687 protein-coding genes, 1 tRNA gene, 4 pseudogenes and 2 riboswitches are annotated in these 847,461 nt (G+C 47.0%); of the genes and pseudogenes, 523 read left to right on the forward strand and 169 right to left on the reverse strand.

The genetic code is table 11. The features are described from left to right. Positions 1 to 473 precede the first annotated feature (473 nt). Positions 474 to 1,592, reverse strand: a complete 1,119-nt coding sequence (locus tag PAHA3_RS20125) for an HD-GYP domain-containing protein (protein WP_062836509.1) — start codon at positions 1,590 to 1,592, stop codon at positions 474 to 476. 224 nt (positions 1,593 to 1,816) lie between these two features. Continuing rightward, positions 1,817 to 4,381: a DNA gyrase subunit A gene (gyrA, locus tag PAHA3_RS20130; protein WP_062836510.1), complete on the reverse strand. Its 2,565-nt coding sequence runs from the start codon at positions 4,379 to 4,381 to the stop codon at positions 1,817 to 1,819. Positions 4,382 to 4,807: 426 nt separating this feature from the next. Between gyrA and PAHA3_RS20135 the strand changes: the two genes are divergently transcribed. Next, complete coding sequence (locus tag PAHA3_RS20135; RefSeq protein WP_062836511.1) at positions 4,808 to 5,755, forward strand: YheC/YheD family protein; 948 nt, start codon at positions 4,808 to 4,810, stop codon at positions 5,753 to 5,755. 86 nt (positions 5,756 to 5,841) lie between these two features. Here the strand turns inward: PAHA3_RS20135 and gyrB are convergent, their stop codons facing one another. From gyrB to PAHA3_RS20180, 9 genes are all read right to left on the reverse strand, one after another. Then, positions 5,842 to 7,752, reverse strand: a complete 1,911-nt coding sequence (gene gyrB / locus PAHA3_RS20140) for a DNA topoisomerase (ATP-hydrolyzing) subunit B (RefSeq protein WP_062836512.1) — start codon at positions 7,750 to 7,752, stop codon at positions 5,842 to 5,844. 143 nt (positions 7,753 to 7,895) lie between these two features. Continuing rightward, on the reverse strand, positions 7,896 to 8,144 hold the full coding sequence (gene remB / locus PAHA3_RS20145) for an extracellular matrix regulator RemB (protein WP_017691405.1): 249 nt from the start codon (positions 8,142 to 8,144) through the stop codon (positions 7,896 to 7,898). A gap of 13 nt (positions 8,145 to 8,157) precedes the next feature. Next, entirely contained in the window at positions 8,158 to 9,270 is a 1,113-nt protein-coding gene (gene recF / locus PAHA3_RS20150) for a DNA replication/repair protein RecF (RefSeq protein WP_062836513.1), read from the reverse strand. Between the two features lie 57 nt (positions 9,271 to 9,327). Then, positions 9,328 to 9,543 (reverse strand): S4 domain-containing protein YaaA, encoded by a 216-nt coding sequence (yaaA, locus tag PAHA3_RS20155; RefSeq protein WP_062836514.1) that lies wholly within the window; start codon positions 9,541 to 9,543, stop codon positions 9,328 to 9,330. A 16-nt stretch (positions 9,544 to 9,559) separates the two neighbouring features. Continuing rightward, entirely contained in the window at positions 9,560 to 10,702 is a 1,143-nt protein-coding gene (gene dnaN, locus PAHA3_RS20160; protein ID WP_062836515.1) for a DNA polymerase III subunit beta, read from the reverse strand. Positions 10,703 to 10,922: 220 nt separating this feature from the next. Then, on the reverse strand, positions 10,923 to 12,269 hold the full coding sequence (dnaA, locus tag PAHA3_RS20165) for a chromosomal replication initiator protein DnaA (protein ID WP_036611990.1): 1,347 nt from the start codon (positions 12,267 to 12,269) through the stop codon (positions 10,923 to 10,925). Between the two features lie 863 nt (positions 12,270 to 13,132). After that, complete coding sequence (gene gntK, locus PAHA3_RS20170; RefSeq protein WP_062836516.1) at positions 13,133 to 14,680, reverse strand: gluconokinase; 1,548 nt, start codon at positions 14,678 to 14,680, stop codon at positions 13,133 to 13,135. A gap of 66 nt (positions 14,681 to 14,746) precedes the next feature. Beyond that, positions 14,747 to 16,108 carry a GntT/GntP/DsdX family permease gene (locus tag PAHA3_RS20175; RefSeq protein WP_062836517.1) on the reverse strand — a complete coding sequence of 454 codons (1,362 nt, stop codon included), beginning with the start codon at positions 16,106 to 16,108 and terminating at the stop codon, positions 14,747 to 14,749. A 212-nt stretch (positions 16,109 to 16,320) separates the two neighbouring features. Then, positions 16,321 to 16,995 carry a GntR family transcriptional regulator gene (locus PAHA3_RS20180; protein WP_062836518.1) on the reverse strand — a complete coding sequence of 225 codons (675 nt, stop codon included), beginning with the start codon at positions 16,993 to 16,995 and terminating at the stop codon, positions 16,321 to 16,323. A 578-nt stretch (positions 16,996 to 17,573) separates the two neighbouring features. Between PAHA3_RS20180 and rpmH the strand changes: the two genes are divergently transcribed. From rpmH to PAHA3_RS20240, 12 genes are all read left to right on the forward strand, one after another. Next, positions 17,574 to 17,708, forward strand: coding sequence for a 50S ribosomal protein L34 (rpmH, locus tag PAHA3_RS20185; protein WP_017691413.1), 135 nt, complete (start codon positions 17,574 to 17,576; stop codon positions 17,706 to 17,708). 314 nt (positions 17,709 to 18,022) lie between these two features. After that, positions 18,023 to 18,373 (forward strand): ribonuclease P protein component, encoded by a 351-nt coding sequence (gene rnpA, locus PAHA3_RS20190; RefSeq protein ID WP_036611981.1) that lies wholly within the window; start codon positions 18,023 to 18,025, stop codon positions 18,371 to 18,373. A gap of 74 nt (positions 18,374 to 18,447) precedes the next feature. Then, positions 18,448 to 19,326: a YidC/Oxa1 family membrane protein insertase gene (locus PAHA3_RS20195; RefSeq protein ID WP_062836519.1), complete on the forward strand. Its 879-nt coding sequence runs from the start codon at positions 18,448 to 18,450 to the stop codon at positions 19,324 to 19,326. Continuing rightward, positions 19,323 to 20,024, forward strand: coding sequence for an RNA-binding cell elongation regulator Jag/EloR (jag, locus tag PAHA3_RS20200; RefSeq protein WP_062836520.1), 702 nt, complete (start codon positions 19,323 to 19,325; stop codon positions 20,022 to 20,024). Before PAHA3_RS20195 ends, jag begins: the two co-directional genes overlap by 4 nt. A gap of 212 nt (positions 20,025 to 20,236) precedes the next feature. Further along, positions 20,237 to 21,613 (forward strand): tRNA uridine-5-carboxymethylaminomethyl(34) synthesis GTPase MnmE, encoded by a 1,377-nt coding sequence (gene mnmE / locus PAHA3_RS20205; protein ID WP_062836521.1) that lies wholly within the window; start codon positions 20,237 to 20,239, stop codon positions 21,611 to 21,613. A gap of 180 nt (positions 21,614 to 21,793) precedes the next feature. Then, the gene (gene mnmG, locus PAHA3_RS20210; RefSeq protein ID WP_062836522.1) at positions 21,794 to 23,683 is read left to right on the forward strand and encodes a tRNA uridine-5-carboxymethylaminomethyl(34) synthesis enzyme MnmG; all 1,890 of its coding nucleotides are present in this window, start codon (positions 21,794 to 21,796) and stop codon (positions 23,681 to 23,683) included. Beyond that, positions 23,683 to 24,405, forward strand: a complete 723-nt coding sequence (gene rsmG, locus PAHA3_RS20215; RefSeq protein ID WP_062836523.1) for a 16S rRNA (guanine(527)-N(7))-methyltransferase RsmG — start codon at positions 23,683 to 23,685, stop codon at positions 24,403 to 24,405. Before mnmG ends, rsmG begins: the two co-directional genes overlap by 1 nt. A 519-nt stretch (positions 24,406 to 24,924) precedes the next feature. Then, entirely contained in the window at positions 24,925 to 25,743 is an 819-nt protein-coding gene (noc, locus tag PAHA3_RS20220) for a nucleoid occlusion protein (RefSeq protein ID WP_062836524.1), read from the forward strand. 186 nt (positions 25,744 to 25,929) lie between these two features. Continuing rightward, the gene (locus PAHA3_RS20225; protein WP_024629525.1) at positions 25,930 to 26,691 is read left to right on the forward strand and encodes a ParA family protein; all 762 of its coding nucleotides are present in this window, start codon (positions 25,930 to 25,932) and stop codon (positions 26,689 to 26,691) included. After that, the gene (locus PAHA3_RS20230; RefSeq protein ID WP_062836525.1) at positions 26,684 to 27,529 is read left to right on the forward strand and encodes a ParB/RepB/Spo0J family partition protein; all 846 of its coding nucleotides are present in this window, start codon (positions 26,684 to 26,686) and stop codon (positions 27,527 to 27,529) included. Before PAHA3_RS20225 ends, PAHA3_RS20230 begins: the two co-directional genes overlap by 8 nt. 161 nt (positions 27,530 to 27,690) lie before the next feature. After that, positions 27,691 to 28,845 carry an aminotransferase class V-fold PLP-dependent enzyme gene (locus PAHA3_RS20235; protein ID WP_062836526.1) on the forward strand — a complete coding sequence of 385 codons (1,155 nt, stop codon included), beginning with the start codon at positions 27,691 to 27,693 and terminating at the stop codon, positions 28,843 to 28,845. A gap of 145 nt (positions 28,846 to 28,990) precedes the next feature. After that, positions 28,991 to 29,491, forward strand: a complete 501-nt coding sequence (locus tag PAHA3_RS20240) for a DUF4446 family protein (RefSeq protein ID WP_062836527.1) — start codon at positions 28,991 to 28,993, stop codon at positions 29,489 to 29,491. On the opposite strand, the gene yyaC is transcribed toward PAHA3_RS20240, so the two are convergent. After that, positions 29,466 to 30,071: a spore protease YyaC gene (yyaC, locus tag PAHA3_RS20245; RefSeq protein ID WP_036611957.1), complete on the reverse strand. Its 606-nt coding sequence runs from the start codon at positions 30,069 to 30,071 to the stop codon at positions 29,466 to 29,468. The two genes, PAHA3_RS20240 and yyaC, sit on opposite strands and share 26 nt — an antisense overlap. A 117-nt stretch (positions 30,072 to 30,188) precedes the next feature. Here yyaC and PAHA3_RS20250 point away from each other — a divergent pair, with 117 nt between their 5' ends. From PAHA3_RS20250 to PAHA3_RS20265, 4 genes are all read left to right on the forward strand, one after another. Continuing rightward, positions 30,189 to 30,452 (forward strand): DUF3343 domain-containing protein, encoded by a 264-nt coding sequence (locus PAHA3_RS20250; protein WP_017691427.1) that lies wholly within the window; start codon positions 30,189 to 30,191, stop codon positions 30,450 to 30,452. Positions 30,453 to 30,466: 14 nt separating this feature from the next. Then, positions 30,467 to 31,408, forward strand: coding sequence for a mechanosensitive ion channel family protein (locus PAHA3_RS20255; RefSeq protein ID WP_062836528.1), 942 nt, complete (start codon positions 30,467 to 30,469; stop codon positions 31,406 to 31,408). After that, positions 31,398 to 31,607, forward strand: a complete 210-nt coding sequence (locus PAHA3_RS20260) for a DUF951 domain-containing protein (RefSeq protein WP_062836529.1) — start codon at positions 31,398 to 31,400, stop codon at positions 31,605 to 31,607. The genes PAHA3_RS20255 and PAHA3_RS20260 overlap by 11 nt, the downstream gene beginning before the upstream one ends. 103 nt (positions 31,608 to 31,710) lie before the next feature. Beyond that, positions 31,711 to 31,801: transfer RNA gene (locus PAHA3_RS20265), tRNA-Ser, on the forward strand. A 433-nt stretch (positions 31,802 to 32,234) separates the two neighbouring features. On the opposite strand, the gene PAHA3_RS20270 is transcribed toward PAHA3_RS20265, so the two are convergent. Then, complete coding sequence (locus PAHA3_RS20270; protein ID WP_036671877.1) at positions 32,235 to 32,429, reverse strand: YjzC family protein; 195 nt, start codon at positions 32,427 to 32,429, stop codon at positions 32,235 to 32,237. Positions 32,430 to 32,631: 202 nt separating this feature from the next. On the opposite strand from PAHA3_RS20270, the gene rpsF reads away from it, so the two are divergent. The 27 genes from rpsF (at position 32,632) to PAHA3_RS20405 (ending at position 64,630) form a co-directional block, all read left to right on the forward strand. After that, a complete protein-coding gene (gene rpsF / locus PAHA3_RS20275) occupies positions 32,632 to 32,925 on the forward strand; it encodes a 30S ribosomal protein S6 (RefSeq protein WP_036611944.1) in 294 nt (97 codons plus the stop codon). Between the two features lie 48 nt (positions 32,926 to 32,973). Next, a complete protein-coding gene (ssb, locus tag PAHA3_RS20280; RefSeq protein WP_017691432.1) occupies positions 32,974 to 33,459 on the forward strand; it encodes a single-stranded DNA-binding protein in 486 nt (161 codons plus the stop codon). 56 nt (positions 33,460 to 33,515) lie between these two features. Then, positions 33,516 to 33,788 (forward strand): 30S ribosomal protein S18, encoded by a 273-nt coding sequence (gene rpsR, locus PAHA3_RS20285; protein WP_017691433.1) that lies wholly within the window; start codon positions 33,516 to 33,518, stop codon positions 33,786 to 33,788. A gap of 228 nt (positions 33,789 to 34,016) precedes the next feature. After that, positions 34,017 to 34,610 (forward strand): M15 family metallopeptidase, encoded by a 594-nt coding sequence (locus PAHA3_RS20290; RefSeq protein WP_062836530.1) that lies wholly within the window; start codon positions 34,017 to 34,019, stop codon positions 34,608 to 34,610. 728 nt (positions 34,611 to 35,338) lie between these two features. Continuing rightward, positions 35,339 to 36,337 carry an ABC transporter ATP-binding protein gene (locus tag PAHA3_RS20295; protein ID WP_062837069.1) on the forward strand — a complete coding sequence of 333 codons (999 nt, stop codon included), beginning with the start codon at positions 35,339 to 35,341 and terminating at the stop codon, positions 36,335 to 36,337. Between the two features lie 4 nt (positions 36,338 to 36,341). Next, on the forward strand, positions 36,342 to 37,274 hold the full coding sequence (locus tag PAHA3_RS20300) for an ABC transporter ATP-binding protein (RefSeq protein ID WP_062836531.1): 933 nt from the start codon (positions 36,342 to 36,344) through the stop codon (positions 37,272 to 37,274). A gap of 7 nt (positions 37,275 to 37,281) precedes the next feature. Continuing rightward, a complete protein-coding gene (gene opp4B, locus PAHA3_RS20305) occupies positions 37,282 to 38,244 on the forward strand; it encodes an oligopeptide ABC transporter permease (RefSeq protein ID WP_062836532.1) in 963 nt (320 codons plus the stop codon). Between the two features lie 27 nt (positions 38,245 to 38,271). Next, positions 38,272 to 39,177: an ABC transporter permease gene (locus PAHA3_RS20310; protein WP_062836533.1), complete on the forward strand. Its 906-nt coding sequence runs from the start codon at positions 38,272 to 38,274 to the stop codon at positions 39,175 to 39,177. 19 nt (positions 39,178 to 39,196) lie between these two features. Continuing rightward, entirely contained in the window at positions 39,197 to 41,023 is a 1,827-nt protein-coding gene (locus PAHA3_RS20315) for an oligopeptide ABC transporter substrate-binding protein (RefSeq protein ID WP_062836534.1), read from the forward strand. 253 nt (positions 41,024 to 41,276) lie between these two features. Then, positions 41,277 to 42,167 carry a D-alanyl-D-alanine carboxypeptidase family protein gene (locus tag PAHA3_RS20320; RefSeq protein WP_062836535.1) on the forward strand — a complete coding sequence of 297 codons (891 nt, stop codon included), beginning with the start codon at positions 41,277 to 41,279 and terminating at the stop codon, positions 42,165 to 42,167. Between the two features lie 120 nt (positions 42,168 to 42,287). Further along, positions 42,288 to 44,705: a S9 family peptidase gene (locus tag PAHA3_RS20325; protein ID WP_062836536.1), complete on the forward strand. Its 2,418-nt coding sequence runs from the start codon at positions 42,288 to 42,290 to the stop codon at positions 44,703 to 44,705. Between the two features lie 230 nt (positions 44,706 to 44,935). Continuing rightward, the gene (locus tag PAHA3_RS20330; RefSeq protein ID WP_062836537.1) at positions 44,936 to 46,522 is read left to right on the forward strand and encodes an MFS transporter; all 1,587 of its coding nucleotides are present in this window, start codon (positions 44,936 to 44,938) and stop codon (positions 46,520 to 46,522) included. A 244-nt stretch (positions 46,523 to 46,766) separates the two neighbouring features. Beyond that, positions 46,767 to 47,801, forward strand: a complete 1,035-nt coding sequence (locus PAHA3_RS20335; protein ID WP_062836538.1) for an LCP family protein — start codon at positions 46,767 to 46,769, stop codon at positions 47,799 to 47,801. A gap of 183 nt (positions 47,802 to 47,984) precedes the next feature. Further along, positions 47,985 to 48,410, forward strand: coding sequence for a CBS domain-containing protein (locus PAHA3_RS20340; protein ID WP_062836539.1), 426 nt, complete (start codon positions 47,985 to 47,987; stop codon positions 48,408 to 48,410). A 264-nt stretch (positions 48,411 to 48,674) separates the two neighbouring features. Beyond that, the gene (locus tag PAHA3_RS20345; RefSeq protein ID WP_017691445.1) at positions 48,675 to 48,977 is read left to right on the forward strand and encodes a MazG-like family protein; all 303 of its coding nucleotides are present in this window, start codon (positions 48,675 to 48,677) and stop codon (positions 48,975 to 48,977) included. Further along, entirely contained in the window at positions 48,974 to 49,894 is a 921-nt protein-coding gene (locus tag PAHA3_RS20350; protein ID WP_235599515.1) for a DUF2232 domain-containing protein, read from the forward strand. The genes PAHA3_RS20345 and PAHA3_RS20350 overlap by 4 nt, the downstream gene beginning before the upstream one ends. An 11-nt stretch (positions 49,895 to 49,905) precedes the next feature. Further along, positions 49,906 to 51,897, forward strand: a complete 1,992-nt coding sequence (locus PAHA3_RS20355; protein WP_062836540.1) for a DHH family phosphoesterase — start codon at positions 49,906 to 49,908, stop codon at positions 51,895 to 51,897. Beyond that, the gene (gene rplI / locus PAHA3_RS20360; RefSeq protein ID WP_062836541.1) at positions 51,894 to 52,337 is read left to right on the forward strand and encodes a 50S ribosomal protein L9; all 444 of its coding nucleotides are present in this window, start codon (positions 51,894 to 51,896) and stop codon (positions 52,335 to 52,337) included. The genes PAHA3_RS20355 and rplI overlap by 4 nt, the downstream gene beginning before the upstream one ends. 1 nt (position 52,338) lies before the next feature. Then, a complete protein-coding gene (gene dnaB, locus PAHA3_RS20365; protein WP_036611922.1) occupies positions 52,339 to 53,700 on the forward strand; it encodes a replicative DNA helicase in 1,362 nt (453 codons plus the stop codon). A 444-nt stretch (positions 53,701 to 54,144) separates the two neighbouring features. Further along, entirely contained in the window at positions 54,145 to 55,431 is a 1,287-nt protein-coding gene (locus tag PAHA3_RS20370; RefSeq protein ID WP_036671866.1) for an adenylosuccinate synthase, read from the forward strand. A 221-nt stretch (positions 55,432 to 55,652) separates the two neighbouring features. After that, on the forward strand, positions 55,653 to 56,420 hold the full coding sequence (locus PAHA3_RS20375; protein ID WP_062836542.1) for a hypothetical protein: 768 nt from the start codon (positions 55,653 to 55,655) through the stop codon (positions 56,418 to 56,420). A 573-nt stretch (positions 56,421 to 56,993) separates the two neighbouring features. After that, positions 56,994 to 58,526: a peptidoglycan DD-metalloendopeptidase family protein gene (locus tag PAHA3_RS20380; RefSeq protein ID WP_153028267.1), complete on the forward strand. Its 1,533-nt coding sequence runs from the start codon at positions 56,994 to 56,996 to the stop codon at positions 58,524 to 58,526. A 438-nt stretch (positions 58,527 to 58,964) separates the two neighbouring features. After that, positions 58,965 to 59,687, forward strand: a complete 723-nt coding sequence (gene yycF / locus PAHA3_RS20385) for a response regulator YycF (RefSeq protein WP_017691453.1) — start codon at positions 58,965 to 58,967, stop codon at positions 59,685 to 59,687. Continuing rightward, on the forward strand, positions 59,687 to 61,537 hold the full coding sequence (walK, locus tag PAHA3_RS20390) for a cell wall metabolism sensor histidine kinase WalK (RefSeq protein WP_062836543.1): 1,851 nt from the start codon (positions 59,687 to 59,689) through the stop codon (positions 61,535 to 61,537). The genes yycF and walK overlap by 1 nt, the downstream gene beginning before the upstream one ends. Beyond that, entirely contained in the window at positions 61,521 to 62,801 is a 1,281-nt protein-coding gene (locus tag PAHA3_RS20395) for a YycH family regulatory protein (protein ID WP_062836544.1), read from the forward strand. The genes walK and PAHA3_RS20395 overlap by 17 nt, the downstream gene beginning before the upstream one ends. A gap of 272 nt (positions 62,802 to 63,073) precedes the next feature. Then, a complete protein-coding gene (gene yycI, locus PAHA3_RS20400; protein ID WP_017691456.1) occupies positions 63,074 to 63,817 on the forward strand; it encodes a two-component system regulatory protein YycI in 744 nt (247 codons plus the stop codon). A 6-nt stretch (positions 63,818 to 63,823) separates the two neighbouring features. Continuing rightward, positions 63,824 to 64,630 (forward strand): MBL fold metallo-hydrolase, encoded by an 807-nt coding sequence (locus PAHA3_RS20405; RefSeq protein ID WP_062836545.1) that lies wholly within the window; start codon positions 63,824 to 63,826, stop codon positions 64,628 to 64,630. On the opposite strand, the gene PAHA3_RS20410 is transcribed toward PAHA3_RS20405, so the two are convergent. Further along, positions 64,599 to 64,811 carry a hypothetical protein gene (locus PAHA3_RS20410; RefSeq protein ID WP_062836546.1) on the reverse strand — a complete coding sequence of 71 codons (213 nt, stop codon included), beginning with the start codon at positions 64,809 to 64,811 and terminating at the stop codon, positions 64,599 to 64,601. The two genes, PAHA3_RS20405 and PAHA3_RS20410, sit on opposite strands and share 32 nt — an antisense overlap. Positions 64,812 to 65,528: 717 nt before the next feature. Between PAHA3_RS20410 and PAHA3_RS20415 the strand changes: the two genes are divergently transcribed. The 7 genes from PAHA3_RS20415 to PAHA3_RS20440 all read left to right on the forward strand — a co-directional run bounded on the left by PAHA3_RS20415 (position 65,529) and on the right by PAHA3_RS20440 (position 71,957). Continuing rightward, complete coding sequence (locus PAHA3_RS20415) at positions 65,529 to 66,767, forward strand: S1C family serine protease (protein WP_062836547.1); 1,239 nt, start codon at positions 65,529 to 65,531, stop codon at positions 66,765 to 66,767. Between the two features lie 316 nt (positions 66,768 to 67,083). Further along, complete coding sequence (locus tag PAHA3_RS30935) at positions 67,084 to 67,608, forward strand: hypothetical protein (protein WP_235599516.1); 525 nt, start codon at positions 67,084 to 67,086, stop codon at positions 67,606 to 67,608. Between the two features lie 338 nt (positions 67,609 to 67,946). Then, complete coding sequence (locus PAHA3_RS29965; RefSeq protein WP_017691462.1) at positions 67,947 to 68,114, forward strand: CxxH/CxxC protein; 168 nt, start codon at positions 67,947 to 67,949, stop codon at positions 68,112 to 68,114. Between the two features lie 250 nt (positions 68,115 to 68,364). Further along, positions 68,365 to 68,844 (forward strand): 23S rRNA (pseudouridine(1915)-N(3))-methyltransferase RlmH, encoded by a 480-nt coding sequence (gene rlmH / locus PAHA3_RS20425; RefSeq protein WP_017691463.1) that lies wholly within the window; start codon positions 68,365 to 68,367, stop codon positions 68,842 to 68,844. A 196-nt stretch (positions 68,845 to 69,040) separates the two neighbouring features. Continuing rightward, positions 69,041 to 69,994, forward strand: coding sequence for an AraC family transcriptional regulator (locus PAHA3_RS20430; RefSeq protein ID WP_062837073.1), 954 nt, complete (start codon positions 69,041 to 69,043; stop codon positions 69,992 to 69,994). 181 nt (positions 69,995 to 70,175) lie between these two features. Then, the gene (locus tag PAHA3_RS20435; RefSeq protein WP_062836548.1) at positions 70,176 to 71,135 is read left to right on the forward strand and encodes an SDR family oxidoreductase; all 960 of its coding nucleotides are present in this window, start codon (positions 70,176 to 70,178) and stop codon (positions 71,133 to 71,135) included. A gap of 195 nt (positions 71,136 to 71,330) precedes the next feature. Beyond that, the gene (locus tag PAHA3_RS20440; RefSeq protein ID WP_082762925.1) at positions 71,331 to 71,957 is read left to right on the forward strand and encodes a DUF2306 domain-containing protein; all 627 of its coding nucleotides are present in this window, start codon (positions 71,331 to 71,333) and stop codon (positions 71,955 to 71,957) included. Positions 71,958 to 72,048: 91 nt separating this feature from the next. On the opposite strand, the gene PAHA3_RS29970 is transcribed toward PAHA3_RS20440, so the two are convergent. Continuing rightward, on the reverse strand, positions 72,049 to 72,378 hold the full coding sequence (locus tag PAHA3_RS29970; RefSeq protein ID WP_371327951.1) for a CPBP family glutamic-type intramembrane protease: 330 nt from the start codon (positions 72,376 to 72,378) through the stop codon (positions 72,049 to 72,051). Between the two features lie 549 nt (positions 72,379 to 72,927). Further along, a complete protein-coding gene (locus PAHA3_RS20455) occupies positions 72,928 to 74,952 on the reverse strand; it encodes a right-handed parallel beta-helix repeat-containing protein (protein ID WP_062836551.1) in 2,025 nt (674 codons plus the stop codon). A gap of 273 nt (positions 74,953 to 75,225) precedes the next feature. On the opposite strand from PAHA3_RS20455, the gene PAHA3_RS20460 reads away from it, so the two are divergent. After that, a complete protein-coding gene (locus PAHA3_RS20460) occupies positions 75,226 to 76,311 on the forward strand; it encodes a 5-methyltetrahydropteroyltriglutamate--homocysteine S-methyltransferase (RefSeq protein ID WP_062836552.1) in 1,086 nt (361 codons plus the stop codon). 27 nt (positions 76,312 to 76,338) lie between these two features. Beyond that, the gene (locus tag PAHA3_RS20465) at positions 76,339 to 77,829 is read left to right on the forward strand and encodes an aldehyde dehydrogenase family protein (protein ID WP_062836553.1); all 1,491 of its coding nucleotides are present in this window, start codon (positions 76,339 to 76,341) and stop codon (positions 77,827 to 77,829) included. 154 nt (positions 77,830 to 77,983) lie between these two features. On the opposite strand, the gene PAHA3_RS20470 is transcribed toward PAHA3_RS20465, so the two are convergent. Beyond that, the gene (locus PAHA3_RS20470; RefSeq protein ID WP_062836554.1) at positions 77,984 to 78,436 is read right to left on the reverse strand and encodes a HEAT repeat domain-containing protein; all 453 of its coding nucleotides are present in this window, start codon (positions 78,434 to 78,436) and stop codon (positions 77,984 to 77,986) included. Between the two features lie 91 nt (positions 78,437 to 78,527). Continuing rightward, positions 78,528 to 79,493 carry a YndJ family transporter gene (locus PAHA3_RS20475; RefSeq protein ID WP_062836555.1) on the reverse strand — a complete coding sequence of 322 codons (966 nt, stop codon included), beginning with the start codon at positions 79,491 to 79,493 and terminating at the stop codon, positions 78,528 to 78,530. 153 nt (positions 79,494 to 79,646) lie between these two features. On the opposite strand from PAHA3_RS20475, the gene PAHA3_RS20480 reads away from it, so the two are divergent. After that, on the forward strand, positions 79,647 to 80,315 hold the full coding sequence (locus PAHA3_RS20480) for a DNA alkylation repair protein (RefSeq protein ID WP_062836556.1): 669 nt from the start codon (positions 79,647 to 79,649) through the stop codon (positions 80,313 to 80,315). 133 nt (positions 80,316 to 80,448) lie between these two features. On the opposite strand, the gene PAHA3_RS20485 is transcribed toward PAHA3_RS20480, so the two are convergent. Then, positions 80,449 to 80,994 (reverse strand): DUF6199 family natural product biosynthesis protein, encoded by a 546-nt coding sequence (locus tag PAHA3_RS20485; protein ID WP_153028268.1) that lies wholly within the window; start codon positions 80,992 to 80,994, stop codon positions 80,449 to 80,451. A gap of 409 nt (positions 80,995 to 81,403) precedes the next feature. On the opposite strand from PAHA3_RS20485, the gene PAHA3_RS20490 reads away from it, so the two are divergent. Further along, a complete protein-coding gene (locus PAHA3_RS20490; protein WP_062836558.1) occupies positions 81,404 to 87,694 on the forward strand; it encodes an Ig-like domain-containing protein in 6,291 nt (2,096 codons plus the stop codon). Between the two features lie 210 nt (positions 87,695 to 87,904). Here PAHA3_RS20490 and PAHA3_RS20495 read toward each other — a convergent pair whose 3' ends face one another. Continuing rightward, complete coding sequence (locus tag PAHA3_RS20495; RefSeq protein WP_062836559.1) at positions 87,905 to 88,531, reverse strand: hypothetical protein; 627 nt, start codon at positions 88,529 to 88,531, stop codon at positions 87,905 to 87,907. A gap of 441 nt (positions 88,532 to 88,972) precedes the next feature. Here PAHA3_RS20495 and PAHA3_RS20500 point away from each other — a divergent pair, with 441 nt between their 5' ends. The 5 genes from PAHA3_RS20500 (at position 88,973) to PAHA3_RS30235 (ending at position 93,483) form a co-directional block, all read left to right on the forward strand. Next, entirely contained in the window at positions 88,973 to 91,096 is a 2,124-nt protein-coding gene (locus PAHA3_RS20500) for a bifunctional metallophosphatase/5'-nucleotidase (RefSeq protein ID WP_062836560.1), read from the forward strand. A 361-nt stretch (positions 91,097 to 91,457) separates the two neighbouring features. Continuing rightward, positions 91,458 to 91,979, forward strand: coding sequence for a hypothetical protein (locus tag PAHA3_RS20505; protein WP_201028103.1), 522 nt, complete (start codon positions 91,458 to 91,460; stop codon positions 91,977 to 91,979). A 12-nt stretch (positions 91,980 to 91,991) separates the two neighbouring features. Continuing rightward, positions 91,992 to 92,270: a hypothetical protein gene (locus PAHA3_RS20510; RefSeq protein ID WP_062836561.1), complete on the forward strand. Its 279-nt coding sequence runs from the start codon at positions 91,992 to 91,994 to the stop codon at positions 92,268 to 92,270. Between the two features lie 28 nt (positions 92,271 to 92,298). Further along, positions 92,299 to 92,859, forward strand: coding sequence for a DUF4303 domain-containing protein (locus PAHA3_RS20515; protein ID WP_062836562.1), 561 nt, complete (start codon positions 92,299 to 92,301; stop codon positions 92,857 to 92,859). 282 nt (positions 92,860 to 93,141) lie between these two features. Beyond that, on the forward strand, positions 93,142 to 93,483 hold the full coding sequence (locus PAHA3_RS30235; protein ID WP_153028269.1) for a hypothetical protein: 342 nt from the start codon (positions 93,142 to 93,144) through the stop codon (positions 93,481 to 93,483). An 84-nt stretch (positions 93,484 to 93,567) separates the two neighbouring features. On the opposite strand, the gene PAHA3_RS20520 is transcribed toward PAHA3_RS30235, so the two are convergent. Continuing rightward, the gene (locus PAHA3_RS20520) at positions 93,568 to 94,290 is read right to left on the reverse strand and encodes a YheC/YheD family protein (protein WP_062836563.1); all 723 of its coding nucleotides are present in this window, start codon (positions 94,288 to 94,290) and stop codon (positions 93,568 to 93,570) included. Positions 94,291 to 94,746: 456 nt separating this feature from the next. Between PAHA3_RS20520 and PAHA3_RS20525 the strand changes: the two genes are divergently transcribed. From PAHA3_RS20525 to PAHA3_RS20545, 5 genes are all read left to right on the forward strand, one after another. After that, on the forward strand, positions 94,747 to 95,841 hold the full coding sequence (locus tag PAHA3_RS20525) for a bifunctional glycosyltransferase family 2/GtrA family protein (protein ID WP_062836564.1): 1,095 nt from the start codon (positions 94,747 to 94,749) through the stop codon (positions 95,839 to 95,841). Then, positions 95,841 to 98,132 carry a glycosyltransferase family 2 protein gene (locus tag PAHA3_RS20530; protein ID WP_062836565.1) on the forward strand — a complete coding sequence of 764 codons (2,292 nt, stop codon included), beginning with the start codon at positions 95,841 to 95,843 and terminating at the stop codon, positions 98,130 to 98,132. Before PAHA3_RS20525 ends, PAHA3_RS20530 begins: the two co-directional genes overlap by 1 nt. An 11-nt stretch (positions 98,133 to 98,143) precedes the next feature. After that, complete coding sequence (locus PAHA3_RS20535; RefSeq protein ID WP_062836566.1) at positions 98,144 to 99,997, forward strand: hypothetical protein; 1,854 nt, start codon at positions 98,144 to 98,146, stop codon at positions 99,995 to 99,997. A 196-nt stretch (positions 99,998 to 100,193) separates the two neighbouring features. Then, complete coding sequence (locus PAHA3_RS20540) at positions 100,194 to 101,333, forward strand: 5-methyltetrahydropteroyltriglutamate--homocysteine S-methyltransferase (protein WP_062836567.1); 1,140 nt, start codon at positions 100,194 to 100,196, stop codon at positions 101,331 to 101,333. A 224-nt stretch (positions 101,334 to 101,557) separates the two neighbouring features. After that, complete coding sequence (locus tag PAHA3_RS20545) at positions 101,558 to 102,772, forward strand: sensor histidine kinase (RefSeq protein ID WP_062836568.1); 1,215 nt, start codon at positions 101,558 to 101,560, stop codon at positions 102,770 to 102,772. A 45-nt stretch (positions 102,773 to 102,817) separates the two neighbouring features. On the opposite strand, the gene PAHA3_RS20550 is transcribed toward PAHA3_RS20545, so the two are convergent. Genes PAHA3_RS20550 through PAHA3_RS20565 form a run of 4 tightly spaced genes read right to left on the reverse strand, consistent with a single transcriptional unit; the run spans position 102,818 to position 106,755 of the window. Next, positions 102,818 to 103,618, reverse strand: coding sequence for an ABC transporter ATP-binding protein (locus tag PAHA3_RS20550; protein WP_062836569.1), 801 nt, complete (start codon positions 103,616 to 103,618; stop codon positions 102,818 to 102,820). After that, positions 103,618 to 104,649 (reverse strand): FecCD family ABC transporter permease, encoded by a 1,032-nt coding sequence (locus tag PAHA3_RS20555; RefSeq protein WP_062836570.1) that lies wholly within the window; start codon positions 104,647 to 104,649, stop codon positions 103,618 to 103,620. Before PAHA3_RS20555 ends, PAHA3_RS20550 begins: the two co-directional genes overlap by 1 nt. Then, entirely contained in the window at positions 104,646 to 105,686 is a 1,041-nt protein-coding gene (locus tag PAHA3_RS20560; RefSeq protein WP_062836571.1) for a FecCD family ABC transporter permease, read from the reverse strand. The genes PAHA3_RS20555 and PAHA3_RS20560 overlap by 4 nt, the downstream gene beginning before the upstream one ends. Then, positions 105,679 to 106,755, reverse strand: coding sequence for an iron-siderophore ABC transporter substrate-binding protein (locus PAHA3_RS20565; protein ID WP_062836572.1), 1,077 nt, complete (start codon positions 106,753 to 106,755; stop codon positions 105,679 to 105,681). The genes PAHA3_RS20560 and PAHA3_RS20565 overlap by 8 nt, the downstream gene beginning before the upstream one ends. A gap of 359 nt (positions 106,756 to 107,114) precedes the next feature. Between PAHA3_RS20565 and PAHA3_RS20570 the strand changes: the two genes are divergently transcribed. Next, positions 107,115 to 107,879, forward strand: a complete 765-nt coding sequence (locus PAHA3_RS20570) for a leucine-rich repeat domain-containing protein (RefSeq protein ID WP_062836573.1) — start codon at positions 107,115 to 107,117, stop codon at positions 107,877 to 107,879. 146 nt (positions 107,880 to 108,025) lie between these two features. On the opposite strand, the gene PAHA3_RS20575 is transcribed toward PAHA3_RS20570, so the two are convergent. Continuing rightward, complete coding sequence (locus PAHA3_RS20575; RefSeq protein WP_062837075.1) at positions 108,026 to 109,117, reverse strand: GntR family transcriptional regulator; 1,092 nt, start codon at positions 109,115 to 109,117, stop codon at positions 108,026 to 108,028. Between the two features lie 434 nt (positions 109,118 to 109,551). Between PAHA3_RS20575 and PAHA3_RS20580 the strand changes: the two genes are divergently transcribed. From PAHA3_RS20580 to PAHA3_RS20600, 5 genes are all read left to right on the forward strand, one after another. Further along, entirely contained in the window at positions 109,552 to 111,168 is a 1,617-nt protein-coding gene (locus tag PAHA3_RS20580) for a xylulokinase (protein ID WP_062836574.1), read from the forward strand. 1 nt (position 111,169) lies between these two features. Next, positions 111,170 to 111,865 (forward strand): L-ribulose-5-phosphate 4-epimerase, encoded by a 696-nt coding sequence (locus tag PAHA3_RS20585; RefSeq protein WP_047840995.1) that lies wholly within the window; start codon positions 111,170 to 111,172, stop codon positions 111,863 to 111,865. Between the two features lie 273 nt (positions 111,866 to 112,138). Then, entirely contained in the window at positions 112,139 to 113,557 is a 1,419-nt protein-coding gene (araA, locus tag PAHA3_RS20590) for an L-arabinose isomerase (protein WP_062836575.1), read from the forward strand. A 160-nt stretch (positions 113,558 to 113,717) separates the two neighbouring features. Beyond that, on the forward strand, positions 113,718 to 114,488 hold the full coding sequence (locus PAHA3_RS20595) for an AAC(3) family N-acetyltransferase (RefSeq protein WP_062836576.1): 771 nt from the start codon (positions 113,718 to 113,720) through the stop codon (positions 114,486 to 114,488). 336 nt (positions 114,489 to 114,824) lie between these two features. Then, entirely contained in the window at positions 114,825 to 116,519 is a 1,695-nt protein-coding gene (locus PAHA3_RS20600; RefSeq protein WP_062836577.1) for a histidine kinase N-terminal 7TM domain-containing diguanylate cyclase, read from the forward strand. A gap of 74 nt (positions 116,520 to 116,593) precedes the next feature. Here PAHA3_RS20600 and PAHA3_RS20605 read toward each other — a convergent pair whose 3' ends face one another. After that, positions 116,594 to 116,941 carry a helix-turn-helix domain-containing protein gene (locus PAHA3_RS20605; RefSeq protein ID WP_062836578.1) on the reverse strand — a complete coding sequence of 116 codons (348 nt, stop codon included), beginning with the start codon at positions 116,939 to 116,941 and terminating at the stop codon, positions 116,594 to 116,596. A 164-nt stretch (positions 116,942 to 117,105) separates the two neighbouring features. Here PAHA3_RS20605 and PAHA3_RS20610 point away from each other — a divergent pair, with 164 nt between their 5' ends. From PAHA3_RS20610 to PAHA3_RS20660, 11 genes are all read left to right on the forward strand, one after another. Continuing rightward, positions 117,106 to 117,909, forward strand: a complete 804-nt coding sequence (locus tag PAHA3_RS20610) for a DNA-binding protein (RefSeq protein ID WP_082762927.1) — start codon at positions 117,106 to 117,108, stop codon at positions 117,907 to 117,909. A 185-nt stretch (positions 117,910 to 118,094) separates the two neighbouring features. Continuing rightward, on the forward strand, positions 118,095 to 119,306 hold the full coding sequence (locus PAHA3_RS29975; protein ID WP_082762928.1) for a WXG100 family type VII secretion target: 1,212 nt from the start codon (positions 118,095 to 118,097) through the stop codon (positions 119,304 to 119,306). 16 nt (positions 119,307 to 119,322) lie between these two features. Further along, positions 119,323 to 119,622 (forward strand): hypothetical protein, encoded by a 300-nt coding sequence (locus tag PAHA3_RS20620; RefSeq protein ID WP_047840987.1) that lies wholly within the window; start codon positions 119,323 to 119,325, stop codon positions 119,620 to 119,622. A 65-nt stretch (positions 119,623 to 119,687) separates the two neighbouring features. Then, positions 119,688 to 120,098: a hypothetical protein gene (locus PAHA3_RS20625; protein WP_062836579.1), complete on the forward strand. Its 411-nt coding sequence runs from the start codon at positions 119,688 to 119,690 to the stop codon at positions 120,096 to 120,098. A gap of 102 nt (positions 120,099 to 120,200) precedes the next feature. Continuing rightward, complete coding sequence (locus tag PAHA3_RS20630; RefSeq protein WP_062836580.1) at positions 120,201 to 120,722, forward strand: SUKH-4 family immunity protein; 522 nt, start codon at positions 120,201 to 120,203, stop codon at positions 120,720 to 120,722. 237 nt (positions 120,723 to 120,959) lie between these two features. Next, complete coding sequence (gene nikA, locus PAHA3_RS20635) at positions 120,960 to 122,510, forward strand: nickel ABC transporter substrate-binding protein (RefSeq protein WP_082762929.1); 1,551 nt, start codon at positions 120,960 to 120,962, stop codon at positions 122,508 to 122,510. Beyond that, positions 122,510 to 123,457, forward strand: a complete 948-nt coding sequence (nikB, locus tag PAHA3_RS20640) for a nickel ABC transporter permease (protein WP_062836581.1) — start codon at positions 122,510 to 122,512, stop codon at positions 123,455 to 123,457. The genes nikA (PAHA3_RS20635) and nikB (PAHA3_RS20640) overlap by 1 nt, the downstream gene beginning before the upstream one ends. Continuing rightward, a complete protein-coding gene (gene nikC / locus PAHA3_RS20645; RefSeq protein ID WP_082762930.1) occupies positions 123,454 to 124,308 on the forward strand; it encodes a nickel transporter permease in 855 nt (284 codons plus the stop codon). The genes nikB (PAHA3_RS20640) and nikC (PAHA3_RS20645) overlap by 4 nt, the downstream gene beginning before the upstream one ends. Next, positions 124,305 to 125,105: an ABC transporter ATP-binding protein gene (locus PAHA3_RS20650; RefSeq protein WP_062836582.1), complete on the forward strand. Its 801-nt coding sequence runs from the start codon at positions 124,305 to 124,307 to the stop codon at positions 125,103 to 125,105. Before nikC (PAHA3_RS20645) ends, PAHA3_RS20650 begins: the two co-directional genes overlap by 4 nt. Beyond that, the gene (locus PAHA3_RS20655) at positions 125,102 to 126,073 is read left to right on the forward strand and encodes an ABC transporter ATP-binding protein (protein WP_371327944.1); all 972 of its coding nucleotides are present in this window, start codon (positions 125,102 to 125,104) and stop codon (positions 126,071 to 126,073) included. Before PAHA3_RS20650 ends, PAHA3_RS20655 begins: the two co-directional genes overlap by 4 nt. A gap of 379 nt (positions 126,074 to 126,452) precedes the next feature. Beyond that, entirely contained in the window at positions 126,453 to 127,958 is a 1,506-nt protein-coding gene (locus PAHA3_RS20660) for a malate:quinone oxidoreductase (protein ID WP_062836583.1), read from the forward strand. A 105-nt stretch (positions 127,959 to 128,063) separates the two neighbouring features. Here the strand turns inward: PAHA3_RS20660 and PAHA3_RS20665 are convergent, their stop codons facing one another. After that, positions 128,064 to 131,153 carry a hybrid sensor histidine kinase/response regulator gene (locus PAHA3_RS20665; protein ID WP_062837081.1) on the reverse strand — a complete coding sequence of 1,030 codons (3,090 nt, stop codon included), beginning with the start codon at positions 131,151 to 131,153 and terminating at the stop codon, positions 128,064 to 128,066. A 177-nt stretch (positions 131,154 to 131,330) separates the two neighbouring features. Here PAHA3_RS20665 and PAHA3_RS20670 point away from each other — a divergent pair, with 177 nt between their 5' ends. Together PAHA3_RS20670 and PAHA3_RS20675 are read left to right on the forward strand one after the other, a co-directional pair. Beyond that, a complete protein-coding gene (locus PAHA3_RS20670; protein WP_062836584.1) occupies positions 131,331 to 132,467 on the forward strand; it encodes a response regulator in 1,137 nt (378 codons plus the stop codon). Between the two features lie 154 nt (positions 132,468 to 132,621). Beyond that, a complete protein-coding gene (locus PAHA3_RS20675; RefSeq protein WP_062836585.1) occupies positions 132,622 to 136,605 on the forward strand; it encodes an S-layer homology domain-containing protein in 3,984 nt (1,327 codons plus the stop codon). 109 nt (positions 136,606 to 136,714) lie between these two features. Here PAHA3_RS20675 and PAHA3_RS20680 read toward each other — a convergent pair whose 3' ends face one another. After that, entirely contained in the window at positions 136,715 to 137,329 is a 615-nt protein-coding gene (locus tag PAHA3_RS20680; protein ID WP_062836586.1) for a TetR/AcrR family transcriptional regulator, read from the reverse strand. 166 nt (positions 137,330 to 137,495) lie between these two features. Between PAHA3_RS20680 and PAHA3_RS20685 the strand changes: the two genes are divergently transcribed. Continuing rightward, a complete protein-coding gene (locus PAHA3_RS20685) occupies positions 137,496 to 138,089 on the forward strand; it encodes a cysteine hydrolase family protein (protein ID WP_062836587.1) in 594 nt (197 codons plus the stop codon). Between the two features lie 268 nt (positions 138,090 to 138,357). Next, entirely contained in the window at positions 138,358 to 140,466 is a 2,109-nt protein-coding gene (locus tag PAHA3_RS20690; RefSeq protein ID WP_062836588.1) for a TerD family protein, read from the forward strand. A 96-nt stretch (positions 140,467 to 140,562) separates the two neighbouring features. Here PAHA3_RS20690 and PAHA3_RS20695 read toward each other — a convergent pair whose 3' ends face one another. Further along, entirely contained in the window at positions 140,563 to 141,294 is a 732-nt protein-coding gene (locus PAHA3_RS20695; RefSeq protein ID WP_062836589.1) for a glycosyltransferase, read from the reverse strand. 683 nt (positions 141,295 to 141,977) lie between these two features. Between PAHA3_RS20695 and PAHA3_RS20700 the strand changes: the two genes are divergently transcribed. Together PAHA3_RS20700 and PAHA3_RS20705 are read left to right on the forward strand one after the other, a co-directional pair. After that, positions 141,978 to 143,438: a rhamnogalacturonan lyase B N-terminal domain-containing protein gene (locus PAHA3_RS20700; protein ID WP_235599517.1), complete on the forward strand. Its 1,461-nt coding sequence runs from the start codon at positions 141,978 to 141,980 to the stop codon at positions 143,436 to 143,438. A 215-nt stretch (positions 143,439 to 143,653) separates the two neighbouring features. Continuing rightward, positions 143,654 to 144,604 carry an SMI1/KNR4 family protein gene (locus PAHA3_RS20705; RefSeq protein WP_062836591.1) on the forward strand — a complete coding sequence of 317 codons (951 nt, stop codon included), beginning with the start codon at positions 143,654 to 143,656 and terminating at the stop codon, positions 144,602 to 144,604. A 183-nt stretch (positions 144,605 to 144,787) separates the two neighbouring features. Here the strand turns inward: PAHA3_RS20705 and PAHA3_RS20710 are convergent, their stop codons facing one another. After that, the gene (locus PAHA3_RS20710; RefSeq protein ID WP_062836592.1) at positions 144,788 to 145,285 is read right to left on the reverse strand and encodes a DinB family protein; all 498 of its coding nucleotides are present in this window, start codon (positions 145,283 to 145,285) and stop codon (positions 144,788 to 144,790) included. A gap of 174 nt (positions 145,286 to 145,459) precedes the next feature. Here PAHA3_RS20710 and PAHA3_RS20715 point away from each other — a divergent pair, with 174 nt between their 5' ends. From PAHA3_RS20715 to PAHA3_RS20750, 8 genes are all read left to right on the forward strand, one after another. Continuing rightward, entirely contained in the window at positions 145,460 to 146,617 is a 1,158-nt protein-coding gene (locus PAHA3_RS20715; protein WP_062836593.1) for a response regulator, read from the forward strand. Between the two features lie 3 nt (positions 146,618 to 146,620). Next, positions 146,621 to 149,758 carry a hybrid sensor histidine kinase/response regulator gene (locus tag PAHA3_RS20720; RefSeq protein WP_062836594.1) on the forward strand — a complete coding sequence of 1,046 codons (3,138 nt, stop codon included), beginning with the start codon at positions 146,621 to 146,623 and terminating at the stop codon, positions 149,756 to 149,758. Between the two features lie 157 nt (positions 149,759 to 149,915). After that, positions 149,916 to 151,247, forward strand: coding sequence for a sensor histidine kinase (locus PAHA3_RS20725; protein ID WP_235599518.1), 1,332 nt, complete (start codon positions 149,916 to 149,918; stop codon positions 151,245 to 151,247). Then, complete coding sequence (locus PAHA3_RS20730; RefSeq protein ID WP_062836596.1) at positions 151,219 to 152,112, forward strand: response regulator; 894 nt, start codon at positions 151,219 to 151,221, stop codon at positions 152,110 to 152,112. Before PAHA3_RS20725 ends, PAHA3_RS20730 begins: the two co-directional genes overlap by 29 nt. A 440-nt stretch (positions 152,113 to 152,552) precedes the next feature. Further along, on the forward strand, positions 152,553 to 153,350 hold the full coding sequence (locus PAHA3_RS20735) for a transporter substrate-binding domain-containing protein (RefSeq protein ID WP_062836597.1): 798 nt from the start codon (positions 152,553 to 152,555) through the stop codon (positions 153,348 to 153,350). A gap of 17 nt (positions 153,351 to 153,367) precedes the next feature. Continuing rightward, positions 153,368 to 154,024: an amino acid ABC transporter permease gene (locus tag PAHA3_RS20740; RefSeq protein ID WP_062836598.1), complete on the forward strand. Its 657-nt coding sequence runs from the start codon at positions 153,368 to 153,370 to the stop codon at positions 154,022 to 154,024. Further along, positions 154,021 to 154,743 (forward strand): amino acid ABC transporter ATP-binding protein, encoded by a 723-nt coding sequence (locus PAHA3_RS20745; RefSeq protein WP_062836599.1) that lies wholly within the window; start codon positions 154,021 to 154,023, stop codon positions 154,741 to 154,743. Before PAHA3_RS20740 ends, PAHA3_RS20745 begins: the two co-directional genes overlap by 4 nt. Positions 154,744 to 154,961: 218 nt before the next feature. Beyond that, on the forward strand, positions 154,962 to 156,092 hold the full coding sequence (locus PAHA3_RS20750; protein ID WP_062836600.1) for an SGNH/GDSL hydrolase family protein: 1,131 nt from the start codon (positions 154,962 to 154,964) through the stop codon (positions 156,090 to 156,092). Positions 156,093 to 156,208: 116 nt separating this feature from the next. Here PAHA3_RS20750 and PAHA3_RS20755 read toward each other — a convergent pair whose 3' ends face one another. Next, positions 156,209 to 156,775 carry a dihydrofolate reductase family protein gene (locus PAHA3_RS20755; protein ID WP_371327945.1) on the reverse strand — a complete coding sequence of 189 codons (567 nt, stop codon included), beginning with the start codon at positions 156,773 to 156,775 and terminating at the stop codon, positions 156,209 to 156,211. 69 nt (positions 156,776 to 156,844) lie between these two features. Here PAHA3_RS20755 and PAHA3_RS20760 point away from each other — a divergent pair, with 69 nt between their 5' ends. From PAHA3_RS20760 to PAHA3_RS20770, 3 genes are all read left to right on the forward strand, one after another. Next, positions 156,845 to 157,753, forward strand: coding sequence for a helix-turn-helix transcriptional regulator (locus PAHA3_RS20760; RefSeq protein ID WP_062836602.1), 909 nt, complete (start codon positions 156,845 to 156,847; stop codon positions 157,751 to 157,753). A gap of 59 nt (positions 157,754 to 157,812) precedes the next feature. Beyond that, positions 157,813 to 158,739 carry an oxidoreductase gene (locus tag PAHA3_RS20765; RefSeq protein WP_062836603.1) on the forward strand — a complete coding sequence of 309 codons (927 nt, stop codon included), beginning with the start codon at positions 157,813 to 157,815 and terminating at the stop codon, positions 158,737 to 158,739. 192 nt (positions 158,740 to 158,931) lie between these two features. Further along, positions 158,932 to 159,201, forward strand: a complete 270-nt coding sequence (locus PAHA3_RS20770; protein WP_062836604.1) for a CD3324 family protein — start codon at positions 158,932 to 158,934, stop codon at positions 159,199 to 159,201. Positions 159,202 to 159,245: 44 nt separating this feature from the next. Here the strand turns inward: PAHA3_RS20770 and PAHA3_RS20775 are convergent, their stop codons facing one another. Next, complete coding sequence (locus PAHA3_RS20775; RefSeq protein WP_062836605.1) at positions 159,246 to 160,112, reverse strand: GNAT family N-acetyltransferase; 867 nt, start codon at positions 160,110 to 160,112, stop codon at positions 159,246 to 159,248. A 229-nt stretch (positions 160,113 to 160,341) separates the two neighbouring features. Between PAHA3_RS20775 and PAHA3_RS20780 the strand changes: the two genes are divergently transcribed. The 5 genes from PAHA3_RS20780 (at position 160,342) to PAHA3_RS20800 (ending at position 172,226) form a co-directional block, all read left to right on the forward strand. Next, positions 160,342 to 160,935 carry a hypothetical protein gene (locus PAHA3_RS20780; RefSeq protein WP_062836606.1) on the forward strand — a complete coding sequence of 198 codons (594 nt, stop codon included), beginning with the start codon at positions 160,342 to 160,344 and terminating at the stop codon, positions 160,933 to 160,935. Positions 160,936 to 161,152: 217 nt separating this feature from the next. Further along, positions 161,153 to 163,297, forward strand: a complete 2,145-nt coding sequence (locus PAHA3_RS20785) for a sensor histidine kinase (RefSeq protein WP_062836607.1) — start codon at positions 161,153 to 161,155, stop codon at positions 163,295 to 163,297. 4 nt (positions 163,298 to 163,301) lie between these two features. Continuing rightward, the gene (locus PAHA3_RS20790) at positions 163,302 to 164,000 is read left to right on the forward strand and encodes a response regulator transcription factor (RefSeq protein ID WP_062836608.1); all 699 of its coding nucleotides are present in this window, start codon (positions 163,302 to 163,304) and stop codon (positions 163,998 to 164,000) included. Positions 164,001 to 164,405: 405 nt separating this feature from the next. Further along, positions 164,406 to 165,215 carry a septum site-determining protein MinD gene (gene minD, locus PAHA3_RS20795; RefSeq protein WP_062836609.1) on the forward strand — a complete coding sequence of 270 codons (810 nt, stop codon included), beginning with the start codon at positions 164,406 to 164,408 and terminating at the stop codon, positions 165,213 to 165,215. 378 nt (positions 165,216 to 165,593) lie between these two features. Next, the gene (locus tag PAHA3_RS20800; protein ID WP_167350919.1) at positions 165,594 to 172,226 is read left to right on the forward strand and encodes an InlB B-repeat-containing protein; all 6,633 of its coding nucleotides are present in this window, start codon (positions 165,594 to 165,596) and stop codon (positions 172,224 to 172,226) included. A 233-nt stretch (positions 172,227 to 172,459) separates the two neighbouring features. On the opposite strand, the gene PAHA3_RS20805 is transcribed toward PAHA3_RS20800, so the two are convergent. Further along, positions 172,460 to 172,813 (reverse strand): winged helix-turn-helix transcriptional regulator, encoded by a 354-nt coding sequence (locus tag PAHA3_RS20805; RefSeq protein ID WP_062836611.1) that lies wholly within the window; start codon positions 172,811 to 172,813, stop codon positions 172,460 to 172,462. Positions 172,814 to 172,967: 154 nt separating this feature from the next. Between PAHA3_RS20805 and PAHA3_RS20810 the strand changes: the two genes are divergently transcribed. Then, positions 172,968 to 173,576, forward strand: a complete 609-nt coding sequence (locus PAHA3_RS20810) for a flavin reductase family protein (RefSeq protein WP_235599519.1) — start codon at positions 172,968 to 172,970, stop codon at positions 173,574 to 173,576. A gap of 133 nt (positions 173,577 to 173,709) precedes the next feature. Here PAHA3_RS20810 and PAHA3_RS20815 read toward each other — a convergent pair whose 3' ends face one another. Next, entirely contained in the window at positions 173,710 to 175,578 is a 1,869-nt protein-coding gene (locus PAHA3_RS20815; protein WP_062836612.1) for an AbfB domain-containing protein, read from the reverse strand. A gap of 297 nt (positions 175,579 to 175,875) precedes the next feature. Here PAHA3_RS20815 and PAHA3_RS20820 point away from each other — a divergent pair, with 297 nt between their 5' ends. From PAHA3_RS20820 to PAHA3_RS30575, 3 genes are all read left to right on the forward strand, one after another. After that, complete coding sequence (locus PAHA3_RS20820) at positions 175,876 to 177,288, forward strand: DKNYY domain-containing protein (protein ID WP_062836613.1); 1,413 nt, start codon at positions 175,876 to 175,878, stop codon at positions 177,286 to 177,288. 454 nt (positions 177,289 to 177,742) lie between these two features. Next, entirely contained in the window at positions 177,743 to 177,982 is a 240-nt protein-coding gene (locus PAHA3_RS20825) for a hypothetical protein (RefSeq protein WP_062836614.1), read from the forward strand. A 41-nt stretch (positions 177,983 to 178,023) separates the two neighbouring features. Beyond that, a complete protein-coding gene (locus tag PAHA3_RS30575) occupies positions 178,024 to 178,170 on the forward strand; it encodes a hypothetical protein (RefSeq protein WP_167350920.1) in 147 nt (48 codons plus the stop codon). A 76-nt stretch (positions 178,171 to 178,246) separates the two neighbouring features. Here the strand turns inward: PAHA3_RS30575 and PAHA3_RS20830 are convergent, their stop codons facing one another. After that, on the reverse strand, positions 178,247 to 179,692 hold the full coding sequence (locus PAHA3_RS20830) for a DEAD/DEAH box helicase (RefSeq protein WP_062836615.1): 1,446 nt from the start codon (positions 179,690 to 179,692) through the stop codon (positions 178,247 to 178,249). A gap of 281 nt (positions 179,693 to 179,973) precedes the next feature. On the opposite strand from PAHA3_RS20830, the gene PAHA3_RS20835 reads away from it, so the two are divergent. Further along, positions 179,974 to 180,531, forward strand: a complete 558-nt coding sequence (locus PAHA3_RS20835) for a DUF4352 domain-containing protein (RefSeq protein ID WP_062836616.1) — start codon at positions 179,974 to 179,976, stop codon at positions 180,529 to 180,531. 93 nt (positions 180,532 to 180,624) lie between these two features. Here the strand turns inward: PAHA3_RS20835 and PAHA3_RS20840 are convergent, their stop codons facing one another. After that, positions 180,625 to 182,751, reverse strand: a complete 2,127-nt coding sequence (locus PAHA3_RS20840; protein ID WP_371327952.1) for a 5'-nucleotidase C-terminal domain-containing protein — start codon at positions 182,749 to 182,751, stop codon at positions 180,625 to 180,627. Positions 182,752 to 183,168: 417 nt separating this feature from the next. Here PAHA3_RS20840 and PAHA3_RS20845 point away from each other — a divergent pair, with 417 nt between their 5' ends. Continuing rightward, the gene (locus PAHA3_RS20845) at positions 183,169 to 184,131 is read left to right on the forward strand and encodes an endo-1,4-beta-xylanase (RefSeq protein WP_062836618.1); all 963 of its coding nucleotides are present in this window, start codon (positions 183,169 to 183,171) and stop codon (positions 184,129 to 184,131) included. A 487-nt stretch (positions 184,132 to 184,618) separates the two neighbouring features. On the opposite strand, the gene PAHA3_RS20850 is transcribed toward PAHA3_RS20845, so the two are convergent. Together PAHA3_RS20850 and PAHA3_RS20855 are read right to left on the reverse strand one after the other, a co-directional pair. After that, positions 184,619 to 185,956 carry a glycoside hydrolase family 30 protein gene (locus PAHA3_RS20850; RefSeq protein ID WP_062836619.1) on the reverse strand — a complete coding sequence of 446 codons (1,338 nt, stop codon included), beginning with the start codon at positions 185,954 to 185,956 and terminating at the stop codon, positions 184,619 to 184,621. A 273-nt stretch (positions 185,957 to 186,229) separates the two neighbouring features. Next, the gene (locus PAHA3_RS20855) at positions 186,230 to 187,747 is read right to left on the reverse strand and encodes a leucine-rich repeat domain-containing protein (protein ID WP_062836620.1); all 1,518 of its coding nucleotides are present in this window, start codon (positions 187,745 to 187,747) and stop codon (positions 186,230 to 186,232) included. Between the two features lie 352 nt (positions 187,748 to 188,099). Here PAHA3_RS20855 and PAHA3_RS20860 point away from each other — a divergent pair, with 352 nt between their 5' ends. The 7 genes from PAHA3_RS20860 (at position 188,100) to PAHA3_RS20885 (ending at position 194,173) form a co-directional block, all read left to right on the forward strand. Further along, the gene (locus PAHA3_RS20860; RefSeq protein WP_062836621.1) at positions 188,100 to 188,990 is read left to right on the forward strand and encodes a diacylglycerol/lipid kinase family protein; all 891 of its coding nucleotides are present in this window, start codon (positions 188,100 to 188,102) and stop codon (positions 188,988 to 188,990) included. A 147-nt stretch (positions 188,991 to 189,137) separates the two neighbouring features. Then, positions 189,138 to 190,055, forward strand: coding sequence for an aldo/keto reductase (locus tag PAHA3_RS20865; RefSeq protein ID WP_062836622.1), 918 nt, complete (start codon positions 189,138 to 189,140; stop codon positions 190,053 to 190,055). Positions 190,056 to 190,328: 273 nt separating this feature from the next. Then, entirely contained in the window at positions 190,329 to 191,711 is a 1,383-nt protein-coding gene (locus PAHA3_RS20870) for a hypothetical protein (protein WP_062836623.1), read from the forward strand. Between the two features lie 244 nt (positions 191,712 to 191,955). Further along, positions 191,956 to 192,126 (forward strand): aspartyl-phosphate phosphatase Spo0E family protein, encoded by a 171-nt coding sequence (locus PAHA3_RS29980; protein WP_076332132.1) that lies wholly within the window; start codon positions 191,956 to 191,958, stop codon positions 192,124 to 192,126. A 99-nt stretch (positions 192,127 to 192,225) separates the two neighbouring features. Further along, positions 192,226 to 192,606, forward strand: coding sequence for a GntR family transcriptional regulator (locus tag PAHA3_RS20875; protein ID WP_062837083.1), 381 nt, complete (start codon positions 192,226 to 192,228; stop codon positions 192,604 to 192,606). Beyond that, a complete protein-coding gene (locus PAHA3_RS20880) occupies positions 192,603 to 193,478 on the forward strand; it encodes an ATP-binding cassette domain-containing protein (protein WP_062836624.1) in 876 nt (291 codons plus the stop codon). Before PAHA3_RS20875 ends, PAHA3_RS20880 begins: the two co-directional genes overlap by 4 nt. Next, a complete protein-coding gene (locus PAHA3_RS20885; protein ID WP_062836625.1) occupies positions 193,475 to 194,173 on the forward strand; it encodes a hypothetical protein in 699 nt (232 codons plus the stop codon). The genes PAHA3_RS20880 and PAHA3_RS20885 overlap by 4 nt, the downstream gene beginning before the upstream one ends. A gap of 188 nt (positions 194,174 to 194,361) precedes the next feature. On the opposite strand, the gene PAHA3_RS20890 is transcribed toward PAHA3_RS20885, so the two are convergent. The 3 genes from PAHA3_RS20890 to PAHA3_RS20900 form a co-directional block, all read right to left on the reverse strand. Next, positions 194,362 to 194,880, reverse strand: a complete 519-nt coding sequence (locus PAHA3_RS20890; protein WP_062836626.1) for a hypothetical protein — start codon at positions 194,878 to 194,880, stop codon at positions 194,362 to 194,364. A gap of 50 nt (positions 194,881 to 194,930) precedes the next feature. Beyond that, entirely contained in the window at positions 194,931 to 195,704 is a 774-nt protein-coding gene (locus PAHA3_RS20895; RefSeq protein ID WP_062836627.1) for an isocitrate lyase/PEP mutase family protein, read from the reverse strand. A 77-nt stretch (positions 195,705 to 195,781) separates the two neighbouring features. Next, complete coding sequence (locus PAHA3_RS20900) at positions 195,782 to 196,834, reverse strand: bifunctional transcriptional activator/DNA repair enzyme AdaA (protein WP_062836628.1); 1,053 nt, start codon at positions 196,832 to 196,834, stop codon at positions 195,782 to 195,784. Between the two features lie 313 nt (positions 196,835 to 197,147). Here PAHA3_RS20900 and PAHA3_RS20905 point away from each other — a divergent pair, with 313 nt between their 5' ends. After that, positions 197,148 to 197,525 carry a LysM peptidoglycan-binding domain-containing protein gene (locus PAHA3_RS20905; RefSeq protein WP_062836629.1) on the forward strand — a complete coding sequence of 126 codons (378 nt, stop codon included), beginning with the start codon at positions 197,148 to 197,150 and terminating at the stop codon, positions 197,523 to 197,525. A 370-nt stretch (positions 197,526 to 197,895) separates the two neighbouring features. Continuing rightward, positions 197,896 to 198,471, forward strand: coding sequence for a hypothetical protein (locus PAHA3_RS20910; protein ID WP_062836630.1), 576 nt, complete (start codon positions 197,896 to 197,898; stop codon positions 198,469 to 198,471). A gap of 106 nt (positions 198,472 to 198,577) precedes the next feature. Here PAHA3_RS20910 and PAHA3_RS20915 read toward each other — a convergent pair whose 3' ends face one another. Then, positions 198,578 to 199,495 carry a phosphatidate cytidylyltransferase gene (locus PAHA3_RS20915; protein ID WP_062836631.1) on the reverse strand — a complete coding sequence of 306 codons (918 nt, stop codon included), beginning with the start codon at positions 199,493 to 199,495 and terminating at the stop codon, positions 198,578 to 198,580. 96 nt (positions 199,496 to 199,591) lie between these two features. Here PAHA3_RS20915 and PAHA3_RS20920 point away from each other — a divergent pair, with 96 nt between their 5' ends. Beyond that, a complete protein-coding gene (locus tag PAHA3_RS20920; protein WP_062836632.1) occupies positions 199,592 to 200,146 on the forward strand; it encodes a hypothetical protein in 555 nt (184 codons plus the stop codon). A gap of 90 nt (positions 200,147 to 200,236) precedes the next feature. Here the strand turns inward: PAHA3_RS20920 and PAHA3_RS20925 are convergent, their stop codons facing one another. Further along, positions 200,237 to 200,704, reverse strand: coding sequence for a VOC family protein (locus PAHA3_RS20925; protein WP_062837084.1), 468 nt, complete (start codon positions 200,702 to 200,704; stop codon positions 200,237 to 200,239). Between the two features lie 160 nt (positions 200,705 to 200,864). Here PAHA3_RS20925 and PAHA3_RS20930 point away from each other — a divergent pair, with 160 nt between their 5' ends. The 3 genes from PAHA3_RS20930 to PAHA3_RS20940 all read left to right on the forward strand — a co-directional run bounded on the left by PAHA3_RS20930 (position 200,865) and on the right by PAHA3_RS20940 (position 203,909). Then, positions 200,865 to 201,299 carry an Lrp/AsnC family transcriptional regulator gene (locus PAHA3_RS20930; RefSeq protein ID WP_062836633.1) on the forward strand — a complete coding sequence of 145 codons (435 nt, stop codon included), beginning with the start codon at positions 200,865 to 200,867 and terminating at the stop codon, positions 201,297 to 201,299. 117 nt (positions 201,300 to 201,416) lie between these two features. Beyond that, on the forward strand, positions 201,417 to 202,712 hold the full coding sequence (locus PAHA3_RS20935; protein ID WP_062836634.1) for a GntP family permease: 1,296 nt from the start codon (positions 201,417 to 201,419) through the stop codon (positions 202,710 to 202,712). Between the two features lie 30 nt (positions 202,713 to 202,742). Then, positions 202,743 to 203,909, forward strand: coding sequence for a glycerate kinase (locus PAHA3_RS20940; protein ID WP_062836635.1), 1,167 nt, complete (start codon positions 202,743 to 202,745; stop codon positions 203,907 to 203,909). A gap of 136 nt (positions 203,910 to 204,045) precedes the next feature. Here the strand turns inward: PAHA3_RS20940 and PAHA3_RS20945 are convergent, their stop codons facing one another. Together PAHA3_RS20945 and PAHA3_RS20950 are read right to left on the reverse strand one after the other, a co-directional pair. Then, positions 204,046 to 205,092: a CdaR family transcriptional regulator gene (locus tag PAHA3_RS20945; RefSeq protein WP_082762934.1), complete on the reverse strand. Its 1,047-nt coding sequence runs from the start codon at positions 205,090 to 205,092 to the stop codon at positions 204,046 to 204,048. A gap of 208 nt (positions 205,093 to 205,300) precedes the next feature. Beyond that, a complete protein-coding gene (locus PAHA3_RS20950; RefSeq protein WP_062836636.1) occupies positions 205,301 to 205,675 on the reverse strand; it encodes a winged helix-turn-helix transcriptional regulator in 375 nt (124 codons plus the stop codon). Positions 205,676 to 205,915: 240 nt separating this feature from the next. On the opposite strand from PAHA3_RS20950, the gene PAHA3_RS20955 reads away from it, so the two are divergent. From PAHA3_RS20955 to PAHA3_RS20965, 3 genes are all read left to right on the forward strand, one after another. After that, positions 205,916 to 206,659 (forward strand): SDR family oxidoreductase, encoded by a 744-nt coding sequence (locus PAHA3_RS20955; RefSeq protein WP_062836637.1) that lies wholly within the window; start codon positions 205,916 to 205,918, stop codon positions 206,657 to 206,659. Positions 206,660 to 206,887: 228 nt separating this feature from the next. Further along, the gene (locus PAHA3_RS20960) at positions 206,888 to 210,928 is read left to right on the forward strand and encodes an S-layer homology domain-containing protein (protein WP_062836638.1); all 4,041 of its coding nucleotides are present in this window, start codon (positions 206,888 to 206,890) and stop codon (positions 210,926 to 210,928) included. Between the two features lie 355 nt (positions 210,929 to 211,283). Continuing rightward, positions 211,284 to 214,817 (forward strand): DUF4073 domain-containing protein, encoded by a 3,534-nt coding sequence (locus tag PAHA3_RS20965; RefSeq protein WP_062836639.1) that lies wholly within the window; start codon positions 211,284 to 211,286, stop codon positions 214,815 to 214,817. Between the two features lie 207 nt (positions 214,818 to 215,024). On the opposite strand, the gene PAHA3_RS20970 is transcribed toward PAHA3_RS20965, so the two are convergent. After that, on the reverse strand, positions 215,025 to 215,597 hold the full coding sequence (locus tag PAHA3_RS20970; protein WP_062836640.1) for a GbsR/MarR family transcriptional regulator: 573 nt from the start codon (positions 215,595 to 215,597) through the stop codon (positions 215,025 to 215,027). 198 nt (positions 215,598 to 215,795) lie between these two features. Here PAHA3_RS20970 and PAHA3_RS20975 point away from each other — a divergent pair, with 198 nt between their 5' ends. The 7 genes from PAHA3_RS20975 (at position 215,796) to PAHA3_RS21005 (ending at position 222,901) form a co-directional block, all read left to right on the forward strand. Then, positions 215,796 to 216,671, forward strand: a complete 876-nt coding sequence (locus tag PAHA3_RS20975) for a carbohydrate ABC transporter permease (RefSeq protein WP_062836641.1) — start codon at positions 215,796 to 215,798, stop codon at positions 216,669 to 216,671. A gap of 59 nt (positions 216,672 to 216,730) precedes the next feature. After that, positions 216,731 to 217,576 (forward strand): carbohydrate ABC transporter permease, encoded by an 846-nt coding sequence (locus PAHA3_RS20980; RefSeq protein ID WP_235599520.1) that lies wholly within the window; start codon positions 216,731 to 216,733, stop codon positions 217,574 to 217,576. Between the two features lie 37 nt (positions 217,577 to 217,613). Continuing rightward, positions 217,614 to 218,987, forward strand: a complete 1,374-nt coding sequence (locus tag PAHA3_RS20985) for an ABC transporter substrate-binding protein (protein WP_062836642.1) — start codon at positions 217,614 to 217,616, stop codon at positions 218,985 to 218,987. 94 nt (positions 218,988 to 219,081) lie between these two features. Beyond that, positions 219,082 to 219,852 carry an HAD family hydrolase gene (locus PAHA3_RS20990; protein ID WP_062836643.1) on the forward strand — a complete coding sequence of 257 codons (771 nt, stop codon included), beginning with the start codon at positions 219,082 to 219,084 and terminating at the stop codon, positions 219,850 to 219,852. Beyond that, a complete protein-coding gene (locus tag PAHA3_RS20995) occupies positions 219,849 to 220,187 on the forward strand; it encodes a DMT family transporter (RefSeq protein ID WP_062836644.1) in 339 nt (112 codons plus the stop codon). Before PAHA3_RS20990 ends, PAHA3_RS20995 begins: the two co-directional genes overlap by 4 nt. After that, positions 220,187 to 221,164, forward strand: a complete 978-nt coding sequence (locus PAHA3_RS21000; RefSeq protein WP_062836645.1) for a metallophosphoesterase family protein — start codon at positions 220,187 to 220,189, stop codon at positions 221,162 to 221,164. The genes PAHA3_RS20995 and PAHA3_RS21000 overlap by 1 nt, the downstream gene beginning before the upstream one ends. A 279-nt stretch (positions 221,165 to 221,443) precedes the next feature. Further along, complete coding sequence (locus PAHA3_RS21005; protein WP_062836646.1) at positions 221,444 to 222,901, forward strand: carboxylesterase/lipase family protein; 1,458 nt, start codon at positions 221,444 to 221,446, stop codon at positions 222,899 to 222,901. A 136-nt stretch (positions 222,902 to 223,037) separates the two neighbouring features. On the opposite strand, the gene PAHA3_RS21010 is transcribed toward PAHA3_RS21005, so the two are convergent. Beyond that, on the reverse strand, positions 223,038 to 224,189 hold the full coding sequence (locus PAHA3_RS21010) for a VanZ family protein (RefSeq protein ID WP_062836647.1): 1,152 nt from the start codon (positions 224,187 to 224,189) through the stop codon (positions 223,038 to 223,040). A 241-nt stretch (positions 224,190 to 224,430) separates the two neighbouring features. On the opposite strand from PAHA3_RS21010, the gene PAHA3_RS21015 reads away from it, so the two are divergent. The 5 genes from PAHA3_RS21015 (at position 224,431) to PAHA3_RS21035 (ending at position 227,704) form a co-directional block, all read left to right on the forward strand. Next, positions 224,431 to 224,772, forward strand: a complete 342-nt coding sequence (locus PAHA3_RS21015) for a zinc ribbon domain-containing protein YjdM (protein WP_062836648.1) — start codon at positions 224,431 to 224,433, stop codon at positions 224,770 to 224,772. A 150-nt stretch (positions 224,773 to 224,922) separates the two neighbouring features. Beyond that, complete coding sequence (locus PAHA3_RS21020; protein ID WP_062836649.1) at positions 224,923 to 225,735, forward strand: class I SAM-dependent methyltransferase; 813 nt, start codon at positions 224,923 to 224,925, stop codon at positions 225,733 to 225,735. A 112-nt stretch (positions 225,736 to 225,847) separates the two neighbouring features. Beyond that, positions 225,848 to 226,105: a hypothetical protein gene (locus PAHA3_RS21025; RefSeq protein WP_047840923.1), complete on the forward strand. Its 258-nt coding sequence runs from the start codon at positions 225,848 to 225,850 to the stop codon at positions 226,103 to 226,105. Beyond that, complete coding sequence (locus PAHA3_RS21030) at positions 226,102 to 226,488, forward strand: retropepsin-like aspartic protease (protein WP_062836650.1); 387 nt, start codon at positions 226,102 to 226,104, stop codon at positions 226,486 to 226,488. The genes PAHA3_RS21025 and PAHA3_RS21030 overlap by 4 nt, the downstream gene beginning before the upstream one ends. Before the next feature lie 154 nt (positions 226,489 to 226,642). Then, entirely contained in the window at positions 226,643 to 227,704 is a 1,062-nt protein-coding gene (locus PAHA3_RS21035) for an LLM class flavin-dependent oxidoreductase (RefSeq protein WP_062836651.1), read from the forward strand. 133 nt (positions 227,705 to 227,837) lie between these two features. Here the strand turns inward: PAHA3_RS21035 and PAHA3_RS21040 are convergent, their stop codons facing one another. Next, the gene (locus PAHA3_RS21040; RefSeq protein WP_235599521.1) at positions 227,838 to 228,506 is read right to left on the reverse strand and encodes a TetR/AcrR family transcriptional regulator; all 669 of its coding nucleotides are present in this window, start codon (positions 228,504 to 228,506) and stop codon (positions 227,838 to 227,840) included. Between the two features lie 240 nt (positions 228,507 to 228,746). On the opposite strand from PAHA3_RS21040, the gene PAHA3_RS21045 reads away from it, so the two are divergent. Further along, a complete protein-coding gene (locus PAHA3_RS21045; RefSeq protein ID WP_062836653.1) occupies positions 228,747 to 229,562 on the forward strand; it encodes an SDR family NAD(P)-dependent oxidoreductase in 816 nt (271 codons plus the stop codon). Positions 229,563 to 229,585: 23 nt separating this feature from the next. On the opposite strand, the gene PAHA3_RS21050 is transcribed toward PAHA3_RS21045, so the two are convergent. Together PAHA3_RS21050 and PAHA3_RS21055 are read right to left on the reverse strand one after the other, a co-directional pair. Continuing rightward, the gene (locus PAHA3_RS21050; protein ID WP_062836654.1) at positions 229,586 to 230,893 is read right to left on the reverse strand and encodes a VWA domain-containing protein; all 1,308 of its coding nucleotides are present in this window, start codon (positions 230,891 to 230,893) and stop codon (positions 229,586 to 229,588) included. Positions 230,894 to 230,997: 104 nt separating this feature from the next. Continuing rightward, the gene (locus PAHA3_RS21055) at positions 230,998 to 231,462 is read right to left on the reverse strand and encodes a DUF4385 domain-containing protein (RefSeq protein ID WP_062836655.1); all 465 of its coding nucleotides are present in this window, start codon (positions 231,460 to 231,462) and stop codon (positions 230,998 to 231,000) included. A 96-nt stretch (positions 231,463 to 231,558) separates the two neighbouring features. On the opposite strand from PAHA3_RS21055, the gene PAHA3_RS21060 reads away from it, so the two are divergent. The 5 genes from PAHA3_RS21060 (at position 231,559) to PAHA3_RS21075 (ending at position 236,645) form a co-directional block, all read left to right on the forward strand. Further along, positions 231,559 to 232,026 carry a DUF1877 family protein gene (locus PAHA3_RS21060; protein ID WP_062836656.1) on the forward strand — a complete coding sequence of 156 codons (468 nt, stop codon included), beginning with the start codon at positions 231,559 to 231,561 and terminating at the stop codon, positions 232,024 to 232,026. Positions 232,027 to 232,162: 136 nt separating this feature from the next. Next, positions 232,163 to 232,291 carry a hypothetical protein gene (locus tag PAHA3_RS31110; RefSeq protein WP_260986639.1) on the forward strand — a complete coding sequence of 43 codons (129 nt, stop codon included), beginning with the start codon at positions 232,163 to 232,165 and terminating at the stop codon, positions 232,289 to 232,291. A 207-nt stretch (positions 232,292 to 232,498) separates the two neighbouring features. Beyond that, positions 232,499 to 234,007 carry a copper amine oxidase N-terminal domain-containing protein gene (locus PAHA3_RS21065; RefSeq protein WP_062836657.1) on the forward strand — a complete coding sequence of 503 codons (1,509 nt, stop codon included), beginning with the start codon at positions 232,499 to 232,501 and terminating at the stop codon, positions 234,005 to 234,007. 244 nt (positions 234,008 to 234,251) lie between these two features. After that, on the forward strand, positions 234,252 to 235,715 hold the full coding sequence (locus tag PAHA3_RS21070) for a GNAT family N-acetyltransferase (protein ID WP_062836658.1): 1,464 nt from the start codon (positions 234,252 to 234,254) through the stop codon (positions 235,713 to 235,715). A gap of 144 nt (positions 235,716 to 235,859) precedes the next feature. Continuing rightward, on the forward strand, positions 235,860 to 236,645 hold the full coding sequence (locus PAHA3_RS21075; RefSeq protein ID WP_062836659.1) for a glucose 1-dehydrogenase: 786 nt from the start codon (positions 235,860 to 235,862) through the stop codon (positions 236,643 to 236,645). A 130-nt stretch (positions 236,646 to 236,775) separates the two neighbouring features. On the opposite strand, the gene PAHA3_RS21080 is transcribed toward PAHA3_RS21075, so the two are convergent. Genes PAHA3_RS21080 through pdxR form a run of 3 tightly spaced genes read right to left on the reverse strand, consistent with a single transcriptional unit; the run spans position 236,776 to position 239,615 of the window. Next, positions 236,776 to 237,234 carry a GNAT family N-acetyltransferase gene (locus tag PAHA3_RS21080; RefSeq protein WP_235599522.1) on the reverse strand — a complete coding sequence of 153 codons (459 nt, stop codon included), beginning with the start codon at positions 237,232 to 237,234 and terminating at the stop codon, positions 236,776 to 236,778. After that, entirely contained in the window at positions 237,231 to 238,151 is a 921-nt protein-coding gene (locus tag PAHA3_RS21085) for a D-alanine--D-alanine ligase (RefSeq protein WP_062836660.1), read from the reverse strand. Before PAHA3_RS21085 ends, PAHA3_RS21080 begins: the two co-directional genes overlap by 4 nt. Before the next feature lie 12 nt (positions 238,152 to 238,163). Continuing rightward, positions 238,164 to 239,615 (reverse strand): MocR-like pyridoxine biosynthesis transcription factor PdxR, encoded by a 1,452-nt coding sequence (gene pdxR, locus PAHA3_RS21090; protein WP_062836661.1) that lies wholly within the window; start codon positions 239,613 to 239,615, stop codon positions 238,164 to 238,166. Positions 239,616 to 240,288: 673 nt separating this feature from the next. On the opposite strand from pdxR, the gene PAHA3_RS21095 reads away from it, so the two are divergent. The 12 genes from PAHA3_RS21095 to PAHA3_RS21150 all read left to right on the forward strand — a co-directional run bounded on the left by PAHA3_RS21095 (position 240,289) and on the right by PAHA3_RS21150 (position 259,588). Then, the gene (locus PAHA3_RS21095) at positions 240,289 to 240,645 is read left to right on the forward strand and encodes a nucleotide excision repair endonuclease (RefSeq protein WP_062836662.1); all 357 of its coding nucleotides are present in this window, start codon (positions 240,289 to 240,291) and stop codon (positions 240,643 to 240,645) included. Between the two features lie 240 nt (positions 240,646 to 240,885). After that, positions 240,886 to 241,632: a Bax inhibitor-1/YccA family protein gene (locus PAHA3_RS21100; RefSeq protein WP_062836663.1), complete on the forward strand. Its 747-nt coding sequence runs from the start codon at positions 240,886 to 240,888 to the stop codon at positions 241,630 to 241,632. 312 nt (positions 241,633 to 241,944) lie between these two features. Beyond that, a complete protein-coding gene (locus PAHA3_RS21105) occupies positions 241,945 to 243,159 on the forward strand; it encodes an AraC family transcriptional regulator (RefSeq protein ID WP_062836664.1) in 1,215 nt (404 codons plus the stop codon). Positions 243,160 to 243,210: 51 nt separating this feature from the next. Further along, a complete protein-coding gene (locus PAHA3_RS21110) occupies positions 243,211 to 244,260 on the forward strand; it encodes an ABC transporter substrate-binding protein (RefSeq protein ID WP_153028270.1) in 1,050 nt (349 codons plus the stop codon). A 498-nt stretch (positions 244,261 to 244,758) separates the two neighbouring features. After that, complete coding sequence (locus PAHA3_RS21115; protein WP_062836665.1) at positions 244,759 to 245,619, forward strand: alpha/beta hydrolase; 861 nt, start codon at positions 244,759 to 244,761, stop codon at positions 245,617 to 245,619. A 189-nt stretch (positions 245,620 to 245,808) separates the two neighbouring features. Further along, the gene (locus tag PAHA3_RS21120) at positions 245,809 to 246,594 is read left to right on the forward strand and encodes a 2,3-dihydro-2,3-dihydroxybenzoate dehydrogenase (RefSeq protein WP_082762935.1); all 786 of its coding nucleotides are present in this window, start codon (positions 245,809 to 245,811) and stop codon (positions 246,592 to 246,594) included. A gap of 26 nt (positions 246,595 to 246,620) precedes the next feature. Beyond that, positions 246,621 to 247,964 (forward strand): isochorismate synthase DhbC, encoded by a 1,344-nt coding sequence (gene dhbC, locus PAHA3_RS21125; protein ID WP_062836666.1) that lies wholly within the window; start codon positions 246,621 to 246,623, stop codon positions 247,962 to 247,964. Between the two features lie 3 nt (positions 247,965 to 247,967). Continuing rightward, positions 247,968 to 249,584: a (2,3-dihydroxybenzoyl)adenylate synthase gene (locus tag PAHA3_RS21130; protein ID WP_062836667.1), complete on the forward strand. Its 1,617-nt coding sequence runs from the start codon at positions 247,968 to 247,970 to the stop codon at positions 249,582 to 249,584. A gap of 37 nt (positions 249,585 to 249,621) precedes the next feature. Next, on the forward strand, positions 249,622 to 250,620 hold the full coding sequence (locus PAHA3_RS21135; protein WP_062836668.1) for an isochorismatase family protein: 999 nt from the start codon (positions 249,622 to 249,624) through the stop codon (positions 250,618 to 250,620). A 14-nt stretch (positions 250,621 to 250,634) separates the two neighbouring features. Beyond that, positions 250,635 to 257,861: an amino acid adenylation domain-containing protein gene (locus PAHA3_RS21140; RefSeq protein WP_062837090.1), complete on the forward strand. Its 7,227-nt coding sequence runs from the start codon at positions 250,635 to 250,637 to the stop codon at positions 257,859 to 257,861. Between the two features lie 12 nt (positions 257,862 to 257,873). Further along, a complete protein-coding gene (locus PAHA3_RS21145) occupies positions 257,874 to 258,110 on the forward strand; it encodes an MbtH family protein (RefSeq protein ID WP_062836669.1) in 237 nt (78 codons plus the stop codon). Beyond that, positions 258,107 to 259,588: an MDR family MFS transporter gene (locus PAHA3_RS21150; protein WP_062836670.1), complete on the forward strand. Its 1,482-nt coding sequence runs from the start codon at positions 258,107 to 258,109 to the stop codon at positions 259,586 to 259,588. The genes PAHA3_RS21145 and PAHA3_RS21150 overlap by 4 nt, the downstream gene beginning before the upstream one ends. 151 nt (positions 259,589 to 259,739) lie before the next feature. Here the strand turns inward: PAHA3_RS21150 and PAHA3_RS21155 are convergent, their stop codons facing one another. Both PAHA3_RS21155 and PAHA3_RS21160 read right to left on the reverse strand, forming a co-directional pair. Continuing rightward, on the reverse strand, positions 259,740 to 260,423 hold the full coding sequence (locus PAHA3_RS21155; RefSeq protein ID WP_062836671.1) for a 4'-phosphopantetheinyl transferase family protein: 684 nt from the start codon (positions 260,421 to 260,423) through the stop codon (positions 259,740 to 259,742). A 64-nt stretch (positions 260,424 to 260,487) separates the two neighbouring features. Continuing rightward, complete coding sequence (locus tag PAHA3_RS21160; RefSeq protein ID WP_062836672.1) at positions 260,488 to 261,360, reverse strand: arylamine N-acetyltransferase family protein; 873 nt, start codon at positions 261,358 to 261,360, stop codon at positions 260,488 to 260,490. Positions 261,361 to 261,647: 287 nt separating this feature from the next. Here PAHA3_RS21160 and greA point away from each other — a divergent pair, with 287 nt between their 5' ends. From greA to rlmN, 3 genes are all read left to right on the forward strand, one after another. Beyond that, the gene (gene greA / locus PAHA3_RS21165) at positions 261,648 to 262,124 is read left to right on the forward strand and encodes a transcription elongation factor GreA (protein ID WP_062836673.1); all 477 of its coding nucleotides are present in this window, start codon (positions 261,648 to 261,650) and stop codon (positions 262,122 to 262,124) included. A gap of 283 nt (positions 262,125 to 262,407) precedes the next feature. After that, the gene (locus PAHA3_RS21170) at positions 262,408 to 263,763 is read left to right on the forward strand and encodes a sodium-dependent transporter (protein WP_062836674.1); all 1,356 of its coding nucleotides are present in this window, start codon (positions 262,408 to 262,410) and stop codon (positions 263,761 to 263,763) included. A gap of 179 nt (positions 263,764 to 263,942) precedes the next feature. After that, positions 263,943 to 265,037, forward strand: coding sequence for a 23S rRNA (adenine(2503)-C(2))-methyltransferase RlmN (gene rlmN / locus PAHA3_RS21175; protein ID WP_062836675.1), 1,095 nt, complete (start codon positions 263,943 to 263,945; stop codon positions 265,035 to 265,037). A gap of 165 nt (positions 265,038 to 265,202) precedes the next feature. Here the strand turns inward: rlmN and PAHA3_RS21180 are convergent, their stop codons facing one another. Beyond that, positions 265,203 to 265,643 carry a GNAT family N-acetyltransferase gene (locus tag PAHA3_RS21180; RefSeq protein WP_062836676.1) on the reverse strand — a complete coding sequence of 147 codons (441 nt, stop codon included), beginning with the start codon at positions 265,641 to 265,643 and terminating at the stop codon, positions 265,203 to 265,205. A gap of 224 nt (positions 265,644 to 265,867) precedes the next feature. Here PAHA3_RS21180 and PAHA3_RS21185 point away from each other — a divergent pair, with 224 nt between their 5' ends. The 5 genes from PAHA3_RS21185 to PAHA3_RS21205 all read left to right on the forward strand — a co-directional run bounded on the left by PAHA3_RS21185 (position 265,868) and on the right by PAHA3_RS21205 (position 271,068). Continuing rightward, complete coding sequence (locus tag PAHA3_RS21185) at positions 265,868 to 266,308, forward strand: MarR family winged helix-turn-helix transcriptional regulator (RefSeq protein ID WP_371327953.1); 441 nt, start codon at positions 265,868 to 265,870, stop codon at positions 266,306 to 266,308. A 78-nt stretch (positions 266,309 to 266,386) separates the two neighbouring features. After that, a complete protein-coding gene (locus tag PAHA3_RS21190; RefSeq protein WP_235599523.1) occupies positions 266,387 to 267,499 on the forward strand; it encodes a glycosyl hydrolase family 8 in 1,113 nt (370 codons plus the stop codon). 128 nt (positions 267,500 to 267,627) lie between these two features. Beyond that, positions 267,628 to 268,503 carry a diguanylate cyclase domain-containing protein gene (locus PAHA3_RS21195; RefSeq protein ID WP_062836677.1) on the forward strand — a complete coding sequence of 292 codons (876 nt, stop codon included), beginning with the start codon at positions 267,628 to 267,630 and terminating at the stop codon, positions 268,501 to 268,503. Between the two features lie 389 nt (positions 268,504 to 268,892). After that, complete coding sequence (locus PAHA3_RS21200; RefSeq protein WP_062836678.1) at positions 268,893 to 270,188, forward strand: glycosyltransferase family 2 protein; 1,296 nt, start codon at positions 268,893 to 268,895, stop codon at positions 270,186 to 270,188. 151 nt (positions 270,189 to 270,339) lie between these two features. Continuing rightward, the gene (locus PAHA3_RS21205; RefSeq protein WP_062836679.1) at positions 270,340 to 271,068 is read left to right on the forward strand and encodes a class I SAM-dependent methyltransferase; all 729 of its coding nucleotides are present in this window, start codon (positions 270,340 to 270,342) and stop codon (positions 271,066 to 271,068) included. A gap of 192 nt (positions 271,069 to 271,260) precedes the next feature. Here PAHA3_RS21205 and PAHA3_RS21210 read toward each other — a convergent pair whose 3' ends face one another. Further along, the gene (locus tag PAHA3_RS21210) at positions 271,261 to 272,043 is read right to left on the reverse strand and encodes an ABC transporter ATP-binding protein (RefSeq protein WP_062836680.1); all 783 of its coding nucleotides are present in this window, start codon (positions 272,041 to 272,043) and stop codon (positions 271,261 to 271,263) included. Between the two features lie 484 nt (positions 272,044 to 272,527). Here PAHA3_RS21210 and PAHA3_RS21215 point away from each other — a divergent pair, with 484 nt between their 5' ends. The 8 genes from PAHA3_RS21215 (at position 272,528) to PAHA3_RS21250 (ending at position 283,304) form a co-directional block, all read left to right on the forward strand. Beyond that, positions 272,528 to 273,433 carry an ABC transporter permease gene (locus PAHA3_RS21215; protein ID WP_062836681.1) on the forward strand — a complete coding sequence of 302 codons (906 nt, stop codon included), beginning with the start codon at positions 272,528 to 272,530 and terminating at the stop codon, positions 273,431 to 273,433. Positions 273,434 to 273,463: 30 nt separating this feature from the next. Next, complete coding sequence (locus tag PAHA3_RS21220) at positions 273,464 to 274,345, forward strand: carbohydrate ABC transporter permease (RefSeq protein ID WP_062836682.1); 882 nt, start codon at positions 273,464 to 273,466, stop codon at positions 274,343 to 274,345. 69 nt (positions 274,346 to 274,414) lie between these two features. Continuing rightward, entirely contained in the window at positions 274,415 to 276,010 is a 1,596-nt protein-coding gene (locus PAHA3_RS21225; RefSeq protein WP_062836683.1) for an extracellular solute-binding protein, read from the forward strand. 32 nt (positions 276,011 to 276,042) lie between these two features. Continuing rightward, on the forward strand, positions 276,043 to 277,008 hold the full coding sequence (locus tag PAHA3_RS21230) for a LacI family DNA-binding transcriptional regulator (protein WP_167350921.1): 966 nt from the start codon (positions 276,043 to 276,045) through the stop codon (positions 277,006 to 277,008). Positions 277,009 to 277,078: 70 nt separating this feature from the next. Continuing rightward, a complete protein-coding gene (locus PAHA3_RS21235; protein WP_062836685.1) occupies positions 277,079 to 278,191 on the forward strand; it encodes a glycoside hydrolase family 88/105 protein in 1,113 nt (370 codons plus the stop codon). Further along, positions 278,188 to 279,243 (forward strand): pectinesterase family protein, encoded by a 1,056-nt coding sequence (locus tag PAHA3_RS21240; protein WP_082762937.1) that lies wholly within the window; start codon positions 278,188 to 278,190, stop codon positions 279,241 to 279,243. The genes PAHA3_RS21235 and PAHA3_RS21240 overlap by 4 nt, the downstream gene beginning before the upstream one ends. Positions 279,244 to 279,632: 389 nt before the next feature. Next, positions 279,633 to 281,204, forward strand: a complete 1,572-nt coding sequence (locus PAHA3_RS21245) for a chitinase (protein ID WP_062836686.1) — start codon at positions 279,633 to 279,635, stop codon at positions 281,202 to 281,204. Beyond that, the gene (locus tag PAHA3_RS21250) at positions 281,205 to 283,304 is read left to right on the forward strand and encodes a glycosyl hydrolase family 18 protein (protein ID WP_062836687.1); all 2,100 of its coding nucleotides are present in this window, start codon (positions 281,205 to 281,207) and stop codon (positions 283,302 to 283,304) included. A 116-nt stretch (positions 283,305 to 283,420) separates the two neighbouring features. Here the strand turns inward: PAHA3_RS21250 and PAHA3_RS21255 are convergent, their stop codons facing one another. Further along, complete coding sequence (locus tag PAHA3_RS21255; RefSeq protein ID WP_062836688.1) at positions 283,421 to 284,278, reverse strand: aldo/keto reductase; 858 nt, start codon at positions 284,276 to 284,278, stop codon at positions 283,421 to 283,423. A gap of 215 nt (positions 284,279 to 284,493) precedes the next feature. Then, positions 284,494 to 285,687, reverse strand: coding sequence for an MFS transporter (locus tag PAHA3_RS21260; protein ID WP_062836689.1), 1,194 nt, complete (start codon positions 285,685 to 285,687; stop codon positions 284,494 to 284,496). Between the two features lie 164 nt (positions 285,688 to 285,851). Between PAHA3_RS21260 and PAHA3_RS21265 the strand changes: the two genes are divergently transcribed. The 3 genes from PAHA3_RS21265 to PAHA3_RS21275 all read left to right on the forward strand — a co-directional run bounded on the left by PAHA3_RS21265 (position 285,852) and on the right by PAHA3_RS21275 (position 287,515). Beyond that, on the forward strand, positions 285,852 to 286,247 hold the full coding sequence (locus PAHA3_RS21265; protein WP_062836690.1) for a winged helix-turn-helix transcriptional regulator: 396 nt from the start codon (positions 285,852 to 285,854) through the stop codon (positions 286,245 to 286,247). Continuing rightward, the gene (locus PAHA3_RS21270) at positions 286,244 to 286,921 is read left to right on the forward strand and encodes a TIGR00266 family protein (RefSeq protein ID WP_062836691.1); all 678 of its coding nucleotides are present in this window, start codon (positions 286,244 to 286,246) and stop codon (positions 286,919 to 286,921) included. The genes PAHA3_RS21265 and PAHA3_RS21270 overlap by 4 nt, the downstream gene beginning before the upstream one ends. Before the next feature lie 132 nt (positions 286,922 to 287,053). Beyond that, positions 287,054 to 287,515 carry a MarR family winged helix-turn-helix transcriptional regulator gene (locus PAHA3_RS21275; protein ID WP_062836692.1) on the forward strand — a complete coding sequence of 154 codons (462 nt, stop codon included), beginning with the start codon at positions 287,054 to 287,056 and terminating at the stop codon, positions 287,513 to 287,515. 144 nt (positions 287,516 to 287,659) lie between these two features. Here the strand turns inward: PAHA3_RS21275 and PAHA3_RS21280 are convergent, their stop codons facing one another. Further along, positions 287,660 to 288,634 (reverse strand): aldo/keto reductase, encoded by a 975-nt coding sequence (locus PAHA3_RS21280; protein WP_062836693.1) that lies wholly within the window; start codon positions 288,632 to 288,634, stop codon positions 287,660 to 287,662. A 333-nt stretch (positions 288,635 to 288,967) separates the two neighbouring features. Here PAHA3_RS21280 and PAHA3_RS21285 point away from each other — a divergent pair, with 333 nt between their 5' ends. Both PAHA3_RS21285 and PAHA3_RS21290 read left to right on the forward strand, forming a co-directional pair. Then, positions 288,968 to 290,011 carry an LCP family protein gene (locus PAHA3_RS21285; protein WP_371327946.1) on the forward strand — a complete coding sequence of 348 codons (1,044 nt, stop codon included), beginning with the start codon at positions 288,968 to 288,970 and terminating at the stop codon, positions 290,009 to 290,011. A 190-nt stretch (positions 290,012 to 290,201) separates the two neighbouring features. Next, positions 290,202 to 292,790: a DUF2339 domain-containing protein gene (locus PAHA3_RS21290; protein ID WP_062836695.1), complete on the forward strand. Its 2,589-nt coding sequence runs from the start codon at positions 290,202 to 290,204 to the stop codon at positions 292,788 to 292,790. Positions 292,791 to 293,304: 514 nt separating this feature from the next. Here PAHA3_RS21290 and PAHA3_RS21295 read toward each other — a convergent pair. The 3 genes from PAHA3_RS21295 to PAHA3_RS30580 form a co-directional block, all read right to left on the reverse strand. Continuing rightward, positions 293,305 to 293,697, reverse strand: coding sequence for a hypothetical protein (locus PAHA3_RS21295; RefSeq protein WP_062836696.1), 393 nt, complete (start codon positions 293,695 to 293,697; stop codon positions 293,305 to 293,307). A gap of 90 nt (positions 293,698 to 293,787) precedes the next feature. Further along, positions 293,788 to 294,408 (reverse strand): hypothetical protein, encoded by a 621-nt coding sequence (locus tag PAHA3_RS21300; RefSeq protein WP_062836697.1) that lies wholly within the window; start codon positions 294,406 to 294,408, stop codon positions 293,788 to 293,790. A 1,029-nt stretch (positions 294,409 to 295,437) separates the two neighbouring features. Further along, positions 295,438 to 295,593 carry a hypothetical protein gene (locus PAHA3_RS30580; protein WP_167350922.1) on the reverse strand — a complete coding sequence of 52 codons (156 nt, stop codon included), beginning with the start codon at positions 295,591 to 295,593 and terminating at the stop codon, positions 295,438 to 295,440. Positions 295,594 to 296,006: 413 nt separating this feature from the next. Between PAHA3_RS30580 and PAHA3_RS21305 the strand changes: the two genes are divergently transcribed. From PAHA3_RS21305 to PAHA3_RS21320, 4 genes are all read left to right on the forward strand, one after another. After that, positions 296,007 to 296,678, forward strand: a complete 672-nt coding sequence (locus tag PAHA3_RS21305; protein ID WP_062836698.1) for an FHA domain-containing protein — start codon at positions 296,007 to 296,009, stop codon at positions 296,676 to 296,678. 26 nt (positions 296,679 to 296,704) lie between these two features. After that, positions 296,705 to 297,283, forward strand: coding sequence for a class I SAM-dependent methyltransferase (locus tag PAHA3_RS21310; protein WP_062836699.1), 579 nt, complete (start codon positions 296,705 to 296,707; stop codon positions 297,281 to 297,283). A 104-nt stretch (positions 297,284 to 297,387) separates the two neighbouring features. Continuing rightward, positions 297,388 to 297,852: a MarR family transcriptional regulator gene (locus PAHA3_RS21315; protein WP_062837094.1), complete on the forward strand. Its 465-nt coding sequence runs from the start codon at positions 297,388 to 297,390 to the stop codon at positions 297,850 to 297,852. 154 nt (positions 297,853 to 298,006) lie between these two features. Beyond that, entirely contained in the window at positions 298,007 to 299,416 is a 1,410-nt protein-coding gene (locus tag PAHA3_RS21320; RefSeq protein WP_062836700.1) for an MDR family MFS transporter, read from the forward strand. 111 nt (positions 299,417 to 299,527) lie between these two features. Here PAHA3_RS21320 and PAHA3_RS21325 read toward each other — a convergent pair whose 3' ends face one another. Genes PAHA3_RS21325 through PAHA3_RS21335 form a run of 3 tightly spaced genes read right to left on the reverse strand, consistent with a single transcriptional unit; the run spans position 299,528 to position 303,371 of the window. After that, positions 299,528 to 301,852, reverse strand: a complete 2,325-nt coding sequence (locus PAHA3_RS21325; RefSeq protein WP_062836701.1) for a carbohydrate-binding domain-containing protein — start codon at positions 301,850 to 301,852, stop codon at positions 299,528 to 299,530. A gap of 27 nt (positions 301,853 to 301,879) precedes the next feature. Further along, a complete protein-coding gene (locus PAHA3_RS21330) occupies positions 301,880 to 302,560 on the reverse strand; it encodes a DUF4956 domain-containing protein (protein WP_062836702.1) in 681 nt (226 codons plus the stop codon). Further along, positions 302,553 to 303,371 carry a polyphosphate polymerase domain-containing protein gene (locus tag PAHA3_RS21335; protein ID WP_062836703.1) on the reverse strand — a complete coding sequence of 273 codons (819 nt, stop codon included), beginning with the start codon at positions 303,369 to 303,371 and terminating at the stop codon, positions 302,553 to 302,555. Before PAHA3_RS21335 ends, PAHA3_RS21330 begins: the two co-directional genes overlap by 8 nt. Positions 303,372 to 303,626: 255 nt before the next feature. Here PAHA3_RS21335 and PAHA3_RS21340 point away from each other — a divergent pair, with 255 nt between their 5' ends. The 3 genes from PAHA3_RS21340 to PAHA3_RS21350 all read left to right on the forward strand — a co-directional run bounded on the left by PAHA3_RS21340 (position 303,627) and on the right by PAHA3_RS21350 (position 306,108). Continuing rightward, positions 303,627 to 304,304 (forward strand): response regulator transcription factor, encoded by a 678-nt coding sequence (locus PAHA3_RS21340; protein WP_036612327.1) that lies wholly within the window; start codon positions 303,627 to 303,629, stop codon positions 304,302 to 304,304. Further along, positions 304,304 to 305,653, forward strand: a complete 1,350-nt coding sequence (locus PAHA3_RS21345) for a sensor histidine kinase (protein WP_062836704.1) — start codon at positions 304,304 to 304,306, stop codon at positions 305,651 to 305,653. Before PAHA3_RS21340 ends, PAHA3_RS21345 begins: the two co-directional genes overlap by 1 nt. Before the next feature lie 143 nt (positions 305,654 to 305,796). Further along, a complete protein-coding gene (locus PAHA3_RS21350; RefSeq protein WP_062837095.1) occupies positions 305,797 to 306,108 on the forward strand; it encodes a hypothetical protein in 312 nt (103 codons plus the stop codon). 597 nt (positions 306,109 to 306,705) lie between these two features. Here PAHA3_RS21350 and PAHA3_RS21355 read toward each other — a convergent pair. Beyond that, positions 306,706 to 307,473: an SDR family NAD(P)-dependent oxidoreductase gene (locus PAHA3_RS21355; protein ID WP_062836705.1), complete on the reverse strand. Its 768-nt coding sequence runs from the start codon at positions 307,471 to 307,473 to the stop codon at positions 306,706 to 306,708. A 196-nt stretch (positions 307,474 to 307,669) separates the two neighbouring features. Here PAHA3_RS21355 and PAHA3_RS21360 point away from each other — a divergent pair, with 196 nt between their 5' ends. Continuing rightward, positions 307,670 to 308,308 carry a TetR/AcrR family transcriptional regulator gene (locus PAHA3_RS21360; protein WP_062836706.1) on the forward strand — a complete coding sequence of 213 codons (639 nt, stop codon included), beginning with the start codon at positions 307,670 to 307,672 and terminating at the stop codon, positions 308,306 to 308,308. Between the two features lie 8 nt (positions 308,309 to 308,316). Here the strand turns inward: PAHA3_RS21360 and cobA are convergent, their stop codons facing one another. From cobA to nirB, 4 genes are read right to left on the reverse strand one after another with little or no spacing between them, the layout of a single operon-like run. After that, positions 308,317 to 309,087 (reverse strand): uroporphyrinogen-III C-methyltransferase, encoded by a 771-nt coding sequence (gene cobA, locus PAHA3_RS21365; RefSeq protein ID WP_062836707.1) that lies wholly within the window; start codon positions 309,085 to 309,087, stop codon positions 308,317 to 308,319. Continuing rightward, complete coding sequence (locus tag PAHA3_RS21370; RefSeq protein ID WP_062836708.1) at positions 309,084 to 309,965, reverse strand: formate/nitrite transporter family protein; 882 nt, start codon at positions 309,963 to 309,965, stop codon at positions 309,084 to 309,086. Before PAHA3_RS21370 ends, cobA begins: the two co-directional genes overlap by 4 nt. Before the next feature lie 37 nt (positions 309,966 to 310,002). Continuing rightward, entirely contained in the window at positions 310,003 to 310,320 is a 318-nt protein-coding gene (gene nirD, locus PAHA3_RS21375; RefSeq protein ID WP_062836709.1) for a nitrite reductase small subunit NirD, read from the reverse strand. 16 nt (positions 310,321 to 310,336) lie between these two features. Next, entirely contained in the window at positions 310,337 to 312,778 is a 2,442-nt protein-coding gene (gene nirB / locus PAHA3_RS21380; RefSeq protein WP_062836710.1) for a nitrite reductase large subunit NirB, read from the reverse strand. 590 nt (positions 312,779 to 313,368) lie between these two features. On the opposite strand from nirB, the gene PAHA3_RS21385 reads away from it, so the two are divergent. Continuing rightward, complete coding sequence (locus PAHA3_RS21385; RefSeq protein WP_062836711.1) at positions 313,369 to 313,962, forward strand: ANTAR domain-containing response regulator; 594 nt, start codon at positions 313,369 to 313,371, stop codon at positions 313,960 to 313,962. Positions 313,963 to 313,980: 18 nt separating this feature from the next. Continuing rightward, on the forward strand, positions 313,981 to 315,057 hold the full coding sequence (locus tag PAHA3_RS21390) for an anthranilate phosphoribosyltransferase (RefSeq protein ID WP_062836712.1): 1,077 nt from the start codon (positions 313,981 to 313,983) through the stop codon (positions 315,055 to 315,057). Between the two features lie 34 nt (positions 315,058 to 315,091). Here PAHA3_RS21390 and PAHA3_RS21395 read toward each other — a convergent pair whose 3' ends face one another. After that, positions 315,092 to 315,604 carry an acyl-CoA thioesterase gene (locus tag PAHA3_RS21395; protein ID WP_062837096.1) on the reverse strand — a complete coding sequence of 171 codons (513 nt, stop codon included), beginning with the start codon at positions 315,602 to 315,604 and terminating at the stop codon, positions 315,092 to 315,094. Positions 315,605 to 315,809: 205 nt separating this feature from the next. After that, positions 315,810 to 316,433 (reverse strand): acetate uptake transporter, encoded by a 624-nt coding sequence (locus PAHA3_RS21400; RefSeq protein WP_036671640.1) that lies wholly within the window; start codon positions 316,431 to 316,433, stop codon positions 315,810 to 315,812. A 432-nt stretch (positions 316,434 to 316,865) separates the two neighbouring features. Between PAHA3_RS21400 and PAHA3_RS21405 the strand changes: the two genes are divergently transcribed. Continuing rightward, positions 316,866 to 317,042 (forward strand): aspartyl-phosphate phosphatase Spo0E family protein, encoded by a 177-nt coding sequence (locus tag PAHA3_RS21405; protein WP_062836713.1) that lies wholly within the window; start codon positions 316,866 to 316,868, stop codon positions 317,040 to 317,042. Between the two features lie 173 nt (positions 317,043 to 317,215). On the opposite strand, the gene PAHA3_RS21410 is transcribed toward PAHA3_RS21405, so the two are convergent. Next, a complete protein-coding gene (locus PAHA3_RS21410; protein WP_062836714.1) occupies positions 317,216 to 318,145 on the reverse strand; it encodes a response regulator in 930 nt (309 codons plus the stop codon). Positions 318,146 to 318,392: 247 nt separating this feature from the next. On the opposite strand from PAHA3_RS21410, the gene PAHA3_RS21415 reads away from it, so the two are divergent. Continuing rightward, on the forward strand, positions 318,393 to 319,829 hold the full coding sequence (locus tag PAHA3_RS21415; protein WP_062836715.1) for an alanine/glycine:cation symporter family protein: 1,437 nt from the start codon (positions 318,393 to 318,395) through the stop codon (positions 319,827 to 319,829). A 144-nt stretch (positions 319,830 to 319,973) separates the two neighbouring features. Here the strand turns inward: PAHA3_RS21415 and PAHA3_RS21420 are convergent, their stop codons facing one another. Next, positions 319,974 to 320,813, reverse strand: a complete 840-nt coding sequence (locus PAHA3_RS21420; RefSeq protein ID WP_062836716.1) for a methyl-accepting chemotaxis protein — start codon at positions 320,811 to 320,813, stop codon at positions 319,974 to 319,976. Positions 320,814 to 321,095: 282 nt separating this feature from the next. On the opposite strand from PAHA3_RS21420, the gene PAHA3_RS21425 reads away from it, so the two are divergent. Continuing rightward, complete coding sequence (locus tag PAHA3_RS21425) at positions 321,096 to 321,788, forward strand: Crp/Fnr family transcriptional regulator (protein ID WP_062836717.1); 693 nt, start codon at positions 321,096 to 321,098, stop codon at positions 321,786 to 321,788. A gap of 136 nt (positions 321,789 to 321,924) precedes the next feature. On the opposite strand, the gene pepT is transcribed toward PAHA3_RS21425, so the two are convergent. Beyond that, positions 321,925 to 323,163, reverse strand: a complete 1,239-nt coding sequence (gene pepT, locus PAHA3_RS21430) for a peptidase T (RefSeq protein ID WP_062836718.1) — start codon at positions 323,161 to 323,163, stop codon at positions 321,925 to 321,927. A gap of 224 nt (positions 323,164 to 323,387) precedes the next feature. Between pepT and PAHA3_RS21435 the strand changes: the two genes are divergently transcribed. Further along, positions 323,388 to 323,582, forward strand: coding sequence for a tautomerase family protein (locus tag PAHA3_RS21435; protein ID WP_062836719.1), 195 nt, complete (start codon positions 323,388 to 323,390; stop codon positions 323,580 to 323,582). A 44-nt stretch (positions 323,583 to 323,626) separates the two neighbouring features. Next, the gene (locus tag PAHA3_RS21440) at positions 323,627 to 324,661 is read left to right on the forward strand and encodes an NADH:flavin oxidoreductase/NADH oxidase (protein WP_062836720.1); all 1,035 of its coding nucleotides are present in this window, start codon (positions 323,627 to 323,629) and stop codon (positions 324,659 to 324,661) included. Between the two features lie 268 nt (positions 324,662 to 324,929). Here the strand turns inward: PAHA3_RS21440 and PAHA3_RS21445 are convergent, their stop codons facing one another. Then, positions 324,930 to 325,697 (reverse strand): class I SAM-dependent methyltransferase, encoded by a 768-nt coding sequence (locus PAHA3_RS21445; protein WP_062836721.1) that lies wholly within the window; start codon positions 325,695 to 325,697, stop codon positions 324,930 to 324,932. 229 nt (positions 325,698 to 325,926) lie between these two features. On the opposite strand from PAHA3_RS21445, the gene PAHA3_RS21450 reads away from it, so the two are divergent. From PAHA3_RS21450 to PAHA3_RS21485, 8 genes and pseudogenes are all read left to right on the forward strand, one after another. After that, a complete protein-coding gene (locus tag PAHA3_RS21450; protein ID WP_062836722.1) occupies positions 325,927 to 326,355 on the forward strand; it encodes an SRPBCC family protein in 429 nt (142 codons plus the stop codon). A 240-nt stretch (positions 326,356 to 326,595) separates the two neighbouring features. Continuing rightward, complete coding sequence (locus PAHA3_RS21455; protein WP_062836723.1) at positions 326,596 to 329,691, forward strand: ATP-binding protein; 3,096 nt, start codon at positions 326,596 to 326,598, stop codon at positions 329,689 to 329,691. Positions 329,692 to 329,790: 99 nt separating this feature from the next. Further along, positions 329,791 to 330,954: a response regulator gene (locus PAHA3_RS21460; RefSeq protein ID WP_062836724.1), complete on the forward strand. Its 1,164-nt coding sequence runs from the start codon at positions 329,791 to 329,793 to the stop codon at positions 330,952 to 330,954. Positions 330,955 to 330,981: 27 nt separating this feature from the next. Beyond that, on the forward strand, positions 330,982 to 332,328 hold the full coding sequence (locus tag PAHA3_RS21465) for a cryptochrome/photolyase family protein (RefSeq protein ID WP_062836725.1): 1,347 nt from the start codon (positions 330,982 to 330,984) through the stop codon (positions 332,326 to 332,328). Positions 332,329 to 332,610: 282 nt separating this feature from the next. Continuing rightward, positions 332,611 to 333,786 carry an acyltransferase gene (locus tag PAHA3_RS21470; RefSeq protein ID WP_062836726.1) on the forward strand — a complete coding sequence of 392 codons (1,176 nt, stop codon included), beginning with the start codon at positions 332,611 to 332,613 and terminating at the stop codon, positions 333,784 to 333,786. Between the two features lie 1,570 nt (positions 333,787 to 335,356). After that, positions 335,357 to 335,800 (forward strand): annotated as a pseudogene (locus PAHA3_RS31285) (HNH endonuclease); the annotation flags it as partial. Positions 335,801 to 336,067: 267 nt separating this feature from the next. Then, a complete protein-coding gene (locus PAHA3_RS21480) occupies positions 336,068 to 336,727 on the forward strand; it encodes a TVP38/TMEM64 family protein (protein ID WP_082762941.1) in 660 nt (219 codons plus the stop codon). A gap of 75 nt (positions 336,728 to 336,802) precedes the next feature. Then, positions 336,803 to 337,885 (forward strand): DUF1835 domain-containing protein, encoded by a 1,083-nt coding sequence (locus tag PAHA3_RS21485; RefSeq protein ID WP_062836728.1) that lies wholly within the window; start codon positions 336,803 to 336,805, stop codon positions 337,883 to 337,885. A 170-nt stretch (positions 337,886 to 338,055) separates the two neighbouring features. Here the strand turns inward: PAHA3_RS21485 and PAHA3_RS21490 are convergent, their stop codons facing one another. Beyond that, entirely contained in the window at positions 338,056 to 338,574 is a 519-nt protein-coding gene (locus tag PAHA3_RS21490) for a cupin domain-containing protein (protein WP_062836729.1), read from the reverse strand. A gap of 152 nt (positions 338,575 to 338,726) precedes the next feature. Here PAHA3_RS21490 and PAHA3_RS21495 point away from each other — a divergent pair, with 152 nt between their 5' ends. After that, the gene (locus tag PAHA3_RS21495; protein ID WP_201028104.1) at positions 338,727 to 339,728 is read left to right on the forward strand and encodes an NAD-dependent epimerase/dehydratase family protein; all 1,002 of its coding nucleotides are present in this window, start codon (positions 338,727 to 338,729) and stop codon (positions 339,726 to 339,728) included. 165 nt (positions 339,729 to 339,893) lie between these two features. On the opposite strand, the gene PAHA3_RS29985 is transcribed toward PAHA3_RS21495, so the two are convergent. Next, positions 339,894 to 340,067 carry a CsbD family protein gene (locus PAHA3_RS29985; RefSeq protein WP_076332039.1) on the reverse strand — a complete coding sequence of 58 codons (174 nt, stop codon included), beginning with the start codon at positions 340,065 to 340,067 and terminating at the stop codon, positions 339,894 to 339,896. Between the two features lie 685 nt (positions 340,068 to 340,752). On the opposite strand from PAHA3_RS29985, the gene PAHA3_RS21500 reads away from it, so the two are divergent. From PAHA3_RS21500 to PAHA3_RS21550, 10 genes are all read left to right on the forward strand, one after another. Continuing rightward, positions 340,753 to 341,199: a DUF1641 domain-containing protein gene (locus tag PAHA3_RS21500; protein ID WP_017691658.1), complete on the forward strand. Its 447-nt coding sequence runs from the start codon at positions 340,753 to 340,755 to the stop codon at positions 341,197 to 341,199. 24 nt (positions 341,200 to 341,223) lie between these two features. Next, a complete protein-coding gene (locus PAHA3_RS21505) occupies positions 341,224 to 342,405 on the forward strand; it encodes an NAD(P)/FAD-dependent oxidoreductase (protein WP_062836730.1) in 1,182 nt (393 codons plus the stop codon). Positions 342,406 to 342,725: 320 nt separating this feature from the next. Then, complete coding sequence (locus PAHA3_RS21510; protein ID WP_062836731.1) at positions 342,726 to 343,370, forward strand: SDR family oxidoreductase; 645 nt, start codon at positions 342,726 to 342,728, stop codon at positions 343,368 to 343,370. A 55-nt stretch (positions 343,371 to 343,425) separates the two neighbouring features. Next, the gene (locus PAHA3_RS21515; RefSeq protein ID WP_062836732.1) at positions 343,426 to 344,181 is read left to right on the forward strand and encodes a response regulator transcription factor; all 756 of its coding nucleotides are present in this window, start codon (positions 343,426 to 343,428) and stop codon (positions 344,179 to 344,181) included. Beyond that, on the forward strand, positions 344,178 to 345,554 hold the full coding sequence (locus tag PAHA3_RS21520) for a sensor histidine kinase (RefSeq protein WP_062836733.1): 1,377 nt from the start codon (positions 344,178 to 344,180) through the stop codon (positions 345,552 to 345,554). The genes PAHA3_RS21515 and PAHA3_RS21520 overlap by 4 nt, the downstream gene beginning before the upstream one ends. A gap of 324 nt (positions 345,555 to 345,878) precedes the next feature. Further along, positions 345,879 to 346,679, forward strand: a complete 801-nt coding sequence (locus PAHA3_RS21525) for a PepSY domain-containing protein (RefSeq protein WP_062836734.1) — start codon at positions 345,879 to 345,881, stop codon at positions 346,677 to 346,679. Positions 346,680 to 346,916: 237 nt separating this feature from the next. After that, positions 346,917 to 347,546 (forward strand): PepSY domain-containing protein, encoded by a 630-nt coding sequence (locus PAHA3_RS21530; RefSeq protein ID WP_167350923.1) that lies wholly within the window; start codon positions 346,917 to 346,919, stop codon positions 347,544 to 347,546. Between the two features lie 361 nt (positions 347,547 to 347,907). Further along, complete coding sequence (locus PAHA3_RS21540) at positions 347,908 to 349,404, forward strand: RICIN domain-containing protein (RefSeq protein ID WP_153028271.1); 1,497 nt, start codon at positions 347,908 to 347,910, stop codon at positions 349,402 to 349,404. Between the two features lie 233 nt (positions 349,405 to 349,637). Further along, complete coding sequence (locus tag PAHA3_RS21545; RefSeq protein WP_062836737.1) at positions 349,638 to 350,429, forward strand: ABC transporter ATP-binding protein; 792 nt, start codon at positions 349,638 to 349,640, stop codon at positions 350,427 to 350,429. Position 350,430: 1 nt separating this feature from the next. Further along, positions 350,431 to 352,098 (forward strand): hypothetical protein, encoded by a 1,668-nt coding sequence (locus PAHA3_RS21550; protein WP_062836738.1) that lies wholly within the window; start codon positions 350,431 to 350,433, stop codon positions 352,096 to 352,098. An 812-nt stretch (positions 352,099 to 352,910) separates the two neighbouring features. Here PAHA3_RS21550 and PAHA3_RS31160 read toward each other — a convergent pair. Next, a complete protein-coding gene (locus PAHA3_RS31160) occupies positions 352,911 to 354,119 on the reverse strand; it encodes a Leu/Phe/Val dehydrogenase (protein ID WP_062836739.1) in 1,209 nt (402 codons plus the stop codon). 347 nt (positions 354,120 to 354,466) lie between these two features. Here PAHA3_RS31160 and PAHA3_RS21560 point away from each other — a divergent pair, with 347 nt between their 5' ends. The 3 genes from PAHA3_RS21560 to PAHA3_RS21570 all read left to right on the forward strand — a co-directional run bounded on the left by PAHA3_RS21560 (position 354,467) and on the right by PAHA3_RS21570 (position 357,740). Continuing rightward, the gene (locus tag PAHA3_RS21560) at positions 354,467 to 354,982 is read left to right on the forward strand and encodes a DUF2179 domain-containing protein (protein WP_062836740.1); all 516 of its coding nucleotides are present in this window, start codon (positions 354,467 to 354,469) and stop codon (positions 354,980 to 354,982) included. Positions 354,983 to 355,272: 290 nt separating this feature from the next. Further along, a complete protein-coding gene (locus tag PAHA3_RS21565) occupies positions 355,273 to 356,700 on the forward strand; it encodes a pectate lyase family protein (RefSeq protein ID WP_062836741.1) in 1,428 nt (475 codons plus the stop codon). A gap of 362 nt (positions 356,701 to 357,062) precedes the next feature. Next, entirely contained in the window at positions 357,063 to 357,740 is a 678-nt protein-coding gene (locus PAHA3_RS21570; protein WP_062836742.1) for a hypothetical protein, read from the forward strand. Positions 357,741 to 357,815: 75 nt separating this feature from the next. Here PAHA3_RS21570 and PAHA3_RS21575 read toward each other — a convergent pair whose 3' ends face one another. The 3 genes from PAHA3_RS21575 to PAHA3_RS21585 form a co-directional block, all read right to left on the reverse strand. Next, positions 357,816 to 358,892 (reverse strand): substrate-binding domain-containing protein, encoded by a 1,077-nt coding sequence (locus PAHA3_RS21575; protein ID WP_235599525.1) that lies wholly within the window; start codon positions 358,890 to 358,892, stop codon positions 357,816 to 357,818. A gap of 140 nt (positions 358,893 to 359,032) precedes the next feature. Further along, positions 359,033 to 360,217 (reverse strand): glycoside hydrolase family 130 protein, encoded by a 1,185-nt coding sequence (locus tag PAHA3_RS21580; RefSeq protein ID WP_062836743.1) that lies wholly within the window; start codon positions 360,215 to 360,217, stop codon positions 359,033 to 359,035. Further along, positions 360,214 to 361,404 (reverse strand): AGE family epimerase/isomerase, encoded by a 1,191-nt coding sequence (locus PAHA3_RS21585; RefSeq protein ID WP_062836744.1) that lies wholly within the window; start codon positions 361,402 to 361,404, stop codon positions 360,214 to 360,216. The genes PAHA3_RS21580 and PAHA3_RS21585 overlap by 4 nt, the downstream gene beginning before the upstream one ends. 224 nt (positions 361,405 to 361,628) lie before the next feature. On the opposite strand from PAHA3_RS21585, the gene PAHA3_RS21590 reads away from it, so the two are divergent. The 10 genes from PAHA3_RS21590 (at position 361,629) to nikE (ending at position 372,863) form a co-directional block, all read left to right on the forward strand. Continuing rightward, the gene (locus PAHA3_RS21590; RefSeq protein WP_062836745.1) at positions 361,629 to 362,942 is read left to right on the forward strand and encodes an ABC transporter substrate-binding protein; all 1,314 of its coding nucleotides are present in this window, start codon (positions 361,629 to 361,631) and stop codon (positions 362,940 to 362,942) included. A gap of 202 nt (positions 362,943 to 363,144) precedes the next feature. After that, on the forward strand, positions 363,145 to 364,032 hold the full coding sequence (locus PAHA3_RS21595) for a carbohydrate ABC transporter permease (protein WP_062836746.1): 888 nt from the start codon (positions 363,145 to 363,147) through the stop codon (positions 364,030 to 364,032). A gap of 2 nt (positions 364,033 to 364,034) precedes the next feature. Further along, positions 364,035 to 364,868: a carbohydrate ABC transporter permease gene (locus PAHA3_RS21600; RefSeq protein WP_062836747.1), complete on the forward strand. Its 834-nt coding sequence runs from the start codon at positions 364,035 to 364,037 to the stop codon at positions 364,866 to 364,868. A gap of 22 nt (positions 364,869 to 364,890) precedes the next feature. Next, complete coding sequence (locus PAHA3_RS21605) at positions 364,891 to 365,928, forward strand: glycoside hydrolase family 130 protein (protein WP_201028105.1); 1,038 nt, start codon at positions 364,891 to 364,893, stop codon at positions 365,926 to 365,928. 197 nt (positions 365,929 to 366,125) lie between these two features. Further along, positions 366,126 to 367,067: a glycoside hydrolase family 113 gene (locus tag PAHA3_RS21610; protein ID WP_062836749.1), complete on the forward strand. Its 942-nt coding sequence runs from the start codon at positions 366,126 to 366,128 to the stop codon at positions 367,065 to 367,067. A gap of 296 nt (positions 367,068 to 367,363) precedes the next feature. Continuing rightward, positions 367,364 to 368,998: a nickel ABC transporter substrate-binding protein gene (nikA, locus tag PAHA3_RS21615; RefSeq protein WP_062837100.1), complete on the forward strand. Its 1,635-nt coding sequence runs from the start codon at positions 367,364 to 367,366 to the stop codon at positions 368,996 to 368,998. Positions 368,999 to 369,284: 286 nt separating this feature from the next. Further along, positions 369,285 to 370,229, forward strand: coding sequence for a nickel ABC transporter permease subunit NikB (gene nikB, locus PAHA3_RS21620; RefSeq protein WP_062836750.1), 945 nt, complete (start codon positions 369,285 to 369,287; stop codon positions 370,227 to 370,229). Beyond that, positions 370,226 to 371,056, forward strand: a complete 831-nt coding sequence (nikC, locus tag PAHA3_RS21625) for a nickel ABC transporter permease subunit NikC (protein WP_062836751.1) — start codon at positions 370,226 to 370,228, stop codon at positions 371,054 to 371,056. The genes nikB (PAHA3_RS21620) and nikC (PAHA3_RS21625) overlap by 4 nt, the downstream gene beginning before the upstream one ends. A 38-nt stretch (positions 371,057 to 371,094) precedes the next feature. Continuing rightward, entirely contained in the window at positions 371,095 to 371,901 is an 807-nt protein-coding gene (locus PAHA3_RS21630; RefSeq protein WP_062836752.1) for an ABC transporter ATP-binding protein, read from the forward strand. 161 nt (positions 371,902 to 372,062) lie between these two features. Continuing rightward, complete coding sequence (nikE, locus tag PAHA3_RS21635; RefSeq protein WP_062836753.1) at positions 372,063 to 372,863, forward strand: nickel import ATP-binding protein NikE; 801 nt, start codon at positions 372,063 to 372,065, stop codon at positions 372,861 to 372,863. 191 nt (positions 372,864 to 373,054) lie between these two features. Here nikE and PAHA3_RS21640 read toward each other — a convergent pair whose 3' ends face one another. Next, positions 373,055 to 373,633: an NAD(P)H-dependent oxidoreductase gene (locus tag PAHA3_RS21640; protein WP_062836754.1), complete on the reverse strand. Its 579-nt coding sequence runs from the start codon at positions 373,631 to 373,633 to the stop codon at positions 373,055 to 373,057. Between the two features lie 189 nt (positions 373,634 to 373,822). Then, a complete protein-coding gene (locus tag PAHA3_RS21645; protein WP_026081408.1) occupies positions 373,823 to 374,413 on the reverse strand; it encodes a TetR/AcrR family transcriptional regulator in 591 nt (196 codons plus the stop codon). A gap of 172 nt (positions 374,414 to 374,585) precedes the next feature. Between PAHA3_RS21645 and PAHA3_RS21650 the strand changes: the two genes are divergently transcribed. The 12 genes from PAHA3_RS21650 (at position 374,586) to PAHA3_RS21700 (ending at position 384,657) form a co-directional block, all read left to right on the forward strand. Beyond that, positions 374,586 to 375,557 (forward strand): phosphotransferase family protein, encoded by a 972-nt coding sequence (locus PAHA3_RS21650; RefSeq protein ID WP_062836755.1) that lies wholly within the window; start codon positions 374,586 to 374,588, stop codon positions 375,555 to 375,557. A gap of 18 nt (positions 375,558 to 375,575) precedes the next feature. Continuing rightward, complete coding sequence (locus PAHA3_RS21655) at positions 375,576 to 376,574, forward strand: glycosyltransferase (RefSeq protein WP_062836756.1); 999 nt, start codon at positions 375,576 to 375,578, stop codon at positions 376,572 to 376,574. 53 nt (positions 376,575 to 376,627) lie between these two features. Next, on the forward strand, positions 376,628 to 376,912 hold the full coding sequence (locus tag PAHA3_RS21660) for a hypothetical protein (protein ID WP_062836757.1): 285 nt from the start codon (positions 376,628 to 376,630) through the stop codon (positions 376,910 to 376,912). Between the two features lie 113 nt (positions 376,913 to 377,025). After that, the gene (locus PAHA3_RS30585) at positions 377,026 to 377,187 is read left to right on the forward strand and encodes a hypothetical protein (RefSeq protein WP_017691697.1); all 162 of its coding nucleotides are present in this window, start codon (positions 377,026 to 377,028) and stop codon (positions 377,185 to 377,187) included. A gap of 98 nt (positions 377,188 to 377,285) precedes the next feature. After that, on the forward strand, positions 377,286 to 379,367 hold the full coding sequence (abc-f, locus tag PAHA3_RS21665) for a ribosomal protection-like ABC-F family protein (RefSeq protein WP_062836758.1): 2,082 nt from the start codon (positions 377,286 to 377,288) through the stop codon (positions 379,365 to 379,367). 269 nt (positions 379,368 to 379,636) lie between these two features. Beyond that, positions 379,637 to 380,104, forward strand: coding sequence for a hypothetical protein (locus PAHA3_RS30745; RefSeq protein ID WP_082762944.1), 468 nt, complete (start codon positions 379,637 to 379,639; stop codon positions 380,102 to 380,104). Beyond that, the gene (locus tag PAHA3_RS21675) at positions 380,104 to 380,388 is read left to right on the forward strand and encodes a hypothetical protein (RefSeq protein ID WP_036671603.1); all 285 of its coding nucleotides are present in this window, start codon (positions 380,104 to 380,106) and stop codon (positions 380,386 to 380,388) included. Before PAHA3_RS30745 ends, PAHA3_RS21675 begins: the two co-directional genes overlap by 1 nt. A 4-nt stretch (positions 380,389 to 380,392) precedes the next feature. Beyond that, positions 380,393 to 381,793, forward strand: coding sequence for a glutathionylspermidine synthase family protein (locus PAHA3_RS21680; RefSeq protein WP_062836759.1), 1,401 nt, complete (start codon positions 380,393 to 380,395; stop codon positions 381,791 to 381,793). After that, positions 381,775 to 382,179, forward strand: a complete 405-nt coding sequence (locus PAHA3_RS21685) for a DUF350 domain-containing protein (RefSeq protein WP_017691702.1) — start codon at positions 381,775 to 381,777, stop codon at positions 382,177 to 382,179. The genes PAHA3_RS21680 and PAHA3_RS21685 overlap by 19 nt, the downstream gene beginning before the upstream one ends. Positions 382,180 to 382,236: 57 nt before the next feature. Beyond that, positions 382,237 to 383,184, forward strand: coding sequence for a nucleoside hydrolase (locus tag PAHA3_RS21690; protein WP_036671600.1), 948 nt, complete (start codon positions 382,237 to 382,239; stop codon positions 383,182 to 383,184). A gap of 159 nt (positions 383,185 to 383,343) precedes the next feature. After that, the gene (locus PAHA3_RS21695; RefSeq protein ID WP_017691704.1) at positions 383,344 to 383,673 is read left to right on the forward strand and encodes a PadR family transcriptional regulator; all 330 of its coding nucleotides are present in this window, start codon (positions 383,344 to 383,346) and stop codon (positions 383,671 to 383,673) included. A 6-nt stretch (positions 383,674 to 383,679) separates the two neighbouring features. Then, positions 383,680 to 384,657, forward strand: a complete 978-nt coding sequence (locus tag PAHA3_RS21700; RefSeq protein ID WP_062836760.1) for a permease prefix domain 1-containing protein — start codon at positions 383,680 to 383,682, stop codon at positions 384,655 to 384,657. Between the two features lie 71 nt (positions 384,658 to 384,728). Here PAHA3_RS21700 and PAHA3_RS21705 read toward each other — a convergent pair whose 3' ends face one another. Further along, positions 384,729 to 385,196, reverse strand: a complete 468-nt coding sequence (locus PAHA3_RS21705) for a heme-degrading domain-containing protein (protein WP_082762969.1) — start codon at positions 385,194 to 385,196, stop codon at positions 384,729 to 384,731. Between the two features lie 240 nt (positions 385,197 to 385,436). On the opposite strand from PAHA3_RS21705, the gene lspA reads away from it, so the two are divergent. The 20 genes and pseudogenes from lspA (at position 385,437) to PAHA3_RS21805 (ending at position 406,482) form a co-directional block, all read left to right on the forward strand. After that, complete coding sequence (gene lspA, locus PAHA3_RS21710; protein WP_062836762.1) at positions 385,437 to 385,928, forward strand: signal peptidase II; 492 nt, start codon at positions 385,437 to 385,439, stop codon at positions 385,926 to 385,928. Between the two features lie 528 nt (positions 385,929 to 386,456). Then, the gene (locus tag PAHA3_RS21715) at positions 386,457 to 387,647 is read left to right on the forward strand and encodes an ABC transporter substrate-binding protein (protein WP_371327954.1); all 1,191 of its coding nucleotides are present in this window, start codon (positions 386,457 to 386,459) and stop codon (positions 387,645 to 387,647) included. A gap of 24 nt (positions 387,648 to 387,671) precedes the next feature. Further along, entirely contained in the window at positions 387,672 to 388,538 is an 867-nt protein-coding gene (locus PAHA3_RS21720) for a carbohydrate ABC transporter permease (protein WP_036606633.1), read from the forward strand. Continuing rightward, the gene (locus PAHA3_RS21725; protein ID WP_036606635.1) at positions 388,538 to 389,365 is read left to right on the forward strand and encodes a carbohydrate ABC transporter permease; all 828 of its coding nucleotides are present in this window, start codon (positions 388,538 to 388,540) and stop codon (positions 389,363 to 389,365) included. The genes PAHA3_RS21720 and PAHA3_RS21725 overlap by 1 nt, the downstream gene beginning before the upstream one ends. A gap of 8 nt (positions 389,366 to 389,373) precedes the next feature. Continuing rightward, positions 389,374 to 389,589: pseudogene (locus PAHA3_RS21730) on the forward strand (ABC transporter permease subunit); the annotation flags it as partial. A 215-nt stretch (positions 389,590 to 389,804) separates the two neighbouring features. Next, positions 389,805 to 391,214 carry an MATE family efflux transporter gene (locus PAHA3_RS21735; RefSeq protein ID WP_062836764.1) on the forward strand — a complete coding sequence of 470 codons (1,410 nt, stop codon included), beginning with the start codon at positions 389,805 to 389,807 and terminating at the stop codon, positions 391,212 to 391,214. A 176-nt stretch (positions 391,215 to 391,390) separates the two neighbouring features. Beyond that, the gene (locus PAHA3_RS21740; RefSeq protein ID WP_062836765.1) at positions 391,391 to 392,287 is read left to right on the forward strand and encodes a helix-turn-helix transcriptional regulator; all 897 of its coding nucleotides are present in this window, start codon (positions 391,391 to 391,393) and stop codon (positions 392,285 to 392,287) included. Between the two features lie 250 nt (positions 392,288 to 392,537). Then, positions 392,538 to 393,248 (forward strand): response regulator transcription factor, encoded by a 711-nt coding sequence (locus PAHA3_RS21745; RefSeq protein WP_062836766.1) that lies wholly within the window; start codon positions 392,538 to 392,540, stop codon positions 393,246 to 393,248. Further along, the gene (locus PAHA3_RS21750) at positions 393,245 to 394,759 is read left to right on the forward strand and encodes a sensor histidine kinase (RefSeq protein ID WP_062836767.1); all 1,515 of its coding nucleotides are present in this window, start codon (positions 393,245 to 393,247) and stop codon (positions 394,757 to 394,759) included. Before PAHA3_RS21745 ends, PAHA3_RS21750 begins: the two co-directional genes overlap by 4 nt. 60 nt (positions 394,760 to 394,819) lie before the next feature. Continuing rightward, positions 394,820 to 395,926: a DUF5050 domain-containing protein gene (locus tag PAHA3_RS21755; protein ID WP_062836768.1), complete on the forward strand. Its 1,107-nt coding sequence runs from the start codon at positions 394,820 to 394,822 to the stop codon at positions 395,924 to 395,926. A gap of 239 nt (positions 395,927 to 396,165) precedes the next feature. Then, on the forward strand, positions 396,166 to 397,053 hold the full coding sequence (gene trhO, locus PAHA3_RS21760; RefSeq protein WP_062836769.1) for an oxygen-dependent tRNA uridine(34) hydroxylase TrhO: 888 nt from the start codon (positions 396,166 to 396,168) through the stop codon (positions 397,051 to 397,053). A gap of 12 nt (positions 397,054 to 397,065) precedes the next feature. Continuing rightward, positions 397,066 to 397,713 carry a helix-turn-helix transcriptional regulator gene (locus tag PAHA3_RS21765; RefSeq protein ID WP_082762945.1) on the forward strand — a complete coding sequence of 216 codons (648 nt, stop codon included), beginning with the start codon at positions 397,066 to 397,068 and terminating at the stop codon, positions 397,711 to 397,713. Between the two features lie 197 nt (positions 397,714 to 397,910). After that, positions 397,911 to 398,840 (forward strand): Rpn family recombination-promoting nuclease/putative transposase, encoded by a 930-nt coding sequence (locus PAHA3_RS21770; protein WP_062836770.1) that lies wholly within the window; start codon positions 397,911 to 397,913, stop codon positions 398,838 to 398,840. Between the two features lie 187 nt (positions 398,841 to 399,027). Continuing rightward, on the forward strand, positions 399,028 to 399,600 hold the full coding sequence (locus PAHA3_RS21775) for a TetR/AcrR family transcriptional regulator (RefSeq protein ID WP_062836771.1): 573 nt from the start codon (positions 399,028 to 399,030) through the stop codon (positions 399,598 to 399,600). Positions 399,601 to 399,621: 21 nt separating this feature from the next. Next, a complete protein-coding gene (locus PAHA3_RS21780; protein WP_062836772.1) occupies positions 399,622 to 400,482 on the forward strand; it encodes an aminoglycoside phosphotransferase family protein in 861 nt (286 codons plus the stop codon). Positions 400,483 to 400,822: 340 nt separating this feature from the next. Beyond that, positions 400,823 to 401,872: an ABC transporter substrate-binding protein gene (locus tag PAHA3_RS21785; RefSeq protein WP_062836773.1), complete on the forward strand. Its 1,050-nt coding sequence runs from the start codon at positions 400,823 to 400,825 to the stop codon at positions 401,870 to 401,872. Between the two features lie 150 nt (positions 401,873 to 402,022). Then, positions 402,023 to 402,883 (forward strand): ABC transporter permease, encoded by an 861-nt coding sequence (locus PAHA3_RS21790; RefSeq protein ID WP_062837104.1) that lies wholly within the window; start codon positions 402,023 to 402,025, stop codon positions 402,881 to 402,883. A 2-nt stretch (positions 402,884 to 402,885) separates the two neighbouring features. Further along, positions 402,886 to 403,680 (forward strand): ABC transporter ATP-binding protein, encoded by a 795-nt coding sequence (locus PAHA3_RS21795; protein WP_036606660.1) that lies wholly within the window; start codon positions 402,886 to 402,888, stop codon positions 403,678 to 403,680. Between the two features lie 198 nt (positions 403,681 to 403,878). After that, positions 403,879 to 405,057, forward strand: a complete 1,179-nt coding sequence (locus PAHA3_RS21800) for a winged helix-turn-helix domain-containing protein (protein WP_062836774.1) — start codon at positions 403,879 to 403,881, stop codon at positions 405,055 to 405,057. A gap of 69 nt (positions 405,058 to 405,126) precedes the next feature. After that, a complete protein-coding gene (locus tag PAHA3_RS21805) occupies positions 405,127 to 406,482 on the forward strand; it encodes an MFS transporter (RefSeq protein WP_082762947.1) in 1,356 nt (451 codons plus the stop codon). Between the two features lie 115 nt (positions 406,483 to 406,597). On the opposite strand, the gene PAHA3_RS21810 is transcribed toward PAHA3_RS21805, so the two are convergent. Further along, entirely contained in the window at positions 406,598 to 407,179 is a 582-nt protein-coding gene (locus PAHA3_RS21810) for a hypothetical protein (RefSeq protein WP_062836775.1), read from the reverse strand. Between the two features lie 30 nt (positions 407,180 to 407,209). Beyond that, entirely contained in the window at positions 407,210 to 407,752 is a 543-nt protein-coding gene (locus tag PAHA3_RS21815; RefSeq protein WP_235599527.1) for a hypothetical protein, read from the reverse strand. Between the two features lie 190 nt (positions 407,753 to 407,942). Here PAHA3_RS21815 and PAHA3_RS21820 point away from each other — a divergent pair, with 190 nt between their 5' ends. The 5 genes from PAHA3_RS21820 (at position 407,943) to PAHA3_RS21840 (ending at position 416,403) form a co-directional block, all read left to right on the forward strand. After that, positions 407,943 to 408,440: a DUF6385 domain-containing protein gene (locus PAHA3_RS21820; RefSeq protein WP_062836776.1), complete on the forward strand. Its 498-nt coding sequence runs from the start codon at positions 407,943 to 407,945 to the stop codon at positions 408,438 to 408,440. Positions 408,441 to 408,485: 45 nt separating this feature from the next. Continuing rightward, positions 408,486 to 409,994, forward strand: coding sequence for a DUF6385 domain-containing protein (locus PAHA3_RS30950; protein ID WP_235599528.1), 1,509 nt, complete (start codon positions 408,486 to 408,488; stop codon positions 409,992 to 409,994). A 79-nt stretch (positions 409,995 to 410,073) separates the two neighbouring features. Continuing rightward, positions 410,074 to 412,356 (forward strand): glycosyltransferase, encoded by a 2,283-nt coding sequence (locus PAHA3_RS30240; protein ID WP_062836777.1) that lies wholly within the window; start codon positions 410,074 to 410,076, stop codon positions 412,354 to 412,356. Continuing rightward, a complete protein-coding gene (locus PAHA3_RS21835) occupies positions 412,313 to 414,277 on the forward strand; it encodes a tetratricopeptide repeat-containing glycosyltransferase family 2 protein (RefSeq protein ID WP_167350924.1) in 1,965 nt (654 codons plus the stop codon). Before PAHA3_RS30240 ends, PAHA3_RS21835 begins: the two co-directional genes overlap by 44 nt. Next, positions 414,274 to 416,403, forward strand: coding sequence for a TPR domain-containing glycosyltransferase (locus tag PAHA3_RS21840; protein WP_153028274.1), 2,130 nt, complete (start codon positions 414,274 to 414,276; stop codon positions 416,401 to 416,403). Before PAHA3_RS21835 ends, PAHA3_RS21840 begins: the two co-directional genes overlap by 4 nt. Before the next feature lie 185 nt (positions 416,404 to 416,588). Here PAHA3_RS21840 and PAHA3_RS21845 read toward each other — a convergent pair whose 3' ends face one another. Genes PAHA3_RS21845 through PAHA3_RS21860 form a run of 4 tightly spaced genes read right to left on the reverse strand, consistent with a single transcriptional unit; the run spans position 416,589 to position 420,928 of the window. Next, positions 416,589 to 417,260 carry a class I SAM-dependent methyltransferase gene (locus tag PAHA3_RS21845; RefSeq protein ID WP_082762949.1) on the reverse strand — a complete coding sequence of 224 codons (672 nt, stop codon included), beginning with the start codon at positions 417,258 to 417,260 and terminating at the stop codon, positions 416,589 to 416,591. Continuing rightward, positions 417,257 to 418,642 (reverse strand): glycosyltransferase family 4 protein, encoded by a 1,386-nt coding sequence (locus tag PAHA3_RS21850; RefSeq protein WP_062836780.1) that lies wholly within the window; start codon positions 418,640 to 418,642, stop codon positions 417,257 to 417,259. Before PAHA3_RS21850 ends, PAHA3_RS21845 begins: the two co-directional genes overlap by 4 nt. Position 418,643: 1 nt before the next feature. Next, positions 418,644 to 419,636: a glycosyltransferase gene (locus tag PAHA3_RS21855; RefSeq protein WP_082762950.1), complete on the reverse strand. Its 993-nt coding sequence runs from the start codon at positions 419,634 to 419,636 to the stop codon at positions 418,644 to 418,646. Further along, a complete protein-coding gene (locus PAHA3_RS21860; protein ID WP_062836781.1) occupies positions 419,636 to 420,928 on the reverse strand; it encodes a tetratricopeptide repeat protein in 1,293 nt (430 codons plus the stop codon). Before PAHA3_RS21860 ends, PAHA3_RS21855 begins: the two co-directional genes overlap by 1 nt. A 383-nt stretch (positions 420,929 to 421,311) precedes the next feature. Here PAHA3_RS21860 and PAHA3_RS21865 point away from each other — a divergent pair, with 383 nt between their 5' ends. The 4 genes from PAHA3_RS21865 to cydC are packed head-to-tail and all read left to right on the forward strand — an operon-like array spanning position 421,312 to position 427,581. Continuing rightward, on the forward strand, positions 421,312 to 422,727 hold the full coding sequence (locus PAHA3_RS21865; protein ID WP_062836782.1) for a cytochrome ubiquinol oxidase subunit I: 1,416 nt from the start codon (positions 421,312 to 421,314) through the stop codon (positions 422,725 to 422,727). Then, the gene (gene cydB, locus PAHA3_RS21870; RefSeq protein WP_235599529.1) at positions 422,672 to 423,727 is read left to right on the forward strand and encodes a cytochrome d ubiquinol oxidase subunit II; all 1,056 of its coding nucleotides are present in this window, start codon (positions 422,672 to 422,674) and stop codon (positions 423,725 to 423,727) included. Before PAHA3_RS21865 ends, cydB begins: the two co-directional genes overlap by 56 nt. A 1-nt stretch (position 423,728) precedes the next feature. Next, a complete protein-coding gene (cydD, locus tag PAHA3_RS21875; protein ID WP_062836784.1) occupies positions 423,729 to 425,642 on the forward strand; it encodes a thiol reductant ABC exporter subunit CydD in 1,914 nt (637 codons plus the stop codon). A gap of 1 nt (position 425,643) precedes the next feature. Continuing rightward, the gene (gene cydC, locus PAHA3_RS21880) at positions 425,644 to 427,581 is read left to right on the forward strand and encodes a thiol reductant ABC exporter subunit CydC (protein WP_082762951.1); all 1,938 of its coding nucleotides are present in this window, start codon (positions 425,644 to 425,646) and stop codon (positions 427,579 to 427,581) included. Between the two features lie 222 nt (positions 427,582 to 427,803). On the opposite strand, the gene PAHA3_RS21885 is transcribed toward cydC, so the two are convergent. From PAHA3_RS21885 to PAHA3_RS21895, 3 genes are all read right to left on the reverse strand, one after another. Beyond that, on the reverse strand, positions 427,804 to 428,763 hold the full coding sequence (locus PAHA3_RS21885; protein ID WP_062836785.1) for an MraY family glycosyltransferase: 960 nt from the start codon (positions 428,761 to 428,763) through the stop codon (positions 427,804 to 427,806). 118 nt (positions 428,764 to 428,881) lie between these two features. Continuing rightward, positions 428,882 to 429,697, reverse strand: coding sequence for a hypothetical protein (locus PAHA3_RS21890; RefSeq protein WP_062836786.1), 816 nt, complete (start codon positions 429,695 to 429,697; stop codon positions 428,882 to 428,884). A gap of 228 nt (positions 429,698 to 429,925) precedes the next feature. After that, a complete protein-coding gene (locus PAHA3_RS21895; protein WP_062836787.1) occupies positions 429,926 to 430,264 on the reverse strand; it encodes an ArsR/SmtB family transcription factor in 339 nt (112 codons plus the stop codon). A gap of 163 nt (positions 430,265 to 430,427) precedes the next feature. On the opposite strand from PAHA3_RS21895, the gene PAHA3_RS21900 reads away from it, so the two are divergent. Continuing rightward, on the forward strand, positions 430,428 to 430,817 hold the full coding sequence (locus tag PAHA3_RS21900; RefSeq protein WP_062836788.1) for a hypothetical protein: 390 nt from the start codon (positions 430,428 to 430,430) through the stop codon (positions 430,815 to 430,817). 552 nt (positions 430,818 to 431,369) lie between these two features. Here the strand turns inward: PAHA3_RS21900 and gntK (PAHA3_RS21905) are convergent. From gntK (PAHA3_RS21905) to PAHA3_RS21920, 4 genes are all read right to left on the reverse strand, one after another. Continuing rightward, positions 431,370 to 432,920: a gluconokinase gene (gene gntK, locus PAHA3_RS21905; RefSeq protein ID WP_062836789.1), complete on the reverse strand. Its 1,551-nt coding sequence runs from the start codon at positions 432,918 to 432,920 to the stop codon at positions 431,370 to 431,372. A 273-nt stretch (positions 432,921 to 433,193) separates the two neighbouring features. Next, entirely contained in the window at positions 433,194 to 434,021 is an 828-nt protein-coding gene (locus PAHA3_RS21910; RefSeq protein WP_036612996.1) for a carbohydrate ABC transporter permease, read from the reverse strand. Positions 434,022 to 434,041: 20 nt separating this feature from the next. Next, positions 434,042 to 434,908: a carbohydrate ABC transporter permease gene (locus PAHA3_RS21915; protein ID WP_062837111.1), complete on the reverse strand. Its 867-nt coding sequence runs from the start codon at positions 434,906 to 434,908 to the stop codon at positions 434,042 to 434,044. A gap of 128 nt (positions 434,909 to 435,036) precedes the next feature. Continuing rightward, positions 435,037 to 436,311, reverse strand: a complete 1,275-nt coding sequence (locus PAHA3_RS21920; protein WP_062836790.1) for an ABC transporter substrate-binding protein — start codon at positions 436,309 to 436,311, stop codon at positions 435,037 to 435,039. A 323-nt stretch (positions 436,312 to 436,634) separates the two neighbouring features. Between PAHA3_RS21920 and PAHA3_RS21925 the strand changes: the two genes are divergently transcribed. The 5 genes from PAHA3_RS21925 (at position 436,635) to PAHA3_RS21945 (ending at position 442,820) form a co-directional block, all read left to right on the forward strand. Continuing rightward, positions 436,635 to 437,402: a GTP cyclohydrolase II gene (locus tag PAHA3_RS21925; RefSeq protein ID WP_062836791.1), complete on the forward strand. Its 768-nt coding sequence runs from the start codon at positions 436,635 to 436,637 to the stop codon at positions 437,400 to 437,402. A 192-nt stretch (positions 437,403 to 437,594) separates the two neighbouring features. Further along, complete coding sequence (locus PAHA3_RS21930) at positions 437,595 to 438,164, forward strand: glycerol-3-phosphate responsive antiterminator (protein WP_062836792.1); 570 nt, start codon at positions 437,595 to 437,597, stop codon at positions 438,162 to 438,164. 29 nt (positions 438,165 to 438,193) lie between these two features. Beyond that, on the forward strand, positions 438,194 to 439,681 hold the full coding sequence (gene glpK, locus PAHA3_RS21935; RefSeq protein ID WP_062836793.1) for a glycerol kinase GlpK: 1,488 nt from the start codon (positions 438,194 to 438,196) through the stop codon (positions 439,679 to 439,681). A gap of 408 nt (positions 439,682 to 440,089) precedes the next feature. Next, positions 440,090 to 441,766: a glycerol-3-phosphate dehydrogenase/oxidase gene (locus tag PAHA3_RS21940; RefSeq protein WP_062836794.1), complete on the forward strand. Its 1,677-nt coding sequence runs from the start codon at positions 440,090 to 440,092 to the stop codon at positions 441,764 to 441,766. Positions 441,767 to 441,815: 49 nt separating this feature from the next. Continuing rightward, on the forward strand, positions 441,816 to 442,820 hold the full coding sequence (locus PAHA3_RS21945; protein WP_062836795.1) for a Gfo/Idh/MocA family protein: 1,005 nt from the start codon (positions 441,816 to 441,818) through the stop codon (positions 442,818 to 442,820). Positions 442,821 to 442,933: 113 nt separating this feature from the next. Here PAHA3_RS21945 and PAHA3_RS21950 read toward each other — a convergent pair whose 3' ends face one another. Next, positions 442,934 to 443,233 carry a winged helix-turn-helix transcriptional regulator gene (locus PAHA3_RS21950; protein WP_026081419.1) on the reverse strand — a complete coding sequence of 100 codons (300 nt, stop codon included), beginning with the start codon at positions 443,231 to 443,233 and terminating at the stop codon, positions 442,934 to 442,936. Positions 443,234 to 443,670: 437 nt separating this feature from the next. Here PAHA3_RS21950 and PAHA3_RS21955 point away from each other — a divergent pair, with 437 nt between their 5' ends. Continuing rightward, positions 443,671 to 444,051 (forward strand): DoxX family protein, encoded by a 381-nt coding sequence (locus PAHA3_RS21955; protein WP_062836796.1) that lies wholly within the window; start codon positions 443,671 to 443,673, stop codon positions 444,049 to 444,051. A gap of 194 nt (positions 444,052 to 444,245) precedes the next feature. Here the strand turns inward: PAHA3_RS21955 and PAHA3_RS21960 are convergent, their stop codons facing one another. From PAHA3_RS21960 to PAHA3_RS21970, 3 genes are all read right to left on the reverse strand, one after another. Further along, on the reverse strand, positions 444,246 to 444,764 hold the full coding sequence (locus PAHA3_RS21960; RefSeq protein WP_062836797.1) for an AbrB/MazE/SpoVT family DNA-binding domain-containing protein: 519 nt from the start codon (positions 444,762 to 444,764) through the stop codon (positions 444,246 to 444,248). A 105-nt stretch (positions 444,765 to 444,869) separates the two neighbouring features. Further along, positions 444,870 to 445,550: a CidB/LrgB family autolysis modulator gene (locus tag PAHA3_RS21965; protein WP_062836798.1), complete on the reverse strand. Its 681-nt coding sequence runs from the start codon at positions 445,548 to 445,550 to the stop codon at positions 444,870 to 444,872. Then, the gene (locus PAHA3_RS21970) at positions 445,547 to 445,918 is read right to left on the reverse strand and encodes a CidA/LrgA family protein (RefSeq protein ID WP_017691758.1); all 372 of its coding nucleotides are present in this window, start codon (positions 445,916 to 445,918) and stop codon (positions 445,547 to 445,549) included. Before PAHA3_RS21970 ends, PAHA3_RS21965 begins: the two co-directional genes overlap by 4 nt. 161 nt (positions 445,919 to 446,079) lie before the next feature. Here PAHA3_RS21970 and cidR point away from each other — a divergent pair, with 161 nt between their 5' ends. From cidR to PAHA3_RS21990, 4 genes are all read left to right on the forward strand, one after another. Continuing rightward, positions 446,080 to 446,964, forward strand: coding sequence for a cidABC operon transcriptional activator CidR (gene cidR, locus PAHA3_RS21975; protein ID WP_062836799.1), 885 nt, complete (start codon positions 446,080 to 446,082; stop codon positions 446,962 to 446,964). 113 nt (positions 446,965 to 447,077) lie between these two features. After that, entirely contained in the window at positions 447,078 to 447,935 is an 858-nt protein-coding gene (locus PAHA3_RS21980; RefSeq protein ID WP_062836800.1) for a carbon-nitrogen hydrolase family protein, read from the forward strand. A gap of 71 nt (positions 447,936 to 448,006) precedes the next feature. Continuing rightward, complete coding sequence (locus tag PAHA3_RS21985; RefSeq protein WP_062836801.1) at positions 448,007 to 448,681, forward strand: GNAT family N-acetyltransferase; 675 nt, start codon at positions 448,007 to 448,009, stop codon at positions 448,679 to 448,681. Positions 448,682 to 448,726: 45 nt separating this feature from the next. Beyond that, the gene (locus PAHA3_RS21990; RefSeq protein WP_062836802.1) at positions 448,727 to 449,398 is read left to right on the forward strand and encodes a hypothetical protein; all 672 of its coding nucleotides are present in this window, start codon (positions 448,727 to 448,729) and stop codon (positions 449,396 to 449,398) included. A gap of 162 nt (positions 449,399 to 449,560) precedes the next feature. Here PAHA3_RS21990 and PAHA3_RS21995 read toward each other — a convergent pair whose 3' ends face one another. Then, the gene (locus PAHA3_RS21995) at positions 449,561 to 450,418 is read right to left on the reverse strand and encodes an alpha/beta fold hydrolase (RefSeq protein WP_062836803.1); all 858 of its coding nucleotides are present in this window, start codon (positions 450,416 to 450,418) and stop codon (positions 449,561 to 449,563) included. 153 nt (positions 450,419 to 450,571) lie between these two features. Here PAHA3_RS21995 and PAHA3_RS22000 point away from each other — a divergent pair, with 153 nt between their 5' ends. Next, a complete protein-coding gene (locus PAHA3_RS22000) occupies positions 450,572 to 451,474 on the forward strand; it encodes a LysR family transcriptional regulator (protein ID WP_371327948.1) in 903 nt (300 codons plus the stop codon). A gap of 184 nt (positions 451,475 to 451,658) precedes the next feature. On the opposite strand, the gene PAHA3_RS22005 is transcribed toward PAHA3_RS22000, so the two are convergent. Together PAHA3_RS22005 and PAHA3_RS31165 are read right to left on the reverse strand one after the other, a co-directional pair. Continuing rightward, positions 451,659 to 453,641, reverse strand: a complete 1,983-nt coding sequence (locus PAHA3_RS22005; protein ID WP_235599530.1) for an LTA synthase family protein — start codon at positions 453,639 to 453,641, stop codon at positions 451,659 to 451,661. A 169-nt stretch (positions 453,642 to 453,810) separates the two neighbouring features. Continuing rightward, on the reverse strand, positions 453,811 to 454,308 hold the full coding sequence (locus PAHA3_RS31165) for an antibiotic biosynthesis monooxygenase family protein (RefSeq protein ID WP_062836805.1): 498 nt from the start codon (positions 454,306 to 454,308) through the stop codon (positions 453,811 to 453,813). Between the two features lie 365 nt (positions 454,309 to 454,673). On the opposite strand from PAHA3_RS31165, the gene PAHA3_RS22015 reads away from it, so the two are divergent. Beyond that, a complete protein-coding gene (locus PAHA3_RS22015) occupies positions 454,674 to 456,986 on the forward strand; it encodes an ATP-dependent DNA helicase (RefSeq protein ID WP_062836806.1) in 2,313 nt (770 codons plus the stop codon). A gap of 175 nt (positions 456,987 to 457,161) precedes the next feature. Continuing rightward, complete coding sequence (locus tag PAHA3_RS22020) at positions 457,162 to 458,643, forward strand: alpha-amylase (RefSeq protein ID WP_062836807.1); 1,482 nt, start codon at positions 457,162 to 457,164, stop codon at positions 458,641 to 458,643. 444 nt (positions 458,644 to 459,087) lie between these two features. Here the strand turns inward: PAHA3_RS22020 and PAHA3_RS22025 are convergent, their stop codons facing one another. Both PAHA3_RS22025 and PAHA3_RS22030 read right to left on the reverse strand, forming a co-directional pair. Beyond that, positions 459,088 to 459,366: a hypothetical protein gene (locus PAHA3_RS22025; RefSeq protein WP_062836808.1), complete on the reverse strand. Its 279-nt coding sequence runs from the start codon at positions 459,364 to 459,366 to the stop codon at positions 459,088 to 459,090. Between the two features lie 60 nt (positions 459,367 to 459,426). Beyond that, a complete protein-coding gene (locus tag PAHA3_RS22030; RefSeq protein ID WP_062836809.1) occupies positions 459,427 to 460,173 on the reverse strand; it encodes an MBL fold metallo-hydrolase in 747 nt (248 codons plus the stop codon). A 203-nt stretch (positions 460,174 to 460,376) separates the two neighbouring features. On the opposite strand from PAHA3_RS22030, the gene uxaC reads away from it, so the two are divergent. The 4 genes from uxaC (at position 460,377) to PAHA3_RS22050 (ending at position 466,355) form a co-directional block, all read left to right on the forward strand. After that, positions 460,377 to 461,819 (forward strand): glucuronate isomerase, encoded by a 1,443-nt coding sequence (gene uxaC / locus PAHA3_RS22035; RefSeq protein WP_062836810.1) that lies wholly within the window; start codon positions 460,377 to 460,379, stop codon positions 461,817 to 461,819. Positions 461,820 to 462,214: 395 nt separating this feature from the next. Further along, positions 462,215 to 462,757: a MarR family winged helix-turn-helix transcriptional regulator gene (locus tag PAHA3_RS22040; RefSeq protein ID WP_062836811.1), complete on the forward strand. Its 543-nt coding sequence runs from the start codon at positions 462,215 to 462,217 to the stop codon at positions 462,755 to 462,757. Continuing rightward, positions 462,754 to 464,481: an ABC transporter ATP-binding protein gene (locus PAHA3_RS22045; protein WP_062836812.1), complete on the forward strand. Its 1,728-nt coding sequence runs from the start codon at positions 462,754 to 462,756 to the stop codon at positions 464,479 to 464,481. The genes PAHA3_RS22040 and PAHA3_RS22045 overlap by 4 nt, the downstream gene beginning before the upstream one ends. After that, positions 464,478 to 466,355, forward strand: a complete 1,878-nt coding sequence (locus PAHA3_RS22050) for an ABC transporter ATP-binding protein (protein ID WP_062836813.1) — start codon at positions 464,478 to 464,480, stop codon at positions 466,353 to 466,355. Before PAHA3_RS22045 ends, PAHA3_RS22050 begins: the two co-directional genes overlap by 4 nt. A gap of 102 nt (positions 466,356 to 466,457) precedes the next feature. Here the strand turns inward: PAHA3_RS22050 and PAHA3_RS22055 are convergent, their stop codons facing one another. Then, complete coding sequence (locus PAHA3_RS22055) at positions 466,458 to 467,051, reverse strand: hypothetical protein (protein ID WP_062836814.1); 594 nt, start codon at positions 467,049 to 467,051, stop codon at positions 466,458 to 466,460. Positions 467,052 to 467,320: 269 nt separating this feature from the next. Between PAHA3_RS22055 and PAHA3_RS22060 the strand changes: the two genes are divergently transcribed. Further along, positions 467,321 to 468,217 carry a diacylglycerol/lipid kinase family protein gene (locus PAHA3_RS22060; RefSeq protein ID WP_062836815.1) on the forward strand — a complete coding sequence of 299 codons (897 nt, stop codon included), beginning with the start codon at positions 467,321 to 467,323 and terminating at the stop codon, positions 468,215 to 468,217. 39 nt (positions 468,218 to 468,256) lie between these two features. Here the strand turns inward: PAHA3_RS22060 and PAHA3_RS22065 are convergent, their stop codons facing one another. Continuing rightward, positions 468,257 to 468,847 carry a GNAT family N-acetyltransferase gene (locus tag PAHA3_RS22065; protein WP_062836816.1) on the reverse strand — a complete coding sequence of 197 codons (591 nt, stop codon included), beginning with the start codon at positions 468,845 to 468,847 and terminating at the stop codon, positions 468,257 to 468,259. A 91-nt stretch (positions 468,848 to 468,938) separates the two neighbouring features. Further along, on the reverse strand, positions 468,939 to 469,565 hold the full coding sequence (locus PAHA3_RS22070) for a TetR/AcrR family transcriptional regulator (RefSeq protein WP_062836817.1): 627 nt from the start codon (positions 469,563 to 469,565) through the stop codon (positions 468,939 to 468,941). Positions 469,566 to 469,742: 177 nt separating this feature from the next. Between PAHA3_RS22070 and PAHA3_RS22075 the strand changes: the two genes are divergently transcribed. Further along, positions 469,743 to 471,974, forward strand: coding sequence for an MMPL family transporter (locus PAHA3_RS22075; protein ID WP_062836818.1), 2,232 nt, complete (start codon positions 469,743 to 469,745; stop codon positions 471,972 to 471,974). Positions 471,975 to 472,243: 269 nt separating this feature from the next. Then, on the forward strand, positions 472,244 to 473,197 hold the full coding sequence (locus PAHA3_RS22080; RefSeq protein WP_017691781.1) for a nucleoside hydrolase: 954 nt from the start codon (positions 472,244 to 472,246) through the stop codon (positions 473,195 to 473,197). 377 nt (positions 473,198 to 473,574) lie between these two features. Here the strand turns inward: PAHA3_RS22080 and PAHA3_RS22085 are convergent, their stop codons facing one another. The 3 genes from PAHA3_RS22085 to PAHA3_RS22095 all read right to left on the reverse strand — a co-directional run bounded on the left by PAHA3_RS22085 (position 473,575) and on the right by PAHA3_RS22095 (position 477,486). Continuing rightward, positions 473,575 to 475,293, reverse strand: coding sequence for a methyl-accepting chemotaxis protein (locus PAHA3_RS22085; RefSeq protein ID WP_062836819.1), 1,719 nt, complete (start codon positions 475,291 to 475,293; stop codon positions 473,575 to 473,577). Between the two features lie 202 nt (positions 475,294 to 475,495). After that, positions 475,496 to 476,227, reverse strand: a complete 732-nt coding sequence (locus PAHA3_RS22090; protein ID WP_167350925.1) for a DUF3105 domain-containing protein — start codon at positions 476,225 to 476,227, stop codon at positions 475,496 to 475,498. 344 nt (positions 476,228 to 476,571) lie between these two features. Next, positions 476,572 to 477,486 carry a zinc ribbon domain-containing protein gene (locus PAHA3_RS22095; RefSeq protein ID WP_062836821.1) on the reverse strand — a complete coding sequence of 305 codons (915 nt, stop codon included), beginning with the start codon at positions 477,484 to 477,486 and terminating at the stop codon, positions 476,572 to 476,574. Between the two features lie 376 nt (positions 477,487 to 477,862). On the opposite strand from PAHA3_RS22095, the gene PAHA3_RS22100 reads away from it, so the two are divergent. From PAHA3_RS22100 to PAHA3_RS22130, 7 genes are all read left to right on the forward strand, one after another. Further along, positions 477,863 to 478,207 carry a Na-translocating system protein MpsC family protein gene (locus tag PAHA3_RS22100; RefSeq protein WP_017691786.1) on the forward strand — a complete coding sequence of 115 codons (345 nt, stop codon included), beginning with the start codon at positions 477,863 to 477,865 and terminating at the stop codon, positions 478,205 to 478,207. A gap of 251 nt (positions 478,208 to 478,458) precedes the next feature. Then, on the forward strand, positions 478,459 to 479,529 hold the full coding sequence (locus tag PAHA3_RS22105; RefSeq protein WP_062837113.1) for an ABC transporter substrate-binding protein: 1,071 nt from the start codon (positions 478,459 to 478,461) through the stop codon (positions 479,527 to 479,529). A gap of 309 nt (positions 479,530 to 479,838) precedes the next feature. Beyond that, entirely contained in the window at positions 479,839 to 480,777 is a 939-nt protein-coding gene (locus tag PAHA3_RS22110; protein ID WP_235599531.1) for a nucleoside hydrolase, read from the forward strand. A gap of 204 nt (positions 480,778 to 480,981) precedes the next feature. After that, entirely contained in the window at positions 480,982 to 481,803 is an 822-nt protein-coding gene (locus tag PAHA3_RS22115) for an ABC transporter permease (RefSeq protein ID WP_036612869.1), read from the forward strand. A gap of 4 nt (positions 481,804 to 481,807) precedes the next feature. Beyond that, positions 481,808 to 482,599, forward strand: coding sequence for an ABC transporter permease (locus PAHA3_RS22120; RefSeq protein WP_062836822.1), 792 nt, complete (start codon positions 481,808 to 481,810; stop codon positions 482,597 to 482,599). Between the two features lie 18 nt (positions 482,600 to 482,617). Beyond that, positions 482,618 to 483,676, forward strand: coding sequence for an ABC transporter ATP-binding protein (locus tag PAHA3_RS22125; protein ID WP_062836823.1), 1,059 nt, complete (start codon positions 482,618 to 482,620; stop codon positions 483,674 to 483,676). Between the two features lie 173 nt (positions 483,677 to 483,849). Next, on the forward strand, positions 483,850 to 485,589 hold the full coding sequence (locus tag PAHA3_RS22130; protein ID WP_062836824.1) for an adenine deaminase C-terminal domain-containing protein: 1,740 nt from the start codon (positions 483,850 to 483,852) through the stop codon (positions 485,587 to 485,589). Between the two features lie 180 nt (positions 485,590 to 485,769). On the opposite strand, the gene PAHA3_RS30020 is transcribed toward PAHA3_RS22130, so the two are convergent. Further along, positions 485,770 to 485,955: a hypothetical protein gene (locus tag PAHA3_RS30020; protein WP_076332428.1), complete on the reverse strand. Its 186-nt coding sequence runs from the start codon at positions 485,953 to 485,955 to the stop codon at positions 485,770 to 485,772. 271 nt (positions 485,956 to 486,226) lie between these two features. Between PAHA3_RS30020 and PAHA3_RS22140 the strand changes: the two genes are divergently transcribed. Continuing rightward, positions 486,227 to 486,964: an HAD family hydrolase gene (locus PAHA3_RS22140; RefSeq protein ID WP_062836826.1), complete on the forward strand. Its 738-nt coding sequence runs from the start codon at positions 486,227 to 486,229 to the stop codon at positions 486,962 to 486,964. Positions 486,965 to 487,023: 59 nt separating this feature from the next. Here PAHA3_RS22140 and PAHA3_RS22145 read toward each other — a convergent pair whose 3' ends face one another. Continuing rightward, the gene (locus tag PAHA3_RS22145) at positions 487,024 to 487,386 is read right to left on the reverse strand and encodes a hypothetical protein (protein ID WP_062836827.1); all 363 of its coding nucleotides are present in this window, start codon (positions 487,384 to 487,386) and stop codon (positions 487,024 to 487,026) included. 361 nt (positions 487,387 to 487,747) lie between these two features. Here PAHA3_RS22145 and PAHA3_RS22150 point away from each other — a divergent pair, with 361 nt between their 5' ends. Together PAHA3_RS22150 and PAHA3_RS22155 are read left to right on the forward strand one after the other, a co-directional pair. Then, positions 487,748 to 488,227, forward strand: coding sequence for a Dps family protein (locus PAHA3_RS22150; RefSeq protein ID WP_201028106.1), 480 nt, complete (start codon positions 487,748 to 487,750; stop codon positions 488,225 to 488,227). A gap of 127 nt (positions 488,228 to 488,354) precedes the next feature. Beyond that, a complete protein-coding gene (locus PAHA3_RS22155; RefSeq protein WP_062836828.1) occupies positions 488,355 to 489,566 on the forward strand; it encodes a nitric oxide synthase oxygenase in 1,212 nt (403 codons plus the stop codon). 49 nt (positions 489,567 to 489,615) lie between these two features. Here the strand turns inward: PAHA3_RS22155 and PAHA3_RS22160 are convergent, their stop codons facing one another. Further along, positions 489,616 to 490,890 carry an MFS transporter gene (locus PAHA3_RS22160; RefSeq protein ID WP_062836829.1) on the reverse strand — a complete coding sequence of 425 codons (1,275 nt, stop codon included), beginning with the start codon at positions 490,888 to 490,890 and terminating at the stop codon, positions 489,616 to 489,618. Positions 490,891 to 491,145: 255 nt separating this feature from the next. On the opposite strand from PAHA3_RS22160, the gene PAHA3_RS22165 reads away from it, so the two are divergent. From PAHA3_RS22165 to PAHA3_RS22180, 4 genes are read left to right on the forward strand one after another with little or no spacing between them, the layout of a single operon-like run. Further along, entirely contained in the window at positions 491,146 to 492,255 is a 1,110-nt protein-coding gene (locus PAHA3_RS22165; protein WP_062836830.1) for an ABC transporter ATP-binding protein, read from the forward strand. Continuing rightward, the gene (locus PAHA3_RS22170; protein WP_017691799.1) at positions 492,245 to 493,078 is read left to right on the forward strand and encodes an ABC transporter permease; all 834 of its coding nucleotides are present in this window, start codon (positions 492,245 to 492,247) and stop codon (positions 493,076 to 493,078) included. Before PAHA3_RS22165 ends, PAHA3_RS22170 begins: the two co-directional genes overlap by 11 nt. Continuing rightward, the gene (locus PAHA3_RS22175; RefSeq protein WP_062836831.1) at positions 493,053 to 493,862 is read left to right on the forward strand and encodes an ABC transporter permease; all 810 of its coding nucleotides are present in this window, start codon (positions 493,053 to 493,055) and stop codon (positions 493,860 to 493,862) included. Before PAHA3_RS22170 ends, PAHA3_RS22175 begins: the two co-directional genes overlap by 26 nt. Next, the gene (locus PAHA3_RS22180) at positions 493,859 to 494,932 is read left to right on the forward strand and encodes an ABC transporter substrate-binding protein (RefSeq protein WP_062836832.1); all 1,074 of its coding nucleotides are present in this window, start codon (positions 493,859 to 493,861) and stop codon (positions 494,930 to 494,932) included. The genes PAHA3_RS22175 and PAHA3_RS22180 overlap by 4 nt, the downstream gene beginning before the upstream one ends. A 371-nt stretch (positions 494,933 to 495,303) precedes the next feature. Here the strand turns inward: PAHA3_RS22180 and PAHA3_RS22185 are convergent, their stop codons facing one another. The 5 genes from PAHA3_RS22185 to PAHA3_RS22205 all read right to left on the reverse strand — a co-directional run bounded on the left by PAHA3_RS22185 (position 495,304) and on the right by PAHA3_RS22205 (position 499,551). Further along, positions 495,304 to 495,804: a hypothetical protein gene (locus tag PAHA3_RS22185; protein ID WP_017691802.1), complete on the reverse strand. Its 501-nt coding sequence runs from the start codon at positions 495,802 to 495,804 to the stop codon at positions 495,304 to 495,306. 253 nt (positions 495,805 to 496,057) lie between these two features. Then, positions 496,058 to 497,059: a cation diffusion facilitator family transporter gene (locus PAHA3_RS22190; protein ID WP_153028275.1), complete on the reverse strand. Its 1,002-nt coding sequence runs from the start codon at positions 497,057 to 497,059 to the stop codon at positions 496,058 to 496,060. A gap of 194 nt (positions 497,060 to 497,253) precedes the next feature. Beyond that, positions 497,254 to 497,850, reverse strand: a complete 597-nt coding sequence (locus tag PAHA3_RS22195) for an SMI1/KNR4 family protein (protein WP_062836833.1) — start codon at positions 497,848 to 497,850, stop codon at positions 497,254 to 497,256. 256 nt (positions 497,851 to 498,106) lie between these two features. Next, positions 498,107 to 498,877 (reverse strand): DODA-type extradiol aromatic ring-opening family dioxygenase, encoded by a 771-nt coding sequence (locus PAHA3_RS22200; protein WP_062836834.1) that lies wholly within the window; start codon positions 498,875 to 498,877, stop codon positions 498,107 to 498,109. Beyond that, positions 498,877 to 499,551: an alpha/beta hydrolase gene (locus PAHA3_RS22205; RefSeq protein ID WP_062836835.1), complete on the reverse strand. Its 675-nt coding sequence runs from the start codon at positions 499,549 to 499,551 to the stop codon at positions 498,877 to 498,879. The genes PAHA3_RS22200 and PAHA3_RS22205 overlap by 1 nt, the downstream gene beginning before the upstream one ends. Before the next feature lie 240 nt (positions 499,552 to 499,791). Here PAHA3_RS22205 and PAHA3_RS22210 point away from each other — a divergent pair, with 240 nt between their 5' ends. Both PAHA3_RS22210 and PAHA3_RS22215 read left to right on the forward strand, forming a co-directional pair. Continuing rightward, complete coding sequence (locus PAHA3_RS22210) at positions 499,792 to 500,157, forward strand: glyoxalase superfamily protein (RefSeq protein WP_062836836.1); 366 nt, start codon at positions 499,792 to 499,794, stop codon at positions 500,155 to 500,157. 67 nt (positions 500,158 to 500,224) lie between these two features. After that, complete coding sequence (locus tag PAHA3_RS22215) at positions 500,225 to 500,764, forward strand: helix-turn-helix domain-containing protein (RefSeq protein WP_062836837.1); 540 nt, start codon at positions 500,225 to 500,227, stop codon at positions 500,762 to 500,764. Between the two features lie 133 nt (positions 500,765 to 500,897). Here PAHA3_RS22215 and PAHA3_RS22220 read toward each other — a convergent pair whose 3' ends face one another. The 5 genes from PAHA3_RS22220 to PAHA3_RS22245 all read right to left on the reverse strand — a co-directional run bounded on the left by PAHA3_RS22220 (position 500,898) and on the right by PAHA3_RS22245 (position 505,510). Further along, the gene (locus PAHA3_RS22220) at positions 500,898 to 501,617 is read right to left on the reverse strand and encodes a 3-ketoacyl-ACP reductase (protein WP_062836838.1); all 720 of its coding nucleotides are present in this window, start codon (positions 501,615 to 501,617) and stop codon (positions 500,898 to 500,900) included. Between the two features lie 240 nt (positions 501,618 to 501,857). Further along, complete coding sequence (locus tag PAHA3_RS22230; RefSeq protein WP_062836840.1) at positions 501,858 to 502,757, reverse strand: DUF4097 family beta strand repeat-containing protein; 900 nt, start codon at positions 502,755 to 502,757, stop codon at positions 501,858 to 501,860. Next, a complete protein-coding gene (locus PAHA3_RS22235) occupies positions 502,754 to 503,347 on the reverse strand; it encodes an HAAS signaling domain-containing protein (protein ID WP_062836841.1) in 594 nt (197 codons plus the stop codon). Before PAHA3_RS22235 ends, PAHA3_RS22230 begins: the two co-directional genes overlap by 4 nt. Further along, positions 503,340 to 503,669, reverse strand: coding sequence for a PadR family transcriptional regulator (locus PAHA3_RS22240; protein WP_062836842.1), 330 nt, complete (start codon positions 503,667 to 503,669; stop codon positions 503,340 to 503,342). The genes PAHA3_RS22235 and PAHA3_RS22240 overlap by 8 nt, the downstream gene beginning before the upstream one ends. A 296-nt stretch (positions 503,670 to 503,965) precedes the next feature. Then, complete coding sequence (locus PAHA3_RS22245) at positions 503,966 to 505,510, reverse strand: FAD-dependent oxidoreductase (protein ID WP_062836843.1); 1,545 nt, start codon at positions 505,508 to 505,510, stop codon at positions 503,966 to 503,968. 368 nt (positions 505,511 to 505,878) lie between these two features. Here PAHA3_RS22245 and PAHA3_RS22250 point away from each other — a divergent pair, with 368 nt between their 5' ends. Next, entirely contained in the window at positions 505,879 to 508,701 is a 2,823-nt protein-coding gene (locus PAHA3_RS22250; RefSeq protein ID WP_062836844.1) for a glycoside hydrolase family 3 C-terminal domain-containing protein, read from the forward strand. A 76-nt stretch (positions 508,702 to 508,777) separates the two neighbouring features. On the opposite strand, the gene PAHA3_RS22255 is transcribed toward PAHA3_RS22250, so the two are convergent. The 3 genes from PAHA3_RS22255 to PAHA3_RS22265 all read right to left on the reverse strand — a co-directional run bounded on the left by PAHA3_RS22255 (position 508,778) and on the right by PAHA3_RS22265 (position 512,301). Next, the gene (locus tag PAHA3_RS22255; protein ID WP_062836845.1) at positions 508,778 to 509,617 is read right to left on the reverse strand and encodes a methyl-accepting chemotaxis protein; all 840 of its coding nucleotides are present in this window, start codon (positions 509,615 to 509,617) and stop codon (positions 508,778 to 508,780) included. 216 nt (positions 509,618 to 509,833) lie between these two features. Next, positions 509,834 to 510,343 (reverse strand): anaerobic ribonucleoside-triphosphate reductase activating protein, encoded by a 510-nt coding sequence (gene nrdG / locus PAHA3_RS22260; protein WP_062836846.1) that lies wholly within the window; start codon positions 510,341 to 510,343, stop codon positions 509,834 to 509,836. Beyond that, a complete protein-coding gene (locus PAHA3_RS22265) occupies positions 510,340 to 512,301 on the reverse strand; it encodes an anaerobic ribonucleoside triphosphate reductase (protein WP_062836847.1) in 1,962 nt (653 codons plus the stop codon). Before PAHA3_RS22265 ends, nrdG begins: the two co-directional genes overlap by 4 nt. A 481-nt stretch (positions 512,302 to 512,782) precedes the next feature. Here PAHA3_RS22265 and PAHA3_RS31245 point away from each other — a divergent pair. From PAHA3_RS31245 to PAHA3_RS22275, 3 genes and pseudogenes are all read left to right on the forward strand, one after another. Further along, positions 512,783 to 513,217: pseudogene (locus PAHA3_RS31245) on the forward strand (GAF domain-containing protein); the annotation flags it as partial. Positions 513,218 to 513,367: 150 nt separating this feature from the next. After that, the gene (locus PAHA3_RS31250) at positions 513,368 to 514,378 is read left to right on the forward strand and encodes an ATP-binding response regulator (RefSeq protein WP_371327955.1); all 1,011 of its coding nucleotides are present in this window, start codon (positions 513,368 to 513,370) and stop codon (positions 514,376 to 514,378) included. 167 nt (positions 514,379 to 514,545) lie between these two features. Then, entirely contained in the window at positions 514,546 to 515,484 is a 939-nt protein-coding gene (locus PAHA3_RS22275; protein WP_062836849.1) for an aldo/keto reductase family protein, read from the forward strand. A gap of 126 nt (positions 515,485 to 515,610) precedes the next feature. Here PAHA3_RS22275 and PAHA3_RS22280 read toward each other — a convergent pair whose 3' ends face one another. Then, positions 515,611 to 516,723 (reverse strand): GGDEF domain-containing protein, encoded by a 1,113-nt coding sequence (locus PAHA3_RS22280; protein WP_062836850.1) that lies wholly within the window; start codon positions 516,721 to 516,723, stop codon positions 515,611 to 515,613. Positions 516,724 to 517,002: 279 nt separating this feature from the next. On the opposite strand from PAHA3_RS22280, the gene PAHA3_RS22285 reads away from it, so the two are divergent. From PAHA3_RS22285 to PAHA3_RS22345, 13 genes are all read left to right on the forward strand, one after another. Then, positions 517,003 to 517,398, forward strand: coding sequence for a Fur family transcriptional regulator (locus tag PAHA3_RS22285; protein WP_036612807.1), 396 nt, complete (start codon positions 517,003 to 517,005; stop codon positions 517,396 to 517,398). Further along, entirely contained in the window at positions 517,374 to 518,180 is an 807-nt protein-coding gene (locus PAHA3_RS22290) for a winged helix-turn-helix transcriptional regulator (RefSeq protein WP_062836851.1), read from the forward strand. The genes PAHA3_RS22285 and PAHA3_RS22290 overlap by 25 nt, the downstream gene beginning before the upstream one ends. 294 nt (positions 518,181 to 518,474) lie before the next feature. Next, positions 518,475 to 519,938, forward strand: a complete 1,464-nt coding sequence (locus tag PAHA3_RS22295) for a catalase (protein ID WP_062836852.1) — start codon at positions 518,475 to 518,477, stop codon at positions 519,936 to 519,938. A 208-nt stretch (positions 519,939 to 520,146) separates the two neighbouring features. Further along, positions 520,147 to 520,563, forward strand: a complete 417-nt coding sequence (locus tag PAHA3_RS22300; RefSeq protein ID WP_062836853.1) for a BlaI/MecI/CopY family transcriptional regulator — start codon at positions 520,147 to 520,149, stop codon at positions 520,561 to 520,563. Between the two features lies 1 nt (position 520,564). Further along, positions 520,565 to 521,425 (forward strand): M56 family metallopeptidase, encoded by an 861-nt coding sequence (locus tag PAHA3_RS22305; protein ID WP_062836854.1) that lies wholly within the window; start codon positions 520,565 to 520,567, stop codon positions 521,423 to 521,425. Positions 521,426 to 521,478: 53 nt separating this feature from the next. Beyond that, positions 521,479 to 521,892, forward strand: coding sequence for a DoxX family protein (locus PAHA3_RS22310; protein WP_062836855.1), 414 nt, complete (start codon positions 521,479 to 521,481; stop codon positions 521,890 to 521,892). A 339-nt stretch (positions 521,893 to 522,231) separates the two neighbouring features. Then, positions 522,232 to 522,933, forward strand: coding sequence for a pirin family protein (locus tag PAHA3_RS22315; protein ID WP_062836856.1), 702 nt, complete (start codon positions 522,232 to 522,234; stop codon positions 522,931 to 522,933). Positions 522,934 to 522,977: 44 nt separating this feature from the next. After that, a complete protein-coding gene (locus PAHA3_RS22320; protein ID WP_062836857.1) occupies positions 522,978 to 523,313 on the forward strand; it encodes a hypothetical protein in 336 nt (111 codons plus the stop codon). 187 nt (positions 523,314 to 523,500) lie between these two features. Continuing rightward, entirely contained in the window at positions 523,501 to 525,090 is a 1,590-nt protein-coding gene (locus PAHA3_RS22325; RefSeq protein ID WP_082762952.1) for a spore germination protein, read from the forward strand. A gap of 4 nt (positions 525,091 to 525,094) precedes the next feature. Further along, positions 525,095 to 526,294: a Ger(x)C family spore germination protein gene (locus tag PAHA3_RS22330; RefSeq protein ID WP_062836858.1), complete on the forward strand. Its 1,200-nt coding sequence runs from the start codon at positions 525,095 to 525,097 to the stop codon at positions 526,292 to 526,294. Continuing rightward, the gene (locus tag PAHA3_RS22335) at positions 526,287 to 526,508 is read left to right on the forward strand and encodes a hypothetical protein (protein ID WP_062836859.1); all 222 of its coding nucleotides are present in this window, start codon (positions 526,287 to 526,289) and stop codon (positions 526,506 to 526,508) included. The genes PAHA3_RS22330 and PAHA3_RS22335 overlap by 8 nt, the downstream gene beginning before the upstream one ends. A gap of 62 nt (positions 526,509 to 526,570) precedes the next feature. After that, positions 526,571 to 527,713, forward strand: coding sequence for a GerAB/ArcD/ProY family transporter (locus tag PAHA3_RS22340; RefSeq protein WP_062836860.1), 1,143 nt, complete (start codon positions 526,571 to 526,573; stop codon positions 527,711 to 527,713). Between the two features lie 132 nt (positions 527,714 to 527,845). After that, positions 527,846 to 528,682 (forward strand): uroporphyrinogen-III synthase, encoded by an 837-nt coding sequence (locus PAHA3_RS22345; protein WP_062836861.1) that lies wholly within the window; start codon positions 527,846 to 527,848, stop codon positions 528,680 to 528,682. Between the two features lie 202 nt (positions 528,683 to 528,884). Then, a riboswitch (cobalamin riboswitch) is annotated at positions 528,885 to 529,076 on the forward strand. Here the strand turns inward: PAHA3_RS22345 and PAHA3_RS31290 are convergent. Beyond that, a complete protein-coding gene (locus PAHA3_RS31290) occupies positions 529,032 to 529,166 on the reverse strand; it encodes a hypothetical protein (protein WP_442756980.1) in 135 nt (44 codons plus the stop codon). (Overlaps the previous riboswitch by 45 nt.) A gap of 314 nt (positions 529,167 to 529,480) precedes the next feature. Between PAHA3_RS31290 and cobJ the strand changes: the two genes are divergently transcribed. The 16 genes from cobJ to PAHA3_RS22425 all read left to right on the forward strand — a co-directional run bounded on the left by cobJ (position 529,481) and on the right by PAHA3_RS22425 (position 550,916). Then, complete coding sequence (gene cobJ, locus PAHA3_RS22350; RefSeq protein WP_062836862.1) at positions 529,481 to 531,412, forward strand: precorrin-3B C(17)-methyltransferase; 1,932 nt, start codon at positions 529,481 to 529,483, stop codon at positions 531,410 to 531,412. A gap of 267 nt (positions 531,413 to 531,679) precedes the next feature. Further along, the gene (locus PAHA3_RS22355) at positions 531,680 to 532,927 is read left to right on the forward strand and encodes a sirohydrochlorin chelatase (RefSeq protein WP_062836863.1); all 1,248 of its coding nucleotides are present in this window, start codon (positions 531,680 to 531,682) and stop codon (positions 532,925 to 532,927) included. Beyond that, the gene (cobK, locus tag PAHA3_RS22360; RefSeq protein WP_062836864.1) at positions 532,924 to 533,694 is read left to right on the forward strand and encodes a precorrin-6A reductase; all 771 of its coding nucleotides are present in this window, start codon (positions 532,924 to 532,926) and stop codon (positions 533,692 to 533,694) included. Before PAHA3_RS22355 ends, cobK begins: the two co-directional genes overlap by 4 nt. Before the next feature lie 71 nt (positions 533,695 to 533,765). Then, positions 533,766 to 534,413 (forward strand): precorrin-8X methylmutase, encoded by a 648-nt coding sequence (locus PAHA3_RS22365; RefSeq protein WP_062836865.1) that lies wholly within the window; start codon positions 533,766 to 533,768, stop codon positions 534,411 to 534,413. Positions 534,414 to 535,368: 955 nt separating this feature from the next. Further along, positions 535,369 to 536,505 (forward strand): cobalt-precorrin-5B (C(1))-methyltransferase, encoded by a 1,137-nt coding sequence (locus PAHA3_RS22370; protein ID WP_062836866.1) that lies wholly within the window; start codon positions 535,369 to 535,371, stop codon positions 536,503 to 536,505. Further along, positions 536,468 to 537,748, forward strand: coding sequence for a bifunctional cobalt-precorrin-7 (C(5))-methyltransferase/cobalt-precorrin-6B (C(15))-methyltransferase (locus tag PAHA3_RS22375; protein ID WP_062836867.1), 1,281 nt, complete (start codon positions 536,468 to 536,470; stop codon positions 537,746 to 537,748). Before PAHA3_RS22370 ends, PAHA3_RS22375 begins: the two co-directional genes overlap by 38 nt. Positions 537,749 to 537,780: 32 nt before the next feature. Continuing rightward, a complete protein-coding gene (gene cobI, locus PAHA3_RS22380) occupies positions 537,781 to 538,497 on the forward strand; it encodes a precorrin-2 C(20)-methyltransferase (protein ID WP_062836868.1) in 717 nt (238 codons plus the stop codon). After that, positions 538,494 to 539,291 (forward strand): precorrin-4 C(11)-methyltransferase, encoded by a 798-nt coding sequence (cobM, locus tag PAHA3_RS22385; protein ID WP_062836869.1) that lies wholly within the window; start codon positions 538,494 to 538,496, stop codon positions 539,289 to 539,291. The genes cobI and cobM overlap by 4 nt, the downstream gene beginning before the upstream one ends. Next, entirely contained in the window at positions 539,284 to 540,372 is a 1,089-nt protein-coding gene (locus tag PAHA3_RS22390) for a cobalt-precorrin 5A hydrolase (protein ID WP_062836870.1), read from the forward strand. The genes cobM and PAHA3_RS22390 overlap by 8 nt, the downstream gene beginning before the upstream one ends. Positions 540,373 to 540,714: 342 nt before the next feature. After that, positions 540,715 to 542,214 (forward strand): cobyrinate a,c-diamide synthase, encoded by a 1,500-nt coding sequence (locus tag PAHA3_RS22395; RefSeq protein ID WP_062836871.1) that lies wholly within the window; start codon positions 540,715 to 540,717, stop codon positions 542,212 to 542,214. 181 nt (positions 542,215 to 542,395) lie between these two features. Beyond that, a complete protein-coding gene (locus PAHA3_RS22400; RefSeq protein ID WP_062836872.1) occupies positions 542,396 to 543,115 on the forward strand; it encodes an SDR family oxidoreductase in 720 nt (239 codons plus the stop codon). A 43-nt stretch (positions 543,116 to 543,158) separates the two neighbouring features. Continuing rightward, a complete protein-coding gene (locus PAHA3_RS22405) occupies positions 543,159 to 543,797 on the forward strand; it encodes a ThuA domain-containing protein (RefSeq protein ID WP_062836873.1) in 639 nt (212 codons plus the stop codon). Between the two features lie 72 nt (positions 543,798 to 543,869). Further along, the gene (locus PAHA3_RS22410; protein WP_062836874.1) at positions 543,870 to 544,250 is read left to right on the forward strand and encodes a phasin family protein; all 381 of its coding nucleotides are present in this window, start codon (positions 543,870 to 543,872) and stop codon (positions 544,248 to 544,250) included. Further along, entirely contained in the window at positions 544,251 to 545,921 is a 1,671-nt protein-coding gene (locus tag PAHA3_RS22415) for an ABC1 kinase family protein (RefSeq protein WP_062836875.1), read from the forward strand. An 819-nt stretch (positions 545,922 to 546,740) separates the two neighbouring features. After that, positions 546,741 to 548,192: a SulP family inorganic anion transporter gene (locus PAHA3_RS22420; RefSeq protein ID WP_062836876.1), complete on the forward strand. Its 1,452-nt coding sequence runs from the start codon at positions 546,741 to 546,743 to the stop codon at positions 548,190 to 548,192. 1,116 nt (positions 548,193 to 549,308) lie between these two features. Further along, positions 549,309 to 550,916: a DEAD/DEAH box helicase gene (locus tag PAHA3_RS22425; RefSeq protein ID WP_062836877.1), complete on the forward strand. Its 1,608-nt coding sequence runs from the start codon at positions 549,309 to 549,311 to the stop codon at positions 550,914 to 550,916. A gap of 509 nt (positions 550,917 to 551,425) precedes the next feature. On the opposite strand, the gene PAHA3_RS22430 is transcribed toward PAHA3_RS22425, so the two are convergent. Together PAHA3_RS22430 and PAHA3_RS30595 are read right to left on the reverse strand one after the other, a co-directional pair. Then, positions 551,426 to 552,340 (reverse strand): hypothetical protein, encoded by a 915-nt coding sequence (locus PAHA3_RS22430; protein WP_153028276.1) that lies wholly within the window; start codon positions 552,338 to 552,340, stop codon positions 551,426 to 551,428. A 2-nt stretch (positions 552,341 to 552,342) separates the two neighbouring features. Next, positions 552,343 to 552,486 carry a hypothetical protein gene (locus tag PAHA3_RS30595; protein ID WP_167350926.1) on the reverse strand — a complete coding sequence of 48 codons (144 nt, stop codon included), beginning with the start codon at positions 552,484 to 552,486 and terminating at the stop codon, positions 552,343 to 552,345. A gap of 262 nt (positions 552,487 to 552,748) precedes the next feature. On the opposite strand from PAHA3_RS30595, the gene PAHA3_RS22435 reads away from it, so the two are divergent. The 10 genes from PAHA3_RS22435 (at position 552,749) to PAHA3_RS22480 (ending at position 570,257) form a co-directional block, all read left to right on the forward strand. Beyond that, positions 552,749 to 554,542, forward strand: coding sequence for a vWA domain-containing protein (locus PAHA3_RS22435; protein WP_062836879.1), 1,794 nt, complete (start codon positions 552,749 to 552,751; stop codon positions 554,540 to 554,542). A 279-nt stretch (positions 554,543 to 554,821) separates the two neighbouring features. After that, complete coding sequence (locus PAHA3_RS22440) at positions 554,822 to 558,211, forward strand: tubulin-like doman-containing protein (protein ID WP_062836880.1); 3,390 nt, start codon at positions 554,822 to 554,824, stop codon at positions 558,209 to 558,211. A gap of 1 nt (position 558,212) precedes the next feature. Further along, entirely contained in the window at positions 558,213 to 560,660 is a 2,448-nt protein-coding gene (locus tag PAHA3_RS22445) for a transcription initiation factor TFIID (protein ID WP_082762956.1), read from the forward strand. A 191-nt stretch (positions 560,661 to 560,851) separates the two neighbouring features. Further along, positions 560,852 to 562,135: a vWA domain-containing protein gene (locus tag PAHA3_RS22450; RefSeq protein WP_062836881.1), complete on the forward strand. Its 1,284-nt coding sequence runs from the start codon at positions 560,852 to 560,854 to the stop codon at positions 562,133 to 562,135. A gap of 19 nt (positions 562,136 to 562,154) precedes the next feature. Beyond that, the gene (locus PAHA3_RS22455) at positions 562,155 to 562,802 is read left to right on the forward strand and encodes a hypothetical protein (RefSeq protein WP_062836882.1); all 648 of its coding nucleotides are present in this window, start codon (positions 562,155 to 562,157) and stop codon (positions 562,800 to 562,802) included. A 90-nt stretch (positions 562,803 to 562,892) separates the two neighbouring features. Beyond that, on the forward strand, positions 562,893 to 564,152 hold the full coding sequence (locus PAHA3_RS22460) for a TRAFAC clade GTPase domain-containing protein (protein ID WP_024632789.1): 1,260 nt from the start codon (positions 562,893 to 562,895) through the stop codon (positions 564,150 to 564,152). Next, positions 564,149 to 567,337, forward strand: a complete 3,189-nt coding sequence (locus PAHA3_RS22465) for a GAP1-N2 domain-containing protein (RefSeq protein WP_153028277.1) — start codon at positions 564,149 to 564,151, stop codon at positions 567,335 to 567,337. The genes PAHA3_RS22460 and PAHA3_RS22465 overlap by 4 nt, the downstream gene beginning before the upstream one ends. Positions 567,338 to 567,832: 495 nt before the next feature. Then, a complete protein-coding gene (locus PAHA3_RS22470) occupies positions 567,833 to 568,720 on the forward strand; it encodes an ABC transporter ATP-binding protein (protein WP_062836884.1) in 888 nt (295 codons plus the stop codon). A gap of 93 nt (positions 568,721 to 568,813) precedes the next feature. Beyond that, a complete protein-coding gene (locus PAHA3_RS22475) occupies positions 568,814 to 569,626 on the forward strand; it encodes a (2Fe-2S)-binding protein (RefSeq protein WP_062836885.1) in 813 nt (270 codons plus the stop codon). Between the two features lie 151 nt (positions 569,627 to 569,777). Beyond that, entirely contained in the window at positions 569,778 to 570,257 is a 480-nt protein-coding gene (locus PAHA3_RS22480; protein WP_062836886.1) for a glutathione peroxidase, read from the forward strand. A 109-nt stretch (positions 570,258 to 570,366) separates the two neighbouring features. On the opposite strand, the gene pelA is transcribed toward PAHA3_RS22480, so the two are convergent. Then, positions 570,367 to 571,542: a pectate lyase gene (gene pelA, locus PAHA3_RS22485; protein WP_371327949.1), complete on the reverse strand. Its 1,176-nt coding sequence runs from the start codon at positions 571,540 to 571,542 to the stop codon at positions 570,367 to 570,369. Positions 571,543 to 572,003: 461 nt separating this feature from the next. Between pelA and PAHA3_RS22490 the strand changes: the two genes are divergently transcribed. From PAHA3_RS22490 to PAHA3_RS22510, 5 genes are all read left to right on the forward strand, one after another. Next, entirely contained in the window at positions 572,004 to 573,365 is a 1,362-nt protein-coding gene (locus tag PAHA3_RS22490; RefSeq protein ID WP_062836887.1) for an FAD-dependent oxidoreductase, read from the forward strand. A 362-nt stretch (positions 573,366 to 573,727) separates the two neighbouring features. Continuing rightward, the gene (locus PAHA3_RS22495) at positions 573,728 to 574,579 is read left to right on the forward strand and encodes a formate/nitrite transporter family protein (protein ID WP_062836888.1); all 852 of its coding nucleotides are present in this window, start codon (positions 573,728 to 573,730) and stop codon (positions 574,577 to 574,579) included. Positions 574,580 to 575,023: 444 nt separating this feature from the next. After that, a complete protein-coding gene (locus PAHA3_RS22500) occupies positions 575,024 to 577,087 on the forward strand; it encodes a molybdopterin-containing oxidoreductase family protein (RefSeq protein WP_062836889.1) in 2,064 nt (687 codons plus the stop codon). A 184-nt stretch (positions 577,088 to 577,271) separates the two neighbouring features. After that, positions 577,272 to 578,495 (forward strand): MFS transporter, encoded by a 1,224-nt coding sequence (locus PAHA3_RS22505; RefSeq protein ID WP_062837120.1) that lies wholly within the window; start codon positions 577,272 to 577,274, stop codon positions 578,493 to 578,495. Positions 578,496 to 578,771: 276 nt separating this feature from the next. After that, positions 578,772 to 580,319, forward strand: coding sequence for a response regulator (locus tag PAHA3_RS22510; protein ID WP_062836890.1), 1,548 nt, complete (start codon positions 578,772 to 578,774; stop codon positions 580,317 to 580,319). On the opposite strand, the gene PAHA3_RS30600 is transcribed toward PAHA3_RS22510, so the two are convergent. Next, positions 580,316 to 580,468, reverse strand: coding sequence for a hypothetical protein (locus PAHA3_RS30600; protein WP_167350927.1), 153 nt, complete (start codon positions 580,466 to 580,468; stop codon positions 580,316 to 580,318). The genes PAHA3_RS22510 and PAHA3_RS30600 overlap by 4 nt on opposite strands. Before the next feature lie 74 nt (positions 580,469 to 580,542). On the opposite strand from PAHA3_RS30600, the gene PAHA3_RS22515 reads away from it, so the two are divergent. The 6 genes from PAHA3_RS22515 (at position 580,543) to PAHA3_RS22540 (ending at position 588,986) form a co-directional block, all read left to right on the forward strand. Continuing rightward, on the forward strand, positions 580,543 to 581,508 hold the full coding sequence (locus PAHA3_RS22515; protein WP_062836891.1) for an ABC transporter permease: 966 nt from the start codon (positions 580,543 to 580,545) through the stop codon (positions 581,506 to 581,508). Positions 581,509 to 581,523: 15 nt separating this feature from the next. After that, on the forward strand, positions 581,524 to 582,393 hold the full coding sequence (locus PAHA3_RS22520; protein WP_062836892.1) for a carbohydrate ABC transporter permease: 870 nt from the start codon (positions 581,524 to 581,526) through the stop codon (positions 582,391 to 582,393). Positions 582,394 to 582,420: 27 nt separating this feature from the next. After that, a complete protein-coding gene (locus PAHA3_RS22525) occupies positions 582,421 to 584,070 on the forward strand; it encodes an extracellular solute-binding protein (RefSeq protein WP_062836893.1) in 1,650 nt (549 codons plus the stop codon). 92 nt (positions 584,071 to 584,162) lie between these two features. Next, positions 584,163 to 585,920, forward strand: a complete 1,758-nt coding sequence (locus PAHA3_RS22530; RefSeq protein WP_062836894.1) for a sensor histidine kinase — start codon at positions 584,163 to 584,165, stop codon at positions 585,918 to 585,920. Continuing rightward, positions 585,917 to 587,209, forward strand: a complete 1,293-nt coding sequence (locus PAHA3_RS22535) for an ABC transporter substrate-binding protein (protein ID WP_062836895.1) — start codon at positions 585,917 to 585,919, stop codon at positions 587,207 to 587,209. Before PAHA3_RS22530 ends, PAHA3_RS22535 begins: the two co-directional genes overlap by 4 nt. A gap of 196 nt (positions 587,210 to 587,405) precedes the next feature. Next, positions 587,406 to 588,986 (forward strand): hypothetical protein, encoded by a 1,581-nt coding sequence (locus PAHA3_RS22540; protein ID WP_062836896.1) that lies wholly within the window; start codon positions 587,406 to 587,408, stop codon positions 588,984 to 588,986. Between the two features lie 52 nt (positions 588,987 to 589,038). Here the strand turns inward: PAHA3_RS22540 and PAHA3_RS22545 are convergent, their stop codons facing one another. The 3 genes from PAHA3_RS22545 to PAHA3_RS22555 form a co-directional block, all read right to left on the reverse strand. Next, the gene (locus PAHA3_RS22545; protein ID WP_062836897.1) at positions 589,039 to 590,751 is read right to left on the reverse strand and encodes an ABC transporter ATP-binding protein; all 1,713 of its coding nucleotides are present in this window, start codon (positions 590,749 to 590,751) and stop codon (positions 589,039 to 589,041) included. A gap of 78 nt (positions 590,752 to 590,829) precedes the next feature. Next, positions 590,830 to 591,858, reverse strand: a complete 1,029-nt coding sequence (locus tag PAHA3_RS22550) for an iron-hydroxamate ABC transporter substrate-binding protein (RefSeq protein ID WP_062836898.1) — start codon at positions 591,856 to 591,858, stop codon at positions 590,830 to 590,832. A 110-nt stretch (positions 591,859 to 591,968) separates the two neighbouring features. Beyond that, positions 591,969 to 593,615 carry an AraC family transcriptional regulator gene (locus PAHA3_RS22555; protein WP_062836899.1) on the reverse strand — a complete coding sequence of 549 codons (1,647 nt, stop codon included), beginning with the start codon at positions 593,613 to 593,615 and terminating at the stop codon, positions 591,969 to 591,971. A gap of 761 nt (positions 593,616 to 594,376) precedes the next feature. Here PAHA3_RS22555 and PAHA3_RS22560 point away from each other — a divergent pair. Both PAHA3_RS22560 and PAHA3_RS22565 read left to right on the forward strand, forming a co-directional pair. Continuing rightward, entirely contained in the window at positions 594,377 to 595,366 is a 990-nt protein-coding gene (locus PAHA3_RS22560) for a LacI family DNA-binding transcriptional regulator (RefSeq protein ID WP_062836900.1), read from the forward strand. 161 nt (positions 595,367 to 595,527) lie between these two features. After that, positions 595,528 to 598,920, forward strand: coding sequence for a GH36-type glycosyl hydrolase domain-containing protein (locus tag PAHA3_RS22565; protein ID WP_062836901.1), 3,393 nt, complete (start codon positions 595,528 to 595,530; stop codon positions 598,918 to 598,920). 80 nt (positions 598,921 to 599,000) lie between these two features. On the opposite strand, the gene PAHA3_RS22570 is transcribed toward PAHA3_RS22565, so the two are convergent. Further along, positions 599,001 to 600,197, reverse strand: a complete 1,197-nt coding sequence (locus tag PAHA3_RS22570) for a methyltransferase domain-containing protein (RefSeq protein WP_167350928.1) — start codon at positions 600,195 to 600,197, stop codon at positions 599,001 to 599,003. Positions 600,198 to 600,459: 262 nt separating this feature from the next. Here PAHA3_RS22570 and PAHA3_RS22575 point away from each other — a divergent pair, with 262 nt between their 5' ends. Further along, positions 600,460 to 600,960 carry a GNAT family N-acetyltransferase gene (locus PAHA3_RS22575; RefSeq protein WP_062836903.1) on the forward strand — a complete coding sequence of 167 codons (501 nt, stop codon included), beginning with the start codon at positions 600,460 to 600,462 and terminating at the stop codon, positions 600,958 to 600,960. 26 nt (positions 600,961 to 600,986) lie between these two features. Beyond that, positions 600,987 to 601,775 (forward strand): SDR family oxidoreductase, encoded by a 789-nt coding sequence (locus PAHA3_RS22580; protein ID WP_062836904.1) that lies wholly within the window; start codon positions 600,987 to 600,989, stop codon positions 601,773 to 601,775. Positions 601,776 to 601,888: 113 nt separating this feature from the next. Here the strand turns inward: PAHA3_RS22580 and PAHA3_RS22585 are convergent, their stop codons facing one another. Beyond that, positions 601,889 to 602,437: a GNAT family N-acetyltransferase gene (locus PAHA3_RS22585; RefSeq protein WP_036612698.1), complete on the reverse strand. Its 549-nt coding sequence runs from the start codon at positions 602,435 to 602,437 to the stop codon at positions 601,889 to 601,891. A gap of 47 nt (positions 602,438 to 602,484) precedes the next feature. Continuing rightward, positions 602,485 to 602,748 (reverse strand): DUF2164 domain-containing protein, encoded by a 264-nt coding sequence (locus tag PAHA3_RS30025; RefSeq protein WP_082762957.1) that lies wholly within the window; start codon positions 602,746 to 602,748, stop codon positions 602,485 to 602,487. A gap of 259 nt (positions 602,749 to 603,007) precedes the next feature. Between PAHA3_RS30025 and PAHA3_RS22590 the strand changes: the two genes are divergently transcribed. Then, a complete protein-coding gene (locus tag PAHA3_RS22590) occupies positions 603,008 to 604,741 on the forward strand; it encodes a glutamine--tRNA ligase/YqeY domain fusion protein (RefSeq protein ID WP_062836905.1) in 1,734 nt (577 codons plus the stop codon). 694 nt (positions 604,742 to 605,435) lie between these two features. Here PAHA3_RS22590 and PAHA3_RS22595 read toward each other — a convergent pair. After that, positions 605,436 to 606,629 carry an MFS transporter gene (locus PAHA3_RS22595; RefSeq protein WP_062836906.1) on the reverse strand — a complete coding sequence of 398 codons (1,194 nt, stop codon included), beginning with the start codon at positions 606,627 to 606,629 and terminating at the stop codon, positions 605,436 to 605,438. Positions 606,630 to 606,791: 162 nt separating this feature from the next. Here PAHA3_RS22595 and mobA point away from each other — a divergent pair, with 162 nt between their 5' ends. Next, positions 606,792 to 607,421: a molybdenum cofactor guanylyltransferase gene (gene mobA / locus PAHA3_RS22600; RefSeq protein WP_062836907.1), complete on the forward strand. Its 630-nt coding sequence runs from the start codon at positions 606,792 to 606,794 to the stop codon at positions 607,419 to 607,421. Here mobA and PAHA3_RS22605 read toward each other — a convergent pair. Further along, positions 607,391 to 608,362 carry an AraC family transcriptional regulator gene (locus PAHA3_RS22605; protein WP_062836908.1) on the reverse strand — a complete coding sequence of 324 codons (972 nt, stop codon included), beginning with the start codon at positions 608,360 to 608,362 and terminating at the stop codon, positions 607,391 to 607,393. The genes mobA and PAHA3_RS22605 overlap by 31 nt on opposite strands. A 248-nt stretch (positions 608,363 to 608,610) precedes the next feature. Here PAHA3_RS22605 and PAHA3_RS22610 point away from each other — a divergent pair, with 248 nt between their 5' ends. From PAHA3_RS22610 to PAHA3_RS22635, 6 genes are all read left to right on the forward strand, one after another. Beyond that, positions 608,611 to 610,614 (forward strand): beta-galactosidase, encoded by a 2,004-nt coding sequence (locus tag PAHA3_RS22610; protein WP_062836909.1) that lies wholly within the window; start codon positions 608,611 to 608,613, stop codon positions 610,612 to 610,614. Between the two features lie 309 nt (positions 610,615 to 610,923). After that, positions 610,924 to 612,714, forward strand: coding sequence for a sensor histidine kinase (locus PAHA3_RS22615; RefSeq protein ID WP_062836910.1), 1,791 nt, complete (start codon positions 610,924 to 610,926; stop codon positions 612,712 to 612,714). Next, positions 612,711 to 613,820, forward strand: a complete 1,110-nt coding sequence (locus PAHA3_RS22620; protein WP_062836911.1) for a response regulator — start codon at positions 612,711 to 612,713, stop codon at positions 613,818 to 613,820. The genes PAHA3_RS22615 and PAHA3_RS22620 overlap by 4 nt, the downstream gene beginning before the upstream one ends. Before the next feature lie 147 nt (positions 613,821 to 613,967). Next, positions 613,968 to 615,248, forward strand: a complete 1,281-nt coding sequence (locus PAHA3_RS22625; protein WP_062836912.1) for an ABC transporter substrate-binding protein — start codon at positions 613,968 to 613,970, stop codon at positions 615,246 to 615,248. A gap of 181 nt (positions 615,249 to 615,429) precedes the next feature. After that, positions 615,430 to 616,314, forward strand: a complete 885-nt coding sequence (locus PAHA3_RS22630; RefSeq protein WP_062836913.1) for a carbohydrate ABC transporter permease — start codon at positions 615,430 to 615,432, stop codon at positions 616,312 to 616,314. Further along, positions 616,311 to 617,138 carry a carbohydrate ABC transporter permease gene (locus tag PAHA3_RS22635; RefSeq protein ID WP_062836914.1) on the forward strand — a complete coding sequence of 276 codons (828 nt, stop codon included), beginning with the start codon at positions 616,311 to 616,313 and terminating at the stop codon, positions 617,136 to 617,138. Before PAHA3_RS22630 ends, PAHA3_RS22635 begins: the two co-directional genes overlap by 4 nt. Before the next feature lie 135 nt (positions 617,139 to 617,273). On the opposite strand, the gene PAHA3_RS22640 is transcribed toward PAHA3_RS22635, so the two are convergent. After that, positions 617,274 to 618,767 (reverse strand): aminotransferase-like domain-containing protein, encoded by a 1,494-nt coding sequence (locus tag PAHA3_RS22640; RefSeq protein WP_062836915.1) that lies wholly within the window; start codon positions 618,765 to 618,767, stop codon positions 617,274 to 617,276. A gap of 135 nt (positions 618,768 to 618,902) precedes the next feature. On the opposite strand from PAHA3_RS22640, the gene PAHA3_RS22645 reads away from it, so the two are divergent. Beyond that, the gene (locus tag PAHA3_RS22645; protein WP_062836916.1) at positions 618,903 to 619,511 is read left to right on the forward strand and encodes a LysE/ArgO family amino acid transporter; all 609 of its coding nucleotides are present in this window, start codon (positions 618,903 to 618,905) and stop codon (positions 619,509 to 619,511) included. Between the two features lie 194 nt (positions 619,512 to 619,705). Here the strand turns inward: PAHA3_RS22645 and PAHA3_RS31170 are convergent, their stop codons facing one another. The 3 genes from PAHA3_RS31170 to PAHA3_RS22660 all read right to left on the reverse strand — a co-directional run bounded on the left by PAHA3_RS31170 (position 619,706) and on the right by PAHA3_RS22660 (position 624,260). Beyond that, the gene (locus PAHA3_RS31170; protein WP_062836917.1) at positions 619,706 to 620,542 is read right to left on the reverse strand and encodes a methyl-accepting chemotaxis protein; all 837 of its coding nucleotides are present in this window, start codon (positions 620,540 to 620,542) and stop codon (positions 619,706 to 619,708) included. 374 nt (positions 620,543 to 620,916) lie between these two features. Then, positions 620,917 to 621,918, reverse strand: coding sequence for a GTP 3',8-cyclase MoaA (moaA, locus tag PAHA3_RS22655; RefSeq protein ID WP_062836918.1), 1,002 nt, complete (start codon positions 621,916 to 621,918; stop codon positions 620,917 to 620,919). A gap of 119 nt (positions 621,919 to 622,037) precedes the next feature. Continuing rightward, positions 622,038 to 624,260, reverse strand: coding sequence for a methyl-accepting chemotaxis protein (locus tag PAHA3_RS22660; RefSeq protein WP_062836919.1), 2,223 nt, complete (start codon positions 624,258 to 624,260; stop codon positions 622,038 to 622,040). Between the two features lie 483 nt (positions 624,261 to 624,743). Between PAHA3_RS22660 and PAHA3_RS22665 the strand changes: the two genes are divergently transcribed. From PAHA3_RS22665 to PAHA3_RS22715, 11 genes are all read left to right on the forward strand, one after another. Next, a complete protein-coding gene (locus PAHA3_RS22665; RefSeq protein WP_062836920.1) occupies positions 624,744 to 625,568 on the forward strand; it encodes an ABC transporter ATP-binding protein in 825 nt (274 codons plus the stop codon). Beyond that, complete coding sequence (locus PAHA3_RS22670; protein ID WP_062836921.1) at positions 625,549 to 626,361, forward strand: ABC transporter permease; 813 nt, start codon at positions 625,549 to 625,551, stop codon at positions 626,359 to 626,361. The genes PAHA3_RS22665 and PAHA3_RS22670 overlap by 20 nt, the downstream gene beginning before the upstream one ends. Beyond that, positions 626,358 to 627,296 (forward strand): ABC transporter permease, encoded by a 939-nt coding sequence (locus tag PAHA3_RS22675; RefSeq protein ID WP_235599533.1) that lies wholly within the window; start codon positions 626,358 to 626,360, stop codon positions 627,294 to 627,296. The genes PAHA3_RS22670 and PAHA3_RS22675 overlap by 4 nt, the downstream gene beginning before the upstream one ends. 99 nt (positions 627,297 to 627,395) lie before the next feature. After that, the gene (locus PAHA3_RS22680; RefSeq protein ID WP_062836922.1) at positions 627,396 to 628,460 is read left to right on the forward strand and encodes an ABC transporter substrate-binding protein; all 1,065 of its coding nucleotides are present in this window, start codon (positions 627,396 to 627,398) and stop codon (positions 628,458 to 628,460) included. A 165-nt stretch (positions 628,461 to 628,625) separates the two neighbouring features. Beyond that, a complete protein-coding gene (locus tag PAHA3_RS22685; RefSeq protein ID WP_062836923.1) occupies positions 628,626 to 629,999 on the forward strand; it encodes an aspartate aminotransferase family protein in 1,374 nt (457 codons plus the stop codon). A 98-nt stretch (positions 630,000 to 630,097) separates the two neighbouring features. Next, positions 630,098 to 631,387, forward strand: coding sequence for a M20 family metallo-hydrolase (locus PAHA3_RS22690; protein ID WP_062836924.1), 1,290 nt, complete (start codon positions 630,098 to 630,100; stop codon positions 631,385 to 631,387). A gap of 4 nt (positions 631,388 to 631,391) precedes the next feature. Then, positions 631,392 to 632,273 (forward strand): nitrilase-related carbon-nitrogen hydrolase, encoded by an 882-nt coding sequence (locus PAHA3_RS22695; protein ID WP_062836925.1) that lies wholly within the window; start codon positions 631,392 to 631,394, stop codon positions 632,271 to 632,273. Positions 632,274 to 632,323: 50 nt separating this feature from the next. Continuing rightward, on the forward strand, positions 632,324 to 633,691 hold the full coding sequence (locus tag PAHA3_RS22700; RefSeq protein ID WP_062836926.1) for an NAD(P)-dependent oxidoreductase: 1,368 nt from the start codon (positions 632,324 to 632,326) through the stop codon (positions 633,689 to 633,691). Positions 633,692 to 634,320: 629 nt separating this feature from the next. Next, entirely contained in the window at positions 634,321 to 635,616 is a 1,296-nt protein-coding gene (gene preA / locus PAHA3_RS22705) for an NAD-dependent dihydropyrimidine dehydrogenase subunit PreA (protein WP_062836927.1), read from the forward strand. Further along, positions 635,613 to 637,058, forward strand: a complete 1,446-nt coding sequence (gene hydA, locus PAHA3_RS22710) for a dihydropyrimidinase (protein ID WP_062836928.1) — start codon at positions 635,613 to 635,615, stop codon at positions 637,056 to 637,058. Before preA ends, hydA begins: the two co-directional genes overlap by 4 nt. After that, complete coding sequence (locus PAHA3_RS22715) at positions 637,058 to 637,285, forward strand: hypothetical protein (RefSeq protein WP_062836929.1); 228 nt, start codon at positions 637,058 to 637,060, stop codon at positions 637,283 to 637,285. The genes hydA and PAHA3_RS22715 overlap by 1 nt, the downstream gene beginning before the upstream one ends. Positions 637,286 to 637,300: 15 nt before the next feature. Here PAHA3_RS22715 and PAHA3_RS22720 read toward each other — a convergent pair whose 3' ends face one another. From PAHA3_RS22720 to PAHA3_RS22750, 8 genes are all read right to left on the reverse strand, one after another. Then, positions 637,301 to 638,977: a PucR family transcriptional regulator gene (locus PAHA3_RS22720; RefSeq protein WP_062836930.1), complete on the reverse strand. Its 1,677-nt coding sequence runs from the start codon at positions 638,975 to 638,977 to the stop codon at positions 637,301 to 637,303. A 338-nt stretch (positions 638,978 to 639,315) separates the two neighbouring features. Continuing rightward, positions 639,316 to 642,552: an efflux RND transporter permease subunit gene (locus PAHA3_RS22725; protein WP_062836931.1), complete on the reverse strand. Its 3,237-nt coding sequence runs from the start codon at positions 642,550 to 642,552 to the stop codon at positions 639,316 to 639,318. 33 nt (positions 642,553 to 642,585) lie between these two features. Then, on the reverse strand, positions 642,586 to 643,533 hold the full coding sequence (locus PAHA3_RS22730) for a TetR/AcrR family transcriptional regulator (RefSeq protein ID WP_062836932.1): 948 nt from the start codon (positions 643,531 to 643,533) through the stop codon (positions 642,586 to 642,588). Positions 643,534 to 643,750: 217 nt separating this feature from the next. Then, on the reverse strand, positions 643,751 to 643,882 hold the full coding sequence (locus PAHA3_RS31115) for a hypothetical protein (protein WP_268801827.1): 132 nt from the start codon (positions 643,880 to 643,882) through the stop codon (positions 643,751 to 643,753). A 207-nt stretch (positions 643,883 to 644,089) separates the two neighbouring features. Then, positions 644,090 to 644,404: a DMT family transporter gene (locus PAHA3_RS22735; RefSeq protein ID WP_062836933.1), complete on the reverse strand. Its 315-nt coding sequence runs from the start codon at positions 644,402 to 644,404 to the stop codon at positions 644,090 to 644,092. After that, complete coding sequence (locus PAHA3_RS22740) at positions 644,404 to 644,745, reverse strand: DMT family transporter (RefSeq protein ID WP_017691902.1); 342 nt, start codon at positions 644,743 to 644,745, stop codon at positions 644,404 to 644,406. Before PAHA3_RS22740 ends, PAHA3_RS22735 begins: the two co-directional genes overlap by 1 nt. Continuing rightward, positions 644,742 to 645,365 carry a TetR/AcrR family transcriptional regulator gene (locus tag PAHA3_RS22745; protein WP_062836934.1) on the reverse strand — a complete coding sequence of 208 codons (624 nt, stop codon included), beginning with the start codon at positions 645,363 to 645,365 and terminating at the stop codon, positions 644,742 to 644,744. The genes PAHA3_RS22740 and PAHA3_RS22745 overlap by 4 nt, the downstream gene beginning before the upstream one ends. A 126-nt stretch (positions 645,366 to 645,491) precedes the next feature. Continuing rightward, a complete protein-coding gene (locus PAHA3_RS22750) occupies positions 645,492 to 646,967 on the reverse strand; it encodes a phospholipase D family protein (protein WP_062836935.1) in 1,476 nt (491 codons plus the stop codon). Between the two features lie 257 nt (positions 646,968 to 647,224). Between PAHA3_RS22750 and PAHA3_RS22755 the strand changes: the two genes are divergently transcribed. The 9 genes from PAHA3_RS22755 (at position 647,225) to fni (ending at position 657,846) form a co-directional block, all read left to right on the forward strand. Further along, positions 647,225 to 648,181 (forward strand): MerR family transcriptional regulator, encoded by a 957-nt coding sequence (locus PAHA3_RS22755; RefSeq protein WP_235599534.1) that lies wholly within the window; start codon positions 647,225 to 647,227, stop codon positions 648,179 to 648,181. A gap of 267 nt (positions 648,182 to 648,448) precedes the next feature. Further along, on the forward strand, positions 648,449 to 649,999 hold the full coding sequence (locus PAHA3_RS22760; protein ID WP_062836937.1) for a phytoene desaturase family protein: 1,551 nt from the start codon (positions 648,449 to 648,451) through the stop codon (positions 649,997 to 649,999). Next, the gene (locus PAHA3_RS22765; protein ID WP_062836938.1) at positions 649,996 to 651,459 is read left to right on the forward strand and encodes a phytoene desaturase family protein; all 1,464 of its coding nucleotides are present in this window, start codon (positions 649,996 to 649,998) and stop codon (positions 651,457 to 651,459) included. The genes PAHA3_RS22760 and PAHA3_RS22765 overlap by 4 nt, the downstream gene beginning before the upstream one ends. Then, positions 651,456 to 652,328 carry a phytoene/squalene synthase family protein gene (locus PAHA3_RS22770; RefSeq protein ID WP_062836939.1) on the forward strand — a complete coding sequence of 291 codons (873 nt, stop codon included), beginning with the start codon at positions 651,456 to 651,458 and terminating at the stop codon, positions 652,326 to 652,328. Before PAHA3_RS22765 ends, PAHA3_RS22770 begins: the two co-directional genes overlap by 4 nt. Beyond that, entirely contained in the window at positions 652,328 to 653,095 is a 768-nt protein-coding gene (locus tag PAHA3_RS22775; protein ID WP_062836940.1) for a carotenoid biosynthesis protein, read from the forward strand. Before PAHA3_RS22770 ends, PAHA3_RS22775 begins: the two co-directional genes overlap by 1 nt. After that, a complete protein-coding gene (locus tag PAHA3_RS22780) occupies positions 653,064 to 653,825 on the forward strand; it encodes a lysophospholipid acyltransferase family protein (protein ID WP_062836941.1) in 762 nt (253 codons plus the stop codon). Before PAHA3_RS22775 ends, PAHA3_RS22780 begins: the two co-directional genes overlap by 32 nt. Position 653,826: 1 nt before the next feature. Continuing rightward, complete coding sequence (locus tag PAHA3_RS22785; protein WP_062836942.1) at positions 653,827 to 654,975, forward strand: glycosyltransferase; 1,149 nt, start codon at positions 653,827 to 653,829, stop codon at positions 654,973 to 654,975. Continuing rightward, positions 654,972 to 656,453, forward strand: a complete 1,482-nt coding sequence (locus PAHA3_RS22790) for a phytoene desaturase family protein (protein ID WP_062836943.1) — start codon at positions 654,972 to 654,974, stop codon at positions 656,451 to 656,453. Before PAHA3_RS22785 ends, PAHA3_RS22790 begins: the two co-directional genes overlap by 4 nt. 325 nt (positions 656,454 to 656,778) lie before the next feature. Next, entirely contained in the window at positions 656,779 to 657,846 is a 1,068-nt protein-coding gene (gene fni / locus PAHA3_RS22795) for a type 2 isopentenyl-diphosphate Delta-isomerase (protein WP_062836944.1), read from the forward strand. A 150-nt stretch (positions 657,847 to 657,996) separates the two neighbouring features. Here fni and PAHA3_RS22800 read toward each other — a convergent pair whose 3' ends face one another. Continuing rightward, positions 657,997 to 658,449 carry a hypothetical protein gene (locus PAHA3_RS22800; protein ID WP_062836945.1) on the reverse strand — a complete coding sequence of 151 codons (453 nt, stop codon included), beginning with the start codon at positions 658,447 to 658,449 and terminating at the stop codon, positions 657,997 to 657,999. A 72-nt stretch (positions 658,450 to 658,521) separates the two neighbouring features. Further along, positions 658,522 to 658,956: a hypothetical protein gene (locus PAHA3_RS22805; protein WP_062836946.1), complete on the reverse strand. Its 435-nt coding sequence runs from the start codon at positions 658,954 to 658,956 to the stop codon at positions 658,522 to 658,524. A gap of 207 nt (positions 658,957 to 659,163) precedes the next feature. Here PAHA3_RS22805 and PAHA3_RS22810 point away from each other — a divergent pair, with 207 nt between their 5' ends. Both PAHA3_RS22810 and ychF read left to right on the forward strand, forming a co-directional pair. After that, positions 659,164 to 659,634, forward strand: a complete 471-nt coding sequence (locus PAHA3_RS22810) for a GNAT family N-acetyltransferase (RefSeq protein ID WP_062836947.1) — start codon at positions 659,164 to 659,166, stop codon at positions 659,632 to 659,634. Positions 659,635 to 659,826: 192 nt separating this feature from the next. After that, positions 659,827 to 660,927 carry a redox-regulated ATPase YchF gene (ychF, locus tag PAHA3_RS22815; protein WP_062836948.1) on the forward strand — a complete coding sequence of 367 codons (1,101 nt, stop codon included), beginning with the start codon at positions 659,827 to 659,829 and terminating at the stop codon, positions 660,925 to 660,927. Positions 660,928 to 661,067: 140 nt separating this feature from the next. Here the strand turns inward: ychF and PAHA3_RS22820 are convergent, their stop codons facing one another. Then, positions 661,068 to 661,922, reverse strand: coding sequence for a carbon-nitrogen hydrolase family protein (locus PAHA3_RS22820; RefSeq protein ID WP_062836949.1), 855 nt, complete (start codon positions 661,920 to 661,922; stop codon positions 661,068 to 661,070). A gap of 524 nt (positions 661,923 to 662,446) precedes the next feature. Between PAHA3_RS22820 and prfA the strand changes: the two genes are divergently transcribed. The 82 genes from prfA to PAHA3_RS23230 all read left to right on the forward strand — a co-directional run bounded on the left by prfA (position 662,447) and on the right by PAHA3_RS23230 (position 764,749). Then, positions 662,447 to 663,514, forward strand: coding sequence for a peptide chain release factor 1 (gene prfA / locus PAHA3_RS22825; protein WP_062836950.1), 1,068 nt, complete (start codon positions 662,447 to 662,449; stop codon positions 663,512 to 663,514). Positions 663,515 to 663,538: 24 nt separating this feature from the next. Further along, complete coding sequence (prmC, locus tag PAHA3_RS22830) at positions 663,539 to 664,423, forward strand: peptide chain release factor N(5)-glutamine methyltransferase (RefSeq protein WP_082762974.1); 885 nt, start codon at positions 663,539 to 663,541, stop codon at positions 664,421 to 664,423. A gap of 85 nt (positions 664,424 to 664,508) precedes the next feature. Next, positions 664,509 to 665,729 carry an FtsW/RodA/SpoVE family cell cycle protein gene (locus PAHA3_RS22835; RefSeq protein ID WP_062836952.1) on the forward strand — a complete coding sequence of 407 codons (1,221 nt, stop codon included), beginning with the start codon at positions 664,509 to 664,511 and terminating at the stop codon, positions 665,727 to 665,729. Positions 665,730 to 665,999: 270 nt separating this feature from the next. After that, the gene (locus PAHA3_RS22840) at positions 666,000 to 667,220 is read left to right on the forward strand and encodes an FtsW/RodA/SpoVE family cell cycle protein (RefSeq protein ID WP_062836953.1); all 1,221 of its coding nucleotides are present in this window, start codon (positions 666,000 to 666,002) and stop codon (positions 667,218 to 667,220) included. Between the two features lie 258 nt (positions 667,221 to 667,478). Continuing rightward, the gene (spoIIR, locus tag PAHA3_RS22845) at positions 667,479 to 668,138 is read left to right on the forward strand and encodes a stage II sporulation protein R (RefSeq protein ID WP_062836954.1); all 660 of its coding nucleotides are present in this window, start codon (positions 667,479 to 667,481) and stop codon (positions 668,136 to 668,138) included. 198 nt (positions 668,139 to 668,336) lie between these two features. After that, positions 668,337 to 669,575: an L-threonylcarbamoyladenylate synthase gene (locus PAHA3_RS22850; protein WP_062836955.1), complete on the forward strand. Its 1,239-nt coding sequence runs from the start codon at positions 668,337 to 668,339 to the stop codon at positions 669,573 to 669,575. Positions 669,576 to 669,751: 176 nt separating this feature from the next. Next, a complete protein-coding gene (locus tag PAHA3_RS22855; protein WP_062836956.1) occupies positions 669,752 to 670,312 on the forward strand; it encodes a manganese efflux pump MntP in 561 nt (186 codons plus the stop codon). Between the two features lie 58 nt (positions 670,313 to 670,370). Beyond that, on the forward strand, positions 670,371 to 670,943 hold the full coding sequence (locus tag PAHA3_RS22860) for a low molecular weight protein arginine phosphatase (protein ID WP_062836957.1): 573 nt from the start codon (positions 670,371 to 670,373) through the stop codon (positions 670,941 to 670,943). 96 nt (positions 670,944 to 671,039) lie between these two features. Further along, a riboswitch (ZMP/ZTP riboswitch) is annotated at positions 671,040 to 671,121 on the forward strand. Positions 671,122 to 671,262: 141 nt separating this feature from the next. Further along, positions 671,263 to 671,856 (forward strand): TIGR01440 family protein, encoded by a 594-nt coding sequence (locus PAHA3_RS22865; RefSeq protein ID WP_062836958.1) that lies wholly within the window; start codon positions 671,263 to 671,265, stop codon positions 671,854 to 671,856. A 255-nt stretch (positions 671,857 to 672,111) separates the two neighbouring features. Next, positions 672,112 to 673,359, forward strand: coding sequence for a serine hydroxymethyltransferase (gene glyA, locus PAHA3_RS22870; RefSeq protein WP_167350929.1), 1,248 nt, complete (start codon positions 672,112 to 672,114; stop codon positions 673,357 to 673,359). 426 nt (positions 673,360 to 673,785) lie between these two features. Continuing rightward, entirely contained in the window at positions 673,786 to 674,415 is a 630-nt protein-coding gene (gene upp / locus PAHA3_RS22875; protein WP_017691929.1) for a uracil phosphoribosyltransferase, read from the forward strand. 50 nt (positions 674,416 to 674,465) lie between these two features. Beyond that, positions 674,466 to 675,623 carry a non-hydrolyzing UDP-N-acetylglucosamine 2-epimerase gene (gene wecB / locus PAHA3_RS22880; protein WP_062836960.1) on the forward strand — a complete coding sequence of 386 codons (1,158 nt, stop codon included), beginning with the start codon at positions 674,466 to 674,468 and terminating at the stop codon, positions 675,621 to 675,623. Positions 675,624 to 675,809: 186 nt separating this feature from the next. Continuing rightward, complete coding sequence (locus PAHA3_RS22885; RefSeq protein ID WP_024632723.1) at positions 675,810 to 676,064, forward strand: AtpZ/AtpI family protein; 255 nt, start codon at positions 675,810 to 675,812, stop codon at positions 676,062 to 676,064. Further along, positions 676,057 to 676,434, forward strand: coding sequence for an ATP synthase subunit I (locus tag PAHA3_RS22890; protein WP_062836961.1), 378 nt, complete (start codon positions 676,057 to 676,059; stop codon positions 676,432 to 676,434). The genes PAHA3_RS22885 and PAHA3_RS22890 overlap by 8 nt, the downstream gene beginning before the upstream one ends. Before the next feature lie 45 nt (positions 676,435 to 676,479). After that, positions 676,480 to 677,298 (forward strand): F0F1 ATP synthase subunit A, encoded by an 819-nt coding sequence (gene atpB / locus PAHA3_RS22895; protein ID WP_062836962.1) that lies wholly within the window; start codon positions 676,480 to 676,482, stop codon positions 677,296 to 677,298. Positions 677,299 to 677,376: 78 nt separating this feature from the next. Then, positions 677,377 to 677,601 carry a F0F1 ATP synthase subunit C gene (atpE, locus tag PAHA3_RS22900; RefSeq protein ID WP_017691934.1) on the forward strand — a complete coding sequence of 75 codons (225 nt, stop codon included), beginning with the start codon at positions 677,377 to 677,379 and terminating at the stop codon, positions 677,599 to 677,601. A 115-nt stretch (positions 677,602 to 677,716) separates the two neighbouring features. Next, positions 677,717 to 678,205 carry a F0F1 ATP synthase subunit B gene (gene atpF, locus PAHA3_RS22905; RefSeq protein ID WP_062836963.1) on the forward strand — a complete coding sequence of 163 codons (489 nt, stop codon included), beginning with the start codon at positions 677,717 to 677,719 and terminating at the stop codon, positions 678,203 to 678,205. Beyond that, entirely contained in the window at positions 678,202 to 678,750 is a 549-nt protein-coding gene (locus PAHA3_RS22910; RefSeq protein ID WP_062836964.1) for a F0F1 ATP synthase subunit delta, read from the forward strand. The genes atpF and PAHA3_RS22910 overlap by 4 nt, the downstream gene beginning before the upstream one ends. Positions 678,751 to 678,766: 16 nt before the next feature. Beyond that, positions 678,767 to 680,281 carry a F0F1 ATP synthase subunit alpha gene (gene atpA, locus PAHA3_RS22915; protein WP_047840700.1) on the forward strand — a complete coding sequence of 505 codons (1,515 nt, stop codon included), beginning with the start codon at positions 678,767 to 678,769 and terminating at the stop codon, positions 680,279 to 680,281. 170 nt (positions 680,282 to 680,451) lie between these two features. Next, positions 680,452 to 681,324 carry an ATP synthase F1 subunit gamma gene (atpG, locus tag PAHA3_RS22920; protein WP_036612560.1) on the forward strand — a complete coding sequence of 291 codons (873 nt, stop codon included), beginning with the start codon at positions 680,452 to 680,454 and terminating at the stop codon, positions 681,322 to 681,324. Positions 681,325 to 681,419: 95 nt separating this feature from the next. Beyond that, the gene (gene atpD, locus PAHA3_RS22925; protein ID WP_047840699.1) at positions 681,420 to 682,823 is read left to right on the forward strand and encodes a F0F1 ATP synthase subunit beta; all 1,404 of its coding nucleotides are present in this window, start codon (positions 681,420 to 681,422) and stop codon (positions 682,821 to 682,823) included. A 60-nt stretch (positions 682,824 to 682,883) separates the two neighbouring features. Then, positions 682,884 to 683,288, forward strand: a complete 405-nt coding sequence (locus tag PAHA3_RS22930; protein ID WP_062836965.1) for a F0F1 ATP synthase subunit epsilon — start codon at positions 682,884 to 682,886, stop codon at positions 683,286 to 683,288. Between the two features lie 609 nt (positions 683,289 to 683,897). Continuing rightward, positions 683,898 to 684,155, forward strand: a complete 258-nt coding sequence (locus PAHA3_RS22935; protein WP_062836966.1) for a DUF1146 family protein — start codon at positions 683,898 to 683,900, stop codon at positions 684,153 to 684,155. 521 nt (positions 684,156 to 684,676) lie between these two features. Beyond that, on the forward strand, positions 684,677 to 686,023 hold the full coding sequence (gene murA / locus PAHA3_RS22940; RefSeq protein ID WP_082762960.1) for a UDP-N-acetylglucosamine 1-carboxyvinyltransferase: 1,347 nt from the start codon (positions 684,677 to 684,679) through the stop codon (positions 686,021 to 686,023). A gap of 463 nt (positions 686,024 to 686,486) precedes the next feature. Further along, complete coding sequence (gene spoIID, locus PAHA3_RS22945) at positions 686,487 to 687,827, forward strand: stage II sporulation protein D (RefSeq protein WP_062836968.1); 1,341 nt, start codon at positions 686,487 to 686,489, stop codon at positions 687,825 to 687,827. A 673-nt stretch (positions 687,828 to 688,500) separates the two neighbouring features. Then, the gene (locus PAHA3_RS22950; protein ID WP_062836969.1) at positions 688,501 to 689,241 is read left to right on the forward strand and encodes a M23 family metallopeptidase; all 741 of its coding nucleotides are present in this window, start codon (positions 688,501 to 688,503) and stop codon (positions 689,239 to 689,241) included. A 170-nt stretch (positions 689,242 to 689,411) separates the two neighbouring features. Continuing rightward, the gene (gene spoIIID, locus PAHA3_RS22955) at positions 689,412 to 689,699 is read left to right on the forward strand and encodes a sporulation transcriptional regulator SpoIIID (RefSeq protein ID WP_024632710.1); all 288 of its coding nucleotides are present in this window, start codon (positions 689,412 to 689,414) and stop codon (positions 689,697 to 689,699) included. Positions 689,700 to 689,918: 219 nt separating this feature from the next. Next, entirely contained in the window at positions 689,919 to 690,917 is a 999-nt protein-coding gene (locus tag PAHA3_RS22960) for a rod shape-determining protein (RefSeq protein WP_062836970.1), read from the forward strand. A gap of 102 nt (positions 690,918 to 691,019) precedes the next feature. Then, on the forward strand, positions 691,020 to 691,904 hold the full coding sequence (locus PAHA3_RS22965; RefSeq protein ID WP_062836971.1) for a flagellar hook-basal body protein: 885 nt from the start codon (positions 691,020 to 691,022) through the stop codon (positions 691,902 to 691,904). Positions 691,905 to 692,438: 534 nt separating this feature from the next. Next, the gene (locus PAHA3_RS22970; protein ID WP_062836972.1) at positions 692,439 to 693,278 is read left to right on the forward strand and encodes a flagellar hook-basal body protein; all 840 of its coding nucleotides are present in this window, start codon (positions 692,439 to 692,441) and stop codon (positions 693,276 to 693,278) included. Between the two features lie 12 nt (positions 693,279 to 693,290). Beyond that, complete coding sequence (locus tag PAHA3_RS22975; RefSeq protein ID WP_062836973.1) at positions 693,291 to 693,515, forward strand: DNA-directed RNA polymerase subunit beta; 225 nt, start codon at positions 693,291 to 693,293, stop codon at positions 693,513 to 693,515. Positions 693,516 to 694,001: 486 nt separating this feature from the next. Further along, positions 694,002 to 694,433, forward strand: a complete 432-nt coding sequence (gene fabZ, locus PAHA3_RS22980; RefSeq protein WP_062836974.1) for a 3-hydroxyacyl-ACP dehydratase FabZ — start codon at positions 694,002 to 694,004, stop codon at positions 694,431 to 694,433. 111 nt (positions 694,434 to 694,544) lie between these two features. Next, positions 694,545 to 696,266 (forward strand): phospho-sugar mutase, encoded by a 1,722-nt coding sequence (locus tag PAHA3_RS22985; protein WP_062836975.1) that lies wholly within the window; start codon positions 694,545 to 694,547, stop codon positions 696,264 to 696,266. A gap of 408 nt (positions 696,267 to 696,674) precedes the next feature. Further along, complete coding sequence (locus PAHA3_RS22990; RefSeq protein ID WP_062836976.1) at positions 696,675 to 698,696, forward strand: DUF5693 family protein; 2,022 nt, start codon at positions 696,675 to 696,677, stop codon at positions 698,694 to 698,696. After that, entirely contained in the window at positions 698,672 to 699,853 is a 1,182-nt protein-coding gene (csaB, locus tag PAHA3_RS22995; protein WP_062836977.1) for a polysaccharide pyruvyl transferase CsaB, read from the forward strand. Before PAHA3_RS22990 ends, csaB begins: the two co-directional genes overlap by 25 nt. 7 nt (positions 699,854 to 699,860) lie before the next feature. After that, positions 699,861 to 700,622 (forward strand): WecB/TagA/CpsF family glycosyltransferase, encoded by a 762-nt coding sequence (locus tag PAHA3_RS23000; protein WP_062836978.1) that lies wholly within the window; start codon positions 699,861 to 699,863, stop codon positions 700,620 to 700,622. A gap of 373 nt (positions 700,623 to 700,995) precedes the next feature. Beyond that, positions 700,996 to 702,123 (forward strand): glycosyltransferase family 4 protein, encoded by a 1,128-nt coding sequence (locus PAHA3_RS23005; RefSeq protein ID WP_036612523.1) that lies wholly within the window; start codon positions 700,996 to 700,998, stop codon positions 702,121 to 702,123. Positions 702,124 to 702,288: 165 nt separating this feature from the next. Then, positions 702,289 to 706,188 carry an S-layer homology domain-containing protein gene (locus PAHA3_RS23010; protein WP_062836979.1) on the forward strand — a complete coding sequence of 1,300 codons (3,900 nt, stop codon included), beginning with the start codon at positions 702,289 to 702,291 and terminating at the stop codon, positions 706,186 to 706,188. Positions 706,189 to 706,395: 207 nt separating this feature from the next. Beyond that, on the forward strand, positions 706,396 to 706,737 hold the full coding sequence (locus PAHA3_RS23015) for a hypothetical protein (RefSeq protein ID WP_062836980.1): 342 nt from the start codon (positions 706,396 to 706,398) through the stop codon (positions 706,735 to 706,737). A 516-nt stretch (positions 706,738 to 707,253) separates the two neighbouring features. Then, on the forward strand, positions 707,254 to 710,301 hold the full coding sequence (locus PAHA3_RS31175) for an S-layer homology domain-containing protein (RefSeq protein ID WP_062836981.1): 3,048 nt from the start codon (positions 707,254 to 707,256) through the stop codon (positions 710,299 to 710,301). Between the two features lie 148 nt (positions 710,302 to 710,449). Continuing rightward, complete coding sequence (locus PAHA3_RS23025; protein ID WP_062836982.1) at positions 710,450 to 713,047, forward strand: hypothetical protein; 2,598 nt, start codon at positions 710,450 to 710,452, stop codon at positions 713,045 to 713,047. 138 nt (positions 713,048 to 713,185) lie between these two features. Beyond that, positions 713,186 to 713,752 (forward strand): hypothetical protein, encoded by a 567-nt coding sequence (locus PAHA3_RS23030; RefSeq protein ID WP_062836983.1) that lies wholly within the window; start codon positions 713,186 to 713,188, stop codon positions 713,750 to 713,752. Between the two features lie 149 nt (positions 713,753 to 713,901). Then, positions 713,902 to 714,174, forward strand: coding sequence for an alpha/beta-type small acid-soluble spore protein (locus tag PAHA3_RS23035; protein ID WP_062836984.1), 273 nt, complete (start codon positions 713,902 to 713,904; stop codon positions 714,172 to 714,174). 255 nt (positions 714,175 to 714,429) lie between these two features. Next, complete coding sequence (gene metK, locus PAHA3_RS23040; protein WP_062836985.1) at positions 714,430 to 715,632, forward strand: methionine adenosyltransferase; 1,203 nt, start codon at positions 714,430 to 714,432, stop codon at positions 715,630 to 715,632. A 215-nt stretch (positions 715,633 to 715,847) separates the two neighbouring features. Continuing rightward, positions 715,848 to 719,567: an Ig-like domain-containing protein gene (locus PAHA3_RS23045; RefSeq protein ID WP_062836986.1), complete on the forward strand. Its 3,720-nt coding sequence runs from the start codon at positions 715,848 to 715,850 to the stop codon at positions 719,565 to 719,567. A 301-nt stretch (positions 719,568 to 719,868) separates the two neighbouring features. Next, on the forward strand, positions 719,869 to 722,592 hold the full coding sequence (locus PAHA3_RS23050) for a stalk domain-containing protein (protein ID WP_062836987.1): 2,724 nt from the start codon (positions 719,869 to 719,871) through the stop codon (positions 722,590 to 722,592). 47 nt (positions 722,593 to 722,639) lie between these two features. Then, positions 722,640 to 723,800 (forward strand): sensor histidine kinase, encoded by a 1,161-nt coding sequence (locus tag PAHA3_RS23055; protein WP_062836988.1) that lies wholly within the window; start codon positions 722,640 to 722,642, stop codon positions 723,798 to 723,800. 7 nt (positions 723,801 to 723,807) lie between these two features. After that, positions 723,808 to 724,530 carry a response regulator transcription factor gene (locus tag PAHA3_RS23060; protein WP_026081439.1) on the forward strand — a complete coding sequence of 241 codons (723 nt, stop codon included), beginning with the start codon at positions 723,808 to 723,810 and terminating at the stop codon, positions 724,528 to 724,530. Between the two features lie 356 nt (positions 724,531 to 724,886). Beyond that, positions 724,887 to 725,285: a hypothetical protein gene (locus PAHA3_RS23065; protein ID WP_062836989.1), complete on the forward strand. Its 399-nt coding sequence runs from the start codon at positions 724,887 to 724,889 to the stop codon at positions 725,283 to 725,285. 424 nt (positions 725,286 to 725,709) lie between these two features. After that, positions 725,710 to 727,599 carry a helicase-related protein gene (locus PAHA3_RS23070; RefSeq protein ID WP_062836990.1) on the forward strand — a complete coding sequence of 630 codons (1,890 nt, stop codon included), beginning with the start codon at positions 725,710 to 725,712 and terminating at the stop codon, positions 727,597 to 727,599. 665 nt (positions 727,600 to 728,264) lie between these two features. Beyond that, entirely contained in the window at positions 728,265 to 728,663 is a 399-nt protein-coding gene (locus PAHA3_RS30245) for a ComF family protein (protein WP_167350930.1), read from the forward strand. Positions 728,664 to 729,028: 365 nt separating this feature from the next. Continuing rightward, positions 729,029 to 733,963, forward strand: a complete 4,935-nt coding sequence (locus tag PAHA3_RS23080) for a fibronectin type III domain-containing protein (protein ID WP_153028281.1) — start codon at positions 729,029 to 729,031, stop codon at positions 733,961 to 733,963. Between the two features lie 150 nt (positions 733,964 to 734,113). Then, positions 734,114 to 734,518 carry a TIGR03826 family flagellar region protein gene (locus PAHA3_RS23085; protein WP_062836993.1) on the forward strand — a complete coding sequence of 135 codons (405 nt, stop codon included), beginning with the start codon at positions 734,114 to 734,116 and terminating at the stop codon, positions 734,516 to 734,518. Positions 734,519 to 734,694: 176 nt separating this feature from the next. After that, positions 734,695 to 734,979 (forward strand): flagellar biosynthesis anti-sigma factor FlgM, encoded by a 285-nt coding sequence (gene flgM, locus PAHA3_RS23090; protein ID WP_062836994.1) that lies wholly within the window; start codon positions 734,695 to 734,697, stop codon positions 734,977 to 734,979. An 11-nt stretch (positions 734,980 to 734,990) separates the two neighbouring features. Next, positions 734,991 to 735,494 carry a flagellar protein FlgN gene (locus tag PAHA3_RS23095; protein ID WP_062836995.1) on the forward strand — a complete coding sequence of 168 codons (504 nt, stop codon included), beginning with the start codon at positions 734,991 to 734,993 and terminating at the stop codon, positions 735,492 to 735,494. A gap of 19 nt (positions 735,495 to 735,513) precedes the next feature. After that, a complete protein-coding gene (flgK, locus tag PAHA3_RS23100) occupies positions 735,514 to 737,070 on the forward strand; it encodes a flagellar hook-associated protein FlgK (RefSeq protein WP_062836996.1) in 1,557 nt (518 codons plus the stop codon). A gap of 22 nt (positions 737,071 to 737,092) precedes the next feature. Continuing rightward, positions 737,093 to 738,013 carry a flagellar hook-associated protein FlgL gene (flgL, locus tag PAHA3_RS23105; protein WP_062836997.1) on the forward strand — a complete coding sequence of 307 codons (921 nt, stop codon included), beginning with the start codon at positions 737,093 to 737,095 and terminating at the stop codon, positions 738,011 to 738,013. Positions 738,014 to 738,028: 15 nt separating this feature from the next. After that, complete coding sequence (locus tag PAHA3_RS23110) at positions 738,029 to 738,598, forward strand: DUF6470 family protein (protein WP_062836998.1); 570 nt, start codon at positions 738,029 to 738,031, stop codon at positions 738,596 to 738,598. A gap of 32 nt (positions 738,599 to 738,630) precedes the next feature. After that, complete coding sequence (fliW, locus tag PAHA3_RS23115) at positions 738,631 to 739,134, forward strand: flagellar assembly protein FliW (protein WP_082762961.1); 504 nt, start codon at positions 738,631 to 738,633, stop codon at positions 739,132 to 739,134. A 2-nt stretch (positions 739,135 to 739,136) separates the two neighbouring features. Beyond that, the gene (gene csrA / locus PAHA3_RS23120) at positions 739,137 to 739,382 is read left to right on the forward strand and encodes a carbon storage regulator CsrA (RefSeq protein ID WP_062837000.1); all 246 of its coding nucleotides are present in this window, start codon (positions 739,137 to 739,139) and stop codon (positions 739,380 to 739,382) included. A 143-nt stretch (positions 739,383 to 739,525) separates the two neighbouring features. Further along, on the forward strand, positions 739,526 to 740,341 hold the full coding sequence (locus PAHA3_RS23125) for a flagellin N-terminal helical domain-containing protein (protein ID WP_062837001.1): 816 nt from the start codon (positions 739,526 to 739,528) through the stop codon (positions 740,339 to 740,341). Between the two features lie 240 nt (positions 740,342 to 740,581). After that, positions 740,582 to 741,397, forward strand: a complete 816-nt coding sequence (locus PAHA3_RS23130; RefSeq protein WP_062837002.1) for a flagellin N-terminal helical domain-containing protein — start codon at positions 740,582 to 740,584, stop codon at positions 741,395 to 741,397. A 251-nt stretch (positions 741,398 to 741,648) separates the two neighbouring features. Continuing rightward, positions 741,649 to 742,470, forward strand: a complete 822-nt coding sequence (hag, locus tag PAHA3_RS23135; RefSeq protein ID WP_062837003.1) for a flagellin Hag — start codon at positions 741,649 to 741,651, stop codon at positions 742,468 to 742,470. 173 nt (positions 742,471 to 742,643) lie between these two features. Continuing rightward, positions 742,644 to 744,518, forward strand: a complete 1,875-nt coding sequence (locus PAHA3_RS23140) for a glycosyltransferase (RefSeq protein ID WP_062837004.1) — start codon at positions 742,644 to 742,646, stop codon at positions 744,516 to 744,518. Positions 744,519 to 744,607: 89 nt separating this feature from the next. Beyond that, entirely contained in the window at positions 744,608 to 745,720 is a 1,113-nt protein-coding gene (locus tag PAHA3_RS23145) for a glycosyltransferase (protein WP_062837005.1), read from the forward strand. A gap of 14 nt (positions 745,721 to 745,734) precedes the next feature. Continuing rightward, entirely contained in the window at positions 745,735 to 746,928 is a 1,194-nt protein-coding gene (locus PAHA3_RS23150; protein ID WP_062837006.1) for a class I SAM-dependent methyltransferase, read from the forward strand. A gap of 25 nt (positions 746,929 to 746,953) precedes the next feature. Beyond that, entirely contained in the window at positions 746,954 to 747,742 is a 789-nt protein-coding gene (rfbF, locus tag PAHA3_RS23155; RefSeq protein WP_062837007.1) for a glucose-1-phosphate cytidylyltransferase, read from the forward strand. A 40-nt stretch (positions 747,743 to 747,782) separates the two neighbouring features. Next, positions 747,783 to 748,448, forward strand: coding sequence for a serine acetyltransferase (locus tag PAHA3_RS23160; protein ID WP_153028282.1), 666 nt, complete (start codon positions 747,783 to 747,785; stop codon positions 748,446 to 748,448). A gap of 14 nt (positions 748,449 to 748,462) precedes the next feature. Next, positions 748,463 to 749,383, forward strand: coding sequence for an NAD-dependent epimerase/dehydratase family protein (locus tag PAHA3_RS23165; protein ID WP_062837009.1), 921 nt, complete (start codon positions 748,463 to 748,465; stop codon positions 749,381 to 749,383). A gap of 71 nt (positions 749,384 to 749,454) precedes the next feature. After that, positions 749,455 to 750,456 (forward strand): class I SAM-dependent methyltransferase, encoded by a 1,002-nt coding sequence (locus PAHA3_RS23170; protein WP_167350931.1) that lies wholly within the window; start codon positions 749,455 to 749,457, stop codon positions 750,454 to 750,456. 38 nt (positions 750,457 to 750,494) lie between these two features. Next, on the forward strand, positions 750,495 to 751,049 hold the full coding sequence (gene rfbC, locus PAHA3_RS23175) for a dTDP-4-dehydrorhamnose 3,5-epimerase (protein ID WP_062837011.1): 555 nt from the start codon (positions 750,495 to 750,497) through the stop codon (positions 751,047 to 751,049). Between the two features lie 12 nt (positions 751,050 to 751,061). Next, on the forward strand, positions 751,062 to 752,876 hold the full coding sequence (locus tag PAHA3_RS23180) for a glycosyltransferase family 2 protein (RefSeq protein WP_062837012.1): 1,815 nt from the start codon (positions 751,062 to 751,064) through the stop codon (positions 752,874 to 752,876). Between the two features lie 29 nt (positions 752,877 to 752,905). Then, positions 752,906 to 753,997, forward strand: a complete 1,092-nt coding sequence (rfbG, locus tag PAHA3_RS23185) for a CDP-glucose 4,6-dehydratase (RefSeq protein WP_371327950.1) — start codon at positions 752,906 to 752,908, stop codon at positions 753,995 to 753,997. Between the two features lie 351 nt (positions 753,998 to 754,348). Beyond that, positions 754,349 to 754,738 carry a flagellar protein FlaG gene (locus PAHA3_RS23190; RefSeq protein WP_062837014.1) on the forward strand — a complete coding sequence of 130 codons (390 nt, stop codon included), beginning with the start codon at positions 754,349 to 754,351 and terminating at the stop codon, positions 754,736 to 754,738. A gap of 14 nt (positions 754,739 to 754,752) precedes the next feature. Further along, positions 754,753 to 756,234: a flagellar filament capping protein FliD gene (gene fliD, locus PAHA3_RS23195; RefSeq protein WP_235599535.1), complete on the forward strand. Its 1,482-nt coding sequence runs from the start codon at positions 754,753 to 754,755 to the stop codon at positions 756,232 to 756,234. Between the two features lie 23 nt (positions 756,235 to 756,257). Beyond that, entirely contained in the window at positions 756,258 to 756,644 is a 387-nt protein-coding gene (gene fliS, locus PAHA3_RS23200; protein WP_062837015.1) for a flagellar export chaperone FliS, read from the forward strand. After that, entirely contained in the window at positions 756,637 to 756,996 is a 360-nt protein-coding gene (locus PAHA3_RS23205; protein ID WP_062837016.1) for a hypothetical protein, read from the forward strand. The genes fliS and PAHA3_RS23205 overlap by 8 nt, the downstream gene beginning before the upstream one ends. A 475-nt stretch (positions 756,997 to 757,471) precedes the next feature. After that, entirely contained in the window at positions 757,472 to 757,669 is a 198-nt protein-coding gene (locus tag PAHA3_RS23210; RefSeq protein ID WP_024631599.1) for a cold shock domain-containing protein, read from the forward strand. Between the two features lie 431 nt (positions 757,670 to 758,100). After that, positions 758,101 to 758,664, forward strand: a complete 564-nt coding sequence (gene hpf / locus PAHA3_RS23215; RefSeq protein ID WP_047840659.1) for a ribosome hibernation-promoting factor, HPF/YfiA family — start codon at positions 758,101 to 758,103, stop codon at positions 758,662 to 758,664. A 986-nt stretch (positions 758,665 to 759,650) separates the two neighbouring features. Beyond that, positions 759,651 to 762,155 (forward strand): preprotein translocase subunit SecA, encoded by a 2,505-nt coding sequence (secA, locus tag PAHA3_RS23220; protein WP_062837017.1) that lies wholly within the window; start codon positions 759,651 to 759,653, stop codon positions 762,153 to 762,155. 440 nt (positions 762,156 to 762,595) lie between these two features. Continuing rightward, a protein-coding gene (gene prfB / locus PAHA3_RS23225) for a peptide chain release factor 2 (RefSeq protein ID WP_153028283.1) occupies positions 762,596 to 763,709 on the forward strand; the annotation gives its coding sequence in 2 pieces (ribosomal slippage) (positions 762,596 to 762,667 and positions 762,669 to 763,709; 1,113 coding nt in all). Between the two features lie 131 nt (positions 763,710 to 763,840). Beyond that, positions 763,841 to 764,749, forward strand: coding sequence for a YitT family protein (locus tag PAHA3_RS23230; protein WP_062837019.1), 909 nt, complete (start codon positions 763,841 to 763,843; stop codon positions 764,747 to 764,749). A 246-nt stretch (positions 764,750 to 764,995) separates the two neighbouring features. Here the strand turns inward: PAHA3_RS23230 and cls are convergent, their stop codons facing one another. Further along, a complete protein-coding gene (gene cls, locus PAHA3_RS23235) occupies positions 764,996 to 766,444 on the reverse strand; it encodes a cardiolipin synthase (RefSeq protein ID WP_062837020.1) in 1,449 nt (482 codons plus the stop codon). A gap of 331 nt (positions 766,445 to 766,775) precedes the next feature. Between cls and argC the strand changes: the two genes are divergently transcribed. The 8 genes from argC (at position 766,776) to argH (ending at position 776,179) form a co-directional block, all read left to right on the forward strand. Further along, positions 766,776 to 767,825: an N-acetyl-gamma-glutamyl-phosphate reductase gene (argC, locus tag PAHA3_RS23240; protein WP_062837021.1), complete on the forward strand. Its 1,050-nt coding sequence runs from the start codon at positions 766,776 to 766,778 to the stop codon at positions 767,823 to 767,825. A 129-nt stretch (positions 767,826 to 767,954) separates the two neighbouring features. After that, positions 767,955 to 769,193 carry a bifunctional glutamate N-acetyltransferase/amino-acid acetyltransferase ArgJ gene (gene argJ, locus PAHA3_RS23245; protein ID WP_062837022.1) on the forward strand — a complete coding sequence of 413 codons (1,239 nt, stop codon included), beginning with the start codon at positions 767,955 to 767,957 and terminating at the stop codon, positions 769,191 to 769,193. 338 nt (positions 769,194 to 769,531) lie between these two features. Beyond that, on the forward strand, positions 769,532 to 770,371 hold the full coding sequence (gene argB / locus PAHA3_RS23250; protein WP_062837023.1) for an acetylglutamate kinase: 840 nt from the start codon (positions 769,532 to 769,534) through the stop codon (positions 770,369 to 770,371). Positions 770,372 to 770,727: 356 nt separating this feature from the next. Further along, the gene (locus PAHA3_RS23255; RefSeq protein WP_062837024.1) at positions 770,728 to 771,981 is read left to right on the forward strand and encodes an aspartate aminotransferase family protein; all 1,254 of its coding nucleotides are present in this window, start codon (positions 770,728 to 770,730) and stop codon (positions 771,979 to 771,981) included. Between the two features lie 82 nt (positions 771,982 to 772,063). Continuing rightward, complete coding sequence (locus PAHA3_RS30605; protein WP_167350932.1) at positions 772,064 to 772,219, forward strand: hypothetical protein; 156 nt, start codon at positions 772,064 to 772,066, stop codon at positions 772,217 to 772,219. Beyond that, the gene (gene argF, locus PAHA3_RS23260) at positions 772,182 to 773,147 is read left to right on the forward strand and encodes an ornithine carbamoyltransferase (RefSeq protein WP_047840650.1); all 966 of its coding nucleotides are present in this window, start codon (positions 772,182 to 772,184) and stop codon (positions 773,145 to 773,147) included. The genes PAHA3_RS30605 and argF overlap by 38 nt, the downstream gene beginning before the upstream one ends. 286 nt (positions 773,148 to 773,433) lie before the next feature. Beyond that, a complete protein-coding gene (locus PAHA3_RS23270; RefSeq protein WP_017692004.1) occupies positions 773,434 to 774,669 on the forward strand; it encodes an argininosuccinate synthase in 1,236 nt (411 codons plus the stop codon). A 106-nt stretch (positions 774,670 to 774,775) separates the two neighbouring features. After that, positions 774,776 to 776,179: an argininosuccinate lyase gene (gene argH, locus PAHA3_RS23275; RefSeq protein WP_036612430.1), complete on the forward strand. Its 1,404-nt coding sequence runs from the start codon at positions 774,776 to 774,778 to the stop codon at positions 776,177 to 776,179. 200 nt (positions 776,180 to 776,379) lie between these two features. Here argH and PAHA3_RS23280 read toward each other — a convergent pair whose 3' ends face one another. Continuing rightward, positions 776,380 to 777,168 (reverse strand): alpha/beta hydrolase, encoded by a 789-nt coding sequence (locus PAHA3_RS23280; protein WP_062837026.1) that lies wholly within the window; start codon positions 777,166 to 777,168, stop codon positions 776,380 to 776,382. A gap of 131 nt (positions 777,169 to 777,299) precedes the next feature. Here PAHA3_RS23280 and PAHA3_RS23285 point away from each other — a divergent pair, with 131 nt between their 5' ends. The 4 genes from PAHA3_RS23285 to PAHA3_RS23300 all read left to right on the forward strand — a co-directional run bounded on the left by PAHA3_RS23285 (position 777,300) and on the right by PAHA3_RS23300 (position 781,013). Continuing rightward, positions 777,300 to 777,923 (forward strand): YhbD family protein, encoded by a 624-nt coding sequence (locus tag PAHA3_RS23285; RefSeq protein ID WP_062837027.1) that lies wholly within the window; start codon positions 777,300 to 777,302, stop codon positions 777,921 to 777,923. 14 nt (positions 777,924 to 777,937) lie between these two features. Then, a complete protein-coding gene (locus PAHA3_RS23290; RefSeq protein WP_062837028.1) occupies positions 777,938 to 778,666 on the forward strand; it encodes a polymer-forming cytoskeletal protein in 729 nt (242 codons plus the stop codon). Positions 778,667 to 778,700: 34 nt separating this feature from the next. After that, complete coding sequence (locus PAHA3_RS23295; RefSeq protein WP_062837029.1) at positions 778,701 to 779,384, forward strand: hypothetical protein; 684 nt, start codon at positions 778,701 to 778,703, stop codon at positions 779,382 to 779,384. 72 nt (positions 779,385 to 779,456) lie between these two features. Then, positions 779,457 to 781,013: an MDR family MFS transporter gene (locus tag PAHA3_RS23300; RefSeq protein WP_062837030.1), complete on the forward strand. Its 1,557-nt coding sequence runs from the start codon at positions 779,457 to 779,459 to the stop codon at positions 781,011 to 781,013. A gap of 239 nt (positions 781,014 to 781,252) precedes the next feature. Here PAHA3_RS23300 and PAHA3_RS23305 read toward each other — a convergent pair whose 3' ends face one another. Continuing rightward, positions 781,253 to 782,686 (reverse strand): VanW family protein, encoded by a 1,434-nt coding sequence (locus PAHA3_RS23305; protein WP_062837031.1) that lies wholly within the window; start codon positions 782,684 to 782,686, stop codon positions 781,253 to 781,255. A 254-nt stretch (positions 782,687 to 782,940) separates the two neighbouring features. Here PAHA3_RS23305 and ftsE point away from each other — a divergent pair, with 254 nt between their 5' ends. From ftsE to PAHA3_RS23330, 5 genes are all read left to right on the forward strand, one after another. After that, entirely contained in the window at positions 782,941 to 783,627 is a 687-nt protein-coding gene (gene ftsE / locus PAHA3_RS23310; RefSeq protein ID WP_024631580.1) for a cell division ATP-binding protein FtsE, read from the forward strand. After that, positions 783,617 to 784,534, forward strand: coding sequence for a permease-like cell division protein FtsX (gene ftsX, locus PAHA3_RS23315; protein ID WP_062837032.1), 918 nt, complete (start codon positions 783,617 to 783,619; stop codon positions 784,532 to 784,534). The genes ftsE and ftsX overlap by 11 nt, the downstream gene beginning before the upstream one ends. A gap of 187 nt (positions 784,535 to 784,721) precedes the next feature. After that, on the forward strand, positions 784,722 to 786,002 hold the full coding sequence (locus PAHA3_RS23320) for a murein hydrolase activator EnvC family protein (protein ID WP_062837033.1): 1,281 nt from the start codon (positions 784,722 to 784,724) through the stop codon (positions 786,000 to 786,002). A 136-nt stretch (positions 786,003 to 786,138) separates the two neighbouring features. Then, on the forward strand, positions 786,139 to 787,611 hold the full coding sequence (locus tag PAHA3_RS23325; protein ID WP_062837034.1) for a S41 family peptidase: 1,473 nt from the start codon (positions 786,139 to 786,141) through the stop codon (positions 787,609 to 787,611). Between the two features lie 64 nt (positions 787,612 to 787,675). Continuing rightward, positions 787,676 to 789,004, forward strand: coding sequence for a PDZ domain-containing protein (locus tag PAHA3_RS23330; protein ID WP_062837035.1), 1,329 nt, complete (start codon positions 787,676 to 787,678; stop codon positions 789,002 to 789,004). Between the two features lie 85 nt (positions 789,005 to 789,089). On the opposite strand, the gene PAHA3_RS23335 is transcribed toward PAHA3_RS23330, so the two are convergent. Both PAHA3_RS23335 and PAHA3_RS23340 read right to left on the reverse strand, forming a co-directional pair. Further along, on the reverse strand, positions 789,090 to 789,779 hold the full coding sequence (locus tag PAHA3_RS23335) for a response regulator transcription factor (RefSeq protein ID WP_062837036.1): 690 nt from the start codon (positions 789,777 to 789,779) through the stop codon (positions 789,090 to 789,092). Between the two features lie 20 nt (positions 789,780 to 789,799). Further along, positions 789,800 to 791,011, reverse strand: coding sequence for a sensor histidine kinase (locus PAHA3_RS23340; protein WP_062837037.1), 1,212 nt, complete (start codon positions 791,009 to 791,011; stop codon positions 789,800 to 789,802). Between the two features lie 210 nt (positions 791,012 to 791,221). On the opposite strand from PAHA3_RS23340, the gene PAHA3_RS23345 reads away from it, so the two are divergent. Genes PAHA3_RS23345 through PAHA3_RS23355 form a run of 3 tightly spaced genes read left to right on the forward strand, consistent with a single transcriptional unit; the run spans position 791,222 to position 794,537 of the window. Further along, positions 791,222 to 792,157 carry an ABC transporter ATP-binding protein gene (locus PAHA3_RS23345; RefSeq protein WP_062837038.1) on the forward strand — a complete coding sequence of 312 codons (936 nt, stop codon included), beginning with the start codon at positions 791,222 to 791,224 and terminating at the stop codon, positions 792,155 to 792,157. Between the two features lie 12 nt (positions 792,158 to 792,169). Beyond that, positions 792,170 to 793,366, forward strand: a complete 1,197-nt coding sequence (locus tag PAHA3_RS23350; RefSeq protein ID WP_062837039.1) for an ABC transporter permease — start codon at positions 792,170 to 792,172, stop codon at positions 793,364 to 793,366. Continuing rightward, a complete protein-coding gene (locus tag PAHA3_RS23355) occupies positions 793,359 to 794,537 on the forward strand; it encodes an ABC transporter permease (protein ID WP_062837040.1) in 1,179 nt (392 codons plus the stop codon). The genes PAHA3_RS23350 and PAHA3_RS23355 overlap by 8 nt, the downstream gene beginning before the upstream one ends. 149 nt (positions 794,538 to 794,686) lie before the next feature. Here PAHA3_RS23355 and PAHA3_RS23360 read toward each other — a convergent pair whose 3' ends face one another. Beyond that, complete coding sequence (locus PAHA3_RS23360; protein WP_062837041.1) at positions 794,687 to 795,511, reverse strand: flagellar motor protein MotB; 825 nt, start codon at positions 795,509 to 795,511, stop codon at positions 794,687 to 794,689. Further along, a complete protein-coding gene (locus PAHA3_RS23365) occupies positions 795,495 to 796,292 on the reverse strand; it encodes a flagellar motor protein (RefSeq protein ID WP_062837042.1) in 798 nt (265 codons plus the stop codon). The genes PAHA3_RS23360 and PAHA3_RS23365 overlap by 17 nt, the downstream gene beginning before the upstream one ends. Before the next feature lie 169 nt (positions 796,293 to 796,461). On the opposite strand from PAHA3_RS23365, the gene uvrB reads away from it, so the two are divergent. The 8 genes from uvrB (at position 796,462) to galU (ending at position 813,591) form a co-directional block, all read left to right on the forward strand. Then, positions 796,462 to 798,453 carry an excinuclease ABC subunit UvrB gene (gene uvrB / locus PAHA3_RS23370; protein WP_062837043.1) on the forward strand — a complete coding sequence of 664 codons (1,992 nt, stop codon included), beginning with the start codon at positions 796,462 to 796,464 and terminating at the stop codon, positions 798,451 to 798,453. Between the two features lie 733 nt (positions 798,454 to 799,186). Next, the gene (uvrA, locus tag PAHA3_RS23375; protein ID WP_062837044.1) at positions 799,187 to 802,045 is read left to right on the forward strand and encodes an excinuclease ABC subunit UvrA; all 2,859 of its coding nucleotides are present in this window, start codon (positions 799,187 to 799,189) and stop codon (positions 802,043 to 802,045) included. A gap of 338 nt (positions 802,046 to 802,383) precedes the next feature. Continuing rightward, the gene (locus PAHA3_RS23380; protein WP_062837045.1) at positions 802,384 to 802,596 is read left to right on the forward strand and encodes a hypothetical protein; all 213 of its coding nucleotides are present in this window, start codon (positions 802,384 to 802,386) and stop codon (positions 802,594 to 802,596) included. Between the two features lie 277 nt (positions 802,597 to 802,873). Next, on the forward strand, positions 802,874 to 804,040 hold the full coding sequence (locus PAHA3_RS23385; RefSeq protein WP_235599537.1) for a S1C family serine protease: 1,167 nt from the start codon (positions 802,874 to 802,876) through the stop codon (positions 804,038 to 804,040). Beyond that, on the forward strand, positions 804,030 to 805,982 hold the full coding sequence (locus PAHA3_RS23390; RefSeq protein WP_235599538.1) for a stalk domain-containing protein: 1,953 nt from the start codon (positions 804,030 to 804,032) through the stop codon (positions 805,980 to 805,982). Before PAHA3_RS23385 ends, PAHA3_RS23390 begins: the two co-directional genes overlap by 11 nt. Positions 805,983 to 806,365: 383 nt before the next feature. After that, a complete protein-coding gene (locus PAHA3_RS23395) occupies positions 806,366 to 808,879 on the forward strand; it encodes a U32 family peptidase (RefSeq protein ID WP_062837047.1) in 2,514 nt (837 codons plus the stop codon). 110 nt (positions 808,880 to 808,989) lie between these two features. Next, positions 808,990 to 812,637: a DEAD/DEAH box helicase gene (locus PAHA3_RS23400; RefSeq protein WP_062837048.1), complete on the forward strand. Its 3,648-nt coding sequence runs from the start codon at positions 808,990 to 808,992 to the stop codon at positions 812,635 to 812,637. A gap of 75 nt (positions 812,638 to 812,712) precedes the next feature. Beyond that, a complete protein-coding gene (gene galU, locus PAHA3_RS23405; RefSeq protein WP_062837049.1) occupies positions 812,713 to 813,591 on the forward strand; it encodes a UTP--glucose-1-phosphate uridylyltransferase GalU in 879 nt (292 codons plus the stop codon). Positions 813,592 to 813,690: 99 nt separating this feature from the next. On the opposite strand, the gene PAHA3_RS23410 is transcribed toward galU, so the two are convergent. Then, on the reverse strand, positions 813,691 to 816,156 hold the full coding sequence (locus PAHA3_RS23410; RefSeq protein ID WP_062837050.1) for an O-antigen ligase family protein: 2,466 nt from the start codon (positions 816,154 to 816,156) through the stop codon (positions 813,691 to 813,693). Positions 816,157 to 816,260: 104 nt separating this feature from the next. On the opposite strand from PAHA3_RS23410, the gene PAHA3_RS23415 reads away from it, so the two are divergent. The 22 genes and pseudogenes from PAHA3_RS23415 to ligA all read left to right on the forward strand — a co-directional run bounded on the left by PAHA3_RS23415 (position 816,261) and on the right by ligA (position 845,222). Next, positions 816,261 to 817,055 carry an ABC transporter permease gene (locus PAHA3_RS23415; RefSeq protein WP_235599539.1) on the forward strand — a complete coding sequence of 265 codons (795 nt, stop codon included), beginning with the start codon at positions 816,261 to 816,263 and terminating at the stop codon, positions 817,053 to 817,055. A 17-nt stretch (positions 817,056 to 817,072) separates the two neighbouring features. Next, entirely contained in the window at positions 817,073 to 818,329 is a 1,257-nt protein-coding gene (locus tag PAHA3_RS30610; protein WP_062837052.1) for an ABC transporter ATP-binding protein, read from the forward strand. Between the two features lie 45 nt (positions 818,330 to 818,374). Further along, complete coding sequence (locus PAHA3_RS23425) at positions 818,375 to 819,670, forward strand: cytidylyltransferase domain-containing protein (protein ID WP_062837053.1); 1,296 nt, start codon at positions 818,375 to 818,377, stop codon at positions 819,668 to 819,670. Between the two features lie 14 nt (positions 819,671 to 819,684). After that, positions 819,685 to 820,662 carry a KpsF/GutQ family sugar-phosphate isomerase gene (locus PAHA3_RS23430; RefSeq protein ID WP_062837054.1) on the forward strand — a complete coding sequence of 326 codons (978 nt, stop codon included), beginning with the start codon at positions 819,685 to 819,687 and terminating at the stop codon, positions 820,660 to 820,662. 34 nt (positions 820,663 to 820,696) lie between these two features. Beyond that, a complete protein-coding gene (gene kdsA, locus PAHA3_RS23435) occupies positions 820,697 to 821,512 on the forward strand; it encodes a 3-deoxy-8-phosphooctulonate synthase (protein ID WP_235599548.1) in 816 nt (271 codons plus the stop codon). Positions 821,513 to 821,517: 5 nt separating this feature from the next. After that, complete coding sequence (locus tag PAHA3_RS23440; RefSeq protein WP_235599549.1) at positions 821,518 to 822,030, forward strand: KdsC family phosphatase; 513 nt, start codon at positions 821,518 to 821,520, stop codon at positions 822,028 to 822,030. Between the two features lie 36 nt (positions 822,031 to 822,066). Next, positions 822,067 to 824,154, forward strand: coding sequence for a capsular polysaccharide export protein, LipB/KpsS family (locus tag PAHA3_RS23445; RefSeq protein WP_062837056.1), 2,088 nt, complete (start codon positions 822,067 to 822,069; stop codon positions 824,152 to 824,154). Positions 824,155 to 824,217: 63 nt separating this feature from the next. Further along, a pseudogene (locus tag PAHA3_RS30970) lies at positions 824,218 to 825,498 on the forward strand (glycosyltransferase WbsX family protein); the annotation flags it as partial. A gap of 24 nt (positions 825,499 to 825,522) precedes the next feature. Continuing rightward, on the forward strand, positions 825,523 to 827,460 hold the full coding sequence (locus tag PAHA3_RS30975) for a glycosyltransferase (protein ID WP_062837125.1): 1,938 nt from the start codon (positions 825,523 to 825,525) through the stop codon (positions 827,458 to 827,460). A gap of 66 nt (positions 827,461 to 827,526) precedes the next feature. Then, positions 827,527 to 828,636 carry an acyltransferase family protein gene (locus PAHA3_RS23455; protein ID WP_062837057.1) on the forward strand — a complete coding sequence of 370 codons (1,110 nt, stop codon included), beginning with the start codon at positions 827,527 to 827,529 and terminating at the stop codon, positions 828,634 to 828,636. Positions 828,637 to 828,646: 10 nt separating this feature from the next. Further along, the gene (rfbA, locus tag PAHA3_RS23460; protein WP_062837126.1) at positions 828,647 to 829,525 is read left to right on the forward strand and encodes a glucose-1-phosphate thymidylyltransferase RfbA; all 879 of its coding nucleotides are present in this window, start codon (positions 828,647 to 828,649) and stop codon (positions 829,523 to 829,525) included. Between the two features lie 54 nt (positions 829,526 to 829,579). Further along, positions 829,580 to 832,258, forward strand: coding sequence for an LTA synthase family protein (locus tag PAHA3_RS23465; RefSeq protein ID WP_062837058.1), 2,679 nt, complete (start codon positions 829,580 to 829,582; stop codon positions 832,256 to 832,258). A gap of 63 nt (positions 832,259 to 832,321) precedes the next feature. Continuing rightward, positions 832,322 to 832,870 (forward strand): dTDP-4-dehydrorhamnose 3,5-epimerase, encoded by a 549-nt coding sequence (gene rfbC / locus PAHA3_RS23470; protein ID WP_062837059.1) that lies wholly within the window; start codon positions 832,322 to 832,324, stop codon positions 832,868 to 832,870. A 117-nt stretch (positions 832,871 to 832,987) separates the two neighbouring features. Further along, a complete protein-coding gene (gene rfbB / locus PAHA3_RS23475; RefSeq protein ID WP_062837060.1) occupies positions 832,988 to 834,010 on the forward strand; it encodes a dTDP-glucose 4,6-dehydratase in 1,023 nt (340 codons plus the stop codon). Continuing rightward, positions 834,010 to 834,879 (forward strand): dTDP-4-dehydrorhamnose reductase, encoded by an 870-nt coding sequence (gene rfbD, locus PAHA3_RS23480; RefSeq protein ID WP_062837061.1) that lies wholly within the window; start codon positions 834,010 to 834,012, stop codon positions 834,877 to 834,879. The genes rfbB and rfbD overlap by 1 nt, the downstream gene beginning before the upstream one ends. Before the next feature lie 91 nt (positions 834,880 to 834,970). Beyond that, positions 834,971 to 835,909: a glycosyltransferase family 2 protein gene (locus PAHA3_RS23485; RefSeq protein ID WP_235599540.1), complete on the forward strand. Its 939-nt coding sequence runs from the start codon at positions 834,971 to 834,973 to the stop codon at positions 835,907 to 835,909. 133 nt (positions 835,910 to 836,042) lie between these two features. Next, entirely contained in the window at positions 836,043 to 836,990 is a 948-nt protein-coding gene (locus PAHA3_RS23490; RefSeq protein ID WP_062837062.1) for a glycosyltransferase family 2 protein, read from the forward strand. Next, positions 836,987 to 838,387, forward strand: a complete 1,401-nt coding sequence (locus tag PAHA3_RS23495; protein WP_062837063.1) for an undecaprenyl-phosphate glucose phosphotransferase — start codon at positions 836,987 to 836,989, stop codon at positions 838,385 to 838,387. Before PAHA3_RS23490 ends, PAHA3_RS23495 begins: the two co-directional genes overlap by 4 nt. A 125-nt stretch (positions 838,388 to 838,512) precedes the next feature. Beyond that, on the forward strand, positions 838,513 to 839,388 hold the full coding sequence (locus PAHA3_RS23500; protein WP_062837064.1) for a phosphatidylinositol-specific phospholipase C/glycerophosphodiester phosphodiesterase family protein: 876 nt from the start codon (positions 838,513 to 838,515) through the stop codon (positions 839,386 to 839,388). Between the two features lie 115 nt (positions 839,389 to 839,503). Next, the gene (locus tag PAHA3_RS23505) at positions 839,504 to 840,199 is read left to right on the forward strand and encodes a heptaprenylglyceryl phosphate synthase (protein ID WP_062837065.1); all 696 of its coding nucleotides are present in this window, start codon (positions 839,504 to 839,506) and stop codon (positions 840,197 to 840,199) included. 529 nt (positions 840,200 to 840,728) lie between these two features. Continuing rightward, positions 840,729 to 843,083, forward strand: coding sequence for a DNA helicase PcrA (gene pcrA, locus PAHA3_RS23510; RefSeq protein WP_062837066.1), 2,355 nt, complete (start codon positions 840,729 to 840,731; stop codon positions 843,081 to 843,083). A 123-nt stretch (positions 843,084 to 843,206) separates the two neighbouring features. Then, a complete protein-coding gene (ligA, locus tag PAHA3_RS23515) occupies positions 843,207 to 845,222 on the forward strand; it encodes an NAD-dependent DNA ligase LigA (protein WP_062837067.1) in 2,016 nt (671 codons plus the stop codon). Between the two features lie 130 nt (positions 845,223 to 845,352). On the opposite strand, the gene PAHA3_RS23520 is transcribed toward ligA, so the two are convergent. Next, on the reverse strand, positions 845,353 to 846,726 hold the full coding sequence (locus PAHA3_RS23520) for a molybdopterin-dependent oxidoreductase (RefSeq protein WP_062837068.1): 1,374 nt from the start codon (positions 846,724 to 846,726) through the stop codon (positions 845,353 to 845,355). Positions 846,727 to 847,461: the final 735 nt, after the last annotated feature.

The following is an 847,461-nucleotide window of genomic DNA, read 5'->3' on the forward strand; positions in this document are numbered from 1 at the left end:
AATAAAGTATTGAAAAGAGCGATAAGCTCATTTTGAATCTGACGAGATTAAAAATCTCATTTGTGCTCCAGCCGTTCCAAGCCAAGGCTTGTTTCAAACTTTCGCGTTCATTCTGCAAGCAGAATGTTTACTCACTCGTTGTTCAGTTTTCAAAGATCAAACTTGTTTTTTTTTGCCGAACGCCGTTCTCTTCAGCAACTTTTATATCTTATCACATCCGAACCAACTTTGCAAGCTCTTTTTTTAAGTTTCTTTCGAAGCTTATTTGTTTCGCTTGCCGCACCGTGTAAACCGTGTTTTCTTGGCCGGAATTAGAATATACCATGTACAGATTTTGATTGCAAGTCTTTTTTTGTTTAATTATTAATTTATATATATTCATCGTGATTTATCTACATGACTACACTTTTTTCACATAAAAGGCCTCTCTATAAAAGAAAGACCCTCTCATCAAGTTTCTTTACTATTTATAATTAACCGATAACCTCTTGAATGTGGAGCTGCCGCTGCTGCATTAAGTTAATGATGGTTCCTTCTACTGACACCATAGGCCGCGTAGGATGATCCCGATCAGAGAATATGATCTCTCCAATTTGGTTATTGCTCAGTTTTACTCGGATGCCATTATGGATCTGGGTCGACCGTTGAACAAATACACTTACAATTGCAGGATCTAATTTCCCGAACGCTTCACTCTGGATCTGTTCCAGGACCAGATACGGTGATTGTGCCTTACGATAGATCTTCTCTAACGTCATGGCGTGGAAAATATCAGCGATAGCTACAATTTTCGCGTAAATATGAATCTGCGTTCCGCTAAGCTGTAATGGGTAGCCCGATCCATCCACTTTTTCGTGATGCTGCAAGGCTGCAAGTCTAGCCCCCTCATTAATGGCTTTTGCCTGTTTAAGCACCTGATAACCGTATTTGGTATGCTGGCGGATCTCTTCCTGCTCTGCTGCCGTCAACGTGGATGGTTTATGGAGAATCTGCGGATCTACTTTGTTGTTACCAATATCATGGAACAAGCCTGCAAAAGCAACCTGCATCCAGTCCTTAGAGGGGAGATCCATCCATTGGGCCAATTGATACGATGTGATCGCGCTCAGTACAGCATGGTGATATACATAATCATGTTCTTGCATTACTCGTGGACTAAAGGTAAGTACATTATATTGTTTGAGATGTACAAACACAGCCTCCAACTGTGTACGCAACTCATATACAGGCAATTCAGCCGCCAGAGAGGACAGGAATGCATTCTTGGTTAATCCTACCATCTTCTCATACTCATCCTGTAGAGACGTTACTGCAGGAGCTGTGGTGACGTTCCCTGTCTTCCCTGACCGTTCACCATTATTCTCATTTGTTGTACCTCCTGCGGGCCCAGATGCACTTTTGGTTCCTGTACTGCCTGTTACCATTCTTTCTTGTTCAATATCTACCTGGTGAATCATAAAGGCTCTTAGAACTTCCATATCCTTGGGTAAAATGACTTTGCCCTTCTGAAGCAGAACGTTGCCGCGAAGCGTTTGCACATCACTTCCAAGTTTGAGTCCTGGTTTGACTTCTGACAGGGTGATTAATCCCATGTTTATTCCCCTCACTCATCGTTCTTCTATGTTATTAACAAAACAAGACCATAGTCCCGGTTTTTTCATGATATTTCCCATTATATTACTCAAAAATCAGGCTGTACATCCTAGATTCTGATTAATCAAAGTGATGGTTCCTTTATACAACAAAAGGGCCCCCAGTGGGAGCCCTCTTAGTCTTATTCCAATCTCCAAGAGATTGGTTTTCAGAAATTCTATTTTTATGCTTCCGAACCGGAATCGTCGCCATCAACTTCAGCATCAGCTTCCGCGTCAGATACGGTGCCTTCTTCCAGGCTTACTGCCGGAGTTTGGTTCTCCCCGCCTTCCGAGCCTTCAAGCAATTCGTCGTCTGGTTCTTCTTCATTCTTGTCAATTCGGCTGACTGTAGCCACCGAATCCTCATCACGAATATGAATCAGCTTCACACCTTGCGTGTATCGACCCATGGTGGATATGCCTTCCATGCTCATCCGGATCAAAGTACCGCTAGACGTGATAATCATCAGATCCTCTTCGGTTTTAACCATTTTGAGGCTGACTACAGCGCCGTTCTTCTCTGTGACATTGATGGTTTTAATCCCTTTACCACCACGAGTCTGCATCCGATAATCACTGACAGGTGTACGTTTACCGTAACCTTTGGCTGTAACGATCAGAACATCAAGCTCTTTATCGACTACATCCATGCCAATAACGGCATCCTGTTCATCCAAAGTGATCCCTTTAACCCCGGTTGCACTACGTCCCATGGAACGTACATTACCTTCCGAGAATCGGATAGACATCCCGTGAGCTGTACCCATAATGATCTCTTGCTGTCCATCGGTCAGCTTAACATCAATCAGGATATCATCATCACGCAAGGAAATACCGATCAGGCCGCCTTTGCGGATATTGGTGTAATCCTCAAGTGGCGTCTTCTTCACAACACCTTGACGGGTAGCAAAAAACAAGTATCTGTCACTTTCAAATTCCTGAACTGGAATCACGGCATTAACCGATTCACCCTGCTCGATCTGGATCAGGTTGATAATTGGTGTTCCCCGTGCGGTACGTCCAAGCTCTGGAATCTCGTAAGCTTTGAGACGATACACTTTACCTTTGTCAGTGAAGAACATGAGGTAATTGTGAGAGTTGGTCACAAATAGATGCTCAACAAAGTCGGTATCTTTGGTGTCCATCCCTACAACGCCACGTCCACCACGCTTCTGGCTGCGGTATGTGGATACCGGCAGACGTTTCACGTAGCCTGTATGGGTAATCGTGATAATAACCTCTTCACGTGGAATCAGGTCCTCATCCAGAATACTCTCTTCACCTACCGTGATCTCTGTACGGCGATCATCGCTAAAGCGGTCGCGAATCTCTTGCAGCTCAGTACTGATAATCTCAAGCACCAGATGCTCATTAGCCAAGATTTCACGATACTCCCTGATTTTGACCATCAGTTCGTTATACTCGTTTTCAATACGTTCGCGTTCCAGACCTGTGAGGCGTTGCAAACGCATATCGAGAATCGCTTGAGCCTGATCATAACTGAGTGAGAAACGCTCAATCAAACCTTCTCTGGCTGCATCTGCATTACTGGATGAACGAATCAACGTAATAATCTCATCGATATGATCCAGCGCAATGCGCAAGCCTTCCAGAATGTGTGCACGAGCTTCAGCCTTCTTCAGTTCAAACTGCGTACGTCTGCGAATAACCTCAATCTGATGCTGCAGATAGTGATACAACACTTCACGCAAGTTCAGGATTTTAGGCTCTTTATTTACAATCGCAAGCATGTTAATTCCGAAAGTGGATTGCATCGATGTATGTTTGTACAAGTTGTTCAGAACAACCCCCGGATTCACGTCTCTGCGAAGCTCAATTACAACCCGCATACCGTTACGGTCAGACTCATCACGAAGATCTGTAATGCCATCAATCTTTTTATCACGTACCAACTCAGCAATTTTCTCAACGAGTCTCGCCTTATTCACCTGATAAGGGAGCTCTGTAACGATAATTCTCGCTTTATTGTTATTCTCTTCGATGTTCGTTTTGGCCCGCATCGTTACTGAACCACGTCCGGTCTGATACGCTTGACGAATGCCGGAGCGTCCCAAAATGTAACCGGACGTTGGGAAGTCTGGTCCTTGAATGTAATCCATCAATTCCATGGATGTAATATCAGGATTTTGAATCATGGCCTGTACGCCGTCAATGACCTCTCCCAGATTGTGAGGAGGAATATTGGTCGCCATACCTACCGCGATCCCGCCGACCCCATTGACAAGCAAGTTGGGGAAACGAGCAGGCAAAACGATTGGTTCATGTTCTTCACCGTCATAGTTCGGCTGGAAGTCAATCGTATCCTTGTTGATATCTCTGAGCATTTCCATTGCAATCTTGGACAGACGAGCTTCGGTATAACGCATTGCTGCTGCCATATCGCCATCGACCGATCCAAAGTTACCATGTCCATCTACGTGCATATAACGCAGGGAGAAATCCTGTGCCATCCGTACCATCGTCTCGTAAACAGCAGAGTCACCGTGCGGGTGATACTTACCGATAACTTCGCCGACGATTCTGGCTGATTTTTTATGTGGTTTATCGGGTGTCATGCCAAGCTCCGACATTGCGTACAGAATACGCCGGTGAACCGGCTTCAATCCATCACGCACATCAGGTAAGGCACGGCTAACAATGATGCTCATCGCATAATCCATAAACGATTCACGCATCTCGACGCCAATATCCCGATCTGTAATCTGCGAGTTCATTTCTTCCGCCATGCTGGACCTCCTTCTTGTCCTAAACAAACGTTCCATTCCGTCATGCTAAAAAATTGATTATATGTGAAAAGCCTAACAAGGCTAAAACCGCGCAAGAACGCTACTCTTTATTATATTACTTTCACAAAAGTTACACAATTAAACGTCCGCTGGGCAATAGCCTTTCTTCCGGGAACTGCTGCGTCTCTGGGGATTCGCCCTGCCTTCCTCCCCAATTGCACATACAATGCTAGAAAAAGCGGCATATGTACTGTGCCCACCGAGGCTAAAGCCGTTCCCGTTCTACGATCAAACTGCAAATTGTGCAGCTCATCGCACAAAACGCCATATTTCTCTATTATACCACTGAAATCGTCTCTTGTCCTTCGATTTCTCCGTGTCTTCCCCTCTTGAGAACTGAGCAAAACATGAAAGGACTGATGAATCTTGGGTATCCAGCGTGTCTCCAGCAAATGGGCCAAAACAGCTGTGTTACAACGCAGTCGCAATGTGAATGAATATATCCCTGTGACCCGAAAATATAGCCGTCAAACCCTGGAACGAATGACTGAATTATTCGAGTCGAACTATATCAAACCGGACCGTGGCACTTACGGCAATGGAGTTATGCGGGTGAAAACCACCCGTATGTACCAACCTGTGTTTTATTCCGAGAATTCCACCACAGATGCAGAGGTTACCGAAGAACCCAATGATCGGAACCTATCTGAAGATACCGAAGCAAGTGTAGTTACCTCCAGAGCTACCCAACTCACAACAACATATCAACTCCAATATGGAACAGAGGAAAGGTCATTTCATTCCCTGGACGATCTTGAACGGGCACTGAATGATCGTATACAGAAACGTGACTATATCATTCAACAAGGGATCCCGCTGATGAAGCATGAAGGTTTGCCTTTTGACTTGCGCGTGTTAACCCAGAAAAATCTGCAACACAACTGGGAGACAACAGGTGTACTAGGACGGGTCGCCGCCCCGGGAAAAATCATCACCAACATTCATGGTGGTGGACGATTGGCCACGTTCGAAGAACTCGTACTCCCCCATCTGCATCAGGATGGCTTCAAAAAGCTTCGCCATGAGCTGTACCGATTAGGCATTCATACCGCCGTGCAATTGCAAACATCATTTCCAAGGCTCAAGGAGATTGGTATTGATATTGCGCTAGACGAAGAAGGACGTCCCTGGATTCTTGAAGTCAACACACTGCCAGGCATTTATGCTTTTGGCTTATTACCGGACAAGGAGACGTATCGGAAGATCAGACGTTATGCCATTGCGTACGGTCGTTTGCCCTCCAAAAAGAGTAAGAGCTCTCGCCCATCCGCCAAAGCACAGGCCTCGTCTGCCAAAAAACGTGTACGTCGCTAACAACGGGATACTGAAGTCTACTGCTTCTAATTTCGTGATTCCAATAATATAAAAAGGCGCCCTCTCAGGCGCCTCTTCGAATATCGTTAAATGTCGAGGTTTTTCACGTATTTTGCATTTTCCTGGATAAAGTCACGACGCGGTTCAACGTTATCCCCCATGAGGGTGTCGAACATGGCATCAGCAAGTATGGCATCGTTGATCGATACTTGCATCATGGTCCGGCTCTCCGGATCCATCGTCGTTTCCCACAATTGTCCGGCATTCATCTCACCGAGACCTTTGTAACGCTGAACGTTGAATTTCGCATTTTCACCGAGCGTTGCAATAATTTCATCGCGTTCTTTCTCGGAACCAGCATAGCGAATCACTTTGTTACGCTCAATCTTGAACAATGGCGGTTGCGCAATATATACATAACCTGCCTCAATGATTTTGCGCATGTACCGATACAGGAATGTCAGCAACAGTGTTCGGATATGAGCACCATCGACATCGGCATCGGTCATCAAAATGATTTTGTGATAACGAGCTTTGGCAATATCAAAGTCATCACCAATACCTGTACCCATCGCCGTAATAATCGCTCTAATCTCCGCATTACCCAAAATCCGGTCCAGACGAGCTTTTTCCACGTTCAGAATCTTACCACGGAGCGGCAAAATCGCTTGGAAATGACGATCCCGACCTTGCTTCGCTGATCCGCCCGCAGAGTCACCTTCGACGATATACAATTCGCTGATTGAAGCATCCTTGGATGAGCAGTCAGCCAGTTTACCTGGAAGTGAGCTTACTTCCAGTGCTCCTTTACGACGTGTCAGTTCCCGTGCTTTACGGGCAGCTTCACGTGCACGTGCTGCTTGCAGACCTTTTTCCAAAATGCGACGGGATACGGAAGGATTCTCTTCTAGGAACTCCTGCAACTTCTCGGCAAACAAGGATTCGACAATACCACGTACTTCACTGTTACCCAGCTTGGTCTTCGTCTGTCCTTCAAATTGCGGTTCCGGAATCTTGACCGAAATAATAGCCGTCAAACCTTCACGCACATCATCTCCGGAAAGGTTGCCAGTGCTGTCCTTGATTACTCCCGCCTTACGGGCGTAGTCATTGATGATCCGTGTAAGGGCACTCTTGAAGCCTGATTCATGCGTTCCGCCCTCATGGGTGTTGATATTGTTCGCGAAGGAATAGATATTCTCGGTGTAGTTGTCATTGTATTGCAGGGCAACTTCCACCTGGATGTTATCTCTGGAACCTTCAACGTAAATTGGATTTTCATGCAATACTTCGCGCTTCTGGTTGAGGAAGGAGACGTATTCGATAATGCCGCCTTCGTACAGGAACGAGTTGGTTGCACCTGTACGCTCATCCGTCAATGTAAGACCAATACCCTTGTTCAGGAACGCCAGCTCACGAATACGGGCAAGCAAGATGTCATATTCATAAACTCTCGTTTCCGTGAAAATTTCAGGGTCCGGATGGAACCTAACTGTTGTTCCTGTTTCGTCAGTTGTACCGATCACTTTCAGGTCATACTGTGGAGCTCCACGGCGATATTCCTGTTGGTAGATATGTCCTTCACGTTTAACCGTTACAACCACTTTTTCAGAGAGAGCATTTACAACGGACACACCAACACCATGCAAACCACCGGATACTTTATATCCGCCGCCGCCAAATTTTCCTCCTGCGTGGAGGACAGTCATAACTACCTCAAGTGCAGGACGTTTCATTTTGGCATGTTCGCCGACAGGAATACCCCGTCCGTTATCGACTACAGTTACGCTGTTATCTTCATGGATACTGACCTCAATGTGGTCACAGTAACCAGCAAGCGCTTCGTCGATACTGTTGTCCACTACTTCCCAGACCAGATGATGCAGGCCCTTGGAACTGGTGGAACCGATATACATCCCCGGACGCTTCCGTACGGCTTCCAATCCTTCAAGGACCTGAATTTCATTCGCATCATATGACGGTTGATTCATAGACATGCCTTTCACCTACTTCTATAGATTCAATATCGTAAATATGCGTTAACTAAGAATGTTTGCTGAAATAGGCAACGTCCTTCATTCAGCCAGCTGTCCACATAAAGACAAGCAGTAAAAGACACACCTTTTATGCCAATCCAATGCTAGAGATCAGGAAAAATGTGAGCCCGCTTCTTCAGCGTGGCTGAGGAAATAGGCGAGTAGTACACAATGTTTTTGGTCACCACAATGGACTTGGCTTCCTCTTCGCCGATGTGTTCCACTGTTTTTTCCTGCTCGGCATGCGTGACATACTGCTTGGAGATCTTTGAGGATTTTTCAATCGATATATCAAAAATAGCGACCAATTCGGAAGAACGGATAATCTTCTCACCGCCCAGATGAATGTACATAAGCCCTCACTCCTTAGCGTTCAACCTGTCCGGCATGAACGTGATAAATACTGGCATCTTTGAGCTTGTCAACGTTCAGGCTCTCGATCCCCGTAGCCGTAATAAAGGTTTGCACCTTGCTCTGGAACGTTTCGATCAGCTGTGTCTGGCGAAAAGGATCCAGTTCGGACAGGACGTCGTCGAGCAGCAGGACCGGATATTCTCCGATTTCTTCGTGAATCAGTTCAATTTCCGCAAGTTTAAGGGACAACGCCGTTGTGCGCTGCTGCCCCTGCGAGCCATATGTTTGTACTTCCCGATCGTTAATGAAAAAGGACAGGTCATCCCGATGCGGCCCACTAAGGGTTGTGCCTCGGCGAATCTCCTGCTCTTTCATTTGTGATAATTTTATCATAAATTGGTCCATTAAGACAGCTTCATCTTCTTCAGCGGCTTCGCTGAAGGAAGGAAGGTAGGCCAGCCGCAGGACTTCTCCGCCTCCGGTGATCCCTTGATGAATCGTTTCTGCCCACTTTTGCAGTTTCTTTATGAATTGTTTCCTTTTTTTGACGATTTTAACACCATGCTCAACCAGTTGTTCGTTCCATACCTCAAGCATGGTCTGGGCCGATGCCCCTTGTCCCCATAGCTGCTTGAGCAAATTGTTTCGTTGGACCAGCACTTTTTGATATTGCTGCAGATGATACAGGTAGCCGGGTGCAACCTGTCCGATCTCCATGTCAAGAAACCGGCGGCGGACCCCCGGTGTGCCTTTTACGATCTCCAGATCTTCCGGTGCAAACATCACGACATTAAGCGCGCCGACAAAATCACTTAACTTGCGCTGCTCCAGTCCGTTAATCTTCGCTTTTTTGCCTTGTTGTGACAGAGACAGTTCAAGCTTGACCGCTCCGTACTTTTTGTCGACTTCTGCTGCAAGTCTGGCACGTTCCTCACCAAAACGGATTAACTCCTTGTCACGGGATGTACGGTGGCTCTTGGTGAGTGCAAGTACAAAAATCGCCTCTGCAAGATTGGTCTTGCCTTGAGCATTTTGCCCGATCAATAAGTTTACAGGACCAAAAGAGTCCAGTCTCAGATGTTCATAATTGCGGAAATTCTGCAGATCAATGCTGTTCACAAACACGCGGTAACCTCCCTTTTATCCCGTCCGTCAGGAGGCAGCAGGATCGAACTGGTCTTCTTATTCTGCGGCAACTTCGAATATGCCTTCTCCGTCCACTTCAACGATATCCCCAGGGTATAACTTACGTCCCCGGCGTTCCTCAGGCTCTTTATTCACACGTACAAGTCCCTCCTGAAGCAAAGCTTTGGCCATACCTCCAGTTGGGATGCAATCAGCGAGTTTCAAAAATTGATCAAGCTTAATATATTCCGTTCGAATCGTAACTTGGTTCACTGTGATCTTCCTTTCGTTAGTTGGTCGTCCGGTATGGCAATATGACGTAAAGGCTGTGACTGTCATCCAGTGGTTTCAAGATGATTGGACTCATGACACCTGTAAAAGCGATCATCAGCTGCTCACTTTCGACGACTTTCAGCACATCCAGCATGTATTTGGAGTTGAACGAGATTTTTAACGGATCTCCTGTAAACTCGGCAGGTTCGATTTCTTCTCTTACTTTACCTAGCTCGGAAGAGCTTGAGGAAATTTCGACTGTTCCCGAATCCATCGTTTGCATACGCACGATGTTTGTTTTCTCTTCACGCGACAGCAAATAAGCCCGGTCAATGGATTCACTTAATTTTTTTGTATCTAAAACAAGTTCTGTTTTGTATGACGTTGGAATAATTCTAGAAGTATCGGGATATGTTCCGTCCAAAATACGAGAGTAGAACAATACACGGTCGATTTTGAACAGGACTTGGTTATCTGCAACAACGATATCCACAAGGGTATTTTGATCCGGAACGATTTTGCTGAGCTCGTTCAGCGTTTTACCGGAAATGACCACGTTGTTAAAGCGAATACCTTCTGCATTATCCAGCATTGCTGATCGAGTAGCAAGACGGTGGCGGTCTGTTGCCACAAATTTCAATTCGTTGTCACCCAAACTCCAGAGTACGCCTGTAAGGATTGGCGTTGTCTCATGTGTGGAAATGGAGAAGACGGTTTGTTTGATCATATTTTTCAGCAAATCTCCTGGAATGGAGACGGTTTGGTTTTCTTCAATGCTCGGCAGTACCGGGAATTCTTCCGGATCCAGACCTACCAGTTGAATCTCGGTAGCACCTGCAGAGATAAAGGTGTTGAAGTTCTCTTTGACTTCCATGTGCACTTCTTGGGATGGCAGCTTCTTGATGATCTCCACGAAAAACTTGGCTGGCAAAACTACACTGCCCGGTTGTTCTACCTGAACCACGCTTTTATCTCCATCTTCAAGCGGGATGAAGGATTGAATGGATATATCGGTGTCGCTTGCTGTCAACGTTACACCTTGATGATTCACGTCGAATTTGATACCGCTCAGAATCGGAATCGTTGTACGGCTCGAGATCGCTTTGGATACTTGCTGTATGGAATCGTTTAAGTAGTTTTTCATTATGCTGATTTTCATGGTTTCACTCCTAGCTGATTTTTTGGGTGTTGGGGTGTTGAAAGGTGTTTTTCAAAGGCCGAAGGCTAAGCTCCGAAATGGCTATTTTGGAGATGATATCTTTAAGATCTTTTTAGTAATAATAGTAATAGGGGCACTGAATATGTGGATAAGTGGGTATAAACCCGTACACCCAAGCCTATCCACATGTGTATACGTTGTGCATAGGCTTGGGACTTGTTCAGGTTGGATTCTTAATTTTTTCGGTTAAGTTGTTGATAACTTTATAGAGATCCTGATCGTTTTTAATCGCTTGGGAGATTTTTTCGTGAGCGTGAATGACAGTGGTGTGATCTCGTCCTCCGAATGCTTCCCCGATTTTGGGCAGAGAAAAGTCTGTCAGTTCACGAGAGAGATACATGGCAATCTGTCTTGGGAAAGCAACTGCCTTGGTCCGTTTCCGTGCTTTGAAATCTTCAAGCTTAAGGCTATAGTACTCGCCGACCTTTTGTTGGATGTCATGAATAGTGATCATTTTGGGACGACTGGAAGGAATAATATCCTTCAGTGCTTCAGCTGCGAGATGAGTGGTTACATCTTGATTAGTCAGTGAAGAATAAGCAACGACCCGAATCAGGGCGCCTTCCAGTTCACGGATGTTGGTGTCGATCTGGTTGGCAATGTACATCATCGCTTCATTCGGAATATCCAAGTTTTCCGCACGTGCCTTTTTCCGCAAAATAGCGATCCTTGTTTCCAAATCTGGAGGCTGGATATCCGTGATTAACCCCCATTCAAAGCGAGAACGAAGTCGTTCTTCCAGTGTCGGAATTTCCTTCGGTGGTCTGTCGCTGGAGATGATGATCTGCTTCCGTTCCTCATGCAGCGCATTAAACGTATGGAAAAATTCCTCTTGTGTTGATTCTTTTCCCGCCAAAAACTGAATATCATCAATGAGCAGAATGTCGACGCTCCGGTATTTGTTACGGAAGCTCTCCCCGCGGTTGTCACGGATCGAGTTAATGAATTCGTTCGTGAATTTCTCAGACGACAAATAAACGACTTTGCTGCCCGGATCATGCTCCAGAACATAATGTCCGATCGCATGCATCAAGTGAGTTTTACCGAGACCTACTCCTCCATACAGAAAGAGAGGATTGTAAGCTTTGGCGGGCGCTTCAGCGACCGCCAGCGATGCGGCATGGGCAAAACGGTTGCCCGGCCCGATGACAAATGTATCGAACGTATATTTCGGATTCAGCATGCTGAGTACCGCTTCTTCCTGTACGACTGTAGGCGTTGGCGCCGGCAGTTGCGGGTCCGGTTCAGCAGGCTTGTTCTCCTCGATGACAAATTTCACATCGACTTGCTTGCCAAGCAGCTCGTATACCGTCGAGCCAACCAATTTGGTGTAACGGCTCTCCAGCCATTCGACGGCAAATGTGGTTGGTGCGGAAATGACGATTGAACGGTCATTCAGCTTGGTGGCTTTGGTTGCTTTGAACCAGGTGTCAAAGCTGGGTTTGCTGAGTTTGTTTTGTATGATTGATAAAATTTGCTGCCATAAATCAGAAGTATGGCTGTCCACAGACTGTCACTCCTTTTACATGTTCCAAGTGTGGCTTAAGCCATGATGCAGTGTCGAAATACGAGATATATTGTTGAATTTATCCCCAAACCCCCGCAGGTCGAAAACAAAAAAAGTATGAACAACGGAAAATTGTTCACAACTTTATCCACAGGCTGTTGATAATATTATGGGTCAGATCACATATTCACATCCAAAAGTAATACAATCATAGCAAAAGAAACCCCGCATTTCAACGTATCGCGTGATTTTATCCACAAATTCAATAACTTGTGTATAATTTTTAGTCACAACACAATATATTGTTTATAAACTGTTTAATTTTCGACAAGATGGCCTAAAAACCAAAAATGTTTTATACACAGGTTATCCGTCAAATGATGCCAAATTGTGTGTAAAAGTATTCTTCGTTTGTGAATAACCTGTCTGTGGATAACCGCAAAGTGAAAATGGAGCATGATCGAGATCGAAATAAGAGTGACCTCGTACCCTCGTGTTTTTTTGCCAATTAGGCGATGTTGAAATCCATGAATTCAGGGTAAGGCTGGAAGGCGGAAAAGAGCCAAATTGGCGTATCGTTTAACAAGAAATGCGATCTGGTTTCTGAGGAGATGGCGATCTGTGAACATCGATGTAAGATGGATAATGAACATAGAGGAATTCATTTTAAGACAAGTGAAATATGAATTATCCGGAATGTAGATGTAAGCCGAAACTCAAATATTGAGGTAGAAGTGTATGAAGATATGATATGAATCCAAACGACATTTTATGAATTTATATCAAAAAAGGGTGTCCCTGAAACCGATTTTTGGTTTCAGGGACACCCTTTTTTTTGTGGAGACTACGCATGGATTGATAATTTAAGGACGGTCAATGGACATCTTGCGTTGAAATTCAGCAATATCTGCGTATTCCTCTTCCAGTTTGCGAGAGATCCGAATAAAGATGGGCAGCAGCTCCTGATAGAGTGCAGCATTCTCTTTGACAGGTGTATGACGATGTGTTGTACCCACCATGGAAGAAACGGCATGAAGCGAGTCAATTCTTCCGGTAGCGTACAACCCAAGCACGACGGCACCCAGACAGGAGCTTTCATAGCTCTCGGGCACAACGACCTCCTGATTGAAGATATCGGACATCATTTGGCGCCAGAGAGGAGAGCGTGCAAACCCACCGGTGGCTTGAATGGAGGTAGGTTGCCCAATCTGTTCTTCCATGGCGAGCAGTACCGTATATAGGTTAAAAATGACCCCTTCCAAAACAGCGCGGATCATATGCTCTTTCTGATGATGGAGTGTTAAGCCGAAAAAGGAGCCACGGGCATCCGGATTCCACAAAGGGGCACGTTCGCCCGAAAGGTACGGATGAAACAGAAGTCCTTCCGAGCCAGGCCGGACACGTTCGGCAATTTTGGTCAGCACATCATAGGAATTGATGCCGAGTCGTTTTGCTGTCTCCACTTCAGACGCTGCGAATTCATCCCGCACCCAGCGAAATAACATGCCACCATTATTCACAGGTCCGCCAATGACCCAAAGATTCTCTGTGAGGGCGTAACAGAAGGTCCGACCTTTGGGGTCGGTAACCGGACGGTCCACGACAGTGCGAATGGCCCCGCTGGTTCCGATGGTTGCTGCAACCACACCAGGTTCAATGGCGTTTACGCCGAGATTGGACAAAACCCCGTCACTTGCGCCAATAACGAAGGGTGTAGAGGGGGAGAGAGACATTTTTTCAGCCGATTCGTGACTCATTCCTTCTAATATATGTGTTGTAGGTACGAGCTTCGACAGATGGTCGGGTGTAATGCCTGCAATTTCAAGGGCTTCTGCGTCCCAGTCCAGTTGTTCCAGGTTGAGCAAGCCTGTGCAGGAAGCGATGGAATGGTCGACGACATATTGTCCGAATAGACGGAAGAACAGATACTCTTTAATAGAAATAAATTTGGCTGTGCGCTTGAAAAGTTCAGATTCATCGTGGCGCAGCCACATTAATTTGGTCAGCGGTGACATGGGATGGATCGGTGTACCTGTGCGCAGGTAGATGCGATGGCCCAATCCATTCTCTTGCAGCTGGGCAGACCATGCTGCACTTCGATTATCCGCCCAGGTGATGCACCGAGTTAAGGGTTTGTCGTCCTGATCCATGGCAATGACACTGTGCATGGCCGAGCTACAGGATACGAACAGGATCTGCTCGGCAGCAACACCACTCTGATCCATGACTCCTCGTACAGAGCGGAGGGCCGCCTGTACAATCTCCTCGGGGTCCTGCTCGGCAACATCGGGTGCCGGGGTATACAAAGGATATTCCTGCGTTGAGGTACTGACGACGGAGCCCTGCTCGGTAAATAGCACGGATTTGGTACTGGTGGTACCGATATCGATCCCAATCATGTAGTTGTTCATATATTTAATCCTTCTTTCTCCAGAAAGCGATGAGATTTTAATTTCTTTCTACTATAGAGACTCCATTTATACCACTGTACTCAGGAGCAAAATAAAGATCAGTCCGACCACGGATAATAGTGTTTCCATAACGGTCCACGTTTTCAATGTCTGGGAGACGCTCATATTAAAGAATTCTTTGATCATCCAGAATCCCGCATCGTTCACATGGGACAAGATGAGTGACCCTGCACCTGTGGCGAGTACAACCAGCTCAATATTGGTACCTGGTGTGAGTGCAAGCACTGGAGCGACAATGCCGGCAGCAGTTGTCATAGCTACGGTTGCTGAACCGGTAGCTACACGAATGAGCGCAGCGACAAGCCAGGCAAACAGGATCACGTTGATGTTGGCATGGGTAGCGACATCAGCAATGGCGTTGCCCACACCACTATTGATCAATACCTGTTTGAAGGCACCGCCTCCGCCAATAATGAGAATGATGGTCGCCGTAGGCGCCAGACATTCACTGGTGAAGCGAGAAATATCGTGTTTGGTGAATCCACGTGCAAAGCCGAGTGAAAAGAGGGCAAATACAACTGAAATCAGCAGAGCAATGATCTCATGACCGATAAATTCACTGAAAACGGTGAAGCCGCTTGTGGCATTTGGGTCAATGATGCTGGCTATGGAACCAATCAGCATCAGAATAACCGGCAGCAATATGGTAAACAGAGTAATACCAAACCCAGGCATGTTGCTGTTTGTTTTGGTTGCGAATTGTTCAGCCAGTTCAGCTGGCGGTTCGGTGTGTATTCTTTTTCCAATAAATTTACCAAATAAGGGACCTGCAATAATCGCTGTAGGAATACCAACAATAAGAGAGTACAAGATGGTTTTACCCAGATCTGCGCTGAAGGCTTCAATTGCAATCATTGGTGCCGGGTGTGGTGGAACCAAACCGTGTACAGTCGACAGACCCGCCAAAATGGGAATACCGATCTGCAATAATGACATATTGGTTTTACGCGCGACGGTGAAAATGATGGGGATCATCAGAATAACGCCGACTTCGAAGAAAACAGGGATACCGACGATGAATCCAACGATCATCATGGCCCAATGCACACGTTTCACACCGAACCGATCTACCAAAGTAGTTGCAATGCGCTCGGCACCGCCGGATTCGGCCATCATCTTACCGAGCATCGTACCAAGAGCAATAACAATTGCAATGGTTCCAAGTGTGCCGCCGAGTCCCCCGGTAATGGAAGAGATCACATCGGCAGGTTTCATACCTGTAAGCAAACCGAGCATTAATGCAGATAACAAAAGGGTGATAAAGGGGTTCCATTTATATTTAGAGATTAAAACGATCAGAAAAACGATCGCAATTAACGTCCAGACCAATAATGTTGCATTATGGGATAGTCCAAAAAGAGTGCTCATGATGTGGTGTGCTCCTTTAATTCTGATATAGAACGCTTACAAGTGAAATCATCGTCAACAATTTTTCGTGCCGGTACTAAATAGAAGAGGTGTTGGCTAGAAATGTAGTTTTATCATGCCCAAATTGAAAACAAAATCGCATTTTGTATACTTGTCGACAAGTTAAGCCGCAATCATTCACAGAAGATATGATTGCAAACGCTTTGCTCCTTTTAGGAATCAAAGCTTTCGTGCAGGGTTTTACCGGAATCTTGGAAATATGTGCGGACTCCAGCCTGAATGAGTATTTTGTCACCGGATTCGAGTGCTTCAACCAGCAAACGGTGCTTTTCAATTACAGCGCTTACTTTCTGCTCACCTTGAACAAATACTCTTCGCGTCGTGAGCAGCATAACGGTCATCACAACATATCGAATACTCTTCCATAGATGTGAAATACGGGAATGCTGGGCTGCTTCAATAATGGTCTCGTGGAAAACGAGATCCTGGTAGGCGAATTCGACAGCGTCCTGATGCCTTCCAGCGAGTTGCATTTTGTCGATCACGTTGCGCAACTGGGTGATTAATGACTCTGGAACATCACCAGCGAGCCGCTGCTGAACAAAACTTTCAATCAGGAAACGGACATCATACAATTCTTCGACATCCTTGATTCGCAGTCCCAGGACAACGACACCCATACGTTCAAGCCGAATAAGGCCTTCATTCGACAATGTTCTTAACGCTTCACGGACAGGTGACCGACTGCTGTCAAAATCAGCCGCAATTCGATTTTCCGACAAAATCTCTCCGGGACGAAGGGTACCGCTAATGATCCGTAGCCTTAATTCGCAGGCAATAGCTTCACCACGGGAAGCCCCTTGAAGCCAGGAAGAAGGAAATAGCATATGGCTAACGCTCCTATTAATAAGTAATCAGTTCATTACTGATCATAGCATACCTACTCTGCGGACTGGATATTTCAGCTCAATCCATAGTCTGTAGTCTGCAAGATAACGGCTAATGTTTTTTTCAAAGGACTACTTGTATACAAGATGTGATTTTTATCCTACACCTTTCTCAAAAGCTTGTAAACCTTAATTGAAGCGGATACAACCTGATTAGAATTAACGATATTGGTGACCTATAATCATTATCCACATGTGAATAACTTTAAACAGAATATAATAAAGGAGATAGCGGGTATTGGAGGGTGTGGATAACTGTAAAGGATGCAATATCGTGGTCTGATCAGGGTCTGGGGATAACTTTTCATGACGCTCTTCGGGGCTTGTTAATGGTAATCAAGTGAACGGACTATGGTTATCATTTCTAGTGGGATGGAGAGTGTATATAAAAGAGGGAGAAGCCTTGAGCCTTGCAGTTGACTTTTCCAGGTGATCATGGTTAAATATATAAAGGTGTTTTCTGTGAAGATGAAAGTGATTCATCACATAAGTATTTCCTTGTGAGGAGGTGCAATACATTGAGACCTACATTCAAACCGAACGTTAGCAAACGTAAAAAAGTTCATGGTTTCCGGAAAAGAATGAGCACGAGCAACGGCCGTAAAATTTTGGCCGCACGTCGCCTTAAAGGCCGTAAAAACCTGAGTGCTTAATGCATTGAAGACCACCGAGGTGGTCTTTTTTTTCTTAATTTGGATCATTTCAGACTGGATGCTGGTACAGATCAGGTCTGAATGGTCTGCGGAAAAGTGCTGAATACACATCTATGTATGTCGAGTGAGTTTTCCATTTTCGAAAACTTACCTTATATAAGGATGAATGTTGGTTCGGTTAAAGTAGCCAATCTGCAATCATCCCAAATGAAGTTCTCGTTAAGACGGTTTACCGTTATTCAAGAAAGCCTATACTAAATCAGTAATGAGGCCTCCGTCAATAACAATGGTGGAGAACAGCAAGGAGAAGCGCCGTGTATAAAAGACTGCGTCTACGAAACCGGGCGGACTTTAGCCGCGTATACCGGTATGGGAAATCGTTTGCCAATCATCAATTCGTGGTGTATGGCTGCCGCCGTAAAGATACGGAACAATTCCGGGTCGGCGTATCATGCAGCAAGAAAATCGGAAACGCTGTCGTACGCAACCGGATGAGACGCATGATTAAGGAAATTGTTCGTCATCATGAGCATGAGATTGTCACGCAGATGGATCTGATTTTTATCGTCAGAAAAGGTGCACTGGACATGCCCTATAAGGAGATGGAAAAAAGCCTGCTCCATGCGATGCGCAAGGGCTCACTTTTGAAGTCGAGCAAGCGGTAAGCTTCGGTTTATTTGTCCTCCTAATTATGGTATGATTTACGGTGGAATGGAATGGTTAAGAGAGGGGTTATGAAGTGTCGCGATTGAAGACATCAAAGGGGAAGTGGATTCTCCTCATTGCAGTCATTGCAATGGTCACTGTACTCGCCGGATGTACTCCACAAGGAGCCGGGGTTACTACGGAAGATCTGAAGAATAGTGATTCTTTTTGGCAAGCCAATGTTGTGTACTGGTTCTCACTGGCGCTGGATACATTCGCTAACTGGTTCAAAGGTGAATATGGACTGGCCGTCCTCGTGATGGTGCTTATTGTACGGACATTAATTTTACCACTAACAATGAAACAGGTCCGTAGCTCCAAAGCTATGCAGGCCATTCAGCCGCAGCTGAAGGAGATTCAAGCCAAGTTTAAAGATACACCTGAGAAAGTTCAGCAAGAAACAATGAAGTTGTTTCAGGAGAACAAAGTTAATCCGATGGCGGGTTGTCTACCACTTCTGATTCAGATGCCGATTTACATCGCACTTTATAACTCAATTTACGGAAACTCCAGTCTGAGAACACATGATTTCTTGTGGCTCCAGCTCGGGGAACCGGATCACCTGTTTATTTTGCCAGTGCTGGCTGCGATCACAACATTCATTCAAACATGGATGATGATGCGTATGAACCCTGCACAGCAAGTGGGTCCGATGCAGTTTATGCTATGGGTATACCCGATTTTGATCTTCGTAATGTCTTATCAGTTCCCGTCAGCACTTCCGCTGTACTGGTTCTACAGTAACATCTACACGATCGTGCAAAACTATTTCCTTTACCGGAATAATGATAAAATCGTGGCTGAAGTCAACGTGAAGCAGAACAGCTCTTCCAAAAATGGAGCTAAACGCAAAAACGGTGGCAAAGCGACCGTCTCTGGAAAAGGGTCGAAAGGGGCCAAAAAATCGAAATGACCAAAGTCATTACGTCAGGAAAAACCGTTGAAGATGCTGTAAACCAAGGATTGACCGAGCTTGGCGTAAGTCGGGACGAGGTCGAGATACAAGTGTTAGAGCAGCCGTCAAAAGGATTCCTGGGTTTGATCGGGGTGAAGGCGGCCAAAGTTGAAGTAAAACTATTGCCTGTACCCGAAGTTGTTCAACAGCCGATCAAGCCAGCCGCACACCTACCTGAAGTAGATGCATTACTTGAGGGTGTTGCAGCTAAAAATCCCTATGAAGAAGCGGCTGCTTTCTTGAAAGAGGTCGCAGCAGGTATGGGACTGGATGTGGAAGTGCATATCAAAAAACAGCGTGACGGACATATCTTCAATATTGCCGGTGAAGACCTGGGCATGATTATTGGCAGACGTGGACAGACGCTGGATGCGCTTCAGTATCTAACGAACATTGTAGCGAACCGATACTCGGAAAGCTTCGTTCGAATTGTGCTCGACGCGGAGAATTTCCGTCAACGTCGGCGGAAGACGCTGGAGGATCTGGCTGAACGGTTGGCTGGACAAGCTATCCGTACCGGCAAGGAAGTTGTATTGGAGCCAATGCCTCCGCTAGAACGAAAAGTCATCCATGCAAAACTGCAGAATCACCCGCAGATTAAGACGTTAAGTAAGGGCGAAGAGCCTAATCGGCGTGTGGTTATTACCACGAAATAACACGAAATTGAAGACGCAATGGCTTCCTGCCCGGTGCAGAAGCCATTGCTTTTTTCGTACAGAAGCAATTTGAGCAGGTACGTAACACAGGTAAACAGTGAAACTTAATAAGATAAGTGGCATGTCATATGATATATCATTAATAGATTTGAAAATGAATATGGCGTCCCCTGAGGGGCGGCAATTTTAAAATAGAGCAAGGAGAGATAACCATGATCAGTGATACGATCACAGCGATATCAACGGCTGTCGGAGAGGCGGGTATCGCCGTGATCCGGGTCAGCGGCCCGGAAGCAGTGTCGGAGACGGAAAAGATTTTTCGCAGTAAAACGCCTTTAACTCAAGCAGCATCTCATACGGTTCATTATGGTCATATCATAGATCCGGCGAGCGGCGAGAAGATCGAGGAAGTGCTGGTTACAGTTATGCGAGCACCTCGGTCGTTCACAACAGAAGATGTGGTGGAGATCAGTGCACATGGTGGTGTGGTGTCCGTAAAACGGGTCATGGACCTGCTATTGCAGCTCGATATTCGTCTGGCTGAACCCGGCGAGTTCACGAAGCGTGCTTTCCTTAATGGGCGGATTGACCTGTCTCAGGCTGAAGGTGTCATGGATCTTATTCGTTCCAAATCGGACCGGGCTTTCTCGGTTGCACTGAAACAGGTTGAAGGCAAACTGTCTTCCAAACTGCGCGATCTACGATATACTCTGGTGGAAACACTGGCTCATATTGAAGTGAATATCGATTATCCAGAGCATGATGTGGAGTCGTTAACTTCTGATTTTATTAAAGAAAAGTCCAGTCAGGTTATGACTGAAATTGATAAATTGCTGACTACAGCAGAGCAAGGAAAGATCCTGCGAGAAGGTATCACGACGGCTATCGTTGGACGACCTAACGTAGGGAAATCCTCATTAATGAATACACTTGCGCAAGACAATCGAGCTATCGTGACGGACATTCCAGGAACAACTCGTGACGTGATCGAGGAATTCATTACGATTAATAATATTCCGCTGAAGTTGCTGGATACGGCAGGAATCCGGGAAACGATGGACGTCGTAGAGAAGATCGGGGTAGAACGCTCTCGCTCTGCGGTAAGTGAAGCCGATCTGATCTTAATGGTTGTGAATGCTGCGGAGCCACTTCATCCCGATGAGATTGAATTATTGGAACAAATCCGCGGTAGACAATCGATAATCATTATGAATAAAATGGACTTAACGCCACAGGTAGAACGTGACGTGCTGCTTCGTTACATTCCGGAAGAGCGGCTTGTACCGATGTCGGTGAAAGATGATCTGGGTGTAGATCGACTGGAAGATGCCATCTCTACGCTATTCTTCAGTGGTAAGCTGGAGTCCGCAGACCTGACTTATGTCAGTAATGTGCGTCATATTGCTTTGCTCAAAAAAGCGAAGCAGTCCCTGGTGGATGCCTATGAAGCGGCAGAACAGTTCATTCCAATCGATATGATTCAGATTGATGTTCGTTTGGCGTGGGAGCATTTGGGTGAGATTGTTGGAGATACAGCACATGATGCATTAATTGATCAGATTTTCTCCCAGTTCTGCCTAGGAAAGTAAAAATAATATACTGCCGATTGACTTAAATCGTAGTGTATGATGGAGAGGTACAATTTCTGCCTGTTGTCAAAGGATGGAATGATATTGTAGCCATTACGTGTTGGTTTCATATAGATAGGAATGCAAGTTCCGATGAACGGTTAGAAGTATTTCGTTTTCATTATAAGGAGGTAAACAGGAATGGCTTTTGATGGCGGCAGTTATGATGTTATCGTCGTTGGTGCAGGACATGCTGGTGTGGAATCCGCGCTGGCCGCAGCCCGTATGGGGTCCAAAACACTGATGATTACGATCAATCTCGATATGGTAGCCTTTATGCCTTGTAACCCATCCATTGGGGGACCGGCCAAAGGACATGTTGTGCGTGAGATTGATGCACTTGGTGGAGAAATGGGACGGAATATCGATAAGACCTTTATTCAGATGCGGATGCTTAACACGGGTAAAGGGCCTGCTGTTCACGCGCTTCGTGCTCAGGCGGATAAATTCTCCTACCAGCATAAGATGAAGGAAACGATGGAGAATGAACGTAATCTGACCATGCGTCAGGGTATGGTTGATCGACTGATCGTTGAAGATGGAAAGTGTGTAGGAGTCGTGACTCAGACCGGAACTGAGTATCGGGCCAAAGCAGTCGTTCTGACGACAGGCACTTACTTGCGCGGTAAAGTAATTATGGGTGAGTTGATGTATGAGAGTGGACCGAACAATCAACAGCCATCTCTTAAATTGTCAGAGCATTTGCGTGAACTGGGCTTCGATCTGGTTCGTTTCAAAACAGGTACACCACCACGTGTACACAAGGATACGATTGATTTTAGTAAAACCGAAATTCAGCCTGGCGATGATGAGCCGAAGTTCTTTTCCTATGAAACAGAATCTTCTAATAATGAGCAACTGCCTTGCTGGTTGACGTATACATCTGTGGAAACACATCAGATTATTAATGATAATCTGCATCGTGCACCGATGTTTTCCGGTGTGATTGAAGGGACTGGACCGCGTTACTGTCCATCTATCGAGGATAAAATTGTTCGGTTTAGCGACAAACCGAAACATCAGATTTTCCTGGAGCCGGAAGGCAAAAATACATCGGAGTATTATGTGCAGGGGCTATCTACGAGTCTGCCAGAAGACGTTCAGCTTGCGGTTCTGCGTTCGATTCCAGGTATGGAAAAAGTAGAAATGATGCGTAACGGTTATGCGATTGAATACGATGCGATGGTGCCTACACAATTGTGGCCATCCCTTGAAACCAAACGTCTGCCAGGTCTGTTCACAGCCGGTCAGATTAACGGTACTTCCGGTTATGAAGAAGCGGCTGGACAAGGCGTTATGGCCGGCATTAATGCAGCGCGCAAAGTACAAGACAAAGAGCCGATTGTGCTTGATCGTTCCCAAGGTTATATTGGCGTGCTAATTGATGATCTGGTAACAAAGGGTACGAATGAACCTTATCGTCTGTTGACTTCACGTGCCGAGTATCGTCTGTTGCTTCGCCATGATAATGCAGATATGCGTTTGACGGAAATCGGACATGACATTGGACTGATTCCTGAAGATCGTTATGCGAAATTCCTGGATAAAAAGGCGAAAGTCGAGCAGGAAGTCGCGCGTCTGAAAGTGGCTAAAGCTCGCCCGGTTGAAGTGAACGCGAAATTGGAAGAGTACGGATCTACACCTATTCAGGATGGAAGTACGTTGCTTACCTTGCTTCGTCGCCCAGAGCTGGGGTATGAACTGATTGAACAGCTTTCACCATCTGAGGTAGAACTGACAGCAGATATGAAAGAACAAGTCGAAATACAAATTAAATATGCGGGTTATATTGAGAAACAATTGATCCACGTGGAACGTTTGCAAAAGATGGAGAAAAAGAAAATTCCGGACACTATCGTATATGATGAGATTCATGGTCTGGCTATGGAAGCCAAGCAGAAGCTCGCTACGATTCGTCCAATCTCGATTGGTCAGGCTTCTCGTATTGCTGGAGTTACTCCTGCCGACATCTCCATTCTGCTGGTCTACCTGGAGCATTATAACCGTGTAACCGCAGCAAGGGGACAATAATGGACGATATTCAACAGCAACTGCAGCGGCGCTTAAAGAAACATGGATTAGAGCTGGGAGAACTCCAATTGGAGCAATTCGAACTGTATTATCAGGAACTGGTATCCTGGAATGAAAAGATGAATCTGACCGGTATCACGGATCGGGAGCAAGTGTATACCAAGCATTTCTATGATTCGGTATCGCTGGCCTTTTATACAGACATGACCAAAGTGAATAAGCTTGCTGACATTGGATCTGGAGCGGGTTTTCCTGGGTTACCCCTGAAAATCTGTTTCCCGCACATTAAGCTGACGATCATTGATTCATTAAATAAACGGATTGGCTTCCTACAGCATGTGGTAGATATCCTTGGCCTGACAGACGTGGAGTTGGTCCATGGACGTGCTGAAGAGATTGGACGCAAAGAAGGGTATCGTGACAGTTATGATCTCGTTACGGCACGTGCAGTAGCCAAGCTGGCTGTGCTTAATGAATTCTGTCTTCCTTTTGTTCGTAAAAGTGGAATATTCGCTGCCATGAAGGGCGGAGACCCGCGTGAAGAAATGAAGGAAGCGGAGTTCAGCTTCAATCAGCTGAAAGGACGGGTAAAAGCCGTTCATCCATTTCAGCTACCGGTTGAAGAATCAGAGCGTCATATCATCTTGATTCAGAAATTTGATAAGACACCATATAAGTATCCACGCAAACCAGGCACTCCAATGAAGACTCCGCTGGTATAGTTGCGTGTTGATTCTGAAGTAAGTCAAAACGAACTGAATAGAATTTTAGACATGGATAAAGAGGATGTTTCACGTGAAACATCTTCTTTTTTTGTCTCCTAAAATGGAGGACTGGCTCAACATCACAGATACTTCCTATTACATATCTTTTTAAATATGTGTAATGATCGATTCCAACGCGCAGTAACTCATAAACATTTTCAAGAATTATATGTGTACAAGTCGTCATATTCCCAATATTCACAAAGAAAAAGCAGGAAAATAAGCAGAGTTTAAAGAATAGGTAAGCATAGGATTATGATAGAAAAGATGATAGAATAGAAGTATCCGATCCTGGGTTACAGTGATCATAGAGTATATGTATAGATAGATGGATATGCGTTCAATGTTGCATGACGGGAAGCGTTATGAAAGGCAAAACTTATTCCAAGAACGATGCATGTGAAGGGTCGCTTATTGAATAAGAAGCACCTGCAAAGACTGTGGGAGCTATTACGAAACTAGGTGGTAATCTGCGGAATGAAAGAACAATTTTCGAAGTTGTTTGGTTTGGCGGAGCGCAATAACGGAGATGAGATCAAACAGATTCCGGTTAATGAAATTGTGAGCAGCCCATATCAACCCCGTACTATTTTTGATGATGATAAAATTGATGAGTTGTTGCAGACGATTAAAACACATGGCGTAATTCAGCCTATTGTCGTTCGCGTGCGAAATGGATCATATGAGATTATTGCCGGGGAACGTCGCTGGCGTGCAGTTCGAAAACTGGGTCTGGATACGATTCCAGCCATTGTGCGTGAATTCAACGATTCTCAGGCCGCATCCATTGCACTGATTGAGAACTTGCAACGTGAAGGATTGACTTCGATAGAAGAAGCCGTGGCCTATCAGAAACTGATTGACTTGCATCAACTGACACAGGAAAGTCTTGCACAACGACTCGGCAAAAGCCAGTCAACCATCGCCAACAAAATTCGGTTGTTACAACTCCCGGAAGGCATTAAGGCCGCATTAATGGAACGAAAAATTTCTGAACGGCATGCAAGAGCATTACTTTCTCTCGATACGGAAGAACTACAGATGAAGTTGCTCGGTGAGATTATTGAAAAAGAATTGAATGTGAAACAGACAGAGGCGCGTGTTGCTTTCTACAAGGAATCTTCCAAGATTAAAAAATCCAAACGTGTTTCCTTTACCAAGGACGTAAGACTTGCACTTAATACAATTCGCCAATCCATTGATATGGTAACTGGCTCTGGTCTGGACATCAAAACAAAAGAAGCCGACCATGAGGATCATTACGAGATCGTTATTCATATTCCCAAACGCAAATAATTGAAGCTTATGGCGGCAATGAGCCGCTTTTTATGTCTATAAAGCAAGTCTGGCTTGAAATTTTCAAAGAACGGTATATTGAGGAAATGGTAGTTGTTGTTTGTGTGGACGATAGCCGCCTGCTTTTTGTTAACAATATCTCACAACCTACAAGAAAAGACTCCTATTTTATTTGAGGTGAAGTAATTGTCTAAGATTATGGCCGTAGCAAATCAAAAGGGCGGTGTGGGGAAAACGACGACATCTGTTAACTTGGGTGCAGGACTGGCTTCACTCGGGAAAAGAGTATTGCTTGTCGATATTGACCCTCAGGGGAATACAACCAGCGGAGTCGGAATCAATAAAGCAGATGTGGCTAATTGCATATATGATGTCATTATAAATGAGGTTCCTCCTCAAGAAGCAATTGTGGAGACTCAGATTGAAGGCCTTCATATCATACCTGCAACGATTCAACTTGCCGGAGCCGAGATCGAATTGGTGTCCACGATATCACGGGAAGTTCGCCTGAAAAAATCACTCGCCATGGTGAAAAAAAACTATGATTACATACTGATCGATTGCCCACCATCCCTCGGTATGTTGACGATCAATTCGTTGACCGCTTCCGATTCGGTGATCATTCCGATTCAGTGTGAGTATTACGCACTTGAAGGATTAAGCCAGCTGCTTAATACGGTTCGTTTGGTACAAAAACATCTGAATACATCCCTACAGATTGAAGGGGTATTGCTGACGATGTTTGATGCACGGACCAATCTAGGGATACAGGTTATTGAAGAAGTGAAAAAGTATTTTCAACAAAAAGTATATCAAACGATTATTCCGCGCAACGTACGACTTAGCGAAGCACCATCTCATGGTCAATCGATTATCACGTATGACCCTCGCTCAAGAGGGGCGGAAGTATATTTAGAGCTCGCAAAGGAAGTGATTTCTTATGAGTAAGCGGCTTGGAAAAGGTCTTGATGCCCTCATTCCTTCGCTTTCAATTAATGACGATGATAAAGTCGTAGAAATCCCGATTAGTCAACTGCGGGCTAACCCCTATCAACCACGTAAGGTCTTTGATGAGGGCGCAATACATGAACTGGCTGAGTCTATCCGTCAGCATGGTGTCATACAACCTATTATTGTTCGTCCTGTATTACGAGGGTATGAGATTATTGCCGGAGAACGTCGGTTTAGAGCTTCGCAATATTGTGGTAATGCCACCGTACCCGCTGTAGTCCGCAATTTTAGTGATCAGCAGGTAATGGAGATTGCGTTGATTGAGAACCTGCAACGGGAGAATCTGAATGCCATGGAAGTTGCAGTTGCTTATCAGGGGTTAATGGACCAATTCGCGTTGACTCAGGAAGAGTTGTCTGTAAAAGTCGGTAAATCACGCTCTCACATTGCTAACTTCTTGCGTCTGTTATCATTACCAGAAGAAGTAAAGGATCATGTTTCACGTGGAACATTATCAATGGGACATGCACGTGCGATCGTGGGTGTTAAAGACGAAGTTATGGTGAAGCAACTTGCCAAACAAACCATTGATCAGCAATGGAGTGTGCGTGAGTTGGAGGAAGCTGTTCAACAACTGGATCGTTCCAAGACGGGTGAGGCCAAAGCCAAATCGAAGTTGAAGAAGAAAGATCCATTCATTGATACGTTAGAGGAATCGCTGCGTGAACGTTTCAAGACAACAGTGAAAATCAAGCACAACAAAGATAAAGGTAAAATTGAGCTCAACTACTACAGTCAACAGGATCTGGAACGGCTATTGGAATTGTTGCAATAATAGTCGGATCGATGATTCATTAACAACATGCGGGGCTTACTCATGTCATGACATATCGCCTCTGTACCATGGAGAAACGATATGTCATTCTTTGTTTGCAGGGTTATATGTGCAATATGTGCAGGCGAATAATTAATTAATGGGACAGAGGTGGTTGTAAGGTGGAGGGAGTTATCTATCTAGATCATGCAGCAACATCTTGGCCCAAACCACCTGCTGTCGGTGATGCGATGCTGAGTGCACTGGAGATTGCCGGAGCTAATCCTGGCAGAGGAAGTCACCGTATGGCTGTTCAGGCAAGTCGTGTATTGTTCGAGGCCAGAAGATCTATATCCGATATCTTTGGAATCAAGAATGCGAATGATATTGCATTAGGATCAAATACGACAGAAGCACTGAATCTAGCTATTCAAGGCTCGCTTAGAGAGGGCGACCATGTGATTGCCACCATGGCGGAACATAATTCAGTCAGACGACCACTAGAGTATATGCGCAGACTCCGAAATGTGGAGATTGATTATGTACCTGTTAATGCTGCGGGAGCCATTGATCTAATGCAAATGGAACGTATGTTTCGTTCCAATACCAGATTAGTGGTGTGTGCACATAGTTCCAATCTGCTTGGCAGTATTCTTCCTATTGGAGAAATTTCACTCCTGTGTCGTAAACATCGTGCGATCTTGTTGGTAGATGCGGCTCAGAGTGCTGGGGTTATGCCTGTGAATGTACAACAATTGGGCATTGATATGTTGGCTTTTCCAGGTCATAAGGGGCTGCTTGGACCTCAGGGTACAGGGGGCTTGTACATTGCTCCTGAGCTCGATATAGAGCCTTTACTTCATGGAGGAACAGGAAGTCAGTCAGAAGCTTTGGAGCAGCCAAAGGTGCGTCCTGATCGGTATGAAGCGGGGACGCCGAATACAGTCGGAATCGCAGGGCTGAATGCAGGTGTGAAGCATGTACTTGAGATGACACCAGCGGTCATCTATCAGCATGAGTGGGAATTGACTCAACTTATGATGGAAGGGCTGTCGTCCGTTAAGGGCATTCGAATGCTCGGTCCAGAGATTGGACAGCCACGTACCGGATTAGTATCCTTTACTGTGGAAGGGTATGATTCGGCACAACTCGCATTCCGATTAGATCGGAATTATGGAATTGCGGTTCGCTCCGGTTTTCATTGCACACCGCTTGCACATGAATCTGCGGGTACAACCGCTACAGGAGCGGTAAGAGCAAGTGTGGGATACAATTCAACTAGAGAACATGTGGATACGCTCGTTAAGGCAGTGTTGGAGTTGACACGGGCAGACTAAGACTAGATTAGAGTCGGAATTATGAACACATTTGGCACAGAGCTGCATGATTAATCTTATGCATATCGGGTTGATTTATAATGAATGATAATATTACAGACAGACGTTAATCTGATCAAAAATATAGAGGGGTAGTTGCAATTACATGGCTGAATTAAACGAGCTGATTCTGGAACAGCTGTTATGGATTATTGGCGGAATGGCATTACTTACGGTGATCTTGCTGATTGTGAGTATTGCTCAGGGGGCAAAGTTACGAAAGTTTAAACGTAAATATGAAGCCATGATGGCTGGCAGTGGAGTAGAGGATCTGGAATCATTACTCATTAATCTGAAAATTCAGATGGACAGCATTGAGGATGAACACAAACTGCAAACGAATCAGCTGCAAGTTGTCATGCAAAAGCTTACCCGCATTCAAGGTAAAGTTGGCGTGAAAAGATACAATGCTTATGGAGAGCATGGCAGTGATCTGAGCTTCTCGATGGCCATGATTAACGATAGCCAGGATGGCATGATTCTTACGGGGATATATAACCGCGACGGTTCTTATGTATATGCAAAACCTCTTAAAGGGGGAGAGTCCGCGTACACTCTGTCCCCAGAGGAAAAGGAAGCTATTACTCTGGCACAGCAAGCAGAGTAGAACGTGTATGCCATTCCCGGATGGCCGAGTATAGACTGCTGGATATAATCTCGGACATGCGCATAACGAGACTGAGCCGCGTGTTCTGTAGAACAAAGTATTCCATAAAGCCGCCGACGTTAACGATACCTGTCAGATGGATATCGCCGACCGGCGGTAATTCTTTATTTACCCCCGCACCTGGTTTGAGTGGACCATTCACGACTTGAATGCATCCTACACTGGATGACTGCCCAAGACAGGCGTCGATGCCAATCACATAAGGGTTATGGTGTGTTTTCTGTATGTTGTGGAGCGTATCCTGAAGGTTCATGGCATGGACAGGTTCATCCAAGGTACCATACAAATGGAATAAAGGGCTGTCCCACTTGGAAAGGGCTGATCCGACCAGAGGACCAAGACAGTCGCCTGTTGAGCGATCTGTGCCGATGCAGACGATCACTACATTTTGCAGAGAATGGGCTTTATAGAGATGGAACATTAAACGATGGGTAATGGCTGAGTGAATACCTGGATCGGTATGGGGGATTTTCAAACTGGTCATGTCTTGTGATGAAAAGGAACGCGAAGTAGGATTCATAGGATCTATCCTTTCCCTTGGAATAGTAGTAACAGTATATGGAAAGGTAGAGCGTTTTATACTTCACGAGGACAAGCTTTTTCTCTAGGGTTGGACGTATGGCGAAAGGAGCCGGACATGGACGAATGGATTAACGATTGGATGCTGATTGCATTTGATTCAACCCAGCAGGCACTGCGTGCTGAAATGCTACTGGAGTTTGCCGAGATAGAGATCGATTTATTCCCTACGCCAAAAGAAATTACAGCAGGTTGTGCGTTATGTATCCAGTTTCCAAAAGAGGATCTGGAGCGAGTACAAAAGATCATTCGTAACGAGTTCGTAGAGATCCGAGGCCTCTATTTCAAAACAGAAGACAGCTATGATAACATACCGATGTAGAGGAGGCATGATGGATGTTGCCATTTCAATTTGCTCAAGGGAATATAACTAGTGGTACCGCAACCGCCGTCGGTGAAGCCCTGCGTTGGACGGATAAAGTCTGGAACAAAATCGCAGATCCCGATATGTGGCTTAACATTATGTTCAGCTCAATTCGGATCATCATTATTTTCATCATCACCCGTATTGTCATTAAGGTAGTATATCGAATTATAGATCGTTCCATGGAACGCAAGCAGGAAGGCAAAATTCGCGTGAATCCGCGCAGATTCGTAACGGTAGGGGAACTGCTGAAAAATGCGACCTCCATAACATGTAATTTTATTATGATTCTGCTACTGTTATCTGAGATCAATATCCAAGTTGGGCCGTTACTCGCGAGTGCTGGTGTTCTCGGGCTTGCCATTGGTTTCGGTGCACAGGGTTTGGTCAAGGATGTTATTACGGGTTTCTTCATTATATTGGAGGATCAATTCGCTGTGGGGGATGTTATTCAGACGGGAACCTACAAGGGAACGGTTGAGGTGATCGGACTTAGAACTACCAAACTGGTCAGCTGGCAAGGCGAGGTACACATTATCCCGAACGGTGCGATTGCAAGTGTAACGAACTACTCCATGTCAAATTCGCTAGCTGTAGTGGATATTCCGATGAAGGCGGACTTGAGTCTCGATGAGTCTGTACACCTGGTGAAGAAGTCTTTGGTTGGGATTGAAGAGCGTGATCTAAATATTGTGAAGGTGCCGGATGTACTCGGTATACAGTCGATGTCTACGTCAGAGTATGTGGTGCGAATTGTGGCCGAATGTATGCCTAACTCTCGTGCTTCGGTGGAACGTCAGATTCAGGGCGATGTGAAAAAAACGCTGGAGTATCATGAGATGAGTAATCAAGCAGCATTGGAGCAGGCCGTAGCTTTGGAGAAAGATGAGGGGGATGGCACAGGTGGAGCGTAAAAGTTTCCAGCTTGGGGATATCGTGCAGATGAAGAAGCAGCATCCCTGTGGCAGTAATGAAATGGAGATCATTCGAATGGGTATGGATATTCGGATTAAGTGCGTCGGATGTAAACATAGTGTATTGATTCCAAGAGCAAAATTTGAGAAAAACATGAAGAAGGTACTGCGCTCAGTGGAAGATTCCACTGAATCCTGATCTTAAAAGCAATCGACATTTGGTACTCAAAATAACGTTTACATGCAGGCCGGGTATGAGTGTTGCGTTCTGTAAATGATCATGCTATAATCAATATTGCTGCGGAAAGGTACCCAAGAGGCCCAAGGGGGCTGACTCGAAATCAGTTAGGCGTGTCACAGCGTGCGTGGGTTCGAATCCCACCCTTTCCGCCACTTCATTTACAATTCACTCAATGCACATTGAGTTCAATAAAAAGATCAATGAAGAAGGCTTCCCATCAAGGGAAGTCTTTTTTTGTTTAACGTTATTTTGCCCATGTATTAATAATGGATTATATATGACTAAACGATAAACGAAAAATAAAGAGCCCCGAAGGGCTCTTTATCCGGCGGTGCATTTGTTTGTTAGGAAACAATCGGTCGTAACAATCAGAAACTTGGTATACTGCACGTAGCAATATGCGTGCTTCAGACGAAGGGCCTTACAACACAGAACCACTTGCTTCTTAAATTACGTGATGAATCTCCAACAGCGAATGATCGGCTTCGTTGTCCAACGGAACCACACCTCTCTCGTGCACCGCCTGATTGTATTATGTGCTTTATTACGTTTTATATACATGGATCATAAAAAAAGGTATTGCGATTAGTGGACGCGGGCTTTGGTCAGCTTCTTCCACTTGCGATTATGATTGCTTGTCTCGGGAAAAGCTTCGCCTTTTTGCAGCGTTACCCGCTTCGGATTCTGAATTTCAGTAACAAAGCTTTTTTCCCCGACTTCCGTGTACTCTCCATCGTTTGGTGCTTTGTCTCCTGGTTCAAACTCGGTTTTTTCACCCATGATAAAACCTCCTCTGCAGATTATGTTACTCTGTTGCTTCTGTAGTGTGCTCCATAGCCGGACTGATCATGTGCCAATATGTACAGGGAACGTTTGCTTGCACTTTGACTCGGTATTTGTTATATTAATATAGTTCGAGTTTGTGCTCGTTCCTTGCTCTCAACCTGGATTGAGGGCCAGAGTCCATAAGGAGGTGAAAATTATGCGCAAATATGAAGTGATGTACATTATTCGTCCTGACATTGAGCAAGAAGTTGTTCAAGCTACAGTCGATAAATTCCAAGGCATCATCTCCAACGGCGGTGGTGAAGTTACAGCTCACGACGTTATGGGTAAACGCCGTCTTGCGTATGAGATCAAGAAATTCCGTGATGGTTTTTATGTTCTGGTACATTTCACTGCTGAACCAGCAGTTGTAACTGAACTTGAGCGTCTCATGAAGATTTCTGACGAAGTAATTCGTTATCTCATTACCAACGACGTTAAGTCTGCTTAAGACAACTCGTGATTAACGCACCAATACGCTCTGAAGGAGGGGATTACATTGTTGAACCGTGTCATTCTGATCGGACGGTTAACCCGGGATCCTGAGTTGCGTTACACTCCAGCAGGAGTAGCAGTTACGCAATTTACTTTGGCAGTGGACAGACCGTTTACAAGCCAAGGGGGAGAAAAGGAAGCCGATTTCATTCCGGTCGTAACCTGGAGACAGCTTGCCGAGACCTGTGCAAACTATTTGCGCAAAGGACGCCTGGCTGCAGTCGAAGGACGCATTCAAGTACGGAACTATGAGAATAATGAAGGAAAACGTGTATACGTGACCGAAGTTATTGCCGATAATGTCCGTTTCTTGGAGTCAGCTAACCGTGATAATAGCGGTGGCGGCGGTGGGCAACCAATGCGTGAAGAGCCTTCTTATGGAGGCGGCGGACGCGCGAACAATAACAATAATTCGCGTAGCAACAATCAGGATCCTTTTTCCGATGACGGAAAACCGATTGATATATCGGATGATGATTTGCCATTTTAACATGAGCTGATACTCTTAGGAGATATGAGTTACATGATAGGAAAGGACTGAAAAGCATGGGCTTCAAGCAAAGAGAAGGCGGAGACAACGATAAAAGACCGGCACGTCGTGGCGGCCGTAATAAACGTCGTAAAGTGTGCTTCTTCACAGCTAACAAAATTACTCACATCGATTATAAAGATACGGACTTGCTTCGTAAATTTATCAGCGAACGTGGAAAAATTTTGCCACGCCGTGTAACAGGTACTAGCGCTAAATATCAACGCATGCTGACGATTGCAATCAAACGCTCCCGTCAAATCGCATTATTGCCATACACAACTGAGTAGTTTTTACTCAGCTTGCATACGAAGCAGTCGGCTTATAGCCGGCTGCTTTTTTGTATATATCGATAGAAGTATCAGAAATAACAGATCCACTCTAACAAATGGAAGAATTCAATACTGTGGTGATAGAAGCATTCAAGGCTAAAATGAATTATAATAGAGTCTAATCTACTGAAAACGTTCAAGCAGCATGAGTAGCAGTTTATTTCAGAATAAACACCAGGAGTGGATATGAATACATCAAAGCGTAGAGGGAAGCAGAGAAAAAGGAAAAGTCTTAAAACCTGGATTGTAGCTACTCTTTTACTTTCCATCATATATGTGTGGTTACAGCAAAAAAGTGATATAGATAACATGTGGCCCGGGACACCGATCCAAGATGCAACACCAATAACAGGTCTACATCCTGTAGTGGCAGAGAATGAAGAGTTATTGGTACGTAAGGCAGCCAGACGTGGAATAGAGATCGTTATAACCCACGGCTATCGAAGTTCCGAGGAGCAAGATGCACTATTTAACCAAGGACGCTCAAGTGCAGGCAGTATCGTTACTAATGCGCGTGGTGGTGAATCATATCATAACTATGGATTAGCTATTGATTTTGCATTGAGGACGCCTGAGGGTGATGTGGTGTGGGATATGGAACGGGATGATAACGGCAATGGCAAAGCAGACTGGATGGAAGTCGTGGATCTCGCGAAAGAGTTGGGTTTCACTTGGGGTGGCGACTGGGCTAACTTTCCGGACTATCCTCACTTACAGATGGATTTTGGTTTGAGTATCAATGAGTTAAAACGAGGTAAAAGACCTCCAGATTCTGAATAAAAAAGGTATTTAATATACACATATATGAATAAATATTAGAAAAGCTCTGCATTTTGCAGGGCTTTTTTCTTTCTTTTGTAAAATAAATGATAAAAGATGACAATTTGGTCTTTACATCAGCAAATAAATGAAACTATACTATAATAACTAGATTTTATACTTCGCACGTTCATACTATTTCAAATGCAAGGTTAACGACACCGATTTAATAGGTTTAAGCTATCGTTCGAGATTAGTTAACACTTACACACATAACATTTACCTCACATAAAATCAAGAATATCTACTCATTACAACATATACATATACATATCATGTAACTATTATGTAATGTATATATTGAGATCACCTTTTAATTATGTACACCTCATAGCCAAAAGCATGGTATGACCTCTCAAATCCCTTGCCATATACCTTTATAATATTACTAATATCCAAATCTGTGGTATAAAAAACATTTATACCAAAAATCTCAAAATAAGCATTGACGTTAGCTAAAATTACACGTATGATTACATTAATTATTTTGTGTTATAATTCCGCTAGGATTTATCAACATTAATTGACCAATGGTCTAAATAAAAGTCTCTTAAACTTGTTTCTCCTAAAGATTTGGTATTTTTTATAAGCTATTGTTCGTTATCTTCAAGAACTTGGAAATATACATTAGATGCATTCTTCTACACATGGATACAATCTACGGAAATTATGGGGTTAGGGTGATTGATTTGAATACAGAGCTATTGGAAGTCAGAAATCTAACAACATCATTCAGAATTGAAGATGACTATTACGCAGCAGTGGATCACGTTAACCTTAAGGTGAAGAAAAATGAAGTGTTGGCGATTGTAGGTGAATCCGGATCAGGCAAAAGTGCTTTTGCATTCTCTCTTATGGGTTTGCATAACAAAGCAAAAATTGAAGGCCAGATTCTCTATAAAGGACAAGATATTGCCAACATCTCCCCAAGCAAGTTGAACAAGCTACGCGGCAAAGAAATGGGCATGATTTTTCAGGATCCATTGTCCGCATTAAATCCTCTAATGATTATTGGTGAACAGATTGAAGAGATTCTCACACTTCATCAGTCCAAGCTGTCTTCCAAAGAGAAGAGAGAAAAGGTTATTCACTTATTGAATCAGGTAGGGATTCCACGTCCCGAACAAATATACAAGCAGTATCCCCACGAATTATCTGGTGGTATGAGACAGAGAATTGTCATCGCCATCGCGATTGCCAACAAGCCAGAACTACTCATAGCCGATGAACCAACGACGGCGCTTGACGTTACGATTCAACTCCAGATTTTAGAGCTGATCCGTGATCTGAAAAACGAAATTAACGCAGGCATTATTTTGATTACACATGACCTGGGTGTTGTAGCCGAGATGGCTGATCGTGTTGCAGTTATGTATGCAGGAGAAATTGTTGAAATCGCAGATATCTTCACACTGATGAATGATGCGAAGCATCCGTATACACGTTCACTGTTGAACTCTATTCCCACCCTATCTGAAGAAGGATCCAAATTGCATGTCATCCAAGGCATTGTGCCTTCGCTTAAAAATCTTCCTCGCAAAGGGTGCAGATTCAAAGCCCGAATTCCATGGATTAGTGATTCGGCTCATGAAGAGAACCCACAGATGCATGAAATTGCACCAGGTCACTTTGTACGGTGTACCTGTTACCAGCACTTTCATTTCCCTGACCAAGCTGAGGAGGAATAACATAATGGCATTACTCGAAGTAGAAGGACTCAAGATACACTTTCCGATTCGCGGTGGATTGCTCAAACGGGAAATTGGCAGTGTAAAGGCTGTTGATGATGTTAGCTTCTCCATTGAACAAGGACAGACCTACGGTTTGGTTGGCGAATCCGGTTCAGGTAAAACAACAACAGGCAGAGCTATTATTGGGCTAAACCATGTTACTGACGGAAAGATTCTATTTAACGGGAAAAACCTGGCTACAGAACGGCGTAAAGACAGGCAGCTTCAGCGTGATGTACAAATGATCTTTCAAGATCCATATTCATCATTGAATCCCAAGAAGCGGGTTATCGATATTATCGCTGAGCCGTTTCGTAACTATGAGCGTCTGACAGCTACCGAGGAGAAAAGACAAGTAAGAGAATTACTTGAAAAGGTTGGCTTGAGTCCGGAATCAATCTACAAGTATCCACATGAATTCTCAGGAGGACAGCGTCAACGGATCGGCATTGCACGGGCCATTGCATTAAAGCCGAAGCTGATTATCGCGGATGAACCTGTATCTGCGTTGGATGTATCGGTACAGGCTCAGGTACTCAACTTCATGCAGGAAATTCAAAAAGAGTTGAATCTGACTTACCTGTTCATTAGTCACGATCTAGGCATTATCCGCCATATGTGTGATGAGATTGGAATTATGTATAAAGGTCGATATGTAGAACAGGGCACAACGGATGATATTTTTGAGAATCCGCAGCACATCTATACCAAACGTCTTATTGCAGCCATTCCGGATATGGACCCAACCAAACGAGAGGAAATGGTAGCCTTCCGTCAACAGGTCAAATCCGAGTATGAACATTCATACCGAAATTTCTTTGATGAGGAAGGGCTTGCATACTCGCTCCAATCCATTTCCGATACTCACCGAGTAGCTCTACCTCAGAAAGGTTGAAGGCCATATGTGGAAAATAATAGTACGAAGAATCATGATTATGATCCCTCAAATCTTTTTATTAAGTCTTTTGGTATTTTTGATGGCCAAAGCGATGCCAGGAGATGCTCTAACCGGCTTGCTCGATCCAAGCATTGATCCTAAAGCTTTAGATGAACAGAGGGAGCGACTTGGACTTAACAATCCATGGTATGTACAGTATTGGGACTGGATTAGAAATGCCGCGCAAGGCGACTTTGGACAATCTTTCCGATTCAAGATGCCAGTTTCTGATCTGATAGGTCAAAGAATTGCAAATACATTTTGGCTGGCATTTGCGACACTTGTATTCACATATTTAATCGCGATTCCACTTGGTATTATCAGTGGTCGTTACAATGATACATGGTCTGACCGTTTAATTACGGGTTACACCTATCTAGGTTTCGCAGCACCGTTGTTCATTTTTGCACTGGTTATGTTATGGATCTTTGGATTCCACTTTGGCTTATTCCCGACGGGGGGTAGCGTGGCACCTGGACTTACACCGGGAACATTCAGTTACATTGCAAGCAAATTCTATCATCTGTTATTACCGGCATTATCCATGGCACTGATTACTACGGTATCAACCGTTCAATACTTACGTAGCGAAATTATCGATATCAAGCATAAAGAATTCGTTCTTACTGCGCGAGCCAAGGGTGCTTCGGAATCACGAGTTTACAACAGGCATATTTTAAGGAACTCTCTATTGCCGATTGCCGCTTTCTTCGGTTATGAGATTACAGGACTTATCGGAGGTACTATTTTCATTGAGAGTATATTCAGTTACCCAGGCATGGGACAGCTGTTCCTTAACTCAATCTCTCTTCGTGATTTCAGTGTTGTAACCGCACTTGTCCTGCTATTTGGTATAGCTACAATCCTGGGGTCGCTGTTATCTGACATTATTCTGGGATTAGTAGATCCGCGTATACGGATCAAGTAAGAACTTGAAGATTTCGGGGTGAATAAGATGAGCAAGGCCAATGATGTCGTTGTAACTTCACAGAAGATTGATAAAAGCCCCTCCAGCTTGAGTATCTTATGGAGAGAGCTTGTCCGAGATAAGGTGGCACTAATCTCGCTCATATTTTTGGGACTGGTTTTATTAATAGTCTATGGAACTGCTCTGATCCTGGATCAGGATGAAATTGTTAAAGTGGATCTATTCGCTTTATATGAGCCGCCTTCTGCACAATACTGGTTAGGAACAGATTACGGAGGTCGTGATGTATTTGGACAACTAATCATCGGAACTCGGAACTCGTTATCCATTGCCATTCTAGTTACGGTAATGACAGGTTTCCTGGGGATCGTAATTGGTATATTGTCTGGTTATTTCGGAGGACTGATTGACAATGTATTCATGCGCATCGTGGATTTTTTCATGATTCTTCCGTTCATGATGATTGTTATCGCGTTTGTTACAGCAGTACCCAAATATAATATTGTTTCGTTCTCGCTAATCATGACTGCCTTCCTATGGATGGGAATTGCTAGATTAATTCGGTCTAAGGCACTGCAGGAGAGAGAACTTGAATATGTAAAAGCTTCAAAAACTTTGGGATCATCCCATCTTAAGATCATTTTCTCACAGGTTCTTCCGAATCTGAGCTCCATTATCATCGTAACGATGACATTGAATCTCGCTGCCAACATTGGCCTCGAATCCGGGCTGTCTTTTCTCGGGTTTGGTTTTCCCGAAAGTACGCCTAGTCTTGGAACACTCGTAAGTTACGCACGTAATCCGCAAACCCTGGAATCCAGATGGTGGATATGGCTACCCGCATCGGTGCTGATCCTGGTATTGATGTTGAGTATAAATAATGTCGGTCAAGCCTTAAAGCGTGCGACTGATGCAAGACAAAGAAGAGGTTAAAAAAAGGGAGGAAAGGTTCATGAAAAAGGGATTATTTTCACGGGGACTATTTTTCACGATGATGCTAGTCTTTGTATTGGTGCTCGCAGCGTGCTCTGAGAAAGAAGCAGCTACTCCAGCTCCTGCTACCAACACAGAAGAGGGAAAAACAGAGGAAAAACCTGCTAATGAAGAGGGCGTTTACTCCATTGAAGACTTCAACAATGTTAAAACGAATGAAGGTACTGCGATCGAAGGTGGATCGATTACATTCGGACTTGTATCGGATACTGCTTTTGAAGGTACACTGAACTTTAACTTCTATTCCGGTAACCCGGATGCACAGGTTCTTCAATGGTTCGATGAAGGTTTGCTGACTTGGGATAAAGACTATGTGTACACCAATGATGGTGCTGCAACATATGAGACTTCCGAAGATGGAAAAACTTTCACACTGACCATTCGTGACAATGTAAACTGGCATGATGGCAAACCGGTAACGGCTGAAGATCTGCAGTTTGCTTATGAAGTGATTGGTAGTAAGGGTTATGACGGCCCTCGTTATGACTCCAACTTTACTAGTGTAGTAGGTATGGATGAATATCATGCTGGAACAGCAAAAACAATCTCTGGTATTAAAGTGCTGAGCGACAAACAAATCAGCATTACGTATAAAGAATCCACACCGTCCTTGCTGACAGGTGGCGTATGGACATATCCATTGGCTAAACATATCTTCGGAGATATGGATGTAGCGAAAATGTCTTCTTCCAAAGAAGTACGTGAAAAACCAATTGGTTTTGGTCCATTTAAAGTGGATGTAATCACTCCAGGTGAGTCCGTAACTTTTGTTAAAAACGACGACTACTGGCGTGGGGCTCCAAAATTGGATAGTGTGACTCTGAAAGTTATCAACCCGACAACGGTTGTTCAAGAACTGAAATCTGGCGGGGTAGACCTTGTGGATGCATTCCCGACAGATCAATACAAAGATAATGCTAACCTCTCCAACGTTGAATTCCTGGGCGCAATCGATCGTGCTTATACGTACATCGGTTTCAAACTGGGTACGTGGGATGAAGAGAACGGAAAAGTTGTAAGCAATGCTGAAGCAAAAATGGGCGACAAAAACTTGCGTAAAGCAATGTGGATGGCTGTAGATAATGACCAAGTAGGTAAACGTTTCTACAACGGCCTGCGCTGGAATGCAACAACTCTGATTCCACCATCTCACCCAGAATTCCATGATTCCAGTAATCCGGGTGTAGCATATGATCCAGAAGCAGCGAAAGCACTGCTTGAAGAAGCTGGTTACAAATTGGATGGTGAATTCCGTACGAATCCAGATGGAACACCACTGGAAATCAACTTTGTGTCCATGACTGGTGGCGACACTGCTGAACCATTGGCACGTTACTACGTTCAATCTTGGGCAGCTATTGGTCTGAAAGTTAACTTGGAAATGGTTGAGTTCAACAGCTTCTATGACCGTGTAGGTAACACAGGTAAAGATGATCCGAACATTGATGTATATCAAGCGGCATGGGGCGTTGGTATTGACGTAGATCCATCCGGTCTGTATGGCCGTGATGCACTGTATAACTTCTCCAGATTCTCTAGCGAAGAGAATGATAAATTGCTGGCACAAGGTATCTCTGCTGAAGCATTTGATGTAGACAAGCGTAAAGAGATCTACAATCAATGGCAGCAATACATGGTAGACGAAGTTCCTGTATTCCCTACACTGTATCGTGCAGTTGTAGCACCGGTTAACAAACGTGTAATGAACTATGCGATTGGTGATGGAACAGGCGTTTATCTGAGCGACCTGCAAGTTAACGCAGACAAAGCAGTTGTAGCTGAGTAATACAATTCAGTAATTAGCAGCTGTAAGGATTGGGGTCCTTTCAGAACTCGGTTGCTAAATTCTAATGAAAAATTCTCCTGGGAGAATGAACAAAAGTGTCTTTAAAAACATGGATTCTGTACACTCTGGCATGGGTGTATGGGGTTCATGTTTTTTTTGTAACCAAAAAATAAAAAAAATTTAACTTTTTTTCAAAAAAGTGCAGACAAAATACCCTTTCACTTCGTCTATATAGGTAAGAGGTGATTATCTTATGAAAAAATGGTGGAAACGGGCAGGTATGCTGCTAGCTCTGCTGCTCATTATATATTTGGGTGTGAAACCGGACATGCTGGTAGGCAAACCGGGAATTAAAGCTGAATCTGCTGTCTTAATGGATATGAATTCTGAACAGGTCTTAATGGACTTTAACGGCTCTGAGGAGATTGCTCCGGCAGGCGTGAGTAAGTTGATGACAGAACTGCTTGTGATGGAGGCCGTGATCAATGGTGATATAAGCTGGGACGATCTTGTTAATGTGAGTCTGTATGCCAGTTCGGTAGGGGGCAGTCAACTGACCTTGAAACAGGGTGAGCAATTAACAGTAAAGGATTTATTCCAGATTGTAGCTGTCTATTCAGCGAATGATGCAGCGGTTGCTTTGGCTGAACATATCAGTGGTACAGAGCATAAGTTTGTGCAGCAGATGAACCAAAAAGCATCTCAGATTGGGCTGTCTGAGGATACACAATTCACGAATTCAACAGGCCTGAGTGAAAAGCTGCTTGGTCCTAATCGTCCGACCGAAATACAAGGGCAGACCTTAATGACGGCTATAGATGCTTGTAAGCTTGCGCGATATCTGCTGAATAACCATCCCGAGATCTTAAGAATCTCCAGTCAAATGCAAGTATCGATGCATCAAAAAGGAATGTACATGAGTAACACGAACTGGATGTTGTCCTCCATTGGTGGGCCGTATGCTTACGATGGGAATGATGGATTGAAGACCGGGTATGATGAAGATTCCGGATATCATTTTGTTGGGACAGCTGAACGTGATGGCAAAAGACTGATTTCCGTTGTATTTGGAACAGATACTCGTGAAGGGCGTTTTGTGGAGACGCGAAAGTTGTTCAACTATGGATTTTCGGGATCGAAATAACTTGTGAACAAGGACATTGTATAGGAGCTCTTCTCGCTGTTATCTTGTGGTTAATCATGGTAAAATGACTTACGTATAATTCCATATTATTCTGTAATTCACTTTAAAGGGGGAAATCGTTTGAACGCGATCAGCAAAAAGGTATACGCTCTCACGCTTACTATGGCCATGTCCGTTGCACTGATTCAGCCAGCTGTACAAGCGGCAGAAGCCGTAAAACCCACAGCGGCAGTCTCGGAGGCCATTGCTTCCAAGGCGACACAAACACTACAGCAACTGGGATACATAGATGAAATCACAGAGGTAACAACTCCGATCACTCGTGCCGAAGCGGCAATCATTCTGCAACGTGTACTTAAACTGGATGCGCCTGCATCACTTACAGGTTTTGCAGATGTTACGCCGGAGAATGAAGCTGCGCCTGCCATCTACGCTCTGAAGCAAGGTGGGCTCATTCAAGGGAAGGCAAAAGGCTATGCCCCGGATGCGCCACTTACACGTGCACAAATGGCATCGTTGTTTACGCGTGCATTCGAACTGAAGGATAATGGAATCCAGGTAGTATACAGCGATGCCGATCAGATTCCAGCTGTACATGCGAATGACGCTGCACGGGTTAAGCAGCATTTTATTATCGAAGGTAGCGCATTTAATGCCAAACAATCGGTGACTCATGGCGAATTCGCAGATGCCCTGTATCTGGCGCTTGGACTTGATGTGAAGTCAGAGGGTCTCACACCTCTGGAGGACTTCTTCAAACAGCCTGCTCAGGCAGGGTTCCAGATGTCGCCTGACGGTAAACATCTCGCTTACCTGGAGCCATGGAACAACCGCATGAATATCGTAGTTACCGCAAACGGCCAGGATAAGCCTGTACGCATTACGAGTGAAACAGAACGTAATATCGCAGGATTTGCATGGGCAACCAATGACAAGCTGCTCTACGTGCAAGATAAGGCAGGCGATGAGAATTATCATTTATATATTACGGATATCGATGGTAAAAACAGCAAGGATCTGACGCCGTATCCTAATACAAGAGCCATCCTGGTAGATCCGCTTGAGAATATCCCGGATGAGATTCTGGTAGGTCTGAACAAACGTGATCCACGCATCTTCGATGTATACCGTATTAACATCAAGACAGGAGAGGCTGTGCTTGCGGCAGAGAATCCGGGCAATATTACAGGCTGGCTAACGGATCACGAAGGCAAAATTCGTGTTGCCGTATCCAGTGATGGTAATGTGTCTTCGTTACTGTATCGTGAATCAGAGGATAAAGAATTTGAGCCGCTACTGACAACGAAGCTGGGAGAGACTTTTGCTCCAGTCATGTTCACGTACGACAATAAAAATATCTATGCCGTATCTAACTTGGAGCGAGACAAAACGGCAATTGTAGAGTACAGTCCAAGCAGCAAGAAGGTAACCAAAACCATCTATGAAAATAAAGATGTGGATGTAAGCAGCTTCATCCCTTCCAAAGAAAAAGGAACTATTCTTGCTGCTGTGTATGAAACAGATAAAGTGAACTATGAATTCTTTGATCAAGAGTTCAAAACGTTAATGCAGGATATCAAAGCGAAAGTGCCAGGCAAGGAAGTTAGTCTAACCAGCATAAGTGAGGAAGGCCAGGTACTTTTTGTAGCCTATAACGACAAAACAATGGGCACGTATTATTTCTACGATTCCAAAACAGCTAAACTCGATAAATTGGCTGATGCCGCACCTTGGATTGATGAGAGCCAAATGTCGGACATGAAGCCCATTACGTATAAGTCACGTGACGGTCTAACCCTTCATGGTTATCTTACACTGCCTCAAGGAGCAAAGGCTTCTAACTTGCCACTGCTGGTTGTTCCACATGGTGGTCCTTGGGCTCGTGATTCATGGGGCTTCAATCCTGAGATTCAATTTCTGGCAAGTCGTGGCTATGCTGTTCTACAGGTGAACTTCCGTGGCTCCACGGGGTACGGTAAGGAATTCCTGGATGCTGGTAATAAAGAGTGGGGTAAAGCCATGCAGAACGACCTCACAGACGGCGTGAATTGGCTAGTTGCAGAGGGAACGGTTGATGCGAAGCGCGTAGCGATCTATGGTGGATCCTACGGAGGTTATGCGGCTCTTGCAGGACTGGCATTCACACCAGATGTTTACGCTGCAGGAATTAGCTATGTTGGACCTTCCAACATCTTCACCCTTCTGGATTCACTGCCACCTTACTGGGAATCAGAGCGCAGTATGTTCTATGAACGTGTGGGAGATCCCGAGAAGGACAAGGAACTGTTGACAGCTATTTCACCACTCTTCCACATCGATCAGATGAAGGCCCCATTATTCGTGGTTCAGGGCGCTAATGATCCACGTGTCAAACAAGCCGAGTCAGACCAGATCGTTGAAGCATTACGCAAGCGTGGAGTTGATGTACCGTATATGTTAAAGACAAACGAAGGTCATGGCTTCGCGAACGTAGAGAATCAGCTCGATCTGTACCGTGCGATTGAGAAATTCCTGAATCGTCATCTGATGCAGCCATAATACGTTAGACATTGAGGACTGTCCCACAGGTTCGACCGAACCTGTGGGCAGCTTTATTTTATCGGAGCAGAGGTAAAATGAACCATATAACCATATTATTAAATTGACATATGGATTTCTTTTGCTTTAAAATGACCAATGAGTCATTATTATTCAATTCGGTTTAATATATATGTACCAAACCAACTGTACGATACTGAATTTAAGATCTGATCGGGAGGTAACATGTGATGCAAAAACAAATGAAATGGCCGCTGATCCTGTTTGCCATAGGTGTATTTATGGCTGCGTTGGATAATGGGATCATCACCTCTTCACTGACCACCTTAAATGCATCGTTTGGTGTGTCGCCAACATGGGGGGCGTGGACAATTACGCTCTACACGCTTGGACTTGCAGTGAGTGTTCCTATTGCGGGCAAGCTGTCGGATCGTTATGGTCGCAAGAAACTATTTTTGATTGAAGTGGCGTTGTTTGGGATCGGGTCCTTGCTCGTCGCGCTAAGCACATCGTTTACCTTCTTCCTGATCGCTCGTGTCATTCAAGCTTTGGGCGGCGGGGGGATCTTTATCATTGCCAGCTCATACGTATTAAGCAAGTTCCCAGTGGAGCGTCAAGGTACAGCTTTGGGTCTGCTTGGAGGTATGAATGGTGTTGCCGCCATTTTGGGGCCCAATGTTGGTGCTTTCATACTGGACATTACGGGCAACTGGCATTGGTTGTTCCTAATCAACGTGCCTATCGCCATTTTGCTATTCATTGCGGGTATTCGATTTATTCATGAAGAGCAGGAACTGAACCGTGCAGCAGTGGACTGGAGCGGTATCGCTGTCCTAACACTAGGTGTACTCAGTTTAATGTATAGCTTCAGTAATCTGGACGGTGTGAACATGCTTCAAAGTCTGGGGTCACCGATGTTCTACGGTTTCTTCTTGGCAGGTGTGATCATTCTGGTGCTCTTTTACTTCATGGAAAAAAGACTCGAAGGATCTGAACGTGAACCTGTTGTATCGACACAGCTTCTGGGCATCGCGTCCTTTCGCTGGACGCTGCTGATTGCTTTTTTCTCAGGAGCCATTCTGGCCTCGGTAATCTTTATTCCCGGATTTGTTGAGCAATATCTCGGCGTATCCAATACAGCCTCCGGGTACTGGTTTACTCCGCTCGCGCTGGCATCCGGCATTGGGGCAGGCGGAGGTGGATACCTCGTTGACCGCAAAGGGCCAATCTGGACGTTATCGGTTGCGGGTGTGTTATCCGCTATTGGATTCCTACTTTTCCCGCTATGGGTAGAGCATATCTGGCAATTTGTCATCGCGAGTACGCTCGTAGGTATCGGCTTCGGCATGATGCTTGGTGCGCCAGTTAACGTACTTGTCACGGAACAGGCGGGAGAGAGCAACAAAGGTATCGCGGTAGCAACCAGTTCGTTATTCCGCCAGATGGCTATGGCTATTGCGCCTACGATTTTTGCCGGATTCCTGGCACGTTCTTTCATTAATTTGGGGTCCAACATTCAGGCAGGGTTTGCTGATAAAGGAATTCAGGTGCCGCCTGAGATGCTTGAGCAATATGCCTCGGGTGGATCATCCGGGAGTGATGTGTCCAGTCTGACAGAGGGCCTATCCCAAATTCCGGATGAAGGTATCCGTGATGTCTTGCTTCAGGCAGTGCATCAAACGACAGGTCAGGGTTACAATGGCCTCTTCTGGTCTGCGGTCGTATTCAGTGTGCTTACGCTGGTAGCTGCGCTGATAACGGGACGTTTGCGTCAAAAAGAGAAGAGCCAGCATGTGGAAAGTATATCCACAAACTGATTCAATAGTGTGTCGAAATGAAGAGAACAGTGTACCTTTTGTAACTAAAAAAGGAGTCGCTGTTCTTTTCAATTTAACCGGATTGTAACTTTTCATCTCCTCGCAATGATTACAATAGAACGAGCGTAAGCGGTGTCTTGATTCCAGATAGAGAAAACTTCAGAGAACACCGAGTCACAAGGCATGCCAGACGTTTAATTGGTATTATGGATTATCATTTTGATAGTGAAGAAGGAATCAATGGATGAAAAGCAGAACTAAAGATAAGAAGAAGAAAAGAAGAAAAGGCCTATATATAACGCTCGTTTCGCTTGTTGTTTTGTTAATCGGAGGTTATCTGTTCCGTCAACAGCTGGCTGTAGCTGCATTTGATCTGTTTCTTGCCGGTTCGGTAGAAGATCAGCTATCCCGCTCTTATGTACCGCAGGAAGGTAACAATACGCCTGATCCAACGGTATATCGCAAGGAACCATTCTCGGTGTTACTGTTGGGTTCGGACAAACGCGCCTATGAGAAGACGCGTGGACGTTCAGATACAGTGATCTACGCTGTAGTTCGTCCAAAAGAGTCCCGTGTACTATTGGTGTCCATTCCACGTGACACGTATGTGCAGATTGTGGGACGGGATGCGAACAAGGACGGCGAAGATGATTATGATAAGCTGGCGCATGCCTATGCGTTCGGTGGGGAGAATATGTCCATCAATACGGTGGAGAAATTCCTTGATGCCGATGTAGGATATTATGCAACGATCAACTTCGACGGGATCAAAAAAGTCGTTGATGCGCTGGGTGGTGTAAAACTGCCGATTGATGAGGACATTGTGAACAAGGACCCGAATCATGTGCAATTCACGATTGAAGGCGGCAAGCCGATCTATGACGGGCAGGAAGCACTGTATTATGTAAGATACCGTGAGGATAGCGATTTTAATCGTACCAAGCGGCAGCAGATTTTCTTGAACGCGATGGCGAATGAGATGTTGAATTTGAATCAAATCGCCAAAATTCCGGAATTGATTCAGATTATGGGAGATAGCTTCCAGACGGATATGCGAGCTTCTTTCATTATTGATCTGGCTAAACAGGTGCTTACTCAGGAGAAACCACAGATCTCAAGCTTCACCATTCTGGGTGAGGGGATGCGTAAAGACGGTATCTATTATGGCCGTGCTGACGAGAAAGATGTCCAATATGCCAAAGAGCTGATTAACAACTGGATGGATCAATCGACCCCAGCCGGTGAAGTAATGATCCCTGACCGGCAAATGATTGAATAATCAATTCCATACCGATGGTTTGTTGTAGACCACAATCAGCAGTACGTTTATTCGCGGGCTGCTGTTTTTTTCTTTGTAGTGAGATCCATGATCCTTTTGGAACATCCTGCGTTCTGATCCGTATAATATAAGTTGAGCGAGATAAGTTGAACGAAGAAATTCACAAGGAGGATACGTAAGGGTATGAACATCGCATTTTTTTTGCTGCCCAAACAAGAGGTTACATGCGTGACGTCGGATTCTACGCTGCGGCAAACGTTGGAACGGATGGAGTATCATCGGTTTACGGCGGTGCCCATTTTGAATAAGGAAGGCAAATATATTGGTACGGTTACCGAAGGCGACTTATTGTGGTACATGAAGAATGCCGAGGGAAAGATTTCATTTGAAAACGCTTCAAAGTTCTTGCTCAAAGACGTTCCGCTTCGCCTGGATATTAAGCCCGTTTCTATTGATGCCAATATGGAAGACCTGATTAATCTGGCAAAAGTTCAGAACTTTGTTCCTGTGGTGGATGATATGGAGCGGTTCATTGGTATTGTCAGACGGAGTCAGATTATTGAGTACTGCGAAGGCATTGTAGCCAAAGAATCGATTAAGGCCAAGTAAGCCGTAACGAATATAAACATTATTGTGACAGCAGGGATAATCACAGCCGTCAGGTATCATGTTAAACTTAAGAAGTCCTGAACCAAGGACGCATTCGAAGTTTGTTTACAAGTATATATGTCGATTGGATGTACGGAGGACTCCGCATAAGTACCTGACATCAGTTTCGGAGAAATTCTCCGCTTTTTGGGGTAATTTTGCGGGCCCTCTTTTTATGCTATAATCGAGAATAAAGCTTTTTCGGGGGAGAGTGACTTTCGCCAAATGCCTAAAGAACTGGATGTAGCCAAACGCGCTAAAGTGATTGAATGGCTTAAAACCGAAGTACTTGATCAAGTATCCCGATTATTCAAGGCGTTATGGGAAGGCAGTACAACTCGAATCGGAGACAGTCTTGCCAGTTTGATTATGAGTAGTTACATATTGGGCCGCAGGCTCGGTATTCCTTTCAAGGATCTGGATGCACTGCTTGTTGAGAAGTTGAAAAAGCATAAACAGGAAGGTCACCAGCTTGAAGACTGGTACCAGGATATTTCCGCGCTAGAAGATCATATGCGTAAGAGGTGAATTTGTTGAAATTTAGCTTTAAATCAGCTGTTTGGAGTGCAGTCTATCTGCTCCTGTTACTTTCGCTGTTAACTCCTTTATCGGTACTTGCCATATTTTTTATGATGATTCCGGGAGTTATTTTGTATGCTTCATTATCTTTAAAATCATTTATATGGCATCTCGTGCCCGTAGCCGTTATTTTGGTGATATTCCATCCGATCTATCTGCTGCTATTGCTTATCTTTACCTTGCCTGCGCTCGTTATGGGTCACGCGTATAAAACACGTAAATCGGCCCTGTTCACGCTTATGGCGGGAAGTGGCACGATGCTGGCAGAATACTTATTGTTGCTCTTGGTCGGCAGTGTCATTTTCCAATTCGACCTGTCCAGCTATATTGAAGATGTGGTCAGACTGACCATCGAACCGTTAACGAATACATCCAATCAGATGATTAACGGGTTTGCATGGACGCCTGAGATGACCGAGGATGTTGCCAAACAAACGCAGCTTATGATTCCTTTTGCCCTCGTTGTTACATCGATGGTAATGGCCTTCATCACACACGTTATTGCTCGTCCAATCCTGAACGTAATGGGTGTGACGGTATCGAAGCTTCCACCAGCGAGAGAGTGGCGTATGCCACGTGCGCTGATCTGGTATTATTTCCTCGCCTTGTTGATCGAAGTCATCTCTAGACAAAGTGATGGAACGTACTGGACCATGATTGCCATGAATCTGTCGCCATTGATCAATCTGGGCTTCATGATTCAAGCGATCGGCTTCTTCTTCTTTCTCTCACATACAAAGAAATGGAATCCGGTTATACCGTATTTTCTTGCAGTTGCGGTCTTCTTCATTGGCCCGCTTCGGATTATCGGAATTATCGATCTGGCGTTCCCGCTTCGTGAGGCAATATCGAAATCAAAACGATAGGGTGATGAGTCATGCCTAAATTTCTGAAGAAACGCTGGCACGGCTACTATACCGTATGGGCGTTCATACTGCTGCTGTTGCTCGTGATGTTCGTTACCATCTATAACTGGACGCTTGGTTTGATTAGTCTGATACTGGCTTCGGCGCTGGGAATCGTCATGATTAAGGCGGAGCTCGCGTTCCGCCGTGAGCTTAACGACTACATTAATGGCCTATCTATTCGGATCAAACGGATGGAAGGGGAAGCGGTCAGCATGCTTCCATTCGGAATTGTGCTGTACAGCGAAGATCGTACGGTAGAGTGGCATAACCGCTTTGTCGCGGAGATGTTCCAGGAGAAGACAATGGTGGGTAATCCGCTACTTAATTTGTTTCCCAAACTTCCTCAGCCTAAAGAGAAGAAGGATGGGACCAAGGAACATTCATCCAAGGAGTTTCATGACGAATTCCAGTTGGATGATCGGCATTATGGAGTTATTCATAACCCGCAGGAGCGGTATGTATATGTATACGAGATTACGGAGCTAGCCATTCTTCGTGATAAATATGAAAATGAGCGCCTTGCATTGGGTATTCTTGTTCTGGATAATCTGGACGAGGCTGCCCAGGGCATGGACGACCAGCAGCGTACAGCGCTAATTGCCCGTGTGACCAGTGAGATTACGTCATGGGCCAAGCGGTACGAAGTGTACCTGCGTCGTCTATCTTCTGATCGGTATCTGTTGATGCTGAACCATAAGTCTTTGCAGGAACTGGAGCAGAGCCGATTTGTCATTTTAGATGAAGTTCGGGAGATGACTGCTGACCTCAAAGTGCCAATGACACTCAGTGTAGGACTGGCATTTGGATCGGATAGCATCAGTGAGATGGGAGAACTGGCACAGTCCAGTCTGGACATGGCACTCGGACGTGGTGGCGATCAGGCTGCTGTGAAGTCCGGGCAACGCCTGTCTTTCTATGGCGGCAAGTCCAATGCAGTGGAGAAACGGACACGGGTCAGAGCCCGCGTTATTGCTCATGCGCTGCGTGATTTGATGCAGGAGAGCGATCGGGTACTTATCATGGGCCACAAAATTCCGGATATGGATGCGATCGGCGCATCCATCGGAGTGTGGAAAGCGGCCAGCCTGTACAATGTGGAAGCCCGGATTGTTTTGGATGGAATTAATCCATCGATTGAACGCATGATGGAGCAGGTGAACAAGGACGAGAAGTTGTCCAAAGCATTCGTATCACCAGAACAGGCAACCCAGATGATGACCGAGCACACATTGTTGGTTGTGGTTGATACGCATAAGGCCTCCATGACCATGGAGCCGAAATTGGTACAGTCTGCAACCCGTGTCGTGGTTGTGGACCATCATCGCCGAGGTGAAGAGTTCATCAATGACGCGGTGTTGATCTATCTGGAGCCTTATGCGTCCTCTGCTGCGGAACTGGTAACTGAACTTTTGCAATACATTCATGACAAGGTACAATTCACTCCGCTGGAAGCTACGGCTCTACTTGCCGGGATTACCGTGGATACGAAGCATTTTGCACTCCACACCGGGTCCAGAACGTTTGAAGCGGCAGGCTTCCTGCGTCGCAGTGGTGCAGACACCATTATGATCCAACGGTTGATGAAAGAGGATCTGTCAGAATATATTGCTAAGGCAGAAATCATAAAGCATGCTAAAATGGTATACGGGAACATTGCGCTGGCGGTCACGGACCCTGGCAGCAAGATTCCACAGATGATGATCGCCCAGGTGGCGGACACATTGCTGAATATGACTGACGTGGTCGCTTCATTTGTGATTAGTGAGCGTCCGGATGGACTGATTGGCATCAGCGCGAGATCGCTGGGGCGCATGAATGTTCAGGTTGTTATGGAACGACTGGGCGGTGGCGGACATTTAACCAATGCTGCCGTGCAGCTTGAAGGAACGCTTGGAGAGGCAGAAAACCGGCTGACGAACGTACTGGCTGAAATCGAAAAGGAAGAGGGGCTGTTCGAATGAAAGTCATTTTTATAAAAGATATGAAGGGTCAAGGCAAGAAAGGGCAAGTGAAAGAAGTATCTGAGGGCTACGCACAGAACTTCCTACTGCCACGGGGAATCGCACGTCCAGCAACAGATGGCAACATGAAGACTTTGGACAACCAGAAGGCTGCTGAAGAAAGAATCAAACAAGAAGAGAAAGCAGAAGCGGAAGCACTCGCGAAGAAGCTGGAAGCAGAAGTGACTGAACTGAAAGCCAAGTCCGGTGAAGGTGGTCGTCTGTTCGGTGCCATTACCAGCAAACAGATCGCAGAAGCTTTGTCTAAAAAAGGTCTGAAAGTAGACAAACGCAAAATTGAGCTGGACGAGCCTATTCGTACACTCGGCGTAACACAAGTAACTGTCAAGGTTCACCCTGAAGTGAAGGCAACCTTGAAGGTACAGGTAACGGAAGAGTAAGATGGGCGGCGAAATGTTATTCGACCGGATTCCCCCGCAGAACCTGGAAGCCGAACAGGCCGTGCTGGGTGCAATCCTGTTGCAGGGCGAAGCCCTGATTACAGCGATGGAACGGGTGCAAACCGAGGATTTCTATGATAAGCCCCATCAATTAATCTTTGAAGCGATGATCCAGCTTGGTGAGGGAAATCAACCGATTGACCTCGTGACACTGACTTCGCTTCTGAAGGATAAAGGTGAGCTGGAGGACATTGGCGGCGTTAGTTATCTGGCGAAGCTGGCTCATGGTGTACCTACGGCGGCGAACGTAGACTATTACGCTCAGATTATCGAAGAGAAATCGATGCTGCGTCGCCTGATTCGTACGGCAACACAGATCGTGAGCGAAGGATATACAGGCGGCGAAGATGTTGCAGCCATGCTCGGAGAAGCGGAGCGTCGCATTCTGGAGATCTCCAACCGTCGCTCCAGTAGTGGTTTTATAGCCATTCAGGACGTACTGATGGAAGTATTCGATCGTGTGGAGACCCTACATCAGAACAAGGGAACAACGACGGGCATTCCGTCCGGATTTATTGATCTGGACAAGATGACTGCCGGATTCCAGCGCAGTGACTTGATCATTGTAGCGGCCCGTCCTTCTGTAGGTAAGACGGCCTTCGCCCTGAATATCGCTCAGAACGTTGCCATTCGGGCTCAGGAGACGGTAGCCATCTTCAGTCTGGAGATGTCAGCCGCCCAGTTGGTGCAACGTATGATCTGTGCGGAAGCCAACCTGGATGCCAGCGTAATGCGTATGGGTGATTTCAAAGGTGATGAAGACTGGCAGAAGCTGACGATGGGTATTGCAGCTTTGTCAGAAGCCAACATCTTTATAGATGATACGCCAGGGATTACTGTAGCGGATATTCGTGCCAAATGCCGTCGTCTGAAGAAAGAGAAAGGCCTTGGCATGATCCTGATCGACTATCTTCAACTGATCAGTGGACGTGGTAAAGCAGGGGAGAACCGTCAACAAGAGGTATCCGAGATTTCACGTACACTGAAACAGATTGGCCGGGAACTGGAAGTTCCGGTTATTGCGTTGTCCCAGCTGAGCCGGGGTGTAGAGCAACGTCAGGATAAACGTCCGATGATGAGTGACTTGCGGGAATCGGGTTCGATCGAGCAAGATGCCGACATCGTAGCGTTTCTGTATCGGGATGACTACTACAACCAGGAGACCGAGAAGAAAAACATTATCGAGATCATTATCGCGAAACAGCGTAATGGTCCGGTAGGTACAGTGGAACTGGTCTTCCTGAAAAACTTTAATAAATTCGTCAATTACGAGAGGGCGCACAATGACGCCTTCGCGATGTAACGGGCAGGTGCTGACGGCTTCGATCAGGAAGCAAAATCGTCTGTCCCGAAGATCAACCATTAGCGTAACTGGACTTAAACATGTGATATAAATACCAGATATAGATTCGCATGGAACTGGGAATCCTTGAACCGGTGATAGCAGTCAAGCAAGCTTGGACTGTAGTCTCCGGTTTTTTGTGTCGAAATAGTGGGTAAATCCCGAACATTACAGTTGTACTATATCTAATTGTTCGCCATTTGATTTGACTTTGAAAAAGGGTACTGGTACACTAATACTGCTGCGTTAAAGCAGCGCAAACCTTCCCTTGAATGTAACGGAAGGAGATTTTTACTGTCCGTTAGCACGCTTCTCAGTCGGTTTATTGCGTAACATGCCTGCCGGGATAGAGGACGGACAGACCAATACAAAGGTGCGCAAGGCACCCACGGAGGAATGTTAACTATGTCAACGGTAGTTGTAGTGGGAACGCAATGGGGAGACGAAGGTAAAGGTAAGATCACGGATTATTTGGCGGAGAGCGCTGATGTGGTGGCTCGTTATCAAGGTGGTAACAATGCGGGACATACAATTCTAATTGATAACAAAAAATATAAACTGACGATGATTCCATCGGGGATTTTCTACACGGATAAAGCGTGTGTTATTGGTAACGGGATGGTTATCAACCCGAAGGCACTCATCGAAGAAATTAACTATATTCATGACAATGATTTCACAACGAAGAACCTGTCCATCAGTGAGCGCGCACATATCATCTTGCCGTATCACATGGTATTGGATGCACTCGAAGAAGAGAGCAAAGGCCCGAACAAAATCGGTACGACTGGCAAAGGAATTGGCCCATGTTATATGGACAAATCAGCTCGTATTGGTATTCGGATGGTTGACCTGCTGGATGCTGAAGATTTTGAACTGAAACTGCGTCATCTGGTCAAAGAAAAGAACCGCGTCATCGAGCAAGTCTACGGCGGCCAGCCTGTTGATGTGGAAGAGATTCTGCAAGATTACCTCGGATATGCTGAAATTCTGCGTCCTTACGTACGTGATACATCCGTTGTTCTGAACGAATACATTGATGAGGACAAAAAAGTATTATTTGAAGGCGCACAAGGTGTTATGTTGGACCTCGATCAAGGAACTTATCCATTTGTTACATCATCCAATCCGTCCGCAGGTGGCGTATGTATCGGTTCTGGCGTAGGCCCGGCTCGTATTCAGCAAGTCATTGGGGTAGCGAAAGCTTACACAACCCGTGTAGGAGATGGCCCATTCCCTACGGAATTGCATGATGCAATCGGCGACCAAATCCGTGAGACTGGACATGAGTACGGTACTGTAACTGGACGTCCACGTCGTGTGGGATGGTTCGATAGTGTTGTTGTTCGCCACGCGCGTCGTGTCAGCGGAATCACAGGTCTGTCCCTGAACTCTCTGGACGTAATGACAGGTCTGGAAACGGTGAAAATCTGTACCGGATACAAATTCCGCGGCGAGGTCATCACACACTATCCGGCAAGCCTCAAAATGTTGGCAGAATGTGAAGCGGTATACGAAGAGATGCCAGGCTGGAGCGAAGATATCACTGGAGCGAAGAAACTCGAAGACCTGCCAGTGAACACACAGAATTATGTAAAACGTGTTTCCGAACTGACAGGCATTCCAATTGCCATCTTCTCCGTTGGTCGTAACCGTGAGCAAACGAATCAAGTTCTTCCAATCTACGAGTAATCAAAGAAATAGATAGATTGTTTCTTGAATTATAAAATAGGATACTCTGCCGACTCAGGCAGTAAAGCCTCCAGTTGTTGCTTTTATAGCGATGACTGGAGGTTTTTTGTGTGTTTTTTGGATATAATCCCGAGATTTCTGTCAATACTGGTTAACAGTAGAGTCACAGACCCCAGCATGCGCATGCTAGACGGGTGGGATAATCGGAGGGAGAGAACGGAATGAAGTTGCTTGTGTGGTTTGTCAAAATCGTGCTAACGGTGTTGCTGGTCAGTTCACTGACACTGCTCACGACCGGATTAATTGTACAGTCCTATGCGAAATCGCTACTCGCGAGTTTTAATATTCAGTGGGAAGGTCAGCCCATGGGGTTAACCGCCATGTTCCAGGGTGCATTGGGTGGTAAAACCAGTGAGGGGAACAAATCAGGAAATGGCACAACAGATCAGCCGACAGGAGCGGACGAAGAGCAGGTTCCGGAAGATGCTGTTTCAGTTATGGGAAACGGGTCGGAAGGCGGTGAATCTGGCGTAGATAAAGGCAACAGTGGGTCCCAGGGGGCCAGCTCAGGCGAGGGAGCAGGAGAAGGCTCAGGTACAGATTCGACCGCAGGTTCGAACTCAGGCGTGAATGCAGGCAATGGGACGGATAGCGGCACAGGTAATGAATCTGGAACAGCAGAGGGGAGTGGCTCAGCTTCGGGGAACGGAACCGGAGCGACCAGCGGTAGTGCTTCTTCAGGCAATGATGCCATTGTCATATCGCCGGATGATATCACAGGAGCGAAGGATAAGCTGCCGGTGGAGGAGAAGGAACGGATCTTCAGCCTGCTCATGAACAAACTGCCGCAGAAAGAAATGCAGCAGATCTCAGGCGCCATGGAAGGTGGCCTAACAGAACAGGAACTGCGCGAGATTGAGCAAGTGATCTCAAAGTACCTGACCAGTGAAGAGTATGACAACCTAATGGAAGTTTTGCAGACAGAATAAGATAGGCAGGGAAAGCAGGCGTGCTCATAGACGAGTATCGCCTGATTCAGCAGAAGCGCTTTGTCATTCTTGCAGTTAAAGAATAGAAATGTGAAAGTTCATTTCTATTGAGTCATGAGATGAAATCGAGTTTAAGAGAAATCATGAATAGATAGTTTACGTAATCCTCTATCAGAGCTGATCTGATGGGGGATTTTATTTGTATTTTTATGAAAAAGAAAGCATATTTTACTGGGTCTTAGAACCTAGTCTTAAATTAAGAGTAAAAGTACATAGTACAGCGGATGTTGAGGCATAATGGGGGATGGACCAGCCTTGCTATCTTATGGATAATTCAGGAAAACCAAGCGGGGCGCGGCTTTGTGGTGTGACGTGTAGAGTTGAAATGAGTGTAAAACCTGTGTTAAAGTATACGGGTGTGATAAAAGGTTAAAATTTTGACACTTTTACGAGCGCAGCTAAAGTCCTGATTTTGCGGACACCCAAATATATTATTCAACTAGCATGGGACAGACACGATGGGTGATGTCTTGACAGAAATGCGAACTGACAAGTGCTGAAAAGGAGAGAATCATGAAAGGTTTCAGAGGCATACGCCAACCGGGCAAAGACCGGGTACACGAACAATCCGGGGAACACCGGACGGCCGAAGACAAAAACAACATGAGCATGTCCACCTTCAGTGTGAATAAGAAGCGCGTTCTGGCCTCGCGCAAATGGATCATTACAGCAGCATGCGGTGTATTCATCGCGGCATCGATCGGATTCGCAGGCAAACAATATGTTACTGCAAATACCGTCCCGTACTATAAAGTCATGGTTAAAGGTAGCGAGATTGGTACCATTGCGGATGAAGCACAACTACAACAACTGTTTACAGACAAAACTGAGGAATATCAAAATAAATATCCGGATGCAGAGATGGTGCTGAACACGGATGGCATCACAACCGAAACGGTAAAAGCGTACAAACCTGAAGTGAACAGTGACGAAACGCTGGATAAACTGGGTGACATGCTGACAGCCTATGCCAAAGGTGTGGAGCTTAAGGTAGACGGTGAAGTCATTGGCGTTGTGAAGGATCAGGCGACAGCTGACGCGATCTTGGAACAAGTGCAGAACAAGTACATATCGGCATCGGCAGTGCGCAGTTCACTTAAGACGAAGTCGGTATCGGCTAATTCCTCGAAGAAAGAAGAGGGACCGAGTACAACATTGAAGTCGGTAGGTATCAAGGAAGAAGTAGCGACGGATGTGGTGAAGGCTGATCCAAACAAAATATGGGATGTGTCCGAGGCGGTTAAAGCATTAACCGTTGGTAAAGACGCGCCTGTAACTTATGTGGTTCGTGAAGGAGATACGATCTCTTCGATCGCTTCCAAGTATGAAATTACACAAAGTGAGATTCGCCAGCATAATCCGGGCATCAAGGAAACATCGCTTCAAATTGGAGACGAACTGACCTTGACCGTGCCTAAACCAGCAGTAACCGTTAAATCGGTCGAGCAGGTGGTTGAGCAGATTGAGATCAAACCGCAAGTGGAAGTGCGCAAAAGTGCTGAACTGAAAGTAGGCACAACCAAAGTCGTGCGTCCAGGTCAAAGCGGTCTGAAAAATATGCAGTATCGTATAACGAAAGAAAATGGTGAAGTCGTTCAGGAAGAGTGGCTTGGCCAGGAAGTGATCAAAGTTGCCGTAACCGAAGTGGTTCTTAGCGGAACAAAAGTCGTTGGTGAGGGCTCAGGTGAATTTGCTTGGCCGGTATCGAATGCAACGATGAGCAGCAGTTTTGGACAGCGTTGGGGTCATCAACATAAAGGGGTCGATCTGGTAGGTAACCGGGATGTGAAATCATCCGACGAAGGCGTGGTTACTTTTGCAGGACAGAAGAGTGGCTATGGTAATGTCATCATTATTAACCATCGTAATGGATATGAAACATTGTATGGTCATCTGAACAGCATCGGTGTGAAGGTTGGACAAGTGGTTGAAAAAGGGGAGAGCATCGGCGTTATGGGTAACACCGGACGCTCGACTGGAACCCATCTACACTTCGAGATCCTGAAGAACGGCACAGCGGAGAATCCGATGACGTATTTGAACTAATATAAGCTAAATTGAGAGCAAGGTTGGCTATAATGCTGGCCTTGTTTTTTGCTGCTGTAAAATATTTTCAGATGAAAGACCTTCCAACCCTCGGATCGGGATGTGACGGTGCTTCAGGTATGTTAAACTAGAAAGTATAAACAACGAGCTATATAAGTTGAACTAATTATTTTCACGATAACGGAGAGGACAGAAAAAACCTGAAAAAGCGAAGCGTTCGCCTTTATCCCCGGATTTTCCCTTGAGAAAAGGGAATCGAAAAAATCTGGGGGTAACAGTGATTGGAAGGTTGTTCTGTCATCGTAGTGTGAGTGTAAATATTCTTTAGTTCAACTTATATTAGAGAAACAAATCAAGCAAGCTTGGTACAAGCTAAACATAGAAGAGAGATATAGACGCTAACGCGGATTAAGCAGGATATAGGGGTGAACTTAGCCGATGCAGGGGAAGATTTTGGTGGTGGACGATGAACAGCCCATCGCGGACATTCTGAAGTTTAATTTGGAAAAAGAGGGGTACGAGGTCATCTGTGCATTCGATGGCATTCGTGCGGTTGAACTGGCACTATCCGAGAAACCGGATCTGATGCTGCTGGATCTGATGCTCCCGGGCAAGGACGGTATGGATGTATGTCGTGAGGTGCGCGCTCATCTGGAGATGCCGATCATCATGCTTACCGCCAAAGATGGCGAGATCGACAAGGTGCTTGGACTGGAATTGGGTGCGGATGATTACGTGACGAAGCCATTTAGTACGCGTGAGCTGCTTGCACGGGTTAAGGCACAGATGCGCAGACGGCAAAAGCTTGCGATTACGGCAGAAGCGCATGAAGACGAAGAGAAGCAGGTCATGCGGCTGTTTGATCTGGCTTTTGATATGGACATGTATACGGCTTACAAAGGCGGAGAACCACTCGATCTGACCCACCGTGAATATGAACTTCTCTATTATATGGCGAAGCATTCCGGCAAGGTGATGACACGGGAACATCTGCTGCAAGCAGTATGGGGATATGAATATTTCGGCGATGTACGTACCGTGGATGTCACGATTCGTCGTCTGCGTGAGAAGATTGAGGAGAATCCGAGCAAACCGGAAACGATTCTGACACGCCGCGGGCTCGGTTATCTCGTGCGCAGTGCCAAAAGCGTGGGGATATAATGGGACGATTCGCGCGATTCTCGTTCTTCCGAACGATTCAGGCGAAATTGATCATTATCTATGTACTGCTGATTCTGATTGCGATGCAATTGATCGGGGTTTATTTTGTGAGCGCGATGAAGAACTCACTGACGAGCAACTTTACGGAAGACCTGCAGGCCCGTGCGGAGATGCTATCGGTTCTCGTGGGGGAGACGATGGCGGGTGGAGAAGCAGAGGCTGGCGAGGACAAAACGGAAAATCTGCGTGTGCTGGTGAACAATCTGTTCAACATTAACGGTGCCGAGATTCAGGTGTTGGATGCCAGCGGCAAGGTACTCACGACCTCGCTAAGTTCACATTCGGATTATGTGGGGCGCAAAAACACCCAGACCGTCGTCAGCCGTGCGCTACAAGGCATTAGGGACAATGAGGAATATATCGTGGACGAGGATAATGTTCGCAAAAAGGTCGTCGCCAAGCCTGTGCTGTCCGGCGGTAAGATCATTGGCGCGGTCTACATCGCGGCATCCATGAACGAGTTGTATTCCACGATGGAGGGAATCAACAAAATCTTTATCTCCGGCATTCTGATTGCCCTGGTGTTAACGGCGGTACTTGGCGTGATCCTGTCCCATACGATTACGCAGCCGATTAAGGAAGTGACCCGGAGAGCGACAGCGGTCGCCGAAGGTAACTTTGATCAACAGACACCTGTATTCGGCACGGATGAGATTGGTCAGCTCAGTCGGGCTTTTAATTATATGACGAGCAGGCTTCGGGATGCACTCTCGCAGAATGAAGAGGAGAAGGAGAAGCTGACCTCCATTCTGACCAATATGAGTGATGGTGTGGTAGCCACAGATGAGTACGGTAAAGTCATTCTGGTGAACCGCCGTGCCAGCAGCATTCTGGGCATGCGTCCTGCGGATATTGAAGGAAGGCATTTTGCCATATTACTCGGCATTGATCCGGAGGATGCAGAAGCTCTCGCCAGTGGTTTTACAGGTTCAACGCTGCTGCAGATTGCACCTGCGGGACAAGAAGAGCCTGTGGTCATTCGCATGACGTTCACACCGGTTCATCGGCGTGAGTTGGGGATCACGGGAACGATTGCCGTTCTTCAGGATGTTACCGAGCAGGAAGAGCTTGAGGCATCCCGGCGTGAATTCGTGGCCAATGTATCCCATGAGCTGCGGACACCTCTGACGACGATCAAGAGTTACGCGGAAGCGCTGGATGACGGTGCATTGGAAGATCCACAGCTTGCGGGTCGTTTCGTTGGTGTTATTCAGAACGAGACGGAGCGAATGATCAGGCTAGTTACGGATCTGCTGCATCTATCTCGGCTGGATTCCAAGGAAGCTTTACTGCGCAAGCAGCCAACCGACATTCTGGAAATGCTGGAGGAAGTGACGGATCGATTCTCGTTCCAGATGCATCAGAAGGATATTCAACCTGTGTTGTCTGTAGAGAACGATATTCCGGCTGTTCCGCTGGATCGTGACCAGATTGATCAGGTGCTGGATAATGTCGTGTCCAATGCGCTGAAATATACTTTGGAAGGCGGCACGATTACCATTGCGGCTAGACGCAGTGATGAGCATGCACTTGCCATCTCGGTATCGGATACCGGAATGGGTATTCCACAGCGCGATTTGGATCGTATTTTTGAGCGGTTTTATCGGGTGGACAAGGCTCGTTCTCGTAGTATGGGAGGCACAGGGCTGGGATTGTCCATTGCCCGGGAAATTGTGAAGGCGCATGATGGGAGCATCTCTCTGGAGTCCGAGGTAGACGTGGGTACGACAGTAACGTTCACACTGCCGATGCGCGAGGAAGGGGGTGAGCACCGTGAAGGAACGGATTAAATCCCTGGTGCTCGCTACCCTTGTCGTAGCTAGTCTAGTGCAGAGTTATTTCCTGATCTACCGTTTGCCCGGAGGCGGGGATTCTATTGTGACGTCAGAGACGAACTATGTGAAGACGGAAAATATGGGTCAGGAACGTAATATTGAAGAATTAATCTTCCCCGATCAGATGATTATTCATCTGGGCGAGGATAAACATACGGTGTTTTACCCCGGTAATACGTTCTATCAGTTGATCTATTCACGGTTACAGGGGCGAGCGTTCGATGATTTTCAGCGCCGTAGTGTGCAATCGGTGAATTGGGATCAGATTCGCAAGGAGAACCCTGGGTTTGAGCTATCTTTCAAAGAAGGTATTCCCGTCGCATTGTTACAGCGGGTGATGAGGCTCGGGACGGATTCCTTATTCCAAGGTGAGACGATTAACCGAATCTCGATCTATACGGCCAAAAATGAAACGAAGGCCCACGCGCTGTTCTTCAGCGCCAAGGGAGACGTGGTATACGAAGCAACCCAGGCGGACTTAACGGTGCAGGACGTGCAGCAGCATGTTGACTTCGGTACGAACTGGACGCCATATACGTTGATGGAAGGCGGATATTATATTCCGGCGGAGGCTCTGGAGACGATTGAAGCCGATGTGCCGACAGGGCAGTTCACGGTTGAGCAGATGCAACGCAGCCTGTTCTTTGATCCAAGCATGACTCGGAACATCCGGGAAAAAGACGGGTCGGAGATCTACACGGACAGTAAACGTAGCTTACAGGTAAAACAGGAACAACGCTGGATCAGCTACACCGATCCGGCGGCACCGCCTGCGGGGCAGATTGACCCCGCGAAGGATGCGCTGTCTGCGGTTGATTTTGTGAATCAGCATGGCGGCTGGAAAGGCCGTTCGCGCATGATGCTGGGGACCACGGACAACAAGACGCAGCTTGAATTCCAGCAGTATTACGGCAGCTATCCGATTATGGATTCCATGCAGTTCCGCTTCGGCACGATCAGCATGGAGATGCAGCAGGAGACGGTATCCAGCTATGAACGATCGCTGGAATACCTGAACGAAGGCGCAGAGGCGAAGAAATCGGTAAAGTTGCCTGGCGGAGACAAGCTGAAGGCTCTGATTAAAAAGGTGGCAGGTGAGAATCGCCAGGTTGTGGACGTCTACCCGGCTTATCGTCCTTCTTCGATTGAGGACGGACTGAAGCTGATCCCGGTATGGGTTATTCGATTCGGAAATGGTGAGGAAACTACCGTATCTTGATAGGTTATAGTCTTTGAACCAAAGAGTAGCTGTACTTTATCACTACGCGTGCAGAATAACCTTCCGATCGCTGTTACCCCCAGATTTCTTGAATTCCCTTTTAACACGGGAGAAATCTGGTGGTAAAGGCGAACGCTCCGCTTCTTCAGGTTATTTCTGCCCTCTCCGTTATCGTATAGCTTTAAGTTCAAAGGCTATAAACGGCCAGTTACGGTGGAAGGTGTAGGCAACTTGAGAAAGTATTGCAAGCAGCTAAGTTAGGGGGGGATGTTTTGGATTGGGGACGGGCGAAAAATGTGTTGATCTATGCCTTTCTGCTGCTCAATCTGGTGCTGGGATACCAGATCTGGATGGATGCGCGGGAGACGGCCGGAGCCAATCTGGACTTCACCTCACTGGCAGATAATACACAGCAGGCGATGGAAGAGAAGGGCATTCAGGTGCTGGCTCCAATTCCGAATGAAACGCCGAAGCTACCGAAGTTGTCCTATGAATTCATCGAAGAGGACAAGGCTGGCGTGGATATGGAACTGGAACAGCCTGTAGATAGCAAGTTGATCTTCTCGCAGAGTGAGCTGGAGGATGCATTACAGCGTGAGATTCCGCAGATTGGGACATACCGGCTGGATCAGCTGATGGCCGAGGATGGGGCTTTTGTACTTCACCCACTGGTGGATGGCAAATGGCCGCTCTTTAATGTGAGTCTGGAGCTATTCTACAGCGACCAGAAAATAACGGGTTACCGTCAGACTCCGGTGCGGATTACGACCGCAGAGGAGAGCGATCAGCAGGTGCTTCCGGCGTCGAAGGCGCTGGGAACGCTGATCGAGAACTTTTTGCCAAATGATGCAATTGTCAAAGATATTCAGCTGGGCTATTACGGCCAGTTGTTCAATTCAGATATACAGGTAGCGATGCCGGCATGGCGGTTCGTGCTGGAAAGTGGCGAAGTGTTGTACGTGCAGGGCATCAGTGGGGATGTATTCAGTCCCAAGACAGACAAACCAGGGGAGTAATGCGTTATGGGGATATATTTTACCGTGTTATCCAGCGGTTCGACAGGGAATGCGACGGTCATACAACATGGGGGCACATCTCTCATGATTGATGCGGGTCTTAGTGCGAAGCGATTGGATGCACTGTTTCAGGAAAGGGAGATTTCTGGGGCAGAATTGGACGGGATTCTGGTTACACACGAACATTCCGATCACATTAAAGGACTAGGCGCGATGTCTCGGAAATATAATTTACCAATCTATGCGAATCTGAATACGTGGGCGGCGCTGGAGAAGTCGGTTGGGGCGATTCCAGAGGAAAACCGGAGGGTATTTGAGACGGGTGAACAGCATGATTTTGGGTCACTGCGCGTGGAATCCTTCGGGATCTCGCATGATGCGGCTGAGCCGGTAGGGTACACATTCGATGATGGTACGGAGAAGCTGTCCGTTGCAACGGATCTCGGGTACATGAGCGACAAGGTTCGCGATGCGATCTCCGATTCTGATGTGCTGGTGTTGGAGGCGAATCATGATGTCGAATTGCTGCGTATGGGTCGTTATCCATGGAACACCAAGCGCCGGATTTTGAGCGACATTGGGCATTTGTCGAACGAAGCGGCAGGGGCAGCGCTTAGTGAACTGATGAACGGACGCATCAAGCGCACGTATCTGGCACATCTTAGCCGGGATCATAATATGATGGACTTGGCGAAAATGACTGTGCGCGACGCGATGGAGAGCCGTGGATGTTTTTATCGGGATCATGAGTTCAAACTCTGTGATACGTATTACGACCGTCCTACACCATGGGATAGGGTGGGTGAGCCATAAAGCTGTCCAGTTCGGCAGCTTTGCGCTCGACTTCCTCGCGGGTCAGAATGCCTTTATCAATAAGCAGTTCGATGATGGTACTCAGTGCAAGGGTATTGCGATAATGTTCATCCTTGAGATCGGCCAGCTTGGCCGCCATATGAACTTCATCCATAGCTGTGAGTGTACGTGTGCGATCCATGTTACATCCTCCTCTATGAAGCTTTGAATTGTCTTTTACTATTATTGTAGTCAGGCTGGGTGGAAAACATTCCTCTTTTTGCCGCTATAATTTGTGAGACGAGGCGTGTATGCTGAACCTGTGACTATGCATCGGTGAAAAAGTTCTTCAAAATGGGCAAAACGGCGCTTAGCGGACCGGATTTTGTGGTGATAGATACTATGGACCTTTATTGTTAAGCGCGTTATAGCTGAAATTTGCGTTAATTTTCGTAATTATGCAACTTTTTGGGATTTGGCGTGTTTAGTATATGAGGAGCATTGTGATTTTGGCTGTTTTGCGTGTGAAATGGCATGTCATAGAATGCGAGAGCATGATTGATAGAGTCACTGACAGAATGGCGTGTCCGTTCTGTTGTACATAGACGCTGTATCTTGATTTGATGCCGGGATGCGGCGATATGCAAGACCATTTTATAAAAATGCAAAAAAGCATGGGAAAGCGTTGGAGTCTTCACGTAACGAAGACGACAGAAGAAACCTGAAGAAACAGAGTGTTCGCCTTTAGGAACAAATTTTTACCTTGGAAGAGGGGATCAAAAAAATTTGTGAGTAACAGCGATCGGAAGGTTCATCTGTTGGCGGAGTGGTGTATGTGAGAACTCCATCGTTGATCCATGCGACAACTTAGGCGGCAGTCAGGGTCTTGATGCGTGACAACGAAGGGGAGAGGATCACGATGGGATTGTTTGGAGACGATTTTTATTCAACCAAAGTATCAAGACGCGCCGAACCTGAACAGAAAGGCAAACTTCAGATCATCCGCCCTGGAGGCCGGGCACGTGGACGTGACCGCTGGAGCAATCCACGCAGATCGCGTACGGGAATCAGTTCCATCGTGACCGTTACGCTGTTTAGCTTCATTACACAGCCCGCTTCGTTACCGCTAGCGAATGCTACAGGTAACGGTGGTGGAGGCGGTGCACCGACAGCACAGGCAGCTGATCCATACGACCGGATTATTCAGGCGGCGGCCCATGTTCGTCCTTCGGTGGTGAGCATTGTGAACCATAAAACAGGTAGCAGTCTGTCGATGGAAGATTCCGCGCTGGGCTCAGGGGTCATTTTCAAGAAGGAAGATGGCAAGGCCTACATCATGACCAATCACCACGTCGTGGAGGGTGCGAGTGATCTGGAGATTGTGACCGTAGACGGGGAGACACATAAAGCGAAGCTGGTCGGCAAGGACCGCGTGAGTGACATAGCTGTACTATCCGCAGAAGACAAAGGGCTGGGTGCAGTGGCGGAGATCGGCGATTCCAGCAAACTTCAGCGTGGTCAAACGGTGCTGGCGATCGGGAACCCGCTCGGTCTGGGCGGTACGCTGACATCCGGTATTGTCAGTTACACGGATCGTATTCTGCCTGTATCGATTAATCAGGACGGGGTGTACGACTGGGAGCAAAATGTGATCCAGACGGATGCGGCGATTAATGAAGGTAATAGCGGCGGTGCTTTGGTCGACTTGAACGGCAAAGTGGTCGGCATCAACACGATGAAGATCTCGGATACGGGCGTGGAAGGTCTCGGTTTCGCGATTCCGATGAATGAAGTGATGAGAACGGTCGATTCTCTGCTATTGAACGGCAAAGTATCTCGTCCATATCTGGGCGTGTACACGGTGGATCTGAGCAACCCTTATGCACCACTGGATGACGAGCAGCGCAAGGATCTGAAGCTGCCATCTCACGTGGATAGTGGCGTGGTTGTGCTGGAAGCATCAGGGCCGGCATCTGAAGCAGGAATGAAGCTGAATGATGTTATTACGGAGTTTGACGGGCAAAAAATTACCTCCACGCTGGATCTGCGGAAGTATCTGTACGATCAGAAGAAGATCGGGGATACGATTGAAGTGACCTTCTATCGGGATGGCAAAGCTGAGAAGGTATCGGTGAAGCTGACAGATAAGCCGGAGTAAGGGAAGTTCAACGAGCGAGCCTTTACTGTTGCGTGGATTGAAATAGGGAATGCTAGAAGAGTGATCAGATCAACTGACCACTCTTTTTTAGTTGTTAGTTAAGTATTATGCTAGGGGTGGACGAGTTCGTTCGACAGTAAATGAGTGGATTAACCATTTTTATGTTCCTATGATCAGTTAGACCCGGAGCCAAAGGAGCAGATACATCAGACTCGGGCTGTGGTAAACTGTTGTCAATATGTTGGAGACGGTCGCTGATGCAAATAACATCTGTTTGTCGATCTGATTTTATTTCAGAATGGAAGGGGTATTAATAATGAAACGATTGAGGAAAAAGATGCTTGGGGGAACGAGCTTGGCGCTGTCCCTGTTTATGCTGTCTGCCTGTGGATCTGAGGTAGCTACAACAGGAGCTGCTGTGGATACAAGTGCTCTGCAAGAGAAGATTGCTGGACTAGAGAAGAAACTGGTGGAGCAGGGAGCCAAGAGCAGTGAGCAGGAACAAAAGATCGCAGAGCTTGAGGCTAAGTTGAGTGAGCTGAGTACAAATGTGATTGCGGTAGGTGAGGCAGGTGGTCAAACACCTGTAGCATCAGGAAACAACGGATCGGCCGGGAAAGGCGATGGGGTGCTGATTACATTTGCCCAGTATGAGAAGCTTGAGGTCGGCATGTCGGTTGAAGATGTTATCGAGATTCTTGGTGGCGAAGGTGAAGCGCTGAGTGAAGCGGAGAATATGGTCGTTTACAACTATAAAGGCACAGCCGGCAATGGTGCCAATGCGGTTATTGCTTTTCAAGGCGGGAAGCTGTTGACGAAGGCTCAGTCGGGATTGAAGTAAAGAGCATGGACTACAGACAATTCATGGAATGGAACAGGGGAATAAGTAACTCTGTATTCGTAATTCAGGCGCAGGAGCAAGATTCATTCGCTATGTGAATTGGATTGTTACTTTTATAGGAGCATTCTTTTCAGGTACCGTAGAGGTATCTGGAAGGGATGCTTTTTGTATTCTTTTACGGCGTATGGAGAGGTTTGGTGGAGGTTGGGCACGATAAATTAGGGCTAGGGGTTTCTTTTCAGTGGCAGGTGTGATAGAACTGAGAAGTGGCTATCCTGTAATGGGATACGCGGTTGTGAATCGGGAACATAGCTGGTTACAGAAAGGATGCTTAACGGATGTACGTTGTATGCAAAGAACACGTGGACATTGCCATCGATATGTTTGTCGATGAGTATGAGGACGCTCCAGATATCGTTGATCTGAAGGAGACGGAATTTGCCGATTGGGACCCGCCTGCGAAGTGCGCTGAGTGCGAACAGCACGCGGAATTCCTCGTCGTTTAGCGTACTGTAGGACTTAGATGGCCGGAGGCGTGACTATAAGTGGCGCTTCAGGCTGACTTTCCATCCGGTATGAACATCACAGCAAGAAGCCAAGGAGAGCGTGATGAGCGCTCTTTTTGCCTTTGTGCGGGGAATCTCGTTAGAATTTGGAGAAATGCGTAGTTTAGGTTATATAGTTGGAACGAACGATGCTGTGAAGCATCTTACTTATAGAATATTTCGCAAGACAATTTAGGAGGAATGGATTGTTATGTTTATTCAGATTATTGGCGTAGGCAAATTGAAGGAAAAATATCTGACGCTGGGCATTCAGGAATATGCCAAGCGGCTCGCCCCGTACATCAAGTTTCAGATGATCGAGGTCGCAGACGAAAAGGCACCCGATACCCTGAGCGAAGCTGAGGTTCGGGCGGTGAAAGAGCGCGAGGGCGAACGTATCCTCGCGCATGTGAAGAGCGAGGCGCATGTTGTCGCGCTCGCATTGGATGGCCAGCTCTGGAGTTCTGAGGAGCTGGCATTGGAGATCGACAAGCTCGGCACATATGGGACGAGCCATGTCGTGTTTGTCATCGGAGGAAGCCATGGGCTCTCCGATGAGGTGCTGCGCCGCGCGAAGCAGCGCTTGAGCTTCGGGCGCATGACCCTGCCGCATCAGTTAATGCGGCTGGTGTTGGTGGAGCAGATTTATCGCGCTGTGAAGATAAATCGGGGGGAACCGTACCACAAGTAAAGCACATTGGGAGGCGATAGCGAGAAATGCTGTCCGCTTCGTGCTAGCAGGGAATCCCCTCGGACTTGCAGAAGGGTAGACTTGAGATATCCATGCTAATTTAACTTTAATGCTTAAGCTTTCTGGATGCGCCTGTGGTATCATGAACATGCCTACCATCCTGTTACATCTGAGGGGGAAGAAGTTGCTTGTGAACATGGACAAATATGAGGATGTATCTGTATTAGATGATGCCAATTCAGCGCTAGATCGTGAAGCAGCTCGGTTGGCAAGTTTGATTTACACGCATACTTCGCAGGATGGGACCTATGCTTCACCGATCCATGGTCTGTATGTGAACAGATATTCGCAAGTAGAAGCGGCGGATGATGTTCACACTATGTTCTCACCGGTAATCTGCATTGCAGCGCAAGGAAATAAGCGAATTACCGTAGGCAAGGATGCTTATGAGTATGGTGCTTCGCGAATGTATATTGCCCCCGTTGCCTTGCCTGTTGCGATGAAAATCATGCAGGCCAGCCCCCAAATACCGTTCTTGGGGATAGGTCTATACCTCGATCCGCAAAGGATTGCTTCGTTGCTGCCGATGGTATTTCCTAATGGATTACCGGAGGTTCGCAATCGCAGTGCGTGCTATGTCATCGAAGCAGACTTGGCTATGATGAACGCCGCTGCAAGATTGATGGCTTGCCTGTCCTCTCCCGATGATGCTCAAATGCTGGCTCCATTGGTGAAAGACGAGATTTATATCCGCATCCTCCGTAGCCCAATCGGTGTTTATGTTGCCGAGACTGTTCTGGCGGAATCGGGCATGCAGCAGGTTGCAAAAGCGATTGATTGGCTCCAAAATAACTTTTCTCAGCCGTGGAAAGTGGCGGATTTGGCGGAGCTGGTCCATATGAGCGAATCGTCGTTTCGCGAGTATTTCAGATCGGCTACTGCGATGAGCCCTCTGCAATATCAAAAGGTGCTGCGCTTGCAAGAGGCGAGGCGTCTAATGTTATCCAGCTCCATTGACGCAACTACGGCGAGCCGGCGTGTAGGCTATTTGAGCGATTCCCAATTTAGCCGCGATTACAGCCGATTTTTTGGGTGCCCTCCAACTAGAGATATCACAAGGTGGCGTCAGGACCAGCAACAGTTGAAGTGAAACGCACATGTAAACGGCTTTTCAAATTTCCGCGGGCATAGAGCCTAGCGGATTTTTCCTTTTTAAGCGACGGAATCTGTTGAATCAGGCAAAAACTCCGATGGAAAAGGCAAAGACAGCAGTAGTCAATCCCCTATACTAAGAGTAAACATCCTATCGATAGGAAAGGGGATTTCTGAAAATGCGTGTATTGGTTACAGGGGCGACAGGCTTCATCGGAGGGGCGGTCGTTCGCGAACTGCTGGATGCCGGTCATCAAGTGGTTGGTCTTGCCCGTTCTGAAAAAGCCGGCAAACCGCTTACGGCACTGGGTGCCCAGGTTCAAGTCGGTTCGATTGAGGATTTAGCAGGCTTGCGCAAAGTGGCTACTGCAGTAGACGGGGTCATTCATTTGGCCTTCTTCCACAAGTTCTCGCATGCGAGCCTTCCAACTCGGCTTAGGGTTTTATTCGGAGGGAATCCTCGTCATGTAGTGATGCGATTTATGAAGGCTGCAATTGAGACGGATAGGCGAGCCATCGAGACACTTGGCACCTCCTTACCCGCCGGTGACCGGGCGCTTGTCGTCGCGATGCCTACGATGACGCTTACTCCCGGCCGTCTCGGAACTGAGGCCAGCGCTGGGGATCCTCAATCGCAAGGTGGATTACGCATCATTTCAGAACATACCACCCTAGACTTGGCGAATCGTGGGATACGTTCCTCGATTGTACGCCTCCCACCGATCGTACACGGTGAAGGCGATAAGACGGGCTTGTTCCCAAATCTGGTGAACATCGCTCGCAAGAAGGGGTTCTCCGCCTATACAGGCTCCGGTAACAACCGTTGGCCATCCGTGCATCTACTGGATGCGGCGCGCCTTTTTAGACTCGCCTTAGAACAAGCTCCGGCAGGGTCCCGGTTTCATGCAGTGAGCGAAGAGGGCATTCCATTTCAAGAGATCGCCACGGCTTTGGGCCTCCATTTGAACTTGCCGGTCCAAGGTATTGGGGTTGAAGAAGCAGGTAAACATTTCGGATGGCTTGCACCCTTCACGAAAACGGATAATCCGGCGTCCAGTGCGTTGACGCAGGAGCGTTTAGGATGGAAACCAGTACATCCTACCCTTTTAGATGATATTCGGAAGGGGTATTATTTCTAACTGTAAAGCTGGGAGGAAGCGAAGATCCGTTTGCACCAAAAGTACGGCAGGAAACTTGACCACGACAAGCGTTGAATTTGTATGTCCCTTTCTGGCCGATGCCTTAATCGAGAAGATCGGTATTGACTCTATAGCCACTATAGAGTTTAAAGGGACAACAGCTTCACGGTGCATCAACGGAGGAGGATAATTCAAATGGGAATTAAGATGATTCGGGCACTCGTTCTCATTCTTGCATTTTCGATTGCCGGATACGCAATTGTTCAGTATGGCGTGCTTAAAGCTAGTGATGCAGGACTTGTCTCTTTCAAATTGCAAAAGCCGAATTTTGAACTCAAACCATGGATTTATGTACTATACATCCATATTGTTACCGCGATATTTGCATTGATCATAGGACCCTTTCAACTATTTATGAAGCCAACGAATGATAGGAAACGTTGGCATCGCCTATTGGGGTATGGATATGTTCTTTCGATTACAGTTAGTGGAATCGTGAGTGTGTATTTATCCCTTTTTGCCACGGGAGGTTGGATTGCCGGGCTTGGGTTCATGTCGCTCGATGTATTGTGGGTTGCGACGACGCTTATTGCAACGAGAAAAATTATGGCGAAAGACATCCAAGCTCATAAAGCATGGATGCTTCGCAGTTATGGGCTTACATTTGCAGCGGTCACGCTTCGAATCTGGTTAGCGCCGCTGAATCTTCTGCTTGGCGATTTCGAGGCGGCGTTTCGGGTTGTCGCTTGGGTTTGTTGGATTCCTAATCTGCTCGTCATAGAAGCTGTGATTTCCAGAATGAGGTTGCGGCAGCGGCAATGATTCACAACTGCCAGCTACAGAAGGAACGCTAAATGCGCTCCTTCTGTACAATGAGAATTAATAGAATCAGTTCATGAGCTGGACAATCTTTTCAAGCTCCAACTTTCCATCCAAATAGCGGGAAATAAATCATGGCCGTTTCTGTGCAGCACCGCTCAGCATCGGAATGGCAATCATAATTTCCAGGATCATTGTAACAATAGAGCCATCCAGGCCAAAATCTCCCCCCCGTAAGCCATGCCGCGCCGTTAGCCTTCACCGTAAACAACCCGGCCGCAGGGAGTCCGGACACAGGAATGCCAAGCGCACCTTCAAGTGCGTTCCAAGCAAAGTGCAGTCCTATGGCGAACCACAAATTACGCTTCCACAAAAATGCAGCTCCGAGCAGAACCCCTGTTTCCAGGGTGATAGCAAGTGCAATCCAGCTGCCCCATAATTTCTATATAGATTGAAGCATCAATCCACGAAACCGAAGATAATCGTACCCTGAGCAGCGGAGGGGGATTCCCTGCGACGCGACCGGGACGATCAATTATAAAATGGATGAGTTTCTTGCTTTCTTCTTCCTCATTATTGAACGTCTTTTTGTAGGTGTTATGATATTCTAGGTGTTGTAATAAAAAGTTAAAATTCCTGTTATCTTTGTACTCAGCCATACATAACCTCACCCTCAATTTACCTTCAAGTTCGACATTCAATTCAATATGGCGTGAGCAACTATAGGTACGATAGCTGAACGGAATCAGCAGATCGCTGTGTAGCAGTTCCTCTCGTTTTTTTTCGCCGATAACCCCGTTAAGCTAAACCGTACCACAAGTAACAGCGGAATACTCTTGATAAAAATAGAGATTACTCGAAAGAAAACAGAGTATCGTTCACCAATTAAAAGCCTCTATCCCGATTAGCGGAATAGAGGCTTTAAAGATGATAAAGACCAATCACCTAAAATGACTGGATCTTCAATCATACACTAAATATCAAAATCAACATTACCCTTCTCGCTTAACTCAAACGGACCAGATGTAACTTCTGCATCGGGTCTCTTTGTTCCGAAAAAGTCGGAGTCAAAATGATATGGAGTGCTGTCCGGCTCCTCAAATTTCATGTTGGCGTGATACGTCTTTCCAAGCAGGTCCGTGGTAATCAACAAGGCAGAGGCTCCTCGAAGCAATTCGGGATCATTGATCTGAATGTGCACCTTACCAAGCGCGGGATCAATCTCAACGTTTATGCCCTTCTGTGCAACTATCTTCGCATCGGATTCGTGAGTACCTGGAACCGCATGGTTGAGATATACATTTCCACCCATAGCTACAGGAAGTACGGCATTGCCTATAAAGAAATCCTTCGCCGCATCGCCAAGCTCAAGAAGTTCCTCTTTGGTGTATTCCCACCATTTCTTATCTTTCACATCAGGATGTTGATCGTAGCCGCCAAGTCCAGCAGCATGCAGATAACATATGGAATTATCCGGAACCCCGTCCATGACCGTCTTCCCGTCCTCTCCAACTTCATCCCTTGGTTTAAGGGGAAGATGCTCAAAGAAGGTAATAGGAACAGGTTCTTTATTCGCATCGTTATCACCCAAGAAGATATTGTTGTAGTACCTGTCATCGCCCCCAGTGATATTGGAGTATCCCGCCATGGCCGTCTCGTGAGGGAAGTGATATGGCGTAATACGCGTAATCTCGGAACGAACGACAAATCGGCCTGCGAACAAATTATGAGCAAATGCCCCGCCCTGAGCCATATTTCTGAAATTCATCGGAGAGAGAAATAGGTTGTGATCGACCATATACGGACCATGGCAAACCTCAACGAAGAGGTCTTCCGAAAGATTGTCAAAAAATACATTACGGCTGATGCGAGTGCCCTGTGCCTGCCAGTCCAGCCAAAGCGCACGGTAACAGCTATACATTATATTTTCGCTAATTTGAGTATCCAGTGAAGCATGCAGTTTAATTCCCGCAACTTCGGCACCGTGTCTGAGTCGTTTATGGTGAATATTATAAATACGGTTCTGATAAATGCGGCTGAAGACTGCTCCCATATGACCCACAATACCTGCCTGTTCACAATCATGAATTACATTACCTCGAACAATGTGACTGCCGATGTTATTCTTATGCCAGCCGGAGCGTAATGCTCGTAAAATAACCTCCTGCTCGCGTTGAGTACCACCTTTACTATGCTTCTCCAAAGACTTGCTGTGACCTGTACCGATTTCGGTACCCAGGCTAATACCAACGCATTTGGATTCACTGATGATATTGTTTTCAATAATCCAGCCCTTGCTCCAGTGAGGTCCAATCAAACCTTCCTGGTAGTCTGTAGGTGGCGCCCATTGGGGGGAGGCCTGACGAAGAGTAAAACCGCTTACGGTGATGTAGTTCAGTCCCGGTTTCTCAGGCCAAAAACAATAAGGACGTACATTAATTTCTACATTTTCCGTACGAGGGTCTTTTCCACCAAAGTTGGCCCAGATTTTGGTTGTTGTAGAACCAACCTCGGCATACCATTTTAACAATGAATTTTTGGGATACTTGGCTTCGGGCCAAACTTCAGGATTGTGAACGCTTTCAACACTATTGCACTCATATAATGATTTGCCATCCAAATAGACATCGCCGAGATGAACCGGGAAAGGCCCGTCAAACAACCAGTCTCCACTGAGCTCCACCTCAAAGGGATTACGAACGGAAAAGATAGAGTTGAGCACTTCTGTGCTCCAGACAAGGTCTCCTTCAGACTTCCAGTTGGTAATCCGCTCAGCTCCTGTAATCACGACTTCCCCGTCTCCTGCGGATCGATATACGATTCTATGCTCCGCTGTTCCTCCATTCGCCGGGTTAACCCATTCCCTGTATACTCCCGCATGAACAATAACGGTATCACCAGCCATGGCATGAGCCGCAGCGCGTGATATGGTACGAAGGGGTTGATCGGCTGTTCCTTTTCCTTGATCATTCCCATGGTTGGATACATGATATTCCATAACAACTCTCCTTCTATTTAAAAATGTTTGTTGTATCTCGTTATTATACTAGAAAATAAATGTATTGGGAGAGATAGGAAGTCAGGTGTCGGGCTAAAGGTATACTGATATAAGGTAAGCCACATCATTACCCTATGAGGTTGTGGTTTTTTTGTTTTTCGAAACTTTAGATATTGTTAAAAGCTATAACCAGCCATGCTTTTTTCATATAACAAGCATTCCTTTTCATCATGCTATACTCATTAGACTAAAAAGTTAGAAGGAGAAATACTTATGATACCATTTCGCAATGATCATGTAGGTAGCTTTCTACGTCCTGCAGATTTAAGTCAGGCACGTGAACAATATAAATCAGGCAACATCACATATGAGGAATTAAGAGCTGTGGAAGATAAAGAGATTATTCGAATTATTGAAAAGCAGAAGGAGAATGGTGTATCTGCAGTTACGGATGGTGAATTCCGCAGAAGCTGGTGGCATTTTGATTTTCTGGGTGGCTTGGATGGTGTAGAGTTGTATGAGCAAATAGACGGACCAAAATTCCACAATATGCAAACGCGCAAGGGCGGGATTCGTGTTGTGGGTAAAGTTGATTTCTCGAGTCATCCCTTTGTTGAAGACTTCAAATTTTTGAAAAATCATGCAGGTGACGCAGTGGCGAAACAGACCATTCCAAGTCCCAACATGCTTCTATATCGATTGGAAAATGGCGCTAATATCTATACGGACCGAGAGCAATTCCTTCAGGATACGATTGCGGCGTATCAAAAAGCCATTCAAGCCTTCTATGTTGCGGGATGTCGATACCTGCAATTAGATGATACCGCTTGGGCAGACCTATTCTCAGACGCTGGTCACGATAAGCTGCGTGCTAAAGGTCTGGAACCGGCGGAAGAGTTGAAAACGATGCAGCGAATGATTAATGAATCCTTGGCTCACAAACCGGCAGATTTAGTTGTGACGATGCATATTTGTCGAGGTAACTATAAATCAAATTATTTCTCAACGGGTGGTTACGAGTACGCTTCGGAAGTTATCTTTGGTGGCTTAGACGTAGATGGTTTATTCCTAGAGTTTGATGATGAGCGCTCAGGTGGCTTCGAGCCTTTACAATATGTGAATCGAAACGATTTGAAAATCGTGCTTGGTTTACTTACTTCGAAAACAGGCGAGTTAGAGGATAAAGAACAGATTAAAGCTCGGATTGCAGAGGCGGCAACCTATGTACCACTTGAGCAACTTTGTTTGAGCCCACAATGCGGCTTTTCTTCCACGGAAGAAGGCAATATTTTAACAGAAGAACAACAATGGCGTAAACTTCGTTATGTGAAGGAAATTGCAGAAGAAGTTTGGAATTAATCCATCTAAATAACGGAGGGATGCAAAATGACGACGCAAGCAGACCAAGAGACAGTTATCGTTGAAGCGTTCATTAATGGTCAAAATGTAAAATCCCTTTCGCAGTTAGCAAAAGAAAATCCGGCCAACCCAACCGAGATTGTAGGCTATTTCCCTGTCACTACGAAAGAACAAGCGGCCACCGCAATTGAAGCGGCAGCAGTGGCTTTTAAAACCTGGAAGCAAACCTCCATTGATGAACGCATTATCATGATGCGCAAGGCGATCGAGAAGATTAGAGCAGCTGAGAATGAAATCGTGCATTTGCTGTCCAGAGAGCATGGCAAGCCCCTCTATGATGCACATGGTGAAATTTATGTTTCGTTAATGTGGATGGAGTTTGCTTGTAATGAAGTTACATCGGCTCTACAGGAAGAGATCCAAACGCATGAGAATGGTAAAACGATTCTTTCCTACGATCCCATTGGTGTGGTAGCAGCGATTTGTCCATGGAACTATCCCATTGCGTTGTCTACGATTAAGATTGCTCCTGCCCTACTTGCGGGCAACACGATTGTGCTTAAGCCCAGTCCATACGCGCCGCTGGCGGCAGCGAAGGTGGCTGAGATTATTGCGAGTGAGTTCCCGGCTGGTGTAATCAATGTCGTTCATGGTGATGCGGATGTGGGCGTTGAACTGACTACGAATCCTCATGTTACGAAGATCGCTTTTACAGGTGGAACCGCGACTGCTAAGCATATTATTAAAGCAGCTTCGGAAACGATTAAGGATATGACGCTTGAGCTTGGTGGCAATGATGCGGCGATCTTCTTGGAAAGCTTTGATGTTCATGATGAGCGAGCGATGCGCCGGATTGTCATTTCTAATTTTTTGACAACAGGACAGATCTGTATGATCGCCAAACGTGTATATGTACACCGTTCCATTTATGATGCGTTTGTGGAAAAATATATAGAAGCGGCAAATCGCTGGATTCGAATTGGTGATCCTTTTGATACAAATACGACGGTAGGCCCGGTTAATAATCTGAAACAGAAGGATTATGTGCTTGGTTTGGTGGAAGATGCGCAAAAGCGCGGGGCTAAGGTCATTCCTCTTGGGCAAATTCTGGATCAGAAGCTGTTTGACCAAGGTTACTTCTTACAACCTACGCTTGTTTTGGGTTGCGATGTTCATGATCCGATTGTGGTGGAGGAACAGTTTGGTCCGACGGTTCCGATTCTGCCATTTGACGATGAAGAACAGGTTATTCATCTACACAATGAGAGCATATATGGATTGACGAGTTCGGTGTGGGGCAAAGAAGAGGATGCCATCTCCGTCGCACGTCAACTCGAAGCTGGAACGACCATGATCAATACCGCTGCTGTGCAGGGACTCGACGTTCGGTTCCCATTCGGCGGCTTCAAGCAATCGGGTATTGGCCGTGAATACGGCGCGGAAGGGATCCGCACGTATACCGAAAAACATGTCATCAACGTTCCGAAGACATTGGATCTTCCTTATATACCAGAATAAATTTTATATCAGACCATTTCGTATCGTAAAGGGAATGTACATGTGAAATGGAAGGCGGGCTTTAACTTAGCTCTGGTAGCAATCAAAATAAGAAATAAAGAAGCCACTCCATTTTGGAGTGGCTTTGTACTTATCTATTATACGGGACCGGCGGCTATCTTCTGCCTAGTGTCTCCCAAATTCCATGGAGCCAGGAGTCGAACTCAGCATCTTTGTCGCCCTCGTAAGTATCATAGAGATCCAAACGTGTCTTTTGCAGTTTTTCCTTAAATTCCTCAAATGTGTGACCTTCAGGAAGGCTTTTTTTGATCCGTAGCAAAATTTTGTTAGTACCTTTAAACAGCTCGCTTTTGTTTTTGGCAGGCATTTGTACATCTTCATCCAACTGCTTGAGCTTTTGATATGCGGCTTCGCGCACTTGAAACACTTGATCATTTTTCAAAACTTGCTGCAGTAACTTAACGGTTGGTTCTGTGTCCCAGTTCCCCAATTCATTCACCGCATTTAGTCTGTCTCTCCAGCTTGACGTCCGATTAGCCGCTCGTTTGAGCTCTTCAAAGTTTTCCGGTAGTTCGTTCACTGCTCCAGTATCATGGTTGTTCGTCAAAATTCAATCTCCTTAATCATCGCCATCTCGGCAGAATGATGAATGTTATTTATGTGATCACTATTATAGCACGAACCTGACTAAACTACTCCTATGAAGCCGATTGGCTAGCCTTTTCCTTAATGAAGTCCACCATAAACACCCAACCAATCAGTCCACATAAGACAAAACCAAATGCATGCAAAGATCCATATATGGGAATAAAATTGAGTATGGTTAAGGAGTACATATTTTTCAGTAACGGATAGAAGATGGAAATGACAACAACCGTGTAAAAGGCTAGGCAAGAAAGGCCCAAGAAGAAGGCTGCCTTAATATCCAAAGCGTTTTTCCTCAAATAAGCCAGGAGATAAGCGGTGTAAACCACAATATTGCAGGCGAACAGAGTGACACCAATATATTCAATTGGCTTGGAGAAAATCATACCAATAGCAATCAAGATTGGTCCGATGATATCAATGGCAACAACCCAGGGATACCAGCTTTTCTTCGTCATGATGCGTCCCAGTGCACCAATAAAAATCGGCACGATCGCAGATGAAAAATGAAAGTGAACCGAGCTTAATGCGTGCGTTGCAGGATTAGCTTGGAAAAGGTCAAATTGATATTGATATAAGGTAAACCAAATCCCCCCGATAAAAAAGTAAACGAGCCCAGCGCCAATCGCTATTTCCGCTGCTTTTCCTTTAGAAATCACAATCGTGGTCAAGCCATAGATGCCGAGCAACAGTGTGAACAGTAGCCATCCAAGAGAAAGAATCCCTGGAATTTCCGTACTTTCTAACCCCCACATCTTACTACTCATTACCGAGGCCAGGGTAAGAAGCGCGGCGGGAAATTGAAGCCATTTCATAGCGGCATAAATCAGTCGTTGATGTTTATTCTTTGCGTCATGGTTCAAAAGTAGAATCACAAGAGGTACAATGACGAAAGCCGCAAACAGTAGAAATTTCTCAACAAGTTCGAATTGAAAGTAATCTAGATAAAATATAAGAATAGTTATAATTCCACCGGGAAACGTGGGTGATTTTATTAGTTGTTTCAAGGAACTATTCATGGGGTTTCCTTTCTAACTATGTTTATCGTAATGGCTGCCTGCATCCAGTTGTGTAGCATTCTTAGTATAGCAAGGCAATTCTCCTTTTAGTAGACTAACGCATTTATTTGTTAATTATGATGAAGTAGCGCTTTAATAAAGGAGTTGTATCAAATGAATAATAATAAAAGTACAGAAATGAAATGCTCTTCAAAAGCAGAGAACATTCTACAACAGATCAATAGTAAAACTAAGTTAGGCGACTTACGAAAAATCGCGAAGGACATAAAAAAAGATCACGAACTAGCTATGGAACTTTGGTCAACAGAAGCGTTTTTGCCCAGACTGTTAGCTATCTTAATTATGGATAAAAAACTTCTCTCACAAGAAGTGCTAAATAAGCTTGATAAGGATATGCAGACTCACACTTTTGATGAGCGAAATAATTTAATGGATTGGTTAATGGCTAATCAGCTCACCAAAGACAAGAAGACCATTGCATTGATGGAGTCATGGGAAGGTAGCCCTTCTGCTCTTCAAAGGCGAGCTTTCTGGTATTATCAAGCGCGATTGAGATGGACTGGACAAACGCCTCCTGATAACACCGAGAACTTACTATCTGCAATTGAAGCTAATATCACGCAGGAAGAGCCGGAAGTTCAGTGGGCTATGAATTTCATTGCAGGCTGGGTAGGCATTTATGATCAAAAGTATCGTGCTCGTTGTATTAGACTTGGTGAGAATACAGGTCTTTATAAAGATGAAATGGTATCAAAGGGCTGTACTCCTAATTATTTGCCGGAGTTCATTGCGATTGAAGTTAACAAACGAAATAAGAATTAGTTACCCCTGATATATTCATTAGGGCTTGATGTGAAAATAAGAATTCAAAGCCTCAATATGAAAAAAAGGATCTGGAAGTAAGCTTCCAGATCACTTTTGCTTGGAGGGCAATTTCAAAAATTTTATGACACTACTAATCATTATAATTTGTGTGAATCCAAGTTTTTAACTCTTCACTCATTATCTCAAATTCCTTTTCAGTAGCCATCGGATGCAATTCGATTCCTCCAGAAGGTCCGAAAATAACGATTTCTAGGCTCGTTTCGTCTGTAAATGTAATTTTTCCAGCATTGTTCGATCCAATCACATTACCTGCATCAAAAGGTCTAAGTTCTGCATCTTGTATCATTTGGATAACCGTATTTTTTTCTTCCTCGCTTAATATGGAGGGATTACTCATGCCGATACTGATTTCTTGTACTTGCCCTGCATCAAGTTTCTCTTTAAATTGTTCTGCCCATTTGCTGTCCGCTCCGCTTCCTGTGGAGCAACTTGAAACAATCAGTATAAAACCGACAATCACAAACACAATACCTGAGATCCGTCCGGCACTTAGTGCTAAATCACTTGGCTCCGCATCTTTAAACTTCCATCCCAGTCGTACATACCAAGCAAAGTAAGGCCAAATAGCCATAATTAATCCTATGATTAAGACTAAAACACCTATAATTCCTGTCAAATAATCACATCCTGTATATGTTAATTATTAGTCTAATATAAAAAACAGTAAGAACACCACTCTAAAAACTGTCCCCACCACAGATCAGGCCTCTATTTCCACTAATCTAAAATAATCATTGAATTCTTAATCCCATACAAGTGCCAATAGTTTCACATGAACATTACCCTAGAAGCAGCTTTAGAAATGATCTGGGAGAAACAGAACGAAATGATGTCATACGAGTTTGTTCAGTTTTTGTTTAGAGTTAATGATTATACTAAAACTCGCAATATATCTGGAGATGGGAAGAAGGTAATAAATGTTGCGATAGTTCTTTTTTGAACAGGGTAGGTTGTGGACGAAGATATACAAGAACGTTGCTGTATTAGGAATCATTACATTTCAATTTTGTACGGAGGCACTAAGTATGAACAACAATGGCTTTAGAAAATTTATTTCAATTGCGCTTACGGTCTGTCTTATATTTGGGGTTAGTGGTCTTGCTCCTTTAGACGGATCAGTGGCCAATGCGGCAATCGCTCCGAGTATGGCGGAGACGAACTACGACCAGTACCAAGTCAAGTTAACTGCCGACCCGGTGACGGATGCGCCACCTAGCGGTTTTGGCACAGCTGCATCAGACGGACGTATTTGGACTGACAAGAGTGTTACGGCAGAGGGTGATGGCAGTTTTAATGTCAAATTGTCAGCGTTAGCACAAGAATATATGACGGCAAATTCGACCAATCCAGGTGTCGGAGGGAGCGGCAATGCTGACGGTCCTGCGGCGGACGTAACCTTTATTTTGGACATGAGTTCGTCTATGGGAAATCTAAATGGGAGAGAAATAGCAGAAACAGCAGGTGGACCTGGTGTGTACTATCGTGTCGAAGCGATGGCCAAGGCAGCCAACGATGCAATCCGCACAGTCATGGACGCCAATCCCAATAACCGCGTTGCGGTTTATTGGTTTGGAGGATCCGCTAGCTCCAACCACCTCGGCACGTTTATGGAACTAGGACACTACGTATTTAGTTCAGGACATGGAACGGAAGATTATTTGAACTATGCAACATCGAACCAAAACATCACATTGAACAGCAATTTAGTCAAGGATGGTACGGCCGTTGGAACGAAGTCGCCAGTCTCGCTAGGGGCAGGTACGCCAACGCAGGACGGTATCATGTATGGCGTCTCCAAGACGATGAGCAGTGTGGGAAGTAAGGGTACGGGACCTAAGCGCCAGCCTTACTTGTTCCTCCTTTCAGATGGGGCGGCAATTCATGCCAAGAAGGCATGGTATACTTCGCCCAAAGGCAAATCGTTTGAAACTGATTTTCAAAATGCGGTAACCGAAGCTACAACGATAGCAAACTACAATCAAAGTGGCACTGATGCTACCAAATACGTACCAGCTACTGCCGGTACCAGTCTGGCCAATACAGGTGATCCGGAAATTGCTGCGCTGACTATACTGACAGGCGCATATATGAAGGGTCTTTTAGATAATCAGTACACTGCATACAATGGAGGAGAATCCACTAAAGCCAAAGTGTATACAGTGGGACTGGGTTCCACAACGGCAATTAATGGACCATATAGTGGTAGCCAGCCAGTCTACGCATGGGCAGGTCTTGACCCGAAAAGAGTCAACGATCATAAGGAAGACAGTAGTTATAACTATGGTACGGCAAAGAATACCTATGACAAGCTGAAAACGTATGCTGCTCAGGCACCAAATGGTTTTAACTACGCAGATTCTTTTGTTTACAGTAATTATTACACATTCGCTCCAACCTATGACATTGTCAGTTCAGCTTTTGCGGGGTTGGCCAATGATGTAGAAGCTACTACGACCATACTTCCGCTTCTCAATATACCGGAGACTACCGATCTTGGCTCAGAGACAGCCGATATAGCAAGTGCAATTGTTGTTGCAGACGAAATTAGCGAGGACTTTAATGTTGATCTGTCCACGTTGAAGATCGGTGACGCTGTTGCAACGGTGGATGCAACTACGATTATAAACGGTGGTACAGCGTATCAATTTGCTGGATACGGAAGTAAAGCCGTCATTAAGACAGTCGCAGGCGTTACCAGTCTCAATTGGTATATCGACGCAGTAGATATGCAAAGGCATATTTATCGCTTCAAGAACCGGACAAGCCCAAAGTCGGGAGAATATAGTGCACCAACAGACGGATCATTTGCACTCAACTATAAAGTAAAACCCACTTTTCAGGTATCTCCTAATAATGTAGGAAACATATCTCGCTACCTGAATTCAGGTAATTCCATGGATGGGGCCAAGACAGCGGCTTATTTCTTCCCGCCTACGGACAGCCCTTACTATCTTGCTTTAACGAGTAAGCAGACGATCTCCAAAACAGATGGAATTGGTGCAACCTATGTAACCGAGGAGTCACTGAATAATGGAAGAGCGACGATGAGACTTGGAAACAACGGTAAGCTTGATCTGAAGATGGGGATTGACAAGACAGGTCCCGCAACGATTCAGACCAACGGATCAATAAACTACACAGTTACAATCTATAACTATACGGATACGACAAAAACAGGTCTTAGTGTCACGAGTGAGGGCCAAACACAAACGGGAATTGATGTACCCCCGAATAGCAGTAAGGTGCTGAGCTTCACGAAAACGGCACCAGGTACACCGCAAACTGTGATCAGCGACAATGCTGTAATTTCGGGGATTAATCTTGGCTCTAATACAGTAACTACCAATGTAACGGAAGTGACAACAGCTGTAGTCACCACGCATGTCATCGAAGCCATTGGAGGTACGACTGAAGGGGATAACACCTACAATATTGGTGATTCTGCAACAATTAAGGCAAGCGCAGATCAAGGATATGCATTTGTGGGATGGTATGACAACCAAGCAGGCACTGGTACTCCAGTAAGTACAAGTGCAGCATATACCTTTACCGTTCAGACTGATGTAGACTATTATGCTAAATATGTTATGCTGCCAGTCGCGGAGAATGATACGTATAGTGTCCTAAGAGGAGATACGCTCACCGTTTCGGCACTAGAGGGCATCTTGATGAACGATACGGATGCGGAGGGACGTCCACTTACGGCGGCGGCTATCAGCTCTGTCAGCGACCCGAGCAAGGGCACTCTGAATGTAAGTCCTGACGGATCATTTACATTCGTGGCAGATGAGGAAGCATCTGGTAACGTGACGTTTACCTACCAAGCAGACAATGGCATCGCCCAGTCAAACGTAGCTACGGTGACGATTGCGATTACTCTACCAGTTTCTACGCATGAGCCTATTGCGGAGAATGACACCTATCGCATTAAGAGTGGAGATACACTCACTGTTCCAGTTGAGGCAGGTATACTCACGAACGATACCGATGATGAGAATCATCCGCTTACGGCGATGAATGTCAGCTCAATCAGTGATCCAAGCATGGGCACGCTGAATGTGAGCCCTGACGGATCGTTCACGTTCATTGCGGAGGAGAATGCTTCCGGTAATGTTACGTTTACCTATCAAGCCTTTGACGGAACCGTTTATTCGAGTGTAGCTACGGTGACGATCACAATTACGTTGCCAATCAATACACATGTCATTGGAAATGTCGGGGGCACGACTAATGGTGACGATGTTTATGGGCTTGGCGAATCGGCAACAATTGCGGCTAACCCAAGTCTGGGCTATTCATTCGTGGGATGGTATGAGAACGAAGAAGGCACAGGTATTCCAGTAAGCACGGATGCGTCATATACATTTACTGTTCAAGCAGCCGGAGACTATTATGCAAAATTTAGAGCGGCGCCAGTTGCCGAGAATGACAGCTATCAGGTTGCAAGAGGGGGTAAACTTACCGTCCCGGCGGAAAAAGGAATTTTACTCAACGATACTAGCGCAGGGAACGATACGCTCACAGCAGTGAATATTAGTTCAGTTAGCGACTCAAGCAAGGGTACGCTGACGGCCAACTCGGATGGCTCATTCACGTTTGAGGCAAAAGAGGAAGCATCAGGAAGTGTGACGTTCACGTATCAAGCTTCTGACGGAACAGGTCAGTCCAACATAGCTACGGTGACGATCACAATTACCAACCCGAGCATTGCTGGAACGGTGACGGATAAGAAAACCGGAGACCCGGTATCCGAAGCAACAGTCATTTTACGTGACCTTGCAGGTAAAGAGAAGGAGCGGTTCACGACAGGTTCAAATGGTAAATACAATTTTGAAAATGTCGTGATCAATAAATATATTCTAGAAGTGATTAGCGATAAGTACAGCTTGGCTCATCGAGAAATCTCAGTATCCAAGGTCAACGTTAATACGAATGGAGTGGTCATCCAAGACTTTGAGCTTGTCGAATTTGAAATGATATTGACGGCCAACCCGTCGTCCATACTTGGTAACGGCGCGTCAACATCCGTCTTTAAGGCGGTGGTGACTGATAAAGAGGGTCATCCTCAGGCAGGGGTTCAAGTCGTATTTAAAGTGCCGGATACAACATACGGCCATTTTGCTGGGAACTTGAATACGATAAGCGTCTTGACGGACGCACACGGAATCGCAACTACAACCTTCACGGCGGCTATACTTGGCGGTACGGAATCTGCATCTATTCCATTAACGGCAACGGTTGCTGATAGCCTAAGAGACCTCTACGTGAGTGATACGATTCATATTACGATCACCCCTGGTGTTATTACGGGTATCGTCACAGACCAAGCGGGTCGCCCCGTAGCAGGCGCTTTGATTAAAGTGAGCAAAGATTTTGATGGTGATGGTATTACTGATTTTCATGCTGTTGCAGTTACAGCGGGCGATGGAGCATACACCCTAGCTATACCGCAGGGTAATGTGACATACGATGTATCCATTACAAAGCAAGTAGAGATTGGTGGACAGAAAAAATCCGTCACGTTTAATCAGAGTGTTCCAGTCAATGCTAGTGTGGATGGTCGATCCTTTGAGGGGAATAAAACAGTCGCTGGTGTTGTCTTGGTAGAAACATCGCAGGGCGGCTCCCTGGCGCTCAACGGAACTGTGGGCGGCGGTTACACGGTGTTGATCAATGACGGCAATGGGGCTCATACAGGCCAAATTGATTCTAATGGAATATTTAATATCGACAGTGTACTTAAGGGCATCTACACTGCCGATGTCATCTATAATATTCCGCTCCCGGGCGGTGGAACACAACCTGTTGTTGTTGGTCATGCTGATATTCAAATTAGTTCAGACGGACAAATCAGCATTAATGAGGTGCTCATTGACCCCTACGGTACAATTACCGATTCGGTGACGGGTCATCCAGTATCCGGTGCAATCGTTACGCTTCATTACAGCAACGGAACGGTGGTCAACTTGCCACCTGTGAGCAGCTTCCCGCCAGCGGATAACGCGAACCCGCAGACGAGTGATGCGACTGGGCAATATGCGTTCATGGTATTTCCGCATACGGACTACTACTTAACCGCGACCAAGGCAGGATATAAAGATTTCGACAGCAGAGTTGTCGATACGAACCAGCCACTAATTCATGTAGGTACGGAGATCGTACTGTATGACTTTAGCATGACGCCACTGCCGTCATCCAACGGAGGGGGCTCTCCAGTTGTAACGACTGATCCTGTAGGGCCGCCAGTCACAACGACTGAGCCTGTACCACCTAAGACCATAACGACCAAGCCCATTGATCTTGCCACAGCTATCCTTGTGGACAAAATGAAGGGCAGAGAAGACGATATTCTAACCTTCACCGTGATTTACGCCAATAAAACGTTGACTGAGGCTGATGGCTTGTATGTTAAAGCTACTATCCCGACGGGATTGAGTTTAGTTGATGCAAACGGCGGCGTCGTTACAGGCCAAGAAATAAAATGGAATGTTGGTAAGCTGGCAGGAGACACACGTGGCCAACTGACATTTAAACTAAAGGTTAACGAAATGACCGAGGGCGAGAACTATGCTTCTGTTACGGCTGTGGTCGGCTCAGATCATAAGCTTACGCTTGTGAATACGCAGGACGATACGTCCTTGATTAAAGTGATGTTGTACTCTAACCGTTATGAGCACAAACATGATCGATATATTATGGGGTACCCAGACGGTAAAGTTAAACCTGAAAAGCTCATCACTCGTGCAGAGATTGCAGCTATTTTTGCGCGGACGCTTCATTTGCAAGAAGAGGTTCGACACATCAAGCTGTACAGCGATGTCGCTACGGATTACTGGGGTGCCGATTATATCGAAGCAGTTGCAAATAAAGGGATATTCAAAGGCTATGCAGATCATACATTCAGATCGGATCAGCCCATTACAAGAGCAGAGCTAGCTACAGCCATTGCGCGTTATCTCGGCGTTGCCAGAGAGCTGAAGATGGACCCTATCTTGAGAATCAGCTCGTTTACAGATATTGAGGGAAACTGGGCAGAGCAGTCTATCGATGAAGTTTTCCGTTTCGGTATCGTATCAGGGTATAAGGATTCTTCTTTCCAACCGGGAAGTCAGATTACCCGAGAGGAAGCCGTTAAGATGATTAATGGGATGCTGTATAGAGGTCCTCTGACTGGATCAGAACCTTCATATCCGGACAACCGTTTGGACAAATGGTCATATGGACATATCGAGGAAGCCACAAGAACCCATATGTATAAGATCAATGAAGATGGCTCCGAAACGATGATCAAGTACATCCCGGAAGATCTGTGGTAATTTTTCATCGCGAATACACTCAAACTTAGTAATAAGTGCACGCTATCTTAAACTAATCTGAGGGATCTAATTAGATTCCTCAGATTTTTTTACTATCTGGTTATATGCATACATATTGGTGAGTGGACCCAAAAACGTTAGACACAAAAAAGAGCCGCAAATCATGCGACTCTTTTTTATCTTTCTTTAACATTCGAGTTCGTTTCCCTTTTAGCGCCCGCCTGTATTCGAAGCCCAGACAGGAATCCAACTGTTAGGATAATAGTCATTGGTCAGGGTTGTGTTATAGAGAACTAAATTCCCATCACTTTGCATGACCAGTGTGTCACCCGTTGTGTTAGTCGGTAAGCTGCTTCCGTGATGACCTGGAATCCATGAGGTGGTATTGGGAGACCAAGCAGCTATCAGTACAGAAGTATCAATCATCAAAACTTGATCCCATCCCCAGCCGGTGTAATATTCGAATTTACCTGTGGCATGGTTGAATCCAAAGCGATAACCATATTGGTAAACATCTTGATACTTCATGCCATATTTATACATGACAGGTTTCCCGTATTGTGGTTCAAACTTGAACGTGAGAGCCCCACTGTTACTGGTACCGCTACTCCAAAGAGAAGAACCATTCTGATAGATGACAAAATTCCCGTCATTCTGCCAAATGGCTGAAAATCTACCATCTTGGGAGGTAAGATAGTCACCTTTGGCCATGCTTTGGCCGATCGTGAGCTTATCTCCGATATAGCCGGCAGAAGCCGTCGTTGGTACGGCAAATGCAAGAATCAACAAGCAAGCCATAAGAATTCGAATAGATTTGGGGAAAAGTTGTTTGATCATTGGACACGCTCCTATGTTCTTTATAATGGTTAACGCTACTCCCGATTGGTGAAAGACGGGAACTTAGATCTAAAATGCTCCCAAAGGTAACCTCCTTTAATAGAAAGTGTGAAAAATTTTGATACATATTATGTGATGGGCTGTGTGCTTGTTAGGAGAGAGAAGCTACGTATCTGTTCTTATTTTAGTAGAGGATCTGCATCATCAGGTGAGGGTTAATACTTTATTTTCCATTATAGCAACTAGAAAATATAAAATCCATATTTTTCTATTAAATTCCGAATCTATCACATACCTCCAATGCTATATGACATCTCGTCTGCATCTTCTCTATCAATCTCCTAAATTTTTTACATCTATTTTATATATTTTATGATTTTTATGAATTGAACTATGGTAAAATATCTCAGGATCTAAAATTGGAGAGGGGTTTTGTATTTCATGTCTTGGAAAAAAGTTCTGGGCAAAAGCACGATACGTATCGCAACTACTGCACTATTACTCACGCAACTATTTGGCGCAGCAGGTTCTGTCTCTGCCGCAGGTAACGATGTAGAAGTACACTTGATTGGAATCAATGATTTTCACGGTCAGTTGGATACCACATCAATCGTGGGTGATAAGAAGGCAGGAACGGCTCCAATTCTAGCAACCTATCTAAAAGAAGCTCAAGCCAAATATGAACACTCCCTACTCTTCCATAATGGAGACTCTGTTGGTGCATCTGCTCCAGTCTCATCACTTGATCGTGACGAGCCTACCATGGAATGGATGAATATGATGGGATTTGATGTAGGCTCCTTGGGTAATCATGAATTCGACCAAGGTGTCGCTGCTTTGAAGGCACAGATCTTTGGTGGCCTTGATCCAAAAGAAGGTAAGGTAACACATGCTGGTGCGAAATTTGATTACGTCAATGCAAACGTCATTGAAACTGCCACTGGCAAAACATTGATTCAGCCTTATGTGATCAAAGAAGTGGGTGGAGTCAAAATCGGATTTATCGGACTAGTGACGAAGTCTACCCCTGCTAAAGTATCGCCATCGGGTACCGCTGGTGTGCGTTTCTTAAGCGTAGAAGAAGAAGTTGAAGCTGTTAATAAATATGCAAAAGAGTTGCAAGATAAGGGTGTAGAAACGATCATTGTGTTGGCGCATGATCCGGCAACTACCAAAGAAGGCGTAACTACTGGAGAAGCGGCTGACTTGGCAAAAGCTCTACCGGCGGATTCACCTGTTGACGTTATCGTTGCAGGTGACAATCATGCTTTGGCTAACGGTGAAGTGAATGGAAAGTTGATCGTGCAAGCTTATTCCTATGGTACTGCATTTGAAGATATCAAGCTGATGATTGACCCTGCTACCGGGGATGTAACTGAAAAATCAGCTACGATTACAACGACTTTCCAAGAAGGTGTAAAAGAAGACCCTGAGACGTTGGCTATTATTAAAAAATCATTGGACAAGCATCCTGAGCTGACGAAGCCAGTAGGTACAACGGATGGTTCTGTTACTCGTACAGATGCTTATAATAACGAAGCCCCTCTAGGTAACCTGATTGCAGATGCAATGCGCCAAGCAGACTTTGGGGATAAAGCAAGCGCTGCTGACTTTGCATTTATGAATCCAGGTGGTATTCGTGCAGATCTGCCACAAGGCGATGTGACCTTTGCTGATCTTGCGAAAATTCAACCTTTCGGCAATACATTAGTGAAACTGGAGCTGACTGGTGAACAGGTTAAAACCTTGTTGCAGCAGCAATGGGGAACTAATGCTGATGGTACGCCCAACACCAAAACTCTGCAAATTGCTGGTTTGAAATATGCTGCAGATTTTAACAAGCCAGTTGCAGAGCGTATTACCGGTCTTAGTCTGGAAGATGGAACACCATTGGAATCTGCAAAAACATATACGGCTGTAGTTAACAATTTCATGGCCGCAGGTGGAGACAGCTACAAAGTGCTGCTGGATGCCAAATCATCCTTGGCAGGTCCTATCGATCTGGATGTATTCTATGAGTACATTGTCGAAACATATAAAGGTGGTAGCATCGAAGCTACAAATGAAGGACGTATCACAAATGTGGCTGCATCTACTGAGCAAACGGAAACACCAGTAACGACAGAAGTCATTTCTCGTGCTGAATTTGTAAGTGCGCTGGTCGACATGTTGAAACTAAACGAAGTCGCTACAGCGCCTGCATTCAAGGATGTTGCCGCTAATGCTGCATATGCAGATGCGATTGCTGAAGCAACGCATGCTGGATTCATTCAAGGTTACGGTGGAAACTTCTATCCTGAACGGGATATCACACTTGAAGAAGCTGCGACCATTCTTGCTAAATTGGTAAACGATCAAGCTTCTGATAAAGATGCTGCTACGATCATTGCTGGTTTCGAGGATGGCAAAACGGTGTCTAAGTATGCGATTAAGCCTATGGCAAAACTGATTGACAAAGGTATTCTTGGTGGAACAGATAAAAAATCGCTCCAACCTAAACAAGGTCTTTCTAATAACGATGCCAAAGCATTAATTGAGAAAGCTGTTGCAGCAAAAGCTTCATAATATAGGAATTATTCAAACCTTATATTAAACAGTAAAACACATCCTATTGGGTGAGTGAGCGTGCTTCTTAATCTAGGAGAATGCCATATCCCAATTAGGATGTGTTTTTTTCATTATCGAAATTCAGGTGTAAAGTAGGTAGACTCAGCGAATGTAGACACTATAATGGAAATAAGATACATATATAGAACGGATATTATTGCACGAAGAATCTCTAAGATCATGATGAGTCTCAGAAATCTATGAGGTGTGGTGAGCGAAAAGAAATGGACAAATTAAAGAACAGCGGATTCTATAAACTGAAATTCTTCATAACTCCTGAAGAGTTAAAAGCCTTCTACTGCTTTTGGAGCAGAGGCAAGTGCAATTCTTTCGTACGAATGCTGCCCGCACAGAGCATGATTATAAACAAGTGTACGAGGCATATCAGACGTTTTATCAGTATTTTGTGGCTGCAGAAAAGAGAAATGACGTTCACCCCTTCTTTGTTTACTCGATAATAGTTTCGTCAGATCAAGAAAGTTCAGGATTTTTTGTGAGAAATGAAGCTGTTTCTTTTCCATATCACGGACAATGGGCAGAAGATGAATTGCCGTGTATCCTGCTTTCATTTCCGAAAGGCTTTCAAGTTAATTTGGAAGACGAAAAAGGAAAGTACTATATGTATGAGGATATCCGGGACCATAAGCCGCTGACCTATGCGTTTTTCGATGAGATAAGAGACTCTATCAAAAAAATGACCAAACCCCTCCGCTTCTCAGCCCTTGATGCTGATGCGATGAAGGAACAGAAGCCCTCTGTGCGTATAAGCCATGATGCAATGCACGACTTGAGCCAATCGTGGATATTCAGTAAATATGGACTTGTGGTTCGTGGTAAATAGGAGGGTACCGAAATGATGTTCGCCCTAAAGATTATCTGTACCTGGGTACTATTCGCTGCTTCATGTTCCGCAGTATGGTGGAGCTTCAGAACAGAAAAGCTTATAAGCATCTCATGGCTGGCGTTTCTGCTACCTGCTGTCTTCCAGTTCGTTACCGCCTTCTGGATCGGTCCAAGCCGGGTCAAGTCACTCATCGTGTTCGGTTTTATCAATCTGGTGTTCGCTGCCCTGGTGGGTGCGGGTGTCTGGTATCTAGTCCAAATAGCCAATTCATATAGAAGTGGCAGATGATCGACAAATGGAAAGGAGAACTCTAATCATGAAGCCAATGCAAGAAATAGAGACACTGGCCATAGAGATTGCCGCTGCTGCCAGAATGTCTTTTTGCACTCTTTTTGAAAATGGTGAACGTTACTATTATTGTACGCTATACACTACTGGCGAGGGACATGCGCCAAGCATCTCTGCTTGGTCGTGGGAAGCTTTAGCGTTGGAGTCGGCTAGGCAAGCAGAGGAAAGTGACACGCCGGTATCAACGATTGCGGAACTCATCAAATGGTCGTATGCGGATTCGCCCTATTGTTGTTTTGGGGATGATAACTTTGACGGTGTCAAACAACAGTTTAACGAGCGTCCTTTCATTGCGGATTTGGAGATTGATGATTGGAATCGCGAGTTGGATGTGAGGTTGAAAGCTATGGAGCTGGCGATGAAAATGCTCGATGATGAAGGCATATTTGCCTTAAACCAAATGCGAGAATCCGTATGTGTGCTTGTTGAAATCATGCCACCAGATGAGAACAATACTGAAATTGCCTTACGTTTGAATCGGGCGGAAACTCCGGCTATGCAAGCATGGTTGGCGGAGTCGGCAGAATAGGGGCATCAGGAGCGTTACTGCGATGCTCGCAAGGCGTACATACAACTTAATCTCGACAAGTCTTGTAGATACACAGATGATGGTAGAAAAATTAGATTCATTCCCGAGCCACCTTTTACATTAAAGGGTGGTTTTTTTCGTGTTTGCGGTATGACCAACTTAAGCTTCCCTATTCCCTCGACCACCGGACAAACGTACTTTTTTCTTCTTGTCCACATTTATACCTTACCAAAACGATTAATTTGCATTTAATAGACTATCAATAATAAGGAGGTTTTGAGAATGGGAAATAGAAGACCTGGAGCACCTAGAGGTGGTTATGACCCTGTTCAGATCTATAACTCTACTTCGTTTAATGCGAGTGGAGTAGTGGAGTATGCATCCATCTTTTGTAGCAACGATAGATATAGTGTTCAGCGTGACGAGACTTGGAGATCTTCTGGCCGTGGAGTCTGCCTGGTAACCAGAATCACCGCAACAGTTAGAACGCCGAGTGGTAATATTGAAGCGGAACCGTATACGTCATCTGGTACTTCGTACAGCCAGTTCGCCATTATACAGGTAGGGGTAAATCAGTTCCGAGTGACACGCGTTACAAGCGCGACTAGAAACTGCCGGAAATAACCGAAGCGGGCCAAGCTCGAGATTAGCTATCAAAAATGAAGAGACGACTTGCCAAGGATAGAAGGCAGGTCGTCATTTTTCGCTTTAATGTTCCTTGTACCATAATATTTTGCGGTGCATCGAGGAGTCTTTCATAAGCCGGAAAGGGCGCAAATCCGGTTGATAATTTCCTTCGATAATCCAGATTCGCCGTTTCTTGTCGACAGCTATATCGAACCCGACTTGTCTAAGCATGGGGTAATGCTCTCCCAATCGTTTGGCAGCTAATCGTGCAACCTGTTCCGCTCTGATAAGTAAGCGCCGATCTCCAATACGAGCTAGTCTCAGTGCTTTAAGCACTGGAAGGGGGCGGTTATTCACATTGGTGACTTGGTATCCTTGTGCTGCGACTTTAGCATAGGAACCTGTGACGTTCCAAATGGAGGAGGAGCCCTTTTTGCGCTGAACCATGATCCGAATGTCGAACGGCCTGTGTTTAATTTGAGCAAGATGCAGACGCTTTTGGATAATATATTCATCACTTTTAATTGTTTCTTCGAACCATTCGAGTAACTGCTCGGTGTCTCTCATGGTAATTGTGTTATTTTCATTTTGAATACGATAAGCATTTGCACTGCTTCGTTTGATGAACAGGATATCCCTTCCGTAACTGCCATTGCGAGGTTTCAGTACAACGCTGGGATATTGAAGAAGCATCTTCATTAACGTATCCTTCTCAAGCAACTGTGTTTCTGGCAACCGTGGCACGAGAGAGGGCTCATCGTGCAGGATGCCATACTGCAACCATTTGTCTCTTTCGAATAACATTGGAATCACAGCCTTTTTCAATCGTCTACAGTAATTCTAATTCAAATTCGTGATCCACATAAGCGACCATTCGTCTAGATTTGTAAGTCGAAGCATGTCCAATCGGTCGATGGAGACGGATGATGAACTATGACGAGAAACGAATGCATACTGGGGAGGTGTTCATTACACGCGTCGAGAGGCTTCTCGACACACAGGCGCACTTCTATCATCACTGTAGCCAACTGCATGACATGCTAGTACATGTACTGAAACGAGAGCCGAATGTGAAGTTATTTGAGTAGTGCTAGACTAACGTTTGACTAGTATTTTTCACCTATATAGGAGTACATATAATGATACAACTTTTTTACCAGTAGGTTACAAATTTGCTCGTTTACTGCCCCCCCTTTCGATGTTATACTCACAATATTCCAAAAGAATTTGTGAAAATATGTCGAATTGAGGCTCATTAGGATGATTAAGGGTAAACAAAACGGCGAAACGATCATCCTCATTCCATCGCTTGAACCGGATGAGAGACTTCCAGCCTATGTACGGCAATTGCGAGAGTATGGCTTGACGAATATTGTTATTGTGGACGACGGATCTGGTGAGGCCTACCAGTCGATTTTTGAGGAGCTTCGTGAGAATGGATGTGCTCTGCTGACGCATAAGGAAAATCAGGGGAAGGGTGCAGCACTCAAGACGGGATTTCAGTATATTGCGCAGGAATTTGATGTATCTTCCTTTGTCGTAACCGCTGATTCAGATGGTCAGCACGCAGCGGAAGATGTATATCGGATTGCCCAGGAAGCAAGGCTTCATCCAGACTCTTTGGTGCTCGGCGTAAGGAATTTCAGCGAGGGGAACATACCGCCAAAGTCCCTGTTAGGCAATCGGATGACCTCTTTTATTTTTGCCATGTTATATGGAAAGAAACTATCGGATACCCAGACCGGGCTTCGTGCTTTCGGTCCCGGGCTACTTGCGTTTATGCGGGATGTTCGCGGAACTCGATTTGAATATGAGTTGCAGATGCTCATTTCCTGTATTCAATCCGGGATACCGATCCATACCATGCCAATCCAAGTCATTTATGAAAATGGTAATGCGGGAACTCATTTTAAAGCGATCCAGGATAGCGCTCGGGTCATGGGTGTGTTGTTCTCCAACTTTCTGCGGTTCATTTCATCGTCGGTGGCTAGTTCGGTTGTCGATTTGGGTATCGCATGGTTTTTGATTGACGCGTTACGGCCCGTGTTGGGTGAACAGCACTATTTAAGAATTCTGCTGGCAACCGTGATTGCGAGAATTATCTCCATTGTAGTCAACTATGTACTGAACAGACACTTTGTATTCCGCAAGGAGGATAGCCAGGGAAGTCTATGGCGCTATCTGACGTTATGCGGAGTGGTGATCTTGCTTTCCAGTACCGGCGTATATATATTCCATACCGTTCTCTTCGTAGATGAGAAATTGGCGAAATTCGTCTGTGATGCCTTGCTGTTCCTGCTCAGTTTCCAATTGCAGCGAAGATGGGTATTTGCAGCAAGGAGGAAGCAGCTGTAGTGCAAAACGAAAAAAGACAGAATATCTTTTTTATCATCACGATGATTCTGATGTCGATTTATTTGGTATGGCGTACGTTCTTTACGTTGCCATGGGGTGAAGGCGTTCTAAACGTCATTTTCGGTATGCTTCTGATTGTAGCTGAAACGGTCACCGTACTGACAACCTTTGAATTATTCTTTCAAAAGATGCAAAAAGAACGTACACAGCTCGACTTTCCAACCGTTCCGCCGGAGTATTATCCGGATGTGGATGTATTTATCGCTACCCATAATGAGCCCGTTGACCTGTTATATAAAACCGTTAATGCTTGTACGTTCATGGATTATCCGGACAAGCAGAAGGTTCATATCTATATCTGTGATGATGGAGCAAGACCTGAGGTGGAGGAGCTTGCCAGACAATTTGGTGTCGGATATCTGGGGTTCCCCGGAAATAAGGATGCCAAGTCTGGTAATCTGAACAATGCACTGAGCAAAAGCTCTTCTCCGCTCATTGCAACGTTTGATGCAGATATGATCCCACAGCATACCTTCCTGATGAAAACGGTCCCCTATTTCATGCTCTCTACGTTCATTAAGGAGAATGAGGAATGGCGTCCTCGTAGGCAGGATGAAATGGATCCTAAGTTCAAGCTTGGTCTGGTACAGACTCCGCAGAGCTTCTACAATCCAGATCTCTTCCAGTTTAACCTGTATGCAGAGCAAGGCATTCCGAATGAACAGGATTTCTTCTCCAGAGAAGTGAACATCCTGCGTAACGCCTCCAATGCGGTAGCCTACACAGGAAGCAATACGATCATTTCCCGGCAAGGCATGGAAGACATCGGAGGTTTTCCGCTGAATACGATCACCGAGGACTTTGAGACAAGCATCCGCTTGCAGCAGGAAGGTTATATTACCTATGCGACTCAAGAGGTTCAAGCTGCCGGACAGACGACAACAACAGTCAAAAGCATGATTAAGCAGCGGATTCGTTGGGCAAGGGGGATTATTCAGAGCCTGCAGAATACGCGTGCACCCATATCTGGAAAGCTCCCTTTCTGGACGAGAGTGACCTACTTAAGCAGTTTCTTATACTGGTGGTCCTTCTTTAACCGTTTGATTTTCATTTTGGCGCCTATTTTGTTTGCGTTATTCGACTTCCAGATTGTGAACACAACCTTCTGGCAAATCTTAATCTTCTGGCTTCCATCCTATTTCTTCTACAGTGTATCCATGCGATATCTGTCCAGTAATATTCGGAATCAGCGATGGAGTCAGGTTATCGATACGATATTTATGCCTTATCTGATCTGGCCGGTTCTCCTGGAGACGCTGGGCATTCGTGAGAAAAAATTCAAGGTTACCAACAAAAGCAGAGCCAATGGTCGGCAGTGGATGTCTGCGCTGTTATATGCACTTCCGCATATCTTCCTGCTGTTGCTTTCCATTGCAGCTGTGATTCGGTATGTCAATGGAAAGTATGGCATCGCACTGTTCTTCAGCAGTATCATTATTTTCTGGCTCATTCATAACATGATTGCGCTATGTTACGCCCTGTTCTTCATGGTCGGCAGACGTGCGTATCGGGAGACAGAACGGATTCGGGCACAGGAGGATGTTACGATTTACGACCAAGCTAACAATCTGCGATATCAGGCCAAAACGGTTGATGTATCCGAACAAGGTATTGCCTTCTATGTGCCTTATCCTATTTACTTGGCTGAACAGAAAATCATCTCTCTGATCGTCAAAACCGATCGGTATGAGGCCAACCTCGATGCAGTCATCGTTTATGTGAAACAGGATGGAGAGGGCTGGCGTTACTCCGCAACGGTTCAGCCGATTGATGAAAATGATAACCGCCAATATATGCAAATCATCTATGACCGTAAACACTCGTTGCCAGAGCAGATGAACCTATGGGACACGGCTTATGACGATATGCTTCGCAATGTGAAAAAACGTATTGTTCAACCCCGATCGGATCAGCGGAAAATGCCGCGACTTTCTCTTCAGCTTCCAGTTCATTTCACCAATGATGCTGGCTGTACGCTGCGCAGCTTTAATTATCGTTTCTTTTCCGCGACGGGTTTCCATGGTGACATTGCGGCAGGAGCGGTCGTTACTTTTTATACGAAGAGTGATATTGAAGTCATTTTGAAACATACGGGAAAAACGACAGCCCGTGAGCGCGAGGTGCTTCTCTCGGTGGAGAATATCGACAATATTGTGGAGAAGGGCCTGATTGACCAATTGCTGACTGATTTGATACAGCCACATTCCGATCGTGCCACCAGAGAGGGTTAGGAGAGATAAAGATGCTCATTGTGCTTCATTTTGTGATGGGAGTTTTATTGATATTCTCCTTTCTTGGTTATATGCAGTTTGTACGGAAGGCACTCTCACTTCGTTGGGAGTTCATCCCTGTATTCGTGTTTTCCTCGATTGCCTGCCTTGTTTTTCTGAGTGGTTTGGCAGGGCAGCTCTTTACGGGCAGCCTTGTCATTCTGATTGCAGGTTTGCTTTTGTATGGGCGGAGGTTGTTTCTCAGACTGCGCCAAGGGGCATCATTGCGTATGTCCTTTTCCATATTCCAATTTTCATTCCTGGCAGGGACTTTCGTTTTCTTGCTGGTACTCTTTCAGAACCAATTAACGCACTACGATAATTTCTCCCACTGGGCTATCGTATTGAAGCAGATGCTGAGTACAGATGCCTTTCCGACGCCAGACTCCAGCCTGATTGATTTTAAAAACTATCCGCTGGGGACTTCGTCATTTATTTATTATGTCTGTCGCTTCATGGGGCACTCCCAGTCCGTGATGCTCTTGGCACAAGGTCTGCTTATCTTCTCCTGTTTTTATGCCATGTTCGGCATCGTTTCGGAGAAGAAACGTTTTCTTTTGTACGCTTTTCTCGGACTTGGGTTATCTACACTTTCATTTTTCAATCTTACGATTCGGATCACCAATCTGCTTGTAGACTTCTTGCTTCCGATTTACGCGCTCGCGATCCTGGCGGTGATCTACCAATATCGGAATGAGATCAAAAAGGCATGTATTGTCGTTCTTCCGCTTGCGGGATTGCTGACCATCATCAAAAGTACGGGTATTATTTTCGCCGCCATCGGCCTGATCTTTCTGGTGTATACATGGCTAAAGCATAAGCAAAAGTTCAGTTGGAAAACAGCAATCGCTGTAGTGGGCACGATCTGTGGTGCACTTATTCCCTACTTCGGCTGGAGCTGGAGAATGGCAACGGTGTTCCAAGGCATCGATAACAAGTTCGATGTCGCTACTTCGGGGATTCAGGCCGGCAAAACGCCGGAGCAGATGCAGGAGATTCTGTGGACTTTCCTGAAGGCCAGTACGGATCTGACGACCCGACCCGTGATCGGGATTGTTATTTTCCAACTTATCGCGATCGCAGCTTCTGTATTTGCCATCGTGGTGCTTAAGAAGAAGTGGAACTTATGGAAAGCACTAATTGCGCTGGACGTTGTTCTGTTACTGTACTATACAGGCATTCTGGCGTTGTACCTCTTCTCCATGCCATTGGATGAAGCGATTGTCCTGGCTGGCTTTGAGCGTTATGCATCGAGTATCGTGGTGCTGTTCGCCGGTGGGCTAGTGTTGTGCGCTGCGATCGACCTGGAGCGTTCATTCCACTATCGGATTGGTGAAGTGCCTGATTATCAATCCTTTAAGACGGTTGAGACGAAGGGGCATTATCAAAAAGGAATTATTGGTTGTATGGCGGTAGCCGCCACCATTCTTTTGTCCGAATACAATGGGATCGTCTCTATCGCCCAAAGCTATGATACAACTCTCCCTTACAAGATTCATGCGGTTACTGGTGATCGGTGGTACTCAGGTGGGCAGGAGGATAATAACAGATATCTCTTCTACGCTTCAGACAGGGACCAGCAGGTCACGAACTATTACATGCAATATGTAGGGAAGTATTTCTTGTATGCTCCACATGTGGACGGGATCGTGTTGTTCTATGAGGACAATATGGACAACCTGTTGAGCGGCTACGATTATCTGGTGGTTGTCGAGACGGATCTAAATGCCAAGTGGTTGCTGAAAAAGCATTATGGCATCGACATGCAGGAGGGTATCTACAAAATCACCCGTTCCGGTGATCAGATCGTTCTTACGTTGACGTAAGATCATAGTGTTGAGGTTCAGTTCTGAGCATCAGGCCAGGTAAGATTAGAATGAATACTTGATTATTATATGACTCTCCTTAAATATAGCCTGTTATAGCTAATAACTATAACGGGCTATAACTCTTTCGTAGAACAGTTATTCCGATCGGATATGTTATATTTAATCAAATAATGATATACGGGGAGATTAAACTATGAGCATACAAACAGAACCTAAACAGCGAACCGTCACTCCATTTCGATATGATATTGTTGGTAGTTTCCTGCGCCCGAGTGCGTTGAAAGATGCCAGATTAAAATACCAGAACGGCGAAATCACCACGGAACAGTTGAATGAAGTCGAGAACGCCGAGATTGTGAAACTCGTACAAAAACAAAAAGAAGTTGGCCTTCAAGCGGTAACCGACGGCGAATTCCGCCGCTCTTGGTGGCATCTGGACTTCTTCTGGGGACTGGATGGTGTAGAGCGGACGATCATCGAGGAAGGCTACCGATTCAACGGTGCGACGTCCAGACCGGAAACAGCTCGCCTGACCGGTAAAATCAGCTATAGCAGTCATCCATTTGTAGCGCATTATGCCTTCTTGAAAGAAGCGGTTGGGGAAGACGTCGTTGCCCGTCAATCTATTCCAGCAGCTGCACAGTTCCTATTTGAATTGGACCGGGCAGATAACAAGGAAAGCACACAGGCCATCTATCCGAACCGCCAAGAGCTTCTCTCGGACATTGCTGGGGCGTACAAAGCATCCATCCTGACTTTCTATGAAGCCGGCTGCCGCAGCATTCAGATTGATGATTGCACGTGGGGTGCACTGTGTGACCAACAGTTCATCGCAGTGATGGAGCAGATTGGTGTTAATGTGGAAGAGTATGCAAACGAACTTGCGAAACTAAACGAAGAAGTGGTATCCGGCCTGCCGGAAGACCTCGTGGTAACCACTCATGTCTGCCGCGGTAATTATGTTTCAACATTTGCAGGAGTCGGTGGCGGTTACGAGCCGATTGCGCAGACACTTCTGAGCATCGATAACTACTCTGGCTTTTACCTGGAGTTCGATACAGAACGGGCTGGTGACTTCAAGCCACTTCGTTTCCTGAAGGACAATCAGCAGGTCGTGCTGGGCCTCTTCTCTTCCAAATTTGGAGAGCTGGAGAACAAGGAAGATATTCTGAAACGGATTGAAGAAGCTAAACAATATGTTGATCTGGATCGAATCTGCCTGAGCCCGCAATGCGGCTTCGCTTCCACGGAAGAAGGCAACCATCTGACCGAGGAACAGCAATGGCGCAAGCTAGCCTTTATTAAGGAAATTGCTGAAGAGCTCTGGAAGTAACCTTCGTATCGTCATTTATCATTCACGCATGTGTTATGTATAATTAAAACAAACCGTTAATTCAGCCGTACGGACTATCATCCGTATGGCTTTTTAGTGTAATCCTCTTTTCTGAAGGGATGTTTAATCAGAGCCCATATATGCAGGTCGTTAAATAAGATACAATGATATTGTAGAAAGCCGAAAGCGGCCTACATCTAAATCCATTTAAAAGTGGTGAATTCATGAAAGAAATGCATAGTCAGATCAATCGGAAAACGTATTACATCTCAATGCTTACGATTATTGCTCTGATGTTATCGGGATTAATCCTGTCCACGACCGAATTGAACGGGGTTACGGTGGGGTATGTGATCCATTGCCTATGCGTAACTGTTCTGGCCGTATGTCTATTGCTGTATCCAAAGGTGGAGACGTTTCTCTTTAGATTAAGCATCATTCTAATGGGGTTTGCATACTTCTATACGCTTGCTTTTCTATATCCCCAGTCGTGGACAACCTATATTCTCATTTGTCTTCTTCCAGCCCTCGCGATCCTGTTCTATGATCTGAAATTATTCTATTGTTCGTTGATTCTAAATGGGATTTTGATCCTCATTACGTTTGGTTACAATCTTCTGTATAACCAAGGGAACGAGTATGCATATATACATACGGATGTGATCGGTAATTTTATCAATATTATGGCGAGCCAAATCATTTTATTTCTTATTTTCCACCTGACCTTTTCTCGGATGAGGAAGCAACAACTGTATTTTGAACAATTGCAGCAATCGGAGCGGTTGAAAATGATCGCCCATTTAACGGCTGCTGTTGCACATGAGATTCGTAATCCAGTGACAGTTGTGCGAGGTTTTTTGCAGCTGTATCGAGAAGATACCTCTTTTGAACAACCGGTCAGAAATAAGTTTGCTTTAATGATTGATGAGTTGAATACCGTCGAGCAGGTGACTTCTCAATTTCTGACCCTTGCCAAACCCAATAGAGAACTCAGACCAGAGAAGGTGGATGTTAAGGAGGTTCTTGAGGGTGTGACCGGTCTGCTCAGCTCCTATGCGATGTTGTCAGACAAGCATATGGATGTACAGGCGGAAGAGAGTTGTACAATTCTTATTAACACCATAGAGTTCAAGCAGGTGCTGATTAACCTCATCAAAAATGCACTCGAAGCTTCGGAGGCGGGTACAACCGTCCAAGTAACAGCGAAGAGAGAGAAGCAGTGGGTGGAGATGCGAATAACGGATCAGGGAAGTGGTATGACAGAGGAAGAGGTAAAGTCGCTGGGGACTCCATTTTATTCATTGAAAACGAATGGGACGGGACTGGGATTGATGATCTGTTACAATATCGTGGAAAAGTATGAGGGAACGATCGAATATCACAGCGCCAAAGGTCAGGGGACCTCGGTAACTATTCGCTTTCTAGCTAAAACCGATTAGACCAAAATAAAATAGCGACAGTTAGTCGCAACTGCCGCTATTTGTCTATTTCGCATGATATCGCCCTTTAGGCACCACCATCGGTGATCCCGAAACGGGGTCTTCAATAACCGTACATTCCAATCCGAAAATGTCTTTGACCTGTGGGGCGGTTATCACCTCTGCGGGCTTGCCTTCAGCCACAAGTTTTCCGGTGTGAAGCGCAAAGATATGATCTGCATACCGTGCCGATAAGTTGATATCGTGCAGTACCATCACAATAGTCGTTCCATGCTTGCGGTTCAGCTCGGTAAGCAGGTCTAGAATCTCGACTTGATACGTAATATCCAAGAAGGTCGTCGGCTCATCGAGAAAGAGGATATCCGTCTGTTGCGCCAGCGCCATGGCAATCCACACACGCTGACGTTGTCCGCCTGAAAGCTCATCAATATTGTGATTGGCAAACTCGGTAATGTTCATAATGGTCATGGCTTCGGCCACAGCCTCGTAATCCTTCTTGGTCCAGCCACTGAACAAGGATTGGTGCGGAAATCTTCCACGGCCGACCAGATCTGCTACCGAAATGCCTTCCGGAACAATAGGAGACTGCGGGAGTAGTCCGATCACGCGAGCCAATTGCTTGGGCGGGATCTTGCTGATGGCTTTGCCGTCCAGCGTAATGCTGCCGGAGGTAGGCTTAATGAGCCTGGCCATCGTTTTCAAAAGGGTAGACTTACCGCAACCATTAGAGCCAATAATCACGCTTATTTGATTACTCGGTATAACGATATCCACACCGTGGATAATGGTTTTATTTTCATATCCGGCAACGAGTTGTTTCGCTTCAAATACATGTGTCGGTTTCATTATAACTCCCCCTTACGATTCATTCGGATTAACAGGAAGATCAGATACGGTGCTCCGAGTAATCCGGTAATGACGCCTACGGGGAATCTGTACTCAAAAGCAAACTGTCCGATGAGATCTGAGGCAAGAACCAGATTAACGCCAACCAGACCTGCCGGGAGAATGTTCGAAGAGCCAACACCTACGAGTCTCTTCGCAATAGGTCCCGCAAGGAAGGAGACAAAGGCAATCGGGCCTGTAGTGGCGGTAGCAATGGCAACCATGCAGACCGCACTCACAATAAGCGCAATTCTGGTCTTGTCCGTGTCTACACCTAGTGAAAACGCCGATTGTTCTCCGAGTTCCAATATACTGAGGTGTTTGCCGAGCATCATGATGATAGGTGAGCAGATTAGCACGGTAATCACGAGAGGCGGTAGTGCACTCATCTGAGAACCGTTCAGACTACCTGTGAGCCATCGGATTGCGGCAGGGATATCCTTTTCAGAACTAACCAGTAGGAGATAGGAGATGACCGCATCAAGCATGGCTTGAATACCGATTCCGATCAGTATTAACCTTCCGATGGAGAACACTTTTCCTCTGGAAAGTACATAGATGAACAACACCGTAGCCAGTCCTGCAATCACTGAAGCCAAGGAAACAATGGCTCCGCTTGCATGAAGCACGACGATACAGAACACAGCCGCAGCGCTTGAACCTGACGTGATCCCGATAACATTAGGATTCGCCAGTGGGTTCCGCAACATGGTCTGGAAGGTATAACCTGCAATACCGAAGGCAAATCCGGCAAAGAGACCTGTAAGCATTCTTGGTAGACGTATGGTATTTACGGCAAAAGATACACCTTTGATTTTCTCTCCCGAAAGGGAGCTGATGACATCTTTAACCGGATAGATTGTGTTGCCGAGCAAAAGCATGGCGCAGCAAAGAGTACAAGCAAGTATGGCAAGGAGACTGGTGACAAGTATCCAGCGGCGACGTCGATGACGTCTGCCCGCCATAATAAATTCAATCGATTGATCTCTCATAGTGAACGCACTTTCGATCGCATCGCGAGGATGATTAATATTGGAGCACCTATAAATGCGGTGACGACACCGACTTCAAGCTCTCCGGGGTTGCTGATGAGTCTGCCACCGACATCGGAAATCGTTAGAATGATCGCTCCAGCAACGGCTGACATGGGTATGACAAAACGCAAGTCGGGACCCAGTATAAGGCGTATGACGTGGGTAGATAACAATCCGATGAAACCAATCGGTCCAGCGAGCGCAGTAGCTGCTCCGCATAATAGAACCCCTGCAAGAGCCGCAATGAATCGAAGTGTCCCTGTTCGCACACCGAGTCCTGTTGCAACATCGTCACCCAAAGCCAGCGCATTCAGAGCCGGAGCTGTAAGAAACGCAATGAGTATGCCGATGAGCAGGAACGGGATGAATGTACTGATTCCACTCCAGGTTGCCGATCCTACGCTGCCCACTTGCCAGAACCTGAACTGGTCCATGACATAAGAGCGAGGGATCATAATGGCGGTGACGAGTGAGGAGAGCGCGGCGCTGATGGCCGCTCCGGCCAAAACAAGCTTAATGGGCGTGGCTCCGCCACGCCCCATTGAGCCGATTCCGAATACGAACACAGCCGTTATTGCAGCTCCGGCCAGTGCCAGCCAGATATATTGATTGGCGCTGCTGATGTTCAGGAATGCAATACCCATAACCACAAACAGAGATGCCCCTGTATTGACACCCAATATACTTGGGTCGGCAAGTGGATTCCGGGTAACGGCTTGCATAAGTGCTCCTGATACGCCGAGTGCTACCCCGCATAACAAGCTGAAGACTGTTCGGGAGATCCGTTTGCGCACGATGTTTGCCCCATAAGAGTCTACTTCCGGGTGAAATAATCCGTCGATTAACTCATGAAACCTCACGGGTCTAGAGCCAAAGACCAGTGAGGCAATCATAGTTGCACCGAGCAGGATAAAACAAATCACTAACACCAAGATGAAGTTCTTGGGGACATGTGCACGTATTCGGTTTTCATTCGGAACCGATGTACTATTCATTGATTTTGTCGATTGCTCCACTAATTAATTTCAAATAATCATCGATCGTGTAGGAAATGGACAGTGGGTTTGGCGTTCCAGCAGCAACCAAAGGTGTATCTGCTTCAATGAACGCTACAGAACCACGTTTTACCGCAGGGATTTTACCCAGCAACGGATCAGCCTGAATGGCTTTCAGCAACTCAGCATTTCCGTATCCAACAATAATATCAGCATCATTAAGGGCTTCAGCATTCTCTGCACTTAAGCTCAGGGAGTAGCTGTTAGGGTCTGTAATTTGGCTTGTGATACTTTCTGGAATAACCAATCCCAGCTCACCCAGGAAAGATACACGAGAATCTACAGGTGTATAGATATGAAGTTTGGACATATCTTCAGCGGAGAAGTTAACCCAAACTACTTTTTTGTCTTTGATCTGAGGATATGCAGCTAATTTTTCGTTAACCATAGCCTCCGTATCTTTGATCAGTTGCTCGCCTTCTGCTTCCATACCCATACCCTTCGCATTGAAAGAAACCTGCTCGCGCCATGTCGTTGCCCATGGAGCCGTTGGGTAAGCTACAACCGGAGCAATTTCACTAAGAAGATCGTAGTCTTCCTGAGTGATACCGGAGTATGCTGCAAGAATAACATCTGGGTTGGAATCGGAAATGGCTTCAAAATCAAGTCCGTCTGTATCTTGGAAAACGTTCGGGTCGGTTACACCGAGTTCATCGAGTTTCTTCGCAGTCCAAGGCAGCAGTCCGCTGTCATCCTGAACACCAAAGTTAGCTGCCGAGAAACCTACAGGAACTTGTCCAAGCGCGAGAACGACATCTTGGTTCGCCCATTGTACTGTAGCTACACGTTCAGGTTTTTTCTCAATAACCGTTTCGCCCAAAGCATGTTTAATTGTAATTGGATATCCGGCATTCTCATCTTTAGCGGCTGGTGTTTCGGTAGCTGCTGTGTCACCTGCAGCAGGAGTTGCTGCTGGCTCTGCAGTCTTACTTCCACAGCCAACTAATGCCAGGATTAAGACTAGTGATATCAGTAACGCTGTTAATGGAAACTTTCTCTTTGTATTCATGTGTTTCCCCTTCCTGAATCGTAAAATGTATTTGGTAGTGCTGAACATCCTGGTTGATCCATTACATCCGTTGGGATGTAAAAAAATAGATATATAAAACGTTTTATATATCTGATAATGATTATCAACATCAATAAATATATCTTTTTATCAAAGGCAGTGTCAATGAAAAAATTGTAAAGGGTCATATCATATTAGGGCTATATTTTATGGGGAAGTCTTCCATTATCCATTCTTAACGGAAAAGTTATAGGGTGAGAGTGGCAGGGATTCTATTCAATAGGGATGAAGATATTATCCATGTATTACATTCCAGATCATGGTATATTTCTAGTATTAAATAATTAAGGAGATTCTACATGCATAATCAATTCATAAAAAGGTTAATCGTACTTTGTTTAATTTTTGTATTCTTACCGGCAACGAGCGTATGGGCTGCGTCGTCGCTTATTAAGGACCCGGTATTGGCCAAAGTTATTCGAGCAGATTTGAAGTTGTCGGCTAAGAAGGAACTAAAGGCTGGCGATTTGAAAAAATTAAAATCCATGTATGTTATGGAAACGAAAAATAAGATTTCCAACTTGCAAGGTCTCGAACATGCCGTTAATATGACGGATTTATTCTTGCCTGGTCAAAATATAAAAAGTATTAAGCCGCTCAATACGTTAAAGAAATTAACGTTCTTAGCTGTTGAGGGCAATCAGATTACGGATATCTCACCGCTTTCAGGTCTGACCAATCTGCAAAATCTGGTTATGGACGATAACAAAATCAAAAGCCTGGCTCCATTAAAAAATATGCGTAAGTTGACCAGTCTGCTCGCTAGCGGTAATCAGGTCACCGATCTAAGTCCTCTTCAAAAAGTAAAGTTGGAATGGGTTATTATGAATGGTAATAAAATTCAAGATCTGACACCTCTGAAGAATCATCCGACCTTACAGTATCTATATGTAGAAGATAATCTCATTGAGGATATTGCAGTGCTCGAAACCATCCCACATCTAACAGAGGTATATTTGGCTAACAATCCGTTGAATGATCGTGCTGAGCAGATTGTGAAAAACTTGAAGAAGAAAGTCGTCCTTGTAAGTCTGGTGAGTGATGAAGCGGATCAGACGAAGTAGTTTCTATTAGAGAAGATGTTATGTACGAATTCCTCATTATATTGAACAATAACAAAGAAGGCCTCAGATCATTCTGAGGGCCTTCTTTAATGTACACTGGAAAAAGATCGCTCGGTAACAACTTACCGCCCAGTTCCGCATCAATATTATTCCAATTCGATCTCCTTCACCGTCTCTCCCTCAACCAGCACCGGCTGATAGTAGGTGTTCGTTGGCAGATCCTTTTTGCCTTGAAGGTTCTTGATCACCCAGTCGGCAGCATCGCGGCCCATTTGCTCTTGGGGATGGGTTAGCGTGGTAAGCCGGATGTTGGCGTTCTTGGCGATGTACGAATTGTCCTGTCCAATGATGGATAACTCATCCGGGATCGAGATGCCGAGTTGCCTACAGGCGTGCACGACCTCTAGTCCCACCTCGTCGTTATAACAGACGATCGCGGTGAGCGAATCCCTGTTTTCGTCCAGATACGTTGCTACATTAGAAGATAAATCCGGTTTCGATGCGGTATCAAAGGAAAGCACTTGCTCAGGATGGAACCTTAACTTCGCTTCACCCAGTGCCTTGATGTACCCCTTCATCCGGTACTTGCCTTGCAAATCATCCATTTTCGCAATAATGCCGATCTGGGTGTGGCCTTTGGCGATCAATTCCCGTGTGGCAAGATAGCTGGATTGCACGTCATCCAGACAGAAGAATGGAACCTCCAGCTCTTCATAAAAGGCGTTAATCATCGTAAACGGCACATCCTGCTCCTTGAATGACAGGTAGTACGCAATATTGGGATTATACAGATTACTTTTGGTCGGTTCGACAATTAGGCCATCCACGCCGTAGGAGAGCATCATTTCGAGTGCTTTTTTCTCCTGAGCCACATCATTATTGGTGCTGGCCAGCAGTAACGAGTAGTTGTCCTCATTCAGACGACTCTCAATGCCGCGGATAATGGACGGAAAGATGTAATCCGAGATGTATGTCGTGATCACACCGATCGTTTTCTTCGACGTATGGCCGGCTGATCGTGATCGATACTGATTGCTAACGTAAGTTCCTGAACCCTTTTCGCTTCGTAAAAACCCTTCGTTCGATAACTCCAAAATAGCCTTCCGCACCGTCTGGCGGCTTACGTTGTAGCTTTCCTGTAATGCCAACTCGGTTGGGATCTGTTCGCCTATGCTATATGTCCCCGAAAGGATATGACTCTTTATATCATCAATGATGACCTGATATTTTGGCTTCACGTAGTCCACTTCTTTCATCGTTACTCATCTATATCAACGTTGTTGTTCAAATAGTTGTACGTACATATTTTAGCATGATTCAGTTTGAATGCATATAAAACAGCACAGTTTTTGAAATAAACCGTACATATCCGGCCTTTTGGATGGAGGTGTACCTTACAGCATAGCCAATTTATAGCCATATAAGACCTTTAAATGGTCAAATAGAGTACAATATGTGTCCTTTGTAAGTATAACTATTATATATTATTGACAAATGTACGTACAAAAAATATACTAAGGCTGTCAGAAAAGGAAAGCGCATTCTTTGAAAACACAACAGGAAGCATTTATACAAAAATTCATGATTAGTCACTGCTATGAGTAGAAGCTTCACTTTATATATGCATCCTTTGGGATGTGAAATCGCGACCGGAGAGGGGATACACGTGATTATGAGTCAACTGGACTTGAAAGAAGCTATTACCAAGGGCGCTACTTCGCTCGGAATTGAATTTGGATCAACGCGGATTAAGGCGGTGTTGATTGACGAGCGTTTTGAGACCATCGCGTCAGGCAGTTATGAATGGGAGAATCTCCTGAAAGATGGATATTGGACGTACAACCAGGAGGATATCATCACAGGTCTGCAAACGGCTTATCGTGAGATGAAGCAAGATGTAGAACAAAAATACGGAGTCACGCTGCGAACAGTCGGTTCTATCGGATTCTCGGCCATGATGCACGGATATATCGCATTGGATAGCGCGGGTGAACTGCTGGTACCGTTCCGCACGTGGCGTAACGCTACGACGGGAGCAGCTGCAAGAGAGCTAACGGATCTTCTGCAGTTCAATATTCCTGAACGTTGGAGCATCGCTCACTTGTATCAAGCGATTTTGAACGAAGAGGCGCATGTGCCACAGATCGATCACCTGACAACTCTGGCTGGATACATCCATTGGTTGCTGACGGGCAATAAGGCGATTGGGATCGGCGATGCTTCAGGCATTTTCCCAATTGACGAGTCTACACATAACTATCACCCATCCATGATCCAACAGTTCGACGAACAGATCGCAGGCAAAGGTTATCCGTGGAAAGTCGAGGACCTTCTGCCCAAGGTATATCTCGCGGGTGAGAATGCAGGTGCATTGACGGAAGCGGGAGCCAAACTGCTCGACCCTTCGCAAAATCTGCAAGCAGGCATCCCACTCTGCCCGCCAGAAGGCGATGCCGGAACGGGTATGGTGGCAACGAATAGCGTGAGAAAACGTACGGGGAACATCTCCGTCGGCACATCGGTATTTGCAATGATCGTACTGGAGAAGGAATTGTCCAAAGTGTATCCCGAGATCGATATGGTCACCACGCCGGATGGTAGCCCAGTAGGGATGGTGCATGCCAACAACTGTTCCAGTGATATCAACGCATGGGTTGGATTGTTCCGTGAATTCTCTCAAGCGATGGGATATGAAGTGGATAACGGTAAGTTGTTTAGCGTGTTGTTCAACAAGGCTTTGGAGGCAGACCCAGATGGTGGCGGCTTGCTCAGCTACGGTTACTACTCCGGTGAGAACATTACGGGACTTGAGAAAGGCCGTCCATTGTTCGTCCGCTCCCCGGAAAGCAACTTCAATCTGGCAAACTTCATGCGGACACATCTGTTCAGTGCCTTCGGTGCACTCAAGCTGGGTATGGACATTTTGACGGAGGAAGAGAATGTAGCCATTGATAGTATTTTGGCTCACGGTGGCCTGTTCAAGACTCCTGTGGTCGGACAACGTATTGTAGCGGCTGCGATGAATGTACCGGTATCCGTAATGTCTACCGCTGGTGAAGGCGGCGCATGGGGCATGGCGCTTCTGGCTTCGTACATGATCAACAAGGATCAAGAGGAGAGCCTGGATGTGTTCCTGGAGCAGAAAGTCTTTAACGATGTTGAGGGAGTTGAAGTGGCACCGGATGCATCGGATGTGAAAGGGTTTAAAGCATTTATCGAACGCTATCGGAGTGGACTCACAATTGAGCAATCAGCCGTAGATCATCTGGTAGAGAACGGGAGGGAATAACATGTTAGAACAACTGAAGGAAGAGGTATTCCAGGCGAATCTGGAACTGCCAAAGCATGGACTTGTGAAATTCACATGGGGTAACGTCAGCGCAATCGATCGGGAAAGCGGTCTGTTCGTGATCAAACCAAGTGGCGTCAGCTACGATGTGATGAAAGCAAGCGACATGGTTGTGGTTGATCTGGACGGTAACGTGGTGGAGGGTGAGATGAGACCTTCCTCGGACACTGCAACACATGCCGTACTATATAAGCATTACTCGGAGATTGGCGGTATTGTGCACACACACTCCACATGGGCGACCATCTGGGCGCAAGCCGGACTGGACGTACCTGTAATGGGAACGACGCATGCAGACACGTTCTACGGGGCGGTGCCTTGCGCGCGTTTCCTGAATCAGGACGAGGTTGATCGTGGATACGAAGCGGAGACGGGTCGCGTCATTATTGAAACGTTTGAACAGCGCGGGATTGATGTTATGGCCGTTCCAGCAGTGCTGCTCCATGGTCACGCACCGTTTACGTGGGGGAAAGATGCCAAGTCTGCGGTGGTGAACAGCGTCGTGCTAGAGGAAGTGTGCAAAATGAACCTGTACGCTCGGCAGTTAAATAACTTCGCGAAGGAACTGCCACAAGGCATTCTGGATAAACACTATCTGCGAAAACACGGAAAAGACGCGTATTACGGACAGAAGTAATTAGGTTGTGTATCGATCGGATGACACTAATCCAATCGAATAGGTCTTGTGCTACTACTGCCAACGAAGTTGTATAAAACTTTTACACGATAACGGAGAGTGCAGTACCAATCTGTAGAAGCGAAGCGCTCGCCTTTATAACCGGATATCATCCTTATTAAAATTGATTAAAGATATCCGGGGATAACCAGCGATCGAAAGATGGTACTGCAATCGGAGTGGTAAGTGTAATCCATTGGTTCAACTATAAAATAATGAAATGAGGATGATTATATGTCAGCAGCAAAAGAATTCTGGTTTGTGGTCGGTTCACAGCACTTGTATGGAGAAGAGGCACTGGGCGAAGTAAAAGCCAACGCACAAAAAATCACCGATGCTCTTAATGCAAGCGGCGTGCTGCCGTACCCGCTCGTATTGCAGGATCTGGCGGTAAGCGCAGATAAAATCACGAGCACGATGAAGGAAGTCAACTATCGCGACGAAGTAGCGGGTGTGATTACGTGGATGCATACGTTCTCCCCGGCGAAAATGTGGATTCGTGGTACGAAATTGCTGCAAAAACCTTTGCTGCACTTGGCGACCCAATTCAATGAAAGCATTCCATGGGCAACCATCGATATGGACTTCATGAACTTGAACCAAGCGGCACATGGTGACCGCGAATATGGCTTCATCAATGCCCGTCTGAGAAAACAAAACAAAATCGTTGTTGGCTACTGGGAGCGCCCAGAAGTACAACAGCAGGTTGCAGACTGGATGGACGTAGCGGTAGCTTATAATGAAAGCTTTAACATCAAAGTAGCTCGCTTCGGTGATAACATGCGTAACGTGGGCGTAACCGAAGGGGATAAAGTGGAAGCACAGATCCAATTCGGTTGGACCGTTGATTACTTCGGCATCGGCGACCTCGTGCAATACGTGAACGCTGTAACAGAGCAGGAAATCGATGATCTGATCGCTCAGTACGGAGACCTCTACGAATTCGATTACGGCACAAACAGCAAGGAAGCTTGGGAAAGCAGTGTACGTGTGCAAGCGAGTTATGAGATTGCCATTAAACGTTTCCTGGACGAAGGTGGTTACAGTGCCTTCACTACAAACTTCGAAGATCTGCATGGCATGAAACAGCTTCCGGGTCTGGCTGTACAACGCCTGATGGCTCAGGGATACGGATTTGCCGGTGAGGGTGACTGGAAAACGGCTGCGCTGGATCGTTTGCTGAAAATCATGGCCCATAACGAGAATACAGGCTTCATGGAAGATTACACCTACGAGATGGCCGCTGGACAGGAAGCGATCCTGCAATCTCACATGCTTGAAGTAGATCCGACACTTGCCAGCACCAAACCAAGAATCATCGTGTCCCCACTGGGCATTGGCGATCGTGAAGATCCGGCACGTCTCGTATTCGACGGTAAAGCAGGCGAAGGTGTCGTGGTATCCATGGCAGACTTCGGTACCCACTACAAACTGTTGATCAATGAAGTATCCGCATTTGAGCCAACCGTTCCAGCACCTAACCTGCCGGTAGCACGTGTTCTGTGGAGCGTGAAGCCGAACTTCCAGGACGGGGTAAAAGCATGGATCGAAAATGGTGGTGGTCACCATACGGTTGTATCCTTGAACCTGACGACAGATCAGATCGTGACGTATGCGAAGCTGGTAAATCTGGAGTACGTTATTATTAAGTAAAAGTGGATTGGCAGCTACTGCCTGAACTCATACAAATTCTTTCTCTGTGGCCGGGGGTTAACCCTCGGCCCTTTGTTTGTTATGCTGAGAAGCATGATGTGAAGCTGAACAAGGATGGGCTTTTTCATAGAGATGGGATAAGAAATGGAGGAGGATAGATATGTACACAAAAGAAAGCTTAATGCAGCAACTAGAGCAGCTTAATGTTGATGGGCAAGGCACGTTGCTCATTCACTCTTCGATGAAAAGTATAGGCGAGGTTGAAGGTGGAGCAGACACGGTGTTGGATGCCTTTAGCGAATATATGAAAGAGGGATTGTTGGTGCTTCCCACGCATACATGGTCTACCATTAATGCAGATAACCCAGTGTTCCACGTGGAAACTTCTTCCTGTTGTGTGGGTATTCTTCCTGAACTATTTCGTAAACGTCCGGGCGTGGTTCGTTCGTGGCACCCTACGCACTCGGTAGCGGCACTAGGAAGGGACGCAGAGGCATTTACGAAGGACGATCATCTCTTCAATACACCGTGTGCAAGAGGCTCAGCATGGGGGAAACTGTTAGATCGGAAAGCGACGATCTTGTTAGTAGGTGTTGATTTGAAGCGGAATACATTTATCCATGGGGTCGAAGAGTGGGTGGACATCCCTGGCAGAATGACGGACGAGCATGAGATGCTTTATACGGTTTTACCGGATGGAAGCCAAATTTCGGTACCGTCTCGCAGACATTGTGGATTGCCATGGTCGGAGCATTTCTGGAAAGTAGACGAGGTACTGGTTCGCGAAGGTGCGATGCGTAAAGGAAAGCTCGGGGATGCGGTTGTTAGCGTGTGTGATGCGGCTAAGACAGCAGAGGTAATCACGGAGATGCTCAAGCATAACCCCGATCTATTCACGGATAATCTCCCTCTGGATGAAGTAAACGAATAATACAAAGAGCCGTCCGGTAGCCGGATGGCTTAATACGACCACCTGATGATAGCTGAATAACTCCCGAGCAGCTGATTTTCCTCTCCTGTTTGTACTCTAAACCTTCAAAAGCATTCATAAATCATCAGAAATAGATCAGGATTTCGATCAGAGGTTGGTCGGACTTCCAGTGTATGGGCTACTCACCCTTATGGTGGTGTGATAAGATATGGTTAAATTAACCAATAAGTATGGCGTAGCAGAATTGTATAGGTGTTTATTGAAGTTAAATATAAGTATCACATAGAATCATGAACGACCACGTTGTCATTGTAGCATCTAAGAAGGAGAAGATTCGTGAACCCATTAGTATGGTATGATCTCTTTTTATTTGTCCTATTGTTCGGTGTAGGTGTATATGTGTTTGCTACGGTTAGAATTACGAACTTACATAAGGTGTACTTTTTATTCCACGGGTTGATGATGCTCTGGCCTTTCTGCCAATTTGCGAGTACGCTCACGGATGATTCCGGCTTACAGCTGTTCTACGTTACGTTATCTTTCGTCGCGGTCTCCTTACTTGGGAGCGGATGGCTTCTACTGACGATCTTTATTACCGGCTATTCAGAGCGTTTGACTGCAAAAGGAACGTTCCTGCTATTTGTCCCTGCGGTGATCGGGGCTATAGGTGTGGTCGCAAATCCATGGAATGAGTTCGTCATCCCGCTGGAGGGCGGGTATATCGAGCGGGCTTACGGCCCTTGGTTCTGGGTTGTGATGATTATTCTGGTGAGCTATTTCGTGACGTCTCTCGTGGTTCTATTCCGGGCGGTGTATTCTTCGCAGACGTCTGCCATGATCAAAAAACAGGTGAGGATCACCCTATGGGGTATCTTTGTCTTAGCTGTTTTTGCAACGATTGATGCGATTCTGAATGTCGTTCTAGCCCGCTGGTTGCCGATCATTCCTGGCATGACATCACTGGGGATCTTTCTGTCGGACCTGTTCTTTGTCTATGTGATCAAAAGATACAATGTGTTCGATCTGGTCTCCATCGCCCATGAGGATGTAATCAATACCATTCCATATGGCATCCTGGTACTGGATGAGAATGAAGTTATTGTTGAAGCAAACAAAGCCTCACGATCCTTTATGGATCTGCATGTGGGGGATTCTTTTGATATGGAAGCCTTTCTGGAGTCTGTTCATGTTGTGGGCAGCTGTCGGGAGTTCGTGAATCACTATAAGAAAAAAGAAAATACCCTCTCTCACATTGAAGTGATCGTGGAGCGGGACAACAACATCCGACATTATATCCTGCAATCGTCTCCGATTGTGGATTCGGCTCTTGTGCCGATCGGTCATATTCTCACGTTCCAGGATGTCTCACAGGAGCGTTTCTACGTGAAAGAGATGAATCGCCAGAACGTAACACTCCAGGAGCGAAACCAGGCGCTAGACTTGATACGTCAGGAGTTATCCGAGGCCAATCGCAAACTGGAGGAACTTGCGCTGACGGACAGTTTAACCAACTGTTACAACCGTCGATATCTGACCCAACACTTGAATCATGAAGTCATTACCAATATTCAATACAAAACACCATTTTCACTCCTACTGCTCGATATCGACTACTTCAAAGCGATTAATGATCGCTATGGGCATGTCATCGGGGACGAAGTGCTCGTCCGCACGGCGGAGGCCGTCAAACAATCGATTCGCAGTACCGATATCCTGACGCGTTATGGCGGGGAAGAGTTCATGATCTACCTTCCGCATACGGAGCATGATTTGGCGAATCAAATCGCGGAGCGCGTAAGATTAGCGGTGGAGTCCAACCGCATTGTAGTGGATCACGAGATTATGCAGGTGTCGATTACGATTAGTATCGGGATTCTGTCCTTTGAGGACTTTGAAATGGAGCATGTACCGGACAACCCAGAGGGGTATTTGACGCAGCTATTCGCTGCGGTGGATAAGGCGTTGTATCAGGCGAAGCAGAATGGGCGTAATAGGATTGAGTTTGCGGCGTTTGAGCGGGGAGTTGTATGAAAAGGGAAATAAAAGAGAGTGGGGGCGTTACTCCACTCTTTTGGTATTAAAGAATGATGTTGATACAGATATATTTAATCGGAATTTTTATGTGAGTTTTCGATAGCATTTATAACTTCTTTGCTAATATTGGTCAATGAAACGATTGTATCTGCACTTTTGCCGCTTATTAAAGTTATATGTTCATCCAAGGCTCTTTTGTACTCAGAGTCTTCTTTGAATTTAAAGATTTCTTCAGCAGTAACCTGCAATCCATTGATTATTTTCTCAAGAGTCTCCAAAGAAATGTTACGATCTCCCCGTTCAACTCCACCAATATAGCTGTAATGAAGCCCTGCTGCTTCGGCCAGTTGTTCCTGAGTCCAGCCTTTTGCCTTCCTTAACTCACGAATTCGATTTCCTACGTCCTCTGGTAAACTCATTTGATCACCTCCACTTAAGGTTAGAAGAGGTTATAGAATCCTTACAGACTAATATGTGCAAACTGTATCATTGAATAAAAGTACTTATAAGTACAATTTAGATTGATCTTCTTTTGATTTATCTATACAATACTAAGGAAATGGATAATTAAGGAGGATTATCTTTGCGGAAATCTATCCTAAAATCACTCAAACCGGATATCATTGTTGAAATGTTGGATATGGCTGTAGCTTTTGAGAATTGGAACAAGGTGATGGAGAGGGCGGACATGTTATATCAATGTGTGCAGTCCATCCATGAAGAGCGGCAGGAGTGTCGGTCAAAGGGAGTGCCTGCACCACATATACATACCGAGCGGCCTTTGGTCTACTATTACGGTTGCAGTCACTTCATGCGGGGGATGGCTCACCGGAAGATGGGACAGGTAGATCAGGCGCGAGCATGTATCGATCAATATGCAGATCTGGGATGGATGGAGGATCTGGATGAGGTAGGTATTCAGGTGGTGCAGGAGTTTAAGTATAAGGCACAGGTGAATCGGTACGCTCTTGAGATTGAAGCCGGGCAGGTGGAGCTGCTGGAGGAGTTTGTGGACTTTTTGCTTGAGCATCCGGAGGAAGGTTTGGCAGGTCTGAAAGTGATTACAGAGGCAGCAGTGCGGCATAGGTGGCAGATTGATCGGGTTTTACATGTGTTCGAGGATCAGATACAGGGCGATGGCAGAGAAATAGATTCTTCAAACAACGATGATATGTACCATTACTGTTATCAGCGGGCTTTGTATGAACAGTGGATGGGAAGAGCACAGGAGGCCGTGGAATTCATTTTTCAGGCAATCAGGTTAGGGGATAAGCTAGGGGTGGATCGGTATTTTATAAGGTGTACGGTATTGTTGGAATCATTGCGGGAAGAGGCTACAGCGGAGCAGATTGGACGGTATCGGGTGATGCTGGAGGGAATGAAGTAGGAAAGGTATTTACTGAAACTGGTAGGATATGCCTTGAAGTGGGTATATGCATATAGGACCATAGCACCGATGAGGAGCACAGCTTGTGTTTTTATCATGGTGAAATCAGGATGTTAGCCGGATAGTTTACATATTACACTTCTGCTAACATAGGATAATCCTATTTCGAATGAGCGGAGAAACGTATGAGTACAATCAAAGTTACCCCTGAACAACTACATCACGTATCGAATCAGGTGGATCAAGCCAGACAACAGTTGGAGAGTATACGAAATGATCTGACGAGACAGATCATGTTCGTTCAGATGATGTGGATGGGTGCGACGCAGGAGCGATTTTACTATGAGTTCGAGCAGTCACGACCTATACTGGATAAAGCGCTGGAGAGTATGGTTAATACATCGAAGGAATTGAAGGATATCGCCACGCGTTTCCAAGATGCAGATGCTCAGAAGGTAAGTCTGGGTGGTGCGTTTGGAGCAGTCGGTGCCGCAGTTATGATGACCAAATCAACAGGTGATTCTGGTTCGGGTGATAAGGGCTATCGGATGGCGTATAACGCGATGCTTGGTAAAATGATGCCTGTGAACGAGAAAGGTGTTACGGATCAGGCTGCCCTTCAGGCTTATCAGAGGGATCAGGGACATTTGGACTTGAATCGTATGCAAGCTGTGAACGTTGAACCGCCTGGGGAAGATATTTTTTCATTACAGATCAAAGCGTTTGAGATGGGGATTCATCCTACGACAGGAGAGCCTGTATCAGATAAGTATGCTCAGATGATGGTGACCTCTCTGAAGTTTAGTCAGATATTCATGGCGATTCAGATGGTTCGTGGGAGTATGCCGGGTGGTAAAGGACCTCATCGATTGCCTGCTTCTAATCCTGCTGTGGCAAAGATTAAGCAGCATATTGAGGCTGCTAAGGCAAAGGAGAAAGGAAATAGTAAATTCCTAGATGGAAGTGTTAAAGGTCTATCGTTGAGCCCCAAAGCATTGGAACATTCCTCCAAAGGTGATTTCACTATTAACCCTAAGAATGGGAAGGTTTCTAAGATGAAAGGCGGAGGACATGGACAGTCCAATATTGATTTTCTTAAGGCCAACGGATTTGAATATAATATTGAAAAAACGTATTCAAATGGTGTAAGAGTAGGTAATATCCCTGAGCATAAAACCCCAGCAAAACGAGAGGGAAGTAATCAAGCTTGGTTTCCTAAAAGCTGGTCAGAATCAGATATTACAAAAGCAGGAGAGAGTGTTGTGAATAAACCACAAAATGCTTCTAAACCTGATGGTGTAGTTGTCTATGGAGAATACAATGGGGTTAGAGTTGGGGTTATTAAAACCAATGGAGAGATTGGAACAATCTTTCCTGATGCTACACAACAACCATAATGGGAGGTCATTATAAATGATACAAGAGGCAAGAGAAGTAATACGAAAAAGAGCGGCTCTTCATATGAATGATCCAGTAATTGAGCAATACAGAGATGAACTAATTAATATACTAAGCCAAAATGAAGATGAGACGATTCAATTCCTCAAGAACTGTAGTAAGGACGAACTTATTTGGGTTAGTGAGGTGTTTGAAGAAATAGCTTATAATCTCCAAAGTACAGAATATATTAACACCCTCAAGGAATGTGATAAAAAATATCCTGAATTAAAATTAACGAATATTATCAAGACGGCCATTTCTTACATGGATTAATCTTACCGGTATACAGAAAGTAGGATCAAACTGGGAGATGACTAAGATAGAGGTTAATGTTTAATATGTACAAACAATTAGATAATCTTTTATCGGCTGTGACGACAGTTGATTCCTGGTATGATGACGGTTGTATTATAGTAGCAGAATTATTGGAGGATTTCGGACAAAGTGATTGGGATCAGTTAACCATTGAGGTGTTGAATAAACCACTGTACTGGAAGAAAAAGCTGGCTTACTGTCTAGATAGTACACAGCACACACAAGAATTTGAAATCCTGCTTTCTCTACTTTCTGTTGAAGACAGCGAGTTGTTTGAAATATGTATAGATACATTAAGAAGTTACACATCTACTGAACATAAGCAACGAATTATAAATCATCCAATGATATTAGATCGTGTGCATAATGCAATTTTAGGAGCAGGCACTGCCAGCCAAAAAATATTAGAGGAATTTCTTAAGGGGTTAAAATAGATGAAATAGGTAGAATGAAAAAATCACTATCAAACGATAACGCAGTTGCTAGGGCTGCGTTATTTAGTCGTTACCATTTTCGTAACGCTTAGGAGTGAAAGCATGAATTTTGATATCGTAGAGATAAAGGACTATTATGACACGGAAATAATTAATTATGACTTTACTAATCTTAAAGAATGGGGCATAAGTGAAGAGGATGCTCATTTTTTAGTCGACATAGGAGTTCCAGAACAATATGATGATTTTTCCTTTTATGAATCTGAAGCTTTCCAAGTGAAAGTTATTGAAGGAGAAGAATATATTCAGATTGGTCAATTCGCAAGTTATGGTATGCGTGACTCGTATGGTCTGTATCTAAAACAAGGGAGCGATATGTTTTTCACAACATCATCATTGGATAAATCCAACGTATATATGCTCAATAAGAATTTGGGAACCTTCTTTTTGTTTCATCTAATTAGAAGTGAACTGGCAACTAAAATGAGACTGGAAGGTACATATATCTCAGATGAGTATGCTAGAGCACTTCGTGGTTATTTTGAGAAGATTGATCCGATAGCAATGAAGAATGTCGAAGGTTACTGGTCACATATGCTGGAAGACTACGAAACTGGGTTGTAACTCTTCGAGGAATCTTGCATGGTTCTACCTGTAAACAATCCCGGATTGCAAAGTGAAATGCCCACTAATAAAGCCCTCATATGTAACAAAAAACATGAAGAATCCGCTCTCATCCGAGAGTCGGATTTTTTCTCGTTCTAACACCAATATAACTCTTGTCAAAACGTAATCATTACGATATGATAATACTCATTGTTTAGATCATAATGATTACGATTAAGAGAGAGGGGCATTACCTTGAATAAAAAGACGCCACTGCTAGCACTGGTCTCCTTGGCCTTAAGTGCTGGACTGTTGAGCGCCTGCGGGTCATCTGAGTCCAGTCCCGCTGCGCAACCATCCACTGATAATAAAAATGTTCACTTCCTATATAACTTCTCCACGAGTTCGCTAGATCCACATGTGGATTCCAGCTATGTGCCGCTGCGTGCGGGCATTACGGAAACGCTGGTTCGTCTCGATGAAGAGAATCTGACGGTTGCTCCATGGCTCGCCGAGAGCTGGGAGAGCGAAGACGGACAGCATTGGACGATCGACCTGCGAGATGATGTGACCTTCCAGAACGGCAAGCCAATGACGGGTGAATCCGTTAAGGCATCCCTTGAGCGGGCGCTAGAAGAGAATGTAGCCATCCAGAACGCGCTCAAGATCGATACGATTGAAGCCGAGGGCGACAAGCTGGAGATCACCACAACTCAGCCGTTCCCGGAGTTCGCTTCGGAACTGGTGAACCCCAACACGGCTATTATCGACGTGAGTGAGCCGGACATTGTGAACAAGCCCATTGGTACGGGCCCGTTCAAGCTGACTTCTTTTACCCCAGGCAGCAAGCTGGATCTGGATCGTTATGATGAATACTGGGACGGAGCATCGCCTCTGGATTCCATCACATTCTCATTCAATGAAGATGCTAATGCCCGCACACTAGCGCTTAAATCTGGACAGGTAGATATCGTATACCGTCCAGAGGTCGAGAGTCTCGAATCGCTCAAAGCGATGGACGGCATGACCGTTGAATCTACATCGACGTTCCGCGTGCATCAGCTAACGATGAACATGCAGCGGGAGAGTATGAAGGACCTCAATGTTCGTCGTGCGTTGGACGCGCTGATTGACCGTCAGGGCATCGTGGATACGATCCTGCTAGGATATGGCGAAGCTGCTATCGGACCGTTCCTGCCATCGCTGCCATTTGCGCCAACCTATACGGATACAGCAACGGAATCTGGAGCTGATGTCGCTGTAAAATATCTTGGCGAAGCAGGGTACACGCAGCAAAACGGCGTGATGACCAAGGATGGCAAACCATTGCAGCTGACGCTGCTGACATATTCAGCCCGTGCCGATCTGCCACTGATTGCTCAAGTGTTCCAATCTGATGCGAAGAAGATCGGTATCGACGTGCAGATTCGCCAGATTGACACGCCAGAAGATTATATGGCATCCAACCGTGACTGGGATATTGCGACGTATAGTAATTTGACGGCTCCGCGTGGGGATGCAGGCTATTACCTGAATGCAACGTACCATCCGAAAGGTGCTCTTAACTTTAGTGGATCGGAAGATCCGGAGTTGACCAAGATCATCGACGAATTGAATCTCACAGTTGCACCGGAGAAACGCGCAGAACTTGCCGAGAAGGCAGCCAACTACGTGCATGACAACGTGCTGAACTCATTCGTGCTGCATCCAGGTACAATCGTTGCCTACAACGGTAAGAAGATTAAGAACTGGGTTACCACTCGCAGTGAATATTACATGATTACCAATAAGCTGGATGTGATGTAATGTTTCGCATTTTGCTTCGGAAGTTCCTTGAGGTATTTATCTTTTTGTTGTTCATTATGTTTGTGAGCTTTCTGTTCATTCGTCTGGCTCCCGGTGATCCGGTGCTGACGATCCTGAACGTGGACGAACTGTCTGTTAGCCAGGAGCAGGTCGAAGCTGTACGAGAGGAAATGGGCTTCAACGATTCGCTTCCTGTCCAGTTCGGCAATTGGTTGCTCGATTTCGTTCGACTCGACTTCGGCGTGTCGTATTCAACAGGCCAGCCTGTTATGCAGACCCTGATGCGTGCGCTGCCAGCTACGGCTGAACTGACGATTGGCGCACTGCTGGTCATGCTCGTGATAGCGATCCCGCTCGGCTCGCTATCAGCGCTCCATCGTGGTAGTTGGATTGACCGCGGCAGCCGCATGCTCTCCATTGTGGGGGCGGCGGTGCCGAGCTTCTGGCTGGGTCTGATCCTGATCGACATGTTCGGCGTACGCTTCGGCAATCTGCCAACCATGGGGCGGGATGGATTCACATCGCTTATTCTGCCATCTCTGACGCTGGGACTTGCCATCTCCAGCGTTTATGTGCGTCTTTTGCGTTCCAGCCTATTGGATTCTCTTAGCCAGGAGTTCGTTCGCTCCGCCCGGGCAAGAGGGTTATCCGAAGGCCGGATCTTCATGCTTCACGCGTTTCGGCATAGTCTTCCGCCTGTCATTACGGTATTTGGCGTAAGTCTCGGCAGCCTGATTGGCGGAGTTGTCGTGATTGAAGTGTTGTTCGCTTATCCGGGTATCGGCAAGCTCGTTGTCGACGCTATCCGTCAGCGTGATTATCCACTGATCCAGGGTTATATTCTGATCATGGCTATCGTGGTATTCCTCGTGAATACGGCGGTTGATCTATCTTATCGTTATTTGAATCCTGAAATGAAACTCAAGGAAAAGGAGGCCCACCGATGAAAACCACTTCCCTGCCCATTTCGCCTACAAAATCTAAAAAACATAGCTGGCAGGCGATCATTGGTTTGCTATTTGCACTGCTAGTCATCGCGGCCTCCGTATATGCCTTTTTAGTTCTGAAACATGATCACACCTTAACCGATCTGCGCGGACGATTGCAGGGCGCCAGTGCTCTCCATCCGTTCGGCACCGACCATCTGGGCCGCGATGTACTGACACGTCTGCTGCTTGGCGGCGGCCAAACACTGGGGTATAGCTTGCTGGCACTCGGTGCTGCATTGCTTATCGGTATTCCGTTTGGACTGATTGCAGGATACAAACGCGGCTGGGTCGACAAGCTGTTCATGCGGATCGCTGATGCTTTTCTCGCTTTTCCTGATACCATCGTGGCGATTGTGCTTAGTGGCCTGCTTGGCGCGGGAATCGGTAATCTGGTGTTAGCAATTGTGATCGTGAAGTGGGTCAGTTACGCCCGTCTCGTTCGGAGTACAGTTTTATCGGAGTCCCAAAAGGATTACATTCGCATCGCCCGGACCAACGGACTTTCGGATGGTCGTATCATGAGAAAACATCTGCTTCCGCATATCGCAGGCCATGTGCTCGTGTTAGCCAGTCTTGATCTGGGCAAAATCATCCTGCTCATCTCTTCGTTGTCCTACATCGGCCTTGGCGCACAACCGCCAACACCTGAATGGGGTGCGATGCTGAATGACTCTCGGCCTTACTTCCAGTCCCGGCCAGAGCTGATGATCTATCCGGGCCTTGCCATTGTCTCTGTAGTCCTGCTTGCCAACATGCTGGGTGACTATCTAAGAGACCGGTTTGACGTAAAGAAGGAGGTGCAGCCATGATTCTCTCTATTGAGGAACTAAGCATCTCCAGTCGGGATCGTACGATTGTAGATCAAGTCTCGCTGGCTGTTCGTGAAGGTGAATTCATGGCATTGGTTGGACAGAGCGGTAGTGGCAAAAGCTTGCTCTCGCAAGCCATTGGTCGTCTGCTGCCGCCCAACCTGCATGCGTCGGGGCGAGTCATGTTCGAAGGCAGCAACCTGCTCGAACGGAAACCAAAGGAGATGCGCGCCCTGCGGGGAAGCAGCATCTCGTATATTTTTCAAGACTATCAGGGAGCGTTTACGCCATTTCGCAGTATTGGTGGGCACTTTGATGAATACCAGAAGGTACATGGGGAAAAGTCTTCTGCCCTCCGCAAGAAACGGGCGGAGGAAGCGCTGGAATCGGTTGGCCTTGGTGCTGAATTGCTGCGCCGCTACCCGTTCCAGTTGAGCGGTGGACAGCTTCAGCGGGCATCAATTGCTACATCGCTGATGTTGTCTCCTCGTCTGCTGATCGCTGACGAAGCAACAACGGCACTGGATAGTGTGTCCGGGCATCGCGTGTTGGAACTGCTGGCACGCAAACAAGCGGAGACGGGCTGTGCGATTCTGTTTATCACACACGATTGGCGTCATGTACGCCGCTATGCCAGCCGTTTGGCTGTCATGAAGGAAGGGCAGATCGTCGAATCTGGCGGAAAGCATCGCATCCTCGATCATCCTCAGCATGAATATACACGCCAGTTGATTGATGCGGCTCCCGTCCTGAGTCGCTCGCTGAAGTCGGGATTGAAGGAGGCAGGAACCGAATGAAGACAACTGCAAATGATGAACGTCGTGGACTCATGCAGTCCGAAGAAGAATCTGGTGTGCGAAGCCACCATTTTGCAAAAGACGTAAACCATGTAGACATAGATAATGCAGTCATAACGACTACAGATAGAGATCTTGCGGATACAGATACGGATATAAATACCGTCGGTTCAGACAATGCTTCATCTTCCAATATCCTCAGCAATCCTGTGCTTCACGTGGAACATCTCAGTCGAACGTATGCAGGTGCAGACCGGCCGGCTGTGAATGATATTTCCTTCATCCTGAATCGCGGCGAGTGTCTTGGCCTGGTTGGCGAGAGCGGGTGCGGCAAGAGTACGCTCGCCCGCTGTCTGCTGCGGATTGAAGATGCAGATACAGGCTCGATTACACTGGGCGGACAGGATATCGCACGGCTGAGCGGCCGACGGTTACGACCTCATCGCCGGAAGATTCAGATTGTTTTCCAGAACCCGATGGCTGCACTGAATCCAAAGCTCAAGATTGCCGATTCGCTAATCGATCCGTACGAACAGCTTGGACGGAATGCCGAGTTGTCCCACTTTACCTATACATCGAAGGAGGCTTACGTTCAAAAGTTGCTTGAAGCTGTTGAGCTTCCAAGCGATTTAGCTGGACGTTACCCCCATGAGCTAAGTGGTGGACAGCGTCAGCGGGTAACGATCGCACGTGCCATTGGTATTGAGCCTGACGTTGTCGTTCTGGATGAACCGACGGCCAGTCTGGACGTGATCTCGCAAGGTGCCGTTTTGCAGTTGCTCACCGATCTGCGGACATCGCTTGGTCTGTCATACGTGTTCATCTCGCATGATCTGGCTGCGGTACATCGCATGAGCCAGCGTATCATCGTCATGCGTGAAGGTCAGATCGTTGATCGATTTGGCGCGGATGCGTTGTTCGCTGAAGAACGCCATTCGTATACAAAAGAACTGATTTCGATCTTCTGAGTACTCCCGGAAACGCCGGGGGTGGGAATCGTTAATTTTATATAAAAAGCCGCCTTACGAAGTGATTCGAAAGCGGCTTTTAGTGCATCCATTTGATCACCCAAGTCCCACTAAAACCGAGCACCTTTCTTTGTTTTGAACAAATATATCTTTCAGGCCTATAACCGGGCTAACGTTCCGATGTAAACTAGCGTATACTGATGGAATAGCAAATATCTTGAAATTGCATATTTAAATTGCTCTATATTATTGATACACTAGATCAAGGTTATATTCATTCAGAGAAGGTGCGATCCCGTTCAAGAATGGGCTTGCTGCAAATGCCAAATCGATAACGCTTACATCCTTTTGGCAAATATAGGATATAAGGACGGTAGACATGAGCCAGGGACAAACGAGTACAGATGTTATCTTGATTGGTGCCGGAATTATGAGTGCAACTTTGGGAACTTTGCTAAAAGAATTGGCACCAGACTGGAATATTAAGGTTTTTGAAAAGCTCGCCACTGCAGGAGAGGAAAGCTCCAACGAATGGAATAATGCCGGAACCGGGCATGCTGCATTGTGCGAACTTAACTATACCGTTGAACGACCAGACGGAACCGTAGATATTAGCAAAGCGATTAAAGTGAATGAACAATTTCAGATCTCAAAGCAATTTTGGTCCTATCTCGTCAATAGCCGTCTGATTCGCAATCCGCGGGACTTCATTATGCCGATTCCTCATTTGAGTTATGTGCACGGAGAGAGTAATGTCCAGTTTTTGAAAAGACGCTATGACTCCTTATCGAATCACCCGCTGTTCGCAGGCATGGAATTCTCGGATGACAAGAAAGAGCTGACGAAATGGATGCCGCTGATGATGAAAGATCGCACAAGTAATGAACCTGTTGCAGCGACCAAGATTGACTCCGGTACGGACGTTAACTTTGGTGCTTTAACGCGTATGCTGATCAAACATTTGAAGGAACAACACGTGGGTATCCACTACGAACATAGCGTGAAGAATATGAAACGTACCAGCGATGGACAATGGGAATTATCCGTGAAAAATCTGAAGAGTGGTGCAGTCGAACGGCATAAGGCGAAATTCGTCTTTATCGGCGCGGGCGGCGGAAGTTTGCATCTGCTCCAGAAGACGGGCATTCCGGAAGGTAAACATATCGGCGGATTCCCGGTCAGTGGCATCTTTATGGTGTGCAAAAATCAAAAAGTCGTGGAACAGCATCACGCCAAAGTATATGGCAAGGCTTCAGTAGGAGCTCCGCCGATGTCCGTTCCGCATCTGGATACCCGTTTTATCGACAATAAGAAGTCACTGCTATTCGGTCCGTTTGCCGGGTTCTCGCCGAAGTTCCTGAAGACGGGTTCCAATGCCGACTTAATTACGTCGGTTAAGATGCATAATCTGCTTACGATGCTCGCGGCAGGTGTCAAAGAAATTTCTTTGACCAAATATCTGATCCAACAACTGATGTTATCCAAAGAACAACGCATGGCTGAATTGCGTGACTTTGTTCCGGGTGCGAAGAGCGAGGATTGGGACATGGTTCTGGCGGGGCAGCGTGTGCAGGTGATCAAGGATACCGTCCAAGGTGGCAAGGGTACTCTCCAATTTGGTACGGAAGTGGTCACGTCTGCAGATGGAACGATTGCGGCTTTGCTAGGTGCATCACCGGGTGCATCCACCGCAGTTCAGGTCATGCTTGAGATTCTTCAGCGTTGCTTCCCGCAGCATATGGAGGCATGGGAGCCGAAGATTAAGGAAATGATTCCTTCCTATGGCATATCACTTGTGGAGAACCTGGATCTTCTCAAAGAGGTTCATTCTTCAACAGCCAAGGCGCTGGGGTTATCGGATGAAAAACATGTCCTGCACGTATAACGATTAATCTAATCGTGTTAAATAAGAATCAGGCCAAAGAAGAGAGCTAAGCCGGGATGAATCCCGTGCTTAGCTCTCTTTTGGTTTATTTAACGATCTTATCACTCAGACTCCTGTGCTGCGGTCCAAAGGGATGACAAAGGAAACCTTCGTACCTTGGCCCGGCGAGCTGACGATGCTTAAGCCCTGTCCATACATCTGAGTCAACCGGCGATGCGTATTGGTTAATCCAATGCCTCCGGTTCCGCCGGGTCCTTTCTTGGGCCATGCCAATGCCCGTTCGATCTGCTCAGGTTGCATCCCCACACCGTTATCCTCGATCTCGATCAAGGTACCCGTTGTTTGGTTGATAATCCGGATATGCACGGTTCCACCCTCAACTTTGCTGAGAATACCATGTCGAACGGCATTCTCAATGAGTGGTTGAATGGTGAGTGGCGGCAAGGATAGATCAAGATCATCGGGGATATCCCAGTTGACGTTCAACCGATGCATGAATCGTTCTTTCTCAATGTAGAGATAGGCTCGTGAAAGATCCAACTCATGAGTGACCTCCACCATCTTCTCCGAATTGACGAAGTGAAAGCTGGTCTGAAGATACTCAATAAAAGCATCGCCCAGTTTCTGCATTCGCTCTGTGTCCATTTCACTAAGAACCATGATTGAATTGAGCGTGTTAAAAAGAAAATGGGGCTGAATCTGTGCTTGTAGGTAAGCAGCTTCCATGCGCAGCCGCTCATCGATGGATTGTTTCAGCACAATTAATGATCCAATGCGATGTCTTAACTCAACGGCATCAACGGGTTTGGTGACGTAGTCCGTAGCACCAGCCATGAATCCAGCGTACACATCGGCTGGTTCGTTACGGGCCGTCAACAACAGGATGGGAAGCTCTGATACCGAATAACGCTTGCGTACGTTTTCTGTCAGTTCATAGCCCGACATATGAGGCATCATCACATCGGCAATCAGTAAATCCCACGGCTCCGTATCCAGCAACTCAAGTGCTTCAAGTGCCGAGGTCGCAGGTTGAATATGGTACGGTTCATTTGCAAGCATGGAGATCAGTACTCGCAGGTTTACAGGATCATCATCGACGGCAAGAATACGGGCGGCAGTCTTATCATGAGATCCGGTCTGGTGCTGAGGTTCTGCAATCGCAATTTCCTCGAAGCTGTGAGCATCCCATCGCTGCTCCGTCTGATCCGATAGCGATGCGGTGTCTTCCCGTGGAAGCGAGATCTGGAAGGTCGATCCTTGCCCAGGTACGGATTGCACGGTGAGTTGGCCGCCATGGAGTTCGGTGAGCTGCCTGCTGATATTGAGACCGAGGCCGATTCCTCCGCTTAAACGGGCCTCTGGGGTCCCTTGTTCATACGCCTCGAATATTCGCTGCTGTATCTCCTCACTCATACCAACACCTGTATCGGAAACCTGAATCAAGACGTGCTCTCCATGTTCCCGAACAGACACGGTAATGGTACCCTCATCGGTAAATTTGAGCGCATTATGCAACAGGTTGTAGAGTACCTGAACAAGTCTTCTCTCATCGGCCTGAATCAGCGGCAGTGAATCTGGAATATCCACCTTCATCTGGATCGGCCTACCTTCTGCCATGAATCGGAACATACCGATCACACCTGGAATAACAGATGCAAGAGATAAAGGCTTCTTCTGAAGCGTAATCCGTTTTTCCTTCAGGCGAATCACATCAAGCAGGTCATCAACCAGTTGGGACATGCTTCTGCCGATGGTAACTAACAGTTTCATGTCTTCTGCCTGCTGGCCACCTGATGTACGCCGTTCACGAACCGCGATGCTCTCGGCAATATTGATGATGCCATGTAGCGGTGTACGCAGCTCATGAGCCGTATTCACAAGAAACTGATCCTTCTGGCGGTCCTCCTCTTTGAGCTGTTCGTACAACTTCTCGATTTCACTTGAATTGCGGAAGTATTTCCTGAACCAATAGGCGGAGAAGCCAAATATGGCCGCGATCACATCAATCGGATAATAGACATTGGTAATTTCGTTATGCGAGTTCACAATTCCCCACAGTACGCTGGATAAGCTGCTGGTTGCTGCAAAGAGCAAAAAGCTTGCGTCGCTTCGCTTCTCGGCTGCCATTCGGAAGAACAGGTACACAGACCAGCCGATGGCAAACAGATAAAGGAAATCAGAAATCCCAATTTCAAGTGCATGGTAGATCAGGGTCACGGGTGCCATTAGCAAAAATACACAGTAGATTCCAAGCACGCTGGCATAGATACGGAATAGTTTACGACCTTGTAGACTATGGGAGAAGCTTCTAGCCATCTGTAAAAGAAAGAATGCGAACAATGGATAGGACAACGCTTTGGCCTTAACGATCCAAGTGAAGTTGAGTGGAATCCAACTCAATAACAGACTGTCATGGTCGGAGGCGACCGTTAGGGCAGCTACCAGTGTTAGCATCGAGAACGTCAGCAGAGCTCGTTCCTTCTGGATAAACAGAAACATGACAAAAGCATATAGACTGTGCAAGAGCAGTATGGCGAACGTAATCTTTTGCAAATCGATGGACAGTCCTCGTTCACTTCCAATGGCTTCTGGAGAACCAAAATAGAGAGAGCGCGTGATTCCACCGCTATAAGGGTCGTCAAAATTGGCTGTCTGTACCAAAAGATTGAGTTCGGTGGAACCGTCAAGTGCATAAGAAGTCGTAAATGCAGTCCTTTCTGGTTGATAGGCTTCGGCATGGGTGGCAGGTTGACCGAACTCGGCAACAATGGTCCCGTTCATCTCGATGATCGATGATGTTTGGATTTTCTGGGCCCAGAGAGAGACTTCCTCCACAGATGGATCTAAAAGTATACGAAGACGGTACGTTCCATATCCGAACGACGATGAGGAATGGGGTAATGCATTACGCCAGTCACCGGGAACTTGAATATGTGTGGATGAGTTATCCACTATCTGTACGTCACGATTAGAGATGAACGCCTGGGGGGAAAATTCCCATTCTCCATCCAGGGATATGGGTGAAGTGTTGGCGAGGTCCCACCCTCGAAGGTCTAACAGGCCATTAGCGGGTTCAGGATGTTTGGGTATAGTGAAAGACTCGGACCATATCCAGCGAAAACCAAGTAAAATAGTCAGGAATAAAATCGACAGCACTACATATCGGGGTATCTTTTTATAGGTTATTGGTTTCATGGCAGACTTTAGTTTTCGACAGTTTACTTCAAATTCCTGCATGCCCTCCGCCAATGGTGAACATATTTTTAAATACCGGAACATAGATTCTATATTCAAATGATAGCGGTCCCACACAAGGATTTATGGTAAAATTATAGATTAAAGGGTGATCAGTGAGCCAGAGGAGTTGTGCATATGAGAGTGATTTTGGTAGATGATGAATATCTCGCTCTGAGCAGGTTAAACAAACTGTTGCTAGAGAGAGAGGATTGCGAAGTTATCGGCTCTTTTCTGACGGCACAGGAAGCCATAGATCAGATCGAAATTCATCTGCCGGAAATCGTCTTCATGGACGTTCAGATGCCGGGGATGAACGGGATCGAGGCAACCGAACGTATCCATGAGGTTTCTCCTGGAACAGAAGTTATTTTCACAACCGCATATAACGAACATGCACTGACCGCCTATGGGCTTGAAGTGCTCGACTATATTATGAAGCCTGTAACACGTGACCGTTTGGAAAAAACGATGAAAATGTATCAACGCCGAACAGTGCCGGCAAATCTGAATGTAGCAGAAGGGCCGTCCATGATTATCCGCTGTCTGGGAATGCTCCAGGTCCAACTGCATCCAAATGAGCCACCAAAACATATGAAGTTCAGAACAACCAAAATCAGAGAGTTATTCGCATATTTACTTCATCATCGGAACAAACCGATTAAGCGGGATACGCTACTTGAACTGTTGTGGCCAGAGTTGGATGAGCGGAGAGGTATATCCAATCTGCATAGTGGCATCCATCGCTTACGCAGCATGATGAATGAATTCATGGGCGAGGATAAGATGGTCATTCGCTATCAGCAGTTTGGTTATCTATTGGAAACGGGTGAATTCAGGATCGACTCGGAAGAATGGGAGAGTCGTCTTAACCGATTGTCTCTATTATCCTCCTCTACAGTAGCTGAGCATCGGCAGACCTCGGATCAATATGAAGGCAAGTATTATGGAGAGGACGATTACGTATGGGCTGAGTTAGAGCGTCAGCGCTTGCATGCATTATGGCGTAATCATGCCATGCAACTCGCACAATATTACATCGAAGTGGGACAGAATGCAGAAGCACTCACGCTATATCACCGAGTGCAGCAATTCGAGCCATCATTGGAGCAAGTCGGACTGGCGTTAATGAAGATCTATGATCGATTAGGCAATAAAGATCCCGTGATCGCTCAATATAACCAGTTGGTTACTGCGTTAGAGCAAGAGGCGGGCATACGTCCTGCCTTGGAAGTTGAATTGTGGTACCAGCAATGGAAACAATCGAATATCTAATTGAAAATACACAGCCTTGCAGCTTCAGTTGCAAGGCTGTTTTTTGTTGTATTTGTTAGCGAAAAGGTTTGGTAAGAGTTTGGTAAGAGGCTATGTGTAGAATAAGCACGATGAGGGTCGACAATACGCGAAATGTAAAAGAGGGAGGATAAGTATGTCGTTTTTGTACAGTAAGAAGTGGAAAAAAGGATTTAAAGTATCCGTAGTAAGCATGTTGTTATTAAGCACATTCATCTCTTCAATTGGTTCAGAGAGAGTAAGCGCAGCTAGCGCCCCTGTTCCAGGAGGAACGGGTCTTGAACCTGTGTTATGGCTGAAAGCAGACTCGGATGCTACCACGGCAGACGGTTTATTAACAGATTGGAAAGATCAATCAGCTAACGAGGTAGGATTTGATCTGGTTATTCCTACTGGGAAGACAGCACCGAGTTATAATCCGGGAGGAATTAACTTTAACCCCAGCGTAAAATTCAACAATCCGACAGGTGGGGGCCACTATAGCAGCTCCGTAAAGCTGGTAGGTGACAAAGCAATTAAATTCCAATCTGGCTATGCTGTTTATAAGAATAACAACGGGGGAGCTCTTGTCGGAGCGACTACTCCTACCGGCACCAATGGCGTCATTATTATGGGTGGATACGGGAACAATTTTGCCTCAGGTAATGGCGTCGATGGCATTTATGACTATTTCAATCCGGTGGATAGAAGTAGAGCTCAGATCGTGAACTTTGATATTGTAAGTAATAATAATCATACAGCACGAGTAGATGGTGTTACAGCTAGCTTCAGTCGGACAGGGGTCTTTGGAGAGATTAACTTTACTCCTGTTATAGGTGCTACCAACGGCGGAAGTGCCACTTATAACTGGGGTGGTCTCGTAGCCGATGTTGCTGAGATTATTTTGTATGACAATCAGACAGCTAACGATGCTTCAAAAATTGAGTCTTATCTTGCCATTAAATATGGCATTACGCTCAACAACGGAGCAAGTCCTTATCTTTCAACTAATGAAAGTGAAGTTTGGACTGTCGATTCCAAGTATAAGCACAATATTGCGGGAATCGGCAAAGATGAAGCACAGGGCTTGAATCAAAAACAAAGCCTAAGCATCAATGCTGGAGTGCCACAAGTCGCCGTAGGTGTTAACACGCTGGCTGCTACAAATGCAGATAATCCCGGCATTTTGACGGATCAGCAATACTTCGTATGGGCGGATAACGGTCTGCCATTGACGTATGATCAGCCTATTAATAAACCAGGACAATATCATGCGCAAAGAGTTTGGAAAGTGCAGAATACGAATAGCCTGGGTGAAGTGGAGATTGGTATCCCGGCAGTGTCAGTTCCAGCAGGTTATCAATTACTGGTAAGTGACAGTGAAGATTTTACAGAAACATCTGGTTATGAATTGAGTCTCAAAGATGTAAATGGAGTTCCACATTATACAGCCAAGGCAGCACTGAAAGATGGAGAGTATTTCACGTTCAGTGCGTGGGCGCCAAAATTCAAAAGCGCAAATGTAAGTAATGTGTCTGTGACAGAAGATGAGGTTATTGTAACGTTCGATGAGGAGCTCGATTTTTCGAATATAGCAAGTTTAACTGGCTTCAAACTGGAGATCAACGGCCAACCAATCACGATCGACAGTTTCGAACGAGGAGCGAACAGCAAGACATTGAAGTTGAAAACGAGTCAGATTATCCCTTCCAATGCATCAGTAATCGTGTCTTACGATATTGAAGAAGGTAATTTAAAAGGGACTAACGGCGCCCCGGCTCAAAGCTTTAGCGAAAATGCTGTGACAAAGGTAGACAAGTCCTTGCTGCAAGCCAAAGTAACTGAAGTTACAGGCGAGGATCTAGAGGAATCCGAGTATACGCCAGGTAGCTGGATAGCACTGGATGATGCGATGAATGAAGCACAGCGAGTGTTGGATGATCCGGCAGCAACTCAAGCACAGGTAGATAAGGCACTTCAAGATCTGACTGATGCAAGAACGGGACTAACCCCTACGACATCTGCACCTGTTGTAGATAAATCGGTTCTGCAAGCTAAAATAAATGAAATCATGGGTCAAAATTTAGAGGAATCTGAGTATACGCCCGCAAGCTGGGAAACTCTCGATGATGCGATGAATGAAGCATTGCGAGTGTTTAATGACTCGACAGTAACTCAAGCACAGGTAGATAAGGCACTTCAAGATCTGACTGCTGCAAGAACGGGACTAACCCCTACGACATCTGCACCTGTTGTAGATAAATCGGTTCTGCAAGCTAAAATAAATGAAATCATGGGTCAAAATTTAGAGGAATCTGAGTATACGCCCGCAAGCTGGGAAACTCTCGATGATGCGATAAATGAAGCATTGCGAGTGTTTAATGACTCGACAGTAACTCAAGCGCAGGTAGACAAGGCACTTCAAGATCTGACTATCGCTAGGACAGGACTTACTAAAGTGAATGGTGCTGACACGTCAACGCTACAAACGTTGATTCCATCTACAGGAAGTTTGTCTCCGGCCTTTGATCCGGCTAGAGACACGTACGCAATTTCTGTGCCGAATAGCGTATATCAATTCCAGTTAACGCCAACAGCACTTGATCCACTTTCCAAGATTGAAATAGCTGTTGGAGATGGAGAATGGAACGAGGTTACAAGTGGTAATGCAAGTGAGAATCTACCTCTACAAGTCGGTGGAAATACGATTCTTGTTAAAGTCACAGACGCCCTTGGTCATGTTACGGAGTATAAAATCAACGTGAACAGAGCATCCAGTGACAATGGTAACAATGGTGGAGGCAACACTGGCGGCGGAAATACGGGAGGTAACAGCGGAAGTACACCAGCACTTACACCAGCGCCCGTACCGACACCAACTCCGGCACCCATGGATAATTTGGAAACCACCCGGGATGGCAGTCATCAGCCGTTCGCTACGTCCAAGCCATCTGACAACAAAGAAACGTTGGTTGAAGTTGATCCAGCTAAGCTGAATGTTGCCATGTCTCAAGGTACAGGACAACAGTTCGCGATTCATTCGCCGAATGATGGTGATATGAAGGTGGACGGTTTAACCCTCGAAACACTAAAACAATTAGTAGATCAAGGTTCCAAACTGAACATTAGCAATCCGCTGGCGATCTATCCGGTACCTGGCGGTAAAATGGACTTGAACGGTGTGTCCAGAAAGCTTGGTAATGCAGCGTTGAATGATATTGATGTCCATATCGATATCGCACGTTCCTCGGATGCTTTGATTGACAGTGCCGAGACAAGAGCTGCATCCCAAGGATACGAGCTACTTGTCACACCGGTTGATCTGGATCTGACGTTTACGAAAGACGGACAGACCGTTCGATCAGAACAGCTTAACGGCTATGCACCGAAATACATCGCGCTTCCGGAAGGGATCGACCCGAACCGGATTACAACAGGCGTGATCATCAATCCGGACGGTAGCATCTTCCATGTACCAACGGTTGTTACCAAGATCGATAGTCGTTACTATGCACTCATTAATGATTTGCGTAGCAGCGGAAGTTACTCGGTTATCTGGAACCCGCAGGATTTTGAAGATGCCAGATCCCATTGGGGTAAAACCGATGTGAACAACATTGCTGCAAGATTAGATCTGCAAGGTAACGGAGATAACACATTCTCACCGAACCGTCAGGTTACCCGTTCCGAGTTTGCCGAGATTGTTGTGCTTGGACTGGGCTTAATGCGTCAGGATGCACCACAGAATCTATTCCCTGACGTTAGCGATTCCGCATGGTTCCGTTCTGCGGTAGCCCTTGCGAATGAATTCGGTATCGTTCGCGGTTACGATAATGGCAACTTCTACGGTAATCAGGAAATCACACGTGAGCAAGGATTTGCTATGGTTGCTCGTGCCTACCGTCTGATTGAACCGGAAGCTTCAATCAGCCCGGATCAGGTGAATGCTGAACTGGAACGTTACAGTGATGCAGCCAATGTATCGAATTGGGCAAAAGAAGACGTAGCCCAGTTGATTGCAGCTGGAATCATCCAAGGTAACGGGCCGGAGGTTCTGAGTCCGAAGACAACGATGACCCGTGCTGAGGTCACCGCATTGATTGCAAGAATGTTGAAAGTAACAAACCTGATTGATCAATAAACACAATCTAAAACGAAAAGCCTTTGCTGACATTGGGGGTCGGCAAAGGCTTTTTCATATTTCATTTTAAATATAAAGGGAATTTCATGATTTTCTGCTCCCAAATGAATTACCTACGAAGACCATCACATAGGATCGACACAACGCGTTCCGGGAAAATTCCTCGATCCCCGGTGGCCTGAAGCACACCGATTAGCATGATTTTAATATCCTCAATGCTTGCATCTGCTCGGACGAAGCCATATTGCTGTGCTCGCTCAAGTAGTAGGGTAATGCCACGCCAGAACTCATTCGCTATCTCTGAGCGGCCAGTATCTATAGTCAGACTGCTAACCAGAGCATCGGTAATCGCCTTGTTGGCAATCCCCTCGCTTATGATCTTGGTGAAATATTGAAAAAATGCTTCGCCCGGATCGTCGTGATGAAGCAATTGATCGGCCTCTTCCATCAGCCGCATCTTGTGGCTGGCAATGACGGCCCCGAACAGATCTTCCTTCGTTGGAAAATGGCGATAGACCGTGCCTATACCGACACCGGCACGCTTTGCAATCTCATCCATTGAGACAGCAATGCCCTCCGTTTTGAAAATTTCATGCGCGACACGGAGCAACTTATCCCGATTTTTCTTGGCATCTGCACGCAGTGTCTTCTCTGGAACCTGAGTGACGATGGATTCAGTATTCGTAACCTGACCGTCAGGAGTAGGATTAGTATTTTTAGACATTATGGGATCACACCTCTTTCATAAATATACCCCACTGTTGATTTGTTGACAAACGGAGGGTGGCCTCCGTATAATCTTAAACGGAACCTATCCTCCGTTTATTGCGGGGGAATAATATACGATCTATTCTGAATTTCTCAACTCAATTCCAAAGGAGAAGGATAACATGCCACAATCAATGAGCAAAAGTGCGTTGCTGATCATGGATATGCAAAAGAGTGTCGTGTCCCAGTTTGTTAAAAACAGAGAGGACCTGCTACCATTTCAAAAAGCGATTGAGACTGCACGTCGTCATGCGATTCCTGTGATCTACGTAAGAGTAGCGTTCCGTCAGGGTTATCCAGAGATTAGTTCACGTAACAAAATGTTCGGCGGAATTCCTGGTCGGGCTGGAGCTGGAGCAGATGCGGTGGCAGCCATGGAAGCTGCGGTGCAGATTGATGAATCTGTGCAACCCCAGCCGGACGAGCCTATTGTGACCAAAGTTCGGGTTAGCGCATTCGCCGGAAGTGATCTGGAGGTCATTCTTCGCTCTCACCAGATAGACACACTCATTCTTAGTGGTATAGCGACAAGCGGTGTTGTTCTGTCGACTTTGAGAGAGGCGGCGGATAAAGACTATGCGCTCACCGTACTCTCGGATGCCTGCATCGATGCCGATCCTGAGGTTCATCGTGTGCTTACGGAAAAAGTATTCCCTCTTCAAGCAGAGGTCAGATCTGTGGAGGACTGGGCAGACTCATTATCCGGTACAAATTAGTTCATCTTAACGTGTCGTAATACTTTCGCCCTGTTGGCATATCATGGAATCTGAGATGATGGGTTCACCAGAGGTTCGGGTGACAAACTTCGAACCGCTGGCCTTCAGGCTATTGCGATCCTTCCTTCTACATCATTGGAGATCATAGGGTCGCAGCTCTCCTGAAGATTTTATTTCAGAGAGGAGGCGTCCAGGCTATCACATTCCTTCCTTCTAAAGCCATCTACCAAATGTTAATAGGGATGTGGCTTTCCTGGACTCTTTTATCATGAACAATACGATCTATTTGCGCAGAGCGAACAAACTCATTATCGAATCAAACGAAGGGAAACAACAGTTGCCGAAGACACATCTGGCGACTGCCCTCAAAAATATTGAAGTACTCGGATACACCTTCTCGGATGAGTTAATGCAGGCGATGCGGCAGCTGTCCAAGGAGCAATTTGAAGCGGTATATATTCAACTTGTGGCTGATCTGAGAGTCATGGTTGGCGCACATGTGAAGTACACTCCGATGTATGCAGGATTCCCAATGCAGGTGATGCAAGCGGATGAAGCGGAGTTATACCTTAATGCAATTATTCATTATCTGACCAACCTGACTGTGGTCTATCCGGATCAACAATCTGTGGAAAGAATGCCTTTGCTGGAGAAGACGGACTTGAAAGTCATTGGTTTGGGAAACAAACAAGCATTCCAGACGCTGATCCGCCAGATCATTGAAGCTAAGGGTTCCATCTCGGAAACAGACAAGTCAGATATCGATACGGTATTGGAACATGCTGACCCAGAAGAAGTGAATGCGGTTCTACCTGCCGAGATTCCGTTCAAAGAAAATGTGGGCTTCGTGGTCGCCTCGCTGTTGAAGCATGAAAAGGCGAACATCGACCGGATCGGTCCGTATTTCAAAACGGCAAGTGATGTCCTCCGTCTGGCTGTTGCCTGGTCCAATGGAGATGTCAGCCTCGCTGCGGCTTCTCCCTTCCGCAAATTCAAACGGCGTGAGAGACGCCTGCTACTCGGATTGCTCGAGCAATGCGGTTCAATAACGGAGGATATGCTACGTTATAAGGATCGCTGGATTCGCCTTGGCGAAATTCTTCATCCTTCGGAATATAAGCTTCGGTATCCGCGCTGCGAAGAAGCCTTTGATATTTTGCGTAATAATAAGCCTTATTCGACCTTCAACGGAAGTGTGGAGCTTGCCTTCCAATATCGGAATGTCTGGAGTCTGATTGATCTGTTGTCACAGCGTCCAGGTGAGTTCGCGAGAAGACTGGATCACTTGCTGCGGACGACCGAAGATGAAGCGTATGTACTGCTGGCATTTGGTGAAGTATTGAAGCAAGTCTCTACCCCGGTGTTATTGCAGGTGAGACAGCACTTTGCGCAGCGTAATGAACCGCAGGATCTACGTGTCTTTTTCCCGAAAGGCAATGTAGCCAAAGCTTTTGCCGTTCCGAATGAGCTACCAGAGATCGATGAAGCCACGTGTCAGGATGTTGTGCAATTGTGCGAGCAGGCACTGGTAGAGCGCTTCGCTGCCCTTGCCCCGCTTGGGAAGACCTATGTCGACCCGCAGCTTCATAATTATCTGGTGCCCTTTTCCCAGAGATCGGCGAGCAAGGCTCTCCATACCATCGTTCGAGGAAGCCGTGTGCCAATGGCAGAGGGAGATACGATTCGTTTCTTCAACTGGTGGAAAGAGGGGGACGTGGATGGCAAGTCTACAGGGCGCGTGGACATTGACTTGTCTGCAGTGATGTACGATAAGGACTGGAACTATGTGGAGCATATTTCCTATACGAATCTGCGATCCTCCAACTATAAGGCTGTCCATAGCGGAGATATCGTGACTGCACCTAACGGAGCAAGTGAGTTCATTGATCTGCATATTCCATCCATCGTGGCTTATGGTGGACGATATGTGGTGGCGACGTTACTTTCGTTTACCAGTCATCCGTACTGTGATCTGCCCGAATGTTTTGTGGGCTGGATGATGCGTAAGAAACCGGGATCTGGCGAGATTTTCGAACCGTCGACTGTAGCGAACAAAATCGATATTACCGCGGATACGCAGATTGCGATCCCTGTCATTATGGATCTGGTTGAGCGCACTGTCATCTGGACAGACCTGGCGCTGACAAGTCATCCGGATTACTACAATAATGCGGAGGGCAATCAAAAAGGTATGGTCCTGATGGGTAAAGCACTAACGACTTTACGCAAACCCGATCTGCATGACTTGTTTATGCTCCATGCCAAAGCTAGAGGAGAACTGGTGGATACAATGGATCAGGCAGATACGATCTATTCGGTGGATCAAGGTGTTACGCCGTATGATATCGAGCAGATTATGGCGGAGTATCTGGTTTGACCTGTTTGGCTTAAATGCTAGCGAGATGTAAGTATCAAGGTTAGAGAAGAGCAGCGGAATGCTGCTCTTTTTGAGATTAATTTGTTGTTAACGGGGTCAGCCTTTTGGTTTCTTCTGCACATATTTCTTGTAATTCGTAACAGAAGGTATTTTTCGGCTTTGAGATATGAGTTCTCTATCGCTAATGATCCAAGTATGGTTGGATGAGTTTCGCCTGCGAATGGCAACAAAATTATTTTTTCCAGCAGAATATACGCGATAACCCTTTCGTTTACTTCTAATGCAAAATAGATCGTCCTCACCGACGCTTTGATTCGGGAACGGGACTTGGTTTACTACCTTGCGTTTAAAAACAAGCGTTGCGCCAGGGATTAGGGTCACCGGTCGATGTTCATCATGAGGAGAACGAAGGATAAACGTCTTAGATCCGCGCAAATACATGTAATGAGCCTTCTTGCCAATGACATCGGCATTGGTTCTTTGGAAGGTCTGCATACTTTCCTTCAAATAGTAAGGTGCGTAATAATCATCATCGTCAAACTTGGCAATATAGTTGTATTTCGTCTTCTTGATAGCATAATTTAGACAGGCACCGAGGGAAGTGCGTTCTGGAAGACGATAGACGTGTACGTTTGAAAGTTTTTTGGCTAGACTTAGATATGGAGTAAGGGGAATGTTATTGTTATTGACAATAATGATAAGTTCTTTCCTGGCGTGGATCTGTCGACTGTAGTTATTGAACAAGTTTTTTATATAGCTTTGACGTTTCGTACAGGCAATAACAGAAACCCCCTGCTTTTGGATAGCGCCACGTGGCTTAGCTCCCATTTCAATTACACCCCTTGTCCGTTAATATCAAAACTAGTTCTCTATAAAATATGTAAACGGAAAATAAGAGGAACGGCATATCTCCAAAATGAAGAATTGGCACAAAAACTTTTCAATGTACCCGTATGCGGGTACGATAACGACGCATCTAAACGAACATTGGAGAGTGCAGGAATGGGAATGAAAACCAGACTTCTTCATGTTGAAGTAAATTTTGTTTTTAGATTTTGCTATCGGATATACGAGCCGTTTTTCATTGCAAGTATATGTAATATAATGGTATTATTTTATTGGAATTGTAAGAATACTTGTATTTAGAAGAGTGATTTAAGAAGGGGGTGGCGAGATCAGGTTTACATGATGTGATGACTCTATTCTATACGCACACAGACATAACATTTCAGTGACTATGGACATGCCCGCATAGCAGACATATCGATATGAGACGGAAGTGTCAGTTGTTATATATCATTATGTAAGCGCTTTATTAAATGAGTTCCAAGGAGGGATTTACTCATGACCAAAAGTATAGTGAGAAAGGCGCTTGGTTTGTTTTTAATCATCGTTATGATCGCAACAGCTGTTGTATACCCTGCATCTACCGGACACGCGGCAACCATATTAATGTGACCGATAACGGCTCCAGAATTGAAGTAAACACCGGGTCAGGATTAGTCTATGTGGTGAACAAAACCAATGGAGATATTATCTCAGCCAAAATGAACGGTACGGAGCTGAACAGCAATAGAGGATCACATATCGGCTCAGGTTTGGGCTCCTCCGCCAATGTGACGTGGAATACTTCTCCTTCAGGATCAACCGTGTTAATCACGGTATCCACAAGCACACTGACTCACTATTATGCTTCGCGTGGTGGCGAGAATATCATATACATGGCAACGCATATCACGGCTCAACCTTCGATCGGGGAGCTGCGGTACATTTTCCGTGGTAATGGTAGTGTGTTGACGGGTGTTCCGGCCAATTCAAATAATCGGGGCAACACAGGGGCGATCGAGAGTCAGGATGTGTTCGGGTTTGCAAATGGACAGTCGGCCTCCAAATATTATGGAAATGATCAGGCCAAAGACTTATCCGTTCGTGGAGTTACGGGTAATGGTGTCGGTGTATTTATGGCCTACGGGAATCGGGAGAAAAGCTCTGGTGTTCCATTCTTCCGCGACATCCAGTTCCAAAGTGGAACAGAGACGGAAGTATATAACTACATGAACTCGGGACATGCACAGACGGAGAATTGGCGTCTGGGTCTGCATGGGCCGTACGCTTTGATCTTCACAACGGGAGGTACGCCAAGTGTACCCGATTTCAGCTGGATGTCTGGTCTGAATCTGCAGGGTTGGGTATCCAGTCGGGGGAACGTAGTGCTTAACGGCCTCTCCGGGATGGATACAGGATATGCTTACACAATTGGGTTCGCTAATAGCAATGCCCAGTATTGGGTGGGGACGTCTTCAAGTGGGGCGGCAGCCAAATACAGCATGATCCCGGGCACGTACACCATGACAGCTTATAAGGGAGAACTGGCCGTATATACGGAAACGGTTAATGTCACGGCAGGGCAAACGACGACATTGAATACACGTACGATTAACAATGACCCGAGTCAAGCCTCAAGCATCTGGCGAATCGGTAACTGGGATGGTACACCACGGGAGTTCCTGAATGGACAGACGATTCCGATTCGTCACCCGTCCGATAGTCGCAACCCAAGCTGGGGACCGGTTAGTTACGCTACAGGAAGTGCGACCAATCGATTCCCGGCAATTCAGTTCCGTGGTCAGAATTCTCCAACCACAATAACGTTTAACTTGAATGCATCTCAAGCGGCATCTTCTCATATGCTCAATATCGGGATTACCGCAGCCTACAATAATGGCAGACCGAGTGTAACGGTTAATGGACATGCATTAACTAATCCTGCCGCGTCTTCACAGCCCAATTCTCGTAGCTTCACCATTGGTACCTATCGTGGTAACAACACAACCTTTAGCTGGAATGTTCCAGCATCCTACTTTGTGAATGGTTCCAATACCATCACGATTACGCCGATCAGTGGTTCCAGTGACTTGGGTAACTGGTTGAGTGCAGGTTGGGTCTACGATTGTGTTGAGCTGCTGAATTGAGTTAAGAATTCAAATGTTGTACAAGAAATAAATGAGGTAGCCTGCCTGGTTTTCATAACCGGGTTCAGGTTACCTTTTTTAGTTTCGGTATTGGAAATGATAAGATATCGATTCATAATATGTCTAAGAATCTTACGTTACTGGAGATGGTAATCCGGATAGTGGTATAATTTTCAATACGTAATCATGAGTGAATGAACGGGGAGGCCAAAGGAATGAGAGACGATCTGTTGGTTCAATTGCAAGAGTGGCATGAAGAAGATGAATTTCAGGAAATTGTAGATGCAATTCAAGCGATTCCTGTGGAAGAAAGGGACTATGAGCTGGTTAACCATTTGGGACGAGCGCTAAATAACCTGGAACGGTATGAAGAAGCGGTTGAACAATTCCTGACGGTTGCTAAAGAGGGCACGGGTGACCCACTCTGGCATTACCGGATTGGACTGGCTTATTATTATCTGGAGCAATATGCGCATGCGCTGCAAGCGTTCGAAAGAGCGGATGAATTAGATCCTGAAGACGAAGATACGTTGGAGTTTCTGGAATGGATTCGAAGCAAAATGGAGGAGCCGTCCGAGTCTGAACCTGAAGTTGAAACGGATCCAGAGGCTAGTGAAGAATTCCGTGTACCCGTTGACGTTGTAGCGACCCTTCCAACGGTTCCCAGACCAGAATCCGGCGAATTCTGGAACGATAGTGAACAGGCCCTGGAACAATATGTGTCCAACTCGCCGAGTGATGGTCTCATTGACTCTGTCGAGGAGCAATTGGTGTTCCGACTTCCTGCCTCCTACATTGAGATGATGAAGCTACATAATGGTGGTATTCCGTACAATCGTTATTTCTCTGTAGCGAATACAGATACAGGAGCTACGGATTATGTTGAAATTGAAGGCATACTGGGCATTGGCCGTGAGAAGCCTCGCACATTAGCCGGTGCACAAGGTAGCTGGACTTTGATTGAACGTGAAGGCTATCCTGAGATTGGTGTAGTCATCGCAGTATCTCCTTCGGATTCGGGGGTTGTCATGCTTGATTATCGTTCATTCGGTAATGATGGAGAACCCGAGGTGGTCTATGTGAAAAGGGAGAATCCCAAAGAAACCATTCCGCTGGCACCGAACTTTGAGACGTTTATCCAAGGATTAATGACCCCGGAGGTCTAGAACCTTATGGACGATAGCACGTTAAGATATATGGATGGAGCAAAGTATGTATCGTATCGGTGTGTTGACACACCTCTATACTAGCTTTATCTAGACAATGTACAGTATGGTAAAAACAATACAAGCCGCGAGGGATAGACATTCCCTTGCGGCTTGCTTTCGTTCTACCGGAATCTTCTCTGTTTACGCCGGGAACCCGCCACCTGGAGGTGGCCATGCGCCGTAGAAGCGGCGAAGCAGAACAATCTCGCCTAGATGATACGAGTTGTGGGATGCGATATTGCGCAGGAGTCCTGCCTTGGTTTCCCCTGGGAAATAGAGCAGTGCATCATCCAATTGTGCCGTTTCCGCAATAGCTACGGCTTGATCAACCCCATCCAAGAATGCCTGAATATCCGCCTGCCACGTGGCTTTGTCCTGTGGACCTTTCTCTTCAGGCCAGCTCTCGCTCACGTTAGCAGGGAGCTGCGGCTTACGTCCTTCCAAGTGCTCGAGCATGAACTGCTGCCAGTAATGCATGTGCTTCACCAACTGATAGATCGTATATGGCATAGCATCGTGCGTACGAGCAGCAAGTGTGATATCAATATCGGGTAGAGCACGAGCGATGCGGATATGACCGCGTTCGCCCACTAATGATTTGACAAGAGCTTGCCCAAAGCTATGATTAGCATCTGACATAGGGAACCTTCCTCTCTTCCAGACCGGATCTGTTAACCTGTCTTCTATTAAGTATTATACAATTAAATTGCTAGAAATTAAAAATGGATAACCAAGAACCCTAAATACTTAAAATTCCTATGATATAATAGTGGAAATAAATCTCAAGACCTCAGGGTCGAGGAGGAAGCTCCGGTGAAAGTGATATTGGTTGACGACGAACGTCTAGCGTTGATAGGCCTTCAAAAATCACTAGAAAAAGAAGTAAGCGGCATCGAAATTATCGCTACATATATGAATCCGACAGAGGCCATGGCAGGTATTGTGGAGAACCGTCCTGATGTTGTATTTCTGGATATTCATATGCCGGAGATGGATGGAATGGATCTGGGAAGACAGATTCAGGCAGCAACACCGGGCACCGAGATTATATTTGTGACCAGTTATGACCAATATGCGGTGCATGCCTTCGAGCTGCAGGCCTTGGACTATGTGATGAAACCCATACAAAAGGATCGATTGAAGCAGACGGTGAGCCGAGTCCGGGAGAAACTGAGCGTAAAACGCGAGCAGCGGTCAAAGGATACGAACGTACCTCTAATTTGCAGTTTCAATCAGATTCAGTTTAAGCTTCCGGGCAAGGATATCCAGGTTGCCAAATGGCGCACAAGCAAGGCGCAGGAGCTATTTGCCTATTTACTTCACCACCGGAATCAGACGATTCATCGCAGTGTGTTGCTGGAGATGTTGTGGCCTGAATTGGAAGAGGACAAGACGGTACATCAGCTTTATACCGCAATGTATCATGTCCGCCAAACCCTGAAAGCATGCAACATGGATATGATCACGATTCAGAGTGGACACTTGGAAGCCGGCTATCGGCTCGAATTGGGTGAAGCTCAGTTGGATAGTGAGCAGTGGGAACAAGAGATCAGACAATGGAAAGTCGTGGACGCCAGTACCATTGATGCCTATGAGCAAGCGCTTCATCTTTACAAGGGCACGTATCTTGGCAATTACGAATACATGTGGGCTGAGCCCGAACGGGAAAGATTACGCTACCTGTGGCTGTATCATATGAGACAACTAAGTCTGTATTACCAGCAACAGGGGCTGGGTGAGAAAGTGATTGAGAGCACGCGGCGTATCCAGCAGATGCTTCCGGATGAGGAAGAAAGTTATTTTATTTTAATGAAACTATACAACGAAATGAACAATGATCTCGGTGTGGAGGAGCAGTATCGTCTCTTAACCACCAGAATGGAGCAAGATTTGGAGATACCGATCAGTGAAAACATTAGCGAATGGTATCAGGACTGGAAGCTCGGGTTAACCAAAGTCATGAAAACATAAATAATGAAATCACTTCAAACGAAACCTGTAAACCGTTACAAATATATGATCATCATGCTGATCATTTTTGGCGTATTGATTGGCATGCGCTCGGCATGGACCGAGCTATTCTACACAGCAGATGAGCATCGCGCCGTTAATGGGGTGCTTGATTTGAGAGGTGTGCATCTGGATCAATCCCCGGTCATGTACTTGAATGGGGAATGGGAACTTTACCCGGATGAGTTGCTGACCCAACAAGATATTGCGAAGAGGAATGGCGGTGCGAAGCGTGTTCAGGTCCCAGGAGACTGGGGGAGTGCACAGAATCAGGAACAAGAGAGTTCGTATGGTTACGGAACATATCGATTGCGCATTTTGACAGATCCGCTTCAGACGCCGGTTACCTTCTGGTTCAAGGGAATTCGAAGTTCATCCGAGATTGAGATGAATGGAGTCTCCGACGGGGGAATGGGTACGGTCTCTATGGATAGCAGTACCTATACACCCAGAAGCACTTCATATACAGCGACCTACGATCAGGAAGGAACAACCTCCATTGAATTACTGATCCGTGTAGCCAATTACGACAGCCCGTATATGGGCGGAATTAGCAAACCTGTTCGCTTTGGTTCACAGGCAGCTGTTGATTTTTCGCGATGGTACTCCATTGGTTTTCAGATGGTTACCTTTCTAATTCTGATTCTTCACGGTATGTATGCCTGTATTCTCTACGCATTTAATCCACAGGAACGTTCCTTGCTGGTTGGAACCATGTTAACTGTATCTGTTGGCGTCGCGGTTATGATAGGTCATGATAATATATTGATGTTATGGCTTCCGATTAATTATACCTGGGGCATTAAAATTCGATTGATCTCATTGTTGTTGCAAAATGCTTGTATCCTTCTGTTATTCCAGAGATTAACGATGGTTCATGTGCGAAAGGCATGGCTTCAGTTACATGTGCTCATTACCTTGATCTATACTGCCATAATCGTGGTGGTGCCCATTCATATTACATATGCCATGATCCATTACAATGTCATTAACGTATTCTTTCTTGTATCCATGATCTGGTTTCTATACATCGTCGGAACGATGATCTTCAGGAAACAGGGGGACCGGGATATTGTGTTTCTGCTGCTTACCGCAGGAGGTATTACATCCAATCTGTTATGGAGTGTGGCCGAGACGGCCAGAGATGTGACAACCGTCTATTATCCAATTGATATTATTTTTGCGATTACCGGCTTCTCCGCCTATTGGTTCAAGAAGTACTTCAGGAATGCCAGTGAGAATATGAAACTGAATATAGAACTGCAGAAGGGTGACAAAATTAAAGATCAGTTCCTGGCGAATACATCCCATGAACTGAGGACTCCGCTGCACGGAATCATTAACATCGCCCATAACGTCGTTACCAGAGAGAAGAGCAGGCTGGATGAACGGAGCCTGGAGGATATGGAACTGCTCATCACGATCGGTCGACGGATGTCCCATCTGCTTGGCGATCTACTGGATGTAGTCCGGCTGAAGGAGCATCGCATTGTGCTGCGCCAGGTTCCTCTTTCAATACAGTCAGTAGTGCCTGGTATTATCGCCATGCTGCAATTCATGGCAGAACGGAAACCGGTCCACCTGCATATGGAGATTCCGGAGTCCTTCCCTCAGGTTATGGTTGATGAAGAAAGACTCGTTCAGATTTTGTATAATCTGCTGCACAACGCGCTCAAACATACAGAGGAAGGAACGATCTCCGTAAGTGCCGAGATTCGTGAAGGACATGCTCTGATTCATGTGACGGATACAGGCATTGGCATGGATGAAGACACGCGGATGCGCATTTTTCTTCCGTATGAACAAGGGTCGTATGGCATAAGTGATGGACAAGGCATCGGGCTTGGACTAACTATCTGCAAACAACTCGTAGAACTGCATGGTGGGGCACTAACGGTTCACTCGGAACTTGGAAAAGGCTCCGTGTTCAGCTTCGATCTGCCGCTCGCGCATGAAACAACCCACCAGGCTGAGTCGCAGCTTCCCCTGATTTGGGAGCAGGCCATGGAGATGATGGAAGATGCTCCTGGCGGATTCCTGTTACCTCGCTCTGGGATGGACGTCATGGAAACTTCGGCGACAGCGGAGATGGCTCCGTTGTTAAAAGAGGGGAGAGCCACCATTCTGGCTGTGGATGATGATCCGGTGAATCTGGATGTGTTGGTCAGTATTCTCTCGACGGAGCCATACGATATAACTACAGCACGTTCGGGGCAGGAAGCGATGGAATTGCTCGGCACACGTCAGTGGGATCTGCTCATTACAGATGTGATGATGCCTAATATGTCCGGCTATGAGTTAACCCAGAAGGTACGGGAACAATTCTCGATGTCTGAGCTTCCTGTACTGCTGTTGACTGCACGAAGTCAGCCGCCTGATATCTACACGGGTTTCGCGTCGGGCGCGAATGATTATGTCACGAAGCCTGTAGATGCGTTGGAGTTGAAGTATCGGATACGAGCATTGACCATGTTGAATCAGTCCATTCAAGAGCGCCTGCGCATGGAGGCTGCCTATTTGCAGGCACAGATTCAGCCCCACTTCCTGTTCAATACGCTGAATTCACTTATGGTCCTAAGTGATATTGATACAGAGCATATGCGGAAGCTTGGTGAAGCTTTTTCATCCTATCTGCGGATCAGCTTCAACTATCTCAATACAGGGGAACTGGTGAAATTATCATACGAGCTGGAACTCGTGGAAGCCTATCTTTTTATTGAGAAAACGAGATTTGAAGATCGATTGTCGGTGGTATTAAACGTAGAGCCAGACCTTCCGTTGCTTCTCCCGCCGCTATCGATTCAGCCCTTGATCGAAAATGCCGTAAGACATGGGTTATTAAGCCGAAGTGTGGGTGGGACGGTATGCCTGTCTATTACTCGCCATGAGGGTTATACCCGTATTGAGGTGAAGGATAATGGCAAAGGCATCGAACCGGAGAAGGTTGCAGAGCTGTTACATGCTACGCCAGGCGGAAAGGGCGGCATAGGCATTGTGAATACGAACCGCAGATTGCTGCAACGGTATGGTCAAGGATTATCGATCGTAAGTGAACCGGGTGAGGGAACGATGGTGTCATTTGATATTCCGGATGAGGTATAAGGAAAAGGCCGCAGAAGTGAAGACTTCCGGCCTTTTTTGTTGTGCTTGCGTGTTCATTCCCTAATTTTAATTATTTCTAATGCTTGTTTCATATGTTAGTATATTTAACATTAGAAGCGTGGATTCCGGTAGTGGGCGCTAAACGTTGTTATAGTGGGTGAAGAGATCGATGCGCAATTGGGTCAAAAATGAGAATGTGCAGATGACGGCCATTGCCTTTGCCACAGCGGTAGGGGCACAATTCAAGATTAATCCGTTCCGGGAAGACTACTTCCGAATCGGGCTAGGGGTCAGTATCCTTTTATTTCTGTTGATGATCATGCCGCATCTGTCTTATGTGAAGACAGGAATCCTGACAGGCATCGCGAATTTGCTGTTCCAGTCTGCAGATCTCATCAATCATGTACAGACCGTGTCCATTCTGGAAAGCATGCGGGACAATTTGGGAGCAGGCGTGTATTACGTGGTCTTTGCTTATGGGCTTAGCAAGTTCAGGCATCGATTCCATGAGATGCAGCCTCTTCTGCTCGGCGGTTTAATCACATGTATCGATTTCTCCTCTAATCTTGTTGAGCTGCTGCTTCGCGGAATGTTAAGCGGGACCAATATCTTTTATATGAAGGAATGGTTGTATCTACTTGTGGTAGGTGGTCTGCGAAGTTACTTCGTCATTGGGCTCTACAACAGCTTTGCGGTGAGGCAGATGCGGCTCTTGCATGCAGAGCAGGAGAAGCGGATAGAACAGATGCTGAATGTAAACTCCGGTCTGTATGGCGAGGTGTTTTACCTGAAGAAAGCGATGAATACGATTGAAGGCATTACGGCAGACAGCTATGATCTATATCGTGATCTCCGGGAGCAGGACTTGAACCAATACAGTCAGCGTACGCTGGGCATCGCTCAGCAGATTCATGAAGTGAAGAAGGATTCACAACGTATTCTGGCGGGTCTGCTGAAGCTGTATGATAATGAAAAAGCAGTCAACATGAGCTTATCTGAAGTGCTGAACTTTGCCAGCAAAGCAAACCGAAAATACAGCGAGATGCTGCATAAGCAGGTCGAGATCGATATTGAGCAACAATATGATTGTGAATCTCCGTATTACATTCCGCTCCTAACGGTAATGAACAACCTGATTGCCAATGCGGTGGAGGCGATTGAGCATGATGGGACGATCCGAATTCGTGTATATGAGCAGGAAGATGACGTGCATTTCGTCGTTACAGATAATGGAAAAGGCGTACCCGAAGCCAAACGGGATGTTATTTTTGAACCGGGCTATACAACGAAGTTCAATGAAGTCGGCATTGCCGCGACGGGTATTGGCCTGTCCCATGTACGTGATATCGTTCAGTCGTTGGCGGGACAGATTACGGTGGAATCGGCGCCTGCGGGAGCGAAAGGCACTACATTTGGTATAGCAATTCCCAAGATGAATCTAATAAAGGGGGCCGATGTCAATGACACTTTCTATCATGATCGTGGATGATGATGTGGTAAGCCGGAGCATGCTGCATGATATCATTGAATCCTGTGGAATCGGCGAGCTTGCAGGCATGGCAGAGGGCGGCATAGAAGGCGCGCGGATGATCATGGATCTGCGTCCCGATGTGGTGCTGATTGATCTGTTGATGCCGGATCAGGACGGAATTGAGACCGTAGCGAAGCTGAGGCAGAGCGGATATACCGGGAAATTCATCATGATCTCTCAGGTGGAGAATAAGGAGATGGTAGGGGCGGCCTACCAGAACGGAATTGAATTCTTTATTCATAAACCGATTAATCGGGTGGAAGTGGAGCATGTGCTCAGCAAAGTGAATGAACAGTGGAAGTATGAACGTTACGTGCTGGAGATCAAGCAGTCGATGGCCCGATTGAATCTGGTGGAAGCGCCGGCCCCTGCCCAAGGTCGTACGGTGCGAGATGCGGCAAGAAGCATTCTGATGGATCTGGGGATCATCGGAGAAAGTGGCAGCAAGGATATTGTGGCCCTTATGGAGTATGCTATTGATCAGAAGCGAGCCGGGGAGTGGCCGCCGTTGAAGGAGTCGTACGAAGCGGTGGCCCAGACGTACAAGTCTACGCCCAAAGACGTGGAGAAAGAGAGCAAGGCGATGGAACAACGCATTCGCAGAACGGTGATTGCCGCGCTGACGAATATGGCCTCGATTGGACTCAACGATTATAGCAACCACAAGTTTGAGCATTATGCGCCCCTCTACTTTGACTTCCAGGATGTACGGATGAAGATGAGAGCCATGGAAGAAGATCAGGCAGGCGACAAAGGCAAGGTGAATATCAAAAAGTTCCTGCATGTGTTCTACATGGAGACGATTGAAAAAATGAATAATTAAATAATTGAGATATGCTATCTCTTATCCAAAAGCCGAATTCCCGAAGGCAACACCTTCATGGATTCTCGGCTTTTTTTGTTTATCACTCTATTTATTGTTATATAACCTTACATTAAATATTAAAATCGGACTTTTTATTAGCACTTTTTGCGCATTCATCTATCAAAAAAACATTTTGTGTTAATTTAATTTTCATGAGTTGTAATTAATTTTTGTAGGATCATGTAAGTTGGCGTAGGGAGCGAACTACAATACGTACATGAATAGCATTTTGCATAAACCCGGCGAGCGTCTTTCAATCAGAAAGATATAGATCGAAATGATTCAATTCGTCTATATCTTATACCCGGAAGCGAGTTTGATTCGAATTATGCAAAATGCTGAAATACAAACGGTCGATTCGGTCGATCCCAATCTAATTCGGAAAAGGGGTTTTTTCTATGAAAAAGGTAGCATCCATTGTAATGGCGTCCGTTCTTGCTCTAACACTTAGTGCCTGCGGTGCAGCAAAGTCCGGTGAAGAGAGTAATGCACCATCGGCAAGTGGTTCAGCTGTTGAGAAATATACATTTGGTACCGATGCAACGTATCCCCCTTTTGAGTTTCAGAAGGACGGCAAATATGTAGGAATCGATATTGATCTCATGAACGCGATTGCGGAAGAAGAGGGCTTTGAAGTAGAGATCAAACCGATGGACTTCAAAGGTATTATTCCAGCCATCACGGCGAATCAGCTGGACGGAGCCATTGCAGGCATTAGCATTACGGACGAACGTAAAAAAGTCGTCGACTTCTCGGAACCGTACTATCAGGCCGGTCTGTCCTTAATCGTACATGAAGATAACGCGGACATCCTAAGTCCTGAAGATTTAAAAGGAAAAATTATTGCGATTAAAAAAGGAACCTCAGGTGCCAATCTTGCAGATGAATATGCGAAAACCTATGGGGCAACCGTGAAATATTTTGATGACAGCCCATCGATGTATCAGGAAGTTGCGAACAAAAACGCAGATGCTACGCTGGAGGATTTCCCCGTCATCTCCTATAAGATTGCCATTGACCCGAATGCCAAGCTCAAGATCGTTGGAGACCGATTGAACGGTGACTTCTACGGCATTGCTGTTGCCAAAGGCGATGCAGAGTTGCAGAAGAAGATCAATGATGGACTGAAGAAATTACAGGAAAACGGTAAGTATGATGAGATTGTCGGCAACTATCTGGGAACAACGGCTAAATAGAAGGGAATGTGGTACGGATGGACTCCTCCTTGCAAGTCATAATAGATGCACTGCCTCTTCTGTTAGAGGGTACAGTAGTTACGTTGAAACTAGTCGTAATCTCGCTCATCATTGCGATGGTGATCGGATTGATCTCAGGTCTGATGAGTACTTCTTTGAATCGATTGTTGCGGCTGGTAGCTACGCTTTACGTGGATATCATCCGTGGCACACCCCTTCTGGTGCAGGTATATTTCATCTACTTCGGGCTGCCAGTATTTCTGGATATGCGGATTCCGGCGATGACCGCAGGCATTATTGCAATTAGTCTGAATGCCGGAGCTTACATCTCGGAGATTTTCCGAGCAGGGATTAATTCAATTAGCAACGGGCAGCATGAGGCGGCACGATCCTTGGGTTTAAGTCGTTTCCAAACGATGAGGCTGATCGTGTTACCTCAGGCAACCCGGCGCATGATTCCTACCTTTGTAAACCAGTTCATTATTACGATCAAAGATACATCGCTGCTATCGGCGATAGGTATCGCAGAATTGACACAAAGCGGGGAAATTATTATTTCCTCCAACTTCCGGGCATTCGAAATCTGGGGTGTGGTGGGTATATTCTACCTGATCATCATTGTTCTGTTGTCTCGGGCTTCCCGATTCATTGAAAGGAGGTATGCGATCCGATGATTACCGTACAGAATCTGAAAAAGCAGTTTGGTGCCAATGAGGTGCTGAAGGATATCTCCACAACGATTCAGGAGAAAGAAGTCGTATGCGTCATCGGACCTTCCGGGTCTGGTAAAAGTACCTTCTTACGCTGCCTTAATCTGCTGGAGGATGTGACGTCTGGAAAGGTGACGATCGGTGATGTCGAGGTCACTTCACCCAAGACAGATATCGATCAGCTGAGAACCAATGTGGGCATGGTGTTCCAACAATTTAACCTTTTCCCGCATCTAACCGTGTTGGAGAATATCATGCTCGCACCGAAGTATATCAAGAAACTGAGTAAGGCCGAGAATGAGAAAAAATCAATGGAACTGCTTGGCAAGGTCGGGCTATCGCAGAAGAGGGATGCGTATCCCGAGCAGTTGTCAGGTGGACAACAACAGCGTGTAGCCATCGCACGTGCACTCGCCATGAACCCGAGTGTGATGCTGTTCGATGAGCCTACGTCTGCACTCGACCCGGAGATGGTTGGAGAAGTGCTGCAAGTTATGAAAGACCTCGCTCACGAGGGAATTACGATGATTGTCGTTACGCATGAGATGGGCTTCGCCCGTGAGGTGGCGGATCGGGTGATCTTTATGGACGGCGGATATATTGTGGAGGAAGGCACGCCAGAAGAGCTCTTTCAGAATACCCAGCATGAGCGGACCAAGGCGTTTCTGGGTAAGGTTTTATAACGATACTGGATCAAAAAAAGAACTAAAAAAATCCCCTATGGGCGGGCGATGCATCAAGCACATCTGATATGATGGACTTGAGCACGACTCGCTTGCAGGGGATTTTTGGTGCTGTGCGTAATACATAATAAGATAGATGTAGCACGACGAACATGTTATCGATACAAAGGAAAGCGCTTAATAACTACTTTTCATGAATCGTTGAGGGGGAATGAAGGATGAGCGTACAAGCGAATACCGGGTTAAAGATCTATGACTTAACGGAACTGCCTTATCTCAAGGTGCATGGCAGAACAACTGGAGAGTTATCGCCGCTGACGTTATTTTGGACGGGGAGTGCAGTCGAACTCAATGTGCAGAGCTCCGAACTTTGGGTTGAGGTGGAGTCTGGATATGATATATATGAATCATGGATTAGCATTCTGATTAACGGTGTTTCGGTGAGCCGGCAGATGATAACGGCGGGAAGGTACTGGATCTGTGTATTCCGGGGCATGAACACGAATGTGGTGAAGAATGTACGGATCGTTAAAGATGTTCAAGCGATGAGTGGTGATCCGGGCTGTTCCTTGCAGTTTCATGCGGTGAAATCGGATGGAGCATTCCTCCCTGTGCAGGAAAAACCCTACAAGGTCGAGTTTATCGGTGACAGTATTACATCTGGTGAAGGTGCGATTGGTGCTAAAGCAGAGGAAGATTGGATTCCGATGTGGTTCAGCGCCATACATAATTATACGTTTATGACAGCAGAGGTATTGAATGCAGAATACCGGGTCATCTCGCAAAGTGGCTGGGGTGTGCTGACAAGTTGGGATAATAATCCGAAGGGGAACATTCCCGATTATTACGAACAGGTCTGTGGTCTGCTTGCTGGTGAACGTAACGAAGCGTTAGGCGCAGGAGATCAGCATGATTTTGGTTCGTGGCAGCCGGATGTGGTGGTTGTGAACCTGGGCAGCAATGATGGGGGTGCATTTCAGTCACCTGAGTGGAAAGATCCCGACACTGGCAAGGTGTACAAGCAGCGGATGAACGAGGACGGAACGTATCATGAAGAGGATCTGGCCGCTTTTGAGAAAGCGGTGGAACAGTACCTGTTCAAACTTCGGAAAAACAATCCGGCGGCACATCTCGTATGGGCTTATGGCATGCTTGGTTTTCCCATGATGCCAGCCATCTACCGTGCGGTTGATGCGCATATGAAGGGGACAGGGGACCGTAAGGTCTCAATCATCCAACTTCCGGATACAACGGAAGAAACGGTAGGGGCGCGCACCCACCCAGGCGAATTATCTCACCGTAGGACGGCAGATGTGTTAGCGGAATATCTACGAGGATTGATAGGATAACTTGATACATGGTAATGGAAAGACCACTCTTTCATGAACGGTACCCCAATGGTAGATCGTGTCTAAATTTATGGAGTCCCTTCATCATAAGAATGGTCTTTCCCTTTTCTGCTCATCTAGACATTCGGGGGTGTGTCCGCTGTGCCACTGTTTTGAACCTCATAACGAATTGAAATGATCTGTCCGAGCGTCTGGGTTTGGATCATTTTGAATTGGCTTGGCACCGTGCCTGCCGGGAATAAAGGGATGCCTTCACCAAGAATTTTCGGAATGATGGCGACTTCAATCTCATCCAGTAATTTTTTGGCTAACACAGCTTGAACCAATATGCCGCCACCCACAATCCACACGTCTCCATCAGAAGTCTGTTTTAATTGGGGAATGAGCGTATCTACCGTCTCGGTTGTAAACTGTACATGCGGACCGGGAGGCTGTTCCGAGCGGGAAAGCACATACGTTGGGCGATCCGCATAAGGGAATTCTTCAGACAGTGTGAGCACCTCTTCATACGTATAACGTCCCATAACGACGCTACCAATCGTTTCATAAAAGGCAGCATACCCGTTGTCTCCGCCATCACCCTCCACATCGAATAACCAATCCACCGAACCATCTAGTCTTGCGATATATCCATCCAAACTCATGGCAATGTACAAAATTGTTTTGATATCAGACATGTTCATCGCTCCCTTCTAGAATATATGATACACTTTAATTATGACAAAAGTTGACGTAGTTAGGGTGTTGATTTCATGAATCATCGAAAGCTGGCGATCATGCGCCTAATGGATTCCAGACAGAAGTTCACTGCCCGGGAACTGGCAGAAAGGTTCGACGTATCGGTTCGTACGATTCAGCGAGATCTGGATGCATTGCAGGCGCTGGGGTTTCCCTTGTACACAGAAGTTGGCGTGAACGGTGGATACCGGGTGTTGCCCAATCGGATTTTGCCACCTCTTCAACTGACACAGCAGGAGGCATTAGGGCTATTTATGATGCTGGAATATCTACAGCAAGTCCCGGATTTTCCATATGGGTCAATGCGTGAGCATCTGGCTGAGCAATACTTCTCTACTTTGCCTGAAGATGTACAGGATCTGATTATGCGAATGAGAGAGCATATAACCTTTGTTCAGCATCCCAGTGAGTATGCCGAACCTTTAACAACCGAGATATTGGGTGCAGCGGTAGAAAAGAGAGAAATCGAATTTATGTATCATGCCCGTAGTGGTCCTAAAAAAGTCCAGGTCTTCCCCTATGGTATTTACTATGATCAGGGACATTGGTACATGCCAGCCCGGAATAAGGATCGCGTATTGTTATATCGAGTGGATCGCATGCAGCAGTTGGCTGTCATGGAATCGGTCGATGAATCTGTTCCGAGTCTAAAGGCATGGCTAATTGCCAAAGAAGACAGAGCAAGCGTAGAAGTGGTGCTGCAATTCACGGAATTTGGAGCAAGGATTGCCGCGTCAGATGTGTTGTTCAAGTCGGTTCAGGGCCATGAGTGGCGCGGACTTGTTCCGCCCGAGGAGTTCTCTTTTACAGCGCGAAAGTTACTCTCCTATGGTCCGGAAGTGAAGGTGATCACGCCATCTGAGTTAAAGCAGCAGGTTAGAGAGTTGCTGGAACGGAGTTTAAGCCAGTATGATGAGGGATAAAAGCTTTAAACGCTGGATATTCGGGTATCAAGGAAGAGACAAGAAAGGTGTGTAGAAAAATGGGCGAAGTTTGGACTAAAGACATCATCCCGACTGTATCCGATAAAGTAGTGATTGTGACAGGTTCGAACGGCGGGTTAGGGTATGAAACGGCATTAGCATTGGCTGAAAAAGGTGCGAAAGTTATCCTTGCAGTTCGTAATCTGGACAAAGGTGAAAAGGCAGCTAATAAAATAAAATCGTCTGTGCATGTAGCTGGAGAGGTAATCGTTATGCAGCTCGACCTTAGCGATTTAGCTAGTATCCGTAAGTTCGCAGCCGCTTTTCTTGAGCAATATGATTCTTTGTCCATTCTCGTTAATAATGCAGGAATTATGAACCCTCCATTCCAGTTGACGAAGGATGGTTTTGAATTGCAGTTTGGTAGTAATCATCTAGGCCATTTTGCGCTTACGGGTCTACTATTGCCTCGATTGATATCTACTCCGAAATCGAGAGTAGTTACTGTAAGCAGTTTGGCAGCTGGTAATGGTACAATTGATTTTAATAATTTGGATGGCTCCAAAGGATATGCTCCCATGAAGTTCTACAGTCAAAGCAAGCTAGCCAATCTGATGTTTGCGAGAGAGCTGCAGAATAAATTTAATTCTGCCCATATTGATTCCATGAGTATCGCCGCTCATCCAGGAATTTCGCATACCAATCTATTTTCTTTCGGTTCGGGAAAACAGACCAATATATTCATGCGTAGTCTTTTGAAAATCATTAGTCAACCGGCACACATGGGAGCATTGCCTACCTTGTATGCTGTAGCAGATCCGACGATCAGGGGAGGTGAATATATTGCTCCCAGTGGTATGGGCGGCACGAAGGGCTATCCCAAGAGCGCTAAGATTATCGAAAAATTATATGACGCTAACATTTCAAACAAGCTATGGAGCGTATCAGAAGAATTAACAGGGGTTTATTACAGATTTAACGATTGAATGGGGGGCTACCATGATTCGATTCATAATAAGTTTAACGACCCGCTCTATGCAGAGTCCATGTGATGAACAACGGCGGTTGTTTGCATAGAGCTTGAAATTCTTTTCCGCCATACTTATAGTGCATATCTAATGCGTTCATCTTACGACTCTGCTGCCTTAAAGATTTTAACTTTTAAGGAGTGGAGCAACGTGAAATATATTAATGCGGATACAATCTTCCCGGAAGAATTGCTCAAAGAAATACAGCGTTATATCCCCGGAGGCCTGATCTATATTCCGAGGCCCAAGGATGCCCACAAGAAGTGGGGCGAGAATTCGGGTGGCAGAAGGATTGTCCGGGAGCGGAACGACGAGGTCCGCAGGCTTTTTGCTGCGGGAACAACCATCGATCAGCTTGCGAAGCAATACTGTTTATCCATCGATAGTATCAAGAAAATTGTGTATTGCAAAAAGGGATGAAACTATAGAAGCCACGTTCGAGCAATCGAATGTGGCTTTTTTGCTTACATATTCAAATTACCGCTGAAATAGTGATACTCAGAATTCACTTCAAAACCAACACTGCGGTACAGATTCAAAGCACGTTCGTTCTCGGTAACCACAGACAGGCGAATATCTGTATAACTTTGTTCTCTTAGGAGATTCACCAAAATACGAAGCGCTGTGCGTTTTATTTTCCGTCCCTGATAATCAGGTGAAATACAGAAGTTATGAATAAATGCGGTTGTCGCATTGATGGAGTTGATCCGTACCAGCCCGACAGGTGTTTGATCCTGCCATGCAATATAGTTGACTCGGCTGGGTTCATTGGTTTGCATAAAGTAATTGCGTGTCCATTCCTCCGAATCCCCAAAAGCTTGGGATGAGCAAGTGACCATAAACTCCATATCTTCGTCTTTTGCCACGGATAACGTTAGTTCAGGCGGTTCTGTAACCTCAAGCGCTTCATTTACTAGTTGCATCGAATACTCGGCACGATCATAAATGGCTCTAAGGGATTGAGCAGTATGAACACCCGGAGATAAGCCCTGAGGAACACGATAGCTGAGTTGGTTGATCCCCTGTGGTTTCATGTCCAGGATGGCCCGTTTCAGTAAGTTGCTGAACACACCTTGGCGACGATACTGCGGATGTACGATGGCATTAATATTTCCGGTTACGGTGTCAGATGCATACCAACTGAGGAGTCCTACCAATGTACCGTCGCGATAACAGAGGAGCGCATGGTCTCCATCTTTTTGGCTGATATGGTCAAGGTCTGCCTTTAGATGGACGGAATCCAGTTGTTTACATTGTTGTTCGAGCAAAATAATAGCATTAATCTGTTCCTTGGAGTTATAGACCATGGGAACGACTTGATAAGATGACATAGCTTTCACACCTTCATTGTTGAAGGAAACACGCAGTTGTTGGACCCGCAGGCGCTATCCTTCGAGATTCGGTCCACTTCCCGATGACTATAACACAATCTATGATGATGATGACACCCAATGGATGTAATTCACTGGATGTCTGTTCAGATGCACTCAATAACTGGACATTATATCCTATTGAAGGGATAATTGAGAGTAATACTGACGAGAAAGGGAGGGATTAACCATGCGCAAGTTGGCATCTGTGATGGGTACATTATTTCTTTCCGCCGCCATGTTAATGGGGTGTACACCATCTGAACCAGCGGAAAGCACTGAACCCATAACTCCACCAGTAACGGAACAGCCGAGTGATGTGAGTGATCAGAAGGCGACAGCGGAGGAGCAGCAACATGCGCTAGAAATGTCGCTGGATTATAAGACAACAGAACTCACCGTGGATGGCAAGGACTATGAGGATACGTTAGAGATGGAAGGGTTATTGGCCAAAGGGGACACCATGAAGCCATTCCTGACCTCCAGAAACTACGAGGCTTACATGGCTAATCGATATATTGTCTTGCCTCTTCAGGTTGCACACATCGAACAAGCGAAGCTGCATCCTGAAAATATACAAACCAAGATCAAAGATAACAAGAGCGACTGGATTCTTGTGGAATACACGCTTGATCTGAAATTTACTGACGAGAATGGCAAGGAGTTCAAGTCTATTCCGCTATCGGGCGATATCACCTTTTTGCAGAATCAGGGAGAATGGCGCATTCAGGATGACACGTACAATAGGGACGCATTTGCGGACATTATCAATAATTCACTGTAGTCATGAATAAGCTCCTTCATATCAGTGCGCACTTCAAAGTGCGTACTTTTTTTGTGGCGGCGAACCCAGCTAAGCACGCGTCGTCAAAAGGGTCTCATCGCGATGTTAGCTATCGACACCTGCTAGAAATTTTCAGGGTACATTCTCCTTTAATGATGATATTATTTGGGTAATCAGCTTACTTATTGCGCTTTTGTAGAATGGGGTTGGGTACATCATGAGGGGGATTCTTCGAGCCGGTTCTCGTAAGGTCTGGCTTTATATCGTTGTTGCCGTTGTTGTTGGCTTGGTTGCAGGCTATGTCGTCCTCTCTGAGCCGGGCTCTCCTAAGTTTCAAAGTGAAGAAGGCATTCTGGACTTAACGCAGGTTCAGCTCAGTACGAATCCGCAAAAGTTAACAGGGGAGTGGGCGTTCTACTGGCAAGATCTGCTGTCGCCTGAGAATATGCGGGTTCGTTCGGCAAGGGAAGGAAATCAGGACCACTGGATTAACATTCCAAGCTCCTGGCTGGGCTACCCGTTAGAAGGTCAGCGGCTGACCGGTACAGGCTATGCAACCTTTGGACTGGTCGTTCATCTAAGCGAGCAGGATCGAGATGAGATGCTTGCTCTGCGGCTGCCTAGCATTTTTAATGCGTACAAATTATGGGTCAATGGCGAGCTGCTGGCAGAAGTTGGTGAGGTTGGTCAGGACAAGCACAGCATGACCCCGCAACTGGAAACAAAGCTGGTGTATTTTCAGCCTGAAAGCGACACGTTAGAGCTGGTCATGCAAGTATCCAACTTCCAACATCATCGGGGCGGCATTACCAAGGATATCGAGCTGGGTGGCAGTGACGCACTAACGACCAAGACCAATCTGAATCTTGCCAGGGATATGTTCATCACGGCAAGTTTGCTAGTGATCGGTTTGTATAATCTGCTGTTGTTCATGCTGCGACGTAAGGATAGAGCTCCGTTATATTTTGGCCTGTTTACTGTACTGCTTGGTATTCGATCCTTGTTCAACGGCGAGCTTATCTTTACACAATGGTTGCCTCATTTTCCTTGGGAATTGCAGTTCAAGATCGAATATCTGATTCTTTGCCTCAGCGGTTATATCATCACCATGTATTTTGATTGTATTTTTCCGAATTATGTGTCGCGCTGGTTTCGTCTTGGCACCCGGATCGTAACTGGTGCATTCTGTATCCTTGTAGTGGTAACCCCTGCAATTATATATACAAAATTTTTGCTGGTCATCGGTGTGATGGTAGTTCTACATATGATTTATCTGATGATCGGACTGGTTCAGGCGGCTGTGCGACGTATGGAGGGAGCGCTGATCTTCCTGCTGGTGTCGGTGGTTACTTTGGTCACGGTTGTCAACGATTTTTTGTATTTTAATGGATGGTCGCTAGTTGGAAATACATCTCCACTTGGCTTATTGATATTTACGATCGCGCAGCTGATTCTGCTGTCTTCGCGATCTACGAGGACGGCATCGAACGAAGAGAGAATTACACGTGAATTACAGTACGTTAATGACAAGCTGATTGAAATGAATATGAATCTGGAACAGACCGTTCAGGAACGAACACAGGCCTTATCTACAGTGCATGATGATCTCCAAACCTCGTATGACCGACTGCTTCACTCCGAGCAAGGGAGGAAGAAGCTACTTGCTTATATTACGCATGATCTGCGTATGCCGTTGTCCAGTATGCTTGGATATGTAGAAGCTATACAGGACAGGGTCAAACCGGAACGCAATGAACAATATCTGAAGTACATTCGGGAGAACACGATAAGGATTAACCGTATGATCGAGGAGTTGTCCTTCTTGTCTCATTTGGAGACCGGACAAGTCTCGTACCGAATGGAGCCAGTTCAGATGATTCCTTTCTTGCATGGTTTTTTTGAACAATATGAGTTGGTAGTGCGCGACGCAGGATTAGACTTCATACTGGATATCGGAGATACCGAGGATAGACGATCTATTTTGCCAGTTGTCGAGATGGATGCGAAAAGAATAGAACAGGCTTTATTTAATCTAGTGTCAAATGCCATGAAGTTCACCTCCAGCGGGGGGCTGGTGCGTATTGCACTAATTGTGGAAATGGTGAATCATGCTCCCCATGCAGTAATTAGCATACAGGATTCTGGAATGGGTATTCCTCCGGAGCAGCTTGAGCAAATCTTCGAACGTAATTACAGATATGATCGGCCGGGAATGGGCATAGAGGGCAGTGGACTGGGGCTGGCAATTTGCAGGGAAATCGTACAAGCGCACGGAGGCATGGTTCGAGCGGAGAGCGACGGCAAGATGGGGGCGACATTCTATGTAACGTTTCCTTGTACGGTGATTGAAGGAAAGGGGTGATGAGATGGACACGCACAAAATCATGATCGTTGATGATGATCCTCATATATGCGAGATTGTGCAGGTGTATTGTGATAGGGAGGGATTTGTCTCCACCTGCAGTCATAGCGGGTCAGAAGCGATGGAGCTGCTTGCATCGTGTGAGCCGGATTTAATTATACTGGATATATTGTTGGCTAATGAGAACGGTATTGACTGGTGCAGGAATGCGCGTAATCTCACCAGTGCGCCGATTGTGTTTCTGAGCAGTCAAGAGGAAGACGAAATAAAAATTAGCGCATTGTCCTATGGCGGGGACGATTATGTGACCAAACCGTTCAGTCCGGGAGTGCTCATGGCCAAGATCAAGGCTCACCTTCGCAGAGTGTCGACGGGTAGAAGGGAACAACTGCTGGAGTTACCGGGTTTGACACTGGATTTCTACACGCAGTCCGTCAACACGGGGAGTAAACCTATCTATTTATCGAAAAAAGAGTTCAGTCTGCTGTCCTATATGGCACAAAACGTGAATCGTGTCGTTAGTGTCGATACGTTGTTTCAAATCATCTGGGGAATGGAAAGTCTGGAGGATACGAGAACGGTCGCTGTACATATCAGTAATTTACGCAAAAAAATTGAGTCTGACCCTGCCGACCCCGAGCGAATCATTACGGTTCGGGGGAGCGGATATATGCTGGTTTCTAACAGTACATCACAAGCATGAATATAGCAGTAAGGGTGGTAGTCTATTATAAATGGGAAAATGGCGTTGGAGCAGTACCTGACGCTATTGGCCCATTTTTGTTTTTTCCACTAGCTTCGTAATCGACTCAAGATATTGAATTCCTCAACACCAGTCTGCGCTTTTCCATCCTCGTCAAAATGATGTGCCATCTCTCCGAAGAATTAAACGATCCAATACGCACGGATTTAAAGTTTTCTTTAGGTTTCTCAAGTAGGATGATCCATCATGATAAAATCACATTGGTCGATATAACGACATATTTCATCAAATTGCAACTGATTATTAGCTAAGAGGACGTTCATTCGAGCCGGATCAAACGATAATACGTGAAGAAATGGTTGTCTTGCTGTCCCGCATTAGTACTTGAAGAAGGAAGTGGCTTCGATGGCACGAGTTATATGTATCACATCAGGGAAAGGTGGAGTTGGCAAGACAACGGTCACGGCTAATCTCGGGACTGCCCTTGCCTTATCGGGGAGCAGCGTTTGCCTGATCGACGCTGATTTTGGATTGAGAAATCTGGATATTCCGCTTGGTTTGGGCAATAGGGTAAGGTATCATATTTCCGATTTTCTGACGGGTCAATGTGCTTTACATCAAGTGATCGTCAAAGATAAGCGAATCAGTACCTTGTCCTTTATCTCCTGTAGTAACGATGCGGTGCATCACGATGATCCGCAAGTTTTTGGCGAGGTTGTGCAGCAAATAGCCCAGAACTATGATTATGTGCTGATCGATTCGCCGGCAGGCATTGAAAATGGATTCTGGAATGCAGCTTTGGCAGCAGATGAGGCTATTGTCGTTACTACGCCTCATCGTACATCGCTTCAGGATGCGGATCGCGTAATCGGATTATTAGAAGATATGATTCCGGCTCCGCCACAGCTCATCATTAATATGGCCGACGGACAGGAAGCCCGTTCGGCAACGGTAAAGATGCAGGATATTATCGATATTCTCAATATCGGTGTGATTGGCGTGATCCATGCCGATGTAGAAATTATACGTTCCGTACATAAGGGCATCCCGATTGCGCTTAATCCCGAGTTTGAAAGCGGGCTGCGCTTCAGGCATATCGCCCACAATGTGGCGAAGAATCAGCAGGAGCCTTTTATCTCAGTGAAACCCAAGAGGCATATTAGTATTTTTTCACTTCCTCAAAGACTGCGTTGGGGGAAGAGCAGTTCGTTATAGTCGATTCTGCTAGGTGAATCGTTCACACGCGAATCATCTGGAATGGAATGCAGACTAGCTTTAAAATTCATGAAAAATTGTGGTGTGGGAGTTACCTTCCCTACGCCGCTATTTTTGATGTCATTGATGTTCTCACTTGCAAGTAGTTGCTTACTTAAAGTTTTCTTTATAATTCACAAGCGCCCCTATCTCGCATGATAAAATACGGAAGAAAAAACGACATAATTTGCATGTATTGGTGTCACAATTCGACTGCGACTGATAAGAAAGGTCGGTGAACGAATTCAATCTGTAAAGTTGGCATTATCGTACCTTAAAGCAGTCGAATTTTGGACGGTCTTTTTTAGTTTGATCTATACATAGAAGGGATGAATGAAAGTGAAGAAAGTAAGACAGGGATGGAAGGTGAGCCGGCAGATCCTGATGTGGATGCTGGTGATCAGCTTAGTAGTTTCTGCCGTGCCCCTATTACCAGCACAATCGGCAGTAGCGGCTGAACTGCCGATGCAGATGACAAAAGTAACCACATCCAGTGGATTCCAGGATGTGAGTCCCACCGACTGGTTCTATGATGCAGTCGTCCATGTGCAGGAGAAGGGCATATTCAGCGGAACGAACGCGAGTAGCTTCTCTCCTAAGGGGACAATGACACGTGCCATGTATGTGACGGCACTTGGACGGATGGCCGGAGTCGATGCCGGGGCGTACTCCACTTCGAGCTTTGCCGATGTACAGGCGGGCAGCTGGTATGCGCCATATGTCGAATGGGCGGTTAAGAAGGGAATTACCGATGGCACGGGGGATCGGAAATATTCGCCGGATGCTACCGTATCTCGGGAGCAAATGGCGACGATGACGTTGCGGTATTTCGAAAGCGAACAGATCCCTTATCAGACCGAGAATCCGGTCACGACAGAGCCGGGCGATCTCGGGGATGTATCGCCTTGGGCGGCTGACGCGGTCATCAAGCTGTGGCAAGCCGGTGTGTTCACCGGGGACGAAAAGGGGAACTTCAATCCGCGTGCACAAGCGAGTCGCGCGGAAGCAGCGGTTCTCTTCATGCGCAACAACGCGGTTGTAGAGCCGTGGAAAAATCAGAATCAAACGCCGGTGACGCCTACTCCAACACCTACACAACCGGGAACTCCAACGGTAAACCCAACACCAACACCCGGCGGTAATAATGGTGGCGTAACACCGACGGAACCGGTGACACCAGCGCCAACACCTGGAGGTAACCCCGGAACGGGTTCCACCGCGTATACACTAACGTTTGATAGCAACGGTGGCTCGGCGGTCGCTGCGCAGACGGTACGACCAGGCCAGGTGCTCAATAATCTTCCTGCTCCAACGCGGGATGGATATATATTTCAAGGGTGGTTTACAGATAGTGATCTTTCACTCATCTTTGCAAGTGGCAGTACCTTGACCGCAGATACGAAATTATATGCAAAGTATACGGATCGCGTGGACAGTGCTGTACAAAGTACGCCTAGCTACTCGGTACTGGATGTTGCGACGAACTATACGATCGCTGTACAAGATACATCGGGCAGCCTAACAGCATCTGAGGTCAAAGCTCGCATGACGTTTCAGGATACAGCCAATCCTGAATTTGAGGGGATCACCGTCACGGGAGGGAACGGGAAGTTCACGGTAGCGTCCGCAGTAGAAGGTGGTCATTTCGTAGAAGGCAACACGTATGAACTTACGTTGACAGACGACAACTTGACCTTCCAAGGCCAAGACGCGACGACGAGAATCTATGTGTTTGGCGTTGCGAAGCAAGAAATCATGGACATCCCGCTGCATACGAGCATGGTCTACCTGTCCTTTGCGGATGTCACGGATATGATGCTGAACGGCACGGAGGTTGGTTCGGCAGCCATTCCTGTAGTCGCCACAACGGTAGGTGGTAGTGGAAATACGCTGGCTGAAGCCAATGCAAGCAGCGGTACGTTCGTATATAACGGAAGCACCGAGGTTGAAGCTGGCGATACCGTCGCCATCTATCAAGGGGTTCGCCCTGATCTGCGCACGTTAGAAACAACCGGTGAAGACAATGGCGATATCGCCTATGTCCATATCTCAGCGGTGAACGATACGACCTACACCTATGGTCAAGCAGATATCAATCAAGTATTGTTCAAACCGGATGTGCTGCCAGTGAGTGTAGATGCAGACACAGACAATGATCCTGATAACCATTCCATCACGGTTGAGCAGACTGTGATGAACTATAGTGACAGCATGTATGAGCCACTCGGCTTGGATGAGCTGACGACAGTGGATGTAGGCGACTTTATCGGGTTCTATGAGGGTGGATTTGCCCAATCGGATTTTGTGGCCACTGGTTACGGGCGCATCACGTCAATTACGCCTGCGGCAGAAATGAATATCATTACGTATACCGATGCTACGCTAGATGACGTCACGAGTGCGTTCGACCTCTATCAGAAGCAAGCCATTGAAGGCGAAGAGTTGTTGTCGAAAGACCAGATCGCACAGCTCGAAGAACAGATTGAGGAGCAAGCCTTAGATAGCGGGTTCGTTGATCAAGCGGCGGAATACCTGTCAGAACTGGCGATGGAGACAGAGGAGATTCAGAAGATCAATGCTCAGGCATCACGTGCCCTCTCTGGTGACAGTGGTCGGGTAAGTGTGGAGAATCTGACCGTTGTTGCTAAACTTGGCACAAAACTGAAGAACATTAACGGCCGATCCTCCGGTGTGAGTGCTACACTGCAAGTGGGCGCGGATATTGTTGTGAATGTTAGTGAAGATAGCGATCTGATCATCCATATGACCAGTACATTCGTTCAGGAGATGAGCCTGGATCTCGGTGTGAATTCGGAGACGAAGTGGCATTGGTATACCATTTCGACATTTTTGGGCGATATCCCGATCTTCCCAGTCATTGATGATTATGTAATCACAGCGAATCTGGATGCTTATAGCTATACCGGAATGAACATCACGGCAGAGATGGCTCTTGTCGAACCAGATAAGTTGGAAGCTGCGCTGACGAACTGGCTGGATGCGAAGACCTCTGGCAAATTTAGTCAGGTGCGGAACATTGCAACAGAGATTGAAGCGGTCATGGAGGGTGTGCAAGATACCGCCGTAGACGCGGAATCATTGAAGGAACAGTATCAAGAGATGTTGAGTCAGAAAACGGAGTGGGTTCCATTAATCAAGAAGACGCTCTTTGAAAAGAGCGTGCGTGTGGCACTGGGGATTATTGAAGTCCAATTCAAAGCTGAGTTTGTAGTTAGCGCGCAGGTGAACTTAACCATCGGGGCAGATTTCTATTATAAGATGGCTAAGCGCTACTCAGTGACCTTACGTGTATTGAGTTTCAGTGGTTCGAGTAATACGGTTAGCTTGCCAGAAGACGGCGATTACCAGTTTACCTTCTATGTGATGGGGACGCTCGGTTTGCGAGCCGGTATTCATATGGAAGTTCAAGCGGGAATTGGCAGTGTTGATTTGAATAGTATCGGAATTGCTGTAGAACCAGGCGTGTATGTGAATCTGTGGGGTTACTTCTACTATCAGCTAAAAAATATTAGCGGAGTGAAGACGACGAAGTCTTTAGGGGCCCTGTTCGTCGAGATCGGCATATATTTGGAGGTGGCACTTGGCGCCCAATTAGGCGATGGAGCGCTCTCGGATAGCGTAGAACTGGCGGATGAAGAGTGGCCACTGTATACGATTGGGGAAGAAAAGAACGTCTATGACTTCGCCTATCCACAGGATGATGAGCTTGGGTTGCTCTTTAGAGGAAATGCTGACTCTCGCAATTTACCAGAGTCATTTTTCAAGATGAATACTCTTAATTTGAAAACAGGTATAACGACGGAAGAAACATATGATAGTTCACAATTTGATATTCAATTAAGCGGTGATAACTTCAGATTTTTGCTAGATAAAAAAGGGGTACAAGTTAGAAATAAGACGATTCCATCGAGTGCGGCTAAATTAGTTATTACTTGGAAGGGAGCGCCGATGTCATTCACGTCAACTCCGATTCAACGTACGATTCCGCTGAACTGGATTAAAAGTGCGGATGGTGATCTAACGATCGAATTCGATCCAAGTAATGGAGAACCATCTGAGATTGTGACTGCTGCCTTTAATGCAGCCATTCAAGTGAAAAACAAAGTCCCAGTAAATCCGGGATATACTTTCGATGGCTGGTATACTTCTGCCTATGGTGGTACAAAAGTGGACATCCCCAACAGGATGCCTACAGGTATTCCAAAACTGTATGCACGTTGGATTGTGAACACAGACACACCGTACAAAGTCAATCATTATTTGATAGATGCAAACTCACAGAAAATATCTGTGCTTACGGATTCCGAAACGAAGACAGGAACAACAAATACAGAGATTCGTATAACCTCTAACAAATATAGAGATCGTGGTTATAATGAAGTTGCAGTAAAAGGTATCTATATTAAGGGTGATGGTTCAACGGTTGTTAATATTTATTACAAACCGATAAGTCGGACATTAACTTTTAATTTAGGTTATGAGGGAGCACCGGAAGGTAAACTAACGGATCTAATTTATAAAAATATCGTTAATCGAATTCCAGTTCCGACAAGAACGGGATATACGTTTGCGGGTTGGTCACCGAATGTCCCAAATACGATGCCAACGGATAACGCGACTTATACCGCAAACTGGACAGTCAGGGATGATACGCCTTACAAAGTCGTATACTTGCAGCAAAATATAGGGCATCCAACCTACACGGTTGCAGATGTAGAAACGCATCGGGGTATAACCAATACGAGGGTAACTCTGCCTAAAGAATCACTCAGGTCTTACGAAGGATTCACTGTAGATACAGCTCTTCCGGGAACTGTGTTAGATGCCGATATTGCCAGCGACGGTACAACGGTTCTACGGGTGTACTATACGCGCAATACGTATAAGTTGACCATAGATTACAATGACTTGAATACACCTGCAAAGGAGATAGATGTACAATACGGATCAACGACTTCATTACATTTCGGTGATCCAACTTGGGCAGGTCATGAATTCAAGGGGTGGTCAGCTGTCCCAGCGGTAACCATGCCTGCACAAGATATCGAGTATATCGCTCAGTGGGACATAGACCAGCATACTGTCAAATTTAACAGTAATGGTGGAGTGGAAGAAGTTCCTGATCAAACGTTAGCTTATGGAAAAACTGTCATCGCACCAGTCACACCAACGAAGAAAGATCATGCGTTCGGAGGTTGGTATAGCGACAGTGATCTTACGCAACCTTACAATTTCGCAATGTCGGTGACGAGTAATATTACGTTGTACGCGAAGTGGATGCGTGGGTATACGATGAGCATCAACAGTAATGGTGGGACAGAGATATCCGATCAGGCGGTCTACGAAGGAACAAAACCTGCGGCACCTCAACCACCAACGCGGGAGGGATATGTGTTCGGAGGTTGGTTTAGCGACAAAGATTTGACAAAGGCATATAATTTCACAACCGAAATCGTGAATGGTGATATCACCTTGTATGTGAAATGGGTAGTTGCTCAAAAAATACAGTATAGAGTTCGCTTCTATGATGAACAAAAGACTGAGCCAATCGATCAGCTGGTAACTGAAGGTGGTGTGGCAGTGGCACCTGAGCCACTACCGAAACCAAATCATACGTTCTTGTACTGGAGAGATAAAGAGAAGCGGAACCAAGCATTTGACTTCACAACACCAATAATGAGGAATTATGAGATACACACGGCATGGATACTGAATAGCTATGAGGTAAGCTTCATAAGCGACGGCAAGAAGTTGAGTAGTCAGTCTGTGGACCATCAACAATCTGCTAAGGAGCCTTCAAGTCCAACGCGCGAAGGTTATGTGTTTAAAGGCTGGTACAGTGACAGCGATCTGACGATACTCTACGATTTCAGGGCTCAGGTGACGAGTGAAATTTCGTTGTATGCGAAGTGGGCACCTAAGTTCACCGTGAGATTTGATAGTAAAGGCGGCTCAGCAGTAAATGCCGGGACAGTGGAGTATAATGCTAAAATTGCGGTGCCTACATCTCCGACGCGGACAGGTTATGAATTCGGTAATTGGTATAGTGATGAAGATTTGACCAGTGTCTATAATTTTGAGACACCTGTAACGACAAATCTCACGTTGTATGCGAAATGGACACCCGTCTTTACAATAATCTTCGACCATAAGGATGGTTCAGCGGTGACAGATCAGCAGCCGGTGCTGGAAGGGGAAGTGGTTTCTGAACCTGCCGCACCACATCGAGAAGGTTATACCTTCATCGGTTGGTATAGCGATGAAGATTTGACCAATGCTTATCATTTTGAGACACCGGTGACGACGAACATCACATTGTATGCAAAATGGAAGGTCTTATATACGGTAACTTTACGTATAGCAACTGAAGTGGTTAAAAAGTCAGTGGCAGAGGGCGATGTGGTTACTAGACCTGACGCCGTTCCTCCAGATAAAAATGGATGGGTACTCTACTGGTGGTACGTAAAGGGTAAGCCTTGGGCAGATGCTTACAATTTCGAGACGCCAGTGACAGGAAACTTTGAGTTAGACGCATATTTTGGACGTCCCTATACGGTGAACTTCGAGTCTAATGGTGGTTCAGCGGTTGCTTCTCAGACCCTCCTTGGAGGTATGGATAAAGTCCAAGTACCTGAACCTCCAGTGAAACCAGGATTTGTGTTCGAAGGTTGGTATAGAGATACACGTCATACCAGTGCCTATGATTTTGAGACAAATATGTCAAATTTAGGAATTGTTTCTTATACTTACACGTTGTATGGAAAGTGGCTGCCTCTCGACAATAATGAGATCAACAATAGTGACGGGAATTTCCTAACAGATGATAAGACGGTGGCGGAAGACAGTGTTGTTTCGCTAGCTTTTAAATCAGTAATGGATTCCTATATATATGATGGTTGGTATGCAGACCAAAAGAGAACGATTCCCATTAACTTTATGACACACCAGTGATGTCAAAGCGCACGATATATGAGTTTTGGTAGCACAGAACGTGAAACAAGACTGTCTTATATGGCACTAAAAAAGCAGGTGAAAAAAACAATTTGTTTTTCTTCACCTGCTTTTTTTATTAATAACTCAACCTTCGGTGCGACCAACCTTCGGTTGCGAAGTTTAGTAGGTGGAAATCCTGCTTGGGAAGCATTGTTCTGGATGAAGCCCTTCGCACTTATCAACCCAATTCACTATAATTCATGCAACGGTTGTGTCTCAGGTACGTTATACACACCCCACTTGCAGATTTCCTCCAGAATGGGCATTAGACTCTTGCCTCGGGGGGTTAAGGAATACTCTACTTTGGGCGGAGTCTGATCATACTCCACTCGTTTTATCACACCTTCACGTTCCAAATGGTTCAGTTGAGAGGTTAATACCTTGTACGTGATCCCGGGGACACGCCTTTTGAGTTCTCCGTAGCGTGTGACCCCATGAAAGGCAAGTTGATACATGATTTTCATCTTCCACTTTCCGCCGATAATGGATAGGGTGTAGTCGAATGGGGTGAGTATTTCCGCTGTTTTTTTACTCGGGTTATCCATCACGAATAAGCTCCTTTATGCAGGTACGCACTTCAAAGTGCGTACTTTTTTTGTGGTGAACAAGTGTATATTCTTATACCAACTATATGTTTCCCATGGGGCTTTGTAAACCGAAGGAGCTGCTCAGGGACAGAGTAGAAAGGAGCGAGTGTCAGTGGAAAAAAACAATGTATTTGAGTTTGCAACAGGTGATATCACCATCGATGAAATGTATAAATTGATGATCGGTTCCGTGGTACCACGGCCTATTGCCTGGGTTTCTACGCGGAGTATGGAGGGTGTACTTAACCTCGCTCCATTTAGTTTTTTTACCGTTGCTTCACGCAATCCGGCGACGCTGCTCCTATCCATTGGGCCTGGTGTAGGTGAGAGAGAAGGAACAGTGAAGGATACACTCGTCAATATACGAGAGACCGGAGAGTTTGTGATCAATGTAGTTCCCGCTGTACTTGCAGCGTCCATGCAGCGTTCGTCAGCAGATGTAGCATCGCGCGAAGATGAATTTCAACTGGCGGGGGTTACACCCAAGGCAGGCATACGTGTAGATGTACCTTCCGTGCTCGAATCTCCGATTGCTTTTGAACTTACACTGGATCGTATTATCGAGGTGGGTACAGATCATGTGGTTCTTGGAAAAGTAGAGCACGTACGGGTGAATGCAGAGGCATATGCCAGTCATTATAAAATAGCGATCGAGAGCTGGCAGCCACTAGCCAGTCTGGCTGGCGATTTCGCTCTAATGAAACCTGCATTTTCAGTCTGAGATGGGGTTTACGTCATCTATATCTGAAACCGTGCAGCAGAAAAAACCGCTTCTTCAGTTGAGACTCCTGAAAAAACGACCTTTCCTCGAATTGTAGATGTAGATGACTCATCCTCAACTCCAATTATTTTGCTTAGAAATTGGTTCGCCCAAACGTAGCGTCACTCTTCACCGTCGAGCTGCTAGATGCGTTGATGGCATCGAGCTGTAACACGTAATCATAATGCCGGATGTAATAGCCGGGCTGACTATACGATTGAAGGGATACTTTGGTGCTATCAGCCCAACCAGGACCGCTTAGGAACGTAGCATCTCCTTTGTAGGCAGCGGTGTCGGCATAAGCTTCAAGTACAATTTTGTTGCTGGTGTTGCGCTTCAAGAAGTAGCCTGGGAAGTTAACAGACTCCAGTGAAATTCCCGTGGAGCTGGCAAGGCCCGGTACGACGCGGAACTGTGAATCCAGAACAGGAGAGACGTTGGCATCCACGCGAGCGGTGTAATTGGCATGCCGGATGTATCGATCCGGATAGTTGTGTGAACTGAACCGGCTGTAACCTGTGGCTTCAGGTGTTGCAGGACCCAACATTTTGACCTCGTGCAGGGTTGGGGTGTACCAGTTCCCCGGATTATTCCACAAGACGGCGTTCACCATATTGATCCGTACATAACGGGCGGTGAAATGCACGGCATCCGTGGTGAAACCATAGGTCAGATTGTTGGTGCGATCCAAGGTGGAGTAATTAACACCATCGTTGCTAATCTCAATTTTGTATTTGTAGTATCCTTCAGAACCTTTATACATAAACCAGGAGGTGTCGATCTCGGTGATCGTCTTTGGTGCGCCGAAGTCCACTTGCCACCAAGCAGGCCAGCTATTGGAGGAAGCCACCCATGAAGTCTGGTAGTTGCCATCATTGACGTTGGATGCAGACGATCCGGAGGCTGTGGAGATAGCGGTAGCTGTTTTGCCTTGGGCATGGTTGACGAGAGCAGGCGGTGTTACTGCACCCGTTACTGCATCGATATTCCATGTGGTATACCACTCCAGTGATGCTGTTCCGTTCGAATCATTCAAGGTTAGCGGCAACCAGATATGTTTGTGCTCTCCGAGGTTCATCGGATTCCAGCGATCCCCCATGTAGATGTAAGATGTGGTGTTGCTGCCTGTAATCGTGGCAATATCATGTATCTGCGAACCGAAGGCAGATGGATTGCCATATGGCGTAAGCGCAGTCCATGAGCCCGTCATGGAAGTTGCTGTAGCATAAGCACCCTGATTCGGATACCAGCCAGCGGCTTGAGAGGTGAAGAGATAGTAACGGTTTCCTTTTTTCACAACAGCAGGTGCTTCACGGTAGGCGTTCTCGAACAGCCAGCCCTCGAAGGATTGTATTCCGGTGTAACTTGCATTCATTTTAAAAATAGCCATCGTATCATTGGCACCGCCATTTTTGCGTGAAGCAGTAACCAGATAACCTGTGCCATCGGTATCAACAAAGACCGTCATGTCACGGGATTCATAATTGAGTGGGCGGAAGCTGCCCTCATAGGTGAATTTGCCATTCGGGGTATTGCTTGTTGCGACCGCTACACGCCCAAGGTTGTAGTCTGTACCGTTCTCATAGTGTGCCCAGAGCACATACTGGTTGGTGGAGGCGTTATAGATGACTTTGGGGCGTTCGATCTTACTGGAGGCCAGCTCGGTTGCGGAATCTTTCGTCAGGATGGCATTGCTGAAAGTCCAGTTCTTCAGATCGGTGGAGGTGTAGACGTTCACGCTATCGAACCTGCCACCTACCGCATGTTCACCGTACAGATAATACGTCGAGCCTACCTGCAGAATGTTGCCGCTGTTCGCATGGATGGGGTTGCCTGCGGTGTCGAGCCAATCGGTGCCATTGGTTATTGTGACACTTGCTGCGCTTGTCCGTTCAGGATGAAGTCCAAACAGGGTGAACGTGAGTGCGAAGACCAGAAACCAAACCGCTTTCCTGTTACCCATTACATACACCTCCCGAGAGATATCAGCTTAAATATAGCGTTCTCAAATCAATTTCATAACACACTAAGTAAAGGGAGTATAAAATTGATTCTTTCATTTATATTTTAGTTGTGCCATACACTTTTTCAAGTGAACAATCCATCCATTGCTGAACAAACCGGCATTTCAACGGGGCTGAGCGGTGAGAGCGGAGGAATTGTGCTGAAATATCATGTGCAATGATGTGGAGAGAATCAGGTACACGCGCTAAAATGAGGAGAGATTGATTTCCACAACAGGGTTGGAGGGTGAACCGTCATGGACAAGTTTATTGTAGATGAAGACCTTCAGGTGATATTGCAAAATGAAGAAGATGGAGCGACCACTCCCATTAAGGGAGGTATTACTGCTCAGGATTTTGAAGTCATCTCTACGTATACAAAAGGATGGCTGACCTTTGCCTATCTGCGTGATCGTCAGGGAATATGGTGGTTCAATGCTCGCAAGAACAAGGCGAGTTTGTTCAGCCGGGATACGGGAGCTTTTCGTGTGATTGATGAAGATTACTGCTGCGACTCTCAGTACGTATATCTGGAAGATCAGGCCGTGCCTGACTCTGATCCGAACAGCTTTCGGCTATTGCCGGATACGCCCTACTTTGCTCAGGACCAACGTTATTTATATGTAAAGAGCAGTACGCATTTTCATCTATTTGAGGATATCGATACGAATGCTGTGATTGCTCATCACGACTATTGCACCGACAAGGACCATTTGTTCCATATGTCCAGTTCTCTTCGCTATGCGAATGGGGAAAAGGATGAGGTGAGGGCGTGGCTGCAAGAACATCATCCCGACGTACCTGGCTGGTGGCATGCGCATTATGCCCACAGTGCAGAGGGCGCTACGCAGCTAAGAGGCAATTGGGTTGAGACCGCGTCGTCTATTTTTTATAGAACCGAGTGGGGCGGTACGTATCGTCGGGATGCAAAAGCGGTATTCAACCTTGTCCGTGGAGCCGACAGATCTACCTTTGAAGCGCTGGATGAGCAGTTTGCACGGGACCAGCAACGGGTTTATTTTCAGTGGCGTACTGTAAAAGGAGCAGACCCGGATACGTTCCAACCGCTAGGTGGACCTTTCGGTCGTGATGGCAATCATGTGTATTACAACGGATATCGTGTCGGCGAGGCAGATGCCCGGCAGTTTGAAGTGTTTGCCGGGACGGAGCATCTTGGACTTTCGAAGGATCAGCACCATGTGTATCGTGCAGAGGTTGTTCGGACAAGTCAGCCTTTCGGTCATCCTGACGAAGTGCTTCAGATCATTAAGGGGGCGGATGCATCGACGTTTGAGTTAATAACACCTTCCGGGAGCTGGGCTCTGGATGCCAATCGGGTGTATCTATGGGGTAAAACGAATAAACATATTGATCGAGCCAGCTTTACACATCTCTTCGATGCCGATCCCCAGAGTTGGGCAATGGATCAGAATGGTCTGTATAATGCCAATGGCAAACGCACGGTAAAGGGCGTGAGCGGTAGTACATTTGTCATGCTGAATCCATATTGGGGTAAAGATGAGCATGTGGTGTTCAGCTTTGTGACGGGAAGTGTATACAAGTCAGGCGATGCATCGACGTTTCAGGTTACGGATGATATCGGGGGCGCGGAAGATGCGTTATTTCGGTATACGGTGGAAGGCGGTACAGTGCGGAAAAAGAAGAGGTGAAAACCCCAGTCTTTATACTTTCACTTGTGGTACAGCCACTAGTTACCATCTCGAAGGTGAAACGAACAAGCCCTCCTATTCGGAGATCTTAGTCTAGCATCATGTCATACTTTATCGTTGTTATAGTCATCCATTTCTTATCACCAATAACATAAAATTATTCTTTATCTTTCATGATCTGCACAACAGGCTGATGATTCGGTGCCAACACACTCGAAAAGTCAGCCTTTTACTTGATTTATCTTGTTGATAAACCGGCACGTTATAATAATCCCAAAATCGCATCACGTCAAGAGATAATGTGAGAATGAACGATTTAGCGAGTGTTCCCCCCTCATGCTTGCTAAATAGGAATGTATATACCGGTATACAGGGTGAAATCGCTTTTTCCAATTCACCTGGTGTTACGTAAAATATTCTTAACATTAATAAGAAATAAGGAAAGGAGATCTGCATGAACAGCGTGGATAAAATCAGATTTTTACTCTTAAACGGCGAAGCGCCAGAGGCAACTTGTTACGGGTATATGGAGCTGAATCGGGATGGACATATGATCGCACTCTACAATAATTGCGGCGAGGAAATCGACATGTTTGGTGGACATGAATTTATTAGAGTACGGGCGCTTGGCAAATTCGATGATGAAGACCGCGATAATTTTTACTCCTTGTTAGAAAGTGATGGTGTAGGATAACCCTCATAGCAGACAGGTGGAGATTTGGTGTTAAGACCTACGTGGAACGCAATGGATATTCTCTGGAGGTAGAAGATGAACAAACGGGTTCGAGAGGAGGGTGGAATGAAGAGAGGGGCGATGTTGGCATGCCTAACAAGCAGACCTGTCATAACATCATGTTATCAGGTCTGCTTGTCTTTTTTTAAAGCTATAGGAGGGCATAGCAATAGATATAGGAAAGTAAATCGAATTTATCCCTATGATTCTACGCTAGTTCTCAATCTATTTATGGCCTTTACGAACCTTGAGCTGCATCTTTTTAATCGTTGTATTCTGCATGAGCTCTAGTACGAGTGGGCCTTTGCCGTTCAGGATTTCTACATCCGTCACATTATCCAGAATCGTAATGATCCCGATGTCGTCTGCGGTTACCCCTTCAAGCTTGGCGATGGTACCTACAAAGTCAACGGCACGAAGTTTCTTCTTCTTGCCTCCGTTAAAGTTCAGCTTCATGATCTGTTGGTTCAGCTGTTCACGCTTGTCCTTTTTACGTTCAGGCACGATCTTCAATCGCTTCTCAAAATCTTCTCTGCGGCGATCTACAGCATCTTCGGAAGGTGCTTTCACAACAGGGATTTGGAATCCGATATAGGATTCAATCTCAGCCAGACGTCTGCCATCTTTCGGTGTAATCAACGTAATGGCTTTACCTGTTTTGCCTGCGCGACCCGTACGGCCTGTACGGTGAACATATCCCTCTTTTTCCAAAGGAATATCGTAGTTGATGACATGGGTAATATTCGTGATATCAATACCACGTGCGGCTACATCTGTCGCGATCAGATAGCGGAATTGTCCCCGTCGGAATGCGTTCATCACTTCGATCCTCTCATCCTGCTCCATACCACCATGGATACGATCTGCGGGGTAGTCAAGGTCAGCCATGACCCGGAACAGTTTATCCACATTCTCCTGCGTACGGCAGAATACGATGCAGCTATCCGGATTTTCCACAATGAACAAGTCCTGAAGCAGTGCGGTTTTGTTCACCTCTGGCACGTGAATCACAGCATGTTCGATGGTGGCTGTAGTCAGTCCACTTGCTTTGATCTCAATCTCTACCGGGTTGTTCATGTATTTGCGTGACAGCTTGGCTACATCTTCAGGGAATGTAGCAGAGAACAGCATCGTTACTCGCTCTTGCGGCAGTTTCTGAATGATGGACTGTACCGTCTCAATAAAGCCCATGTTCAACATCTCATCGGCCTCGTCAATAACGAGATAGGCGATCCGTTCGAGTGGCAGCGTGCCACGTTCGATATGATCCAGCACCCGACCTGGCGTACCAACAGCCACATGGGTTCTTTGTTTTAACTCGGCTTTTTGGATATGAAAAGGGGACTGTCCGTATAGTGCGGTTGCTTTAATACGCTTAAAGCGGCCGATATTCGTAATATCTTCGTTAACCTGCAAAGCCAGTTCCCGGGTTGGTGTAAGAATCAAAGCCTGTGGCTTATTCTCATTCCAATCCACCAGCTCGCAAAGTGGAATGCCGTAGGCGGCTGTTTTACCGCTACCTGTCTGTGATTTGACCACAAGATCCTGATTCTCCAGTGCTACCGGAATAACTTTGGTTTGAACCTCGGTTGGTGTCTCGTAGCCCAGACTGTCCAGTGCTTTTACGATCTCTTCACCAAGTCCATAATCTTTAAATTGTTGCTCGCTCATCGTTTACCTCTTTTGCGTTAGTTTTTGTACAATTATTGCACCGTACATTTATCGTATACCTCTTCATTATACTCTATATGCAGGCAGGCTAACGGAGTAAATGCTTCAAGTATGTAAATTGTTTTCATGATTGATATATAGTTTGCACTAATTAAGGGAGGGGTGCGGATATGGAGGGCTATACAAAGAAATTTATTATAGGTATAAATAACCACTAAAATATTCCGATATATGTTAATATAACACTTGGGTCAAATTACCTAAGCATTAGGGGGAGAAATATGAAAAAGTTTTTTAAGATCGGATGTTTGGGTTTTATTGGATTAATTGTTTTGGGTGTTATTGGAAGTATGCTTTCTTCCAATGATAAAACAGCTGATACTGCAGCCAGTAAACCGGCTTCCACAGCACAGAAAGAAACAAAAGAGGAGGTTAAGCTTGCTGGAATTGGTGATGAATTAAAAGTAGGAGATGTAGTTTTTAAAGTTAACAAGGTATCGACAAAGAATGAAATAAAAGAAGGACAAATCTTATCTTATAAGCCAAGTTCTGATGGAAGTGTTTTTTTAGTTGTGAATGCGACATTAAAGAACGAAGGAAAACAGATGATTACTACGGATTCTTCGTTTTTCCAATTGAAAAAAGGCGAAGTTACATATGCACCGACTACGATGATTTCTGTTTCCAACAAAATTTTTATGTATGATGGCATCAATCCAGGATTATCGCAAACAGGAAATGTTGTTTTTGAAATTCCCGAAGATTTGAATGATTTTGAGCTGAGTGTACAGACTGGATTTTGGGGTACAGAACAAGGTCAAATTAAAATCAATTATTAATGTAGTTTCATAAGATTAAAAGGTTGTAATAAAAAGGCCAAGCTCTTTATAGAGCTTGGCCTTTTTCAATAACTATACAGAGACATGGTGTTATTAATTAAGAAATATACTCACATATTTCCCGTATACGAATGCTACACGTCCATTCAGCTTCACTTTTACCCAGCCATACTTGTCTGTGCTGATCACCTCAAGCAGGGTACCTTTTGGTACCGCAGCAACAACTTTGGCTTGGGATGAAGCGCTAGCGCGTACGTTCAGGTAAGACGCTGTAACCTTGGCTTGTTTGCCTTTGGTGACAGTTCCTGGTTTACCAGTGCTTGGTGTTGCTGGTTTACCAGGTTTCGACGTGCCTGGAGTCGGTGTTGGTTTCGGCACTGTTGGTGTCGTAGGCTTCTCGGGTGTAGTTTCTTCCTCACCACTGCCTACTGTTTTGCGAGCTTTGTTCAGCTGTTGATAGAACGTTCCCTTGGTTTTCACGCCTGCGAATTGTGCTGCATTCACACCTGCTTTGGCAGTTAGCGTATCAATCTCTTCTTGAGTCACTGTATCCAAAATGTTAATGGAGGCAATGTTGGTGTACTTGCCATCTTCTGTTGTTGGCACAGACATGATGCCATCGTTAATTAACTCCACCACATCTGCACGTTCTGGTGCAGTCAGGTCTACGCCGGTGATTTTCCAGTTGTGCTGAATCTTCGGCTCGTAGACACCCTTCATGACATCTTTCAAATAAGCGATGGACAGGTTACGAATCGTACCTTGAATCTCACCAAATGCCGAAGCGTCCTTGGAGGACCAGAGCTGCTTGAACTTACGACCTTCCATGGCGCCGCCTTTGGCAATCAGAGCTTCCATCCGGTACGCATTCATACCGAGCTTCAGTGTATCGTTTTCTTTGACTACCGACCCATTGCTGTACTTGAGATTCGTAATCCGACTGCCGTATGGCTTGGTCAGGTCAATCTCATACGTCACGCCACCGAAGAAATCATCGGTGCTGTATTTGGAGGCACGTCGTTTCGGATCAAAGCTGATCGTCACATCACCCGGGCGTGTGGAGTTGAAGTAACCCGCAGACCACTCCATATAATCCATCAGATCGCGTCCGGTTACTTCATATACGGTCACTTCACCAAAGGTGTATTGGTAGTTGAATGCAATATCCTTTTTCTTGATTGGGCCTACATCCAGCTTGGCTTTGTCGTTATCAATCTGGTGCGCGACCACGTCGGCATCACTGTAATGCAGCATCACTTCGGTGAAAAAATCAGACAAAGGTGTTTCCTGGATCTGCACCGCAGGGATACCCTTAATCTCATCAGCAGGGACCAGGTTGGTTCCTTTCAGTTCAGCCACTTCGATGTTGGCATCGGCACGAGCAAACTCGTGGAATGGATGCAAGGTCTCTTCCAGCGCAGGGTCGGAGATTTCATACGTTCCGTCAGCGGCTTTTACAGCGAGTGCTTGAGCTTCCTTGCTTTTCAGCACGACTTTGTCGCCGTCTTTTTCAAATGTCAGATCGATTCGTGAAATATGTGAGCCATATTTATTCGGTTCGGAGATCAATACGCCGTTAACCGTTTGGGATTCAATTAAGGTATGCATGTGTCCGGCAAAAATGGCAGCCAGCTCCGGGTTGGCATTGGCGATATCCGTGACTCCGGTTCCCGGGTTCCCGTTCTCGTTGTCCAGTCCCATATGCATAAGTCCAACCATAACATCGACTTTGCCTTTCAGCTCAGCAATGGCCTTCTTGGTCTCTTCCACAGGATCTTTGACGATGATGCCGTCCAGGTGATCTGTACCTTTCTCAAACTCGGTAATCATAGGTGTGTTCATTCCGATGACCCCCACTTTGATTCCGTCTTTCTCAATAATCGTATAGGCAGGCATGTAGCGGTCGCCGTTTTCTTTGAAAATATTACCCACGAGAGGCTGTCCATTGAATTGGGAAGAGATCTTCTCCAGTACGTCCAGCCCAAAGTTAAATTCATGGTTACCCATAACCCATGCGTCATATTTCATTTCGTTCATTGCAACCATCATGGGAGATTGGGGTTGATCATTGAACAACTCAGCCGAGTTATCCTGAATCATGTCTCCTGCATCCAGCAGGATCGTATTGGGATTCTCCGCACGCACTTTTTTCACAATGGTGTATAGCTGTGTCATGCTTCCGGTTGGGTTTGGACCGTCAAGAGCATAGTCCCACGGCATGAATCGGCCATGAATATCCGATGTACCCAGCAACGTGATCTTGGTTTCCTTGTCTGCCTCAGCAGCCTGAACCGGAGTGGAAGCAAAAGGGGCGAACAAAATGGAGGCACATAAGAGGAATGATAAAGGCCATCCGGCGAAACGTTTCATTGAAATTTTGCGCATGTTGTAATCTCCCTTGTTATCTAGTGTGTGTAAAGATATGTATCATTTCATACTAGATAAACATTTGGGGAATGTAAACTCCAATGTAACAATTATGTAGGATTTGAGCAGATAAATGGATGGAAATATAATATCGATCTCTATTATTAGTGCAAAGTACTATAATTTGTCAGGTTTTTAAAGTTGTGATTATCCAGTAAAATGGTAATTGTAAGCGCTTAACAAAATATTTGAAACGAAGGAGGATATATATTGATCAAGTCCAAATGGTTCAAGACAGTTGGCTCATTGGCATTGGTAGGGATTCTCGCTGCTTCTGTTGCGGTTGGTAGTGTAAGTGCAGGTTTAGCCAAAGGTAGCAAATTTCTGGGGAACATCATCGCAAGTAGTGTACCCTCTAATTTCAGTCCTTACTGGAATCAAGTGACCCCGGAGAATTCAACCAAATGGGATGCTGTGGAAGGCACGCGCAACGTGATGAATTGGTCGCAGGCGGACATGGCGTACAATTATGCTAACAACAATGGATTTCCGTTCAAATTCCATACTCTCGTGTGGGGAAATCAGCAGCCAACCTGGATTAACGGTCTCTCAGCTGCAGACCAGAAAGCTGAAGTGACACAATGGATTAAAGCCGCAGGACAGCGGTATTCCAAGGCAGCATTTGTGGATGTCGTCAATGAACCTTTGCATGCGAAACCATCCTATCGTAATGCCATTGGTGGAGATGGGGCAACGGGTTGGGATTGGGTGATCTGGTCATTCCAACAGGCGAGACAAGCCTTCCCTAACTCCAAATTGTTAATTAATGAATATGGTATTATCGGTGATCCCGCTAAAGCGGACCAATATATCCAGATTATTAACCTTTTGAAAAACAGAGGTCTAGTTGATGGTATTGGTATCCAGGCGCATTACTTCAATATGGACAACGTCTCGGTGAGCACGATGAACACAGTACTGAATAAGCTTGCCGCAACAGGGTTGCCGATCTATGTATCCGAGCTGGATATGACAGGTGATGATAATACACAGTTACAGCGTTATCAGCAGAAATTTCCTGTACTGTGGAAACATTCAGCTGTAAAAGGTGTAACGCTGTGGGGCTTCAACCAGAACCAAACCTGGGTGAGTGGCTCCCATCTGGTCAATAGCAACGGTACGGAGCGTCCTGCTCTGCAATGGCTAAGAAACTACCTGGCGAACAATCCTTAAGCGTGCGTTTGCACGAATCTGAGCTTCCCTTGTGATTCCGATGACTATTATATGACACCAAATAGCGCCATGTTCCTATTCATGAGTTTGGGACAAGGCGCTATTTGTGTGCGGATGCTTTGTTTTAACTGTGTTCGGCAATTTCTAGCGCAGGGAAGCATTTGATTTTAACCCAAATCAAGACCGAAGCGATCAGCGCAAATATCATTTCGCTCCAGATCAATTGATGTATTCCCAAGTTTGCGCAGAATACCGAGCTGCTTGCCATAGGAGATCTTTTCCTTCACGGCTTATTATATCTAGATTTATAGTTTTATGAATATAAAAGGTGAATCGTCTTATCTTTAAGTCGTCTTCGACTTGTGTTCTACAGGAGTAATAATGGTAACAATAAGCATGGTATGCCCCATGAAAAATAGCGCCGGCCCGTGGGGTTCTTGGGCCTGACGCTACTGATGTCCGCGTTTTTAACGATGTGTTGGATTGGTTATTCCGGTTGAATAACCATGCTGTTGAACGAATCTGCCTCCAACTCAATCCGGAATGTCTGTCCTTCATATGCCAGATGTAAGTCACGACGGTCCTGGAATGGATTGTTGATGACAATCACGAGACTGTTATCCGGGTTGCGGAAAGCGACGGATTTCCCGCTCCAGGCGCCAGACAGGCCGACTCTTCGAGCACCAGGAACAATATGATGTGCGAAGTGCTTCATCACATAATACTCGGGGTTCCGAGTAACCTCCGTCGTGTCCGGATCTATCGTAATCATGGAGTTCTGTTCCCAGCCCCATGTGCTGCGGCCTTTGGGTTCCAGAACCATGTTCCAGTAGATGTACGCGTTCACTCCGTTGCTGAAGTAATGCTGGTAGAGGTTATATACATATTTGGCGTAGTTCCATGAGTTGTTGCCATCGCCGCATTCATTCTCGGTCTGCATATAACGAAGCTCCGGATAACTTGCCGAGGTACGTTGAATGGCGTTTTTACCGGCCCATTGATACCCAACACCTTTGATATAGGAATAGGCCTTGGGATCACTCAGGACAAACCCGGCGTACTCGTCGAAGTCGTTTGTTTTTTTCTTGATCAATTCTTCCCATGGATCAGGGGCGTTGATCGTTCCCAGCCAGATTTCCGTATCCAGACCGTGTTTGTCAAAAGCGGGGCCCAGATAATCGGCGATGAACTCACGGAGTTGCTCACCTGTCCACATGCAAGAAGGGAATTTCTGATCTGCAATCACTTCGTTCTGCACATGCACCTGATGGATGGTAATGCCTGCTTCACGGTAAGCCTGTACAAATTTTACGAAATACAGGGCGTAGGCCTCCAGAATATCTTTCTCCCAACGAAGCGTGCCATAGTTATAGGCTTTAGGTGATTTCATCCACGTTGGCGGACTCCATGGCGAGGCGAAGAACTGCAGGTTCGGGTTATAAGTCAGAGCTTCCTTAATGTAAGGAATCAGATATTTGAAATCACGTTCGATCGAAAAATGTTCCATGGCCACGTCGCCGTCCACCTCGTTGTGGCTATACCACTGCTCCGCGTAATCACTTGCGCCGATGGGCAAGCGACAGATGTTAAACTTGTGCTCACCCTCCGGATGGAAGAGAGAATGGAATACCTCGCGGCGCTGCTCTTCATTTAAGTGAGATAGAGCCATATAACCAAGCTCGTTGAAACAGCCACCAAACCCTTCCACCAGCTGGTGCTGCTCGCCTGTGAGCTTTAAGTTAGCGTTTTCATTTGTTGGTACAAAAGATAGCTCTCTCCACGGGTTGTCTTGGGTTGTGGAATAACCAGTGAGCGTGAATGTCATGCGAATCTCCTCCTCGCGAGAACCTCAGTTGTCATATATATTACGTTCAGTATAACAACTCCCGCTGCAAAAGAAGATGTGCTAAACCGTGTGAAATTTACCCTAATCCAAGATGGAGTATTAAGAGTTTATATCCGTACTGACAGATCATATAATGTAATCGCTTGTAATTGCCGCAACCCATATACCATTATCCAATGTCGAAGCACAACTGTCATAGCGCAACAAAAATCCCCGCTGATTGTTCAGACGGGGACTTTCGCTGTATTTTTCTTAAGGCTGTACACTCTCGCCAAGCTGTTTATTTTCAAAAATCAGAATCGTTTTGCTGCTTCCAATGTAACCAACAGAGGTATTGAATTGCTCCGAAATAAAGCGAACCGGAACAAATGCTTTGCCATTTTTCATCAGAAGAGGAGCATCATTGATCGCAAGCGCATCATTCACGACGACTTGCTTGTTGCCCACGCTCCAGCGGATGGTCTTGTCATTTTGTGTGATCACAGCTTCGCGCGTACCGCTGTTCCAATTCACGCTGGCGTTCAACTGCTCCGAGACAAAGCGCAGAGGCACATAGGTCCGGCCTTCATCGATAAAAGGTGCAGCATCCAGTGTGTAAGCCCGATCCCCAACATAGGCGGTGGTGGACCCTTCAATTAGACGCTGAAAGCTGCCCTGCGGCGTTCGTTTCTGCTCTCGCACATTCATCCGGTTCAGAAGCTGCATCGTATGACTGCCGCTCGCGACATCCAGATAGTTGTTCTGCACCGTGAGTCCAGCAGGCTCAACTTCGGAGACAGACGTCTGAATACCGGATGATAACGAGGTGGACGCCGAGATATCCTGTATAGCATTCGTCGCTGACTGATCGCGGGTAAACGTAAAACCCTCAATCGGTGTCAAATCCCATATCCGGTTGTTGGATAATTTCAATACGTCCAGATTGGAATGCTCACGTAAAGGTTCCAGATCATAGATCTGATTGGATTCTGCATTCAGCTCCGTTAGCCCAGTCAGTCCCTCAAGCCCCTTGAGGGACTGTACTTGGTTACCGGAGATATCAAGTGTCCGCAGCCGTGTCATGTGCTCCAGTGGTGTCAGATCCGTGATTTGGTTGCCTGCCACATTCAGATTTCGCAGCGTATTTGGCAGTTCAGCCAGTACATCCAGCGTCTGAATCTGGTTATTCGCCACATTGAGTTGTTGGAGCCGCTTTTTACTCATGAGCGGTGTCAGATCGCTAATTGTATTGTTTGAGATCTCAAGCCACTTCAGTGCATCCGTATCTGTGAGGGCCGCAAGACTGGCAATCTGGTTGCCACTCGCGTGGAACGTATGTAATCGGGTGAACCCACGTACAACCTCTATGGAAGATATGGAATTGTTGCTGATATACAGCCGTCCCAAGTCTTTCAATTCAGCAAGTGCGTGTATGGATGTAATATAATTGTTGCGAACATCGATCTCGCGAAGCTGGGTCAGGTGCTCCAGCGGTGTGAGATCCTCAATTTCATTTCCGTATAATCGGAGGTGAGTCAGGTTGGTTGCATATTCCAGACCCGACAGGCTTTGAATACCTGCATTGCTCAGATCTACCACTTCAAGCTGCTCCAGATCAGATGAAGTCAGTGGAACATCCAGAGGTTTGTTCAGGATTAGCTTCAGTCCGTCTTCAAGTAGAGGATCTTCAATGATTCCCTCGCCCAAGTCCGTAGTCGTGTAAGCCATGGCTTGCCCCGATGCCCCGAGACTCAGGATGAATACTAGAAATAGTAGAGTCATTCTTCTCATTGCATGCATTCCCTCCGATTCCGTTGATATAAAATATAAAATACTCCGAACAGTCGTAATCGTAAGGTTGTTCTGCTCCCGGAGTGTTCAGTGTAACTGGAACAGTTTAACATATACAGGTTCCGCTAAAAGCACATCTATAGTTATTAACCCGTCAACGGGAAAAAGGAACAAGAGATTTCGTAATAGGTATTTCTTCTACTTCTATTCTATATGAAACAAACCCTGCTCTGCACTCTTCGAAGACATGTTTATCAAAAAAATTGCACATCTCTCGCAGACCCTATTCAACCCACCCTTAAAACGGGTATAGATGAAGTAAAGATGCCAATTTGGAGGGGAAGATGTGAGTATGCGCCAAGCCATGATCATTAGCAATCCATCGTCAGGTAAGGAAGAGGCCGAGCAGTATGTGTCCCAAGTCAGAGAAATTCTGGAGTCACAGCAGTATGAGGTGGTTGTTAACGAGACAGCCGGAGAAGGTGATGCGACCAACTACTGCCTGAACGCCTGTAAGGACGGCTGTGATCTGGTCATTTCCATCGGAGGCGATGGTACACTGCATGAGACGATTAACGGCATGATGGATCAGGAACATCGCCCTCGATTGGGAGTCGTACCTCTGGGTACGGTGAATGATTTTGCACGTGCGCTGAATATCTCGCTTGACCCGGAGGAAGCCATTAGGCAGTTACGTTCGGATCAGACTCATATTGTGGACCTGGGGAAAATCAATGATCGCCTGTTTGCCAACGTGGTGGCTGCAGGGTCTTTGGCAGAAGCCCTATTCTCCGTATCCTCGGAAGAGAAGTCGAAGCTGGGATCATTCGCATATCTGAAAGAAGGCTTGAAAGATCTGGTAAATACACCAGCTAATCAACTAACCGTTGAATATGACGGCCAGATTTGGGAGGGAGAATCTCCTCTTTTTCTGGCGGCACTGACCAATTCGGTTGGAGGATTCGAGAAGTTATCACCGGATGCTGCGGTGGACGATGGTCTGATTCATTGTTTTGTTGTTCGTAACATCAGTGTGTTCAACAGCCTGACCTTGGGCACTTCCCTGTTGTTTGGCAGTCTGAAAGACCATAAGGATGTGGATTATTTTACGGCAAAAGAAGTTCGTGTTCACTCATCTGAAGCCATACGCACCAATGTAGATGGTGAAGAGGGCCCTGCCCTGCCGATTCACATCACTGTCCTGCCAAGGCATATTGAGGTTATCGTACCGGAAAACGTATAGCTCACTCCTGTGTAATGATAGGCTGAGACTCAGAACCTATCATTTCTCCATATAATTGTAGGATAAATCTATTGAAACCGATTGCAGATTTGTGTCACAATCAAAGGTAAGATACACGATAATATTCGAATATGGAGGGAAAACATCTTGAGAACCATTAAATTGGGCAGCAGCGCACTAGAAGTACCTGTAGTGGCCGTGGGCTGCATGCGGATTAATTCACTAGACGGCAAGGAAGCCGAACATTTTGTTCGTTCTGCAATGGAGGTTGGCGCGAATTTCTTTGATCATGCCGACATTTATGGTACAGGAACATGTGAGGAGATCTTCGCCGAAGCGGTGCAGATGAATCCCCAAGTTCGTGAAAATATGATTCTTCAATCCAAATGCGGTATCCGCAAAGGCATGTTTGATTTCTCCAAAGAGCACATCCTTAATTCGGTGGATGGTATCCTGCAACGTCTGAAAACCGAATATCTTGACGTTCTGCTTCTGCACCGTCCAGATGCTTTGGTTGAGCCTGAGGAAGTGGCTGAAGCCTTTGATCAATTGGAGCGCGAAGGCAAAGTGCGTCACTTCGGGGTGTCTAACCAGAATCCGAACCAGATCGAATTGTTGAAAAAGTACGTGAAACAGCCACTGGTAGCCAACCAGTTGCAGATGAGTATTACCAATACCACAATGATTGACAGTGGAATCAACGTGAACATGGAGAATGACGCTGCGGTTAACCGTGACGGCAGTATCCTTGATTATTGTCGTCTGCATGATATCACGATTCAGCCATGGTCTCCGTTCCAGTACGGATTCTTCGAAGGTGTATTCCTGGGTAGCGACAAGTTCCCGGAATTGAATGCGAAGATCGACGAGATTGCTGCGAAGTATGACGTGAGCAATACGACGATTGCAATCGCGTGGTTGCTTCGTCACCCTGCACAAATGCAGCCAGTGACAGGCACGATGAATATTGAGCGTCTGCAAGACTGTGTGAAAGCGGGAAATGTTCATCTCACTCGTCCAGAGTGGTATGAAATTTACCGTGCGGCAGGCAATATCCTGCCTTAAATCCAAGTTATAGTGAGCATACTGACTACTGAGTCAGTTGAGAACACGAGCCCGTAGATGGCTCGTGTTTTTTGTCTGTTTTCAGGTTTGATGTCGGGCGAGTTTCCGATATAAAATAAGGATAGATAACTTTGTTATAATTAAAGGATTAAAATGGTAGTAATACAAATTAGTTGAATTTATTATATTGACCGCTACTTTCTAATTACATATAATTACTTTTGCATACCGATAATCCTGTTTATGGTTTTTATTTTGGAGGGTGGTGTTCGTTTGGAGCCGACAACCACGATACGCGATCATTTGGAAAGTTATCTGAAGCGTGAACAGATGTCCATTAGTCATTTTTCAGAGACGTCAGGGATTAATTCGGGTACGCTGAGCAATATTTTGAATAAAAATCGGCCTATTGCCATGCAGCAGTTGGACCGCATCACTTCCGCCATGAGACTGGAAGAGGGTTACTTCTATGAGTTATACATAGATGAGTGTTTCGTACACGCAACACCGGACTGGCGAAGACTGGGACCCTTCCTTCAACGCTGTGCCGAGTTGGACAAGTTAAACTGTATTGAAGAGGTTATTCGTCTGATGATGGATAATCTATCCTATATTCCTTTGTTATTTGAAGTGGCTGAAGAATTCTACCAAGCGGGTAAATTCAAACCGGCTATTCTTCTATATGAAAACATCGCCGAAAGTGAGAAAATGCAACATTCCGAGCGGCTTGCACTCTGTCAATATCGACTGTTCAGGTTGGGACTGACGAATGATCAGCAACGGAATCTGATTATCGCTGCCCGGTTTGAATACTATGTGGATCGGTTGGATGAACGCTACCAGTTGGATGCGCTTAATGAACTGATTAATGCTTTTGCATCACTCCACAGATGGAGCAAAGTTCAGGAGCTATCTGAAAAGCTGAAAGTGAAAGCAACCATCCATTATGAGATGAATGGCCGAAGGAAACAAGAAGAGACTAAACGACCTATCGTTTTTTATATTATGTATGCTTACTTAGCATCGGGAAGTGCCCATTTCCACTTGAACAACTATGAAATGGCATTGAAGTATGTTGCATTGTACACCGATTATAGTTGGGTGAAAGAACCTGAACCTGAGGAAAAAGTGGTCATTCATCAATTTCAGGAATGGGCTGAGGGTAACCGTTATATATATCAATTAATGGCCGGACAGTTTGAGGTATTACCTGATTATCTGGTCTATATCTCGACGAAGGAAAATGAGATTTTCCCAGCGCTATGTGATATTGTAACGGCGGCTAACCGCTATGATATGAATATTGATCATGTACTTGAGCAGTATGAGTCTTACTTCACTTATCAGGAACAGAGCAATCGGATTGGGAAAGTAAGCAAGCAGGTTACCGATGATCGATATGTTCGTCTTTTGGCCGGATTAGGAACATATTATCTTAAAAAAGACAGGTTTGCAGAGGGATTAGATTTTGTCCTCCATAGCTTGAGATTTTCTATTGAAATTAGCGATGGACGAGGTATGCTTAGAGGTGTCGGATTGTTTGAACAATATAGGGACTATGCGTCTGACACAGCTATAAAGCAGTACAAAATCTTGATTGGTGAGGTGCAGAAACTCAATGAAGAGAAAGCTGGCTTTGCTGATAGTTACATGTAGTATAGTGGTGAGCATCGTAGCCCCTGTTACTGGACCTGCTCCGACTGTGGGAAGTCCAGACCCTTCAATCTACCGAACGAATGATCACGGTTTGGGGACATAAGCCTGAACCAATGGACGCTTCTGATTTATTTCAGAGGCGTTCTTTTTTTTGTGTATTGAAGTGGAAGAATAAGTATGTCGTATCTTACACGCGCTTTTGATTGGCATAATACACTAAAATATGACAAAAAGGAGGGATACTATGGATCGCCTGGATTTGATATCACGAATCGAAGATGCCAGACAGTTGTTATATCGCATGCATATGGAGTATGGCAGTCTGCTTCATCCCGAAGTGATCCAGCAATCCGTAGTCCTCGACGGTCTGATTAATCAATACAACAGAGCGAAGGTAGGAAAGATGATAAATTAGGTTCGCCTATTTACATTTGCGTTTTTGTATACTATAGTTAGTCACATGAGTAACTAACCGACTAACTAATTAATGAATACGTATGAAAGTTGGAAGCACATGAAATCGACTTTGGATGAATCTCAGCCTATTTTTCATCAGATTGCCACGATGATTATGGACGATATTGTGGAGGGCAGATTGAAGGTGGAAGAACAAGTTCCCTCAACCAACGAGCTGTCACGCTTCTACAATATTAATCCAGCTACAGCCCGCAAAGGACTGCAGGAGCTCGTGGACAAGGGGATTATATACAAACAGCGAGGTGTTGGAATGTTTGTTGCGAAGGGAGCAAGAGAAGCATTGCTTGTTGAACGGAAGCAGGATTTTTATGAAGAATACATCAAGCCTTTACTTGAAGAAGCCAGACGGATTCACATGAATGAAGACATGATTATTGATCTGATTCGCGGCAAGAAGGATAAGGAGAGTGACTTATGATTCATATGGAGCAGGTCAACTACAGCTACCAGAAGACACCCGTTCTGAACCAGGTTACGCTACATGAGAGTGAGCCGATCATTAGTGCCATCTGGGGAAGAAATGGAGCGGGGAAAACAACACTGATGAGTTTACTTGCAGGGCATAATCGCCCAGACAGTGGAACCGTCCAGATCATGGGTCAAGACCCCTATAATAATCTGGCTGCCCAAGAGCATCTGTGCTACATCCAGGAGAATCATCCCCTGGGGAAAAACTGGACAGTTAGTGACATGGTTCAAATGGGGCAATATTTTCATCCGCAGTGGAATCAGGATTTGGCGGAGCGTTTAATCGATGTGTTCGAACTACCGGGGAAGAAAAAGATCATTAAATTTTCCAAAGGCATGAAGACTGCCGCCCAGATTATATTGGGTCTTGCCAGTAATGCAAAGATAACCATTCTAGATGAACCTACCAATGGACTCGATGCGGAGAAGCGTAAATTCTTCTACAATGCGCTTCTGGAAAGTTATGAAGATAACCCGCGTCTGATCCTGATATCCAGCCATCATATTGAGGAGATTCAGCCCTTATGTGAGTCGCTTATCGTTTTGCAGGACGGAGAGGTGTTGTTAAATCAGCCGATGGAAGAGATGCGCGAAAAAGGAGTTCTTCTAACAGGGAGAATTGACGATATTAATCAAGTCACAGCAGATGTTAAAGTTATCGAATCTTCCCAGATGGGATCGACATTGAAAGTGATGATTGATGAGCCCTACTCGAAAATGTGGAAGGATATTGCTCATGCGCAGGGGCTTTCCATTGAGAAGGCGACATTACAGGATTATTTGGTTAACAGGACCCGTAATCAAGAGGGGGTTAAACCATGAACGCAGTAAAAGGCACGAATCGACTGATTCGGGATGATATGCGTTTGTATTTGGGCATATTTTCATCCATTGCGGTCATGCTCACCGTTGTATATCTGGCAATTGGTTTCATATTTGATGTCTCGTATGCCACACAACTGTTTGGTCCCATGTACGGAGGGATATGCACGTTTGCGATCGGGGGAATCATTACACTGTTTCCGGTTGCGATTGGTATGGGCAGTACACGAATTCAATTCATGAAATCCTTCTATATGAACTCGGTATGGATGGTTGCAGGCACTATGGTCATTTTGCATGTGGTGTATTTCCTCATACACCTGCTTCAGGAAAAAGGGATTGTTGACGTTACCCTCTATCAACCAGGCATGTTGTATTCAAGTGAATATCATTTCCTATCCTACCTGTGGATCGATCTGATGTGCGGCTTTCTCGTACTGGGAGTCTCTGTCTTCCCAACGGTTTGTTGGATGCGATTGGGGTTGCGTAACTTCTTCATTATGTTCTTTGGGGTGAGTCTGATTATCACGCTGATCGTTGTCTTCGCAGATTTTGGCGAATGGATGAAGTGGATTGCGAGTGTGAATATGATGATGCTGTTCACCGTTTTGGGAGTCATTGGTGGTGCGCTACTTCTGTCTACGTATCCGATGATGAAGAATGCGCCTCTAACCATGAAATCCAAAAAAGACTAACGGGAAACTGTTGTATAAAGAAATCTGTATAAGTTGAACTAATCATTTACACGATAACAGAGGAATGAAATTCCACTGTAATCAGAAAAACACGAGGTGCGAACGCGCCTCGTGTTTTTGGTATCATCCTAAATCGCTGAATATACCTTCAACAATCTTTGTGCAATCCAAACTAATGTGTATGCGCGTTAAGCTTGAGTCTGTGGTTTGAAGCCTTCCTCTTTGAGATACTCGCCAGCTTCGCTACGCTTTTCGAAAGCCATATCCAGATTAACACCGGAATAGACGTACCACATGTCATCTTCATATTTTAAAGTCAGCGTATGTCCATCTTCATCGACCCATGTTCCGCCACCCGTAGAGGTTGTAGCCAATGCAGGAGCAGCAGCTTTTACTTGTGCTGGCTCTTCGAATTCAACTGCGTTGGGATTGTGAGACATCGCTTGGATCGTTTCATCTAACAATGTGCGCAGATCTGCTTCGGAGTAATCACGAATATTGACGAATCCTTTGGCATCGGTCTCAACGTTGGGCAATAACCCTGCATAGATATAACCGTTACCGTTAGGATGGATATGGAGAGCAACAATCTTTTTATCATACGCACTTTCTTCGTAGTGGAAATTAACTCGACCGAGAGAAACATCTTTGCGTTGCAGTTGGGGATACGATTGTAACACTTCTAGCTTTTGTTCCACGTTAAGCATAATTGCCTCCTGTAAATGTTCAATAGAGGTGATTATAACATGCCCTCCAGTTAATTTCCCGATAAAATACTTCTCCCCAGTTCTTTCAGATGTTCCATAGCTTGCAGATAAGGATAAGGTCCATAGCTTACGCGTGCTACACCCAGCGCAGCGAGTTGTTTTGGTGAAGGTTCAGAAGAGGTAACCATGACGTTAATTGGCAGTGGCGAACGCTCACACAATTCTTGAATCAGTTGGTGATCCTGTAAACCCGGTACGAACAGACCGCTGGCTCCTGCCTCTGCATAATGGTTCGAACGTATAAGAGCTTCCTCTAGGAGAGATTGGTTATGGTGTTCAGGTGCGTGTTGTAGAAAAATATCTGTGCGAGCGTTAATGAACAAGGGTATGCCTGCCTGCTCCGCAGCTTCCCGGGCGGCGGACAGCCTCGGGCATTGCTCCTCCACAGTGTACAATCCCGAGCCAGCGGAGAGTTGATCTTCAATGTTGACTCCTACTGCACCATGATCGATGACTTGCAGGATATTTTGCTTCACTTCTGACACCAACCTCCCATACCCTCCCTCTATATCGATCGTTACAGGCAGATCCACGCTCCCTGTAATCCGTGCGAGATTGGCAAGTACCAGATGGAATGGCATGGCTTCCCCATCTTGCTCACCATGGGCCGCAGCGACGGACCAGCTTCCGGTTGCAATGGCCGTTGCTCCAACCGATTGCATGGCTTGTGCGCTTCCAGCATCCCACACATTGACCAGAACAAGTGGTTTTCCCTTCACATGGTATTGTTGGAACAACGTAGCTTTTTCTTCTAAGGTACTCATATTATGTGGACTCTCCTTTGTTATATCATGTATTCGTTTTGACATTTGATGCGAACTCCATTAATTCATTCCGTTTTTCAGCTATCCTGTTCCTGTTTCTCGTGAGTCAAAAGCCAGTTTTTGCGAGTTAATCCCCCGCCGTATCCGCCCAGTTCACCACTGGCATTGATTACTCGGTGACATGGGATCACAATCGCAAGCTGGTTGGCCCCATTTGCCTGTGCCACGGCTCGACACGCAGTTGGTTTTCCCAGTGCATTCGCAATATCTTGATACGACCTCGTCTCCCCTGCCGGAATGGCTATAAGCTCGTCCCACACACGTTTTTGAAATGGTGTTCCTAAACAGAACAACGGTGTGTCGAATGCTGTCCTTTCGCCCTGAAAATACTCGTTTAATTCTCGCTCAATGGACTGTATGGGAGCCGTAGTACCGGGAACAATAGCCGATTTGGTTCGTTTACGCAGACGCTCAACCTCACGCTCCAAGCCTCTTCGGTCCACAAATTCCAGTAAATATAGCGACTCCTCATCAGCAATAGCCATCATCGGACCAAGGCGGGTGTCAATCCAGGACGCTTTCAGGATATGCCCTTCATCAACTTGTGTAGGGGCGGCACCCATGATCCGTGAAAAGGCATCGCGGAAGCCACTGCTTGACTCATATCCGGTAGATAATTGGCTATCGATCACGGTGCGGCCGGAGCGAATGTTTTTCAGGGCAAGTCCCATGCGGCGGGCACGGGCATATTCGACAAAGGTCATGCCGAACCGCTTCTTAAATTGTCGGCGCGCCGTGGACTCATCGATGGAGAGGGCCTTGAAGTCCTGCTCTTTCCATCGTTTCTCCGGTTGTTTCTCGACAGCTTCCACCAAGATGCGAACGACATCCGATACTTGGTTGGGATGAGATAACGGGCGACAGCGCTGGCAAGGGCGATACGAAGCCAGAAGTGCCTGCTGAGCCGTCTCATAGAATTCACAGTTTTCGAATTTAGGCTTCCGCGCCGGGCATGTGGGACGACAGAACACACCTGTGGTTCGGACCCCAACATAGAATAAACCTTCGTATTCCGAATCCTTGGCCACAAGCGCCTCGTAATATTGTTCCTTTAGATCATCAGAAATCATGGGGCACGTCCTTACCTCGTTAGAATCTTAATCTTTATCCCATTATAGAAAAGTGTTACAGCAAGCATCGCCGAAAATCAGGCATGAATATTCGATATGTTGAATTTGATTGGAGAAGGAATTCGTTTTGTTCAGAATTTGTTTAGAGTGAACTGGTAATATAGACCTATCCAAGTAGAGTGATTTAGGCAAAGATGCCTATTTGGTAAAAAAGATGATTATTGACGGTTCATTGTTATAGGAAAATTACATAGGTAAGCATGAAAAAACTAAAACTAAGATTAGCGGAACGAAAGTTTGGAGGTCGACTAGAATGAGATATTCCACGTACAAAAGTATTTATGAACCCGTTTATACAAAAACGTCCGAGTCTCGCACCATGTATGTCAAAAAGCAATTCATGCAGCGTGTAAAGATGCCAACCTGGCTTTCGAAGATGATCATCATAGTCCTAATTATAATCATAGGATGCAGTGCTGTATTCACCGTATTTGCTGGGGATGAACAGTTGTTATCAGGGGACCAGGTCGTTGTATCTCAGGGAGATACGCTGTGGAGTATTTCTTTGGCGCATAAACCTCAGCAGATGGATACGCGTGTATATATAGAAGCAGTCAAAAAAGTAAACGAACTGGAGCAAAACTCCATTCGAATTGGACAAGTCTTAGTCTTGCCAGGATTTGATCGATAAAATAAACGGTGCATGACGTCATTAACAGAATTCTTACTTTATTCATCGAGGTACATTCGCATACTGAATTTATTAATCATTTACATATAATGGAGCTTCATGAGGGACGATATGGTGTAGTGATTAGTAAGTGGTGTGCTATATAAGTTGAACTAAAGAATATCTACACTGACACTACGATGACAGAATAACCTTCCAATCGCTGTTATCCCCAGATTTTTTGATTCCCTTTTCTTAAAGGGAAAATCCGGCGATAAAGGCGAACGCTTCGCTTTTTCAGGTTTTTTCTGTCCTCTCCGTTATCGTGTAAATGATTAGTTCAACTGATATAGATATATGTGCTGTAGATAGATGAAGGGAGAATGAGATGATGAACATGAATATAAAGAAATCTGCACTTTGCATGTCTGTGCTCTGTATTTCGCTATTACTCAGTGCCTGTGGTGCCAAAAATAATAACGAATCCGTTCAGGAGCATGCCTATCCGCAATCAAAGCAACCCATAGAGGAAGCTGGGGAAAGCTCTGTTCCCAATGCGGATGCGAAGAATAACAATGACCAAGGCAGTACCAGTGGTGATGAAGGAAAGCCTACGGCGCAATCGGAATCCACTGAACCGTCGGAGCAGATTGATATCGTCATCGACCAGTCGGAGAAACCGATGGAGGGCAATAGCTTTGATTTTGGAATTAAACAGGTTCCGAAGGGCTATGCACTAACGGAGATGAGATGGACGTCTAACACGGTGACGATTGTGAATTCGCTTCAGGAAGCCATTGAACATGGTGGAAATGGTGAAGAGGGCTTTTACTTTAGCGGCAATGGACAGTTCTCAGGCTTTATCTATTCGGATGAGATGAAGGGCGAGCGCGGCAAAGCTACGTTTGTGTTCACGAATGATGAGGGGAACGAAATCCTGTCCGAGAAAGAAATTACGTTGAAGTAACAGAAACATCATGAAGGCTTCGTCTGGAGCCTGTTGAACAGGAAAAGCAGCCACTTTGGCTGCTTTTTTTACATACCTAATTACAAGATCGCTGATCTATCTGCCGCTACATAAAGTCAAAGAAATAACGGACCACGTGGAACATAACCGGAGAGGTGTAGGTCAGGCTGTCGACCCGGCTTAGGTAGCTTTTTTTGAGCGAATCGAACTTGTTATCATCCCCGATTAATAGATCGCGCTTCAGTACAGATACCGTCAGACTGCCGAAGAATCCAGCCAGACTGATCAGCACCCCGATGAACAGCGAGAATTTCCAATCAAATGGCGTCAGGTAAGGATGGATAAAATAAGACGTTGCTGTCGTTACAATGAATGCACAGGCGAATCCTTCCCAGGTGACAAAAGGATTGGCTGTGGGCACCACTTTTCGTTTGCCCAGATAGAGAGAGACCAGATAATGCACCACATCGTTAAGCTGCGTTAACACGACGAGAAACAGCACCAGCTTGGACCCGTACTCCGGTGTGGCGAATGGGAAATAGGCAAGGTGACTCAGTCCGAACACCATCAGCATTAATCCCCATTGTGTGGAGCTGACACTGCGCAGGAAACCGACCGTACCTTTGTTAATCAGGCGTGGCAAGGGCAGCACCAGGAACACATATAGCGGAATAAACACGATAAACATGCCATACCATCCAATGTAGATCCAGTAGAACTGAACCGGAATCGCCAGATACGCCCACAGGAACAGCCTGCGGTCGGCCTTGCGCGTACTGCGAATCATGGAGAAGTATTCTTTGAGTGAGAAGAATGCAAGCACCATGAGCGAGATGAGGGACACGATGGGGTTAAAAAGGGTGGCGAGGCAGAAGATCACGAACATGCCCCACCAGGTTTTGATTTTTTGGCCGATGCCTGAATAGTCTTTGGTTGGCTGAAGCTTTGCAATAACTTTGTACACGATATGTATCACAAGTAAAGCTGTGAAGATTAGCGTTAGTGTAAAGAGTGAACTGCTCACGTACCGATCACCTGCTTATTCAAAGTAAGATTCCATTATAGGGTACCTATGTTATTATGAAGGAATAGTGCCAACTTGATAAGGGGAAATTTTGCTATGACAGATGAACGCTCCATCTATATCCTGCTTACGAATACAGGAACGCTGTTTACGAAGGTTATTCAGAGCTATACCCGAGCGCCATATAATCACGCATCGATCTCATTTGACCGGGAGTTAACCGAGCTGTACAGCTTCGGCCGCAAGCATCCGAGCAATCCGCTGAACGGCGGGTTTGTGAAGGAAGATATCCAGACAGGTACATACAGCAAGTATCCCAATACGACATGTGTCATATATGAGCTTCAAGTGACAGATCGTGAAGTGGAAAAGATGAAACGCGTGCTGCACATCTTCATCCGCAGCCGCCAGAAATATATGTACAATCTGCTCGGCGTGATCGGCATTACGCTCAAGGAGCCGGTGGAGTTCAGCAACTCCTATTTCTGCTCCCAATTTGTAGCCGAGATTCTACAGCGTTCAGGCATCAAGTTGTGGAACAAGCTGCCGGCGTTGGTGACACCGGATGATTTTCGCCAGAGTGAACGATTGCAATTGGTCTATGAAGGGAAGCTAAGCGAGTATACACTGGGGAATGCAGAGCAGGAATAGGGTAGGTGCGTGTGCTGATGCTCTCAAGTAAGATCAACAATAAAGCAGCCTGCTGCCACGGATGAAGAGGCAACAGGCTGTTTGTGTACTTCATATAGTTGATGGTGAGGATGAGGATCGGTCGAAATTAACCTCTTCGAGGAATTCAATCACTTCACCATTCGGACTGTGGACGAGCGCATTTCTAACCCGAAGTGCAGGTTCTCCAAGCGATATCCAATCCGGTTCAACATAGGCCTTGGCCCCATGTGCGAGCGCTCGCTGATAGATGTCTTCTACATCATGCACGTAAAAGGCGAAATGTAATAGTGCGCCGTGCCGGACCGCTTCAGGAGAGGTGGCAGGTTCACCCTCCGCAGGAATGACCGCATTCGGGTCAAACACCTCAATGCAGGTGCGTTGATCCGGAGAGATCAGCATACATGCCTCGGTAATGTGGAAGGAAGGCAAACTCCAGGAGTGACCGACCTTAAATCCTAATACTTTTGTATAAAACGCCAGGGTATCTTTATAATTTTGGGCCTGAATAGCCACATGTGCAAGTCCTATAACACTCACGTTCATCGCTCCCTCTTCAGATTGTATTCTAAAGTATAGGGACAATATCGCGTTGGAACCATATGATATCAAAGGATATAATGAGATAAAATCAATATATTCTTAGCTAATTTATTAGGAAAACCTTATTAAATAAGGCGACGACTCGGAGGTCTTACCAATGGAACACATGATAGATGAGATCGATCAGCAGATTATGCGTTTGCTGCAACATCATGCACGTATGCCGGTTGCACAGATTAGCAAAGAAATTAACATGTCCCAGCCTTCGGTAAAGGAAAGAATCCTGAAACTGGAGGAGAGAGGTGTGATATCGGGATATTCGACGATCTACAACCTAGCTCAATTGAACCGTGGTACCACAACATTTATTTTGCTCAAAACAGAGCATTGCGACGAGTTGGTTCAGTTCTGTGAACAGGCCATCGAAGTTACGGACGTCTATCGGATTAGCGGTGAGTATAACTATCTGATCAAGGTACAGACGGCGTCTATTGCAGAGCTTGCCGAGTTTCAGGATTCACTGGTGAAGCTGGGACCCTCGAAATCCCATATCAGCATGAAAAATATCATGGAAAATCGTATTCTCCTCTAGGTGATGAAGTTCGTTGTGCATATGCACAATGAATTTCGTCCTTTCATCAATATTTATTCTGGCCTCCAGCAACTATAATGAAAGCGTGTTCAACAAGTGCATGGGGGGCAATTGACAATGGAACCATTAACGATTAGCTGGATTGGTGCTCTGGCAGGACTGGCTATTGCGATCATTTTGATTTTGAGAAAGCTGAACCCGGTCTATTCTTTATTTCTGGGCGCAATTGTAGGCGCTTTAATTGGCGGAGCGAACCTGGAAGAGACCGTAAATATACTGGTGGATGGCACACAGAGTGTCATGGGAACCGTACTCCGCGTACTGGCTGCCGGGGTGCTTGCGGGTGTGATGATGGAATCGGGGGCAGCGGAGACGATAGCGCAGGCGATCGTACGTAAATTTGGCGGAAGTAAAGCCATTCTGGCGTTAGCACTGGCCACGATGATCATCACCGCTGTTGGGGTGTTCATCCCCGTAGCTGTACTGATCGTTGCACCGATTGCCTTGTCTGTAGGTAATAAAATGGGTATATCCAAATTGGCATTGCTGCTGGCCTTATCGGGTGGGGGCAAGGCGGGGAACATTATCTCCCCGAATCCCAATACCATTGCAGCAGCGCGAGGATTTGATCTGGATCTGAGCAACGTCATGCTGGCAGGCGTAATTCCAGCGATCTGCGGCTTGATTGTAACTGTAATTGTAGCTTCAATGCTCAAGAACAAGGGTGTAATGGTTACTGATCAGGAAGCAGAACAGGGCGATGTAGATACATCGAAGTATCCACCACTGAACAAGGCCGTTGTTGCCCCGTTGGTTGCGATCATTCTGTTGATGATCAATCCAATCGGCTCTATTGCGGGCATTGAAGCACTGTCTACTTTTAAAGTGGATGCGATGTACATCCTGCCAATTGCAGGCATCATCGGTATGTTGGCGATGGGACAAGGTAGAAACATCGTGAAATACTCAACCGCAGGATTAAATAAAATGACAGCAACCGTGCTCATTCTGGTAGGTGCAGGAGGAATCGCAGGACTCATCTCTGCTTCAGATCTGTCAGGTCAGGTGGTGGGTCTGATTGAAGCATCCGGAATATCCGGTACCTTCCTCGCACCGATCGCGGGAATTCTGATGGCGGCAGCGACGGCTTCGACGTCGACAGGAGTTATTTTGGCAACAGGCTCCTTCGGTGACGCCATTTTGAACATGGGCACAGCGCCGCTCGCAGCTGCCGTGATGGTGCACACTGGGGCAACCGTTATTGATTCCTTGCCACAGGGCAATTACTTCCACGTGTCGGCTGACAGTATGAAGATGACGATTCGTCAGCGGATGGGCGTTATTCCATATGAAGCGATTGTGGGTGGCACGATGGCTATTGTAGCGACGTTACTGTACGGATTTATTCTTTAATTCTTTAATCTAACGGATGGAGTGAGAGAGATGAGAGAAACTGAAGAGACTAGAGAGAAGACATTTGTTCTGGCACCGGATTCGTTTAAAGAAAGCATGACAGCGAAAGAAGTATGTGTCGCGATGGAAAAAGGATTGCGTAAAATATACCCGACGGCAAGTTATATTCATGTACCCATGGCGGATGGTGGGGAAGGCACGGTACAGTCCCTTGTGGATGCTTCCAGTGGTTCCCTTCACCAGCAAGAGGTGAGCGGCCCATTAGGTCAGACAGTAACTGCCCAGTATGGCATTCTGGGTGACGGAACAACGGCGGCCATCGAGATGGCATCGGCCAGTGGCATACATCTGGTAACCAAAGAAAACCGAGATCCCCTACGGACGACAACCTATGGAACGGGCGAGTTGATTCGAGCGTGTCTGGACCGTGGCATACGCAAAATCATCATCGGCATTGGTGGCAGTGCGACTAATGATGGTGGTGCCGGCATGGCTGAAGCGCTTGGCGCGAAATTTCTGGATGAACAGGGTCAGCCACTTGCACGGGGTGGAGGGGCTTTGGATCAACTGGCCCAGATTGATGTGTCGGGTCTAGATGAGCGTTTGCAGGAAGTGGAGTTCATTGTGGCCTGTGATGTGAACAATCCGCTCTGTGGGGAGCATGGTGCATCAAGGGTGTTTGGGCCGCAAAAAGGGGCTACCCCAGAGATGGTTGAGCAGCTGGATGCGAACCTGTCCCATTATGCAGATGTCGTAAAGCAGCAGCTGCACAAAGATATCCGTGATACACCCGGTGCCGGAGCGGCTGGCGGACTGGGTGCGGGACTTTTGATTTTTACACAGGCAGTGTTGCGTAAAGGCGTTGAAATTGTCATTGAATACACTGAGTTGCGTGAAAAATTAATTGCTGCGGATGTCGTATTTACGGGCGAAGGCGGTATCGACTTTCAAACGAAATTTGGCAAGACCCCCTATGGCGTTGCTCGTGCAGCCAAGGAAGCGGGTAAACCTGTAATTGCCATTGCAGGCTACGTGGGCGAAGGGATTGACACCCTGTACGGGGAAGGCATTGATGCCATATTTGGTATTGTGCCTGGGGCAGCAGATCTGGAGCGACTATTGCGAGAAGGCCCGGAGAATGTGGAGCGTACAACCGAGAATATTGCCAGGGTGCTGAAGCTGGGTCTGCTATCTTAGGTGAGTATTTTGCATAAGGTCGTGCAGGGTCTTAGGAGACGTATTGGACTGAGATGTGACAAAGACGGGATACAGATATGCCTAGATCAGGTGATCTGTGTCTCGTCTTTTTGCTATTCTCGAAGCTGTTCTGACGCTACTGATAGAACGCGAGTAACCCGTGGGTAAGCTCGATGAGTTCGAGCCAATTACGCGGGTCTTTGCCCGTCAGGGTCTGTATGCGTTTGAGCCGATATTGAAGGGTATTGCGATGAATATTGAGATGGTCCGCTGTTGTGGTCATGCTGCCGTTATGATGGATAAAACTGCGCAACGTATCCAGCAGGTCAGCTGTATCCTCAAGTTTGCTGACGATATTGGCATGCGGTGTTAGATCAGCCGTACTGAATCGTACCAAAAAGGGCACATCCTCATACCGAATGATCGGTGAGTCTGGTTGAAGCGCCAGCAGGATGTTCATCACAGACCGGGCCTGTTCGTAACTGGTGGCGATATTCGCTTCTTTTTGGCTGACGGCGATGAATGCTGCGGGTGTGATCTGTCTCAAACGCTGAATCATCGGATCAACGTCTGCTTCATTCTGGATCAGGATGATCTGTGTGTCGCCATCACCTTCAACAGAGAATGAAGGAACTTGGAGCAATATTCGGTTTATCTCAGTGTCAGCGGCTATGGTTTTCATGGGGAAACGGACATATAGAAGAACGGTCGGCAAATGCAGATCGATACGATATTGCAGAGCTTCCTTTTTGACCTTTTGTGAGTAGGAACCCGATTGATTCAGCAGTCGTTCGATAAAGGCTTTTTGACGTGAAGCTTCATGGGCCATACTTTCCAATTGATTACGCTGTTCGATCAGGAGAGATACGGTGGTGCGTACGATGTTGCAGAAAGGTCGAACTTCATCCGGATGACCGGATATGCCAATGACTCCGACATGCTGCTGATTGATTAGAATCGGTTCGTTGGTCCCCATTTTCTCCAGTATGCCATCCTGCCAGACTTCAATCCTGCTTCCTGTCGTTAACGCGCGGACAGCACCCTGATGAACTGTGCCCACACGTTCCTTCTGACCACTTCCAATAATAATGCCATGTTCATTCATAATGTTGATGTTGTATGGGATGTCCTGCATCATTTTATCGACAATATCCTGTGCCTGTTTTTCCGAAAGCTGCAACAACGAAGCTCCTCCCCTTCCATCTCATCGTGCTAAATGCGCATCTTCTCTGATGATGATTCCGCCCGATACCATATTGTGCATCTGAACGAAATTATAGAGGAATGGTAAGGCTTACACAAGCAGGACGGTCAGGATTAAGGTGTTCCTGGAATGGCTGGATTGTTGATACCTGATACCTTGCTGTAGCATTTCATTTTATAGTTATTATTCAAGTCGCTTCGCTCGTGTTACCCTTGTCCGTTATGGCACCTTGTGTGCTGTTCAGGTAGTTCAGATGTGCTTTACCCCAGCCACACATGCCGTCCAATAACGTACCGATCGTCTGGCCGTGTTCAGACAGGCTGTACTCTACCCTCGGTGGAACATCCCCATAAAGCGTACGCACAATAATTCGATCCTGCTCCAGCTCGCGAAGTTGTTTCGTTAACGTGCCTTGGGCTACATCAGGAATCATGCGTCGTAGTTCACCAAATCGTTTCGTACCTTCCTTCAATAAAATAAACAAGATAAGGGGTTTCCACTTCCCATTAATGGTCTCCAGCGTTGTTAATACTCCTTGTAACCTTGGTTCTTGTAAATTCATAGTAATCACCTCGATTTATACGTCTATATGTATCTCCATCATACCGGATTTTCGTGGTCTCTGCTCGATCGTCTCTATGAAAAAATGGGGGAAAACCGTGGTGAGCTGCTCCAATAGTACGAATATTCGTACTAGGTACGATGTAAATGCGTACTATTCAACGTTCTTCATTTCATGAATAATGAACACAACGTGAGAGCACATGCACTTATATAACCGGAGATGAGAGGATGAGCATAGATGAGTCACTATACATTGGAGAATAAACGGGTCGTTGTTATTGGCGGTAGCTCAGGCATCGGACTGGCTACAGCAATCCATGCAGCAGAAGCAGGTGCGGATGTGATTATAGCAGGCAGATCAGCGTCCAGACTGGAGGAAGCGAGGGAACAGATTGCGAAGGTTCTAGGCAAAGGCGAGCATGGGGAAGCGGTGGTGGAAGTTCATGTATTGGACAATCAGGATGAACAGCAACTCGAAGCATTTTTTGCTCGGATCGGAACCTTCGATCATCTGTTCACGCCCGGAGCTACCTACATCCGGGGACCACTGACATCGGATCGGGAGACGGCAGAGAGTTGTTTCAAAGGCAAGTTCTGGCCTCAATACTTTGCGGCTAAGTACGCTGTACCGCATCTTTCAGCTTCCGGCTCAATCACGTTAATGTCTGGTGGATTCAGCCAACGACCATTGGATGGTGGTGCTTCCTATGCTGCATGTAACGGTGCAATTGAGAGTCTGGGTAAAGCACTCGCGGTGGAATTAGCACCGGTTCGTGTGAATGTCGTATCCCCCGGGACAATCTGGCGGGAAGGGCAGGAAGGCACGCCGCGCGGCGATCATTTTAATGATTATGAGAAGCTGTCCCTGCTCAAGCGGGTTGGCTACAATGAAGAAATTGCACATACCGTTACGTATCTAATGACAAATACATTCACGACGGGCAGTACGTTGTATGTGGATGGCGGGTACACCTTGATTTAAGAGCTGAAGTTATATAGGTCTAAAATAATGATTTTTCAAAAATAAAATGATGAATTATGACGAAAAAAGTTGAGATCTATCCTGTTTTTTTACTACGGGGTGGATCTTTTTCCTTTTATTTGCTCTTTTTGTTTAGATTCTGTTTATCGCAGTGCAATACAATAGGCCTTACGTATCAGAGGTAATGGATTTGTGTGTAAAAAACATGAGATAGGGAGGATCAATTACATGAATTACAGAAAGCTGATAAGCTGCCTTTTAGTTGCGGTTTTGTTATTACAGGTGGTTAGCGTGGGTGGGGTTGCAAGTGCTGACCCGTTTAGTCCATTGGATCAACTTAATTTGGAGAGAGAGATGTATATTGAGTCGGATGAGAGTACGACGGTGACCCATGTTCAGAATTTACTTGAACAACAAGATTTAATTACACTGCCTGAAGACTATGAAGCATTGAACGATAATCAAAAATATGAAATTGCCAGAGGCATGGTCTTGCTGCTTCCACTGGAGTTTCCATATGAGAACAACAATCAGGCCAATTACGTATTTAATTTGGTTTACCATCTTATCACACTTCCTAAGCAGACTGAGTCGAGCGTATTGCAGTACAACATCACTCTGGTTTATAGCCTGCTGGCAGAATGGTCCACATATTTCCCGAATGTTGGAAAATCTGATTGGACACAAGCTGGCAATGATTATATGAGTTTAATGGGCGCAGACTTATCAATGTTTACGAGTAATCTTATGTTCTTTAATATTATTTTCATGAATTCTAGCGATCCTACGCATTTTAATAGTCAGTTGGAATTTATGGTTACTAAGATATCCGAATCCGAATATAAAGAACTGAATCGAGCACTTGACCTTTCCAGCATGGAAGCATCATTGGATAATCTTTATGGTATGTATGATTTCATTCAAATGAATGTCATTTTTAATCCAAACCCTAACATCCAGCCTTTTGTTTTTGATATGGAAAAGATGTCGACCATCCAGAACGATACAACCAAAAAATCCGAACTGGCTCAATGGATGATTGATCATAAGCCGCAAAACGGTTATGAAACGGTATCCCAGGTTCAAACTGCGTTTGATGCGTTCTTCAATGGCGATACACCGCTTACCAAATATAACGAACTGAAGAAAGAAGCGGATCGGGGTAACAGCAATGATTTTATCCAAGATATGATTGCACTACTGCGCGATGAACAATTCATCACTGAGCCTGACTTCAAGATGCTTTCTGTCAAAGATCAGGAGGATATCGCAATATACTTACTAGATATAGAACCACCAACGAATGCCGGATATGAGAAAAAAGAAGATGTTGAATTTTTGGTGCAAGTAGCCTTGAAGGCACTTGAAGTCACACGCGAAATTGATGGACCAAACGCAATAGCTGCACTTGATGAGTTTTATAACAAGCAAGCAGAGCGAGTAAATCATTTCAAAGAGCCCGATCCAGAAGGGGAATACTACCGACTTATTAATACTTACCTCACATCCTCCGAAATGGACAAATGGATGACTAAGTATCGATATGCAATTAGGCTAAAAGGGAAAGAGTCCATCTCCCGAGTAGTCAAATTCACGGACACTGCTGTTGAAAGAACACCTTATCTTAACCAAGCCTTAACGGAAGCAGAAGTGTTGGGTTCTTTGGAGCAATTCAGATCTATTCAGAAAGATGTTGAGAAATATAACTCCGATTACCCAGAAAGTCCGTTGGATGCTTTCCCTCTGGACTTTGCCGAAATGGATACCTTAACGAACGAGTACAAGCAACAATTGGCAGACCATATGCTTAGTGAGAGACCACTTGGTGGATATGCAAGTTTTGAAGAAATTCAGACTGCATTTAATAAATTTTTCCCTGATGATAACGATAGCGATCCATTGACTGCCTTAAATGCTGCAAAAAGCAACTCTAACAGAGATACTATGCGTGTAGCTATGGAAAATCCAGCTCTGGGTATTACGTTGCCTGCTAGCTATGATACGTTAACCCCGCAGGTTAAAGAGTTCATTGCAGGATTCCTTATCCAATATGCAAAAGGAGATTTTAAGAATACAGATCAGGTTCAATATATGATTGAGCTTGGTGTCTTGGTACAATCTCTGTGGGATCAGAATGAACTTACTGCTCTAGAAAATACACTGGATGCATTTGCTCAGAAATTGAAAGATGCATCAAATTACTTTAATGATCAACAAGCAAATGAATTTAGCACTTATGGTAAAGATTACTTGAAACGTACCAATGAAATAGATAAAAAAGTTTTTGCTTATAGATTCTTGTATTCAATAGCCTACGAAAAGTTGGAAGGCTATTATCAAGGAGATATTGTGGAACCTATGATTGTGCTATATCTTTTCACTGAATCGTATCAGTCTATTGATAAGGCTACCAAGTTGATTCCAATGAATCAATGGCTCGAAGATGCTATGAACGTTCAAATTGACGCGGAACCTTTCTTCGAGAAATACGAATTTGATCTTACAGGCGCCCTCGATGTATCCAAAAGGGCAGAACTCAGTTCCGAAGATCAAAAGGAACTGGCAGAGTGGATGCTCACTGAACAAGACAGCTATGAGGATGTTGGGAATCTGCAATATGTATTTAATCGATTCTTTACGGCTCCTAATGTGAAGGGCAATGACATCAATAACACCCTAACGGGCTTGGACAGCACGATGGAAATCTCCTTTGACGACAAACTGCATTGGATTGACGTTGCCTCTATTCAGAAAACGGACTTTAGTGGTAATAAAACGGTATGGGTTCGTCATAAAGCAGTTAGTGATGAACTGCCAGGACGCGCGATAAAGATTGTCTTTACACAGAACGGTGATAGCAACACTGATAACGGTAATGGCTCAACGCCTAACCCGGGTGGAAACACTGGTGGTGGATCTTCCACGACCACACCAGTAACGTCTACCCCTGCACCAACAACGAAACAAGAACAGATCGTGGTTGACGTTAATGGGGCAAATGGTACCAACTTGACCAAGACACCGATCACCCGTACAACCGAAACCAACGGCACGATCAAAGATTTGGTGAAAATGACCGAAGCGATTGCCAAGGAATCGGTGGAAAAAGCGAAGCAATTAAACATGAATACAGCACGCATTGTCATTCCAGACACCAAAGATGCCGTGTCCGAGACACGTATTGAACTGCCTAAAGCAGCGGTAAAAGCACTGAATGATGGTTCACTCAAGCTGGAGATTTCTACAGAGAATGCGATCATCTCTGTTCCGACGAATTCCATCGCTGGATTTGACCAAGATTTGTACTTCCGTGTAGTTCCACTGAAACAGGAATCGGAGCGCAAAGAAGTGGAAGAACGTGCAAAGAAAGAGCAGTTGATTCAACAGATTGCTCCGAATACCAATGTTCGTGTACTGGCTCGTCCGGTAGAGATCGACACGAATATGCAGAGTCGCGAAGTGACGTTGACTTTGCCACTACGTGACAGCTTGCCAACCGATCCGGCTGCTCGTCAGCAGGCTTTGGACAACCTGGCGATCTACATCGAACACAGTGACGGAACAAAAGAATTGATTCAAGGCAAACTGGTGCAACTGGCAGATAACAGCGAAGGCATCGAATTTACCGTAACGAAATTCAGTACGTTCACTCTCGTTGTTGTGGATGGACTGAAAGCTTCACAAAGTAAACACCAGCCGTACATCCAAGGTTTCGGTGCAGATTTCCGTCCAGATGCATTCGTAACACGTGCACAAATGGCAGCGATGCTGGCTCGCAATCTTCCAACTGAAGTGGCAGCAGGTTCCGCGGATAGCGTGAGCTACAAGGATATATCTGCAACACACTGGGCAACAAGTGAGATTCAAAAGGCTCAATCCGCAGGCATCATGAACGGCATGAGCGCGACTCAATTTGCGCCGGAAGGTTCGATCACCCGTGCTCAAATGGCGATGATTGCATACCGCTGGATGCAGCAGCAACAGGCGGGTACTACAACCGTAAATGGTACAGCAGTTTCCTTCACAGATGTATCCGCAGACCTGTGGGCAGCAGAAGCCATTGCATACGTGCAATCCGCTGGCCTGATGGTTGGTTACAACGATGGTACATTCAAACCGAACAGTAAGCTGACGCGTGCTGAAGCGGTGAAAGTGTTGAACGTATTGTTCAACCGCGAACCACTCACTGGTGCAGTTACGCCAACGTTCAACGATGTACCAGCAACACACTGGGCCTATGCAGATATCGAAGCTGCTGCGCAGAAGTAATATCAGTGCAAGATCAAGAGACTAAAAGCTCGTAGTTTTTAGTTCCGAGCAAGCTAATATGGTAGAACAAAGAAGGCCACCCCAAAAATAGGTGGTCTTCTTTTGTTCTACTGAAATTTAGAGAAGTATATTCTAATTTTGTTTGAATCTCGTGTTATGCATTTATAGGTCTAAGATAGTATATCTCAAAATAAAAATGTTGAATAATGACGAAAAAAAATGATATTTTCCACAAAAATTATATCTGTAAGTGGTACTAATACCTTTTATTTGCTCTAATGTTCAGAATCCGTTCAGAGTTGTGTACTACAATAGGCCTATATTTAACAAGCGAGATTAGGGAGGGAAAATAAAAATGCAGTACAGAAAAATAATGAGCATGTTGCTTATTTTGGTGTTGGTGGCTCCATGGCTTGCACCAGCAGGAAAGGTTAGTGCAGGAGCATTGTATCCGGTACCCGGTAATAATGGTTTAATCACGGTGAAGGGTGTGGACGATAATTCGGTAGAGGTTAAATGGGAATATGCTCAATCCGATAATACTGCATCATATGAATTAAGTTATAGGGTTTTCTTTTCCAAAAACTCTGATCTTACGGACGCGAACGAAATCAACAATAGCACAGTAGATCATTCTTATGGCAATTGGATTTCTGGTTCAGAGTCTACAGATGGATCATTTTCAAGAATAGTTACCAACTTAACAGAAGGTGAAACCTACTATTTTAACGTAATTGTTCAGGATCGTTACTCGGATTTTGCTTATCAGATGCAATCCATTGAGTTCACTACACCACTGGGTGAGTTCAATAACTCTATTGGTCAAAATTTTGATGCAACTAAAATAACTGAACTGTTCAAAAATGAAAATTTCATCACTACGACGCCGGAGTTTGAATCTCTACCTCTGGAAGAGCAAAATGCACTGGTAACCTTAGCGGGACATATGAATGAGCCTGCTAATGGGTATGAGAGTAACAGTGAGGTTCAATTTTTGGTAGATTATATTCAACAAGGTATTTCAGTAATGAAAGCAAATGAGTTGTCCGATGTCCAAGAGAGATTGACTACTTATTACGACAAAACTCTTACTTTTGCAGCATCGGTTAGTTCTGAATATCTGAATATGATTAAACCGATGTTAGATCGATATTTTCTGGCTTCTGATTTGGAACAGAACGTGCTGGCATTCAAAATTAAACTACAGCGAATTGCTAATAATCCATTCCTTGAAGAATCAGTTATGAATCTTTCTATGGCATCGAGCCAAATTACCAATTTTACGAATGTCTCAACACAGAGTGAAATGATTAATGCGCTAACGGAATTATATCAGCTTCAAGAACAAGCAGAGGCGTTTAAAGGCACAGATAAAGAGACCCTCGTTGGTACATTCCCGCTTGATTTTAGTAAAATGAAAAGCATTTCCTCCAACATGACTGAAATGGAGAAGCTGGCTGACTGGATGCTGTTGAAAAAGCCGGGTAATGGCTATTTAACATATAAAGTCGCGCAGGAAGCATTTGATGAGTTCTTTGGCACTCCTGAGAAGCAATCGCTGAAGCAGCTGAACGCAGCGATAGATATCCAGGATAAAGTTACAGTGTTATCCATATTAAAAAATACAGATCTGCTCAATCAACCTGGAGCGTTTAGTGAGCTAACAGATCAAGAACAAAAGACAGTTGCTGCTACATTAGTCCAAATGACTCCGAGATCGGGATCTTACAATGAAGATCAGGTTCAATTTATTGTAGATATAAGTATCAATATCCTTTTGGGGTATCGGTTAGATTACCGAGATATGGCTTCTGCATTAAATAACATTTACGATCAGGTCATTGTAAAAGGTGCTAATCTGTTCTCTGAGGAAGAGTTTGAACAGTTCAAGAAAGCAGCAGATTTTTATCTGAAAGCTAATCAGGCGGATCAGCAGTTAATTGCTTATATTGCGAAGTTCACTTCTGTTGCAACGGACACTGAATCGGCTGTAGGTTTAATGTTTACGCTATCTGAAGAATTTCCTTCAATTAACCAAGCAGAGACAGCGAGTGAGATATTAAATAACTTGAATTTGTACCAAATGCTTCAAATGCAGTACCAAATACTTTTAGCCAACAATCCAGGATTAAGTCTTCAGGAATCTCCTCTGAAGTTTGACCAGATAGTAACATTATCAACGAATGCGGAACAGCAACAACTCGCAGAGTGGATGCTTAGTGAACGACCTGTTGGAGGATATGAAAAAATTAAAGATATTCAAAGAGCATTTGACTTGTTCTTTGCTCCCCCAGCGCCTAATGTGACTGCTGATGATACAGCCAATGTGGTTATCGGTGCAGATGAAACGATGGAATACTCTAAAGATAATGGGGAGACTTGGATTAAATTCACCGATACAGATCGATTTGAGGGCAACCAAATAATTGTGGTTCGTGTAAGAGCCAAAGGCAACACACCGGCATGGAAGTGGACAACACTTACGTTCACATCAAATACGCCAACACCTAACCCGGGTGGAAACACAGGTGGCGGTGGATCGTCCACGACCACTCCAGTAACATCTACACCTGCACCAACAACGAAACAAGAACAGATCGTGGTTGACGTTAATGGGGCAAACGGCACCAACCTGACCAAGACACCAATCACTCGTACAACCGAAACCAACGGCACAATCAAAGATCTGGTGAAAATGACCGAAGCGATTGCCAAGGAATCGGTGGAAAAAGCAAAACAATTAAACATGAACACCGCTCGTATTGTCATCCCAGACACCAAAGATTCCGTGTCCGAGACACGTATTGAACTGCCTAAAGCAGCGGTAAAAGAATTGAATGATGGTTCGCTGAAACTTGAAATCTCTACAGAGAATGTAGTAATCTCCGTTCCGACGAATTCCATTGCTGGATTTGACCAAGATTTGTACTTCCGTGTGGTTCCACTGAAACAGGAATCGGAGCGCAAAGAAGTGGAAGAACGTGCAAAGAAAGAGCAGTTGATTCAACAGATTGCTCCGAATACCAATGTTCGTGTACTGGCTCGTCCGGTAGAGATCGAAACGAATATGCAGAGCCGCGAAGTGACGTTGACTCTGCCACTGCGAGATAGTCTGCCAACCGATCCGGCTGCTCGTCAGCAAGCATTGGACAACCTGGCGATCTATATCGAACACAGTGACGGCACAAAAGAATTGATTCAAGGCAAACTGGTGCAACTCGCAGATAACAGCGAAGGCATTGAGTTTACTGTAACCAAATTCAGTACGTTCACCCTCGTTGTTGTGGATGGACTGAAAGCTTCACAAAGTATACACCAACCGTACATCCAAGGTTTCGGTGCAGATTTCCGCCCAGATGCATTCGTAACACGTGCGCAGATGGCAGCAATGCTGGCTCGTAATCTTCCAACTGAAGTGGCAGCAGGTTCCGCGGATAGCGTGAGCTACAAGGATGTATCTGCAACACACTGGGCAACTAGTGAAATTCAGAAGGCTCAATCCGCTGGCATCATGAACGGCATGAGCGCGACTCAATTTGCGCCGGAAGGTTCGATTACCCGTGCACAGATAGCAACGATTGCGTATCGCTGGATGCAGCAACAAGGGAGTGCAACAACCGTAAATGGTACAGCAGTTTCCTTCACAGATGTATCCGCAGACCTGTGGGCAGCAGATGCAATTGCTTACGTGCAATCTGCGGGTCTAATGGTTGGTTACAACGATGGTACATTCAAACCGAATAGCAATCTGACGCGCGCTGAAGCCGTGAAAGTGCTGAATGTATTGTTTAACCGTACACCACTGACTGGTGCCGTTTCGCCAACGTTCGGTGATGTACCAGCAACACACTGGGCCTATGCAGATATCGAAGCTGCAGCGCAAAAGTAATATTTTTAAAAGAAGAAAAAGGGGTCATGAACGCAGTAGCATATGGAAAAGAGAACCCCTAATAATGGATAGGATATGACAGTATAATAGATAGAATAGAAAAAGAGCTGTTCCAAAAAGCCATACATTGGCTAGGGACAGCTCCTTTTTGCGTTTAGTGTGACTCAACACACGAATCATAGCGGCGTTATTCCACCATGTAGTGAACTAATCTTTATTGGGTGTATGCGAAGCATTTTCGTAAAATTTACCGTCCCGCAATTGATCCACGAATCCTTGTAGCCAGACGTAATACTGCTCCGCATGTTGGAGTTTGTGCAGATCCCTCAGCGCATCATCTCGATCTTCAGAAGAGGTATGTTCCGAAAGGATCATGGTCGACAGGTCAGGGATGACTTCACGAATGCCTTCTAACATGACATCTACTTCCCGCTGGAGCTTGGCCCCGAAGAAATTCTGAAATGTACGATAAAAGTCGGTCTCAGCCAGATACTGATCCTGACGGTCCTTCTTTTCCTCCAGTTTATAGATCATCTGTGACTCTGTAAGCGAACGAACCGCATAGCTCATGTTGCTCTTGCTCATATTCATCGAGGTTTTCATCTCTTCAAGTGTCATCGGTCGATCCTCAAAATACATGATGCCGTATAATTTGCCAAACGTATGATTAACTCCATACAGATCCATCGTATTAGCGATGGCCTCAATGACTCTCTCCCTCAGCGCATGCCGATCAGGTAACGAAGAATGATTCGGGTTCCTGGCAGTTTCTTTTCCCACAATGTCACCTCTGGTTTATGATAGCGTTCCCACTAGCTGCCTCATATTTTACATGACTTGCTCCAATTTTAACATAACCCGGAATTAGAATTTTCAATACGAGTGTACAATCAATTTTGTACAGAAGAAATATAAAGTTGATTATACTCAAAAATTCCCAATCATTAAAGAAAAATTGAACAGTAAGGAGTGGGGGATTTGCGTTTAAAACTATGGAGGGAGTCTGAAGCGGTGCTATTCACGCTGCCAGCTCTAATCCCATTGCTGATCTTCTGGCTGGGACCTCTGGGATATATCGTTTATCTCAGTTTCACCGATTGGGACTTCATGAGCCCGGACAAGTTGTTCGTTGGATTGGACAATTACAGTTATCTGCTAACAAACTCCGAATTCTATCGGTCACTGAAAGTCACCTTGTTATTCGGACTGGGGAGTGTGATCCCAACCATTGTGGGCGGATTGGCACTTGCGATGCTCATGAATAGCAAAATCAAATCATCCGGCATCTTCCGGACGTTACTCTTCTCACCTTGGGTCACCCCGACAGTTGCGGTGTCCATTGCGTGGTCTTGGATCTTCGAGCCCGAAGTCGGACTCGCTAATCTGATGCTGGGCTGGGCTGGTGTATCTCCGATCGGCTGGTTGCGTGACGCGGACTGGGCACTGGTTGCAGTACTAATCGTTACTCTCTGGAAGTCAATTGGGTGGGCGATGGTATTTTATCTGGTTGCACTACGAAATCTACCGTCCGATCTACTGGAAGCAGCTTCGATCGATGGGGCAAACCGTTGGGACAAGTTCAGAAGTATCACAATGCCACTGATCTCACCAACGACATTTTTTCTCTCGATTATTCTTACCATCCAGTCCTTGCAAGCCTATGACCAGATTAATGTCATGACGCAGGGCGGACCGGCGGGATCAACGAGAACGTTGCTGTACATGTATTACCAGTCTGCATTCGAATCTTTTAACGTAGGCGAAGCTTCGTCCATCGCCGTTGTGATTATTCTGATCTGCGTGTTGCTGTCGGGAGTATCCTTCCTGCTTGGCAGACGTCTGGTGCACTACTAATGACAATGACATTGCCCAACAAAAAGTCTAAACGGATGAAGCGCAAGGAGTTGCAGAACGTGTCACAACCGAATTTTAAAATAAGTAAATTAATCCGCTATCTCCTGTTAGCCGTTATCGCGCTGGGTACAGCCTTTCCCTTCTATTGGATGGTCATTAGTGGATTCAAAACCAATGATGAGATCTGGCAGTTCCCGCCGACCTTCTGGCCGGAGACGTTCCTGTGGAGCAACTATGTGGACGCCTGGAATGCGGCTCCATTTGCCCGCTACATTCTGAACAGTACCGGGGTAGCCTTAGCCATCTGTCTATTTCAGATCGTCAACTCCAGTATGATGGCTTACGCTCTGACACATATGAAATTCCGTCTCAAAGGTGTACTGACATCCCTGATTCTGGTGGGTTATATGATACCGAGTACAGCCGTATATCTGCCTAGTTACCTGGTGCTTAGCGAACTTAACTTGCTAGATTCCTACACAGGCTTGATTGTATCCAACTGCGTCAGCGTGTTCTCGATCTTTCTGATCCGGCAGGCGTTCATGCAGGTATCTCATGAATTGGTGGAAGCCGGACAGCTGGACGGTGCATCCCACTTCCGGATTCTCTGGACGATTATCACGCCGCTTGTTCGCTCAAGCTTCGCCGTGATGGTTCTGATTACGTTTATTGAACAGTACAACAACTATTTCTGGCCTATGCTCATCACCAAAGACCCTGACTTACAGCTAGTATCGGCTGGTCTGCGCAGCTTCTTTGTAGAAGGCGGGGCATATGGACTGGCTTGGCCACAGATTATGGCTGCGAGTGCCTTCACCATCGCACCACTACTTATTCTCTTCCTGTTCACCCAGAAGACGATCATGCAGAGCGTTAATATTACGGCTGGTGTGAACAAGAACTGATATGCACTACCATTCACCTAAAACGGGAGGAACGACAATGAATTGGAGTCAGGCAAGCATGACATGGAAAAAGAGATTGAGGTTGAACTGGAAGGGTGGCATGTCGCTGGTACTCGCGACTAGCTTTGCGCTAATGACAGCTTGTGGAACACAAGCACCCGCAGAATCAAGCACGACGGCTGCTGCCAGTGGGACCGAAGCTCAGGCGAAAGATCCGGTGGAGATTGAATTCTGGTATGGTCTGGGTGGTAATCTGGGCGATAACATGAAAAAAACGATTGATGCGTTCAACGCCTCCCAGAACGAAGTCGTTGTGAAGGGAATTGTACAAGCAGATTACACGGAGACGGAACAGAAGTTACAAGCAGCGATTGCTTCCAAGAAGGTTCCGGCCGCTGTACTGAGTGCTAACATAGACTGGGCACGCAAAGGATACTATGCACCGATGGATGAGATGATTGCAGCGGACCCGAATTTTAAGAAAGACGATTTCATTCAAACGTTCCTGAACCAGGGACAGGTGGATGGTAAGCAATACTTCCTACCTATGTATGGAACGACCCAAATCATGTATTACCGCATGGATACGTTAAAAGAGAACGGAATCGATCCAGCGAGTCTGACAACATGGGAAGCGTTGGCTGAAGCAGCAGCGAAGATGAGCAAACAAGAGAATGGCAAGACAACGTTCTCTGGCTGGCAACCGATGTGGGGTAAAGACAACATGATTGATGCTGTATTGGGTAAGGGTGGTCAAATCCTTAGCGACGATGGCAAAACAGTCATGATCGACTCCCCAGAGTGGATCGAGACATGGGACCTGTTCCGTAAATGGATTAATGAAGACAAAATCATGGGCATCGAGTATGGTGGTCAAGGTTGGGAATATTGGTACAAAACGATTGATAATGTGATGAAAAATAAAGCAGCAGGTTACACCGGATCTAGTGGTGACCAAGGTGACTTGGACTTTAGCGTAGTCGCTGCGATGCAACAACCAGGTTGGGAAGGCAGTGGTGAAGGTAAACCGGTAGCGAATGCCATTTTGGCAGGTATTCCGGCAGCAGCGAGTCCAGAGCAACAACAAGCTGCTTATAAATGGTTTACGTATTTCTCTGAGACGTCCAACACAGCTTCATGGTCTATGAATACCGGATATATTGCAGTGCGTCAATCGGCTCAACAAGATCCAGAGTTCATGAAATTCAGTGAGGAAAATCCACAGATCACTGTACCACTGCAACAAGCAGCTCACGCTTCGGCTCCATTCCAGGATCCAACAGGTGGCAAAATCAACGATGCATTGAAAGATGCAGCTGATAAAGTACAGATCAATAATATGCCAGCTGAACAAGCGCTGAAGGAAGCGAAAGAGAAAGCGCAGAAAGAACTGGATCGTGTAACGAAATAAGAAACGTATACAGGCAAGTGAATCAAGCGAAAGGGGCGGTACATGCTGTACCGTCCTTTCCGTTATACAAGATCGCAGACAAGGAGTTTAACCAATGCAAGATGAGACGTATGTGGACGGATTACCGAATCCGATTGAAGCTGTTTTGTTCGATAAGGACGGGACATTACTTGATTTTACGGGCATGTGGGGGTTCTGGACCGATTGTGTGTTGAGCGACTTCAGAGACCAGTTGGCAACCCGGGGACTTCGTATTAACACAGATGAACTTCCGCAGATCTGGGGAACTTTCCACGATGACCAGGGTCGAATGAATGGGTATGATGTGCGGGGCCCGCTTGCAATGGGAACCATGGATGAAGTGTATGCCGTGTTAACATGGCATGGATATCGTGCGGGTCTCAGCTGGGCGGAAGCCAAGATCATGGTTCGGGAGTGTTTGGCGCGAGCGGAGGAAGAGATGGAGCAGCATCGTCCGGCACATCCGTTACCGGGCGTTCGTAAATTCCTTGAACAGTGCCGTAGCGAAGGTGTCGTTATGGGTGTAGTGACGGCAGATGATACACCAAGTGCAATTAAACATTTACAGTGGATGGGACTGGATTCCTTTTTTGACGTGGTGATTGGTACAGATTTGGTGAAGCGGGGCAAACCTTTTCCCGATATGCTTCTACTTGCTTGTGAACGGTTAGGTGTATCTGTACAGCATACGGTGGTCATTGGAGATACGGACGGAGACATGGAGATGGCACGAACCGCTGGTGCAGGCTACAGGATTGGGATTGGAGAACCAGGAAAAATCCGCTTGGCGGACAGAACGATTCAATCTTTCCATGAATTGCTGAATGGTGGGCTTGGCCGATGACGAACAGTCACGCTTACTTGGGCTGGGTTCTGTTGGCTCTGGCCATCGGACTGGAGCTGAGTGCTACTATTTTGCTAAAAGTATCGGATGGATTCTCACGGTTATGGCCTTCGATTATGATGTTTGTATGTTATGGCGCAAGTTTTACGTTTCTGAATTTTGCAGTGAAGTATATGCCGCTGGCTGTGGCCTATGCGATCTGGTCTGGGGTGGGCATCACGCTCATTGGCGTCGTAGGGCATTACTATTTCGGTGAACGTCTGCGGCTCACGTCGATGGTCTGGATCGGTTTTATTCTGATTGGCATTATTGGACTGAAATGGAGTGATTCTTGATGGAAAATAAACATACCTCTGAGCAACCTCTTGCCAGCTTTCAGGTCATTACGGACACACATGTGCGGGATGAGGCAGACCATATTCATAATCGGCATCTGGACCAAGCATTAGCTGACATAGCTACATTTAGTCAGGGGAGCAGTGGAATCATGCATGTGGGTGATGTGACGGATCGGGGGTTGCCGAGTGAATATCGTGAGTTGCAACGCATATGGAAGCAACATGCGGAGAACTTGCCGGACATCCGTTACACGGTAGGTAACCATGATATTGGAGCCGTGGTATGGCAAGATCCGCCGATCGTTTTGCTCGAGATGAAAGAATATGAAGTAGCTGAGTTATTGGAGCAGGAGGGCCAAGATATCTCAGAAGAAGCTGCATCCATTACCGTCGCCGGGTTATGGCAACGTCGCTTAAGTGATTTTGAAGGGACAACAGGCATGAGGGGCTCTTACCACGATCATTGGATCGATGGGTATCATTATATATTCCTGGGCACTGAGCAACCTCATCCGAAGGATTGTGATATGTCGACTGAACAGTTGGAGTGGCTGGATGCGAAATTGTCTGAGCGTGCAACACTAGATCATCCCATCTTCCTGTTCTTGCACCAGCCGCTTATGGATACGGTAGCTGGATCGTTAAAGGAACAGGGATGGTATGGTGTGAATCAGGATGCTGAACTCAAAGCGGTTCTTGCTAAATACCCGCAAGCAATCCTCTTCTCTGGCCATACCCATTGGCAACTGGAAGCACTGCATACGATGTACGATGGTGCAGGCCACATGCCAACCATGTTCAATGCTTCGTCTGTAGGTTATCTCTGGACAGATCAGGATGAGCATCTGGAAGGTAGTGAAGGACTTCATGTGGAGATTTATAAGGATCGAGTGGTTGTAAAGGGGCGGAACTTTGTTACGGGCGAATGGATCGAGGGTGTTGCGTTTACGGTAAGTTATCCTGTAGAAGGGTAGTTATTTGGGTGATAAAAAGGAAAGGGTTACTCTAAGGGGCAATGCCATTAAGACAAGTTAAACTTAATGACATTGCTTTAAGGGTGGCCTTTTTGGTATCCGTCTTAAAGATATGTATCAGATCATGCATCCCATAAAGTTCCACGTGAAACGTAGCAGAAGGGATGTGAATTTGGGTAAAGTTGTAAATGAGTGTTCGTACAAACTATACTCAAATAAGTACACATTAACTGATTAAACGCTAGTCTAACCTATTCATGGAGAGGAAGTAGAAGCGGCATGAGAGAACTTCAAGTTGCAACGAAGTACGGTACTGTTCAAGGCGAGCTTTTGCATGGTGCAAGCGTATGGAAGGGTATACCCTATGCTAAACCCCCAGTAGGTGAGTTACGTTTCCAGGCTCCGGTTCAACCCGAGACATGGGAGGGAATAAGACAGGCCACTCAATTTGGCCCTGAGAATATACAGCAACGAAACCATCAACCAGAAGGTGTGACAGGAACCCCGAATGAATCAGAAGATAGTCTATATCTGAACATATGGGCACCTAAGGAAAAGGGAGCGAAACCACTACCGGTTATGGTGTGGATTCATGGTGGTTCCTTTGTAGCCGGCTCCGGAAGTTTCCCTGTATACGATGGTACACAGTTGGCCCTTCGAGGTGACTTAATCGTCGTGACGATCAACTACCGACTTGGACCACTCGGATTCATGCATATGGCACCGCTAGGTGACTCATTTGCCACGAATGTTGGTCTGCTGGATCAGGTAGCGGCGCTGCAGTGGGTGAAAGATAACATCTCTACTTTTGGCGGTGATGCGAACCAAGTCACGGTATTCGGAGAATCGGCAGGCAGCATGAGTATCGCAGCATTGATGGCTATGCCTGCCTCCAAGGGACTGTTTCAACGTGTCATTATGCAAAGTGGAGCTTCACAGTTCATGCCGGCAGAACAAGCATCTGCTGTACGTGATGGCATGCTGAAGATTCTGGGCGTAGAGCCAAGTGACCTACAGAAGCTAAAGACGATTCCGGCAGAGCAGATCATCGCAGCCGCAGAAACGATCAAACAGCAGAGCGGTGCAGGGATGGCCTTGTTATTCCAGCCTGTACTGGATGCAGTAACTCTGCCTCAGACGCCGCTTCAGGCGATAAGCGAGGGTAAGGCGAAGGATATTCCTGTGTTAATCGGTACAACGTTGCATGAAGGTTCGTTGTTTATCCAGCCGCATATTCCGTATTCACCAGAGATCGATATGGTACAAGCCGTTGACTTTATGACGCCGGATCTGGAGAATCGTGCAGCTATTGCAGACAGCTATCCCAAAACGGCAGATGGTCAAGCACAGGTCATGACCGATCTATATTTCTGGCGTTCTTCGGTACAATATGCGGCTGCACAGCAGCAACATGCGCCAGTGTGGATGTATCGTTTCGATTGGGTGATGCCAGAGCATCCACTTCTTCATAAAGCAGTTCACAGCATTGAAATGTACTTTGTCTTCAATACACTGCCTGTATTGAAATATATGAATGCCGAGCCGGATGAGGCCGCAGCGGAACTAGCGCTTAAAGTACAGGATGCTTGGATTTCTTTTGCCAAGAACGGTAAACCGGCTACCGCAGGGGTGGACTGGCCTGCTTATGAGCAGGATCGCGCGACATTGATCTTCGACCATGAGATTGAAGTTGTACATGATCCTGAGGCATCCAAACGTGAGTTACTGGGGCTGTAGTCCGAATGTGCTGTTGCATCCATGCAATGTATAACTAGCTATAAGGCCACAATGATATAAAAAGGCGACCTCCATTCTTTATCGTGGAAGTCGCCTTTTTATAATTCCGGTTACGGATGCACAGCAGACATGATAACTATTTACGAGAGGCCCGTGTGCGGGACACCTCATCGAAGTAGAAGGAACGTTTTCCACGGGAGAACAGCACGATCAAGATATGGACGAACAAGATGAAGGAGATCAGCATAGATAGACCAAACATTCCCACAGAGATCCATGCGCGATAGGGTTCAAGCATGACATCCGGATGACCGGAAAACGCATAATCGTTGACTAAGCGAATGATCGTAAATAGTAGCCATGGAACATAGAGTGAAATAAATCTTTTAAATAAAGATTCACTGGTAGCTGTGCCAGTCTGACGATCCACATAGCGGAAGCGCAAGATGGCCGAGCCTGGAGTTACCCCATTTCGTACCCAAGGGATGAAGAACAGGACAATGACCATAGCAATGGATGTACTTAGGGCATCACTGATCACATCAGATGCTGTGAAGATGGAGATCAGATTCGAAAGGAAGACAACACCGAATCCATCGATCATCAGTGCGAGCAATTGAGGCATAGTATACACTCGGTTTTGCTCCACAATTTGTTCGCTCTTCGCCTGAATGCTTGCACGTGATGGGAATAAAGCAAGCAGGATGGGCGCTGTGACAAATCCAAGTATGGTTCCTGACGTATTCAATAGCAAATCATCCACATCGAAGAGGCGGTAAGGACAATTATAATACCCGTAGAATCCGGTGATTTGGGTGATCTCGAAGAATAAGGAAAGCCCGAATCCGCCAAGCAGGGCATACGTCCAGAACGATCTCTTTTGGAAAAAATAACGGATGTATACACCCAGCAGCATGAGAAGCAGGACATTAAACAACACTTGCAGAAAGGCTCTGCCCTGAATCATTCCGATATAGGTGGAAGGCTGGGACCATACAATGGGAGTTTCTTTCATGATGTCTTTGACAAAGGTGAATGGAACCAGATTGTAGTAGATCGTGTCAGCGGCTTGCTGCGCACAGGTATCTTGCGTAGTCGGAAACGGGAGAATGACGAGGCAATAGGCAGCCAGAATATAAAAGATAAAGGAAAAGCTTACGCCAAACCTTGACCAACTGAAGAAGCCGTCTTTACGATACCCATAGATCAACCACGGCACCAGCAAAAACATAGCCGCGACGACAAAGATCAAAAAAGCCGTTTGCACAGGGAAAACATATGAAGACATGAGTGGGCACTCCTTTGGTAGTAAATATAGTAACTCTCATGGAGAAATAGAGATTCAATTTCATGTATTTATAGCGCGTATCTAATAGTTACATCATAAGTAGTTACCCTTAAAGTGAGGGATGCATGAACCTTAAATTTGGTTTAAATCCATTCATGCAGTGACCAAGCGTATGGAACATATCGCCGAAATCCCGTATACTTGCGGGAAAGCCAATCGTAGAATGGAGAGTTTAATACATATGTCTAATTTGCCTAACTGCCCGAAATGTAATTCTGAGTACACGTACGAGGATGGTAACCTGCTGGTCTGCCCAGAGTGTGCGCATGAATGGTCTTTGGAAGCAGACAATGAGAACGCAGAGGATACAAAAGTAATCCGTGATGCCAACGGAAATGTGCTAAATGATGGCGATACCGTTACGGTCATTAAAGATCTGAAGGTAAAAGGCAGTTCACTCGTGGTCAAACAGGGCACAAAGGTGAAGAATATCCGCCTGATTGATGGGGATCATGATATTGATTGCAAGATCGACAGCCTGGGTGCGATGAAGTTGAAGTCTGAGTTTGTGAAAAAGATATAAGATCAAGAAACGTTCAGTCCCGCTTTCAACGGGAATTGAACGTTTTTTTTTGTTTGACAGGAAATATTTAGTAGATATATACTGATTGGAATTTATTTTTTTGAACATGTTTGAGTAGCCTACATATAAGAAAAGGCAGGTGTCAGAGCGATGAAGAGAGATCACATTATTGAATATTATTCCGGATTTGATGAGTGGGGGAGATTGGAGCGGGAACCGATTGAGTTCATCATTAACATGCATTACATCAGGGAGCATCTCCCCGCTACTGGTTGTATTCTGGATAATGGCGCAGGACCGGGAAAGTATGCCATGGAACTGGCGAAGCTGGGGTACCAACTCACTTTATCTGATCTGACACCGTCCTCCGTGGATACTGCACGGGAAAAGGCTCAGGAGTTCGGTCTGACACAGCAATTCGATGGATTTCATGTTCTCGATGCCACCTCGCTCTCCGGTATGGCTGACGAGACATATGATGCATCCCTCATGCTGGGGCCGTTATATCATCTGCAGACTGTCGAGGAGCGTGTGGCTGCTGTAAGAGAGCTGTATCGTGTAACCAAGCCAGGAGGCGTGGTGTTTGTAGCGATGCAAAGCCGAATGCGCATGAGTATCAATTCGCTGCAATCCCCGCAGAACTGGAAACCAAATGATCACATGGTAGCCATCCGTTCTTTTGTTGAGAAGGGTATATTCGATCATCAGGATCACGGACGATTCACAGGTGCTTATTACTTTAATATTCAGGACATTACACCGTTCATGGAGCAACATGGATTTGAAACTGTCGATTTGATTGGTTCATCCAGCCTTAGAGCGATGCTTACGGACGAGCAGCAGCAATATTGGAAAGAGCGCGGCGAGTACGAAGAACTCATGCAATATATGATAGATGCCGCTAAGGACCCTTCCATATTGGGGATCTCATCGCATCTGCTGTACATCGGGAGGAAGAAATAATAGATTTACAGGCAATGCTCTAGAAAATGTATATAATTTAGAAAATTTCAGCCCATGGAATGCTGTTTGTACATGATATAATATTTCTATCTAATGGTCTGGAGGTGTCAATATGCAATGGAAGGAAGTTCAGGAGCGATTCCCTAATGAGTGGGTCGTTTTTGAGGCAACCAAGGCGCATTCAAGAGAAGGCCAGCGTTACATTGAAGAGATGGCAGTGATTGATTCATTTGATGATTCTACGAAGGCACTAAAACGTTATGGTGAATTGCATCAGGAAGATCCCAGACGGGAATACTGCTTTTTTCACACTTCACGTCCAGAAGTTGTGGCAAGAGAACGATATGTTGGCATGAGAGGTCCTCGATGAAAATTTTAGAGATTTATGGTCTACCCTTCATAAGCATAAAACTTGAATTTAGAGGAGAATTACTACAATTAGAAAAAGTCCTTTTGGATACCGGATCAGCTAGTACATTGTTGAATGCAGATGCAGTTCGGGAAGTAGGAATGGTTCCTGAAGAGGATGATATCGTTGATATTATAAGAGGTGTAGGCGGTATAGAGTATGTTTATACCAAGTCGCTCGATTCTATAACTGTAGATGGAACAACGATTAATAATTTTCAAGTTGAAATAGGAAATATGGATTATGGTTTGGAGATTGACGGAATTCTGGGATTTAATTTTATGAAACAGACTGGTGTTGTAATTAATACCAACCTGATGGAACTAAGTATAGACAAGCCATAATTATAGAAAAAAATCATAAAAGTGCCCTCTGGAAACAGAGGGTACTTGTGTTTTTCACAAAAATAGTTCAATATTAAGATACATAACAAAAGGTGATATACTTACAATAGGTTAGATGAACAACGGATCGCTTCATACCAGGGAGGAACAGACAATGGAAATCGGAATTAGTACATTTGTGGAGACGAACCGGGATGTAAAAACAGGAGAACTTATCAGTCATGCGCAGCGCATTCGCGATGTTGTTGAAGAGATTGTTTTGGCAGATCAGGTGGGTCTGGATGTATATGGCGTGGGAGAACATCATCGTGCTGACTATGCGGCTTCATCACCAGCTGTCATTCTGGCGGCTGCAGCTTCGCAGACCAAGAATATTCGCCTGACGAGTGCGGTAACGGTGCTTTCATCACATGATCCGGTACGGGTATATCAGGATTTTGCGACACTGGACGGCATTTCGAACGGGCGTGCAGAGATTATGGCAGGGCGGGGATCATTTATCGAATCGTTCCCACTGTTTGGCTACGATCTGAATGACTACGATGAGTTATTCGACGAGAAACTGGATTTATTGCTTAAGCTGCGTGATTCGGAAAAAGTAACCTGGGAAGGCAAACACCGCCCTTCCTTTAACAATCTGGGCATCTACCCACGCCCGGTACAGGAAAAACTTCCGGTATGGATTGGCAGTGGCGGTAATCAGGAGTCCGTCGTCCGTGCAGGGCTGCTTGGTTTGCCACTGGTGCTTGCCATTATTGGTGGCCGTCCGGTACAATTCGCACCACTGGTGGAGCTGTACAAGAAAGCAGCAGCACATGCAGGACATGATGCTTCCAAGCTGACCGTTGCTTCTCACTCTCACGGCTTTATTGCCGATACAACAGACGAAGCTGTGGAGAAATTCTTCCCGCCAGCGCAAGCGGTCATGAACATATTGGGTCGTGAACGTGGCTGGGGACACTACAGCCGTGCAACATTTGATGCGGCGCGTAGCCTTGAGGGTGCTTTGTACGTGGGAGATGTGGATACGGTCGCTCAGAAGATTATCTATCTGCGCAAAGAAGTCGGCATTACCCGCTTCATGTTACACACTCCACTCGGCACCATGCCACATAACGAGGTTATGAGAGCAATCGAACTGCTTGGTAAAGAAGTCGCTCCAATCGTGCGCAAGGAAATTGCACGTTGGGAAGCGGAGAACCAAGAGACACTTTAATCGACTGAAGGTCGATACGGATATAAATAGAGTGAACCAAATAAAGGAGCACGTCCTCGGCGTATTACGCTATTGGACCTGCTCCTTTTTCGTTTATCTTCTATAAGCTTCTGACACATCACCGACTTCATGCTTATTGATTCGCAGATGTACTTACAAGGGAGTGTATAACCATCGACAACGTATGATCATAGAGGGTTTTGGCAGCTTCTTCGCTCTCAATATGGCCTCCCAGGTACAGATGAATAACACCGTGTAAGGGAGCCCAGATCATTCGTACCGCAAGCAGGGGATCTTGCACCTGAAGCATTCCCTGTTCAATCGCTACCTCAACCAAGGCAGACACTTGTTTCAGTGCAGTTGCTGTTCCCTGTAAGGTCTCTCCATCTGGTTTGAATTCGGAAAAAGATCCTCCAAACATCAGCTGATAGAAGCTAGATTGAGAAATGCCGAAGTCCCAGTAGACGTAGGCGAGATCACGGAAATATTGTTCGAACGAGGCCTGCCGGGGGATATCTTCAAAATACTGGGCCATAAGGGAGCATCCCTCTAAATATAAATGTTTGGCTAACCCTTCTTTTTTACCGAAAAGATTATATATGATTTTGGTGGAGCACTCCATACGTTCAGCTACGCGGCGTACCGTGACAGCCTCTGGTCCATGCTCTTGCAGTAAAGCAGCAGCAGCATGCACAATATTTTGCCGCAGATTATCCGAGTGCTGGAGTCTGGCTTCCTGAAAGGTTGTTACTGTATGTGCAGATTCCGTGGAACCCGAATTAAGATCCTTCATTGAATTCATCCTCGTAACCGTATTGTTGTTGAACAGAAACTACGTTTCCTTCGCTATGGTCATTCTACTGTTTTACGCTGGATAACGTCAATTTAATCCGAATGTCGAAAGTAAGCACTATTATCTAAATGCAAAATCAACAGATGCAATTTGACAGGATCATGGATTTTGGTTACGATGATTCCATAAAGAAACAATGTTTCCTAATGAAAACAAGTGTTCAAACTATGCTTAGAGGATGGATGAGAGATGATAAAGGATCAGCATCAATGGGTACTTATTACAGGTGCTTCTTCAGGTATTGGGGAAATTTTTGCACTCGAAATGGCTTCCAAGGGTAAAAATATCGTGCTGGTGGCCAGAACAGAGTCCAAACTGAATCAATTGGCAGAACGTATAGAACGTACATATCAAGTAAGGGCTGAGGTAATCGTATCGGATCTTTCCGAAGTAGAGGCACCTCAGAACGTATATGAGGAATGTCAGAATCGGGGAATACACATCGATATTTTAATCAACAATGCGGGATTCGCTACCCATGGATGTTTTGAACAACTGGATGGTTCCCGGCAGCAGGAGGAGATCATGTTGAACGTGCTCGCCTTGACGAACATGACGCATCTTTTCTTGCCAGGCATGTTGCAGAACAAAAATGGTGCTGTCATTAATGTGTCTTCGACGGCTGCCTTTCAACCTGATCCATATATGGCTGTGTATGGAGCAACGAAGGCATTTGTACTTTCTTTTACAGAGGCGTTATATGAAGAAAACAGGAAGCGTGGCGTTCAGTTTTTGGCACTATGCCCAGGCTCAACCGAGACTTCGTTCTTTGATGTAGTGGGTGCTGATGAAGCCTCCGTGGGCAAACGTGATACACCTGAGCATGTCGTGGCCGTAGCCATAAGGGCACTGGCATCAGGCAAACCTTATGCTGTGCCCGGGGCCAGGAATTACTGGACAGCGCAGTTCACCCGCCTCATACCACGCAAGTCCATGTTGCGAATCGTAGGGAGTATGCTCCGTCCACGTTCCGAGGGTGGTAAACCAGAAAAAGTACAAGCCTAATTAGTGGTGGTAGGGTGAAAGCTTTAGGCCAAAATGCCTTTGGCCCGAGCTTCCTTTATCCAGTCTGGAAATTCAGTAAGGAGACGATCGTACAATTCTTCATCGCTGATCTTGGAGATGTCGTCCAAGGCAAAAAAGTCAGCATTATCGATGAAACGTCCAGTCATATCATCAAGATTCTCCAGAATACCGTAATTGGCTTGTCCCAAGCCGACGAATTGCCAGAACAGGTTTTTGGTTGAGCTTTCGGTAATAAGCCGCATAATTTTCCCTTTTTGACTAACTCCGCCATCGCTAAAAAAGATAATATACGTTGGGATCTTCACATTAGGTTCCTCGATCGTATATTTGCGAATGACATCCTGCATCACAGGAGGTTCATTGTTGGTGCCACCTTTGCTTCCCAGCGTATATGTTCGTTCAATATAATTTTCGAAATCCCTAGCGGTGACGCTAGGTGCACGCAAGAAGTCTTTGGCGAAGAACCAGACGTCCAACTCTCCGTTATCGTCAAATGCTGATGCAATCGCCAGGATACGCTCGAAGGCTTCTTGTACGATGCCTTTGCGATACAGATGGTACATGGAGCCTGATGCATCAAATACAACGGCAACACGTGCCTGTATAGGTTCGATCTTTTTCTTTTGCAGAGACAGGGTTACTTTACGTTTGAGGAGATCGATCTTGGTCAGGTTTAGCGGTGCATGATTCGTGTTCGGTGTAACAACAGGTGCCGGGGCTTCTAGAGAGGCTGCTGCAATTTCAGCTCGTGCCGTGAGAAGAACCTGTTCAGCTTCCGAGGTGTCGTTACTCTCGATCTCAACACCAAATGATTCTGCCAGCGGCTGCAATCCACCAAAAAAACCTCGTCCAATCGCACGAACTTTGAATCCGTCACGATACTTGTAGATTTCAATGAAAATAAGCGCTGTTTCCGCAGTGACCTGCGTGATCTCATAGATAATCTGCTGGGAACCAGCTCGTACAATCGCCTGACATGCCTGAACATTGGCGAAAGTACCTCCCGCATCCAGAGTAGCCGTAAACACACATTTTTCCACAGGGGCCTGCCGTAATTGATTTGTATCCAGTACAAAAGAGGATTTCAGTTCCTCTGCCTGTTGCAGAAGCACACTTTGATGGGGATCGGCCTTCTGATTATAAAATACAAAATAGTCGTCGGATGGTACCTTTCCCTCTTCGTTCACCATAAAGCAGCTAACATCCAAGGGAGAAGGAGATGATGTACATTGAATGGTTACCTGAAGTTGGGCGGATTCGTTGATGCTGGTATTCTGGCCTGTGTTTAAGTGGATGAACGAATCTGTCATAATCGGATGAGCCTCTCTTCTCCAATATAATGGTTGAAAACGAACAGTAACAAGATCGATTCTGAGACAAATGTTTCCATAAGTCAATCATATATCCGGTATTCCTACGCCTCATCAGACTCGTACTTTTCCCGATGTTCCTTCTTCATCCTTACATAGTCCGGATCGGTCTTGGCGATCTCCCATTGCGCTTTGAATATGGCCGCGGCTTCTGCCTTCACCTTGTCATTCTGGTAGGGCAAGATCGAGCCATCCTCCTTCGAATATTTGCGTCCTCCTTTGTGATTCGTATACCGTCTGGCCCGTGTATAACCCATCTGGAGAAATTTACGAGCCATATCCATACCAACGAAATCTCCCTTTTTCTTATACTCCAAAAATAGCTCATAGATCTTCTCCGATGACTCTGTCGCAATCTCGGGTGTTTTGAACCGCCAGTGTGGTAGAATCTCGCCCTTGTACGGCTCTACCATCAGCACACCCTGCTCGCCCCGGCCTACGGTGTACAGCTCAGGATGTTTGCGCAGATCCAACTCATCATAATTGAGACTGTAATCAAATTTTTTCATGTATACGCCCTCCTTGATAGGGATTACCCCGATTCTTTTACATCAAGCACGGTTAATGGGGAACAATAGAAGGAATTACACAGGAGGGATAACGGTATGGGAATGTCCGGCAGATATCTTGTGGTTACGAAGGAGCTCATTGAATCTATCAAGTCAGGCGAGGTTAGTGTGCATAATTGTGCAGTGGATCTGGATATTGATAAAACGTGGCAGATGTTACAGTTCACGCTGAACGGTAACTTGTTAGACGGGGAGCCTCCCCTCGGTTATGTGGTGCCGCTCGCAGGTGAGCAGTACGTGGGGAACTATTCGGACATGGATCTGTTCATGCTTAGTAATGAGCAAGTGCTGGAGGCCTACATGGCATTAGAGCAGATCACGCCGGAACAGTTAAAGCAAAGGTATAGTCTGGACCAGATGATCGCTGAGGGTGTCTATCCAGTCATGGAAGATTGGGATGCAGAAGAGACATTTCAGGAGATCGTTCAGACCGTGGATCATATCCAGGCCTTGTTTCAGGCAACGGCTGAAAGTGGAAACGGAATCGTCTTTTATGTTTTCTAAATGAGCACTGAAATAATGATGGAAAATGGTTGGCCATCGCTGAGACAGGTTTGAACTTCGCCTATTCGGGTTATTGATAGACACAAGGCTCAGGCCTTGATGACATGAAAATCCGGTAGAAGAGAGGGAATGCGATATGACACAGGATCAGAACGAAGAGAACAAAGCGATTCAAGAGGACGAGCCGGATCAATTCGAGACTCCCGTAACTGCGGAAGATGAAGAAATTGATGAAGATCAGGCAGAAGGTAAGGAGCAAGAATAACTTCCAGCGTTGCATAATGAAGCAGGATGTTTTATCGAAACTTACAATATGCTGAAATATAGATAGACCAGAGGTCGGACATGTTCCGGCCTTTTGGTTTATTTTTTGCGTATCCGTTTACAAGAATTACCTGTACCTTCATAATGGGAATGAACCATATTTTTCTAAGGAGGAGATCATATTACGAATCGAAAGTTAGTCCAATGGATGGCAGTGCCACTAGTACTATTAATGGTTGTTCTTACAGGATGTCAGGCTGTGGGTGGAGTAGATGTTGGCAAAGCCATGGCTAATGGCGCGAGTATCAAGTCCGGTGAATCCAGACAATCCATGAATATAAAGATAGAACCGGCTACGGAACTTGCGACAGAGAAAGACCTTGAAATGATTGAACTTATTAACTCCATATCCTTGGATATTGATCAAGCCAAAATGAAAGATGCGAAGACAGCATCAATCAAAGGCACATTCAGCATGGAGGGAACGAAGCTACCTTTCCACCTGTCCATGAATGAGTCCCAATTGGTCATTGATCTGGACGGAGCCCAGAAACCGCTGTACATATCTCTGGATACGTTCCAAGATGCACAAGCGCTTCCGATGGTAGATATGAAGGCTCTGGAGAAGCAACTTGAGGAAATATCCCCAAAACTGTTCTCTTTTGTCCTGAAGCATCTGTCCAATCCGAAGAACATTTCTGTAACACCGGTACAGGAATCCGTGAATGGCGAAGCACTTAGTCTCTCCAAGCTGCATTTGGAAGTTAGTGGTGAAGAGATGCTTGCCATGGTTAAACCGTTCCTGACGAGTATTTCGAAGGATGAGCAAGGACTGAAAGAGCTGATTGGCGATCTGTATGATGTGTTCTACCCTGTACTTGAAGCCGTGAATGAGGTTGAAGGCGGGGGAGACGAAACGCTGAATTCCATCGTTCCTGAATCGAAGGATGAGGCTGTGGCTTCACTGTATGCCATGATCAAAGTGGGACTGGACAGTATGCTGGTCAATTATGATCAGGAGCTGAACAACCTGTTGAATGAGGACCCTGATTTGAAAACGCTGTTTGGCACAGAAACCAAACTGAAACTGGACTTCTATCTCGACAGCAAGCTGGATATCCGCAAACAGAACTTTGAGCTTAAAGTGGCAATACCTGCTTCCGACGAACTACCGTTGAAATCCGTAACCGTAAGCGGAGACAGTGAACAGTGGAATATTGGTGGGACGGTTGCAGTCGATGAAGTGGATGTATCCGGTGGCGTCATGGATCTGATGAAGGATGATATTACGCCTGGTCAGATGCTGCGCAATTTTGATTCCAACTCACTTGCATATCAATTGCTCAAAGATGAAGCTGGGATCACGAGTAAAAGTGTAGTGCTCTTCCCGGATGATGAATACGCTGGGGCGATCACTGTTAAGAATACAACATTTGTTCCGCTTCGCTACGTGTCTGAAGAATTGGATGCTGAAGTGAAATGGACCAAAGGCTCGAACCAGATCGTTGTTATTGATGACATTACTGGTGATGAGATTGTCTTGACTGTAGGATCCAAGAAAGCAACGGTTGCTGGTAAAGAAGTAACCATGGTGGAATCCGCTTATGTAGGCAAGGACGGCAAGACGTATGTGCCGCTGCGCTTTGTGGCTGAATCCCTTGGAGCTACTGTAGATAAAGAACAAGAAACAGGCTGGATATACATTGACCGTCCTTAAGTGAGACGTTGTAAGTAAGCCTTAGTAAGAGAGGGGATTTCAGAGTATGCCAGATTTCTCGTAATGATCGTGAAAAGAACACCGCAAAAATTCCGTTAGACCATGAACGGGATACGTGTGTCCTTTTGACCCATTACGAGGAGCTTCGGCGTTTCTGAAATGATGAAACGGATCGGGGAGTGCCTCTATTGGAGGTGCTCCTCTTTGTCGTTTCATCCTAAATAAATCCCCAGAGGTGTTGTATATGAAAAGTCAATTATTCATCCATTCAAACTCCGTAACGTTGCGTCCATTTACGCTTGAAGATCAGGCGGCCGTGTATGCATTAACCCAACATCCCGAAATCACGGATATTCTCCCGGATTGGAAGATGACCGAGGATCAGTTGGGCGAATTCTTACAATTTGTCGTTGGCAGTTACGAACAGTTCAACCCGGAAGATGTACGCATCCTGCTTGCCGTTGTACACAATGAAGATCAGCGTATCATTGGTTGGTGCGGTGTATTTCCAAATGACATGCTGGATCGTACTGACCGTGAAGTGGCCTACGCCATTTCCAGGGATTACCGGAATAAAGGATACATCACAGAGGCGGTTCAAGCCCTAACAGCATATATATTTGAGCATACCTTGCTGAATCGAATTGTGGGCATTGTGAAGCCGTTCAACCAGCCGTCACGCAAGGTTCTGGAGCATGCGGGTTTTCGTTATGTCTCTCGCAGAAAGCTTGTAGATCAGGAGAACTACGATTATTATGAACTGTTCAAAATAAAGTACGAACCAGTGCAAGCGAAGCAGGTACATTCTGAAATTCGTTTACGACGAGCACAGCAGGAAGATGCTGTTGTACTTACAGAGATTTGCAGTCGTGCGTTTGATCACGCTATAAAGGTCTGGTCAGATGGTAAGGAGGCTATCGATAGCAATCTATGTCCACCTAATTATTCATCAATTCGATTGCATCGTTACGTGATCCGTGAATGGGATTATTATGTTGTAGAATCAGATGGATGCGCTATTGGCGGAGTGAGTGTTAACGTGCTTGGACGAAAACATGCCAGGATCGATAAGATCTATATTGACCCCGTATGCCAGGGGCGTGGCGTGGGAACTCAAGTCATGAGGCTTATTGAGGCTGAATTTCCGCGGATTGAAACCTGGAAGCTGGAGACCTCAGGTCGGCAGCTGGATAATCATCATTTTTACGAAAAAATGGGATATGTTCGTATCTATGCATCTGAGGATGAGTTTGGATATGAGAAGAACATGTCCGTTGATTCTTTTGATCCAACATGTGATGAGACATTAGCCAAGGACTTGGGTGAGTCGGTGGTTGAATATGTTCAAGCTAATCTGAACTCGGTTCGTTACAGTACCAGTAACCTGACCAATAGTCGGATTACCGACTGCAACCTGAGTGGGAGCAAATTTACCAATCTAAATATGACCAATATATTGCTAGCTGATTTACGCCTAACTGATAGCAAGATTGAATTTTGTGCTTTGGATGGCGTTCAATTCCAGGACACACATCTTGGATCTGACCGTGTACCCATGCAGTGGACGCATTGTGATCTTGGGGGAAGTCGTTTTATCGATTGCGATCTATCTGGAGTACAGTTGGAACAGTGTCAAGTGAACGGGATGAAGATCAACGGAGTAGAAGTAAGGGAATTACTTGCAGCCTATAAGGCTATGAAGTCCTGAGGACGAATGGCAGGGCCAATACGGAAGCATACTAATCTGGTTGAGACGCTGGTTGTAACAGATCCACTTTTGATTAGAGCAAATAAAGAAACGGGTACTTATGTATGAGGATATCAAAAACAAGCATAGGGAGGTCTATGAAAGATGACTGAACGATTTGCAAGTAAAGTGGTCCTGATTACAGGCGGTGGCTCCGGTCTTGGACGATCAGCTGCTGTGGAAGTTGCACGTGAAGGGGCTAAGCTTGCCCTGGTGGATGTGAACATGAAGGCGTTGGAAGAGACCAAGCGTGTGATCTCGGAAGAGGTACAGCATGCCGAGTTTCTGTTAATCGAAGGTGACGTATCAGATGAAGAAGCTGTGAAGAAGTATGTTAGTGATACGGTCAATGAATTTGGGCGTATCGATGCATTTTTCAACAATGCAGGCATTGAAGGCAAGCAAGACCTGATCGAGAACTACAAGACGGAGATGTTTAATAAAGTCATCGACATCAATCTGAAGGGGGTATTTTTCGGGTTGAAGCACGTTCTGCCTGTGATGAAGAAACAGGGCGAAGGCTACATCGTGAATGCGTCCTCTGTTGGTGGGATTCGCGCCGTGCCGAACCTGGTTGCCTACGGAGCGAGCAAACATGCCGTAGCCGGCATGACCAAAGATGCAGCGATTGAATACGCCGAGCACGGGATCAGTGTTAATGCAATTGCACCCGGAGCCATTCTGACAGATATGGTTATCGGTTCATTCAAACAGATCAATCCGAATGATTGGGAGTCAGCATCCAAAGAGTTCGTGAAGGACAACCCGGCGAAGCGCTTGGGTGAACCGAAGGAAGTAGGTCGCCTCGTTGCCTTCTTGCTGTCTGGCGAAGCACCGTTTATCAATGGAGCCATTATTCCGATTGATGGTGCGCAGTCAGCTAAATATTGATCCCATAATCATCAAACAGCATATCGATGCGGCATAGCTATATACTAAAGAACGCCCTGTTCTGGCCAATGTGCGGAGTGGGGCGTTCTTTTTGTGTGATATTCAGGCTTCAGTGTAACTTATCCGCAGGTTAACTGTGCTGTAGAATCTGCGGCTTTTTGCTAAACCCGGTACTCCCGGCCGTAAAGCCCATCTGGCGATAGAATTCATGTGCGGCTTCACGTTCCGGGCGATTGCCACTGTTCAGAGACAGAGAATCCACGTTATGCGTGGCGGCCCATTGCTCGGCTTCCAGAATGAGCTGACGGCCGATGCCTGAGCCCCTGAACTGGTCATGCACAACCAATGCCATGATACGGCAGTGTCTTCCGTTCTTTTCATACAGATAAGACGTCTGTAATCCAATCAGTCCAACGACGCGTCCGCGTGCTTCAGCCACCAGTGTAGTGAAGTTTGGGTCCGCAGAGATATGGGCATAGCGCTCCTCCATCTCCGCGAATGTGGTTGGGTAACCGAGTTGGTCCATCAGAATGACCATATCTTGCAGATCGGTAGTGGAGCTATGTCGAATCGTCACATCCAGGCTCATAATGTTGTATCCTCCTTGGGTCTTTCCTTCAACGAAAGTTCAATAATGGTGTCCAGTAGCTCTGCAAAAGAAATACCTGCAGCAGCTGCACTTTTGGGCAGCAGACTGTTACGGGTAAGTCCTGGCAGTGTGTTCACCTCAAGCACATAAGGCATGCCTTCCCGAATCATCATATCAACGCGCGCATAGACGCTGCATTTGAGTACCTGATAGCAGGCCAATGCGGCTGCTTCGACGCGTTGGTGAAGGTCCGTAGGCAATTGCACAACCTGCTCATCGGCTCCGTTGTCATCATATTTGGAAGCATAGTCGAAAAACGTAGCGTTAGAATGAATGGAGATCACCGGCAGCATCTTACCGTCCAGAATGGCACAGGTGATCTCCTCACCTTCGATATACTGTTCAATCATGACCGTGTCATCCCAGGCGAGGGCAGCCTCTACAGCGGCGGGAAGGGCGGAAGCTTCCTTCACCACTTGGGTACCGATGCTGGAACCGCCTGAATTGGGTTTGACCACCACGGGGTACGTTAATTGTTGAACAGCAATAGAGGACAGTTCCTCCATATGGTTCACCCACAGCCATTCTCCGGTAAGCACACCCGCATGTTGCATGAGCTGTTTGGACATGTCTTTATCCATGCATACACTGCTTGCAAGCACGCCACAGCCTGTATAGGGAATGCCCAGGGATTCCAGTGTGCCCTGAACGGTACCGTCTTCGCCGTATTTGCCATGCAAGGCAAGCAGTGCCACATCGATCCCGGCCGATTTGTCGATCAGATCCCGCTTGGTATTCAGCTCAATGGGCACAACCTCGTATTTGTCTCTATTCAGATTCGCAATCATCTCCTGTCCGGTGAGCAGGGAAATATCCCGCTCTGAAGATGTACCACCCATAATCACGCCAACCTTCATGTAAAATCCTCCTTATCTCATTTGAGCTGCTGTCTCGCCAATGATCCGAATGCCTTTGCGTATTTGCTCATCGCTGACTCTGGAGAAACCGAGACGCATCGTGTTTACGCCCTGACCGGGTTCCAGATAAAAGGTATCCCCAGGTGTGAACGTCACACCTTTGACCTTACAGGCCGCCAGCAGTTCACGGGTTCTGTATTCGGACGGGAACTGCACGAACAGATGCAGACCACCCGCACCGGAAATCCGGCACATTGGCAGATGCTGCTTCAGGCAACGCACAACCAACTCGTATTTTCGCTTATACTCCGTACGAGCTCGCTTCAAGTATTTCTCGAAATTACCGTTGCTCAGATATTGATACAATAAGGATTGGTCCAGCGTGGAGGTATGAATGCTGCGCGCCCGTTTCATACTCTCCAGATAATCAATCAGGGCCGCATCCGCAATAACCCAACCAACGCGCAGGCCTGGAAATAGCACTTTGGAGAAGCTGCCCAGATACACCAGTCCGTTCCCTTTGCCCATGCTGGCGATCAGGGGAGAGACATGCGAACCGGAATAGCGCAATTCTTCGTTGAACCCGTCCTCAATGATCGGTACCTGGTACTGGTTCATCAACCGGATAATCTCCGCCCGTTTCGCAGGGGACGTCACAATCCCGGTTGGGTTGTGATAGGAGGGCACGAGATATGCCAGATCATATGGACTTGACTCAAGTTCATGTTCCAGTTGCTTCAAGTCCAGGCCATCCGGCTCCATATTTACACCGGTCAGGTGAAACTGGTGCAATTTTAGATTCTTAATCGCCGTGTGGTGCGTTGGATTCTCACAGAGCGCTTTGCCGCTTTCTTTGCGTAAAGCCCCAAGCACCAGATCGAAACCTTCCGTGAATCCGTTGGTGATTAGAATATCCTTGCCACGGAGATCGACGCCTTTGTTCTCCATATATCGTAGTAAATACTTCATCAGCGGTCTGTATCCTTGCGCATATCCGTAATTCAGCAGTACTTCGCCTTCAAGTGACATGCGATCCAGAAAAGCCCGTTTCACGTTGTGCAGATCGAACAACTTCTCATCAGGTGCTATGCTGGTAAAAGATATCTCGCCACGCTCTGCTCCGGAGCCATGCTTCATCAGATCGTACTGCTCTGCCTGAATCGCATACTCGCTTACCTCCGTTGTCCAGTCCAGTTCCCAGCTTGCTGTTGCCTCAGGGGGTTCGATGGAGGCACTGACGTAATTGCCCTTTCCTTTGACTGCATAGATCAGGCCTTCATCTTCAAGCTCGGCATAAGCGAGCAGGACCGTACTTCGACTAACTTTCATAAGTGTGCTGAGTTCACGGGTCGAGGGCAGCTTTTGTTTGGCTTGCAGACCGCCTTTGAGCATCAATCGCTTCATATAATCTTTGACTTGTATATATACAGGGCGGTCCTCCGTCAGTTGCAGATCGGAATACATCCCATCACTCCCTCTACTGGTATCTTGCCATATTATAAACCCAGCAGAAAGAACCACGATACCTCTGTTTCCCTGCGGGAGTGGTTGGTGGTTCGCGTAAACGCAAAAAAGCCCTGGCAATATGCCAGGACCCGTGGTAAAACTTGATCCATTTCTATAGTTCTGCTGCTATGACTTTCTACAGTTGCATTGCATGACTTATCTCTCTAGGATCGATAGCTATCTGACCTTCTACATGTGTCTATTTAACTTCTGTACGGCTATAATTGCAGGCTTTCTAGGTGATACTTAAAATCTACAGTGAAATCATGAATCTAGGTCTTTCTACGTTTGCTTGCTGCAAGTTCGAATAGAAGATGAATCTACAATCTATAAGCTAAGGTTCTTGCTAACTGTACTCTTGTCGTGATCACGTAACAAAAATCAGTATGAAAAAGATGATCAATCATAGGGTACAATAGACGAAGGTAGATATAAAGACATATGTCTTAGTGCCCAATTTCTTCCTCATACCCCTATAGTACCACTTTGAATCAGGGAAGTTAACCTTTTTTTTGAAATATTTGTCGTAATAGCGAAAATTGCGTGAATTGTACTTCATATAGAATGAAATGGTGTCCGTTTATAATATGTGATAGGATGTAGACCTATAGATAATGAGGAAGTGAGCCTATTGATTAATATTACCGTGCCAACACCCAATGTAACCATCACGAAGCAGGCTGATCCACAGCTTAGCCACATTTATGGATTTACTGATTTTCACCTGATTACCCGGGAACTAGGCGGAATTTTCATGTTTTACAATGCCGCTGGAGAGTTGTTATTTGTCGGGAAAGCACGAAAATTAAGACCCCGCATCAAAAAGCATTTTGAAGATACTGTATCACCAATCAAGAATCACCGCGAGGAAGTAACGAAGATTGAAGTATGCCTGGTTGAAGATCCGGTAGATCGTGAAATTTATGAGACCTATATCATTAACACGATGCGTGCGAAATACAATGTAGATAAAGTCTTGTACAAATAAATTGCATATAAAACACAATGAACATGATTTTTTGGGACATATGTCCTAAGTGTGTTGCCGGTAGAGAAGGATGTGATCGCAGGATTGCATCCGACTTCGTCTGGCACCACCCGATTTTTTTGAGCATGAACTCCAGAGAGTAGTCAGTAGAAATGGAAATGTAGAAATGCCAGAGCTTCAACTAAGTATCACAAACGTAGCATTACAGATATATCAAATACATATGAAGAGGTGATTGTGTTGATCGGTCGTAGCGGTAACCCTACACTTAAAGACAGCACGTTTGAAGACAGAGGATATGGAGAAGATCGGTATCAGAATTACATGACGATCAATGGCACGGTGAACAAAGCGTTTATTACGCTTGTGATCCTGCTGGGCAGTGCGTTTGCAACATGGATGATGTTCTTTAACGGACAACAAGTGATGCCGCTCGCTTATGGCGGATTAATCGTTGGTTTCATTCTTGCACTTGTCATTTCGTTCAAACCTGTAGCAGCACCTTATTTGGTACCCGTCTATGCCGTTGCAGAAGGCTTGTTCCTAGGGGCACTTTCCGCAACCTATGAGTCACTGTATAACGGAATAACCTTGCAGGCGGCCCTGTTGACTATGGCTGTATTCATCGCCCTGCTGATGGCATACAAAACCAGATTGATCAAAGCTACGGAGAACTTCAAGTTGGGCGTTGTTGCTGCAACTGGCGGTATCATGATCATGTATCTGTTGAGCTTTGTACTGGGTTTCTTCGGCATTTCGATTCCTTATCTGCATGATAATAGCTTGATTGGCATCGGTATTTCGGTCGTTATCGTCATTGTTGCTGCGCTCAATCTGGTCCTGGATTTCGACTTCATCGAGGGTGGTGCTGAACGTGGTGCACCCAAGTATATGGAGTGGTACGGTGCATTTGGATTGATGGTGACGCTGGTATGGCTGTATATTGAAATTATCCGTCTGCTTGGCAAATTGCGGAGCCGGGACTAGTCCTGCTTTTAACGTCATCATCAGAGTATGAACTTCATTAAAGCTAACGCGTGATACTCACGTCGTTGGCTTTTTTGGTATATATGGAGGTAGTTTATAAGCAAATTCGTGAACAGTAGTAGAGGGAATAGTGAGGCTTGAGGTGTGTACATTTTACCATATTTGGATTGACGATCTGGAAATGGTTATGGTATTTTATTGATAATGATTATCATTTTCGTTTTCGTTTAAATATTGAATAAGCTGCCGGATAGTTCTCTTTACCTTTAGCTACATATCAAGCCGATCAAGCAGATCGAAAGGAGTGGCCTCATGTTACTGGAAAATGATTCGCAGATTGCTGCGCACCAGCCCGTTACCGGCCGCAGTCCCAAGACGGATCTTGCCAACGTTAAAACATACATGGACAAACATTACGACCAACCTCTATCGATTGCAGATCTCGCCTCGGAAGCGGGGATCAGTCCGAAATATTTCGTGGATCTGTTCAAGAAAACGTACGGACAGAGCGCAATGGATTATCTGACGGATCTGCGTATTAACCGCGCCAAGCGATACCTGAAGGAATCCACATACAAGCTTCGCGATATTGCCCTGAGAGTGGGATATAGTGACGAGTACTATTTTAGCCGTAAATTTAAAAAGGAAGTCGGCGTATCTCCTTCGGATTATGCGAAAAACGCCAGAAAACGGATAGCCACCTGCTCCTCCAGTGTGATTGGACAGCTTCTGGCACTTAATGTCATCCCCGTGGCTGCACCTATCGATCCCAAATGGACCGCGTATTATTATAATGCACATCGTACAGAGATTCAGTCTCACCTAAAATTGACGGACCCGTACACGAGCTGGCGGTTTGAGGCCAATGTGGAACGATTGGTTCATATTCGCCCTGATGCCATCGTGGGCACAGATCAGATTAGTGAACAGGATCAGGCCCAGTTGGCCGAGATTGCACCTTGTTGTTTTGTCCCCAAACATCATTCGGATTGGCGAACACAGCTACGCATGATTGGATCATTCCTGGAGCGGGAGGAACAGGCGGAGCAATGGATACACATGTACAACCAGCGAGCAGAGAAGGCGCGGGAATCGGTACAGCGGGAAGTTGGCCGGGAGAAAGTGATCGTCGTGCGGATCTATGGGCAGAATCTCTACCTTTATAGCAATCCGGGTATTGAAGAAGTGCTGTATGGAGCGCTGCAACTGGACACATTTTCTGATCTTAGTGCCAATAATCCGTTAACGCTGGAGCAGCTCGCTGCAATGAACCCTGATCGCATTCTCGTTATGGTGTGTCCCGAAGCTGCTTCACGCGCGTATTGGCTCAGCTTGCAGCATTCAGTTACATGGCGGCAGCTCAAGGCCATTCGTCAGTACCAGGTCCATCTGATCACAGGTGATCCTTGGTTTGATTATTCGGCTGTAGGCGTAATGCGTATGTTGGATGAAGCTCTACTGATCTTCACGGGATATTGTCCAAACATATATCTGGATAACGTCCATGGTGATTCCCAGGCGACGTGACATATAATCCTTGTATCTAAATGAGAATGTTTATCAAGGGGGATATCACACATGTTTCACTATATCAAAAACATCGGACAACGTTCCGTTGGTAGCAAATTCCGCAGTGCCCGGCTCTCAGCCCTGATCCTGCTGATGTTAATTACAGGGCTGTTGTCTGCCTGTGGTGCAGCATCTGAGAATACGGGAGCGGCCCAGGAGGAGCAGCCAGCAACGGAGACTTCAACCCCGGCTTCAACCGAGACGGTTGTGCAGGAAGAGCAAACAGAAGAGACGACGGGTGAACGCACCGTAAAAGATGACTTGGGACATGATGTAATTGTTCCAGCCAAGACAGAGCGGGTGTTTGCGCCATATCTGGAAGATTCCCTGTTAACCCTTGGTGTGAAGCCCGTAGCCCAATGGGCGAGTGGTACGAAAGGGCATGTCTATCTCCAGGATCAGCTCAGTGATGTGCCTACCCTTGATTTCTCCAGTGGGTTGCCTTCCCCTGAAGCGTTGATGTCGTATAATCCTGATTTTATTATCTTGCATACGGCCCAATATGCCGAGAACGGGGTATACGAGAGTTATTCCAAAATCGCACCGACTTACGTATTTACGAACGCTTCGGGTGATGTAGAGAAGTCTTTGCAGATTATTGGTGATCTATTGGGCAAAACGGCTGAAGCCGAAAAAGCCATTGAAACCTACCATGCCAAGGTTGAGTCAGCCAAAGCGGAACTGGCGAAAGTAGCCGAAGGCAAAAAAGCAGCCATTATCCGTTTTGCCCCACGTGGTATTAGTATGATGGGTGGTAACTATTTCAGCGGTTATGTCGTATATGAACAACTGGGACTAGGTAAGCCTAAATTGGTCGAGTCGGAGAACAGCGCCATTGTATCCACCGAGGTTTTACCTGAGATTGATGCCGACTTTATTTTCACCGTGGAACAAGGTCCAGGCAGCATGAAAGAAATGACCGAAACCAACGTATGGAACAGTATGCCTGCGGTAAAAGCAGGGCATGTGTACGCTGTCGAGCCAGCTCCGTGGCTGGGTGGTGGACTGATCGCATACGGTCATGTCATCGATGATACGCTCAAAGCGTTAACGCAATAATTCGAATAGTGCAGCTCCCTTTGGAGTGCCGGGAACCGGATGTTAGTCCAGCGTTTCCGGTGCACCGTGAGGGAGCTTATTTTTTAGATTAGAAGGTGAACATTATATGACAAAAATATGGAAATATGGAGATAATCAAAATGATTTCTGGATATCGTCCATGGGACAGCCGGATTCACTCTTTTATAATTGGTAATGAGAATCAATCTCATATACAGATTATTTATTTAATTAACCATAACCAATATAAGTTGAATTTATGAACTACACAGAAACGGAGAAGTCAGAAAAAACCTGAAGAAGCGAAGCGTGCGCCTAAAAGCTTTCTGAAAGAAAGCTACTCCGGAAGCATACGCTATCTCCGGATTTCTCCCTTTTAAAGGGGGATGAAGGAAATCTGGAGATAACAGCGATCGAAAGGTTATTCTGACGGCGTAGTGTATGTGTAGTTCAGTATTCAACTTATATAAGCAGAACAACGAGGAGGACCCATCCGTAATGACGTTTCAGCCCAACCCAACCGCTCCTGGCAACCTTGAGCATATCGCACGCAGTACCGTTCAGATTCCACATGCCGAACAATGGACCATGAAATCACGTTCAGGTCATCATGTCTATCAGATCATGGTATTCAAGCCTGCTGAACCTCCGCCCCCGTCCGGTTACCCGGTGATCTACCTGCTGGATGCCAATTCCGTATTCGGCACGATGGTGGAAGCCGTTCGTGTACAGGGACGCAGACCGGAGAAGACAGGAGCGGTCCCAGCGATTGTCGTAGGCATTGGGTACCCGATCGCGGGCCCCTTTTCCCCTCATCGATACTATGACTTTACTCCAAAGGCCACAACGGAATATACCGCAAAATCCGATGGTACACCTCTGCCAGAACAAGGAGGTGCTGATGAGTTCTTGCGATTTATTGAAGAAGAATTGAAGCCGGATATGGAGAAGCAGTTTCGGATTGATCGGGACAGACAGGCTATATTCGGTCATTCGCTTGGTGGTCTGTTCGTGATCCATGCGTTGTTCACGAAGCCAGAGGCTTTTCGATATTACATTGCAGGCAGTCCCTCGCTGCACTGGAACCAGAAGGTCATGCAGGCGGAGGAGCAGGAATTCGTCGCAAAGCTGGAAAAGCAACCGGTGAACGTCAAGGTGTGGATTGGTATGGGAGAACAGGAGAAGACCCACCCGGCCCGTAACAATGATAAGGCATCGAGCTTGACGGAACGTTTATCTGCATTAAAGCAGCCTGGGCTGAATATCGCCTACACCGAGTTCGAAGAAGAGAACCATGTCTCGGTATTGCCTTTTCTGATTAGTCGCACGATGCGTTTTGCCTGTAGTCCGGAGTCGTAGAAGGTATGAAATGAGGGACGTTTTGCAGGTAACAGTCATATGAATCAGGGATCAGCGAGCGTCAATAGCCGAGGGGCAGCTATTTTTGGGATTTACGGATGGATCAAACTCAACTGGATAGAACCAAGCTAACACATCGCTCCAACAGGGGGAGAAAATAGCTATAAGGCAGTAAGGGAGGTAAACGAGGTGAGCTACACAGGATTAGCTGGAAAAGTGGCCATGGTCACCGGTGCTGCGCAAGGAATCGGTGAAGCGGTGGCGAGATTGCTTGCACAGCATGGCGCTATCGTTGCTCTGGTGGATCGACAGGAGTCTTTGCTGAATCAACTGGTCACCGATCTACGGAGTCAAGGCCATCAGGCAGCAGCCCACGTTGCTGATATATCGAATCGTCAAGCGGTTGAGGATACCGTTCAACGGATCGAAGAGACCGTTGGCCCCATTGGCATTCTGGTGAATGCCGCTGGTGTACTGCACACAGGGGCAGTTAGTGAGCTGACAGATGAAGAATGGACGAGGACGTTTGACGTGAATACGCACGGTGTATTTTATATGTCGCGTGCGGTAGTGAGAAATATGGCTGAACGCCAGACGGGTGCGGTAGTTACCGTTGGTTCGAATGCTGCGGGTGTTCCGCGAATGCACATGTCTGCCTATGCGGCTTCCAAAGCAGCCTCGACCATCTTCACCAAATGTCTGGCTCTGGAATACGCGGATCGGCATATTCGCTGCAACATTGTCTCTCCAGGCTCAACGGATACGCCAATGCAGCGGGCTATGTGGCAGGATGAGCATGGTGCAGAGGCGGTCATTGCAGGCTCACCGCAAACCTTCCGTTTGGGCATTCCGCTCAACAGGATGGCATTGCCAGAGGATATCGCGGACGCGGTGGTCTACCTGGTATCGGATCAAGCCAGACATGTTACGATGCATGATCTGTGTGTGGATGGAGGCGCCACGCTTGGTGCCTGAATCAAGAGATAAGGAGATGATGAATCATGTCAAAAGCGGGTACGGTTACTGCCACTTCCGCCATACACCTTCTGGAGCAATATCGGGAGGGGACGTCCTTTTTCTGGTCTTCACCGCAACATACCTTGCTCGCGCAAGGAGAACGGATTCGTTGGTCTCCGCTACATGCGGAGCACGCAATTCTATCAGATCCCAGCGATTCTGCTGATTTTATCGAACATAAACATAAGGAAGAGATACATCTTTATATAGATGGTATTCAACAGCTTATGGACAAGGCCAAACAAGGTGGACAATCGAACCCCATGGTGGTTGGCGCCATCCCGTTTGATCCGCTAGACGAATCTGCTGAGCTATATGTACCAGAGACGGTGCAGTGGGCTGAACTTTTACCCTCGGAAACACGAGCATTAATTCAGAAGCTGTCAGCAGCCGTAGGTTGTGAGGTCGCTGAGGCACCTGCGGGGACAGTGTATGAGCAAAGTGTCGATAACGTACTGGTTGATCTGAACCAGGGGGATCTCCACAAAGTCGTGTTATCCCGTACACTTGAGGTAACATCACAGACCATCGTGGACACACATCAATTACTGCGTAATCTGTTCAGAGACAACACACATGGATATACATTCGCTGTACCAATGAAGAGCATAACTCAGTCGAAAAGTACTCTAACAACGAAGGAAAAACATCCAAAAATAGACAAACAAATTGGAAATCAAACGAGTCGCACCTTCATTGGGGCAAGTCCAGAACTATTAGTTACCCGCAAAGGATTAAAAGTACGTGCCAACCCACTGGCAGGCTCTGCTGCCCGGAGTGATGATCCAGCAGAAGATCGCCGCCGTGCAGAGGCACTGCTAGCTTCAGCCAAGGATCGGCATGAACATGCCGTAGTCATTGAGGCAGTTGCGGAGGCACTGCGCCCATTATGCCGCCAACTATCCGTTCCAGCAGAACCTTCGCTGATTCAGACGCGCACAATGTGGCATTTATCCACTGAAATCCACGGAGAACTGGCGGACGCGGCCACAACGTCACTGGAGCTGGCTTTGGCTCTTCATCCCACACCCGCCATCTGCGGAACACCTGTACAGGCTGCGCGGGTAGCGATTAAGCAACAGGAGCCGTTCGACCGGGGATTATTTACGGGAATGGTGGGCTGGTCCGACAGTGAGGGCGACGGCGAGTGGGCCGTAACAATCCGATGTGCTGAAGTGGAAGGCACAGCTGTGAAATTGTTCGCTGGAGCGGGCATTGTAGCAGGTTCTACGGCAGAAGCTGAGCTGGCAGAGACGGCTGCCAAGTTCAGAACGATGCTGCTCGCGATGGGTTTGGATTCGACGGTGTCCAGTCAGAAGGAGGAATGAGCAATGCTTTCAGGATATCAGGCTTGGCCTGAGGAAGTTGCAGAGCGTTATCGGCAGGAGGGTTGCTGGGAAGGGATTACGTTTGGGGAAATGCTTCGCCAGCGAGCTGATCTATATGGCAATCGGGTAGCCGTTATTAGCGGTGAACAACAGCTCACTTATGCAGAACTGGATGACCGGGTGGATCGATTGGCTTCCGGATTATATGCCAAAGGCATACGGCAGCATGACCGGGTTATTATTCAGTTGCCCAATATTATAGCGTTTTTTGAAGCGTGTTTTGCTTTATTCCGCATCGGTGCGCTGCCTGTATTCGCTCTTCCCTTGCATCGAAAGAGCGAAATCACATATTTCGCTCGGTTCTCCGAGGCCGTAGCATATCTGATTCCGGATCAGGATGGAGGATTTGATTATCGCACGTTGGCAGAGGAGGTACAGGCAGAGGTTCCGGGACTTCGACATATTTTCGTGGCGGGAGAGGCCGGGCCGTTTACAGCATTGGAAGATGTCTATGCAGAACCTGTCACACTGCCGGATGAACCGACGTCTTCGGATGTTGCTTTTCTACAGTTGTCGGGCGGAAGTACCGGGTTGTCCAAGATGATCCCACGTACTCATGATGACTACATTTACAGTTTACGAAGAAGCGTTGAGGTGTGTGGTCTCAGTCCCGAAAGCGTCTATCTGGCTGCACTACCTGTAGCACATAACTATCCAATGAGCTCACCTGGCATTCTGGGCACGTTGTACGCAGGTGGCACGATTGTGCTGTCACGGGGATCAAGCCCGGATGAAGCCTTTCCGCTGATTATGCGCCATCAGGTAACGATCACGGCGTTGGTGCCACCGCTGGCTCTCGTCTGGCTCAATGCAGCTGCTGCCCGAGGAACCAAGCTTCCATCGCTTCAGGTGCTTCAAGTGGGAGGAGCCAAATTCAGTGCAGAGGTGGCAGCACGTGTCAAACCGGTTCTTGGCTGTACATTACAGCAGGTGTTTGGCATGGCCGAAGGGCTGGTGAACTACACCCGCCTCGACGATTCGGAGCATGTCATTACCCATACACAAGGGAAACCGATGTCACCCTATGACGAGGTGCGGATTGTGGATGACGAAGATGTTGAGGTGGAGCAGGGACAAGCCGGACACCTGCTGACACGCGGACCTTATACCATTCGTGGTTATTACAAAGCCGAGGAGCATAACGCCAGATCGTTTACTACGGACGGTTTCTATCGCACAGGCGATATTGCGAGTCTGACAGCTGACGGATATCTCGTTGTCGAAGGACGGGCGAAGGATCAGATTAACCGTGGCGGGGATAAGGTGGCTGCCGAGGAAGTGGAAAATCATCTGCTGGCCCACCCCGGTGTGCATGATGCAGCTTTGGTCTCCATGCCCGATGAGTATCTGGGCGAGCGCTCTTGCGCCTTTATCGTGCCAAGCGGTGAAGCTCTGGCGGTGACCGAGATCAAATCTTTTCTACGCAATCGGGGCCTGGCCAGTTATAAAATCCCGGATCGGATTGAGTTGGTGGACGCTTTTCCGAAGACACAAGTGGGCAAGGTCAGCAAAAAAGCACTACGGGAGATGTTGACCATCGAGCAACCTGTATCTAAATAAGAATTTTTAATAAATAAAGCTGAAAAGAGGGATATTCATGGCACTTCCAGTGATTCAACCATATGCAATGCCTGTAGCGTCGGAGCTTCCGGTCAACAAGGTAGCCTGGACACCGGATGCGAAGCGTGCAGTACTCTTGATCCACGATATGCAGAACTATTTTATGAATGCATTTACGGCGGGAGCATCCCCGGTGGTCGAACTGATTGATCATATTGCACAACTTCGTTCAACGTGTCATGAGCTTGGGATTCCCGTGGTCTACTCGGCACAGCCGGGCGGACAGACACCGGAGCAGCGCGGATTACAGCTGGACTTCTGGGGTGCAGGGATCGATGGCGGGCCTGTGCAAAAAGAAATTGTTGAATCGCTCGCACCCGCTCCACAGGACACCTTCATGACCAAATGGCGCTACAGCGCCTTCCAGAAGACGGAATTGCTTGAACTGATGGAGCGGCAGGGCCGGGATCAATTGATTGTCTGCGGCATATATGCGCATATCGGATGTCTGATGACGTCAAGTGAGGCATTTATGCGAGATATTCAGGCGTTTCTGGTTGCCGATGCGGTTGCTGATTTTTCGGAGGAAAAACATCGCATGGCGCTGACGTACGCGGCAGAACGATGTGCGGTAACACTAACGACCGAACGTTCGATTGCGTTGCTGAATGCGTCAGCCGCAACCAGAACTGGAGGTACAGCTACATCCGAGGTGCAGCAGCAATCGGCATCCGCCGTGGAGACTGGGTATGTCGTGGAAGGACGAGAAGGCGTTGATCAAACAAGGCTGGGAGCATTACGGGCTCAGATTGCTGATCTGCTACAGGAGCAGCCCGATTCAATTGGGGAGCATGATGATCTGATTCAGAACTGGGGATTGGATTCGATTCGCATGATGAGTCTGGCTGAACGTTTTCGCGCGGAAGGCGCAGAGGTTACCTTTGTTGATCTGGCAGAGCAGCCTACATTGGCAGCTTGGGCAGGACTCCTCGATAATGCCCAACCGAAAGTACTGCCGAACGGAGATTACTTTTGAGCGGGGCGGTGCAGATGTCGCATCGTCGGAACACAGCTTGGCCTTTATCTTCTGCACAGTCCGGCATCTGGTATGCACAACAGTTGAATCCGGACAACCCGATGTATAACACGGCCGAGTATGTGGTTATTGACGGTCAGATCCATACCGGACGATTTGAAGAAAGTGTACGCCAGACCGTGATGGAGGCCGAATCGCTGAATATGATATATGGCGAAAATGAGCAAGGCCCGTGGCAGTCTCTGCGCACCAATATGAATGATTGGACATTCCATGTCATGGATGTACGTGATCAGGCTGATCCTCATACGGCTGCGCTCGACTGGATGAAGCAGGATCTGGCACGGCCTGTTGATCTGGCAATGGGTCCACTCTTCACAGAAGCTCTATTCCGGGTGAGTGAGGATCGGTATTATTGGTACCAACGCATTCACCATATTGCGATTGACGGGTATGGCGTATCCCTGATCACACGCAGGGTTGCCAGCTTATACTCTGCAAGCATTCAGGGAGAGGGCGCAGCACAGGCACAGGGTACGGCAGCATTTGGATCACTGACTTCCGTTCTCGAAGAAGATGAAGCCTACTCATCCTCCACCAACCGAGAGCAGGATCAACAGTTCTGGATCGACCGATTCGCGGACGCACCGAATGTGGTCAGTCTGGGTGAACGTGCTCCACGTACCTCAACCGAGTTCCTGCGGCAGAGTGCGGTGCTCACGCCGTTACAACGGGAGCAATTGCAAGTAGCAGCGGGTAGATTTGGTGCGACTTGGCCGGATCTATGTATAGCAGCAACAGCGATCTATGTGCACCGGATGACAGGGGCAGCTGATGTTGTTCTGGCCTTGCCCGTGATGTGCCGATTGGGTTCAGCATCGCTGCGTGTTCCAGGCATGGTCATGAATGTACTTCCGCTCCGCCTGTATCTGGATTCGCAGATGAATCTGTCTGATTTGATGGGACAGATCGTGAAGGAGATTCGGGCCGTACTCAAACACCAGCGATATCGGCATCAGGATCTAAGGCGTGATCTCAAGCTCTTGGGAGAGAATCGGCGTCTGTTTGGACCGATGATCAATGTGATGCCCTTCCATCATGAGTTGAATTTTGCGGGCGCACGCGGCATGATCCATAATCTGTCCACGGGTCCAGTGGATGATCTGTCGATTCATATTGTGGACCAGGGACATGGTCATGGACTGAGTATTGCTTTTGATGCGAACCCTTCAATCTATGTGGACTCGGAATTGCGTGATCATCAGCTTCGCTATGTGCAAATCCTGCAATGCCTGATGTCAGAAGGGACAGAAGACATATCGGTTGGACAGATAGACATCCTGCTTCCTGCCGAACGCAAACAAGTGCTGGAAGGATGGAATCAGACGCATCATGCCATCGCTGAGTGGAATTCGGCAGCGCTATTTGAACAGCAGGTTCGGCGTACACCTCTTGCAACCGCAGTGACATTCGAAGGGACATCGCTGACCTACGCAGAGCTGAACGAACGTGCGAATCAACTGGCACATGAACTGATACAGGCTTACGGAGCAGGACCGGAGCAGGTGGTTGGCATTGCGATGCCTCGTTCACTGGACGTGGTCATCGCGATTGTAGCTGCTCACAAAACAGGAGCAGCCTATCTGCCGCTTGATCCGGATTATCCCGAAGAGCGCTTGATCTACATGCTGGAGGATGCCAAGCCTGCTTGTGTGGTTACAGTAATGAACAACTTCTCTCACATTCCGCAGACGTCCAGTGTACCGATTCTGGTCATGGATGAACCGGATAGGATACAGGCAGTGAACAGTCAGTCGGGAAGCAATCCCGAAGGTGAAGATCTGTCAGGGACGGCTTCTCTGCTCAACCCTGCATATCTGATCTATACTTCCGGTTCTACCGGTAAGCCGAAGGGTGTAGCTGTAACCCATCTGGGATTAGCCAACTTGCTTGAAGATATGAAGACGAGACTACAGGTCGGTCCGCAGGATCACTGGCTGTCGGTGACCACGATTGCTTTTGACATCTCCGTACTGGAAATCTTCCTGCCACTGACGACTGGAGCAAGACTGGATATCGCGCAAAAGGACACGATTCTTGATCCGGTAGCACTGGCCGGGAAAATGAGAGAGCAAGAGACGACGATCATGCAGGCTACGCCAACGTTATGGCAGTCTCTGGTGACGAGCCGTCCGGGAAGGTTCGATGGGTTAACGGTGATTACGGGAGGAGAGGCCTTATCCGAGGAACTGAAGCTTTCGCTGGAGGCGTTGGGCTGTCTGGTCAATAATCAATACGGACCTACGGAGACAACCATCTATTCTACAGCTGCATCGCTGTGGAATGAGCACACAGGCAAACCATCCATTGGTGGTCCAGTTCGTAACACACAGCTCTATGTTCTGGATCAGAGCATGCAGCCTGTACCTCCGGGCGTAGCAGGGGAATTGTATATCGCGGGAGAGGGACTTGCACGGGGATATTTGGGCAGACCTGATCTGACCGCAGAACGTTTTGTCGCGAGTCCCTTCGGACAACCGGGCAGTCGAATGTACCGGACAGGAGACTTGGCCAAATGGTTGCCGGACGGTTCCATCGATTATTTGGGACGGGCAGATCATCAGATCAAAATTAGGGGCTTCCGCATTGAACTGGGGGAGATTGAGTCGGTCATCTCCAGATATCCGGGTGTAACACAGGTTACGGTCATGGCACGTGAAGACCAACCTGGGAACCAGCGGTTAGCGGCATATATCGTGGCTGATGCGGAAGATCATCAAGCTGACATGGATCTGGCTGATATCAGAGCACACGTAGCTGATGCGTTACCGGATTATATGGTGCCCTCTGCCTTTATGCTACTTCCGGAGATGCCGCTGACACCGAACAAAAAAATCGACCGCAAACGCCTTCCTGTGCCTGTATGGACATCTAATGCAAACGGGAGGGAGGCACGTACACCGCAGGAGGAGATCCTTTGCAGCCTGTTTGCCGAGATTCTGGGTGTAGCTCGGGTAGGTATTGACGATGATTTCTTCGAACTGGGTGGACATTCCCTGCTGGCCGGGCGAATTACAGCCCGAGTACGTGATGTATTCGGGGCAGAACTGAACATCGGCAGTGTGTTTGAATCACCGACAGCGGCAGGGCTTGCCCGGAAGCTGGATCAGGCGAAGTCCGTCAGACCCGTTATTCAGCCTGTTCTGCGTACGGGTGAGATTCCGCTTTCCTTTGCCCAGCGACGGTTATGGTTTCTCTATTGCCTGGAGGGTGCTAATCCCACCTACAATATTCCGTTGGTTGCCCGGTTGACCGGGAAGCTGGATGTGGACGCTCTCCGAAAAGCTCTGGAGGATATTGTTGCCCGTCACGAGACGCTGCGCACATTGTATCCGCCAGATCTGGGTTCGGCGAGCCAGCATATCCTCCGTGCAGCAGATGTAACAGTGAATATGAAACTCACTCGGGCTTCGGCTGAAAAGCTGCCCGAGCTGCTGGCAGAAGCGTCGCGTCACAGCTTCGAGCTTAGTACCGAGCCGGGCATACGTGCGGAATTGTTCCATACGGATGCGGACGCACATACATTGCTGGTGCTGATTCACCACATTGCAGGGGATGGTTGGTCCTTATCACGGCTTATCCGGGATTTGTCGGAGGCTTATACAGCTCGGCTGGGTGGAGCTGCCCCGGCTTGGGAGCCGCTACGCATTCAGTATGCAGATTATGCAGTGTGGCAGGAGAGCCTGCTTGGGGATGAGAAGCGGCAGGACAGTCTGATCGCGAGGCAGTTAGCGTTCTGGACTGACCGGCTCGTAGGCTTGCCAGAACAAGTCACGTTCCCGGCAGACTATGCCCGTCCAGTGGTGTCCAGTTACCGAGGCGGGACGGTGGCATTTACGATCAGTCAACGTCTGCATGAGCAGCTTGCGACAGTTGCCCGTGAGCATAAAGTCAGTCTGTTTATGCTTCTGCATTCGGCTTTATCCGTGTTGCTTACCCGAATGGGTGCAGGCACGGATATTGCGATAGGCACACCGATTGCCGGACGGAGTGACGATGCGCTGGATGATGTCGTGGGAATGTTCATCAATACGCTTGTCCTGCGTACAGACACTTCGGGTGATCCGACCTTCCGAGAGCTATTGGCTCGCGTGCGGGAAGCCGATCTTGCTGCTTATGAACATCAGGATTTACCGTTTGAACGGCTGGTCGAAGTGCTGAATCCGCCTCGATCGCGTTCCAAACATCCGCTCTTTCAGGTGATGCTGGTGCTGCAAAATACGCCAGATGTTCGTCTTGACCTGCCAGGGGTTGAAGCAGAGACTCGCATCCACAGTGTAGGTTCATCCAAATTCGACCTTACGCTTGAACTGACGGAGAAACGGGAGCAGAACGGACTTCCAGCCGGAATTGAAGGTGTACTGGAGTATAGTGCAGACCTCTACCGTGAATCGACTGCCGGAGAACTGGTGGTTCGGTTGATGCAGGTGCTTGAGGATGCTGTACAGCAGATGGACGAACGCATCAGCAGATTTGATCTGGTTACACCGTCAGAGCATGCCCAGCTTGAAAAGGAGTGGACATTTACACCGGAGGAAGGTCCGCAGCTGACCATAGCCGAGCGTTTTGAAGTGCAGGCAGCCGCTTATGCGGGTTCGGTAGCCCTCCATTGTGAGGATATCCGTGTGACTTACAGGGAGCTGAATGCACGGGCTAATCGACTGGCGAGACTATTGATCGCAGAAGGTGCTGGGCCGGAACAGATGGTGGCCCTAGCCTTACCTCGTTCGGTAGAGATGGTCGTGGCCATTCTTGCTGTACTCAAAACGGGTGCTGCCTATCTGCCACTGGACCCGCACTATCCGGCAGACCGTTTAACGCATATGCTGACGGACGCAGCGCCGAAAGTGATGATTACAAGTACAGAGGTATATGCCCTGCTACCGCAAGTTGAGAACATTAAATGTATTAATTTGGACGATCTGCATACCTTGCGGCAATTGGAATCCATGGATGAGCGAAACCCGGCAGACCATGAACGGAATGGACGGGTAACTCCGCTGAGTCCGGCTTATATGATCTATACCTCAGGTTCAACAGGGAAACCCAAAGGTGTCGTGATTCCACATGCGAATGTCATCCGGTTATTGGATGCAACGCAGCACTGGTTCCATTTTGACGAGAGCGATGTGTGGACGTTGTTCCATTCCTATGCGTTTGACTTCTCCGTGTGGGAAATCTGGGGCCCTCTGTTGTATGGAGGCAGCTTGGTTGTTGTTCCCCATGAGATTAGCCGATCACCTGGTGCGTTCCTGCAGCTGCTCGCCGAGCAAAAAGTAACCGTACTGAACCAGACGCCATCTGCGTTCTACCAACTGATGCAGGCCGACAGGGAAAATCCGGTATGGGGACAGCAGCTTGCGCTCCGCTATGTGGTCTTTGGAGGCGAGGCATTGGAGCTGGGACGGTTGGATGACTGGTATGAACGCCATGCGGATGACGCCCCAAGACTCATCAATATGTATGGTATTACGGAAACAACGGTCCATGTCAGCTACAAAGAACTTCACGCAGGCAGCGCTGCGGAGGGCGCAAGCAGCTGGATTGGATGCCCTATTCCAGATTTGCGCGTCTATGTGCTGGATGATCATCTGAAGCCTTTGCCAACAGGTGTAACTGGAGAGATGTATGTGTCGGGAGCGGGTCTGGCTCGTGGCTATTGGGGAAGGCCGGATCTCACAGCAGAGCGATTCGTCGCCGATCCATATGGTGCACCGGGTACACGAATGTACCGTACGGGAGACTTGGCAAAGCGCCTGCACGATGGTTCGCTTGATTATCTTGGACGAGCCGACCAGCAGGTGAAAATCCGCGGGTTCCGTATTGAGCTTGGCGAGATTGAGGCTGTATTGGCAAAACATTCGGGTGTGGCTCAGGCTGCTGTTATCGTTCGTGAAGACCAGCCAGGGGATAAGCGTCTTGTCGCTTATATTGTTCCTGTACCGGACAGTGAAGCAGAACTGGCAACGGCTTCGTTACGCCGACATGCGGGAGCGAGCCTGCCGGATTATATGGTTCCATCTGCGGTTGTTGTGATGGAGATCCTGCCACTTACGCCAAATGGCAAGCTGGATCGCAAGGCATTGCCTGCACCAGAGATGCAATTATCGGCTGATGGCCGAGCACCGCGCAATCCGCAGGAGCAGATTCTCTGTGATCTGTTTGCCGAAGTATTGGGATTGCGGAGTGTGAGTATTGATGACAGCTTCTTCGAACTTGGCGGTCATTCGCTGCTTGCGGTGCGCCTGATGAGTCGAATTCGTGAAGCGATGGGCAAGGAGCCGGGTATTGGCATTTTGTTCGAAACGGCCACAGTGGCTGGACTGGCCGAGCGATTGGAGATGGGTGCAGATTCTGGGAAAAGCTCATTGCAAGTGTTGTTACCGCTCCGGACGCATGGACAGCATCTGCCTGTATTCTGTGTGCATCCGGCAGGAGGACTTAGTTGGTGTTATGCAGGGTTGATGCAACACCTGGGCATGGAGTATCCGCTGTACGGATTGCAGGCGAGGGGCATCGCGGAGTACGAGGTACTTCCTTCGACACTGGAGGATATGACGGCAGATTACATCCGTCACATCCGGTCTGTGCAGCCCGAAGGCCCGTATCGTTTGCTCGGCTGGTCACTGGGCGGCAACGTGGCTCAGGCGATGGCCGTGCAGCTTCAGTCCGAAGGAGAAGAAGTAGAGTTTCTCGCTATGCTGGATGCATATCCGAGTCATTATTTGCCTATTCGCGGCGAACCGGATGAGGAAGAGGCGTTAACGGCATTGCTTGCACTCGGTGGATATGATCCGGACAGTATTGGGGATGGGCCGCTGGATATGGCAACAGCGATGCGTATCCTTCGTAGTGAAGGCAGTGCGTTGGCCAGTTTGGATGAAGAGACGATCATGAAGCTGCGGAAAACCTATGAAAATTCCGTCCGGATCTTGGGGGCGTACACGCCATCCCGATTCGAAGGTGACCTGATCTTCTTCCGATCCACCATTATTCCCGACTGGTTCGATCCGATCGAACCGGAGATGTGGAATGCATTCATCGGAGGGCAATTGGAACGTCATGATATTGCTTGTCGTCACAAAGACCTCTGTCAGCCGGGTCCATTGGAGGAAATCTGCCGTACCCTGTCCGTCCGGCTGGAGATGCTGAACAAGAAGCGTAACATTCAACACAAATAGGAGGATAAGCTGATGAGCAACCCTTTTGAATATGAAGACAGCAATTATCTGGTGTTAATGAATGATGAAGGACAGTATTCGCTGTGGCCTGCATCCATTCCGGTACCGGCAGGTTGGACCCAGATGCTGGGGAAGGCCAAACGACGTGTATGTCTGGATTACATTGCGGAGCAATGGACTGACCTGAAGCCGCTGAGTCTATGTGATGAAACGGGGATGCCGGGCATGATTCATGAGGTTGGCAGATGAGGTTTCGTCTGAATCCAAAGGCAATTGTGAGCATTGTGTATGTTCTGGCGATGTTTATGGTTGCCATGGATGCAACGGTCTTAAACGTAGCGCTACGAACCATTAGTGAAGAACTGGGGGTTCCTCCGGCTGCTGCGGGTACCTTGAATGTGGGGTATTTGGTGAGTTTGGCTGTATTTCTGCCTGTCGCCGGATGGCTTGGTGATCGATGGGGGACGAAACGGGTTTTCCTGTCGGCACTGACACTTTTTACAGTATCCTCTGCGCTTTGTGCAACGGCTGATCATCTAGGCACATTGACAATTTTCCGCATTTTGCAGGGAGCAGGGGGTGGTCTGCTTACACCTGTAGGGATGGCGATGCTGTTTCGGACCTTTCCTCCGCAGGAACGGGCCAAGGTATCTCGCATGTTGGTACTGCCCATTGCCCTCGCGCCAGCTCTCGGGCCGATTGTGAGCGGATTGATTGTGGATCAGCTATCGTGGCGCTGGATTTTCTATGTGAATCTGCCCGTCGGTATTCCAGCGGTGATCTTCGGCATGCTGCATCTGAAAGAGCACAAAGAACAGGGAGCTGGTCGACTGGATCTACCGGGGTGGTTATTATCTGCGCCGGGACTCGCACTGACGATGTATGCGCTCAGTCAGGGAGCGCTGCGAGGATGGACGTCACCGCTTATTATGGGAGCGGGCTTTGCAGGCAGTCTGCTGCTGACGTTGCTCGTCGTAGTGGAGCTGCGCGCGAAGCAGCCGTTGCTTGATCTGCGTTTGCTGAAGCACCGACTGTTCCGCTACACAGGCTTGGTATCCGTATGTGGGGCAGCAGGGCTGTTGGGTATGCTGTATGTGTTTCCGTTAATGTATCAAAATGTACTACAGGCCTCTGCGCTGGAAACCGGGCTAACGACATTCCCGGAAGCGCTAGGACTGATGATTGCCTCTCAGCTTGTCCCTTGGACTTATCCACGGCTGGGCCCGCGGAAGCTGATCTCGATGGGTTTGATCTGTACGGCTGTTATCTTCATTACGCTTAGTCAAATCACAGTGGATACGAACCCCTGGTTCATCCGTTCATTATTATTTGGCGTAGGAATTTTCTTGGGACAGACGGTAGGAGCAGTGCAGATTGCTGCCTTCGCCCAGATTCCGCCTGCATCCATGGGACGAGCTTCCACCTGGTTCACGGTGCAAAATCGTCTGGGGTCAGCCATCGGCATGGCTTTGCTCTCTGCTGTTCTGGCAGGCGTGGGTACAACAACGGTGACTACGACAGGCACGATGGAGCCAAATATGCTGGCGTACCGTTTGGCTTTGCTGGGGGCAGCTGCATTTCTGCTTATAGGGCTATGTTTTGCCCTGAAAATCCGCGATGCGGACGCAGCAGCTACGATACGGAAGACACCGGTTGGAGGATTATTTGGCAAGTTAAAACGTTCGTCCACGGTGGGTTCAGAATCGGTGGCAAAGCAAGAAGGGTAGGATTGAGTTTGTTTAACGAAGCAACGAAAGCTAAGTAGACGTTGTTACCTGAAAGAGTTTCGATAAAATAAGAGCGAGTCATACCGGACAAGGGCAAATTTGTCGCCGGATTGACTCGCTCTTTTTCTTGATCGGTTAGGTAGTTGGTTAACTACACCAACTCCGTATACAGATCCTCCAAGGTTACCACTTCCGGCTTGATCGGGAGCTCTCCCCCAGCCGAACAGGCTGCCAACATATGTCCATCATCCAGTCGCTGACTGTGAAAGCGATAGTCCCCGGCCTGCTCGCAATGCCAACCCCCTCCCTTATCGGGAAGGATGGCGAAGGAATCCAATGGTATGGACAGTCCCATACCGACTGCCTTGATATAGCTTTCCTTCAGCGTCCATAGACGGTAGAAGGTCTCCTGCTGCATCTCGGCGGGCTTTGCAGCCAGGAACTGGCTTTCAGTTGGAGAGAAAAACCGCTCTGCAATCTGCATGTCGATGGGAGCTATTTTTTCCACATCCACGCCGAGTTCACCTGTACCCCCAGAGATCAGAGCAATCCAATCGCCAGAATGGGAGACGTTGAATTGCACACTGGAATGGTGGCTGAGCGAAGGTTTGCCGTAGGAATTACGGGTAAAAGAAAGATCAGTTGGCCTCAGGCCGGTTAACTTGCTTAGAGTCACACGAGTCAATATCTCTCCTAGCACGGAGCGATACGCGTCAGCCTGACGCATAAAACGTGAAGCCTGAGCACGTCGCTCGGCAGAAACTTGCGACAGAAAGTGGTTCCAGTACGCCTCGGGCAATACTTCTGGAACTTGGAGCACACGAATAGTTATCATCATTTATCACCTGTGCACATATTCGGCGAGGATCAATAACTTTCCTTTATGTGGAACATCAAGTTCATGCTTCTTGTGCTTGTTTCCATTCCGTATGCGCAGCCTGTACTCGCTCCCACATGTCTTGACATTCCAGTTCACTGTAATTCACCAACGGTTCATGGAATACTTCAGTTAATACGTCACGCCATTCGTTGTAGGATTGGATCTCTGTTTTTCGGATTCCTTCGATATCATGTGTTCGGAGCATGCATCCACGTAATTCATGACTGCGATTCTCATCCCGCTGACGAAGCAAAAATACGTTATGCCAAGGTGATTCGACCGCCCGACTGTAGAATTCATGCTTTGGAATGAACTCTTCCAGACTGGTGATTGCTTCAGGAGCATAGTCCACACCTTCACTTGGCCCATTCGGCTCGTATTCAAGCCGCCATCCCCCAGCAGCAACAGGTGATGGCATCAATTGATACGTAAACGGTGCTGAACCATAGGTTCCATAACGAAGTGGCAGAGGTTCGAAGGGCATTCCGCCTAGACCTACATCCACAATCCAGCGCTCAACTGTCGGGTCAGCATTTGGTAAAAGGACAGATAGACCGAGATGGAACGAGTTCACACGTGGTTGTTCTCCATGGGGCTGCACACCCCCACGATGCCAATCAACCGTATAACCCAGCGAACGGAGAAGAACACTGAATGCACCATTTAGATGAAAGCAGTAACCGCTGCGGCCTTCTAATATAAGTTGGATGGACTCTTGAAGACCGATTCCCGCAGGACGATCTGCAAAAATATCGACCGTTTGCCAGGATAGATAGTGCACATGTGCTCGTTGGAGTTCAACTAAGAATTCCAGTGTAGGTTTCTTTATATCATCAATGCCGATCCGTTTCAGATAGGCCTGTATTTCAGATGGATTCAAAAGTTCATTCATCTAGATCACCTCATGTCATATAGTGGGCCGCACGCAATGGTTATAAACTTCTGATGCCCTGAGTTCATTGTAAAAGTGAGCGGACGAAAACAACATCATCAGTTGAGTAGATTGTAACGGTACAATTATGAGTACAGCTTTGAAAATCATCTCAAGAGATAAACATGGTACTGATGTCAATGAAATACAATATATGGATGAGCTATTTCTTTTTCTGGGGTATGCTAACCCTTTGGAGTGGATATAGGTTAGAATATAGATAGATAGCAGGATTAGGAGATGGAAAAATGGCTAATGATGAAGTGATTTTGACACAGGAAGGCTTGGAAAAGCTGGAGGACGAACTGAGGGATTTGAAGACGGTTAAGCGTAAGGAACTGGCTGAGCGTCTGAAGCTCGCGATCAGTTACGGTGACCTGAAGGAAAATAGTGAGTATCATTCAGCCAAAGATGATCAGGCCTTTATGGAGACTCGAATTTTGATCTTGGAGAAGATGCTGACGAAAGCAAGAGTCATCTCTTCAGACAATATAGACTCCAACAAAGTGAGCATTGGATCGACGGTGTTGCTTAATGACATTGAGTTCGCCGAGAAGATTGAATATAAAGTGGTTGGTCCTGCCGAGGCCGATGTTGCGGATAATAAAATCTCGTACGAAAGCCCGCTTGGCAAGGAATTGATGGGCAAAGAAGTAGGCAGCGTCATTCATGTAAATGCTCCGATGGGCGTTATCAAATATGAGTTGCTTCAAATTAAAGTGTAATAAGAGAACGAGGTGCTCCGCAGTCATGAAAGTGGCTGAGGGAACACCTCTTTTTTATTGTATTGAGGTTGAGTTTTAGAATGATTTACGTCATTTTAACTTCATACGGTTGGACATCTAGACTTTATCACATACTGTTTCTAGGGGAACTTATGGGATGAAGTTTTTCGTGTGTATTTTTATGTAAATAAATAACATTTCGACAAATTTCGATTTTCGAATGACCTGACACGTGGAGTAGTATATAATTACGGGAAAACTTTAAAGTGATGGAGTAGATACGATGAATTTTAGTAAGCCTAATCTGGATCAAGACAACGCTGGCAAAGGGGAACGGTTCTCCCAAGCAGGCTTCATTCTTGCCGCCATTGGTAGTTCCGTTGGTCTGGGCAACATGTGGAAATTCCCGTACATTACGGGTGAGAACGGAGGAGCGGCGTTTTTCCTGCTCTTCATTGTGTGTTTACTGCTGATTGGTCTGCCAGTTCTTCTCGCTGAACTTGCGATTGGTCGCAGTGGCAGAGGTAGTGCAGCTACAGCTTTTATCAAAGCTGGTGGACATAAAGGTTGGCTCGCAGCGGGATTGCTGCAAGTATTGACGCCGTTTATCATCCTGTCCTTTTATGTCATTATTGCGGGCTGGACATTGCAATATGCAGTGACTTCCTTCAGTGGAACATTGTTTAACAATCCGGATTATGCCGGACAGTTCAATTCCTTCGTAGGTGGCTATATGCCAATCGTGTGGCAACTGGTTTCGGTTCTGATCACAGGCTGGATTGTGGCCAAAGGCGTATCTAACGGAATCGAGAAGTTCAACAAGGTACTGATTCCAGCGATGTTGGTACTGCTGATTATACTCATGATCCGTGCAGTTACCTTGCCGGGTGCAGGTGCGGGTGTATCATTTTTCCTGAACCCAGACTTCTCGCAGCTTACAACCGAATCCGCACTGGTTGCGCTCGGACATGCCTTCTTCTCCCTGTCACTCGGGATGGGTATTCTTGTAACCTACGGTTCATATGTGGATAAAAATCAATCCCTCGGTGCGGCTACCGTTGCCGTCGGTGCGGGTGATCTGATCTATGCGCTCATTGCAGGTCTGATTATCTTCCCAACGACCTTCTCGTTCGGTATTGCACCTGACCAAGGGCCGTCATTGATTTTCATCGCACTTCCGGCTGCCTTCTCGGCCATGCCGCTTGGATTCCTGTTTGCGGGATTGTTCTTTATCCTGCTGGCTATCGCGGCATTGACGTCGGCTGTATCCTTGCTGGAAGTTCCGGTGAAATATTTCATGGAACGGTTGTCCTGGAGCCGCAACCGCGCGGTATGGGTGATTTCGCTCGCGGTCTTCATCGTGGGTCTTCCTTCGGTATTATCGCTCGGATTGCTGCCTGAATGGACGATTGGGTCGAAGAGTGTATTCGACTGGATGGACTTTATGGCGTCCAACATCCTGCTGCCTGTCGGTGGACTGCTTGTGACGATTTTTGCAGGATACTTTTGGAAAACGGCTGCGGAAGCCTCGGGCCTGCGTTCCGGATGGTTCCGGGTGTGGTTGTTCATGCTGCGTTACGTGGCACCAATCCTGGTTCTGCTGGTTCTACTGCACACATCCGGTATCATTCACTTCTAGAAGTGAAGACCACATAGGCATAAATGTTGTCTGTTGTGCAGATTTACCATGGATAAAACCTCTTGGAAGAAATGCAAAAGCCCTTGTTTTCCCTCGTCAATTTTGGGACAATACGGAGTAGAGGTTTTTTGGGTAGGACCGATAAGCCATATGCTTTTTTGCGAAAAGAGGATTATACAATGAACAAATCATCCATATATGGATTAACATTAGAGCAATTACGTTCCTGGCTGCCGGAGCATGGGCAGAAGAAATCCCGTGCATCCCGGATCTGGGAATGGTTATATCAAGAGCGTGTACACGACTTTCCCGCGATGTCCGATGTCCGTCAGGAATGTCTGGACGTTCTCTCCGAACACTTCACAATGAACTCGCTAAGCGAACATGTGAAGCAGGAATCAGCAGATGGTACTGTGAAATTTTTGCTTCGGATGCAGGACGGCAACCTGATTGAAACGGTATTAATGCGGCAAAAATATGGACTTACCGTCTGTGTGACCACACAAGTCGGTTGTAATATTGGCTGTAGCTTCTGTGCGAGCGGTCTGATCAAGAAGAGCCGTGACCTGACTGCTGGAGAGATTGTGGAACAGATTATGCACGTACAGCGCCATCTGGATGCAGCAGGTCAAGACGAGCGGGTAACCAACGTCGTTGTGATGGGTATTGGTGAACCGTTTGATAACTTCCAGCACATGAGTAATTTCATCGAAGTCATCAAGGATCGCAAAGGACTGGCACTTGCAGCGAAACGGATTACCGTATCCACAAGTGGGCTTCCGGACAAGATCAAGGAATTTGCAGACAGCAGTCTGCAGGTTAACCTGGCAATCTCTCTGCATGCACCTAATAATGAACTGCGTACACACATCATGAAGATCAACCGGGCTTTCCCAATTGAGCAATTGATGGATGCAGTGGATTATTATCTGGCTACAACGAACAAACGCATCATGTTTGAGTACATCTTGCTACGTGATGTTAACGATCAGCGTGAGCATGCCGCAGAGCTGGCTGAACTGTTGTCCAGTCGCAGAAGTATGGTTAGTGTTAATCTAATTCCATACAATCCGGTGGATGAGCACAGTCAGTATCAACGGAGTACAGAAGAGTCGATTCTGGGCTTCTATGATACGCTCAAAAAGAACAACATCAACTCCACTGTACGTATGGAGCATGGTACCGATATCGATGCTGCCTGCGGACAGTTGCGCAGTAAACAAATGAAGAACAACGCTGTCGAATCCGAGCCAGACCGTCTGGCACTGGGATAAAACACAACGCGGGGCTGGCAGATAAGTAGAATGCTTGGTTGTTATAATCAGTGCCTGTACTCTGTACGTGCCATCTACCGTTGTTGGATCGCGAATGCGTTGCCTGAATACAAAACGCCTCTGTATATCACTGAGAAGTGATGACCGAGGCGTTTTTTGGTGTCATTATTTTAGTTTTTTGGTCATCAGCAGATGGGGAATGCCGTCTTCCATAAATACGTCAGATGCAGGCGCATATCCGAGGCGCTCGTAGAACCCGGAAGCTTGCACTTGTGCGTGTAGTTTGGCCTTCTCAAGCCCCTGAGCGAGAGCCATCTGCTCCAGCTTGTCGATCAGCACACGACCCAGACCATGTTTGCGATAATCGAGCATGACACAGATTCGTTCCAATTTGGCGACCTGTTCCACCACGCGCAGTCTGGAAGAAGCGGCAGGTACACCGTCCACGTAGAGCAGAATGTGGCGTGCTTCCGCATCTAATGTATCATAAGCGTCGAATTCATCCGTAGCAGGAACGCCTTGTTCCTCAACGAAAATAGCTGTGCGAATCGCGAAGCAGGCATCAAGCAATTCCTGGTTATTAACTTCAACAATCGTTGTATTCATGAATGTTTCTCCTTTGGGTGAACGTAATGTTATCCTGACGTGATAAACTGGTACATAACAGGAATGTGGAACGATTTTCGTTCCATGTATACGGTTTGAGCTATATGTTTAAAATTGAAACCATTTCAACTGTAGTTATACCATCAATTATGTTGCGAATGCAACAATTTAATAGGGGCGTGAATGTGTTGACTGAGAAAAAAGAAGTACTGCGTGAGATTGGCATGATTGCCCGCTGTCTGGATTCCATCAGTAATGTTGAGTTTCAGCATTTGAACCTGTCCCGTGGACAATATCTATATCTGTATCGAATCTGTGAGAATCCGGGCATTATTCCGAATCAGCTCGCTGAACTGATCAAAGTGGATCGCACGACTGCGGCCAGAGCCATTAGCAAACTCGAATCGGATGGATTCATTATTAAACAGTTAGCAATGGGTAATAAGAAGAATAAAGTGTTGTATCCCACCGAAGCTGGGCTTGAAGCATGGGAATTTATTCGAAAAGAAGGCGTGCATTCAGATCAGGTGACGCTGGATGGTCTGACAGAGGAAGAGATTGAGACAGCCATTCATCTTCTCAGACGGATGCGCCATAACATTGAAGTGGACTGGAAGTTTGTCAAAAAGGGTGGACGACGGCCCTACATGGATAACCTCGAATAAATGCGAACTTTAGATGTGTCGCAGTCCTTGACCAGAAGGGTTAGGGGGTCACAGTCGTATACGTGCAGGAGGAATGGCGTGAAGATCATATTTCGAAAAAAACGAACGTGGCTGGTCCTAATGCTGATCATTATTACCGCAGCCAGCGTGATGTTGTTAAGGGAGCGTTTCCTAATGAACGAAGTATCCCCAACGGTATCTTTTATCCAAAAGAGTATGACCAACCCTAACGGGACACTGGCTACCTACTTACAGGATGCAGCTTCGGAGGAAGCAGATATCGTTGCGGGTAGAGAGGCACTGTCGGAGTCACTCGGTCTGTGGATGGAGTATGCCGCAGCGAGCGATGATCAGGCTATGTTTGAGCAGAGCTACAAGCAACTGACGACCTACTTTCTCACGCCGCCAGATCCGTATATCGCCTGGAAGCTGGATGCCAAGGGTGAATCCCATGTGACGACCAATGCACTCGGCGATGATCTTCGCATTATAGGCGCCTTATTGCAGGCAGCAGATCAGTGGGAGCAAGGGAGAGAGGCAAAGTTGGCGACAGCAGCAGCCATTTCCCGAGCCTTAACACAGTGGGCTCAAAAGCAAGGATATTTAGTGGATTTTCACGATTTTGCAGGCGGACATTCAACGGACACGCTAAGCCTGGTCTATGTAGATCTGCCTGCACTTCAAGCGATGGAAAAACATCAAATAGTGGAACCGGGAACCTATGAGAGGTACGAAGCGCTGCTGAAGAAGATGCCTGACGATGGATTGTTCTATCCAAAGACCTTCGATGTGGTCCGTAAAGATTATACGTATGATGATACCGTGAATCTGATCGACCAGTTGATCGTGGCGAATCATCTAACGGTGACCGACCGCAAACCGGACAAGCTCATTTCTTTTTTGAAAAAGGAGTTCAACACCCGGCATCAGCTGCCTGGACAGTATAAGCGAGAATCACGCACACCTGCCGTATCTTATGAATCTTCATCGGTATATGGCCTTGCCATCTTACTCGCTGTGCGTTCAGGTGATCCAAAATGGGCCAAACAGCTGTATAACCATATGATCACGTTGCGAGGTCAGGACTCTCGTTATCCAGGAGGATATGTATTTGACGGCAACACACATCTGTTCGATAATCTTTTTCCTTTGTTGGGAGAAACGAATTTACAGAAAAACATTAAAAAGTAATGATTTTGTCATTTTATAAACTGTTCAATGTGTTAGCATAGTTTTGTCTAATCATGTCATAAAATGTTGAAAAATAAGAGAAGTGAGTTTGAACAAGCGTTCTAAAAATTCAACGGAGAGAAGGAACTATGAGAAATAAAGCACCTACCCGCCGTATGGCATGGGGATATGCCCTTTTAATTGGACTAGCCGTAATGCAGCAACTATTGATTTATCTTAAAGTGTATATGGATCAGAGCTACACTACAGGGGATGTGATTTTTAGTATCGTGTCGCTGGGTGTATTGGTATTTGGTCTTTTGCTGCCTGTTGGCGTATCCGTCGTGGCGGGCTTTGTATACCTGGTCTCCTATTTTGTGTGGCTTGTTACTTACGCTGATGCGAATGTGCTCGTGTTCTCCTGGTGGTTACTCATCCCGGCCAACGTTGCTGTGGCCGCGTTCATCAAGGCAAGCCTGCTGCGCAGTGCACGTGTAGTGGAACGTCTTCAGGATATGCAGGATCTTAACCCCGAAATCGATCTGGATACCACGCTTGGTAATAAGGATGCTCTGGCAGATACGTTAATTAAACACAGTAACCTTGCTCGTCGGTACTCCGAAAAGTATGGATTCAGCATTGCCATGTTCAAGATTGAATTTTTGCCACTGGTGATGGAATCTCTTGGCTCTGTCCGGTATGCACAGTTCCTGCTTGAAATTTCGAATACGATTCAGAAGCAGATTCGATATGAGGATTATAAATTTTTCGTGGATCGCGGGCGATTTGTCATTTTATGTCCGATGGCGAATGTGGAATACCTGCCCGTTCTTACAGAGCGAATCAAAAAAGCGATAATGGATCTTCACATGATTGATAAAAAGGGAAATGAGCTGCAGACGGTGATCAGATCCGGCGCTCTGGTATTCCAGAAAGAGCAATTCAGCAAGTATGAGGATATAGACGCGGTTATCGCTGCCCTTGAACGAAACACAGAGACCGATCTCATCGGTGAATATATATAAGTTATATAGTTCAACTAATCATTTACACGATAACGGAGAGAACAGAAATAATCTGAAGAAGCGTAGCGTTCGCCTAAAAGCTTTCTGAAAGAAAGCTACATCGGAAGCATACGCTTATCCCTGGATTTTCCCTTATGAAGAAGGGAATCAAAAAAATCTGGGGATAACAGCGATCGGAAGGCTGTTCTGTCCTCGGAGTGTCAGTGTAAATAATCTTAAGTTGAACTTATGTAACGGGAAGGAGAGAGGCGCTGTGGACTATATGTCCTGGTTCATCCCGATCTGTATCGCCGTCAGTTGTTTATTCGCGGTATTTACGATTTGGTTAACGATTGCAACCCTTCGTTTTCGATCGAAAGTTATTCGCAAGTATGATCGGAGGAAGGTAAGTGGCTGATTTTATTTTAATATTATCGATATTTAGTATCTGGATTGCCGTATTTGAGTCGATTGTTATTATGGCGGGTGCGATTCGTTTTATTAATAAACAGGACAAAAAAGGGATTCAGATCCCTGACAATATGGATCATTATCCGACAGTCACAGTCATGGTTCCTGCACACAACGAGGGTCTGGTCATTGTGGCGACGGTAGAGCACATCCTGCGCCTGAATTATCCGGAGGATAAGGTTCAAGTCATCGTGATCGCGGATAACTGCACAGATGATACCGCAGAGAAGCTGAGATCATTCCTCAGTCAGACCAGTTATATGCATCGTAATGTGATGGTAATGGAGCGAAAAGGAACAGGTGGCAAGTCCGGGGCATTAAATGACGGACTGGAAATTGCCACGGGCGACTGGATCTGTATCTTCGATGCAGATGCCGCACCTGAACGGAATTCACTAATGTTTTTGGCGCAAAAATCGCTTGAGAACCCTGAACAATATGGTGTTGTTTTTGGTAGAAACAAAGCACGCAACAGAGGTCAGAATTTCCTCTCCAAATGCATCAATCTGGAAATCATTACTTCGCAACGTGTGTATCACACGGGTCTGTGGGAATTGTTCCAGCTTGGTTCCATCCCGGGAACGAACTACATTATCAAAACCGAGTTAATCCGTGAAATTGGTGGTTGGGATGTCACAGCCATTACAGAAGATACCGCGTTGTCGTTCGAGATTTTGAATCGAGGACAGTTTGTGGCGCTTGCGCCGCAAGCAGAAGCCTATCAGCAGGAGCCGGAACAGCTTAGTGTATACATGAAACAGCGTGAACGCTGGGCCAAGGGGAACTACCAGGTCGTACTGGATAACATCCATAATCTGTTTAACCGCTCCAGTTGGCGTAATAAGTTGCTGGTCATCTATTATGCCGTCAGTTATTTCTGGTTCATGCTTGCGATCATTGTATCGGACATCATATTCCTCGTGAATCTGGTTTATCGAGTCATTGCTATATTCAAACCGGAGGTAAGTTCACCGTTCCAGTTTGCTGGAGATGCGTATGTGTTCCTGGTCATTGGTTGGGCACTCATGTACTTTATTTACGTGTTACAGATCAATCTGGCTCTTGCCGCAGATATTGGACAGAGCAATACCCGTAATTTCATCTACGCCTGCGTGTCGTACTTCACGTATGCACAGCTATTCATCTTGATCTCGATCAAGGCATTCTACTCGCTGTTGATGGACAAGATTCGGAAACGCGAGAGCAAGTGGTACAAGACGCAACGTTTTGGCTAAGCAACGATAAGCGTATAAGGGTAAGGCAGAAAGGCTGCTTGCTGGATAATTTCAAGCAACAGCCTTTTTGTTATAGCCAGGCACATCCATATTCTGTATACTCTTACAGGCTGTAAGTAGGAGCATGCTTAACAGAAATGGGGGTTATGCAATGAAGGGCAGAGGATCGGACTTTTACGATATTGAAGCGAATTTCGAGAAGTATATGGAACGTCGCAAGTGGCAGGAGAACGCCAATGATACATTGGAGAAGCCGGTGATGCTGGAGTTGATCGGAGACGTTGCTGGCAAGAATATACTGGACCTCGGTTGTGGAGATGCAAGGTTCGCCGCAGAATTGCTGAGTGGAGAGTGCGAAGGTTCGACGTATACGGGAATTGAGGGTTCTGTGAATATGATTCAAGCAGCTAACGAATCAGTAAAAGGATTGAATGCCCGGATTGAGCAAGCGTTCATGGAAGATTGGACCTACCCGACCGGAGTGTATGATCTGGTCATATCCAGACTGGCTGTTCACTATATTGAAGATGTGGAGAGCCTGTTCCGCAACATATACGATACGTTGAAAGAGAATGGGACATTGGTATTCTCGGTAGAACACCCTGTGATCACGTCCACGCTGCAACCCTCTGGGACTCGAACGAATTGGGTGGTTGATCAGTATTTTGTGGAAGGATTCCGTGAGCAGCAGTGGCTCGGCGGTTCTGTAAAAAAGATGCATCGTTCCATTGAATCGTACTATATGGCGTTACAACGGGCGGGGTTCCGTGTTGAACATTTACGTGAGTCAGCACCTCAGCGCGCACATTTTATGAACGAAGAAACTTATCTGCGCAGGCAGCGGATTCCATTGTTTCTTTTCCTGGCTGCCCGGAAATAGATCGTGGAGAAGAATATAGAAGGACATAGCTAAGTTATACTCAAAAAGTAGAAAGTTCTACACAGAAAACAGTGGATAACACTAGATATAGGAGTAAAAAGCCCAAAATCTATCCACATGTGGATAAGATATTGGGCTTTTTAGTATTCTGTTTCTACACCTATGCTACGTTTGCTGTGTATAACCCCGCGATTATGAATCCGCCGTAGCTCTGACATAGACACGTTCCCCGTGCCGATCAACTTCCACGGGTGCCTCGAAGAAGTTGCTCAGCACTTCTGTATTCATCAGATCGCTGGTTAATCCACTATTGACTATTTCACCCCGGCGAAGCAGGAGGCTGTGACTAAACACAGGCAATATTTCCTCGGTATGATGGGTGACATAGATGAGTGAAGGGGTATCTGGACGCTGTGATAATTCACGGATGCTGTCCAGCAGTCTTTCTCTTGAGAACAGATCCAGTCCATTACAAGGCTCGTCCAGAATGAGCACACGCGGATTGGCCATGAGTGCTCGGGCAATAAGAAGTTTCTGTTTCTCGCCTTGAGAACAGGTACGATATTCGCGATCCCACAGGTGCGGACAGCCCAGCGTTTGCATCAATTGTTGTGCCTGATCCAGATCATCATCTGATAGCTTGTCATATAAGCCAATGGTGGCATGTTTACCGCTGATCACCACATACTGTGTGCGGTCTGTGCCGTACAATTTCTCTTGCAGAGATGAGCTGACCCAGCCGATGGATTTGCGAAGCTCTCTCAGATCCACATCGCCATATTCATGGCCTAGCACGGATATTTTGCCTTCGGTCGGCCACAGATACCCGGTGATCATGTTCAAGAGAGTTGTTTTGCCGGAGCCATTCAGGCCAAGCAACGCCCAGTGTTCGCCGTCGTTAACCTGCCAGTTGACATCGTTCAGCAGGGTAAGAGGTCCCCTTTTCCACGTGACATGCTGTACATCAATAATCATGCGTTATTCCTTCCTTCTGTTATCCTCAATTGTCCTAGGTGTATTGTAGCCACAAAATCAGTGAGGTTTCAACGGTCATTACGCTGTTCTTACCGTTCCAATATGATGAGGAAGCAATGGAATATCGGAAACAGGTGTAGATTTCAATGGGCAGTCTCGCGTATGCGGGACTGTATTTAGAACGTTCCAGGCATGACACTGATTTTTGTTGTTGCCAAACATTGAAGACTTTGCTAAGATGGGAAAAAGTTTATGTAAGCGTATACATTTGGATTAAAATTACAACGTTGTAATTATGGTTTGAGCATTGGGTGAAGCGAATAAGTTCTAGTCAAAATGATAAAATAATAGCAATTTATCAATGGTAGTAGAATTGATATAAGGATAATTATAATCCATGTACCAATTATGAAGGCTATACTCGTTTGAAAATTCAAACGTTGTAATTATGAACGAAGGGAAGCGATTTAAGGTGAAGAGACGCATGTCTACGTTGTTCAGCTTGATCAGACGGGATAAATATTTGTTGCTGATGTTCTCGCCAATTTTTCTGTATTACCTTATCTTCATGTACCTTCCGATGCCTGGTGTGCTGTTGGCATTTCGCAATTTCTTGCCCGGACAGGGCATGCTCAGCGGGGAATGGGTGGGATTGCGCTGGTTCGAACAGTTCGTGAATTCCATTTACTTCTGGCGACTGCTGCGTAACACATTTCTGCTGGCCTTCCTGCCACTCCTGTTCGGGTTTTCCATTCCGATTTTATTCGCGGTCTGCATCGTGGAGATCAAGAACCGGACATTCAAGCGATTTGCCCAGACCGTTACGTACCTTCCTCACTTCATCTCCACCGTCGTTGTAGCCGGCATGATTATCAACTTCCTGTCACCAACAGATGGCATTGTAAACACCCTCATTGCCAAGCTCGGTATGGACAAAGTTAACTTCATGATGGAGGCTGGCTGGTTTCGAACCATCTTCACCAGTTCCGACATCTGGCAGAGCTTCGGCTTCAGCTCCATCATCTACATCGCAGCCATTATGGGCATTGATCCCGAGATGTACGATTCCGGCAAAATTGACGGGGTCAACAAGTTTCAGGAGCTCTGGCACCTGACCCTTCCCAGCATCAAACCAACAATCGTCATCCTCCTGCTTCTATCGCTTGGCGGCATTATGAGCGTAGGTTTTGAGAAAGTATATCTGCTCTACAACGGAGCTACTTACGAAACTGCTGATGTATTGTCGACCTACGTCTACCGGATGGGAATTGAGGGACAGAATTACGGCTTCGCCACAGCAGTGGGTTTGTTCAACTCCATTATCACATTTGTGCTGGTCTTTGCAGCCAATTCCATGACCCGACGCCTCACCAAGATGTCACTCTGGTAACACCATAATTGAACCAAAAGGAGATCCTGTATGCAAAAATCGAGTAGTGACCGGTTGTTCTACGGATGTGTCTACCTGCTGACCATACTGGCGGTCGTGATTACGTTGTATCCCTTCCTGTACGTGATCAGTATTTCATTCAGCTCGGTGGATGCAATCGACAAACAAAAAGTCGTGCTGTGGCCTGTCGGTTTCACCCTGTCAGGTTATCAAATGGTCCTGCAATACAAGGAGTTGTGGGTGTCATTCTACAACACCGTCTGGTACACCGTGGTTGGCACACTGTTGAACATCGTGGCAACATGCCTCGCCGCCTTTCCGTTATCGAGACAGCAATTTTTTCTGCGTAGAAAACTGAATTTTTTCATTGCCTTCACGATGTATTTCTCGGGGGGACTCATTCCGGTCTATATGCTCATTACCTCACTTGGACTGTACAATACCCGCTGGGTCATGGTGCTGCCTGTGCTGGTGATTACGTTTAACGTCATGATCTGCCGCTCGGCTTTTGAAGGCATTCCCAATGAGATTTTCGAGAGTGCCAGTATAGACGGGGCCAACGAGCTGACAATGCTGTACCGTCTGGCGGTTCCCATCATCAAGCCAACACTGGCCGTACTTACCCTGTACTATGCGGTATTCCACTGGAACAACTTCTTCTCGGCCCTATTATATTTGGGCAAACAGGATATGCAGCCCTTACAGATGTTCCTGCGAAGAGTGCTGATCATGGCTTCGCCGGAAGTGATGCAGAAGATGGGAGGTACGATGACTTCGGGCGCACTGGCGGTCTCCTCCCTTCAGGTTCGTTATGTATCCATTGTGGTCAGCATTCTGCCGATTGTTACGATCTACCCGTTTATCCAACGGTACTTCGTTAAGGGCATCACCCTCGGAGCCGTGAAAGGATAGCTTTAATTACTTAAGTGTCATGTCATTCAAGGGAGTTCAAAGTGGTTCATACCTAAGGAGGAATGATGGATGAGATTTAAAGGGGCAGGAAGAAAAAGTGTAATGGCAGCGATACTGGCAATCAGCCTTGCGGGTTGTAGCGGTGGAACAGAGGCGGGCAATGATGCGGGAAGTACCCCAACCAGCTCGGAACCAGCATTTAATTACACTGGTGCAGGTCCTGTAACCGATCAGCCGGATGCTAAGTTGTCTGTTCTCGGAACCAACGCATGGACGACCAATGTGGATCTGTCTACCGCCGCCATTGTGAAGAAAATCGAGAGCAATGCTGGTGTTGAGGTCGATTGGGATCTGATTCCACCACAGAATTACGCGGATGCCGTGAATCCGAGGCTGGCTGCGGGTACGGGATTGCCAGATATCGTATATCTGCCGGATCAGGATCAGCTCATGAAATACATCAACAGTGGCCTGTTTATCCCGATTAACGAACTGGTGGATAAGTACGGCGTCAATCTCAAAAAAATATATGAAAAGTCCCCTTCGGTTAAAGCCAGTTTAACGACGCCAGATGGTAAAATGTATTATATCCCGCAACAGACGCTCACCCGAAACTATATGCCTGTGTTTATGATCAATCAGCGCTGGCTGAAGCAGCTGGGATTGAACGAACCGACTACACTGGATGAGTTCACGGCGATGCTGCGCAAATTCAAGACGGATGACCCGAATGGCAACGGGCAGGCTGATGAAATTCCGCTGTCCATGGAATCGAAATTTGTGTCGATGGCCTTTGGCCCGGCGTTTGGACTTGATCTGTCCAATCAATTCTATGCAGACGATCAGGGCAAGGTACATTTCAGCTATTATGAGCCTGCCTACAAGGAATATCTCACCTATTTAAACGGACTGTACAAAGAAGGCCTGCTTGGCGTGGATTATGCCAGTACGACAAGTGATCAGGTGACCTCGCGCATCTCTCAGGATGTGACGGGAGCGACGTTTAATTTTAGCTGGTACATGTCGATGGTCTACAGCCCGCTCTTTAAGGATTATGATCCGGCAGAGCCCATTTTCAAAGGCATCTTGCCACTAAAAGGACCGCATGGCGATCAGTTCTATGTAGGACGTACACCGGTAAGTGGCATCTTCGGCATTACACGTGACAGCAAAAATCCGGAGCTTGCTTTCCGTTTCCTGGACTATGCCGTAAGTGAGGAAGCGCAGACGTATTATACGTGGGGTATCAAGGACGATACGTATACGGAAGAGAACGGCGTGAAGACATTCACGGACAAAGGCAAAGACAATGAATACATTCAGAAGCTCGGCATCGGTCCGGTCAATCTGCCTAACATTCAATCCACCGACTCTGCTGATTCTGTCGTAGCCGAATGGCATGCCAAGCTCGATAAGGAGCTGGAGCTTTACATCCGTGAGCCGTTCCCGTTTGTCTACGCACTGCCGGATGAAGCGAGTGTGGAGAGCATGGCGATGCCTGACATCACGACATATGTGGAAGAGATGAACTTCAAGTTTATTAGCGGAGATGCGAGTCTGGATCAGTTCGACAGTTATATTGAAACATTGAAAAAGATGAATATTGAGCAGGTTATTGCAGGCAGACAGGCGCAGTATGATCGATATAAAGCTGCACAGCAATAAGTTTCCCAAGGTATGAAGGGTGTTGATTGATTTTGATAACCATTAAAGACATTGCCAAATTGGCGGGGGTGAGCTATAGCACGGTATCCAAGGCCCTTAACGATGATCCGCGGATCAAACCGGCGACGAAACAGAAGGTGCTCGCCGTTGCGGAGAAACACCAGTATCGGAAAAACATGTTGGCTCGTCAGCTCTCCACAGGCAGAAGCAATATCATCGGTTTTGTGCTGGATGAGCTGAGTAATCCGCTGTTCTCGAACATATCCGGCAGTCTGCACGCAGAACTGAAGAAACGGGGATACCAGATGATTCTGGTCGTCGCCGATGACGGGGTGGATGTCTTCAGCCAGCTTCGCGTGGACGGTTGTATCCTGTGGGACTATGCCTTGGACAATCGGGATGTATTTTGGAAAAAGTTTGCCACGCTCAACATGCCATGTTTCGTGCTGGGTACAGATGAGACACCGAACTCTCCATACATTAAGATTGATCGGAAAGAGGGCATATTCAAAGCAGTGGAGCACCTGCAATCACTGGGTCATACCCGAATCGGTTTTATTGGCAACTCGCAAAATATCAAACTGGAAGGATACAGGGAGGCTATGCAGCGCACAGGCCTGGTGTTCAACGAAGACCATGTACTGCCAGCATACTCCTCTTGGGAGGACGGATATTTTGCCATACGTCATCATACATTTGGCCCGGAGTCGCCCACGGCTTTTATCGGATTGAACAACCTGGTGACCCGGGGAGCGCTGCGGGCTTTGCTTGAAGCAGGTTATAGCGTCCCCAGGGATATCTCATTAATCGGTTACGATGATCTGCCAGATATGCAATACGCTGAGGTCGCATTGACAACCATCGGACCACCGCTGGATGAACTGGCTGCGCAGGCGGCAGAGCTGATTGTATCGTTGATCCGTGATGAACAGGTGGACTATCCGGTAGTAATTCAGCCGAAGCTGAATCATCGTAATTCAACGGCAAAGTGTCAGTAACGACGAACAAGAATGATTAGACGCACATGTGCACGTTAAGGATGGTACAACATTCAAGGAGGTGTCCGTTATGCAAGTACAGACGCAATTATCCTGGTCTGAGCGAATAGCAGAGACGATTATCCAGCAATGTGATGGGAACGGCTATCATGCGTTTCCTTCTGAACGATGGGCTTATGTTCAGGGTATGACACTAATGGCAATGGCGCAAACGGGGAAACAGTACGGTAAGGACGAGTATATTGCTTTTATGAAGAGACATATGGATATGTATGTGCAGCAAGATGGTTCCATTGCGACGTATTCACTTGAAGAATACAACCTGGATCAGATCAATCAGGGCAAAAACCTGTTTGGGCTGATGGATACTACCGGAGATCAGCGTTACACGGAAGCCGCGCATCTACTGGCGGCGCAACTTGCAGGGCAGCCCCGAACATCTGAGGGCGGCTTTTGGCACAAAAAGATCTATCCTTTCCAGATGTGGCTGGACGGATTGTATATGTCATCGCCTTTTCTGGCTCAGTATGCGAAGCAGTTCAACCGACCGGAATTATGGGATGAGGTAGCTCATCAGATTCTGCTGATTGAACGCAAGACACGTGATCCACGCACCGGACTGCTTTATCATGGCTGGGATGAATCGAAGGAACAGGTCTGGGCAGATTCATTGACGGGATGTTCGGCTCACTTCTGGAGTCGTGCCATGGGCTGGTATGCGATGGCTATTGTAGACAGCGTAGAGCATTTCCCTGTGCATCATCCAAAGCGTGGGACGATCATTGGCATCTTCGAACGGATGTGTAACGCGTTGGTTCGGGTGCAGGAGCAGGAGAGTGGGCTGTGGTTCCAAGTGCTTGATCAGGGTTTCCGCAAAGGAAATTATCTGGAAGCTTCCGGCTCTAGTATGTTCGTGTATGCACTCGCGAAGGGTGTACGCTTGCGTTATCTGGAGCCACACTTTAGAGAGGCAGCGGATAAAGGTTGGAACGGACTCACCTCCAGACTGGTGGAAGAAACCGCTGACGGAGTGAAGCTGAATGGAATCTGCCACGGGGCAGGACTCAGTCTGGACCGGGATGGATCGTACAGCTACTATGTGACCGAAGCGATTGTAAGCGATTCCTTTATGGGTATGGCTCCGTTATTGCTGGCTGCGCTGGAAATGGAGCGATTGTCATGAGTAAGCAGGTGTCACCAGATATAAATCTGGGTCAATCGATGCGATATTATACCGTTTCTCCGGATGGGACGGGTGATTATGCTACCATACAAGCTGCAATTGATGCCGCTCCGGACCACGGAACCGAAAGCTTCACGATCCGAATTAAGGCTGGCATATATTACGAGAAGCTGGATATTGAGAAGCCTATGATTCATCTAATCGGTGAGGGAGCGGAGCATACTGTCATTACATATGATGATTATGCGCTCAAGAAGTTCCCGGATGGGTCGCAGTATCATACCTTTCATTCCTACACAGCTTTCATCGGGGCAGACGATTTTACAGCAGAGCAAATATCCTTCGTTAACTCAGCCGGGCCGGGCAAGGTAGTAGGTCAGGCGTTGGCTGTGTACGTGGATGGAGATCGGGCAGCGTTCCGCAGTTGTCGCTTCATCGGCCATCAGGATACGATCTTTACCGGACCATTGCCAGAGCAGCCGCTGGATCGCAGCTACTTTGGCGGGCCACGGGATGGGGCGGAGCGGCGTAAGCTGCGTCAATATTATGAGCACTGCTACATTGAGGGCGACATCGATTTTATTTTTGGCTCGGCAACGGCTGTGTTCAAGGGTTGTGAGATCTTTGCCAAGAACCGTTTGTCCGATACGGCGATTGCGAACGGTGAGGTGAATGGCTGGATCACGGCAGCCTCTACTCCGGAGGATGTGCCTTATGGGTATGTGTTTATGGATTGTGATCTCACCAGCAATGCACCTCCTCAGTCGGTATACCTCGGCAGGCCATGGCGTAATCATGCCAAAGTCTGTTTCTTGAACTGTTGGATCGGTGCTCATGTGAAGCAGGAGGGCTGGCATAATTGGAACAAGGCAGATGCTGAAGCGACGGTTGCGTACGCCGAATATAACAGCGCCGGACCTGGGGCAGGCACTACGATGGCGCGGGTTCCCTGGGCAAAAACACTAAGTGATCAGGAAGCGGCCGAATACGCGATACCTCTTATTCTGTCCGGTGTAGACGGGTGGCAACCTTTCGGTGAGGAGAAGGGTTAATCGGCGGGAAGTCATGCTTTCTACTGTGCAAAATCAAGCAAAATCTAAGATGAAAGGCTCTCTTTCAAGTCTCTTAAGGACTTGGTAGAGAGCCTTTTTTGTGCGGTATCTTACATTTTTCGCCCCCTATAGAAATAATTTATCCCTTATCTGATTTGCATTTTACTGATTAAATACAGGGTGAGGATCTGTAAATTCCCTGTAAAATTTGGATGGTTTTTATTAAAAAAAGAACGAGAGGGAAGGTCCATTCTGGTAAGGAAGGGAGTGAAGAAGACACTCAGCGTCAGACGGTTGATAAGGCACGAATCGATCGCGGCTCACATGTAAGTGTACCATTGAAGCTTTGTTTGCAAGGTGAGAATAACCCAGTACAGGAGGGATTTTGCTTGAATAAAGCTGTTCAATTCCGCCCGGTCATTACATTCGCTTTGGCATTTCTTCTGATTATTTCGTGGTTTGCACCAAGAGTTGACGCCGCTGCCCTATGGCAGGCAGGCACCGCATACAAGAAAGGAGATCTAGTAACATATCAAAATAAAGATTATGAGTGTATTCAGTCCCATACGGCGTTGACGGGTTGGGAGCCCTCTGTTGTGCCCGCGTTGTGGAAATACGTCGGGGATGGTTCGGGAGGGGAAACGCCAACGCCAGATACGGCACCCCCTTCTGTTCCTGCGGGTCTGACTTCATCCTCCATCACGGACACCTCCGTGAGTCTTTCCTGGAATGCATCCACGGATAACGTGGGCGTAACGGGATATGAGGTGTATCGAAACGGTGTTCTCGTGACAAGCACCTCAGCTACAACGGCTGTAGTCACGGGACTGACAGCTGGTACGACTTATGTTTTTACGGTAAAAGCAAAAGATGCCGCAGGCAATACATCCGCTGCGAGCACCTCCCTCAGTGTAACGACTTCCAACGGATCTTCTAATCCCGGGCCAACCGGCAGCAAATGGCTGATCGGCTACTGGCACAACTTTGACAATGGCTCGACCAATATCAGACTTCGTAACGTATCAACAGCTTATGACGTCATTAATGTCTCCTTTGCCGAACCGATTTCACATGGCAGCGGAACACTTGCTTTTACTCCGTATAATGCGACGGTAGCCGAATTCAAATCCGATATTGCCTACCTTCAAAGCCAAGGAAAAAAAGTGCTGCTTTCCATGGGGGGAGCCAATGGCACCATTGAACTCACCGATGCGACCAAGAGACAGCAGTTCGAAGAATCGTTAAAATCGATTATTTCCACCTATGGTTTCAATGGTCTTGATATCGATCTGGAAGGAAGCTCCCTGTCTCTGAATGCAGGAGATACCGATTTCCGTAGTCCGACGACACCGAAGATCGTTAACCTCATTAATGGCGTAAAAGCGGTTAAATCTCATTTTGGAGCTAACTTCATTCTGACGGCAGCACCGGAGACGGCCTATGTACAGGGCGGATATCTGAGCTATGGCGGTCCTTGGGGAGCATACCTTCCAGTCATCCATGCCTTGCGTAATGACCTGAGCCTGCTTCATGTGCAGCATTATAACACGGGCTCCATGGTGGGGCTGGATGGGCGCTCTTACGCCCAAGGAACAGCTGATTTCCATGTGGCCATGGCGGAGATGCTGCTTCAAGGCTTTCATGTAGGCGGCAGCACAGGCCCATTCTTCAGTCCCTTGCGACCGGACCAGATTGCAATCGGTGTGCCGGCTTCCCAACAGGCTGCCGGAGGTGGTTATACGACCCCAGTCGAGCTGCAAAAGGCATTAAATTATTTGATCAAAGGCGTATCATACGGCGGTTCCTATACCCTTCGCCAACCTGCAGGTTATGTGGGTCTTAAGGGGATTATGACCTGGTCCATCAACTGGGATGCATATACAAACAACCAGTTCTCAAATGCACATCGTTCATTCCTGAATGGTTTTAGCACGCAAACAACAAAGGAGGTTGTGTACTAAATGCCCAATGTAAATAAACACACTATTTTGAAGAAAACCGCAACGTTTTTCCTGGGTCTATCTCTGCTCTTATCCGTCATTGTTCCTTCTTTTGTGCTCCAACCCGCTACGGCAGCAGCTGCAGATTCTTATAAAATTGTTGGTTACTACCCGTCCTGGGCTGCGTACGGGAGAAACTATAATGTAACTGATATCGATCCAAACAAAGTGACGCATATCAACTATGCTTTTGCAGATATTTGCTGGAACGGCATTCATGGAAATCCGGACCCTTCGGGCCCAAATCCGGTGACATGGACCTGTCAGAATGAAAAAAGCCAGACGATCAATGTGCCCAACGGAACAATCGTGCTTGGCGATCCATGGATTGATACGGGTAAGACATTTGCAGGGGATACGTGGGATCAACCCATCGCAGGCAACATCAATCAGCTGAACAAGCTAAAACAAATCAATCCTAATCTGAAGACAATCATCTCCGTGGGAGGATGGACGTGGTCCAATCGCTTCTCCGATGTAGCCGCGACGGCTGCAACGCGAGAGGTCTTTGCGAACTCTGCCGTGGACTTCCTGCGAAAATACAATTTTGACGGGGTCGATCTGGACTGGGAGTATCCGGTATCGGGTGGGCTGGATGGTAACAGCAAACGTCCTGAGGATAAGCAGAACTATACCCTGCTCCTGAGCAAAATCCGTGAAAAGCTGGATGCAGCAGGAGCTGTAGACGGCAAGAAGTATCTGCTTACGATTGCAAGCGGTGCATCGACGACCTATGTGGCCAATACGGAGCTTGCCAATATAGCTGCCATCGTCGACTGGATTAATATTATGACATACGATTTTAACGGGGCTTGGCAAAAAGTCAGCGCGCATAACGCGCCGTTGAACTATGACCCTGCGGCTTCGACTGCTGGGGTGCCGGATGCCAATACATTTAATGTGGCTGCCGGAGCACAAGGGCATCTGAATGCAGGCGTACCAGCCGCTAAACTTGTGCTTGGTGTTCCGTTCTATGGACGTGGCTGGGATGGATGCGCACAGGCGGGCAATGGCCAGTATCAGACGTGCACGGGTGGTTCTTCCGTGGGAACATGGGAAGCAGGCTCCTTTGATTTCTACGATCTGGAGGCCAATTACATCAACAAAAACGGGTATACCCGTTACTGGAATGACACGGCGAAAGTGCCATATCTCTATAATGCGTCCAACAAGCGCTTTATCAGCTATGACGATGCGGAGTCTATTGGATATAAAACCGCTTATATCAAAAGCAAAGGACTTGGCGGAGCGATGTTCTGGGAGCTTAGCGGTGACCGGAACAAAACACTTCAAAATAAACTGAAAGCCGATCTCCCTACCGGAGGTACAGTGCCTCCAGCAGATACGACGGCGCCAAGCGTACCCGGTAATGCCCGTTCGACAGGTGTGACAGCTACCTCCGTGACGCTGGCTTGGAATGCTTCAACAGATAATGTGGGTGTTACCGGTTATAACGTCTACAATGGTGCCAATCTTGTGACCTCCGTCAACGGGACGACCGCAACAATCAGCGGACTGTCAGCGGGTACGTCCTACAGCTTTACGGTAAAAGCAAAGGATGCGGCAGGTAATCTGTCTGCTGCCAGTAACGCTGTAACTGTAAGCACAACGACTCAGCCGGGAGGCGATACGCAAGCACCAACTGCACCAACGAACCTTGTGTCCACCGCGCAAACGACATCCAGCGTAACGCTGAGCTGGTCGGCATCCACGGATAACGTGGGTGTAACGGGTTATGATGTGTACAACGGAACGGTACTGGCGACAACGGTGACCGGAACGACGGCAACGATCAGCGGGCTTGCAGCAGATACCTCGTACACATTTACGGTGAAAGCAAAAGATGCGGCGGGAAATACGTCTGCTGCGAGTAGTGCTGTGACTGTAAAAACGGCAACCGGAACGACGAATCCGGGCGTTTCCGCCTGGCAGGCCAATACAGCCTATACTGTTGGACAGCTGGTGACGTATAGCGGCAAGACGTATAAATGCTTGCAGTCCCACACATCCTTGCCTGGGTGGGAACCATCCAATGTTCCTGCATTGTGGCAGGTCCAATAGTTAAAATATGAATTACAACATTTTTAAATATGACGAAAAACCACCGGCTCCTGGTCCGGTGGTTTTCGCTATGCTATGTCAATGACAAACAAAGCAGCCTCCCAAAAGGCTATCTATTAGAAATCGAAATTATCTGGATCAGGTCCAACGCGAACATTTTCGTTCAGAGCGTTGATCTGATCCATCTCTTCATTTGAAAGTTCAAAGTCGAAGATGGAAGAGTTCTCGATAATCCGCGGTTCTTTGGTCGACTTCGGAATGGTAATGACTCCATTTTGCAGATCCCAACGCAGGATTACTTGTGCAACCGATTTGCCTTTGGATGAAGCAATCTGAGTAAGCACTGGATTGTCCAGTAACTGACCCTGCATTAGAGGTGACCAAGCTTCAAGCTGAATACCATGCTTTTCACAGAAGGCCTTAAGCTCAACCTGAGTCAGGCGAGGGTGGTATTCCACCTGATTGATCATCGGCTTCACTTTGGCATCCTGCATCAGGTCTTCGAGATGGTGAATCTGGAAGTTACTTACACCAATAGCCTTAATGCGGCCTGCTGCATACAGCTCCTCGATTGCTTTCCAGGCTGCTTTGTATTTGCCTGCCTTAGGCCAATGAATTAGATACAAGTCGAGGTATTCCAGTCCCAGTTTGTTCAATGTGGTATCAAAAGCGGCAAGCGTTTCCTCATATCCGAGGTCTGCATTCCATACTTTCGATGTCACGAACAACTCTTCACGTTTCAGATTATTTTCTTTCAAGGCTTCGGCAATGGCTTGGCCCACGCCAGCTTCATTGCCGTATATTGCGGCAGTATCGATACTGCGGTAGCCATGTTTAATCGCATTTTTCACAGCTTCAATCAATTCAGATCCTTCTTCTACCTTAAATACGCCAAGTCCAAACCAAGGCATATGAACACCGTTATGCAAAGTTACTGTAGATTGTAAATGTTGTGCGGTTTGAGCTGTTGTCATGAGAGTTCCTCCTTCAAATGTGTAAAAATCAGTCATTTCAAGCTGAATTGCCGTTATTTCATCATACAAAATCAAATCATACTAGATCAAATAGGGCTCAACGTATATAGTATAGTAAAATACGATTTGAAACCGGTTCCCTTCAATGGCTGGAACCGATACACAAAAGCCTGCGCCTGTGGTCGGAATGAAGCTTAGAACGAAACTTTCTCCATTTAGGCTGGTACTTGTTGATCCTTGTTTTCCAGCATTTTAGCCCACGCGGTCAGGATTACAGCTACGAGAACCATCAAGGCGCCGACCCATGTCGTGTGAATCAGACCGATGGAGTCATTGATCACGCCACCCAGATAGGCACCTATGGCAATGCCTGCATTAAATGCGGCGATGTTGAAAGCTGAGGCTACATCCTTGGCCTGTGGTGCATATCGTTCAGCCAAGGTTACAACATACATCTGAAGACCAGGCACATTCATGAAGGCCAGCAATCCCATGCCCATAATGGTGAGCAATGCTGCCAACTTGAATGGGACCGTAAAGTACATGATGCCCAGAATGATGGTCTGAATGATGAACATGTAGAAGAGCGCCTTGAGCGGGTTGCGATTGGCTGCTCTGCCGCCGATGATATTACCGACTGCAATGGCGATTCCGTACAACAATAGAATGAACGCTACCGTTTTCTCAGAATAGCCGCTGATATCATGCAATAACGGGGACAGATACGTAAAGACAACAAATGTTCCTCCGTACCCAACAGCAGTAATGGCAAAAGCAAGCAGCAAGCGCCCACCTGTAACCAGCTTCAGCTGATCCCGGAATGCCGTTCGTGTTCCACGTTTTAACGTGGATGGCACGAGTATCAGGTTTCCGATCATCGCAATGATGCCAACCACAACAATGAGGATAAAGGCAGCGCGCCAGCCCCAATGTTGACCGATGAGGGTACCGAGAGGTACGCCTGTTACCGTGGCGATCGTTAGCCCGGAGAACATGATGGCAATGGCGCTTGCTCTGCGATTGGCAGGTACCAGATCGGCTGCAATCGTGGAGCCGATGGACATGAATACGCCGTGAGCAAGAGCGGATACCACTCGTGCAATGAGTAACATGGTGATACCCGTTGATAGTGCAGCCATCGTGTTACCGGCAATGAAGACAACCATGATGGCAAGCAGTAACGTTTTGCGTGATACGGTAGACGTCAGTGAGGTTAGGATAGGAGCCCCAAAGGTAACGCCTAAGGCATATAAAGTAACGGTCAGTCCCGCTGTAGTTACGGAAATGCCGAGATCATCTGCAATAAGGGGCAGTAGCCCGACGCTTATAAACTCTGTGGTACCGATCGCGAACGCACTGATAGCCAGCGCCAGCAGCGCCCAGGTGCTGCGTTTCGAATCTTGTAACATTTCTTGCTCAACTCCCCAGAATGTAGATTTACGTACCGGCAAATGCTATTATGAGTTATTCAGTATAGATTGAATAGTACGTACTTTTTAGTACCCTACGTACTTTTTGGTGCCTATACAGCATGCAACGGATGTAATCCAATTCATCAGGGAGGAAGCAAGATATGGTTCGAAAAAAATATAACATCTCGGTTGAAGCTACCCTTGAGGTGATCGGTGGCAAGTGGAAGTGCGTTATTCTCTGTCACCTGACACATGGGAAAAAGCGAACCAGTGATCTCAAGCGTATTATGCCCGCAATTACACAGAAAATGTTAACACAGCAACTGAGGGAGCTTGAGAACGACGGGATCGTCAACCGGATTGTATATAATCAGGTCCCTCCCAAAGTGGAGTACGAATTGAGTGATTATGGCCGCAGTTTGGAACCGATTCTCAATGCGCTCTGTAATTGGGGAGATCAGCATATTGTGAAGGAATACGGAGATAAATCAGCAGTGCTGGAGGACAATGGGCTCAATGATTTTAACTCAGACAATAGGGAGCTGGTGCAACCGTGAACTATGAGATTCTATATGATGGTGCTTTTGCGATGCTTAAAGTACATTTGCAACGGGGAGAACGGTTCAAGGCGGAGAGTGGTGCGATGGTATCCATGACTCCGACGGTTGAACTGAAGGGTTCAGCAGAAGGTGGGATGTTTGCCGGGTTCGGTCGGATGCTGAGCGGGGAGAAGTTCTTTTTTCAGGAATTGACGGCTGCGGGCGGATCTGCAGAGATTCTGCTCTCACCTTCAAGCATGGGCGATGTGGAAGCCGTTGAATTGGACGGTTCCTATTCACTCTATGTGCAGAAAGACGGATTTCTGGCAGGAACTGAAGGCATTCAGGTGAATACCAAAATGCAAAACCTGAAGAAAGGTCTCTTTTCGGGAGAGGGTTTCTTTATTATTGAGATTAGTGGGCGTGGAACCGTATTTCTGTCTTCCTATGGTGCAATCCATGCGATCAATCTTGCCGCTGGTGAAGAAATGATCGTGGATAATGCCCATTTGGTGGCATGGCCTCATTATGTAGATTACCGCATTGAGAAAGCTTCACAGGGCTGGTTATCCAGTGTTACAAGTGGAGAAGGATTGGTATGTCGGTTCCGTGGAGAAGGAACCATTCTTATACAGAGCCGCAATCCGCAAGGATTCGGACAATGGGTGAAGCAGTTCATTCCTACGCGCTAAATATTTTTATAGAAGAATACACAGAGTTGCAACGGATGTGTTTCCATCATCGTTATATGAATAACGGACTTACTGTAATATCTGATGGATACATATTCTGTTGCACAAGGTCGCACATCATGGAGGTATGAGATGACAAGCTCACAGTATAAAAACGCACAAGAAAGCCCGGGATACCTGCTATGGCAGGTAACAGCGATGTGGCAAAAGGAAGTACGTCGGGTGTTGGAGCCACTCGAACTAACACAGCCCCAATTTGTATTGTTGCACGCCTGTTTATGGCTCAATGAACACGATGAGGAAGGCAAAGGAGTAACTCAGGTTCAGATTGCTCAGTTTGCCAAGGTGGATGTTAACGTGACTTCTCAGGTTCTGCGTGCACTTGAAAAGAGAGGATTAATTACCCGCGCTCGTCATCAGACGGATACGCGTGCCAATATTATCACAACAACGGAAGAAGGAACCCGATTGGCTGTGGAGGGAATTCATCTTGTCGAGGAATCGGACAAGGCATTCTTCGAAACTTTGGATGATCGTAAGGGAGAGTATTTGGAGATCATGCAGGAGTTTCTTCGCCAAAAAACAGAGGGCTAATCCATAATATAATTTTTTTTATTTTATTAAACTACATAATGTAGTGGAACTGGAAGTTTTTCTAATTACTAATAATTATAGCGTCGCTACAAAATACAAATAGACCTCCTGACTTTATCCGTCAGGAGGTTTATTTCAGTTGTTTTAATCGATTCGATAGGATGCAAACGGCTCGCGGCGACGGAAAGAGTCACTGATCTGATCCAGATCGGCCAACAGCTCATCGGGCAGTGACATGTCCAAACTAGCCAAATTATGTTCCAGCTGTTCGGTGCGTGTAGCGCCCACAATCACTGTGGATACAGCTGGACGTGTCAGTAGCCATGCGAGCGACAGCACACTTGGGGAGCAGCCATATGAGGCAGCTTTAGCACTCACTTGTTCACTTAGTTGGATATTATGCTCCAGCAGGAAACGGTTGAAGGACGGATCGGTGTCTGCTCTGGAACCAGAAGGCACACTGGTCTGTCCGTTATATTTACCTGTCAGAATACCGCCTGCCAATGGGAAATACGGAATAATGCCTACACCCTGATCGAGGCACATCGGAACCAGTTCAAGCTCAGGTGTACGGTCTGCCAGAGAGTAGCTGGTTTGGGTGGAGATGTAGCGCACATAACCTTTCTGTTCACTGATCCCCAAAGCTTTCATCAGCTCCCAGGCTGCGTAGTTGGAGGCTCCGATATAACGAACTTTGCCTGAAGTGACCATATCGTCCAGTGTGCGCAGTGTTTCATCCAGCGGTGTATGCGGATCAAAGGTATGGATCTGGTAGAGATCCACATAATCCGTCTGCAGACGCCGCAGGCTATGTTCCAGCTCTTGTTGCAGATGGTAGCGGGAAGAACCCCGCCCATGAGGACCATCATGCCGGGGTAATCCGGCTTTGGTAGCAAGCACCGCGTTTTCCCGTCGACCTGTGAGAGCCTGTCCAATGATACGTTCCGATTCCGTACCTGCGTAGATATTGGCGGTATCAATAAAGTTGATGCCCTGATCCATCGCTGCATGAATAATGCGGGTAGAAGCTGCTTCATCTGCGCGTTTGCCAAACGCATTGGTGCCGAGCCCCAGTGCAGATACACGCAGACCACTATTGCCCAAACGTCGATACTCCATCCTTCATCGCTCCTTTTCTGTTCATCTTGTAGAGGTAGTTCAAAAAGTCCACTTTTGATTACGAATGATGCCTGGCGGCATCATCAGCATCGAATATGAAATTCAGCCGAAATAAGTAGGGGCTTACGAAGTATGTTTCCTTCGGAAACATTGTAGTTGCTCACGTAGTTTTCCCTACGCTCCGCTACTCCATTTCTAGCTTCATTCCATCTTCTCGGTACTGAAAATCAGACTTTTTGAACATGCATTTGTAATGCAGATTATAACGCAATCTATTGAAAACGTGTTATTAATATAGTTAAATGATTCTAAGAACCCGTTATTAAAGGAGATATGATGGAAAACAGTGCCGCACATTTAACAAGACGGAAGCCGAAGAAACCGAAGAAGAAATGGAAGAAGCCATTGATCATCACCCTAAGTGTGCTGCTTGTGTTGGGAGGACTCGGATTTATCTATCAAAAGCAACTCGTCGTGTTTGCCTTTAACATGTTCGCCTCAGGTACGGTGAAGGAAGCCTTGGATGACTCCTTTAAAACAGCTGGCGATAAGGATGCCCCTGTTGTAGAACATACGGACCCATTCTCACTGTTGTTGCTTGGTATTGACCAACGCGATAACGAACCAAGCCGTTCGGATACCATCATCTATTCCGTCGTGCGTCCAGAAGACAATAAAGTGCTGCTGCTGTCTATTCCACGTGATTCCTATACCGAGATTGTCGGCCGGGATGTGAAGTCGAAGATCAATTCAGCTTATGCCCACGGTGAAGCCAAGATGGCGATGGATACGGTGGAGAATCTGCTGGAGAACAAAGTGGATTTCTATGCCGCGATTAATTTTAACGGGCTCAAGGATATTGTTGATGCGGTGGGCGGCGTTGAACTGCCGATCAAGAAGAACATCGAGAACAAATCAAAAGCGCATGAGAAGCTGTTCGTTGAAGCGAACAAACCGATCTATAGCGGCGAAGAAGCGCTTGGTTATGTGCGTTACCGCGAAGATTCCGATTTCAATCGGACGATGCGTCATCGGATTTTCTTAAGTGCCTTCATGAATCGTGCGCTGGAGGTCAAAAATCTGACCAAAATCCCGGATGTGATTCAGATTGCCGGATCGAATTTTACAACCAACATGACTTCGGACTTCATCGTGAAGTTTGCCGAGTCCTTATATATGAAAGACAGTACACCCACGATCAGCAACTACATGCTGAAGGGGGAAGGCGCGACGCGCAGTGGCGTATGGTTCTACGATCTGTCGGAGGACGATCTGCAATATGTACGTGGTATGATCGCCAGTTGGCTGGACCCGGATGCGACCGAGATTATTGAACCCGAGTCAGCGGATCAGGCAGATACACCAGATGCAGCATAAGCATCCATTCTTATGCAGAATGCTCATATGAATAAAAGTCCGGCGAAGCGGTTGCTTCCCGGCTTTTTTGCGTTTGAAATCCTTTGGATGAAATATTGTACGGATATATCTGATGTTTAAACCTCTTTTTATGGCATACATATAGTAAAATATAGGGAAAAGATTAAACATCAACCAACGGAGGAAACTCATGAAGGAGTTTAAGGAACGGCTTGGGCAGGTTCAGGAGCAGCAGAAGCAACTGGCGAAGGAGTATAACGCCCTGCTCCAGGAATACGAGTCCGATGACCTGATCGTTAAGAATGAACAATTGCAGGAACAGTACGAAGCCCACAAGCTCAAGCTGCAACAGCTTGAACTTCGCTCGCGCAAGATGGAAGAAGAGAATGCACGTCTTCGCATGGCGTTATCCGAACAGATGCTGGACGAGAAGCTGAATCTGATCCGGGTATCCCGGGAGAAGATGGAGACCTATTTTCAAGGGAAAACAGCGGTACATAATGATCGAATTGCATTCCATGAACATCGAACCAAGTCCAATCTAAACGCGCTATACAACCAGGCCGCACAGGAGTTGCAAGAGGATTCTCACGAGGTGAAGGAGAGGATTGCTTACCTTGCGGCAGAGGTAAATGAGCGCATTGAAACGCACAGACGAGCCGTCCGGGAGAGAGAAGAGGCTCTGCGTGGGCACATGGAACGTGGATATGAGCACATGGCGGAGGAAGGGTTGAGCGAAGAGACCATTCAACGCCGGATTAAGCAGAATCGCATGGAGATGAAGATTGGACTCAGCTGGATCAACAAGGTTGCCATCCTGCTCCTCATTCTGGGGGTTGGAGCAGCGTTCCGTTACTCGTACTCGACCTGGTTTAATGACGAGATGAAGAGCGGAGCCTTTTTCCTGCTCGGTGCACTGATGCTCGCCGGAGGAGAGTGGCTTTTCCGCCGCAAAAGGCAGACGTTTGCGATGGGGCTGCTCGGCGGCGGGATATCCGTGTTGTTCGGCTCCATCTTCTATAGTTACTTCTTACTGCATATTATCGGGTTATATACGGGACTTGGCTTGTCTGTATTGGTATCGGCAATCTCCGTATTGTTGTCCTTGAGATACCAGTCGAAGACCATCTGTTCACTAGGTTTGGTGGGCGGGTATCTTCCGTTATTCTCCTACATGTTCTCGTTCGGGCTTGAGGGCACTGCTGTCTATGTAGCTATGATCTATCTGCTGCTCTTAAACGGCATTATTGTTTTCATTTCGTTTGGCAAACGGTGGCCGGTGGTGCACTATATCAGTTTCCTGTTCAACACACCATCCATGCTCATCCTATTATGGCTGTCGCCAAGTGAGAAGATTGGCATGTTGTATTCCATAGTACCGTTTGCATTATATCTGGGCATTACGCTGGCATATCCATTCAAACACCGGATGAAGTTAACCTGGTGGGATTTCGCTCTACTCGCTATGAATACGAGCATTAGCTGTCTGATGTTATACGTGTTATTTGATGTGGCGGATTGGAATGATGCTCAAGGCTTGCTGGCCTTGATCTTCTGCGTGGTGTATCTAGGCCTCGCACGATTCGTCCAGCGCAATATGGCTCAGGAGAAACAGACGACTCTGCTCTTTTATGTCACTTCCCTGACGTTCGCCATTCTGATTATCCCGTTCCAGTTCGGGGCCAAGTGGTTATCGATGGGCTGGCTGATTGAAGGGGTTCTGCTAGTTACGCTCGGACATCTGAGAAGGCTCAAATCGGTGGAACGTGCAGGTTGGGGCATCGTGCTTCTATGCTTAATCACTTTCATGTACTACGACCTGCTGACGCTATTCTTCATCGGGGAACGTTCTTACTTTATGTTAAAATACACCAGCATTACGCTGGGGACTGTGCTTATTACACTGTATTATGCCTGGGCAGTTCACGGCAGCTCATCTTCCAGAGAGAGATTCAATTACAGCGCGCTGGAGCTGGGTTTCCTGAACGGATTCAAGTATGTGACACTTGCGAATGTGTGGTTATACGTGCTGTATGAGTCGAATGAATTGTATACCAGAGCTGTCGATGGGACGTTCCTGTTCTACATGTTCTACAAGTTGCTCATGTTCGCAGCGCTCACCATTGCATTGGCCTATGGACTGAGCAAGGTGAAGCTGCTGCACGATCGATACGTACAGGTGTATATCACCTTCCTGCATGCCATTGGTTGCTGTATTGCACTGGCTGTCACCTTAACCATGCCAGCGCTTCAGCCGGAAGTTCAGCAGCATACAGCGGCAGAGATTGTTGGTTTGCTGGTGCTGATCATCTTTAACGTAGGGGTATTCTTTGCAGGAAGGGATCTGCTGATTGCAGGCATCCGCGGGCAGTTCAAGAGCATTGAATGGTACCCGGTTATCGCAGGGGTATATCTGCTAGGGGTCATCACCGTATTCCTGACGATCCAGTTCCATTGGGGTGATGTGGGGCTGATGTTCAGCCTGATCTATCTGCTGCTGGCGATTCTCTATATTGCCTATGGATTCCGTAGAAAATATGTCATGATTCGGCGTCTGGGCCTGGGTCTAACGTTGTTCGCTACGGGTAAGATGGTGTTCTATGATGTGGGGATGCTTACCTCGGGCAGCAAAATATTTGCCTACTTCAGCTTCGGTGTGTTATTGCTGGGGATCTCTTACTTGTATCAGAAGGTGTCCAGCCGGATGGAGGAAATACAGTCCAGAGAGACAGAGAAGCCTGACGCTGAACCGACTGTGCCTGAGGAAAAAATGGATTGATTTGAATCTACTTTTAGCCCGTGATGAATCTACAAAGTATCACACCCAGAAGGGTGGTTTGAACCTGTGTTTTTGCCGTTGTATGTATTCGGTTGAGATTATGGAAGGGCTCCGGAAGTGCGACAAACCCAGAGGCCCCCATATTTTTCAACCATACTATTGAATTTGATCGACGAATTGAAAGGTGTTTGTTGTTTTATCCTCAATATAATAGTCTAAACGGTAGAAGTTTTAGTTACAACATTCTCAACGTGTTCAGTTTTATAGAATTTATCTTTAAGATAAAGAAGTTCAATTAACTATATAAATTGAACTAAACATTTACACAAAACTAAGAGGGGAGAAAGAATCTGAAAATACGAGGCGTGCGCCTTTATCCCCGGATTTACTCTTCATAAAAAGAATCAAAAAAATCTAGGGATAACAGCGACTGGAAGGTTGTTCTGTCATCGAAGTGTACAGTGTAAATATTCTTTAGTTCAATGTATATAGTTCTATTATCTACTATATTCATTTAACTTTGAGGTGCATCTTCTAACTCTTTACTAAGCTGCTTGCCAAAATGATTAAGTGCATCGCTTGAAACTTTAATTGCATGAAGATGGCCAACATCACTCAGAATTAACATATAATCATTGGTATTGTATTCCTTTATCCATTGAAATTCAAAGTGTTTTTCGAAATGTTCAAAGGAATCATTATCCATAACATTTGGAAAATCAGATAACTGTTTTAAAAGGGATTTTAAAATTAAATTTGTCCAACCGACTCTCTGCTCTCTTACCAATTTATTATTTCTATAGTACTTAAGATTAAAGGCACTACCTTCATGTTCACCAGGTATAGAATAAAGGAACGAAATTTCGATGAAATTACTCGTCTCATCGACTTCAAATAATTTAGCCATTAGTCACCTCTTTTAGGATTTTTTATTTCCTTACTAGAACAAGATGAAGTTGTAGATACACTCTTGTCCTAGTAAGTTCAACTTAATTTGTTATCTAAATTTCCAATTCGATGAGCGCCATTTAGTATCGTCAGAACGATTTATAATAGAATTACCGGAATCTTTATAGATTGTCAAAATTGTATTTGAATCTCTCGCTAGGATTACTACAACTTTATTATTTGGATCAACTGCAATACGAGATAATCCTTTTCCTTCTCTAATATCATCAAAATGTGCAATAGCCCACATCCCAGATGGCTTTCCTGATAATACATTATCTACCATGAGCGATGTTATTCCGTCTGCTAGTGCTTCTTGCATGGCGTGCATTGTTAGATTAGTAGATATGTTTTTAGGTGTTGCAGTAACTTTAGTAGCATATGCAGGTCTTTTAAAAATTAATTCAACAAGTTTCCTTACAAGTGAACTTTGTGTTGTAACTTCATCTTCTTGTTTTCTTAATTCTTTATAATATGCAATGTAAGCTCTGTCGATTCTTTGTTCAAGTTCATCTTCATAAACAACTGGAGATTCAATATTGATTTCAGTAGTGTTATCTGTTGCAACTTTGCTTTGCTCCTCCATCGCGTATGTACTGGTGATTACGGTTGTGCTCACAATCGCCACAGCAGAGAGTGATAATAAAAATTTCTTGAATATCTCTTTCAAAGTACATTTCCTCCTAATATTTCTCGTTATTTGACTTGCAATTTAAGATAATACATTTTTATAATGGGATTATAAGAAAAAAATACCATATGAAACTATTTATACGTAATTTTATTAATGTTATTCCTTACAATTTCAACTCTATATTTTAAAGCAACTTTAGTAACAATTTACGAGAATTAATATAAGTCCAGTTAGCTCTGAGTATCCCATACTTCGGCTTGGGAATATCCTTATTAAAAGGACTTATCGCTTAGGATTTTTACATTATTATTTAGCACGGATGTGATAATAGATATCTATTATCATATTGGAGGCGCTTATTACAAGTTCTGGAAAATATAAAAACCTTGACAGGATTCTCCTCTGTAATGAATTATTTGTGATACTAGAAGAAGCTTAGAATGTAGTCTGTATGTTCACTATATGTATTATCTTGCTCTGTACAAACTGCCTTCGAATAAAAATTGAAGTAATCAAAGTATTAATTAGACATAAGAGGGTTTCCATGATCCTTGCGCATTATTCGAAATTCTCAGAGGATTTGCTACAGAGAATCAAGTGAAAGTATTACAAGGATATCTCTCTAATAAGTATGAACTATACTTATATTACCTTTCATGTTTGACTTTGGGTTCATCTAATGTATTACTACTAACACAACAACCACTTATACTACGAATAACAGTAGCTTTGGCTACTGCCAATCATATATTTAAGGACAAAAACGACCTGCTCTAATTTCACGAGACAAGGTTTTTTTATCATTTCAGGAAGCTCTAATCTATTGTTTCGTAATCCATCAACTTGCTGGGCAGTTTATGAATGAAATCATGCAATCATTATACTGTCGGCATTGTTTTTCAATCCAATAAAGCTCCCGACTGCCGTGAATCCGTAATCAGGGATCTTGTTAATTTTTATCCCACAAAGGAATTGAAAGTTGATTGGCGTAACCTGTCTATGGCTTAGCCTAATATGACATTCGTGAAACGTTTTGCGCGGAGATCACGTTATAATAGAGTAGACTTAGGGTTGGATCTTCATTTGTAACCATGAGGTTTCGGTAGCCGATGTGCCTTTCAGTGATTGTCCGCCATCATCATTCATACGGGAGAGCACGGTTAATGTCATGGACAGGGCGAAGGCGAGTAGCACGTATATGAAAATGTTTTTTTTGTTCATTAGAAGGTACCTCTCTTGTTGAATGAGCTAAAGTAGACATCCGGTCGTCATGAGAAAAAAAGCACAACGTCTGGTATAGTAGAGTGAGTAGAACCGAACATAAATCGTTCATGTATACCACTATATTGAACTATAGCGGGGCAAACAATGGAACAAATCTGATGATCTTATCATTATTGTTGAAGATATGTTTATAGTACGTGTTCAAAAAGACCGGTTTTCAGTACCGAGAAGATGGGATGAAGCTAGAAATGGAGTAGCGGAGCGTAGGCAAACCTACGTGAGCAACGGACATTTCGGCTGAATTCCATATTCGATGCTGATGATGCCGTTAGGCATCCGTTGTAATCAAAAGCGGGCTTTTTGACAACCTCTTATAGAGATCGAGTGATCGTTGAAGGTGGGAGAATAACATGCGGGAGACGGCAAAAATCGTCATTCGTACGCCAGGACAGGAAAGTGACGGCTCATTCGCTTATGTAAGCCAGGGTCGCTCCATTACGGTGGGACGTTATACAGGCGGTAGTGAATTGGACTTGTCTGTCTATAATCAGATGATATCGAAGCGGCATTGCCGCATTCATTATGATGTACAGCAACAGCTATGGATCGAGGATCTGGATAGCAAAAATGGAACCGAACTGAACGGGCAGCGCCTCGTTCCTTATGAGAAATATCCGTTTGGCGAGGGAGACAGCCTGACGTTGGTCAATGGCCTGATCCAGCTTCGCGCGGAAGGTGATCTTGGAGAGACGAGGGAATATCGTGTGTCGGATCTGCTGGGTGAGGGTGTGCGTTTACAGGATCACCTGCAAACCGTACAGATCGGTGAAGTGGAGATTCCGCTGTCCAAGAAGGAATATCAGCTGTTCAAGCTGCTGTATAGTCAACTGGACCACTTTGTGACAAGGGAACAAATTGTGGCTCAGGTGTGGCCGGAGCGGAGCATGCTGGAGAGTGAAGCGGTAGGGATCGACGAGATTAACTCGCTGATCTATCGGACGAATCGCAAGCTGGGTGTACATTTTACGATCAAGTCTGTGTACAAAAAAGGGGTATACATGAAGTCTCATGTGCCCGAATGAATGCGTGATAACAAAGGGATGATGCTATGTTCATCGTTCATCTAATTCCATGGCTGATTGCCGTGGTGACATTGATATGTGTCATATCCATCGTACTCGTCAGTTGGAAAAACGGGATCTCCCCGATGCCCACATCCAGTCGTGTCAGACAAGTGGTCATTCAAGAGGTGAACCGTATTCCAGGGTACGGGGATGTGCTGGAAGCCGGCTCCGGATGGGGGACATTGGGGCTGGATGTTGTAAGGCATTGCCCTGGCAAAAGGCTGACCGGGATTGAGAATTCTATCATACCTTTATGGTCTTCCCAACTGATTGCCTATCTCAGTGTTCGCTTACGTCGAGCCAAGGGGAAACAGCACTCCCTCAAGGGCAGGCTGCGCTTCATGCGCGGGGATATCTACACCAGTTCCTATGAACATGCAGATTGTGTGATCTGTTATCTGTTTCCGGGAGCGATGACCCGACTTCTGGACAAGTTCAGTCGGGAGCTTCCGCCGGGTGCCAAGGTGATTAGCGTCTGTTTTGCCCTGCCGGGCAAGGAACCGCTACGCACTATAACATGCCGGGATGCCCTGCGTACCAAGGTGTATGTGTATGCTTTTTGATGAAGAAGCTTATGATTGGAGACAGGAGAAACCGGAGGAATGAGACCCTCATGTTTCTGCTTTCGTTCAATGCATGTTATAACTCACGTGGGGTGTATATAGCTATGAATAAACAAGAACAAGTGACTGATCATTTCAGAGAATTATTTAATAAACTGGTCTGGATTAACAAGTCGAAGATGGAAGCCAGTCTTCGTGGTTATAAGTCTTCCGAAGTTCATTGCATTGAATATATCGGAAAGAATATCGATCCCAATGTGACAAAGCTTGCAGAGTCGCTGTATATGACCAAGGGTGCCATAAGTAAATTGACGAAGAAACTTATCGAAAAAAAATTGATCGAAGTCTACCAGAAGCCGGAGAACAAGAAAGAAGTCTATTTCAGACTGACCGAGAAAGGGACTGTTGTATTCGGTATTCACGAGGAACTTCACCAAGAATTTCAAAAGAGGGATCAGGCTGTGTTTGAGCAGGTAACCGAAGCGCAATTAGATGGAATGCTCAGGTTTATGGAGAAATACAGCAAACATTTGGACGTAGAGATAAAGAAACAGGGTTTGGACATTTAGATAAATGTGTGTAATGGAAGGGTAATACAAAAAGCAACCTACTCTAATCGAGGGTAGGTTGCTTTTTTATTTGAATAATTATTATTGACAAGGAAACAAAAAAGAGTTACATTTTTTGTTGAAAAGGAAACAATAATACAAAGAGGAGACACATATGACTAAAGAAAACGTCAAAACCACTGAATTACCCAAAGAGGTGCTCATGGCAGCCTGGGCTATAGCTCTTGGAGCCATTGCACCTATGCTTGACTCTACCATGGTGAATATTGCCATAGATCAATTAACACATGATTTCAATACAACCTTAAATATTATTCAATGGGCCATTACAGGATATGTTCTGGCTCTTGCCATGGCAGTTCCCATCTCCGGTTGGCTTATGAACAAGTTTAATAGCAAGAAGATTTTCATTGGTGCTGTTATCCTATTTGGAGTGATTTCTATTTTAGTAGGTGTTAGCTGGAACATTTCGAGTTTTATCTTCTTTCGTTTACTTCAAGGGTTCAGCGCAGGGGTGATTACGACCCTCATGTTTACCCTCTTGGTGAAAACGGCAGGGAAAGATCACTTGGGAAAAGTGATGGCCATCGTAAGTACGCCTATGATCTTCGGCCCTATTCTGGGTCCAGTCCTTGGAGGATTCATCGTTCAGGGGGCATCCTGGCAATGGATTTTCTTCATTAACGTGTTCATCGTGTTGATCGCTGCGCCAGTAATGATGAAAACAATTCCTGACTTTGAACCTTTCAACAAAGAGAATAAGCTTGATCTGTTTGGCATTATTAATTTGTCTTCCATGAGCGGTGCTTTAATCTACGGGATAACGAGAGCTGCGGAACATGCTACGTTTAACAATAATGAAACGATCTTATGGGTGGGTATTGGTGTGGGTTTGGCTGTCATATATATGGCTTATAATCTCATTCGCAAGAATCAGACGGTCTTGCCCATGAGTTTGTTTACTTATAAAAGTTTTGCTGCTTCAAGTGCCGGCTTGTTTATGGCAAATATTGCTCTTATGGGCCCGATGTTAATCCTCCCGCTATTCTTTCAAAACTTTCGCCATTTTACGGCGATTGAAACAGCAGTTGCACTTATCCCCCAAGGGGTTGGGATGCTTGTTACTCGGCCTTTACTTGGAAAAATGATTGATAAAATTGGACCCAAATATGTAGTGATCGTCAGTTTGTTTCTTTCTCTCATTGGTTCAATTCCGCTTATTTTCATCTCTGATAAAACAAGTATGATCTGGATTTCCGTTATATTGTTCATTCGTGGTGCGAGTATTGGAGGGATCAGTCTGCCGTTAACAAGCGAAGCATACACTGGGCTTGATAGCACACAGCTCCCTGAAGCGAGTGTGGGCATTAATATGATTGAGAATCTTGGTTCAAGCTTTGGCTCAGCTATTATCGCGACGGTTGTTGCAACGGTCATACAAGGGTTGCAACCAACGGTCATAAATGAGTTGAAGGGGTACCATGCCGGATTTCTATTATCCAGCGTTATTCTTGTAATTATTCTAATCCCTAGTTTGTATCTTACAAATAAAAGGAACGCATGAACAGTTACTCCTGTTCTTCCTGAAAAAATGAAAGCACTAGGTCCCGAATTCACTGTTATCGTGATTTCGGGACCTAGTGCTTCTAATTATACACTTAACTACAAATCATGATTATTTTGCAGAATCGGTAGTGCCTGTGCTGCCGGATGTTGTACCGGATTGCGATCTGTTTCTGCCGCCTCCGAATCCACCTTGTCCACCGCCGCCACCAGGACCGCCCATACCTGTATTGGCTGTGGTTACACCAGATTCATTCACCCAAGTCACATTACTAGTCGATTGGAATGCAACTACTTGAGTTCCGCCACTATAGGTACCGTCTGTGTATAGTCCATCCACGGCTTTACCTGTAGACGTACCACCGGAGTAGATCACATAGGAGCCATCTTTTTTCAGATCCGGGGAGCTGACAACCACAGTTTGATAATCTTTTGCCGGAGCAAAGGTCAGAATGTTGTTGCCTTCGTTGTCTTGTACATGTACAAGTGTTCCAGCTTTTTGCGTTGCAGGGAATGTCATTACAATGGTATTTTGCGTAGACGCATCGGATGTTCCTTGTGCCATACCAGAGCTTCCGGCAGCCACGAGGTATCCACCGCTGATTTCAAATGTACCGTCATAATCCAATGCTCCGTTACCGTTATCCGTCGGTCCGTTCACAATAACTGTTCCGCCAGTCATATTGATGGAACCATTGGAATCCAGTCCGTCACCACCTGCGTTCACCGTGAGGGAGCCGCCGTTAATGTGGAACTCGTTATTGCTTGCTGCTGCACCACCCATACCGCCAGGTCCACGTCCTTGCTGATTAGTAGCTGTACCTTGGGATGCCTGATCAGTAGTCGATGTTGTGCCTGTTGTTTCGGTTACAGAGATGTTGGATGTCGTTTCTACATCGGTTGCTGTAGTAGTGCTATCTGTACTTGCCGCTGTATTCGCAGCTGTTTCCGTCTCGCCACCTGCAGCATTTACGCCATCATCGGATGCCGTTACATCTACATCCCCATCGTTCAGGGTGATGATTGCACCTTCAAGTCCTTCATAGCTCTTCGCAATCGTGATCGTTCCGCCGTTGATCGTCAGGGCCTGATCAGCATGGATGCCGTCATCACCGGATTCAATGTTGAATGTTCCGTCATTGACTGTCACGTTATTGTTGCTGTGCAGGGAATCATCCATGGAATCAATGGTATACGTACCACCATTAATCGTAAGATCTGTGCCTGCTTTGAGTGCTTTGGCACTTGTGGACTCGGTTGCTGTTGTTGCTGTGTCCGCATCAGCATTGTTATCTGTTGTTGTTGTTGTTGTTGTTGTTGTTGTTGTGTTGGCAGAGTTGGATGCTGCTGCGCCGTTTGTATTAGCACCTGCATTCGTACCGCTGTTAGTAGACATCTCCGGCATATCTGCAGGAGGTTCGCCATCCGGTGGTGTGCCCATATCGGTTGGAGGTGTTCCGCCACCCCATCCACCGCCACCGCCGCCAAACGGACCTTCTTCTACTTTGGCTGGTGCATTGGCGCTGCCGCCGGCAGTTACAATGTTGTATGTGCCGCCATCCGTAACGAGTGCGGTTTCGGCTTGAATACCGTCGTTACCACTTTGGATATCGAAGGTACCTCCTGCGATGGCAACGAAGCCTTTGGTGGTATCTGTGTCATTGGTTGATTTAATACCGTCGCCTTCGGCTTCAATGGTAATGGTGCCCGCTTGAATGGCGACCATATCCTTACCTTTGATCCCATCATCGGCTGCTTTGACGCTGATGCTACCGCTAATGATCTTCAGATCATCCTTGCTCGTAATACCTTCATTATAGTTACCTGTAACGGTCAATTGACCTGCACCGTTGAATGTAAGATCCGCTTTGCTGAAGATTGCAGCATCCGGCTCGTCTGTCGTAGCGTCGGCGTATACATACGTTTTACCATCGGAAACGGTATTCTTGGTTCCTTTTTCGAGTGTAATTACCGCTTTACCGGCTTTCTGAATATAGATCGCTGCACTATCATTATCATGGATGGTAGCTCCGTTTAATACGAGATGTACGGTACCCTTATCGGCAACGTTAACCACGATCTGTCCATCCGTTAGCTCACCGCTAAGTACATAAGTGCCTGCTTCCGAAATGGTTACAGAACCATTCGCTGCTTTGGCGCCCGAACCGGTCACCGTTGCCGTTGTTCCGTTCAGCTTAATCGCTGTGGAATCTGCCTCACTCCAGCTAATATTGGTATCGTCAGCGTCCAGAGAGACCAGATTCGCGTATTTTACAGAAGTTTGCTCGCTGACGGATACCGTTTTGGTTGTTCCTGTCGTTGATGTTGCGGCATTGGCCGTTGTGCTTGTGGTTGCTGGTGAACTGCATGCTGCGAGTAGGCTGGTAATCATGGCGATGGACCAAAGTTTGCTACCTGTTATCATGTTCTTCTTCATATTAGATCGTTCCCTTCAAATTAAAAATTAATATTCCGTTGTTGGACTCATGGTTAACGAGATATCCAGGTTGCCGTTCCGTGTACGGATCGCATCGAGGAATTCCTTTTGGCTAACACTTTCGTGAATGGTTACACTGTAGACCAGCTCATACAGACTGCCGAGTTCAGTGGTTCTGATTTTTTTTAGATCAAAAGGTACGTTGAATTTATGGAACACTTCATTAAGGGCTTCTTCATAGCTCAAGTTCTCGGGAATGGTGACTTTCAGCGTTTTCAGCTGACTTTTCTTGCCGCCGAAGTTGAAGCGACTCAGAACAAACATCAGTACACACAGGATAATGGTGAACAGCACCGCGTATCCAAAAGCACCTACACCGCAGGCAAGACCGGAAGCCATCGTGAACAATACGTAAGCAATGTCTTTTGGATCACCAGGGGCGCTTCGGAATCGGATGATCGAGAAGGCACCTGCCAAGCTGAAAGCTCGTGCGATGTTGCTGCCGATGAGCAGGATGATGATGGCGACTATGACGGGCAGGACGACCATCGTTAAGGTGAAGCTCTGGGAGTATGTGCTTTGGTTAGTCTTCATGTAGGTAAGGCTGATGACCAATCCCAGAATGATGGCAAGACCAATGGTGATGACTGCGTTGTTAAACGTCAGGTTGGTATCGGTTAGGGCTGAACTGAACAGTGAATCAAGCATATAGGACACGCTCTCTTTCTATAATCGTTTTATCTTGTTCTATGGATGGGTTATAGTCGGTACCTGGCACAAGAATGCGCTCCGTCTGGTAATTCAGGTTCGTTGTTCTCACCAGATGTCTGTACTCGTTGCCGTATTTGGAGAATCCGGTGCGGTAGAGACCATGCTCACAGAGCAGTTGCGACAGCCACAGCGGAACAGTTTTCTCGGCTTTTACTTCCATCAGCCATCGACCGTCCTTCACCAGCGGTTCACCGTAATCTCCCTGTTCCAGCTTCAGATCGTATCTGCGGCTGCGAATATTGGTGTCAAAGGTAATGCGAAGATCCCGGCTGTTCTTGTCGAAGAGCGCTTTGCGTTCATACGCCAGATACACTTTTGGTTCAAGATCGTATAATCTAAGGAAATATTTGATCTCTTCGACAACCTGCTTATTCATATAATCCGCCAGCTCCGGCGCCTGTCCCGAACGAACGAATTCGTAGGCTTCATCCAGCTTCAAGGCGGTTCTGCGTTTGTTCACCAGGCCGAATACTTTCTTTTTGATCTCCAGATACACTTTGGCATTCTCTTCAGGGATTCCATAAGCTCGCAGTCTCAGCTTCTCCTTGTATTTCGGTTTGGAGAGACTGGCGCGGATCAGGGAATCCTGTGGAGTGTCGAAGTACAGGTTGCTGATGGAGTAATACTCATGTTTCTTGTTGTAGGCATCCAGCTCCATGTATTTCAGCAGGTCGTTGTAGAAATGTGCGTACTGCTCATCCGTCAGAAGGTACTTGCTCTCATATCGGTTGAATACTTCAATAGCCATGTGGGACTCATTCCTTTCGTTGGTGGGTTGTATGTTTTGTTGCATCGTGTATTGCTTCCATGTCTGTATCTTAGAGCCCCAACCTTGAATGAATCTTAAATGGTTTTACATTGCGTTAACATTTTTTTACCTTCCTATAATAGTTCACATGCACAAAATGAATTAAGATTGATTCAAGGTTTAATTGGTAGAATAGGTGATATCATAAAGAGTTTTAATGAAGACGAATATTTCAAGCAGAGGAATGAATAGAGCATGAGAATATTAATTGCGGAAGATGAGGTTCATTTGGCAGAGGCTGTATCGCAGATTTTGAAAAAAAACAATTACTCCGTGGATATGGTCCACGACGGCAGATCAGGACTGGATTATGCGCAGAGCGGCATCTACGACCTGTTACTACTCGACATCATGATGCCGGAGATGGACGGGATCACTGTCCTGAAGAAACTCCGCAGTGAAGGAAATCATACGCCTGTCATTCTGCTTACTGCGAAAGGTGAACTATCGGACAAAGTCACAGGCCTCGATTATGGCGCCGATGATTATATCGCCAAGCCCTTCGCCACAGAAGAATTGCTGGCACGGATTCGAGCAGCCTTACGACGGAAGGGCGAAGTGGTTCCCGAGGATGGACTGAAGTTTGGCGACATTGAGCTGAATACAACCCAGTTGAAGCTAAGCGTTCAGGGTAAGGAGATCAAGCTAAATCTGAAGGAGAATGAACTGCTGGAGCTGTTGATTGCCCGCAAACAGGCGATTACCTCCAAAGAGCAGATTATTGAGAAGTTATGGGGATTTGATTCGGAAGTGGAGTATAACAATGTTGAGGTGTACATCTCTTTTTTACGCAAAAAATTAACCTTCCTGAACTCTGCCGTCCGCATTAACACGATTCGGGGTGTGGGGTATGTACTTGAGGTGACTTCCTGATGTTCAAGAAACTTCGAAATCGGTTCCTGATCGTGAATCTGGTGTCCATCTCCATTATGATGTTGGTGGCATTTGCGACGATCTATACGATTACGTACCAGAATGTGCAACGTGAGACCAATATGGAGTTGTACAAGGTATCTGATTTCTACCACAGTCCTTATAATTCATCGAAGATGCCGCGCGGGGACGATGGGGGGATGGGGACAGGCTCCGGTACAGGTTCAAGTTCAAATACAGGTTCAGAGTCGATGCCCTCCGATGCCATGGGTGGTAATAATGGAGGACCGGGAGGGGATCCCAACTCACCTCCGGCACGTTCCGTTTCGTTTATGATCAAGACGGATGACCAGTGGAAGATTACGGATACGCATTCCCGATTCGATATGGAAGATACGTTCTACACCGAGGCGTTGCAAAAGGTTGACCAGAATAAAGTTGGTGATTCAGAACGGCAGACGGGGCAATTTGCGCTAGATGGAACGGACTGGGCCTATGTGGTTGACCCGAGCGGTGATGGGCATATGATCGTATTTATTGATGTGACGGCGCAACAAGGTATTCTTACGAATCTAATCTATACCTTTGCAGTTGTCGGATTGGTCATGCTGATTGTGATCTACTTCTTGAGCCGTTATTTTGCCAATCGCTCCATTGCGCCAGTCAGAGAAGCGTTTGAGAAGCAAAAACAATTCATCGGAGATGCTTCTCATGAGCTGAAGACACCTCTGGCGATCATTAATACGAATGCTGACGTACTTCTGGCCAATCAGGAGGATACGATAGCGAACCAGGCGAAGTGGCTGCACTATATCAAGTCGGAAACCGAGCGCATGACGGGACTTACGAATGATCTGCTCTACCTGACACAGATGGACGACTCACGCTCCACGATGATTCATGCGAAGTTTAATATGAGTGATGCGGTAGAGAGTATTATTTTGCCGATGGAAGCCGTTATTTTTGAGAAAAATATTTCTCTCGATTACAACATTGAGCCGAATCTTACGGTTCATGGGAACAGTGAACAGATCAAACAGGTCATTCTGATCCTGCTCGATAATGCTGTGAAGTATTCGGGTCCCAAAGGGTCCGTAAACGTTACGCTCCAGAGACAGAATAATGATGTTATGCTGGCGGTGTCCAATACAGGTGACGGCATTGCGCCGGAACATCTGGATCGGATCTTCGATCGATTCTATCGTACCGATTCTTCAAGAGCCCGCAAGCATGGTGGGCATGGTCTGGGTCTCGCGATTGCTCGTTCCATCGTGGATCAGCACAAAGGAGAGGTGTATGCTCGAAGCGTGGTCGGAGAGGGCGCTACATTTTACGTGCGGTTGTCTTAGGGGTGGAGTGATGAGCCAGCTTATGAAAAAATGCTACCTACGTTTCGGCTCCACACTAACCTTCCCTCCCACTCTATAATTGTTCTTCAGGCATAAGTTCTGCCTGTAATGGGTTAACCTATGCTACAATGGCAACAGTATGTATGAATCAAGGAGATGAACTGAACGTGGCAGAAGCAAACGCAATTAATGAACAAGAAATGATGCAGTATATTGCAGATAAAACGAAGGCAAGTCAGGCGAACATCGCTCTTGTGCTGAAGCATGAGCAAGCGTACATCAACAAGGTGCATGAAAATGCCAAAGGCAACGATGTGGATATTGACGGCGATGATCTGGCGGACTATATCCTTAGTCGTAAAGATGTGAAACTCGATGAGTTGACCGTGGAAAGCATTTTGGATGCTGAGATGGACTACTTGATGGACAAGGGTCACGCGGGATACGTCGATTAAGTTAAGCGTAGGCAAAATCTAACGAACCTGACAGCCGTTATTCAGGTATTTCTCGCTCGTATGGGAATGTAACGAATCTCAGACACGTTATTCTCGGGATTTTCGGTGCAATTGCAGCATTTTTGCGGAATTAGCGTGTCTGAGATTCGTTAGTTTGGGAAATAAGCTCTTTTAGTCGATATAAGGTGCCCTAGGTTCGTTAGAGTAATCACAGGGTACAACGAGGTGTTAGATGGCTGTTTCTAAAGTGAATTTCACATATGCAGCCTTCTGCATGGTAAGTGTTGTACTGTCAAAAAGACCTCAACTCCACAATACTGTGGTGTTGAGGCCTTTTTTAGATTGTAGCGACCTGGCATGCCTACAGGTCACCTGTTGGTTTAACGCTACTAAGGATAGAAATTGAGTTCTATCGTACTGGGCCACTATATCGGATCATTTGTCGAGTCTCGCTATGAGTACGGCTCTAAGAGTGCCGACCTATCGGACAACCTCATCGCATCACTCATCTGTTTGCCCTACAGTCATCCCTATTGGACATCGCTGTAAGGTAAGATTTTTTAGGTAATGCCTATCAATCCTACAGTGTACGGCTTCTTATTGACCCATCATGCCGCCATCTACGGTGTAGAGGGATGCTGTGACATAGGATGCTTCTTCGGACAACAGGAAGTTCATTACCGCAGCAACTTCTTCCGGTTCACCGTAACGGCCCATTGGAATGGCAGATACCGTAGCAGACTGGTAATCTTCCACGTTACCGGAGTTTGCTTCGATCTGACGCATCATACGGGTATTAATTGTGCCTGGCAATATAGCGTTAACCCGGATATTGTAAGGTGCCAGTTCATTCGCAGCGGTACGTGTGAGACCAACCACGGCATGTTTGGACATAATATATGGAGATACGGCAGGTGCGCCCATCAGACCCGCAAGGGAAGAGGTGTTTAGAATCGCACCGGATTTTTGTTTTTTCATCACCGGAATGACATTTTGCAGACCCAGGAATACGCCACGAATGTTGACGTTATAGACCGTATCCAGTGCTTCAACACTCAGGTCTTCGATCAGTCCTGTTGGACCTTCAATCCCGGCGTTGTTGGCAAAATAATCGATTCGGCCAAATGCATCCAGTGCTTTTTGCACATAGTTTTTCACGTCTGCTTCCTGAGATACGTTTGCTTTTACAGCAATGACATGCTCTTTGTCGAGGTTCAGATCGGTGATCGTTTGCTGGATGGCTTCTTCATTCAGATCCACCAAAACCAGATTGATTTTGCGCTCTGCGAGGCGGCGTGCCAATTCTTTACCAATGCCTCCGGCTGCTCCTGTAATAACGGCTGTATGTGTATACGATGTACTCATGATATACTCGCTCCTTATTCTGTATTGGCAGGCATTTCTTAAAAAAAAGTTTCAACCTGTCGTCTATCTTTCCTGTCTCAATGTTAAGATATACATAGCTATGTGACAATAATCATTGACAGCGCATATGTCAGCTATCGGACAGAGATGTAAGCGGTGTTCATTTAGTTTACAATAATGAACAAAGGAGGCGAAAATGTTGATCATTGAACATCCTCAGGACCGGAGAGCACGAAGAACGCAGGATGCCATCATCGCTGCGGCGGTTTCTTTGATATTAGAAAAGGGAGCAGATGCCCTCACAATCAGGGATATTACGGAACGGGCAGATTACAACCGGGGAACCTTCTATTTACATTTTCCCGGCAAACCGGAGTTGTTGCAGTTCATTCTGGATGATTTCATGCAGGGAGTGGGGCAAGCTTACGCAGAACCGTATGCACAGCTCAAAGAAGTGGACATGACTGCATTACTGCCATCCACGATGCCTGTATTCGAATATATTGAGGCCCATCAGGATATTTTCCGTGCATTAATCACGATGCATTCAGATATGAGCTCACGGCTGTGTAATATGTTTAGAACGTATTTAACCGAGGATTTTGTATTGGTGACCGAAGATAGCGAGCAAACCATTAATTACGACATCATGTTAAGTTATCTGGTCTCTGCTACGGTAGGCGTGATTATGCATTGGGCGGAGATTGGATTCAAGTATTCTGCGCATTATATGGGGGAACAGCTTACGGCACTGATTAACATCAAACCGACCCGTCTGCTGATTGAACCAGGGCAGAAGGGCCGGACTATTCACGAGCGTATGCTGTTGGATTAAAGGTCGAATTACCCGGTCATGGAGGCATTAGCGGCCTGTTGCATCTGAAGTAGCTGCTCGCGGACCAGGACCGACTCTCCGACCATAATTAATGCCGGATTATTCACTTGATGCGACTTGGCGAGGGAGTGGAGTTCGGCAAGTGTGCCAGTAATAATCCGTTCCTCCGAAGTGGTTCCCCGTTCGATTAAAGCTGCGGGTGTGCTTCCACTTTTGCCATGGTGAAGCAATTCATGTTGAATCTGAGGAAGTTGGCTAATACCCATGTAGATGACCAGTGTATCCACACTATGAGCGAGTAGGTCCCAGCGCACCGAAGATACACTTCCGTCACTGCCGGTTCCCGTGACACATGCGAAGGATGAAGCAACCCCGCGATGGGTTAACGGAATAAGGGAGGAAGCGGACGTGCCTACAGCTGAAGTGATGCCGGGAATGATTTCAAATGCAATCCCTGCTTCCGCCAGCACAAGCGCTTCTTCACCACCACGACCAAAGATGAACGGATCGCCACCCTTGAGTCGTACGACTTGTTTGCCTTCTGTTGCATGCGCAGCAAGTATTCGTCCAATCATCTCCTGACTCATGGAGTGAAGGCCAGGAGCCTTGCCGCAATAGATGCGGAGTGCTCCTTCAGGAGCCTCAGCGAGCAATTGATCATTCACAAGCCGATCATACATAATGACATCTGCGGACTGAATACGTTTCAGGGCTTTTACCGTAATCAGATCCGGATCTCCAGGCCCAGCGCCAACAATACTAACCAGGCCCCGGCTCATGATCGTGTCCCCAATTTGGGTGCGACATCGGAACTTGCCAATCCTGAACGACCACCCTGAATCGTTGCCAGTTTGGACGAGAGCTTCACTGGATTTCCCCAGTGGTGAGCGGCATACAGACCGAGGCCTGTAAATACAGCTCCGCCAATGAGGTTGCCCACCAATACGGGGATCTGATTCCACAGCCACCAGTCAGCGACGCTAACCTGTGCACCGAGCATCATACCTGCCGGGATGACGAACATGTTCACCACAGCATGTTCAAAACCTTGGGCGAAGAATATCGTAATAGGCAGCCACATCGCTACGATTTTACCCAGTGTAGAAGTGGACGTCATTGCCATCACTGCACCGAGTGTGACCATCCAGTTACATAGAATGGCTTTGATGATGACCAGAACAATACCTGCTCCGTCCAGATGCTGATATCCCAATGTTTTGGTTTCACTGGTCTGGATCAGCGTTTGAATCAGAGGGTTGCTCATATCCGTACCCATCTTCGTAATGGTCAGTCCGTATAATAGGGCATAGAATACACATCCGATCAGATGACCTGTGATCACCCAGAAATAATTCCGGAGCATATCCATCCATGTAATTCTACGTTTCAACACTGCGAGTGGAAGCATCGCAAAGTTTCCTGTCACCAATTCGAGACCCAGCAGAATAATGATGACGAATCCAGCCGGGAATATCAGTGCACCTGCCAAACCAACGGAAGTTTGAGATACAGCGGTATATGCCATTGTGGTTGCAAAGGCGAGAATAGCCCCTGCCAGAAAACCGCGGATCAGCATCTGTACCCGGTTCATTCTGGCTTTGCTCTCACCAGCTTCGACCATCGATTGCAGCACTTCTGCAGGTTTAACAAAATCCATAGCGCACGCCTCCTTGATGTCAGGGTATCTCTAGCATTTAACCCGCAATCGTGATGTAAATTTCTCCGCTGTTGCCATCCACTTCGGTTTTGTAGGTATTCAAGCAGCCTTCATCCGGCTCCTGTACCTTGCCGTTACGCAGATCAATCTTCCAATCATGCAAAGGACAATGGACGGCTGTCCCGCATACCATGCCCTCCGACAGTTTTCCGCCCTTGTGAGGGCAGCGATTCTCGACGGCGTGCAGACTTCCGTCGCTCAGCTTGAAGACTGCAATTTCGGTATCCTGTACAAGGAAGGTCCGTGCTCCCTTTTCATCAATATCCGCAACGTGTCCAATCCGAAATTTGTTCATCGCTGTTCCTCCTCTTCTAGTGGGTTACCGGCTCGGCACCGGACAGTGGGGTGAAGTTTTTACGCAATTTCTCGTCTTCAATGATTTCTTTCCAAGGATCAACCGTATGACCCAGTGTAACTTCCAGACGTTCAACCAGAGCGAGACGTACATCCCGATCGGCCAATGCTTCCTTCACATGATCCAGACCTACCCGTTCAATCCAAGCCGCCGTTCTCTCATTCCATTTTGCGTTCTCTCTATAATATTGTAGGTAAGAGTAAGTCCACTCTTCCACTTCCGCATCGGTCTTCACCGTACAGAGCAACTCGGCTGCACGAACCTTGACTCCAGCGTTACCGCCAACATGAATCTCCCAAGCACCATCGATTGCGACAACACCCAGATCCTTGATCGTCGCTTCAGCACAGTTCCGCGGACATCCAGATACGGCGAGTTTCACTTTGGCCGGAGCAACCATTTTGTCGAGTTTTTTCTCCAGTCGAATACCCATCTCAATGGAATCCTGTGTGCCGAATCGGCAGAACGTATTACCTACACAAGTCTTCACCGTACGCAGCGCCTTGCCATAACCGAAACCGGAAGGCATATCAAGCTCTTCCCAGATCTTCGGCAGGTTCTCCTTTTGTACACCGAGTAGATCGAGTCGTTGTCCACCCGTGAATTTCACTAATGGCACATCGTATTTCTCCGCGACAGTAGCAATCTTAATCAATTCCGCCGGGGAAGTGACACCACCATAGATCCGTGGAATAACGGAATAGGTACCGTCCTTCTGGATGTTGGCGTGATAACGTTCATTGGTGAATTTGGATACACGCTCGTCTGTGTATTCAGCCGGCCAGATCATGCCGAGATAATAATTGAGGGAAGGACGACACTTGGAGCAGCCTTCCGGTTCATTCCACCCAAGAACATTCATAACTTCTTTAACGTTTTTAAGTCCCATTTCCTTGATCTGTGCAACAATTTCATCCCGATCATAGGATGTGCAGCCACAGATGCCTTCTTTGGTCTGTTCGCCTACATTATCACCTGCGTAATACGTGAGCAGGTTTTCGATAATGGGTTTGCATCCACCGCAAGAAGCGGAAGCTTTGGTACAGGACTTGATTGCACCGAGCGTATTACAGCCTTTGTTCAGTACAGCATCTCCAATGGAAGCTTTGGTAACACCGTTACAACCACAGACGATCTCGTCATCTGGCATACTTGCCATGCGCTCTGCGACAGATGGACCTGAGCCTGAACCACCGGAAGGCACACCGAGCAAAATTTCTTTCTCACGACCGCTGATGTTCTCACCACTCTTAATGAGGGAAAATAGAGAAGCGCCGTCTGTGGTATCTCCGAACAATACAGCTCCAATCAGCTGTCCGTCTTTGATCACCATCTTTTTGTACACACCATCAACATCATCCTGAATACGAATGCTGCGAGTGTCCGCAGCGTCTTTGAATTGTCCGGCAGAGAATACGTCGACACCAGATACTTTTAGCTTGGTAGAAGTGACTGAACCTTCATAGCCTTCAGTTGCAGCTCCAGCGAGACGTTTCGCGAGCACCATACCTTGTTCATATAATGGAGCAACCAGTCCATAGGCAATACCGCGGTGTTCTGCACATTCACCGACAGCAGAGATACCAGGAATGCTGGTATGCATATAATCATCTACAATGACACCCCGATTCACGTCGAGGCCGGTATTACGAGCCAGTTCAATCTGAGGACGAATCCCGACAGCCATGACAACCAGATCTGCTTCAAGTACCGTTTGATCGGTAAAACGAATGGCTTTCACCCGCTGTTTCCCTGTGATTTCTTCGGTATGTTTGTTCAAAAGGAACTTCATGCCCTGCTCTTCAAGCTCCCGCTGGAGCATCAGGCCTGCCGGGAGATCCAGATTCCGGTCCATCAGATGTCCGTTAATATGAATGACAGTGACGTCCATGCCCAGATTGAGCAGCCCCCGCGCTGCTTCCAGACCAAGCAATCCGCCCCCAATGACGGCAGCTTTGCGATACTTTTGCGATGCTTCCATCATGGTCTCGCAGTCTTTAATATCACGGAAGCCGATAACGCCTTCCTTATTCGCACCGGGAAGTGGGAGGATGAACGCCTGTGAACCCGTTGCCATAATCAGCTCATCATAGGATGCACGTACACCATTCTGAGATACAACTTCCTTGCGCTCGGCATCGATCTGAACGACCGGGTCACCCGGGTACACCCGAATGCCGTTATCTTCGTACCAGCTCCACTCGTTGATTACGATATCTTCAATCGTTGTTCCGCCAGCCAATACAGAGGATAGCATGATCCGGTTGTAGTTGGGATGCGGCTCTGCACCGAAGACTGTAATTTCATAAGCATGCGGAGCAAGCTTAAGGATATGTTCAATTGTGCGGATTCCCGCCATGCCATTACCGACCAGCACCAATTTTTTCGTTGTACTCATTATGATTAGCCCCCTTAGGTCCATTCTGCAAACTGCCTCAAAACCTTGTCTCTAAAATCGAAAAAGCCTGTTATGCCTCGGAGGACTGCGCATATACATACGCATCCCTTGCTCCGAGATTGCAAAACAGGCTTCATTGCCGTTTCAACCAGCTACGCCGTTGTAACTGTGATCGATTCAAATATGGAGTTGTTATGGCTTAACTATAAAAGATACATCCATCCATGTCAATATAGTTAACATAAAAAAGTATTTGAAATTTAAAGTTAATTATGTTTACATGAGTTTATTGGAATATCGAATGGACGACGAAGTTTTACGAGTATATCTTCATATGAATGAAGGATTTAGATGAAGTTGGCATACCGGATACAATAAACATTGTAGAAAAGGTGCCATGTAAGGTGTTTTGCCCTTTTTTATTACAGGATGATGAGGCGTGAAACGATGATTCGAAATTTAAAATTAAGACGCAAAATCGTTACCACCTGCTTTTTGTTAGGTAATATAACACATTTATTGCTTTCATGTATTAATGCATTAAATGTTATGGACTCTGACTATACGTAATAGGGAGGGATTGATCCATCATGCGATCTTTATTGGTCATCCGTGTACAACCAACGATAGCTGCCTCATCCGATGCAATCCCTCTGACACCGGAGAGGCTGCTGGGAGCAAACGGGTACCATGTACAGGTGGCAGGTAGTGAAACGGAAGCGCTGAAGTTGGCTCGTGAGGCGGAAGCATCCATTTTGCACCTATCCCTGACTGATGTGGAATACTGGGGGAACTGCCTGGGAAAGGGGAAGTCGGATACCCCGTTGCTCTGGTGGTGCGCGCCAGATACAGCCTCTTCCTCCGCAGAATCCTGCGAGGTCGAAACCTCACTAGATGGAATACTTACACCATCCATGACCGGGCCCGAGATCCACTGGACTCTTCACTTTGCAGCCCGGCGCTACATGGAACGCAAACAGTGGGAGCAGGAACGGAAGCAGTTGCAATCCAGGCTGGAGGATCGAAAGTGGATTGATATGGCAAAGGCTATCCTTAGTGATCTGAAGCAGATCTCCGAGGCCGAAGCCTATGACCTGTTACGCAAGAAAGCAATGGATGAACGCAAACGGATGGTCGATGTAGCTACAGCGATTGTGAAGGCACATCAACTGCTCCAGTCTTAATTGGAAGGAGGATTCTCCATGGATATGTCTCAGATACTCCGAGAGGTCGGACGTGGGAAACGAGGCTCACGTGATCTGAATTATACAGAGGCGCTGACGGTTGCAGAGAAAATCCTGAAACAGGAGGTTTCCCCTGCCCAGACGGCTGCGTTTCTAATGGCTGAACGAATGAAAATGGAAAACGTCGAGGAACTGGAAGCCTTTGTTCATGCGTGCCGTAACAGCGCGGAACGGTTCTCCGTATTTCAGAACGGATTGGACTGTGCTGGTCCCTATGACGGACGGACAAAGTCGTTCATGGCTACATTTCCGGTTGCATTTGTACTCGCGGCGGCCGGGTTGCCGGTGACTTTACATGGGAGCGATCCTTTACCACCCAAGTGGGGAGTTACGCTGTCGGTTCTGTTAAAGGAAGCGGGAATTGATACACGTAAAATGGATCGGGAAGATGCCCGTGGGGCTGCGTTGCGTTCCGGTGTCATGTATGTATCCTCCGAGGAATGGTGCGAGCCTCTTCGCAAGCTTCGTCCGTTACGGGAAGAGCTAGGTTTCCGCACGGTGTTTAACACGGCAGAGAAACTCATTGATTATAACCATTCACCGTATCTGGTGTTCGGTGTGTTTCATAATACCTTTCTGGATCGGATTGCGAAGCTGCTCACTCGGTTTAACTATCGCCGTGCTTATGTTGTACAGGGAATGGAAGGGTCTGAGGATCTATACATTGATCGGCCAACCCGCGTATACGCCGTGGAAGACGGTGATATGAAGCTCGAACTGGTTGATCCTGCAGCCTACGAACTGGATATGCCTGTGCCGGAACTGGTCTGGACGGCTTCGAAGCAGCTTGAAGTTGCCGAAAGTGTGTTAAGTGGCGACGGTCATATTGCTTTTGTGAATCAGGTATTGTTAAATGGGGGGTTCCGCTTGTACGCAGCGGGGCGTGTCAATTCCATAGAAGAGGGCATATACACTTGTCAGGGGTTGCTGGAGAGTGGTTCAGCGTATCGCATCTATCAGCAATGGTGTGTCTCCATGGGTGGCGAACTGCCGGATAGCAGAGCAGTCTCCATCTATCCGGCATCGTCCAGATAACCTTTGTGCAACATTGTGAGTGCTTAGTGTGTTCTTATTCCCAAGGATAAGTTACGGTTAGGAAGTCAGCGAATTTCTTGCTCTCTTCCCGCCGTTGTTTCCGCATGGCCGCCCGATCCGGAGCGGTCTCGTATAGTTTCTTCTCTTCTTCCGTCTCCGGGATAATGCGGGGTACGATCAGTTTGCGATTGTTTTCGTCCAGAGCCACAAAGGTCAAAAATGCGGTCGCTGCAATTTTCTTCTCTCCGGTCTTCAGATCCTCGCGGATTACCTTCACAAAAATCTCCATGGAACTTCGTCCTGTCCAGGACGCGAACGATTCAAGTGTCACCGAATCCGTTGGGTTAATCGGGTACAGGAAATCGACAGAGTCGGTTGAAGCCGTTACGGTATTGACCCGGCATAGCTTGGAAGCGGCGATGGATGCAATATCATCGATATAGGACATCAGTCTCCCACCGAATAGCGTGTTATGATTATTGACATCGGTTGGGAATACCCGTGCTGTCTTAAAACAACGCGTTTCGCGTACGTACTTTTTCTCCACCTGATCCATCTCCGTAGGTTTCGGTATCTCTCTCATGCTTTTTCCTCCTTACAGTATGGCTGCTGTGACATTTCATGTGTTGCAGGGTCTATTTATGATCTATTATCCCTAGTATAGGTGTCGGTCAGATACATATTCAAATGAAGTCAGAGTGCAAAAAAACCGCCAGGCGCGGACCGGCGCGCGGGCGGTTTACTGCTGTATATTAAGCCTTGGGTTTGAAAATGCCGGACGGTTTGCCGATTGGCAAGAACGCATAACCGAAGTGAGCGTTCAGTACCGAAGCGCCTGTACCATACAGGGACACAATTCCAATCGCCAGTTCAGCGTATGCTGCAATGGTGTGGAAAATGTGAGGAGCTACGCCGAAAGCGTCAAAGGTCAAGCCAAGGAACAGGAAGTCAATCAGAATGAAGATGATAAGCAATACTTTATTCGCTTCAATAGCACCGATCGTCATGAACAGGGTGAATACCAGGTATCCGGCAAAAGCAAATCCGAGCTGCTTGCCATCGGCCTGTTCAGCAAGCGTGGAACCGAATACGCCCATTTTGATCATCCAGTTGGCAGCCATAGCGAACCAGAAGAATGCGTAAGCGCCAAAAGCTGTTGTGCCAAAAGTATTGTTACGTTTGGAATCTTGAATGCATGCGAATAACTGGGCAAATGCACCCAGGAAGATTGCCCAAGGAATAGCGTAGCTAAGTCCTTCTGTAATGCCAAGCTTCTGGGAAGAAGCGACCAGGGTTACAATTGCCAACCCAAATAATCCCATTGCGCTGGGATCGGCATTAACAATTTTGACTTTAGTCTGTGAATCGGTCTGCATGGTGATGATAAGCCTCCAATAATATCAAATCAGGATCAATGCCTTCGTTGGCCGTCCTCTAAATTACATCATTTGTATCCGCCGGGTCCGGACACACACATCGCCCTATTGTACCTGAATGGCCCCGTTATGGAAAGGGATTTTATTACCTTTTAAGTCAATAGACTTCTGTTTTTTCAATATACACAATAACGACACAATCCATTCTGGCTATGAATGATGAGCTACAACGATAAAATCCAACCCTGGATTAACTGCTAAAATAGCGTTAAATCAGCCATTTTCGGATACGCACTTGTGTGATAGAATAGTATTTATCAAAATTTGGAGAAGAATACAAAACATCCTTGTCCCCTATGCCATATGTTAATCCAACTATAGATTGACAGGAAAAACTAAAATGGTTCACAGAATAAGGAGGTATCAGGGGTCATGGTTATGAGTTTGGATTTGAAAAATAAAATAGAAAAGGCCAGACATAACCTTCATATGCTGGTAGAGCATAACAAGGGTGGTCTTGGACATCCCGATGTGATTCGGCAGTCTATGGCATTGGACGAATTAATTAATGAGTATAACCGAATTAGCCGAAATCATTCACGGTCCTGAATCCGAATGGATTTTAATTTAATATACGGAACGAAGAAATAGATCGCAGCGCTTGGTCATACAGACGGGCATGAATATCGCCGAAATGGACAGCCTCCAGTTAAGAAGGAGGTGCCATCCGGCGTAATATTCATGCCCGTTTGTTTTTGCAACGTATCCATCATGCATCATGCTTAATGCAGCAATCGTTTGGCTTCCAGATATAACACCTGTACGAACTTTTTCGTATTAATGCGGGTCTGGGACAGGGAAGGCTCCACATTGTTTTGCAGCTCCAGCATTTTCTTGCGAATTTCGGTAAAATCGAAAAATTTGGATGCATAGTTCTCGAACTTGGGATGTGTATAATCCGTTAACCCCAGTGAAACCACATGGCTCAGTGTCTGGAAGATGGCTCTGCGGACACGTTGTTCCGATGCCTTGATCTCCTTGTTAACCTCTGCCAGAGAGGCGTTCTCTCCCAGCTTGCGTACCGCTACGTTCTGAAAGATGTCTTTGAGGGATGGGAACGTATAGGGCGACAGCTTATGCTCATCTGTCTCTACCTGCTCCAGATATTCGAGCATATCCAGCAGATCTCTGCTGCCGGCTTCGCCGATCATGCCCATCTCGGACAGCAGGAAATGTCCTGCTGTAGTAATCGTTTTGTCCGGAACCGGAGCCGCAGTGCGCTCGTTAGGATGCAAACCGGACAATCCCTGCAATGTCCGCTGAATATCTGCGATGGATTGCTGCATCCGTAACCGCTCACCCACCAGCCGTAGAACAGACAGTATCTCCAACCGGTTAATCGGCTTCGTAATGTAATATTCAATCCCTAGTGAATAGGCTTCGCCGATCATATTTTTCGACTCGATCTGGGAGATCATAACGATCTTGCCCTCGAACCTTCCTTCAAGCGCCCGGACAGTCTGAATCCCGTCCCGTTGTGGCATCAGCAGATCAATCAGCAGTACATCCACCTTATGCAGCTCCAACAGTTCCGCGTGAATATGTGCGCCGTCCTCGGCTTCCCCGGCAATATCGCCAAGCCCTTCATCCTCAATAATATCCATCAACATGGAACGAACGCCAGGATCATCATCCACGATAAAATAACGCATATCAGTCATCTCCTTTCCTGCTTGCATAGAACCTGACATGTCAGGTTAAATGACAATGATTGGGCAATCAAAGCCCATTTTTAAAATAATTGTAGAGATTGCATGTAGGTATTTGTCGATTTTCGTAGATGCGCTTGTAGTATAAGTAACATCCCATAGTCTGGGGCTAGTGTTGTGCAGAATGGTACAAACTTTTCATCTGACCCATCTCTGTACTTGAAATACACCATATAAAAGGGGCATACCGATGGAGCAAACAATACAAGATATTGTCGTCATTTTCAATGATTTTCTATGGTCCAAAGTGTTAATTATACTATTGGTAGTATGTGGTATATACTTCACCACCAAGACCCGATTCATGCAATTCCGCATGATTGGAGATATGGTGAAGGTGCTTCGAGAGCCGAAAAGTAAGGAACCAGGCAAAATTTCACCATTTCAGGCATTCTGTATTAGTATGGCGGCCCGCGTAGGCACAGGCAATATTACCGGTATTGCACTAGCCATCGCACTAGGGGGACCTGGGGCTGTATTCTGGATGTGGGTCATTGCGATTATTGGTTCTGCCTCCAGTTTTGTGGAGAGCACGCTGGCTCAGATCTATAAAGTGAAGGATAAGGGCGGATTCCGCGGGGGTCCGGCATATTATATGGAGCGTGGGCTGGGGAAGCGCTGGATGGGGATTTTATTTGCTATTCTCATTACGCTTTCATTCGGTTTGGTATTTAATGCGGTGCAGTCCAACACCATTACCGTCGCATTCGAAAACTCATTCGGTACGGATCGGTTAACGGTGGGGATCATTATGGCTGTGGTATTTGCAGGAATTATTATGGGCGGTGTCAAACGGATTGCAAAAGCATCGGAGTACATCGTCGTGGTGCTCGCCGTATTGTACATTGGGGTAGCGGCTTTTGTGGTGCTGGCGAACATTACCCAGCTTCCGTCCATGATTGCGTTGATCGTCAAAAATGCCTTCGGCATCGAGCAGGTGGCAGGCGGAACGTTGGGTGCTGCGCTGATGAACGGTGTGAAGCGCGGATTGTTCTCCAATGAGGCGGGCATGGGTAGTGCCCCGAATGCCGCTGCTACAGCGGATACAACACATCCGGTGAAACAGGGACTTATTCAGGCTTTTGGTGTGCTGACAGATACGCTTATTATATGTACAAGCACAGCCATGATTATTTTGCTATCGGGAGTCTACAAAGGTTCTAATCTGGGTGGCATTGAATTGACTCAGGCTGCATTAAGTGTACATATTGGTTCATGGGCATCCGGATTCCTGGCGGTCATGGTGTTCCTGTTTGCCTTCAGTACGCTAATCGGAAATTATTACTACGGTGAAACCAACATTGAGTTTATCAAATCCAACAAAATTTGGCTGTGGGTGTACCGTATTTGCGTTATCGCGATGGTGGTGTTCGGTGCGGTAGCCAAAGTACAGCTGGTATGGGATTTGGCGGACCTGTTCATGGGGCTCATGGTGGTGGTGAACCTGATTGCGATTCTGATGCTGTCCAAGGTGACGTTTGAAGCGCTGAAGGACTATAAGAAGCAAAAGGCCGAAGGACGTGATCCCGTCTTTACCCGTGACCGTATCCATATTCCGGGTGAAGTGGAGTGCTGGGAGTCGGAAGAAGAAGTGATTGGGGACAAATCATTACATGTAGCAAATTAAGATTGCAACTAAATTTGGTTAATGATAACCAAACGGACATAATAAACAGGACTTGGATTATCCATCATGGGCAACCCGAGTCCTGTTTATTACATATAAAATGTATCTTTGCACTAGCCAAAGTTCATCAAAGATATATTTTGATTAATTTTTAACGGAATAACTGATCAGTTGTTCAGACAGAGCTTTCATACGCTCGCCCGTGTCATTGAGCTTCTCGATGACATCTGTGAAGGAAGATACAAGCGTGGCTTGTTCCTGTGAAGAGGCTGCAATCTGAGAAACCTCAACTTCCATCTGTTTGATCACCTGTTGTACATCTCTCAGACTGGTATCGATATCACTTGTAGCTTGTTTGGCATCTACAGAGAGTTTGCGTACTTCAGATGCAACCACACCAAAGCCAGCACCAGCTTCACCAACGCGGGCAGCTTCTATAGCAGCGTTCAGGCCAAGCAAGTTGGTTTGTTCGGAAATTTCGCGAATGAACCCGGCTACCTTGTTGATTTGGGAAGAGTTCTGAACAGCAAGTCGTGTGTTTTGCAGGATCTGCTCACTGGTGGCCTGCAATTCTTCAGCATGAGCAGCAACGTGTTGCACCATATCAACCAGATTACCATTGATGGCTTGGTTTTCTTGTATAATATCCTCAAGTTGATTCTGATTAGATTGGTCATAAGACACACAGAAAACGGCAACGACTTTTTGCTGATCATCAAAGATCGGAATGTTCAGGGTATCCAGCTCAATACCATAAATTTCTTTAGGTAAAGTGGTGAGGGTAGCTTCTCTTCCGTTTTTCAAGACGGCAAAGTTTTGAAATGAGTCCAGGAGCAACATCCCTTTTTCAAAACCAAGGTCAAATTTCTCTGTTGTTATAACTTCCAATACCTTTTCGTGATCATATACGGATAAGCTGGCTGGTTCTCTTAGAATCTGACTAATATAAGGCATTACTTTAAGCAGTGCATCTACAACGTTCATTGAATATGCTCATCCTTTCAATATCTGAATAAATTATTTTTACGATCTATGGAATGCTCTATCTTTCATCGGACGGAAATGCCTTTTCGTGAACGGCATTTTGCATGAAAGAATGAACATTTTATGATTAAATTTTTAAATATTTTCCATGTGAAATGATTTATTGGATATAAGTGCTAGTTGTAACTATTTTTATATCAAGATATTTGTACGGATCTATATCAATTATGGGACATATGTCCTTTTGTATACGTTATATACGGCAACGGAGGGGAAGTCGGAATGAAAGAAATTATGGACTTTGGACTTGTGCGTCAACTCGCACGTGAGAATGGATTGGATCAGGTGCTGGACGAGTCTGCACTCGCTGAGTTGCGACTGCTGGAGGCTGTGAAGGGCGAGATGATATGTGCCAAAGGTGAGCGGCCGGAGCGATTGTATTTTCTCGTGCAGGGTAAGCTCAAAATCTATACCACACTGCCTAACGGCAAGTCTCTGTTGCTTCGTTTCAGTACACCGCTCGCGCTCGTGGGCGATCTGGAGCTGGTCAATGGCAAGGAGGCCAATAATACGGTAGAGTCTGTGAGCAAAAGCCTGCTGCTTGGTATCAGCTATCGCGTTCTCCAGAATACATATGCAGAGAATCCTAAATTTCTCCACTTCATGCTCAGTCAAGTAACGCATAAATTGTACACCTTCTCGAACCTTTCAAGTCTCAATATGTTATACCCGGTAGAGAGTCGATTTGCCAGTTACCTGTTGTCCACGATGGAGCAGGACGAGTCCTCCTCGGAAGAGATTCAGACTTCCAAACTGACCGAGCTTGCGGATATGTTGGGCACTAGTTACAGACATCTCAACAGGGTCGTTCACGATCTGTGTGATCGAAATATTATTCGCAAAGTGCGTCGGAAGCTCATAATCTGTGATCTGGAACAGCTGCGTGTCATCGCAGGAGGCAATATATATGAGTGATGGTATTTTAAAATAAACACCAAGCCTGCATATCTATGGGACATGACGCGGCACAATAAAATACAATATGGCACAACAAAGAGCACCCTCCCGAATATACCAAGGGGTGCTCTTCTTGCACTGAAATTCAAGTGGATTAGATATCTCCGCGTTGCTCGAACAATTGAGCAATCTCTACAATGACACGGGTTGCCTTCACCATATTGTCTACCGACACATATTCGAATTTGCCATGGTAGTTCTCACCGCCAGTGAAGATATTCGGTGTTGGCATGCCCATATAAGATAACTGGGAACCATCTGTTCCTCCCCGGATGGGGCGAATAACAGGTTCGATGTCCAGTCGGGTCATGGCCTCATGGGCAATATCGACGATCTGGCGTACGGGTTCAATTTTCTCACGCATGTTATAGTACTGGTCATTCAATTCCACAGTAATGCTTTTCTCTCCGTACTTGGTCTTCAGTTCATTTGCGATATGGAGCAGATTCGTTTTACGCTCTTCAAATTTTGCCCGGTCAAAATCACGGATGATGTAGCTCATCTTCGTCTGCTCAACGTCACCCTCTAAAGACAGCAGATGGTAGAAACCATCATAACCGTCCGTGAATTCAGGAGCTTCCTCTACAGGCAGGCGTCGATTCAATTCCATCGCAATTTTCAGAGAGTTCACCATCTTATTCTTCGCTGTTCCGGGATGCACATTGGTGCCTCGTACGGTAATTTTAGCGGCAGCTGCGTTAAAGCTCTCGTATTCCAGCTCACCAAGTGGTCCACCGTCGACGGTGTAAGCATATTTGGCTCCAAAAGCAGCTACGTCAAACTTGTGTGGTCCGCGGCCAATCTCTTCATCTGGGGTAAAAGCAACCCGAATCTTACCGTGTTTCACTTCCGGGTGGTCAATCAGATAGGCCATCGCCGTCATGATCTCGGCAATGCCTGCCTTATTGTCTGCACCAAGCAATGTTGTACCGTCAGTTGTAATCAGCGTGTGGCCTTTATACTCGTGCAGTTCCGGGAAATCTTTGTTGGACAGCACAACATCCAGTTCCGAATTAAGTACAATGTCAGCACCGTCATAGTTATCGATAACCTGCGGTTTAACATTTTTGCCTGTGAAGTCGGTCGCTGTATCGAGGTGAGCCAGGAAACCGATCACGGGAACATCTTTGTCGGTATTGGATGGCAGTGTAGCCATGACATAACCATTCTCATCCATCGTCACTTCTTGCAGACCAATGGAGTTACATTCTTCAACGAGCAGTTTGCCCAAGGCCAGTTGGCCGGGTGTGGAAGGGCAGGTCTCGCTATTTTCATCGGATTGGGTATCCATCTGAACATAAGTACTCAGTCTTTGAATTAATATATCTTTCAACGGTATCGCTCCCTAGCTTGGATTTATTTCTTTTGGGGTATAGTATTTCCTGTATGTCTCTATGGTTATCATATCATGTTTTGCAGTCATTTCCAGAATGGGGCAGAACCGAAATATGAGGATGACTAGGTATCAAAAAGGGTACCAAGGCACAAAAATGTACGTACTTGTGTTTCCATACGTCAGGTTCATAATAAATGATGAAGAAAGGATGTGTTCAAGACATGCCATTTATCACCGTTAAGGTACTGGAAGGCAAGACGACTGAGCAGAAACGTCAGTTGATTGAACGTATGACCGAGGTAGCCTGTGAGACACTGGATGTTGAACCGAGCAAGGTCTTTATTTTCATTGAGGATCTGGAGAAGGACAACTACGGCAAGAATGGAAAAATGTTTTCGGATTTGGACAATAAGTAAGGCTTCATATATATCATGATCAAGGAACAGGAGATGCAGTATAAATGACGGAGCAATTATTTTCGCCCTATCAATTCAAAAGTTTGCAATTAAATAACCGTGTCGTCATGGCACCGATGTGCCAATATTCCGTGACGGCGAAGGACGGCATTCCGAACGATTGGCATCAGGTTCACTATGTGAGTCGTGCGGTTGGAGGAACTGGACTGATTGTAATCGAGATGACGGATGTCGATCCGGATGGACGCATTACTGACAATGACTTGGGTATATGGTCAGATGAGCATGTGCCGGCCTTCACCAAACTTGTCGATGGAATTCATGCTTACGGCTCCAAAGTAGCTATTCAGATCGCACATGCGGGACGAAAAGCAGAGGATGCTCCGCAACCGGTAGCCCCATCAGTAGTCACTTTCCCGGGAGAAAAGTACAAGGAGCCTCGTGCGTTAAGTACAGAAGAGGTAGAAGCTATGGTACAGAAGTTCGCAGACGGCGTTCGCCGCGCGGTACAAGCTGGCGTGGATGCCATTGAGTTGCACGGCGCACATGGATACCTCATTCACCAGTTCCACTCTCCGCTGATGAACCATCGCGAGGATGTGTATGGGCAGGATCTGTCCCGTTTCGGCGTTGAAGTCATTCGTGCAGTGAAAAAAGAAATGCCAGCAGACATGCCGCTGATTTTGCGGATTTCGGCTGTGGAATATGCAGATGGTGGGTACGATATCGAGCACACGATCAATATCGCTCGCGCCTACCAAGATGCAGGCGTGGACATGTTCCATATCAGCTCAGGCGGAGAAGGTCCTTCCGGACAACGGAAACCTGGGAACTATCCGGGGTACCAGGTACCATTTGCCCGTCGTTTCCGTGAAGAACTGAACGTTCCTGTAATTGCAGTGGGTATGCTGGAGGATGCAGCGCTGGCTCAGGCGGTTATTGGCAACGGAGACGCGGATCTGGTTGCGGTTGGCAGAGGCATGTTACGTGATCCGTACTGGGCAAACCATGCGGCTCTGGAGTTGGGCGTCAGCAAGGATCAAGCCGCCATTGCGGAGCAATATTCTCGTGGATACTAATTTGCACTAACAGTTAGACTTGCCACTCCGATGACAGAATAACCTTCCGATCGCTGTTATCCTCAGATTTTTTGATTCACTTTTTCAAAGGTGAAAATCTGAGGATAAAGGCGAACGCGCTGCTTCTTCAGGCTATTTCTGTCCTCTGCGTTCTCGTGTAAATGTTATTGCAAATCTTATATAGTAAAAAAGGCCACAGCATGGGTTAAACCTCATGCTGTGGCCTTTTCTTGTATGATGAGAAGCATGTATCCTCAATTACTGATGGCTACGCTCTTCGAGTCGCTTCATAGACGAATTTTTGATTCGACTGCGTGGGTGGTTGATCCGGGTTAGAGTCGGCGTATACTTTGATGTCTGAAAAACCAATGTGTTCGAGAATTAGGCGTAACTCTTCTGTGCCGTACCAACGCAGAGTGAGTTGTTGCAGCTCCGTAGCGGCAAGAGCACCCTGATGCCATTGTTCATAGCGGATCAGACTCACTTTGTATTGGTGTAGAAGGTTCACTTCAATGGTTTTTGCTTCTACTGTGATCGTATCGCCGTCAGGTAATGAAACGGTTGATGTTTCTACCGAAGAGGGCTGTGTCACATCGGGCAAAAACAGATCAAATACGAGCCTACCTCCAGGTTCCAAATGTTGAAATAGATTACGTAATGCGTTAATCGATGCCTCTCTATCTTGAATGAGGAGCAAAGAACCTCCGGGAATGATAATTGCCTCGTATCGATATGGAAGGTCAAGCTTCTCCAGATCGGCAACGAACAGCTCAGGCATGGGTAATGCTCGATCCATACAACGAGAACGGCAAGAGTCAATCATATCCGTTGAATAATCAGTTCCATCCACTTTCAAGCCTGCTTCAAGCAAAGGAATGAGCACTCGGCCTGATCCCGACATGGCTTCAAGGATGCGTCCTTTGCAGCCCTGAAGATAACGGCGATAGAATTCAATGTCTCCTCCCAAGGAGTGTCCCACAGGTTTCGTTAGATCATAAACGGCGGTGCATAATGGACCGTAATAACTGAATGACATAGTATAGGTGTCCCCCACAATTTAAATGTAATAAAATGAAAACGTGGAAGGGAAGTGAGCGGAATTATCCCTTCCGGCAACGGTTGGAATTGAATTTTTCAGAGCAGACTATCATAGGAATCACGCACCTTTTATGTAATATGTTCCAATTATAGGGTGGGGATAAAGCGGAGGTCAACTTCTATTCGAGTAGTTATACGAAAAGAAATGTATTAAGGAGGTGATACGTATGGATTCATCATCAAGTTCATCAAGTGCACTGCCGGATATCCGTCAGGAACGATTGCTTCATGCACCTATAGAGAAGGTATGGGAGACGGTCTCGACTGCGCAAGGACTGGGTTCCTGGTTCATGCCAGGCAATCTGGAACCTGTGGAAGGTCATGAATTTATACTGGAAGCAGGCGCTTTCGGTCAATCCCCTTGTCTGGTGACGGAAGTGCTACCGCTAGAGAAATTATCATTTCGCTGGGGAAGGGACTGGACGTTGACGTTTCAACTGAATGAACAGCCGGAAGGTACGGATTTCACACTGATTCACAGTGGTTGGGATGCGGATAAACTGACTGAATTTGGACAGGCCCAAGCCATCGTACGCGAACGTATGGATCAGGGATGGGTCGGAATCGTTCAGAAGCTTGCTCAAGTTGTTAAATAAATCTTCATTTAATCAACCTCAGGCCATTTTGCCCGTTCATTCCGGTGAAATTCGGCCTGAGGTTCCTTGGCGTAACAAGATCTGGCGGAAACAGATAGAAATCCTTCAAATTATAACGAAGTTGACCGATTATGATACGGAAACTATTTCCGTGAGCACCAGAAACGTGTAACATGAATTATAGTGATAAATCGACAAAATTAGACGTCTCTCGCCATTGTGGATGGAAGGAATACATAGATGAGAAAACACTGGATTATGCTGACCATAAGTTTCATATGCATTGTCATTGTTCCACTGGGCTGGATTGCCCAGACGTTAATTAGTGAGCGGAGTAACCCCCAGGCTGCGGATGGAAGAATTGACCTGACCCAGTGGGATTTTGATCGCAAGGGTCCAGCGTCTCTAAAGGGTGTCTGGGATTTCTATCCTGGGCAGTTGCTCAGTCCGGCAGATATTGAAGCAAGTGTATCCGGTCGCAAGCCATTGCCACCTTCGTCAGGCACTCAAGTTCCGGCCCGATGGAACAAATCTCTGGGGCAAGCACATGGGTACGGAACCTACCATCTGCAAGTCCAGCTTACAGCCCGAACGATGAAAAACGATTACGGCATACGCACGCAGAATATACGTATGGCCCACCGGGTATTTATCGATGGGAAAGAGATTGGCGGTAAAGGACTGCCGGGAATGACCCCTGATACGGATGTGCAATTAAATCTGCCCTTTACGGGATTCACGTCCATTGATGGCAACACGGCTGACATTATTATTCAAGTATCAAATTATAGTTACTCGTCTGGGGGCATTGTGGCACCCATTCTATTTGGAGACGAGCATAGCATCCTGAAAAGCCAACAACAGGACTGGCTCAAGGATCTGATGACCTTGTTCGGCTTTATCTTGCCCGCCGGCTTCTTTCTGCTACTGTTTCGGTTGCGGCGTAGTGAGAAGGAACTGAATTATCTCGGATTATTCAGTCTTTCCGGTGCACTTTACGCTTTGACCCATGGGGAGAAGTTACTGGGAACGTTTGTACCGTTCCTGACTAACAATGAAATGCTTCGGATTCAGCTTCTTAGTTCAGCCTTTGCTTATTACTTTTTGCTTCGATATATGGATGCTCGTGTACCAGGGGCAGTTCATCAGTGGTTTGTTCGTCTTGCTGTAGTGCTAATCATTGCCCAGACCATTGTGGGCCTAACGCTCCCTCCGACCCTATTCTCTTCTTTTGAGCTTCCCATGTTGCTGATCTCGCTTGTTGTTATGTTCTATACGCTGCGAGCGATGTTCTATTGGTTAAAAGGACGACCGAATGACAGCCATTTTGCACTGGTAAGCATGATGAGCATACTCATGGTTGTTGTATTGCACACTCTTGGTGCGTTCACTGCTGTAGATACAGCGTTCTTTGCGCTGATTGAACTTTTATTATTTGTATTTGCCCAGATGATTGTGACGGCAATCCGCTTCGCACAATCATTCCGTGACGTGGAGGCTCTATCGGAGCGTTTGCTTGCCATTGACAGTCTCAAGGACGAGTTCATGGCGAACACGTCTCATGAGCTGCGAACTCCGCTGCACGGGATCATTAATATTGCACAATCGATGCTGGAAGGGGCAGCTGGAGCGGTCACACCCAAGCAAGCCAAGAATCTGTCCATGATTACAGCAACCGGTAAGCGGCTGTCGCTGTTGGTTAACGACATTTTGGATTTTTCCAAACTGAAAAATAGTGAGATTGAGTTGAAACGGGTAGCTGTCGATCTGGAATCGGTTGCCCGTACTGTAGTTGAAGTCTCGGGTTTCACGTTCGAGGACAAGCCGGTTTTACTGATTCAGCAATGGCCCCAGTCGTTGCCGCTTGTTGAGGCAGACGAAGATCGCCTTCGGCAGATTCTGTATAACCTGCTGGGTAATGCCTATAAGTACACTGAGCAAGGTGAGATTCGGTTGTACGCCAGTGTTGAAGGGGATCGGGTGAAGGTATCGGTCGCTGATACGGGGGTAGGCATCGCCTTGGACAAACAGGAGGATATTTTTCAGGCGTATGAGCAGAGTAACGGGACGATTGAGCGATTGAATGATGGAACTGGACTGGGTCTGAGTATTACACGGAAACTCGTTGAGCTTGGCGGAGGTGAAATCTGGGTTGAATCGGAGCCGGGGCAAGGTTCGACCTTTCATTTTACCTTGCCTGTTATGAAGTTACCGCTGCTACAGTCTCAGATGAAACCAGCTGCCGCCCGGTATGTTGCTGCACATGGGGCAGGAACGAAGGAACTAGTGACAAGAGAGTCAGATGAGCCGGATAATCTTACGGAAGCGGAGCACACGATTCTGATTGTAGACGATGATCCCGTGAATCGACAGGTATTGCTTAACCTGTTATCGACGGAACGGTATCGTGTGATTGCGGCGGACAGCGGGTCCACTGCATTGAAACTCCGTGAAGAATTCCCGTCCATTGATCTTGTCATTACGGACTGGACAATGCCCAAAATGTCCGGGCTTGAGTTATGTCGCAAACTGCGTGAGCACAGTTCCTTGTCAGAGTTACCGATTCTGATGCTGACCGCCCGAGGGCTGCCTGAGGATATCAAGCATGGGTTCCAGGCGGGGGCCAATGACTTCCTGAGCAAACCGGTGGATGCCGGTGAATTGCGTGCCCGGGTTCGGACGTTAATTGAGATGCGGAGTTCTGTGCAGGAGGCTATTCGGACCGAGATGGCCTTTTTACAGGCACAGATCAAGCCGCACTTTCTATACAATGCACTCAATGTCATTATCGCGACCTGTGCAGTGAATCCGGACAAAGCAACCGATCTACTGATTGAATTGAGTCATTACCTGCGTGGAAGCTTTGACTTCCAGAACAGGGAGCAGCTTGTTCCTTTGACCAAAGAGCTGGAATTGGTGGAGTCTTATGTGCATCTGGAACAGGCGAGATTTGAGGAAAGACTGGTGGTTGAGTATGAGGTGGAATCGGACGTGCATCTATATCTGCCACCTCTCAGTATTCAGCCACTTGTGGAGAATGCCATTCGCCACGGCGTGATGGAGAGGGCAGCCGGCGGGACAGTTCAGCTTAGAATTTTCAAAGAGAGCGAGCATGTGGTCGTTCAGGTTCAGGATGATGGTGTAGGTATCCCTCCTGAGCGTATGGCTCAGGTCATGTCAGGGCGCACCGAAGGTCCAGGAGGTGTCGGGCTGCAAAATATAAACCGTCGCCTGATGTCTCTCTATGGTCAGGGACTCGAGATTCATAGCCATGTGGGTAAAGGCACGCAGATCCGATTCCGTATCCCTGTGCAAAAGGTGGATTATTCCAATTAATGTGCCGAGTTAAGCAATTATGGTTAACAGACTAATAAGCGGATGCCGATAAAATCGGTATTCTTATTGAATCTTTCATGGCAGGAGGCTGAAATAACGGTGAGAGCCATTGTAATCGATGATGAGAGGCCAGCGCAGCTTCATCTGGAGCGACTACTACGAGCGGACGGACGAATTACACCCGTGCAATGTTTTTCAACAGCTCGTGATGGTCTGCATTTTCTGGCAAACGAACGTGTAGATGTTGTATTTTTGGACATTGGAATGCCGGAGATGAATGGCCTGGAAGCGGCTGAATATATACAGCAATTGGATCAGAGTATTCGTATCATCTTTGTTACGGCTTATGCGGACCATGCAGTGGAAGCATTTGAGCTGCATGCACTGGATTATGTACTGAAACCGGTAAGCTCCGCCCGATTGACCAAAACCATTGATCGAATTGTGGGCATAATGTCGCATACTTCCCAAGTTGCAGCCACCGCCGAGGTACAGGAATCGGAACCTGTATCTGTGGAGTTGGATACTGAAGTTCCGGGGCTGCTTACGTTCAAACATCTGGATATCTACAGAAGCTTGGATCAGGGTGCCAAGAAACATAAGTGGCGCACAACCAAATCACAGGAATTGTTTGCTTTTTTGTTTCATCACAGGGAAGAATGGGTAAGCAAGGAGATTCTGCTGGATAAGCTGTGGGGTGATGTTTCCCAGGAAAAGGGATTAACCCATCTACATACTTCCGTGTACCAGATTCGAAAGCTGTTTAAGGAATGGAACATGACAGGCAAGCTGGAGTACAATATGAACCGTTATCGCCTGTTATCAGGCAATCTGGTAAGTGATGTGGATCAATTCGAAAAATCCATGGTCTACAACGTCATCACATCAGACAATGTTGATGACTTGAGGCATATGATTCCGCTTTATCGTGCCGATTATTTGGAAGAGCATGATTATCACTGGGCACAGGCCAAAGCAAGGGAACTGAGACGGAAGTACACAGGGCTGGTTATGGATATTGCGAGATGGGACATGGAGCATGGTCGTGGCAAGGAAGCGATTGAGCAATTAACGATATTGCAGGAACGGGAGCCTTATTCGGAAGAGATCTGCCGACTCATGATGGAAGTGTATGCATCCATGGATGATCAGCAAGGCATACTTCGTTTATATCATTCATTTACATTGACATTAAATGAGGATCTGGGGTATCAGCCCGAGCCCGAAACAAGCAGGTTATATCAGAACCTGACGGACAAATAAACGTAAGTGCAGACAGGAGGGTGAGGCATGAAGTTATTCATACACCGCAAAGACTTGCGTACGGATGATCTGGCTGCATTCGATTATTTGCGGGAACACCAAGAAGAGAGTGTGCATGTTCTCATCTACGATGCATTTCTCCTGCGGCAAGGCCGAGAGAAGGAACACAGCGGTGTGAATTTCAGGCAGCATGCAGCGGAATTAGGCAGACGTTATCTTGAAGCCAAACGAAAACTGCATGTTGCTTATGGCAATCCAGCTGAAGTGGTTGAATTCATCTTGAACGAATTCAAAGGTGAGATTGACGAGATTGTAGTCCATCGGGACATGACGCCATATGCAATTGAGCGGGATAGGGCCATACGCAAAGTCAGTGAGGCACGCGAGGTTACGTTCACACAACTGACGGATCATTTGCTGATGGATCTAAATGGATTTGCTAATTTTACAGGCAAGTCGGAGCCTTATAAAGTATTTGCGGCTTTCCATCGGCGGTGGGTGGAATTTATGAATGAACATCCCAATCCTCCCTCGGCAACAACGATTGCAGAACTGAAGGTGAGTGATCGACAGATTGAATGGCCGGATGCGATGCAGGTACCTCCGGAGTTGCTGGAGTCCAGTGGCTCGGATGAAGAGGACCCGCATCTGCTGCTGGATCAATTCTTATCGGATCGGATTGCTGAATATGGTGAGCATCGGGACGAATATGAGGCTTACGAACCGAGCCATCTCAGTTCTTACGTAGCTGTGGGGGCCGTATCCATTCGCAAGATGTATGATGCAGCGAGTCGCACAGCAGAGGCTGGGGAATGGATCAGACAGTTGTGCTTCCGCGACTTCTACCTGTATCGGGCGGTCTATGAGAGTCACTATTTTACATATGAAAAGGTGTATGATCTCTCAGCTCTCCATGATGGTCATTTCGAACATTGGTGCAAGGCGGAGACAGGTATTCCGATTATTGATGCAGCGATGACGGAACTGAACGAAACCGGACATATGCCGAATCGGCTTCGCATTCTTACGGCGATGTTTCTCACCAAAAACCTGCAATGCCCGTTCACCTTGGGTGAAGCTTATTTCAGGCGCAAGCTTCGTGACTATGATAACATTCAGAATCGCGGTAACTGGCTATGGTGTGCTTCGCTTGGCGAGAATGCAGCTCCATATTTTCGCGTGAACAATCCGGTAACACAATCCGAGAAGTATGATCCGCAAGGTGATTATATTCGGAAGTGGTTGCCTGAGTTGAAGGATCTGCATAGCAAGGACATCCATCAGCCGCGCAAGGATGCCATTGTCGATCTGAAGGCATCGAGACAGGTGGCTATTGACGTGTACAAACAGATTCTGGCGAGCCGCCAGAAGTAGACCGAGTCAGGGGCTGGTTCATGCCCACACCCAAATATACCAATCTCATCCGGTTGAACCAACAATCATTTGGTTGGAATCAGGATGTTCCAAAGACCGCGTACTCGCGGTCTTTTTTACATATATAGACATGAAAATAGTGTGAAATATGATGAAAATTTAGGAATTGTTAAGAAAATGGACTACCCATCTTAAGCATTATGCCTTTTAATAGATAGAGAGCTTTATCGTATTAAGTCATATCTGACATATTGACGAACAAATGAAGGAGAAATTTTAAACATGAGTGAAACACTGAAAAGAGAGCGAATTCCGGAGCTGAATCTGGTACGTGCCATGGCGATTATCGGCGTACTGAGCGTGCATTCCACTTCTTACGCGACGGTGGACATGACCGGTTCGGGCTATTATTGGCTGTACAACTTTATTAATATCTTTATGAAATATGGTACGCCAACCTTTATTTTTATGAGCAGTTTCGTGCTGTTCTATAATTATTATTCCCGTCCGCTGGACAAGAAACTCGTAAGTAATTTTTACAAGAAAAGATTTGTGTATATTTTACTTCCGTATTTCCTGTTTTCATTGATGTATTTTGTTATTCTGCATTTCACGCATTATCAGGGCCGACCGTTTGGCGAATCGGCTGTAAGCTTCATTACGAAATTGTTTACGGGTAAAGCCTATACGCATCTGTACTTTGTGTTTATTAACATGCAATTCTATCTGTTATTCCCATTGGTGTTATGGCTACTCAAGAAGTATCCTTCCGTGGTCAAATGGTCTGTACCGATTGGATTATTGATTCAATGGGCGTTTATCGTAAGTAATAAATATGGATTCCAGGTACCCAATAAGGGAAGCTGGGCGTTCTCTTACTTTTCCTATTTCATGCTGGGGGCATTCATCGGGGTGTATTTCCCTAAAATCAAGCAATGGTTCGTTATCAGTCGGGCTAATGCCACTAAAGGGCGCATAGCTTCATGGATTCTGCTCTGGGCGGTGTGGATCTTTGCCGGACTGGGTCATGTGTACATCTACTATCAGCTGCGTCTGAAGATCGCAACGTATAACACGCTGTGGTATGAATTCTTCTGGAATGTGCATACCTTCGCTTGTGCGCTGGTGCTTATCCAGATTGCTTATCTGCTCTACCGCAAAGGGCCGTCTCTGATCGTTAAGCCGCTGAATCGGCTTGGTGCACTGTCCTTTGGTATCTATCTGATCCATCCATTCTTCCTGCTGGTGTATCGGAATTATCCGCCGCAAACAGGAGTGTCCTGGTTAGTGCATCTGTGGTATGCCGGAGGATTCGGTGTAGCTCTAATCGCTTCGTGGATCGTCGTTGGATTGACGGCAAGGTTCGTTCCATATGCATGGGTGATCTTCGGCAATCTCCCAAAACCGAAACCACGTCTGGCACCACAACAGAACTCGGGGCAATTGGATGTTCGTTAAGATACATTTCCAATATAGGAATAATAAACCGTTTCTTGGTCGACCTTAGGGGAGAGCAGGAAGCGGTTTTTTTATGTATGCAGATATGCGAGAAGTGGGGAACGAGTGTTTCTTTTATATGTACGAGGGGTAATCATAAGGCGGAACGATAATACATTATGGATGACAGGATTAAGGTGAAAATAATGACAACATGCGAAAAATGCGGGAGACCGATGCAAGATATATTAGAATATGTGGAACACATTCTTCACGAATGCAATGAACAGACTCAGGAGTACAATTCGAAAGATTATCAGGCCTTTGGCCATGAGGGTGTTCGCGAGCAGATGTGATACAATAGAAAGAAACCGGATTCATACGGAACCGAGGTGACAACATGGAGACGGGTCCAGCCCCTTTCCGGCAAGGAAAGACGGAACAAGAAGCGCGACTGACCAAGACATGTATGTATTGCGGACAACAGCGACCTATGTCCGAATTCCGGCGCAGAACCGGAAAGCGGGCAGGTCCCGGAGCCAGACGGGGAGCCTGCCGTAGCTGTCGTCAGCTTGGTGGACAGGCTGATCATGATGTGGGTTCAAGCATGAGCGGGCAAACGAATGAACGGATGGGGCATCAACGGGGTGGCTTGGAGACACGTGATGTTACTAATAGACCGTCTGCCTCTGCGAAAGATGAAGCGGGTCGGACTTCTCATGGCAGGGAGCAGGGATCTGCTACCGAGTCGTCTTCAGACAGACATCTGGTATCTCAATCGTTAGTAGGCTCGACGTCAGCGAATGACAATGAACATGCTGACTTGGTGACTTCCTTAGTCTCTTCTTCGGGTAATCGGAAGAAGCGGAGAAGACGGAGGAAGAGTAAGCGTTCAGAGGGACTGACAAGCAATGAGCAAGCGGAGACGAGCCTAGAGTCTGATGGCTCGGCAGGTGAGGTCTTGATTGAACCAGCTGAGCCACAGCCAGGCGAGCGCTGGCGTGGGGAAGAGCATTCGCAGGGCGATGCTGCTGCGAATGCAAAGGGCACTGCACAGCGAGCTGCCGCTGCTGTGCAGGCCGCCGAGCAGGCTGCGGCGGCCCAAGCTCTGCTGCCGGCTGAGCCGCAAGGCCCGGCAGCAGAGCCCCTGGCTGCGGAGCAACCGACCGCAGCCAAACGCAAGCGCAAGCGGCGCCGCAAGCGTGCTGCCGCGCTCGCGCCCGGCGCAGGGCAGGCCCGCAGCATAGCTGCTGAGGCCCATGCGCCGGTCCTGAGCGACCGTGGCGATGCCACCACGGTCGCTGCACCTTCGGCGGCGGAGGCACAGCTTGCCGCCACTAGGCGCGAGCCTGGGCAAGCGCCGGGGGCTGCTGCGGAGGCAGGGCCTCCTGCGCCCGTGCGCCAACCTGGCTCGCCAGGGTCCAAGCCGCGCCAAGCGCGCAAGGAGCGTGCGCCCAAGGCGAACGGCGAAGACGCTGCCCGCGGTACATCCGGGCAGCGACCCGCACATGCCAGCCGCAGTCACGCAGCTGGCATGGACGGTCGTCCCCGCCGTCAGACGCCGGCGGCCCCGGTAGCCATCGACCCGGAAGATCCGGCTTCGCTCCGGACCAACCGGCAAGGCATGGTGCGGATGCGCGGCAAGACGGACAAGGGCAGGCGCTGGCATCAGGAAGTGGACATGGAGCTTGCGGTTACGCTGGTCAAGGAAAAAGCTGCTGTGGTGGTCAATCGGTACACGATTCGCCGATTGTTCAGCAACAAGGATTTCAAGCGGTATATTCTGACCCGGGATCACTACACCTGTTACTTCTGTGGATCGTATGGAGATACGATTGACCATCTGCTGCCACGTGCCAAAGGTGGACATACTACCCCGCTTAACTGTGTCTGCGCCTGTAATCTGTGCAACCAGTCCAAAGCGGCGATGGATGCCGAAGAGTTCATGAACTCAGGTATTCCTGAGTGGAATGCTGCCCATCAGGCAGAACTGATTGAACTGGCCATGCAGGAAGCGCAGCTGGAAGAAGGATAAATACCCCCAAAGAAGGATCGGGGTTTCGATATGAAGAGCACACCAAGACCATAAGAGGTCGAGGTGTGCTTTTTTGATTTAATTTTGATTGGAGTGGAAGTCAGTTCGCTGTGCAATAATTTCTTCAAATTGACAACGGTGTTCATCGAAGATGTACGTTATACTGGGAGGGAGTTGCTAAAGAAGCTTCATCATCCATATGAATGATGAAATGTATAGTGAACATCAAACCTGAGAACGTAGACTGTATAGATTGGATGGATGCAGATGACCCCGGCAGCATTGGACATTATGTCCTATATTACGGAAGAAAATATTCGTTTCTGGCTGGAAAAGTTTCGCTCCCTGGGCCCGTTACCGGGAATTTTGCTTACGTTTATGAAATCATTTGTGCCACCACTTCCAACGTTGTTGATTGTGGGTGTGAACGGTGCGGTATACGGTCTGTGGGCAGGGTTTTTATATTCATGGATCGGCATGGTCCTCGGTTGCACCGTTACATTTCTGATCGTACGGGAGATCGGGAAATCTGCTTTTGTGGAACGCTGGGCACGCAAACCCCGTGTGCAGCGCAGTATGGTATGGATTCGGAGGAACGCGTTCGGTTATGTTTTCCTGCTGAGTATCTTCCCGGTAGGTCCGTTTGTCATTATTAATGTGGCAGCAGGTATCGCGCGAATGCGCTTGTTATCCTTCCTGCTTGCGGTGGGCTGTGGTAAAGCGATCATGATCTTCTCTGTTACGTACATCGGTTCCAATGTGGAACAATTTTTGGAGCATCCTGTACGCTGGGTAGGCGTATTGCTGTTCATTGCGGTATCCCTGTGGGCAAGCCGCAAACTGGAGCGACATTTTACCCGGTCATCGTCAGATGGCGAAGAGCTGAATGATCTGAATCAACCCGCTGGCAAATCGATTTCCTCCTAGTTTGGGTTAAAAATGGTATATTTGTGTGGTATTTATGAATTACCCGGAGATGAACCTTTTTAAAGGGGGATTAGTATGATTGAAAATGTCTTTGATTTTGATAAAGAATTATATCGCATGAATGAAGAAGAGCTTCGATCATTATTGCGTATGCTCTATTTTAGCGCGGACATGGCAGTTAGTCATCAGACAGAAGAACATTCAGTTGATTTCGCAGTGAGTGTACAGCGGATTTTTGAGGGGTTAGGCGAGGAGAGGAATCGGAAGCAAGCTGAGCAGCAAATGCTTGATACACAGAAGCCGCGTGAAATTCATATAGCGATTGGTGAATCACCGTTGGGTAGCATTAAGGTTGCCATGGGTAGTGTTCCTGGACGCTTGGCACGACGTTTTTATTCTATGAATGACTACTATGCTATAGGGCCGTTGGGGGATCTCACTGATAAGATAGTTCTACAACGTAGACACCTCTGGTTGCTGGAGAGACTTCATTTAAGTGAACACGGAAAATGCGCTATCAAAGGCGTAGATGAAATGATTCAATTAAATAACGTGATGAGTTCCATTGATGAAGAGACTAGAATAACCATTTGGTATGCTAATAACGCCCATGAGAAAACGGGTCTTCTGTATGCTATTCATTTGCTGCGTAACAGGAAGAGTCCTGTTTATCTGATCGAGACAAGTGAACTGTATCAGGAGTTATTCCATAACCCTGACATTGAGTGTGATGTTTTGAGAACAGGAGAGATTGTTTCTGAGAAGTTATTAGTCATGTGGAACCATTGTGTAAATGCAGAGCCGGTGTCTTCAGAAGAACGCAAGCAGATGGAGCAAGAGTGGAATTTTCTCTCTAAACAACCAGGCCATCTGCGAATAATGAAGGATAGTAAGATTCATAGCGTGTCCGAGGACGGAATTGATGATTTCATTATGCAAAAGGTGAGAGATCTTACGTTAACCAGACAATCAGATGAATTTATAATATGTGCCCGTGTTGTAGGTGAAGTACTTGGATATTTAGAACAAACTGTGGGAGACGCATTTATTGAATATCGAATACGTCAACTTGTGCTGCAGGGTCGACTGGAGATGGAAGGTATCCCACATGCAATGAGATCCTATGGTGTCCGACTTGCGAGTAAGGAGCGGAACTAAAAGTTACTGGCGTGCGATACATTAGAGATTGAAGAAAAACATATAGACTGTACTCCGGCATGATTCTCCTACTTGTCCGGGGACAGTCTATTTGTTCATGTTTGAATACTGGACCGACTTCTCTTGTGCATTGTACACAATAACGTTCTTCTTCATCATTTTCATTTCTGTTATGACTTCTTCCCATTCCAGATTTCCATTAGCGGTCCATCTTCCCCGTAGACCGGATCGGTATCTGGGATCGGAACCTCTCGGATTTCCTGCAGAGCCTTCCGCAGCTCCCCTTCTTCGCCTGTGCGTGTGTTGTAACTCATACCGCCGGGATAGGCACCGGCAATACGAAAGTCCGTGCTGGACTCCAGACGTTTATGCCCAGTTCCAGCGGGAAGCACGACAACGTCGCCTGTCTGAAGGTAAACTTTTTGTCCATTTTCTCCGCCTAAAATCAGTTTCACGAATCCGCTCACCACAGCAAGAGCCTCATGAGCATTACTATGATAATGATGATAATTGAACACACCATTCAACCAGCTGTTTCCCCATCCATTACGATTCAACAACGATTCTGCATGAAGGGCCTCTTCTGCCCATACGTTCTTATACAAGAGCACAGGCAGGGTCGGATGATTGGGAATCACACCGTTCTCCTGAAGGAATAACGTCTCTATGTCCTGTTTCCGTTCATTCATCTCATATCACCTCCCTATAAATTACCCGATAACCTCAAGAACGAACAAAAAACAATTGTAAAATGATACAAAATGTATCATTTTAAGGTTATACTCAGTACATATACTCTCTTCAATGCACTCGTTGTATAAATCGCAAGGGGGAATCGTGTGTGAACATTGTGATTACAGGAGCTTCTGGATTTGTGGGATTTAATCTTTCACAGTATTTGGCGCAAAAGGGGCATCGAATTACCCTTCTGGATCGGGATGATTATTGTCAGAGGCTTGTTCATGTCTCCCCTCTACATGAGATGCCGTTCATCTGTTGTGACCTTGCATCAGACCGGATTCATCTGCCTTCAGGAACAGATTACATTATTCATCTGGCAGCCATGCCTCATGTGGATTATTCGTATCATCAGCCAGGGGAAGTTTTTCGCAATAATACACTCAGCACACAGGCTATTCTACAATATGCGACCGAACATCACATCCCTGTTTTGCTGGCTTCATCTGTTGAAGTGTATGGCGGCGATTGGGGCAGAGTCTATCATGAATCCGATCCGTATGCCCCCGTCTCGCCTTATTCTGCATCCAAAGTCGCCTGTGAAATGATTGCTCACTCCTACGCTCAATGTTACCAGCTTCCAGTTAAACTCTTTCGCTTGACCAACCTCTATGGTCCATGGCAACTGCCAGACCGTATTATTCCCCGAAACTTTGGTCGGATACTGGACGGACTGCCTCTGGATATACAGGGATCGGCAGTGCGTGATTTCCTGTACGTAGATGATGCTCTCCGGGCCATTGAACAGATCATGCTGAAAGGCAAAGATGGACAGGTCTACAACATATCGACAGGGCTTGGAACAACCATGCAGGAGATCGGGCAGATGTTGAAACCCATGGATCGATCGTTAGCTGCTGTAGAGATTCGGGAGCAAGAACCAACCCAGTCCAGAGGGTCCAGTCTGGTCGTGCATTCAGGCAGATTACGAGCGGAATTGGGGTGGTTACCTCAAACCACATTGGAAAAAGGATTGGAAAGAACCTTCCGTTGGTATCAGGAACATCCCGAGTGGGTAAGACAGTTCAGCCGTGAATACCATACAACAAGGGAAACGCGCAGTTTCATTATCGATATGGCAAGATACGCAGTTCCAGCCGTATAGAACGCACAAAAAAAGCCAGGGAAGGGTGTATTGAGTAACACCTTCCTTGGCTTTTTTGCGCCTCCGTCTCATGTTTAGATTTCATCCGAACACGGACAGTTAGGCTAGTTTGTAACGATCTATTGCACGAAATCATCGTGCTGTTGACCTTTCATTAAAAGGATCTTAGTGATCTTTTTTAACGTCGGCAATTTTATCCTGTACAGCACCTTTGGCTTTGTCTTTCTTACCCTCAGCCTGAAGGGATCTGTTATTGGTTGCATTACCGATCTGATCCTTCACTTCGCCTTTGGCCTTGTTTACGCCTGCTTTGATTTTATCGCTAGTTGAATTACTCATATCGAACATCTCCTTCGTTTCTGGTGTAGTCCTTATTAACCGGGATGTCCACATTCTAAACGCATAGGGTGTGTTCCAAGTTTTGCATTCGTGACGCAAGAGGTTCATACTTGAAATAGAAAAGATGTCTCAATGATGGAATAAGGCTGAGCCCAACGCTGCATAATAACGACAGTGACCAATTTCGTTGCATGATTATCGTGATATTGGAAAACAATTCCTGAACATTTGGATAAACGAATCCTTCCTTGTGTACATATCGCACATCTGGTCATATGTGATCTTGTCTTAATACCACATGTGGTAGGAATACGGATCTTGGACAGGAGGATCGGCGGCGTTAGCCTGCCTTCATGGGTTGACAAAAAAATCGATTTTGTTACAATGTTCACAATATCTTCACAAGTGTAAAAAATTTCTTTTTCATGTTCATGTGTAAGAGGTGTAATATAAGGGTATAGAGTTCGGTTTCGGCCTGCTTGTCGTTTTGTGCGTCAACACATGTTGTCCGCAATAGATCCAAGATACAATGCATGATGTGGGAGTGGCCCTGAGCTACGCTCACCCTATTGTGTGAAATTTGGTACATTTAGTTGTATTCAATGTATTTTGTGGTTCGGCTCTGCTTGACAGGCATCATGAAAGTCGCGGACTTCTATCCCAAAGTAAAGGAGGACTTTCTCTTATGTCACAATCGCCTACTCAACAAGAGGTGCCAGTTACAGAAGGTGCCAACGTTTCCGAGCGCCAGTCCTTGGACGTTCTGGATCAACTGATGAAGCCTGAGGTACAGGAGTCTTTAACCGTTCTGGTGGAGAACCTGCCTAAATTGGCTGAAATGGTTACTGCTATGACAAAAGCTTATGACTTTGCACAAAGTGTAGCAACAGACAAAGTTCTGATCAGCGACACAATGAGCGCAATGGGCGAGTTCGCTAAGCCTGTTGTAGACAAAGCTAAAGGTGTAGCTTCTGCTGCCATCGAAGCCAATGACCGTGCGCAAACAGAGCAAACTTCAGTTGGCTTGTTCGCTATGCTGAAAATGCTTAAAGATCCAAATGTACAACAATCGCTTCGTTTTGCTCAATCTTTCTTGAGCATCCTGAACGAGCGTCAACAACCGAAACGTTAAGACTTAGAAGAACGGAGGATGGATATGTCGAAGCAAATTTTGATCTTGGGTGGAGGATACGGCGGTCTGTTGACTGCATTGACTGCGCGTCAATACTTGTCTCCGGAAGAAGCGACAATTACTGTCGTTAACCGTTACCCTACACACCAAATTATCACGGAACTGCACCGTCTTGCAGCAGGAAGCATTGCTGAACAAGCAGTTGCTCTTCCACTCGAAAAATTGCTGCGTGGCAAAAACGTGAACTTGAAAATCGATACGGTGGATACAATCAAGCCGGACGAGAAGAAAGTTCTGATGACCAGCGGCTCCACATACTCTTACGATGCACTTGTCGTTGCCTTGGGCAGCGAAACGGCATTCTTCGGAATTCCGGGATTGCAAGAGTACAGCTTCACGCTCAAATCGGTTAGCGATGCAAACCGTATTCGTGCACACGTTGAAGCACGTCTAGATGCTTACAAACAGTCCGGCAACAAAGCAGACGCTACGTTTGTTATTGGTGGCGGCGGCTTGACAGGTATTGAGCTTGTTGGTGAATTCGCTGACCTGCTTCCTGCTGTATGTCAAGAAAAAGGGATCGATTTCAAAGAAGTATCCCTGCACACGGTTGAAGCTGGTCCTTCCATTCTGGCTGGATTCCCACCAGAACTGGTTGAGCGTGCTAAATCGAGTCTTGAGAAACGTGGCGTTAACTTCATCGTTGGCGTAGCGATTACTGAGATGAAAGAAAGTGAAGTTCTGCTGAAAGACGGCAGCTCCATCCCTACGAGCACACTCGTATGGACAGGTGGCGTACAAGGCAACGCTGTTGTTGCTAACAGCGGAATTGAAGTGGATCGTGGCCGTGCGAAAGTTACGGAAGTTCTGCAATCTACTTCTCACAAAGACGTGTTTGTTGCTGGTGACAGCGCAGTGGTCTTCCCTAGCGAAGGCGCTCGCCCTTACCCTCCAACAGCACAATTGGCTTGGCAAATGGGTGAAACCATCGGTCACAACTTGGGCGTAATGTTCAAAGGTGGCGCAATGGAATCCTTCACACCAGTATTCTCCGGTACGCTGGGAAGTCTGGGTCGTAAAGATGCTGTCGGCATGATCGGTGGCAACCAGACTCGTCTGAAAGGTCTGCCTGCAACCATGATGAAAGAAGCAAGTAACATCCGTTACTTGGCTCACATTCACGGTTTGTTCGCACTGGCTTACTAATCTTAATGCCATTCAAGGGCGCCCTTTTGGGCGTCCTTTTTGGTTGTCACGATTATAAAGAATCACAGATAATCAGACGTGAAAATAGGTGCGGCAGGAGTGGTCGATGTGAGGCCACGTATAAACCACATAGGGTATATGGAATATTAATGGGGTAACGGAAGTTTTCATATTTCATAGATGTACTGAATGGACATGAACCTGGGAAGCCGGCGCTTAGAAGCGCCGGCTTTCGTTTAAATTATAGGATGAGCATCTCTAAATAAAAGGAACGGGTAAGCAGCAACAAGCTGCCTGTCCAACCGAGAGGAGAATGACGTATGAACGTTTTAGTTATAGGAGCAAATGGACAAATCGGTAAGTTTGTGGTGGAGCAGCTGGTACAGGAAGGCAAACATAAAGTAACGGCCATGATTCGCAAACCGGAGCAGGCGGACATGCTTAAGGAACTCGGTGCCAATGTGGTAATCGGTGATCTGGAGGGCAGTGTGGAGGACTTGGCTGAGGCCATGAAGGATCATAATGCGATTGTGTTTACAGCGGGTTCTGGCGGATCTACCGGTCAGGACAAAACACTACTGATTGATCTCGACGGTGCGGTGAAAACGATGGAAGCCGCAGAGCAGCAAGGAATCTCCAGATATATTCTGGTCAGTGCGTATGGCGCAGATCAACGGGAGAAGTGGTCAGAGTCCATCAAGCCTTATTACGTGGCGAAGCATTACGCGGATCGTGTACTGTTTGCAAGTGATCTGAATTACACGATTATTCGCCCGGGTGGTCTGAAGAATGAACCGGGTACGGGCAAGATTGCAGTTGGAACAGATCTGAAGCCAGGAAGCATTCCGCGTGAAGATGTGGCCCGTGTCATTGTGGCTTCCTTGCAGGAGGAGAAGACGTACCGGATGGCCTTTGATCTGATTGCCGGAGAGCATCCGGTTGATGATGCCTTGGGCAAATTGTAGATAGTATTGTAAGATAACGGGAGAATGAATTGATGGGGATGAGGGGGAGCGCTGCATGAACGAAGCCGTGCTGGTCATAGAGGATGAGCCCAAAATAGCACGCCTGCTTGAACTGGAATTACAGTATGAGGGATATCAGGTGGGCAAGGCTGGTAGTGGAACAGAAGGATTGGAGAAGTATGGAGAAGGACAATGGGATCTGATTTTGCTTGATGTGATGTTGCCTGGTCTGAGTGGAATTGAAGTGTTGCGGCGAGTTCGGGCCAAAGATGCTACAGTTCCGATCATTATGCTCACCGCCAAAGATTCCGTGGAAGACAAAGTATCTGGCCTGGATCTCGGAGCTAATGACTACATCACCAAGCCGTTCCAGATTGAAGAGCTGCTTGCCCGAGTTCGGGCCGCTTTACGGCTTAGTGCAGTCGCGTCTGTTGCTTCTGCCGCTTCTTCGTCTACACCTGCTGATACGGGGAATGACTCTTCTGGGCTTCAGGCTGAAGCTGAGGCAGGCTGGTTGACGGCTGCCGGGTTGAAACTGAATGAAGGAACGCGCGAGATATCCCGAGATGGCGTGCCCATTGAGCTTACTCCGCGTGAATTCGATCTGCTCGTGTATCTGCTTCAGAATCAACGTCAGGTGCTCAGTCGTGATCAGATTGTGCAGGCTGTGTGGGGATACGATTATTATGGAGATACCAATGTGGTGGATGTGTATATCCGTTATGTGCGCAAAAAGGTGGATAACGGATTCACACCGCCCTTAATACATACCGTACGGGGCGTAGGGTACGTCCTGAAGGAACAGTCATGAGCCTGCGCAGTAAAATCTACGGATATTCGTCTGTATTATTTGCTGTGCTGTTAATCGCGGTGAACCTGTCGGTCTATATCGTGTTTGAGCGGATGTCGATTGATAACGAGGTTAATCGGGTGGAAGCAGAGGCCGAGTCTATTGTCAAAGGAGTGCGTCAGTCTGCCGGCTCCATTCCACCGGACGACTTATTGCGGGCCTATGCGCCTGTGAACGGCATGCTTCGGATCGTCAATGAAGACGGCACCAGTTCCCCGGTGACGACAACAGCAGCTTCCGAGCAGCTGAGCAAGTTGCCCTATAAGTATGAAAGTGAGAAGAAATCAGAGTATACCCAAGTTGAACAGATTGGTTATGTGTGGGTTTCAGTCCCGGTCATCTGGCCTGATGGCGAGGTGGTGAATGTGCAGGTCACCGAGAGCATTGCAGAGACGGAGAATCGTCTGTCTGTACTGCGTACTGTGCTTGTGGCGGTCACGATTATTGCTCTCATTCCAGCCATTATCTCCAGCCGGATTCTGGCGAATCGGATGACCAAGCCCATCCAGCAGATGACACGCACAATGAGTGACATTCAGTCCAGCGGCCAATTCAAGCGACTTCCACTGGAGGAAGGATCGAAGGATGAACTGAAAACGATGGGGCAGACGTTCAACCGGATGATGGATCTGCTCGAATCCAACTTTGAACGACAGGAGCGATTCGTATCGGATGCATCTCATGAGCTCAAAACACCGCTGACCATTATTGAGAGCTATGCCAGTCTGCTACAGCGGCGAGGAAAAGAGCGGCCCGAGGTATTCGATGAAGCGGTGGAGGCGATTCTATCCGAATCTGTTCGCATGCGGGAGATGACCGAGCAACTGCTACTGCTCGCGAAGCAGCCAGAGCAGTGGAATGTGCAGTTGGAGCGTGTGGATATCACGAGACTGGCTACAGACTCCACACGTGCGTTTCGCGAAGCCTATCACCGGGAAGTCCGGTGTGAAGATTCAGGTCCAATCTGGGCGATTAGCGATGAGAGCAAGCTGAAGCAGCTGTTGTTTATTTTGCTGGATAATGCCCGGAAGTATAGTGAAGATGCAATTGAAGTCAGGTTGGAAGCCAAGGGACAAGCGTGCCGTATTCGGATCGTGGATACCGGGATTGGTATGCGGGAGGATGAGCTGGAGAAGGTATTTGACCGATTCTACCGGGTTGATCCGGCCAGAACACGCAGCTTAGGCGCAAGCGGTTCAGGTCTGGGATTGTCGCTTGCCAAAGAGCTTGCAGGTGCAGTTGGAGCACGAATCGAACTGACCAGTACCGAGGGTGAAGGCACCGAGGCTTCAATTATTTTGCCAATATCGGTTCAGAACGGGCCGCTCTCATGAAATTCTCATTCTTCTCTTATATACTATATAAACTGAACTAAAGATTGTTCACACTGACACTACGATGACAGAACAACCTTCCAATGGCTGTTATCCCCAGATTTTTTGATTCCCTTTTCTAAAGGGGAAAATCCGGGGATAGCGTATGCTTCCGATGTAGCTTTCTTGCAGAAAGCTTGTAGCTTCGCTTTTTCAGGTTATTTCTGTCCTCTCCGTTAATGTGTAAAAGATTAGTTCAATCTATTTAGTAACCAACGGAACTAAACTCAGACCGAATATACAGCAGATGAACTCGGGCTAAGAGAGTGCATAGGGGGAAACGTAATGACAGAGCATGAGCAGCGACCACCGGAGATGAAACGGCATGAACAGGCGAACAGTGGATGGGCGAAATCGCGAAGATCATTTTGGTGGGGTTCAGGGCTTCTCGTTGTGCTGATTGTGGCATCTGTTGTGTGGTGGAAGCCGTGGCAATCGACTGGTGTGGAACTTTCGGCAGATGCGGCGGCCCAATCGGTGCTGGATCAATATCCCGGAGAGATTGTGAATTCCACGTTGAAGGACGGGACGTATATCATGCAGCTTCGCTCGGAGACCGGACTGTATGACGTGCAAGTGGATGCTGTTACGGCTACTGTGAATTCCATCAAACGGCTGGAGTCCAACCCGCAAGCGGAAGAGAAGACGTTATGGAGCCGCGAGCAGATTAAGACGGCGTTGTTAAAACAACAAACGGATGACCAACTGGTCTCACTAGAACTTGTGGAGCAGGAAGGTAGTCCGGTATACACCGCCGTAGTGAAGGCAAAGGATAACAGCCGTGAAGAACTCACGATTGATCCATATACCGGAGAGACGATATCCTCCAAAACAATAGCAGTGCCGACAACTGAGACGACAAAGGAAGATCCCAAGCCTCAGTTTCTAAGCGAGAAACAAGCGAAGCAGAAGGCACTTGCAGAGGTCCCTGGGGAAGTGGACGACATCGAACTGCGTGGAACCAACAGCGGCAATCCGTATTATCTGGTTGAAATTGATCTGGAGGATGGCCGGGAGGCCATTGTGCAGGTGAATGCCATCTCGGGAGCGATTCGTTCCGTGACTTGGGATGAGGACGATGATTAACATTTGTACAGGAATCCATTGAATATAGAGTTACACTTTTTTTGAAAAGATGATTCCTAATTTAGGGGTCATCTTTTTCATTTCTTTTAGATTACATACATAATGAACACTTATTAAACGAGCAATCTCCTCATTTTCTCATCAAATTCTAATCTAACTCTCGCTGATCTCTCATTCCTGCAGGTTATTCTGTAAATGTAGACGAGAACGAAACAACAAACGAGGAGATGAATGATGATGATGAACAAACATAAACTTTGGATTGGTAGCTTGTCAGCAGCAGTATTACTTGGTGGATCAGCCGTAGCGGCTAGCGGGAATGTGAATGGACAATCGGTGCAAACTACACCAACGTCAACGACACAATCCGTAACACAGAATCAGAACAGCACAGGCAAAATGCTGAATGCATCCCAAGCAAAAGCGCTGGCGTTGAAAGCAGCCGATGGTAAAGTGGATGACGTGGATCTGGAGCGTAGAAACGGCCAAACGTTCTATGAAATTGAGATCGACAGAAAAGGAACTAATGATGTTGTTGTTCGTCTGGATGCTTACACAGGCAAAATCCTGGCAGTCGTGAATGATGAAGACTACGATGATGACGATGACTATCAAGATAATGTAACAGGCAACACGTCTAACACCTCTGCTTCCAAGCAGGTCAAATTGACGGCATCCCAAGCTTCAAACATTGCATTGAAGCAGGTGACTGGTGGTAAAGTAACCAAAGTCGAGCTGGATCATGATGATGGTCGCTATGTATATGAGATCGAGCTGAGAACCGCTCAAGGTGAAGCAGATGTAGATATCGATGCCAACACAGGCAAAGTGCTATCGTTTGACCAGGATTTTGACGACGAAGATTAAGCAATAAGAGCGAGTAAATGCCGATAAAACATCATATAACGAACCTGCCCACGAACAGCCACACACAGCTAGAGACAGTTACATCATGGAGGGCAGGGCGGGTATAGCAGAGGACGCTTCGGGGGAAGCGTCTTTTTGTGGTTTATGGAGAGAGGGAGTATGAAATTGTACATGTTCCGACGGATTGTTCACTATGCGAGCAGGAACGTGGCGGATACAATCAGAAACATGGAGGTGAACGCCAAGCCAGTATTGCCAGGAATTCTAATGATGAAATGCATCATCGATCGGAGGCAGATGAGACATATCGATTTTATTTTATGTAAGCGCTTCACAAAAAAACATGGAGGTGCATTACGATATGGCTATGAACGATGGATGGTTGAAAAAGAATACACATTCCCGTCGCTTGAGTTATCTGCTTGCTTTACTCTTGGCGCTGCAATCAATAGGTATGCTGCTCGCACCCGGACCGAATGCTTCAGCTGCTCCGCTCAGTGTAACGAACGGGATACAGTTCAAGGATACCAATGGCAATGTCGTTCATGCTCATGGGGGCGGGATGATTAAGGCGAACGGGTATTATTACTGGTTTGGGGAGAACCGTAATCCGAATGGAACGTTCAAGGCGGTATCCGTGTATCGTTCATCGGATCTGAAGAACTGGGAGTATCGCAATGATGTGCTCACCAGCAGCTCGGCAGCAGAGCTAAATATCTCCAACATTGAACGCCCGAAGGTCATCTATAACAGTTCGACTGGCAAATATGTGTTGTGGATGCACAAGGAGAATGGTCTGGATTATGGCGAGGCCCGAGTGGCCGTAGCTACTTCGAATACGGTTGATGGCAACTACACGTATGTGGGCAGTTATCGTCCACTTGGGTATGATTCCAGAGATATGACGGTATACAACGATAACGGAACCGCTTATCTGATCTCCGCGACCCGAGTGAATGCAGATCTGAATATATATAAGCTGACCCCGGATTTCTTGGGTGTGGAATCCCTTGTCACAACGCTGTGGCCTGGACAATATCGTGAAGCGCCTGCCCTATTCAAAAAAGACGGCGTCTACTTCCTGATCACCTCAGGTGCAACTGGCTGGAATCCGAATCAGGCCAAATATGCGACAGCCTCCAGCATTACAGGCACATGGAGCGGCCTTAGCAATTTTGGTGACAGCACAACGTATGGTTCCCAATCTACCTATGTCGTTCCAGTAGAAGGTTCCCAGACCACATCCTATCTCTACATGGGTGATCGATGGGCTGGTGCGTGGAGTGGACTGGTGCAGGATTCCAAGTATGTCTGGTTGCCACTTTCGTTCCCAAGTGCAACCAGTCTGGCAATGAATTGGACAAGCAGTATTACGATTGATACAGCAACAGGTACCATAGCTGGAGTAAGTACACCAGATGTATGGGACCCGAATGCTTCATATCAGCTAATCAGTCGTAAAAGTAACAAGTTGCTCAATGTCATCGGGGGTTCTTCCGCCAACGGTGCTGATCTGGAGCAACGAGCAGATGGGGGAACAGCCAGTCAACAGTGGCAGATTACCGATGCGGGTGGCGGCTATGTCAAAATCATCAACCGTTCCAGTGGCAAGCTGATCGGTGTGGAGAATGGTGCCACGACCGATGGGGCTGTCATTGAACAGTGGAATGATGGTGGTTGGGCCAGCCAGCAGTGGCAGCTCGTCCATGTAGGTGGTGGTTATTATAAACTGAAGAACCGCAGTACAGGCAAGGTGTTGGACATTTCCGGTCAATCCCTGGCAGATGGGGCTGCGGCCATCCAGTGGACGGATAATGGCGGTACGAATCAGCATTTTCAGATTGTTAAGGTGCAATAAGACTTTTAGATATTAGATAATAAGGTTCAACATAAAGTGGAAGCCCTTGTCTCTTACCATAAGGTGGGACAGGGGCTTTGTGATGTGTTCACGCTTGTTACGTGATGCTTTTACTCGAAGGGTATATTCAGATGATGGCTCATATCGTGACCTATTTCCGATCATTACCATACCAAACTGTGGTAAACTAGTAGAATTGTAGAAAAAGATAGAGACAGGAGCTGGATAACGAAGTGAATGAACAACAAGTGCTATCCATTGAAAGCTTGCGTATGAGATACAACGGACGTTATGTCCTGAATGGCATCGATCTGGAAGTGAATCGTGGTGAGATGATTGGATATATTGGTCCGAACGGGGCTGGCAAAAGTACAACGGTTAAGATTTTACTTGGGCTGGTTGAAGGATATGTAGGCACGGTGCGAATCTTTGGTAAAGATATTGCAGATGGGGATGTAGAGTATAAACGCAGAATCGGCTATGTTCCGGAGGTCGCGGAATTGTACGAACAATTAACGCCTGCGGAGTATCTGACCTTTACGGGAGAGTTGTACGGGATGTCCTATGAAGATGCGGATTACAAAGCCAAGCTGTTAATGGATTGTTTTGGAATGGAAAAATCATATCATTCCCGCATTGCCTCCTTTTCCAAAGGCATGCGTCAGAAAGTGCTGTTGATCTCTGCGCTGCTGCATGACCCGGATCTGTTGTTCCTGGATGAACCACTCAGCGGATTGGATGCCAATAGTGTGATGGTAGTGAAAGAGATTTTGTCGCAGTTATCGGCCAAAGGCACAACCATCTTCTATTCATCCCACATCATGGATGTGGTGGAGAAGATCAGCAGTCGAATTGTACTGATCGCTGAAGGACGCGTGGTGGCGGACGGAACGTTCAAGCAGCTCCAACAGCAGTCCACGGAAGGTTCATTGACATTGGAGGAAGTATTCAATCAATTGACGGGCTTTAATGAGCATAAAGCCATTGCTGAGCGCTTTGTATCGATTGTGCAGGAGGTGCACTGATATGGAGGAATCCTCCGACTTCCGCACACTCAAGATTCTGGATCGCTTTCGTCCGCTCATCGCTAGAACAGGGGCGGATTTTGATGTGCTGCGCCTGATTTTACGAGTGAAATTCCAGATGGATCAACGCAGAGTACCTACCATTTTGTCCAACAATTCAGGGAAAAAAGAGCGCAAGGAAGGTAATCAGTTTCTTCGTTCCCTGTGGTTGTATGGATTAATGGGACTGATGATGGTTCCCTTCATCGTCTGGGATACGGGGCATTTCATGCTTCAGATGGGTCTTGTATTTGGCATCTTAATGTTTATGATCATGACGTCCATGATCTCGGATTTTTCCTCCGTACTGCTGGACATTCGGGATCGTAATATTATTATGACCAAGCCTGTTAATGGGCGAACGGTAGGTATGGCCCGAGCCATCCATGCAGGCGTTTATCTGCTATTGCTGACGGGTTCATTAACCGGTATACCGCTAATTGCCGCGTTGGTGACGCATGGGATCGGATTCTTTCTGATTTTCCTTGTAGAACTGATTCTAATCAATATGCTGATTTTGGTGACAACGTCCCTGATCTATCTGTTCATGATGAGGTTTCTGGATGGCGAGAAGCTGAAGGATATGATCAACATGGTGCAGATTCTGCTCTCGGTGGGGATTGCAATCGGTTATCAGCTGGTCATCCGTTCGTTCAGCATCATTGACTTTGGTATGGTATTTACACCGGCTTGGTGGCAGTTGCTGTTGCCTCCGTTATGGTATGCGGCGGCATATGAATGGTTATTTGCAGGGGGCGGTAATGTGTGGATCTATACGTTCACAGCATTGGCAGTCCTGGTTCCGGTGGTGAGTATGATCGTTTATGTGAAGCTTATGCCTTCCTTTGAATTGTATTTGGAGAAAATGGCACATTCGGGTCCGTCCTCTGGACGCAGACGCGGAAGATGGGATCGGTTGATCTCCAAGGTGGTCAGTCGTTCCAGAGAGGAACAAGCTTGCTTCCGTCTGTCAGCCAGCATGATGCGTAATGAACGGGAATTCAAGCTGAAGGTGTATCCATCGCTTGGTTTATCCTTTGTCTTACCTTATGTATTTTGGTTTACCGAATTGCAATCTTCTACCTGGGCGGAATTTAGGCAAAGTTCGTTTGTATACACCTTTTATATCGTGCTGATGCTGGTTGTAACGGTTGTGGTCATGCTGAAATTTTCGGGACAATATAAGGCGTTTTGGACCTTTCGCGCTGCACCGATGGCAAATGATAGCGCGTTATACAAAGGCGCTCTGAAGGCATTCTTGTGCAACATGTTCCTGCCTATATTTCTGGCGAATGCCGTTCTGTTTACCTGGACATTTGGAACACGAATACTGCCGGATATCGCGATAATTTTGTTGACGGCGACCGCTCTTGTCCCACTGGCAGGCAAATTGTTGCTGCGTAAGCCGCCGTTTTCTCAATCCTTCAGTGTAGCGCAGCAAAGTGATGGCTGGTATGTATTTGCCGCCCTCCCTGTGCTTGCCATGTTATGGGGAGTCCATGTCTTTTTCCGTTCGGTATCGGGGGGCGTATGGATCTATGGTGCGCTATTGATCGTAGCGAATGTGTTGCTATGGACGCTGTTGTATCGGGAGAAGAAGGCACCGGGTAAGAGGTCGGTTGCCGTTTAAGAAGTTGCAATAGAATAAAAGAGTAAAAGAAAGAAATAAGGAAATAAGGAACGAACAAGAGAGCGAATGCAATGATAGGGATAGTTACAAGAAAACTCAATGTAATCCGTGCAGAGAGCGATTGGATCAGGTGTGTCTAAGGGTCAACGTTTTAGAGAAGTAAGAGATTAGAGTACACTGCATCAGAGAAGCATGAATTAGACACCGAGAATGATGAATAAAGAGCCAAAGAATCAAAGTACCAAGAACAAGAACAAGAACAAGAACAAGAACCAAAGCGATAAGGGATTAGAAAGTAGAAGGACGACGTGATAAGAGTCCAGAAGAGTTAAGAGTGCTAAGAAGGGCTAAAAAGAGCTAAAAAGAGTTAAAAAAAGAGCTAACCGGGATATTTATGTCTAGGTTAGCTCTTTTTGATAGAGATACTTCAGCAGAGATCTCCTTGTCCGCAGCGCTAACGAACCTGAGGCGCCTTATTCAGGGGAATAATCAGAAAAATATATTCTAACGAACCTCAGGAACGCTATCCTTCGAAAAAGTAGCTATTTAGCTTGAAAAAGGACCAATCCAGGCACAATAACGTGTCTGAGATTCGTTAGATTTTAGATCCATGCTAAAATGGGCTAATAACGTGTATCATGTTCGTTAGCATGGAGAAAGCAGTGAGGCTCTCTTTCAGCACGTCGGAATCCGTTGGAATGCAGTGAAGCCTATGATGAGTTCCAGATATGCTATAGCTTTTAACGTTAGAGGGTGGGGAATGTGTTGGTGGTATGATTATACTTAGATGGCAGGGTGGGACACATTATTTTTTATTGGCCTGATCGGAGGATGGATTCCGCAAGCCGATCGGCTGCATCGGCTGTGGAGATCGCAGATTGCGTAGCTTCTGCGTATACCTTGCTTAGCGTGCCTGCAATCCCCGCCACCTTTTGGCGGATCAGGTCAGGCCCGGCGCCTTCCAGCTCGTAGGCGGTGGAGATGATTCCGCCTGCGTTGAGCACATAATCAGGCACGTACAGGATGCCGCGCGCCTGCATGCGGCCTGCAACCAGCTGTCGTTCACTCAGCTGGTTGTTGGCCGCCCCGGCAACGATGGAGCAGCGCAGCTCCTCCACCGTTGCCGGGGTCAGTACGCCCCCTAAGGCACAGGGGGCGAACACCTTGCAATCAGCGGCGTGAATATGGGCCGGATCGGCCGAGATGGCGCCGCTGAACTGCACAAGGGCACGTTGTACACGCTCCGGTACAACGTCTGCCACAATCAGCCGTGCCCCGGCTGCATGCAGGTAACGGCACAGGGCATACCCGACCTTGCCCAGTCCCTGGACAGCAACGGGAATGCCCTGCAAAGATGCAATGCCTTGCTGGCGCAGCGAGGTCACAATGCCGATGTGTACGCCATAGGCGGTCATCTCGGCAGTGAAGTCATCCTGCGCCCCAAGCGAACCCGTGGTGTCCGTCACATGTGCGGTCTCCAGTCGGATCTGGTCCATGTCTGTCGCCGTGGTACCCAGATCAAGACCGGTCACGTACCGTCCGTTCAGCCGCTCCAGACAACGACCCAGTGCACGAAAGCGCTGCGCCCGCTTGGATTCGTCCGTATCCAGGCTTTGATCTATACGATGAGTACCCTGATCGGCTGCGACTTCCCGTTCCGTGGCAGCGGCCTTTCGCTGCTCTAGCCCTAGATCTCCAGCGACCTGCTCACCACTAACAGATCCGCAACTACCATCATCCGGTGCCGCATCTTTCACAAAAGGCACATTCCATATGACCGCTTTCCCGCCACCATACGGCAGTCCGGAGATTGCATTTTTGTACGTCATGCCTTTGGCAAGTTTCACGGCATCCCGAACAGCCTCTTCCTCGGACGCATACGTCCAGTAGCGGCATCCGCCCAGCGCAGGTCCAAGGGCCGTGCTGTGAATGGCAATGACTGCCCTCAATCCGCTATCTGCATCATGGCAAAAAATGAGTTCCTCCATGCCTTCCCGCTCCATCTCCTGCCATAGCTGCATGACGGTACCCCCTTTTTGTTTTGACCCATCCATCCTGGTTCTGACCCGTTATCCTGTGGCGATCGTGCTCGGCTTAATGATGATACAGCATATTCACAGACCCCTGTTTTCGACCCTGGGACCTCCGCCGGGTTGATAATCGGTACAAACGGTTCTATAATGGCAGTTCCGGCATGCCGAAGAGCAGAAAATGCCTACGAATTGACATCCAACCGTTTAGAATGAGGGTATAACGTCCAATGATGGAGATAGAGCGAACGTACAGGAAGTATAGATGAAACGAAATCGTCGAGTATATGCAGCAAAGGGCCGATTCCGTTGTGAGGGCCAGGAAAGAGGGATTACGATTGTTTAAAATATTGGTATTTATCTTTTTGATCCAGATTGTGTACGTATCGGCTTATACACTCCGGATGATTCTGACACTCAAAGGACAGAAATATATCGCCGCACTGATCAGCATGGGTGAGATTGTGATCTATGTGCTTGGTCTTAATCTGGTGCTCAAGTATCTGACTCAGCCTTCTGCCTTAATCGTGTACGCGGTGGGTTACGGACTTGGTGTGTTGCTCGGAGCCTGGATCGAAGAAAAGATTGCTCTCGGTTACGTTACCGTTAAGGTAATCTGTAACCAAATGGGTGGCAACGTCGCGAATGCCCTGCGGGATAAAGGGTACGGCGTCACCGCATGGGTGGGCAGTGGACGTGATGGGGATCGGCTCGTCATGGAGATTCTGGCAAAACGTAAAAACCAGAAATTGCTCTATCAGACGATTCTCGATCTGGACCCCAAAGCATTTGTCATTACCGTAGAGCCCAAACAGTTCCATGGCGGCTTCTGGACACGTTCCATCAAAAAGTAAAATCGAGCAGGTCTGCAGCAGATGCAGTCCTGCTTTTTTGGTTTCATCCCATCTGACATTTTCTTGTTGCCGTGATATATCCCTGAAGCCTCACTCCCAAAGTTAACTCCGTACGATTCAAGGTTGCTTACAGTACAAACCCTTGCCATACCAGCCTTTCCTAACCACATGTGAGATAGGGATTATTGTTGTAATCGCTTTCAACATTTACATTGAGGACATGTCCTTCGTAACCTGGCATGGCAGCGATGGACGAATGTAATCATCATATTTCGGGAGGAATGAATTCTATGAAAACTACATTTCGAAGCTGGTGCAGCGCAGCCTTGGCTCTAACATTGGGGCTAACATTATTGTCCGGACCGGCAAGTGTGCAGGCAGCGGGCAACACAGACTACAATCTCACAGGCTTCTCCCAAGGTAACGCGGGCGGTGGGATCGTCAGCGAATCGAACACAGCCACGTATAAGAAAGTGTATAATGCGACTGATCTGGCACTGGCTCTGAAAAAGAACTCCGGCGTCAAAGTTGTTGAGATCATGAACGATCTGAATCTGGGATGGAATGAAATTCCGAGCGCAGCGCAGACTTCTCCTTTTGCCAAGCATAATGATGCGCTGACGCATCCCGTATTGAAGCAGACCGGTGTCAGCAAGCTCACGATTGACGGTTTCAATGGACTCACGATTTTCTCCGCCAATGGCTCCAAAATCAAACACGCTGCGATCAGCGTGAAACGAAGCTCGAATGTCATCATCCGCAACCTGGAATTTGATGAGTTATGGGAGTGGGATGAATCCACCAAAGGGGATTACGACAAGAACGATTGGGATTACATCACCCTGGAGGAGAATAGCAACGTATGGATTGATCACTGCACATTTAATAAAGCCTATGACGGACTCGTCGATTCGAAAAAAGGAACCAGCGGCGTGACCATCTCCTGGTCCCTCTTCAAAGGGGATGACGGCAGCTCGAACAGCTGGGTTACCCAGCAGATTAACGAATTGGAAGCAAATAAGGCTTCCTATCCCATGTATAACTACCTGCGCAGCAGTGCTGTAGGTCTCAGCAAAGCCGATATTATCGCGATCTCTGGACCGCAAAAGAAAGGACATCTGGTTGGTTCGACCAGCTTGGAGTCGGCTAATGCCAACCTGTCCATGACGCTGCACCATAACTTGTACAAAGATATTCAGGACCGGATGCCACGCCTTCGTGGAGGCAACGCACATGCGTATAACATCGTGATGGATGCAACAGGAGCACGTGCCGCTAAAGCTAAAATTACAACGGCGATGGCAACAGCGATTGCGTCCAAAGGTTATAAGTTCGATATCATTGGCAACGGAGCGATTTCTACGGAAAGCGGGGCCGTCTTGGTTGAGAAATCAGTCATTAAGGACGTGCTGTACCCTGTTCGCAACAATCAGACCGATCCAGCAGATCCAACGTATACCGGCAAAATCAGAGTGAGCGATACCATGTATTCTTTGGATGGCAGCTCATTCCGTGGAAGCAGTGATACATCTGGCAGCCCGTTGGCGCCAATCCCGGCCGTGGTAAAATCGTTTTCCTGGAACGGCTTCTCGACACTTCCTTACAGCTATACCACAGATGATCCATCCACGCTGAATGCACGCCTCACGGCTTCCAATGGCGCCGGCTCAGGTAAACTGACCTGGTCCAAGGACAATTGGTTGAAGACAAGTTATTAGACGATGATGTGATTTAAGTCTGAACAAATCGAGTAGACATCAGAGTAAACTGTTGCTTTTTCATTCTTCAAACAAGGAAAAGAGTGCTCCTGCAGCTACGATAGCCGGGGGTGCTCTTTTTATATAATTTAGCTCCATAAAAAGTCTGGCGGGCCGCTTGAAAAGTGACTCCTTGTTAGGGTGGAACATCTCCAGCTACAGCATGTGTTGGTCTTCCGGGTAAACGTTGTAAATTGATATTTATCTTCATTACCTTTGTGAGTAATTTATGACAAATTAACCATTTATACAGGTAATCCTTGTAATTTTACTTACCGGTAAATATAATTACTAGAATTGACCAATAAGGATGGTGAAGCAGCTTGGATGTATGGATATACTCCGCACTTACTCTTGTTTATTTGATACTTGTTGTTCGGATGGCCGTCGATTTGACCCAAAGGAAGCAATGGCTCGCGTATTCCAGTTTTCAGCTATTGGTAGCGTTCAGTTTGGCATATGACAATGGAATTATTGCTCTAGGTAAGTTGATAGGGGAAGGGGAATTGTTAATCGTTCTTAGTAACCTTCGATTTTGGTTACATGCCTTTGCTACTCCTACGCTTGTTCTTGTTAGCTATCATATTTTGCGTAGTTCAGGTGCCAAGTTTGCAAATAGAAGGATAACGAGTGTGGCAGCATGGCTGATCACATTAGGTCTGGTTATCTACCAGATTGTAGGCTTTACTTTATCCGAGGTTAAAAATCTTAAGGTTATAGAAGAGTATGGAGTATTGCGATATATGGCAGAAGGTCATGGAGGTCCTCCGATGATGGTGATCATCGTTGGGATTGTACTGTTACTTGTTAGCCTGATCGTTCTTTTCAAACATAAATGGGTATGGCTGTTTGTTGGAACTGCATTGTTGTTTGTAGGGCAGTTAATCTCCCTGCCAGTGGAAACCGGAACATTAACCAATGTGTATGAGCTGATCCTCATTCTCTCAATTTGGAGAACGACTACATTTTTGAGGGATTCAACAGATCGTCGCCGTCCTTAAGCCCCAATGCATCAGAAAAGACTGGCCAGTAAGATAGAGGCCAGTCATCTGTGTTTGTTTATTTAATTGTATAATTCAGACATCTAAAGGATCTGATGAGGCAGACGCAGCACTCACCGATTCACGATAGATAATGTTGCCTTTCACATGTACACGGCCAAAACTGCGGTTCGGGTTGTCGATCTTTTTGAGCATGGACTGAACTGCCGTACGCGCCATCTGTTCCACATCCACTTCGACGGTTGTCAGCTTGGGATCGGAGAGCGTGGCATAGATATCATTATCAAAACCAACAACAGAGCATTGACCAGGCACCTGAATATCCATGGAAGTCAGTTTCTGAACGAGCAGATGAGCGACCTGATCACAGTTGCATACAAAGGCCGTGGGCAGCTGATCGGGCAGATCAATCTCAATAAATGTACCTCGGTCATCCCGATCATTCAGAACCAGTTCCGGATTCATCGGCAACCGATGTTCCAGCAAGGATTTATAATACCCGAGGAATCGGTCCTGGATACTGCTCGTGGAATACAGGTTCCCTACATAAGCAATGTTACGGTGGCCCTGCTGAACCAGATAGTTCGTTAGCTCATAGGCAGCGTAGAAGTTATCGGTAACGACGGAATCAATGTCCGAATGTTCATCGTAGAAGTCGAGAAACATTTTGGGAACCTCCATCGATCGTACCAGTTCAATATACTCTTTGCTGATCTGTCCGAGCACGATGAAACCATCAACCTTGTTGTCGCTGTACAGCTTGGGCAGTGTTAATTCTTCCTCATCCTCCACATTCAGAATATGCAGAATGCCGTAGTAGCCCTGTTCCTCCAGATGCTTGGTTATGCGCTGGAACACGCGTACATAGAACGACTGCGTAGGTCCGGTAAAACGCTCCGGGATAATTACGCCAATATTATGGGTTAAGCCTTCCTTCATCGAACGGGCAGCGGCATTATACCGATAGCCCATTTCAACAGCAAGCACTTTAATTTTTTCCTTTAATTCGCCACTCACGCCATCTTTATCATTCAATGCTTTCGAGACGGTCACACTGCTGACCCCGAGCCTGTCGGCGATATCCCGCATGGTGATATTGTTCTTCAGTATGGTCGCCTCCTTCAAGCCGGTATAGGCACAATGTGCTGTCACTATGATGAACACTTTCTTCCAACATAATAACAATCCATATCAGTATACATCGTTACCCACTTGGAATAAAGCAATTCTGGCTGTTGTTCGGCTAATTTTCAGCACATTGCAGGTTTCCCTGAGAGGACACTCTACCGATGTTATGTCAATTGTTTCTGTAAAAGCTTCTCATTCTGTTCAATCAGCTGACCCCGTTGGCTGGCACAGTCCAGGGAACGGTACGGATCAGCAGGTGTATTAAACGTATAATCGACCAGTTTCTCCAGAGTCGTTGTTGCTACATGACAGCGGGTATCACTGGATGCGTAATAGATAAAGACTTCTTCCTTCTCATTGACCGCAGCACCGTTGCAGAAAATAACATTGGACACATCGCCTACACGCTCGTCGTCATAAGGGGCAATGAAGTGGCCGCCCGGCTTGGCAATCACACGCGTTGGATCATTCAGATCCGTAGCGAAAGTGTACAATACATAACGCAGGCCTGCTGCGGTGTTCCGAACCCCGTGAGCAATGTGAATCCAGCCACGATCCGTCTTGAGCGGAGCAGGACCTTGGCCATTTTTGACCTCATATACCGTATGATATTGCCGTTCATCAATAACCGTCTCTTCATGAATGACCGGGTTCAAGATATCCTCACACAGTCCGAAGGCTATTCCGCCGCCACTGCCTGTCGAGATGAATCCGTCCTGTGGACGGGTGTAGAAGGCATACTTTCCATCCACGAATTCCGGGTGCAATACGACATTGCGCTGTTGAGGGGAATTCGTTGTGATGTTGGGCAACCGTTCCCAGCTTATGAGATCGCGTGTACGAACCAGTCCTGCCTGTGCCACTGCGCTGGATGTATCAAATGCAGGAGCCTCTGGGTCTTTGCGTTCCGAGCAATAGATGCCATAGATCCAGCCATCTTCATGTTGAACGAGACGCATATCATACTGATTGGTTTCATCCGCATCGATATCATCCCAGACCAATGGTTTACCCGTGAAACGGAACCCATCAATTCCATTGTCGCTCTCGGCGAGCGCAAAGATTGATTTACGATCCAATCCTTCCGTACGGATGACCATGATGTATTTGCCATTGAAATAGATGGCTCCTGGATTCAGTGTGGCGTTAATGCCCAGGCGTTCCATGAAATGCGGGTTCGTCGTCTCATCCAGATCGAATCTCCAATGCAGCGGTACATGATGGCGAGTGATAACCGGATATTGGTACCGATCATATATGCCGTTGTAGGAGGAAGAATTGATCTCATTAGGGCGAGTAAGCAGTTGCTCCTGTTTCTCCAATAACTCCTTGTATTTCGGGTGTATCATTCTGATCCCATCCTCTCGATTAGTTCAATACAAAATCTGCTATTGTGATACGGGCATTTCCACGGTCCGGCAATTTCGCTCTGGTCCGGTGTTCCGTTCCCATCAACCGACCAGTACCATTCCCCACCAGCGCGCTGATCAATGATGTTTTCTTTGGTATAGGTCCACAAGCGTTCCACTCTCTCCAGAAACAAAGGATCACCTGTACGCTGATACGCGTTATAGAACCCGACCATCGCCTCGGCCTGAACCCACCAAATTCGCTTCTCATCGATATGTTCACCTTCTTGTTCATTGAACAGGGAACCATCCGCATTCACGGCTACATTGGAGATGTTATAGGCAATATCCGTAACCATCGCTGCATATTCCGGATGTTGTTCCAGCCCCAGCACTTTCAGTGCTTCGTCGATCAGCCAGCTGGCTTCAATGTCATGTCCGAACGAGCGCAGGTCAATGATGGATTCCCACTGTTTGTTGAAAAATACCCCGAGAAACTTGGTGTCTTGGTCATACACCCGTTCATACAGAATTCCGAGCAGGCGTTCCAGCGCCGCCTTCACTTGTTGATCCGGCCACACGCGATAGAGCGTGGTGTAGGCCTCCAACACATGGATATGCGTATTCATTGTGTAATCCGCAATCACCCCGTTTTCGCTCAGCATTTCATTGGGCTGTTCCTTCCATGTACGATCAAATTGTTCCTTGTAAGCAGGTAATTCGGCATTAAGGCCTTTATCCTCGATTAGAGCAAAAAGCGTTTTCGCAAGTTCCAATGCAGAAGCATCCCCGGTAGCTCGATAGTACTCACTGAGTGAATACACACCGAATGATTGCGTATAGACATGTTTGCTCGTGTCGAGCGCTTCCCCTTTGTAATCTACCATCCAGTACATACCGCCATATTCGGTATCCATCACATGATCAGCGAGAAAACGATAGGCGTGCTCCGCGTGATCGCGCCATCTTTCGTTTCCGGTAACCCGATAGGCTGCTGCAAAAGACCATAATTGCCGTGCCGTGGCGATCCCGCCCTTAGGGGCCTGTGGATTCACCTGAAGATCATTGCCAACCCAGCCGTAGAATCCACCGTGGGTTGTATCTGTAAGGTTGGACCAGAAGGGTAAAATCTGCTTCTCCCAATGCGTCTTAATCTCAGATTGAAGTTCGGTTGTTTTTGTATTCATAAGTGAGCACTCCTTCAGAATGTTACATCAATCTCATTTCATTAAGTTAACGGTAACTTTATTAAACAATATTAGTGCTCTGAAAAACAGATGTCAACGAAATGCATCGCAATTTTTCTTGTTAAGTTATAAATAATTTAATTGACAGGTAAGCGTTACCATAATAGAATTCATTTTGTAACCTTAACGATAACTTAATTAACTTAAGAGAGGGGTCGAAACAATTGAGAAAAAACAAAGGTTGGATGATGTTGCTGACGATGCTACTCATCACTTCACTACTTGCTGCATGTTCATCCGGAGGTGGATCTTCGCAGGCAGGGGAGGAGATCAGTACAGATCCGGCAGATATCAAGGGCGAAATTACCGTCCTTACCCAACGTACAGATATTGTTGATACCGTATTCAAAGATTACGCTGCTGAGTTCAATAAGGAATACCCGGATGTCAAAGTGAACTTCCAGGCACTGGCCGACTATGAAGGACAAGTGAAAATCCGTATGAGCACCAAGGATTACGGTGACGTCCTGATGATCCCGACCAGCGTGCCGATCGCGGATATCCCGGACTTTTTCGAGCCGCTTGGCACGTACGATGAATTGAAAGACAAATACACCGCCATTGAAGAACGTATGGTGGATGGTCAGGTATACGGTATCCCTACGGTCATCACGTTCTCCGGCATTATCTATAACAAACAGGTCTTCAAAGACGCAGGCATTACCGAATTGCCAAAAACACCGGAGCAATTCCAGGCTGCGCTTCAATTGGTCAAAGACAATACTGATGCAGTTCCGCTCTACACCAACTATGCATCCGGCTGGGCTCTCACCCAATGGGAATCGGATCTGCCAACCGTTGCAGGCAGCGTGGACTACGTGAACGTGGACCAACCGAATACAGATGAAAACTTTGTGCCTGGTCAGCCGCACTATGAACTGTACAAAGTGCTCTATGATGCAGCCAAGAACGGTCTAATCGAGAAAGATCCAACGACAACCGACTGGGAAAGCTCCAAGGCTGATCTTGCCAAAGGCAAAATTGCCACGATGGCACTTGGTTCTTGGGCGATTACACAGATCCAGGGTATGACGGATACACCGGACGACATCGGATTCCTTCCTTTCCCTACGAATGCAAGTGAGGTTGTGGTTCCGCTCTCCGCGGACTATAACATCGGCATGAACGTGAACAGTGAAAACAAACCTGCTGCGAAAGCCTGGATTGACTGGTTCTTGGCGAAGTCGAACTACGCAGTTGAACAAGGCGGCGGTATGGATGCAGACAAGAATGCTGAATTGCCACCCATTTTGGATCAATATAAAGATGTGAAATTCTCCACACTTACACCTGCCAAAGAAGGCCAGGAAGGTCTCGTTGATAAGATCGATAACGAAGGCGAAATCGGTCTCTGGCAGCCTGACTTCAAGAAACGCATTATCGAAGCGGGTATCGGTAACCGCAAGGAGTCATATGACGACATCATGAAGGACTTGAACGACAAGTGGGTCAAAGCACGGGCAGAACTTACGAAATAATTGGATTAACGTAAGTGGATCGGGCGATGAATGGACTGCGGGGAATAGGAATCCATTTCTGAATGGAGCATGGAGCATGGAGCATGTGGGATTTGAAAACGGGATGCCCATGCTCTTCCCCTGGCAGTTATTCCGCAGGAATTCCATTGGACGGGAGTCTTTCGATATATAGGCGGGTGAACCGCTTGGAGGTGTGGAGAGCATGAAGTACTTAAAGGTTTCGAATTGGGGTTACTCAGCGCAACGCATATTTATCATCTGTGCCTTCTCAATTATTCCGCTGGCGTTGCTGTTCACGTTTGCATACTTACCGGTCATCAACATGTTCAAATACAGTTTCACCGATTGGAACGGATACAGCAAAAGGTTCGATTATGTTGGATTTGAGAACTATACGCGCATCTTTAGTGATCCCGAATACTTCAAAGTATTCATTGTCAGTTTGTACTACTTTGTGGCTACGTTCGTACAGATGGGCTTGGCACTTTACTTTGCCACGATTCTGAGTTTCAAAGTCCGAGGCAAAAACTTCTTCAAAGGCATATTGTTCTTCCCTTATTTGCTGAATGGTGTAGCCATCGGTTTTATCTTCCTCTTTTTCTTCAAACCGGACGGTACACTCGATATGCTCATGCATGCTGTAGGACTAGGACAGTACACGCAGCTCTGGCTCGGTAATCCGAATATTATCAATGTATCTCTTGCAGGTGCATCGGTATGGAGATACATGGGCTTCAACTTTATCATTTTCCTGGGTGCGATCTCCTCCATTCCGAAGGATGTATATGAAGCATCGGATATTGACGGGGCCAACCGCTGGCAGCAATTCCGCCATATCATTTTGCCGAGTATAACGCGTATCCTGCAGCTTAACCTGATCTTGGCCATTAGCGGCGCAATTAGTGCGTTCGATATTCCATATATCATGACCGATGGTTCCAACGGCAGTATGACATTTGTCATCCAAACGGTTCACTTGGCATTTAAATATGGCAAGCTGGGACTGGCATCCGCCATGGCTGTGGTGCTGCTCATGATCGTTATTCTTGTTACGCTCGTGCAGCGCGTCACCATGAAAGGGGAGGAATAAACGTGACAAAATTCAAATACACCCTTGCGAGCGTGGTTAAATATGCTTCCCTTATTCTTGCAGCGTTTATTGCACTGTTACCGATCGTGGTCATCCTGTTTGCATCACTCAAAACGAATGCGGAATACGCCACCAGCAGCCCGCTTGCTCCACCAGCCAACTGGCTGAACTTTGCGAACTACGCGAAGGCCTTTGTGGATGGCAACATGCTGGTCGGTTTCAAAAATACAATTATTATCCTGGTCATCTCCATTATAGGAGCGACCTTAACTGGTTCCATGATTGCGTATGTGCTGGATCGGTTCAAATTCAAAGGCAAGAAAATTATGGTCGCGGCATTTCTGCTCGCTACCCTGATTCCAAGTGTTACGACGCAGGTCGCCACATTCCAGATCATCAACGCGCTCGACCTGTTTAACACACGCTGGGCGGCCATCGTGATGTACCTGGGTACAGATATCATCGCGGTTTATATTTTCCTGCAGTTCCTGGGCTCCATCTCAAGTGCACTAGATGAATCCGCCATGCTGGACGGTGCTTCGTACTTCACGATCTACTGGAAAATCATTCTGCCACTGCTGAAACCGGCCATTGTAACAGTCATTATCGTGAAGGGTGTGAACATCTATAACGACTTCTACACACCGTTCCTGTACATGCCGAAGACCGATCTACAGGTCATATCCACCGCCTTGTTCAAATTCAAGGGACCGTTCGGATCGCAGTGGGAGGTCATCAGCGCCGGCATTATGATTGCCATTATTCCAACCATGATCATCTTCCTGTTGTTACAGAAATACATCTACAATGGCTTCGCGCAAGGCTCTGTTAAATAAAAAAACGAAGGGAGAAATGAAAATGTCAGTTGCTGAAACAAAAAACGTACACATTGTTGGGGATGCTTTGCCGAATATGCCGTGGGAAGCCAAACCGGAGGGAACGGAAGGCCCGGTATGGAGACACTCGGCGAACCCCGTGGTTCCGCGTAACCCGGTCAAAGGCGTTGCCCGTATTTTCAACAGTGCCGTTGTACCGTATGAAGGAAAATTCATTGGTGTATTCCGCGCGGAAACCGTTAATGGGCGTCCACATCTGCACATGGGTGCAAGCGAAGATGGTCTGGAGTGGACAATTGAAGAGGAACGCATTGCATTTGTAGATGAAAATGGCGATCCGTTCATGCCGAACTATGCGTATGACCCGCGTCTGGTCAAAGTCGAGGATACGTATTACATCATCTGGTGTACCGATTTCTACGGCGCAGCATTGGGACTGGCGAAGACGGATGATTTCAAAACATTTGTCCGTCTCGAAAATCCAATGCTGCCGTTCAACCGTAATGGCGTGTTGTTCCCTCGCAAAATCAACGATAACTATGTGATGTTGTCCAGACCGAGCGACAGTGGACATACCCCATTCGGAGACATTTTCCTGAGTGAAAGCCCGGATCTCGTGTACTGGGGCAAGCACCGTCATGTGATGAGCAAAGGCGGCCAAGGCTGGTGGCAATCGGTCAAAATTGGCGGCGGGCCCGCTCCGATCGAAACGTCTGAAGGCTGGCTGATGTTCTACCACGGCGTAACTGGAACCTGTAACGGTTTGGTATATAGCATGGGGGCAGTTATTCTGGATCTGGATGAGCCGTCCAAAGTAAAATATCGTTCATCCAACTTTGTACTGACACCGGAAAAATGGTACGAAGAGCAAGGCTTCGTTGATAACGTCATCTTCCCATGCGCAACACTGCATGATGCAGAAACTGGGCGTATTGCCATCTATTACGGCGCTGCCGACACGTATGTTGGCGTCGCTTACACGACCATCGAAGAGATTGTGAACTATGTGATCCAGACCGATGAAGTTATCGCCGGAGATCACGAGGAAGGCAAGCTGTAATCGAAGTGAAGTGCAGAACCAATCTGAAGAAGCGAAGTGGTCGCATTTATCCCCGGATTTTCCCCTTATATAAAAGGGATTAATAGAAATCTGGGGATAACGGCGATCGGAAGATGGTACTGCAATCGTAGTGAAAGTGTATACATTCGGCCATTCTTTTTACATTAAATGAACAGGAACACTGGGGAGTAATGCAAATGGATTACATCAAGGGATTTACATTTGGCTGGATGAGTGGCAGGGGAGACTTCCGCAAGCCGGAAGCCAAAGAATCCTTGCGCCTGATGGCTGAACGTACAGGCAGTTCTCATGTTATTTTTGCTCTGGCGGCACATCAGGATCATCCGCAGGCAGTAGAAGTAAAGTATCGGGGTGCACATCTGGTGGAGGATGATGAACTGGTGGACATGATGCGATATGCTCGTACACTCGGGCTGCGTGTCATTCTGAAACCAACCGTCAACTGTACCGATGGCACATGGCGTGCACACATTAACTTTTTTGATATCGATGTGCCGTGTGAGCCGAAGTGGAAGGATTGGTTCCGCAGCTACATGGCATTTCAGAAGCATTATGCAGCGATTGCAGAGCAGGAAAAGTGTGAGATGTTCATCGTAGGCTGTGAGATGGTGCAATCCGAGCGTCGGGATCAGGAATGGCGCGAGGTGATCGCCGGTGTGCGTGAAGTGTACACGGGACTGGTGTCATACAACACGGACAAATATCAGGAAGGTCATGTGAACTGGTGGGATGCCGTGGATGTCATCTCTTCCAGTGGTTACTATCCCATCGGAGATTGGGAGGCACAGCTGGATCGAATTGAGCAGGCGATTGCTCCTTATGGCAAACCCTTTTTCTTCGCGGAAGCCGGTTGTCCCAGCCGCAGCGGATCAGCTCAGGTGCCGAATGATTGGGGATTAGCAGGTGAAGTGAATGCTGAAGAACAGGAGCGTTTCTATGAAGCGATGTTCCGACATGTCAGTCAGCGTGACTGGGTACGCGGATTCGGTCTGTGGGACTGGAGCGCGCATCTACACGCGGAGAAGGATGCCCTGACCGATGACGGATATGGAGTTTACGGTAAACCTGCTGAGCAGGTCATTCGTCGGTTCTATGAGGGCGTCACTGTAGACGTTTAAACGAGAAACAAGAAGGTGTATATGGAGATGGATTCCAGTGATATATCTGCCTATGTACTTTCGTGATTTCCATGCTGTAAGCAAGGAATAGCAGATTATTGTTGAGCTTATTTTTGAAGTTGTGATTCATATTCAGTTCGAGAGGCTCTTCCTCCTACAGGAAGGGCTTTTTTGGCATATTTAGTAGTGATACATACAATGTCGAATTTTGTTGACAAAAGGAGGGCTCCTGCCTATTCTTAATGGATGAATATGATAATCATTATCACAAAATAGAGAAAAGGGGTTCAACATCCATGTCTGTACAACATCGCAAATCTTCGGCCCTCACGCTGGCAACTATGCTCTTGTTGCTATTCGTTATCGTGGGTTGCAGCAATACAGGAAGTGGAGATGAATCTTCATCTGCTGCTTCGGATCAAACATCAACGAAGTCGATTACGATGTCATGGCCACGTGATATCGGTACAATGAATCCGCACACGTACAATCCTTCGCAATTATTTGCCCAATCCATGCTCTATGAGCCGCTAATCAGTTACCAGAAGGACGGAAAACTGGAACCTGCTCTGGCAGAATCATGGACCATCTCCGATGACGGCAAAGTATATACATTCAAGCTTCGCCAAGGTGTGAAATTCTCAGATGGTACGCCATTTAATGCTGAGATTGTGAAAAAGAATTTTGACGCTGTAATGAAAAATAAAGATACACATAGCTGGCTGGGCATTGTAGGTGTGCTCGACAAGACCGAGGTTGTGGACGATCAGACCTTCCGAATGACACTCACAGAGCCGTATTATCCTGTGCTTCAGGACTTATCGGTGGTTCGTCCTTTCCGCTTCCTGGGTGAAGCCGGATTCCCGGATGACGGAGATACATCCCAAGGCATCAAAGAACCGGTTGGAACGGGCCCGTGGATGCTGGCTGAGTACAAGCAGGACGAATATGCCGTCTTCAAGCGTAACCCGAACTATTGGGGAACAGCACCGAAGGTAGATCAGATTACGGTCAAAATCATTCCTGACGGTGAAACCCGTGTACTCGCTTTTGAAAAAGGCGATCTCGACCTGATCTATGGTGAAGGTGTGATCAGTCTGGATGCGTTCCAGCAGCTGCGTGACAATGATGAATATGTGACTCAATTGTCTGATCCGGTGGGTACTCGCAGCTTGCTGCTGAACTCTTCCAATCCGAAGCTGTCCGATGTCAGAGTACGGATGGCGCTTCAGCAAGGGTTTAACAAACAGGCGATGGTGGAAGGTGTTACTTCCGGTTTGGAAGAACCAGCCGATACCGTATTGTCCAAAAACTACCCGTACACCAATGTAGACCTGGAACCAATCACGTATGACGTGGAGAAATCCAAAGTTTTACTGGATGAAGCGGGCTGGAAGTTGCCTGCAGGTGGCACGGTTCGTGAGAAAGACGGGCAGCAGCTTGATTTTGAGATGATTTTTGACAAGACAGACCCGATTCAGAAAGCGATGGCTGAGACCATTCAGGCGGAATGGAGCGAGCTTGGGGTTAAGGTAAACCTCACTGGACTGGAACTGACGGTACAGATCAAACGTTTGAAAGCCAATGATTTCGACCTGTATTTCTGGTACAACTATGGCGCTCCGTATGATCCACATTCCTTCATTAACGTTGTGGCAAGCCCTGGATTCGGGATTTCCGAGACCCTGAGTGCGTTACCGATGAAAAAGGAACTGGACGATCAGGTGCATGCAGCACTGTCATCCACAGACGAGACGAAACGCCAGGAGCTGTATGGCTCTATCTTGAAAACACTTCAGGAGCAATCGGCGATCGTACCGATCTCTTATATTAAGAAAACGGCTGTATATCAGAAGAAAATCTCCAACTTTATTTTCCCGGCGAACCGTGATGAAAATCCGTTTGTAGGAATTGAATTGGGCAATCAATAATTTGTATAAGTTCAACTAAAGAATGTTTACACTTGCCACTCCGATGACAGAATAACCTTCCGATCGCTGTTATCCCCAGATTTTTTTGATTCCCTTTCTAAAGGGAAAATCCGGTGATAGCGTATGCTTCCGATGTAGCTTTCTTTCAGAAAGCTTTTAGGCGAACGCTACGCTTCTTCAGGTTTTTTCTGTCCTCTCCGTTCTCGTGTAAAAAAATTAGTTGAACTTATATAGTGATTTCAAGAGTAATAAGCTCATGTAGCTTGAGAACAGGGAGGAATGTTCAGTGATCGGTTATATTGGTAAACGAATGATCGCGATCATTCCTATCGTTTTTATCGCTACACTCGTTACCTTTGCGCTTATTCATATTTCACCGGTTGATCCGGCCGAGGCTTATCTTACAGCCGCTCACATCTATCCGACACCGGAGCTGCTTGCGCAAAAACGGCATGAGTTCGGTCTGGATCAGCCGTTGTTAACCCAATATGCGCATACGATTCAGAAGATTGCCAAGCTCGACTTTGGCACTTCGTATCTCACCAACAAACCCGTATGGGATGAAGTGAAATTAAGGCTTCCGGCTACGGCTGAGCTCGCCTTCTGGAGTATGTTGTTATCGGTTTTAGTAAGTATTCCTTTGGGAATACTGGCGGCGGTGTATAAGAATAGCTGGATTGACATGGTCAGCCGTGCGATTTCCTATTTTGGAGCATCTATTCCGCAGTTCTGGCTCGGTTACCTGCTGATCTTCTTTTTCGCAGTGAAATTGGACTGGCTGCCTGTGGAGGGGCGTGGATCGTGGGAGAATCTGGTTCTGCCTACGATTACACTCTCTTTGATTCTTATTGCGGTCTACACCCGATTGTTGCGTTCCAGCGTACTGGAGCAATTGCAGGAGACATATGTACAGTACGCGAGAACACGCGGGATTCGCGAACGAGTCATTATGCTGAAACATGTGCTGAAAATCGCCATATCGCCCCTTATTACAGGAATGGGCATGAGTATGGGCAAGCTGCTCACAGGCACCATTATTGTAGAGCAGGTCTTTTCCTGGCCGGGGTTCGGACGATACTTTGTCGATGCGATATTTAACCGGGATATTCCCGTTATTCAATGTTATGTCTTCCTGGCGGCCTGCCTGTTCATCGTATGCAATCTGCTCGTTGATCTGGTGCAGCTCGTTATGGATCCACGGATTTCAGCGAAAGGACGGGCAGAACATTGATAAACAAATGGCGTGCGGTATTTAAAGGACAGAGAGCGATCCAGATCTGCTCGGTGATCATATTGCTTTTCTTCGTGATTGCGTTATTAGCTCCATGGATTGCTCCTCATGACCCGGTGAAGGTGAATCTGTTGCAGAAGCTGGCGAGTCCATCGCTTGAGCATTGGCTCGGAACGGATCATCTGGGACGCGACAATCTCACCAGACTGATGTATGGAGCGCGGGTGTCGCTCGGATTTGCCACCCTGATCTTCCTGTCATCTTTGCTCATTGGTGTCATTGTAGGTTCAATCTCCGGTTACCTTGGTAGCTGGGTGGACAGTCTGCTGATGCGCTTGTGTGAAGGCATTATGGCGTTTCCGAATCTGGTGCTGGTGCTCGGTATTGTAGGGATCTTTGGTCCAGGTCTGATGCAGGTGCTTCTGGCCCTCATGATGGTGCAGTGGGTATATTATGCACGTATCTGCCGGAACATGGTCGTTAGTCTGAAGGAACGGAACTTCATCGCAGCGGCACGGGTTAGCGGCTCTTCTTCGTGGACGATTATTCGCAAACATATCATCCCCAACGTGCAACGTCCGATCGTTGTGATGGGTACTCTGGAGATGGGGTGGGCGATTATGGATATATCTGCTCTGTCCTTCCTGGGACTCGGTATTCAACCACCGAATGCAGAATGGGGCGCTATGATTCATGAAGGGACAGGTTATATTCGCAGTCATCCGGAGTTGATGATCTATCCAGGTGCCTTGATTTTACTGGTAGTTATTACGTTCAACATCTTAGGTGAAGCGTTATCCGAGCGTTATGGTATAGCAAAAAGGTAGTAATTCGGAACCGAAGGCATATGGAGGTGAACGTGACGATGGATGATGCAGCGAATGTGCTCGAAGTTCGTGGTCTGCAAGTGAATCTTAGAACAGCGGAGGGTTCAGTCCCGTTACTTGCGCCCATTGATTTTGAATTAAAAAAAGGTCGTGTCTTCGGTCTGGTCGGCGAGAGTGGCAGCGGTAAGACCGTTACGTGTAACGCCTTGCTCCATCTGCTTGATCCGCGCAGGATGGAAGTGTCGGGCAGTATCCGTCTGAATGGACGGGAGCTTGGCTCGTTGTCAGGGGAGGAGATGCGGCGCATCCGAGGCAAGGAAATCGGATTTATTATGCAGAATCCGATGAATGCTTTTACACCCGTGTATACGATTGGATCTCAATTCATTGAAACCTTGCTTACGCATACGGGAATGTCGAAAGCAGCAGCCCGGGAGCGGGCCATTGCTGCCTTGGCAGATATGAACCTGCCCGAACCAGCTAAACTTATGAAGCGATATCCATATCAACTGAGTGGCGGTATGTTGCAACGGGTGATGATCGCCATATCGATGTGCCTGCGACCAGCCCTGGTTATTGCTGATGAACCAACGACGGCACTGGATGTCGTGAATCAGTTCAAGGTGCTTCAGGAATTAGATCGGCTACGTACCGAATATGGGACCTCCATTTTGCTCATCTCCCACGATCTGGGTGTGATCTCGCAAATGGCGGATGAAGTCGCTGTCATGCAGAAGGGGCGAATTGTGGAGCAGGCGGATGTGTACCAACTGTTCGATCACCCACAGCATGAGTATACCCGGATGTTGTTAAATGCCAGACCTGGTATGTCTTTGGGACGATAGCGAATGACTGATGAGATGGATCGTTCAGTGAGTTTATGTGTAGAGCGGGTATGAACTGTATTTTGAGTGGGTAGTCGTAGAGGTGGAATGGACATGGTGATGTGTAATTTCGTCTTCTTCGGAGATTGCTTCTGCCAAGTACAAGAGAGGGGGATGACCTGATGCTTCAGGTACGTGAAGTAAGCCATAGCTATGGCAAACGCAATTGGCTGGATCGTTCGGGAGCGCGTCCTCCTGTGCTGGCAGATATCTCACTTACAATTGAAAAGGGTGTATGTCTGGGGCTGCTGGGTACGAGTGGAGCAGGTAAAAGTACCTTGGGCAAAATCATTCTTGGTCTGGAGAAGCCCAGCCAGGGTCAGGTTTTGTTTCAAGGACAGGATATCTACCGATCTAGCAAACCAGTACTCAAGGAATTACGGCGTGATCTGCAGGTCGTGCTCCAGGACTGTTATTCGGCTGTGAATCCGCTTATGACTGCCGCGCAGATCATTGGGGAGCCGCTGGATAACTACGAGCGTTTATCAGCCAAAGAACAACTTCGTGTGGTTGGACAACTGCTTGAGCAGGTTGGACTTACACCTGAGGATGCAAATAAGCTTCCGCACCAGTTCAGCGGCGGGCAATTACAGCGGGTCAACATCGCACGAGCCATCGCGCTCAAGCCAAAGTTAATCGTACTGGACGAGTCGATCAGTAGCCTGGATATGGTGCACCAGACGCAAATCTTATCTTTGCTGGCGGAGTTAAGAGCGTCCTACGGGTTGTCGTACCTCTTTATCACGCATGACATTCGGGCCGCCATGACGATCTGTGACCGCATTGCCGTAATGGATCAGGGCAAGATTGTCTATAGCGGTGATGCCGGGGATTCGGTCATGCAGTCAGATCATCCAGCTGTGCAGCAGTTGGTATCGTCCATTTTGCCTGAGCATCCCTCGGGTCGTATTTCGTTTAGGTAATGCGTTGCTTGTATTGTTGCGGGATCGTGTACATAACGCGTCCACGATTCGTTACATTGCACATCTGTAAATTTGAAGTTAATAGCGTGTGCAAGGTTTGTTAGACCATAACGAACGCAACAAAGGGGTGTCCCGTCTTAAACATGACGTAGGGACATCCCTTTTTGTTTAGAAATAGGAGGTTTTCTTTCTTACCCCATCTTCCGCCCAAGATGTTCGATCTTATCCAACCAATTCTTTCTCTGTTTATCTGACTTCTTACCGACTTGATCTACAGTTGTTATCCGCACAGGTTTGATGCCGGTGAGTCCAAATGTGGAGATTTTCATCATTTTATGTGCAGGCTCACCTTGGAACCATTTGAAGTACCAGCTCGGACCATCCATCGTGGTGATCATGCGAGCGGTGCGGCCTTTGAGCAGTTGATCCGGGAAAGGTTTTCCTTTTTGATACTTGAAGGCGTAACCTGGCATGAAGATTCGGTCAATGAAACCTTTCAGTAGGGCAGGTGGTCCTCCCCACCAAATTGGGAATACCCATACGAGATGCTCGGCCCACTTGATCGCTTCTTGGGCTTGTAACAAATCGGGTTCAAGCGGAAGTTTATTACGATATCCTCCCTCCAGATTCATGTTGAACGTCAGCTCGTTCAGGGTAATCATGCGGACGTCTGCACCAGCTTGAACCGCACCTTTACGGTAAGCCTCGGCGATTGCACCGTTGTAACTGGGGGAGACGGGATTGCCTTGAATAATTAATATTTTCTTCATGGAAGATGACACGTCCTGACTATTTTAGTTAATGAACACTAACCTCATGTGCAAAAAGAAAAGGTCACGTGTGACCCGGTGATCCATCTGTATATCCTGATGGTATGCTGACGATTCTCTTTTTATAACGTGTAGCCCCAAACCTTACTTGGTGTTCTGCGAGGTCAGAATGGCTACCACTCTCCATCATTACTCCTGAGGTAGGTGTCCCAACATTGATGCAAGTCGGTGAACCGTTTCCCCCGTATAAGGTACCAACAGCTCTGGTAGCTCACCTTGCATACTCGAGACCGCCATGCGTGTAATTGCACCGATCACCAGCACGGCAGTGAGCCTCGAATCCTGCTGAGGCAGTTCGCCCCGCATCATTCCCTGATCGATCAGATCCATTAACGCATCCAACGGCTGACGGTAATCCTCGCTGCTTCCCGCTTCAATGAATATTTCATGATTCTGTGAAATCAGCAGCAGCCCGTAGGGATCTTCATCATGCAGATGGAGAACCTCGGTAACCAGTTGCTTGAAGCGTTCCAGCACCGGACCTTCCTGTCGAACATACCCATCAATTAGTGCAGTATAGTCCGCGCAGTATTGGGTGAAGGCTTCCAAGGCAACGGCATCTTTGTTTTTAAAATGTTTGTAGATCGCCGCATCGGTTACTCCAGCGGCGTCACCGATCTCTTTGACGGATATGCCGTCAACGCCTTTGGTTGCGAACAAGCGCATCGCCGCTTGTAGAATATCTTTCTTTTTGCTATCCACATGAGATTTGTTCTTCATGATTGTATAGTAAGTGATTACTAACCAAAATGCAACAAGCACTTTTGAACCTATGACTTGAGATCCTGAATAAGCGCTTACGACCAAAGCTTGCAGGCTTGTGAGTGGCAACGTATGATGAATAGAAATCAACATCGGAGCAGCAGGAAGAACGAAATGGATGGTGGGTAGCATGAACGAAGAGTTGGATGTATACAGCTGGGTGACGCCCGAAGGGATGCTGAATGATCACTTTATAACAAGCCGCGAACAATTGTATCAAGGAATGAACGGACGATATGTGGAGCGATTCACTGTTCCTACCGGTGAAAGTTATATTTTCAAACCACTGACGAATCCTGCACAGCATGGACGGGAACGATGGATGTACGAGCGTGTGATGTCTGGCTTACCACCGATCTATCCGCAGCTCATTGCAGCGTCGGATCTTACCATTGCATCGTCACAGAGCTGGATGATCTATGAGGATCTGGGTCAACTGGTGCATGATTCACAAGAAGCGACGATGCTCGGTGCAGCGGTATATATGGCAGCGTGGCATGCATTGCCTGTTACGGATTGGAGCGAACTGCCTCGCGTAGGCCAGAAACCGTCCATTCACACCATGTTGGATGAGTTGCAAATGTACAGACAACCTATGGATGACCTGTTATCCAGACTGGATATGCGGTTGTCTCCATCGGATTGGGACAAGATCGCCACGTTGATTCTCACAGCTGAGGAGCAACTTCCAACTGTTCTGTGTCACGGAGACCTGCATCCCGGAAATATGGCGGATGTGGAAGGCAGACTGGTCATCTTGGACTGGGAGCATGCCCATTTGAATACGCCACTGTGGGATATATATCACCTAGTGGATCTCTCGCATCCGCTGTTTCCCAGAACGGTTACGCCTGCTTTGCGAGAGCGAGTTATAGATGTGTATCTGGACAAGCTGGGGAGCCTGGGCGTGCAGATTGAACGGGTTTCTTTTGCAGGATGGTACGATGCTTATGCTATTGTATTCTCACTCTGGATGCTGCGTTTGATTGATGGCGATCTGAGAAGTGAGGAATGTGTGTGGCCGAAGGAACAACTGCGTAACCAGTGGTTTGAGACGGCAGCGACGCTGGAACAGTGCATGAAGCATATGAGTGAGGAATAGAAATGAGGGGTGAGAAGCTTGCGTAAAGTCGGACTTGTTATGCGTAAAATTCAATTCACGGAAGCTCAGGGGCCACGCGTATTTGCGGATCGGCTGAAGCAGATTGGTCTAGAGCTGGGCGTGGATATTGTGTTCATCTCGCCGGAGCGTCATGTCAGCGGATACGACTGGTTGCCGGGTTATGAGCATGAGAAAGGTGACCTGGTGAATTACGATATCGTGCTGGACCAGATTCATAGCCAAAATATAGAGCATGTCATCTACACCGTATCCGGGTTTACGTTTTTGAAGATGTTCTTACCGAAAAGCGTATTGTTCCCGCACAGTTTCCCCGATCCCGCGCTAACGGGATATGAGATGATGAAGCCATTTTATACGATGGTGGATAAAGCAATTGTGCAGACCGAGTTTCTAAAAACAGAACTGGGCCGCAATTTCGGCGTACATGACGTGAACGTCATCCCGATTGGTTTTAGCGAAGAGCTGGCGAACCGGCACTACGACCCGAGTCAGGTTGTGCATAATCGGGTGCTCTGGATCGGTAGGGATGAAGCGAACCGTCGCCCGGATTTGGTGCTGGAATATGCGCGGCAGAACCCGGACAAGGAAGTGTATATGGTATTTGGTGGTGTACGCTATAAGGAAACCATGAAGAAGTACGACATCCCTGCCAATGTGAAGCTGAAGTTTGCGCTCACGCAGGATGAGATATTTACGTTGATGAACTCATCCAAGGTATATTGGAGCTGTTCGGCCTTTGATACGTTTGCGATGCCTCTGACGGAAGCGATGGCGATGGGCAAAATGGTCGTGAAACCGGAGCATGCCTGCTACGGTCACATTCGATCCACGCATGCCTTTGCAGGCAATGAGGATAACTGGTTTGAACTGGTGAACATGGCAGCGGCTGCGCCGCGCAGTGTATCGGAAGACAACCGTGAGTATGCCTTTGGTGCTTTTTCGCGCACGAAGATGAAAGAAGGGTACCGGAACTTTTTCTCAGATTGGTTGAAGTAACGTAAGGTCTGTAACACAGGGCTTGATCCATCCAGCAACAGGAGGCGAACCTTATGGAAGTACTGATCTTGTGGACATTGGGAATGTGGGCAGTGCAGCTGCTGATTGAATGGTTTATCTACCGTTTGCAAGGACGTCGAATGACGTGGGTTCAATATATATTGCCGTGTGTGGCCTTGCTCGGCGGTGCCGTTGTAATCATGATCAGCATCGATATGGGCGGGTGGAACGGCATCGGCTATGCTCTGCTCGGCGTATCGCTGGGTACCGCGGGAATGTTAACACTCATTACGGTAGCGATTAGGGATGTGATGCTTCGACGACGGGGCAGAAATTAGACCGAGCAGTAAAGCTACTGTGGAGTAAGGATGAATTGGGCGAAGGGATGGTTGCAGGAACGCAACCGTCTGTGATATATTGACATTAATTATGACAAGGGAGGTGAAGACAGGTGAATCACGAGATGCTTAACAACCGTATTAGCCAGCTACCGATTGCTATGGCTGGCATTGTTCATACTTTTCTGACCAACGGGAGAAGTCTGTCCAATTTTGAATATACGGAAGTTAACATTTGCGAGAAGATGCCTGCCTTGACCTCATTCGGACGATAAGCGATATTGCTTGAATTCTGAAGGGCCGCGGAGCTAACCTCCTGCGGCTCTGTTTGTGTTGCGGTCAGGATCTTCCATACCATAGGAGGAACCTTATTATGATGATGATTAGCGCGCAACAACTGACTCAATACCACGGAGCACATCTGGTGCTGGACGGCATTACGTTTGAAATTATGGAGGGCGATAAGGTCGCCCTGATCGGCCGCAACGGAAGCGGCAAGACCACACTTATGCGCCTGATGGCAAGACTGAACAAGCCGGATGAAGGGCAATTGATGATCAAGAAAGATACACGAATGGGATATGTGGCTCAGGTTCCAGAAGGATTGGATGACCATACCGTTCTGGATGTGCTGAGCCTTGGATTCAAGGAGCTTATGATATGTCGCACGCAAATGAAGGAAATGGAGCAGCAGATGTCCGATCCGGCATGCGCGGCAGACCCTAATCAATTAGAGCGTCTGCTGAAACGCTACGCGGCGCTGCAAGACCAGTTCGAGCGTGAGGGTGGGTACGAAATGGATGCCCGGATCGATCAGGTGGCGGACGGTCTGGATATCGCCAAGGCGCATTATGAATGGCGCTTCGGTTCGCTGTCCGGTGGGGAACAGACCCGGGTGGTACTGGCCTCGCAGCTGATCGTAAAACCTGATCTCTTATTGCTGGATGAGCCGACGAACCATCTTGATCTGGAGCGGGTCGAGTGGCTGGAAGGATTTTTACGAGAATACCCCGGCACCATTGTCCTAATCTCGCATGATCGCTATTTTCTGGATCGGGTAGTAAATCGAACAGTGGAGCTGGAGGATGGAGAAGCGGAAACATCTGCTGGCGGTTATACGGAATATATGAAAGTGAAGGAACAACGGCTGTTGCAGCAATTCGAGGAGTTTAAAGAGCAGCAGAAGGTTATCAAGAAAATGAAAGAAACGATCCGCCAACTTGAGGAATGGGGTCGTGTGGGTGGCAATGAAAAGTTCTTTCGGCGGGCCGCTTCCATGCGCAAGGCGCTGGAGCGGATGGAACAGGTGAAGCGTCCTGTACTGGAGCGCCGCAATGCCGAGTTCGATGTGCGTCCTACCGATCGAACGGGTAAACGGGTAGCGGTATTGGAACAGGTCGAGAAGAGCTATGGCGAGCGTGAAATTCTGCGCGGAATCTCGGGTCTGCTGGAATATGGAGATAAAATTGCACTCATTGGCCGCAATGGTTCCGGCAAGACGACCTTATTCAAGCTGTTGCTTGGTGAAGAGCAGCCCAATGCGGGCAAGCTGGAGTGGGGGGCGCGTGTGGATGTCGGGTATCTGGCTCAACAGGAGGAACCAACGAATCCAAAGCTGAACGTACTCGAATACTTCCGTCTGAAAGCAGGCGTAGAGGAAGGAGAGGCTCGCGGAATTCTGGCCCGATATCTGTTCTATGGAGCGGACGTATTCCGCTCTGTCGGGCAATTATCTGGCGGGGAATGGACGCGCCTGCGTTTGGCTCTGCTGGTGCAACGTAAACCCAATGTACTACTGCTCGATGAGCCAACCAACCATCTGGATATCGCATCCCGAGAAGCGCTAGAAGAGTCACTGGTTGATTTTGAAGGAACTGTACTTGCCATCTCGCATGATCGGTACTTCGTCAATCGCCTCGCTTCCCGTGTGTGGGAACTGGAGGACGGTCAGATGACCGCTTATCTGGGAGACTATGAGGCGTATCGTGAGAAGAAGCTTGATTTGCAAGCTCGTGCGGTGGCGACAGGTCAGGCTACAGCAGGCGTGGAAGTTTCTTCTCGTGGGAACGCCAAGTCAGAGATGAAGTCAGGTTTAACGTCCGCGCCCGGCGGGACTACCAGATCAGGGAAGAAGTCAGGAGCAACCTCGACATTGAACGGTTCAACTGTTGTAGCTGCCGGTGGAAATCGAGATCATGAAGCTTATATTGAATCAAGCAAGTCGTTGACCCCTTCGGCAACAGCTGCATCGAAACATAGAAACGGCAATGGCAATCAACACTCTGCGGAGAAGCTGGAACAAATTCTGGCTCGTCTTGAGGCACAGATTCAGGTGTTAGATCAACAGTTGGAAGTTGTGCAAAACAATCCGCTTGAACTGGAACAAATATGGAATGATCGCGAGCAATTGTCCGCTGAATATAATGATGTTTTGGCCCAGTGGGCTGAGTTATAAGTCAGAATGGCATGAGCATAAGATCAAACAAGTGTGGTCGGAGAGTCTTCTCCGGCCTTTTTGAACTGGATTGCGTACCAAAAGTAGAAAACAGTATGTTATTTCCTGCTTCGTTAATCGGAGAATGAAGGTAGCCAACATGTTCTTTATTACATGTCATGGGGAATAGTGTAACTTTTTACCTCCCCATGCGTTAAATACGTTTGTATGAATTGAAACGGCTCACCTAAGAGCTTGCAGAAAGGGAGGTTATCGGTATCTATTATTCATTGACGTATCGAAGTTGGTCGGATGATCGACAGGCGGAGACGGGGGTGCTGGAACAGACTTCAGTCACGCGAGATGAACTGTTCATGCGCAAACTGGTGGATGCCACCCTGGTGAAAAACAAACTCTGGGCGCATCTGTCCAATGAATGCCAGGATGGGCGTGAACATGCAGTATATGTAACGGCGTATGAGCAACAGATGCCGGATGAGTACGGTGCAGCCATTGCGGAGGCTGCGCTGGCGATGTGCAAAATGTCTTCCATGTACAGCGCAGAGTATATGTTGTGGAATGGACGTTCATTTCAGGAGTTGGAACTCATAGCTTCCTCCACCTATACGATGGAGCTTGCCGAGCAACTGCTGGACCATTACATGGTTCGCGATGGCAAGACGTATGAGTTCCTGTATTCCGTGCTGGATGCGGATCGTAAGAAAGTGTTGTTTTATATGAAAGAGGTGGATCTGTAATGAGTGACCAAGAGCGGGGGCAAGCATCGAAACCCGGTTCAAAAGCGAAGCTGGTTGCGTTCTCCCTGATGCTGGCGGTACCTGCCGTGTTATCCGGTTGTGGCAGCAACAATGATGAATGTGACCCGGAGTATGATACCGGATGTGAATATGATTCCAGCAGTGGGCACTATTACTACGGCGGGTCGTCGTATCGAAGCAATAAGGACAGTAACAGCTCCTATAGCAAATCCAAGTCCAAATCAAGCGGCTTCGGTAGCTTCTTCCGCAGTTCGGGAGGATAACCGGATGAGGCAAGTGGTTCAACTGCCGTTTAGTCACGAAGAGGTGTTTCAGGGTGAAGCGGGACAACAGATTCCATACCATCGAATGTACGGGAAGCAGTATTGTGTGCCTGCATTGACGGTCTATTCTCCCTCGGAGATACAAGAGCTGCGTACCGCAGCTGAGGCGGTAGACGGCATTTACTGTAAAGTGATGCGATTTATCCAGCAATATATGCCGGATTCTTTTTTGGAGCATCAGTTGGGTATCCATCCGGGGCTTATTTCGGCAGCACGTATGGAGATGGTAACTGGAGGCATTACCCGTCAGGACTGGATTATTGGAGAAGCTGGACCGAAGTGTATTGAAAATAATACGGACACCCCTACGGGTATCCCGGAGGTTGCAACACTGGAAGATATTCTGGTCGCTCTTGCTGAGGATACTACGCTAACTGGGCCATCTGCCGAGATGGATACACGTATTCGGGAGTGTTTCAGGATATGGCTGGAATTCTATGCAGAGCAAGGATTGCAGGGTCCGGTGACGTTTACTTCTTTTGGCGAACATGTCGAAGATCGAACAAATACGGAATACCTGATGAGACGTTGTCAGGAAGCGGGATACGAAGTTTTCTATGCTCCACTTGAGGAACTGGAGATTGTTCCGGGAGAGGCGCTTTACCATAAGGGGCGGGAGATTAACCTGTTGTACCGTCTCTATCCGCTGGAGTATCTGATTGATGATCGGGATGAGACGACAGGGGTGGAGATTGGTGCTGCGCTGCTTGATCTTGTACAGGAGGGACGACTAGGCCTGATGAATCCGGTTCAGCATGTACTGATGCAGAGCAAAGGCTTCATGGCGGCAATCTGGTCGCTCTACGAGCGGAACGAGCAAACCCCGGAATATTGCGGGTTTACCCTCTTTGATGAAGCAGAAATGGATGTGATTTCCCGATATCTGCTACCAACCTATTTTTCGGCTGAGCCTTTCGAGCTGAACGCTATGCCATATGTAGCCAAAAGCTATTGGGGGCGTGAAGGTAGAGGAACTCTTTTGCTGGAGGGTGGAACGGACAATGCCTTTGGAAAGCAGGATATGGAGCATTCTCTAAACGAGGCGCTGGAATCCAATCTTGCAACCGGGGCAACAGACGAGGATGAAGAGATTACAGCTTATTACGAAAATCAGCCCAAGATCTATCAGCAGCTGGTTCCGATGGAACAGGCCATGATTGAGACGGAAGATGGAGCGTACAGCGGTTATCTGCTTACAGGGGTGTTTGTTATCGGTGGGCGTCTGGCTGGGTTGTTACCACGGGTCGGGGAGAAAGTAACTGGAGATATGGCCTATTATTGCGCGGCTACGGTTCGTGAACGGATGAATGATGAGGAGGAGAAGGAATGGAAAACTTGGGATTAAACCTCGTGAATGTTGCGGTGGGTGTGGGCATTCTGCTGGTGGTATTGGTATGTGGGTATTTCGCTTTTAGCAAATTGACCCGGTATAACGATAGTGAGGAAATCGCCAAAGGTAACGAGGCGGCAGGTATGTATATGGGCAGCAAATTGCTGGGACTATGTATTATTGTAGGGATGGTATCTTTCTCGACGCATTCGTGGTTGGATATGCTGCTGTGGTCGGCGTTTGGAATTATTGTGCTGTGCCTGGTCTATATTATATTTGATTTCCTGATTCCCAAAATGCGGGTGTGTGACGAAATCGCACGTGGCAATATGGCAGTAGCGCAACTGCTGCGTTCAATTATCATCGGCGTTTCCATCGTCATTGGTACGTTTTTGATGTAAAATAAGACATAGTGTTTTATAGAGTTTACTATCAAATGGAAGAAGGAGCGCGGCATCATGAGAAGAGTCATCATCGATACAGATACAGCAGGAGACGATACGATAGCGATCCTGACGGCATTGCACCACTTTCAGGTGGAAGGCATCACCATTACGGGCGGTAACGTACAATTCGACCAGGAGGTTGAAAATGCCCTGTACACAGTACAGGTTGCTGGACATGGTGGCAAGGTGCCTGTGTATAAAGGTTGCGAGCGTCCGCTAATGGCCTACGGAAAGGCTCAGCACCGCACAGTGGAAGATGTGCATGGCGATGACGGCATGGGCGGCGCGCATTTCCCGAAGGCGGATCAGCGTCCCGAGAGCGGGCATGCGGTTGATTTTATCATTGAGAAGGTGCATGCACATCCGGGTGAAATTGAACTTCTGGCGATTGCCCCGCTGACCAATATTGCAATGGCGATCCAGAAGGACCCAACCATTATTCCGGAGATTGCTCACCTGTACATTATGGGCGGAACGAATAATGCACTGGGCAATATCACACCAGCGGCGGAGTATAACTTCTACGTGGACCCGGAAGCGGCGAAAATTGTACTGCATGCAGGCATTCCAATCACGATGGTTGGCTGGGAAATGTGTACGCAATATTCAGTCATGGACGATGACGATCATGCAGAGATTGCAGCTCTCGGAACATCGGGTGCCGATTTCTTCACCGCAATCAACAAAGTGGTTATGCAGTTCAACAAGTCGGTACATAAGCTGAATGGCACTACTCATCCCGATACGTTGTTGATGGCTGTTGCGGCAGATGAATCCATCATGACCAAGTCGGGTCAATATTATGTGGATGTGGAAGCGGCAGGAGAGCTGACACGTGGATACAGTGTGGTTGATATCAACGGACGTTTTGGCAAAGAGCCGAATGTACGTGTCTGTGAGGCCATTGATCGGCCCAAGTTCAAATCCATGCTGCTGGACGTTCTCTCAGCGATCCAATAAACGTAGGAATTTAACTACAGGAAAAGAAGAAAATCCGTGCCTATCCCAGGTACGGATTTTTTATTGCCCATTATTGGAATAACTACTTCACCTGTCGTAGTAAATTGTGCTATACTTCAACTACTACGACAGATGAAGTAATGAGGAGGAGTATCTTTTGTGATCAGCAGTGACGTTATACGTGGCTACAATGATACGCTGATCCTCTACATGCTGCTCGAAGGGGAGTCGTATGGCTACGAGATTTCCAAGAACATCAGGCAGCTGACAGAGGAAAAGTACGTCATGAAGGAGACGACATTATACTCGGCCTTCACCCGATTGGAGAAGAACGGTTATATTGAATCGTTTTACCTGGATGAGAATAGTTTGGGAAAGCGTCGTACCTATTACCGGATTACGCCGCCCGGCCTCGACTATTACAGAGAAAAGTGTGAGGAATGGAAGGTTACGCAGGAGGTTGTTAATCTATTTATCAGGGAGTTGTGACGGAACATGGAGACAATTATGGTGTATCTGGAGAACATGTTTGCTGGTCTACCGAAGACACCCGAGGTGGAGCATCTGAAGCAGGAACTCCTTTCGGGGATGGAAGATAAGTACCTTGAGTTGAAGCGGGAAGGCAAGTCGGAGAATGAAGCCATCGGCATTGTAATCTCAGAATTCGGTAACATCGAGGAGCTAACTGCGGAACTCGGTATTCAGCCTGTTAGTACGGAAGAGGCAGTACCTGTGCTGACGGAAGAAGAAGCCTACGCATATACCACTGCCAAAAGAAATGCCGGATTTTGGATCGGGCTGGGTGTTTTATTGTGCGCGTCGGGTGTGGCGTTTCTGATTTTCATGGATACCTTGTTTGAGAACTATGCCACTTCAGCTGCAAATCGTTCGGTGGAAACGGGGGCTGTACTGGGCCTGATCGGCATGTTCGTGCTGATTGCGATTGCGGTAGGCATGTTCATTCACAGTGGCATGAAGCTTGAACGCTTCAGTCATATGGAGAAGAGCTTCCAGCTTCCTTATACACTTAAAATGAGTATTCAGCATAGTCGGGAGAGCTTCGCTCTGACTTATCGTGTAGCCATCATCACGGGTGTCTGCCTGTGCATTCTGTCTCCTGTTTTTATTTTCGCAGCCTCCTCTATCAATGATAACTACGCCTCTTATGGTGTATCTGCCTTTATGGTTATGGCTGGGGTAGGAGCATTCCTGTTTGTATATTACGGTAATATTCAGGGGGCTTACACGAACTTGCTGGAGAAGCACCAGTTGACGGTAGAGAAGAAGCAAGAGGTAAAGGTTGTGAGAGCCGTGGAAGCGATTGTATGGCCGCTGGCGACAGCCATCTTCTTGTTCACAGGCTTTGTATATCAACGGTGGGATATCAATTGGGCCATATTCCCGATTACAGGCATTCTCTCCGGCAGCTTTAGCAATGTGTACCATATTATGAAAAGTAAAAATCCGTCCTGAGCATGCTGCTTTAGCTAGTAAAGCCCACTTGATCTATATTGATCAGGTGGGCTTTTTTTGCTCCACTTAATCTAGTTTTGCTGCAACAAAAACGAGCGAATGCCGGTCGTGACCAGATCATGGTCTTCTTCATCGGGCAAACCTGATACTGTAATGGTGCCGACCTGTCCCTCATTTTCCAGAATCAGCGGGAAAGCGCCACCAGCCAGGACAAAGTCCGATGAAGGCAGATTGAAGTCTTGCTCAAGCTTTTGGTTTTCGCTTCTTAACCTCAGAGTCGTATGCCAAGAGCTGGAGCCGAAATGATTCACCACGTTGTTCTTGCGGCGAATCCAGTCTTCGTTGTCGGGATGAGTGCCTTCCATCGCATGCAAAAAGAGACGATGTCCCTTTACTGTAATGTCGATAGTCACGGCTTGAGAGCGACGCTTCGCTTCTTCAATCAGATGCAGGCCAATGTTGAGCGCTGTTTCAGAATCAAATGTGCCAAATACCAATTCTTTTTCTTCCTGCTGCATTTCCTTTAATTTCTCTGTCATGGTCAGGTTCAAATTAAAGGCAGCCCCTTTACATATATGATTGATGTCTACATTCGACATGGGTTGGTGCAGTACCTTCCGAGTGCGGACTGGACGATGTTAGTCGACGTTATAAGCATGGCTGAAGATGGCTCATTTGGAGACCGTACATCGGCTGTGTTAAAGTGAAAGGAACCTAATATACTCAAAACTCTTAAAGTTAAAATAAGTTATCGCTCAGTAGGCAGGAGGAGAAGCACGATGCTGTTTTATTTTGTAGCACTGCTGGTGACTTTGGTGGATCAGGGAACCAAGATTGCAGTGAGAATGTATATGGAAGTTGGCGACGTGATGAGACTGGGTGACTCCGGCATGCAATTGCAGCATTACGAGAACAGTGGAATGGCGGGCAGTCTGTTTCAGGGGAATGCGCGTCTGTTCGGTGTGATCGCCGTTCTGTTCATAGCAGGCATGCTGTATTACCGGAGTAAAGGTGAGATTCGCGGTTTTTGGATGCAAGCTGGCGCGGGTTTTATGGTCGGCGGGGCTTTAGGAAATGCGATCGATCGATTTATCTATGCGAGGGTAACGGATTTCCTCGTGTTTCCGTCAGGGCGCGGGATCTTGAATCTCGCTGATGTCGCAATTAACATCGGTGTGGTCATGATCATCATCGGCATGTTGATTCGTGCATATCAGAGTTATCGAGCCAAACGTTTACGCAATGCTTTGCCGAAAGCAGAACGTTCGTAATAGGTTGGATAAAAGCTGCACAGTTGCTGAATATAAGCTTAATAAATGAAGGACATTGGATATCATCCAGTGTCCTTTTTGTTATGCCTGATTCAGGTCATGGGAAGAACTGCCGTGATTCATTTTTACCGAAACCGTTTTAGAAATAATAAAGACTTATATCATTCATTCAGATTGAAGTCGGTTTGGAAGGATTAACCATATGGTTATTTCACCATTTGGATGGGTAAATCTTTACGTATATAAAGTGAAACTAAGATATACACGAACACGGAGAGTGCAGAACCAATCTGAAGAAGCGCAGCTAAAAGCTTTCTGAAAGAAAGCTACTTCGAAGCATACGCTAAAAATCGGATTTTCCCTTTGAGGAAGGGAATCAAAAAAATCTGGGGATAACAACGATCGGAAGATGGTACTGCAATTGGAGTGACAGCGTGTAAATCACATTAGTTCAATTTATAAAGCTGAGGGAGGTACAACATGAGAACAATGCTTACCAAGGCTCTCGGGACAATGTTGCTGTGTGGAATGATGGCTGTACTTCTATCTTCCTGTACCAGTGGGGATAGTGCGAATGGCAAAGTGCAGATTGAGTTTTTCCAGAACAAGCCTGAAGCCAAAACAACCTTTGATGAATTGATCAAGACGTTCAATGCGGAGCATGACGATATTCAGGTGACACAGGTGAATCCGCCCGATGCGGAGACGGTCTTGAAGACGCGTGTCGTCAAAAATGATATACCGGATATTATGGCAATGGGGGCAACCGACACCTATTCCATTCTGGCCCAGAGTGATATTTTCACCGATCTGACGGACAGCTCATTACTCCAGTCGATTGATCCGAACTACATACAAATGCTCAAGGATCTCACAGGCATGGACGAAGTGACAGGTATTCCTTACGCAACAAATGCAAACGGCATCATGTACAACAAAACGTTGTTTAAGGAAATGGGATTGGACGTGCCCAAGACGTGGGATGAACTCATTGCGACCGCCCAAAAGATTAAAGATGCAGGTGAGATTCCATTTTACTTCACATACAAGGATGACTGGCAGACGAGCCTTCCCTTCAATGCACTCGGCTCCAATCTGGTCGGTATTGATTTCTACCAAGAGCGGCGCGATGACAAAGTGACATTCAAGGAGAAGTACCGCGAGGTAGCTGAGAAGCAGCTGGAACTCATGAAGTACGGTCACGGCGATAACTTTGGTAAAGCTTATTCGGACGGTAACCGTGCTTTTGCTAACGGTGAAGCCTTTATGTACATCCAGGGAACCTGGGCCATCTCGGAGATTCGCAAAGCGAACCCGAATGTAGACATCGGTTTCTTCCCATTCCCTACGGGCAATGATGCGAGCGAGATCAAGCTGGTGAACGGGATCGACTCCCTGTTTACCATTGCGGCGGACACGCCTAATCGCGAGCAGGCAGAGACGTTTATTGCGTTTCTGTTAGAGCCTGAAAATATCGGAAGGTACATTGATGAACAGACGCTGTTCTCTGCGGTAGAAGATGTGAAGCAGGATGATCCTGCCGTACAGGAATTGATGCCTTATATTGAGCAGGGCAAGGTTGTTGACTTTGCCGATCACTATATTCCGGCTGCCGTGCAGCTGAATTCCATCGTACAGTCCTTTTTGCAGAACCAAAACATCGACAACTATCTAGATACACTCGACAAAGAATGGGACAAGGTTGCCAATCGGCGCTAAGCCTTGTCTGAAGGAGGATGGAATATGAACAAGCGTATCGCACCCTATTACTGGATGACGGTTCCGGCGGTAGTATTGTTCTTCGTATTTATGACACTGCCGGCCCTCCAGGGCATCTATTATTCATTTACGAATTATAACGGATTCGGGAAAGAGTATGATTTTGTTGGCTTCAAAAACTATTTCAACTTGTTCCAGGATGACAATGTTGGCAACGCCTACTGGTTTACATTCAAATTCGCGATCGTGGTGACAATCCTGACTAATATTTTAAGCCTACTCATTGCACTCGGGCTGAATGCCAAGATCAAGTTCCGTAACTTTTTCCGCGGCATCTACTTCCTGCCCAATATTCTGAGTGTACTGATTGTAGGTTACATATTTAACTACCTGTTCTCCAACGTATTCCCGATCTGGGGGCAAAATCTGGGCATCAACGCGCTATCCACCAACATACTTGGTAGCGAGAGTCTGGCTTGGATCGGTATCGTCATTGTTGCCGTATGGCAATCGGTGGCGCTGAATACGATTCTGTATTTGGCTGGTCTGCAAACGATACCAACGACACTGTACGAGGCTTCCAACCTCGACGGTGCAGGCAAATGGCGTGAATTCTGGAGCATTACATTCCCGCTCATTGCTCCGTTCTTCACCATTAATATGGTGCTGGCGATGAAAAACTCACTTATGGTCTTCGACCAAATCGTAGCCTTGACCAATGGTGGTCCCGGACGGGCGACGCAATCCATCTCCCATCTGATCTACACCGGCGGATTTGAAGGCGGCGAATATGCATATCAATCTGCGAACTCGGTTATTTACTTCATCGTTATTGCGGTGATTTCAATTCTGCAAATCCGGTTCCTGCAAAGAAGGGAGATGGATCTGTAATGAGAAGCCGTACACGAATCAATTGGCTCGTTATGCTACTCGTTGTACTGGGTACCCTGTTTATCCTGTTCCCATTGTATATGACCGTTACGATTGCTTTGAAAAATCCGGAGCAGATGGCCCAATCGGTCTTTGCCATTCCGACGACGCTTCACTGGGAGAATTTCGCGAGGGCTATCGACATGACGAACTTCTTCCAATCCTTCCGTAACAGTGCAATTGTGACCGCATCCACCGTGCTTTTAACGTTGCTCAGTAACTCGATGGTGGCCTATGCGATTGCACGGAATATGGAGAAACGCAAGTTTTTCAAAGGGCTCTATTATTACTTTGTCAGCGCCATGTTCATTCCGTTCCCGATCATCATGCTGCCGATCGTTAAGCTGACCGCATCCCTGGAGATGACGAATCTGGTAGGTCTGATCCTGCTGCACACAGTATATGGTCTGGCATTCAACGTATTTGTGTATGTTGGATACATTCGGTCCATTCCGGTAGCACTGGAGGAAGCGGCATTTGTGGATGGGGCGACAACTTGGGGCACGTTCTGGAAAATCATTTTCCCGCTCATGGCACCAATTAGTGCCACGGTTGGTATCCTGACCTGCCTATCGACGTACAACGACTTCTTGCTGCCACTCATTATTATCAGTGATCCGGGACAGTACACGCTGCCGCTGGTACAGTATGTATTCCAAGGACAGTTCAATACCGAGTTTAACCTTGCGTTTGCATCCTACCTGCTCGCGTTACTGCCGATGATTATCATCTACCTGTTTGCACAGAAGTGGATTATCAACGGGGTTACGCAAGGGTCTGTAAAATAACTGAAGATGTGTTCGGATTCTACTACGCGCTTCCTCGAGAAGTGGAAGAAGCCGCAGTGATGGATGGTTGCTACGTGCATCGAATTTTCTTTCGGATTGTGCTGCCGATGACGTCTTCGGTCATTTCCACAACGGCGATCATCAACATGATCTATAACTGGAATGAATTTATCTTTGTTAATACGTTCATCAGCACAGATTCGTACAAGACCTTAACCGAAGGTCCTTCCACTACTTGCTTAAAAGCGAGTCGGGAGGGCTTTTTTTTCTTCTAAAACCTCTGGTAGGTGTACGGAAAAGGGGCTTAATGAAAACGCTAAAAATACCTATTTATGGAATTGCAAAAAACTTTCAACTATTTTCGCAAAACTACTGCATTTTCAAACTACCTGTGCTAACATACCCTAAGAATTAAAGCCCACATGGGAAAGGTGAGAAAATGACAGCAATATCCTCAACCAAAGAGTCCCTTCGTTCTGATGCCAAGGATCTGAATCTGATTCGGCTGACATGGCCTATTTTCTTGGAACTCTTCTTATTTATGTTGATGGGGAGCGTGGATACGCTCATGCTCAGCTCGGTATCCGATAATGCGGTCTCCGGCGTTGGAGCAGCCAATCAGATTATTTCTATCGCTATCCTTGTATTGGAAGTCATTGGACATGGTGCCGCGATTGTAGTTGCACAATATATCGGATCGAAAAAGCTAAGTGAAGCAGCCCAAGTTACAGGTAATGCAATTACGCTGAATCTTATCGTGGGGCTAGTCCTGAGCGGAATCTTCCTTCTGTTCGGAGGACAATTGTTAACACTTCTGAATATTCAAGGCGAAATTTATGATTTTGCCCGTTCGTATATAAATATCGTCGGTGGCGGTATCTTCCTCCAGGCACTCATTAACGCGCTGGCTGCGACGATTCGTACACATGGTTACACCAAAGAAACGATGTATGTTGCTGTATTCATGAACGTGATTCACGTTGTTGGTAACTATGCATTGATCTTTGGACACTTCGGCCTGCCGAAGCTTGGGGTGGAAGGGGCAGCCATCTCCACGGTAGGAAGTCGGTTTATCTGCCTGCTGATCTTCTTCTGGTTGTTGTATCGTGTGAGCGAGGTGCGGGTGGATTTCGAATACTACATTAAATTGTCCAAACATTTTATTGGCAAAATTCTGCGGATCGGCATTCCGTCTGCGATGGAGTCCATGGTATATCATTCCTGCCAGCTCGTTTTCACGCTGTATGTGACCTATCTGGGTGCAGAAGCCATGGCAACCAAGCAGTATGCGGGTAATATCTCCAGCTATATCTACTTGTTCAGTATGGCGATTGGTATGGGGACATCGATCATTGTAGGTCGGCTTGTGGGTGCGCGGCGCAAAGACGATGCGTACAAACGTGTTTTTGACAGTGTAAAATGGGCTCTTCTGGCCACGGTTATCATTGATGTAATCATCATTTTATTCCGTGTGCCGCTGATGAGCATATTTACGGATAATCCGGAAATTATCAAGCTGGGGGCTCAAGTAATTCTGCTCAGTCTTTTGCTCGAAACCGGACGTACCTGCAATATTGTGATCATTGGTTCCCTGCGTGCGGCGGGGGATGCAAAGTTCCCGGTATATATGGGGCTGATCTCCATGGTCTGCATGAGTCTGCCACTGGGGTACCTGCTCATATTCCAGCTTCATCTGGGGCTCGCTGGTGTGTGGCTTGCCATTGCGGCGGATGAGTGGACCCGTGCGGTCATTATGTACTTCCGCTGGAAGAGTAGAGCTTGGGAGAAACATGAATTGGTGGAACATGATGACGAAGAAGTTGGTGCACAGCCGGTACCAGCTGTCTGACGAAGAATGTTGTGCAAATAGACAAAAGGAGAGTCAATTACGGACAGGATTCCTTCCGTGATTGGCTCTTTTTGCGTTCGGGGCAGAGACCAACCGAAGTGAGGATAGCAAAAATGATCAAAACGGAGATAACTCATTCACGTATAGTAAGGATATGGAAGGGGGAATTACCTCAGTTGAGCCGTTACCGTGAAATGATTCAGCAAAGTTTGTTCTATATCGAAACCCATCTTCATGAGCAGATTGGGCTGGAAGAAGTGGCGTCCAAGGCGTTGTTGTCACCGTATCATTACCACCGAGTTTTCCGTAATGAGGTGGGCATGACCGTGGTGGATTATATCCGGAACCGCCGGATGAGTCTGGCGTCCACGGCCCTGAGATCGACGGATGCAGGCATTCTGGACATCTCCCTGGCTTGTGGATTTGAGAGTCAGGAAGCCTTCACCCGCGCATTCCGCAGATTGTATGGCATGCCACCAGGACGTTTCCGCAAATTGTTCGATCTGAAATTATTCGAAGGAAGAACCAGAGGAGGAGAATTACAGATGAATCAATCGTCAACGATTACAGGTTGGATGTTAACCGGGAGTCACCCGCAAAATTATGAGATGGGCATCGATCCTGCCGAAGTGCATCAGGGGAAAGCTTCAGGATATTTGAAGGCAGTTACGCCGATGGAGCCTAACGAGTTCGCAACGATGATGCAGCAGTTCAGAGCGGACAAGTATGTGGGTAAGCGGATGAAGTTATCGGGATTCGTGAAGACCGAGCGTGTGGACGCGTTCTGCGGATTATGGATGCGGGTGGATAATAACGTCCATGATGTACTTCAATTTGATAACATGCATGATCGGCCAATTACGGGTACGCAGCCATGGAACCAGTATAGTATTGTGCTTGATGTACCGGAGGGTAGCGCGGTCATTTCATTCGGGGTTATTTTGAACGGTAAAGGAAAAGTATGGGTCGACAGCTTCCGCTTCGAGGAGGTTGATCTGAACACACCGCTGACACATATGGAGACAGAGTATGAGATGTCGGACGAGCCGCTGAATCTGTCCTTTGAGGAGTAGATGCAAAAGGGATTAATAAACGGTTGCCAAACAGTAATATGAATTGGGAATCTATAGACCAAGGGCTAATCCAATCACGGGTTGGCTCTTTTTGTTGCCTTTAGGGTATAAAGAAAGTAGAGCGACGTCCAAGCTGAGAGGATACACGCTGCTCATACAAATTGAAAACTCATCCATAGCCAATTAACATAGACCTTGCTAACATAGATCCATAAACTAACTCATGACATAGATAAAGAGGATGAATTCCATGAATAAAAAAGTGCTCGTGGTAGATGACGAATCAAGTATTGTCAGTGCCATTGCTTACGCGCTGCGGCGCGAAGGATATGAAGTAGAGACCGCGAGTGATGGCGAAGAGGCCTTGGTCAAGGTCGCATCGTTTCACCCACAGGTCATGATTCTGGACGTGATGATGCCAAGGCTTGATGGATATGGCGTATGCCGCAGGCTGGAGGACCGGGAGGATATCGGCATTATTTTGCTGACCGTCAAAAATGATATCGTAGACAAAATCGTTGGCCTGGAAATGGGCGCCGATGATTACATGACCAAACCATTCGAGATCCGTGAACTGCTCGCAAGGGTGAAAGCGCTCATGCGCCGTGTGGAGAAAAGCAGTCCACCGCCTGACGATTCGAAGAATCAGGCCATCGTGAATGGCACACTGCGTATTCATGTTGCTCACCGCACGGTGACTGTGAATGAAGAGAAGCTGGATCTGACACCGAAAGAGTTTGACCTGCTGACCATTCTCATGTCCAATCCCGAGCGGGTATACACCCGAGACGATCTGCTGGATCGGGTATGGGGCATGGAGTATGCAGGTGGTACACGAACCGTGGACATTCATATTCAACGTTTGCGTAAAAAAATCGGAGATACGGATCAGCAAAAATTGCAGACCGTATACGGGATCGGGTACAAAGCCTCTGCGCCTGAAACGGGCGGGGTCATATGAGGGTCAGCATCAAGCTGAAATTCAGTGTTTTTCTGGCGGCACTGCTTATCCTGACGGTGGTTGTACTTAGTTCTCTGGTTCTGCGCGGTATTGAACGAAATCAGCAGTCACAGATTGAGGGTATATTATCGCAGCAGACACGGCTGGTGAATCTGAATGTGCGACAGGCCTACTACACCGAGTCCGTTCATCTCGAACAGGACGTTTTTTTACAACAAAATGGTCGCAGACTGGCACAGGAACTGGCCAACTCTACCGGATTGCCGATAGCTCTCTATGATATGAAGGGCCAACAAGTTGGTTCATCGATTAGCTCCGGGGAGAGTGCGATTGTTCAGGATACGCTGAACTATGCGCTACAAAATAAAATAGCCTACCATGAGCAAGGGGATACCTTGCTCTATGCGGCACCGTTGGATGGTCCGGATGGTCAGATGGGTGCCGTATGGATGCAATATCCGGTCCAAAGCTATCATGAATTCTATGCCCGCATCCTTCAACTGTTTATATGGGCGGGGATTGCGGTTGTGGCGCTGAGCTTCATTCTGGGGTACTTGTTCTACAATCGGTTTGCCGTTGCCATTACCCGGCTGAAGAAGTCCGCAGATTCCATTCGAGAAGGGGACTACATTACGGAGTCTCCTGTGAGACGCAAGGATGAGCTGGGAGAGCTCGGGCAAGGCATTTATTATATGAGTACATCAATCCAGCAAAATATCACAGCCATGCATGCGGAGCAGCAGAAGCTGCAACTGGCGATAGAGAAGCTGCAGGCGCTGGAACAACAGCAGAAACAATATATCGGTAACATTAGCCATGAGTTCAAGACGCCGCTGACGTCGATCAAAGCTTATGTAGAGCTGCTCGACATGTATAAGGATGATCCGCAACTGCTTGATGATGCCACGAATAACATTGGCAAAGAAACAGAGCGGCTGTACGAGATGGTCGAGAAAGTCTTACATTTATCTGCTCTGGAGAAGTACGACTTCGAGAACCAAGCCGAAGATGTAGAGGTCAGTGCTCTGCTGAAGGATGCCTGTGGCCGGATGCGGGGGAAAGCCGAGAAGTTTGCGCTGAACATGGAACTGGATCTTGAACCGGCGACGATTCGTAGCGATCGGGAGAGTCTTATGCATATTTTCATCAACTTGCTGGATAATGCCATCAAATATAACGTACCGGATGGTGTGATCCGGGTGAAGAACGAACTGCGGATGCAGGAGCGTCAAGCGGTCATTCGCATCTACAACTCGGGTACGCCGATTCCGGCAGAGGCGCGGGAGAAGATTTTTGAACCCTTTTACACCGTGAACAAAGACAGAGCCAGAAAAACCGGCGGAACCGGACTGGGGTTATCTCTCGTGAAGCAGTTTGTTGAAAAACAGGGAGGGACAATCACCTTATTACCAAGCAATCCGGGCGATTGGGAGGATAGGGAAGGTGTGACATTCCAACTCGTATTTCCATTGGCTGATGCAAGTTTACAAGTTCGAAACAAGTCTGAATAACTTTGGAAGTATGCGATGTGTATGCTTGGTCTATAGCAAGAGAAACCAGGGGGGACCATCATGAATTGGAAACAAGCAGCTTTGGGCACGTTCGGGGCCATTGCCCTGTTAACAACAGCAGCATGCGGGGGAACAACGGTGCCGGGGGGAAACGCACAAGGTGGGAAAACGGGCACCGATATTACGGTGAAAGATAATACCAACACGTCTGTGTACCAGAGCTTCAAGCTGGAGAAAATTGATAAACTGCCTAATATGCGCGGGGTCGCATGGCTAAGTGACGACTGGATTGTATCCGACAAGGAGAACAAGTCCCTGAAACCCGTTACCGTTGAAGGCCAGGAAAGATATCCGCATAACTTATATATGTATGATCTGACCAAAGGCACAGACACGCCGCTCAAAGAAGGTGAAGCCAGCCTGGGTGCACCTTTAGTGTCACCGGATGGTCAGTATCTGTTCTACCGGGAGCCGGAGGAAAATACGGGCAAAGGCTACTTCCTGAACCTGCATAACGGGGAGACAACCCCTGCTGGTAAGGAGGATGGATTTATCCAAGAGGGCGCATGGCTGGATAATGAACATGTCGTTTTCCCAAATATGAAGGGTGATCTGATCTCGGCAAGTGTGGACGGTACAACGAAAGTACTGGTGGAGACAGGTAATTTCAATGTACGGAGTATCGAGGTTTCGAACGGAACGCTCTATTATATTACGGGTGAAGACGGTCAGCTGAACGCATACGACACGAAGACCGGTGAAGAGAAACAGGTGCTGAAAAGTGTGGAGTGGGTCATTCCTTCTAATGATGGAACAAGGCTTGCGATTGTGAAAAGAACAGCGGATACCAAACGGGCGCTGGTGCTCACCGATCTGGAAGGCAATGAAAAAGCCACGCTCGCCAGAGGCACGCAGATCTTCGGCACAAGCTGGTCGGGTGATGATTCCAAGATTGCATATACGATCAATTCCGAAAATGACAATGAGAAAGGACTATTCGTCTCCAACACGGAGTCGGCAGAGCAGTTCCAGATTTCAGCGGATATGGACAACGCTTCTGACCCGCTCGCCTGGAGCCCGGAAGGCAATAAGATCCTGTTATCACAGGCGATATTGGAGAATGAATCCTATCACTTTGTAACTTCGGTTATTACGATCTCCGAATAGGGTGAATGGTGCAGACAGATATGTTCCATATCTTTCATCCCTTTCTATACATTTATATTGACTAAGCTATTCCGCTTCCGATAAACTAGAATGCAGGAATAAAAGTCGAATGTCAGGCAGCAGTTCGAGACGATGTTTCGGGCGGCTGTTTATTTTCTTTTTAACAGTAAGGGTGCAATGTAGTCGTCTTGCCGAATGATTCGGCTAATAACAACATGGAATAGGAACAGGTGATATACATGTGTAACAGCGCGTACCGCGTGCTTTTATATTATAAGTTCGTGAAGATTGAAGACCCCGAGACATTTACACAAGAGCATCTGCAATACTGCAAGGACCTCGGTGTGAAAGGCCGTATTCTGATCGCATCCGAAGGCATTAACGGCACGGTATCCGGAACGCCAGAACAGACGGAACAGTATATGAAAGACATGCATGCGAACCCGCTCTTCAGCGATATGGTGTTCAAGATTGATGATGTGGAAGAGCATGCGTTCAAAAAAATCTTTGTTCGTCACAAAGCAGAGCTGGTTACGTTCCGCGTGGACGAAGACCTTGATCCGAATGTGATTAGCGGCAAACGCCTTTCACCGAAAGAGTTCCATGAGCATCTGCAACGTGATGATGTCATCGTTATCGATGGTCGCAATGATTATGAATACGAAATTGGTCACTTCCGCGGGGCCATTCGTCCAGATGTGGAGTCTTTCCGCGAGTTTCCAGAGTGGATTCGAGAGAACCTGGGTGACATGAAGGACAAAACGATTATTACCTATTGCACTGGCGGCATTCGCTGCGAGAAGCTGACTGGCTTCATGATCAATGAAGGATTCCAGGACGTGGCTCAATTGGATGGCGGTATTGTCACATACGGTAAAGATCCAGAAGTACAAGGGCATCTGTTCGATGGCAAGTGTTACGTGTTTGACGAGCGGATCTCTGTACCGATTAACCGGACAGACGAGGATATTGTCATCGCCAGCTGTTATCACTGTGGAACGACACATGACCGATATATTAATTGTCCAACCTGCAACCTGCAGCACGTAAGCTGTGAGGATTGCGAAGAGACGCATAACCGCTTTTGCTCGGATGCCTGCCGGGAGGCAGCACCGGTACACGCATAAGCAGGAGAGCAGGTGCTGATCGTGAAGCGTGAAGAGGAACGAACGACGCGTGAACGGATTTTGTTCATGCTGAAGCAGCAAGGTACATTGACCGCAAGGGAAATGACAGCTGATCTGAATTTGACCGGCATGGCCATTCGCCGTCATCTGACGGCACTGGAACAGGACGGTTGGATTGAGGTTCGGGAGGCCCGGGCTACGGCCGGACGTCCGTCCTCGGTGTACCAATTGACGGTACGCGGGGACAGCTTTTTCCCGAAATCATATTCGTCCCTTACGCTGGAGCTGCTTGAAGAATTGTCTGACACAGCCGGGAGCGGTGTGGTGGATGCATTGTTCGAGAGTCGCCGGGACAAGCTGCTTCGTAGCGGATTGCCACAGATGGAGGGCCAGGATCTGGCCGGACGGGTGGAGGAACTTGCACGAATCCAGAATGCCAACGGATATATGGCGGATGCGTCCAGAGAAGAAGATGGAACCTATGTCATTACGGAAATGAACTGCCCGATTGTGCAAGTCGCGAGTGTCTACAAGCAGGCTTGCCGTTGTGAACTCGATCTGTTCCGCTCACTGCTTCAAGCTGAGGTGGAGCGTACCGAGTGTTACGCCGATGGCGGTAAAAGGTGCAAGTATGAGATTCGCGAAGCGCCGGGGAATTAACTGGTTTATACAGAAGAGATTGTTTCGATTCGTCGAGATGGTCTCTTTTTTTTGATAATAAATTACGTATAAACGCTATTTAGGTATGGCGATGCGTGTTATAATGGAGTTAACATCCAGTGCATGTTCGCATCCTTATATTTGCTGATACTTCAGCAGATATATCCTGTTCATTTTGCGCGTAGGAGTGAATAATGATGACAGAGTTGCTTGATCCCAAGAACGATTATGTGTTCAAAAGAATCTTTGGAAGTGAAGAGAATAAGGATGTTCTTCTGGCTTTTCTGAATCACACCTTCAAAAATGCAGGTGAATCCTTACTGACCGAGATTGTGTTAATCAACCCTTACCTGGACAAGGATACCCCGAGAGATAAACAGTCCATTCTGGACATACGGGCCAAAACAGATCAAGGTGAGCTAATTAATGTTGAAATGCAATTGTTTAATCAGTATGATTTAGAGAAGAGGACTTTGTTCTATTGGGGTAAACAATACTCTGGACAATTACTTGAAGGACAGAGATATAGTCAACTCAAAAAATGCGTAGCGATCAACATTGTTAATTTCAAAATGCTCGCTAATGATCAGTACCACAATGTATTTCATTTAAGAGAAGACCATACGGATATTCCGTTGACGGATGTTATAGAGATTCATTTTATGGAAATACCAAAGCTGAATGATGAAAATATTCAAATAAAGGATGGATTGGTGCGTTGGCTGTTATTTCTGAAAGGAATGACTAAATCAAGCTGGGAGGCGTTAATGATGCACGAACCCGAACCGGCTTTGAAAAAAGCCATGAGTGTATTAGAGTTTCTGAGCCAGGATGAGCAAGCACGTCAACGATATATCGACCGTCAGAAATTTCTATGGGATGAAGCTTCCATGATTGAGGGTGCACGAGAAGAGGGTCTCAAGAAAGGCATGGAGGAAGGAATTCAAAAAGGAATCAAAGAGGGAATTAAAGAAGGAATTAAAGAAGGAATTAAAGAAGGTGAAACTGAGAGCAAGCGGAAAATCGCAATGAATATGCTCAATTTAGGTCTTGATCAGGCTACTATTATTAAAGCTACCGGGCTAACCTCATCTGAATTAGAGGAACTGCAAAAAGAAAAGCAATAAGCACTCTGGAGCTATCCTTTGATTGATATAAGGCGACCATACCCAAAGTACATTGGGAGGGATGCCTCTTTTTTTTGGAAATTTTAAATATGAAAAATCTCTTCCCATAAATACACTTGATACATGTATCCACTCATAATAACATACGTTATATAACATTCGTTATTAACAAGGGAAGGAGAATCATATGCCACCCAAATCCAAGATTACGCAAGAAAAGGTGTTATCCGCCGCCTTTGAGCTTGTACGGGCTCAAGGCTTGGAGGCGCTAACTGCGCGAAATGTTGCACACACGCTCCATTGTTCCACCCAACCGATCTATAGTCTCTATAACAACATTGAAGAGCTGAAATCAAACGTGTATGACAAGGCTGCTGAATTCGCCCGTCACAGTATGGTGGAGTATAAGGACGATGCAAATTCCCCTGCTTTGAACCTGACGATTGGGTTCCTATACTTTGCACAGAATGAGAAGCAGTTATTTCGAACGTTGTATCTTTCGGGATACCGACAATACGATCCCCACACCGATCAGTTTCTGGGTGAAGAATTAACTACGTCTTATATGCGATATAGCAAGCGGTTGCAGGATGTATCGGTGGAGCAACTCAAACGCATTTTCCTTAAACTGACGATATATCTGATTGGTATTGGAACACTTTTGAACTCTCATACCCTGGAATTGGACATGAATGAAGCGATCGAAATGATCCGGGAAATGTACGAGATGTTGTTACACAAGGAAGGTCTCACTTATTAATCCATTGAAGGAGTGAGCATCATGGTCCATAGGCTTGGCAACAAAATTGGAGAAGGTGGATGTGCGGAAGTATTTGAATGGGAAGATGGGAGCAAGATCGTTAAACTGGCTAAACCGAACACCATTACGTCTGCTTTGGAGGCCGAACTTCATCATTGCCACATTGCTTCGGCGTGTGGGCTGCCGGTTCCCAAGCCGTATGATCTGGTGACTGTCGAGGGGCGATCAGGGATTGTATTCGAACGGATTGATGGCGAGACGATTATGAAGCGTTTTGTAGACAGAGCGGTAGAGCAGTCCAGAATGCAGCAACCGTTGGATTTCAGCGAAGATTTCGTGAATGCCCGGATTACAGCACAGCTTTTTCACCAGATTCATTCGCATTCAGTGGCCCATATGCCGAGTCAGCGGGAAAATATCAAGCATAATATTGTTGCAGCTCAATACTTGGCAGAAGCGGAGAAAGCTGCCGTGATTGCCCATTTGGATCGATTACCGATGAAGCAGCAACTATGTCACGGTGATCCCAACCCGGGTAACATACTCCTTCGAGATCATGATGCAGTCATTATTGACTGGAACAATGCCTCTACCGGGAATCCGGAAGCAGACTTGGCCGAATACATTATTATGATTCGATACGCCATACTGCCTCCGCATCTGCCACATGAAGCGACGGTTGTTCTCGATGCTACCAGAGAGGCCAGCATTCGCATCTTTATGGAGGAGTATGAGAAGTTGTCTGGTATCCGTTATGCAGATGTTGAACCCTGGATTGCGCCTGTTGCAGCACGCAAACTGATTGCAGATGCCATATCCGATGCGGAGAAAATAATGCTTATGGACGAAATTAGAAGAAGACTCCGTACTCCCTATTCCTGAGTAAAACCTTACGCTCTAGCTGTACCAATGGCGACCATCTACACACATTGTGGGTGGTTTTTTTACTTTATGTAATGTTTTCTATCACAATCAACCGATGAAAGTAAATTGGAAGCGGTTCAACCATTGACGGATATCAGGTCGCACCTTAATATTAGGGAAACACAAAAACACCAACACGGGTCATGGACTTCAGTCGCATGAGAAAAGTCTATATTTGTCTGCTTTTGTCGATCAAAGCAACAATGCGTTGAAGCGTTCGTTTTGTCCCGCCCTATCGTGTCAATGGAATAGCGATTAGGGTAACCACATTTTATAAGATGGAGAGGGGTTCTCACACATGAAAAAGAAATTCTGGATGTCACTGATGATGGTTGCTTCAATGATCGTTGCGGCAGGTTGCGGAAATAACAGCGGTACAGGCTCGGAATCCGAAGGATCGGGGAGCACAACAGGTGGAGGCAGCGAGGAAAAGTCATACCAGATTGCCATCTCCCAAATTGTTGAACATCCATCCCTGGATGCTACACGCGAAGGATTTATTGCAGCCCTGAAGGATGCGGGCATTGAAGAAAACAAAAACCTCAAAATTGATTACAATAACGCGCAGGGTGATTCGACGAACAACCTGTCCATTGCACAGAAAATCTCGGGTGATTCCAAAAATGACCTCGTACTTGGCATCGCAACACCATCTGCGCTGGCTTTGGCTCAACAAGTGAAGGACAAGCCATTGTTGTTCGCAGCGGTAACAGACCCACTGGGTGCCAAACTGGTGACCGATATGGATAAGCCGGGTGGTAATGTTACAGGTGCATCCGACACGAATCCGGAGGCGATCGTACAATTGGCTGACTTTATCGCTAAAAATCTGCCGGATGTGAAGACAGTAGGTCTGGTGATTAACGAAGGCGAACCGAATGCGGTGGTTATGGCAGATAACGCTGAAAAGGCGCTGGCAACACATAATATCAAGCTGGTGAAAGCACCCGTTACGAATACATCGGAAGTAAAACAGGCTACGGATTCCCTCGTTGGCAAAGTAGACGCATTCTACATTACGCTCGATAACTCTGTCGTGAGTGCGGTGGATACGATTATTCAAACGGCGAACAACAACAAAATTCCGTTCTTCTCCAGTGATCGGGATACCGTTGAAAAAGGAGCCTTCGCAACCGTTGGCTTCAAATATTATGACCATGGATATCAGGTGGGTGAGATGGCCGCGGACATTCTGAAAAACGGTACGAAACCTGGTGATATGAAAGTCACCGTTCCGGACAAGCTGGATCTGATCCTGAACCTGAAAGCGGCTGAAGCCCAAGGCATCACGGTTACGGATGAGATGAAGGCGGAAGTGCAAGACCAAGACAACAACATTATTCAATAATCTGACCGGACAATAATCCGGCAGGATGGATGCGAGGCGAACGTGCAACGGGTTCGCCTCATTCTTTTCGATAGACAGGGAGGAAGTAGCGTGAGTATAAGCTGGAATTCAATTGAAGGAGCGATCGAGCTGGGGCTTTTATACGCACTGATGGCACTTGGTGTGTATATTACGTTCCGCATACTCGATTTCCCTGACCTTACCGTAGACGGAAGTTTTACAACAGGAGGCGCAATTGCGGCGGTGATGATCTCCAATGACTTCTCTCCTTGGCTCGCCTGTTTGGCGGCAATGGCTGGCGGCATGGTGGGTGGGGCTTGTACAGGTCTGCTTCATACCAAAGGCAAAATCAACGGATTGTTATCCGGGATTTTGATGATGATTGCGCTCTACTCCATTAATATGCGTATTCTTGGCGCACCGAATAAATCCATTATGGGCATGGATAATCCATTCTCGGGTGAGCATGTCATGGTGCTTATTATTATCGTGGTGCTGGTGTTTAAAATTATGCTCGATCTGTTCATGAAAACAGATATTGGACTGGCTCTTCGCGCCACAGGTGATAACAAACGCATGATTCGCAGCTTTGGTGCGAATACGGATGTGACTACCATTGTAGGTGTCAGCTTATCCAATGGACTGGTTGCACTATCTGGTGCATTTATTGCCCAGCAATCAGGCTTTGCGGACATTACGATGGGCATTGGTATGATCGTCATTGGTTTGGCTTCGGTAATTATCGGTGAAGCTATTCTCGGTGCAAGAACGGTATTCTGGGCTACACTCGCAGCGATTGTTGGTTCGATCATATACCGGATTGTAGTCGCACTTGCCCTTCAGGTGGAGTGGTTCGACACGTCGGATCTCAAGCTGATTACCGCAGTGATCGTCATTATCGCCCTTGTATTCCCAACGATGCAGCGCTCCATGAAGCAGCGTAGTTTGGCTCGCAAACGAACGGAAGAGTTGATGCGATCCGGGGGTCAGCAGACGAAGGGAGGTATGTGATCATGCTGGAGATTACGCAAGTAACCAAGCTGTTCAACCCAGGCACAACGGATGAGAAGACCGCGCTGGTTGGTGTGAATCTGACGATGAATCCGGGAGATTTTGTGACGGTGATTGGCAGTAACGGAGCCGGGAAATCCACGCTGATGAACATCATCTCGGGGGTGATGAAGCCGGATATGGGCGATGTGTTGATCAATGACCGTTCGATTAAAAACCTGCCGGAGCATAAGCGCAGTAGCTGGATTGGCCGGGTGTTTCAGGACCCGATGGCAGGAACAGCACCACATATGTCCATTGAAGAAAATATGGCGATGGCATACAAACGTGGCAAAGGACGTGGACTAGGCTTCGGAGTAACCCGTGCCAGACGTGAAATTTTCAATACGCAACTGGAGAAGCTGGGAATTGGATTGGAGAAGCGGCCTAACGCGAAAGTCGGTCTCTTGTCAGGCGGGGAGCGGCAGGCACTCAGTCTGTTGATGGCGACCTTTACCCAGCCGCAGATTTTGTTATTGGATGAGCATACGGCAGCCCTTGACCCTTCACGTGCCGAACTGATCACGGAACTGACGGAGACACTTGTACGTGAGATGAGACTTACTACACTGATGGTGACGCACAATATGGAACAGGCGATTCGTCTGGGTAACCGTTTGATCATGATGGACAAAGGCCGAATTATTCTGGATGTGAGCGAAGAGCGCAAGCGTACGTTGACTGTACCTGAGTTGCTTGGTGAATTCGAGCGTATTAGCGGCAAAAAAATGGCGGACGATCGCGTCGTGCTGGGTTAAGACAAGTGAATACTTGTTGGAAGAAAAGGTATACGTAGCGTGATTTACAATCTAATCCAGCTCTAAGATATACCATAAAAAACCTTTTGCGTTCTCGCAAAGGGTTTTTGTGGTATGTTGAACTCGTTGATAAGAAAAAATGGAATGAATCTATACGATTTCGGATTAGTGAATTATACATAGTAGGAGGAACCAGGCATGTCTTTGCAACTGGATGAAGGGACATATACGGTAACACGGCGTACGGAATCCATCCGTCTGCTGGCGAAGGAATTTGCGCTGCTGCACTTCCTGTATGAAAACAAGGAAAAAGCCTTCACCCGCAGTCAACTGCTGGACCGGGTATGGCCCCTGGAATATCCGGTTGAACGAACCGTGGATGATCATATCTATCGTCTGCGCAAGAAGCTGAAACGCTGGGATGAGATCAGTCTGGATACGGTACGGGGCTACGGCTATCGGCTTGCTGTGCATGAGAACAAATCCGTTCTACCCGCTAGCCCCTCTGCTCAGGACCCAGAAATGCAGGAAGTCATTCACGGATTACTTCGTAAATATCACTTGTTTGGGCAGGGGAACGCCATACAGACCCTGGTTCAACAGCAGGAAGCGCTCGGCATTCAGATTGTCCCGTATTATCAGTTGTATATCCGCTTTATACAGGGAGATCTGGAATGGCTGATTACAACGAAAGAAGTCGATTTTGAAGAACGCATATACTGGTTGTTAATTTTTGTTCACTCGCTAATTGAACCATCAGAAAGCTTGCCTCTGTATGAGCAGGCATTGAGTTCATCTGTATTGTCTGCGGATCAGCTTCGGGAACTCCGTATTCTGAACATAATTGAAGTCTATGCAGAGGTGGGTCAATACCAACGTGCCCGGATGCAGCTGGAGGAGACATATCGTGTGATAGAGACTGACGAGCTAGTTAATTTCAAACTGCCAGTAGCGCTTGCAGCGTTGTATGTGGAACTGTGGGGTGGCAGCGGTGAAGCGGTTGAGGCTCAGATGGCAGTCCTGCGAGCAGGATTAAAGGATGCTCCGTATCTGCGAGAGATTGGGCGTTTTCAGATGATGGATGGGTTATGGTTGCTTCGGCAAGGACGAGTTCGTGAAGCTGAACTTAGAATGGATGATGGTCTGGACGTATTGAAGATGTCGCTGAACGCACCGTTATATCTGAATGCGGCATATCAGATCCTCCAATTCATGGGTCAACATGGGATTGAAGGTAGACTTCGCAGTAAATATCGTCAAGTGTACGCAGAGATCGGCAAAAGTTACGGTGTTCCCATATATGGACAGCAAATTGTGGATGAAGTACGTAACTTTTTATCCCCTATCGTTCCATCCTCTGATCTTCCTCTGATATAACGCCCTTATGATTACAGCCAAGGAACACACAGGCCCCAAACGGCTGTAATCAAGGGAGGAAGTACGCGTATGACCGTCATTTCAAATGAATCCACATCCAATGAATCCGACGAATTCACCGAATCAACCGCTTCATCTGCGGGATCTTCCAAAAGCTTATGGACCAACCTCCAGTTTGTCCGCATGTTTATCGCATACTCGCTGGCTACGTTTGGAGACTGGTTCGATGCACTCGCCATCCAGGTGATGGTGGCCTACCGATGGGGTGCCGATCCACTGATCATTGCACTGATTCCTGTATGTATGGCTGTCCCGGGCATACTGCTGGGCTCCGTTGCAGGTGCCTTGGCTGATCGACTTCACAAAGTGAAAATCATGATCCTGTGCGATGTGATCACCGTGGGATTAACCGTTGCTATTTTATTCGTACCAAGCCCAGCATGGATGCTTCCACTTCTAGCCTTGCGGGCCATGATGGGGGTATTCCATGTTCCAGCTCAGCAGGCGTTAACCCGTCAGGTGGTGGCAGAGGAGCATCTGTTTCAGGCATCGTCCCTAAACGGTTTTGTGAGCCAGTGTTCGAAAGTGGCGGGACCACTTCTGGGTGCAGTCATTTTGGCCTTTTTCTCACCACAAATCTGTATTGCCATCAATGCCTGTACCCGATTGTTGTCTGGCGCGGTGTTATGGCCCTTACGGCGTTTGGTGGAGAGGTCGGAGTCGGTTGAATCAGACGGAAGTGATGCTGATGCAAAGGATGGTTCGGAATCGTTATTCACACAGTGGCAGCAAGGCTGGCATTTTATACGTCGCAGCCGCACCGTGCTGAGTACGATTTTGTTCGGCTGTTTTGGACTCATGGCCATTCTGATGATTGATTATCAGTTTACGACCCTTTTTCGGGAGATCAAGCCAGGTAACGAATCACTGCTCGGCTGGTTGGGGTCGTCGGCAGGAGCAGGGGCAGTAGTCATCATTTTGTTATTAAATCGCTTGCCGAGGATTGGGTATGGGTGGGGACTGGGTGGAGGATATCTGTTCGTGGGTGCCGGAATCGCTGCATTAGGGTGGATCGGCCCACAAACACCTGAAATTTGGGTCATTATCTGGGGCTTATGTATCGGGATAGGTAATGGACTCTTTATGGTGACACTGAACTATTTATTGCAAAAAGAAACCCCTCCAGCCTATGTAGGGCGCGTCTTCGGCATCCAAAATTCACTATCCAGTGTTGTACTGGTCTTAGCTCCACTTGCAGGTGGAGCGCTCATTCGAGCTGCAGGGCCAAGTCCCACCTTTCAATATATCGGTCTCGCTACGCTGGTGATTGGTCTTGCCGGCATTCTGCTACAGCGTATCTTGTGGGAGGGCAAGCAACCCCTCGTGTCTGAAGCAAAAGAAACCATTCCTCAGGAATCGGCCTGACAGCCATACTTTGATCCCTATCATTAGTGCCTCTGCAAACCAACAAACAGCCGCTTCCGGTATTCACCCGAAGGCGGCTGTTTGCACATGGCATTGTTATGCATGATTGAACGAATCAGACTTCCCACCAGGCGAAATAGGCAGTAGAGGCCATTAGTCCACCAACCGAGAGTGATCCGCTGACAGACAGGTTAATGGCCTGACCCGGAGGAATCACATAACGACCGTACTCATTGGATAGAAACGGCCCTGCTTGAAGGGGCATCGCCATTAATGCAGTCGCGGCTGAAGGTGCAGCAGCAGAGAATCGAACCGTGGCTACACTGGTATTGCTGCTGGAAAGATTGCTATTCACCGGCGTAAGTGTACTGGGGGAGGTGAGCGTTCCATTGGCAGTCAGACTCATGGAACCGCTGAAGGAAGACAACAGGTTGAGTGCCACTGTAATTCCGCCGGAGAGTCGTGACACGTATAGGGTTTTCCCGCTCCCTGCTGGATTTGCTAATTGTACGGTGGCGATAACCGTTCCTCCTAGCAATCCCAGTGTTGTGGAGTTGGTGGAACCTGCATTGTACAGATTGCCTGTGTTGCCGGCATCGTTCTCCGGTGGGGCAACAATGCCGGGAGAGGTATATGTGTTGGTATTCGACGTATAGACGGGCCGGTTTAACGGGTTGAATACATTATTATTTGGCATTGTATACACCACCTTCTACTATGATCAAACTCAGAATTCCCACCAGAACAGGTTAATGGCTCCTGTCTGGCTCCCTGTGCCTACACTAATGGATAAAGTTTGTCCCGGTGGAACAATAATCGAGCCGTTCAGATTCAGTGAATACATACCTGCGGTAAGCGGAATACTTGCGATGCTTGTGAAGGCTCCCCCAAGAGTACCCGTGTTTTGCCTCGTTGTGACGACACTAGCGTTGGTGCTTCCCAGTAATGTATTGACGGGCACAGGTGTACTGCCAGCAGTCACCGTTCCTCCCGAATAGATCACAAGCGTGGCTGCCGCTGTTGTGCCTCCCGTGAGACTAGAAATGCGTAATGTTCTGCCACTTCCGGCTCCATTCAGGATCTGTAGAAGGAGGTTTTGGCTGGCAGGAATTGCGGTATTGTTGGTCGTTAGGGCAAAAAAACTACCTGCAGCAGCTGCACCACTGTCTGGTGACGCTTCAATGCCTGGGGCCGAGAAGGTGTTGGTCAGTTGAGTAAACAGGGGACCATTCGATTGGTTGAATATATTGTAGTTGGTGATCTCATCCACCTCCCATAGACCAGTTCTTTTAGAGCAACACTCCGGTTAATTCACATGTCATTGTACTTGCAGTGTATGTGAAAAGAAGAAAAATGGATTGGGGACTGAGCCGTATATCTGGAAATAAAGGCGGTTGCCGTGCCCGTATTTCCAATCCGGGCATACGATGCGTAAGCACATTTTTTAAGGGGAAATCGAGATGAGTCGAACAGCGAAGCGAAGCAAGAAGAGAACGAAGCAACCAACTAAATATGTTAGCCGTCGTCGCTCCCGTCATTCCTGCCGCGCTAAATTGCTGAAACCCCCTTGTTCCCGGATTACTCGTCCCCGGTTCAAGCAGGGTGCTTCCTCACGTACGAAACTCCCTGGTGCTATTCATTGTTTTACAGAGCATACGTATGTCGGAGCCGAGACCAGTAGCAGCATACACTCACTCCCGGCACAAGACACCTCATCACTTAGCATGTACACCTATGGCATTGTGAATCGCGGCAAACATCCGGCTCTTGTGCAGATCCAGATCAGCCCCAATGCCGTAGACTATGCTGTGGACAGCCAGGAGGTGGTCGCGGGAGGACAGACCAAAGCGCTGGTACCATTGCGATTTTTGCATTACACCCGGCTTGCAATTCGATCCGTTGAACCGGATCAACCGACCCGGCTCGATGTTTACTTTCAGGCACAGCGTATGCCGTAAGGGAGTATGATCACACAGATTTGACCAGGGAGGAGGACGAGACACATGCCTAACTTTACAACGTTTAACACGAATCCGGATAACCTGAGGACGTTGATTTTCGGTCAGGATAGTACAGGCACAGCCCAACCGGTCAGAACCGATACGAGCGGGAATGTGGTTGGTATCATTTTGGACGGAACCATCAGTAACATCTCAGGTCTGACTACCGTTACGATTAACGCCGGAACCATTACGAACATTCTGAACGGAACGATCACGAGTGTACTTGGAGCAACGATTACAGCAGGTACGATTAACAGTGTGCTCGGAGCCACGGTTACCGCGGGTACATTGACGAACTTGCTGAATGGTACAATAACCAGTGTATTGGGAGCAACAATTACGGCGGGAACCATTACGAGTGTGCTGGGCGCAACCGTGACCGCAGGTACATTGACGAACCTGCTTAATGGTACGATCACCAGTGTGCTCGGAGCCACGGTGACAGCGGGGACACTGACCAACTTGCTGAATGGTACAATAACCAGTGTATTGGGAGCAACGATTACAGCCGGAACGATCACCAGTGTGCTCGGTGCTACGGTAACGGCGGGAACGCTGACCAACTTGCTGAATGGTACGATTACGAGTGTATTGGGAGCAACGATCACTGCCGGAACCATTACTAGTGTGCTCGGAGCTACAGTAACGGCGGGGACACTGACGAACTTGCTGAATGGTACAATAACGAGTGTATTGGGAGCGACGATTACGGCTGGAACGATCACCAGCGTGCTTGGAGCGACCATCACAGCGGGTACAATCACAGGTATACTCGGAGCAACAATTACCGCAGGTACGATCACCAGTGTACTTGGAGCCACCATCACCGCAGGAACGCTGACGAACTTATTAAACGGAACGATCACCAGTGTGCTCGGTGCAACGGTAACAGCGGGTACGTTGACGAATTTGCTGAATGGTACGATTACGAGTGTACTTGGAGCAACGATTACAGCCGGAACCCTAACGAACTTATTAAACGGAACGATCACCAGCGTGCTCGGCGCAACGGTGACAGCGGGGACGCTGACAAACCTGCTGAATGGTACGATCACGAGCGTGCTTGGAGCAACGATCACCGCAGGAACGCTGACGAACCTGTTAAACGGAACGATCACCAGTGTGCTCGGCGCTACAATTACGGCGGGAACGCTTAGCAGCGTGACGTCCATATCACAGAAGAGTTTTCAGGAAAACCAACTCATTAGCACTCCGACCGCCAACACCTTCACAGCGCTTCCAGCGGTTACGACCAGTGTATTTGGCACGTATTCTTTCTTTGTATATAACAGGGGACCGGGTGTAAACCGGGTAGATGCTCTTGTTGAGATCAGCGCCAACGGAACAAACTGGTACACGGATGTGACGACAGTAACGGGCATTTTGTCCGGGTCAGTGGATGTATTGGTACCACAGCGTTTTCTCAAATATACGCGTCTTTCCTACCGCTCCAGCCTAATCGGCGCACCAAGTACGATTGATGTGTTCTTCAATGGACAAGGCACATAACCCATTCATTTGTCATATAGGTACATGGAGTTCCTTTGGTGGACTTCATGTACTTTTTTTTGTATTGGAGGTGGCTACGTTGCAGAACCGTTTAATTGGAATCCATATGATTGTGCAAAATGAAGAACATCATCTGCCCCGCTGTCTCGAAAGCTTGAAGCATATCGGCACGGAGTGCTTTATCACCGATACGGGCTCGTCTGACCGCACAACCGAGATCGCCAGAACATACGGAGCAACGGTGTTGCATGCCCGCTGGGAGGATGATTTTGCCCATGCGCGGAATATCAGTTTGCCTCTGGCTGGCACCGAATGGGTCCTATGTCTGGATGCGGATGAGTACGTCATACAGGGGTTAGAAGAACTACTGAACTATTTGCCCAAAGTCCATAAAAGCATTTCAAGATTACGCATTACTATAGAGAATCGATACGGTGAAGGGGCAGAGGAGAAGATGATCTCCCAACCGGTAAGACTGTTCCGTGCTAATCAAGGATATCGATATGTGGGACGCATTCATGAGCAGTTGGTTCGTAGCGGCCCGAGCAAGCTGGTCCTGAATGAGGCTGCTGATGGGGATAAGAACGAGAAATATACAGATGAAGAAAACGTATTGATCGAGACTGAACCGCTGGCTCCACTATGTCTCATTCATGATGGGTATCTGGCCTCCACGATTGTGAAGGAACATAAACCAAGACGTAATTTGAAGTTGATTGAGCGTGAACTTCAGGATGATCCTGCACAGCCTTTTCACCTGTACAATCTGGCAGTAACGTATTGCCAACTTGGTCAGATCGAACAGGCAATTGAAGCATTCCATGAATCGTTACGACGGACAGAGCTGCTCGCGCCATATCGCCCTACACTGGTTAGGGATTATGCGAAGGCCCTTGTGGGATTGGAACGCTACGACGAGGCACATGCACTTCTGGCTGTGGAAAGGCATCGTTACCCATCTTATGCGGATCTGCACCTGTTGTATGGGGAGACGTTGGAGCAGCAAGGTTTGGAGGAGCATGCATATCAATCCTATGCCCAAGCGACCGAGTGCCTGGAGGTGCCAGATAGTGATGGACAAAGTGATGGTGGTAGCACGTTAGATTCGCCATATGTAACGGAAGCCGGTTCTGACACTTACAGAGCCTATACCGCGATGGCAAGACTTGCCCAGAAACGTAGATTCCTGAATGAGTCCGCACATCTGTACGGGCTGGCATTGGACAGCATGTTTGCATATGCTCCGGCATGGGTGGGATTGGCAGATGTGCTGCAACAAACGGGAGAAACAGATGAGAACATAGCAGAAACATTGCTCGCCAGATGCAGAGGGATCGTAGAGTCAAATCACGGTAATTCGATTCGGGGTGGAATGCCCCATCCATCCTCCGTGAATAATGAGGCTCACCTGGTGCATGTGATTCGTATTCTTGCAGGCTGCGGGGCGTATGAGCAGGCGTTGAAAATGCTGGATACAGATGCGTGTAGTGCTCGTATTCAAGTAGCTGATCGGATACATTGGATGTTATGTGCGAATAGGGTGTCGGAAGCATTGCAACTGGCGGAAGAATATTGGGGCGCAGAGCGTATGGATGAAGTCAACTTGCGGTCTGAACACAGAATGGATTGGGCGCTTGCTTGCTGGGCCAACGGATTACGATTAACGGATACATTCCTTGCAACTACGCATTCACAGGAAAAGACGGTTTGGAAGGTCATGGATCGTCTGCTGGATCAGTTGACCAAAGAGCCGCGAAGCATGGAACCTGCGTCAGAAGAACAGAAGTTTATGGAGTGGGGTCCGCAGGCACAGATGGTGGCAGAGCAGGTTGTACAGCAGGCGATAAAGACTGGACAGCTTACGCTTGCTGAGCAACTGCATGAGCTGCGAGAAATCATGATGCGTGAGCATCGGGGAAAGGCAGTAACGGTCCGGCGGGAGTTTGCAAGTCTGCTGTATCGACACGGATATACCTTGGTAGCCGCGAATATCCTGATTCAGTGCATGACCGAGAGTGAGCTGGATGCCGAAGGGTTATTCTGGCTGGGTGAAACACTGTATGCCAAAGGGTATTATGATCAGGCATTGTCTCTGTTCGAGCAGGCTCTGGAGCGCGAGCCTGATCTGCAACAGGCCAGAGCTGGTGCAGCAGTATGTTACTTGCGGATAGCAATGGAGGCACTTCGACAGGAATTGGTTCGTTCCCCGTCGGCAGGGGCACTCGCGGCACAACATGCTGCACTGGAACAAAGGCTGCGAACGGCCGAAGGTATCCCATGGCGCACGATTTTTCATGCGAAGGAAAGGAGGAATCAGCTTGCGAGCGGAACGAATTTCCCTATGCATGATCGTGAAGGATGAGGAAGAGTTACTGCCCCATTGTCTTGCCAGTGTTCAGGGAGCGGTGGACGAGGTAATTGTCGTGGACACCGGTTCATCGGACCGCAGCGCGGAGATTGCGAAGCAACATGGCGCGGTGGTTGTGGCATTTGAGTGGTGCGATGATTTTGCCGCAGCACGGAATGCTGGCCTGGAGCGGGCTTCCGGCGACTGGATTCTCTTTCTTGATGCGGACGAGGCGCTCGATAGGGCTGCGCGGGAGCAGATCAGAAGCTGGACGACGGTCAGCCGATGTGACGGATTGTTTTTAAACATTCATAACTATACAGGTACGGGTCAGCAGGGGGTTACCGTGAATCCGGTTTTACGTCTCTTTCGCAATGCCCCGGAGCATCGGTTCGAAGGTCGAATTCATGAGCAGATTGCGGCGGCGATTTGCCGTAGGAACCCGGAGGCTGCTTTTCATGTGACGGACATGATGATCCATCATTACGGATATCAGACGGCGATTGTGGAGCGCAAAGATAAGGTGAACCGCAATGTCCGCCTGCTGCAACAGGCAGTGGAGGAAGAGCCGGATCAGCCGTTCCATCACTATAATCTGGGCGTAGAATATCTGCGTGTGGGGGAAGCAGAGCGGGCATTGGAGACGTTTGCTGTGGCTCGGATGGGGATCGATCCAGCGGTGACCAGTTACGCACATTTGCTGTTCAAATATGAAGTTCGTTGTCTACAGCACCTGAATCGCTGGCAGGAGGCATTAGATCGCATTGATGCTGCGCTTGAACTATTTCCAGAGTACACGGATCTGATGCATCATCGTGGAGTCTGTGCAGACGCATTGGGGGATGCTGATCGGGCAGAATTATCGCTGCGTGAAGCGGTTCGCATGGGGCCACCTCCACCCATATATCATACGGAAGAAGGCATCGGCACCTATCAGACGTGGTATACGTTAGGCCGATTACTGGAAGGAAAGGCTGATCTGGAGGGTGCGGTGGATGCTTACGTGGAAGCGGTGCGTGCCAAATCCAGTCTGTTACCGCCACTCTATCGGATATTCCGAATTATGCGAGTCTCCGGGCAGGAACATCAGATTCCAGAGCTGGTGACGGAGCGTTTTGCGCTCAGATCGGAAGAGGCTACACATAAAGTATTGGGCATTCTGGAACAAAGTCGTTGTTATGAAGCGGCTCTGGAATTGTTATCGGGTGTATTTTCACAACCTTCCGGAGAGATGAGAGAGCGTTTGTCCGTGGCTGAAGCCATGCTCCACATCCAGCAGGGAAGATGGAACAAGGCGCGTCTGAAGCTGGAACCCGTGAAGCGGAAAAAAGGGCTGCTCGCACTGCCGTCTGCCCGATGGCTCGAACGTTTGGAGTGGATAGAAGGGAAGGAAGTCAACGGAGATGATCCATTTACGTTGTGGTTGAAGCGTAGTTCTCAGGTAGGTGCAGCAGTAACTAATGATGAGGAATCTACTGTGCAGACGGGGAGAACGGTTGGTCTGAGAGTGGCAAAGAAGAAGGATATGAACTCCAGCATGGACGTAACGGTTGCGGGAGCAGAGTATGACGGCTGGCAGGCGCTCGGACTGATGATGGAAGGATGTGTACAGTCAGGACGATGGAAGGAATTGCATAGTCTGATTCAGATGTGTCGGCAGCAATTGGCGGGAGATGATTTATCTGTTGGGGAGAACGTTCGAGTGGAAGAGGAAGAGGAAGAGAAAGAGAACTTGAATGAGAATGGAATGGAGTCGTTCCCTGGGACTTCGGATACCCTCGCGGGAACCAGTTGGCTGGTGAAGGGATTAGTTAGTGCTGCGGATCATCATCTGGAGGTATTCGCCCAACGTACGAATGGACAGCGACACCGCTGTTGGCCTGTTATTCAGCATATTCGGCTTGAACTGCCAGGGGCGGATGGGTTCGAGAGTTGAGTGATATTAAGTTAAGTAGTTGCGGGGGTACAGTTAATGCAGATGGGCATTGGATGGGGCTGAATTCCGTTGGTGAGGTGGTGATGAATGTGAACACAGGGATTAGCTTGTGCATGATCGTGAAGGATGAAGCTGGGCCACTCCAGCGGTGTCTGAACGCAGTCAGGGATATCGTAGATGAGATCATCGTCGTGGATACCGGATCGGTAGACGATACAATTGAAATTGCCCGCCTCCATGGTGCTATTGTAATCCGTACGGAATGGAACGGAGATTTCAGTGAAGCCCGCAATCTGTCACTGGCCGCTGCTACGAATCCATGGATTCTGGTGCTCGATGCGGATGAAGTATGGGTACAGACCCCGCAGATGAAGGCAGAACTCATGCAGTTGTTAGCTACAAGTAGAGACAATGTATGGGGGTACTGGATACAGGTCACGAGTCTGTTGGGGGTGTCCGGTGAAGAGCGTGTGACGGATGCGGTGTGTCGTTTGTTCCGAAATGATCCTCGAATTGCCTTTCAGGGCAGAATTCATGAAGAGATCGCTTCATCCATTATGGCACTGGCTCCGCAAGGTGTACTTCATTCTGGACTTGAGGTCATTCATTACGGATATTTGGAGCAGGTGATTACTACCAAAAATAAAGGTGCACGGAATATGCAATTGATTCGTTCCGCGTTGAATCAGGAGGGCGACCAACCGGAGTTGTTATATGCTCTGGCTACCGAATGGTTTCAGCAAGCGAAGTATGATGAAGCACTCCGATTGTTACAACCATTATTGGCACAGCTTACGCCGGAGTGTGGATATCACTCGGATCTGGTGTTGAAAACGGCTTACGCTTGGCGAGAGAGTGTCAGCCCGGAGAGGGCACTTGCTGTGGTGGAAGCATGGGCGCCCGTGTATGAGGATTTTCCGGATTTGTTGGAGCTTGGTGCTGTACTTGAACTGGATCAAGGGAGAGAGGATGTAGCCTTAAACTGGTTAAAACAGGCTAGATCCGCTGCTTCCACAGCCAACCGATATACCTCAGTCTCTGGTGCTGGAACCTATCGCACCCTGACACTGGAAGGCATGGCACATGAGCGAGCTGGCCGCTGGGCAGAGGCAGAAGCCGCGTATATGGTGGCGCTGAGCATACAACCCGGTAGCTTGCCTGCATGGCAGCGGCTGTTGTTGCTGGCCGCAGCCACAGGGCGGTCACATGCTATAGGCAGCGTAGCTGACCGGGTTAGCTTGCCGCCTGCGGCATGGCAAGCGCTGATCCCGGCCGCGCTGGCTGCGCATCGGCCGGAGTGGCTGCTGCGCCATGCGGTAGCGCTTGATGCCCCTATGCGGGGACAGCCGCTGGCCAACGGGCTTGCGCTGGCCCAGCTGGGCGAGGACGCCGCGGCTCGGGCGGCTTTGCAGCCTTGGGCGGCGCATGCGCAGCACGGGCCAGAGGCGGCGCTCGCGCTGTGGGCGCTGGGCCGCAAGCAGCCCGGCGGGCGCAACGCGCGAGCGGCGGCTCGCCATGCGGCAGCGCTGCCCGCAGCGGACCACGCGGCCGAGGCGTTGCTGCAGCGCGGGGCCACGGCCGGCAGCAACGCCTCGGCGTGCAACAGCGACAGCTCGCGTAGCGGTGCAACGCCCGGCGGCCCGGCCGCTCCTGCGCCAGGCGTGCTCGCCGCTGCGCAAGCGCTCGCTGGCGTGGGCGCCTGGGCCGCATGGCTGCGCCTGCTGCAAGCCCTGCCGCCTCGCGGTGCGCTGGCGTTGCTCGCAGCGCTTCCGCCTGCGGCACGCTGCGGGCTGCTGCGCGCACCCGCGAGCGTCCGCGAAGGGCTGCTGGCGCTATGCGGCACGCCTGACGGCGCGCAGCAGCCCCACGCGGACGAAGTGCCTGCCCCCGAGCGCACCGCTCACGCGCTCCTCGCGGGCACGCTCGCGCTGCTCGCCGGGCGGCAGAACCTGGCACGTGAATGGGCCGAATCGGCCCAACTCACTGCGCGGCAACCTGCCGCCACAGGTCGCCCGGCGACTGCGATCCCGCCGGGCTTGCAAACCTTGCTGCGCCTGACAACACCCGGCGCAGCCTCTGCCAAAGAGTACACCAACCAGTGCAACATGCTACTGGTACACCTATAATTTTTCTTTAATCTTTAATCTTTAATCTTTAATCTCTGTCTTTCATCTCTAGTTCCCCAATCCCTATATATCCCCCACATATTCCCGTAATAGGACCTCCATTGAAAGTGCAAAAGCAACGGAGCTGCCGGTAATCGGATTATTTCCCGAACCGTACATGGTTCCGTTGCCAATGAGTCAATCCCTCAACCTTTGCATATCACTGCGCGAAAACAGCGGATCGGCGTGCCGTACATGTCTGACCAGATGGCATCGTCCGGCTCCTCCACATTCAGCTTATCTTCAATGGTTAGTCCGGTGACCGCCATGATCGTCTCCAGTAGATCAGGCCGCATCTCGGGCACATCAAAGGTAGCGATCAACTGTCCGTTTGGCTTCAGCACCCGGGCGAATTCACGAAATGCACGCAGCATTGTACCTGTATCCAGATGCTCCAGTACAGAGATACAGAACACCCGATCAAACTTACCCGACTCGTACGGAAGCTGGGCCAGATTAGCCTTTGCACGATGCAATCGGACGAGAGTTGATTCCGGCAGATCCTGAGCGGCCTGCTCCCCAAAATCAGCAGCAATATCCAGCCGGATTGCCTCTTCAGACAAAATACGTTCATCCCAATCGCAGGCGTGAACCTCGCGGCAGTGTTCGGCAAGCCAGAATTTGAACGGATGGGAGATGCCGCAGGCTGCATCAAGGACCACATCGTCCGGACGTGCAAACCGCCGGGCCCATTCATATTCATAGGGGCGGCTCCACCATGCCGGATGCAAGGGGAAGACCAGTGTGTCCGTTTTAGGGTCACTTTGCCGAATGTATCTTGATTCCATGAATTCCGTTGCCTTGGGCGTATCCATCATCCGCGAATTCCCTCCTTCAATCCTGTCTCTGCCAAAAAAGATTCCAACACCGTGCTCCACCGGCTCCGCCACCTGGTTAGATCATAGGACAGTGCAGTCTCGCGCGCATAGATTCCCAGTCGTTCTCGCTCGGCCCGATCCTGTACGAGACGAACCAGTGCGGCGGTGAGTTCCTGCTCACCAGGAGGTACCAGCAGCCCATTAAACCCGTCCTGAATCAGATCATTCAATCCCCCAACATTGGAGGCGATTACCGGAAGTCCACAGCTCATCGCTTCCAGACAGGCATAGGAGGTGCCCTCTGAGAAAACGGTTGGAATCACGGCGATATCTGCCTGATGGTACGCCTCCCGAATATCCCGGAAATCATACGTGCGCTGGTTAATTCTCGCTGCATGTGGGTGAGTACGATGCCAATAACGGAAGGCTCTCCCGACTGTACTGCCTTCGACCAGTTCCCCGGCAAATTCAATCTCCAGATCCGGAAAAGCACCCAATAGCTTATCTGCTGCCAGCATCATCGGAATAATCCCGCGTTCCATGCTGATGCGGCGCGGATATATAATGCGAATTGGGCGGGGAGGGGTCAAACTTACATCCACAGCTTTCTTTTCAACCTGTCCCCGAATTGGACCATTAACCTGGTAGTCAGCATCTGCTTCTATTAGAATATCGTTAGCCCTACCTCTGTTCGTTCCATCACCACCGGCTCCACCCTTGCTATCTACAGCTTGCACCCCTGATATAACTGCATCAGCCTTCTCCTCATGACTCGCCAGATCGGTCTTCCATGCAGCAAGCCATTCGTCTTCCTGTTCCTGCTCTAAGGTCCGCGTTGGCGGGGCTGGTGTGAAATAGGATGTATCCACTGCATTAGGAATGAGGACAACCTGTCTTGGATCGGTATAGGTACAAGCGGCTCGGCAAAAGGTCTGGAAATGGGAATCCACAGATACGATGCGCACAAGTCCATCCAGAGCCAGCTGAATGTGTTCTGCTACTTGTTGTTTGGTATCCAATGGCAGACCGGGACGATCCCAGTTAATGCCGTGACAGATGCCAAGACTGCCTGGTTTGTAGGTGATGGGTTGCCACAGACAGCTCGCATAGATCACAGGTCCGCGTGCCGCGGCGGCCATCCGGTCAAAGGCTTCGGGCACATCATTCATGTCATATGCATAGCCAAATACATCAATCTGCTCCGTACGCGTCTGAAACGCCTCAAAATAAGAGAGCTGATGAACCTCGGGAATGTGCCCGAGCCCACGGATGACACTGCACAGATCCAAAATGTAGCGCTCCAGTCCACCGCCAAATACCCGGCCAAATTCCCGATTGTACCCATCGGTGAAGCTATGTGTCAGAATACTCACCACGCCCATTTCACTGTCCCTCCTTCCAGGGAAGCAGCCGAGGTTCCGGATCGAGGATCGACTCGTAGTGTGCAAGATTTCCCCACTCACCGCTCGGATCAATACGTTTATAGCGCAAGTATTTACGAACCCGATCCTCCAGACTGCCGGCCCAACCGAGGTGCTGAACTTTCAGCTCCGTGCTGATCCCAGGCAACACAGTGCAGGACAAGGGGAGGCGGGGAACGTGATGATTCTGCTGTGGATAAAAATAAGGATATCCAGGCATATACCGTATAAGTGAAGCGGTATGCCGTTTATGCAGACACCAAAGATCATCTTCCCGGTAGTGGGTCCGGCCACCCCACATATCGTAGAAACGAAATGCAAACCAGTCTGCATACTCCTGATTAATCAGAGTGCGTATGGCTTTCTTGGCCTCTGTGCTGTATAGCTCATCCGCATCAACCGAGAGCAACCAGTCGGGACGTGTTCCCGCAGCAGCTTGCCATAAGGTGTTGCGAAGTCGCCATTCCTCGGCGAACAGCGGTTTCTCCAATACCTCCAGCCGGACCACCTTCGGATAGGCCTTGCATATTTCCGGGGTTCCATCTGTGCTGGCATCGTCCACAATCACGATCTCATCCACGAAATCACTCAGATCATGCAATACCTCTTCAAGGTATCGGCCACGTTCATTGCGAACCTGGAGCATGGCGGTCAGTTTGTTGCCCTTGCTTTTGCGAACCCGACGAATGGAGAAGGGCTCTTCGAATACACTTGCTTCCTCTCTTGATACAGCAGCATCCTGTTCTCCCTGACCTTGTACGTCGCCCCAGTGATGAATTTGGCTTCGAGTGCTCGGCGTTGGTTGTGCATGATCCGGCGTGTGATCGCCATTTCCCAATGCGTCTGTAGGTGTCCGATCGACTGTTTCCGTTGGCGTATAAGTGGTTTCGGTTCGGATATCCCTGTGCACCATCGGCCCATTCACCTGTTGTCTACGCTTCTTCGGGTCCAGCATCATGGCACCTCCCCAAGCAATTGCTGTACAGCATGATCCAACAACTCCAGCTCGACAATCCGGGCGAGCGCATCTTCATCCTCCAGTGCCGTTTCGAGAAAATGTCGGACTGCCCCGTGTCGCTCTCCTCGCAGAGCCAGCGCACTTCCGGATAATTGCTGATAATCCCGGCGACTGGCATCATCCTGAATATCGACTGCATGCACCAGAGCCAGTGCCTCTTCCACACGTCCAGTCTCCTGATAAATGCGGAATTTCCAATGTCTCGCCGTTTCTCCGCCAAGTTCGTCCAGGATACGCAAGGCATTTCCGTAATCATCGTTAATACGCAGCAATTCCGCTCGTACAAGTTGATCTTCTCCCGCCTCAAGCCAGCGACAGAGCTGTTCATAATGATGTCGTTCCTGTTCGTCGCCTGCACTGATTCCATACACTAGCAGGGCGTCCTCCAATTTCCCGGCCCGGGCATGGATGGCAGACAGGAATCTATAGTGGGAGACTACGCAATCGCTGCGACCATTCAAGACCGCATGGGAGAATGCCTCTTGAAGTGAATGGATAGCCCGAGGATCTTCAAGCAAGTACTCATAGGCTGCCAGCAAAAAGGATATCGTTTCATGGGCACCTGCTTTGGCTCGGAGCTGCCGGTAGAAGTCGGCACGTACACTGCATTGAAGCAGGGTGACGCTATCCGGAGTGCCTGAGAGGATCTGCCGCAGCGCATGCAGGAAGAACAGTTCGTAGTCCCGGAGAGGGACTTCGAGATCATCCTTTTGCATCGTACCCGCAGGTGTAGGATCTTCGCCGCCTAGCCAGACAGCGCGTACACCTTGGAAAAGCAGCTTCATATATCGTGTTTCGGAGGAGGTCCCCACCAGATCGGCGATGCCGACCAGTTTGGAGATACTGCTTTCCCATAAAGGAGAGGCTGCTTCATCTCCAACTGGCTCAGGGAGCAGGACAATACATAGCTCCGGCTCCAGCGAAGCTGTAGCCATAAGCCAGTACGGATGGGTAACGACCGCAACGGTTCGTGGTTCCAGTAATAGCTGCTCGGCTTCAGGAAGGGAGATCACGGTGATGACCGAAGGTACATCCTCTGTTTGCGTCAGGCTGCTGACATAGTAGACATCTCCCTCGATCGACAGCAGCGCAGCAATATCGGGATAGGGAAAGGATGACCAGCCTCCTTTGCGGGGGAAGAGAACATACCGGACAGGGGGCTGTGCCGTAGTAGCCTCATCCATGCAGACTTCGGGAGCTGAATCAGGTAACGGCGCAGAATTTTCCATAAATTGTTCACCTCACCTTGACTGAATTATGGTGCGTCATTCTCTCTGCATGTGCTTCATGCTTTCACTTCATATGTAAAGCCCTCACGGCACTTCGCATGTTATGCCTGAGACTAACATATGGGCATTCCGTCCCAAACATGAGTATCTTCCATGAATACATGAAGTTGGCAAGCTGTGGTAATAGGCTGATTTTTATCTTTTGTGTGACCAGGATCACTTTTTTTTGCTCTAAACACGTAGATTGTGATAATTCTCACATGTATAAAATAGGTAATCTGGCACAATACGTTCATCAACGTATTTGGTGGACAGACAGCGAAGGTGCAGCTTCAATGCCAGATACGCATACTGCGAAGTGAACAGAAAGAAGGGGTAACGGTATGGATCCGATTATGTTATCGCGTATCCAATATGCACTTACAACGATTTTCCATTTCTTTTTTGTGCCGCTATCCATCGGTCTCGTGCTGTTGGTTGCGATTATGGAGACGTTGTACGTTGTTAAGGGTAAGGAGATCTACAAAACGATGGCCAAGTTCTGGGGCAAACTGTTCCTGATTAACTTCGCCGTCGGGGTAGTCACAGGTATTCTGCAAGAGTTTCAGTTCGGTATGAACTGGTCAGAGTACTCCCGATTTGTCGGGGATGTGTTCGGTGCGCCACTGGCTATTGAAGCCCTATTGGCGTTTTTTATGGAGTCTACATTTATTGGATTGTGGATATTTGGGTGGGATCGTTTGTCCAAAAAAGTGCATCTGGCCTGTATCTGGCTGGTGTTCGTTGGCACATTCCTGTCCGCGCTGTGGATTCTGGCGGCCAATTCGTTTATGCAGCATCCTGTCGGGTTTGAGATTAACAACGGCCGAGCCGAGATGAATGATTTCTTTGCACTCATCACGAATGGTCAGCTTCTTGTGGAGTTCCCACATACAATCTTTGGGGCATTGATGACAGGGGCATTCGTCGTAACGGGTATCAGTGCCTACAAATTGATGAAAAAGCAGGATGTGGAGATCTTCCGCAAATCGTTTAATATTGCGATCATTATCGCTCTGGTTTCTTCATTCGGCGTTGCTTTCTCCGGTCACTTCCAGGCGCAATATCTGGTGGAGACACAGCCGATGAAGATGGCAGCCAGTGAGGGCACATGGACGACGACAGAAGATCCGGCACCATGGACGGTGGTCGCTTTTATTGATCCGGATAAACAGGAGAATACGGGCGAGATCAAAATCCCCGGATTGCTCAGTTATCTGTCCTACAGTAAGTTCTCCGGTAGTGTCAAAGGCATGAAGGAGCTTCAAGCTGAGTATGAACAGACGTACGGACCAGGGGACTATATCCCTCCAGTACGTACAACGTTCTGGAGTTTCCGCATCATGATTGCAGCGGGTGGTTTGATGATTGCACTGGCGCTATACGGTACGTTTCTGGCCATGCGCAAGAAGCTGGAGGTCGCTGGGAAGTGGTTTATGCGTCTGATGGTGTTTGCCATCTCCCTGCCGTTTATAGCCAATACATCAGGTTGGATTATGACCGAGGTCGGAAGGCAGCCATGGACAGTATTTGGCTATATGACAACTGAAGCTGGGGTCTCACCGAATGTATCCGCAGGAATGATCCTGTTTTCGACCATTGCTTTTACCGCTGCGTATACGGTTCTCGGAATCGTGATGGTATACCTGTTCGTACGTGAGATCAAAGCCGGACCGTTTGCGGTCGAGAAGCCGGAAGATCACGATGAATCGGCCGACCCGTTCGGCGTGGATGGAGGTTATTCCGTTGTCACTAAGTGAGTTGTGGTTTTTGCTGATTGCCGTATTGTTTGTCGGGTTTTTCTTTTTGGAAGGTTTTGATTTTGGTGTGGGGATGTCTACAGGTATTATCGCCAAAACAGACCGTGAACGCCGGACCCTGATCAACTCGATCGGTCCGTTCTGGGATGGCAACGAAGTATGGCTGATTACAGCAGGGGGAGCGATGTTTGCTGCCTTCCCGCACTGGTATGCCACGATGTTCAGTGGTTTCTATCTACCGCTTGTGTTCGTGTTACTCGCCTTGATTGGTCGCGGTGTTGCTTTCGAATTCCGCAGTAAAATGAAGCAACAGCGCTGGCGAAAAACGTGGGACATCATTATTGTGGTATCCAGCGCGCTCCTGCCTTTCCTGTTTGGCGTAGTCTTTGCCACGTTCATGAAGGGGCTACCCATTGATGGGGAGATGCAGTTGCGCGCAGGATTCTTCGATATCGTTAATCCATACACCGTGATTGGTGGCTTAAGCGTAACGCTGCTGTGTCTGGTTCATGGCTTGCTGTTTGCATCACTACGAACAGTGGGCGAACTCCGAGAGCGTGCCTTGAATACAGCGCAAAAATTGATGTTACCGCTGGCTGCACTACTCGCTGTTTACGCGTTAATGACGTATATGATGACCGATGTGTTCGCCGTACGCGGCTGGGCCCTCTGGATTATGGTCGTACTTGTCACAGTCTCGCTTGCACTTGCGGCCTACTTCGTTCGTCAGAAGCGTGAAGGCTGGGCTTTCGGTATGACAGGGGCAGTGATTGCAATTGCCTTTGCCTCGGTCTTTATCGGACTGTTCCCAAGAGTGATGGTGAGTTCCTTTGGAGCGGCGTATGACCTGACCGTATACAACGCCGCATCCGGCGCTTATTCATTGAAAGTAATGACCATTGTAGCTTGCACGTTGCTGCCGTTTGTTCTCGGTTATCAGATCTGGAGTTATTACATCTTCCGCAAACGTCTCAACGAGCAGCACCACCTGGAGTACTGATATGGGACGGGGGCTGATGAAGCTGCCGGGCATCCGGCCGGTACTTGCGCTGGCCTCAGCGCTGGTGCTGCTACAGGCGATGACAATCATTATGCAAGCCAAATGGCTGGCACAGGCCATCACGGCATTGTTTGAAGGTTCATCCGTAACGGAGCAGTACCCGGTACTGCTGCTGTTCCTGGCTGCTTTTGCCGCCCGCTACGCCCTATCCTTCTGGTTACAACTCGTGACTTCACGATATGCGGAGAAGACAGGGACCGATCTGCGCAGACAGATGGTGGAGCAGTGGTTCAGACTCGGGCCGCGTTATGCCAAGACAGAGGGCACAGGCCATCTGGTCACGCTGGCACGTGAGGGAACAGCTCAATACAAGACGTATCTGGAACTATTCATTCCTCGCATGCTGGGCATGGGATTCACCCCCATCGTCATTTTGCTGTATGTGTTCAAGCTGGATCTGATGTCCGGGGTTATTCTGATGCTGACACTCCCGATTCTAATCGTGTTCATGATTCTGATTGGTCTTGCTGCGCAGCGGAAGATAGACGGACAATTCAGATCCTACAAAGCACTTGCTAACCATTTTGTTGATACCTTGCGTGGACTAGAAACGCTAAAAACATTGGGACAGAGCAAAATACATGAAGGGTCCATTCTGCGGGTCAGTCAGCGGTATCGGAAAGCAACGATGTCTACTCTGCGTATGGCTTTTCTTTCTTCGTTTGCACTCGATTTCTTCACCATGCTGTCTGTTGCTTCCGTGGCGGTTGGTCTGGGATTACGTCTGACGGAAGGGCATATGCTGCTTGGCCCTGCGTTGACGGTACTAATTCTGGCACCCGAATATTTCCTGCCTGTACGTATGCTCGGCGCTGATTACCATGCTACATTGGACGGTAAGGAAGCCGGAGCGGCCATTAATCAGGTGATTGAACGGGGGAAAGCCGCCGAACAGAAACAGAAAGAAGCCTATGCAAATGTTGTTGCACATCCGGTTACGTTAGAGGACAAAGTTGGATCTACACCATTATCTTCGGGTAATAGGAAAGCCGCTACTTCGACCATACGTGTCGTGTTGAATGATAAAACGGCTGCGGGGCATTTTGCTCCTGATTCTGCTTCTGTTTCTACTACTCCTGAGCTTGTTTCTTCCTCTTCCTCAGCGTTCTCTTGGAATGAGAATAGTAGATTGGCTCTAACGGATGTACAGGTACGGCATGATGATGAAGGTCCTTATTCGCTAAAGGATGTCACATTTCAGATTACAGGTCTCGGCAAAATCGGTATTATTGGCGCCAGCGGAGCAGGCAAGTCCACGTTAATAGATGTATTGGCTGGTTTCCAGTTGCCTACATCGGGTCAAGTACTGGCTAATGGACAGCCGATTACACCGGATATGCTCGAATCCTGGCGAAGACAGACGGCAGCTATCCCGCAGCATCCGTATATTTTCAGTGGAAGCCTGGCCGATAACGTTCGTTTCTACATGCCGGGGGCATCGGATGCGGAAGTGGCGAAGGCCATTAGCGCAGCTGGATTAACCAAGCTTCTGTCCTCATTATCCGGTGGGCTGCATGAGCTGATTGGGGCTGGCGGCAGACAACTCAGTGGTGGGCAGGAGCAACGGGTGGCGCTGGCAAGAGCCTTGCTTAGTCAACGAAACATCCTGCTGCTTGATGAACCGACAGCGCATCTGGATGTAGAGACAGAGTATGAGTTGAAACAGACGATGCTGCCGCTATTTGAAGGAAAACTTGTATTTTTGGCTACCCATCGTCTGCATTGGATGCCACATATGGATCGAATTATTGTCATGGATGGCGGCACAGTGGCAGAGATGGGAACACATCAGGAATTGCTGGCACGACAAGGCGTATATTATCAGATGATTCAGGCCCAGATGGAGGCGATATAAAATGAAGTCCGGAGATGAACATATGGAGACCGTCCGTAACGTAAAAGAAAAAAATAGCTGGATTGCTCCGTATGTGGCACAGTACCGCTGGAGATTCATCGCAGTCATTGCGCTGGGCACATGTGCTGCCTTATGTGCGGTACTGCTGCTGTTCACTTCCGGATTTCTGATCTCCAAGTCTGCGCTGCGTCCTGAAAACATTTTGATGGTGTATGTACCCATTGTTGGGGTACGTGCATTTGGGATATTCCGCGCCGTCTTTCGATATATCGAGCGATTGGCAGGCCATGATGCCGTACTGCGGGTGTTGGCCGATCAGCGAGTGAAGCTATATCGCATTCTGGAGCCACAGGCCCTGTTCTTGCGCTCTCGTATGCAGACCGGGGATGTGCTTGGAGCACTCGCCGATGATGTGGAGCGGTTGCAGGATATTTATCTGCGTACCGTTTTTCCCGCCGTTACCGCGCTCGTGATGTACGGTGCGGCTGTGATTGCCTTTGGCAGTGTTGATCTGGGATTTGCGTTGTGGATGGGCTTGTATATGTTATTTCTCGTTGCCGTGCTACCTGCGATCTCGCTGAAAGTGACGTGGAAATGGCGTGTACGGCTGAAAAAGGAAAATAGTATGTTGTACACTCGACTGACCGACGGTGTGCTTGGGTTGGGAGATTGGCTTGCAAGTGGAAGAGCCGCTGAGTTCGTTCAGCAGCAGGAAGAGGCGGAAGGACAGGTCGACGCGGTTCGTCGCAAGTTGCGGCGCTGGACACGCTGGCGTGATCTGATGGCCCAGTGTGTCATTGGCCTGTTGGTGGTATTGGTTACGTTATGGGCCGGAAACGCCGCTTCTGTTGGACAATTGCCTGCTGTGATGATTGCTGCTTTTGTACTGGTGTTATTTCCGCTCACGGAAACACTCCTGCCTGTAGGGGATGCTGTGGAGCATCTTCCACAGTATCGGGAATCGCTGGACCGCTTGAAACAGCTGGAAGGGAAAGAGCATCTTCCGGTGCAGCATGGAGCGGATGATGTTGACGGAACGGGCGAATTAATCTCTGTAGTAAAAAGCGGAAAAACAATGGCGGGGCAGCCATCGGAGTCCGTGCCATCTGCGAATGATATCCCGGACAGACGAATTCGTCTTCGCATTCCGCCCAAACTCAGAGCAGACATCGAGATCAATCGCGTAAGTTACCGTTATGTAGCGGATGATTCTTACGCCGTACAGGACGTATCTCTTCATCTACCACAAGGCAAACGTCTCGCCATCCTTGGACGAAGTGGCGGCGGAAAATCGACCTTGTTGAAACTGATTCAGGGAGTATTGCTTCCGTCTGCGGGGAAGGTTCTAATCAATAATATGCCTGTGCAGACCCTCGGTGAAAGTGTACCCGATGTTATCGCGGTGCTGAATCAGAGTCCACACCTGTTCGATACCACGGTAGCGAATAATTTACGGATTGGACGTCCGCAAGCAACGGATGAGGAGATTCGTCAGGTGGCCGCGCAAGTAGGTTTATCAGGTCTGATCGAATCTTTACCGCAAGGATATGATACGCCAATGCTGGAGACGGGCCTGCGTTTCTCCGGTGGGGAAAGGCAGCGGATCGCTCTGGCCCGGGTACTGCTCCGGGAGACACCTGTTGTGATATTCGATGAACCGACGGTAGGACTTGATCCGGTGACGGAACGCGAGTTGATGCGAACCATTCTGGATAGCTTGCAAGGCAAGACCATGATCTGGGTGACCCATCACCTGATTGGTGCGGAACAGATGGACGAACTTATTTTTATGGAAAATGGACAGATTGCCATGCAGGGTTCTCACGAACAATTGCTGGCTGGGGAAGAGCGATACCGCCGTCTCATTGAACTTGATCGGCCGGGGTGGACAGGTCGGCAGCAACAAGAAAAAACGTTGCCACCCGTAGCTTCCAGATAAGTGTGAGACTGTGAGCGTCTGAGGTTTAAGACATGTGGATACTGCTTACCAGTCCAGATGGTTGAACCGAACTGTTATACACATGAAGGTGCATCTTAGCAAATGCCACCGAATGAGTAGCGAGTGAGCGCCGAATCAGATAAGCATAACAAAGAGACGAGCCAAGTAATCTTGGACTCGTCTCTTTTTATATTCGGATATGACCGCTTTTGTTGCGGATACTTACATCTCTACCAACATCAATATGATGGAGGAAAGGCACAGACAAGTGCTGACGAGATAGAGCACGGCAACAACCTGTTTATGATTCAATCCGGCACGCAGCAGTCGATAATGAGCTTGACTCGCATCGGCCTGGTAGATCGCTTTACCTTGAATGAAGCGTTTGATCACGACAAAGATGTTGTCGAAGATCGGTACACCCAGCGCCAAAATTGGAATGAAGATGGACAACATGGTCGCTTGTTTGAATGCACCATCCAGAGCGATAACCGCCAGAATGAAGCCAAGGAACGTAGCGCCTGCATCGCCCATGAACACTTTGGCAGGAGCTTTGTTGTACTTCAGATAACCGATAGTCACACCGACCAGAATGATCGACATGAGTGCGGAATCCGTTTGACCTTTGGCAAGAGCCACGATGAACAAGGTGATCGCCGAGATGGCCGATAATCCGCCAGCCAGTCCGTCCATGCCGTCCGAGAAATTGATGACTGTTGTCACCCCGAAGATCCAGAGGATCGTGAGAATGAATTGCAGCCAGATCGGAAGCATGACATATTCCGCGTTAAAGGGATTCACGAATCCGGTGAACGCAATGCCAGAAGCAAATACGAGTACTGCCGCAGAAACCTGTACGAGCATTTTGGGTAGGGCAGGAAAATCTTTGCCTTTCGTTTTGTACCAGTCGTCGACGGTACCAATCGTTAGCAGAAGCATACCACCAGCGACCAGAGCCGCCGTTTCCCATGTGATTTCTTTCGTAAGAGCAATGTATGTCAGGAAAAATCCAGTAAATATCGCGTAACTCGCCGTGAGCGGGATAGGTTGCCTGTGCAGCTTACGCTCCACATCTTCCCGGGGCTTGTCCACAAAATCGAGCCGGTGAGCCAGTCGACCAAGCGGCGGAATAAGCAGAACCACGACAGCAAAAGACACTATAAAAGCCAGTATGTATACCATAAACTCGCTTGTTTCACTCCCATCTACCAATTTCCCCTTATTATACGAGTTAAACAGGAAATCTGTCGATGTCATTATTGTAACCAGACGCACGCAAAGGTGAGCAAAAGTTCAGGTTTTATTGCATGTGAGGAAGATAGGAGCCGAAATAATGTTTTACGGCTTCTGTATGATATCCATCATCACCTTGCCAGGTTGCTGCAAAAACAAAATCGTTGGAACCACCTTTGCGTTTTCTCGGTTTATCTCCAGGAGCCAGTATGCCGGCTGCAGCCCAGATTTCCAGCAGGGCATCTCGCTCCTGTTTGCTGGAAGGCAAGAGATCCTTCCACTTTTTCTCCAGTGAACGGGCGCTGTCCTTAGGGTCTTCCGTCTGAGCTGCTTCAAGCAGGTTGACCAGGATGGCTTGGTCTTCAGGAGTTACTTCATGGTTCGCATCATTGTCCTGAAGCAGTAATTCCAGATCCATCAGGCAATAGATAAGCCAGCCATGGCGCACGCCGCCCCATTTGATCCGTTCAAAATTCAGGACGTTTAAGTCGACGTTGGAATAATCCTTGTCTGACTGCAAACGCAGGAAGTTACAATCTCCACAGGCACTGGTATTAGGGTGAAGCGCAGGACGCTCCGCATAGGTGTGTAAAGGCATGTTCGATGTTAAAGCCCAGCTGGATAATGCGCTGCGTAGATAGACTTTTTTGGTGGACAGACTATGTAGAAATGCCGAAATCACCCGTTCCTTGAACGAGTCATCCTGATGCATGTCGTACAGACGCTGGACAATCTCGTCATGCGTGATCGTGAATGGATCGAACATAACACCTTTGCTTTTGGCATATTCAAATTCATCTCCAGAGAAGGGAGCAGAAGTTGTTTTCCAACCTCCACCGCCCCAGAAGGTGCTTAGCAGTATCTTTGCCGCTTTTTTGTCCATATGGTTAGCCTCCTTATATGGGAATCGCGATCATGATGATGTGGTATTTCAATCTATAAGATTGAAATAAAGAGTAATTATCCTTGTCACTTCGATGACAGAACAACCTTCCGATCACTGTTATCCCCCCGAATTTTCGATTCACTTTTATAAGGTGAAATTCTGGTGATAAAGGCGAACGCTTCGCTTCTTCTGGTTATTTCTGCCCTCTACGTTCTTGTCTAAAGGTTAGTTCAATTTATCTGGGGCCTGTGTTACGTATTGCTCGGTTGTATTCAGAATCATCTCGACGAGGCCTGGAAAACGTAGGTTCAGTTCTTCCTTTCGTAGGGAATAAAAGTGCTGTTTACCTTCAATGCGTGGCTGGATCACGCCAGCTTCACGTAAAATTTTGATGTGATGGGACAACGTGGATTTGGAAATATGGTCTACTTCGAAGGCGGAACAGTTTTTCTCGCCAGAGCTGGCCAGGCAGTGTGCAATTTTCATGCGAATCGGATCACCCAATGCATTGCAGACCGTGGTCAGCTTCAATTCCGAAGCCATAGGTATCGTTGGAGTTCTCATATGTATGACGTTAGCATAATCGGCCACACCTTTCAATGTTTGAAAAATTTCGAACTATACCTTGCAGGTAGTAGGGGATGTATGTTACATTTCTTTTCAGTTAGTTCGAAAATATTCGAACTGAAAGATTGGAAAATGGCTTTTTATTCTAGGAGGAATATAAATGAGTACTACAAATACCACTACACTGTTGAACAACTATTTCCGTTTATTTGATGCTTCACGTACAGACGAGCGCGCCATGCAGGACTTATTGTTCCTGTTTACACCGGACGCAGAGATTGTGCTTAACGGCACCAGCCGAACAGGATTCGACGGTTTCATGAAAGCTTTCTACGAGTACAATAAGGATGTAAAACATATGTGGGACGCGTGGGTGCAACAGCCTGACGGCAGCTACCAGACTAACTGGGCGGTATGCGGACAAGCGGCGGACGGAACAGTATATGCCAAAGCAGGCATCGATATCGCGCGTGTGAATGAAGCGGGGCAGATTGTGTACCTGGAGAATGTACAAGCCGATCAGAATGCGTTCAGCAAGTATAATCAGTAATAGCGCAGTGTAAATAAGAGAAATTGAAATGGTTAGGAAACGAAGCTCCGCAGTCTTTCAAGCTGTGGGGCTTTTTTGTAGCATTTAGCTAATTTGAAAGGCGCTGAGGACGGGGGGATTTATTTATCGAATAGCGCAGTTTCCTCAAGATAATTCGTACACAAAAACAGTCTGTGAAGATCTGATTTGTAAATGAAAAAGACCCTCCCGCATGTCCAAAACATGGCGGGAAGGTCCTCGTGAACGTGCATAAAACTAGTCGTTAGAGTCGAATGTTAATTTGAGCCGGACGCAGCTTAGGAGATGGTGACTTGCTTCATGGTAAAGGTGGTCTGTCAATTCTAACGAATCTGAGACGCGCTATTGGACGAAAACTGGCATAAGCCAGTTTCTAACGAATCGCAGAGACGTTATTTTCCGGGAATTCTCACTTTGGGACAGTTTTCCGCCGCTAAAATCCGATATAAGGTAGCTCAGGTTCGTTAGATTTTGAAAACATGCTAAAAGCTTCAAATAAGACGTCTACGATTCGTTAGCTATTCCATGCCGCTCCTACCCCTGCATCGTCTTATTCTGAAAAGCGGCGATATCCGCATACTCCTCTTCAAACTTACGGGAGATGCGGATGAAGATCGGCAGCAGCTCCCGGTAGACGCGGACACTGTCCGGATCAGGCTGGTGCCGATGCGTTGATCCAATCATGCCGGAGACGGCACTCAGGGAATCGATGCGGCCCAGAGCATACAAGCCCAGTACAGCTGCGCCGAGACAGGAGCTTTCAATACTTTCGGGGATGATGACATCCTGATCGAAAATATCAGCCATCATCTGTCGCCACAACTCAGAGCGGGCGAAGCCGCCTGTGGCTTGGATTTTTTTCGGCCGACCGATCTTTTCTTCAATCGCCAGCATGACCGTGTACAGGTTGAACAATACACCTTCGAGCGCAGCGCGAATCATATGTTCTTTCTTATGATGCAGCGTCAGGCCGAAGAATGAGCCGCGTGCGTTCGGATTCCAGAGCGGAGCCCGCTCACCTGTCATGTACGGATGGAACAAGAGACCTTCCGAACCCGGAGGTACATTTTCGGCGACACGAGTGAGCACTTCATATGGATCGATGCCAAGTCGCTTGGCCGTCTCCACCTCGGAAGCCGCAAACTCGTCCCGAATCCAGCGGAAAATAACACCGCCATTGTTCACCGGTCCGCCAATGACCCAGGCATCCTCTGTGAGCGCATAACAGAAAAAGCGTCCTTTTGGATCGGTCACCGGTTTGTCTACGACTGTACGAATCGCTCCACTGGTACCAATGGTCACGGCCACGACGCCTGGATCAATGGCGTTCACGCCCAGATTGGAGAGCACACCATCACTTGCACCGATGACAAACGGTGTGGTGACCGCAATGCCCATCTCCTTGGCGTACTCCGGGTGCAACCCATGTTTCAGCACATGAGTGGTTGGAACCAATCGGGACAGGTGTTCCGGCGTAATACCTGCTACATGTAGCGCTTCTGCATCCCAGTTGAGTTTTTCCAGATTCATAAGTCCGGTGGCGGAGGCCATCGAGTGGTCGATGACGTATTCAGAGAATAATTTATAGAAGACATATTCTTTCATGGATATGAATTTGTGCGTCTGTTGGAACAGTTCCGGTTGATCCCGAGTGAGCCACATGATCTTGGTGAGGGGGGACATCGGATGAATCGGCGTACCTGTTCTCAAATAGATTTCGTGACCATTCATCTCGGATTTGAGTGCTTCGGTCCACTCGGCACTGCGATTATCTGCCCATGTCATGGCCCGCATCAGCGGTTTGCCGTGTTGATCGACTGGCAGAATGCTGTGCATGGCCGAACTGAAGGATACAAACAGGATGTCTTCTGGCTTCACTCCCGCTTTGGAAGTGGCCTGTTTAACGGATTCGATGACTGCTTTGAAAATATCTTCCGCATCCTGCTCCGCAATCGCAGGTGTGGGGGTGTGCAGCGGATAATCGGCACTGCCTTGTGCCACAATGGTTCCGTTCTGTTCGAACAAGACGGCCTTGGTGGAGGTCGTGCCGATATCTACGCCGATCATATAGGGTGAAGAAGCCATTTTATCATCCCTCTTTCTTGAATATAAGTGAATGAATGCCGTTACACGTTAACACTTCGGGTACAGAAAGCCTTCCGATTGCCGTTATCCCCAAATTTCTTTGATCCCCTCTTCAAAGGGAGAAATTTGGTTATAAATGCGACATTTCATTTCTCCAGGCCCTTTCTATCCCCTGCGCGCACGTGGTGCTATTCATCCAACTTATATGGCATCTGTTATTTCATCTATAGATAAGAATATCAGACTTGAGGGATGGATCAAAATGCCAGAATCTTAATCCTTCACTGCCCCTGCGGCAATATCCGAGATAAACTGGCGGCTGATGAACAGGAACATAACGATGAGCGGAATGACGGCAAGCAACGTACCTGCGATGACCATTGCATAGTCTGTGTTATACAATCCGTTCAATTGAGACAACGCAATCTGCAACGTGTATTTGCGTTCATCTGTCAGGACGATCAAAGGCCACAGATAATCATTCCATACACCAATAAAGGTAAACGCGCCGAGGAAAGCAAATGCAGGTCGCAAAATCGGCAACGCCACGTTCCAATAGAGTCGGAAGAAATTACAGCCGTCGATCCGGCCCGCATCCAGTAGATCGTTCGGAATCGACTCTGTTGCATACTGGCGAATCCAGAAAATGCCGAAGGCATTCACCATGCCCGGTATGATGAGGGCTTTGAAGGAACCGACCCAGCCGAACGTTGCCATGAGCACGAAGGAAGGCACCAGCGAGAGCTGGGAAGGTACCATCATAGTCGCGAGCAGCAGGATGAAGAGCCACTTTTTGCCGGGAAATTCAAACTTTGCAAACGCAAACCCCGCCAGTGAGTCAAAAAACAGCACCAGGATGGTGACTAAGCCCGACACAAACAACGTATTCAGAAAAGCGCCCCAGAAATCAATCTGCTGCAACACCCGCGTGATATTATTCCACAGTTCACCGCCGAACCAGAGCTGGGGTGGGAACTTGTAGATATCGGACGTTGTCCGGGTGGACATTACAATCAGCCAATAGAACGGGAACATGGATATGAGCATGCCCCCGATAAGACCGGTATACAACACCAGCGATTTGAGGTGTTTGGTCGCCATGTGCGCTCCCCCTTATCACATCAGGATGATTTGCCTTGAACAAGCTTCCAGTTCACAATCGAGAATAGGGCGATAATGAGGAACATGCCCCAACCAACGGCAGCGCCATATCCGAAGTAATTGTTAATGAAGGATTCACGGTAGAGGTACAATACAATCGTCATGCCTGCTGCACCTGCACCACCATCATTACCTACCAATACTTGTGGCTCGGTGAACAGCTGCATACCGCCGATCGTTGATGTAATGACCGTAAACAGGATCACAGGACGCAGCATCGGAATTGTAATTCGGAAAAAGGACTGTATCGCTGATGCGCCGTCAATCTTGGCTGCTTCGTATAACGTCTGCGGGATACTCTGAAGTCCGGCCAGATAGATGACGGCGTTATATCCGGTCCACCGCCAGACCACCATGGAGGAGATTGCGACTTTGATGCCCCATGGTGCATTAAGCCACTCCACAACAGGTAGCCCGACCGACTGCAACAGATAGTTGAGAAAGCCATAATTGTTGGCAAATAAAGCACCGAAGATAATGGCTACCGCCACAATGGATGTGACGTTCGGCAGGAAATAACCGACCCGAAACAGGGTGCGGAACTTCACAAATGGTGCATGCAGCAGAAAGGCAATAATCAGGGCGAAGAAGAGCATCGGAATCGTCGAATAGATCCAGATCATGAACGTGTTACCCACAGCTTGCCAGAACTCGGCATCGGTCAGCATGTATTTAAAATTATTAAGTCCGTTGTACGTCATGACACCGATGCCATCCCACTTATGAAAAGCCAGATAAAGGGAGAACCCAATCGGGAACAGGCCAAATACCGCAAACAGAATATAAAACGGCGATATCGCAACATAGAGTGCACGGTGCTCCCACATTCTGGCCCACAGTGACTTCTGCCGATCCAGATCAGGTCTTGCATTTCCGGGGTCGGGAGTAAGACGAGGTTCAGTTACAGCCATATGAATTCCTCCTTTGCGGATAACGAAACCACACGTTGTTCAGGTTAACGCTGCAATTCACGCTCGACGCGGTGTACCGTATCTGTCCAGACCTGCTGTGGATCGGCATTTTGCTTCGCCACATCATTCAGCCGCCGGGTGATAATGTTGTGTACGGATGGGTATCTTTCGCCAAAAAAAGCATCCGGCACTTGCTGTGCCGATTCGGCAAATACAGGGCCTGTCGCCTGTCCCCCGAAGAAAGGTTCTTCTTCTTTCATGGCAGGGTCATCAAACACACCTGGTGCAGAAGGGAACAGGTTTAATGTCTGATATTGCTCCAACTGATTCTCGGGACTTTGCAGCCAGCGAACCAGTTCAAAGGCTTCCTGAGGATGCTCACTCGACTTCAGGATGGACAAGAATGATCCTCCGTTATTGCCATCTCCCCCTGGTGCCCGAGCAACTCGCCATTTTCCCGATGTATCCGGAGCGGCTTCCTGAAGCACTTGCTTCATCCAAACAGCGCCCACGAACGAGGCAATCTCACCATTATTCATCGCTGCGTTCCAGCCCGGAGTCCAGCCGTCTGCATTGGCAAGTAGTCCCTTCTCTTTGAAGGCAATGGATGTATCCCAGCTTGTTCGCACCAGAGCGGAATCCATGCCGATGAATGAACCATCTGGACGGAAATAACGTTCAGCTCCTTGGGACAGCACTTGGTTGTAAACGCTTCCAATGTTATCGGTCAGAAATACCTTGCCTCCGAATTTTTCCTTGATCTGTTCTCCGGCAGCGGCATATGCATCCCAGCTGTTAATCTGACGTGTAACGTCATCGGGATCAGATGGCAATCCTGCCTCCTTGAAGAGATCTTCACGATAGAAGAGAGCTGTCGGTCCCGTATCCATCGGGAACCCAATCATCTGTCCGCTTGGCGTAACGCCTTGCTTCCATTTCCACGGCAGATACTGGTCTTCAATATCTCCTGCACCGAGGTCATACAGATTATAGAAACGGTCCTCACTGGGGAATAGCTCCATGATCCAGTCGTTCAATGCCACAATGTCTGGTTCACCTGAGCGTGCAGCGAGTGTTGTTTTGAGCTTTGCCTTGAAATCACCGCCGATTTTCTGAGCTGTCAGTTCAATGTTGGGGAACTTTTCCTTAGCCCTGGCAATCAACTTATCATCGATGGAACGGTTCCAGTACCATAATGTAAGCGTTACCTTTTTGTTGTTCGCTGAATCGTCCTGTCCGGGCCAGATGGAGCATCCGCTTATGAGCAGGACGCAGACCATCAGTATGGCTGTCCAGCAAGTTCTTTTCCGGCGGATCATGTGCATTACCCCCTCATCGTTAAGTTCGAGGCATGAAGTGCTTTGGACTACAACATTAGTGTATGAGCAGTTTATAAACTCATACCCAATATTCCTGAAATGAAACACATATTTGTGTCGGTTGCGTAACATAAATTGGGTAGTTACTTTAAAAATAAAAGTTACTTGACACATTATAATTTTTATTCTAAACTAACTTACATAAAGTAACTAATGATGATGAGAATAATATAGATACGTACTATATAACGTCCAAGTGATCCATTTTCGCTTTGGATGCGAATCAATCAACAGACAAGTTGGCCTAAACAGGAGGAACGACAATGATCAATTCACATATTATTCAACTGCTTGCCCCCAAAATTCAGACTTTTCCGAGTGGAAAAGAATTCATATACCTCGTGGGACCGATTAAACTCCCGGTTAACCTCGATGGGGAGACCAAAACATTCCAGTGGTACAGCTGGATGAAGTCAGACAAAGCGATGGAGAGTGGCGAGTTAATCGAATCTCTTGCTGCTGCTGAACTGGCAGAACGCCAGCAATCCAGTGTCCTGGTGTATGGCGACTTTGCCGAAGCACAGGATGCGCTTATTCGCATGCACAGTATCTGTCATACAGGCGACATCTTTGGCAGCAAACGCTGTGACTGCGGCTTCCAACTGGAGCAATCCATGAAGATGATTGCCGCACACGGGGCAGGCGCACTATTCTATCTTGCGAACCATGAAGGCCGTGGCATCGGTCTGTTCAGCAAAGCCATGGCGTACATTTTGCAAGAAGAAGGTCTGGATACGGTAGATGCGAACTTGCAGCTTGGATTCACGGACGATGCTCGTAATTATGACGATGCGATTGCTGTGTTGCGTGCGCTTCGCACCGCACCGGTTACATTGATCACGAACAACCCACGGAAGCTGGCTGCTTTGCAGGAAGCGGGATTGAATGTGGGCGGACGTGTCCCACTGTGGGGAGATCGTTCTGCTTTCAACGAGAAATATCTGCAAACGAAAGTGAACCGTTCTGGTCACTTGGCCGAAAGTGATGGCTGGGCTGGGGCAGAGACGCTGCTTCCGCATGCGCAGGCTTAATCATTACTCCTTGAACATATACGATTAGCTGATTAGCCGTTGTTGTACTCTCCGCTATGGAGAAGTATACAGCGGCTTTTTTGCATGGATAATAGCGTAGCGCTCAGACTTTCCTGATTCACGGAATGGCTTGCCGTTCGCACAGTACGGAATATACAATATAGTCATCTGATGAATGCGGGAGGAACCAAGGTGCCATTTGAGGGACAACGTATGTTGCCGGCTGCGAAGAGCATGAAGCAGTTTGAAGCGATAATTGAAGGCCCTTATACCTATGGGGTGATGCTGGAAACTCATATTGCACAGCTTCAGAGTGTAATGGACGAGGCGCGACGGTATGACAAAAAGATACTTTTGCATGCAGATCTGGTACAGGGATTGAAAAACGATGAGTATGCGGCAGAGTATCTGTGTCAGCACATTCGCCCGGCAGGACTGATCTCGACACGAGCAAGTGTCATTCAGAAGGCGAAGCAGAAGGGCATTACAGCGATTCAACGTATTTTTCTGCTGGATACCCATGCACTGGAGAAAAGTTATCTGTTGCTGGCCAAAACCCAGCCTGATTATATTGAGGTACTACCTGGCGTCATTCCGCATATTATTGCGGAAGTATCTGTGCGCACCGGTATCCCGATTATTGCGGGGGGACTGATCCGTTCACCGGAAGAGGTTGAACTTGCACTTGGCGTAGGGGCTACGGCAGTGACCACATCCAACGCAGATCTGATCCGACACTTTGAGAAATCGCTTACACCGTAAAAAAGAACCCACAACAGGAGGTTGTCTGTATGGAAAAATATATATTGGCTCTGGATCAGGGAACGACAAGCTCCCGAGCGATTCTGTTTAATCGCGGCGGGGAGATTGTGCACATTGCACAGCAGGAATTCCCTCAATATTTCCCCAAACCGGGCTGGGTAGAGCAGAATGCCAACGAAATCTGGAGTTCCATTCTAGCCGTGATGGCCTCGTGTCTGGCAGAAAGCGGGATCAAACCGGTCCAGATTGCCGGAATTGGAATTACGAATCAACGGGAGACCGTTGTGGTGTGGGACAAAGAAACAGGCAGACCCATCTATAATGCGGTCGTATGGCAATCCAGACAGACCGCAGACATCTGTGAAGAATTGAAGACACAGGGACTCGGGGACCTTTTCCGCCGCAAAACAGGATTACTGATCGATCCGTACTTCTCAGGAACGAAGGTCAAGTGGATTCTGGATCATGTCCCTGGTGCCCGGGAGCGGGCAGAGAAGGGTGAATTGCTGTTTGGCACGATTGATAGCTGGCTGATCTGGAAACTGAGCGGGGGTACACATGTCACGGATATATCCAATGCCTCACGTACCCTGATCTATAACATCTATGATCTGCAATGGGATGACGAATTGTTGGCTATCCTCGACATTCCCAAGGCCATGCTGCCAGAGGTGCGAGGTTCATCCGAGGTGTATGCACATACGACAGATTATCATTTCTTCGGTCATCGAATTCCGATTGCGGGAGCGGCAGGAGATCAGCAGGCAGCGATGTTTGGTCAGGGCTGTTACACCAAGGGCAGTATGAAAAATACATATGGTACCGGTTGTTTCATGCTTATGAATACGGGAGAGAACCCGGTACAGTCCGATCACGGACTGATTACAACGATTGCCTGGGGGATGAATGGCAAGGTTGAATATGCACTCGAAGGCAGCATTTTTGTTGCAGGGTCTGCGGTTCAGTGGCTGCGTGACGGATTAAGGATGCTTCGTTCATCAAAAGATAGTGAGGAGTACGCCTCACGCGTGCCTTCGACAGACGGCGTTTATATGGTACCTGCATTTGTCGGACTAGGCAGCCCGTATTGGGATAGTGAGGTTAAAGGTGCGGTGTTTGGCCTGACCCGAGGCACGACGAAGGAACACTTTATCCGTGCTACGCTGGAGGCGTTGGCGTATCAGACCAAAGATGTGCTGGAGGCGATGGAATCCGACTCGGGTATTCCCGTGCATGCGTTACGTGTCGATGGTGGCGCGGCGGCCAATGATTTCCTCATGCAATTCCAGAGTGATATTCTAGGTATTCCTGTGGAACGACCAACAGTGAATGAAACGACGGCATTGGGTGCGGCTTATCTGGCAGGGCTGGCGGTTGGGTATTGGACGAGTGCGGATGAATTGACCGATCATGAAAATACCGAACGTGTCTTCCAGCCTGTTATGGCTGAGGAACAACGGACAGAACTGTATGCAGGCTGGAAGCGTGCAGTGAACGCAGCAATGGCCTTTAAATAAAAGAAATGAAATGGAACTGCAATCCTCACGATGTGGGTATTTGTACTTTTTCGCTAAACTTATGTTATAAATGATATTTACTGGTGGAAAATGATGCACAATTTACAGGGTTATTCTTCCTGGAGAAGCAAAACCATATATCCACTATAAGGAAAATGTTGAGGTTAGTGGATTCATTTGAAATTCCATCCTTTGGCAGAACAACTTTTTGAATTTTTTTTGAATAATGTGTCATTTCAGGACTTCACGCCGTCAAAAATCTGTGATAGGATAAAGGCACAAGTTAAAAAATGATGTCTGGAGATCGGGAGGGACCACGTGCCGCTCAGCAATTGCTGAGCGAATGACGTGGTCCTTTTTTTGTTTTTTTTTGCGGAAACATAAAGGGAATCAATGGGAGGTTCAAGGATGGCAGAAGCGTTCTCGTCAGCACACCGAACCGAATATTTGCAAAGTATGGCGAATGCACATTTTGACGTATTGATTATTGGCGGTGGAATTACAGGCGCAGGGATTGCATTGGATGCGGCTTCCCGTGGATTGAAGACAGCGCTTGTCGAAATGCAGGATTTTGCAGCAGGTACATCCAGTCGTTCGACCAAGCTTGTCCATGGCGGATTGCGTTATTTGAAGCAATATGAAGTGAAGATGGTTGCGGAGGTAGGACGGGAGCGGGCTGTAGTGTACGAGAATGGGCCACATGTGACCACACCAGAACCGATGTTGCTACCGATCTATACGGCAGGGACGTTTGGCCGCTTCAGCACATCCATTGGACTGATGGTGTATGATCGGCTCGCCGGGGTGAAGCGCAGTGAACGGCGCCAAATGTTGAATGCCGGAGCGGTGTCAGATAGCGAACCTTTACTACGTAAACAGGGGTTGTTGGGTGGTGGGCTCTATGTGGAGTACCGGACAGACGATGCCAGGCTTACCATTGAAGTCATGAAAGAAGCTGTCAAACGTGGGGCACAGGCAGTGAACTATGTGAAGGCAACAGGTTTTCTGAAGGAGAATGGCAAAATTACAGGTATTGAAGCCATGGATCAGATCGGTGGTCAAACCTATACGCTCAAAGCAAGCAAGGTGATCAATGCTTCTGGTCCATGGGTGGATGGGCTGCGGGAATTGGATGGTTCGCGCCAGGGGAAAACGCTACAGATGACCAAAGGTATTCACTTGGTCTTTGATGGTGAACGATTCCCATTGAGGCAGGCGGTTTATTTTGATACACCTGATGGTCGAATGGTGTTTGCTGTCCCGCGTGATGGCAAAACCTATGTAGGAACGACCGACACCGTATATCAGGAAGACCCTGCACACCCCCGAATTTCCGACTCGGATCGTGATTATGTCATTCATGCAGTCAATGGCATGTTTCCAGATATTCAGATTGGTACGGAAGATGTAGAGTCCGGATGGGCGGGGGTACGTCCACTAATCCATGAGGAAGGCAAGAATCCTTCTGAAATTTCACGTAAAGATGAAGTCTGGGTATCCGAATCCAATCTGATTACGATTGCCGGGGGCAAGTTAACCGGATACCGTAAAATGGCCGAGATGGTTGTTGATCTGGTCGCACGTCAGATGGAGCAGGAGCATGGACATTCTATAGGCCCTTGCGTAACGAAGAAGATGCCCATCTCCGGCGGTGACGTAGGTGGATCGGCTGGATTCGTATCGTATGCGGAGCGCAAGATCAAGGATGGCGTCGCTTTGGGGCTTGCTCGACCTGCTGCAGAGCGGCTTACTCGCACGTATGGTTCCAATGTGAAGGCACTGTATGAGCGAATGCCTGATCCACGGACCAAGGCCGAGCTTCATGGCATGCCACAGGAGCTGCTGCTTATGCTCTGCTACGCGATCGAAGAAGAGATGGCAGTAACTCCATCAGATTTTTTGGTTCGAAGAACAGGAGATTTATTTTTCCGTATAGATGAAGTCCGTCGTTATAAGGAAGCTGTGATCTCCTATATGGCCGGGCGTTTGAACTGGTCTGAAGAGCAAGCGGTCTTGCATGCACAGGAACTGGATCAGTTGTTGTTGGAAGCATCCGGAAAATCTGAGGCAGGATTTCAAGGCTGAGAGTCGAATGGAACATGTAAGCGTGTAACACAGAGAGGGGATTACATCCATGACATTACAGATCGGAATCATTGGAACAGGCTGGTTCAGTAAGGTACATGCGGATATTCTGGCACGAATGGAAGGTGTTCGTGTTGCGAGTGTCTGTGGAACATCGCTCGAAAAGGCAGAGGCTATGGCCTCCGTCTATGATGCTGTTGGTTACGGTGAACTTGAACATATGCTGGATGGTGAGAAGCTGGATGCGGTGTATATCTGTGTGCCTCCAATGTCTCACGGATCGATCGAGTCCGAATTGAATCGACGTGGAATTCCATTCCTGGTGGAGAAGCCGCTGAGTACTGGAATGGACGTTCCACGTCAGGTGCTCGCTCAGGTACAGAAGAGCGGATTGTTAACCTCTGTCGGATACCATTTCCGTTATCAGGAGGCTGCTCAGGTATTACAGCAGGCCATGAAAGAACAGACGGTCGGCATGGCTCTTGGCCGCTGGATGGGCGGGATGCCAGGGGTTGCCTGGTGGCGGCGCCAGGATGGTTCAGGTGGACAGTTCGTGGAGCAGACTACACATATTGTAGACTTGCTTCGGTATTGTGCAGGAGAAGTTACGGAGGTGTATGCCGTAGCAGCTCAGCGAAGCATGCATGAGAAGCATGAACATGTCACTGTTGCCGATGTGGCGAATGTGACGCTCAAACTGGAAAGTGGAGCGATTGCCAGTATCGCCAATACATGTCTGTTGCCAGACGGAGAGGGCGGCGCAGGGCTACAGTTCTACACGGATGCAGGTGTGTGGGATTGGACGCCGGAACGTTTGCTTCTGCCAAGTGCCGCAACACACGCGATGGCAGGTCTGGAGATTCCGGCAGGACATAATCCATACGAGCGTGAGAATGAAGCTTTCATTCACGCCTTGCGTACGGGAGACCGTTCACGCATTCTGTCCGATTATGCGGATGCCTGTCGTACACAGGAGATTACGACGGCGGCGCTGGCATCGGCAGATTCCGGCCTGCCTGTAAAACTTCAGCCTTCAAAGCATCTTTCTCATTAATAAAAGTTGAATGGAATATAAATACGCCTGAATCGGGAACTGATCCGCAGATCAGCCTGATTTAGGCGTATTTGTGTTTGTGTGGAGTGTAATGTCATGGAGCAGGAATTCAACTACTCGGATTTCTGCTGTTTCAACCAGTCGGAAGACCAGCTGTAGATCTGATCAATGACAGGTTCAATGGCTCTGCCTTTAGGTGTTAATTCATACTCTACACGGGGAGGTATCTCGGGAAACATGTGCCGGGTTACGATACCTTCCGTCTCCATTTCCTTCAATCGCTCGGATAAAAGTCGTCCACTGATCGCCATCTCTGCTTCAAGCTCCGTAAACCGCTTGGGTCCGGACAACAGTTGGTACATGATTAACAGTACCCACTTTTTGCCTATTATGTCTATGGCCTGAGTGATCATACAGGGACTTGGTGCTTTTACTTTTTTCAGCTTCAACGTGTTCACCTCAATTCATGATCATTTTTTTCGCAATGTATTCGCAGTTTTTGTATATGAAAGGACATGGTTTCTGCCGCTCTAAGAATATAGGACATCCAAGTAAATGAGGGTTACTACAAAATATACTGTAACATACCTTTTGTATGTATTATACATCATACAGTGAAAAATTACTTGAAGAAATTATATTATTATTATATACTTACTTCATAAAAGTAAGTTGGTGATAAATAATACGTATAATATGAACGCGTACTATGTTGAAAGTGAATCAGACTGAGCATCAGAAAACAGAGTTACCTTTGGGAACTTTTACATAGATTCTTTTTTTTACTTTTTATCGCAAATTTAATCATCCCATAGTAGGAACATACAATTCGTTATAGGAGGATATACATATGAACAAAATTTTGAGTTATGTTTTTCTGGTTGTGCTTGCAGGGGTATTCGTCATGACAGGGTTTAACAAGATTAGTGGAGCAGACATGATGATTCAGACATTCGAGAGTTTCTCTTATCCGACATGGACCATGTATCTGCTGGGCGCTGCGGAGTTGCTTAGCGCAGTAGGGCTGCTCATTCCACGGACTCGCATCCTGGCTTCTGGCATACTGACATTCATTCTGATTGGGGCCGTGGGAAGTCATCTGATCTATGCACAATATGCTGCTGTTCCGTTCCCGGCTGTGTTGCTGGTAGCTAACATTATTGTTCTGGTTGTGGGCATGCGCAGATTGGAAGCGGAAGAAGAAGGACAGTTGGACGCGATTCAGGCGTAAGCGAAAGATGAATTAGAAGATCTGGACCTATATTATGAGATGATCGCTGCAGATGAGCAGAGGTCATCTTTTTTTGTTTTGAATGTATTGAATATAAAAAAAAGAAGAACCCACGAAACATAACGGGTTCTCTTGCAGCGGGACTTCCTGAATCGGAAGGTCTTCTGACTATAAATGATCGAATACCATTCTTATTATAGTAACTTTTTTAATTGAGAGACGCGTCCTTGGCTAATGCCAAGCTTTTCCGCAATTTGCTGTTGAGCCAAACCGGGATTCTGTTCAACAATTTCTTTCATCTGTTGCAGCATACGTGCCGTCTTCGGCCGCAGGTCCGGATATTCTTGGTTGTCAGCTGTGGTCCCTTCTTCCCTAGTGGGAGATGAGACTGAGGCGGATTTGGTAGCAGGACGCTCCACGGGTGCAGGAGCCTGTTTGTTCTGAGGTACGAACCAGTCGGGAGAGTCATCCGGGTGTTTTAATTGAGTTGCACAAGTCCGGCAGATGAATTGCTCTTTGAAATACATTTCCGTATCTACATCACCGCAAAAAATACATAATGTTGATTTGTACTTTCTTAAAATCAACTCTTTCCCTTCAATGAAAAACTCAAGCGGATCGCCGATATGGATTTCCATCGTATCCCGCATTTCTTTGGGAAGGACAATTCGTCCAAGACGGTCCAGAGATCTCTTCATTCCGGTTCTTTTCATCGCATCTCCCCCGCAATATTCACAATTAAAACCTGTCCTTATTGTAAGGAAGAAAGGGCTTTAATACAACAATAATATTTCAAAAAAGTGGGATAATTCCATCTATTATGGGAAAATAAGTTTGGAAAGGATGGGTGCAACGGCTAAAGTGAACAATGCGGCGAGCACCATAGAGATACTGGAGATGGTACCCGTCAGGGAACTCAGTTCAAATGCCTTGGATGTCCCTGTGCCATGGGCACCGGTTCCAAATAGTGTGCCTCGTGCAATCTCCCCATCGATGCGCAGCATTTTGACGATCGAAGGTCCCATAATCACTCCGAGCAGGCCTGTCATAATAACAAAAACAGCTGTCACTGCGGGAATACCACCAATGGTTGCTGATACGTTCATGGCAATGGGTGTTGTAATGGAGCGCGGGATTAAGCTGTGGATCAGCCCTGAATCCAGGCGCAACCATTTGGCGAGCAGGGCAGAAGAAAGTACGGCTACGACCGAACCGGTCATCACACTGAAGACAATCTCGGAAATATGTTTTTTGAGTACATGGAAAAAGGTGTAGAGTGGTACGGCAAAAGCCACAGTAGCCGGTTGGAGCAGCAAACTCAGCCATTTGCCGCCACTGCTATAGGTGGTATAATCCGTTCCGGTTGCGAGCAATATGCCAACGACAAGCAGCGGCGTAATGAGCAGTGGAGACAGATATACTTTCGGCAGATTGCGATACATTCGTTTGGTAACCCAATAGATACCGACGGTTAACAACAGGCAGAGGAATCCAATCATCCGGTGTGACGCTCCTTTCGTTTGGCGATTCGTGTAGCAACCAGGCCTGTGCAGGACATGACCAGGAATGTACTAAGCAGGACGATGAATAAAATTTGCAATCCGTCATGCTCCAACATGGGCATATAGTTCATGATGCCAACGGCTGACGGGATAAAAAATAACAGTAGTTCACCGAGCAGCCAGGCCGCTCCAACTTCAATCCAACGCAGCTTCACGACACGAGTCTGAAGCAGAATGAATAACACGACCATACCGAGGATCGAACCCGGTACAGGAAGATGGAGAGTACGGGCCAGCAGGTCCATAAGCAGTGAAAAAACCATTAAGAGCGCAACCTGTGCAATACCAAGGCCCCATTTTTTCACTTCAATCCCTCCTTGTATAATCAACGTAATCGTTTAAGTTATTATGAAAATGAAAATGATTCATTTGATATCACAAATTTTACATGGCATTCTTTCATGAGTAAAATGCATATTAAGAATGTTTGCTATTCCATTTATCTATGAGAGATGAGGACCAAGCGATGGATATCCGCCATTTGCAATATTTTCTGGAAGTCGCCAGGCAGCAGAGCTTCACAAAAGCCGCTGAAGTTCTATATATCACCCAGCCCACCATCAGCAAGACGGTCAAGAGTCTTGAAGAGGAATTGGGTATCACGTTATTGGACCGTTATGGGAAGAAAGTTGAACTAACCGACGCGGGCCATGTGTTTTTTCGGCAGGCACTGGAGATTGAAAAATCGTTCCGCAATCTGTCGTCTGAATTGGACGATCTGATGAACTTGAAGAAAGGCCATCTGCGGATTGGCCTTCCGCCGATGGTAGGGTCCAGCTTTTTCCCCATGATCATTGGCGAATTTCACAAAGCCTACCCGCAGGTGACCATTCAGCTGTTTGAGGATGGCGCCAAAAAAGTGGAGGCCGATGTGATCAGCGGTGCACTGGATATTGGCGTTGCCGTACTGCCAACCGTGGATGAGCTGTTGGACCATTTTGTGTTTGTGAAAGAGAAGCTCAACCTGCTCGTACACCCTTCGCACCCGCTTGCGGAAAAAGAGTCGGTTGCGCTGCATGAACTGGAAAATGACTCATTCGTGCTGTTCAGGGAAGATTTTGCGTTACATGACCGGATTATTGTGGCCTGCCAGCATGCGGGGTTCCAACCCCGGGTGGTATATGAGAGCTCCCAGTGGGATCTGCTCAGCGCCATGGTTGCCGCCAATCTGGGGGTAGCCTTACTGCCGGAGACAATCTGTCGTGAGGTGGACCATATGAGGGTGCGCATTATACCCGTAGTGGAACCGGTGATTCCATGGCAGCTCGGTATGATCTGGCGGAAGGACCGCTATCTTTCATTTGCCACGAGAGAGTGGATTAGCTTCACACAGTCGATGCTGGGTGAGTAAGAAAGCCATTCAAAGATTGTTCTGTCATTTGTAGTGCCCAGTGTAAATACTCTTTTGTTGGCCTCGGATCGTTGTTACAATGGTAAGCATAATAATGGTGGAGGTGTACGAACATGAAACTGCGGGTATCCGCTATACAATACCAATTGCACACAATCAGCTCGTTTGAGCAGTTTGCCGCTCAGACTGAGCATTACATACGGACAGCGAGCGAATACGGACCCGAATTTGTGCTGTTCCCGGAATTTTTCACAACGCAATTAATGTCCATTGGGGACGAACAAGGCAATGCACTGACAATTGAGGATCTGCCGAACTTTACGGAGCAATATGAAAACCTGTTCACGTCACTTGCTGCCAAGTACGGTATGCACGTTATCGGGGGAACCCACGTCATTCGACGTGAGGGGAAGTTGTATAATACAGCCCACATGTTCTACCCGGATGGTCGCATCGCACGTCAGGACAAGATTCACATTACACCAACCGAAGTACAGGAATGGAACATGGCTCCTGGGGATGGACTTGAGGTGTTCGACACGGATAAAGGCCGTATTGCGATGCTGACCTGTTACGATATTGAGTTCCCTGAAATTGTGCGGATGGCCAAAGCCAAAGGCGCTGATGTAATCTTCTGTCCTTCCTGCACGGACGATCGTCACGGATTCTACCGTGTGCGTTATACGAGTCATGCCCGCGCAGTTGAGAACCAGGTGTATGTTGTGTTAACCGGAACAGTAGGCAACCTGCCAACCGTTGACTTCATGCGTGCCAACTATGGACAGGCTGCGATTATTACGCCAAATGATATCCCGTTCCCTCCTCGTGGCATTCTGGCCGAGGGTGAGATTAACAACGATATGATTGTGACCGCCGATCTGGATCTGGACTTGCTGTATGAGGTGCGTGAACGTGGATCGGTAACGACCTGGCGTGACCGTCGTACCGATCTGTATACCGATTGGGAGTAAACAGCAACTTTTATAGTCGAACGGAACAGAGCAGGAATTCATTTGTCAGTGGAAAGGGGCGATCCGGCACGATGTATACCAAAGAAATGCTGATCACCGACCCGGAGCGAAGTGGCAAAAGGGTAAAGGCAGTCGTTCGCAATTATGTTGCACCCGACTTTGAGGAACTCATTCGCATTCAGGCGGAGAGTTTCCCTCCTCCTTATCCGGAAGAGCTGCTCTGGAGTCACGAGCAGCTCACCAGTCATGTACAGCATTACCCGGAGGGCGCCATCTGTATTGAAGTGGATGGAGAATTGGCCGGATCGATGACTTCGCTGCGGATACAGTGGGACCCAGCACATCCGGCGAATCATACGTGGGCGGAAGTAACGGATGATGGCTATATTCGTAACCACCAACCGGATGGCAACGCGCTGTATATTGTCGATCTCTGTGTTCGTCCGAAGTACCGCAAGTGGGGATTGGCTCAGCTTATGATGCAGGCGATGTACCACCTTGTGATTGCACAGGATATAGATCGGTTACTAGGTGCTGGTAGAATGCCAGGTTATCATCTGGTTGCAGACCAACTGTCTGCGCAGGAATATCTGAACCAGGTGGCAGCGGGAGAAAGACGTGATCCGGTGATATCGTTCCTGCTTCGTTGTGGGCGCATGCCAGTTGGTGTGACAGCAGACTATCTGGACGATGAGGAATCCTGTAACTATGCAGCCCTGATGGAGTGGCAGAATCCGTTCAGATAAAGAAATGTTAAATGAAATACATCATCGATTGAGGAGGCATTATTCATGGAATTCACGCGTATTACATCCATTAAAGATCCATTGTTCGCCCAAATGCACAAGTTGATGCAGGAGATTTTCCCGCGGGAAGAAGTGCTGGACTTCCCCCTGTGGGAAGAACCGCTGGAAGATCCGGGTATTCGGGTGTTCGTGGCTGTGCATGAGGGACAGGTCGTTGGAGCGACAGAGTACCGTTATTACGAGGACTGGAACGTGGCCATGACGGACTTTACGATTATTGGGCGCGAAGGACTGGGGATAGGCAGTTTCCTTGCGAATCACCGCAAGCGTGATCTGCAAAAGCTGGCTGCAGCAAACGGGAAAGAATTGTTCGGTATGTTTGCCGAAATCTACAACCCTTATCTGAGTCAGGATCACGAGTTTGGCGGCATCAAGCCGATGGATCCGTATGTACGTCGCGAAGTATTGTCCCATCTGGGATATCAGCGTCTGGACTTCCCGTATGTTCATCCATCCTGGCAAGGTGACGGCGAAGCGGTTGGCGGCTTGGATCTGTGCTTCATGCCAGGCGATGAGTCGCTTGGTGAACTGCCAGCCAGCCTAGTGGCTGATTTCCTGAATCGATATTATGCAGTGCTTCCTAATAAACCGCAGGAATGGCTTGCCATGGTAGAGCAATTGACTACTCGCAAGTCGGTTGCGCTACTGCCGTTGTAAACGGGAGCGGGATGGAACATCAGATCATAGCGGCGTTGCAAGTACCTTGAAGAATGATTACAGTTATGCAAAAAGCCCGTAGAACAGGCCATTATTGGACCTGCTTTCTACGGGCTTTTCCTATTTAGTTCGAGGTTGAGATTGAGCCAATGTAATTTGGTTTTATAATATTTTCTTTAAGAAGTGGTGAATGAGCTCATGGATCTCTGTCACATGTGTTTCGAGAGCAAAATGCCCAGTATCAAGTAAATGTACTTCTGCAGATGGGATATCACGCTTATAAGCTAAAGCTCCAGCTGGAAGAAAGACAGGATCATTTTTACCCCATACAGCTAGAAGATGAGGTTGATAATGGCGGAAATAAGCCTGAAATTCAGGATAAAGTTCCACGTTTGTTCTATAATCGAGGATTAAATCCAGTTGGATTTCCTCAGCTTCCGGGCGTGACATGTAGGCAATATCCAGTGAATATCCGTCTGGTGAAACAAGGCTAGCATCAGTTCCATGAAGATACTGAAAGTTACGGATAGTTTCGGGGGTTAAGGAATCACGACATGCTTCACGATTTTCAGGTGTTGGAGAGTGCCAATACATCTCCCAAGGTCCCCATGCGTCACTAAACCCTTCGATATATGCGTTACCATTCTGACTAATAATGGCTTGAACTTGTTCCGGGTGAGCTACTGCCAAGCGATAACCAACAGGTGCCCCATAATCGAACACATACATTACATATTTCTTAAGAGCTAATGCTTCAGTGAAACCTTCAATAACTCGAAACAGGCTGTCAAATGTGAAGTCAAACTGACTACGCGGTGGAGTTGTTGTGCGACCGAACCCAGCAAGATCAGGGGCAATGACACGGTATTGTTCTGCCAGTTTGGGAATAAGATCGCGAAACATATGACTAGAGGATGGAAACCCGTGTAATAGTAAAATAACTTGGCCATCCTTAGGCCCGGCTTCACGGTAAAAAACGTCGACATCTCCAACCTTCTGTTGCTGATAACTAATCTTCATTTTTTACATCTCCTTCTGGATTCATTAAGAAATCCACTATTATTTCTCTTACTTGTATAACTGGTGATGACATGTTTTTATTGTATAATCAATCTATTCATTTTAATAACGAATAGATTGAATGCTAGCTATTTCAAATCAAAATACAAAAGGGTGAAAGATGTGATCAATTCCTTAGAGGGTCGTTTTTTTCAGGCATTTATTGCTTTGCTTGAAGAGAAGAGTTTCAGCCGAGCTGGGGAGCGCTTAGGTTATGTCCAGTCCACAGTAACAACTCACATTCAACAGTTGGAGAAGATCTGCGGACAGAAGTTGTTTCATCGATTTCCACGAGGGGTGGAACCTACGGAAGCTGGAAAAGTATTTTCCAAATATGCTTATCAGTATGTCCAATTAAGTGAATCCCTTAAAGAAAGTATGAATGATATGGATCAGCCGTGCGGAACAATAAATATTAGACTACAGGAGTCCTTTTTTCTTACACGCATGCTTCCATTTGTACAGGAGTATACGAGAAACTTTCCAAGCGTAAATTTACGTGTTGAACAAGGGGCGCATCAAGATATTCTGAAAGGTGTGCTGGATTATGCCCTGGATTTTGGCATTGTTCCTCAGAACCCTGAGCGACATGACATTCTTTTTTATCCGATTATGGAAGAGACTATTGTTTTTGTTGCATCTGAGGATTTGGTTCGGAAAGTGGAAAGTGTAGGGGCGCAGATCCTAAATGACGAGATGTTTATCAGTAACGGCACATCTTGTTTGTATCATACGACTGCTGTAGATGTTCTAAAGAATAAAGGGATTGTGGTTAAGGATGCGTTAGAGCTTTCAAGTCTTGAGATGATCAAGGAACTTGTATGCTGTGGAAAAGGTTTTGCCTTGGTCCCTAAAATAGCGATCAAAAACGAACTAAAGATGGGTAATTTAAAAATTCTTCCTTTTACTTCTAAAATAAGCTTTACGCATGGTCTGATTGTTCATAAAAATCGAGAGCGTAGTTTTACGGCTGAAAGTTTCCACTCGGAACTACTGAAATATTTTAAAGAATATTGATTGATCAGCTCTTGTAGCCTTCTGAGACGGAAAAGGGTTGAATGCCGATTACGTGTAATTCAAATAACGCACATGTTCATCCTAAGAAGATGGATCATGTGCGTTATAGGTGTGTAATTTTGAAGAAACATCAGTACTTGGTGATTCGCTATGAAGCTCTTTTAGAATATATAAAAAAATTAAATCAGTTCGCGTCATTTCGATCTGGTAGCTGGCTCAAATAACTGTTGGACAAGTGTGCAAGATCCAATGCCCGATCATATTGTTCCTTCGTTATAAACCGTGAAGAAGACGGCCCACTGTTATTGGGTGTGATTACTGTTGGAGATCCCTTTTCTCCCGAAATTTTCGGGGTCTCTTCTGAAGGAACACTTGTCTGCTGTTGCCCGGCATTCTTCCTGCCCGCATCAGCTAGAGAATAATGCGTCCCATCCCCGTATCCTTTCGCCGGAATGAAGAGAGAAGCATCGTTAAGCACCGACCCGGAAGGGAGATAGTAGCGTTCGGGTAGCAGATTTCCGCCTTCATGCAGCAAATCTTGACCAAAGTGCAATTGATCCTCCAGTGATATTCCAGTTAATCCCGCAATCGTTGGCAGTATGTCTACTTGGCCTCCGATCTGCTCCAGCTGTACACCCGGAGTAACGCCCGGGGCCGAGATAATGAGTGGAATGTTAATCATATCTGCTGATGTGTATTCCCGGCCATATAACTCTTTCATGAGGACCTTGTCATCCCGATCCAGTGAATAGATGGGAAGTCCCAGGTGATCCCCGTAAAAGACGAGCAGGCTATTTTCCCATAATCCCCGTTCTTTCAATCCTGTAATTAACTGTCCAACCGCCTGATCTGCATAATGCTGCGAGATTAGATAATCACCGGGCAACGTATCCTTGTAACGCTCAGTCAGCGTCAGCTTCACCTTGTTTTCAGGCAGCGTGTACGGGTGGTGGGCTGACATGGAGATGATATGGGCATAGAAGGGATCACCCGAAGACTGCATGGATTCCAGCTTATCCAGTGTTTTGGAATACAGAACCTCATCCGAGGCCGAAAAGGCGATAGAGTCCTGTGTGCCGAAATAATTGATATCATAATACTGGTCGAACCCAAGTGCCTTGTATAACTGATCCCGATTCCAGAAATGAACATCATTCGTATGGAATGTGGCTGTTTGATACCCGTTTGCTGACATCAGCTTGGGTAGACTTGGCAGAGCTTTATCCGCATATACAGTTGTTGCTGCCCCGTTCGGCGGGGTGTAGAACGATGTGTTCACAACAAATTCTGCATCCGATGTATTCCCCTGTCCCACTTGCTGATAGAAGTTCGGAAAATACAGGCTCTGTCTAGCCAATTGATTCAGATTAGGCGTAATCTCCTGTCCATCTACCTCTAATCCAATCAGAAAGTTCTGGAACGATTCCAACTGGAGCATAATCACATTGCGTCCGCTCGCGGCACCCTGCTCCACAATCGCAGGAAGTTCAGTCGTTTGCTTTAGCTGGTCGATGTCAGTCTGATCAATGTGAGTGATGGGCACAGGTTTATCAGGTCGATCCAGGATGGTATAAGCCTCGTAACCGAGGATGCCCATCTGTTCTGCTTGTGTAAGCTCACTCATGCTGGCCCGATTGGGATAGATGTTAAGCATGCACAGGATCATGGACAAGATCAGAATGACCGAGGCAACCCGTCTTCTGGCACGTCGTTCGAGTGGGATGCGGTTCGGGCGTTCTGTACTCCCGAGCTTAATCCGACGACGAACGAGTACCCCTCCAATGATCAGAACGTCTGCAAAAATAAACAAATAATAGGGGTCAAGCAAAGAGAACATGCTGCTCTTGACCGAGGTCACTTGATTGACCTGTGCCAGCGCGTGATAGTTAACGATTACGCCGTAGTATTTGTAGTACATGATGGCTGCAAAGAAAATACCCGAAAGCAGCAGATTCACGGCAAGGTATATCCACATCCGCCGTTTGGCAGCAAACCACTCAATCAGACAGAAGCCGATCCAGATGAGCGGCAATTCGGTCAGTAATGGCTTCCAAACAGGAATGTCATCGAAGATAACAATCCAGGCCAGTGAGCTTTTGACTATCATGATAATGGTGAAGAATATAAACGGTCCGCTTAGAAACCGGGTGAGTGAACTGCGTGCCAAGGTACCGCCTTCCCTTCCGAAGTTTCATTTAACAAGTATTATCCTATCTGAGCATGTCCGTGTCAAAAAATGAAAGCCGCCATGAATCGACAACAAAACACCTCTCCCATGCTGGAAGAGGTGTGGCGGGTGCGGTTTCTACAAGGGAAGCCAATTCGTACCCGATTCGTTATTCTATGGTGTACGTTGTGACGTAAGAAGGTCTGGGGAACATGGATGGCTTCTGTGCGGTCAGGCCTTCGCTTGTACTGCGGTTACGGTGAGCGTGACTATATGCTTGGGATTCCTGCCAGCCTTTGAAATGTTCCTCGGACTGCCAGAGTGTAAGTACAACATACGTGTCGTCCTTGAGTGGACGAAGCACACGAATACCAACAAAGCCAGGCTCGTCTTCTACCTTGCGGGCGCGGTTCTTGAACCGTTCTTCGAAGTCGTTACGACCATCCACTGTGACAGGGATATTGTTGAGAACAGCGTAACCACCGCCAGTCCAGGAGCCTGCGGCATCGAAAGCTTCATATGCGGCTACTTTATCATCAGACTCAATATTCATCAGACGTTCTGCGGATTCAATAGCCAGGCGCACCTGTTCTTCGCTTCGCAAAGTTAGATGCGGGTATGCAGCAAGTGCATCCGGAATCGGTGAAGGAACCAAATAGATATACATAGAAGCTGCCTCCTCATTTAAATACAATCCATGTAAGTTAAACTATACGTTTACACGAGAACGCAGAGGACAGAAATAACCTGAAGAAGCGAAGTGTGCGCCTGAAAGCTTTCTGAAAGAAAGCTACATCGGAAGCATACGCTATCACCGGATTTTCCCCATGAAGAGGGGATCAAAAAAATCTGGGGATAACAGCGATCGGAAGGTTGTTCTGTCATCGGAGTGGTAAGTGTAACATTAACTAGTTCAACTTATATACCTCAACATAGCATATGGGAATCAGTGAGTCCAATCGGTGCATCAACTGGTTTGATTACGTCTTTTCATGATAAAGTATAGTCACTACAAACAGAACGGGTGATCGTATGACAACAACAATTCGGATATCGGTAAGACCTTTGGTGGAGTATGTGTACCGCAGTGGCAGCATACGTCCAGGGTTCCGGACCAATGCCTCGATGCAGGAGGGGACTCGAATCCATCAACGCGTACAGAAGGAGTACACCGAAGAGGATCTGAAAGAGATTGTGCTCGAAGCTGAGATCCAACATGGGGATCTGACCTATGTGGTGGAGGGGCGATGTGACGGCTTGATCCGGTTGGAGGGTCAGTTAACGGTAGATGAGATCAAATCAACTGCGGGCAATCTGGATGATCTGGGAGAGGGGCTTCCCGTACACTGGGCGCAGGCCATGATGTATGCCTACATGTACGCCGTTCAGCAAGATGAACCACGTATGCAAGTGCAGTTGACGTATGTGCATTCGGTGACCCATGAAGAAAGACGATTCCGCCGAATGGCAGAGCGACAGGAATTGGAGCAGTTTGCGGCAGAAGTGATTGCCGGTTATGCGCCATATGCAGAGATGATCGCTGCGTATGAAGAAAAGCGTGATATCAGTGTGAAAGAACTACCGTTTCCTTTTCGCAAATACCGGGAGGGACAGCGGAAGCTGGCAGGTGCCGTATACAAGACGATTCGTGAGGGTCAGGGATTGATGGCCAAAGCACCAACAGGCATTGGTAAAACGATGTCCGTGCTGTTCCCCACGGTCAAAGCGATTGGTGAAGGCGAAGCCAACCGATTGTTCTATCTGACCGCGAGGACGACGACACGGGTGGCGGCAGAAGAAGCTTTTGCCCGGATGCAATCGGAAGGATTGAAGATGCATGTGATCAGTCTGACCGCGAAGGATAAGATCTGTTTTAAGGAAGAAGAAGCTTGTGATACGGGGCAGTGCGGCATGTGTGAAGGATATTATGACCGTATTAACGGAGCTGTGCTGGATATGCTGGAACATGAGACATTAATGACACGTCCGGTCATCGAGCAGTATGCGCGCAAACATCGGGTGTGTCCGTTTGAGTTTTCACTGGATGCGGCGTATGCAGCCGATGCGGTCATTTGCGATTATAACTATATTTTCGATCCGAGGATCTCTTTGAAAAGAATGTTGGAGGAGCAGAAACGCAAGACGGTGTTACTGGTGGACGAGGCACATAATCTGGTCGATCGTGGCCGAACGATGTTTTCCGCTGAGCTGGAGAAGGCAGTGTTTCTGGATGTGAAAAGAGAGTTCCAGACGCTTGGCAGCAATGTGCCTGCTGCCAAAGCCATTGTTGACTACACAGGGGCCATTGATAAGTATCTGATTACCCTTCGCAAAAATGGTGGGGAGGAAGGAAAGATCATCCAGCAGGAAGCACCGGAGGAACTGATTGAATGGCTGGAACCTTTTGTCATGGTCGCGGAGCAATGTCTTGTTGAAGGTGGTTCGGGGAATGCCGAGACGGATCAGTTGCTGTTGGATGCCTACTTCACGGCACAGAATTTCCTGCGCATTGCCAAGCTGTATGATGAACGTTTTATTACGTATGCAGAGTGTGTTCGAAGTGAAGTGAGAGTGAAGTTATTTTGCCTCGACCCTTCGGTACTGCTTCGTCAGACGGCCAAAGGATTCCGCTCCCTCATTCATTTCTCGGCCACATTGTCACCCCTTCGCTATTATCGGGATATGCTGGGTGCAGAGGAAGAGGATTATACATTGCAGATTCCATCGCCATTTCAGCGCGAACAATTGGATGTGAGACTCCTGCCCTTATCCGTGCGTTATAAGGACAGGGAACAGTCCCGGCGCCCCATTGCGGAGATGCTGCAACAGCTGGTAAGTGAATGGCCGCGCAGCAATCTAATGGTGTTCTTCCCTTCCTATCCTTATATGCGCGAGATATATGAAACCTATGCACAGCTTCCAAGTGAAGCGGATACGGTCATACAAAAGCAAGGCATGAACGAGCTGGAACGGGAGCAGTTTCTGGATGGTTTCCAACCCAATCCTGAACGAACACGCTTGGTATTTGCCGTCATGGGTGGCGTATTCTCAGAGGGTGTCGATCTGCCGGGAGACCGCTTGAATGGCGTGGTTGTAGTAGGTGCGGGGCTGCCGCAGATTGGTCTGGAGAACAACGTATTACGTGATTATTATGATCGGACAGGACGCAACGGATTCAATTATGCCTATATTTTCCCGGGTATGAATAAGGTGCTGCAGGCAGGTGGACGGCTGATTCGGACGGAAGAAGACAAGGGTGTACTGGTGCTGGTCGATGATCGTTTTACACAGGAACCGTATCGTTCGCTACTGCCCGAGGAGTGGCATGATTATAAGCGAATTTAATGAATGAACTACGGATGAAATGATCCATGTAGCATTTATTTTTCGATTTTCTTTCGTTTACATGATTGAAGGGTAGGGTGAAAGGGTTATAACTTGGTTAGCAACGAACGAACAACGGCGAATACCCTATCCGTTCCGCGGTCCGCTTCGAAAGCAATCAAGGAGGTCGGTTATAATGAAGAGAAATCATACCATGATGCAGTTTTTTGAATGGCACCTGGCTGCAGACGGAGATCATTGGAAGCGACTGGCTGAAATGGCCCCGGAACTGAAAGCCAAAGGTATTGACTCGATATGGGTACCTCCCGTAACCAAGGCAGTGTCCGCAGAAGATACAGGTTATGGTGTATATGATCTGTACGATCTGGGCGAATTTGATCAAAAGGGTACTGTGCGCACCAAATATGGCACCAAGCAAGAGCTGGTGGAAGCCATTGCCGAGTGTCAGAAGAACGGAATCGCGGTCTATGTGGATCTGGTCATGAATCACAAGGCTGGAGCAGATGAGACGGAAGTGTTTAAAGTGATTGAGGTTGATCCCAATGATCGAACGAAGGAAATCTCCGAGCCGTTCGAAATTGAGGGTTGGACCAAATTTACATTCCCAGGGCGTGGGGATCAATACTCCTCCTTTAAGTGGAACTCCGAACATTTCAATGGTACGGACTTTGATGCCAAGGGAGAACGGAGCGGTGTATTCCGTATCGCAGGTGAGAACAAGAACTGGAATCAGAATGTCGATGATGAGTTTGGTAACTACGATTATCTGATGTTCGCTAATATAGATTATAACCACCCGGATGTCCGGCACGAGATGGTCGAGTGGGGGAAATGGCTGATCGACACACTCCAATGCGGTGGTTTCCGGCTGGATGCGATCAAGCATATCAACCATGAATTCATTAAAGAATTCGCAGCAGAGATGATCCGTAAACGCGGTCAGGATTTCTACATCGTAGGTGAGTTCTGGAACTCGAACCTGGATGCATGTCGTGAGTTCCTTGATACGGTAGACTATCAGATCGATCTGTTCGATGTGTCTCTTCACTACAAGTTGCATGAGGCTTCGCTTGCCGGCAGAGACTTTGATCTCTCCAAAATTTTTGATGACACCTTGGTTCAGACCCATCCTACCCATGCGGTAACCTTTGTAGATAACCATGACTCACAACCCCATGAAGCATTAGAATCATGGGTTGGAGACTGGTTTAAACCCAGCGCCTATGCGTTGACGCTATTACGTCGCGATGGCTATCCGGTTGTATTTTACGGCGATTATTATGGCATTGGTGGACCTGAACCTGTGGATGGCAAAAAAGAGATTCTGGACATTCTGCTGTCTGCCCGTTGCAACAAGGCCTATGGAGAGCAGGAAGATTACTTCGATCACGCGAATACGATTGGCTGGGTACGTCGCGGCGTCGAGGAAATCGAAGGCTCTGGTTGTGCGGTGGTTATCTCCAACGGGGATGACGGTGAGAAGAGAATGTTCATCGGTGAGCACCGTGCTGGTGAAGTCTGGGTAGATCTGACGCACAGCTGTGAGGACCAGATTACCATTGAGGAAGACGGATGGGCCACCTTCCACGTATGTGGTGGAGGCGTCTCGGTATGGGCTCTTCCGGAGCAGGAAGAGGACTGCGCTGACGCTGAGTAATGGCATAGTGCTAGCGGTATAAGAAAAGATATACCGATTGATATGAAAAAAGTATATAGATTGTTGAACCACCTGAACAGGAGAGCTAGCAGGCCTGTGTTCAGGTGGTTTTTTGCATTTTCCTATGTACAACTAAAACTCCATCCTAACGAACCGAGGGCGCCTTATTTGCACTGAATTAGCGTTATTAGAATTCTAACGAATCTCAGTAACCTTATTACTCCCAAAAACGATTGGAATAGCGCCAAATGGAGCAACATCAGCAGATTAGCGCGTCTGAGATTCGTTAGAATATTGAAACCTTGAATTTAACCAAAATAAGGTTTCTCAGATTCGTTAGCTTAACGTGGGTTAAGGCTCACCACATGTAAACGAATCACTGCTACATGTAAAAATATGAAATGAGAAAGAAATCAGCTTAGATTTAAAAGCAGGATAAGATTATTATCTTTCGAAGTAATCATTCATCGTATCCCACATTCGATTGAACTCACTTCGTTCCATTGAAAATGCTCCAGGCTTCTCAGGTTTATCATGAGAAGTTGGCTCGAAGTTTAAGTATTCATGGTGTGTAGTACACCTATAGTTTTTGCTGTTAATGAGGAATTCAACTCTATCCTTAAAGGGTCTTTCCAGTAATTTAACCACCATGATGTCTCCACTACTGGTGCTTCTTGCAGGAGAATATATCAGAAAGTAACCTTGTTCAATTCGATATTCCATAGCAATGACCTCCATTAGAATATAGATCGAATACAATAATATCCGATACCCTCTCTCCGTTTACCTACCCAGTTCAAATGATTCCAGCGTACCAACCATCCGCAGATCATGCTCGCGGTTGAACTGTTTCCGTCTGTCCGCATCCGCGTACTCATCATGATAATGCATCAGTACGGTTTTCTGTCTCACTTCCGCGGGTAACTGCTCCAGATCCTTCAATGAGGTATGGGATTTGATCACCAGATCATGCATATGGCATTCATGGAAAATCAGCTGCACATCAGCGGCGATCTGCTCCACCCGTTCCTGGTCGAGTGTACTGTCTGCACTGTAATAGAAGTAAGGCTTGGCGAGCAATCCATTGCTGACCATACCGGGAACATGCTGTGTCCGAAACGTCTCAAACGTCACGCCGCCCAGTTCAAATGTGCCTCCATCTGGCAGAGGAACGACATCGTAGTAATCGCTCATGGTACGTTCACCATCCGTTGTGTAGCGCATGCCGGGGGATAGAATGTTCCAGAGCGGATCTACCAATTGTTCGTGGATGAACAGACGGGGTTTGCGATCGCCGACAATCTGTGAGTAGTATCCGAGCATCTGTACACCATTAATATGATCTTCATGTAGATGCGTAATGAACACATTGTGGATATCGGTCATGGCGAATCCATATTCCTTAAGCGCTTTGGCGTTCGATTCTGGAAAATCAATGACCAGATGCGTGCCTCCGAATTCAGCCAGCATACTATTGTGATGCTGTTCCACGCTGAACATATCTCCTGTGCCGAGAAAAGTAATTTTCAATTCATCTCATCTCCTTGTGTGATCTTCAGATCAGCATCCTTGCGTTAAATCCAGTATACCTTGTTCGCGAAAATATGCCTAAATCAACCTTTTTTGATAACGCTATCATTTTATATTGAACTTTGGTGGTAAACAGTGTAGCGTAAAGATGGGAAGTGAACCCATATGAACGTAAACTCACCTAAAGGGAGCGTGCGAGGCGAATGAAATCTTTTCTGGATGAACAATTTTTGCTGCACAATGAAACGGCGGTCAAGTTATATGAGGATTATGCCAAAGACATGCCGATTATTGACTATCATTGCCACCTCAGTCCTCAGGAGATCTACGAGAACAAAACCTTTGGCAATCTTACAGAGGCCTGGTTATACGGTGATCACTACAAATGGCGGCTCATGCGCGCGAACGGAATTGAAGAGCAATATGTGACAGGTGGCGAAGGAGTGACCGATTACGATCGTTTCCTGGCATACGCCAAAACGGTACCCATGATGATTGGTAATCCGCTGTATGCGTGGTCTCATCTGGAATTACAGCGTTACTTCGGCGTCTACGAAGTTCTTAATGAGACAAGCGCACCAGCCATCTGGGAAAAAGTAAATGCCAAACTCAATAGTGACGGATTCGGTGCACGTGATCTGATTACCAAATCCAATGTCACGGTTGTATGCACAACCGATGATCCTACCGATTCACTGGAGTATCATCTGAAGATTCAGGAGATCGAAGGCTTTAATACAGCCGTATTGCCATCCTTCCGTCCGGATAAAGGGCTGGAGTTGAACCGCGATACCTTCACCGAATGGGTGGGCAAGTTGTCACAGGCATCCGGTACCGCGATTTCCGATTATGATTCCTTCCTTACCGCACTGGAGTCCCGAGTGGAATTCTTCCATTCCGTAGGCGGCAGAGTCTCTGACCATGCACTCGATTATGTTCCTTACGGTGTGGCTACGCGAGAAGAAGCGGCTGCGATTTTTGCAAAGGCACTTGCAGGTCAGAAAGTAACTCGTGAAGAAGAGGACAAGTACAAGACGGTAACGCTGACGTTCCTCGGCAAACTGTATGCAGAGCGAGGCTGGGTGATGCAGTTCCACATCAATGCAGCCCGCAACAACAACACGCGCATGTTTGCCAAGCTTGGGCCGGATACCGGTTACGATTCCGTAAATGATACACCGCTATCGTCAGCGATGATTGGATTGCTCGACGCGTTGGAACAGCAGCAGGCGTTGCCCAAAACGATTCTGTATTCCTTGAATCCAAGGGATAATGAAGTGCTCGCTGCCATTATTGGCAGCTTCCAAGGCGGGGGCATTCCTGGCAAAGTCCAGCTTGGTGCGGCCTGGTGGTTCAATGATACAAAGGACGGCATGCTCGCTCAGATGAAAGCACTGGCGAATGTGGGTCTGCTCAGCCGATTTGTTGGCATGCTGACCGATTCACGCAGCTTCCTGTCCTACACACGGCATGAATATTTCCGTCGGCTGGTCTGCAATCTCATTGGTGAATGGGCTGAACAGGGCGAGGCACCGCAGGATATGGAGCTGCTCGGCCAGATCGTACAGGGCATCGCTTACAACAATGCGAAAGAATATTTCCCGTTTGCCTCAGTGCTTAAAACGGTCTCTGCTTCACAATCTTGATACTTAACAAGCACACCTAAGCATGTAAGTTATGCAAAAACAGAGCTATCATGTTTCTTCTTTTCCATCGTAATAAAAAGCTCCTATTATATATCCGGGTCTTTATCCACCGGAGTATAGAATGGGAGCTTTTTGTAAGTTGAATTCATGGAATTGCACATAATAAGTATAGAAAGCTCCAATGACGGCAAAATGACAAACCCCATAACAAGCGCATGTAAGCTCTTGTTATGGGGTTATATTGGTTATTTTTAGATGTTTGACTTTGGCTTCTTTCGGGAATATACTTAGTACACCTAATTAATTGTACATCTATTTAATCGTGATGCTATTTAATAGATGTCCTATGATGTTGGATGTCTATGGAATGATAAAGAAAGAAGGAGGAACCCATTATGACTGGTATTGATCCGGTCGCTCAGAAGCTTTTATACTCCATCATGCAGTTTAATAAAGGCAAATGGAGGCAACATAAACCTCATGGGCGCAATCACAATGAAATTATGGTGCTCGGTTGTTTGCTCCACGGGATGCATCCGGGAGAGCGGTTGAATTGGCAGGATAACCCACCTGATTTCAATGACACGATCCAATCCAATCATCCCGGGATGAAAGTCTCGGAAATCAGTGCTTTGCTACGAGTGAAATCACCAACCATTACACCGGTGATTCGAGGCCTTGAGGACGAAGGGTTGGTCGAACGGACCATGGACCCGGAGGATCGACGTGCAGTGCGCATTACGATTACGGAAGCAGGCCGTGCTATTATTCGGGCTGCTCACGAAGAGCGCATGCAAATATTTAACAAGTTGGTTGCGCATCTGGGTGAGGACGATAGCCTTCAATTGGCCGAGTTGTTAACCAAGGTGTATACCTTTTTCGATACACTGCCTTCCCTGGAAAAAGATGATTCGACACAAGGAGATGATACGCCATGATGAAACTGTTTCGCATGCTGAAGCCATACCGAATTCCGATTATCTTCATTCTGGTTTTGGTACTGTTTCAGTCGCTTGCTGAATTGTACCTGCCTACACTAATGGCGGATATCGTGAATGACGGCATTATTAAGGGAGATATCCCGTATATCTGGCAGATTGGTGGGTGGATGCTGGTCATTGCGATTGGCGGAACAGCATGTTCGGTAATTGCCAGTTACCTCTCATCCCGCACAGCGGGTGGGTTTGCCAAACAACTGCGTAGCAGAGTATTCCGTCATGTGGAGAACTTTTCGCTCCAGGAGTTCGATAAGATGGGTACTGCTTCACTGATTACGCGTACAACGAATGACATTACGCAGGTACAGAACGTACTTACGATGATGCTACGCATGATGATTATGGCTCCATTGATGTGTATCGGGGGTATCTTCATGGCGGTATCTCAGGACGCCAAATTATCTACGATTTTCCTGGTCGTGCTTCCGGTACTGGGCGGAGCCATTGCGCTGATTGGTGCCAAGGGTTTACCTTTGTTCAAAACCATTCAGAAAAAGCTGGACCGACTCAACCTGGTGCTGCGTGAGCAGTTAACAGGGATTCGGGTTGTTCGTTCCTTTAACCGTGGGGAGCATGAGAAAGTGCGCTTTAACGGGGCCAATACAGAACTGAGAGATTCATCGATCAAAGTTAATGTGCTCATGGCGACCATTATGCCTGTGATGATGCTGGTTATGAACTTTTCGATGATTGCCATCCTTTATTTTGGTGGACTTCGGATCGACAGCGGCAATATGAACATCGGTGCATTGATTGCCTTCATCCAGTATGCAATGCAAATCATGTTCTCACTTATTATGGTTTCGATGATCTTTGTCATGATTCCAAGAGCTTCAGCATCGGCAGAACGGATCAACGAAGTGCTTGATATGCAGCCGGATCTTAGCAACCCCGAGCAACCTCGTGGTATGCAATCCATGCAGGGTATGATTGAGTTTGACAATGTAACTTTCCGTTATCCGGGCGCAGAGAATCCAGCTTTGTCCGATATCTCCTTTACAGCTCGCTCAGGTGAGACAACAGCCATCATTGGCGGTACGGGTTCTGGGAAATCGACATTGCTCAGTCTTATTCCACGATTCTACGATGTGACTGAAGGCAGTGTTCGGGTAAATGGTACGGATGTGCGTGAGCTTCGGCAGGAAGATCTTCGTGCCAAAATTGGCTTTGTACCGCAGAAGGCAGTCCTCTTCACAGGTACGATTACGGAAAATATCCGTCACGGGAAAGACGATGCCACAATGGATGAAGTTGTTCATGCAGCCCGTACGGCTCAGGCAGAGAATTTCATTACCGAGATGAAAGATGGATATGACAGCCTTATCGCACAAGGCGGTAACAACGTCTCTGGTGGACAAAAGCAACGTCTGTCCATCGCTCGCGCACTTGTTCGCCGTCCGGAAGTCTATATCTTTGATGACAGTTTCTCTGCTCTCGATTTCAAAACGGATGCTAAACTTCGTGCTGCGCTGAAGTCCGAAACGACAGAAGCGGCTGTGCTGATTGTAGCCCAGCGCGTAAGTACAGTAATGGATGCCGATCGCATTCTAGTGATGGATGAGGGCCGAATTGTCGGTTCAGGAACACATAAAGAGCTGCTGGAGCACAATGAAGTGTATCGCGAGATTGTATCCTCCCAGCTGACAGAGGAGGAGATCGCATGAGTGAACGTACAGAACGCAAGTCGCCTCGTCCACCTGGTGGGCCGGGTCCTGGTCCCGGAATGGGCATGCGACCTCCCGCTGAGAAAGCGAAAGATTTCAAAGGTACATTGCGGCGCTTGATTCGTTATCTCCAGCCCCATAGTTCTCGTCTGTTAGGTGTGCTGGTTGCAGCCATCTTGAGTACCGTATTCAGCATCATCAGTCCAAAAGTTATGGCAGAAGGAACGGATATTCTCAGTAAAGGCGCCATTGCCATCCTCCAGGGTGTACAGGGAGCCGGGATTGATTTTCCTGCATTGATGAAAGTATTATACCTGCTTGGCGGACTCTATCTGTTCAGTGCTGCATTTATGTATGTTCAGCAATACCTGATGGCCGGTGTGGCCCAGCGTGTTGTGTATGACATGCGTGAGCAGATCAGTGCCAAGGTTGGACGTCTTCCTTTGAAATATTTTGACTCCCGCACAACTGGGGAGACACTTAGCCGTGCCACGAATGACGTGGACAATATCAGTAATACACTTCAGCAAAGTTTGGCACAGTTCATTACGTCCATCGTCACGATTGTCGGCGTAATTATCATGATGTTGACGATTAGTCCATGGATGACACTGATCACGATTTTGACGCTGCCACTCAGTGTAGTTGTTGTCATGCTGGTCGCTTCCCGTTCGCAAAAACACTTTGCCGGTCAACAGAAATCCCTTGGGGAACTGAATGGTCATGTCGAAGAGATGTATACGGGACACAAGGTTGTCAAAGCATTTGGACGTGAAGAACAATCCGTACAGCAATTCGAGAAGGTCAATGAAGAACTGTATGAATCCGGCTGGAAAGCCCAGTTTATCTCCGGTATCATTATGCCGCTCATGAGTTTTGTTGGTAACCTGGGTTATGTGCTGATCTGTGTAGTTGGTGGGATTTTCGTTACACGCGGATTGATCTCTATCGGGGATATTCTGGCCTTCACACAGTACTCCCGTCAATTCACACAACCGATTAACCAGATTGCGAATATCTCCAATATCATTCAATCAACGATTGCTTCGGCGGAACGTGTATTCGAGTTGCTGGATGAAGAGGAAGAAGTTCCAGAGTCCAAACAACCCGTGCAATTACAACAGCCTAAAGGTGCGGTTACGTTCCAAGGTGTTAATTTTGGATATAAAGAAAACGAACTGCTCATTCATAACATGAATATTGATGTAAAACCGGGACAGACGGTAGCCATTGTTGGACCAACGGGAGCTGGTAAAACTACCCTGATCAACCTGTTAATGCGTTTCTACGAAATTCAGGATGGTCGGATTACGATTGATGGTGCCAATATCGAGGACATGGAACGTGGCAAGCTGCGTAGTCTGTTTGGCATGGTGCTTCAGGATACCTGGTTGTTTAACGGAACGATTCGGGACAACATCGCCTATGGTCGAGAAGGTTCTACGGAAGAGGATGTAATCAAGGCAGCCGTTGCGGCACATGCGGATCACTTTATCCGTACACTGCCTGATGGTTATGACACAGTGCTGAATGAAGAGGCATCGAACATCTCTCAAGGGCAGAAACAGTTGCTGACGATTGCACGAGCGATTCTGGCGAACCCAGCTATCCTCATTCTGGATGAAGCGACGAGTAGCGTGGATACACGGACCGAAGTATTTATCCAGAAAGCGATGAATGATCTGATGAAGGATCGCACAAGCTTTGTCATTGCACACCGTTTGTCCACTATTCGCGGCGCCGATCTGATCCTGGTTATGGATCATGGTAACGTGATTGAACAGGGCAATCATGAGGAATTAATGGCAAGTCAGGGCTTCTATGCGGATCTGTATAATAGTCAGTTTGCGGAGCAACAACCACAGGCGATCTAAGATTACAGATGTAATTAAAAAGAATAGCCGGGAGCACCCTAATAGGGTTCCCGGCTATTTGTCGTATCTCCAGAGGATTGACGTGAGATATGAATTATTTATTTACTGATCCTTAGATTTCTTGGCAGGTTCATCTACCTCGTTGCTAGAGATCGACTTCACTTCTATCTTCGCGTCGTCGCTATTCACTTCCTCCAGTGCAGACGGAGCGGGTTCACCCGGGATCAATTCGCGCTGCTCAATCATGCGTTTGACGACTTCATAACAGTCATCCACGTGTTTGTTACCCACATAGCGCATGGCTGTAAAGCTGAGTGCGGCTGCCAATCCCTGTCCTGCAAAGGGGACAAATTTGGCGACTGATTTGGTGGCTACGCGTACTCCGACTCTTTGCAGAACCTGTACCACCAATTCCTTAGTGATCATGCGACCGATAACTTTGCTTCCGATGGACATCACGAATCCATAGATCATGGATTTGGTCTCGGGGTCCATGCCGTCCAGCTGTTTTTGCGATAATCCGAATTTATTGTTAATGGCAGGCAACAGCTGCATCAGCATTCCCACATCAGCCAGTACGTCTGTACCGGGCAGCGGAACGAGTGTTGTACCGGCGGAAGCGGTAGCTCTTTTGCGAACCATGGTACGGCATTCCTTGCGAACTTGCTCCAATTGTTCCAACGTTGCCGGAATCATAGGGAATCCCTCCATTCGTATATGGTATAGATATAACCGTTTTGACTCATTTTGAATGGGTTCTCACCAGCAAAATTTGCAACCTTATGACATAAGGTGTGGAGAAACCTTTTTTCTCATGCATACTATTACGAATGAATGCCGATTAGGGTGCATACTTAATTGGGAAACCTATTTTGGATCATGATGAGCGAGTAGCGCAGGGCTTGTTTACGGCTTCAACCTTTGTGGGTAAAGGGTAACAAGCATTGGAATGGAGGAAGAGAAGGATGGAGTTTAACAAAGCGTTGTTAATTCATCATCATCATTCGGGCAAGGCCAATCGTGAGAATACGGTGGGTATGGTGGCTGGTGTGCTGGCTCCTGCTGTTCACGAACTCGTCATTGTGCGCACGGATGAACCGGGTGAGGGAGAGAAGCTGTGTCGTGAGCGCGGGGAACAATTCGATGTGGTATTTATCCTGGGTGGGGATGGCACGGTGCATGAATGTGTGAATGGACTGGCTGATCTGCAACATCCTCCGTTGATTGGTGTATTGCCTGGAGGCACTTGTAATGACTTTGCGCGTTCGCTCGGCCTTTCACCGGATGCAGAGACTGCCGCACAAGAAATACTGGCAGGTCGGGTGATATCCATTGATGTTGGACGAGCTAATGATCGGGTGTTCACGAACTTTTTTGGCATTGGCTTAATCAGTGATGCATCGCAGAATATTAACGAGAATCTGAAAGGCGCGCTGGGTAAGCTCAGTTATTTTATCAGCACGTTACAGACAATCAGTCATACAGAGCCGTTTCGATATCAACTGGAGGCTGATGGGAAAGAGATAGAAGGCGAAGCTGTGATGATCTACGCAGCCAACGGCCGTTTTCTAGGAACCAATGCATTACCCTTTGCACCAGATGCGTTGCAGGATGGGGAGCTGGACGTACTCATTATTCATGAGACAGGCATTCCGCTGCTGCGAGAGATACTATCGCACAAGCCGGAGGGAGATTGGCAACCTCAGAGTGAGAGCATTTCATACTTCAAGGCATCTGCGCTAAAAGTGAAGACAGATACGCCGATGTCAGCCGATACGGATGGCGAATTATATATGAAGACACCCGCCGAGCTGTCGGTGCTGACGGGTCATCTGAAGTTTCTAACCGGGGAGGGGTATTAAATCCCCGGTTTTTTAGTTTGATTTTAGCTGATCGGAAACTCAATCATTCCCTGTCTGATCTTTCATATGACGTTGTCTAAACTCATCCTCCAACATGCTCATCTGAATCGCATCATGGTATTGATGATTGTAGAACAAGACATCCCGCTTCACACCCTCGCGCTGGAATCCAAGCTTCTCATACGTGCGAATGGCTCGCTCGTTGAAGGCGTACACCTCAAGCTCAATTCGATGCAAGTTACAGATGCCGAAGCCGTAGTCCAGCATAAGCAGTAACGCCTCGCTACCATAGCCTTTTCCTTGCTGCTCCGCCTGATCGATGGCAACCCGGATGTGTGCACTGCGATTTTTGGCATGCATGTCCATCAGGACGACATCTCCGATGATTTGGTCATTTTCCTGCAAAGCAATCAGTAGCATCAGTCTGGAGTCATCTTGTGCAGCGTTTTCAACATAACGTTCAACCTGAACGCGTGTGAAACTGTTCTGTGTACCCGTCAGCCTACGCATCTCCGCGTCAAACAGACTGGGGAAATAAACATCCACATCTGTAATCTCGAAAGGACGCAGGTATATGCGCGACGTTTCTAGCAGACGGGGGATACGTGGGGATGGTTTTGAATGTGACATAAGTTGTTTCCTCCTAAAATATTAACGGAATAACGGTTCAACATTCCATATTTCATCTTGTGGGTTCATCGGCCAACGTATAGAAGGGTCTTTAGTTCCGCTTAACCGCTCCATCCAGAAACAGGGCCACCAGTTCCTGCGCAAGTTCCTCAATGCTGCCACCATTCATGTTGCGTACATCTTCGCGGTTCGCGAGCATCAGCAGTGATGTAAACGCATGGGCAAGTAGCATGGGGTTCCCGACCCGCAAATAACCATTGTCCATCTCCTTCTGAAAATGGGTGGCTAGCACTTCAAATATGCGAACCTCTGCTTCCCGAATCTGAGCGAGTTGCTCCGTATCTAGATGTTTCTCGGCTTCTCGCATCATGGTCTCCGTTTCAATATGGGAGTGTTGCATCTTCGCTTCCGCAACCTTAATCAGCCGCTCTTGCAGCGTACCAGGTTCATCCAGACGGAGCGAAGTCTGCTGCATGCCCATTGCCATCATGCGGGTAATGGCAACGGTGAACAGATCGGCTTTGCTGGAGAAGTGATAATAGATCGATGCTTTGGTTACATTGCATAATGAAGCAATCTGTTGGAGAGAGACAGGTTCATACCCATACTCCATAAACAGACGTGAAGCAGTCAACAATATGTTGGATTGCACAGATGCTTGATCCGCACCCGATTTGGGTCTACCCGGTGACCGGGGAATGTTTGTTTTTTTGCTCATGGGTACATACCTCTTTACGTATTAAATTGCTTGTTAGACGTGTTCACAAAAATAACGATTGCATAATTAACCTTCCGGTATATATAATTAACTCGATTATACTATGACCCGTGGTTCATTACTATAACATCACAAAAATAGGGCCTCATAGAAACAATATAGGGAGATGAAGAGACGATGCAGGAAGGTTCGGGTTATGACCGCTGGGTTGCTGGCAAACGAAGCAAATGGATTACGCTGTTGGTATGGATCATTATCGCCGTTGTGCTTGGTATGGTATGGCCTGCTGTAGGTGATCGTGAAACTAATAACGCGCAGGATCTAAGTGAGTCCAAACCATCAGTTCAGGCAGCTGCACTTGCTGAGAAGGAATTTCCTGGCGGCGAAGGACTGCCCGCACTGATCGTATGGCGTCAAGCCGGCGGTCTGACGGATGAGCAGATTCAGAACATTCAGGCATTAACGGAGCGACTGGATCAAGATCCGGTAGAACAACAGCAGTCCGTTGTGCCACTTTATCAATTGCCGCCACAGGCATTGAAAGGCCAGCTTTCGGAAGACGGAAGCACCTTGGTTATGCCACTTTTCTTCAATGAAGGTGCCGATTCGGAACAATTGAAGGAAGGTATTGAAGCGCTTGAGCAAAAAACACAAGACATCTTCGGGGCGAACCCGTTCGATGTAGCTATAGATGATACTAATACATTGGTTGCCCGTGTGACAGGGCCAGTAGGGATATCCATTGATGCGAGCGGACTTTTCTCCTCCGCCGATGTATCCTTGCTAATCGCTACCGTTGTACTGGTATTAGTCCTGCTGTTGTTGATCTATCGTTCGCCGGTATTGGCGATTATCCCGATCATTGCCGTTGGTTTCGCATATATGGTGACAAGCCCCATTCTCGGATTCATGGCGGATCAGGGCTGGATCACGGTGGACGCACAGTCGATCTCGATCATGACCGTATTGTTATTTGGAGCAGGAACGGATTACTGTCTGTTCATGATCTCCAGATACCGCCAAATTCTCTATCATGAGCCGGATAAAAAGAAAGCCATCTTCCAGGCAATTACCGGATCTTCCGGCGCCATTGCCATGAGTGGATTCACGGTCGTTGCAGCACTACTGGTGCTGTTGCTGGCTGAATATGGTGCATATCATCGCTTTGCCGTACCATTCAGTCTGTCCATCTTTATTATGTTTATTGCAAGTCTGACGCTGGTTCCAGCGCTTCTCGCAATCTTCGGTCGGGGTTCATTCTACCCGTTCGTACCGCGTACCCATGAGATGGAAGTGGAACGTGCGAAGAAAAAAGGCAAACCGGCTCCTGCCCCGCGCAAAGTGAAGGAAAGCTGGATTGGCCGTATTGTAGTAACGAAGCCATGGACCGTTCTTGCAATTACGTTGGTATTGCTGGGAGGACTGGCGGCGTTCTCTACTCAGGTGAAATTCACCTACGATCTGTTGTCTTCATTCCCAGAGGATGTGCCTTCCCGCGAAGGTTTCACCGTCATCGGCGAACAATTCTCTCAAGGTGAGCTGGCTCCAGTCAAAGTGATCGTGGATGCCGAAGGCAAAGAAACCGATCTGAAGCAGCGTCTCGAATCGCTGGATTACATTAGCAAAGTAGGCGATGCTCAACAGGGTGCCGAGAATGCCAACATTACCGCCTTTGATGTGGAGTTCAATCTGAATCCATATTCCATGGAGGCAATGCAGCATATCCCGGATCTGCGAGCTACTGCGGAACAGGCGCTTCAAGATGCCGGAGTAACCAATGCGAACAGTAATGTCTGGCTCGATGGTCAGACGGCTGAACAGTATGACATTGAAGTAGCTGGAGAACGGGATGCCAAGATCATTATTCCAGTGGTCATCGGTATGATTACTTTGTTGTTACTATTATACTTGCGTTCCGTTGTGGCCACGGCGTATCTGATTGCAACGGTTGTTCTGTCGTATTTCTCTGCACTGGGTCTGGGTTGGATCATCATTCACTACGGACTTGGCGCAGATGCCATTCAGGGAGCGATTCCGCTGTATTCCTTTGTATTCCTCGTGGCACTGGGTGAAGACTACAACATCTTCATGATCTCTAGCATCTGGCAGAAACGTAAAACGATGCCGCTTCGTCAAGCGATTAGAGAAGGTGTTGGCGAGACAAGCTCTGTTATTACATCTGCGGGTCTGATCTTGGCAGGAACATTTGCAGTACTTGCTACATTGCCAATTCAGGTGTTGGTGCAGTTTGGTATAATTACAGCTGTTGGTGTGATGTTGGATACCTTCTTGGTTCGTCCGTTCATGGTACCGGCGATCACCGCATTGCTGGGTAAATGGGCCTTCTGGCCAGGAAAGTATGTTCCAATTGCAGAGAAGAATGAAGAGAAACAGAACCAGTCCGTGTAATGCATGGATTGGGTGAGGTGGACGGCGAGGCTTCAAGCTTGCTGTCCATTTCTTTATTTTTATAGCATTGAGAGTAGAACGGTATGTCCTCCTGAGATGGAATGGTGGAACTGTAAAATATCCGCAGGATGAGGTGTGATCCTTGTTTTCTTTGCATGGGGAAGGTTTACGTAGTCAAGGGTTTTGGGACATAATAGAGGAAGCGTCGGCTTAGGGCAGACGGATGAATTAACAACAATGGGACAACCAGGGGAAGGATGAAAGCAAGCATGACGAACCAACTTAATGTGTATTTCAACCATGACGGCGGCGTGGATGACCTCGTATCGCTGTTCATGCTTCTGCAAATGGACAATGTACATGTAACCGGCGTATCGGTTATTCCGGCAGACGGATATCTGGAGCCAGCAACAGATGCCAGCCGTAAAATTATCGATCGTTTCGGTACATATTCCGTAGAGGTATCCAAATCCAACTCCAGAGGGAAAAATCCTTTTCCTGCGGCGTGGAGACTGCATTCCTTCTATGTAGATGCACTTCCAGTACTGAACGAGTCCGGCAAAATGGAAGCGCCACTTTCTGCTGTTCCGGCACACCAGCATCTGATCGAGAAAGTGCGCAATACCGAAGGCAAAACGTTGCTTCTGTTCACAGGCCCACTGACGGACCTTGCGCGTGCACTGGACGAAGCACCAGACATTGAAGAGAAGATCGACAAGCTGGTATGGATGGGCGGCACATTCGAGCGTGGTAACGTAGAAGAGCCTGAGCATGACGGCACAGCTGAATGGAACGTATTCTGGGACCCGGAAGCGGCTTACCGTGTATGGCAGAGTGGTATCCAGATCGATCTGGTTGCACTGGAAAGCACGAACAAAGTACCTCTGACTCCAGCCGTTCGTAACCGCTGGGCAGCAGAGCGTCGCTTTGAAGGCGTTGACTTCTTGGGTAACTGTTACGCAGGTTGTCCGCCACTGGTGTACAGTGAGACGAATTCCACATACTATCTGTGGGATGTGTTGACAACGGCTTCCGTTGGACGCGAGGACATCGTGAAGAAGAAAACGGTAAACTGTATTGTCATCCCGGATGGTCCTAGCCAGGGCCGCACGGTGGAGCAAGCAGACGGACGCCCAGTACAACTGGTGTATGATACCGATCCGGAAGCGTTCTTTACGTATATGACGGATTTGGGTAAAAAAGCTGCTCCGCAGCGCTACTAATTCAGGCAACCGTAAGGCTTGCCATCTTTAAAGGTACAACAAAAATAAAGCCGCAGGCAGTGTCCGGAAATGGGGTTGACCCCCATGTTCCCGTCCCTGCCGTGCGGCTTTTTTGTTGTGGGCTGATCTATATAGATTGAACAATCATTTTACACGAGAACGTAGAGGACAGAAATAACCTGAAGAAGCGAAGCTAAAAGCTTTCTGCAAGAAAGCTACTTCGTAAGCATATACTTCGCCTTTATCCTCAGATTTTCACCATTGTAAAATTGAATCAAAAAATCTGAGGATAACAGCGATCGGAAGGTTGTTCTGTCATCGAAGTGGCAAGTGTGAATATTCTTTAGTTCAATCTATATAGCATTCTAAGCTGCTTGCTATATTTTAAATCGATTAATCAATCCGTTCAGCTCACTGGACAATACTCGGAGAGATTCTGCGGATGCACTCATTTCATCCATGGATTGAAGCTGGCTTCCGGTAGCGTGCGACACCTTCTGGATACTCGAAGAGGATTCACGCGAGATATGCTCCATGTCCTCCACGGATGCGGACACTTCTTCTGCACTGGCAGACAGCTGCTCGGATGCTGCGGATACTTCATGCAGACGTTCATTGATTGTCTCAATCCCGGTATGAATGGATGTGAACGAACGGCCTGCCTCCTGAACGACAGTGAGACCGGACTGTACAGCTGTTGTGCTGGCTGACATATGTTCCGACAACAAGGCAGTCTGGCGTGTCATCTCCGCAATTAGTTCGGTTACATGCTGGGACGATTGCTCTGATTCCCCCGCAAGCTTGCGAACCTCTGAGGCAACCACCGCAAACCCGCTGCCATACTCTCCTGCACGAGCGGCTTCAATACTCGCATTAAGTGCGAGCAGATTGGTCTGTGAAGCGATACCTTTCATTAGATGTGCCACCGACTCAATTTTATCGGAATACTGCTCCAGTTGGGAGGTGGAGGCGACCATCTGCACATTCGCCTGATGAATTTTGTCCATACTGTCCATCGCTGTGTTGATGTTGGCTTGACCTTGTACTGCGTTATTGGTTGTTTCCTGCGAGACATCTGCGACCATGGAGGAAGAATTCGCAATGTGCTGCATGCTGCGCGTAATTTCTTCCATGGCTACTGTAACTTCGCCCGCACGAGCCACCTGTTCAGCAGCCCCACTGGCTGTATGATTCGTATGCTCGGCAATGCGCTGACTGGCTTCCGCAGTCGCTTGTGAATGTTTCGATACTCCTTCTGCGGCTTGTAGCAGAGAATCAGAGCTTTGACGGATGCCCGTCATGACATCCCGGGTACCTGTGACCAGATGTTTGAACTCGGAAGCGAGCTGTCCGACCTCATCCTTTCGTCCAAGTTCGACGTTGACGGTCAAGTCGCCTTTGCCCACCTGAGCAATTAACTTCTTCAGCTTCACCAATGGACGGGTCAAGTAGTGGGCGAATCCATACACCAACAAGACACTGAGCAGCACAATCGCCAGCGCTGTCCAGATCATGGTCATACGGTTGCGAGACATCAGTTCATAGACCGCAGTGGAGTCCAGATCCGCACCGACCAGGCCCAGCACTTTCCCGTCATCCCCATGGATCGGCACATACGCTGTAATGGTAGCGCCATATTCATCCTGGGTGAGTTCACCTCGAATAGGTTCATTCTGCTCAAAAGCCTGTAGCATTCCCTCGTAAGGGGTCTCTTCTGCGGAACCGTAAGGAGAGAAGTCGTCCTCTGCCACATCAGCAGCGGCCCCATCCACAACGTAGAAATACGTAGCAGTTCCATTTTCTTCGCGTGTACCAAGGGTGTACAGATACTTGAGTCCATTGGCTTCACGCAGCTGACTGAGCTGCTCACGCAAAGTGCCATAATACGCTGTTTGGTCCTGTCCAGTACTGAGTGGTACATACAGGGAGGTATCAATTAATGCTGCTGCCCGTTCAGCTACAGCCTGTGCCTGCATACCCATGGATTGCTCGACCAGTTGAGCCGATGAACGGTACATCGTAATGCCAAGAACCGCACCCGCGGCCAGCATCAGACAGGAAAAAAATAAAAAGATCCGCATAAACAAACTGTTCATTGGTAAAAGTGTTCCCCCTTGATATGTTGGATGAATCGTCTCTGTATCTCTTTACTTTGTTACTGGTCGTTCTTTTTTTGTTCGTATGTATTGTATTTCAAATGTACAGTTTTCTACTTGAAATATCGGCATCTGGGCGATAAAGAATTAGCTCCCGAGTCAATTTGATTCGGGAGCTAATTCCGTTTGATTCTATAGGTTATTACATCGTTCCGCCGCCCTGGCGAATGGAGGCAGGAATCTTTTCAGGTCCCTGATTAATATATTTATTGATAAAAGTACCCACTTTGGCATCGTCGAATTGGTCGAGCTTCATCGTTTTGGTCCATGCGGTCACGACAACTTCACTGCCTTCGGGGATATCCTTATTTGGTACAGCCAGTATCCCGGCTCCAGCTTCGCGGAATTTAGCGAGGTATTTCAGGTGCTCCTTCAAGTCCTCGCTTGCGTTCTCACGATAATAGATGATGATATCCCCGTGCTCCAGATTGTGCACCAGGTAATTATAGCCCGGGAAGTCGGTGTAAAATCCAAATTTGATATCATGCGGGTTATGCGGCCCCGATGTTGGGATTGTCATCTCATACTGGATCGGGTCTTCTGTATGGTCTGCGCCATAGTATTTATCGTCAGTCACATCGATTGTCGCGTTGGACGCCAGATCGGCTACATCATATTTTGCCCCTGCACCCTGTAGGAAGAACAGACCAAACGTAACAATCGACACAGCCATCAATACATGTGCTACCAGCCGAAGGGATCGACTTTTTTTCTGGATGCCCGCCCGTTCTTTCTTTTTCATGTGACCCAGGATTTTGCCCTGTGTGCGTGATGCCCAGATATAAGCGGCGATGGAGAACAGCAACACGATTGCACCTACGATGAGCCACAGGTAGGATGTACCTGCTTCGTGCTCCATTTGCATATGATTCATATGAGACATGTCCATAGAGAGTTCCTCTGCTTTCTTTGTAAAATAATTGATCAATACACTACATTATGTAGTGTTAATTACAACAGTGAATCCTCTCATTACTTAACGGGAGTTACTGGGTTCGTGGTTGTTACGTAAATAAGAACATACCTATTGCACTACACATTATAGTGTATGATACATGCTCAGCGCAATGCTGCCTTGGAAAACCAAATAAAGGCGTTCCCCGCGTGAGCAGGGAACGCCTAAATATAAATTTAAAGAGTCAGTAAAATTTTATTTATTGAAATAACCATTTACACGAAACGTAGAGGACAGAATAGCTTTATTCCAACTGAACTATTTTACAGACGTCCAAAAGGCGAAAGCATCAGGCCGATTAGTCCAATAATAACTTCACCCAACAATTGATACACAATAAAGAACACGACCACATTGGCAATCAGCACGCTGTACATACTGTCGATGGCTGCTTTGGTACGATTCAGTGGATATTGGAATAGCACCGAGTTCAGAGCGACAAAGATAATGATATACGAGACAGCAAGCAATGAGATCGCGATGGAATACGAGATGATAATAAACAGATTCGCCAGAACAAGGGATACGACAGCAGGAACAAGCAATGTACCGAACTGGGCAACCAGTGTTTTGGGACGGAATGTTATTTTTTCAATCTTCAGAATAGCGTACATCAGTGCAATCGAGGCAATCAGGATAATGGCGGTGAACAACAGCGGCCGAATAAATCCACCAATGAACAAGCCATCCATGCCTATACGGCTAAAGGTAATTAAGAAGTATGTAGAAGATAGGACTGCAATCAGCGCCATCGTTAGCCATCCGTTTAGTGAATGCTGATCACCAACGGTTTTCATTGCCTGATAAGGACGGGCCAATACACTGAGGAAATAGGATAGATACTGTTTGCTTACTTCTTTGGCTTGCTGAACTTTCTCATTCTGCACGATATTATTCCACTGATTGGAGCTGTTGTCTCCTGCAGAAGCATGATCCTGGGTGTCTGTTGAATCTGTAGACTGTTGCTTCTGAGTAGAGACAGATGGTGTGTTGGATGGAACGGGTGCCTGTGAAGATGTGGCTTGCGTACTGGACCAACGGGTGTATTCGGGTTCTGAAGCAGCAGATTCCGGGTTCGGTACAGGAGATGGCGAAGAAACTGTTTGCGTCAGATTAGAGCCGCACCTTTCGCAAAAATGGGCATCGCCATTTTCATGATTACATACTGGACATTTCATGGGTTAAGCCTCCAATTTCTAGAAAATAAAAACAGGTAAACATTGTGTCTCATTTTAACGGTTGATGACGAAGTTTGTCTATGTTTCGCAGGAATTAATACCCCTACAGAGCGAAAGTTGAAACGAAGACTCGAATGCTGTGTATTAAAACGGGGTTTAGAAGCAACAATAGTATAGGAATGACATGCAGGCATATTAATGTAAATTCACTGTGGTATAAGACGAATTGTTTTCGGCGAATAATGTCTCATCGTTCGCTTTTATGTGTTATTCTCATGTTAACTATATCTTTTGGGTTGCCTATGATCGTATATTTATGTATAATCAATCGTGTTAACACGTCGAATGTACGGTAGTAAGAGATGTGGGTGAGTTCATGGAACTACTGGACAGCAATGAGAGCAAGAAGAAGATGTGCCAGTATTATAACGAAATTTCGAAGGAACTGTTCGGATTTGGCACCACTCTCCTGAGAGTGACCATTGACCAGAATATTGTGACCTTCTACGCGAAGCACCGACGTTCACCGCGCTCTGATGCCCTGGAAGGGGAGGCCCCCGGCTTAAAGCTGGAAGTGGACTTCCGCATGTCTGTCTTATATAAGAAGAAATTCCGGGAGAAGCTCGAGCAACACATGGGTTTGCCAATTGAAGCTATATTGCGGGATTATGATGCGTCCACCCAGTGGGCCATCACGAATGTGATTCTGGAACAGGCCTAAGGATGGATCGGCAGGATTAATTCTTGTTGATGTATACGGAGGTTATGGCCAGATTCATGATCAAATTCCGTACAATTTCATATGATGGCGTCTGTCTTCGGATTGATTCTGAAGCAGAAACCGATGATGTACCGGCAGCGGGTGTCGCTTTCCTTTGTTTACGAAGAAAAGTGTTCTTGTTTATACAAGAGCGCTTTTCTTTTTGTTTTTTTTCATACACATCACATATATCAGGGGGAATCAGGATCATGATGAAAAAGTGGATTAGCGGTTTGGCAGCAGTGGCAATGACATCGGTATTACTTGCAGGTTGTGGCAGCAGCACAGAGGATGCAACAGGCGGATCAGGCAGTGGGGGAACAGCAGCTACCAAATTGGTTATCTCCACTTGGGGATTCTCGGAAGATTTCTTCAATGAATCGGTATTTGGTCCTTTTGAAAAAGAACATAATGTAGACATCGTGCTCGAAGTCGGCAATAACGCTGAACGTCTGAATAAAATCCGTCAGGGTACATCGAATGTCGATGTCATCTACCTTTCTGACTACTATGCACAACAAGGTATTGATGAAGGTCTGTTTGAGAAAATCGATCGCTCCAAAATTCCAAATGTAAATGACATTTATGATATTGCCAAAGCACCACTTGGTGAAGATTATGGCCCGGCCTACACAGTTGGACAGCTCGGTATCGCTTATAACCCGGACCTCGTTTCCAAAGAAGTGACTTCATGGAGTGACCTGTGGGACCCAGCGTTCGAAGGTAACCTGACGATCCCGAATATTACGGCAACGGCTGGCCCAATGGTTGTGGATGCAGCTTCCCGTGTAGCTGGAAATGATACGTTTAATGAAGATGTGGCATTTGCTGAACTGAAAAAACTGAGCGGTAATGTGGTGAAATTCTACAGCCAAACGTCCGAGTTCGTGAACATGTTCTCCCAGGAAGAGATTGCAGGCGGACCGATCATGGAAATGTATTTCAAAGATCTGAAAGCAGCTATTCCTAATGCAAAGTTTGTTACACCTAGCGAAGGTGCATATGCCGTGATGAACACGATCAATGTCGTGAAAGGCAGCAAAAACAAAGAGCTGGCTGAAGAGTTCATCAACTGGCAGCTGAGTCAGGATGTACAAGCGAAATCTGCTAAAGCTAAAGTCGATTCCCCAGTAAACACCAAGGTTGAACTGACTGCTGAAGAAGCAGAAGGCGTAACATATGGCGCTGACGTTGTTGAGAAGTTGAACAAGCTGGATATGGAATTCGTGAATCAACAAGTTAAAGGCTGGACAGATCGCTGGAACCGTGAAATTGCACAATAAACAAACCGAGTTTCTTAAAAGTTATCTATGATCTATATAGGTTCAACTAAACTTTTTACACGAGAACGGAGAGGACAGAAATAATGTGAAGAAGCGAAGCGTTCGCCTAAAAGCTTTCTGAAAGAAAGCTGCTTCGGAAGCATACGCTATCCTCGGATTTTCCCTTTGAAAAAGGGAATTAAAAAAATCTGGGGATAACAGCGATCGGAATGTTATTCTGTCATCGGAGTGGTAAGTGTAAATATTCTTTAGTTGAACTTATATCATTTGCAGCAAGCAACCATATCACCGCATAGGAGTTGAGAACGGATGAGTGAAGCGCTGAATCGCGTCATTCTTGATGTGGACACGGGGATTGACGATGCACTGGCGATTTTGCTGGCGGTCAAAAGCCGGAAGCTGGACATCCTCGGTATCACCACAGTCTGTGGGAACGTATCACTCCAGCAGGCAACAGAGAATACGTGCAAGATCCTTGAACTTGCGGGTGCACCAGCGATTCCGGTGATTGCAGGAGCAGCTGGACCACTCACTCGCAAGTCGCATTATGAACACCGGGTACATGGGCAAGACGGATTGGGCGGTGCACTGCCTGATCCGGCCGTATCTAAGAAAGCCGAGGAAGGTTTTGCACCAGACTTTATCGTGGAGCAAGCCAAGTTGTATCCAGGCGAAGTGACATTAATTATGACCGCACCCTTAACGAACTTGGCACTCGCGCTGATGAAGTGTCCTGAATTGCCTTCTTTATTGAAGGAAGTCATCTTCATGGGTGGCGTAGTTCGCGGACATGGCAACATTACACCAACAGCCGAGTACAACACATACGCTGATCCAGAGGCCGCACGCATTGTACTGCATGCAGGCATCGAGAAGCTTACTCAAGTTGGACTGGATGTGACGCGTCAAACGCTGCTAAATGAAGCAACGATTGAGCGTCTCACTGATCCTGCACTCCGCGCGTACGTGGCTCAGAGCACGGAGATTTACATCAACCGTTATGAACAAATGAACGGCGTCCGCGCTTGCGCTTTACATGATCCACTAGCCGTGGGCGTAGCCCTTGCCCCGGAACTGGTAGGACGCAAATCGTATTACGTCGACGTCGAAACCGCCAGCCGCCTGTGCGATGGCCAGATGGTATGCGACTTCCAAAACCGTCTGGGCGAGCAACCCAATACCCTCGTCTGCGAAACCGTAGACGCAGAAGCATTCCTTGAACTGTTTATCAACGTGTTAAACGCGTAGTTGCTCTGCCCCAATTAGATATTTATACGATTGCGGAGAGTGCAGAACCGATCTGGAGAAGCGAAGCGTTCCCCTTTATCCCCCGATTTTTACCTATGAAAGTGAATCAATAAATCGGGGGATAACAGGGATCGAAGGACGGTACTGCAATCGGAGTATTCAAGTATCAATCTCGAATTAAATTTACAAGTCAGGAGTATCGCGATGAAGAAATCAGTAATCTACTGGCTATTGCTGCCGGGATTCGTGTTTTTGGCGGCATTTATGATCATTCCGATTGTCCTGACGATCGGGTCGACGTTTTTCCAAGAAAACTCCTTCACGTTTGAAGGATACATGCATTTTTTCAGAGACCCATACTTTTTGAAAATATTGCTTACGACGCTGCAAGTCAGCGTGGTCACCACCATCGTCTGTGTGGTGCTCGGATTCCCGACAGCTTATTATATTTCGCAGAAAGCACCGCGCCGCAAAGGCATTTTGCTGGCACTGGCGATCTTCCCGCTGCTGACGAGCCCGGTCGTGCGCTCGTTCAGCTGGATGATCATCCTTGGACGCAAAGGGTTGATCAATAACACCCTTGTTGGCCTGGGTATCGTGGACAAGCCGCTGGATATTCTGTACACGCCGGCAGCGATGATGATTGGTCTGACGCATCTGTTCCTGCCACTGATGATTATCTCTCTGGTCGGTGTACTTGAGAACATTGACGGTGACCTGCTCAAAGCAGCACAAAGTCTGGGTGCATCTCGCATTACGGCATTCCGCCGGGTCGTATTCCCACTGGCTGTGCCAGGACTTGTAATCGGAGCTGTGCTTGTCTTTGTCGGAAGCCTGACGGCGTATACCACACCTGCCCTCCTAGGAGGTAAGCAACGCGTGATTGCTACGTTCCTGTATCAGAACGCCATGACCCTCAACGACTGGTATCTGGCCTCGGTTGTTGCCGCGATTATGATTGTGATTACATTTGTCGTCGTCGGTGTCATGAACAAAATGGCCAAAACTTTAAATCCGAAGGGGTAGACATATGCGGGAGAAACATATCGGGCTGGGCCTGTTCAGTCTGCTGGTCTTTATCTTTCTGCTGGGCCCGCTTCTGATCATATCGGTCACTTCGTTTGAACCGGGAACGGTACTCAAATTTCCGCCGGAAGGGTTCTCCCTCCGCTGGTATGAGAATATTTTCAACACAGGCGGTTTCCTCCGCACATTCCAGACGTCCATCATCATTTCCCTTTTGGGGAACCTGTTGGCACTGGTGCTCGGAGTTCCGGCTGCGTATGCACTTAGTCGTTACGATTTCAAAGGCAAGTCCGTGCTGAACGCACTGTTCCTTTCCCCGGTACTAATTCCGGGAATCGTGCTTGGTTTTACATTGATGAAATACCTGATCGTAATCTACCATCTGCCGATGTACCTCGGATTGTTGATTGGTCATACGATTATCATGCTTCCATTTATCATTCGAGTTATCGCGTCGAGTCTGTCGAGCTTTGACTTTGCAGTGGAAGAAGCTGCGCTGAGTCTTGGTGCGGGACGGGTAAGAACGTTCTTCACGATCGTGCTTCCTAACATCCGCTCAGGAATTATTGCTGCCGTTCTGATTGCCTTCTTGGAGTCCTTCAACAACGTGGACATCTCGGTGTTCATGACCGGACCAGGGGTAAGCACATTACCGATCCAGATGCTGACGTATGTGGAGAATTATTTTGACCCAACGATTGCAGCGATTTCCGTGCTGTTGATGGTACTGACCGGACTCTTAATGTTCGTGATCGAACGGATCATGGGCGGATTTTCATACTTTACTAAACGTTAATTGGAGGCGCAGAACGCTATGGCATTGCTGACATTAGACCACGTATCCGTGGCATACGATAAGCAGACAATCCTGAAGGATTTTCAGTTGGAGCTGGAAAAAGGTAAACTGCTCTCCCTGCTCGGACCGAGCGGTTGCGGCAAAACAACTACGCTGCGCCTCATCGCCGGATTTCTGGAAGCATCACAGGGCAAGTTTATGTTCGGCGGCAAGGATTATACGAAGGTTCCGGCGAACAAGCGGAACTTCGGATTTGTATTTCAGAGTTATGCCTTATTTCCGCATCTGTCTGTCTATGACAACGTGGCCTTTGGCCTGCGGATGCGTAAAGTAAAAGACAAGGATATCTCTTCCCGTGTGATGCGAATCCTGGAAGTCGTTAACCTGAATGGATTTGAGAAACGTTTTCCACAAGAACTGTCCGGTGGACAGCGTCAGCGTGTGGCGATTGCTCGTGCATTGGTGATTGAACCTGACCTGCTCTTGTTCGACGAACCACTCAGTAACCTGGATGCCAACCTGCGCCTTAACATGCGGGTGGAGATTCGCCGTATTCAGCAAGAGCTGGGCATTACAACGCTGTATGTCTCTCATGACCAGGAAGAGTGCTTCTCAATCTCGGATCAGGTAGCGATTATGAACAAAGGCGTGGTTGAGCAGCTTGACCGCCCGGAAACGATTTTTAAATATCCGGCAACGGAGTTTGTAGCACGATTCATCGGGTTCCATAATTTCATTGAATTCGCTGAGCGTACTGATGCAGGTGAAGTGATTACACTGACCGCAGGTGGACGCACGTTTACAGCAACAGCCCATCCTGGAACAGCACGTCCTGGTGCACGTAAAGGCGCGATTCGCCCGGATGATCTTATCGTTAGTGGAGATACCTCTGCGGATGTGGTGAATGCTTTGCCGGGGATTATCAAAGTCAGTACGTATTTGGGACGCAGTTATCAGTATGTAATCGAGACGGAACTGGGTGACTTTACAGCAAATCAGGAGATGGAAACACCGTACCTTAGTGGGCAGCGTGTTAGCCTGATCTTCCCACAGGACAAGCTTGTGCTGGTGGAGTAGTCGTGAATGTAGGAATAGCTTGAAGAAATAAGAGCAGCAAAGAAGGCATTTCATACGAGGATTCCGGACGAGGCAGTGGTACACAATCAAGTGCATTGCATCAGATTAAAGTGCAGGTTCATTGTCCAGTCCGGATCGCCGTGAAATGCTTGTGAAGAAGGAGATTATGCCCCATGCGTGCAGATCAACTAATTGTGAATGTACATGTGTATAACAGTTATTATAAACGGTTTGAAATGAACAACGTCGCTGTGTTGGACGGCAGATTCCTATATGTTGGACCCGGCGGACCTGAGTTGATTCAGGCAGATGAAGTCATCGATGCGCGGGGAAGATACATGATTCCTGGCTTGATCGATATCCATCTGCATATCGAAAGTACGATGGTGACACCGGAAACCTTCTCTCATGGTCTGATTGGCTGCGGGGTAACGTCCATTGTAGCTGAACCTCATGAGATGGCAAATGTGTTCGGGCTGGAAGGTGTGCAGGAGATGATGGCTGCGAGTCGGGAGACGACCGTGGACATGTTCTATGCGATCCCAAGCTCGGTTCCAGCGACCCCGATGGAGACAACAGGTGGTTCGATTGAGATTGAAGATATGGATGTGTTGCTCGCGACTGGCGAGATCATCTGTCTGGGCGAGATCATGAACTATGTCGATGTCATCCGTGATCCAGAGTGCAAGACGAACCAGATTTTACAGCATATTCGCAAAAACTATCCCGATCTTGTGATTGAAGGTCACACACCGAAACTGCTTGGACTCGATCTGCATCGACTTATCTACGCAGGTATCGATTCCGATCATACCCATCAGAGCATTGAGGGATTACAGGCGCGGATTGCGGCAGGTATGTTTATTGAAATTCAGGAGAAATCGATGACCCCGGAAGTCATGGAGTACCTGATTCAACATGATGTGGCGCAGCATTTCTGCTTCGTAACGGATGATGTGATGCCGGATTCACTGGTGGAGCATGGTCATCTGGATCATATTGTACGTAAAGCAATTCAGATGGGGATGCGTCCGGAAGATGCGGTCTATGCAGCAACATCTACTCCTGCTTCCCGGATGAAAATGACCGATCGTGGCAGCGTGGCACCAGGCAAAGTGGCCGATTATGTGTTGCTATCCAACCTGGAAGAGCTTTCGATTGATCAGGTGTACAAAAACGGCCGCAAAGCTTATGACAATTCCGAACCGTATAAGCAACAACGAGTAACCGGGCAATTTCCACCTCACTTCTATAAGAGTGTGCAATTGGAGAAGCTGGGCGTAGCAGATTTTGCAATTCAGTTGTCAGACCCGAAAGTCAGTGGAGCAAGTGTTGATCTCGCTGATGAAGGTGAGTACCAATGCCGTGTCATGATGGTGAAGGATGGTTCTACTTTCGTGGAAGAGCATATTGCACCGGTTCAGTCTTCGGATGGCGAATTGCTATGGGAAGAAAGCGGATATGCGCAGATCGCGACCTTTGAACGTTATGGCGTGAACGGCAATCATGCACACGGTCTGATCGGTGGAGACACCATCAAACGCGGTGCCATTGCAACAACATATTCACACGACAATCACAACCTGCTGGTTGTAGGACTTAATCGTGATGATATGATATTGGCAGCTAACACAGTGATTTCGAGCCAGGGTGGCTTCTGTGTGGTGGAAGACGGCAAGGTGCTATCCCATCTGGAACTTCCCGTAGGTGGCATTTTGACGGAAGAACCACTGGCAGTGGTATCCCATCAAGTGAAGGAACTGAGAGCAGCGATGTTGTCTCTTGGATATGTGCATTACAACCCGATCATGTCGATCAGTACTCACTCTCTTGCGGTAAGTCCGGCACTGAAGATCACGGACCATGGCCTGATTGATGTGAATGCAGGTAAGGTTGTATCGTTGATTGTATAAGTGGATAGACACTTCTGGTGGTCTGCTTGGGATGATCCATTCGATTATTCGTTATTATATCGTTTGTGTGTTCTATAAGAAAAAGAAGCCCCAGTTCACTCAGGTGAGCCGGGGCTTCTTTTTCACGGATTCATATTCGTATTATCATGTTCGTGTACTTATATATAATCCGAATCCCGCTTATTTTAATTTCTCTGGATTTTTCACCTTAATGGAGACCACTTCCCCGCAATCCAAACAAACGGTATATACTCTTTCCGAACCAATTGATAATTTCTTATCCAATGGACGAAGATTGATGAAGTCGGATGCCTGTACGAAAGACGTGCTTCCACAATCGGTGCATTTCTTTACAGAAGTACTCATATGTTCATTCCACCTTTGTATCATTTTGGATGTGTTCTTTAATAAATTATATTCCAGTAACTGGAATGAGGCAATCATTGATTATCCACGGCTATTCAGATTTAATCATCCTTATTTAACATAAAAAGCTGTCCGATCAATTCTGGTCTAAGCGTTATATGGGAACTGTACTGGTGATCACGCAGCAAATCCCTTTTGGACGAGGCAAATGAATACATATATAGTAAGAAGAGAATGTTTGGACTCAAAAGCAGGAGGATAGACAACCATTATGAATGAAATAAATAATGCTAAAACGATATTTTTCGATGTGGATGATACGTTATATGATCACTTGCAGCCGCTTCGTGGCGCGTTGCAGGACGTTCTCGGCCTGCCGGATGATTTCCCTTATGCTGAGGCCTATCACCGTTTTCGCTATTACAGTGACTGGCTGTCTGCACAAGAAGATCTATCCGCTGTACCAGAACCGGATGCAGTAGAGCGAATGCGCCGTCGGAGGTTTGAGTTGACGATGGAAGAGTTCGGACTCCCTCTACAATCAGGACAGGCTGAAAAACTGCAAGCACAGTATCTGAGCAGACAGTTCGAGATTGTACCTTTTGAAGGAGCGTATGAGTTAATCAGAAGGCTTCAGGCAGAAGGTCATACCGTTGGTCTAATTACCAATGGAGAAGGAGAGCATCAGCGGCGTAAGCTTAAAGCACTGGATGTGCTCAGTCTCGTGGACGAGCATATGGTCTTCATCTCCGGCACGACTGGTTATGCGAAGCCGGATCGCAGGTTGTTCGAATATGTGAGTAAGCAGTCCGGGGCAGATGCCCGTTCCAGCTATTACATCGGAGACTCGTGGCGTAATGATGTGGTAGGTGCAGTGGATGCAGGATGGACAGTCATCTGGTTCAACCATCGGGAGGCGCTGCCGGAATCCGATCATCAACCTCATTTTGTAGCATCCAGCTATGAAGAAATCAGTTCTATTCTGGCATTTGAACCTGTCCGAGTTTAAGGAGATTTATGTTTAAAGGAGCAGTCCTGTTACCGTTTTTAGGTGCATGTCTGCTTTTTTTATACAATAACTTCTAAGGGCATCAATAATGAGGTGTCTAACTCTTCGCTTTCGATTACAATTGCCATGAGTCCAGCTTCTGTTTTGGTTTCGTGCCATTCATCTTTATCCCAGAGTACGGCCTCGCCACAATGCACTTTGATGTATTCATTTGCTTCCCCTCTAACCCAACCCTCTCCACTTACTATTAAAAGGAGTTGAGGAACCACAGCTTGGTGATAACCTATGACCCCACCCTCAGCTAAATGCATACATCCGATATGAGCTGCTTTGTCTGTCTGCGTAATACGTGACATTACGAAATTAGAATCGAATTTGGTAATCTGCTTGCCTGACTCTTGTTTAAATTGAAATATCCTCATGTTAACCTCCGCAATAGTGACTAATTTAACTTCCTACAATGGTAACTGTCCTTATGATGGGTATCAGCCTATCTCACTAATTTATGAATAATCCAATCAGATGAGTCTATCATAGCTCCAATCGTTTAGGAACAATTTGCTTACATTCATCATTTTGTTAATTGTCTGTTCCAACGATTCTATGAAGCTGTACTTCATGGAATCTTCATTTACAAGACAGTGCATAAGCCTTCCCAAACCGTATACACGGTGTTATAATTAAAACAAGATTTAGATTAAGTCTAAATTAAAAGAGGCCAACCAAAGCAATCCATCATAAAATCCAAATTCTATTATTTATATTCGAGAGGGGATAAATTCCATGAGCACAATCCAAACTAGAAACAACACTTTTGCTAACAACGCCACAGCGCTTCAAGAGGTCCTGAACCGTCAGATCGCAGGCTGGTCCGTACTTTACACGAAACTGCATAACTTCCACTGGTATGTCCAAGGACCTCATTTCTTCACACTGCATGCCAAATTCGAAGAGCTGTACAACTTGGCTACGGCGAATATGGATGAAGTTGCAGAACGTTTGCTGGCTATTGGTGGACGTCCGGTGGCTACGATGGCTGAACAGCTGCGTCTGTCTCCAATTGAAGAGGCACAAGGCCAGTTGCCTGCTGAGCGTATGGTAGAGTCGGTGGTTGCTGATCTACGCACGATGGTGGAAGTGATTCATCAAGGCATTCACGAAGCGGGAGAGGCAAGTGATAATGCAACGGAAGATATGCTGATTGGATTTACCGCTGCGCTGGATAAAGAGGTCTGGATGTTAAACGCATTTTTGGGCAAATAAGCAAAGTTACCCTTCATCCTGACAACGATATGTAGAGTCCGTGAACAAACTGTCCGTTCGCTTACAAATCCGGTGCGCTTGCCGTATAATGATGGCATCCAAGATGTACAGAATGGTGGAATGAATGATGCGGTCAGACCTGGAACAATTGCAGGAAGAAGCTGAACGGTTTATATATACATGTTATGCAGAGCTGGGTCATTCGCGTGAAGACGCGCAGGCCCGGCTTGTTGCCGTTATGGGCGAGATCGAAGTAACGGGTACCTATGTGCATACCACAGAGGAATTGGAGCAGGGTTGTAAAATGGCATGGCGGAACAGCAACCGCTGTATCGGGCGGCTGTTCTGGGATAAATTGCGGATCGTTGATGCGCGTCATGCCGATACGGCAGGAACGGCAGCGGAAGCTGTGATGAATCATATTCATGTGGCATCAAACGGAGGCAAAGTAATTCCGATGATTACTATCCTTCCACCGGATGGGCCGAATGGAGCTCCGGTACGTGTCTGGAATCATCAGCTGATCCGTTATGCAGGATATGAGACGGAGCAAGGTATTATTGGAGATCCTGCTTCGGTGGAACTGACCAAGGCGGCGATGTCACTTGGCTGGCAAGGGGCAGGTAGCCCTTATGATGTGCTACCGCTCATTATTCAGGCACAAGGACAAGCCCCAGAGTGGTATGTTGTGCCAGAAGAAGAGATTGTGGAAGTTCTTATCGAACACCCGGAGCGGGAAGAGATTGCGGAGCTTGGCATGCGCTGGTACGGTGTGCCGATGATTGCTGATATGCGACTGGAGATTGGCGGTATATCCTATCCAGCAGCACCGTTCAATGGTTGGTATATGGGTACCGAGATCGGCGCCCGTAACCTGGCGGATACGTTCCGGTATAATAAGCTGCCTGCGGTGGCGGAAGCGTTTGGATTGAATACGTCGAGTGAAACGACGCTGTGGAAGGATCGTGCGTTAGTTGAGCTGAATGTGGCTGTGCTGCATTCGTTCAAAAAAGCAGGTGTGAGCATTGTGGATCACCACACGGCGGCAACGCAATTTGCTATGTTTGAACAGCGGGAAGAGAAGGCTGGGCGAGAGCTGACCGGGGATTGGGTGTGGCTGATTCCGCCAGTATCTCCAGCGACAACGCATATTTTCCACAGTTCCTATCGTAATGAGATCGTGAAGCCGAACTTTTTCCGTCAGGATCAGGCGTATATCCTGAAAGATGGCGTGGCATCTGCCGCAGAGCTGCGAAGCAGCGAGCAGCAGAATGCACAGGTAGAGCATCCCCAGCCACAGGCAGGGGATTCACCAATGAAATGCCCGTTTGCACATTAAATTGTGCAGACGGGTTATTTTTTGTGATCATTTTTATCCAAAAGAAGGACTACCCCTCTTTCAATCGATATCGACTGCGCATCACGGCCTGAACTACAATGGCAGCAGCAATCAGCACTAGGTTGAACACGAACACAGAGTAGAGCGATCCAACCTCCATAAGTAGCGCTGCAACCAGCGGAGATACGATGGAGCCGATTTCGGCAGCAGAGACAATTTTGCCTATAACAGAGCTTCGGCTCTCGTCTGGTATGTGATCACCAATATGAGCAAAGAATGAATCCATATAACATGCACCGCCAACCCCGCCAATCAGCATGCCAACGTAGACCCATAGATGGGAGGATGTGTTTAGAAATACAACGACTTCGATTCCGATTAGGAACATACCAAGCATACAGAGTAACAGACGATCGCCCAATCGATCAGAGAGATAGCCAACAAAGGGAGCAGCAGCAAGCGTAGAGATCCCGGATACGGTGAAGGCGAGACTGGTTGCAAAGGGGTCCCAATGCATGATGTGAGCTGCATACAGTGCGAAATAGGTGAGAAACACGGCGTAGGCGCTCATCTCCAGAAAATGAACCGTACCGTAGCCGAGAAGCTGTTGAAGTCGGGTAAGCCCTGTAGTTGGGCCAGATATTGTTGATTCGGGAGCTTGGTTGGATAGGGAGGTATCCATAGCTTGTGTATGCAGTTCAGCAGATGTTGGTGAAGGTAGAGGAGGGGGGTCATCCGTGGAGAGCACGGAGTGTGCTGAGTTGACCAGAGGTTCTTGTGTCGACTTCATCCCCATCGCAGCGACCACGGCCATCAGACAACATACCGTGACGAGCAGAAAAGGCACTGACAGTGGCCAATGCAATGCGAGCCAGCCACTTATCACCGGACCGAGCACCATGCCGCCACCTTCACTACTACTGATATATCCATTGTACAGGCCACGGTTATCTACATTGCCCCCATCCCCAATGATGGAACGAACGACCACGGTAAGACCAGTGGAAGCCAGCCCTTGGAGCAGTCGGAGCAGACCGAATAATACGGCAGCAGAAGATAATGCGAATCCACCCATACAGACCGCGAGTAGTAACAGCATGAGGATGAGCGCCTTTTTCCCTCCGAGCTTTCTATAAATTGCCGCTGCTGGAATGCCCCCAAGGACTTTACCCACATAAAAGAGTGCAAAAATAACCCCCATCATCCAGCCAGACAGGCCGAATTCTTCAATAAACAAAGGAAACAGGGGCAGGATCATGAATCCGCCCATCTGACTTAGGAAACAAATCGTCATCAGCAAAGGCAGGTTACGACGAATATCCAAGAGCCAAGACTCCTCTCACACATAAAATGGAATCCCAAACGTGCTTCATTTCCCAAAGGAATGCGTAGATATCGACATATACCCGTAATGTATGCAGAATTTTTGAAAATAAGAAGAAATCACACGCGGCGTTTACATCAAAACCATTGCGGATATACCTGAATCATATATAATAGATGGGTTATCTATAAGGATGCATGAACGAAAGTGTACAGAATGAAGAGGTACCTCAAGTATAAGGGGGCGATGTGAAGCATGTCAGAACAACAACCGATTATCCGCTTCGAAGCGGTGACTCAGCAATACGATCAGGATGAAGCCGTATTGAAGGCAGTCAGCTTTGAGATTGAGCGGGGTAAATTTTATACGCTTCTTGGCCCATCGGGCTGCGGAAAAACAACGATATTGCGGCTGATTGCCGGTTTTGCGGAGCCGACACAGGGCAGTATTTATTTTAACGGTGCGCTTATCAACCGGGTGCCTGCTCACCAACGGCAGGTGAACACCGTATTTCAGGATTACGCGTTATTTCCACATTTGAATGTATTTGAGAACGTAGCTTTTGGTTTGCGGATCAAAAAGATGAAAACGGCTGAAATTCGCAGCAAAGTGTTGGAAGCCCTCAAATTCGTCAATCTGTCCGGTTATGAGAATCGTGAAATTGGCGAAATGTCCGGCGGACAACGACAACGTGTTGCCATTGCACGCGCCATTGTGAACGAACCTGAAATTCTGCTGCTGGACGAGCCGCTCTCGGCACTCGATCTGAAGCTGCGGACCGAAATGCAGTATGAATTACGGGAGCTGCAACAGCGGTTGGGCATCACGTTTATCTTTGTTACGCATGATCAGGAAGAGGCCTTGGCGATGTCCGACGAGATCTTTGTCCTGAATGGCGGCGTGATTCAACAGAGTGGTACACCGAATGATATCTATGATGAGCCAATTAACCGCTTTGTGGCAGACTTTATTGGGGAATCGAACATTGTGTCGGGCAAAATGAAGCAGGACTTTGTGGTGGAATTCGCTGGCGCACAGCACGAGTGTGTCGATCAGGGTCTCCAGCCGGACGAGCCGGTAGAGATTGTCATTCGTCCAGAGGATCTTGAGATTACAACTGAAGAACAAGGCAAGCTGAAGGTTAATGTGGATTCCCAGTTATTCCGCGGAGTGCATTACGAGATATCTACGTACGACGATGCTGGCAATGAGTGGCTTGTTCACTCCACCAAGAAAGCCGTTGTCGGCGCGCGGATAGGGCTCTATTTTGACCCGGAAGCTGTGCACGTCATGCGCTTTAACGAGACCGAGGAAGAGTTCGACAAACGACTCGAAGCCTACCAAGAGGCCGCTCATGCAGACTAAGGCCAGCACACGCAATGCGTATCTGATTCCATATGTATTATGGATGGTGTTGTTCGTTGTGGCGCCGGTTCTGCTGGTCATCTATTATTCATTCTTCGATGTGGAGGGTAACTTCACGTTTGGCAACTACGCCCGCTTCTTTACGCCGGTGTACTTGCAGATGACGCTCAGTTCGTTCTGGTATGCATTTCTGATTACGGCGTTCTCGCTGCTTATCTCGTATCCAACGGCGTATATGCTGACCCGGACGAAGCACAAGCAGCTGTGGTTGCTGCTGATCATTCTGCCAAGCTGGATCAATCTTTTGTTAAAAGCGTACGCCTTTATCGGCTTGTTCGGAACGTACGGTCTGACCAACTCCCTGCTTGAAGTCGTGGGTATTGGCACACAGCAAATTTTGTTCACCGATTTCAGTTTTATCTTTGTCTCGGTGTACATCTTCATTCCATTCATGATCCTGCCGATCTTCAATGCGCTGGAAGAGATGAATCCATCATTGATCTACGCGGCGCGGGATCTGGGGGCCTCATCGTGGCTGACCTTCCGCCGGGTTATTTTTCCACTGACGATTAGCGGGGTGAAATCAGGCTGTCAGGCTGTATTTATTCCAGCACTGTCTCTGTTCATGATTACCCGACTTATTGCGGGGAACCGTGTAATTACGCTGGGAACAGCGATTGAACAGCATTTTCTCGTCACCCAGGACTGGGGGATGGGTTCAACGATTGCCGTCTTTTTGATTATTGCGATGGCGATTATTATGTTCCTGACTGGATCAGGCAAGAAGGAGGTGCGTAATGGGAAGAAACGGAAAGCTGTCTAACGTCTATCTAGCCGTTGTATTCGCCATATTGTACGCACCGATTGCGTATCTGATCTTCTACTCCTTCAACAGCGGCGGTCACATGCGCAGCTTCGAAGGATTCACACTTGAATGGTACAGAGAGGTGTTCGCCGATACTCGGCTACTCATCATTGTGCTGAATACATTTATCATTGCGCTCCTGTCATCAGCGATCTCAACGATCCTTGGTGTTGCAGGAGCACTGGCGATCTACCATGTGCGTCGCAAACGGACCAAGAACACGCTGCTGTCACTCAATAACGTGCTCATCGTGAGTCCCGATGTCATCATTGGTGCATCGTTCCTGATCCTGTTTACCATGATTGGTATCAAACTGGGCTTCACTTCGGTCCTGCTGTCTCATATCGCATTCAGTGTACCGATCGTTGTGATCATGGTACTGCCGAAGCTGCAGGAAATGAGCCCAACACTGATGGATGCGGCGCGCGATCTGGGCGCTGGTTCATGGCAGATTCTGACGCGTGTGGTGTTGCCATACGTGAAACCGGGTATTTTTGCCGGATTCTTCATGGCCTTGACGTACTCGCTCGATGATTTTGCGGTAACATTTTTTGTTACGGGTAATGGATACTCCACACTCTCGGTAGAGATATACTCCAGGGCAAGGCAGGGTGTTTCGTTGTCCATCAACGCGCTGTCTACCCTGTTATTCCTGCTCACGGTGCTGCTGGTCGTCGGATATTACTTCATTAACCGCCGTGCAACACGGATACCACCCGGAGGAAAGGGGCTGCGTCCATGAAGCAACTGGTACGGACATTTGCAATTGTATTCGTGGCTGCCTTTGCCCTGATGATCCTGGCTTCGTATCTGAACAAGAGTCAGGGGTATTCTGGCGGTAACACGCTGACCATCTATAACTGGGGCGATTATATCGACCCGGATCTGCTGAAGGAGTTTGAGGACGAGACCGGAATTAAGGTTATTTATCAGACGTTTGACTCCAATGAAGCGATGCTGACCAAGATTGAGCAGGGGGGAACCACATTTGATGTGGCGATTCCTTCCGAATATGCGATTAGCAAAATGAAAGAAGAAGACCTGCTCGTTCCACTCGATCATAGCAAATTAACTCATCTGGACAACATTGATCCACGGTTTATGGACTTGTCCTTTGATGAAGGCAACAAGTACTCCATCCCTTATTTCTGGGGAACGGTGGGGGTTGTGTACAATCCGGAACTTGTGGATGGGTTGACATTTGATAGCTGGAATGACCTGTGGGACCCGCGTCTGAAAAACCAAATCCTGCTCCTTGACGGTGCACGCGAAGTCATTGGGATGGGATTGAACAGTCTCGGCTATTCTCTGAACGATACCAACGAAGACCACCTGCAAGAGGCTCTGAAAAAGCTGTCTACCCTGACGCCGAACGTCAGAGCGATTGTCGGAGACGAGATCAAGATGCTGCTTGCGAATGAGGAAGCTGCAGTTGGACTTGTGTGGTCCGGGGATGCATCGGAGATTATGGATGAGAACGATAAGCTGGATTACATGGTGCCGGAAGAAGGCTCGAACCTCTGGTTCGACAACATGGTTATTCCGAAGACAGCGAGTAATATTGAAGGGGCACACCAGTTTATCAACTTCATGCTGGACCCTGATCATGCCGCTCGTAATGCCGAGTATGTCGGGTATTCCACCCCAAACGCCGAGGCGCTTAAACTGCTGCCAGAGGATATCTCGGAGGATGAACGCTTCTATCCGGACGAGACACTGACAGGTAAGCTGGAGGTCTACGATAATCTGGGCAAAAAAATGCTCTCGCATTATAACGACCTGTTCCTGGAGTTTAAAATGCACAGCAAATAAGAGGTAACAGTATCTGATAACGATCCACCGTGGCTTACTAAGTAGAGTCAATAGCGTGTGAACAGTTTCTTAGATTATGAAAAAAACAAAAAGGGGTGCTGCTCGTCATTCAAGTGAAATGACGAGCAGCACCCCTTTTTTATTACCTACTTCAGAGCAATAGCGCTTGAAGTGCCATATAAGATGAACATTAAAGATTACACGTTAACGGAGGGGACAGAAAAAACTGAAGAAGCGAAGCGCTCGCCTTTATCCCCGGATTTTCCCATTTTAGAGGGGATTCAAAAAATCCGGGGATAACAGCGATCAGAAGTTGTTCTGTCACCGCAGTGACTCAGTTAATCGCACCTGTTCATCTTATATAATTGCCACTACATGCGCTTTTTGCGACCTACCATGATCCACGCCCCACCCATAATCAGCACAATCGCCACAAACGGTTGGATAAAGCTCAAGCTGCTCAGCATCGTGCCAATCGACATTACGGCGAAGAACAACAGCGATATCACCGTTAGAATGTTGATGGGGATCAGCAACCATTTGTTTCGACCACCGAACCAGTACAATTCGAATAAACCAACAGCTACAGCCAGAATGAAGCCCGGCCACATCGTACCCCAGTTGTTAAACAGCATCGCGATCTGACAGACAATACCGACAGTGAGCAGCAAGCCACCGGGAACCAGCAGTCCAACCCCTCTGCCAATCATGGAGAAGTACAGCCAGTGGAAGAACAGTCCCAGTGGAATCACGAATAACGTGGGCCAGAAGGTCGCAAAGATCGTACCCGGACCGAGTGAACCTCCCTGGTTCAGAATCAGGTACACGCCCAGCAAAATGAGAACAGGCGCTAGGATCGTACGTTTAGCCATAATATCTCTCCTTCTCAATCAAACATTAATTTCCGAACGGTTGTATGTAGAGCAATACTTTCGTTACTCACAGCATACCATGAACTGGAAAAGTCTATCCTCCGTCTTTGGAGTTAAAGTGAACCTAGACCAAAGTCTAGGTACGTAAATTTGAGAAACGATACTCCTTAGATGAGCGAGTAGTTGAACATGCTGAAAACCCACTCTGTTGAAGAGTGGGTTCTGTCTTTCTTTTTATCAAAAGAGAAGCTCGTTATTTCACTACGTCCGAATGTTTCTTGCCCCAGCTGTTCACGCCGTCATCCTCAATAATGGAGATGGCTGCGTCCGCGATGTCGGGGTTCGTCATCAACTTCTCCTGAATACGGAACTTGATGTCATCTGCATCAGCCAGGCTGAGTCCTTTGGTCAGTTCAATCAGACCTTCGACATGATAATAACGGCCTTCCTGAATGATACGCATCATCTGAATATCAGCAACGTGTGTGTCTGCGAGAATAGTCTGGGACACTTTGTCCTCAATATCCTGTGGAGCGGCTACCCCGATCAATCCGATCATATTATCGTAACCAACCCGGAAGGCTACAGCGATCATCAGACATCCAATAATCGTTGTCACAATGCCGTCGAGCAATGCAAAATTGGTCAAGGCAATGACTACGACGGAGATTAGCGCAAGCAGGGCACCGAGTACAGCGACAACATCTTCGTAGAATACGAGACGGGTTGGCGGTGCAGCCCGGCCTACATTTTTGATGGCAGCAGGTACCAGGGCAAATCCGGCGGCTTTGGGTGCGCGTGCTTCTTTGAGAATTTCCTTCATGGCTTTGATCAGAATGGCCCCGTCGATCAGAATGTTCAAGATGAGCACACCAATGTTAATCCAGAGCCCCCCGGAATGACCGGCAGGATGTTGGAGCAGGTGAATCCCCTCATGAATCGTCTCATAGGCCATAATTGTCACGACAATAACGGCGATCATGCAGAAAATGTTAATGACCCGTCCGAATCCGGTCGGGAAGCGGCGTGTAGGTTTTTTCTCGGACAACACACTTCCGACAAATACAAAACCTTGGTTAATGGCATCAGCGAGTGAATGCATCGCCGAAGCGAACATGGCGCCACTGCCACTGAATAGGAAGGCTCCCCCTTTGCACACAGCAAGAACAGCATTACCTGCCATCGCTACGGCGGAGGATGTGTTTCCTTTTTTGACGAGAGACATAAAGCTCTCAGACTTCGGTTGTTCAGCCACTTCGGTTGTTCCTCCCAGATCAATGTATTAGGTGTAGAAAAGGCAGTTTATCTATATAGCATGTGCATTTCCACTAAATGTTATTATAACCGCTTTGACATATCCCAGCATTATGCAAAAAAGGTCATATCATCATGCTATTCATGTGATCCATAGGGAGTAGGCTGGTTCCAGCTTGGACACGTTACACTTCTTCAGTACTCGATGGCCTCAATGGCACGTAAATTCCGGTTGGATTGTTCCAAAAGCTCCGTAAACGTCCCGGCGACATAATATACGAAATCCGGATCATGCACGTACATAATAATCTGCCCAACCGTTCCTTGCTCTGTCGGATCAAAATCGAACATCAGATACAGTGAGCCACCTCCAAGCATGCCAAACGTAATCCATTTCTTTTGAAAAAGGTAGGGCTTGATTCGGGGATCAATCTCATGGATCTCTTCTTCGGTAAAATAGTCATCCATGCGGTTCTCCACCAGCGTGGACTGTTCCTTTTGAATCTTTTCCAGGGATAACAGGTAAAATGGCTCGGATTCTCGTCCTTCCTCTAGGCTTGGATACAAGACATGAAAGCCATAACCACTCCCATTTTTACGTTTATAGAAAGCACGAAAATCAGCAGGTAATTGAATACCGTGCTCACGCTCGAATGCGTCAAGCTGCTCATCCGTCACGCCATCAAACTCGCGATAAGCCTCCAAGAGCTCCCGGTTTTCCTCATCCTGTACCTTTTCCTCCAGCAAAACATCCAGTTCATCCATCAATTCATATATACGTTGTTCTGACATCCAGTTCCCCTCCATATGAGCTATTCAGATAATAAGGTGAGTGATATGCGAGCAATCTGTGCCTGATTTTCACCTCATATTATAGTTATAATCCGAAAAATCACACAAGAATCTAGAGTCTTGTCTTACGTACTACAATGGTCTCATTATTTAAACCAAACAACAAATAAAGCGTGGGTTACAGGGGCAATCCCTGTAACCCACGCTAATTATTTATCTGCTTTATAAATGAAACTAATCTTTTACATAGTCCTCTTTATTCAAACTTCCAACAGGACAGACTAAGGTTGCCATACTGATAGGCTTTGAACAGGAGCGATGCTCGCTTGTTCTGATCACCTGCGCCCATGGCAAGCAACAGCGGTACAAAATGCTCCGGCGTAGGCACGGCAGCTTGAGCTGAAGGTGCCAGTTTATCATAGGAGAAGAGAGACGCCGTATCCCAACTCACCAGCTTGTCATGCAGCCAGTTGTCGAACTCTGATGCCCACGGGTCAACGCCATTACTTTCCCAGTTCAATCGACGTAGATTGTGGACGGTTCCTCCGCTGCCAATCACGAGAATGTCTTGCTCACGCAAAGAAGCGAGTGCCTGTCCGACCTGATATTGCTGCTCACCAGTCAGATAGCGATTCACCGACAAGGCAACTACGGGAATATCCGCATCCGGATAGAGCAGGCGCAGAACGACCCAGGCGCCGTGATCCAGGCCACGAACATCATCCGTCTGTACCGGAATCCCAGCTTCCGCAAATAGACGCTCCACCTCGGCTGTGGTCTCTGCCTGTCCTTGAGCCGGGTACTTGATCTGATACAGCTCGGGCTGGAAACCGCCGAAATCATAGATGGTCTCGTAATTGGCTACCGAAGATACAAGCTGAGTTGTGGATTCCCAGTGAGCAGAGAACAATACGATTGCTTTGGGTTTCGGCAGTTCCTGTCCGAGTTTCTGCAAAAATTCGGTGTACACATTCTCCTCCAGTGCCAGTGATGGCGCACCGTGAGCAATAAACAGGGATGGCATCATTATGAATTCAGTCCTTTCGGGTCTTCGGTAGTCAGATTTGCATCCGTCCGAAGCCATTGTTGGAATTGTTGATATAGATCGGGGGTCACTTGGTGCCCACCGTTGTAAGGAACATATGTGACGTGTTTCGTAAGTTGACGGAAGAAATCGGCGTTATCTTCGCCCAGCTGAAGCGGGAATAGATGGTCTTGATCTCCATGGGAGATGAACACAGACAGCTCCGAATCGGGTTGCAGCTTGTACTCGTCTTTCACAAATTGCGGGATGTATCCACTCATGGCTACTATACCTTTAATGGCATCTCCCATGATTAGCGATAAAGTCATGGCCATAATAGCACCTTTGCTGAATCCGGCGATATAACGCCGCGTGGGATCAATCGCATATTTGGCAGACAGATCAACAATCAACTGTTGCAGTCCCAGTACGGAGGCATCATATAATTCGCGGATGGGATTGCCGATGCTTTTAATCTGAAAATAAGCATAACCACTACCCTGAACGATAGGCCCACGGATGGCAACAATAATAAAATCAGACTGTAGCGGCTCCATCAAACGAAGCATATCCTGCTCATCCGATCCCATGCCATGTAAGGCAAAGATTACAGGGTAACGTTGATCTGCATTGTAATGGGACGGTAAGCGGACTTCATGTATATAAGGAGAATTCATTGAAAACACCACCTGATGAGGATTGAGTTACAACTATCGTTCTGACAATAAAGTTACAATAAAAGTTCACCAATATGAAATAAATATTCTTATTTATGAACAAAATTTATCATGGTTTCATTGTAGGGTCAATACTTTTTTTGTATGATGAATATATGTTCTTTATAAGAAACCCTGAATAGTTTTGAAAGAAGTGACGCTGTGCGTGGTTCATATCTTATTCCCGAGGACGTGATCAGGATGTTAAAGCGTATCGTGCCTATTTTGAGAATATTTGATGAAAATAAAGCTAGAGAGTTTTACCTTGAATACCTGGGTTTCCAATTGGATTGGGAACATCGATTTGAGCAAGATATGCCCTTATATATGCAGGTTTCGCTCGATTCCATCGTGATTCATCTATCCGAACATCATGGAGATTGTACACCTGGAGCTGCCTTGCGCGTGGAAACAGATAACTTGGATACATTCCATGGTGCACTTCGTCAGAAAGAGTACAAACATGCGAGACCCGGTATAGAGGAGACCCCTTGGCAATCAAGAGAAATGACCGTGACAGATCCGTTTGGTAATCGGATTATATTTGTTGAGGCAAGCGCCGAATAGATAACCTGAAGAAGCGACGCGGACGACTGGTGTCTTAAATTGATTAATAGAAGGGGAGGGACGCGATATGGATATCGGCTTGGCTATTCGTACGATCCGCAAACAGAAACAGATTACGATCATGCAGATGTGCGAGGGCACGGGGTTGTCCAAAGGTTTTATCAGCAACGTGGAAAACAACAAAACGTCACCTTCCATCGCTACGCTTGAAAGTATTGCGGATTATCTGGAAGTGCCACTTCCCTATTTGTTGCTGACACCGGAGCAACGGATGAACGTGGTGCGCAAGAACGAGCGCAAGGAAACGACAGCAGGAAGTGGACAGATCAAAGTGCAGCAGCTTACCGCCAAAGGTGCAATGCGCATGTCCATTGTGGAGTTACCGCCAGGTGCATCGACTGGGGTTAGCAAACATGCCGGGGAGGAAAGTCATCTGGTGTTGCAGGGCAAAATTCGTGCGGAGCAATGCGAAGATGTGGAAGTTCTTGAAGCGGGTGATTCGTTCACCTGGAATGCAGTTGTGCCCCATGAAGTGACTAACATTGGTGAGGAGCCTGCGGTGGTGCTCATTGCGGTGTCCAAAGAATTAGGTTTGGATCATTTATAGAATAAAAAAAGGACGGCTCCCAAGTCATGAACATGCGAACATGCATACATGTACAATGGGAAACGTCCTTTTATATTTCTAACGAACAATAAGGTGAGAGAGGTTCGTTAGAAAAGACAGAGGGAGACTCTGTCTATTGTGGATTGGTCGTCCAGATGCCTGCTGCTTTGACGAAGACACGGTCCGACAGCTTGAGTGTTGCGAGTGCAAGTTCAGCTACATCTTCCGCTTGCATCATGCGATCTTCGTCGCCAATTTTCAGTCCGGCATTGGTCGCAAGCTCCGTATTGACTGTGCTTGGTGTCAGCGCCGTTACACGAATGTTGGACTTACGCACTTCCTGCATCAGGGATTCGGTCATGCCGAGTAGCGCAAACTTGGATGCACAGTAAGCTGAACCTGTAGCGAATCCGCGCTCACCTGCAGTGGAAGCGATATTGATGATGCTACCGCTACTTTCCTTGATCATGCTTGGAAGGACAGCGCGTGTAACGTAGTATGTACCCATTACATTGACATGCAGGATGCGTTCCCACTCTTCTGGGTCCATATCCAACAATGTGCCGAAGCTTGCGATACCTGCATTGTTGATCAGGATATCCACTGCGCCGAGTTCCATCTCAATGGCTGCTACAGCGGCTTCCGCCTGTGTGCGATCCGAGATGTCTGCTACAGCACTGGTTACTTTCACGCCGTATTCTTGACTAAGTGATTGTTGAAGAGCCTGAAGATCTGAAGCGGTACGTGCAATAAGTCCAAGGTGCACACCTTCTTTGGCAAGTGCTTCAGCGATGGCACGGCCGATACCTTTTCCGGCACCTGTGATGATAGCTGTTTTATTTTTAAGTTCCATGTGGGTAATTCCTCCTTAGAAATGGACTAGGGCGTGTCTAAAAACTCCGAAGGAAGCAGATTTTGCTGAATTTTCGTTCCAAGCAAGGAAGTTTTCTGCAGGCGTGCCGGGGCACGTCAAGGGAAAGTGACGCAGCATGGGGCGAAAAGGCGGTAAAAGATGCACTTCAGCGAGTTTTGAGACACGTCCTAGCACTCAATTATACTATTATTACCCACAGTTCGGAAATTGGCTTCATCACTATTTGGTAATCTCGATGCTGCCAGAAGAAGTACGGGCCTTGATCACTTCCCGGCTCACCATTGGAGATTCAGGCACATCTATACTTCCGGAAGTAGCCTTAGCATCATAGATTCCGTCAAAATCAGGTGCAGCTTGAATGAAAATATCTCCAGATGTTCCGGATGCATTGATTGGCGCAGAATGGGACTGTTCAATATGAATGCTACCCGAGGTGAATTGAACATCGGCCGCACCATTCAATTCAGTGATCTCAATATCTCCTGATTTAATCTCACTGTTTACTTGACCGACTATCTGATCAGCAGTGAAGCTTCCGGATGTCTGTTTCACGGTCATATCTCCATCAATCATGGAAGCGTTAATGTCACCCGAAGTTAGAGCCAATTCAATATTGGGTACCTTGATATTTTCCAGACGAATGGAACCTGAGGTATTATTCAGCTCAAGCTGATTGGCATTCAGACCTGTCAGATCCCAGTCACTTGAAGAAGAATCCAGCTTAACCTCATTTAACTGGTGTCCTTCAGGCAGGGCAACCGTTATTGTGGAGTCTTGATCATTCCAATACAGGGTAAAAAATTGCAATCGATCACGTTCTGTCTGAGACAGTTGGAATGTGCCGTTGGATAAGGTGGCTTGTTCGAAGCTTTTGACTACGGCAGGGTCCCATTTGCCATCCACTTCGATATAACCATTTGAATCCGGGCTTACGACAAATTCAATATCCGCACTGAAACTCGCATTCATGACAATGTTCTGTAATTCATCTGCTTTGAAATCCCATCGTTTGGAGTAATGCTCTCGTTCATCTCCAAACTGAACCCCATAGATGGATGTCCCAAGCAAACCTATTCCAATACATATCACGGCCAAAGCAAGCCATTTCTTGGTACTCATGCGGAAATATCCCCTTTCATCGTGTTTTTATTCCATCTAATATATTGAAGAGTGACCCTTTTGAAGGCTTTAAAAACGTACTTGGATGCAATGGCAAAACAAATGCCGACACCGAAAGCGCCAATCGCAACGAAGATCTCTGCTTTATCGAGTTGGCTCAGGAATACGAAATCCACAACCGCTGCCACAGGAGCCAATACCAGCAAGGAAAGGCTGGCAATAACAAGCCATACCGACCACATCATGAGACCAAGAGGAATGCCAAGAATCAGATTCAGGAATAACAGGCCGATGGCTGTGAAGAAGTTGCGAGTGGCTCTGGTGCTGTTTCTGGGTGACCGCATTTCGCGATACGTCGGTGCATAGAATGCATCTGAACCCGGCGTATGAATGTCATAACGATCACCAAGTGCTTCCTTGGCGATCTCTTCCGGGTGTCCGAGTTCCCGAGCAATCTCTTCTTCCAGTCTGCCTTCTCGTAGTCCAAGCTCGAAATGTTGATCATAGTCGGCGAGCAACTCAGCCCGTTCGAATGGGTCCATCGGCCGTAGATGAACTTCCATGGCTTTCATAAATTGTTGTCTATTCATTAGGGGTTCCTTCCTCAATCAGATTTGCGACATTGCGCACAAAATCATTCCACTCTGTAGTCAGTGCCGTCATGTAGATGCGACCTGTATCGGACAGTCGGTAATACTTGCGCGGCGGTCCTTCAGTTGATTCTTGCAGGTAGGTGGTGCAGTAACCGTCATTAACAAGTCGGCGAAGCAAGGGATACAGTGCACCTTCAGCAACTTCAATATGTTTGGAGACCGCCTGAGCCAGTTCGTAGCCATAACGATCCTGGCGGTTAATCAATACCAGGACGCACAGCTCCAATACTCCTTTTTTGAACTGGATGTTCACATTCACACAGGTTCCTCCTTCGTAGCTTCATTTATCGCTAGTATATATTGTTCAGTAGTAGTGGAATCATCATAGCATTCAGTACTGTTTAATGCAAGGTAGTGATTTTAGTATAGTTCCGTATCACAATTGATCGATAATCTATTCGTTTGATGCTGATCCGGAGCTGAAGCCGTCCGTATAACTATAATTCAGCATACGCAAAAACCGGATCGGTTACTTCCGTCTGGAGGCGGATTCCGATCCGGTCTGAGAGATGAACTTTTGGTTCTTCGGTTTACAGATTAATCGCTACACGTCGGTTACTCTTGTGCGTCGAGAACTTTAAGGTCTTCCACAGCAGGCCCCTCAATGACATGGCCTGCATAATCGAAGCGGGAACCATGGCATGGACAATCCCATGACCGCTCGCCTTCATTCCATTCCACTTCGCACCCCAGATGGGTGCAGGTGGTATCCACCAGAAACAGTTTGCCACTGGTGTCCTTGTAAGCGCCAGCCCGTTTGCCGTTATGACGAACGACAGCTCCTTCATCTTCGCCAATATCACTAACGTTTTTGTGCACAATGCCTACTTTACCGGAGATTAATTCCTTAGCTACATTCACATTTTCCACAATAAAATGCTTCATGCCAGGATCGGCTTTGAATCTTGCTGGATCGAATACAGCGGCATGAGGATTATCACGACCGGTGATACGATCCGCGAGAATATGACCTGCCATCGTGCCAGTCGTCATCCCCCATTTGGCAAACCCGGTCGCCACATAGACACGTTCATGTCTTCCGGTAATCGGTCCAATGTACGGCACCTTGTCAATGGAGATCAGATCCTGGGCTGACCAGCGAAAAGGAATGTTGCGAATGCCAAATGTCTCCGCTGCGAACTGCTCGAGGCGTTCATAATGACCGAAGGTGCAGATGCCTTGTCCGGTTTTGTGATTTTCGCCGCCGAAGAGGATAAGTTCCTTTCCGTCATGTAAGACGGTACGCAGGGAGCGGTACGGTGTATCGTCCGAAATGTACATGCCACCTGCATACGGTTTTTCCGGTTCGACTAATACGGCGTAGGATCGTTCTGCGTGTAACCGAGTGAAATAAAATCCGGGATCATAGACGGGGAAATGAGAAGCTACGACAACATGTTCCGCTGTTACGGATGGGCCATCTCCATAAGTTCTGACATGCAGTGAAGCATCTTCCTCTACATCCGTAACAGTCGTATGCTCGTAGATCTGTACCCCTTGTTTTACGGCTGAATCGAGTAAGTAGTGAAGATAGGCCAGCGGATCAAATCGTGCCTGACCCGGCATACGAATACCTGCTCTGGCGGGAACCGGAATGGGGAGGGGATCAACCCACTCACCAGGAATATGGAGTTTGCCATAGGCGGTCAGCTCAATCTCCAGTTTTTTGATGTTTTCCTCCGATTGAATATAGACGTAGGCATCTTCCTCTGCCCACTGGCAATCAATCTGTTTTTCCTTCACCAAATTACGCATCCACTTCGCGGCATCGGCATTGCCTTCATAGTACATCCGAGCCTGTTCTTGTCCGAAATGATGCATAATTTCATCGAATATGACACCATGCTGTGCAGATACCTTGGCGGTGGTATGGCCGGTCGTGCCATCCAACACTTTTCCAGCCTCCAGCACGACCACACGCATACCCGTCTGTGCGAGCAGATAGGCTGTAGTAATCCCGGCAATACCGGCACCAATGATCGCCACATCGGCAGTAATATCTTCGGTCAGTTTCGGATAAGCATCGAATTCATGCGTCGCACGCCACAATGATTCCGGAACGGGGGGCAGATCCGTCTTGGGCTGCTGATTGTCACTCATTTTTCTTCCTCCTTAATCATCTTCAATCTATTAAATGGGATGTTGTTCAGCGCACGTCGTTGTACTCTTATTCATGATTGCCAGACTGTGCCAGGAAAAAACGGTACTGTTGAGATTTTGCAGAGGGGATGTTCACAATTTCCTGCGCAGAACCTCTGTTTTTTTTGCTAAACATGCTTTATGATAGGATTACCGAAACCGTTTTAGGTTTAAGAGTGAAAATGAAGTTACACAGCAATAAATGCTTGTTTTAAAAGGAATAATTTATCTATTAGTAGAACGAATTTATTCGAAAATAAACACGTTTTTTACTAATTGATGTATTCGCTATCATTTTAATTACTACCGATAACCAAAGGAGATTCTATATGACGACCAACCAAACGAAATATCCGTTTCAAGATACAGCACTAGAGTTAGACACCCGGGTGAAGGACCTTGTATCCCGCTTGACTGAAGATGAAAAAATTGAATCCATGCTGCAATATCAGCCAGCAGTAGATCGCTTGGGTGTACCTGCATACAAACACGGAACAGAAGCGGCCCACGGCTTGGCATGGCTTGGAGAAGCAACATCTTTCCCACAACCAGTGGGGCTTGCATGCACGTGGGATGCGGATCTGATGAAGGAGATTGGTTCCGTTCTCGGAGACGAGGCACGTGTATTTTATAAACGCAATCCGGCAGTGAACGGTCTTACGCTGTGGGCACCTACAGTGGATATGGAACGTGACCCGCGCTGGGGACGGAATGAAGAGGCGTATGGTGAAGATCCGGAACTGACAGCAGAGCTGACGACAGCATTGGTCAAAGGAATTCAGGGCGACCATCCGAAGTATTACAAAGCGGTCGCTACCTTGAAGCATTTCCTTGCGAATAATAATGAAGTGGATCGCGGAAGCGGTTCGTCCAGCATTGATCCTCGCAACATGCGTGAATATTATCTGAAAGCGTTCGAGAAGCCATTTAAGGAAGGCGGCGCACAGTCCATGATGACGGCGTACAACTCCATTAATGGTACGCCAGCGTTGTTGCATCCTTTTGTGAACGAGATTGTCAAAGGTGAATGGGGCATGGATGGTTTCGTTGTCAGTGATGCAGGCGATGTAATGGGTATTAAGAACGATCATAAATACTATGATTCCCACACACCAGGTACGGTAGAGTCTGTTAAAGCCGGAATTGATAGCATCACCGATGATGCCGATCTGTCCAAACAGGCACTGCGTGAAGGATTGGAACAAGGTACACTCACGATGGATGACATCGACAAGGCGTTGTTCAATACGTTCCGTGTGCGTTTCCGCCTGGGTGAGTTTGATCCGGAAGAAGGCAACCCGTACGCTGCTATTGGTGAAGAGTCCATGATGACGGAGAAAGCAAAAGAACTCTCCCTCAGAGCCGCGAGAGAACAAGTGGTATTGCTCAAAAACGACAAAGGCACGCTCCCGCTGGACAAAACAAAAGCAGGTAAAGTGGCTGTGATTGGTCAATTGGGTGGAACCGTCTATCGTGACTGGTATGCAGGCACCATGCCGTATAACGTATCCCCACTTGAGGCGATCCGTGGCAAAGTAGGCAGCGACAAAGTGGCGTTCAAGGATGGTAATGATCGTATTACGTTAACTTCCGTAGCCAATGGGAAAAAAATTGGACTGGCAGATGGTGAAAAATCACCTGTTATTGCTTCCGGAGAAGCGGAGACATTTATGGTGTCCGATTGGGGCTTCGGAAGTTATACCTTGCAGGCTGAAAGCAACGGCAAATATCTGACGACAGATGAAGAGACCGTAACGGCTTCCGCTGATGAAGTGTACGGCTGGTTCGTGAAGGAAGTATTCCACCTGTTGCCACAAGAGGACGGAAGTGTAGGTCTTACCACATGGAATGGCAAAACGGTGACTGCACCTAATGGTGGAAACGATGCATTCGCAGTGTCCGAAGAACTGAAGTCTTTCGGTGCTACAGAGACATTCAAGCAGGATGTGATTGTGAATGGACTTGAGGAAGCAGTAGCAGCTGCCAAGGCTGCGGAAACGGCGATTGTCTTTGTCGGTAATAATCCGCTTGTAAATGGTAAAGAAGAAATTGACCGTCCAAGTCTGGATCTCGCCGAATCGCAGCAACGTCTGGTTGAGGCGGTCTATGCCGCGAACCCGAACACGGTAGTTGTCATCGTGGGTAGTTATCCGTTCACATCGAATTGGGTTCAGGAGAACATCCCGGCGGTATTGTACACTTCACACGCAGGACAGGAACTGGGTAACGCCGTGGCTGACGTATTGTATGGCGACTATGCGCCAGCAGGCCGTTTGAACATGACATGGGTACAATCGGCAGATCAACTGACCGACATCAAAGATTACGATATTATTCAATCCGGTCGCACGTATCAATATTTTGAAGGCAATGTACTGTATCCGTTTGGACATGGTCTAACGTATGCAACGTTTAAATACAGCAATTTGGAACTTAGCCCAACTCAAGTGGGTACAGAGGGCAACGTTACGGTAACTGTGGATGTGACTAATACCGGTTCAGTGGCTAGCGACGAGGTTGTACAGTTGTATGTTCGTGCAGGCAAATCCCGAGTGAAACGTCCACTCAAAACGTTAAAAGGATTCCGTCGTCTTCATATCGAAGCCGGAGCTACAGTGAAAGTCAGCTTCACCTTGCCTGTTCAGGAACTGGCAATCTGGGATGTAACTCGTGATCGGTATGTCGTGGAAAACGGAACATACTCCATCATGGTTGCCAAGTCATCCTCCGATGTTCAGCTGGTTGCAGACCTGACGGTAGAAGGAGAGACGATCCCTGCTCGTAATCTGGGCGTAGCTACCCGTGCTGAGAATTATGATGCTTACCTGGGTGTTGACCTGGATGAGAGCAAAGAGGGCGGAAGTGCTGTCCGCGTAATTGGAGAGCAAGGATGGATTGCCTTTAAGGATGCGGATCTGGGTAGTGGGGCAGCAGCAATTGAAGCTCGTGTATCCGCAGAACAAGCAGGTGCTGTGTTGGAAGTGCGACTCGGTTCACCGGAGGGTACGCTCGCAGGACGTGTGGAACTTGCGCAAGGCGAAGCCCAGCAGTGGTCTACCGTTAAGGCAGAACTCACGGGTGCATCAGGTGCACAGGATGTATACATTGTGCTGTCCGCAGGCGTACGCATCAGCCACTTCGAGATTCGCTAAGTTGAATAGCTAATGAAAAAGCCTCCGAATGTATTCGGAGGCTTAGTTTGTTGTTTAATGACCATTAAACGTATTTTTATTTTCCGTCAAACGAAATCATTTTTTGTACAAATTGCTTCAATTGCTTGTTGGTTTCATTTAACTGCTCAATCGTGCTCATAAAATTGTTTACGAGTTCAGCCTGCTCTTGGGAGCTTGCGGTGATCTCACCAAGTTCATTCTCCATGCCCTGAATGGACTGGCGAACTGACAGAAGAGAATCTTCGATGCGGGCCGTCGCTTCCTTGGTATCCACAGACAGTTTGCGAATTTCTTTGGCGACAACGCCGAAACCTGCACCGGCTTCACCTACACGAGCAGCTTCAATAGCTGCATTCAAGCCGAGCAGATTGGTTTGTTCAGAGATTTCACGAATGAAGCTGGCGACTTGAGTGACATTGCCTGATTTCTGTACAGCTTGTTTGGAGTTGTTCCGGATCTCTTCGGTTGTGGCACTGAGCTCCTCGGAGTGTGCGGCTACATGTTGTACACTGTCAATTAACTGGTTGGTCAGATTTTCGGTAGCATCCATGAGCTGTTGCAGCTGATCCTGGTCATCCATACTGTAGAGCAGATTAAACAGGGCGATGACTTCACCTTGTTCATTTTTAATGGGAATAAATGCTACGTCAAAAGGAACACCGAATATATCCTTGGAGTAGTGATCGAATCGTTTGACTGTACCGCCGTTCAGATCTGCAAAATTTCGATTTACATCCAACAAAGGATCTCCGGGTTGATACTTCAGTTGCTTTAGCGATTCACCTGCTGAAAAATACAGGAATTTCTCGTGATCAATAACGGATAGGGTCACATCCTGACGGATGGTGTCTCGAAAGAAAGGCATACATGTAATTAATGCTTGAACAATATCCATATAAAAGGTTAATCCTCCCTGGCTACCTTATGTAAACGGTTAAATTTTAAATGCTAAATTACTAACTACCTATATAATATATCGTCATGCAATAGAGAAGAAAGTAGAGAGAATGATAAAACTTATTTCTTTAAAGAAGACCGCTATACGCTAACAAGGCACGAGTCCACTGGGGACCCGTGCCTTGTTAGTTGGTGAGGGGAATAAAACCAATGTTTACAGCATACTGAGCTGCATTGTAACGATGGTTCGAGTGGCTAGTGTTGCACTGACATCAATCAAACGCTGATTCCGACTGCCGCGGAAGGGCAGGGAGACATCACGTTCTGCTTCAACATATCGCCCATCGATAATAACGTCGCACAACCGGGCGAGCTCCGCTCTCACAGGGTCGGTGACCAGCTCTTCATATTCGAATCCTGTGTAGGCCCATACCGTCATATCAGGACGTGCAGCCCGAAGCTGCTGGACCCAGGACGTACATTCTGCTGCCGAGAAAAAGGGATCACCACCACACAACGTAACGCCATCCAGCAACGGATGGTTCGTCACTTCATACAGAATCTGCTGCTGCCGCTCCTCTGTAAAGGGTTCACCCGCTCGAAAGCTCCACGAATCCGGACTGAAGCAGCCCGGACAGGCGTGACGGCATCCGCTGATGAACAACACGGCACGCAGGCCTGTCCCTTCATTCACCGATTCCGGGATGTATCCATACAGATTCACCGGTGCTTCACCCGATCCCGTACTTCGGCTTGTTTCGCAGCATTGAAGCGTACTTTGTAATCTCCGGTCAGATAGCCGGTTACGCGGCGTAACCGCTGGAAGTGCACATGGTCCTCATGGACTTCACAACCTGGGCATACATCCCCGATGACCCCTTCATAACCACATGCAGGGCAGCGATCAATCGGATGGTTAATGGAGAAATAACCGATATCCTGTGCCAGTGCATACTGTACGATCCGCAGAAAAGCTGCGGTGTTGGCTCGAACGTTTCCATCAAGCTCCACATAGGAGATTGCACCCGCATTACATAACGTGTGGAACGGAGCCTCCAGCTCAATCTTCCGATAAGCTGGAAGCGTGTGATAGACCGGAATATGGAATGAATTCGTATAATACTCCCGATCATTAACTCCAGGAATGATGCCATAGCGCGCTCTGTCGATCTTCGTGAATTTGCCGGACAATCCCTCAGCCGGTGTGGCAAACAGGGTAATATTCAGGTTATGCTGCTCGCTCATCCGGTCACAGAACTCTCTCATGGTTCGAATAATGTTCAGCGCTTCCCGATGCACATGAGGGTCCTGCCCGTGATGGCGCCCATAGAGAGCTGTCATACATTCAGCGAGACCGATGAAACCAAGGGATAACGTACCGTGTTTCAGCAGATTGGCAACAGGCTCATTTGGAGCGAGCTGTTCGCCACCTTCCCATACACCTTCCCGCATCATGAAGTCCGATGCCTTGGCAGGCTGCACGGTCTGGATGCGGTAGCGGTGCAACAGACCGTCAGCAGCATTATGCATCACGGATTCGAGGGCGGTGTAGAAACCTGCCCGATCGGCAACGGCCCTACTGCCCTGGCAGATGCCATACCGGATGCCGAGCTTGACCAGGTTAATGGTATTGAATGACAGATTCCCCTTACCACTCTGACGATTGCGCCCAAAACGGTCAGCCAGTGTACGTGTGCGGCATCCCATGGTTGCGATGATTGTATCCGGATCTTCCGGATGATAGAAGGGCAGGTTGAAGGAGGCATCCACATTGACAAAGTTGGGATACATCCGCCGGGATGAACAGGTGACTGCGAGACGGAATAAGTCATAGTTCGGCTCGCCTTGAGCTTGATTAATCCCCTGTTTGCATTGGAAAATATGTTGGGGGAACACAGGTGTCTCCCCGTTGCCCAGACCACGGATCGTCGCTTCCAGCAATGAGCGTGATACTAACCGACCTTCCGCTGATGTGCATAATCCATAGTTCAGTGAAGTGAAAGGAATCTGTCCACCTGCCCGACTGCTCATCGTATTCAGGTTATGAATCAGCGATTCAGCAGCTTGTCCTGTCTCCAATTCAGTCTCTTCATAGGCGAAGGCATATGCCCGCGGACATTGATTCTTCGCTTCGATGCTGTCCAGATGAAGCTGTTCATCCTCAAGCAGGACATTCTCACCAAAGAGGCGTTGCCCTTTGCGGTAATGTTTGCGGAACGATCGCTGTACATAAGGCGCCAGATCCCAATCAATCTTATTAGCTGATACACCGCCATATTGACTGTTCTGCTGGGATTGGAAGATGATCGCAACCAGAGCCATGGCAGACATGATCGTCTGAGGTGTGCGAACCGATCCGTTGCCTGTGTTGAAGCCTGCAGCGAGGAGACGGTCAAACGGGATAAAGATACAGTTGGTCGTTCCGAGTGCATACTGATCCAGATCGTGTACATACAGATCCCCGTTCTCCACAGCTTGAGCAAGCTCTTCCGGCAATACATGACGCAGAGCATGCCACTTGGCGGTCTCCGAACCGAGCCTGCTCATCTTGCCGCTGAAGGAGTCTCCGTTCAGATTGGCATTTTCCCTCAGCGTATCGGCGTCTTCTGCGCCAATAATTCGTCGTCCCAGGTCGGATAATAGATCGGATGCCGGTGGAGTGGCATACTCAAGCATGTTCATGTAAGGTTCCTCCTAAAATGATTTCGGATATCATTCAATTTCCACATAACACTATATGTAGATTCGTATTATCCATTTATAAACTATATGTGGTTTTTTGGGTGTGATAATGATCACATAGCTCATTTGGCAATATGGACTTTCCTTTAATTGCTGCGGATAAAGGTTCCCAAAGTCTGAGCGGAAGCGTATAATTTCTAGTTATTCTGCAAGTATAATATCCGAAGTCGGACAAGATGGGTTTTGATCAATACGAAAAGGAGCTTTGACATGACTTTTCGGTTATTAAGCCATCCGTTTAAGACCTGCTTTTGTCCAAAAATGGGCTATGGGCAGGGAGTATGATTCTCTTATACTTCTACGGTGTTAATCATATAAGTATAGATTGTGACAGCTATTCGGATTTTTGATGACCCCTGTACGTGATTAAACATTCTGATATACAGATTTGAAAGTGCAGCTAAGATAAGAGGGGTGAATCATGGGGACGGCAGAAGGCATTACGAGAGGCTTCTATGAAGATATAAAGGAAGCTGCGGCCCATATCGTAGACGTATTAAGTGGTATATTGAAGGTCAATACCATCTTCGTTGCCACGAATGACGGGGTAACGAATGTCATTTTGGAGGCCTTTAACCGTACGGAAGAGTTAATCGTTAAAGGTAGTGTACTTTCATTTAACGAATCATATTGCAGTCTGGTATTAAGAGACAAGGGCAGTGTTCTTACCATCCAGAATACATGTGAACATCCGATGACACGATCTATGGATGTCACGAGTGGGCTCGGGAATCGTTTCTTCGTGGGGGTGCCCATTATGCGAAGATCCGGCGAAACATTCGGTACTATTTGTCTGATGGATAATCCTGATTACGTGATCAGCGAAACCGACATGAAGACACTGAATGCGATGGCTGTGTTCCTGGGTTATGTTGTCGATCTAGAGAGCACGCTGCATGTACAGGAACGGAAGCTGAGTGATTCGGAACAAATGCAAGAGCAGCTCCAGGCAGAGAAGGAACGAGCCGAATCGGAGGCCATGACCAAAGCGCAGATGCTAAAGCTGATGAGTCACGAGATTCGCAATCCGTTGAACGGCATCCTTGGACTGACGGATCTGATGCGTACTCCGGATATGTCTGAGGAGCAGTCGGAATATGTGAATATGATTGAGACGAGCGGCAATATCCTGCTCTCCTTGCTTAATAATATGATGAATTTCAATATTAATGAGGCAGGTAAAACCGTTATACATGATGATCCGTTCGATCTGGTCGGCACCATTGAGAATACCGTCTATCTCTATGCCGGGATTGCAGCAGGCAAGAACATTGAGTTGGGATTAAATCTCGAACTGAATGTGTCGCAAGTGTTCGTTGGTGATGAAGTCAAGATTGGTCAGCTGCTTGCACATGTTATTCAGTATGCTATGGATTCAACGCGTGAAGGGTCGGTTCTGATCACGGCAGTGGTGAACGGAGAAGAGACTGAGGAGACCGGTACACTTGTGCTCAAGGTGAAGTACACGGGCCAGATGTCATCGGATATCCAAAAACTGATCGGAAGCAATCTGGGTCTGGCGGTAAGTCAGAATCTTGCCATTCTCATGCATGGCCGTATTCAGGTGGATCGTATGATGGAGAATGAGACGGAATTTCAGATTAGCCTTCCATTACGCAGGTACTGGGAGTTGCCACAGCTGGCAAGTGTTCAGCAGCGGTTAAAAGGCAGAAAGGTATTGCTTGCCAAAGACCCTGATATTCTGCAAGGCGTTTCTTCCCTGATGCGCAGATGGGAGATGGATGTGCATATGACCTCCGGTTCGACCGTAGCGCATGATTGGATCAAGGAAGGCTTCAAGCCGGATGTGGCCGTTGTGGATATGGGATTACGGGAAGGTGGCGCAGTCGATTTTGTACATGAACTGAAACAGCGGCTGGAGAATCTGCCCGTCGTTGCTCTGGTTCCCTATGGTATGCATATTGCCCTGCATGAAGCCGAAACCTTTGATGCTGTTCTAACGAAGCCGGTCAGACAGGCGGATCTGTTGAATGCATTAAGTATTACGCTGCCTTAATTGTGCAGACAGACGAATATAAATTTCTTAATTTGGCGCACCTGTTATAGGTGCGCTTCTTTTGAATTTTCCATTTTCTGAGCCAAAGCCCTTTTATTCCGAGCTGGTTACGTTACAATAGAATGTGAACTTCATCTTTATAACCAATAGAGGAGGATATGCAATCAATGGATTATCGCAGATTAGGTGGAAGCGGACTGAAAGTAAGCGAGATCAGCCTGGGAAGCTGGCTGACGTACGGAGGGTATGTGGAACGTGAAAATGCGGTGAAATCAATTGAAACTGCATTCGATGAAGGTATTAACTTTTTTGATACAGCCAATGTATACGAACGGGGTGCAGCGGAAGAACTGCTGGGGCAGACGCTCAAAGCATACTCCCGTGACTCCTATGTGCTTGCAACCAAAGTATTTGGCAAAATGGGTGATGGTCCGAATGACCAGGGCCTGTCTCGCAAACATATCAAGGAGCAATGTGAAGCCAGCTTGAAGCGCTTAGGCGTTGAATATGTGGATATCTATTATTGCCATCGTTATCATACCGAAACACCGATTGAAGAAACACTTCGTGCGCTCGATGATCTGGTGCGTCAGGGCAAAGTGTTGTATGTTGGCGTCAGCCAGTGGACTGCGGCTCAGATGGAAGCTGCGTTGGGTACAGCAGATCGTCTGCTCCTGGATCATATCGTGGTCAATCAGCCGGTGTACAACATGTTTGACCGATATATCGAAAATGAGATTATTCCGCTGGGTGAACGTAAAGGCATCGGACAAGTTGTATACTCTCCGCTTGCTCAAGGTCTATTGACCGGGAAATATACGTCCGTTTCCGATATTCCGGAGAACAGCCGTGCTGCCAAGCTGGGCTGGGACGAAGGAAAAATCAATGCGGATCGCATCGGGAAAGTTCGTCAACTGATTGAAGTGGCGGACAAGCTGGATCTGAAGGTTGGCCAACTGGCCCTGGCCTGGATTCTGCGCCAGAACAATGTGTCCAGTGCACTTGTAGGGGCGAGTCGTCCCGAGCAGGTAAAAGAGAATGCGGCTGCATCTGGCGTGAAGCTGGATGCTTCCATTATCGAGGAGATTGAGGGCATTCTTGCGTAATCTTCTTTCAGCAAACAAGCTCGGATGATATGTAATCATCCATAAGCAAAGGGATGTCCTGTACGCCTGAATGGCGAACGAGACATCCCTTTTTGTGAAGTGGAACATAGTAGGTGATAACAGACTTTAAAGCGTAAGAGGCAGAGAACGAAGTGGTAAGGCACACACGCGATTACGTCCTGTGTTCTTGGCTTCATATAATGCACGGTCTGCCTGCTCGAAGAAGTCGTTATCATCATGATCATCACAATGATCCGGATACACAGCTACACCAATGGAAATGGTCAGACGTATCGTGTGCCCGTCAGGAAGGGCAAATTGATATCTCTCTACCCCTTGGCGAATCGATTCAGCGATAGCCATGGCCTGTCGATGTCCACAGTCGAGCAAGAGAATGGCGAATTCTTCACCACCGTTTCGTGATACGATATCGGTGGAACGCGCATGTTCAACGAGCAGTTGGCCGAGTTGCTTCAGAACGGCATCACCGGCAGAATGGCCGAATGTGTCATTTACTTTTTTGAATCGGTCAATATCGATGGCCAGCAAGGACAGCTTTTGTTGGTAATCCCGCGCATGCTGAAGCTCCGATTGAAGTGATTTTTCGAACTGTCGCCGATTGCTCAGATTGGTAAGGTGGTCGGTAGATGCTCTTCTTTCCAAAAGAAATAACATTTCATTGGATTTATTAATGAATTCTGCGATGAAATAGATAAAGATCCCACCGACAAAGGAAATGGTCATCTGTAACGGATATACCTTCATTAATGAATTCATGCTGTCCGTGTTCAGCATAAGGATGATAAAGATCAACGTTATGCCCAGCAGATTCATCGTAATAATTTTGGTCAATCTGGACCAGGAAGCATAGGCGAAATATACACCGGACAGTCCGATCAGCGTCATGACAAATCCTGCATCAATAGCAGAGGAAGATATGCCAAACATCAGAATACGAAGGATCGAGATAACGAGTCCCGTAATGACCGAAGCCAGTCCTCCCAGATATACCGCTGCGGTGACGATGGCCAAATGCCGTAGATCTACAATTGTACTTTCGTTCAGAGGGAAGGAATAGTTCATGAGTACTGTGCCATATATGCCGAATAATAAGCCGCCGATCAACTGAACACGTAATGAGGGAAAAGGCAATCGGATACTATAGAACTTGGCGATGATTCCGGACACGTACATAAACGTAATCATGACACAGATATTAATGAAAAAAGTGCTAAACAACCGACATTCCCCCTTTTTACGCACATCCCTATATTTTATCTGAAAAATGATGCTGTAGCGAACCATATTATCCCAAATTCTTGAGGGGATTGCTGGGAAAGGCATTTTTAATTCCATATCCTGCTTATTGGCATGAATGTTGACTTCATTATACAATGAGATTTATACTTAATCTAAATCAAAATTCATTCCTTCTTTTATGGGGAAACTATCGTAAGTAAGTAGAAGATCAGCGTCTGATTTCATATAAAATGGATCAATAATAAAGGAGAAATGGTTGTGAGAACTTTAAATCTGACGATACAACGGCAAGCGGTGTATGATGTGGTGCGCCATTCGGAGGATCACCCGACAGCTGCTGATGTCATGAATCGACTCGTGGAACAAGGATATAATCTGGCCTATGGTACGGTATATAATTCTCTTCGTTATCTGACGGACAAAGAATTGATCAGGGAGCTTAAGCTTGGGGAGACAGCAAGCCGGTACGATGCCCGCATGGATGATCATCAGCACATTATGTGTGAAGTGTGCGGCAAAGTGGACGAGGTGATGACGGAGGTTCCTCCACAATGGATGAAACAGGTAGCTGAAGAAACCGGATATGCAATCGACCATGCTCATGTGGTCTTTGGAGGTGTCTGCGGGGAATGCAGAAACAAACGGATCAAGTAAAAATAAAGCTGTCTGGCCGTCGTTTACCTCTGCGGGTTAAACCAGCCTTGTCCGATTCAGCACCTCTTGTGGACAATTGTCCTGTTACACGCCGTGTTATTCTAATCAGCCCGATGCCGGGGCAAGTACATGAACTGGTAAAGGCCTTGACGGATAGCTGCTTCGATGTGCTGGTCTTTCACCGCTGGGAACCGGATCTGCATGAACGTCTTGTCTTCGACCTGTTGATCTATGATCTGTCTGTTGCAGGAACCATCGATGCATTCGCTGGGATCAGCAGCCGATTGAACCGGGAGGCGGAACATACCACGCCTTGTCTGTATCTGGTCGGTGAGAAGATGATCGGCAGCGCGAGTGGACCGATGCTTCAGGAGGAATTACTGGTGTGGCCTGCACGCCCGCAGGAAGCTCTGTACCGGGTGCAGCGTATGATTGGCAACAGTCCTGCTCTGCCCAAACGTGGATTTTTGCCTGAGGAAGGGCAGCGCATCGGATTTAAGGATCTGTGGCTCGATCGTGAACGAATGAGTGTGCAGCGCGATAATAACCGAATTCACTTGACCAAGACCGAATATGATCTGTTGCTCAAGCTGATCGATGCCAAAGGTGCAGTCATTTCCCGTGAGGAAATGCTCAGTGATATCTGGGAGACGGACTTTACCGGTGGAAGTAATGTGGTCGATGTTCATATTAAAAGCTTGCGCAAAAAATTGGGCGATAACGCGTCTTCGCCGCAATATATCGTAACAGTAAGAGGAGTGGGCTACCGCCTGGCGGATTAGTCCGCTTTTTTTTTTTGCTCAAATTTAATCTTTCACTTCATGATTTTTCGGGTACTAACTAATAGATAGGCAGATCAAAATCATTCCCTTAGAAACATTAATCATGCTTCATTCATGAAGTGTGCAAGAACCTCATCTTAAACTCATGTGAACCTCATGCAAGAGCAGAGCTGGACATGTTAGAATCAATTTAACAGTTAGATCAAGTCTAAATGTATATTTAAATCGAAGCCGAATATGATTTTAATAGTAGATATATAGCAGCCGTGAAACCCATTAGAGGAGGACGACATGATGACAGAACGTATGACAACCAATCAGGGCGCACCCGTAGGTGACAATCAGCATTCCCGCACAGCAGGTAGAAGAGGACCGACACTGCTTGAAGACTACCATCTCATTGAGAAAATAGCCCACTTTGACCGTGAACGTATTCCAGAACGGGTCGTACATGCAAGAGGAGCAGGCGCTCATGGCGTATTCACACTGGAGCAGAGCATGAAGGAGTATACAACAGCTGACTTCCTGCAAGATCCGGGTACGGAGACCGATGTACTGGTTCGTTTCTCGACTGTTATTCACGGTACGGGATCACCAGAGACTGCACGGGATCCACGTGGATTTGCGGTCAAATTCTACACGCGTGAAGGCAACTATGATCTCGTCGGTAACCATCTGCCCGTATTCTTCATTCGTGATGCCATGAAATTCCCCGACATGGTTCACTCCCTGAAGCCAGCTCCGGATACGAATATTCAGGAACCGGCGCGATATTGGGACTTTATGACCCTCTCACCAGAATCAACGCATATGATGACCTGGTTGTTCTCTGATCTGGGCACACCGGCGAATTATCGGGAGATGGATGGATTCGGCGTACATGCTTTCAAATGGATTAATGCACAGGGGCAGGTTCACTATGTAAAATATAAGTGGGAGTCTGCACAAGGGGTTAGAGGCTTCTCTCGTCAGGAAGCTGCCGAAGTACAGGGACAAGACTTTAACCATGCTACCCGGGACCTGCATGAACATATCAAGAACGGGCAGTACCCGCAGTGGAAGCTTCAGGTACAGCTGTTGAAGCCTGAGCAGATGGATGATTTTGCTTTTGATCCGCTCGACCCAACCAAAACCTGGCCTGAAGATGTACTGCCGTTCCATACGGTGGGCACCATGACCCTGAATCGGAATCCGCAGAATTTCTTTGCTGAAGTGGAGCAGGCTGCCTTTTCACCTAGTGCGCTTGTACCAGGAATTGAGCCTTCCGAAGACAAATTGCTGCAAGGACGCTTATTCTCTTATCCAGATACACAGCGGCACCGTCTTGGACCGAACTATTTGCAAATTCCAGTGAATTGCCCGTACGCACCTGTTCGTAATCATCAGCGTGATGGACTCATGAATGTGAATCAGGACCCATCTCCGGTAAACTATGAACCCAACAGTTCCGGAAACAGCCCGCAGGAAGATCCGGCATACCGGGACAGTCAGCTTCCGTTGCAAGGGCATGTTACACGTGAGAAAATCGAGAAGACGGATGATTACACGCAGTCAGGAGAGCTTTTCCGTTCATTTACCCCTGTAGAGCAGCAGCATTTGCTAGATAATCTGATCAATGACCTTAAGGGCGTATCTGTTGATATTCAAATGCGTGCCCTCTGCCACTTCTTCCGGGCGGATGGACAGCTTGGCGGACGTTTGGCTCATGGACTCGGCGTGGATATTTCTGCACATATGCCGTCACAGGATGGAAAATAAAATACAGTTTAACCATGTTCTACAACATCATATGGGCTGATTTTCGGTGAAGATCGGGCAGAACCGCGAACGTGCGGAACTCCCGGTCTTTCGCTTTTTTTGCTGAAATGGAAAACAAATTTACAAATCATTTACATAAAATAGCTGACATAGAGGTTGACTTCTCATATGATGGCACTACAATGGGTAGTGTGAGGGGTGTCAGAACATGAGAATACACAATTTCAAAGTGGGTGAGCGTGGGCTCAACCGATTTTTCGGTCCGCTGGAAGCCAAGATCATGGACATTTTATGGGCTCGTCCTGGCAGCAGCATCCGTGAAGTGCAGACTGCACTTGAACAAGACAAAGACGTCAATTTTAATACAGTCATGACCGTAATGAACCGGCTCGTGGACAAAGGACTGCTTGGCAAGACACAAAAGGGCAGAACATCTATGTACCAACCGGTACAGAGCAAGGAGGAGTTTATGAACGACCAATCCAAGGAACTGTCACATGAGTTGGTGGATGAATTCGGAGCGTTGGCATTGAATCATATGCTGGATGCGCTGGATGAAGCAGATGCGGGTCTGATTGAACGCCTAGAACAGAAGATCAAACAGTGGAAAAAGGATAGCGATTAAGATGTGGAGGGCCCGCTCGAAGCTTTTGTTTACCGTCGGGTTTGGCATTCCGTTACTCGTGTTCATGCAGATGTTCATGTACGCGATGTACAAAATTTTTGGCTGGGATATCCCGTTTAATCTGCTATGGCTCTGCAATCATTGGATGAGTCGTCTGGGATGGTTATCTGTTGGACATTTCCTGCTGGCACTGGTGTTGCTGACATTTGCCGGAACAGGTTGGTTGCTAACGGTTCGTATGATAAAAACCAGGGCAGCTGTGCGTAAACTCCGCTCCATGGAGGTTCGTGCGTTATCCCGTGAATTGGAGTCCAGGTATCTCCATCTCGGGCAGCCCAGATTCATTGTGGTGGACAAGTCATCGCCGGTTGCATTTACAATCGGTTTATGGAAACCTTGCATCGTACTTTCCACAGGACTTCTGACGATGCTGGATGCTGAAGAGGAGACCGCAGTTGTGTACCACGAAGTCCATCATCTATGGCACCGTGACCCACTGAAGACGACGCTGTTGTCGGTGTTTGCAATCATGATGCCTTATATTCCCGTATTGAAGCATACGTCGAAACATTACAATATCGTGAGAGAGATTCTGGCGGACAACGAAGCCGTCGAGCGTACAGGCAATGTGGCAGGCATTGGCAGTGCGTTACTCAAGCTGCTCCGGGCTTGTCCTGAGCCTTGGGGAGCAAAGGAACTGACCGTTCAATCTTCATTTGCAGATACGTCGGTAAATGTGCGGATTTCACGTCTCCTGGACCCGGAAAAGGACGTAACGCTGAGATTGCCACGCTATGCTGTTCTGATGTCGGCTACCGTTTTCCTGTTGCTGTCTATCTTGTTTGTTTGGTCCATTGGATAAATCAACTTTGGCTAAATGTGAGGTTGAATATAACACTAGGGAGGAAGATGAACATGAATAACAAAAGTGTAGAGATAGGATTACTTTTCTCAAGGATTATGATCGGTTTGATCTTTGTATTGCACGGTTGGAGTAAATTCGAAGGTGGAATCAGCGGTACGGTAGGTTTCTTCGAAAGTATCGGTATTCCCGGATTTCTTGCATCGGTTGTAGCCATTATTGAGTTGGTGGGTGGTGCGGCGATGATTCTGGGTCTGGGAACACGTGTGTTTGCTGCCTTGTTTGTCATCGTTATGGGTGGCGTTCTGCTTACAGCCAAAGTGGGTGAGCCGTTCATGAGTGGTACCGAGTTCGATTACCTGCTGCTGGCGGGTTCCCTGACACTGCTCTTCACAGGAAGCCGCTTCCTGGCTGTAGATCATCTTTTCTCCAGACAGGGGAACGCTCGCCAGAATGTGAGTGCTTGAACTGACTAACGATCGCTTAAAAAAATATTGAATTGCAGGATGAGTTCTGCAACGAGGCTCTTTATTGACCAGGCCGGTTCGGGAAATGGATTTGCGAACCGGGCTGATTGGTAGAGAGCTTTTTTTAAATATATGGAAGTATATTATTTCACCATCCTTCTCTATAGTTCTTCGGAATGAAACACGCTGAGTCGCTAGAGGACGGTCACAGCCGTTTCGCCTTGTTTGGACGATATGCCTCTGTTCTGATACAATGAGAATAAGTATGTTACTAAATAAAAATAAGAATATAAATTTTGAAGTTGAGTACATCAAATTAAGATGAGGAGGATGCATTTTATGATTAACGTCATTCCATCCGATGCCCGCTCCAGCTTTGATCGAGGCTGGCTCCGTGGCAGTCACAGCTTTTCCTTTGGAGAATACCAGGACCCGGAGAATACGGCGTTTGGACCGATGCGGGTAGCGAACGACGATGTGATTGCGCCAGGTCGCGGTTTTGGGGCTCACCCACATAGTGACATGGAGATTGTATCCATCGTACTGAACGGCAAGCTACGACATGAGGATAACCTGGGCAACGTGGCCGTTACTGCATTTGGCGGTATTCAGCGAATGTCAGCAGGCAGTGGCATGATTCATACCGAGCATAATGCATCTGATAGCGAAGAGGTACGTTTGCTCCAGCTCTGGTTCATGCCGCATACGAAAGGGTTGCAACCCTCCTATGAGACCACATCATTTGATCCAGCAGCACTGGCAGGAAAGCTTGTGCCTATTGTATCGCCAGACGGAGGTCCAAGAGTTGCGACCATTCATCAGGATATGACGATCTACCTTGGACGTTTGACCAAAGACGAGACATTAACCTTTAATCAGGATACGGGCCGCCGGATGTACATTTTCTCCATTGAAGGCAAGCTGGGATTGAATGGAGAGCACCTGTTGAATGAAGGAGACACGGCTCGTGTGGAACAGCGGGATTCAATAGAGCTGCAAGCAAACGAAGATACGTTCTATATGATTATTGATCTGCCGTAAATGGCTGATGGAGTGAACTCCAAGATGAAGGAGGATATACACTTATGGCGCAACAGGAATGGTTTATGGTTAAACATGCGGTGACTGGACGAGGACTGGCAAATAGCAAAACAGACGCGCTTTCCTATCGCTTCCAACAGGAGGGCACAGGTTTTATTTTTACCGTTACGGGTCTGGACGAGCAGACTGTGGAACAGATTATGGAGCTTAGACAGGAACTGAATGTATTTCGTTTCGTTCAACGCAAGGATCAGCCCCTTTTGAAGCACTGGTACTACGTAGAGGGTGAGCGGGTAGAGTACGACAGGGAGCGTCATACGCTGAGCATTTATGCGAAGTCGGAGATTCGTTATGTCCCTGAAGATTATTTTGCCGATTAACTAGGACGTGTCTGAAATATAGGTTGAACAGGTTTTGGAATAGTTAAGGAGGTCTCTGTTAAATACAGAGGCCTTTTTGCTGTCTGCATTCAGAGGAATCATTCGTAAATTTGCAAAAAAGACCACATAATTCCCAGCTGTCTGGCACAAGCTACCTTGTATAAAAATAAGAACGGAGGGGCGGCATATGGCAGACAAAACATCTGGGAAAGACAAGTCCCGACAACCCGAACGAGAAGAAAAAAAACATATCCCTCTGGGACTGCCGTCCCCGCCTTTTATTCGGCAGCCGATCAGTAAAATACATGAAACTCAGATTCAGGCGGTAAAGGAAATCTTCTCCGATTGTTCTGATGTGGTTTTCCGCAACGTTATGATTACGCCAGAAGTCAAAGGACTTCTGGTCTATATTGAAGGCATTGTGAACTCGGCCGATATCCAGGAGCATATGCTGCGTCCGATTATCCGAGGGCTGGTGCAGCAGCGAACAGATAAACCTGATGTTCCGCTGGATGATACAACCGTTGAGCTGACCCAAGTGAAGCGCGTTGAAACCTGGGCAGCTGCGACAGAAGGGGTACTGGCATCCTCGGCCCTTCTGGTGGTCGATGGCAGTAGCGAAGCCTGGATGTTCAACGTAAAAGGCGGCGTAAGACGCGGTGTGGAGGAACCTCAGACGGAATCCGTAATTCGGGGACCGCGAGAGGGATTTACCGAAACGCTGCGCGTGAACACGGCTTTATTACGGTTTAAGCTAAAAACACCCTCACTCAAGATGGTCAGTATGACCCTCGGTACAGAAACCAAGACGGATATCGTTCTGACCTATATTGAGGATATTGCTGATCCGAAGTTGATACGGGACGTGAAGAAACGTCTGGAAAAAATAAGTATCGACGGCATTTTGGAGACAGGTTATATCGAGGAATTGATTGAGGACCACCCGTATTCGCCATTCCCGCAAATGCACTATTCCGAGCGTCCGGATACGGTAGCAGGCAACCTGTTGGAAGGGCGGTTTGCCATTATGGTAGACGGTACTCCCTTTGCGTTGATTGCTCCAGTCACGATGTGGCAGATGCTTCAGGCCAGCGAGGACTACTATGAACGATTCTTCATCAGTAATCTGGTACGCTGGATCCGCTTTTTATTCGTAGCTATCGCTCTATTCCTACCCGCCTTGTATATCTCGATCACGACTTTTCATCAGGATATGTTGCCTACCACGCTGATTCTGAGTATTGCCGGTGCTCGGGAAGCCATCCCTTTCCCGGCTCTGGTGGAAGCCCTCATCATGGAGCTATCGTTCGAAGCCCTCCGGGAAGCCGGGGTCAGGTTACCCAAAACGGTGGGTCAGGCCGTCAGTATCCTCGGTGCACTCGTGATCGGACAGGCCGCAGTTCAGGCGGGGATTGTATCGGCGCCGATGGTTATTATTGTTTCGATGACAGGTATAGCTTCCTTCACGATTCCACGGTTTAACTTTGCGATTACGGTGCGTTTGTTGCGATTTCCCATCATGTTACTGGCGGGCATGCTCGGACTGTATGGTATTGTGATCGGTTTGGTCCTGATTTCGGTGCATCTGACACAGATGACTTCGTTTGGTGTGCCATATCTGTCAGGTCTTAGCCCGTACAGCAAAACAGATACCAAAGATATTCTCATTCGTGTACCGTGGTGGAAAATGATTAATCGTCCTTCTACGGTTCAGGATAACCAGAAACGGATGAATGAAAAGATCAATGGTTCGCCTGAAGCTGAGGAAGGATGGTGAACACATGTTTCTTATTCGAAAAATTCGCGCTGTATTGATGTTGCTGCTATGTACCCTTTTCATAGCAGGATGCTGGGATCGTAAGGAAATTAATGATGTTGCCTTTGTGATCGGAATTGCGGTTGATAAGGAAGGAGAGAACTACAGATCCAGTCTGCAGATTGCTCTTCCCGGTCAATCCGGTGCTTCTGGCAGTACAGGCGGTGGCGGAGGTACAAGCGGGGACAAATCATGGTTCATGTTGTCCAACACGGCGAAGACGCTACGGGGGACTACACTTGAGGGCCAAAAAGCGCTATCTCGCAAGATTTATTATGCGCACCGCCGTACCATGCTCATTGGGGAAGATCTTGCCCGGGACGGCGTTGCCTCCATGCTCGATTTGTTTACACGTTACCCGCTTAATCGATTCTCAGCATTGCCAGTCGTCACAAAAGGTGAAGCATACGCCGTAATGGATACGGATGCACCTATAGAGAAATTTCCATCCGAGATGGTGAGAGAGCTGTGTTTTCTAAATATGCGGAATCCACGCTCACTGAAAACGTTCATCGATTCTATTCTTAGTGATGGCGTAGATCCATTCCTGCCGGTTGCTTCGAAAGTGGACAATGTTCCAAAAGATTGGAAGGATGCCAAAACAAATATCAAGCTGGATGGATTGGCCGTGTTCAAGAAAGACAAGCTGGTTGGCATGATCGACAAGGCCCCTGCCGATGCCCTGATCCTCGCTATGGGGGAAGCCAATGCACCGGAAGTTATGATCAAGTCTCCACGCGGAGACGGAGATATATTCATCAAGCTGAACGAGAACAACTCTTCACTGCACCCCACTGTCAAGGATGACAAGGTTACCGTGACCGTTCAATTGTACGCCAAAGGAGTCGTAGTAGATAACGAATCGAATTACGGTGATCTGCGTGAGAAAGAGATACTGAAACTAAATGACGCGATCCACAAAAAAATAAAAGAGGATATCGTTGAAGGAATTCGATTAATTCAGCAAAAATATCATGCCGATATTCTCGGGATCGGTCGATCCATCCATCAGCACTTGCCTAAAGAGTGGGACAAAATGAAGGATCGATGGGATGATATCTATCCTGATGTTGAGGTGAACGTTATCCCGCATGTCATTATTGAAAATGTAGGGGTAGTCAATAAACCGATCGGTGTCGTTGAGGAGGATATCGTACATGATTAAACCACTTTTGTTCACTTATCTGGGGATGGTTATCGTTGTTATTGTGATGGATTTCAGACATCTGAAGCAGGCGGCAGTTATTAATCGCTGGTTATCCTATGGGCTGATTGCATTGGGAACAGGCATTTGGTTATATATCACCCATTTGAGCAAAACCTTTTTTGTAGCGGTATGGATCAGCCATGTGATTCAGCGATTCTTACCGTTACCATAGATAGAGACTAAGGATGGTGCGGAGTACAGATTAAATAATAAATGATGGAAAGGAGGTACTATATGAATCAGAGTGTGACTCATCGACAGATCGTATTGCTCGTGCTGCTGCTTAGTATTACGGGTACGTTGATTCAGCCCCATGCACAGGCCATCTTTTATGCGGAACAGCACGCTTACCTCTCGTATGTACCAGTCGTTTTGGTGATGCTTGTATCCATGTGGATGATCAGCCGGGTTCAGCGGAGATTTCCGAACCAGGATCTGTTTGAAGCGTTAGTTGAGAGGTTCCCCTTGTTGGGAAGGCTCGCAGGCGTAATGTACATTCTGTTTTTTTTCTTCGTATTTGCAAGAGATATCCGATTAATTGGTGATTACGTCAGCATAACGTTGCTGGAAACGACACCGATTTCAATTGTGGTATTGTCACTTATGATTATGGCGGTATTTATCGTCAGAGGTGGGCTTGGCTCGTTGATCGGAATGGCAGAACTGTATGTTACCCTGTTCCTGTTGAATTCTGTAATTGTGCCTTTCATGCTGATTCAGCAGGTGAATATGGATAATCTGATGCCCTACTTTCATGTCGATCCCGCGGGTGTGGGAAAAGGGAGCTGGTACATATTTTCTTTTTATGGAGAGATGATCGCATTGCCTTTTGTCGTCAAGGGCAGTGATTTTCGCTTCAAACCTGTGTTCTGGGGGATGATTATTTCCGGATTGCTGATGATGCTGATTATGGTGGAAACCATCACGTCGATTGGTGTGCCTATCGCCTCCAGACTGGTATACCCTTCGTATGAACTGGCAAGGCAGTTGCAAATCAGTGACTTTCTGGACCGGTTTGACTTGGCACTGGCAGCCGCAACCTTGCCTACCATGATTACGAAAATTGCATTTGATCTGTATTTTGTCTGCTGGGGATTGAAGCGGATGATTCCGAACGTATCGGGAAAGGTCATGACAGGCCCAGTCGCGCTGGTGGGTTTTGTCTGTGCCTTCTGGTTTTTCAGAAACGCAATTCAGCTCTATCGATTTACTCGGGAATGGACATGGATCGCCATTGTATTTGAAGTGATGTTCCCTCTCGTGCTGTTTCTTTTCCTTCGTCCTCGCAAAAAGAAGGCACAAGAATCGAAAGATTCCATGAAGGATGTGGAGAAAGGACGGAAGGATTCTCACGGTGGAGAACTCCAGCCTTCCTGATACATTCCATCAAAAATCGTTATAGATGAACGGGCAAAAAGAGGGGAAGTGCAGTTTCCCTTCACAGAAGTACCCTGTATACTGTAGTCAGACTGAGATGAACATTCGGCTGAACTAACGGGGGGAACATGAATGGCTCAACATTTGGCAGGTGTACGTGTAGCATTGACAGGACCACGAAAATCGAAAGAAATGTCCTTACTAGTTGAAAAAATGGGTGGAATCCCGCTTGTGCGACCGGCACAGGGAACGGTATTTCTGGATGATCGGAATATCAGGGACGGGCTGGTATCCTGGATCTCGGACCCGCCGGACTGGGCGGTATTGACCACGGGCATGGGATTGGACGCTTTGTTTGAGATGGCCGAGGATATGGAAGTGGCGGGAAAATTACTGGATGCATTGTCGGAATCCCCGATTGCAGCCAGAGGGTACAAGACGGTAAATGCACTCAGAAAGCGCAAGTTAACGCCGCTGGTACGAGATGATGATGGTAGTACGGACGGGCTTATTCGTGAATTCGCATCCCATGATCTTAAAGGAAAAAAGGTTATGTTGCAGCTTCACGGGGAGACAGCTCCCAAGCTTGTAGCCTGGTTGGAAGAACAAGGGGCAATTGTTCGTCAAGTGCTGCCTTATCGCCATGTACCGCCGGAAGAGGCAGAGCTGGAACTGCTTTTAAATGAGATTATACAGCGTGAGGTTGATGCGGTTGCCTTCACGAGTGGACCGCAGGTCCGGTTTCTGACTGAATATGCAGCATCGCAGGACAAGCTTGAACCGATGCTCGCAGCCTTCAGACAAGGTGTAATCCCTGCCTCTGTAGGGAAAGTCACAGCAAACTCCATGCGTGAAGAGGGCATTGAGGCGCTGGTCATTCCAGAGGAAGAGAAGATGGGCGCACTCATCGTTGAACTCGGACGTTACTTTGCGGCGGGTCATGCGGACAAAGTTCGTGGCCTGCAATAACAGTTGATCAATATGTATTAACGTGTATTCAATCCTAAGGTAGTTGGATGATTTAAAACGAATCGTATATGCATAGCTTACTCCTGGTTCTGATCCGATTTCTGGATCAGGACTTTTTTCTGTTTTGTCTGAAAATAGAAGAATGGACAAGTATCATAAGCATGGACATTATTTCCTGAGCGGTGTTATTATGAAAACAATATTGAATGAAAACAAGCAAGGTGCTCTTGCGTGCAGCAAGAGGTAACAGGGAATCGGGTGAAAGTCCCGAGCGGTCCCGCCACTGTAATGGTGAAGCCCTTTTTGATCCAAGTCACTCGCAAAAAGCCGGGGAAGACAGAAAAGGAAGCTAATGATCCAAAGCCAGGAGACCTACCTTGCATGTGTCACCGAACCCTTCGCGGAAAGGAATGGTGTACGAAGAATCAGGAATTGGGCGAACAAGCAGTTCGCCCGGCTGGTCCCCTTTGGGCCACATAGTCACAGGAATACCCTCTGGGAGTCTGGGACTGTGTTCTTGAGTGTACGTACATGTGTATCCCATCCGTTATAAGGATGGGATTTTTTTGTTTTTTTAGATAAATGTACATTCTTGCGATTCCCAACTATATGTCGGGAAATTGCAGGTAGAGGAATAGATTAGTTTGATCATGCAGTTGGTTTAGAAGAGCTGGGTTCGATGATCTGCGTTGACAGGACGATGAATTGAACACGCTTTACAGTTAGGGAGAAGGTCGGCATAGCCGCCCTTCTTCACTGTTTAATCCGTAGGACAAGTGTGATGGAGGAGGAGAAGCAATGCAAGGTCAAGGCAAGCTGCTGATTATCGGGTTTGGTCCGGGAGCGATGGAACATATCACGAAGCGGGCACTCGAGGCACTTCAGGAGAGCGAGGTTATTATCGGATACAACACTTATGTGGATCTTATCCGACCTCTGTTGAACGGGCAAGCGATTGTACGCACAGGCATGACGGAGGAAGTAAGCCGCGCACAAGAAGCGGTTAGACAGGCGGAGATGGGCAAAATTGTTGCCGTAATCTCCAGTGGTGACGCAGGCGTATATGGCATGGCAGGTTTGGTATACGAGGTGCTGATGGAGCAAGGCTGGAAGCCGGATACCGGTGTTGCCGTTGAGGTCATTCCGGGTGTGTCGGCCATTCAATCTTGTGCTTCACTGCTGGGTGCCCCCGTCATGCATGATGCATGTACGATCAGCCTCAGTGATCACCTCACGCCGTGGGAGACCATTATTCGCCGGGTCGAAGCTGCAGCATCCGCTGATTTTGTCATTGCTCTGTACAATCCACGCAGTGGACGGCGTACACGTCAGATCGTGGAGACGCAGGAAATGATTCTGCGTTATCGTGACCCACAGACCCCGGTAGGTCTGGTGAAAAGTGCATATCGTGAGCGTCAGGACGTCGTCATGACCACACTCGAGGATATGCTGAATCATGATATCGGCATGCTGACGACGGTGATTATCGGCAACTCCTCGACCATGATGTACGAAGGACTCATGGTCACACCGCGCGGGTATCAGCGGAAATACACGCTGAATACCGCGGAACAGTCGCTCAGACCCCATGAGCGACTGCGCACGGAAGCCGAGCCATGGTCGCTCGGCGCAAGGGAAGCCCGCGCTGCCGCCTCCGGCGAGGCAGCGGGCGAGAGCGCGGCCAGCGAGGCAGCGGCCGCGCAGCCACAGACGGAGCCAGCCCTGCGCGGCGCAAGCGCCGCGCAGGGCATGGCTCCGCAAGGGCAGCCGCCCGCTGGCGCCGGGGCTGCTGCCGCTACGCCTGCGGCAAGCCCGGCGAGCAGCGCTGGCACCGCCGTGCTTGCCGGCGAGCGACCTGCGCCCGTTGCGGCAGAGGCCGCTCCGGGCCGAGTCGCGGAAGCGCCACGCGCCGGCGCAGCTGCGCTCGCCGCTGAGGCGTTGACGCGGCTCGCGGCAGGCGGCGCGCTCGCGGGCGAATCGGCGAGCCGCTGGCTGGATGCAGCAGCGCCGAGCCGAACGGCAAGTGCGCAACAGGCCGCGACCGCAACGGCGGTACGCACTGCGCCCGAGCCTGGGCGCAAGGCGCCGCTGTTCGAAGTCGGCGTGTCGCCCGGCGTGGGCAACAAAAAATTCACCGCCGCCCAGATGGCGCTGCTGGCGCAGTGTGCAAGTGAAGACGGCGAACTGGAATACACGCCGGAGCACCAGATTATTTTGAGAGTGCCGACGTTTGAACCGGACTCGTTGGTTGAAGAGCTGCGTGCAGCGAATTTTATCGTTGTGCCGATCGGTGATGTCATCAAGGTGAAGGCCTGTGACTTCTGCAACATGGAGAAGGACGATGCTGTCCCGATGGCTAACCATTTACAGGCCGTGATTGGTGGACTGGGTGCGCCTAAAGAAACAAGTGTGGCGCTGAATGGCTGCGGTATGGCTTGTTACGGGGCAGTGCTGGAGGATATCGGCATCGTGTATCGCAAAGGTGCATATGACCTGTTCCTCGGGGGCAAGAAGTTCGGACGTAATGCTCACCCTGCCCAGCCCGTAGCGGAGGGAATTCCGGGTGACCAGATTGGTGGGATTGTGGAACGGATTGTAGCCGATTACAAGGAAAAAGGCCATCCGAACGAGCGATTCCACAAATTCTTCAAACGAGTTGGCGTAATTCAGGGCTTCCGCCATGTGGATGCACCGGTCACGGTAGAAGTAAACCCGATATGTGGTGACTAATTCCTTACTAAATCCTGACTAAGCCTTGATTAAGTCCTTGACTGAATCGCTTCCTTTGGGAAGACGTGATGGTGTAACTTGTCAGGCGTATCTAATAATTTGCAATATTCGCTGAATTTCAGCTGACATAGATGGATTGATTATTACGAGTAATGTAGCGAATGGATGGAATGATTGGTTTGACGTCGTTTTTGCCGGATGGACTGGAGTGCCGAATGAATATGAAAAGTCTGATCTGCGGGTCAGACGGGGGAGGAATAACAAAAGATGGATGCAATATTGTTGGTGGGACACGGGAGTCGTGATCCCGAGGGGAACCGGGAACTGAAGGAGTTTGCAAGTGAGGTAGCGGCGAAGGCGCCGGAGAATACGTTGGTGGAGACCTGTTTTCTGGAGTTAACGAGACCAAGTATTGCTGAAGGCGTTACCGCTTGTGTGGATCGAGGGGCAACACGTGTCGTGTTGGTGCCGATCATTTTGTTTGCTGCCGGTCATGCCAAGATTGATATTCCTAACGCTATTGACCGTGCCAAGGCACGTTATCCGCAGGTGGAATTTGTATATGGTCGTCCCATCGGTGTTCATGAGAAAGTCGTTCAAATCATGCAGACCCGTCTGCAAGAAGCTCAACCTGTACTTGTGGCATCCCAAGGCGGAACAGCGGTAGCGGCTCCACCTGCTCCGGTGACGGATGAAGAGACCGCAGTACTGGTGCTTGGACGGGGAAGCAGTGACCCGGATGCCAACAGTGACTTTTTCAAAATGACCCGGATGTTATGGGAGAAACTGCCGTACAAGTGGACGGAAAGCAGCTTTATTGGCGTAACTCAGCCCTCATTCCCGGATGGATTAGAGCGCTGTCTCTTGCTGGGTGCGAAGAAAATCATCATTATGCCTTATTTCCTGTTCACAGGTGTACTGATCAAGCGCATTGATGAAATGACCGCAGAATTTGCAGCAGCACATCCAGACATTCAGGTCGAGGTTGGCGGATACTTTGGATTTCACCCGAAACTGGTTGAACTCGTACTGGAGCGGGCCCATGAGGGGTTATACGGACGTGTAACAGCCAACTGTGACAACTGCCAATTCAGACTTGAAGCAGCCAAACACCATCACCACCATCATGATCACGACCATGGGCATGACCACGATCATCACCATGATCACGACCACGACCATGATCACGATCATGGACATGAGCACAGTCACGATCACCATCATGAACACAGCCATGTGCACCATCACGATCATTCGGATCATGATCATTCGCATCGTCATGACGAGCATGACCATCAGCACGTACATGCACATGAAGACCACTCGCATAAGCATGACCACGATCATGAGCAAAAACAGACTGCCGTCGATCGTGAAGCATCACTCGATTATCATCATGATCACGATGGAGAGTTGCATCATACGCATCACGAGCATGAAGGAAATGCACAAGAAGATGCTTCTCCCGATCAGGCTGAGATTGCAGCAACTTCAGAGCAGGTGAATCGTCCATGATCTTCATGTTGTGTGGTACAAGTGATGCACGGGAACTGGCTCTACAGATTCAGCAGCAAGGTGCAGACGTGCTGACTTCTGTTGTAACCGACAGTGCGGCGAATAGCCTGACAGAAGCCGGATTACCTGTTCGGACAGGCCGTTTGACTGTGGAAGCCATGGTGGAACTGGTGCGTGAAAAAGGTAGCCGTGCCATCGTGGATGCAAGTCATCCGTTTGCCGAAGAAGCACATGCCAATGCGATGGAAGCAGCCAAACAGGCGGGCATACCATATATTCGTTATGAGCGCACGGGTCTGGCTTACGATGATCATGCGTTGCTTCATGTCGTATCTTCCTATGATGAAGCGGCACTGAAGGCCAAAGAACTCAAGGGCTCAGTCATGCTGACGACAGGTAGCAAAACGTTGCAGATCTTCACCAAGCATCTGCTCGGTGATCCGGACATTCGTCTCGTAGCCCGCATGCTTCCACGTCTCGACAATATGGAGAAATGCGGTGAGCTTGGCGTGGAACAGCGCAATATTATTGCGATGCAGGGACCATTTTCCCGTGAAATGAATGAAGCCTTGTACAAGCACTATGCGACGACCGTAATGGTTACCAAGGAGAGCGGCAAGACCGGAGCAGTGGATGAGAAAATCCAATCTGCACTGGAGCTGGGCATTCATGTTGTGCTGATTTCACGCCCTGAGGCTGAGTTTGGGACGGTGTTTGACCTTTTTGAAGGTGTCTTGGATGAGTTGAAGCGCGTATTGGTGCAGTAGGACTCCCTAATAGTTTTAATTTGAATAATGAATTTTTGAATGACACGACTACTTGAAGGAGTGAAATGCACATGGATTTCAAAACGGAATTTAAACCGTTGACCGTACAACCACAGGAGATTGAAGGCAAAAGCTTTGAGATGATCACGGAGGAACTGGGTGAGCATCCTTTTACGGATGAGCAATATCCCGTGGTACAACGTGTCATTCACGCCTCGGCTGACTTCGAACTGGGCCGTAGCATGGTGTTCCACCCGGATGCCATTCAAGCAGGGATTGCAGCACTTCGCGCCGGGCAATCCGTCATCGCTGACGTACAGATGATTCAAGCTGGCGTGAGCAAGGATCGCATTCGCGGCTTTGGCGGAGATGTGCACGTACATATTTCCGACCCCGATGTGATGGAGGAAGCCAAACGCTTGAACACCACTCGGGCAATCATCTCGACGCGTAAAGCAAACCAATTATACGAAGGCGGAATCTACGCCATTGGTAATGCCCCAACAGCACTGCTGGAGCTGATCCGTCTGGTCAAAGAAGGCGAAGCCAAACCAGGCCTGATCATCGGTATGCCGGTCGGATTCGTATCTGCAGCCGAGTCTAAAGACGAGCTGCGCAAACTCGACATCCCGTTTATCACCAACATCGGCCGCAAAGGCGGAAGCACCATCGTTGTAGCTGCCTTGAACGCCATCTCCCTGATGGCAGTGAAGGCGTAGTCGTTTAGATAAACGATCACTGGTTAGTAAAGGCAATCGTGACGCAAACGAGCCGCTAACGAATTTCAGGAAACTATAACGAACTTTAACGAACCTTACAGGCTTTATATTGCCGATTATCATCCGTTTCATATTTTAACGAACTTAAGTAACGTTATTCCGTTGGAGAAAGCGAAAAGTAGTGAAAGTAACGTCTTTTTAATGAAATAACGTCGCTGTAATTCGTTACAATTTTCGTTTGTGGAATTTGGTCCAAATAACGTTTCCTCGGTTCGTTAAAAATAGTAGATGTCATCAAAAGACATCCATTCATAGTGGCATGACTGAAACGGATTTTATGGGTAAGCTCGTTTCGCCGCGCATTAGATGTTTAAATTCCCAAGCATCACCCACTCGCATAAATGAGTAGCAGAAGTACAAGTGCAAAACTGCGTAACTACATTCCAAGCCAAGTCCTTCTGGCATGGAATGATCAGTTACCCAAGATAACCTCAGGACATAGTTTAGTCCAAGAGGTGGCACTAGCCATTGATGCGCACTGACGCCAAGAGTTCGAGTGAAGCCATGTAGATAATCAACCGAATGCTAAACAGTCACAAAACTGCGTAACTACATTCCAAGCCAAGTCCTACTGGCATGGAATGATCAGTTACCCAAAATAAACCTCAGGGCATTGTTTAGCCCAAGAGGTGGCACTTCGCACTGTGCCAGGTGGATGCAGAAGCAGGTAGCAGCGAAGGGGACGGAATCGATTCTGAAGAAGCGGAGCGGTCGCCTTTGTCTCCGGATTTCTCCCTTTAGAAAAGGGAATCAAAGAAATCTGGAGACAACAGCGATCATAAGAACGATCCGTCCCCGTAGCGGCCACCTAAGCTCCCAAAGCCACCACCCACACACGCAGCGTAATGCCACCTCATTTAAACTAGCTAATTAAAGGACGGGAGGTTCAAACCCCATGATAGGCGGCAATACACCAGACCCCGACAAACCAATGCGTTCCGGCTTCACCACAGGAGCATGCGCAACAGCCGTTGCCAAGGGAGCGACGCAGCTCCTGTTAACAGGTGTTACGCCGGCACAGGCCGTGGTTTCATTGCCCGCGGGCTTTGACCACTCGTTCGAACTGATCGAGCAGGAACTGACCGATGGCGTAGCGACCTGTGCCACGATCAAGGACGCCGGGGATGACCCGGATGCCACGCATCGGGCAAAGATCATCGCGCATGTGTCCTGGCGGGACGAGCCGGGCATGGAGCTGGATGGAGGTATCGGCGTTGGCCGGGTCACGAAGCCCGGACTTCCCGTGCCTGTAGGCGAAGCGGCAATAAATCCCGTTCCGCGCCGCATGATTACCGAGGCCGTCACCCAGGTGCTTGCCGAACATGGCACAGCCAGAGGGGTGCGGGTCGTGATTAGCGTGCCGGATGGCGAAGAAATCGCCAAGAAGACCCTGAATTCCCGGCTCGGGATTCTGGGCGGCATCTCCATTTTAGGTACACGCGGCGTGGTCGTTCCGTTCTCTACCTCTGCCTACAGAGCGAGTGTGGTGCAAGCTATTTCCGTTGCTCAGGCATCCAGCTGTGAGCATATTGTGCTGACCACGGGCGGCAGTAGTGAGAAATACGCGATGAAAATGATGCCCGAGCTGCCAGAGGAAGCCTTTATTCAAATGGGAGACTTTGTCGGCTTTGCGATCAAACATGGTAAACGACTGGGCATGAAACGAATTAGTCTGGTCGGGATGCCTGGCAAATTTGCCAAAGTGGCTCAAGGCGTCATGATGGTGCACTCCAAGAGTGCGCCGGTGGATTTTGGATTTCTTGCGTCCGTGGCCCGCGAGACCGGAGCCGGAGATGAACTGGCGCAAGCGATCGAGGAAGCCAACACGGCGACTCAGGTGGCAGATATGATGACTGAGGCCGGGTACTTGCCCTATTTTGAAAAGTTATGTACATATGCTTGCCAGCACTGTTTGGAACATGCGGGAGGCGGCATAACGGTGGAAGTGGTATTGGTCACGATGAAAGGAATGGAACTGGGGAGGGCGGAAATCAGTGAACTCGAAGACAGCAACTGGAGCAAAGAATCGTAAAATCCGCATTATCGGCGTGGGTGAAGAAGGCGCGGCAGGATTGACAACGGATAGCCTGAATCTCATTCAGGAGGCAGATGTACTTGTTGGCGGAGAGCGCCAGCTGCAATATTTCCCGGCATTTGCGGGTGAGAAGTTAGCGATTAAGAGCGGTTTAAGCGATCTGGTTGTGAAAATAAAAGCGTTGCAGGCCACACACAACGTTGTTGTGCTTGCCTCAGGAGACCCGCTGTTCTACGGCATCGCCGGGTATTTAGCGCGCAAAATCGGCCCGGATCAACTGGAGATCCGGCCTAATCTCAGCTCGCTGCAGCTGGCATTTGCCCAGCTTGGCGAGAGCTGGCACGATGCCGTGCTCGAAAGCGTGCACGGACGCCCGCTCAAGGGCCTCGCACAGCGCATTGATGGCAAAGCCAAAATTGCGCTGCTCACGGACGAGCACAACAGCCCCGCTGCGATCGGCGCTTATCTGCAACAGTTCGGCATGACCGAGTATGATGCCTACGTTGCCGAGAACCTGGGCGGGGCAGATGAACGTGCCCGCCATTACACCTTGGGCGAGCTGGCGGCAGCAGAATGCAGCCCGCTGAACGTCGTGATTTTGCTGCGCCGCAAGGATGCACCTGCGCCGCGCCGGGGATTCGGTTTTGCCGACGAGGAATTCCATCAACGCAAACCGGAGAAAGGGCTGATCACCAAGCGCGAGGTTCGCGCATTCAGCTTGGCTGAATTGAAAATTGGCGTGGACAGCATTGTGTGGGATATCGGCGCTGGCTCCGGCTCGGTGGCGGTAGAATGCACGCGGCTCGCGCCGCAGGGACAAGTCTTCGCCATCGAAAAAAATGAAGGTGACCTCGTGAACATCGAGGCCAATCGGATCAAATTCCGGACAGACTTCACTGTCCTTCATGCCAAAGCACCAGCAGGGCTGGACGAACTACCGAATCCGGATGCGGTGTTCATTGGCGGCAGCGGCGGCGAACTCGCGCAGCTGATTGCCTTGTGTGCGTCCCGGCTACGCCCGGAGGGACGCATCGTGGTGAATGCAGCGACCATCGAGACGCTGCATGACAGCATGAAGGCCATGCGCGAAGCAGGCCTGGACCCAGCGGTGACGTTACTTCAGACGGCGCGCAGCAAGCCGATTCTGAACATGACCCGTTTTGACGGATTGAACCCAATTTACGTGATCACAGGACAGCATGGAGTAAAAGAGGAAGCGGAAGCTGGAACGGCAGAATGACTTTTCAAGGACAGGACAAGGGGGAAAACAACATGAGTACGGCAGCAGTAGGTACGCTGTATGGCGTGGGTGTCGGGCCGGGAGACCCGGAGCTGATTACCGTGAAGGCGTACCGGATGATCCGGGAATGTCCCGTGGTTGCTTACCCGAAGAAGCGCAAAGGCGGTAAATCGTACGCCCACGAGATCGTGGAACTGTATGTGAACCCGGAAGAAAAAGAGATGCTCGGCTTGATTTTCCCGATGACGAAAGACCCGGTTGTGCTCGAACGCGAGTGGGGCAAGACTGTTGAAGCATGCTGGGGTGCGCTCAAGGAAGGCAAGGATGTGGCCTTTGTAACCGAGGGTGACCCGAACTTGTACAGTACATTTATTCATCTGGCACGATTAATGCGAGAGCTGCATCCTGAAGTGCCAATTAGTTCAATCCCAGGCATCTCATCCGTGTTGGGTGCAGCGGCAGCACTGGATATCCATCTGGCAGACGGAGACGAACAGGTGGGCATCATTCCGGCTACGGCAGATAAAGAAGCGATGCGGCAGGCGATTGAGCATCACGATACGATTGTATTTATCAAGGTGGCAAAGGTGCTTGACCTGATGCTTGAATTACTGGATGAGATGGGACTCGGCGGCAAAGCTTCGGTTGTTACCAAAGTCACTTCTCCATATGAACTGGTCTGGCGCGATGCCCGTGAACTGAAAGGGCAGGAGCTGGAATATCTGAGTCTGATGGTGGTGAGCAAATGAAGACATTGGAAGCGAAAGTCTACATCGTAGGCGCTGGCCCGGGAGACCCGGAACTGATTACGGTGAAGGGTTCGAACATTTTGAGAAGTGCGGATCTGGTGCTGTATACGGATTCCCTCGTGAATGATGAGCTGATTGCGATCGCAAAGCCTGAGGCAGAAGTGCTGCAAAGCTCTGGCATGGACTTGGAACGTCAGGTCGAGCTGATGTGTGAAGCGACTCGTGCAGGTCGCAGCGTAGCTCGTGTACATACGGGTGATCCGGCGATGTACGGCGCAATTCTGGAACAAATGGTGCTACTGAAACAGCAGGGTGTGGAATATGAGATCATTCCGGGTGTGAGTTCGGTCTTTGCTTCGGCAGCTGCATTAGGGGCTGAACTTACCGTACCAGAACTGACGCAGACCGTAATTCTGACGCGTGCAGAAGGACGTACCCCTGTACCTGAACGGGAGAAGCTACGTGATCTCGCATCCCATCACTGTACGGTGGCGCTCTTCCTGAGTGCGACTTTGGCGAAAAAAGTCGTCGTTGAATTCCTCGCCGCAGGCTGGAGCGAAGATACACCGGTAGCAGTCGTGCAGCGGGCAACATGGCCTGATCAAAAGATTGTACGGACCACACTTGCCAATCTGGCAGCGGATCTGCGTGCCGCAGGCATTACAATGCATGCGATGATTTTGGCAGGCTGGGCGCTTGATCCTGACCTCGTGAACCGGGATGCCCACCGTTCCAAGCTGTACGATAAATCTTTCACCCATGGCTACCGCAAGGGAGTGAAGTCCGGTGGGTAATCCATTTGCAGCTGTTGCCATTACGAAACATGGTGTGGAGATGGTGCGTAATCTTGCGGGGCAGTTCCAGGGCACCGATGTCTATTATATGAGCAAGTTTGCCCGTGGAGATGAAGAACAGTTAGGTTATGAGCTGTTTGAAGGTTCGGTGAAGCTGATTTTGCCTGACTTGTTCAAGCGATATAACGGCATTATTCTATTCATCTCTTTGGGTGCGGTTGTGCGGATGATTGCTCCGATTCTGGTGGACAAAAAAGTTGATCCCGCCGTGCTGGTCATTGATGACCGCGGCGAAAATGTGATCAGTGTGCTGTCCGGTCATCTAGGCGGTGCCAATGAGTTGACACGTCAGGTCGCTGAAGTGCTCGGCGCACGTGCGGTGATCACAACAGCTTCAGACGTGCAAGGCACCATTCCGGTGGACATGTTCGGCCGGGAGTTGGGTTGGATCGTGGATAGCTTCGACAAAGCAACACCGGTCAGTGCGGCTGTAGTAAACGAAGAGCCTGTAGCTCTCATTCAGGAGACGGGGGAGCGGAACTGGTGGAAATATAACAAACCTGTGCCAGATCATATCCGTGTCTTCAGCAGCCTGGAGGAAACGGCATCATTCCCGTTCAACGCTGCGCTGGTCGTCAGTGACCGCCTGCTTTCAGCAGAAGAAGAGGAACGTTTTCTCACCAATGGCGTACTGTATCGCCCGAAAAGCCTCGTGCTCGGTATGGGGTGCAATCGCGGTACATCTGTAGAGGAATTAGAGCAGGAAGTCCTCGCCACCTTGGAGGAGTTATCCCTCTCCGTGAAGAGCGTGCGCAACATTGCCACGATTGATCTGAAAAAAGATGAAGAGGGCCTGTTGGCCCTCTGCACCAAATACGGCTGGGAGCTGGTGACCTACACCCCTGCGGAGCTGAATACGGTGAAGCTTGCGAATCCTTCGGAGACGGTGTTCAAATATACCGGAGCATATGGCGTAAGTGAACCTGCGGCGTTGCTCTCCTCGGGAGCCGATCATTGGCTGCTTGAGAAGAAAAAGAGCGGCAATCTGACGATCTCCGTTGCCCGGGTTTCATTTGAGTAGAGATATGCATGAAGTTAATCTACTTTACACAATAGCACTGCGATGACAGAATACCCTTCTGATCGCTGTTATCCCCGATTTTTTTGATTCCCTTTTCAAAGGGTAAAATCCGGTGATAAGCGTATGCTTCCGATGTAGCCTTCTTTCAGAAAGCTTTTAGCTCCGCTTCTTCAGGTTATTTCTGTCCTCTCCGTTATTGTGTAAACATTCATTTCATGAATACAAATTGTGCATTAACTTTGACCGCATCGGTGTATGATGCGGTTTTGTTTAGATTATAGAATTTATACGTTTTCAGCGGAGCTGAAGAATTCGATATCGCAAGAAAAGGTGGAAATGACAATGACCATTGCAAATCTTAACACCAGACCCCGACTGATCATCGCAGGCACCGGAAGCGGTGCAGGGAAAACGACAGTAACCTTGGGGTTGATGAGAGCACTCGCTCAGCGTGGATTGAGTGTACAAGGGTTCAAATGCGGCCCGGATTATATTGATCCGACATACCATACCGCCGTCACGGGCAGACCGTCCCGTAATCTGGATGCATGGATGACATCGCCTGAATACGTGAAGCATACGTTCGAGAAAGCATCTGCCGGGCATGATATTTCCATTATAGAAGGCGTTATGGGCCTCTACGATGGCAAAGATCCGCTCAGCAATACAGGCTCAACTGCAGAGATTGCTCTAGTGACCCAAACTCCTGTGATCCTGGTCGTGGATGTACGCAGCATGGCTCGCAGTGCGGCCGCGATTGTACTAGGTTTTCAACAGTTAGAGCCTGAATTACATATTGCCGGAGTGATCGTCAACCGTTGTGGAAGTGCGGGGCACTATACGATTGTGAAAAAAGCCATTGAGCAGATGTGTGGCATTCCGGTGGTCGGCTGGCTGAAGCGGGACGAAGACATGTCCATCCCAGAGAGACATCTGGGACTGGTGCCTGCCATCGAGCGCGGTGAATTGGAACCATTATTTCAGCGGGCAGCCGATGTGTTGATGGAAGGCACCGATCTGGATCTTCTGCTGGATCTCGCAGCAAGCGCCCCGCCTTTGAATGCAGAAGAGGTGAGTCCTAAGACTATTGCCAGCACTGATCCTGCTAATGCTGAATCAGGCCTAAATTACGATCCACATTCCAATTCAGTGATCAACGATAATAATCGACATGTATCATATGCGATGCAGCCTGTCATTGCCGTTGCGCGCGATGCGGCATTTAATTTCTATTATCCCGATAATTTGGAATTGCTCGAAGCGGCCGGGGCTCGATTACAATACTTCAGCCCGCTCGCTGGCGAAGGTATTCCAACAGATGTGGATAGCATCTATTTGGGCGGCGGGTTTCCCGAGGAATTTGCAGCAGAGATTGCCGGTAACCAAGGGTTTCTGGAAGGACTTCGACGGGCAGCACAATCCAACATGCCTTTATTTGCCGAGTGTGGAGGTTACATGGTGCTTGGGGAAACGTTGACCAACCGTGAGGGCGCTACTTTCGACATGGCGGGTATTATCCCCGCACAGGTGCAGATGCAGAAGAAGCGCGCCGCGCTTGGTTATCGTGAAGCGAGTAGTGTTCAGGATTGCTTTTTGCTGAAAAAGGGTGAGGTGCTTCGGGGTCATGAATTCCATTATTCCACGATGACCTATCGTGAAGAAGAAACGATCCCTTATGCTTATGAGACCAAGGGGTTGCGTGGCTTGAAGCAAGAAGGGTATGCCGCAGGCAACATTGTGGCGGGGTATACGCACGTTCATCTGGGCTCTTACCCGGCAGCCGCTCAAAGATGGCTGGAGCATTGTCTAGCCTATCGACAGGAGCGATATATGCAGAGATAATAGAAGCTATTTATAGCTCAAATAGATAGCTGAATTCAATAAGCAAAATGGCTCTAATCTCGCTTTTTCCTCCTGAGACTTTGGTCGTGAAGTTGGTGATCCCCACGATCAATTAAAGGTTTTCAGATGAATATGTGGAATGAGTTAAAGACAGAATCATTATGCGAGGGAGGGACATCGTATGAGAACCGTATGTGTAACGGGAGCTGCCCGGGGTTTGGGGTTGGCTTTGACGGCACAGATGCTCAAGAGAGGTTATCTCGTGTATGCGGCGGGTCTGGACGTAGAGGATTCCGAGGGAATTCGTGTGCTTGCAGAAGGGTATCCTGACCATCTGCGTGCGATCGAATTGGATATCGCGGACGACCTGTCAGTAGCTCTGTTCACAGAGACATTGAAGCTGGATACGAATCATCTGGATATGCTGATCAATAATGCGGCTATACTAGGAAGTATTACGGATCATATCCGCGGGCCGTTGAATATGGCGGAGATGGCTGAAGTATTTAATGTGAACACTTTAGGTACACTGCGTGTGACTCATTCCCTGTTACCCCTCCTTCTTCAAGGACAGGTCAAGCTGATTGTTGATATCTCTTCCGAGGCTGGAAGTATAGAGCAATGCAGTCGGGATGGCTGGTATGCCTATTGTATGTCCAAAGCTGCTTTGAACATGCAGGCCCGTCTTGTGCACAATGGTCTGAAGGATGAAGGCGGACAAGTGATGCTTGTGCATCCTGGTTGGGTACAGAGTTATATGCGGGGAGAATTGGATGCTTCTGCGGATCTCACGCCCGAGCAATCTGCACAGCATATCGCAGTACTTATCGACCGCCATGAACAGTTTAAAGGAGATCAGCCCGCATATGTTGACTACAAGGGAGACACGCTTCCCTGGTAGTTGGTTTTATACAGTGAGGTGAACAAGAAAGGAGATTGATTGAATGGATCATCGTAAAAAAGCGTTGCTACTTGGCGATTATACACATCCGGACTGGCACCCGCTTCAGGGGGTGGATGCGGAGATTAGCCGAATTTTCCATGATACTATGACAGTGCAGTGCAGTGAGAACCGGAATATGCTGCTGCAAGAAAATATAACCGGATTTGATGTGTGTATCTCATACATGGACGATTGGAAGGGGAAAGTCTCTCCACAACAGACAGCAGGTTTGTTGTCCTATGTAAGTAATGGAGGTGGACTGGTCATTATACATAACGGTATTTCGCTCCAAAATCGTTATGAACTCAAACAGATGATCGGGGCCAAGTTCCTGCATCATCCAGCTTACGCACCGCTTGAATTCACCGTAACGGAGGAAAACCATCCGGTGACGGAGGGCATTACCAGTTTTACGATGGAGGAAGAAGCATACCAGTTCGAGTTTGGTTCTTTTGCCGAAACGAAGATATTGCTGGAATATCAGTCTGAAGAAGGACCGAAGCCCGCGGTATGGGCACATCGATATGGTGTTGGGCGGATTGTTTATCTTATGCCGGGTCACCATGTGCCGTCTTTTGCGCACGAGACGTACCGTAAATTACTCCTGCAAGCAGGCAAATGGGCTGCACGTTACGTCTAATCGAACGGACATTTTTGCATGTGGAGTATAAGGGGTATAATATAGAGATCAACGAAGAGGAGGATGACAAAAATGAGCGATTTGTTCAAAAAGGCGATCTCGTTAGGGCTTGGTCTTACTGTCGTAAGCAAAGAGAAAATTGAGAAAACCGTGGATGATTTGGTCAAGCGCGGGGAACTTGCGCCCGGTGAATCCAAAGCGTTGGTTGAACGCCTGCTGGAACGGGGCGATGAAGAGCAAGGTCAGCTCAAACGGGTGATTCAGGAACAGGTTAAACGAGTGCTTCAGGAAGCTGGTGTGGCATCCGAAAGTGATGTAACCAGTCTGGAACAGCGCGTTGCCGTCCTGGAGAAAAAACTTGCCGAACTGGGCCACTCACCACAGCTTCAACCTGATGAATCCCCGGCTCCGCTTGAAGTTCCTCCTCCTCTCAAAGGAAACGAGATCGAGTAGATGGCAGTGCGAATCAAACATGTCGGCAGATACCGTGAAATTGCCATGGCGCTCGTGCGTCATGGCTTCGGTTATATGGTCGAGGAGCTGGGCTTGTTCCAGTTGCTGGCTCTGCCCAGACGGTGGATGTCGCGTGAAGCACACACCACCAAAACGTTGAGTGAACGCATCAGGCTTGTGCTGCAGGAGCTGGGGCCAGCTTTCGTTAAGCTGGGGCAACTCGCAAGCACAAGGGCAGATCTATTGCCTGAGTCTGTCATTCGCGAACTGGTGAAGTTGCAGGATCAGGTCCCCCCGTTCTCTTCCGAGACGGCACGGGGTATTTTGGAACAGGAATTGGATACACCGCTGGAGGAGATCTTTTCCCGGTTCGAGGATACCCCTGTAGCTGCAGCCAGCATTGGACAGGTGCATCTGGGCAAACTTCGAAGCGGTGAGTCGGTAGCCATCAAGATTCAGCGGCCGGGTATATCGCGTATTGTGCAGCGTGACCTAGATATTTTGCGTGAACTGACAGCCATGGCGGAGAAACGCTGGGATTGGGTGAAGCAATATCAGATTCCGCAAATGGTAGAAGAATATGCTCAGGCATTAATGGCTGAGCTGGATTATACGGTCGAAGGACGCAATACGGAAAAGATTGCACAGCAATATCAACAGGACAACAAGGTCAAAATCCCGGCAATCTACTGGGATCAGACTTCGTCCCGTGTGCTCACTATGGAATATATCGAAGGTATCAAACTCAATGATCGTGAAGAACTGGTCAGACGCGGCCATGATCTGAATAATATCGCAGAGCGGCTGGTGGATTCATTATTGAATCAGATCTTTATCCAGGGATTCTTTCACGCTGACCCACATCCGGGGAACCTGATGGTATTGAAGGATGGACGTCTTGCTTTTATAGACTTCGGTATGGTGGGCAGTCTGAGCGATGAGATGAAACAGCAGCTTGCTTCGCTTATTATTGGGTTAATGCGCAAAGATACGGACAGTATGATCCGGGCAATTGAGAAACTTGGCATGATGCCTGATGACATGGATCTGCGTGGGCTTCATGTGGATTTGGACAAGTTGCGTAGCAAATATTACGATATTCCCTTTTCCAAGATTAGTGTGGGTCAGGCGTTGAATGACTTGTTCGGTGTAGCCCAGAGGCACCGGGTTGTCATGCCTGCGGATATTCTTCTGCTCGGTAAATCGTTGCTGACGATGGAAGGTGTAATCGAACATCTCGATCCTTCCCTGAGCATTGTAGATATGGCCGAGCCTTTTGGACGGAAACTGATCAAGGAACGTTTTAGCGCCGGAAGAATCAAGAATCGGTTGTTCCGCAGTGCGGCTGATATGGCCGAAAGTGTCATCGGTCTGCCAGGACAGTTAAGACAGTTATCATCCATTATTAGCAAAGGCAAGCTGAGGCTGGAGATCAGTGTCCCTGAACTGGACGCACTCATGCGCAGAATGGACCAGATTAGTAATCGACTGTCCTTTAGTATCGTGTTACTCGCCTTTTGTATCATCATGGTGGGCTTGATTATCGGTTCGTCGATCAGTCATCAGTCCACGATGTTGTGGGATATTCCGGTCATTGAGATTGGTTTCCTGGTGGCGATTCTGATGGTGGCTTTCCTGCTCTATTCGATCTTCAAATCGGGAAGATTCTAGCATAACAACAAGACCCGTAAAGAGACTTTTATCAAAGGATCTTTACGGGTTGTTTTTTGTATTATTTTGCATAGCTCTATAGACATGAAAGGGTGGGATACTTTGAAAAAGATGGTCAGTAACCTTGTTCTAACGTTTTTAACCGGGATTCTTATCTGGTGACACAGACCCTAACCCTAAATGCGATTTGGGTCAGTCTGATAGCTACGGGCATTGTCGCTATGTTCTATCTGCTACCGTATTGGATCAGGAGAGGCAGGCAGACCAGAAACTAGAGCCTAGATACCAATGAATGCAGAAATATGTGAAGCGCCAAAGATCCGGATCATCTGGGTGGCGAAACCTTTTGCGACAGTGAGATTATTTGTTTGTGAATAGAGCATGGGTGAGTAAATTATAGAAAGATTAAGATAATAGGAGATAAGGTTCAGTTTTTTCGCCTTAATTGTATTAGTACATATCCAGTCCTGTGACTATAATAATAGGTCAGTACATTAACGGACCCGGTTTTTCTGAGAGGGGAAGACCTATTGGCTTCAGGATCAGCTCCTGTTGTCGCACGATTAAATCAACTGAGGCAGCAATGGAATGCTAGCGGTACACACTGGAACGGAAACGACGTGAGCGCTCATTAACCCGTCAAGCTATACGGATGGGAAAGAATGATGAAACTCAGGCAAGAGCATAGGCGAATGATGCGGAGAGGAGTCCGTTGTTTTGTGCTGTCCTGGGTAGTTGGTTAGTGTGAACGGCTTCCGTTACTCTTCAGTAGGATTGTCCATTATGAGGAATACACGTAGGAGGAACGGCAAAGAACATATGAATACTTTAAAACAACAATGGTTTGGCAACATTCGCGGAGACGTGCTGGCAGGCATTACGGTAGCGCTGGCGTTAATTCCGGAAGCCATTGCTTTCTCCATCATTGCTGGTGTCGATCCGATGGTCGGATTGTACGCTTCGATTACGATTGCGATTGTGATCTCGATCGCTGGTGGAAGACCAGGCATGATCTCAGCGGCAACAGGTGCGATGGCGGTACTGATGGTTGGACTCGTCAAGGATTATGGCGTGGAATATCTTTTTGCAGCGACGATATTGACGGGCATTATCCAGTTTCTACTGGGCATATTTAAGGTTGGACGGTTTATTACGTTTGTGCCTCATTCGGTACTGACCGGATTCGTGAATGCACTGGCTATCCTGATCTTTATGGCGCAGTTAACTCACTTCACGGGAGCGAACTGGATCATGTATGCGATGGTAGCGGGCACGCTGGCGATCGTCTATATTTTGCCACGATTTTTCAAAGGCATTCCAGCTCCACTGATTGCAATCATCGTGATGACGATTATTACTTTGGTGTTTCATCTCGATGTAAGGACAGTCGGTGACATGGGAAATATAACGAGTACTCTGCCGATGTTCCATTTGCCGAATATTTCATGGACTTGGGACACACTGATGATTCTGCTGCCTTATTCATTCACCATGGCACTGGTTGGATTGCTGGAATCCCTGCTGACCGCAACCATCGTGGATGAGATGACCGAGACGAAGAGCAGCAAGAACCGTGAAGTGCGTGGTCAGGGTATCGCGAATTTTGTGAACGGTTTGTTTGGCGGCATGGGCGGCTGTGCGATGATCGGGCAGTCGGTCATTAATGTGAAATCTGGTGGACGTGGAAGATTATCGACGTTTACTGCGGGTGCGTTTCTCGCAATCCTGTTGCTGCTGTTTAGCGGTGTGGTGAAACAGGTACCGATGGGTGCGCTCGTCGGTGTAATGTTTATGGTGTGCATCGGAACATTCGACTGGAGTTCTATCAAAAATATTGCTCGCGTGCCGCGGGCGGAAGCCTTTGTCATGATCGTGACGGTGGCGATTGTGGTCTATACTCACGATCTGTCGATCGGGGTCATGGTCGGCGTTGTGCTCAGTGTGCTGCATTTTGGCTGGAAACAGACCAAGATCCGCGTACAGGCGAGCCAGGAACAAGGACAGAAGGTCTATCGGGTTCACGGACCACTCTTCTTCGGGTCTTCGTCCCGCTTTGTGGATGAGTTCGATGCGGAAGCTGATCCGAAGGAGATCACGATTGATTTCGGAGGGTCACATATCTGGGACAATACCGCGGTTGTGGCTATTGGCAAAGTGAAATTCAAATACGCGAAGCTAGGCAAAACCGTGCACCTGCGTGGGTTGAACGAAGAGAGCACTCGCATTCTTGAACGGAGTGGATTTGCCACAGCTGGAGGGCACGGTTCGTAACTTGTTCGGACGAAGGTGCAAGTCGAAATGTGGTTATGCAGATAAGGTGAAAAATTAACAGTTCAGTAAATTTGGAATTTAAGGATCTAAACAAGCAATGAAGTTATGAAGGCTACTGTCCAAAGTAGTGGTGAGTGGACATGGGAAAGCCTTTGTAGTAGACAACATAAAAAGATACTTTTGAATCAGCGGCGTACTTTTTCCCAATGTAAATCGGGGAGAGGGCGTCGTTGTTTTTATTAGAGAATGTGGTGTGTACAGCGAAGAAGAAGGAATAGTAGTAGTTCTAGTGGCAGTTCTAATGGTAGTAGTGGTACCTCTAGTAGAAGTATAGGCAGTGTTAATTATTTTTGGTTGTTGTTCCTAGTTCTAGTTTTTGCAGTTGATGTTCTGGTTCTAGTCGATGTTATTGTGTTGAAGCCTGTGTCCTTCAGTATGTGTAAATTCTAACGAACCTGACACGTCTTATATGGGGTTATTTGCTGTTTTCGTTAATCTAACGAATCTCAGACATCTTATTTTGCTAATATCGCCAATATAGAGGCCGTTTATCGTGTATTTACGAGTAATAAGGTGGCTGGAGTTCGTTAGAAATTACAAACCGCTCTAATCGACGGAATAAGGTGTCCTCGGTTCGTTAGAATTAGTGGTGGTAGTAATTCACATCGTGAAAACTATTTTTCGACCCATTTACACACAGTATACCCCGATCTACCATCTACCCACCGCTCCACCGCGTTCAGTTCAATCCTCAACCCATTCACAGAGTCAACCTTCGAACTAATTTTAGGATATTACACTCATCACCATGCTCGGGGGGAGCTCCAATAGTTACTCTTCAAAACCATCCTCAAACTCACTTGGTCGATACAAGTCACGCGGATCTTGGAATTTTGTGCTACAAGTTGGGGGTGTAACCCTGTATCCCCTTTTGTTTTGCTTGACTAACGTGTAAACTACAGGGTATGGAGAAGAAGAGCAACGAGTGGATTGCTTTTTAAAAAATTCATTTCATAATCATGGTTGATATAAGGAAAACTAGTCTTGATGGCAGATACTGATACTAAGGTCATTATGAAATGGACTTATCTAAATGAATATACAGAGGTGTAACGATTGGCAAACTTTGAACAACTGGGCATTCGCCCGGAATGGTGCGAGATCCTGAAACATCAGGGCATCGCCGTGCCGACTCCGGTACAGGAGCGTTCGATTCCGGTACTGCTGGGTGGACGTGATATTATTGCTGAGGCACAGACAGGCACAGGGAAAACGCTGGCTTTTTTGCTGCCGATCATTCAGAAAATTAACGTATCCGACCGTTCGCCGCAAGCGCTGATTATCGCGCCTACGCGTGAGCTTGCGCTGCAAATTACGGAAGAAGCGAAGAAGCTCACGGCAAACGACGATAAACTGCACGTGCTTGCGGTATACGGCGGGCAGGATGTGGACAAGCAACTGCGTAAATTGCAGAACGGTACCCAGATCGTTATTGGTACGCCCGGTCGTCTGCTGGATCACCTGCGTCGGGGCACGTTGAAGCTTGATAATGTAAAAAAACTGGTGCTGGATGAAGCCGACCAAATGCTGCACATGGGCTTCCTGGACGATGTGGAGACGATTCTTAGCGAGCTGCCACATAAACGTCAGACAATGCTGTTCTCAGCAACGATGCCGAAGGGTATTCGCAACCTGGCGAAGACTTACATGAAAGATCCGGAAGATGTAAAAGTATCTTCCCAATCTGTTATCCCGATCAAACAGATTCGCCAGCAAGTGCTGGAGTGCACGGATCGCGGTAAGCTCGAGGCGCTTCGCGGCATGATTGATACGTATCGCCCATACTTGGCGATCATTTTCTGCCGGACCAAGCGTCGTGCATCCAAGCTGAACCAAGATCTGCGTGAAGCAGGTTATGCAAGTGATGAACTTCATGGAGATCTGTCCCAATCCAAGCGTGAGAACGTAATGAAAGCGTTCCGTGATGCCAAACTGCAAGTGCTCGTTGCTACAGATGTAGCTGCACGCGGACTTGATGTAGAAGGCGTAACGCATGTATTTAACTACGATATGCCGCATGATGCAGAAAGTTATATTCACCGGATCGGTCGTACGGGCCGTGCTGGCGGTACAGGTCTTGCTGTGACGTTTGCAACAGAGCACGACAGACCAGAGCTTGCACGTATTGAACAAGGGATCGACCAGAAGCTGTCGCGTATCCAGTGGACGAGCGAAGGTCCAATTGCTTCGACTGGAGCAGCTAGACGTTCCATCAACAGTCAGGGGGATGACGAACGTTCAGGCGGACGTTCTTCCGGAACTGGCAGTGCCCGTCGTGGTGCAGGCCGTAACGATCGCAGAGATGGCGGACGTGGGGGTCGTGGTTCCCGCAGTGGCGAAGGTGGCCGCAGTGAAGGCGGACGCAGTGGTGGTCGTAGCGGTGGCCGCAGCAGCGACAGCAGTCGTGGTGCAGCGGGTCAAGGTGGCCGCGGTGCAGGTCGCAGTGGCGACGAGCGCAGCGCAGGCCGTGGTTCTGCACGCAGCAGCGACAGCAGTCGCGGAGCAGCGGGCCAAGGCGGACGCGGTGCAGCTAGCAGCGGCTGGGCTGGCCGTAGTGCCGACAAGCGCACCTCCGGGCGCAGTAGCGAAGGCTCTCGCCGTCCGGAATCCGCAGGACGCGGACCGGCGAAGGGCGACCGTCGCGATTCACGTCGCGGACGGTAAAGCCTTGGCGCAAGCGGCGATACAGCCGCAATTGCGCAGGCACCATGCCATGCCACAGTGATGGGCATGGCACATTATGAGAGGGCTCGGGTACAGATGTACCGAACCCTCAGATCAAGGGTCGCGACGGAACCACGTCGCGGCCCCTTTTTTAACAGGACAGATGAATTTCGGCTTATTCTTTTTGTCATCTGAGAGTGCCTGTTGGCGTGCCTGCTTGATCCATGGAAGATGCCTTTTAGGTATTCCCCATCTAGTTTTTCTTTCTGTCCGTGTACTGCGTATAGCACGTGGCAGACTTCCATAAAATTCAAAACACCTCATCCTAGACCTAAGGATGGGGTGTTTTTGGATTAATTCTTATATCATTAGAATCATAACATTCGATACCTGTTGCCGATGTGCATGCAGGGGTGGATGAAATTGCATTCGTCTATATACACGGAGTGAGTTTGCACTAAATTACGTTTTTCTATCTCGATATATCATCCCTACACATGAACATCTGTTTATTGATCCCGATATTTCTCGTTATACACCCGGCCTACCGACTCTGCCAGTCCCCCACGTGCTTTGCTCGGATACCGTTCAATCGTGTGATAGAGCCGCATGAATCGGTCTTTGGGCATAAAGCGGGCGTAGCGGGTAATAAGACTAGGGAATAACTCAATATATTTGCTCTTGCGCACAGCAGCAGCAGCAACGGCTGTAAGAATCTGAATTCCGTTGTGGAGCTGTAAAATGTTCACTTCATAGGTCGCGATATAACGAATCGCGTCTTCCCGGATCAAATCCGGCTTAAGCCGTGCAATCTCACCGATATATTCAGCGAGCAGCCGCTCGAAACTGTGTAGCAGCAAGGGCTTGAGCTGAAGATCCATATCACTGCGCAGGACAAAGGATTGTAACAGCGCAACCTGTTGCAGTCGAATTCGGTCATTGTAGACGAGTGAGCCGATCTCGCGGAGCATCTCATAGGCAAGTGCTTCATCCTGCTTTCGGGCTTCGGCGACCAGAGCCCAGTTGCGGTTGATGCCCTGGCGGATGAGTTCCTCATCCTGTTGCAACGTGCGCTTCAACTCGCGCTGCTGCTCTACCTCGAACGAACGTTTCTGCATGAAGATCAGTAAGGCCAGAAGCAGCAAGGAAACACTGGCCGCCGCCATGGTCTGATCTATGGTCTCACCGAAATAGGTGGCCCCTGCACCGAACAAAATCGTAATGAACAGGTCGCGTGCAATCCGGCGTTTCACACGGGAAGTTGCTTTCTCCTGAACGGAATTCAAGGTACCTCGGCCACAGGCCGTGCATTCATCTTCCCACAGGCAGGTATACTGCCCACAACGTGAGCAGACTTGCAACTTTTCATAGGCATAGGTCGTTCGATGAAATGGTCGTATGGATACAACTAGTTTAGTACTCATGCTCAATCACGCTCACCATTCAGAATAGTGTAGAGGGTACGATCCGTGTCTTCGCGGGAGACCGGTTTCCGCCGATGAAGCTGGAGTGCAAAACCCTTTATCATGACAAAAAGAAACAATATGGCGAGGCATCCGTATGTAACCATAATCCGTTCCCTTCTATAGCTTGGTAAACAAGCGCTGTTATATTGCAGTTTGCTGGCAATAACTATATCATATTTCCATAGTTGGTACTTTTGTTCCAGTTACAGGCGTGAAATCGTCGATTTTTGTCAGTCATTACAAAACTGTAACTCAAGATAGGGGTGCTTTTCAGAATTTATTAGTAGACTGTTAAGATTTCCTTAAGGCTTGACGCCTATAATAAACTATTCCCATTTTAATCTCAAACGTGAAGGAGTACACCCAATGCTGCGGACACGCAAAATACGCTGGCTCAGTGGAACGATGGTTCTGCTGGCAATTCTAACGCTACTGCTACCTCAAGCGTTGCTGCCACAAGCTGCAGCGGCTCAGGCACAGACGAGCGGAATTGATGCGGTACTTGTAGCCGATGTAAGTAACTCGATGAATACAAGTGACCGTGACAAGATCAGTAATGAAGCCATGAAAATGTTTATTGATATGCTGCCAGTCCAGGGGGACAAGGTAGGGATTGTCGCTTATACCGATCAGGTGGAGCGGGAAAAGGCTATGCTGGAGATTCAGTCCGATGCGGACAAGAGCAGCCTAAAGGATTTTATTGATCAGCTCGGCCGGGGGCCATATACCGATGTCTCAGTTGGTGTCGCCGAAGCCGTGAATATACTGAATCATGGTGCAGACCCATCCCACTCACCGATGATCGTGCTACTGGCGGATGGTAACAATGACTTTAACAAAACCAAAGGCCGTACACAGGCACAATCCGACGCTGATCTCGCGAAAGCCGTTAAGGAAGCACAGGATCAGGGTATTCCGGTATATACGATTGGACTGAACGCGGATGGCAAGCTGAATAAGGATGCACTCGCAGACCTGGCGCAGCAGACCGGAGGCAAGTCATTCATTACCGATACGCCGGATGATCTGCCACAGATTCTGAGTGAAATCTTCGCCGATCATGCCAAACTGAACGTGGTGAAGCTGCCCTCTGTAACAGGAAACGGCAGTTATCAGGAAGTTACCGTGAACGTGCCAAACGACAGTGTGCTGGAAGCAAACATTTCGATCATGTCTTCGAAGCCAGTGGAAGTGCAGTTAACTGACCCTTCCAGCAAGACGGTGGATCTGAATTCGGATGCAGCCAAGCTCTCGACGTCGAAGAGTTATTCCCTCGTGAAGCTGTTGAAACCCCAAGAGGGAGACTGGAAACTTCGGGTAAAAGGGGCTCCAAAAGACAGCATCGATATCAACCTGTTGTTCAACTATGATCTTCAGCTCGTTGTGGACCCAATTAAGACCAAGTCCTATACCAAAGGGGACAAGGTTGATCTTGCAGCCAAACTGGAGAATGGCGGTCAGCCACTTCAGGATAATGATCTGTATACAGATATGAAGGCCTCGCTGGTTGTGAAAGATGTAGATACAGGGAAAAGCGAGGAACAACCGCTGGAAAACACAGGTTCTGGTTTTGCAGGAACGTTTGAAGTACCGGACAATCATAACTATGAGTTGATCATCCGTGCGGAAGAAGACAGCTTCTACCGTGAAAGTGCGCCAATCACGATTAATGCGAGCGGAGCAGCCGGAAGTGGATCTCAACCAACAACGTCAGGCGGTGAACAGGACAAGCCGTTTCCTTGGTTACCTGTCATCCTGGGTGTTATAGCCCTGATTGTGGTCGGTGTTGGTGCCTGGTTCCTGATGGGCTGGCTGAAACGCAAAAACCGGGGATTTGTAGGTCAGATGGTTGTGGAGATTCGTGATGAGAACACGGGAGACAAGTCATATCCACAATATAAAAAGCTGGTATCCTTCCGCGGCAGATTTCATCTGCATCAGTTGTTGCAACTGGACCCTGAGCTGAAGGAAACCGAAAAATATGTATTTACGCCCAGCAATGGGGATCGAATTATAATCCGTAGCACCGCAGGCGGTACGCTGGAGAAATCCGGTCGTGCAGTCGATGCAAGCTCAGGCGTTGAACTGAAGAACGGTGACCGACTGAGCATCCCGCTGCAACAGGCGGACAAAACCATTTTAATTGAGTATTTGGTGTAAGTTGATTGTTTGGTTTAAAAGGAATGCAAATTTAAGTTGGATATAATTGTTTACACGAGAACGGAGAGGACAGAGAAAACCTGAAGAAGCGAAGCGCTCGCCTAAAAGCTTTCTGAAAGAAAGCTACATCGGAAGCATACGCTATCCTCAGATTTTCCCCTTTAGAAAAGGGAACCAAAAAAATCTGAGGATAACAGCGATCGGAAGGTTACTCTGTCATCGGAGTGGCAAGTGTAATGAGTTTGTGCCCAACTGGTCTAACTAAAGGGAGGACATGGAATGAAACCGATTGTTAGAGAACATATTCAGCAACTGGATGTATCACTTGGCGGAGGTATTGTCAGTGAGAAGATCAGAGTTGATACGATTGATAACCCCATTCTGATTATTGGTCTGGGGGGAACAGGAATTGATGCGCTGCTGCGCCTTAAATATCAGATTAACCGTCGTTTCAAGCTGCCACAGGACCCGGTTTCCAAGAAAAAAATGGACAAGCCGGACAATGTGGAGTTTCTGGCTTTTGAGACAAACGAACAGGATCGTGCCAAAAAGTATAAAGGAATCGGACTTGATCCGATCAATGAATTCGTATTGCTGTCCAATGCCGAGATTGGCGGACTTTTACAGAACCGCAGCGTGCTGGAGCCTTACATTACGGACTGGCTGTCTCCCGAACTGAGCATCACGGACGGTATGAACGGTGCAGCAGGGGTACGTCAGGCTGGACGTCTGCTCCTGTTCACGAAGATTAATCAGGTCGTACAGGCCATCGACAAAAAGATCAAAACCTTATCTGTAGGCACCAACAAAAAACTGATGGTGTTCCTGCTGACAGGTTTGTCCGGCGGTACAGGTAGCGGCTGTTTCCTCGATATTTCGTATATCGTGCGCGGCATTATCGAACGTGATCACGGCTCTGCCGGGATTGACCGTGTCAATACGCTGGGGTATCTGTTCACGCCAGACGTGAACCTGTCCAACAAAAGCTTGAGCGAACACACTCGCGAATACATTCGTAAGAACGGATATGCTGCGCTCAAAGAGCTGGATTACTGGATGAACGTGGATAGCCGCGGTGAGCGATTTACACAGAAGTACGGCAATATTTTAACCGTCAACTCACCACTGCCACCATTTAACCTGTGTCACCTGATCTCTGCAACGAATACCGAAGGCAAATTGCTTGAGAACGCCTACGATTACTGCATGAACGTCACGGCCGAGAACATTACCAACTTCATGGCAAGTGAGGAGAAGCAGTCGGGTGAGGAGTTTGCGATCCATGACTATATCAGCAACATTCGCACCAACATCGCACAGATGAACAAGGTGTACCCGGCGAACTATGATTACAACATCATTGGTGCATCTTCGGCTGTCCTGCCGATTGAAGAGATGACAACGTATCTGGCGTATCGCATGTTCGATAAAATGAACACCATGTTCTCCAAAGCACCGAACCAGGAGGATACCGAGAAGTTTGCCCGCAAGCTGGGCATTGATCTCGAAAGTGTGGTCAAGTCCTTTGAAGCCCGCGTGCCGGAGCCGCTGCCTGGTTATCAGAACAGCGAGCGTTTATCCTATGGCAACGTGGTGAAATCGCAGGTTGTGAATATGGATACCGAACTGGAGCAGAACTTCCTGGCTCGTGCCCGTGAAGAATATATCAAGGCGAAGAAACAGCTGCCGGGTGAGATTGCCGGTCAGTTCACTGAACAGATCCGGCGTATGTTTTTGCATCCCGAACAAGGTCCGTTCTACGTCTCCCGTCTGATTTATACGGAAAAAGGCTTCTGTGTACTGAAGATGATCCAGTCGTACATCGAAACGTTGCGTGAGAATGCCTTCCGCATTCCGCGTGATATTGAAGCAGCTCAGGAGCAGTCCGAAGAGAAGCTGGGCGATGCGAAGAGTGCTTTTGTCTCCAAAGAGAAGAAAAAGAATGCTTATATTGAAGCAAAAATTCATGAGTACTGGCTGCACGCCGACGTGGAACGCAACGATCAGATGATCGAGTTCTATGAAGATCTGTATGAGTTGCTGAATCAGGAGAACAGCCGCATTTATAACGTATTTACCGAAACGCTGAATGCCCTTAGCTCGATATTCGCCAAGAATGGTGACCTGCTGACACGCGGCGAGGAACAAGCCGATCACAAAGGCAACAAAACATATTACTGGAACGTTGTAAGTGTACCGGATATCGTCAGTGTGGTGGACGGGCTGTTGGATAAACGTGATACAGATGATCTGATCCGTGACTTCTCCCGTGAATTGCTGGAAAACTCCAGCCAGTGGGTGAAAGAGAACGAGATTGATATCGTCAGTTCCATCTCCGACTTCCTGAGTGAGAAATTCGGTGATCTGATTACGCGTTCCATGGAAGATTTCCTGGTAATCAAATACGGTCAGGATGAGTCGGTTGAAAAATTCGTGGAACGTTTCATTGCTGGCAAGTTGGATGATGAGGCCGTTCCGGTGTTCAATCTGAGCAACAGTACAGGCAGCCTGCATTTCCCTTCATGGGGATTTGTATCTGTACCCGCACAGGCGCCAGGCATCTTGAAAGGGATTCGCAATTATCAGAACAATGCGGTGGGTAAATCTCATTTTACCGTCAAGGAAAGTGAAGTGCGTAACCGAATTTTCTGGCTGAATACCCGCAACGGGGTACCACTCTTTGTGTATACTCCGCTCAAAGTTTATGAGGAAAGTTATGAACGTACCATTTTGGACAAAGAAGGCATTGGTCGTCACTTGGTGCAAACGGAGAAAAACAACTGGACCTATCTGCCGTCTCCGATTCCAGAGAAATCATGGGGAGATGTGTACGACAATGCCCGCGTGAAGCAGTATAATGCCCGTGTGCGTAATGAATTCGAGCAGGCGCTCGGATACAACATTGTGACAGCCAAATCGATTGATGAGAATACAAGCAACCGGTATGCGATTGTGACAACAGAAGCGTTTGACTTGTCTGCCAAACTGGGAGCCTACGACATGCGTCTCACGTCCACAACGCCGAACCTCGGAGAAGTGAAGCGGGCCGTGATTGAGCTGAAACGTCTGCAATCCGAAGGGTTGCCGCGTGTAGGCGTTAAGGATATTTTCGGCAGTATTAGTGAAGATATGGCCAAAGAAAACCTGGTACGCTCCCCGCAGCTAATTGCACGTGTACGTGAGGAACTGGCGAAGATGAATGCCATCTCGGCCAAAGTCGCCGAACTCGAAGGCATTCTTGCCCAGTACCAGGACGAGGAGCAATGGTATGACCGCTTCATCGAAGCGTTATATACCGACACCATCGTCAAAAAAGGTGCCCTCTACGTCTATGACCGTGACCCGGAAGAAGACGCATGGGAGCCATTCGCGAACCTGATGAAGAGCCGTAACTTTGCCGAGTATGAAGTGTTTGGCAACTTCCGCGGTCTGGCGGAGAAGGATCGCAGTACATTGCTGCGCAAAGCCTCCCGCCGCGATAACGATCTTACAGCTTCTGAGGATATCACCCCACTGCTGACAAAGCTGGATGATCTGGCTGCACTGTTCATGGAATCGCGTGATCGTCTCGAATACGAGCGGGTAGAACTGGCTAACGGAGAAGACATCTATCAGTTCTACAGAACGATGTCGTCCAAGCTGAACGACATTCGCAGAAGGCTGAAGTAAGATGGTGACCGGGATGGAGTTCAATTCGAACAATACCCTGAAGCGCGATCTGGAGAAGTATGCAGCACAGTATGCAATCGAGCAGGAACGTCAAGGCAGCCTGGGTGATGGACGCAGCAGTATCCATTACCCGGCTTTGTTCCTTTTCGTGGGTGATCTGGTTGCACCTGCCGTGTCTGCCGTGCAGGAGATCAATCGGCTGAAGTGGGATAACGGAGACGGTGTGGTTTACGTTCAGATCGGGACAGAAGATCAGGAAGCGCGTCCGGTTGAAACGAGGAATGGTGGCTTGTCCGATGATGGGCAGGTGACTCGTCACCGCTTGCCTTTGTCCACTGGGCAGACGGAGCGACCGTCCAAAACACGGCGCAAGGATGTCCACCGCAGTTTCCATGATTCCGATCAGGCGCTCTTTGACCTGAATCGTACGCTTCGGCGGGTTAGTAACCGAATTGCCGAATATGGACGGCTGTACTCGTCATTTGATCGGATTTACGTTACGGTGGTAACCAGAGCGGATGATCCGCTGAATGTATTGTTGCCAGAGCTCACCAAGCTGACGGAGACCATTTTGTCCCAAGCCTTCAAGTCCGTGCAGACGGATCTGCATGTGTTGGTCAGCGAGATGGAGCAGGTGGACTCCTTCGGATATGCCAGCGCAGCAGGCCTCGCTTTTCTGCGGGAACTGGATTATATGCAGTCGCTGGACTACACGTTCAGCGGTAAACTGCTGGTGACGGAGGATGGGATCTCCATTCCGGTTACACATCCCACTTCCCCGTTGTTTGATCTGGTATATCTCTTGTCCGACAAAAATGAGCGTGGAACCGGCGTTCCCGGTGGCTGGATCGAAAATGCCGAGATCATCTGCCGCATCTGCCTGCTGAAGAACAGGAAGCAGGATGTAGATCACTCGGGTAGCGTTTCAAGTACGGGAGCGAACACGTACAACAATACATCTTTTAAAAACAACATTCGTACCACCTCTGATCAGCATGGTTATGCAAGCGCGGGTTTTGCCGAGATCAGGCGGCCAAACAAGCCGATTGCACTGGCGGTGTTATATCACATGTATCGGTATCTGCTCGCACGCATGCGGCAGGAGCCGGACTGGAGCATTAAGGACAAGCTCGCTTTCTTTGGACTGGACGCGGCCTCGGTGGAACGCAAAGTTGAAGGCCTGCTGCCCGATGAAGATCTGGTTAGTGGCATGAGTGGCATCATGACGCATAACGTCAGTTTTTCCGATCTGAAGCCGCTCTCACTTCGTGAAGCGGAGAGAGCATTGTTCGGACAAGGAGCTGAAGCGTACTTCCGCGATAACGTCGTTCGTCTTGTGGAGGAGCGTGTGCGCGAGCGCAGCTCTGGCGGCTCTCTGCGCCGTCAGGCCGAACAATCCCGCGCGGAGCATCCAGAGGTTGGTTACTTCCAGTGGGCGGCCTGGAGTGACGGTGAACCCGGCAGTGTACGTGAAGCGCTGCTCGCATTGATTCGGGATAAATCGATGCAGCTTGAATCGGCACGTGCTCTGCTGGAGCAACGTCAGCAAGAGCGAGTGGAAGATCAGTCGTTCAAACGAGCGTTGTTCCGTGATAAACAGAATGTGCGCAATCTGATTGACTGCATGCTGGAGCGAGTGTATGTACCAAAGGTAGAATTACTGCGACTGGAAAATGAGTTACATCTGCTGCGTATCTACGATACGGAGATGGAAGAGCTTCACCGTTTCAGTCGCCACGTGACAGCAGCACTTGAATCGCTGGAACGCACACTGCGAGAAACGGCTGTCCAAAGTATCGCTGCTGCGGATGAATACATCGGCCAGAACGTGATGGAGTACTACGGCAAAGTGACAGAAGAGCTAATCATCGACCTGGAAGCCAAACGCGGACGGGATGTATGGTTTGAGGACCGTTACATGGGAGACATGAACCGGCTCGCCACAGAAGGCGATGATCGTCTGCTGAAACGGCTGATGGAGGTATGTCACTCGTTGCTGCTTACGGCCGAGCCGTTGCGATTGCCATTTGAAGAAGAGCTGTTGCAGCGGGCCAATGTAACGATTGCCTACGGAGACAAAGACGTATTGACCCGGGATGATCTGTTCCGCAGGTTGTACCACACGCTGGAGGATCAGGCGGTTGTTCGGGTACGGGTATTTGATTATACACAGGAACATCGGTATGAAGAGAAGTATTTCTTTGGTGACCATCATAGTGCTTTCATGGACTACGCGGCACATGCCGAAGAAACGTCACGCATCTACAAGCTGGGTGTGGTGTACGAAGAACGTAGCAGTGGCGTGGAGAAGCTGAATCTGATGGGAGGTTTCCATTTGGAGGATCTCATGGTGTATCGGAACGGTAAGGTATATTACGACTCGTACACGGAAAATGGCTATGAACTTCACCCCGCAGGTCTTGTGGAGAAGTTGTCACCCATCCGTTAAGACGTCTGGATGGAAGGGAGGTACAGATTGGCTACTGATGCGAAGTTGCACCGAGCAAACCCGATGTTTGTCTGTGACTCCGTGATTAGACGCGGATCTGTTTTCCATCCAGGACACCGAATAATTACCCAGAACCAATCTTGTATTAACTCAGCCTGCTTAGGGCTGGTATGGAAAGGATGCATGTAGACATGCAGCGAAAAATTAATCTTCTCCTGGTCCTGTTCAGCCTGATTGGCGGGGCAGTGGGCTTTGCGGCAGGAGAAATCATGCTGCGTCAATGGCTTGGGGAGATGCCACGTCTGTTGCTGATGGGATTATACTTTGGGATACTTGCGCTGAGCGTTGGATTGTTCTGTTTGATCGCAGAGATGATCTCACCTAAATTGAATGGCGCTTCATGGAAGCTCCGCTATCTGGGACTGTCGTGGAAATTGCTTGTTCCGGCAACACTGGCTCTGTTATTTGTTGTTGGACTCGCCCTGCAATTGTTGTATCAGATCAATCCGGGCGGTGTGAAGCAAGTGAAGGACATCGTACTCATGATCGATAACTCGGGCAGCATGAGCGAGACAGATCCGGATAACGGACGCTTTGAAGCAGCCAAGACACTGATCAGCCAAATGGAGAGTGACAAACAGGTGGCTGTCATTACGTTTGATGACCAACCGCAGTTGTTACAGCCGTTTATTGCGCTCGATAGTGAAGCGGCCAAAAATGAGGTTTATAGCAAAATCGATGGCATTGTTACGACTTCAGGCGGCACCAATTTTGATGCCGTGCTGCGGGAAGGCATGGAACAGATTCAGGGCAAACAGGACCCGAAACGCGGTACCGTTGTCATCTTGTTATCCGATGGCTTCAGTGAAGCGGATACGGCAGATATTTTGTCCCAATATGCGAGTGAACAGATATCGATCAATACGGTCGGCCTAAGCCTGGTGGACCCATCAGGTACGGATCTGCTGCGTAATATTGCCCAGCAAACGGGTGGCATGTACTATGATGTACCGGATTCCGGTGGTCTGAATCTGGCATTCCAGCAGATTTACGATACGATTGATGAACGGACGCTGGTGACGGAGCGTACTGGCATGATGGAGCATAGCGTTTATCTGGCGATTTTCCGTGTAGCAGCCGTGTTACTGATTGGCGTGGCGCTGGGTGTATCACTCGGACTTGTGTTTGATAACCGTCATCTCGCACTCAGCTTTGGTATTGGTGGTGCGGTATCGGGTCTACTGGCAGGGCTTCTGCTGGAATGGGGCCTCGACGGCTCGAACGTGGGTGATACATTCGTACGACTCGGTGCGATGCTCATTTTGTCTGGCGTATTGACCCTCTTCTCCTGGATTGTTCCGATTAAGGAGGACACGCCGCGGAAGAGCAGGGGTCGTCGTGAAGCTGGCGGCGGAACTTCTTCTGCCGAAGGGTTCGGTCAGAGACCAAGAGATACACGCAGCAAAGGATTCTAACGTCGGGAGGTCAATGGAAATGCGGTTTACGGATGCAGACCCTTCGACACCCTTGATTCGAAAACTGACACTTGCGGTGGATGAAGGACGTTGTACGCTTCGCTGGCTCTGGCCGGAACGGGTAGAAGCTGTGTATGTGGAACGGCTGGAGCTGGATATGATGAGCGATGATCGTACCGGGGAAGAGCCTGCACAGGGCAAGCTGAAGCTGTACACGAGAGAGGAATATAAGGCGAGCAATGGATACACGGATCGGATCACGGGTTTTGGTGCCATCAAGTACACGGTTTATGTGTGTCAGATGCAGGAAGATGGGCCTGTGCTGATCCGTCAACGAGACGAGGACAACATGGTGATTGCAAGCGCAGGGAAGGCGGACATCCGCTTTTCTATTCGCTACAAGAGCGGTTTTTTTCAGAAACGAAAAAGTGTATTGATCACCGTCACAGCGGAAGTACCTGTTCCAAAGGAAGCACTCTGTTATGTTCGTAAACAGGGCGGAGTTCCGCTGAATAAGGAAGATGGTACGGTGTATCCTTTTGTGAGTGATTTTGCTCCCGGAAGAAATGAGATGCCGCCCGTGGAAGTCGCCAAGGATGATTATGTGCGGTTATTCTTCACGGACGGACCGAAATATGGAGCCGCCTATCGGCTTATATCAGACTAGATAGTTGGACTAGCGATTGGAAGGTTACTCTGTCGTCGTAGTGCAAGTGTAAATCACCTTAGTCTAACTGATCAGGGGAGGGGAGTGGCTATGAGCTTTTTTAGTCGGTTTTTGAAGAGACAACAGCCGGAGGAACGTCCGCTGTTTTACGATATTGTATGCCCTTATTGTTTCAGCAAGTTTTCACCGGAAGAGGTCGTGTTCCGAGCTGCCCATCACCGCGATGATGATGAGGACTACGCGCTCGGGGAAGATGCGAAGTTGAATCGGTATCGTGAAAGGTTCGGACTCGACACGGTATTTGATATGGAGGCCGTATTGGCTCCGCATGATGTACCAGAGGAACATCGGATTTATTCCGATAACATCGTGATGGGTCTGAACGATCGGTACGGTGTCGTTACACGCCGCCGGTTGTGTCCGCAATGTCATAACGAGCTGCCTGTTACGGCAGGTAAAGCACCGAGCAACATCATTTCCATTATTGGTGCGTCCCAGGTGGGTAAATCCGTCTACATGACTTCATTAATTCATACATTGCAGCATTATACGGCCGATCATTTTGACGCGGCTTGCATGCCACTGAATGCGGAGATCAGCCGCCGGTTCCGTGCGGATTATGAAGAACCGTTGTTCGAACGGGGCGATCTGCTGGATTCCACACAGAAGGAGAAGTTGCAAGAGCCGTTTATCTTCCAGTTTGTGTTTAAGGACGAAGATAAAGCGCCGCTGACTCTAGTCTTCTTTGACGTTGCGGGTGAAGGTATGGTGGAGCAGGATTATCTCGGACTTCACGGGCAGCACATCAAGAACTCGGCAGGTATCCTGTTCATGGTGGACCCGCTTCAGATTCGTTCGATTCGGGACAAAATCCGCATTAACCTCGGCAACGAGCCGGGAGAGTGGACACCACGATACGATGAGCCGCGTGATGTGGTGCTGACGATGTTCGGAGATTTTATCGCGTACCAGGACAAAGCCAAGACCAATATTCCAACAGCTGTTGTGCTCACGAAAAGCGACATGCTGCATTCCCTCAAGGATGAAGAGGGCGATTATATCAAATCGAACAGTAACGTGTTCCGCAACATGGTGCACCGCGATTGGTTCGACTTAACCGAGTTCGAGAATATCGACGGGGAGATTCGACGTTTTATCGAGAAGGTGGACCGTCCGTTCAAGGGCACGATGGATGTGTACTTCAAGGATACAGCCTATTTCGCAGTCTCTGCGCTGGGCAGCAATCCGGTGGATATGAAATTGCAGGGTGTCGTTAGCCCGATTCGCGTGGATGAACCCTTCCTATGGCTGTTGTACAAGCTGAAGTACATTGAGGGGAGAGTGGGATGATGCGTTCTTCCGTAACCCCGCCCATTGAACAACAGTTGTATACCCGAGAGCGGCGCGGGGTGTTTCGCACAACAGAGGGGTTCGATACGGTTGCGGCATCGCCGGGACTGGACCCTTCTTTTATCAAAAAAGTGCTTCACCCCTACTGTGTCTATGACGCTCCAGCGGAGTTGACAGGCCGTAGTGAGAAGGACGAGACGAAGTTTCCGGCTTCCATTCACCTGCTTCATCTGGAGAGTGGAGAGACGATCCTTGGGCAAAATGTGTACCAGTCGGCGGATTTTACCGGGCTACGCAGCGCCTTTTTCGCTCATAATTACGTCTTGTCTCCCGAACGCTCGGAAGAGCAGATGAAGCAAGGCGGCTGGCTGGATGCCGTGTTCGCCACGTCCTATGACATCGAACAAGGTACAGTCCTGCCGGCGCTTGCTGAATTGCCCGTTTCACCGGGAAGTGGTCCTGATTCATCACCAACCCAAGTGCTAAGCACCTTGAAAATGAACGAAGTGCTGTTCAAGCGTTTGCTCTACGCCGTAATGCAATCTGTGGCGACACGCAGAAAAGTATACATTGCGTTGGACCTTCCCGCAGAGGAAGTCACCGCAGGGGCCAAAGGATTGCTACGTTTGCTGTACACGGCTTTACCATACGCATTCCGGCGGCAGCTGGGATTCATGACGTTTGCCAAGGAGCCGCAGGCCAAGAAAGGCATTCACGTTCAGTTTGTAGAGCGGGGGACGTTGCGTCCGAAAGATCGGAATACGGAGAAGGATTTCACCTTTGATCTGGTATCCGGCAGAGTGACGCATGCGGATGCATCTGTGGCGAAGTTACCTTATGCGGAATTCGCTTGGGCCTTATTGCAGGAACCTGCGGCGGCGGATGCGTTCTATACGTTTGCCGATGAAATGCTATCCGGGATGGAGCCTGGAAGGGAACTTTCCATTGAAGCATATGGCGAACTTGCGGTGTTCTATGGTCTTGAACAAGGCATGGAAGACCTGTATCTGGATAACAAAAGCCAGGTCCTGAGTGGCTTGTTGACCTATCTGAAGCAGGAAGGTGGATCGCGACAGCGTTCACGTCTGAACGAATTGTTCCTGACCTTACTCAGCCGAGAACTGGACAGTGTGAAACGCGAGAACGTACCCGAAGAAGACGTCGCTGCTCGTATTGGAGAATACTTCAGTGTTGCCGCGCCGGTGGTGCAATCCTGGATTGTTGACTATTTCATCTACGGTGTAAATAATGCCCGTGCTCAGAAGCGGATGCGTGCTGTACAGGAATTGTATGCTGTGCTGGATCGAGATCCGCAGCTAAATCGAGCTTTCTTTGATAAAGTATTGGCCAATGAATCGCTCACCAAGCTGTTGTTCGAGCCTTATCTGGACAATCAATTGAAACGCACCGAATCGGCAGCTGGCGTCGTGGAAGTGATCCGAAGATGGGTTACGTCCCATCCATCTGCGATCCACTACAGCTTCTTGCAGGAGCGGACAGCCAATGAGCTGCGTGAACGGTTATGTTCTGCGCCTAATCCGGTACAGTCTGCGAATGAAGCTCTCCAGCGGGTTAGCATATTGGATCAGGTATCAGCTGATGATACCTATGATACAGGCATTACGGCACGAATAGGCCAATCTGAAGCTACAGTCCGCCCTAATCGAAAAGGGGGATCTCCGTCTGCCAGTCAAGATCCGGCATATCTGGAGGAGTTAACCCGCCTTGCAGACAAGCTCGCATATGTCATTAACCTGTTTATGATTCAGGATCTGGATCTGGAACGGGTTAACCGTGAGCAGCTGTTAAGCATTGATATTTTGCAGCATGGCAATGAAGTTCGGGATTGGGCAGCACGTCAGGGCTCTGATGTATCTGCTCGAACGAACATGATGCTGGCTGCGAGAGCATGGCTTAGTGGCGAGGGGAATGAAGAAGAGGCATTGGAAGCACTTTCCCTGGCAGAACGCAATGAACTTCAACGCTGGACGCGTCGCTGGCTTGCCGGAGAGCTGCAGGCTCATCCGGGGATCGCGGCATATGAAGCTTTGCCGATGGCCTTCTATCGGGGAGGAAGCGGCAGCAATCGGTTGGATTATCCTGGCCTGATTGAATTTATCCGCACCAATGCAAGTCGTGCGGAAGGGCTGTATCCATTCTTCGAATGGTCAGGAGATCATCGAATGTTTGTCCGGGGTTCCAATGCGCATAAAGGATATGCGGATGCGATCGTGGCGTACTTCAAAGCCCATGACCGTGAAGCTTTCAAGTCGAAGTCGGCTTTCAAACCGTATTATGCGAGAGCGAGCAAGACAATGAAGCCGGTCTATGACCGTGCCAAGACAGAATTGTCATCCCCACTGGTGCGGATGTTAACGGGTAAAAGGAAGAACCTGTTTGGTTTAATTCTCTTGATCCTGGTTCTTGGTATTGCTGGCGGTACATATGCATGGATGAATAATTCCGAGGAGCCGCCAGCGGCGTCCCCACCATCTACCGAGGAGCCTGGCATTCCGGCTGAACCTGAGGTACAGCTCGCGGAGCAGATTGCTTATATGATTCCTGCGACTGAACAGGAGGGTACGGAATCCGCTGCTCAACTGGTGATCCGTTTCAGGAATGAAACGGGAAGCACTGAGTTTGAGCAAGGCTCGCTGCAATTGACGATGAAAGATGGCAGCACGCAGGAGTTGGATGCTACAGGTCAGTGGGAGAGCTTTAATCGGAATGAAGAGCCTGATACCCAAGAACCCTCCGATGATGGTTCAGGAAGTACTTCCGAAGGAAGCACGGGTGGTTCCTCAGCGGGAAACGCAGAGCAGACGGAGGATGGCGATCAGCAGGCAGATTCAGCAACATCGGGTGATGCCACTTCAGATCCTACTACCGATGCAACAACGGATACAGGGACCAATGCACCATCGAATACTGCGAGTGGAGACACGGATCAAGGAACCGATGCAGACCAAGCTACAGGGTCGGCATCGCCTGATACACCTGTATCCAATGAACAGGATACGGATGCGACGACTTCTTCACAGATGTCTATTGGAGAGGTGGATCGCCTCTATCCGTATGGATTGCAGATTGTTCTTCCAGCGGATATCGATGCTGAGAGCATTGCCAGTGTGCAGAGCACTCAGGGCGGGATGACGGTAATCCAATTGATGCCGCAGCCTAATTAAGCTGTAAATCATATGATGTGAGCGTGTTGCATAGATTCATTGAGTGCCTTTTGATCCAATAATGAAAAATGCTGAACTCATACCTTATTAAATGAGCGTATGTGAGATGACCTTGAACTCTAGATTCAAGGTCATCTTTTTTTATTTGATACGGCGGATACAGCCATTGCATGAAAATAAATCAGTCATTCACAATTCGGACACAAAATTTGCGATTCAAGAGTTCGAAAGAATATCAGAAGTGGTGAAGTGCGCGGAATGAATGAGAAAAGCTCTCATATGTAATCGGAAAAAGAACAAAATCTCTGCTTCAAAAAAATCGAATAAAGCTCGAAAAAAGCAGAAGATTTGGTTTTTTATGTTGACAAATGATAATGATTATCAGTATCTTTAATGTATAAGATTTTTGCGCCGGAAATACTCAGAATTACAATTTCGTTTTCGTTGTCGATAGCCGGATTACATAACCGGGATAAATGAGAGAGGGATGATCGCATGTTTCGTCTGGAGACGACCAAGCTGGATATCGCTTATGAGGAAAGACTAATTGTAGAGGATCTGAATATTCAGATTCCCCAAGGAAAAATTACCGCACTTGTTGGAGCCAATGGTTCAGGGAAGTCAACCATCCTGAAAACGATGGCACGTATTATGGCTCCAAAAGCAGGTAGTGTATTGCTCGACGGGAAGTCCATCCATAAGCAGTCTACGCGTGAAGTTGCCAAGCAGCTTGCGATTTTGCCACAGAACCCGACAGCCCCTGAAGGACTTACCGTTACTGAACTGGTATCCTACGGACGTTTTCCTTATCAAAAAGGATTTGGTTCCATGCGTCCTGAAGATAAACGCATGATTGAATGGGCTATTGAAGTAACAGCCATGACCGAATTCCATGATCGTCCAATTGATCAACTGTCCGGTGGACAGCGTCAACGTGCCTGGATTGCCATGGCACTTGCTCAAGAAACGGACATCCTTTTCCTGGACGAGCCGACAACGTTCCTGGATATGGCTCACCAGCTGGAAGTACTGCAATTGCTTGAGCAGTTGAATGCCACAGCCAACCGTACCATTGTTATGGTTGTGCATGACCTGAATCATGCTTCCCGTTATGCTCATCACATGATTGGGATCAAAAAAGGTAAAGCCATTGCACATGGTTCACCCGTGGAGGTAATGAACACGGATGTACTTCGTGAAGTATTTAACATCGAAGCAGATATCGTAACTGATCCGCGCTCGGGTGTGCCACTTTGCTTGCCATACGCTCTTGCAGGTGAGCGTCAGCAATCGAAAACGCCAGATCAGATGGTCATGAACAGCGCGATGGTTCATGCAGGCGGACGGACAGAGCAACGTGCTCGTCAAGCGATAGGAAGTTAACGAAATGGGCCATACGTGGTCCTTATATTATAGAATGAAGCCGCTGTGCATAATGCACGCGGCTCATTCGCATTCATGGGAGGTTTGCAACCAATGGGAGCAATCAACTACACGTGGTTAGAGCAATATGGACGTATAACGACCGGTCCGGTTAACGAACCGGTTTTTGGCATGCCTTTGACATTGTTGAGACATCCGGAGGACGCAAAGCTTATGCTCGAAGCCTATAATGAGCACCTGCGTGCAGATTCCCTTCGCTCTGCTGCTGTATATTTCATGCACTCTGTTCGCGGTTTGGTGCTCGGTATTCACTACATGACGTCCATGTGTGATGCGTCGTTGAATATATCGCTGGAGAATATCCATTTGCAGTTGGAGGTTCAGGAAGGGCGTCCTGTACTCCATTTTCAACTTGCAGATGCAACCGAGCATGTCCATCCTGGATCAGTCATCAACGGTGTTGAAGATGCATGCCACTGGCGGAATGAGTTGCTTACAGCATATTACGGTGAACAACTGCGCCCAATAATTGAAGGAGTGGCCCTTGCTGGAGAAGCAAACACGGGACAGATGTGGGCGCAGCTTGCATCCATCCTGAGATGGTTCAAGACGACAGTGGTAAAGATGGACATTACGGACTCGGAACGAGAAGCTGTAATCCAGGGATATGAGCATGTCATTGCCTTGCCACCGGAGATTCTGGGGTTACGCAAGAATATGCTGTCCTTCAAACCGGTCGAGATTGCTAATCCCCATCAACCGGGAGAGACCATGCTAATGAAGCCGACTTGCTGCCTGCACTATCAGGTGTACGGTGGTCAGAACTACTGTTACAGCTGTCCCAAACTGACCAAGGCCGAGCGGCAAGAGCGATATGATGCGATTGTGGCTGCCAAGTCAGGTTGAAGTGAGTCGGGGCAAAGGGATATGGGGAGATCCGAGATTTGGTAATCGCATCGGATCAGGTTTATAATAATAAGACAGGCTGTAGGTTCATTGGTTATGCCAACGTGCTCGCAACAGTCCAAACCAACATATGTCATGGGAGGAATCAGTCATGTCCGTATATTCATATCAGGCGGTAACTACCGCGAATCAAGAAGTCTCACTGGATCTGTATCAAGGTAAAGTATTGGTCATTGCCAATACAGCCAGCAAGTGTGGACTGACCCCGCAATACGGTGAATTGCAAAAGCTCTACGATCGTTATCGCGATCAAGGCTTGGTTGTACTGGGTTTCCCTTGTAACCAGTTTGGAGGGCAGGAGCCAGGTACAAGTGAGGAAGCCGAATCATTTTGCCAGATTAACTATGGTGTGAATTTCCCGGTGTTTGCCAAGGTAGATGTGAATGGTGAGGAAACACATCCTCTATTCCAATACCTGAAGGAGCAACAACCCGGCGTAGGCGAAACAAGCGACATCCAATGGAACTTTACCAAGTTCCTTGTTAACCGTGAAGGTGAAGTGGTAGGTCGTGTTGAACCGAAAGAATCTCCAGAGACCATGATCGCAGACATCGAGAAATTACTCGGTTAATACATGAATGTTGAGAAGCCTATCCTTGCATACACGAGGATAGGCTTTTTTAATTGTCTTCGCATACGACGTGGCTTCAGCTCTCAGTAGGTAGAGGTTGGTACCAGGATCAAGGCAAGGGCTTGCTTAGCGTGTAATAGCCTTGATCAGAGGCCAACTTAAGCAGGTTACGAGCATAGCTTCCGGCCCAAGAGTAGCCGTGTCTCCGTTCCTCACTGATATCCAGAATGTTCATATACTTCATTCCATCCCGATCCGCGTAGAAAGGCACATCTTCTTCCACGTTATAGAAGCGGTACCAGATCACACTCCCCGCATCCGGTTCAAAATACACGGGTCCTTGCCGGTTATACTTGGTGCCATTCTCTCGCACTGTATCGAACCAACGCAGAGCCCCTTTCGCAGCTCGTTCAATCTCGGGAGTCTGGGGCCTGGACATGAGAAACGCAGTAATCGCCACGGACTCTGATCCCGACTTGGAGGCTAGTTCATACGCTCTGCCCGGCACAGGAGCGTAGGTCACAGGATCATGCTGCGCACCCCAAACGGTGGGCGAACCATCATTGATAATTTGTGCTTTCAGTGTATAATCAATTCCTTTGTCCAGAGCTTTCTTGAGTTTGCTGCGGTCATTGGTGGTCAATATATCGTTGTTAAACCCACTTCTTCGCTCAACCATATCATCTAGCAAAACCATTGTTTGCACCATGGCATTGTCGTTGTAGGTCACCGCGTCGGAGTAATTACTGCGTTTGGGATAGACCTGAGGCCATCCGCCGGACGGATATTGGGAGACCAGGATAAAGTCCACCGCTTTACGAACACTGTTCTTAAAGGCCAAATTGCCTGTTTTCTCATACATGTCTGCCAGGAAGCGGATTTCGGAAGTTGTCGCATCATTATCAAACGTACCAAGTTCAATGCCATTTGGGTCTTTCCAGCCTGATCGTGCTGTAACACCATCCCAAGGGGCTGCATATTGCTCCTCCATGTCTTTGTAAAATCCACCGTGCGGCATTTGCCACGAAACGATATTTAGGGCATAGGCAGTATCCTTGACCAGATCGCCAGTTGCAAAATGACTGACATCCCTAAACTTTTGAAGCAGCGAAGACACATCGGCACCTGCTGGGAGTTTGGAGGACAGAACCTCCGTTTTAATCGTAACGGGTAGGGAATCGGCAGAAGCTGCAGTAGAGGAAGTGGCTAATCCAGTTGTCATCATAGTGATGGCAAGCGTAACGGGAACCATGCGTAATACGACAGGCATTGAACGTTTCTTCAAATGAACGCCTCCTGAATGAAATGAGATTTGGTATTTAATTTACATAAAATCCATTTATAGGATCGATATTATTGTAAGCGCTTACCAATTTAAAAATCAACCCTGTAATTAAAATTGAAGCCATTTATTTTTTGTACAAGTAAATCATGAATGCAGGGCACGCTTCTAACTTTATATGTCCATACAGGGAACGCGGAAGCCTTTGCATAGCATAAATCGACTCGAATCCGGGGAAAATGAAATCAATAAAATGAAGGGAAGAAAGGCTTGAATACAGGGAAATCACCTCTTTCGACAAACTTTTTTTGCTCAACCTATTGCAATGTGAAAAAGATCACATTATAATGAGTGTATAAAGTGAAATAAATCACATACACAGTATCGATTAAGAAGTGAAATATTTCACAACTACAACAACCTTATATTCAAACTCATTTATATATTTCGAGGAGGAACTTTTAATGAAAATCGCAGTTATCGGATGTACACACGCAGGGACCGCAGCCATCGTAAACACCGCCAAATTGTACCCGGATGCTACCATCACGGTGTATGAGCGCAATGACAATATCTCCTTCCTATCTTGTGGCATTGCGCTCTACGTAGGTGGAGTTGTGAAAGACCCTGACGGTTTGTTCTATTCTTCGCCTAATCAATTGGCAGATCTCGGCGTTGTAACCAAGATGCTTCATGAAGTTACAGCAGTTGATGCTAAGGGTCATACCCTTCGGGCTAAAAACCTGCAAACCGGGGAAGAATTTGAAGATACGTTTGACAAACTGATCGTGACAACGGGTTCGTGGCCTGTCGTTCCGAAGCTTGAAGGCATCGAGATGGACAACATTTTACTTTGCAAAAACTACAATCATTCCAACACAATTATTGAAAAAGCCAAAGATGCCAAACGTGTTACCGTTGTGGGTGCAGGATATATCGGCGTTGAACTGGTTGAGGCGTTCCAGATGAACGGCAAGGAAGTTACCCTGATCGACAGTGTGGACCGGATTTTGAACAAATACCTGGACCCTGAATTTACGGATGCGATTGAAGACACGTTGACTGGACGCGGCATCAAGTTGGCTCTCGGTCAAACGGTACAGAAGTTTACTGGAGAGAATGGCAAAGTAACTAAGGTAATCACGTCCAAAGGGGAGTTTGAAACCGATCTGGTTATTCTGTGCATTGGTTTCCGTCCAAATACCGAATTACTCAAAGGTCAAGTGGATATGCTGCCGAACGGCGCAATCGTCGTGGATAAATATATGCAAACCAGTCAAAAAGACGTCTTCGCTGCGGGTGACAGCTGTGCTATTCATTACAACCCGACAGGCAAAGCAGCATACATTCCACTGGCGACTAACGCCGTGCGGATGGGTACACTGGTAGCTCGTAACCTGGTTCGTCCTACGACACCGTATATGGGTACGCAAGGCACATCGGGTATCAAAATTTATGAGCAAAATATCGCGGGTACAGGCATGACGGAAATGTCTGCTGCTGAAGAAGGTCTGATTGTGGAAGCTGTTGTACTGGAAGACAGCTACCGTCCGGAGTTCATGCCAACGGCTGAGAAACTGTTGCTTAAAGTGGTATATGAGCAGGCAACTCGTCGGATCGTCGGAGCACAGGTGATGTCTCAGGTTGATCTGACCCAATCGATTAATACGATCTCGGTCTGCATCCAAAACAATATGACTGTAGATGAGCTAGCCTTCATCGACTTCTTCTTCCAGCCACATTACAACAAACCGTGGAACTTCCTGAACACGGCGGGTCTGCAAGCACTGCCTCCAATAGAAGTAAAAGCACCAGCAATGGTGTAAGGAAGCAGAATAGATGCTTAAACAGAGAGTATAACTAAACAGGATAGGTGGCTCAATAGCACGGCTAGGAATCAAAGTAGATAAGTGTATAAACATCTGACTCATAAGATGCAAAAAGACTGGCGAACATATCGTCAGTCTTTTTGATATTTGTATGGAGGTACATAGTAACATGCGCAGATCTCTTGCTGTCATAATCATGGAATGACAAATTGAATAACGATTTTTATAAATAAGATTGTGATAATTTGCACAAAGTTTTACGTGGTACCGAGATACAATTGTGATAGGGTTTAAGCGCAAAGTTAAGTGTTTTAGGTTGTTTTCCCAAACGATGAACAATGAAGGAGAGGATGAATGATATGGCAGCAAAAACACCTCTTGAGGTTGCACAATATACGGCGCAAACAGGTATGAAGAAAGCTCAATATCCGGTGTCTTCTGTACTGGTGCTCAGTTTTCTGGCAGGGGCGTTTATCGCGCTGGGTTTTCTACTGGATATCCGGGTGATTGCATCTGCTCCGGCAGAGTGGGGGAGTCTGGTTAATCTGATCGGAGCAGCGGTGTTCCCGGTGGGATTGATCATGGTACTCATCGGTGGTGGCGAGTTGCTGACGGGAAATATGATGGCTGTTCCACTCGCGACGATTGCACGAAAATTATCCGCAGGTAGCATGTTGAAAAATCTAACCTTAGTGACGATTGGTAACTTTGTTGGAGCTTTGTTTGTGGCATACGCATTTGGACATGTGCTCGGTCTGACCGGAGAGGGTGTTTATCTGGCGAAAGTGGTGGATATGGCTGGGCATAAGCTGCATGACGGCTTCCTGCAGGCTTTTATCTCCGGCATCGGCTGTAACTGGCTGGTGGCGCTGGCGGTGTGGCTATCTTATGCATCAGATACGATGAGTGGCAAGGTACTGGGCATTTGGTTTCCAACGATGGCATTTGTGGCCATTGGATTCCAGCACGTTGTTGCCAATATGTTTCTCATCCCAGCAGCAATCTTCGAAGGACATTATTCGTGGGGACAGTATGTAATGAATTTCATTCCGGTATGGCTCGGGAATCTGACTGGGGGAGCTCTGTTTGTAGCCGCTGCTTACTGGGTGGTGTACCTGCGTCAAGCTGAGCCGAAAGTGAAACCAGAGGCAGCAACATCGATCGAACCTGTGGAGACTGAGGCTAGAGTGATGTTAAGCAAACAAGCGTAGAGGAATAGCACTACAATGCACGATCCAACACACGCGCTTCATATACAATAGAAGTGAAGACGATTCTGATCTTGCTCGGTTCATGGCGAATATGCTGTGATGGAGCAAGGCGGGATCGTTTTTTTGTATGGGGTCCTTGTTGGAGTTTAACGCAAAATAAATTCGCCATGACAAGGTTCGGGGGAACGAAACCTGTTCATGGCGAATTTCGGGAGTGGTCCATGATATGGCATGAGGAGGAAGTGGGGAAACACTAGCCTAATGCCTTGTTTTTAATTTACCCCTGAATTCTGAAGTTGAATCAAACGATAAAACATTTTTTTGAAAATAATTTAAATCTGCTATAGCGGTGAATATTGGGTGAAAATATACTGTTCTCTTTACGTATTAACCTCGAAGAAGATATGATATAGGGATAGTTTTTTAAAGAGGGGGAGCCATACGATGATCGATCAGGAGAATGGAATTTTCGCAGCGGTATGCCCGCTCGATTGTCCGGATACTTGTGGTCTGTTACTACATAAAGAGAACGGTAAAATTGTGAAGGTGGCAGGCAATCCGGATCATCCGATCACCAAGGGTGCCATTTGTAATAAAGTCAGAAATATGACCGAGCGGGTGTATCACCCCGAGCGTCTACAATATCCGATGAGACGTGTAGGAGCCAAAGGGGAAGGTAAGTTCGAACGAATCAGTTGGGATGAAGCAATTCGCGAGATTACGACCAAATTCACTGCATTGTCCGAGACTTACGGCCCGGAGAGCATCCTGCCCTACAGCTTTTACGGTAACATGGGCATTCTCGGCGTAGACGGCATGGACCGACGTTTCTTCAATGCGCTTGGTGCGAGTGTACTGGAGCAGACGATTTGTAATGCGGCCGGGAATACCGGCTGGAAATATACGATGGGCGCCAACCATGGAACGGTGCCGGAAGATACGGAGCATGCGGATCTGATCCTGGTATGGGGCGGGAATATCGTCAGTACGAATATGCACCAGGTTGTTTTGGCGGAGAAAGCCCGCAAGAAAGGCGCCAAGATCGTCGTCATCGACGTTCATCGTAATCGTACCGCCCAGTGGGGCGACTGGTTTATTCCTTTGTATCCGGGCACGGACAGTGCACTGGCGCTGGGAATGATGCATGTGCTGTTTGAACGGGGACTGACGGATGAAGCATTTATGCAAAAATATACGGTGGGACATGAGGCACTGCGTGATCATGTCCGCAGTTACACCCCTGAACGTGTTGCACGCATTACTGGCGTGCCGGAGGAAACCATTGTGGAGCTGGCCGAACTATACGGCAACGCACAGGCAGCTCATATTCACATCGGCAATGGCCTCCAGCATCATGATAATGGAGGCATGAACGTGCGTAGCGTCGCATGTCTGCCTGCCATCACGGGGCAATGGCTGAAGCAAGGTGGCGGTGCTGTTCGCACCAACAGCTACGCGAGCACGAATAGCGACGCGCTGGAACGTCCGGAGCTGCGGCAGAATCCGGAGCCGCGAGTGGTGAATATGAACCGGATTGGTGAAGCGTTGCTGGAAGCAGAGCAGCCGATTCGGGCTATGATGGTTTACTGCAGCAATCCACTGGTGGTGGCACCGGATACCGAACGGGTGGAGCGAGGTTTTGCACGTGAAGATCTGTTCACGGTTGTGCATGATCTGTTCATCACGGATACGGCGAAATATGCAGATATCGTATTGCCAGCCACATCTTCATTTGAAGCGACGGACCTGTATGCCTCCTACTGGCATCAGTACGTTCATCTGCAAGAGCCGGTCATTGCACCGATTGGGGAGAGCAAGAGCAATGTGGAACTTTTTTCACTACTTGGGCAAGCCATGGGGTACGATCCTGCAATCTTCGGAGAAACGCCGGAACAGATGATTGAGGACGCACTTCAGGGCACAGGCAACCCCTACATGAATGGAGTCACGTTGGAGGGATTGAAGCAACATCGATTCGTGAAGCTGGATATGTCGCCACATACTGCATTTCTGGATCAGCTGCCCACGCCTTCAGGTAAAATCGAATTGTATTCCGAGACAATGGAACAGAGAGGGCTACCGCCGCTCCCTACTTATAGTGCTTTGGTTGAAGGATATGATGGGGAGAATCCGGCTGGACCTGCCGATACATATCCATTGATGTTCCTATCGCCGCCTAACCATAATTTCCTGAACTCCACCTTTGGCAATTCAGCCAAACACCAACGTTTGGAAAAGATGCCTCTATTGCAAATGCACCCCGAGGACGCCATTCGTAGAAACGTGGAGGATGGGGATGCTGTAGTAGTATGGAATGATCGTGGGCGCATCGAACTTACCGCCAAGGTGAGTGAAGCCATGTTGCCGGGAACCGTCATCAGCCAGGGTTTATGGTGGGACGGGGACGGCAAGAAGCAGCGAGCGAATTCGCTCACGTCCAACCGATTGTCGGACATGGGCAACGGGGCTACCTTCTTCTCGGCCACTGTCGAAGTGAAGCGTCAATGAGTGTGCTTGCAGGGTGATTTTTTGAGGTAAGATAAACAAAGAACAAAATGTATCAGGATCTAAAGAGCAATAAAAGTAACACTTTCAAAGGCCTTCGCTCTGGCTGGTTATGCCGTCAGGGCAAAGGCTTTTTTTGGTATGGTAACACGTTTTGTAGCGTATTAAGGAGAATGAACTAGAGATGATGAGATGGCTGGATAACTATCCAAAAGAAGTGAGAGTATTTTTACTGGCAAGTCTGGTTAACGCAACCGGCAGTGCCTTGATGTGGCCGCTGACCACCATGTATGTGTTTGATGAGCTTGGGCGGACGATGGCCAACGCGGGTTTTGTAATCCTCATTCAGTCCCTGGGTGGCATCTTTGGACAATTGCTCGGAGGTTCGTTGTATCACCGGGTGGGCGTGAAGAAGCTGATCATTGGCTCACTGGCGCTTAATGCGTTAGGTTTGTTTGCGTTGCCCTGGATTAGCGCGTATTGGGTCATATTTATATGTGCTATGGGCTGGATTGGCCTGTTCAGTTCATTGTCGCTGCCAGCGATTCAGGCTTTTATTGGCTTCCGGTTTGCGGAGCGACGCGGTGAATTATTCAATATTATCTATGTAGCAAACAATATCGGGGTGGCGATTGGTACGGCGCTGAGTGGTTTCCTGGCTGACTTTTCCTATCACCTTAGCTTTGTTTTGAACGGGGTGACCTCAGCCGGGTTCGCGATTTTCTTCTGGTATTATCTATCGCGAGTCGAACCGGATCAGGGGGGAGTGCATCTGACGAAACGCAAAACTGTTCCCGATGGGCCGGGCGTTTGGGCATTGCTGGGCAATACCCGGTTATATCTGTTTATGAGCTTGGGGGTGCTGTTCCTGTTATTCGGCAACTCCATTTGGAACACAGGTGTGTCCCCGTATATCATCTCTGAGGGTATGGAGAAAAGAATGTACGGTCTGCTCTGGACCCTGAACGGGGTACTGATCTTTGTGGGCCAACCGTTTACCAGCTGGGTGAAACGGACCATGGCCCGTACCTCCACGGACCAGATGACCGCGAGTGCGGTATTCTATGGCATGGCCTACATTGTCATGATTACCATGTACAGCTATCCAGGCATGGTGCTCGCAATGGTACTCGCTACGTTTGGAGAGATGTTGATCTCCCCTGCAACACCTGCATTTATCTCGGAGCATGCCGGCAGGGCAGCCCCTTTTTACATCGGGATATCGGGTGGGATCGGTGCGGTTGGACGGGTTATCGGGCCCTATGCGATGGGGGTTATGTATGACAAGCAGGGACTTATTCCGGTAGCGTGGTTGGCAACAGGCACAGCGGCGATTGCGGTACTTGGTTTTGTATTGCATGCGGTGTTGAACCGCAATCGTGAAGTGAAGGAGTATGGGATGGATACGTAATGTTGTAATGGCATAATAATCTTCCCGTACCCTGATGATAATTGATATGAAGCAACCTTAACCTTCCCCCTGTAGTGGGGGAGTTTTTTTTTATCTTTGCAAGGACCCGCTCCAATAGCCGTGCCAGCGAATGATTTTCCCGATGAGATGAGACAGGATTGTTCAGAAATCAGACTTGTTATGCTTCAATCCCATGTCATTCAACGTTCTTTCCTCTATTTGTGCATAATGCTCATATAATAGAATGAACTGGTTAAAGGCAGGAGGGTGCATACGATGTACAAGGTTTTGTTGGTCGATGATGAATTTATGATCTCGGACGGGATCTCCAGCGTCGTGAACTGGTCTCGATTAGGAACAGAACTGATCGGCATCGCTCAAGATGGATTGGAAGCGCTTGCTAAGATCGAGCAGCAACGCCCGGATATCATTATCTCGGACATTCGCATGCCGGGAATGGATGGTTTACAGCTGGTAGAAGCTGTGGCCGAGAAGTATCAGGATATCTCGTTTATTATGCTCACGGGTTTTACGGAATTTGAATATGCGAAGACGGCCATGCATTATGGGGTGAAGCATTATTTGCTCAAGCCCTGTAGTGAGGAGCATCTCGTACAGGCTATTAGTGAATTGGTCAGTGAGAAACGGGAGTTGACCGATCAGGAGTGTTTTGTGCAGTCGATCCAATATAATCTGGAGCGTGTACTGCCGCATGCCAAGGAATATTTTCTGAAGGAGCTGGTGACCAACAGAACGTACGGGGTCAAGGAATGGAAGTATTTCGAGGAATTATTCGATGTACAGTTTCAGGATCAACGTGTGCGATTGCTGTTGGTAGAGATTGAGGGGGATCATGAGTACTTGCACTTGTTCGCGGTAAAGAACATTGCCGAGGATATTTTTCATAATCCGATCTTAAGTACCACGGTTGGTGGGCATGTGTTATTGATGATGGAGGACAAGTTGTCTGAAACACAGTTGTTCCATAATATCGATGAGATTCGCGCCACATTTACCCGATATTATCATGATGATCTCACGATTGCGCTGAGCGAACCAGGGGATCTTTCACAGGCACGACAATTGTACATGCAGACTCTGGTGTATCTCAATTACCGCTTTTACCTCGGTGAGGGCAGTCTCATTATGGAGCGGGATGTCTACTCTCCCGGGGAGCGCACTCTTCCCGAATTCGAATATGATCCAGAGCGGATGGCTACTGCAATTAAGGCTGGACACTGGCAGGAAGTCGGAACAGAGTTGAACCGGATGTTTCAGCTGCTCGCCGACTTACGATACGATATATCCCAAACGAAGTCCTATCTCATTCAGATGTTTATGGAAATTATTCGGCTCAGCGGTTCTACCGAGATGAAAAGGTATATGGACCAGTTGCCAGGCATGATTGAATCCAGCACCCTACATTCTTTTCAACAGTTTCTGCTTGCCGTTGCCAGGGAAATCACGCTGCGCCGTTATGAACAACATCGCTCCAGACAATCGCAGATGGTGGGCAGTGTGAAGCAGATCGTGGAGAAGCGCTACAGGGACGAAACACTGACGCTTCAATCCATCGCCGGGGAAATATACATGAATCCAGACTACATCGGCAAAATGTTCAAAAAAGAAACCGGTGAGAAGTTTACGAACTATGTGTTAAGCTACCGCATTCGCAAAGCGTTGGAGCTTCTGGAGCAGGATGGGAACTGCACTGTATCCTCGCTTGCAGAACAGACAGGCTTTGGTGCCAACTGGCCGTATTTCAGCAAAATGTTCAAGAAATACACCGGATTCTCTCCTTCCGAGTATAAAAAAGTTCCCTAGGACAGCGTTGTTGTCGCTTCTACATAGCTTCCTGATATCCGATCTACATCTGATCTACGTTCTCGCCCTGTACGCCATTCATCGGCAGCAGGGTCTTTTTTTGTCGGACGGAACTCGGTTTTGAACATCCATTTATCGGAAATGAGCATGGGAAGAAAAGGCGCTCGATTCTATCATTAGAGGTGTCATGTTAAGTAATGAACATCGAGTGGAGGTTGAGTGGATGGAGCTGAATCGAAGCCGGGGGATTGAACCTGGGCGTTTGAAGCCAGCTGGCAAATGGAGTTCGGTGAAAAAGGAGCTTGTCCGCAACAGATACGTGTATCTGATGCTCGTACCTGTTGTAGCCTATTATCTGATCTTCAGCTATGGGCCGATGTACGGGCTGCTGATGGCATTTCAGGAATCCTACAGCCCGGTCAAAGGAATCTTGGCAGGCGAATGGGTCGGGTTTGACAATTTCACCATGTTTTTTGAAAGTTATTATTTCTGGCGACTGATTAAGAACACACTGATTTTGAGTTTTTACAGCATTGTGTTTGGTTTCCCGGCTCCGATTATTCTGGCTTTGTTACTAAATGAAGTACGGAAAAAGTGGTTCAGAAGCACGGTGCAGACGATCAGTTACATGCCCCATTTCATCTCGGTTGTTGTCGTGGTTGGAATGTTGAAAACGTTCTCATCTCTGGATGGTGGATTATTTAATGTCATTCGTGACTTTTTTGATCTGCAGCCGATTATGTTCTTGGCGGAGAAGGATATGTTCCGTCCGATGTACATCCTGTCCAACATATGGCAGGGGGCAGGCTGGGCCTCCATTATCTTTTTGGCAGCACTTAGTGGAATTGATCCGCAGTTGTATGAGGCTTCCAAAATTGACGGCGCAGGCCGCTGGAGACAGCTGCTTCACATTACATTGCCGGGCATTATGCCAACGATTGTGATCATGTTAATTCTGCGCATGGGGGCGGTCATGAACGCGGATTTTCAGAAAATATTGCTGATGCAAACGGCACCGACCTATGAGACATCGGATGTCATCTCCACCTTTGTCTATCGATCCGGTATTTTGGAGGGGAACTATACGTACTCAACGGCCATCGGACTTTTCAATGGCGTCATTAATTTCGCGCTGCTTATTATCGCGAATGCGATCAGCAGAAAGCTTAACTCAACCAGTCTATGGTAATCGGAAGGTGAAGCGATGAAACAGTCTATAGGGGAACGACTTTTTGATGTATTTAATATCCTGCTGCTCGTGGTGATCATGATTTTATGTTTTTACCCGATGCTGTACGTGTTCAATTCTTCAATCAGTGATCCGGATCAGATGCTGCGTTCCCGTTCACTGATGCTCATTCCTGAAGGTTTCCAGCTGGGCGCGTACAAGTCGGTATTTCAGGATACTCGCATATACACGGGATATATGAACACCTTGTTCTATGTTGTGGTGGGTACGGCCATCAATCTGCTCATGACTTCACTGGCTGCATATGGGCTGTCACGCGGTGATCTGATGGGCAGAAAAACGTTGATGAAATTAATTACGTTCACGATGTTTTTTGGCGGTGGCATGATTCCAACTTTTCTGCTAATTCAGAATCTGGGGATGGTGGATACCCGTTTCGCGCTTATTATTCCGGGTGCCATCAGTACGTTCTATTTCCTCATTATGAAAACAAACTTTGAAGGCATTCCAATCAGTCTGATTGAATCGGCGAAACTTGATGGTGCCAATGACTTTCTGATTTTGTTTCGAATTGTACTGCCTTTGTCAAAGCCAATCCTGGCGGTCATGATGCTGTATTATGCGGTTGACCATTGGAATGATTATGTCGGGCCGATGCTCTACCTGCGCAGTCAGGAGTTATATCCGATCCAGATTATTATGCGTGATATTCTGATCAGCAGCAGTACGGAGGCCATGGGCGCTGGCGCGGACACCGGCTTTGCCATTGGGGAGAACATCAAATATGCAACCATTATTATCTCCACGCTGCCGATTATGCTGGTATATCCGTTCATCCAACGTTATTTTGTTCAGGGCGCTCTAATCGGTGCTGTGAAACAATAAAAAATGTATCCTATGGAGGCGAATTACGTGAAAAAAAGAATGGGGTCCATCCTGTTGTCATCGCTACTTACCATGTCTTTACTGGCGGGCTGTACGGGTGATAATGAACCAGGTAGCGCAGAGCCAGCAGAGGGAACAGAACCTGCGGTTCAGGCGTTGACCGAGATTCCGCTACCGATTACAAGTGAGCCTTTAACCATTGATTACTGGCGCGCCAATGATGCCAAACTGACAGCTTCCTTGAACAATTTTGGCGATATGGCGGCTTATAAGGAAAAGGAGAAGCTGACAGGTATCCAAGTGAAGTTCACACATCCTCCGCTTGGACAACAGCGTGACCAGTTCAATCTGCTGATCTCCACGAAGGAGCTGCCGGATGTCATTTATTATAACTGGGCGGATGCCGTTGGCGGACCGGAAAAAATGATCAAGGACGGCCGGATCATCCGGTTAAATGAATTGATCGACAGTTATGCACCGAACTTGAAGCGGATTATTGAATCCGATCCGGATGTGAAGAAGCAGATTGCACTCGACGATGGCACGATCTATATGTTCCCACTGCTGAAGCTGGATGCACTGAAGCTGAACGCCACTTCCGGTTTAATTATGCGCCAGGATTGGCTTGATAAATTAAATCTCAAAGTACCGACCAACATTGATGAGTGGTATACGGTGCTTAAGGCATTCAAGGAACAGGACCCGAACGGAAACGGCAAGGCTGATGAGCTTCCTTTCACTGGAAACTGGGGTCCGGGTAACCTGACCAAGCTCCATGATTTTGCAGCGGCTTTTGGTGTAATTGGTGGCTTCCAGATGAATGGGGACAAGGTGGAATTCGGGCCGATCCAACCGGGCTACCGAGATTTCTTGGAGACCATGGCCAAGTGGTACAAGGAAGGGCTGATTGATCCCGAGATCATGACCAATGACGGTAAAGCATTTGACTATAAGGTTACCAGCAATCTCGCAGGCGCATATCAGGGTGGCGTGTTCAGTGGTATGGGGAAATATTTCAATCTGATGAGAGATACCGATCCGAACTTTAATGTGACTGGCGTACCATGGCCTGTATCTCAGGATGGAACGTCCTATGCGACATTTAATCTGGATGCTAAAGTGTTGACTTATGGTGAGGCGATTACGGCTTCCGCGGACGAAGACAAACTGAAATATATTGTACAGTGGATGGACTACAACTATAGCGAAGAGGGTAGTGATCTGTTCAACTTTGGTATCGAAAATGACAGCTATGTTCGCGACGGGGAAGGTGTCAAATTCACAGATACCATCATTGATAATCCGAACGGTCTGACGTATGACCAGGCACTGGCTTCCTATGCCTTATCCATTATGGACGGTCCAATCAATCAGGATAGCCGTTACCTGGATGCCTTATTATTTGACGATGGACAGCGTGCGGCGAATGCGGAATGGATGAAAGCAAGCTCGGCATTAACACTTCCACCAATTCGTTTGTCAACAGATGAGGTAAGCACAAGTACATCCATTATGAGCCAGGTGAATACGTATTTGAATGAGACGATGACGGCCATTATTAGCGGACAGAAGCCAATCACCGAATTTGACACCATGGCCGAAACAATCAAGAGCATGGGCATTGACCGGGCAATCGAGGTTCATCAGGCGGCCTATGATCGATATCAGTCCAAATAATACGTGAGAAATCGAGCGCTAAAACTTTGGGAAAACCTTCCTGTATGTGATATACCTAGTAGTATCACGTGGTTCAAAGGAGCGCTTTGGTCATGACAGCCTACCGCAAACTGAGCATCAAAATGAAAATGTTTCTGATGATGTTGTTCATGATGGCGTTTATCATTATCCTGGCGTTTGGGTCTTTGTACTATACGTACTCGGTGTATGACAAACAGTTGTTTGATAAGTCGTCCCGACTGCTGAACCTTTCCTCGTCTACAGTGGATGTTGAACTTCAGAAGTTGGAAGCGTTATCATTAAACATGATCTCTGATACTCAAATTCAAAGGGCCTTGAAGTCGTTGCTGGATGACGATAGCGCATATTCAAGCTTTATTGAACGAAAGAAGATCACGGATCGGCTATGGGAGCATATTAGTGGGGCTGCACGTTATGTGCAGTCCGTTCATCTGATTGATTCGAGGGGAAGAGTCAATAAGTACGGCGAAACACTAAGCGTATCCCCGGAAAAATATGATCGGATGATTGAGGCTGCGGAGCAGGCGAATGGTGCAGTGAGGTGGCTATACCCGGATGATGATGATCCGATGTTGGTTATGGTGCGTCAAGTGCGAGCCTACGAACCGATGACTCTGGAACCGGTAGGCATCCTGTTTCTGCGTATTAATATCGAGCGACTCGTTGAGGAGTATGCGGGTATTGATAGCCAGGACAGTGACATTATTTTAAAAGCAGGCAGTGATGTGGTCTATCCCTACCGCCAGCTTTCGGAAGCGGTGTCCGCCGGACTGAATCCACTTCCAGGCAGTGGGGGATATGAGATCAAAAATCTGGATGGGAGGGAGATATTTCTTTCCCAGAAGAAATCTGCTCACACCGGCTGGGTTTATTATAATATGGCCTCATATGATGAAATTTTTGAACGAATTATATGGTTGAAAAATAGTTTGATCATGGTTTATCTTATCGCCATTCTGGTTGTTCTCGCGCTTGGTATGGTGTTCGCACGCAGTCTGACGAGGCCGATTAGGCAGCTCATCAGTCAGATGAAGGAGGTTCAGTATGGCGATCTGGAGAACATAGACGTTAATCTGTCCATTCCCACACACCAGCACATGGATGAACTGGGGTTACTACAGCGTACGTATCGACTGATGATTACACATATTAATACATTGATCAAAGAAAATTATGCAAGCCAACTGGTCATCAAGGAAACCGAGTTCAAAGCATTACAGGCGCAGATCAATCCTCACTTTTTGTATAATGCGCTGGATTCAATCCATTGGCTTGCCAAAAAGAACAGGCAGGAGCAAATCTCCAGTATGGTGCTATCACTCGGATATTTGCTGCGTTCCTCCATCAGCTTCAAACAAAATATCATTACAATTGCCGAAGAACTGGAGATCGTCAATCATTACATCACCATTCAGACCTACCGTTTCCGGCAGCGGCTGGATTTCCGTATGGATGTGCCTGCTTCATATCTGGGTTGTGCCATTCCAAAGTTAACCCTACAGCCGCTGCTGGAGAATGCCATTCAATACGGTTTGGAACCACAGGTTGGATCATGTCTGATTCGAGTGTCTGCCGAGATATCAGGTGGCAAGCTGGCCCTTATCGTGGAGGATCACGGTCCCGGTATGGAGCCCGAATATGTGGAGCAAGTGCTTCGCGGAGAAGTGAAAACCAGAGGAACAGGCATTGGCCTGCTGAATATCAGGGAGCGGGTGCGTCTGGCTTTTGGCGAAGAATATGATGTACTGCTGGAGAGCAAGCCAGGGCTTGGAACGAGAGTAACGGTATTGCTGCCACCCCCATCACCAGGTAAGGAGGAGAGGCTGTGAGAAGATTATTGCGAACAATAGGCATGATCTGCCTTATGCTGACTCTTCCTGGCTGCGTGAACCAGCTGAATCAAAGACCAGGTATGATAGTGGACGAAGAGCCGATTACGCTGCGCATTGCTTGGTGGGGTGGGGAGTTCCGCAACAATGCAACGATAGCCGTTATCGACCTGTATGAGAAGTTGAATCCGCATGTGAACATTGAGTACGAATATAGCAGTTTCAACGAGTATTGGAGAAAACTTGCCCCGCATGCAGCAGGTAATGCGTTGCCCGACATTATCCAGATGGATATCTCCTATCTGTCCCAGTACAGTTCGCTGCAACTGTTGGAGGATATGACCCCGTACATGCAGAGTGGGCTGATTGACACGACAGATATTGAGAAGGAACAGCTAGAGAGTGGAAGCCTGAATGGAAAAACCTATGGCCTCAGTTTGGGGGTAAACGCCATGCTCAGCATCTATGATCCGGAAGTGTTAAAGGCCAATGATATTGAATTGCCAACGGATACGTGGACATGGGCGGATTTTGACCGGATGGGGGAGCAATTGCTCGGGAAAGGCATCTATCTGGGAACCTATTTTACGCCCGAACAGTTTTTTGCTTATTACTTGAGACAGTATGGTTCCAAGCTGTATGCGGAGGATGGCAAGGGATTGGGTTATGAGGATGATGGGCTGTTTGTGGATTACTTTGCCAGGATGCAGCAGCTCGCAGAGAAGAAGCTTATTTTTGCACCGGATATCTGGACCTCAGATATTGGTCAGCCTGATAACGACCCGTTTTATCTGGGAGAGGCTTTGTTTAGCTGGGGGTATTCCAACCAATTTATCAGCACCGCTCAGCGTTATGGCAAAACCTTAACCATCTCCCCGATGCCTGGGCCAAACCGCCAGGATGGATTGTTCTTGAAGCCAGGCATGTTTTTCTCCATGGCGGGTAATTCCAGACATAAGGAGGAGGCGGCCAAGTTCATCAGCTTTTTTGTGAATGATTTGGATGCCAATCTGCTGCTCAAAGGGGAGCGGGGTGTGCCCGTCTCATCCAGTGTCAAAGAGCGTATGAAGCTGGTGGTTGAACCGGAGCTGGCGCAGGTGTTTGACTATATTGATTGGGTTGCAGATAACAGCAGCCAGATGGACCCGCCTGATCCTGTAGGTGCACCCGAGGTCACTGCGGTATTGCGAGAGTTGTATGATCTTCTGCTGTTTGGCAAAATTACGCCTGAGCAGGCGGCAAAGGATTTTCGTGAGCGGGCAAACACAATTTTGAATGGGAAGTTATAAGAATGGACTAGATCATATATGTATATAATGGGCTTAGGGCTGTTGTCGTTCACAAGTTCAACCTTCATTCTACTCGGGTGAGGGTTTTTGTTGTGGAATGGTGTATATTTCCTCTAGTATAATAAAAATGGGCAGTTGTCTATCTGTAGATCAGATAGATTCTATCCATATATTATTGGATGAGGAGTGTCAGGACATGTCCATACATCAGATAGGTCACAAGGTATCTTTTGCTGATATCAAAACGAAGTTGCCTCAGGAAAGTTGGATGTACACTCAGAATGAAGCGCACAACGGTGAATTTGAAGCCGAGGAAGTATGGTTACATTCTGGTGACCTTCATATCAGTGAACTGTTGTTGGATGAAGGACCTTTTTTGATCTTGGTTGAAGGAAATCTGACAGTGGATCGTTATATTGGAAATACAAGTTCCGACGCGGCCAGTTCAAATCTGGTTGTACTTGGGAATCTCATAACGCCCTATATGATCGTGGGTGGGCAGGAAATATATATTACAGGTAATCTCTATGTGGAGGATATGTTCTGGGGGGATTACAACCATGGAGAATTGACAGTGAGAGGGAATGTAGAAGGTGGATTGCTGGTAAGTACCGAGCAATATATGATTCAGGTTCAAGGACAGCGTAATGTGAAGCGTCAGCTTGAAGAATGGGAGGATCTCGGACCATGGCGGGGCTTTGACATGTTGGCGTTATTGGTTCCTGAATGTGTGATTGATGAAGATACAGATCCGTTTCCTTGGCGAGAAGAAATGTTAAAGAGGCTGCAGCAAGGACGACCTGTAATCAACCGAAAGTACATTCATGCCGATGAATCAGAGCCAGATGTGCCGGATTGGTTCGAAGATCATCGTATTACCGCTGAGAACATAGAGCGTCTTACTCATCCATCTTTGTTGCCTGTAAGAGAGGAGGATGAGTTACTCAACAGCTATGAATTTTGGTTGAACGAGCAATTTTGCCGAGTATCGGTCTATGGAGATGAGCATACGGAGGGGTATTTCCGCAGTCTTTATTTTCAGGATGACCATAACTGTGCATTGTTGCTTAAGATGGAGCCATCAGATCAAGGTTCCAACACTCCTGATAAACATATCCTACAACCGGGTAAACCTGTCTGGATGATCTCAGGTGCATATCGTTATCTTCACAATGAGAATTCGGAATGGAACGTATTTTCGGAGAACTCACCTGCTGATATTCAGCAGTTAAGCGAGCAAGGATGGAGCACCTTGTTGCAGTCTGTATCGAATTATCAGTATGCTCGTTCCTTAATTTCGCATCAACTGATCCGTGATTTATTGGCTTTGCCGATCGTGGAGCCATATGACGATTATTATGATGACGACCGGCATGGGCTGTGGATTGGAGACTTGTATTATGCATTTCGACAAGCAGGTCAGCTGAGTGATGGTGTTCCCCAGCCCGCTATGCTACGTATTGGAAGAGAGTATAAGGATACTCAAGGGGAGACGCAGGTGGAGAAATACTATTATACCCTGCACCAACATGAGGACGGCACGGAAAGTGTGTTGATCGAATACTCGGCTCAGAAGGACGAGGATGAGGAAGAAGAACCGGTGTTGCTTGAACTTCATTATATAGGCGGCTCTCAATTACTACATGCCGTTCAATTGCTCGAACGTGGACGCCAAGTGCTCATTCAAGCAAATGAGGATTTACTGAATGGGGAGCTGCCGTACGCTGCTGAATCATTTGCGAAGCGATTTTGGAAATCAAAAGGATACCTGAAATGAATAAAACAACCTTCACCTCTAGTTCTGAGGGAAGGTTGTTTTGTCGTTGTATTTACCCAAACTGGGCTTGATGCAGTCGGCTGTACGAGCCTTTACGCGCGAGCAGTTCTTCATGGCTTCCTTGTTCAGCGACACTGCCGTTCTCCACCACCACGATACGATCGGCGTGTCTAATGGTCGCCAGTCGATGGGCAATCACCAATGTCGTACGGCCTTGGGCCAGCTCGGACAACGCCAGTTGAATAGCAGCTTCTGTCTCGGTATCGAGTGCGGAGGTGGCTTCATCCAGAATGAGAATTGGCGGGTTTTTCAGGATCATTCTTGCGATGGACAACCGTTGCTTTTGTCCGCCGGACAGTTTCACGCCACGTTCACCAATCATGGTGTCCAGTCCGTCTGGCTGGGATTGTACCAGCTCTTCCAGTTGGGCTCGGCGAATGGCTTGCCAGATTTCTTCATCGGAAGCATTCAGTTTGCCGTATGCAATATTTTCACGAATCGTTCCATCAAACAGGAAAATATCCTGCTGCACAATCCCGATATGGGAGCGCAGTGATTCCAGCGTCATGTCCTTCACCGGAATGCCATCGATGGAGATATGTCCCGCATCCACATCGTAGAAGCGTGGGATCAGGCTGCATAACGTCGTTTTACCTCCGCCCGAAGGTCCAACCAGAGCCACCGTCTGGCCTGCCTGAACATCCAGATTGACCTGAGACAGCGTAGGTTTGTGTTCTCCATAAGAAAAGGTAACGTTATGGAAGGCAATATCGCCTTTCACGTCTGGAATGGGTTTCGCCTGTGGTGTATCTTCTACATCAGGTACAGCTTCAAGAAGCTCCAGGTAACGTCTGAATCCGGCGATGCCTTTGGGATACGTCTCGATGACAGAGTTAATCTTCTCGATCGGTCCGAGGAATACATTGGATAACATCACAAAAGCGATGAATTCCCCGTAGGTCATACTTCCTTGAATGACAAACCAGGTTCCGCACACCAACACAAACAGCGATACAAATTTCATTAGAATAAAACTGAGTGAAGAGTTCCAGGCCATGATGCGGTAGGTGATTAGTTTGGTGAGTCTGAAACGTTCATTGTTCTCAACGAAACGTCCTACTTCATGCTTCTCATTGGCAAAAGCCTGTACCACACGGATGCCGCTCACATTGTTCTCGACTCGTGCATTATAATCGGCGATATCCGCAAACATGCGCTTGAACGCCTTGGACATTTTGCGACTGAAATACAGCGACAGGTAGATCATCAGCGGCACAATGATGAACGTCATCACAGCGAGCTGCCAGTTGATCCCCAGCATAATCCCGAAAGCTCCGGCGAGTGTCATGAGGGCAATGAACAGGTCCTCGGGTCCATGATGCGCAATCTCACCAATATCCATCAGATCGTTGGTCATGCGGGAGACCAGATGTCCGGTCTTATTGTTATCGAAAAAGCGGAAGGACTGCTTCTGTACACGCTGGAACAGTTCACGCCGCATATCGGATTCAATGTTAATGCCGAGCTTGTGGCCCCAATAGGTCACTGCATAATGGAAAAAGGAACTGAGCAGGTAGATGCCGAGCAATCCGACACACGCCGCTAAGATCATGGACCAATTGCCAGCCGGAAGCAGTTGATCGACCACCCGGTTAACGGCGAGTGGAAAGGCCAGCTCCAGCAGCGCAGCGGCGATGGCACAGGAGAAGTCCAAGATAAATAGTCTTTTGTAAGGACGATAATAAGACATAAAACGGCGAAGCATATGTAAGTCCTCCTTGATATGACACAAATGCCCGAGCAGGCAGATCAGCCTATCCGGACACCTGTATTCATGCTTATGTTATTTACGGTTTTGCTCGGCACGTTCTACGATCATATCGGCGAATTCTTCAGCCTGACCTTGAATTGCAATCGGGTCGAAGTACCAGTAACGGTCCTCCAGCAATTCGTACACCTGATTGTTTTTCACAGCCGGCAGGGATTGCCAGATGGAATCACCTTGGTAATTTTTATTGTTTTCCCCAACGGTCAAGAAGATATGATCCCCTGCATAATCACCAACGACTTCACGCGAAATCTCTTTCCATTGGGTATCACCCATCAGTTCTTTTTTGGTAATTTCGAGTGGAGCAAGTCCCAAAGCACGGTATACCGCCTGTCCTCCTCGACCAAAGTTGTCTCCATATCCATAATAACTCTTGTCGGATACTTCAATGATGGAGAAGGTTTCCTCCGGTTTGATGACGGTTTGCACCTTAGCACGAGCGGCTTCAATCCGTTCATCGTATGTTTTTAGCCAAGCTTCGGCCTCTTCGGATTTGTTCATCAGCTCTCCGAATCCCCGGATTTCGTCATATACATTGGTGAATGTACCATAAGGGATGACTACGGTAGGAGCGATTTTTTGATAACTCTCAATCTCGCTGGCCTGGTCGGAGTAGGTAATGATCAGATCCGGGTTCATGGCAATGACCTTCTCCATGGATACTGCCGCCCGATCACCGATACTCTCTATGCCCGCCACTTGATCCGCATAGAACGGGTTTTCCAAATAATATTGAACAGCACCAACAGGTTTTACACCCAGTGCAAGCAGATCACTTACGTACATATCCGTAACGATCCGTTTCGGTTCAGCCGGAATCTCAACATCCCCGCTTAATGACTTGTAGATTCGTGTAGCATTCGAATTGTCTGAACCAGATGACGTGTCTGTGTTCGTCTCGGAAGAGGCTGTTGTCGTTTCGGTTCCCGCTGCCGTTGTCTGTTCAGTGGCAGTCGAGCCTGTTCCGCTGCTACAAGCAGCCAGAATCATAATGATGGCGAGCATAAGCAGCAAGCTGGAAAAGCGTTTTTTTGCAGCAAACATATTCTTGTTCCCCCTGTATATAATCAATAATGATTATTATTCTCATTAATAACATAGAGGAAGATGTGATATTTGTACATGGACAACTATGATCACTACAGCATGGACAATTATGATGTGAGGTGACGCATGATATGCTGCAACTGCTCCATAACGGACAGGGGATCAAATCCATAGAACATGTCGGCATCAATCTCGTATACACGTCCTTCACGAACGGCGGAGAGGTTGCCCCAGGATTCCTGATTCAGCAAGTTGTTCAGCATTTCTCGTTCGGTAGGTTCCTCAGGATAGGCGACAAACATGTGATCTGCGGCGTACAAGTGAATCTCAGACAATGGAACATGAACGTACCCTGTGAGTAACTGCCCGTCCTGCTCCATCCGTGACGGTGGAGTGAAGCCCAGCGATTGATACAGCACATGAGAAGCCCTGCCCCAGCCGTGACCATAGATATATGCGCCGTCCTCTCCAATCATAAACATGCAAACGGCGGACCCTCGTGTCCCTTCCATCCATTGATCCAATGTATGATTGGCCTCTTGCTCAAGTTGATGATATCGATTTAACAACGTCTGTGCATTGGACTCAAGCCCTGTGATTCGGCCCAAATGAAGAAGCTGCTCCTGCCAATCGAGTTCCTCAAAAGGCATCAGAATGGTCGGTGCGATCAGACGTAGTTCATCGGAAGCGGGATGCGGCGCATAGCCGACAATGACATCGGGCTGAGCGTTTGCAATCAGATCGGTATGTTTAACCAGGTCATATTCGGAATGTTGCTCAAATGGTTCATGACCATCCTGACCATGTTCACCCAGTTTCTCTTCCATCCAGCTGGCTACAGCGCCCATGTGGGGAGTGTGGCCCAATGCCAGGAGCGAGGCTGTATAATTGTAAGTCAAAGATACAATTTTTTTGGGCATTTTCCGGTAGTGTGTTGGTGCTGATCCAACCATCTGTTTGAATTTGCGGCTCAGATAGAAGGTGTCCCTGTAGCCTGTCAGTTGTGCAATTTCCTGTAGAGTAGGGTTCGCGAACAACAGATGTTCCTGAGCCATCCTGATTCTGAGACGGGTCACATATTCAACAAACGTAAGACCTGTATGTTTCTTGAACTCCCGTGAAAAATGCTCAGGACTCACATTCACATCGCGTGCCAATTGTTCGCGGGTCAGTGGATGGGTATACATCTGATGGATATGTCTAAGCACAGCATCAAGCCAGGAGTGATCTTCATGAGCAGAATGAGCCACATGATCCCGCAAAATTTCCAGTAACTCATAGAAAAGCATATGTGGCCTGAAGGGGCTGGAATCACGGCCTGCCGTACTGGCTTGAACTAATTCGACTGCCCTATCGGTGAGAGTACGACTCGCAATGGGAGCTGGTATCCCGAAAGGCCAGAACAGCTGTTCATTTTCAGTGGAATCAAAAGCAATAGCAATGCCTTGTATTGGCGACAGGGAACCTCGCTTGTTCTCGTGTTGAAGCAGGCTTCCAGCTTGCCGAACCACTGCGGAGCCCGCATTTAATGTCAGTTTACCCTCTGCACTGATCAGCCTGGCCTGTCCAGCAGTAATGACGTATAGTACATGAAGGGTGCTCCACATCTCATCTGTACGGGAGAACGCCTCACGGTCGTGAAGTTGCACCAGATAGCGCAGCTTGAACAGGGCATCAGGGATGGACTGAATCTTCTGCAAGGAAACGGGGCGGGACAGCGAGTTTTTATGATAAATGGGCTTGGATATATTCATTGGATAACTGTCTCCTTACATAAGTCAGCAGGGGCATCTTTCGTCTCATGCCCTTGGTGTACTGGCGTAATTCTCAAATCTCGATTATTATGCAGTATATACTATAAACGAAGTAACGTGGATGGACAGAATGAACAATTCAACTTTTTCTGTGAAAAATAGATAAAGTGGTTGAAATCGCTATCAACACCGACTATAATGAAAATGTCGAAACGTTTCAATCTGGCGTTTACTGCCAGTTTCATTGTGTTAGGCACGAACTGTTTATAGAGCGCCAGATTGAAAGACGCGTCATAACCATCAATTATGTATGGACTGGAACGGGATTCATTCAACCCTGGTGCCATAAGGATGGAAACAAGGATTTTTTTTGAGAATACCTCGAAACGTTTCGATTGATGGCTACTCCATTGATATGTAAAAAGATCAATAAACGATAATACAGGATTTAGTGGTTGTTCTAACCATGTATCGTATAAAATGTGGGTAACCTTGAATTTGTTCTTTATAGGTTCAACTAAACTTTTTACGCGAGAACGGAGAGGACAGAAATAACGTGAAGAAGCGAAGCGTTCGCCTAAAAGCTTTCTGCAAGAAAGCTACATCGGAAGCATACGCTATCCCCGGATTTTCCCTTTGAAGAAGGGAATTAAAAAAAATCTGGGGATAACAGCGATCGGAATGTTATTCTGTCATCGGAGTGGTAAGTGTAAATATTCTTTAGTTGAACTTATATATAGTTTAGAAGGAGCGAACGTGGAATGGCAACGATTAAGGATGTGGCAAAGCTGGCAGGTGTAGCACTCTCGACTGCTTCCTATGCGCTGAGCGGGGATAGCAAGGTTAGTGCCAAGACCAAGGCTAAAGTGCTTGAGGCAGCACGAGAATTGAATTACCGCAAGAACGGCTTTGCCATGGACCTGAAGCGGAGCCGGACGAACACGATCGCTTTGATCCTGACAGATCTGTCGGGCCCGTATTACTCGGAGTTGATCCGCAGTGTACAGGATGTAGCTCTCGCGAACGGGTATGACCTGATTGCGTGCAGCTCCATGGGTGGACGGGATTCAACGGCAGTACGATTTTTGCGTGAAAAAAGAGTAGATGGAGCCATTGTCCTGGCACATAACATTCAAGATGATATTCTGGTGGAATCTGCTGGTCATCGCTTTCCGATCATCGTGATGGATCGTCAGCTATCGAGTGACCATCTGGTCAACGTGCTGGTGGACGGAGAGCAAGGTGGTTACCTCGCTACCAGCCACCTGATTCAGGCAGGACATCAGAAGATTGCTTATATCAGCGGTCCAGCCAACTCGTATGACAATGCGCTGCGTTACCAAGGGTATCTGCGAGCGATGCGGGAAGCGGGACTTGAAGAAAAGTCCAAATGGCGTTTGAACGGTAACTTTGTACGTGATGGCGGATACAGTGCAACCAAGATGATGATCATGCAGGGTGAGCTCCCCTCAGCTGTATTTTACGGTAACGATGAGATGGCGATTGGCGGCCTGAAAGCATTGGAAGAGCGTGGCATATCGGTGCCGAATGACATTTCCGTAATCGGATTTGACGATATTCAGTTGTCCGAATATGTTCGTCCACCGCTGACAACGATACGCCAGCCGAAGCATGAAGCCGGGTCGCTCGCAGGACATCTGTTATTCCAGATGCTCAATGGCGAAGCGGTAGATCCATCGTATACGTTAACGATTAATATGATCGAGCGCAGCTCTGTACGTTCGGTCTAGACCGAGTCTGAACAACAAAGACTGCCTGCATGCTGAAGTAAAAGTTCAATGATGGGGTTATCGTCCGGACGGGCTGTAAAAGGCCGGTTTGAAGAGGCCCCTATTCTTTTTCAGATTCATCGAAACGTTTCGATTCTATACTAATTCAAGGAGTGAACCTTATGACAACGATGATTAATGAACCGATCCGGTTGAGTGCCGGAGAGTTATCCTTTACCTTTTTGAACAGTGGAGATCTGTACCAGGCTACATCCGGTACAACGATGTTGAACCAGTTGCTCAGCAACCAGATTGATGGATCATTGAACAACCTGTACCTGCGTGTACACGAGGGAGAGAATATCAGCTCGTTCCCGTTGCTCGGTGTACGTTCGAACAGCAAGGTGATTACAAGCAAGGCACAATCCAGCAACCAGTTGATCTGGGAAGGCACAGTCCAGCTCGAAGGCAGTGAACAAGGCATTGGTTACCAGGTCGTATTTACGGCTACACCGCAAGGTGTCTGGTTCTGGGATGTGAAGCTTACAGGACAACAACATAACGTAGATGTAGTATACGGACAGGATGTAGGTTTGGCTGATCCAGGTGCGGTACGCAGCAATGAAGCTTATCTGTCACAATATATTGACCACACGGTATTTGAAGATGAAGCGAAAGGTTATGTCGTTTGTTCCCGTCAAAACCAGCCTCAGGGCGGTGCATTTCCATATATGCAACAAGGTTCCCTGACCAAAGCTGTTGGTTACTCCACAGACGGATTCCAATTCTTCGGTCTATCTTACAAGGAAACGAATCAACCAGAGAGCTTGAATCGCCAGACGCTTGCGAATGAGACGTATCAGTATGAATTTGCCTACACGGCGCTGCAATCTGAACTGCTGAATCTGAACGGAGAAGCACAGGTGGTCTTTTATGGACTGGCGAAGCCTAATCATGCGGAAGGAATCTCTGCACTGGAATTCGGAGATGAAGTTACAGCAGCATGGAATGAAGTACAGGCTCTGACTGTGGAAAATGGTGATACGTTGGAACAGGTGAAACTGTCCTCCTTCCTGGGTGAACCGCTGGTTACGCTGGATCTGACGCAAGATGAGATTCAGGATCTGTTCCCTGATCGTCATCAGGAAGAGCATAGCGGTGAGGAGCTGTTATCCTTTTTCACAGGCAGCTATGAGCATATCGTTCTAAAAGCGAAAGAAATGCTTGTGGAGCGTCCGCACGGTCACATTCTGATGAGTGGTGGCAACGTGCAGCTTGGAGCACAGGTTATTACGACAACATCGTATATGTACGGTATTTTCAACTCACAGCTCGTTATTGGTAACACCAATTTTAATAAAATGATCAGTAATGCCCGCAATGCATTGAACGTGCCGAAGACGGCGGGACAACGCATTTATGTGGAAATGGACGGACAATATCGTCTGCTGACGATGCCTTCCCTGTTCGAGATTGGCTTCAACTATGTACGTTGGATCTACAAAACGGAATCCGATACGATCATCGTGACCAATTACACGGGTGCACATACTACGGAAGTAAGCATGAACGTACGCTCCACAAGTGGCACAGCATACCGTTACCTGGTAACAAACCAGATTACGATGAATGTGAATGAATACGAGTATCCGCTGCATATGACGCAGGACGGCGATACTTTGATCTTCAAGGCTGATCCACAAGCGATCAGTGCCGGAACGTATCCGGATCTGCAATACCGCATGTCGGTGGATGGCGCGACTGTAAATGTAGGGGACGAAACGCTGTTGGCAAGTGGTATCCGCAGTGGGTCTGCATCTCTGGTAACGCTTAGTCTGGAAGCGAGTGCTGAATGGACGCTGAAGGTACAAGGGGTACTGGAAGGCCAAGCGGATAGCGCAGTGGTAGCAGGCTCAAGTCTTACGTTTGAAGAGGAAGTGCAGGCATACCGCGAGTTCTTCGCAGGTGTGATGAACGGGTTCCGTTTGTCCCGTGGAGAAGGTCAGAGTGCAGAGGATCTGTTCAAAGTTAATGCGCTGGCTTGGTGGTACACCCACAACATGCTGGTTCACTACTCCGTACCTCACGGTTTGGAGCAGTACGGCGGCGCAGCTTGGGGTACACGGGATGTATGCCAAGGTCCGGTAGAGTACTTTATGGCAACGCAAAAATATGAGCAAGTTCGCGACATCATCAAAATGGTCTATACTCACCAATACGAAGATGATGGCAACTGGCCGCAATGGTTCATGTTTGATAAATATTTTGCAATTCAACAGGAAGAGAGTCATGGCGACATCATCGTATGGCCGCTGAAAGTTCTGGCGGATTACCTGACAGCGACTCGCGACTATGCAATCCTGGATGAGAAAGTACCTTATACGGTTAAACATAGCTTCGGGTTCACGGAAGAAACGGCAACGGTACTGGATCACGCGAAAAAAGAAATCGAATATATCCGTTCGCACTTCCTGCACGATACGTTCTTGTCTTCCTACGGAGATGGCGACTGGGATGATACGCTCCAACCAGCCAATGCACAGCTGAAGCAATACATGGTGAGCAGTTGGACGGTGGCATTGACGTATCAGTCCGTGAATGTGCTCTCACAAGCGCTGAAATTCAAGGATGCCGACTTTGCACAGGAGCTTGATGTGCTGGCTCAAGGCATCCGTGAGGACTTTAACCGTTACATGCTGGGCACAGATGTGATTCCAGGCTTTGTATACATGGAAGAAGCCGACCAAGCGAAGCTGATGCTTCATCCAACGGACACAGAGACAGGCATTCAATATCGCCTGTTGCCAATGACGCGCAGCATGATCGGTGAGTTGCTGAATGCGGAGCAAGCAGAATCGCATTATGCCTTGATCCGTGAGCAGTTCCTGTGCCCGGATGGCGTGCGTCTGATGAATCGCCCGGCTCAATATGCTGGCGGTGTAAGCACACACTTCAAACGTGCAGAGCAGGCATCCAACTTCGGACGTGAGATTGGTTTGCAATATGTACACGCTCATATTCGTTACGTGGAAGCGATGGCGAAGCTTGGCAAGACAGATCAGGTGTGGAATGGTCTCGCGATGATCAACCCGGTTGGTATCGGCGAGGTTGTGCCTAACGCGGAGATTCGCCAAGCGAACTCGTACTTCAGTAGTTCGGACGGTAAGTTCAATACACGTTACGAGGCGCAGGAGCATTTTGACCAGCTTCGTAAAGGGACTGTACAGGTGAAAGGCGGATGGAGAATCTACTCCAGCGGCCCTGGAATCTACATGAACCAACTGATCTCCAACGCGCTTGGCATTCGTCAAGAAGGTGGCGATCTGGTCATTGACCCGGTATTGCCAGCTGAGCTGAATGGCATGCAATTCGAATTCGAGTATGCGGGTGAGCCAGTAACGTTCATCTATCACTTGAACGAAGGTGCTGTGAGCCGTGTAACGGTGAACGGTAAGGATATTCGTACTGAGCGTACAGCAAACCGTTACCGTCAGGGCGGGGTCTGCATCTCACTGGATGAGTTCAGACAAGCACGTAGTGCGACTGAGCGCACGGTTGTTGATATTTATATGTAATTTCATAGCATGATGTATACCAAGGTCATCCTCCTTTCTTCAAGGCGGGATGGCCTTTTTGGCATATGCTCATGATCCGATTACCGCAGTGGAACCGCCAGCAACGTATGCAACAACTCATTATGCCGTACATGCTTGGTTACGTACCCCTGTTGCTCCAGCCAGCCGCATAGCTCACCCAGCAGAGGGAAGTGACGCTCGTGCAAGGCGCGCAGCTGTTCCTCGTGTCCTGTGGTTTCTGCCTGCCGGATATAGGAATCACGGTGAGTCGCATCAACAAACATCAAATCCGTTAGACCGATACGCCCGCGTGAGGTTAAAACCCGCTGCATCTCCTGTAAGGCCAGTAGTTGCTGGTCTGGACTCAGATGATGGAAGGCGAAGCTGGATACAACAAAGTCGAAGGAATGATCAGCAAAAGGCAGAGCGAGGAAATTTCCAAGCTTCACATGCATCTCGGGATATTTAGTACGGCATCTACGCAGCATCTCCCGGGACTGATCGATTGCGGTCATGTCTGCGCCGTGCTGTAGCAGTTTCCCAGCCAGATTACCTGTGCCTGTACCAATATCGAGTCCTTTCTCACCAAGGGCGGGAGAGATCCAATGAGCTGTCTGTTCGAGCGCTTCGTCATAGTTGTGATACAGATAAAAGGTAGACTGTACCATATCCTTGGATTTGCTCGGCGTGGAATGATCTTTATCCTGGTGTAGATGTGAAACTTCATGCTCATCGCTTATGGGAAAGGCTTCATCCGAAGAATGCCTATCCTCTGAAATGAATTGTCCAGTACTGACTCTTCCTTCTGCCTGTACTCGCTGATCGTGGATGGCTGCCTGCGTGTCATAATTCCACCGATCGTGCCAGTTCTGCCGTGCTTCACGCAGGCGCCGTGCACTGTCCGCAAGGTCGTGCAGATGGCTGACATCCAGTGGACCGTCCTGACGATTCAGGTCAATCATGCGCTGGGTTGTATCCATCATACGTTTCAGCTCAATCCACTGGGCATACATGACGGCCTGTTGCAGCTCCAGATATTCTTCCAGCCGCTGCTGGTTCCCCTGATCAATCTCTCCTAGCGCGTGTGTAATATCCTGCAGGGACATGCCAATCTCACGCAGCGCAGCAATGGTCTGAAGCCGCCAGATATCATTCTCGGTATAGGTACGATACCCGTTACTGGACTGTTTGGCGGGTAGAATTAATCCTTTTTCCTCATAAAAGCGAATGGCTCTCGCCGATATACCAAGCCTGCTTGCTGCCTCTTTGATATTCATCATGCATCCCCTCCTTATCGAACCAGTATAAACCATGACGTTACGGCAAGGTTAAGTGTTTATCTCATTTTAATAAAAGGTTCAATATCGAGTGGAATTTTAGTCGAAGCTGAGGCTATGCTACAATATATAGAGCAAAGAATTATAATCAGTGAAGCGAACGAACGATATATGTTAAGTTTTTAATAATCTTCATTTTCTAAACTTTCCCGACGTTGTAACGTACAGCGTTGTCGACTATAGCACGAAAGGTTGAATCATTATGCTTACCAGCCATACATTTACGATTCGTCCATCCGAAATTAAAGATGCCGCCCAGCTAATGGAGTTGGACACCCTGGTATGGGACAAATATACCTCTCCTGCACCGATGCATTGGCGCTCCAGACAGCAATATCTGCAGCATTGTCCGCCAGGCAGCCAATTGATTGCGGTGCAGGGAGAGCGGGTATGTGGTTATGTGGGCTTTCAGCCAGCCACAGGTATGCCCGTCAACCGTCATGTCTACGAGATTCATATTGCGGTTCATCCTCATGATCGGCGGTGTGGCATTGCTACAGCGTTGATGGATGCCATCAAGCAGCATGCGATCGAACAAGGCGTTCGCAAGCTCAGGCTACGCGTACTTTCCAGCAATCCGGGAGCGATTACGTTTTATACACAGTGTGGATTCGTGACGGAAGGCAGGTTGGTATCCGAGTTTTATATCGGAGACAAGTATGTGGACGATATTCTTATGGGTTATTTTATCCAGACCAAATAGAAACTAGCTGAGGAGGAGGAACAACGATGGACATGGGACTTCAAGGTAAAAAAGCACTGGTGCTGGCTTCCAGTCGAGGACTGGGCAAAGCGATAGCCGCTCAATTGGCAGCAGAAGGTGCTGACGTCATGCTTGCCAGCCGGAGCGAAGAAAAGCTCGCAGCAGTGAAGCAGGAGCTTCTGGCGCTTGGTGGTGGTGGACGTGTGGAATATTGTGCAACCGATGTGACACGCAAGGAAGATATTGAGGCTCTTATTCACAAGACAGCGGAGCTGTTTGGACAGATTGATATTCTGGTGAACAATTCGGGTGGCCCGCCATCGGGTTCATTTGAGTCACTGACGGATGAAGATTGGGAACGTGCATTTGAATTAAATGTGCTCAGTTATGTAAGGCTGATTCGTGGCGCTCTTCCTTATATGAAAGAAAGCGGAGGACACATTGTCAATATCGCTTCAACTTCGGTGAAACAGCCCATTCCGGGTCTGGTGCTGTCCAACACGTTCCGTACTGGCGTGTTTGGATTGGCGAAGACGTTATCCCAGGAGCTGGCTCCATACGGAATTTTGATCAACACGGTGGCGCCGGGACGTATTGCAACAGACCGTATACGTGAGCTGGATGCAGCACGGGCTGAGCAGAATGGAATCAGTGAGGAAGAGGTATCTGACCAATTCCGTAAAGAGATTCCACTGGGCCGTTATGGTCAACCAGAGGAATTTGCCAAAGCGGTGGTATTCCTGTTATCCGGGGCCAATACGTACATTACAGGCACCTCATTGATCGTGGATGGTGGCATGGTCCGAGCCCTATAAAAGTCATGGATACAATAAAATACCCTCTGTCACCACATTCTGTGGAGATCGAGGGTATTCGTGTTGATCCATTATGTTGGGAGAAAACACTCCCGATTCATTATGTAGGCGAATTAGCGCAAGAGTTCCCATTCATGCTGAAGCATGCCGTACACCGCATGGTTCACGTAACCTTTAGGCAGTTTCTCTGCCTGACGAATGACCCCCTCGAGAACAAATCCGAGTCTTTCAGGGATAGCGCGACTCCGTTTGTTATTCGTTGCCGAGCGAATCTCGACGCGATTCAGATCCAGGGTCACCAGAGCATAATCAACCAGAACGCGACAAGCGCTTGTCATCAAGCCCTGACCCTCAAAACCTTTGCCAAGCCAATATCCGATGCTTACCGAGCGGTTGGTCCAGTTAATCTCGTGGAATCCAATGACGCCGGCTAGATCCCCTTTTGACCATACTCCGGCGGTGAATCCGCCATTCTCGGCACCTTGTTTTAACGCGTTGGTAATGAAGTTTGAGGTGTGTTCCACTTCTGTGACATGATCCACCCACGGCAACCAATGTCGCAGTTGATCCCGCGAACGATCCGTCAGTTCGAACAGCGGTTTGGTATGTTCCATGGCCAGTGGCCGGAGTTCGGTATATTCATCCAATGAATAGGTAAACATGAATGCAACCTTCTTTCTTTGTATAGTATGGGTTTAGTTTTGGTGGATTAACGGGAAGTCTTGGGTAACTTTTGCTCCAGTGCAAACAGGTCTTCTTCCATTGAGGCCATGCGTTGATTGACTGTTGTGCGTGCGTCACGGAGTGCCTGATTATATATGTAGGGAGCGAGCTGTGTCATGAACAGGTCGAGGACACCCCAAGCGGCTAGATCGCCGAGTTCTTCGCCACGTTCCTCTTCGAAATACGACTGTATGGTGCGAATGGCTTCATCCTGTTGTTCTTTGGTCAGTTTAAGCGAGCTCGTTGGAATGGGAAACCCTCCCTTTAATTTGTTTTTACTATCATGCTACATGATTCGAGCGAACCCGTCAAAATGGTTTTGGGCCTATTTATGCACGGCTGATCCTGACTTTGGTGCCGTTCTTTATTGAACTCCTCCCCCGTTAAAGGTATATTTAAATGAAACGCGTACGAAACTTTCCAAGAAAACAGTTTTTTTCAGGAAATGACTTCGTTATAAAGGAATTATAGCCGGAATTGCTGCAATTCCCGAAAGCTCCAATCAATTCATGAAAGGTTTGATACCTGTGGACAATCGTACAACCCCACCTAACTTTATCAAAAATATTATTACCGAAGATCTCCGGTCAGGGAAAGTCCAGGAAGTTATTACCCGTTTTCCTCCGGAACCGAACGGTTATCTGCATATCGGCCATGCCAAGGCGATCTGGATTAACTTTACGCTGGGCGGCGAATTTGGCGGCAAAACGAATCTGCGCTTTGATGACACGAACCCGGTCAAGGAAGATGTAGAGTACGTTCAATCAATCCAGGAAGACGTGAAATGGCTCGGATACGAGTGGAACGAGAAACGTTTTGCCTCGGATTATTTTGATGAGATGTACAAGCGTGCTGTCTTGTTGATTGAAAAAGGAAAAGCCTACATCGACGACCAAAGCGCCGATGAAATCCGTCAAATGCGCGGAACGCTAACGGAGCCGGGCAAGAACAGCCCGTACCGTGATCGTTCGGTGGAAGAGAATCTCGACCTGTTCACACGCATGCGTGCAGGCGAATTCAAGAACGGGGAGAAAGTGTTGCGTGCCAAGATCGATATGTCTGCACCGAATATCAACCTGCGCGATCCGGTTATTTACCGGATTTCACATGCACACCATCATAACACCGGCGACAAATGGTGTATCTATCCAATGTATGCCTTTGCTCACCCGCTCGAAGATGCCATTGAAGGTGTAACGCATTCCCTTTGTTCCCTAGAGTTCGAGGATCAACGCCCGTTCTATGATTGGGTTATTGCGGAATGTGAGATGGAGAGCCAACCACGTCAATACGAATTTGGCCGCCTGAACCTGTCCCAGATGGTGACAAGCAAGCGGAAGCTGAAACTGCTCGTGGACGAAGGACATGTGGATGGATGGGATGATCCACGCATGCCAACGATTTCGGGTCTGCGCCGTCGGGGATATACACCGGAAGCCATTCGTGATTTCGTATTTGAGACAGGCATTTCGAAGAGCCAAGGGGTTATCGACCTGCAAACGCTGGAGCATTTTGTACGTGAAGACTTGAAACTGAAAGCTCCGCGCACAATGGCTGTCCTGCACCCGCTCAAAGTGGTCATTACCAACTACCCTGAAGGGCAAGTCGAATGGCTTGAAGCAGAGAACAATGTGGAGAACCCAGAGATGGGCAATCGCCAAATTCCGTTCTCCCGTGAGATTTATATTGAACAAGACGATTTCATGGAAAATCCGCCGAACAAATACTTCCGTTTGTTCCCTGGCAACGAAGTTCGTCTGAAACATGCATACTTCATCAAATGTAATGATGTGATCAAGGATGCAGAAGGTAATGTAACCGAGATTCACTGTACCTATGATGTGGAGACGAAGAGCGGCAGTGGATTCACAGGCCGTAAAGTCAAAGGAACGATCCACTGGGTAGAAGCGACTCAAGCGGTACCTGCTGAATTCCGTCTGTATGAGCCTTTGATCCTGGATGAAGCACCGGAAGCAGAGGTAGAAGTGGCAGTAGCTGGGGCTGAAGCTGAGGTTGTGGAAGAGCAACCGGAGAAAACGTTCCTGGATCAATTGAACCCGAACTCCCTTGAGATTGTTAACGGGTTTGTGGAACAAGAGATGAAGGAAGCGAACGCTCAGGATAAATTCCAATTCTTCCGTCACGGTTACTTTAGTGTAGATCCGAAACACTCCGAGCCAGGTCGTCCGGTATTTAACCGGGTCGTATCCCTGAAAAGCTCATTCCAACTGCCGAAAGCATAAGGCCGCTGGAAGAAATTTATGGCCTGTTCATCAGAGTACTGGTAAGCAGCCAAGTTATAAGTAAAAGTAAGGGCATCTTTCGTCATGATCATGGCGAAAGATGCCCTTTTGTTTTTCTGGATCTAGCCAGTTCCTGTTTTAGACTTAGTAATACAATTTCACATGAACATGAACATGAACATGAACATGAACATGAACATGAACATGAACAGAGACCATAGACGTGCGTATGAGGCAAGTATCTAACGAACCGAAGACACGTTATTTAAGTGTATTCGGGCATTCCAGCAACGTAACGAATCGTAGACACCTTATTTCCTCATTTGGCTTGTCTTTTTGGGGTTTTCAGCGTCTTTTACGCGAAATAACGTGGCTGAGATTCCTTAGCTTTAGAATTTCGTGAAATTGCTATAAATAAGGCGTCTAAGGTTCGTTAGGGCAACAAACCTTAGACGCCTTTTCTCTTTACTGCACCTATCCATAATCTTTTGTTTCGGTTTTTTGTACGCTGATGTTACACCCTAACGGAGAGGACAGAAATAACCTGAAGAAGCGAAGCGTTCGCCTTTATCTCCGGATTTTACCCTTTGAAAAGGGAATCAAAAAAATCCGGAGGTAACAGCGATCAGAAGGTTGTTCTGTCATCGGAGTGCCCTAGTGTAACTTTAACGTTCGAATAGCCTGCAACAAAAGATTATCTGTCCTCATCCATACTGCCCATCTCCGTCAACACAACCGGCTGATAACCGTTACGGCGGTTAGACAACCACATGATGCCGAATCCAACTGCGCCGATGAGCGAGAAGAATACGCCAATGCTATACATGATTTCCGCACCGAAGCTTTGGAACAACCAGCCGCCGAACAGACCGGCAATCACGCCGGAGAGACCGCCCCAAGCCATCGTGTAGACCGCTTGACCGGAGGAACGATAGGGTCTTGGAATGAACAGCATGGTCAATTGCGTACCTACATAGAAGTACCCACCGAATGTAATGGAGTGCATCAGCTGAATGAATACAATTTCCATCGGATTGGTAGCCAGTGCCATGAGCTGCCAGCGCAGTGCAAACAGTAGACTGATCAGGATGAGCGATGCCAGGAGCATGCTCATTTTGCGTTTGAGCAAGCGGTCGAGCAGCAGGAATACGCCGACTTCGAGAATGGATGAAGTGAAAATGGCCCAGCCGACCATCTGTTTGTCGCCACCCATCTCTACAATATATAGCGACATAAATGTACTGTTCATCGCATTGGGCACCGATACGAGTACACCCAGGCCGATAAATGTCATAAAATACGGATTGAACATGACTTTGCCAAACCGCCGAAAAGTAACCACGGGGGTATCCGAAGCGATCGGCTGTCTGGGCAGAAATACGGATAATACAAAGGCTGCGGCAATCATGCACGCAAATATAATGGATACACTGCCGATGCCAAAACGGTCAATGAGCGGTCCAGCAGCGACAGCAGTCAGCGCCCAGCCGAGTGAACCCCAGAGCCGGAATGCCCCAAATTTCTGGCTCGTACCATCGATATATCCGAGAATCAGACTGTTCGTCTGGGCGAATAATGGACTCTGAAAAAAATAAAAGAAAATCATGGCTACATAGATCCACGTATAACTGGGCGCATAGAACACACCCTGGGCGAGCACAAATGTGCCTCCCATCATAATCATCAGGATGATGCGAATATTGCGAGATTTATCGCTCCAGAAGCCCCAGAACGGGTTGGCGAACAAGGATACAAAGGGTCCAATCGCCATCAGACTACCAATCTCCAGTTTGGTCATACCAATCTCTTGCAGGTAGAGCTGCAGGAATCCGGCAAAGATAGAAATGGCGCCATATATGAAAAAGTTATATAGTTTCAGAGAAACCAATGAGGGATTGCCTCTTGAAGGTACAGGTCTGTCCAATTAAGCCATTCCTTTCAAATGCATATTGTTCAATGTATCATTTGTTGAAAGGGGATTCAATCTATAGAAAATGTTGATCGATTGATATAACAAGCCCACATCGTTATCAGAAGGGAGCAATACATCATGAGCGCGAGGGAATGGACAGGCATCATATTGGCAGGAGGTTTATCCAGTCGCATGGGGACCAACAAGGCCATGCTGGAACTGAACGGTTCCGTTGTACTGGAACATGTCACAAAGGCCATGAGACCCGCCGTATCCCGTATCATCGTGGCTGCTGGACCCAACGTGACAACCTACGGCGAAATGGGCTACGACTGCGTCCAAGATCACTATCCGGGGAAGGGACCACTCGCGGGTCTTCACGCGGCACTGGAGGCTTCCGGTACGGAATGGAATCTGGTCTGCGCCTGCGATATGCCGCTCCTGCAAACGTCATTTTTTGATGGGATAAAAAAGCTGGCCGGGTCGCATGACTCTTATTCTGCTATCGTTTCACGCGTGGATGGGCGTGTCCATCCGCTTGCAGGTGCTTATCACAAGCGAGTGCTCCCTGATCTGGAGCAGTGCCTGATGCAGGATCATCTTCGAGTCATGCGATGGCTTGAAGAGATCGGTTGCCGATATGTCGAAGCTGAAGAGCTTGAGAGAGCGGGCGTTCATCAAGTTGCGATGCAATTGAGTAATATGAACACGCCGGAAGAATACGAACGTATCCGTAATCAAGATTCTGGGCTCGATTCAGATCTGTAGGATACAGGATCGCCAGAAGCATCTGCATGATGATTGCGATATTGAAGCGGGCTTTGGCCTGTCCAACGTTTGAATTGTCTGCTGAAATGAGACAGGTGAGTATAGCCGAGCTTCCACGCAATTTCACCGAGTGACAGCTCGGGCTGTTCGATCAGCACTTTGGCCTCCTGCAACTTCAAGCTGGACAGGTATGCCCTGGGCGATCTCCCATATACCTTTCGAAAGACCTGCAAACCATATCCCGGACTGATGCCAAACGAGGAGATAATCTGCTCCACTTTGACCGTGGATACACTGTCTTCCTTGGTTCGAAGCTGGGCATAGAAGGCCTGCTTGATCGCCTCGGCTATAGCTCCTGCATAATGCATGGCTGTAGGGGCTGGCGCGTGTGAAGCAGCAACGGAAGAAGCGGCCTCCGGTTTGTTATCAGCGGCTTGAGACAACAGGGCGAACAGTTCAAACATGCGTGCCTGCATGATCATTTTGTCGGTGGATGTATAGGCCTCAGATACGTTAATCATGCCCATCCAACTCTCCAGCACAACGCGCATCTTCCTGTTATCTGTCGTACCTGCTGCGTAGATTTGGCTATGCTGTGACATCAGCTTCAGAGTGAAGACCGGATCATCCACATTAAAATGAGCGCTGAAATAAGTCATGCCTTTCGTGGATACACATTGATTCGTATGTTTGAACCCGGGAGGGATGAGAAGAATGGAACCTTCCTCTACGGTATAGGTATAACCATGAATCACACTTTCTTGTGTGCCTTCGATAATCAACATAATCTCAAAGCCCGGATGTGATTCCTCCGGCATCGCCCATCCATATGGAACTTGTTGGCTGTGCGCGCCATAAAATTTGATGTTACAGTCGATAATAGGTAGCCAATGGGCCAACGTATGGTGAGGCATTTCTCGGAGCTGTGATCGAATATCCATAACATTCACCTCGGAAAAGGGTAAAAACAACTCGCCTTGTACAATCGGCACCTTTAGTATACTTCATTATAATCAGTTTAACGCAACCATGGATAATCCATGGTACGAATCAGCATTTGAAGGGGTTACTGAACAATCCAAGTTCCTCAACCGATAATAATGTAAACGCTACCATTTTGAGTTGGAATATGTCAACTCGTGCACACGTCAAGATCATTACATTTTCCCGACAAAAAGGAGATTAAATCATGGATAAATTATTATATGGGGTAGCCTACTATGATGAATATATGCCTTACGAAAGATTGGACAAGGACATTCAGATGATGAAGGATGCAGGAATCAACGTGGTCCGCATTGCAGAATCAACCTGGAGTACCCATGAACCGCAGAATGGCGTATTTGACTTCTCTTCCGTGGATCGTGTGCTGGATGCCATGCATGAGGCAGGGATTCAGGTCATCGTTGGGACACCAACGTATGCTGTTCCTACATGGATGGTGAAGGAACATCCGGACGTGCTGGCTACCACCTCACAGGGACCTGGCAAATACGGCGCAAGACAGATCATGGATATTACACATCCAACCTATCTATTCTATGCCGAGCGGATCATCCGCAAGCTGATCTCTCGAGTGAGCACACATCCAGCAGTAATCGGTTATCAGACAGATAACGAGACGAAGCATTACAATACGGCCGGAGATAATGTACAACTGCAATTCGTCAAATACATGCGTAACAAGTTCAGCTCACTGGATGAGCTTAACAAGGAATTTGGCCTCGACTACTGGAGTAATCGGATCAATAGCTGGGAAGACTTCCCGTCTGTTGTAGGAACGATTAACGGCAGTCTGGGTGCTGAATTTGCCAAGTTCCAGCGGCAGCTGGTAACCCAATTTTTGGCTTGGCAAGTGGGGATTGTGAATGAATACAAACAGGAAGGACAGTTTGTTACCCAGAATTTTGACTTCGATTGGCGTGGATATTCCTACGGCATTCAGGGGGATGTGGATCATTTTGCCGCATCGAAACCTTTTGACATCACCAGTGTGGACATCTACCATCCTTCCCAGGATGATCTGACCGGCATTGAGATTTCATTCGGCGGGGATGTGGCGCGTTCGACCAAACAATCGAACTATCTGGTACTGGAGACCGAAGCGCAGGCGTTCTGGCATTGGGTTCCCTACCCGGGGCAACTGCGTTTGCAGGCATTCAGTCATTTGGCATCAGGAGCGAACATGGTCGCCTACTGGCACTGGCATTCGTTGCACAATTCGTTTGAGACGTATTGGAAAGGATTGCTCAGTCATGACTTTGAACCGAATCCGGTGTACAACGAAGCGAAGACGATTGGCAGGGATTTTGCTCGTCTCAGTCCGAAGCTTGTGAATCTGAAGAAAACGAATCGGGTGGCTGTGCTGTTCAGCAATGAGGCGCTGACATCGATCAAATGGTTCGGGTTTAACTTCACCAGTGACAAGAACTACAATGACGTGGTGCGCTGGATGTACGATGAATTGTACAAGATGAACATTGGCTGTGACCTGATCGATCCATCGGTTGAGAGTTATGCGGAGTATGACGTACTCGTTGTACCTGCTCTGTATGCTGCTTCTGATGCATTGCTGGAAAAATTGAATCAATTCGTACAGGATGGCGGACATATCGTCTACTCGTTCAAAAGCGGATTCGCAAATGAGCATATCAAGGTACGCTCTGCTCGCCAGCCCGGCCTGATCAGTGAGGCATGCGGGATCAGCTATAACCTTTTTGTAGAGCCAAAACATGTCTCGCTGCGCGATGATCCATTCGAGGTTGGTGAGGAGCAAAACCAGGTTCACACCTGGATGGAACTAATTACACCGACAACGGCTGAAGTACTCGCTTGGTATGATCATCCGCATTGGGGTGAATATGCGGCAATTACCCAGAATGCTTATGGAAAAGGCAAAGCAACCTATGTCGGATGTTATACCAGTTCTGCGGTGATCCGTAAGGTATTGGAACGTGTTATGAGGGAAGCGGGCGTGTGGGGAGCTGATCAGGAGATGGCTTTTCCTATCATTGTGAAGACAGGTGTGAACGATCAAGGGAACACGATCCGCTACTATTTCAATTATGCGGATGAGGCAACATCCTTCGTGAATGCTTACGGGGAAGGGACCGAACTTCTGGCAGGAACCCCGATTGTTGCGGGAGAGAAGATCGAATTGGAGCCATGGGGCATACGGATCATTGAACAATAATAGGAAATAATAAATATAGGTAGATAAGTTGAATTTAACATGTGCACGTTAACGGAGAGGGCAGAAATAACCTGAGGAAGCGACGCGTTCGCCTTTATCAACGGATTTTTTCCTTAGAAAAAGGGAATCAAAAAAATCCGGTGATAACAGCGATCAGAAGGTTGTTCTGACCACGTAGTGATCTCGTGTAACCATTCAATCTATTGTATAACGTGATATTTTAACATTTCCAAACGAATATAAAGACCAAAGCGCCCTCGGCTTCCATGCTGGGGCGTTTGTCTATTTTAGCTCAGGAGTGGATGCGCTGTGTTTACCGAATGTTATCGGAAGCTGACAGATCCTTTCAAACGCAGCATTCGCAATAAATTGATTTTGACCATGACGCTGCTGGCTGTTCTACCCGTCATTGCCATGACCGCCATGGCAGCCGAAAATACCCGCTCTTCCATGGAAGAGGAGATTATGGAGACCAACCGGGCGAACATGAACTGGGCCTCCATCTATCTGGGTGAACAGTTCGCTCGTATGAACAATATTATCTATTCGATTCAGATCAGTGACGAATTGCATCAATATCTGGCGTTGAACCAGGAAGCGCCGGCAGCCAGTCGATTTGATGAACAGAAGGCCATGTTCAATATGCTCAACAGTGTATACTATTCGGCTGGCAATTATGTATTTGGCGTTGAACTGTACCTGAAGGAATTGGACACCCTGTTCACCTTCAACTCCATGGATTCCCGCATCAAGGCGGTATCGGAGATACCGGAAGGATATCATGAGCTTTTTGCACAACATAAAGATTTTACGATTATCAATGATCCGGACGATCCGCAAAAGTTTCACATGACCCGCAGCATGAACCGCTTTGAGGATCAGGCACAGATTGGGGCCATCAGTCTGGAGGTCAAGTGGGCTGAGTTCAATCAGACCCTGGAGCTGCTGGATAGCCGGGGAGACTATGCGGTATACATTGCGGACAATACGGGTAGTCCGGTCTATCAGCCAAATCAAGAGATTCAGCCGTCTGCCGAAGCACTGGAGAAATTAGCAAGCACCAAAGAAAGTTCGGGCTTCATTCGTACAGCCAAGGAATACGTATTCTTTCATTCCATTGAGCCGTCAGGACTACGTGTGATCAAGATTGTACCTGACCATGTTATTAACGAAAGTGCCTTGGAGACGATGAAATACGGATTAGTTGTGGGAGGCCTGGCAACCGTCATTTCTGTAGGAATAGCTGGGTTCGTGGCCTGGCGTACATCGAAGCCTATTATCAGACTGGCGAATTCCATGAAGGGTATCCAGCTGATCAAGGACAGGGAAGTGGTACGAAGCGGTCGGGTAGATGAGATTGGTCTGCTGGAGAAAAATCTGCACGGCATGGCTAGTCGTATTCGGGAACATATAAGGGACAATTACCTCATGAATCTGGAGAAGCAGACGGCTGAGCTCAAAGCATTGCAGTCCCAGATCCATCCGCATTTTCTGCAAAACACGTTGCAGATGATTGGCGGCATGGTCTACTCGCAAAAACCGGCAGACAGTTACAAAGTCATTCGAGCCTTGAGCGAGATGTTTCGTTATATTGTACGAGCGCCGGATGGACTGGTACCCCTACAGTCTGAACTGGACCAGCTGGAGCATTATATGCTGATTCAGAAGCAACGTTTTGCCGGCAGGCTTGAATATACCCTGGAGATTACCGGGGAACTTGGGGCGTGTTATATTCCCAAGTTGTCTCTGCAACCGATTGTGGAGAACGCATTTTTACATGGATTGGAGAAGAAGCAGGGTGAGTGGAAACTGGGCATTGAGGTCGTCTGTGAACCTACAGATGTAACCATTCGAATTCGTGATAACGGTGTGGGTATGGATGCTGAGAAACTAGGGGAAATGCAGTCCAGACTGGAGCGGCTTACCCGGCAGGCAGATCGAGTATGGAGTTCAGGTACAAGTATTGGACTGGTCAATGCGGCCTCACGAATTATAATGCATTTTGGACCTAAATATGGGATGAGCATGGAAAGTGAATACGGACAGGGGACGAGCGTTACGGTACGAATTCCCTGCAATACAGGAGGCGAAGCCTTGTGAACAAGGAACTTTACAGAGTGCTGTTGGTGGACGATGAACCGTGGAATCGGGATATTTTGCGCAACCTCGGGGATTGGGATGAACTCGGCATGACTGTTGCAGGTGAGGCAGAGGATGGCGAGCAGGCTATACAACTGGTCAAGCAGCATCAGCCTCACATTATCATTACGGACATGCGGATGCCAGGCACAGACGGTGTGGAGCTGCTACAGACGCTGAGCGGACAATACCCACAGATCAAGGTGATCGTGGTGAGTGGATATGACGACTTCAATTATGCAAAACACGCGATCCGGCATCGGGCTGCTGATTATCTGCTGAAACCGGTGAATCCGGATGAACTGAATGGTGTACTTGCCAAATGTGCAAAAGAATTGGAAAAGGTTGAATCAGCGCCTGAATCATGGGAATCCTATCCCTCTAAGTTTGCGGGTGATTTCTCTTTGTTTCAGCAGCAGGCTCGCTTGCGGTTTAATGACCTGAACATTCAGAGTTTGCGGGAATGGTTCCAGCAATTGCAGCAGAAGCTGGAAAGATGCGAGATTCATAGGCCCCGGCAACTTGGGCGCGTAGCCTATGAATTACAGGCTCTACTGGATGAACTGTGCGTCTCCAACGGCTTGTACGAGCGGCCAGTGGCAACGGCGCTACCTCCTTCGACAGCGCTCGCTTCCATCGAATCCACAATCGATTGGATATCCACGCCGTACTACCAGGCTTTGGAGCAGCTGATTGCGCAGCGTAAATTCAAGAACAAGCTGAACCTGGACGAGGTGAAGCAATACATTGAGCAGCACTGTATGGAGATGATTACACTGGAGCAGCTCGCCCAAATCTTTTTTGTCAGTAAAGAATATCTCAGCAAGGTATTCAAGAAAGAATATGAGGTGAATGTGACCGACTATGTAGTCCAGTTACGTATGACGCGAGCGAAGGAATGGGTGATGGATGAACAGATTCCATTCAAGCATATTGCCGAGATGGCGGGTTATGAGGATGTGTCCTACTTCTATCGGGTATTCAAGAAGCATTTCGGAGTTTCACCTGGGGAGATGCGGAAGGGACAACCTCGTATATCAGGCAATTCAAGCAGTATCACGGAATGAGTCGTTCGAGAGGACATCTACGGCAGGATTAAGGTTTAAAATAATCCAATACACGAGTCTAATTTTGTCCAATGAAGCGCTTTCATTTTCTGATATATAATGAGCCTATGAAAGACAAACCAGTTACACACCGGGAGGTCATAAGAGATGAAAGTATGGAAAAGCGTAGCAAGTGCGGTACTGGTCAGTGTTCTGCTCGCAGGTTGCGGCTCCAATGCAGGAACGGACAATGGGCAGGAAGAATCGGCATCAGGCAGCACGGTATCACTCAAAGTATTCGTTGCACAACCTCGGCTGAAAGAACATTACGATAAATATATAGAACAGTTCAAAGCCAAGGAGAAAGCAGAGAAAAACATTGAGGTGAACGTGCAACTGGAAATGCCACCAGCGGACAATGCACCTCAGATTCTGAAGACACGACTCGCCTCCAATGATGCACCGGATGTGTTCGCTCTGCATGCGGTCAACGAGATTCCACCATTCAGCAAAGCTGGGTATCTGGAAGATCTGTCGGGCCAACCTTTTGTAGAGAAGTTGCTGGATTCAGTCAAACCTTCCGTAACGGATGCGGAGGGCAAAGTCTTGGCTGTTCCATTGGAAACGTTATCATGGGGCTATCTGTACAATAAAGATATTTTTGAAGAGCAGGGGCTGGAAGTACCGACGACTTTAACGGAAATGAAAGCGGTCGTGGAGAAACTCAAAGCAGCCAACATCACACCGTTTGAACTGTCCTACAAAGAATCCTGGATTCCGCAATTATTCCTGCCACTCACTGTGGGGGCATTAACGCAGTCGGAGCACAAAGACTTCGTAGACAAGATGAATCAGGATCAAGGCTCCTTCTCAGATATGAAAGCATTGTTCGATATCTTCGATCTGGTCAATGCCAATGGAACGGACAAAGCTTTGGAAGTGGGCGGAGATGATGGTTCAGCAGCCTTCGCTTCAGGAAGCGCCGCAATGTGGATTCAGGGACCATGGTTTGCCGAAACGATCCTGAAGTCCAATCCGGACTTGAACTTTGGTGTAGCACCAATGCCGATCAATGACAATCCGGATGATACCAAAATCAATCTGAGTACCTCTACTTCACTGGCGGTATCGTCAACAAGCAAGAATAAAGAAGTGGCACTCGATTTTGTGAACTACATTCTCGATGACAAGGATTCAAGTGCATTCTATGAAGCACTCAAGTTCAATCCGGTTGCCAAGATCCATGACTTCAAGAGCTTCCCGTGGGTAGATGATGCCCAGAAATATGTGAGTGAAGGTAAAGCCTATCAGGACCCATCCATCCCTCAAGCGGTGAAAGACGAGTCAGGCAAAGCGTTGCAAGGCTACTACTCTGGGCAATTAAATCAACAGCAGGTTATCGATGCGCTCGACAAGGCGTGGAAATCCTACAACAAAGTCAACAAGTAAGGAGTTGCGAGGAATGTAGTACCCGCTTCTGTTGGCAAGATCTCAACGGTTTGAGAGTTTTGTCAACCAATATAGCGGTACTTTATTCCTTCGCAGTCTCCAAGCAGATGATACGGCAGGCAGAACGTTCTTCGTTCCCTCGTTTACAATCATCCGCTTCGAGTGAAAAGGGGGAGAACCAATGGCTACGAATGTGTTCAAGAAGTATCTGTCACTGCTCGCGTTCACTGCGCCTGCCTTTGTCATCTATGCGATTTTCCTGCTGTACCCTACGTTTAGTGGCATGTTCTATAGCCTCACGGATTGGAACGGACTTAATCGGGATTACAGCTTTATTGGTCTGGGCAACTTCGTGGAATTGTTCAAAGAAGATCCCGACTTTCTGAACTCCCTGTGGTTCACGATGAAATATGTAATATTTATGCTGATTCTGCAAAATGGAATTGCCTTGCTGCTCGCCGTATTAATTGAGTCACGGACGCGCAGCAAAGGGCTCTTCAGGACCCTGTTCTTCATGCCTAACATGATCAGTACGATCATCAGTGCTTTCATGTGGACCTTCATCTTCTCTCAGGTGCTGCCACAGCTTGCTGAGAAACTGGCTATTTCGTTCCTCGACCAGCAATGGCTGGGTGATCCGAAGTTTTCATTTTACTCCATTTTGATCGTATCGCTCTGGAACGGTGTGGGGTATATGATGATCATTTATCTGGCCGCTCTCCAGGGTGTGCCGAAAAGTCTCAAGGAAGCGGCTGTTATTGATGGGGCCAACGCATTCCAGGTGCTGCGCAATGTGGTGTTGCCGATGATTACTCATGCCGTGACCATCTGTTTCTTCCTGACGCTGAACGGAGCATTCAAGGTGTTCGAAGTGGTGTATGGACTGACTGGTGGTGGACCAGGCCGGGCCACGCAGGTGATCACGATGAACATCTATGAAGAAGCATTCTCCAACAACTTCAGATACGGCTATGCGAGTGCTAAATCGGTTGTGCTGTTCATCATCGTACTCATCTTTACACTCATCCAGATCACCGTCATGAAGAAGAAAGAGGTGGAAGCATGAGGATGCAACGACTGAACAGCTATCTGATTCGACTGCTGCTGATTCTGGGCTCTCTCGTGGCCATGCTGCCGATCTACATGGCGGTGGTGAACTCTTTCAAAACACAAGGTGAGATGTTCCAGTCCTTTATCGCGCTGCCAACAACGTTGCACTGGGAGAATTATTCGGACGCGTTTAACAAAATCAATCTGTTGGGCAGTTCCATGAACTCGGCAATTGTATCCTTTCTGGGGATCGGGGGAATCGTCTTCTGTGCCTCACTGGCGGGATACAAGCTGTCACGTACCTCCGGCCGGTTGAGCAATCTGATCTTCTTCCTGTTTGTTGCATCCATGCTGGTGCCATTCCACTCGATCATGATTCCGCTGACACGGGTAGCCAAAGGCATGGGTGTACAGGGAAGCACGTACGGTTTGGCCCTGATCTATATTGGGCTTGGTGTGAACATGGCAATCTTCCTCTATCACGGGTTTGTGAAGTCCATTCCGCGTGAATTGGAAGAATCGGCTCAGATTGACGGATGTAATGAGTTCCAGACGTTCTTCCAGATTATTTTCCCGCTCTTGCTTCCGATCACAGTCACCATCGCGATTCTGGACTTCCTGTGGATCTGGAATGACTTCTTGTTGCCACTGCTCATGCTGACCGATGTGAATCGTTATACGCTGATTCTGTCCACGAACATGCTGTTTGGGGAATACAACAAGGAATGGCCGTTGATTCTGTCCTCCCTGGTACTGACTGCGATTCCGGTTATCCTGATCTATGCGTTCTTCCAGAAGTTCATTATGGAAGGTATTGCGGAGGGTGCTGTAAAGGGGTAAAACATTCGAAAGTATACCTCAGCTTCGCGGGTAACTACGCGCTATTGGTATTCGAATACACTTAGGAAACGTACGCTAATAGCCCTGATCTGAAGGACATGGTCCTTTCAGGTCAAGGCTGTTTGCGTTATGAACTCAGGAGCCAGAAATCAGAAGCTTACGGACAGCTGCTGCGAGGCATTGCAGTCCACGCTCCATCTCTTCGGGGGAAGCATATGCGTAAGACAGCCGAATGTGACTCGCATCTAACCGGTCATACAGATAGCCCGGGTGGATAAGTACATCCTGCTCCAGACAGGTATGGAACAATTCGCGGATAGAGAGCGGAGAGACAGTGAATTGCAGCCAGATGTAAAACCCGCCAGCGGGCATTTCCCACTCCGCAATGTCATGAAAGTGCTGTTGCAACTGATCCAGCATGAAGTCTCTTCGTTTGCGAAGTTCAGGGCGAAGGCGTTCCATATGTCCTGCATGATGTCCTTCGGCGAACCACAGGGCAGCGGCTTCTTGGGCGAGTGAACTGGTGCCATAATCGGTCTGCATCTTGATATCTGCGAGACGGCGTATGACCGGCTCTGGCCCAACCAGCCATCCGAGGCGCAGGCCGGGACTGACTGCCTTTGACAGAGTGCCCATATGCAGCACCCGTCCTTCCTGATCACGCGCCTTCAGCGATGACGGAGGAGGTGTATCCAGCCACAGATCACTGTAGGCAGCATCCTCCAGTATGGAGATGCCTAATGTCCGAGCGGTGGTCATCAGTTCTTCCCGGCGGTGATCACGCATCACAGAGCCGGTGGGATTGTGAAAGCTCGGGATCGTGTAGAGAAGCGAGATGTGATCTTGATCTTTGACATGCTGCGCAGCATCCTCCAGGCGTGCAATGTGTAGGCCTTCGTCATCCATCGGGATGCCACTCATTTTCAACCCTGCTGACTGAAAGGCGTGAATGGAATAGAGATACGACGGTTTTTCCAACAGAACTGCTGATCCGCGAGGGAGAAGTCCGACCGAAATCAAGTGTAGCGCCTGAAGAGAGCCGGATACGATCAGTATGGAATCTGGAGAGGCTTGAATGCCAGTAGTCTGCAAATGGACGGATAAAGCCTCACGAAGCTCTAGGCTTCCTTGAGGTTCCAGGTAGTTGAGTGTACGAGAACGATGGGACAGGGCATACAGAATGTCGTTAAAAGCATCCTGAGGCATCAGCTCCGGGGCAAGCTCCCCTGTACCAAGACGTATGATGCCAGGCCGGAATTCAGCCTGATTAATCTGCTGGATCTCGGGCAGGTTGGGATAATACCAGCCCTCCTCAATGGCTTCATTCCAGTTGGGCATGGCTCCGTGGGCCATGCCATGCCAACCAGAGCCGGAGATATATGTTCCCCCACCATGTCTGGCCTCAATCAGACCAGCGGCAGCCAGGTTACCCAGGGCAGTGACCAATGTACTACGGTTTATCCCCATGGATTCAGCCCATATTCGCTGTGAGGGGAGACGGTAGCCTGCTGACCATTCGCCCGTTGTGATTTTCTGCCGAACATAGGCTTCAATCTGCCGATACAAGGGCAAGTCGAGAGAAGGGTTCGGCTTCCACCCCATGTTTAGCCGAGAATCAGAACGTTCCATAACTGGCAGAATCACCTCCGTTTGTCTTTGTAATCAACACTATATCATTTGGTTGGGTCTGATGCCATCCAAGTGGTTGGTTACGTCAGGGATGATCTCCCCTACTATGGAATACAGAGATAAGGGGGAAGCACGATGGAGGTTGTTATTCACGCAGTGATTCTGGCGTTTGGTCTGATTTTGCCACTGGGTGTGCAGAATGTATTTATTTTTAACCAAGGCATGAGACAAAGGCGTTATATTGATGCCCTGCCTGCTGTAATAACGGCAGGGGTCAGTGATACGTTATTGATCGGGGCAGCCGTCGGAGGGGTATCGCTCATTTTACTGCAATGGCCAGTTCTGGCGAATGTGTTGTATGCAGTAGGAAGCCTGTTTCTGCTATATATGGCATGGAGTATCTGGAGGTCGTCCGAATCCGTGGAAGGTTCGCAGACGGTAATGTCAGCAGGGCGACAGATTGCGTTCGCCGCATCGGTATCTTTACTCAATCCCCATGCTCTGCTGGACACGGTTGCCGTAATTGGCACCAGTTCACTTCAGTATGAAGGGGTGGAGCGCATCTATTTTGCCCTGACAGCCGCAGCTGTATCGTGGATATGGTTCATGGGACTTGCAGGTGCGGGCAGGGTGATTGGCAGAACGGATCGAACTGGACGCATCAGTCTGGTGTTCAATCGGTTGTCCGCTGTGGTCATGGTCGGGCTGGCATGTATGATGCTGTGGAAGCTCATTTATTCATAGAAGGACCGGGATATGGCTCATCTTAAAATAAAAAAACTCCCCGTGACGTAATCGCGAGGGGAGTTCAATGTGAGTGCTGAATTTGGTGATCAGCATAGCTTGCTGATCTAATTATTGAGTTGGAACATGTAGTGCTCGATATTGCATCACATATATATGGTTAGTCATTTGAGTTAAGGTCATCGTAATCGGATCTATTCTGCCTTCAGCAGCATGGATTCAATAAACACTTTCAGATCACGGCTTACACTGTTCAACTGATCAATGACCTCGCTGAACTCGGTTACCATCACAGCCTGTTGGTTGCTAGACTGTGAGATCGATGTGATCTCTTGCTCCATCTGCTGAATGGAATGCTGAACATCCTTCAAGGAACGTTCAATATTCACCGTAGCTTCTTTGGTACCTGTAGAAAGTTTACGCACTTCGGATGCAACGACGCTGAACCCTGCGCCTGCTTCGCCGGCTCGGGCTGCTTCGATGGCCGCATTCAGGCCTAACAGATTGGTCTGTTCTGAGATTTCACGGATGAATGCGGCGACCTTGTTCACTTCACCTGAGTTCTGCACAGCCATGCGCGTATTGTCCAAGATTTGCGTGGAGGAGGCCGTCAATTGCTCAGATTGAGCAGCTACTGTCTGTACCATATCGGTCAGTCTGCCGCTGATCCCGCCGATCAGCTCGGTGAAGTGCTCCAGTTTTTCCTCATTCTGAAGGGAGAAGCCGATGGCAAGTGCGCCCGCGATATTTCCTTGCTCATCCCGAAGCGGAGTAGCTGCCGAGACAATGGAGGTGCCATAAAATTTAGCATCAATGCGATTGGCTGAAGTCTCGCCATGTATCAGGGCTCGGCGGAGTGTGGGGTCATCAGGTGAGATGATATCTCCTGCTTTGATACCCAGATCAAGCTCGTTGCTCGGAACATAATACCAGAACTTCTCGGTATCGGTTACTGCAATCATGATATCGTGTTCTTTCAGCATAATTTTAAAATACGGGCTTGCTGCAACGAGTGCTTCAACAATGTTCAATAAGGTCATCTCCTATGTGTGCATATCATCTAGATGTATTGTATATACATCGTCAGAATTATCAGAATCTTGAAGACCCAACAAGGGCATAACGTATATTACTTTCATTTTTAACAAATGAAACAGCAGAATTGATAATTTTCAGAAAAATATGAAAAAATAACGAAAAAGCAGACGAGAACGTGATGTTCTTGTCTGCTTCGGGTATTCACCTATTCCTTGTGACACGCTCCACTTCACGTTATGAATGCTGATTGACGTAAGGGTTCATCGCCCCAGTATTACCTCATTCGTTGTGTGCAGGGATGATCCTGACAGTAGAGATATATATCCGTACCCAGAAATACACTGTTGAGTTATATTGCGTACGGTTGCTATCCGCCAATCTGGGACATGCGCCGTACCGTCGGCGTGTGGGATTGCATTTTTTGTTCCAGAGCCAGAGCCATCTCATGGTTCTTTGGTTTCGTACCCAGCGCTTTAAGGAAAAGCGCAGCCATGGCATTTGGATCATCCACGAAGCGACGAACATTATACTCATCCGACCAGTACAGGCAGGCTTTGATATGTCCGTCAGCGGTCAGCCGAAGTCGATTGCAATTGTCACAGAAGTGATCGCTCACGGGATGAATCAATCCGAAAGTGCCTTCGGAGCCTACAATTTTCATATTACGTGAGGGGCCATTCCCCGCAGGGCCTGTTGTATTCTCAACCGCCCAACCCGCTTCAGTGCATACATCTGTGACGGCTTCCAGTGGCAAATAGGATTTGCGCCACGAATCCGATGCCTGTCCAATCGGCATATATTCAATGAAACGCACATGAAGAGGCTGATCGATGGTCATTGCAATAAAATCCTTGATCTCATCATCGTTGATACCCTTCATCAGTACGACATTCAGCTTGATCGGAGCAAGGCCAGCGGCAGTTGCAGCTTCAATGCCTTTCAGTACCTTGTTCACATCTCCGCCGCGAGTAATCATGGAGAAGCGATCAGCCCGCAGTGAATCCAGACTGATGTTAATTCGGTTCAATCCCGCGTCTTTCAATGCCTGAGCTTGCTTATCTAGTAGAAGAGCGTTGGTTGTGAGTGCAATATCGTCAATCCCGTCGATCGCCGAGATCATGCCGACGAGCTTGTGCAGATCCTTGCGCACCAGCGGTTCGCCCCCAGTGAGCCGAACTTTACGCATACCCATCGGAGCAAGCACCTTCAGCACCTGTGCGATCTCTTCGTAGCTCATAATCTCATCATGTGGAGCAAACTCCATACCCTCTGCAGGCATGCAATACACACAGCGTAAATTACAGCGGTCCGTAACAGAAATACGGATGTAGTCATGTATCCGGCCAAATGAATCCTGAAGCAGTTCCATGCAGACCACCCTTTCATCGGTTCAGATTGGAAATCTTCTATTATAAATGATACGACAATTTCAAAAGGAACAGTTGCATCAAATTTTAGCTATTTCTCCAATCCGCGTCAACGATGACGTCAGATGACAGCATTTTTGGCGGGGTGATTCAGATGGAATTGTCCCACGAGTTGTTGCAGAAAGACCGTAATGGCTTCCACATTATGCGAAGAATGCTGAACCTGTAACATATCACGGATCAGCTCCATCATCTCTGCTTCTACCTCAGCGGAAGTCGCCCGATTTTGATGGCTGATTGCAGCAATATTCTCCATCAGCATGACCACCTGATCCACGACTTGCGTGCGCTCAGGTTCTTCAGCGGTAGCATTTTGCAGAAGTTGCGAAGCGGCCTGAACCAGTGTCGTTCCTTCAGCCAGCACCTGATCTCCCTCTGTGATTAATTGGGACGCCGCTCCTGCTGCAGTTGAGATTCGGTCCAGAATCTGATGGATATTTTCAGTGGAAGAGCGGGATAAGTCGGCCAGCTTACGGATTTCACCCGCCACGACCGAGAACCCTTGGCCATGTTCGCCCACGCGTGCAGCTTCAATGGTAGCATTCAGAGCGAGCAGGTTGGTCTGAGCTGAAATTTCATCAATGACAGCCAGTGCACGGTAAATCTCTTTCATCGTGTCCATGAAGGACAGGATGGTACGGTTGGTATCGGACACCGCTCCGGAGATTTGGGTCATTTTGTCGCCGATTCGTTCCACTTCCTGTTGAGCCACGCTGATCTGTTCGGTAGCAGAGGTCTCCAGTTGTTGCAGCGTTATGCGCATGTGATCGGCAGCGATCTTGGCCTGATCGAGATCTTCCAGTTGGGTGCGAATGGCCTGAATCATCGAACCCAGCTTGTAGTTCACACGTTCAGTCGTACCCTGGGTTGTCTCTGTTGAGGTTCGCATCTGATACTGGTTGTCCATAACGTCTACCGTGGCAAGTTGTACTTTCAGCATAATGCCTTCCAGAGAATCAATCATGTTATTGATCCACTTCGCCAGTTCACCTGATTCGTCTTGGGCAAAATCAGACGTGTTCAGGCGCTGAGTCAGATCACCTTTTCCTTCGGCATTGATTCGAATAAATCGGCTGATGCGGCGCAAGTCATCATGAACCCGTCGATAGTGGCTGCGATGCAGCTGTAATGCAGTGAAGAATCCAAACAGCACATTAAAAGCCGCCATTGCTGCCGCACTCCATCCACTGCCAGTAAGGGCATAGACAAGGGCCGCTCCTGCAACGCCTGACAAGAGCGTGAAGAGACTGTGTTGCTTGAACTGACGCCAGCCGATGCTCCGTATCCGGTATACTTCCTCCAGATCCCCCTCACACATCATGCCCCAACGATCAGGACAGTGTGGCAACTGAAAGGTAATGCCTTTGCCAATGACAGAGATATGGCGGTAATCCGAGTAGCCGGGAAAGGCAACGAACAGATTAGAGCCATTCTGAATGGTGTTCGCTACTCCGGGGTGTAGCTGGCCAGTCGATGGATCGGTGAACATGAGCTCCAGCTCCGTATGCTCCTTAACGGAAACGATACCCCATTCGGTGGTGACACCATCTTTCAAATTTTCCCCATGTGTAAATGTACGATCCTCGAAGCGGCTTCGGGACAAGGCGGTGCCGGGCTGCAGATGGGGCCGTAATTTTGACTCAGCCATAAAGAGATAGTTGTCACCAGAATCGGGATAGATATGGCCTGATTCACGTTGAATCAGGTCACCCAGGACATCTCCGGGAACACGGCTGCATAATGAACCAACATATCGACCTTCCTGTAGAATGGGGTTGATAAACAGCAAGGTGACATCATCGTGAAAAGCGGACGAGCGTGGTCCAATATCCAACGTCAGTGGATCGGAATAAGGGCCATACAAACACTTTTTCCCATGAATATCTGCTCGGGAGTAATTCAATCCTGGTCCAATCAAAGCTTCGTAATCTGCATAGATCTGTCCAATATGTTTCTTATATGTAGAGAATACCACCTGATTCTGTTCGTTCAGCATAAATAGCTCCGTACTATCAACGGCTCGAATATAACTGGATTGAAACCATGTATCTAGTTTACTTATATGAGATGAACCTGGCAGTACATCTTGTGGTCGAACGGACTGTATTTGATGAAGCAAACGATCCAGGTGATTCCATTGTTCATCTGCCCAGTCCATCATGAGCTGCCGTCTCGTTTCGGCAATCCCCTCAAAAATCTGTTCCACATCTTCCTTCATATGTGCGTTCAACCGATACGATCGCCACAGCGGCAATCCTTTTCTCCATCCCAGCCAATCAAACATCATGACCACCCCGATTTCTGGATTAGAAAGCTTTGTTCTACTGATCTTTGGACACTCCTGCGTAGTGGTTGATCCGGAAGAATGGTACCGCCTTCATCATTCAAGAGCCGTGACTCACGTAGTGGTGGAAGTCCTTGTACGTCTATTCAATCTTTATACAAGAAAACGAACAAGAATACGAGGGCATATGTCATATTTTCCGAATATTTATTCAATAAATACAAATGATCGTGCGTTTGTTGTTAGGTGAAATTTATGTTAGCTATCTATCAAGGAAACTCACATGGATGTCTCTGAGAATCCATCTCATTTTACATTGTGTAACATAAACAGGCCCATACTCAAAACACACTGTATAATGTAATCCCCGCCCAAAGCGATATAGTATTATCTAACAAGCAAAACCTGTTACGTTCGTGTATATAAACCTCCCATTCAGCCTTGGTGTGCAATGAAAACAACTTCCCACAAAGGAGAATGCCCATGTCCTCCATATCCTCAGCTACAGTCCCCGAAGCCTGTCATATTGATGTTGATCATGTGTCCGTTGTCTTTGGTACAGGGTCACAACAAGTCACTGCCTTGTCGGATGTTACATTCCAGATCCAGTCTAATGAGTTTGTCTCTCTGCTGGGTCCTTCCGGCTGTGGCAAGTCGACCTTGCTCCGGCTGGTAGGTGATCTACTTCAGCCCACCTCAGGCACCGTTCGAATTGCAGGCCAAGAGCCTGAGCGGGCTCGGCTACAGCGGCAGTTCGGCATCGTCTTCCAGACACCTGCTTTGTTCGATTGGCGCACCGTTCGTCACAATGTGGAATTGCCCTTGGAGCTGCTGGGTACCCGCCGTAAGGAGTGCCGCCGCATTAGCAGTGAACTGCTTGAAATGGTGGGGCTCACCCGCTTCGCCGACCATTATCCATGGCAGCTCAGTGGAGGGATGCAGCAACGAGTATCCATTGCACGTGCCCTTGCACTTGATCCGCCATTGCTGCTCATGGATGAACCCTTTTCGGCCCTGGACGAATTCACCAAAGAAAAACTTCAATTGGAGCTGCTTGAGATCAAGCGCTCAACAGGCAAGACCTTCCTCTTTGTCACACATAGCATCCCCGAAGCCGTATTTCTGTCCGACCGAATCATTGTGCTCTCGGCGCATCCAGGGCAGGTGCATTCCATTCATTCCGTCAACCTGCCTTCCGAACGTCATAGTGAACTGAGAGAAACGGAAGCTTTCTACCACATGATTACGACCATCCGCAACTGCTTCTACGAGGAGCGTGATGAATCTCATGTCCCTGCGATTCTTTAAACCGGGTTATCGTTCCTGGGTTGTCATTTGGATTATAGCGGTATTGGTACTGTGGGAAGCAGCCGCCTGGATGCTCCAATTGTTCCTGTCACCTCAACAGGCGGCATCCCGCCTTCCTTATCTGCACGATGTCCTTACTGCCTTGTTTCGCTACTCGGGTACGCTGGCAGAGCAGGGGGCTGTCACCTTTGGCAATGCAGCCATCGGTTTTGCAGGGGGAACGCTGCTGGGTTTGGGCCTGGCTCTACTCATGAGCGGTGCCGTCTGGCTGGAGCGCACGTTATCGCCATATGTTGTCTCCTCACAGATGGTTCCGGTTATTGGTCTCGCACCAATCGTGTACGGCATCATCCACAACGCGGAGTGGGCGCGGATTGTTATGGCCGCGTATGTCACTTTCTTCCCGATCATTATCCATACGTTAAAAGGATTGAAAAGTGCAGCACCAGAGCACCTGGAGTTGATGCGTTCCTGTGGTGCTTCACTGACTGCGCGATATATCAAATGTCTGCTTCCCTCAGCACTACCGGGACTATTTTCTGGTATGAAAATAGCTGCTCCGCTCGCAGTGACTTCCTCCATCGTTGTGGAATTGATGGGCGCTCCCGACGGACTCGGCGTCCTGATGGTCAGTTCGTTATATTACGGTCATGCCCAAGTTGGCATGTTCTGGGCCACCATCATGCTTAGCATTGGCATTGGCTTGATCTCGTATCTGGTCATCAGTCTGGCTGAGCGTTGGCTAACCCCCTGGCAGCCTGAATTCAGGGCCAAAGGAGGTGATGCCACATGAGTGAAGGTAGAGTTTTGCAACGGAAGCGTGATGAAGGTGTGGCAATTGCTGCTGTAACTGGAACAGCTGCGCCCCTCACGGGTTCACAGATGACATCTGCTTCCGGATCGGAAATTCATGGACAACAGGGACAAACCGAAAAGGCCAGATCGGGCACCGGCGTTCGCGGGCGCTCGATTGTACTGAGCATGCTTCCTTGGGGTGCAGGCGTGATGTTTCTCGCTCTCTGGCAGCTCAGGTTGTTTCATTGGATATTCTCGCTGGAAAGCTACCAACTGCCTGTGCCTTCTGCGATTGCGATATCCATTCAGGAAAATGCCAATATGCTCTTTCGATATGCGATGTACAGCGGAACCGAAATGTTGGGTGGCTTCCTGCTCGGTTCCCTGTTGGGTGCTCTAGCGGCAGCGGGCGCATCATTCTTCCCAACAAGCGGCAGGGCGGCGGTTACGGTTTTGTCGGCACTGAACGCAGTTCCGATTGTGGCCCTTGCCCCGATTATGAACAATTGGTTCGGTGACGGGATCTGGTCCCGTATTGCAGTAGTCACGGTGATTACGATGGCAGCGATGGCTGTCAGCCTCTTTAAAGGGCTGACTTCCATCCAGCCGCAGTACAGTGATCTGTTGAGTGGCCTTGCCGCGAGTAGGATGCAGTTTTTTTGGAAGCTGAGACTGCCTCATGCCCTGCCTTTCCTCTTTGCCGGTCTGAAAATCAATATGTCGACTAGTATTATCGGGGCCATTGTGGGTGAATTTTTCATCGCCTCCCAGGGGCTCGGGTACTTGCTCTCGGATCAGATCCGACTGGCGAACATGCCCTTGGCCTGGTCCTGTATTGTCATCGCCGCCGCGCTCGGTATTGTGCTGTATGAAGCGGTTGTTCTGGCAGAAAAGCGAATCATTCCGTGGAATCGTGTACGCACAGATCACTAACGTACATCAGGGTATCAACCATAGATTGATAGGGCTGGTGAGTAGAGCCTCACACTACCTGATTGAAAAATCGTATATACACAGGGGGTTGTTCTGTACATGTACAAAACGTTGAAGCCGGGTTTGCTGGTGTTGGTCCTGTTGGTTGTTACGATGCTGAGCGCATGTTCTACGAAGTCCGAGCCGTCGGCTGAGCCTGTCGCTGCGAGTTCAGGAGGGTCGGGAGAAGCAGATAAACCCTTAACCAAAGTTAAAATTCAGCTGAAATGGGTGCCGCAGGCGCAGTTTGCCGGGATCTATGCAGCGAAGGAAAAAGGTTTTTTTGCAGATGAAGGCATTGATGCCGAGATTATTCCGGGTGGTCCGGATATCGTGATTGAGCAGCAGGTGGTCAATGGCGCGGCCGATGTGGGGATCACAGGAGTAGATAGTCTGCTGGTCAGCCGGGACAACGGTCTGCCGCTCGTCTCGCTCGCCCAAATCTCACAAAAGAGTAGCTATCGCTTGATCGCCAAGAAGTCTCTAGGCATTACTGATCCGGCTCAGATGAAAGGTAAGAAGGTCAGTACCTGGTTCGGCAGTCAGCAGTTTCAGGTGCTCGCGTTCATGGAGAAGAATGGCCTAGATCCGAAGAAAGATATTGAATTGGTGAAGCAGGGATTCACAATGGATCAGTTTTTCAACGATCAGGTAGATGTGGCGACGGCGACGATCTATAACGAATATCACGTGGTACTGGAAAGTGGAACGAAAGAATCCGATCTGGATGTGTTCAACATTGAAGATGCCGGTGTTGGCATGCTGGAGGATACGCTGATTGCCAAGAAGGATTGGGTAGACAGCAACCGTGAGCTTGCGGTCAAAGTGACCCGTGCCATTTTGAAAGGCTGGAATTACGCCATCGACAATCAAAATGAGACAGTGGATATCGTGATGAGTAATGTGACGGATGGGAGCACCACCCGCGAGCATCAGGTAACGATGCTGGAAGAGATTGCGAAGCTGATTCGCCCGGAAGGGTTTACGGAGCAGCAAGTCGGTAGTTTTGTGGATGAGTCATTTGCCCGAACTGCAGATATTGCACTGAATTATGGGCTGATCAAAAAAGCTGCCGATCTGGATGAAGCGCTGGAGAAAATTATCTATGAAGAAGCGGTGAAATAAGCGTGGACCAACATTTACACGAGAACGAAGAGTGCAGAACCAATCTGAAGAAGCGAAGCGTGCGCTAAAAGCTTTCTGAAAGAAAGCTGCATCGGAAGATGGTACTGCAATCGGAGTGGGCAAGTGTAAAGCATATTGGATCAGCTTATAGAAGGAGGATGACGAATGAGTTCTGTGGATCAGCAGCCGCAGCCGCTTGGCGGTACGAAGGAAGAATGGCTGGAGAAGGATCGCAAATACGTATGGCATCACATCTCGCCTCATAACGATCATCCGATGATTGCAGTAAGTGGGGAGGGCAGCTGGATCACCGATCAGGATGGTACACGTTATCTGGATGCGATGTCTGGACTGTGGTGTGTGAATGTGGGGCATGGCCGTGAAGAGATTGCGCGGAGTGCCTACGAACAGATGAAAGCACTCGCTTATGTACCGATGACGCAGAGTCACGAACCGGCGATTTTGCTGGCGGAGAAGCTGAATGAATGGCTTGAGGGGGAGTATCGAATATTTTTCTCCAACTCGGGTTCAGATGCGAATGAGGTGGCTTTCAAAATAGCCCGTCAGTACCACCATCAGAATGGTGAGCCTACTCGGCACAAATTCATCTCCCGTCACCGTGCCTATCACGGTAACTCCATGGGAGCGCTGGGCGCCACCGGGCAAGCCGCCCGCAAGATCAAATACGAGCCGCTCGGCGTGGGTTTCTCTCATGTTCCGCCACCGTATTGCTACCGCTGTCCGTTTGGACGAAACAAGGATGGATGCGGACTCGAATGTGCAACCATCTATGAAGAGGTGATTCGTTGGGAAGGTCCTGAGACGGTTGCCGCAGTAATTATGGAGCCGGTAATCACAGGAGGCGGCATGATTGTGCCCCCGCCGGATTATATGCGTACCGTACAAGAAATCTGTCAGCGCTATGGCGTGCTGCTCATTGTAGATGAGGTAATCTGCGGTTTTGGCCGCTCTGGGCAGAAGTTTGGTCATCAGAACTATGGCGTACAGCCAGACATTGTGACGATGGCAAAAGGCATGACCAGCGCCTATTCGCCATTATCAGCAACGGCCGTGCGAGCCGATCTGTATGACACGTTCCGGGAACCCGGACCGGATGCCCATTTTCGCCATGTGAATACCTTTGGCGGGAATCCCGTTTCCTGCCGGGTGGCACTGGCGAATCTGGAGATTCTGGAACGAGAGAATCTGGTCAGCCGGGCGGAAGAATTGGGATACCTGCTTCGTGAGAAGCTGGAGCCACTGCTGGAGCTGTCCGTTGTGGGGGACATCCGTTCGTTCGGATTCGCCTGTGGGGTGGAGTTGATTGAAGCAGACGGATCTCCTGCGGAGGCGGATAAAGTAATGAAGGTGCTCGCCAGTTGTAAAAGGGACGGTATCCTGATTGGCAAGAACGGCGATACCGTACCGGGTTTTGCAAACATTTTGACGATCTCCCCACCGTTTGTCACCACCGAGGAGGAGTTGGATCTGATCGCTGGAAGTTTGCTCGTTGCGCTACGTAGTCTGGACGCAGGGTAGTTGCCATACACAGGTACGACAGACGTTTACGGTTTAGCAAGCAAAATGGAGATTTCCACATCATAACGCGATAAATAAGCGCAAGGAGGTGAGGGAGGATGCAGACCACGACAGGCAGACTCATTAATCAGCTTCGCTTGAATGAGCGAATTGAGCAGTTGTCACAGATTGGCCGAATCGCGGAAACGGGTGTCTGCCGACTTGCCCTGACCCCGGAAGATATGGACGGCATCATACAGGTTCGTCTCTGGATGGAAAAGGCCGGTCTGACGACGCGACTTGATGCCTTCGGCAATCTGATAGGTCGTCTGGAAGGTGCGGATCAGGGCCTGCCGATCCTCATGATTGGTTCCCACATCGACTCTCAGCCGTATGGCGGTCGCTATGATGGAGCAATTGGTGTGCTCGGCGCACTCGAAGCCGTGCAATGCCTGATTGAAAATGGCATTCAGCCTCTTATGCCGATTGAGGTAGTTGCCTTTTGCGATGAAGAGGGTTCCCGTTTTAACAAAGGCCTGTTCGGCTCGCGTGGCATAACCGGTCAGTTGGAAGAGGGCGAACTGGAGCGGCAGGATAAAAACGGAGTGACTCGCCGGGAGGCGCTGGAAGCCTTCGGCTGTTCTCCTTCGGATTTTGAAGAAGCGATCTATCCGCCAGGTTCCATAGGCAGTTATCTGGAGCTGCACATTGAGCAGGGGCCGGTGCTGGAAGCGCTGAATGCACCAGTAGGTCTGGTGACGGGTATCTCGGGCCCGCTGTGGCTTACGGTGACGATGAAAGGCATGGCCGGTCATGCCGGCTCTGTTCCGATGGGGATGCGGCATGATGCTTTGGTAGGCAGCGCCAAAGTCATTGCGGCTTTTGACGACATGGTGAGAGAAGACCCGGAAGCTCCAACCGTAGGTACGGTGGGAAGTCTGAGGGTGTTTCCAGACTCGCGTAACATCATCCCGGAGGAAGTCAGCTTCACGGTGGACTTGCGAGACATGGAGATGGAGCGCAGAAACCGGCTTGAAGCCCGATTGATGAACATGTTGGATGACGTGAGTTCCCGATATGGTCTAACTTACTCGCTGACAGAGGATACGAATAGTGAGCCGCGGTATTGTGCAGAGCCAATCATGTCGGTGATTCGTACATCCGCGGAAGAGATCGGGATTACTTTGCCAGAACTGATGAGTGGTCCGTTCCATGATGCATTGGCCCTTTCGCTTGTGTGTGATTATGGCATGATCTTTGTCCGTAGCAAGGACGGTATCAGTCATCATCCCAGCGAATATTCCTCCCCGGAGGATATTGGACTCGGCACGGAAGTGTTGTATCGCACCATTCGGAGGATGTGCAGTGGAGTGAACCCAGTAACCATTTTACCAGAGGAGGCGTTGTGACGTTATGGGCAAAATCAGCATCGGACTAATCCAGGCTTCTCATGAGATTGAAGGTTCGGCTCCCGTTGAGGTGCACAAAGAAGCTGCGGTTCAGAAGCACATTGCGCTGGTTCGTGAAGCTGCTGCAAGAGGGGCCAAGATCATCGGATTGCAGGAAGTATTCTATGGACCGTACTTTTGTACAGAGCAAAGTCCCAAATGGTATGCATCCGCTGAACCGGTACCGGAAGGACCGACGACCAGACGTTTTCAGGAGCTGGCAAAGGAGCTTGCGGTGGTGATTATTTTACCCGTGTACGAGGTGGAGGGCATTGCTTCGTATTACAATACGGCAGCTGTCATAGATGCAGATGGTACGTATCTGGGCAAATACCGCAAACATCATATCCCGCATGTGGAAGCAGGTGAGGGTACGAATGGGTTTTGGGAAAAGTATTATTTCAAACCAGGTAACCTCGGGTTCCCGGTATTTGATACGGCCTACGCCAGAGTCGGCGTGTACATCTGTTATGATCGTCATTTTCCGGAAGGGGCTCGATTGCTTGGACTGGCGGGGGCAGAGATTGTGTTCAATCCGTCCGCTACGGTTGCGGGTACATCGGAATATCTGTGGAAACTGGAACAGCCTGCTCACGCGGTAGCTAATGGGTATTATGTAGCGGCCATCAACCGAGTTGGTGTGGAAGCGCCATGGAATATGGGTGAATTTTATGGACAGTCGTACCTGGTCGACCCGCGAGGCAGGATGGTAGCGATCGGCAGTCGGGATCAGGATGAGGTCGTTATTGGCGAGATGGATACGGAGATGATTCGTGAGGTGCGTAATGTGTGGCAGTTCTATCGCGATCGCAGGCCGGAAACGTACGAACATCTGGTTAGTCTGTAAAAGTAGCTGGAAACTAGCCCGGATCAAACTTCAGGAGGTGCATGACATTGATGAACAGCTCAGGAACAACGTTATCCGATTATGGGTGGGAGAGTCGGTTTGCCGAGATGAAACCCGCCATGACAGGCAAGGAAGCGATGGAGGAATCAAACCGCTGTCTATACTGTTACGATGCACCTTGTATCAAGGCCTGTCCAACCGACATCAACATCCCTTCTTTTATTAGCAAAATATCCACAGGGCACCTGAAAGGTTCGGCCCGCACCATCATGGATGCGAATCCGGTTGGAGCCAGCTGCGCACGTGTCTGTCCCACAGAGGAACTGTGTGAAGGCGCATGTGTGCTTAACGAATCGTCGAAGCCGATTCGAATTGGTGACTTGCAGCGTTATGCCACCGATTGGGCACGGGCGAAGAATGAGCCGTTATTCCAGGCAGCGCACGCCAATGGGAGAACCGTCGCAGTTGTGGGAGCAGGGCCTGCGGGATTGTCGGCGGCACGTGAACTGGGGCGCGCAGGGTATGAGGTGACGATCTATGAAGCCAAACCCAAAGGCGGCGGGCTGAATACGTATGGCATCGTATCTTTCCGTTTGCCCGAATCGGTTGCCCTGTGGGAAGTGGAGCAGGTGGAAGCGCTTGGTGTGCAGATCCGTTATGGAGTGCGCATTGGTGTAGATATCCCTGCTTCGCAGTTGCTGGAGCAACATGAAGTGGTCATTCTAGCCTGTGGCATGGGTTCAGTACCTATGCTGGGCATTGAAGGGGAGACACTCGAAGGTGTCTATGATGCGATTGAACTGGTGGAGTCTACCAAGCAGGGTGTTCCGCCTGCGTTAAATGGTCTGAAGGTCGCCGTTATTGGCGCGGGTAATACGGCGGTAGATGCAGCAACCTGTTCGGTACGGCTTGGTGCCGAACGGGTGCAGATGTTATATCGACGCGGGGAAAGCCAGATGACGGCGTATGCGTTTGAATATACGTTTGCCAAGCAGGAGGGTGTGGAGTTCCGCTGGTTTACGATGCCGCAGCGTATCATTGGAGACGAGAACGGTCGGGTTCAGGCTGTGGAATGTGTGAAAATGGAGTTGATTACCCCGCCTGGTGGTGGGCGCGCGTTGCCTGTGCCCGTGGAGGGATCGGAGTTCATGATTGAATGTGATACCGTCATCCGGGCGATTGGGCAGCATCGGCTACTACCATTAATCGAAGCATTTGGGCTGCGTCACCACTGGGGCGTCGTCGAGATCGAGCCGCATACGTATCGTACCTCACAACCTCAGATCTATGCGGCAGGAGATGTGATTTTTGGTCAGGGCCAGGGTGAGGCGATGGTTGTCTCGGCTGCACAGCAGGGTAAGCTGGCCGCCGCCGCAATCATGAAGGCATTGCCTGGACAGGTGGAAGAGACGGCGTGAGTTGTGAGGGAGACAAAGAAAAGTGGAGAGTGCACGGAAAGCGTGGAAGGAGAGGCGCGGGTGGGAGGGCGCAAGGGACTGCTAGAGTGTTGAAGGTGTAGATCTGAGCGAGAGGTCTGGTGCGGTGTCCCTGACGCGCTAACGAACCCTACACACCTTATAGTGGCAATTATGGAGAGTTGAAAAATCTAACGAATCTCACACGTCTTATTTTAATAAAAAACCATCGAAATAAAGCCGAAATGAGCTATTACAGCCCAATAAGCTTTCTACGATTCGTTAGATTTTGAAATTGCCCCAAATGAGTCCAATAAGAGCTGTACGGTTCGTTAGAATTTAGGTGTTATCCAGAAACACCATTACTACGCAGAAGTCCTGAGCATGACCAAATATTTCAGTGTAACTATATAAGTTGAACTAATCATTTACACGATAACGGAGAGGACAGAAAAAACCTGAAAAAGCAAAGCGTTCGCCTTTATCCCCGGATTTTCCCTTTCGGAAAAGGGAATCAAAAAAATCTGGGGATAACAGCGATTGGAAGGTTATTCTGTCATCGTAGTGTCAGTGTAAATAATCTTTAGTTCAACTTATATAGTAAGTTCAAACAACACCAAGGAGGGATCGTTATGGCTGACTTATCCATTAATCTGGCAGGTATTCGATCACCCAATCCATTCTGGCTGGCTTCTGCACCACCGACCAATACGGGGTATCAGGTTCAGCGTGCGTTCGAAGCGGGCTGGGGTGGCGCGGTGTGGAAGACGCTGGGTGAGCCCATTATCAATACCTCCTCCCGTTTCGCGGCAGTACATTTTGGCGGACAACGGGTGGCGGGGTTTAACAATATTGAATTGATATCCGATCGTCCGCTGGAAGTGAATCTGCGGGAGATTGCCGAGACCAAGAAGCGATTCCCGGATCGTGCGGTTGTCGCTTCACTCATGGTGGAACCTACGCGAGAGAAGTGGCATGAGATTGTCAAAAAGGTGGAGGCCGTCGGCGTCGATGGCCTGGAGCTGAACTTTGGCTGCCCGCATGGCATGGCCGAACGTGGCATGGGAGCAGCATCCGGTCAGCAACCTGACCTGGTTGAACTACAGACGATGTGGGTGAAGGAAGTAGCGACCACACCGGTGATCGTAAAGCTCACGCCGAATATCACGGATATTACTGCGACAGCCCGGGCAGCTGTACGAGGTGGTGCGGATGCGATCTCCCTGATCAATACGATTAACTCTCTAGCTGGTGTGGATTTGGATTCGTGGAATACCGTTCCCCATGTGGGTGGCAAAGGAGCACACGGCGGATACTGTGGCCCAGCGGTGAAGCCCATCGCACTGAACATGGTTGCTGAGTGTGCCCGTAATCCTGAAGTTGGTGTACCGATCTCAGGGATTGGTGGCATATCCGACTGGCGTGATACCGCAGAGTTTCTGCTCATGGGCGCTACAGGGGTTCAGGTATGTACCGCAGCCATGCATCATGGATTCCGCATTGTGGAGGACATGATTGATGGGCTGAATGATTATCTCGATGAAAAGGGTCTTAGCAGCGTTGCAGAACTGGTAGGTCAGACCGTTCCGCGTTATTCGGATTGGGGCAATCTGGATCTGAACTACAAAGTGGTCGCTCGCATCAACCGCGATGTCTGCATCAATTGCAACAAATGCCATATTGCTTGTGAGGACACCTCGCATCAATGTATTGATATGTTGACCGACCCGTCCGGCTCCTATCTGGAAGTGGTGGAAGAGGACTGTGTTGGCTGTAATCTGTGTTCGATCGTTTGCCCGGTGGATGGGGCGATTGAGATGGTTGAACTTGTGCCAGAGCAGGAACCTGTAACCTGGAATGAACGTCAGTCTGCAATTGCGATGCTGCAATCGGTTAGAGATCAATCAACCAAGGAGGCGATATCATGAGTACCCGCAAATTGATTCGTAACGGTGTTTTGGTGACAGCGTCAGATACCTTTGAAGCAGATATTTTGATCGAAAAGGGTAAAATCACGCAGATTGGCATTGGGCTTATACCGGACGAACGAACGGAAGTCGTGGATGCTTCCGGCTGCTACGTCATTCCGGGCGGGATTGATCCACATACCCATCTGGATATGCCATTTGGTGGAACGGTAACGGCGGATGATTTTGCGACGGGAACGACAGCAGCAGCCTTTGGCGGTACAACGACGATCATTGATTTCTGTCTGACACAAAAAGGCCGTCCATTAATCGAATCTCTCCAGGAATGGCATGCCAAAGCCGAGGGTAAAGCCGCCATCGACTACGGTTTCCATCTCATGATCGGCGAGATGAATGATCAGGTGCTGGAAGAGCTGCCGCAGATCATTGAAGAAGAGGGTGTGTCATCCTTCAAGGTGTTCATGGCGTATAAAAACCAGTTTCAGGCCGATGATGGGATTCTCTTCCAGACGTTGCAGAAGGCGAAAGAATACGGCGCACTCGTCATGGTTCATGCCGAGAACGGGGATGTTATTGACCTGCTGGTTCGACAGGCGCTCGCCGAAGGGCGCACGGAGCCCATTCATCATGCGTTGACTCGTCCATCCATGCTGGAGGGAGAAGCGACAGGCCGGGCAGCTCGTTTGGCTGCACTTGCGGATTCACAGCTTTATGTGGTGCATGTGACCTGCGCGGAGGCTGTAGAGCAGATCGCACGTATGCGTGAAATGGGATACCGAATCTGGGGGGAGACCTGTCCTCAGTATTTGACGCTGGATCAGTCGATTATGGATCAGCCAAACTTCGAGGGTGCAAAGTATGTTTGGTCCCCACCGCTCCGGGAAGCGGCTCATCAGGACGTGTTGTGGAATGCATTAAAAAGTGGTCAGTTGCAGACGATTGGCTCTGATCATTGCTCATTTAATTTCAAAGGGCAGAAGGACCTGGGCAAGGATGATTTCAGCAAAATTCCGAACGGGGGGCCTGTCATCGAAGATCGTCTCAGCATTCTGTATTCCGAAGGTGTAGTCAAGGGGCGGATTACGCTCAATCAATGGGTCGATCTATGTTCGACAAGAGTGAGCAAGTTATTTGGATTATTTCCGCAGAAAGGGACTCTGGCTGTAGGGACAGATGCGGATATTGTTATTTTTGACCCATCTGTAAACAGGGTGATTTCGGCAGATACGCATCATATGAACGTGGATTACAGCGCATTTGAAGGTATGCAGGTACAGGGGTGTCCGGTGACGGTGTTGTGCCGCGGGGAGTATGTCATTCGAGATCGGCAGTATGCTGGAACAGCAGGGTCAGGCCAATATGTGAAGCGCAACAAGTATGATGCAGGCGCACCCATACCAATGAAACAGCCTGTGACGGCAGTGAATGGAGGGAGAAGCTGATGTCGGATCATGATGTGTTCGAAGCGGAGAGGATTGCCATAGAGCGAATGGTTGCACAAGGTTATCGGATCTATGCGGTACGGGAACATCTGGAGGGTGCTCACGTCATATGGGGGCACCCGGATCTTCCCGAAGAGAAACAAGAGCAATACGTGGGCACGGCGTCTGGGCGGAAGTGGTTCAGTCACATCCTGATTCGTCAGCTTCAGGAGCAGCGGGGCGCTTAGACCATGCCCAGCTCTTCATGCGATTGGACCATGAACATATTCATAGGCGTAGATGGCAAGTTCGATTGCAACCCTTTTCTCAGGGAGGATGTAGTCTTCTCCCAGAAGGGCTTCGATTTTGTCCAAACGATGATAAAGCGTCTGTCTAACGATGTATAGAGCGGTGGCCGTCTCTTGCTTGGAGCAGCACAGGACCAAATATTGCTTGAGGGTGCGCAGCAGCTGACCTCCTTTCTCCACATCGTAACGAATGAGCGGCCGCAGGTATTCTTCGATAAAATCATCCAGATTACCGCTTTGTTTCATGCTGGCAATGATGCGATAACAATGAAGGTTGCTGTAAAAGGGCTGCTGCATCTCGCCGATGTCCTTCTGAATTCGAAGTGTCTCCTTCGCGGAATCCAGGCTGTCCTTAAGACGGGAGAGGTCCGCACAGCTATGACCGATACCGAAAAGGCCTGAGAAGAGGCGGTGGGTCTGTTCCTGCTCGTGCTGCTGCAGCTGTTCGATGCAGCGCCATAGACTGCTTTTGCGCTGAGATCCAGGCAGTGGGTCGAGTATGATAAGAATGATCTGGTGGTTCAGAACGGTACTGTAGAGGGTGAAGTTCTCCCGAGTGAACACGGAACGGGCGACGATGTTGCGTTGGATCAATAATTTCTGAAGTCTGAGGCTGTCTGTGTATGTGGGGTTGCTGTCGAATAAGATAATGGTGGCTTTGCTCGTTGCGAGAAGGGGATTAACGGCAGATACATATTCATGAATTTCCTTCGTGGAGTGGTGTCCGTTAAGCCAGTCAATGACCCACATATCTTCTTTGTACCGACGTTTCTCTTCCATGTACTTGGTTCGCATCCAGTCCTGGGCAATCGCGGCTGCGCAACGTTCCAGTGCTTGAATGATGAATTCATCCGAAGGTTTGATCGGTATGCTTGACTCGTGATTCGGCAGCTTTTGATGCATCAGCACAAGGTCGGCAAAGGTGTAGTCCAACGCCTGAACAGGCATGCTGATCACATCCAATGCGCTCTCCGTGTATGCTTTTAACGCTGTAATAACCTCCCCCGCCAAATGTTCCCGCTGCAAAAACCAATCCTGCCGACGAGTCTCCAACTCCTCTGGAGGGCAGTAGGGAACGGCACTTGCTTCCCCTTCAAGTGGATATAACGCCACGGCACATCCGGTTGTGCGTGACAATAATCGAAGCAGAGGTTGTACGCCATCTCCATTCAGGAGAAGTTGGTTAAAGGAGGTGGTGAGACTATCGAGTTCGGCAATCATCCGCTGATGACTGCGAATCAAGGTGAAATGCAAGTCTTGCGTAATATCAATATAACGGACTTGTTCGTGGAACCAGATCAGCGGAAAATCCGCGGCGACTGCAATTTCTTTCATCGCACCGAGCTGTGATTTCGTGTGATCCCCCAGTTCCATACAGAGTCCAGCAGCCCCACGTGCAATTAACTGACGCAAAAAAGACAGGCCGTGCTGTTCACCTTTCTGCCAGCCAATGCCTGTCGTAAGTACCAATTCCCCGCCATTGAGCAAGTCCCCTACCTCAGGAACCTCCATGATATGAACCCAGCGAACATACCTCTCCAGCGCGCGATCACTGGCCAGAACTTCAGCCTTGCGAAATACGGGACGTTTTAGCATGTCTCTGATCTGAATATGAAGTATTGTCTCCCCCACACAACCACCATCCTTCCCCAATCACATGTGATCTATCTGAAGTCTGGAATCCGTCAACTTACATAATTAATCCATATTATAAGTTGATTTACATCAGATGGGCTAAAATCTCACGTTCATTTGTTTCAAATGACAAACGGATCTATTCTTTTTGTGATTTTGATTAAAATGCAGTATTTATATGTCAGCCTATGTCTCGTGTGAATTTACATGAAAAAGCCCCTTAGCATCACATCGGAATTTAATTATTCCAATATGCGCTAAGGGACGAGAGGTTAAAGCATACAGTTTGTATTAAGTTGTTCTTGAATCGTTAGATGAGAACGACTCTCTACTTCTTAATCTTCGATTCTTTTCTTTTTAAATTTCATCAGGAACTCATATACAATCGGTACGATAACCAGTGTGAGCAGCGTGGAGCTGATCAGACCGCCGATTACAGTGATTCCGAGTCCTTTCGAGATGATACCGGCACTCTCTTCGAGACCCGTTACCAGTGGCAACAGGGCACCGATGGTCGCGAGAGCGGTCATCAGAATTGGACGCAGACGTGTTGCACCGGCTTCCAGCAAGGCTTCCCGGGTAGGCATACCCTCTTTTTCCTTGTGAATAACACGGTCGATCAATACGATAGCGTTGGTGACCACGATTCCGATGAGCATCAGTCCACCCATCATGGCGGAGACGTCAAGCGTACCACCAGCGATGAACAGACCTACCATAATACCGATAACCGTAAATGGCAGGGAGAACAGGATTGCGAATGGTGCCAATCCGCCGCCGAATGTAACAACGAGCACGAAGTATACAATGGCGATGGCTGCCAGCATGGCGAGACCCAGTTGAGTGAATGTATCGTTAATCTGTTCGGTTGTACCGCCGAACTTCACTTCAACGCCATCAGGCAGATCCAGTTTGTCGATCTCAGCCTGTAAGTTACTCGAAGCTTTCGTTACATCCGAAGCCAAGATGTTGGCTGTAACTTGCACGACAACCTTACCATCAATTTGCATGATGGAGTTCGGGGACGTACCTTCTTCCACTTTGGCAACATCTTTGATCGGTACTTCTATACCAAGCGGTGAAGTAACGGTTTCATCCTCAATTTCATCAATACTGCTGAATGTTTTGTTGTCTGTTTCTACATATACTTTATACGTTTTGTTATCAATATCGACTTCCGTGAGCACAGGACGTTCACGTGCCGGGCTCAGCGTCATAGCCAGTTGGCCTGCAGTCAGACCCAGAGAACTTAATTTCTCCTGATCTGCCACGAGCGTATACTGCCCGTAGGTGTCAGCGAGTGTGGTATCTGCTTTTTCAAAATTATCCGTATCCGCTTCAACCAGTTTCAGAATTTCGTCCGATACAGGTTTGAGTTGCTCTACATTATCGCCATAGATGGATAGGCTCAGGCCACTGCCACCCAGACCGCCGGACATGTCGAGCTCATTCCAGGTTCCTACGGTAACTTCTTTCTTCAGACCTTCGACAAGCTGTTCCTTCACTTTGGTAAAGTCTTTCGTATCTTCGTTATATTCAATATAGAAGAGAGCCGAGTTTCCGCCACCGCCACCCATACTGCTCAGTGGGTTCGTGCCGCCGATGGAATATTGCATTTTCTCCAGACCTGGTTGTTCCAGCAACCACTTCTCGGCAACGAGTGCTTCTTTTTCGACATCTTCACGCAAAGCTCCGGTTTGTGGGCTGTACGTAATAGTCACGTATTTATCCTGTTGTTCTGGCAAGAAGCTTGCACCGATGAACGGGTACAGGAACAAACTGCCGACCAGCAAGATCACTGCAATACTGACTGTGATGAGTTTGTGTGACAGGGTCCAGTTCAGCAGGCGTTTGTAACCTTCCGCCATCTTGCCTGGTTTTTCTTCGTGATTTTGCTTGTTCTTCAACCCTTTACGGAACAGGGTGTGCGCAAGCATTGGCACGATAGTAATGGCAACGATCAGGGATGCCAGCAAGGCGAATACCATGGTCAGTGCAAATGGCAGGAATAGCTCGCCTACCATACCACTTACCAATGCCAGCGGCAGGAATACTGCAATCGTTACGATGGTGGAAGAAAGGATTGGCACAAACATTTCGCGCGTTGCTTCGCGAACCAGTTCACGGCCTTTCAGCTTCTCACCCCTGAGTGTTAATCTGCGGTAGATGTTCTCGATAACAACGATGGAGTCATCGACAACCCGTCCGATGGCAACCGTCATGGCACCCAGTGTCATCATGTTCAAGGTAATATCCATCATATTGAGCGCAGTCAATGCCATCAGCAAGGAGAGCGGGATCGAGATAATGGAGATAATGGTTGAACGAATATTACGCAGGAACAGCAGGATGATCAGGATGGCAAACAAGGCGCCAAATACGGCTTTGCCCAGCATCGTGTTCACCGAGTCCTGAATCGGCTTACCTTGGTCAAGCAGTACAGTCAAATCTGCGTTTTTGAACTGCGTCTGCAATTCTTCCGCTTTATCTTTGACTGCGTTAACGACATCAACCGTGTTGGCATCGTTGGATTTTACAACGGAAATACCGATCGATTCCTTGCCGTCTGTCCGGGAAATGGATTCCGCTTGACCGATGACTTCGATCTTGGCAATTTCACTTAGTTTTACAGTTGGAATGCCAGGCGCGTTGGCAGCGCCTGAAGGACTAACTACACTGGCATTACCGCCGGCAGCTTGACCAGCAGCCGGGTCTGTTCCTTGTGCCGAGCCAGGAGTGGTACCTTGACCAGCTTCACCAGTTGGTGCTCCAGAGCCTTGTGGGGCTGCGCTTGCACCATTGCCTGCGGAAGCTCCGGCACCGCCGGGAACTACTGGGATGGCGAGGTTTTTCAGATCATCGATGTCGATGATGTTTCCATCTACGACGACGGCCTTCTGGGATTTATCCAGTTCGAACAGTCCAAGGGGCACACGAATGGATGAACCTTGAACGATGCCGTTTACCGTATCTTCCGTTAGGCCCAGCTCGGCCATTTTGGCTTGGTCAAACTTCAATTGAACTTCTTTCACATATTGACCGGACACCTGAACCTGAGCTACACCGTCAATATCTTCGAGTGCAGGCTGAATATCCGATTCAACCAGTCGTGTCAATTGTTCCAGGTCACCGCCGTCTTTATCGGACAGGCTCAGAGATACAACCGGGAAAGAGTTAATGCTGAACTTGGAAATGGTCGGCTTCTGTACGCTGTCCGGCAGTTGTACTTCATTCAGTGCCTCACGAACAGTTGCAGTCGCATTGGTTAGATCTGTTCCATAATCAAATTCGAGTGTGATCGATGCTGCGTTCTCCATGGAGGTGGAGGTCACTGTCTTCACGCCATCTACATTGCGTAGTTTTACTTCCAGCGGCTTCGTGACATCTTCAACAATTCCCTCCGGTGCAGCCCCCGGATCAATGGCAGTGACATTCAGAAACGGTACGTTGATGTTCGGGATTGTCTCTTGTTTCATCGTCAATCCGCTGTACAAACCTGCGAAAGAGATGATAATCGTCAGAATCCAGATCGCAAACTTGTTGTTCAGTGAAAAATTAATAATACCTTTCATACGATGGTTTCTTCTCCTCTCTGTTTCTCCTGTTTATGTGTGTGACGAGTCAGCTTGGATGAACCGGCTATACATGGCATCAAGAATATGCTGAAGCTCGGAGTGCAATGGTTGAATGGCGGTTATGTTCTCCAGATTGTGCATCATGCCCAGAATAATGGCACGCCGCGGCGTGAATTCCATCATCTCCTGCCTGAGAATGGCAATGGTCTCAAGTACATCATTCTTTGGTTGTCCAGCAGGCAATTCGGAGGCAGCGATATCCTGCATTTGCTTAATAATATGAATAGGATGCCGCATCACTGTGGAATCCGGATGGGGTTCGGTAATCCAGGCAGGCCATTCTTCCAAAGGAATCAAAGGCAAAGGTCGCTGCTTAAGGAATCCGTGCGCTGCATAGTCCATCATTTGCAGTAAATTTGTTGCCATTTTGGTAACAGTAAGGGACGGCATCTCCGTAAACCAGATCTTGACGTAGGAGAGGAACAGCCCCTGTGTCAGCAAAATAAGGTCAATCGTATAAGGTTCAATCTCTGATCCATACTGCTCCTCCAGCTTATCCTTAAACCAATGTAAGGTGCGGACCTCCAGATCTCTTTGCAGCGGATGGCATTGTTCCTTGCGTTGCTGTTCATCATCCATCATCATGCTGCGCATCTGTACTCGCAAAAATTCCTTGAGCTCGGATACATGGATGAGCAGTGTCTCAATCTGCTTTTGCAGACGTTCTCGCGAGGAAAGGCTGGTTTCATGCTCAATCTGTGTCATCTCGTCCATTAGTGTGTACATGCAATACTCTAGAGTACTGGCTTCTAATTCCTCTTTGGATTTGAACATGATGTAGAGGCTGCCTTTGGACATCCCGCATAATTCTGCAATCTCTTGCATGGATGTTGCAGCACTGCCTTTGGATGAGAATAACTTGAGTGCTGTAGTAATGATGAGCTTTTTCTTCTCATTCATCTCATGTATAGGGTTCATTAACGATACATTCACCTCATCAGGGAACTTGTGAGTTCTTGAATTGACTTTAAGGTCAAACCAAGTATAAACGATCTGGTTGAAGGAATTCAAATGGGAGTAAATTGGGAAATGTGAGCGGGTTAAGAAGGGATATCTGTAAAGTGACATGAGGGTAAATCAAGAAAGTAGGTATAACCAGTAAGAAGTTGCAGTCTGTATGTACGATATTGATAAGCTAGTTTTCTCCAGTGAAGGCGTACAAAGCGAGTATAATAATGACGATAAGTGCAATGAGATAGAAGATAGCCATGGCGATCAGGAGGGTATACCCTGTATATGAACCTATCCGTGCCAAAAACTTTCTCATGATTACGACATCCTTTCTTACGTTTCAGAGTTTAGAGAGGTTCCCTATTTATATCATTCCCCAAAAAAGACGACTTTCTGATCGAAGTCGTCTTTTTTGTATTACAAAATTTAATAGATATCATAATGGAAGCTAAGAATTACACGATACAGCGATCGGAAAGTGGTACTGCAATCGGAGATATAAGCGTGTAATTCAGTTGTTCCGTTACGTGATGAGCTTCAGCCCAACGGCTGCAACCAAAATCATCGCGATGAACAGGATACGCTTCGCTTCTTTCCGTTCACCGAACAGGAACATGCCTGTTAACGTACTACCGACTGTCCCGATTCCTGTCCACACCGCATACGCTGTGCCCATCGGAATGGACGTCATGGCGTAGGACAACAGCGAGAAGCTGAACACAAACGACACTAGCATCAGTACGATATAAGGCCATCCTTTGCGAGTAGAAGCACCATTAATACCGATCACGCCGAAAATTTCACATATCCCTGCACCTACAATTGCCATCCAAGCCATTATACTGCACCTCCTTTGGCTTCTTGCTGATCTGTAACCAGCTTCAGTCCAATTACGCCGCAGAGCAGCAGCCCGATGAGCAATACTTTGGCCAAGCGGAACGGCTCGCCGAACAGTACCATTTCCGTAAGGACCGTACCCGCCGTACCAATTCCAGTAAAGACGGCATACACCGTACCCACAGGCAATCTTTTGGAAGCGGCAATGATCAGTCCAAAGCTAATCACGATGGCAATCCCCGTCAAAGTCCACTCCCAGGCATTCGAGGCATGTTTCAGCCCGCTTACCCAGACAATCTCAATAATTCCACCGATAAATACATATAACCAGTTGCGGTTCATGTTGTTGAATCTCCTTCCGGCACAACGCTTTGTGCCTCTTCGTTCAAATGATGAATGCCATGCCAAAATACAGGCCAGGATGCTTCCAACCGTCTCTTGTACCGACGTGAACTTCCATAGATAATCTCCACGGTAATGCCGTCGAGAAACGTCATGAAGGCAATGGCAGCCTGTTCCGCGGGAATGGCTGGAATATCTCCATTACGCATTGCCCGTTGTAGCAGACGAGTTAGCGCGCGTTCCATTCCGTCGATAAACGGATATACCAGATCCATCACTTCGCTATACAGGTAAAGTGGTGGGTAGAAACAATTGCGCAGCATCAAGCGAGCAGAGGCGTGGGCATTGTACTCTTGTTCAAACCAGACCAGCAAACCCTTCAGCCTGTGCTCCAATGGCATGTCTGCATGATCACGGAAATACTCCAGCGTGTGCCGCTGCACTTCTTGAAATGCAAAGGCCAGTGTGTGTAAAAATAAGTCATCCTTACAGCTAAAATGTGCATATATGGACGGTTTTTTAATCCCGACTTCATCAGCAATAGCTCTCAGAGAAGCCCCCTCATAGCCATCTCTCGCAAAATGGAACAGGGCTGCATCCCGAATGGATTGTGCAGTCATCAGATCACCTTCCTAACGGTCGTTAGGTAATTATATTTTCACACTTCACATCGCCTGTCAAGATGAAAATATCCGCCTGCACAGTAGAGTACAGGCGGATATAACAGGTATGAATGTGGTTTCTGATCAAAAGGTCGTAAGACCCAGAATCAGTTGCAGCTTATATAGGACACCTTTCAAAAACGTGGTCTTCTCCTGAAACTCATCCAGGTCTAACGTGAACTCGGCATCATTATTATTCCAAATCCGTTCAAAATAATTCGCGATATCAAGCGTGAACTTATTGTCTGGAGGTGCAGCAACCCATAGATCATTCTCCAGATTGTAGTCATTCATGTTTCGGGGTGTGAAGTTGGTTGAACCGCCAAGGACAATATGATCCCCGGTTGCTTTGGCAATATAAATCATCTTGGTATGATACTGCTCCTTGGTGGTGTTATACCAGCGGATCTGAATTTTACCGTCGGATTTATCATGCAATTCGGCGGCGACAGGACGGTTCGGAATGCCGATCTTTTCCTGACCAAAGGCATTTTCATTCGGATCAAGTACAAGTCGGATCTCGGTTCCTCGTTTTGAGGCTTCCAGCAGGGCTTCCAACACTTTCGGAGAGGCCACATAGAACATGCCCATCCATAAGGTGTCACCTTTGCCTGCTTGGTTGATCTCATGGAGTACAGCGTCATTCACTTTGCCTTCAGTTAAATAGCGAATGCGTAAGTCTCCCGTGTTTGAATCCGTGGAAGGGGCCGTGTATGTCGGAACCTGGCCTCCGCCTGAGATATCCAGTACAGCTTGCTCTGACTGAAGGATATCCCCAATGATTGGACCTGTTACTTCAAAGGCAATGTTCGAGTGGTAGGCACTCGCATCATGAATATTACCAGAAGAGACAATGGCCTTCTTCTCACTAACAACAACTTTGCGATGATTGGCCTTCACATTGAGCAGCTTGAGATAGGAACGTACTGTTACATCCGGACCGTCCGTGGCCATCAGGTTTTTGATCCATCCATCTCCGGATTGACCAAACCATTGGAAGAAGGTCCGCCAGACCGCAGAGTATACTGGAGTTGAATCACGCAGAGGGTCCACATCGGTAATGACCACGTGAATGCCTGCTTGTGTCATTTGTTCCAGCAACGGATTGGGTGCTGAGTTATAGTTGGTATTTACTTCATCTGTAATGAACCAAATGTCCATGTCCGGGTGCTGATTTTTTTTGGCGACCAGCGCTTCGGTGAATTCTGTACTTACAGGTGGGAAATTCTGTCCCTTATGCTGATAATTATTGAACAAGAACATATCGACCAGGACAAACTGTTCTGCTTCCTCGACAACCTGCATCATGCGCTGGAAGATCTGTTGTTCGTGCTGCATCTGTCCGTCAGAGGAAGGATAAGTGAGATCATGCAGGAACTCGACTTGATCCACACGGTACTCTGGACTTTCATAAGAAATGCCTGCTGGTAATGGTTTGTAGGTCTGATAGAGCATGACGGCGATGAGCCATAGTACCAATAGGACGAGACCTGTTCGTATGTATGGAAATTTGCCGCGTGAAGACTTGCGGTCTGATGTATGGCGGCGTAATGAGACCAACGGTGGACTCCCCTTTCTGTGCTTGCTGACTTCTATTACCACACGGATGTTAACGTTGACGCAGTATAGACCGGAAGGAGAGCAAATATATCCGTAAAATGCAGATTACAAAATTGGCAGGATGCAATCGACAGGTCTGTGACCGTTGTGTATAATGAGTGTATTATTTTTGTAGAATGTTGGGGTTTTCATATGCCTGACAAGGACGGGGAACCAATGAGATAACCTGTGTATTATGGACACATATAGGAAAGAAAGTGGGTAATAAAGTGTATTCCATCAAACAAGTCGCTGCCATGCTCGGTATCCCGACGGTAACGCTACGGGCTTGGGAGAATCGGTATAGTGCGGTCACCCCTGAGCGGACGGAATCGGGTTATCGAATGTACACCGAAGAGAATGTTGCGGATCTGCGCTGGTTGAAAGAGCAGGTAGAGCTGCATCAGACCAATATCTCGGAAGCGGTACGGATGTTGAAAGTAAACAAATTAAATCCGCCCGAGGCTGTGCCCACGCCGATCATGGCTCCGGTGCCTACGATGGAAGAAGCCTATGCACGCATGGCAGATCAGATCTATGACTCGCTCTACAACTTTCAGGGTGAACGTGCCAATGGTCTGATCGATTTTGGTTTTACCATGTATGGATACGACTCGATGTTCTATCATGTGCTGGTGCCCATTCTGGTTCGGGTTGGAGATGCATGGGAGCAAGGCAGGGCTTCGGTGGCGCAGGAGCACTTCATGACACAGCTGATATCACAGCGCTTTTATCAGTTTTTCCATCTGTTCCCGATCTATCCTCATCTGCCCAAAGTTCTGGCGTTGTGTCCGGAAGGGGAGCATCATCAGGTCGGGTTGCTGCTGTTCTCTCTCTTTATGCGCAAAAATGGAGCGGAAGTACTGTATCTCGGTGCCAACACGCCAGAGGAAGGCATCTTCCCGATTATCCGGGAGCAAAAGATCAAGTTGGTCTGCCTGTCGATCACAAGTCCAGGGCTTCTTGAAAAATGTGATCAGCTCGTCGAGCGGATTATGAACGAGTTCCCGCATATTCGCTTCGTACTTGGGGGCAAAGGCTATGAGCGTGCAGAGCATGCGCGTTATCCCCAATGGATCATGCCTGAGAACTCAGCAGATTGGCAGTCATGGATGGAGCGGGAATATCTTGCAGAGCGACCACCTGGTGCGCGGTTCGGACAGGCTAATAATTAAACATAATCTCATAATGATATGAATAGGTTAGTGTATAAAGGACATCCTTTGACGAAAGTGATCAAAGGGTGTTTTTTGTGTTTATAAATGGATTAGTAGAGTATTTTGACCGACGGGTCATTTTTTGGTTTACAAGCCCGTATAATATTTGTATTATATTTGTATAATGTTTTTGCTAGTTACCCGCTTAAAGTGTTCTTGAGCGGTTTAATAATAGGTTAGGGGCTAGAGAACTATAGGAATTCCCTACATAGAAAGGTGAGTGGCATGATACCGAATCAACAACGCAAACGTGCAGCTGTCATTGGCGCAGGTCCAGGTGGGCTTGCAGCAGCGATGCTATTGTCCGGTCAGGGATACGAAGTAGATGTGTATGAGAAACAGCCAGTCATCGGGGGACGTTCTGCCAGACTGGAGCTGGGCGAATATCGATTCGACCGGGGTGCAACGTTTTTGATGATGCCACAGCTGATCGAAGAGATGTTCGATGTGGTGGGACGCAAATTATCCGATTATGTGGATATGAAAGAGCTAACCCCGCTGTACGCACTGAACTTTGGTGACAAGGTGTTCAAGCCTTCTCGTAATCGAGAAGATACAGCTGCACAGATTAAGCAATTGTTTCCGGGCAATGAAGACAATTACCTTCGGTTCATGCAAGAAGAAGAAGTGAAATTTGGCAAAGTCATGCCTTTGCTCCGTCGTCCTTTTGGCAAGCTGACTGACTATTTGCGCAAGGACGCGGTAACAGCTCTGCCCAAGCTTGATGTCCACAATACGGTATATGGAATCTTGTCCCGCTATTTTACAGATGAGCGTCTACGCTGGGCCTTTACATTCCAATCCAAATATCTCGGCATGTCTGCCTGGGATTGTCCGGGCACCTTTACCATACTATCGTTCATTGAGCATCACTACGGATTGTTCCACCCCATCGGCGGTGTGAATCGGATCTTCCAAGCCATGGCTGATGTCGTGGAAGAACACGGAGGACGCATACATACTTCCACTCCAGTGAAACAGGTCATCGTTCGCAATGGTCGTGCAGAAGGTGTCTTGCTTGAGAGCGGTGAACGCATCGAAGCGGACCATGTTGTTGTGAACGCCGACTTCGCACATGCGGTGAACCATCTGTTCGAACCGGGTGTACTCAAGAAATATACTCCGGAGAAAATGAAACGCAAAAAGTACTCCTGCTCGACAGCAATGTTGTATCTGGGCGTGGATGGTGAAGTGGACCTGCCGCATCACTCAATCTATTTTCCCGAGGACTACCGGTTGAACGTCGACGAGATTACGAAGCACAAAATGCTGTCTGCCGATCCATCTCTATATATTCATAACCCTTCCAGACTCGATTCGACGCTGGCACCGGAAGGAAAATCTGCATTATATGTTCTTATGCCTACGCCTAACCTTACCGCAAACATCGATTGGGAGGCAGAACGTGAGAATGTGCAGGAGGCCATGATGAAACGTATGGAAGGCATTCCTGAGCTGGCCGACATTCGCAGCCGTATTGAAGAATGTATGTTGTTCACTCCACTCGATTGGGAGAATGAATTGGATGTGTATCGCGGAGCCACGTTCAATATGGCACATAACCTGGGTCAGATGATGTACTTGCGTCCCCATAACCAGTTTGAAGAGTTGAAAAGTGTATGGCTGGTGGGCGGAGGGACACATCCGGGCAGCGGGTTGCCAACGATCTTCGAATCGGCACGGATCAGTGTCAGATTGATCCAGGAAGAGGACGCGCGCACACGCTCTAAACCATCCTCTTATGTGAAGACGGTGGAAGCCGGGGGGCATTCATGAAGCGGGCCGCTATTGTAGGTGCAGGGATTGGCGGACTCACTTCGGCACTGTTGTTGAACCGTCAAGGGTGGGATGTCACCGTGTATGAACGGGGTTCCCGCGTTGGCGGACGCATTGGATATGAGCAGGACGGGGAGTACAGGATCGATCAGGGTCCGACCATTGTACTTCTGCCTGAGATGTTACTTGGTATCTTGGAGGAGGCAGGCGTAGATCGATCGAAGATTGAGCTACTTCGCTGTGATCCGCTATATAGAGTGCATTACCATAGTGGTCGTGTCATGACCAAGATGACGTCACGTGAGGAGCAGACGGCGGAGATTGAACGTTTGTTCCCGGGAGAGAGCCGGGGATTCACACGGTTCATGAAAGATATGGACACGTTGTTTCCGGCAGGACGGGCAGCTTTTCTGGAAAGGGCTTTTCCACGCAAAAGGGATTTCTTCACACCTTCTCTCATGTCACTCATGGGCAGATTGCGTGCCCACAAAAGTGTCAGGAAAGCAGTAGGCGATTATTTTGAGCATGAAGAATTGCTTGATGCGTACTCTCTGCAAAGTCTATACATCGGTGGATCACCGTTTGGGACGCCAGGTATCTATTCTCTTTTGCCTTACGCTGAGCATGAATATGGCATCTGGATGGTCAAAGGCGGATATGCAGCATTACCGGCTATTCTGGAACAGGAACTGATATCGCGTGGTGGACGTGTCGTGCTAAATTCGGAAGTTACAGGGCTCACCATTAAAAATGGTGTGTGTGAAGGTATAGAAACGGCAGCAGGCGCAGAAAATGTGGATGCAGTTATCTACAATGGCGATTTCCCCCATCTTTCGGGTTTGCTTGGTCAGTCCCCAGAGGTGGCGCGGAAAAGAAAGCCGTATCGTCCCTCTTCAGGATGTGTATTGCTCTACGTTGGCGTGGACAAAACCTGGGAAGATGCTACGACACACCAGTTCTTCCTGCCACCGAGTCTAGAAGGTAGTTTACAGGAAGTCTTCAATCAGCGACGCATTCCGGCAAAGTCCTCATTTTACGTATTTAATCCGGTCGCATTGGATGAAACTGCAGCGCCTCAAGGACAGAGTGTATTGTATTTCCTCATTCCCGTACCCGATGCCGAAGGTGTCGACTGGGATCAGGAGAGCGAAGCATTGGCAGAACGTGTACTGGAAGAAGCGGAACAACGGGGATTCCCGGGACTTCGTGCAGCGATCAAGTGGAAAAAGGTGCGTACACCCGCTGACGCAGAGCGAGACGGGCTCTATGGGGGCGGAAGCTTCGGCATTGCGCCAGTGTTGTTCCAGTCCGGTGTATACCGACCACAACCCAAACCATTTCCCAATATACAGGGATTATATGCCGCAGGAGCATCTGTACATCCTGGAGGCGGAGTGCCGATTGTGATGCAAAGTGCACGTATGGCCGTCAATCAACTCATGAAGGAGATGGGAACATGAATGAAGCGATTTTGAGCAGGTGTGAAGAGTTGATGCAAAAGGGTTCTTCCTCTTTTTATCAGGCCTTTAGAGGGCTGCCTAGTCCACGTCGGGAAGCGGTATATGTCATTTATGCCTTCTGCCGCATGATTGATGACAGTGTAGACGAGCCGGAGCATTCGCCCTATACGATTCACGAAATCCATGATTTGTTTGATCAGTTGGATGACGCGGAAGGACATTTTATCTGGCCAGCACTGAGATGGTTGTTCAGCAGTTTCCCTCATCTGGATAAGGGGCCATTCTTCCGTCAGATGGAAGGGCAACTCACGGATCTTAAAGTAACGCATTATACAACAATGCAGGAACTGGAGCATTATTGTTATCTGGTAGCCGGAACCGTAGGTGAGATGTTGTTGCCTGTATTGCGGGATGATAACGGCGCGGAAGTAGCCATGAACGGGATTGCTTTGGGTAAAGGAATGCAGATCGTCAATATTATTCGGGATGTTGGTGAAGATCGGGCCAGAGTGCGCCGATATGTTCCGCTGGAGATCATGGAGAAGCATGGTTATACCGAGCAGGACTTCGAAGACGGGATCGTGGACGAGCGCTTTATTGCCATTGTTCACGAATTAAAAGCGGCAGCATTGAACTGGTTCCGTATTGGCATGGATCGTCTGGATACGTACCCAACGGAAAGTGCGTTTTCCATCGAGCTGGCAGCAGCCTTTTACTCCACCATTCTACACGCGGTTGAACGCAACGACTATGACGTATATACCAAACGGGCCTATGTAAGCGATGAATTGAAACTGGAGATGTTGGGTGCGATTGTGAAACGTTATCCGATGCTGGCCTTCCAAGCTTCCCGAACGGCGGTATCCTGATGGTCCAGTGGCTTTACTGGGCATGGTATGTCATTGGAGCCGTCTTGATGCTGACGATCGGCGTGCCTGACGTATTATCCTTTTCGAATGGTTTATTTCTAATCTTCTATGCGCTGTATGTGCTGGATCTGATCTACCAAGGGCGTAATCGGACAGGTCTGTCCGACCAGTCAGTCATCTGGCTGAAACCCGGACTCTGGATAGCGTCTGTGATCATCTGGCTAGGAGGTATGGGCGTGGAGTGGGTAGGGGTTCATACCCATTGGCCTTTTGGTGAGTATGCCTACTCTGACTTCTTCGGGATTCATCTGTTCAGTGTGCCAGTTACGCTGGGTTTCGCATGGATCGCAGTGGTGGGTAACTCGGCGCTGTTAAGTGGTGGCGGTTCAACCTGGACTGGAAAACTGCTTCGAGCAGTGAAGACCGGGTTCTGGGCAATTGTCCTCGATCTGGTACTCGACCCTGTTGCACATGCGAGAGGATTCTGGGAATGGCAGGCTCTAGGTGGTTTCTACGGTGTTCCGTGGACCAATTACATAAGCTGGTTTATCATGGGTGCATTCCTGTCCCTCTTCCTTCCGGCCATGCCTAATGACCGTAGCTCATTGCTGCGTGCCAAATGGCTGTATCAGCTGTTTATTCTTCTGTTCGGCCTACTTGCTCTCAAGGAAGGGATTACAGGCAGCTTTATCATCGCCATTGCTGGTGTGCTTCTTGCCGAAGGGAGCTGGCTATATGATTCGCGCCGTAAAATCAAAACCGTTTAATCAGATTTTTTCCTTATACAATCACTATTATCTGCTGCGTCGGCGCTTCCGCTCCTTCACTCTATCGGGGTCACTGGACCCGCAGGTGGATATCCGGGACAACTCCCCGATTGATCCCACTCGCCCGGTGATCTACTTCATGAACCACAGCTCCTGGTGGGATGGTCTGCTGCTCTATCATGCGGCCAGGCAGACATCGCGAGGAGATCATTATGTGATGATGGAGGAGCAGCAGCTTCAGCAATATGCTTTTTTTCGTAAATTGGGTGCGTATTCGATCAATAAGGAGAGTGCGTCCGGTATTCGGACCTCTCTACAGTACACCAGTGAGCTGTTGAATTCGGGCAAAAGGGTCTGGATTTTTCCACAAGGAGAAATTCTGCATCAGGAGGCCAGACCGATTCAGTTCCGTCCAGGCATCGGATTGTTGCTTCGACGCTCCCCGAATGCCATCGCCGTACCGGTAACCTTGTGCCATGGGATGGTCCAGCATGATTTACCGGAAATATCGATGTGGGCGGGCTCTCCTGTGGTAGAAGACTGGAAGGCATGGAAGAGTGAAGAGATTGCCTCCAGACTCGGCAGTTTGTTGGAACAGCAGTTAGACGATCATAGATCAGAGCTTATACGGATGGGGCAGGGAAGTTTGCCAGATGCGCTTCCGCTGATTCGTCATGTACGTTCGACAAGTGAAAAATACGATGCGGCACGAAAGCGGGTGAACCGTTAGGATGAATGCATCTGAAATATTCTGGATTGTGCTTACATGCATACTGGGCATACAGTTGCTGTTCGCTCTATGGAACGTCTCATGTCTGCCCAAAGTGCGTTCATTTCGAGCAGACCAAATACAACCGCCCGATCTGTTGGTCTCGGTGCTGATTCCAGCCAGAAATGAAAGACTACATATCGAAGGATGTCTGGAAAGTGTGCTCGCGAGCGATACGTCGGGATTCCGGATGGAAGTATTGGTGCTGGATGATCGCTCCGAAGATGAGACAGCGGCCATGGTACAAGCGATTGCGGATCGCGATGCACGTGTGCGTCTGCTGCATGGCGTCGATCTTCCCGAAGGCTGGATGGGGAAATCCCATGCGTGTCACAGGCTGGTTCAGGAGGCCGAGGGAGAATGGTTTATGTTTGTGGATGCGGATGTGCGTCTGGAGCCAAGTGCCATTCGGCAGACTCTGGCAGCAGGGTGTGAGCAGAGCGGGGGGCTGGTAACCGGTTTTCCTTATCAAGTAACAAAGACGTGGATGGAGAAGCTTGTCGTGCCGATGATGGTCTTCACCATCATCAGTCATCTGCCCATTTTCATGATACGCAGATCATCCAGTCCGATGTTTGTGGCCGCTACGGGGGCTTTTTTGCTGATTCATCGCTCCAGTTACGAAGCATCCGGCGGTCATGCTACCATTCAGGCGCATCTGGTGGATGACATGAGTCTTGCCAAAGCAGTCAAGCGTGCGGGTCATCCGGTGATGCTGATAGACGTGCATGATGTAACAAATACCCGCATGTATCAGAACGGGGCAGAAGTATGGAACGGATATAAGAAAAATATGTACGAAGGTATGGGACGCAAAGACGTACTGCTGCTTGGCACGATGTTGATCTATACACTGATGTATATTGTGCCTCCGCTGGGCTTGATTATTGGACTCATGATGGGCAGTTCGATGTTCATTCTGTATGGATTGATAGGCACTTTAATAGGTATGGCTGTGAAAAGAGTAGCGGATCATGCTGGCGGACAACCGTGGTGGCTCGCCCTTCTGCAACCGGTCAGCATGGCCTGTGTCATTGCCATCGGACTTGCTTCCTGGCAGGCAGGCCGCTCCGGCAAGGGGTATGTATGGAAAGGTAGGCGGTACAGTTGAGAGGTAACGTCATTATTATCGGTGCAGGATTTGGAGGTCTGTCGTGTGCGATAAGACTGGCTTCACAAGGTGTGCAGGTGACCATTCTGGAACGGCAACAACACGTAGGTGGCAAGCTGCAACAGATTGAGCGGGACGGGTATCATTTTGACCGGGGACCGAGCACGATCACGATGCCATCCACCTTTCGTTCAGTGTTTGATCACGCGGGTGTAGCGATGGAAGACTACGTACAGCTATATGAGTTAGAACCGCGCACGCGTAATATATTCGCAGATGGCACAGTGGTAGATTTGTCAGGCAACCGTGGGTGGATGAAGGAGCAGATCGCTGCGTACAGTCCGGAGGATGCAGCTCGTTATGATGCGTTTATGGATGAGTCTGCTGCACTGTATGCGGAAGCCAATCGTCATTTTCTCGGTAAGTTGCTGCTGTCTCCTTCTGACAAATACAATCTTCAGATGCTGCGCAGCCTGCTCCGCGTGCGGCCAACGGTGAAGCTGGATAAGTTACTGCGTTCGTATTTCCAGCATCCGCACACGCTGGCTATGTTCGGGCGGTACGCAACCTATGTGGGATCATCTCCGTATCAGTCTCCTTCCATCTTTGCCATGATGGGTCATGTGGAAGCAGATGTGGGCATCTACGGGGTCAAAGGTGGAACCTATCAACTGATCGAAGGAATGACCCGGCTGGCACAGGAAAAAGGTGTGCAGATCATTACCGGCACTGAGGTCCGGCAGATTGTTGTTCGGAATGGCAAAGTGGCTGGCGTGGATACGGATCAAGGCTTCCGGGAAGCCGATCAGGTGGTTGCCAATGGCGATGTACTTAGCGTGAATCGACTGCTGCTCGCACCGGAACATCGGAAAGAGATGAGCGATGCCCGCATACAGAAGTATGAGCCATCCATTTCGGGATTTGTGACGCTGGCAGGTGTGCGAAGACAGTATGATGCACTACTGCACCATACGGTTTTCTTCCCGGAACGGTATGAACCGGAGTTCGACCATATTTTCCGTGAACGTAAAATGCCCGATGACCCCACGATCTACATCTGTTACTCCGGTTATTCGGAAGCAGGCATGGCTCCGGCGGGAGCAAGTAACCTGTTCATTCTGGTCAATGCCCCCTACTTGTCGGATTCATGGAATTGGGAGCAGCAGACGGAACGTTACGGAGCGTTTGTGCTGGAACAGTTGGCAGGACGGGGAATTACCGGGTTGAAACAATCCGATGTGCTGATCCGGTACACGCCGCGAGATATCGAACGGGATACTTTGGCGCATCAAGGGTCGATCTACGGCATCTCGTCCAACTCGGTGAAGCAGACCTTCATGCGACCAGGCAACCGAAGCAAAGATGTCCAAGGTCTCTGGTACGTCGGCGGAACCACGCATCCAGGCGGTGGAACCCCGATTGTGACGTTGTCCGGACAGCTTGTTGGTGAGCAGTTGGCATCAGAAATCTTGAGATAAGCTCGTTGTGCAGGATGATGGAGTGAAATGTGTTCTGTTGATCCATGTGCGTGTGCATCGTCTCTGCTAACCAGCTTTGAAGCTGCGACGGAAGATCCGTGTTTTTGAGTAGGCATGAATAGCGGTGCCCTGAGGATCAAGTGAGACATTTGGTAGCAGGGCATCCTTTCAATAGGTGGATTGGAACGTTATACTGGATAGAGTTAAGTGGTAATGCTAATAGAATTGATGTTTTTGTCTTTTGCAAAAGACTTATATACATAAAAGCTAGGAACAGGCAGGTTATCCTGTCGATCCGCACGATTCTCACATAGGAGGTCTCATCATGAATGAACAAGAGCGAGCCGGCGAACGGCTGCTTCCCGAAGTGGCTACGGGAGAACGGAAGCTGGAACACGTGCGCCTCTGTCTTGAGGAGAATGTGGCAGGACAAGGGGTAACCAGCGGCATGGAGCGGTATGCGTTTCGTCATCATCCACTGCCGGAACTGGATTTTGAAGAGGTGCATCTGGAGACTTCGTTTATTGGCAAAAAAGTGCGCACACCCTTGCTCATCAGTTCGATGACGGGTGGAAGCAAAACAACAGGCGCCATCAATGAGCGCCTCGCCCGAGTAGCAAACGCCAGAGGCTGGGCGCTCGGCGTAGGTTCGATCCGGGCTGCCGTGGAGCAGCCGGAACTTGCAAGTACCTTCGATGTGCGGCGCTGGGCACCGGACATCCCGGTCATTGCCAATCTGGGTGCGGTGCAGCTGAACTATGGCTTCACCACGGCTGATTTCCAGCGTGCCGTAGATATTGCCGGTGCGGACATGCTCGTGCTTCACTTGAACACGTTGCAGGAAGTCTTCCAGCCGGAAGGCAATACTAACTTCAGCGGATTATTTCAACGGATTGAGAACTTGTGTCGTGAGCTAGACGTACCTGTTGGCGTGAAAGAAGTAGGTTTTGGCATCGATGGCGTGACGGCGAAAGCCTTATATGAAGCGGGTGTCGCGTTTATCGATGTAGCCGGCGCTGGAGGTACAAGCTGGGTGCAGGTGGAGAAGTACCGCAACAATAACCCGGTACGCCGAGCGGCAGCGGAAGCTTTTGCCGACTGGGGCATTCCCACAGCGGAGTGTATTCAGGAAGTACGAGCGCTGAATCCTACTGGTGCTCTGATCGGCAGCGGCGGACTGCACACTGGCGTGGATGCGGCCAAAGCCCTCGCGCTCGGGGCAGATCTCGCTGGTTTCGGTCGATCTCTGCTCGAATCCGCAGTAGCTTCCGATGATGCGCTGAATGAGCGGTTGGAACAGGTCGAATTCGAGCTGCGTACCGTGATGTTTGGCATTGGCGCAGGGCGAATTGAGGATTTGCAGCAGACGTCACGTCTGGTGGAACGGCGTTAGGCCGAGGGTGAAAATGAAGGTGATATAAGCTTAATTGGGGCTCTTTAATTATATATTTTGAGTCTACTCATATTGCTTCCTATATAATCTGGAACAAAAATAATGTAGAGGATACTTCATTAAGAAGTGTCCTCTACACTATTTTTAATATTAAAATTGGCGGGCACTGATATTCATATCCATTTTATGCCCTGTTGAACTATAGATATATACTTTGACGTTTGTTGTTCCTATGACACCTATTCTTGTTGTTTTTTGAGTCCCTCTCTTGATTGGAATGTCAATTGGGGAGAGACTGCCCACGGTAATTTTGGCATAAACAGTATCCGTACTAGTATTGTTAATCCAAAGATTAGAAGTCTCTCCATTGTCAGGATCCAATGTGAAGGATTTTTCGTATGCATTGTAACTGCTGTAATTGAATGGTCTGATAAGCTGTATATCCATTGGAGTAACAATCGGATCCTCAGTGTTCTCCACAGTGATTGGAGAGGTGGTAAGAGCATCTTGCACTCTATCCTCTAATTCAATAGCACTAGCTGGATGTGCAGAAAGTAATATAGATAGAGCTAACCCTGCACCTAAATTTACGTTAAATATCAATCTGATTTCCTCCTTTATGCTAGTGGTATGTAAAAATGTTTCAGTAATTCACATAATGGTATTTCTAAATTATTACATACATTCTTCTTTCACGGTGACATTCTCATTGGTTACAGTAACGTACGAATTGCCGGACAAGTATTCCGTATAACCGCATACCACCTCGTTATATGTTTTTCCACGACTGTCCGTAAACGTAAGGTAAACAGACGATTCTCCTGAAACTTGCAGCTGTGGTAAGAATTTTAGATTCTCACCGCTGGGGATATTCTCCTCCAACAAATGTAGGGAGCCACTCTCATTGTTGTTAAACGAGTTGTCGCCGTTGGTCAGGCTAGCCTGAATATTGGTGAGGTCATAGTCAGACTTATTGTGAATCGTTATTCTTAAGTGGCGAAAGGGATCCATTGCATTCAGAAAGCTCATAAAAGCGACGATGGCGACTCCTAGTATGATAGCGGATAAGATAATCATTTTCTTTTTGGAGAATCGGCGACGTGTGTTCAATATGATCCACTCCTTTCCTTCATGAGGTATAAAGGATGGTAGGAGATCAAAAGTTTTGATTAAAATGGATAAATATGAAATTGAAATCCGAATCGTCAGAATAACTTCATGCGCTAAGCGGGAGAACAGGATACAATACGATATAGTAGTACATAAAAGAGTGAACAGTGATCTTACATAGAACACTCAAATGAGGAGGGAAACAGCATGGAACTTACTCCGATGAATCAGGAAGATTATGCGAGTTTTCGCATTCGCTCCATTAAGGATTTTGCAGAAGAAAAAGTAGAAGCAGGTACCTGGGCGGAGGAAGAGGCGCAGCAACTGGCCGAGGAGTCTTATGAACGTTATCTTCCAGAAGGTTTGAACACACCCGGAGCGTATCTTTACAACCTGGTGCATCCTGTGGACGGAAATGTAGGGTATATCTGGTTTAATATCACGGATAATCGTCGTGGAAAAGATGCCTTTTTGCTGGATATTGTGGTTGAAGAAGCACACCGTGGTAAGGGATACGGAACAGAGACGATGCAGGCGCTTGAACAGACGGCCTTGAGTCTTGGCGTGGATCGCATTGGTTTGCATGTCTTTGGACATAATGTGCGGGCGAGCAGCCTGTATCGCAAGATGGGATATGAGGTAACGGATCTGACGATGTACAAGGAAATCAAAGGGTAAACCTAATAGCGGATATTCTAGGCCTAACTTAAGATCTGCGCAAAACGAATTATCTGCATTAACCGGGGATTTCGGGAAGCGTATGGGACTCTGGTCGAATTGGCGAAGTTCCTTGATGCCTTGAGGTTTGTCATATATAATGTATAGGATTATCCATACCGAACAAGTAATCAATGAGGAGTTGTCATATACATGGCTTTGAAAGCTGGAATCGTGGGTTTGCCTAACGTTGGTAAATCTACATTGTTTAACGCAATTACACAAGCAGGTGCCGAATCGGCAAACTATCCGTTCTGTACGATTGACCCTAACGTAGGGATCGTTGAAGTACCCGATGAGCGTTTGGACAAACTGACAGAACTTGTTGTACCTAAGAAAACCGTACCAACGGCGTTTGAGTTTGTAGATATCGCAGGTTTGGTTCGCGGTGCGAGCAAAGGAGAAGGTCTGGGTAACAAGTTCCTTGCCCACATTCGTGAAGTAGATGCAATTGTACACGTGGTACGTTGCTTTGTAGATGAGAACATTACACACGTTGATGGTAAAATTGACCCAGTGAGCGACATCCAGACGATCAATCTGGAGCTGATCCTGGCCGATATCGAGAGTGTTGAGAAGAAAATCGATCGCTCCAAGAAAAACATGAAGGGCGGCAACAAGACTGCCTCTCAAGAAGTAGAAGTGTTGGAGAGAGTGAAGGCTGTTCTGTATGATGATAAGCCAGCACGCAGCATGGAACTTACGGATGACGAGCTTCTGATCATACGCGATCTGCACTTGCTTACCCTGAAGCCTGTTCTGTACGCAGCCAATGTAGCTGAGGACGAAATCGGCGACGTGGCGAACAATGCTTACGTACAAAAAGTAAGAGAATTCGCAGCTGCTGAAAACGCAGAAGTGGTGCCAATTAGCGCGAAGGTTGAAGAAGAAATTTCTGAGCTGGAAGGCGAAGATAAACAAATGTTCCTGGAAGAACTCGGTATCGAGGATTCCGGTCTGAACCTGTTGATCAAAGCGGCTTACAAATTGCTCGGTCTGTACACATACTTCACAGCAGGCGTACAGGAAGTTCGTGCATGGACGATCCGTAAAGGAACGAAAGCACCAGGCGCAGCGGGTGTTATCCACACCGACTTCGAACGCGGATTCATCCGTGCAGAGGTTGTTTCCTACGACGATCTGGTTGCAGCAGGTTCCATGAACGGTGCTAAAGAGCGCGGACAACTTCGTCTTGAAGGTAAAGAGTACGTTGTAAATGACGGCGACGTTATGCACTTCCGTTTCAACGTATAAGTTGTCATACCTTGATATGTAGATTCAATAACCAAAACCCTACGATCTTCTCGTGAAGATGGTAGGGTTTTTAGTATCGATATATGGGGTCACTTCAATCGTGATGTACTTATGTACTCTTCAGTTCATATGAGGTTTGCTTAGTTCCCAACAATAGTCTTGAAAGAATAGTGTTCTTTATTTATATCAAACGAATCCGCAAGCATTCTTTCGCCATTTCTAGCTTGATTAAGAAGATCGGGGTCTAACTCAGCTAACAGCAATTCAACGTTGTCTTGCGACGCATCAATTATATTATCACCTAAAGGGTTCCATACACCGCTATGTCCACACGTATCCCAAACTCCGGTTGTTCCAACGTGATTACACATCGCTGTAAATATCGTATTATCCAGAGCGCGCGCAGGAAACCATACTCGTGACTCTTTGTACCCCATTCCTTTACTAAAGAGAGAGCTACCCATATATAAATGACAGCCATTTTGTGCTAAAAGACGAGAATGTTCAGGGAAGCCTGCGTCATAACAGATGGCCAGCCCAATGTTCCAGCCCTTTAATTTGATGATGACCTGCTCATTATTGGTTGAAAACATTTCCTTCTCCGTTTGAAACAAATGAGACTTGTCATAAACGCCTACTTCGTTTCCATTGGAATCTATTATAATTGAAGAGATGAACACATCCTCGCCTCTTCTTACAGGGGTTCCGATGATTGACCAAATGCCGTACTTTTGACATGCTTGACGCAACTTTTCAATCCTCGCATCATTAATGGAAAGTGTATATTCAGTTAAATTGGATTCTACGATTTCTGGCACATATCCCGTCAGATATTTTTCTGGAAACATAATAATATCGGCATGCTCTATTCCAGCTTCTTCAATCATTTCATAAGCCCTATTAACGTTTTCTTCAATATTTCCGTCGATCGAAGAACACTGTGCTAAAGCAATCTTTAATTTTTCTGTTGGAAAAGCATCTGATGTTAAGTTCATATCATTCATTCCCTCCTAAAATAAAATATCAGAACCATGAATTATAGAATCCATTGTATATATTTTACAACATCAGAAAGAAACGTGAATGATCTATTTGTTACAATCATTTCCGGTAGGCTAATTCATGAGCAGGATGGTCACGAGTGAAGGGTGAGAAAGTTGCATTATAAAAATTAGTTCATCCGCCTGCGGAACAGTTACTATTCAGAACCATAAGAATATGCTATAATTAAGAGTCGTATACCACGTTGAATTTCGCGCTCGAACGGATGAGCTGAAGCGGGCTTCACACAGGGTACACGATTTCTTGATATCACTTTAAAAGTAAAGGATTTGATGACGTTGTAGCGATGTTATACGTCGATCATACATGAATGTGAATACATGCTGCGGTCAGGGGATTCGGTGAGAATCCTGTGCGTTGTGGAATATAGATTATAGATGTTATTAATAATGAAACCGAAAAATAATTATTGAAAACGATATTTGCATGGACAAAATAATGCGTGAGGTGACTATACATGTTGGATAAATTACAGGCGTTAGCCGACCGTTATGACAAGTTGAGTGAGTTGCTGTGTGACCCGGATGTAGCAAGTGACAACAAAAAGTTGCGGGAATATTCCAAAGAACAATCCGATCTGCAACCGACTTATGAAGCGTACAATGAGTACAAACAGGTAAGTGAGGATCTTGAAGCAGCCAAGGAAATGCAGGGCGAAAAACTGGACGATGAGATGCGCGAAATGGTCAAAATGGAAATTGACGAACTGAGCACTCGCCAGAAAGAACTGGACGAATTGATTCGTGTGCTCATGTTGCCGAAAGATCCGAATGACGACAAGAACGTTATTGTTGAGATTCGCGGAGCAGCTGGTGGAGATGAAGCAGCGTTGTTTGCAGCAGATCTGTACCGTATGTACACACGTTATGCAGATGCACAAGGCTGGCGTGTAGAGCTGATGGACGTGAACACGAATGATCTCGGTGGATTCAAAGAGGTTGTTTTCCTGATCAACGGACGCGGCGCATACAGCAAAATGAAATACGAAAGCGGCGCACACCGTGTACAGCGTATTCCAACAACCGAGTCTGGCGGACGTATTCATACGTCAACTTCAACGGTTGCAGTTATGCCTGAAGCTGAAGATTTTGATATCGAAATTCACGATAAAGACATCCGTGTTGATACCTTCTGTTCCAGTGGTGCCGGGGGACAATCGGTTAATACCACGAAATCCGCAGTACGGGTAACGCACGTTCCAACGGGAATTGTGGCGACATGTCAGGATGGAAAATCACAGAACTCCAACAAGGAAAAAGCGTTGCAGGTTCTGCGTACACGTATCTTCGATATGAAACGTATGGAAGAGGAAGCGAAGATCTCTGTTGAGCGGAAGAGCAAAGTGGGAACGGGCGACCGCAGTGAGCGGATTCGTACGTACAACTTCCCGCAAAGCCGTGTGACGGATCACCGTATCGGTCTGACGATGCACAAGCTGGATCAGATCATGAACGGGGAGATTGAAGATATCTTGTCTGCACTGACGATTGCTCAGCAGACCGAGTTGATGGATAGAGGAGAATAATCTGTGACCCGCGCGCAGTTTGTCATGACGCCGGAACAGAGCTGTCGGGAAGCCTTCGTGGAGGCTTCCTCTTTTTTGGAGAAGTGCGGCGTGTACGAGCCGCAAAACAATGCTCGGCTGCTGCTGGAACATGTACTCGGCGTCTATGGCGCCGCGTACTACATGATGCAGCCGGAATCTTTTCCCAGCGAGCATCGCAGCCGCTGGGAGGACGCCGTCACGCGCAAGGCTGCGGGTGAGCCGGCGCAATACATTATCGGCAGCCAGGAATTCTATGGGCTGCCGTTCGAGGTCACGCCGGCCGTGCTGATTCCGCGGCCGGAGACGGAGCTGTTGGTCGAGGCTGTGCTGCGCGAAGCCGACCGCGTGTTTCCTGACGGCGCTCCGCTCGCCGTCGATATTGGCACGGGCAGTGGTGCCATCGCGGTGACGATGGCTTCACTACGCCCGCGCTGGCAGGTAGGCGCCGGGGATCTCTCGGCGGCTGCCCTGCAAGTGGCCGCGCGGAACGCGGCCGCGAACGGCGTACTGATCGACTTCCGTGAAGGCGATCTGCTGGCCCCGTTCGCCGGGGCTCGGGTGGACATCCTGGTGTCCAACCCGCCATACATCCCGGCGGCGGATATCGCCGGGTTGCAGCAAGAGGTGCGCGATCATGAGCCGCGCATGGCACTGGATGGCGGTCCGGACGGGCTTGCACCGTACCGTATCATGCTGGAGCAACTGGCGCTGCTGCCTGCGCCGCCGCAGATCATTGGTTTTGAGCTGGGTCAGGGGCAGGCTCGCGACATCGCAGCTTTGCTTGAATCGGCGGGATATTGGCCGGAAATTATCATTGTACCGGACCTTGCCGGAATCGAGCGGCATGTCCTGGGTGTTCGTACTTCGGAACAGGTGACGAAAATGTAAGGTTCCGCGGGTTTTCTTTTTGCCGTGAAATCCTCTACAATGAGATATACCGAAGATTTCTGAATGCTTGGGGGAACATAATTACATGCTGCACAAATTTAAAAAGATAGACTATTCTATTGTCTTTATACTCGTTATTCTGATGGGTATCAGTATTTTGTCGATTTACAGTACAACGTTTGGTCGTCCAAAGCTGGAGGGACTCCCGAAAAGCGCAGTGATCTTTTATATTTTGGGGTTCGTAGTCTTTTTTGGGATGTCGATGATCAACTATAAATTCATAATCAAAAATTATTTATATATCTATGGCGTGGGTATGCTCCTGCTCATATTCGTTATGTTCTTTGGTAAGGAGTATTACGGGGCAAAAGGTTGGCTGTCCATCTTCGGGGTCAGTTTGCAGCCTGCTGAATTGTTCAAGTTATGCCTGATTGTGTTTTTATCGGCCTTTTTGGCCCGAAAGAAGAATCGCCCGCTCTATTTTGGGCGTGATGTTATTCCGATTTCTCTCTGTGTTCTGCCTCCGTTATTACTTGTATTGCTACAAAATGACTTGGGAAATGCGTTAAGCTATGTAGTCATTCTTGTGGGCCTACTATGGATTGGTAACATTAAATTTACGCATGCCCTCATTGGCTTTATGATCGCAGTGGCTGCTTTTATCGGTGGTACACAGGCGTATATTCATTACCATGATGAGATTGTTAAATTTCTGAATGACATTGGACGTTCGCACTGGGCGGATCGTTTTGACCCCTGGCTCGTACCAGAGCTGACCTCAAGAGATGTGCTCTGGCAGACGTATAATGCGAAGCTTGCGATTGGTTCTGGCGGTATCACGGGCAAAGGGTATATGGAAGGCACAACGATTCAGTCAAATCGGGTGCCGCTGGCCTATGCTGACTCCATCTTCGTACAGATTGGGGAGGAATTCGGCTTCATCGGTGCCTCGGTGTTGCTTCTCCTGTACTTTATCCTGATTCACAGGCTGGTGCTGATTGCACTGGAATGTAAGGATCGCGCGGGGCCTTATCTAATTGTAGGTATTATAGCGATGTTGCTTTACCAAATCTTTGTCAATATTGGTCCTTTCATTGGTCTGATGCCATTGACAGGGATTACCTTACCGTTCATAAGTTCGGGTGGTACCTCCATTATGATCAACATGATCAGTATGGGGATTGTGATGAGTATCAAGGTTCACACGGAAGAGAACGAGGATATTCTCGGCTCTGCGGAACAACCAAGTATTACCGATTTGGTGATGAAATTGCTAAGACGCAAGCCATCCCAGCAAGAGCAATAAATCTCTCGAATTAAACCGTGAAATAACACGTCAGGTATTTGCATATGAGTCCGTTAACTATAAAACCCTGGAACAGATCAACCTAATTTACATTGGGATGGATGTTGCAGGGTTTTTATAGTTTTAAGGTGTAATTCAAGCCCATTAAATAGTTCACTTTTAACCTGAAGCGATCCAGATTTCCATTTCATTATCCAATTATATACAATGGTAATATTGAGTTTAATTGGAAATGATAGAATGTTAGATTTCAGGGGGCTGGACGGAGTCATGTTGAGAATGCTGAAAAAGATGGACGGTGTGATTCTTTTTGTAATGCTGTTGCTCATGATTATAAGTATATTTGCGATTTACAGCGGGACGCAGACGGATGCCAACCTGGCGAATCATCATGTCAAAACGATTTATTTCTATGTAGCCGGGTTTATTGCGGTGTTTATGATCGGGCTTGTGAATTACAAGTTATACGTGAAATATGCTTTTTATTTTTATGGGTTGGGAATTATACTACTGATCCTGGCCAATGTCCTAGGCAGTTCGATCAATAATGCCAACGGTTGGCTGAAGCTGAGCGACAATTTCTCTTTTCAACCGGCAGAGCTGTTCAAGATGATTCTGATTCTGTTTCTCGCCCATTTGATCGTGAAGAGACAACGAGGTACGCTGGAGTTCTGGAAAGACATTGTGCCGATTGGCTGCTGGGCGTTTATTCCGTTTGCCCTGGTTATGGCTCAGAATGACTTGGGTAATGCGCTGGGATATGTGGTTATTCTGGCTGCAGTGTTATGGATCGGGAATATGAGACTGAAGCACGCATTGATTGCGCTGGCGATTGTGGGAGTGGCGTTCTTTGGCTTTGTTAAGGCTTACACCTTCTATCATGATGAAGTATTCACTTTTCTTGAAAAGATAAAACGTGAGCATTGGGCGGAACGGATTGACCCGTGGCTTGTACCGGAAAAGGCTACCTCCAAGGCTTCTTGGCATACGAAGAATGCAGGTTTAGCTATTGGTTCAGGGGGCATCATCGGCAAAGGGTATTTACAAGGAACATCCGTTCAAAGTGGACGAGTCCCCTATACGTATTCTGATTCCATTTTTGTCGTGATCGCAGAGGAGTTTGGGTTTGTCGGTGCATCCATACTGATTCTGTTGTACTTTATTCTGATCCACCGCATGGTGCTGATTGCTCTGAAATGCAGAGATCGCGCGGGACCTGTCATCATTGTAGGCATTATCGGGATGTTGTTGTATCAGGTGTTCGAGAACGTGGGCGCGTTCCTCGGACTGATGCCGCTCACAGGTATTACGTTGCCGTTCATCAGTTATGGGGGAACCTCTTTGCTTATTAATATGGCTTGCATTGGTGTAGTCATGAGCATTAAGTTGTACGGGCAAGAAGAGGAGGATGAACTTCTGATGGGGGAGCAGCAACCCCGGTTATCGGAACGTTTATGGAATATGCTCAAGAAAGAGAAAAGTGCGGTATAACTGTTGAATCGGTATAGGTGAAAAATTAAGCGATGAAGCGTATAACGTGATCGTACTTAAGAAATAAAGAGGTTGATTTGCCCTGTAACCAGGTGCAGATCAGCCTTTTTAGCATGACTGGTGAGGGAATGTAAATCATAGAATCGATTTAGTAGATTTATTGCAAATGCTAGGTTTACTTCCGATTCTCCGGGGCATACTGATAGACATGAGAGAGTTGCAGCCAACGTTGATCAGAGAGCCGAGGGGGAGAACGGAATGAACAGACGAATCGTAAAGCAAATTGGACTTATTATTGTATGTCTTATGATGATTATCATGATGTGGGAAGGTCAGAAAACGGATGCAGCTGTGGCGGCCGCAGCGATACCGGAACAATCGATTCGCTTGCGTATTCTAGCAAACTCGGATTCAACGGGAGATCAATTGGTGAAACGTGAGATTCGGGATGCTGTCGTTGCTCAGATGGGCGAGTGGGTAGCCGAGTTGGAGAATCCGCAAAGTCTGGATGAAGCGCGCCAGGTCATTCGTGAGCATTTGTCCGAGATTGAGAATAAAGTGGGGGAAGAGCTGACCAGTCGAGGTTTACATTATACATATCAGGTGGAGTTGGGTTCTGTTCCGTTCCCGACCAAACTATATGGTGGTACTGTCTATCCTGCTGGCGATTATGAAGCGGTCCGGATCACGCTGGGCGAAGGCAAAGGTCAGAACTGGTGGTGTGTGTTGTTCCCGCCGCTGTGCTTCATTGATGCAGGGACTGGGGATGCCCTGGCGAAACCTTCAACGGTATCGGCTGCAGCATCTGAATCTGGAGATGCAGAGGCAACCGTACAGGGAGATACACCGGAGGCGAGATTCTTTCTGTGGGATATGGCTGTGAAACTGTGGAGTTGGGTGACTAGTTTATTCGCATAACAACGAATTTATACTACAGGTAAGGGCGACTTCGATTCATGAAGCTGCCCTTTTGATATGAAATGGTGGTGAAGTTACATTGAGACCCATACGGGGAGTGAGTTGTGAAGGGCATCCGAGGCGGGACAGGTATGTTATAATTACTTATATTGAATATGGATATGAACTAACCTACTTGAAACTTAGGAATGATGATATATGAGCAGAGAAAACAAACCTGTGCAACACACCTCTGAGTTGAGGGATGGTAAAGAAGACCGTGAGACGAAAACTCCGGGAGAGCTGGTTACCGAGATGTGGGATGTACGCGTCTTGGTGAGCGCTGAGAATGATCATGGAATGGGTAATATTGAAAAGATGGATGTGAAAAAGGGGAGCGCCGATCAACAGGCGCTCGCCGACTTGCAGGCCGCTGCGACCTGCATTCGTCTCGGTCAGACGGTGGCCTTCCCGACCGAGACGGTTTATGGCTTGGGTGCTGATGCGCGTAGCACGGCAGCCGTGGAGGCTGTATTTGTCGCCAAAGGCCGACCTTCTGACAATCCACTGATCGTGCATATCGCGCACCGTGACCAGTTGGACGCTCTGGTCACGGAAGTGAACGAAACAGCCGAAGCGCTGATGGCGGCCTTCTGGCCGGGACCACTGACGCTCGTGTTGCCGGTTAGGCCAGGGGCGGTGTCCCCGCGTGTCACCGCCGGGCTGGACACGGTGGCCGTGCGCATGCCGGACCATCCAGTGGCCTTGCAGTTGATCGCGGCGGCGGCGTGCCCTGTGGCTGCGCCAAGCGCCAACCGCTCCGGGCGGCCAAGCCCGACACTCGCGTCTCATGTGCGCGAGGATCTGGATGGCCGCATCGGCGGCATCGTGGACGGCGGCCCCACCGGAGTGGGCGTCGAGTCCACGGTTGTGCAGGTCGGTGACGACGGTACCGTCACCATCCTGCGCCCTGGCGGCATTACGGCGGAACAGCTGTCCGCCGTTGCCGCCCGTGTCGCCACGGACCCCGCGCTACTCGCGGAGGGGGCCGATGGCGTGGGCAGCCCGGCGCCGCGCTCGCCGGGCATGAAGTACACGCACTACGCACCCGCAGGGGCGCTGTGCGTGGTGGAGGGGCCGCCCTCTGCGGTGGCGGCCTGGATCAGCGCCGCCCTCGCAGAGGCGGCGCAGCGCGGAGAGCGCACCGCGGTGCTGGCGTTCGCCGAGCACGCGGAGCAGTACCGCGCCGATGCCGTGTTCTCGCTGGGCGACGCCAGCGAGCTGGAAGAAGCAGCGCGTCGGCTATACGCCGCGCTGCGCAGCTGCGATGAGCAGGGCGCCACATATATTGTGGCTGAAGCCTGCTCACGCGAAGGGCTGGGAGCAGCCGTCATGAATCGGCTGCTCAAGGCGGCAGGTAACCAACTCATACAAGTTGGCAACCAGCAGCCCTCGTAACCTCTCCTGATCATACAGTCAGGAGAGCACTCAACTTTTTTTTTAACAACATCAAATACCTATAAAGCCTGCATCAAAATCCATAGATCCGTCGCCGTTTACCTTTCATCGGTCATGTTTGAGTCCTTGTCCGCATAACGTGTACAAGAACCTTTACGTGACTTGGGGGTATGGGGATGTGGGATGTGTCTGCCCATGTAGGGCAGTTGGTAACCATTTTGATCATGGCTGTTGCGCTTGGCCTCGATGCGTTCTCGCTCGGAATCGGAATTGGCATGAAGGGCATTCGGCTGAGGGATGTATTGCGGATCAGTACAGTAACAGCGCTGTTTCATATCATCATGCCGCTGATCGGCATGTACATGGGCAAATACGTCAGCTCGCTGCTAGGTGACATTACGACCTATGCGGCAGGTGGATTGCTTATCCTGCTTGGTGGTCATATGATTCTGAATGCATTCCGAGAAGGCGATACGAAGCTGGTGGACCACCGTTCCCTGCTCGGCGTCGTTTTGTTCTCCCTCAGTGTAAGTGTGGATTCGTTTTCCGTGGGTGTTTCACTAGGGATGTTTAGTAATGATCTGGTATTGACCGTACTTGCTTTCGGCCTGTGTGGCGGGGCGATGTCGGTTATGGGTCTGCTATTAGGTCGCCGGGTAAGCCGGAATCTTGGTGATTACGGTGAAGCCATTGGTGGCGCAATCTTGCTTGCGTTTGGACTTTTGTTTATATTTTAGAATAAAACTTGAGAAATCATATTATTCGCATCATATGTAAAATGGGGAGGCTAACACAATGAAACATATTTTATTCGTATGTACAGGAAATACGTGCCGCAGCCCCATGGCAGAGGGGCTTTTGCGAAAATTGGCATCGGAGCGCGGCATTCAGGTAGAGGTTCGCTCCGCAGGTGTGGCAGCAACGTCGGGTATGCCGATTTCGCGTCATGCTGAAGCGGTTTTGAGAGATCATAACGTTGAAGGTCCACCGCATTCCACACAACTTAGCTCCAACTTGGTGGGTTGGGCTGATCTGGTTCTTACCTTAACACGCAGTCATAAGCAGCATGTCATGCAGGTATTTCCCGACTCGGTCCACAAAACCTATACATTGAAAGAATATGTGGAGGATGATGAACAGGTATTGAATGATGTTCAGGAATTGGACAGCCTGTTTGCGACGCTGGAGATGAAACGTGCCCTTGGGCAAGAGATCCTGGCATCGGAGCGTGAGCGAGCCATCGAGATCAGACAACGAATTCCAAGTTTCGACATCTCTGATCCGTTTGGTGGCAGCCGTGATGATTACAATATCGCTGCGGCCGAGATTCGGACCGCATTGGACCGGCTTTTGGATAAGCTGGGATAATTCTGATCCTGCGGGGCAGGTTATAAAAACAGGACACATGATGTAAATTAACCGTTGATTTTAGCCGCGGGTTGTTTTATGATGAAGGGGAAAACAGGGATCCGGTGTAACTGGCGACGAAGTGGGCATAACCACGATGGAGCACCGGAACAAACGGCCGGTCGCCTGGGCAAAAGAGCAATTCTGCGTTACCCGCAGACTGCTCTTTTTTTCGTCTTTCATCTGATTATTCGCTATAATAGTACCTGAGATGCCGTGCAAGAATACGAAGGACAACCAAGAGAAAGCGGGCATGATTTAATCGGGAGGCGATGATAGGATGACTATTGAGTTAGATTCGGAACAACCCGGATTGCAGGAACAGACCGCATCCATTCTGCATGAACTGGCGCTTGCCGGACAGCTTGGGCCTGGACAGATCGTTGTGATCGGTACAAGCACAAGTGAAGTCGCAGGCCAGCGGATTGGTACGAGTGGTGCCATTGAGGTGGCGCAGCAGCTTCTTGCGGGTATACGCGAGGTGCAGGAGGAGTTCGGTTTTGACACAGTATTCCAATGTTGTGAGCATCTGAACCGTGCGCTGGTAATGGAACGTTCTGTGCTTACTCGTCTTGGATTGACTGAGGTTGGTGCAGTACCCGTGCCCAAGGCCGGAGGTTCAATGGCATCCGCAGCATATCGTTCGCTGACCGATCCATGCCTGGCCGAACATGTGCAGGCCCATGCGGGACTGGACATTGGGGAGACGATGATTGGAATGCATCTAAGGCATGTAGCCGTACCTTTTCGTACAGCGCTCCGTTATGTTGGAGATGCACGTGTGACCACAGCGTTGACTCGTCCGAAGTTGATTGGCGGCGAACGCGCGGTGTATCGTATGGAAGAACAACCAGATTCGACATTTTGTGACTAACATATAAAGCGAGACTAATTGGGTTACACTCCTGACTTTGATTGCATCACCATCTTCCGATCGCTGTTATCCCCAGATTTTTTTATTCCCTTCTAAAGGGGGAAATCCGGTGATAGCCTATGCTTCCGGAGTAGCTTTCTAAAGAAAGCTTTTAGGCGACCACTTCGTTTCTTCAGATTGGTGTTGCATTCGCCGTTTTCGTGTAAACATTAGTTTCACTTTATAATTTCACTTATAACTGGGAGGAATTTAATCATGGAACAATTGCGCAAGAATGACCCGGCAGTACTGGAAGCGATGAATCTTGAACTGAAACGTCAACAGAACAACATCGAACTGATTGCATCCGAGAACATCGTAAGTGAAGCAGTAATCGAAGCATTGGGATCTGTTCTGACCAACAAGTATGCTGAAGGATATCCAGGCAAACGTTACTATGGCGGTTGTGAGCATGTGGACATCGTTGAAGACATCGCGCGTGATCGTGCAAAAGAATTGTTCGGAGCAGAACACGTGAATGTTCAACCTCACTCCGGCGCACAAGCAAACATGGCAGTATATCTTGCAGCGCTGAAGCCTGGTGATACTGTACTCGGTATGAACCTTGCCCATGGTGGTCACCTCACACACGGTAGCCCGGTTAACGCATCCGGTTTGCTGTACAACTTCGTTGCATACGGCGTACAAGAAGACACATTCCTGATTGATTATGATGAAGTGCGCAAAGCGGCTTTCAAACACCGCCCTCGTCTGATCGTTGCAGGTGCAAGTGCCTATCCGCGTACCATTGACTTTGAAAAGCTGGCTTCCATCGCCAATGATGTAGGCGCTTTGTTCATGGTGGACATGGCTCACATCGCAGGACTGGTTGCTGCTGGATTGCATCCAAGCCCAGTTCCACATGCGCATTTCGTAACAACAACAACACACAAAACGCTGCGTGGACCTCGTGGTGGTATGATTCTGTGCCGTAAAGCATGGGCAGCAGCAATTGATAAAGCCGTATTCCCTGGTTCCCAAGGTGGACCTCTGATGCACGTGATCGCTTCCAAAGCGGTAGCATTCGGTGAAGCTTTGCAGCCATCTTTCAAAACGTATGCAGAGAATGTTGTGAAAAACGCACAGGTTCTGGCTGAAACACTGATCGCTGAAGGATTGAACATCGTATCCGGTGGTACAGATAACCACTTGATGCTGATCGACACACGCAGTGTGAACATCACAGGTAAGGAAGCTGAGCATGTACTCGATTCCATCGGCATTACCGTGAACAAAAATGCAATTCCATTCGACCCTACAAGCCCGTTTGTAACGAGCGGTATTCGAATTGGTACACCTGCTGCAACTTCCCGTGGCATGAACGAAGAAGCTATGGTTGCTATTGGTAAGATTATTGCCAAAACATTGAAAAATCCTAAAGATACGGCGAAGCTGGATGAAGCTCGTGCAGAAGTGACTGCACTGACAGACCAATTCCCGCTCTATACCGACCTTAAATACTAAAAAACTTTGCTCATGCTGTTTGTATTTGAGTGTTCTTAATGTACACACGCAGACGGAGCAAACCGAAAGAACCTGAAGAAGCGTAGCGCTCGCCTTTATCCCCAGATTTCAACAATTATAATTGGATCAAAGAAATCTGGGGATAACAGCGATCGGAAGGTCATTCGGTTTGCGGAGCACCATTAGTGTTTACACGTTTTTGAACATTCTCAATAACACAACAGCATGAGCAAAACAGGACCGGATGGATCATTTTCCGGTCCTGTTTTTTATAGGATTCGGTATTCTGTAATGATTGGGTGCCCTTTGATGGTGTAATTCGTTGTTGGTGATGATATAATATACAGGATTTATCGAGCCCATGAATGGTGGCTAGGTATATTTGGAAATGCTGAACATGAAGAACTTACCGGAGGGACAAATTAGATGGGAAAATTAGTAATATGTGATCACCCTTTGATTCAACACAAACTGACGTTTATACGCGACATGCGTACGAATACGAAAGATTTTCGTGAATTGGTGGATGAAGTAGCAACGTTGATGGCTTATGAGATTACAAGAGATGTGGAACTGGAAACGATTGATGTACAGACACCTGTAGCGGCAACACAAGGTAAAGTCATCTCTGGACGTATGCTCGGACTGGTGCCGATTCTGCGTGCAGGACTTGGAATGCTGGATGGCGTTGTGAAATTGTTGCCAGCGGCAAAAGTTGGACATGTTGGTCTGTTCCGTGACCCGGAAACACTGCAACCGGTAGAATACTACACCAAACTGCCTACAGACGTAACAGAGCGTCAATTGATTGTGATTGATCCGATGCTCGCGACTGGCGGTTCGGCCATTGCAGCCATTGACGTGCTCAAAAAACGTGGCTGTACTCAAATTAAGATGATGAACCTGGTGGCAGCACCGGAAGGCGTTAAAGCTGTACAGGATGCACATCCCGATGTGGATATCTATGTAGCAGCACTGGACGACCGTCTGGATGATCATGGTTACATCGTTCCAGGACTTGGAGATGCAGGAGACCGTCTATACGGCACTAAATAAGCATATTGCATGCTTGTAATCGGAACTTATAGAAAAGGGGCTTTGCTCGAATGTCCAAGAAAATTAAAGTCATGACGATTTTCGGGGTGCGTCCGGAAGCCATCAAGATGGCTCCGCTTATTTTGGAATTGCAAAAACATCCCGAGTCTATTGAATCTATTGTTTGCGTAACTGCGCAACATCGCCAGATGCTGGATCAGGTACTTGAAGTTTTCGACATTCATCCCGATTATGATCTGGATGTAATGAAAGACCGCCAGACATTGAATGAAATTACAATTCGTGTGCTTGGCGGTTTGGAGCCAGTGTTAGCCGAAGCTAAACCAGATATTGTACTGGTTCACGGGGATACATTGACTACCTTTGTAGCGAGCTATGCAGCATTCCTGCAACAGATTCAGGTAGGGCATGTGGAAGCGGGACTGCGGACGTGGAACAAGCTGTCTCCATATCCGGAAGAGATGAACCGTCAGTTGACGGGAGTACTGGCTGATCTACACTTTGCGCCTACGGATTGGTCTTCTTCCAATCTTGCCAAAGAAAATAAATCGGAGTCTAGTACGTACGTCACAGGCAACACGGTAACAGATGTGTTTCAATATACAGTACGGGAGGACTACAAGCACCCGGTACTTGATTGGGCCCAAGGCAAACGCCTTGTGCTGATGACAGCTCATCGCCGTGAATCTCAGGGCGAGCCTCACCGCAACATTTTCCAGGCCGTCAAACGGATTGCCGACGAATTTGAAGATATTGCCATCGTGTACCCGGTGCATCCAAGTCCTGCTGTGAAGGAGCCGGCTCACGCGATCTTGGGGAATCATCCCCGTATTCAATTAATTGATCCACTAGACGTGGTGGATTTGCATAACTTTTACCCGCATACTCACTTGATTTTGACCGATTCAGGCGGTTTGCAGGAAGAAGCGCCTTCGTTTGGTGTGCCTGTACTCGTATTGCGCGATACAACAGAGCGCCCGGAAGGTATTGAAGCTGGAACGCTGGAACTGGTTGGTACCGAAGAGGAACGTGTATATGAACGGACCAAAGCTCTGCTTACAGACGAAACACTGTATGCAAGCATGAGTCAGGCTGCTAATCCATACGGTGATGGACATGCTTCGGAAAGAATTGTCAATGCGATTTTGCATCATTTCGGTGTAAATAGTGACCGTCCGGAATCATTTCACAGAAAATTCAAAAAATAATACATTTTTTCTGACGGATTTATAAAGGGCATAGCATACAGTTAAACTGTACGGTTTACGCGGGTTTATGGGCTTTGAGGGTCTATATTCCCGTCGTTTTCCCCTTTAAAACGCTAAAATCATTCAATTGACAAAGGCTCTCATCATTCAGTAAAATTAACTGGGATTGCAAGGGTGGCGTGGAAAATGGCCGATTCGAACAAACCAAATTCATCCCGTAACCATGACGATAATGTATGGAAAGCGATGGGACTCGTGACAGCTTTTGGGATCGAGATTGCCATTCTCGCTGTTGCCGGATATTACGCTGGCTCCTGGTTGGACAAGACCATTGGAGGTAACGGAATATGGATCGCCGTAAGCGTTCTCTTTTTTCTTGCGGCAGGCGGTGTAAGCATCTACTTTATCGCGAAAAAATTCATGGGGGAAAGTGATGAGTGAACTAACCAGATACCGCAGATCGATGACTGTTTTCATCATGTACTTTCTTATGATTTGTTTTCTCGCAGCGGCCTTTATGCCACGTGTGGAGACAATTGCTTTGGGACTGGCCCTGGGTACAGGAATTAGCTGGATCAATGCATTTTACTTGGGCTACAAAGTAAGGAAAATGTCTGATGATGCGGCAGAAGGTAACTTGAAGCGTGTGAACCTGGGATTTTTGACAAGAGCGGCACTCGCTGTGCTCGGTATATTCATATCGATGCGCTTCCCGCAGTACTTCAATACATATGCGGTTGCAGGCGGTCTCGTCATTGCACAATTTTCCTTACTGATTATAGGGATTGTCCATTCCCGCAGAGCAGAATGATGTTAGGTGCTGCAGCTTTCAAGTCGAGAAAGGGGTGAGAAAAATATGCATGAAGCTCCAATTATTATGCTTGGCGGATTTCGACTGGATCTATCGGTTGTGTTGATGCTGGTAGTTACAGGTGCCCTTGTTTTTATTTTTGCTGTACTGGCCACACGAAGACTATCCGTTGAAAACCCCGGCAAGCTGCAAAATTTTATGGAGTGGGCAGTAGAATTCGTCCGCAATCTGATTTCCAGTACAATGGATATGAAGAAAGGTAAACATTTTATCTCTCTCGCTCTTTCCATGATCATGTTCATTTTTGTAGGAAACATGCTCGGACTTCCGTTCCAAGCGGTAACTGCAGTGGACAGCGCAGAACATGCGCAAGTGTTCGGTCAGCCGATTGTTACAGCGGTGGAGGCGTTTGAAGAAGCGCATGCCAAGGACCCGGAAGCACATCCACACGTTGAACTGGCATGGTGGAAATCACCGACAGCCGATTTGTCTGTAACGATGGGACTCGCTCTCGTAGCGTTCCTTGTATCGCATGGACTCGGATTGTTCCGCAACACCAGAGGATATCTCCAGCATTACCTGAAGCCATTCGCTTTGTTCTTGCCAATCAACCTGATTGAGACGGCATCCAAGCTGTTGACACACGGTATGCGTCTATTCGCGAATATCTTCGCAGGTGAGGTACTGATCGCAACGATCCTGAAACTGACCACATTTAAAGTGTTTGGTGCTATTGCAGCGATTCCGCTACTAATGGTGTGGCAAGGCTTTAGTATCTTTATCGGCGCGATCCAGGCATTTGTGTTTGTTATCTTGATGATGGTGTACATTTCACAGAGCATCGAGACGCACGACGAGCATTAAGTTTCAAGCCCTACGAAGATTTCTTCACCAGGCTGAACAATAAAAAATTCGATTTAACATTTTAAGGAGGATATACAAATGGGAGCAATGGCATTAATCGCAGCAGCAATTGTTGCAGGACTGGGCGCGTTTGGCGCAGGTATTGGTAACGGTATGGTAATCAGCAAAACGGTGGAAGGTATTGCCCGTCAACCGGAAGCAAAATCCACTCTTCAAACAACAATGTTTATCGGTGTAGGTTTGATCGAGGTATTGCCGATCATCGGTGTGGTACTCGCGTTCATGTTCTACGGTATGGCTTAATTTAATTTTAAAGGTTTGGCGGGGAAGGCCATAGCCATCCGCGCCTTCTTTTTAGGTAATGTCTGCTACGTGCAGATGAACGTTTCAAGGATACCTCCAGGAAGGAGTGAACAGATTGAGTTTCATATGGGAAAATACGCTTCTTGCGATTATTGCATTCGCAATTTTATATTGGCTGCTTAGCCGTTATGCTTTCGGTCCTTTGTTCTCCATTATGGAAAAACGTCGTGAACTCGTGTTGACGCAGATGAATGAGGCTGCACAGACTCGGGAACAGGCCATTGCCTATGTGGAGGAACAAAAACAAGCTCTTGAGCAAGCGCGCAAAGATGCTTACGACATCATTGAACAATCCAAACAAACGGGTGGCAAACAAGCTGAATCGATCTTGGCTGATGCGAAAGCAGAAGCTAATCGTCTGAAAGACGATGCAGTACGCGAGATCGAGAGCGAGAAGAACAAAGCAGTCGCAGCGCTTCGCAGCGAGCTGGGTACAGCTTCCGTTCAGATTGCATCCAAGTTGATCAAAAAAGAAGTTGAGAACGGTCCTGCACAAGAAGAACTTGTGAACCAATACCTCAATGAGGTAGGAGGCCGACAATGAGCCGCGATACGATTGTTGCCAAGCGTTATGCGAAAGCATTGTTCGAAGTTGCTCTTCAGCAACAGCAGGTGCTTGAGGTTGAACAGGAACTGGTTGCAGTAGTCAGTGCATTGACCGGAGATGCTGATATCGAGAAATTTATCGTATCCCCTAATATTTCTGATGAAGCCAAACAGAACGTGCTTCACTCAAGTCTTGATGGTAAGGTATCCGAGTCTGTTCTTCGTACAGTCTTGTTGTTGATTGAGCGCGGACGCGTTGAATTGCTGGGAGACTTGCTGAATGATTATCGGAAAATCCAAGGTGAGTCGCTCGGCATCGCTGATGCTCGTGTCTACTCGACTTATGCATTGAATGATGAAGAAAAAGAAGCGGTAGCCCGTGAATTCGGTGGCCGTGTGAATAAAAAGATTCGTATCGAGAACATTGTTGATCCGACTCTGCTGGGCGGATTGAAAGTCGCCATTGGCGATACGATCTATGACGGCAGCTTGGCTGGCAAGCTCGAACGTCTTGAGCAGTCTTTTAACAGACGAGTACAGTAGATTGGGGTGAGGACACTTGAGTATCAAACCAGAAGAAATCAGTACATTAATTAAGAGCCAAATCGAACAATACAAGACCGATATCGATGTAGTCGAAGTCGGAACGGTAATCGAGGTTGGTGATGGTATCGCTCGTGTTTACGGACTTGAGAACGTCATGTCCAACGAGTTGGTTGAATTCCCAAGCGGTGTTATGGGACTCGCCATGAACGTGGAAGAAAGCAATGTCGGTGTCGTTATCCTGGGACCTTACTACGATATTCGTGAAGGCGACCAAGTGAAACGTACTGGTCAAATCATGCAAGTGCCTGTAGGCGAAGCATTGATTGGACGCGTTGTGAACCCTCTCGGTATTCCAGTAGATGGCAAAGGGCCAATCGCTACAACGGAATTCCGTCCAGTTGAAGGTAAAGCACCAGGCGTAATGGATCGTAAATCGGTTCATGAGCCGATGCAAACAGGTATCAAAGCCATTGATGCAATGGTACCAATCGGTCGTGGACAACGTGAGTTGATCATCGGTGACCGTCAAACAGGTAAAACATCCATCGCAATTGATGCGATCCTGAACCAAAAAGGTAGCGGCATGAAGTGTATCTATGTGGCTATTGGTCAGAAACAGTCTACGGTTGCTCAAGTTGTGGAAACTCTTCGTCGTAAAGGCGCAATGGAGTACACAATTGTTGTAACTGCAGCAGCTTCCGATCCATCACCACTCTTGTACATCGCACCGTATTCTGGTTGTTCGATGGGTGAGTACTTCATGTACAAAGGCGAACACGTTCTGGTTATCTATGATGACTTGACCAAACAAGCCTCTGCATATCGTGAGCTTTCCTTGTTGCTTCGTCGTCCACCGGGCCGTGAGGCTTATCCGGGTGACGTCTTCTACCTGCACTCCCGTTTGCTGGAGCGTGCTGCGAAGCTGAATGATGAACTTGGTGGTGGTTCTTTAACCGCACTTCCGTTTATTGAAACACAAGCTTCCGACGTATCGGCATACATTCCAACGAACGTAATCTCCATCACGGACGGACAAATCTTCCTGGAAGCTGACTTGTTCAATGCTGGACAACGCCCGGCGATCAACGTAGGTATTTCCGTATCCCGTGTCGGTGGTTCTGCTCAGATCAAAGCGATGAAAAAGGTTGCAGGTTCCCTGCGTCTCGACCTCGCTCAATATCGTGAGCTTCAAGCGTTCTCCCAGTTCGGTTCCGATCTGGATAAAGCGACTCAGGCCCGCCTGAATCGTGGTGCACGCATGATGGAAATCCTGAAGCAAGGTGTTAACCAGCCTCTGCCTGTTGAACAACAGGTTGTCAGCTTGTACACTGCAGTTAAAGGATTCCTGGATGAAATTCCAACAGGTGATGTTACTCGTTTCGAGCGTGAGTTCCTCGCGTTCATGGAGAGCAGCCATCCGGAGATTCTTGCATCCATCCGTGATACTAAAGAATTGACTGCAGACAACGAAAATGCACTGAAAGGTGCAATTGAGAAGTTCAGAAAGAGCTTTGCTGTCTCTGTCTAAATAAATGATTGCAGGTGCGGAGTTGTCTAACCGATTCCGCATGTCTGCATGTAATACTTTGACTCTGTCAAAAAAGATGATGCTTACGATGTAGTTTTGACTCTGTCAAAACTAGTGGTGATGCTTACGAAGTAACTTTGACCCCGTCAAAGTTTTGAGGTGGTGAAATCATGGCAAAAGGCATGCGCGAAATTAAGCGGCAAATTAAAAGCGTACAAAGCACCAAGCAGATCACCAAAGCAATGGAGATGGTAGCTGCTGCAAAACTGCGTAAAGCGCAGGAAAAAGCGGAAGCAGCCCGTCCTTATTCGGAGAAACTGAAAGAAGTTGTAGCTAGTATTGCATCAAGCACGCAAGGCATACAGCATCCGATGCTGGAGAGCCGTCCGGTCAAAAAGACAGCTTACCTGATCATTACATCGGACCGTGGTCTTGCAGGTGGATACAATGCGAACGTTTTGCGTCAGGTTAATCAGACGCTCAAAGAGCGCCACAACTCCCAGGATGACTACGAATTGTTCGTCATTGGACGTAAAGGACGCGATTACTTCAGACGTCGTGAAATTGCGATGGCATCCACAACAACGGATCTGTCGGATTCGCCTTCATTTGCAGACATCAAATCCATCGCACACGAAGCTGTTCATGGGTTTGAACTGGCTGAATTTGATGAATTGTACATTTGTTATAACCGCTTTGTGAATGCGTTGACCCAGATTCCTACGGTAGAAAAACTTCTTCCGATGGAAACACCTGAGGTAACTGCTGCGGAAGGACCAACGGCAAGCTACGAATACGAGCCGTCTGCTGAAGCTGTACTGGAGGTTTTGCTTCCGCGTTACGCGGAAACGCTGATCTATGGTGCACTTCTGAACGGTAAGGCAAGTGAGCTCGGCGCGAAAATGACGGCAATGGGTAATGCAACCAAAAATGCATCCAAACTCATTAATGACTTGTCATTGACTTATAACCGTGCCCGTCAAGCGGCGATTACGCAGGAGATTACGGAAATTGTGGCAGGTGCCAACGCAGCACAAGGCTAACCGTTTTTTTATTAATGAAGGCTTGCAGAGCAAAGATAAACGAACGGTACATTATTTTTGCAAAAGTAGCAGGCTTGTAGGAGGGGAACGTTAAGATGAACAAAGGACGCGTTGTGAGCATCATGGGTCCGGTTGTTGACGTCGAGTTTGATCGCGGCGGTCTGCCGGAAATCCTCAATGCCATTACGATCACTACAGTAAGTGAGAGCGGCGTTAGTGTAAACCTTACACTCGAAGCTTCGAAACATCTGGGTGACAACCGAGTACGTTGTATTGCGATGTCCTCCACGGATGGACTTGTTCGTGGTATGGAAGCTTTAGATACAGGAGCGCCAATCTCTGTACCCGTCGGAGAAGCAACACTGGGTCGTGTATTTAACGTACTCGGCGAAGCAATTGATACTGGCGGTGCTGTAGCTGCTGAGCACAAGAACCCGATTCACCGTTCAGCACCTGCATTTGATGAACTGACTACCCAAGCAGAAATGCTGGAGACAGGAATCAAAGTTATCGACTTGCTCGCACCTTACGCTAAAGGTGGTAAAATCGGTCTCTTCGGTGGTGCCGGTGTAGGTAAGACGGTAACCATTCAGGAATTGATCAACAACATCGCACAAGAACACGGTGGTATCTCCGTATTCGCGGGTGTTGGTGAGCGTACACGTGAAGGTAATGACTTGTATCACGAGATGAGTGATTCCGGCGTTATCAACAAAACAGCGATGGTCTTCGGACAAATGAACGAGCCTCCAGGCGCACGTCTTCGTGTAGCCCTCACAGGTCTGACGATGGCGGAATACTTCCGTGATGAAGAAGGCCGTGACGTGTTGCTCTTTATCGATAACATCTTCCGTTTCACCCAAGCCGGTTCAGAAGTATCTGCCTTGCTTGGACGTATGCCTTCCGCGGTAGGTTACCAACCTACGCTGGCAACAGAAATGGGTCAATTGCAAGAGCGTATCACTTCAACGAAAAAAGGTTCTGTAACATCCATCCAGGCCATCTACGTGCCTGCGGATGACTACACTGACCCGGCTCCTGCAACGACGTTTGCTCACTTGGATGCAACGACGAACCTGGAGCGTAAAATTTCCGAGATGGGTATCTACCCTGCGGTAGATCCGCTGGCATCCAGCTCCCGGATCTTGTCCCCTGAAGTTGTAGGTGAAGAACACTACAGCGTAGCTCAAGGCGTTAAACGTATCTTGGCACGTTACAATGAATTGCAAGATATCATTGCAATCTTGGGTATGGACGAGTTGAGTGAAGAAGACAGAGCGCTTGTATACCGTGCTCGTAAAATCCAACGTTTCTTGTCCCAGCCTTTCCACGTTGCTGAAGCATTTAACGGTATTCCAGGTAAATACGTTCCGGTTAAAGAAACGGTGCGCAGCTTTAAAGAGATTCTCGAAGGTAAGTATGATGATCTTCCGGAAGCAGCTTTCCTCTTTGTTGGTACAATTGAAGAGGCAGTGGAGAAAGCCAAAACACTGGTTTAGTCTGAATCCAGGATTGTCCTTATGTGGGCTATCCTTCGGATAGTTTCAGGAGGGATGGAATTGAGCACCTTTTTGTTGGAAATTGTAACACCCGAGCGTCTGGTATATTCAGAACAAGTGGATAGCATCACCGCTCGCGGTATTGAAGGGGAACTGGGCATTTTGCCTGGTCATATTCCTATGGTTACACCTTTGCAGATTGCACCAATCTATATTCGTAACGGAAAAGAAAATAAACAAGTTGCTATCGGTGGCGGGTTTATCGAAGTACGTAAAGATAAGGTTGTTGTACTTGCGGAGAGTGCTGAATTCCCGGAAAACATTGATGTGGATCGTGCGCGTGCGGCGAAAGAGCGGGCAGAACGTCGGCTTGCAAGCCAAAGCAATCAGGACCACTTTGACCACCGTCGTGCAGAGATTGCTCTGCAAAAAGCGGTTAACCGGATTAATGTATTCGGCAAATAAACGATTCTTGGAAGCCCGGCGGCTTAGTCTGCCGGGCTTTTTTTGAGTTTGATTGATAGAATTGTTTTATTGAATATAGTAAAACAACCGGCTTCAAATTCCGCGACATTCCTTCATTAAACAGAAGTTTCTTGAGCAGATTATTCACCTATTTGTGAGGATTTGAATAGAATGTAGGACTAAAGTAGTGGGCGCATTTACCACTGAGAGAACCATTTTTTTCATGGGGAAATTCAAATTATTTCCGAGGAAATGACAGAATCGATATCGAAATAGCGCTCTTTTATGTCGTTTTAGTCACAAAATCCCGGCATTTTAAAATTAAAATATTTTAGAAGTGGAAATCAATGTAATTGACAATGTATGATGAAAGAGCCTATATTCCATAGAGTCAGCAGAAGCAGGAAGCTGCGTAGTAGATTCCATAGTCATGCACAGCCGCATTGTTGCTGCTCGGTGATTGGGCATCAGGAGATTCCTGCCTGGCAGGAGTAAATCTGACAGTACACTCAGCATGTTATGCTCAAGGCATTCCAGTATACTAACAAGTTATGGTTGCTGGGCATATGATATGCTGATCGCTGCAACAAATGTGGAGGTAATGAATATATGGATACTGATCTGACGAATCAGGTGAATCAGGCGCTAAGCACCAATGCCTTGGTCTCAATTATCGTCTCCCTGTTATGTATAGCGTTGTCTTGGTGGGCTTTGCAGAATCTCAAACTGGATTTGATCATCAGACAGCCACGGGGTGCTCAGGGAAGACTGTTACATTTGTTGCTCGCCATCATTTTGGGGCACGCCGTTGCTGGCTTTGTCATTGACTACTTGTCTTGGACCCAAATGTTGAAGAATTTGTTTTAATGTTGAGATGGTTGGTTAATCATCTGTTAGGATCTTCAAGGAGCTCATTGTCGAATAACATCGATTAATTGTGTTAACAATTAGAGTATGAGTTGTCGGTAAAGAAATTAAGAAAAAAATGTGACGTGAAATTGGATGAATTTGAGATGTTTTATGTAAAAATGCTTGTATCGTACAATTCAACAATGTTATGATGGAAGTTAGGGAATTCACAATTGTTCACTTATTTTGTAGTTATAAACGGGATATCCGGTTGATGCCGGCTAATAACCATCCCACTCTGTCTGTTCTGATGCTCTGCTGGCTTGTAAGACACTGATTTTACATGCTGAATAGCAAGAGGCACGGCACATGGTATCATTGATATGGATTATAAAAACCAATTCTTTTCTGAACAGACATCTGTGGCAACATGCCAAAATATGTCGAAATTCCACACACAGCAACAGTCCTTTCTAGCATAGTGGGGCTTACGTATTCCGGAATGAAGAAAAGGGAATAAAAGCGCGGAGGGAACCATGATGAGCAAATTTATCGTCCGCGGTGGCAAAAGGTTGACCGGAAGTGTCAAAGTTAGCGGCGCTAAAAATTCTGTTCTTCCGATCATCGCTGCCTCTCTCTTAGGGGAAGAAGGACAAAGCGTTATTATTGACGCGCCTCCTCTAGACGATGTGATGACGATTAACAAGGTGTTGGAATCGCTGGGAGCGGGAGTTACATACCGGGACGAAGTGATTACCGTAAATGCGGAGAAACTTACTTCCTGTGAAGCCCCGTATGAATGGGTAAGTAAAATGCGGGCGTCTTTCCTGGTCATGGGGCCTTTGTTGACGCGAATGGGTCATACAAGAATCTCACTTCCTGGTGGATGTGCCATCGGTACACGACCTATTGATCAGCATTTGAAAGGTTTTGAAGCCATGGGCGCAGAGATCAGCTTGGGCCAAGGTTATATCGAAGCTCGTAGCCAAGGTCGGTTGCGTGGCGCGAAAATTTATCTGGATGTGGCTTCCGTAGGTGCCACTCAAAATATTATGATGGCTGCAACATTGGCCGAAGGCGTAACTGTTCTGGAGAATGCGGCAAAAGAGCCTGAAATTGTGGATCTTGCTAACTTCCTGAATGGAATGGGTGCCATTGTACGTGGTGCTGGTACTGGAGTGATCCGCATCGAAGGTGTGGAGAAACTGACAGGAGTAACACACACCGTTATTCCGGATCGGGTAGAAGCTGGTACGTATATGGCTGCTGCTGCAATCTCTGGTGGTGACGTGTACATTGAAGGTGCAATCTCTGATCACCTGGGCTCCGTTATTGCGAAGCTTGAAGAGATGGGTGTAACGATCCAACCGGATGAGAATGGCGTGCGTGTAATCGCAGATCGTCCTCTTAAGGCTGTGGATGTAAAAACATTACCATACCCAGGATTCCCGACCGATATGCAATCCCAGATGATGGCACTCTTGCTCGCATCTGAAGGAACAAGTGTCGTGACAGAGACTGTTTTTGAAAACCGATTCATGCATGTGGATGAATTCCAATTGATGAATGCGGAGATCAAAGTTGAAGGACGTTCGTCCATCATCACAGGTAATGCCAAACTGAAGGGTGCCAAAGTAACGGCTACCGATTTGCGTGCGGGTGCAGCACTCATTATTGCAGGTCTTGTTGCTGAAGGTACAACGGAAGTGGGCGGTGTTCATCACATCGACCGTGGCTATGTACATCTTGCAGAGAAGCTTAATGGACTTGGCGCTGACATCTATCGGATCTCGGTTGATGAGCCTAAGCTGGAAGCAACCAAAGCACCTAGTGAAAAAGTGGAGAAAGAAGTACCGATGTTTAAGGTACAACCAACTTTGGCTTAACACTGGATTTCTTTAAAATGTTCTGTCGTATGAGTCACACGGTTGTGTGGATTATGAATACGATGGAGCACATATTGTAAAAGATGATAAAGCTAAGCCATCCGGCTTGGCTTTTTTTGTGTTTATTTTCAAAAAGATTAACGAGATATTTAATACCTGATTCTATTAATAGCTGGTCCTAACTTGTATAGCATAACATTGTATTCTGTACCGATTCTGAACCAAATGAAAGAGCGTACTTAATATAGGGTTCCGTTTTGAATTAAACACCGATATTCGGCGACAGATCAACGTTTCTAAGATGTACATGGCAAAAGAAAGATTGAAAGCTAACGGAACGAAAAGGGCCTTGTTTCTCTTAAATCAGGTTCTATCAGATCGCGCTAGCTCATACCCTAAACTATGGATTTTAACAACACGACCGGCACTTAACCGGCCATAGACAACGGAGGGTTATATTCGAATGAAAGAAGCTCGTGTTCAGGTAAAGGTACCCCTTGTCCCTCGCCCGGGTATGCAAGAGCCGGAGGAGAATACCGTTTCTGGAGTGGCACAAGACAAGCTAGCCTCAGCGAACCTGAGGAATATTTCATCACAGCCTGCAAAAATATCAAGTCCAAGACGGGTGTCGACAGATGAGCTAAACCGACAGGCAGTCGAGCACATCCATATACCTGTTATTGAGCTGGACCAATTCCGACGAGTGAAGCGTCGCCGAATGCGGACATTCGGACGAAAGCCCCGATGGGGGCGTAACACGACGAGATGGCAACCCGCTGCCGCTGTATCTGCTCTATTGGCGATGGCATTACTGATTCCGGTAATTCTGGTATGGCCGCGGGCGAGCGAATCACCAAAGCCGATCCCTGCGCCAACAGATGCCAGCAGTACAAGAACCCCAGCTCCTGCGCCAGCAGTTCCTGTTACCTATCCCGAACCCCAAGTACGCGTATACCTGTCTGCAACGGGCACAACGATGAATCTGCCACTGGAAGACTATGTTACCGGCGTAGTGGCTGCTGAGATGCCAGCGGAATTCAGACTGGAGGCGTTAAAAGCACAGGCCATTGCAGCTCGCACATTTATCGTACGAAGACTCGCTGCGAGTGATACAAGCGGTGTTCCATCGGGTGCGGCGGATGTGACGGATACGGTTAGCCATCAGGTGTTTATTCCGCCAGATCAGGTGAAAGCAGATTGGACTCGTCTAGGGAAAGCGCAGGAATGGGAGAAGCTGCAACAGGCTGTACGCGAAAGTCGAGATACGGTCATGACATATCAGGGCAAAGCGATTACCGCATCCTTTTTCTCCACAAGTAATGGGTATACCGAGAATGCGGAGGATGTATGGGGGAACGCTGTGCCGTATCTGCAAAGTGTAGACAGTCCATGGGACAAAAATCTTGCTCCAGGATTCAAACAGACCGTTACCATGAAGCGTAACGAGATTCTGCAGAAGCTGAACCTAGATGCCATTCCGGTGACCGCCCAGAAGAGTGGATCGTGGATGGAAGTATTGTCTACAACCAAAGGACATCGGATTAAGGAAATGCAGATCGCAGGTGAAACATTCAGCGGCCCCGAGGTCAGAAAGCTACTCGGATTAAGATCCAGCCAGTTCAGTTGGAAGACCGCAGGCGATGAGGTTCAGATTACAACGTATGGATACGGACATGGGGTTGGCATGAGCCAATGGGGAGCAAACGGCATGGCGCAGGAGGGTCACACCGCCACCCAGATTCTCAAACACTACTATACCGGCATCTCATTCGGACAGGCATCCAAGATGCTTGCATCGAAGTAGGAGAGTGGTACAGGGATGGATAGATGCAAATATTCGAATGGATACGAATGTGGAGTAAATGTATATGGGGGATGAGAGTCGTCAAAGTTTGTTTGGCACGGATCAGGCTTTCCATATAACCATTGGCGCGCTAACGAATCAGAGAGACCTTATCAGGCCATATCAGGACGAATGGACATTCTAACGAATCTCAGACGCGTTATATCACGACATATCACGGAATTGATCCAATAATAGCGCCTAAAAGAGATTTTAGCGTGTCTCCGGTTCGTTAGAATTCCTAAATCGTAATTTTCTCGCCAATAAGGTCGCCTGAGTTCGTTAGAAATATTTAATTTCTAATCGTTAGGGCTTCTCTACCAACACCCATTCCGGAGCTTTCGAGATTCGGCTAAATATAGGGAGAGTGCTAGCGTATGGAGAGCGCAGGGGACAGAAAAGGCCTGTAGAAACGTAGTGTCCGCCTTTATCACCGGATTTCTCCATTAGGAGAATTAATCAGGAAATCCGGGGATAACAGTCGGTCGAAAGGTTTTCTGGCCCCGAAGCGGCGCACGAACTAACACTCATCTCCACCTTATATAGCACTCTCTGAAACCTCCGTGAAAATAATTAGAGTCGCGCGTGTATAAAAGAGTTGCACCCGGTAACACTTGTTACTGAGGTGATTAACATGAATGAACAAAACAAAAAAACAAACCAAGAAGAAACTCCTAAAACAACTCAAGGAGTACCGGCTAGTCAGCCCTCTTCATGGAAAAGAGCAATGTCCAAACGCTGGGTCTTCCCGGCAGCCTACATCGCAGCAGCAGGCATTATACTAACCTTAGTGTGGGTCTATCAGGGCACAGGCGACAAAACGCTGAACTCGGACCCTGCTAGCGGGGTAGTAGAAACAGGCGCATCGGCGGGTACAGAAGGAACAGCAGCAGGCGGAGAACAGGAAAGTGTGGAAGTTGTTGCAAAGTCGGAGAATTTTGTATGGCCGGTAGCGGTACCGTCCGAAATTTCGGTAGTGAAACCTTTCTATGATAGCGAAGCTTCAACCGAGGAACATGAAGCGGCGATGGTGCAGTACAATGATACATTCATCCCGAACACGGGTGTGGATCTGGCACGTGGGGATAACAAAACGTTTGAAGTCAAAGCAGCGCTTGCCGGTAAAGTTACACGGGTTGAGCAGAATCCGCTCACAGGTCAAGTTGTGGAAATCACACACAGCGATAACCTGAAGACGGTATACCAAAGCCTGGCAGACGTCAAAGTGAAACAGGACGACGAAGTGAAACAGGGAGATGCGATTGCATCTGCTGGCGTCAATGAATTGGGTAAAACGCTCGGCAACCACCTTCACTTTGAAGTGTACGAAGACGGACAGCCGGTTAACCCACAAGGATATCTTCCGGAAAAATAAATGATTTTTACCGCAGCAACATGATGGGCAGAGGGTTAAACCTCTGCCCTTTTTGTGCTTTTCAGAAAATAATGGGACCTTCGAAGCTTGTCACACCTCTAAACCGCGAATATATAGGCATGCTCCTCATATAATGTACCAAACTATCCACACAGTAGGGAGGCGGGAGCGTGCACGATTACATCAAGGAACGGACCATCAAAATTGGTCGCTGCATTGTTGAGACGAGGAATACGGTCCGTACCATAGCCAAGGAATTCGGCGTGTCAAAGAGTACTGTGCATAAGGATCTGACGGAGCGTCTGCCGGAAATCAACCCTGATCTTGCTGACCAGGTGAAACACATTTTGGAGTACCACAAGTCGATCCGCCATTTGCGGGGCGGGGAAGCGACCAAAATCAAATACAAAAAAACGAGTGGCAAGAAACGTGAGGTGTTGGCTTCCGCCAAATCGTAAGCATCTTCACCAAGACGTAGGCCAAAAAGCTCACACATGCATTGAATCCCTCCCCTGAAGTATGATATGTTAAAAGCTGGTACAGGATCGAATTATGACATCTTATCAGCCCGATTTTTACATATATATGTTGCACTTTGTCGAACGAGCGGTGACGTGATAAGGGACTCTTTTTCACAGGATACGCTGACCAAATAATATCACTTTGGGGGCTCTTTTATGTTTAGCAAGGATATCGGTATTGATCTTGGCACGGCGAACGTGCTTATTCACGTGAAAGGAAGTGGGGTTGTCCTCGATGAACCTTCCGTCGTGACCATTGAAAGAGATACGAAGCGTGTCCTTGCTGTTGGGGAAGAAGCGCGTCGTATGGTGGGGCGTACTCCAGGTAACATTGTTGCCATTAGACCGCTGCGAGACGGCGTTATTGCGGACTTCGAAATTACGGAAGCGATGCTCAGACATTTCATTAATCGTGTGGGTGCAAGAAGCTGGTACAGCCACCCTCGAATTCTGATCTGTGCACCTACGAACATTACTTCTGTAGAGCAGAAGGCCATCCGTGAAGCGGCGGAGCGCAGCGGTGCCAAAGAAGTGTTTCTGGAAGAAGAGCCAAAAGCGGCAGCGATCGGTGCGGGAATGGATATTTTTCAGCCGAGCGGCAATATGGTCGTGGATATCGGCGGCGGCACGACTGACGTTGCAGTCCTTTCTATGGGCGACGTGGTCACCGCCTCTTCTATTAAAGTCGCAGGGGACAAGTTCGACGAAGCGATTATCAAGTTTATCAAAGCCAAGTACAAGCTCATGATCGGTGAACGGACCGCAGAAGATATCAAAATTGCGATTGGTTCCGTGACGCCAGGTGGACGTCAGTCCGAGATGGATATTCGCGGACGCGATATGGTATCCGGTTTGCCTGTTACCGTAACGGTATCGGGAAATGAAGTACAGGAAGCGCTCTGGGATTCCGTGCAATCCATCATCGTGGCAGCCAAATCGGTATTGGAACGTACACCGCCGGAATTGTCAGCGGACATTATCGACCGTGGTGTTGTTTTGACTGGTGGAGGCGCATTGCTGAACGGACTGGACGAGCTTTTGTCCAATGAATTGCATGTACCGGTGTGGGTTGCGGAAGATCCAATGCATTGTGTCGTGAAGGGGACAGGCATTATGCTTAATAATTTGGATCAGGTGGTTAAGAAAAAGTTCTAATCTGCCGATATAAAAAGCAAAGGTTCGCCATGCTCGGAAAGCAGAACGGACAAGCAGCCAGCCTGTAATGCAGGACAAGCGCTTGAGGAGAGGGGTTAATTCATGTTAAGAGGTCTGTACACCGCTACTGCGGGAATGATTACGCAACAACGCCGCCATGACACAGCAACACAGAATATTGTAAATGCGAACACGACGGGATACAAACAGGTGAACAGCGTAAGTCGTTCCTTCCCGGAAATGCTCATTACCTTGGTAGGCGGAGATGCGAATCTCCCGACAAAGCGGCTGGGCAAGCTGAACACAGGGGTGTTCGCGGAAGAGAGTTTGTCCATGAATTTGCAAGGGACCATTATGGAGACTGGACAGAAAAATGATTTTTCCATTTCATCCAATATGACTGTCAATGATCCGCAGACTGGACAACCTGTCCCGTTTGACGCTTCAGGCAAATTTGTACGGGCCGATGGTACGGTAACTTACCAGCCTCAGGCGTATTTTACAGTTCAGGATGCACAAGGTAACACCGGATATACACGTGATGGTCACTTCGAGATTACAGGAACCGGACAGTTGCTTAGTTCAACAGGTTCACAAGTTCTGGATAATAATGGACAACCTGTAGTGTTGACAGGTTCGGTAGAGCAATTTAAAGTGGATGAGCAAGGCCGTCTTGTGGATGCAGCAACGGGTGCACCGACAGGCGTTACTCTCGGTATTAGTGTCATTGACCAGCCGAATCAACTGGTTCGTCAAGGTGATGGCAATTTCAGTCTGAGTGATGAAAACGGGGCAACTGCCCGGATGCTGGCTGCTGGTGATAATGTGCAGATCCGTCAGGGATACCTGGAAGGCTCGAATGTCGATGCTTCACAGGCAACGGTTGATATGAACGCTGCATACCGTGCATATGAAGCGAACCAGAAGATCGTTCAATTCTACGATCGCAGTTTGGAAAAAGCCGTCAATGACGTCGGTCGTGTATAACGCTGACGTTTAAATATAACCGCGTAGCGGAGAGCCAAACGCCCTTTGCGTAGCAAAGCAGAGAGGCTCACGCGAAGCGCAAGAGCCTAGACGCAGCCGAGCTTATGCGAGGATTGCGCAGCAGTACCTGAGCGAAGCGACGGTCTCGACAGTCCTTTGCGAAGCAAAGCAGGAAAGAGACCACGCGGAGCGCAAGAGCCTAGACGCAGCCGAGTTTATGCGAGGATTGCGTAGCAGTACCTGAGCGAAGCGACGGTCTCGACAGCCCTTTGCGGAGCAAAGCAAGGAAGAGACCCCGCGGAGCTACACGCCGCATAAAGAGCGTGCCGTGCTATGATTCAGCCATGTGAAACTATGGCGGCAATCATAGTCGGGCAGTCGCGGCGCACACACACCATCCGTCACTTAGCAAGATCGTACCCCACTTACCTAATCCGCCTGTTTCGGGAGTCCAGAGGGCAGCGCCATCTGGGGCCCTCCCTACTAGGGAGGGTTTGGGAGGGTGGACAGGAACCAAGGGAGGGTAAACCACCGATGAATAATTCCATGATTAGTGCCAAAGTTTCCATGACCGCCATACAGCAGCGTCTGGATGTCATTTCCGATAATATTGCCAATGTGAATACGGCAGGCTATAAGAGTAAGCAAGCGGCTTTCGAGGATGTGCTGACACGGGTTCAACAACAACCAGACAAGTACAAGCTCGACGGACGCTCCACACCGATGGGCTATAACCTCGGTTTTGGTGCTCGTTTGGCAGATGTGACGAAGGATATGTCTCAGGGCACCTTAAATGAGACGGGCCTTCCGACCGATCTGGCCATTGAGGGGAATGCCATGTTTGCAGTTGAAGCGAATGGGGAGAAAATGTGGACACGTCAGGGTGCATTTCATTTTGTACCGGATACAAGACCGAAACCTACTCCCAATTCACCAGATATGATGGTGATGGTCAATGGCGAAGGTCACTTTGCTCTGGATCGTTTAGGAAACCGTATTACTGCACCGAATAATAGCAAAGTTGCTTTTGATGAAAATGGCAACCTGTTAATCCGACGCGGTAATGAGGCGAACGCAACCATTGGAGCACAGCTGCAAGTGGTAGACATTGAACGCCCTGAGGGGCTCGTACAGTATGCAGATAATCTGTTTGGGCTGGATGCGGGATTAACCGAGGATGATGTATTTGGCGCTGATGCAGCTACACGTCAAGCGACAGCCATGATCCGCCCAGGTTATCTGGAGCAATCCAATGTGGATTTGACACAGGAGATGGCTTTGCTTATGCAAGGACAGCGGACATATCAGCTGGCGGCACGGGCGCTAACTTCGAGTGACTCCATGATGGGTCTTGCCAACACTATAAGAGCGTAAAAGGTGAATGTGATGACAGAAACACAGCAGCAGAACAGTAAGCCAGAGAAGAAGGAAGTCAAGAAGAAGAAGAGTGGATGGCGCATCGCAAGATGGTTTCTGGTTCCGGTCCTGCTTGTTCTTGCCCTTGCTGGCGGAATGGTAGCTGGATATGTGGTACTGGGCAAACAGGATATCGGTTCCGTATTGCAATGGAGTACATGGGAACATGTATATAATCTGGTATTCGCTCCATAATGTAACGAGTTAAGCGAAAACTCCTGCGCAGGCAGGAGTTTTCTTTTTGACGTTGAAAACAGTATAATGATGGATGACGTTTGACGTCAAAAGAGGCCTCCCCTGCGAAAGACATTCGTCATCGCGAAGAGAGACCCCTTATCTTAACCTTCACTACTGCAGTCATGAAGGATATAACTAGTGTTAACCGAAAATATGCTTTCCATACAAAATTTAAAAATTAAAAACCCATTTATATGAGCTTCGACTTGATCATAATCAGGTTTTCCATGTCCGCACTAAAGCAGTGGAGGGAACGGAATCGTTCGAAAGAAGCGAAGCGCTCGCCTTTGTTTCCAAATGTTATCCATCTGAAAAATAGTTCAGAAACATTAGGAAACAACAGCGATCGAAAGAACGATCCGTAACCGTAACGATCACCTATGCGCACATGAAAAATTCATGATGAAGAACGCTCATATAAACATCCCGAGAGGAGATTACATTGTGCTCGATATCAAACAGATTCAAGAAATTATCCCGCATCGTCCGCCGTTCCTGTTGGTGGACAGAATTTTGGAGATGGAAGATGGCAAACGTGCTGTTGGTTTGAAAAATGTAACGATTAATGAACCATTCTTTATCGGTCATTTCCCTGAGTATCCGGTAATGCCGGGTGTTTTGATCACCGAAGCATTGGCACAGGTTGGTGCAGCGGCTATGTTGAACTTGGAAGCGAATAAAGGCAAGATCGGCTTTTTGGCGGGACTGGACAACTTCCGATTCCGTGGACAAGTTGTGCCCGGAGATACGTTGATTCTGGAAGTGGAGATTACACGTCTCAAGGGTTCGATTGGTAAAGGTAAAGCAACTGCCCGAGTGAACGACAAAGTGGTCGCTGAAGGCGAGATCATGTTTGCACTGTCTGACCCAAGCTGATTACATACGTGAGCATTGACATCATGCAGGAACGTACACGGACTGAATGATGCAAGATGCTGAAGTAACTCAGCACACCTGAATTTATATAGACGGAAGGGGTTTATCGGAATGGAACAGTTAAGTACAGCAGCAGCAGAAACGTTGCAGCAATGGTTGGAGGATGCTTCGATTGATGAAGCAACGAAACAGGAGCTTCGTGACTTGCAGGATCAGCCGAAAGAGCTGGAGGAACGTTTTTACAGAAACCTGGAGTTTGGTACAGGGGGATTGCGCGGGGTCATTGGTGCCGGAAGCAACCGGATGAACCGTTACACTGTGGGTCGGGCGACTCAAGGGTTTGCGCGTTATCTACTTGAGCAGCATGGTGACCAAGAAGGTAAACCTTCTGTCGTCATTGCTCATGATTCCCGTCATTTCTCACCTGAATTCACACTGGATGCTGCGCTTGTACTGGCTGGAAACGGCATTGTAGCCAAGCTGTTCCCATCCTTGCGTTCAACTCCGGAGTTGTCATTCGCGGTGCGTCATCAGAATGCAACTGGTGGGATTGTCGTTACAGCGAGCCATAACCCACCTGAATACAACGGATATAAAGTCTACAATCATGAGGGCGGTCAATTGGTACCGGATGAAGCGGAAAAAGTCATTCAATACATCCAGGAAGTGCCTTCTCTTGCTGACGTGAAGAAGCTAACGCAAGAAGAAGCAGAAGCTCAAGGCCTTCTGATCTGGTTGGGTGAAGAGCAAGACCAAGCGTTCGTGGATACCGTAGCAAGCCGCAGTCTGAGCCGCGAACTGATCCAATCCGGCACAGGCCGTGATTTCAAAATCGTATACACACCGCTTCACGGAACAGGTAACATCCCTGTACGTCGCGTGCTGGAGCAGATCGGATTCGAGCAAGTGCACATTGTAGCCGAACAAGAACAGCCGGATGCTGAATTCTCTACAGTGAAGTCCCCTAACCCGGAAGAACGCGAAGCGTTTACGCTTGCAATGAAGCTGGGAGAATCCGTTGGCGCTGACATTCTGATTGGAACAGATCCGGATGCAGACCGCATGGGTGCTGTTGTGAAAGACAACGATGGCAAATATTTCGTCTTGTCCGGTAACCAGTCGGGTGCCATTATGGTACATTACCTGTTAAGTCGCCTGCAAGAGACAGGTACACTGCCAAGCAATGGTGCGGTTGTCAAAACGATCGTAACAAGTGAGATGGGTGCTGTCATTGCTGAACATTACGGTGCAGAAGTGATGAACACATTGACAGGCTTCAAATATATTGGTGAGAAAATGAACCAGTTCGAAGCTACAGGCAGTCATACATTCTTGTTCGGATATGAAGAGAGTTATGGCTACCTTTCCGGCAACTATGCCCGTGACAAGGATGCTGTCCTTGCCTCGATGCTGATTGCTGAAGCTGCTGCGTATTATAAGAGTCAAGGTAAGACGCTCTATGATGTCTTGCAAGAGCTGTACAACCAATTCGGATACTTCCTGGAGAAGCTGGAGTCCCGTACGCTGAAAGGCAAAGACGGTGTGGCTCAGATTCAGGCCAAAATGACCGACTGGCGTTCCAATCCGCCACAAGAAGTAGCGGGAATTGCTGTACAAGATGTGCTGGACTATTCCCTTGGTCTGGACGGTCTTCCGAAGGAGAACGTACTGAAGTTCATTTTGGCAGACGGTTCATGGTTCTGCCTGCGCCCTTCAGGAACGGAACCGAAGATCAAAGTATACTTCGCTGTGCGTGGAGAGAACTTGGAAGATGCGGAAAGCCGGATCGAGCGTCTGGTGACTACAGTGATGTCGCGTGTAGACGCACAATAATACGAATGCAACAATGAGCAAGAACATGAGAAGGCCTCTCCGCACCGTAAGGTTGGTTGGCGGAGGGGTTTTTATTTGGAATATTACAGATGGATCTATATAAATTGAACTGAACATTTACACGAGAACGTAGAGGGCAGAAATAACCTGAAGAAGTGAAACGTTCGCCTTTATCACCAGATTTTCACCTTTATTAAAAGTGAATCAAAAAAATTGGGGGATAACAGCGATCGGAAGGTTGTTCTGTCATCGAAGTGGCAAGTGTAAATATTGCTTTAGTTCAATTTATATGGCATATAAGAGGGCTTGTTGACACAAGCTGTTTGTAACCTATTGTATAAATGTTAAATGAACGAATTACTTGAGCTGAACGTGCATTTGGTTCCAACACTTGAGGAGGTACATGTAGTGCGTCAAAAATGGCTTTATTGGAATAACGCTTCTCGGAAGTGGTTGTGGCTCGTCGTTATTATCGGTCTGGTTGCGTCCATCCCTGTCATCAGTGATCGGGTGCAGACAGAATCTTCTGCCAAAAAGGTGGAGCTTGTCTTCAACTATAGAGGTCTGCTGGATATTTCCGCCTATCAGGCACATCCGCAAGATTTCATGAATGAACAATTGACTCGTCTGAAAGACGCAGGCGTAACAACGATGGCTGTGTTCGAAAGTACATTGGACGAGCTGAGAAAGACACGCCGACTGATGGTGTACAACGGCCAGGATCTCGCAAACCTGACCAAAGATGTGATCCCTTCTAATGCAAATTACACGTACGTGTTATTTACATCGGAGGAAAACGCACAGACGTATACCCCTATTATTGAACAAACGTTCGCTGATCGGCAGATTCCGGTGCAACCATGGGAATATGAAGGTCGTAGCGGCTTAATATTGCAGACTCCTCCGGAGAATGCCAACATGCAGCCTTTGCAGCCCGATCCGGTTGCCGTGAAGATGCTGCGTGATAAAGGTTTCTACATTTTGCCGCGCATCTCGGACGGTGTGCCATATAGCCAGGAATCGATGGAGCGCTTGCTTACCTTCTTCGAGGAAAATGGCGTGAAGCGCATCTTGTTTGATGGTGATGCTGTGAAAGGGTACAATGATAATGCAGAGATGAAAAGTCTCGACCAGTTCGCACAATTGCTGAACAAACACAATATTGGTCTTGCAGCCATCGAGAACTTGAAGAAACCGCAGTCGGGATTCCAGACCCTTGCTTATAAAACGGACTACAATGTCGCGCGTCTGTACTCACTTAGTGATGGAGATGCCAATCTGGATGTAGATACGATTGCTGACCGTTTTGTTCTGGCAACCAAAGACCGAAACATTCGTATGCTCTATATGAATGCTTCCCCTAGTCGAAATACAGCCAAGGCCATGATTACAGATCCAATTGAGAATCTGATCAACAGCCTGGGTGAACCGGGTCATGCAGTAGAACGCATGGCGAAGCATGGATTTGAACTTGGACAAGCTGAAGCATTTACAGTTAAGGATTCGTCGATTCAGCGGTATGCCAAGTTGGTTGCTCTCGTTGGTGCAATTGCGATGATTGCACTTATGGTTTCTTATTTTATCCCACTACTGACCTTGATTGCATTTGCAGTTGCTTTGGTGGGCAGTGCCGGATTGTTCCTTTTGAAACCAACGCTGCTGGAGCAAGGAATTGCCTTGCTTGTGGCCATAGCCGCTCCGACCATAGCGATGGTGCTGGCTGTTCGTACAGTGAACTATCAGCAACAGCGTCAACCAGACGCATCTGCGGGTCGTCGTTTGAAGCAAACATTAGTTTTATATGTAAGAACATCAATTCTTTCGTTCCTGGCGGTACCTTTTGTCATCGCGTTGCTTAACAGCATTACGTACAGTCTGGTGATTAACCAGTTCCGCGGCGTGAGTCTGTTGCACTTTGCACCTATGGCCCTGGTAGCGATTTACATTGTGTTTTATCGTGGTTCAGGTTCGTTCTCGATCAAGAAAATTAAAGAAATGCTTCGTATGCCAATTAATGTTTTAATGGTTGTTTTGGCACTCGTTGCTGCCGTTGTTGGATACTATTATTTGAGCCGTACAGGCAACTCGGGTTCAGTAACACCATTCGAGATGTTCCTGCGTACCACGCTGGAAGATACGTTCGGTGTACGGCCGAGATTTAAAGAATTTATGCTGGGACACCCGCTGTTTATCGTTGGCGTGTTCGCCGCTTTAAAATATCGTAAAGTCATCTTTGTGCTCATTATTGCAGCGATTGGACAATTGTCCATGGTGGATACGTTCGCGCATATCCATACGCCGGCTGTATTGTCACTCATTCGTGGAGTGATGGGATTGGGACTTGGCTTAATCTTCGGTATCATTGCTGTGGGTGTGTGGCAAGTAGCGGAAGGATGTTGGAAAAAATGGTCACCACTTCTCAAAAGTTAGTCATCTCGGGGTATTACGGATTCCGCAACAGCGGAGACGAAGCGGTGCTAAAGTCGATTTTGACAGCGCTGGAAGAGGAAAGTCAGAGGTCTAACGTCACCATTGAACCGATTGTACTCTCGGGTGATCCCGAGTGGACAACCTCCATGTACGGTGTGCGCTCTGTGCATCGGATGAAACTGAAGGAAGTCCGTGAAGCTCTCAAGGAGAGTGACGGATTAATCAGTGGCGGAGGAAGTCTGTTGCAGGATGCAACTGGACTGAAATCCATTCCTTATTATCTGGGTGTCATCAAGCTGGCCCAGTGGTTGAAAAAACCAACGTTTATCTATGCACAGGGGATTGGTCCTGTGAACCGTAAAATTTTCAATCCGATGATCAAATCGGTCTTCAAGGCCTGCGCCTATGTATCCGTTCGGGATGAACAATCTGCAGACTACCTGCGTGGGCTCGGGCTACAGTGGAATCAGATCCATGTAGTACCCGACCCAGTAATGGGCTTACCATTACCTGAAAGTCATTCGAAAACTGGAGTAGGCGCTACTTTAGCAGATGCTGCTAACCAAGCTAACCGAGTGGAACCTTCATCTGGAGGACATACCAAGCTTCCCGTGATCGGCGTATCGGTGCGGTTCTGGGAGTCAGACCGTAAAGAGCTTACGGCTATTGCCGCCGGATTAAAAAAGCTATGCTCCAAAAAAGCCGTGCACTTGCGTTTTCTGCCGTTTCATTTGCCAGTTGATGAACAGGCATCACGATTCCTTATGGAAATGCTCGGTGATGTGACCAGCAAAGGCAGTGAGATTAGCATCACTCAAGATCTGACCGATCCTCAGCTTATGCTGGAGGAAGTCAGCAAGTGTGATCTTGTCATTGGTATGCGTCTGCACAGTCTGATCTATGCGGCATCGCAGTATGTGCCTCCGGTGGGCATCTCGTATGATCCCAAAATCGATCAATTCCTGCTTCGTCTGGATAGTGAGCCGGCAGGCAATACGGATACACTCGATGGTGACAAGCTCGCCAAGACGGTCGTTGGACTGTTGGATCAACGTTCACAGTGGTTGAAGGAACATGAAGAAGGCATCACTGAACTGAAGCAGGAAGCCAGAGTGCCTGCACAGCAGATTATTAACTATTTAGGCCGCAAAGGATGAGATAAAGATGAGTCAGACCGGATCAATACCTACCGTTTCGATCTACGGCATTCCTTTTTCCAAACTGACGATGAAAGAAACGGTGAAGGTTCTCCAGGAAGCTGTGCTGTCCAAGCAGACACCACATCAGGTCATTACAGCCAATCCCATTATGGTTATGGCCGCATTGGAAAATCCCGCAATTATGGAAGTCATGCAAGCTGCGGAATTGATTGTTCCTGATGGAACAGGTGTCGTATGGGCTGCTAATTATTGTGGAGATCCTGTAGCTGAGCGCGTGCCGGGATTTGAGCTTTTACATGAATTGCTGCGTGTTGGAGAAAACTATCGATGGGGCGTATATCTGCTTGGTTCCACCCCTGAGGTGATTCAAGAAACGGCAGTTCGGTTACAACAGCAATATCCGGCGATTCGAATTGTGGGTTATCGCGACGGTTATTTTGGTCCGGCTGAGGATGAACAGGTTGTTGCTTCCATACGGGAAGCAGCACCTGATCTGTTGTTTGTAGCACGTGGGGCAGACACCCAAGAACCGTGGATTCACCAGCACAAAGATGCACTACAAGTTCCCGTAACCATGGGCGTTGGCGGCAGCTTTGATGTGATTTCGGGCAAAACCAAACGTGCGCCTGTCCTGTTTCAAAAGTTAAGACTGGAATGGTTCTATCGCTTGTTGCGTGAACCAAGCAGGGCTGGCCGGATGCTTGCGCTTCCGAAATTCGCTGTTAAGGTGATGCGGGACAAAGAAAACGTGACGAAAATCCGTTAAAAACAGGTAATTACGAGATAAATGCTTGTTTTTGCTAGAAATTGAGGATGGCTTTTCGGGTGGGATCGGCGTATAATTCATTCCGGATTACATGTGTGCCACTCCATGAAAACAGAAGCGTTACACTTGGCACTACGATTGCAAGGCAACCTTTCGATCGCCGTTATCCCCAGACTTCTTTTTATCCTTTTTCAAAGGATGAAATCCGGTGATAAATGCGAACGTTACACTTCTCTAGGTTTTCCTTGCACTCTTCGTTATCGTGTAACAAGATTTTTCATCAAAAGTGACTAACAAATATTTTTATATATAAAAAGAGATCAGGGGATTTATAATTTCGTACAGGTATTATAATTGGGGGTCGAATGTTCAAATGGTAGCGATCTTTATCATTGGATTTATCGTGTCAATGGGACTGGCTCTTGCCCTGACACCGCTTGTCAAAAAGTTCGCAGTCCGCATTGGCGCGATGGATACGCCGAATGCACGTAAAGTACACACACGGATCATGCCACGTCTAGGTGGTCTGGGGATATTCCTGGCCTTTATTATTACAGTTGCTGCATTGCTTCCGTTTGTATCGGCATGGTTCACGACTCGGGATATGAGTTTTGTCAGCGCGTTTCTGATTGGTGGAACGATTATCGTACTGATCGGAGCACTTGATGATCGGTTTGAACTGTCGGCCAAAGTGAAGTTGCTCGGTCAGATCGTTGCTGCTTCTGTCGTTGTATTCGGATTTAATATCCGCGTAGATTTCGTTAACATTCCTTTTCAGGATTCCTACTCTTCACTCGAAGCTTGGGTATCCATTCCGTTGACGATCTTGTGGATCGTTGGTGTAACCAATGCGATTAACTTGATTGATGGTCTGGATGGTCTGGCTGCCGGTGTATCTGGTATTGCAATTGGTACCATTGCCGTGATGTCGTTCCTGATGGGGAACATGATGATCGCCTTGATGTGTCTTGTGCTGCTGGGTAGCATCATTGGATTCCTGTTCTTCAACTTCCACCCGGCGAAGATCTTCATGGGAGATACCGGGTCACTATTCCTTGGTTTCTCTCTGGCGATGCTGTCTATGCTCGGATTCAAACAAATTGCTATCGTGTCCTTCATTACCCCGCTGATCATTATCGGTGTGCCGCTCTCGGATACCTTCTTCGCGATTATCCGTCGTGCGGTACAACGGAAACCGATTTTCGCACCGGACAAAGGTCACCTGCATCACTGCTTGCGTGAACTTGGATTCAGTCACCGTCAGACGGTACTGATCATTTATGGAATTGCCGCGTTCTTCGGAGTCCTTGCAATTATCCAATCGTCCGCTGCCATGTTTGAAGCGAACTGGGTAACGTTCGTGGTCATCTGTATCATGATGTTCTTCCTCCAGGTGGGGGCAGAAGTCATCGGACTTGTCAGTAAAACGAGAAGACCGGTTATCAACTTCCTGATGCGCATGCGCGTCAAGCTGAATCCGGAGACTCGTTCGAAATCTTAAATAGATAAATGTAATGGTTACAGCTATTCTTGAATATTATTCCAGACCCAACCTTATCCCTTGTGGATAAGGTTTTTTGTTTATTTTGAGGTTTTTACTAAATAATTGGAACCTTTTGCCGATATATAAAGGTAACTGACTTAAAAAGAGGAGAGATGATACGTAATGCAACGTACGAAGAAGCCGTTAATCTGGCTGATGATGGTGGCACTGGTTGTATCTCTAATACCAGCTGGCCTTGCACCAGTCGCATCGGCGGCGGGACAGACAAGTTACTTTACTCCTGATAATGCTGGGAATGTCCAATTGAAAGATACAGTAGGCCTCAAACTGACTGGAACTGGCACAGATGTACTATCGCGTTCAACTGCTTTTGTGGTAACTGGTAGCGAACAGCCTGTAACTGGTACGTTCACGAATGTTACAGGTTCCACTTTGGGTGCCAACGTTCAACTTATGAATCTTAAAGATGGGACTTGGGTTCCAGATAGCACACGAGTAGCACCAGCAGTTGTAACAGTTGATCCGGATCGTCCGGATAACCGCTTTAAAGCAACACTAACATTGTTCGCAGGTATGAATAAAGTTACGTTCACAGGTTCACAAGGACCAAGTGAAAGATCAGAGAGTTTTTATATTTTGTATGATTCTGTTCCATATATTGAAAAATTGCAAGTTCTCGGAGGAGCGGACAACCTTGATCTGAATGAAGGATCCCAAGTGGTCGTCGATACAGGCGAAGTAACACTTAGTGGTGTTGCCAAAAACTCATCTAAAGTTACAGTCTCTCTAAATAATGGCGAGTCTTTGCCAACTGCTTTGCAACCGGATGGACAATTTTATTCTCCGATGATGCGACTGAAGGCTGGTTTAAACGATGTGAAGATAACAATTGAGAGTGGGGTGGACAAGAATGTCTACAATTACTCATTGTTATACTATGATGAAGCTAACCCATACTCTAAATTGGATCTGATAGAGGGTGTGGCCCCGGGTGCTTTGGCTCAAAGCATGTTATCTACTAGACCGACGTATGGGGGTAATCCTTCAGATGCTAATGTGAAGGTAGAAATGCTTCTCCCGGACGATGAGACAAATGCTGTACCACAAATTACAATCGACGGAGCAATTAACTCTACAATTATTCCAAGTGTTGTACCGATACCGAGCGTTGGAGTTAACACACCTTCTTACGCTTTGATTTCTTTCGATATTCCATCGATTACTTTTACCAGCTCCGGAACGCCTGCAGAATTGGATCGTTTGCAGAATCATTCACTTACTGTGAGATATGGTAAAAGCACAGCAACTACAAGTATGAATTTTCAGTATTTGGCTAATGAAACAGTTATTACAGACCTGAAGTATCTTAGAGATTATAAAGGAACAGGCACGATTCCTGATGGTGTACCTTTAACGGGTGCAAGTGTCAACGCTGCGGATTTTTACATTTTGGTTGAGACAAGCAGAAACCCCAATGGTGCAACATTATCAGCTGAGTATCTACCACGAGGAACAAGTGCGATAGATATAAAGTTAATTCAGCAAGTAACGCCAACCAAATATATTTATCAAATTAAAGGCTTCAAAAATGGAAACCAGACGGTCCAGTTTAAATTTGATGGATCGGCATCAAGTCGTAATGCAACAATTTCGTTTGCATCCAAAAATTATATTTTTGTGAGTAATTTATCGGATGGTCAAACATATGATATGAACTCAAAGGCAACAGATGAAATTACAGTTGAAGGTAAATATGTAGATTTTGCGACACTGGATAGCAATTTCTTCGTAGCTGAAATTTTTGCTAATGGAGTCAAAGTATATTCTACACATCCCCAGAATCCAGCTGGTACAACAGCACCACAAGAAACACTTACCCTGAGTAGCGATGGTAGCTTTAAGGCGGTTATTAAAGTAGACGGAGACAAGGGACCACTTTACTTCGGGGAGAACCGTATTGTACTTACAGGTACCGGTACTGGAGATAAGGGACAGTTAAACGAAGTTTCCAAAGAATTGCGCATTTACATCAATGACAATAATGTGTCTACTATTAAAAACTTACAGCCATCACCAAGTAGAGCTCGTTCAACATTTTTGGAACCCTTTAATCCTGACGATCAATGGGTGAAGAATTTATTCAACCTTTCCACCGATTTTACATTTACTGATAAGAAGTACACTACAAGTCTTAAAAATTTTGATTTGGCTATTCGTGGTGCAGGAGCTACCCGTATGAGTCTGAGTATGGGTACCCAAAATATATTTACACTGAACATACCAGAAGGGTCTGCTGGAAGCACAACATGGGAAGATCCAGAAATTTCTGCTGAATATGCTTTGAACAATGGCACAGTTATTGTTGATCGTGCGGGTAGACAACAGGATTTTGTAGTGCGGCTAAGAGATCTGAAGGCAGAAACTCCAGGCACATATATCTATACCCTTGACCTTTATAACAAAACTGGTGCTAAGACAAGTCAAAAGATTGAAGTGATAAGGGAATCTGCTGGTTATCGCATTATAGCTCCGCAACCCACTTCCGGTAGCCAGATTGTTGTTAACAAAAACTTTGTTCACTTTGATATCGAAGCTGAGGGAGCAACTTCAGTTGTCATAGACAAAGAGACGGCTAAAAAGCTTCAAGGAACAGAATCTGACCGTTTTGCTCTCGACTATGTTGGACTCAAAGCGGACAAAGTAAACAAAATTAAACTTACAATTGATCGTAGTGGTGTAAAAACTACTGATACAATCGAGGTATATTATACGAGTGCTGCAGGTGTGGATTCACAGTATATGGCACCTAAAGTAGCTAATAAATACTCTGCTTTCAACAAGCAATTAGAGCTGAACTTTCCAAAAGGGACAGTAATGGAGAGCACAGATAACAGTGGAATTGCTAAGTTTTACCCGAATAACAAGTTGCTGTTCGGTATTGCGGACCCGAATACAGGAATAGTGGAACGCCGCAATGACTATGGAAGTATTGTTGGTTTCAAAACAGAGGATGGAGATCCTAATCCATTAAGCGTCCCGGACGAATACTACAGAAGATTCTCAGCTATAACAGGTGATTCTGTAAACTTTAGTCCAATCTCAGAGATTTATTGGATTAGTGGTGGTTTGGGGGAATCTGGAACCAGGGGTACTGATAATTACAAGGAACCAACGAATGGGGTAGGTCCTTATACTTTGGATTCGTTATATGGTAATCCTTTAACGCCTACTGAACGCAAAATTAAACCTTCAGAGCGTGGTACATTGACATTGACATACGATTCAAATGTCGTAGATGACGCTGGTTCGACCATATCTGTCTTCTACTACTCCCCGAGTCGGGAATGGAAACGAATTGGTGGAGAAGTTGATTCTAAGAAACACACAATTACAGTCCCATTTGATAACTTTGGTTATTACAAAGTCATGAAACTAAGAAGAAGTTACAACGATATCACGAATCATGGATGGGCTAGAAATATTCTTAATGCATTGTATGCCAAAGGGTTTATGACACCATTACGATTCGAGCAATTCGGAACAGATGATCGAACATCCAGAGGAGAGTTTGCTACACTTCTGGTAAAAGGATTGAATCTGCCTATCACTTCGGATAGCAGAAGGACTTTTACGGATGTAGCTCCTGGAACGAGTTCGTTTACATGGGATTATGACAGTATTGAAACAGCTGCTAGAGCAGGAATCATTACTGGTTTAACGGATGGTGTATTTGGGCCAGATCGTCCTCTTACACGTGAACAGGCAGCAGTTATGATTGCGAGAGCGCTTGAACTTAAACTAGCTACAAATGATAGTAAACTTCAAAGTGCGTTGGCTAAGTCTTTCATTGACTCGGGAAGCATGGAAAACTACGCCGGACCTTCAGTACAAGCGGTGACTAAAGCTAAAATCATGGAAGGTTCACCAGTCACAGTTACAGGTCAAAGCAAGCCACAATTCGCATTTAATCCCAAAGGTAATCTGACACGTGCAGAAGCGGGTAAAATTGCAGTTGAATTGCTTAAGAAGAGCACAAAAGTATTCCCTAAAAACTTGAGCTAGTTTTGAGATAAATCGATGCATTTTTAGGAAGGACCTGTCCCTCATACTAAAAGGGGCGGGTTCTTTTTATGACTATGAAGCAACTGGTATAGAACTCTTTTATAATAGAAGCAATCTGTTTTTTACCAATAACTATTTTTGTAATTTGCTAGAGATTAAGATACAATAACGGTAAATACACAATGATCTAGAGGGTGAAGTTAGCTAATGAAACCGATTTATTCGAGAGCCCAATTGGGTTACATGAAGGCAAAGACACAGTTTGAGAAGCAGGCAGTCATTCTGGAGAAAAAGTTGGAAGATACACGTAAGACAGAGGAGATCTCTCAGGAAGTGATGGAAGGACTTGTGAAGTCCACTGGCTTCCATGATGCGTATAATAATCTGGTTCTGGCTGAGAATGAATTGATTGAATGGTCTCATACCACGATGAAGCACGAGAAGACATACCGGGAGAACAGAAAGCCAATTGACGATATGTATCTGAGATTGAATAGTGATCCGAATATGCGTGCTCAGATTATTGATTTGGCAATGAAGATTCGTTAAATTATAGCAAGTGTTCCAAGAAGAGGTGCCCAAGGGGCTCCTCTTCTTTTATTTTCAATATTGTAGAATTTGTCGCTTCATTGTGGAAAATAACGGGTATAAATAAACGTCCAAATCGTTTCTTACGCAAGATGTTCTTGGGAAAATCATGATAATAACTGTTGGATAAATGTTTTGAACCCATTAAAGACCCGCACTGAATCAATACATAATAAAGTTCAAAACTTTTTTTGAAGAATCCGCAACTTTTTGAAATCTGCTGCGTTTAAGATGTAGAGTCAAAAACATTGGGGAACTTACCAAGAATGACCTCGTGAAGAATCTTGTCTATTTATTAGAAAAAATTGCTTTACGGCACGAGAGACCCATTGTATAATACGTAAGGTAGGATTAGGAAACTACTCTATTTACGTATGATTCTATCATTTATTCTTGTTTACAAGTTTCTGTGATATGCTCACAGACATCATTTATATTAACTTGCTCATAACTCTGGAAAGGGGGTGCGACAATAGAATGAGGAATACGAGCGACCCTATTAAAGAAAATTCCAATGTTATGAACGCCCAAGGAGGAGACAAAAAGGTTATGAAGAAAATTTTATCCGTAGCATTGTCTACAGCAATGGCATTCTCAATGTTTGCATCTGTAGCATTCGGTGACACAGCAGTAACACCACAACAACAGTTTGATGCATTGAAAGCAAAAGGTATCTTCTCTGGTTATCCAGATGGTTCCGCTGGTTTGGAAAAAGAAATGACTCGTGCTGAGTTTGCAAAAGTCGTTACAAAATTGCTTGGTCTGAAAGAGATCACTGGAACTCTTACTTATACAGATAAAAACTACAAAGCGGACAGCTGGTTCGTTCCTTACGCTGAAGCAGTAACAGCTGCTGGTATCATGGAAGGCGTAAGCACAAACAGCAAAACTTTTGACAGCAATGGTAAAGTGACAATCGCTCAAATGGCGACAATCCTTACACGTGCTCTTGATCTGGAAATCCCTGCTGAAACTAACAACAGTGCTCCTGAATGGGCTAAAGGTTATGTTCAAGCAGCGATCAACGCTGGATTGTTGGATGCTGGTCTGAACTTCTCAGCTAACGCTTCACGCGAATTGCTTGTAGGTGCTTCTTTCACAATTGATGAAGCACAAAGCATCAAAGTTGAATCTTACGCAGTTACTGAAGCTGGTAAAGTGGTTGAGTTCAAAATCAGCGATGGCGAAACTGTAAAAGTTACTTTGGATAAAGCTCTTGAAGCTAACAAAGAAACTGAAGTGAAATTCACTTACAAAGATAAAACTTTCACTGAAAAAGTTACTTATGTTGTAACTGCAGCTCAAAAAGTTGTTAGTGCAACTGCTAACAACCTCAAACAAGTTGTTGTAACATTTGATGGTGATGTTGATGCTGATAGCGCTGAGCTTGAGTCTAACTACACAGTAGACGGATTCAAATTCAAATCTGCTACATTGTCTTCTGACAAGAAAACAGTAACTTTGCTGTTGCCAGCAGAGCAAACATTCACTTCTCAAAAAGCTTACAAGTTGAATGTAAGCAATGTTAAAAATTCTGACAAATCAAAAGTGTTCAAAGAGACAGTAACAGTGACTCCAGTTGACACTACTTTGCCAGAAGTTTCAGAAGTAAAAGGCCTCGGAACTAAAGCTTTCAAAGTTGTATTCTCTGAGCCTGTTAAAGCTTCTTCTGTAAACACAACTTCCAACTTCCGTATCGACGGTAAAGCAATTTCTGGGTATGTTAACTTCACTTATCCAAGTGTTGCAGTTATCACAACTGACCTCAGCGTTGGTAAACACACATTGACAGTAAATGGTGTTGAAGACTATGCAGGTTACAAACTTCTGCAAAAAGAAGTTGAGTTCGAAGTAGTTGAAGACACTACAGCTCCAGAAGTAGTTAGTGCTAAAGCTACAAACCTGAACAAAGTAGAAATCGAATTTAACGAATCTGTTAAATCCGTGAGCAAAGCTTACCACACGTCTTCTGGTAAAACAGGAACTGTTACTGTTGAAGATAACAAAGTAACTGTTGACTTCGAAAACGACAACAAGCTTAGCTTGGGTGAAAACACAATTACTTTGGAAGGCGTAACAGACTATAGCAACAACTCTGCTACACGTACTTCTAAAGTGACTCCAGTGATTGACACTACTCGTCCAGAAGTTGCTTCTGTAACTGCTGAAGTTTACAACAACAACCACGTATTCACTATTGAATTCAGCAAAGCTGTTGAAGCTGCTGATGTTGCTAAAACAGCAAACGCTAACTTCACTTTGAAAAATGAAAAAGGTGAACTGGTTACAACTAGAGGCTTCACAGCTGCTGGTCACCCAGTTAATGCTCCTAAATTCGTAGATGGTACTGGTAACAAACGTGTACAAATCACTACAATCGGTGAGTTGCCACAAGGTAAATATACTTTGGAAATCGCTGGTATCCGTGATATCGCTGCAATTGCAAACACAATGTTGCCGTACACTACTACTGTAGATGTAAGTGACGTTGCTAAACCAAAAGTTAACGATGCTTGGTTCGTTCAAGAAAACACTGGTAATGGATCCTTGAAAGATCTGGATATCTACGTTACATTCAGCAAAGAAATGGCTGTAAGTGGTAACGGTAGTGCGATTGATCCAAACAAATATAACTACCAAATCAACGCCAACGGTCCTTTGTTGCCGCTTCCTAATAACACTGAGGTAACTCAAGTAAATGCACAACAAGTGCGCATTTCCTTGCCTGCCAAAGAAAATGGATACTTGGCTGCTAATGATACTCTGAACTTGCGTATCGCCAATGTTGCAGATACTAAAGATAACTACATCGCTGGAAACGTAGTTTCTACGCCTGTTGTAGCTAAAGACTCCAGAAAAATTGGTGTTGAGTCTGCTAAAGCTGTATCTGACAAAAAAATTGAAGTTCAATTCAATGGATACTTGTCCTCTGTAAGTGCAAGTGACTTCGCTATTAGTGCGACTAGCGCAACTTACGGTTTGAAATTGAACAGCGTAGAGACTAAAGATGGTAACACTTTGGCTCACTTCGAAATCACTACAGGTGAATCTTTGGATGCAACAGCTTCCACAGCTAACTTTGTTACAATTCGTTCAGTTGAGAACATCCAATCTGTAAGTCCTAATGGTATCAAGGTTGGTACTGTTAACGAAGGCTTGACAGATGGTATCGCACCTAAATTGGCAGCAAACAGTAATTTCAACGTTGTTGAAGGTGCTGTTCAAGCCAATGGTAAGAAACAATACACAGCTACATTGACATTCAACGAAGCTTTGAATGTTGCTAACAACACTACTGGCTTCTTGGCTCGTCTTGGCGGATCTGAAGCTACCGTTACTGCAGTTGCTGCTGGTACTAACAGTAATCAAGTAGTAGTTACATTTGAAGCTGCTGGTACTACACAGTTGACTGGTTCTTATGTAGAACTGTACCTCAATTCTACAAATGCAACTAACAAATTTGTAACTGACAAATCCGGTAACGCTGCTGATGCTTCCAACGTTTCCGTACAAAGACAGTACTAATTTATAAGTTTTAAGAAAAGACCCTTAGAGAAATCTAAGGGTCTTTTTTTTGTTTTTTATTTGATAAATCACAACAACATCGTAACTTTCTCCCCTCCACGAACGTTTATACTATAATAGCAATAAGCAACTTATGGGAGGTTTGGAAGTGAATCAAAAGAAAATGTTTGTGAGCTTGCTCGCAAGTGCGATGTTGATCAGTTCAACAGCTGGCATCGCCATGGCAGCGAGCACAACCAATATAACGGCTGCCACCAGTTCAAATAGCAGTACATCGAAGAAAACGACAACAACAACGCAGAAGGTTGTACATACCCTGGGTAACCTGTCAGCTGTTAAAGTGACAGCACGAAGTTCCGTAAGATTAACAGATGTAAACATCTTGGCACAGGACGATGGCAATGTGGTTACGTATACATTGTCTTACAAGAATAATGACAGCACCCCAATGATGATGCTCGATTACTGGAGCAAGGTAAAGACAAAGGGTGGAACATCGTTCTCGCCTAAACTGATCGCAAAAGATCAGGAAAAGAAAACGGTCGCGCCTGGATCAACAGTTGAGTTGACCTATGTTATGAAAGTAGGTCGCGAGGTGAAACTTAGTGATCTGAACTTCCTCATCGTGAAATGGGATTTCAGTCAAGCTAACTATGAACGTACGTTGGGTAAGTTCAATGTGCCCTCATCCTATAGTATTACTACACCTGTAGGTAAGCCAAAGACGGTTCGTCTAAGCGACTCTGCAGTGAAGGTTAAAGTATCTGGAATTAAAGTGTTTCCAGGTGAAGATAAGAATCAATATGTGAAAATTGGCGTGAATTTAAACAATATCAGTTATAAATTGCTTGAAAATCCGAATATCAAATGGATTTTGCGTACGCCAAGTGGTACGAACTATCCGTTAACTCTGGATAAAGACAGTACGAATGTTAGCATCCAGGCTCAAGCTAATAAGGCCCTCAGTCTGATGGCATCTCTTCCTACGTCTGTGAAGCTGCAAAAGTCTGAGCTGTTGCTGGTAGAGGAACAGGGTGAAGAGAAGAGTGTTCTGCCTGTTGCTGCATTACAACTGCCCGAAGCGAGCAAAACGAATGTAGAAGTCGCGGCCCATCAGCCCAATATCATTTCTGTTGAAGGACAACGACTGTCCACATTGCTTGAATCTGCGAAAGTCCGAATTGATGATGGTGAGTTTAGTCTTAACCTTCAAATTAAACTCAAGAATGAAGGCAAGAAAGCGATTAAGGTGCCGACGTATACCTTTGAGGTACGGAATACAGACGGAACAGTCTACCCGATTGAAACCAAAGCATTGGAAACATTGAAGTTGAATCCGGGTGATATCAAGACGATTAAGCTCAGTGTAACTCTTCAGGGTGATGGTGATACGAGCAAAATCAAGCTGTATGTGATGAGTCCGGTAGAAAAAAGTGAAAGTACAGAATCCATAACGTCGTCTTCAACGAATGGCTTTGTATTCTCCTATCCTGTAGGTGTCTATGCCATTCCTGAATCGGTATCCAGCGGAGATGGATTGACGACTGAAACGGTCATTAAGAATAACAAAGGTACATTTGGTGTGTCTTTTGGATCGTTACAGCGATTGCCGTGGCTCGATAGTGATATTGTTGCCGCAAAAGTGACTATTCGTAATGCAGGTAACAAAACAGTTCAACTTCCTGAACTTGAAGCGATGTTTATGATTGATTCTGCTGAGATTGAGGGAGACAAGAAGCTAATCTACACACAAAGTGGCAAGCTACTTGGAGCGGGTATGACAACCGAGGCTTACTTGTTGACCAAGATTCCTTCTGAATTACGTATATCTCGTCTGGAACTTAGTCTGAACGAGAAAGTTAGTGAAGAAGAGACGAATGAGTGGATTACGTTAAATACGTCTGGATTAATTCCACCGCTATCTTATGTTGGAAGTGGCAAGACATACACATCGGGTACTGCTGATAAAGAGACCGAAATGGGTGTGCGGAGAACGATTCGTTATCCAGGAACGTCATCGGACATCGTGTATACCGAATTCGAAATGACGAACAAATCACTGCGTCAAAGTGGTCTCGGTAAACTGGTAGGTTACTTCAAAACATCGGATGGCCAGTATTACAGAGCAACTGCGAAGCAAGCAGAGCGTCTGCCTGGTCCAGGACAGAAGTCGATTGTTACGTTCTGGGCTAAGATTCCGAAGTCCGTTACTTTCTCAGACCTGCGTCTGATTGTGGGTGAAGGTATTGCAGACAGCAAGTTTGTAACCGGTGAAGGGGAAGCGACTGCTTATGTGAATGCTCTGGCATTCGAAGTACCGCCAACCTCCATTAGTGTTCAAGGTTCGTTAACTAATATTGATCTCTATCCTTATTCTTGGACTGCCAACAGTGTGAGAGCATATCTGGCAGGCAGCTCGTCTGTACAGATTGAGATGAATTACAGCTTATCCCGTAATGAAGAGATTGAGATGGGTGAGAACGAGCACAAGTTAATCCTCACACTGACGGATCAAGCAGGTAAATCATATGAGAAAGAATTGACCTTGGGAACTGACCTGAAAGTGGGAACCAATCAGACACTGAGTTGGAGTATTGAAGACAGCTTGTTCGAGAAGTTGCGTGGTGGTTCTTATCGCTTAAGCGTAGATGATCAGTTCCAGGGACAACGTATTCGTCTTGCAGAGCAGGGATATGGATATGACTTGACCAAGTATCCGAAGGAAGAGCCTGTCGATCTGAGATAAATGCAGAGATTCAAATAATAGTAATTTGTCCACAAAACCTCGATTCCGCCACAACGGAATCGAGGTTTTGCTTGTGGCATCCTTATTTTTTCTCTATAGTTAAAGTTAATAGATTACCAGAGGAGGAAAATGATTCACATGAAACCTTATATGAAAGTATCCCTCGCTGCGCTCGCGATTGGTGTTGGCGTGTGGGTTGGGTCGGTATACAGCAATACAGCCATCGGTGCAGGTACAAGTCAGCCAGGAACAGCAGACGATCCGGTTGTAACGAAGAGTTATGTTGACCAGCAGATTCAAAAAGCATTGAGTGGAGGCGTTAGCACGGGTTCTGGCAACTCATCAGGCAGCAATAACGGCTCGACCGGAACCGGAAACTCCGGTAGCACAGGTGGAGACACTTCACTTCCTCCACTGGTCTCAGGCGCTACTGATGCCGTTGAGATCGTAACGGTGAAGCCGGGGCAACAGCTGATCGGTATATCTGGCGCGGAGTTCATTGTACGTAGCGGCAAAGCTGTGATCGTCAGTGAAGGTACGAACGGTGTAGCTGATCTGACGGACGGGATTGACCTGACGAATGGACAGGCAGCGCCGACCAATCACCTGCTCTCTTTTCCAAGGGATGGACGGGGGATCACGGTATTGGAAGGAAATAAATATAGCCTAACTGTAATTGTTCGTGGTGGATATACTTTGAAATAGGATTTGTAGCTGTTAAAGGAATTATTCATTCAATATGCTTTTCATTTGCTCAGATTACCCAGTTCTAACAATCATTAATACGGCTAGCCAACCTTGTTCCTGTTCACTCTATAACTGTTGACAATTAACTTAACGGAGGTGCAGGAACCATGGCTAGAAGCAATCGCAAAGTGGTACCCGAAAGTCGTCAAATGCTGGATCAGATGAAGTATGAGATTGCTGCAGAGTTTGGTCTCAATGTAGGTTATGGTGGCAGAGGTTTGGCTGGTGTGGATACAGAATTTGGATCTGAACTGGGTGAAGTGAGTGATCATTCCTACGGGCAATATAAAGGGTGGGGACATCTGACTTCCCGTGAGAATGGATCGGTTGGTGGAGAGATCACCAAAAGGCTAATTCGCCAGGCAGAGCAGCACTTATAGAGCATTTTTCTTAGCCTAATCCGTTTGACACGTCTTGACAAATACGTTAAGATGGCATTTGAGGTATGCAACCTTTTCCACTAGGGAAAGGTTGATTTTCGTTTGAGGCAATTACCTGAAAAATCCTTATCTTCGTAACTGCGGACCTTGCGTCCTTATTCCATGTTGGAAAGCTTCGAGGGTACAGTGAACGATTCGCTGTCATGTTTTGTTCGGGCAATCGCCATACTACTAGTTATGGGAGGTTGAAACTTCATGTCTGTTAAAGGCCGGCATCTATTTACATCGGAGTCTGTAACCGAAGGACATCCGGATAAAATCTGCGATCAGATCTCAGACGCCGTATTGGACGCGTTTCTTGCAAACGACCCCAATGCTCGCGTAGCTTGCGAAGTTTCCGTAGCCACAGGCTTAGTGCTTGTCATCGGTGAAATCAGTTCAGCTTCTGAATACGTGGACATTCCATCCATCGTTCGTAATACAATTAAGGATATTGGCTATACACGTGCCAAGTTCGGTTTTGATTATAACACTTGTGCAGTTCTGACTTCTCTGAATGAGCAGTCCGCTGATATTGCCCAAGGCGTTAACGCAGCGCTTGAGAACCGTGACCCGGAGCAAGTCGCTCGTGAAACAGAAAACATTGGTGCAGGTGACCAAGGTCTGATGTTCGGTTTTGCAACGAACGAAACACCAGAACTCATGCCTTTGCCAATCGCTCTGTCCCACCGTATCGCACGCCGTCTGGCGGAAGTGCGTAAGAACGGTACATTGGAATATCTTCGTCCGGATGGTAAAACTCAAGTAACAATTGAATACGACGGTGACAAACCGGTACGTGTGGATACAATCGTTGTGTCTACTCAGCACGCTGAAGAGACTACACTTGCGCAGATCCAAAAAGATATCAAAGAACATGTAATCTTGCCTGTCGTTCCAGCCGAATTGTTGGATGAGCAGACTAAATATTTCATCAACCCAACAGGACGTTTCGTTATTGGCGGACCTCAGGGAGATGCAGGCCTCACTGGACGTAAAATCATCGTAGATACCTACGGCGGTTATGCACGTCACGGCGGTGGTGCGTTCTCTGGTAAAGATCCAACAAAAGTAGACCGCTCGGCAGCATATGCGGCTCGTTACGTTGCGAAAAACCTTGTAGCTGCAGGACTTGCAGACAAAGTGGAAATCCAGCTCGCTTATGCGATTGGTGTAGCCAACCCGGTATCGATCAACGTGGATACATACGGAACTGGCAAAGTCAGCGAAGAGAAATTGGTTGAGCTTGTGCGTAACAACTTCGATCTTCGTCCGGCTGGCATCATTCGTATGCTGGATCTGCGTCGCCCAATCTACAAACAGACAGCTGCTTACGGTCACTTCGGCCGTACAGATCTGGATGTACCTTGGGAGCAAGTGGACAAAGTAGATCTTTTGAAAACTCAAGCAGGTTTGTAAGGCCTGTCCAACACATGTAGAAGCCCATGATTCCTTTAAGGAATCATGGGCTTCTTTTTACATTAGTGTCAAGGAATATCACTGCATTACGAAAAAGGTAAAACAGATTTACATATTATTACTATTTGCTAATCAAATATTTCCTTTTTGCCGAAATACATAAAGAGGTCTATACATGGAATAAACAGTTGAATCTGCATGAGGAGGAACGAAAGGTGAGTATAAAAGGAATGATCCGCAAGGGGATCATCGGATTGTTAATTGTATTATTGACTACGCAAGGTTGGTATAGCGGTTTGGGGTGGAAAGAAAATACTGCATATGCAGATGACGATTTAACTGGCTTGGGGATTGAGTCATCTATTCCAGCATTAGGTGCTCGAAACGTTGATAGTACATTACCGTTTAATCTTGTATTCAAGAAGCCGGTAAGAAAAGTTGCAAGTACGTTAGAGCACATATCCATATACAGATTACCGGAGAACAAGCTGGTTGCAGAAGTTCCTGTGAATTCTGCAGTAAATGTTATAGCTGACTCTGCTGGTACTCCGGATGTAGGAAAAACGATCACTTTTCAGTTAAACGAAGCATTAAAAGGTGGGCACTATGCCATTCGAATCGGAGCGAAATCCTTTGAATATGGAGATAATGAACCTTTTGATGGCTTAAATGAAGAAGCTTGGTCATTCTATACCTTGGGACTAGGGGCTACGACTATAAATTCCTTATTCCCAATTAACGGTGCAGTTTCTGTTACTCGTGATTCAAATTTACAAGTAACTTTTAGCAATCCAATTGATGCTGGTGTGGGAGAAATCGTAATTTACGAAGGGGGCGTTGAGTTTGAGCAATATGACATGGCTCTACCACAGTCTCGTGTCGTGATTAGCGGCAATACGCTTACAATTGATCCCGTAAAAAGTTTTTCTAATAATGCTACATACTCAGTTGACATAGATCAGGGAGCCTTAAGGGACAAGACAGGTAATGATGTCGTTGGAACAGGAATTAACGGATGGCAGTTTACAGTTTTTCAATCAGATCCAACTTCTGTAGTTGTTTCTTCTCTATCACCATCAAACGGAGCGAGTGGAGTCGCGCTGACAGGAGAGCTAACAGTTACATTCAACAAAGAACTCGACACTCGCTATCCAGGATCAGTAACGCTGAGAAATGCGAGTGGAGCAGTAATTGCAACAACTACAGCAGTGAACAGCTCGAATAATCGACAGCTGCGAATCACTCCATTAAGCAGCTTGACGAGTAATACCAGCTATACCGTGGACATTGCTGGGGGCGTGTTACGAGACAAATTGGGCAATCTGTATACAGGGCTTAACGGAGCAACCTCGTGGACATTCCGTACACTAACGTTAGATCGAACTGCTCCCGTTCTCAAAACTTCCAAAATGTACAGTAATAACATCATTCGTCTGACCTATGACAAGTTGCTCTCAAGTCTGGATCCGCTGCCTTCCAGTTTCTCCGTTACTGTTAATGGGGAGTCACGTAGTGTATCTACATCTTATGTGTCCGGAGATAGTGTTTACGTTGTTCTAGATACAGGTGTAGCAGTAGGACAAGTGGTTCGCATTGGATACTCACCTGGATCGTCAACGCGCAAAATTCAGGATTTATCTCTGAATTCCGCAGCTGCTTTCGGAGCCAGAGACGTGGAGAACAGTCTGGAATCAATCATGTCCAAACCTAGAGAAGGCAGCGTCTATAATAGTACGATCAATCTCTATTATCCTGAGACCGTATATATTAACTCTAGTGAAGCATATAAACAATTCAGCGTGACTGCGGATGGAACGTCTGTGGGTGTAAGTAGCATGTCTACCAACAACAGTTCACTTGTTACTCTGAACCTTAGTCGTTCGATTACGAATGGTGAAGTCGTCCGCGTATCTTATCAGCCGGGTGAATGGGCTGTAAAGGATAGTCGCGGTCAAGCGCTTGCCGGATTTAGCGAATTTTACGTTCGTAATAGTATTGACACGAAGAACCCAGAGTTCCAAAGCGCTGAGGTCAGCGGCAGTAAACTGTGGATTCGCTACAACGAACCACTAAGTAGATCAAATAAACCTTTGAAAAGTCAGTATTCGGTATTGGTAGACGGGAAAGCTGTGTTTGTTAATGATTCGGAAATTGAAGATGATGTCGTGACACTGACATTGGCCTCGCCGGTTACAAGCACACAGACTGTGACGCTATCTTACGTTCCTGGAACGAGCCGTCTAACGGACCTAAACGGAAACCCCGCGGGATACTTGAATTTAACCCCCGTGACGTACACATATGGAAATGGAACGATCCTGTCAGGTGTGTTACAAGGAGACACGATACTTATTAACTTCCGTAATGCTTTAAAGGCAGAATCTGCATTAAGTCCAGCTCAGTTCAGTGTACAGATTGGAAATAATAACGTAGCTGTTAGCTCTGCATCGGCATCCGGCTCAGTTGTTACTTTAAAATTGCCAGCTGCTGCATCTGCAGGACAAACAGGAAACGTTAGTTATACACCAGGTGCAGTTTCGCTTAGGGATACTCTTAATACTGAAGTAGTGGCGTTTGGTCCACTGACATTGCAAGTAAAAGAGTTAAATACATCTACACCAACTACTCCATTGGAGGGGCGTCCTTCATGGATCAGTGAAGTAGGTGCAGCTGAGTCCGGTTTTGGACAATCAATGTATATTATGAATAGTGATACAGCTACTGTTGAGACTTTAACTTCACGGAACAATCGTTCAACACGGCAGTTTACCATCGATGAGACCAAGCTTGCCCAAGCATTTGAATATGCGTATTCAAGCGGGAAACTAAACCAACCCATCATGTTTGAAGTTCCAGAGAGTGAAGCAACAGCTTCGGTGGGAATCCCGTTTCACACGCTCTCTCGGATAGCTGCAACTTATCGGACGGGTTCATTTGGCATTAAATATAGTGATAGTGTCTGGCTCGTGCCCTTGTCGCAACTGGAAGTTGTGGCTATGGGACAAAGTGCAGGGATAACAACAGCCCCCGGTACTGCCATATTATATGTACAGTTAGAGGCTGTTCCTATATTCTCCTTAGGAACGTTAGAGTATATGCTAACAAGTTCGAACGCTCAGCGACTGGCTAACGTGACAGAAGTTCATATTGAGCTCTATAACGGAAATACTGGGCAAACTGTAGAGCAGAATATCAAAAGTCAGTTTTGGATGCAACTTCCTGGAAACACGTCAACAGTCTTATCCGGATTCACTGCTGTTGATCCGAACACACAGACGTTATCCTATGTACCAACAACTTTCAGAACTACGACATCTGGAATGGTTGCTAGAGGTAAATTAAACGGTAATCAGATCGTAGCCCCAGTGACTCATTTGGTAAGCTTCCCGAATGCAAAACCATGGGCACGAGATGCTATTACAGAGTTGGCCTCTAAGTGGATCATAAGTGCTGATAACCTTACTGCATTTAAGCCAGATGTGAAGATTACTAGAGCAGAGTTTGCTGAGTTGGTTGCCAAAGGATTAGGGCTGAAAGGCAATCGTGCAGCTGCACAACAATTCAGAGATTTGAATGCAAACAGTTCAACTTATGCATATATAGGCGCTGCAGTGGAGGCGAAAATTATTGAGGGTGTTGGCGATAATAAATTCCAACCTAATAGATTCATCACCCGGGAACAAATGGCCATTATGCTGATGAGAGCAATGAATTACGCTGGGCAATCAGCAACGCTTCAACTGTCAGTGAAGGAAACCTTATCTAAATTCACAGATGAGAAATCTATTAAATCCAAGGATATTGTTGCCAAAGCAGTACAGACAGAAATTATTAATGGTGTGTCGGATACAGAATTTAAGCCGCTGGCACATGCAACAAGAGCTCAGGCAGCAGTCATGCTAAAACGCATGCTCAATAGAATTGGTTATCTGTAAACGGTAATCTAAAGACATGATCATTGTTAGGTATTTAAGAAGCACATCAGCCGAATTACTCAGGCTGATGTGCTTCTTTTTATATAAACCTCATATGAATGAACGGAATATTACATCCGCGATATGAAAGTGTGCTATTTTCAAAATCTATGCATGCTAATATAGGGGACAAACGTAACTTTTTCCACAAAAAGCAGTCTATTAATAGAAGAGTATACTAGAGATCTCGCTATCTGCTGCCTACTTGGCAGTGTTCGTGATGTCTAAGATTGATATACAAGATGGGAGAGACGTTTCAGACATGCTGGGGAAACATGGGAAACAGCTGGAAGACGTTAAGGGCAGTAAGGTGAAGAAATGGGCGATTGTAACGCTGGCGGGTGTGATCTGGATTGCACCGGTGATGAGCACAGGCGGACAGATGTGGTCAGGTACTTCGTGGCAATCAGTAGCCGCAGCAGCATCTACGAATACAAGCAAGTTAAGTGAAGAAATTCTGACTTCGGGTGCGAAGCTCATGAAATACAGATATACAACAACACGTTCTGGTTCCAAGGTCAACGTACTGGCGGATGTAATCCAGGTGGATCTGCAGAACCCGTATGTAAAGCTGGATGTGATGACAGGCAAGGGCGGTAATCTGAATAGCAAACAGAGCACAGGTGCCATGGCTAAGGAAAATGGTGCAGTAGCCGCTGTGAATGGCGATTACTTCAATGTATCCGGGGAGCTCGCGCCCATTGGTGGACAGGTCTCCGATGGCGTACTGGTTTCCACACCTTCCGAACTGTCAGGTATGTATGCCCTCACGGTAACCAAGGATGGCAAGCCGATGATCGACGAGTATTCCTTTGATGGGACTGTAAAGGCGCAGGATGGTTCAACCTTCGTTTTGCGTGGGATAAATAAAGAGGATTATACGGTAGAGTCGGGTGCGGTGAAATATAGTCATGCCAACTCGATGTATATTTATACACCTGCCTGGACGTCTACTAAACGTCCGAATGACCCTTCCACAACGCCGACAGAGGTTCTCGTGCAGAACGGAGTCATTACCCAAATCTCGGATAAAAAAGCGTTAAACATGACGGTGCCGCAGGATGGGTACATTTTGCGTGCGCATGGAACAGCGGCGACATGGATCATGAGCCATCTATCCGTTGGGCAAACCTTGGATGCGGATTACAAGCTGAAAGCTAAAACAACCGGGCAATCGGTCGATCCAAGTAATCTGGAGATGATGATTGGCGGTCATACCATTTTGGTGAATGGTGGTAAGGCAGCTTCCTTTTCCCGTGATATCGCTGCGTCCGGCATTGGTGGTATTCGTGCAAGAACGGCAGTAGGATACTCCCAGGATGGTCGGTATGTCTACATCATTGCAGCGGAGAAAAACAGTAACAGCAGCGGAATGTCGCTGACGGAACTGCAATCCTTTATGACCAGTGTGGGTGTCTGGAAAGGCATGAACCTGGACGGAGGCGGCTCCACAACCATGGTAACACGTCCGTTAGGTGAGCAAACCGCTGGTCTGACGTTCAACACAGAGTATGGTACCGAGCAACGTCAGGTTGTAAACACGCTGGGTGTGTTCTCTACGGCTCCTGTAGGTAAACTGAAGGGCTTTGCCGTGAGTGGCAGCCAAACGTTGCTGGTGGGGCAAGAGGGCAAGTACACAGCCAAAGGATATGACACCTACTACAACCCAATCGCAACAGGCGATATCAGCATGTCCTGGAAGTCCAGCAACAACGGCATCGTAAGTGTCAGCAACGGCACGATCAAAGGTGTGAAGCCAGGTACAGCAACCTTGACCGCAACGAGCAATGGAGCTTCGTCCTCCATTAAAGTATCGGTATTGGGTGGAAGTGAACTGGCTTCCCTGACAGCAGGATCGGGTCTGGGTTCGCTCAAGGCGGGTACAACGATGTCCATTCCGGTAACGGCAACAACGAAGAGCGGACAAAGTGTTACGGTTCCGGCGGACTCGCTGTCATGGGAATTTATCGGGTTCAAGGGTAAAGTGACTGCTGACCAACTTACCGTATCTTCCGTTAATTCTGGTGCACAAGTGGGATATGCGATTGGTCGTTATGATGGTTACAGCACAGTCGTGGTCCTCTCGGCTTCTGCAAGCGAAACGATCTGGGAGAACTTTGAAAATGTGAATTACCCGATCAACTTCACAACGAACGCAGCGGGTGTAACTGGTTCAGCAACCGTTACTGCAGGAACAGGTGAGAAAGCCGGTTCCAATGTACTGCAACTCGGTTATGATATGACAGCTGGAACAGGCAAAATGTACGCTTATGCACAACTGAATGGTTCTACTGGCAGAGAGGTATCTGCTGCAGCTACATCGATGTCGATTGATGTTATGGGAGATAAGAGCCTGAACTGGCTGCGCGCTGAATTCACGGATGCCAATGGCAAAACGGTATATGCCGATCTCGCCAAAGCGATTGACTGGAACGGGTGGAAGAAGCTGAGCGTAGACCTGAACGGACTGAACATCGCCTATCCGGCGAAGCTGAAGCGGGTCTATGTGGTGAACGTGGAGGAAGGTCAGGATGAGCGTGCGAAGACAGGTACGGTTGCTTTTGACAACATCGCATTTACGATGCCTTCCAAGTCCAGTGAAGTTGGGTTGCCTACGGGTACAGCCTCGCTTGTGCTCGGACAGAAATCGATGACGGTGAATGGAACGAAAAAAGCCATTGATGCAGCACCAGTTCTGAAAAATGGTACGACGTATGTGCCAATCAAACATGTTTTGGATGCTTTTGGTGGTCAGGCGAGTTGGGATAGCAAAAATCAGCGGATCACGGTATTACGGGGTGGCAAGTTGATTGATCTGGTTGTAGGACAGAAAGAATTCATTCTGAATGGGAAAAGACAGAGCGCAACTGTTGCACCATACGTAACGGGTGGTAGGACTTTAGTCCCGCTTAGACTCGTTTCCGAGCAACTTGGACTGACTGTAAAATGGGAACAGAAAACGAAGACCGTTACCATCTCATCGTGATATGGTATGATATATACCGGAAACGATAGAAATGGAGTCGAACAAACGTGGATTTACAAGCCGATGCCATAGACCGCGTCATTAAAAACGCCATACAAGTCATGGAAAACAGCAAATATCAAATGTTCGAGATCATGGACGCGACTCGCGATGAGCTGAAAACACTCAACGAGGAGCTAAAGTCGGTGTTGAAGGAGACGGCGGAAACGATCGAGAAAGTAGATCAATTGGAGCTGAACTACCGCCGTTCCCGGATCCGGCTGACCGAGGTTAGCCGTGACTTTGTCCGTTATTCCGAGCATGATATCAAGCAGGCGTATGAGAAAGCAACACAGCTGCAGCTGGATCTGATGATTTATCGTGAGAAGGAAATGTATCTGAAGGCCCGTCGGGATGACCTACAGAAGCGTGCCAAAAATGTGGAAGCTTCTGTGGAGCGTGCCGAGACCATCGGTTCGCAGATGGGTGTTGTACTCGAATACCTGTCAGGTGAACTGGGTCAAGTGACCCGGATCATCGAATCTGCCAAAAATCGACAAATGATTGGTTTGAAAATAATTTTGGCCCAGGAAGAAGAGCGGAAACGTATTGCTCGTGAGATTCATGACGGGCCTGCGCAGATGCTCGCCAATCTAGTGCTTAGGACGGAAATTGTAGAAAGAATGCTCATTAAGCAGGATTTTAAGATGGTCCAGGCCGAAATAGTAGATTTGAAAGGCCAGGTTCGTTCCAGTCTTGAAGAAATGAGAAAAGTTATTTTCAATCTGCGTCCTATGGCACTGGATGATCTGGGACTGATTCCAACGCTTCGGAAGTACGTGCAGGATTTTGAGGTAAAAACGAAAATCCGGTCGCTTTTTGAAACAAGAGGTAAAGAACACCGTTTATCTTCTGCGATGGAGGCAGCGATCTACCGCCTCGTGCAGGAAGGTCTGTCGAATGCTGCAAAGCATGCTTATCCCACTTATGTTGTAGTGGAAATTACATACCAGGCTCAGCTCGTCAAGATTGTCGTTCAGGACAATGGGCTTGGGTTCAAACCGGAGCTTCTTGCGAAGAAAAGCAAGGATCATAGCCACTTCGGTCTGATTGGGATGAGAGAGCGGGTTGAACTGTTAGAAGGAAGAATAGAGATTGAATCCGGAGAAAATCAAGGAACCAAAATAGTGATTCATATCCCGACAAACGTGGATAAGGGAAAGGAGTAGCAGGATGATGGAAAACCGTGATACTGGTAAAGCGTCAATTAAAGTTCTATTGGCTGATGATCATCAGCTGTTCCGTGAGGGACTGAAACGCATTTTAAATATGGAGGACGACATTGAGGTCATCGGCGAATGCGGCGATGGTATTCAAGTGCTCGAATTCTGCAACCAGGATAAACCTGATATCGTGTTGATGGACATTAACATGCCGATCGAAAACGGGGTTGAGGCAACAGAGAAATTGCGTGAGCTGTTCCCTGATGTCAAAGTGATTATCCTGTCCATTCATGATGATGAAAGTTATGTATTTGAGACGCTTCGTAAAGGCGCTAACGGATACTTGCTGAAAGATATGGAGGCCGAGTCTCTGATCAATGCGATTCGTTCCGTGCATGAAGGACATGCGTTCATTCATCCGAAAGTAACCGGCAAACTGATCATGCAGCTGCGTCGAATGACGTATCTTAATGAAACAGGGGCAATGAGTGAAGGAGCTTCGAAGGAAGCCGGTGTTAAATTTGTCGCTGGCGACAATAACCCGCTCACACGTCGTGAGGCTGAAGTGCTTCGCTTGATGGCAGAAGGTAAGAGCAATAAGATGATTGGTGAATTCCTGTTCATCAGTGAAAAAACGGTAAAAAACCATGTCAGCAGTATTCTGCAGAAGATGGAAGTAGACGACCGTACACAAGCTGTTATCAATTCGATCAAATATGGTTGGGTTACGCTCTAATACCTTATTTCTTTATAAAGCAGTATTTATATCGTAAGTCAGTCCATTGGTTGGTTCAACCTTGATGAAGTATAGATTGGTGTTCACTCGCGCCCTTTCCAGAATGTTGGATTGGTCTGCGGGTTAATGGACTTTATCACTGCAAACGAGCAAAGTGTAAGGTTGTGCGGAACATATGTTCAAGCTTAGGCGTGAATGAATGACCTGGCCTGTCTTTCTTCGTCCGGTGTCGATCAGAATGGAATATGAGTGATGGGAAATGCAAGTGTAACCCTTCAGGAAGTACAGCATATACTTGTTGTATACAGGGATTTTCGCCATGGGTGAGCATGACCTTCCGAGGAGGTGCAGTTGCCATGGTTGCTCATCTGACTATGATTCTGCTCATATACTTCCTGGCGGCAATGGCCGTTCATGCCATGCACCAGCGCTATCTTTCTCGTCCGGAATCTGAAGGTTTCGAGCAGATTCTGCTCATCCCTTCCAATCAGGCAGGGCGGATTGAAGGCATTGTAAGAGAACTTTGCCGGGAATTATTATACCGTGGAAAGAGCTTCAGACTAACCGTTGTCGCTGATCGTACAGAAGCGGAAACGATTACGATTATTGAAAAGCTTATGCAAAGGCAAGGATTGGAGACATCCTATCTGCCTGCTGTCCCTGCTGATATTGAACGGGTAGCGCAGACCGATCACACGTTTCGCCTGATTGATTTGCGCGAGTCAGAGCATAAATCATCATGTGAACGGAAATAGGATTAGCATTTCGCAGATCTACAGTGAAAAGATTACAGCAGAAGCTGTAGTCTTTTTTTGTAATTGTAGCCAAGTCTGCTTTTAAATTAAAAATGGGTTTTTATGCAATCTATGGTTATTGTCTGGGTACGATGAGTTCTTGATCACAGAAATAAGATTTTCGAAGTCAGAACTCTTAATTTAAAAGTATAGACGAACCAGATTGGAAAAAGTTTCGCAATTTTAAAGAAAGATTCTGGTTATTAGCAGAATTGTATGATGCATGACGAACCTTGTGATGTAGAGATTCAATTGGTATAGTAATGAGTAGATTAATCATACGCAAGATTGAATATGGACATGAAGCACATGCTCCGGCGAACAGCCGGGTTGGCATGTGCTTTTTTTGCGTTCGGGAGAAAGTAGGTTGGAGGGAGGAGAGTAAATGAAAGTTGCCTTATATGTGTGCCGTGTAGGGGAAGGGTGGAGCATGGCCTTGTCTCTCGATATTCGAGTGGACGTAAATTGGTGGCTAGAGGGCGGAAGTGGTCGGCATGTGCTGCGCTGGTTGTTGTTAGATGCGGTGGTGTCGTTAAGTCAGGCATCTTGGTTGGTTGAGCATTTTGAGATGGAGCGGGACATGGATCACTGGGGTGAGCGCGAATGGCAGAGCTATCTTGCGCGGAAGCTGGATGTATATGAACTGGCTTCGGGGGAAGTTGAGGCGAGAAAAGGTATAGCAGGCAAAGCGGGGAGTAGCGCTGCGCATCGCATTCAGGTAGGCGGGATGCCCGAGCCGTATCCCGCCGGGCAGTGGGCTCAGCTGGAGCGGGACGCGGCCCTGCTGGCTGAGCGGATCAGCGGCCGCCAACTGCTGGCGGCCGAGGCGGAGGCGTTGCTGGCGGATACCGCCCAGCCGCCTAGGGAGTGGCGCGCGGCTGCACAGCTCGCGCGCTTGCACGGGCGGCTGAGTATCACAGCCGCCCTCGAAGGGCCCGCCACGCGCCGTCGGCACGCGTGGCTTGGACGCGCGCGGAGCGCGCCCCGCTGCCACCGTTGTGGCAGCGAAGCCAGGCAGCGCGTGCCCTGCGCTGCCTGCGGCCTGGCGGCGTGCGCCTACTGCGAGGCTTGCCTCGCGCTAGGGCGCAGCCGTGCCTGTGCGCTGCTGCTACGCAGTGCAGCGCAAGGGGACGTGCCACGACGCGGCGAAGCACCGCGTGGCACGGCCTTGGCCCCCACCGGCGGCGGGCTCGCCCGGTGGGGGCTTAGCGCAGCGCAGAGCGCGGCAGCAGCCGCGGCGCTTGCGTTTTTGGCCCGGCCACCCGCAGGGGATGGGCCGGGGCGGTTCTTGCTGTGGGCCGTGACCGGGGCCGGCAAGACCGAGATGATTTTCCCCTTGCTCCAACATACATTGGATCGTGGTGGACGAGCTTTGGTCGCTACGCCACGCAGGGACGTGGTGTTGGAACTGGCTCCGCGACTAGCCAAAGCTTTTCCGGACACTTCGCTCGCTACCCTTTACGGAGGCAGTGACGAACGCTGGAAAGACGCGCAGCTTACGCTCGCGACCACGCATCAATTGATGCGTTTTTATCAGGGATTTGATCTCGTCATTATCGATGAATTGGATGCTTTCCCCTATCATAACGATCCCATGCTCGCTCACGCGGCGGCATCCTCCTGTAAACCGGAGGGGAATTTTGTCTATCTGTCTGCTACACCGCCAGCTCGGCTCCAGAGGGAAGCAGCACAGGGGAAACTAACTCATGCCAAAGTCCCGGTACGTTTTCACCGTCATCCTTTGCCCGTACCAAGACTAATCAAGATGGTTACCGTTGCTGAATGTATTAAGAAACGAAATCTTCCTTCTGCCTTGAAGACTAACATCCAGATTTCATTGGAGCGTGACGCCCAGGTATTTGTGTTTGTGACACGTATTGCCCAAATTGAGGCGTTTGTGAACCTGATGCGTCGTACCTTTCCAGGGATCCATATCGAAGGAACTTCATCTCAGGACCCTGATCGAGCTAGCAAAGTTATAGCCTTTCGTGATCGCAACATTCGTTTGCTCGTAACGACAACGATTCTGGAGCGTGGCGTGACCATTCCGCGCAGCGATGTCTTTATATTGGATGCAGACAATGGTCTCTTTGATGAAGCTTCACTCGTTCAGATGGCGGGCAGAGCAGGGCGTTCCATGGATGACCCGGCGGGTAGAGTGGTTTTTGCATCATCTCGTCGGACACGTTCTCAGGTGAAGGCCGTTGCACAGATCCGGAAAATGAACACGATCGCTCGTCGCAAAGGCTACCTGCATCCACCATCCCAGACATAATTGTCATCTGCCAAGTTTGGTTCCACATTTCAAAATATATTCCCAAGACTGGAGATATGCCCCTTATGTTCAATTGGCTCAGCAACATAACCGATCATGCACAGCACCTGACCCGGCGTCTTCATCACCTGCTCGCCCCACCGGGAGCGACTTGTCTGACATGCGGCACTCGAGCGATTCTGTCTTCAATCTATCCGGGCATATGCCCGCGTTGTATGAAGCAGATTCCATGGATTCGTTCCATCCGCTGTTTGCGTTGTGGTAGGGGTGTCGGTTGTCCGGACTGTGCTCGTCTACACATGCAAAACCGATCTTTTATCTCCAATCGCAGCGCCGTACAATACAATGCTCTTATGAAAGAATGGATAGGCATGTACAAATTCCGAGGCCACGAAAGATACGCGCCGCTCCTAACCGCTTTGTTGATTCAAGCCTTTCAAGCGATGAGTGAGGAGCAGAATTCTGCTTTGGCAAAAGAACCCCCAGCCCCCGTGGCTCATCCCGCCACACTTGCTCAAAAATCGGTGGATGTCAGCTCACATCCACCCCACCCGCGCGCGTCAACCAACGCGCACGCCCATCCCAGAGCAGCAACTCAACGCCCTCTGTCGCCGCCTCTGCAAACGAAGCCCCAGTGGCGGCCTGACGTGGTCACCTATGTTCCCGTGAGCAGCGAGCGCCTGGCCGAGCGCGGCTTCAATCAGGCGGAGCGGCTGGCTGCTGGGCTCGCCACCGCCTTCCGCCTGCCCATCGTGGATCTGTTGCAGCGCCAGATCAACACGACCAAACAAAGCTTCAAATCACGCGGTGAGCGTATCGAAACGATGAAGAACGCTTTTTCCATCAACCGAGATGGTATGCAGTTAATTGAAGAGCTATACAGGGGATTTCATCTGCCAACACAAAAGGCCATGTCACATGCCAAACCCATACAGATCCTGCTAATCGATGATATATACACAACAGGTAGCACCTTGGACGCTTGTGGACGGGTTATTCTAAATGCTGGCTTCTCCATGGATCTTCCGGTCGAGATTTTCACACTGACACTGGCAAGATCGTAGTAGTTAAATCCAAATAATGAATGACGGTTCAGCATTCTTCAGACACTCTAGGCGGGGAATTTATACATTATGATTAATAGTAGACAGGAAAATATGTTCTTTTATTAATGATAGGTATATTTGTGCGGTTCTCCTTTCCATTTATACCGTTTGCAATATGGTTGTTTGAAGAAATTATGAATGAAAGCGTTATAAGAAAATTTTAACATGTAAAAAAGAGGAATTGCTTTTCTCGCGCAGAATAGATAGTTTTGCCGTTCAGCACAGGGAGTGGCACATCATATCTTTTAAAGGGGAGAACAAAAGTGGTCGCAGGAAAAAGAAAAAACGGATTTTACTTATGGACTGTCCGTCTACTAGTATTCATGCTGGTAATCGGACAGTTTGGCGTGTACGGGGGGAACCGGGCACATGCCGCAATAGGAAGCGGGATAGTCTCATCAAGTAATGATTACCAATATGTGTTGACTAACAACAACGGCCAACTACAAGTGAACCAAAAATCAGTTAAACTGAGTTGGGCGAGATCATACGAGATTTCAACATCAGGATATTCTTTTAGGAGAAGTCAATCGATCAATGGGGCAGTTGAGGATATAACCAAGATTTCATTTGGCTCCTACACATCTACTTATACCGGCAAAGTTACCAATGCCTTTATCATCGACTTTGGTGAGGTATGGGAGTATTACACGACTATGGAATACAGACAATCTGGAACCAATGTTGGGGTATGGAAATCTTCCACCGTTGATGAGTTTGGAATAACCACGCCAAGATATGTGCAAAGCTATGAGGCTACACAGTTAAGTCTTGTGATTAACGCAGATACAGGTGCGGTAGTAGATTTTGTATCTAACCTGAATCCGTATTACATACGGAAAGCAGAATCATTCAGTTTTGTAAAAGAGCCGGGGACAACACAGCCTATTACTACGGTTCCAGCTGTTCCAACTAATTTAGCGGCTGACGCCAGTGATGTAGCGATTAATCTCGATTGGTCTGCTGCTCCACAAGCTGTCCAATATGAGATTGAAGAGAATGGCGTAGTCCAAGGGCCTTTTTACGGAATCAATTATACAAGTTCTTCGCTTACACCAAATACTACATACACCTATAGAGTACGTGGAATTAACCGACTAGGAGCTAGTGAGTGGAGTGAGTCGGTTGCATTAACTACCTTGCTTGAGAAACCCGTTTTGGCCGTAACGGCAGAGGAAGGAAAGAATACGATTCAGTGGAATGGGGTTGAGTTTGCAGATCGCTACCAGTTGCAGGTTGATGGTGGTACACCTATTGAATTAGGAAACGTAACTTCTTATGTACATGAAGGGCTTGAAGCTAATTCAACGCATACCTATGTGCTAAAAGCCTTCTCTGCTAACAATGAGAGTGCGTGGAGTAAAATGGTGAGCCAGTTAACAGTACCTGACCGTGCGGACGGGTTGAAGGTTACTGATGCTACATTTAATAAACTAACCGTAGCTTGGACTGCTGTAAAGGGTGCTACCGGATATGATTTGGAGATTGATGGCACTAATGTTGCTGTAACCGGCACCACATATAGTAAAACTGGGCTTACAGCCAATACAGAGTATACCTTTAGAATTAGACCTAAAAATGCTGGTGGTGCAGGAAACTGGAGTGATATAACTACAGGTATTACCCAGATGAGTACACCCATTATTCAGTCCAACCCTTCACAAGAAGAAGTTGTTCTCATCTGGTCACCAGTTGAGGGTGCAACGTCATATGAAGTTGAGGCTGATGGTGTTGTCGTTGGGGATATAACAGATTCAATCTATACGCACACGGGGCTCAAACCTGGAACAGCACATAAGTATCGTGTACGTGCTATAAGTGATAATAACGTTAGCGCATGGTCGACAGTAAAATCACAAAATACATTACCTGATTCCGTTAATGGATTAGTGATTAGTGCATCAACCAATGCAGCTATTACTCTGAAGTGGACAGCAGTAACCGGAGCCACAGGTTATGACCTTGAGATCGATGGAACAGTTGTCCCCGTAACAGGAGTAACCTACACGAAGAGTGGTCTCGCAGCCAATACAGATCATACTTTCCGTATTCGCTCGAAAAATGCCGCTGGTGTAGGGGCTTGGAGCGAACTCATCAATGGAACGACACTCCTAAATACACCCGTACTAAAAGCAACATCGGAAGAAACTGCAGTCAACCTCACCTGGGCTGATGTAGCAGACGCAACAAAATATGAGATTGAGGCGGATGGAGCAGTAGTGGCAACAGTAGAAGAACCTAACTACAGCCATACATCATTGTTACCAGGAACGGCGCATAAGTATCGCATTCGTGCGTTGACGGAGACGAATACAAGTGCATGGACAGCAATCCTGACGCAGAGCACGATCCCTGCCTCCGTTACAGGATTAACCGTTAGCTCGGCTACGAACGTAGCCATTGCATTGAAATGGACAGCAGTGACGGGAGCTACGGGATATGATCTGGAAATCGATGGTACCGTTGTCCCAGTAACGGGAGTAGCTTATACGAAGAGCGGTCTTACAGCGAACACAGACCATACTTTCCGTATTCGTTCGAAAAATGCCGCCGGTGCAGGGGCATGGAGTGATCTGATCAGCGGAGTAACGCTATTGAACACACCTGTCTTGAAAGCAACATCGGAAGAAACTGCAGTCAACCTCACCTGGGCTGGTATAGCAGACGCAACAAAGTATGAGATTGAGGCGGATGGAGCAGTAGTGGCAACGGTAGAAGAGCCTAGTTATAGCCATGCAGCACTGCTGCCAGGAACAGCCCATAAGTATCGCATTCGTGCGTTGACGGAGACGAATACAAGTGCATGGACAGCAATCCTGACGCAGAGCACGATCCCTGCCTCTGTTACAGGATTAACCTTTAACTCGGCTACGAACGTAGCCATTGCTTTGAAATGGACAGCAGTTACTGGAGCAACCGGATATGACCTTGAGATCGATGGTACCGTTGTACCAGTAACGGGAGTAGCCTATACCAAGAGTGGTCTTGCAGCCAATACAGACCATACTTTCCGTATTCGTTCGAAGAATGCTGCCGGTGTAGGGGCTTGGAGCGAACTTATCAATGCAACGACACTTCTAAATACACCGGTATTGAAAGCAACGTCGGAAGAAACTGCAATCAACTTAACTTGGGCAGCTATTCCTGATGCAACGAAGTATGAGATTGAGGCGGATGGAGTAGTAGTGGCAACGGTAGAAGAGCCGAGCTATAGTCACATAGGACAGTTGCCAGGAACAGCGCATAAGTATCGTATTCGTGCGATGACAGATACCAATACGAGTGCATGGACAGCAATCCTGACGCAGAGCACGATCCCTGCCTCTGTTACAGGATTAACGGTTAACTCGGCTACTAACGTAGCCATTGCTTTGAAATGGACAGCAGTGACGGGAGCAACGGGATATGATCTGGAGATCGATGGTACGGTTGTCCCAGTAACGGGAGTAGCCTATACCAAGAGTGGTCTTGCAGCCAATACAGACCATACTTTCCGTATTCGTTCGAAGAATGCTGCCGGTGTAGGGGCTTGGAGCGAACTTATCAATGCAACGACACTTCTAAATACACCGGTATTGAAAGCAACGTCGGAAGAAACTGCAATCAACTTAACTTGGGCAGCTATTCCTGATGCAACGAAGTATGAGCTTGAGGCTGATGGAGTAGTAGTGGCAACGGTAGAAGAGCCAAGCTATAGTCACATAGGACAGTTACCAGGAACGGCGCATAAGTATCGCATTCGTGCGTTGACGGAGACGAATACAAGTGCATGGACAGCAATCCTGACGCAGAGCACGATCCCTGCCTCCGTTACAGGATTAACCGTTAGCTCGGCTACGAACGTAGCCATTGCATTGAAATGGACAGCAGTGACGGGAGCTACGGGATATGATCTGGAAATCGATGGTACCGTTGTCCCAGTAACGGGAGTAGCTTATACGAAGAGTGGTCTTGGAGCAAACACAGATCACACTTTCCGTATCCGCTCGAAAAATACCGCTGGTGTAGGGGCATGGAGTGACTTGATCAGTGGAACGACACTCCTAAATACACCCGTACTAAAAGCAACATCGGAAGAAACTGCAGTCAACCTCACATGGGCTGATATAGCAGACGCAACAAAGTATGAGATTGAGGCTGATGGAGCAATAGTAGCAACAGTAGAAGAACCTAGTTTTAGCCATGCAGCATTGCTGCCAGGAACGGCGCATAAGTATCGCATTCGTGCGTTGGCGGAGACGAATACAAGTGCATGGACAGCAGTGCTGACGCAAAGCACGATCCCTGCTACAGTTAACGGTTTCGTGCTAAATACCGCTACACCTGTTGCCATCTCAATGAAATGGAGCCCTGTTACAGGCGCTACCGCTTACGATTTGGAAATTGACGGTGTTGTGATTTCTGTGAGTGGATCTGCTTATACAAAAAGTGGTCTTCTAGCCAATACAGATCATACCTTCCGCATCCGTGCCAAAAATGCTGCTGGCATGGGTAGCTGGAGTGAGATCGTAACTGCTTCGACCCAGTTGAATGTACCCACAACGCTGAAAGGTGTACCTGAAGAAACGGCAGTTACGCTGACATGGAATGAAGTTGCTGGTGCAACAAAATATGAGATTGAGGCAGATGGTATAGTAGTTGCTACGGTGAGTGATCTCATGTATGTACACAATGGAGTGCTTGGTGGAACGATTCATAAATATCGTGTTCGTGCCCTGACCGACACCAATGTGAGTGCATGGACAGCAGTGTTGTCTCAAACTACGTTACCTGCGAGTGTCTCAGGCTTGAGTATTAACTCTGCAACCACAGCGGCGATCGCGCTAAGATGGAGTGCTGTAACTGGAGCTACCGGTTATGACCTAGAGATTGATGGTACGGTAGTAGCCGTGAGTGGAGTTGCTTATACGAAGAGCGGACTTGCACCAAATACGGAGCATACCTTCCGTATTCGTGCCAAAAATGCTTCCGGTGCGGGAGCTTGGAGTGAGATCTTAACGGGAACGACTCAATTAACTACAGCTGTGCTGAAAGGAACTTCGGACAGAACGAATGTTATTCTGACGTGGGACGCGGTTGTGGGAGCTTCATCTTACGAAATTGAAGCCGATGGACAAATCGTGGCAACGGTTAGTGATACAACTTTTATTCATTCAGATCTGTTACCGTCCAGTTTGCATAAATATCGTATCAGAGCATTCAATGACCAGAACACAAGCGTGTGGTCTGCTGTACTAAACATTAGAACATTGAATTAATGAATTAAAGTGGGGGAACGGGCTTGCGTATATATGCATCCTGCTCCCCTCTTTTGTTTTGTAAATAGACTATGGCTTCATCAGAGAAAATAAGGTAATGTATAGTTATTATCTATTCGGAAATGGAAGTTTGAGAGGGGCGTTTTAGCGATGAATCTAGGTAATTGTCCTCGCTGTGGTAAATTATATGCGTTGAATTTTCGAGATGTATGCTCGAACTGTATCAAGGAAATAGAGCAGGAATATCAGATCTGTGTAGATTATTTGCGCGAAAACAAGGGCACCAACATACAGGAACTATCCGATGCAACAGAAGTTTCAATTAAAAACATTACCAAGTTCATCCGTGAGGGACGAATTTCCATCGAGAACGCCCCGAATATGATGTATCCTTGTGAAGTATGCGGAACGTTGATTCGTGAAGGTCATATGTGTGACTCTTGCCGTAATCGTTTAACGAAAGACTTGGCAGGGGCAGCTCGTGAAGTAGGTCAGAAGGATAACAACAATGTAGGCGGACGAACCTACAATGCTGTCGACAAACTACGCGATTAATAGGAGCGAGGGCTCAAATACATGTTTTGCTATAACAAATGTTTTGAAACGTACCGATAAACTTATTAAAGATTATCGGTTTTTTTTATTATCCTAATTATTTTGATAACATAAAGATAAAGTAAGAAAAACGTATATCGTCGTAAAAACCTTATGTGGAAGGAAGTGCAAGTTAAATGAAAATCAATGAACCGAGTAGAATTGGCGCCATCAATTCATATCAAAGGAACGTTGAATCCAATCAGCAGGCTGATGCCAAGAAGAGCCGCCGTAAGGACGAAGTATCTATTTCTCCGGAGGCGATGAAGATGCTTGAGGAACAAAGTCGTACACAGGATGCAGGACGCGTACAACGAATACAGGAACTGAAAGAACAGGTGAGTTCCGGAACGTATCAGGTAGATAGTAGCAAGCTTGCTGATAAGTTGCTACCGTATTTTAAGTCTTTTGATAAGGAATAGGTGATCACGTAATGGCAGCACTGGACAGATTAATTGCAGTTTTGCAGCAAATGGAACAAAGTCACCGCGATATGCTGGCACTCAGCGAGGTCAAGAGACAGGTCATTGTCAAAAACGATGTGGATGAACTCATTGCCGTTCTGAACAAAGAATCCCGTTTCATGAAACAACAGGAGCCATTGGAGATCGAACGGCAGAGCGCAGTTCACGAACTGCTTCAAGAACGTGGAATTAAGTCCATGTTGAACCTGAATATTACCGAGATTTCCAAGCTGATTTTTGATCCGGCTGACAAACAGCGATTGCTCGAAGTCCAGAAGAAGCTAGCGGGAACACTACATGAATTAAAAGAAATTAATCAACTGAATCAAAAGCTGATCGAGCAATCGTTGATGTTTATTGATCTTTCAATGGACATTTTTGCTTCTCGGCCAGAACAGGATGCCACATATCAGCATCCTGCTGATAAGAACGGTAATCCAGGGCGAATCGGTCTGTTTGACACGCGTGCCTGATTAATTAGGGGGAAACCAGGTGACATCTACATTTCATTCAATCGAAACGGCTAAACGCAGTTTGTTCACACAGACGACAGCTCTTAGCACAACAGGCCATAACGTAGCCAATGCCAACACGGAAGGTTACTCACGTCAAAAGGTAAACATGCAGGCATCCATTCCAATGGAGCCGTTTGCATTTTTGCATAGTACAACACCAGGACAACTCGGTACAGGTGTAGAATTCAACTCCATTACACGTGTACGCGAGAAATTTCTGGATGACCAGTATCGCAATGAGAATACCAACTTCGGGAGTTGGTCCATTCAACGAGATACACTTGAGAAACTTGAAGCTATTGTAAACGAACCATCAAACACTGGTTTTCGAACCGTTATGGATAATTTCTACAAATCATGGTCAGACCTGAGTAAAAATCCTGAGGATGTTACAGCACGGCGGATCGTAAAAGAAACGACGTTGGCTCTGACCGATGCGATGAATCAGATTAGCCGCCAACTAGATGCACTCAGTCAGGATCTGGACAGTAACATCGCTGTGAAAAGCAATGAGATCCAGGGCTACCTTGGTAACATTGCGAACCTTAATAGTGCTATTGTAAAAGTCGAATCTCTAGGCGACAATGCCAATGATTTACGTGACCAACGTGATCTGATGACAGACAAGCTGTCCAAAATTATGAACGTTACCGTTACGGATTCTCCGCAAGGATACCAGGTTCAGATGAATGGACAGGCACTCGTCACTGGCGGGGCGGTACAAGTTGCGATAGATCCTGCTTTTCTGAATGCTGCGTATACAGCAGGCACGCTCACCAACGGCGAGGTCCACGGCATGATCAAGTCCAGAGACACTTTGGTAAGTGATTATCAGAAACAAATGGATGACTTAGCTAATACGCTTGCCAACGGTGATATTGAGATCACCCTTCCTGCGGGTTCTATCTTGCCAGATAATACTGTTCTGGATGGTGTTACATACACGGGTGCAGCACGGACGCTTGCAACTGATCTGAAAGTTACGGTAAAGGGTCTGAACGGTTTGCATCAACTCGGATACAGCATGGACGGTACTACGTCACCGGGCGTACCTTTCTTCACGGCATCTGGTGGTGGGACGGCAATCACAGCAGGAAATATTTCATTAAATGCGGCGATTCTAGCCGATCCAAATAAGATTGCAACCTCTTTGCGTACAACTACCGATTCTTCGGGGACAGAAACGGTAATCAAAGGGAATAATACGCTGGCGAATCTGCTTGCCAATCTTAAAGATACACCGATGAAGTCAGCTGATGGTTTACGTAATGCACCCATTGGTGCTCAGTTCAGTGCTATCGTTGGACAGTTGGGTGTTCAATCTCAGGAAGCGGCTCGTCAGACTTCCAATTCAGAGTTTCTCGTAGAACAGGTCGATACTCGGCGTCAATCTGTTAGCGGCGTATCTTTAGATGAGGAAATGGCTAATATGATTAAATTTCAGCATGCTTATAGTGCGTCCGCCCGGTTTATGACCACATTTGACCAATTGTTAGATAAATTGATCAATTCTACTGGTGTTGTAGGTAGATAGTAAAAAGGGGGAATAAAAGATCATGAGAATTACGAATAATATGCTCAGTTCACAGTTGATCATGAACCTCAATCGAAATGCTCAACAAATGAATAATACTCAGACGCAACTTGCTACAGGTCGGAAAATTAATAAACCATCAGATGACCCTGTAGGGATTACTTACTCCCTTCGATATCGTGCAGAATTATCGTCAAATGAGCAGTATCAGAAAAATGTAGATAGTACCATCTCCTGGCTAGATTTTAATGATACTGTTCTGGATCAGGCAGGAAGCGTTGTCCAACGGTTAAGAGAGTTGACGGTACAAGCTTCTACCGGAACAAACCCCCAGTCTGCTCTTGATAGCATTAATGAGGAAGTTAAGCAACTTAAGGAGCAACTTATAGATATTTCAAATAGTAAGCTCAACGGTAAGTATATTTTTAACGGGGAGACTTATGATATCAAACCATATGATTTCCCCAGAAATGCAGATGGGACACTTGACACAACAAATGCAGATGCGATTGTCACAGATAAAGGTAAAATCAACTTTATTGTTGGAGAAAGTGTTCAATTGCCCATTAATACTACCGGGAATGAAGTGTTTGGTGATTCAACAGAACCTGACAACCTTTTTGTTATTTTGAACACCATTATGCAGGCGCTGACGGATGGTGATCAGCAAGAGTTGTCCAATCAACTTGATAACATAGACAGTCGTACAGACAAAGTGTTAGCAATTCGTTCTGAAATCGGTGCGAAGACCAATCGTGTTGAGCTTATGATGGGACGTTTGGATGACCTTGGTGTAAATCTCAGTGAACTGCAAGCTAAAGTGGAAGATGCGGACTATGCTGAACTGGCAATAAAATCAAAGATTCAGGAAAACATATACAATGCTTCCTTATCAACAGGAGCTAAGATCATTTCTCCATCTTTGGTAGACTTCTTGAGATAAAGGGAGTGGTTACATTTGAGGACTCTTCCCATCGTTCAAATTAAAACAACACCTTCTGTGTTGCATATTGATGCTGATCTGGGTCAACAATCCATTCGCCAGCCTAAGGCTGAGCTTCAAATGAGCACGACACCTGCCAAATTCATAGTGGAGAGTCATCCGATCAAACTAGATGTGGATCAAAGTAAAGCATTTGCGGCGTATACTGGTGGTAGTATGTTTGAAATGAATTCTAGGATATACTCAGGATTTCAGCAGCAATTTTTGCGAAATATGGCTGAGCGAGTTGAGCAAGGAAATCAATTAGCTGCCATTCATAGGCCGGGTAACACGATAGCGAATATTGTCGGTACAAATTGGCAGGCGAAACCTTTTCCAGAGACTAGAGCACCAGCATCTTATGACAATGTTGATATAAGAATTGAGACTAGAGCACCAGACGTTCGTTTTGAGTCGGCTGTATCCAATTTAAACGTCATAGTGAACAGGCCGGAGATTGAATATCAACGAGGCAAGTTGGACATTTACGTTAAGCAGTATGCTTCTATACAGTTTACTCCACCTGCTATAGATATGGGACTATAAAGGTAATAGGTTATAATAGGCTATAGACGGTTATGTTCGACATCCGCTATAGCTTTTTTTTGTACAAAACTGCTGCCAAGGAGGCGTTTGATATTTTAATTAGAACTAGTATGTTAGGTGAAATCGATGTATCTCTAGAGGACGTATATCATTTTGAAAAGGGGTTGCCTGGATTTGAGCAGGAGAATGATTTTGCATTAATTCCATGGGAAGGAACTCCTTTTAGCTATCTTCAATCTATAAACGACTCAGAAATTTCATTTTTAATCGTTAGTCCGTTTGAGTTTAAGACAGACTATAGTTTTGAGTTGAGTAATGAGGACAAAGATGAGCTGAAACTTGAAGAAAAGGTAGGAGTATACGCCATTGTGACTATTCATTCGGAAACAGTAAAATCAACTATGAATTTGTTGGCACCGCTTGTGATGAATCCCGTTACTCTAAAAGGCAAACAAGTTGTGCTTCACCAATCCGGATATGAAACTAGACATCGGATCTGGTCAAATAACCTGCAATCGGTGAAAGGCGGGAATTAACTATGCTAGTACTGTCACGAAAAAGAGGAGAATCCATTATTATTCAGGATAACATTGAGGTGACTGTGCTTGCAGTGGATGGAGACACCGTGAGGATCGGAATCTCGGCGCCGAATCATGTGGATATCTTTCGTCAAGAATTGTACGTTTCCATTCAGGAAGCCAATCGTGAGTCTACAGCTCCGCCCGTATCTGACGTGGAAGCATTTATGCAGTTTGTTCGTGATACTAAAGAGAAAGATAAATAGAGAATAATCTATTCAGCTATAATAGTTTTTGTTTATCTGACGATATATAGTATAGACGTTGTTTCAGGAGGGCGGCCGACCTTAATGTAGCGACGTTTACCACAAGGATGTGGAACTAACTTATTTCAGGGAGGAAACACTCAATGATTATCAACCACAATATTGCTGCAATGAACACTCATCGTCAACTGAACACCAACACAACTAACACGAACAAAGCGATCGAAAAATTGTCTTCCGGACTGCGGATTAACCGCGCTGGTGACGATGCTGCAGGATTGGCGATTTCCGAAAAAATGCGCGGACAAATCCGCGGTTTGGATATGGCTTCCAAAAATGCACAAGACGGTATCTCTTTGATTCAAACAGCTGAAGGCGCATTGAACGAAACACACAGCATTCTGCAACGTGTACGTGAATTGTCTGTTCAATCGGCGAATGATACCAACACAGATGCAGACCGTGCAGAGCTTCAAAAAGAAGTTACACAACTGACAGCTGAAATTGATCGTATCTCGACAACAACTGAATTCAATACGAAGAAATTGTTGGATGGTGCTGGTGCAAGTGCTGTAGTATTCCATATCGGAGCTAACACAGGTCAAAGCATTACGTTGAACATTGGGAACATGGGATCCGGTTCCCTGGGTGTTGGGTCAGTTGCCATTGGTACTCAAACAGGTGCGAACGCTGCAATCGCTACTTTGGATACAGCAATCGCGTCGGTATCTGCTGAACGTTCCAAATTGGGTGCAAACCAAAACCGTTTGGAGCACACCATCAACAACTTGGGAACGACTTCTGAAAACCTGTCTGCTGCGGAATCCCGTGTTCGTGACGTAGACATGGCGAAAGAAATGATGAACCAAACGAAAAACAACATCCTTGCACAAGCTTCACAAGCGATGTTGGCGCAAGCTAACCAACAGCCACAAGCTGTACTGCAATTACTTCGTTAATCTTTATATTAGAAGAACCTTTGGGCTCCCAAAGGTTCTTCTGTTTTTCAGTCCAACTAACTTGGATCTCAGAAGAGAGATCACCAAAAAAATAAAAATAAAAACATTTTACTATAAAAAGTATTGTTGTTTCTGTCGATATATAAAGTAAGATGTTGCACTGATAGGTATTCCAGCCTTAACGTTGTAACGTTTACCACAAGGATGTGGAACTAACTTATTTCAGGGAGGAAACACTCAATGATTATCAACCACAATATTGCTGCGATGAACACTCATCGCCAACTGAACACCAACACAACAAACACAAACAAAGCGATCGAAAAATTGTCTTCCGGTCTGCGGATCAACCGCGCTGGTGACGATGCTGCAGGATTGGCGATTTCCGAAAAAATGCGCGGACAAATCCGCGGTTTGGATATGGCTTCCAAAAATGCACAAGACGGTATCTCTTTGATTCAAACAGCTGAGGGTGCATTGAACGAAACACACAGCATTTTGCAACGTGTGCGTGAATTGTCTGTTCAATCGGCGAATGATACCAACACAGATGCAGACCGTGTTGAACTTCAAAAAGAAGTAACAGAACTGACTGCTGAGATTAACCGTATTTCGACAACGACAGAATTTAACACTAAAAAGCTTTTGGATGGTGCTGGTGCAAGTGCTGTAGTATTCCATATCGGGGCTAACACAGGTCAAAGCATTACACTGAATATCGGTAACATGGGAGCCAGTTCCCTAGGTATTGCATCAGTAGCTATTGGTACTCAATCAGGTGCGAATGCTGCAATTGCTACCTTGGATACAGCAATCGCATCCGTATCTGCTGAACGTTCCAAATTGGGTGCAAACCAAAACCGTTTGGAGCACACCATCAACAACTTGGGAACGACTTCTGAGAACCTGTCTGCTGCGGAATCCCGTGTTCGTGACGTAGACATGGCGAAAGAAATGATGAACCAAACGAAAAACAACATTCTTGCACAAGCTTCTCAAGCGATGTTGGCGCAAGCCAATCAACAGCCACAAGCTGTACTGCAATTGCTTCGTTAATCTTTATATTAGAAGAACCTTTGGACTTCCGAAGGTTCTTTTTTTATTTCAATTAACTTGGATTTCAAAAGAAACAGCACCAGACGTTACAAATTATAAAAAAATAAAATAAAAATCATTTTACTATAAAAAGTATTGAGGTTCCTGTCGATATATAAAGTAAGATGTTGCACTGATAGGTATTTAGTCTTAACATTGTAACGTTTACCACAAGGATGTGGAACTAACTTATTTCAGGGAGGAAACACTCAATGATTATCAACCACAATATTGCTGCGATGAACACTCATCGCCAACTGAACACCAACACAACAAACACAAACAAAGCGATCGAAAAATTGTCTTCCGGTCTGCGGATCAACCGCGCTGGTGACGATGCTGCAGGATTGGCAATCTCAGAAAAAATGCGCGGACAAATCCGTGGTTTGGATATGGCTTCCAAAAATGCACAAGACGGTATCTCTTTGATTCAAACAGCTGAGGGCGCATTGAACGAAACACACAGCATTCTGCAACGTATGCGTGAATTGTCTGTTCAATCGGCGAATGATACAAACACTAACGCTGACCGTGTGGAACTTCAAAAAGAAGTAACAGAACTGACAGCAGAGATCGATCGTATCTCGACAACAACTGAGTTCAATACGAAGAAATTGTTGAATGGTGCTGGCGCAAGTGCTGTCGTATTCCATATCGGAGCTAACACAGGCCAAAGCATTACGTTGAATATTGGCAACATGGGAGCTGGTTCCCTAGGCGTTGCTGCTGGATCTGTAAGTATTGCTTCTCAAACAGGTGCGAACGCTGCAATCGCTACTTTGGATACAGCAATCGCGTCGGTATCTGCTGAACGTTCCAAATTGGGTGCAAACCAAAACCGTTTGGAGCACACCATCAACAACTTGGGAACGACTTCTGAAAACCTATCTGCTGCAGAATCCCGTGTTCGTGACGTAGACATGGCGAAAGAAATGATGAACCAAACGAAAAACAACATCCTTGCACAAGCTTCACAAGCGATGTTGGCGCAAGCTAACCAACAGCCACAAGCTGTACTGCAATTGCTTCGTTAAGTTTTGCACAAAGAGCCATCGAGGATTATCTCGATGGTTTTTTTTATTTAAGTATTATTCGAGGAATTATTTACTTGTTATTAATGCCACAATAATTCTAAATATTGTGGATACTTTTACCGATATACATAGGTATAGATCTGGATTCGTAAATGCGAAATGAGAGGGAATACATGTCGAAAACTATTGCGTTATGTATGATTGTTAAAAATGAAGAGCAATTTCTTAGAAGGTGTTTGGATAGTGTAAAAGATAAAGTTGATCAGATAGTCATTGTTGATACAGGTTCTACTGATAATACACTCTCAATCGCCAAAGAGTACACAACAGATATTGTTCAAATGGAGTGGACCAATGATTTCTCAGCGGCTCGTAATGAGTCCATACGTCATGCGAATACAGATTACACTCTTGTGCTGGATGCAGACGAATATCTGGAACAGACAACAAATTTGGCTGAGGTATTACAATCTGGAGCAGATTACTATTTCACAAAAATATTTAACTTTATGTCAGGCGATCGTGGAATGACTCATCTGGCTATTCGTATTTTTAAGAATAAAATAGGTCTGTGTTATCAGAATCGCCTCCATGAACATTTGAATACAAGGGAACAAGAAGATCAGTTAGTAGCAGGTTATTCCAATCTAATGATCATGCATACCGGTTACACTGACGAGATAATGGAAAGTAGAGGAAAGGCTCAGAGGAATCTGGCCCTTATGTTAGTTGAAGTGAAGGGGAATCCATCTGTCTATAATTTATTCAATATGGGTAGAACCTATATGTGGCTTGGTGAACATGAAAAGGCCATTCAATATCTGCAAAAGGCATACCCATTAAGTAAGAATCTCACGATTGCCCCAGAGTTGATTGCATCTTTATGCAGGAGCCTTGGCGAACTAAAGAGATATGATGAGGCACTTACGATTCTGGAACAAGCTGTGGATTTATATCCGCTCGAAGTTGATTTGTTTCATTTGCAAGCACTGTACTATATGGAAATTGGATATCACAGAGATGCTATGGCGTGTATGAACAGATGCTTGGAGATTGGTGACCAAGGTATTTCATTCACAGAAGGTAATGGCACGTACATCGCACATTTAAGGCTTGCAGAGTGGCATTCAACACGAAATGAATATAACAAGGCGTATGAACATATTACAGAAGCGATCAGGTTTAAAGCAGATTTTTTACCTGTGATTGGAAAGTATTTTGAAATTGTAGAAAAAGCAGGTCTTTCTCTGGAAGAGATGTTTACAAACGCCAATGATATATTTTCAATAACAAACAGTAAAATTTTGGGAAAAATACTGGAGGCACTTTATCAACTGAGACATCCACTCTTACAGAGATATCTAACCTTGTATGAGGTAACGGTTCAGGAGCATGTCATGGCTGTTGCTAGCCAATATGCCAAGGATTATAGCCAAGCCCGAGAGCAATGGCTAGGACTATCTGAGCAAGAAGAGCAAAATGGAGTAGATATACTGTTGTTAGCAATTCTTCTTAAAGACGAGGTATTATTCGAGAAGGCTGGCCCACTGTTTAATCTAAGTGATAAAGAAAAGAAATTTTTAACCATAGTTGTACGGGATGAATCGATCGATAAGTTAAGTTTAACAACGTATACGGAAAGTATTTTAGAGAGAGTGTTAGTACACCTGATACGTTTACAAGAGTTTGAAGTGATGGAAACTATACTTGGATATATATGGAATGGTCGCATTGAAATTAAGATTAAAGTGTGTGAGCATCTGGCGGATTATGGTTTCGGCGAAATTGCTATTGATTTATTAGTGGAGCTGTTCAAGCTGCATCCAAGAAACAAAAATATTATAAGATTATTAGGTGATGTTTGCTACAGGTCGAATTATCTGCAGGATGCACAGCTCTTTTATACTAAATTACTTGAATTGTCTGATAATTACAGTTCACATGAACGAATGTATAATGTATATCTTAAATCGAAAGATGAAAAGGGTAAGAATGCTTTATTAAATGTAATAAGCGAGAAGTTCAAACTATGTTTATGGTTGAGATAGATTTGAAAATGTAATAACAAAATGTAAGGGGATTTAGGTTTTTTGAGAGTGAAACCTAAACAGAGTTTAACAAATTAAGGGAGTCGAATATGAGTAATCTATCAGCTAAAACAAAACCACGCCTTGTAGCTCTGTGGCCTGAATGTGAAAATGTTCATCTGACAAAGGATCTTGGAATGATTCCGTTTATTTTGCACAAGTACCATGACTATAATTCATCAATAGCCTGTTACCAAATGGAGGAATTCCCTTATTTAAATAATGAAGTTAAAGGTTTGAACGTTGAACGTATTGAAAATACAGGCGATATTTTGCGAGATGGGGACGAGTACCTCATTCAAAATGCGAATAATATCGATATCTTATTCTTAATGGGTATCTACTCATTTACACTGAGCTGGATAAATATATTTAAAACTCTTAATCCAGATGGGAAAGTATATCTTAAGCTGGATGCAAACCTATATTGGATGAACAGTATTGATATGACGAATGACGTTTTGGGAACACTGGAAAAATGCGATTTAATTAGCGTAGAAAGTAGCAAATTACATCATTATCTTAGTCAAAAATGGCCATTGAAAATTGAATTAATACCGAATGGGTATTACAACTTTAATGCAAGTAATGATGTTGCTTTTGAAGAAAAAGAGAATGTAATTCTAACAGTAGGAAGAATTGGGACTTTTCAAAAAGCGAATGATGTTCTTTTGGAAGCTTTTAAGTTAGTGAATGAGGAAATACCTGATTGGAGAATTAAAATTGTAGGGAACATGGAAGAGACATTTATGGAGTACCTACAAAGTTATTTTTCAGAGAATCCTACTTTGATGAAAAAGGTAGAATTACCTGGCTCAATCAATAATAGATTTGAGCTTGAAAAGGAATACAGAAAAGCTAAAGTGTTCTGTTTAACCTCAAGATGGGAGGGATTCCCTCTTGTTTTTACAGAGGCGGCTAGAGCTGGATGTTATGTGATTTCAACTGACATTGATCCCGCTTATGACATTACTTGTGGTGGCAAACTGGGGAGCCTTTTTCCGATTGATGACGTAGAAAAGCTAGCAGAAACACTATTAGAAGTATGCAAAGATTCAGGACAAATTGAAAAAGTGTGCTATGAGATTCAAGAGGTCTCTAAAAGGAATTTTGATTGGGTTACTATTGGCAATAAGATTGATCGATTATTACATTTGAACTAAGTGGGGGAACTTTTGTGATTGAAATATCATTGCAAGAAAATACAGTGAAACTGACTAACACATATACCAATGAGGCTGAAGTTGTTTTAGATTTGGGGGTAAAACATAATAACTACACTACATTAAGCTCCCAAAGATTGTATCAGGAATATACCAGTATGATAAACAACTATGAGGTTATTAAGAAATATACTTACGGGGAAACAACACTGCTTGATATTGTGGCAATTACAAGTCTTGTTTTCAATGAATTAATGAATGGTAAACACACTAATATAAGAGCGTTAGAAGTGGGCAGCTGGTTTGGTTGCTCGAGCTATTTTTTTGCTAACAGTTTAAAGACGTTTTCAGAGAATAATATACTTTTTTGTATGGATACATGGAATGGTAGTCCAGATACGATGAGTCACAGCATAGCTAATTATGAAAATGCATTTGAACATTTTAAAAGTGTAATGCGATATGCAGGGGTCTACGAAAATATAAAACCAATAGTTTGTGACTCCACGATAGGGATGGATATTCTACAAGAAAACTTCTTCGATATTATTTTTGTAGACGCTAACCACACTTACGATTATGTATATCAGGATATTATTAAAGGAATTAAAAAAATTAAAGTAGGAGGACTCTTGATAGGTCATGATTGTGAATGCTATGCGGATGAGCTACCTCCCCATCTTTTACATGGAGACAATAAGCATTTGGATGGTATAGAGGGATACCATACAGGGGTTATCAAAGCGCTGGATGATATTTTTGGTCGAGATTATAGCCGCTTTAATGCTAGTCTAGTTTGGTACAAAAGAATAACTCAAGAAGATAAAGATATGATAGTTCAATTGGAAAAGAAATCGAGTATTTCTTATCAGAGAACGGACGAATTGGTTAAGGCTATAAAAGACTCTATACAATTTATATACAATAGTAGTTTGGATGAAAAAACGGAAACAACCCAAATTCTTCTTACTGATTTGGTTCAGGTGGCTCAAGAACTTGAGAATACGATGGCTGAAATTAGCGGGAAAATTAACAATAAGAGTATTAAGCTCAAAGCTAATTTGCTAAAAAGTGCTTTGATAGATTACCAGATTACGTATGAAAATGATTTCCCACAAGCTCTCATGGTGTTAGAATCAAGTGTTATTGAAAGTTTTAATGACTTTTGGAAATGTTATTCAGAACTTGATGGAAGCCGTGTTGAATAAAGTAGCCGGGAGGTGAAGTGGAAGAATGAAAGTCGTTATTTTAGCAGGTGGAAGAGGTACTCGGATAAGTGAAGAGTCTCATTTGAAGCCTAAACCCATGATTGAAATTGGAGATGCACCAATACTATGGCACATTATGAAAACTTATTCTTCCTTCGGATATCATGAATTTATTATATGTCTAGGATACAAGGGGTACATTATTAAAGAGTACTTTGCAAATTACTATCGCCATATGTCTGAAGCAATTACGTATGATTTCTCTTCAGGAATTGATGCCACAGTAAGTGTTCATCGGAATTCAGTTGAACCTTGGAAAGTTACATTGGTAGATACGGGATTAAATTCCATGACTGGCAGCAGAATTAAGAGAATTGAACCATATGTAGGAAATAATCCATTTATGCTAACATATGGAGATGGTTTAGCTGATATTAATATTGAGCAGTTGGTAAAAAATCATAAGGAAAGTGGGAAGCTAGCCACGATTACAGGCGTACAACCAGATGGCAGGTTTGGACGACTCGAACTTGATGGTAACTCGGTCACTGGCTTCACAGAGAAGGTTAAGGGAGATGGCGGTTGGATCAATGGTGGCTTTATGGTCTGCCAACCACAAGTTTTTAGTTATATCGAAGATTTTGAAAGCACAATTTTAGAGCAAGAACCGTTACAAAATTTAGCAAAAGATGAACAACTTAATGTCTATAAACATGAAGGATTTTGGCAGCCAATGGATACTCTCCGTGAAAAAATTATATTGGATGAGCTTTGGCATGGACATAAAGCACCTTGGAAGGTTTGGACAGATTAGAATATATACAGATAATGGAGGGTATATGTTTAAGACTTCGATGACTGAAGATGAGTTACAAAAGTATGTTATTCATCAATTAAATAATTTCTATCCAGACAACCGGTTATCGAATAAAGAATATATATTCAAATGGGCAATAAGCGAAGCACTTGAACGCACGCATTTTTGCTTTAAACATGTTTCGTTACCAGCGTATCACCGCGATGGGACAACGTATTTTTCTCATTTGCACTCCGATCAATATACCGTCTTTATATGGTTCTTATCTAATGCGATATGGAAAAGATTCAAAGATGCTGAAATAGCTGCTAAGTTGTTTAATCTAAACAAGGCACTAAACGGTTTTCTGTGTATGTATGATGCAGAGTTACCTGATATTTTTCTTGTTTTACATGGGAACGGAGTAGTGTTGGGCAAAGCTTTTTATAGTAACTTCTTCGTATGTTATCAGGGGTGTACTGTGGGGGCTATAGAGGGCCAATACCCTAAACTAGGTCGTGGTGTTGCTTTAGCTCCTAACTCAACAGTAATTGGTGAATGTAGTGTGGGGAATTTAGTCACTATAGGGAATCAAGCACTCCTCAGAAATACAGATCTGAGTGATGGTTCGTTGTACTACCGTCATATAGACACAGGTAAGCATATAAATCAATCAACAAACACTCCTTGGGCACAGACATTTTATAATGTACCTATTTCATGACATGGAGATGAATCGTGACAGTGAAAACAATTTTAATTAGTGGTGCAAATGGTTACATTGGTCTTCACATGGCCACGTTACTTGAAAGTTTGAACTACAGGGTACTTAAAGCTACCAGAGATTCGCACGGAGATCTCCTGATGGATTTTACTGATCCGGATAAGATAGCTGAAATGAAATACAGCGATATTGATGTGATGATACATCTGGTTTCACCTAGCGAGAACATGCACTCAGAATCAAATCATGAAGCTATAATTGACAATACTGCTAAGGTTCGTGCAGCACTAACTTTCTGTGAGAATAATAAAATATCTAGTTTCATATATGTATCAAGCTTTCATGTTTTCGGGGTATCCCCGGGTGAATTAACAGAAGATTCTCCTCCCATGCCAATTAATAATTATGGGCTTGCACATTATGAGGCTGAACAAACAGTAATTAGGTTTAACGGAACCAATGGAGTTAGAACTTGGATAGTTCGCCCGTCCAATGTTTTTGGTGTACCTAAGGATTTAGCAAAGTTCAAAAGGTGGAATCTCATACCTTTTGCATTTTGTGAAGAAGCAGTAAATAATCATAAAATTATACTACGTACTTCAGGGAAACAACTTCGTAACTTCGTAGGTGTTACTGATCTTTGTAGAAGAATAGCTTGGATTATTAGAGAGAAACCATCTTATGAAATTTTACATGCTTATGGTGAAGAAACGATGAGTGTTCTGAATTATGCGTATCTTGTTCAGAAAGTTTCGCAAGAAAGATTCAATATGCCCGTGCAAATTATTCATCCCGAAGTGGAAGAAAAGGTAGTTCATTTTCAATTTACAAGCTCAAATGATTGTCCAGAACTGTATCCTACGGAGAGCTTGGAAATATTCGTATATGAAATGCTGGGAGAGCTCCTTAAGCGCTCATCAGAAAGGAAATACTAGACATGATATGTTGTATATGTGGACAAGTCTGTCATTTTGAAGAGAAATATAACGGTGCTCCACACAGTGTGATGCTTGATTATGATACGGAACAAGTTCAGGTGCGCGATATTGACATTTATCACTGTCATTCATGTGGACACACTCAGATTCCGTCTCATATAAATGAAAGCTATTATGAAGAATATTCAATGGGCTCTTTTTGGGGTGCGAGTTTTAAAAGTGTTCGAGAGCAACAAGTTGAACGTTTATCTTTGCTCGCTCCATCAAATAATAAATTCCTTGATATTGGATGTGGTGTTGGACACTATCTTGAGTTGGCCCAGAAGTACTTCATAGAAATTCAGGGTGTGGAACCTTCTAGTTCTAGTGTTCTAATTGCTCGGGAAAAGGGCTTCAATGTGACTCATGATTTTTTTCATCAAGGATTAAGTTTTAAATCGGGATTTGATGTAATAACTTTAATAGAAGTTTTGGAACATCTTGAAGATCCGCTAGAGATGATAAAGCAAGCAGCGACACATCTAGAAGATAACGGTGTGCTGTTGGTTGAAGTTCCTAACGGACAAAGAATTTTCGAGAAAAAACTGTATAATAATCTTTGTACTGATCACATCCAATATTTTTCAGTAACCAGTCTATCAGCAATGGCCTGTCGTGCTGGATTGAGTGTTGTGTGTGTGCAGGAATCAGCAGATCCTAATTTACTGGAAATTTATATGAGAAAGGTGCCGAAATCTCTAGTGGATTTTAGCACGAAGCGGCAAAAGGATCTTAATAGAATCGTCTCTCAACTCTCTCCCAATTCTAGGGTTGCAGGTTGGGGCGCAGGAGCGGAAGCCACTTGTTTTTTGGCAATGTTAAGAAATGAAACCCAGATACAATGTCTCTTTGATAGTGACAACGCCAAGCATGGACATTATCTTTCTCGCATTCTCATTAAAAAACCTACATCTGAAGCGGTCTCTAAATTCAATACTATTATTATTTTTGCTAATGCACATATAAATCAAATACAAACTCAGCTTAAACAACTTGGATTTTCTGGGGAAATAATAACATTCAAATCATAAAATCACAATTTAAGTAATAGAAAGTTAGGTGGACATGCATGTTGATTCATCCTACGCCGTTGAATAAAGCGGCAGTTATTGAATTAGAACCTATTACGGACAGTCGCGGATATTTTGCCAGAAGTTTTTGTCAGGCGGAAATGAAAGCAAAAGGTATTAATTTCAATATGACTCAATCTAATGTAGCTTTTAACTTGAAATCCGGAACCCTAAGAGGCATGCATTTTCAAAAACCACCCTATAGCGAAGACAAAATCGTAACGTGCTTCAGTGGTGCGATATACGATGTTATTATAGATTTGAATTATAAAAGTTCTACATTTGGAAAATGGTATGGAGTGACACTGTCGGAAGAAAATCGCTTATCTTTATATGTTCCCAAAGGTTTCGCACATGGTTATAAGACCCTAACAGACAATACAAATATTCATTATATGGTAAGTGAGAGCTATACACCTTCACATGAATCTGGAGTTCGTTGGAATGATGAGGCGTTTGGCATAGAGTGGCCTGAGTCAGAACATACCATCATCTCACAAAAAGATGAATCATGGAATGCTTTTAATACGAAAACAGATGGTATTGAATTATAAAGGGAGACTAAAATGGATAATTTGACCGCAACAAAACTTCTTGAGTCTCTGCATGTTGGACGTGAAGGAATTATTTATTTGGAAAATTGTATTAAACAAGAAGAAATGAGCCTCTCAGACATGGGAATATTCGATGATTTCCTAAACTTAATACGTGTAGTGGAAAACTTAACAAACACATCAACTATACCTAACAGAGTGAAGGAAATTAATGCTAATATAATTTTTTATATTAATGAGCTTAAACAAAATATGATGTCTGATAAAGTAGATTCTTTTTTATATAATTTCAAATTTCATTTTACCTCTTTGTTTAGAGTTTTAGAGTATGAGGTAGCTTATTTGGTAGAAAACATAGTTACGAAGAGCGACTACCCGAATTTTTATCCTGAGATCGGGATCGTGGATCATGAAGATATTATTATGAATGGTAAAAACTCAAAGTGTAAAGTCAGTATAGTTTTACTAGCATATAATAATCTCAGTTATACCAAGGATTGCGTTGAGAGCATTTTAATGAATACTGGCGATATAGATTATGAATTAATTTTGGTAGATAATGGTTCTAATGATGGGACAAAAGAGTATTTTAATTCTATTAATGGGGCAAAAGTAATTCATCTAAAATACAACATACATCTTGTTAAAGGATTTAATATTGGATTAATGGCAGCAGAAGGTAAATATTGTGCTGCTGTATGTAATGATTTTATTTTCACACCGAATTGGATAGAAAACTTGATGATTTGTATCGAATCAGACCCGAAAATTGGTTTTGTCTCACCAGGCGCAACATTTATTTCAAATTTGCAGCAAATTTCAGTCCCGTTTGTCTCTAAAGAAGATTTTCAAGAGCGGGCTAAAGCTTATAATGTAAGTGATCCTGCTAAGTGGGAAGAGCGTGTAGTATTGTTACCCAATGTGTTGTGTTGTCCCACAGCTCTTTTAGATCGAATTGGATATTATGATACTCGTTATTACCGTGGTGAGTTTTTGGACGATGATATAAGCTTTAGAATCAGAAGAGCGGGATATAAGCTCGTATATTGTGGAGATACTGTAGCCCACCATTACGGTAGTTTGACTACAGCAGTTGACCACCAATCCAATTCCTTGGAAGAAGGAAGAGTAACTTTCCGGGAAAGATACGATTTGGATGCTTGGTTGGATGCGCGTATGAATGTAGCCTATCTCGATATTGATGAAAAATTATTTTCAGGAGTTAATTCAATTTTAGGTATTGATGTAAAATGTGGGGCTACTTTACTTCAATTAAAGAATCGTATTTGGTCAAGTTATGGGAATAAACCAATAATTTCTGTTTGTTCGACGGAGAGAAAGTATGATCTGGATGTTAGAAGTATTTCTGAGCAAGTCATTACACTTGACAATTTAATTCAACTCCATTCTGTTGAAAACGTCAATGTTGACTTAGTTTATATTGAAAAACCATTGGATCTGTATTCAGACGATTTGGACACTATTTTTAATAGTGTTGCTGACAAGATGAATACCAATGGCAAGTTGATTTTTATGGTTAACAACGGAATTAGTATTGAAATGCTATACGAAATGTTGAACTCTTCTCATTCTGTTCATAATCGTAAGCTTTACATCCCTGAAGTAATTTGCAATCAAGCAAGGATATATGGTTTTGAATCAACTTCAATATTTAACTATGCCCCACAACGAAGTGCTGATAGCGATCAGATGGTTGGTAATTTAGCAAGTTTTTTAGCTAATGGTGAGGAAAAAGAAACGGAATATCTGAAATCATTACTAAACCATACTTATGGATTATATCAAATGAACTTCGTTGGAATTTAAATTTATATGAAAGTCAAGAGGTTGATATGGTGAAAACAGGCATCGTGAATCGTAACTTTTGGTTAGGGAAAAATGTGTTTATAACTGGACATACTGGTTTCAAAGGTAGCTGGCTGACTCTGTGGCTTAATAATATGGGGGCAAAAGTTACGGGGTACTCTTTAGATGTTCCCTCAAGTCCTTCGTTATTTCAGCTAGGTAATATTGAAGAAGTTTTAGTTGAATCCACTACAGACGGTAATGTAACTGACTTATTGAAACTTACTCAATCTATAAATAAAGCTAATCCGGAGATCATTATTCACATGGCTGCGCAACCTCTAGTTAGAAAATCATATGAAAGCCCTGTTGAGACATACGCAACCAATGTAATGGGTACTGTTAATATAATGGAAGCAGCACGTAGTTGTTCATCGGTCCGCGTTATTCTAAATGTTACCACAGATAAATGTTATGAAAATAAGGAATGGGAATGGGGATACCGGGAAATTGATCCTTTGGGTGGGCATGATCCCTATTCAAGTAGTAAAGCTTGCTCAGAACTCATCACCTCGGCATATCGTCGTTCTTTTCTTCAATCCTCTGGGATAAATGTAGCTACTGCGAGAGCTGGCAATGTAATTGGAGGAGGAGATTGGGCTGAAGATCGACTCATCCCTGATTTTGTTAAATCACTGATTAACGGAGATAAGATTCAGATTCGTAATCCCGGTGCTATTCGTCCTTGGCAACATGTACTAGAACCTTTATCGGGTTATCTACTACTTTGTCAAAATTTATACTCTGAAGAATTCAATTATAATGAGGCCTGGAACTTTGGACCTCAGCATGATGATGCTAGATCTGTTGAGTGGATCATTAATCAGATGCTTAGCAAATGGCCTCACGATAATCTGGGATACCACATTATAAACCAAGATTCAAAACATGAAGCAAACATGCTCAAACTGGACTGCTCGAAGGCTTTGAAGCACCTTAACTGGTTCCCCAAGTGGTCTCTCGATAAAGCACTGGATTATACAGTTCAATGGTATGTTGATTACTTAGTGGGGAAAAGTGTTAAAGAGGTATGCGAGTTTCAAATTAGCCAATATGAAAAAGATAGTTTGACACAAAGTTAAACTCTAATATGGTTAGAGGTTTTAGGGAATAATTAGGAAAAATTCTGGTATATAATTTATGCATGCAATCCTATCGTTTTGGATTAGTGTGTTTGCTACACAATTTGGTAATTGCCAGGGTAACATAACTGAGATCATCCTCAATCTATCCAATGTATTCAGTAATTGATTGGAATCGTTCCTTAGATAACAGTTTGTTTTCACGCATCGCACTGGAGATCATCAACGTTCAATATGTAGTACATTCTATATGTTTATTTTAGAAACATTCATTGTACTAATAAATATCTATTCAATCTCAATCCTCGCTAACCGATAAATATAATAAATAATTCCATCGGGGGATGAACGATGAATATACAGTTTTCACTTTCCACCAATGCTGCCAATAGCACATCGGTTGCAAATGGCACTCAAGGTGAATCCCGTGGCATACAAGACAGCGCTCTGTTACAAGCTGTCCGAAGCGGGACAGAGTTATCCAAGCTTGAAAGGCAAGGTGTTAACATTCCATTTGGAGACGAGCAGCTTATTAAAGCAATAGACAGAGCTGTTAAAGCTCTGGCAGGCCCTACGACAACTCTGGAAATGAGTGTTCATGAGAAGAGTCGCCAGATTTTAGTCAAAGTGCTCAATAAGGAAACAGGTGAACTGATTCGTGAAATTCCTCCAGAGAAGACACTGGACTTGGTAGCCAAGATGATGGAAATAGCCGGGATTATAGTCGATGAAAAAGTATAAGGAGGTTAGATTAGATGAATATGCGTATTAATGGTTTTTCAGGAATGGATATCGACAGTATGGTTAAATCAATGATGACAGTGAAGCGAGTTCCATTAGACAAGTTGAATCAGCAAAAACAAATTCTCGAATGGACACGTGAGAGTTATCGAGAGATAAATAGCAAAATTGTTCAGTTAAGTGATAAATTGCAGAAAATGAGCTTTTCGGATGCTACAAATACTCAAAAATCAACAGTAAGTGGGAATACAACAGCAGTTAGGGCGGAAGCAACAGCTGAGGCAAGTTCAGTTCCTTTTTCAGTTACAGAGATTAAGTTGGCCAAACAAGCACAAATGCAAAATAGTTCTAGACTGGAAATAGCTAATCAACCCACTGCGAAGGTTACTCTCGATACAACATTAGCAGATTTAACAGGGACAAACGCTCCCTCATACGATCTGAATATCAATGATAATTCAATTACTTTTCTAAGTACAGATTCTTTATCTGTGGTTATTGCACGCATTAATTCAAGTATACCAACGGTAACGGCAAGTTTTGATGAAATTAGCGGGAAGCTTTCAATAACTTCAAAAGAACATGGGAAAGCTATCACAGATACGGGGACAGGTGGTGTTCAGCAATCTAGTTCACTGAATACTGCTCTAGGATTAACGTATACTCCTCCTCAAGCTGGTGAAGTATCAATATCGAATGGTACAGATTCTGTAAAATATACACTAACTGATAATAAGCTGAAAATTAATGGTATTAACTTGACATTTTTAGAAGAAACGACTGCAACTAATCCTACCAAAATTACAACGCAGTCTGACCCGACCAAGGCTGTAGAAACGATAAAATCTTTCGTGGACACGTATAATGAATTACTTGGATTGTTAAATGGAAAAATCTCAGAGCAAAAGTTTCGTGATTTTCAACCTTTGACAGCTGATCAAAAGAAAGATATGAAAGAAGACGACATTAAGAATTGGGAAGAAAAAGCTAAAAGTGGACTTTTGAAGAATGATTCTATTCTTAGTGCGGCTGTTAACTCAATGAGGACGGTAGTTACAGGGAACTTGAAAATGTTAAGTGAAGTAGGAATTACAACCGGACAGTATTATGAAAAGGGTAAGTTGCAGATTGATGAAAGTAAACTTAAGGATGCTCTTACGACTAACCCTGACAAAGTTCTAAATATTTTCCGCGGTTCAGTTTCAGACGCAAATAGTAAACCTCTATTTAGTGAGATGCGTGGTGAGCTTAATTCTACGCTAGACATGCTCGTGAAAAAAGTGGGTACATCGAAATTGGACTCAAATGCTAGTATGACACTGAAAACAGAGAGTATTATGGGTGAGCAATTGAAGCAGTACAACAAGAGAGCAACCGAGATGGAACGAAAAGTTTCAGATTGGGAAACACGCTATTATAAGCAGTTTGCGGCTATGGAGAAAGCAATGAGTCAATTCCAGTCGCAGTCTTCCAGTTTGGCAAGTTATTTTCAATAATTAATGAGGAGGAATAACTTAGTATGATTTCATCTCCTTACGAGAAATATAAGCAGTCTTCAGTACAAACTTCTACTCCAGGTCAATTGGTTATCATGTTGTATGATGGGGCGATTAGATTTACGAAAACGGGTCTGGAAGGCATTGAAGCAAGGGATTACTCCAAAGCGAATGTAAACCTTGGCAAAGCTCAAACAATTATCAGTGAGTTGATGTCTACCTTAAATCAATCCTATCCTGTGGCTAAAACTTTGTTCTCGCTCTATGAGTATATGAACTATTTATTAATTCAAGCAAATATAAAAAAAGAAACCAAGTATGGAGAAGAAGTATTGGGATACATGCAGGAACTGCGTGAAACATGGGTTGTCGCTAGTAAACAAGTGACGGGAACTATACCAAATGAGTAGTGAAATTCAGTCAGAGTTGGATATGCTTCTCCACCAACTATTAAATTTAACGCTGAATTTTATAGATGAATTGGAAACCAAGGTTTCTAAAGATATTGAAGATTTCATTAGTGAACGTCAAGATTTAGTACAACAATTACAGGGTATTATGGACGTTCAAAAGATGAATAGTTTGCAAAAAGAAGAACTGAAGGTTATTTTGACGTATGACCTCATGATACAGGAACGTATGTTATTGATTAAAAATGAAGCACAAGAATGGTTACTACAGCGAAACTTAGCAAAGACACAACGTAGTTTATATGAAAGCAAGTATGCATCTGAAAGTTATCTTATGGATAAACGAAAGTAGATGAAGTAAAGTTGAAGACCCGTACTCAGTACGGGTCTTCTTCATTCGCAAATTAAAAATTTGTTCTAGTATATATACTAATTTGTAGCCTAGAGTCTACTATTAATTTTCAGAGGCATTCAGTATGTGAATGGTAAACGGATGTATAATTGTTTCTTAGGAAGTATTATTCATACTACATAGTGAAATAATTGAATTTGAAACTTTGTAATTCACTCGTTATCTGAACAGTAGACTCTCATCGAATCATCTAACATTAATACATCAAAAATAGACTTACCAACGCTCCAATTACCTGATATATTCAAGTTATCCCACCTTTCAACACAATCCCCAATTAATCTACAAAAAATACCAAGAAAACATTTACTTTACCAATTGACAATGGATAACTTTGGATGGTATTATCTGAATTGTGGGCAGAGGTTAAGGCCGAAAGCTTCACTTCATTTGATGACGAAGGGAATGTTAGTGCATGCAAGGTAAAGTAAAATGGTTCAACGCAGAAAAAGGTTACGGTTTCATTGAGACTGAAGACGGCGGCGACGTATTCGTACATTTCTCCGCAATTCAATCCGAAGGATTCAAAACTTTGGAAGAAGGTCAATCCGTAGAATTCGACATCGTCGAAGGCGCGCGTGGACCGCAAGCAGCTAACGTAATCAAATTATAATCATCCGGACAATCCGACCTACATATATGGTTAGATGGTTACCAAATTGAATTATCGCTAGCATCAGACTCCGGTACTTTCCGGGGTCTTTTTTTGTTCTAATAGATTCGAGATTAGAGGATCATTCGAGGAAGATCATCTTAATGAATTTAAATGAGTTTAATAGATTCAAGAGATAGATTGAAGTTCATTTTACATAATAGATTAAGCAAGCTCAAAAACGGTTAATTACATCATCAAGCGCCTAATAAGACATTCCATGCAAATATACGATTATGGCTGAATATGATGAAATATCGCGAAATATGGCGTTATGCCTACGTTGGCAGATGTGGCTTGAACAGATGTCATTATTCGGTCACCGGGAGTTTTTACATGGCGCTTACATTCGTGTTATAATGAAGTGGCAAAGGAAAAAGGAGGAGTGCCCTATGAATTTAAGTATTCGAGGTCAACAAATCGAGGTTACTGATGCTTTGAAGGATTATGTCGACAAAAAGTTGAGTAGACTCGAGAAGTATTTCGATGCACCCCTTAACTCTGACGGTGCTGTTACATTGAGCACGACGAGAGGTTTGCATACGGTAGAGGTGACGATCCCTTTGAAAGGCATTGTGCTCCGCGCTGAGGATGAGAGCGACGATATGTACGCATCCATTGACTCCGTGGTGGACAAGCTGGAACGTCAGATCCGCAAACACAAAACAAAAATTAACCGTAAGTTCCGCCAGGAAGGCAGCCTGAAAACACTCTTCGTTGAAGATCCAACAGGTACTGTAGCTACAGCTGAACTGGATGCGGACACGGATGACGATGATCTGGAAGTTGTACGGACGAAACGCTTTATGCTGAAACCAATGGACGTGGAAGAGGCAATCCTCCAAATGAACATGGTTGGTCACAATTTCTTCGTATTCTCCAACATTGACAGTGAAGAAGTTAGCGTTGTTTACAAACGGAACGATGGTAAGTACGGATTGATCGAACAAGGTTAATCTTAACGTTAATAATAATGAACACAGGAACTACAGTTTCCTGGGTTAGACTTAACAAGAGCTTCCATCCCTTAGGGGATGGGGCTCTTTTGTGCGTAGAGGAGCCGGGAAATGACCTTTGGAAATAAAATGGTGAAACTATTCCCTATGCTGCTGCGTCTAATAGATAGTAAGAAGAATCACAAAATGTACAAGTTTACCACCAGATTCGCATGATTACGAAAATATTCGTACACATGCATTGGAGAACTGGATATTGAGATTTCCATCCAAATTTACCATCAAAATTCGTTGACAGGGCGAGCTATCCTGCAAAACGAAACATGACAATCGAAGGCTTCGGCTAACGACTATGATTTTTTGCACTTAAACTCGGTTTGATATGTCTCAGAAGTTCAAAGAAGTGTGCCGTGGCGTGTTGCGGCGGCCCTTACAAACTGTTACAATTTATGCAAAGAGAATCATTGTCCTGATGAGGAATTGTCAACGAATGATCGCTAATCATAATCAATGACAGGCACAGCACCATGAACATGATTCGCAAGGCTCGGGCTTCGGCTAGTTTTATAATAACCGGATCCGTTTGAACACCGAATCAGCTTCATGAGGAACCCTTGGCAAGCCTGGAGTTGATTCATCATATTACTTATTAGCATATGATTTGAATTTGATTTTTACACGGATGGCGAAGAGGGCAGAAATGACCTGTAGAAGCGAAGCGTTCGCCTGAAAGCTTTCTGAAAGAAAGCTACATCGGAAGCATACGCTTTATCCCCTGATTTCCCCTCTGAGAAGAGAGTTTAAAAGAAATCAGGGGATAACAGCGATCGAAAGGACATTCTGGCAACTGAGTTTATGAAGTGTAACCTTCATTAAGCTCAAATCATATTGTTTGTCACCCCCGGGCAAGTGGAGCAACATCCATCCGATGGTGTCGCATGGCGGCAACAGGGGGTCTATTCTGTTTTGCACGAAAGGGGTATACCATGCTAGGACTTGTCAAAAAGATCTTCGGCGACATGAACGAACGTGATGTTAAACGTCTGATGAAGACGGTCGATGTGATCAATAAACTGGAACCACAACTTCAGGCATTGTCTGATGAACAACTGAAAGGCAAAACGGACGAATACCGTGCTCGTATTGAAAAGGGAGAAACGACAGATGAACTTCTTCCAGAGGCATTTGCAACCGTACGTGAGGCTTCACGCCGTGTACTGGGCAAACGCCACTACGATGTGCAGATGCTGGGCGGTATCGCTTTGCATGAAGGCCGTATTTCCGAGATGAAAACGGGTGAAGGTAAAACGCTGGTAGGAACACTTCCGGTATATCTGAACGCGTTGATGTCCAAAGGTGTACACGTGGTCACGGTCAATGACTATTTGGCACAGCGGGATAGCCAGGAAATGGGACAAATCTACGAATTCATGGGCATGACGGTAGGGGTTAACCTGAGCGGTATGGACCATGCTTTGAAACAACATGCATATGCATGTGATATTACGTACGGAACGAACAACGAATTTGGTTTTGACTATCTGCGTGACAACATGGTGCTCTACAAAGAGCAAATGGTACAACGTCCATTGTTCTTCTGTATCATTGATGAAGTGGACTCCATCCTGGTCGATGAGGCGCGTACGCCGCTCATTATCTCTGGACAAGCTCAGAAGTCGACAGACATGTACTATGCAGCAGATCGTTTTGTGAAACGGCTGGTGCCAGAAGAAGACTTTACGGTAGACATCAAGGTGAAATCCGTAGCGTTGACTGAGGCGGGCGTGGCAAAAGCAGAGAAAGCATTTGGTATCGAGAACTTGTATGATCATGCCAACGTTACACTTAACCATCACATCGTACAGGGTTTGAAAGCCAACGTAATCATGCGTCGTGACGTAGATTATGTTGTCAGTGATGAAGAGGTTATGATCGTTGATGAATTCACAGGTCGTCTGATGTCTGGACGTCGTTACAGTGATGGATTGCACCAGGCGATTGAAGCCAAAGAAGGCATTGAAGTACAAAACGAGAGCATGACGCTGGCTACAATTACTTTCCAGAACTATTTCCGGATGTACCGTAAACTTGCGGGGATGACGGGTACAGCGAAAACCGAGGAAGAAGAGTTCAAAAAAATCTACGGTCTCGAAGTACTGCAAATTCCAACCAACCGTCCGAACAAACGCGATGACATGGCAGATGTCGTGTACAAGAGCATCGATGGCAAGTTCAAAGCGGTTGTAGAAGAGATCGTGGCACGCCACAGTAAGAATCAGCCGGTTCTGGTAGGTACAGTATCTATCGAGAACTCGGAACGCCTGTCTGACATGCTCAAACGCCGTGGTGTCAAACACCAGGTACTGAACGCCAAGTACCACGCAGAAGAAGCAGAGATCATTACAGGAGCTGGACAAGCGGGTGCAGTAACGATTGCAACCAACATGGCTGGACGGGGTACGGATATTATCTTGGGTGAAGGTGTAGCTGAAGTAGGTGGCCTTCATATCATCGGTACAGAGCGTCACGAATCACGCCGTATTGATAATCAGTTGCGTGGTCGTGCGGGACGTCAAGGTGACCCGGGTTCAACACAATTCTACCTGTCACTGGGTGATGAATTGATGAGACGTTTCGGTGCAGACAATGTATTGAACATGATGGAGCGCCTTGGTTTTGAAGAAGACCAACCGATCGAGAGCCGGATGATTACCCGTGCAGTAGAATCAGCGCAGAAGCGTGTTGAAGGTAATAACTTTGACGTGCGTAAAGTCGTTCTCCAATATGATGATGTCATGAACCAACAACGTGAAATTATATATAAACAGCGCCGTGAGGTGCTGGAGTCCGAAAATATTAAACAGATCGTTATGGATATGATCAAACCTTCCATTGAACGTATCGTTGAAGCTCATTGTGGTGACGATATTCCGGAAAACTGGGAGCTGCAGGAAGTTGCCGATTACATGAACAGCAAATTGCTGGATGACGGTTCGGTAACGAAAGATGATCTGTGGGGCAAGGAAGCAGAAGAGATTATCGAGTATCTGTTTGAGAAAGTTCAGAACAAGTACAATGCACGTGAAGAGCGAATTGGCGAAGAGATGGTTCGTGAGTTCGAGAAAGTGGTTGTGCTCCGTGCAGTAGACAGCAAGTGGATGGATCATATTGATGCAATGGATCAATTGCGTCAAGGTATCCACCTTCGCGCCTACGGCGGTACAGATCCACTGCGTGAGTACCAGTTCGAAGGCTTCGAGATGTTCCATCAGATGATCGCTTCGATTCAGGAAGAAGTTGCGACTTATGTAATGAGAGCGCAGATCGAGAGCAATCAGGAGCGTCAAGCGGTTGTTGAGGAAAGTCAGATCTCGACAAGCGGTGAGCCTGCTGAGAAACGTCCAGTGAAGGTTTCTGACCAAATCGGACGTAACGATCCATGCCCATGTGGTAGTGGCAAGAAGTTCAAACACTGCCACGGTCAAGAGTAGAGCGATGGTTTTTATATACACTATAGTGTAATAAGATGAACCTTGATTTTACACCATAACGGAGAGTGCAGAAGCAATCTGAAGAAGCGGAGCGTTCGCCTTTATCCCCGGATTTTTCCCTTGTAAGAGGGAATCAAGAAAATCTGGGGATAAGAGCGATTGGAAGATGCTGCTGTAATCGAAGTGACAAGGTGTAACATTTACTTGGTCAACTTAAATAGCATGACATGAATGGCTCCTCACAGCCGGGTATTCCATAGGATGAAGTAAGGATGCAAAACCGATTAATGGAGCATAGTTATAATTATATGACCATGATCGCGGGAAAGAGATATACTGATATATCAGTGATCTCAACACCAGGTTGGCGCATCTAATGCTTGGTCTGGAGGAATGCCCTGGATGCGGGGAGCTTATCTTAATGAAAAGAGGAATTGCACATGATCGATCCAAACGTGAAGCATGACCTGCGTGAAATAGGCAAGAAACTAACAAATCTTAGGGGGTCTCTTTGACTTAGATCTGAAGCAAGAGATGATTGGCAACTTTGAAGTGAAGATGTCTGCTCCAGATTTCTGGGACGATAGCGACAAGGCGCAATCCGTAATCGCTGAGCTAAATGCGGTGAAGGGATCTGTGGATCAATACACCAGACTTCAGCAGGACTATGATGATGCGGTGATGATGATCGAACTGGCGGACGAAGAAGGCGACGAAGACCTTGCTGCCGAGATTGGTAATAGTATTACAGCGATCGTGAACAAGGTCGCAGAGTTTGAACTTCAGCTTCTCCTGAATCAGCCTTACGACAAGATGAATGCGATTCTAGAGCTTCACCCGGGTGCGGGTGGTACCGAGTCCCAGGACTGGGGACAGATGCTTCTCCGGATGTACACTCGTTGGTCTGAGAAGCGTGGCTTCAAGGTTGAGGTATTGGATTATCTGCCAGGTGATGAGGCGGGGATCAAGAGTGTTACGTTGTCGATCAAGGGACATAACGCTTATGGTTATCTGAAAGCCGAGAAGGGTGTGCACCGACTGGTTCGGATCTCTCCTTTTGACTCATCGGGCCGTAGACATACGTCCTTCGTATCCTGTGATGTGGTACCGGAGATTGATGATACGATTGAACTGGACATCCGTACAGAGGATCTCAAGATTGATACGTACCGGGCGAGTGGCGCGGGTGGACAGCATATCAATACCACCGACTCTGCCGTACGGATTACTCACTTACCAACAGGTGTAGTTGTAACGTGTCAGAATGAACGTTCACAGATCAAGAACCGTGAGCGAGCGATGACGATGCTCCGTTCGAAATTGTATGAGCGTAAAATTGAAGAGCAAAAACAACAGCTGGATGAAATCCGAGGAGATCAGTCGGATATTTCATGGGGAAGCCAGATTCGTTCCTATGTGTTCCATCCCTATAGTATGGTAAAGGATCACCGTACAAGCGTAGAGACTGGAAATACAGGGGCGGTAATGGACGGCGACCTCGATGCATTCATCGATGGTTATTTGCGTAGCCAGATTAAAGTAGAAACCGATTAAACTAAGTTCCTGTATGGACCCATACGTGTAGGCGTATGCTGGTGTGTACAGGAGCTTTTTTTGAATAATTTTATAGGGTAGAAAAAATGAGCGAACAACTGATCAGTCACAACAAAGGAGAGCACGAGAACATGCAACAACGATCACAACTTCACAATAATCGCAAAAAGAGGATAACTAGCCTCATTCCACTCAATGGTCCATGGAGAAACGTCGTGGATACGATATCTATCATTTTAGGTTCGTTTTTAATTGCAGTGGCCTTTAATTTATTTTTATTACCGAATCAGATCGCTTCGGGTGGAGTGTCCGGGTTATCAATTCTGGGTAAGGAATGGCTTAATTGGGAGCCGGCATATACCCAATGGGCGATTAACATCCCCCTTCTGATCGCGGGTTTTCTGCTGATTGGTAAGCAGTATGGTATTCGTTCAGTCCTGGGCAGTATAGTCCTGCCGCTCTTAGTCTATCTCACAAAGGATTGGGCCATCCCAACAACGAATCCGTTACTTGGTTCACTGTATGGTGGAATTGGCGTTGGTCTCGGGATCGGAATTGTATACCGGGGTAGAGGATCAACAGGTGGCATGAGCATTCTCGCCAGGATCGTGCAGAAGTACAGTGGCCTGAGTTACTCCCTCTGTGTCGTAATTATGGATGCTACGGTTATTATTATGGCTGCATTTGTGTTGTCCTTGGAGCAATCCCTCTATGCGCTGATTGGGTTGTATGTTACCGGTAAAGTGATCGATGCCGTTGAGATGGGCCTAGGCTTTTCCAAGGTGGCGTATATTATCTCCAACCAAACAGAAGCGATTAGCAAAGTGATTCTGGATGATCTGGATCGCGGATTAACAAAGCTCGAGGCCAAAGGCGGTTACACTGACGATCAACGAACAGTACTGATGGTAGTGGTTGGGCAAAATGAGGTGCCAAGACTCAAAGCGTTGATCCGGTCTGTGGACCCGGGAGCTTTTGTCATTATCAGTAACGCGCACGAAGTGCTCGGTGAAGGTTTTAAGCGGGGAGAACATGTGTGAACGGTGTGAAAAATAGCGAATGAGCCATGTAGGCTTAATAAGATATGACTGTATCAAAAAAAAAGCAGGTACATCCTTCTCTAAGATGACGGAGAGGAAGTACCTGCTTTTCTATTATTAAAAGTTCAACTTAACATAACACATAACGGAGAGGACAGAAATATCCTGAAGAAGTGGAACGTTCGCCTAAGAGCTTTCTGAAAGAAAGCTACTTCGGAAGCCGATTCTGTCATCGGAGTGCCACCACTACAGAATTGGGGACAACAGACGGGAAATGGCTTCTTTGAAGCGAATGATCAGACTGCGTTTTTGGTATTCATCGAGCGTCATCTCCCGAGATACGTGCAAGTCGTGCTCAAAGGTTTGTACGAGTGCTGTCGCAATTGTTTCATCATACATAAAAGCATTAACCTCAAAGTTCAACCGGAAACTGCGGTAGTCAATATTGGCGGTTCCCACGGATGCAACCAAACTGTCAATGATAAGAGTCTTGGCGTGAATGAAGCCATTATCATATATAAATACTTTGGCGCCAACCTTCAGCAACTCACCGATATAAGATAACGTAGCCCAATATACGAAAGCATGGTCGGGCTTATTTGGAATCATAATACGAACATCAATGCCGGACAGACACGCGAGACGAATAGCTTCGAATACACTGGCATCCGGGATAAAATAAGGCGTTTGAATCAGAATCGATTGTTTGGCCCCGTTAATCATCTTGAGATAACTGTTCTTGATATGCTCGGTTTCTGCATCCGGTCCACTGGAGACAATCTGCATGGCAATCTTACCTGTGCCCTCAATATGAGGGAAATGCGCCGGAACGTAAGGTGTGTCGTGTTGTTTGGACGCTTCATTCCAATCCAGAAGGAAACGGGTCTGCAGCGCATGAACGGCATTTCCCTGAATACGCAGATGTGTGTCCCGCCAATAACCGAACTTCGAGTTTAAGCCGAGATACTCATCTCCAACATTGAACCCGCCCGTGTATCCAAGGTTACCATCGATGATGACAATCTTCCGGTGGTTCCGGTAGTTCATACGTAAGTTGATCAGACTGAATTTGGAGGGGAAAAAGACTTCAACCAAACCGCCTGCTTCGCGCAATTCTTTGAAAAAGCGTTTTGATACCCGCCGCGATCCGAGCGCGTCATACAGTAAACGGACTTTAATGCCTTCCCGCGCTTTGCGGATAAGTGCATCCCGGATTCTTTTACCCAGACGGTCGCCTCTATAAATGTAATATTGCACATGCACGTGATCCTTAGCCGCTTCGATGTCGTCCAAGAGTCGCTGGAACTTGTCTGTTCCGTCCGTAATGATCTCAACCGCATTGTCCTCTGTCAGCAGAGCGCCGTTCTGCTTCAGGTTCATATAAATCATGTCCTGACTACTCTCGGTTGCTTGGTTGCGGAAAGGGGTGCGGTTATCGTGCAACTGCGTGAGCTGGGCTTCAATACGTTCCTCCAGCCCGAGCTTCTTACGTTCTTTCCATTGGAAAAGCCGGTATCGGGTCAGGTTCTGACCGGTTAAAAGATAAAGTAAAAACCCGAAGACCGGAATAAAGTTCAAGACGAGCAGCCAAGCCCAGGAAGCGCTAGCATCCTTTCGTTCGAAGAAGACGACTGCTGCCGCAAAAATAATATTCAGGCCCAGGAGCACAATAAGTAAAATGGATTCGATATGCACTATAGTCCCCCACGTCTCATAATGACCATCATGAATCTATTCATATGTCCTTGATTAGCAGGTTAGTTATGAATGAGACCCTGATTGTAATGTTTCCTACTAATACGTATTTTAACAGAAGTATATCTATTCGTCCCGGATGAGAAAAAAAGATATGTTCGGATTGGGAGGAAATCGATGTGAAATTGATGATAGAGTGTTGTATTTATATAACCAGAGTCGTATAATAATACACAAATATGCATATAAGCGACGGAATTGTTGTGTTCAGGCCTCATTAGAGCCTAGGCGTAGCACAAGTAGCGCATACATCGAGATTGGGGGAGCGAGAGTGAATAACAAATTAAAAGTAGCAATCGTCGGTTCCACCGGCTACGGCGGGGTGGAGCTGATTCGTTTTTTCCAGAACCATCCGTTGGTTGAAATCACATCAGTGATCTCATCTTCGAGCAGTGGTGAGTCCATCGCAGATGGATTCCCGCATTTGACGGACGTGATTCGCAGGCCACTCGACGGTGTCGATCCGGCTGAAATTGCGAGTCGTGCGGATCTGGTATTCACAGCGACCCCGTCCGGCGTAAGTGCGAAGCTCGTACCAAGCCTGCTGGCAGCAGGGCTTAAGGTCATTGATCTGTCTGGCGATTTCAGACTCAAGGACGGAACGGTGTACGAAGAGTGGTACAAACATCCGGCTCCTCCGGCTGATTTGCTGGAACAAGCGGTATATGGCATGGCTGAGGTGTACGGTGAAGAAGTGAAGGGACAGAATTTTATATCCAACCCGGGCTGTTATCCAACGGCTACACTTCTCGGACTGATTCCGGCAGTAGAGGCAGGCTGGATTGATCCTTCGACCATCATTATTGATGCCAAATCAGGCGTATCCGGAGCAGGACGCGGAACAAGTCTGACAAACCATTATGCAGAGATGAATGAGAATTTCAAAGCCTATAAACTAAACAAACACCAACATATTCCCGAGATCGAACAAGTGCTTGGCAATATAACAGGAACGCCTGTTACGGTTACCTTTACAACACATCTGGTGCCAATGACACGTGGAATCATGAGTACGATGTATGCAAAACTGGTTGGGGAATACAGCGACCGGGAGATCGTGGATTTGTATCGCAAATATTATGAAAACAAACCTTTCGTACGTGTACGTGAACCGGGCATCTGGCCTTCTACCAAAGAAGTGTACGGATCCAACTATTGTGATATCGGATTTGCGGTGGATCCTCGCACAGGGCGTTTGACGATTATTTCGGTCATCGACAACCTGGTGAAGGGTGCTTCCGGGCAAGCGATTCAAAATATGAACCTGATGATGGGATGGGAGGAGAACCTCGGGCTGAACATGACACCGGTATATCCATAAGAGATGGAATTTAAGAGGAGCATTGGCACATTGTTTGTAAGAATGCATTCTCGGAGTCACTGAGGGAGAACGGATCAGGTTAAGCAGGCGATCATCAGCATATAGCTGAACGCATACGGGGGATATGATATGGGAACGAATGTGGAGCAACAGACTTTTACCGTGGTTGAGAACGGAACAATTGTAACCCCTGGGGGGTTCACGGCAGGTGGACTTCACTGCGGATTGAAAAAGACATCTCGTAATGACATCGGAGCGATCCGATGTGATGTACCGGCTACAGCTGCTGCTGTATACACGACGAACGTATTTCAAGCTGCACCACTTAAAGTAACGCGCGAAAGCTTGAGCAATGGACGCCTTCAGGCTGTTATCGTTAACAGTGGTAATGCCAATGCATGTACAGGGCAACAAGGGGAAGAAGATGCTTATGCGATGCGTTCGGCCGCTGCGCGTGAGTTGGGCGTGGCAGAAGAGGACGTGGCTGTGGCATCCACAGGTGTCATTGGGGAATTGCTCAAGATGGATGCTGTACATTCAGGGATTACTGGACTTCCAGTGCATATGGGCAAGGAGTCAAATGAGGCGGAACAATTTTCACAAGCAATTCTGACAACGGATTTGGTGAAAAAGGAAGCCTGCGTCTCCGTTATAGTTAACGGCAAGACAGTAACAATTGCAGGTGCCGCCAAAGGCTCGGGTATGATTCATCCGAATATGGCGACAATGCTCGCTTTCATGACCTCTGACGCGGTCATTGGTGCAGAAGCGTTGCAGCGCTTGCTACGCCAGGCAACCAATCATACTTTCAACATGATCACCGTCGATGGGGATACAAGTACAAACGACATGCTGGTAGCTATGTCCAGTGGATATGCAGGCAATGAAGAGCTGACCACAGAGCATCCGGATTGGGACGCTTTTGCAGCCGGCTTCACCTATGTATGCCAAGTACTGGCGAAAGCCATTGCTCGCGATGGTGAAGGAGCAACCAAACTGGTTGAGGTAGAAGTTACAGGTGCGGTAAGTGATGAATCCGCGCAAGCAATCGCCAAAACTGTCATTGGTTCCAGTTTGGTGAAATCCGCCATGTTCGGCGCTGACGCCAACTGGGGACGGATTATCGCAGCCGTAGGGCGTGCAGGACAGCCGGTAAACCCGGATACCGTGGATATCCGTTTGGGAGAGATCTCGGTACTCGCGCAGTCCCGCCCAGTCGTGTTTGACGAAGAAGCGGCATTGGCCTATTTGCAGACCGATACAGTTCGCATTGTGGTGGATCTGCACCACGGCGAAGGAACGGCTACAGCCTGGGGCTGTGACCTGACGTATGATTACGTCCGAATTAACGCCGCATACCGCACTTAATAAACCTTTGGATAAAGGTTTTGCGAAACAGCTGTCATCTTGTATTGTGAAGCTGTTTCGTGAGATGTTTCAAAAATTATCAATGAAATTTAAACTTGTTGTTTGGTGTTGGACATATAGCGATAGTAATGGAGAAGACGGAATTGATTCTGCAGAAGCGGAGCGGTCGCCTTTGTCTCCGGGTGTTCCCCAATATAGAGATAATTCAAGAAACCTGGAGACAACAGCGATCGAAAGAACAATCCGAATTCGGAATGGACTCCTACCAGCCTTTGTGACCTTATAAAGGTGTTATATTTTTTTGAATGTAATTTTTACTATGAAAGGAGCTTGCCCTCATGAATTCAACATTGCCAAATGAGAGTACCGCAACAGAAGCAGGTACCGAGAAACAAACGTTTGTCATGAAATGTGGAGGCAGCACGCTAGCAGCGTTGCCCGAGTCTTTCTTTGCGGATCTACGTGACTTACAGTCTCAGGGTACACAACCTGTAATCGTGCATGGTGGGGGCCCTGCGATCTCAGATAACCTGGCGAAGCTCGGTATCGAAACCGAATTCGTTAATGGTCTACGCAAGACGACTGAACCTGTACTGGACGTAGTGGAGATGGTGCTTGCGGGCAGTATTAATAAACAGATCGTACGTCTGATTCAACGTGTTGGCGGTCGGGCTCTAGGCTTGTCCGGCGTCGATGGAGGTCTGATCCAGGCTAAGCCTGTTACAAACCACGCAGAGATCGGTTGGGTAGGCGATGTTACTAGCGTGAACGCAGAGATTATCCAAGGCATCGTGAACATGGGTTACATGCCAGTTATCGCACCAGTTGGTGTAGATGCAACCGGACAGCGCTACAACATCAACGCAGATACAGCTGCGGGTGCAGTGGCGTCTCATCTCGGCGTAAGTCGGATGATTGTCGTGACCGATGTTCCTGGCATCATGAAGAATGTGGGCGGTGAGAAAAAAGTACTGCCTTCTGTATCTGTACAGGAGATTGAGGACATGATCCAAACCGGAGAAATCTACGGCGGCATGATTCCCAAAGTACGTGCAGCCATCGCTTGTATCCATGGTCAAGTACGTGAGGTCATCATCGTAGATGGCAGCGAACCTCAAATCCTGAGCCGTGTGCTCGGCGGAGAAATCATCGGAACAAAAATCATCCGTATGCAATAATTTTCTCGATACGCTAGGATCTTAATAGCCTTATATTATATATAAAAATATGTACACGATTTTTTTGTGAATCTGGGCATAACGCGATAACGGAAGAGTGCAGAGCCAATCTTAAGAAAAGACGCAAGAACGGAGAGGACAGAAATAACCTGAAGAAGCGAAGCGTGCGCCTTTATCCCCGGATTTCAACCTTTAGAAAATTTATCAAAGAAATCCGGGGATAACAGCGATCAGAAGGTTGTTCTGTCATCGAAGTGGAAGTATGCAAACGTTCGGAAGATGGACTGCAATCGAAGTGGTCTACTGTTATGTTTATTCACCTTAGGCGTGTACCAACCAATAGGAGTGATATGGTCATGGCAAAAGGCAACGAACAGCCAGGTTCTGGCACAGCGGTAGCGGGCGCAGCAGCAACAGGTGCAGTGGCACAGACGGAAAGCTCGCTTTTCCAAACGTATGCACGTTATCCAATCAGTCTGGTCAAAGGGAAAGGCAGCTGGTTATGGGACGATCAGGGTAATCGATATCTCGATTTCATGTGCGGACTCGCTGTAACTAGCTTGGGCCATGCACCGGAGAAAGTCGGAGCCAAGCTGAAAGCTCAGATTGATGAGCTGTGGCATGTGTCCAACCTGTTCCAGATTCCGGGCCAGGAGAAAGCAGCAGCATTGCTGACAGCCAATACATGCGCTGACGCAGTGTTCTTCTGTAACAGTGGTGCCGAAGCGAACGAAGCGGCAATCAAAGTAGCCCGTCGTTATCACCAGAAGGTGAAAGGCACAGATCGCTATGAAGTGATTACATTTGCCCAGTCCTTCCATGGACGGACGCTCGCTACGCTGACAGCAACCGGACAGGATAAGGTGAAAGAAGGATTTTTGCCATTGCCAGCCGGATTTGTAACCGTACCTTTACATGACATCCCTGCACTTGAAGCGGCAATCGGACCCAACACAGCAGCGATTATGCTGGAAATGGTTCAGGCCGAAGGTGGTGTATATCCAGTTGAACCGGAATTCGTCAAGCATGTACGAAAACTGTGTGACGAGCACGGGTTGCTGCTCATTGTCGATGAAGTACAAACGGGAATGGGACGTACAGGTAAACTGTTTGCACACGAACATTATGGTATTGAGCCGGATGTGTTCACTGTTGCCAAAGGTATTGGTAGTGGTTTCCCTGTAGGTGCGATGTTGGGTAAAGGCTTCCTGCGGGATGCGTTCACGCCAGGCAGTCATGCGACAACGTTTGGAGGAACACCACTTGCTTCATCCGTTGTAATCGCAACAATCGAAACGATGCTGGAAGATCGCTTGCCAGAGCGTGCAGCCGAGATGGGTGAATACCTGATGAGCTCCCTGCGGAATCGTTTGGCCGGCAATTCCTTTGTGAAGGAAGTTCGTGGCTTGGGATTGTTGGTCGGCATTGAATGTGCTGAGCCGGTAGGCGATATAGTGCTTGCTGGGCAAAAACGCGGTATCTTGTTCGTCTCTGCAGGACCGAATGTAATTCGTTTGCTTCCGAACCTGTATGTGAGCAAAGAAGAGATCGACGAGGCCGTATCGCTGGTAGCCACATTGATCGAAGAGCACGTAGCGGCGAAAGCCTAACATAAAAATAGAGAACCTTTCTGTCTCGGGGCCATTCCCGGCCTCGAAGCAGAACGAGATGATGAATCCCTGTAGCCGCGCGGTGAACTTGCAGAAGGCGGAAATGAACAAACTTGAGAAGCACCCAGACAAAGTGTTAACGTTGCTCTCTCTTCTGCCCATGCGGGTGCAGGGAACCGGAAATAAGGAGGACATTATAGATGACAGCACAACAGACGGAAAAGATTCAGAAGATTGATCTGAGAGGCCGGGATTTTATCGAATTCACGGACTACACAGCAGAGGAAATTCGTTATCTGCTCGATCTCGCGATTGAGATTAAAGGCAAGCAAAAAAGCGGTGTACCTTTTCAACCGTTGAAAGGTAAAACGATCGGCCTTATTTTTGAAAAATCATCCACACGTACGCGTGTATCCTTTGAAGTGGGCATGTTCCAATTGGGTGGACACGCGCTCTTCCTGAGCAAAAATGATATCCAGCTAGGTCGCGGGGAAACAACACATGATACAGCCAAAGTATTGTCCCGTTACCTGGACGGCATCATGATCCGTACCTTTGGACACCATAATGTAACTGAACTGGCAGAGCATGCGGATGTTCCAGTCATTAACGGCCTGAGCGATGCAGCGCATCCTTGCCAGGTACTGGCAGACTTCCAAACGGTGCTGGAGCACAAAGGCAAGCTGGCAGGTCTGAAAATGGCCTACATCGGAGATGGCAACAACATGGCCCACTCCTTGATGCTTGGTGCAGCGAAGATGGGTATGCATGTTGCTGTAGCAACGCCAGAAGGCTATGAGCCGGATAGTGCGGTTGTGGAGCAGGCACGCATCATTGCACAGGAGAGCGGTTCTGAAGTGACTGTAACTTACAGTGCACAAGAAGCAGCCAAAGATGCAGATATCGTGTACACGGATGTGTGGGCGAGCATGGGCTTTGAAGAAGAGCAGAAGATTCGGGAGCAGGCATTTGCCGCATATCAAGTGGACGAGGAACTGATGAAAGGCGCGAAGCCAGACTACATGTTCCTGCATTGTCTGCCAGCACACCGCGGCGAAGAAGTGAGTGCCGGTGTAATTGACGGACCGAACTCCCTGATCTTTGATCAGGCGGAGAATCGCTTGCATGCACAGAAAGCATTAATGGCTGCGTTAATGAGCGAATAGATGCTGTTTGCCTTTATGGGTTGATTTTAGGCGCAGATTTCGCGATGATAGATTCATCTATAATGTACTTTAAAAAGTTAGTTAAACAAGAAGCATACACAAAAACGGAGAGACAGAAAAAGCCTGAAGAAGCGAAGCGTGCGCCTTTATCCCCGGATTTTACCCTTTATTATAAAGGGATGAAAAAATCTGGGGATAACAGTGATCGGAAGGGTTTTCTGGCTCGTAGGATTCAGTGTATGAAGGCTCTTTTTAACTTAACTGATCTTGGGGAGGACCATTGAACATGGCTAAGGAAAAAATTGTACTCGCGTATTCAGGCGGGTTGGACACATCTGTAATTTTGAAATGGTTGAAAGAAACGTACGATGCTGAGATTATTGCATTCACAGCGGATATTGGACAAAAGGATGAATTGGATGGTTTGGAGGAAAAAGCACTGGCAACAGGCGCTTCCAAAGTATACATTGACGATCTGCGCGATGAATTTGCAAAAGATTTCATCTATCCGATGTTCCAGGCAGGAGCCCTCTATGAAGGACAATACCTGCTTGGCACAAGTATTGCTCGTCCACTGATCGCTAAACGTATGGTGGACATCGCTCGTGCAGAAGGCGCTACAGCCATCGCTCACGGCGCTACGGGTAAAGGAAATGACCAAGTTCGCTTTGAGCTGAACGCGGCTGCACTGACACCAGACATTAACGTAATTGCTCCTTGGCGTCTGGAAGAATTCCGTAACCAGTTCCCTGGACGTGCTGAGATGATCGCTTACGCTGAGAAACACGGTATTCCGGTAACCGCATCTGCGGCTAAACCATACTCCACAGACCGTAACTTGCTGCATATCAGCTATGAGAGCGGTGTGCTTGAAGATCCTTGGTTCGATCCAAGCGCGGACGAGAACAAAGACATGTTCTTGCTGAGCAGTGCACCTGAAGATGCACCGGATCAAGCAGAATATGTTGAACTGGAATTCGAACAAGGCGACTGTGTTGCATTGAACGGTGAGCGCCTGAGCCCGCTGCAAGTGATGGAGCAACTGAACGAGCTGGGTGGCAAACATGGGATTGGCCGTGTAGATATGGTTGAGAACCGTTTTGTTGGTATGAAGAGCCGTGGCGTATACGAAACACCAGGTGGAACAATCCTGTTCACAGCACATCGCAAAATGGAGTCCATCACGATGGACCGTGAAGTGATGAACCTGCGTGATAGCCTAATCACACGTTACAGCACACTCGTTTACAACGGCTTCTGGTTCGCACCGGAACGTCTGGCGCTGCAAGCGCTGGTAACTGAAAGCCAGAAGAACGTAACAGGTACGGTTCGTGTGAAACTGTACAAAGGCAACATCATCGGCGCAGGCGTGAAAAGCCCTGTCAGCCTCTACAATCCGGACATCGCTACGATGGAAGCTGATCCAACGCAAGCCTACGATCAAGGTGATGCAACAGGCTTTATCCGCCTGAATGCACTACGTTTGAAAGTAAACTCCGGTGTGGAGCAAAACAAAAACTAATTTCAACCTGCACAATAGAGCTACATCAATATACATGACAAGGCAGGCCGTTCTTGCACATCTGGCAGGAGCGGCTTTGTCCATGAGCGAAAGGGGAGTACTCACTGTGAGTAAGCTGTGGGGAGGACGTTTTACAAAACAAACCAATCATTTGGTTGAGGAATATACGGCATCGATCAATTTTGACAAAGCTTTGGCTGAGGAAGATATTCAGGGTAGTCTGGCCCATGTAACGATGCTGGGCAAATGTGGTATTCTTCCGGCGGAAGATGTGGAGACCATCAAAGAAGGTCTGATCACCGTTTTGCACAAAATCCGTGCAGGTGAAGTGGAATTCTCCGTATCGGACGAAGACATCCACATGAATATTGAGAAAAACCTGATCGAAACGATCGGCCCTGTAGGCGGAAAATTACATACAGGCCGTAGCCGGAATGACCAGGTTGCAACGGATATGCACTTGTACCTGCGCGAGCGTGTGGTTGGATTTGTAGGCATGCTGCATTCCTTGCAGGAAGCATTGATTGGACAAGCGAAGGATAACCTCGATACCATCGTACCGGGTTATACGCATCTTCAACGGGCACAGCCAATTTTGTTCGCCCATCACCTGATGGCATATGTATCCATGTTCCAACGGGATGCGGAGCGTCTGATGGACAGCTACAAACGCATTAACATCCTGCCATTGGGCGCAGGTGCGCTTGCGGGCACAACATTCCCGATTGACCGTCATTTTGTGGCGGAACAACTGGGCTTCGATGGCGTTTACGAGAACAGTCTGGACGCAGTAAGCGACCGTGACTTCATCGTTGAGTTCCTGGCGGCAGCTTCGCTGATCATGACTCACTTGTCCCGTCTGAGTGAAGAACTGGTATTGTGGAGCAGCACGGAGTTTGGTTTCGTTGAACTGGACGATGCGTTCTGCACAGGCAGCAGCATTATGCCTCAGAAGAAAAACCCAGACGTTCCTGAACTCGTTCGTGGTAAAACAGGACGTGTGTACGGCAACCTGATCGGTTTGCTGACGGTACTGAAATCTCTTCCACTGGCATACAACAAAGACATGCAGGAAGACAAAGAAGGCATGTTCGACACGGTAGCGACGCTGGAGGGTGCACTGCAACTGTTTGCTCCAATGATCGCAACAATGACAGTGAACAAAGATCGGATGCGTCAAGCAGTCAACCAGGATTTCTCCAATGCTACGGATATTGCCGACTTCCTCGTAGGCGAAGGTTTGCCTTTCCGTCAGGCGCATGAAGTGATTGGTAAAACAGTGCTGTACTGCATCCAGAACAGCAAGTATTTGCTGGATCTGACGATTGATGAATTCCGTCAGTTCTCCCCACTGTTCGATGACCGGATCTATGATGTGCTGCAACCGGAAGCGGTTGTGAACGCTCGTAATGTTTACGGTGGAACTGCTTCGGGTCAAGTTGCTGAAGCCATTGGACGCAGTGAGAAGGTATTGGAGATTACCGAGCAATGGATTACGAATCGCGGTTAATGTCACGGTTACGATAGGTGTCTTACAGATACGACAGTACAATAAAGAAGCAGGCCAGAGAACTTTGTTCTCAGCGGCCTGCTTTTTGTGTTTTACAGCGATGTGCTTAAAATATATTCAATTCAATCGCGAACGGAAGGAAGGTTGTTCTGTCATCGGAGTACCAGCCTTCTTTATCCTCAGTAGCTCCTAATGCTCCACTAGTCCCGTTTGGGCAAAGGCAACCATTTCAATACATCCTGGATCTTGGCATCCCAGTAGCCCCACTCATGTTCACCGGGTCCTTCCTCGTATGTCAATTCGAAGTTCGTTTGTTCACAGGCATGTCGGAAGGTTTGATTATCCTCATACAGGAAGTCTTCCGTTCCGCAACATTGATAGAGCAAAGGTCGAGGACTTTCGCTAGATTGATTTTCTTTTAACAGATGGATCAGATCGTTCTCTGTACCTGCCACCTCGGGTCCGAAAATCCGCTGTAACTCCGTCTGTTGCAATGCTGAGGATGCATTTCTATCCATATGTGCAGCCATGTCGAGTGCTCCGGACAAGCTCGCAGCTGCAGCGTATTGATCTGGTTTACGAAGGGCTAGCTTGAACGCACCATAACCACCCATGGATAAACCTGCAACGAAGTTATCCTCACGCTTTGGTGACAATGGGAAGAAAGAGCGAGCGAGTGCCGGCAGTTCTTCACTGATAAAGCTCCAATAACGTCCGCCTTCTACCATATCTGTATAGAAGCTACGATGTACCTGTGGCATAACAACGGCGATCCCGAGGTTAGCCACATAACGTTCGATCGATGTGCGGCGCAGCCAGATGGAATCATCGTCAGACAGACCGTGCAGCAGGTACAGGGTTGGGTGCAGTCCTTTGCCTGTCACATTCTCCATACCGATCTGATTGTGGGTTTGTTGCGGCAGAATGACATGCATGCTGGTGCTAAGCCCGAGCGTATCCGAGTAAAAATCACATTTAATAAGTGCCATGTGTATAAGAAACCCCTTTCATGCTTTTATATTTAACAGGTTATACGCAATGCTCATCGAATGCAATAACAAACGTTTTACAACGTAACAATGTTATGTTACACTAATTTCAATGTAAAGGGGGACCATATATGACGGATGATTTGATCTCCAAAAAAGAATTGCTGGACCTGACAGGAATCTCATACGGCCAGTTGTACCGCTGGAAGCGGAAAAATCTCATTCCGGAGGAATGGTTCATTCGGAAGTCGTCCTACACCGGACAAGAGACCTTTTTTCCAAAACAACAGATTTTACTGCGCATTGACAAGATTCTCAATATGAAAGACGGATTATCGCTGGATGAGCTGGCAGACGTGTTCTCGCCTACGTTGGGTGAAGTGGAGATGTCTGCGCAACAACTGTTAGAGCGAAACATTGTTTCACAAATATCACTGGATTTGTTGCAGGAAGCAGGCGGGGAACAACCGTTATATGCGTTGGAGCAGATTATGATGCTGTATGTTCTAGATAAGCTGTTAATGAGCGGAGATATTACTCGGCAAGAGGGTGCGTTGCTGATCGATGTGATGTCTGAACATTATTATCGTTTCACAGGCAAACCTAGCGAACTGGTGCTTACTCGTAAAATGGGTGTCCCGTCATTCATGCTGGTGACAGCAGGAACGGAGTTTTATTTTGACAATGGTGTGAAGGTAGTTCTTAGGCAGCCTATGGGAACATTTATGGAAGAATTAAAACTCAAATTGGGATAAGGAGAGGATTATCTATGGAAGAGCGGAATAAGCGGAATGATCTGAATGTGGCGGGCATAAGTCAAACGGCAGGCGGGGAGTTTCACCGTGTATCTATTGATGGCATGGCTAAGGTGAACGGTAATCTGGACTGCACCTCTATGGAAGTGAATGGAACATTGAAGATGCACGGCGCTTTGAGCTCTGAGAGTACAACAATTAACGGTATGTGCACGTTGAATGGCCCTTTGACCAGTTCTCGTGTTCGTGTGGATGGCATGACGACAATTAACGGAAATCTTAATAGCCCTGAGCTTGAAGTGAACGGGAAGTGTACCGTACGCGGAAGAGTGGACGGGGAACGAATTAATATTGGCGGTGTGATCGATATTGAAGGGGATGTGCAATGCGAGTCCCTGAATGTGCAAGGCAATATTAAGATCAGCGGATTTCTAAATGCAGGAACGGTGGAGATCAGGCTGCACACCTCTTCTTCGGCCAAAGAGATTGGCGGAGAGCGGATTGATATCCGTCGCAAGGAACAACAGAATGGCTTTTGGAAAAGTATTGGTCTCGGCGGTACCCCTTCATTTAAGACTTCCTTAATTGAGGGCGATGAGATTGTACTGGAAGATACCGAAGCTGATATTGTGCGGGGCAGCAACATTCATATTGGTCGCGGCTGTAACATCAGGCTGGTCGAGTATTCAGGTGAACTTGAGGTAGATCAGGATGCGAAGGTGGGCAGCAGTCAGCGAATTTAAAGTTTGGATATGGAGAGAAAGGGAGGGGATCGACATGAATAACAATCCTGGGCGTTCATTGGACAAAAAAATGGATATCAGCATCGTTGGTGATGGCAGTTCTTCGGGTGGCGTGTACGGCAAGATCAAGGTCGTAGGGGACGCATCCTTTAACGACAATCTATCTTGTGATCGTTTCAAATGTACGGGTACATCGGTCATATACGGATCGCTTGAATCCACAGAGATTAAAATTACCGGAACCCTTATTCTAACAGAGCGAGAGGCCAGCAACGAGGGTGAGGATGGAATCCAGACATCTGGCCTACATGCCAAAGCTGAGCTTATAAAAGTGGTAGGTGAGCTTCATCTGTCCGGGGATTGTCAGGCGGAAAATATCAAGCTGAACGGACGGTTGACGATAGCGGGGATGCTCAGCGCTGAACACATGACACTCAAAATCATGGGTCCATCCGAGGTCAAGGAAATGGGTGGTTCCATCATCTCGGTGAAGAGTGGCCGGTTGAATGACTTGTTTACGGGGAATAAATCTATCCTCAAAGCACAGATTATCGAAGGTGATGATATTGAATTAGAGAATACAGAGGCCGAGATTGTCCGTGGCGATAAAATAAAAATCGGTCCGGGTTGCCGGATTGGTGCAGTGGAATACCGTTCATCTCTGCAAATTCATCCGCAATCGAAAGTTTTGCTGCAAAGCAATCGGTCCTTGGACTGATTAACGCAGACTTCTTTTCGGATATACTAATGCAGTCATATGAATAGAGCGTGAATGGAGAGATTGAGTACAATGGTTGCACGTAAAAACAGTATTGGATTGGTGCTGGCAGGGTTACTGCTCAGCATACTAATGGCTTCGATGGATAATACCATCGTGGCAACAGCTATGGGGGACATTGTCGGGAAGCTGGGTGGGCTCGACAAGTTCGTCTGGGTTACCTCCGCGTACATGGTGGCTGAGATGGCAGGCATGCCGATCTTCGGTAAGCTATCCGATATGTATGGACGGAAGAAGTTTTTTGTATTTGGTATTATTGTGTTTATGCTTGGTTCAGCGCTGTGCGGAACGGCAACGTCTATTGTGGAATTGACGATGTACAGAGCGATTCAGGGTATTGGTGCGGGTGCACTGGTTCCGATTGCGTTTACGATCATGTTTGATGTCGTTGCACCGGAATCTCGTGGTAAATTGGGTGGGTTGTTTGGAGCGGTCTTCGGCCTGTCTAGTGTATTTGGGCCATTGCTCGGTGCTTACATTACCCAGTATGCGACATGGGAATGGGTATTTTATATCAACCTGCCACTCGGCTTGATTGCATTTGTGTTTATTGCGTTCTTTTATAAAGAATCCCATCAGCATCAATCGCAACAGATCGACTGGCTGGGTGCTGTAACACTGATCGGTGCTGTTGTGTGCCTGATCTTTGGTCTGGAACTGGGCGGCAAAACGTTTGCCTGGGGTTCCTGGCAGATTCTTGGCTTGTTTGCCGGATTCGTAGCATTAGCGCTGCTTTTCCTGTTTGCAGAAACAAAAGCCAAGGAACCAATCATCTCCTTCGGCATGTTCCGCAACCGCGTCTACTGGTCCAGTAACGTCATTGGTATGTTCAGTGGTGCGGCATTCATCACAGCATCCGTGTACATTCCGATCTTCATACAGGGGGTACTCGGTGGTAAAGCGACCAACTCCGGTCTCGTACTGCTGCCCATGATGCTCGGGTCCGTTGTGACGGCTTCCTTGGGCGGGGTGTTGATGACCAAAATCAAGTATCGCAATATTATGATTCCTACGTTGGCTTTACTTGTCATTGGACTCGGATTGCTGACTACGCTGGATGAGAATTCTTCCCTTTGGACGATACGTATCTACATGGTGATGGTTGGTTTGGGTGTCGGTGCTTCGTTCTCCGTACTTAGCAATGCAGCCATGAATGCGTTTGAACCACAAAGACGTGGTGCGGCGAGTTCCACGCTTAACTTTTTGCGATCCCTCGGTATGACGATGGGGATTACGATCTTTGGTATCGTACAGAGCCAGGTATTTACGCGTAAAATGAACGATGCTCTCGCTGGCTCGGCTGGGGAAGCAGCAGGTGGTGCTTCAGCGGGTGGCGTGCCTCAGGGAGTGGATCTGACCGATCCACATGCGTTGCTCTCACCAGAACTCAGACAGGCGATTCCGCCTCAGGTGCTGGACACCATCACACATGCCCTGTCTTCTTCCATCGTGCAGTTATTTGCCTGGGCTGTGATTCCGGCTGCACTCGCATTGGTCGCTTCCTTCTTCATGGGAAAAGAGAAAATGGTTGTAGGCGAAGAGCAAGGAGAATACACAGGCGGTCACTAAGCCGTTATGCAGTAAACTATAAGTTATGGAATATGGGCTAACCGTAGTCTATTAAAAACTTGAATAACTTATTTTAATAATGAAAAGACACACTTCTCACGTATCCTCAAAAGGGGGCGGAAAGTGTGTCTTTTTTTGTTTTCGTATGATCAGCTTACCCGTGAATAATTAAATTACGGATTGAACTCTGTGCTCTTTTTTATGCTGGTACAAGTGATCAGATGCTTCGAACCAAGGGCCTAAGGCTGTTTCGTATCGCTGATCCCGTCCTCGACAACAGAAGGTTCTTGTGGATCAGGCAGACTGCTATGACCTGAGCGTGCAATTAGACGATTCTGAGCTTTGTACGTATCTCGTGTAATCGTTTTGGATTCGACTACTTTACCGTCTACCCTCTTGGTTCGTACCGTCTCGACAATATATCCCGGCTGTCCGTCTTGCAGCACCTGCTGTGCACCATCAGGCAGTACTGTACTGGACACATATTTCACCGGAACACTTAATGTTTCGATGGTGCGAGATTCAAGGGCATAGCTGACATTCTCCGGGAATGTGCCAAAAAATTTCACCATCAATTGGTGGTTCTTCACCTCTGCATGAATGAGTAAGGATTTTCCTGTATTGTTTTTGAAACGAAAGTTGATAGCTCCCGAGGCAAAGGTGGCATCCAGTCCTTTCGGCAAATATTTGACCGGCAGGGAGTGGTTGCGACGCTCAATAATATCAAGACCCGTCAACAGCGCTGCGTTATACACTGTACTGGATACCTGGCAGATTCCCCCGCCAATTCCGGGGGTCAGTCTTCCATTGACAATGACCGGGGCCTCACGAAAACCATAATCCTTCTCCGCTTTCCGGACCACCCTCTCATAATCGAATGTGGCATCCGGTGGCAAAATCATGCCGTTAATCGCTTCCGCTGCTGCGCTGACATTATGTATCCGCCCTTCACTACTATTGCCGAGACCCGTGGAGAACTGGATGATCTTCCGGTCAATGCCTTCCTGGCGCAGGGAATCAAGGGTCACTTCAGGCTTCAGCGTATACAGTGGTACCTGGATCAGCAATGGGGCGGGTTTCTCATCCGGGTTCAGTACACTGAAATCTTGGTGCAGCTTGGTTTGAATGAGACTTGTGAGTGTATCCCAATCAACGCGGCGGACGCCTTTTTCCGGGATATACTGGACTTTGTCACTTGCGGTAATGCGTCGAACGGCGTTCGCAGGTGTACCGAAGGTTTCTTTTTCCCAGGCAGGGTTGAGATGTTCTTGGAGTGATCGTAAGTCGTAACTCATATCCAGAGAGAACTCTTTCGGAAAATGATAACGTGCATAAGCGCGTTCCCATACATCCCCTTCCTCAAGCTCTTTTATCGCGGACTTGAAGCCGTTAACGTTGTAGTTTACACCCACCTGAGCTGCGCTGTACGCCATCGTCTTGGGGTCAGGTTCAGTCAACTCAAGAGTGACAGGCCAGTCCTCGAGCTTTTTGATCTTCTCCTCCAGTTCATGCAGTACATCTTTATGGTTCTTCCCTTGCACTGGCATGCCGCCAACATGAATGTCTTTGGGCAGGGCAGGCTGATTCACGTACATATACAACAATCCATAGGACGCGGAGCCGATCAAGAGGATGGAGAATAGAACAATGACCGTCAAATGTATTTTTTTCATAACCGTACGCTCCTTTATACTTCAGTTGTTCCCGACTTTGTAACACTTTCTATATATATGATCCAATGCAGGAAAACTTTCGGGTACTCAATAGGTAACAAATTTGTTACAATAAACTTCATATGAATCCATGCTTCACCATTGAAACAGGAACGACGTGGATTTTTTCCTGATGAAATTCAGGTCTTTTTAAAGGAAATGCCGGGATTGTGTCGAAATGATAATGGCTAACTATGCGAGCAGGAAGTGATGATGTGATAGAAATGCAGGACGTGTGGAAGACCTACGCCAATGGGACCCACGCATTACAAGGGGTGTCGGTGAAGATCGACCGCAATGAATTTGTCTATATCGTCGGTCCGTCCGGCGCAGGCAAATCGACATTTATGAAATTGATGTACAGAGAAGAAGTTCCGACCAAAGGACAAATATCCATTAACGGATTTAATATTGGTAAGCTGAAGCCAAGAAAGATTCCTTATGTGCGTCGTAACATCGGCGTTGTGTTCCAGGATTTTCGTCTACTGCCACGGATGACCGCATTTGAGAATGTGGCATTTGCGATGGAAGTTATTGAAGCGCCGAAGCGTCATATCAAGAAACGAGTCATGGAAGTACTCGACTTGGTGGGACTGCGCAGCAAGGCGAACCGCGAGCCTTCACAGCTCTCGGGTGGAGAACAGCAACGTATTGCGATTGCACGGGCTATCGTCAATAACCCATCGGTTATTATCGCGGATGAGCCTACAGGTAACCTTGATCCGGAGACGTCATGGGGCATTATGCAACTGCTGGATGAGATTAATTTCCGGGGAACAACCATTGTTATGGCGACCCATAACAAAGATATCGTGAATACGATGCGTAAACGGGTAATCGCCATTGAACGTGGACAGATTGTACGGGATCAGATGAGAGGAGAATACGGTTATGAATTTTAGTACTCTCTTGCGCCATCTGCGGGAGGGATTCAAAAACGTATTCCGCAACGGCTGGATGTCTGTGGCCTCCATCATGTCCATCATTGTGTCGCTGTTGATTCTTGGCGTGTTCATGCTGTTGGTGCTCAATGTGAATTCCATGGCGAATCAAGTTGATAGCCAGGTGGAAATCAGCACGTTCCTTGAACTGAATGTGGACGAGAACCTGCGTAACACGCTGGAGCAAGAAATCAGCGCGATGCCTGAAGTAAGTGAGATTCGTTTTGTTTCCAAGGAAGAAGGACTCAAGGAGTTCCGTGAACGTCTTGGAGACAGTGCAGATAACGTGCTTAGCGGTTTCGATGTGGACAACAATCCACTGCCGGAGACCATTGAAGTTGAGGTCATTGAACCGGAAACCGTCACTTTTGTAGCGCAAAAAATCGAAGCCCTGAACGAAAAACACCCGGAGAAGCCGATCATGAAAGTGAATTACGGCAAGGAAACGGTGGAAGTATTGTTCAAATTTACGAAGCTTGTTCGTAATATCGGATTTATTTTTGTCGGGGGACTGGGTCTGATGTCCATGTTCCTGATCTCGAATACGATTCGCGTAACGATTCTGGCCCGTCGCCGGGAGATCGGCATTATGAAGCTGGTTGGCGCAACCAACACCTTTATTCGCTGGCCTTTCTTTATTGAGGGTGCACTCATTGGATTTATTGGCTCGGTCATTACGGTTGGGGTGCTGTTTGTTGGATACAGCCAGTTGATGAACACGATTGGTCAGGATGTATTCATGCAGATGCTTAACTTGATTCCGCTCGGCGAAATCTGGTTGTTGTTTGGAACACTATTGATCGGACTCGGTGTGCTGGTAGGTATTTTGGGAAGTACACTGTCCATTCGTAAATCACTCAACGTTTAATCTTGTTTTCATCGATCGAATTGCAGAATATGTCGAAAAGAATGGTAAAGCAGGTTCACTATTGGACGCTGTTTGACGATATGTAGGAAAGACGGAGTCTTTTAAGTTGGAAGAAAGCAAAGAACATGCTGTTCACCACCTGTGCAGGTTGCTTTCTTGTGAAATCATAGGATGGGGGATCATCATTTTGAAAAAAACCGCTTCGCTGCTGGCCCTAACGTTACTGGCCGGTATGACGCTTCAACCTTCTGACGGATATGCCAAGAGTAGCATCAGCGATATTGACCAGCAGATTCAGCAACTGGAGAACAAGGCAGCTACTGCCAAGCAGGAGCAGAAAAAAGCCGCTTCCAACAAAAAGGAAGCTCAGCATTACAAGAACAAAACCAATGCTTATCTGAAGGTTGTCATGGAACAGATCAATGTCGTTAGTGATGAACTCGCCAGTGTATCCTTGCAAATCGAGAACACGGAGGAAGATCTCCGTACAACCAAGAAAGACCTTCAAGCGGCAGAAGAACGTATTGTTGCAAGGGAGAAACTTTTGGAGTCACGCGTGCGTCTGATGTATACGGACGGTGCTGTATCCTATCTGGATGTATTGTTGTCCTCCACCAGCTTCACTGACTTTTTGACCCGTGCGGATTCACTCAAAACGATCGTGGATCAGGATCAGCATCTGCTGGATGAACACAAAGCGGACAAGCAACTGGTTGTGGACAAAAAGGCAGAACTGGATGTGCAATATGCAGAAGCCAAGAGCCTGTATTCACAGAAGAAACAGCGTAAGTCCCAATTGAATGAAAAAGAAGCGGAAAAGCAAGTGCTTCTAGCTTCATATGATGCTAAGATTGAAGAATCAGAAGAGCTGACACAAGAGCAGGAAGATGTATTGATGCAGATTGCCAGCAAACGTTCAGCACTTCTTCAAGAGAAAAATAAATTGCGTGAACAACAGGCAGCAGCCGCAGCCAAAGCAAAAGCCGCCGCAGCCGCTCGAGCGAAGGCAGCAGCTAAGGCTCCAACTAGAGTCAGCTCGGATAGCAGTAGTGAGCCTACCTATTCATCCGGTAATGGTATCTTCTCAAGACCGGTATCTGGAGGACGAATTTCTTCTCCATTCGGTCCCCGTACCCATCCAATTACGGGTGTAGTGGGTAAGATGCATGCTGGTGTCGATTTCGCTGTGCCTGTGGGAAGTTCTGTACACGCTGCCTCCGGCGGAATTGTAATCATGGCTGAATGGTATAGCGGTTATGGCTATACGGTTATTGTGGACCATGGTGGCGGACTATGGACGTTATATGGTCACTTGCGCGAAGGTGGATTTAAAGTCAGCAAGGGGGACACCGTGAGCAAAGGTGATACCATTGCTGAGTCAGGAAATACAGGGAACTCTACTGGACCTCACTTGCACTTTGAAGTACGAGATAATGGTACGGCAGTCAATCCAATGAACTATTTGTAATTTCCTCATCCACAGACCGAATGGAAAAAACATATTCCGTACAAGCTAGACATATACTAAGCTGGCATGTTCAGGGAATGGATTCTGGCAATCATGGAATCTGACACGCTTCAAAACTAAAGGCGGTGACAAACGGATGATGAAGAAAAGATCGGCGCTACTGCTTGTCATTGTGGGTCTGCTTGGCGGTAGTTTACTAACCCTGGTATTAATGACGTATCCGGGAATAGCAAGCCAGACCACAGCGGGCGAAGGTTTGCTGGCCAGTGTAACCGGCAATACGCAGCAGAAGAACGATTTGAAGAAGATTGAAACCGCGATGGATTTGATCTCAAGCAACTATTATAAAGATGTGGATCAGACCAAATTGATTGACGGTGCGATCAACGGCATGATGGAATCCCTTGGTGATCCGTACTCCAACTATATGGGGCAGGAAACGGCTGCTCAGTTTGAAGAGTCGATCGAAGGTTCATTTACCGGTATTGGCGCAGAGGTATCCTCACAGGATGGAAACGTGGTTGTAGTTTCCCCGATCAAAGGATCACCTGCCGAGAAAGCGGGTATTCGTGCGAAAGACATGATTATGTCGGTAAACGGAGAATCCCTGCAGGGATTGGAACTGAACAAGGCTGTTAACAAAATCAGAGGCCCTAAAGGAAGTGAAGCGAAGGTACAGGTTAAACGTGCCGGATCTTCCGAACTGATTGAATTTGTTATTGTACGGGATGACATTGATTTGGAGACCGTATATGCTCACATGGAGGACGGCGGAATTGGCGTTATTGCCATTACCCAATTCTCTCTGAATACGGGCGATCGCTTTAAAGAAGAATTGGCGAAACTTGAGAAGCAGAACATGAAAGGTCTGGTTATCGATGTTCGTAATGACCCAGGCGGTGTACTGCAAGTCGTGATTGATATTGCTGAACAGTTTGTTCCTAAAGGCAAGGTTATTGTTCAAGTCGAAGACAAGAACGGCAAAAAGGAACAAAGTAAATCCAATGGATCAGCGAAAGCTTATCCAATCACAGTCCTGATGAACAAAGGTAGCGCGAGTGCGTCGGAGATTTTGGCCGGAGCCTTGCAACAGTCAGCAGGTGCTAAGTTGATCGGTGAAAACTCCTTTGGTAAAGGAACCGTACAGACGAGTTATGACAAGCAAATGGGTGATGGCAGCTTGCTGAAGATCACTATTGCCAAATGGCTCACTCCGAACGGGGACTGGATTCATGAAAAAGGAATCAAACCGGATATTGCGGTAGACCAACCGGATTATTTCTCGGTGGCACCGATTAATAAAGAAAAGTTACCACTGAAATATGACAGCAATAGCACGGATGTGAAAAGTGCGCAGACGATGCTGAGAGGACTCGATTTCAAACCGGATCGTGTGGACGGATACTACGACCAGAAGACAGAAGAAGCGGTCAAGGCATTCCAGAAGCAAAAAGGCATTCAGGCTACAGGCCAGATTGACGAGAAAACCGCTGAATCACTGGAAGCGGCTCTGATTGAACGTATTGCCAATCCTCAATATGATGCGCAGCTGAAACGCGCGATCGAAAATGTCTCAAAGGATATTTCGTCCGCGGTGTCGAAGCCATAAAGAAGGCTGATTTTCAGCCTTCTTTTTTTCTGAACCGGCTGAAGGAGAGGGGTGACCGACCACAATGGAATGGGTATGGCCGTGGTTAACTACATTAGGGGAAGCTTTGTTACAGTTGTTTATTCAGCCGTTTTATTATATTGCGGTGATCCTGATTGCGCTGATCTATCATCGTCAGTTACTACAGGAGCGTAAATTGTTTCATGTCCGTTTGCAAAGCTCGATAACACAGACGATTCGTGCGGTGCTCGGAGGCATACTCATCGGTACCATTGTCTCAATCGTGTCCCTATTTCTCGGTGCACATTTTACGCTGGGAAGTCTCATATGCATATGGGCTGCAACGTTAGTTCTATCCTTGTTCCGTATCCGATATCTGTGCTTTGCCTACGCGGCAGGTTTGCTGGGTGTGGCGCAATTTGGTTTGAATCTGGCTTCAGGCTGGCAACCATCCGGTTGGATGGGCAGTATCACCGAGACGCTACGTACTCTGGATATGCCTGCACTGCTTGTTTTGGCGGCCCTCCTACATATGGGTGAAGCCCTGTTGGTACGTATGCAGGGAGTATCGATGGCATCACCGCTTCTCTTCGAGGGAAAACGTGGGAAACTGGTGGGTGGATATCAACTACAACAGTTCTGGGCCATTCCCCTACTGATTCTTGTTCCCGTCACAGGAGGTGGCGCGGAGCTGGCATGGAATCCACTTATGAATGCAGGACATAGTTATATGCTGGTTGCATTGCCCATCATGCTCGGATTTGGTGAGATCACGCAGAGTATGCTTCCGGGACAGAAGGTGCAGATTACATCCAAACGTTTGATGATCTATGGGACAACCTTGCTCGTGTTCAGTTTGCTTGCTGCATGGTGGTCTCCACTTATGGTGGTTGCTGCATTGATTGCATTTATTGGACATGAACTTCTGGTATGGTACAGCGCATTTGAAGAGCAAAATCGCAGTCCGGTATTTGTTCATCCGCAGCATGGGTTGAAGGTATTGGCTGTTATCCCGGAGAGTCCTGCTGCAGATTTGGGGATTGAAGCAGGAGAGACGTTGTACAAGGTGAATGGTAAGTTGGTTCATTCACCGGAAGAGTTGCATCGCGCTCTGCGGATGAACCCGGCTTTTTGCAAGCTTGAGGTGCGTAATCACCAGGGAGAAAGCAAGTTCATGCAACGAGCGATCTATGAAGGGGAGCATCATCAGCTTGGGATTATTATGGCACCAGATAATCATGAGGTATGGGCGATTCGTTTACGTCCACTGACTTTGTTCCATATTGTTAACCTCAAATTGTTTGCCCGCCTGAAAAAACCACATAGGGACGAAGCTCCACTGGCGTTACCGCCTGCCCCTGTGGTTAGTGACAAAGGGTCCATAGAGATGTAACTAAGCATATGGGATTGAATATGTTGCATAAATTAAAAAAAGGTATTTCCGAGCGCCGTCGCAGGCAGGGGAAATACCTTTTTTGTTATTTTTTTAACATAAAGATGGCGATTTGAGTCCGATCACGCAAGCTCAACTTGCCGAGAATATCCGTGACGTAGTTTTTGACCGTGCCCTCACTGAGGAACAGTTTGGCAGCAATTTCTTTATTGGATAGCCCCTCCGATATGGCCTCGGCAACCGCCAACTCCATACGTGTCAGTCCATAGGCTTCGATTGGATTCTGTGTCAGGGGAGTCGTAGCAGAACGAAGAAGTCCTGTTAGTTTGCGAGCAATATCCGGATGAATTAACATATCGCCGTTATGTACGGTCTTGATGCCTTGAATGATCCGCTCAGGCGGGACGTTTTTGAGCAAATAACCGCTTGCCCCATTCTGTAATGCCTGAATAATATACTCGTCATCGTCAAACGTAGTCAGCATGAGTACCTGGATTTCAGGAAAACGTACCTTGATAAGTTGTGTGCCTTCGACTCCGTCACATTCGGGCATCCGAATATCCATCAACACCACGTCCGCAGGTGTTCCTGCTTCAAGCAATTCCAGCGCTTCCTGTCCATTTGAGGCTGTACCTGTAACAATAATGCCAGAGTCAAGTCCTAGCAACACTTTAAGGCTCTCACGAATGAAGTAATCATCGTCCACGAGAATCAGTTGAATAAGTGGAGGGTGTGCTGCATCACTCTTTTGGTTCACATCATTCCAATCGGACATGAGAACATTCACTTCCTTTTTCAGAGTATATCAACTTTGTTCGTTATTGGAATGCGTGTAATCACCGTATACGGATAAGCTGATTGAATCTCAAGAGTCCCTCCTACCATTTGTGTGCGTAGACGCATGCCTTCCTGTCCTATGCCATTTCCCTTAGTCGAATGAGGATTGATATTGCCATCATTACTTACGCTCATACATACTTTCTGATCCCCGAATACCAACTCCACTGAGATTGAAGAGGCATTTCCATGCCGCAGTGCATTCGTTACGGCTTCTTTTACATTTTTGTACAAAACGATTTGTATGCTGGGATACAGCACATGGGATGGGCCATGAACTTCATAATGTGTCTTCACACCAGTATCTCTGCCCACTTCCTCAAGGAGGCGATCCAGTGCGTAGGCATTGGATACATAGGAATCCGGCTGCAGTTTGTGCAGTGTGCTGCGCATATCATCCATACTGGTGGCCAATTGATCACGAATCTGTCTCACCATTTCTGTTCCCTTTTCCTGATCTCGGGGGAGGGTCAGCAGGGCGGCTTCCGACATCATTTTGGTGCGAATCAGTCGATGGCCGATATCGTCATGAAGCTGTCTTGAAATACGGGTACGTTCCTCTGCCTGAGCCGCTCCTTCAAGTTGCTTTGTAAATAACAGCAGTTGCGCACGCGCTTCTTGTAGCTCGTAATGTTTGCTGCGAAGCTCGTCATAGACTTGTTCCAGTTGTCCGCGGCTGCTCGCCGTTCTTGATCCCTGCCAGGACAGAGCCGCTGTGATGAGCAGAAACAGGTTGCCAAGAACCATCGCGGTTGTCTTTGCGGAGAATAGAGCAGTGGCGTTTGTATACAGTGTAGTTAACCCTGGCTGCAATGTATGTGGGTCAGAATAATACCAATGCAATGCAATATTGCTTACCACAAGCTGACTTCCAAACATCAGCCACCGCCGACTTCCCTCCAGTCTGTACATATACACGTAAAGCACGGATAGAGAAAGGAATAACATGAATGGTCCATACGAAGCAATCAGCCAACAGCTCCAGAGTATTTCGGCCAGAAGCAACAGCCACTGCTGTGCACTTGAACGGGTGAAATCTTTCCACACGGAGAGCCCAAGCGCGATGATGATATACAGGGTGTAGACGGCTTCGTTTTCCAAGGGTAGCATCAACAGGTACAGCACTGCTGGAACGATAATTAATCCGTATTGCAGAAACCGCATCGGCATATGGTTGTGACATCCTTTATATAAAAGTGAAGTAGAAAATCTCTCAGTAATGCGCCCTTGATTATACCATAAGCAGCATTCGAATCAGGAGATGACTTAAGTCACCTTCGATTCATGACTTTTCGTACCTTCGCTACAGATTACGATCCGTTACAATAAAATTATGAAATCCAGCGGCGAAAGCCGAAACGGAAAAGGGGCGTAAAAGGGATGGGTATACTTGAAGTGGATCATGTTGTAAAACGATACGGCAGCAGGCTGTCAGTCGATCATTTGAACCTTAATGTTGGCAAAGGCGAAATTTTTGGATTGCTCGGTCCCAATGGAGCAGGGAAAAGTACCACCATCAGTATGATTGCAGGGCTCCTGAATATGGATCAGGGTGAAATCAGATTAGACGGGATATCGGTCAAGGAGCGACCGCTTGAAGTAAAGCGGAAGATCGGACTGGTTCCGCAGGATCTGGCTTTATACGAAACCATGTCTGCTGCGGAGAATGTGACTTTTTTTGCCCGACTGTATGGACTGCGTGGAAAATTGCTTAAGGAGAGGGTACAGGAATCCCTTGAATTTGTAGGGTTACAGGATAAAGCAAAGGATGCTCCCGCAACCTTCTCCGGCGGTATGAAACGCAGGTTAAACATCGCATGTGCGATTACACATCGCCCGGATCTGATTATTATGGATGAACCGACAGTTGGTATTGATCCACAATCTCGGAATCATATCCTTGAATCGGTACGCACACTCAATAAGATGGGTTCAACGATCATATATACAAGTCATTACATGGAGGAAGTTGCTGCGATTAGTCACCGGGTTGCAATTATGGATCAGGGACGAATCATTGCCTGTGGGACTGAAGCAGAGCTGAGAGAACGGGTAGCATCGGAGGAAAAAGTAGTGCTCTCCACTTCCGGTATCGGTCCCGACGTCGTGGAAGAACTGAAACTTCACCCTCGCGTGCGGATGGTAGACGTTTCAGAGAATACACTGACCATTACGCTGCCTTCGGCACAGCAGGATCTCCAGGATCTGCTCTTCATTTGCAGCAAACATGAAATATCCATTCAGTCGCTCAAGGTGGAAGAGCCGGATCTGGAAACATTGTTCCTCAATCTGACCGGGCGTACGCTTCGGGATTAGGGGGAGCGAGAGATGAATATATGGCATATTTGCATCTTTGAATTGAGACGTATTCTTAAGATTCGATCTGTAGTGTTGAACCTGTTCATTCTGCCGTTGTTATTGATTTTCATATTGGGCACGGCGCTTTCCAGTACGATGGGTACGGCGGATGATGTTATTCCGGATACTGTACGTGTGGGAATCATCCATTTGAATACCGATTCAGGCGTCGGATTAGGTACGCTTAATCAAGCGCTGGATACATTTATGAATTCCCCAGCGGTAGCGGAGATGGTTAAGGTACAGAACTTTACGACAGAAGAAGAGGCTGTCCATTCGCTGCGTACCGGCAAGTTGGACTTTGTCGTAATGATTCCTTTGGATTTTGAGCAGAACATGATGATGGGGAAAGAGGCCCGGTTACAGTGGATTCGAGGAAAGGACAACACACTTAATACGTTGGGTGAAACGTTGTTCACACGTTTTACGGATGAATTGAACCGACAGATGGCGATCACCAAAGTCCTCGGTCCGGAAGTGATTGCTGCCATGGCCGCTTATTCGGAGTCTGGTGCGGCCAATTCCACCTCCATTGCTGTCATTAATCCCGGTAAGACAGGTACGGCGTATAGTGCCTCCCAATACTATGCAGCATCTATGCTGGCAATGTTCATGTTGTACTCAGGCATGACAACCAGCACCAGCCTTTTTGGAGAGCGTGATAACAAAACGTTAATCCGCCTTCAGGCTGCACCTATAGGTAATGGAGTTATTTTCGCTGGCAAAATTGCAGGAAATAGTCTGCTCGCTTTCTTGCAAGCAACGACGATTATCCTTATGACATATTGGCTCTACGGTGTGGATTGGGGAACGCATCCTTGGTATATCGTGCTGACTTGTGTGTTCATCACATTGGCATCCATGACGCTTGGCGTGATCGTGGCATTGGTATGCAAAAGCACAGCTTCGGCTAGTGCATCCATACAAGGTATCATCGTTATCATGACATTCATCAGCGGTGGATTCATGCCCATTCCGATTGATTTTGTACAACGGATTAGCGGATTTACGGTTAACCACTGGGCGCTCCAGAGTTTTCTGAGAATGATGCTGGATGCACCTGTAGGAGAGATTGTGTACAGCATTCTAATGTTAGGTGTGGTATGCGCTATATTGCTGTTCATCTCTGGATTGATCTATAGAAAGGCAGGATACCGATATGAATAGTCTACACATCGCCTGGTTGATGATCAGACGCACACTTGGCCGTAAAATGGGCTTCATTACGTTTCTGCTTCTGCCTTGCCTGGTGGTTACGGGAGCGGTTGCCCTTTTTGGGAGTGAGCAGAGTACACGGACGGTCATTCCCTATGTCAACGAGGATACAGGGGTAGCGGGGACATGGATGATTAACGAGCTTGCTGGCAAAGAAGAGTATCTGCTTAAGCCAATGAACAATGAAGCAGAAGTGAAGGAAGCTATTGCTCAGCAAAAAGGAAGTTCTGGCATCATCATTCCGGCACGTTATACGGAGGAACTGTTTCAGGGTAAGGCCACCGAAATTAAACTGGTGGAAATGCGTATAAGTGAAGATTCCTATACACTACGAGCAGCAGTTGAAGATTTGACGAACGGATTGCAACAATCTGCTTCAGCTGTTACGTTGGCTGCGAGTCGTGTCTCAAGTGAGGATGACATAGTGGAGAAGATACAGAAGCCGTTTGAAATGTTATTACAGGAAACAGGAAAGCATCAGGTGGCTGGTGAAGTCACGGATCTGCAGATCTATCCCAAGCCAGGCCTGAGCAATGTGACTGGGTTTACAATCATGTTTATGATGGGCCTGCTGACCAGCGCAGTTGCTGTGATTATGGAAGATCGCAGGAAACGCACGATGGCCAGAGTATATACGGCGCCCGTTCGTGCATATGAGATTGCGCTTGGCAATTTCCTGGGCAGCTTTGTCATTGGTATGATTCAGATTGTTCTGGTTTTGGGAGTCAGCAGGTGGTTGCTGCATTATGATGCGGGTATCCCTTTTGGAATTCATTTCATGATCTTGGCGGCATTCATGCTGGTCTCCATGGGGATTGCGAGCACTGTTGCAGGATTAATCCGTAATCCCAAAAATGCCAACATGTTGAATTCACTTGTCATTATGCCAACCTGCATGATAGGCGGTTGTTTCTGGCCGATCTCGTTGATGCCTGACTATATGCAGAAGCTCGCCAACTTTGTTCCACAGAAGTGGACGATTCAGGCAGTGGAAACGATCTCCGCTGGCGGTACGTTATCGGATATTACAATGCCACTATTAATATTGTTCGGCATGGCTGCCATTTTGTTGACGGTTGGTTCTGCGATTCTGCGCCCCAGTCAGCCAGGTGTGGATGCATAACTTCATAACTTGAATATGAGATTTGGGATCTGACTTCACACGATATAGGTTACAAAAAAAGCACGTTCTGCCTGAATATAATTCAGCCAGAGCGTGCTCTTTATGTTTAGAATGAAGAATGTAATGATGCATTATGGAAATGTTGAAGATTAAGGTTGGAGTTGACGCAAGACAGTAATTTCCACACGACGGTTCTTTTGTCTGCCAGCCGCTGTAGTGTTGTCACCCGTTGGGCGAGTATCCGCATATCCGGCGTATTGGAAGCCGTCAGGGTTGAGCTTCTCTGTATCCAGAAAGAATCGTAATACAGATAGTGCGCGTTCTCCCGAAAGCTGCCAGTTATCGGTATAGGCGGAGTTTGCCCCCACAGGAACATTATCGGTGTGACCCTCAATACTGACAACGGTGTTCAGATCACGGAACAGGCTGGCAAGCTTACTGAGCGTTGGTGCTGCCCCATCCTTTAGAGCGGCCTGTCCCTGGTCAAAAAGGAAACGGTCACTTAGGGTAATGGAGAGGCCCTGTGGCTTGTCCGCAACAAAAATTTGATTTTCCAGTTTATTATCCTCGATATATTGGGTAATCACATTGAACAGATTTTGTAGTTCCTGTTCCTGTGATCTGAATTGCTCTTCACGCTCTGTGAGAGGCTTGTCGTCATCTTCTGGCGTAGCAGTCCCGGAATCGGAAGGCGTTCCTTCACCCTGAACCTCGGATGGTGGGGTCTCTGTAATCGTCTGTCCGGGTTTCTCACCGAGTCCTTCACCAAGCTCAAGTACAGAGTCGGACGCGTTGAATGTATTTTGTAAGGATTGAGTAACGACATCATATTTACCGGAATCCAGATTGCTCATGGCGTACATGATGACAAAAAATATTAAAAGCAGGGTGATGAGATCGGCATAAGTAATCATCCAGCGATCCCGATGATCGACATTTTCACGTTTTCCGCGCCGTTTACTGCGCCGACTCATCCAATCCCTCCTTTGCTAGGGGACGTATGTGCTGACGATGCGTGAGGGTGAAGGACTCCAGTCTTTTGCGTACAAGCTGGGGATTCTCACCGTTCTGAATGGCAAGTACACCTTCGAGAAGCATTTCCATGGTCTGCACTTCGTCTGCACCTCTGGATTTGATCTTGGAGGCAATGGGCAAAAAGATAAGATTGGCACTGGCGACCCCATACAGGGTTGCGGTAAAGGCAACAGCAATGGCAGGTCCGAGTCCTGTGGGATCGGTCAAACTGCCAAGGACCTGAATAAGTCCCATCACAGTTCCGATGATGCCCATGGTTGGGGCATAACCACCAGCGGATTCAAATATTTTGGCATATCCCTCATGTTTTTGTTCAATGGAGTCAATTTCCATCTCCAGGATCTGGCGAACCACATCCTGATCCGTACCATCGACAACCATCTGAATACCATCTTGCAAAAATGGATGCGGATGATCCATAACCTTGCGTTCCAATGCAAGTACACCTGAGCGGCGCGCGATTGAAGACATCTCGACCAGCTCTTCAACCCACAAGCCTGATTCATTATTGTTGCGTCCAAAAGCCATACGCAAGGCAGCTGGAATTGTACGAAGGCGATGCGCTGGGAAACTGGCAACCACAGCAGCAATCGTTCCACCGAATACAATTAAAGCAGCCGTTTTTTGCAGGAGACCGGACAATTGACCGCCTTCCCACAAAAAACCGCTAATGACTGCGGCAATTCCGGCAATAATACCGATAAGTGTCGCAATATCCATAAATTAACCCACTCCTATCTTCATTTCACGTTTGCATCACTAAAACGAACGAGGTATAATTAAACGGGAACAAATATTCCTATTACTATAAGTTTTCCCATATGAAAATTCGGGGAACTTCGACAATATATAGTGACTATTATTTTAGACGATAGGGTGAGATACGGCAATGAGCGATATTATAATGAGCGACAAAACGTTCGAGATCGAGTCAGAGTTTTCTCCCCAAGGTGATCAGCCTGCAGCCATTAAAGAACTGGTGAAGGGTGTTCAGGAGGGGAAAAGGTATCAGACACTGCTGGGTGCAACTGGTACCGGTAAGACATTTACGATTGCCCAGACCATTGCCCAGCTGCAACGTCCGACGCTGATTATTGCACACAACAAGACGTTGGCAGCGCAGCTTGCAAGTGAGTTCAAAGATTTTTTCCCTAATAACATGGTTGAGTATTTCGTCAGTTATTACGATTACTTTCAGCCAGAAGCATATATTCCATCTTCCGATACGTATATCGAGAAGGATTCAAGTATTAATGAAGAGATCGACAAACTGCGGCATGCAGCGACAAGTTCATTGTTTGAGCGCAGGGATGTCATTATTGTAGCGAGTGTGTCCTGTATTTATGGTTTGGGTTCACCTCACTCATATTCCAGCATGTTGCTGTCACTTCGGGTAGGTATGGAGAAACCGCGCAATCAGATTTTGTCCCGACTGGTAGAGATTCAGTATCAACGGAACGATATTAACTTTGTGCGGGGAACATTCCGTGTCCGTGGGGATGTAGTTGAGATTTTCCCTGCCTCTAAGGGCGAACATGCGATTCGGGTTGAATTGTTCGGTGATGAGATCGAGAAAATTACGGAGATTGACGTGTTAACAGGTGAACTGATTGGCGAACGTGAACATATTGCCATCTTCCCGGCGTCTCACTTTGTAACGCAAGAAGAGACGATGAAGGTTGCGCTGGTGAACATTGAGCGTGAACTGGAAGAGCGTCTTGAAGTGTTGCGTGAACAAGGGAAATTGCTGGAGGCTCAGCGACTGGAGCAGCGCACACGGTACGATATCGAGATGATGAAGGAAGTCGGATTCTGTTCAGGGATTGAGAACTATTCGGGTCCGCTGACTTTCCGAGAACGTGGCGATACGCCTTACACACTGATGGATTACTTCCCGGATGACATGTTGATCGTGGTCGATGAGTCCCATGTGACTCTGCCACAGATCCGTGCGATGTACAATGGTGACCAAGCGCGGAAGACGGTACTGGTCGATCATGGTTTCCGTCTGCCGTCAGCGCTGGATAATCGTCCACTCAAATTCGACGAGTTCGAAGGCAAGATGGATCAGATTATCTATGTATCTGCCACACCAGGTCCTTATGAGATTGAGCATACGGATACGATGGTGCAACAGATTATTCGTCCAACCGGACTACTTGATCCAATTATCGAACTGCGTCCAACGAAGGGACAGATTGATGACTTGATCGGTGAGATTAACGATCGGATTGCCAAAGACGAACGTGTGTTGATTACAACATTAACGAAGAAAATGTCCGAGGACCTGACGGATTATCTCAAGGAGATTGGAATCAAGGTACGCTACCTGCACTCCGAGATCAAAACGTTGGAACGGATGGCGATTTTACGTGATCTAAGGCTGGGCGTTTTCCATGTTCTAATCGGGATTAACTTGCTCCGGGAAGGTTTGGATCTGCCGGAAGTATCCCTGGTAGCGATATTGGATGCCGATAAAGAAGGATTCCTGCGTTCCGAACGCTCACTGATCCAAACGATTGGTCGTGCCGCGCGGAACAGCGAGGGGCGCGTTATTCTGTACGGTGACAAAGTGACCGATTCGATGGACAAGGCGATTAAGGAAACCGAACGTCGTCGTGCGATTCAGATCGAGTACAACGAGAAACATGGCATTACACCACAGACAATCCGCAAAAAAGTGCGTGATGTGATTGAAGCAACCAAAGTTGCTGAATCCAAGAAAGACTATCTCACAGGCGCTGCCGAGAAGATGTCGAAGAAAGATCGCCAGGCGCTTATCCAGCGTCTGGAGGTAGAGATGAAAGATGCAGCCAAAAACCTGCAGTTTGAGCGTGCTGCCGAGCTTCGCGATGCGTTGCTGGAACTTCGCGCTGAATAAGATATTGCTCATTCATATGCTCCATAAATGAGAGAACTGTAACAAGAGAACGGCCAATTGGCCGTTCTCTTGTTGAGTAAGGAAATCATCTATATCTACCGATAATAAGAGATGTTGAAATCTTGAAATCAGGTCTATACTGATAGAAAAGTTGAAATTGGTTAAAAGGTTTATAGGAAAGCATTTGGGAGTCGTGTCCCCCCTGAGGGTCGAGAGCGCCTCGGTGTCGACATTGGAGCCGAGCCAAAGGCAATGGCGACTTGTCGCGAACGTGGCGAAGCTGAGAGCACCCCGGTGTTGACCTCGGAGCCGAGCCGAAGGCAATGGCGACCTGGCACGATCAAGGCGAAGCCGAGAGCGCCCCGGTGTTGACCTTGGAGCCGAGCCGAAGGCAATGGCGACCCTGCCGCGAACGTGGCGAAGCCGAGAGCGTTCCGGTGTTGACCTTGGAGCCGAGCCGAAGGCAATGGCGACTTGTCGCGACCAAGGCGAAGCTGAGGGCGTCCCCTCGCAGTAGAGCGGCCGTATAAGGTTCCGGCAATTGGCCGGAACCTTATACGGAGCCGCGGGCACACGACCACCCTTCACATAGCAAGACCCGACCTCTCACCATTGCACCGCTTGTTTCGGGTGTCCAGAGGGCTGCGCCCTCTGGGGCCCTCCCTTGGAAGGGAGGGTTTGGGAGGGATCGAAAGGTAAGGTTTGGATTAACACACTGAGAGGATGAATACTATTGGCGAGCGATAACATTGTCATTAAAGGCGCACGAGCGCATAACCTGAAGAATATCGATATTACCATCCCGCGTGATCGCTTTGTTGTATTGACCGGTCTGAGTGGATCAGGCAAGTCCTCGCTGGCTTTTGACACGATCTATGCTGAAGGACAGCGACGTTATGTAGAATCATTGTCAGCCTATGCACGGCAGTTTCTGGGACAGATGGAGAAACCGGACGTTGATTCCATCGAAGGATTGTCCCCTGCCATTTCAATAGATCAGAAAACAACAAGCCGTAACCCACGTTCCACAGTAGGAACCGTGACCGAAATTTATGATTATCTGCGTCTGTTATTTGCACGTGTAGGTCATCCGCATTGTCCAGACCATGGTGTGGAGATCAGTTCCCAGACCGTAGAACAAATGGTTGACCGCATTATGCAATATCCAGAGCGTACCCGGTTGCAGATTTTGGCACCTATTATCTCGGGCCGTAAGGGCGAGCACAAAAGTGTATTTGCCGATGTGTCCAAGCAGGGCTTCGTCCGTGTACGGGTGAACGGGGAACTGCGTGACTTGTCAGAAGATATCCAATTGGAGAAAAACAAAAAGCATACGATTGAAGTCGTTGTTGACCGGATCGTCGTTAAGGATGATGTACAGGCGCGTCTGGCCGACTCTATTGAAACAGCACTTAATTTGTCCGGTGGACAACTACTTGTGGACATTATGGGCGAAGAAGAGCTGCGCTTCAGTTCCAACTTTGCCTGCCCGGTGTGCGGATTCAGTATTGAAGAGCTTGCACCACGGATGTTCTCATTTAACAGTCCTTTCGGGGCTTGCCCGGATTGTGATGGATTGGGTGTCAAAATGATCGTTGACCCTGACCTGCTCGTACCGGATCGCAGCAAGACGATTGAAGACGGTGCTTTCGATGCTTGGACTGGTGGAACATCGACCTATTATCCGCAGTTCCTCAAGTCAGTATGTGAGCACTTCAACATTCCGCAGAATGTGCCTGTCGAAGACCTGCCGGCTGAACAGATGAACAAGTTGTTACAGGGTACAGGTACGGAGAAAATCCGTTTCCGGTATGAAAATGATTTTGGACAACGCAAGGAAGCACTGGTTACCTTTGAAGGTATCGTAAATAATCTGGAGCGTCGTTACCGTGATACGGCATCTGAAGGTATCCGCGAATTCATTGAAGGTTACATGAGTGCTAAGCCTTGTGGTACGTGTAAAGGTCAGCGTCTGAAACGGGAAAGTCTCGCGGTTACGATTAATGATCATAACATGGCGTATGTGACTAGTTTGTCCATTGGTGAAGCTGGCCGATTCTTCGATACATTGGAATTGACGGAGAAAGAGCAGACGATTGCCAAGCTTATTTTGAAAGAGATTAACAGCCGTCTCGGCTTCCTGGTGAACGTAGGTCTGGATTACCTTACACTGAGTCGTGCTGCCGGAACATTGTCCGGTGGAGAAGCGCAGCGGATTAGACTTGCTACACAGATTGGTTCCAGCCTGATGGGTGTACTCTACATTCTCGATGAGCCAAGTATTGGTTTGCATCAACGGGATAATGACCGTCTGATTTCAACGCTTGCGCATATGCGGGATATTGGTAACACGTTGATTGTGGTTGAACATGATGAGGACACGATGATGGCTGCCGACTATATCATTGATATTGGCCCTGGTGCAGGTATCCACGGTGGTACCATTATGTCACAGGGTACACCAGAAGAGATCATGAATGATGAGAACTCCTTAACCGGTCAATATCTGAGTGGGCGCAAATTCATTCCTATTCGTACAGAACGTAGAAGTGTAGGAGACCGTTGGTTGGAAGTGCGCGGAGCTAAAGAAAATAACCTGAAGAATCTGAATGTGAAAATTCCAGTGGGTGTGTTTACTGCGGTAACAGGTGTGTCCGGTTCAGGTAAATCTACATTGATCAATGAGATCCTGTACAAAACGCTGGCACGTGATCTGAACCGTGCTCGGGTACGTCCGGGTCAGCATAAAGAGATTCGTGGACTGGAGCATATCGATAAAGTTATCGATATTGACCAGTCGCCAATCGGGCGGACACCTCGTTCCAACCCGGCTACGTACACAGGTGTCTTTGATGATATCCGTGATTTGTTTGCTCAGACGAACGAAGCCAAAGTACGTGGATATAAGAAAGGTCGGTTCAGCTTCAATATTAAAGGCGGACGTTGTGAAGCCTGCCGTGGAGACGGCATTATCAAGATCGAGATGCACTTCTTGCCGGACGTCTATGTCCCTTGTGAAGTCTGCAAAGGCAAACGATACAACCGGGAAACGCTTGAAGTGAAATACAAAAACAGAAACATTTCCGATGTGCTGGAAATGACGGTTGAAGATGCAACCCAATTCTTCGAGAACATCCCGAAGATCCATCGCAAAATGCAGACTCTGATGGATGTGGGCCTGGGTTATATCAATCTGGGACAACCTGCAACCACATTGTCTGGTGGTGAAGCCCAGCGGGTGAAACTTGCTTCCGAGCTGTATCGCCGCAGTACAGGGAAAACCATCTACATCCTCGATGAGCCGACAACCGGTTTGCATGTCGATGATATCGACCGTTTGCTTAACGTATTGCACCGTCTGGTTGATTCTGGGGAATCGGTACTAGTGATCGAGCATAACCTGGATGTGATCAAAACGGCAGACTATGTTGTCGATCTGGGACCAGAAGGCGGTAGCGGTGGAGGAACCATTGTTGCAACTGGAACACCTGAGGATATCATTAAAGTGGAAGCTTCCTATACGGGCAAGTACTTGAAGCCAGTTCTGGAGCGGGATACCGAGCGGAGTAAGGCGCTGCAATTGGTGGACTAACTCCTTGTAGTCAGAGATTATTGAACAATTAACGATAGTGAATAGGCCCTTCTTTTCGAGAAGTGTGAGACATTGGATTAGGATCTGATGTGTTCTGCTTCCGACAAGAAGGGTTTTATTTTGTGGGATATGTAGAGCCTCCCTCAGACTTATAATGTTTTCGTGAAAGTGTTTACATATGCATTGCGACGAGCATTGCAGGAATATTCGACCAAATTGGATTTTTTTCATTTTTATGGATGATAGGGCTTGCATTACAAGCAGGGTACAGATAACATAGAGGAAGATATTAGGGTATGCGTTAGCTGTTCAACTATGGTGAGGAGGTCTGTCTATCCATGCTGTTTGCAGAAGCTGCCACGGCGAGTACATCGAATTTTAATGCATTTGATATTTTTGTCATCTTATTTACGATCCTGATTTTCATTGGAGTCGTTCGCCTACTTCGGGCACCGAAGAAGAATCTGTTTGCGATCGGATTTGCAATAGTCAGCCTATTGGTATTTCTGATGACAGACTATGCGATGATAACCGGTTGGTTTGCTCAGTAGGAATGCTGCTGAAGTGAATGGAATTTAAGACAATAGAGTTACAGACGGACACTTTCCAGAGAGACATGGAGGGTGTTTTTTTCATTTAGTTTGAAGGATTGAAAAGGATTCTATCTTATCTACCAAAATCGGGACTTAAAACAATTGTATATCCAGATTCTGTATGATACATTGAGGGATACCGGAATTGCAGATGAGAGAAAGAGAGAATAGATTCAGCGATGAATCCGATGTCGAGTCGCGCAAGAAGGATGTATAGAGAGGGTCAGGTGAGAATATGAGCGTGTTGGGTAAAAAGGGGATAGCCATACTGATGGCTGCTGTACTCTCAATTAGTGTGGCGGCAACGGTTGGTGCGGCTGAATCCAAAAAGGCAATGCAAGCTAAAGTGGTAGATGGTCAAGTCTATGTGAACACGAAGGATCTGGTCAAAGCATTTGGTGGAAGTGGACAATATGATGCCAAATCCGGAACGTACACCTACAAGGGAAATGAAGCCATTCCCAAAGTGATTGAAAAAGTTTCTCCTTCGGTCGTAGGCATTATTGGGAAATCTACTGAAGTGCAGGACGGTGCAACATCAGACGACCGTTATAATCTTGCACATGGTACAGGGGTCATTATTCGTTCCAACGGATGGATCGTGACGAATGCTCACGTGGTTGATGGATTAGTGAATCCGGTGGTCGTAACGACGGATGGCAATACATACAAAATTACGAAAACATACAGTGATGCACTAAGTGATCTGGCGCTAATCAAAATCAATGCCAAATCACTTAAACCGGCGAGCTTCGCCAAAGCTTCACAAACCTCTGTTGGTGAGACGGTGATCGCCCTAGGTACGCCAATTTCCTTTTCTTTGCGCAACTCGGCAACGGTCGGGGTAATTAGCGGCTTGAATCGTGGTGTTGAGGCAACCTATCGGTTGATTCAGACTGACACGGCCATCAACCCAGGAAATAGCGGAGGACCGCTGGTCAACCTGAAGGGTGAAGTGGTCGGTATTAATTCCATGAAATTCTCTGCGGTCGGCGTAGAAAGCTTGGGATTTTCGATTCCGGTGGATACCGTTCAATATATCATCGATCAGTTTTTTAAATATGGCAAAATAAAACGTGCGAGTCTGGGTCTACAGCTGGAAGAAAGCTGGTCTGCTATTGTGGGATTGCCTACAGATGATCCATTAACGATTACGGGCGTACTGTCTCCTGAAGCGAAGAAGGCCAAAATCAAAGAGGGCGATGTCATCTATAGTGTGGCAGGCACACGTGTGTCCTCTGTCGTGGATATCAATGAGTTGCTCAAAAAGTATCTGCCTGGGCAAAAGGTAAAGCTCTTGATGCAAACGGATGGTGATATCGTCACCCGTACGTTAGTGCTTGCTGATCGTGCGGACATCCAGGACGAGGAAGATGAAGCGTTCCTTGCAGATGAAGAATAATATAGCCCGGCAATCAACCCGGATGGAGAGAGGACGAAAGAACGGAATGAAAAAGTCATGGATACGTGTGCTGAGCACAGGTGTATTAACCGGGATGCTGACCATTGGTGCGGCACTGCCTGTATGGGCATCTGATCTGACGACGAGTGAACTTCGTGTCAAAGCAGGTAGCACGAGCGCCTACATTAACGGCGATAAGCAGGCCATAGCCAAACCGTACAAGGTCAAGGGTGTAACGATGGTGCCTGTCGGTGTATTCAAGAAAGCATTTGGCAGCGAAATCCGGTTGGAGAAAAATGATGTCGTCAAAATCAAGGAAGGTCCGCACACGGTGACTCTAACGATTGGCAGTTCGATTGCTTGGGTGGATGGTGTGAAACATGAGATGGGTGCCGCTCCCAAGATGGTGAATGACGTACTCATGGTCCCACTTCGTGCGGTTGCTGCGGGTATCGGAGCGACGCTTGCTCCAAACAGTTCGGGAGAAATGGTGATTCGTCTGTTGCAAACCGATGATTCGGTGGACGATGAGGACGGCACCCCTCTGGACGAAGGCAAAACCAGAATCGGTAACAGCTTTTACGGGTGGTCCATTAATTATCCGGCAGATCTCATGGTCTTCCAGACTGGTGAGCAGGAGCGCATGATGACTTTCGGCGCTGCGGACAACAGTTATTATCTTGAAGTGTATGTCAGTGACCAGGATGTGGCGCTGGATTCGGATGATTTGTTGCAGCAACTCGTTCAGGAGGCCAAGCAATCGGGAGATACGGTGCTAGATCGTGAAGCGGTGTCGAAAGGCAAGACGCCTTATGCACGGATTATTGTGAAAGATGTAGACGGCATGTTGTGGGAGATGCGCCAGTATCTGAGTGAAGGCCGTCAATATGATGTGTACCTCGCGGATTACGAAGCCCTGAATTATAAAGATCTGGGCAAACGTGCGGCACTGCTCAATTCATTTCAGCCAACCTATGCAGAGTCAGATCGAACGATCAAGGATCTGTCCACCGTAGATAATGGCATGCGCTCCGCGTGGAACGATGACTATGGTATTGAATTGAAGATTCCTGCAGGTTGGTCAATGGACAACAATCAGATGATCTACGAGGCCAAGGATGGTGCATATCTGCAATGGCGTGTCACTTCGGCGAAGGCAGGTACAACGGTAAAAGATTGGAGCGGCCAACTGGATAAGTGGATGCGCGAGACATTTACACCAGAGAGTTACGAGCCGATTGGCTCATATACGATGGATATCTCGGGAGAGACTGCCGAGGTGAATGAATTCCGTTATAACTTTGGCGGGGGTTGGCAGACCGAGTTCGATGTTCTTTTGCAGAAGAATGGGTATCGATATTATGCAGAGTATACGTTCCCTGAGGAGCAGGTTGCGGACCGGGCATGGTTTGAACGGATTATGAAGAGTGTGGAGATTGATTTTGATACGATTGCCGATAATTTCGGTCAGCTGGATGAAGATCCTTATTTGACAGACAAAACGAAGACACTTACACGTACGTCCAAACGTTATCATTACAGTGTGGATATTCCGCGGTACTGGACGCCATACAGTGATCGATTCGAATATTCACCTGTGGTGTACACCTTCACCGGCGGAGAATTCTCCATTGCGGCGAGCGAAGACAAGTCGATCGAAATGACGGTAAGTCAACTGAGAGAAGCTTATGCGGAAGCGACCAAAACCCGTAAGAACTTCAAGTTGCTTGGCAGTGAGGAGCTGACGTTTGCGGGTGTGCCTGCATTTTCCTTTACGTATCATGAGTTGGACAAGGGAGTGCCATATGCGGGTCGCCAGATCGTGTTTGAAAAGGACGGAACAACCTATACGATCACAAGTGGTCTGAATGATGCCAACAAGACAGAAGTCCAGGCAGCCGCCTTGGAAAAAGCAGTGAACTCATTTACTTTTATTAAATAATTGTAGTGGAGCCGGAGGGTCAAGAGACCTTTCGGCTTATTTGTTTTCTGTATAAGATAAATTAAAATATTTACACTGGTACTGCAATCGGAGTGTCTAGTGTAAATCTTAATGAAAATGGTAAACGGTTTTTTCAGGAAAGCGTAGAAGAGTCGGTGCAGAAGTGGTACACTATACTAGTTCAGGAGTTATGACTGCTGATCTGATGAATATGGATGACTGTAAGCTTGGAGTTCAGGCAATACAGACATAATGTATAGATATAGCAATAAAGTGACAATGCAGGTGTACCGGATTAGGTACAGGTTTAGGCTTGGTGACTTCAGGCATTTAAGGATATAGGGATGAAATCCGGCGGATAGCTGGTTATGGGGAGGATCTACATGAAAACAGCAACAATACGAAGAGAAGACGTTGAACTTCTGGCACCCGCTGGTGACTGGGATTGTATGCGTTCAGCGGTAGCCAATGGCGCAGATGCAATTTTCTTCGGAGTCGAAAAGTTTAATGCACGAGCACGGGCGAACAATTTCCGCATGGACGAGCTGCCGGAGATTATGGCGTTTTTGCACAGTTATGGCGTAAAAGGTTTTTTGACCTTTAATATATTGATTTTTGAAAATGAATTGACGGATGCCAAAGAGCTGATTGATGCATGTGTCGATGCTGGCGTGGACGCTGTAATTGTTCAGGACTTGGGTCTGGTGAAGATGATCCGCGAAATTTCTCCGGATTTCCCGATTCATGGTTCAACACAGATGACGATTACGTCACCAGAAGCGGTTGAGTTTACGAAGCCGTTTGATATGGAACGTGTCGTTCTGGGACGAGAGAACAACCTGAAGCAGATCCAGAAGATCGGTGAGCAGGCGAAGCTTCCAATGGAAGTATTTGTTCATGGTGCGCTGTGTGTATCCTACTCGGGGCAGTGTCTGACTTCCGAAATGTGGGGAGGACGTTCTGCCAACCGTGGGGAGTGCGCACAAGCTTGTCGTCTTCCATACGACCTGATGGTGGATGGAGTGCACAAGCCGATGGGTGATGTAGCCTATCTGTTGTCTCCGAAGGACCTGGCAGCGATTGATCTGATGCCTGAACTGATCGAAGCAGGAGTAACTTCTTTCAAAATTGAAGGACGTCTCAAAACGCCTGAATACGTAGCAAACGTAGTAAGCAAATATCGTAAAGCGATTGACCGATATTTTGATGGAGATAACACACCGCCAAGCAAGGAAGAAGTTCGCGAATTGCAGCAGAGCTTCTCCCGTGGATTTACACATGGTTTCCTGAGCGGTACAAACAACAAAGAATTGGTGGATGGAACATTCCCGAAAAGCCGTGGTGTCTATCTTGGTCGTGTAGATCAAGTATTGCGTGATGGTGTGGTTCTGAAGCTGGATGCACCCGTGAAACGTGGAGACGGGATTGTATTCGACGCTGGAGACCCGACTCAGAAGGAAGAGGGCGGACGTGTATACGATGTGCGTCGCAAAGGCGTAAAACTCGAAGGCGAAGCCGAAGAGGGCTGGATCGTTGACGTTGTGCCAGGCCGCAGTGACGTGGATCTACGTCGTGTTAAAGTTGGCGACAAAGTGTGGAAAACGAATGACCCAGCGCTGGATAAACGTCTGCGTCAAAGCTTTGAGACTGAGAAGCCGTACCGCGTATTCCCAGTGAAAGTTAAGGTTATCGGCAGCCCAGGGCAGCCGCTTAGCACGTGGTGGACAGACGTACAGAAGGGCACGACCGTCCGTATTGATTCCGAGATGGAACTGGACATCGCACAGAAGCGTCCAATGACACATGAATTGCTCGAAGAGCAGTTCGGACGTCTGGGAGGCACGGTGTTCCAGCTGGAAGGAATGGATGTCAACCTGCACGGTGACGTTATCATCCCAATGCGCGAGTTGAATAACATTCGCCGTCAGGCGGTAGAACAACTCGCGGGCGAGCGTCCTAAACCGCCCGTCTACGTGAAACGAGCGGTAGATGTGTACGGCGATTCAGTTAAACCGGCATCGCCAGTCGCTCGCGGTCAAGCAGAACTGACCGCGCTCTGTCGCAGCCTGCCACAAGTGGAGGCAGCGATTGAAGCGGGAATCGGCATGATCTATGCGGACTTCGAGTTTATCAAGCAGTTCCCTGCAGCCGTGGAAGCTGTGCATGCCGCTGGTCGCAAGATCGCGCTGGCAACACCGCGTATTCACATGCCTGGGGAGAACGGATATCATAACAACATCCTGCGTCTGAAGCCGGATGCGGTATTGGTACGTAATACAGGTGCACTGTACTTCTACCTTCGCCACCGTATGGAAAACCCGGATGCGACGCACCCGGAACTGATCGGCGACTTCTCATTGAATATCGCCAATCACAAAGCAGTTGAATTGTTCCTGGAAGCAGGATGTGACTGGATTACGCCATCCTATGACCTGAACATTCAACAAATGGTTGATTTGCTGGGCCACTCCCGTACAAGTCAGACCGAAGTGGTTATCCATCAGCATCTGCCGATGTTCCACACCGAACACTGTGTATATTGTACGTTCATGAGTGAAGGAACGGACTTTACAAACTGTGGACGTCCTTGTGAGGAACAGCGTGCATCCCTGCAAGACCGGATCGGCATGTCTCACCCGGTACGTGTGGATGAAGGTTGCCGCAATACGGTATACAATGCCGTGGAACAGTCAGGTGCCGAGTATCTGACTAACTTTATGGATCTGGGTGTATCCCGTTACCGTGTGGAATTCCTCGAAGAGACACCGGAGCAGGTGCGCGAAGTAATTGATCTATACAACCGTGCATTGCGCGGTGAGATCAGTGGTACACAAGTGTGGAAAACACTAAAAGCAACGAACCAACTGGGCGTTACACGTGGTCAATTGGTGAAATAAACGGATTGTGTGTTACATCAACATTTACAAGCAAGCATGAAGCAACCCCAAACTCTGCTTTAAGGAGCTCTTGGGGTTTTTTCACATCATGACACAGGAGGCGAAGAAGCGTGGCGCCATTCACAATCATGGATATTAAATTGCTGTGCGGGGTCACGGCATTCAAGCGTGGAGAAGATTATAACCAATCTGGCAGGGTGACCAATCTGGTGGTCAGTGAAGATCAGCTCCATTACGAGGCACAGGTACGTGGATCGGAGCGTTATCAGGTGACGGTGGATGTAGATGGATCGGGTGAGATTGTGGCAGGCTGCAGCTGTCCGGGTGATGGCAGGCATTATGACTATTGCAAACATGTGGCCGCTGTCCTGTTGGCTATTCACGAATGGGGTGAGCAGCAGGAGCGTAATGCCACGATTGCTTCGGGGAAGACCTCTCCGCCTTCTACAGGCCAAGTACCTGGTTCCACCAGCTCAGGTTCCAAGTCCAGGGTAGGGACGCTGGTCGAAGAGAGCATGTGGGAGCGCCCTCAGTCTGCTTCACAACGAGAGCAACTGAATAATGCTCCAGAGCTTCCTCCGGCTCACTTTGCCCAGGCAGGTCGTCCAAGCTCAGCTTCGGGTTGGGGCCGATCAGCAGATAAACCTTCTTACCGTACGGCGGATCAGATTCTGTCTATGTTTGCCAAGGATCGGAGAACGCTGCACGGAAATGACCGTAAATACACCGCTCCTGTCAGCCGATCCTCCTTGCGGGAAGAGTTGCAGATTCAGTTTATACTCAAGCTGATACAAGTTCACAAGGGTGGCGGGAAACTCGCTCTTGAATTGAAAGTGGGTAACAAACGTCTGTATGTGGTGCAGAAAGTGAAGCAATTCCTGAACTGCATTGAGAAGGGCGAGCCGATGTCATTTACCAAGTTGTTCCACTATGATCCGCTGATGCATGTTTTCACACAGCAGGATCAGGCGATTCTCTCGATGCTTATTCGAATGAGACAGAGTGAGGAGGCGTATCGCCAATCTATTTCCGGTTATTTGGGAGCTTCGGATGGACGTGATATTTTAATTGCTCCGCTCGTATGGAAACCGCTGCTGGAATTACTACTCCAGGCTGACAGCCGGATGGAGGGCACGGGATTCGCCAATGGACCACTCACGCTCGGTGAGGGAGTACTGCCTTTATTTTACCGGATTGCCCAAGGAACAAATGAGGGATATCAGCTTGAAATTTCCGGATTGCGTGAGCTGATTCTTCTTCCTGCCTATGATGCTGCCGTAGTGGAAGGACAGTTGCATATGTTGGAGCCGATGCAGATGCGAAGTCTGGAGGATTTGAGTGGGGCACTCACTTCTTATGGGATCAAGGAAAGCATCGATATCTCGACCCAACAGGTAGATGAGTTTGTTCAGCATGTCGTGCCAGAACTGCGTACGCTCGGACATCTGTCCATTGATTCACAGGTGCGTGAACAGATTGCGGAACCGGAACTTTCACCGAAGCTCTACATCGACTTCTATCGTGAACGGATCACAGCGCGTCTGGAATTCGACTATGAGGTCATGGTTATTAATCCGCTGGCAGAGTACTTGATAGATGAAGAAGAGAAAAAAGTTATTTTGGTGCGTGACCGATACAAAGAGCGAAATCTGATTGAACGGCTCGATCGTTCTTTCCTGGAACGTGATGGTAGTGTCTGGGCGAGTGAACGGGAAGATGCCATCTATGATGTCATGTATCATCTCTTGCCTGAGCTTGAAAAACAGGTAGACATCTATATGCCAAACGCCGTGAAGGCCATGGTGCAATCCTATCCCACACCGCCGAAAGTACGAGCAGATTTGGGGAGAGGACTGGACTGGCTGGAGATTTCATTCGAGATGGAAGGTGTGGACGAGCAGGAGCTTCAGGAACTCATGCGTCGCATTGTGGAAAAAAAACCATATTTCCGTCTCAAGAACGGTGTTTTTCTCTCGCTTGAAAATGAAGGTGCAGACAGCTTCGCTCATATGGCCGATTCACTCGGACTTGGAGCAGGTGACATTAAGAGCAGCCATATTCGGCTGCCAGCTGTCCGGGCGTTACAATTGCCAGGCAGGGATGAGGTTTCCGGTCATGTGAAGTGGGGAGGCTCCCTGAAACGTTTCCTCGATGATCTGCGAGATCCCGAGAGGATGGATTTTGCATTGCCGGAAGCTCTCACTCCCATCCTGCGGGATTATCAGAACAGCGGATACCAGTGGCTGCGTACCCTCGCTTATTATCGTTTTGGCGGCATTCTCGCGGATGATATGGGTCTTGGCAAAACGTTGCAAAGCATCGCCTATATCACAGCGGTTCTTCAAGAGAAGCCTGAGTACAATATGGACCATACGGGCGGTGATAAATACCGGGAGAGCGGATCATTACGGGGTGGTGAAACGCTAGCGACTTCCGACATCGATCCCGAAACTGGACTCCCATTGGATAAGTTGGCTTCAGAGAATACAGAGGGTTTATGGTCCACAATGCAGCAGGATGAACTGACGATCCGAACGAGGGTCATTCATCCTCCTGTACTGGTCGTAGCGCCTGCCTCACTGACCTATAACTGGGCTAATGAGTTTACGAGGTTCGCTCCGCATCTGAAAGTGCTGATCGCAGCAGGCCAGAAAGAAGAGCGAGCCAATATGCTTTCAGGCATGGATGAGGCAGATGTGATTGTGACGTCGTATCCTCTGTTGCGACGGGATCTGGACACTTATCTAGGCCGAACATTCCATACGCTCATTCTGGATGAGGCTCAGGCAATCAAAAATGCTTCTTCCCAGACCGCGCAGGCGGTCAAACAGATTCAGGCCCCGCGCCGTTTTGCACTCACAGGTACGCCTGTGGAGAACTCGTTGGATGAATTATGGTCCATTTTTGAAGCTGTGTTCCCTGGGTTGTTTCCAAGTTACAGAAGATTCCGCGATCTTCCTCCGGAACGGATCTCGCGGATGGTGCGTCCGTTTATTCTGCGCCGCCTGAAGAAGGATGTGCTGGAAGAATTGCCGGATCGCATTGAAACGGTACAGCGGTCAGAGCTTACGGTTGAACAGAAGAAACTGTACGCCGCGTACCTCTCTGAGCTTCAGGATGAAGCATCTAAGGACATGGAGGATAACGGTTTCCAGAAGAACCGTATCAAAATTCTGGCAGGCATTACGCGTTTGCGTCAGTTGTGTTGTCATCCGGCGCTCTTTGTCGAAGGGTACCAAGGCGATTCCGGGAAAATGGAACAGTTGCTCGAAACGGTCGAGGATTGTTTGGCTGCAGGCAAACGTATTCTTATCTTCTCCCAATTTGCGAGCATGTTGAACCTGATTCGTCAGACGCTCGCAGCACAGGGAAGAAATCTGTTCTACTTGGATGGTCAGACCCCTGCACAGAGCCGTGTTGAGATGTGCCGCAGATTTAATGAGGGCGAAGCTGAACTGTTCCTGATTTCACTAAAGGCTGGGGGAACAGGGCTAAACTTAACGGGCGCAGATACCGTTATATTATATGATCTATGGTGGAATCCCGCGGTGGAAGAACAAGCCATTGGCCGTGCCCATCGTATGGGACAGAAACAAGTGGTGCAAGTCATCCGCCTGGTTACCGAGGGTACGATCGAGGAGAAGATTTTGGAGCTCCAGCAGCGGAAGAAGGACTTAATTGCCGAAGTGATCGAACCGGGAGACGGGGGATCGACGACCTTATCCGAACAGGATATCCGCGAATTGTTGATGGTATAATGGAGTCCAAGCATCCTAGAACTCAGAATCATTAAATATATTAAAATATGTATCTAGCAAAAGGAGTAGGTTCGTATGCAAATTCGTAAAGCAATTATTCCAGCCGCAGGGCTGGGTACCCGTTTTTTGCCTGCCACCAAGGCGATGCCGAAAGAAATGTTACCCATCGTGGACAAGCCGACGATCCAGTACATTATTGAAGAAGCCGTAGCTTCTGGCATTGAAGATATCATTATTGTGACGGGTAAAGGGAAACGGGCCATTGAAGATCACTTCGACTATTCTTTTGAGCTGGAGCAGAATTTGGCGGGCAAACAGAAATGGGACCTACTCAACGAAGTACGCAAGCCCTCTGAGATGGCAGACATTCATTATATCCGCCAAAAGGAACCAAAGGGACTTGGTCACGCCATCTGGTGCGCACGTAAGTTTATCGGCAACGAACCTTTTGCCGTCCTGTTAGGGGACGACATTGTGGAAGCGGACCATCCCTGCCTGAAGCAGATGATCGAGGTCTATGATGAACTGCAATCTCCAATCGTTGGTGTACAGCCTGTCGATTGGAATGAGGTATCCCGCTACGGGATTGTAGACGGAGAGTTGCTGACCCCTACCGATGAACGGGTTTTTCGTGCTCGCCGCTTAATTGAGAAACCAAAGACTGAGGATTCCCCGTCTAATCTTGCTATTATGGGACGATACATTCTTACACCGGATATCTTCGAGATACTAGGTCAACAATCTGCTGGCGTGGGGGGCGAAATCCAACTCACGGATGCCTTGTCCCGATTGAATGAGCGGCGGCAGATTCTCGCATATCATTTTGATGGTCTGCGTCATGATGTTGGTGAGAAGTTAGGTTTTATTGAGACATCGATTCATTATGCGTTGCAGCACCCGGATTTGCGGGAGGATTTGTTGGCGTACCTGAAGAAGATAGTGGCGTCGAACTAATATATTTCTAATGAATAAGATCAAAAAAAAAGGTTTGCCCTCTGAAGAGGGCAAACCTTTTTTTTGTATGGAGTTATAGAGGACAAGTATTGCATTTTATTAGAAATTCAGTTCTGCTATCTGTTTAATCTCGTCTGCTTCGTTAGGTTCGACAGCGATAAGCTTATCATATATAGCTTGATCTTGTTGTCCATCCTTCGTTAGAGCGGCAAGGTACCAACGAGCAACCTCACGGTTGGTAGCATCGGTCAGATCCTCTGCAATCCCATCCTTAAGGATAGAAGCAGCTCCAGCTGAATCATTTAACATATATTTTATTTTCCCTGCGTTCAGAATCATTGTTGGAGTGAGCTCGAATGGCTGCCCTTGGAGCTGTCCTTCAGGAAGAGTCTGTAGATGCTCTACTCCATCAATAACATGCTGATAGGCTCTCAGGCCTGAAGTGAAATAAGATTCCTTCTTAGCTGTATCGCCTTGTCCGAGCGCTTGATATCCAAGATCAAATGAGCGGCTAATTAGCTGTTCGTACCATTCCATATCCCAGATATAGTTGTTGGCATATTCTTTTTGAAGAGTATAGGCCAGTTCATTATCACCTTTAAGCTCATAGAGTTGAATCAACTGTTTAACCATACCTTTGTTGTAGGGTTCTGCCTTTAGTCCTTTTTGAAGAAGATCTACGCCAGCATTGTAGAACTGATCATCTTGTGTTTGTTGAAAACCTTGTTGGTATAGCGAAGAAAGCGTCAGCAGGGAATCAGAATGTGCACTGCGAATGGCTAGGTCCTTATCCAGTGGAGCTTTGATTTCCTCAAAAGATTGGCTGGCTTCTGCAACTTCCTTCGCTGCATACGCATAATGATTTGCTTGCAAAAAGCGCACGGATACAATCAACAGTACAATGATCGATACTCCGGCAATAGCGGCATAGATTCCTCGGGCAGCAGATGAGCTTACTTTGAAACGCTGAATTGGCCTTGGGTCAATCGCTGCCGCCATGCCCCCAAACCCGATAAACACCAGCATGCCAATGAAGACGTAACTCATATTGAAATCGAGAAGACTCAATACCAGAATAGTCATGGACAAAATGAAAAATAAAAAATGTGACTCTCTTTCGCCTTCTTCTCTTCGCAAGTAGCTGCGAACGAATTTATAGAAGATATACAGAATAAATGACATGAAAATGATAAATCCGATAATTCCGACTTCCACCAAGTACTGCATAAAGAAGTTATGCGCCTGCGCACTAACATATGGATTGTTCTGATACTTCTCGTACAGCGCGTTCCAAGCCCCACCACCTGCACCAATCAATGGGTAATCTGCAATGACTTTGGCGGCATCTTTGTAGAAGGTGATTCGTTCAAGAACACTGTGCTGTTGGAAGTTGATATTCTCAAGTCGTGTGCTAATGCTGTCCGGCAAAATGTTACGCACGCCCGTACCGAGCAAAAGCACGGCAACAACAACGGTTAGAACTACAGAGCCTAGTGGAATCCATAGACTTGACGCTTTTCTAGTCGACCAGGATTGGAGCTTGCCTTCAAGTCTAGGGGCTACAAAGCACTGGATGACCCAACACAACAAAGCAATAACAAGAGAGGCTCCAATGAGGATCGCCCAGCTCTTAGCTGCAAGAGAACCTGTGAATTGCTTTTGTAATTCAAGTCCTGCAGTATTAATTGGGTTTAAAACCAGCAGAGTACCAAACGCTGAAACCCCGCAATAGATAAACCATAAAATTTGTTTGGCTGGTTTAAGCAAGAGTAACAGGATAACAAATACGATAGGCAACATAACAAGTCCTGTACGCGAGAGCGTAAGTAGTAGCGACAGAATAATCGGTACAAGCATGAAGCCATGCAACAGTTGTGTTAGTGCTCTTTTGGAACGAATCATGCTGAAGATCGAAATAAATAGAAATGCCATTAGAAATGCTGCGTATGTATTGGGATACTGAAACACGGACGCAAGCCGGGCACCATTGGAATCATTCCAGATGGCCTGATTATACACCCCATTAACTACACCGGCAGAGAACCATCCAACTAGTTTACCTGTAAATTTGAAGGCTCCCAGCCAATTTAACAAACCAAAACTGACAATAACATATGCAATTCCTATTAAGGAAGATTGTATGATATGATTGATTTTGTTGTTTTGGAGCAGGTACATCGTCATTACAAAAATCATGGCATAGATACATTGGATGAGAAGCATGTTATTCGCCAAGTATTCTGATGCTGCATTAATGAGTGATAGTACATAGGTAAGAGGAAGTAATAATACCGTTACTTTCAACCAATCCTGTTGTGTTTCCAAATTAATTCTTTTGAAGTAAACGGCTACCCAAAGGATGAACAGGAGGGTTGTAATGATAACAGCCCAATAAATGGGTGCCTCAAATTGAAGCAATTGACCGTTAAATAGCGCAACTTGGAAAGCGGACCAGAGTAAAAATAAGATAAGTCCTATGGATAATGACCATAGGAGCATCGATGCCGAATTGGTTTTAGCCTTACTCGACGTTTTCATTTGTTTCCCGTATACTGGATTCGACAAGGTACGAGTCTCCTTTTCTTGTAGATACGACAATATTTTATCACAATCTCAATTCATAAGGCTATTATATCAGTTTTATTTAAATGGTAATGGAGTGAAAAAAGTTGGATTTATTATTAGACTTATTTAGAAATAGGAGAATGCTATTCTCACTTTCCTTTAATGATTTTAAAACAAAGTACACGGGATCTTTTTTCGGTGTATTATGGGCTATCGTTCAACCACTAGCAACAATTTTTGTCTTCTGGTTTGTTTTTCAGGTCGGATTGAGAACGACGCCTACGGATAACAATGTGCCGTTTAGTTTGTGGCTAATTTGCGGTCTTGTTCCGTGGTTCTTTTTTTCTGATGCCTTATCCAATGCAACCAATAGCTTTTATGACTATAACTATCTAGTGAAAAAGATCGTGTTTAAAGTAAGTATGTTGCCCTTGATTAAGGTTATCTCTTCCTTGTTTATTCATATTGTATTTCTCTTGTTTCTTTTAATAGTGTATCTGGCTTATGGCTATTCTATTAGTTGGATTTCCATTATTTCGATACTCTATTTTTCGTTTAGCACATTTTTACTTGTGACCAGTATCAGCTTTATCACCTCATCGGTAGTGCTTTTCTTTAAGGATCTTGGGCAAATTATTAGCATTGTTCTTCAATTTGGAATGTGGCTGACGCCAATCATGTGGTCCACTGAGCTGATTCCTGAGCACCTGCAGTGGATTTTTAAGATTAATCCGCTGTATTACATTGTCCAAGGCTATAGAAGCTCTCTCTTATACGATAAATGGAGTGCAGAGGTTCTAGCGATGACTCCATGGTTTTGGATCGGGGTGGTAGTTACCTTCATCTTAGGGTTACTGTGCTTTAAGAAATTGAAGCCCCACTTTGCTGATGTATTATAAGGGGAAAGAGGTCAGTTATGGATAATGTATCAATAACAGTGAATAATGTTAGCAAGCAGTATAAGCTTTATGAGAAGCCTATAGATCGGCTTAAAGAGTCACTTCATCCGCTTAATAAGAAATATCATAGAAGTTTTGATGCTTTAAAGAATGTAAACATAGAGTTGAGAAGGGGGGAGACCATCGGTATTATCGGTAAAAATGGTTCCGGGAAGTCAACCTTGCTCAAGATCATAACAGGTGTGCTATCTCCAACCTCTGGAGAAGTGATTGCACGTGGTAAAGTCTCTGCTCTGCTGGAATTAGGGACTGGCTTTAATCCAGAGTTTACAGGGATGCAGAACATTTACCTTAACGGCAGCATTATGGGGTACACTAAAGAGGAAATGGAAACGAGAGTTCCAAACATCCTGGAGTTCGCTGGAATTGGGGACTTTATTCATCAGCCAGTAAAATCCTATTCTAGCGGTATGTTTGCCCGATTGGCCTTTGCAGTTGCAATTAATGTAGAGCCGGAAATACTCATTATTGATGAAGCACTGAGTGTAGGGGATTTTGTATTTCAGAATAAATGTTATTTGAAAATACAAGAGCTACAGAAAAAAGGTATTACTATTTTGCTAGTCACACACAGCAATCAGCAAATTATTAAGTATTGTGACCGAGCCATCCTTTTAAATGAAGGGAATGTAATTGAAGACTCTTATGATGTTGAGCGTGTTGTATTCCACTACGAAGAGTTGATGAGAAATGTAAATCACAGTAGTAATGAGGATTCGGAGCAATCGTATCATGCCGAAGTGAATCCTGTTCAAGCTAATGAAGAAATGAACGAGCACCGGTTCGGAACACATACAGCATTTATTAATGATGTGTTTATTACCAGCAAAGAAGGAGTATGGGAGGACGATCTGATCCTGAAATCAGGCTCTCTTGTACGTTTGAAAATAGCAATTGTCGCCGAACGCATCTTTGAATCTGTTGTCATCGGAGTCTCATTCAAAGATGTTAATGGTGTTGTGTTGTGGGGCGATAACTCATTAGAGGCCGGTCAATCTATCTCTTTGAAAAAAGGTTGGAATTACTTCACTTTTGAATTCAACATGATTTTTTCCCCTGGGGAGTATCTATTGTATTTGGGGTTGGCTGATATCAGTACGGAGCCTAGAGTTGAGCTTGATCAAAGGTGGCCCGTCAAAAAAATCAATGTGATTAGTACTCGAAATATGGCTGAGGGCTATATATATGCTCCTGCTAAATTGTTCATTGATTAATTGTTCTATACTATCTAATTTCATAACAGTTTCGGAGGGATTTATTTGAAAATCGTAGCTTTTTTACCTGCAAAAGGGGAAAGTGAGCGGATCGAGTCTAAGAACTTGAAGTTGCTAAACGGAAAACCTCTTTTTTTATATACGCTTGAGAAACTAATGGATTGCGATTTCTTTGATGAAGTCTATCTGGATACTGATAGTGAAGAAATTATTGAGCTTGCCAGCGAGACAGGCTGTAAAATCATGCGTAGAGATTCTCGACTTGCAACGAATAAAACCGATGGACATCAGTTGTTCATGAATGAGGTTAATCATACTGAGGCGGACATCTACGTTCAGATACTATGCACAAGTCCATTTATTGATAAAGAGACTATTAAGCGTGGTATCGATATTTTGAAAAATGATAGCAGCTATGATTCGGTAGTGATGATCAAGAAAGATAAGCAATACACTTGGGATCAGAATGGCCCTTTATATAATAAGGATCATATTCCTAATAGTAAGGATCTGCCGGATACCATTATTGAAACAATGGGGCTATACATTGTTAGAAGAGAAGCTGCTCAACGTCATCAAAAAAGATATGGAGAAAAAGCATTCCTAATTGAGGCTTCACCTCTTGAGGCTGTGGATGTCAATTACCCAGATGAGTTTGAACTTGCAAACATTATAACGGCTGGTATTCATCAAAAAGAAGTCCAATATTTGCGTAATATCAAAAATCATTTGTCCAGTTCGTTACTGTCTGACATTCTGGATGATTTGTCCTTGAATGGTGTTATTAGCGATCTGAATCTTAACCTGGAAGGCAAAAAAATCATAGGCAGAGCAAAAACATTAAAACTTCGAACTCTTCAGCCGGGAGAAGATTACAAAGGTATCTATGACGCTTTGGATTCTTATAAGACAATTGTTGATAATGATATTATTGTTGTTGAAAACGAGTCCTCGGAGAATGCCTATTTTGGTGAATTGAACGCCAATCTTGCCATTCGCTCTGGAGCAGCCGGTGCAATCATAGGTGGAGTGACTCGAGATAGCAGGGAAGTTAAGGGATTGGATTTTCCGGTATTTGCAAAGGGATACAACTGTCAGGATGTTCGTAAAAGAGCCACAGTTGAAAGTATGAATAAGACTATACAAGTTAGCGGCATTTTAGTTCGAGCAGGGGATCTGATCTTCGGCGATAGTGATGGAGTTGTGGTTATCCCTAGAGCGCATGAAGCTGAAATTTTAAAACGGGCTGCAGATTCCGTTAAGAAGGAGAAAGATGTTCTTACTTCCATATTTGAGAAGACAGAAGCAATGGATATATATATAAAAGTAGGGGAATTTTAGTGAGGAACTGAGAGATGAAGATGGACTACATTGTAGAAGCTAAGCGTATTTTTCAGAAAGAAATTGATGGGTTGACGCATATGCAAGAACATCTGGGGCAGGAGTTCTCGGAGCTTGTGGAGCTGGTATTAAACTGTGAAGGCAGAGTGATTCTAACTGGCGTCGGAAAGTCAGGATTAATCTGCAGAAAAATCTCGGCTACAATGTCAAGTCTCGGCACTTCTGCTTACTATCTGCATCCCACAGAAGCTGTACATGGAGATTTGGGCTTTGTGCAATCCAAGGATTTGGTTATTGCTGTTAGCAATAGTGGTGAAACCGATGAGTTGCTGCAAATTATCCCATCTGTTCAGATGATTGGTGCAACCATTGTGGCAGTTACGGGTAAGGATAACACCACACTTGCTAAGTTCGCGCTCCTGAATATCGTACTTGCTTTTACAGAGGAAGCTTGCTATTACAATCTTGCTCCAACAACGAGTACTACAGGCACGTTAGTTTTTGGAGATGCATTGGCCCTTGTAGTATCTAGAGCTAATGGTTTTGATAAAGGGGATTTTGCTCTCTATCACCCTAGAGGGAATTTAGGTAAGAAGCTACTGCTAAAGACAAGTGATCTAATGTATAAGGATGCGAAACTTCCCAAGGTCCTGCTTAATACGGACTTTAGGGAGGTTGTTTTTGAAATGAACTCTAAAAGTATGAAAATGGTAAATGTAGTCGACTCATCTGGGAAACTGTTGGGTATTATTACCGATGGAGACGTTCGTCGTAGTCTGTATGAGCATGAGCTTATCTCGCAGATCAAGGTGAAAGATATTTATCAACCGAACCCAGTTACCATTTCGGAAGATGCTCTTGCCATAGATGCGATGAAAGCAATGATCAAAGATGAGTTTACTTATTCCTTCTTACCAGTTATTGATGAGCATGCTTATTTAAAAGGAGTAGTTACTTTTATTGATATTGCCAAGAGTGGAATTAGTGTCTGAGGGGGAAATGAAGATGAGTGATGTTAGACAAGTAATGATTAGCGAGAACGTTAGTATTGGGGGAACAGGGGCTCTTGCTTTTATTGGTGGTCCGTGCGTTATCGAAAGCGAGGAACTTGTCATGGAGACGGCTGAGAAAATCCATGTCATAACTGAAAAGCTTGGCTTGAGCTTTATTTTCAAATCCTCATTTGACAAGGCTAATCGTAGTTCGATTACTTCCTATCGTGGACTTGGAATGGAAGAGAGCATGAAGATTCTTGACAAGGTCAAAAAAACATTCAATGTACCGGTAATTACTGATGTGCATGAGACCTGGCAATGTGATATTGCTGCCGAGGTCGCGGATATTTTACAAATACCGGCTTTTCTATGCAGACAAACTGATTTATTGATAGCGGCAGCCAAGACAGGGAAAACGGTTAACGTTAAAAAAGGACAGTTCCTCTCCCCAGGCGAGATGAAGAACATTATTACGAAGCTAGAAGAAGTAGGACATGAGAAAATATTATTAACAGAGCGTGGAACTACTTTTGGATATAATAATCTAGTAGTGGACATGAGGGGATTGGTTGAGATGCGCAAGCTAGGCTATCCGATCGTTTTTGATGCCACGCATTCTGTTCAGCGTCCGGGTGGTATGGGGACAGTCACCGGCGGTGACCGTGAATTTGTACCATACCTGATGAATGCAGCAGCAGCAGTTGGAATTGATGCTATATTTGCGGAAACTCATCCAGATCCAGATAATGCTCTTTCAGATGGCCCTAATATGATTCCATTAGATCAACTTGAAGGTGTTCTGGAGCAGGCGCTGCGAATTCATGAAGTAGCAAAAAAAAAAGTTTGAGTGGAGTGTATAAGCCTTCATTAAAGGCCTCGGAAGATACATTGAAAGAGAAATTAACGCAATGCAAATGGTTGATTACCGACATAGATGGTGTTCTGACGGACGGAAAAATGAACTTGACGGAGAATGGCGACGAGTTTAAGCAGTTCCATGTGAGAGATGGTATTGCAGCAGCTTTGTTGAAAGAAAAAGGTTTCAAATTAGGCGTGCTGAGCGCGGGGTTTGCTAAGAATGCTATTAACAAGAGGTTCAACGCTCAAGGATTCGATTATATTAGTGTGGATGGAACATCCAAACTGGATAGGTTTCAGCAATTCTTGCTAGATAATCATACTTCATCTGATGAGGTCATTTATATCGGGGATGATATCAATGATGTTGAGGTCATGAAACGCTGTGGTTTAGCTATTTGCCCTAACGATGCTCACTTCTCGGTATTTGATCATTGCGATTGGAGACTGAAGACTAAAGGTGGGAATGGGTGTCTACGTGAAATTGCAGATTATATATACTTCTGATATCTGATATAGAACGCCAGGGAGGAGGAGCTAGAAGTGAATATACTTTTTTATGTGGAGCCACTAATTGAATTGGAGAAACCGTATTTTAAAAAAGGGTGGTTGACGGGGGTTTGTGATACAATCCTGACATCATTATCCAACCCTGCTCATAACATTACTCTTGTGTTAAATGAGGCTTTGTCGTTTGGTTTTGAGAATCGCGCTAATGTAGAAGCTATAACCTTATTCCAAAGAGAACTACTGAATCAGGGTGCTTATAACCAATTGGACCTATTAATCTCGTGGTATTGGGCTAGTTATGGTGAAGAGCAGCTGGAATATTATAAGGATCTTTTCTCCGAGAAGCTTTCTAAGCTGTCTAGTGCTCCTGATGTGATTCTGACTTTTAGTCCTGTTCCATTTTTAATGGCGTTATTTCCAGAGACTCTTATACTGCATATTGAATATAGCTTGTTCTCTAGAAAACCTTTCATTGAGACTTGGTATTTTGATCCTATTGGAATGAATGGAGGGGCTTACCTAAATAAGTACTGGAATAGTCTACAGGCGCAGTTTCAGGTTGAGGACATTGAATATGACAAAGTCAAAGAATTCAAAGCTAAAGTTCAGAATTTACTTACTATTAAAAGCCCGTTTAAGGAACAACTAGCCCCATATAAGGAAAAGTTCGATAAACTTATACTGTTACCATTACAGTTCAGCAGATATTATCTCTTTGACGGATTAACCCATTATAGAAGTCAGTTTGATTATCTGCTTGATGTGCTAGAGAAAGTGCCTGCACATACAGGTGTTATCGTGACGACACATCCTGAGTTCAGTATTTTATCCAAAGATATGATTGAATTTTTGCAAAAGAATTACTCTAATTTTATATATGATCAGACTTTTGAAGAGTACTATGCTTCCTCTCAGTATTTACTTGCTGAAGTGGACGCTGTGGTTACAGTATCTTCAAGTGTAGGCCTTCAGACTATTCTCTGGGATAAAGAACTTATAACACTGGGCAAGGACTTCCTGGATTTTATTGCACAGGGTAAGAATATAGAAAGATTAGACGACTTATCTAAACGGACAGATACTGATAAGCTACTATATTGGATTATGACGCATTATGCAGTACCGAAGTCTAGAATACAGGATTCTGAATGGTTTGAAAACTTTTTATCACGTTCTATTCATATGTATAGGCAAGGAGAGTCTCTTGGAAAATTCTATTACCCAATTGATGATGACAAGACTGGTATTGTGCAAGAATATATAGATACCTTGGATCAATCCATTCCAGAAAGAACTACTGCTCTCTCTTACGATACTCTTTTGAAAATTTCGCAAAATAATACAAATACCATGCCTTTTTTGGAGTGTTATCTCGACAAAGGAACGGGATTCACAGAGGAAGATTGTATACGTATTAAAATTCAGGGAAATGTCATGCATTTTGAAATTCCGATTGATAATAAAGGGATTTCAGCTATAAGGCTTGACCCAGTAAACAGTAAAGGGATTGCTACAATATCAAAGATTAGCATTGTAACTGAGGATGGATTGGATGAGCTAGATATATTGGAAGCAAATGCTGAGTACATTCGGGATCGGACCTTTTATTTTTTGAACAATGATCCCCAATTGTTGTTGGAGTGGAACTATGAAGATAAATATATTCAGAAATTAATGCTGGATATTGAATATCGAGCTATCGGAGCTATAGACCCCGAAGTGTTTTTAGACATCATTAAGGAATTTTCCCAACAGCTTAATGACATTAGTCAGCAGTATCAGCATTACCAACAACAGACACAAGAGGAAATAGATGCGTTAAATCATCAATTATCCGAACACCAAGAAGAGAACGGGCATCACGTACAGAAGATTAACGAGCTAATGAAACAAATTTCGGATTATCAAATTAAACTATACTCTTCAAATGAAGCCTATAGAAAATTGCGTGAGGATACAGAAATAGAAGGGTTACGAAAAGATTCAGAAATTCAAGCACTTCAAAACGAATTGCGTTTAACTACTTCTCGACTTGAAGAGTTATTCAACTCCTATTCTTGGAAAATAACAAAACCAATTAGGTTTGTCAAAAATAAAATTAGTCCCAAAAATAAATCGTAGGAGTCGGATATGAGAAAGCTAAGAAGCAATCTTAAGGTGTTACTAAGGAATTCCTATCATAAAATGCCTGTATCAGAGCAGACCAAAAAAAAGGCTAAAAATCTATTCTTTCGAACCTTTAAGGGTGTATTGAAGGATACTGGAACCTATAAAATTTGGGAGCAAAGCGTAGCTCAAGTACCTCAAACGGAGGTAGCTGCAGTACACAGCCATGCTCAGACAAATGATCCTATTGAAATTCAATATATTCAGGGACTGTTTAGAGCAGCTGACAGCAAATCTCCCCATTATGTCAAGTATAAAGAAGCATCTTTACCTCCACAGGACTTTGACGTGAGACTGATTGCCTTCTATTTACCACAGTTTCACCCTTTTTCTGAGAATGATGAGTGGTGGGGAAAAGGGTTTACAGAATGGACCAATGTAACCAAGGCTGTTCCGCAATTTGTTGGTCATTATCAACCGCATTTACCTGATGAGTTAGGCTTCTACGATTTGAGATTAGTTGATATTATGAAGCGTCAGGCTGAATTGGCCAAACAGTATGGAGTACATGGGTTTTGCTTTTATCATTATTGGTTTACAGGCCATAGACTGATGGAACGGCCCGTTGATCAACTTCTAGAGCATCCAGAGATTGATCTTCCGTTTTGTTTATGCTGGGCGAATGAAAATTGGTCCAGAAGATGGGACGGGCAGGAAAATGATATCTTAATAGAGCAGAAATACTCTTCTGAGGATGACCTTGCATTTATTAAGGACTTATCCAGATATATTAAAGATTCCAGATATATTAAGGTTAATGATAAAGCAGTAGTTCTAGTTTACAGACCTGCATTATTTCCTAACTTCAAAGAAACTGCCCAGATATGGAGAGAGTATTGCCGTGAAGCAGGTATTGGTGAAATTCATCTTTTAGGTGTATCTTGGGGAATCAAGCATCCGGATGAATTTGGATTGGACGGATTAGTTGAATTCCCACCACATTCAATCCATGAATATGGAAGCGAATTGATTAATCATGAATTTAATATCGTAAATCCTAATTTTAATGGTTTGATTTTTGATTATGAGAAGTATGTAAATGAAGAAAAGTATATATTCGAAACAGACTACAGAATGTACAAAGGTGTGTCTCCAAGCTGGGATAACACAGCTAGGAAACCTAATAATGGGACTATTTATCACAAATCCTCACCTGAGTTGTATAAGAAGTGGCTTAAAAATGCTATAAATCATACAAAATCAACTTTTGATGATGATAAAGTGGTTTTTATAAATGCATGGAATGAATGGGCAGAGGGAGCACACTTGGAGCCTGACCGGAAATATGGTTATGCCTTTTTGGAAGCTACAAGAGAATCGATAGTGGAAACGAATCAAGAGTTTGAGAGAAATATCGTTTTTGTATCCCATGATGCACACTTTAATGGAGCGCAACTCCTATCGTTGCACATTATTAAAGCTTTAAAGCAAAATTTTAACTACAATATTGAAATGATCTGTCAAGAAGGTGGAATTCTACTTACTGAGTTCAAAAAGTATGCTAACGTTCATGTACTGCATCCAACAGATAATAAACAGGAAACGGAAAAGTTAATTAAACGCTTGTCTCTGAAAAATTATAAAGTTGCTATTTCTAACACTGTGATATCTGGCGGTTTTGTGGAAGTATTCCACTATAATGGGATAAAGACAATATCGATGATTCATGAACTTCCAGGTGTTATAAAGCGGTATAAGGCAGAGAAAAGAGCAGAACAAATTGCGACTTTCTCAGAGAAGGTAATCTTTCCTTCCGACTATGTCAGTCAGAAATTTAGCGAGGAAGTCTATCGGCTAGACCAAGAAAAAACGATTATTTTGCCGCAGGGACTTTATAAGAACAACAAGTATAAGAACGACAATCGGACTGCTCGTGAGATGCTAAGAAGGACTTTGAATCTCCCAGATCAGGCTAGTGTAGTACTTGGAGTAGGCTATGCTGACTTAAGAAAAGGGATTGATCTGTTCTGCGAAGTTGCTACATCGGTTAATGATAGCAACTCCGATATCATATTCGTATGGGTAGGCAATTGTAATCCCGATGTAATGAGCTCAATCCCTGACCGACTTAAGGAAAACGTGGTTTTCGTCCCAGCTACACCTGAGGTGGATTTATATTACGCCGGAGCTGACCTGTATCTACTGACTTCAAGGGAGGATCCATTCCCTTCTGTAGTCATGGAAGCTATGAACGTTGGTGTACCTGTGATTGGATTTAAGGATGCTGGTGGATTTAGCGATATTGTTAATGAGAATACGGGGAAATTAGTTGATTTTCTAGACACATCTGGCATGACATCAGAGGTTATTGATCTGATTAACAATCGTGAACAGCTAGCTAAAAAGGGACAATTCGGTCGTGAGTTAGTGGAGAAACAGCACTATTTTATGGATTATGTCTATGAGCTTCTTCATTTGCTAGGGCATGAATTTAAGAAGGTCAGTGTAGTATTACCTAACTACAACTATGAGCGCTATCTGCCGGAACGTCTGGATACAATTGAGAAGCAGACCTATCCTCTGTATGAGCTGTTATTACTGGATGACTGCTCTAAGGACAAAAGTGCTCAACTGATAGAAGAATTTTCTTCAAACAGAGAAATCAGAGTAGTCAAACTACTAAACTCACAGAATTCTGGATCTGTATTCAAGCAATGGTCTAAAGGGATAGGCGAGGCATCTGGAGACTATATATGGATGGCTGAAGCGGATGACCTAGCATCACCTGAGTTTCTTGAAAAGGTTACAGTAGGCTTTCATAAAGATTCATCTGTAGTCATGGGATACACTCAATCCAAACAAATGGATAGTTATGGCCATATACTGGTCGATCATTATCTGGATTATACTCATGATTTGGATCCGTTGAAGTGGAAAAGTAGTTACTTGAATGATGGGAAGAAAGAAATCAGTGAAAGTCTGGTCATTAAAAATGCTATTCCAAATGTCTCGGGCACTGTGTTTAAGAAGTTTGATATTCAAGAGATACTGGGAGAACTGCTAGAATATAAGATTGCGGGTGACTGGCTCTTCTATACCTGGTTGTTGGAGAAGGGGAATATCTACTTTAATGAACAATCACTTAACTATCACAGAAGACATTTAAATAGTGTCACTATTAGTGAGAATAACCGATTGCATTACAATGAGGTTGTGAAGATGCAGGACTACATCATGGCTCGTTATGAGGTTACACCGACAATCCAGAACAAGGTGAATGAATATCGAGTGTTTCTTCAAGAATATTTAAAGCTAAATTAATTACCTGTAGAGTGAAGCTCTCCATATTGGATTGAGTTGCTCGTGGGATGCAAAGAGGTGTTATACTTGGGTTTAGCTAACATTGACAACAAGAGGCTCAATAGACTAGATGAAATTGAAGTATTGCGGGGGATTGCAGCATCTGCAATCGTTCTTTACCACATGTGGGCCTTAGGTGGCTTCCAAGGTGTAATACCTCTGGTCGACCAAATATCTAATTATCTTGGGATAGGAGTACCACTATTTTTTGCAATTAGTGCATTTTCGTTATTATATGGGTACTCTACCAAGATTTTTGATGAACAAAATTTAAAAAAATTTTATGTTAGACGATATTTCCGCCTTGCGCCACTATTCTATGTAATGTTAGTAGTTTATCTTATAGAGGCATTTTATGTATGGGGAGCAAAATATAGCTTATCTAATATTATCTTAAATATGACTTTTATGTTCCAACTGGTACCTTCACAGCATCAGAGTATTGTTTGGGCAGGATGGTCTTTAGGAATTGAGTGGGTCTTCTATCTATGTTTTCCTTTGGTAGTATTAACTACAAGGTCGAAAAAGTTACTCATTACAGTGTTTGTTGCCTTTTTGATGATTTCTGTAGGTTATTCCTCTTTAACTGCAGCGGTTGTTCAGGCAGATTCAAGTCTGGACTATATGAGTATAATGAAGCACTTTGTTTATTTTCTCTTGGGTGCTTTGGTTTTTATATGCCGACCTTATATAGAAATCATTAAAGCTAAATGCGCTTGGCTAAAAAATCTCGACATCATTATTCTTATTGCATCTGTTTCACTGTTTGTTATCTTGGAAAGATATATTCCTAAAGACATTGTAAGCTGCTTGCTATTTTTTACTCTAATGAGCTCTGCCTACATCGGGTTTTCTAAACTATTAAATAACCCTTTTACAAGACTATTAGGACGTACAAGCTACGGATTATATTTATTAAACCCTATTGCCATTGTGCTGCTTCAGCGTATGGGTTTGTATGAATTTATAGGCTCATTAATGCCTAATTCAGCCATTTGGTTCCTGGTAAGCAGTGTGATTTCATTTCTAGTCATTGTGGTTGGTTCTGTTCTGGCGTACTACCTCATTGAACAGCCTGGTATTCGTTTAGGGCAACGTTTGCTGGATTATAAGAAGAAAACGACAAGAGAAGGGTGAAGTGGATTATTTGAAAGGAATAATTTTAGCTGGTGGAAGTGGAACACGTCTATATCCTTTAACTAGATCAATTTCTAAGCAATTGATTCCGATCTATGACAAGCCAATGATATACTATCCTTTATCTATATTGATGCTGGCTGGTATTCGGGAAATACTTATTATATCTACACCAGAGGACACACCACGATTCCAACAATTATTGGGAGATGGATCAGAGCTAGGAATTCAATTAACCTATGAAATCCAAAGCTCACCTAATGGAATTGCTGAAGCATTCATTATAGGAGAGTCGTTTATTGGCGATGACAGTGTTGCTCTTATACTAGGGGATAACATCTTCTACGGACATGGTTTAACGAAATTGGTGAAGGAAGCCTCGGAGCGTTCTCATGGAGCAACTGTATTTGGCTATAATGTTAAAGATCCAGAACGATTCGGAGTTGTAGAATTCAATAAGGAAGGAAAAGCAATATCCATTGAGGAAAAGCCGGAAAAACCCAAGTCATCATATGCAGTAACTGGTCTATATTTCTACGACAATAGAGTTATTGAATTTGCTAAAAAGATCGAACCTTCTCCACGCGGTGAGCTGGAAATTACTGATATCAATAATGCCTATTTACAGGCCAATGAACTTAATGTGACCTTATTGGGTAGAGGATTTGCCTGGTTGGATACGGGAACACATGAATCTTTGCTTGAGGCCTCACAGTTTATTGAGACCATTGAGAGACGGCAGAATCAAAAAGTAGCTTGTCTTGAAGAGATTGCATTCAGAAATGGATACATATCAACGGGACAATTACGTAAGCTTGCTGAACCGCTCAAAAAGAATGCATACGGACAATATCTATTGGATATTGTAAACCGAGCTATAGAGGAATAAAGCGATCTAGGAAAGGTTGGAGAGAAGAGGAATCTGAAAGGATATTATTAAATAATGAATTACATCAAACTTATTAGGATATACCTTAGTACAATTGTATGCTTAACAGGGGTCATGCTGGCTTCACCAGTTGACTCCTCAGCGAATTATATAGGTGCACTGGACAGCCCAGATGCGGAATCAGGTGTGTTTACGGATGAAATGTCCGTTTCTGGCTGGGCTTTTGATACAACCGGTGCAGGAATTTCACAAGTGAATATCTACATAGATGGACAAAAGCAGCCTGACGTTCAATATGGCTTGAGTCGGCCAGATCTTTTAGTTGCTTTCCCTGATCATAAGTATGCAGGGACCAGTGGCTTCTCGGGAAGCTATTCAGTAAGCGACTTAACTATGGGTGAGCATACATTAGAAGTAAGAGTATTGAATTCTCTTGGAGAAGAGACTTCAGTTACTCAAGTACAGTTCTCTAACCAGTTGAACTTTCAAAGTGGAGTATTGCCGACTATTGTGAATAAAAACGGGAAAAAGAATCTTAATCTCTCTGGCTGGGTGTTCACAAGCAGGGATATCCATGAAGTTAAAGTATTTCTTGATGATAGCTTGATGGGGAATGCAAAATCGGGAATTCAACGTCGAGATGTTCAACAGGTTTTCCCTGATCAAAGCTATGCTGAATATAGTGGGTTTGATTACACGCTAAACATAGAAAATTTGGAGACTGGCTATCATACTCTAAAATTCATGTTTGTAACGGATCGAGGAGAAGAACTCTTATTCTATGAACATAATTTTGAGCAAAAGGCTAGTTTTTTTAAATATTATATAGGATCTATTTTAGGGCTATTTCTGATAGCTTGGATAGTTATATTTATTAAATTCAGACAAAGAATTAAGGATAATGGTAAAGTTCAGTTAGGGATTGTTCTTAGCTTAAATATTTGGTTTGTTGCTAGTGTAGTTATGAAATCCTGGATGTTCTCACAAGCTATTGGTCACCAAACTTATATAATCAATATCTTGAGTACGGCAGCTGTGTTAGGGTTGATTCTTTTAATCGCTTCCTGGATAACGAATCGGTACCTCCGTTACTCAATCATTATATTTATAAATGTTTTGATGTCTTTTGTTATTTTCACAGATATTGTATACTTGCGCTATTTCAATGATGTAACATCTATTGTTATGTTAGATTATATTCAACAAACGACCAGTTTGGGCGATAGCATAAGAGAATTGCTCAAGCTTGAAGACATTTTGTTTTTTATGGATCCTCTACTTGTAATAGGTGTGTTGTTCTTCATAAGTCACCCACCTACAAAGACAATTACAATAAATACAAAACTGTTCAAATGGGTATGTGGTATTCTTGCTATCCTAATCCTTACCACTCATTTGACTAAAATCATACATGATGATACAAATATTTACAAACAAACCTTCTCCAATCAAGAGGTCGCTAGTCGGCTTGGAATTTTTAATTATCACCTTTATGATCTATATCAGTATGCTAATCTTCTTAGGAATAAACCATCATTATCTACCTCTCAGAAATCAGAGATAAAGGATTGGTTTAAAGAACACAAAACGTACTATCCAGGGCAAACTTATTTTGGGACAGCCAAGGGGAAAAATGTAATCCTGCTACAGGAGGAATCTTTACAAGCTTTTGTAGTTGGACTAAAAGTTAATGGCCAAGAGATCACTCCGAACCTGAATAAGCTACTGCAAGAAGGTTATTACTTTGATAATTTTTATGATCAGACATATGGAGGCCGAACTTCAGACGGTGAATTAACGGCCTTAACATCACTTTATCCGCTTAGAGAAGGAACTATAAATTTCAGATATCCGCATACTCAAGTCGACACTTTACCGAAAATCATGTTGGAGAACGGGTACAGCACATTTTCAGCTCATGCTTATAAAGGCTCATTCTGGAATAGAAAAGCAGTCCATGAGAATTACGGCTTTGAAGTAACCAATTTCGAGGATAATTTTGAATTGAATGACTATGTGGGCTGGGGACTTTCAGATAAAGAGTTCTTCAGACAGTCAGTCCATAAAATAACGGAGATCCAATCGCCATTCTTCGCATTTCTGATATCGCTAAGCAATCATCATCCGTATGATGTGGTTCCAGAAAGCGAGAAAGTACTGGAGCTAGGAGAATTGGATGGGACCCTGCTGGGGAATTATTTACACTCTGTTCACTATGCTGACAGCGCAATTGGTATACTGGTTGAAGAACTAAAGGACGCACAGCTTTATGACAATACGATGATTGCTATATATGGTGATCATGACGCAGGAATTCCAGGGGAAGAAATTCTGGATTTGGTGGGGTCCCCAGTACAGATTAATAAACTTGCTGATAAGATACCACTTATTCTGCATGTACCTAATAGTGATGTGATTGGAAAAAGTGAATTGAATTCAGGTCATTTAGATATTACACCGACTCTTCTGCATTTACTAGGTATTGATCCAAAGGAGTATCTGTTTATGGGTTCCAATCTTTTCGGAGAAGAGCTTGAAGATCGTGTTGTTCCTGCGAGAGATGGAAGCTTTGTAACGGATGGTGTAGTATATAGTACGAATGTGTGTGCTAACCTAGCGGCTGGGCAAGCTACGGACTCGAATGTATGTGCACCTTATCTCGACGAGATCAGTAAACTGTTTGAGATTTCAGATACTTTAATCAGAACAGACATTAAAATTAAATTGGAATAATTGTAGTTAATCTGTGCAGTGTTTAATCGTTTGTGTAGGGATATAGACTAAGGAGGAATTCAAGTGAAGGTTACCGCTCTAAAACTTGAAGGTGCAAAAATTCTTGAGCCAAAGGTTCATGGAGATCATCGTGGTTTTTTCATGGAGAGCTACAATGATCAGATTATGAAGGATAACGGCGTAAATTATTCATTTATACAAGACAATCAATCTTTATCTGTGGAAACTGGTGTAATTAGAGGCTTGCATTACCAACTCAACCCCAAAGCTCAAACCAAGCTTATTCGTGTACTATCAGGTGCAATCTACGATGTCATTGTAGATGTGCGCAAAAGCTCTCCAACGTTCGGTCAATGGGTAGGGGTAATCTTAAGTGAGCATAATCAACGGCAGCTACTTGTTCCTAAGGGATTTGCGCATGGCTTCTGTACACTTGTCCCTAACACACAGGTATTATATAAGGTGGATGAATACTATTCCCCAGAGAACGATCGAGGAATTCTGTGGAATGATCCGTCACTTGGAATTGATTGGCCGACTTCAAACCCAATCCTTTCCGATAAGGATCAAAGACATCCATTATTGGCGGATGCTGAGCTGAATTTTGATTAGACATAGTGACTCTTTGTACACATTAAATCGATAAATAATCCGCTTATGTGTGCGCCTTATTCGCATACGAGACATACTATAAGTGTATATATCAAAGAGTTATTTTAGGAGGGCTTTATGAAACTTCTCGTCACCGGCGGCGCCGGCTTTATCGGCAGTAACTTTGTTATGTATATGCTCCAGCAGCATCCAGATTATAAGATTATCAATATAGATGCGCTTACCTACGCGGGAAATCTGGAGAATTTGAAATCCATCGAGCAAAATCCCAATCATACTTTCGTAAAGGCTGATATTACGGATGTCCATGCCATTGATCAACTGATGCAGCAAGGGATTGATGTAGTTGTCAACTTTGCCGCTGAATCACATGTAGACCGGAGTATTTTGGAACCTGAGGTATTTGTGAAGACCAATGTACTGGGAACTCAGGTGTTGCTAGATGCTGCTAAGAAGTATGGTATAACCAAATTTGTGCAGGTATCCACCGATGAAGTGTACGGCTCACTGGGAGAGACAGGACTCTTCACTGAAGAGACACCTTTGCAGCCAAACAGTCCTTACTCCGCATCGAAGGCCGGCGGGGACTTGCTCGTGCGTGCCTATCATGAGACCTTTGGCTTACCTGTGAACATCACACGCTGCTCCAACAATTATGGTCCTTATCAATTCCCGGAGAAACTGATCCCACTTATGATTTCACGTGCGTTGAATGATGAGGCTCTGCCAGTCTACGGTGACGGATTGAACATTCGGGATTGGCTATATGTAGAGGACCACTGCAGCGCAATTGATCTGGTTATCCATAAGGGGCGTAATGGTGAGGTATACAATATTGGTGGCAATAACGAGCGAACTAACGTGCACATTGTGAAAACCATTCTGGAGCAACTCGGTAAGCCAGAATCCCTTATCAAATACGTACAGGATCGGCTTGGACATGACCGCAGATACGGCATCGACCCGACAAAAACGATGTCCGAACTCGGCTGGAAGCCAAAGTATACATTTGAAACTGGTATCAAAGAAACTATTCAATGGTATCTGGATAACAAGGAATGGTGGACCCGTATTCAGTCCGGGGTGTATCAACAGTACTATGCCAAGCAATACGGATCTCGATTGGGAGACGATAAGTAATGAAGGTATTGGTTACGGGTTCAAACGGACAATTGGGACGTGATGTCGTTCTTCTTTTGGAGAATGAGGGACATTCTGTTCTTGCTTGTGATCGGGATCAAATGAATATTACCAATCAGGCACAGTGTAATGAAGTAGTCTCGTCATTTCATCCTGAAGTGGTCATTCATTGTGCAGCATATACGGCGGTAGATGCTGCAGAGACCGATATCGATGGTGCGTATAAGGTGAATGCTGTGGGAACGCGCAATGTTGCTGTAGCGGCAGAAAAAACTGGAGCCAAGCTTATCTATATTAGTACCGACTATGTATTTGATGGTAAATCGGTAGATCCTTATCAAGAATACGATGACACGAATCCGCAAAGCGAATACGGCAAATCCAAGCGTGCCGGAGAGTGGCTGGTACAATCTTTGTCCTCCAAATGGTTCGTTGTACGAACGTCTTGGGTTTACGGACTTCACGGAAATAATTTTGTCAAAACGATGTTGAAGCTGGGCCAGGAAAAACCAAAATTGCAGGTTGTCCATGATCAAAAAGGATCGCCTACGTATACTTTAGATTTGGCGGGATTCCTTATGGAACTCATGACTACAGAAATGTATGGAATATATCATGCCTCTAATAGTGGTACCTGTACATGGTATGAATTTACTCAGGCTATATTTGAGGAGGCTCAAACCACTGGAGGGGTATCCATTCAAGCAAAATTGGAACCTTGCACAACCGAACAGTTCCCCAGACCGGCTCCTAGGCCCGTCAATTCAGTTATGGACCACATGTCCATTCGGACAAATGGCTTGACGGATCTCCGCCCATGGCGGGACGGACTAAAAGATTTTATTTTTTCCTTGTCAGAAACTAAATAATTATAACGTCCTATTAGGTAACTCTCGCTCTGGTATTTCTGGGCGGGAGTTTTCGTATATAATGAAGAAAAGTTAATTTTTGAGGTGAAACGTGAACGAACCTAAAGTATGTGTCATGCTTTCTACATATAACGGAGCAAAGTATATTGATGAACAACTCGAAAGCCTTCTTGCACAGAGTCAGGTAGATCTCCACATTGATATCAGGGACGATGGTTCTTCCGATGAAACTGTCCAGAAGATTCGTGGGTATGCCAAGGCATATCCGGACCAGATTCGTATGATTGAAGGGGAAAATTTAGGTGTAATCGGGAGCTTTTTTGAATTAATGAGTCTAATGCAACCAATATACGACTTTTACGCATTCTGTGATCAGGATGATGTGTGGCTACCGCATAAACTGAGTAGAGCTGTAGAGAAATTGCAATCCAGACCATCGGGCGTGCCATTGATGTATTGTTCTTCTACACAGATGGTAGATCAGAATTTGAATCATCTGAACGTATGGCCGCATCTGCCTTCAAAGCCGCTCAGCATGTATAATGCTCTGGTAGAAAACTGTTGTGTTGGTTGTACCATGGTCTTGAACCCAGTCACATTCGAGCAGATCAGGGCGAATGCCCCGTCTGATCTAACCTACATCATTATGCATGATTGGTGGATATATCTTTTTGTTAGCACCTTTGGTGAAGTGATATTTGATGAAAAGCCAACTATTTTGTATCGGCAACATCAAGGGAATGCTCTTGGCGGGAGCAATGATAAATGGTTTATAAAATGGAAGAATAGGTGGGACCGTTTCGTGAATGGAAAGAATCATTCAATTTTGAGTAAACAAGCGAGATTGTTCTTGGAAATCTATAGGGATAAGTTATCTACTCAGCAGCAAAAGAACTTGCAACATTTTCTAAACCAACTGGATTGCAGTGCAGTTAAAAGAATTGGTTATGCGGTAAAAATGCCTTTTTACCGTCAGGCATTTTTAGATGACGTTGTTCTTAAGCTTATATACGTGTTGAGGAAAATATAAATCGAGATATTGCCTTGGATTCCACTCATCCGCCCATAATATGCTATACTTTCAATAGATAAACATAGAAATAACGTCAGGAGTTTTTAAAATGCTTCAATCAACAGATACTCCTTTACGGGAGGCATCGAAAATGAATAATACGTACCTCCTTGACGTCAGCATCATCATCGTCAACTTCAATACGCGCCAGCTAACATTGGACTGTCTGGCATCGATGTATGCATCCCAAACCTCTTACAAATACGAAGTTATTGTTATAGACAATGCGTCTCATGATGGTTCGGTGGAAGCGATTCGTGAGGTGTACCCGGACGTCCAACTTATAGCTAATCAAAACAACACAGGTTTCGCCGTAGCCAATAATCAAGGAATGGAATTAGCCAAAGGACGCTATATTCTCCTCCTCAATTCTGACACGGTTGTCCAGCCTGATACACTCCACACCATGATCTACTTCATGGATCGCCATCCTGAGATGGGAGCATCTGGCTGCAAAGTGATTCTTCCTGATGGCTCCTTGGATAAGGCTTGTAAGCGTGGATTTCCTACTCCGTCAGCGTCATTTTATTACGCATTCGGTATTTCTCGTCTTTTCCCTGATCGGCCGAAGTTTAATCAATATCAACTGGGACATTTAAGCCCGGATGATGAATATCCGGTAGACTGTCTTGTTGGTGCGTTCATGCTAGTGCGGCGTGAGACGATTGACCAGGTTGGCGGGTTGGATGAGACGTTCTTTATGTATGGAGAAGATATTGACTGGTGTTATCGCATCAAAGAAGCGGGATGGGGCATTTTTTATTATCCGCGTACATATATTGTGCACTACAAGGGCGGCAGTGCTCGTCGTAAACCTTTGAAAATAACGTATGAGTTTCATAGAGCGATGTGGGTGTTCCACCGTAAACACTACGCGAAGAAGTACAATCTACTCACGAATGCAGCTGTGTGGATGGGGATTTCACTCAAGTTTACGTTATCTTTATTACGCAGCAAGTTGTCTCCTCCTTCCCGTCAAGTGCGGACTGAAACCCGCCTGAGAGCGGAGAATGAAGCATCTTCCGAGGTGAACCCATGATTCGGCGTAATCAACGATTCCTAACCCAATTGTATATTGCGGCTGATTTTGGCGTGATTCAGCTTTCATTCTTGCTGGCCTGGTGGCTGAAATTTGAGAGTGACCTGTTAACGAACCAAAATCCACTACCTATAGAGAAATATATGATGTGGAGCTTGGTTTACGCAGTACTTGCCATTATCACAGGACTGATGTCCTCTCTTTATATAGCCAAGCGGAAAAAACGATTTGTAGACGAACTTTGGAAAATTCTCCAATCTCATGGCATAGCCTTCTTCATGCTGCTGAGTCTGATGTTCTTTTTCAAGGAAGTAAATATCTCTCGTGCATATCTCGCCATGTATATGATTGGCAATGTATCATTCACACTGTTCTATCGTTATATAGTGAAAGTACAACTGAAACGCTTGCGTAAAAAAGGATTTAACCGTCAGTTTGTGCTCATCCTTGGTGCTGGATCACTAGGTAAACGTTTCTATGATAACCTTAGAAATTATCCCGAACTTGGATACGAAGTAACTGGATTTATGGATGATTATCGTCACTGGGATGAGAGTGAACAGAAAAGATACAAACCTATTCTCGGCCGAATAGACGAACTGGAAGAGTTCTTGTCTACGCATCTTGTAGATGAAGTCATTCTGGCTTTACCTCTGGATGCTCACGATAAGTATTCGAATATCATCAATGTGTGTGAGAAGGCAGGAGTTCGAACTCTAATCATTCCTGATTTTTTTGATTACTTGCCAGCACGGCCGCATTTCGATAACTTTGCAGGTATGCCCATGATTAACGTTCGCGACATTCCGCTCGACATTGCTTTTAATCGTCTGATGAAGCGAACTTTTGATATTGTTTTCTCGCTAGTAGCCATTCTGTTAACTTCTCCGGTAATGCTCGTTGTCGCGGTAGGAGTACGGTTGACTTCTGCCGGGCCAGTCATCTTCAAACAAGAGCGAGTTGGACTTAACCGACGCAACTTCATGATGTTCAAATTCCGCTCAATGAAAGTCATTCCTGAGGCCACAATAGACACTGGATGGTCCACTAAGGATGATCCGCGTCGAACCGTTTTTGGCACATTTATAAGACGCACAAGCCTAGATGAGTTACCTCAATTTTTCAACGTCTTATTAGGTCATATGAGTGTAGTTGGCCCTAGGCCGGAACGTCCGTACTACGTGAATCAATTCCGAGACGAAATACCGAAATATATGATCAAACACCATGTCCGGCCAGGAATTACAGGATTGGCACAGAGCAAGGGATTACGAGGAGATACCTCGATTGAGGATCGAATTGAACAAGATATCTTTTACATTGAAAACTGGTCTTTATTATTTGATATTAAAATCATATGGGAAACCATTCGCAAAGGTCTTAAGAATGCTTATTAAGATTCATAATTCATGTGAACCCTGCACCCACCATTTAACAGCCGCCTCCGGACGGCTGTTTTGTTTTACACCTCCTCAATTCGGGTAGTTAGCTAACAAAAAGGTACTGAGGATGTGAATGTGATATGAAACGCATTGCCGCCGTGTTAATACTACTGATCGTTACCGTGGGCACACTCTTTTTCGCCTATGAAAGCGAGAGTGAGGAACAACGGGACGGATTTACCGCTTATAGATTAATCGCCCATGCGATGGGCAGCATTCGTGATCAACCATATACCAACGCCTATGAAGCGATGATCGCCAATTATGAGAAAGGCACACGTGTATTTGAGATCGACTTTATGTTGACCTCGGATCGCAAAGCCGTAGCGAGACATGAGTGGACCGCTAATATGAGTAAAATGTTGGGACAGGATCAAGAGCTTCCCGAGGAAAAACAGGCCGGGGCGCTGACACATGATGAGTTCATGAATACGCCTATTTTGGGTATGTACCAACCCATGGATGCCGATGGCATTATAGATGTACTGGCTCAGTACCCGGATATGTATATCGTAACCGACACCAAGGAACAGAAGGATGAGGATATTCAGCAAGTGTTAAGATCCCTCGTGGATGCAGCCAAAGAACATGATCCCTCCGTGCTGGATCGGGTGGTTGTACAGATCTATAACGAACCGATGCTTGAAACGGTGAAAGAAGTCTATCCATTCCCTTCCATTATCTATACGTTATATGCTACACAGGATACAGAAGATCAGGTTGTTGATTTTGTACAAAAGAATGATATTGATGCCGTGACTATGCCGGAATATAAAGTAAACCAGAATTTTGTAGCCAAGCTGAATAGTGCAGGCTCAGTCACCTATGTGCATACCATCAATGACACTGAACAGGTGGCTAACTATGAGAAATGGGGCGTGTACGGGGTGTACTCGGACGTGTTGACAGAGCAGGAGTTGGATGAAATGAACACACGCTTTGCCTGGAAACCGTAAAAATTCATGTTTTTCTGTTCCCCTTTTTATACGAACGTTGACACTCACTGTCTGCTGACTTAGACTTAGTTTACAAGCTTTCTAGGATGCAGAAGAACCTCTGGAGGAATGTTCGTTGATAGACATGATTAAGCAGTGGAGACATGTATTTAAGCTTGACCCGGACCGGGAGATTACGGACGAAGAACTCGATCTGGTCTGCATGTCGGGGACCGATGCAATTATCGTCGGCGGATCTTCCGGAATTACCTATGATAACACGGTAGACCTAATGTCCCGTGTGCGTCGTTATGAGTTGCCCTGTGTACTTGAAGTATCTGATCTGGAGGCTGTTGTTCCCGGCTTTGACGGATATCTGATCCCAATGGTCCTCAATGCAACGGACAGCAAATGGATGATTGGGCACCACCAGCAGGCCATAGAGCGTTACGGTTATCTTATCCCTTGGGATCTGCTGATTGCTGAGGGTTATATTGTGCTTAATGCAAACTCCACGGTAGCGCGGTTGACTGGTGCAGATACGGAACTGACGACAGGAGCTGCGGTGGCATATGCCCAGGCTGCGGAGCGTCTACTCAATCTGCCAATCGTATACATGGAGTATAGCGGAACGTTCGGAGATATGGATCTTGTTGGTGAGACATATAGACAACTGGATCGGGCACACCTCATCTACGGAGGCGGAATTGATGATCCGGAGAAAGCCGCGCAAGCTGCCCAGGTGGCAGATACCATCGTTGTAGGCAATATTGTGTACAGCGATTTGAATAAGGCTCTTGAGACGGTGTTGGCCGTGAAAGGACCCATTTAATCGGTTTAGTTTACCAATCCCCCATTATCCCCTTATGATCTGTTAAAATAGAACCTTGCCCTTACTAAATTAAGAACTTATATGAGTGTAATGTCGTTTACACGAGAACGAAGAGGAAAGAAGTGAGCTGGAGAAACGAAATGCTCGTTAAAAGCTTTCTGTAAGAAAGCTAAATCCTAAGCATATTTCTATTATCTGATTTTGTTCTTTTTTTACTAAGAAATTCGTATACAGGGACTATGTTTACACAGAAACGGAGAGTGCAGAAGCAATCTGAAAAAAGTGTTCTCTCTTGTATTTTTACTGCCCTTAAATTTAAAGCTAAACTAATTTTTACACGATAACGTAGAGGACAGAAATAAGCTGGAGAAACGAAGTGCTCGCATTTATTACCGGATTTTCACCTTCGAAAAAGTAAATTAAAAAATCTGGGAATAACGGCGATCGGAAGATTATTCTGTCATCGGAGTGGCAAGTGTAACCTATTAATTTTGTTATATAGACCAACCAACGAAAGGAGCATGCATGCATGCAACCTGTAAATATACATGATGCCGTTGCACGGCTTAACACCCCTCAACGGCAAGCCGTCGAGGCGACGGATGGCCCGCTGCTGATTATGGCCGGAGCGGGCTCCGGCAAGACCCGGGTGCTGACACACCGGATTGCCTACCTCATTGCAACACGGAAGGCACCCCCGTGGGGTATTTTAGCGATTACCTTTACGAACAAAGCCGCTCGTGAGATGCAAGACCGGGTATCCCAACTGGTTGGTGGCTCACAAGGCCGCGACATTTGGGTATCCACCTTCCACTCCATGTGCGTGCGTATTCTGCGCCGTGATATTGAACGTATCGGCTTTACTTCCAATTTCAGTATTTTGGACTCATCGGACCAATTATCTGTTATTCGCAGCTGTATGAAAGATCAGAATATCGATACGAAGAAATTCGAGCCCAAAGCAGTTCAATCGATGATGAGCACGGCCAAGAATGAACTGATCAGTCCGGAGCAATATGAGAAGCAGGCAGGAGACTATTTCGAGGGTATTGTAGCGAAGATATATAAGATGTATCAGAAACGGTTAAGAGCCAACAACTCACTTGATTTTGATGATCTGATTATGCAGACGATTCAACTGTTCAAGGAAGTACCGGAAGTCCTCGACTTTTACCAAAAGAAATTCCAGTACATTCACGTGGACGAGTATCAGGATACGAACCGTGCACAGTACATGCTGTGCCGCATGCTCGCTGACAGCCACCACCGCATCTGCGTTGTAGGGGATAGTGACCAGTCGATCTATCGCTGGCGTGGGGCGGATATCAGCAATATCCTGAACTTTGAGAAAGACTATCCTGAAGCAAACACGATTTTGCTGGAGCAGAACTATCGTTCTACTTCCAATATCCTGAATGCAGCGAATGAAGTGATCGGGCTGAATACAGGGCGTAAACCGAAGAAACTGTGGACGGATAAAGAGGGCGGTTCGAAGATCAAGGTGTACCGTGCGGATTCCGAGCATGATGAGGGGTATTTTGTTACCTCCGAGATTAGTAAAAATGTGAAGAACGGCAAATCCTATCAGAACCATGCCATTTTGTATCGTACTAACGCCCAGTCCCGGGTTATAGAGGAAATTCTGATCAAGTCTGATATTCCGTATCAGATTGTCGGCGGTATCAAGTTCTATGATCGTAAAGAGATCAAGGACATCCTGGCGTATCTGCGCCTGTTATCCAATCCCGACGATGATATCAGTCTCACCCGGATCATTAATGTACCGAAACGTAGCATTGGTGATACAACGGTAGCGAAGCTGGCTGCTGCGGCAGGAGAGCGTGGAATTTCTATTTTCCGTGTACTTCAGGTTGTAGACGATCTTGGTTTTGCTGGCCGTACGCGGAATGCGCTGGTGGAGTTCTATGACATGATCGCTGCGTTGCATCAGATGGTAGAGTATCTGTCTGTCACTGAACTGACCGAGAAGATTCTTGAGATGAGTCAATACCGTCTTGAGATGCAAAATGAAAACACACTCGAATCTCGTGCACGGCTGGAGAACATTGAAGAGTTCCTGTCGGTAACGATGGAATTTGAGAAAAATAATGAAGACAAAACGCTCGTGTCGTTCCTCACCGATCTGGCATTGATTGCTGACATCGACAGCATGAACGATGATGAAGAGGATCAGAGCGACGCGGTTACCCTGATGACCATGCACAGCGCCAAAGGTCTGGAGTTCCCGGTTGTCTTTATCGTGGGTATGGAGGAAGGGGTCTTCCCGCATAGCCGTGCCTTTATGGACAATGAAGAGCTGGAGGAAGAACGCCGACTTGCTTATGTGGGAATTACTCGTGCAGAAGAGCAACTCTTCCTGTCGTGTGCCCAGATGCGTACGTTGTTTGGACGTACCACAGCGAATCCGCCTTCCCGCTTTCTGGACGAAATTCCGGATGAGCTGAAGGAAGACACCTCCATGGCTCGTGATCGTTACCGCCGTGGCAGTAGCGGAGGCGGCTCATATGGTGGACGTGGACTAGGTTCTAGTGGAGGAAGTAACTTCGGTGGTGGCACCAAGCTCTTTGATCACCAAAGCAAGAGCGGTTCATCTGCTACCTCATCCACGCCAACTTCGCGTGTGACCACGAGTACCTCCCGTCCGACATACTCTACGCCATCATCTGCTTCCAAGCCGGTAGCTTCTAATGGTGAAGCAGGATTCAAGGCAGGAGACAAAGTGCAGCATGGCAAATGGGGGACAGGCACGATTGTTGCAGTCAAAGGGACAGGTAATGATACCGAACTGCAGATTGCTTTCCCGGCTCCGGTGGGTGTGAAACGTCTGCTTGCCGGCTTTGCCCCAATTACCAAAGTAGAATAAGAATGAAACCTCCTTTTGCACGATAACGGAGAGTACAGAAAGTTATTCTGTTATCGGAGTTCACGCGCAATAGGAGGGTTCGTTCTACATATATAGATCAAATTAACGGAGGGATGGCCCTGTATGGACCCGATGCACCGGATGGAGCAACTCGTTACCGAGCTGAATCAGCATAACTATCAGTACTACACGATGGATCAGCCACAGATCAGCGACAAGGAGTATGACCTTCTGTACGATGAACTGGTTACGCTGGAACAGGAAAGTGGCATCGTTCTGCCTGATTCTCCAACCCAGCGTGTGGGTGGCGAATTGCTCAAGGGGTTTACCCCTCATCGCCATTTATCCTCATTATGGAGTCTGGACAAAGCACAGAATATTGAGCAGCTGCGCAGCTGGAATACCCGTGTACTGAAACTGATTAATGACTATAACAGTAAAAATCCCGATACGCCTTTACCGGAACCGGGTTATGTCATTGAGTTGAAGTTTGATGGATTGACGCTGAACCTGACGTATACCAACGGCGAATTGGTGCAAGCCTCTACACGAGGGAACGGTACCGTAGGAGAAGGTATTTTGGCACAGGTGAGAACGATCAGATCCGTTCCGCTCAAAATTCCTTACACAAGTGGTACGATTGAAGTACAGGGTGAAGGCATTATGAATTTGTCTGTCCTGGACCGATATAATGAGACGGCTGCAGAGCCGCTCAAGAATGCGCGTAATGCAGCAGCGGGAGCGCTCCGCAACCTGAATCCGAAGGCGACGGCTGAGCGTCGGTTGAATGCATATTTTTATAATGTAGGTTATTCGGATGACATTCAGTTTGCCAATCATCAGCAGATGATGGACTTCTTGCGTGAGAACCGCTTCAAAGTGAATCCATCCATCACGTACTTCCAAGAGTTTGATGATGTGATGGAGCAACTGGCTGCGATTCAAGAGAACCGGGGGCAACTGGACTATCTGATCGATGGAGCTGTTATCAAAATTACAGACATGCGCACACGCGAGGTGCTAGGGTATACCGATAAGTTCCCTCGCTGGGCGGTAGCATATAAATTCGAAGCAGAAGAGACCACGACAGTTCTTAACGCTGTGGTATGGAATGTGGGACGTACTGGCAAAGTAACTCCGCTGGCACGGGTAGAACCCGTTGAACTTGCCGGGGTAACAGTACAGAACTGTACTCTGAACAATGTCGGCGATATTGAGCGCAAAAATCTGAAGTTCGCTTTGGGCACACGGGTCTTTATCCGTCGCTCCAATGACGTCATTCCTGAGATTCTGGGTAAAGTGACTGAGGAGAGTGATGGCGAGGAGATTGTCTTCCCTGAGCAATGCCCGTCATGTGGATTCCCGCTGGAGCAACGTGGAGCGCATCTATTCTGTAACAACAGACTGGCGTGTAAACCGCAAACGGTGGCACGTATTTCCCACTTTGCTTCCCGGGATGCCATGGATATTGAGACGTTCAGTGAGAAAACAGCGATTCAGCTATATGACGAATTGAACGTACGTGAGCCTGCTGACCTGTATACGTTACAGTTTGATGACCTGGTGAAGCTGGAGCGGTTTGGTGAAAAGAAAGCGAACAACCTTATCGCTGCGTTGGAGCTCAGTAAAGATCGTGACCTGGCTTCGTTCTTATACTCATTGGGTATTCCGAACACAGGTAAATCCACTACGCGCATGCTCGCGGATCATTATCGAGATCTGCACGCCATTATGAATGCAACCGTGGAAGAGCTGGTTGAACTACCCGACGTGGGTGGTATTGTAGCAGAGAGTATCGTAACTTTCTTTGCAGATCCGTTTACACAGGCTGCAATTGAGAAAATGCTCAATTTAGGCGTGAAAGCTCAGGCACCTGAGGCACCAGCCGTTGCTGTTGTGGAAGATTCCTTCTTCAGTGGCAAAACCGTCGTACTGACCGGAACCCTGCACCAACTGACGCGGGAAGAGGCGACGCAAAGACTGGAAGCGCTCGGAGCGAAGGTCACCGGCAGTGTGTCGAAAAAGACAGATCTGGTGATTGCCGGAGAGAAGGCAGGTAGTAAGTTAACCAAAGCCCATGATCTTGGTATTCCAACGATTGAGGATGAGGACGAACTTGTTCGTCTTTTGAATCCCTAGGGTTAAAGGATGAATTAACAAAAGAGTTCATATCAGAAAGCCCCCGAAGACACGAATATGTGATCGGGGGCTTTTGCTGTTTATTGAATTATTTGATACAACGAATGAACGCTCATCAATCTATATCTTATCATGATCCACTTAAATTGTTAGGGATGCGTTGAGATGCGCCTGTAAGCCATGCATCCTTATCATACCCTCGCTCTTCCCAGTAACCGATATGTTCGCTGTCGATGAGTTCAATGCGATTTAACCATTTTACTGATTTATAGGCATACATCTGAGGAATGACGAGCCGTACCGGACCACCAAGATCAGCAGGGATCGGTTTGCCATCATGCATGACAGCGACCATAATATCTTCCATTTGTGCTTGATCCATCGTAATGGCATCCGTATACACGCCGTCACCGGAATAAAACTTAACACTATGAGCTTCCGGTTTGACCCCGGCTTGTTTCAAAAGCTGAGCAAGAGAAATGCCTTCCCAGGTATTCTTATATACAGACCAGCCCGTTACACAGTGAAAATCACTAACCTGTACGGTACGCGCGAGCTTCACAAACTGTTCCCAGTTCCAAACCTGTGCCCGTTCAACCAGTCCGTCAATTCGGAAAGACCAGTTTGCATTGGAGAAGGAAGGTATAGGCGTAACCGTATATACACGGAAATGACCTTCAGCTCCGCCTCCAATGGGAGGTGATGAGGCAGACAACGGTTGTGGCAAAGGAACCATACGGTTAGGATCGTTCTCTAGCATGCTATCAATACTGTTATCGATCTTGAGATTTCGCCCTACCCAGGATATAAATGTAGGTCCAAGAGTCACGGCGAGGCCAACGCCGACAGCAGAACGGATGAAAGCTCGTCGTGTATACACCGGTTGAGGTCGCTCCTCTGATTTGAGGGGATCTCTCTCGGAACTGCGATCAAACTGGGAAGAAGATATAGCAGCCGGAGTTTCTTTTTCATCCGATATTGAATCAGATGGATCAGCTGTATCTTGAGTTTGTGTTGAAGTTGTAGTAGTTTTAACCGCACGACGTGCAGGGTCCTTTAACCATTTGGTCCGAGTGATGGAGTGATAGATAATATAAGGCAAGCCCACCCAAGTCAGCAGGTCATGGATCAGCAGTGCCGCATTCGACCATCGAGGTCCAGCTAGCTTGAACTGCCATAGAACAATACCCGAGAGTAGCCATCCGACAAGCAGCGCAAGAACAATGATGGTGTTCACTCTTTGCCAAGGTCTGTTACGAAGTTGCTTCCAGTGCTTTCCGGCTAAAATCAAGTAATATACAACAGGTGCCAGCATGGCTAGCCCAACGATGATATGCAGCCATTTTAACCAGACACGTCCAATTCCGAGTATCTCTCGCCAAAAACCGCCTACCAGCATAAGACCCGATATAGCAAGGATTACAACAATCCAGGCATTCCAGGCATGGATGGAAACCAACTTTTTGCCGTAACCTTTACGCCTGTTCTTCAACCATTGTTTCAAGTGTGATCACCCCATATAGGTTAGTAATGAGTTTATTTAGAACTTTGATATGTAATAGCCAGCTGTGAATGGAGTGCGTCATTTGTGTATAGGTGCATGTGAGATGGTTAAACGTTTGTTCATGACTTCTTATGAAAGTAGTACACTTGACTGCTTATCCTTATCCCTATATCTATATACCTTATTATAGAGTTTTTGGATCACTTTCTTCAAACCATGTAGTAGGGCAGGGATCGTTATCCCGATCGGGTGCCCTAGCTAGACCTCATCTAGATATTTCATTACTTATGGTTATGGAAGTGAGTAATATAGAAATGATGCATTTCTTTGACATGAAGTACACATTAAGGGTGTCTTAGATTTGTTCCAGATAATGTGTTCATGTGTCGAATATAGGTTGGAGGCATGGTGCCGCTGGTGAAAAAGTTAGATAGTCATAAGGTTAATTAAAAATGCTTGCTAAATAAATGACAACATGATATATTATTTCTTGTCGCCTCAAACGAATGATTGTAGAAATGATTTGAACGGTGACGAAAACAAAGTGTTGACAGTAAGTTAGTTAACATGATATGATAAGATTCCTGTCCGGTTGAAAAGTGTCAACATAAACGGACATACAAGTTCCTTGAAAACTGAACAAATGGATAGTAACTTTTGATTCACAATGAATCGTCAGATTCAAAATGAGCTTATCGCTCTTTTCAATACTTTATTGGAGAGTTTGATCCTGGC

Origin of the sequence: Paenibacillus amylolyticus, from assembly GCF_001570725.1 — a bacterium.
In the GTDB taxonomy this organism is placed as follows: Bacteria; Bacillota; Bacilli; order Paenibacillales; family Paenibacillaceae; genus Paenibacillus; species Paenibacillus amylolyticus_A.

Coding starts and splice junctions, on each gene's coding strand:
- PAHA3_RS20125 (WP_062836509.1), bottom strand. CDS start 1,592: ATGGGATTAATCACCCTGTCAGAAGTCAAACCAGGACTCAAACTTGGA.
- gyrA (WP_062836510.1), bottom strand. CDS start 4,381: ATGGCGGAAGAAATGAACTCGCAGATTACAGATCGGGATATTGGCGTC.
- gyrB (WP_062836512.1), bottom strand. CDS start 7,752: ATGTCTATGAATCAACCGTCATATGATGCGAATGAAATTCAGGTCCTT.
- remB (WP_017691405.1), bottom strand. CDS start 8,144: ATGTACATTCATCTGGGCGGTGAGAAGATTATCCGTTCTTCCGAATTG.
- dnaN (WP_062836515.1), bottom strand. CDS start 10,702: ATGAAAATCAGCATAATGAAAAACTACTTAAACGATTCCATACAGCAA.
- gntK (WP_062836516.1), bottom strand. CDS start 14,680: ATGAACAACTACATGATTGGGATCGATATCGGTACCACCAGTACCAAA.
- PAHA3_RS20175 (WP_062836517.1), bottom strand. CDS start 16,108: ATGAGCACTCTTTTTGGACTATCCCATAATGCAACATTATTGGTCTGG.
- PAHA3_RS20180 (WP_062836518.1), bottom strand. CDS start 16,995: ATGCTATTTCCTTCTTCCTGGCTTCAAGGGGCTTCCCGTGGTGAAGCT.
- jag (WP_062836520.1), top strand. CDS start 19,323: ATGACCAAAGTCATTACGTCAGGAAAAACCGTTGAAGATGCTGTAAAC.
- mnmE (WP_062836521.1), top strand. CDS start 20,237: ATGATCAGTGATACGATCACAGCGATATCAACGGCTGTCGGAGAGGCG.
- mnmG (WP_062836522.1), top strand. CDS start 21,794: ATGGCTTTTGATGGCGGCAGTTATGATGTTATCGTCGTTGGTGCAGGA.
- rsmG (WP_062836523.1), top strand. CDS start 23,683: ATGGACGATATTCAACAGCAACTGCAGCGGCGCTTAAAGAAACATGGA.
- noc (WP_062836524.1), top strand. CDS start 24,925: ATGAAAGAACAATTTTCGAAGTTGTTTGGTTTGGCGGAGCGCAATAAC.
- PAHA3_RS20230 (WP_062836525.1), top strand. CDS start 26,684: ATGAGTAAGCGGCTTGGAAAAGGTCTTGATGCCCTCATTCCTTCGCTT.
- PAHA3_RS20240 (WP_062836527.1), top strand. CDS start 28,991: ATGGCTGAATTAAACGAGCTGATTCTGGAACAGCTGTTATGGATTATT.
- yyaC (WP_036611957.1), bottom strand. CDS start 30,071: ATGAATCCTACTTCGCGTTCCTTTTCATCACAAGACATGACCAGTTTG.
- PAHA3_RS20250 (WP_017691427.1), top strand. CDS start 30,189: ATGGACGAATGGATTAACGATTGGATGCTGATTGCATTTGATTCAACC.
- PAHA3_RS20255 (WP_062836528.1), top strand. CDS start 30,467: ATGTTGCCATTTCAATTTGCTCAAGGGAATATAACTAGTGGTACCGCA.
- PAHA3_RS20270 (WP_036671877.1), bottom strand. CDS start 32,429: ATGGGTGAAAAAACCGAGTTTGAACCAGGAGACAAAGCACCAAACGAT.
- rpsF (WP_036611944.1), top strand. CDS start 32,632: ATGCGCAAATATGAAGTGATGTACATTATTCGTCCTGACATTGAGCAA.
- rpsR (WP_017691433.1), top strand. CDS start 33,516: ATGGGCTTCAAGCAAAGAGAAGGCGGAGACAACGATAAAAGACCGGCA.
- PAHA3_RS20290 (WP_062836530.1), top strand. CDS start 34,017: ATGAATACATCAAAGCGTAGAGGGAAGCAGAGAAAAAGGAAAAGTCTT.
- PAHA3_RS20300 (WP_062836531.1), top strand. CDS start 36,342: ATGGCATTACTCGAAGTAGAAGGACTCAAGATACACTTTCCGATTCGC.
- opp4B (WP_062836532.1), top strand. CDS start 37,282: ATGTGGAAAATAATAGTACGAAGAATCATGATTATGATCCCTCAAATC.
- PAHA3_RS20310 (WP_062836533.1), top strand. CDS start 38,272: ATGAGCAAGGCCAATGATGTCGTTGTAACTTCACAGAAGATTGATAAA.
- PAHA3_RS20315 (WP_062836534.1), top strand. CDS start 39,197: ATGAAAAAGGGATTATTTTCACGGGGACTATTTTTCACGATGATGCTA.
- PAHA3_RS20320 (WP_062836535.1), top strand. CDS start 41,277: ATGAAAAAATGGTGGAAACGGGCAGGTATGCTGCTAGCTCTGCTGCTC.
- PAHA3_RS20330 (WP_062836537.1), top strand. CDS start 44,936: ATGCAAAAACAAATGAAATGGCCGCTGATCCTGTTTGCCATAGGTGTA.
- PAHA3_RS20335 (WP_062836538.1), top strand. CDS start 46,767: ATGAAAAGCAGAACTAAAGATAAGAAGAAGAAAAGAAGAAAAGGCCTA.
- PAHA3_RS20340 (WP_062836539.1), top strand. CDS start 47,985: ATGAACATCGCATTTTTTTTGCTGCCCAAACAAGAGGTTACATGCGTG.
- PAHA3_RS20345 (WP_017691445.1), top strand. CDS start 48,675: ATGCCTAAAGAACTGGATGTAGCCAAACGCGCTAAAGTGATTGAATGG.
- PAHA3_RS20355 (WP_062836540.1), top strand. CDS start 49,906: ATGCCTAAATTTCTGAAGAAACGCTGGCACGGCTACTATACCGTATGG.
- rplI (WP_062836541.1), top strand. CDS start 51,894: ATGAAAGTCATTTTTATAAAAGATATGAAGGGTCAAGGCAAGAAAGGG.
- dnaB (WP_036611922.1), top strand. CDS start 52,339: ATGGGCGGCGAAATGTTATTCGACCGGATTCCCCCGCAGAACCTGGAA.
- PAHA3_RS20370 (WP_036671866.1), top strand. CDS start 54,145: ATGTCAACGGTAGTTGTAGTGGGAACGCAATGGGGAGACGAAGGTAAA.
- PAHA3_RS20375 (WP_062836542.1), top strand. CDS start 55,653: ATGAAGTTGCTTGTGTGGTTTGTCAAAATCGTGCTAACGGTGTTGCTG.
- PAHA3_RS20380 (WP_153028267.1), top strand. CDS start 56,994: ATGAAAGGTTTCAGAGGCATACGCCAACCGGGCAAAGACCGGGTACAC.
- yycF (WP_017691453.1), top strand. CDS start 58,965: ATGCAGGGGAAGATTTTGGTGGTGGACGATGAACAGCCCATCGCGGAC.
- walK (WP_062836543.1), top strand. CDS start 59,687: ATGGGACGATTCGCGCGATTCTCGTTCTTCCGAACGATTCAGGCGAAA.
- PAHA3_RS20405 (WP_062836545.1), top strand. CDS start 63,824: ATGGGGATATATTTTACCGTGTTATCCAGCGGTTCGACAGGGAATGCG.
- PAHA3_RS20410 (WP_062836546.1), bottom strand. CDS start 64,811: ATGGATCGCACACGTACACTCACAGCTATGGATGAAGTTCATATGGCG.
- PAHA3_RS20415 (WP_062836547.1), top strand. CDS start 65,529: ATGGGATTGTTTGGAGACGATTTTTATTCAACCAAAGTATCAAGACGC.
- PAHA3_RS30935 (WP_235599516.1), top strand. CDS start 67,084: ATGAAACGATTGAGGAAAAAGATGCTTGGGGGAACGAGCTTGGCGCTG.
- PAHA3_RS29965 (WP_017691462.1), top strand. CDS start 67,947: ATGTACGTTGTATGCAAAGAACACGTGGACATTGCCATCGATATGTTT.
- rlmH (WP_017691463.1), top strand. CDS start 68,365: ATGTTTATTCAGATTATTGGCGTAGGCAAATTGAAGGAAAAATATCTG.
- PAHA3_RS20430 (WP_062837073.1), top strand. CDS start 69,041: ATGGACAAATATGAGGATGTATCTGTATTAGATGATGCCAATTCAGCG.
- PAHA3_RS20435 (WP_062836548.1), top strand. CDS start 70,176: ATGCGTGTATTGGTTACAGGGGCGACAGGCTTCATCGGAGGGGCGGTC.
- PAHA3_RS20440 (WP_082762925.1), top strand. CDS start 71,331: ATGGGAATTAAGATGATTCGGGCACTCGTTCTCATTCTTGCATTTTCG.
- PAHA3_RS20455 (WP_062836551.1), bottom strand. CDS start 74,952: ATGGAATATCATGTATCCAACCATGGGAATGATCAAGGAAAAGGAACA.
- PAHA3_RS20460 (WP_062836552.1), top strand. CDS start 75,226: ATGATACCATTTCGCAATGATCATGTAGGTAGCTTTCTACGTCCTGCA.
- PAHA3_RS20465 (WP_062836553.1), top strand. CDS start 76,339: ATGACGACGCAAGCAGACCAAGAGACAGTTATCGTTGAAGCGTTCATT.
- PAHA3_RS20475 (WP_062836555.1), bottom strand. CDS start 79,493: ATGAATAGTTCCTTGAAACAACTAATAAAATCACCCACGTTTCCCGGT.
- PAHA3_RS20480 (WP_062836556.1), top strand. CDS start 79,647: ATGAATAATAATAAAAGTACAGAAATGAAATGCTCTTCAAAAGCAGAG.
- PAHA3_RS20490 (WP_062836558.1), top strand. CDS start 81,404: ATGAACAACAATGGCTTTAGAAAATTTATTTCAATTGCGCTTACGGTC.
- PAHA3_RS20495 (WP_062836559.1), bottom strand. CDS start 88,531: ATGATCAAACAACTTTTCCCCAAATCTATTCGAATTCTTATGGCTTGC.
- PAHA3_RS20500 (WP_062836560.1), top strand. CDS start 88,973: ATGTCTTGGAAAAAAGTTCTGGGCAAAAGCACGATACGTATCGCAACT.
- PAHA3_RS20510 (WP_062836561.1), top strand. CDS start 91,992: ATGATGTTCGCCCTAAAGATTATCTGTACCTGGGTACTATTCGCTGCT.
- PAHA3_RS20515 (WP_062836562.1), top strand. CDS start 92,299: ATGAAGCCAATGCAAGAAATAGAGACACTGGCCATAGAGATTGCCGCT.
- PAHA3_RS30235 (WP_153028269.1), top strand. CDS start 93,142: ATGGGAAATAGAAGACCTGGAGCACCTAGAGGTGGTTATGACCCTGTT.
- PAHA3_RS20520 (WP_062836563.1), bottom strand. CDS start 94,290: ATGTTATTCGAAAGAGACAAATGGTTGCAGTATGGCATCCTGCACGAT.
- PAHA3_RS20525 (WP_062836564.1), top strand. CDS start 94,747: ATGATTAAGGGTAAACAAAACGGCGAAACGATCATCCTCATTCCATCG.
- PAHA3_RS20535 (WP_062836566.1), top strand. CDS start 98,144: ATGCTCATTGTGCTTCATTTTGTGATGGGAGTTTTATTGATATTCTCC.
- PAHA3_RS20540 (WP_062836567.1), top strand. CDS start 100,194: ATGAGCATACAAACAGAACCTAAACAGCGAACCGTCACTCCATTTCGA.
- PAHA3_RS20545 (WP_062836568.1), top strand. CDS start 101,558: ATGAAAGAAATGCATAGTCAGATCAATCGGAAAACGTATTACATCTCA.
- PAHA3_RS20550 (WP_062836569.1), bottom strand. CDS start 103,618: ATGAAACCGACACATGTATTTGAAGCGAAACAACTCGTTGCCGGATAT.
- PAHA3_RS20555 (WP_062836570.1), bottom strand. CDS start 104,649: ATGAGAGATCAATCGATTGAATTTATTATGGCGGGCAGACGTCATCGA.
- PAHA3_RS20560 (WP_062836571.1), bottom strand. CDS start 105,686: ATGAATAGTACATCGGTTCCGAATGAAAACCGAATACGTGCACATGTC.
- PAHA3_RS20565 (WP_062836572.1), bottom strand. CDS start 106,755: ATGAATACAAAGAGAAAGTTTCCATTAACAGCGTTACTGATATCACTA.
- PAHA3_RS20570 (WP_062836573.1), top strand. CDS start 107,115: ATGCATAATCAATTCATAAAAAGGTTAATCGTACTTTGTTTAATTTTT.
- PAHA3_RS20580 (WP_062836574.1), top strand. CDS start 109,552: ATGAGTCAACTGGACTTGAAAGAAGCTATTACCAAGGGCGCTACTTCG.
- PAHA3_RS20585 (WP_047840995.1), top strand. CDS start 111,170: ATGTTAGAACAACTGAAGGAAGAGGTATTCCAGGCGAATCTGGAACTG.
- araA (WP_062836575.1), top strand. CDS start 112,139: ATGTCAGCAGCAAAAGAATTCTGGTTTGTGGTCGGTTCACAGCACTTG.
- PAHA3_RS20595 (WP_062836576.1), top strand. CDS start 113,718: ATGTACACAAAAGAAAGCTTAATGCAGCAACTAGAGCAGCTTAATGTT.
- PAHA3_RS20605 (WP_062836578.1), bottom strand. CDS start 116,941: ATGAGTTTACCAGAGGACGTAGGAAATCGAATTCGTGAGTTAAGGAAG.
- PAHA3_RS29975 (WP_082762928.1), top strand. CDS start 118,095: ATGAGTACAATCAAAGTTACCCCTGAACAACTACATCACGTATCGAAT.
- PAHA3_RS20620 (WP_047840987.1), top strand. CDS start 119,323: ATGATACAAGAGGCAAGAGAAGTAATACGAAAAAGAGCGGCTCTTCAT.
- PAHA3_RS20625 (WP_062836579.1), top strand. CDS start 119,688: ATGTACAAACAATTAGATAATCTTTTATCGGCTGTGACGACAGTTGAT.
- PAHA3_RS20630 (WP_062836580.1), top strand. CDS start 120,201: ATGAATTTTGATATCGTAGAGATAAAGGACTATTATGACACGGAAATA.
- nikB (WP_062836581.1), top strand. CDS start 122,510: ATGTTTCGCATTTTGCTTCGGAAGTTCCTTGAGGTATTTATCTTTTTG.
- nikC (WP_082762930.1), top strand. CDS start 123,454: ATGAAAACCACTTCCCTGCCCATTTCGCCTACAAAATCTAAAAAACAT.
- PAHA3_RS20650 (WP_062836582.1), top strand. CDS start 124,305: ATGATTCTCTCTATTGAGGAACTAAGCATCTCCAGTCGGGATCGTACG.
- PAHA3_RS20655 (WP_371327944.1), top strand. CDS start 125,102: ATGAAGACAACTGCAAATGATGAACGTCGTGGACTCATGCAGTCCGAA.
- PAHA3_RS20660 (WP_062836583.1), top strand. CDS start 126,453: ATGAGCCAGGGACAAACGAGTACAGATGTTATCTTGATTGGTGCCGGA.
- PAHA3_RS20665 (WP_062837081.1), bottom strand. CDS start 131,153: ATGAAACCAATAACCTATAAAAAGATACCCCGATATGTAGTGCTGTCG.
- PAHA3_RS20670 (WP_062836584.1), top strand. CDS start 131,331: ATGAGAGTGATTTTGGTAGATGATGAATATCTCGCTCTGAGCAGGTTA.
- PAHA3_RS20675 (WP_062836585.1), top strand. CDS start 132,622: ATGTCGTTTTTGTACAGTAAGAAGTGGAAAAAAGGATTTAAAGTATCC.
- PAHA3_RS20680 (WP_062836586.1), bottom strand. CDS start 137,329: ATGTCTAAAAATACTAATCCTACTCCTGACGGTCAGGTTACGAATACT.
- PAHA3_RS20685 (WP_062836587.1), top strand. CDS start 137,496: ATGCCACAATCAATGAGCAAAAGTGCGTTGCTGATCATGGATATGCAA.
- PAHA3_RS20690 (WP_062836588.1), top strand. CDS start 138,358: ATGAACAATACGATCTATTTGCGCAGAGCGAACAAACTCATTATCGAA.
- PAHA3_RS20695 (WP_062836589.1), bottom strand. CDS start 141,294: ATGGGAGCTAAGCCACGTGGCGCTATCCAAAAGCAGGGGGTTTCTGTT.
- PAHA3_RS20705 (WP_062836591.1), top strand. CDS start 143,654: ATGAGAGACGATCTGTTGGTTCAATTGCAAGAGTGGCATGAAGAAGAT.
- PAHA3_RS20710 (WP_062836592.1), bottom strand. CDS start 145,285: ATGTCAGATGCTAATCATAGCTTTGGGCAAGCTCTTGTCAAATCATTA.
- PAHA3_RS20720 (WP_062836594.1), top strand. CDS start 146,621: ATGAAATCACTTCAAACGAAACCTGTAAACCGTTACAAATATATGATC.
- PAHA3_RS20730 (WP_062836596.1), top strand. CDS start 151,219: ATGACACTTTCTATCATGATCGTGGATGATGATGTGGTAAGCCGGAGC.
- PAHA3_RS20735 (WP_062836597.1), top strand. CDS start 152,553: ATGAAAAAGGTAGCATCCATTGTAATGGCGTCCGTTCTTGCTCTAACA.
- PAHA3_RS20740 (WP_062836598.1), top strand. CDS start 153,368: ATGGACTCCTCCTTGCAAGTCATAATAGATGCACTGCCTCTTCTGTTA.
- PAHA3_RS20745 (WP_062836599.1), top strand. CDS start 154,021: ATGATTACCGTACAGAATCTGAAAAAGCAGTTTGGTGCCAATGAGGTG.
- PAHA3_RS20750 (WP_062836600.1), top strand. CDS start 154,962: ATGAGCGTACAAGCGAATACCGGGTTAAAGATCTATGACTTAACGGAA.
- PAHA3_RS20755 (WP_371327945.1), bottom strand. CDS start 156,775: ATGAACATGTCTGATATCAAAACAATTTTGTACATTGCCATGAGTTTG.
- PAHA3_RS20760 (WP_062836602.1), top strand. CDS start 156,845: ATGAATCATCGAAAGCTGGCGATCATGCGCCTAATGGATTCCAGACAG.
- PAHA3_RS20765 (WP_062836603.1), top strand. CDS start 157,813: ATGGGCGAAGTTTGGACTAAAGACATCATCCCGACTGTATCCGATAAA.
- PAHA3_RS20775 (WP_062836605.1), bottom strand. CDS start 160,112: ATGTCATCTTATCAAGTCGTTCCCATGGTCTATAACTCCAAGGAACAG.
- PAHA3_RS20780 (WP_062836606.1), top strand. CDS start 160,342: ATGCGCAAGTTGGCATCTGTGATGGGTACATTATTTCTTTCCGCCGCC.
- PAHA3_RS20785 (WP_062836607.1), top strand. CDS start 161,153: ATGAGGGGGATTCTTCGAGCCGGTTCTCGTAAGGTCTGGCTTTATATC.
- PAHA3_RS20790 (WP_062836608.1), top strand. CDS start 163,302: ATGGACACGCACAAAATCATGATCGTTGATGATGATCCTCATATATGC.
- minD (WP_062836609.1), top strand. CDS start 164,406: ATGGCACGAGTTATATGTATCACATCAGGGAAAGGTGGAGTTGGCAAG.
- PAHA3_RS20805 (WP_062836611.1), bottom strand. CDS start 172,813: ATGGATAACCCGAGTAAAAAAACAGCGGAAATACTCACCCCATTCGAC.
- PAHA3_RS20815 (WP_062836612.1), bottom strand. CDS start 175,578: ATGGGTAACAGGAAAGCGGTTTGGTTTCTGGTCTTCGCACTCACGTTC.
- PAHA3_RS20820 (WP_062836613.1), top strand. CDS start 175,876: ATGGACAAGTTTATTGTAGATGAAGACCTTCAGGTGATATTGCAAAAT.
- PAHA3_RS20825 (WP_062836614.1), top strand. CDS start 177,743: ATGAACAGCGTGGATAAAATCAGATTTTTACTCTTAAACGGCGAAGCG.
- PAHA3_RS20830 (WP_062836615.1), bottom strand. CDS start 179,692: ATGAGCGAGCAACAATTTAAAGATTATGGACTTGGTGAAGAGATCGTA.
- PAHA3_RS20835 (WP_062836616.1), top strand. CDS start 179,974: ATGAAAAAGTTTTTTAAGATCGGATGTTTGGGTTTTATTGGATTAATT.
- PAHA3_RS20840 (WP_371327952.1), bottom strand. CDS start 182,751: ATGCCGTGGGACTATGCTCTTGACGGTCCAAACCCAACCGGAAGCATG.
- PAHA3_RS20850 (WP_062836619.1), bottom strand. CDS start 185,956: ATGACATTCACGCTCACTGGTTATTCCACAACCCAAGACAACCCGTGG.
- PAHA3_RS20855 (WP_062836620.1), bottom strand. CDS start 187,747: ATGAGAAGAATGACTCTACTATTTCTAGTATTCATCCTGAGTCTCGGG.
- PAHA3_RS20860 (WP_062836621.1), top strand. CDS start 188,100: ATGCGCCAAGCCATGATCATTAGCAATCCATCGTCAGGTAAGGAAGAG.
- PAHA3_RS29980 (WP_076332132.1), top strand. CDS start 191,956: ATGGATCGCCTGGATTTGATATCACGAATCGAAGATGCCAGACAGTTG.
- PAHA3_RS20875 (WP_062837083.1), top strand. CDS start 192,226: ATGAAATCGACTTTGGATGAATCTCAGCCTATTTTTCATCAGATTGCC.
- PAHA3_RS20880 (WP_062836624.1), top strand. CDS start 192,603: ATGATTCATATGGAGCAGGTCAACTACAGCTACCAGAAGACACCCGTT.
- PAHA3_RS20885 (WP_062836625.1), top strand. CDS start 193,475: ATGAACGCAGTAAAAGGCACGAATCGACTGATTCGGGATGATATGCGT.
- PAHA3_RS20890 (WP_062836626.1), bottom strand. CDS start 194,880: ATGCTTAACGTGGAACAAAAGCTAGAAGTGTTACAATCGTATCCCCAA.
- PAHA3_RS20895 (WP_062836627.1), bottom strand. CDS start 195,704: ATGAGTACCTTAGAAGAAAAAGCTACGTTGTTCCAACAATACCATGTG.
- PAHA3_RS20900 (WP_062836628.1), bottom strand. CDS start 196,834: ATGATTTCTGATGATCTAAAGGAACAATATTACGAGGCGCTTGTGGCC.
- PAHA3_RS20905 (WP_062836629.1), top strand. CDS start 197,148: ATGAGATATTCCACGTACAAAAGTATTTATGAACCCGTTTATACAAAA.
- PAHA3_RS20910 (WP_062836630.1), top strand. CDS start 197,896: ATGAACATGAATATAAAGAAATCTGCACTTTGCATGTCTGTGCTCTGT.
- PAHA3_RS20920 (WP_062836632.1), top strand. CDS start 199,592: ATGACAGATGAACGCTCCATCTATATCCTGCTTACGAATACAGGAACG.
- PAHA3_RS20930 (WP_062836633.1), top strand. CDS start 200,865: ATGGAACACATGATAGATGAGATCGATCAGCAGATTATGCGTTTGCTG.
- PAHA3_RS20935 (WP_062836634.1), top strand. CDS start 201,417: ATGGAACCATTAACGATTAGCTGGATTGGTGCTCTGGCAGGACTGGCT.
- PAHA3_RS20940 (WP_062836635.1), top strand. CDS start 202,743: ATGAGAGAAACTGAAGAGACTAGAGAGAAGACATTTGTTCTGGCACCG.
- PAHA3_RS20950 (WP_062836636.1), bottom strand. CDS start 205,675: ATGAATTTACAAGAACCAAGGTTACAAGGAGTATTAACAACGCTGGAG.
- PAHA3_RS20955 (WP_062836637.1), top strand. CDS start 205,916: ATGAGTCACTATACATTGGAGAATAAACGGGTCGTTGTTATTGGCGGT.
- PAHA3_RS20960 (WP_062836638.1), top strand. CDS start 206,888: ATGAATTACAGAAAGCTGATAAGCTGCCTTTTAGTTGCGGTTTTGTTA.
- PAHA3_RS20965 (WP_062836639.1), top strand. CDS start 211,284: ATGCAGTACAGAAAAATAATGAGCATGTTGCTTATTTTGGTGTTGGTG.
- PAHA3_RS20985 (WP_062836642.1), top strand. CDS start 217,614: ATGAATTGGAGTCAGGCAAGCATGACATGGAAAAAGAGATTGAGGTTG.
- PAHA3_RS20990 (WP_062836643.1), top strand. CDS start 219,082: ATGCAAGATGAGACGTATGTGGACGGATTACCGAATCCGATTGAAGCT.
- PAHA3_RS20995 (WP_062836644.1), top strand. CDS start 219,849: ATGACGAACAGTCACGCTTACTTGGGCTGGGTTCTGTTGGCTCTGGCC.
- PAHA3_RS21000 (WP_062836645.1), top strand. CDS start 220,187: ATGGAAAATAAACATACCTCTGAGCAACCTCTTGCCAGCTTTCAGGTC.
- PAHA3_RS21005 (WP_062836646.1), top strand. CDS start 221,444: ATGAGAGAACTTCAAGTTGCAACGAAGTACGGTACTGTTCAAGGCGAG.
- PAHA3_RS21010 (WP_062836647.1), bottom strand. CDS start 224,189: ATGTCTTCATATGTTTTCCCTGTGCAAACGGCTTTTTTGATCTTTGTC.
- PAHA3_RS21015 (WP_062836648.1), top strand. CDS start 224,431: ATGTCTAATTTGCCTAACTGCCCGAAATGTAATTCTGAGTACACGTAC.
- PAHA3_RS21020 (WP_062836649.1), top strand. CDS start 224,923: ATGAAGAGAGATCACATTATTGAATATTATTCCGGATTTGATGAGTGG.
- PAHA3_RS21025 (WP_047840923.1), top strand. CDS start 225,848: ATGCAATGGAAGGAAGTTCAGGAGCGATTCCCTAATGAGTGGGTCGTT.
- PAHA3_RS21030 (WP_062836650.1), top strand. CDS start 226,102: ATGAAAATTTTAGAGATTTATGGTCTACCCTTCATAAGCATAAAACTT.
- PAHA3_RS21035 (WP_062836651.1), top strand. CDS start 226,643: ATGGAAATCGGAATTAGTACATTTGTGGAGACGAACCGGGATGTAAAA.
- PAHA3_RS21040 (WP_235599521.1), bottom strand. CDS start 228,506: ATGAATTCAATGAAGGATCTTAATTCGGGTTCCACGGAATCTGCACAT.
- PAHA3_RS21045 (WP_062836653.1), top strand. CDS start 228,747: ATGATAAAGGATCAGCATCAATGGGTACTTATTACAGGTGCTTCTTCA.
- PAHA3_RS21050 (WP_062836654.1), bottom strand. CDS start 230,893: ATGACAGATTCGTTCATCCACTTAAACACAGGCCAGAATACCAGCATC.
- PAHA3_RS21055 (WP_062836655.1), bottom strand. CDS start 231,462: ATGAAAAAATTTGATTACAGTCTCAATTATGATGAGTTGGATCTGCGC.
- PAHA3_RS21060 (WP_062836656.1), top strand. CDS start 231,559: ATGGGAATGTCCGGCAGATATCTTGTGGTTACGAAGGAGCTCATTGAA.
- PAHA3_RS31110 (WP_260986639.1), top strand. CDS start 232,163: ATGACACAGGATCAGAACGAAGAGAACAAAGCGATTCAAGAGGACGAG.
- PAHA3_RS21065 (WP_062836657.1), top strand. CDS start 232,499: ATGGCAGTGCCACTAGTACTATTAATGGTTGTTCTTACAGGATGTCAG.
- PAHA3_RS21070 (WP_062836658.1), top strand. CDS start 234,252: ATGAAAAGTCAATTATTCATCCATTCAAACTCCGTAACGTTGCGTCCA.
- PAHA3_RS21075 (WP_062836659.1), top strand. CDS start 235,860: ATGACTGAACGATTTGCAAGTAAAGTGGTCCTGATTACAGGCGGTGGC.
- PAHA3_RS21080 (WP_235599522.1), bottom strand. CDS start 237,234: ATGAGCCTGGATGTGACGATTCGACATAGCTCCACTACCGATCTGCAA.
- PAHA3_RS21085 (WP_062836660.1), bottom strand. CDS start 238,151: ATGAAGGTTGGCGTGATTATGGGTGGTACATCTTCAGAGCGGGATATT.
- pdxR (WP_062836661.1), bottom strand. CDS start 239,615: ATGTATTCCGATCTGCAACTGACGGAGGACCGCCCTGTATATATACAA.
- PAHA3_RS21105 (WP_062836664.1), top strand. CDS start 241,945: ATGTTACTGGAAAATGATTCGCAGATTGCTGCGCACCAGCCCGTTACC.
- PAHA3_RS21110 (WP_153028270.1), top strand. CDS start 243,211: ATGTTTCACTATATCAAAAACATCGGACAACGTTCCGTTGGTAGCAAA.
- PAHA3_RS21115 (WP_062836665.1), top strand. CDS start 244,759: ATGACGTTTCAGCCCAACCCAACCGCTCCTGGCAACCTTGAGCATATC.
- dhbC (WP_062836666.1), top strand. CDS start 246,621: ATGTCAAAAGCGGGTACGGTTACTGCCACTTCCGCCATACACCTTCTG.
- PAHA3_RS21130 (WP_062836667.1), top strand. CDS start 247,968: ATGCTTTCAGGATATCAGGCTTGGCCTGAGGAAGTTGCAGAGCGTTAT.
- PAHA3_RS21135 (WP_062836668.1), top strand. CDS start 249,622: ATGGCACTTCCAGTGATTCAACCATATGCAATGCCTGTAGCGTCGGAG.
- PAHA3_RS21140 (WP_062837090.1), top strand. CDS start 250,635: ATGTCGCATCGTCGGAACACAGCTTGGCCTTTATCTTCTGCACAGTCC.
- PAHA3_RS21145 (WP_062836669.1), top strand. CDS start 257,874: ATGAGCAACCCTTTTGAATATGAAGACAGCAATTATCTGGTGTTAATG.
- PAHA3_RS21150 (WP_062836670.1), top strand. CDS start 258,107: ATGAGGTTTCGTCTGAATCCAAAGGCAATTGTGAGCATTGTGTATGTT.
- PAHA3_RS21155 (WP_062836671.1), bottom strand. CDS start 260,423: ATGATAACTATTCGTGTGCTCCAAGTTCCAGAAGTATTGCCCGAGGCG.
- PAHA3_RS21160 (WP_062836672.1), bottom strand. CDS start 261,360: ATGAATGAACTTTTGAATCCATCTGAAATACAGGCCTATCTGAAACGG.
- greA (WP_062836673.1), top strand. CDS start 261,648: ATGGCTAATGATGAAGTGATTTTGACACAGGAAGGCTTGGAAAAGCTG.
- PAHA3_RS21170 (WP_062836674.1), top strand. CDS start 262,408: ATGAATTTTAGTAAGCCTAATCTGGATCAAGACAACGCTGGCAAAGGG.
- rlmN (WP_062836675.1), top strand. CDS start 263,943: ATGAACAAATCATCCATATATGGATTAACATTAGAGCAATTACGTTCC.
- PAHA3_RS21180 (WP_062836676.1), bottom strand. CDS start 265,643: ATGAATACAACGATTGTTGAAGTTAATAACCAGGAATTGCTTGATGCC.
- PAHA3_RS21185 (WP_371327953.1), top strand. CDS start 265,868: ATGATTGCCCGCTGTCTGGATTCCATCAGTAATGTTGAGTTTCAGCAT.
- PAHA3_RS21195 (WP_062836677.1), top strand. CDS start 267,628: ATGAGAAATAAAGCACCTACCCGCCGTATGGCATGGGGATATGCCCTT.
- PAHA3_RS21205 (WP_062836679.1), top strand. CDS start 270,340: ATGAAGGGCAGAGGATCGGACTTTTACGATATTGAAGCGAATTTCGAG.
- PAHA3_RS21210 (WP_062836680.1), bottom strand. CDS start 272,043: ATGATTATTGATGTACAGCATGTCACGTGGAAAAGGGGACCTCTTACC.
- PAHA3_RS21215 (WP_062836681.1), top strand. CDS start 272,528: ATGTCTACGTTGTTCAGCTTGATCAGACGGGATAAATATTTGTTGCTG.
- PAHA3_RS21220 (WP_062836682.1), top strand. CDS start 273,464: ATGCAAAAATCGAGTAGTGACCGGTTGTTCTACGGATGTGTCTACCTG.
- PAHA3_RS21225 (WP_062836683.1), top strand. CDS start 274,415: ATGAGATTTAAAGGGGCAGGAAGAAAAAGTGTAATGGCAGCGATACTG.
- PAHA3_RS21235 (WP_062836685.1), top strand. CDS start 277,079: ATGCAAGTACAGACGCAATTATCCTGGTCTGAGCGAATAGCAGAGACG.
- PAHA3_RS21240 (WP_082762937.1), top strand. CDS start 278,188: ATGAGTAAGCAGGTGTCACCAGATATAAATCTGGGTCAATCGATGCGA.
- PAHA3_RS21250 (WP_062836687.1), top strand. CDS start 281,205: ATGCCCAATGTAAATAAACACACTATTTTGAAGAAAACCGCAACGTTT.
- PAHA3_RS21255 (WP_062836688.1), bottom strand. CDS start 284,278: ATGACAACAGCTCAAACCGCACAACATTTACAATCTACAGTAACTTTG.
- PAHA3_RS21260 (WP_062836689.1), bottom strand. CDS start 285,687: ATGTTACAAGATTCGAAACGCAGCACCTGGGCGCTGCTGGCGCTGGCT.
- PAHA3_RS21265 (WP_062836690.1), top strand. CDS start 285,852: ATGGTTCGAAAAAAATATAACATCTCGGTTGAAGCTACCCTTGAGGTG.
- PAHA3_RS21275 (WP_062836692.1), top strand. CDS start 287,054: ATGACAAGCTCACAGTATAAAAACGCACAAGAAAGCCCGGGATACCTG.
- PAHA3_RS21280 (WP_062836693.1), bottom strand. CDS start 288,634: ATGGAGTATCGACGTTTGGGCAATAGTGGTCTGCGTGTATCTGCACTG.
- PAHA3_RS21285 (WP_371327946.1), top strand. CDS start 288,968: ATGATGGAAAACAGTGCCGCACATTTAACAAGACGGAAGCCGAAGAAA.
- PAHA3_RS21290 (WP_062836695.1), top strand. CDS start 290,202: ATGAAGGAGTTTAAGGAACGGCTTGGGCAGGTTCAGGAGCAGCAGAAG.
- PAHA3_RS21295 (WP_062836696.1), bottom strand. CDS start 293,697: ATGGCTAAATTATTTGAAGTCGATGAGACGAGTAATTTCATCGAAATT.
- PAHA3_RS30580 (WP_167350922.1), bottom strand. CDS start 295,593: ATGAACAAAAAAAACATTTTCATATACGTGCTACTCGCCTTCGCCCTG.
- PAHA3_RS21305 (WP_062836698.1), top strand. CDS start 296,007: ATGCGGGAGACGGCAAAAATCGTCATTCGTACGCCAGGACAGGAAAGT.
- PAHA3_RS21310 (WP_062836699.1), top strand. CDS start 296,705: ATGTTCATCGTTCATCTAATTCCATGGCTGATTGCCGTGGTGACATTG.
- PAHA3_RS21315 (WP_062837094.1), top strand. CDS start 297,388: ATGAATAAACAAGAACAAGTGACTGATCATTTCAGAGAATTATTTAAT.
- PAHA3_RS21320 (WP_062836700.1), top strand. CDS start 298,007: ATGACTAAAGAAAACGTCAAAACCACTGAATTACCCAAAGAGGTGCTC.
- PAHA3_RS21325 (WP_062836701.1), bottom strand. CDS start 301,852: ATGAAGAAGAACATGATAACAGGTAGCAAACTTTGGTCCATCGCCATG.
- PAHA3_RS21330 (WP_062836702.1), bottom strand. CDS start 302,560: ATGCTTGATTCACTGTTCAGTTCAGCCCTAACCGATACCAACCTGACG.
- PAHA3_RS21335 (WP_062836703.1), bottom strand. CDS start 303,371: ATGGCTATTGAAGTATTCAACCGATATGAGAGCAAGTACCTTCTGACG.
- PAHA3_RS21340 (WP_036612327.1), top strand. CDS start 303,627: ATGAGAATATTAATTGCGGAAGATGAGGTTCATTTGGCAGAGGCTGTA.
- PAHA3_RS21345 (WP_062836704.1), top strand. CDS start 304,304: ATGTTCAAGAAACTTCGAAATCGGTTCCTGATCGTGAATCTGGTGTCC.
- PAHA3_RS21350 (WP_062837095.1), top strand. CDS start 305,797: ATGAATCAAGGAGATGAACTGAACGTGGCAGAAGCAAACGCAATTAAT.
- PAHA3_RS21355 (WP_062836705.1), bottom strand. CDS start 307,473: ATGAGTACATCGTATACACATACAGCCGTTATTACAGGAGCAGCCGGA.
- PAHA3_RS21360 (WP_062836706.1), top strand. CDS start 307,670: ATGTTGATCATTGAACATCCTCAGGACCGGAGAGCACGAAGAACGCAG.
- cobA (WP_062836707.1), bottom strand. CDS start 309,087: ATGAGCCGGGGCCTGGTTAGTATTGTTGGCGCTGGGCCTGGAGATCCG.
- PAHA3_RS21370 (WP_062836708.1), bottom strand. CDS start 309,965: ATGGATTTTGTTAAACCTGCAGAAGTGCTGCAATCGATGGTCGAAGCT.
- nirD (WP_062836709.1), bottom strand. CDS start 310,320: ATGAACAAATTTCGGATTGGACACGTTGCGGATATTGATGAAAAGGGA.
- nirB (WP_062836710.1), bottom strand. CDS start 312,778: ATGAGTACAACGAAAAAATTGGTGCTGGTCGGTAATGGCATGGCGGGA.
- PAHA3_RS21385 (WP_062836711.1), top strand. CDS start 313,369: ATGCGATCTTTATTGGTCATCCGTGTACAACCAACGATAGCTGCCTCA.
- PAHA3_RS21390 (WP_062836712.1), top strand. CDS start 313,981: ATGGATATGTCTCAGATACTCCGAGAGGTCGGACGTGGGAAACGAGGC.
- PAHA3_RS21400 (WP_036671640.1), bottom strand. CDS start 316,433: ATGCAGACCGATTCACAGACTAAAGTCAAAATTGTTAATGCCGATCCC.
- PAHA3_RS21405 (WP_062836713.1), top strand. CDS start 316,866: ATGGTTATGAGTTTGGATTTGAAAAATAAAATAGAAAAGGCCAGACAT.
- PAHA3_RS21410 (WP_062836714.1), bottom strand. CDS start 318,145: ATGCGTTATTTTATCGTGGATGATGATCCTGGCGTTCGTTCCATGTTG.
- PAHA3_RS21415 (WP_062836715.1), top strand. CDS start 318,393: ATGGAGCAAACAATACAAGATATTGTCGTCATTTTCAATGATTTTCTA.
- PAHA3_RS21420 (WP_062836716.1), bottom strand. CDS start 320,813: ATGAACGTTGTAGATGCACTGCTTAAAGTAATGCCTTATATTAGTCAG.
- PAHA3_RS21425 (WP_062836717.1), top strand. CDS start 321,096: ATGAAAGAAATTATGGACTTTGGACTTGTGCGTCAACTCGCACGTGAG.
- PAHA3_RS21435 (WP_062836719.1), top strand. CDS start 323,388: ATGCCATTTATCACCGTTAAGGTACTGGAAGGCAAGACGACTGAGCAG.
- PAHA3_RS21440 (WP_062836720.1), top strand. CDS start 323,627: ATGACGGAGCAATTATTTTCGCCCTATCAATTCAAAAGTTTGCAATTA.
- PAHA3_RS21445 (WP_062836721.1), bottom strand. CDS start 325,697: ATGTCATTCAGTTATTACGGTCCATTATGCACCGCCGTTTATGATCTA.
- PAHA3_RS21450 (WP_062836722.1), top strand. CDS start 325,927: ATGGATTCATCATCAAGTTCATCAAGTGCACTGCCGGATATCCGTCAG.
- PAHA3_RS21455 (WP_062836723.1), top strand. CDS start 326,596: ATGAGAAAACACTGGATTATGCTGACCATAAGTTTCATATGCATTGTC.
- PAHA3_RS21465 (WP_062836725.1), top strand. CDS start 330,982: ATGAAGTTATTCATACACCGCAAAGACTTGCGTACGGATGATCTGGCT.
- PAHA3_RS21470 (WP_062836726.1), top strand. CDS start 332,611: ATGAGTGAAACACTGAAAAGAGAGCGAATTCCGGAGCTGAATCTGGTA.
- PAHA3_RS21480 (WP_082762941.1), top strand. CDS start 336,068: ATGACCCCGGCAGCATTGGACATTATGTCCTATATTACGGAAGAAAAT.
- PAHA3_RS21485 (WP_062836728.1), top strand. CDS start 336,803: ATGATTGAAAATGTCTTTGATTTTGATAAAGAATTATATCGCATGAAT.
- PAHA3_RS21490 (WP_062836729.1), bottom strand. CDS start 338,574: ATGAATGAACGGAAACAGGACATAGAGACGTTATTCCTTCAGGAGAAC.
- PAHA3_RS29985 (WP_076332039.1), bottom strand. CDS start 340,067: ATGAGTAATTCAACTAGCGATAAAATCAAAGCAGGCGTAAACAAGGCC.
- PAHA3_RS21500 (WP_017691658.1), top strand. CDS start 340,753: ATGTCACAATCGCCTACTCAACAAGAGGTGCCAGTTACAGAAGGTGCC.
- PAHA3_RS21505 (WP_062836730.1), top strand. CDS start 341,224: ATGTCGAAGCAAATTTTGATCTTGGGTGGAGGATACGGCGGTCTGTTG.
- PAHA3_RS21510 (WP_062836731.1), top strand. CDS start 342,726: ATGAACGTTTTAGTTATAGGAGCAAATGGACAAATCGGTAAGTTTGTG.
- PAHA3_RS21515 (WP_062836732.1), top strand. CDS start 343,426: ATGAACGAAGCCGTGCTGGTCATAGAGGATGAGCCCAAAATAGCACGC.
- PAHA3_RS21520 (WP_062836733.1), top strand. CDS start 344,178: ATGAGCCTGCGCAGTAAAATCTACGGATATTCGTCTGTATTATTTGCT.
- PAHA3_RS21525 (WP_062836734.1), top strand. CDS start 345,879: ATGACAGAGCATGAGCAGCGACCACCGGAGATGAAACGGCATGAACAG.
- PAHA3_RS21530 (WP_167350923.1), top strand. CDS start 346,917: ATGATGAACAAACATAAACTTTGGATTGGTAGCTTGTCAGCAGCAGTA.
- PAHA3_RS21540 (WP_153028271.1), top strand. CDS start 347,908: ATGGCTATGAACGATGGATGGTTGAAAAAGAATACACATTCCCGTCGC.
- PAHA3_RS21550 (WP_062836738.1), top strand. CDS start 350,431: ATGGAGGAATCCTCCGACTTCCGCACACTCAAGATTCTGGATCGCTTT.
- PAHA3_RS31160 (WP_062836739.1), bottom strand. CDS start 354,119: ATGCAGCTATGGCAGGAGATGGAGCGGGAAGGCATGGAGGAACTCATT.
- PAHA3_RS21565 (WP_062836741.1), top strand. CDS start 355,273: ATGAAAACTACATTTCGAAGCTGGTGCAGCGCAGCCTTGGCTCTAACA.
- PAHA3_RS21580 (WP_062836743.1), bottom strand. CDS start 360,217: ATGATACACCCGAAATACAAGGAGTTATTGGAGAAACAGGAGCAACTG.
- PAHA3_RS21585 (WP_062836744.1), bottom strand. CDS start 361,404: ATGAATACAAAAACAACCGAACTTCAATCTGAGATTAAGACGCATTGG.
- PAHA3_RS21595 (WP_062836746.1), top strand. CDS start 363,145: ATGAAGTACTTAAAGGTTTCGAATTGGGGTTACTCAGCGCAACGCATA.
- PAHA3_RS21605 (WP_201028105.1), top strand. CDS start 364,891: ATGTCAGTTGCTGAAACAAAAAACGTACACATTGTTGGGGATGCTTTG.
- PAHA3_RS21610 (WP_062836749.1), top strand. CDS start 366,126: ATGGATTACATCAAGGGATTTACATTTGGCTGGATGAGTGGCAGGGGA.
- nikA (WP_062837100.1), top strand. CDS start 367,364: ATGTCTGTACAACATCGCAAATCTTCGGCCCTCACGCTGGCAACTATG.
- PAHA3_RS21630 (WP_062836752.1), top strand. CDS start 371,095: ATGGATGATGCAGCGAATGTGCTCGAAGTTCGTGGTCTGCAAGTGAAT.
- nikE (WP_062836753.1), top strand. CDS start 372,063: ATGCTTCAGGTACGTGAAGTAAGCCATAGCTATGGCAAACGCAATTGG.
- PAHA3_RS21640 (WP_062836754.1), bottom strand. CDS start 373,633: ATGAAGAAAATATTAATTATTCAAGGCAATCCCGTCTCCCCCAGTTAC.
- PAHA3_RS21645 (WP_026081408.1), bottom strand. CDS start 374,413: ATGAAGAACAAATCTCATGTGGATAGCAAAAAGAAAGATATTCTACAA.
- PAHA3_RS21650 (WP_062836755.1), top strand. CDS start 374,586: ATGAACGAAGAGTTGGATGTATACAGCTGGGTGACGCCCGAAGGGATG.
- PAHA3_RS21660 (WP_062836757.1), top strand. CDS start 376,628: ATGGAAGTACTGATCTTGTGGACATTGGGAATGTGGGCAGTGCAGCTG.
- abc-f (WP_062836758.1), top strand. CDS start 377,286: ATGATGATGATTAGCGCGCAACAACTGACTCAATACCACGGAGCACAT.
- PAHA3_RS21675 (WP_036671603.1), top strand. CDS start 380,104: ATGAGTGACCAAGAGCGGGGGCAAGCATCGAAACCCGGTTCAAAAGCG.
- PAHA3_RS21680 (WP_062836759.1), top strand. CDS start 380,393: ATGAGGCAAGTGGTTCAACTGCCGTTTAGTCACGAAGAGGTGTTTCAG.
- PAHA3_RS21685 (WP_017691702.1), top strand. CDS start 381,775: ATGGAAAACTTGGGATTAAACCTCGTGAATGTTGCGGTGGGTGTGGGC.
- PAHA3_RS21690 (WP_036671600.1), top strand. CDS start 382,237: ATGAGAAGAGTCATCATCGATACAGATACAGCAGGAGACGATACGATA.
- PAHA3_RS21700 (WP_062836760.1), top strand. CDS start 383,680: ATGGAGACAATTATGGTGTATCTGGAGAACATGTTTGCTGGTCTACCG.
- PAHA3_RS21705 (WP_082762969.1), bottom strand. CDS start 385,196: ATGACAGAGAAATTAAAGGAAATGCAGCAGGAAGAAAAAGAATTGGTA.
- lspA (WP_062836762.1), top strand. CDS start 385,437: ATGCTGTTTTATTTTGTAGCACTGCTGGTGACTTTGGTGGATCAGGGA.
- PAHA3_RS21715 (WP_371327954.1), top strand. CDS start 386,457: ATGATGGCTGTACTTCTATCTTCCTGTACCAGTGGGGATAGTGCGAAT.
- PAHA3_RS21720 (WP_036606633.1), top strand. CDS start 387,672: ATGAACAAGCGTATCGCACCCTATTACTGGATGACGGTTCCGGCGGTA.
- PAHA3_RS21725 (WP_036606635.1), top strand. CDS start 388,538: ATGAGAAGCCGTACACGAATCAATTGGCTCGTTATGCTACTCGTTGTA.
- PAHA3_RS21735 (WP_062836764.1), top strand. CDS start 389,805: ATGACAGCAATATCCTCAACCAAAGAGTCCCTTCGTTCTGATGCCAAG.
- PAHA3_RS21745 (WP_062836766.1), top strand. CDS start 392,538: ATGAATAAAAAAGTGCTCGTGGTAGATGACGAATCAAGTATTGTCAGT.
- PAHA3_RS21750 (WP_062836767.1), top strand. CDS start 393,245: ATGAGGGTCAGCATCAAGCTGAAATTCAGTGTTTTTCTGGCGGCACTG.
- PAHA3_RS21755 (WP_062836768.1), top strand. CDS start 394,820: ATGAATTGGAAACAAGCAGCTTTGGGCACGTTCGGGGCCATTGCCCTG.
- trhO (WP_062836769.1), top strand. CDS start 396,166: ATGTGTAACAGCGCGTACCGCGTGCTTTTATATTATAAGTTCGTGAAG.
- PAHA3_RS21770 (WP_062836770.1), top strand. CDS start 397,911: ATGACAGAGTTGCTTGATCCCAAGAACGATTATGTGTTCAAAAGAATC.
- PAHA3_RS21775 (WP_062836771.1), top strand. CDS start 399,028: ATGCCACCCAAATCCAAGATTACGCAAGAAAAGGTGTTATCCGCCGCC.
- PAHA3_RS21780 (WP_062836772.1), top strand. CDS start 399,622: ATGGTCCATAGGCTTGGCAACAAAATTGGAGAAGGTGGATGTGCGGAA.
- PAHA3_RS21785 (WP_062836773.1), top strand. CDS start 400,823: ATGAAAAAGAAATTCTGGATGTCACTGATGATGGTTGCTTCAATGATC.
- PAHA3_RS21790 (WP_062837104.1), top strand. CDS start 402,023: ATGGCACTTGGTGTGTATATTACGTTCCGCATACTCGATTTCCCTGAC.
- PAHA3_RS21795 (WP_036606660.1), top strand. CDS start 402,886: ATGCTGGAGATTACGCAAGTAACCAAGCTGTTCAACCCAGGCACAACG.
- PAHA3_RS21800 (WP_062836774.1), top strand. CDS start 403,879: ATGTCTTTGCAACTGGATGAAGGGACATATACGGTAACACGGCGTACG.
- PAHA3_RS21805 (WP_082762947.1), top strand. CDS start 405,127: ATGACCGTCATTTCAAATGAATCCACATCCAATGAATCCGACGAATTC.
- PAHA3_RS21810 (WP_062836775.1), bottom strand. CDS start 407,179: ATGCCAAATAATAATGTATTCAACCCGTTAAACCGGCCCGTCTATACG.
- PAHA3_RS21820 (WP_062836776.1), top strand. CDS start 407,943: ATGAGTCGAACAGCGAAGCGAAGCAAGAAGAGAACGAAGCAACCAACT.
- PAHA3_RS30950 (WP_235599528.1), top strand. CDS start 408,486: ATGCCTAACTTTACAACGTTTAACACGAATCCGGATAACCTGAGGACG.
- PAHA3_RS21845 (WP_082762949.1), bottom strand. CDS start 417,260: ATGATGGATACGCCCAAGGCAACGGAATTCATGGAATCAAGATACATT.
- PAHA3_RS21850 (WP_062836780.1), bottom strand. CDS start 418,642: ATGGGCGTGGTGAGTATTCTGACACATAGCTTCACCGATGGGTACAAT.
- PAHA3_RS21855 (WP_082762950.1), bottom strand. CDS start 419,636: ATGCTGGACCCGAAGAAGCGTAGACAACAGGTGAATGGGCCGATGGTG.
- PAHA3_RS21860 (WP_062836781.1), bottom strand. CDS start 420,928: ATGGAAAATTCTGCGCCGTTACCTGATTCAGCTCCCGAAGTCTGCATG.
- PAHA3_RS21865 (WP_062836782.1), top strand. CDS start 421,312: ATGGATCCGATTATGTTATCGCGTATCCAATATGCACTTACAACGATT.
- cydB (WP_235599529.1), top strand. CDS start 422,672: ATGAATCGGCCGACCCGTTCGGCGTGGATGGAGGTTATTCCGTTGTCA.
- cydD (WP_062836784.1), top strand. CDS start 423,729: ATGGGACGGGGGCTGATGAAGCTGCCGGGCATCCGGCCGGTACTTGCG.
- cydC (WP_082762951.1), top strand. CDS start 425,644: ATGAAGTCCGGAGATGAACATATGGAGACCGTCCGTAACGTAAAAGAA.
- PAHA3_RS21885 (WP_062836785.1), bottom strand. CDS start 428,763: ATGGTATACATACTGGCTTTTATAGTGTCTTTTGCTGTCGTGGTTCTG.
- PAHA3_RS21890 (WP_062836786.1), bottom strand. CDS start 429,697: ATGGACAAAAAAGCGGCAAAGATACTGCTAAGCACCTTCTGGGGCGGT.
- PAHA3_RS21895 (WP_062836787.1), bottom strand. CDS start 430,264: ATGAGAACTCCAACGATACCTATGGCTTCGGAATTGAAGCTGACCACG.
- PAHA3_RS21900 (WP_062836788.1), top strand. CDS start 430,428: ATGAGTACTACAAATACCACTACACTGTTGAACAACTATTTCCGTTTA.
- gntK (WP_062836789.1), bottom strand. CDS start 432,920: ATGGCTTCTTCACCCTATATGATCGGCGTAGATATCGGCACGACCTCC.
- PAHA3_RS21910 (WP_036612996.1), bottom strand. CDS start 434,021: ATGGCGACCAAACACCTCAAATCGCTGGTGTTGTATACCGGTCTTATC.
- PAHA3_RS21915 (WP_062837111.1), bottom strand. CDS start 434,908: ATGTGGGAGCACCGTGCACTCTATGTTGCGATATCGCCGTTTTATATT.
- PAHA3_RS21920 (WP_062836790.1), bottom strand. CDS start 436,311: ATGATCCGCCGGAAAAGAACTTGCTGGACAGCCATACTGATGGTCTGC.
- PAHA3_RS21925 (WP_062836791.1), top strand. CDS start 436,635: ATGATCAATTCACATATTATTCAACTGCTTGCCCCCAAAATTCAGACT.
- glpK (WP_062836793.1), top strand. CDS start 438,194: ATGGAAAAATATATATTGGCTCTGGATCAGGGAACGACAAGCTCCCGA.
- PAHA3_RS21940 (WP_062836794.1), top strand. CDS start 440,090: ATGGCAGAAGCGTTCTCGTCAGCACACCGAACCGAATATTTGCAAAGT.
- PAHA3_RS21945 (WP_062836795.1), top strand. CDS start 441,816: ATGACATTACAGATCGGAATCATTGGAACAGGCTGGTTCAGTAAGGTA.
- PAHA3_RS21950 (WP_026081419.1), bottom strand. CDS start 443,233: ATGATCACTCAGGCCATAGACATAATAGGCAAAAAGTGGGTACTGTTA.
- PAHA3_RS21955 (WP_062836796.1), top strand. CDS start 443,671: ATGAACAAAATTTTGAGTTATGTTTTTCTGGTTGTGCTTGCAGGGGTA.
- PAHA3_RS21960 (WP_062836797.1), bottom strand. CDS start 444,764: ATGAAAAGAACCGGAATGAAGAGATCTCTGGACCGTCTTGGACGAATT.
- PAHA3_RS21965 (WP_062836798.1), bottom strand. CDS start 445,550: ATGATTGGATTCCTCTGCCTGTTGTTAACCGTCGGTATCTATTGGGTT.
- cidR (WP_062836799.1), top strand. CDS start 446,080: ATGGATATCCGCCATTTGCAATATTTTCTGGAAGTCGCCAGGCAGCAG.
- PAHA3_RS21980 (WP_062836800.1), top strand. CDS start 447,078: ATGAAACTGCGGGTATCCGCTATACAATACCAATTGCACACAATCAGC.
- PAHA3_RS21985 (WP_062836801.1), top strand. CDS start 448,007: ATGTATACCAAAGAAATGCTGATCACCGACCCGGAGCGAAGTGGCAAA.
- PAHA3_RS21990 (WP_062836802.1), top strand. CDS start 448,727: ATGGAATTCACGCGTATTACATCCATTAAAGATCCATTGTTCGCCCAA.
- PAHA3_RS21995 (WP_062836803.1), bottom strand. CDS start 450,418: ATGAAGATTAGTTATCAGCAACAGAAGGTTGGAGATGTCGACGTTTTT.
- PAHA3_RS31165 (WP_062836805.1), bottom strand. CDS start 454,308: ATGTATATCTATTTGGTTCCTTCACCGATTCCGGATGCACTTGCTGCA.
- PAHA3_RS22015 (WP_062836806.1), top strand. CDS start 454,674: ATGACAACAACAATTCGGATATCGGTAAGACCTTTGGTGGAGTATGTG.
- PAHA3_RS22020 (WP_062836807.1), top strand. CDS start 457,162: ATGAAGAGAAATCATACCATGATGCAGTTTTTTGAATGGCACCTGGCT.
- PAHA3_RS22025 (WP_062836808.1), bottom strand. CDS start 459,366: ATGGAATATCGAATTGAACAAGGTTACTTTCTGATATATTCTCCTGCA.
- uxaC (WP_062836810.1), top strand. CDS start 460,377: ATGAAATCTTTTCTGGATGAACAATTTTTGCTGCACAATGAAACGGCG.
- PAHA3_RS22040 (WP_062836811.1), top strand. CDS start 462,215: ATGACTGGTATTGATCCGGTCGCTCAGAAGCTTTTATACTCCATCATG.
- PAHA3_RS22045 (WP_062836812.1), top strand. CDS start 462,754: ATGATGAAACTGTTTCGCATGCTGAAGCCATACCGAATTCCGATTATC.
- PAHA3_RS22050 (WP_062836813.1), top strand. CDS start 464,478: ATGAGTGAACGTACAGAACGCAAGTCGCCTCGTCCACCTGGTGGGCCG.
- PAHA3_RS22055 (WP_062836814.1), bottom strand. CDS start 467,051: ATGATTCCGGCAACGTTGGAACAATTGGAGCAAGTTCGCAAGGAATGC.
- PAHA3_RS22060 (WP_062836815.1), top strand. CDS start 467,321: ATGGAGTTTAACAAAGCGTTGTTAATTCATCATCATCATTCGGGCAAG.
- PAHA3_RS22065 (WP_062836816.1), bottom strand. CDS start 468,847: ATGTCACATTCAAAACCATCCCCACGTATCCCCCGTCTGCTAGAAACG.
- PAHA3_RS22070 (WP_062836817.1), bottom strand. CDS start 469,565: ATGAGCAAAAAAACAAACATTCCCCGGTCACCGGGTAGACCCAAATCG.
- PAHA3_RS22075 (WP_062836818.1), top strand. CDS start 469,743: ATGCAGGAAGGTTCGGGTTATGACCGCTGGGTTGCTGGCAAACGAAGC.
- PAHA3_RS22080 (WP_017691781.1), top strand. CDS start 472,244: ATGACGAACCAACTTAATGTGTATTTCAACCATGACGGCGGCGTGGAT.
- PAHA3_RS22085 (WP_062836819.1), bottom strand. CDS start 475,293: ATGAACAGTTTGTTTATGCGGATCTTTTTATTTTTTTCCTGTCTGATG.
- PAHA3_RS22090 (WP_167350925.1), bottom strand. CDS start 476,227: ATGAATCATATGCAAATGGAGCACGAAGCAGGTACATCCTACCTGTGG.
- PAHA3_RS22095 (WP_062836821.1), bottom strand. CDS start 477,486: ATGAAATGTCCAGTATGTAATCATGAAAATGGCGATGCCCATTTTTGC.
- PAHA3_RS22100 (WP_017691786.1), top strand. CDS start 477,863: ATGGAACTACTGGACAGCAATGAGAGCAAGAAGAAGATGTGCCAGTAT.
- PAHA3_RS22105 (WP_062837113.1), top strand. CDS start 478,459: ATGAAAAAGTGGATTAGCGGTTTGGCAGCAGTGGCAATGACATCGGTA.
- PAHA3_RS22110 (WP_235599531.1), top strand. CDS start 479,839: ATGAGTGAAGCGCTGAATCGCGTCATTCTTGATGTGGACACGGGGATT.
- PAHA3_RS22115 (WP_036612869.1), top strand. CDS start 480,982: ATGAAGAAATCAGTAATCTACTGGCTATTGCTGCCGGGATTCGTGTTT.
- PAHA3_RS22120 (WP_062836822.1), top strand. CDS start 481,808: ATGCGGGAGAAACATATCGGGCTGGGCCTGTTCAGTCTGCTGGTCTTT.
- PAHA3_RS22125 (WP_062836823.1), top strand. CDS start 482,618: ATGGCATTGCTGACATTAGACCACGTATCCGTGGCATACGATAAGCAG.
- PAHA3_RS22130 (WP_062836824.1), top strand. CDS start 483,850: ATGCGTGCAGATCAACTAATTGTGAATGTACATGTGTATAACAGTTAT.
- PAHA3_RS30020 (WP_076332428.1), bottom strand. CDS start 485,955: ATGAGTACTTCTGTAAAGAAATGCACCGATTGTGGAAGCACGTCTTTC.
- PAHA3_RS22140 (WP_062836826.1), top strand. CDS start 486,227: ATGAATGAAATAAATAATGCTAAAACGATATTTTTCGATGTGGATGAT.
- PAHA3_RS22145 (WP_062836827.1), bottom strand. CDS start 487,386: ATGAGGATATTTCAATTTAAACAAGAGTCAGGCAAGCAGATTACCAAA.
- PAHA3_RS22150 (WP_201028106.1), top strand. CDS start 487,748: ATGAGCACAATCCAAACTAGAAACAACACTTTTGCTAACAACGCCACA.
- PAHA3_RS22155 (WP_062836828.1), top strand. CDS start 488,355: ATGCGGTCAGACCTGGAACAATTGCAGGAAGAAGCTGAACGGTTTATA.
- PAHA3_RS22165 (WP_062836830.1), top strand. CDS start 491,146: ATGTCAGAACAACAACCGATTATCCGCTTCGAAGCGGTGACTCAGCAA.
- PAHA3_RS22170 (WP_017691799.1), top strand. CDS start 492,245: ATGCAGACTAAGGCCAGCACACGCAATGCGTATCTGATTCCATATGTA.
- PAHA3_RS22175 (WP_062836831.1), top strand. CDS start 493,053: ATGGGAAGAAACGGAAAGCTGTCTAACGTCTATCTAGCCGTTGTATTC.
- PAHA3_RS22180 (WP_062836832.1), top strand. CDS start 493,859: ATGAAGCAACTGGTACGGACATTTGCAATTGTATTCGTGGCTGCCTTT.
- PAHA3_RS22185 (WP_017691802.1), bottom strand. CDS start 495,804: ATGGCTAAACGTACGATCCTAGCGCCTGTTCTCATTTTGCTGGGCGTG.
- PAHA3_RS22195 (WP_062836833.1), bottom strand. CDS start 497,850: ATGTCAGAACAACGTATATATGAATTGATGGATGAACTGGATGTTTTG.
- PAHA3_RS22200 (WP_062836834.1), bottom strand. CDS start 498,877: ATGATGCCATCCCTGTTTATTGCTCACGGTGCGCCATCACTGGCACTG.
- PAHA3_RS22205 (WP_062836835.1), bottom strand. CDS start 499,551: ATGAATTCTCCTTATATACATGAAGTCCGCTTACCGTCCCATTACAAT.
- PAHA3_RS22210 (WP_062836836.1), top strand. CDS start 499,792: ATGTTAAAGCGTATCGTGCCTATTTTGAGAATATTTGATGAAAATAAA.
- PAHA3_RS22215 (WP_062836837.1), top strand. CDS start 500,225: ATGGATATCGGCTTGGCTATTCGTACGATCCGCAAACAGAAACAGATT.
- PAHA3_RS22220 (WP_062836838.1), bottom strand. CDS start 501,617: ATGGAACTTAAAAATAAAACAGCTATCATCACAGGTGCCGGAAAAGGT.
- PAHA3_RS22230 (WP_062836840.1), bottom strand. CDS start 502,757: ATGAGTACCAAGAAATGGCTTGCTTTGGCCGTGATATGTATTGGAATA.
- PAHA3_RS22235 (WP_062836841.1), bottom strand. CDS start 503,347: ATGAATAGACAACAATTTATGAAAGCCATGGAAGTTCATCTACGGCCG.
- PAHA3_RS22245 (WP_062836843.1), bottom strand. CDS start 505,510: ATGAGTGACAATCAGCAGCCCAAGACGGATCTGCCCCCCGTTCCGGAA.
- PAHA3_RS22250 (WP_062836844.1), top strand. CDS start 505,879: ATGACGACCAACCAAACGAAATATCCGTTTCAAGATACAGCACTAGAG.
- PAHA3_RS22255 (WP_062836845.1), bottom strand. CDS start 509,617: ATGGATATTGTTCAAGCATTAATTACATGTATGCCTTTCTTTCGAGAC.
- PAHA3_RS22265 (WP_062836847.1), bottom strand. CDS start 512,301: ATGAACATGCTTGAGTATGCCACTCCACCGGCATCCGATCTATTATCC.
- PAHA3_RS31250 (WP_371327955.1), top strand. CDS start 513,368: ATGAGTCACGAGATTCGCAATCCGTTGAACGGCATCCTTGGACTGACG.
- PAHA3_RS22275 (WP_062836849.1), top strand. CDS start 514,546: ATGGATTATCGCAGATTAGGTGGAAGCGGACTGAAAGTAAGCGAGATC.
- PAHA3_RS22290 (WP_062836851.1), top strand. CDS start 517,374: ATGCAGAAACAAACGGATCAAGTAAAAATAAAGCTGTCTGGCCGTCGT.
- PAHA3_RS22295 (WP_062836852.1), top strand. CDS start 518,475: ATGACAGAACGTATGACAACCAATCAGGGCGCACCCGTAGGTGACAAT.
- PAHA3_RS22300 (WP_062836853.1), top strand. CDS start 520,147: ATGAGAATACACAATTTCAAAGTGGGTGAGCGTGGGCTCAACCGATTT.
- PAHA3_RS22305 (WP_062836854.1), top strand. CDS start 520,565: ATGTGGAGGGCCCGCTCGAAGCTTTTGTTTACCGTCGGGTTTGGCATT.
- PAHA3_RS22310 (WP_062836855.1), top strand. CDS start 521,479: ATGAATAACAAAAGTGTAGAGATAGGATTACTTTTCTCAAGGATTATG.
- PAHA3_RS22315 (WP_062836856.1), top strand. CDS start 522,232: ATGATTAACGTCATTCCATCCGATGCCCGCTCCAGCTTTGATCGAGGC.
- PAHA3_RS22320 (WP_062836857.1), top strand. CDS start 522,978: ATGGCGCAACAGGAATGGTTTATGGTTAAACATGCGGTGACTGGACGA.
- PAHA3_RS22325 (WP_082762952.1), top strand. CDS start 523,501: ATGGCAGACAAAACATCTGGGAAAGACAAGTCCCGACAACCCGAACGA.
- PAHA3_RS22330 (WP_062836858.1), top strand. CDS start 525,095: ATGTTTCTTATTCGAAAAATTCGCGCTGTATTGATGTTGCTGCTATGT.
- PAHA3_RS22335 (WP_062836859.1), top strand. CDS start 526,287: ATGATTAAACCACTTTTGTTCACTTATCTGGGGATGGTTATCGTTGTT.
- PAHA3_RS22340 (WP_062836860.1), top strand. CDS start 526,571: ATGAATCAGAGTGTGACTCATCGACAGATCGTATTGCTCGTGCTGCTG.
- PAHA3_RS22345 (WP_062836861.1), top strand. CDS start 527,846: ATGGCTCAACATTTGGCAGGTGTACGTGTAGCATTGACAGGACCACGA.
- cobJ (WP_062836862.1), top strand. CDS start 529,481: ATGCAAGGTCAAGGCAAGCTGCTGATTATCGGGTTTGGTCCGGGAGCG.
- PAHA3_RS22355 (WP_062836863.1), top strand. CDS start 531,680: ATGGATGCAATATTGTTGGTGGGACACGGGAGTCGTGATCCCGAGGGG.
- cobK (WP_062836864.1), top strand. CDS start 532,924: ATGATCTTCATGTTGTGTGGTACAAGTGATGCACGGGAACTGGCTCTA.
- PAHA3_RS22365 (WP_062836865.1), top strand. CDS start 533,766: ATGGATTTCAAAACGGAATTTAAACCGTTGACCGTACAACCACAGGAG.
- PAHA3_RS22370 (WP_062836866.1), top strand. CDS start 535,369: ATGATAGGCGGCAATACACCAGACCCCGACAAACCAATGCGTTCCGGC.
- cobI (WP_062836868.1), top strand. CDS start 537,781: ATGAGTACGGCAGCAGTAGGTACGCTGTATGGCGTGGGTGTCGGGCCG.
- cobM (WP_062836869.1), top strand. CDS start 538,494: ATGAAGACATTGGAAGCGAAAGTCTACATCGTAGGCGCTGGCCCGGGA.
- PAHA3_RS22395 (WP_062836871.1), top strand. CDS start 540,715: ATGACCATTGCAAATCTTAACACCAGACCCCGACTGATCATCGCAGGC.
- PAHA3_RS22400 (WP_062836872.1), top strand. CDS start 542,396: ATGAGAACCGTATGTGTAACGGGAGCTGCCCGGGGTTTGGGGTTGGCT.
- PAHA3_RS22405 (WP_062836873.1), top strand. CDS start 543,159: ATGGATCATCGTAAAAAAGCGTTGCTACTTGGCGATTATACACATCCG.
- PAHA3_RS22410 (WP_062836874.1), top strand. CDS start 543,870: ATGAGCGATTTGTTCAAAAAGGCGATCTCGTTAGGGCTTGGTCTTACT.
- PAHA3_RS22415 (WP_062836875.1), top strand. CDS start 544,251: ATGGCAGTGCGAATCAAACATGTCGGCAGATACCGTGAAATTGCCATG.
- PAHA3_RS22420 (WP_062836876.1), top strand. CDS start 546,741: ATGAATACTTTAAAACAACAATGGTTTGGCAACATTCGCGGAGACGTG.
- PAHA3_RS22430 (WP_153028276.1), bottom strand. CDS start 552,340: ATGAGTACTAAACTAGTTGTATCCATACGACCATTTCATCGAACGACC.
- PAHA3_RS30595 (WP_167350926.1), bottom strand. CDS start 552,486: ATGGTTACATACGGATGCCTCGCCATATTGTTTCTTTTTGTCATGATA.
- PAHA3_RS22435 (WP_062836879.1), top strand. CDS start 552,749: ATGCTGCGGACACGCAAAATACGCTGGCTCAGTGGAACGATGGTTCTG.
- PAHA3_RS22440 (WP_062836880.1), top strand. CDS start 554,822: ATGAAACCGATTGTTAGAGAACATATTCAGCAACTGGATGTATCACTT.
- PAHA3_RS22445 (WP_082762956.1), top strand. CDS start 558,213: ATGGTGACCGGGATGGAGTTCAATTCGAACAATACCCTGAAGCGCGAT.
- PAHA3_RS22450 (WP_062836881.1), top strand. CDS start 560,852: ATGCAGCGAAAAATTAATCTTCTCCTGGTCCTGTTCAGCCTGATTGGC.
- PAHA3_RS22455 (WP_062836882.1), top strand. CDS start 562,155: ATGCGGTTTACGGATGCAGACCCTTCGACACCCTTGATTCGAAAACTG.
- PAHA3_RS22460 (WP_024632789.1), top strand. CDS start 562,893: ATGAGCTTTTTTAGTCGGTTTTTGAAGAGACAACAGCCGGAGGAACGT.
- PAHA3_RS22465 (WP_153028277.1), top strand. CDS start 564,149: ATGATGCGTTCTTCCGTAACCCCGCCCATTGAACAACAGTTGTATACC.
- PAHA3_RS22470 (WP_062836884.1), top strand. CDS start 567,833: ATGTTTCGTCTGGAGACGACCAAGCTGGATATCGCTTATGAGGAAAGA.
- PAHA3_RS22475 (WP_062836885.1), top strand. CDS start 568,814: ATGGGAGCAATCAACTACACGTGGTTAGAGCAATATGGACGTATAACG.
- PAHA3_RS22480 (WP_062836886.1), top strand. CDS start 569,778: ATGTCCGTATATTCATATCAGGCGGTAACTACCGCGAATCAAGAAGTC.
- PAHA3_RS22490 (WP_062836887.1), top strand. CDS start 572,004: ATGAAAATCGCAGTTATCGGATGTACACACGCAGGGACCGCAGCCATC.
- PAHA3_RS22495 (WP_062836888.1), top strand. CDS start 573,728: ATGGCAGCAAAAACACCTCTTGAGGTTGCACAATATACGGCGCAAACA.
- PAHA3_RS22500 (WP_062836889.1), top strand. CDS start 575,024: ATGATCGATCAGGAGAATGGAATTTTCGCAGCGGTATGCCCGCTCGAT.
- PAHA3_RS22505 (WP_062837120.1), top strand. CDS start 577,272: ATGAGATGGCTGGATAACTATCCAAAAGAAGTGAGAGTATTTTTACTG.
- PAHA3_RS22510 (WP_062836890.1), top strand. CDS start 578,772: ATGTACAAGGTTTTGTTGGTCGATGATGAATTTATGATCTCGGACGGG.
- PAHA3_RS30600 (WP_167350927.1), bottom strand. CDS start 580,468: ATGCTCATTTCCGATAAATGGATGTTCAAAACCGAGTTCCGTCCGACA.
- PAHA3_RS22515 (WP_062836891.1), top strand. CDS start 580,543: ATGGAGCTGAATCGAAGCCGGGGGATTGAACCTGGGCGTTTGAAGCCA.
- PAHA3_RS22520 (WP_062836892.1), top strand. CDS start 581,524: ATGAAACAGTCTATAGGGGAACGACTTTTTGATGTATTTAATATCCTG.
- PAHA3_RS22530 (WP_062836894.1), top strand. CDS start 584,163: ATGACAGCCTACCGCAAACTGAGCATCAAAATGAAAATGTTTCTGATG.
- PAHA3_RS22540 (WP_062836896.1), top strand. CDS start 587,406: ATGTCCATACATCAGATAGGTCACAAGGTATCTTTTGCTGATATCAAA.
- PAHA3_RS22545 (WP_062836897.1), bottom strand. CDS start 590,751: ATGCTTCGCCGTTTTATGTCTTATTATCGTCCTTACAAAAGACTATTT.
- PAHA3_RS22550 (WP_062836898.1), bottom strand. CDS start 591,858: ATGTTTGCTGCAAAAAAACGCTTTTCCAGCTTGCTGCTTATGCTCGCC.
- PAHA3_RS22555 (WP_062836899.1), bottom strand. CDS start 593,615: ATGAATATATCCAAGCCCATTTATCATAAAAACTCGCTGTCCCGCCCC.
- PAHA3_RS22560 (WP_062836900.1), top strand. CDS start 594,377: ATGGCAACGATTAAGGATGTGGCAAAGCTGGCAGGTGTAGCACTCTCG.
- PAHA3_RS22565 (WP_062836901.1), top strand. CDS start 595,528: ATGACAACGATGATTAATGAACCGATCCGGTTGAGTGCCGGAGAGTTA.
- PAHA3_RS22570 (WP_167350928.1), bottom strand. CDS start 600,197: ATGAATATCAAAGAGGCAGCAAGCAGGCTTGGTATATCGGCGAGAGCC.
- PAHA3_RS22575 (WP_062836903.1), top strand. CDS start 600,460: ATGCTTACCAGCCATACATTTACGATTCGTCCATCCGAAATTAAAGAT.
- PAHA3_RS22580 (WP_062836904.1), top strand. CDS start 600,987: ATGGACATGGGACTTCAAGGTAAAAAAGCACTGGTGCTGGCTTCCAGT.
- PAHA3_RS22585 (WP_036612698.1), bottom strand. CDS start 602,437: ATGTTTACCTATTCATTGGATGAATATACCGAACTCCGGCCACTGGCC.
- PAHA3_RS22590 (WP_062836905.1), top strand. CDS start 603,008: ATGAAAGGTTTGATACCTGTGGACAATCGTACAACCCCACCTAACTTT.
- mobA (WP_062836907.1), top strand. CDS start 606,792: ATGAGCGCGAGGGAATGGACAGGCATCATATTGGCAGGAGGTTTATCC.
- PAHA3_RS22605 (WP_062836908.1), bottom strand. CDS start 608,362: ATGGATATTCGATCACAGCTCCGAGAAATGCCTCACCATACGTTGGCC.
- PAHA3_RS22610 (WP_062836909.1), top strand. CDS start 608,611: ATGGATAAATTATTATATGGGGTAGCCTACTATGATGAATATATGCCT.
- PAHA3_RS22625 (WP_062836912.1), top strand. CDS start 613,968: ATGAAAGTATGGAAAAGCGTAGCAAGTGCGGTACTGGTCAGTGTTCTG.
- PAHA3_RS22630 (WP_062836913.1), top strand. CDS start 615,430: ATGGCTACGAATGTGTTCAAGAAGTATCTGTCACTGCTCGCGTTCACT.
- PAHA3_RS22635 (WP_062836914.1), top strand. CDS start 616,311: ATGAGGATGCAACGACTGAACAGCTATCTGATTCGACTGCTGCTGATT.
- PAHA3_RS22640 (WP_062836915.1), bottom strand. CDS start 618,767: ATGGAACGTTCTGATTCTCGGCTAAACATGGGGTGGAAGCCGAACCCT.
- PAHA3_RS22645 (WP_062836916.1), top strand. CDS start 618,903: ATGGAGGTTGTTATTCACGCAGTGATTCTGGCGTTTGGTCTGATTTTG.
- moaA (WP_062836918.1), bottom strand. CDS start 621,918: ATGGAACTGCTTCAGGATTCATTTGGCCGGATACATGACTACATCCGT.
- PAHA3_RS22660 (WP_062836919.1), bottom strand. CDS start 624,260: ATGTTTGATTGGCTGGGATGGAGAAAAGGATTGCCGCTGTGGCGATCG.
- PAHA3_RS22665 (WP_062836920.1), top strand. CDS start 624,744: ATGTCCTCCATATCCTCAGCTACAGTCCCCGAAGCCTGTCATATTGAT.
- PAHA3_RS22670 (WP_062836921.1), top strand. CDS start 625,549: ATGTCCCTGCGATTCTTTAAACCGGGTTATCGTTCCTGGGTTGTCATT.
- PAHA3_RS22675 (WP_235599533.1), top strand. CDS start 626,358: ATGAGTGAAGGTAGAGTTTTGCAACGGAAGCGTGATGAAGGTGTGGCA.
- PAHA3_RS22680 (WP_062836922.1), top strand. CDS start 627,396: ATGTACAAAACGTTGAAGCCGGGTTTGCTGGTGTTGGTCCTGTTGGTT.
- PAHA3_RS22685 (WP_062836923.1), top strand. CDS start 628,626: ATGAGTTCTGTGGATCAGCAGCCGCAGCCGCTTGGCGGTACGAAGGAA.
- PAHA3_RS22690 (WP_062836924.1), top strand. CDS start 630,098: ATGCAGACCACGACAGGCAGACTCATTAATCAGCTTCGCTTGAATGAG.
- PAHA3_RS22695 (WP_062836925.1), top strand. CDS start 631,392: ATGGGCAAAATCAGCATCGGACTAATCCAGGCTTCTCATGAGATTGAA.
- PAHA3_RS22700 (WP_062836926.1), top strand. CDS start 632,324: ATGAACAGCTCAGGAACAACGTTATCCGATTATGGGTGGGAGAGTCGG.
- preA (WP_062836927.1), top strand. CDS start 634,321: ATGGCTGACTTATCCATTAATCTGGCAGGTATTCGATCACCCAATCCA.
- hydA (WP_062836928.1), top strand. CDS start 635,613: ATGAGTACCCGCAAATTGATTCGTAACGGTGTTTTGGTGACAGCGTCA.
- PAHA3_RS22715 (WP_062836929.1), top strand. CDS start 637,058: ATGTCGGATCATGATGTGTTCGAAGCGGAGAGGATTGCCATAGAGCGA.
- PAHA3_RS22725 (WP_062836931.1), bottom strand. CDS start 642,552: ATGAAAGGTATTATTAATTTTTCACTGAACAACAAGTTTGCGATCTGG.
- PAHA3_RS22730 (WP_062836932.1), bottom strand. CDS start 643,533: ATGAACCCTATACATGAGATGAATGAGAAGAAAAAGCTCATCATTACT.
- PAHA3_RS31115 (WP_268801827.1), bottom strand. CDS start 643,882: ATGAGAAAGTTTTTGGCACGGATAGGTTCATATACAGGGTATACCCTC.
- PAHA3_RS22735 (WP_062836933.1), bottom strand. CDS start 644,404: ATGGCTTGGATGGCAATTGTAGGTGCAGGGATATGTGAAATTTTCGGC.
- PAHA3_RS22740 (WP_017691902.1), bottom strand. CDS start 644,745: ATGAACCGCAACTGGTTATATGTATTTATCGGTGGAATTATTGAGATT.
- PAHA3_RS22745 (WP_062836934.1), bottom strand. CDS start 645,365: ATGACTGCACAATCCATTCGGGATGCAGCCCTGTTCCATTTTGCGAGA.
- PAHA3_RS22760 (WP_062836937.1), top strand. CDS start 648,449: ATGATACCGAATCAACAACGCAAACGTGCAGCTGTCATTGGCGCAGGT.
- PAHA3_RS22765 (WP_062836938.1), top strand. CDS start 649,996: ATGAAGCGGGCCGCTATTGTAGGTGCAGGGATTGGCGGACTCACTTCG.
- PAHA3_RS22770 (WP_062836939.1), top strand. CDS start 651,456: ATGAATGAAGCGATTTTGAGCAGGTGTGAAGAGTTGATGCAAAAGGGT.
- PAHA3_RS22775 (WP_062836940.1), top strand. CDS start 652,328: ATGGTCCAGTGGCTTTACTGGGCATGGTATGTCATTGGAGCCGTCTTG.
- PAHA3_RS22780 (WP_062836941.1), top strand. CDS start 653,064: ATGATTCGCGCCGTAAAATCAAAACCGTTTAATCAGATTTTTTCCTTA.
- PAHA3_RS22785 (WP_062836942.1), top strand. CDS start 653,827: ATGAATGCATCTGAAATATTCTGGATTGTGCTTACATGCATACTGGGC.
- fni (WP_062836944.1), top strand. CDS start 656,779: ATGAATGAACAAGAGCGAGCCGGCGAACGGCTGCTTCCCGAAGTGGCT.
- PAHA3_RS22810 (WP_062836947.1), top strand. CDS start 659,164: ATGGAACTTACTCCGATGAATCAGGAAGATTATGCGAGTTTTCGCATT.
- ychF (WP_062836948.1), top strand. CDS start 659,827: ATGGCTTTGAAAGCTGGAATCGTGGGTTTGCCTAACGTTGGTAAATCT.
- PAHA3_RS22820 (WP_062836949.1), bottom strand. CDS start 661,922: ATGAACTTAACATCAGATGCTTTTCCAACAGAAAAATTAAAGATTGCT.
- prfA (WP_062836950.1), top strand. CDS start 662,447: ATGTTGGATAAATTACAGGCGTTAGCCGACCGTTATGACAAGTTGAGT.
- prmC (WP_082762974.1), top strand. CDS start 663,539: ATGACGCCGGAACAGAGCTGTCGGGAAGCCTTCGTGGAGGCTTCCTCT.
- PAHA3_RS22835 (WP_062836952.1), top strand. CDS start 664,509: ATGCTGCACAAATTTAAAAAGATAGACTATTCTATTGTCTTTATACTC.
- PAHA3_RS22840 (WP_062836953.1), top strand. CDS start 666,000: ATGTTGAGAATGCTGAAAAAGATGGACGGTGTGATTCTTTTTGTAATG.
- spoIIR (WP_062836954.1), top strand. CDS start 667,479: ATGAACAGACGAATCGTAAAGCAAATTGGACTTATTATTGTATGTCTT.
- PAHA3_RS22850 (WP_062836955.1), top strand. CDS start 668,337: ATGAGCAGAGAAAACAAACCTGTGCAACACACCTCTGAGTTGAGGGAT.
- PAHA3_RS22855 (WP_062836956.1), top strand. CDS start 669,752: ATGTGGGATGTGTCTGCCCATGTAGGGCAGTTGGTAACCATTTTGATC.
- PAHA3_RS22860 (WP_062836957.1), top strand. CDS start 670,371: ATGAAACATATTTTATTCGTATGTACAGGAAATACGTGCCGCAGCCCC.
- PAHA3_RS22865 (WP_062836958.1), top strand. CDS start 671,263: ATGACTATTGAGTTAGATTCGGAACAACCCGGATTGCAGGAACAGACC.
- glyA (WP_167350929.1), top strand. CDS start 672,112: ATGGAACAATTGCGCAAGAATGACCCGGCAGTACTGGAAGCGATGAAT.
- upp (WP_017691929.1), top strand. CDS start 673,786: ATGGGAAAATTAGTAATATGTGATCACCCTTTGATTCAACACAAACTG.
- wecB (WP_062836960.1), top strand. CDS start 674,466: ATGTCCAAGAAAATTAAAGTCATGACGATTTTCGGGGTGCGTCCGGAA.
- PAHA3_RS22885 (WP_024632723.1), top strand. CDS start 675,810: ATGGCCGATTCGAACAAACCAAATTCATCCCGTAACCATGACGATAAT.
- PAHA3_RS22890 (WP_062836961.1), top strand. CDS start 676,057: ATGAGTGAACTAACCAGATACCGCAGATCGATGACTGTTTTCATCATG.
- atpB (WP_062836962.1), top strand. CDS start 676,480: ATGCATGAAGCTCCAATTATTATGCTTGGCGGATTTCGACTGGATCTA.
- atpE (WP_017691934.1), top strand. CDS start 677,377: ATGGGAGCAATGGCATTAATCGCAGCAGCAATTGTTGCAGGACTGGGC.
- PAHA3_RS22910 (WP_062836964.1), top strand. CDS start 678,202: ATGAGCCGCGATACGATTGTTGCCAAGCGTTATGCGAAAGCATTGTTC.
- atpG (WP_036612560.1), top strand. CDS start 680,452: ATGGCAAAAGGCATGCGCGAAATTAAGCGGCAAATTAAAAGCGTACAA.
- atpD (WP_047840699.1), top strand. CDS start 681,420: ATGAACAAAGGACGCGTTGTGAGCATCATGGGTCCGGTTGTTGACGTC.
- PAHA3_RS22935 (WP_062836966.1), top strand. CDS start 683,898: ATGGATACTGATCTGACGAATCAGGTGAATCAGGCGCTAAGCACCAAT.
- murA (WP_082762960.1), top strand. CDS start 684,677: ATGAGCAAATTTATCGTCCGCGGTGGCAAAAGGTTGACCGGAAGTGTC.
- spoIID (WP_062836968.1), top strand. CDS start 686,487: ATGAAAGAAGCTCGTGTTCAGGTAAAGGTACCCCTTGTCCCTCGCCCG.
- PAHA3_RS22950 (WP_062836969.1), top strand. CDS start 688,501: ATGAATGAACAAAACAAAAAAACAAACCAAGAAGAAACTCCTAAAACA.
- PAHA3_RS22960 (WP_062836970.1), top strand. CDS start 689,919: ATGTTTAGCAAGGATATCGGTATTGATCTTGGCACGGCGAACGTGCTT.
- PAHA3_RS22965 (WP_062836971.1), top strand. CDS start 691,020: ATGTTAAGAGGTCTGTACACCGCTACTGCGGGAATGATTACGCAACAA.
- PAHA3_RS22970 (WP_062836972.1), top strand. CDS start 692,439: ATGAATAATTCCATGATTAGTGCCAAAGTTTCCATGACCGCCATACAG.
- PAHA3_RS22975 (WP_062836973.1), top strand. CDS start 693,291: ATGACAGAAACACAGCAGCAGAACAGTAAGCCAGAGAAGAAGGAAGTC.
- PAHA3_RS22985 (WP_062836975.1), top strand. CDS start 694,545: ATGGAACAGTTAAGTACAGCAGCAGCAGAAACGTTGCAGCAATGGTTG.
- csaB (WP_062836977.1), top strand. CDS start 698,672: ATGGTCACCACTTCTCAAAAGTTAGTCATCTCGGGGTATTACGGATTC.
- PAHA3_RS23000 (WP_062836978.1), top strand. CDS start 699,861: ATGAGTCAGACCGGATCAATACCTACCGTTTCGATCTACGGCATTCCT.
- PAHA3_RS23005 (WP_036612523.1), top strand. CDS start 700,996: ATGGTAGCGATCTTTATCATTGGATTTATCGTGTCAATGGGACTGGCT.
- PAHA3_RS23010 (WP_062836979.1), top strand. CDS start 702,289: ATGCAACGTACGAAGAAGCCGTTAATCTGGCTGATGATGGTGGCACTG.
- PAHA3_RS23015 (WP_062836980.1), top strand. CDS start 706,396: ATGAAACCGATTTATTCGAGAGCCCAATTGGGTTACATGAAGGCAAAG.
- PAHA3_RS31175 (WP_062836981.1), top strand. CDS start 707,254: ATGAGGAATACGAGCGACCCTATTAAAGAAAATTCCAATGTTATGAAC.
- PAHA3_RS23030 (WP_062836983.1), top strand. CDS start 713,186: ATGAAACCTTATATGAAAGTATCCCTCGCTGCGCTCGCGATTGGTGTT.
- PAHA3_RS23035 (WP_062836984.1), top strand. CDS start 713,902: ATGGCTAGAAGCAATCGCAAAGTGGTACCCGAAAGTCGTCAAATGCTG.
- metK (WP_062836985.1), top strand. CDS start 714,430: ATGTCTGTTAAAGGCCGGCATCTATTTACATCGGAGTCTGTAACCGAA.
- PAHA3_RS23050 (WP_062836987.1), top strand. CDS start 719,869: ATGCTGGGGAAACATGGGAAACAGCTGGAAGACGTTAAGGGCAGTAAG.
- PAHA3_RS23060 (WP_026081439.1), top strand. CDS start 723,808: ATGGAAAACCGTGATACTGGTAAAGCGTCAATTAAAGTTCTATTGGCT.
- PAHA3_RS23065 (WP_062836989.1), top strand. CDS start 724,887: ATGGTTGCTCATCTGACTATGATTCTGCTCATATACTTCCTGGCGGCA.
- PAHA3_RS23070 (WP_062836990.1), top strand. CDS start 725,710: ATGAAAGTTGCCTTATATGTGTGCCGTGTAGGGGAAGGGTGGAGCATG.
- PAHA3_RS23080 (WP_153028281.1), top strand. CDS start 729,029: ATGCTGGTAATCGGACAGTTTGGCGTGTACGGGGGGAACCGGGCACAT.
- PAHA3_RS23085 (WP_062836993.1), top strand. CDS start 734,114: ATGAATCTAGGTAATTGTCCTCGCTGTGGTAAATTATATGCGTTGAAT.
- flgM (WP_062836994.1), top strand. CDS start 734,695: ATGAAAATCAATGAACCGAGTAGAATTGGCGCCATCAATTCATATCAA.
- PAHA3_RS23095 (WP_062836995.1), top strand. CDS start 734,991: ATGGCAGCACTGGACAGATTAATTGCAGTTTTGCAGCAAATGGAACAA.
- flgL (WP_062836997.1), top strand. CDS start 737,093: ATGAGAATTACGAATAATATGCTCAGTTCACAGTTGATCATGAACCTC.
- fliW (WP_082762961.1), top strand. CDS start 738,631: ATGTTCGACATCCGCTATAGCTTTTTTTTGTACAAAACTGCTGCCAAG.
- csrA (WP_062837000.1), top strand. CDS start 739,137: ATGCTAGTACTGTCACGAAAAAGAGGAGAATCCATTATTATTCAGGAT.
- PAHA3_RS23125 (WP_062837001.1), top strand. CDS start 739,526: ATGATTATCAACCACAATATTGCTGCAATGAACACTCATCGTCAACTG.
- PAHA3_RS23130 (WP_062837002.1), top strand. CDS start 740,582: ATGATTATCAACCACAATATTGCTGCGATGAACACTCATCGCCAACTG.
- hag (WP_062837003.1), top strand. CDS start 741,649: ATGATTATCAACCACAATATTGCTGCGATGAACACTCATCGCCAACTG.
- PAHA3_RS23140 (WP_062837004.1), top strand. CDS start 742,644: ATGTCGAAAACTATTGCGTTATGTATGATTGTTAAAAATGAAGAGCAA.
- PAHA3_RS23145 (WP_062837005.1), top strand. CDS start 744,608: ATGAGTAATCTATCAGCTAAAACAAAACCACGCCTTGTAGCTCTGTGG.
- rfbF (WP_062837007.1), top strand. CDS start 746,954: ATGAAAGTCGTTATTTTAGCAGGTGGAAGAGGTACTCGGATAAGTGAA.
- PAHA3_RS23160 (WP_153028282.1), top strand. CDS start 747,783: ATGACTGAAGATGAGTTACAAAAGTATGTTATTCATCAATTAAATAAT.
- PAHA3_RS23170 (WP_167350931.1), top strand. CDS start 749,455: ATGCTTGATTATGATACGGAACAAGTTCAGGTGCGCGATATTGACATT.
- rfbC (WP_062837011.1), top strand. CDS start 750,495: ATGTTGATTCATCCTACGCCGTTGAATAAAGCGGCAGTTATTGAATTA.
- PAHA3_RS23180 (WP_062837012.1), top strand. CDS start 751,062: ATGGATAATTTGACCGCAACAAAACTTCTTGAGTCTCTGCATGTTGGA.
- PAHA3_RS23190 (WP_062837014.1), top strand. CDS start 754,349: ATGAATATACAGTTTTCACTTTCCACCAATGCTGCCAATAGCACATCG.
- fliD (WP_235599535.1), top strand. CDS start 754,753: ATGAATATGCGTATTAATGGTTTTTCAGGAATGGATATCGACAGTATG.
- fliS (WP_062837015.1), top strand. CDS start 756,258: ATGATTTCATCTCCTTACGAGAAATATAAGCAGTCTTCAGTACAAACT.
- PAHA3_RS23205 (WP_062837016.1), top strand. CDS start 756,637: ATGAGTAGTGAAATTCAGTCAGAGTTGGATATGCTTCTCCACCAACTA.
- PAHA3_RS23210 (WP_024631599.1), top strand. CDS start 757,472: ATGCAAGGTAAAGTAAAATGGTTCAACGCAGAAAAAGGTTACGGTTTC.
- hpf (WP_047840659.1), top strand. CDS start 758,101: ATGAATTTAAGTATTCGAGGTCAACAAATCGAGGTTACTGATGCTTTG.
- secA (WP_062837017.1), top strand. CDS start 759,651: ATGCTAGGACTTGTCAAAAAGATCTTCGGCGACATGAACGAACGTGAT.
- PAHA3_RS23230 (WP_062837019.1), top strand. CDS start 763,841: ATGCAACAACGATCACAACTTCACAATAATCGCAAAAAGAGGATAACT.
- argJ (WP_062837022.1), top strand. CDS start 767,955: ATGGGAACGAATGTGGAGCAACAGACTTTTACCGTGGTTGAGAACGGA.
- argB (WP_062837023.1), top strand. CDS start 769,532: ATGAATTCAACATTGCCAAATGAGAGTACCGCAACAGAAGCAGGTACC.
- PAHA3_RS23255 (WP_062837024.1), top strand. CDS start 770,728: ATGGCAAAAGGCAACGAACAGCCAGGTTCTGGCACAGCGGTAGCGGGC.
- argF (WP_047840650.1), top strand. CDS start 772,182: ATGACAGCACAACAGACGGAAAAGATTCAGAAGATTGATCTGAGAGGC.
- PAHA3_RS23270 (WP_017692004.1), top strand. CDS start 773,434: ATGGCTAAGGAAAAAATTGTACTCGCGTATTCAGGCGGGTTGGACACA.
- PAHA3_RS23280 (WP_062837026.1), bottom strand. CDS start 777,168: ATGGCACTTATTAAATGTGATTTTTACTCGGATACGCTCGGGCTTAGC.
- PAHA3_RS23285 (WP_062837027.1), top strand. CDS start 777,300: ATGACGGATGATTTGATCTCCAAAAAAGAATTGCTGGACCTGACAGGA.
- PAHA3_RS23290 (WP_062837028.1), top strand. CDS start 777,938: ATGGAAGAGCGGAATAAGCGGAATGATCTGAATGTGGCGGGCATAAGT.
- PAHA3_RS23295 (WP_062837029.1), top strand. CDS start 778,701: ATGAATAACAATCCTGGGCGTTCATTGGACAAAAAAATGGATATCAGC.
- PAHA3_RS23300 (WP_062837030.1), top strand. CDS start 779,457: ATGGTTGCACGTAAAAACAGTATTGGATTGGTGCTGGCAGGGTTACTG.
- PAHA3_RS23305 (WP_062837031.1), bottom strand. CDS start 782,686: ATGAAAAAAATACATTTGACGGTCATTGTTCTATTCTCCATCCTCTTG.
- ftsX (WP_062837032.1), top strand. CDS start 783,617: ATGAATTTTAGTACTCTCTTGCGCCATCTGCGGGAGGGATTCAAAAAC.
- PAHA3_RS23325 (WP_062837034.1), top strand. CDS start 786,139: ATGATGAAGAAAAGATCGGCGCTACTGCTTGTCATTGTGGGTCTGCTT.
- PAHA3_RS23330 (WP_062837035.1), top strand. CDS start 787,676: ATGGAATGGGTATGGCCGTGGTTAACTACATTAGGGGAAGCTTTGTTA.
- PAHA3_RS23335 (WP_062837036.1), bottom strand. CDS start 789,779: ATGTCCGATTGGAATGATGTGAACCAAAAGAGTGATGCAGCACACCCT.
- PAHA3_RS23340 (WP_062837037.1), bottom strand. CDS start 791,011: ATGCCGATGCGGTTTCTGCAATACGGATTAATTATCGTTCCAGCAGTG.
- PAHA3_RS23345 (WP_062837038.1), top strand. CDS start 791,222: ATGGGTATACTTGAAGTGGATCATGTTGTAAAACGATACGGCAGCAGG.
- PAHA3_RS23350 (WP_062837039.1), top strand. CDS start 792,170: ATGAATATATGGCATATTTGCATCTTTGAATTGAGACGTATTCTTAAG.
- PAHA3_RS23355 (WP_062837040.1), top strand. CDS start 793,359: ATGAATAGTCTACACATCGCCTGGTTGATGATCAGACGCACACTTGGC.
- PAHA3_RS23360 (WP_062837041.1), bottom strand. CDS start 795,511: ATGAGTCGGCGCAGTAAACGGCGCGGAAAACGTGAAAATGTCGATCAT.
- PAHA3_RS23365 (WP_062837042.1), bottom strand. CDS start 796,292: ATGGATATTGCGACACTTATCGGTATTATTGCCGGAATTGCCGCAGTC.
- uvrB (WP_062837043.1), top strand. CDS start 796,462: ATGAGCGATATTATAATGAGCGACAAAACGTTCGAGATCGAGTCAGAG.
- PAHA3_RS23380 (WP_062837045.1), top strand. CDS start 802,384: ATGCTGTTTGCAGAAGCTGCCACGGCGAGTACATCGAATTTTAATGCA.
- PAHA3_RS23385 (WP_235599537.1), top strand. CDS start 802,874: ATGAGCGTGTTGGGTAAAAAGGGGATAGCCATACTGATGGCTGCTGTA.
- PAHA3_RS23390 (WP_235599538.1), top strand. CDS start 804,030: ATGAAGAATAATATAGCCCGGCAATCAACCCGGATGGAGAGAGGACGA.
- PAHA3_RS23395 (WP_062837047.1), top strand. CDS start 806,366: ATGAAAACAGCAACAATACGAAGAGAAGACGTTGAACTTCTGGCACCC.
- galU (WP_062837049.1), top strand. CDS start 812,713: ATGCAAATTCGTAAAGCAATTATTCCAGCCGCAGGGCTGGGTACCCGT.
- PAHA3_RS30610 (WP_062837052.1), top strand. CDS start 817,073: ATGGATAATGTATCAATAACAGTGAATAATGTTAGCAAGCAGTATAAG.
- PAHA3_RS23430 (WP_062837054.1), top strand. CDS start 819,685: ATGAAGATGGACTACATTGTAGAAGCTAAGCGTATTTTTCAGAAAGAA.
- kdsA (WP_235599548.1), top strand. CDS start 820,697: ATGATTAGCGAGAACGTTAGTATTGGGGGAACAGGGGCTCTTGCTTTT.
- PAHA3_RS23465 (WP_062837058.1), top strand. CDS start 829,580: ATGAATTACATCAAACTTATTAGGATATACCTTAGTACAATTGTATGC.
- rfbB (WP_062837060.1), top strand. CDS start 832,988: ATGAAACTTCTCGTCACCGGCGGCGCCGGCTTTATCGGCAGTAACTTT.
- rfbD (WP_062837061.1), top strand. CDS start 834,010: ATGAAGGTATTGGTTACGGGTTCAAACGGACAATTGGGACGTGATGTC.
- PAHA3_RS23490 (WP_062837062.1), top strand. CDS start 836,043: ATGAATAATACGTACCTCCTTGACGTCAGCATCATCATCGTCAACTTC.
- PAHA3_RS23495 (WP_062837063.1), top strand. CDS start 836,987: ATGATTCGGCGTAATCAACGATTCCTAACCCAATTGTATATTGCGGCT.
- PAHA3_RS23500 (WP_062837064.1), top strand. CDS start 838,513: ATGAAACGCATTGCCGCCGTGTTAATACTACTGATCGTTACCGTGGGC.
- pcrA (WP_062837066.1), top strand. CDS start 840,729: ATGCAACCTGTAAATATACATGATGCCGTTGCACGGCTTAACACCCCT.
- ligA (WP_062837067.1), top strand. CDS start 843,207: ATGGACCCGATGCACCGGATGGAGCAACTCGTTACCGAGCTGAATCAG.